An 895,752-nucleotide genomic window follows, 5' to 3' on the forward strand; every position below is an offset into this window, starting at 1 on the left:
TCCTGCGCGACGCCGGCAGCGGCGACTGGTGGTCGGCCACCGCAGAGCCGAAGCAGGCGACCGGCGAGAGAGTGCAAACGCTGTTTTCCGACGACAAGGCGAGCTTCGTCAAAACAGTGGGCTCGCTGCGTTCGGAGGTCGAATGCATCGTCATCTCGGAAGGCAATGGCGAGGGACGGCGCGTCACGCTCTACAATGACGGCGCCACTGACCGGCATATCGAGGTGACCTCGTTTGCCGAGCTGGTGCTGGGCAACGAAGCCTCCGACAATGCCCATCCTGCGTTCTCGAAAATGTTTATCGAGACCGAGATCGCTGCCAACAACGGTGCCATCTTTGCCACCAGGCGCAAGCGCGACAAGCACGAGCCTGACGTCACCATGGTGCATTTCGTCACCGATCCGTCCGGGTCGGCGCGCGATGCCGAGGCCGAAACCGACCGCCGTGCCTTCATCGGCCGTGGCCGTACCATCGCGGAAGCGGCGGCCTTCGATCCCGGCGCCAAGCTTGGCGGTCACCACGGCTTCACCCTCGATCCGGTAGCGGCCCTGCGCCGCCAGGTGCGGGTGCCGGCCAACAAGAAGATATCGCTGACCTTCTGGACCGCCGTCGGCGCCAACCGCGCCGAACTTGACGAGGCCATCGCCAGGCTCGACCATCCCGAAAGTTTTGCCCGCCAGGCGATGCTTGCCTGGACGCGTTCGCAGGTGCAGACCCGCCATCTTGGTCTCAGCCTGACCGACGCCGCCAACGTGCAGAAGCTGGCGCGCTTCCTGATCTATCCCGATCCGTTCCTGCGCCTGCCCGGCGAATCCATCGCTTCGGGGCTGGGCAAGCAGTCCAGCCTGTGGCCGACCAGCATTTCGGGCGATTTCCCGATCTTCCTGGTCCGCATCGGCGACGTGGCCGACCTCGAAATTGTCGCCCAGGCGCTGCGCTTCCAGGAGTATATGCGCGCCCGCGGCATGATGATCGACTTCGTGGTCGTCAACGAGCAGGCATCGTCCTATGTCCAGGACCTGCAGCGCGCGGTCGAGACGCTGTGCGAAAACAGCCGCCTGCGCGGCAAGGAACTCGGGCCGCGCCAGCACATCTTCGCCGTGCGCCGCGACCTGATGGACGAGGCGACGTACAAGACGCTGCTGGCGGTTGCCCGCGTGGTTCTGCACACGCGCAACGGCACCATCTTCGACCAGATCGAACGCGCCGAGGCGGCAGCCTTGCAAGCACGCGATGCCCTGCAGCCGGTGGCCCCCGCGTCGCTGCGCGAGCCGTCTCTGCCGGTGCCGGCGGCGCCTGCATACCATGCCGCGTCCGACAGCAGCGCCGACGGCAGCGGCCTCAGCCAATGGAACGGCTTTGGCGGTTTCGAGGGCGACGGCCGCCACTATGTCACCCGCCTTGCCGGGCGGCGCTCGACGCCGCAGCCCTGGATCAACATCGTCTCGAACGCCTCGTTCGGATTCCATGTCTCGGCCGAAGGCGCTGCCTTCACCTGGAGCCGCAACAGCCGCGATTACCAGCTGACGCCATGGTCGAACGATCCGGTCACCAACCGGCCGGGCGAGGGCATCTACATCTACGATCAGGCCAGCGGCAAGGCATTCTCGCCGTTGGCTGCCGTGGTCCGCGATCCCTCGATGACCTATGAGACATGGCACGGCCAGGGCTTCTCCACCTTCCGGTCCAAACGCGGCCCGCTGTCGATGGATCTGACGCACGTCGTCGATCCCGTCGATCCAGTGAAGATCACGCGGCTGCGCATCCAGAACTCAGGCTCGGGGCCGGCGCGGCTGCGCGTCTATGCCTATGCCGAATGGGTTCTCGGCAGCCATCGCTCGAGCACTGCTGCGACCATCATCCCGTCCAGGGATCCAGCGACCGGCGCGCTTCTGGCGCAAAACCCCTACGGTCTCGATTTCGGCGACCGGGTGGCCTTCCTGGCCGCCACCGGTCCGGTGCATTCGGTGACAGCCGATCGTGGCGAGTTCATCGGCAGGCACGGCACCAGCGCCTTCCCGCACACTGTCGTCAGCGGCGCCGGCCTGTCGGGCCGCGTCGAGGCCGGCGACGATCCGTGCGCAGCTGTCGCCAGCGACATCGACATCCCTGCCGGCGGCGACGTCACGCTGGTCTGGCTGCTTGGCGACGCCGCTACATCAGCCGAAGCGAGCGCGTTGGTGCAGACCCATTCGGGCAAGGATTTCGACCAGCGGCTGGCCGATAATGAACGCGTCTGGCGCGGCTTCCTCGACACCATCCAGGTCGAGACGCCCGACAAGGCGCTCGACGCCATGGTCAATCACTGGCTGCCCTATCAGAGCCTGGCCTGCCGCATCCGCGCCCGCTCGGCCTTTTATCAGGCAAGCGGCGCCTTCGGCTTCCGCGACCAGCTGCAGGACACGCTGGCCCTGCTTGCGCATGATCCGAAACTGGCGCGCGACCAGATCCTCAATGCGGCGCGCCGGCAGTTCCCCGAAGGCGACGTCCAGCATTGGTGGTTGCCGCGCACCGACGCCGGCGTGCGCACCATGATCTCCGACGATGTGGTCTGGCTGGCGCATGCCACCAATCGCTACATCGAGGTGACCGGCGATACAGGGATCCTGAAGGAGCAGCTGCCTTTCATCGACGGGCAGGTGTTGGGCGAGGGCGAGCACGACGCCTTCTTCACGCCGGAAATCTCCAAGACGAACGCTTCGCTTTACGACCATTGCGCGCGCGCGCTCGACCTTGCGATCAAGCGCAGCAGCCCGGCCGGGCTGCCGCTGATCCTCGGCGGCGACTGGAACGACGGCATGAACCGCGTCGGCGAAGCCGGCAAGGGGGAGAGTGTCTGGCTCGGCTGGTTCCTTTTGAAGACGCTGGGCGACTTTACCACCGTGGCCAAGGGGCAGGGCGACACCAAGCGGGCGCAGGCCTGGACAAAACACGCCGATGTGCTGAAGCGGGCGCTGGAAAGCACCGCCTGGGACGGCCAGTGGTATCGCCGCGGCAGCTACGATGACGGCACGCCGCTTGGCTCGCACAATTCGGACGAGTGCAAGATCGACTCCATCGCGCAGTCGTGGAGCGTGCTCTCCGGCGAGGGCGACCCCGCGCGCTCGACCACGGCGATGCAGCAGGCGACGAACCTGCTGGTCGACGACAAGCTCAAGATCGTCAAACTGTTTACCCCGGCCTTCCAGAACACGAGAAAGGACCCTGGTTACATCAAGAGTTATCCGCCGGGCGTGCGCGAGAACGGCGGCCAGTACACCCATGCGGCGACCTGGTTCGTGATCGCGCTCGCCGAAATGGGCCGCTCCGACGATGCCTATCGCTGCTTCTCGATGCTGAACCCGGTCAACCATGCGCTCGACGATGCATCGGCCGAGCATTATCGCGTCGAGCCGTACGTCGTCGCCGCCGACATCTATTCCGGTGAGGACAAGGGCGGTCGCGGCGGCTGGACCTGGTATACGGGCTCAGCGGGATGGCTCTACCGTGCTGCGGTCGAAGGAATTCTGGGAATCGAGCGGCGGGGCAAGCAGATCACGTTCCGGCCGAAACTGCCCAGCCATTGGGACGGCTATTCTGCCACGCTGAAGATGCTGGGGTCGGAGATCAAGGTTCGCGTCATCCGCGACAAAAAGGCCAAATCCATCTCGCTCGAAGTCAATGGAACCAAGACAAAGTCTTCCGGTTTTCAGCCGAAAGCCGGCGACAAGACCGAGGTGGTCGTCAAGATACCCGCATAAAATCAAAGGCTTCAGGTTATTGACGCGCGCCTTTCGAGGCGCGCGTTTTCTACTTCGGCATGCTCCTGGCGAAGAACGGCGTGCCTTCCCGGATACCGGCGGTCCAAGCGTGCAGTGACTAAAAATGTGGCAGCGCCAGATGCTGCCATGATTTTGCCGCAAGACTGACATTTCACCTTTTATCTCAAACCGTTAGGTGATCACGGCAGATTTCGCAACGTCGTCATCTTTTGTTCGCAGAATGGGAACGGAAGAGGTAGACGGGCATTGTTTTGCGACCCGTTAACCGGTACGTGTCAAGAAATGGTGCGGTGCACAATAATGTTTTGGGCGGAGTAGCTGAAGTGTCACTTCTGCAAATCTACTGGAGAGCGCTGGGTTATCTCGCAGCCGACAGGAAGCGCGTTGCGTTTATCTGCGGTGCGAATGTCGCGCTCGCCATTATCGCCATCCTCGAGCCGATCATGTTCGGCCGGGTAATCGACGCCATCTCCGATAAGGGTTCGGTGTTTTCGACGCTGGCGCTGTGGGCCGGTCTCGGCGCCTTTAACATCGTCGCCTTCGTGCTGGTGGCGCGCGGCGCCGACCGTTTTGCCCACAAGCGGCGCAGCGAGGTGCTGTGCCAGTCGTTCGAGCGCGTGATCACCATGCCGCTCGCCTGGCACCACCAGCGCGGCACCTCCAACGCGCTGCACACGCTGCTGCGCGCCGTCGAGACGCTGTTCAGCCTGTGGCTTGAATTCATGCGCCAGCATCTGTCGACGGCGGTTGCGCTGGCTCTGCTGATTCCGACCGCGATAAGCATGGATCTTCGCATGTCGCTGGTGCTAATGGCGCTGGGCGTTCTCTATGTCGGCATCGGCCGGCTTGTGATGAAGCGCACCAAGGCGGGCCAGGCCGCGGTCGAGCGCCACTACCATCAGGTCTTCGCGCATGTGACCGACTCGGTCAGCAATGTCGCCGTGCTGCAGAGCTACAACCGTCTCGGCCACGAGGCCGATACGCTGCGCCGCTATGTCAAGAACCTGCTCGACGCGCAGAACCCGGTGCTCGACTGGTGGGCGATGGCCAATGCGTTGCACCGCCTGTCGTCGACCATATCGATGATGGTTGTGCTTTTGATCGGCGCCTATCTGGTCACCCATGGCCAGCTCAAGATCGGCGACGTCATCGCCTTCACCGGCTTTGCCACGCTGCTGATTGCCCGCCTCGACCAGATGTCGGCTTTCGCCAACCAGATTTCGGAAGCCCGCGCCAAGCTCGAGGACTTCTATCACCTCGAGGATTCGGCCGCCGACTCCGCCGAGCCGGACGGCTTGCGCGACCTCACCAACGTCACCGGCCACGTCCGCTTCGAGAATGTCGGCTTCGAGTTTGCCAATTCGAGGCAGGGCGTCGACGACGTCTCCTTCGAAGTCCAGGCCGGGCAGACGGTTGCCATCGTCGGCCCGACCGGCGCCGGCAAGACGACGCTGATCAACCTCTTGCAGCGCGTCTTCTCGCCGTCTCATGGCCGTATCCTGATCGACGGCATCGACACCCGCACGGTGACCCGCAAGTCGCTGCGTCATTCGATCGCCACCGTCTTCCAGGATGCCGGCCTGCTCAACCGCTCGATCGAGGACAACATCCGCGTCGGTCGTGCCGAGGCGACTTATGACGAGGTTCACGCCGCCGCCAATGCGGCTGCCGCGCAGGATTTCATCCTTGCCAAGAGCGCCGGCTATGACACCGTCGTTGGCGAGCGCGGCGGCCAGCTTTCAGGCGGCGAGCGTCAGCGCATCGCCATTGCCCGCGCCGTGCTCAAGGACGCACCGATCCTGGTGCTCGACGAGGCAACGAGCGCGCTCGATGTCGAGACCGAGGACCGCGTCAAGGAAGCCATCGACGAACTGAGGCGCAACCGCACCACCTTCATCATCGCCCACCGCCTGACCACCGTCCGCGACGCCGACCTGGTCGTGTTCATGGACAAGGGCAAGGTGGTCGAGATGGGCGGCTTCGCCGAACTGTCGCTGCGCAATGGCCGTTTCGCCAGCCTGCTGCGCGCCGGCGGCCTGCTCAACGACGAGGAAGTCCGCCGTCTCAGCCGCACGGTGAATATCGAAGCTGCGTAAGCTTTTTTACCTCCCCCTTGTGGGGAGGTCGGACCGAAGGTCCGGGTGGGGTAGTGCCCGCCACCCCACCCCGCTGCTTTGCAGCGACCCTCCCCACAAGGGGGAGGGTAAGCACTGCGACAACCGCTCGATTGCCCCGAACGCGCCGCCGGTCTATCTAGACCTTATGAGCGACACCTCCTCACGCCTCGCCGGCTGGACCGACCTCGCCAACCCGACGCGCTTTGTCGGGCTGGCCGACAGGCTGGTGCCGTGGCTGGCGTCGATCGCCGCGATCCTGCTCGCCATCGGTCTCTATATGAGCTTTGCCGCGCCTGAGGATTTCCAGCAAGGCATCACGGTGCGCATCATGTATATCCACGTGCCTTTCGCCTGGCTCGCCATGATGTGCTACACGGTGATGGCGGTCGCCGCGCTCGGTACGCTGGTCTGGCGCCATCCCTTGGCCGATGTCGCCCTGAAATCGGCAGCCCCGATCGGCGCCACCTTCACCGCGCTTGCGCTGGTCACCGGCTCCATCTGGGGCAAGCCGATGTGGGGCACCTGGTGGGTCTGGGACGCGCGTCTGACCTCGGTCTTCATCCTCTTTCTTATGTATCTCGGCATCATCGCGCTGACGCGTGCGCTCGACGACGCCAGCCGTGCCGCCTGGGCCGCCGCCATCATCACGCTCGTCGGCTTCATCAACATCCCGATCATCAAATTCTCGGTCGACTGGTGGAACACGCTGCACCAGCCGGCCTCGGTGTTCCGGCTCGGCGGACCGACGATCGATCCCAGCCTGCTATGGCCGCTGCTGGTGATGGCGCTCGGCTTCACCGTGCTGTTCTTCGCGCTGCACCTGACGGCGATGCGCACCGAGATCCGCCGTCGGCGAGTGATCGCCATGCGCAGGGTGGCAGCACGGCAGGCCGACTAGCGCGATTTTCAAAACCGAAGCCATACGCCTGCCGCCAAACATTAGCATGTGCTGCTATGTTGCGGTGCAGCAACAAGAATTCTCAAAAGATTGTTCCCGACTTCGCTTGGCTCCTTGATCTCGTTTGCTTTCTTGACAGCTCGGCCGCGAAGCAAGAGTGATACCAGTCACTAGTTGTAGCGAGGGAATCGGCGATGAAACTGCGCTTGTTGGCTGGCGTCTCGACATTTGCATTGGCGCTTGGTTGGAGTTCGGCGTACGCCGCCGACGCGATCGTCGACGTTCCGAGGGCAGAGGATCTCTGGTACGTCACGCTCTTCGGCGGCGCCAGTTTCCCGAACCATGTGAAAACGGACTACAATGGTACTGGGTATTCAGTCGATCTTGATACCGGGTTCGTAATCGGCGGCGCTGTCGGTCGGCACATCAACGATGTGTTTCGTGTCGAAGGCGAACTGTCCTACGCGCGCTACAAGGCAAGCGAATACAGCTACACGGGCGTCGGCAACTATCCGGCTTCCGGCAATCTGTCGGCCACCTATCTTCTCGCCAACGTCTGGGTCGATGTTGCGCATTTTGGTGATGCCAAACTCTATGTCGGCGGCGGTCTCGGCGCGGCGTATGTTACCGCCGATACTCACTTTGATGGCCACGCCTATGGATACGGGCCTGGCGGCTGGGGTTTCGCCGGCCAGGTGGGCGCCGGTGTTACCTACGCGGTAACGCAGAATGTCGACCTCGATTTCGGTTACCGCTTCAAGGCCGTGACAAGCGTGGATCTAGACGACAATGATGGCGGCGGCACATACGAGAACGCCAAATTGTACTCCCACAATCTCCAGCTTGGCGTAACCCTGAAGTTCTGATTGGTTCGTCGCAGGCCGCGACCGGGATTTGACGGATGCCGCTCTTGCCACGCCGGCAACCCCTGGGTCCGCCGGCAATGATCCCAGCTTCGCTGCCGACCGCCGGTGAACCGGCGGAAAAGACATTGCAGCGCGGCATCGACCTGCAACGGCGCAAGCGTTTTCGCGAGGCCGAGTTCTGCTACCAGACGGTGCTTCGCACGCAGCCCAAAAATGCCATGGCGCTGAACCTGATGGGCACTCTGGCCATCGAGGCCGAGCATCATGCCGCCGCCATTGCCTATATGGAAAAAGCGGTCAAGGTCGAACCGGACAACGCCATCTTCCGCAACAATCTCGGCAACGCCTACAATGTCACCGGCAACGTCGGCAAGGCGCGCAGACATCTGAGAAAGGCGATCGAGCTCGATGGAGGGCTCATCGAAGCGCTGTGCAATCTCGGCCGCTCCTACCGCAGCCAGCTCGAGGGCGACATTGCCGAAGGGTTCTATCGCCGGGCGCTGGCTATCGACGGCCAGTCGGTGATGGCACTTGCCGGTATGGGTGATTTGCTCACCGACATTGGACGGCCGGCCGAGGCGGTCGAATGCTTCAGCAAGGCCCTTGCCATCGACCCGGGCCATGTCGAAGCGCTGGCCGGAATGGCGCTGGCGCGCCGGGCGGTCAAGGATGATCCGACGCTGCCTCTAATACGGGCTCGTCTGGAATTGCCGACGACCACCGATCGCGAGCGGGTGGTGCTGCACCATGCCGCCGGCAAGATGCTCAACGATCAGCGCGAGTATCGCCCGGCAATCCGCCATTTCGCGAGGGCCAAGGCGATTTCCGGCAATGATTTCGACATCGACCGGCACACCCAGCTTTACGACAGCTTCATCGACACTTTCGACGCCGGCTTCTTCGAGGCGCGAGCCAATTTGGGAAATCCATCCAGACGCCCGGTCTTCATCGTCGGCATGCCCCGGTCGGGAACGACGCTGACCGAGCAGATATGCGCCAGTCATCGCGATATCCATGGCGCCGGGGAGTTGTCGACCATTCGTTCACTTGCCGGCGAACTTGGGTTCGACAAGCTCGACCCAGCCATTTTCACCAAGGCCATGGCGGCGCTCACTGCGGCCAAGGCCAAGGAGCTTGGATCGAAATATCTCGACGATCTCAAAAAGCGCAACAACACGGTGCGGCTTGTCGTCGACAAGATGCCGCATAATTTCGAGCTGCTGGCCTTCATCAGCCTGATCTTGCCGAATGCCCGCATCATCCATTGCCGGCGTGACCCGATGGACAATTGCGCGTCCTGTTTCATGCATAATTTTTCCGAGGCGCACGGCTATAATGCCGATCTGACCAAGCTTGGGCAGTATTACCGGCAGTATGACCGCCTGATGCGCCATTGGGCCAAGGTCATCCCGCTGGATATCCACGACATGCCCTACGAAGAAACGGTCGCCGATTTCGAAAATCGCGCCCGCGGATTGATCGGATTCCTCGGCATCGAGTGGGACGATGCCTGCTTGCGTTTCAACGAAACCGAGCGCACGGTCCGGACGCCGAGCCGCTGGCAGGTGCGCCAGCCGATCTATTCATCCTCGGTCGAGCGCTGGAAGCTGTATGGCGACGCGCTGGATCCGCTGAAGGCGGCGCTGGGTCCGGTTTATCAGTCCTGATTTCAGTTGGCCCGAACGACCTCGCGCTCGACGCGCGCTGGCGTAGATTAGACCTGAGTTGCATCGTGCTTTGGGGCCAAATGAAAGCCGAATGCTTTCATGACCGCCAGTGTGGTTTCCAGCGTAGGATTACCGTTTTCGCTGAGCGAGGTATAAAGATGCTCGCGAGCCAAGCCGGTCTTTCTGGCAATGTTGCTCATCCCCTTGGCGCGGGCAACGACACCGAGGGCGGACGCGACGAATTTGGCGTCTCCGGTTTCCATTGCCTCTGCCAGAAACGCCTCGATTGCCGTATCGGAATCGAGCATTTCGGCGGGATCGAAATCATAGATTTTTTCAACCATTGTCGTCACTCCATTCTACGGCCAGGCGCTTTGCTGTCCGTATGTCGGTTTCTTGTGAACTTTTATCCCCGCCGCACAGGAGCAGGATGACCGTTTCACCGCGCTTGTGAAATAAACGCGATAGCCGGGCCCATAGTGAATGCGCAATTCACTGATGCCTTCACCCACTGGGGCCACGTCGCCGGGATTTCCTACACTCAAACGTTGCAGCCGAACGGCAATTGCCGCCTTGGCTCTTCCGTCTTTCAGCTTTTGGTGCCACCTCCGAAAGGTGGCTGTCTGCTTCAGGATTGCCATGGGGACTAGTAAGTTATAAATTACAATGCGTCAATGTCGAAATAGGGCGAGCCTCCAAAACGAAAAGCCTCACCCCATCCGCCCACGCGCTTCCACCTTCAGCGTTTCCAGCACCTTGTCACCGTCGATCAGATGCACCTGGTCGAACAGGTTGGTCACGACGCAGCAATGATCAGGCACCACGCGAACGCGTTCGCCGATGCGCAGGCTCGCGCCATTCGCAAGCGTGACCGTGCCATGTTCCTCGCTCAAGCTGGTGACGCGGGCGCCGGGCATGCCGAGCAGCTCGCCAAAATCGGCGAGCCCCAGCGTGTCGCTGGACAGCGCCTTGCTGCCGCTGTCGAGGATGGCGCGGGCCGGCGTCGGATGGCTGACCACGGTGGCGAGCACCGTCAGCGCACAATCGTCGAGCGTACCGACGCCTTTGGCGACCTGGTAGCGGTCGAGGTAGATGTAGGTGCCGGGGCGGTATTCGGTAACGACGCTGTCCTCGCCGGAGCGCCACATGTCAGGCGTGCCGCCGCTTGAAATGCGATCACAGGCGAGACCCGAGGCCGCGAGCGTTTGCTTGGCGCCGGCCAGCCAGGATTCAGCCTCGGCGGCGCGGCCGGCCGCGGGGTAGGTCATCAGCCCGCCGAAGGTGAGCCCCTTGGCTTGGTCGATCAACTTCGCCAGTGCCAGCGCCTCGGCGGCGCTCTGCACGCCACAACGGCCCATGCCGGTGTCGCATTCGACCAGGACGGGCAGGGGGTGCCCGGTATCGGTGAAGGTGGCGGCGAGCCCTTCCAGCGTTTCGCGGCTGTCGGCCGTCACTGACAGTGTCACGCGGCCATGCAGCGCCTTGAGGCGCTCCAGCTTGGCGCGGCCAAGGATGTTGTAGGGCAGGAAAATATCGGTCAGCCCGGCATCGGCCATCACCTCGGCTTCGCCGATCTTCTGGCAGGTGATGCCGACCGCGCCGGCCGCCACCTGCTTCTTCGCCCAATAAGGCAGCTTGTGCGTCTTGATGTGCGGCCTGAGTTTCAGCCCGTGGCGGTCGGCATGCGCCTGCGCTCGTGTGATGTTGGCTTCGGCGCGGGCTGCGTCGATGAGGATCGCCGGCGTGTCGAGGTCGTCTATGCCTTGCATGAAATATCACCCTGGGAAATCTGGCTGGACTTATGGCCCCGATCCGCACGGATGTCATGGGGCCAGCATGCAGTTTGCGTCGACACCGCAGCGCTGTTCGGCTATGCGCTTCAGATAACTCCAGGGAACGCGACGCGAAGGGATCACGATCATGAAACGCTCCACGGTCAACGACATCATCCGCGATGCAGACGCCTTCATCCGCTCGTTCGGCTACATCATGCCGCCCTTCGCCTACTGGAGCCCGGAAGAGATGAAGGCGCGCAAGGCCGACTCCGCCGCCATTTTCACCTCGCGGCTCGGCTGGGACATCACCGATTACGGCCAGGAAAAATTCGACGAACTCGGCCTGTTCCTGTTCACCGTTCGCAACGGCGTCTATGCCGACATGAAGAAGGGCATGGGCATGCTTTATGCCGAGAAGATCATGATCTCGCGCAAGGATCAGCTGTCGCCGATGCACCGCCACAACATCAAGGCCGAGGACATCATCAACCGCGGCGGCGGTAAGCTCGTGCTGGAACTGTTCATGCACGATCGCGACGGCGGCATCGATCCGAAGGCCGAAGTGACGGTGCCGGTCGACGGCACCATCCACAGGCTGCCGGCAGGCGGGCGCCTGAAGCTCGACCCGGGCCAGAGCGTCACGCTGCTGCCCGGCGTCTGGCATGCCTTCTGGGCCGAGGGCAAGGATGTGCTGATCGGCGAGGTCTCGACCGTCAATGACGATCTCACCGACAACGTCTTCCGCGAACCGATCGGCCGCTTCTCCAACATCGACGAGGATGTCGCCCCGGTGCACCTTTTGGTGTCCGACTATGAGAAGTGGGTGGGGTAGGCGATGCCTAATCGCCCCAATTCACCTGTTGAAAGAACGTCCAGATGCTGATCGTGCTGTCATCCCGATCGCTCGTGCTGTGCAGCGTCAGGACAATATCCACGGTGGGCGGCGCCTTGATCAAGACTGTGATCAGGCGCGCGCTGCCGTCGGGCACGATACCTATGCCTGAGGTCATTTCCCAATTTCCGTCGGCTTGCTGAAGTCGGGAAGAAGTATCTCCGAATTGCTCCCTCATCGATGCATCGTTTGGAAACGGTTCGTCGGTGAGTTCTGCAAATTCCTTCCAGGATCCGGAGACTGCCGCCTGAATGGCGCGTTCTATTCTGGCTTTTTCCGCTTCGCTAACTTGAGCCGGCATCCCGAACTCCGATCTACCGCTGATACTTATCCGCCTTGCGTGTTCCCAGCAAAAGCTTGCGTTCGAGTTGAGCCCGCAACTCGCCATAATAGGCGGTCAGGAAGGCCCTGGAATCGACCGGCTCGACCATCATGCCGATCTTGCGCCCGATCGTCTCGGCCACGGCTTTCAGTGCGAAATAGTCGTCGCGGCGCAGCACCTCTTCCAGCTTGTGCAGTTCGGCGATGCCATAGGCATCGAGCTGCGCCTGGGTGAAGCGGAAGGCGCGGGTGGTGGTGTCCTGGCGTTGCGACAGGTCTTCGACCAGCGCCAGTTTCGGCGCCTCGACCACCCAGGTTCCGGCAAGCAGATCGCCGATCCGCATGCGGTCGCGGTTGAACAGCGGGAAGAGCGCAAACAGCAGCGTCCAGACCAGCCCGAAGATCGTCGACAACGTGTCGGCGAGCCCCATCTCGCTGCGGCCGAGGATGATCGACAGCGGCAGGAAGATCTCGATCTCGCGCATCAGGTTGCGGGCGATGACCTGATCGATCGACAGGCCGGCGCCGCTGCGCGACGCCACCCGGATGCCGAGCATCCGTTTGCCGGGCGTGGCGGCGCGGCGGCCGGCTTCGAAGACGATGAAATAGGCGTTGCGCAGGAAGAAGATCAGGATGATCCAGACGATGAACAGCGGCTGCGCGCCTTCGCCTTTGAGGCCGGCCAGCCCGAACAGTGCAATGATCGAGATCACGATCGCCGTGACGATGATGATGACAAAGTCGAGCAGGAAGGCGGCGGCGCGGGTGCCGGCATCGGCGAGCTTGATCCGGAGATCGACCCCTTCCGGCGTGATCAGCGGCCGTATCGTCGAGACGGTAGCACGCCTAGCGGTCGCCATGCCGCACCACCCTGAACACATAGAAATAACAGAGCCACAGCGTCAGCATGCCGCCGCCAATGGCGTAGCGTGTCACGTCGCTGGTGATCACCTGCCGACCGATGCCTTCGAGCAGGCCGGCAAACAAAAGCATGATCGTCACGCCGACCATGGTGGTGGCGGCCACGCGCCCGGCATCGGCAGCAGCCGTCATCCGCGTCAGTTCGCCGGGGAAGGCGATGCGCGTGCCGATGCGCATGCCGGCGGCGCCCGCCAAGGCGATCGCGAACATCTCGGTGGTGCCATGGATGGACAGCCATCCGCCCAACTCCAGGCCGAGATCCTTGGCGACGTAGATCTGGAACATCGCGCCAAGCAGGCAGCCATTCATCAGGATCAAGAGCACGCTCGGCACCGCGAAGGCAAAGCCCAGCGCGAAGGCCAGGATCGCCACCTGGACATTGTGCGTGAACAGATAGGCGGCGAAGCCCGACAGGAAATTATTCTCGGTGCCGTCATAAAGCACCTGCCGCAGCACTTCGGCCGAGGCATCCGGGTTGCGCCCGCCGGCCAGGCTCGGCGGAATGATGGCGTCGAACCAGCCCTTGTCTTTGGCCACCAGCCAGTAGCCGGCGCCGGCGCCGACAAAGGTCAGGACGACCGACAGCAAGGTCTCGCGCCACAAATCGCGAATGGCGTGTGGCCAGTCATGCAGGAAGAAGTCGCCGATGCGCTGCCGCAGGCCGCGACGTGCGCCATAGAGGTAGAAGTAGCCGCGCAGGCAAAGCGCTTCGAGATAGCTGACCAGCGCATTGTCGAGCGACGTCGCCCGCGCCACCGAAAGCGAGGACAGCGCCGAGCGGTAGAGCAGTGGCAGCGACAGCAGTTCGTCTTCCGACAGCGTGCGTGGCGCACGTTTCTCGACCCGGGCAAGCAGCGCCTCGAACGCCTTCCAGTCGGCCTCGCGCTCCGAACGGAAGCTCGCCAGCGACTGGCGCACCGCATCCTTGCCGACCAGCGCGTTCACAACAGATCCTCTCGCTTGAGCTCGAGATAGCGCTCGACCAGTGCCGGCCCGAGCCTCTGATGGTCGGCTTCGATGACATGCGCGCCGAGCAGCCTGAGCCTGCCGATGACGACCTGCCTTTCGCGCAGCAGCCCGCCGGCGACGACGGAGCGCGCCACATCCTCCGGTGCGTCCGGCGGCATGTCGGCCAGTGTCTCCAGTTCGACATCCTTCATCATCATGAACAGCACCAGATGCCGTTCGGTGAGCCGGCCGACGGTGCGCAGCATCAGTTCGGCGCTGATCGGATCGACGAAGTCGGTGAAGATGATCACCAGCGAACGCCGGTCGAGCTTTGCTGCAAGGGTCGTCAGCGCCAGGGTGAAATTGGTCTCTTCCGTGGAATAGTCGATTTCCGCCACCCGCTTCTGGATCATGGCGAAGCTGGCGGAGCCGCGCACGGCGCCGCTGGAAACGCGCGGCCTCGCGTCGAAGCCGAACAGGGAAACCATGTCGCCGCCCTTCAGTGCGATGAACGCCGACAGCAAGGCGGCGGTGACGGCGCGGTCGACCTTCGGCACGCCGTCGACGGGCTCGCACATCAGCCGGCCGCTATCGATGGCCAGCACGATGTTGTTGTTCTCCTCGATGCGGAACTCGCGCGCCAGAAGCCTGCCGTGGCGGGCGCTGCGCTTCCAGTCGATCATCCGCCGGCCCATGCCGGGCTGGTAGTCCTTCAGCGCCTCGAACTCGCGGCCCTGGCCGGCGCGGCGTTGCGCATGGCCGTCGGGCAGCGACTGGCGCTGTAGAAGCGTGATTGCCTCGTCGCGGGCGCTGCTGACGTTGGGCAGCACCGCCACCTTGCCGTCCATCGGCAGCACCACCTGGTTCCAGACCAGCCCGAACGGCCCGCGCCAGCGCACCCACAGGCGATCGAACCTGGCAATGCCGCGCCGCAGCGCCTGAAATCTGAGATCGAGCGATGCGCTGCCGGCCTCGGCGGTCGATGCGCCGCCGGTGCCGCCCACCGGTTCCAGCCGCTCGTCATGGCCAAGACGAGCCTGCACGGCGCGCGGCCGTCCGCTGAGCCCGGCGGTGACATGGACGGTGAACTGGCCGCCGACGCTGACCTGTGGCGGGGCATGGATGCTGGCATCCAGCGAAGCCCGTCCGCGTCCGGCGGCGGCGTCCACGGCCAGGAAAGCAAGCAGCACGCAAATCCACAACAGGCCGAGATACCACAGCGACGGCAGTGCGAGCGCGATCAGGAAGGCCGGTATTGCACCTGCCGCACCTCCCCAAACTGCCCGGCCGCTCGGATAGATCAACGTGGCGCTTCCGTCTGGTCGACAAGGTCGGTGACGATCTGCTCGACCAGGCGGCCGTCGATCTGCGCCGCCGGCGACAGGATAACGCGATGGCGCAGCGCCGGCACGGCAAGCGCCTTGACGTCGTCGGGGATGACATAGGCGCGCCCGTCGAGCGCTGCCCGGGCGCGTGCGGCTCTCGCCAGCATGGCGCCCGCACGCGGGCTGGCGCCGACTTCCAGATCGGGGCTGGCGCGCGTGGCCCGCACCAGCCTTGCGATATAGTCCACGACGTCGTCGACAAGCGTGACCCCGCCGACGGTCGCCAACGCCTTTTCCAGCGTCTTGCGGTCGGCCTGGGCCTTGATGCCGTACTGCTTGATGTCGTGCGAGGCGGTGCCGCCATGGTGGATGATGATCGCCTTTTCCTCTTCCGGGCCGGGGTAGCTCACCCGGTGCTTGAACAGGAAACGGTCGAGCTGGGCTTCGGGCAGGGGATAGACGCCCTGGTGCTCGATTGGGTTCTGCGTCGCCACCACCATGAAGTTCGGGCCGAGCGCATGGGTGGTGCCGTCGAAGGTGACGGCATGCTCCTGCATCGCCTCCAGCAGGGCTGCCTGGGTCTTCGGCGGCGTTCGGTTGATCTCGTCGGCGAGCAGCAGATCGCAGAAGATCGGGCCGCGCGTCAGCGTGAACTGCCCGGTCTGGAAATTGTAGATGTTGGAACCGACGATATCGCCGGGCATCAGGTCGGGTGTGAACTGGATGCGGCCATAGGCGACGCCCAGCGCCTGGGCAAAGCAGCGCGCCGTCATCGTCTTGGCCGTGCCCGGCGGTCCTTCGAGCAATATATGCCCGCCGGCGAACAATGCCGTGAGCATCAGATCGACCGTATCGTGTTGCCCGGTGATGGCCTTGGCCACCTCTTCCCTGATCTGTGTCGCCAGGGCCTTCACATCATCGACGTTCACCGAGCCTCCTTGCCGTCCAGTCGTGCAGCTTTTCGGCTGCATCATGCATTTGTGTCAGGGTCTTTGCCGCGTTCGCAGCTTGCAGGCGGGTCGTGAAACCGCCGGCTTCGTCCTTGTCGCGGGAATCGAGCCAGCGGTCGAGCGCTTCGCCCTGCAAACCGTGCGGCGCGCCGAGCAGCGCGCCGGCGCGCACGCGTGCCAGTGCTCCATAGCGGTCGCCCAGTTCCTCCAGCCGGCCGGCGCGGCGCAACAGCATCGCCGTGGTGTCGACCAGCGCGCGTTTGCCGAAGGCGATGGCGCGCTGATCGGCCCGTGGCGGCCCGAACCGGCCAAGGCCATGCAGGAAGGCAAGTGCCGCCGCCGCCAGGATGGTCAGCGTCAGCGCCAGGAAGGGCGGCTCGACCAGAAGCTTGGCGAGATCGTATTTTCGCCCGACGCCATGCAGCGTCAGGTCGAACATGACGGCACCCTCTTCGGGCTGCAGGAGCTCGATCAGCTTGAGCGCCGCCGCCGCCTTGTCGGGATCTTTCAAGCCGGCGTTATTGATGAGATCGGGGTCCGTCAGAATGTAGAACCGCTCGTCTTCGACCTCGGTCAGCACGGCCTTGCCGTTGCCGGCGGCAATCAGCGGGTGTTCGTCGGCCACCCATTGCAGCTGGTCGGGAACGCTGACCATTTGCCCTGAGACGTCGAGTTGCTTGACCGTGGTCTCACCTTCGCCGAGCTTGGCCTTGGCGATCCGGGCGAGCCAGTCGTTGACCACGACGTCCGGCAGCCGCTGGATCTTCATCTCCCACCCCTCGTGCTCGAACAGCGGCAAGGTCGCCCATTTGGGCAGCACGAACAGCGTATCCAGGCCCTTGCGAAGCTTGACGATGTTGGCAAGCGCATCCGGGTCGCTGTCGGGCGAAATCGTGACGATCAGGAGGTTCGTGTCGATCTGGAGATCGCTGTCGGACCGCGCCATGTCGGGCGCTTCGCCGGTCAGCTCCAGCCATTCCGCCAAGCCGGCATAGCCGATGCCGCTCTTCGAGAGCGGCGTTGCGCCACCGACGCTCGGCTGGCGAAAATCGGGGGCATAGGTGGACAAAAGGAAGAAGCCCGCCGCCGCGAGCAGGCTGGCGAAAATGCCCCAGAACACCGTCCTGCGGCTGAACGGTTCCTGCTGGGCGATGTCGGCTGTCGCGTCACTCACGTCCAGGCATCCCTGAAGACGAATCGCTCATAGGCGCTGCGCGCCTCCTGCCAGCCCTCGGGCCCGACCGGCCGGCGCGCGAACAACGCCGCCTCGACGATGCGCGCGATCTGGGTAAAGGCGCCACGCGCCCGCGTTGGCAGCGACGCCGCTCCCGCGATATCGCGCGCGGTCAGCGACGGGCGCAGGAAGTCGGGCAGGCGGCCGGCAATGTCGGCAACGCTGCGGCGCAGCAGGAGATGCACCGCCTCGTCATACTCGCCCCGGGCGGCCAGCGCATCGGCTTCCGACAACAGGATCTGCGCGGCGCCAACGTCGGGGTGCCATATCGCTTCCGCCTCGGTCACGCTCTTTTTGCGCCACCAGGGCAGGCGCCAGGCGACGCCTTTCACTTCAAGGACAATCAGCAGCAGAATGATCGCGGCACCTGTGATCACCGCGCCCCAGAACAGGTAGATCATGTACGGGCCGAGCGATTTCAGGAACTCGCCCAGCGGTCTCAGCCACTCGGGTGTCTCGGGTGGTCTGTAGGCCGGCAGGTCGAACTGGATCGAATCGTCCGACAGCAACTGCTTGTGCAGTTTGGCCAGCCATTCGGCTTGCGCAGCGTCCGGCTGTGCAGCAGTCACCTTCTCGCCCCCCTGCAACCTGCGGTTCGCGAGCCGACACTGGCAATGCAGCGTAACTTTTGCAAGTGGGCTAGACGCCAGTCGTTAATCTTGGCAAATTTACTACTGCGGCTGCCGGACAATATTCGGCGGTGGAACAGGGGGCGCATCATGACTTCGGCAACATTTGCACGGCCTGAGAAATTTCAGATCGGCAGGGTCTTCAACAACAGCTTCTCCGTCATCGGCCGCAACGTCATACTTTTCGTGGGGCTTTCGGTGCTGTTTGCGGGGGTGCCGGCAGTTATTCTTCGGCTATGGACCGAATCGCGCATGCAGGCGCTCCTGACGGCCAATCCCGGCGCTGCGGCCGACCCCGCCCTGGTGTTTAGCAACATTTGGGTGACGCTCCCGGCCAGTTTCATTGCCTCCCTTTTCGTACTGGTGCTGCAGTCGGCGCTCGTGCGAGCCACAATCGAGGATTTGAACGGCAAGCGGCCGACCTTGGGCGATTGCCTGCAGATAGCCATCCGATATTTTCTGCCGACATTGGCGATCGGCCTGCTCGTCGGCCTGGGCGCAGGCCTAGCCGCGCTTGCGTTGCTGGTGCCCGGCATCATCTTGTGGCTGGGCTGGTCGGTTGCGATACCGGTTCAGATCCAGGAGCGGCTCGGCGTGTTCGGCTCGATGTCGCGCAGCCGCGCCCTGACCAAGGGCAGCCGCTGGTCGCTCTTCGGCTTGTTCCTTGTCCTGATCATCATCGGCATGGTCATCCAGGGCGCGGTGGGCGTGTTTGTCTACCTGTTTCACGACATTGTCGCTACTGTCGTGGCGGCACTGGTGCAGAGCGTGATGTCGATGTTGCTGTCGGTCGCCGCCGCGGTCAGCTATGTCGAGCTGCGCAAGGTCAAGGAAGGCACCAGCGTCGACGAACTGGCCGAGATCTTCTCGTAAGCCGACGGGTTTGCACCGCCTTGACCCGGTCAGGTCAAGGCGGGTGCCAGGGCAGGAGGCATCGTGACGTCACTGGCGCAGGACCGACCGGAAAAATTCCGCATCGGCAGGGTTTTCAGCAACAGCTTCGCGGTCATCGGCCGCAATCTGGGTTTCCTTGCTGTGGTCGTCGGACTTTTCTCAACCCTGCCCGCACTGCTGTACAACCTCTGGAACCTGTCCCGGGTCGCTACATTGGTGAACGTCGACAGCGCCGGGAACGCCGCCGCTTTCGAAACGTCGGCCATGGGAGACTACTCGGGCTTATCGATAGTCGCTTCCTTGATCATTTTCGTGCTGGCCTTGCTGGTGCAAGCGGCGCTTGTCAGGGCGGCAATCGAGGATTTGAACGGCAAGCGGCCGGTCATCGGCGACTGCATCCAGATAGGATTGCGCAGCTTCTTGCCCACGCTGGGCATAGGCATTCTAATCATTGTCACTCTGGTGGTGGCTGTTTTTGTGATGGTTTTCATCGCCTGGGTCATTCCCCCTATCGGGTGGCTGATCGGGCTTGCCCTGGCGTTTATCCCCGCTTTCATGTGGCTGATTTCCGTATCGGTTTCCGTGCCCATTGCGGTTCAGGAGCGGCTTGGCGTGTTCGGCTCGATATCGCGCAGCCGTGCCCTGACCAAAGGCAGCCGCTGGTCGATATTCTGGCTGCTGCTGATCATTGGCGTGGCGGCGATGCTCATCCAGGCGGTGTTCACTTTGTTTTTCGGACTGGCGGTCGCCACCACCGGCGGCATCACCGGCGTCGGTGTCCTGGTCGGAGCGCTCGGCAGCACTCTGGTGTCGACGATCTTTTCGACGATGCTGTCGGTGACCATTGCCGTCACCTATGTCGAACTGCGCCAGGTCAAGGAAGGCACCAGCGTCGACGAACTGGCGCAGATTTTTTCGTAACGGCACATCGACCGGGGTAGGGCAATCGTGACGTCGATGACGCCGGAGCAGCCAGGCAAATTTCGCATCGGCAGGGTTCTCCGCGATACGTTCGCGATTATCCGGCGCAATTCAGTGCTGTGCTTGGGAGTGGCTTTGTTCGTATACGCCTTGCCGGAGTTTGGATTTTCCTACTGGTTCTGGGTATCCGTTGCGTCGGTAGAGCCCGAATACTCGATGCGACGGTTGACGATCACGGCAATCTTCATGTTGGGCGTTTTTGTGCTGGGGGCATTCATGCAGGCGGCATTGACGCGAGCGGCCCTGATGGATCTGCGCGGCGAACGGCCGTCGGCACGCGATTGCATCAGAACAGCCTGTGCGCTTCTGCTACCGGCAAGCGCCGCCTCGATCCTGATCACATTCGCCTTCTGGCTGGGCCTGGTACTCATCATCGTTCCCGGACTGTTGCTGCTGGCGCGCAGGTCGGTCACGACGCCGGTAATTGTCGGTGAAGGGCGTGGCGTGTTCGCCAGCATGCAACGCAGCCGCGACCTGACCAAAGGCAGCCGCTGGCCGTTGCTGTGCATCTGGCTTGTCGTGCTCGTGCCTTCAATCACCGTGGATATTTGGGCGAACGCCTTCTTTTCTCATTTGGTCTGACACTGGGCTTTTTGCTCAACGCCCTGGTCGATACAGCCCAAGGCTTGGTGGTATCGATCGCCATCGTCGTCATGTATGTGGAGTTGCGACAGCTCAAGGAAGGCACCAGCATCGACGATCTGGCTGAGATTTTCTCGTGAGCGAACGTCGCCGATTTCGGTCGGTTGGCTGCCCTCTCAACGACAGCAGCTACGGTCCGCCTGCGGTCTCGTCCGGCACAGGCATGACGACGTGATCGCCACATTAGCCTTGGCCAGTGCTACGTCGAGCTTCTCCTGCACCCCCGGCAGTTCCACGCTCTCGCCGCGCCGCTTCAGACATTCCACCAACCCGTGCAGCGACCAGACATTGTCGGGGTGCAGGGCGCAGCGCTGGACCTTGCCGCTCAGGCCGAGGTCGTCGCGATAGACCTGCTCGGCCTCGTCAGTGTGGCCCTGGTCGAGGACCAGTGCCGCCAGCGCATGGCGCGGCGGTGCATCCAGGCCCAGGGCTCGGTGTAGGACAGATTGTCGTCGAGTTCGACGGATTGGCGCAGATGGGCGTAAGAGTCGTCATGCTGCCCCTGGTGGTAGGCCAACTCGCCATCGAGCAAGGCGGCGCCGACGGCTAGCGAGGCCCGTGCCGGGTTGCTGAGGAAGCGCCGCTCGGGCGCAATGCTCTCGACATGCCTGCGGAAATTTTCGCGCTCACGCTCGGCTGCCGCGAATTGCTTGAGCGTCGCATGGGTGCAGGATCGCAGGATGCGGCGCCGTGCCGGCTTCGCCCGAAAGCCGGATCGAGCGCTCGCATTCCGCCATGTCAGTACTGCTAAGGGAGACGGCGCTAGAAAAAAGTTCCTACGCGATAGACCACATGATGTCGTTCTATCGTAACCCGTGGGAGCCCTATGAGGCTCGAGTTAGAGCGATTGACGAAAAGCACGAGGGGCTTCCTGTCTAACTAGCTTTTGGCGCAGGTAGTGGCGCGATCAAGCCGGCGCGGCTTTAAACGCAGCGCCGGCCACCTTAATCCTAGAACGATCACCCCTCCAGCCACACCTTCTCAAAATGCTGTTCCAGCGACTGGTGCTGTTCGCAGCCTTGCACGCCTTTGCGATAGGTGCGGTAGACCGAGCGCCAGTAGGGCTGGATGATGATGCCGGCATCGCGCAGATTCTGCTCGATCCTGGCCATGATCTCCTTGCGCTGGGCGGCGTCCGGCGTTGCCAGCGCCTTGTCGAGAAGTTCGTCGAACTCTTTGTTGGCGTAAGCGCTTTCGTTCCAGGCGGCGCCCGATTTGTAGGCGAGCGCCAGCACCTGGACGCCGAGCGGGCGGCCCAGCCATTCGGTTGTGGAGAAGGGGTATTTGCTCCAGTCGTTCCAGAAGGTCGCCGCCGGCAACACGGTGCGTTTGATCTTCAGGCCAGCCTCGCGCATCTGCGCGGCGATCGCGTCGCCGGTGCTCTTTTGCCATTCGATGTCGACCGAGATCAGCTCGAATTCGTGGTCGGCCTTGCCGGCTTCAGTGAGCAGTTTCTTGGCCTGATCCATGTCGCGCTTGGCCGGGCCGATATCGGCAAATTCCGGATGCATCGGGCCGACATGGTGGTTGTCGGCCGGCTTGCCGCGGCCGCCGAGGCCGAGCGCCAGCACGGCGGAATTGTCGACTGCAAGCTGGGCGGCGCGGCGCACCTCGACGTCGTCATAGGGTGCGTTGCCGACATTGAAACGGGCAACGATGGTCGATCCGGTGGCGATCTCGGAATTCAGCAAGCCCATCTGCTCGGTCTGCGACACGGCGTCGGACGCGGTTTCGTGGTCGGTGTCGATCTCACCGGATTCGAACGCCGACAGCATGGCGTTGGGGTCGGAGCCGTAATCGACCCATTTGATGCCATCGAGATGGAAGTCGCCTTTCCACCAGGGCTTGTCCTTGCGCTTCACCTCAGCACTTGTCTCGGCATTCCAGCTGACCAGTTCGCAGGGTCCGGTGGTGATCGCCAGCGCTTTCATCGGATCGTCGCCGCCCTCATAGGAGCGGTGCATGATCAGCGCGGGATAGTCGGCCATGCCGGCGATCAGCGAAATGTCGGGTTTCGGCAGATTGAGCTTTACGGTGAAGTCGTCGACCTTCTCGATGCCGCCATCGACCGGCTTCTTGGTGTCGGCATTGACCAGCGCGCCCATGCGTGCGGCGACCGAATTGCCGGCGACGGAAGCATCGCACCAGCGGGTGAGATTGTGGATGACGTCGTCGGCGTTGAAGGTGTCGCCATTCGACCAGGCGATGCCCTTGCGCACATGCAGCGTCAGCGTCCTGGCGTCGTCGCTGGTTTCCCAGCTTTCGAGCAGCCACGGCTCGAAGGTGAAGTCGCGGTTCCAGCGCACCAGATATTCGTTGCAATGGCGCGCCACATTGGACATCTCAACGCCGTCGAAAGTACGTGGATCCTTGAAGCCCTTGACGTTCATGGCGACGCGCAAGGTGCCGCCGCGTTTCGGCTCTTCGGCCCGGGCAGGCGAAGGGGAAAGGCCGCCCAGCGCCAGCGCGCCGGCGGCACTGACGCCAAAGCCGGCCATGATGGCGAGATATTCGCGCCGGTTGACGCCGCCCTTCCTGAAATCATCGGCAACGGGCTTCGCCTGCGGGTGCAAATTACGGTCGGTCAGCATGAATTTCATCGTCGTTCCCTTTTTTGTGGGCGCCTCGATGGTCCGCCCCGCTGGGCGCGAATGCGATCGCCGAGACGCCGTTACCTGAGCAGGCAATCATAAAGCGGGCCAACACCGGGAAATGTACGCTTTTCCGCAATTCTTGTGCGCTGCTCCGCAGTCGCGGTTAGCCAATCTCTCCCCTTGTTGTGTGGGAGATGTCCGGCAGGACAGAGGGGGCGCTGTCCTGCCGGCCCTTCAGTTGACTGGAGTGTCCTTGCAGACAATCGTTGCGTTAACTCAGGATATTGAAGGGCCGCGATCCTTCGCACCCCCCTCTGGCCTGCCGGCCATCTCCCCCACTAGGGGGGAGATCAGCGCTTCGTCGTTCTTGCCGAGCACGGCGACGGCGGCGATGGCTGCAAGCGTGCACACGAACGCCTCGCCGGCGCGCTGAACACTTTTGCGGGCGCGCAGAAAACTGTGCACCAGCCGCGGCTCCTCATACCACCAGGCGCGGCCACCTGCCGCAACGATGCGGTCGCGATAGGTCTCGCCGTCCGATGACAGCGGATCGCATTGGGCGGTGATGATGACAGTCGGCGGCAGGCCGGAGAAGTCATTGTCGCTCAGCGGCGAAAAAGTCTGGTCGTCGGGCGACTGTGCCGGGGCAGCGCGAATGGTGCGGTAGAACGCGATGTCGCGCAGCGTCAGCAGCGGTGCGTCGGCATGTTCGACATAGGAGCCGGCACTCTCGTCGCCGCCGAGGCCGGGATAGATCAGCACCTGGCCGACCGCGTGGCGCAGGTGGCGGCGCGACGCGTGCGCGACCGCGGCGGCAAGGTTGCCGCCGGCGCTTTCGCCAACGAGCACGATCGGCAGGTCCGTTGTCACCGCCGCCCATTCGAACACGGTCAGCGCGTCGTCGAAGGCGGCCGGGTGGGGATGTTCCGGCGCCAACCGGTAGTCGGCCGAGACAACGTCGAAACCGGTGCCGGCGCAGATTTCGGCGCAGATGTCGTCATGGCTGTCGAGCCCGCCAAGGACAAAGCCGCCGCCATGATAGTAGACGATGACGGCGCGCACGGGCTTGCCCGCCATCCGGTAATAGCGGATCGGGATGGCGTGTCCTGCATCGGCGGCGATGATGCCGTCGCTGGCCGAAACCCCGTTGGGATAACCCTGATGGAAGGCGCGGCACATCGCATCATAGACCGACCTTTGCTCGGCGATCGGAAGTTCGGCGATTTCGGGCGGGAACCAGTCATTGACCAGGTCGATATAATCCCACAGCGCCGGGTCGAGCAGGGTGGCGTATTTGCCCCGTCTGGCTGTCTTGAGCTTGTGGGCGGTGCCCATCTCTCAGAGCTCGCCGTAGAGCCGTTCGGCGTTTTCAAAGGTGAATCGCAGCGGCACCGAACCCTCGACCTGCCAGGCGCTGACCGTGTCGCCCGCCATCAGCCGGCACGCGTCTATCGTGTTGGTGACGGCGCCGCCATAGAGCCGGTTGGCAAGGTTGAGGATGGCGGTCTGGTGCATGGCGGCACTGCCGCTGCCGCAGGCATCCTTGACCAGAAGCACACGAAAGCCGGATGCGACCGCGTCCTTCACGGTGGCGTCGATGCAGGCCTCGGTCCAGACGCCGGCGACGATCAGCCATTCGATGCCGCGCGCCTTGAGTTCGGTTGCGCCAGGTCCGGCGCCGAAGGCGCTGGCCTGCGTCTTGACCAGCATCGTCTCGCCGGCCGCGGGCGCCACCTCATGGCAAATCTCCGTCAGCGGATCGGTCTTGTCGGAAAAGGCGGACTTGCCGTCGGCGTCGAGCGGATGGAACGGACGCGCCTTGGCGGTATCGACGATATAGGCCCAGTGATACAGCGGCACGAAGTTGCGCCGCGCCGCCGCCTGCAGGCGCTGGACGTTGGCAAGCACCTCGCCAAAACCTTCGACCAGATAGCGCTTGTCCTGCCGATGCTCTTCCTGGAGGTCGATGAACGCCGCGGCGACCGTGCCGCGTTTGATCGAGATCCGGCTTTTCATGCGGATAGGCCTTGGTTCGCGACCAACGCTATTCCGTTCAGCGAAGTGGCGCCAACAGTGGTGATTGGCCGGTGCCTCCCCACCTTCGTCATCCACGGGCGAAGCAGGAGCGAAGCTCCGTCGCGGAGACCCGAGGATCCATGCCGTGACGCTGGTCGGAGAGTGCGGCGGAGCAGAACTTGCACCGTTGCGGCGCGGATGAGTCCCGGCATGGATCCTAGAGTCTGCGCCGCGTCGCTGCGCTCCTTGCTTCGCCCTAGGATGACGAAGGCATAGCTGCCGCGACTATTCCCGAAGGTTTGCGATACCGCGCTGACGTTAGTGAGGGACGCTGCGATCAAACCTGCTTCTCCAGAAACTCATCCTCGTAGGGAAAGCGCGACAGAAGCTCGGTGCCGGTGTCGGTGATCAGGATCTCGTCCTCCAGCTTGACGCCCTCGCGGCCGCCTTTCTCGCCGATATAGCTTTCCACGCTCACCACCATGCCGGGCACGACAACACCGTCGCGGCCGTAGGTTTCATAGTCCATGGCGTGCGCTATGAACGGCGTCTCGCCATGCATGCCGACGCCATGCATCACCGAGGTATAGCGCTGGTCGACGAAGCGGTCCGGGATTTTCCACGCCTTTTCGGCGATCTCGCGAAAAGCCATGCCCGGCCTGACGATCGAAATGTTGTGCTGAACCTGGTCGTGTGCCATGCGGTAAAGCGATTTCTGATAGCCGGTCGGCTTGCCCGGCCCGCAGCGGAAGGTGCGCGAAAAATCGGAATAATAGCCATAGCAGCCGATCGTGTCCGTATCGAGCGCCAGAAGCTCGCCCGGCCGGATCTTGCGGCCGCTGGCCTCGTTGAACCAGGGATTGGTGCGCTGTCCCGAGGTGAGCAGCCTCGTCTCGATGAACTCGCCGCCCTGGCGGATCACCTCGCCATACATGATGGCGAACAGATCGTTTTCGGAGACGCCGGGCTTGATCGCCTCGCGCACGGCGTAGACGGCGGCTTCCGCGCCGGCCATCGACACCTGCAGGCATTTGACTTCCTCGGGCGTCTTGACCGCCCGCACCCCCAGGATTTCGCCCTGGCAATCCCTGACGTCGCAGCCGCGCTTTTCCAGCGCCAGCGCCTGCAAATGGCTGCAGCGGTCGAGCCCGAGCTTCATCGAGCCGCCGCCGTGCTTCGTCAAAAGCTCGGCGATCTCGTCGGCGAAGGGACCAGCGGTTTCGTCGTCACGGCCCGACACCGAAGACCACACCAGCTTGGACGGCCGCGCCTCGTCGATCGTGTCGAGCACCATCGAGACATGGTAGCTCTGCGGGTACTCGAACAGCACGATCGGCCCGTCGGTCGGGATGAAGAAATACCGCGTCGAGTTGCGCAGGAAATAGCCGAACATGTTGCGCGAGCCGGTTGCGTAGCGCTGGTTGTAGGGGTCGAACAAAACGACGCCCCCATAGCCCGCCTCGCGCATCCAGCCGCGCAGCTTGGCCAGCCGGCCCTTGCGCAAGGCGTCGGCATCGATGAAGGACGGCTCGGTATCCGACAGCCACATGCCGCCGGCGGAGTCGGCCGCGACCGGGTGGCGCATGCGGTCCTTGAAATCCACATCCTCGGTGCTGTCGGGGTCGAAAACGACGATGCTCATTGGGTGCGCCTCCTGAAGGGCTAGACCATAGCCATGCGCCGAAAAATGTCTGTGCGAGAATCCGCAGATGTCGTGCGAAATGCCGCAAGAAGGGCATGGATACAAAGGGCAATGTTGCGATCCTTCGCGCCCCCCTCTGTCCTGCCGGACATCTCCCCCACAAGGAGGGAGATTAGCAGCTTTCGCGTCCCGCTCGCCCTGCAACGTTGGTGATTGGCGAAAGCCGAGGCGACATCTGATCTCCCCCCGTGTGGGGGAGATGTCCGGCAGGACAGAGGGGGGCGCTGTCCCGCCAGCATCTCACCGCGTTAGCGCGCAGCGCCCTCTAATGCCGCCGCATCGCCTTCGGCGCGTGCCCATGCTCCTCGCGAAACGCTCGGGCAAAACTTGACATGGACGCGAAGCCGCAGGCCAGCGCCACATCTCGCACCATCAGCGTCGAATGGGCCAACAGGTCGGCGGCGCGCCGCAGCCGGAGCCGCCGGTAATATCCATTGGGCGAAATGCTGAGCTGGGCGCGGAAATTGCGCTCCAACTTGTCGGAGGAGACGCCGAGCCTTGCCGCCAGTTCCGTCATGCCAAGCCGCTCCTCGACCGCATCCTCCATGATGGCGATGGCCGACAGCACCAGTTCGTTCTGGACGCCGGTGCGCAGCCTGAGCGGCATCAGCTTGCGGTCGACGCTCGAGCGCAAGGGGCTGTGCACGAACCATTCGGCAACGCCCGCCGCGAGCTCGCCGCCATAATCGTTGGTGATGATCTCCAGCATCATGTCGAGGCTGCCGACGCCGCCGGCCGAGGTGAAGCGCTTGCGGTCGATGACATAGAGGTCGCGCCGAAGCTCGATATCCGGGAAGGCCTCGGTGAAGGCGGCCTGGCTGGTCCAGTGCAAGGTGCAGGCATGGCCGTCGAGCAGGCCGGCCCGGGCGAGGAAGAAGGCGGCGTCGGCCACCGCGCCGATATGGGCGCCGGCGCGCAGGCTCCTGCGGATCCAGGCAACCGCATCGTCCGCGACAAGCAAGTCCGCATTGCCGCCGGAGCAGACGACGATGCGGTCGACCTTCGGCGCGCCGGAGGCCGAGAACCCCGGTTGTATGACAACCCCATTGGACGCCTCGGCCGTGCCCTGGTCGGCGCCGACGATCACCCAGCGGTAACAATCGCGCTTGGCCAGCACGTTGGCGGCGCGCAATGGCTCGATCACCGAACTGAACGCCATCATCGGAAAGCCGGGAAAGACCAGCACGGCGAAGGTGAGGGGACCTTCGCTCGCTGCGGGTTGCGCCCGGTCGTGTGTTTGGCTGGCACGGTCGGTATTCACAATTGTGTATTTCCTGGGAGCGTCATTGGTGGCAGACAGGAAATGTAGCGGGCTTTTTGGCCCGCCGGCAATGGAGACGACGCCATGTTTGCGGCCCAGACCATCAACAGCACCGACAAGCCAGCCTTCTACCGCGAACTGGCCACCCAGTTGAAGGCGCTGCTGGAAGGCGAGAGCGACTCCGTCGCCAACGCCGCCAACACATCGGCGCTGATCTTCCAGATGGTGCCCGATCTCAACTGGGCCGGCTTCTATTTCCTGGCGTCGGACGAGGAGCTGGTGCTTGGACCGTTCCAGGGCAAGCCGGCCTGCGTGCGCATCGCCGTCGGCAAGGGCGTGTGCGGCACCGCCATCGATCTCGAAATGTCGATGCTGGTCAAGGATGTGCATGAATTTGCCGGCCACATCGCTTGCGACGCCGACTCGCGCTCGGAGCTCGTCGTGCTGCTGAGGGACAATGACGGCGTCTTCGGCCTGATCGACCTCGACAGCCCGACGCCCGGCCGCTTCGACAAGGACGATCAGGCCGGCATCGAGGCGCTGGCCGCGATCTATGTCGCGGCGAGTTCGTTCGAGGATTAAGCGAACTTCACCAGCATCAGGCTGAAGCAGCCGATGAACAGGAAGGCGCAGGAGGCGAGCGCCAGCGGGCGAAGGCCGCGCGAGCGCAGCTGCGAAATGTTGGCCTGCAGACCCATGGCGGCGAGCCCCATGGTCAGCATGATGGTGGTAGCGAACGCCATGGCCGACTTCACTTCGGCCGGCACGGCAACCAGGCTGTTCAGCGCCACGACGGCGACGAAAGCGGCGACGAACCACGGCATCGGCGGCCGCGCACCGGATTGGTCGCTTGGGCGATCGCCATTGCTCTTGCGGCGCGCCATCAGGCCGAGCGCGATGACCATCGGCGCCAGCAGGGCGACGCGGGTCAGCTTGGCGACGGTGGCGATCTCGCCGGACTGGGCGCCGTTCTGGAAGCCGGCGCCGATGACCTGTGCCACCTTGGATCGAGGCGCCGGCCCACAGGCCGAATGCGTGCTGGTCGAGGCCGAGCACCGGCGCCAGCAGCGGAAAGCCGAGCATGGCGACGGTGCCGAACAGCGTGATCGAGGCGACGGCATAAGTGACGTCCTCGTCGCGCGCATCGGTGACGATGTTGGTGGCAACGATCGCCGAAGCGCCGCAGATCGAGGTGCCGGCGGCAATCAGCTGCGCCAGCTTGGCGTCGACGCCGATCAGCCGGCCAAGCGTAATGGTGAAGACGAAGGTCGCTCCAAGGGTCAGCGCCACGATGCCGACGCCGCCGGCGCCGATGGAGACGACCTGGCCAAGCGTCAGCTGGAAGCCGAGCAGCACGACGGCAAAGCGCAGCAGGCGCTTCTGCGAGAATGCAATGCCGGCCTTGGCGTGGGCGGGCGTGCCGAGCACGTTGGAATAGATCATGCCGGCGACGACGGCGAGGATCATCGGGCTGAACAGCGCGAAGCCGGAGACATTATGGGCCGAGAAGGCCGCAGCCGTGATCATCGCCACCAGCACGATCCCGGGGATGACGCCATTCCACACGGAACCGAGCCGCTTCCGGCCCACGGCCAGATCGGCGGAAATCATGCTGATCGGAATATCGTTCGCTAGTTGGGCGGCGGAAGACAATGCAATTCTCCACGCAAGTACCTCAGGAGAATGTCATCCCAGAATCGATCTTTCCAACGAATTGTTTTTGTTGAAATGATCGATTTTTGTGAACGTTTAGGGCGGCCGAGGTCAGAATGAGAAAGAGCGGCCGGGCGAAACCTGGAGCCGCCCTAGATCATGATGAATTCCCTCACGATCTAACCCCACTTTTTGGGATCATGCCCTAGTATTTCATCCCAATTCGCGCGGCGATCGTATGGTCCTGGCTGTCGCCGTTGCTGCCGACCGCGGTGCTGTAGTTCAGCCCGAAGGCAATACCGCCGATTTGCGCATCGACGCCGAGCCCGATTGACAAATAGTCGTTGGAAAAGGCATCTGCGTCCAGCGCGTAGGGCGTGGTGCCGATATCGGCATAGCCGAGGCTGACGCGGCTGGAGCCGGCAAAGTCGTGCGTATACTCAAAGCGCGCGCGCGGTGTGAGCAGACCCCAGCTGGTAGGAATGTTGTTCTCGATGCGCAGGCCAAGGGTGCCCGACAGCGTGTCGACGGTCTGCTTGCCGAAGGTCAGATTATAGATGTCGCCACCCGTCTCGGTGAAGCCGTCAAGCGTGGAGTGGGACCCCGACAGACGTCCATAGGGTGATATCAGAGAGTCCGGCCGGCGAAATTCGTAGCCCGCCGTCAGCGACCCGAAGACCTGGCTTCCGTCGCGCGTTCCAGACGCGAAATCGCCGGTATCGGTCACATAGCGCTCACTGTCGAAATTGAGGGCGCCATAGCCGGCAAGGCCATCGACAAAAAAACTTGGCGCCGGGCGGTAGCTGCTATAGGCGGCGACCGAGATGGCATGGGCGCGGCTTTCGGTGCCGTTGCTCCCGACGTCGGTGACGTCATGGCCATAGCCAAACCCGAGACCGGCGGTGAAGGTCGGGGAAAAGCGGTAGTCGGCACCGACGCTCACGCCGACCAGCGTATGGTCGAGCTTGATGGCTCCATCGTCATCGGTGCCGAAATTGACGTAGCCGCCGCTCCAGAAGGCCAGTTCGCCAAATGGGTTCTCGGCCGGCAGTGACGACGTCTGGGTGTCCACGTCCGTGCCAGTTGAAGACTGTCCGGTCTTGATCGGCGACGCGCCGGTCGAAGTCCTGTCCTGCTTTGCGTTGGCGTTGGGCTGAATGCGCTCCGGATTGGGCGCTCCGTAAGTGGACTGCGACGATGCCGTGGCGATTGCGGCGAGCGCCGGATCGTTCGCCGCATTCTGCTGCTGAGCGTATGCGTCGGGATTGTCCGACGATTGCTGGACGGCAACGCTGAGGCCTATCGAACTGTGGCGCTGGTCGCCCTCATTGTGGAGCTGTTCCAGCCTCTGTCCAAATCCCTGGATCTGAATGTCGGCGAAGTGCTTTGCCGCCTCCACCTGTGCCCGAATCAGGCCGATCACTTCCGGATCGCGGGAGGGGTCGGGCCGTGCCGTGACGTTGATGGTCACGGTTGCCGGAGGTGACGTTCCGTCGGCATTCGAGAGCGTGTAGGTCAGGCTGGTTGTGCCGACAAAGGTGGCTGCCGCGGCAAACTGCAGGATATAAGCGCCGCCATCGGGCACAATGGAAGCCGTGCCCGCTTCGCTCGGCGGCGGCGAGGCAATCGTGGCGCTGGTAAACGGCCCATTCGTAGCCCCTTGCGTCAGGTCGAGGGACCCGGTCGTTCCGGCCATCACGTCCAGCGTGTGGTCCTGTGCCGACGGCAAGTGGATCTCGACGACCACAGTGTAGTCACGTTGGCCGGTAAAGCCGTTGCTGTCCGTGGCCCGCACCGTAAAATCGTAATTGGCCGCGACAGTGGGTGTGCCAGCCAGCGTACCTCCAGGCGAGAGCGCGAGGCCGGGAGGCACTGAGCCGGAAATCACGGTGAAGGTATAGGGTGCGGCGCCGCCATTGGGGCTGCTTGCCGTGATGGTCTGGCTGTACGGCGTGCCAATATGCGCATTCGGCAATGTTGCCGGCGACAGCTCCACCGTGACCGTGGTGCAGGACAGGACAAGATTGGTCACGTCGGCTCCCGCCACCGTGCCCGAGGCCGTCGTGACCGTGCATGTCTGGTCGGCCGGCTTGGCAGTAACCTCAACGCTCCAGTTGGAGCCGGTCAGCAGGCCATCCGCAAAGGCAAAGGTGATATCGCCGACATTCACGTCCCTGGTTTGCGTCCCTGCCGGCGAGCTTGATGTCAATTTCAAACTCACCGTCCCGGTCTGACCGCTCGCTGTGCCACTGATCACATAGAGCGGCTCATCAAAACAGATCAATGCGGACCCATCGCCGGAATTGACGCCATCCGCCACCGCAGCCGATTGCAGCGAGCCGGCATCCGATGATCCGCCGCCGCCGCCGCCGCCGCCGGCGCCGTTCCAGTTCTGCTGGCACGAGGTCGTGCCGACGCCTGCGCCGCCACCACCGCCGCCGACAGTAGCCCCGCCACCGCCGCCACCAGCATATCCGGCACCCAGGAAAGACCCTGAGAAATTTCGTGCAGTTCCGCCTTGGCCATTTGTCTGACCGGCCGTGCCAGGAAAACTATCGCACCCAGCGCCGATCGCGCCACCGGCACCTACAGTGCCACCTTCACCGCCAAAGGGGCCAAGGCCGCCCGAAACATCGGTTCCTGCCGAGCCGGATCCCCCGCTCTTGCCACCGGCGCCACCAGCTATCGAATTTGTAGTGTGCCAGCCCCCGTTGCCACCGCCGCCACCGCCGCCAGCAATTGCCAGGCGGGTTCCGCCCAGCCGCAGGTCGGTCGCCCCGCCACCATTGCCGCCGTCGGGAGTACCGCTCGCGCCACCGGGATTGACCGCGAGCGAGCCACGGCCGCCAACGCCGACAGAAAGGATGTCACCCGGCGCGACAGTCAAGGAACCGCTCACCTGGCCGCCGAGCCCGCCGGCGCCGCCTGGGCTCAATGGGCTGCCCCCGATGGTGCCGGCGCCGCTCTTGCCAACCCCGCCTTGCGCTCCCTTGAGGTATACTGTGGCGGAATGGGTGTTGCCAGGAACCGAGATGGACTGGTCGCCGCCAGTAAAGCTAAAAGCATGAGCTGTCTGTGTGGGACTACAAGACTGCCCGAGCGCTGACGTCGTGCCCGCGAGCGCGTAGACGACCGTCATCGCGCCTAACAAACGTGAGATTGTACGCTTTGCCAGCCCTCGATGCATGGCGCCCCCCCCGTCAGCCCGTCCAGTGCTTCTCCGCTTATATTATGATGCCAAGATTAGATCAAATAGAAATTTGAAACAATGGTAGGTTGAATGTCCAACAATATTAGCTGTTGCTGTTTTTTTGTACGCGTACGAGAGCCCTACTCGACGGCGCAGCAGTTTAGGCGAGCAACCACCGCGCAAGGTGAAGACTGGCGTTGCCTGGCAGTACACTTATGGCCTTGCCGGCGCCGCCCGCTCTAGCCGCGCGGGTCAACTCGGAGGCTGGGCCAACGCCAAAATCTTGACAGCGCCGCGCTTCCTGCTCCAGCGTGGCGTCATGTTCGTTTTCTCGTTCGCCATCGCCAAGCGACGCCGTTCCTGCACCACGCAGCGCGGCAAGCTGTTTGCGCGACGAAAAGGACCGGCCCAATAAAATTCCGGTTCGTTCGTTCCAGCCCCGCCCGCGACGTCTGCCGGCGGGGTTTTCATGTCTGGAGCCTTTGCCATGTCCAATTCTTCCATCCTGTTCGACCGGCCCAATCAGCGGACGCTGCCGCCATCAAGGACATTGTGCGTGCCGCCTATGCCAAATGGGTGCCTCTGATCGGCCGCGAGCCGCTGCCGATGCGCGCCGACTATGACAAGGCGGTCGCCGAACATCCGTTCGATCTCGCCATCGAAAATGGCCGCATCGTCGGCATGATCGAGACCATGCCGGCCGACGATCATCTCTGGATCGAGAATGTCTGCGTCGCGCCACAGGCGCAGGGCAGGGGAATCGGCCGGCTGTTGCTGGAACGGGCGGAGCAGAAGGCGCTGGAGGCCGGCTGCTTCGAACTGCGCCTGCTGACCAATGGCGCCTTCATGGCTAATGTGTTGTTGTACAAACGGCATGGCTATACGATCGACCGGGAGGAGCCGTTCATGAACGGCATCACGGTCTATATGAGCAAGAAACTGGGGTGATGGCCGATAACAGGGAGGATCGGATGGCAGTCAGGGTCCGGTTGAAGCCGCTCACGGGGCGGTATGCGGTTTCGCGCCTCGAAGCAAAAGACAGCATTCCCGGCTGGGCGGACGGGCCGGGCTTCGTCAGCATTACCAGGACCGACGACGAGCTTTCGGTTGTCTGCCTGCAGGATCGGGTGCCGGACGGGGTGAAGCATGACAGGGACTGGGTCGCCCTGAAACTCCAAGGTCCCTTTGCCTTCGACGAAACCGGCATCGTGCTGTCGGTAATAAAGCCATTGTCGGAAAACGAACTCGGCATTTTTCTGGTATCCACCTTCGATGGCGACCATCTGCTCGTCAAAGCCAAGGATGAAGCCGCGGCAAGGGGGCTTCTGGTCGCGGCGGGGCACACGCTTCTGTAGCCGTCGGCTCAATCGCCCGCCCTTGCGTTTGACATCGCTCTTGCCCCATCGTTATCCCTGAACCGATACGACGATCTGGCGATCGCCCCCCATCAATTCAGAAATCCCCCGAGGAGAAGCCCATGTCACACAATCTGCAGTTCTATATCGACGGCGTGTGGGTCGATCCTGTCGTGCCCAGCACACTCGACGTCATCGACCCGTCCAACGAAGATGCCTTCGCGCAGATTTCGCTCGGCTCCAAGGCCGATGTCGACAAGGCGGTCGCCGCCGCCAGGCGCGCCTTCGGCACGTTCGGCTTCACCTCGGCCGAAGAGCGGCTCGATATCCTCAAGCGCGTCATCGAGATCTACAAGAAGCGCAGCGCCGATCTGGCGCTGGCCGTATCGCGCGAGATGGGCGCGCCGCGTCAGATGGCACTCGACAGCCAGGTCGGCATTGGCCTGGCACATCTGCAGAAGATGGCCGAGGTGCTGAAGTCGTTCGAATTCCGCCACGTCAAGGGCTCGTCGCTCATCGTCAAGGAGCCGATCGGCGTCGTCGGCCTGATCACGCCGTGGAACTGGCCGCTGAACCAGATCACCTGCAAGGTCGGTCCTGCGCTCGCCGCCGGCTGCACCATGGTGCTGAAGCCCTCGGAAATCGCGCCGCTCGACGCCATCATCTTTGCCGAAATCATCGACGAGGCCGGCGTTCCCAAGGGCGTCTTCAACCTCGTCAATGGCGACGGCCCGGGCGTCGGCCAGGCGCTGTCCAGCCATCCCGATGTCGACATGATGTCGTTCACCGGTTCGACCCGCGCCGGCATCCTGGTCGCCAAGGCGGCCGCCGACACGGTCAAGCGCGTGCATCAGGAGCTTGGCGGCAAGTCGGCCAACATCCTGTTTCCCGATGTCGATCTCGAAAAGGCCGTCAGCAAGGGCGTCGCCGGCTGCTTCAGCAACTCGGGCCAGTCCTGCAATGCGCCGACTCGTATGTTCGTGCCGCGCGACCGCCACGACGAGGCGACCGGCTACGCCAAGACGGCGGCCGAAAAATTGACCGTCGGCCCGGCCGATGCGGCCGGCACCAAGCTCGGCCCGGTGGTCAGCCAGATCCAGTTCGACAAGATCCAGGACCTGATCCAGGCCGGCATAGATGAAGGCGCCACGCTGGTCGCGGGTGGACCGGGGCGTCCGGCCGAGCTCAACCGCGGCTACTATGTCCGCCCCACCGTGTTCGCCGACGTCACATCAGATATGCGCATCGCGCGCGAGGAAATCTTCGGGCCGGTGCTGGCGATCATGCCTTACGACACCGTGGAAGAGGCGATCGGCACCGCCAACGACACTGTCTATGGGCTGGCGTCCTACATCCAGGCCAAGGATATCGAGAAGGCCCGCGAAGTCGCCGCCCGCATGCGCACCGGCAATGTCTACATCAACTATCCGCAATGGGACGCCGGCCTGCCATTCGGCGGCTACAAGCAATCCGGCAACGGCCGCGAATACGCCGAATACGGGCTGGAGGATTTCCTCGAGATCAAGGGCATCGCCGGCTATGAGGCGGCGGAGTAGGCCTAACCCTTGGGGACCGGCAACCAGCCGGTCTCGAGGCTTCAGCTCTTAAAGGTGCGGCTTCATTCTTCGCGGAAGGCTTTCTGGATCTGATCCGACAGCGGCTTCACCAGATAGGAAAGCATCGTCCGGTCGCCCGTCGGGAAGAACACCTCGGCCGGCATGCCCGGCGCCAGCGCCAGCCCCCGCAGCTTGGCGACCTCGGTTTTCGGAAGCGCCACCCGCGCCACATAGAAGGCTGCTCCGGTACGCTCTTCGATGGTGAGATCCGCCGAGATCCGCGACAGCGTCCCGGTCAGCTCCGGCGTGGTTTGCCGATTGAACGCCGACAGGCGCAAAATCGCATTCTGGCCCATCGTCACCTGGTCGATATCCTGCGGTGCGATATGCGCTTCAACGGTCAGGTCGTCCGTCACCGGTACGATCTGCATCACCTGTTCGCCGGGGGTGATGACCCCGCCGATCGTATGCACCGCCAACTGCAGCACCACGCCATCCTGCGGGCTGCGCAGATCGATGCGCTTCAACTGGTCCTCGGCCGCTACCTTGCGTTCGACGAACTCGGAGATCTTTCCCTGGGTATCGCGTAAATCGGTCGCGACCTCGCTGCGAAGATCCTGGTCGATCTGGATGATCTGCAGTTCGATCTCGGACGCCTTGCCTTTCACCTGGGCAATTCCCGCGGTCAACTGGCCATGCTCGCCTTCGAGCCGCACCGCGTCCCGTTCCAGCGACGTCATGCGGTCGATTCCTATCAGCTTGCGATGCCAGAGCGACCGCACACCTTCCAGCTCGATCCCTATCAGCTCGATCTCGCGGCGTTTCGCCTGCAGCTGCTCGGTCAGGCCGGCACTCTCCTGCTTCAACTGCGCGATCCGTTCGCGCAATTGCGATCGCTGGCCAGACCGCGCCTGGTGCCGGAAATCGAACAGCGATTGTTCTCCGGCCATCGATGCGGCGACACCGGCTTCGTCGCGCCGCGATGTCAAAACGTCCGGAAAGCTGATCGTGTCCTTGCCGTCACGCTCCGCCTCCAGGCGCGCCAACCGTGCATAAAACTCATCCAGACCTTTTGAGACGATCGCCAGATTGGCGCGCGTTGTCGTCTCGTCCAGCCGCACCAGAATATCGCCCGCCTTGACCCGGTCGCCTTCACGCACCCTGATCTCGCCGACCACGCCGCCCGTCGGATGCTGAACCTTCTTTACATTGGAATCGACCACCAGCCGGCCAGCTGCGATCACCGCACCCGACATCTTGGTCACCGCCGCCAGGCCGCCAACACCTCCGACAAGCAGCAGACAGGTAGCAACGCCAGCCACGAGATAGCGGCGGACCTGCCGGTGATGCAAAGCGCTTCTGTCCTCGCTCATGCCGGAACGCCTCGCTCCGTGGCGGCAACGACCTTGAGCGGCGCTGCCGATCGGAAGACCTTGTTCAGCACCTCGTCCTTCGGACCGAAGGCCTGCACATGGCCATTGGCCATCACCAGCACCGTATCGACATTGGCCAGCACACTGGACCGGTGCGCGACGACGATAACGATGCCGCCGCGGTCCCTGATGCCCTGGATCGCTGCGGACAAGGCCACTTCACCCTCCGAGTCGAGATTGGAATTCGGCTCGTCCAGGATGACCATGAACGGATCGCCATAAAGAGAGCGCGCCAGCGCGACACGCTGGCGTTGCCCCGCCGACAGCGAGGCGCCGGCTTCGCCAACCTTCGTGTCGTAACCGTCGGCCAGATGCACGACGAGATCATGCACGCCGGCGGCCTTGGCTGCCGCAAGCACCATGTCGGATGACGCATCCGGGTCGAAGCGGGCGATGTTCTGCGCAATCGTGCCGTCGAACAACTGCACATCCTGCGGCAGATAGCCGATATGTTTACCCAGCTCGTCGGCCGGCCACTGGTCAAGCGTCGCGCCGTCCAGCCGCACGGCGCCGCGCGCCGGAAGCCAGACACCTGCAAGCGTACGCACCAGCGATGATTTGCCGGAAGCACTCGGGCCGATGACCCCCAGGCCTGCTCCCCTGGCCAGTGAAAAACTTGCATCCCACACCACCGGCGTGCGTTCGCCCGGCGGCGCGACACTGACATTCTCGACCGCCAGCGCGCTGACAGGCGCGGGCAGGGTCACGCCGGTTGCGCCTTCCGGCAGCGCGGACAGAAGCTGCTTCAGGCGTGCCCAGCTTTGCCGCGCCGAAATGAAACCCTTCCAATGCGCTATCGCCAGTTCGATCGGAGCCAGCGCCCTGCCCATCATGATCGAGCTTGCGATCATGATGCCGCCGGTCGCCTCTTGCTTGATGACCAGATAAGCGCCGATCGCCAGCATTGCCGATTGCAGCATCAATCGCAGGATCTTGGAAATCGTGCCAAGCGTTCCCGCGACATCGCTGGCCGCCGCATGGGCGTTCAGGTACTCGGCATTGACGGCAGACCACCGCTCGGCGATACGCCCGCCAAAACCCATGGCCTGCATGGCTTCGGCATTGCGCCTTGTCGCCTCGGCCAACGTGCTGCGGACGGCTGCGTGCTGTCCGGCGATCCTTGTCGGGCCGCGGGTCCGGAATTCGGCCAGAAGCGTCAGTGCAAACAGGACAACGGCGCCGGCAAGCGCGGTAACGCCGATCCAGAAATGAAAAATGAAACAGATGCCGATATAGAGCGGCATCCATGGCAGGTCGAACAAAGCGGTCGGTCCGGCACTGCCGATAAAGGATCGGACCTGATCGAGATCCCGTAGGGGTTGCAGCCCGTCGCCGGAAGGCTTGGCGCGCAGCGGCAGGCGCATCAGCGCCGAATAGACCGACGGGCTCAGCTTTGCGTCCAGCTCCTGTCCCAGCCGCACCATGAGGCGGGCGCGGATCAGCTCCAGCACTCCCTGAAACACGAACAATGTTCCCGCAAGCACCGCCAGGCCGACCAGCGTCGGCACGCTGCGACCCGGAACGACGCGGTCATAGACTTGCAACATGAAGAACGAGCCGGTCAGGGTCAGCACGTTGACGACCCCGCTCATCAGGACGATGCCCGAAAACGCACGTCGAAACGACGCCAGGATTCCGACCAGCGTAAGCGGCGTCGATGGCGTCAGCTGCATGCAGGCTCGCAATCAGGATATGGCATCTCGTCCTTCAATAGATAACTGCCTTGAGTGTGACATGGACGGGCAAGCCGGCCTGGAACTGCGCGCTGCCCCGCGCCACCAGCCAGCCGTCCGCACGCTCCAGGCGCGCAACGACCTGCAGCGTTGGTGAAGCGGTCGAGCTTGCGGGCAGGGGCAAGGAAAATTCTATCGTCTTTGAGCCGCCCTCGCTCTTGAGGCTGGTTTTGGCGGCGCGGCGTCGCCCACTGTCCTGAATGGCGGGATCCTCAAGATAGATCTCGAGATGACCTTCCGGGATAGCCTTGCCGCCCACAAAGGTGACGGCGCCGCGAATATCTGTTGCGCGAATATCTGGCGCGCGAATATCTGGCGATTGCGCTGCCGCTGCCCCGGTGGCCGCGGCGACTGCCGCAACTCCGGCGGCCATTAACACTGTGCGGCGGTCAGTCATCGCGTCCTCTCCCTTTTCACTGCGCTGGGGTATGCGGGAGGGCAGCCTGACGGCACCCCTCCCGGCAACGCGTTAGATGACAATGAAGTCTGCAGCCGAAAGATCCAGATTTGTGTTCAGGTGTGCAAACTGAACGGCCGCTCCCTGTCCGGAACCATCGGCGTCGTAAGACAATATTCCACTGTCGGTGTCGTAGATGATGCGGTCGTCGGCATCATGAGCAGCGCCGGCTGCGCTCTTGTAGAATGAGCCCAGGGCGAGGGCGCCGTCGCCGCCAACGCTGGCAAAGATGAGGTTGTCCAGCAGGATCGTATCGTCGGCGACCTTGAAGTCCTTGATCCAGTCGATATTGCCGTTCCCGAGTTCTGTCGAAAAGCGGAAATAGTCGTCGCCGGCGCCGCCGGTCAGCGTATCGGCAGCCAGCCCGCCATCCAAAAGGTCGCTGCCGCCGCCGCCATTGAGCGTATCGGCGCCCGCAACGCCCGGCTGAGCTGGTACCGGCGGGAATTCGACCGATACGTTCAGCTTGTAAGTCGAGCCCTCCGGCACGGATTCGACCCAGCCATCGCCAGGAGCGGAGTCCGACCATTCGCCCTCCACAATATAGTAGGTTCCGGTTTCCTGAACGATGAAGCTGGTGCTCGAATCGCGGCCGTTGTTGGAGCCGGGGTCGTTGCCGCCATCGTCGTTCTGGGCGACGATATTGCCATCGCTGTCCAGAACCCTGACGATGCTGTCATGGACATTGGGGTCGGCAATGCCATCGATGTCGATGGTGATGATCGTGCCGGCCGCCAGGTTGATGCTGTAATATCCGCCCAAGCCGTTTCCGGTGGCATTGACGGTGGTGTGAAGGGTGGTCGTCGAATCGAAGATGTCGGGGTCAGCCGTCAGCGAGAAGTTGTTCGAGATGTCGAAGGCGGTCGAGACCGAATTGTTGGTCGCGTCCGGTCCGAGCGTGGCGTAGCCGGTGCCCATGCCCGGGCGTGGCGGAGCATCGCCCTGATAGGCGAAATCGCCGAGCAGGGTGTCATCGCCGCCGCCGCCGTCGATCTTGTCGGCGCCGCCCTGGCCGGTCAGCACATTGGCCGCGCCATCGCCGGTCAGGTGATCGTTGAAGCCCGAGCCAGCCAGATTTTCGATCGAGATATAGGTGTCGCCGCCGGATTTGCCGCCACCCAGTTTGAGGTTTTGCCCGCTGGCCGCGTCGGCGTAGTCCGCCGTGTCGCTGCCGGCGCCGCCATTCAATATATCGGCGCCGCCACCGCCGGTCAGCGTGTCGTTGCCGGCGCCGCCGGAAAGTTTGTTGGCCTGGGCGTTGCCGATGAGATGGTCGTCGAAGAACGACCCGACAGCGTTTTCGAAGCCGACCAGGATGTCGTGCCGGATAACGGTGCCGCGCCCGACGATCTGCACCGGGCCATCGCCGTCGCCGCCATTGGCCGTGCCATTGGCGAGGTCGATCGTCACACCGGCGGAGCTGCCTTCGTAGACGACCGTATCAATGCCGGCGCCGCCATCCAGATAGTCCTGGCCGGCGCCGCCGATGATCGTGTCGTTGCCGGCTTCACCGTACAGGATGTCGCCGTCATTGCCGCCATCCAGTATGTCGTTGCCGCCGCCGCCGTTGAAATAGTCGCCGCCGCCCCGGCCCCAGAAATGATTTGCCGCCGACGTACCGATGAAACGGTCGATGCGGTCATCGGAGCCGATCAGGTTCTCGATGCTGTAGAAGGTGTCGCCCGTGGCGGTTCCGCCGCTGGCCACGTTCGTCTCGAGGTTGACGAGCAGTTGGAAGGGGCTCTCCTTGCTGAAGTCTACCGTGTCGACGCCGGCGCCGCCCCGGAATATATCGACGCCATCCTGGCCGCTCAGCGTATCGTCGCCGTCGCCGCCGTCGAGGATGTCGTTGCCTTGGCCGCCGAGGATCGTATCGTTGCCGCGGCCGCCATAGAGCGTGTCATTGCCGTCGTCGCTCTCGGTCTGGTCTGGAAGGTCGGCGACATCGATGGTGTTGTTGATGTCGCGGCTGGCGAGCGAGTCGCGGCCGCCGATGATGAGGTCATCGCCGCCCTGGCCGAAGATCGTGTCGTCGCCGGCGCCGCCGTCGAGCGTATTGTTGCCATTGTCGCCGAAGATGACGCTGGTCATCGTGTTGTCGCCGATGGTCGGTGCGGTTTCGGTGCCGCCGTCTCCAGGCTGGAGTGTCGACTCGTCGGCGTAGATGATGTGTTCGACGTTGGCGATTTTCCGGATATTCAAGTTCCGGTTCAGCAGAACGACCGTGTCATTCCCGCCATTCGCTTCCTCGCGCACGATGTCGTCGAGGGAATCGACGAAGTAGGTGTCGTCGCCGCCATTGCCGGCCATGCGGTCGCCGCCGCCGCGGCCATCCAGCACGTTGGCTCCGTCATTGCCAATCAGGACGTCGTCATAGCTGCTGCCGATGCCGTTCTCGATGTAATAGTCGGTGCCATCGGCGTTGTGCCCGGCAAAGATCGACACATTGTTGCTGTGGCCGTTGACGCTGGAGAACTGTCCGGCGCGCAAATCGAGGATCGTGCCGGCCGTCGAGCCGGAGAAGTCGATCGTGTCGGTTCCGCCGGTGTCATGGATGACAAAACCGATATCGTGCTGCATGCCCGAGGAGGTCAGCCGGTAGCCGTCCACGGCACTGCCGAAGCCGTAGACGTTGTCGCCCATGTTGAGATCGATATGCTGATAGGTGCGCACGCCGTTCTCGTCGACGGTGGAGAAAAAGCGGCGGATGACAGCCTCGATGTCGGCCATCATCGGCGTTGACGCCGACCAGCGGCTGGTTTCACCGACATCGATCCCGTCGAAATAGGACATGACGCTGTATTGCTGACGGTCGTAGGTCCAGGTCGCATTGTTCAGATAATTGATCTGTACGCCGCCTGGGCCGCTGTAATTGTAGAGCCCGGGGTGGTTCAGCCCGAACTCATGACCGAATTCATGGATGAAGGAATCGAAGACATAGCCGCCAATATCCGTCTTGTTGACCTCGGTGTCGTGGAAACGCTGGCCGATGCTGACATAGCGGTCGTTGGAATAGGCGCTGCCGTCGTCCTCTTCGCCCAGTTCGGGGCTGACAACCTGCATCCAGTCCGTTGCGCTGTTGTATGGTGCATTGTCGACGATTTCGAACTTCAACGGGGTGACACTGGCCCACATCTGCAAGGCGCCGATCGCGGCGGCCTTGTATTCGGGATGGTCATTGAGCTCGGAGACATTTATCCTCAGCGTTCCCGCCGCGATCGCCGGCGTTATCGACCGGTCCAGCGCTCCAAGGTAGGTGAGGAAGGCCCCGTAATCTTCGCTTTTGCCGTACGGGTTGTCCGGCGTCTGGTCGTTGACCCACCATTGATCGCTGGTTTGGCTTGAGTTCGGCATCCTTGGGACTCCTTGGTCTCGCAGCCGTGGCAATTACGGCTGTACGGTTTAGCAGTTGCCAACCACCGACAAGCATCGTTTGCGTTTGCCGGTCGAGCCCCGTCCCAGTGCCAACAATGCTATTGGAATCTTCACTTGTCTAGCCTCAGTTCGCGCTCGGTACATATGAAGGTTCTTGGGCGCGCTTGTACCGGCGGGTTTTGAGATACTGGTTTGGTGTTAATTGAGCTATCGCTAATCTATGGTCGTACCTCGCCCGTAGGCACGAGGGGCTGAATGCGCAAGCGTGCTTCAGGAACCCGTCCGGCGCGCGAAATGTTCATATGTCACGCGCCAGGGGTCGCTCTCCGCTCGTCTCTCCTCACCGATCCAGTGAAAGCTGGCGGCGGTGATCTCGGTGAACCGCCACCGCGCCTGCAGGCCGCGCGAGTCGGCGCCCATCTGGACGATGTCCTTGCCTTCGGCCCGCCCGATCTGGCGCGAGTAATCCTGGTTGAGCGGATCGCTCCAGATAATGTGCCAGCCACCGATCCCGGGATCGAAGACGCGCAAGGTCGTGCCATACATGGTGGACGGGGCAGGGCGCCTGGGCCTGATCCAGATGTCCTGAATGGCGCGGCCTTCGAGCACCCAGCCAAAGTGACACTCGCCATCCGATTTCTGGATTGTGCCGTCGTTGCGGTGGTGAACCGTCTCCATGTCCCAGCTGCCAATCAACCATCCATAGAGGTCCATGTCTTTCGCCCGGTCGGCTGGCGGACCTTCGGATGCGAGAGCGGTGAGAAACGTCGTCATGATTGTCTCCAGGGCAAGCCTCGCGGAAACGCTGGGCGCCACAACCCTTGCAGCGTTGCGGGCCCGGGTCTTGGGAAAAATTGCTGTAGTGCCGCGGCTGCCGACCTTCCGCGTTCGCGCCATATCGCATCTATGCACCAATGCTAATGTAGCGTCGGCGGGTACCCCAATGCCCGCCTGGCCGGCGCCTCCTCAGGCAATCTCTTGGATGAGCGGCGCCGGCCGCTGGCTTGGGCGCAACCAAACTCCTGCCGGAGAACGCCAGCTGCCCAATCGCGCAGTTCTGGAGAAGCATCGCCCGATTTCATGATCGACACGGCCAGCGCCGCCATGTCTGCAGGCGGCTTGTTGTGCGAGGTCACATAGGTGAAATAGCCGGCCATGATGAAATGACCGGCGGGACGATCTGGAGTGCCGCCAAAGCTATTGCGCGCCAGCGTTTGGGCGGGCCGGGTGCTGGAACGTCATCCTTGTCCACGAAATCGACCATTCTGCTCTGTCCAAAAGCCGGGAGAACACAATCCGAAAGGATGATCTACATTAGTTAAAATGCGGATAAATCCTTATGGGAGATGCTGTCGCTGCCCTAGTCGGTCCCTTCCGGCGGCGCCTCATCTTGCCAGCCGGCCAGCTCCGGCAGGTCGTCCAGCCAGCTTTTCTCCGTCATCAAGATTTCGCCGGCCTGTGGTGCCGCCTCAGTGGCGTTTTGAATAAGCCAGTCCATCCACTTTCGATAAGCGGCTGGGGCCAGTTCGGGCGGCAGCACCTTGGCCTTGGCCAGCATGCGTTTACGGAAGCTGAGCTGCCTGCGCAGTTTGGTCGTCGTGAATTTTGTCGCCTTGCCCTGGTATTCCACCGTCCAGCGCCCATCGCCGTGGCTGGTCAGCCTGTCGATGGCAAAACCGGCATCGACCGGCCTGTCCCGCCAGGGAAGCTCGATGGCGTTCCGCCTCAGATCGAGAGCCCATCGCCTATAGTCCGCCCCGGCACGCTGCGGCGGCAGAACGCCGGCCTGTTCGAGGATTTTCCTGCGAAAGGTAGGCTGCTTCTTGATCTGGCCGGTTGTCAGCTCGATGCGATGCCCACGGAACTCGACATGCCAGCGGATTCTCCCGTTGCCGACATATTTTGCCAGCCTGTCGATGGCGAACTCGTCGTCGGACAACTCCACGCATCCCTGGCGGATGCGTTCGAGGATGTACTGGCTGTCAGTGGGCATGACGTGCCTTGGCTGGGGAACCTGGATTCGAACCAGGACTAACGGAGTCAGAGTCCGTGGGTCTACCGTTAACCTATTCCCCAGCAGGCGCTGTCGCGCTGGTGGGCCGCCGAAGCAGCCGCGCGTGCCTTGTAGCCGCCGCCGGAAAATAGTCAAGCCTAAGCTGCGTTTCAATCACAGCGTTTCATAGGGGCAATTACGCCCGGGTGGCGCGCCGCACCCAATGATCCTCAGCTCTCCGTCCGGCTGTATTGCGAATGTTCGAAGAACAGCACCACGCCGAGCGCGATCAGCAGCGGGATGATCAGGTAAAACAGCCGGAACACCAGAAGTGCCGCCAACACGCCGACCGGGTCCATATCAGACAGGCCCGCGAGGAACACGACCTCGAACACGCCGAGCCCGCCCGGCGCGTGCGAGATCTGCGCAACCGAGAACGACACCAGGAACACGCCGAGAATGACAAAATAGCCGGGATTTCCGGCCGCCGGCAGAGCAAAGAAGATGATCGCCGCTGCTGCCAGAAGCTCGATCGGGCCGATCAGCAATTGCCGCGCCACGATCGGCAGCGCCGGATAGTGCAGCTGGAAGCCGGCGATTTTCAGCGGCTTCAGATGCAGCCAGCTGCCGAAGATGTAGGCGCTGATCAGGATCAGCAAAGCGATGCCGGCGGCGATCGCCAGGCCGTGGTGCGGGGCGCCGGAAAAGCGGTCGATGATCGCAGGCTCGAACACCAGCACCAGGCCGCCGACCAGAATGCTGGAGAGCACGAAGGTGATCCAGCAGATCGCCACCAGAATGCCGACGTCCTGGCCGGTCAGCCCCCTGGTGCCATAGGCGCGATAGCGGATCACGGCGCCCGAAAACACCGAGCCGCCAATGTTGTGCGACAGCGCATAGGTGGTGAAGGAGCAGAAGGTGACGAACAGCCACGAGACCTTTTTGCCGATATGCAAGAGCGCTATGTGGTCGTAGCCGGCAAGCGAGGCGTAGGCGACCACCGAGCTCAGCGCCGCCAGCACCCAGCCGCGCGTCGGGATGGCTGATATGCCGTCCCAGACATCGTCGATCGAGATGCCGCGCAACTCATGCCACAGCAACAACAGCGACCCGATGACCGCCGCGACACCGATGACCGGCCACAGATAGCGCTTCCAATTCGTGCCCCCCCAATTCATGGAGTTGTCGTCATGTGTTGCTGCCCATCGCCCAGGCGGGCGTTAAAACGTCCGCGATTCACCAATTCCCCCTCATTTCAGAAATGCCTCATTGAAGCCGGCTATTCAACCGGCAAGGGTGAGCAGCCGGTTCGCCAACGGCGAATTCGTCGTGCCAGTGGCAAGATGAAAAGGCTAGCGAACGCCGGGACGCTGCAAAGCAGCGGGGACGTGGCAGGACGCAGCCGGCAAAATTTGGCCCCTTGCTCTTGGTGATCCGGTCCGGCGCTGCTACTCTGGCGGCAACTTAAAATTTTTAAGCGCCTGCTGCGTCCGGTTTTCCGGTTCGCGCGGCGCCGGAAGGAACTGAAGTGGAAGACCACGACACCGGCGCTGGCGCGCCGGAAGTGGGCGTGTCCAGGGCTTCGCCGCCGTCAGGCGGGCCAAGCCCATCCGCCGGGCGGCCCCGCCAGGCGGGGCCTCAGTCCGGTAACGGACAGGCCGGCGAAGCCCAGCATCAGCGAGGCAAGGCGAGAAAGCGGCGCAAGCGCCGGCGTGGGCGCAAGGTTTTTGCGCGCGACGACAGCCCTCTCGCAACGGCCGAAGCGGTTAGTGCGCCGGCCTCAGTCGGCCCGGCCGCTCCAGCGCCGGTGCCTTTGCCCTCGGCGCCACAATCCCGACCGGAACAGCCAATGCATCGTCCGCCGATGCAGGAACTGCCGGTGTTTGCCGCGCTCGATCTCGGCACCAACAATTGCCGGCTTTTGGTCGCGGTGCCGCAGCGCCATGGCCAGTTCCGCGTCATCGACGCCTTCTCGCGCATCGTCAGGCTGGGCGAGGGGCTGACGGCAAATGGGCACCTGAGCCAGGCGGCGATGGACCGCGCCGTCGAGGCTCTGAAGATCTGCGGCGACAAATTGCGCAACCGCAAGATCAGGAAAGCCCGGCTGATCGCCACCGAGGCCTGCCGCACCGCCGACAATGGCGTCGAATTCCTGCAGCGCGTCGAACGAGAGGCGGGGTTGAAGTTGGAAATCATCGACCGCCAGACCGAGGCGCGGCTTGCTGTATCCGGCTGCGGCTCGCTGGTCGAGCGCGACACGCAAGGCGTGGTGCTGTTCGACATTGGCGGCGGCTCGTCCGAAATCGCGCTGATCGACCTCACCGGCCAGCGCTCGCCGCGGCTTGCCAACCACATCGTGTCGTGGACGTCGCTGCCGGTCGGCGTTGTCTCGCTGGCCGAGCGTTTTGGCGGCCGCACGGTGACGCGCGAGATCTTTGCCGCCATGGTCGACGACGTCGCGGTGCGGCTAAAATCCTTTGATGGCCGCGACCGGTTGAGCCACGTGCTGGCCAGCCCGAAATTCCATCTGCTGGGCACATCCGGCACGGTGACGACGCTGGCCGGCGTCCATCTCGACCTCGAACGCTACGACCGGCGCCGCGTCGACGGGCTGTGGATGGACCGCGACAGCGTCGACCGCATGGTCGAAAAACTGGTCGGCTGGGATTTCCAGCAGCGCTGCGCCAACCCGTGCATCGGCGCCGACCGTGCCGATCTTGTGCTGGCCGGCTGTGCTATACTCGAAGCCATCCGCGCGGTATGGCCGTCGGAGCGCCTGCGCGTCGCCGACCGGGGCTTACGCGAAGGGATTTTGAGCGAGCTGATGGCCGATGACGGCGTCTGGCGCAACAGTGGGCGGGGCCGAGCATGATCCGCATTGCTTTGGTGAACGGTCGACCCCCACTCCGTCGAGCTTCGCTCGACACCTCTCCCCCGATCGACGGGGTAGAGGAAGGGCGCGAACTTATGCAGACCAGCGCCTTTCCTCTCCCTCCGGAGGGGGGAGAGGTGGCGCGGCGAAGCGGCGACGGAGTGGGGGAAGCCCTTCGCGAAACGCGAAGCCGCCGAAAAACGGCGGCAACTCGGCGAGTGCAAAAACTCAAACAAGAAAATAAGTCATGACAAAGAAGCCGGAAAAGCCGGGCTCCGCCAGCATTCGTGTCCTCAAGACGCGGATCAAGAAGAAGTCGGGCCTGAAAGAATCGTCGCGCCGCTGGCTGCAACGCCACATCAATGATCCCTATGTCCAGCGCTCCAAGGCCGACGGCTATCGCTCGCGCGCGGCCTACAAGCTGATCGAGATCGATGACAAGCATCATCTGCTGAAACCCGGCATGAAGGTCATCGATCTCGGTGCGGCCCCCGGCGGCTGGTGCCAGGTGGCGGCCGCGAGGACGAAATCGACGGCTGATAATCCACATGTCATCGGCATCGACTATCTCGAAATGGATGCGGTACCGGGCGCGCCGGTGCTGCTGATGGACTTCCTTAACCCCGAGGCGCCGCAAAAGCTCGCCGAAGCGCTGGGCGGCGACCCCGATATCGTGCTGTCCGACATGGCGGCGCCGACCACCGGCCACAAGCGAACCGACCACATCCGCACCATGCATCTGTGCGAAGTGGCCGCCGATTTCGCGCTGTCGGTGCTGAAGCCGGGCGGGCACTTTCTGGCCAAGACGTTTCAGGGCGGCGCCGAGAACGAGCTGCTGTCGATGCTCAAGAAGAACTTCCGCTCAGTGCATCACGTCAAGCCGCCGGCGTCGCGCGATGAGTCGGTGGAGTTGTATCTGCTGGCGAAGGATTTTAAGGGCAGAGACGGCACGGCGTGAAAGACGCTTCGTAGCGTTCCGTCCCTCTGTCCTGCCGGACATCTCGCCCGCAAGGGGGGAGATTGGCAGCTGCGACCGCCTCGCCATTCCTTCAAAGTTGCAAGATTGGCGAAAGCCGCGTGATATCCGATCTCCCCCCTTGCGGGGGAGATGGCCGGCAGGCCAGAGGGGGGTGTGAAGGATCGCCGACGTCGACGATTTTCGTCGCGCCGCCCCTTACTTCCCAGCCGTGCTCACCGGCTCCAGTGTCTTCGGCGTCGTCATCCGGCCATGACCCGACACGGCGTTGCCGGCATCCGGCGCCAGCCGCATGAACGATACCGACGCCGCCGCTGACACTGCCGCCACGATGAAGAAGGCAATGTGGAAATCGCCGAGCATCAGCGGGCCGCCATGGATCGAGGTCGAGACTTCCAGGATGCCGCCGGCCAGCGCCACGCCGAGCGCGATCGACAACTGCTGGAACACCGCCGTGATCGGCGTTGCCTTGCTGGTGTCCTCGGCCGACACTTCGGCGTAGGAGAGCGCATTGACGCCGGTGAAGAACATCGAGCGGATGAAGCCGCCGACCAGCAATATCGCCAGCATCAGCGCGTAAGGCGTCTCCGGCGTGAACAGGCCGTATATGGCGATCGATGCGGCGGCGATCAGCGAGCCCCAGATCAGCACCCGGCGGAAGCCGGCGAGCCGGAAGATCAGCGCGGTGACGAACTTCATGCCAATGGCGCCGATGGCCGAGACGAAGGTGATCATGCCCGACTGGAACGGCGTCAGCCCGAAGCCGATCTGGAACATGAGGGGCAACAGGAACGGCACCGCCCCGATGCCGATGCGAAACAGCGAGCCGCCGAGCACCGAGGAGCGGAACACCGGGTTGCGGAACAGTTCCAGCGCCAGCAGCGGGTTCTTGGCGCGCCGCGCATGCAGGAGATAGAGCACGCCGGAAATCAGCCCGACCGCCACGGTGATGAGGCCGGTCGCCGGCGGCAGATAGGGCAAGCTGACCACCGACAGGCCGAAGATGACGCCGGAGGCCGCCAGCCCGCTCAGTACGAAACCGACGAAATCGAGCGGCGGCGTCTCCATCGAGTCGGTTCGCGGCAGGAAGCGCGTCGCCAGCCAGATGCCGACCAGGCCGATCGGCACGTTGATCAGAAAGATCCAATGCCAGGTGAAATAGGTGGTGATGAAGCCGCCGATCGGTGGTCCCACAAGCGGGCCGACCAGCGCCGGCACCGTCAGCCACGACATGGCCGCGACCAGCTCGCTCTTCGGCGTCGCGCGCACCAGGACCAGCCTGCCGACCGGCGTCATCATGGCGCCGCCTATGCCTTGCAGGAAGCGCGAGACGACAAAGGCCGGCAGTGAATTGGAGATGGCGCAGCAGACCGAGCCGACGATGAAGACGCCGATCGCGGCGCGAAAAATGGTCTTGGCGCCGAACCGGTCGGCCATCCAGCCGCTGATCGGAATGAAGATCGCCAGCGCCACCAGATAGGCGGTCAGCGCCAGCTTGAGCGCGATCGGGCTGGTGTGGATGTCGACGGCAATCGCCGGCAGCGATGTCGCGATGACGGTCGAATCCATGTTTTCCATGAACAAGGCGACCGCCAGAATGAGCGGAATGATGCGGTTCAACGAACGCGTCCGAACTGGTCTAAATGTGCCTGCCGGCCAATCCAAACAATGAAAAGGCGGGCAAGCCGATACAAACGGGCGGTTATCACGCCTCAGGCGCGATGTCGCATTAATTTGCTGTCACTTTTGTGCGACCATGGGCGGACAAGAGGCGTCGCTGCGTTTCGCCACATTGAATGAACTTGCGAAAATTGACCGGGTTCACTATGCTGTAGTGAATATAACTACTATATGGACAATGCCATGGAAGAAGCCGTTTCCGCAGCCGACGCCAACCGCAAATTCTCGCTCCTCCTGCGCGGTGTCCGCGAAGGACAGAGCTATGTCGTGACCAGCCATGGGCGCCCCGTGGCGCGGATCGTGCCTGCAGGGCAGCCCGACCCTGCGGCGTCTCGTTCGCGCACAGCGCTGCTGTCGCGCCTCGAACGCCAGCCTGTTGTAGAAGCCGGGCGCTGGAGCCGCGACGAGCTTTACGAGGACGAGCGGTGAAGGTCGCGCTCGATACCAACATCCTTGTTTATGCCGAGGGGATCAACGGAGCCGAGAAGCGCGACATCGTTTTCGGCCTGCTGCACGACATTGCGCAAGAGGCAGCCGTCATTCCAGTCCAAGTGCTCGGCGAATTGTTCACCGTTCTCACACGCAAGGCCGGACGATCACGTGCACAAGCGCGCGACGCCCTGTTGAGCTGGCGCGACGCGTTTCCGGTTGTCGGCACGACGCCGGAGGTGATGACGGTCGCGGCTGATCTTGCGACCGATCACCATTTCGGCATCTGGGATGCGACCATCCTGTCTGTTGCCTCGCAAACCGGTTGCCGGCTGCTGCTGTCGGAAGATCTGCAGGACGGCTTCACCTGGGGCGGCGTAACGGTCGTCAATCCTTTCGGGTCACCGCGCCATGTCTTGCTCGATGCCCTGTTGGGCAAGTCCGCCGAATAGGCCACGACCGGCTTTTCAACCACGCCGCGACGTGTTACCAGCCAGCGCCAATCCTGAAAGGGAAGAAACGAGTCGGCGCTGTCCATTTCGGTCCAGCGCTTTTTTGTATTCTCCCGGCGCTTTTCGTATCCGAGGACTGGCCATGGCAAAAATCATCGAAACGTCCACCGGCGCGCTGGCGCTGACCTTTGACGACGTGCTGTTGCAGCCCGGTCATTCCGAGGTCATGCCCGGTGAGACCGACATCCGCACCCGCATCGCCACCGACATCGACCTCAACGTGCCGATCCTGTCGGCCGCCATGGACACCGTCACCGAGGCGAGGCTTGCCATCGCCATGGCGCAGGCCGGCGGCATCGGCGTCATCCACCGCAATTTCTCGCCGGCCGAACAGGCCGAGCAGGTGCGTCAGGTCAAGAAGTTCGAATCGGGCATGGTCATCAATCCGGTCACCATCGGCCCCGACGCCACCCTGGCCGACGCGCTGGCGCTGATGCGCACCTATTCCATCTCGGGCATTCCGGTGGTCGAGAATGGCGGCACCGGCGGCCAGAAGATCGGCCGCCTCGTCGGCATCCTGACCAACCGCGACGTGCGCTTCGCCTCCGATCCGGGGCAGAAAGTCTACGAATTGATGACCCGTGAGAACCTGATCACGGTCAAGGAGAATGTCGACCAGGACGAGGCCAAGCGGCTGCTGCATCAGCACCGCATCGAAAAGCTCGTCGTCGTGGACAAGTCCGGCAATTGCGTCGGCCTGATCACCGTCAAGGACATCGAGAAGTCGCAGCTCAACCCGCACGCCACCAAGGATGCGCAGGGGCGCCTGCGGGCGGCGGCAGCCACCAGCGTCGGCGATGACGGCTTCGAGCGCGCCGAGCGGTTGATCGATGCCGGTGTCGACCTCCTGGTCATCGACACCGCGCATGGCCATTCGCAGCGCGTGCTCGATGCGGTGACGCGGGCCAAGAAGCTTTCCAATTCCGTCCGCATCCTGGCCGGCAACGTCGCCACCGCCGAAGGCACGCAGGCGCTGATCGACGCCGGCGCCGATGCCGTCAAGGTCGGCATCGGCCCGGGCTCGATCTGCACCACGCGCATCGTCGCCGGCGTCGGCGTGCCGCAGCTTTCGGCGATCATGTCGGCGGTCGAGACGGCGCATAGATCAGGCGTGTCGGTCGTCGCCGACGGCGGCATCAAATATTCGGGTGACCTGGCCAAGGCGCTTGCCGCCGGCGCCGGTGCGGCCATGATCGGTTCGCTGCTGGCCGGCACCGACGAAAGCCCGGGCGAGGTCTATCTGCATCAGGGCCGCTCCTTCAAGGCCTATCGCGGCATGGGCTCTGTCGGCGCCATGGCGCGCGGCTCGGCCGATCGCTACTTCCAGGCCGAGGTTCGCGACACGCTGAAACTGGTCCCGGAAGGCATTGAAGGGCAGGTGCCCTACAAGGGACCTGCGTCTGGCGTGCTGCACCAGCTTGCGGGCGGGCTAAAAGCCGCTATGGGTTATGTCGGTGGCCGCGACCTTGCCGATTTTCGCGAACGCGCCACCTTTGTGCGCATATCCAACGCCGGACTTCGTGAAAGCCACGCCCATGACGTCACGATTACCCGCGAAAGCCCGAACTATCCTGGCGGAGCCTGACCGGCAGCCAGAGCGGTACATGCTCTGGCGCCACCAGGCGACGATCGTGCTGCGGCTGGCGCGCCATGCCGGCGCGCTGTGCTTTGCCGCCGCGGCGGTTTTCATCATCATGACGCTGCTGGAATTCTTCTATTTCCGCCGGCTGAGCGGTGGCCTGCCGTCGCTCGACGTGCGCCTTGGCGGGTTCACGCCCGACGAGGGCATGGCCTGGCTGACGGCACTCGGCCGGCGCGGCAGCGAGATCATCCTGGTCTGGCACTATTTGACTTTCGACCTTCTCTTCCCGGCGCTGCTGTCGCTGACCATGGTCAGCTTGATCCTGGCAACCGGGCGGCGGCTGAAGAGTTTTCGTGCCATGCCGGTGCAGCTTCAGGCACTGTTCGCGCTGGTCATCGTGCTGCCCTACACGTGCGCCGACTACGCCCAGAACATTGCGGTGGCGCGGCTTCTGTCCGATGCGCTGTCGGCCAACCCGGATTCTCTGTCTTTCGCCTCGTCGCTGATCGTCACCAAATTCGCGCTGCTGGCGATCCCCGTCATCGTCATCGCGTTTTTGATCCTTGCCGCCCAGCGGCGTCCACAGGCATGAACGACAGAGCAGGGGCAACGCCATGAGCCAGACCGCGATTTTCTGGCCGATGCTGGCGCAGGTGTTCCTCGTCTATATCGTCTATGTCGTGATGGGCCGGCGCCGCTACGGCGCGGTCAAATCGGGCGAGGCCAAGGTCGGTCAATACAAGGTGCGCACGACCGAGCCCGGGTCGAGCGTCACGGTTGCCAACAATCTCATCAACCAGTTCGAACTGCCGGTGCTGTTCTATGTGCTGTGCCTGGCGCTGCACGCGACCAATGGCGTCAATTATCTGACCCTGGCCTTGATGTGGATTTTCGTGATTTCCCGCTATGGCCACGCCTGGGTCCACCTCACCAGCAACAATCTGCGGTTTCGCAGCCGCGCCTTCTACGTCGGCGCGATCATTCTCTTGCTGGCATGGATATGGTTCGCGCTGCACCTGCTCGGAGCGGTGTAGGGCAGTTGTTTACCCTCCCCCTTGTGGGGAGGGTCGCTCCGCGCAGCGGAGCGGGGTGGGGGTCTACAAATCGAACACCGCGATCTTGCGCTTGTCGAACTTGATGCCGATTTCGCCGCGCACCAGCTTCAGTGCGGCTTCGCCGAACACGGCGCGTCGCCAGCCCTGCAGGGCCGGCACGTCGGCATCCTCGCCCTCGGCGGCGATGCGGTCGATGTCGTCGCTGGACGCCAGCACTTTCGAGGCGACGCCTTCCTTCTCGGCGACGATCCGCAACAGCACTTTCAACAGCTCGGAGGCGGCATTGGAGCCCTCGGGCGGCTGAAAGCTCTTGGGCAGCTTCGGCATTTCTTCGCGGGGCAAAGCGAGCGCCGTGTTGACCGCGCCGAGCAGCGCCGTTGCCGTCGATGACCGTTCCCAGCCTTTCGGCGTGGTGCGCAGCTTGCCAAGGGCTGCCGCATCGCGCGGCGCCTGCTGGGCGACCTCGTATATGGCGTCGTCCTTGAGCACCCGGCCGCGCGGCACGTCACGCTCGCGCGCCTCGCGTTCGCGCCATGCCGCCACCGTCTGCACGATCGCCAGCTCCTGCGGCTTGCGCAGCCGCATCTTCAGCCGCTTCCAGGCGTCTTCGGGGTGCGGATCGTAGGTCTCGCGCGAAGTCAGCACCTCCATTTCCTCGTTCAGCCAATGGGCGCGGTTTTCCCGCTCCAGTTCGGCGCTGAGGTGCTTGTAGACGTCGATCAGATGGGTGACGTCGGCCAGCGCATAGTCGAGCTGCTTGTCCGACAGCGGCCGGTGGCGCCAGTCGGTGAAACGCGAGGATTTGTCGAGCCGTGCGCCGGTGATGCGCTGCACCAGCTGATCGTAGGAGACGCTGTCGCCGAAGCCGCAGACCATGGCCGCGACCTGGGTGTCGAACACCGGATGCGGCACCAGGTCGCCGAGATGGACGATGATTTCAATGTCCTGGCGCGCGGCATGGAAAACCTTGACCACCGCCTCATTGGCCATCAGCCGGAAGAACGGGGCGAGGTTGATGTCGGGCGCCAGCGGGTCGATCAGCGCGGTCACGCCGGGCGCCGCCATCTGGATCAGGCACAGAATCGGCCAGAATGTCGTTTCGCGGATGAATTCGGTGTCAACGGTGACGAAATCCGACTTTTCAAAAGCGGCGAGAACGGACTCGAGCTCATTTTGGGTGGTGATGACGTGCATCAAATCGCTTTTTAGTAACGGGTAAGGTTCTCTTTCAATTTCAGCCATGGGCGCTTTCGTCAAGCCGCCCTTCGGTCAAGTATCGGCCGATCCGTCGGAATCGCCATTTCTGCGCGCCAGCCGCGCGAAGACGGTCGATGTGCGCAGCAGGGCCGTGAAGCGGCTGCGCTTGCCCGCCGGCACGCTGCCGCGCACCTGCATGCGGTAGAGAATGATGGCGATGAGGGTGGCGTAGACGACTGCGCTGAAGACAAACAGGGCGCCCGGTCCGAAATATTGCATGGCCGTCGAGGCCGCGAAGGGGCCACCGATGGCGCCGAAGGAATAGAACAGCATCAAGGCGGCATTGATCAGCACGAACTCGCCCTTGTCGGCGCGGTCGTTGGAATGCGCCGCCGACAGCGAATAGAGCGGCATGGCGAAGCTGCCGAAGATGAAGACGATGATCAAATTGAGGGTCGGATCGGCGCCGGCGACGAAGACCAGCGCCAGCGCCGCGAACATGGCGCCGCATGTCGTGGCCAGAAGCACCGCGCGCCGATCCCAGCGGTCGGAGAGGTAGCCCAGCGGATACTGGATAAGGGCGCCGCCGAAAATGCCGACGCTGACGAAGGTGACGACATCGGCCACCGACATGCCGATCTGCTCGGCATAGACCGGCGACAGCGTGCGGAACGCGCTGTTGGTGACGCCGACGCAGATGCAGCCGAAGCAGCCGAGCGGCGAAATCCGCCAGACGCGGGCGAGATCGAGCTTGACGTCTTCCGGCGGCGTCGGGTTGGAGCGGTCGCCGAGCGACACCGGAACCAGCGACAGCGTGATCATCATCGACATGATGGCGAAGATGGCAAAGCCGCCGGGGCCGAAGATCGGGATCAGGAACTGCGCGCCGGTTACCGAGCCGATATCGACCATGCGGTAGACGGCGAGCACCCGCGCACGATCCTTGTTTTCGACGCCGGAGTTCAGCCACGCTTCCATGACGGTGAACAGGCCGGCAAAGCAGAAACCGCCGGCAAAGCGCACCGCGCACCACATCACCGGGTCGATCACCAGCACCAGGAGCAGCGTACTGGCAGCGGCGATGGCGGCGAGCGCTGAAAACGTCCGGACATGGCCGACTGCCTTGAGGATGCGGGTGACTGCGAGGCAACCAAGCAGGAAGCCGGCGAAATAGAACGTGCCCATCAGGCCGATGTCGGAGGCCGAAAACCCTTCCTGCGCGCCGCGCAACGCGATCAGCGTGCCCTGCAGCCCGTTGCCGCCAAGCAGGATGCCGGCGGCGATGAGGAGCGGGATCAGCGGGCGGATGGAGGACATACGGAACCGTTGCTTAGGTGGCTCCACAGTTCTGAACCATCGGTGTGGCCAATGCCAGTGGCTTGTCCCGCCGCCAACAGGTGTGTGGCTTCAAGTGCGGCCGTTCAAGCTCCGTCGGCCCTCGCCAAAGCTTCGCTCGCCGGCGCAGGCTTGCCCCGGGCAGCCCTTCGGCCAAGCGAGCCGGCGGTCAGCAGGCTGAGCATGATGAACGGGATGCCGATACCGAAGGCCGAGCGGATGCCCCAATGGTCGGAGACGAAACCGAGCAGCGGCGGGCCGAGCAGGAAGGCGACGAAGGAAATCTGCGACAGCGCCGCGACATTGATCGTCGCGGAGCGGTCCGTCCGCTGGGCTGCCGCCGAGATCGCCAACGGAAAGAGCACGCTGCTGCCGATGCCAAGTAGCGCAAAGCCCAGCATCGATACGAGCGGGGCAGGCGAGAAGAAGACGAGCAGCACGCCCACCGCCATCGTCGCCAGCAGCACCCGCGCCACGACGCTCGGCGAGTGGCGGTCGACAAAGGAGTCGGCAAAGAAGCGCGTGCTCGCTTGCGAGAATGCAAACAGCGCCACTGTGAAGCCGGCGACGAAAGGGCCCGCATCGAACACGGTGCGCATGTAGATTGCCGACCAGTCGATGCTGGCGCCTTCCATCAGCATCGCCGACAGCGTCACCGCGACGAGGACGAGGATAGGCAGCGTCGGCCGCGCCAGCCTTGGCGCCGTCTCGTCATTGCCGGCGAAGCGGCTCGGCGCCGGTTCGTAACCGCCGAGAAACAGCGCGATTCCTGTCGCCACCATCGGTACGACAATCGCCAGGTGCAGTTGCGGCGATATGCCGAGATGCGCAAGCGCGGCGCCGAACAGGCCGGCGCCGAAAAAGCCAATGCTCCAGAACGAATGCGCCCGGTTCATGATCCGGCGCTTGAGCAGGAATTCGGTTCTGTCGGCCTCGACATTGAGAATGATCTCGACGCTGCCGATCATCAGGCCGACCGGAAACAGCATCAGGAATAGCGCAAGCGGCCCAGGCGCATGCACGGCAATGGCAAAGACGACCGACAAAAGCGGCACCAGTCCGAGCAGCGCGCGGCGGAAGCCGACGCCCTCCAGGATCGGCGCCGCCAGCGTCAGCGCGGTCAAGGTGCCAATCGGCGTCCCGATCAGGCTGAGCCCGAGCGTGCCGTCTCCTATGCCCATGGCATGTTTGATGTCGGGCAGCCGCGGGAAGATTTGGCCCATGGCGAACGAATAGATCGCAAAGCCGGCGTAGACCCGGTGTTGCGGAGCGAGGCGGAGGCCAAAGGTCATGACGATGCTTTCGGGGAAGAGAGCCGGAGATTGTCGTTGATATCCCCTTATCTTGCACAAACATGCAAATTGTGCAAGAACGTGCACAAAGAAAACAGGATCATGCAATGCTGACCGATGAGCGGCATCAAATCATTCGCGATCGCCTGGCCGTCGAGGGAAGGGTGCTGGCCGGCGAGCTGGCAGGCCGCTTCGGCGTTTCGGAAGACACGGTTCGCCGCGACCTCAGGGAGTTGGCCAAGGCCGGGCAGTGCCGCCGCGTCTATGGCGGCGCGGTCGCGGCCGCACCCTTCGCGGCCACGCCGGTCGGCCTGCGCGTCGGCCATGCGGTCGAAGAAAAGACGCGGCTGGCCCGCGCGACCGTGGCACTGCTTTCGCGCGGACAGACCCTGTTCATCGACAGCGGCTCGACCAATGCCGCGATCGCCAGGGCCATCCCGCGCGACCTCGATCTGACCGTCGCCACCAACTCGCTCGAAATTGCCTCCGTCCTGTCAAACCACGCTTTGGTCGAGCTGATTGTGCTTGGGGGACGGTTCGACCGCCACCTCGGCGCCTGCGTCGGCGCCGACACGCTTGCCGCTGTCGCGCAACTTGGCGCGGACCTGTTTGTTCTCGGATCCTGCGGTCTCGATGCGTCGCGCGGCGTCACGGCCTTCGATTCGGCTGAGGCCGAGGTAAAGCGGGCGATGGCCAAGAACAGCGCAGGCATCGTCATCGCTGTAACCAACGACAAGCTAGCCACAGCCGCACCCTACCGGGTCGCCAGGCCAGAGGCGATCCGCCACCTCGTGGTCGAAAAGACCGCGCCGGCCGCGATCCTCGCGGATTTCGAACGCCAGGGCGCCGAAATCCATTTGGCTTAAACGGAGCTCGGCGCGCGGGCAGTCCGGGACGCAGCATGGGCGACGAACACTTCGACATCTTCCTTTGAATAACCGAGAAGGGCTCCTTCAAGCCTCGCCAGATCATTCGATGTGAAGATGTCAAAGGCCTCTCCGCTGCGGCACATTCTGGAGATCAACAAGCTCAGTTTGCAGCGCCATTCCTCTGTCGGCAGGCAGTAGCGGCGATCTTCCACGGACGTCTCTGGATCAAAGTGGGTGAACTTCAGGATGCGGCCTTCGTCGACAAACGGTGCAAAGCCCGTGTCGCCAATATCTTCGGCGTCCATACCCGGCTCCGCCCCGAACAGGGCCATCGGCTTGTCGCCCTGAAGCATCAGTGCCAACTCGCGGCCATTATGTGGCCCGACGCCCGACGGGACTGTGCGTTTCGGCATGAAGCATCTCCAGATTGCTTGAGGACGGCGCTGTCGCGAGAAACATGCCTGGCGGCAATGCGCCAAGCCTGGCAAAGACTTTATGCTGACGATCGCATAGGGCGGCGACCCAAACCCGGCTTGCCTTGACAAATCGGGCCTCCCATGCGCTTTTCGCGCAAATTTTGGACCGGGCTTTGATGCTCGACCCACAACCCAGCACCCCGGAATTTTGACATGACAATGCATCGTTACCGCAGCCACACCTGTGCCCAGTTGAGAAAGAGCGATGTCGGCTCTTCGGTTCGCCTGTCGGGCTGGGTGCATCGCGTGCGCGACCATGGCGGCCTGCTGTTCATCGATCTGCGCGACCATTACGGCCTGACCCAGATCGTCGCCGATCCGGATTCGCCCGCCTTCAAGGTGGCCGAGACGCTGCGTGGCGAATGGGTGATCCGCGTCGACGGCGAGGTCAAGGCGCGCCTGCCGGACACCACCAACGCCAACCTGCCGACCGGCGAGATCGAGATCTTTGCCCGCGAGATCGAGGTGCTGTCGGCAGCCAAGGAATTGCCGCTGCCGGTGTTCGGCGAGCCCGACTATCCCGAAGACATCCGCCTGAAGTACCGTTTTCTCGACCTGCGCCGCGAGACGCTGCACAGGAACATCGTGGCGCGCACGAAAATCATCGCCGAGATGCGCAAGCGTATGACCGATGTCGGCTTCACCGAATTCTCGACGCCGATCCTGACGGCCTCGTCGCCGGAAGGCGCGCGCGACTTCCTGGTGCCGTCGCGCATCCATCCCGGCACCTTTTACGCGCTGCCGCAGGCGCCGCAGCAGTACAAGCAACTGATCATGGTTTCGGGCTTCGACCGCTATTTCCAGATCGCGCCCTGCTTCCGCGACGAGGACCCGCGCGCCGACCGTCTGCCCGGCGAATTCTACCAGCTCGACCTCGAAATGAGCTTCGTCGAGCAGGACGACGTGCTGTCGACCATGGAACCGGTGATGCGCGGCGTCTTCGAGACCTTCGCCAACGGCAAGCCGGTGACGCAGACATTCCAGCGCATTCCTTACGATGTCGCCATGCGCAAATATGGCTCCGACAAGCCGGACCTGCGCAACCCGATCGAGATGCAGGCCGTCTCCGACCATTTTCGCGATTCCGGCTTCAAGGTCTTCGCCAACATTCTGGCCAACGATCCGAAGGCCGAAGTGTGGGGCATTCCGGCCAAGACCGGCGGCAGCCGCGCCTTCTGCGACCGCATGAACTCGTGGGCGCAGGGCGAGGGCCAGCCGGGACTGGGTTACATCTTCTGGCGCAAGGAAGGCGACAAGCTTGAAGGCGCCGGTCCGCTGGCCAAGAACATCGGCGAGGAGCGCACCGAGGCGATCCGCCAGCAGCTCGGCCTTGCCGATGGCGACGCCGCCTTCTTCGTCGCCGGCGATCCGAAGAAGTTCGTTACCTTCGCCGGTGCCGCGCGTACGCGTGCCGGCGAAGAACTGAACCTTGTCGACCGCGAGCGCTTCGAATTGTGCTGGATCGTCGACTTCCCGTTCTTCGAATGGAGCGAGGAGGAGAAGAAGATCGACTTCGCCCACAACCCGTTCTCGATGCCGCAAGGCGGTATCGACGCGCTCAACGGCGACGACCTGCTCGGCATCAAGGCCTTCCAGTACGACATGGTCTGCAACGGCTTCGAGATCGCCTCTGGCGGTATCCGCAACCATTTGCCGGAAACCATGGTCAAGGCGTTCGAGACGGTTGGCCTCGACCGCGCCACGGTGGAAGAACGCTTTGGTGGCCTCTACCGCGCCTTCCAGTATGGCGCCCCGCCGCATGGCGGCATGGCGGCCGGCGTCGACCGTGTCGTCATGCTGCTGGTCGGCGCCAAGAACCTGCGAGAGATCACCATGTTCCCGATGAACCAGCAGGCCTACGATTTGTTGATGAACGCGCCTTCGGAAGCCTCGCCGCAGCAGTTGCGTGATCTGTCGCTGCGTGTCGCGGCAGTGAAGAAGGACTGACGGCAGCGTTGAAGCCGCCCTTTCTCCCCGTCTCTATACGGGGAGAAATGTCCGACAGGACAATGAGGGGCAGCACGCATGCAGGCGATTGGCGAACGGCCTTAGCAGTTGGCGCCTTCTGACAACCGGTTCAGCATCGAACTACAATTTGCAGGCGTTGGCGCCGCCCCTCATCCGCCTGCCGGCACCTTCTCCCCGTATAGTGACCGGGAGAAGGGAGCGAACTTCGATCAGTCTTCGTTGGCCTTGACGTGGACGCCCAGCGTCTTGGTCAGGTCGGCCGGGTTGGACATGGCGCCGGCCATGATCAGCGCGAACGGCACCGCTGCCGGCGGCTCGGCCGAAATCTCGAGGCTCTTCGGATCGTCGAGGTACTTGCTCACCGCGGCCGTCACTTCGGCGGTCAGTTCGGGATTGTTGAGCTGCGCCATGCCGAACGGCACGATCGCCTTGGCCTGGTTGGCGATGTCCTTGCCCGACATGCCCTGCTGCTTGCCGACATACTCAAGCACTTTGCCGGTGAGCGAATCGTCATCGAAGCGGATCGATGCGCTGTTGAAGGAGAGCTGCTGCAACAGGCCGAGCAGGGCCATGCCTTGCGCCGAATTGTCAGCCCCTTCGGGCTGCGCCGCCATCTTCTTCTGCATCTCCTGCAGCGACTTGACGAAGTCGACCGTGTAGCCGCCGAGGCCGAAGGTCATGCCGAGCGTGCCGGCATTCTCGACCGAGATGTCGTATTTCGACAGGTCCATCTTGCCGTCGCTCGGCTGCCAGGTGCCGCCGATTTCGATATTGCCCGAGATGTTCTGGTAGCCGAGGGCCTCGATGGCTTCCTTGGATTTCGCATCGTCGACCAGGGTCAGGTCGGCGTTGAACTTTTCCGTGGTGGCGGAAAACTCCATCGCCTTGCCGTCGGCCGGCGGCGTGATCTGGACAGCAAGCCCATCCACCGAGAAGGCGGTCTTGTCGGCAACCTTGACCGTCAGGCTTTCGAGTTCGGCCGACTTGTAGATCATCATCGAGCCGAGCGGGCCTGTAGCGCCCTCAGCCGGGATGTTGGCGTCGTGGATGACGAAGGGGGTGAGGTTGAGCGTGACGCCGTCCTTGCTGTGCTCGAAGGCCGAAGTCGTGATGGTCGCGACATCGAAGCCGCCATTGGCTTCGGTCACGCCCTCGAGCTTGACGTCGCCGATCGGCAGCGCCTCCTTTTCGGCCGCCGGTTTGACCGACACGCCCTGCAGCACCATGCTGGAATTGTCGCCGGTAACGCCGGTCCAGGTGATATCGACGCCCTGGACGGCAAGTGCGGCCTTCAGTCGGTCGGCAACCGCCGTGTCTTGCGCAAAGGCGGCATTCAGCGGCAGCGTCAGCAAAAAGGTCGAAAAAGCAAGTTTCTTGAGTGTCGAACGTTGGATTGTCATCGCGAGTTCCCTGAGAGAGTCCTGAAAAAGTGTTTTCTCAATTCTACGCCATCACCATTCCGTGACGAACTGGACGGGAAAAAGGCGCTTTCCCGCAGAGTTGTCGAAAATCACGGCGAAAGGCAAATCGGAGCGGGAGCCTTCGCCCGATGCGGTGAATATGTCATGAAGGTCGGGCTCCCCTGCGTACCGTCTCCTGCCTTAGAGAAGGCGTGTAACAGATTGATGTTGGTTGGCAACAGCACTGCTACCGCTGCTGTTGCACAGGGACGGCAAGGGGGAACATGAAGTCCGTCACATCCATTGTCGGACCTTGAGCCGCCCTCGTAAGCCCAAAGGCTGCAAAGTGCGGATTTCCGCAGCCCCGCCTTGCCGCGAATCACCCGCTCGGCTAGTCCAGCCGCATGGGAAAAAGGATTTTGCCGCCTGAAAATGGCGGTGGTGACCACATCGAACCGGTCGATCTGAAGAAGGCGCTGGAAGAGCGCTATCTCGCCTATGCGCTGTCGACCATCATGCACCGGGCGCTGCCTGACGTGCGCGACGGGCTGAAGCCTGTGCATCGCCGCATCATGCATGCGATGCGGCTGCTCAGGCTCAACCCCGACCAGGGCTTTGCCAAATGCGCCCGCATCGTCGGCGACGTGATGGGCAAGTTCCATCCGCATGGCGACCAGTCGATCTACGACGCGCTGGTGCGCCTGGCGCAGGATTTCTCCATGCGCTATCCCCTCGTCGACGGGCAGGGCAATTTCGGCAATATCGACGGCGATAACGCCGCCGCCATGCGCTATACCGAGGCGCGCATGACCGAGGTGGCGAGCGATTTGCTTGCCGGCATCACCGAGGACGCCGTCGATTTCCGGCCAACCTACAACGAGGAGGACGAGGAGCCCGTAGTGCTTCCCGGCGCCTTCCCGAATCTGCTCGCCAACGGTTCCTCCGGCATTGCGGTCGGCATGGCTACCTCCATCCCGCCGCACAATGCCGCCGAGCTTTGCGACGCAGCGCTGCAGTTGATCGAGCAGCCGGACGCGCCGGTGACAAAGCTGATGGAGTTCGTCCAGGGGCCGGATTTCCCGACCGGCGGCATCATCGTCGACAGCCGCGCATCCATCCTGGAGGCCTATGAGACCGGCCGCGGCGGTTTTCGCGTGCGCGCCAAATGGGGCCAGGAGGATCAGGGCAGGGGCACCTGGAGCATCGTCGTCACTGAAATCCCCTACGGCATCCAGAAGGCCAGGCTGATCGAGAAGATCGCCGAGCTTTTGATCGCGCGCAAATTGCCGCTGCTTGAGGATGTCAGGGATGAAAGCGCCGAGGACGTCCGCATTGTGCTCGTACCGAAGAGCCGTTCGGTCGATCCCGGCATTCTGATGGAATCGCTGTTCAAGCTGACCGAGCTCGAAAGCCGGTTTCCCCTCAACATGAACGTTTTGTCGCGGGGCAAGGTGCCTAACGTCCTGTCGCTGAAGGGCGTGCTGAAGGAGTGGCTCGACCATCGGCGCGATGTGCTGATCCGCCGCTCGAAGCATCGGCTTGGCGAGATCGAGAAGCGGCTGGAAATCCTTGCCGGCTACCTGATCGCCTATCTCAACATCGACGAGGTCATCAGGATCATCCGCGAGGAGGATGAGCCCAAGCAGGTGATGATGGCCCGTTGGTCGCTCACCGACACCCAGGCCGAAGCCATCCTCAACATGCGGCTGCGGGCCCTGCGCAAGCTGGAAGAGTTCGAGATCCGCAAGGAGTTCGACGGTCTCACCACCGAGAAGAAGCAGATCGAGGCATTGCTCGCATCCGACGCCAAGCAATGGTCGACGATCAAATGGGAAGTCACGCAGGTTCGCGACAAGTTCGGCCCCGAGACCGAACTCGGCAAGCGCCGCACCCAGTTCGCCGACGCGCCGGAGCATGATCTGACCGACATTGCGCACGCCATGATCGAGCGCGAGCCGGTCACCGTGGTGGTCTCGGAAAAGGGCTGGCTGCGGGCGATGAAAGGCCATCTGGCCGACCATTCCACGCTCACCTTCAAGGAAGGCGACAGCCTCAAGCTCGCCTTCCATGCCCAGACCACCGACAAGATCCTGGTCTTCACCACCGGCGGAAAATTCTACACCATCGGCGCCGACCGGCTGCCGGGCGGCCGCGGCCATGGCGAACCGATCCGCATCATCGTCGACATGGACAACGACCAGGACATCGTCACCGCCTTCGTCCACGACCCGAAGCGCAAGCTGCTGCTCGTCTCCTACGATGCCAATGGTTTCGTCGTGCCGGAGGAGGAGGTCGTCGCCAACACCCGAAAGGGCAAGCAGGTGATGAACGTCAAGGCGCCCGACGAGGCCAAGGCCTGCGTCCCGGTGTCAGGCGATCATCTCGCCATTGTCGGCGAGAACCGCAAGATGCTGGTGTTTGCGCTCTCCGAAATTCCGGAGATGGGCCGCGGCAAGGGCGTTCGCCTGCAGAAATACAAGGATGGCGGTCTGCTCGACCTGAAACCTTTCACGCTGGCGAGCGGCCTGTCGTGGCAGGATTCCGCAGACCGCACCTTCGTCAGGTCGCGCGAGGAGCTGGCGGAATGGATCGGCGCGAGAGCGTCGGCCGGACGGATGGTGCCGAAGGGATTCCCGCGGACCGGGAAATTTGGTTGAATCTGCTGATCTCCCCCCAAGTGGGGGAGATGGCCGGCAGGCCAGAGGGGGGCGCTGTCCCGCCAGCGCATCAAATGGTCATGGCTCGCCACTCGGTCGCAACTCTTGGGTCTTCAATGTCGGGTGCCAGGCTGGCGATCCTTCGCGCCCCCCTCTGTCCTGCCGGACATCTCCCCCACAAGGGGGAGATTGGCAGCTTCACCAACCATTTGGACTATCGTCACGATTGCGGCACTATAACAGTGCATAAACGCCGTGTAGGCTGGGGAGAATTGACCGTTTGAAGGAAGCGAAGATCCAGAAGCCTGAGCGTCAGCAGCGCCTGTTCGGCCTGTCGACTCCGTTGCGATCAGCCGTTATTCCGCCGCTGTCGGCGGCGCGCTGGCTGTTGGTGCTGATCGTTGCCGCCGGCGTCTATTTCTTCCACGGGTTCCTGTTTCCCGTGCTGGCAGCCCTCGTCATTGCTTTTGCCAGCTGGCCGCTCTACCGCCGGCTGCTTGCCGGTGTCGGAGGCAACCGCACGGTCGCCGCGACGCTCGCCATCCTGTTCATCCTCGCCTTCCTGGTGGTGCCGATAGCGCTCGCCGGCACCTACGCCATCAACGAGGTCCGCGAATGGGTCGGCTGGGCGATCGAGACCAACAGGCACGGCGCGGTCACACCGCACTGGATCACCTCGCTGCCTGTCGTCGGCGAGTGGCTGAACGAACAGTGGATCGACAATTTCGGCCATCCCGGCGGCATCGGCGAGCTGATCCAGCTGGTCAGCGGCGCCAATATCGGCAGCATCTATCGCGGCGTGCTGGCTGCCGGCGGCAGCGCCTTCGGCCTGTTGCTGACGCTGCTGTTCATGATGATCGCGCTGTTCTTCGCCTACCGCGACGGCGAACACTTTGCCAGCCAGATCGACCGGCTCGGCGAACGCATCCTGCCGACGCGCTGGGAGCGGATTTCGCGCGTCGTGCCGGCGACCATTTCCTCGACCGTTACCGGCATGACCGTGATCGCCATCGGCGAGGGGCTGGTGCTCGGCATCGCCTACTGGCTGGCCGGGGTGCCGTCGCCGGTGACGCTGGGCGCATTGACCGGCGTGATGGCGCTGATCCCCGGTGGCGCGCCGCTGTCGTTTACGCTTGTGTCGATCTACCTCGCCGCCAGCGGCTCGCCGATGGCGGGTCTGGCGCTGTTCATCTGGGGCGCAGTGGAACTGTTCATCGTCGACAAGACCTTGCGCCCGAAGCTGGTCGGCGGGCCGATCAAGCTGCCCTTCCTGCCGACTTTTTTCGGCCTGATCGGCGGCGTAAAGACAATGGGCTTTCTCGGCCTGTTCATCGGCCCGGTGCTGATGGCGCTGCTCGTCGCGATCTGGCGCGAATGGCTGCGCGAGGTGGAACTGGCCGAAGACACCGTTCCCGACGCGGCGGCCGAGCTCGAAGGCGGGCCGCCGCAGATCGAGATTGTCGCCGGCCCGGCGAAGAAAAGTCAGGCTGGGTAAGCGACGGCGAGCGCTGCCCGGCGCTTGCGCCCTTCATGCAACTGCCACAGGGAATGGGCAACCAGCGTGACGATCAGGATCACGCCGCCGATCAAGCTGTTGCGCGACGGCGTCTCGGCAAAGATCATCCATATCCAGACCGGCGCCAAAACCGTTTCCAGGAGATAGAACATCGCCACTTCCGGGCCTGAAATGTATTTCGGCCCGTTGGCTAGGCAGAAGAAGGCGAACGGCATGATGACGGCGCCGTTGAAAACGATCCACCATGGCGCTTCCACCTGGAAACCGGTCCTGGAGACCATGAGCGCCGCCAGCCCGAACGGCAGCAGGACGCCGGTCAGCGCGGTGAATCCCATATCCCTGCCGCTGGCGCGTGAAACGGTGATTGCGCAGGCAATCGCCAAGGCCGAACACAGCGCCATCACATCGCCGAACAGATTTCCCGTGCCGACGGAATCGCCGACGATGATCGCGATGCCGACGATCATCAGCGCCATTGCCGCAAGCGTCAGCGGCTGCGGTCGCTCCTTCAGGAACAGCCACGACAGCAGCGCCGAGAACATGGTGGAGAAGGCCAGGATGAAAACCAGATTGGCGGTCGAGGTGTTGTAGACGGCAGTGATGAAGGCGATTGCGCCGAGCCCGTAGAGGGTGGCGACGACGAGCCCCGACCAGCCGGGTATCAGCTGCGGAGCATTCTTGCTGAACGAGCGCCAGATGGCCCATACGATCAGCCCCGCCACGAAGGTGCAGCCGGTGCGCAGCAAAAGGATCGTCCAGGCTTCGCCATGGGCGAGCCGGATCAGGGGAATGTCGATGGTCAGCGCCAGCCCGCCAAGCGCGGTGAGCAGAAGTCCTTTGGTTTGGGCATTGTGAGAGGACATGCAACGGCTTTCGCAATGATTTGAGCAGATGCCGGTCGGCGCAATCGCCCCGCCAACGGGCGGAAGACCAGCATCGTCTCGGCTGAAAATGTTTAGATCAGGATCTGGTAAGAAGAAAAATCAGCGCGTGACCGCTTCGTGGTCGTAGCGTTCCCAGCCCTTCGGGCCGAGATGCTCCTGCGGCATGAAGCGCATTTTATAGTTCATCTTGCGCGAGCCGTTGACCCAGTAGCCGAGATAGACATGGGGCAAGCCCATGGCCCGGGCGCGGGCGATATGGTCGAGGATCATGAAGGTGCCGAGCGAGCGGTCCTCGAACTCGGGATTGAAGTAGGAATAGACCATCGACAGGCCATCGGCCATCTTGTCGGTCAGCGCCACGGCGATCAGCTCGCCCTGGCCCTTGCCGGTGATAAATGTGTCGGGGCCGCGGCGCCGGTATTCGATCACCTTGGTGTCAACATGGGTATCCTCGACCATCATGGCGTAATCGAGCACCGTCATGTCGGACATGCCGCCGCGGCGGTGGCGGGCGTCGAGATAGCCGCGAAACAGCGAATACTGCTCGGTCGACGGCTGCGCGTCGTGCATGGCGCCGATGAGATCGGAATTGCGCTGGATCACCCGCTTCATGTTGCGGCTGGCGGTGAACTCCTGCGCCAGGATGCGCACCGAGACGCAGGCGCGGCAGGTCTCGCAGGCGGGACGGTAAGCGATGTTCTGCGAGCGCCGGAAACCGCCTTGCGTCAACAGGTCGTTCATCTCCGGCGCCTTGTCGCCGACCAGATGCGTGAACACCTTGCGTTCGAACTGGCCCTCAAGATACGGACACGGCGATGGCGCGGTCAGGAAGAACTGCGGCGACTGGGTCGGATGGTGCGTCATCGAACCTTGGGAACACTCCTGCGAATCGCTCTACCTTTGGCTTGGCTGGCGAAAAATTCAACAGGATTGTGAAGGCGGGGTTGAACGGACCCCTTCACATTTGCGCACAAATGCCTGTTGGCGTCGGTTGAACGCCGGTTCAACGGTCGCTGCGGCTGACGACGGTGCCAAGCAGCAGGTCGTGCAGTGTGCGCTTGCGATCGGAAAACAGCGTCACCAGGAGGACGAGCGGCGTCAGGATGACCGTGCTCGCCCAGAACAGCACCGAATGGACAACGGCGGTGAGGCCGTCGATACGGCTGCCGTCGAGACGATCGAGCCGAATGCCCATCATCTTCATGCCTGATGTGGCCTGGTAGCGACCGCCCAGCGTGTTCCAGATGTAGAGAATGGCGACCGCCGGCACGAGGATGGAATACAGCGCCCAGCCAAGACCGAATGTCAAAAGGCCAAGCACGGCCACCAGGATCGCGAACGGAATGGTGAGCAGCGCCACGATGCAATAGTCGATGATGAAGGCCAGGATGCGCCGCGTGCGCACACCGTCATAGGCCCTGACGTCGTCGAGCCTGCTGGTGATGATTTCGCCGTCAAGTACGCGCGCGTTCATGTCATGTCCTCGTAACAGGCGCCACGCTAGGGTGCGCCGCCACTGAAATGGTGAAGACCGCGGGCGGAATCAAGATCGGTTCGTCCATCGGTCCGGGTCGGCAGTGTGACGCGGTTGAGCCGATTGAATTTGGTGGACGGATGGCGTTAGCTTGCTGCGGCGCAACAAGACGCCGAGGGGACGGGGTTACATGGATTACGACATGCTGGTCATCGGCAGCGGCCCTTCCGGGCGCCGCGCCGCGGTGCAATCGGCAAAGCTCGGCAAATCGGTGCTGGTGGTCGACAGGGGCCGGCGCCTCGGCGGCGTCTCGGTGCACACCGGCACCATCCCGTCGAAGACGCTGCGCGAGACGGTGCTGAACCTGTCCGGCTGGCGCGAGCGGGGCTTTTACGGCCGCGGCTACCGGGTCAAGCAGGACATCTCCATCGCCGACCTGGTCGAGCGGCTGCACAAGACGCTCGACCACGAGGTCGAGGTGCTGCAGCACCAGTTTATGCGCAACGCCGTCAAAAGCGTCCGCGCCATGGCGAAATTCGTCGGCCCAAACAAGGTCAGCCTGACGGCAGACAATGGCGACTACTCGGAGGTTGGTTTCACCAATGCGCTGATCGCGGTCGGCACCAGGCCGCACCGGCCGCGCGACGTGCCTTTCGACAAGATCCGCGTCTTCGACAGCGATGAGATGCTGGAACTCGACCATCTGCCGCGCACGCTGACGGTGATCGGCGCCGGCGTCATCGGCGTTGAATATGCGACGATCTTTTCGGCGCTCGACGTACCGGTGACGCTGGTGGAGCCGCGCAACACCATCCTCGATTTCGTCGACCGCGAGATCGTCGACGACTTCATCCACCAGATGCGCGACCGCGGCATGACCATTCGCCTCGGCAGTACGGTCAAGGAAATCGTCTCAAAACCCGACTATGCCGAAGTGACGCTCGCCGATGGCCGCACCATCCGCTCCGAGATCGTGCTTTACGCCGCCGGCCGCAGCGGCAATCTCGGCAGCCTCGGCCTCGACGTGGTCGGCATCGAGGCCGATTCCCGGGGCCGCATCAAGGTCGATCCGCAGACCTTCCAGACCAGTGCGCCCAACATCTATGCCACCGGCGACGTCATCGGTTTCCCCAGCCTTGCCTCGACATCGATGGAGCAGGGCAGGGTGGCCGCCTGCCACGCCTTCGGCGTGCAACTGCCACCGCCGCCGGAAACCTTCCCCTATGGCATCTACGCCGTGCCGGAAATCTCCACCGTTGGTCAGTCGGAGGAGCAGGTGCGCGAGAGCGGCGCTGCTTATGAAGTCGGTCTGGCGCGGTTCCGCGAAACCTCGCGCGGCCACATAATGGGCGTCAACTCCGGCTTTCTGAAACTGCTGTTCTCGGTCGAAACGCGCCGCCTGCTCGGCGCCCACATCGTCGGTGAAGGCGCCACCGAACTGATCCATATCGGCCAGGCGGTGATCAACCTCGGCGGCACGGTTGATTTCTTCGTCAACAACACCTTCAACTATCCGACGCTGGCCGAAGCCTACAAGATCGCCGGGCTCGATGCCTGGAACCGGATGGGACAGGGCTAGGCGACGAGCATCTGCTCAGCCGTTCCGCCGGGCGCCGATGCGGTCTACCAAGGTCTCTTAGCCTGCCTGGCGTGCGACCAATGCTGGTCCCGCCAGCCATTGCCGGACGATGGCGGCATCCGGGTCGCCGATTTCGTGACCTGAAGGCACGATGCGCGCATCGACCTCGGCGCCATGTTTGTTGAGCAGCCTCACCAGTGGCGGCGCAAACGGCCCGTAGGTCTCGTCCGCGGCACCAGCGACAATCAGGACGCGCCTTCCTGTCAGATCGGTTGCCGGCGCATCGTCAAGCACGGGCATTGCTCTCAGCAACGCCGCTTTTCGGACGAGGCCGGAGTTGAGCAGCATCAGGCTGGAAACCAGATTGGCGCCGTTGGAATAGCCGAGGAAAGTCGCCCGGGCGAGGTCGAGCCCGTGGCGCTTTGCGGCCTCGCTTGCGAAGGCGGCAAAGTACGATGTTTCGGCACGGATGCTCGCCTGTTCGAAACTGGTCGGCGTGATCCGCTCGAACCAGCGGAAGCCGTCTTCTTGGCGGATGCGGCCACGCACCGCGACCAGCGTGGCGTTAGGGGCGATCTGCCTCGCAATCGGGACCATCGTCGTTTCGTCGACACCCGATCCGTGCAGTAAAAACAGGCTCTCGCCGCCGGCATTCTCCGGCTTGAGGAGGCGGTAGGGAAAGGCCAGATCCTGGTGCAGAAAGGCGTTCTCGTCGCTATATCGATCCACGCTCATATCTCGTTGTTTTCACGGAGACATTGGTCCTTTGCCAGCTTCAAAACGGAATATTTTCACGCTCCGCCAAATGTGATTGCAACAGGCTCATTTCAGACCGTTTCTGCGCCGATATGCTCCCTGCGGGAGGAATCGAAGCGGTGTGCGCCGATGGTCGCATCCCGGCATGAACAACGCGAGCATCCTTGCTCTCCTTTGAGGCCTTTTGTCGATGACCCTGCCAGTCCCGCCCGATCGCGCCCCGCCTATCGCCGATCGCGCTCCGCGTATCGCCGATCGCGCTCCGCGTATCCCCGATCGCGACACGCGCATTGACGTGTTCCGTGCGCTCGCACTCCTGACCATCTATATCGACCACGTGCCGGGCACCGTCTTCGAAACGCTGACCTACAAGAATTTCGGATTCTCGGACGCGGCGGAAGCCTTCGTGCTGATTTCCGGCATGTCGGTCGCACTCGCATATGGCACCAAGTTCCAGCCGGGCGGCCGGCTGCTGGCGATGTTGAAGATGTGGCGCCGGGCCGGCGTGCTTTACAGCGCCCACATCGTCACCACCATGGTTGTGATGGCGTTGTTCTGCGCCGCGGCGGTGTTCGGCCGGCGGCCGGAACTGCTCAAGCTGATCAACATCGAGCCGCTGATGAAGAACACGCCGGAGGTCATGATCGGCATTGTCACGCTCGGCCACCAGCTTGGCTACAACAACATCCTGCCGGTCTATGCGGCGCTGCTGTTGATGGCGCCGCTCTTCCTGCTCTTCGTCAGCTACCGGCCGCTGCCGGCGCTGGTCTTTTCCGGCGCGCTGTGGCTCGTCGCCGGCCTCTGGCAGATCGCGCCGCCGAACTATCCCGAGCCCGGCTTCTGGTTCCTCAACCCGCTGTCCTGGCAATTCCTGTTCAACATCGGCCTTGCCGGCATGCTGCATGTCAGGCGCGGCGGCACAATTCCCGTCAATCGTTGGCTGGTGGGCGCCGCGGCGACCTATGTCGCGGCAGCGGCGGTCTGGGTGCACAGCCCGCTCTGGGGCGAGATAACGTGGTTTAACCTGCCCGTGGTGATCGGCGGCTTCGACAAGACGTTCCTGTCGCTGCCGCGGCTCCTGCACATATTGGCGGTGAGCTATCTGATCGTCGCCCTGCCGGCTTTCTCGAACCTGTTCCGTCTCAGCCCGGACCATCCGCTTGCCCTGCTCGGCAAGCGCTCCTTGCCGGTGTTCCTCGCCGGCACGCTGATCGCCATGGCGGCGCAGGTGATGAAGCTGATCAATCCGGGCGGCTTTGCCTATGACGTCTTGCTGATTTCGGCCGGCATCGCCATGCAATTCGCGCTCGCCTTCTATCTTGAGTGGCTGTCCGGCATCGGCTTGGGCAAAAAGCCGGTTCGCAAAGAAGCGCCAGCCGTTCACCAGACCTTCGGCATGCCCGCGATGCCAAGGCTAAGCCGATGATCCCACATCAGCCGCCTAGCTAGCAGGCGAGGGGCCGGACGACCCCCGCACCACAAGATCGACCGGCAGCAATTGCCGGTGCTGCGAGCCGTCATTTTCGAGGATCGCCTTGACGGCCAGGCGGCCCATCTCGGCGATCGGCTGGGCGACAGTGGTTAGTGGCGGCTCGGAGTCGGCGCCTTCCGGCACGCCGTCGAAGCCGACGATTGACACATCGCCCGGCACGGCAATGTTACGCTCGCGCAGCCAGTCGAGCGCATGCAGCGCGATCTTGTCCGACATGGCCAGGATTGCCGTCGGCGTCTGCGGCAGCGCGAAAATATGATCGAGGCCGGCCCGCACGCTCGCCTCGTCATTGAGGGTTTCGTAGATTGGCACTTGCGAGACGTCGATGCCGAAGCGGGAGAGCTCGCCGAAATAGCCACGCAGACGGTCGCGTGTGCCCGAGTAGAGGGATGTCGTCTCGACTTGCTCCTGCGTGACGGGACCAAAGCCAGCGTCGGCAGATTCCAGGGCGAGTACGGCAAAGCTGCGATGGCCGAACTCGGCCAGATGGCGCGCCGCCAGACCCGCGCCGGCGACGTTGTCGACGCCGATCGCAGCGACCGCCTCATTTTCCGAATCGAGATCAAGCGCCACGAAAGGCAGTTTGCGTTCGCGCGCCAGTTCGACCAGCCGCGACCCACCCTCGATGCAGAACACGATGAAGCCGTCGACCAGGGCGCTCTGGATGTTCCAGGCGAGCTGCTCGCTGTTGGCGGCCGAGACCAGCGAAATTCCGGCGCCGGTGGCGTCGCAGGCCTGCGAAATGCTGGCCATCATGACGCGGGCAAAGGGATCGTCGAAGAAATAGGACAATGGTTCTGCCGTTGCCACGCCGATGGCGTTGACCTTGCCGGCGCGCAGCAGCCGGCCCTTGGGATCCGGGCCGGCATAGCCCATCGCTTCCGCCGCCGCCTTGACCCGCTCGCGGACCTCTTCGCGCACGATTTCCGGGCGAGCGAACACGTTGGACGCGGTACCGTGCGAGACCCCGGCCGCCTTGGCGATGTCGGCAAGCCGCACTGGTCTCGTCTTGCCGGAGGTCAATGCCGTCATTTTCGTCTCCTGAACCGGAGCCTGTTTAGCACTTTCGTTGGATCGGTTCAAATTTTCCCTTGATCGGACGGCGGAGAGAGTCTATATTTGAATCGATCCAAGGGGTTCACCAAGTACAACTTGGATCGATTCAAGAGGAGGGTGCCATGCATCCCGTGAATTATCTGTTCGAAGACATCTATGGCAATGATTGGGGCATAGTCTCCGACGCCGCCACCCGCAAGCGCCGCGACAAGGTCGGGCCGTGGAGGCGTGACCTGCAACACCTTGTGAAACGCAAGCGCAACTGATCGGCCCCGGCATTTTCGTGCCAGCTGATTGGATCGATTCAAGTTCTTGAAGAGGAGAACGAACATGCATCCCGTGAAGCATCTGTTCGAAGACATTTATCGCAACTACTGGGGTATCTCGCCTGCCACGGAGCAGCCGGAAAGGCGGCGGCCGACCAAGTCTGCCAAGCGCAACCGCGACCTGCTGCCGCAAAACCGGCAGGATTAAGCCTCGTGTGATATCTGATGGGGCAGGGTTCTTGGCTCGTCAGGACCGTTGCCGCACGAGCGCCGAGGCCGCGATCACCAGCCAGCCCGCGATGAGCAAGGTGCCGCCGATCGGCGCCGACATCGGGAACAGCCGCGATCCCACGAAATCCCGTGCCAGCAGATCGCCGCAGAACAGAACAAGCCCGACGAGCAGCACCAGGCTGCCGATCCGCAAGATCCGGTTTGCGCCGGCGAGGCCGACGGCCAAAAACACCGGCGCATGCATGAGCAGGAAGGATGCGGCCGTGCCGACGAACGCGCCGCCGAGATGCGCTGAAGCCGCCGACAGCGCCACGCCCGCCGCGCCGGCAATGCCGCCGGCGAAAACGAGGATGCGCGCGCTGTTTGCTGGTGCTGACTCGGCGATGCTCATGTCTCGGGCTCCGTGATTGACGATAGGCGGCGCGACCTGTCTGTCAGGATTTTTCCGATATCGCCAGCATGTCGCGCGTGCGGCGCGCCTGGGCCAGCCAATTATACGCGGCACCGCCCGCCATCAGCACCGACGTGCCGAGAAACACCGCGCGCATGCCGAAATGGCCGCCGACGAAGCCGCCCAGCAGCGGCCCCGCGACCTGGCCGACATATTGCGCCGAGATTGCCAGGCCCAGCACATTGCCGCCGACCCCATCGGGAACATTGTGGCGGATGACGCTGGTGATGCAGGGCAACAGCCCGCCCAGCACCAGACCCATAAGGAACCGCAGCCCGACCAACTGCCAGCTCTCGGTGACGAAGGCCTGCGGTATCAACAGCAGCGCCGAGACGGCCAGCGATGCGACGATGACGTTCCAGTGGCCGATGCGGTCGGCGAGCTTACCCAGCCGTGACGCCGACAGGATGGCGCCCAGCGCCGCCGCCGACATGACGACACCGGAGACCAGCGTCACCCGGCTTGCGTCCGCGACCAGTTGCTGGACGTAGACGGTGATGATCGGCTCGATCGACATGTTGGCGAAGGTGAACAGCATGCCGGTTGCCAGCATCGCCACGACAGGGCGTTTGTCGGGGATCTGCGCCCAACCGCCCTTTGGTTTCTCCTTGGGTTGTGCCTGCATTGGCGGGCGAGGCATCTCCTTGATCAGGAACGTCGTCGCCAGCGCCGCCAGGAAAATGACGCCGCCCGCGATGAGGAAGGTGGCGCGAATACCGATCAATGGCGGCAGCGCGCCGCCAAGCAACGGGCCGACCAGGGAGCCTGCGGTGATGCCGGCCGACAGCACGCCGAGCGCCCAGCCGGAGCGCTTCTTCGGCGTCTGCATGGCGACAAGGATCGTCGAGCCTGAGGAATAACCGCCGGCAAAGCCGATCAGCAGGCGCAAAAGCACCAATTGCCAGACGGTCTGCACCATGCCGGTCAGCGACATGCAGATCGCCATGCCGAAACTGGCGCGCACCAGCATCACCTTGCGGCCGTAGCGGTCGCCGAGCCGCCCCCACAGCGGTGCGACAAGGGCGGCGGCAAGGAAGGTGGCGCCGAAGGCGATGCCGGACCATTGCACGATCGCCGCGTGGCCCACGGCGCCCAGCTGTTCGACATAGAGCGGCAGGAACGGCAGCAACAGCGTCATCGCCACAAGCGTGCTGAACGATCCGGCAAAGCACACGAGCAGGTTGCGCCGCCAATGAATGTTGTAGGTGGAAGGCGCTTCGGCGGCCTGCGCTGCACTGTCCTGCGGCATGTCCTATCCTGTCCGCTTGCTGCGGATACCATTTTGGGATACCAACTTGGTACCTCATGGACGCAAAGCCCGGCTGCTGTCAATCAGGCGCTCTCAATGTGATCGGCAAGACCAACGGGCAAGGCCGATCGCCAGCAATGGAAGCAACTATGTCGCAGATGCAGATCGTCGAAAAAGCGCTTCGCGAGATGATCCTTGGCCTTGAGGTCGGTCCTGGCGAGCGGCTGACGGAGCGCTGGATCGAGAGCCGCTTCGGCGCCTCGCGCACGCCGGTCAGGGCAGCCCTGCTGCGGCTGGAGACGGAAGGGCTGATCTGCCGCGACGGGCGCGGCTGGACCGTGTCGCCGATCAACCTTGCCGAACTGGAACAGATCGCGGTGTACCGCGAAGCGGTCGAGGTCGCGGCGGTCAGGCTGACTTCGGCGCTGGCCGACAGGAGCGCAGCCGATGTCATCGAGGCGATGCTGGACTCCTGCGACACTGCCACGCCGCGCGAGGAATGGCACCGCGTCGGCATGGATTTCCATATCGAACTGGCGCGGCTCTCCGGCAACGAGTTCCTGTTTCGGGCCGTGCGCGATGCCATGACGCGGCTGTCGCGGGCGCGCTGGCTGGAGGTGCGCGACGAGGCGGCCCTTGGCCGCGCCTGGAGCGAGCATCACGCCATTCTGGCAGCGGTGCGGGCCGGCGATGCCGATGCGGCGGCGGCGCGACTTTCCGCCCATATAGCCGGCAGCCGCGCCCGCCTGGTGACGTCGTTGCACAATGACCGGCGCGGCCTACGCGCCAGGGGTTTTGCCGTCGTCGCCGCTTGATACTGGTCACGAAAACGAAAGAACGCCGTCGCGATCCGCTTTCGGCCTCGCTTCGCGGACGCCGATGGCGTAAGAGGCGGCCATGGAAAACAACCGATTTGAAACACCCGTGACCGTTAAGTCGGGCACGGAGGGAAGCACTCAGCTCTTGCGTACGGTGCGCGAGGCTTCCGATTACCTGCTCAACAGCTGGCCCGGCAAGCGCAGCCCCAAGCACCGCGAAGCGCTGCAGGCCTGCCATGACGCGCTGGCCGGCGACAAGCCGGCGATGATTGCAAGACGCGCCTTCATCGCCGCCGCGCGCGAGGTCAACGTCTTCGTCAGCGACAAGGCCCCGGCCTGATCACATCGGCCTGATCACACCGGCATTTTGCCAGGATCCGGCCCGTTTCGCGGGCCGGTGATCCTGTCTTGCCTATTTTTCTGTCTCGGTGTCGGTTTTGGAACTTGCCTCGTTCTCAGGCTCGGCGCGCTCCTTGGCCGCGACCTTGGCGGCGAGCTTCTCCGCCTTCTTGGCGGCCTTCTGCCGGTCGCGCTCTTTGCGTTCCTGACCGTAATTCGGTGGTCGAGCCATATCGTTTCCTTTCGCTGTGCCTGATCCTGCCTAGAAGCATTGGCCGGCAAACACAACAGCGCCGCGAGGGCAGATGCCAGCGGTTCTGGACTTGCGTGATGGCGAACACAATGGTTTAGAAAAGGCTGCGGGACAGTTGCTGGAGCCGCCGCCGACCGATTTCGAATCAAAACGACCGATGGCCACGCTTCAAAGAAACGCACAGAAGCTGATCTACTATGCGCGCAACGCCATGCGCGACATCGCGCCGCCGGTTCTTTTCCGGCGCCGGCTCGGCCGGCTGCTCGATCAGGCCAGGCTTTCCGACGCATCGGTCCGCCAGCGGCTCAATTACTACAACACGCTGCGGGAGCCTTTTAGCCCCAGCCCCGAGGCCGTGCCGGTCAGCCGGCTGCCGTCGGACCGCAGCATGTACTATTACGATCTGAAGGAGTTCACCCGTTATTTCGACCCAGATCTGCGCATCGACCTGGAATTCGGCGACGTCATCGAAGTGCCGAAGATGCCGTCGATCGTCAAGGACCGGCCGATAGCGGGCGACAACGGCAACGGCGTCCTGTTCAAGCTGAACAAGTTCCGTCATTTCTACATGCCGGCCGACGATGTCGCCTTCGCCGACAAGCATCCGCTCGTCGTTTGGCGCGGCGAACTCAACAATCCGATCCGCACCTTGTTGCTGGATGCAGCCCGCAATCTGCCGTTCTGCGATGTCGGCACGCCGAGGGCGACAGCACTTGCGGAATACCGCAAGCCCTATCTCAGCATCGATCAGCAGCGCCGCTACCGCTACATCATCTCGCTCGAAGGCAATGATGTCGCGACCAATCTGAAATGGATCATGAGCTCGAACTCGCTCTGCCTGATGCCGCCGCCGACTTACGAGACCTGGTTCGCCGAGGGGCAACTCGAGCCCGATGTCCATTATGTGCCGCTGGCGCCCGACTTCAGCGATCTGGCCGAGCGGGTGCATCATCTCGAGCAGCATCCGGCCGAGGCCCAGCGCATCGTTGCGGCGGCCAACGCCTATTGCCGCAAATTCGCCGACGAGCGGGCCGAGCAGGCGATCTGCCTGCTCGTGCTCTACAAATATTTCGTGCTCAGCGGCCAGATCGAGCCCGATCCGCAGGTCTGGCGGTTTATCGCGGGCTAGCCGCTTCCGGCGCCCTTAAGTCAGATAACGCTGCGGTCCATAACCAGATCGGCCGGGCCGAAGCGGTCCTTCGCCGTAAACTGCTGGTGCCAGTAGGGATAGAGCTCCGGCGGCCGGCTGACGGCATCGAGGCGCTGGCGTTCATCAAAGGACAGCGTCAGGCTTGCCGCGGCGAGATTGTCTTTCAACTGGGCCTCGTTGCGTGCGCCAATCACCAGCGAACTGACGGCCGGCCGGCCAAGCAGCCAGGCCAGCGCCACCTGGGCCGCCGAGACGCCGCGAGTGGCGCCGATGTCGACCAGCACGTCGACGATCCGCCACAGCCGGTCCTCGTCGCGGATCGGTGGTTCCGACCAGCCGCCGATCTGGCGCGCCGTCGGACTGTCGCGGCGGTATTTTCCCGACATCAGGCCGCCGGCGAGCGGGCTCCACACCAGCACGCCAAGGCCCTGGTCGACCGAGATCGGCAAGAGCTCATACTCGGCCTCGCGTGCTTCCAGCGTGTAGTGGATCTGCTGGGTGACGAAGCGCGGCTGGTGCTGGCTGTCGCTGATGCCGAGCGCCTTCATGACCTGCCAGCCGGAATAGTTGGAGCAGCCGACATAGCGGATCTTGCCCTGGGCAACCAGCGTGTCGAGCGCGGCGATGGTTTCCTCGAGCGGCGTCGCGCCATCCCATTCGTGCAGGAAATAGATGTCGATGACATCTGTCCTGAGGCGCTTCAGGCTCTTCTCGCATTCGCGGATCAGATGATGGCGCGACAGGCCCTCGTCATTGGGGCCCTTGCCGATCCGCATGCGCGCCTTGGAGGCGATCAGCACGTCGTTCTTGCGCTTGCCGCCGAGCGCCTCGCCGATGATCTCTTCCGACAATCCGTTCGAATAGACATTGGCGGTGTCGATGAGATTGATGCCGGCATCGATGCAAGTGTCGATGATGCGCGAGGCCTCCGCGAGATCGGAATTGCCGACGGCAGCGAACGGCCCGCTGCCGCCGAAGGTCATGGTTCCCAAGGTCAGCGTCGAAACTTTCAAGCCGGAACGGCCAAGCGTGCGGTATTCCATGTCGGTCCTCGCAATTTTGGTGGGTGGGGATTTACTGGAGAAGGGCGGGCAGCCCGAACGGGTCCGCCATTTGTAGGACAATTTGAGCGGCTTGTCGCCATGCCACGGCGATGGATCAGCCATGCCTCGCCGATTTGCAGCGATGATCGGCTGGCTGGCGGGTTGCAATAAAACCGTCATTGCCGGCCTATATCAAGTCGGCTCAGGGTTTCATGTCAGCCGGCAAGCGGAGCAGTGGAAATGACCGAGTTGAAGCAGAATTCTCCGGCCAGGGATTGGCTGGAAGCCGAACTCGCCGACATGCTCGACGAGGACTATGAGCTTGAAATGTCGGAGCCGGCGCTGTCGCTGGAGATCTCCAAGATCTACAAGAACGCGCATCCGCCGTCGATCGACCGCATGCAGTATTTCCGCGACCTGATCGGCTTGCAGTCGGAACTAATCAAGCTGCAGTCCTGGGTCGCCTACCACAAGAAGAAGCTGGTGGTGGTTTTCGAAGGACGCGATTCCGCCGGCAAGGGCGGCGTCATCAAGCGCATCACCCAGCGCCTCAACCCGCGCATCTGCCGCGTCGTGGCGCTGCCGGCGCCGACCGAGCGCGAAAAATCGCAGTGGTATTTCCAGCGCTACGTGCCGCATCTGCCGGCCGGCGGCGAGATCGTGCTGTTCGACCGCTCCTGGTACAACCGCTCCGGCGTCGAGCGGGTGATGGGCTTTGCCGAACCCGATCAGGTCGAAGAGTTCTTCCGCGACGTGCCGGAGTTCGAGCGCATGCTGGTCCGCTCCGGCGTCACGCTGGTCAAATACTGGTTCTCGATCACCGACGAGGAACAGCAGATGCGCTTCATGATGCGCATCCACGACCCGATGAAGCAGTGGAAGCTGTCGCCGATGGACCTGCAGTCGCGCGTGCGCTGGGAGCAGTACACCAAGGCCAAGGAAGAGACGTTTGCCCGCACCAACATCCCAGAGGCACCGTGGTACATCGTCGAAGGCAACGACAAGAAGCGGGCGCGGCTGAACTGCATCGACCATCTCCTCAAACAGCTGCCCTATGAGGACGTGCCGCACGAAGAAATCACGCTGCCCGAGCGGGTGTTCAACCCGGAGTACGAGCGCCAGGTCCTGCCGCGCGAGCTTTACGTGCCGGAGAAGTATTGAGCACTTTTCCTTCTCCCCGTTTCACGGGGAGAAGGTGCCGGAAGGGCGGATGAGGGGCAGCTCCGGCGACGAATTCACAGCCGTCGGACGCTGCTAACCTCCAAAGCAGCGCTGCCCCTCATTGCCTGCCGGGCATTTCTCCCCGTAGAACGGGGAGAAAGAAGCCTGCGCCTATCACTTCGCCACTACACCCGCTTGATCGTCACATGCGTGGCGAGCGCTGTCGCCACCTGCTCGGTGCACTGGTAACCCAGCTTCAGCATATCCAGCCCGGCAAACAGGCTCTCGCCCCTCCCGAGCAACACTGGCGACACGGCCAGATGCAACTCGTCGATGAGCTTCTCTTGCAGATATTGCCGGATGGTGGAAACGCCGCCGCCGACGCGGACATCCTTGCCGCCGGCCGCGGCCTTTGCTTGTTCGAGCGCGGCGTGGATGCCGCCGGTGACGAAGTGGAAAACGGTGCCGCCTTCCATCGCAATGGGGTCGCGCTTGTGATGGGTCAGCACGAAGGTCGGCACATGATAGGGCGGGTTGTCGCCCCACCAGCCTTTCCAGCTCTCGTCCGGCCATTCGCCGCGGATTGGGCCGAACATGTTGCGGCCGAGGATCCAGGCGCCGACATTGTGGAAGCTGCCGATGGTGAACCGGTCGTCCACATCGGTGGTGCCGCCATCCTTGCCGACCATCTCGTGGAAGGTGCGGGTGCCGGTCATCCATTTGTGCAGATCTTCGCCACCAACGCCGAGCGGATTTTGCAGGTCCTGGTCAGGACCGGCGCCGAAACCGTCGAGCGACAAGGTGAAGGCATTGACGCGCAGTTTGGACATGGAAGACTCCCTTTGGTGACCAGTTGCGATTTGCAATCAGTATCCAAACCGATTGCATATCGCAAGTAGTTTTTAGAGGCAAGCCGATCTGTGGAATGCGCAGGGACCTCAAGCCGCCACGCGCTTCGGCATCACCGCAAACGGGCTGAGCCCAAGCCAGATCTGCATCTTGCCGGCGACGTCGAGATCGCCGGTCAGGCTGATCTTGTCGCGTTCCTTATGAACTGTCGTCAGCCCCATCCAGATCGAGGTCATGGTGCACAGATCGGTCGAGACGTAGAGATCGACGTCGAAGCCCGGATCGTACCAGCAAAGATCGACCTCGCCCTGCTTTTCGACGATCAGCCACCACGATCGTTTTGACGCCGGCAGGTCATGGTACAGGAATTGTATCACGGTGCGCCCGTCCGGCAGCGGGCTGGGGTTCAGATTGCGCCGCATGTCCCACATCAGCAGCGACGGATCGAGGTTTTTGAGCGACAGCCTGGCCTCGACCCATTTCTGGCCCCAAAACCCCATCGCCTCGACAACCGGGCGCAAATCCCGGCCCGCCTCGGTCAGCCGGTATTCGAACACGCCCTTCTCGGTCGCGATCTCGGTCCGCTCGACGATGCCGCCGGCCTCGAGGTCCTTGAGCCGTTGCGACAGAAGGGTTGGCGACATTTTCGGCACGCCGCGGCGCAAATCGTTGAAGCGGGTCGATCCCGCCACCAGTTCGCGCAGCAGCACCATGGTCCAGCGTGTGCAGAGCAGCTCGGCGGCCATGGAGAGCGGGCAGAATTGCTTGTAACCGGCTTGTGTCATGTGGTGAGCTCCAAAAGATGTTGCCGGACCTTATTCAGAAAACCTGAGTTCAGCCAGTACAGAAGCTGTACTGGCACCCCCGGTACAGTTCTGTGACTGGAGCGGTCCGGCGCCGCCATGCGAGGCAGCGGTCACGTCACCGGGCAGTCCGGTGCCGATCGATGAGGAGTTGGACAATGACCGCTTACGTGATCGCAGACATCAAGGTGAAGGACGACAAATGGGTGCCGGCCTATGCCGCTTCGGTGCATGACCTCGTCCACAAGCATGGCGGCAAGTATCTCGCCCGCAGCGGCAATGTGAAGACGCTGGAGGGCAAGCCGCTCGACACCAGCCTGATCGCCATCATGGCGTTTCCGTCGGCAAAGGCAGCCGAAGCCTTCACCAACGATCCGCAATACGCTCCGTTTGTGGCGGAGCGCCGGAAGGGCAGCGACAGCCGCTTCCAACTGATCGACGATACCGATCTCGCTGGAACGATCCCTTATTTGCCGAAGGCGTGAGGAAAAGCCGGAACCCGGTGTATCAGGGTTCCGGCTAACCCTTCAGCATTTGCGCCACTTCGGGCGCGAAGCAGGTGGACGGGTACTCTCACGCGATTTAGTCTTGAACTCGAAAGTCGGTAAACTGAGCAGGCGCGCACGTGACCATTATTTCACTCATTGCAAAACTGTTTGCCAACCGGAACCGCCCGCAGAATAGGCCAGCTCAAGTCCCAGAGCGGGTTTTCCGCAAAGAGGCGAAATTCAAGAAACATGGAAAATTCTTCCAGATCGGACCGACATATCGCGGCGGGTCCCATTGTCTTCAGCTGGAAAACGCCCAAGCTTTGGTGCCGCCACCCCGCATACTGCTCGGGCCGACGGAGTTTGGGGGATACGGCTTTCCTGAGTACCCGGAGACGCCCAGGCTACGGCCTGAAGCGACAGCCTATTGCAGGCCACCAAAAGACTTAGAAGATTTTCATTGTTACTGGCTTGTATCCGAGCGCCTGAAGGAAGTTCTGCAGTCAGTCGACCCCGATGGGGTCGTGTTTAACGACTGCGACGTATTCTATTTGAGCGGAAAGCCGATCGAACCAAAGCACTACCTTTGCGACATCGTTCGCAAGATTGATGCCGTGGATCTCGAATCGTCGAAGTTTAGGCTTTTGATCGGCGAGAATGGAGGCGTCCACTACGACCGCGCCGGAGGCGCGTGCTTCTATTTCAAGGAGGAGATTGTTGGCGATGCGCATATCTTCAAACAGAAGAACATGGGCATCGTCATTTGCACCGCCAAATTGAGAGAAGCCTGTGTCGAAGCAGGCATCAAGAATCCCGACTTGTTCCAAGACATGTCGGTTTGCGGGCGTGGTCGGCTGGACTTCGAAACAAGAAATGTCAAAGAGAGTTATGTGCTGGAGTGAATTTATCCCTTCAGCATTTGCGCCACTTCCGGCGCGAAGTAAGTCAGGATGCCGTCGCAGCCGGCGCGCTTGAAGGCGAGCAGGCTCTCCAGCATTGCCTTTTCGCCGTCGATCCAGCCATTGGCGGCCGCCGCCTTGATCATCGAATATTCGCCTGACACCTGGTAGGCGAAGGTCGGCATCTGGAACTCGTCCTTCAGCCGGCGGATGATGTCGAGATAGGGCAGGCCGGGCTTGACCATCAGCATGTCGGCGCCCTCGGCGATATCCTGCTCGGCCTCGCGCACCGCTTCGTCGGAATTGGCGTGGTCGAGATAGTAGGTCTTCTTGTCGCCCTTGAGCAGGCCGGCGGTGCCGACCGCCTCGCGGTAGGGGCCGTAGAAGGCGGAGGCGAATTTCGTCGCATAGGACATGATCGCCACATCCGAAAAACCGTTGGCGTCGAGTGCGTCGCGGATGGCGCCGATGCGGCCGTCCATCATGTCGGACGGCGCGATGATGTCGGCGCCGGCCGCTGCCTGGATGACGGCCGCGGCGGTCACCTGTTCCACTGTCTCGTCATTGACGATGATGCCGTCGCGCAAGATGCCGTCATGGCCGTGCGAGGTGAACGGATCGAGCGCGGCATCGGTGATGATGCCGATCTCGGGCACTGCGTCCTTGATGGCGCGGGTGGCGCGGTTGATTATGTTTTCCGGGTCGAGGATGTGCGATCCCGTCTGGTCGCGCAGGCTGAGTTCAACATTGGGGAAGGTGGCGATCGCCGGAATGCCGAGCTTAGCGGCCCGCTCGGCCTCCTTGACGGCGAGGTCCAGCGACAGGCGGAAGACGCCGGGCATGGCGGCGATCGGCTCGCGCGTGTTCTTGCCGTCGATCACGAAGATCGGCCAGATCAGATCGTTCACCGTAAGCCGGTTTTCCTGCACCAGGCGGCGCGACCAGTCGGCCTTGCGCATGCGCCGCAAGCGGCGGCTGCCGGTGATCTCGTCGACGCTGCGTGCGCCGAGCTTTGCCGGCGGGAATTTGTTGCTCGTCGCGGGGGTGAATTTGTTCATCGCAAAAACTCCGGGTCGAGGCGGCTTTTACCACGAGGCCTTGCCGCTGACCAATGCGACACGATTGTGCCAGCCGATGACGCGGTGCTTACGGCTTTGGCGGCCACGCCAGTTCTGGGCCGGTTTTGAAGAACGACACATTGTTGTGAAGGTGCTCTCCGGGGCGAGCCGGATCAGGCGCCCGTCCGGATGGCCGATGTCGGCGACATTGTCGATGAACCAGCGGTTCCAGGTCGCCTCCGGGCCGAGATATTTGTGCAGCAGCCGTTTGAAGCGGTTCGGCGCCATAGCTTCTATGGTGGCGACGCCGCGCAGGCCGAGATGCAGCAGGATGCCGGCCTCATTGTCGACGATCTCCACGGCGCAGCGCGGGTCACGTTCGAGGTGTTTGACAGCACTTGCGCCGGTCGAGCCGAGCAGCCAGATCGCAGCGTCCTCCCAGATGAACCACATCGGCGCGTTGCGCGGCGCACCGTCAGCGGTCACGGTCGCCAGATTGGCCATCAGCGGGCGGCTGAGAACATCATCCGGGTCGAACTTTTTCGGCATCTCCCAGCCATGGCTCGGCGCTGCGGTTTCAAGCGTCATGCGTTTGTCCCTGCATCAGAAGAAAGGCTGTTTTGCCCGGCAATTTTGCGCGCATTTCTGTCGGGGGCAAAGCACGGTCGCGTTCCCTTGCGAAAATCCAAACCGCGCCCGCCGGTTGACGCACCCATGCGCCACCTTTAGCACTTCAGTCCCGCAGGCGCGGGGAGGGATTCTCTGACGATGGTTTTTGGCGGCGGCGACAAGATCCGCTTCGAACGGTTGGGCAAGGCAGGCGTCGTCACGCTGACGCGGCCGCAGGCGCTCAATGCGCTGACACATCGCATGATCAAGGCGCTGGACAAGGCGCTCGACGCTTTTGAGCGCGACGTCGGCATCGATGTCGTCGTCGTCAAGGCCGAGGGCAGGGCGTTTTGCGCCGGCGGCGACATCATGCACGTCTACGAGGCCCGCGCCGGGAAGCCGCCGGTCGAGTTCTTCGCCGACGAATACCGGCTCAACGCCCGCATCAACAGTTACAAAAAGCCCTATGTCGCGCTGATCGACGGGATCGTTATGGGCGGCGGCGTCGGCATCTCTTTCCACGGTTCGCAGCGTGTGCTGACCGAGAACGCCCAGTTCGCCATGCCCGAAGTCGGCATCGGTTTCTTCCCCGATGTCGGCGGCAGCCATCTTCTGCCTGACCTTGGCGGCAGCTTCGGCATGTATCTGGCGCTGACCGGCAACCGCATTCGCTATGGCGATGCGCTGTGGTCTGGCCTGGCCACCCACACCATCAAGGCCGCCGACCAGGCTGCCTTTCTCGATCGGCTCTGCGCCAATGGCGATCCGGAATCGGTGCTGCGCGGCTTTTTCGTGCCGGCCAGGCGGGAGACCGGCCAGCCGGTGCTGGAAGCCATTGCCCGGCATTTTTCCCAACCCTCGCTCGCCGAAATCCTCGAGAGCCTGGAGCGCGCGGCAGGCGCCGACGAGTTTGCCGCCAAGACGCTGGCCACCATCCGCACCCGCTCGCCGACCAGCCTCAGTGTCGCGTGGCGCCAGATCAGCGCCGGGCTGACGCTGTCGATGGAAGCCTGCATGAAGATGGAGTTCCGCATCCTCAACCGCATGCTGGCCGGGCACGACTTCTATGAAGGCATCCGCGCCGTCCTCGTCGACAAGGGTTCGACGCCGCAGTGGCGGCCGGCAAGCCTGGCCGAGGTCGACGCTGCTTCGGTGGACGCCTATTTCGCGCCGCTCGAACGGGAACTCGAACTGTGAGCGAGGTCACGTCGCGGCGCATCGTGCTGCAGCCCTCGGGTGTCGAGATCATCTTCGCCTGGTTCCAGCGCGTCATAGCGGGCTATTGCCTGCTGTTCGGCATCCTGTACTGGATCCGGCTGATCGGCTTTTATCCCGGCCCGCTGTGGCGCTTCGACCTGATGCCGGTGCACTGGCAGGTCGTGGCGGTGATGCTGGCCGTGTTCTTCCCCTTCGCCGCCGCCGGCCTCTGGATGCTGGCGTCGTGGGGCCCGGTGATCTGGTTCATCTGCGCGGTGACCGAGACCATCATGTATGCCGGCTTCCCCGATCTGTACGGCCACCGGCCGCTGATCGTCTTCTCGCATGCCGCGGTGGCGCTGCTCTACATCGCCTTCCGCGTCGTTATCTGGATGCGCAAGCGCCCCGCGCGCGCCTGAAACGCCGCCCCGCAGCCATTGGGTAAATCTTTAGGTTAATTATCCTTGCTCGGGTGACCGTTCGTTAAGCGTCTTGCGAAACCTATTACCGGTAAGCTCTTGTTAGCCCTAGCGTTTAAGTCGAATTTTATGAGTATTCGATAGTGTCGCAATCAAGGTGAAAAACAAAAAATCACCAGGGCGACAAACGAGAGGCAAAGACAATGATCAATTCGCGTCCGGCGGCGAAGACCGCCAACGTATCCGACGATCGCCGCGAGGCTATCCGTTCGCTTTACATGGAATCGCTGCAACTGGTGGAGCGTCTGCATCGCCGTCTGCTTGACGTGATCAAGGACGAGTTCGACCGCAACGGCCGTTCCGACATCAATGCCATCCAGGCGCTGCTTCTGTTCAATATCGGCAATTCCGAACTGACCGCCGGCGAGCTGCGCTCGCGTGGCTACTATCTCGGCTCGAACGTCTCCTACAATCTGAAGAAGCTGGTCGATCTCGGCTTCATCAACCACCAGCGCTCGCGCATCGACCGCCGTTCGGTCCGCGTTTCGCTGACGCCGAAGGGCAATGAAGTGGCGGAAGTCGTCGCCGGTCTCTATGAGCGCCATGTCGGCTCGATCGAACAGGTCGGCGGCATCAACAGCGAAGAGTTCAAGCAGATGAACCGCGCGCTGCAGCGCCTCGACCGCTTCTGGAACGACACGATTGCCTACAGGATGTAATCAGCGGGCCATTGAATAGCAGCTGCGCCGGAAGAAGCGCGGCCGGAGGAAAGTCTCAGCCAACAGGCCGGTGCCGAAAAGCACCGGCCTTTTCTTTTCGAGCCGCCGGCGCTTCCAAATTCGGCGCAAAGCCACGTTGCCGCCATATTCGCGGTGGAAGCGAGGGGTGTGGGTATGCGGCGGCGAAAGCTGTTCGCGCGCCTGTAACGTCGCATCGCCGTCCGCTTTTTACGGCCAGGTGACGCAGGTCATGGTTGGCTAATTCTTAACAATGCCAACTTTAAAGTGCGGGCGATATCGCCCAAAATCGAGCACGTAGCCGAACGCTGCAACAGCCAAACGCTACAAGCCAACACGACAAGAATGTCTGGAACGTCCATGAGAACCAGCCGCCGCTTTTTCCTTTCCGGAGCTTCCGCGCTCGCCGTTGCCATGGTTGCCAATGCCGCCAGCGCGCAGGATGTGATCGACGATATCCTGAAGTCTTCGAACCGTGGCAATTGGGACGACCAGTTCGACGCCCGCGCCTCCGAAGGCGGCAAGGTCGCCTCGACGCTGCCGATCTTCAGCCTACAGACGGTCGCCTTCACCGAACAGGCTGTGGCGCAGTATCAGAACATCGTCGCCCAGGGCGGCTGGGGCGAGGTGCCGGCGACAAAGAAGCTGCAGCTTGGCGTCGACGATCCGGACGTGGTGCCGCTGCGCAAGCGGCTGATGGTTTCGGGCGATCTGGCGCAGAGCGCCGGCATTTCGACGTCGTTCGATTCCTACGTCGACGCCGCGGTCAAGCGCTTCCAGGCGCGCCATGGCCTGCCGGCCGACGGTGCCATGGGCAAGTACACTTATGCGGCGATGAACGTTTCGGCGCAGATCCGCCTCGGTCAGCTGCAGACCAATCTGGAGCGCTTGCGCGAAAAGGCCGGCACGCTGGGCAGCCGTTATGTGCTGGTCGATATCCCGGCGGCACAGATCGAGGCGGTCGAGAACGATCGCGTCGTGCTGCGCCACACCGCAATCGTCGGCAAGATCGACCGCCAGACCCCGGTGGTCAATTCCAAGATCAACGAGATCATCGTCAATCCTTACTGGAACGCGCCGGTCTCGATCGTGCGCAAGGACATCATTCCGCTGATGCGGAAGAACCCCGACTATCTCAAGGACAGCCATATCCGGCTGTTTGCGCCTGATGGCAGCGAAGTCGATCCGATGACTGTCGACTGGTCGACGGATGATGCCGCGAAATACCGCTTCCGCCAGGATCCGGGTTCCGGCAACGCCATGGCCTCGGTGAAGATCAACTTCCCCAGCCCCGACGGCGTCTACATGCACGATACGCCGCAGCAAAGCCTGTTCGGCAAGATGATGCGCTTCGATTCCTCGGGCTGCGTGCGTGTCCAGAACGTGCGCGACCTCGTCACATGGATCCTGCGCGACACACCCGGCTGGGACCGCCAGCATTTCGAGGCTACCATCAAGACCGGCGAGAACACGCCGGTGCAGGTCGTCAACCCGGTTCCGGTCCACTTCCTCTATGTGTCGGCCTGGTCGACGGGTCCGGGCGTCGTGCAGTTCCGCGACGACGTCTACGCGCTCGATGGCGCCAGCGAACTGCAGATCACCTCTTCGCTCTAGGTGCCTGAATTGTTTATGAAAAGGCCGCCGTGAGGCGGCCTTTTCCGTTCGACATCCCAACAGAAGAAGACTGGTGGCCGCCAGCCATGCAGGCCATGAACACTGCCGGACGTTGCGCCGCAGGCCCATCTGGACGGACTAACGGCAATTGCGCATGGTCCTCAAAACAGCCGGAATCGCGCCATGCAGGTCGCAATCTTCATCCTCGCCGTGCTGGTCTTCGTCGCTCTTTCCGGCGCACTGGTGCGGTTGGTTCGGGTGCCGCTGCCGGTGCTGCAGATTGCCATCGGCGCCGCGCTCGCATGGCCGGTGAAAGGCATCCATGTCGAGATCGACCCCGAACTCTTCCTGCTGGTGTTCATCCCGCCGCTTTTGTTCGGCGATGCCTATGGAGCGCCCAAACGCGAGCTGATCGCGCTGCGCGGACCGATCCTCGATCTGGCCATCGGGCTGGTCTTCTTTACCATTGTCGGCTTCGGTTATGCCTTGCACTGGTTGGTGCCGAGCATCCCGCTGGTCGTCGCCTTCGCGCTCGCTGCCGTGCTGTCCCCGACCGACGCCGTGGCGGTGTCCTCGATCGTCGACAGAAGCCTGGTGCCGGCGCGGCTGATGCATATTCTGGAAGGCGAGGCGCTGCTCAACGACGCCTCGGGCCTGGTCATGTTCCGCTTCGCCGTCGCCGCCGCCGTGACCGGTAGCTTTTCCTTCGCCGATGCATCGCTGAGCTTCGTTTATGCCGTCGCCATCGGCATCCTGGCCGGCATCGCCGCGTTGTTCATCGCCGCCAGGCTCCTGCAGCTTCTGAATCGCATCGGCGGCGTTCCGGCCGAGGCGCAGGTTCTGGTCATGGTCCTGCTGCCCTTCATTGCCTATCTCGTCGCCGAACATCTGCATGCCTCAGGCATTCTGGCGGCGGTCACCGCCGGGCTTTTGACCGGCGGCTCCGGCGTCTTCCGCTTCCTCGGCGTCTCGGCGCGCATGCAGACGATCTCGCTGTGGACGACCTTGTCCTTCGTCTACAATGGCGCGCTGTTCATCGTGCTCGGCATGCAGCTTCCCGAAATCATTCGCCGCGTGCCGCCCGAACTGACTGGCCATTACCCGATCATCCAGCCGGTCGCGACGGTGATTGCGCTGACGCTGTGCCTGATCGCGCTGCGCTTCCTCTGGATCTGGGTCGGCGACATCGCGGCAGGCCTCAAGGCAAAATGGGGAAAGCGCAAGGCCGAGCCGTTCGGGATGCGTGTGCGGCTTGCCGGCTCGGTGGCGGGCGTGCGCGGCGCGATCACGCTGGCCGGCATCCTGTCGCTCCCGCTCGCCATGCCGGACGGCTCGCCTTTTCCCGCGCGCGACCTGGTGATCTTCCTCGCCGCCGGCGTCATCATCTGTTCGCTCGCCATCGCCAGCGTGGCGCTGCCGAAGATAGCGCGCGGGCTGGTCGAGCCGGGCGAGGATGGCAGCGCCATCGAGGAGCGTCTCGCCCGCATCGGCGCCGCCAAGGCGGCCATCGCCCGCGTCGAAAGCATGGCGGGCGCCAGCGACGACGACCAGGGCGAGGTGCCCGGCGCCAGGCTTGCCGCCGCCGAAAACATCGTCGCCGGCTACCGGCGCCGGATCGCCACCTCGGACGAGGCCGACGACGCCCGGGCAGAGGCCCGCGAAGCCGGGCGGCTGGAGCTCGAAATGCGGCTTGCCGGCATCGAGGCCGAGCGCATCGCCGTGCGCGACATGTTAAGCAGCGGCGCGATCAACGACCATACGGCGCGGGCGCTGTTTACCGAGATCACGCTCACCGAAGCCTTGCTGCAGGGGCGGCAGGAGCGAAAATAGCGGTACAGGGCCGCTCTGGCGCAATCCGGCCAGCAAATTTCGCGCTGCAAACGTGGCGAGGCGAAAACAACTGTGTTAATGGCGCGGCAATGCATGTCGCCCGGAACCGTGCAGCGGTTTCGGGGCAACGATATGCATAGATAAATGCCCCGAACCGAAGGATTTCAGGCCATGGCAACTGCAGCGGCAGCGTCGAACAAGTTCGAATCCTTCTTCGAAACCACGCTGGAAGATGCCGATCCGGAGATCTTCGGCTCGATCCGCAACGAGCTTGGCCGCCAGCGTCACGAGATCGAGCTGATCGCCTCGGAAAACATCGTTTCGCGCGCCGTGCTCGAGGCGCAGGGCTCGATCATGACCAACAAATACGCCGAGGGTTATCCGGGCAAGCGCTATTATGGCGGCTGCCAGTTCGTCGACGTCGCCGAGGAACTCGCTATCGAGCGCGCCAAAAAGCTGTTCGGCTGCAACTTCGCCAATGTCCAGCCGAATTCCGGCAGCCAGATGAACCAGGCGGTCTTCCTGGCGCTGCTGCAGCCGGGCGATACCTTCATGGGCCTCGACCTGAACTCCGGCGGCCACCTGACGCACGGCTCGCCCGTCAATATGAGCGGCAAATGGTTCAAGGTCGTTTCCTATGGCGTGCGCAAGGACGACCATCTGCTCGACATGGACGCGATCGAAAAGACCGCGCATGAGACCAAGCCGAAGCTGATCCTGGCCGGCGGCACCGCCTATTCGCGCATCTGGGACTGGAAGCGCTTTCGCGAGATCGCCGATGCGGTCGGCGCCTATCTGATGGTCGACATGGCCCATATCGCCGGCCTGGTTGCCGGCGGCGTGCATCCGTCACCGCTGCCGCACGCCCATGTCGTGACCACGACCACGCACAAATCGTTGCGCGGCCCGCGCGGCGGCATGATCCTGTGCAATGACGAGGACATCGCCAAGAAGATGAACTCGGCGGTTTTCCCCGGCCTGCAGGGCGGGCCGCTGATGCATGTCATCGCCGCCAAGGCGGTCGCCTTCGGTGAGGCGCTGAAGCCGAGCTTCAAACTCTATGCCGAGAGTGTCGCCGCCAACGCGAAGGCGCTGGCGTCGAGCCTCAAGGAAACCGGCCTCGACATCGTCTCCGGCGGCACAGACAACCATCTGATGCTGGTCGATCTCAGGCCCAAGAACGCCACCGGCAAGCGCGCCGAGGCAGCGCTCGGGCGCGCCAACATCACCTGCAACAAGAACGGCATCCCGTTCGATCCGGAAAAGCCTTTCGTCACCTCTGGCGTGCGTCTGGGCACGCCGGCCGGCACCACGCGCGGCTTCGGCCAGGCCGAGTTCCGCGAGATCGGCAAGCTGATCGCCGAAGTGCTGGACGGGCTGAAGGTCGCCAATTCCGACGAAGGCAATGCGGCGGTCGAGGCGGCGGTGAAGGCAAAGGTCGTGGCGCTGACCGATCGTTTCCCGCTCTATCCCTATCTCGGTTGACCACCAGCGGCGCTTCGTCTTTTATCCCGCGCTCTGCGCGTCTTGCTGTCCGGGCGGCGCGGCCTGTTGGAGATCTGACGATGCGCATATTCCGTCCTGCCGTTCTGGCCTTCATCGGCTCGCTTGCCGCTTTCACCGCGTCAGGCGCGATAGCCCAGGAGCAGACGCAGCCGGGCACGGATATCCCGGCCACCAACACCTTTGGCAGGTGGACTACCATCATCGATGAGCTCGACACCGGCCAGGATTCGCACAAGACGTGTGCGGCCTCGACAGCCTTTGTCGACGGCAACGGCAATGCCGGCACGCTGACGCTTTCGATCTCGACTGGCGACGCCCTGCCGCCCGATGCCTATCCGGCGATCATGTTCACGATCGCCAACAAGGAGCTGCCGACCGGCAAGAAGATCGCCGCGACCTTTGGCGACCCCGGCGTCAAGGTTTCCGCGACCGTCTATTCCAATGATGCCGGCCGCCCGAGCTGGACCGTCGACAACCAGGCCAAGACCAGTCTCGCTTTGTTGCGTGCCATGCGCCAGGTCATCTCGCTCGATGTGACGTTCGGCAAGCAGGCTGTCGCCAGCATCCCGATGGATGGCTTCACCAAGGCCTACCGCAACCTCGGAACGTCCTGCGGCTTCCCGACCAAGGACGTCGCCCCCTGACATATCTGGCGCGGCTGGCAATTTTCCTCCCGCCTCGCTATCTCTGAGGGCGCGAGCGGCCGTTGCCGAACCTTTGCCGTCCCGGCAAAAACCTCTAAGCCTATCGTTCCGCCAGAATCGCCAACCCGAAGGCTCTCCATGCGCTGTCCCTATTGCCAGTCCGAAGATACGCAGGTGAAGGATTCGCGCCCCGCCGAGGATGGCGCCGCGATCCGCCGGCGGCGCGTTTGCCCCGATTGCGGTGGCCGTTTCACCACCTTCGAGCGCGTCCAGTTGCGCGACCTCGTGGTGGTCAAGAAGTCCGGCAGAAAGGTGCCGTTCGACCGCGACAAGCTCTTGCGTTCGGTGGAGATCGCGGTGCGCAAGCGCAATGTCGATCCCGAGCGCATCGACCGCGCCGTCACCGGCATCGTGCGCCAGCTCGAAAGCTCCGGCGAGACTGAAATCGCCTCGGGCGAGGTCGGCCGGCTCGTCATGGAAGCGCTGAAGTCGCTCGACGACGTCGCCTATGTCCGCTTCGCCTCTGTCTATCGCAATTTCCGTGAGGCCAAGGATTTCCACGATGTGCTGGGTGAGCTCAAAGGCGACGAGTTCAAGGGCGACGAGCTGAAGAGCGAAGAGGACGCCGGCTGAGCATGGCAACCCAAACGTCAGGGAAGGCCGATCAGCAGGCTCTCGATCGCGGTTTCATGGCGGCAGCGCTGAGACTCTCGCGCCGAAATGCCGGCCGCACCTCGACCAACCCTTCGGTCGGCACCATCATCGTTCGCGACGATGGCGCCGGGCCGATGATCGTCGGCACCGGCGTCACCGCTGTTGGCGGCCGGCCGCATGCCGAGACCGAGGCGCTGGCTCAAGCCGGCGAGTTGGCCCGCGGTGCCACCGCCTATGTCACGCTGGAGCCCTGCGCCCACCATGGCCGCACCCCGCCTTGCGCCAACGCGCTGGTCAATGCCGGAGTGGCGCGGGTCGTCGGCGCCGCCAGCGATCCCGATCCGCGCGTCTCCGGCAAAGGCTATGCCATCCTGCGCGCCGCCGGCATCGAAGTGGTCGAAAAGGTGCTGGCCGAGGAAGCCGCCGAGCAGATGGCCGGCTATTTGATTCGGTCCCTGAAAAAGCGCCCGGAAGTGATTCTGAAGCTTGCGCTTTCCAGCGACGGCAAGATCGGCAGGCACGGCGCCGGCCAGGTCGCGATCACCGGCGATATCGCCCGCCGCGAAGTCTATCTGATGCGCGCCGAAGCCGATGGCATACTGGTCGGCATCGGCACGGCGCTGGAGGATGATCCGGCGCTCACCGTGCGGCTGCCGGGGCTGGAGAACCGCTCGCCGGCGCGCATCGTGCTCGACCGCCAGATCAGGCTGCCGGAAGCCTCGAAGCTGGTCTCCGGCACCGACCGAGTGCCGCTCTATGTCGCCGCGAGCCTGGGGGCCGATCCGCTACGGCGGTCGGTGCTGGAGCGTGCCGGTGTGCGCTTCATCGGCACCGAAACCCATGAAGGCGGCGTGGCCTTGCCGGAACTGCTCGAGGATCTCGGCGCGCTCGGCATGGCCAGCGTTCTGGTCGAAGGCGGCGCCAAGGTGGCCAGCGCCTTCCTCGCCGAAGGACTGATCGACCGCATCGTGCTGTTCCAGGGGCCGGAAGCGATCGGCGAGGGCGGCATTGTATCGCCCGTCGACGCCAACCATATCCCGGCAGGCTTCCGCAAATTGCGCGAGATGCGCTTCGGGGAAGATGTCTATGCGGAATGGATAAGGGACCTCTAGGGATCAGCATCGATGTTTACCGGAATTGTCACCGATATCGGCACCGTCGCGGCCGTCAAGCCGCTGAGCGAAGGTGTCGGCCTGCGCATCGACACTGCCTATGATCCCGCGACCATCGCCATTGGCGCCTCGATCTCTTGCGGCGGCGTCTGCCTGACGGTCACGGCTTTGCCCGACGATGGCTCGAACGCCCGCTGGTTCGAGGTCGAAGCCTGGGAAGAGGCACTGAGGTTGACCACGGCGTCGGGCTGGAAATCAGGCACCAGGGTCAATCTGGAGCGGGCGCTGAAGATCGGCGACGAGCTCGGCGGCCACATCGTCTCCGGCCATGTCGATGGCATGGCCGAAATCGTCGAACGCAAGGACGAGGGCGATGCGGTGCGCTTTACGCTGGAGGCGCCGCGCGAACTGGCGAGATTCATCGCGCCAAAAGGCTCGGTCGCACTTGATGGCACCTCGCTTACCGTCAACAAGGTCGAAGGCACCCGTTTCGACGTGCTTTTGATCCATCATTCGCTGACCGTGACCACTTGGGGCGAGCGCAAGGTCGGCGACAAGGTCAACCTCGAGATCGACACCATGGCCCGCTACGCCGCGCGCCTAGTCGAGGCGGCGAAAGAGGGGCTTTGATGGCCGCAAGACTCACAATCGAACAGAAAAAGCGGCTTACGCGCAAAGCAATGGCCGATGTAGACGGGGGTCGTGTAGTGGATCACGAAGCTGTTCTCGTCTGGGCTGAAAGCCTCTGCAGCGAGTGCCCGCTACCGACGCCCAGCCCAAAGACGCGCTAGGCCAGGCTTCGCCTCCAGCAATCTTCCGCTTGCGATCAAACCGGCTTCGGCCTAAGTCACCGGCTACCCCCGGAGACATTTATGGCTGGCACATCCCAACACGGCAAAGCGTTCATTCGCCCGAAGAAGAAGGCCCACCTTCTGATCATCGAGGCGCGCTTTCATGACGATCTTGCCGACGCGCTGCTCGACGGCGCGACGAGCGCGCTCGACGAAGCTAGCGCGACCTATGACGTCGTCACCGTTCCCGGTTCGCTGGAAATTCCAGCCGTGATCACTTTTGCGCTCGACGGCATGGGCGAGGGCGGCAAGGACTATGATGGTTTTGTCGCGCTCGGCACCATCATCCGCGGCGACACTTATCATTTCGACATCGTCGCCAATGAATCGAGTCGCGCGCTGATGGATCTCTCGGTCCAGGAAGCGATTGCGATCGGCAACGGCATCCTGACCACCGAGAACGACGCGCAGGCCTGGACGCGCGCCAAGCGCTCGGAGGGTGACAAGGGCGGCTTTGCCGCGCGCGCGGCGCTGACCATGATCGCGCTCAAAGAGAAGCTGGGAGCGCAATCGTGAGCGAACCCGCTTCGCCCGGCCAGCCCGCGATACGCCACGCCAACAAGCGTGGCGCCGCCCGTCTGGCCGCCGTGCAGGCGCTTTACCAGATGGACGTGGCCGGCAGCGGCGTCTTCGAGATCACCGCCGAATACGAGGCGTTCCGGCTCGGCAAGGAAGTCGACGGCGCGCTTTATCGCGAGGCCGACGCGCAGTGGTTCCGCGCCATCCTGGCCGGCGTCGTCGAGAACCAGACGACCATCGATCCGATTATACGCCAGGCGCTGACGGAAGACTGGCCGCTGTCCAGACTCGATTCGACGTTGCGCGCAATCCTGCGCGCTGGCGTCTACGAACTGATGAAGCGCGACGACGTGCCGGTGGCCGTCATCGTTTCGGAATATGTCGACATCGCCAAGGCCTTCTACGAGGAAGACGAGCCGAAGCTGACCAACGCCGTGCTCGACCGTGTGTCGCGCCGGGTGCGGGGCGAGGGGCGCGGCAAGGACGCATTGTGACCGGCACCGTCCCCGGCGCAGCAAGGGAAGCGCGCCGCACGGCGATCATCCTGGCGACGTCGCAGGCGATTATCGGTTCGGCCGCGCCGATTGCCATTTCCATGGGCGGGCTGGCCGGGCAATATCTGCTTGGCCCCGATAAGTCGCTGGCAACGGCGCCAATCACCGGCTTCAACATCGGCGTGGCGCTCGGCGCGTTGCCGGCCGCGGCCATCATCCGCTGGCTCGGCCAGCGCGGCGGCTTCATGACCGGCACCATCGTGACCGCGCTTGGCGGCGTCATCTCCACGCTGGCACTGTTCCACGCCAGCTTCTGGCTGTTCGCTTTCGCGCTGCTGGTGATCGGCGTCGGCGGCGCCTTCGTCCAGCAGTTCCGCTTCGCCGCCGCCGATAATGCTCCGCCCGAATTCAAGGCGCGCGCCATTTCCTTCGTGCTGGCCGGCGGCGTCATCACCGCGATCCTCGGGCCGCAGATCGTCATCTTCACCCGCGAATTGCTGGCGCCGGTGATGTTTGCCGGCTCGTTCGTGGCCATTCCGGTTCTGGCGGCGGCCGGCGCCATCATCCTGTCATTCCTGCGCATCCCGGCCAAGGCTCCCGGCCACGCGGAAGTCGCGTCAAGCGACGCCCGGCCGCTGTCCGATATCGTCACCCGGCCGCGTTTTGTCGCGGCGCTGTTTTGCGCCGTCGGCAGCTATGCGCTGATGAGTTTCGTCATGACCGGCGCGCCGCTGGCCATGGTCGGCTGCGGCCTGTCGACAGACGACGCCACGCTCGGCATTTCCTGGCATGTGATGGCGATGTTTGCGCCGAGCTTCTTCACCGGATCGCTGATCCATCGCTTCGGCGCCGAACGCATCGTCGCCACCGGCCTGGTCCTGCTCATCGGCTGCGCCGCGGTGGCATTGTCCGGCCTGCATTTGTGGCAGTTCTGGACGGCGCTGATCCTGCTTGGCCTCGGCTGGAATTTTGCCTTCATCGGCGCCACCTCCATGGTCGCCGACAGCTACCATCCGTCCGAAAAGAGCAAGGTGCAGGGCTTCCACGACTTCGTCCTGTTCGGCTCCGTCGCCTTCGCCTCGCTAATGTCGGGCGCCATCTATAATGCCTGGGGCTGGGAGATGCTGAACTGGCTGGTTTTCCCGGTCGTCGCCCTCTGCTTCGTCGCCCTTGGCGCGCTCAAACTGACCGGATCGCGCAAAGCCCGCGCCTGATCCGGTTCTATCTTTGGCTTGGCACGACGTGTCAGCATGGCGGCGGCCGAAATCGCGGCGACCGCACAAAATTATTGCGTCTGTACCCATTGTTATGAAACCGTGTGCCCCGACGGGGCGTTGAAGCCATGCTCATATGCGGCCACCGCATTTCGGTCCAAAGCAAGGGGTTTTCACAATGTTTTCAGTCAAGATTCTGACCGGCGCGGCGTTGGCGCTCGGCATCACGGCCGCCTCCGCCAATGCCCAGGTGGTCGTCTCCTCGAAGATCGACACCGAGGGCGGCGTGCTCGGCAACATCATCCAGCTTGTGCTCAACGCCAACAACATCAAGACCACCGACCGCATCCAGCTCGGCGGCACGCCGGTGGTACGCAAGGCGATCACTGCCGGCGAGATCGACATCTATCCCGAGTACACCGGCAATGCCGCTTTCTTCTTCGAGAAGGCCGACGATCCGGTCTGGAAGGATGCCGCCAAGGCCTATGAGACCGCCAAGAAGCTCGACTATGACGCCAACAAGATCGTCTGGCTGTCGCCGTCACCGGCCAACAACACCTGGGCGATCGCGCTGCGCAAGGAGGTTGCCGAGACCAACAAGCTGGCGACCCTGACCGACTTCGGCAAATACGTCGCCGGCGGCGGCACGGTGGTTTTGGCGGCGTCGGCTGAGTTCGTCAATTCGGCGGCAGCCCTGCCGGCGTTCCAGACCACTTACGGCTTCACGCTGAAGCCCGAGCAGTTGATCACGCTTTCGGGCGGCGACACCGCCGCGACAATAGGTGCTGCCGCCAACCAGACCAACGGCGCCAACGCCGCCATGGTCTACGGCACCGACGGCGGCATCGCGCCGTCCGGCCTGGTCGTGCTCGCCGACGACAAGGGCGTGCAGCCGGTCTACCAGCCGGCGCCGATCATCCGCGAAGCGGTGCTGAAAGAGCATCCGGAGATCGAGACGCTGTTGAAGCCGGTGTTCGCCAAGCTCGACCTCGTCACGCTGCAGGAACTCAACGGCCGCGTCCAGGTCGGCGGCGAGCCGGTCAAGGGTGTCGCCGAGGACTTTTTGAAGAAGAACGGGTTTTTGAAGTAGTCAGCGCATAGCTGATCGTGACGCTGGTGCGAGACACCCCTCTCTGGAAGCTGCTGATCTCCCCCCTTGCGGGGGAGATGTCCGGCAGGACAGAGGGGGGTGCTGTCCCGCCGACCTCACAACCGGTAGCAGGTGCGTGCCTCGACAGGGTTGCTTCTGAACAGGCCGACGCTCGAAAGCTGGCGATCCTTCACACCCCCCTCTGGCCTGCCGGCCATCTCCCCCGCAAAGGGGGAGATCGGATTTCGCGTCGGCTTTCGCCGATCACCAGCGTAGTCTGCGCAACGTGGAAAATCGCTCCTCATGAGGGGCATCCATGACCCTGCGTTTCGACAAGCTCGGCATGGTTATCGCGGCGATCGTTGCCTATGCGGCGTTTCTGGCCCCGTTCGCCACCTTCCGCGCCAATCGTATCGTCCCCGGTCAGGCGCGCTCGATGCTGGAGGCTTTGCCCGCAACGATCGGGCCGCTGCTGCTGGCAGTCGTCGTCGTGGCCGCAATTGTTGCCTTGCTGAAGACCCCGCTTGTCCTGCGCCTGGCCGCAAGCGTCGTGGCGCTCGCCGCCCTTGCCATCCTGATCGGTGTCGCCGGGACCTTCCTGATGCCGGCCGGCAACACCTTCGCCCGCATCTCGCCGGCTTCCGGGTTCTGGCTGTTGATCTTCGCCTTCACATTGTTGCTCGCCGACGTGCTGACCAGGCTCAACCTGTCGCCACCGGCCCGCGTCGGCGTGCTCGTCGTCGCGGCGCTGGCCATCGGCTTGTTGCTGATATCGGGGCAGTGGGACAGCCTGTCGATCCTCAAGGAATATGCAAACCGCGCCGATAGTTTCTGGGCGGAAGGCTCCAAGCACATCACACTGGCGCTGGGGTCGCTGGCGGCGGCGGTGATCGTCGGCCTGCCGCTCGGCATCCTGTGCCACCGCGTCGAACGGGTGCGGGCCGGCGTGCTCAATGTGCTCAACATCGTCCAGACCATACCCTCGATCGCGCTGTTCGGCCTGCTGATCGCGCCGCTCGGCTGGGTCGCCGCGCATGTTCCGGGTGCCGCAGCGCTCGGTATCAGAGGCATCGGCACCGCGCCGGCCTTCGTGGCTTTGTTCCTCTATTCGCTGCTGCCGGTGGTGGCCAACACCGTGGTCGGGCTTGCCGGCGTACCCCGCGCGGCCAATGATGCAGCGCGCGGCATGGGCATGACCGATGGCCAGCGCCTGTTCGGCGTCGAGTTTCCGTTGGCCTTTCCGGTGATCCTCGCCGGCATCCGCATCGTGCTGGTGCAGAACATCGGCCTTGCCACCATCGCAGCACTCATCGGCGGCGGCGGCTTCGGTGTGTTTGTGTTTCAGGGCGTTGGCCAGACGGCGATGGACCTGGTGCTGCTTGGCGCCGTGCCGACGGTGGCGTTGGCCTTCGCCGCGGCCATCATCCTCGACGCAGTAATCGAAATGACCGCCACCAGGCGCAGGGTTGAAACGGCATGATCGAGATCGAAGGCATTACCAAGCGCTATGACGCGACGACCGTGGTCGACGACGTGTCCATGGTCGTCGAGCCGCGCACGGTTTGCGTCATTGTCGGTACCTCCGGTTCCGGTAAGACGACGCTGCTGCGAATGATCAACCGGCTGGTCGAGCCGACCGCCGGCGTCATCAAGCTCGACGGCAACGACAACCGCTCGCTGCCCGGCTACGAGCTGCGCCGCAGCATCGGCTACGCCATCCAGGGCCACGGCCTGTTCCCGCACCGCACCGTTGCGCAGAACATCGCCACCGTGCCGGTCCTGCTCGGCTGGGACAGCGCCCGTATCAAATCCCGCGTCGCCGAGCTGATGACGCTCTACCAGCTCGACCCCGAGGCCTATGGCCCGCGCTACCCGCACGAACTGTCCGGCGGGCAACAGCAGCGTGTCGGCGTCGCCCGCGCGCTCGCCGCCGAGCCCAATGTGCTTCTGATGGACGAACCGTTCGGCGCACTCGACCCGATCATCCGCACCAAGGCGCAGGAGGACCTGCTGGCAATCCAGAAGCGCTTCGGCACCACCATCATCCTCGTTACCCACGACATGGAGGAGGCGGTCCACATGGGCGACAAGATCGCCGTCATGGATGCCGGAAAGCTGGTGCAATACGCCAAGCCGGAAGAGATCCTGGCGCGGCCGGCGAACGCCTTCGTCGAAACCCTGGTCGGCGCCAGCGAAAAGCCGTTCCGGCTCTTGTCGCTCGGCCGCGTGCGCGACGCCGTGGAAAAGGGGACTGCCGAAGGCGAGGCGATCCCAGGCGACGCCAGCCAGCGCGACGCGCTGGCCGAGCTTCTGTGGTCGGGCCGGCCGGCGCTGCCGGTCAAGGGCGAAGACGGCAAGCTGCTCGGCCGCGTCACCGTCGACGGGCTGGTGAAGCGCGCGGCGAGGCCGGCATGAAAGGGGCCGGTCTAAAAGCCTGGCTGCCTTCGCTGCTCAGGCTTGCCCTGGTGGTGCTTCTCATAGCCTTCGTCACCAATCCCGGCTGGTTCGAGCCGCTGTTGAAGCCGCTGACCGAAAACAATGCGCCGGCGATCTACAATCAGGGCAGCCTGCTGACGCTGACCCTGCTGCATCTCAGGACCGTGCTGATCGCTACCGTCGCCGCAACCATCGTTGCCGTGGCGCTTGCCATCCTGGTGACCAGGCCGGCGGGCGCCGAATTCCTGCCGCTGTCGCGCAGTCTGGTCAATATCGGCCAGACCTTTCCGCCGGTGGCGGTGCTGGCGCTGGCGGTGCCCGCCGTCGGTTTCGGCGAGAAGCCGACGCTGATTGCGCTGTTTCTCTACGGCCTGCTGCCGATCTTCGAGAACGCGCTGACCGGCCTCACAACGCTGCCGGGCAACATCATGGAGGCCGCGCGCGGCGCCGGCATGACGGGCTGGCAAAGACTGGTCAAGGTCGAATTGCCGCTGAGCGCGCCGATCATTCTGGGAGGAATAAGGCTGTCGGTGGTGATCAGCCTGGCCACGGCGACGATCGGCTCGACGGTTGCCGCCAAGACGCTGGGCGAGGTGATCATCGCCGGCCTGCTGTCCAACAATCTCGCCTTCGTCCTGCAAGGCGGCCTGATCGTCGCGGCGCTGGCGGTGCTGATCTATGACGGACTGTCCGCCATCGAGCGCTATACGGCGCGCAAGATGGGGCAGGAGACTGGCGACTGACCTTCGCTGGACTGCGGGCAAAGCATTGACTGACGCAGCGTCATTTCAACCGATCTAATAGCAAGGCATCGGCCACGGGAATGTTCTGGCCTAAACCTTTTGGCTGAAAGCGGGGCAAAAACCGAACAATATCTTGACGTTCCGAGCCCTGTTTCGCATACACCGCTGCGAAGGACGGATTCCGCCTAGGCTTATCCGCTCCCCGCACCAACGGCCCAGGGAGGGGTTCTTTTGGGCCATCAATCGAGGAAAATTCGGCAATGACCATCATTTCTGCCGTCATCGCCTGCGGCTTGCTTTCAATCCTTTACGCCATCTGGGCGACACGATCGGTTCTTGCAGCCGATCAGGGCAACGCACGCATGCAGGAAATCTCCGCCGCCATCCGCGAAGGCGCGCAAGCCTATCTGGCGCGCCAGTACACCACCATCGCCATCGTCGGCGTGGTCGTGCTTGTGCTCGCCTGGTGGCTGCTCTCGATCACCGCCGCGGTCGGCTTCCTGATCGGCGCCGTGCTCTCTGGCGCCGCCGGTTTCATCGGCATGCACGTCTCGGTGCGCGCCAATGTGCGCACCGCGCAGGCGGCGTCCAACAGCCTCGCCGCCGGTCTCGACATCGCCTTCAAGTCGGGCGCCATCACCGGTATGCTGGTGGCTGGCCTCGCGCTGCTCGGCGTGTCGATTTACTACTATATCCTGACCGGCCCGATGGGCCTGCAGCCCAATGACCGCATCGTCATCGATGCGCTGGTTTCGCTCGGCTTCGGCGCATCGCTAATCTCGATCTTCGCCCGTCTGGGCGGCGGCATCTTCACCAAGGGCGCCGACGTCGGCGGCGATCTCGTAGGCAAGGTCGAAGCCGGTATTCCCGAAGACGATCCCCGCAACCCGGCCACCATCGCCGACAATGTCGGCGACAATGTCGGTGACTGCGCCGGCATGGCCGCCGACCTCTTCGAGACCTATGCGGTGACCGTCGTTGCCACCATGGTGCTGGCTGCCATCTTCTTCGGCGGCACCGCCGCTCTGGGTGCGGCGATGCTCTATCCGCTCGCTATCTGCGGTGCCTGCATCCTGACCTCGATCGTCGGCACCTTCTTCGTCAAGCTCGGTTCCAACGGCTCGATCATGGGCGCCCTCTACAAAGGCCTGATCGTCACCGGCCTGCTGTCGGTCGTCGGTCTCGGCGTCGCTACCTCGGCAACCGTCGGCTGGGGCGAGGTCGGCACCGTCGCCGGCATGACCATCATCGGCAAGAACCTGTTCATCTGCGGCCTGATCGGTCTCGTTGTGACCGGTCTCATCGTGGTGATCACCGAATACTATACCGGCACCAACAAGCGCCCGGTGAACTCCATCGCCCAGGCCTCGGTGACCGGTCACGGCACCAACGTCATCCAGGGACTTGCGGTGTCGCTCGAATCGACCGCACTGCCGGCAATCGTCATCGTCGGCGGCATCATCTCGACCTACCAGCTCGCCGGCCTGTTCGGCACGGCGATCGCGGTCACCACCATGCTCGGCCTTGCCGGCATGATCGTCGCCCTCGACGCCTTCGGCCCGGTCACCGACAATGCCGGCGGCATTGCCGAAATGGCCGGCCTGCCCAAGGAAGTGCGCCACTCCACCGACGCGCTCGACGCGGTCGGCAACACCACCAAGGCGGTGACCAAGGGCTATGCCATCGGTTCGGCCGGCCTCGGCGCGCTGGTGCTGTTTGCGGCCTATTCGAACGATTTGAAGTTCTTTGCCGCCAATGGCGACAAATATCCGTACTTCCAGGGCATGGGCGATGTCTCCTTCGACCTCTCCAATCCCTACGTCGTCGCCGGCCTGATCTTCGGCGGTCTGATCCCGTATCTGTTCGGCGGCATCGCCATGACGGCCGTCGGCCGTGCGGCCGGCGCCATCGTCGAGGAAGTGCGCAAGCAGTTCCGCGAGGATCCGGGCATCATGGCCGGCACCTCCAAGCCAAACTATGCGCGCGCCGTCGACCTTCTGACCAAGGCGGCGATCCGGGAAATGATCATCCCCTCGCTGCTGCCGGTGCTGGCGCCGCTCGTCGTCTATTTCGGCGTGCAGCTGATCTCGGGCTCCAAGGCGTCCGCCTTTGCGGCACTCGGCGCCTCGTTGCTCGGCGTCATCGTCAACGGCCTGTTCGTCGCCATCTCGATGACTTCGGGCGGCGGCGCCTGGGACAATGCCAAGAAGTCGTTCGAGGACGGTTTTGTCGACAAGGACGGCGTCAAGCACCTCAAGGGGTCCGAAGCGCACAAGGCTTCGGTCACCGGCGACACGGTTGGCGATCCCTACAAGGACACCGCCGGCCCGGCGGTCAACCCGGCAATCAAGATCACCAACATCGTGGCGCTTCTGCTGCTGGCCGTGCTCGCGCACGGCTGAGGCAAAGCCACTGATTCAAGAAAAAACCCGCGGAGCGATCCCGCGGGTTTTTGTTTGAGATTCATGCGGGGGTCTGTTCAGACCTCACCCGGCTCGCTGCCGGCATCGCCACGCTTGCTGTAGCGATCGAGCAATTCGCTCACGCCAGGCTCGCGCTCAGGCATCGGCGCCAGGCCACGCAGGCGCCGCAGCTTGGCGACGAAAGCGCCTCGCTTGTACTTGCGGCGGAAGGCGCGGGCGCGGGGATGGATGCCAAGAGCCGCCATCAGCCTGCGCCTGAGATAACTCGATGCCGCCAGGCGAATGGGTTCGCCCGCGCAGCCAAGGATTTTCACGCGCAAGGCGTCCGGCGTCTGCATGGCGTCCAGAAGATCCTTCTGTTCCTGCGCATTGTCGCCGAGATAGGAGCCCTTGCGTATGCCGGAATGCAGCTTGATCACGGTGAGGTGCGGCATCGTCGCGATCACCGCGCCCTTTCGCCATGCCCGAAACAGCCAGTCCTGCGAGCTTTCGCAAAAGCACTGGCTGGCGGGTCGCCAAGGTCCGAGCAGGCTGAACGAAGCGCGGCGAAACATGTGTGCCGAGCCAAATCCTTCCGTCGTGACGGGGTCGTAAAAACCATCCTTGCCGATCCCGAAGATCGAATTGACAGGATTGCCGGCCGCCGACGCCGGCTGGATGACGGCACCGCGCGCCAGCACCACGTCGGCGCCCGAGGCGTCGATCCAGCCGGTCATCGCCGCCAAATGGTCGGGAAACCACAGATCGTCGTGGTTGAGCAAGGCGACGAAGCGGCCACGCGCCCTGGCAAAGCCGATATTGTTGGGACCGGACTGTTCGCCGAAATTGACAGGAAGATCGATGTAGACGATGCGGGCATCGTCAAATTCAGCGACAACGGCCGCCGTATCCGGCCTGCAACCGTCGCCAATGACCAAGGCTTCCCAGTCTTGCAACGTCTGGCGCATGACGCTGGTCAATGCCTGCCGCAGTGCTGCCGGCCGGTTGTGCGTCGCGATCACGATCGAAACCAGCGGTTCGCCGCCGGCCTGATCGCGCTGCGCCGATGCTTCCACGCTACACCAGTCTGTAGGGAATGTGGTCGGTGTCTGGCGGCAGGCGCCAATGGTCGGGCTGATCGTAGGCATAGGCCTTGTCGACGAGGTTGAGCAGCACCGCCGTCTCCGCTCCGAGCGAAACAACACCGTGCCATATTCCGGGTGGAATGATGACGACCGCCGGGCGCAACGGGCCGATAATCTTGTGCCAGACGGCGCCGAAGGTCGGCGAGGCCTTGCGTCCGTCAAACAGCGAAATGCGAACGCTGCCGACGCAGCAGAACAGCCGGTCGGTCGTCACCGCATGGGCATGCCAGCCCGTCACCGCGCCGGGATACAAGGTGCGTTGGAAGACCTGGCCGACCGGCTCCGAATCGAGCTCCCACTCCTGGCGAAAGATCTCGGTCAGATAGCCGGTGGAGGTTGCGACCGGCCTGATCTCCTTGACCCTCACGCCATCGATCGTCACCGGCTCGATGGGCATCCAGTCAGGCGTGACCACTTGGCTGTCAGCCGTTCCGGTCGCCATCCAGCCTGTCGGTTTTGTCCGGGTTTTTTCCGGCACGGATGCTCCTCCCAATTCAGCGTGATGCGCCATTGGCCAGCACGGTCTGATACGAATTTGACCGGTCGCTGGCAAGTACGCGTCAAGATTGCTGATGGGTTTCGACCTCACGGCACTTGATGTTTCCGACGCAATCGGAGGGCCGCATTGCCCAAAACATCGTTCCATCCTACCCAAGCCCGGACCGTCCGCCTGCTTTAATACCCCGGCCATTGGCCAGGACATTGCAATAGGCGCGGTGTCGGGCTCGCCTCTGCGGCGATTTTGGCCAGGGAAACGACATTCGGGCAGGGAAAAGACATGGACATTTTCTTGATGGCGGCTTCGCTTGCGCTGGCTGGAATTATTGCCGGCATCTACGTCTCGGGCGTAATCCACGATTTTCGCATCGATGATCTTACCGCCGGCCAGTACATGGCCATGCATCAGATGCGCGACCGGACGTTTACCCGGGTGATGCCGTTCGTCAGGCTGACGACGCTGGTGCTGATCGCGGCGATGGCGATGTTTGCGGTCGATGCCGGCCTGCCGCGCATCCTGACCATCGTCGCCGCGGCGCTGGTGGTGATCGACATTGGCTTCACCGTCAGCCGTCAGGTGCCGCTCAACAAACAGGTGCAGAGCTGGACGCCGGTGACCATCCCCGATGATTGGGCGCAGACGCGCGACAGCTGGGCGGCCAACCACAATTTGCGCCTAGTGCTTGGACTGGCCGAATACGCCTGCCTGTTTGCCGCGGTCATCCTGACGCTCAGCCGGTGATTCAGTTTTTACGGAACGCCGCGGCATGGGTCGGCACTTCTGCCGGCCGCCGCCGTTGAAAACAGGAGTATTGCCATGCTGCATCACGCTTCATTCAACGCCCGCGATCCGCAGGCCGTCGCCAGCGTCCTTGCCGAAATGCTTGTCGCCACCGCGGTTCGTGCGCCGTCGCCGCCATTTCCTGAGGGGGCATGGTTTGTCTGCCTCGGCGACGATTTCGGCTCGCTGATCGAAATCCTGCCGTGCGGCACGGTTCTGGACCAGCAAGCGCCGCTCGGCATCGGCTTCGACCCGAACATGCGCCTGCGCTCCGGCTCGCATGTGCTGCTCAGCACGCCCAATTCGACCGAAACCATCCAGGGCATTGCCGCCCGCATGGGCTGGCATAGCGAGCTGATCGATGCCCGCCTGTTCAAGGTGCTCAAGGTCTGGGTCGAGGACGAAACCCTGGTCGAATTCCTGACGCCCGAGATCGCACCGCTATACCGCGCGACATTCGCCTGGGGCGGCATGGCGACACTCGACGCCAAGCTGCGCGAGCTGGAGAGCCAGATGGCGGCAGCGCTTGCCGCCAAGGCGGCGAACCAGTCGGGCCGCAAGGATGAGCAACTGGCCGATACGATGAGTCCGTGAGCCCCGACGCCTTCCGATGAGAGCTCCTGGACGGCCGCCGAGGTCAACCGGCGCCGGTGTTGTCGCCGGCTTCCGCCTTCAGCCAGTTGATGAACGATCTGGCAGGCTCCCAGGCGGAGATGGACGGGTGGACGACGACGTAGTGGTTCCAGTTCGTCGGTATGTCCGTCGTCAGGAGGCGGACGAGCCTGCCGGTCCGCAAATCGCTCTCGACCAGCGACTTCCTCGCGATAGCGACGCCCAGACCGCTCGCCGCCGCTTCGACCGCCAACAAGGTGCCATTCAGATTCATGCCGTCGCCAACCGTATCCAGCGGCAGATTGTTTCTCTCGAACCAGTGGCGCCAATTGGCGCCGCTCTCGTCATTTTCGGCCGTCGTGTCGAGGATGCGGAACAGTCGCAGCACATCGTGCTGGTCTCTGACCGGGCCGTTGGCGGCGAGATAGTCGGGACTGACGACAGGAAAGATCGCATCTGCCATCAGCCATTCGGTCTCGACGGCCGGATAGTGTCCGCCGCCGAAACGCAATGCGATGTCGACTGTTCGCTGCGAAAGGTCGACGACTGCAAGATCCGCATTGATGTCGATCTCTGTTTCGGGATGCTTTTTGCGAAACCTGTGCAGACGCGGGGCCAGCCAGCGCACGGCATGCGAAGGAATGGCGGTGACCCTCAGCCTCGTGCGCTCGTTGCGCGCGACACTCGCGATCGTGCTCTGGATTTCCAGCAGTGCGCGTCGCACGCCCGCGGACAATCTTTCGCCTTCAAGCGTTAGTTCGACGCGGCGGACATGGCGGGTGAACAGAAGCACGCCGAGATCGGCTTCGAGATCGGCGATGCGGTGGCTGAGCGCGCTTGGGGTAACATTCAGCTCATCGCCGGCGCGCTTGAAGCTGCCCAGCCGGGCAATGACCTCGAAAGCACGAATGGATTCCAGTTGTGGAAGCCGTCTTGTCATTTGCCGTTACCCGATCCCGCCCATGGGTTCCTTAGCATGAATGAACAAAGCTCATCCATAGCTTCGTAAATAGTCTTTTGTCCAAGTGCGCAAATCATTGTAGCCATCCACTGCCCCCCGATTGCCGCCGTCGGATGAGAGGCCGTTCATGGAACGAGCCTCGACTTACGAACGACAGTGAAATGAAGACAATCGCTTGGGAGTACCCCATGACTATTCGACCCCCCGAGTTTGCGCATGCGCGCTTTTCGACCGCCATGTGGCCGCGAGCGGAATGGCGAAACGTCTATTGCGACCTGTTGCGCCGGATGGTGACCGACATGGATTTTAACGTCACGGAGGAAAAGCTCTCCGTCGACGCGACCATCCTGCGGCTGCCGGGCGTCGGCATTGCCGATTCGAGGACCACCGCCTTCCGCACCATCCGTTCCCGCGCCGTGGCCAAGGGGACCGATGATTACATTTTCTTCATGTGTCTGGAGGGCGCTGCCACCTTCTCGCATCTCGGCCGCGAGGCCAGCATCGAGGCCGGCCAGGCAATCCTTCTGTCCTCCTCTGATCCGCATGTGATCGAGCGGGCGATGTCGCATCATCTCTTCATCACCATCCCCAAGGCAGCGTTCGGGCCCATGGCTGCGAATGCGGATGCCGCCCTGATGACGCCGATGTCATGCGTGGGCGAAAAGTTCTTGCTGCTGACCAGCTATGTCCGTCTGCTGATGCAGGAGCCGAACCTGGCCGCGTCCGAATTGCGCTGGCTTGCCGCCAAGCACATACAGGACCTTGTCGCGGTCGTGGTCGGGGCAACGCAGGACGCCACCGAGATCGCCGCAGGCCGCGGCATACGCGCCGCGCGGCTGCGCGCCATCAAAGCCGATATCGAAAGCAATCTGGCTTCCGGCGATGTCGGGTCCGACGCGCTGGCCGGGCGCCACCGCGTCAGCGCGCGCTATATCAGAAAGCTGTTCGAGGGTGAGGGTACCTCGCTGTCGCAGTTCGTGCTTGGCCGGCGGCTGGCGCTGGTTTGCAGCAAGCTATCCGACCTGCGCCTGGCACACCGCACCATCGGCGCCATCGCCTTCGACGCCGGCTTCGGCGATCTCTCGACCTTCAACCACGCCTTCCGCCGGCATTTCGGCATGACGCCTTCGGAAGCGCGGCAGAGTGCGGCTGTGCACCGCGCCTCGCTGGAGCCCGGCGGCCGAACAGGCCACGCGCGGCAAAGCGCGACGGGTGTTGCGGCCGCATGACCTCAAAACAAAAGCCCGCAGGATCGCTCCCGCGGGCTTTTGGTCGCCTGAGAAGGTGTCGCTTCGGGGGAAGCAAAAATCTGAGGAAGGCGGTCGCTTCTTAGGCGCCGCCGCCAGGAATGGGGGGCGCCAGTTTGCTGGCGCCTTTGATGATCTGGCTGAGGAAGTTCTGGTCCTTGCCGCCGGTCGGCGTGGTGCGCGAGATGAAGTCGAAAATCTTGCCGTCCTTCAGACCGTAATTGGCAATCTGGGTGACGCGCCCGTCCTCGCCAAAATAGACCGCGAGCACTTTCTGGTCGACCAGGCGCGGCTTGTCGAAAGCGACATAGCGCTTGCGCGTCTGCGAAATGTAATAGAACGCCTCATTGTCGAAGGTGGCTTTCGTCGATGGCGTGCCGAGCGCCAGAAGCACCTGTTCGCGGCTGGAGCCCACCGGCACCGAATCGACCGCCTGCTGGTCGATAACATAGCCCTGCGTCAGCGTCTCGCTAGGGTTAAGGTCGCCGAACATCTTGGACGAATTGCAGCCCGACAGCGCGGAAGCCACCAGCACCAGCGAAACCGCGGCGGTGGCCCCAGGCAGAAAAGTCGACTTGAATTTCAGCGCGCGCAACAACAACTCCATTAGCTGGCCGCAACTTGCGCTGGGCGGCAAAACCGGTAAACCAGCTTGCTTGCCGATGCAACAAGGCCCATTCAAACAATCGGTCCCCAGGAGACCACCCTCAATGTTCCAGCGCCTTTTTGGCCGCGAACGCAACGCCAACCGCGCTATCACCGAGGCGCTTTACGCACAAATCGTGGCGGCGGCGCGGCAGACCGTGTTTTATTCCCACTGGAATGTGCCGGATACGCCGCTCGGCCGTTTCGAGATGCTGTCGCTGCATATGTTCCTGTTTCAGCACCGGCTCCGCGGCGAAGAGGGCGTCGCGCATGAGGTCGCGCAGGTGCTGATCGACGAGTTCTTTCTCGATGTCGAGCATTCGCTGCGGGAACTGGGCGTTGGCGATGTCGGCGTGCCCAAGCGCATGAAGAGGCTGGCCAAAATGTTCTACGGCCGTACCGCCGCCTATGACGACGCGCTGGAACGCAGCGACCGCGACGCGCTTGCTGCCGCCCTGGCGCGCAATGTCAGACCCGATGCCGGCGCCTGGCCGCAAGCCTTGCCGCTGGCGTCCTATGTAATCGATGCCGCAAGGCAGCTTGAAGCACAGCCGTCCGAATCGATCGTTTCCGGTGCCGTGGCGTTTCCCGTCGCGAAAGCGGAGTGAGGAGGGGAGACCAAGATGAAACATGTGGACACGCCTAGCCCGGTCTCATTTGCGGCCAATGTCGGCCGCCTGCCGCACAAAGGTTTGCAGGTGGTGATCGACGCCGACGCCGCGCAGCGCGCAATGCTTGCGCGCGAGCACGAGCTGCTTTCGGTCGAAAACTACCGTGCTGAGCTTTTGGTGGCGCCGTGGAAGCGCAATGGCGTCAAGGTCAGCGGCCGCGTCGAGGCTGATATCACCCAGGCCTGCATCGTCACCCTTGAGCCGGTCGCGGCCCATATCGACGAGGAGGTCGAGGCGCTGTTCTTGCCCGAACAATCCAAACTCGGACGGCAAGATTTCGAAGGCGGCGGCGAGATCCTGCTCGACGCCGACGGGCCAGACGGCCCGGAAACATTCTCCGGCGACACGATCGACGTCGGCGCGCTCGCCGAACAGTTCTTCGGGCTGGCGATCGATCCCTATCCGCGCAAGGCAGGCGCCTCTCTCGATGCCGCCGGCCCGGACGAGCCCGTCGAGAATGAATTCCAGCAAAAGCTGCGATCCTTGCTTGGAAAATCCTAAAACACGAAGAGATCGGAGAAAAGCCGGTTGTGCGGCTGCCCAAAACCGCTATTTTCGCCGAACCTTCGCGAGCCCCCGAATTTCGCGAGTTTCGTATTTCTTTCGCGGGCCATGTGCCCTGGCCCAAGCTAGTGAGATAAAGACCGCGTGATCAGGATTTCCATCGATGCCATGGGTGGCGATCACGGGCCAAACGTGGTCATCCCGGCACTCATGACGGTCGCCGTCAGGCGTCCCGACATCCGCTTCGTCATATATGGGCGCGAGGAATTGGTGCGCCCCGAACTCGCCAAATTTCCCAAACTGGCCGAGGTCAGCGAGTTCCACCATTGCGAAGTCGCGGTCAGGATGGACGACAAGCCGAGCCAGGCGCTGCGCCACGGCCGCTGGAAGTCGTCGATGTGGAAGGCTGTCGAAGCAGTCAAGAGTGGCAGCGCGCAGGCCTGCATTTCGGCCGGCAATACCGGCGCGCTGATGGCGATGTCGAAATTCTGCCTGCGCACGATGGCGACCATCGATCGTCCGGCGATCGCGGCGATCTGGCCCACGATGCGCGGCGAGAGCGTGGTGCTGGATGTCGGCGCCACCATCGGCGCCGATGCGCACCAGCTGATCGACTTTGCCATTCTCGGCACCGGCATGGCGCGCTCGGTGTTCGGCATCGACCGGCCGAAAGTCGGCCTGCTCAATGTGGGCGTCGAGGAGATCAAGGGTCAGGAAGAGGTCAAGGAAGCCGGGCGCATGCTGCGCGAGGCCAACATGGCCTCGATGAATTATCATGGCTTCGTCGAGGGTGACGACATCGGCAAGGGCACGGTCGACGTGGTCGTCACCGAAGGATTTGCCGGCAACATCGCGCTCAAGACGGCAGAAGGCACTGTGCGCCAGATCTCAGGCTATCTGCGCGCCGCGATGAACCGCACGCTGATGGCTAGGATCGGCTATGTCTTCGCCAAGGGCGCTTTTGACCGCCTGCGCGAAAAGCTCGATCCGGGCCGCTCCAATGGCGGCGTTTTCCTGGGTCTGAACGGCATCGTGGTAAAGAGCCATGGCGGCGCCGATTCGGACGGTTTCGCGGCGGCCATCGAGCTTGGCTACGACATGGTGCGCAACAATCTGATCGACCGCATCGAGGCCGATCTCGACCTGTTCCATGCGCGCAACCCGCATGCCCAGGCAAACAGGAAATCCGACGCCACCGTCGACGAAAAGGAATAGGAAAGAGCTTTGATCAGATCAGTCGTGCGCGGCACCGGTGCTGCGCTGCCCCGCCGCATCATGAAGAATGCCGATTTCGAAGGCATGGTCGAGACCTCGGACGAGTGGATCGCCCAGCGCACCGGCATCCGCCAGCGTCATATCTCCGCTGATGACGAGACGACGGCGTCGCTGGGCGAGGCGGCGGCGCGCGCAGCGCTCGACAATGCTGGTCTTACGCCTGCCGACATCGACCTGATCGTGCTGGCGACCTCGACGCCCAACAACACCTTTCCGGCGACCGCCGTCGAGATCCAGAACCGGCTCGGCATGCATCACGGCTTTGCCTTCGACCTGCAGGCGGTGTGCTCGGGCTTCGTCTATGCGGTGACCACCGCCGACCTCTACATCAGAGGCGGCCTCGCCAAGCGCGTGCTGGTGATCGGCGCGGAGACCTTTTCCCGCATCCTCGACTGGAGCGACCGCTCGACCTGCGTCTTGTTCGGCGACGGCGCCGGCGCGCTGGTGCTGGAAGCGGATGAGGGCACCGGCGGCATTGCCGACCGTGGCGTGCTGGCGATGAGCCTGCGCTCCGACGGCGCCCACAAGGACAAGCTTTTCGTCGATGGCGGTCCCTCGACCACCGGCACGGTCGGCCATCTCAGGATGGAAGGTCGCGAAGTGTTCAAGCACGCCGTCGGCATGATCACCGACGTCATCGAGGCGACGTTTTCGCAGGCCGGCATAACCGCCGACGACCTCGACTGGTTCGTGCCGCATCAGGCCAATAAACGCATTATTGACGCTTCGGCCAAGAAGCTCGGGATTGCTGAGCAAAAGGTGGTGGTCACCGTCGATTTGCACGGTAACACCTCGGCTGCTTCCGTGCCGCTGGCGCTTTCGGTGGCCGTCGCCGACGGTCGCATCAAGAAGGGTGATCTCGTGCTCCTGGAAGCGATGGGCGGCGGCTTCACCTGGGGCGCGGTTCTCGTTCGCTGGTAAGTGCCGAACGGTCCGGTTTCGGTCCTTGACCTTGCCGGATCAATTACTTAGGCTCTGCCTTTACCTGTATCGATTTATGTTTTTTGAACTGATGGGACGGTCGCATGGGGGGAAAGACACTTACGCGCGCCGACCTTGCCGAAGCTGTTTACCGTAAGGTCGGCTTGTCACGCACTGAATCGGCAGAACTCGTCGAGGCGGTGCTGGACGAAATCTGCGAAGCCATCGTACGCGGCGAGACGGTGAAGCTGTCGTCCTTCGCCACCTTCCACGTCCGTTCCAAGAACGAACGCATCGGCCGCAATCCCAAGACCGGCGAGGAAGTGCCGATCCTGCCGCGCCGGGTGATGACCTTCAAGTCGTCGAACGTGCTGAAAAGCCGTATCCTGCGCTCGCACCAGAACAGCAAGGCCAAGGGCGGCAAATAGGTTCTGCCGCAGGCTTCGGTTGAAAACGCCAGGCCGTTTTGACGCCGGGCTTGAATATTGTTTCATAAACCGCTGAAATGATACCCGATTCGGCAGACTGGGCCGGATCGCCGTCCAGCGTGAGGATTTCGCCCATGGACAAGAGCCCCGACGCTTTCCGCACCATCAGCGAGGTCGCGGAGGATCTCGATCTGCCGCAGCACGTGCTGCGCTTCTGGGAAACCCGTTTCAACCAGATCAAGCCGATGAAGCGCGGCGGCGGCCGCCGCTACTACCGGCCGCAGGATGTCGAACTGATCAAGGGCATCCGCCACATGCTCTACGACCAGGGTTACACGATCAAGGGCGTGCAGAAACTGCTGCGCGAGAACGGCAACCATTTCCTGGTCGCCATCGGCAATGGCGACATGGCTGCCGTAGAAGCGATCTCGCAGCGCAGGCAGGCCGATCAGGTGCCGCTGACGCCAGCCGCCCAGCCGCGCGGCATGGATGACGAGATGCTGGTCGGCCAGCCCAAGGTAAAACCCAGCCGCCGCTTTTTCGGCCTGGGCAAGACCGAGGAGGAAGGTCCGGTCCAGCCCGGCGCATCGAAACTGTCGCGCGACAACCGGGCCTTGCTGCAGGAGGCGCTGTTTGACCTCCTGGAGTGCAAGCGCCTGCTCGACCAGGTGCGCTAACCTTTCCGCTGCCCTCGGGCAAGCAGACCGGAACCGGTTCTGCGGCCATGCGTTTGGCCTTCTCTCAAAAGAAGGAAAAACAATCATGGTATCGCTTTCGACCCTCTCCGATCTCGATCTCGAAAAGCAGGTCGCGACCCTTTCCAAAGAGCTCGCCGCGTTGCGCAAAGTCGTGGCCAAACGCGGCGGTGCTTACTACGAGGACGGGCGCGATGCCGCTTCGGACTATTATGGGCAGCTTGCCGACCTTGTCAGCGATGCGCTGCCGGCGATCAGGAAGCAGGGCAGGGCGATCGAAAAGACGGCGCGCGATCGTCCGGCAACAGCCGCTGCTGTTGGGTTGGTCGTGGTCGGCCTTCTCGCCAGCCTGTTGCTCAGCCGGCGCTAAAACAATTCACGAAAACAAAAAGGAAAATGGCGGCCGTCCCGCGGACGACCGCCATTTCCCTGATCTGCGGCCGATTACTTGGCGAGCTTGATCTTGGCCTGCGGCGAAACCTGCGCGGTCTGGCTGCACTTGCCATAGACAGTGCCATTCTTGTCCGTGGCGTCGGTATAGGTGCCTTTGCACTCGATCGAGAGCACCAGGCAATGACCGGAGCCCTTGCAAACCGCGCCGCCGTCGCCCGTGGGATGCGTGCCGTTGGCGAAAGCCGAGGTCGGAACGGAAGCCGAACCGAAGGCCGAGACGATGAGGGCCGCGGCGAGCGTGATGCGCTTGAAGTTGGTCATTTGAGCATTTCCTTCTCTGGATCGAGGATCGCCACCATGGCGTCCTTCTGTGTTGGGATCGCCTTCTCGGCGTCCATGCCGGTTAGTGCGGCCTCCAAAGCAAAGGTTCATGCGTGGTTCGAATTTTCTTCGCGTTTTTTCGCGACGTCGATTTTTAGCCTTCGCCAACGGACGGCGCCTGGCGGGGCGGGCATCGATCATGCATTTCGCGTGAAGGGCGCTGACGTAGCAGCGCGGCATCCCATGCGAAGGTCACACGGTGGCGTGCCCAAATGGCCAGCCAAGACCTAGTCCGCCCCCGGCTCTTGTCAGGTGGCGGCAGCAGTCATTGCCGCCACTTGGCACCGCGCTTTCTGCCACTCCCGGCTGCGACTATAACGCCAGTCCAAAGGTACCGGCGGAGGAGACGGGCGTGGTCGCAAACTACATCGACGAGTTCATCATGTTCTGCGCTGGGCTGTGGATGACTGGCGTTGGTTTTGGGCTGCTCCAAAGTCCTTTTCAGGCCCAGCAAGGTCAGCAGCCATGGTGGCTGCAGGTCGCGAAGCATTTCAAATGGATGGTACCGCTTTTGATTTTGATCGCAATAGTGCTCGCGTTCGCGGCGCCGTCCTAGCGGGTTCCGGCAGCATTGAGAGACCCGTGGTGTCCTGCAGCTGTCAACCTGTGGTTGCTCGCATTCTGACGCATGGGGGCCATCGAATCCTGCCTTCAGCTTTTCCACGTGTCGCCTGGCAAAAACCAACGGGAAGGCGGCCCTGGCGAGGACTCCAGGGCCAGCCTTCCCGTTGGGCAAGTCGGCCGTGTCAGGCCTTCTTGGCCTCCACCTTGTTGTGGTGGTGGTGGTGGTGGTGGTGATGGTGACGGCGGTGATGCTTGTTGTGATGATGATGATGGTGATGCTTCTTGTGCAGCGATGCTGCGTCGGCGCTGCTGGCGCCGATGAGGGGCAGAGAGACAGCCAGGGCAAAAGCCAGCCCGAGAGCCGACAGGAGGGACTTCTTCATGACTTCGTTTCCTTTTCTGCGCGGGCTGAATTTGACCGTCACCGAGCAAGATCGGTCCCGGTGAACCCCGCAGTCATGACTATCGCCTCCGAACTTTTCGACAGTTTTTCCGGACTGTAGAATTTTGTTTCTGGATTGTGTCTGGCGGCTTCGTCGGCAACTTACATCGGCGGAATGACGCCGTTGGTGCCGACAACGACCCGGCCCGCGGTCAGCTTGCCGTCGCTGCCGCGCTCGGCGTTGACGAAGACCACAGCGCCAGGCTTGAGGTCGGCGGGCGTCGCCGGCGCGAAGGTCACCACCGGCGTCGTCTGCGGGATCGCGATCTGCTTTTTCTGGCCATTGTCGTAGGTCAGCGTCACCGTGCGACCTGCAATCTCGGTGACATCGACGACCGTGCCGTTGGTCATCCGGCTGTTGGGCTCGAGATCCCACGGGCGGTCGCCTTCGCCGGCGCCCTTCAGCGCGGCCGGGAAGATCACCACCTCAAGCGCGCCGCTGCCGCCATCGGCCTTCGAAACAGAGGCAATGCCGAGGAAATCGCCTTGCTTGATATCCCCGGCATCCGCCTTGGCGACGCCGGAAATCTTCCACCCTTCAGCCAGCGCGATGGCGTCGGTAGCGCCTTCGCGGGTCTTCACCGTCAGCGTCGCTCCGGCAAAGGCGGTCACCGTGCCGCGAATGCGCACGGCCTCGGCGGCTTGCGCCGCGACCATGCTCGCGCCGGCGAGGCCTGAAATCGTGGCGAGCACGATGGCTGATGTCTTGAATGTCATGGATCTGATCCTCTTGGGAAAAGCTGGCCCGATGCGGCTGCCAGCAACATCAGGCTAACGCGCGAGCGGCGCAAAACCGCTGAACACTTCGGCGTGCGGCCCTTCAAAAGAACTTGATTGGGAGATCGGGGCGGAGATCCTATATGTGCCCTGGCGCCTGCGGTTTTGACGCCGGTTCACGATGCTGTGACGGTCGGTTTGGGCCTTGGCAAATCGCCGTCAAGCGGGCATTGTCCCGGCTCTCAGGCAACACCCTATCATTTGATCCAAAACTCTTTAGCCCCATGGAGTTGCCAATGCCCCAAACTGCAAAACACGAACCCTTCTCCAGGCTGGCGGCCGATGTTGCGGCCGATGTAGCGCTTGAGCACCCCGGCCTCAAAGCCATCCGGGAGACAAAGGGATACAGTATTGAAGAGCTTTCCCTGACCTGCGGTCTGTCGACCAGCGAGATTGCCGACATAGAGAGCGGCAAGGACACCGATCCGACGAAACTTCGCCGGATCGCCGCAGCATTGCAATTGCCGGAAACGGCCCTGATCGATGCCCCGGCGCCCACGGCGCCTGTGGAAAACCGGTCCGTTTCATAAACAACGGCCAAGCGTCGTTCAACAAGCCCGCCATGGTTTGCCCTGGCGGGCTTGTTGCATTCGCCCAACGGCGAATGTCACTTCTTGCTCGGATCGTCCGCCGGGTTGACGTAGGTGATCGCGAACGGCCCCTCGCCATGAACCTGGACGATCGTAGCGCTTGTCGTCCAGGCGTAATGGTTCATTCCCTGCGGGGCTACGCCGAAGCCGCCGGCGGTCAGTTCGATGCCCTTGGTCTCGTCGAGCTTGTCGCCCAGGCCGATATGAAAATTGCCGGAAATCACCGTCACATATTCCGAGGTGGGATGGTTGTGCGCGGCAATCCTGTAGCCGGCCGGCAGCTTCAACCGCAGCACGTAGATGCCATCCTTCGAGGGGTCCCCGGCGATGACAGCCATGTCCGCGCCGGCGGGCAAGACAGCAGGAGCAGGGCCCCATTTGATGGCGTCCGCGTTATCGGCATGTCGTCGGCAAGCAGCGGCGCCGTCCCGATAAGCAGCAGCGCCAGAGCCGAGGCGAGCTTGAGCATGATGATCTCTCCGGTTGGTCGTGGGAGCACAGCATCAGCGCCGGCCCTGATCCATTGCGACCTACCAAGGCAGCAGCCCGAACACATCTCCCGCACGGGGGATGCGCCTTGCGTTGCTGACATGCGGCGCGACCCGCCTGGCCTGGTATCGCTGCAGCCGTCGACGGGCGGGGAGGTTGCCGCCGACCGAGCGGGAAGCTATCCAGTGTGAACGCTAACCGTTTTCGAATGGGACAATGCCGAGATGAGCCTTGAGACCGTGCGCGCCTTCCTGGCTGCCCATGCGCCCGATGTCGAAGTGCTCGTCACCGAAGCGAGTTCCGCGACGGTGGCGCTGGCGGCTGAGGCGCATGGCGTGGAGCCGGCGCAGATCGCCAAGACCATCTGCCTGCGCGTCGGCGGTGAGACCATGCTGATCGTGGGCGGCGGCATGTCGAGGCTCGACAACCGCAAATTCAAGGACCGTTTCGGCGGCAAGCCGCGCATGCTTGACGCCGACGAGGTTGTCGCGATTACCAGCCATCCCGTCGGCGGCGTCTGCCCATTCGGCCTGCCGGCGCCGCTGCCGGTCTATTGCGACGTCTCGCTGCGCGCCTTCGATGAAGTCGTGCCCGCGGCCGGCGCCACCAACGCCGCTGTAAGGCTCAGCCCGCAGCGCATGGCACAGATTGTCGATGCCGAATGGGTCGATGTGTGCCAGTAGTGAATCGTCGGCTGATTTCAGCAGGAGATTTCTGGGAGCAAAACGACTGCGAGCGCAGCTAGTAGAAGATTGAACGACCCTTTATACGTGGCGGAATGAACGACGTTTTTGGTTACATCGCCTATGGTGAGAACGAGCTTTACCATCGCGGCGCGCTACTCAGCGCCCTCAAGCTTTTGCACCATTGCCCGACCTCCAGAATAGTCGTCGCAACGGACAGGACTGACCTCTTTCGCGCTTATCCTGTTGAGACAATGCTCATAACGGCCGAACAGAAAGACCAGTGGTCTTTCGGCGGAAGCTACCATTTCGGTATCAAGGCCGGGGCTATGCGTGAGCTTTTGCAGCGAGCAGATCGGCTCCTTTTCATGGACACCGACATGTACCCGGTGGGTGACCCGTCGAAGGGCTTCCGCTCGATCTCTGCGACCCATTCCTCTATGCGCCTGTGCGAAGGGCCGCATCGCATCTATCAGAACGCGCTGCCGGGCAAGAACATCAGCGTCGGTGGCCAGGTCCTGACCGGCCAGGAACCGATGTGGAACAGCGGCATCGTCGGGATCCACCGGGACAACCTCACAGCCATGGTGGACGCCTTCGCCGCTATCAAGGCCGTTCATGAGGTGACCGACACTTGGGCGCCCGAGCAGTTCTGCCTCGGGGTAGCCCTTTCTCAAAACGGCCGAACCATAAGCCCTCATAGCCTGCCGATCCGACACTACAATACCCGAGGCAAAAAGCAGTTCGCTGAGCCGCGTGTTCATGCGTTCTTTAACGCGTACGGCATGGCGCCAGTCGGCCAGCAGGTTGAAAAGGCCAGTCGATATCGTCTATGGCGGACTCCCGCGGATCTCTTGCTCCAGAAGCTTAAGAGGTCACTGTGACGGGGTGGCTGCGCACGAGGAATCTGTTTCGATCCAAGCTGCCCCCAAGCGTGACCGTTGGACGTCACACCTATGGGGTGAGCCGGAAGAAGGTGCTTGGAGCGTCTGCCGCCACTCCGTTGGCCCTTGGGGCGTTCTGTTCGGTCGCCGGCAACGTGAGCTTTGAATGTTCCGGGGGAAGCCACGTGCCTTGGGCTGCAACCACTTTTCCGATCCACAGCCGCATGATGGACACGACTGATCTCAATGCGCACGGCGGCAAACCCGTCGGCATTACCATCGCCAATGATGTCTGGATCGGCCGCCAAGCGCTGATCATGCCAGGCGTCCACATCGCGGATGGCGCTATTGTTGCGGCCGGCGCCATTGTCACCAGGGATGTGCCGCCATACGCGATCGTCGGCGGGGTCCCGGCCAAGCTTATCCGGTATCGCTTTTCACAGGATGTTATTGCGAAATTGCTGGCGATCCGGTGGTGGGAATGGAGCGACGAGAAGATCAAGCAGGAGGCTGCTTTTCTCACAGGTCCCATCGAACTCTTTGTCGAGCGGCACGCCAGCATGACGGCTTAAGAATGCATCTTGTTTGCGGGAAATCGAAAAGACGGTAGCCACCTTGGGGGAAGCGGCCAACTATTTGTTTGGTCGGAGTGGCCGGATTCGAACCGACGACCCCTTGACCCCCAGAAAAAGGCCAGGGCGTAACGACGCTTAACAAGTCATAACATCCTTCGGGCCGCAAAGCCTTGCATTCCATGCGCTTGTGAGGCATTGATAGGTCCCGTTAATAACGCGGGGTAACACGGCCTAACACACCATTTCTGTTACCCCCTGTTACCCCATAGGAGCCTTTGACCAATGAGCGCTGTCACAGATCAGGGTAACGCCGGTCTCCGGAATCCATCAAAAGTGCTTACGGCAAAGACCGTCGAGGCGGCAAAGCCTGAGGCCAAGAACCGACGCGAGATTCCTGACGGAGCCCTGCCGGGTCTCTATCTGGTTGTCCAGCCTACGGGGGTGAAGTCCTGGGCGCTGCGGTACCGGTTCGACGGCAAGCCAAAGAAACTTACCATTGGCCCGGTCCTGCTCAAGAGGGAAGGGGATGAGATCGAGGGCACCTTGCCTCTTGGTCAGTCGATGACACTCCAGGAGGCGCGCCGGGCCGCCCGCGACGCGATCCAGACCCTTGGCGAAGGGCGCGATCCCGGCACAGCCAAGAAAGAGGCCAAGGCGCATCGGGCGGCCGACACCGGTGAGGACAAAGACTCAGTCGAGAAACAAGGTCAGCGATTCATTGCCCGCTACTGCAAACCCCGGAACCGATCCTGGAAAGAGGTGGAACGCCAGTTCAAAATCGAGATCAACCCGCATTGGGGCAAAAAGGGTGTTCATGACATCACCAAGCGTGATGTGCTGGATCTTCTTGACGCGGTCATCGACAGAGGGTCGCCGGTTACCGCCAACAGGATTTTTGCGACACTGCGGCGGTTCTTCGGCTGGCTGATCGAACGGGACATCTTAAAGGCTTCGCCCTGTGCCGGCATGAAGAAACCGACGCCGGAAACATCACGGGAACGAATCCTGACAAGTGATGAGATCAAGCTCTTCTGGCAGGCGACGGAAGGATTCGATCATCCCTTCGGCCCGATGTGGCGGCTGCTTTTGCTGACAGGCCAGCGGCGCAATGAAATAGCCGGCATGAAGCGGGGTGAACTCGCCCTTGATGACGACGCGCCGGCCTGGACGATTCCGGGCGCCAGGACAAAGAACGGCAATGAACATTTCGTTCCGTTGGCGCCGGGGGCGGCCACCCTGATCAAATCGCTGCCCAGGATAGGAGACAAGGGCTTTGTCTTCACCACTACTGGCGAAACTGCTGTGTCGGGTTTTAGTCGTTCCAAGGGTCGCCTGGATTTGGCGATGCTGGCCATCCTTCGCGACACGGCGGCGAAGGCCGGCGATGATCCGGCAAGGATCAGTCTCACGCCATGGACGCTTCACGATCTGCGCCGGACGATGGCATCAGGTATGGCGGCCCTCAACATCAGTCTGCCTGTGGTCGAAAAGGTTCTTAACCATAGCTCTGGCAGTTTCGCCGGCATCGTCGGGGTCTATCAGCGTTTCGATTTTGCCAAGGAGAAGCGGGCCGCCCTTTTGGCCTGGGCAGACTTCATTGATGCGTTGGTCACAGAAAGGCCGGCGGCCAATGTGGTGAAGCTGCGGGAGGTTGTAGCGTGACTCCCGCCTTGAACGAAGCTCTAGCCATGGCTGCGGAGGCATGCCGGGATTTAGTTGACGCCGACAGCGGCACAGAGCTTGCTCATGCCCTCGACACCGTCGCGGTGATGCTTGACCACCTGGGGAAGGGACGGACATCTCCCTTGTTCGAGGACTTGAAGACGCGCGTCTTTCGCAGTGGCGGCGATGGCAACAAGAAAGAACTGGATGAGATCACTGAGGCCGTAGCTGCCTACCTACTCCTTTGCGGCAACAACCAGACAACGGCCGCCAAACAGGCGTCAAGCCGATGCAAGCATTCTGCATTCTCCACGGTCAAGAAGTGGTTGAAAGGCGCGGAAGACGCGGAGACCCTGAAGTCTCTCACGCGTTGGCCAGATATCGAGCGCCGAATCGCATCGGCGGAGAGGCGGGTCACCTACATGGAATTCTTTGTTCCGGCTATCAAGGTCAGGAATTGGGATGAGCGCGTTCTTGATATGCTTGTGAGCCAAGCAAATGAGATCCGGGCCGAGACGGCCTCGGCGGATGGAATCCTATCGACGGAAAAGCGTCGCGTTGCAGTGAAAGGTCGCAGCAATGGATTGGTCTGATCTCCTGTATTTCTCGCCCGTCATCCTTGGCGGCGTCGGTATGATCCTCTCGAAGCTGCCCGATCTCCTGGACCTGATTGAAGGCACACCGGGCCAAGCCGATTTTGAGAGGTTCGTTTCGGACGCCAACCGGCGCGGCCTGGACTACAGCCAGACCATGCGCGAGCTCGATATCCGGACCATCTTGGCCCGGCTCCGGCGCGAGGCGTCCGGCGCCGTCGCCGTCGATGTTCAGAACTGGGCAATGATCCTGGATGCCGCCGTTCAGAAATGCCTCGCCGACAACCCGCAACATGATCGCGAGCTAAAGGCCATGATGCAGGGCCTATCCTACGGGCATATCTTGTACCCAGCGGAGGCCGCCATGGTCGATGATCTCTATAGCGGATTCCGGCGCCGCCGTGGCGGTTTCAGCATTGATCAGCGGGCCGGTCTACTCCTCGCGAGGTAGTACTGAACGCGTTCGCAAGCCTTAAATCTGCGTACTTCCCTTCTCCCAGCGGTCGATCATGGCCTTTGCTCGACTGAGACAAACTTGTTCGCCTTCCTCGCGTGTAGCCTGCGCAAATTGCGGTTCGCAGAACCTGCTCCCGGGCCGAGAGATGGCTGCGCTCCAATCAGAATTTCGTGTGGTCTGTATCTTCCATCCTTGATGTCTGTAAAATGCCATGGGCCGCCTCTTTAGGAAAAATCCTTAGGATCTGGTTCGTCAAACGTATTGACGCTTATGTGGACGGATAGATCGGTTCGGTTCAATCCTTCAACTTTGGCCAAAATTTCGGCCGGCGTAGAGGGGTCGAATATAATAATGAAGCTGTACGTCAGCTCATCATCGCTGGCGTTCTCCTGAATCCTCCAGATGGCTTCATCGAGCTCATCTCGTGTCAGCCCGAGTTCCGCCGCTATCAGATCATCCCGTTTTTCGTCATCGTCACCGAAATCCATAGGGCATCTCCTGATGTGAGTCCGGGCGAGCTTACTCCATATCCGGCCCATCGCCGCTTACAAAGAGAGTCTTCGGCGGTCCATAGGTCACCTAGACCCGGATCGGCGTCTCGGCCCCAGGCTAAGACGCCAGCAAGCTATGTCGGCGCCGCCTTTATCACTTGAATCGGGATATGCGGGAGCGGCTTTGGAAGCGCGTCCCGGACCATGCAGCGGCGGCACCGAAGGGCATGAAGCGGCCGGCGACCCAACTGGGTTAAGCCGGAGCTCGTTGCCACGGTGGAGCATCTGCGGTGAGGAAGACTTACGCCATGCCTCATTGCAGGATTTCAGGGGGAGTGACCCGACCTATTTGTCGCTGTGCGGTTGCGGTTCGCCAGGGACTGTGAACGGCGGTTGGGGAACATTCCAGTTCGGCTGCGATGCCGACGACTGATACTCCCAGTGACGGTCGTCGGCAGCCACGCCGCTGACATTGTTGGAGCGGTTGCTCGGTGCCGCGGCATTTATGCGAAATATGTTGCTACCATCCGATGTGTGGGTCACGGCAGTTTCCTCCATCCTTCGAACGTTTTGGTCATCACGGGCCCAGCAGGTCCGAGCGCAGGACCGACCTGACCTTCTGTCACATAACCGAAGCAGCCGGTTTCGGTGGCTTCGATGAGGCCTCTTACAAGGGTATAGGGCGCTTGGGTCGCGCCCGCCAGTAGCCCATGAGGACTAAATGGTTCAAGAGTTTTGAGCTCGGTATGATAAGATTTCGTTACATTGGACAGAATTTTGTATAACGCGTCGCTTGGCTTGTCGACCGAAAGTCCAATTTCTGCTGCCATCCTGCGGTTGATAGTATAGTCATGACTCCCGGAGTCTGAACATAGCAACTCAATTATTTCGTTCTGCTTCTTTTCGTCTTTGACCTGACCCTTGATGAGAGTTTTTGCCATAGATCGGATCTGACCACCGAGGCGAAATAGCTGGCCGAGCACTAGTGGGTGTATCTGCGTCGAAAGATGATTCCACACCGATGCGAGCGCCACGGGGTCGGTAACGTCTTTTTTTAATTCGCTCATATATCCGCGAATGGCTTCGGCGGCGACAGGGACGGCCGACCCTGCGGGCGTCATGGGATTGAGAGGATGGTTATCCAAGCTAGGGTCGATTGGGCCTAGAGCGGCCTGCTTGGTCATAACGATCTTGTCGGCTCCAAGAGCCATAAGTGTTCCGGCGCTCATGGCTTTTGCCGGCACGATGATTTCGATCTCGTCTCCGAAGGATCGGAGCAAATGTATTAGCCGCCATGCGGCGGCGGTATGGCCGCCATTGGTGTCGAGTATTAGCGACAACTTCTTGGTAGGGCCAATCGCGTCGAGCAATGTGACGAATGGCTCAATCGCATCGCCGGCAATGATGGTCTGGAGCGACAGACGTTCGCCGTTGACGAACGCTATTACTTTCGAGCCGCGCGCCTTTTCGATTTCTCGATAATAAGCTTGCCGCGCCGCATAGTTCATTATTTGCCCCTACCCCTAGGTTGGTTGCTCTCCTTGTTCGCTTAAAAAGTCAAGGCCATTTTGTGTTTTTGACGACTTCTTGCAAGGATGTTCGCAACAGGTGGGACCTTCGGCCTAGTTCTCAGGCCTTCCTGTGTGGAACCCAATCGTTGGAACCGTCAGGGATTCGTAAGGGCATGAAATACTGACATTGCGCCCGCAACGAAACACCCAAACGACGTCAGACCAAACGCCGCAGAAAGGAATAGGGTCGCGGTGACAGGATCGGTCCTCTCGTCACCTTTGGGCCAATAGTCGCTTCGGTAAAGGATGGCGGGATCACCCCATTTGAAATACTGGCGTTCTGCGAACTGAAAGTTCAGCCATGCCAAGAAGGCGGCGATGAGGATGAAACCGATCCCGAAAAGATTCCATCCTGCCCCAGCTACCAGGGCTGGCATTGCCGTGTCGGCTAACTTGCGGCTGCCGTTCCAAAGGCCGCTGATCGCATAAAGAGAGCCGCCGTGAACGGCCAATAAGCTGGCAATCAACCATCGGCCATAGTCAACGTGATTGCGCTGGCTGGCGGCGCGAAGCTCTGCCATTTGCTTGAATACTTCGCGAGCATGCTGTTCATAGCGCGCACGATCTGCTTCGGGCCAATCGCTTACAAAAGGCTTGTTTACGTCATTGCTCACGACCAATCCCCAGTCAACGATTGTGTTGCCTATGCAACCTAGGAAAGTGCTTGCCGCAGTTTCGTCCATCGGGAGTTATCTGTAAGCTCATTTTTTGGATGCGACATCAACCCCGACTTGCCCCAGTTCAAGGCTGCGGTTCTGGCTGCAGCACATTGTTCTTTTCGAGAAGATAGCCTTACGAGGTCTGGAAACTGTAGATCAGCCTCAGATCTAAAAAAATCGCCTGTCTTCGACGGATAGATCGCAGCATACCACGCAACAAAAAGACCTACGATATAAGGGCTTCGGCCGGACGCCACCATGTAGTCTATGCAGGCGACCATAAGAACGGCGTCGCACTCCTCTACGGGCAGATCTGGCGCCAAGGCGGAAGGATCTCTGTCAGCATGCTTCATGAAATTACGTGGTTCGTTGAACATGTCGCGAAAGTCTTTTGCGGCCCTCCCAAAAGCGTTGGCGAACTGATCAATCATGCGCATCTTATTTGAGACTTTGAGAAGTGCGTCCGAAACCTCCCAGGCGTTTGTTGCTAGAGTGTAGACCGCCAAAGGCTCATTGAGATACCAATGGATATGGATCGCGGCCAGCAACTGCCTGCGGGCAACATCCAGCTTCGATATAGTTGCCATTTATTTGGTGCCCCGCGGCCGCATGCCTACTCCACAATCATAGCTTCATGACGCAACCAATCCGAGTCAGACTCGGTCAAAAAAGGAGCTTTTCCGATGATATTCGCCGATATGCAGGATGCCCACGACAGAAGGATCGAAAAGATAATAGCCAAAATGGATGATCCCGGAGATCAGCACGCTACTGTTCTTGCTGATGAACTGAGGACGGTTCCGTTGGTTGCGAACTTCAATCTCGTAGGGATCAGACGGCGCTTAAACAACATCGAGGTCGGCGTCTGGGCGATTGTCGGCCTGCTAGCTCTATACACATTTCGTCACTGGTAAAGCCACAGCTCCGGATCAGCGCGGCGTCGCCGAGCCTGTCGGCGAGCCTTGCCGATGCGACCTCAATCAACAGAGATCGGGAAACCGCGCCGCGTCCTTAAGGCAAGTAGCCCTCGCAGATTGGCAGAAAGGCGCTGCCGGATCGTATCCTGAATGTTTGCAGAGTAGGATCGTCCGTTCCAGCACGATGTGATCAAACTCATCCTTTTTAGCCTGCTTTTCAGATACCGAACTACGGTAGGCACCTGAGGCCGATGTCCAGACGAACTCGCCGACGAAAATCGCAGCCGCGAGGCCAACTAATGCCAAAACGAGATTTTTCATACTACTCCCCATGACCTTGATCGGGGAGTTCAGAACATCTCACGCAGGAGATGCGCCGCAGCCTTTAGGCTTTCGCCCTGGACATGCGCCGCGGCCTCCCCGACCAGGTCGGAGAGAGCGGGTGACGGCTGCTCTTGCGCCGCTGCGTGAAGGGTTCTGACGCCCCTGAGCTATTGCTCTAGGCTGTTATAAGGATCGATGAGGCTTCTGCCAATGGGGCCGCAAACCGTTTGCGAGCGTGCGCGCCGCGATGGGTTCACAACCTTTTCGCTGCGGGCGGCGAAATCGATACGGAGCCGGGCAACCCACCGCCTAGAGCGGTGCTCAGCGCCACCAACCCCTCCGCCGCTCGTTGACATTTTGCCGGCTCGCTCCAGCTACTCCAGACCGATTTCCCGCCGGCTGCTGGCGGGCTTTTTTGCGTCAGTCGGGAACTTCCTCGCTCCGAGGCTGTTCGGTCGCACTCGTTCTGCAGCGGTCCCTGCCGGTGACCAAGATGGCCCCTCACTCATCATGGTCGGCCCGCGCTCGGAAGCAAGCGCGGGCCATCCCTGCACACAAGCCCGGGCCTCCCCCGATGTAAGTTTCATCGTTCTCTGTCATTTACCGCTTCTTTGAATGCGCGTGCTGCTGCATCGCAAGCGACACGTGAGGAGCCGTTCACGGACAAGATGATTTCGGCTGCCTTCACTGTCAAACCGTGTTTTTCGGCGAACTCTGCGGCTGTGTACGCGAGCTTTGCTTTTTCGCTACTCCGCATATCTGGCTCGATATACCGCTTCCGCCTCGTGTAAGCTTTGGCGGGTCCATTGCAGGGTGTGGTGCATGCTCGCCAAAAGGCTAATGGCGTCGGTCGTTGGACTGCCTTCGTGATTCAGCAAACCAACGAGTATATCTTGCTTGGAAACGATGCTCTGGTTGTGAGCGAGTTGGCCCATCAAATAAATGAGCCGGATCTCTGCCGGTGTCGGCATGGGCCTTCTCCCTGGTCGGGCGAAAGCCTGATGATCGCTCCCAAGCGCCTCGTGCCTGTTTGTTTTTGGTTTTTCGAGGCGACCGCAACAGTGTGCGCTCGTTAGCGGGCCATGGCAACCGGCTAGGCAATTGCAGCGTCGATGGTGGGCGCGGGCCGCCTTGACCGACTCGCGGGCCAATGCCTCCTGGTTGACGACGACGATCGGTATGAATTTCTCGAATTTTCGGTCTGGCTGGAAACCATTTCTACCCGCAAGCGTTGAATTAGCACAGCTGCATTCAAGCAGTTTGTCCTAGGAGGAATTTCGATGTATTCGAAAGTGATCATTCTCGGCGCAACATTTGCTCTTATGACGGGAACGGCCTTTGCCGGTAGCTCCACCGGCACGTCAGCCCTCGACGATCCTGCGAAAATGTCTCCTTTCTTCACCGACGCCGGCATGAAGACCATGAAGTCTGAGGCCGAAGCGAAAGCCGCCTGGTCGGCTATGTCTCAGGAGGACAAGGACGCGGTGATGAAGGACTGCGCTGACGCAGACATTGCGAAGGCCCATGAAAGTTTCTGCAAAGCTGCGATGATGATGGGAAAATAGGCCCGTGAGCTCGCTGGCTCCCCGGCCGGCGGCTTTTTTTGTGCGGCCCAGGAACATCCTCGCTCTCCGGCAATACGAGCCCGCTGGCCTTGGTCGGCGGGTTTTTTGCATCTGGCGCCGAAACTTATCTTCGTTTGCCTGTCACAAGGAGCCAAGCGGTTTCCGTGCTCGGTCTCCGCACTTCAGGGTCGCTGAACCCTGCGTCTCGCAAGGCAGCAATCACCTCATCCGGCCCGCGAGGTGTGAAAATATCGGCCGGCATGTTCATCCGGTCCATATGCGCCTTCGGGAGGAAGCCCAGCACGACGCGACCGCCTGGTTTGAGGACGCGAGCGAGCTCTGCGGATCCAGCTCTAAGGCTTTGCCAGAAGTACACTGTGTGGACGCTGAGAGCCTTGTCGAATGTGCTATCTGGCAAGGGCAAGTCCTCGACTAGCCCGACTCGGAACTCGGCTCGTCCGGCGCGCACTGCATCGGCGAACCGGCGGGAGGCAGCGTTCACGACATCCTGCGAGCGATCAACACCGCAAACGAATGCTGCCCCACGGAGAAGTTGCGGCAGTAAAACTGCGCCGCCGAAACCGACCTCCACGGCGCGATCTTCCGGGACCAGTTGCAATTCATTGAGAGCGTAGCCGTTGAGCCGGGCATTGCCCCGGTTCATGCCGGCCCGGACCAGCCAGCCGCCGATTCCGGTCGGCCAAGACAGTTGTTTAGCTATGAACCTTGGCGCCATCCGATCCAACCCTTGTTGGCATAAGGCGCTCCTCGGGTGGACAACTCGCCCGCATCGGATCAGCCGCCTCTATTGCACCTCATTATCCGATGAGAACGCTGAGATTATCAAGTCGTGCTTGGATTGGCGCCAAATTCTCCCGATGACGCCCATCGGTTCCGCCTGTCGAAGCTGAAGACAGCAACGGTCGGGCCCGTCTTCCTGGCGTGACGCGGGCCGCCGTCGCTCAGCCTTTGCGCGAGCCGGTGATGATAGACGCGAATTTGTTGCTGCTGCGGGGCAGACCTACCAGTTGGCGGAGCTCTTCGCATAGCTCTCTCGCATCTTGGCGCGAACACTCGCAGCGATAGCGCAGGATTGTAGCCTTTTCAGTCAAGTCCTGCTGAATGTCGTTCAATTCGGCCAGCTTCCGTTCGATAGAACTCATCTAGGTATCATGCGCCTAGAAGTGGCCGCGCGCAAACGCTGGTTCGATAGCGATGCCCAGTTAGGTTGTGCTGCGCTCTTAGGCGTCGAATTCCAGCGGCTGGTGCCCCGGTAGCTCCTGCCACATCACTTGGCGGAACTCGGGACGGTCTCCCTGCTGCGCGCAGTGTGGCGCGCATAGAAATGCTCTTCCCAGTCAGGTCATGTGTCTTGCCGGAATTGGGCGGTCCGAGGTCGGCCATTCTGGTCATGCCCGACCGAACCCGCCGCAGCGGCAAAAGTTTCCGGAAAGGCGTGCCTGTTGTCCGATCGCCCGCTCGCATTTTTGTACCATCTATTCCCGACTTCCATTAGCATCCTCTCATGGCAACTCTGCGGTACGGCGTAAGGCGGGAAGCGGATGGGACGTGGACGGTGTTCGACGTGTTCACCGGGCTGCCGGCTATTTTAGCGGGCCACCCATCTGTCGACCTTCCCGACATGGAGTATGCCGAAGAGCTGGCGGCCATCCTGAATGCCAACGACCTGAAGCAGAGGCTATCTCATCTGCGTACTGCCCATTCAGGATGGTTCAACCGTTTCCATCCAACAATGGCTGGCTTTTCCGCTTATCCTTTTTTCTCTCGGCGGCGCCACTGTCTATTATCGGCGGCGAGGCCGCTATCACCTTCTGAGCGGGCTAGCAGCGATGGAGTGCCTTCGACGGTGAAGACAATTCCGGCGTCTTCAAACGCTTTCCGGATGGCCGCGATGTTGTGGGGACGCGATTTGCTGAATCCGTTCTCAAGATCGCTGATGGCCATTTCGCTAAGATTGGCCTTTGCTGCAAGTCGCACACGCGACCAGTTCAGTAGGGCTCGTGCTGCTCTGGATTGATCTGCTGAGAGTACGGTTCGGCTGTTCATAGACAGTCGAACATTCAAAATCGCTAAAATGTTCCTCTTGACCTTCTGCAATTTCTAACGGCGTGAGGCCGGCTTCTCGGATAACGCGGAGGGGTTTTCTAATAACCTTACGGAACGCTGATCGTCACGCCGCAATGTCTTCTTTTTCGGCTTCGTCCGCTCAACCAGATCTGGCCTTTTCGCTATCAGGTAGTCAGCCCTGTTCGTTCGATAGTCTTCTTTGTGGATGGACATTGCTAAGATCTCCGATTGTGGAGATCAACGCGGCTGGAAGCCGACACGTTCCCAAAAATCGCTTGTTCAAGGCCGAGCCGAACGGCACGACGGATGCCAAAAAGGCGACAAGGGCGCGGTTCGTCACGCGCCCTTGACTAGGTCCAACTGTGCTAGCCTACGAGTCTTGTCGACCATACCAGTCGTCGACGTCTCGCCGCACGCGATCCTTCTCAATGCCGTAGCGTTCCTGGATCGTACCTTCGAGCTGATCGCGGTTGCCGGCTATGCGGTCTAGATCATCATCAGTGAGCTTGCCCCACTGCTCCTTGACCTTACCTTTGAATTGCTTCCAATTCCCTTCGACGCGGTTCCAGTCCATGATGGCGATCTCCTTTCGTTGTCCTTTTCGAATAACGGTCGTATGGCCGTCAGGTTCCGCTGCAGGTAAGCGCGCTTGCTCGTGATCTAGCACTGGAACCTAATGCCCATCGCCAGCTTGAGTGCGCCGGCCTTTTCAGTTTTGGAACACAGCGGGCCTTTCGCGGTTGGGTGCAATGGAGCAGCTTCGCAGCCAGATGCAGGTATTCGCCGATCCGGGCCTGTGGGTCGCCTTGGCGGCACTGCTGATCCCTTATGGGATCGGTGTCGCACTGCTTCTGCGGGTAGCCGGTTGACGGACCTGCCAGCTCTCGCGTCAAGATGAGCGGATTCCAATAGAAGGCGCGTTAACCTGGCGGCTGGGGGTCTTCGCGTTCGGCCATCTGTTCCAAGAGCTTCCGTGACGCAGCTAGGACGCGGCGTGTCTCGTCGATATGAACGTAGGTAGTTGAGTTCGCCGACCGCCCGGCGTTGGTTCCGGCGAGCGCTTCGAGGTGTGAATCGTCAGGCTTCCAACGGTCTGTCATCGGAATGTCCAGCCCGCGTCACCTCACACGTGACTTTCACCTCAAACAGCGAAATGCTGGTGCCGTCATGGACTTGGAAGGCGACTTGGCGGAATGTGCCGCCCGGCATCTGGTCTTTCACGATCTCAAACAACGCCCTTGCCGCCTCGTCTTCAGCGGCGGCCAAGTTTGCAAGCTCGGTGCCTTCGGTATCCGGGTAGGGGATTCCGTTTTCGGTTAGATGGAAGAAGAAGCGGGCCATGGAGCCCTAACAGCGAAGCTTGGAAAAAGTTTCCTCGATCCCGAATCCGGGTGACGGCCACGGCGCACGAGGGCATTATGAAGCGGCCGGCGACGCAATGGGTCAAGCCGGGGCTGATCGGCCGCGTGAAGCACCTGCGCGGCGAGGATGACCTGCGCCACGCCTCACTGCAGGACTTTCGAGAGGATGACACAAATGGCGGTGCCTAAGAACGATCAGGAGCGCGCCAACTACGCTTGGATGTACGGCGCCCAAGCGCGCAAGGATGGCAAGGAGCGTGAGGTGCCAGCTTACTGGCAGGAACATGCCGACGCGTGGCTGCAGGGCTTTGACGGTGTGGCGATGGACGGTTTTGGTAAGACCAAGACCGTCAAAGACGAGATGGAAGCCGAGGTCGACGAAGCCGCCGTCGAGCGGCCCGCCGAATAGCCATTTTTGCCGTATGCCGTATGGTCGTTTTTGATTGAAGAAAGGGCTTCGTTGGGCCTATAAAGATTGCGTTTACCATTGCCTTTTTGGGAGGATGCGATGGTTACAACGCCCATAGATATCGCTCGCGCAGCCGCTGCGACTACGACGGCCACCTTGCTGAAGTGGCAGAAGTCCATGGAGGAACGCGCCACGTTTCGCCAGAATATGGATCAATCGCGCAGGGCGATCCAAGCCTCACGCGAACTGCTGAGGCGCCTTCGTCAACGTCAGCGTGACGACAATAGCGACGCGGACGCCCTAAAGGACTAGCCGACAAGGCAGATGGTGAGACGGAGGGAACCTTGTTGCCGCACACCGGTTCTGGTTGCGGAGCAGGCTTATGGAAAAACAGCGTCAAGGAATTGAGGTGGAAGCACTCGCCGCACGATTGGCGAAAGAAACAGGTGTTTCGGTAGAGCAATCACGTCAGCTTATCGAACTGATGGGCACCGACTGGAATTCCCTACTTCGTGAGGCACGGCTTCTTAAGGACGGGCATTAGCGTTCAGCGCAACCTGCACGTCTGCAGCAGTTCCGCCTCGTCGGCAATCCCATTCTGAAAAAGGAGGATGACTCCCCAAGCCAGGGCTTCCCTTTGTTCCCTGTCATCTCGGGCGATCCCGCGCTCGCCGCACAGTTTGTCGAGCACCCTCTGGAGCAAGTCCAGATCCTCGGGTTCGAATACCCCACGGTAACGTTCCAACGGCATCGCCGGCCCCTCAACGCGGCTCAATGCCTTACCATTTCACACAAGGATTTTGATGCGAAGGCAATTCATGGTGATTGGGCCGACGTGCGGCCACTAATGTCGCGACGGCGATGGCCGATGAATGTGCTTGAACAGGAAAAGGCCGATCTCCTGCATTGCCGTCATATCCGGGTAAGCCGCCAAAACGGAGTCTTCACCACCGACGCTGCCGAGCATCGGGATCAACACGAAGCTGTCATCCCGAAACTTGCTTATGGTGGTGATCGTGAAATCGTAGTCGGGATAGGCCTCATCGCAGGGCGCTGATCTCGGCGAGGAATTCCGGCGTCTCGAAATGTGCGCCGATCGGCGGCACCACAATCATGTCTTTGCATACTTGCATGTCGCGCCCTCCCAAGCCGTCGCATCGTGAGCGCCGCGCGGCCAAGGTCAAATCACGTCTTCTCCCTGCCGATGAGCCGGCGTCAGCAAAGTTATCCACAGGTCGACAAGATCGTTCGAATTGTCGCGGTTCGGTTAAGACCTCGATCATGAGGCGTGGCGCATCGTGTTGTCGGGTCTACATTTTGCCCTCCTGACCCAACCCCATAGCTCCAGCCCGTGGCCAATTAAGGCGACGGGCTTTTTTACGTCGGCATCTGGCCCAGCTAACTAAAATTGTATGGAACCGCAACGACAACCACACATTTCTACCTCAAGCGGTCGATTCTTTGGATGTAGCCGTGACTACAAAACCCGCTGTTGCGCGCTCACGGCGGGTTTTCTTGGCGTCAGAGCTACCCAGCCCTCATCTGGCACAGAAACGGCACAGAACCTTCGAGTGTTTTCGCTCAGTTCCCGCCCTGTTACGCGAAAAAGTCGACGAGATCGGCCTTGGACGGACTGATCTCTTTCACCTCTGATCATTCCATATCCGGCACGTCACCGCTGACGAATAGCGTGGTGGGCGGCCCGTAATCACCAAGCGCCGGGTCTGCATCACGGCTCTAGGCTATGACGCCGACATGGCTGGATGATAGGCCCTTGGCAGTACAAATCGCGCGTTCTTCGCTCTGCTGATCGGTTGGACCATAGGCTGTGAACAGATCGCCCATCCTGGCCTCGATCACAGGCAACAATCACAATCAACTTCGGCCTGGCTTGGGTGGGGCAGCACGTTTTCCGACATTGAAACCTCCTAAAGATATCGCTCGCCTTCGCCGCGGTGCTCCATGCAGAACCAGTGCGACGCCAGACGCGGCTTTGCAAATTCGAACCCAGCATCCTTGCCGCAGCCGAGATGCTCGCACGCATGATTGTCGACGCGTCGCCGAATCGCGCTGGGGTGCTGTCATGCCTTCGGCAAGCCGGCCCGTTCGTCGCTCATGACGGGTTGATCGGCCCGACCAGGCCGGGATGGTTTGGGCAACTTGTTGACGGCGCTCGTGTTCACCTCACGCCCAACGCGATTGAACTGCAACTGACCGTCGATGTCGTGGCTGAGAATGTCCTTGAGGCTGTCCTTTGGTGTCTCCGGGTCCAGCCAGGCGTCATAGTATGCCTGGTCTAGAATGAGAGGCTGTCGAATCGTGCAACTGCTTCATCGGTTCTGCGGCAGGCTCTGTGATGATGGTGCAGCTGGTTATGTCAAGATTGGAATTGTAAGCCCAAAGGCCGGCGAACGAGAAAGGCGCGTGGCCTGGCTGGTATATGTGCCAAGGGTCCTTCTTGCCGTCGGCCGGCGATATCGTCCACTCGTAGAAGCCATCGGCAGGAATCAGGCAGCGCTTTGACTTGAAGGCGTCGCGGAAGGCAGGGGCCGTATCACTACCCTCTATTCTTGCATTGAACATCGCCGCCTTACAATCGAGTATCGGCTAGAAAATCGGCCGTCGCTAGTCGCACCAGCGCACTTTGCTTCCCTGAAGATGCCGAGTATCCGTTGCATATTGTAGTTGGGCCTGAGCTTTAGCTCGCCCAACTGTTGTGGACACGGCACTAATCAGCGCGTCGCAAGGAGGCATGCATTCTGATGGCTTAGCAATTGGCAGGTGATAGCCTGAAGGATATCGAAGGTCATAGTCGGAGTTGATCTCAGTCAGTTGATTTGCAAGCGGTCGAACAAGTGGGTGGGCTACGGTCAGGCCGTTCCGTTCACACTCGGAGTAGATCGATCCGATATCATGGCCCAAGGGCTTCCTGTTTAACGCCTTCTTTGGGGTTCCCACTGCTACCAGATACGATTTGAGGACAACCTCGAAGGAATGAGCGAGGAGAAAATAGGTTGGAAATCGAAGGTCGGGCTGGTCGTTCTCGGAGAGTAATTTGAAAGCTTGGTAGTAGGCCCTGCCACGCCGCAACAGTTCCCCGGCGAAGATACCAAGCGGTTCTGGCATTTCCCACAAATCTTGTGAAACTTGGACTAGCTTTGGACCACTCACGTAGCTCTATCCCGCCCGACGACCGACCGCACAAAGATACCGATTTAACACCACCGGGGAAGTGGTGGTCAGAGTTTCGTACCAATCGAATCTAGGCCGCGAAGTCTCCTAAGCAGCAGAACGACTCAGTAAACGAAGCTTTTTGCTGAGATCGGCATGAAGCCGTGTCGCGGAGTTTAACTCCCGCGAGACCCCTAGCGCGTCACCGCTCAAGATCTCGTCTGCGACGCTCATTCTTACTTGTTCGGCAAAAAGTCGCCGCAGCGATCTGATCCGACTAGCGGTAGCCACGATCATTTCCAAATCCATGGCGTCAGCGGCCGAAATTGCGCTAGACTCCGGGAAAAATGCCTGGAAAAGCTGACGAAACATGCGCTTTTCCGGCCGGCTGAGACCTGACGGGATCCCGAGGTCTCCAGGGTTTGTCTGGGTTTTTGCCATCTCAAATCCTCATTGTGAAACGCTAATCAGGAAATAAATCGCCTGGGCCAAAATCCTGTCATAGGAAAAAAATCCTGCGGCGGGCACCAATTGGGGTCGTCCAGTGTCCGCTACTGAGTACACTTTCATGCCCCCGACCCCTCCTAGAGCGGCCACCGCGCGGCGTCACGGCGCGGTGGCAAATGGCCAAAGGAAGGAGGAATAAATTCCCGCCAAGGTGTAATTAATGTACCGGGAACCTCCTTTTAGCCGCGTCAATGGATCGCTTTAGCCAACCCTCCATCTGTGCGCGATACACGCAGAGACGTTCAACCGCCTCGCTTTCACTAAGCCCCTGCTTCTTGAGGTAGTTCTCATAATCACTGAGAACGTGCGTAGCGACGTTTCGGAACGCATCTTCACAAAACCGTAGAGCTTGCGGATTGGTCATCACAACTTCACCTTGGCAGTGCGCATCTTGGCGATTGGTTTCGCGCTCTTCTGCGCGCTGGCAGCAACCTCAAGCAAAGTCACGCGGTTGGTGAGAGTTTTGGTTTCCTTTTGAACTGCCGCCTTTATGACTGCGGCGACGTCCTCAAGAAATTCACGTTCATCCGTGCGGGAGGAGCCGACATGGCTATCGGCCTTTGTCAACAACCGCGCCAGTTTCAGAAAAGCATCAAGATCGTTGCCATTGAGAAGGTCATTCAGAACATTCATTTGGGAGCCTCCGATTAGCTGAGGCTCCGACATAGCAAACCCTAAATGACTGGCTTGGAACGCGTTCCGCAATCGCCCATCTGGAGATTTGCCCGACAATCCAGATCGAAACCAAAGGCCTGGTCCGAGACTGCTTCGACCATGAGCGAACGGTAATTGATCACTGCGTTGTAGCAACCAATCGATTACGATTTTCACGATGCGCGACGCAGCCTCAGCGATTTTCGTGGGGTCCTCGCTGTCCCATTCCGGCAATACGCCCGCAGCAAGAAAAGCGTCTCGTGCCTCTGCGACCTTCAGGGTCAGGGGAAACACGGCCTCGCCTCTTTCTTGTCGCTCCTTCCATTCGTTCTTCCTCTCCTTCGCCGTCTTGGCGACCGAGATTTTGGATTTATCCAGCGCCGCCGATTTCGTATTTTTGCCAGTCTTTATCTTGCTCATTTTTCATAATCCATCCGCTCCTTTTTCTTGATTTTCTGATTTTCTGATTTTCTGATTTCTGATTTTTCGATTTTTTCTATGGTGTCGCGCCTCCCCTGCCATGATCGCGGAAGGCGATGCGCTGCATTTCAATCCTGACTGAAGACCAGAAAGCGGCCACCTCGGCGTCTATGGCCTCAGGCCTCAGGCGTGTCTTCGCCAGATGCGTTCTGAGGCCAACATCGACCTGGAGCCGGTAGGAGGCGGCATGCTTCTCTGTCGTCTTCCCTGACAGCTTGGCGGCGACGTCGCGGACCTTGCCGACACGGCGCGCTAGGGGAAAGGCAAGGATCTGGCACGGCCGGGCCGCCCATTCAAAGAGAGGAAGATCGGGCTTCATGACATTCCCCCCCGAGCTATAAGAGACAGTTCCCTATCGACTACTGGGCAGCGGTCAGGAAAGGGAACCGGCAATCCCCGTTTCGATGTAGGAAAGGGAACCGACGAGATGCGGGAAAGGGAACTGGGAAGCTGTTTTTTGATCCACATATCAGGCGGCCTTTTCGTTTGCCTTCTGCTGGCTTTTCTGGCCGTCAGATGAAGCTCGAAATTGCTTGAGAATTTTTTCGGCCCGTTCCTGTGTCACTCTCTTCCATTCGTCGGTCGGAAAAGGCTGGCCTTTGGCCGGCACGTAGGTAAGCCGGTAACGATTTGGGCCTCGGATGTCGCCCGCTGGCTCATCGTCGGGAACGCATTCGAGAAGACCAAGGGCTTGACCCAGGTCGATCGATGGTCGGATCGTTCGCTTGGAAACGCCGGCCAGGACAAACTGAGAAAAGGCAACATGAAGGTAGCCGTTGTGCTGGCCGCCGTGGCGAAGATGTTCCACCTCCAGTCGCTCCAGGATCCGCCGTAGAGGCTGCGGCGCATGTGTCCAGGCGGGGCTGATCAGCATCTCCAGGCGGTGGGGAACCCACGCCTTCAGCCAAAGCCTTTTCTTAGCGCCGGCTACGCTTGACGAGCCGCTCTTCGTACCGGTGCCCATCACCGAGCCCCCTTCACCTGTTCGGCGCGGATCTCGGCGGCGCGGCGGATGGCGGCGATTGCGTGGATGTCATCGAGGCCGAAGCGCCTGCGGATGGATGGCAGCAGCGGCCTGTCGAGATCGCGGAAATGCTTCACTACCTGGACGGCGACGATCTCGACAAGTTCATGATCGACGCGCATCAGAATGGACACGGATCATGTTCCCCGATTGGCCGGCTGCGAGGGGCAGCCGGTTCCGGCCGCAACACCTTGCTGAAGCCTTCGAGGGCGCACTGGGCTTTCAATCGTCCCAAGGTGAATTCGGTCACCTCTTGTTCAGCCTCATAAACGGCCTGAAGCCTGATGGATTCCGGAACCACGGGAAACCGGTTCGCCTCATCAAGGATGTCCTTGCCGTGCACCAAAGCGTGAACCAGATGCTGACGAAGGTGTGCAACAACACGCCCTTTGAATTCTTCGAGGCTTTCCATTTTATGCGACCTCGCGCTGGCGAGCGTCGAATTCGTCAAGCTGCTCATCGGTCCAGAACCGGCGGCGCTGGATGATCAAGGGCTTAGGAAAATCGAGCTTGGGATCGCGGAGCCAACGCCACAAGCTCATTTCGCTGGCGTCGCCGTAGCGTGCGCGAACTTCACGCGAGGTGCGGTATTGTTTTTGCATAAGGGGCCTCCGTTAATAACGAGGCCTAACGAGATATCCCGTGGGGGTCGGCTCAGTCCAAGCGAATCTTGAGCCGATTGGCGGACAGATTTTCTTTGAGCCGAATCCGCGCCCACCAGGTTTCTGATACCCCAGGAGTTACCCTGAGGCCAATACCACGACTTTGCGGGAAGGGGGACTTTGGGGGTAAGTCCTTGCTTTTATTTGGTCGGAGTGGCCGGATTCGAACCGACGACCCCTTGACCCCCAGTCAAGTGCGCTACCGGGCTGCGCTACACTCCGGACCGCGCAAAGCCATATATTTTCAAGGGGTATGGTGCAAGCGCTAAAACGGCGCGCCGGGCCTGAAAGTCGCCAGCATTCGGCCTTGTCGCCGCAACGCCAAGGCGATATGGCTCGCGCAGTATCGATACGAAGGATTGCGCGTGGCAAATTCCTGTTTTTTTCTGGCGGCCGACGCCAATTATTTTCCGTATGCATGCTTGGCGGCGCGCAGAATTCTGGATGTTTCGGGAGACGCAACGCCAGGCTTCATCCTGCATGTCGGCGCACGTGATGCCGATATGCGTGTTGCTGAACGCCTGCTGAAGAACCGTCTTCGCATAATGGACGTTTCGGGGCTGTTTGCGGAGGCTGGCCATACTTTCCGGCCAAGCAATGTCGGCACTTTTGTTCGGCTTTTCGCCGACCAACTGCCTCAGTTCGCGGACTATGACCGCATCGCCCATGTCGATTGTGATGTTCTGTTCAATCGAGATATCGCCGACCTGGTGGGCCAGACACTTCATGCTCCGTTGTTGGCCGCTCACGACGATTACATGTATTTCCGCCCGGGCTATCGGAACAAACTGTCGATGCAGCCGGGGGCGCCTTATTTCAACGCCGGCATCATCGTCTTCAACATGCCGCCGGTGCGTCAACAGGGACTTTTGCACCGCGCCAGAGATGTTGCCGTTGCCGGGCAAATGAACGATCAGAACGCGCTGAACATCGTCTTCGAGGGCAAGTGGCAGACGATGCACCCGAACTGGAATTTGATGTCCAACGATACGAAGGAGTTTCGGTTCGCCCAAGCCTATGCGCGGCATTTCGCCGGCGGCAAGCCCTGGGGAAGCCAGGTCGACGTGGAGCCCGAGGCGCTTGCCGTCTGGCGCGATCTGGCAAGGGATACGCCGTGGCTTGAGCCCTTCCGGCAGCGTATTCCCTTCGAGCGGGGCGTCATGAGGCGGTTCGCCCGAAGGTTCGACGGTATCATGGGGATGTTGCCGAACAAGGACCGGTATCGGCGGCGCGCACGGTACGACGGCAGCAAGGTGCATAAGATATATGCCGAGCATGCTGACGCCGGGGCGATGGCTGTGCAGTTTCCGGAAGTACTCGGTGGTTTCGCCTGAGACCCGCAACGGAGCTCTCGCGAATGGGTCAGGCAACAGGTTGTAGCATGCCGCAAAAATCGTGTTTCTTTTTCGCCACCGACCAGAGGTATTTCCCGTATGCCAGCCTGGCGGCGCGCCGCGTGCTGAATGTGTCGGACCACCTCGACGGCTTTATTTTGCACACCGGTGTCATCTCCAGCGAAGACCGAGCTATCGGAGAGCGTCTGCTCGGTGGGAAGATCCGCATCCTGGATGTCACGAAATTCATGGAAGCGACAAACTTCAACCGCGGAACGCACCCAACCCTTGCGACCTACATCAGGCTGTTTGCCGATCAATTGCCGGAGTTCGAACCATATGACCGCATCGCCTATTCCGACGCCGATGTGCTTTTCAACAGATCGATAGAAGACCTCTGCAACGTCCCGCTCAACGCTCCGCTGCTGGCCGCACACGATGAGCAGACCTATTTCGACGTAAAGTATCGACAGCATTTACCGATGCAGCCAGGCGCGCCGAAGTTCAATGCCGGCGTGCTGGTGTTCAACATGCCACTGATCAGGCAGGAGGGGCTTCTGGAGCGTACCCGGCAGTTGGCCTCCGAGCAGGTTTACGGGATGGATCAAGGTGCATTGAACGTGGCTTTCGAGGGCAGGTGGCAGACGATGCACCCGTTCTGGAACGTGATGACCAACTACACCAGCCAGATCCCTTTCAGCCGCTGCTACGCCCGCCACTTCGCCTGGGGCAAGCCCTGGGACCGTCCGCCGATCGGTGTCGAGGTCGGCGCCATGGCGATCTATCGTGATCTGGCGAAAGGCACGCCCTGGGCCGGCCGTTTCAACAGCAACTGGCCGATCAAGAGAGGCATATTGAAAAACCTCGGCCGCAAGTTCGACGCCATCAGCGGGATTTTGCTGAACGACGAGAAGCGCAAGCGACGGGCGCGGTTCGACGCCGAAAAGGTCAGCGCTATCTTCGCCGATCACGCCGACAAATCGATGCTGGCAGTGCAATACCCCGAGCGGGTTGCCGGCATCGCGAGATAGAGGAAATCCCGACAATCCGTCAGCAGGGCGGGGTCTTCCGAACTCGGCGGCGTTTCCGTCGGTTTAGCTTGCCGCCACCGCCCGCAACCCGCGCTGATGCCTGTATTCCAGCGCGATCGCGCCCCAGATCAGGCCGAGCAGCAGGTAGACATGGCGCCAGTGGTCGATGTCGATGAAGGTGCCGAGCCCGATATTGCCGATGAAAGCGACGTAGGCGCAGAGCAGATAGGGCTGCCATGGCCGGTCGCGCAAAAGGATGCGGAAGCCGGCCGCGATCGTCCACAGCGTCAGCGACAGGAACGAGACGAAGCCGAGCCAGCCATAATCCATCAGCGTCTTCAGCCAGATGTCGTGCGTGTCTTCGCCGAAAATGGTGCCGAACACCAGCGGGCCGATGCCGAGCGGATGTTCGAGCGCCATCTCGAAGCCGATCGTGTAGCGGGCAAAGCGGCCAAGGCGCGCCGTGTCGTAGCTCTGTTCGAGCTGGGCGCGGCTGGAAAACATCTCGCCGACGCCGGGCAGCTGCAGGATGACGATCATGGCCACCACCAGCAGGGTGACGGCGGCAATGGTCATGACGATGACGCGCAGCCGGAACTTGCCGCTGTTGCTTTGCAGGAACAGGGCGCCGGTGAGCAGGATGGCCGAGACGGCGAACATGCCCCAGGCGCCGCGCGAGAAGGAGAAGAAAATGCCGGCGGTGATGATCAGCAGCGGCACCGCCAGAAGCGGCATGCGCGCGATCGAGCCGGTCAACAGCAGATAGAGCAGATAGATGCCGGGCAGCACCAGGAACGGCCCGAACACGTTCGGATCCTGGAAGGCGCCCTGGGCGCGGTCGTATCTGGTGAAGATTTCAGCGCCCGGGAAAGCGTGGAAATAGCCGGCAATGCCGAGCAGCGAGGTCACCACCGCGGAGACGACATAGGCGATGAAGATCAGCCGGTAAAAACCGGGCTGCACCGCCGTCACCGACGAGAAGAACACCGCGGTGAACGCGAGAAACAGCGAGACGGCGAGATAGAGCGGTGTGTTGGCGAGATCGGCCATCTGCGTCATGGCAATCATGCCGCCGATGTTCATCGTGATCAGCAGCACCAGCAGCGGCACGGCCGCGCGCGATATGCGCAGGCCAAACAGCCCCCACACCCCGATCAGCCCGAGCATGAAAAGATCGTAAGGCGCCGGCTCGTCGATGACGAAGCCTGACAGGAAGACGCCGAAAAACACCGCGCCCGACGATATCAGCGCGATCAGCTTGGCATTGACCGCAGCCTCCGACAAATCATGGGAAATCGCGCTCAATAGGCGTTTTCCGTGTTGAGCAGCCGCAGCGGCGTCATGAGCAGGATGCGCAGATCGAACAGCATCGACCAGTTCTCGATGTAATAGAGGTCGTATTCCGTGCGCATGCGGATCTTCTCATTGGTGTCCATCTCGCCGCGCCAGCCATTGATCTGCGCCCAGCCGGTGACGCCGGGCTTGACCTTGTGGCGGGCGAAATAGCCGTCGACCACCTCGTTGTAGAGAAGGTTGTGCGACTGCGCGGCAATCGCATGCGGGCGCGGACCGACCAGTGACAGCGTGCCGAACAGCGAGTTGAAGAACTGCGGCAGCTCGTCGATCGAGCTCTTGCGGATGAAGCGGCCGACGCGGGTGACGCGCGGATCGTTCTTGGTCACCGTCTGCTTGGCGGTCGGGTCCGAGCGGTCGGTATACATGGAGCGGAATTTGTAGACTTCGACGATCTCGTTGTTGAAGCCGTGCCGCTTCTGCTTGAACAGCACCGGACCCTTGCTGTCGAGCTTGATGGCGATGGCCGTCGCCAGCATCACCGGTGAAAACAGGATGATGCCGATCAGCGAGAAGACGATGTCGAAGGCGCGCTTGGCGACCGAATCCCAGTCGTTGATCGGCCTGTCGAAGATATCGAGCATCGGCACCGAGCCGATGTAGGAATAGGCGCGCGGGCGAAACTGCAAAGCGTTCGAATGCGCCGAGAGCCGGATGTCGACCGGCAGCACCCAGAGCTTCTTCAGCAGCTGCAGCACGCGCGTTTCGGCAGTCAGCGGCAGCGACACGATCAGCATGTCGATGCGCGCGATGCGGGCGAATTCCATCAGCTCCGAAATGGTGCCGAGCTTGGGATAGCCGGCCACGATCGGCGGCGAGCGCTTGTCGCCGCGGTCATCGAAGATGCCGCAGATGCGGATGTCGTTGTCTGGCTGCTTCTCGACCGAGCGGATCAGCATCTCGGCCGCCTTGCCGCCGCCGACGATGACGGCGCGGCGTTCCATGCGGCCGTTGCGCGCCCAGCGCCGGATCAGCTTCGACATCACCAGCCTGAGGCCGAACAGCAGAAGCAGGCCGACGACAAACCAGGTGCCGAACAGCAGACGCGAATAATCCTCCGACATTTTCATGATGAAGGCCGTCAGCGCCATCAGCGCGAAGGTGCCGGCCCAGACCATCAGCACGCGGCCGAGATTGGAGATCGGTCGCATCAAGGCGGAGATCTGGTAGCAATCGCTGACGTCGAGCAGCACCACGGCCACGAATGACGCCGCGGCAATGGTCAGCGGATATTGCCAGGCGAGATAGTTGAAGAAGCCGACAAAGTGGAAGTAGAGCGCGAGCCCCGACAGGAACAGCAAGCCGAATTCGACGATGCGCAATACGCCGCTGACCATGACCGGCGACATCGTATCGCGCCGGTATTGCGAGGCGACCTGGCGGGCAACACTGTTCATGCCGCCGGGCGTGGGGCTCTCGGCAGGACTGTCGAATTTGCGCACCGCATCGGCCGAAAAGCGGCGCGTGGGGTCGGTCTCGTTCATCGGGTTTCCCACAAGCTTCCGCGATGACGATAGCAGAAAGAGAGCTAAAAAAACCTTGAGAACAACTTGTGGTTTTGGACGGTCGTCTATCTGTTGAGCGCGGCGAAATAGGCCTTTTCGATTTCGGCGGCCATCACATCGGCGCCGAATCGCGCCCTGAGCCTGGCGGTGTCGGGCATGACGCGCCGGTATGCGTCGAGATCGCGCAGCGCTTCACCCACCTTGTCGCCGAGTTGGCGCGGATCGGGACGGATCAGGGCAGGGGATCCCTCACCGAAGATTTCGGGAATGCCGCCGACGGCCGTGGCGATCATCGGCCTGCCTGCCGCCAGCGTCTCCAGCACGATATAGGGCATGGCTTCCGCGCGGGAGGGGACGACGACCAGATCGGCCAGCGAAAATGCCTCCCTGGCCGGCATCGGCGGCAAGAAGCGGACCTGTTTTCCGAGGCCCAGCCGTTTCACCTGCGCATGGTAGCGCGGCAGGTCGTCGCCATCGCCGACCATGACCGCGGTCAAGCGGCGCTCAAGCTGGGACCCGGCCAGCACCAGCGCGTCGATGAAAATGTCAGGCCCTTTGAGGTCGCGCATCATGCCGATGTAGAGCAGGTCGGCCGCGTCGGGCTGTGCGACCACCGGTTCGAACTCGGCGGCGCGCAGGCCGTTATAGACCAGCGAGTTCGGGATAGGCGGTTCGCCGACCTTCCTGCGATAGGTGCGCCGCTCATAGTCGGAGACGAACAGCAGGCAGTCGGTGAAGCGCGCCATGAAGCGCTCGATCGCGAAGAACAGCTTCCCGGTCGTCGTCGTTTCATCATAGTGGAGGGAGCCGCCATGCGGCGAATAGAGGCGGGCTACGCGAGACCTAGATACCCGCAACAATGAGCCGAACAGACGGGCATAGGCGCCACCTTTGGCGCCATGTCCGTGCAACACGTCCGGCTGCAATTCCTTGATGATCCTGTAAGTGCGCCAGGCCGAGGCGAAGTCGCCCGGCCCGACATGGCGCTGCATCGGCGTGCGATGGATGCCGAGCGCCAGGCTGTCCTTCATCTGGTCGAACAGGCGTTCCTCGTATTCGCCGCCGGTGGTCGAATCGCAGACGATGCCGACAACATGTCCGGCGGCGAGCTGGGCCTCCGTCAGGTCGCGCACATGCCGGAAGATCCCGCCGACGGGTGAGCGAAAGCAGTGGACGATCCTGAGCTGGTCCGCCACGTTGATGTCAGAACAGGCGTTCGCGAACGTAGACCGTGTCGCCCGGCAGCAGCGGATCGGAGGTAACCACCCGGCCTGTCATCACCTTGCCGTTGATGTCGCGGGTGATGTCGACGCTTTCCTGGTTGGCGCGCGGCGAGAAACCGCCGGCAATCGCGATGGCCTTCTGCACGGTGAGGCCCGGCACGTAGGAATACTGGCCGGCGGCGCCCACTTCGCCCATGACGAAGATCGGCCGGTAGCGATCGATCTCGACCGACACGTCGGGGTCGCGCAGATAGCCTTGGCGCAGTTTGTCGGCGAGCGCTTTTTCCAGCTGCTGGGCCGTGTGGCCACGCGCCGGCACCGCGCCGACCAGCGGGAAGGACATGTAGCCGGACTGATCGACACTGTAGGTGTTGGTCAGACCGTCCTGTTCGAACACGGTGACGCGGACACGGTCGCCGGCGCCGAGCCGATAGGGCTGGTCGAGTACCTCGTGGAAGGCCGCCGGCGTCGGCCGGTAGCTGGAGCAGCCGGCGAGGATCGACACGGCCAGCAGAGCGCGAAACAGACCAGCAGCGCTTTTCATGATCGGGCACACACCTTCGTCGCTATGGCCGCCAGGACACGGCGGCAAACCTTAAGGATCTGGGTTCGTTATCATCCTGTTAGGGTTAATGGCCGGTAAAGGGACGCGGCCGATTTGGCGGCAATCGACAAAAAGCCGTATAGTTTTGCTGGCTTTGTTTACCGGATGTCAGCAAACCCTAACAGCTGCTTACCGCGATCTTAACGGCTGAGTTACCATAGTTGTTTACGCTACCATCTAGCCTCATGTTCCGGAGCAGGAATGCATGTCCGACCAGTCCGCGGCCGCAGATGTCGATGTCGACCTGAGACAGCTCTTCGCCAGCCTGGCGCGGAACTGGCTGCGCATTCTTGTGATCACGATTCTCGTCACTGGTCTCGCCTTCGCGTTCGCGTGGCTTGCCACGCCGCATTACAAGGCGACGACGCAGCTGAAAATCCAGTTGAGCGAATCGGCCTATACGCGGCCTGCCGGTACCAATGAAGACGACAAACCTGTGCTCGATGCGGAAGGTGTAGCAACTGAGGTTCAGGTCATTTCCTCGTCCGACATTCTCAATAAGGTGGCTGGCAATCTGCACCTGGGCGACAAGCCCGAGTTCAACGATGCGCTCGGCATGTCGCCGGTAGCCCGACTTCTTGTCATTGCCGGACTGAAAAGTGATCCGGCAGAGATTCCGCTCGAAGAGCGCGTGCTGACTAAAATGCGCGACAAGCTAAACGTCTATGGCGTGGAGAAGACGCGTGCCATCGCCGTCGAATTTTCCTCGGAAGACCGCCAGCTTGCCGCCGATATTCCGAATGCCATCGCCAAGGCCTACATGGCCTATCAGGCGGATGCCAAGACCACGTCGAACGCGGCCGCGACCGCCTTCCTCGGGCCGGAGATCGAGGAGCTGCAGAAGCAGGTCAGGGATGCAGAGGCCAAGGTCGCGGCCTTCCGCTCCGCTCAGTCGGACCTGTTGATGGCTGGCAACAATTCGGTGCTGGCGACACAGCAATTGTCCGAACTATCGAGCGAGCTGTCGCGTGTGCGCGCCAGCCGCGCCTCGGCTGAGGCAACGGCCGAAAGGGTGCGCCAGGCCCTGCAGAATGGCGGTTCGCTGGACGCTGTACCCGAAGTGCTGTCTTCCGATCTGATCCAGCGGCTGCGCGAGCGTCAGATCGAGCTCAGAACCAACATCGCCGATCTTTCCACCACTTTGCTCGACAACCATCCGCGCCTGCGGGCGATGAGGTCGCAGCTAGCCGATCTCGACGGTCAGATCCGCAACGAGGCGCAAAAGATCATGCGCGGGTTGCTGACGCAGGCGCAGACCGCCCAGGCGCGCGAAAACCAGCTGATATCGGACGTCAACAAGCTGAAAGCGGCGTCGTCGCGCGCCGGCGAGGAGCAAGTCCAGCTGGATGCCCTGCAGCGTGAGGCGAACGTCCGGCGCCAGCAGCTTGAATCCTATATGGCGAGCTTCCGCGAAGTGTCCTCGCGCAAGAATTACCTGCCGGTCGATGCCAGCGTGTTTTCCGAGGCGCGCGTGCCGTCGGAACCCTATTTCCCCAAGCTCGTGCCGATCGTCGGCGCCGCCTTCGTCGGCTCGCTGCTGCTGATGTCGGTCATCACGCTGCTGCAGGAGCTGTTTTCGGGCCGCGCCATGCGTCCGGCCCCAGGGGCGCGCTTCGAGCGTATCGAGCAGGTTGCGATGCCGGCAATGTCGGCGCCGGTAGTCGACCCGGAACCGGCTCCTGAGGTCGTGGAAGTGGACGATCAGCCGACGACCATGGAGTCTGAACTGGCGCCAAAGCCCGAGTCGGCTCCTGCAGTGCAGGAGGACGCAGCGATCGCCGGTTCCGAACCGCAAGCCGAACCTGAACCTGTCCGCTCCAGCCTTGGCGAGATCGATGTCGAGAAGGCGGCGGAGAAGCTGATCGCCAGCGGTGCTGCGCGCGCCATCTTCGTCTCGCCCGAAGGCGATGAGGCCGCGGCCTCGGCAGTGCTGGTAGCGCGCGAAGTCTCCGACGCTGGCCTGCGCGTGCTGCTGCTCGATCTCACGGCGTCAGGTGCCGCCTCGCGGCCGATGCTGGACAGCGGACTTTTCCCCGGCATCACCAATCTGCTGGCTTCGGAAGCGCAGTTCAGCGACGTCATCCACGCCGACCTCTATTCGGACTGCCACGTCGTTCCCGTCGGCACCGCCGATCCGGTGCGCGCCATGCGCGCCGCCGACCGGCTGCCGATCATCATGCAGTCGCTGACCACCGCCTATGATCTGGTCATCGTCGAATGCGGACCGGCCGATGCGCAAGGCATCAGCCGACTGGTCGGCGACAGCACCGAGGTCTTCATGTCCATGCTGCAGGCGGACGATGAGGTGGCGCAGGCCGCCGTCGAGCTGATCGAAAGCGGCTATCCCGACCTCACTCTGGTGACGCCGATCGGCCACGAGACGCCGGGTAACCCGGTGCCGGGACGACGTAGCGCCGCCTGAGACATCGGACAATTCAACTTAGGCGGCGCTACTACGGATTGGCTCGTCCATCGCCCGCCGGCTCCCGAAAAACCAAGCTTGTCAGTCGGCGCCGGGATCTACCCCAACTCCAGGGTTGTCACGCCAAATATTCGGCGCGAGTCGACCTTCGGAGGCGGGCCCTTGTACATGCGCGTGGTGGTGAAGGTCGGCCTGAAACCAATTGCTGAAAGCGCCGTGGTGAAATCGAAATTTTCGGCAGGAACGTCGATATGCAGGTCGCCACCTTGGCATGCGGCAGCCAGACTGCCCATGAGCTGCATCGCCGTCTCGGTGTCGTCGGCAAACAGCGGGCCGATCTTGTAACCCGAACGGCAGGGACGAGCCACGGCGTAGCCTATGGTGCCGAGTGAACTGATCGCGGCGAACCCGCAATGCGGCGGCTGCGCCCAGCGGTGCAGGAAGGCTCGTCGAGGCGCGGGGAAACAGCGGGCGTCATAGGCGATGATGTCGGGCACGAGTTGCGTGGTTATCATGCGCACCCCTTCGCTTCGGACGGGCGGGGTCGCGATACGGCCGCTGAAGCGGATGGTTTCGTACGCCGAGCTGAATCCCGTGCGGCGATAATTCGCCAGCTGCGCGGCGACCCCGTCGAGGCCGACCGTTCGGCCGGCCAGCCTGGCCATGCCCGCATTCCAGACTGCTTTGCCATGGCCTTTGCCGCGCATGTCTGGTCGGCAGATGTAGAGACCGATGAAACCGAAGTTGCCGCCATAGGCGACAGCCGAGATGGCGGCGGTCATCTCGTTGTCGACAAAAGCGCCGATGAACCCTTCAGGATCGGTTGGCCGGAACGCGGCGGCATCATCAAGGCCAGGGTTCCAGCCTTCAGCCGCCGCCCAGTCGATGAGAACGGTCAGTTCCGGCGGAGACAATGCGCGGACGGTAGGCTTCATAGCGTTCACTCCGCGGCGACCACCCCCGGCGAGAAGGATTTCAGCACGCCGCGATAGGGCTTGGCCAGCGGACTGGCATAGGAGCCGCGCTTCGAGGTCGACAGGCCCAATGCGATCAGCGCCTCGGCCTGTTTGAGGGCGGCGCCGACGCCGTCGATGACGGGCAGGTCGAACTCTTGCTGCAGCCGGTGTGCCAGGTCGGCCATGCCGGCGCAGCCGAGCACGATGGCCTCGGCGCGGTCTTCCGCTATGGCGCGGGCGATCTCGGCGCGCAGTTTCTCGACAGCGCCGGAAGCAGCGTCTTCAAGCGAGAGTACGGGAATGTCGGCGGCGCGCACGCGGGCACGCCCGGCCATGCCGTAGCGGTGCACCAGCCCCTCGACAGGGACACGCGAGCGTTCGGTGGTCGTCACCACTGTGAAGCGCTGGGCAATGTAGGAGGCGACACTGAGTGCGGCCTCGCAGATGCCGATGACCGGAATGGAGGCCATGGCGCGTGCCGCATCCAGGCCGGTATCGTCGAAGCAGGCGATGATGGCGGCCTGAGCCCCGGCACGTTCGCCGGCGGCGATCTCCATCAAAAGGCCGGGCACGGCCAATGCCTCGTCATAATAGCCCTCGATCGAGGCAGGACCCATCGAGGAGGTGACCGCGATCACCTCGGTCCCGGCGCCGGCAACGGCGCGCGCCGCCGCCGCGATCGTCTCGGTCATGCTCGCCGTCGTGTTGGGGTTCACCACCAGTATCTGCACGATCAAACCCTGGCCCGCTTGCGGCCGACATAGAGGATGGCGCCCAGTGTGGCCAGGATCACCAGGAAGGAGAACACGGTGGTCACCGTGCCCAGCGCATAGAGCACCGGCGTCGTGACATTGGTGGTCATGCCGTAGATCTCGAGCGGCAGCGTGTTGAAGGTGCCCGACGTCATCAGCGTGCGGGCGAACTCGTCATAGGACAGCGTGAAGCCGAACAGGCCGACGCCGATCAGGCTCGGCGCGATCATCGGCAGCACGACATGGGCGAAGGTCTGCCAGGAGTTGGCGCCCAGGTCACGCGCTGCTTCCTCATAGGCGGGCGAGAAGCGGTTGAAGACGGCGAACATGATGAGCACGCCGAAGGGCAAGGTCCAGGTCAGGTGCGCGCCGAAGGCCGATGTGTACCAGGCCGGGCGGAAGCCGACCTGCTGGAAGACGACGCCGATGCCGAGCGAAATGATGATCGAGGGTACGACGAGGCTGGCGACCGCCAGGTAGAACAAAGCGGTGGCGCCACGAAATTTTTGCCGGAAAGCGAGCCCTGCCAGCAGCGACACGACGACGGTGACGATCATCACCATGAGGCCGAGCACGAGCGAGCGCTTGAAGCTGCCGCCGAAATCGCCGACCGCCTGGCGCTCGAACAGATTGGCGAACCAGTGCAGCGACATGCCATTGAGCGGGAAGGTGAGGCCGCCGGTCTCGCCTTGGAAAGAAAGGATCAGGATCGCCGACAGCGGGCCATAGAGGAACAGCACGAACAGAGTGAAGAAGACCGCAAGCACATAGAATTCGAGGGTGCGTTTTTCGTGGCTCACCTCAGAGCTCCTTGCGGATATCGACGATGCGCAGGATGCCGGCGACCATCAAGAGCACCAACACCAGCAACACCACGGCATTGGCGGCGGCTGCGGGATACTGCAGCAGCGACATCTGGTTCTTCATCATCAGTGCGACCGACGCGCTCTGGCCGCCCGACATCACCTGCACGGTGGAGAAATCGGCCATCACCAGCGTGACGACGAAGATGGTGCCGATCGCCATGCCGGGCTTGGCCAGCGGGATGACGACGTTCCACAAGACCTGCCAGCCGGACGCGCCGGCATCGCGCGCGGCCTCAACCAGCGAGCGGTCGATGCGCATCAACGTGTTGAAGATCGGCGTTACCATGAACAGCGTGTAGAGATGCACCATGGCCAACACCACGGCGAATTCCGAATAGAGCAGCCATTCGATGGGTTTTGGCACCAGCCCCAACTGCACCAGCGCCGAGTTGATCAACCCGTTGCGGCCAAGCACCGGGATCCACGAGATCATGCGGATGATGTTGGAGGTCAGGAACGGCACCGTGCAGACAAGGAACAGCACCATCTGCATGGCGGTGGTGCGGATATGGAAGGCGAGGAAATAGGCCACCCAGAAGCCGATGAACAAGGTCAGGGCCCAGACGATGGCAGCGAATTTGATGGTGTTGAGATAGGTCTTCCAAGTGACCCATGATCCCAGCACGTCGAAATAGTTCGTCGTCAGGAAATCCGGATACATGGCGGCGAAGTCGTAGTCCCAGAAGGAGACGACGGCGATCATGATGATTGGCAAGAGCAGGAACGCACCGAGGATGAGCGCCAGCGGCGCCGATTGGAGGTAGGGCGTGACGGCACTGATGGAGAAGCGCCGGCGTCTGGCGGGCTTGGCTGCTGCGATGGCGGGGCGTTCGAGAGCGACTGTCATTGGGAAAATCCTCCGCGTGATCGCGATGACTTGCGATCCTTCGCGCCCCCCTCTGTCCTGCCGGACATCTCCCCCACGAGGGGGGAGATCGAACTCTCATAACGGCCTTCGCCAAACTCCAACGTTGCTAACGAAGAGCCGGCCATGACGCTGCCAATCTCCCCCCAAGTGGGGGAGATGTCCGGCAGGACAGAGGGGGGCGCGAAGGATCGCAACATCACAGTGAACGCGTCCGCTCTACGCGGCGATGAACTCGTTCCAGCGCTTCACCATGTAGCGGTCCTCGTCCATGACCGAGTTCCAGCAGGCGACTTTGCCCATACGCTCTTCGAACGAGCCGCCGTCGCGCACGGCGCCGGCCTTTTCCATGACGGTGCCGTCCGGCGCCTTGATCTCGCCCTTGGCCGGCTTGCCTTCGATCCAGTAGCCCCATTCGTCCTCGGACATGAACTTCTTGGCCGAGACCATATTGGCGGAATAGTAGCCCTGGCGGTTGAGATAGCCGCCGACCCAGCCCGACGTATACCAGTTGATGTATTCGTAGGCGGCGTCGAGCTCGGCGCCCTTGAGATGGGCGGCAAGGCCAAGGCCGCCGCCCCATGACCGGTAGCCTTCCTTGAGCGGCTGGAAGCGGCAGGCGATGCCCTTGGAGCGGACGGCGGCGACGGCCGGCGACCACATCGACTGGATGACCACTTCGCCCGATGCCATCAGATTGACGCTCTCGTCGAACGACTTCCAGAAGGCGCGGAACTGGCCGGCCTGCTTGGCCTTGATGAGGAAGTCGATCGTCTTGTCGATCTCTTCCTTGGTCATGTTGCCCTTGTCGGCATATTTGATGCTGCCTGTGGCCTCCATGATCATGGCCGCATCCATGATGCCGATGGACGGGATGTTAAGGATCGCGGTCTTGCCCTTGAAGGCCGGGTCCATGATGTCGGCCCAGGTGGTGATGTCGCGGCCGACGAGGTCGGGCCGGATGCCTAGCGTATCGGCGTTGTAGATCGTCGGCACCATGGTGAACCACTTGGTCGGCGCCTTGGCGAAGGTCTTTGAGTCCTGCGCTTCGACATAGCCGACCGTGTGCGGCGCGGTGCCCTGGGCAATGATGCTGTCGGGCGTCAGCTTGCCGGTTTTGAACAACGGCACCAGTTCGTCGTAGTATTTCAGCTTGCTGACATCCATCGGCTGCAGCACGCCGCTCGGGAACACCTTCTTGCAGATCCAGTATTCGATGTCGGCGATGTCATAGCTGTCGGGCTGGGTCACGGCGCGCTGGGCGGCCGCGTCCGAATCGGTCGCCGTCATTTCCAGCGTGATGCCGAGGTCGGCCTTGCACTTGTCGGCGATCGCGTTCAGGTTCGACACGCCGGTGCCGAACTGGCGCAGCGTGATGTTGGACTGCGCCCAGATGGTCGGGAAGCCTGTAATGGCGCCCGAGCCTGCGGCGAGGCCGACGGCGGCCGCACCTGTCTTGAGCAACGAACGGCGCGAAATTCCGGTCTTTGTTTCTACTGTTTTTGTCATTCCTATTCCCCTGTTTTGTTTTGCTTCGTTGAATTCATGAATGAAGGCGGCCGAGGACGATGGCGTCCTCGGAATCCCAGGCGAGCGGTACGGCGTCGCCAAGGGCGACGGGTTTGGCGAAGAAGTCGGAATCGTCGATGATAACGGTGAAATCGTCGATGCCGCCGCCGGTGACCGACAGCTTCACCGTGGCGCCGCGATATTCGATGTTGGAGACGATGCCGGTGAAGCCGAGGCCGGGAGAGGGTGCTTCGCCGATGCGCACATGGTCGGTGCGGATGGCGATGTCGATCGGCGTGCCCACCTCCTGGCCTTGCCCGCGGGCGGCGAGCGAGGCGCCACCATTGACGTCGAAGACGACCATGCCGCCACGCTCGCCGGTGACCCGGCCGGAGATGACATTGTGGTCGCCCATGAAGCGCGCGACAAAGGCCGTGGCCGGCCGCTGGAATACATCGCGCGGCGGTGCCGCCTGTTCGATGCGGCCGTCATTCATCACCACGATCAGGTCCGCCAAGGCCATGGCCTCTTCCTGGCTGTGGGTGACGTGGACGAAAGTGATGCCAAGCGAGGTCTGCAATTTCTTCAGCTCGGCGCGCATGCGTATCTTCAGGAACGGGTCGAGTGCCGACAGCGGCTCGTCGAGCAGCAGCGCCTCGGGATCGGTGATCAGAGCGCGGGCGAGTGCAACACGCTGCTGCTGGCCGCCGGAAAGCTGCGCCGGCCGGCGCGTCGCATAGGCCTCCATCTGCATCAGCTTGAGCATGTCGAGCGCCTTGGCACGGCGCTGCTCCTTGTCGACGCCCTTCATCTTCAGGCTGAAGGCGACATTGTCGACAAGGTCGAGATGCGGAAACAGCGCATAGGACTGGAACATCATCGCCGTGCCACGCTTTGCCGGCGGCAGGTCGGTGACGACAATGTTGCCGAGGCGGACATCGCCCGACGAAATGCTTTCGTGCCCGGCGATCATGCGCAGCGTCGAGGTCTTGCCGCAGCCGGAGGGGCCAAGCAGGCAGCAATAGGTGCCTGCCGGTATTTTCAGGCTGATGGCCTCGACGGCAGTCGTCGTTCCGTACACTTTCGAAACGGAGACGATGTCGATCTCGGCGGCTTTGGACATTCAGGCTTCCCCGTTTGGTCGCATTAACCAATGCATTATGCGTGCCAATCGGCGGCAATCGGCCCAAGCGTTTGAATCGACAGCGAAATCGGGGTTCTTGCCCACTGCCTAGCCGGTAGGCTATCTTGTGCATTGCACAAATTATGGGCGATTGTGCGCGATCTGCACAAGAATCGTATGCAATCTTTTTTGGCTTCGTGTCCACTTTGCCTCTCGTGCGCAGGCGACGAGTTGCGCTAGAAGAGGCCATGAACATTGCCGATCAGATCCATTCCGCCGACAGCGCCAACCAGGATCGCGCCCAGGCGATTCGCGACAATCTGCGGGACGCCATCGTCGACCGTCGGCTGACGCCCGGCACCAAGCTGTCGGAAGGCGAGGTCGGCACGCTGTTCGACGTCTCGCGCACCGTCGCGCGCGCGGCGCTGCAGATGCTGTCCTTCGAGGGGCTGGTGCGTACCGAGCGCAACCGTGGCGCCTTCGTCGCCAACCCTTCGCCCGAGGAAGCGCGCCAGGTGTTCGCATCGCGCCGGCTGATCGAGCCGGGCATAGCCATTGCCGCCTGTGGGCGGGTCACAGCCACCGATATCGCTGCGTTCCGCGCGCAGCTCGACGAGGAAGGCCGCTTCATCGCCGAGCGCGGCCCAACCGCGCGGCGCTCCGAAATCAAGGCGTCGGGCGATTTCCATCTGCTGCTCGCCTCCGTCGCCGGCAATGCCATCCTGCAGCGCTTCATGGAGGAGCTGGTGGCGCGTTCGTCGCTGGTGATCGCCCTTTACGGACGATCCGGCGTGTCGGCCTGCGGGCACAGTGAGCACACGGAAATGGTCGGCGCGCTGGAGAGCGGCGATTGCGGGTTGGTGAGCCGGCTGATGCTGCACCATATCGACCACATCGAGGCGGATCTCGACCTGCGGGTCAGGGCCGGCCCGGCGCTCCGCGAAGCGCTGAATTTCTGAACGCTAGTTTTCGTCGTCCGTGGGAGCGGGCGCTGCCTGTCCGGCGGCCTTGCGGCGCAGCATCTTGGTCAGTTTCCAGACCGTCGGGTTGTTCTTGATGAAGGCTTTCGCCCGTGCGCCCTGCCGCAGCGCCGACGCCAGGGCGCGTCCCTTCAGCGTCAGGGGCGCCAGCACCTCGAAATGCTGGGTCTCGATATCGCACCAGAGCCGCTTGTAGGGCTCGTCGCCGACCGAGAAATCATAGACATCGAAGCCTGTTTGGCAGGCTTCCTCGATGATGTCGAAGAAAAGGAAATCGCCGGGGCTGGTGTGGCCGAGATCGTCCTCGGCGATGGCGCCGAATTCGCAGATCAGGCGTTTGCCCGAGCGGCTCGAGCCGGTGATTGCGCGCAGCTTGCCGGCCACTTCGAGCCCATGCAGCACAAAGGCCGGTTTCTCCTCGGCCAGCGCGCCGGCGAAGAGGGCACGGAAGAAAGCCCGCACCTCCGGCTCGCCGAAGACATTGGCGATGCCCATCTTGGCGAAGCGGAACTCCTTCATCTCGAAGAAAGCGTCGAGCAGCCGGTTCACGTCTTCCGGTGTCTGCGCCTCGATGCGGCGATGAACGCCGACCGCCTCGAACTTGCGTGTCTGCGAACGGTGCTTCTTGCGCTTGCGCTTGCCGCCCACACGCGACAGCAGCACATCGAAACCACCGTCGAGATTGACGGCGAGCGACAGGTTTGGGCTCGGAAAGTTGGAGAACGCCGCCAGCGGATTGGCAACGCCATCGAGGTCGGGGAGCAGCCTTTCCAAGGCAACGAGATCGATGTCGGGGCGCGCCTTGCCGATCGCCGTCACCAGCCTGCGGATCCCCCCGGCATCGGCCTTTGCCAGCCATGCCGGATCGGCGGCGGCGAAATTGCCGTTGGCATGGCGCCCGCCCATGAAGCGGGCGACGCGGAATGGACCAGTTCGCGTGATTTCCAGTGCCAGTGCAAAGACCGGCCTGTCCTCGATTGTCAGCGTGGCGACGACCGCATCGGGATTGGCCTGCGCCGTCCAGGCATGAACCCAGGCCGCGCTTTGCGCCGGCGCAAACAGCGCCGAACGGCAGAATTCGCCGTAAGAGGCGAGCGCGGCAGCATCTGCGATCGACACCGACAGACTGGTCTGGTCGGCAGCCGGCGCACGCGCAGACGCCTTGCTTGCGGCGAGCCGATTGCCGTCAAATGACGCGGTGGCGTCAACCATACCTCAATCCTTAAGGCGTATTCGTCGCGATCAGGAGTTCGCGTCGGCGCGTTCCGTGCTTGGATCGAGCCTAGGCGCAAAAGGTGAATGAATGATCGACGGTGGTGAGGCAGTTCGGAAACTGGCGCTTAATATCGCCCGCTTTACCGGCCTTGCACCGCTGGCCAAGCCGTTCGTCGGCGGCATTGGCGCAATCCTCATGTTGCATCGGGTCACCGCCACGCCGGAGAAGCCGGACGGCGTCAACCGCCACCTCAACATCGCCCCGCGATTCCTCGACGCTCTCGTCGCCGACATGAAGGCGAGGGGCTATGCCTTCGTCACCCTCGACGAGGCGATCGAGCGCATCAAGGCCGGCGGCAAGGACGGCCAGTTCGCCACCATCACCGCCGACGACGCCTATCGCGACAACATGACCGAAGCGCTGCCAGTGCTGGAAAAGCACGACGCGCCGATCACCATCTATGTCGCGCCGGGTCTGATCGACGGCAGCGCCGATTTATGGTGGGACGTGGTCGAGGATATCGTCAACGCGCGGGAGCGTTTGACGCTGGCGACGCCGAAGGGGCCGGTGACCATCGACTGCTCGACCCACGGCAAGAAACTCCACGCCAATGCGCGTCTGCATGCCTATCTGACGCTCGAGGTGCGCGAGGAGGATCAGCGCGCTGTGCTGCGCGATCTGGCGCGCTCGAACGGCATCGACCTCGATGGCTTGCGCCCAAGCACGCTAATGACTTGGGACGATATCCGCGCCGTGGCCGGGCACAGGCTGGTGACGATCGGCGCGCATACGGTCAACCACCGCAATCTGAAGCGGCTCGACGAAGCCGATGCGCGCCATGAAATCGTCGACGTCAGGCGCCAGCTGCAGGCGCAGCTCGGCGAAGACCCCCGTCATCTCGCTTACCCCTATGGTTACGCCAGCGCTGTCGGCTGCCGCGAAGTGGGCTTTGCCCGCGACGCCGGCTACGCCTCGGCGGTGACCACTCGCCACGGCGTGCTGCACGCCGAACATGCCGGCTTCCTGCACGCGCTGCCGCGCATTTCGATCAACGGCCGCTACCAGAGTGTCGCCCATATCCGCACCATGTTGTCGGGCGTGACGACGCCGCTGGCCAATGCCGGCAAAATGGTCGTCACCATCTGACCTGGGTCGGGCGCTTCAGCCTTTCGGCGGCGGCTCCAGGATCAGCCATTTGATGATGCCCATCGCCGGCAGCACCCAGAACAGGCCGCTGAACAGGAAGAACAGGAAGTGCACCAGCGGGCTGGATTGCGACAGCTGCGCGACCGCTATGATCGACGCGACCAGCGCATAGATGATGACCAGCGCCACCAGCAGGAAGGTTCCGATCAGCTTTTTCAGGCGGATGGGCATGAGGCGTTCTCGTTGATCGCCTTCGCTTAGGCCCAACCACGCGCCTGTGCAACCCGGGAGATGCGGCGCGACGGCGTGCCGCGCCGTCCGGTCTTGTCAGCCGGGTTGCGATGGTTCACCAATCCGCCACGTCAACCTGCCGGGACCAACCCATGGCCGCAATATCAGCCGCCGCGCCTTACATTGACCGCGATCGCGACTTGAAGAATCGGGCGCTGGTGCGCGGCTGGCTCTATGTCGTGCTTCTGGTGCTGTTTGCGCTGGTGCTGGTCGGCGGCGCCACCAGGCTCACCAATTCCGGCCTGTCGATCACGCAGTGGAAGCCGATCCACGGTGTGATACCGCCGCTCAATGCCGCGGAGTGGCAGGAGGAATTCCAGCTTTATCAAAAGATTCCGCAATATGCCGAGCTCAACAAGGGCATGAGCCTGGACGCCTTCAAATCGATCTTCTGGTGGGAATGGGCGCACCGCATCCTGGCGCGCAGTGTCGGCCTGGTCTTCGGCCTGCCGTTGCTGGTCTTGTCGGCGACGCGCCGCATCGAGCGCGGCCTTGGGCCAAAGCTGGTCGGTATTCTGCTGCTTGGTGGCCTGCAAGGCGCCATCGGCTGGTGGATGGTGGCCTCCGGCCTGGTCGACCGCGTCTCCGTCAGCCAGTACCGGCTGGCGACGCATTTGACGCTTGCCGCCCTGATCTTCACTGCCACCATGGTGGTCGCGCGCGGGCTGGCGCCGCATTCGGAGCCTGCCGCCGACCGGCCGACACAAAGGCTGGCCGGCTTCATCGTGCTGCTGGTGCTGGTCCAGATCTATCTCGGCGGCCTGGTCGCAGGGCTCGACGCCGGCCTGAGCTACAACACCTGGCCGCTGATGGACGGCAAGGTGATCCCGTCAGATTTGCTTCTGCTCGAGCCGGCCTGGCGCAACTTGTTCGAGAACCCGAAGACGGTGCAGTTCGTCCACCGACTGGGCGCCTACACGGTCTTTGCCGTCGGGCTCTGGCACATGATCGCGACACGCCGGCGTTTACCAGGCACGACACACGCACGCCGCGCGACGCTGCTGTTTCTGCTGGTGCTGGTCCAGGCCTCGATCGGCATCGGCACGCTGCTGATGCAGGTGCCGCTGCACATGGCGCTGACCCATCAGGCCTTCGCGCTTGTCCTGCTGGGATTTGCCGCCGCCCACTGGCGCGGCAACAAGGGCGCCTATCCACTGCCAACGCGGCCGCCCATGAACGCAGGTACATCGTCTACGGTGTCTTGGCCGTCGCAATAATCTATTTCGCGAACGAACTGCCTCGCTACGTCTAACGCGCGAGGCTGCGCCGGTCAGAAGCTGCAGAACGAGCCGCACCTTTCGGATCACTCCCGCAACCGACAGCTCGCGGTTCTCGTCGACCGCATTCTCGTCCTCATGATGCCATGCGGCCGACAGGCAGCCATAGGCGATGGCATGGTCGAGAATGGCAGCCGGCGTCTGGCCGAGTGTCCTGGCGAAGATCTCGGCCATATGCGCGATGCGCTCGGGATCGAGGCAGAGGTCGTCGCGCCCCAGTGGGTTGTAGAACAGATTGGCGGCGTCGAAGCCGGGATCGCCGAGCACGCCCTTCGGGTCGATCGCCAGCCAGCCGCGCGCACCGTGCAAAATGTTGTCGTGATGCAGGTCGCCATGCAGCGGCTTGACCGCATGCGGGGCATCGAGCAGCCGGTCCGCGATTTCGGCGGTCTCGATATAGAGGCTGTGCTCTCCGGCGTCGCGATCGGCTCCGGCCTTTTTGAACAGGCTGGCAAACCGTGTCCGCAGCGGCTGCAGGTCCGGCGGGGCAGGGTGTCTTGTGGGCGAGAACAGTCTCCCCATCAACTCGGCCGCGATTGCGGTCGCGGCGTTGTCGCCTTCTTTGGCCAGAACGTCGGAAAGCAGGGTGTCGCCGGCATATTCGAGCAGCATGCGGTGGCCGTCCCGGCCAAGCAGCCGCACCGCGCCTTCGCCGCGCCGCCATGCGAGATAGTGCTCGCCGCGCAACTCGTCCTCGACATCGTCGAATGGTTTGAGCGCCTTGACGATGGCCGGCGAGCCGTCCTCACGCCGCACCTTCCAGATGCGGCTCGAAAACGTCTCGGCAATGAGCTCGGGCGCGCTGATCTTCCAGCGCTTTGGAAATGCAGGCGCGTCCATTCAGAGCGTGATGCCGAAAAGTGTTAAGCGGTTTTCGGGCGACAGAATGCTCTCTCCAACTGAATTAAAGGCCGAGCATCAGGTCCATGTTCTGAACGGCAGCACCCGAGGCGCCCTTTCCGAGATTGTCATAGACCGCAATCAGCAGCGCCTGCGCCCGGTCGTCATTGGCAAAGACATAGACCTTCATGCGGTTGGTGCCGTTATAGACCTCGGGATTGATCTCGGGCAGGCGCTCCACGTGCTCGTAAGGAGCTACCTCGACCACGCCGCCCTTGATGGCGGCAAAATGGTCGGCGATTGCCGCGTGCAGTTCGGCGCCGGCCGGCACATGGTCGAGCCCGCCGAGCTGCAGCGGCACCACTGTGATCATGCCTTGGGCGAAATTGCCGACCGCCGGCTGCATGATCGGATCGTGCGACAGCTTCGCATAGGTGCGCAGCTCCGGCACATGCTTGTGCTGCAGGGTCAGCCCATAGACCTGGAATTCAGAGGCATCCTCGCCCTTGGCGACATAGTCCTCGATCATCGGCCGGCCGCCGCCCGAATAGCCCGAAATGCCATTGACCGTGATCGGGAAATCCGCCGGCAGCAGACCGGCAGCGACCAGCGGCCGCAGCGTCGCGATCGGCCCTTGCGGCCAGCAGCCGGGATTGGCGACGCGTTTCGCATTGGCGATGATCCTGGCCTGATCCTTGTCCAGCTCGGCAAAACCGTATTCCCAGCCCTCGGCGACGCGATGCGCCGTGGAGGCGTCGATCACCTTGGTGGTGTCGTTGGCAATCAGCGACACGCTTTCCTTGGCAGCCGCATCCGGCAGGCACAGGATGGCGACATCGGCGGCATTGAGGAACTCGGCGCGCGCCGCCGTTTCCTTGCGGCGCTCGGCCGGGATCGAGATGATCTCGAGGTCGCCGCGCTCGGCCAGCAGCGCCCGGATCTGCAGGCCGGTGGTGCCGTGTTCGCCATCGATGAAGATTTTCGGTTTCATGTGCCCGTCAATTCCCTGCTAATTCAGGCCTATATGCCCTGGCCATGGTTTGCCGCGCCATGGTTGCCGCTGTTCAGCTCTTCCGCCCGCGCTTTTCGCTCGGCCACCAGGCCGAGATAGTGCATGGCCACCATCGAGCCGGCGATCGCCGTTATATCGGCGTGATCATAGGCCGGCGCAACCTCGACGACGTCGGCGCCGACAATATCGACCTGGCCGAGCTGGCGCAGCGTCGACAGGATTTTCGCCGAGGACGGTCCGCCGGCAACCGGCGTGCCGGTGCCGGGCGCAAAGGCCGGGTCGAGGCAGTCGATGTCGAAGGTGAGATAGGTCTTCCTGCCGCCGGTGCGGTCGACGATCGCATAGGCGATGTCGGAAGCCCGCATCTCCTCGATCTCGTGACCGTAAAGGATTTTGATGCCGAACGTATCGGGGGCATGCGTGCGGATGCCGATCTGGATCGAGCGGTCGGGGTCGATGATGCCTTCATTGACGGCGCGGCCGACGAACGAACCATGGTCGATGCGCTTGCCATCGTCGGGCCAGGTGTCCTGGTGCGCATCGAACTGCACCAGCGCCAGCGGCCCGTGGATGGCGGCATGTGCCTTGAGCAGCGGCCAGGTGACGAAATGATCCCCGCCGAGCGACAACAGGAAGGCACCCGATTTCAGGATCTTCGCCGCCTCGCGCTCGATCGTGCCTGGTGTCTTCTGGTGATTGCCCGAATCGAGCAGGCAATCGCCATAGTCGATGACGGCGAGATGCTCGAACAGGTCGCGCGAGAACGGATATTGCGGGTCGTTGTCGAGGATCGCCGAGGCGCGGCGGATCGCCTGCGGCCCGAAGCGCGCGCCCGGCCGGTTGGTGACGGCGGCATCGAACGGAATGCCCCACACGACGGCGTCCGCGCCCTTTGCATCCTTGGTGTATTTGCGCCGCATGAACGACAGCGCGCCGGCATAGGTCGGCTCGAAGGAAGGCCCCGTCTTGGAGCGGGCGGTGAAGGCGTTGTCGATGGTCTGGTTCGCCATTACGGGTCCTTCTTTGTTCATCGGGCTGCCACAACTACAGAACCGGCACGCAAGATGCCAGTCACAGCTTGGCGAAACGCCATAGCGTTCTAGAGGGGCGACACAGGATTTGTATCGCCAAGGCGCAAGGCCCGGCGACTCCTCTCCGGCGGCCGCGGCGATGAACTGGCGGTGCGGGCCGGCATGCCGGCCGAGACACGGTTTCTGGGCCGAACGCGGCGCCACCATCATCCAGACCGAAGAACCGAAGGCTGCGATTGGCTGGCTGGGGGCCGATGGGTTTCGGGCGCCTTATGTGGATGAGGGAAGCCGGCCGAGCCGCGAATACGGCGAGTATCAATTAGAAATCGTACGTCGGCGCCATCACCCCACCCGGCGCTGCGCGCCGACCTCCCCATCGAGGGAGGTAGGGCGTTGGCGCTTTAGATCCGACAGTCGTAGCGATTGCGAGGCATGCAAGGCTGCCGCGACCTCCTACCTCCCCTCGATGGGGAGGTCGCGCCGAAGGCGCGGGTGGGGTGACAGCGCCGCCCGCAAAATCTTCACGCCGCTTTCGCCACCCCATTCAATTCCCTCAGCACATCAGCCGACAGCTCCAGTTCCGCCGCCGCCAGGTTCTCTCTCAAATGCCCGACCGACGACGTCCCCGGGATCAGCAGGATGTTCGGCGAGCGGCGCAGCAGCCAGGCGAGCGCAACCTGCAAGGGTGTGGCGCCGAGCCGCGTGGCCACATCCGACAAGGTCGACGACTGCAGCGGGCTGAAGCCGCCGAGCGGGAAGAACGGCGTGTAGGCGATGCCGGCGCGCGCCAGTTCATCGATCAACGCGTCGTCGTCGCGATGCGCCAGATTGTACTGGTTCTGCACGCAGACGATCTCGGCGATCCCACGGCCTTCCTCGACCTGCGCAGGGGTGACGTTGCTCAGGCCGATATGGCGCACCAGGCCCTTCCGCTGCAGTTCGGCAAGCGCCGTCAACTGCGTCTCGATCGAGCCCTCGGCGGGACCCATCACCCCGAACATGATGCGCAGATTGACGACATCCAGCACCTCAAGGCCGAGATTCCTGAGATTGTCGTGCACGGCCTGCTCTAGTTCCTTGGCGGAATAGGCAGGCAGCCAGGAGCCGTCGCTGCCGCGCCGCGCCCCGATCTTGGTGACGATGACGAGGTCTTGCTGATAGGGCGCCAGCGCTTCGCGGATCAGCTGGTTGGTGACATGCGGGCCATAATAGTCGCTGGTGTCGATGTGGTTGACCCCGGACGCCACTGCTTCGCGCAGCACAGCAATGGCCGCGTCCCGATCTTTCGGCGGACCGAAAACGTGCGGGCCGGCAAGTTGCATGGCGCCGTAGCCGAGCCGTTCCACGGTGTGGCTGCCGAGGGTGAATGTGCCGGATTTTTGGATGGTGGACATGGTCGGTCTCCTTTGAGGAGGCGAAGATAGACGCTGCTCAACCTCGGGATAATAAGGTACAATCCGTACAGCTTGTGCGGAATGGCGAACAATGATGGACCTTGGCGATCTGAACGCTTTCGTGACGGTGGCGCGTGCCGGCGGTTTTCGCGAAGGGGCTCGCGCCGGCGGCGGCAGCGCGTCGGGCCTGAGCGAAGCGGTGCGCCGCCTGGAGACGCAGCTCGGCGTCAGGCTGTTCAACCGCACGACACGCAGCGTTGTTCCAACCGACGCAGGCCTCAGCCTCTTGGGAAGGCTTGGCCCGGCGCTGTCGGAGGTGGAGGCGGCCCTCGACGTGGTTAATGGCTTTCGGGACAGGCCGGCCGGTTCGCTGCGCCTCAACGTCCCGGTCAGCGCCGCGCGGCTGATATTGCCCGACATCGTTCCGGGCTTCCTCGCCGCCTATCCCGGCATTCGGCTGGAGGTCATCGCCGATGAGAACTTCGTCGACGTGCTGGCGGCCGGCTGCGACGCCGGCATCCGCTATGACGAGCGGCTGGAGCAGGACATGATCGCGGTGCCGATCGGACCGCGCGTCCAGCGCTTCGCCACTGGCGCCAGCCCTGCCTATCTCGATCGCCATGGGCGGCCGCAGCACCCGAGCGATCTGCTTGGCCATGCTTGTCTGCGCGGCCGTTTTGCCAGTGGTTCGATGCTGCCGTGGGAATTCGAGCGCGACGGCGAGGTGGTGCGGGTCGACACGACGGGGCCGTTGATCGTGCGCATCGGCGGGGCGAGCGATCTTGCCGTCCATGCGGCAATTGCCGGCAGCGGCATCGTCGCTCTCTTCGAGGGCTGGCTTCGCCCTCACTTCGAAAGCGGTGACCTGGAGCCCGTGCTCGAACCGTGGTGGCAGAGGTTTTCCGGGCCATTTCTGTACTATCCCGGCCGGCGTCTGGTTCCAGCGCCGCTACGGGCGTTTATCGATTACATCAAGGCCGGCAAGTTCTGAGACTTGAACCGAGGCGGGCGCCATCACCCCACCCGGCGCTTCGCGCCGACCTCCCCATCGAGGGGAGGTAGGGCGTTGCGCTCTTATGCTCGGGTTTTGGTGTCAGCCGAACCCTCGTGATTGTTCAGGGCGGCAAAACTGCCGTGACCCCTACCTCCCCTCGATGGGGAGGTCGCGCCGAAGGCGCGGGCGGGGTAACTGCCGGGACCGCAAAACAAAAAGGCCGCCCGGAAGTGGCCTTTCGATTGCTTGAAGCCCGATACGCTTAGCGCTTCGAGAACTGGAAGCTGCGGCGGGCCTTCGCCTTGCCGTACTTCTTGCGCTCGACGACGCGGCTGTCGCGGGTCAGGAAGCCGCCCTTCTTGAGCACGGCGCGCAGTGCTGGCTCGTAGTAGGTCAGCGCCTTGGAAATGCCGTGACGAACGGCACCGGCTTGGCCGGAGAGGCCGCCGCCGATGACGGTGGCGACGATGTCGTACTGGCCGGCGCGGTTGGAAGCGATGATCGGCTGGTTGAGGATCATCTGCAGGACCGGACGCGCGAAATAGGTCGCGAATTCCTTGTCGTTGACGACGATCTTGCCCGAACCCGGCTTCACCCAGACGCGCGCGATGGCGTTCTTGCGCTTGCCGGTGGCATAGGCGCGGCCCGACTTGTCGAGCTTCTGGACATGCACGGGTGCTGCCGGCTGGGTGTTGGTGTTGCCGGTGGCGGCGCCCAATTCTGCGAGCGAGGAAAGCTCAGCCATCTTATGCAACCTTCTTGTTCTTGGCGTTCAGCGCGCCGACGTCGAGGGTGACGGGCTGCTGGGCGACATGCGGATGTTCCGTGCCTGCATAGACGCGGAGGTTCTTCATCTGGCGACGGCCGAGCGGCCCGCGCGGGATCATGCGTTCGACGGCCTTCTCGACGACACGCTCGGGGAAACGGCCCTCGAGCAGCTGGCGCGCGGTGCGCTCCTTGATGCCGCCGGGGTGACCGGTGTGCCAGTAATAGACCTTGTCGGTGAACTTCTTGCCGGTGAACACCACCTTGTCCGCATTGATGACGATGACGTTATCGCCGTCGTCGACATGCGGGGTGAAGGTGGGCTTGTGCTTGCCGCGAAGATGATTGGCGATGACAGTGGCGAGACGGCCGACGACGAGACCCTCGGCGTCGATCAGCACCCACTTCTTCACCACATCCGCAGGCTTCTGCGAAAAGGTTGCCATGGATTTTTCTGCTTTCGGTTAGGACCTTCCGAAGAAGGCGTTTCTTGTTGCTTGGATTGGCGACAAGGCCCTTGCCCGCCGCCAATAACAAAACGGCGGCCTTTGCGGGCCGCTGCTTCGTGACGGCTTATAGGCGAGGGGAGTGGGCACGTCAAGGCGCGGGAAAAGCACGTCTGCTCGTAAAGTGTAATAAAAACAAAGGTTTGATCAAAAGGTATTATTTTACCACATCGGCGGGGCGCTTCGGCGGGATCGAATAGGTGCCGGTCGCATGCGCTACCGTGTGTTCCTTCGGTCCGGCGACTATGTCGATATCGAACACCATCAGGCTCTTGCCCAGCTTCAGGATGCGGCAATGGCCGTCGATCGGGCCGGCCTCGGCCTTGCGGACGAAATTGATGTTGAGGTTGACGGTAACCGAAAGCGCATCCGGCCCGGCATGGCTGAGCACGCAGACATAGCCGCCAATGTCGGCCAGCGTGAACAGCGACGGACCCGATACCGTGCCGCCGGGACGCAAATGCCGTTCGTTGGCGTTGAGCCGCACCGTGCAGCCGCCCGGAAACACATCGAGCGCCTCATACGACGTGAACTCGTCGTTGAGCTGGGGGTAGACGCTGGCCATCAGCGCATTGACTTCAGCCGCCGTCAGCACCGGCTTGAGATTGTCCTGGGCGGGCATGTCGGTCTCTCGTTCTATGCCGGGCCTGTATGAACGCAATGATGCGCTTCTGGCAACACCTCTGGCGCAAGCGATGGGTGTTGATGAAACTCGATCCGATATTAGATAGTCTGGCGGCGCCCGGCGGAATCGCGGAGACCTTGTCATGGCCGAAATCCTTTCTATCAAACCTGTTGCCATAGACGGGCCGGTCATCGCCAGGCTGGACAAGGGCGTGCTGCGCCTGACGCTCGCCAATCCGCCCGCCAATGCCTTGTCGCTTTCCGTCATGGCGGCATTGAGCGCCGAGCTCGACCATGCCAAGGCCAACAAATCGGTCCGCGTCATCGTCCTGGCGGCCGCCGGGAAAGTCTTCTGCGCCGGTCACGATCTCAAGGAAATGACCGCGCGCCGCGCCGACGCCGACAAGGGCAAGGGGTTTTTCGAGCAGACATTTTCGGCTTGCGCGGCGTTGATGCAGCAGATCGTGCGCCATCCGCTCCCGATCATCGCCGAAGTCGATGGCCTCGCCACCGCCGCCGGGCTGCAGTTGGTTGCCAGTTGCGACCTCGCCATTGCCTCGCATGAAGCGACCTTCTGCACGCCGGGCGTCAATATCGGCCTGTTCTGTTCGACGCCAATGGTGGCGCTGTCGCGCAACGTGTCTCCCAAGCACGCCATGGAGATGCTTCTGACCGGCGAGACCATCGATGCGGCAACCGCCAAGGAATTCGGCCTGGTCAACCGCGTCGTGCCGCGCGAATACCTGAATCAGATCGTCACCAAATACGCGCAAACCATTGCTTCCAAATCATCTCTGGTGGTCAGGGCCGGCAAGGAAGCGTTTTACGCGCAGGCCGAGATGGGGTTGGCGGACGCGTATGCCTATACCGGCCGCGTCATGGTCGAGAACATGCTGGCCCGCGACGCCGAGGAAGGCATCGGCGCCTTCATCGGCAAGCGCAAACCGGAATGGATGGACGAATAGGTTTTCGATCCATGGAACCGCGCATCTCCATCATCACCATCGCCACCGACGATCTCGAGCGCGCCGTGCGCTTTTACGAGGGCATGGGCCTGAAGCGCCACGCCGGCATCACCGATGGCGTCGCCTTCTTCCAGATGGGCGGCGCCATTCTCGGCCTGTTCCCGCGGCCAAGCGCCGAAGAGGATTCAGGCATTGCCTTCGCCGCAGCACCGTCAGCGGTCTATCTCGCCTACAACACCCGCTCCGATGCCGAGGTTGACGAGGTCTTGGCCGCAGCCGAGAAGGCCGGCGGCACAATCGTCAAGCCGGCCGGCCGTGCCTTCTGGGGCGGCTGGTACGGCTATTTCGCCGATGCAGACGGCCATGTCTGGGAAGTGGCGCACAATCCGGCCTTCCCGATCGCGGATGACGGCACCATCTCGCTGCCGGATTGAGCGTCCGCATGGGCTATCGCAAGCAACTGACCCGGCTTAAGGCGCCTTATCTCAAACGCATCCTGATTGACCCCGAGCGCGTGGAAGATTGGGAAAAATATCCCTGGAACCTGCCGCTGTTCCGCGGCCGCGAATTCGAGCTCGAATTCACCACGCCGATCACCATCATTGTCGGCGAAAACGGCACCGGCAAATCGACGCTGCTGGAAGCGATCGGCGCGGTGGCCGGTTACGACGAAGCCGGCGGCGGCAAGGGCTACATGCCCGTCGACCACTCCGGCGCCATCGACGAGAGTGGTGCAGCGCTTGCCGACACGTTGCGCGGCCACTGGCTGCCGAAGGTCACAGCGGGTTGGTTCTTCCGCGCCGAATCTTTTTACACGGTTGCCCGCTATCTCGATCAGGCGGCGCTGGAATCTGGCGGGGCGCCGCCGGATTTCCTGTCCTGGTCGCATGGTGAAGGGTTCATCCGCTTCTTCGAGGAGCGCTGCCGCCGGCAAGGTATCTACATCCTCGACGAGCCCGAAAGCGCGCTGTCGCCATCGCGGCAGATCGAGCTGCTGAAGATGCTGCGGCGCATGGACCGGTCCGGCACGGCTCAAGTGATCATGGCGACGCACTCGCCGCTGCTGATGGCCTGTCCGGGCGCGCGGCTGTTCCGCATCAGCCGCTTCGGCCTCGACCCCACAGATTTCACCGATACCGATCATTTTCGCATGATGCGCGACTTCTGCACGGACCCGCAGTCCTTTATGGAGGAAGCACTGAGGGAGACCGACGAGTGAATCACGATAGCTACGACAATGCCTATATCGGCGGCATCCTCAATTCTGTGAAGACCATCACCATGGTCGGCGCGTCGGCCAACGATGTCAGGCCGAGCTTTTTCGTGCTGAAATATCTGCTGGCCAAGGGCTTTTCGGTGTTTCCGATCAATCCGGGGCAGGCCGGCAAGGAAATCCTCGGCCGCATGACCTATGCCAGCCTTGCCGATCTGCCGGAGCCGGTCGACATGGTCGACATCTTTCGCGCCTCTGCATCGGTGCCCGGCATTGTAGATGAGGTGCTGAAGCTCGACCCCTTGCCGAAGGTGATCTGGATGCAGCTTGGCGTGCGCGACGACGAGGCGGCCGCGCGTGCCGAGGCGGCCGGTATCAAGGTGGTGATGAACCGCTGCCCGAAGATCGAATATGGCAAGCTGTCGGGCGAGATCGGCTGGACCGGCGTCAACTCCGGTGTGCTGTCGTCGAAGAAGCCGCTGATGCGGTCGGGATTCCAGAGTTTCGGTGTGCGCCAGAAGTAAGGCAGTGAATGGTGAATGGTGAATAGAAGGATTTTCCTGGAAGCCGGGTAAAGCCGCATATGAGCGGCTTGCAATCAAGGTGGGACTGGCCGACTTTGCGACCACCATTTATCGCTCACCATTCATCATTTCACCATTCACACGTTTACCGCTCAGGGAGGTTTTCGATGACCCGCACGCCCGGTTTCAACACGCTCGCCGTCCATGCCGGCGCCAAGCCCGACCCGGCAACGGGCGCACGCGCCACGCCGATCTACCAGACGACCTCCTTTGTGTTCGACGATGCCGACCATGCCGCCTCGCTGTTCGGGCTGAAGGCCTTCGGCAACATCTACACCCGCATCATGAACCCGACCCAGGCGGTGCTGGAAGAGCGGATCGCGGCGCTCGAAGGCGGCACGGCTGCACTTGCCGTTGCTTCCGGCCATGCCGCACAGGTGATCGTGTTCCACAATCTCATGCGGCCTGGCGATAATTTCGTCGCCGCCACAAGGCTTTACGGTGGTTCGATCAATCAGTTCGGCCATGCCTTCAAGAATTTCGGCTGGGAGGTGCGTTGGGCCGACACCAACGACGTCTCCACCTTCGAAAGCCAGATAGACGACAAGACCAAGGCGATCTTCATCGAGAGCCTGGCCAATCCCGGCGGCACCTTCGTCGACATAGAGAAAATCGGCGACATCGCCCGCAAGCACGGCTTGCCGCTCATCGTCGACAACACGCTGGCCTCGCCCTATCTGGTGCGGCCGATCGAGCATGGCGCCGACATCGTCGTCCATTCGCTGACCAAGTTCATCGGCGGCCACGGCAATTCGATCGGCGGCGCCATCGTCGATGGCGGCACGTTCGACTGGTCGAAATCCGGCAAATATCCGATGCTGTCGGAGCCGCGCCCCGAATATGGCGGCCTTGTCCTGCACGAAACCTTCGGCAATTTCGCCTTCGCCATCGCCGCGCGCGTGCTTGGCCTGCGTGACATCGGCCCGGCGATTTCGCCGTTCAATGCCTTCCTGATCCTGACCGGGCTGGAGACCTTGCCGCTCAGGATGCAACGCCATTGCGACAATGCGATCACCGTAGCCGGCTGGCTGTCCAACCACCCCAAGGTCGCCTGGGTCAACTATCCCGGCCTGCCCAGCGACAAGAACAACGCGCTGCAGAAGAAATACTCGCCGCAAGGCGCCGGTGCTGTCTTCACCTTCGGCCTGAAGGGCGGCTACGAGGCCGGCATCAAGTTCGTCGAGGCGCTCGAACTGTTCTCGCACCTCGCCAATGTCGGCGACACCAAGTCGCTGGTCATCCATCCGGCATCGACCACGCATCGCCAGCTTTCCGACGAGCAGAAGGTCAAGGCGGGTGCGGGACCGGACACGGTCCGGCTTTCCGTCGGCATCGAGGATGTCAACGACATCGTCGCCGATCTGGAACAGGCTTTGGCCAAGGTTTGATTTTTTGAAGTGAGTAGTGAGTAGTGAGTAGTGAGTAGTGGTCGGTATTCACTAGTTAGCAGTGATTAGTGATTAGCCACCCGTTCGAGGGAGCGCTTTCCGCTCACTACTCACTACTCACTAACCTGTTGGAGGCAAATCCTGTCCGCGCATTACCTGGCCATATTGACCGACAGCGTCGACGCCGAGATTGGCGCCCCGGCGCCGGATCGTCTGATTGCGGGCGATCCGAAGTTCCGCACCTGGAATGTCGAGGAGCGCGACGGCGGGCTCTATGCCGGCATCTGGGAAGCGACGCCGGGCAAATGGCGCATCGAATATGACGAATGGGAGTTCTGCCACATCCTGTCCGGCGTCTCGGTGGTTGCCGAGGATGGCGGCGAGGCGCGCACGGTCCGGGCCGGCGACAGCTTCGTGCTCAGGCCAGGCTTCAGGGGCAGCTGGGAAGTGCTTGAAACGACCCGCAAGGAGTATGTGATCAAGCTCTGACCGCTCGGTCGCGCTTGGACTTCACAAAAGCCGATCGATGTCAGTGTCGGAAAAGCCGTATCCGCTCATCATCTCCCTGTGCCAGGGACTTCCAAGCAAATCACTGAGACATAAATCGACGCGCTGGAGCAGGGTGGCACTGCCTTTGGCGAGAGCGAAAGCGCCGGGCGCTGGCTGTTTTTCGACTGTCGGGACGTCGAGAGGCGCGTCGGGTCGCCGGCTCAGATAGCCGCGATGCGCGAGCGCTGCACTCGCATAGGCATGCACCACGCCGGCCGCGACGGCGTTAGCTGCTTCGGCCTGAGTGGCAAATATCCTTAGCCGTTCGGGCTGAATAGCGTTTTGCAGGGCCGTCCGGTGCTGGATCTGGCCCGATATGACGCCGATCAGCGCCGTCCGATCATTGGCGACGGACCGATAGCTATCGAAGGCGCGGGGATTGTCTTTCGCGACCAGCAATCCATCCGCCAGCATCCAGATCGGCCTTGTGAAGTCGACCAGCTTCCGGCGGTCGTCGGAAATGAACAGGGCCGGTGGTTATGTCCCACCGATCTTCGGCAAACCCAGGCAGCAGCTCGGCAAACTCGGTCTCGATGGGCAAAAGTTCCAGCCCGAGCGTCAGGCAGACCTCTTGGCCAGTTGGGCATCGCTGCCGCCCAGACGTCCCGATCCGTCGATAAAGCAGAAGGGTGGTTCCTGTAGAAAGGCGAATCTCATTTTCTCGGGCATGCGTCGGCTCCGCCGTCCTCACAAGCTCACAATGAGCCTTTCCAGCCCATGGAAATGATAGGTGTCGCGGAAGCGCGGCTGCTCCGCAAGATGGAGTTGCGGCTGCCGCTCGAACAGGGTTTTCAGCGACACCTGCAATTCCAGCCGCGCCAGCGGCGCACCAATACAGAAATGGATACCGGCGCCGAACGAGACATTCTTCTGGTCTGGTCGGCCGGGCCGGAAGGCGCCAGGTTCGGCAAAGGCAAGCGGATCATGATTGGCCATGCCGAGCAGCAGGCCGACCGTCTCGCCCGGTTGTACGACAACCCCGGATGTCACCTCGACCTCCTGATAGGCGTAGCGGGTGAACATGTGCAGCGGCGCGTCGAAGCGCAGGCACTCCTCGACCGTCGCAGCGGTTGCTTCCGGCGAGGTGAAGAAACGGCCGGGGTCGCCGCCTTGCGCCAGCAACGTGCGCACGGCGTTGCCGGTTTGATGGACGGTCGCCTCGTGGCCGGCATTGAGCAAAAGGATGGCGGACGACACCAGTTCGTCCTCAGAAAGCTTCTGGCCATCCTCCTGCGCCGCGATCAGCAGCGACAGCAGGTCGTCGCCAGGCTTCTTGCGCCGCTCGGTGACATAGCCGCGCAAAAAGTCGGAAAAATCGCGCGCGGCGCGATTGGCCGCTTGCTCGGTCTCGCGCGTCCGGCCATGCATGTACATGGCCACCATCCGGTGCGACCAGTCGAGCAGTTGCGGCCCCATTTCGACCGGCACACCGAGCATTTCGGCAATGATGGTGATCGGCAAAGGTGCGGCGAAGCTGGGCAATAGATCGACGTGGCGCGGTTCGAAACGGTCGATCAGCTCATTGGCCAGCGCCTCCACGCGCGGCCGCAGCCGCTCGACCTGGCGCGAGACGAAGGCGCGGTTGACCAGGGTTCTGAGCCTGGTGTGCACCGGCGGCTCCAGCTCCAGCATCGAATTGCTCTCGATGCCGTCGAAAGCGGCCAAATGCGAGCGATCCTCGCCGATGCCGCGGCTGTCGGGAATGCCGGCCGGGTTCTGGCGGCCGAAGCGGCGGTCGCGCAACAGCCGGTTGACGTCGTCGAAGCCGCCAAAGCACCAGGAGCCGAATTCCTCCCAGAAGAAGGCATTCGATGCGCCATGCAGGACGGCATAGGCGTCGTAAGGGTTCTGGAAAAACGCCGGTTCGTGCGGGTCGAGCCGCAGGCGGCGCGTGGCTGGATCAAAGGCGAGGTAGGGCGGCATGGATGTGGTCATGCCAGACCATTACCGCGGCTTGCCGGCTTGGTGCCAGACCGGATGTTGGCACCCGACGGCCCTATGGATTGAGCCAACCGAGGCGGACCTCGGCGAAGTACCGAAGTCTAATCCTCGCAATGCCTGGCAATATGCACGCGGCGCCAGCTGGTCGAGCCTTCCTGCACCACCACCCGGCGCGCCATCCTCTGGTATGACGGCGCTATCTGGGTGACGTGCCGCCGCTCGGGCCGCACCAGCACTTCATGGGCGACGCTCTCATATTCGGCCGGCAGCACAACCCGGCGGGTGCGCTCCGGTTCAACCACCACCGTTTCGGCCACACGCGCGTAGCGGGCCTTGCGCCACACCTTGCACAGCACCTTGCGGCCGTGGATGACGCGCCATTCCCAGGCATAGCCGCCATCGTCGACCTGGACCGTGCGGTAAACGGTGCGGGTTCTCGCCGGTACGATGTCATAGGTGACTCGGGGCGGCGCGATCTGCTCGACGCGCTCCATGGTGCCATAGATCGGCGGATCATAGTCGACCAACTGCCCGCCGGGTCTGACCATGACGTCTTCATAGACGGTGTCATAGAGCGCCGGCCTGTGCACCGGCTCATAGCATTCGGCGGCCCGGCCGTCGGCAACCGCATCGGACACCATGCCGAGACCGGCAAGGCCGGAAATGGCGAGGCAAACAGTTTTCCTGATCATGGCACTCCCCCTGTTTGAACGCGAGAAGGTGAGGTTCAACGTTGAACTGTAGGGGATGGTTCTCCGGGGGAAAGCGGTTTCGCCGCGTTTCGTTAAGCGACGCGGTTAAGGAATTGCTACACCGCAAAAACGCCGCTGGCCGCGTTCGGACTTTCCCTTGCGCGGAAACCTTGATTCGACTTAACCAGATGGCTAGGAGGAGGCGGCCTTGCGCTAGGGTGAGCCGGCATCCTATTTACATTCTAACCGTCAAGAACCGATTCTGCCCGATGTTCCGGCGCCGGAATCCCCATCTCCAAAAAGGGTAGTCCATGAAGAACCCCGTCGAAACCTACATGAACCTCGTTCCGATGGTGGTCGAGCAGACCAATCGCGGCGAGCGGGCCTACGACATTTTCTCGCGCCTGCTGAAAGAGCGCATCATTTTCATCACCGGCCCGGTCGAAGACGGTATGGCGACGCTGGTTTGTGCACAGCTTTTGTTCCTCGAGGCCGAGAACCCGAAGAAAGAGATCAATCTCTACATCAACTCGCCGGGCGGCGTGGTGACCTCGGGCATGGCGATCTACGACACCATGCAGTTCATCAAGCCGGCAGTGTCGACGCTGTGCATCGGCCAGGCGGCGTCGATGGGCTCGCTGCTTCTGACCGCCGGCCACAAGGACATGCGTTTTGCCACGCCGAACGCCCGTATCATGGTTCACCAGCCTTCCGGCGGTTTCCAGGGCCAGGCCTCCGACATCGAGCGGCACGCGCAGGACATCATCAAGCTGAAGCGCCGCCTCAACGAGGTCTACGTCAAACACACCGGTAAGAGCTACGAAGACATTGAAAAGACGCTTGACCGCGACCATTTCATGACAGCCGACGAAGCCAAGGATTTCGGCCTCATCGACAAGGTCATTTCGTCGCGCGAGCCGGTCGAAGGCGCTGCGGCATAAGCGCTGCATGGCAGTTGCGTGGCTGGATAACGCGCTTTTGCTGGGATTTGCGGCATTTCGGCCACAATTGGCTGTTCCCTCGGTGGATGGGATTGCCTACGTTAAGGCTATGTTGATTTTCGACGGCTTAGCTTTGTGCAGGGTTGGCGCGAATCATTGCGACGTTTTCTGATTTGTGTTTCGTACGGAATGCGTTGCGGGAGCCGGGACACTGGCGGCGGCGAATTCCCGCGATAGATAGAATATGCGCCCTTTCAGCCAGACCATCGGCGGGCGGCCATGAAAGGACAGGAAAATGAGCAAAGTCGGCAACAACAGCGGTGATTCGAAGAACACGCTTTATTGCTCGTTTTGCGGCAAAAGCCAGCACGAGGTGCGCAAGCTGATCGCCGGCCCAACGGTGTTCATCTGCGACGAGTGCGTAGAGCTGTGCATGGACATCATCCGCGAGGAGAACAAGACCTCGATGGTGAAGTCGCGCGAGGGCGTGCCGACCCCGCAGGAGATCCTGAAGGTTCTCGACGACTATGTCATCGGCCAGCCCTACGCCAAGCGCGTGCTGTCGGTGGCTGTCCACAACCACTACAAGCGCCTGGCGCATGCCGGCAAGAACAACGACGTCGAATTGGCGAAGTCCAACATCCTGCTGATCGGCCCGACCGGCTGCGGCAAGACGCTGCTTGCCCAGACGCTGGCCCGCATCATCGACGTGCCCTTCACCATGGCCGACGCGACGACGCTGACCGAAGCCGGTTACGTCGGCGAGGACGTCGAAAACATCATCCTGAAGCTGCTGCAGTCGGCCGACTACAATGTCGAGCGCGCCCAGCGCGGCATCGTCTACATCGATGAAATCGACAAGATTTCGCGCAAGTCCGACAACCCATCGATCACCCGCGACGTGTCGGGCGAGGGTGTGCAGCAGGCGCTTCTGAAGATCATGGAAGGCACCGTTGCCTCCGTGCCGCCGCAGGGCGGCCGCAAGCATCCGCAGCAGGAGTTCCTGCAGGTCGACACCGCCAATATCCTGTTCATCTGCGGCGGCGCCTTCGCCGGGCTGGACAAGATCATCTCGGATCGCGGCAGGAAGACTTCCATCGGCTTCGGCGCCATCGTGGCTTCGCCCGAGGATCGTCGCACCGGTGACGTGTTCCGCCTGGTCGAGCCCGAGGATCTCTTGAAGTTCGGCCTCATCCCCGAGTTTGTCGGCCGTCTGCCGGTCCTGGCGACGCTGGAAGACCTCGACGAGCCGGCGCTGATCCAGATCCTGACCGAGCCGAAAAACGCGCTGGTCAAACAGTATCAACGGCTGTTCGAGATGGAGAGTGTCGACCTGACCTTCCACGAGAATGCGTTGTCGGCGATCGCCAAGCGCGCCATCGAGCGCAAGACCGGCGCCCGTGGCCTCCGCTCGATCATGGAAGCGATCCTGCTCGACACCATGTTCGAACTGCCCGCCCTGGAAGGCGTGCGCGAAGTGGTGATTTCGGAAGAAGTGGTGACCGGCAGCGCCCGGCCGCTCTACATCTATTCCGAGCAGAAGGAAAAGAAGGGCAACGTCAGCGCCTGATCTGGCATCTGGCCTAACCTTTTTATGGAACGGCGCCCGCGGGGCGCCGTTTTGCTGTGGTGAGGTACCGATCCTTGTGACGGAGTGGATGAACGAACGTGTCGACCCTTGATCTTTGCCCCTCGTGCATCCAACTAACATCGGAAGGCCGTGGTGCCGAATTCTGTGCTGTAAAACTCCCGTCACAAACGGTGGTAGGCGGAACGATCCCCGGTCGTTAATATGAGATTCGCGGTTGGCTCGATTAGCGGCCGCGACATGAAAGGTTGGACAATGGCCAAAATATCCAAGGCTCCCAGCGACGGCGTCTTCGCAGTCCTCCCACTGCGCGACATCGTGGTGTTCCCGCACATGATCGTTCCGCTCTTTGTCGGGCGTGAAAAGTCGATCAAGGCGCTGGAAGAGGTTATGGGTCAGGAAAAGCAGATCCTGCTTGCCACCCAGATGAATGCCGCCGATGACGATCCCGAGCCGGATGCGATCTTCGACATCGGCACGCTCGCCAATGTGCTGCAATTGCTGAAGCTGCCCGACGGCACCGTCAAGGTGCTGGTCGAAGGCGCGTCGCGTGCCAAGATCGTCTCGTTCACCGACCGTCCGGACTTCCACGAAGCTACCGCCACGGCGCTGGTCGAGCCGGAGGAGGAAGAGGTCGAGGTCGAGGCGCTCGCCCGTTCGGTCGTCACCGACTTCGAAAACTACGTCAAGCTGAACAAGAAGATCTCGCCTGAAGTGGTGGGCGCCGCCAGCCAGATCGACGACTATTCCAAGCTCGCCGATACGGTTGCTTCGCACCTCGCCATCAAGATCCCCGAGAAGCAGGAGATGCTGGCCACGCTGTCCGTCAAGGAACGGCTGGAAAAGGCGATGGGCTTCATGGAAGCCGAAATCTCCGTCCTGCAGGTGGAGAAGCGCATCCGCTCGCGCGTCAAGCGCCAGATGGAGAAGACGCAGCGCGAATATTACCTCAACGAGCAGATGAAGGCGATCCAGAAGGAGCTCGGCGAAGGCGAGGACGGCCGCGACGAGGCCGCCGAGATCGAGGCGCGCATCAAGAAGACCAAGCTCTCCAAGGAGGCCCGCGAAAAGGCGGAAGCCGAGTTGAAGAAGCTGCGAACGATGTCGCCGATGTCGGCGGAATCGACCGTCGTGCGCAACTACCTCGACTGGATCCTGTCGATCCCGTGGGGCAAGAACTCCAAGGTCAAGCAGGACCTGGCGTTTGCGCAGAACGTGCTCGACACCGATCATTTCGGCCTCGACAAGGTCAAGGACCGCATCGTCGAGTATCTCGCCGTGCAAAGCCGCCAGAAGAAGCTGAAGGGGCCGATCCTGTGCCTCGTCGGCCCTCCCGGCGTCGGCAAGACCTCACTCGGCAAGTCGATCGCCAAGGCGACCGGCCGCGAGTTCATCCGCATGGCGCTTGGCGGCGTGCGTGACGAGGCCGAGATCCGTGGCCACCGCCGCACCTATATCGGCTCGATGCCCGGCAAGGTCATCCAGTCGATGAAGAAGGCCAAGAAGTCCAACCCGCTCTTCCTGCTCGACGAGATCGACAAGATGGGCCAGGACTTCCGCGGCGATCCGTCATCGGCTTTGCTCGAGGTGCTCGATCCCGAGCAGAACTCGACGTTCATGGACCATTACCTCGAGGTCGAATACGACCTGTCGAGCGTGATGTTCGTGACGACGGCGAACACGCTGAACATCCCTGCGCCCCTGATGGACCGCATGGAGATCATCCGTATCGCCGGCTACACCGAGGACGAGAAGATCGAGATCGCCAAGCGTCACCTGATGCCCAAGGTGATCCGCGATCATGCCCTGCAGCCGAAGGAATTCTCCGTCGGCGAGGACGCGATCCGCGGCATCATCCAGACCTACACCCGTGAAGCGGGCGTCAGAAGCCTGGAGCGCGAGCTGATGAAGCTCGGGCGCAAGGCGGTGACCGAGATCCTGAAGACGAAGAAGAAGACGGTGAGCATCACGGCGGCGAACCTCGCCGATTACCTCGGTGTTCCGCGCTTCCGCTTCGGCCAGGTCGAGGCTGACGATCAGGTCGGTGTCGTCACCGGTCTTGCCTGGACGGAAGTCGGCGGCGAGCTGCTGACGGTCGAAGGCGTCATGATGCCCGGCAAGGGCCGCATGACGGTGACCGGCAATCTGCGCGACGTGATGAAGGAATCGATCTCGGCGGCGGCCTCTTATGTCCGCTCGCGGGCCATCGATTTCGGCATCGAGCCGCCGCTGTTCGACAAGCGTGACATCCACGTCCACTTGCCCGAAGGCGCCACGCCGAAGGACGGTCCGTCTGCAGGTGCTGCCATGGCGACAGCCATCGTGTCTGTCATGACTGGTATTCCGGTCCGGGCCGATGTGGCGATGACTGGCGAGATAACGCTTCGCGGCCGCATCTTGCCGATCGGCGGCCTCAAGGAGAAGCTGCTCGCCGCATTGCGCGGCGGCATCAAGAAGGTGCTGATCCCGGAAGACAACGCCAAGGATCTGGCGGAGATACCGGACAATGTGAAGAACGGTATGGAGATCATTCCGGTCTCACGTGTCGGCGAGGTTCTGAGGCACGCGCTGGTGCGCATGCCGGAGCCAATCGAGTGGGTCGAGCCGGTCAATCCGCCGGCTTCCACCGATACCGTTGACGATGCTGGAAAGTCGCTTGCACATTAGAAACTACTAAAGTTGCAGTGCACAAAGAGAGAGCCGGGCCTTGAGCCCGGCTTTTTCATGTGAAAAACCCACCATTTCCGGGCTTTTTTCAACTTTTTTCCGGCTTTTTGACTTGGGTTTGCGAGCGCTTCTTTCTAAAGTCCCTCTCCTGCCGGATGAGTCGAAAGTTCCGGTTTTCTCATGGAAGGGAATTTTTATGAACAAGAACGAACTGGTTTCCGCTGTCGCTGAATCCGCGAGCATTTCGAAGGGTGACGCACAGTCGGCGGTTGAGGCGGTGTTCTCCGTCATCACTGGCGAACTGAAGAAGGGCGGCGATGTACGGCTCGTCGGCTTCGGAAATTTCACCGTCTCCAAGCGTGCGGCATCGACTGGCCGCAACCCGCAGACTGGCGCGGAAGTGAAGATTCCGGCGCGTACCGTGCCGAAGTTCTCGGCCGGCAAAGGCCTCAAGGACGCGGTCAACTAAAAATTTTTCAGAGAATGTTGAAAAGCCGGGTTCGCCCGGCTTTTCTTTTGCCTCGATGGCGGCAGGCCGTCAGCCCGCTGAGGCGAGCCTTCAGCCCACCGGCGCATCCGCGCGCATCAGGCCTTCCTGCTTGAGGTCCGCCCACAGCGCCGCAGGCAGCTTGGCATCGAGCAGGGCGCGGTTGCTTTCGACTTCACTCGGCCGCTGGCCGCCGGGGATGACCGACACCACGGAAGGGTGCAGCAGCGGAAACTGCAGCGCCGCCTCGATCAGCCTGACGCCATGGCGCTGGCAGACGGCCTCGATGCGCCCGACGCGATCCATGATGTCCCTTGGCGCCTCGGAGTAATTGTAATAGGCGCCTGGCTTCGGCCCGGTCGCCAGGATGCCGGAATTGTAAGGACCGCCGAGAACGATGCCGATGCCGCGTTGCTCACAGAGCGGCAGGAAGGTGGCAAGCGCTTCCTGTTCCAGCAGCGTGTAGCGCCCGGCCAGCAGGAACAGGTCGAAGTCGCCACGCTCCGCCAGCGTCTGGCAAACCTCCCATTCGTTGATGCCGCCGCCGAAGGCCTTGATCACGCCCTGGTCGCGCAGTGCAACCAGTCCGTTGTAGCCCGAGGCCATGAATTCCTCGATGCGCTGGTCTGACGCCTCCTTGCTGCCATGGGTGAAGATGTCGAGGTCATGGACGAAAAGGATGTCGATGCGGTCGACGCCAAGCCGTTCCAGCGACGCCTCGAACGAGCGCATGACGCCGTCATAGCTGTAGTCGTAGACCTCCTTGCGCGTCGGTGTGTCGAAGAACTTGCCGATGCCGGTTCGTTCCTCCGGCGGGCAGGCGCGCAACAGGCGACCGACCTTGCTCGACAGCACATAGTCGTCGCGCTTCCTGCCGCGCAGGAAGGCATTGAGCCGTGTTTCGGCAAGGCCCAGGCCATAGAGCGGCGCGGTGTCGTAGTAACGGCAGCCGGTCGCCCACGCCGCCTCCAGCGTCGCGTTGGCATCCTCGTCGGGGACGGCGCGGTAAAGGTTGCCGAGCGGCGCGCTGCCGAAGCCAAGCTCGGTAAAGTCGAGGCCGCCATTGCCGATGCGGTCGAAATGCCGTGTCTTCATGTCGTGCTGATTTCCTGGATTGATTGTCTGACATGACACTATCACGCCGCTGGCTCAGCAAAAGCCGCCATGGCCGTTGGACAGGCATTTTCGCGGTGATAGCATGAACAAAAACAAGCCTTTTTGCGAAAGCGCGCAACCCGAAATCACCGGCCACAAACCCAGCCGGACAGATGGGACTCTCATGACGAATGCCGGCTCGGATATGTTTTCGACCGCCCTGCAAGAGCTGGGCGCCGTACTGGCGCGCGTCGACGAAGCCGGCATCTACACCGCCTGCGAAACCCTGGCCCGCGCGCAAAAGATCGTCGTCTATGGCTGCGGCCGCGAGGCCTTGCAGCTCAAGGGTTTCGCCATGCGCCTCTATCACCTTGGCCTTGAGGTGTCGGTGGTCGGCGACATGAACACGCCACCGCTTGGCCCAGCCGATGTCTTCCTGGTCAGTTCCGGCCCGGGCGAGACGACGACGGTGCTTACCTTGATGCAAGTCGCCCGCCAGGCCGGCGCCACCGTGCTTTTGCTCACCGCCGAGGCAGGCAGTAGTGCGGTCGCGCTTGCCGACTTCACCTTGCTGATCCCGGCGCAGACCATGGCGCGTGACCAGGGGCCACAAAAGACATCGCTGCTGCCGATGGGCTCGGTCTTCGAAGGGGCGCTGTTCCTGCTGTTCGAGGTGATGGTGCTGAAGCTCAAGGCGCTGACCGGCCAGTCGTCCGAGGCCATGCGCACCCGCCACACCAACATGGAATAGATCATGCGCTACGAACTGATGTTGCCGCACCAGATCCGCAAGGCGATCGCCGAGAACTGGCCGGTCGCTCTCCCGCTCGGCGTGCTCGAATATCACGGCGAGCACATGGCTGTCGGCATGGACACGCTGGCCGTCGTCAAGACGCTGGAGCTCTACGAGAAGGAGGCCGACATCGTCATCCTGCCGGCTTTCTACTACGGTGCGGCGAGCTATGTGGTGGCAGCACCTGAAGGCAACGGCTCGGTGCAGGTCGGCGGCAACCAGCTGGCGCCGTTCGCCGAAGAATTGTTCTACAGCCTGCTGCGCATCGGCTTTCGTAACATCAACGCCATCATACACCACCAGACCGAGAACTTTGCCGCCGGCATGCCGACCGATCTCGCCTTCAAGGCCGCCGGCCGCCAGGCGATCTTCCGCTTCCTCGAGAAGCAGCGCGGCGAGGGCTGGTGGGGCTCAGACGAGATGGTCGATTATTATGCCGGGCACGCCGCCGGCGAGAATTTCTTCAACTGGGTGCAGGTGCACCCGCTGATGTCGGCTGCCATGAACGGGAAGTATCCGTTCGATCACGCCGGTGTTGGCGAGACATCATTGATGCTGGCACTGTGTCCGGAAGCGGTCGATGCCGGGCGTTTTGGCGAGAATACCGCGTGGTATACGGCGAGTGCGCCGGAGGCCTCGGCGGAGCTGGGGCGAAAGGGTGTGGCGATGATCATGGATCACCTGAGGGCGATATTGAGGCGCTAGCAGACAAAGTCGCTCTGTAGCGATCCTTCACACCCCCTCTGTCCTGCCGGACATCTCCCCCGCAAGGGGGGCGATCAGATGTCATTTCCGCTTTCGCCAATCACCTACGTCGCAAGAAAAGCGATGCAGCCAAAGCTGCCGATCTCCCTCCTTCCGGGGGAGAAGGCCGGCAGGCCAGAGGGGGGTGCTGTCCCGCCGAGGTCAACAGTAGAGGGGCACGCCGCCTCTCGCCCTACTTCACCGCGCCAGCCGTCATGCCCATGATGAGATAGCGTTCAAGCGCAATCCCGATGACCGCCAGCGGTGCGATCGCGGCGGTGGCAAGCGCCGCCATCGACCACCAGTTGATGCCTTGCGAGCCGGTCTGGCTCGCCACCATCACCGGGATGGTCTTGGCGTCCGTCGAGGTCAGCAGTGCCGCAAAAAAGTACTCGTTCCAGCACAGCACCATCGCCAGGATGAAAGCGGCGACCATGCCCGGCAGCGCAATCGGCATGACGATGCGGAAAAAAGCGCCCCAGATCGACAGGCCGTCGACCAGCGCTGCCTCCTCGAGTTCGACAGGGATCGAGTTGAACTGGTCGCGCATGATCCAGATGACGATCGGCAGCACCATCAGCGTGTAGAGCAGGATCAGGCCGATGCGTGTGTCGAGCAGGCCGACTTCGCGGTAGAGCACCAGGAAGGGCAGGGCGAGCACCACCGGCGGCAGGATCAACTGCGACAGGAAGAAGAAGGAGATGTCCTCGTTCTTGAACCAGGCGAACTGATAGCGGTACCGGGTCAGCCCATAGGCGGCGAGGCTGCCGATGACGATGGCGAGGCTCGACGCGCCGACCGAGGTGATGACCGAATTCATGAAGCGCTTGAAAAACTCCTCCCGCACCGTCGAGGTCTGGAAGATCGAATCCGGCGACAGGCCGAGCGAGCGCCAGCCCTTCCAGTCCGGTTGGAAGTCGACGAACGGGATGAGGTGTCCTTGCGTGACGTCGACCGCGGTCTTGAACGAGGTGGTGATGGTCCAGTAGATCGGGAACAGGCAGATGAAGGCCCAGAACGCCAGCGCGCCATAGATGAAGATGCGATTGGCCAGAAAACCCAGCGGTGAGCGGATTTCCGAGGCAGCATAGTCGGTGGTCTGGACGCTCATTGTGCCTCGTCAGTTCACGTTGCGCACGAAGCGATTTGCGAATTTCAACAGCCAGGTCACGAACACGACGATGATGACGAGATAGGCCATCGCCAGCATGGTGCCGTAGCCGACATTCGAACGGTCGCGGTATTCGCGGTAGATGAAGCTCGACACCGAATCCGTGGCGCCGCCGGGCCCGCCGGAGGTCACGGTGATGATGATGTCGGCGAGCTTCAACTTGAAGATGATGCGCAGGATCACCGCCGTGACCGACACCGGCAGCATCAGCGGGAAGGTGACCTGCCAGAAAGTCTGCCAGGGCGTGGCGCCATCGACGCGCGCCGCTTCCAGCACGTCGCGCGACATCGCCTGCAAGCCGGCCAGCAGCATGATCATCATGAACGGGATGAAGGTCCAGGCGTCGAGCACCATGATCGAGATGCGGGCGGTGATCGGGTTGGAGAAGAAGGCGGGGTTTTCCCAGCCGAGATGGCGCGCCAGCGTCGCCGCCGGCCCGAAACGGTACTCCATCAGCGATTTGCCGATCATCCACGACACCGCGACCGGCGACAGCATCAGCGGCATCAGGAAGACGACTCGGAAGAATTTGCGCGCCCGGATCTGCGCGTTGAGCAGCAGCGCCAGGCCGAAGGCAATCACATACTCAACCAGCACGGCGAGCACATAAAGCACCATGTTGAACAGCGCGTTGCGGTAGTAGGGATCGGCCAGCATCTGCCAGAAATTGTCGAGCCCGTTGAACTTGCGGCCGGAAAAGGACGACAGGTTCCAGTCGGTCAGCGCGATATAGAAGCCGAACAGCGTCGGGAAGATCACCATGGCGATGGTGAACAGCAGCGCCGGCAGCAGGAACAGCGCGCGCTGGCCGTCCTCGCCGCGCGTCAGCACCTGGCCGATGCCAAGAGTCACGCCCCACAGAACATAGGCGTAGACGATCGGACGCCAGGTCTCGAAGCCGAGCGTGGTGATCTCGTTCTTGTAGAGGATCTCAAACGCGATCACCGCCAGCAGGCCAAGCGTGGCGGCCGCCATCAGGGCAAAACCCGCCCGCTTGCGGGCCGGCGAGATCAGATCGGCTGGGCCGGCGTTGGCCGGCCATACATTGGTGGTCTGGTCAGCCACGCGTCCCCGTCCGTTTAAAAAATCAAGCCTGCGACCGGCCCGAGCCGGTCAGGTCCGGCGGCTTGCACCGCCGGACCTGTTGTCACGATAGGATCAGCCTACACGCCGAGCGAGGCCTTGTAGAGCTTGATCTGGTTTTCGCGGCCGATCTGGTCGGTCAGCTTCTCCCAGGCCGCGGCAATGGCGTCGGCGCCTTCCTGCGCCTTCATCTTGCCGGCGAATGTGTTGGCCAGAATGTCCTCGGCAGCCGAATAGTACTGGAAGATGCCGGGGATGCGCGGTTCGATCGCCGCGTTCGGATGGTTGTAGCTGTCGGCTTCCGACTTCAGATACGAGGTGATGAACGCCTCGTCGTAGCCTGCCGCCACCCATTCGGGAATGTCGAAATGCGAGTTGCGGTAGGGCTGGAAGCCGGACGGATACATCGCCGTCCAGATTGACAGGTCCTTGCCGCCGAGATGAGCGGCGGCCGACCATGCCGCTTTTTTCTTCTTTTCGTCGCTGTCGACGCGGGCCATGACATAGACGCCCCAGCCGAGATAGGCACAGTTTGGCGCATAGTTCGGGCCGCTGGCGAGTTTGTCCCAGGCGCCGGTCTTGGCATTGTAGACGTCGTCGGATCCCGGCAGGATCGAGAAGCCGGTGACGTCGCCGATGACCGAGCTATCGTTGGTCTTGACGTTGGAGCCGACGTCGCCCCACCAGGTGACCATTGAACCGGTGCCGGCCAGGAACTGCTGGAAGGCTGTCGTGTTCGGGTCGGCGTTGATCTGGTCGGCGGGCTCCGACGGCAGCGCGTCGATGACGTCCTGGATGGCGCGCACCCAGGCCGGATTGTTGATGCGCGGCTTCATCGTGTCGGCATCGAACAGCCAGGCCTTGTCGTCGGGATGCTTGGCATAGGCGGTGGCGCGGCTGCCGAGGAAGTAGAAGCCGAAACCGCCCCAGGCCTTGGGCGCATCGAGATAGCCGAAGACGTCCTGGTCCTTGAACTTCTTGCCCTTAAGGAATTTTGTGACGGCCTGGACTTCCTGCCAGGTCTTCGGCACACCCCATTCGGTGGTCGCACCGCCGTCCTTCCACGCCTTGGCGAGGTCGGCATCGGCAAAAACGTCGGTGCGGTAGTTGAAGTTGTGCGCATCGCCATCGACGGTGATCCGGTACTGCTTGCCGTCCCAGGTGCCGACCGGCGGCTGCAGGTAGGCCACGACATCCTTCATGTCGATCTGCTCTTTGACCCAGTCGGGCATCTCGGAGGTCAGGCCCTTGCCGCAGACATCGCCTTCGAAGGGCGCGCCCATCTCGATGATGTCGAAGTCGACGGTGCCGGTGGCGATCGACTGCTGCAGGCGGGCATTGTAGTCGGCCTGCGCCAGGTCGATCCAGCTGATCTTGGCGCCGGTATAGGCCTCCCACGGCTTCAGGAAGCCGCGGAACAGCACATTGTGCAGGTTCTGGTTGTTGAGGCCCATGAAGGTGAGCTCGACGCCGGCGAATTCGCCTTCCTTGACATTGGCCTTGGTGGCTTCCAGGCAGAGTTCGCCTACCTTCTGGAAGTCGGCATCCGTCGGCTGGCCTTTGCCGACGCCGGGGATCTGCAGAATTTTGGAGCGTAGCTCGCTGGCGGCTTCAGCCGGGCGGGTGAAAGCGCCGAGCCCAGCGCCCGATGCGGCGGCGATCGCGGCCATCGAGGCCGCGCCTTTGAGTATGTCACGCCGGGTGGCACCCGCGCGGACGAGTTTTTCGTACAGACCGACTCTCATCTATTCCTCCCAGAACAACAGTCGTGAATTAAAATGCCAATCCCTCCGACGCCGAAACGTCGGCGGTTCTCCTTTATCATACGGGGACGTGGGACCCCACCCTGCGTCGCCTGGAGCTCCGATTTCCGGATAAAAATCCGACTGCCGGATTGGCAACAGCTAATATTTGCGTAATCGATTACCTTGTCAACACGAATGGCTTTTTATCGATAACATACCGACTTGCCCTTGCCCTTGGCAATGGCTAGCTTCACCGCGAGAAAAGGGGGGACGATGGCTCAAGTCGCGATCAGCAATGTGGCCAAGGCGTTCGGAACCGTCAAGGTCCTGCACGAGGTCAGCGTCGATATCGCCGATGGCCAGTTCGTGGTGTTGGTCGGCCCGTCGGGCTGCGGCAAGTCCACGCTGCTCAGGATGGTGGCCGGGCTGGAGACCGTCTCCGGCGGCACGATCGCCATTGGCGAGCGCATCGTCAACAATCTGCCGCCGGCCAAGCGCGACATCGCCATGGTGTTCCAGAACTACGCGCTCTATCCGCACAAGACGGTGGAGCAGAACATGGCGTTTGCGCTGAAGCTGCGCAAGACCGATCCAGCCGTGGTCGCCGAGCGGGTCAAGCGCGCCGCCGACATTCTCGACCTCAATCCGTACCTGAAACGTTATCCGCGCCAGCTATCCGGCGGCCAGCGCCAGCGCGTCGCCATGGGCCGCGCCATCGTGCGCAATCCGCAAGTCTTCCTGTTCGACGAGCCGCTCTCCAATCTCGACGCCAAGCTGCGCGTGCAGATGCGCACCGAGATCAAGGAACTGCACCAGCGGCTGAAGACCACCACCATCTACGTCACCCACGACCAGATCGAGGCCATGACCATGGCCGACAAGATCGTGGTCATGCGCGACGGTCGTATCGAGCAGGTCGGCGCGCCATTGGAATTGTTCGACCGGCCGGCCAATCTGTTTGTCGCCGGCTTCATCGGCTCGCCGTCGATGAACCTGCTCAAAGGCGTGGTGCGCAAGGGCGACAAGGTCGAGATAGCAGGCACGCTGTTCCCGATCGCGGCCGGCAGCGCCGCCAAGGAGGGCCAGGCCGTGGTCTATGGCGTGCGGCCCGAGCATCTCGAAATCCATCCCGACGGCGTGCCGGCAAAAATCTCGGTGGTCGAACCGACCGGTTCCGAGACGCTGGTCTTCGTGCGCTTCGGCGACGGCGAGATGGTGGCGCTGTTTCGCGAGCGCCACGACTTCAAACCCGGCGACACGCTCAATCTCAAGCCGCGCCTCGACCAGATCCATCTCTTCGACGCCGAGACGGGCAACCGGCTCTGATTTCCAATCGACTTTGGCCAAACTGTTTGACGAGGACTGCCATGCTCAAAGGGATCAACCCATTGCTCAATGCCGATGTGCTCCAAGCGCTCAGGGCAATGGGACACGGCGACGATCTGATCATCGCCGACACCAATTTCCCCGCCGATTCGGTGGCGCGCCAGACCGTGCTCGGCAAGCTGCTGCGCATCGACGCCTCGGCGGCCGATGTCGCCAAGGCGGTGCTGTCGCTCTATCCGCTCGACACTTTCGTCGACGATGCGGCCGCGCGCATGGAGATCGTCGGCAAGCCGGACGAGATCCCGCCGGTGCAAAAAGAGGTGCAGAAGGAGATCGACAAGGCGGAAGGCAAGGCCTGGCCGATGATCTCGGTCGAGCGCTATGCCTTCTACGAGCGCGCCAAGAAAGCCTATTGCGTCATCCAGACCGGCGAGCGCCGCTTCTATGGCTGCTTCGCCTTTCGCAAGGGCGTCGTGCCGCCGGACGCCGAGTAGGGCCATGGCGTCGGGCAAACCTGTCGTCATTCTGGGCGTTTTCGTCGCCGACACCGCCTACCGCGCCGATCGACAGCCGCGCATGGGTGAAACCATTCTTGGTAATTCCTTCAAGCTGGGACCGGGCGGCAAGGGCTCGAACCAGGCGGTGGCGGCAGGCAAGCTCGGCGCGGACGTCACCTTCCTGACCCGGCTTGGCGTCGATGCTTTCGCCGACATGGCCAAGGCGACCTGGGCAGAGGCGAGCGTCAAATCCGCCGTCATCGAGACGCCGCAAAGCTATACCGGCGCGGCCTATATCTTCATCGAGGAGACAACCGGCAACAACGCCATCATCGTCAGCCCGGGTGCGGCGATGCTGATCTCGCCTGAAGACATCGAGGCCAACGCCGGCCTGATCCGTGGAGCCGGCGTCTTCGTCACCCAGCTCGAACAGCCGATCGACGCGGCACTGCGCGCACTCGAGATCGCGCGCGGTGCAGGGGTGACCACCATCCTCAATCCGGCGCCGGCGGCCAAGCTGCCGGACCGCATCTATACGCTTTGCGACTATGTCACCCCCAACGAGACCGAGGCCGAGGAGCTGACCGGCATCAAGGTTTCTTCGATCGACGAGGCTCGCCGCGCCGCCGACAGCCTGCTCAAAAAGGGCGTCGGCTCGGTCATCATCACGCTCGGCGAAAAAGGCGCGCTGCTGCACACGGCCGCTCGGTCCGACCATGTTCCCGTGGTCAGTGCCGGTCCGGTGGTCGAAACCACCGGCGCGGGCGATGCCTTCAATGGCGGCCTGGCCGCCGCACTCGCCAAAGGCGTGGAGCCGCTGCAAGCCGTCCGCTTCGCCTGCGCCGTCGCCGGCATTTCGGTGACAAGGCCGGGTACGGCGCCATCCATGCCGACGCTGCATGAGGTCGAGGCGCTGCTGGCCGAGGGGTGAGGAGGTCGTTGCGGGAGAGATAGAATTCAGATCCGACCGGATCTGAATTGCCTCATGCAAGACCATGATTCTAGACGATTATGTCACATTTCTCCTGAGGAGAAATGGCGCGAGTGACGGGGCTCGAACCCGCGACCTCCGGCGTGACAGGCCGGCGAAAACGCCTGATTAATCAACGACGGATTCAATTCCTTACGCTCTCGAATTTGCGGGAAAAAGCGCGAAATTGAAACATGCTTATCAGAACTCCTCGTCGTAATCCGCGAGGTATTCACTTTGATCGGTGCCTCCGCTGCTGCCAGCCTAGCGGCTGGACCGGGACAGACTGCTCCCGGCGACTTCTGGATCGGCTGGAGACGGCAGATCGATGCGCTCGCTACCGCCGGATTCCGGGTCATCGTTCCCGACCAGAGGGGCTACAACACCAGTGACAAGCCGAAAGCCATCCGTGAATACACGCTCCCCAAGCTCGTCGGCGATGTCGTTGCCATCGCCGACGCGCTCGGCATCGGAAGGTTTCACCTCGTCGGTCATGACTGGGGCGGTATCGTCGCCTGGGCCGCAGGCGCAAAGCTGCCGCACCGCCTGGAAAGGCTCGTCATCCTGAACGCGCCCCATCCCGAGGTGCTGCTTGCCCATTCCTTGCGATCTCCGACCCAGTTCCTGCGGAGCAGCTATGCGGCCTTCTTCCAGTTCCCCTTGCTGCCGGAGGCTTTTCTGGGGGCGGGGCGCTCGGCTCTGCTGGCACGGGCGCTCATCAAATCCAGCCGAACAGATGCCTTCACGGCGGAGGAAATCGCAGAGTATCGGCAGGCCTGGGAACGGCCGGGGGCGCTGACAGGCATGCTCAACTGGTATCGGGCGCTGCGCTTCCGCCCAAGCCTGAAGGAGCGGATCACGACGCCGACCCTTGTACTGTGGGGGATGCAGGACCAAGCTCTGGAATATGGCCTGGCCGAGCGCAGTCTGGCCCTTTGCAACGATCGGGGCCTGCAGACGTTCGAGAAGGCGACGCATTGGGTACAGCGCGAAGAGGCCAGCGCGGTGAATGCCGCGCTTCTGGCGTTCCTGGACGGCTGAGATGCCGTTCCGTTCTGCAGGTGGCCTGACTCGCCGTGATCTCCTGACCGTGCTCGCTGCCGCGGTCACAACCCACCACCTTACCTCCTCTGCTGATGCAGCATTGGCAGAGGCCTCAACGGAGCATCCGATGCCACACGTCGTCCTTCTCGGGGATTCGATCTTTGACAACGCTGCCTATGTCGCGCACGGGCCCGACGTAGTGCGGCAGCTGCGGGAGCGGTTGCCGGAGGGGTGGCGTGCAACGCTAAACGCCGTCGACGGCGCCGTCACAAGCGGCGTCGAGCGGCAGCTTGAACGGCTCCCCCAGGATGCTAGCCATCTTGTCGTCAGCGTCGGTGGCAATGATGCTCTTCGTCATGCAGGGATTCTGGAGCAGGGGGCCTGTTCGGTGGCCGAGGTTCTGGACAGGATCAGCGATATCCGGGAGGAATTCGAGCACGACTACTGTACGATGCTCGAGGGGGCGCTGGGCCAAAACCTACCCACCGCTGTCTGCACGATCTACGAGGCGCGCTTTCCCGACCCACAGCGTCGTAGACTTGCCGCAACTGCCCTGACGGTCCTCAACGACGTCATCACCCGGGCGGCGTTCTCGCGCGGTTTGCCGCTCGTCGACCTGCGCTTGGTATCGAATGAGGACGCGGACTTCGCCAATCCTATCGAACCGTCAGTGCAAGGCGGCGCGAAGATCGCGGCAGCCATCGCGGCACTTGTAGTCGAGCACGATTCAGCCGGACGTCGGTCGGTGGTCTTCGTCGGCTAAACGGCGTAATCCCGCCCGATCGTCTCCCGATGGTCGGTCGGACTGAAAGCAACAATTCAGACGGCCAGCACGATCTTGCCTTGAATACTGCCGTCGGCGGCGCGCTCATGTGCGCGCGATGCCTCGGCCAGCGGGAATGTGCTGTCGATGACGACACGCACAAGGCCGTCGTCGAGCAGGCGGGCGGCTTTTGCCAACTGCGCGCCATTGGATCGAACCTGTGTGGATGAGACCGTGATCCCCAGCCTCTCTGTCTCTTCGTGACCAGCGAAGCCCAGTGGGTTGACCAGGAACAGCGCGCCGCCCGGCTTCAGAACATGGAAGAAGCGCTCCATGCCCGCGCCGCCCACCGCGTCGAGGACAAGGTCGACGTCTCGGACGACATCTTCCGCCGCGGTTGTCTTGTAGTCGATGAATTGATCCACGCCGAGATCGCGCATCAGCGCCTCGTTCTTGGCCGATGTCACCGCGATGACGCGCGCGCCCCGCCATTTCGCCAACTGGACGGCCAGATGCCCGACACCGCCTCCGGCACCATTGATGAGCACCGTCTTGCCGTCGAGGGGCACCGGCTCATGCGGTAAGGGCTGGAACGGATTCGGCTCGTCGTGGCCAAGTTCGATCAAGAACTGCCATGCCGTCAGAAGCGACATCGGCGCACCAGCCGCATGAATATGGTCGATGCCGGCTGGTTTCAACGCAACATGCGATGCCGGCACACTGACATAATGCGCGTAGGCATTGCTACCCGTCATCAAGTTATCGGGGAAGCGAACCATTGCGTAGACCTCGTCACCGATGCTGAACTCAGCGACGTCAGCGCCAACCGCTTCAATGACGCCCGACACGTCCGTGCCGAGAATCAGTGGGAAGGACGCGTTGGGTCGCCATTCTGGCGGCAGTGCGCGATAGCCATCCCGCAGATACCAGTCGGGCGGATTAAGCCCGGCCGCCTGGACTCGGACAAGCACCTCGCCGGGCTTCACACCCGGCCTAGGCGCGTCTTCGTACACCAGCATCTCGGGACCACCGAATGCGTGCAGACGGACTGCCTTCATCTTATCGCTCATTGGTGAAATCTCCGCTCATCCATGTCATTGGAGCGAATCTAGCGGCATGACCGCCGGTTGATAATCGGTCTGGATGGCGGTTAAGTAATGCCATGGCGGAACATATCACTTTGGATCGGCTCACTGGCATCATCGCCTTCGCGCGTGCGGGATCGCTGGGCAGCTACACGGCAGCGGCGCGCGCGCTGTCGATTTCCCCGTCGGCGGTCAGCAAGAGCGTCCAGCGGCTCGAGCGGCATTTAGGAGTGTCGCTGTTTACCCGTACAACGCGCTCGCTCACCTTCACGCCCGAAGGGCGCGACCTGCATGAGCGCGCGCTGCGTCTGCTACGCGAGGCGGAGGAAATAGAGCAGGCGGCAATGACCGCGCGCTCCGAACCATCGGGCACGTTGCGCGTGGCCGCGTCGCTGCCGATCGGACTGCATCTGATCGCTCCGGCTTTACCGGCTTTCCGTCGGCTCCATCCGAACCTGATCGTCGATCTCAGGCTGGGTGACCAGATGGTGGACATGATCGAGGAAGGGATCGATGTCGCCATACGCATCGGTGATCTGGCTGACACCCGGCTACTATCACGCAAGCTCGCACCCCATCGGCTTTGCTGCTTCGCCTCGCCAGCCTATCTCGAGGAACGCGGCACACCGACCCATCCCGATCACCTGGAAGGGCACGACACCGTCAACCTTCGATATCAGAGCACAGGCCAGGCCTTTCGCTGGCCCTTCCGGATTGGCGACCGTGAAATCGAGATCGTGCCCAATTCCGGTGTGGTCGCCGATGCCAGCGATGCGGTGCTCATCATGCTGGCAGCCGGCGGTGGGATAGGCATAGGCGCCTCCTTCATGGCGGCTCCCTATGTGAAGCGCGGCGAACTGGTCCCAGTGCTGTCCACGTTCGCGGTCGAGCGAAACAACGTCCGTGCTCTGGCCGGCAAGCCGACGCGCCAACCCCGCCGTGCGCGCCTTTCTGACCATGCTCGACGCCGCTTTCACTCTGCGAATGGCAGCTTCAAGCATCGACTGATCTGGCGCGGAAGGGTCGCTAAAGGGCGAAAGCGGCTGCTGATTGGCTGAACGGCAGCTATTCCGGGCACAACGTCCAAAAGCTGCTATTCCGTTTCGGCCCCACTACAGGCCGCCCCTCCTCGTCGAATAGCATTAGACTAGTTGATCGGCTACAACGACCTAGAGTGCTAGCAACGGGGAGGGCACATGTCGGCGAGTGCTTACGCATTGACTGGCTTCATCTCGTGGGCCCTGGCCCTGCTGATCGTGATGGAAGTTATCCGGAGCTACCTGGTGATCTCTGGGCAAGTCCCGGCAAACGGCTTTACGCCAGATAACGGAGCCCTCTCCCCGTTTATGCGGAGGTTAGCCCGTGCCCACGCCAACTGCATTGAAGGGCTTCCAATCTTCGGAGGTCTGCTCGGAGTCGCGATCATCATTTCAAAGACAGATGTCACGGATCCCTTGGCCTCCACGATGTTAGGCGCACGAATAGTGCAGTCGGTGATCCACCTCGTCTCAACCAGCCAACTCGCGGTCAGTCTCAGGTTCACCGCGTTCGCTGTGCAAATGGTGATTGGTGCTTATTGGTGCTGGTTGCTGTTGATCTGAAGAGTGGCGGAGCCCCGACGCAAAAGTGGGCCACCTCGATTCCGGGAGCCTTGGCAACCCACTCCGGATCGTGACCCGAAAGACTGTCCCTTTTGACAGGCGAGCGAACCGCAAAACTGGCAGTGGCAAAACCGCCGTTGAGGCATGATATTGCTGTTGGATTTTGGGGCTACTCCCCAGCTTCGGAGAAGGATCGGCGTTCAGAGAGCAATTTGCACGCCTGGGCGCTGCGGCGCTCCCCAGCTTTTGGCCACACGCACGCCCTGCAAACGCTCGGGCTCCAGAGCGCCTGGCAGCGGAGCAGAGAATTGTTGGACTTTGTGAGTGTTAGAGGGAGAGGAACTGAGATTCAACCTTCTCCACCTGCACTTGTTCCTGGCACGCTGGCCTCAGCAGCACCTAATCCTGCCACCCAACCTGGAGGAGCAAGCCAGTGCTACCGAGCTATGTAGACACCGATCGGCTCGCGCTGTAGCCATAGACCTCCGCCCGTCGGGGTTCACCGGCGCCGGGGTGGGGGGCGGCCTAGGGGGGGCCCAGCAACGCGCACGTCAGCCAAGCTATCTTTGAGTCGCCGGGTCCGGAGACCGCCAGGCTGGATTATACCCGACAAATCTTGATAGGCTGCCGTTCTGGGGGTCGCACGATGAACGAGGTTGAAAAGCTGGCCGTCGAGGTTGTCGCGACCGGCCTTGGCTGGCCCGAGGGCCCGACGGTGCTGCCCGATGGCCGAATTGTCATCGTCGAAAGCTATCGCAGCCAGCTGACGGCCATAGATCGCGACGGAAGTGCTCGCCAGTTCGCGTATGTTGCAGGAGCGCCCAACGCCTGCGTTCTCGGATCGGATGACCTGCTCTATGTCTGCCAGAACGGCGGCACGACCGGACCTTGGCGGGCCGCGGACATGACGACGCCATCGATCCAGCGGGTTGCCGAAGGCGGAAAGCCGGAAATCCTGCTGAGCGAAGTCGCGGGCATTCGGCTCAATGGGCCAAACGATCTTGTATTTGCTGCTGACGGCCGGCTCATCTTCAGCGATCCCGGCACATACAACCCGGGGAATCCGGACCCAAGCTACATCTTTGCCGTCAACCCCGATGGCAGTGCTTACCTTGCTCTCGGTTTCGACAAGCCGACCTTCCCCAATGGTGTGGCGATCGAAGCCGACGGCTCGATCATTTGGGGGGAGTCCTATACGGGGCGCGTCAAGCGGCAGCGTCCGGATGGTTCCGTCGAAGACCTGGGCCGCTTGCCTGGGGCCAATCCGATCCCGGACGGGCTGAAGGTCGGAGCCGATGGCCGCCTTTATGTCACGGATATTGCCGCCAACGGCATGCACGTTCTGAAGCCCAACGGCACAGCGGAGGGTTTCTTCGTCTGCGGCAAGGCAACGACCAACTGCGTCTTCTCGGGCGAGATGCTTTGGGTGACAAATGCCGGCGTGCTGGCGACCGGCAGCGATCCCTCCTTTGAGGGAACACTCTCCTGCGTGCGTGTTCCGGGAGGCGGTGGACCGACGCATCATGGTCGCATCGGCGGAAAGCAACCGTGAGTAGCTCCTCGTCCGCCTCAAACACAGGCGATGACCGCGGTGCCGGCGGTGCGGCATCGTCTGCTTCGATGGCGGCGTTGAAGTGCCTGTACAGCGTGGCCGCGGTCCGCGTCGCCGCGCGGCGGACTTTGCCACGCCCGGTGTTCGACTTCGCCGATGGCGGTGCCGAGGATGAGCGAACGCTGCGCCGGAACGAGCAAGCTTTTAACGAGGTTGCCATTCTGCCGCGACCACTCAACGGTGCAACGACGCGAGACCTTTCCCTTGACCTCTTCGGCGCGAATCTTGCCATCCCGCTGGGCATCGCGCCAACCGGCCTGGCTGGGCTGTTCTGGCCCGACGGCGAGCGCGCAGCCGCCCGAGCCGCAGCGGCCGCAGGGACATTCTACTGCGCCAGCCACGGATCGGTCTGCACGCTGGAGGATATAGCAGCCACCGGAAGTAGCCCACGGTGGATGCAGGTGTTCGTCTATACCGATCGCGGCTTCACCCGAGAAATGGTGGATCGGGCGCGTGCCTCAAGCTACGACGCGCTGGTGCTCACCATTGATAACCAGATGCTTGGCAACCGTGAACGCGACATCCGCAACGGTTTTGCCATCCCGCCGCGCTTCGGTGTGGCCGGAACCCTCGCGGCCGCCACCAAGGCGGCGTGGCTTCTTCGTATGCGCACCCGACTCCCGAAACTGACTTTCGGCAACTACGCGCGCCCCGGAGATACGGCGACGGTCGGTGCATTGGCGGGCCGAATGGCCGCAATGCTCGATCCCGGACTCTCCTGGGCCGATGTCGACTGGCTGCGCACTGTCTGGTCCGGACCGTTGTTGCTGAAAGGCGTCCTGCATCCCAGCGAAGCCGCCGAGGCTGTAGCCCGAGGAATCGACGGCATCATCGTATCCAATCATGGGGGACGTCAGCTTGACGGCGCCGCCGCATCCCTGGACGCGTTGACGGCGGTTGTCGCGGCTGTCGCCGGCCGCGTACCAGTGCTTATCGACGGCGGCATCAGGCGAGGCTCTGACGTCGTCAAGGCCCTGGCGCTCGGCGCCTCGTGCTGTCTGATTGGGCGGCCGCAGTTGTGGGGGCTCGCGGTCGCCGGCGAGGAGGGGGTACGCCACGTGCTCGAACTCTACCGCAAGGAGATCGACCGCGTCATGGGACTGATGGGCGCGCGGAGCCTGCGCGACCTCGGGCCGGACTGTATTTCGTTCGTTCAGGGAATGGGGCCGCTACATGATTGAAGACCCACCACTGCTCACCATCAAGCGCCGTTTCGAACGGCCCGCAGCAGAAATCATCAGTGCTTTTGCGGGCGTGCCGGTTAGCCAGGTCGTAGACGCGATGGGGGGACGCGGCGCCTTGCATTATGCGATCAAGCCACTGTCGCCAGCTACTGCGACGATGGTCGGCGTCGCCGTGACCTGTCACTGCGGTCCCGCCGACAACCTCGCCCTGTTTGGAGCACTGGATGCCGCAGCAAGTGGCGATGTCATCGTCGCGGCCACCGACAGCTTTGCCGGTACCGCGGTAACTGGTGATCTCGTGCTCGGCATGGCGCGCAACAAGGGGGTCGCCGGCTTCATCACTGACGGCCTGGTGCGCGACGTTGTCGGGATCGAGGCGGTCGGGTTGCCGGTTTACTGTGCCGGGGTCATTGCGAATTCGCCTGCGCGAAATGGTCCAGGCACGGTCGGATTCCCGGTGGTGCTGGGAGGAGTGACTATCTCGCCGGGAGACATACTGGTCGGCGACCGCGACGGTGTCGCCGTGGTGCCTCGCCTGGAGGCTGAGACTGTGCTGGCCCGGCTCTCCGCCATCAGGGCGGCTGAGAAAACTCTTGATGGCCTGGTGCGGCAAGGTCTCGAGATGCCCGACTTCGCCAAGGTCGTCCTCAAATCGAACAGGGCGCGCTTCGTTGACTGAGATGTGAGCTTCTCTAGCTGCGGGACATGTGAAGCGCAACACGATTTCGTCCTTCCGATTTGGCACGAAACAGAGCCAAATCGGCGGCATTGACGAAATCGTTTGGCGTCTCGTTCTCGGTGGGCACCGCTGTTGCGACGCCGACGCTGATGGTCACGCGATCCGGGCCGTGGGGTATGTTCAACTCTCGCACGCTCTGGACGAGCCGCTCGGCGATCGCACTGGATTGTTCCAGTATGGTGTCGACCAGCACGATGACGAACTCTTCGCCTCCGTACCGCGCAGCGAGATCGGTGGAGCGGCCGGAACCGCTCTGGATTACGCGGGCTATTTGCTTCAGCACATCGTCGCCGGCCATATGGCCATAGGTATCGTTGTATCGTTTGAAGTTATCGGCATCGATCATCAACAGCGACAGTGGGGACTGTGCGCGAAAAGCACGTTTCCATTCAGCCGCCAGATATTCGTCAAAATAGCGCCTGTTACCGAGACCTGTCAGGCCATCGATCCGCGTCAGACGTTCAAGCTCTAGATTTGCACTGATCAGCTGTCGCTGGCTTTCCCTCAGCGCTCGGTGTGCCGAGTCTCGCTGGACGTGATCCAGATAGGCCCGCGTGTGATATCGAATGCGTGCAATCAACTCGATACGATCCGGCAGTTTGACGAGATAGTCGTTCGCGCCCGCAGCGAAGGCTTCGCCCTTGGTGGCTGGATCTTCCTTGCTCGACAGCACAATGACTGGAACCGCGCGTGTCGACGCATGCTTCCTGTATTCTCGCACCAGATGTAGCCCATCCACCCCGGGCATGACGAGATCCTGCAGGATGACGGTTGGCTTTACCTCATCCGCGACCGTCATCGCTCTCAACGGGTCGGTGCAGAAGTGTAAGGAAATATCGGGCTCGTTGGCTAGGGCGCGCCTGACCGCCTCGCAAACCATGATCTGATCATCGATGAGCAGAACCATGGATGAATAGTTATCTGCGAGTGGCGGGACCAACTCTGGTTCTTGCGTCATCGGAAGGGGCCTTTCACGTGGAGCGCTCGCAGGCTTCGATTATACGTGAGCCGATCGCACCCAAAGGAAGAATATCAACAGCCGCGCCGATGTCGGCGGCGGCCTTCGGCATGCCATAGACGGCACTGGTTGCTCTATCCTGCGCGATTGTGAGATGTCCCTTGTCACGGAGCTGTCTCAGCCCGCGCGCACCATCCCTGCCCATGCCTGTGAGCAGAACACCAATCACCGAGCCAGGCCACCATTGCGCCGCACTTTCGAAGAACACATCTACCGACGGCCGATAAACATTGTCCTTGGGGCTGGGCGTATAGCCAAGTTGCTGAGCTGACTTGAAAACCAGATGATCCGCAGAACTGGCAACGAGAACGGTGCCCGCTTGTGGACTATCCCTTTCCCCCGCCGGACGGATCGGGAGACGCGTATGCTGCCCTAGCCAATCAACAAGGCCTGGAACGAACTGAGCATCGAGATGCTGGACGAGCACAATCGCGCCGCGAAAATCAACGGGAAACGCGCTCAGGACTGCGGCAACGGCAGCCGGCCCGCCCGCAGAGGCGCCGATTGCTATCACGTGTCGAGTTGACGGCTCAGCCGCACGTGACATCCGCCTTTTTGCCTGGGTAGGCGCATCGCCGATCAACTTGCCTATCGTTCGGATCTTGTTCGTCAAAAGCCGGGCGGATTGCGAGGACGCGTTGCCTTCGATGCCCACTGACGGAATATCGACTGCGTCAAGCGCGCCATGACCCATTGCTTCGTAGACGCCGGCGAGGTTGGCTTCGATACTGGCGGTCACCAGCAAGATTGAGCACGGGGTTTCCGCCATGATTCTGCGGGTCGCTTCCACGCCGTCCATCTCTGGCATCGCTAGATCCATGAGTATCAGATCCGGCAGATCACGTCTGCAGACCTCGACCGCCTCACGCCCATTGGTCGCGATCCACGCGACCTGATGTTCGCCGGTCAACAGAACCAGTCGACGCAGAAGTTCAACCGCCATCGGCATGTCGTTAACTACGCCGATTCTCATTCGCTGGCTTCCAATCTCGATCTCATTCAGCCGCCTCGCCAATCATGTCCACGACGGCATGGATCAGCGCCTCGTCCTGAAAACTACTCTTGGTCAGATAATAGTCCGCACCTGCGTCGAGCCCGCGCGCGCGATCTTCTTCCCGATCCTTGTATGAAACGATCATAATGGGTGTGTTCTTGAGATCAGCGTCCTTTCTGATCAAACTCACCAGCTCGATGCCATCCATGCGAGGCATGTCGATGTCGGTGACGACGAGATCGAAAGGACCAGACCGGACGGCATTCCACCCGTCCATGCCGTCTACCGCCACTTCGACCTCATAACCGTAGTTGCCGAGCATTTTGCGCTGGAGTTCGCGAACCGTCAGTGAATCGTCAATCACGAGCACGCGCTTGCGCCTGCTCGCTTCGGGACCGCCCGCGGCGCGCCGAAGAGCTCGAAATCCGCTGGACGATGCAAGCTTTTCCACCGATCGGATCAGATCGTCGACGTCGAAGATCAGAACAGGCGAACCGTCTTCCATCAGGGCCGCTGCGCTGATGTCCTTGATCTTGGCAAACCGTGTATCGAGAGGTCTGATCACTAACTCGCGTTCCCCGAGAAAACGGTCAACGATCAGGCCGTACGCATCGCCCCGACCCGCATCCACGACGACGACCGATAGTTCGTTCGGTTCCGATCCGGGCTCACCTCGATCGAGCACCTCGCGAGCGGTGACCAGCCCGATCTGTCGATCGTTCAATCGAAAATGCGGCCGGCCCTGCAGGACGTTGATCTCCGTCCGCTGCAGTTTCAAAGTCTTGGAAATGGCAGCGAGTGGAAAAGCATAGGGCTCTCCATCGACATCGACGAGCAGCGTGCGCAGGACCGACAATGTCAGCGGCAATTGCAGTTGAAATCGGGTTCCGTGGCCAAATTCTGAGGAGACGCTTGCGACTCCCCGGACTTCCTTCGTCATGGCTTGCACTGCATCGAGCCCCACACCGCGACCTGAGACGTCGGTAAGGCCCGCTTTCATGGAAAAGCCTGGCAGAAACAGAAATGCGAGCAATTCGCTTTCGCTGAGTGTTTCAGCACTTTCCCTGGTTGCAAGTTGCCGGGCGACGACGGTCTCGCGCAGCTTCGAGAGCTCTATCCCCCTGCCGTCGTCCACCACGGCTATCTGCAGCAGCCCGGCATTGTGCCTCGCTTCGAGCCTGATGAGCCCCTCTTCGGGTTTGCCCATCGCGAGGCGCTCCTCAGGCGGTTCAAGCCCATGGTCTACAGCGTTGCGCAGAAGGTGCCCCAAAGGGGCATCGAGCTGCTCGAGGATATCGCGGTCGATGCCGGTCGAGCCGCCTACGATCTCCAGTCGCACCCGCTTGCCAAGGGTACGACCGAGGTCGCGGATCATTCTCGCATAGTGTCGCACGCCGTCCTCAAAAGGCCGCATCCGGCTCGCCAACGTTTCGTCGTACAATCTGTTGGCAAGATCGGTCGCTTTCCGATCCACTGAATCCAACTCATCGAAACGCTGCGCCAGGAACGCTTGGCTCAACCGAAGCTTTCGCTGCGCTTCAGCCAGCGCCTCCACCACCGCCGCATCGTTTGAAACCGGCGGCAGCACTGCATGAAGATTGTCGAATGCACTTGCGAGGTCCGATTGAAGTCGCTTCAGCCGTAGCAGCCCGTCAGCGAATGGCCTGAGCCGCCGAGCTTCCATCAGCGACTCGCCAGCCAGCCCGAGCAATCGGTTCAGGCTGTCTGCCGTCACCCGAACCATTCTATCAGAGCCGATGCTGCCGTGGGCTTGCGGTACCGCCCCAACGAGGAGGTTCGCTGAAGAGGTCGTCGCCAGTTGCTCCTGGGCATGATGAGTTGCGAAATCAGCTGCAGAATCTTGGGGCCCGGGCTTTGCCTGGGGGAGGGACAACCCCTCGAACTTCGCGAGAAAGGTTTCGACTTCTGAGTTGGCGCTCTCGCTCGATGATCCCGATGCGATCAATTTCAAAAGGTCAGAACCTTGCAGAAGCGCATCTATATGCTCCCGTCGCACCCTCAGATGCCCGCGTTGCGCTGCGACCAGGCAGTCTTCCATCGCATTTGCAACTTTGACTGCGGGCATCAGGTCGATGATGCGGGCAGCTCCTTTCAGAGAATGCGCGGCACGCATGCATGCTTCCAGGGCGTCGGCGGCGATAGGATCGCGTTCGAGTGCCAGAAGTCCAGAGGTTAGAGCCCGTGACTGCGTCTCCAGTTCGGCCTGGAAGAGGCTGAGCATCGAAACCTGGCTGAAGTCTTCATCTGTCATGCGATGCTCCGATCCAGCATCGTGAGCAGTTGTCGTGGATCGAGACAGCCAACGGCTCGTCCTTGCCATGGCAGCACGGCAACCGTAGCGGCCGACAGTGCCTTGCCAATCATGGCCGGAACAGCGAGAGTGTCGCGTTCCTGGTACCGATGTAAGCCGTGGATCTCATCAACCATAAAAGCAACCCGCTTGTCGCGCTCGCCTACCACGACAAGGCGGCGAAATACCTTGGTTCGTGTGCCTTGTTCCCCTTCCTTGCGCTCGTCTATCCCGAGCAATTCGGCCAGGGACAGGCAAATGAGCAATTCACCACGGACATTCGCAATGCCGAGCAGTGCACTGTTCCTGCGATGTGGAAGTGAATGAACGCGACGAGATTCAGCCACTTCATGAAAAATACCGACCGGAAGTGCCAGCCATTCCTCCCCCAAACGGAAGAGAACGGCCGTCTGCAGCGCGTCGCTGTCTGCCGAATCGATCCCTGCACGACCAGCGTTGTCAGGCCATTCGTCGCGAGATGCCGAGGGAGCTGCACGGTCGAGGAGGCGTCGTGCGATCTTCTTGTAGGTCGGGCAATTGCGGCAGTGGAGATGCTGCTCTAGTAGCGGACATGACTTGTCACCCCGTACGCCTATTTGCCGCCAGCAGTCGTTGATTTCGATCTCCTCCACCGGCTGAGCGATCCTTGTCGAAGCCGCCATCAACTGCCGCTCCTTTTCTGGACCCGACCCAGCCGGCCGGCCAGCGCCTCGGCGCCGTTATGGTCGCCTTGCTTGCTAAGCAGCAAGGCCAGATGGACAAGAGCTTCTCGATGATTTGGCGCGAGATAGAGCGCCTTGCGATAACTTTGCGCGGCTTCGGGTGCAGAACCATCCGCATCCTGGACGAGGCCCAGCAGGTAGAAGATTTCTGCGGAAGGACCGAACTCCCTGAGATGCGCCAGGGCGACCTCCTGTGCCTCCTTTACGCGTCCTGCATTGGCGATCCGTTCAACCGCGATGAGGCTTTCCGAGGCGCGTGCAAGCGGCTTGGCCTGAGCCTGCCCGCGGCCTTCATTGCCAATTGTCGGTCGGAACGGACGAAGAGGCTCGCTCTTTTTGACCTTAGGGCTTGGCGTCCGCACCGGGACGGCGGCCGAAACCTTCGGCGCCGTGGTCTTGACGGGCTCCGATTTCAGAAAGGCGAAGGCCAATGGCCATTCAGCGGAAAGAAAGCCATGCACCCTTGGAAGAGCTGCTTCCGCCGGACCGACCAGAAGAAGTCCATCTTTGGCCAGCAGGTCCTTCAGGCAGATCAATGCGCGATCCTGCAGCTCTCGATTGAAATAGATCAGCAAATTGCGGCAAAGCAGGATGTCATAGACCTCTTGCCCGAAAGGCGCGTGAGAACCGAACAAGTTTCCTACCATGAACCGAACCTGTTTCAGCACCCCAGCAACAGGCCGCAACCCGCCCTCGGCCGCTTCGAAATAGCGATCCTTGAATTCTAAATGGCTGCCGCGAAACGAATTGCGGCCATAGATGGCGTGTTCAGCCGTCGCGATATTGCGGCTGCTGACGTCCACGCCATCGATCTTGAACTCATGCGCCTCAAAGCCGGCATCGAACATGGCCATGGCGACCGAGTAAGCCTCTTCGCCGGTTGAACATGGCAGGCTCAGGATTCTTATCGGCTGAGCAGGCTTGTGCGCGCGCGCATGCCGCGCCAGCATCGTGAACGCTTCTCGGTCGCGAAAGAACCAGGTCTCTGGGATCACCACCGCATTGATCAGCTCCTGCAGCTCCTGCGAGGAACCGGCCAAGTGTTGCCTATAGGCCTCAGGGTTGGTTATCCGGCATGCTTCCATCCGTTCTCTGACCGCCTGACGAACCACTGTCGGACCAACGCTGGCACTGTCCAGTCCAATCGTTTCCGTCAGGAGCTTTTCTATTGCTCCGGTCATTGATCACCTATTGCCGCCTGGCGGAGCAATGCGGTACGAATCTCTTCCGAAAGCAGCGCTTCCACTTTGACCCACTGAATGATCTCCGAACCATCGGAAGCCACCGGCCCAAGATAGGGCGGGGTTCCTGGTTCCAGTCCGAACGGCGCGAAATCGGCCGGGTCTCGCTCGATCGTATCCGTCACCCGTTCCGCGATCAGCCCCAGCAGGCGTCGCTCGCCATCATCCGCCGGATAGCGCGTCACAACGATCCGGGTGCTCAACAGGCGCTCCGATGGTCGGCCAAGCGCAAGAAGGGTGACATCGATCAGGGGGATGGGTATTCCGTTATAGCTGACCAAACCCACCACACCAGTTGGCGCACCCGGAAGAACTTTCACGTCGATATAGGGCAGCACCTCTTCAATTTTGTGGACATCGATCAAGTAGCGATCCGGACCCATGCTGAAGGCGAGGAATAGCATTGTCACATCCTACTGCCGGCTCGCTATGCTCGTAGCTTGAACCTCGATATGCTACTTCGCATGCCGCCTGAGACTTGATTGAGCTCCTCGATCGCGAGCGTCGATTGCTGAAGGGACTCGACTGTTTGCTGAGCTGCCTCGCTTAGCTGGGTTAGCGTGTCGCTGATCTGCCCCGCGCCGGTCGCCTGTGCTTGCATGCCTTCATTGGCGACTTCGAAACGTGGCACCAGCCCCTGAACCTGCTGAATGATCTCGAAGAGTTGCCCGCCGACCTGCTGGATGTCCTGCATACCCCGACGGACCTGCTCGGAAAACTTGTCCATGCCCATCACCCCGGCCGCGACTGCCGACTGGATGTCCTTGACCATTTGCTCGATATCGTAGGTGGAGACAGCTGTCTGGTCCGCGAGCCTTCGGATTTCCGTCGCCACCACTGCAAAACCCCGGCCATATTGGCCTGCCTTCTCCGCCTCGATGGAAGCGTTGAGCGACAACAGGTTCGTCTGATCGGCCACTTTGGTGATGGTCGTCACCACCTGATTGATGCTGCCGGCTTTCTCGCTCAGGATCGCCAGTTTGGAATTGATCGCGCCAGCCGCTTCCATGACCTGCTGCATGGTTTCTTCCATACGGGTCAGCCCCGCTTGCCCCCCGCCAGCCACGGCAGCGGTTTGTTCGGCAACTGTGGAGACCTCGTTCATCGTGCGGACCAGTTCGTTTGATGTGGCGGAGATTTCCTTGGCTGTCGCTCGGATTTCTGTTGTGGTCGCTGCGATTTCAGTCGCAGTTGCCTGCTGTTGCTTGGAGGTGGCGGCGATCTCAGTTATCGACGTGCCGACCTGTATGCTGGACCTTTGAACCTGACCAATGAGGGTTGTGAGATCGTCCGCCATTGCGTTGAAGCCGTCGGCAAGCACGCTGAATTCGTCTCGGCGCCTCAGATCGAGCCGTTCGCTGAAGTCGCCTTGCCGCATCAATTGAACCGCGTCGACCAAACGGGTGAGCGGACCTGTAATGGCGCGAAACAGCTGGTAACCCAAAAGAAGGGCTAGCCCGAGGGCTATCAACAAGCCAACGCTCAAACCGACTTCGGCCGTTCTGACGATCGAGCTGATCCGCTGCGTCGCGCTGTTTGCCTCGCCTCTGTGATCCTCAACCATGGCCTGCAGAGCGGACTGCAATTTTACAAAGATCGGCTCTACTTCGTTCTTGATAGCTGGGCTTTCATTGGGAGTTTCACCTTTCGACAAGGCAGCCCGGCTTGTTTCCAGCACAGCAGTTTCAGCCAGACGGAATTGGTTGGCGAGTTGTTTGACGGCTGCATAATTCTGCTTGTCGATATCGGAGACGATCGTTGCCTCATAGTCGTCCATCGACCGCTGCACCTGGTTGCGATTGGTCGTGATCGCGTTTTCAACCGTGCTTCTGTCTGAGGGGTTGTCCTGAAGGGCATATTCCTGAAGCAGACTATGGGCCGCCATCTGGCCCGTCATGATCTCGGTACTGTGATAAAGGTCCGGAAGGATGCCCTTCTCGACCTCAGTCGCCTCCTCCCCCGCCTGAAGAAACCAGGCGTACGCGATGAGGGCTATCACGGACATGACCACCAGAACGGCTGCGAAACTGACGAGGATGCGGTGGCGTATTGTCAGACTCTTCATGGAACCGGTTCACCAATGGGGGGCATCGTGGGCTGCGCGACAAGCGCTCGTTCCGACATATTCGAAAAGGTGCGTCGAAAAGCGGTAGTCTGATGCTGAATGGTTTCTTTTCCGTTCCATAGCTAATGATGGCGAGGCGGCTCGCCAATCGGCGCCGCCAGAAGCGGTGGTCAAAGGACGACTGCCGTCCACGCACATCAGCCCGACATCGGCTGGATGGCACGCCGCGTCAGGAGGAGCGTGGATGAGCTGCTTGAGGCCACGAATTGAATGACTGCTTAGGCCAGGTCGAGGCAAGAAAGCCGACGTCCTGCTTGCTGCCCCTAAGCTGCCAGGCGGGAACGCGCCTCATATCAGCCGTCCAGCATGATCGTCGCTACTGAAAGCGGAATCGCCGAAACCAGATGTCGCAAACTGGCCAGCGCGTAGATTGGCGTCGAGTGCGGGTTCGGCATTTGCAGGTGACGATAACTAAATGGCAAGCGCCCCCGCCTGAGGCCCTCAGGACTAAAAGATCTTGAGAAAACCAGTTTCAAATGCGCATCCTCAAGCGGCGGCCGCCCACCGCACGAGGATGGGCACAACGTGACGAGCGCTCTGGAGCCTAGAGAGAACTGACCCGACACCACCTTCCTTTGCGGCATTGCGGCGGCGCAAAAAGATTACGAGATGGAGCAGGCGTATTGCCAAATGGGTCCACCAGCGAGAGTTCGCGTTTTCCGCCTCGGCTGTGAACCCCACTTCCATTCGCGGGTCTTGCTCAGGTCGAGGTCTACTTTGCCATCGAGGGCTCATGTTGCAGCTCATAAGCAGGCGGTTGGGTAGGTCTCGGCCAGCACACGGTCCGGTGGCACTCACTGCGGTCCACACCGCAGTTGAAACTGACCACCCGACCCAGGGTTCGAAGACGGTCCCCGATCGGAACACCGAGCAGAGTGTGCTCGCGCTCCTCAAGTCACCGATATCCTTGGTGAAGACGTTGAAGGCGTGTGCAAAGGACGCCTCGGCGGAGTGATTAAACGGCTCGGCTACCGGATGCTTAGACATCGTTGACAAGGGTGCTATGGGATCATAACGTACCTGATTGGTATAACAGGTATGCCACATGATCGGAGTTCTGATCAAGCAGCGGAAGCTTTCGGACGAGGTGGCAGCGCACCTCGAACGGATGATCCGAGAGGGAGAGTTGGCCGAAGCCGACCGTCTCCCATCTGAACGGGAACTCATGCGGCAGTTCGGGGTAGGGCGGCCTTCCATCCGTGAGGCGCTGCTGCATCTGAGCAAAATGGGCCTTGTCGAGGTAAAATCGGGGGAGCGTGCCCGCGTCACTCGACCCACTCCTCAATTCGTGATTGACGCCCTTTCAGGGCCGGCTCGGCACATGATTTCGGCGCCGGGAGGGGTTCACGACTTCCAGAGCGCGCGCTTGTTTTTCGAGGTCGGTCTTGCCCGCAACGCCGCTGTGCATGCTACCCCGGAAGACATTGACAGCCTCAAGGAGGCGCTCGAACTCAACCGGCAGTCGATCGGCGATCTGGCGCGCTTCGAGCGCACGGACGTAGACTTCCATTACGTGCTGGCGGTAATCACCCGCAATCGGATCTTTACAGCTATTCACGCGGCCTTGGCTGAATGGTTGCTCGAACAGCGTCGCACCACATTGGCCAAGGGTGAAGACCGCAAGGCCTACCAGGCTCATCGCGAAATCTTCGAGGCCGTCGCCGCGCGCGATCCAGACGCGTCAGAGACGGCCATGCGCAGCCATCTCGAATATGTGGCCAAGCGGTATCTGCAACTTGCGAGGCCCAAGTGATGACCGGATTTGTCGTCTGGGTCGATTTCCGCCTGAGGCCTGGTGCCCGGGACAGATTCCGAGAACTTGTCGACGCCAATGCGACCGCCTCGATGCGCACCGAGGCCGGCTGTCGCCGCTTTGACGTGACGGAGGCGCGCGGCGAACTGGATCGGGTCCTGCTCTATGAGATTTACGATAGCGAGGCCGCATTCGAGGACCACTGCCGCACCGCTCATTTCGACGAATTCAATACGCAGAGCGCGCCGCTCGTCGTGACCAAGTTGGTGACGACCTGCGACCTCGTTCTTGAAGCCACGCATTGAAGCGAACAAAGGCGGATTGGCCCATTGGGGCGAACGGGAGGAAGTGCATGTCGGAGCCAAGTCTCAGGGCGTTAGCTTCTCACAGGCGGGTCAAGCTCGGTACGCTCGTCGCCGAGTTCGCCACGCCGGGAATCGGTCACATCCTGAAGTCCGCTGGCTGCGATTTCGTCTTTTTCGACATGGAGCATTCGGGATTTAGCTTGGAAACGCTGAAGAGTGCGATCCGTTATTTCGAGGCGGCCGATCTGCCGGTCATGGTGCGTGTGCCGTCGCAGGACTACCATTTCCTCGCCCGCGCCATGGACATGGGCGCCGAAGGCCTGATCGCGCCGATGGTGAGCAGCGTCGAACAGGCGCAGCACATCATCAACTCCATGAAATACCACCCTGCCGGCGCCCGCGGCGTGGCGCTGCAGATCGCTCATGACCGTTACCGTCCGGGCGCGGTCGCTGACAAATTCGAGGCCGCCAACAAGCGCTCGACGTTCATCTGCCTGATCGAGACCGCCGACGGCGTCAAGAACATTGACGGCATCGCGGGACTGGACGGGGTCGATTGTCTGTGGGTCGGACATTTCGATCTGTCCGTCTCGCTCGGCATTCCTGGCGGCTTCGCCCACCCCACTTTCACTGCTGCAATGGCCAAAATCGTTGCCGCCGCCAAGAAGCACAACAAATCGCTTGGACGCTTGGTGCCCAACGTCGCCCAGGGACACGAGTTCTACGCACAGGGCTTCGATTTCATTTGTTATTCAGGCGACGTTTGGGTCCTGCACGACGCGATCGCCGACGCGGTTTCCAAGATCCGGGCCGGGTGCCAATAGGAGCGGAGGAGACGATGGACAGCGTGAAATTCAGGGTGGCGCTTTCCGGTGATTTCCGCAGGCCGGACGGCTCGCCGACCTACCCAGATTTCGATCTGGAGCCGCTGCGCAATGCGACAGGTGTCGAGATGGTGTTCCTGGAGTCAAACAGTCCGCTTCGCGCCGACCAACTTGAGGATTTCGATGCGCTGATCCTCCTCGCCCATCGTTTCGATGCCACGAGTGTCCCCAGGAGCGGCCGCCTGGCCGTCGTTGCCCGCTTCGGGGTCGGCTACGACACTGTCGACGTTGAGGCATGCACCGCAGCCGGTATTGCCTTGGTCATCACGCCCGATGGCGTGCGACGGCCCGTCGCCGTATCCGTCGTCACCTTCATGCTGGCGCTGACCGGCAAGCTGCTGACAAAGGACGCGCTCACCCGCAAAGGGTCTGTTGGTTTTGAGAAGCGCTCCGAACATATGGGGGTCGGCCTCGTCGGGCGTACGCTTGGGTCGCTGGGCATCGGCAACATCGGTGCCGAGGTCTTCCGCTTGGCGAAGCCCTTTGACATGCAATTCATCGCCCATGACCCGTTTGCCGACAAGGGGGTCGCTGCCGACCTGGGCGTCGAGCTGGTAGGGCTGGAGGATCTGTTTCGCCGCGCCGACGTGCTGTCGGTGAGTTGCCCCCTGTCGCCCCAGACCCACCACATCGTCAATGCCGAGCGGATCGCCCTGATGAAGCCGACAGCTTACCTGATCAACACCGCGCGCGGCCCGATCGTCGACCAGAAAGCGCTGACGCAAGCACTGCAGGAGCGCCGCATCGCCGGCGCCGGTCTAGACGTGCTGGAACAAGAGCCTCCCGACGCAGACGATGCGATCCTCAAACTCGACAATGTCATCCTGGCGCCGCACGCGCTTTGCTGGACCGACCAGTGCTTTGCCGGCAACGGTGCCGCGGACGTCAAAGCGGTAATGGAGGTGCAGCGCGGTCGCGAGCCGCGCGGCGTGGTCAATCGCGAGGTGCTTTCGAGCGAGCTGTGGAAGACCAGGCTGTCTGGGCTCGCCGCCCGCTTTGGAACCTAGGAGGACACTGATTTTCGGCGCGCCGCCGCGGCCTGTTTGCGGCGACCTTACGGGAGGAAATGCTTGACCGCTGCGCCGGCGGACGAGTGAAGCAAAAGGAAAATGGGAGGACCAAGCACTATGAACGATCGTGAAAAACGTGACTTTCAGGCAGGTCTCGAAGCAGAGGTCGACGCCTTCATGCGCGGCGAAACCACCCGCCGAACTTTCATCACCCGCTTCGGTCAGATGACCGGCATGTTGGCCGTGTCCGGCCCGCTGCTGGGGATGATGACCGATTGGGCGCTGGCGCAGCAAACATTGGAATTGGCGGACGGCACGTCGCCGCTCGGCCAGGCGCAGGCCGCAGCCCTGAAAGCATCGAAGGAAGGGCCTGCGGACGGTTCCGCCTTTCGCGCGGCGGAGGCGGCCAAGGCGCATTCGGGCGTCACCCTCAACATGACCTACGAGGCTGGCCTGCAGGCACTCGACCCGCGCAATTTCAGCGGGCCGATGTGGGAGCAGCTTACCGGGATGAAGTCGAATGTCGTCGAGCTGTCGAACCCGGACCAGTACTCCAAGGCGGTCGCCGAGCACATCGCCGGCTCGGGTGCCTATGACGTCCTCGACATCTCGCCGGCCTGGACGCCGTCGCTTGCCGATGGCGGCGTCATCGCCCCGCTAGACGACTACATCGCCAAATACATGAACCCGGCAGACCTCGAGGACTATCATCCCCTGTACAAGGCGCTGCCGACCTACAAGGGCAAGATCTGGGGATTCTTCGACGACGGCGACATGTTCGCTCTCTACTACCGCAAGGACATTTTCGAGGATCCGAAAATGATGGAGGCTTACCAGGCGAAGTTCAACGCCAAGCTTGGACCGCCCAAGACATGGGAAGAATATGCCCAGATCGCCCAGTTCATCACCGACCAGATGGCGCCAAAGGTCTATGGCGCGGGACATTTCCGCAAGGCGGGCAGCCCCGGCAATCAGTTCGACTTTCTGCAGCAGTACCGGGCCAACGGCGGAAAACTCTTCGGCGACGACATGAAGGCAGGTTTGGTTTCGGATGCCGGCGTCAAGACGCTGACAAACATGCTCGCCGCAAACAAGGCCTCGATCCCCGGCAACAACGAGCTCGACGCCGTCTCCTTGTGGGCGGCTTTCCTGACCGGCAAAGTCGCGATGATCTATTCCTGGCCTCCTAGCGGCCGTATGGCGGCGAACTATTCGCAGTCGGCCACGGCAATCAACTTCATTCCGCAGTCCCAAATCGCCGGCAAGGTCGGCTATGCCGTGGTTCCGGGAAATCCGGAACATGCCACCGGCTACAACAAGGCACTGTCGGCCGACTCGCCCAACCCTGAGGCGGCGTATCTGTTCATGCAGTGGGTATGCTCGCCACCCGTCTCGCTGGCACGTTGCATGCTGCCCTACGCGCTACGCGACCCGTACCGCATCTCGCACTTCAAGTCCGAGCTCTACGGCGCGCTCTTCCCGAGTGCCAAGGAGTACCTTGCCAACCTCAACAACTCGGCAAACGTCGGTCTGCTCGACCCGATCATGCCAGGCGCGCAGGACTACTTCTTGAGCATCGATCGCATGTGCACGGCGGTGTGGGCTGGTGCGGATCCGAAGGCGTCGCTTGAAACGGCGGCCGCCGAGTGGAACGAGACGACCGACCGACTGGGTGTGGATTCGCAGAAGGGCTTCTACACCGAGTTCTTGAAACTGCCTGGCGCCACCGCCGACAACACGGTGGAAAAACTTGGCATGGCGGTCACCCTCTGAAGGGAGGCGGACTCTCTGGAGCAATTGGTGTTGCGGGCGCTTGGCTCGCAACACCTCCCCGCTAAGCGGCGATTGGATACGCCTATGCAGCCCACAGCCACGATCCGCCATTTGAAGGCCGCCGGCGCACCGCCCCGGCTGTCTGCCTTTGCCCAATGGGCTGACCGTCATTTCAAGTGGCTGCTGGTCGCCCCCGCTGTGCTGCTGATATTGGCACTGTCGATCTATCCGCTTCTGTTCTCGCTGGTGGTATCCTTCATCAACTACGACTTCCAGGTGCCGGGCCACGCCTTTGTCGGATTGAAGAACTTCGAGCGGGTCGTGTTCGATCCCGTAGCACGTTGGTCCCTGTTGCTGACAGCATCGCTGTCGGGCATCAGCGTCGCTATAGAATTCGTTCTCGGCCTCTTGGTGGCGCTGACAATGGTGCGCAGCTTTCCGGGCCGCGGTGTGATCATGTCGATCCTGATCGTGCCGCTGTTCATCAGCCCGGTCATCGTCGGCCAAGCCTGGACGCTGCTTTTACAGCGGCCTTTCGGACCGACGAACTATATCCTGACGCAACTATTGGGGCAGGAGGTTACGATCGGCTGGATGACGGAGCGCCCGTGGCTCTACGTCTCGCTGATCATCGCCGATGTCTGGCAGTGGACGCCGTTCATGTTCGTCATCCTGCTCGCCGGGCTGACCGCAATCCCACCCAATCTCTATGAGGCGGCAGAACTCGACGGCGTCAACGCCTGGCAGGTTTTTTGGGCGATCACGCTCCCGCATCTCGGGCCGATGATGCTGCTGGCGCTGACCTTCCGTCTGCTCGACGCAATCCGTATGTTCGATACCATTTTCATCATGACAGGGGGTGGCCCGGGAACACAAACCTACACGGCCTCCTATTATCTTTATACCATCGGCTTCACACAGTTTCATCTGTCGCAGGCAACAGCAGGAAGTTGGCTGTTCCTGATCTTTACGGCGCTCATCGTGACGTTGCTGGTGCGTCGGCTCTTGAAGGTAGAACCGGTCTGATGGCCGCCGTCGCGCCCGCCCGCCGCAGGAAACGCCGGTCGTTGCCGATCGGCCGAATTCTGCTGCTGGGGTTCTTCCTGGTGTTCGTGCTGTGGCCGCTCTACTGGATGTTCAACACCTCCATCAAGCCCAGCGACGACTACCTCACCGTACCGCCTGTCTGGTTCCCCGCCGCTCCGACGCTTGTCCACTACAAAGCTGCGCTGTTCGCCTATCGTGGTCTCGACGGGCTCATCAACAGCCTGATTATTTCGCTTTCGGCCACGGTGCTTTCGGCGCTGCTCGGCACGCTGATGGCCTATAGCCTGGCGCGCTACGACACCGGCGGCAAGCATCTGTCTTTCTGGGTGCTGTCGCAGCGCTTTTTGCCGCCGATCGGGATCGTGCTGCCGGTGTTCCTGATCTATCGCCAGGTCGGGCTCTACGACACTCATGTCGGCCTGATCATCGCCTATACGGTCTTCACGCTGCCGGTCTCGGTGTGGATGATGTTCGCCTATTTCCGCGGCATGCCGAAGTCGATGGAGGAGGCGGCCCTCGTCGATGGCTGCACGAGATGGGAGGCGTTCTGGCGCGTTGCCGTGCCGCTCGCAGCACCGGGCATCGTCGCGGCGGCTGTCTTCGCCTTCATTGCATGCTGGACGGAGTTCTTCTTCGCTCTGATCTTGACCAGCCGAACTGCCTTTACACTGCCAACGGTCTTCCGCGCCTTCATCGGCTTCCAGGGCGCGCAATATGGCGAAGCCGCGGCCCTTGCCATCGTCTCCCTTGTGCCATCGATCGCCCTCGGGGTCCTTGCTCAACGTCATCTGGTGCGCGGGCTGACGCTCGGCGCCGTTCGCGGTTAGGAAAGCTCCCGCATGGCCGAAGTCAAAATTACCGGCTTGCACAAGCGCTACGGCGCGTTCCATGCCGTGCGCGGCATTGACCTCCACATCCGCGACGGCGAGTTCACCGTCCTGGTTGGACCGTCCGGCTGCGGCAAGTCCACGCTGCTCCGGACCATCGCCGGCCTGGAGGAGATATCGGAAGGCACGATCGAGATCGGCGGCGAGGTGGTCAATGATTTCCGGCCGCGCGATCGCGACGTGGCAATGGTGTTTCAAGATTATGCGCTCTATCCGCATATGAGCGTGGCCAAGAACATTGGCTTCGGCCTCAAGGCTCGCAAGATGCCGAAGCCAGAGGTCGAGGTGCGCGTGGCCGAGGCGGCACGCATGCTTGGCATCACTCCCTTGCTGGGGCGTTTTCCGCGCCAATTATCCGGTGGCCAGCGCCAGCGCGTCGCCATCGGCCGCGCCATAGTCCGCAACCCCCGCATCTTTCTGTTCGACGAGCCGCTGTCCAACCTCGACGCACAGCTTCGCGACGAAATGCGCGGCGAAATCAAACGCCTTCACCAGGACATTGCGACAACGATGATCTACGTCACCCATGACCAGATCGAAGCGATGACGTTGGCTGACCGTATCGTGCTGATGCGCGACGGGTCGATAGAGCAGCAGGGCGCGCCACTCGAGTTGTTCGAGCACCCGGCCTCAACGTTCGTCGCTGGGTTCCTGGGTTCGCCGCGGATGAGCTTCCTGCCAGGCACCCTTGCCTTGGACGCAGGCGCCGCTGCCATCCGGCTCGCAGATGCACTGCTACCCTTAGCGCCCGGCAGGGGGCTGAAGGGCGTCGCGGACGGACAGCAGGTGCTGCTCGGGTTAAGGCCAGAACACCTCACTCGTGCGCACACTGCAACGCCGGAGCAGGGCACGTTTCGCTATGAGGCAACGATCGACCTGCTGCAGCCGACCGGCTCGCGCAGTTACGCGACATTCCGACTGGCCGGCGCGCCGGTGATGGCTGAGCTGCAGGCGCACGATGTCAGCCGTCCGGGCGAGAAGCTTGCGATCGACATCAACATGAACCGGGCCTCGATCTTCGACGCCACGACGGAGCGGGCAATTTGACCTCGACAGCTTCCCTGGCAGTCCGCTTGTGTGGCACCGAACAGCTCGAGGCACCGCTGCGCACGCTGCGCGCCGGATCCTTGTCGGTCGCGTTCGACAATGGCGCCTTGCGTTACATCCGCATCGGGACGATCGAGGTCTTGCGCGGAATCTCGTTTCTTGTACGGGACGAAAACTGGGGAACATGTACCCCCGTTCTCGATGATCTGCGGATCGACGAGAGGCCGGATGCGTTCGCCATTGAATACCGTGCAACATGTGCCGCAACATCCGGCCGCCTGGTTTACCGGGCGCGCGTCTCAGGCCGTGGCGATGGTGCGCTGTCGTTTGTGGCGGAGGCAGAGCCCGAGACTGACGTTTTGACGAATCGGACCGGCTTCGTCGTCCTTCATCCGATCGAGGGCTTAGCCGGCAAGCCGATAAAGGTGCTGCATGAGGATGGTCACGACGAGCTATCGTTCTTTCCGGACCACATCGATCCAAAATGTCCGTTCACCGACATCCGGGCGTTGTCGCACGAGATCGCGCCTGGGATCTGGGCGACATGCGCCATGGAGGGTGATGCCTATGAGATGGAGGACCAACGCAATTGGTCTGACGCCTCGTATAAAACATATGTCCGCCCTCTGCGTCGCCCGTGGCCTTACAGACTGCCCAAGGGCCAGAAATTCACGCAGGCCGTCCGGCTTCACGTGTCAGGAACGCTCCCTACCGGGACGTCTGAAAATCGCAATCCACTCATCAACCTGACCATCGGCGGACCGGTCGGCCGAGTGCCCCGCACTGGCGTCGGCGTCGCCGCCGACGAGGCAAAGCACGCGCTCGAAACCCCCGAGCTCCTACGACGAATGGCTCCCCAGTGGATGGTCTGCCAGGTCGATCTCCGGATCGCACACGGCCAGGACGAACTAGAAAGCTACGCCGCGCTCGCACGGCTGACCGGCGCTGGAGTGGTCCTCGAGATTATCACCAAGGGCACGCGCGATCCATTCGGCGAATTGGCGCCGGTCGCGGATGCTGTCCACTCACTCGGCCTCAAACTAGAAGCTGTCTCCGTCTTTCCGGCGCAGGACATGACATCCGTACAGCCGGGAGCACCGTGGCCGACTATGCCCAGCTTCCACGAAAGCTACTCCGCCGCTCGCCGGGCTTTCCCGGGCATCGCGCTGGGCGGCGGCATGGCCGCTTACTTCACCGAACTCAACCGCAAGCGTCCGCCAGCCGAAGCGCTCGACTACGTGACCTTCACCACCTGTCCAAGCGTGCACGCCGTAGATGATGTCTCGGTGATGGAGACACTTCAGGCAATCCCCCATCTAATCCGTTCCGCGCATGCTTTCATGGGGGAACGCTTGCCACTGCGTATCGGTCCCATCCAGCTCGGCTGCCGTGAGAACCCATACGGAAAATCCACTGCGCCGAATGAAGCGAACGCTCGCGTCTGTCTATCGCGCATTGATCCTCGTCAGCGCGGGCTGTTCAATGCGGCTTGGACTGTCGGATATTTCGCGGCCTGCGCTCGCGAAGGAATCGAGGCCGTCGCGTTCGGTGACTTCGCCGGCCCCTTTGGCCAAATCCATAGGAAGGCTGATTTCGTGCAGCCATGGTATGATCAGCAGGATGGCCCAACGGTCTATCCCGCTTTCCATGTCTTGGCTGGTCTCTCAAAGCTCGGCGGAGCCACCTTGCTGTCGGTAGGAACTGCCGGCGCTGACGGCGTCGCCACGATCGCGGCTGAAAAAGATCGCCGCGTGACCCTGTGGGTCGCTAACCTTACCGCCAAGACGCAATCTGTGCGGCTTTCGGATTCGCCGAGCAGCGCCCGCATTGCTCTTCTCGGCGCCGAGCAGTTCGAGCGGGCGGCAACCGATCCCGACTTCATGGAAAGTTCCGCAAGACCGCTGGATGATCAAAGCATCTCGCTTGGCGCCTACGCCGTCGCGCGAGTCGACCTCGATCGATCGTCTTAGGCCTAGTGATGTTCGCTGTTTGGCCAAACCCCCGTCAAAGATGAGGGTGGTAGTTCCATACTCTAAGGCAGCGCGTGGAATCCATCTCGCTTATACGTTGTACTATCGCGACGGCGACCAGGCTCGCTAGGTTCCGCCTGCCGAGACGCCAAGTTTTGAGGACGCTCGCGCCGAAGCGATCCGTTGCGGAATCGGCCTGTTGGCTGATCTGGGCGATGACGATATGACCGGATGGTTAGTGCGCATGCGCGATCAGGCAGGCAACGAGCTTTGCACGATCAACGTCTGCGAGGCCGAAGCCGCACCGCAAACGGAAACAAGCCGGTTAGGCAGCACCGCTCATGTCTGTGTCGATACGCCAGCCCTTATTCAATTAGATCGTCGCCAGTCGGAACTTTTGTGATGTTGAGCCCTTGTCCATTGAACAGTGGAGGTACCAATGGCTAACCTGGGAAAATTGGCGATCGCGATGCTCGGCGTCTTGGCATACCAAAATCGCGACAAGATCGGCGACATGATCCGTGGAGCGGGTGATCGCAACCCAAATGATCCGCAAGGCGGGATTCTGGATCAGCTTTCAAAAGGCGTTTCGGGGACCGCGCTTGGCGATATTCTCGACCGGTTCAGAGGGGCAGGCGCCGGATCGAAGGTCGATTCGTGGGTAGGCACCGGGCCGAACGAGCCGATCCAGCCAAGCGAGGTGGAAGCAGCCATAGACGAAGACACCCTGACTTCCCTCTCGATGCAGACCGGCCTTTCGCGCGAGGAGCTCATAAGCCGGATCACGCGAGATTTGCCTGAGGCCGTCAGCAAAATGACGCCTACTGGTGAATTGCCCGTTGAGGCGCCGAAAAGCTCCGGTGAGACGACCTTGCTCGACGACGTGCCATCGCACAGGACGCAAGCGAATTCAGGCGGTCAAAGCGATATCTAAGGTGACGGCTATCCATCAGGGAGAGATACTAAATCGTACTGGCGCGCGAGTTGGCATGATCGGGCAGGGCGGTCACGGTGGTGATACAGCAAACGTACTTGCCGAGTTGGATCTATTGGCCGCGCTACTCGATTCCCGCTGGCGCATTCCAGGCACATCAATTCGTTTTGGACTGGATGCGCTCGTAGGTCTGGTCCCCGTACTCGGAGATGCGGCGACGGGCATTGTCTCGGCCTACATCGTCTTGCGAGCTCGAAACGTCGGTGCCGGAAATGGGTTGGTCGCCCGCATGCTAGGCAACGTGCTGCTGGATACGCTCGTAGGAAGTGTCCCAATTCTCGGCTCGATCTTCGACGTCTATTTTAAGGCGAACAATCGCAACATCACTCTGCTGCGCCGCCACATCAACAAGTGAGGCGGATAACCAATCGTCGCGATGCAATTCTTCTAAAAGGCTCGGAACCGACAGGGGCGCTGGGGCTTGAGTCGCGATTCCTGGAGTCGCGAGCATATGACCAGTGCCATTGACCGGCTTTCGTTCATCGAGTTCCAATCGCCCACACTGGTCGAGAAAGCTCCCGAAGGCGGAGATTGGCTTCACGAGATCAAATATGACGGCTACAGGACGCAGCTGGTCGTTGAAGGCGGAAAGGCGCGAGCATTCACGCGTCGCGGCTACGATTGGTCCCACCGTTACAAGAGGATTGTTCAGGCCGCGGCAAGCTTGCCGGTCAAATCCGCTATCATCGATGGTGAAGCTGTCGTCCTGGGCGACACCGGCCTGCCGGACTATCAAGCCCTGGAACGTGAGCTGGGCAACCCAAGTTCGCTGCGGATGACTCTCTACGCCTTCGACCTCCTGTACCTCGATGGCCGTGATCTACGGGAACAACCGTTAGTGAAGCGCAAGGCTGCGCTGAAGAAGCTGCTGACCGAAACCGAGCCAACCCTGACTTATGCCGAGCATCTGGAGGTGAACGGCAAGGATATGTTCGACCATGCCTGCCGGATGGGCATAGAGGGAATCGTATCGAAGCGAGCGGATGCTCACTACCGCTCGGGCGTCCAGACCAGTTGGGTCAAGGTCAAATGTGTCAAGAGCGACACTTTTCCAATCGTGGCTTTCGTCGAGAAACTTGGCGCGCAGCCGCGCCGCATCGCATCGTTGTACATCGGCAGGCGAGAGGGCGACCGGCTGCTTTATGCCGGGAAGGCCCAGACCGGCTATACGCTGGACGCAGCCCGGCGCGTTAGGGAGCGGCTTAATCCGCTTGTTGTCGCCAAGTCACCGCTGTCGGAGCCGATCAAGAAGCCCAAGGCGACATGGGTCAAACCAGACGTTCTTGCCGAGGTACAATTCAGTGGCGTGTCTGACCGCGGCATCTTGCGGGAGGCGGTCTTCAAGGGACTACGCGAGGATCTTAAGGCAATCCCGCCCAAGCCTCCATCGCCCTCCAAGCGGAGGTCGGAAGGACAACACGGCGTCCCGCGCGAGAACATTCTCCAGCTGCTACCCGATGCGGTTGCACCTTCCAAGGAAGAGCTGGCAGACTATTGGCGGCGGGTCGCTGATCAAGTTCTAGTTCATCTCGTTCGGCGACCGCTGAAGCTGGTCCGCCACGCCTCTGGCGCAACCTTCTATCACAAGGGACCGCTACCTCGGATACCGGCGTCCGTGCACCAGCTCCGCGTTCAAAAGCGCGAAGGCGGCGAAGGCATTCGGGTATGGATAGATGACATGGATGGTCTGCTTGGCTTGGTCGAGATGGATGCCGTTGAGCTTCATCCTTGGAACGCGACGATTGAAGACATCGAACATGCGGACCGGCTCGTCCTCGACCTCGATCCCGGAGAAGGCGTGCCATGGGACGCTGTGATCGAGGCCACGCTGGCGCTACGGGGCATCTTGGAAGCGGCAGGCTTGGAGAGCTGGCCAAAGGTCACTGGCGGCAAAGGCATCCACTTGATGGCCCCGCTCGTTGCGAAGATGACCCATGACAGCGCCCGGAAACTGGCCAAGTCGCTCGCCCACCGTCTGGTTGATACCGATCCTGACCGATACCTGTTGTCAGCTGACCCCGCAGCCCGAGGAGGCCGGATCTTTCTCGACTATCTCCGCAACGGACGGGGCAATACCGCAATAGGCGCTTTTTCCCCGCGAGCGCGGCCCGGCTTCCCAATTGCCCACCCGGTCACATGGAAGCAAGTCGAGGCGGGCATCCGGCCAGACGTTTTCACGCTCGCGCAGCCTTTCAGACCCGCTCGTCGAAAAGCCGCGTGATGCGTCGCGACCATCAGCCGATATCAGCCCGTTTTCTTGCCTCGCGTTCGAGCCTCTTCCGGTCGTTGCCGTGTTCTCTGATTAGCTCGCGGACCTGTTCTGGCGTGATACGATGCTGTTTGGCGAAATAGCGAACCTCATAATCTTCATCGACTGATACACGATTGCGATCTCGAAAATCACGCTTGCTCTTATCGTCTGCCATTATCTTTCCTCCTGATCAGAGAAACAACGACCGACGTTGTATGTTCCCGGCGCCTCACTTCGGCCGCCAGATGCGCGGGCTGTCTGACCGTACTGGGGCCGCAGGCATTGCGAAGGTGATCTGGCGAAAGTTGGTTGGCCAAAGGCGAGGGTGATTTCGTTTGCTGTTCGGGATAGCTGACCGTCGATCGAGCCTGCCTGCGGGCCTCTTGGTTTTTACGACGCCAGTCGGAACCCCGACGGGTCGCAGATGATTCAGATGCGCATCCGGGCTATCAACGAGATCGTGATCAAAATGGCGGGGGGTGACCACGAAGGCGACAAAGCTGAGCTCCGGGAGCCCAAAGTTTCGTCTAGGACGCATGACCCGGGTCACAGCGCCGCGGCACGAGTTCGACTTCATCACCAAGGTCGGCCGCATAGACCACGCCGGAGCTCTCGCAATGTTGCAGAGGCATATGGGAGATATAGAGGCGGTCTTTTTCGGAACTGATGTTTTGGCTAAAGCGCTAGACCAGCCTGCCGAGTGACGCTCAGTTAATCCCTATCGCGGCGCCCAGCCTGCCTTTCCGTTGCCGCTCAGTAAGCCGGCACAAGGCGCGTGTTTCGCAACGGCAAGGCCATGGTGAACTGCAAGCCGTCACGATGGTAGTTCAATTCGATCTTTGCGTTGCATTGCACGGTCACGACTTTTTCCAGAAGTGTCGTGCCAAACCCCCGGCGACTGGGCTGCTCGACTTTCGGCCCATCTCGTTCCCGCCAGTCAAGATTGACGATCTGTGTATCGCCGGACCCGCCTAACGACCAGCGGACATCAAGGCGGCCTCCCGTTTGCGAAAGCGCGCCAAACTTCGACGAATTGGAGGCCAGTTCGTGGAAAGCCATCCCGACGGGGACCGCAATGTCGGCGACTAGCGCTACGTTCGGGCCTTCCATAACGATACGCGGCCTGTCGCGCGTCTCATAGTGGTCAAGCTCGCTTTCGAGCAGCTTGTGCAGGGAGGCAGTCTGCCAATAATCGTCGGTAAGCATCGAATGGGTCTGGGCCAGGGAAACGAGCCTGGCTGAAAAATCGCGTACGAAATCATCGACGTTGCCGCTCGACTTGGCCGTCGCGCCCATCATGGCGCGAACGTTGGCCAGCGTGTTCTTGACGCGGTGATGCAGCTCGCGGATGAGCAATTTCTGCCGATCGGCGACCTCCCGCTTCTGTTCGATGTAGGACTGGACCTCACGCTGGCGGGCGCGGGCACGCAAGGCGGAGCGCACCGAGTTGGCGAGGCTCGAAGCCAGAAATGGCCGTTCAAGCACGATCAGATAGCGGTCCAGAAATGCCATCCGCGTGTCGACTTCGTTCCCCCGCATCGTCAGAAGCACGATCGGAAAATCCGACCATGCGGGTTGGGCTTCAAGCCAGGCCGCAAACTGCGTTCGATCGGAACTGAGCAGGGCCTCCTCGGCCACGACAAGGCACTGAGCCTCGTCGAGAAGCGGCACTGCCTCTTCCAAGCTGCCGCACACACGCGAGGCAATCTGGTTTGTAGCCAGGATGGAGGCCGCGATCCTCGCGTCACGGCCAAGCGGCGCCAGCACGAGAACGGCGGGGCTGGACGACATCACAGCGCCTTGTCCCTCAGAAGGTCTGTCTGCTTGCCTTCAAATTCCGGAGATCCCATCAGGATGCCGCGGAATTGTTCCAGTGGCTCACCTACGGCCACGCCGTTACCGCCGATTTTAAACTCACGAATCGTCTCTTCATGGGGGCCGACACGTTTCTTGACAACCGAAATCGCGCGTCTCAACTGACCTGCGTTCTCGAAGAAGCGTAGAAGCATGATGGAATCGCAGAGATAGGTCATATCGACCGGCGCTGCCGTTTGCCCAAACAGCCCGTGATTGGCCAACAGCAGGATCGTCGCCACTGCCTTCTGATTGAGATAGGTGAGGATCTCGTGCATCTGAAGCACCAGATGCTGTTCTTCGGACATGGCATTGAGATAGCCGGTTAGGCTGTCGATCACGACGATCCGCACATTGGATTCTTCGACGGCCGCTTGGATGCGCGAAGATAATTCGCCTGGTGAAAGCTCAGCCGGATTGACACATTCAAGCATCAGCGTGCCGTCCTCGGCAAACGGCTCCAGGTGCATGCCGAGCCCGGCGGCGCGCGCCAAGAAGATGCGCTTTGTCTCGTCAAACAAAAGCACCAGCACACGCTCGCCACGCTCGAGTGCGGCATAGCAATAGGTGCAGGCAATGGTAGACTTGCCAACGCCAGACGGCCCCATCAGCATCGTGCTGGTACCACGGGCCAGCCCGCCGCCAAGCAGGGTGTCGATCCGGTTGTTGCTCATGGCCGGCGTATCATGCTCGGCCACCTCATGCTCGGCTGCAACGAGCCGCGGATAGGCGACAACGCCGCCTGGGCGAATTACGAAATCGTGAAAGCCGCCCCGGATCTGCACGCCGCGCATTTTGATCACGCGTAGCCGCCGACGCTCTCCACCATAGACGGGCGACAGCTGCTCCATCCGAATGACGCCGTGACTGATCGAATGCAAATTGAGGTCATCCTGCTCAGCCGTCAGGTCGTCGAGCATAAGCACCGTCACATTGTTGAGCATGAAGAAGCTCTTCAATGCCAACACCTGGCGCCGATACCGCAATGACCCTTGCGATAAAAGTCGAATTTCAGAGAGCGAATCGAACACCACGCGATCGGGTCTGACGCGTCCGATCTCGGCCATGGCAGACTGCACGGTTTCGCCGAGTTCCAATTCCGAGGAATGGATCAAGGTCTGTAGCTGCGCCGGATCGAAACTGAGCTCCGGCGGCACAAGTTCAAGAATTTGCACCGCCTTCAGGTCCCAGCCGTGACGGCCAGCAACCGAGAGCAGTTCGCGCTTGCTTTCTGACAAAGTGATGTAAAGGCATGTCTCGCCTTTCTTGGCGCCCTCGATCAAAAACTGGAGGCCAAGAGTGGTTTTTCCAGAACCTGGTTTCCCTTCGATAAGATGGGAGCGGTTCCTGGCGTAGCCGCCACGAAGAATGTAGTCGAGCCCGCTAACTCCAGTTGCGATCGCTGAGGCGTCGTCTCTGTCCAACTAATCCCCCAATGTAATTTCGAGAACCAGATAACGACGGGCACCTTTGGCGGTTCCACGTCTCTCCGTGAGCGCTATTGTCGTGAGACGAAAAGGCGACAGGAAGCGCGGCAAAAAAGGGCGCCGTACCTCTCGGAGCCCTTTTTCAAGTTCAGTTTGGAACCGGCGACCTACCAGCCTTGCCGGCCATACCAGTCATCGATGTCGCGCTGAGCGCGGTCCTTCTCAATGCCGTAGCGCTCCTGAATCTTGCCTTCCAACTGATCGCGGTTACCGGCAATACGGTCCAGATCATCGTCTGTGAGTTTGCCCCACTGTTCCTTGACCTTGCCCTTTACCTGCTTCCAATTGCCTTCGACACGGTTCCAGTCCATGGCACCTATCCTTGTTTGTTTCGGACTGAGAAAAACGCCGTAACGCTACCGGAGTTCCCGTCAAGTTTGAGCAGATCGACCGATCGAAGCGTGGCGAGGTAGGCGGCCCCGAAGCAACCCGCTCTGGAACGCGATGATGGCTTGCCGCGCCGGCTGTGTTCTCCACAGTCTTGGCCACAGTCGCTCGCGAGACCAGCTTCGTTGGACAAACAGCGACAGGGACAGCGTGAAGCCAACTATGCTGCGTTGGTCATCCAAGCCTGGCGTCAGATACTAATTCTTGCTGTTGGGAGCCATGTTCCCTGCGGCTTTTGCCCTGAAGCGCCTTACCCGGCTGCGTGTGCCGCAGCTCTCATCCGAGCACCACCGCCTGCGCCCGCCACGCGAGGTGTCAATGAAAAGCCAACCGCAGTTCGGCCCGGTGCACTCGCGCACGCGGCGGCGGTCATTCCTGGACACCAAAAACTCGGCTGTCTCAAAGGCCACGCGGTGGCCGATCGTGTTCAGACTGGCTGCGTCGGTCCACTGCCAAGCGAGGCGGTCGCCGGACGGGAAAAGCGAGCGCTTCGGCAGGGCTAGGGCGACTGCATCGCGCACGATTTGCAAGGCATCGTCCGGCACCCGGGCGCCTGCCGCCTCGGCCTGGAGAGCCGCGTAAACGGCCTCGCGCAAAATCTTGGCCTTTTCCAATGCCGCCTCCGCAAGGAGCGGGCGGGCGGAAGCCTCCGCGAGCAGTGCTCGCGCCTCATCGACGTCGATCAAATCGGCACGTCCAGCCCAGACGACCAGGTCGGCATAGGTCTGCAAGAGGTCTGGGCCCCATACATCGCGTCGCGCGTCGACCGTGTTGACGAAGTCCAGGCAGGCGTGACCGCCAACCATGCGCATGTCGACGATAGTCTTCGCAAAATCCATCCCGGAAACATCGGTTGGCGGAACCGTATTGGCAAGAGGCCGTTGTAACGAAATAAACGTCTTGTGGCCGTTACGACGAACCAACAACGCCCAGCGAAGGCTGCTTCCGATGAACCGCAACACAGCGACATTTTTGGTTTTATGTGTGATCTGGGGCACCACGTGGATCGGTATCAAGGCAGGGATCGCCACCGTGCCGCCTCTGATGTTCGCAGGCACGCGTTTTACAGTAGCCGGCTTGCTGATCCTCAGTGCGACGCGCCTAAGGGGCGCTGCTCTACCAGGGGTGGCGAAAAGGAGTTGGCCGCGCCTTTTCGTTGTTACGTTGTTTATGATTCCGCTTTGCTATGGCCCACTCTTTTGGGGCATGCTCTACATCGATACGGGCACCGCGGCTGTTCTTGAGCTTTCGCTGACCCCCGTCACGCTGCTTGGCTTTGCGTTGCTTCTGGGGGACGAACGCTATGACGGCCGCAGGCTCTTTGCGATTTTGCTCGGTGCGGCCGGTCTGTGCGTCCTGTTCGGGCCCGAAGCCTATGCTAGTTGGACACACGCAGACCAGCAGGGCAGGGGGCTCCGGCTGCTGGCGATGACAGCGGTGGCGTCGGCAGCTGTAATCTATGCATGGGGTTCGGTGCTCGCGCGGCCGCTTCTTGAGGTATATTCATCGGACTTCATCGCCGGCTTCACCACCCTTTTCGGGGGCGCATTCCTAATTCTCATCTCACTCGTTGTGGAGCCAGGCGCGGCCGCGGCTCTAAAAGGCGATTGGGGCTGGCCGGCCTGGGTCGGGTGGCTGTTCCTCGTGCTGTTTGGTTCGTTCATAGGCTACACACTCTTTATCCAGCTCCTGCACGAAATCGGCGCCTCGCGCGCCGGAGCATTTGCCTTCGTCTCACCCGTGATTGCCGTCGTGCTTGGCATCATCACCTACGGCGAGGAGGTTAGCCTGATCGACATCATCGGCATGGCTATCATGCTCTTCGCAGCGTTTCTTGCGCTACGCGAGCGCAAACAGGAAACATCATCCGCTTCCCCGCCGTTGATTCCACGCTCCGCGCGGGCCGATGGCAGAATATGAAAGACGGCGCGCGCATCCAGCCGCCAATCAGCCTTGAGATGGAAAAGCACAAGGTTCGCGTCTATGCGAAAAGAGGGCTTTCCCGGCAGCGTATCCCGCCTACCACCGGCGGCGAGGAAAGCTCCAGCTCATATGACAACACTAGTCGGCGAGGGATTTTGCCGAGTTGCTGTCAAGATTGCAGGCGGGATTTGATGGAAAAATCGCGAGGCTGCAATCAGCGACCTATTCGTTCCGATCGCGATGCAGGCTATCCGCCAACGCGTCGACAAAGTGTCAGCCGCATCGCTTCAGTTCCGCCACCTGAACGCCGAGACGGAATGCCTGACCATCGGCGTAAGAACGTGCATAGCTTTCTGCTTCGAACGGAAACGTCAGGGTGCTGCCGTAGGCGGTGACGCGGACCGTCCACTTCTTGTCGCGAACGAGTTCGACCGAATTGTCGGGCGACGTCATGATTTCCTCCGGCACCAGCAAGGCGAAGGCACGGATAGCGTCGCAAAGGTTGTTTGAATGCAAACAATCCGACACGCTCATGTCGCTTGTTCTATACGCCTCGACTTTCTCTCGATTAGCGTAGCGCCACGGCTGCAATGTTGGTGGCGCTAAGTCCCCTAGCTGCCAAGACCTTTCCCATCGCGTCGGTCCCCTTGCGGCGTCACGCAGCGACCTTTCTGAACCCAATCGCCGAGATCGTCAGCCCGCAGTGTCATCGAGAGAATAGCCGGCAAGCCGCACGGTGCGAATGGCAACTCTGCGACGACTGCTTCAACAACTTTCGCGACTGGCTCATGTGAACGTCGACCACCTGGGCGCTCACACTGGCTTTCTGCGACCAGCCAGCTGCGATGAATTCATCTGATCACCTTTCAGGATTCTCGAGCCATGTGGCGCAGCAACTTGAACTCGATCGGACCAAGAGGAATTTTCCCCGGTGCTGCAAACACGGTGGTATCGAGCTCCATCTCGACGTCGCGATATGTCAGTGGTCTGCGCTTCTGCGCCAATTTCGTGACGGTAGCCCAATCGCGAGCCTTCGCAGGTGGTCGAGGAGCTATTGCGGCGCAAATGGTCTGATGAAGCGTTCGTCGACCCGGGCTGCAACAGCCTGTGCTGACCTTCAGCGCCTGGGGATATCAAGGCGACACAGGGCAGGGAATTGGTCCGGGCATCCCGCTTCAGCCGGCCGCTCCCGTCGCCAGCTCATTGTCTGGCCGACAGTCCAGCACAATTCCCACGCACCGGCCTTTTCGCGGCAAGACCTAGCGCATCATCGATCGAGCGGGCCAGCTTGCTGCCGAAACCATCCACCTGCAGAATGTGGCCTCGGAGCAGGTAGAACTCCGCATCCTGCGAGGGAGATGCACCGGCCGCGGCTCCGTCGAACTCAGCGAGGGAAACGGAAGTCAGCTCTTCGCAGTTCAACTTCGAGAGCAGACGTTCCTGGATTGGCCTTGGCACATTTGTGAACGGTCGATTCCAATGGCTGTCAAAGAGTACGGCGCGATATTGAGGCGCCAGCGAACCAGCTCGAAACCGGTCGAGCTAGTATCCGGGCCGGGTCAATCCGAGACAATTTCGTAGTGAAGAAGCTGGGCTTCGTCGAGGGCCGACTTCACTCCAGGCGAGATGACGCCGGAGCCGAAGAGGATAATATCTTCACGGCGTACGAATACTTCGTGGCCGAGTCCCATGGACACAAATGTGCCCGAAGAGCTTCGTTCGAGAAGCCGAGCTCTGCCATTCAATATGGTGAAGGCGGCGTGGCGCCTCGATACCCAGGGCCGCTCGACGATGATATCGCATTCCGCCGATCTGCCGATTGTCACGGATTCGCCGTTTCGACAGGATCGCAGCTGATCTCTGTAGCGGATGACCAGATGAATCTGCCGCGGCAGGACCGAGCGTCTATCTGTAGTGGCGCCATGGCTGGTGATCTGCGTACCGGGGGCCCCATCGTCGCTCCACAGCGTGTAGACATCGAAGAACTCTTGCTTCCCCTTCAAGGCCATTTTGTCGAGGAGCCGCAGGCCCTTGCGGCTTCTCGGGGAAAGGGCTTCGCAGAAGCTCTGGCTGATCAGCACCTCTCCGGGGTTCGCCGTGGTGGACAACCTTGCGGTGACATTGACAACGTCACCGAATATCGCGCCCCGCGCGCGAATGACCGCCCCGAAATGCAATCCGATACGGGCGCTCAACGGCCCTTTAGTCAGTTGATGGGTAATTTGGCAGACGGCCCTCAGCGCCATTTCCGGGCTCTCGAAGAGGCTGAGTATGTCATCGCCCTTCGAGTAAATGAAATCACCACCGTGCTTGGCGACGATCTCGCGCATCGTGTCCAGGCAATCCGAGACCTGCTGTAGAGCGGCATCGTCTCCGATCCGCTCATAGAGTGGCGTGCTGCCCACGACATCAGCTAAGAGGACTGCGGCAAGAAGCGTTTCCTGGTCCATCGATCTCGTGTCCGACCCAAAAAGTCAGCGTGCGTGTATAACACACGAGGTTGCCTGCGACATATCTGCTCGTGCGCCAGGGGCCGGGGCGATGCCTCAGGTGATCGTCGCGGACGGACGGGCGTATGCCATTCGTCGGCTTCGTGCCGACATCCAGAACCCTCTTCGCCCCAATCGTTCGCGACTTCGGTGCTATGAGTGGACTTGGTCTTTTAGGCTGACCGAGTTGCAACGGGCGACGGCCTTCTCATGCACCATCAACCACGACCCGATCTCGGCCCTCCGACTTCGCACGGAATAGTGCCAGATCGGCGGCTTTGACGAGATCATTCGGGCTCTCGTTCGTATTTGGGACCGGTGGCGACGCCAACGCTGTGCTTTGCGATAAGATCACGGATCCATTGATCAGATTTCAGGTATATTCTCTTTGAAAATCACCTGAAGTCGTGGTTGATGCGGTTCATAGTTCAAGTGCCTGACAGAGTGGCTTAAAATATTGAGCGCTTCCCGCGCCTCGACGCGCGGATTTTGATCTATGACCGCATCGAGCGTCCCATCCAACAAAAGTTCCTTGGTGCCGTCTGTCACCTCGTGGCCGAGAAAGAGAATGTCTTTGGCGCGTCCACGCTCCTTGAGCGCCCGAGCGATGCCGGTGTTGCCGGCGCCGACATTGTAGATCGCGGCAAGATCGGGGTGCCGGTCCAGAAGCGCTGATGCTTCCGAATAAGCCTTCTCTCGGTCATCCAGCATTTCGCGCATCTCGACGATCTTGAGATTGGGCGACTCCTCGGTCAAGATGTGCCGGAATCCCATCTCGCGTTCCTCATGGCCGCGATAGGACAGCGAGCCGGCGAACAGCGCCACCTTGCTTGGGCGTTCCGATCCCATGAAGCGGTTGAGCAGATAGCCGGCCAGCCGCCCCGCGGCGCGGTTGTCGATGCCGATATAGGCCACTCTCGGAACATGCAGGATGTCGGAGGCGATGGTCACCACCTTGACGTCATTGGCCGACAGCGAGCGGATCGCCTCGCGCACCGTTGGATGATCGAGCGCGATCACGCCGACGCCTTGTGTCTGTCCACGCAATTCTTGCAGCAGGCGGGCGAGCCGGTCGGGGTTGAAGCCCTCTATGGTGGCGATGTGGACGTCGAGATCGGGGCGCGCTAGGGCCTGCGCCTCGATGTGTCGATGCAGCATCTTGATGAAGGAATTGGTGCCGGCCGGCAGAGCGAAGTCGAGACGGATGACCTCTCCAGGTGAGGGCCTGGGCGGCGCTCCGTTCGGGCCCTCCGCGATGTAGCCGAGGCGCTGCGCCATTTCGAGCACTATCTCACGCGTGCGCGCCCGCACACCGGGCCTGTTGTTCAGCACGCGGTCGACGGTGGCGGCGGAAACGCCGGCTTCCCGGGCTATGTCAGTCAAGGTGGAACGCACCGTCTTCATCTCCTCAATGCATAAGATCGCACAATGCCGCTAGCCCGTCCGACGGCCACAGCTGCCAGCCATCAGCGATTCTGATGGGAAATGATGTATCCAGCCTAAGCCGATGCGCAAGGAAGTTGGGCTAAATCGCGTCGCCCGGCGTGATAGTCGCGTGCCAGAAAGGCAGATTTCCCATCAAATCGAGGCATTGAGCCGGTGTGTCGACCTTTGCATGACGTATTTTCTCCGCAGTTGCGGTGTTACGATGTATTTTGAGTATTTATGATGTTGACAGCCTTCCGGTGCTGCCGTCAATATCCCTCAATGGGCTCGTGGAGGAAACATCGGGCCTGAGGGAGGAATTCCAATGTCTGATTTGATCCGCATATCGCGACGCGGCTTGTTGGCGTCCGGAGGAAAGGCGGCGGCGTTCGTGGCTGCGGCCGGTATCGCACCGCAATTCATCCGTCCCGGCCGTGCCGTTGCGGCCGACGCGCTGGCGCCAGGCATGGTAGGCGGCCCCACCGGTTTCGAGGGCGCCGAGCGCTATCAATATGGCGCCGACACGCCGGAAGGCCGTGCCGTTGAGGCGGCCAAGGCCTTGAAGGGAGCAGGCAAGGCGCCGGCCAAGATCGTGCTTGGCCTGTCGGATGGCTCGATTGGTCAACTCACACAGCCTTTCCCGGCGGGTGCGCCGTCGATCAAGGAGCTGTGGGAAAAGGAAACCGGCATCCAGATCGAGATCGTCGGCCTGCCGAACGGCCAGGAATTCACGAAGACGATGCAGGACATCTCCACCAAGGGTGGGGCCTATGACATCTACTCGACGGAATGGAACCGCCTCGGCGACCTTGCCGAGACCGGCGGCATCGCCAAGCTCGACGACTTCGTCGCCCAGTACAAGCCCGAATGGGACGATCCCAAGACCGGCTATGTCGACGGCGCCAAGGGCGTGTCGCTGCTCAACAAATATCGCGGGTCCAACTATGGCGTGTCGCTGGACGGCGACTTCCAGACCTGGGTCTACCGCACCGACCTGTTCGGCGACGCCGCCGAGCAGAAGGCGTTCAAGGACAAATTCGGCTACGATCTGGCGCCGCCGAAGACCTGGAAGCAGCACAGTGACATCGCGGGCTTCTTCCAGCGGCCCGACAAGGGCCTGTTCGGCTCCACCGACCTGCGCAACCAGGGTTGGGGCTACACCAACTGGTATCAGCGCTATGTCTCGATGGCATCGCCCAACCAGTTCCTGTTCGGCGACGACGGCAAGCCGCTGATCAATTCCGAGCACGGCATTGCCGCCACCAACGAATATGTCGGCTCGCTCGTTCATCACTCGCCGGACGCGATCTCCTGGGGCTGGCCGGAGCAGTATGGAAATTTCGCCAAGGGCGGCGCGGCGATGACCTGCGCCTTCTCGAACCTGCCGAAATTCCTCGACAATGCCGGCAACAAGGATTCTGCCGTCACCGGCAAGATCGGCTCGATGCTGCCGCCCGGCCGCGAAGTCGACGGCAAGCTGATCAGCCGTTCCGTGCTGTGGTTCTCGCTGACCGGCATGGTCTCGTCGCAGTCGAAAAACCAGGAGGTCGCCTACCTTTTGCTGCAGTGGCTGGGCTCCGCCCGCATCTATGCCTGGATGAGCGCCAATCCGGGCGGCTATCTCGATCCGTTCCGGCTCTCGGATTTCTCCGATCCGCTGGTGCGCCAGACCTACCACGCCTACCACATCGACGTGGTGCGCGAGACCGTCGCCCGCACGGTGCCGACGATCAACTATCCCGGCGCCACCGCCTTCCACAACGCATTGGACGAAAATCTGATGGCGTCGCTGACCAAGGCCAAGACAGCGGAACAGGCGATGGCCGACACGGAAGCGGAGTGGAAGAAGATCGCCCGCCGCATCGGCGAGGACAAATTGCTCGAAGCCATCAGGACGAACAAGGAGGCCTGGCCGACGGTTCTCGACCCGATCAGCTGATCCGTCTCCCTGGATCAGCGCTGGAGGGGAGGAGCATCTGTTCCTCCCCGCCGCAGTCAACGCCACCAGCAAAGCAGCCAGATGAAGCGTTCCGTCCCCTTCGAGATATTCCGCTACGCCGCGATCTTCGCGGCGATGGCGGTGACGCTGGTACCGATCCTGTGGATGGTGTCGATGGCCTTCAAGCCGATCACCGAATGGTCGGCGACCGGCGCCGACCTGACATGGTGGCCGAAGAACCCGACGCTCGGCAATTTCCAGTTCGTCTTCGGCGAGTCCAACAACAATCTGATCGTGGCGCTCGACCGCACCGCGCTGAAGCCGATCCTGTCGTCGCTGCTGTCTTCGGTGTTCGGCACGGCGATCGCAATGTCGGCGGGCACGGCTGCGGCCTACGGGCTGTCGCGTTTCGGCTCCGGCCAGAACCTGCCGCTGGCGCTGATCCAGCTCAGGCTGTTTCCGCCAATGGCGGTGATGATCCCGGTCATGATCATGTGGGCCTTCCTGAACTTCACCGACAGCTGGTTTGGCCTGGCCCTGATCTACGGCATCGTCACCCTGCCGTTCGCTTTCTGGCTCATGAAGACCTTCTTCGACGACATGCCGCGCGAGATCGAGGAAGCGGCGCTTGTCGAAGGTTGTTCGCGGCTGCGCGTCTTCACGCGCATCACGCTGCCGATGATGCGCGCACCGCTGGCCAGCGCCGCCCTCTTCGTCTTCATCCTCAACTGGTCGGACTATCTGATCGCGCTGCTGCTGACGACGCGTGAATGGGTGACGATCCCGGTCTACATGGCCTCGCTGTCCTCCTCGATGACCGGGCAGCTCTATGGCGCCAAGGCCGCGCTCGGTCTTATCGCCGCGGTGCCGCCGGTCATCATGGGCATCGCCATCCAGCGCCATCTGGTGCGCGGACTGACGTTCGGCGCGCTCAAGCAATGAGCGCGGTGACCGTGACTGTCTCAAAGGACGCAAAGGCCGCGCTTGGCAAGCCCGCGCTGCGGGACGAGGGAGCGCGGCTGGGATTCCGGCTGACGCTGCCGGCGCAGGTTTTGGTGCTCTTCATCTCCGTCTTCCCGCTGCTGATGCAGCTCTACATCAGCGTCACCGACTGGTCGCCGCTCTCCGGCCTCGGCTGGTGGAACGCATGGGAGATGTGGAACAGCTTCGCCAACTACACCGACCTTGCCGCCGATGCGCGCTTCTGGAGCGCGCTGAGGCGCACGGCCATCGTCATGGTCGTGTGCGTGCCCGTCGAATTCCTGCTTGGCCTGGCATTGGCGACGCTGTTCGCGGACGATTTTCCGGGCAAGCGGGTCTTCTATTCGATCCTGCTGATGCCGATGATGGTGGTTCCGGCGGTGGCCGGCTACATGTTCTTCATGCTGTTCCAGTCGGGCGGGCCGCTGAACGACATCCTGTCGGCACTCAGCGGTTCCCGCGTCACCATCGCCTGGCTGTCTGACCCCACACTGGCGCTGATCGCGGTGATCATCGCCGATATCTGGCAGTGGACGCCGCTGATGTTCCTGATCCTGCTTGCCGGCCTGGTCGGCGTGCCGCAGGACCAGATCAAGGCGGCGACCCTGCTCGGCGCCAACCCGTGGCAGCGCTTCGTCACCATCGTGCTGCCGAAGATGAAGACGATCGTCATCATCGCGCTGGCGATCCGCGTCATCGAGAACTTCAAGATCTTCGACACGCTCTACATCATGACCGGCGGCGGCCCCGGCGTCGCCACGGAGACGATCTCCGTCTACATCTACAAGGTCACGACGCAGGACCTGATCTGGGGCTATGTGGCGGCGATCGCGCTGGCCATCCTGGTCGTGCTTTCGATCGTTGCCGTATTCGCCATGAAGCGCATGGCGCGCGCAAGGCTGGTGCCGGCATGAGCGCGATCCAGCTGCGCAACCTGGTCAAGACCTTTGGCGAGTTCACGGCGCTGAAGACCATGGACCTCGACATCGCCGATGGCGAGTTCATGGCGCTGCTCGGGCCTTCGGGCTGCGGCAAGTCGACGACGATGAACATGATCGCCGGCATGGAAGAGCCGACCAGCGGCAAGATCCTGTTTGGCGAGCGCGACATGGCCGGCGTGCCCATGGGCCGCCGCGGCGTCGGCTTCGTTTTCCAGAACTACGCCATCTTCACCCACATGACGGTGCGCCAGAACCTTGCCTACGGGCCGCGGATGCGCGGTGCGGCGACAGCCGAGATCGACCGCCGCGTCGGCGCCGTCGCCGAGCTGCTGCAGTTGACGCCGCTGCTCGACCGCAAGGCCGACCGGCTCTCGGTCAACATCCTGCAGCGGGTGGCAATCGGACGCTCGGCGATCATGGAGCCGGCGATCTTCCTGCTCGACGAGCCGCTGTCCAATGTCGACGCCGCCTTCCGGGCGGTAATGCGGACCGAGCTCAAGCAGCTGCAGCGCCAGTTCAGGCAGACGATGGTCTACGTCACCCATGACCAGCTCGAGGCCATGACCATGGCCGACCGCATTGCCGTCATGGATCACGGCGTGCTGCAGCAGGTGGGAACGCCCCTGGAAGTCTACAACAATCCAGCCAATGTCTTCGTCGCCCGCTTCATCGGCGCTCCGGGCATGAACCTGCTGAAGGGAAGGCCGGCGGAGAGCGACCGGGGCCTGGTGGTCGATCTCGGGCCACTGGGGGTCACGCCGACGCTGCCGGATGCGCTGGCCGCCACCTTGCGCGGATCGCGCTCTGAGGTGCTTTACGGCTTCCGGCCCGAACAGGTGTCGCTGGTGCAGAGCGGGCAGGGCCTCGCCATGCCGGTGAGCTTCGTCGAGCGGATCGGCGCGAGGACCATCGTCCATCTCGGCGATGGCGAGACCGCCGTGAAGGCGGTGTTCGACAATAATGTCGGACTGTCGATCGGCGAGCTTGCCGTCGTCGCCCCCGTGGCATCGTCCGTGCGTGTCTTCGATGCCCGCAGCGGCATTGCGATGAAGGCAGGTTGACATGGCCGATATCGTCTTTCGCAATGTCAGCAAGCGTTACGGCACGACGCTCGCCGTCGACGACGCCTCGTTCACCGTCAATGACAACGAATTCTTCTGCTTCTTCGGGCCGCCGCTGTCGGGCAAATCGACAATCCTGCGCCTGGTGCTCGGGCTGGAGACGCCTGACGCCGGAGAGATCCTGATCGGCGGCAAACCGGTCAACACCGTCTCGCCGGCCGAGCGCAATGTCGCCATGGTGTTCCAGAACCTGGCGCTGTTCCCCCATATGAGCGCGCGCGACAATGTGCGTTTCCCGCTGGTCGAGCGCAAGGTCGCCGAGGCCCAGATCGAAACGCGTGTCGCCGATGTGGCCGCCAAGCTCCACATCGGCCATATTCTGCACAAGCCGCCGGCGCAGCTTTCCGGTGGCGAGCGGCAACGCGTGGCGATAGCCCGCGCCCTGGTGCGCGACCCGAACGCCTATCTGATGGACGACCCGATCTCTGCGCTCGATGCGCGGCTGCGCGAGGAAACGCGCGTCGAGCTCAAGCGCATCCAGCGCGAACTCGGCAAGACGCTGATCTACGTCACCCATGACCAGGAAGAGGCGATGTCGATCGCCGACCGCATCGCGATTCTGGAGAATGGCAGGATCCGACAGATCGGCGCCCCGTCCGAGATCTACGACCGCCCGGCGAACACCTATGTGGCGCGACTGCTTGGTTCGCCGATGATGAACATCCTCAAATCCGTTCGCGGCGAAGATGGCCTCGAGGCCGCCGAAGGCACGGTCAGCATCGACGATCGCGCTGCTCCGGCCGACGCGATCGAAATCGGGCTCAGGCCGGAGGACATCAAGGTCGGGCCCTGGGTCGAAGGGGGCGCTGGCCGCCCGGCGCGCGTATTCGAGGTCGAGCCCCTTGGCGGCTACACGGTGGTAACGCTCGCCGCCGGAGAGGCGCGGCTGAAGGCGCTGCTGCGCGGCCAGCCCGACATCAGGCCGGATGCGGTGGTAGCGATATCCTGCGAGCCGGCCCGGGTGCATTATTTCGGGCAGGACGGAGGCGCGTTGGCGAGATGATCGCGGCTGCGAAAACAGAATTGCGGGAGGAAGACATGGCGAGCGAAGGCTTCGAGCCGGATGTAAGGGTTCGCGCCAGCGAATACCGGATCGGCTGCATCGGCGCCGGCATGATCATGGCCGAATGCCATCTTGCCGCCTATGCGCAGGCCGGTTTCCCAGTCGTCTCCATCGCTTCGCGCACCAAGGCCAGCGCCGAGAAGGTAGCTGCACGCTGGAGCATTCCGACCATCCACGACACACCGGAACAGCTGATCGAGGATTCCGAGGTCGAGATCGTCGACCTTGCCTTTCCACCCGACCAGCAGCCGGCGCTGATCCGCCATGCGCTGAAGCAGCCTCACATCAAGGCGATCCTGGCGCAGAAGCCACTGGCGCTGTCGGTCGATGAAGCCGTGAAGCTGCGCGACGAGGCAGCCAAGTCCGGCAAGATCCTCTCGGTCAACCAGAACATGCGCTACGACCAGTCGATGCGCGTCCTGAAGCAGATCATCGACAGCGGCGCGCTGGGCGACATCGTCTTTGCGCAGATCGACATGCATGCGATCCCGCACTGGCAGACCTTCCTTCAGGACTACGACCGGCTGACGCTGGCCAATATGAGCGTGCACCATCTCGACGTGCTGCGCTTCCTGTTCGGCGATCCCTCGGAAATCACCACCCTGACACGCAAGGACCCGCGCACGACATTCGAGCATAGCGACGGCATCACCGTCTCGACGCTGCGCTTTCCCTCCGGCGTGCTCGCCGTGTCGCTGGAGGATGTCTGGTCCGGACCGCGCCAGGAGGGCTATCTGGACGACCAGCACATCAACTGGCGCGTCGACGGCACCAACGGTGTCGCCAAAGGCACGATCGGCTGGCCGAAAGGCGTGGCCTCGACGCTGACCTATGCCTCGACCGAGACGACCGGCGGCGAATGGGTCAGCCCGAGCTGGGACACGATGTGGTTCCCGCATGCCTTCATCGGCGTGATGGAGCAATTGCAGCATGCGGTGAAGACAGGCGCGCCGCCGGCATTATCGGTGGCCGACAACGTCAAGACGATGGCGCTGGTCGAAGCCGGCTATCGCTCGATCGACGAGGGCCGCACCGTCAAGCTTTCCGAAATCTCGATAAAATCAGCCAACTGAATCGCTTACAGGGAGGAGTTCACATCATGATGCAGGCAGGTATTTTCACGGGCTATTTCCCGTACGGGCTCGAAGAGACGGCAAAGAAGATCCGCGGGCTCGGTTTCAACACGGTGCAGCTCGACCTGCATTTCAGGGATATCGATCTGTCGGCCGGGCAGATCACTGAGGAAAAGGCCAAGCAGGTGCGCGACGTCTTCCGCGACAACAACCTGCCGATCTGCTGCGTGTCGGGCTACACCAACATTATCCACCCCGATAAAGTCGAGCGCGACAAGCGCGTCGGCTATCTCAAGGAAATCATCCGCAATGCGCGCGCCTTCGGCTCGCCCTACGTGATCTCGGAGACCGGCACCTACAACACCGAATCCGACTGGGTGCATCACCCCAAGAACAAGACCGAGGAAGGATTCGAGGAATGCCGCAAGGTGATCTCGGATCTTGCCCAGACGGCTTACGACCATGGGGCGGTGTTCCTGCTCGAAACCTATGTCAACAATGTCGTCGGTTCGGTCGAGGAGACGGTGAAGATGTTCGCCCAGGTCGACCATCCGGGCCTCGGCCTGCTGATGGATCCGACCAACTATTTCGAAACCCACAACATCGACCGGATGGACCAGATCCTGAACCAGGTGTTCGATACGCTGACCGACAAGATCAAGATCGCGCATGCCAAGGACGTCAAGCGTTCGGGCAGCGACAAGTCGGAAAAGCATGCCGACATCGGCGACGAGGATGCGATGGAGAGCCACACGTTCCGCGGCGTCGGCGAGATCGAGCTGCCGGCGCCCGGGCTGGGCTCGCTGAATTACGATCTCTATCTCCAGCGGCTGGCGGAAAAGCACCCAAACATCCCGGTCATCATCGAGCATCTCTCGGAAGACGACGTGCCGCGCGCGAAGAAATTCCTCGACGGGAAGTTCCGCGCCAACGGGCTGTGAGCGCCGGTTGCGCCGCCGGCGCATGGCGGCGCAACTCCAACCAAGGGAGGAATGAATGTTGAAATTCGCATTGAAAGTGGCTGCCGCGGCAACGCTGGTAGCCGGGGTCTCCTTGAGCCTGCCGGCATTCGCGCAGGACGGCCAGAAGACCTTCTATCTGCTGTCGCATGGTGGCCCTTCGGACGCGTTCTGGATCGACTGGAATGCCGGCGCGACCAAGGCCTGCGACCAGCTCAAGGTGACCTGCAAGATCTCGTTCAGCGGCGGCGACATGGCGGCGCAGAAGGAGGCTTTCAACTCGGCGCTCGCCGCCAAGCCGGACGGCATCGCTACCACCTCGGCTCAGCCCGGCCTGTGGACGGAGGAGGTGAAGGCCGCCAAGGCCGCCGGCATACCGATCGTGTTCTTCAACACCGATGATCCGGCGACCGGGCGGCAGGCCGATGTCGGGGCCGACCTCAGGGAAGCGGGCGTCATCTGGGCCAAGTATCTCGTCGACCACAAGATGGTGAAGCAGGGCGACAAGGTGTTCCTGCCGGTCGAAGTGCCGGGCGCCAGCTACCAGCAGCTCGAGACCGAGGGCATCGCCAGCGTCTTCGATCCGCTCGGCATCAAGTACGACGTGGTCGATTGCGGCACCGACCCGGCCGGCATCATCGCCAAGATGACCGACTACATGGTCGCCAACAATCCGCCGGCAATCATTGCACTGGGCGATTCCGTGGCAGCAAGCATCAAACGCGTCTTCGACGGGGCCGGTGTGTCGGCCGGCAAGGTCCCGGTCGTCGGCTGGGGCAACTCAAAGGAGACGGCCGAGGCGGTCAAGTCCGGCTTCGTCAATGCTGCGGCCTGGCAGTACCCGTCGGCGCAGGGCTTCATGCCGGTGGCGCTGCTCGGGCTTGCGGCCTCTGGCGAGCCGGTCGGCTACGACATTCACACATTCAGCCTCTACGACGCCTCGAGCGTCGAGCCGATCCTGAAACTCTACAACAAGTGACGACAATCGGCGCCCGCCCCGAAATGGCGGGCGCCGGACGAAACGCATGGTCCTGACAGATATGGCAATCACAGCAGACGACGACACGCAGCGAGCGAAGGGCAGGTCTGCGCTGCTGCGTTCGCCGCAATTCTCCTCGCTCATCATCCTCATCGTGCTGCTCGTGGTTTTCGCCATCGCCGACGGCAACTTCCTGTCGCCGCTCAACATATCCAACATGATGGCGTTCCTGCCCGAGCTCGGCATCATCGCTCTCGGCATGACGCTGCTGCTGACGGCGGGCGAGTTCGATCTGTCGGTCGGCGCCGTGTTCGGCCTTGCGCCCGTCGTGGTGATGCTGCTGGTGCAGAATGGCGGTATCGACATCGGCGTCGCCCTCCTGGCCGGGCTTGTGCTGTGCATCGCGATCGGCGCCATCAACGGGCTGATCGTCACCAAGATCGGCATTTCCTCGTTCCTGGTCACGCTGTCGATGCTGCTCGTCGTGCGCGGCGCGGCGCTCTACATCACGCAGGGATTCCCCCTGAAGTCGTGGGACCAGCCCGGCTTCTTCGTCACGCTGCTTGCCGGCAGCTTCAATGTAGGCTCGTTCCGGTTCTACACCTCGCTCTGGTGGTTCATCGGCCTGTCGCTGCTGGCGATTTACATCCTGCGCTACGCCAAGCTCGGCAACTGGATCAGCGCCATCGGCAGCAACCGCAACGCAGCGGTGGCGCGCGGCGTGCCGGCCGACGCGGTCAAGATCTGGCTGTTCATCCTGACCTCGGTGGTGGCCGGGCTGGCCGGCATGATCAGCGCGTTCCGGATTTCGGCCGCCTCGCCGGTGGCCGGCACCGGCTACGAACTCGAAGTGATCGCCATGGTGGTGGTCGGCGGCACGGCGCTCACCGGCGGGCGCGGCACCATCCTCGGCACCATCGTCGGCGCGCTGATGCTGCGCGCCATCCGCAACGGCATCGTGCTGATCGGCGTGCCGGGCTTGGCATACAACATCTTCGTCGGCGTCATCATCCTCGCCATGCTCATCCTGCACGCTTTGCTGCAGAAGAACGCCGCAAGGAGCTGACGATGGAAGTGCTGCGTCTGCAAGACCTGCAAAAGTCCTTCGGCAACGTGCGTGCGCTGAAGAACGCCTCGTTCACCCTCAACGAAGGCGAGGTGGTTGCCCTGCTCGGCGACAATGGCGCCGGCAAGTCAACGCTGATCAAAGCGATCTCCGGCGTCTTCCCGGCCGACCACGGCGACATCTTCGTGCGCGGCGAGAAGGCATCGATCCGCTCGACGCGCGACGCGATGGACCTCGGCATCGAGACCATCCATCAGGACACATCGCTCGCGCCGGACCTCAGCATCGCGCGCAATCTTTTCCTGGGCCGGGAGCCGGTCAATTTCGGCTGGCTCGGCGTGTTCGCGCCGCTCGATCTCGCCAAGCTTCGCAACGCCGCCTCGGCGCTGCTGAAGCGGGTCGGCATTTCGAAAAAGCTCGATGCCGATGCACTGGTGAGCACGCTCTCGGGCGGTGAGCGGCAATCGATCGCGATCTCGCGCGCCATGCAGTTCGCCGCCAAGGTGATCATACTCGACGAGCCGACCAACAATCTTGGCGTCGAGGAAACCCACGGCGTGCTGCGCTTCGTCAAGGAGGTGCGCGACGCCGGCCACTCGGTGCTGCTCATCACCCACAACATCCACCACGTGTTCCAGGTCGCCGACCGCATCATCGTCATGCGCCGCGGCGAAATCGTCGCGGAACAGACGGTCGCCGACACCGACCTGTTGACGGTGGAAAGCATCATCACCGGCGCCGACATGTCGGCCTTGCTCAAGGAGGCGGGCAAAGTGAAGGACGTCGCATGGTAGAGCTTTACGGCAAGACGCTGTCGCGAAGGCAGGTGGCCGAGCGGTCCGGCATGCTGTCGCAGTTTGCCGGTGTGCGGCTTATGACGCTCGGCGACGGCGTGGAGCGCGGCATCCGGATGCTCGAGTTCCGCACCGGCTCCGGCCTGCGCTTCACGGCGCTGGTCGACCGGGCGCTTGATATCGCCGATTGCGACTTCCGGGGCCAGGCGATCGGCTGGCATTCGCCGAGCGGCTTTCGCCACCCCGGACTGCACGAGCATGAAGGGGAGGACGGTTTCGCCTTTGGCCGGTCGTTCTCGGGGCTGCTCGTCACCTGCGGCCTCGATCATATACTGGGCCGGCAAGACGTGCCGGCCGAAAGCTACAATTATCCCGGGCGCAAGCGGGTATTGCACTCGCTGCATGGCCGCATCGGCACCGTGCCGGCGCGGCTGACCGGCTACGGCGAGGCCTGGGACGGCGACCGCTGCGTGCTGTGGGCGGAAGGCATCGTCCAGCAGGCAACCGTGTTCGGCGAGGATCTCCATTTGCTGCGCCGCATCGAGGCCGATGTCGGCGGCAGCGAGATCCGCCTGTCGGACCGCGTAGTCAATCACGGTTTCAGCCGCACGCCGCATATGTATTTCTATCACGTCAATGTCAGCCATCCCTTGCTCGACGAGGGTTCGCGCTACCTGGCGCCGATCCGGGATGTCGTCTGGGCGGCGCACGCCGGCGAACGCTACGAGGCGCAGAAAGTCGGCTACCGAACCGTGCCGGCGCCGCAGCTGGGGTTCAGCGAGCAGGTCTGGGAGCACGAGCTTGGCTCCGATGCGGCGGGCGAGGTGCCGGTGGCCGTCGTCAATGACCACCTGGGCCTCGGCTTCGAGGTCGTTACCCGCAAGGATCAGCTGCCCTGCACCTATCAGTGGCAGAACTTCCAGGCCGGCCTATATGCGTTGGGAATCGAACCTTCGACGCATCATGTTCTGGGCAATCTCGCCGCGCGCGAACGGGGCGAGATGATCTGGCTGGACCATGGCGAAAGCCGCTCCTATGACGCCGTGTTCCGGGTGCTCGACGGTGCCGGCCAGATCGCCCAAGCGGAAGCGAGGATAGGGTCGATCGCCCGGCAGCCGCAACAGGATTACCCTGCGCCGTCGGGCGCTTTTGCGAGACTGCAGGCGTGACCGGCTTGAAACGCACGATCGGTTGCCGCGGCGGGCGGGAAGTGCGCCGGAATACGGAAGCAGGCGCGGCCCGGCCGGCCCCAGGCGGCCCTTGCGGAGCGCAGGCGGGAAAGCGGAGATGACGATGACGGCAAGCAGGAAGCGCGACTACAGCCTGGTCGGTGAAAGCACCAAGCGCGCCATTGAGACCGGATTGGCTTCGGCCGAATGGTATCACACCGATGTCCCGCGCAAGGCGATCAAGGAGTTGATGCAACGCTCCGACGGGCCGGCGATCCGCGACACGATCATCTGGGTCGCCGCGATCCTGGTGTCGGCCGCCGGCATCGTATGGTTCTGGGCCACGTGGTGGGTGGTGCCGTTCCTGTTCGTCTATGGCGTGCTTTACGGCTCGTCCAGCGACTCGCGCTGGCACGAATGCGGCCACGGTACCGCGTTCCGGACGCGCTGGATGAACGATGTCGTCTACCAGATCTCAAGCTTCATGCTGATGCGCAACCCCGTGCAATGGCGCTGGAGCCATGCCCGCCATCACACCGATACCATCATCGTCGGCCGCGATGCCGAAATCGCCGTCATGCGCCCCCCAGATCTGCTGCGGGCGGCGCTCGCCTTCACCGGTATTCTCGATTTCCGCTATTCGCTGCCGGCGCTGGTGCGCCAAGCGTTCGGCAAGCTGTCCGATGAAGAGAAGAGCTATATCCCCGAGATGGAGCAGCACAAGGCGGTGATCGCTGCGCGCTGGCATGTCGCCATCTATGCGGCGACAGTCGGGCTGGCGCTGTTCACGTGGTCGCTGCTGCCGCTGGTGCTGATCGGCCTGCCGCGCCTCTATGGCAGCTGGCACATGGTGCTGACAGGGTTGCTGCAGCATATCGGCCTGGCCGACAACGTGGTCGACCATCGGCTGAACACCCGCACCGTCTACATGAACCCGGTCAGCCGCTTCATCTACTGGAACATGAATTATCACGTCGAACACCACATGTTCCCGATGGTGCCCTATCATGCGCTGCCGAGGCTGCACGAGCTGATCAAGCACGACCTGCCGGTAGCGAACCCGTCGATGTGGCATGCCTATCGCGAGGTCTGGCCGGTGCTGCTGAAGCAGCTGCGGTACGAGGATTTTTATCTCAAGCGCGAATTGCCGCCGACAGCCAGACCCTATCGCGGCGAATTTCACCAGGTGGATATGTCGGCGGCGGCTGAATAGCCATAGCGGATGGTGCGGGAGCCGGAGATGGCCGACTGGATTGAAGCGTGCGCGGTCGATGACATCGAGGAAGAGGATGTCATCTGCTTCGATCCTCGCGGTTTGCCGCTCGCCCGATGACGAGCTCTTCGCCACCGACGGATATTGGACCCATGAGAAGGCGCATCTAGCCGAAGGGCTGGTGATCGACGACGTCATCGAATGCCTTGAAGCACATTGGCCGCTCTGCGACCGGCCAGGTCAAGGGCGCGCCGGTCTGCGTCAAGCTCGCGATCTATCCGATGAGAATCGAGGCCGGCAAGGTGATGATCCAGATCTGACGCGTGGTAACCGGTCCAGCACCGCGTTTAGCAAACTCAGAGTGACGTTTTCCTGAGCCGAAAGAGACAGACCGTCGCCGACGGGCGCGCCATGGAGGGTAAGCGCCAGCTGACCATGCTGCGCGTGCTGGTCATGGACGTGGCCGAGGGCCGCCGACCGGGCTGAGGTCGATCGTCTCGATGCCGCCGGAGTTGTGCTGAACCCTAGATCGCGATGCGGCCCCCAGCCTGTTCACCGTGCCGGGCTAGAATTTCTTCGAGATCGGCACCGCCGACTGTTTTCTAGGTTGGGCTTTCCGGCTCCACAAGACGGGCACCGACGCCGTCATTGCAGCGCCGGCTATGCCACGGTCACCGTGCCCAGACATATGTGCTTGGCCCTTTGACCCTGATCGACGAGGTCCTGATTCACTGCTGCTTCTGCTGATCAGCTTTGAGGTGCTGATTGTGCGGTTTGATCTGGCAGCGTTGATACTGGGCGCTACCGCGATCGAAGCGGAAGGACAGCGCCTACCGCAGCGGCAAAACGACCGCCTGAACAAGATCAGTGTGAGGGAAGGAGATGGAATTTATTGGTGCGCAGCGAGCGCGGCAAAGCTGCGCAGGTGATCGTGGCTGGAAAGCGTCGCTACAAAGGCTGTGCGTTGTCAGTTTGGAAGCCGACACGCGTCCGGCAGACGACGGTGATCTCGCTGGCTGACTGCGGCGCGGGATTATTATTGAACGACGGCAGGAAGTAGGCTCGGTGCCACGCCGTGCGTCCAGGACTCGGGTTGGAGTGGATTATGGTTCGGGGTGACCATAGCCGATCTGCGCAGCCTCGAACCTCCAGCGCTTGCCGCATGTTGGGCAGGGGTACAATTTTCACTTTCACGCTCGACCTGCTCCGCGTGTGCGTCAGGATGATGCTACACTCAAATTCTCACCACGGCTCAAGGTTCTCCTCGGCAGCGAGGCTTCATGCCGTAAGCGAGCCGCCCCGGGAAACTGATTTCAATTCCTTCGCAGCCGCAACGAGGCGCGGTCATTCCCGGCGGCTTTGATGAGCTCCATCACCTGCTCAGGCGTGATGCCGTTCTGCTGGGCAAAATGGAAGAGTTCGTTGCGTTCGTTGGACGAGACCCGGTTCCTGTCGCGAAAATCACGCTCGGTTTTGTTGTCCGTCATCATCTTCTCCTTTCAACCTCAATTCGCCGGCCCGAACCGCCCGCTGGAGCAAAACCCGAGACCGCCCAACGCGGAGGCTGATCGAGCCTCGCTAGGGCTGCTGCGAGTAGACGAAAGCTCCAACTGGCGAAAGCTGGGGGAGCTTGTCCAACGCCGGGGTGGGCTCGGTGCACGCCGTGGCATCGCTTCGGCGACTTTAACCACCCGCCCAGAACACGGATGGGAGCAGCCTCGGAAAGATCCGCCCACCAGGCAATGAAGCTACGCGAACACCGAGTTCCTCGTCCTGTAGCATCAGCAGACGCTCGTGGATGTCTTACCCGGCATTCTCGCCGGAATGATCGAAGTGGATGGCGAGGCCAAAGGCGAGCGCTCGCTCGGCGATCATATTGACAAGATGGCTTTCGCCGATCGACAGCGCCGGAACGGCCTCTTTCAACGCCTCGAGAGCGTGCCGTATCGACAAAAGACCCCGCCGCTTGCGGCTGCTCACATATTGATCGATCAGGGATTCCAGTGGCATCTGCCTGCCTCCGCTTCGGACAGGATCTCGTAGCGTGGCTGCGGAGCAACAGCATTCACATTGGTTAAGAGATGGCGGCGAACGCCATCATGCATGCCGCCAAAAACAGACGGCGGTGGGGCTGGCTGATTTACCCCGGGTTGGAGCGCTACCCTCGGGTAAGCATGGCACGACCGTCGCGCCGGGTTCGGACATTTTCGGTGCTACTGCTCCGGTACCGCGGAGGTTTGTGGATGGTTGCGTGCCGCCTCGGCGATTTCCGGAATGAATTTCGTCGCGGTGCAGCTTCGGTTTACATTGGCGCGGGCGGTAAATACCTCTTGCCCGCAGACTTGCGAAGCGAGCGCGATCGGCACGTGCACCGCCAGTGGCAACTCGGTCTCAGCCACTCCCAGATGTCTTGCAACCTGTTGCTTCACCTCCGGCCGGCCGAGCGAGACGTCAACGCCGACATCATCCTTGGCGGTCGGCGACGATCCTTGCGCCGGCAGTCGACCCTGCTTGGCTGTTTGCGACGAGTCGCCGGATTGCTGCGCGGGCTGACTTGTCTGCGCAGATGCCTCGACGCCCAAAGTCAGCGAGGCCGCCAGTCCCAAAAAAGCCCGGAGCCCCAAAGACGCAACCCGAAGTCCGAATGTGCTCATTGTCATGTTCCTCACCGTGCGGGGTTCAACCTGGCGCGCTCAGAGTTCGGTGTTGCTTCGGCCTCTTTCGAAGACAGGGATGTCTTCCTCCTCCTCATCATTGTCGCCGGTTGGTATGTCCTCGGCGTAGCTGCGGGTCAGTTCCTCGGTTTCGCTTAAGCCGTCGATCGTCTCATTGGCGCCTGCCCCTTCATCATGACGACCGGTAATTTCGCTGCGGGGCCTTGCGCCGATCGGCTGGTCGACATCGTCGGCTCCCCCGAAACCTGGCTCCGCGCCGTGCCTGTCTTCGTGGCCCACGGGGCTGTCCAACACGGCGGCATCCTCCGGGCGAATGGGTTCATCATTGGCGAAGTCACTTCGTCTCGAATGCGAGGTCTCGTTTTGCTTTGGCATGTCAGGTCTCCTGTTCGTTTGGCAAATTCGACGACGCTGGTGCTTGCACGCCGGACTACCTGAGCGACGCACCCTTTAGAGCCTGCATCGACGACCGCTTGAAGGTTGCAGCGTCCCTGGGGGCGGAGGCAGTGCCAGAGGGTTGGCACAGACTCCACAGCGCCGCGAAGAACCAACGTCGTGGCCAGATCCACTCAGCCCTGAGAACCGCTCTTGCTCAGTTGCTGGGCATGTTTGAAATGCTGCCGGATGAGCCGGCGCGGTCTTTTTCGCATGGGCCGCCAGATGTTTTTCCTGACCGTTTTCCGCATAGGAGGTCATCAGCGTCAGGGCTTCCTGGTGCGCTGCAACCTGGGCGTCGACGTAGGCGTTATCGAACGCCCCGCTGCTGTCGTTGCTCAATGCTTCCAATTGGGCAGCATGCTTGCTTGTCATCTCCGGTGCCACTGCGACGTCGTCCTTCTTTGCCGCCGCAATGAGCCGCTTGGAAGAATTCGTGTGGTCCTTGATCATCATGCGAGCGAATTCCTTCACTCGTGATGTCTTCGATTTCCGCAGCGCCAACTCACTCGACTGGATCTCGAACATGTCTGAACTCGCAGCTGCTTTGACAAATTCCTGCGGGGACGTCGTCGCGGTCTGAGCCATTGCCCCCGGGCTGATGAGACCGATGGCGATCGCAGCCAAAAGCACTTTGACGAAATGCATGTTGTGCTCCCAACACGGCCGAGCTGCCGTTGTTCCCCTTTTTGTGACAATAAATACCGGGCGGCAGGCGTAGACCCCGAATGGCTCCTGCTCAGCGCTTTGATCATAGATCCGGCCGTATTGCAGGACCGGTGACTGCGCGGAGCTCAGCGCGGTTCTCCGACAAGGCACTATGATCGCAGAGCAGCCGACCGACTTCGTAAGCCCAGTGGATGCGCAGGAGTGCGCTGTTTGCCGACCCGTCGCCGTGGGTCACGCGTCGTGGCAGACCTGTCCGACAGGTCCATGAAAACTTCTGCAAAACTGCGATGATGATGGGCAAATAGGCCCAGCACCTAGCTTAGTATAATACGCGCCCGCTGGCCCGGCCGGCTTTTCGTTTGCCCTCGGAACCTGGTCAATTCGCACAGTTGCTCCCCTGCGATGGCGCGGGCCGCCTCGAATCTGAAATTCTGTCAATCGCCCGATGCGGCTGCTGCCCTCCCTGCCGCGAGCCGGAATGCATAACGATTGCGGATGTGGCTGTTAAAATAGACGCCCTTGGCAAAGGCAGCTTTGAACGCGGCAACGGCCTCAGCAGGCACGTCCAAAAACTCGTAATGCTTCCCGCTCGCTACAAACCAAACCGAGAGAACCCTGGTGTTCGGGTCATAGTCGAACTTGCGTATCGAAGTCGACGGCATGGTATGCCATCCAAACTCAGCCGGGTTGGATCGCCAGCTACAGGCTGAAACAGTATTCGAAGACGTGCCCGCGCTTCTCGTCGGCAACCCTGATCCAAATGGGTTCGCTGGTGCGCAGGGTGACGTCGCGCTCCGTCGCTTCCCGCGCCGCCCTGATCGGCGTTGTCGCGTGCACGATGTGGGTAGCCGTCACGGTATCGCCATCCATTTCCTCAACGTGGTATTTCGGCACTTGTGTTCCTAAGCGTCTAGTTCGAGAGGCTGATCGTGATCCGGATCGGCATGATAAGCGACCTGGCGAAAATCGCGCATATCGATCTGTTGCCCGCAAACAGGGCAAGGGAGGAAATGCGCGAGTTCGCTCGCGGGCGGGCCTTCATGTCGGTGCCCAATTATTGGTCTGCCGAGATCCGATAGCCTGGTCATTATTTCCGCAGAGCCTTCGCTTCTCGCTCCAGCGTTTCGCGTTGGTTGCCGTGCTTCGCGATCAATTCCTTGACCTGCTGCGGGGTGATCCCGGCCTTGGCTGCGAAATACTCGACTTCATAATCCTCATCGGCCGAGACCCGGTCCCGATCGCGAAAGTCCCGCTTGCTCTTGTCGTCGGCCATATCGATTCCTCCTTCGCTCATCCCGCAACGCCGAGTTGACGTGTTTGTTGCACCCAAGAGGCTGATTTCCGGTTTCGGAACTATTTTTAGCTCAATCTTATTGAATCGCCGGAGGGCGGATCAGTGCATGCGTTTGAAGTTCATCGAGCCGTTGATGCCGACCCTTGTGGAGAACCCTCCCGAGGGTGAAGGCTGGACCCACGAGGTCAAGTTCGACGGCTACCGATCGCAGATGATCATCGATGAAGACGGCACACGCATTTATACGCGCAACGGCCACGACTGGACTGCGAAATATCGCGACCTGGTGGGGGAGGCAAAGAGTCTTGGTGCCGAAAGCGCGATTGTCGACGGTGAGATCATCGTCTTGAACGAAGCTGGCCTTTCGGACTTCGGCGATCTGCGCAAAGCGATCACCCGCCGACAGCAAGACCTCTATTTCGTCGCCTTCGATCTATTGCACCTCAATGGGCACGATCTGCGCGACATGGCGCTTGAGGAGCGGCGCGAGATCCTGGCCAGCATGATCAAGCCCGGGCGGCGTATTCAGTTCAGCGAGCCTCTGCCCGGCGAAGCCAAGGCGATCCTCCACTTGCTCGACCAAGCCGGACTTGAAGGCATGGTGTCGAAGCGGAAGGACAGCAAATACCGCAGCGGTCCGTCAGCCAACTGGCTGAAGGCCAAGTGCTATGCGATCGACGAGTTCGATCTGCTCGGCGTCGAGCGTGAAGCGGGCAAGCCGGCTTTCGCTCTCATGGCCGAGCGGGGCACAGGGCGCTATGTCGGCAGCGCGTTCGTCACCTTGAACCGGGAAATGCGCGAGAGGCTATGGAAACGCGTCCAAGACCACCCAGGCACGGCGTCCAAGGGCGTCATGAAGCGGCCTGCGACGCAATGGGTCAAGCCGGGGCTGATCGGCCGCGTAAAGCACCTGCGCGGCGAGGATGACCTGCGCCACGCCTCACTGCAGGACTTCCGAGAGAATGACACAGATGGCCGTGGCTAGGAAAGATCAGGAGCGCGCCACCTACGCCTGGATGTACGCCCAAGCGAGCAAGGATGGCAAGGAGACGTGCGGTGCCAGCCTACTGGGGAGAGCATGCCGACGCGTGGCTGCAGGGCTTTGACGGTGAGCCGGTGGCCGCCTTCGGCAAGACCAAGACTGTCAACGACGAAATGGAAGCCGAGGTCGACGAAGCTGCCGTCGAGCGCCCTGCTGGAACCTAAGCGCTGGATCGAGCTTAGGCTTCATGAGCACACGCGGCGTCAACTTTCTCGATCGCTGGATCGGCAACAATTTCCCCGAAACGGCTAAAACCGACGCCGTTTCGGTAAGTGAGTACATACACAAATTGTATGCCGACGCTAAAGCCTTGACGATCGAGTGCGAAGAGATCGACGAAGAGGTTGATAGCCTATATCGGACGCTGGTCGATGCCGTCGTGCACTTTGCCCCAGGTGTTTCCGAATGAGCAAGCCGGCCGTCCTATTTTTGAACCAATGGATAAAAAAACACGATCTATCCGACGCCGGTGCGCCGAAAGAGCGAGCGGAGATCGAGCAGCTCGCAAAGCGCCTAATCGCCGACGCGGAGGCTGAGGGGATTGCGGAAAGCGAGCTGACCGAGCCGTTCGACGACAAGGAGGTCGACAGCCTTTATCGTACCCTCCTCGATGTTAATTCTGGGATACCGGAATGAGTGTTCCCGGCCTGAAGGTTCCGGACAGTTTGGGTGGCCGAGCAGTTGCCCACTGTGGCGAGGGGCGATCCGATCGCACCAGCGAGTTGGCATAAGGTTCTCATGTAAGTGCGGGCGGCCGATTTGAATTCGGCCAACTGTGGCAGAAAAACAACTGCATCAATCGGCGCGCTCTGCTACCAAAAAGGTTAGTTACAGGAGATCACCTATGAAGAAGCTGCTTCTTGGTCTGTCGTTGTCTCTGCTGGCTTCGTCGGCGTATGCTGCCGATGCCATCGTTGCAGAAGCCGCGCCGGTCTTTAGCTGGACGGGTGGGTATGTCGGCCTACAGGCAGGCTATGCTTGGGGGAATGGCAACATAGACGAAATCGGTGGGCCGGGCTTTGTCGACACAGATCCCGACGGGTTCCTTGGTGGCGTCTACGCCGGTTACAACTATCAGATGTCCAATAACATTGTGATTGGCGCGGAGCTGGACGTCGTATATGCGAATGTTGATGGCAGCGGCCAAGTCTTCAGCGCTCCTGGTATCCCGATCCCGGGCGGCATCGCCACCGAAGAACTCAACTGGAGTGCGGCGGCAAGACTGCGCCTAGGATATGCCGTTGATCGCTTTCTTCCTTATATTGCGGGTGGCGTTGCGTTTGGCGATGTCGACATAAGTAATAATGGAGGCGGACCTTCGTTCGGAGATACATTCACAGGATGGACGATAGGCGTGGGCTTGGATTATGCCATGACCGACAATCTGCTGCTGCGAGGCGAGTATCGCTATACCGACTTCGGTACAGAATCCTTTGGTGGTCTGGTCAATGCCGAGGTTGATCTGAAGACCAACGAGGTTCGCTTCGGCATCGCCTACAAGTTCTAATCCCCTGATGTCATAATAGCCTGTCGCTCACCGCGACGGGCCTTTTTGTGCAAGAACCGTTTGCGGCGATCCCCTCAACGGAGTTCGCTACCATGGTCAAGACGAAAACCCCTCACAACACGTTTCGCAGGAACAGCTCGCCCGCTTCAAGATCGAGGCGGAACGGCTGCACAAGGCAATCGTCGGCCCGATTGTCGCCGATCTGCGACAATCACCAGGCCGTGCAGGATCCGCATGAAGTGCTGCTCAAGAACGTGAACAATCACCGACAGGGATGCGCTATCCGATGGCCTCTTACAGGTCCGGCGTCGCTGCCTAGTGCTGGATAGGTGGAGTCCCGAGACCGGGGAAGGGCAGCACGTTGCCGCCCGTCCCCCGCCGGCGGCGCAGTTCAACCTCTCGATAGACGAGGATGCCCATCACCATTTCCGCGCTGGCGATTTCCGATCTCGATGGCAACGACTTGAGCTATTGGTGCAGTTGTCGCGTTTCCATGGTCGCAATGTGGCCGGCGATGGCTTCGATGCTATCGCCCAAATTCGCCAGTAACCCTGCGGACCTCTGCATAGGCTTGCTCTACAGCCGCGAAAACGTGTTGAGATGCAGACGCGACCTTTGGCCTTCTGCAAAGGCCACGGCATAGGATTCGAGCTTGAATGATCGGGTGAGTTCCTGGTCTTCCTCGATCACGCGGACAAACCACTCGCCACAGGGTTTGCCAACTTCGACACAAGGGCGTGCTTTGCGAATTGGAATTATGTCAGCCATGGCGTTGCCTCCCAGCAATCAGGCCAAGCGGAGATTAACGTCGTAAGCGGCCTACAACAAGAAAAGATTGGGCAGCAATACGAAGCTGAGGTGTGGGCCACAAATGGCCGGCGCCATGGGTTGGGGAACCTGGGTGGGCACCGGCCAAGAGCGGACAGGTCCGCCGCGATGCATACATCGCCGATTGGTGCCGCGGTGGTAATGGTGTGATCGCGGAAGCTACGCTTTAGCCTTAGCCGTCGGCCTTGCCTTGCCCGTTGCAGTTGCCGTGGGCTGCGGTGCCTTCCTACCCAGACCGATCGACTTCGCCATGGCAGACCGTGAGGCCGCATAGTTGGGAGCGACCATCGGATAAGTGGATGGCAAGTTCCACTTCGTTCGATACGCGTCAGGAGTGAGACCGAAATCCACGCGCAGATGTCGCCGAAGGGTTTTGAACCGCTTACCATCTTCAAGACAGATGATGTAATCGGGAAATACTGACCTTTTTGGATTTACCGCAGGCACTGGTTCTTCGGTCGCGGCAGCCACGCGATGGCCAATCCCAGACAGCGACCCGTGCACTGAGGCTATCAGGTCCGCCAAGCCCGCGACCGGCACGGGATTGTTGCTGACGTACGCGGATACCACATCCGCCGTGAGTTCTACCAGTTCAGCGGCGTGGTCGGGGGCGTCGGTCATGGTGTGAGTCCTCGAATTTGAGAACGATCTATTATAGCTGCTGCCGCAGCTGCGCAACTCGAGGCCCGATGATGGGCCGCTTCCCTCGTAAGCACCAATCCTGTTGAGCCTGTGTTTGCCGATGGGGAAAGGACCATCGGAAGCAGTGCCAGACTTATCACAGGTTAAGTCGGTCCGGTGTTTATGATATAAGGTCGGGCATCATTCGCGTTCTGCTGGCCGCGGGTGACTGAGAGACCATAGCGCTCCCGCCCAAACGGAGAGCCGACATGCTTTATCAAAGCCCCTTAACCGCCAAGTTCCATCGTGCCTTCACCCTCACGTCAGGTGAGCGTCAAGCTCTCGACGCGGTAAGAATAAGGATCGTTGCGATTGGCGCAAACCAGAACTTGGTCCGGGAAGGCGACCAGCCGTCCCGGTGCATAATGGTCCTGGCTGGCTTAGCCAGCACCTCGAAGGTAACAGGAGACGGGAAGCGTCAGGTCACTGCTTATCATGTGCCTGGCGACATGCCCGATCTGTTGAGCCTGCACCTCGATCTGTTGGATAGCGACGTTCGAACGGTGAGCGCTTGCAGTGTTGGCTTCATAGATCACTCGGCTATCCGGCTGCTCTGCGAACGCCACCCCAGGCTGGCGGCAAATCTTTGGCGAACGACACTGGTTGATGCATCGATTTTTCGCGAATGGGTGGTCAATGTCGGGAAGCGCCAAGCGCTTGGCCGAGTGGCCCACCTTCTCTGTGAAATCATGCTACGTATGGAAGATGCCGGACTTGCGTCCGATCAAACCTGCGCTTTTGGTGTGACTCAAGCTGACCTTGGCGAGGCGACAGGGCTGTCGGCAGTCCACATCAACCGCACGCTCAAGTCTCTTCGGGAGAAGCACCTTACATCACTTGTGAATGGCCAATTGACCATCCATGATTGGGAAGGACTGGCCTTTCTTGCTGAGTTCCGGCACGATTACCTGCACTCAGCAAGGAACAATAAAACGGCCGAGTTCATGTCAATGCACTGATTGCTCCAGGGAAAAATCGCCAGAAATGCGGATTGGCTCCAAGGGTAGCCGGACCACTTGTTGGCCTTCGCTGGCCATCAGCGGTGCGATCGCCCCCCAACATGGTCAATGCTTTGATGGCGCGTCGAAGCGTTAGCGCAAGGGGTTCACTTGCGCGCAGAGTGCATTCGGATGCTTACCGGCCCACATGGGCGTTGACTGTCCGTATGGCCGTCTGCGTAGCACCATCCATCCCCTCAACGTGATACTTCGGCACTACAGGGTTTCCACCTCTCTTCATGGCTTTCGATTGGCCGCGCGATCGACCAATTTGTGGGCTCAGCCGCATCAATTCGAGCCCCGCTATTGGCTAGCGACTGTGGAAGAGGTTCCTGGGGCACACCATGCCGGCGCCCAAGGGAATAAATCTCGGCGACGCAATGGGTCAAGCCCGGGGCTCATGCGTCGCTGCAGATTTCGGGAGGACGGCGGATATTCGCTTTTCTCCGACCGAAAGCGTGCCAAGGGACGTCGCCAGCTAAACAGCAACCGGCGTTGACGCTTGAGAGCGCCTGGCAGCGTTCACGGTGGCCTGTATGGGCGCTCGACATTTCGCGAGTGGCATGTGTTGCGAGCTTGTTGCAGATCATGTTCGCACCATGCAACGGCAAAACGCCTCATCGAGCGCAATGGAAAAGCCGCATTCTCAGTTCGGTCGAGCGAGCGCTTTCTGCACGAGTTGTGACAGGGGAGGGCCTGTCAGGCTTGGAATTCACAAGCTGCAACGCAATTGAGGAAGAAGCCGAAAGGGTGCAAGACCAAATCGATTTCTTGCAGCCAAACTCGGCTCTGGTGTGGTTCAATCCTGTTTGCATCATCGCGGATCAGCGGTCGGACTGTCGAGAACTGAACTGCGCGATCTCAGCCGGTGGGCTTCGAACCAAAACATGCGGACCACCGCGGACGGGGACAGTCGGTCCCGCGTCGCGTCCTGCGGCCGGCGCTATGCTGACGCTCCTACGGCTGTCCTGTTCACCGCCCGCGGCGGGGGGCGAATTTCCTCCGTCCTGCGCGTGACAATTGTCCGCTGTTGCGGCCGCGCGCAGGACTGCGGCTTATGCGCCGTTCTTCCTTGAGCGCCGACGGTCGCCGGCGCGGTGCTTGGGGATGGAACCGAATCCCAGGCAGCGTATTGACATGTATCCGAGTTCCTCATGTCCGAGTAGACGGCACTCTCAACAAAAGGCGCAAACGGCCCAGAGACTCGGCCAATCTCGATCCGGCAACGAGATCGCCGCTGCTGTCGGCGTCAAGCTGACGCATCCGGACAAGGTCATGTATCCAGGCACCAAGGTGACCAAATCCACGCTCGCCGCCTACTACGCAGTGGTCGCCGAGAAGATGCTGCCGCACATTCAGGATCGGCCGCTGTCGCTGGTGCGCGATACTCACGGCGACCTGCAGCAGACCTTCTTTCAGAAGCACAACCTGCCAGGCGTGCCCAGGGCCATCCATGATGGCCACTTGGAGAAGGTGTCCGGTAAGGAAAGCCGCATCTCGTGGTCGATGACTTGGCTGGGCTGATCGCGGGCGTCCAGACGTGCTCGAATTCCACATCTGGGGAAGCCGTCGCCAGCAGCCGGATCTGCCGCACCGCATGATCTTCGACATCGACCCCGACAGGGCTTGGGCTTTGCTGCCGTCAAGCAGGCAGCCCTCGACATTCGGAGCATTCTGGAAGCGCTTGGATTGCAGTCGTGGCCGTTGCTGTCCGGCGGCAAGGGCGTTCATGTGGTCGTCCTGCTCCTCCCGGAGGCAGACTGGGACGAGGTCAAGAGCTTCTGCCAGGACTTCGCCGAACTGCTGGCCCGTACAGATCCGTCGCGCTTCGTCGCCAATATGAGCAAGGCGAAGCGCAAGGGCCGAATGTTTCTCGATTACCTGCGCAACGGCCAGGGCTCCACTGCAATCTGCCCCTGGTCGACTCGGGCACGCGCGGGGGCGTCGTGCGCGGTGCCTGTCAGCTGGGATGAGTTGCCCACCTGCGAAAAACGCCAACGGCTTCGATGTCTTCGCCGCCGCCGCGCGGGCTCAGTTGCGCGAAGCCTGGGAAGGTTATTTCGACGTCGCACAAACGCTTACCGACCGCATTCGGCACGCAGTCCGGCAGCAATAACCATAGGTCAGCGACACTACTGATTGGCGCGGACCGCCTTTGCCCCAAGTCCGGGAGCGTCCCCCTTCGAGGCCTGGGCTAGCCTCTAGAGCGAGAGTACGGACCGGTTTGCCGTGACGGGTTGAGAGCTGGAGGAGAGGCCTCCGGCGCCCGTCGCGGAGAAACCCGATGTCCAGACATTACGCTCGCGCCGGCGCCGACCGGGCAAGCCTCTATGATGACATCACCAACAAGATCATCGCCGAGCTGGAGGCTGGGCGCTTTCCCTGGGTGCCCTGGGGCACGGCGGCGGCGCAAGCACCCCTCGCCATGCCGGCCAATGCCGCCTCTGGCCGTGCCTATTCGGGGATCAACGTGCTGATCCTGTGGGGTGCGGTCGTCGAGCATGGCTTTCCCGTCCAGGGCTGGCTGACTTTCCGCCAGGCGCTATCGCTGGGCGGCCATGTCCGCAAGGGCGAACACGGGACCACCGTCGTCTATTCTGACCGCTTCATCCCTGACGACGAGAAGAAACGCGCGCGGGAGACCGGCGAGGCAGCACGGGCCATACAGTTTCTGAAGCGCTTCACCGTCTTCAACGTCGCGCAATGCGAAAATCTGCCCGACGATCTGGCGGTGTTTCCGCCCGCACCAGAGCCCGGACTGATCGAACCGGCCGTCGAGGCACTGATCAAGGCGACAGGGATCGATTTCCGCATCGGCGGCAATAGCGCCTATTATGTGCCGGCGCACGACTACGTGCAGGTGCCGCCTCCGCAGGCGTATTTCGAGACCATTGACTGGCACCGCACCGCCCTGCACGAGCTTGGCCATGCGACCGGCCATCCCTCCCGCGTCGGCCGTGACCTCGGCTGCGCCTTCGGCACAAAGCGATATGCTTTCGAGGAACTGGTCGCCGAAATGAACGCAGCCTTCTGCTGCGCCTCGCGAGGTATTGCGCCGACCGTGCGCCACGCCGATTACCTGGCCTCCTGGCTCGACGTCCTGCGCGAAGACAACCGAGCCATCGTGCGTGCCGCCTCCCAAGCCAGCAAGGCAGCCGACTGGTTGCTCGCCTTCCTTCCGCAACCCGACAACGGAACCAGGGCAGGGCCCGCCAGCGTCGATGAGGTCGAAATCGAGAAGAGGGCGGCATGATCGTTCTCACCGAGGAACTGCGCGTGCCTGCTCGCCAATAGCCGCGATCGCGACGCCGAACACGTACGGGTGGTGAAGCTCTTCAAATCAACTCGGCGAAGGAATTGGCTCGCAACCGCGCTCGAGATGACGTCGATCCGGCTGCCTTTCGGCATCGGCATCGAGCGGGACATGCTCTTTGGCACCGACCTGCCGATTTCCGTCTGGGCAGAGGCGGTCCGCCGGGGCGGAAACCTTCGCGACGCCGAACGCAACTCGACCATGCCGGCCAATCTGGCCGAGACGGCGAGTGAGATCTCAGCTTGTAATCCGCAAGCCGCAGATGCGCAGTCGTGTCTGCGGCCCTGTCCCCACCTCTGGATCTTCGGTGCGGCTCAGTCCTCAGAGTGAGAGGGCTGCGCCCGTCTTTTTTGACGGGTTTGGAGGACGAGAGAGTTTCGGCCGCCCGTCGCGGAGATAGTCCACATGGCTACGCCCAAGCAGAAGATCACCCTCAACGCTTCACGTGACATCCCCTTCAACAAGCTGATGCTGAGCCAGTCCAATGTCCGGCGCATCAAGCGCGGGGAAACCATAGAGGACCTCGCCGCGTCGATCGCCCGGCGCGGCCTGCTCCAGAGCCTCAACGTCCGGCCAGTGTTGGACGGCGAGGGCAACGAGACCGGCATGTTTGAGGTGCCGGCTGGCGGGCGCCGCTATCGCGCGCTGGAACTGCTGGTCAAGCAGAAGCGCATGAGCAAGACCGAGCCAGTTCCCTGCGTCATAAGCGACGCCCACAGCGCGGTCCCGATCGAGGAGGACTCGCTGGCCGAGAATTTTCAGCGCGAAGATTTACATCCGCTCGACATGTTTCGCGCCTTCCAGACACTTCATGACCAGGGCGCGAGCCATGAGGAGATTGCCGCACGCTTCTTCGTCTCCGCAACATTCGTGCAGCAGCGCCTCAGGCTGGCCAGGGTTTCGGCCAAGCTGCAGGAGATTTACGAGCAGGATGGCATGAAGCTCGAGCAGCTCATGGCGTTCACCGTGACCGACGATCACGCCCGTCAGGAGCAGGTCTGGGAGGCGCTCGAAAACTCCTGGTCGAAGGAGCCGCAGCAGATCCGGCGCCTGCTGACGGAGACCACTGTGCGGGCAAGCGATCGCCGGGCGCTGTTCGTCGGTGTCGACGCGTATGTCGCTGCCGGCGGCGTGGTGCTGCGCGACCTGTTCGAGGCCGACAATGGCGGCTGGCTGCAGGACCCCGCTCTGCTCGACCGCTTGGTCGGCGATAGGCTGAAGTCGATCGCCGACGAGATCGCGGCGGAGGGCTGGAAGTGGATCGTGGTCGATGCCGATCTGCCCTACGGGTACAATCACGGTCTGCGGGCAATCGCTGGCACCCCCGTCGGTCTGACCGACGCGGAGCGGGCGGAACGCGAAGCCCTGCGGGCGGAGTACGACCGGCTGGAAGCCGAGTATGGCGAATCCGACGAACTCCCCGACGATGTCGATCAGCGCCTCGGTCACATCGAGACCGCGCTTGAGGCCTTCGAGAGCCGGCCGATGCACTACGATGGGGCCGAGATCGCCCGCGCCGGTGTGTTCATCAGCATCGATCGTGATGGCGATCTCGTCGTCGATCGGGGCCATGTGCGCCCCGAGGACGAAGCGATGCAGGCGGTCGACGGCCACTCGGCCGAGCCAGGTTGCGCCACCGAGAACGAAGACAGCAGACACAATCCTTCGGCCCGCGCCATTATCACCATCGGCGCGCAGGCGTCCGAGCCTGAGGAGGATGACGGCGACACCATCAAGCCGCTACCCGAGCGCCTGGTCATCGAACTTACTGCCCATCGCACGTTGGCGCTGCGCAATGCAGTGGCCGAGAACCAGCATGTGGCCATCACGGCGCTCTTGCACCGGCTCGTCCTCGACACCTTCGGTCAGCGTTCCGCCATCGGCTGCGTCGAGGCCTTCGTCCGACATGTCCACTTGCCGTGGCAGGACGTCGGTCTCAAGGACAGCCCTGCGGCCAAGGCCGTCCATGAGCGCCATGAGGCATGGAAGAGCGACATTCCACTGGATGACGACGAGGCCCTATGGGCGTGGCTCGACGGACTCGATGAAGCAAGCCGGCAGACGCTGCTGGCGCATTGCGTCAGCTATGGGATCAACGCCTTGTTCGAACGACCCAATCCCTACGGCAGCGGCGTTTCCCAGCATGGACTCGATCAGCGCCGGCGTGAAGCCGATCGGTTGTCCCGTGCCACCGGGCTTGACATGGTAGATGCCGGCTGGCGGCCGACGGTGGATAACTATCTCGGTCGCGTCACCAAGTCCCGCATTCTCGAAGCCGTGCGCGAAGGCGCCGGCGACCAGGCCGCCCAGCTTATCGACCATCTCAAGAAGGCCGACATGGCCAAAGAGGCCGAGCGCCTCCTGGCCGATAGTGGCTGGCTACCCGAACCGCTCCGCCTTCGCGGCAATGACGCCGCCTGGCCGAATGTGGGCGAGGAAGCTGACCTCCCCGAATTCCTGGCCGGTGATGACGAGGCCGGCTCGGCCACCCATGAGACTGCCGCACACGCGGTCGCCGCCGGATAGCACCGTCGGCGGAGTGGCGCGGGTCGCTCGGCCCTTTCTTCTTCACTACGAGTTCACGCCGTTCGCTCATCTTGCCGACGGCAATCCCTATGATGCCTACCTGCCGCCCGATCCCGACAGCGCCAATGGTTTCCTACAGAAGTCGGGGCCTGACGGCGGAATATGATCGAGATCGGTTGATACCGGCAAGCGCTCCACCTCATGGCGGGGCCGCTTGTTTCATTTTGGCTTCGGTGGAGGCCAGAGAGGGAGAGGCGAGCCGGGATGGTTTTGAATCCGCACGGTCCAGAGAGAGCGCCGCGCGGCTCGATCCTGTCCCCGCTCTCCCGAGGTTCACACCATGTACATGATCTCGCCCGCTGTGGCAGTTCCCGCAGCCGCGCCGCTCCCGCTCTCTCAAACCGGTGCAGCCGGCGCTATCTTCGCCGCCGCCGGCCTTCTGCTTCCCCATCTCGAGCGCGGCGACAGCATCGACGCGCCAAAGCTGCGCGCGGCGATGGAAGCCGCATTCGGCGCCTCCGACGCCGCCGGCGCCTGGGACTGGAAGCAGGCCTACGATGCCTGCGAGGCTGCGACGGTCCTTTTCCTGCGCAAGTACGGAAAGGCGTTGTTCCGCAAGGCCGCGTCTCCGGCTCTCCGGCTGTCAGCATTGTCGAAGATCGCCCGGCTCATGCCGACGCATACCCGCCGATCCGAAGAAGCACAGACCTTCCAGCAGTTCTCGACGCCGATTCCGCTCGGCATGGTCGCCGCAACGGCCGCTGCCATCACGCCGGCCGACCGTGTGCTGGAGCCTTCCGCCGGCACCGGGCTGCTCGCCATCCTGGCCGAGATAGCCGGCGCCTCGCTCATTCTCAACGAGCTTGCCGAAACCCGCGCGGCACTTCTCTCCGGCCTCTTTCCGGCCGTCTGCGCCAGCCGCTTCGACGCCGCCCAGATCGACGACCATCTCTATCCCGGCGCCGTGCCCAGCGTGGTGCTGATGAACCCGCCCTTTTCGGTCATGGCCAACGTCGAGGGCCGCATGGGCGACGCGGCCTGGCGGCACATCGCCTCGGCCCTGGCGCGCCTTGCGCCCGGCGGGCGGCTGGTGACGATTACCGGTGCGAACTTCGCGCCCGACCACCCGGCCTGGACCGCCGCCTTTACTCGCCTGCAGGAACGTGGCCGCATCGTCTTCTCCGCCGCCATCGACGGCTCGGCCTATGCCAAGCATGGCACGACCTTTCCGACACGCCTCACCGTCATCGACCGGGTGCCGGCGGACGATCCGGACGTGTTCCCGGCAGATCAGGGCGTTGCCCCGGATGCCGCGACGCTGATCGCATGGGTCGGCGAGCATGTGCCGGCACGGCTGCCGGTCACCATACCCGCAGGTGCAACTCCCACATCGTCGTCGGCCGCACCCCGCACAGTGCGCGGCTATCTTGGTCCCACGGCAAGAATAACACCGCGGCCACCGCTCACTGATCCCGATGCCGTTGAGCTCGCCTATGAGGTGCTCGACTGGAAGGCCGCCGAGGGCGGCCACATCAGCGACGCCATCTACGAGGACTACGCGCTTCAGGCGATCCGCATTCCCGGCGCGCAGCCGCACCCCACCCAACTCGTGCAATCGGCGGCCATGGCCTCGGTCGCGCCGCCCAAGCCGAGTTATCGGCCGCGCCTGCCGAAGAACGTCCTTGACCTGCTCTCGGACGCGCAGCTCGAGACCGTCATCTATGCGGGCGATGCTCACGCCGAGTATCTCGCCGGCGCCTGGACGCTCGACGATACCTTTGACGTAATTAGCGCGGCGGCAGATGACGCGGCGCGGGCCGTGCGCTTCCGGCAAGGCTTCATGATCGGCGACGGTACCGGTGTAGGCAAGGGCCGCGAGTCCGCCGCCGTAATCCTAGACAATTGGATGCAGGGCCGTCGCAAGGCCGTCTGGATCTCCAAGTCAGACAAGCTCATCGAGGATGCGCAGCGCGACTGGTCCGCGCTCGGCATGGAGCGCTTGCTGGTCACCCCGCTCTCCCGCTTCCCGCAGGGCAGGCCGATCACGCTGGCCGACGGCATCCTGTTCACCACCTATGCCACGCTGCGGTCCGACGATCGCGGCGAGAGGCTTTCGCGGGTCAAGCAGATCGTCGAATGGTTGGGTCCGGATTTCGATGGGGTCATCATCTTCGACGAGGCGCACGCCATGCAAAATGCCGGTGGCGGCAAGAGCGAACGCGGCGACGCCGCTCCCTCCCAGCAAGGCCGTGCCGGCCTGAGGCTACAGCACGCCCTGCCGAATGCCCGCATCGTCTATGTGTCGGCGACTGGCGCCACCACCGTGCACAATCTCGCCTATGCCCAGCGGCTCGGCCTCTGGGGCGGCGAGCATTTTCCATTCTCGACCCGCGCCGAGTTCGTCGAGGCGATCGAGGCTGGCGGCGTGGCGGCGATGGAAGTACTGGCACGCGACCTCAGGGCACTTGGCCTCTATACCGCCCGCTCGCTCTCTTTCAACGGTGTCGAATACGAACTGCTCGAGCATGAGCTGACGCCCGAACAGGTCCGCATCTATGACGCGTACGCTGGGGCCTTCGGCGTCATCCACAACAATCTCGATGCTGCGATGCAGGCGGCCAACATCACCGGCAGCACCGGCACGCTCAATGCCCAGGCCAAGTCGACCGCGCGCAGCGCCTTTGAAAGCGCCAAGCAGCGCTTCTTCGGCCATTTGTTGACCAGCATGAAGACACCGACCCTGATCAAATCCATCACCGGCGATCTGGGGGAGGGCCATGCGGCCGTTGTCCAGATCGTCTCGACGGGTGAGGCGCTCATGGAGCGGCGGCTGGCCGAGTTGCCGACCGAGGAATGGAACGATGTTCGCGTCGACATCACGCCGCGCGAATACGTCCTCGACTACCTCGCTCATTCCTTCCCGGTGCAGCTCTACGAGCCCTTCACGGATTCGGAGGGCAATCTGTCGTCGCGCCCGGTCTACCGCGATGGCCAGCCGGTCGAGAGCCGCGAGGCGGTCGCCCGGCGCGACGAGCTGATCGCGAAACTCGCCAGCTTGACGCCTGTCCCCGGTGCGCTCGACCAGATCGTCCAACATTTCGGCGCGGACCTCGTCGCCGAAGTCACTGGCCGCTCGCGCCGCATCGTGCGCAAGCGCGACCGCCTGGTCGTCGAGCACCGAGCAGGGTCGGCAAATCTGGCCGAGGCGCAGTCCTTCATGGACGATCAGAAGCGCGTTCTGGTGTTTTCCGACGCCGGCGGGACGGGTCGTTCCTACCATGCCGAACTCTTGGCACGGAACACGCGGCTGCGTGTGCATTATCTGCTCGAAGCCGGGTGGAAGGCCGACACCGCCATCCAGGGCCTGGGCCGCACGCATCGGACCAATCAGGCGCAGCCGCCGCTGTTCCGGCCGATCTCGACCAATGTGAAGGCGGAAAAGCGCTTCCTCTCGACGATCGCCCGCCGTCTCGACACGTTGGGCGCAATCACGCGCGGCCAGCGCCAGACCGGTGGCCAAGGGCTGTTCCGGCCAGAGGACAATCTTGAAAGCCACTATGCCGGCGATGCCTTGCGGCAGCTCTATCTCCTGATCGTACGCGGCAAGGTCGAGGGCTGCACACTCCAGCGTTTCGAGGCGGCGACCGGTCTCAAGCTGATGGACAACAACGGCATCAAGGACGAGTTGCCGCCGATCACCACCTTCCTCAATCGCCTGTTGGCGCTGACCATCGAAGTGCAGGGCGTGCTGTTCGGCGCCTTCGAGCAGCTTCTGGCCGCTCGGATCGGTGGCGCCATCGCCTCGGGCACCTATGACACCGGGCTGGAGACCCTGCGGGCCGAGAGCTTCGTCATCACCGACCGGCAGGTCATCTACGCCCATCCGCGCACCGGCGCCGAAACGCGGCTGCTGACGATCACCCAGCGCAAGCGCAATCGGCCCGTCATGCTCGATGCGGCGCTCCATCACCTTCGCGATTTGCGCGCCATCCTACTGATCAACGAGCAATCTGGCCGCGCCGCCGTGCAGATCCCAACCACCAGCATCATGCTCGACGACGGCGAGATCGAGCGGCGGGTCCGCCTGATCCGGCCAATGGAAGGCCAGAACATGCCGCTCAAGGCTATGGGCGAAACCCGCTGGGTCGAGGCCCACCGTGAAGCTTTCGCTGCAGGATGGAATGCGGAGGTCGCCGAGACTCCCGAGTTTGCCGATGCCGTGCTGCACATGGTGACGGGCCTGTTGTTGCCGATCTGGAAGCGTCTGCCAAACGAGTCGACCCGCGTTTTTCGACTTCAGACCGACGAGGGCGAGCGCATAATTGGTCGCCTTGTCACGCCGGCCTGGGCCGCCAACGCCACGGCGACAGGCGTCGCATCGCTATCGCCCGAGCAGGCGCTCGCGGCGCTGATCGACGGGCGGACGATCCTTGATCTCGCCGAGGGTCTCCAGCTTCGCCGCAGCCGCGTCATGGGCGCGTGGCGCATCGAACTGTCGGGCTTCACCGACACGATGCGGGAGCGCCTCACCGCCTACGGTCTCTTCCACGAGATCATTTCGTGGAAGCTCAGGATGTTCGTGCCGATCGACGCCAACGGGCTCGCCGTGCTGGAGCGCGTGCTCGACCGCTTCCCAATCGAGCGGGTCAGTGAGCGGGAGGCTGCATGATTCCGCGTCACGCTGCATCCGACCTCGCACACCGCCTCGCCGAACATGCCGAGGCGGTGTGCCGCCACTACCTCTCCAATGGCCGTCGCCAGGGCAACTATTGGAGCGTCGGCGACGTCCGCAATGCGCCGGGCCGCTCGATGTTCGTGCGTCTGCAGCCATCCCCGAAGGGACCGCCAGGCAAATGGACCGACGCCGCTACCGGCGAGCATGGCGACCTGCTCGACGTCATCCGCGAATCCCTCGGACTGGTCAACTTCCGGGACGTCGCCGATGAGGCGCGCCTGTTTCTCGCTATGCCAGATGCCATGCCACCCCGACCGGCCGCGCCGATCACGCAGGTCCCCATTGGATCTCCGGAAGCGGCTCGCCGACTGGTCGCCATGTCGAAGCCCATTATCGGCACCCTCGTGGAAACCTATTTGCGTGGACGTGGCATTGCGACTTTGTCCGGCACCGGATCGCTGCGGTTCCATCCGCGCTGCTACTACCGGCCCGGCGGTCATGGACCGACCGAGACCTTGCCGGCAATGATTGCCGCCGTTACCAACTTGGATGGACATCTGACCGGCGCGCACCGCACCTGGCTCGCACCGGATGGCACCGGCAAGGCACCGGTCGACACGCCGCGTCGGGCAATGGGTGACCTTCTGGGTCACGCCGTCCGCTTCGGCGTACCCGGCAGCGTCATGGCGGCAGGCGAAGGCATCGAGACGACGCTATCGCTCAGATGCGCCTTGCCCGATATGGCGATGGCTGCGGCACTCTCGGCAGCCCATCTTGCCGCCATCCTGTTCCCGCCGACCCTGCGCCGGCTCTATGTCATCCGCGACAACGATCCGGCCGGTGACGGTGCCCGAGACAACCTGCTAGAGCGCGCTACGGACGCCGGAATCGAGGCAATCGTGCTGTCGCCGGTGACGGAGGACTTCAACGAAGACCTCCGCCATTTCGGACTTGTCGACTTCCGGTCCTCGATTGCGGATCAGCTCATGCGCAAAGATCGTATCCGCTACCTGACACAGGCGGCATGAGCCGTGAGGGGAAGCGCGCGGCGCACGGTGCCGGTGCGGCGCAATGGATGCGTAGCCCGCCGGCAGAGAACCGCGACCCGGCCTTCGAGAGGGCGATCGGGCCACGAACTGGCCGGCCAGGCAATGGCGGCGGCCGACTATTTTCCGGCGACGCACGACCACTCGCGAATGGCAGGGATCGGGCGCGACGCCTTTCCATCGCGATGCAAAATAGCCGGCCGCCGCCATCCTCCGCTGCGCTCCGGCCCTCCGCTTCGCTTGGGGTGTCGGGCCAACCCGCCCGTGGGCTCTCGTCGCCATGAAGGCCGCGAGGGTCGCGGTCAAACCGACGGGAGCATCCCCATGAGCGAGCACGACGACATTGAACCGCACCACGCCGCTTCTGCGACCGATCACATCCTCACCGAACTCCAGCTCTATGGCTGGCGACCATTTGCGGACGAGCCCGATCCGCGACCGCTCCCCGGTGGCGACCAAGTGGCCGGAGCCGTGGCCGACATCTTTGACGCCCTCATCGGCACCCTCGCCGACACGCGCCTCGAACCCGACCTTGATGACCTGCTCTGGTCCGTCACCAATGTCTTCCACCGAGCTGTACAACGGATCGAGCGGCAACTGGACGACAATGAGCAGGCCCAGCGCCGCCTGCAGCGCGAGCAGGACGGAAGCGAGATCAAGGCGGTTGAACTCGAGACACTCACCGCCCAGGGCCAGACCATGATCGAACGGCGCGACGCCTTCGAGTTGATGCGTGACCAGGCCGCCGAACACTACGATCAGTACACCGGTTCTGCCTGGCGACCGCGCACGGGGTCGATGGTAAACCACCACCATCTCACCGCCGCAATGATCGATAGCCGCGACTTCCTCGCGGCCAGGCGGCGCGCGGAAGCCGACGTCATGTTGCCCGCTGGCTCCAAGATCGCCTTCTCCGGCGGCGATACCGCCGATCACGAGCTGATCTGGGCAAAGCTCGACCAAATCCGTGCCAAGCACCCCGACATGGTGTTGATGCACGGCGGATCACGCAAAGGCGCCGAAAAGATCGCCGCCGGCTGGGCCGATCATCGCAAGGTGCCGCAGGTCGCCTTCAAGCCCGACTGGAGCAGACACGCCAAGGCCGCTCCCTTTAAGCGCAACGACCAGATGTTGGCGGTCATGCCGATCGGCGTCATCATCTTTCCCGGCACCGGCATTCAGGAGAACCTCGCCGACAAGGCCCGCAAGCTCGGCATCCCGGTCTATCGATTAGGCGGCTCGTGAGCGCCCCCTTTGACCCTAGATCTTAGTCCAGGTTGGTCACCGCTATTCCACAATCTCACCGATGTGGAGGTATGTCTTTCACGACGCGAACGGCGGCTTCGCGCCTCATGACAGTCGGTTCCCCGGTTCAGTCCATTCACCAAAAGCGGGCGTCGCCAAACGGCCAGCCCTCAGGCTGTTATGTTCGCGGCAAATGCTCAGCTGGGCCGAATGGATGAGGCGCGACGATACCAGGCAAAATTCTGGGCACTCCGCCGGACGTCACGAGTCCTCGATGCGCAGGCCGATCTTTCCCGCTGCATGTTCCTGCACGCGTTCGGAAACGCAGATCCTGCCAGGCTCGGCGATCCTCTCCAGACGCGCGGCGATGTTGACCCCCGCGCCCAAGACGTGACCGTCCTGTTCGATGATGTCGCCGACGGCAATACAGGGATCGAGGTGGTCACGTTGATGGCTGTTCAAGCGCTCGAGGGCACCTTCTTCGTCAGCGCCCATCAGTTGACTGTACCCGGCGAGGTCAGCCGCAAGGATCGCCGAGAGCTTGCGCTCGACCCGACCGATTTCCATCCAGTCCCTCTGCAAGGCGTCAGGATCATATTTGCCCAGGTCAAGCGATCCAAGTCCGCTCTTCCGGTTTTCTTTGGGATCGCGTCAACCATGTCGGGCGCACCCGTTCGTACGGAGCAACTGGGGCTCCGCACGAGGGACAGGGCAACTCACTGGTGACTGGGTGCGTGCCTGACGAAGCTCTTCGTTTCGGCTGAGATAAATGCTCTCACTTACGGAACATCGCAGGTTCGTCGAAGTTGGAAAGCTACGGAGGACGTGCACATGAACAGTGTAATCTATCTTATCGGCCTTATCGTCGTCGTGCTCGCGGTCCTCTCCTTCCTCGGTTTTCACTAGGTGGCCTCATGCAGCATGAGAACGATCAGGGCGGACAGCCCACCGAATTCGACAAGGCGAAAAGCGACGTCTCCGAAAGACTTCGCCAGGAAAATGAGCGTGCCAGCGAGTTGCTTCACGACGCGCGGGACGAGGTGACCCGTAAGGCTGGCGACTATGCATCTGAAGCCACGCAGGTCATCTCCGACAAGGCGGAGGAGGCGCAGCGCGACATCGGATCGAGCTTGGCGGCGTTGGGTGGTGCACTGCGAGCGGCCAGCGATCACCTTGCCAGCAACGATGAAAGGAACGCATCGAAGTTCGCTTTGGATGCTGCCAGTGGCCTTGAGCGGCTTTCATCGTCCTTGAAACAGAAGCCCTTTAGCCAAGTCCTTGATGACGTGCAGTCCTTCGGCCGCCAAAATCCCGGTGTCCTGCTTGCGGGATCGGTGTTAGCCGGATTGGCTCTCGGGCGGTTCATCAAGGCTTCTCCACCGGCAAGGCGCGAATCTCAGGCTGCTCCGGGAGACCTCGGATCACACACCGATCAGGCCCAGGGTTGGTCCGCTGATCGTTCGCAGGATTTTGGCCTCGTCGGTGATGACGGGGCCACGCAGAACGCGGAGCAGGACAGATGAACACCCAGGACAATCCCAGCCTTGCCGGGCTAGTCACCGATTTGGCCCAGAATGTCACCACTCTGGTGCAAACCGAGGCGAGGCTGTTTCGGGCCGAGCTCTCTGAAAAGCTTACCAAAGCCGGAGCAGGTGCCGCGGAAGTGCTGGGCGGCGCGATTTGCCTGCTCGCCGCGCTCTTGGTGTTGCTGCAGGCGCTCATTATCGCACTGACGCGGGCAGGGCTTGGCGCGGGGTGGTCTTCCCTGCTGGTCGGTGTGGTCGTGGCGGTCCTCGGCGTCATCCTGCTGCGGACGGGGACGGCCAGCATGGCGCCTTCGGAACTTACCCCCGACCGGACCCAGGGACAGCTCAAGCGCGACGCGAGCGCGATTAAGGAGCAGGTGAGATGAACGAGAAATCCGCAGGCGAACTTGAACGCGAGGCCGAGGCTGCTCGCGCTCGGGTGATGGAGACCGCCGAATCCATTCGAGGCAAGATGACGCCTGGACAATTGCTGGATGAGTTCACCGGGCTGTTCTCGGGAGGGGAGAGCGCGGCCATGCTCAGCAATCTCAGAACGCAGGTCCGAGACAATCCTTTGCCGGTCACCATGGTGGGCGCAGGTCTGGCCTGGCTGATGTTCGGCAGCGGTACCTCAAACACCGCCCACCGTTCGGCTGGCTATCCATTGCCTTCAGCGCCGGGACGACATGATGTAGCAGGGGAGCGCGGCGGCTTGGGCGGCACGCTCTCCGACGCCGCGGAATCGCTCTCCTCGAGCGCTGCCAGCGTCGGCGACACCATATCGAGCACCGCAAGAGCCGCTGCGGCGGGTCTGACGGGAAGCGCTGCCAATGCAAGCTCGACGACTGGGGACATGGCGGCGAAAGCCAGCCGCTCCGCGCAAGATCTGTTGGAGGATCAACCCTTGGCCGTTGCGGCCGTCGGTCTCGCCATCGGCGCCGCTATAGGTGCAATTCTGCCCCATACCGCAACGGAGGACGAGCAACTAGGCGCCTATGGCGACAAGCTTCGCGATTCCGCCGAAACTTTGCTCGACAGGGGCCTCGATGAGGCCAAGCAGGTCGCCGCCGACGCCTATGAGACCATCAAGCAGGAAGCTGCACGGCAAGATATGGAAGCAGACACGATAGCCGATCAGCTCGGCGAGATCGTGAAGTCCACAGCAGACAAGACCGAGCATGCCGTGCGCGAACGTATTTCCGATACGCCTCAGCGTCAAACCTAGCCTGATGGTCCTGGATCAGCGATAGACGGTTCCAGAAGGCGTGCATAATAGTCGCGCTGATCGCTGCGCGTGGAGCTCGATCATGCCCTTCAAAGCACGTGGAAGATGGGCGGACGGGGACTTAATTCCTGACCACCTTGCAACCTGTCAGATTTTCCGACTGGCCAGCAATCTTGTCAGCCAGTCAGGATCCATTTCGGGAACAGAGGACAAAAGCCGTTCGGTGTAAGCGGCATGCGGAGGTGTGAGAACCACGCTCTTCAATCCCTGCTCGACGACTTTGCCGCCGTGCATGACGACAATCTCGTCTGCTATCGCGCGCACCGTGGCAATGTCATGGGTAATGAAGATGTAGCTCATCCCGAGTTCACGCTGTAGGCGCATCAGAAGCTTGAGGATCTCCTCCTGCACAATTTGGTCGAGCGCGGATGTGATCTCGTCGCAGATGATAAGCTCCGGTTCGGCAGCCAATGCCCGCGCAATGCAGACGCGTTGTTTTTGGCCACCTGATAGCTCGCCAGGTAGACGTTCCAGAAAATCCTCGCTCATCTCGACCATGTGCATAAGTTCGCTTATCCGGCGATCTCTCTGCGCGCCTTTGAGGCCGAGGTAGAATTCGAGTGGCCGCTCTAAGACTTCTTCGACCGTTTGGCGCGGATTAAGGGCGTTGTCGGGCATTTGATAAATCATCTGGACGCGACGCAGGACCTCCTTGGGCCGCGCCTTCAGGCTCTTGGAAAGGAGCTGGCCTGCGAAAGAAATCGAACCCGAACTTGGCGGCAAGAGTCCGGTAACGACTCGAGCGAGCGTCGATTTCCCAGAACCGGATTCGCCGACCACAGCGACTGTTCTTCCGCGCGGAACCTTGATGGAGACATCCTGGAGCACCTTGACCCCTCCGGCATAAGCCGCGGTGACGTTGTCTATCGTCAAGAGATAGTCATCGGCTGGAACTTCGGGCTTGGCGAGCTTGCGGACTGCCCAGAGCGTCCTCGTATATTCCTGGCTGGGGGAGGCCAGCATCTGGCGTGTGTCAGCCACCTCCACGGTAACTCCGTGTCGCAGAACCATGATGCGATCCGCCATTTGCGCCACCACCGCCAGGTCATGCGTTACGTAGATTGCAGCAGTACTGAATTCCTCAACGATGTTGCGAATGGAGGCAAGGACTTCAACCTGCGTGGTCACATCGAGCGCCGTTGTTGGCTCGTCGAATATTATGAGGTCCGGTCGACAAGCCATTGCCATCGCTGTCATGGCCCGTTGCAACTGCCCGCCTGAGACCTGATGAGGATAGCGAAAGCCTATGCTCTCGGGTTCTGGGAGCTGAAGACGCCGATAAAGATCCACGGCGCTCCGGTTCGCCTCTTCCCGGCTGACGATTCCATGCGCCACCGCGGTTTCGATGGTTTGTTCCAAAAGTCGATGTGCCGGATTGAAGGAGGCCGCCGCGCTTTGCGCGACATAGGCAATGCGGGAGCCCCGGAGACGACGGCGCCCCTTTTCATTGACTGCCAGGAGATCAATCCCGTCGAACAGGACCGAGCCCTGTGTGATCCGGCAGCCCGGTTTGGCATAGCCCATTGCGGCAAGGCCAATGGTGGACTTGCCGGCGCCTGACTCGCCGATTAGGCCAAGAACCTCCCCCCGCTTCAGCGTAAGATCGATCCCGCGGACGATGGGATGCCACTGTTCGTCCGAGGATCCCTCCACATGCAGATTGCGGATTTGCAGTAGATCCTTTCCTTTTTCGCGTGAGCCTGGATCGCTACTTTTCATCCCGCAACCCGCTTGTTGCGTGCAGGTACCAGTCCACAACGAAATTTACGGATACGGTAAGAAGAGCTATCGCGCCGGCCGGAAGCAGCGGCGTGACATCGCCGTAAGTGATCAGGGTTGCGTTCTCGCGCACCATTGATCCCCAATCGGCCGTCGGCGGCTGAATACCGACTCCGAGGAACGACAGCGCCGCGACTGTCAGGAACACGAAGCAGAATCGCAAGCCGAACTCGGCGACCAGTGGAGGCATGACATTGGGAAGGATTTCATTGGCGATGATCCATCTCGGTCCCTCGCCGCGCAATCGCGCCACCTCGACATATTCCATCACGGCCACGTTAAGCCCAACGGCGCGAGAAAGCCGAAAGACACGGGTGGAATCGAGAAGCGCAATGATAACAATCAGGCTGGTGATCGACGAGCCGAAGATCGACAGAAGCACCAGCGCGAAGATCAGACTCGGGATCGACATCAGCACGTCCACCGCACGCGACAAGATCTGGTCGAGCCACCCCCTATACAATGCGGCAAGGAGGCCGAGCGACACGCCTACCGCGAAGGAGAGCAATGTAGTCGCGACCGCGATAGCGATGGTGTTGCGCGCACCGTAGATCAAGCGGGTGAGCATGTCGCGGCCGAGCTGGTCGGTTCCCAATTTGAATTCCTGATTCCACGGCGCGAAGGCTTCGCTGAAGACCTGCGTCTCGCCATATGGGGCTATCCAGTGCGCGAAGACCGCAACAAGGACGTAGCCAACGATCACCACGATGCCGAACCATGCACTAAGCGGTGCCTTCTTCAGCGCTGTTGTCGCCCGGCTGGCACGCGAGCGCCTCAGCCTCTGAACCGCCGCGATAGATTGGGATCTGGTCATCGAGGGTGCAAGAGCCTGGGGTTGGTGGCGATGGAAATAATGTCGGCCAGCAGGTTGAGAAGGATGTAGGTCGCGGCGAAAATCAGGGCACAGGCCTGGACAACCGGAACATCCCTGGATTTTACCGCATCAACCATCAGTTGGCCGATCCCGGGATAGACGAAAACGACCTCGACCACGACCACTCCGACGATGAGATATGCCATATTGAACGCCACGACAGTGACGATGGGAGCCCAGGCATTGGGCAGGGCATGCCTCAGCACGATCACCATCGGGGACATTCCCTTGAGGCGCGCCATATCGATGTAGGGGCTTGCGAGCATGTTGATGATGGCCGCTCGGGTCATGCGCATCATGTGGGCCACGATCACGAGTGTAAGGGTGATTGCCGGCAGCGCCACTTTCCAGAGGTGCTCCCAAAATGGGGTCTGATCGTTCACATTCGACAATGTCGGAAATTTGGGAACCGCATTGAGTGCCCAGGTCAGTGAGATACTGAGCCAATGGGGCAGGGATTGAGCGAAATCGGATGCAATGAACGTGTCGCGCGAGATCACCAGGTAGGCGAGCATATAGGCGACGAAAAACTCCGGGAACGAAATAGTTGTCAGTGTCACGGCATTCACCAGCCGGTCGAACCAGCCGTTGCGGTACAGCGCGGCGAGAATGCCAAGCCCAAGCGCCAGCGGAACCGCTATCAGCGCGGTCACCGCTGCAAGAAACATCGTATTGTAGAGGCGTGGCGCGATGATCTCGGCCACGGTACGCCGATATCCGGTGCGGCTCGCGAACGAAGAGCCGAAGTCGCCGTGAAGCATTTGCGCGACCCAGACGAAATAGCGCTCGACAGGCGGACGATCGATGCCGATTTCCCGCTGAAAGGCGGCGACCGTTTCGGGCGTCGCCGACTGCCCGAGCGTGGCCTTGGCGAAGTCGCCCGGAAGCATCGCGATGGCAGAGAAGATGATGATGGACACGATGAACAAAGTGACCAGGCCGAGGCCAAGGCGCTGCAGAACCGTTCTTGCGACGGGGTTCATGTGAGTGCCGTCTCCCTTTGGGCGGCAGTCCTGCACTCGGAGCAAGCCGACCGGAGCCTCACAACCATCGTGGCCCCGGCCGCCTTTTCATGCCGTGGCGATCCACCAGCGTTCGGCCATTTTCAGTCCATCGTTCTCCCAGTTGGGCGCCACTTCGCCATGTGCGAGCTTTTTGGATTGGGCGCTGACGAAATTGTTGAAGACCAGCACGATGCTGCCGCCATCGTCGTGGGTTAGTTGCTGCATCTCGGCATACATTCCCGCTCGCTTGGCCTCGTCCGTCTCGGCCCGCGCCTTAACAAGCAATTCGTTGAAATGGGGATTTTTCCAGAACGACTCATTCCAGCTGGAGTCCGCGGCGAAGGCTTGCGTGAACATCCAGTCGGCCGTCGCTCGACCGCTCCAATAGGATGCGCACCAGGGTTTCTTGAGCCAGATATTGTCCCAATAAGCGTCCTCGGCCTCCCGCACGACATTGACGTCGATGCCGCATTGGGCTGCCGTCTCGCGAATGAGCGAAGCCGCATCCACCGCGCCTGCAAAAGCGGCATCGGCGACCGAGAGATCCACCTTCAGGTTCTCCATTCCGGCCTTTTTCAGGTAGTGCTTGGCTTTTTCCGGATCGAAGTTGTGTTGCGGTTGCGGATCCTTGGCGAATTTGATCGCTGGCGCGATCGGGTTGTCGTTAGCCACGGTGGCGTGGCCGAGAAAGATCTTGTCGACGATTTCTTGGCGATTGATCGCCCATTTCAATGCCGTTCGCACGTCTGGATTATCAAACGGCGCCATCGCGGCATTCATCGGCAAGGTATAATGTCCGTAGCCGGTGACCTCGACGATTTCCACCTTCGGATTGCGTTTCAACATGCCGAGGGTCTTGAGGTCGGCGCGGCCGATATAGTCCACCTCGCCCGTCGACAAGGCCGCCATGCGAGCGGCAAGATCAGTGATGGCGATGAATTCCACCTCGTCGAGATAGGGCTTGCCGTTTTTGAAGTAGTTTGGATTGCGCTTGAGTTTCGCCGAAACGCCGGGCTGGAAATTCTCAAGGAGGAAAGCGCCGGTGCGAACCCCTGAAGCCCAGTCCGCCTTGCCGTCCTTGGCTGGCATGATGACCAGATGGTAGTCACTCATGATGTAAGGGAAATCGGCGTTGCCGCTCTTGAGCGTGAAGACCACCGTTTCCGGGCCGTCGGCCTTGATCCCGGCGACGGACTCCAACAGCGACTTCGCCGCCGATTTTGTGTCCTTGCCCATGTGATATTGCAATGACGTCACGACGTCATCCGCCGTCACAGTCTTGCCGTTGTGGAAGGTTGCGCCTTTGCGCAGCTTGAAGGCCCAGGTCTTGGCCCCATCCGAAGATTCGAAGCTCTCGGCGAGGTCCGGTTGGACATTGCCTTTGGCGTCGACCTCAGTGAGGCTGTTGGATAGCGAGCCCGAAAACGCGGTTTGTGTGAACGTATCGGGGTAGCCGGCCGGATCGATTGAATCCGTCGTCGCGCCATGAGCCATGCCGAGCTTGGCGAAGCCGCCGTGCATCGGTTCGGCACGCGCCCTGGCGACGAAGAGCGTGTCGGCGGCGGCGACCGTCAGGCCTGCGGCTATCCCAAGATGAATGAAGTCGCGGCGGGAAACTTTGCCGCCACCGACCAGGCTTTGCGCGAGACCAAGCTTGTATTCAGATTCTGACATTTGACTCTCCCATTGCGGAGTTCTCCGCGTTATTTTTTTCAAGCACCTGCGAACAAATCTGCTAGTTGGCTTCGGCCATCTTTCTTCGAATTTTTCCAATCCCAATCGGCTTTTGGGCCAATCAGGCCGTCACATAGATGCTGCCGGCTTCGACGGTGACTGGAAATGTGCGAGCGCGAATGGACGGATCGACCAAGGCTTCACCTGACTTGATGTCGAATTCCCAGCCATGCCAGGCGCATCGAACGATCTCGTTTTCGCGATGATAGATGAATTGCGCTTGTTCAACGGGCGCGGTTGTCCCGCATTGCGGTCCCTCGCAAAGTGGAGCGCCGCGGTGCGGACAGACATTCAGCAGCGCGTGGAATGAATCTCCGATGCGGAAAATCCCGACCGAAAGGCTGCGGATCTTGGCGATAAACGGAGATCCTGTTTCGATCTCGTCGACGCGGCAGATATATGTCTTCTCGGGCATCGTATGCTTCCTCAGGCAGCATTCGCGGCTTGCGCACGGGGGATGCGTTTGTAGACTTCCAACGCATTCAGTCCCATGATCTTGCTCTTCCAGGCAGGAGGGATTTGCAGCGTGTTGGCATCGTCGTAATCCCAGTGCGGATAGTCCGACGCAAACATCAGCGTGTTTTCCCCGTCCATCGCTTCGAGCGTGGACCAGAGATGTTGGATGTTTGCAGGTTGCTCCAGCGGCTGCGTGGAAAAGCGGATGTTGCGCCGGCAATATTCCGATGGCAGCATCTTCAGCCATGGCGTCTCTTTACGCAGCGCTTTGTAGTCGGCATCCAGGCGCCACAGGACCGACGGAACCCAGGCGACACCGCACTCGATGATCACGAAGTAGAGGTCCGGCCACTTCTCGAAGACGCCATGGGCGATCATGCTTGCCACGTGCGACATCGCGGACATGTGCAAAATGGCATGCGTTTCCCAGAAGAATGTCGTGGGCGCAGGCGCAATGGCAGTTGAATTCACGCCGCCATGCCCGCCCAGATGTATGGCGAACGGCAACCCTACTTCAGCGCAAGCTTCGTAGATCGGATGGTAGAACGGGTCTCCATACGGCTTGACGGACCCTTGGGAAGCGAGAACCTGGACCATACGCGGATGACTGCCCAGACGGCGTATCTCGGCGGCAGCGAGCTTCGGATCCTGTGGTGCGATGATGATCGAACCCATGAAACGATCGTCTTTCGGCAGCCATTGGTTGATCTGATAGTCATTGTAGGCGCTGACTAGGGCGCTGGCATAGTAAGGATTGGCGAGGGTCGACGCCTCGATCGGCTCATCGCCGGTGAGGATCGCCACGTCGACTTTGTACTTGTCGAGGTGCTTCTCTTTCATGATGAGATAATTGTCGGCTTCCGTCTTCGGACGGACGTCCTTGCGGGAGAAGTCCTGCGGATGAAACCAGGGGCGATGGCCATGCGGAAATGCGCCGACTGGACCTGTTTTCTCGCCCTCGGTGAACATGTCTTTCCACAAGCCGGAAAGGTATGGCGTCAACACGGTGGCGCTTGACCAGTAATTGTGACAGTCGCAATCAACTATGAACACTTTGTTCCGCTCCGTGGCCCGTCCCGGCGGTGCGCCGGCCGATGATCTGGTGCAGCTTCCCCCTTGAGTATTGTTTGATCAAGCTTATGGTAGGCAGGAACATGATCGAATTTTTCGATCGGGATTTCCATGCAGCTTGATCACATCGAAACCTTTCTCGACATCATCGAATCGAGAAATTTCAATCGCACCGCAGATCGGTTGGGCTTAACCCAATCGACAATCAGCACCCGCATCAAGAACCTGGAGAGCGCAATCGGATCTGAACTGTTCCAACGCGGACGCGCCGGGGCAGAGCCGACTGCCGCAGGGCGCCGGTTCGAAGCCTACGCAAGATCTCTGGTATCCACTTGGTCGCAGGCTCGCCACGATGTCCGGGCCTTCAACCGTTTCGAAGGCACCTTGCGCGTTGCCGCCCAAGTGGGCATGACCCGCTCAGTCCTGCCCGGGTGGGTCGAAACCCTGTGCCAAGCACTTCCGAAGTCCTCAATCCATGTCGAGTCGGATTATTCGAACCAGATGGTCAGCGACCTCAGCATGGGAAACCTGGATATCGCGGTGCTTTATGCCCCCCGCTACTTGCCTGAGATCGCATACGAGCACCTGATGGTCGAGGAATATGTAATGGTTTCGACTGCCGCCAGAAACCTGTCGGACGTCGATCCCGACACCTACATCCGACCAGGCTACACCGTCGTGCTGGAGAAAACGCACGCAGAGATGCTGGCCCAATTGGCGATCTGCCGACTTTCGACCGGATCGGAAGCTCTGGCGGAGATCATGCTCCGGCGAACGGGCGGCACTTGCTACATGCGCAGCGATGATGCGCGCAGGTTTACCGGTGAGCTTCCATCGTTCCTGGTCGAAGGAGCGCCGACCTTGCACCAGCCAGTCCATACGGCGATACTGGCACGCCGCAAACACGAACCGATCATTCGCAAAGGCATCCGTGCTCTCCATCTCGCTGTTATGTCGCTGGAGGTTTAATCGATATTCCCGATCATAACGCTGGAATAATATTGCTGTTCAGCGGGGTAAGAACTGGCATGTTCGCTCGACCTAACGCCGAGCCGCACGATGAATGCATACGCCTCCATCCAAGCCTCAGATGTCGTGCCCACCATGCGTCAGCGGCGATGGGCACAAAAGACGCGAGATATAGTGCTCTGCCGTCGCGTGATAGACGAGACGCACGATGTGAAAACATTTGTTCTCACATCTGCCGCTGGTCGGATGTTCTGCTTCAGCGCGGGCCAGTATGTTCTCGTGCACCTCAGGATCAACGGCGCCACAATAACGCGCGCCTACTCGGTATCGTCACCGCCGACGCGACCGCTTGATCTTCAGATCACCGTGAAGCGAACGCAGGGCGGGCTCACTTCCAACTGGATCCATGACCATTTGACGCCGGGCAGCGAGATCGAGATCGAAGGGCCGCTCGGTTCGTTCAATCTGGATAAATTGCCGTCGGAGAAACCTGTTTTCCTTTCGGGCGGGAGCGGCGTGACTCCGACCATGTCAATGCTGCGTGCGCTTACAGACCGCGCAGACGACAGGGAGATCCGCTTCATTCACAGCGCGAAAACCCCAGGCGACATCATCTTCCGAGCGGAACTGGAAGCACTTGCCGCTCGCTTTCCCAATGTTCAAGTGACTTTGGTTTGCGGCCAGGGAGGTCCCGCTTGGACGGGTTCAACCGGCCGAATTGATGGTCGGATGCTGCTGAGCCTGGTTCCCGATCTTCAAAAGCGCACTGTTTTTGCCTGTGGGCCCGAAGGGTACATGAAGACGGCACGCGCCTGCCTTGATGCAATAGGCTTCCCGCCAGCGCAGTATCACGAGGAGAGTTTCGGAGGCAGCAATGGTTCTCGGTCGGAATTGGGCTTGGCGATTTCGTCTTCGGTCCGTTTTGTCCGCTCGGGTGTGGAGCATCGCTGCGCGCCCGGAGAGACCCTGCTGGACGCGGCGCGGAACTGTGGCATCTACATCCCAACCGCCTGCCAGCAGGGCGTTTGCGGAACGTGCCGAATAGCCAAACTATCCGGCGAGGTTACCATGGACGATTTAGGCGGACTGAATGCTAAAGAGAAATCTGCCGGCTATGTCCTGGCATGTTGCAGCCGCCCGCGAGGGACGGTTTTGCTCGACGCTTAGCTCGGCGTTGTTGACTGTTGGAAGATTCCGTCGGCGCACGCATCGGCGTCAGGGTCTAACCCAACGGCTCGACGCTCGAAGCTGTCAGTCCGTTATCGGCCCCCAAATGAGACGTTGGAAGCATTGAGGGCAGGGGACAGTTCGTGGCGCAAACGAGATAGCAGCTCCGAGTAGTCATCGCTGTTCGCGAAACGGTCGATTTCTGGACATCGCAATGTCGGGTATGGACTAACGCGCTATCTCGGCTCGAGGACCAATTCAGGTACGCGCCTGACATTAGGTATTGAGCATAGATCCGTGCGTCCCGGAAAGCGGACGCGGCACGATCCGGGTTAGGCGAGTAAGATACGCTCGATGACGGCGGCGCGCGCGGGAACGTCGCAACCAAGGATGAAGCTGTTGCTGGAGTCGAGCGGGCATTCACGCGGCCATGCCGGAGCAGATCGGCGCTACGACGGCCCAGCAGCCTTTGTCGCGGGGGGTTGTGTGCGTCAAGTTCTGCAAAATGGGGCAGCCATGATGCTGGTCATGCGGCTTGGCGCAGAGCGAGTTTCTTGTGCTCGCGCAGGTCGTCCATGTTGATGTATCGGTTGGCCTCCATCCAGTTTTCATTGGTCTCGACGGCCAACGCCCTGACCAGGCGCATGCAGCTTTCGGTGTTGGGGAAGATGCGCACGACATAGGTGCGCCGGCGGATTTCCTCGTTGAGCCGCTCCAGCATGTTGGTGGATTTGAGATGCTTGTGGTGCTGTCTCGGCAGCCTGAAGAAGGTCAGGGTTTGTTCGATGGCATCCTCGGCCCAGCCTGTCAGGCGCGGATAGCGTGCCGACCATTTGGCAAGCCATGCGGCAAGATCAGCCCTGGCCTCTGCGAGATCGCGCCGGTCGTAGAGCCAGCGCAATTCCTGCAGGCAGTCGTCGCCGTGCTTCCTCGGCAGATGATCGAGCGCGTTCCTGAGGAAGTGCACGTAGCAGCGTTGCCAGGCGGCTTCGGGGATCACCTCGCCGATCGCTGCCACCAGGCCGGCGTGATCGTCGGACACAACCAACTCGACGCCCTTGAGGCCGCGCGCCTTGAGGCCGACGAGGAAGTCCCTCCAGGCCGAGCGGCTCTCGCGATTGGCCATCTCCACGGCCAGGATCTGGCGCCTTCCGTCCCAGTCGATACCGACCGCGATCAGCACCGCCTGGCTCATGACAACACCGGCTTCACGCACCTTCTCGTAACGCGCATCGAGGATGAGGTAAGGAAACGGCTCTTGAAGGGGGCGCCTGGCAAAGGCAGCGAGGCTCTCGTCCAGCCGCTTGTTGATGGCCGAGATCGACGAGGCCGAGAAGGCATGGCCGCACAGTTCTTCCGTGATCGCCTTGACCTTGCGGGTCGACACGCCCTGGACATACATCTCCGCCAGCGTCGCCACCAAGGCCCGCTCGGAACGCTGGTAGCGCTCGAACAGCTCGGTGGAGAAGCGCCCGGCACGGTCCTGCGGAACCCGCAGCTCGAGCTTGCCGACCCGCGTCACAAGGGTACGGCCGTAATAGCCCGAGCGATAGCCAAGCCGTTCGGGCGTGCGCTCGCTCTTCGAAGCACCCAGCGCCTCGTCCATCTCGGCCTCAAGCACCTCCTGCATCACCGCAGGATCACTTCGTGCAGCCCCTCCGGGTTCGAAAGCAGAATGTCTTTGACGGCAGCGCTGGCGGTCTTAACTTCAGTCTTGGTCATGGTGGCGTTCCTTCGCGGGAATCAGGTGACGTGAACAATCACCAGCCTGCCATGACCGCCCCCTCTCAGCGAATTTGCAGAACTCTCAGCACACTACCTCGCGGGGGGACACCTTGCGGCGGGCGGGCCGCTGGGCCCGACCGGTGAGACTCAGCGCCCGCCGGCAAACAATATCGCACGCCTGCCAATGCCCACGAATCATACAAACGGAGGAAGGAAGATCTAACCAGCTATCGCCATTTCCGATGCGAACGCCTAAGCCTTTTATGAGACCTAAGCGCAGCTTGCAGGCCGCAGCATGGTCCCAATTTGGGACGAATAGTTTGGCACCCATATTGCACCCACATCTTTCGCCGGCTGATCCCCGGTCCTGATCGCGTACTCTGATCAGGTGTAAGGCTCGCCGGGCTCGAGGTAGTTGGGGTCTTCGCCCGGCGAGTTGTCTACCAATGCGCAGTCACAGCCACACGGTGACGCCATACTCCGAAATGCCGCAAGCATTCCGCGGTTGTGCATCGCCCGACCAAGGTCCGATCGGTATGGGACTTCAGTCGCGCAAAGGGCGATACGGTCTGCGACTCCGGATTTTTTGCTAGATTTCAGAGGGTTACAAAGCGCTTCGCAGTCGTCAGTCGCTCATTGCAACAAGCATTTATCTAAAGTTCATTCAGTCGAATTAGGAAACTCTTATAAGCCGCTCTATAACGAATCGGCGAGGTGGCTATTCGACTGAGGAGGTACCATGACATCCCGAAAAACGCTGTTGGCAGCGCTTGCCGCGCTTGCGCTAGTGACCGCTCCTGCTTTCGCTGGCGCGGGTGGAAACGGAGGTGGTCACGGCAATGGTGGTGGTCACGGCAATGGCGGTGGTCACGGCAGTGGCGGTGGTCACGGCAATGGCGGTGGTCACGGCAATAGCGGCAAGTCCGGCAACAGCGGCGGGAAGTCCGGCAACAGCGCTTCGCACGGCAAGTCGGCATCGGCTCACGCCGGAAAGAAGGCCTCGGCCGACGACCAGGTCGCCGTCGACGACATTGAGGTCGCCGCGACGCCTAAGGACAAGAACATTCACGCCAAGCTTGGCCGGCTGAACTCGCTGCAGCGCAACATCAACGCATATATGAACTCCAAGAGCAAGAAATTCGCCGGCATTCAGGCTTATGTGACAGCGTCGGCGGCCGCGAAGAGCGCCCAAGCCGCGGTGGATGCCGCCCAAGCCGAAGTCGACGCTTTGAACGCCAAATTGAACGACCCGAATACTCCGGCCGACCAAGTCCCGACCCAGGAGCAGATCGATGCAGCGCAGGCAGCGCTCGATACGGCCAATATAGCGGCGGCCGATGCTGCTGCCGCCGTCCCATCGCTGGATGACGCGCTCGCCGATATGGCCAACAAGCCGGTCGACGCCAAGGTCACCGAATGGGCCAACGGCGTGCTTGCCGAGAAGATCGACGAGATGGCTGCCAAGCAGACTCCCGCGGCAACGCCGTAAGGCGGTCACAGCCGAGCGATCCTAGCCGAACGTCCAAGCCGCCGGGTCACACCCCCGGCGGCAGGGCGACGACGAGCTTGCCACCTTATTCTCCTCTTTGAGGGCGACCCTAAACAAGCGGAGTCGCTACCGACGCGTAGGAACAAAAGTGCCGAAATACCGTGTTGAGGATATCGCAGCCGATGCCGTGACGGCCACCCACACCGTCAACGCGAAAACTCCGATCAGGGCGGCGCGCGAAGCGGCGGAACGCGACGTCATTCTACGCCCGGCCACATCTTCGAATACAGCTCAGCCTGTAGGGCGGTCCATACCCGGCTGGCCGCGGCTCACGCTGGTTTCTTGAAACGCACCATGCCGCTGACCTCGATGAGTTCGACTATTGACCCGGACCAGGGTTCTCTCGGTCTGGTTTTGAGCGAGGGGGGAAGCAATACGATTTCCTGGACGTGCCGCTTGAGGCGTTTGTCGCGTTCAAATCTGCCTTCACCAAGGGCCGCTATTCAACAATCACATCCGCAACCAACTATGCATTCCGGCTCGCCCAAGAAAAGGCTGCAGGCTCCTTGGACGATTAAGGGAGGTTCTTTCAGAAAAACGGCCCGCGCTGATCGAAGGGCGCGGGCCGGTCCGTTGCCGCCGGTCGGCAGCGGGAGGCATCCATTCCGGCCGGTGCAAACCGGCCCCTCCCGCCACAATTAGCAACCTTCGGCAGTCGTTTTCATCTGTCCAGGGGCTGCGGACTTGGCACTGGTGTCATCCTGTTGACCAGGAGCGGCCTGCTTAGCACTGCCACTCTGCTGGCCCGGCGCACAGTCCTTCGCTGAGTTCGAATTGGTCGACTTCGTTGTGGTCGAATCCGTGTTGTTATCTGTCGTCGGCATCGTTGTGGTAGTGGAGGAGCCACTCGACGTCGTCCCTGTTGTCCCTGTTGTCCCTGTCGTCCCCGCGAACGCAAGCCCGCTGGAAAGAGCCATCATGGCAGTGGCAAAAAGAAGCCGTTTCATTCTTCATCTCCTAATGGCAAGTAATGTCCCTTCCATTCGATAACGGGGGATGCGAAGGATCGGTTCCAACGCGACCTTGTCTTGACCGGCAGCTTTGGGGCGGCCGTTAGCGGACTGGCAGCCTTCACGCGGCGGATCTTCGGTAGCTGACATTCCGGCTAGCGCGGACATCGCCTTCCCCATGGGCAGAAATTAGTCTCCTGGGGCCCGCCCACGTTTCTCTCAAGCCACCGATTTCATGGCCGACAGGTTATCACGATGTGTCTGAAGGTGGAGAAGCTGATCGTCGCCCCTTGGTTGTGCAGCCCTTCAGCCGTGGGCCAACCTCCGAAAACCCTTGAAAAAGGACTTGAAGTCGTCCCGCACCAGAGCGAACGTCTTCGGATGATCGGGATAACACGGCGGTCACGAGACACCTGTTCCCGCGTCTTTTGCTCGCTCGCCGGCGCAGCGGCAAATTGATCATAGAGTGTACTAAGTGGTCTTGCTGCTCCGGCATCTCGCCGTGAGGAAGAAATGACGCTGAGGATGCCCAACTGTCGTCGGGTCCGCTGGCCGCGCTTATGGGTCACGCCGCAGGCGTTGCAATCCCTTCTAAAGCGATGATCCTGGTGTTAGCGGAACGTTTGCGGATCTCGATCAGCCGGGCGTATTCCGGCGAATTATACCAGCCCATCAATGACGCCATGTCGGGGAATTCGACAATGACCAGTCGGTGTGGATCCCAATCACCTTCCAAAACCTTGGTGGCGCCACCGCGGCCCAGGTACCGCCCACCGTACCGCTCTTCGGTAGCGGGAACGTCCCGCCGATATTCCTCGAACAAGGCAGCGTCTTTTACGTCTACGTCCGCTATCAGATAGGCAGCCATCTGTGTTTCCTCCTTAGACCTCGCTCGCCCTCCTCGGCTTCGGCGTCGTCGGTCCGCACCCTAACGGCCATCTCCGTGGCGACATCCAGCGCCAGCGCGCTTTTCGATGATTGTTGGCGCTGCCACGGCTTTCCTTCTTTCGCATAGTTCGCAAAGATTAGCATGATCGCTGCTCTCGTGTCTGGCGGTCTCCCTCAAAGCGTCATCGAGCGCCCTTCAGATGAGACACCGCCGTCTCGACAGGTAGGCTCGGCAGGGTTCGGTATTTCTTCGGTTCTTTTCAACCAAAGCTTGTCGAAAAGCGCGAATGAAAATAGGAAATATGCAACCTGAAAGAATGATAAAAATCAGCAAGGTCCATGCAAGGGACTTCCAGAACGAATCGGTTTGCTAGGTAAGTCCAGGTCGCTACCACGGTCGACGTGGCAAACATCCCAATCAGTAATCGCGGAAAAAACATCATGTTCAATGCCGCCCCATAGCTGGACCGACCGGTCTCACGTCTACTCCCCAGAAGAACGTAAGGTTTCACTAATTAGTAATTGCGCAAGCACCAATGGCCAGAACCAAACCTTCCGAACAGCTTTCCCGGGCTGAAATCGAGCGCTTCCTGGCGGCAGCCGAAGCGCTGCACAAGAGCATCGTCGGGCCGCTGTGCGTACCACAGCGAGCATGCCAAGCTCTGTGAGCTCCATCGACCCCTTTTGAAGGCGATCGAGAACATCACCGGCCACAAGGCGCAGTTCATCCAAAGGAACGGGACAGGGCCGTCTCAGCCGCGCGGGAGCCGTCTGGCTAGCCGCCGGTCAAGTCCTAAGCTCGGATGCGAAGCTTCGCTTCTCTTCCCGCAGGGTATTGCGATGCATTTTAAGCGCTTGAGTTTGCCGACGGTCTTCTCGAAGCGTACACTTTATTACCTGGGGTGGCGAAGCCCGCCAGCCGAATGGTTGCCCTCCGCTCGCAGCCAACCGGCTCCGTGGCTCGGTGAATGGCTAGCACTGTCGCAGCAGTCCTCCGAACGCAGCCCGCCATGGCGGTGGCCAGCTTAGCAGTCTGATGCCCCCTCGTGGGCGAGATTGTCCACGTCGAGCGGATTGCTGACCAGTTTCAGCGCGCCGTCCGGGTTGCGCGGCCATTCCGCTTCCGGGCGATCCCAATAGAGTTCTACCCCGTTGCCGTCGGGATCGCGCACATAGATCGCCTCCGAGCCGCCATGGTCATTCGCGCCGGTGAGCGTCACCCCTGCTGCTCGCAGGCGGCGCAGCGCAGCCGCCAACGCCGCCCGTGTCGGATAGAGAAAGGCGACATGGTGTAGGCCCGTCGTGCCAATGGGGGGCGCGGCGCCGCCGCGGCCTTTCCAGTTAGTGAGCGCCAGATGATGGTGATATCCGCCCGCCGCGAGAAAGGCAGCCTCCTCGCCTAGCGACAGGTTGACGCCGAACCCGAGGGCACCGCAATAAAAGGCTAGCGATCGCTCGATGTCGGCGACGTTGAGATGGACGTGACCGACCCGAACGCGCGGGTTGATGGCATATTTTTCGACGAAGCTGGCGGCGTCATTGGGATTGATCGATTGATCGTTCATGGCCTCCGCTCCCCTGCTGGCGATTTCGACAAGCGTAAATATCGCGCAAATGCATTGCCCGGAAAATATGAGATGACTGGAATGAGCATCCCGTTTTCTGCATAATCCGGGAATGCGCATCGACGAGATATGTGTCTTCATCAACGTCCTCGAGGCAGGGAGCTTTGCCGGCGCGGCGCGCCGTCTCGGCATGCCTGCAACGACAGTGAGCGCCAAGGTCGCGGCCCTGGAGCGACGGCTCGGGCTCTCGTTGATCCAGCGCACGACCAGAAAGCTGCGCGCTACGCCCGAGGGCCAAGCCTATTTCGAGCGGTGTCGCATCGCGCTGCGAGAAATCGAGACCGTCGAAGCTGAGCTTCGCGCAGAGTCGGCGGGGATGGACGGACAGCTTCGGCTGACGGCGTCAGTGGATATCGCGCAGACGCTTCTACCGCCTGTTATTGCAGCGTTCCGTAAGGCTTATCCGGCGGTCGCCGTTGATCTCTTCGTCACCGACCGCGTTGCCGATCTCGTCGCCGACGGCATCGACCTCGCCGTGCGCGTCGGCCCGTTGCGCGATTCCAGCCTGATCTCACGCGCTTTCGTGACGGGTCCTTCAGGACACTTCCAAGGCCTACCTCGGCCGCCGGGGCACACCTGTCTCACTGGAGCAACTCGAACATCACGATCTAATCGCCCTCAGCAAGGCATGGGCGCGACCGCTGCCGATGCTGGCGGGCGACCGGAAGATCGGTGTTGACCTGACAGGGGGCCTCACCTGCGATGATCTGCTAACGGTGAGGGCGCTCGTGGCGATAGGATTGGGCATCAGCTTTCTTCCAGGCTATCTCGCCCATCAGCTCGATCTGGTGCGGGTACTCCCCGAACTGCGTTCACCGTTTGCCGGCCTATTCTCTGCTTATCCGGCACAGAAGTGGGCGCAACGACACCGGTATTGGTTTGAGAGGAATCCGGTGTGATTCATAGATTGCCGACTGATTCTGGAGGTCGGCAATGTCTACGAAGATGACGGAGATGGATTGGTCGGCGGCGCTGGAGGTGTTCCGCGGATCGCTGCCACGGCGCGGAGCCAAGGGTCGGGACGACCCTGCTATTCGTGGAGGCTCTGCACTATTCTCAGTCCACAACATTACATGGCGAGCGCTGCCGGAGCGTTTCGGCAAATGGAACAGCGTTTGGAAACGCTTCGACCGGCTGAGCAAGGCGGGCGTGTTCGAAACGTTCTTTGATCATCTCGCTGCGCTCTCGTCGTCGGCGCACCTGGTGCAGATGTTCGACAGCTCCGTGGTGCGCGGTCATGTCTCGGCGGTAGGGGCAAAGGGCCTAGGCGATAAGATAGGTATTGCCCTGCGGAATCGGGTGGGATTCTAACTGCGATGACACACGAATTGCTTGCAGACGACGGTTGGGCCGAGACGATTGAGCTTCTCGGCGGCGAAGATTTGCTTACGCGGAGCGCCCGCGAGACGAAGGCGTTCCTGCGTCCGCAGGGCGTTCAATCGGCGCCCGATTTGTTGCGCCTGACGCGCGGCGGCTTCTCGACCAAAATCCATCTGAAGACACCTAACGCGTTCATTGGACAGCGACCCATTACTTGGCCCGCCGGCTCATGTTGGCGGGCTTTTTTGCGTCAGTCGGGAACAACCTCGCTCTGAGGCTGTTCGGTCACACCCGGCTCGTTCTTCAGCGATTCCTGCCGGTGACCAAGATGTCCTCTCCACTCGTCATGGTCGGCCCGCGCAGCCTCGGAAGCAGGCGCGGGCCTCATTCGCCGTCATTGCTGTGTTCTCGGTGCGCAACCGCTTCTTTGAATGAGCGTGCTGCTGCATCGCAAGCGACACGTGAGGAGCCGTTCACGGACAGGATGATTTCGGCTGCCTTCACGGTCAAACCGTGTTTTTCGGCGAACTCTGCGGCTGTGTATGCGAGTTTTGTTTTTTCGCTACTCCGCATTTCTGACTCCATAGATCTCTTGCGCCTCGTGCAAGCTCTGTCGGGCCTGTTGCAGTGATCGATGCAAGTTCGCCAGCAATTCGTCGGCGTCGGCCGTCGGACTGCCTTCGTGATCCAGTAAGCCGACGATAATATCCTGCTTGGAAACGATGCTCTCGTTGTGAACGAGTTGGCCCATAAAATACATGAGCCGGCTCTGTGCCGGTGTGGGCATGGGCCTTCTCCCTGGTCGGGCGAAAGCCTGATGATCGCTCCCAAGCGCCTCGTGCCTGTTTGTTTTTGATTTTTCGAGGCGACCGCAGCAGTGTGCGCTCGTTAGCAGGCCATGGCAACCGGCCAGGCAATTGCAGCATCCACGCTGCGCACGCCGCCCTGACCGCGCGTGCCGGCCCCTGGCGTCGCTCGGCCGCTACTTCAGTGTTTCCGGTTGACAATCGTGGTCGGCGCACCGCATTTTCGCATTGAGGGACAAACGTGGGGAACCCTGCATGAAGAAGCCTTATCAGAAGCCGGAACTAAAGAAGCGCGAGAAGCTCTCGGCCGTAACGGCTGTGTGCACGCCATCAACCTGCACCGATGAGTGAGAACCTTTAGGCCCAAGGCGCTTTGCCGAAATTCGCTAGAGAGGGACTGCAGTGAAGAAAGAATACAGCAAGCCAGTACTGACCAAACGTGGGCGTCTCAGCGCAGTGACGGCGCAATTGGCACCCAGTGTTGAACCCAGAGGAGCCTAGGCAAACCCCTGCAACAAAGCCAGTTGGCTTCGGCGGCGGGCTTTTCCGCTTCCAGGCGCCGAAACTTATCTTCGCGTGCCTGTCACAACGAGCCATGCGGTTCCCGTGCTCGGTCTCCGCACTTCAGGGTCGCTGAACCCTGCATCTCGCAAGGCAGCAATGACCTCATCCGGCTCGCGAGGTGTAAAAATTTCGGCCGGCATGTTCATCCTGTCCATATGCGCCTTCGGGAGGAAGCCAAGCACGACGCGACCGCCTGGTTTGACGCGAGCGAGCTCTGCGGATCCAGCTCTAAGGCTTTGCCAGAAGTACACTGTGTGGACGCTGAGAGCCTTGTCGAATGTGCTATCCGGCAAGGGCAAGTCCTCGACTAGCCCGATTCGGAACTCGGCTCGTCCGCCGCGCACTGCATCGGCGAACCGGCGGCAGGCAGCGTTCACGACATCTGCGAGCGGTCAACCCCGCAAACGAATGCTGCCTCACGGGAGAAGTTGCGGCAGTAAAACTGCGCCGCCGAAACCGACCTCCACGGCGCGATCTTCCGGGACCAGGTGCACTTGATCGAGAGCGTAGCCGTTGAGCCGGGCATTGCCCCGGTTCATTCCGGCCCGGACCAGCCAGCCGCCGGTTCGGTCGGCCAGGACAGTGGTTTCGCTATAAATCGTGGCGCCATCCGATCCCACCCATATTCGGGTCATCTAGCCACCATGCGCCTAGAAGCGGCCGCCCCGCAAACGCTGCTTCGATAGCGATGACCAGTTGGGTTGTGCTGCGCTCTTAGGCGTCGCATTCCAGCGGCTGGTGGTCCGGTTGCTCGTGCCACATCACCTGGCGGAAGTCGCGACGGTCTACCTTTTGCGCGCAAATGGGGCGCGCATAGAAATGCTCTTCCCAGTCAGGTCATGTGGCTTGCCGGGGATGGGCGCTCCGAGGTTGGCTATTCTGGCCGTGCCCGACCGAACCCGTCGTAGCGGCAAAACTTCTGCAAGGCGTGCCCGTTGTCCGATCGCCCGCTCGCATTTTTTGTACCATATATTCGCGGCTTCCATTAGCATCCCCTCATGGCAACTCTGCGGTACGGCGTAAGGCGGGAACCGGATGGGACGTGGACGGTGTTCGACGTGTTCACCGGGCTGCCGGCTATTGTAGCGGGCCACCCATCTGTCGACCTTCCCGACATGGAGTATGCCGAAGAGCTGGCGGCCATCCTGAATGCCAACGACCTGAAGCAGACGCTATCTCAAGGGAGGTTCCCCGGAGGGTTCGCCTGACTGAAGTGGCATTAGCCCCCGTTGTATGCCCATCCAGGATGGTTCGTCCGATCCGAGCAAGCATTTGTTATTGATCTACCGACTACGACGGTCTTAAATCGACTTGCCATTGCGTTTCGTAGGGAGGATGTGATGAGCAACGTGGTGTCAATTCGCAAGGCCACGCCTCGCGTGGAAGTGGTCGGAGCCAGTGGCGAATGGGTCGTCCGCATCATAGAGACCGACCAGGAAATTACACGCTCATTCGGCCTGGAATCGTTTGCGCTGTCCTTCGCTGAAGGCCAGCGGATACGGCTACATCTCGACAAGGTTGTGCGGCTTCAGGACCCTCCTGCGGCTAGGTAACCTCAGTACCTGGACGGTGTTGGACGATTCCATGGCTGGTGAGATGCTTGCGGTGTGACGTCTCTCGTCCGCCGGACGCAAGGGCGGCGGGCACCTTTTGAATTGACAAGGCGCGGGCTGATTGACAACCTTTGGCTGTAAATGCGCTTTGCCTCAAATTTCCACTGGAGGGACTGCATGAAGAAAGAATACAGCAAGCCAGTACTGACCAAACGTGGGCGTCTGAGCGCAGTGACTGCGCAGTTGGCACCCAGTGTTGAACCGCGATCCACATCCTAAGCAAACCACGGCCCTGCAACAAAAGCCCGCTGGCTTCGGTCGGCGGGTTTTGTTCTGACGCGTGGTAGGAACCGGCGATGAGGCTGTTCCTCGTCGCACTCGTTGTTTTGTCTTTGATGGCCGTCGGCTTCTGGCTGGCGGCCCAGTTGTTCCTGCCTCACTGATCGAGCTCCAGCGGCTCATGATCTGGTTGCTCGTGCCACATGACCTGGCGGAAGTCGCGCTTGTCGACCTGCTGGCCGCAGATCGGGCATGGGTGAAATCGATCGTGCCCGTCCTGCGGTTGGTGTGGCTTGCCGGGCTTAGGCGGTCCAAGGTCGGCTATTCTGGTCATGCTCGAACGAACACGATTTCGCGGCAAAAGTTCCTTCAGTTGCTCTTCTCAGTTGGTGAAAGACATCGCACCAAAAGCGATAGTCATCTGGTCGACCGTCGAAATGAGCCTCCAAAGCGCACTGCGCCACGGCGGTCGCCGCTTCCAACCCGTAGAGATCGACCGCAGATTGAGCGGCCTGATCTCGGTACATGCGAGGCGAGGAGGAATTGCAGCGCACCTATTTCGTCTGGCAGGTCGGACTTCATCGAATCGGAATGGGTTTTTTACACATTCGTTTATCTATTCGTGGTTTCTAATACATATGGCATCCAACGCGTTCACCCGGATTTGGTTTGCTTTGAGCCGCCTAAGGCGCGCCACGAACGGTAACGTTGCCGTCATCGTTGCCTTCACCTTGCCGGTCGTGGTTGGCGGCGCCGGCCTCGGTGTGGAGACATCCTTTTGGTATTACAGCAGCCTCAAGCTGCAGGCCGTTGCCGATGCCGCGGCCTATGCCGGCGCGCTCGAGAAAGTCGCGGGTTCCGATAACCCGACCATCATCGCCGCCGCCACGCAGTCCGCGACCTCGAACAATTTTGCCACGCCGGGCACGATCCAGGTCAACACGCCGCCATTGTCCGGCCCGAACACCGCGAAGAAGGCAGTGGAGGTCATCGTCAAGCAGAATCTCGATCGCTACTTCACGGCGATTTTCAACCAGGCGCCCGTTGCCGAACAGGCAAGGGCGGTGGCGCTGATCAATGACGCCTCCAAGGCTTGTGTGCTGGCGCTCAGTCCGTCGGCCTCCCAGGCTGCGCTCTTTTCCGGCAACACCACCGTAAACCTCACCGGCTGTTCGGTCATGTCGGACTCGATTGCCTCGGACGCCATAAAGACGCAGGGCTCGGCGGTGCTCAAGGCCGACTGCCTGATCACGGTCGGCGGCATGGTGCTGAACAATCCAGCGACCACGGTCTGCAAGTCCAACATCACCCGAGCCTTGCCGGCAGCCGATCCTTTCTCCGGCTTGGCGACGCCGACAGCCGGCAACCCTTGCAAGAATGTCAACGGCAACAAGACGTCGCAAACACTCCAGCCTGGCACCTACTGCAGCGGCATGAGCCTCAGCGGCAACGTCACCCTGCAGCCCGGCGTCTACGTCGTGCAGGGCGGTATGAAGGTCAACGCCAACGCGGTCGTCGCCGGCAGCGGGGTAACCATCTTCATGGCAGGCAGCAACACCGTCAGCATGAACGGCAACGCCAAGGTGACGCTGAGCGCGCCTACCTCCGGAGCCTATTCCGGCGTGCTGTTCTACGGCGACAGGACCGGGACTGCGGCACAGAGCACCTTCAACGGCACAGCGGACTCGCTTTTGACCGGCGCCATCTATTTTCCCAGGCAGCAGGTCAACTACCTTGGCAACTTCTCGGGGAACGGTGGCTGCACTCAGGTCGTCGCCGACACTATCCAGTGGTCAGGCAGTACGACGATCAAGCAGAACTGCAAAGGCCTCGGGATGGACGACATTCCGGCGGCACTGTCCGTTCAGCTTGTCGAGTAGCGGGATGGGTGGGCGGACCTTGCGCATTGTCCGGGACAAATCCGGGATAGCTGCCGTGGAGTTTTCCATGTTGCTGCCGGTCCTGTGCCTCGTTTGCCTCGGCATCGCCGACGGCTGGTCCTACGTGACGAGTTACCTGCAGATGCGCGCGGGCGTTAAAACCGCGGCCAATCTCGTAATGGCCGGCGCGTCCAATGACACGGGAACGCAGGCGGTCGCGCTTTCGAGCTGGAACGACAAGCCCGAGGACGCCGCCGTCGTGCTGATCCGCTCCTATTTGTGCGGCGCCACGGTCGTGGATGAGACCACCATCTGCGGCGGAACAAAGCTGCCGACTGTCTTCGTCCAGATAACGGCCACGGGCACCTGGGTGCCCCCGTTCAACTTCGGTGTTTTCCCGGACCCGCGCGCGATCAGCCATCAGGAGGTGATCCGTGTCCGCTGAAAGGATCGGATCCAGGTGGCGCCGTGACTGCTCCGGCGCAGCCGGGCTGGAATTCGCCTTGATCGCGCCTTTCCTGGTGATGCTTTTGTTCGGAATCTTCGCCTTCGGCTGGGCCATGAATGCCGTGTCGACCGTCCGCTATACACTGGAAACCTCTTCTCGGGCGCTGCAGCTGAACAACACGCTTTCGCAGAGCGACATCCAGGCCATCGCCACGCAGAAATTGGTGAACCTGGGTCTGAAGAACGTCATTGTGACGATCGCGACCGACCCTGCCAGCGGCGGTTTCAAGATGGCGCATCTGACCGCCAGCTATGCCTTCGTCATCGCTTTCCCGTATTTCGACCAGTATCCGATAAATTACGCCACGACCGTCACGGTCCCCCTGGTTGCTAGCTAGGCGTACGACCGGCTTTCGTTGAGTTGGCGGCCCTGTATTCAGCTTCCCAAGGCAATGCGTCGAAGTCGGGCTTGTGCCCCGCTTCACGGTAGGCGGCCTGAGTGAGGAAACCTGCTTTGTCCCGCTCCACAACGCAAACAAATGGCGGAGTGCCCGGGCACCTATAAACGCCTACAGCTTTTTCCATGCAACAGGTGTGCTACGGGTGCTCGGAGATGTCGTCCTTCATTACGATGACAGAACAAGAGCGAGGACAGCAGCGGCCCGGCATCACTGAAAGGGTGCGGGTTGGTAAAATTCGTACAACTCTTTTCATTGCGGAGAGAGTTTCGGCGAGCTTATTAATGTGTCGTTTGCCATTGCCTTTTCTGGGAGGCTGCGATGGTTGCAACGCCCATAGATATCGCTCGAGCGGCCACTACGGCCACCTTGCTGATGCGCCAGAAGTCCATGGCGGAACCCGCCACATTTCGCCGGGACATGGATCAATCGCGCAGGGCCATCCGAGCCTCACGCGAGCTTCTGAAGCGCCTTGGTCACGTCGTCGCGACGTGGCGCTAGGCTGGGAAGATGCCGACCCGTCTACTGTTGCCGTCTCCGCCTTTCAAGCCGACGTTCTCCGCTCTGCATTCCGAGCCCTAGTAGGGGAAACGGGTACGCCTGAGTGTCAATGGCGCGATTTAGCCAAGGCCCTGGTGCGCGATTTCACTGGGTGCGAGCTGATCGAAACTGGCTTGGTGGATTGGATCGTCAGCAAGTAGCCGCTGCCCGCCAGCGGCCCAGCAGCGGTCTGCGGGGACTTTGCAGCGGACGCGCTGGGCCTGACCGGTGGGGCGGTGTGGTATCCGCCGGCTGGCGAACATATGCGCCTCCTGCCAACGCCAGCGAAACATCCAAACGAACGAGGCGATCTAACCGCGATCTCGCCATCCAAGGCCAACACATAGGCCGATAGCAAAGGCCTATAATCGCTGAGAGAACGAAAATGGCCGACGCCATGGTTGGGGAACCCGGGTGGGTAGGCGCCGGCCACAAGTGGAACAAGCCCGCCGCGCCACACACATGGCTGATTTGTCATCACGTGGTTATGGTGTGATCGCGCAGGGCTGCACCAGCGGAACTTAGTAAACGCCGCTTGGTAAGCGATCCTCGACGCGATCGTTCATCGCCACGACGACTTGGGAAACTTGACGGCTGCAGCCTTCTGCCATGTCAAACTCAAGTCGTTAACAGCGGCCGCCCGGTCATGAACAGGCATGCGCCCATCCTAGCATATCGCGCTGCCGGTATCGCAAGGCGCCGGCAGCAAGGGGAGGCGACCAGAGCCGATGTGAAGGGACTAGGCAGCTAATATTCGCTTGCGCTAATTTAAAAGTGCCGTAACGTCATGCTCAGCCTTTTGCGGAGGCGCAACGGTGGGGAAGTATGATGAGAGTTGCTGCGTTTTGTGCGGCGATCGTGATCGCTGGGACTGGTGTCGCTGTTGCCAAGGAGAAGAAGGTGGTGGTGAGTGACGCCACGGACCTTTGCTCTACGAAGCAGTCGGCCAAGAAGCAGGTGCTCGAGCTGGACTGCAGGCCGACCGGAACCGCCAAATTGCCGGCCGATGGAACGCCGGAAAAGCCGCGCCTCGGATACGACACCGATCCGTGGCTGGTTAAAGGCCTTTAGAGACTAGCCGATGGCAATACAGCGCGGCTAAGGGGAATGTGCGCTGGCGGTGAAGCCTTCTTTGTTCTCTCATCGGTGGAACATTGTCGCCTGGAAACGCTTCGGACGGTGCACTGCCCCATCAGTGCAACGTTCCCTTCCTTGTTTGCACTGGCCGGCTGCCGAAAGGTGGCCGGCTTTTTTGTATATAACCGCGACCTGATGTTTGGGATTGTTGATGGACAGCCGCGAGTGGCCGCTGCTGGCCTAGCGTCTAGGATTGGAATACGTAGAGGCGAGATCACCAAGGCAGGAATGGCCAGACTAAACAGCGGTTTCGTCTGTTAGCCGCGACGCCGGCGATAATTGAATTCAGAAGGGCGTCGGCCCGGCTGCACAGCCGGGCCAAGGCTGGAAGAGTTCCGCTCCCGCCCAGCACGATACGCATCGCACCTGGCCGCAAGCGGTACCAATGGCTCGCCTATTCCGCCGCGTCTTTTCGGCAGGAAACCCTCGGCCTCATCACAATGGAGGGCGACATTCGCAGCGCCCTATGGAACCATCCAGAGTGACATAGGCTGTTTCATGGAACTTCCTGATGACATCAGGAGGCCTGTTAAGCATGCCAGTTGTTCGCGCTCGTAGCTCAGATGCAGGTTGGAGCTCTGCCTAGTGCACCAGTATCGGAAGCGAGAACTAGGAACCGGGAGTGCTGCGGATAGATTGCCGCAGTGGAGCTTTTATCAGCGCATGGCAAGGGCTGCCTTTCTCTCCACGTTGGCGGTCGTCCTGTTGCTCGCGCTATTGCCAGACCACTTGCTGCACGCCCTCGGATTGGCCCTTACGTCTCATCACGACAAGCTCAACCACGCCGCCGCGTTCGCCACCTTGTCGGCTTTGGGTAGCCTCGGCTGGCCCCAACAGGTGGTCCGGCTGGCGGTTCTACTTGCTTTAACGGGCGCAGCGATCGAAATCCTTCAATGCGTCACAGGCCGTGACATGAGTGTCTTCGACTGGTTTGCCGACTGCGCCGGAATGGCATACGGGCTGAGAACTATGAGCTGGGTGAACGAGATTCTGGGCGAACCGGTTATTTGATCGCCACAGGCTCCGCTTTACCGCCCCTGTCTTGGCCCCACTTGCCAGCCTCACGCCCGGGGCCGCCTTCGATCACCCTCGCTATTTCAATTTCCGACGCAAAGGCCGATAGCAAGGCGAATGGGTTTCAGGCCGCTCACCATTTAGACTTAGGTCCGATTCTTTCGCGCAAATGGCCGAAGCCGGAAACATTTCTCCTTCTACTTTGTTGCAGTGGCCGTGCCGCTGAGGAGAACATGCACAGTGCCTCTATCAAACGAACTGCGCGACGTACCTTTAGAATTCCAATGCCCCTCCTGTTCACGCCCTATGGTGAGAAGGGGATCCTGGCTGAAAACGATTGCCGGTTTCAAATGCGATAGTTGCAGGTCCAGAGTGCGGATCGGCTACGAAGAGAAGCTGGCCATATTCGACCGGCACCTTAAGCGAGGCGCGCCGGATCTGGGCCGACGACCAATGGAGTGCGATCCCGGCAACGGTTCCTGAGAGTGTGTCGGCAATTCAAGCTCCAACTGCTTGCGGTCTGCCGCAAGTCCAAGCTTTCATCTGGTCGCAGGGTCAGGCGGCTCTTTCGTCCGTACGGAACCGATGATCGCGAGAGGTTTCGATGCGATCGGAGCACCGAGCAGGTCTACACGTTTTTCGTAGCGACCACCAATCTCTAGCTGACCACTTCAACGCTTTGACGAGGTGCGAGCAACTTGATTTTCAATAGTCTTTTTCGGGCCAAGATGCGCGCCGCCTCTGCGATGCGGCCTCCGTAAGCATCGGCGACGAATGATAGCGTCGACAGGTCAATAATGAGGTCGTCGATCGCGCCCGCCAAGACACTGGACCCGCGCCCAAATTGATGCACCAGCGCCCGCACTTCCTTAAGTGCCGTCGAGGCTTCACCCGCATCCAGCAGCGCCTCGATGTCATCGAAAATCTGCATCCCGACCCTCCCGCTTGAAAACGATGGCAATTTCGCGCGAAAAGAAAGCGCCTGCCAAGGTGCTCGCGCACGAAGGCGGCTATTCAGACAACAAGAAAGCCCTGGTGGACCCACGATGAAGGGCGTCCATGGAGGGCGTTCAGCGAGACGCAACCGAGATCCGGCGCGACATTAAACGACAGCGATGCTTGAGCCGCGCTCTCTTACGAGCAATCCGAGCAGCGCCCAGCCGCCAGCCGATCGAAGATGTACGCCAAGACCGACAAGCTGGTGCAGCGTTTTGCCAAGGCTGAAGACGCGGTGAATCGCTCAGCGAAGACATGACCGGGGTGAAGGCGGCCACTGCCGAGGTGACCCGGTGGAAGTTGATGGGCCTCGGCGCATTCGGCTCACTGCATCGCAGCGGCGGCGCTCGCGTCGCTAGTTACGCCCTATTGGTCCTATCTGGCGCGTGCTGCGTGGCGGATCACGAGTTCTATCCGTGCTGCTAAGTCAGCAGAATTCCACACCACCTCCGGATAGGCCGTCTAGATCCGGTAACCGCACATTCTTGAGCACATTGTACGATTGTTACGCAAAGCAGCGGCCGCATCGACTCTCATCATCTTGGAACTACATTGCCACAATGGCACAGCTCTTTGAATCCGCCCCAGTGAGCGCTTCATTTCAGATGATCGTGGACCACTATGAGACAGCGGTTTCACTCCAGGAGCGCATTGTGACTCGCGCTCGACAAGTCGGCTTGTCAACGAAAAGCGATGACGAATTCCTGGAGTATCTGAATGCCGTCTTAGCGCGGGCGCGCCAAAGCTTGGCTCGCGCTGATCAACGCAGTTGTTAATAAATGGGACATCCGCGGCCCGCAGGCATACAGTGTGCTATCGACGGCAACTCTAAGGGCGTCCGTCGGCTGTGAGCGATCAACATGCTTCCGCCCCAATAGGCAGAGGGAGCTATGACAGACTCCAGTTCACGAACTCACACTGCCGCGCAATGCGACACCCGCCAAAATTCCATCTATCGCAATTCGCTGCTGCTTCGAATGTGCTCGGCAGATTTGGCCTTGCTGCAACCTCATTTGGAAAGCGTCTCCCTTGGACTGAAGACGCATCTCGAAGTGGCGGGGTCTCCAATCAGAACCGTGTACTTCTTCGAGAGCGGTCTCGGGTCAGTGGTGGGCGAACTGCGGCCTGGTATTGAAGCTGAGATCGGAATCATAGGTTGTGAGGGTATGACCGGCTCAGCGCTTATCATGGGCGATGACCGGTCAACGCACGATTGTTACGTCCAATTAGAGGCCCGAGCCTTTGTTATCGACGCGGGCCTCTTCACCAAGGCGCTTTTGACAAGCCCAACCCTGCGAAGTTTTCTGCTCCGCTACGTTCACTACTTTCACCTCCAGGCAAGCTTCACCGCGCTCAGCAATGCCCGGATGAACATCGTCGACAGGCTCTCAAGATGGCTGGTGATGTGCGATGATCGCGTCGACGGGAACAGCTTTGCGATTACGCACGAGTTCTTGTCAGTTATGCTCGGTGTCAGGCGGCCCGGCGTCACCATAGCGCTGCAAACCTTGGAGGGCCAAGGTCTGATACGCTCAATGCGAGGAGAGGTAGTCATTCTTGACCGAGCGCGTCTGATTGCGCTGGCTGATGGGTCATATGGCAGGGCTGAAGCCGAATACGCTCGGCTAGTCGGCAAACTGCATTGACCCCAGACGCCGCGCCCGTGGCACTATCCTGAGTGCCCCTGCAACGGAGCCCGCCGGCTGAGCCACGGTGTTTTTGCGTCAGGCGGGAACATTCCCGCTCTGAGGCTGTTTGGCCACAGCTGGCTCGTTCTTCAGCGGTCCGTGCCGGTGACCAAGATGTCCTCTCCACTCGTCATGGTCGGCCCGCGCAGCCTCCGAAGCAGGCGCGGGCCATCCCTGCAGCGTCGCCAGACGTCAGCGGGCTTTTTATCATTCGCCGTTTATCATGGAAGATTTGCAAGTTCGCGCCTGCGACGTTGCGCCATTGGATCAACACGTCCATGGGACGATCATCAGGCCTCCGCTCGAAAAGCCGGGTATAGAACTCCTCCGCTTTGTCCATCCTTGGCGAGCACGGCGTAAATTCCTTGGATTTGCATTCATAAATTGATTCCACCCATAATGAGCAAAGGGCGGGTCCCGTTCCAAAATGGGGTGTTTGCGGCAACCTGCTTTGTACGTTTCCGGCTCTTGCCTTAATCTCACCTCGACCAATCAGCTTGGAAAAGCGGCGATAGTCCGGATGCTCGTACCGCCAGCGGCCGGCGGAGATCGCAGGATGCACGCCAGCTTCCTGCGCCGCCTCCAACACCTCCTCCGTGCTGTTGTCCTTGTCGGTGCAAACGAGCCAGCCTCCGCTTCTATGGTTTCCGAACGAACTAAAATGATCTTGAGAAAACCATTATCAAATGCGCGTCCCGAAATGGGGGCGAAGGCGATGCGAGCGCATCGGAGCGGAAGTTCTATGCCGGCGACCCTCCGCGGAAGTCGGTGCGAAACTCCTGCCACAGCCCGCAACCGGAACATCACATGTGCTGGTGCATTGCTAGTGAACGCCAATTCGACTGGGGCGCAAAATGCATCGCGCGATCACAAATGCATGGGCAATGGTGCGAGAAGCCGTCGTTGGGTTCGTCAACGACAATGCTCTCAGCCATGGCGCAGCAATCGCTTTTTATGCCACAACATCGTTGGCGCCAATTCTGCTCATCGTGGTTGCAATTGCGGGTCTCGCATTCGGTCACGAGGCAGCGCAAGCGGCATTGTCCGCCCAAATCACAGGGATGATGGGTACAGAAAGCGCAAATATCCTGCAAACCGCACTGAAGAGCGCATCCGAAAAGCCATCCGGCGGCACTTGGCCGGCGGTGATTGGCATCATCACCTTGCTTGTGAGCGCTTCCGGGGTCTTCGGCGAAATACAGCAGTCTTTGAACATGATATGGAAGGTCGAAGCGCAGGGAAGTTCGTTGTCGCGCCTGGTGCGCGCACGTGCGGTAAGTCTGGGACTGGTCACCGCACTTGGCTTCATGTTGCTCGTCTCTCTAGTCGCGAGCGCGGCGATTTCGGCCCTAGGCAACCTCATCAACGCACAGTTGCCGTTCGGGACACTTGTCCTGGGCGTTATCAACGCGGTCGTTTCTTTTGTCCTCCTCGCAGCTATTTTCGCTGCCATCTTCAAGATCTTGCCTGATCGAACCCTGGAATGGCGGGATGTCTGGATTGGCGCTGTTGTGACTGCTGCCCTGTTCACGCTCGGGAAATCGCTTATCGGTTGGTATATAGGCTCCAGCGCGGTCGCGGCCTCATATGGGGCCGCCGGTGGGCTGCTCGTCATCCTGTTGTGGGCTTACTACTCGGCGGAAATTTTTCTTTTTGGTGCGGAAATCACTCGCGCCTATTCCATTCGACACGGCAGCAGGTCCGATCAGGAAGCTGTGCTTCACAATGGTTGACCTGCAAGAGATGCCACTATCGCCGGCTGATCCCCGGTCCTGATCGCGTACTCTGATCAGGTCTAGGCTCGCCGGGATCGAGGTGGTTGGGGTCTTCGCCCGGCGAGCTGTCCACCTGCACGGAAAGTACTGGCCGTGGGTTTGCCCATCAGCCGTGACTTATGCAATATCGGTGCGGTTAAGCCCACAAGCATGCCCAACTGCACCGGCCATTCCCTACGGCTGCGTATGGTCTTCGCGCTCGGCAATTTTTTCCAAGAGCTTCCGTGAAGCCTCTAGGACACGGCGCGTCTCTTGGATGGTCGATTGTAGGGATTCAAGTTCTCTCTCCGCCCATCGCTGGCTACGGCGGGCGCCTTCGACGAACTGGTGGTCAGATTCCCATTTGTCTTTCATGCCTCTCAACGAGCGAGCCGGGGAACTCGTTCTAGTATACTCAAGGCCGATTGCCCGCTGGCTCACGCTGGCGGGCTTTTTTGCGTCAGTCGGGAACATCCTCACCCTGAGGCTGTTCGGTCACACCCGGCTCGTTCTTAAGCGGTCCTGCCGGTGACCAAGATCGCCCCTCACTCATCATGGTCGGCCCGCGCTCGGAAGCAAGCGCGGGCCATCCCTGAACAAGTCCGGGGCAACCGGCCAGGCAATTGCAGCATCGATGGTGGCCGCCGGCCGCCTTGACCGAACTTGCGGGCCAATTCCTCCTAGGTTGACGACGAAATATCGGTAGCAATTTCTACAATTTTCAATTTGGCTGGAAACCCTTTCTACCCGCAAGCGTTGAATTAGCACGGCTGCATTCAAGCAGTTGCATTCGGAGGAATTTTGATGAATTCGAAAATGCTCATTCTCGGCGCGACATTTGCCCTTATGACCGGATCGGCCTTTGCCGGCAGTTCCACTGGCACGTCTGCGCTCGACGATCCTGCAAAAATGTCTCCTTTCTTCACGGACAGCAGCATGAAGACCATGAAGTCTGAGGCCGAAGCGAAAACCGCTTGGTCGGCTATGTCTCAGGAGGATAAGGACGCTGTGATGAAGGACTGCGCTGACGCAGATATTGCGAAGGCCCATGAGAACTTCTGCAAAGCTGCGATGATGATGGGCAAATAGGCCCAGCACCTAGCTTAATATAATACGCGCCCGCTGGCCCGGCCGGCGGGCGTTTTCGTTTGCCCTCGGAACCTGGTCAATTCGCACAGTTGCTCCCCTGCGATGGCGCGGGCCGCCTCGAATCTGAAATTCTGTCAATCGCCCGACGCGGCTGCTGCCCTCCCTGCCGCGAGCCGGAATGCATAACGATTGCGGATGTGGCTGTTAAAATAGACGCCCTTGGCAAAGGCAGCTTTGAACGCGGCAACGGCCTCAGCAGGTACGTCCAAAAACTCGTAATGCTTCCCGCTCGCTACAAACCAAACCGAGAGAACCCTGGTGTTCGGGTCATAGTCGAACTTGCGTATCGAAGTCGACGGCATGGTATGCCATCCAAACTCAGCCGGGTTGGATCGCCAGCTACAGGCTGAAACTGTATTCGAATATGTGGCCGCGCTTTTCGTCGGCAACCCTGATCCAGATGGGCTCGGTGGTGCGCAGAGTGATGTCGCGCTCTGTCGCTTCCCGCGCCGCCCTGATCGGCGTTGTCGCGTTGACGATGTGGGTAGCCGTCACGGTATCGCCGTCCATTTCCTCAACGTGGTATTTCGGCACTTTTGTTCCTAGGCGTCTAGTTCGATAGGCTGATCGTGATCCGGATCGGAATGATAAGCGACCTGGCGAAAATCGCGCATGTCGATCTGTTGGCCGCAAACAGGGCAAGGCATGAAATGATCGAGCTCGCTCGCGGGCGGGCCTTCATGTCGGTGCCCAATTATTGGTCTGCCGAGATCCGATAGCCTGGTCATTATTTCCGCAGAGCCTTCGCTTCTCGCTCCAGCGTTTCGCGTTGGTTGCCGTGCTTCGCGATCAGCTCTTTCACCTGCTGGGGTGTGATGCCGGTCTTTGTTGCGAAATACTCGACTTCATAATCCTCATCGGCCGAGACCCGGTCCCGATCGCGGAAGTCCCGCTTGCTCTTGTCGTCGGCCATATCGATTCCTCCTTCGCTCATCCCGCAACGCCGAGTTGACGAGTTTGTTGCACCCAAGAGGCTGATTTCCAGTTTCGGAACTATTTTAGCTTAATCTTATTGAATCGCCGGAGGGCGGATCAGTGCATGCGTTTGAAGTTCATCGAGCCGTTGATGCCGACCCTTGTGGAGAACCCTCCCGAGGGTGAAGGCTGGACCCACGAGGTCAAGTTCGACGGCTACCGATCGCAGATGATCATCGATGAAGACGGCACACGCATTTATACGCGCAACGGCCACGACTGGACGGCGAAATATCGCGACCTGGTGAGAGAGGCCAAGCGCCTTGGTGCCGAAAGCGCCATTGTCGACGGCGAGATAGTCGTTCTGAACGACAAGGGCCTTTCGGACTTCGCAGCGCTGCGCAAAGCCATTACCCGCCGGCAGCACGACTTGTATTTTGTTGCCTTTGATCTGCTTCATCTTAACGGCCACGATCTGCGCGATATGGCGCTAGAGGAGCGGCGCGAGATCCTGGCCGGCATGATCGAGCCCGGCGGGCGTATTCAGTTCAGCGAGCCCTTGCCGGGGGAAGCCAAGGCCATCTTTCACTTGCTCGACAAGGCCGGACTTGAGGCATGGTGTCGAAGCGGAAGGACAGCAAATACCGAAGCGGTCCGTCGACCAACTGGCTGAAGGCCAAGTGCTATGCGATTGACGAGTTCGATCTGCTCGGCGTCGAGCGTGAAGCGGGCAAGCCGGCTTTCGCTCTGATGGCTGAGCGCGGCACCGGGCGCTATGTCGGCAGCGCATTCGTCACCTTGAACCGGGAAATGCGCGAGAGGCTATGGAAACGCGTCCAGGAGCACCCAGGCACGGCGCCCAAGGGCGTCATGAAGCGGCCTGCGACGCAATGGGTCAAGCCGGGCTGATCGGCCGCGTGAAGCACTTGCGTGGCGAGGATGACCTGCGGCATGCATCGCTGCAGGACTTCCGCGAGGAGAACAAATAGCAGCTCCACAACTGGCCATCGCTTTTGCGAGAGGCGCGCATCCCAACGCCGCAAAGGCCGAGCTGAACGCGATACCGCAGGAACTCGCCTCACGCTGATCAACGGTTAACACGGCTAAGGACGCCTAACACTGTCATTGCAAAGAATAGGAAAGGAGTTTTTAGACATTCATTCATCTATCCGTGCTTTCTAATGAGCTATGTCTTTCAGCACCTTCACCCGGATATTGGAGGATGTCGTGGATGATAATTGATGCCGCCAGCGGAGGTTTCCGCATGGCACATCTTACCGCCGACTACGCCTATCTGATCGCGTTCCCGTTTTTCGATCAATACCCAATCAATCACTCAACGACTGTCACCGTCCCGCTGGTTGCGAGCAAAATCCCGCCGGCCTTGGTTTGGAAAAGGGGCCATCCTGGATGCGAATTATGACAAAGATTTTTGAGATCCTGGTGGGAAGCATGGCGATTGGAGCCGTTCTCGCAAATCTTTGCATGCCGGCGAACGCCGCAGTTGGCGACGACGGAACCACTGCCCCCACTGGCACGAGCGGTGCCACTGTCGGAACCGAGTCCCCCGACCATCCGACCAATACGGATCTGCCTCGCATTGTCGACGCTATGTCGAGCGCCGAAATCACTCGGTTCAAGAAGCGCTGCATCGACGTGATCGAGAGCCGGGGCGTTTATGATCGTGACCTGCGCCAGCTCTGCCTGCTGATCTGGCGCCACTAACCAAACCGTTCGCAAGTGCCGGAGCTGTCGACATGACACTCTCCAGTTCCGACAGTAGAGGCCCGCCCACCGAAAAAGGTTGGCGGGCTTTTAGCTAGCGGCCCTTACCCTACGGTTGGGTAAGTGTTTCCGCCCGATTATCCGCGCCCTAAAAGCGCATCCCCTCGATGCCATCTTCACTGCACTTCCCAATCATCCCCACCGTCTAAGTCCGAATGCTTGGCCCTGAAGGTTTCAAGATAGTCGACTATCTGAGGGTCGTTCGGGTCGAACGCTTGCCAATGTGGATCATCATCGACGTTGGCCAGATCGAGAAACTCGGTGATGTCCACCCCGCCATTGAGGGCGGCGACGCCAGAGTTCAAGCCGATGTATCTCAGGTTGAAGTCAAAGCGAAAATCGGGTGACCGGAAGAACTTGGCCCTGTCGCAGTCCGGGAAAGGCCGGGCTCGGAAGTGGTCCATCAAGCGCTGCTTTTCAGCGATGCCTTCAGTAACTGAAATCATGTATGTTTCCGGCCGTGACAGACTTTCGTTGATCCGGCCGGCCGGCTTCCTCATGGCGCCCCAGAGGTGAGGCAAGCCAATTGCAGAGAAGAAATCCTGACCGATCGATTCGCCGGGCCAAAATTTAGGGTTGTATGGTCGAACGACAACACGATCAGGTCCGAGCGCCTCAACAAACGGTCGCAGGATTTCGTAGAAATCAAGTTGATATTCCGCGACTTCGATGGGGCCCGTCAGGTAGTCTTTGACGCATTGCGCATACACGCTCTCAAGCAAGTGATCGAAGCGCCGCAAATAGAACACCACCTTCACCTCGGCGCCAATATCCAACAGACCCTGAAAAATAGATGGATGAGTGCTGGCTCGCGAAAATTCCTCGCCTGACATCAGCAACGTCTCGCAATCGGAATCGAGTGCGAAGAACGCGCCAACGTTCTGCTCAAACGATTTGCTGTCGTCGTAACCGATTGCGGCTATGCTGTGCTGCGGCCCGAACGCTTCATTGGCCGGGTCGTGGGGGTCGGGGTAATGGATCGAGTTCCCCGCCAACAGATCCCGATTGGAGGCCAGGCTCGCCTGAAGATAAGAGCTTCCAGTCTTGTGAATTCCGCAATGCAAAATAAACTTCTTATAGCGCCTCAATGGCCGCCACTCCCGTTCACTCCTGATTGTTTATCAGGCGCCACTGCGTGCGCTCGGGACCATACCATGGACCGCAGTTGGTGGCATTACCCCGAATGCATACGGCAGGGCAGATGACGGACGCTAGTCCGCGGCGACATTGCGCCGGTGCTTCCAATCGAACGAAACGCCGGCCGGGGCCAGGCGGTAAGTGCTCTCGCCGGAGGTGGATCAGACAGTATGAGCGGCATTGATCTGATCTCCAATCTCGCAGCGACCATGGCTCCGGTCATGGAGCAGATGGGCGTTATCGCAGCTTCAGAACTCGGTCCCGAAATGCTGCAAGATCGAATTCGCGCCGAGGCTTATGCAAGCGGAAGCGTGGTGGTCGGCCGATATAAGGTGGGCTGCGTGGTCACGACGAATGTAGGCACCACGGTCATGCGCCCGCGCTCCCCTCGTCCAGCCCGCTCGAGCTGAAATTGACTGCTCAACGATGGAGGCGGAGAAGGCGCACTAGAGCGGTCCGACCGCTACAGCGATAGCGCCATCAAGACAGCGCTGCTACGTCAGAGCAGCAGGTGAATTGTCACAAGCTCGATGATCAGCAAAACGGCGCACACCGTGCCCGCAAGGGCATAGCCTCTCCAATAGGCACGGATATCCTGATCGGTTTGGAATGCTTCTAGCCAGAGCCCGTCGGGGAAGACGCCAAGGCAAATTGGGATAGGCATCGCGGCTGGCACGATTGTATCAGGTGCTAAAGCATCTCTGCCCAACATGCAGGCGGCTCTCTGACCGCGAAGAACGCATATTAGCCTGCGCTAACTAATGGCGAAAGCCCTTCATCGAAATATCGCCGGCCTGTCCTGATTGTCTCTTTGGTTCTTTCAAACTGGGCAATGGCGTGTCGCCGCAGGAGAGCGGGACAAAGAACAACATCGTCTAGCCCCCTTGACCTGCCAAGAGGCATCTGAACAGGAAAAGGTGACGAAAAGCGCCAGGCGGCGCCGCAAGGCGAAGCTGTGTACGATCTGGAGCTCGCTACCGATCAGGTCATAGCTGGCTCCGGCGCCCCCCAGACCATCTGGCCGCTGGCGAAAATATGCGATCCTGCTAAACTTATCCCGTGTGAACACACATGAATGGGGGCTTTGTGCCGGTATCATATGACCTCATTGGCAAGACAGCCGTCGTAACCGGCGGAGCAAAGAGTATCGGCAAGGCAATCGTAGAGCGCCTTGTAGCGTCGGGTGCTTCAGTGCACGTGTGGGATCGAGATCAGATCGAACTGAAGGGTGTGGTGTCTACGAAGGTCGATATTACCAGCCGCGATCAGGTAACCCATGCGATCAACATGATCGTCGATCGTGGCCTGCGTATAGACGTTCTGGTTAACAACGCCGGTTATCTAGGAACCCTTCACCCGTTTGACCAACACGAACCTGCAGACTGGCGAAGCATCATCGAAACCAATCTGATCGGCACGATGCAAGTGACGCAGTTGGTTTTGCCCCACATGCGAAAATGGGGTGTTGGCCGCATTGTCAATATGGGCTCTTTGGCGGGCAAGGAAGGACTTGCCAACCTTGCCGCCTATTCAGCCTCCAGCGCAGGTATCGTAGTCTTCACAAAGGCGCTTGGGCGTGAGGTTGCCAATACAAACATACGCGTGAACTGCGTCGCTCCTGGGCCAATCGATACTGACATGATCCGAAACCTCGGGGTCGCAGCTGTCGAGACAATGATCGCCGATAGTCCAATGAACCGGCTCGGCCGGGTCGAAGAAGTTGCCCACATGGTGGCCTGGCTGTGCTCGGACGCCAGCAACTTCAATACCGGCGCGGTATTCGACATGTCGGGTGGGCGGGCGCGTTACTAAGCGCCGACTGTCTCGGTGCTTTCAGGTGGCCCGGCGTCACCGTGGACCAAATACTCCGACCCCTAAACGGCGACCTATGTGATCCCCTCATGGCAACTCTGCGGTACGAGGTAAGGCGGGAACCGGATGGGACGTGGACGGTGTTCGACGTGTTCACCGGGCAGCCGGCTATTATAGTGGGCCACCCTTCTGTCGACCTTCCCGACATGGAGTATGCTGAAGAGCTGGCAGCCATCCTGAATGCCAACAACCTGAAGCATAGTCTATATCACGGGAGGTCCCCCGAAGGTTCGCCTGACCGAGGTGGCATGACAAGTTAGCCATTCAACCAGCCTTCGTACTGCCCATCCAGGATGGCTCGTCCGATTCCGAGCAAGCATTAGTTATTGAACTCCCGACTACGACGGTCTTAAATCGACTTCCCATTGCGTTTCGTAGGGAGGATGTGATGGGCAAGGTGGTGCCAATTCGCAGGGCCACGCCTTGCGTGGAAGTAGTCGGAGCCAGTGGCGAATGGGTAGGGTCGTCCGCATCATAGAGACCGACCAGGAAATTACACGCTCATTCGGCCTGAATCGTTTGCGCTGTCCTTCGCAGAAGGCCAGCGGATACGCCTGCATCTCGACAAAAAGCTCTGGGTGAACGGTGCTAAATCCCCGAGCCGTCCAGTTGCTGGCTGTCTTGCCTCCCCAGGGCGCCGGCATGGAGGCTCGGTTTCGGCAGTAACGTCGAGACGATGCGCTCGACGAGCCTGAAGGTCGATCGTGAAAAATCGGACGCTCAAAGCTCCTGCCTCGGGCCGCGTTCTCGCCGCTCAATGATCGTCGAACTGCCTGCGTAGGTGATCAGGTGAAACCAGACCTATTCCTCGCCCGTCACGCCTCTCTTTCAGCCGTGCGACGACTACATGCTGGCCGCTTTCTGAGGATTTTCACCGCGAAGCTGACGGTCCGCTTGCGGCCCCATCTCAGTCATACCGATCACAGGCAGGGCGTGAAGCGCGCGTCGCATTGCGAGTAGGGAAGGTAGTGTGCTGAGAGTTCTGCAAATTCGCTGAGAGAGGGCGGTCATGGCAGGCTGGTGATGTTCAACGTCACCGATTCCCTGGAAGGAACGCCACCATGACCAAGACAGAAGGTAAATCGACCAGCGCTGCCGTCAAAGACATTCTGCTTTCGAACCCGGAGGGGCTGCACGAAGTGATCCGTGCGGTAATGCAGGAGGTTCTCGAGGCCGAGATGGAGGAGGCGCTGGGTGCTTCGAAGGGCGAACGCACGCCTGAGCGCCTTGGGTATCGCTCGGGTTACTACGGCCGCACCCTGGTCACCCGGGTGGGCAAGCTTGAGCTGCGGGTTCCACAGGACCGGGCGGGTCACTTCTCCACGGAGCTGTTCGAGCGCTACCAGCGTTCGGAGCGGGCCTTGGTTGCAACGCTTGCGGAGATGTATGTCCAGGGCGTGTCGACCCGCAAGGTCAAGGCGATCACGGAAGAGCTGTGCGGTCATGCGTTCTCGGCTTCGTCGATCTCGGCCATCAACAAGCGCTTGGACGAGAGCCTGAAGGCGTTTGCCGAACGACCTCAGGAGCCGTTTCCTTACCTCATCCTCGATGCGCGCTACGAGAAGGTGCGTGAAGCCGGTGTTGTCATGAGCCAGGCGGTGCTGATCGCGGTCGGTATCGACTGGGACGGAAGGCGCCAGATCCTGGCCGTGGAGATGGCCAATCGCGAGAGCCGCTCGGCCTGGAGGGACTTCCTCGTCGGCCTCAAGGCGCGCGGCCTCAAGGGCGTCGAGTTGGTTGTGTCCGACGATCACGCCGGCCTGGTGGCAGCGATCGGCGAGGTGATCCCCGAAGCCGCCTGGCAACGCTGCTACGTGCACTTCCTCAGGAACGCGCTCGATCATCTGCCGAGGAAGCACGGCGACGACTGCCTGCAGGAATTGCGCTGGCTCTACGACCGGCGCGATCTCGCAGAGGCCAGGGCTGATCTTGCCGCATGGCTGTCCAAATGGTCCGCCCGCTACCCGCGGCTGACCACCTGGGCGGAAGAAGCCATAGAACAGACGCTGACTTTCTTCCGGCTGCCGCGTCAGCATCACAAGCACCTCAAGTCCACCAACATGCTTGAACGGCTCAACGAGGAAATCCGCCGGCGCACCTATGTCGTGCGCATCTTCCCGAACGCCGAAAGCTGCCTGCGCCTGCGCCTGGTCAGCTGGCCGTCGAAACCAATGAAAACTGGATGGAGGCCAACCGCTATATCAACATGGATGATCTGCGCGAGCACAAGAAGCTCGCTCTACGCCAAGCCGCATGACCAGTTTCATGATCGCCCATTTTGCAGAACTTGACGCACACAACCGTAGGGAAGGGCGGATTTAACCCCCAAAACACCCGCGACAGAGATGCTCAAGTCACGCTCTTCAAAGCCATTCTGATTAGACGTGACGCTGCGTTCGCAAAGGGTATCGAGCGGGTTAGTTATGTATGAAAACTGTGACGCCCCGATCGAGCACGGATTCGCACGCATATTTCTCTAACCCACGCCTCTCGGGCGAATGAACCGCCTCTCTGCTTACTCTGGCCGTGCCGTCTTCTTCTCCCGCGGCAGTTCGCGTCTTTGTTTGCAGACGACCACGATCGATTTGTCCCAGCGATCCACTCGCCGCTGGGATAGATGATTGCTTTGCTGATCTTGAGGAACGATGGCCTGATCCGCATGCAACGCGCCCGTTCGAAGAGTCCCGTCGCTTACCTGGCCGTGACAGCGAGCGATGACTTATTCAGGGGTGAGCAAGTTGAGGGTCAGGCATTGGCGGGACAGATAGCAGAGTTGTGCAACAGATTGTTGCACCCGCGACCACGTCGGTAGAGACCCGAGGAGAAATGTCGGCGGCATCACCGCGGACGCTCGTGGTGACCCGAAGCTCTCAATAGAGCTCAATGACCGCTTTGCGTCTAATATGACAGGTCGAGCGCGCTACCCTCTTGCCTGAAAACCGGAACGGCGGTTGCCGAATGGCTAGTTATCCAGAACCAATCTGACTTTCTGGGCGAGAGCTTGGAGGGTAGCGGGTTTCTGCAGGAGTTGAACGTTTGGATCGATGATCCCATTGCGAACTATGGCATCACGTGCGTAACCGGACGTAAAGAGCACCCTCAAGTCAGGCCGCAATTCAACGGCAGCATCCGCAAATTCCCGACCGTTCATTCCGGGCATGACAACATCCGTCAGCAGCAAGGAAACGTCTCCTCGATCCTCAAGAATGCGCAGGCCTTCAACCCCATTCTCAGCAGAAATCACCGAATAGTCGAGATCCTCGAGCATTTGCATTGTCAGTTGTCTTACACTCGCCTCGTCCTCGACGACGAGGATCAATTCCTCTGGCTTGCCATTGGCAACGTCTTGGCTGTTCGCCCGCCGTGCTCCATCGGCGGGACCATTGTGCCTTGGCAACCAGATGCTGATGGTAGTCCCCACCCCCAGTTTTGAATCGATTTTGACATAGCCACCGGACTGCTTGACGAAGCCAAACACCTGACTCAGCCCAAGGCCGGTTCCCTTGCCGACACCTTTGGTGGTAAAAAACGGCTCGAAGGCTCTTTCCAGAACCTCCGCGCTCATACCCGAGCCCGTGTCCCTCACCGCAATAAGGACGTAGGGGCCGGGGGAAATGCCATGATCTGCAGCAACCGACTGGTCGACCAGGAGTGCAGAGGTTTCGATTGTCAGGGTTCCGCCCTCCGGCATGGCATCGCGAGCGTTGACCGCCAGATTTACGAGGACATTTTCGAGTTGGCTGGGATCAGCGAGCACTGCACCGTCATCGGATTGCACGACCGTATTGAGTGTTACGTGCTCGCCCAGCGTCCGGCGCAAAAGCTCCGACATATCCTGCACCATCCGGCCGACGTCGAGGGATTCAGGGGAAAGCGGCTGCTGCCGGGAAAAAGCCAGTAGCCTTTGCGTCAGCATGGCAGCTTTGTGGGCACCCTCGGTCGCGGCTGCGATCAGTTGGTGCACGCCGGGCTCGCCGCGGTCGACGCGCCGCTGGATCAAGTTGAGTCCTGAGATGACAACTCCCAGCATGTTGTTGAAGTCGTGCGCGATACCGCCCGTGAGTTGCCCCACCGCCTCCATTTTCTGGCTTTGGCGCAGCTGATCCTCCAAATTCCTGCGGACGTTGATGTCGCGCCCGGCGGCGTAATATTGGTTGTTTCGCGGCATAAATTGCCAACTGTACCAGATGAACCTGCCATCATTGGCACGCATGCGTAAGTCGAGGTCGCGAACCGCAACCCGGCTATCCGATAGTGAGAGCCGTGTCACAGCCGCAACATCTTCAGGATGAACGAAATCCTCGAAAGTCTTACCCTCGACCTCGCTTTCGTCCAAGCCGAGATGCTCGGTCCAGGCCGGATTCACACTTTGGCACTTGAGGCCGAAATCCGTTACGACGAAAAGATCCTGGCTGACGCGCCAGATCATATCGCGCTCACCGGTTGCGTCAGCTACCCGTTGCTCCAACGTCTCATTCAGGGTCTTCAGCTTCAGTTGTGAGGACAGGCGATCTGTTACATCGCGCAAAAAGGCGGTGGTGAATTGCTTGGCGCCACCTGACCAACGGCTAATCGAAGCTTCGAGATGGCGCGTCGACCCGTTGCGCCGCTTCACGGAAACCTCTCGATGAACTATTTGCTGCCCTGAGCGACTGGCGTCGTGCAATTGCGACCACCGGTCGCCTTCCACAAACAGACCGGCGCTCGGCTGACCGGCAAGCGATGCCTTGTCGATTTCAAAGAGCACCTCGGCCGCCGAATTGGCTCCCTGGATTGCCCCAGTGTCATCCAGGGTAAGAATGGCTTCCGCGGCGCTTTCCATGACCGCATCATAACGGGCATTCTGCCGTTGGCGCAGCACGGCTTCCCGCCGCATCGCCCCCGTCACATCCGAAATCTGAATAAGGCATTCATACGCACCTATCGCCCCGATTGGTCGGATGGAAATGCTATGGATCAGCGGCTGGCCCGCTCGCGTCCGCAACGCAAGCAGGGCTGGGTGGAGTGTAGGGGTCAGCAGGCTGGAGGCCCCGGCTTCCAAAGCCTCGTTTAACGCAACGAGGATTGGGCCGAGCGGCCGGCCGGGAAAAAGCTCCTCCATTGATTTTCCGATCGCCTCGGTCGTCCGTATATTGCTGGCTGCGGCGATCCAGGCATTCCAGGCGGTCACTTGCCTTTGAGAACCGAGCACGATTATACCGCAATCGAGTGCATCTAATATCGGCGTCGAATTATCGTGAGAAGTGTTCAACATGGCACTATTTATCGTTCCCACCGATCCGCTCGATAAACTCGCACAAGAGGCCCTTTAAAACCGCTAGGGAAGGCATGTCCATCAGCATGGCAATGTAGCCCGTGATGTCATTGTCCTTGACGGTGAAGTTTATGTAGAGAAACAGTACGACCTCGCCGGGTAGGGGCGGCGGCGCCAGATTGAAGAAGTCGGTTCCAGTGCCTCGAATGACCTCAGGCAAGGAGACGCGAAGACTACGGCGCAACAGGTTGGCGATGGTGGCCAGGCAACTATTGAGAATGATGTTGCCCGTCTCTGCGAGTGCTTCCTGTTCAAGGTCGATGATGTCTTCCAATGAATGGTCCGGACCGGCTACAGCACGCACAAGTTCGAGACTTCGCTCCTCTGGGAAAATAAGCAACGCGCGACCAGTGATATCACCTTCGAAAACCTGGTGAACGGCAACCAGACGGTCCATCTCGCGTTCGTCCAAGATATCGATGGCTTGCTGCCTGCCGACGAGGTTGATTCTTGGGACGGACAGGAACACCTGTCGTCCAACCATCTCGCGGAGATTCTTGGCGGCTCGGCTGACGGCGATGTTCACCAGTTCAGTGAGGGCATCCTTCTCGAGTTCTTCCAAGACAAGGTCGGCCGGAGTCATCATTGATCGTCCTGACCAATGGGAGTGTCGGGTTTGCCGAGAAACGCAACCAGGTCCGGGCCATTCACTGGCTTGGTCAGGAAGGAAGCGCCCAGCGCCTTTGCACCTTCGACTATCTCGTGCTGCTGATTAGCGGAAATCAGTGCCAATCGCATTGACGGATCCTGGGCACGAAAGTCCGCCGCCAAGGCAAGCCCATCGCGGCCGGGCATATTGTAATCCATCAACACGATATCAGCCGCGAACTCACTCGCCAGTTGAAGCGCCTCATCAGCGTTGCCGGCCTCTTTACGCACCCATGTCGGATAGTTCTTGGCGAGAATCTTGACCAAGGCCATTCTCGCAAGCTTGCTGTCGTCGACGATCAAAACGTTCATTACGACCTTCATTTCAGCTGGGGTTAGGGATATCGCATAAAATGCAATAATTGTGAACTAGCCGCCATGCACTGCCCGGAAGCCGCGATGAAAATAGCTTTCGAGAAATGGCGAGCCCGACGGCCCAATGACCCTCACGCGGGCCGCCATCAGGACTTGCAGAACGGCAGCATGGATCTTGGTGCACTTCCGCCAGTCAACTAAGATGTTGCCTGACTCAACCAGCATTGCCAGCAGGGTTTCGCTGTCTTCTAAAGTGCAGTCGCCCTCAAGCCGGATCGGTCCACCGCTTGGGTCGGAAATGACGGTCATTTCACCAAAGCCTCCACATCGAGAACAAGCATGACGCGGCCATCACCCAAAATTGTGACGCCTGCAACGCCTTCTACACCCGCGAGCACCCCCTCGATGGGTCTCATCAGTATATCCATTGTCTCCCCGACATCATCGACCTCTATCCCGCACATGTCGTTCCCGACCAGGACGACTACGACTTGGAAATCGTCGGCGATCGTTTCCGACGGCGTTTCGCCAAGCGTCGCCGCAAGACTAACGAGCGGGATGGTATGGCCGCGATGCCCGAACACGCGCGCGGCGCCAACCATCGAGACATCACCGCGCGAAAGTCGACGGGTTTCGATAACTTTCTCAAGCGGAACGCCAAAAACTTGTTTGACTACTTCCACGGTGACCAGGTGCGTCATCAGGATGGAGTAGGGCAGGGTGAATTTTGCGATCGTCCCGCTTCCGGGCTTCGTCTCAATGCCAACCGATCCGCCGAGCGCCTCGATCGCCGATCGCACCGCGTCCATCCCAACCCCACGACCGGAGACCGTGTTGACAGTTGCGGCTGTCGAGAACCCCGGATTGAACAGCAATTCCAATGCATCGTCATCGGAAAGCGAGGCGAACCCGGTCGTCAGGCCGCGTTCTGCCGCAACCCGTCGAACTCTCGCGAAATCCACACCTCGACCATCGTCTTCCACCTCAACGACAATGCTGTCGCCGACTTTCGCTGCACGCAGGCAGATCGTGGCATGCGGTGGCTTCCCTGTCCTGATGCGCTCGTCCGCCGGTTCGACACCATGGTCGATTGCATTGCGAAGAACATGCATAATCGGCTCTCCAAGAGCCTCGACGATGGTCTTGTCTGCTTCGGTGTTCTCCCCTTCTGTCACGAGAACCACTGACTTACCCGTTTCGGTCGCAAGGTCTCGCACCAAGCGCTGAAACCTTTGGAACACCTGTCGCATGGGCAAGACACGGATGCTCAAGACAGAACGCTGCAACTCATCGACCAACCTCTCCAGTCGGGATTGTTGTTCCTCCAACACGGCCGCCAAATCCGCCGATGGAGTTCCACTCCGGGCTAGCGTTGCGGCATGCGTTAGGGCATTCTTGGCAACCGACAGTTCGCCGGCCAAATTCACTAAGGCATCAATGCGTTCGACGCTCACCCGCAGTGATCGGGCAGCATTTGAGTTCGGGATGGCGAGGCGGGAATCCCGGTTCACGGAGAATTCGAGGACTTGGGCCTCGTCTCCCAAAACCCGGTCGATCAGGAGGATGAGTGCTTGTCGTCCCTCTGGATCGTCCGCGTCCGGCACACTACCATCGTAGCGTTCCAGCGTATCCTTGTGCCGGACGCTCCGAGCCAGGATATTCATCACCACGCGCCGCGCGGCGCCTACTCGGCCGGCCAGACCTGTGGTCGCGACCTGGGAAAGGAGTTGGGACTGCGCTTCGAGCACCAGCCGCGCCATCCGGCTAAGTCCTGCGCGCTGATCGGGGACGGCAGAAGAAAGCTCGCGGATCTCGAGGACGCTCGAAGAGTCCGAGCTTATCGCTTGGGTATAGCGCAACAAAGCGTCCTGCGGAGCAGAGGACAACGCTGTGAAGAGCAGGTTGCACTCGAATGGATCACCTTCCCTCAACGAAGGCCAGACATGAACCTGTTCCACATGAAGAGCTAACAGGCCAGGCAGGCCGGCGACCAACGCAAGGGGATCTTCGCCGCGAAAGAAGCACTGTGGGTCGGGCTGGAACAACAACCCGGTTGAGGCTCGGGCTGCGACATCATGGTTGGCCTTCAAAAGAGATGTCAACCACCCCGCCGCCAACAAGGCGGGCGGGCTCTTTCCCGGAGGTTCTTCCCATAGCGCCGCTTGCAAGCGGCGGACCATCTCATCCGCGGTCGACCCTGCATCCTCCGGGACAGTTCCCTTTACCTCAATGCTATCGAGCCAGCCGGTGACTTGATCCAATGCCCAGAGACAGTTGCCGATATCCGCAGTGCTTAACGTCCTCGTACCGGACCGGCCGGAATCGAGCAGTTCCTCAGCCGCGTGCAGACCCCTCGCCATATCTGGAAAATCGACGATACCGGCCCCGCCCTTGAGGGTGTGAAACGACCGAAAAGCACTGTCCAGCCTAGTGTGATCGCCTGAATCACCTTCGAGCGCCAGAAGATCCAGTGTTGCCTGCTGCACAGACTCGCGGCACTCCACCAGGAACTGCTCAAGAAGTTCAATCATGGGTTGATCCAGCAAGCAAGGCAACGAGCTCCAACAGGTCCTGCCCAGCGACGGGCTTGGCGGCGTAGAAGTTCGCTCCGGCAATTTGGGCAGCCCGCAGGTCATGGAGCCCGGCTTCCGTACTGGTGATGAGCACGGGGGTGGACGCAAACGGTTCGCCTCGTTGCCGAAGCATCCTTAAGAAGCTGAGGCCATCCATGACCGGCATGTTGATGTCCACGATCAGAAGGTCGACGATCTCGAACCCAAGCAGTTGCTCCAAGGCTTCCACCCCGTTCAAAGCCTCGAACACCTCATAGCCCGCTGGCTCCAGCACGCTTCGATAGTACAGGCGCACGAGAGCTGCGTCATCGACCACCAGGACGCGATGGAGCGTAGGTTTGCTCACCGCCCGACCTCTGGTTTCTGATAGACAATACCATCTTCGAACCGACGGATTTCGAACAGCGGAGAGATACGGCTCATCGACTCTGTGTGGCCAAGGCAAATGTAGCCGCCGGGTAAAAGGCTTTCATAGAGGTTGTCTGCAGCAATGCGACGCGAAGCGTCGTCGAAGTAGATGAGGACGTTTCGGCAAAAAATGACATCGAATTGGCCGTGGTGCCTGGTCTCGTTAGATTCTATTAGATTGACACTGGAAAATTGCACCGACTCCCTCAACTCTTCGACAAGCCGCCACCGATCGTCGGCTTCTTGGTGAAAGTAGCGGTCGATGACCTGGCCCGGCAAGCGCATCAGTGCGCGCTTGTCATAAAAGCCGCGCTTGGCCGCGGCAAGCGCTTCGGTATCGATATCTGAGCCGCAAATCTCGATGCTGTAGGCGTCGACCAGCGGCCACTTGTCCAAGAGCCACATCGCAATCGAATAGGGTTCTTCCCCAGTCGCGCAAGGTACCGACCACAAACGCAACTGGTCTTTCCCATAGCCGGCTGCGATTCTTTCACGCAGCAAATCCTTCGTGAGACACCGAAATTGATGATCTTCCCGGTTGAAATAAGTCTCATTGACGGTAAAGGCGTTGATGAACTTCTCGATCTCACCCTCGGCATCAATACGAAGTTTTGCGAAATACCTTTCGAAAGAAGGAGAGGCGGTTGCGTTTGCACGATCAGCGATCCGGCGCTCTATGTAATAGCGCTTGGATACCGAATAGACCATGCCGGTGCGTCGATAGAGGAAGTCTCCCAGTCGACGGATCTCTTCGTCCGTGATCTCGATCACTGAGGGGCGTTCCGCGCCCCGATCCGGAGGGCCGCGGTTTTGGCGGCGAAATCCAAAAAGGGATCCGAGGGAAAACGCGCGGCGCACTGGAGTAACAAGGCAACGTGGTCAGGCGCCGCCACCTCCGCCATGACGTCGATCGCGGCACCGCAAACGTTGCCATTGCAATCATTAGCCAGGAGGGGAACCAGCAAATCAATCACCGTTGAAGGCTGCTGCGCGCGAACGAGTTCGCAGGCGAGGATGCGAACGTCGGGCTCCGGGTCACTGAGCAGTCCAGTCAACCGCGGCAGGAGCTGATCTTGCAATGCGCGCAAGGCGTCTAGTGCCCCGGTGCGCAAGCGGGCATCGTCGGATCGTAGGTATTGCAGAGCAACGTCGACGCTTGCCGCATTGGCTGATCGCATAAGGGCTGTAAACAAAGCCTGCAGCACGCCATCAACCGCTTCACTCTGAATTGCGCTGGAGATCACACCGGCGTTGTCAGAGGTGACAATAAACTCGCGAGCCGCCGCTCGCCTTTCCTCACTGTTCCGACTCGTCAACGAAGAAAATGCATCCGTGGGCGATGCGTCGCGGATCCCGGCTTGGTTGGGAAGCTCTTTGCGGATCAGAGGCAAGGCACAACCTTCATCAATTGCCGGGCTATCTCGGGTAGCGGCAGAATCCAATCTGCACCACCGCCCTTGACCAATTCCCCGGGCATCCCCCAAACCACTGCGGTTTCTTCCGCTTCAGCGATCGTCGTTCCGCCTCGCTCGTGCAGGAGTTTCATAGCACTGGCGCCGTCATTGCCCATTCCGGTCATGAGAATACCGATAAGGTCGCTGGGAGGTATTTGTTCCATGGCACTTCGAACAAGCCGGTCGGCGCTTGGATGCCAGGGATAGTCGACCTGGGACGGGACATTCATGGCAAATACGACGCCTCCTCGGCGCGATAAAATCATGTCCGCCCCACCCCGCGCAATGTAAGCGACACCAGGCACGACTTCCGTAGGGCGGGTAACCTCCACGATCTCGATGGCGCTCAGGCTGTTCAAACGTTTGGCCAGTGCGCCCGTGAAGGATTCTGGCATGTGCTGAGCAATCAAAATTGGCCAGGAGAACGATGCTGGCAGCGCTCCGACAACAGCCTCCAGTGCTGGCGGCCCTCCTGTCGAAACGCCGATGAGCACCAGCCCATTTACCCCAGTTTTTACGATGGGTTTTTTTGACGCTATTGGGGCGGGATAAGGACTTGTCGGCAGCGTCTGCCCTATACGGTGGCGTATACGTTCCTGCAATCGCAGCGTGGGTTTGATGCCGGTGACGGCGGCGGTTCGAATCTTGTCGAGCAGATCGTCTTTCATCTGATCAACGCGTAAGGACAATGTTCCCGAAGGCTTCGCAACGAAATCGAATGCGCCGAGGCGAAGCGCTTGCAGGGTCTCATCGGCGCTCTGTGATGTCACTGACGATACCATGACGACCGGGGTCGGCCTTTCCAGCATGATACGATCAAGGCACATAAAGCCGTTCATCTGCGGCATGTGGACATCGAGCGTGACCACATTGGGGCGGAAGGCGTGCAGGCGCTCCAGTCCTTCGGCGCCATTTCGAGCGGTTTCAACTTGGAATTCGGATGCGTCCGACAGCATTCCGGCAAGCAGCTTTCGAACGAGGGCAGAGTCGTCGATGATCAGAACCTTGATCAAGTCTGCAGCTTGGTTTGAAAAGAGTCCAGAAAGGTGCGCTCGGCACGCGTGAGCAGTTCGGTTGGATCAAGCAGCATGAGGATGCGAACGCCTTCATCCAGGCTGACGATCGACTGGATCAGGCGCGTAGTTTCTCCCGCCAGATCCGGCGCCCGAGCGAGCGCTGATGCATCGACGCCCAGGACTTCCGAGACGCTGTCGACGATGATCCCGGCGCGGTGGGAACCGGATTTGACCACAATCAGACGCGTCCGGCCACGATTCTCAAACGGCGGCATGTCGAAGCGCTTCCGCTGATCGATGACAGGCAGCACCTCGCCGCGCAGATTGATGACCCCTTCAAGAAATTTGGGCGTCTTTGGAACCCGCGTCACACGCTCCGGCACCAGTGCAACTTCCTCGACGACCTCAATGGGCAAGGCGAATTCGCCGGCGCCAAGTTGGAAGGCGAGCAGCTTGATCTCGTCGCGCTTTGAACCTTCTGTCGGTGCGGAGCCGTCTCGGGCCGGAGCTTGCACATGACCCAGACCATGCATGGTTTCCTCGCTGAGCAACAAATCCGGGTGCAAGACCGACAGCAGCCGGCTATCCGCCTCGCTCCGATAGATTGCCTTGACCTTAGCCTCGCCGCCAATTCTGGCGGCCATAATTGGCGGCACGGGTTCCAGCCTCAGAGGATCGATGGCGATGCTCTGCTTGACAGCGTCGACAACGACGCCGACCGCGGTGCCGCGGACATACGCGACGATGACCTTCTCATTTCCCTGAAGCTCGTTAGCGAGGCCAAACAGTGCTCTTAGGGACAAAATTGGCAGCAGTCCGTCGCGGAACGATATCAAACCAGGGACCTGCGCATCCGCGCCCGGCAGAGAAGTCAGGCCTCGGGGGATATTGAAGACCTCCTGCACCTCGGCAAATGGAAATGCGTAATCCTGCCCATCGACTACGAACGTTGCGAGCATTTCTCGACCTACAGCGCCTATCGCGCTCATATCAGGAACCAACGTGCGGCTGCGGCCGGTCACACGATCCCGGGCTTGGGGGGTAAACGCCCCTTCGAGCAGGGTATCAACGTTGAGAATCCTCACCGCCTCGCCATCATTTGAGAAGACACTGTCATCGCCGCTGCTCACCGCGGCGCCCTTGAGTGAATGACGCTGCTCGATGCTGCTTGCCTGTACGTTGACGATCCCTTCGACAGTGTTGACAAGCAGCGCATACGGCGCGGGTGCGTCGATGACCACGGCTCGCGCCGAATCCGACAGAGCTTCAGAAGCAAGTCGCAGCAAGCGGCTCAAGTCCGCAATTGGCACAATTGACCCACGCAAGTTCGCTAATCCGCACAAAGCCGCTGGGGCTTGCGGCACCTTTGCCATTACGGGTACCCTGACGATCTCGGCCACCCGATCGACCGGAACCGCGTAAGTATGCTCGGAGCAGCGAACCGCCAAGAACCGTTTGGATAGCGCCGCTGGCGCGCCTTGCTCAGACATTTTGTGACTTGAGCTCTTCAGCGAGGGAGGCAATCTCCTCAATCGCCGCAGCCAGGTCCTCAGCTCCTCGCGCTTGCTCTTGGGAAGCGGTCGATGCCTCTCTAGACGCTGCACCGGCTTCCTCTGCGGCTGTTGCAATCTGCTTCGCGCCAGCTGAAGCCTGGCTCGCCGCAACGAGTATGTCGGTAGCGCCAGAATTGATCGCTTTGCTCGCCTCGACGAGCTGCGCCAGCTCTTCTTTGGTCTTCTCAAATACCGCTAAAGTGGCGCGACTATTCTGAATCTCGACTTCCGACAGGCCGCAGATCCGCTCGAGATCGCCACGCAGCGAAGATATCTGCTCGATCATTCCGCGAACCGTATCCTTCACTTTATCCAAGGATTGCGATGCTTCGCGCGCCAGCCCGCGAATGTCTTTGGACACCAAGGAGAAGCCGCTGCCATAGTCGCCCGCCCTGGCTGCTTCGACCGCTCCACTGACGGCAAGCATGCTGGTCTGAACCGCGACTAATGTGATCGCATCGACGATCTTCTCGATCTTGCGGCCAGTTACCTCCAAACTAAGCAACGCAGATACGCTCGCTGTCGTGTCCTGGAGGGAACCCGTCAATCCGTTAATAAGGCTTTCGACCGCCGCGTAAGTTTCCCTCAGCGACTGTTCCATCGCTGCAACACGCTCCTCGGCTGCAACTGCATTTTCTTTTGCAAGGGCAGCACTTTGCTCGATCTGGCTCAGTGAGGCCGAACTTTCGTGGGTGGCCGCCGCCTGCTGCTGGGCGCCACGGTTGATCTGCTCGACCGCAGCCAGAATCTGACCGGCGGCCCCCGAGAGCTCCTGAATATTCGCCGACAGCTGTTCGGCTGCCGAGGACGCCTGCTCGGCGGCTTTTCCTGCGTCTCCGCCGCGCAATAGATTAGCCAAGCGTGCCAGCGCGTGCGCTGCCGTTTGGCCTTCAACAAGCGCCTGCGTCTGCTGTTGGATCGCTGCCTGCGATTCCGCAGCTGCAGCCGACTGCTGCTCCGCGGCACTGGCAACTTGCTCGGCACCTTTTTGCGCCTCGGTGGCGGCTTTTTCGGCTTCAACCGAAGCCAGCGAGATGGCGCGGCTGCCGAGCGCGATCTCGCCCGCGGTTTCCCGCATGGCGCGAAGGTTTCGCAGCACGACGTTTGAGGCCTTTGCTTCGGATGCCGCAGCGTGAGCGGCAGCAGCGACTCCGGCTGCAACCGCGCTGACATCTTTTTGGATGCTGGTGGATAGCGCCTGAACTTCACGTGCGCTGGTGTCGGATATCTGCGCCAGCGACCTTACTTCTTCAGCGACTACGGCAAATCCGCGGCCATGATCGCCGGCGCGAGCGGCTTCGATGGCGGCGTTTAGGGCAAACAGATTCGTCTGGTCCGAGATGCGGCTGACCGTGCGGCCTATAGCTCCGACTTCTTCAGCGCGTTCTTCGATAACGGCAATCAATTGTGCCGAGCTTTCCTGGCGAGCGGCATTTCGTTCAATCGCACTGACCGCATTCATCACCTGATTCGTCACATCGGCAAGCAAGCCCTGCACCGATTCCGATCGCCTTTGCGAATCCTCGGCTAAGCGTCGTCCCACGGCCAGCGTTTGCGTGGAGTCGCTGATTGTGCGCAGTTGTTCTTCAGCCGCGCCTGATGCTTCCTCCGCACCCGCGGCGATCTGTTCCATCGATCGCCGTAATTCTTCACCGGCGGCCGATGCCTCGGTGATGCCGCTGGCCAGCTCCTCAGTGGCGGCGGCAAACCGTTCGGCTATTTGTCCGTGAGGTAGGTCTGATTTGATGCTTTGGCGTGATCTGGCCGGCAAATCTGCTTTTTCGGGATGCAAACCCTTGTCTGGTCCAGTGCGTTTCGCGATCCTTGACGTCTTAACGAGCGACATATTGGATGAAATCCTATTTCGCGGTAGCGGCGTTTGCCTGATTTCTATCTTATCGCCGGTAAGCGCGCCACCGCAGATAGCCTGGCCACGTGCAATCCTGCTGGATTGCGGTCGGCCACTATCGCAAGGCAGGTGCCACTGGCCGCATATAAGCGGTCCGCTGTTCGATGAACGATGCCATTGCGGTAGGTTCGCTTTCTTCCAAAATGAGAGATCATCGAGGGCCCACCGCGCAACTGAGATAAAAACCGCGACCAGTTTGTTTTGGCCGCAGATGCGGCAACTCGGGAATTTAATCGAAACGGAACCCATACCCATACCCGGACGCCACCCATTTTGGAACCGAAGGCGCCCGGCCTTGCAACCCTGGAAGCCGCTGAATATGAGGTTCAAGGGCGCCGCTTCTAGGCGAAATGTGGGTGGGTGGCCGTCACGGTCTCGCCGGCCATTTCCTCGACATGGGGCATTTCGCGCGCTCCTAGATGTTTGATCCCAGGCTTTGATGGCGCATACTTTTCGTCCGAATCAAAGGATGCGCTATGGGCCAGGTTCTTCATGGGAGCGCCACGACGACAGAGGCGATCCGTCGAGCGATACAGCATAGTCAAGAGAGCCTGAGGGCGCTGGCGAAGCGCTACGGCATCAATCAGAAGACGGTTAGGAAGTGGAGGAACCGGACGTCGGCCGCCGATCTTCCGACTGGCCCCAGAGATCCGAAGTCGACAGTGCTATCGACTGAGGAAGAGGCGGTCATCGTCGCCTTTCGGCGTTATACGCTGCTGCCACTGGACGATTGCCTCTATGCTCTCCAACCGACGATCCCGCATCTGTCGCGGTCATCCTTGCATCGCTGCCTGCAGCGTCACGGGATAGGCAGGTTGCCGGATGTCGAGGGCGACAAGCCGGCAAGGAAGAAGTTCAAGGCCTATCCAATCGGCTACTTCCATATCGACGTCGCCGAGGTCCGAACCGAGCAGGGCAAGCTGCATATGTTCGTGGCCATAGATCGGACCTCGAAGTTCGCTTTCGTCGAGCTGCACGAGAAGGCAACGACAGCGGTCTCCGCCGATTTCCTGCGCCATCTTCTTGATGCTGTCCCTTACAAGATCCACACAGTGCTTACCGACAACGGCATTCAGTTCACGACCCCAGGTGCCGGCGGCTCGGCCGTTCCGCTGATCAAGGAAGCCATGGCGGCGGGAGAAATCATATGGGCGCACGCCTTCGAACATACTTGCGCCAAGGCCGATATCGACCACCGAACGACAAAGCCAAGGCACCCATGGGCCAACGGCCAGGTCGAACGCATGAACCGCACGATCAAGGATGCGACCGTCAAACGCTTCTACTACGAGAGCCATGACCAACTGCGCCAGCATCTCGCCGATTTCGTCTTAGCCTATAATTTCGGCCGTCGACTGAAGACCCTCAAGGGCCTCACGCCCTTTGAATACATCTGCAAAATCTGGACAAAAGAGCCCGAACGATTCAGGCTCGATCCAACCCATCAAACCTTGGGACTAAACACCTAGAGCGTTTCAGATTTTGACAGAAGCGTATCCAGCGTTTGCGAAGTAGTTTCTGCATTCATTGGGTTGGATGGTTGATACGAGGTGGCCGATGTGTCGCCAGGTGTCGTCGATGGTTCGCTTCTGGGCGGCTCGCATCCAGTGTTTGATCTTGGCGAAGGCTTGCTCGATTGGGTTGAGGTCGGGCGAGTATGGCGGCAGATACCAAAGCCTGGCGCCTGCGGCGCGGATCATCTGCCGGATGGCGGCCGACTTGTGGGAGCCAAGATTATCCATGACGACGATGTCGCCGGGCTGGAGCACTGGCACGAGCTGCTGCTCGACATAGGCCCGGAAGCTCTCGCCGTTGATCGGTCCATCGAAGACGCAAGGGGCAGCAAGACGGTCGAGCCGCAGGGCGCCGAGGAAGGTCAGCGTGCGCCAGTGGCCGTGCGGAGCAAAGCCGCGCAGGCGTTTGCCGCATGGTCCCCAGCCGCGCAGCGGTGCCATGTTGGTCTTGATCCAGGTTTCGTCGATGAACACCAGCCGTTCCGCATCGAGACCCGCCTGCCAGGAACGCCAGCGTTGTCGTCGGCGGGCAACATCGGCGCGAGCTTGCTCAAGGGCGAATAGCGTTTTTTTTGAACCGCAATCCTTCGCGCCGCAGGAAATGCCATACCGTGTCGTGCGAGACCTTCACACCGCGCGCCGCAAGTTCGTCCTTCAGCCATGCAGCGACAGATGCGACGTCTGGTTGATCCGTTCCACGATGAACGCCCGGTGCGGCTCCAGAACACGCTTGCGGTGGCCGCCCATCTTACCCGGTGCCACAGACCCATTCGCCCGATAGCGCTGCGACCACTTCACCGCCGACGAAACCGCCACGCCAAAACGAGCCGCCACCGAGCGGCAGCTCTCGCCAGCCTCGATCGCGCCAACAACACGCTCACGTAGATCGTTCGAAAGGGGAGCCGTCATCTGATGCTGGCCTCCGATCCAGCCAGCATCTTGAATCACAAAACCACTCTCACGGGAATCCCGCAGATTCAGTCAAAATCTGAACTGCTCTAAGCGTCCATTCAAGCGGCTCGTGATCTGGTTGCTCGTGCCACATCACTTGACGGAAGTCGCGGCGGTCAACCTGCTGGCCGCATATCGGGCCAAAGGTCGAAACGGTCTTGTCCGTCTGCCGGCGAATGTGGTTTGCCGGGGATGCGTGGGCCAAGGGCTGCTATTCTGGTCATGCTCGAACGAACACGATTCCGCGGCAAAAGTTCCGTCAGTTTGGTCTTCTCAGTTGGTGAAAGACATCGCACCAAAAGCGGAAGTCATTTGGTCGGCCGTCGAAATGTGCCTCCAAAGCGCAGTGCGCCACGGCGGTCGGCGCTTCAAGCCCATAGAGTTCGATCGCAGATTGAGCGGCCTGACCTTGGTCGACGAGATCGGCAATCTTCAAAGCCGTAAATCAGCGCTCCGCATTGCGAGCCTTCCGGTATGAGTTCCGAGCCTAAGACGCTCCTGAGTAGGCTTTTCGCCCTTATTATTTTCTCTGCCGCCGGCGCCACTGTCTATTGTCGGTGGCGAGGCCGCTGCCACCTTCTGAGCGGGCGAGCGATGGAGTGCCTTCGACGGTGAAGACGATTCCGGCGTCTTCAAACGCTTTGCGGATCGCCGCGATGTTGTGGGGACGCGATTTCCTGAATCCGTTCTCAAGATCGCTGATGGCCATTTCGCTAAGATCTGCCTTTGCGGCAAGTCGCACACGCGACCAGTTCAGTAGGGCTCGTGCTGCTCTGGATTGATCTGCTGAGAGTACGGTTCGGCTGTCCATAAACAGTCGAACATTCAATATCGCTTAAATGTTCCTCTTGACCTTCTGCGATTTCTAACGGCGTGATGCCGGCCTCTCGGGTAACGCGGCGGGGTTTTCCAATAACTTTGCGGAACGCTGATCGTCACGCCGCAACGTCTTCTTTTTCGGCTTGGTCTTCTCAACCAGATCTGGCCTTTTCGCTATCAGGTAGTCAGCCTTGTTCGTTCGATAGTCTTCTTTGTGGATGGACATTTCTACAATCTCCATTGTGGAGATCAACGCGGCTGGAAGCCGACAAGGTCGATCCGAACGGCGCACCGTCCTAATACGAGTCTTGTCGACCATACCAGTCGTCGACGTCTCGCCGCACGCGATCCTTCTCAATGCCGTAGCGTTCCTGGATCGTACCTTCGAGCTGATCGCGGTTGCCGGCTATGCGGTCGAGATCATCATCAGTGAGCTTGCCCCACTGCTCCTTGACCTTACCTTTGAATTGCTTCCAATTTCCTTCGACGCGATTCCAGTCCATGATGGCGATCTCCTTTCGTTGTCCTTTCGAATAACGGTCGTATGGCTGTCAGGTTCCGCTGCAGGTAAGCGCGCTTGCTTGTGATCTAGCAATGGAACCTAATGCCCGTCGACCGCATGTGTGCGCCGGCCTTTTCCGGTTTGGGAACACAGCCGGCCTTTTGCCGTTGGTCTGGAACAGCTTCGCAAGGAAATGCACGTGCTCGCCGATCCGGGCATCTGGGTCGCGTTGGCGGCTGTGTTCATCCCTTATGGAGTCGGTGTCGCACTGCTTCTGAGGGTAGCCGGTTGATGGACCTGCCAGCGCTGCTCTGGCGTCAGATGAGCGGATTTCCATAGAAGCCGCCTCAACTTGGCGGCGGGGGGTCTTCGCGTTCGGCCATCTGTTCCAAGAGCTTCCTTGACGCAGCCAGGACGCGGCGTACGTGGGGAGTTGAGTTCGCCGACCATATCGATGGCGAAGGCGCCGGACAGGGCGCCACACGTCTTGGCGGGGCGCTCTGAGGGCGTTGGCGATGTCATCGAAGATCGCTTCCATCGGTCGAGTCTCGAACGCCGAACCTGTGAATCCCCTGTTTGTTCCGTCAAAGTCTAACGATCAGGGAAGCGCCATTGAAAGCACGTGCAGTAACGGTTGATTCAACCATTGCTGGTAAATTGTGAAATGTGGGTGGCGGCTCCGACAGTTCGGGGTGGAACTCAATGCCGAAGCCGCCTGCGCAGCCAAGGTTGGGGTTTGACCGCGCCGTCCTATAATGGGACAGCGCGGTCAACGATTCGTTAAAACGTTCTGGAACTAATTAAGCACGCGCTAATTGACTCGCGGTCTCGGGAGTCAGTGCATGCGTGAAGTTCATTCCTCCGATGGTGCCGATTTTGGCGGGACAGGCCTCCCGAGGGCATTGCACAGCGTCACGTACCGGCCGCCGCCTTCGTCTTCCCTCTTCTTAGAGATCCGCCATTCGTTGGGCGAGTGGGTTGTTCGCATCATAGGGAGGAACGGTGAAACGTATTCCCGAGCATTCGAATATGAAGCAGATGCCGTCGCTTTCGCTGGCGATCAGTCTTCTCGTCTAGGATTGGAAGCTCCCCCGAAGCGAGCAACTTGACGAAATCAGCGAGAGACGCGCTGAAGCAGAGCGACTATCTGTTTCGCGGTCTCGTCGGTCCCGATCACTGGCGACTGTCGTGCGTCATCTTTCTGTATGATCGATGACGCCTGTTCGGGGGTGGTATCATCCTCCAGGTCGAACTCACGGACTCCGATGGGGGTTCTTGCCTTACATACGCCGGTTACGAAACGCCCCATGTCGGTCATTGAGCAAGCCATAGTTGCATCCGAAAGCGGACACTTCCGCCAACGGCCACCTTTGCGCTTACCGGCTATCCCAACGGAGCAACAGGCGGTTACGCTCGACGCCGCTCGGCGCCTCGGTAATCGACGCTCTTCAAAATTCAGCCTGGATTGGTGCCGTACTGACGAAGCCAGTAGCACTAACGCCTTCCCGCCCTGGGCCGCGTTCGCTATGTCTGGCCGCGCCGTCCGCCTTGGATCCACCTGATGTGCCCAGGACAGATTGTATGACCACAAGCTAATATGCTACCTTGCACAATGCGCGGATTGCTGGCACTTGGAATGCTGGTTTTGGCGGCTACAACAGCAGCCGCAGGTGAGCAGTTGTTCGACTCCATCGCCGCCGGCGACAAGGGTGCCGTGGAGCAAGCCCTGGCAGGCGGTGCCGACGTCGACAGCCGGGCGCGCGACCAGGCAACGCTGCTCATCGCTGCAGCGCTCGATAACCAGCCGGAAATCGCCGACTTCTTGCTGGCCAAGGGTGCCGACATCATGGCGCGTAACTCGGGCGGCTTTACCCCGCTTCATGCGGCGGCCTTCTCGGGCAGCCTGCCGATCGCCAAGCTGCTGCTGGAAAAAGGCGCGGTGCTCGACGATGCCGCCAACAAGGCGGGTGCTACGCCGTTGCTGGTGGCCGGCGAGGAAAACCACATTGAACTGGCCGAGTTCCTCATTGCGAAAGGTGCCAATGTGAACCATGCCGAGGGGCATGGCTACATGCCGATAACGCGCGCATTCTGGAAGGGCAACACGGATATCATACGACTTTTCAAACGCCATGGTGCTACCTGCCAAGCCAAAATTCTTGGCGAGGCGAACGCGGCGAAGTGCGCCGAGATCCACGATTAACGGAGGATACAGATGAGCACGATGATCAAGCCACGACTGGTTCGGAGTTTGGGGACGGCTGCCCTGGTCGCGGTAGCTGTGGTCGCCGGCGCGGGATCGGCATGTGCCGACGATTCGGTAAACACCGGCTATTTTGGTGGTGTGGCGATCATGGGCTACGACACGGTCGCTTACTTCACTGACGGCAAGGCCGTGAAGGGCTCCGAAGAGTTCACTTATGAATGGCTGGGGACACCTTGGCATTTCGCCAGCAAGAAACACCAGGAAATGTTCATGAGCGAACCGGTCAAGTACGCTCCTCAATATGGCGGGTACTGCGCCGGCGAAGTCGTGGGCGGGGGGGTCACGGTCAATGTCGATCCTGAGGCATTCAAGATTATCGACGGCAAGCTCTACCTGATCTACGACGTCGACAATGCGGATGATTTCGCCGCGCATGCAGCTGAAAATATCCCGAAAGCCGATGCCAACTGGCCGAAGGTCGCGGCCAATTTGGAACTCGATCACTATCATTGAGACGCACGTGTGCGTCTACCGAACCACGGTGAAGTGAAACACCTTGCTTGTATTGGCATAGGAGTAGCTTTTGCCGGCGGCGTCGTTGCGTCTGTAGACGGGACCACAGTCGGGGCGACCGAACAGGTTCTCGCTCTGCTCGCACAACAGATCGCCATCGACGTAGACGGTCTCGGTGACTAGCCGCGTCGTAGAGCGGAAGGCCGCCTTGCCGTCGCTTCCGATCTGAAGGAAGGCTGGTTGGAGACCGGGTTCGATCTGGCCTTGCAGTGTATGGCCAATGACGAGGGACGCGATCTCGGCACCCTTTAACTGGTCCTGTTCGGCCGGGGTAAAGCCGAAGCGCCATTGGGGGAGGCCCGCCTGGCGCAGTGCGGCGACGAGTATCGCCAGATCCTGCGGATTCCGAAAATGTGCATGAGTCATCTCCCACCCAGCCAAAGAGTCCACGTAGCTGGACCCTGCTACGAGGCGGAGCCCCTCGGCGATTGCGGCTTTCGCATCCGGTAGGCGGCCGCCGCGGACATACGCCGCAGCGAGCGTAAACCGAAAGTTGCCAACCGTGGACGCATCGTCGCGTGTGTGCTCGAGAGTCTCGATCGCTTTCTCGACATTGCCCTGGAGCAGAAAAACCAGCCCAGCAGTTTCCCGGTTGATCGCTGAGAGGTCGGGGTCGAGCCTGAGCGCCGTCTCGACCGCAGTGGCTGCCTCGGCATGATTGCCGGCGTAGAACTGAACATATCCAAGGGCTGCTTGCGCCTCTGCATCGCCCGGACCGATTGAAACAGCCTTCTTGGCAGAGGCAATCGCATCTTCGTAGCGGCGATTCACGACCTGCATGATCCCAAGAATAGCATAGGGCGACGAAAGGTCAGGGTCGAGTTCCAAAGCTCGGCTCGCCTTCTCATATGCTCTCTTTCGTGCTGGCGCGCTCTGGATGACGTCGTTGAAGGCCTCCCGCCAGATATAGATTGTGGTGCGCGCGTCGGCCGCGAAGGCTTCGGCAAAGGCGGGGTCAAGCTCCTCCGCCTTGTCGTAGAGCGCAAGCGCCTCCCGCAGCCCGGCCTGCAGGACGCTGCGTGACGCCGTCTCGGCTTGTAGATAGTAATCATAGGCCTCGAGATTGCTCGTCGGCGGCCGCGCCATGCGCTCGCTTTCCGCTGCCGAAGGTTGCATGCCAAGCGCCTTGGCGATCTCGCCGCTCATCTCGTGTTGGACGGCAAACACGCCGGCCATGCCACGGTCGAACCGGTTGGCCCACAGATTGTCGCCCGTTGCCGTATCGATGAGCTGGGCATTGAGGCGGATCTGCTCGCCGGTGCGGCGGACGCTCCCCTCGACAACGAAGCGGACGCCAAGGTCGCGCGCGACGTCCGCCAGCGCTGTAGGCTTGTTCTTGTAGGCGAACACCGAGTTGCGCGCGATGACGTCCAGACCGGACAGCTTGGTGAGGTCGGTGATCAGATCCTCGGTGATGCCGTCAGCGAAATAGTCCTGGCCTGGATCGCCGCCGAGGTTTGCAAACGGCAGCACGGCAACCGATGGCCGCGATGGCACTGAGAACTTCTGCCATGCGAAAATGCCGGCAATCGCGGCGATCGCCAAGGCGGCGGCGCCTGCCAGGATGATGACGCGCGAGCTCGGCCGGTGTGGCGCGGCCGTGACCTTTCCCGATGCTGCGGGATCCAGCAGCAGTCGATAGGCGCGAACCGGATCGGCGATGTTCTTGAGGCGCTGCTCGCCAAGACTGGCAAAGCCGACATCAACCTTGTGAACGGCATGATCAAATGCGGTTCCGGAGATACATACACCCCCCGGCTCGGCCATAGCCTCGAGGCGCGCGGCGATGTTGACGCCATCGCCGTAGATGTCATTTTCCTCTACGATGACATCACCGAGATTGACGCCGATGCGAAACCGGATGTGGCGGGGGTCGGAGGTGCCCGGGTCTCGGACAGCCATCCGGCGCTGAATCGCGGCAGCGCATTGGACGGCATCAACGACGCTGGCGAATTCGACCAGCGCCCCGTCTCCCATGAGCTTGATAATCCGACCGTGGAATTCCTTGATCGCGGGGTCGACCAGTTCTCGACGGCAACCCTTCAGTCGTTCGAGCGTGCCGACCTCATCCTCGCCCATGAGCGTGCTGTAGCCGACCACGTCGGCAGCAAGGATCGCGGTAAGCCTTCGCTCCATACCTGCCTGCGCCCTCCTTGGTCGATCAAGCGGCTTCGCGCAGCCTATTCTAGTCCCGCATCGGACGCGAGTGTGTGCGTCCGTTATGACGCGCGTGTGCTTCTACTGAACAACCGTAAAGTGAAACACCTTGCTTGAGTTGACGAAGGAATAGCCGCCGCCTCCATCGTCGCCGCGTTTATAGACGGGTCCACAGTCGGGGCGCCCGAACATATTCTCGCTCAGCTCGCACAATAAGTCGCCATCGACACGGACGGTCTCGGTGACCAGCCGCGTCGTGGAGCGGAAGGCTGCCTTGCCGTCGCTCCCGATCTGGAGGAAGGCTGGTTGGAGACCGGGCTCAAGCTGACCCTGCAGAGTATGGCCCAGCACCAGCGAGGCGATCTCCTTGCCCTTCAAGCGGTTGTGCTCATCGCCGGTGAAACCGAACGGCCATTCGGGCAAGCCCGCCTGCTGCAACGCGTCGACGATGAGAGCCAAATCCTGCGGGTTACGATATTGGGCACCGTTGAGTCGGTATGCGGACAATGAATCGAAACCTGGTGTGGACATGGCACCTAGCCCCTCGGCCACTGCCGCCCTGGCATCCTGCAGGCGGCCGGCGCGGGCGTAGGCGGCACCAAGCGTGATCGTGAAATCTCCGACTGACGGCGCATCGTCGCGGGTGCGTTCGAGGGCCTCGATCGCCCTGTCGTTGCTCCCTTGAATTAGAAAGACCAGACCGGCAATTTGCCGGTTTACAGGTGAAAGGTTGGGATCGAGCCTGAGCGCCGTCTCGACCGCTTCGGCAGCCTCAGCATGACTGCCGGCGAACAGTTGCACGTATCCCAGGGCTATTTGCGTCTCAGCATCGCCGGGGCCGAGTGCGACGGCTCGCTCGACCGAAGCGATGGCTTCCTCGTAGCGGCGATCCACGACCTGCATGATCCCAAGAATAGCATAGGGCGACGAAAGGTCAGGGTCGAGTTGCAAAGCTCGGCTCGCCTTCTCATAGGCGCGCTTGCGCGCAGGTGCGCTCTGCATGATGTCATTGAACGATTCACGCCAGATATACACCGTCGTGCTTGCATCCGCCGCGAAGGCTTCCGCAAAAGCGGGGTCGAGCTGCTCGGCCTTGTCGTAGAGCGTGAGCGCCTCCCGCAGGCCGTCGCGCCGACCGGTCCGTGCTGTCTGCTCGGCACGAAGATAGAAGTCGTAGGCTTCGAGGTTTTCGGTCGGCGGCCGCGCCATGCGCTCGCTTTCCGCTGCCGAAGGTTGCATGCCAAGCGCCTTGGCGATCTCGCCGCTCATCTCGTGTTGGACGGCAAACACGCCGGCCATGCCACGGTCGAACCGGTTGGCCCACAGATTGTCGCCCGTTGCCGTATCGATGAGCTGGGCATTGAGGCGGATCTGCTCGCCGGTGCGGCGGACGCTCCCCTCGACAACGAAGCGGACGCCAAGGTCGCGCGCGACGTCCGCCAGCGCTGCAGGCTTGTTCTTGTAGGCGAACACCGAGTTGCGCGCGATGACGTCCAGACCGGACAGCTTGGTGAGGTCGGTGATCAGATCCTCGGTGATGCCGTCAGCGAAATAGTCCTGGCCTGGATCGCCGCCGAGGTTTGCAAACGGCAGCACGGCAACCGATGGCCGCGATGGCACTGAGAACTTCTGCCATGCGAAAATGCCTGCAATCGCGGCGATCGCCAAGGCGGCGGCGCCTGCCAGGATGATGACGCGCGAGCTCGGCCGGTGTGGCGCGGCCGTGACCTTTCCCGATGCTGCGGGATCCAGCAGCAGTCGATAGGCGCGAACCGGATCGGCGATGTTCTTGAGGCGCTGCTCGCCAAGACTGGCAAAGCCGACATCAACCTTGTGAACGGCATGATCAAATGCGGTTCCGGAGATACATACACCCCCCGGCTCGGCCATAGCCTCGAGGCGCGCGGCGATGTTGACGCCATCGCCGTAGATGTCATTTTCCTCTACGATGACATCACCGAGATTGACGCCGATGCGAAACCGGATGTGGCGGGGGTCGGAGGTGCCCGGGTCTCGGACAGCCATCCGGCGCTGAATCGCGGCAGCGCATTGGACGGCATCAACGACGCTGGCGAATTCGACCAGCGCCCCGTCTCCCATGAGCTTGATAATCCGACCGTGGAATTCCTTGATCGCGGGGTCGACCAGTTCTCGACGGCAACCCTTCAGTCGTTCGAGCGTGCCGACCTCATCCTCGCCCATGAGCGTGCTGTAGCCGACCACGTCGGCAGCAAGGATCGCGGTAAGCCTTCGCTCCATGTGCGGTTGTCCTGCCTCCCTAGCTCAAAGCTTCGCTGAGCGTATTCGACTGGCGTTTCGAATGCGAGCATGCTTGGCCTACTGGACAGCGATAATGCAACCACGTCGTTTTGAAGACATTGCCCTCATGGCTCAGCCTTGTGCGAAACCGGATGTTGCCGCATGGCTGATGTGGGTCGAGATCGGCCTCTGTCGTTCTTAACTGGCCACAAGCGGACTTACTGGTCCCGGCCCCAAGGCTGCCGGTCAGCAATGCGCCTCATTTCGGTCGTTCAGGCCGCGCTGACGGTTTCCTGAAAGCTGCCTGTCCGTTCAGCCTATTGTCCGGCGAGGAGATCGGCACAATTCGGCATCCGCCATCGTAACCGCAATTCGTCATCTCTCACCGGGTTGACAATCGCTCCTCAGGCGCCATGCTGCAGTGCAACATGGCTAGCTACGAAACCAGCATCATCAAATCGTCGCGCATCGAATGCCTGGACGGGCTTCGCGCGCTTGCGGCGATCTGGGGGCTGGTCGGGCACTGCATGCTTTTGACCGGCTGGCAAATTCCGATCGTCAGCGAGCCGGATCTCGGCGTCGACCTGTTCATCATGCTGTCCGGCTTCCTGATGGTGTTCCACTATCAGCTGCGCCAGGAAAAGGAGCCTTGGCAAAGACCGGAAACCTGGCTGAAATTCTGGACGCGCCGCTATTTCAGGATTGCGCCGCTGTTCTATGTCATGCTTTTCCTGGCGCTGGCGCTTGGCCCCTATCTCTACGATTGCAGGATCATCATCGACGATTTCCTCTCCAGATCGCACCAGGCGCCGGAACGCTACCTCGACGGCAGCCTGAAAAACATCGTCGCTCATCTCACCTTCCTGTTTGGGCTGGTGCCGAGCCTCGCCTATCGCACGCCGCTGCCTGACTGGAGCCTGGGGCTGGAGATGCAGTTCTATGCCGTGTTCCCGGCCGTCATGCTGCTGGTGCGCAGGCTGGACTGGATCAGGAGCGCCCTTGTGGTCGCGGCGGCCGGCTGCGTCATCGTGTTTGCGATGCGGCTGTTGTCGATCCATTTTCCGATGCCGTCCTTTCTGCCGCTGAAGATGCAGATATTCCTGTGCGGGATGCTGCTGGCCGGAGTCGTGCATCAGAGCCAGCCGCGATCTATCCTGTACTTGGCACTGGCGCTGCTGCTGGCGGCGCTGCCCTTTGGCGGCGATCAGGGGCTGGGCAAGCTTCTGGTGCGCGAAGCGCTGGTGGCGGGCTTCTTTGCCCTGGTTCTCTACCGCATGCTGCCTGGAAGGGCGGGAACCCTGGCGCGAGCGATCGCCGTGACGCTCAGCAACCGGTTCTTCCACCTGATGGGCGAGCTTTCCTTTAGCATCTACCTGATCCATCTGCTGGTGCTGCAGCCCGTCGCGGCGTTCGTCATCAGTGAGTTCGGCCACGAATTGTCGGCGCCGCTGCGCTTCGCCATCGTCGTTGCCGTTGTGCTGCCGACGGTGACGTTGCTGTCCTGGATCACCTACACTCTGATCGAGGTCCCCGGCCAGAAGGCGGGCCGCTTCGTCGTCCAGCGCTTTGGCCGGAAAACTGCGCCGGTGCTCGAGAAGACCCCGGCGGAGTAGGGCGCCAAGTCAGCCAGTTCCCTCGATTGAATTCACCTACGACTGTGTCACGCCCTCTTGTGTGCGGCGAGATGAAGGCCGATGCCGCAGCAGGGACCGGATAATGTTGTCGTAGATGTAATTGGCGACAAGCGCGAGGCCACGAGAATGAGACAGGGCCAGATCAGCTTGTCGTCAACTGTCGCTTTGACGAATTTTTCCGAAGTTCAGCTTAAGACGGTGCGCCGACTCAGCCGGAACGGGCAGGCAAACCCTTCCCCTGCGCTGGCGCATGTCGCGGCGATTTCCTGCTGTGGTGGATAAGGCAACCGAACCGATGATCAAGATGAACATAGGGGCTGACTAGGCTAAGCGCTGGCGAGATCAAGCGGTACGCGGGGAGAAAAGGCGCTTGTCGCCCGCAACCTGTTCATGGGCAGTGGTTTTGGCGGTGATAATCATCTTGGCTGGTCTGATCGGGCACAAGGCCCACATCCTGCTGTAGTCTTCGGATCAATGGATTGCGCCAGCCCTCGATCGGGTGCATCTGCAAAGCAAAAGCCCGCCGCGTCTGGGCCGAGAGCGGCGGGCCGTCTTATTGCCGAGAGTTGAGCGCCCCTGCCACATGCAACTTTCGCGTTGGTGCACGAGTGCGGGCACATTCGACGAAAGCGATGCGCCTCGCGTCTGCCGTTTGGATCAGCTTCGCCATTGCCTCGCGCCCGCCGGTCGGCTGGCTGTCGAGGTGGCTGCCGATAAGCAGCGGCGGCAGGGTGGCATCCGTGCCCTCGCGGCGGATGAAAAGGTTTGCCATGGCGTCCTGGAAAACCGCGAAGCCGCGCGCGAGCGCCAATTCCGCCAACAGGCGCCGGGCGCCGCGATCCTCGATGCTGAACGCCTGTCGGTTTACGCCACCGGCTGGCGTCGCGCCGATCCGGGCGAAGGCATCGAGCCGGCCCAGCAGCCGCTCGCCGTCGATCTCATCTCCGACACTAAAGTCACCGCTTGAGGCCGCGGATGAAGGCCTTCACCCGTTGCGGATCGACCTGATTCCACCACACTCCATCATGTTTCAGCGAGCTGGCGACAATGACGCCGTCGACGATGTCCAAGATATCGTTGGCGTTGTCGGGTGTCACCCCGCTGCCGACAAGCGTCGGCAGTCCGGCGGCGTCCTTGATCATCCTGATGTAACTGAGGTCGGCGGCGTGGCCAGTGCGCTGGCCGGTGGCGATCACCGCGTCGGCATCGAAGAACACGAGGTCCTTGACCTGCTCCTCGATCGGCCGGTCGCCGACGATCGCATGGGCGCCATGCTTGACATGCGCGTCGGCGAAGATGCGGATGCCGTTGGCCCGAAGTTTAGCGCGGAAACGCATGGCGCGCGCCGCTTCGCCTTCGATAAGGCCCTCATTGGCGATATAGGCGTTGGCCCATTGGTTGACGCGCACGAAGGCTGCACCGGAGGCACTGGCGATCGACAGCGCGGGAATGGAGGCATTGGCAAGCACATTGATGCCGATCGGCCGGCCGAGTTCGCGGCGGATGCGGTCGGAGACGACGGACATATAGGCTGAAGTTCGACATGCCGGGGGCGGCATTCTCTCCCGATATGGTCAAAACCGTCGAGGAGGCCGCCAATACCCTACAGCTGCCGCACAAACAGATGATCTCGGGTGCATTCCATGACGCGCTGTTCCTCGCCCGGGTGGCGCCTGCCGTGATGATCTTTGTGCCGTGCCGTGACGGGCTGAGCCACAACGAGGCGGAATATGTGGAGCCTGCCTACGCGGTTACCGGCGCGCGGGTTCTGCTTCAAGCGGCCACCGTCGCCGCCTCTTAGGCAGCGACGGTGGCACAGGCGTGCTGGCGTGAAGAGGCAACCTGTGGAGGTGCCCGTCCGTCATTTCGTGACGTCGGCGGGCTGCAACGGGTGGTCAAGGCCGCCGAGCTGCGGCGGATTGATCGCGGACGTATGATCGGCCCACATTCAACACCTGCCCCAGCAGAAAAGCCCACCAGATCCCTGGGCCGTCATTGACGCCGTGGTTGATAAGGCGGTGACGATCTCGTCGGCTTGTCGACATAGCGATCTGCTGGGCCGCCTCGGCCACCGGCAGGGAATCCCCACGCCCGCCATGGACCTTGCCCGTGCCGATCGCGAGTAACTGGTCGAGGTGTGCCTTCCAGCCGTCCAGCGTCAGGTGTGGTGCGCCGTAGCCCCACATCGTTGCGGGTCCGTCGCGGGTCAGCCAATCTGGCAAGCTGTTACATCAGGGACGCGGTCGCCAGACGACTGCGAACGCCGTTCGGCTTCTGGTCGCCAACGTACTCGACTTTCGTGTCTACCAGACGATCGCTGTCGATCCCGGCTGCGGTCAAGATATCCTCGACCGCCTTCAGGCGCTGCTTGGCCAGTTCCTTGTTTGTCTTTGCAGCGTCGGCGCCGGTGAGTTCCATGGCCGCGAGAGCCGTCAGTTCGACATTGCAACGTGAGTCTCGGATGCTGGCGGCGAACTTCTCGAGGTCGGCCTTGACCCGCGGTGAAATCACATAGGACTGGCTATAGAAAAACAGGTCGACCTGCACAGGGCTGCGCTTCTCATATTGCCGGCAAGATATGCCTTGCTTTGGCAGCGTGTACAGTATCGCGCTCCGCGCCGTATTGGTGTCGGCGGCGCCGTCGTCAACCCAATGCGAAAGCACCAGCACCATTTCGGGCTTGACGCCTTGCGCCTTGAGAAAATCGCCGGTTGCATCGAGCCTGAGACCAGCGATGTCGTAGGCTTTGTTGTAGTTGCCTTCCTTGCTCGCCGTTGCGTAGAGCCGGTAGCCGCAATCATGCCCAGCATCCTTGACGAAAGCCGCCAGGGCCTTCGCGGATTCCTCGGATATCTTGCCTTCACCTTTTTTGAAGAGGACGCGATGTGCATTCCACTGCGTGCATTTAGACCCCACGTCGCGTTCCTGGGCGGCCGCGCCGAAAGACATTGCGCATCCGGTAATGACAATAAATGCCAGAACAAGGCCGAGTGATTTCTTCATTGTCTTGGCGCCTCCACGCGGACTTAATCTACTACCGCACTTAAAAGTCGACAAGGCGCGACGCGTCCCGACAACCCGCGCCCCTCAGTCCCACACCAGCAACAGCTTGCGCCAGAAAGCATTGGACGGCATCGGCTTCGAGCCGAATGGCAGCCGGATTGCCAGATAGATCGTCAGCCACTTGCGATCGACCTCCCGGGTCGAAACTTTCAGGTCATGCAGTTCGAACGGTCTCGAGACGCGCGTCCATCCCGAGAATGACAGCGCGCCGACAGGTGCATCGTGTTTCCACACGAGTTTTTCTTCCTGCCTGCCGAGCGCCATGGCGAACTCGAATGGGGATGCTTCATCGTGGGCGATCTCCACTGTCGCGATGACACTTCTGGCAAAGGCCGGGAAGGCCGAATTGAGGGCGGCAACAACCGGACCGTGCGTATTCGGCCGCAGGAATATACCGCCATTGTCGCCGGCGATGAGCAGCGTCGGCAGCTCGGAGGGATAATCCGTCACAAGCGCCGCACGCTTCAGGTCATCATTGGTCATTCGGCGGGTGCGTTGGCGCTGTTGGGGTGCGTTGAGGCGCGGGCGCCTGGCATCGTTCGAAACGACATGGCGGATATGGACGCTTGAAAAGCCGCCGAGGACGCGCGCCTCCGGGCGGCTGCCGCCGCATTTGACTGCCAACAACAAATCGCGTCGGCCGGTAGCCGGCGAACTGACCATCGCCCCTATCTCACGCGCTTCGTGCCGTCGGCTGACATCAGCCCAACCGCTCCCGCTGCCATCCTCAAGCAGCCGGGCGAAATTGCTGAAGGTCTGGTTTTCTGCGTCTACGATCGCGAGCTGAAACTGCGCAGAGCCCGTCAGTTCCTCGTCGAGGTAAACCCAACACGTCGCGCCTACGGTGCCCGGCGGGCAGACTCCCTTCAGCAAAGCCATGGTGACATTGCTGCCCCTGGCTTCGAGGAACAACTGGTCTGGAGACAGTTCGACATAGCTCAGCAGGTCCGGATCGGCATCCGGATACGAACCGACATGAGCTAGGCGCATGGGCTCGGCGGAAAGATACTGCTCGCTGTACAGCGAGGAATTCAACTCGGGCACCGTCTCTCCGGTCGCCGCGTTGAGTATTTCAACCACACCCACAGCAAAGTCGCTTCGTCCTGCACGGGCGAGAAGCGAAATTGCGGTATCCGCCCTGCCTTCGCGTGCCGCGATCTCGGCCAGCAACTGCATGGCGTCCGCGGTATTGGCGGGACCTGTACTCAACCTGAGATACCGCTCGTCGTTAACCCGCAGCTCCAGATTCCAGAGGTTGAGCTCCTTCTCATGATTATCGGTGTTCGAGCTGATGGCGAGTTGCACGAACATTTCTGTTTTCGCGAATCGATGCTTTCGAAAGACAGCGATGATCGGCTTGCGATTCCTCAGCCACTCGGCATTTCGGTTCATGCCCGTCGGTGCCGACCGGTACCAATAGAGCGGCTCCGGGACGGGGACGATCTCCAGGCCTGCCAGATCCGCGCGAAGGAAAAACTCCCAGTCGCTTGCGGAAAACCCCCGCTCTTCGTTGAGGTAACCTATCTTGTCGAACACCTCACGCCGGAACATCGCATTGGCATCGCCATACGGATTGTTGAGCATGGCGATGTCCGTCGGCCCGCCGACCGGGAAGTAGAGCACATAGCCGCTCCTGGTGTCCGGCGGCACGAAGGGCTCGTTGAGCCACTTGGCGAAGGTCGTGCAGATATCGGCGCCGGAATTTTGCATGCCGGCGACGAACGTACTGACGGCGTTTGGGAACAGCACGTTGTCGTCGTCCAGGAACAGGATCAGCGAACCCCTGGCGGCGCGGATACCGGTGTTGCGCGCCTTGCCGAGGAAGCCGTTCTTCTGCTGGATGATCCGCCATCCTCGCTGCTCGAACTCCGGTTCGAGTTCCGCCAACAGGTTGATTGCATCGGGATCGGTGCTGCCGTCATCGACGACAATCAATTCGATGTTGGGATAGTCCTGGCGTCGAACCGAGGCAATCGCCTGCGGCAACAGGTGCACCCGGTTGTAGTGCGCAGTGATGATCGAAACGAGCGGCCGTTGGCTCCGCCTGCGACTGGAGACCTTGCCGGGTTCGCGGGAGAATTTCGCGTGCAGCCCGCTCCAGGCTTTCTCGAGCGCTTCCCGCTTTTGCAGGGGCTTTGCCGGACGAAACGATCGGCTTTCCAGCACAGACGCTATTTTGGCCGCGATGGCGGAGGCCGACGCATCCATCAGGACGGCATCGGCCGACTTCGGATGGAGCACGTCACGAATGCTGCCGACATCTGTCGCAATGAACGGGATCTCTTCGTTAAGGCACGTCATCACTTCCAGCGGCAGCTGAGCCGCTGAGTGCGTCATCGCCACCAGAGCATGACTCTGCCGCAGGTATCTATAGATGTCAGGCTCATCTCGAATGGGCAGGAGCTTCAATTTGAACGGCCATTGCCGCGCACGCCGAACGATCATGCCACCCGAATGCTCGCCCAGGACATGACCAAACGCGCCGACTACCGTCACTGTCAGATCGGTGACGCCGCTGTCGGCCAGACGATCGAGCGCATCGCAGAACAGCGTCAGCCCATCGCGCGCCTCTGTGCCTGAAAAATGAATCACTTCGGCGGTTGGCCGATCCCGCGGCCTGTAGTGATCGACAGCGAAGTTGGAACGCCACTCCTCCGGCTCGAGGGGCGCAGCAATGTGATGGCTGGTGGGCAACTTCCATCCCGCCTTGGCCATCCAGTCGAGCAGCGACTGGCCAGCGATGACAAGATGGTCGCACGTCTCGGCCGACCTCTTTTCCATGTGCGCGACGGTCATCTGCTCCTTGCGTTCGACCGCCCGTGAATTGGCTTCCAGCTTCCACACAAGGGGCTCATGTGCGAGCACGATGATCGTAGGAGGATCGGGAAAGACACCTGTGCGCTTCGCAAGGGTGGAGAAATGCGCCAGTCCGCCTTCAAGCGCAAAATAGACGACGTCGAATGCATTCTGCTTGAGGTAGTGGTAGGCGGCCAATGAGTTCTTGTCGCAGGACTCCGTGCCGCGCAGCAACTCGGGCGAGGGCGGCAACAATTCGAGCCGCACCAGGAAATTGTCGAAGCACCATTTGCCCAGCCTGACTATTTCCTGATCATCGGGCTGGCTGCCGAGCGGGCTCGGCGCCCAAAGCAGCGTCACGGTATCGCCGGTTCCGGCCAGATGCTGCGCCAGCGCGTAGGTTACCGACCCGTGATCGCCAGTCGCCGTCGAGCCGAACTCAACCTCCGAAACGACACACACATTGCGAGGGTTATGGCTTGCCTGTCGCTTGCCCGTGGGCATGGCGCCTGCCTTGGAACCAATGCTCAATGACCCCCCCTTGTCAGGCCGCTTCGTTCGAAACAGTCTTGCCAACAGTTGGATAACACTTTGATAATCGTTTCGCGGGACTCTCAGCAGCGTACCTGCCTTTCGCGTAAACTGGTTGATGACCTCGGATGGTTGAACTTCGATCCCCAAAACATCTCGCGCGACTGGACGACCGGCGCATTGACGTGACCGATGGCGAGATCTTGTGCTTTGTCGGACTGCGCAACGAAGCCCAATTGCTGCGGCAACTTCTCGACCACTACCGCGGCCTGGGCGTCGATCGGTTCTTCTTCCTGGACAATGGCTCCACGGATGGGACCCGCGAATTGATCCTGGAGCAGCCGGACAGCCACTGCTTCCACACGGAAGGATCGCATTTCGCTGAAAACATCGATCCGCCGCGATGGATCAACACGCTCATGAATGTGTTCGGCACCGGCCATTGGTGCCTTTCGATCGACGCCGACGAACTTCTCGTCTATCCCGATTTTGAGCGGGCAAATCTCCAGCAGCTTTGCAGCTACCTCGATTCGACCGGCGTCGACGCTGTCATAGGCTCCATGATCGACATGTACGCCGATGGCCCGTTGGCCGAATACAGCTATGATGGCAAGATCCCGCTTGTTGAAGCTTCACCCTACTTCGACCCGGAGCCGGGATGGCTGCGTCCGCGCGACGGTATGTACCCACCCGAGCAGATGTTCGGTGGCGTGAGGGAACGGGTCTTCTGGCACGGCCGGTTCAAGCAAACTTTTCCCCCGTGCCTGACAAAGGTGCCGATCGTGAAATGGGGGCGCGGCACGCGTTATCACGTCGCACAGCACACGATCAGCAAGGTCCGATTCAGCGAACTGCGCGTCGCATTGCTGCACTTCAAATTCGTCTGGGGATTCCGCCAGAAATCAGCGTCGTCTCTGAGTGAAAATGCGCAGCTCAAGGAAAAGACGCTTGAGGAGCGCGCTGCCTACATGGAGGCCTTGGAGCGCAATCCGAAACTCGCGCTTCGGAACCAAAGCTCCGTCTGCTATCGGGGTGACGGCGCGCAACTCGTCGAACTCGGCTGGATGACGACCTCGGAGCCCTTCGCCGGTTTCGTTTCGACCCTGGCCATGCAACACCAGCGCAGCGACTACGCCACCTGATGTGCTCGAACTACTGAGGGAAAATCCGGCTGATGCTTATCCGCCGTAGCGGCCGCCACCTTCACCGTGGCCTTTGCCCTCTTCACCGCCCGCAAACTGGCCCAAACTGTTGAGAGCAAGCGCCTTGCAGGCTGTCGGAGCGTTCGGGTACCGGTGCAGATAATCCTCAAGTGCCTCGATGGTGCCGGTTTTAAGGGCCTGCTCGCAGGCAAGCTCGGCTTCCTTGACGCCAACTTCGGTCTTCGCCTGCGCCGCGTCAGAAAAAGCGACGCTCAACCCCAGCAGACTAAGTCCACCCAACAGTAGAGAATGAATCCTACGCATAACGCACCCCACCTACTCAACCCACTGAAACATTAGCGTCTGTTAACGTTTTGTCAACCATTCTTGGAAGGTTCCACCAACGTGGTTAACGCGCACGACCGATGAACGGGCCTGGCTTGCGCTCGGATCTCCCTTGCCTGGTTGGATCGACGTTTAGTCGCTGAACAGTGTCAGCGTGCGGAAGAACGCATTCGTGGGAAAACCGTTGGACGTTGCGGTGAAACGAACGGCGAGAACGATTGAAAGCAGCATCTTCCTTCGTGTGCGAAGCGTTGCCACCAAGTGATGACGCACAAATCTGTCTTCGATGCTCATCCAGCCTGAGAAGGCGATCGTTTGCTTGCCGATGTCCTGTTGCCAATCTATGGGCTGGTCGGGTCGAGCAAGGGCGAGAGCAAAATCCATCGCCGGCGCATCGGCATGAGCGATTTCGACGGATGCTTCAACCTTCCGGAAGAAGGCTGGAAAATGATGATCAAGCGATGCAGCGACCGGGCCGTCCGCATGCGGACGCAAGAACACCCCGCCGTCGTCCGGTGCGACAAGCAGCAGCGGGAGAGCCGAGACGCGGGGTGTAAGCAACCGCGCACTCCGCAGCATGTCGTAGTCGAGAATGATAGAACCGCCGCCGACATCAGGACGGTCGGCGGCATTGTGGTCTGTGGCGGGGCGCCCAAGCAAAGTGGCAGCCGTATCGGGGCGGCCGATCGACCCAGCAATGCTGGCAAGCTTCTCTATGGCCGCATCGCTGTTCGGCTCGATGCCGCAAAGCTCCAGATATTTCCGATTGCCGGGGGTATATTTCAGGTTTTCACGGGCACTTTCAATTTCAGACCGGTGCGCGTTCTGGGCAATGGCCAAATGATGCAGCAGGCGGGCGCCATCGGGCAGGCTCGACCTGAACGCCTCCAGGATGGGAAGCCGGTTGTCGTACCAGTTCGACGTCCGAAACATGCCATCCGGTTTCGAGCGATACCAGTATAGCGGCTTTGGAATCGTCCTGATCTTGAGACCGGCGAGAGAGGCTCGGGCAAAGAATTCCCAGTCGTGCATGGCGTAGCCCGGCTTTTCGATCAAGAACCCGATCCGCGAGAAGACAGACCGGCGCATAATCGCATTCGCGTCACCGTAGACGTTATGGATCAGGCCGAGCGCGTCGGGACCACCCAGAGGCAGGTACTGGATCAGCCCGTCGGCGCGATGTTCGGGCACGAAATCCTCGTAGAAGATCAGTTGGAACGCAGTGCAGATGTCGGCATCCGATGTAGCCATCGCACGCACGAAATGATCGACGGCCTCCGCAAACAGCGCGTTGTCGTCGTCGACGAACAGGATCAGCTCGCCATGCGAAGCGCGGATGCCGGCATTTCGCGCCGCACCGAGGTGCTTGTGCGGTCGGCGCAGAATCTTCCACCCGCGCTGACGGAAGGTAGGTTCCAGCGTATCCAGCAATCGCCTGACTTCATCCAGGTCGCTTCCGTCGTCGACCAGAACCAGTTCCAGGTGATCATAGGTTTGCGCTTCGATCGCAGCGATTGCCTGTTTCAGATAGAGCGGCCGGTTGCGATGGGCCATGACAATAGAGACCAAGGGTGACGACCCGGCACTTTTGTCGACGCGCCAGCGCCTAGTTGGCGTCGGCAAGTTGCGCGTATCCAGCCAGGACTGCCGACATTGGCTCAGGCTGTCGACAGGCAGTGGGCGAGGCGGGTCATCGAGCGCCGCCGAAATGGCCTGCGCCAACGTGGCGGCATCAGGATCGACCAGCCGCGGCTGCCTCGCCTGCGCACACCAGCGCTCGGCGTTCGCGTCCACATTGGTCGCAACGAAAGGCAATCCCGCCTCGATGCATGCGGCAACGGTGCCGCCCGTCGATGCGGCGCGGGCGGGGATGACGGCAATCGCGCCGGCCCGCGCGACGTAGTCGAGCTTTGCGGCGGGGCTTGCGTGCGCCAACAGGTTGACCTTGAACGGCCACCGCTCGGCGCGTCTCAGCAGCAGTCCACCGCTGTGCTCGCCCATGATCTTTCCAAATGGACCGAATGCGGTGACCGTCAGCCCTTTTGGCGCCATTGGCGCTATGATGTCGAGCGCGTCGCAAAGCAGCGTCAGGCCATCGCGGAAGCGCCATCCGGCCAAGACGGCAAGTTCTCCGCCCGTCGACGATCGCGCACCGGCTGGAGCGAGACGATCCTGCAACGGCAACATCGGCGTCACGATCGCCTTCTTCACCTTCCAACCCTTCGACAACATCCAGTGTCGCAAGGCTGCGGACACACAGATCGTCCGGTTCGCCATCTCGGCGCAGTATTTCTCCATAAAGGCGACGGCAATCACCTCGGTGCTGTCGAAGAACGCCTTGTCGGCTTCATGTTCCCATTCTTCCGGAGCGTGAGCGACGACCACGATCGGCGGCGCGGCAAAAGCCGCAGTCTCGACAGCCAGCAGCGTGTAGTAAAGCAGCCCGCCCTCAAGGGGCGCGTAGACCAAATCGTGGCCGGACCGTTCGAGATAATGCAGCACAGCGGCGGACCGGCTCTCGGGTGTCGTCAGCGAAGGAAGCAGCTGATCGGACTTGTCGAGAATCACCAGCCGCACCGATGCCGCCTCCAGCTCGCGGTGGCGCGCGGCCTCCTCCGTTGGAGCATCCCTGCCTGGAACCCATAGCAGGGTGACGTCGTCCCCCTCTTCGGCAAAAAGCCTGGCCAACTCGACCATGGCGCCATCTTCGCCGCCATGGTCGATTGCATTCGTCACGACGCAGACCCGGCGAGGCTTGCCTTCCTTTGACCTCCTCTGCTCCTTGCCACCAACGGCCATCCGACTTCCTCTGATCCAAATCCGCCGATTGCGCTACGCAGCACAGTCATCTGCAATGATGCCTGCGACAGGTTTACTTTTCAGTGATCATGCTTCTGCGTCATTGGTAAACCAAATCGTCAATCAAGTTCTAAAACGACTGCATAATCGATCGACTGATTCAAATTTAGCGACACAGAATATTCAATTTTTACGCCTCCCAGCTAGTCATTGACGGAATAGCAGGAGGCGCAAATGAAAACGACAATGAAGTTTCTCGGTGCGCTCGGTTTGATCGGCGCACTGGTCTCGGCAAGCTCCGCAGGAGAATTGCTGCGTCCGCGCATCAGCCTTGGTACGGCCAACGTCAAGACCATCAGTGGCGATCGCGGCGGCTATGTGATCGACTATGCCATTCGTGCGCTAAAAATGCGTCGCAGTGGCACTTTTGTGCGGTTCAACGGTTCGTGCGACTCGGCCTGCACGCTTTATCTGTCGATGCCCAAGAGCAAGGTGTGCATTACGCAGAGCGCGTCGTTCGGCTTTCACCTGCCGTATGGCGTTTCTGCGCGCGGCAATCAGGTGGCCGCGAATTTCATGATGAAAAACTACCCTGGCTGGGTTCGCGGCTGGATCGCCAAGCGTGGGGGGCTAAAGAGCTCCATCGCGACCATGACATACGCGGATGCGAGCCGCTTTCTGCCGACGTGTCCTTCCCAACAGCAGGGCATGACCGTCGCGAGCCTGAGCCCAACGCGTCTGCGCGGCGGCTGATTGCCTGCGCAGTACTGAAACGTCATGACGGCGGGTGGTCGACGGCGCCCGCCGTTCGTCAATTCATATGGCGGGTGCCCAGTTGATGGAACAGCTCACCTGGGAACAACGCCTCGCCGATTATCGCGTGGATTAACCAGTTCTCAAGAGGCGTGGTTAACGCAAGCTCCATTTCATTGACTCTTTTTTAGCGCAAGCCGATTCTGCGGGTGGGGGTTTGAAGGCTGTCGGCCATTATTTGGGGCCGAAGCGCAAACTGGCGGCGGGTAGTTTGTATGAGCATCGGCGGCAGTAGGGGGTCGGCGAGCCGACCTGAGAGCGGCCTTACGCAGTCGAAGGCGGGGACCGCTTCGGCGAAGAATGTGCGCTTCCGGCGCAGGAGCCTGCGGGTCATCTGCACGGGCCTGTTGTCGTGGCTGCTTTTGGGTGTCTACCGCGGCGCAATCATTGATCCGCAAACCACGGTTTCAGGCCTTGTGGCGGCCGTCCCCAAGGGATTGGCATCGAGCTACTATGACCTGATTGTCGTTACGTCCCTGACTGTGACGACTTTGGTCCTGCTGTTCCTGGCAAAGGCGAGCCGTCTCGGCTCAGCAATCGTCGTCTTGCTCTTCTATGTTGCTATCGTGGTCTCTCTGGGCTGGGGATTTGCCAACATCAATCTCGTCAAAATGCTGGGCGAACCGTTCACGTTCCAGTGGCTGGTCTATGGCGACTTCCTGCAGAATGCCGATGCCAGGAACGCGATGGGCGACGCGCTCAACATCAAGGACTTCGCTACCCTTTCCGGGTCCGTCATCCTGGTGCTCATTCTTGGCTATGCCGCGGCCAGTTTGTGCCAGCGGCTGAGCGCCGCTGGCTACGGGGCCTTCCTGGGCGTGCTCGTTGTGTGTGTCGGCGCTGCCATCGCCGGTAGTGGACACCACGTACGTGCGGAAGCGCTGCCGGCGGCCGAGATCGACAATCCGATCCTGTATTTTGTTAAATCGGCCCTGCTCAATCCAACGCCGGTCGTGCTGACGATGAATGCCAGCACCAATGACCCGGATGTCGCCAGCGTCGGCGAGCGACCGCCGGAAACGTCGACCTTCAAGGCGCCGACGCCGAACCCGATCAAGAACGTGCTGATTTTCATGATGGAGTCGGTGCCATCCAAATACATCGAGACGTTTGGCGGCAAGTATCCGGTCACGCCGAATATGAAGAGGTATGCAAAGGACTCGATACGATTCGACAACATATATGCGCACGCACCGTCCACGCATTACTCGATATTTTCTCTGCTCACCTCGATGTACAACGACATTTCATATTACGGCATGACGGCAAGGTACCCCTATCTGCCGCTGGACTCGATCTCCAACACCTTGTCCAAGAACAATTTCCGCACAGGGTTTTTCTGGAGCGCGGATTCCCGATTCCAACGGGTCGATGAGTTTTTCCTCAACAAGGGACTGGATGTGATCCAGGACTACCGGGGGCAGAAATGCGGCACCCCGACCTTCAAGCTCAGCTCCGAGCAGTGGAAAAACATGGACTACAACAGTGACCTTTGCACGGCGCAGTCGATCATCGACTGGATGAACAAGGACGAGGCAAAACCTTTCTTCGGCATCATGTTCACGGCGATGACCCATTATCCCTACATCACCGACAGCCCGATGTTTTCGAAGATGGCGCCTTCCTCCGATGGCAACACGCTGGTCCACTACTCGGACGACCAGAAATTCAATGCCTATCTCAACGCCCTGAAGGTCGGCGATACGGCCCTTGGCGAGATCCTTGAATCGCTCAAGCAGTCTGGCAAGCTCGATTCGACGCTGGTGGTCATATTGGGCGATCACGGCGAAGCGTTCGGGGAGCATGGCGACTACATTCATGCCAGCGCCATCTACGAGGAAAACATCCACATCCCGCTCATCATGATCAACAAGCATCTCTTTCATGATGAAGTTGCTCACCCGGTCGGCGGCATCGTCGATATCGCCCCGACGATCTTCGACATACTCGGACTTGCGCTGCCCAAGCAGTGGCAGGGGCGCACTTTGTTCAGCGAGCAACGGCCAAACAAGACCTTCTTCTTCAATCCCTGGGCCGGTTTCCTGTTCGGCTATCGCGAAAACGATCGAAAGGTCATCTTCAACGCGACCACCGGCAAGGTGGAGGAATACGACCTCAAGGCCGATTCCGATGAGCGAACCAACCTCTTCACTGATACCGGGGATCGAAACGCGCTGCTGCAGCCCATCGCCGGATGGGTGCAATCGCAGAGAGAGCGCGTGGCCGACCTGGTGGCCGCCGCGGCGAAAGAGACAGGACGTTGCGCCATCACCAGTCTGGAGGTCGACGCTGCCGGCATTAATCTCCGGGGCGCGCCTCGGTTCGATGTCGTGGTCGACGGAAAGACCACAGCCGAGATCGACGTCCCGGGCAAGGAAAGCGTCGCATCGACGCCGGAAGCCGCCATGGCGGAGCTGATGCAGGCGTCAACCCTGGCCAAGCCGTTCCACATCGATCTCAGCAGCGTGCCTAACCCGAAGACGATCGAGCTTCGCTACACCAACGACCTGTGGGGCGGAGACGGCAAGGCAGGTGATCGCAATCTGTTCATCAAGAGCGTCAAGGTGAACGGTCAGTTGGTGCCAAACACCAGACTGCGTGTCGACGAGCAATCGCACGGCTACACCGACGACAACGGGACCGCCATGTACAGCAACGGCTCGCTATGGGTTAGCGGCCCGTTCGTCGAGGGATGTGTATAGCGTGCCGCGTGGCAGACCGTCGTCCTCGATTTGCAGCCCGTGCGCGCCGCGGCAGACACTGACCGTCCTACCGGTTGACATCTTCGAGGGGTACTCACTAGCATGCGAAACACTGACGGTTGCAGCGTGGAGCCACTTGTCAGCGCAGGACGGACCGGGCCCGTTCTTGCGGTATGCTCGGCTGGTCGACGCCCGCTTGGGAAGCGAACATTGAATGCGACCGCTCAGCATGACGAACAGGACCGGATTGCCATTTGAGTCAGCGAGCCGGGCGAGGCGACATCGACTTGCCATCTCGTTTGCGCCCGTCCTGGCCATTTGGTGCCAGATGGCGCTTTGCGGAGCCGCGCACGCAGCTGGTCCCAAAGACAGCGGCCCTGCAGATGCCGTTGCCGTTCCCACGGCTTTCCAACTTCAGCTTGTTTATGCTGACCGCACGTGGATATGGGATAACGGAGCGGCCTATTTCGGACAGAAGGATCGACCGGTCCGGGCCTGGACCTCCGAGCAAGACACGGCTTCTGTCGGCGAAGGCAGATGGCATCTGAGCAACGATGGCAAGATGTGCATGGATCTCGTCTGGCGGTCCAAGACCTACGCCGCAGCGCCGATCCGCACGTGTTTCAGCCACCGCTTCCGGAGTGGGACCCTCGAACAGCGCAAGGATCCGGACGGTGTCTGGTACAGTTTCCGGCACTCTCCGGGAGACCCTTCCGACGAGCAACGAAAGTTCGAGGAAGGCGATACAAAGGGCGCGCAGTTCGACAAGATCCGTACCTCGATCGATTCCAAAAGTTGAGGCTCGCCGAGAAGCTCACCCACCTCAATGAGCCCACGTCCCCGACAACGACAAACAGGGACGACTACAAGCTTTGCGAGCTGGTGATGTCCTCCGATGCATTTGGTATTCCTGGCGAAGTTGACCGGCGGCGCCTCGCTGTCGGCATCGGAATTGTGAACGCGGTGGCCTCCAGCCCGAAGAACGGGGCGGCTGTCCTGACGATGGTATCGATGTCGGAAAGTTCCGGCACGAAGCCCAGGTGTTCGCGCGCTTTGATCGGGTCCGCATAGAGCTCCGCCGGGTCTCCCGGGCGCCCGGGCCGGAAGACAACCGGAACCGATTTGGACGTCATCCGGGTGACCGCCTGGAGAATCTCCTTGATCGAAACCCCGCGCCCGGTGCCGAGATTGACCGACAGGTTTTCGCCACCCGCCTCCAGATGCATGAGAGCCCTCAGATGCGCGCGGGCCAGATCGCTGACATGGATGTAATCGCGCACGCAGGTGCCATCCGACGTGTCGTAGTCTGTGCCGAAAACCTCGATCTCGTCGATTGTGCCTGATGCGGCCATGAGCACGCGCGGGATCAGGTGCGTTTCAGGCGAGTGCCACTCACCGAGCTCGCCGTCGGGATCGGCGCCGCAGGCGTTGAAATAACGCAGGATCGCATATTTCATTCCGTAGGCGCTGGCATAGTCGCTGATGATCTGCTCGCCCATCAGCTTGGTTCGCCCATAGGGGCTGATTGGATTTTGCGCCAAGGTCTCTCGAATGGGCAGTGTTTCGGGAACGCCGTATGTCGCGCAGCTGCTTGAAAAGATAATGTTTTCGATAGAACTCGAGCGTGCCGCGTCAAGCACCGCGATGGTACCCGACACATTGGTCGAATAATACTCTGCGGGCTCGTGAACAGACTCGCCCACATAGGCCAGCGCAGCAAAGTGGATGATCGCTTGCGGCTGGTAGGTGCTGATCGCCTGCTGTAGCGCCTCCCGGTCCCGGATATCGCCGACAACAAGCGGCCCCCAGGCAACGGATCTCTCGTTGCCACGGCTCAGATTGTCAAAAACGACGGGCAGGTAGCCGGCAGCTGACAACAGCTTGCAGGTGTGGCTGCCGATGTAACCGGCCCCACCCGTCACCAGGATTGCCGGGCGGCTCATTACATCGCAGCTTCTTTGACGCGCCGGTTCGGGTAGAGAAGGGCGTCAAAATACGCCGTGGTATGCGCGAGCCCCTGGCTCAGGCTGATCTTTGGCTCCCAGCCAAGATTTTCCCGGGCAAATGAGATGTCCGGCCGACGCTGCTTGGGATCGTCGACTGGCAGCGGCCGATGCACGATCTTCGAACGTGAGTTGGTGTATTCGAGCACCTGTGTCGCCAGTTCCAGAATGGTGAATTCGGCAGGGTTGCCGAGATTGACCGGGTGCTGCGGTGCGCTCGGTGCGTTCATCAACTGGATAAAACCTTCGATGAGGTCGTCCGCGTAGCAGAATGAACGGGTCTGCCGGCCGCTGCCGTAGACGGTCAGGTCGTCACCGTGCAATGCCTGGACGATGAAGTTCGAGACGACGCGGCCATCGTCTGGTTGCATGCGGCGGCCATAGGTGTTGAAGATCCGTGCGACGCGGACATCGAGGCTATACGTTCTCGAATAGTCGAAGAACAGCGTCTCGGCCGAACGCTTGCCCTCATCATAGCAGGATCGCGGACCGTGCGGGTTGACGTTGCCGAAGTAGCCTTCCGGCTGCGGATGTACCAGGGGGTCGCCGTAGACTTCGGACGTCGAAGCCTGAAATATCTTCGCATTGTTCCGCCGCGCGAGTTCGAGCAGGTTCAGCGAACCAAGCACGCTTGTCTTGAACGTATGGATCGGATTCGCCTGGTAATGCGGCGGGGACGCCGGACAGGCGAGATTGTAGATTTCATCGACCTGGAGATCCACGGGCAGAGGGTCGACAATGTCGTGCTCGATGCACGTAAATCGCGGATCGCGCACGAGGGGATTGAGATTGTATCTTTTGCCGGTGTGGAAATTGTCCAGCGCGAGAACGTCGTATCCATCCCGCAAAAGACGCTCGCACAGATGCGAACCCAGAAATCCTGCCCCACCGGCAACCAGCGCGCGACCCTGATTGGAATTCGCGCCCCTTCGGCTGTTCCCGGCCCCGAGTTTCAGAACATTGACAGTTCTACCCATACTCCACCCCTTCGCCCTTACGCTCTGCGCACACTACTGCCGGCCATAGCATTGCCGGGCGACGTTCCTGAGAACGTCACAAACCTTCCGCTCCCGCGGAATCGTCCACTCCTGATGTCTGTCGATTGCTTTTTGAGTTGCTGGGCGGTGCTACTCGGCTATTAGCTGCCGTTCAGCATCCGATACGCCCCGAAACCGCGGTCACGCGCCTGATGCCACCATCGCCCATTGCTCGCCCAAATTGCACATCCCAACGTTTCGAAAATATACCTGTGCAAAACATAGTCAACTAAATTAGCGAATCGTTAACCGTGTTCATTCGGGAGTGGTTAATCGCGGGGCGGCAGCGCAGCCACATAAATCTGAGGATTGGGCTATAAACTTGAAAGTACCACAGTAATATAAAGACCATTTTTCTGATCTTTCGAGGGGCGATCGCCGGAAAGTTGATAATCAAGACACTCTCACCTCTGCAAAAAATAGGCAGATGTAAGACTAATACTTACGTTAGCAAACTTTATACTACGATAGGTGTAGCATTTGAAAATATCGAAAATATTCGTAGATGCGACCTTGTCAATAAAATCTTACAAGCCAATGCGGTTGGTTCCCGAAGCGTGCCGAAATCCCCGCCAGTTCAGCCCTCAACTGCCCGACGAGATCTTGCGCGACGAGCGGGGGTGATCGCGACCGATAGCCCCGGACGCCTACCTCTTTCACCGTCGGCCCGGGATTGACGCACACAACCGCTCTCCGCAGTCGTAGCCTTCGTTGGCAGATGCAGCATACCCCAATAACCCGGTCCATTCTGAAGCGATCCGCGTATGGTTTGCGGATGTCGGAAGCAGAGATCCAGTCGAAGCCGCGCGAAAACGGTCGTCGTCCCTTCTGTCGAACGGCTGTCTCAGGATGACTGTGGCCGGCAGCGAGCGTGGAGATGCCAGGATATGTGCTCTGCCGAGCTTACCGCGGCTGATCCCTATTGATCGCGGCAGCTTGCGGCCCCAAAAGCTGCCTGGCGGGAATGCGCCTCATATCGGCCGATAGGGCGTTCCTATCCGTGCCGATAAGCGGACGTCGATAAACAACCCGCCATGAACGGCTTTCGTCATCAGGGGTCGCCCGAGGCGTTTGTAGCGTTCGGATCGGGCGGGCGGGTTGATATGAGACCCGGCGTCTTGGCGATTTAGAATGGAATCGGCCGCTATGAGCGCCGCAACCGTCTCCCTGTCCTGTTGCCGGCGCTCGCGGGAGTGTAACCCTGTGCCGGGTGTCCTTGCCCGGCGCAGGGTAGGTTTCCACGCCCGCTCAACTGCTTGACGCCGGATTGTTTCAGAGGCCGGCTGGAAACGTGCCGTGCCCACTTTCGATCGTTGCCAATTGACCACTAAGGACTGCACCATTCTTAAGGTCGTGCAGGAGCGCCACCACGCCCGCAGTGACACATTCTCGGATTTACTTGACCGGAAGATTACGAGCGCGATTGTGATGTTTTCGGGAAGACATCCCCGAACGTGGTGACCCTCAGCACCCGCGTCGCCTCTCGGGTAAATGACGGCCCTGCTGAAACCCGTATCGTGGCACATGACGAGATGCGCGGTCTTGTTGGCATGCTTTTCTCGAAGCGCCGCGACAGCAAATACCGCAGCGGCCGGTCGACCGCCTGGCTGAAGATCAAGAGCTATATGGTTGAAGAATACGATTTGCTCGGCGTCGAGCGTGAAGCTGGCAGGCCGGCTTTCGCTCTGATGGCTGAGCGCCGCACCGGCGTTATGTCGGAAGCGCATTCGTCACCTTGAACCGGGAAATGCGCGAGAGGCTATGGAAACGCGTCCAGGAGCACTCAGGCGGCGCCCAAGGGCATCATGAAGCGGCCGGCGACGCAATGGGTAAAGCCGGGCCTCATTGGACGCGTGAAGCACCTGCGCGGCGAGGATGGCCTGCGTCATGCCTCACTGCAGGATTTCCGCGAGGAAGATTGAACGCTATATCGGAGCCATGCCAGCAGCAGATCGCCCTACCGTCCGCTTCGCCTATCAACGCGGCTTTCAGGTCCTCGACGGAAGCGCGATCCTCCAGACGTTCGAGAAACAGGACGAGGCGTTCAAGTTCGTGCTCGGCCGAGGTGCTCGCGTTTGGCTGGCATGGTCGCGGACCATCATAGGAGGGCAGACGGCGCCCTTCGATTTCGCCGCAGCGTTCCAGCAGGAAAAGGTCGGCCGCATCATGAAGACGATGCACGGCCCAGCCGCAGGCACTTGGTTCTGGACCTGCCATGACGGCGGCGCGCACGGAACAGTCGAAACGAAAGATGAGGCTGTTGTTGGAGTCGAGCGGCATTCACGCGGCGCATCGCCGGGGCGCAGATCTACGCTAACCGGCCAGCGCGATCCAAAGCCAAAGCCTAGGCCGCTGGTGAGGCCTAGGAACAGCTTGCCGGCCCCAGCATGGTCCCAATTTGGGACGAATATGTTTGGCACCCATATTGCATCCACATCTTTCGCCGGCTGATCCCCGGTCCTGATCGCGTACTCTGATCAGGTGTAGGCTCGCCGGGCTCGAGGTAGTTGGGGTCTTCGCCCGGCGAGTTGTCTAGCAATGTTCAGTCATGTGATGCCATACTCCGAAATGGCGCAGGCACTCCGCAGGTTGTGCATCGCCCGACCAAGGTCCGATCGGTATAGGACTTCAGTCGCGAAGAGGGCCGATACGCTGTACGATTCCGAATAGTTGTTACATTTCACACTGTTACAACGAGCCTCGCGGTCGTTAGTCGCCCATTGCAATGAGCATTTATCTAAAGTTCATTCATTCGAATTAGGAAACACTTATAAGCCGCTCTATAACGAATCGGCGAGGTGGCTATTCGCCGAGGAGGTACCATGACGTCCCGAAAAACGCTGTTGGCAGCGCTTGCCGCGCTTGCGCTAGTGACCGCTCCTGCTTTCGCTGGCGCGGGTGGAAACGGTGGTGGTCACGGCAATGGCGGTGGTCACGGTAATGGCGGTGGTCAGGGCAACGGTGGCGGCAAGTCCGGCAACAGCGCTTCGCACGGCAAGTCGGCATCGGCTCACGCCGGAAAGAAGGCCTCGGGCGAAGACCAGGTCGCCGTCGACGACATTGAGGTCGCCGCGACGCCTAAGGACAAGAACATTCACGCCAAGCTTGGCCGGCTGAACTCGCTGCAGCGCAACATCAACGCCTATATGAACTCCAAGAGCAAAAAATTCGCCGGCATTCAGGCTTATGTGACAGGGTCGGCGGCCGCCAAGGGCGCCCAAGCCGCGGTAGATGCCGCCCAAGCCGAAGTCGACGCGTTGAACGCCAAATTGAACGACCCGAATACTCCGGCCGACCAAGTCCCGACCCAGGAGCAGATCGATGCAGCGCAGGCGGCGCTCGATGCCGCCAATATAGCGGCTACCGATGCTGCTGCCGCCGTCCCATCGCTGGATGACGCGCTCGCCGATATGGCCAACAAGCCGGTAGACGCCGAGGTCACCGAATGGGCCAACGGCGTGCTTGCCGAGAAGATCGACGAGATGGCTGCCAAACAGGCTCCTGAGCCAACACCGTAAGCCGAACGTTCAAGCCGCCGGGTCACACCCCCCCGGCGGCTTTTGGTGGCTCTACGGAACCCCTCAGGGAAAGCGTTACGCAGCGATGAGCCAAGCTCCGTTCACCGGCTTTTTTGTACATAAGCGGAACCTGAAATTTGGGGGCTTGTTGATAGAACGGCAGCGAGTGGGTGTTCGCTGCTGGTCGAGGTCCCGCAAGACTCGGCCGGGCTCGCATCACACCTGCCCCGGTACGGTGCGAGCCCATCGTCGCGCGACCAAGCGAGATCCCATGTGTCGGTCCATATTTGATACTAGGGGACGGCGGTTCATCATCACGATGGTTTATGGCACGTTGTCCGCCATGCCGAGCGCCAGACTCTGTCTTGGCCGTCTGCAGCAAGCGCTGGTCGATAGCGGCGGCCTTGAACGCCGCAAATGCTACGGCCGGACTGCAGCTTCCATCCTTGGCCTCCGCAATTAATCGGCACGCATTTCTATAGGCCGCCGCTTCCTTATTTGGCCACTGCGGGTTGGGACCCAGCCGTAGGGGAATGGCTTCCAAAAATTGTATGGAACCGTGGCGACGACCACACATTTCTACCTAAGCGATCGATTCCTCGGATGTAGCCGTGACGACGGAAACATGCGGCACCTGGAAGAGAGGCTAAGTCGCATGAAAGACCAGTGGAATCCGACCACCAGTTCATCGAAGGCGCCCGCCGTAGCCAGCGCTGGGCGGAGAGAGAACTGGAATCCCTACAATCGACCATCCAAGAGACACGCCGCATCCTAGAGGCCTCACGGAAGCTCTTGGAAAAGATTGCCGAGCGCGAACACCCTACCCAGCCGTAGGAATGGCCGGTGCAGTTGGGCAGCTTGTGGGGGCTTAACCGCACCGGCCACTGCGGGAAGATATGAGGCCCCCCGCGCTGCTTAAGGTATAGGCATATTAGCAACCGAGCAAATTATCTCGCATTGCCATCTTGAAGGCTCAACCGCGAAGCCAACTTAGTTCGAGAGAATGGGCGGATTGGTGAACGCGATGTCGCACCCCGGTAGCAGTGAGCATCTTTGGGCTTTGGACCTTGCCGACCTGCGCAAGCAGTTTGGAAAGTTCGTTCAAGAGCGCGGAACAGCGCCTCTTGAGTGGGACGAGCACACCAAGCTGTTCCATGAAGAACGAAGGGAGCGCTGCTAGGAAACGGACCCTACCGGGCAGTAGGGGAATCACTCAGACCGTCAACGACGAGATGGAAGCCGAGGTCGACGAAGCCGCCGTCGAGCGCCCCCACGAATAGCCATTTTGCCGTACGAATCCGTACGGTCGTTTTGATTGAAGAAAGGGTCTCGGCGGGCCTATAAAGATGGTGTTTACCATTGCCTTTTTGGGAGGATGCGATGGTTGCAACGCCCATAGATATCGCTCAAGCGGCCACTGCGAATACGGCCACCTTGCTGAAGTGGCAGAAGTCCATGGAGGAACGCGCCACATTTCGCCAGAACATGGATCAATCGCGCAGGGCGATTCAAGTTTCACGCGAACTGCTAGAGCGCCTTCGTCAACGTCATCGCGACGACAATAGCGTCGCGGATGCGCAAAAGGATTAGCCGCCAGGGCAGACGGTGAGACAGGTCCGGGAACCTTATTGCCGCAAACCGGTTCGGGCTGCTCGCCTACGCTCAGATCGAGGTCCCCGGCTAGAAGGCCGCTCGCTTCGTAGCCCAGCGATTTGACCGGAAAAAGAGTGCTGGTGCTCGAGAGCATCAACCGCGGCGCATAACCACTGACGTTGCCTGCTCCCCCTGAGGGCGTTAGTAGCCCGCAACCGGAACATCACATGTGCTGGTGCATTGCTAGTGAACGCCAATTCGACTGGGGCGCAAAATGCATCGCGCGATCACAAATGCATGGGCAATGGTGCGAGAAGCCATCGTTGGGTTCGTCAACGACAATGCTCTCAGCCATGGCGCGGCAATCGCTTTTTATGCCACAACATCGTTGGCGCCAATTCTGCTCATCGTGGTTGCAATTGCGGGTCTCGCATTCGGTCACGAGGCAGCCCAAGCGGCATTGTCCGCCCAAATCACAGGGATGATGGGTACAGAAAGCGCAAATATCCTGCAAACCGCATTGAAGAGCGCATCCGAAAAGCCATCCGGCGGCACCTGGGCGGCGGTGATTGGCATCATCACCTTGCTTGTGAGCGCTTCCGGGGTCTTCGGCGAAATACAGCAGTCTTTGAACATGATATGGAAGGTCGAAGCGCAGGGCAGTTCGTTGTCGCGCCTGGTGCGCGCACGTGCGGTAAGTCTGGGACTGGTCACCGCACTTGGCTTCATGTTGCTCGTCTCTCTAGTCGCGAGCGCGGCGATTTCGGCCCTAGGCAACCTCATCAACGCACAGTTGCCGTTCGGGACACTTGTACTGGCCGTTATCAACGCGATCGTTTCTTTTGTCCTCCTCGCAGCTATTTTCGCCGCTATCTTCAAGATCTTGCCTGATCGAACCCTGGAATGGCGGGATGTCTGGATTGGCGCTGTTGTAACCGCTGCCCTGTTCACGCTCGGGAAATCGCTTATCGGTTGGTATATAGGCTCCAGAGCGGTCGCGGCCTCATATGGGGCCGCCGGTGGGCTGCTCGTCATCCTGCTGTGGGCTTACTACTCGGCGGAAATTTTTCTTTTTGGTGCGGAAATCACTCGCGCCTATTCCATTCGACACGGCAGCAGGTCCGATCTGGACGCTGTGCTTCACAGTGCTTGACTTGCAACATACGCCACTAACGATGAAATCGACTAGGGGCGCGGCGCGCCGGCTGGCTGCCTTCGCGACGCCACCCGCATCATCACCCGTCGGCGCCGACCGCATCACCGAGCAGGGCACGCGAGCTGGATACGGTCGACGCCATATGATGAGTGCACGGGTCGCTGGTGGGTCAAACCATCGCGGTCACAGTTTGAGTTGGTTGGGAAGACGCGGTTCAGCGGCGACGCGGACGGCGCTTGCGTATCGGCTTTGATCTCGCGCGCCTGCCGTCCGGCGCCTTCTTGGCGGCAGCGGAGCGGTATAGGTTCATGAGGTCAATCAGGAGCCGAACAATGGCAATTGCAGTTGCAGCATCGAGCCAGCCCGCAATGCTGTTGAGCATCGGGATTGTTCTCCAAGCTTACGACGTGAAAGCGGTCGAAGGACCTTGGCGGCAGTGCAACTCTTCGCCTAGGCAGGGAGTGCCACCTAATCGTTGTGGCACTCAGTTGCCAGCCACCATGACATGAAAAAGGCCTCCGAAGGAGGCCTTTGGATGGTGTGAGCGAGAATCTCCACCAAACAAATTATCCCACATTTTATGCATGCAGCGCAAGCCATTCGGCTTGGCCAAGGCGCGCTTGGCGACCTTGATGCTTGGCACCGTGACCGTCACCCCCGCTCTTCAGCCGCAGCCGATGGTCGCTGTCGGCACTTTCAGCTGCGGCAATGCGATGTCATTGTTGGCGCCATGAAACCAGCGCTTCACGTCGCTTCCGCGAAATGGGATCCTTGCAAGCACCAAGCGCAAGCTCATCAGCCAGAGGGTGTAATGGACTGAGCGGGCGTTCTCATATTGTGAAACGCCGAACAGATCCCGGGTCCCTGGAAGAGCGGCAGCAAACGTCAGAGAGCCGCACTTCCAGGGAGGCTGGATCAATAGTCGTTGTTGTAATAGCGATCATCGCAAGGCGCCGTGTAGATCCGGCCGCGGCGGTCCTGGTAACGGCAAAGCTGTTCGCCGCGGCGCTGCGGCGTGGTCGACTGGCCGATGACGGCGCCGAGCAAGGCGCCGCCGGCGGCACCCACGACCGTGCTTTCGGTGTTGCCGCCCAGTGCCTGGCCGGCGAGGGCGCCGACACCGCCGCCAATGAGTGCGCCTGTGGTTGCCCTCTGCTGCTGTTCGGTCTGGGTCGCGCAGCCTGCAAGTGCTGCAGTCATGAGCACGGCGGCAATGGTTTGTCTGATGATCATCTTGGAACTCCTTTGGAGCCCCAAACGCGGATCGGGGCGAATGGTTGCCAGTTGCTGGCGCATTGCGGCCAAACGGCGGCACGCCCGCTCACGAAATGAGACGTGGTTTCTCGGGCCTTGAAGACAATGGTTGCCAAAGCGGAAACGGCTTTCGCGAACAGGTCGGTAGCGCCTCGGTTTGAATCGCATACCGATCTATCTGGTCGAGGACATCTTCGGGAATGGTGACGTTGACGCGCACCACCTTTGTGGTTCGGCTTTGAGCGCTACCAGGACGGCGACCCGGCTGAGATTGTCATTGTTCGACATGACATCTTCCAGGGATGATGGCTCGGGAATGGCTTCGCCATCCTCGACAAGGCCTTCGAGATGGAAGGCCAGGGCCTCTTCGGCCATGGCGCGGGCGTCGTCGAGGCTGGTGCCGGCGGTGACCACGCCCGGAAAGTCGGGAAAGGATACGCCGAAGTCGCTGTCCGCTTGCTTGTGGATCAATCCGATATAGTGACGCACGGGTCGGTTCCCCCAAGGAGCGGCTTCGAGGCTCGATCAGACTATCGAGCCATTCGACACAAACTGTCGAGGTATTCCTAATGGGACCGTAGGAAGCTGCCTAGTAGGTTGGGCATGCCCCAGGCAGACATTGCCTGGGCAACGGTCGAGAGTGTGGGGAAAGTGCCAAAGTTAGATGGCGGGCACCAGACTGTGCCTAGAGTTCGCGCCGCGCAGTACGTGCGCATGTCGACGGAACACCAGACCTACTCGATCGACAACCAAGCGGATGCCATTCGCGACTATGCCGATATCATGGCTTACGACATTGTCGCCACTTACGAGGACCTCGGTCGCAGCGGTTTAAACCTTGGAGGGCGCCCCGGTCTTCAGAAGCTGTTGGCCGATGTCGAAAGTGGGCGAGCCGATTTTGAGACGGTTGTGGTCTATGATGTAAGCCGGTGGGGGCGTTTTCAGAACATTGATGAAAGCGCAGCCTACGAATACCGATGCCAGATGGCCGGCGTGCGTATCGAATTTTGCGCCGAGCAATTCGCAAACGACGGCAGCATCGGGTCAGACGTCCTCAAAGCAATCAAACGGAGCATGGCTGCCGAGCAGAGCAGAATGCTCTCGCAAAAAGTCTTCATCGGCCAGGCAAGGTTGATCCGGCTGGGCTTCCGGCAGGGCGGGAAGGCCGGCTTTGGCCTGCGGCGCCTGCTTGTCGATCAACACGGCCGCTCAAAATGCATCCTTTCATCCCACGAATACAAGAGCCAGCAGACGGATCGAATAGTTCTGGTGCTCGGCCCGCCTGACGAGATTGCGACAGTGAAGTGGATCTTCAGTCACTTTGTCAGAACACGCAAGACAGAGCTGGAGATGGCAAGACTGCTCAACAAACGCGGCGTGCTCAGCGATTTGGGGCGACCATGGACGCGGGAATCCGTGCACTCGGTGCTGACCAACGAAAATTACATTGGCAACAGCGTCTGGAACAAGCATTCGGCCCGGCTGAGAAGCCATCAAGTCCGTAATCCCCCCGAACAGTGGGTGCGGGTGGAAAACGTCCTGGAGCCGATCGTCGACCGCAAACTGTTCGACCGGGCGCAGATCGTGCTCAAGACCATCTATCGCCACATGACCAACGACGAGATGCTGGCTGCTCTTAGGGCACTTCTGGCTCGCCGTGGCGCCTTGTCGTTGGCCATGATCGACGCCGATCCGGGGTGCCCGCCGGCCCAACGCTACCAGTGGCGTTTTGGAACCATTGTCAAAGCCTATGAACTGATCGGATACGAGCCATCCAAAAACTACCGCTTCATCGGCGTGAACCGGCACCTGGAATCAATGAGGCTGCAGATTATCCGGGATCTTGTGGGCGCGATTGATAAGCAGGGCGGGGTTGCTGCCCATGACATGGCGATGGACCTCCTGCGGATAAACGAGGAGATCACGGTGGCGATTACAATGGGCCGATGCAGGGTTTCCGGCTTCGGCTATCCACGCTGGTTTTCCAAGGCCGATAAACGGCCACTACCCGACATTTTCGTCCTGATCCGTATGAATCCCGGCGACCTGACCGTCCGGGATTATTTGATTGCGCCTGCGCATGAGATCGCTGGCAAATCGGAACTGCATGCCATCAATGGGATACCGCTGGACAGCTATATTTTTCCCACGCTCAATCCCATTCTCAGGCTGGCAGAGCGAGAGCCTGTGGGGGGCGTGGCTTGGTAGTCAAGCGCTTACCCAAGGACGCCGCCTACCGTGCGTTGGAAAAGGGTGGCGACAGACATGCGAGCAATATTGTTGCTGGCGCATTAGGGTCCAAGAAGAGGCTTCGTTCACACGAATTTTTGGCGACCTACGATACGGAATGCAAACGCATGCGCGATTTCGGCACGCAAGCGGCTAAGTCTGAACAGAGCCTAGACCGGATAGTAGCGGCGCTCCACCTGATGATGCGCGACAAGCAATTCTGCGCCACGCTGGTGTCCGAGGGCTTCAGGACAATGCCAAGCCTACTGGCACATAGGTTGCGTGGCGCGACCCGCGAGCCGCAAATGTTCTGCTCTCCCGGAAAACCCGCTCCCGAGACAGGCGAGAACCGGAAAGCCGTTAACGGAATTTGCCCTGATGTCCTCGACCTGCTTCGGGACGCGCCGGTGAAAACAAAAATCTTCGGGTTGCTCCAGAAGGTGCTGCCAGCCAGGCAATTGGAGATTGCCCGGCTGATGGTGGCGATGGACCGGGTCAGGATCACCTACGCGAGACTACTCGTCGCTCTGACACCGCAAGCCCTGCTGGTCGAGGGTTTTAATCTCTCAACGATCACCACACAGGCGGAAGACCAGCGCGGCGCGATGGTGCTCGATGTCGGCGCGCTAAGCCTTGCGGTTCTCAGCGCCGCGGAACGTCATGGCCAGGTGGGCCTGGAGCTTGTCGCAGCCAACCGCTTTTTCGACCGGTTGATGGATAATTCCAGAGTGGTGCGGTATCTCGCCCGGACCTTTCCGGGGCATTTTGAAGAGTTTCACAGCTTCTCGATGCCATGCCTCGAACAGGGGCGCTAGATGGTCGGACGTCAACTCCTATACAAACCGATCGCCGTCGCCGGGATGCAAACAACAGAACCAATGTGACTTCTGTCCAGGCCTCGAAAACCCAAACCCGCCGAGCTTGCCGCAGCCAGAATGCTCGCAAAGCGATTTTCGATCGGCTCTCGGCCGCGCGGAATCGCTGTCATCCCTTCGGCAAGCCGGCTCGGTTCGTCGCTCATAACGGGTTGATCGGCCCGACCAGGCCGGGATGGTCGTTGGGCAACTTGTTGACGGCGCTCGTGTTCACCTCACGTCCAACGCGGTTGAACTGCAGCTGACCGTCGATGTCGTGGCTGAGAATGTCCTTGAGGCTGTCCTTGGGCGTCGCCGGGTCCAGCCAGGCGTCATAGTAGGCCGGGTCGAGAATGAGAGGCTGCCGATCATGCAACTGCTTCATCGGTTCTGCGGCAGGCTCGGTGATGATGGTGCAGCTGGTTATGTCGAGATTGGAATTGTAAGCCCAAAGCCCGGCGAACGAGAAAGGCGCGTGGCCTGGCTGGTAGATGTGCCAAGGGTCTTTCTTGCCGTCGGCAGGCGATATCGTCCACTCGTAGAAGCCATCGGCAGGGATCAGGCAGCGCTTGGACTTGTAGGCGTCGCGGAAGGCGGGCGCTGTATCGATGCCCTCAATCCTGGCATTGAACATAGCCGCCTTGGGCATTTCCTTTGCCCAGAAAGGGACCAGCCACCAGCGCCCTTCACGCAGCCGGTGGTTGCCATCCTCACCGGCAGTGACGAATGGGACATCCTGAGTCGGCGCGATGTTGTACCGGGGCTCGTCGTTGCGGCCCGTCTCCGCCGGCGCAGTCAGGCGGTAGAGCCGGTGGATTTCCGACCACGACAGATATTTGGTGTAACGTCCGCACATCGCTCTGCCTCAGTTGCGCAGGAGTTCAGGCACGCTGAGCGGGCCAAGGTCGGAATTCTCCTATACTCGTCGCTGCGGCGCCAGACGCTGCGTTTCTCGGCGGCGGTGGCCGATTGATTGCCTTAGTAGCCTTGCGGAAGGCTCTGGGCGACCGCAGAGTTCGCCTTGGTGTGCGCTGTGGAGGCAAAAAGGCAAAGCCGACAACGATCATGCCATGTCCCTCTCACTGCCGACTTAGCAAAGGCTCTCGCAAGGAACGCCGTCCTTGTCGCGGTCGAGCTTGCCGCCCCAAGAGCAGTTGGCCAAGTACCAATTAGCCTCATCGCACGAACTGATCTGGGGACAAGTTCGCCGCGGCTGACAAGAATAGCTCTGCGCCACCTGCCCATTGCTCATCATGCCGAGTGGTTGTTTTGCAGACGGCTTGGTGGTGCCGTTCGCATGCTCTGCGCGCCAATCCCATGGTGCCTGAAACGCCCCAGCCCACAGACCGACCTTCGCTGCCTGGGCCTTCGCCTGCTGTCCTGCGTAGGCTCCGTGGCTGTAGCGCGGCCAATCTAGTGCCAAGCCCCGCTCGACAAGCCAGCTCTGGACGTTGCGACCGTCGGCGCGATCGCAATCCCCAACAAGCCGGCCGTACCGGTCTCGGTTAACAAAGCTGCAGTGCAACGGACGCGATGCAGCCAGGAACTCGTGCAAGGCTTGGGCAGCATGGCGCCCGCAGGCGTATTCGAAGCCCTTACCGTCGTCGCAATATTGCTTACTCTCGGGCGCATCGATGCCGTTCAAGCGGATGCGCTGTCCGTGGATCTCGATCGTGTCGCCGTCGATCACAGACGCGACACCGGCGATCGGCGCCGGCTTCGAGCCGAACCAGTTCGATGCATTGATCTCTGGCAAACTTTCGCTGTGCTGGATGGCGGTTTGCGCGACCAGAGCGCCAGCCGCTACCGCAGTCACCAAAATCAGGCGCCGCGGCACATTCGCCCATCGGTGCGCACGGCTATGCTTGGCACCGGCTCGCTTTCGCCAGCGATCAGATCGATTGTCGTATCGGTATTTGTCCACGCCCTCTTCCCCGCAGGGAGGATGCGACTGTTTCAACAAAGAGTCCAGAAGACGAGACGCGCGGAATGCTAGCGCGGAAGCCGATGCGTGCCGACGCCCTCGACTTCGATCTCGGTTAAGCGGGTTCGATGGCCTGTTGGGGTGCATTCGGCTGTCGGGCCTGACCGGCGCGCTCCCGAAGGTGCATTCACGCGGGAAAACCCGCCTTTCTGAAGCCTGACATAAAAAGCTCGAGGGCAACCTGGTCGGCGAACGGGAAACCTGAAAACAACCGGACAGTCAGGTCGTGTTTCCTCGTCAGTGCTTCCTCGACTTCAACGCGCGCCTTCTGCGTCTCGCCCAAATGTGCGTACGCCGCTGCGAGGAACGCATGAATGAAGAATTGGTCGCCGGCCTTCTGGTACGAACTGATGGCCTCCACGTACCTTCCAAGCAGGAAGAGGGAGCTGCCCTTCACCTCCCAGAACCAAATTGGAGGTAACGGGTCGCGCAGGAGCGCAGTTTCGAGCACGTTCAGCGCCATCTCGGCCCGTCCGCCGTAGTTGAGCCAGCTTGCATAGTCCCCCGCTATGTTCATGTCTAGCGGGTTCAACGAGCGCGCTTGCTCGAAATGCACTCCCGCATCGCTGTGCTGGCGCATGTGCGTAAGCACCAGCCCCATGCTCTGGTGACAGACGCCATCGCTCCTGTCGAGAGCGAGCGCCGTTCGTGCCGACTCCCAGGCCTTCTGTAGCGTCCGCGGATCGTTGTCGTACCAAAATCTGCCGACGAGGGCCTGCGCGAGGAAGCCGTGGCCTTGAGCGAACGTCGAATCGAGCTCGACACACCGGACGAATAGGGGCTCGGCCATGTCCAGTTCATACCGGTAGAACTGCGCGCGCCCCTGCAGGTAATAGTCGTATGCATCCCAATCGGCGGGAGGCTTGCGTCTTGTCCGGCTCGTCGAATCGGCCTCCGCCCGGCCTTCGACCATCGAGGCGATGAGAGCCGCAACCTCGTCTTGCAATGCGAAGATGTCGTCGAGGGCCCTGTCGTACCGTTGGGCCCACAGGTGGGTGCCGGTGGCGGCGTCAATCAATTGTGTGGTGATCCGAATGCGATCACCGAGCTTTCGCATGCTGCCTTCGACGAGGTAGCGAACTCCGAGTTTGCGATGGGCTTCGGCAATGTCCAATGCCGGATGGCGAAACTGAAAAGATGAATTGCGCGCGATGACAAGGAGGGAGCGGAACCTGGCCAGCTCCGTAATTATGTCCTCGGTTATGCCATCGCTGAGATACTGCTGGTCCTGATCGCCGCTCAAATTGGCAAAAGGCAGGACCGCAATCGACGGCTTGCCGGACTCTGGTATCGCTCTGCGGGATGCGCTCGCCACCGGCTCGACAGTCCCGGTGAAGCGGTAGCCGACGCGAGGCACCGTGGCGATCCACTCGCCGCCGTTGTCAGCCGGACCGAGTGCCTTTCTCAGTGTCGCTATTTGGACCGTAAGGTTGCCTTCCTCAACGGCGGTTCCCGGCCAGGCAGCGTCCATCAGTTCGGCCTTGGTCAGGATCTCGCCGGGCCGGGCCGTGAGCGCAGCAAGCAGCGTCAGCCCACGATGCCCAACAACGATCGGGATCTGCTCTTTCAGGAGCGTCCCGATGTCGGGATCGAGTACGAACGGACCAAAAGCGATGCGTGTCGCCTGCATCTGGGCATATTAGACGTTCCGGCGGATTTCGGAACAGTGTCGGCACCGCTTTAATCCCCGGGGCGCTTTCGAGGCCTATGCCCAGAACGCGGCCACCTGTCCATCGATCAGAAGATAGCGATCGGGCGCTGGCCGCTGCGCAACAAGGCGGCATTGCCGCGCGGCCATTTCGGGCCATGGGTGGAGAAGCAAGGGTGCCTTTTCAGCAGCATGGCCGAGCTATGCATGCGGCTGGGTGCCAGGCGCCAGTACGCGAGACGGCCAGGACAGCGGGCGGCGAAGCGACTGGACGACGAAATATCGCGACCTGGTTCGGTCATGACTCCGCCCCGTTTTCGGTAGTTTCACTCGTCGCAGGTGCCGTTTGGCCACCGCACCCGCGTTCAACGGGTACTAGCTTAGCAAAATGGCCAGGCGAGTTATATTCTGCTCGCCAAGCGCACTCGAGATGATTTCTACCAAGCCGCAACCTATTTCAAAGCTAGACCAGCCTCCACCAATCGCCGGAACGCTTCCGATCTGGTGGGAAGATCTGGCTGAGTGCGACGCCATTCGTCTACGCGAGCAAGTAGGTCGGTCGAGAGCCGCAACTCGAAGCGTTCAGTTTTGTTGTCGACAGGATCAGGAACGTTTGACAATAGCGGTGTCCGTAATGTACGGTATGTACGTAATGTGGTTCACTCTTCGTGACCGAACGTCGTGCAACAACACGTCGTTCGGCCTAGCCACAACCCAAGCTGTGTGGAGTTCGGATCGTGGCTGACTCCGACAATACCACGACTTTGTCTCTCGTCACCCGCAGGAGAGCAATTGTGGGAACGACAAATGCAGCTGCGAGACTCAGCCTAAGCGCATTTGCTTACAGCGATCCGGGCGCGAGCCGATCAATTAGTCCTGCAGTAGCGCGCGGTGCGGATGTCGGCAGGCTCATGAACAGACTGAATGGGTGTGCCTTCAGCAGCAGGACCTGAACAGAAACCAGACCGCCAAACTCACTATCAAGCCCGAGGATTTAAGAGCCGGACACCTTCACCTCTCTGCCCTACAGACAAGAATTCGACCCCCGCTTTTGTCAGGGCCGCTTCAATGGCCTGCAAAGTGCTAATCCGGGAATCCACCTTGCCGTTTTCCAACCGGACCAGCGCGTTAAGCGAAACAATAGCCTTGTCAGCGAGTTCCTGCTGAGACCAACCCAGCAAAGCTCGTGCGGCTCGAATCTGTCGTGGACTGACCATGGGTCCACAATTGGCAGGCAGATTTTCTTTGCTACCGATAGGGTTCTTTTACACCCTATAAGGTATACGAAATGGCGATTCGGCTTTCAGATAACGTACCGACAGACTCTCTGTCGGCTGTCTAATGGAGCATCGAAAAGCCTTGTTGAAACCGCAGCGCTTCGTCCTCCTTCGGACGGAGCCGAAGCCAAAGATCGACAGTGACCCTCATCCCGCCGATCAGCATGTCGGCAGGCAGATTGCGACCGTCCGCGTCCAGTCGGACGTATCGCAGGCCCAACTTGCCCGATCCATAGGCATCAGCTTCCAGCAGCTCCAGAAATACGAGAACGCGCGGAATCGCGTGAGCGCTTCGATGCTCTACGAAATCGCCAGGTCGCTCGGCGTTCCTGTCAGCCGCTTCTTCGAAGGTCTGCCGGGAAACGATGAGACCCGCGTCGAGGCGCGGCCCCTGCCGGTCGATGAGCGCCTGGATTTCATCGCCAGCGCGGAGGGTCGGCGCCTGATTGAGGGGCTAGTGAACCTTCCACCGCGTCTGCGTGGTCGCATCTCGTCCCTGGTCTCAGCGCTAGGGGAAGAACTGGTCCTGCTAGACACGAAGGCAGAGAGCGAGACGGCCGGCGAGTCCGCGCCGGCCGAATGCAAGACCGTCTGACGGTCGATCGCGGTAGTCAGCCGAATTTTCGGGCAGCGGGCACGGTGATGCGGCCGCAAGCCGAGGATACTTTGATCTCGACGCCGAACGCCCGAGAGCGCGTCGCGAATTCCTCAAGCATGTCTCGCGCCTCGCTTCCAGTGATGGCGACGGGCACCAGTCTGCCCGTTGCGGATCCGGGAGACTGAGTTTCCGCCCCGATCGCGACGGGCAGGAGGTCTATTTCTGTGAGGCTTCCGCCGGCGTCATAGCGGCAAGCGGCGACGATGCTTTGCCAGACTTCCGGTGGATCCCATTCGGTTTCGTCGGCGTGGACGTGGAAGAGAAAATTTCCGAGGCCATAGAAGATCGGCGCGCCATTGTAGATTTCCACCGCCTGCAGCACCGGAGCGCCGTGGCTGACGAAGAGGTTGGCGCCGGCGTCAATGCACATCCTAGCAAAGGTCTGCACCCAGCGCGGCACGTCCTGCCAGCCTGGTTCCCAATGATGGTGGTGCAGATAGGCAATGACGAAATCGCCCTGTGCCGCCGCGTGCCGGATGGCGGCCAGATGGACACTTGCACTCTGCTGATCGACTTCGATCATACGGCCGAAGTCTGCGGCTTGCGTGAACACGGTGCCGTAGAAATTGATCTCCGTGCCGGCCGACACCTCTACCGGGTCCTCCGGTTGCGCATAGTTGGCCAGTTCAAAGGGGGAGCTTTGCAAATGAGCGCCCAGCCTTGCCAGTCTGCTGAAATGTCCGTCCGGTACCCCGATCTTGCGACAGGTGTTCAGACGATTGACGCCGGGCCGAGCCGGCCGGAAGGCCGTGCGGTCTTCGGCATACATGTTGGTCGGGCCGGGGCCTGCATCCATCGCAAGAAGCGCGACCTCGCGCGCGCCCAGCCGGCGGCGGCCCGGTTTCCTCGCGTCAGTCTCGTCGACCCCGATGCCGGCATGCAGGAGACCGCGCGCTTCCACTTCCTCCAGGGTCGAGAGGATGCCGCCAGCGCCGAGATCGAAGGCGTGGTTGTTTGCCAGAGCAAGCGCGTTGAAACCGATGGCCTGCAATGCGTCGAGCACTTCAGCCCTGGAATATCCGAAGTATTTGCCCTTGGTCGGCCACCCGCCGTGCTTACCCAGGATCGTCGACTCAAAGTTGGTGAAGACGACGTCGCCTTGGCGCAGGAAATCCGTAACCGCGATGAAGCGTTCGTTTTTGACGTCACGTATGTCGTGCTTGATCAGGGATTGGCCGGTGACGACCGCGCAGAACTGGTCTTTCATGGAACTCGCCTTGAAGGAGGGTAGGGCGCAGGCGCCGGCGTTCCGGCCAGCGCCACGTCAATGTCGAAGTCGGTTGCCTCTATTGCGAGATGGCTGGCGAGATATCGCTCTTGAACCATTTCAGGCTCAGCGCCTTGATCGTCCCATCCTTGGTGGCCGCGTCGATGGCCGCGTTGAACCTGGCGAGCAACTCCGTATCGTCTTTGCGCAGACCTGCGCCGACGCCCGGCCCCCAGAGCCCGCCATTCAGTTCAGGGCCGAAAAACACCACATCCGAGCCGGAAGGCGTCTCCAGAAAATCGCGCCAGGTGAAATAGTCGGCGAGGCCGCCGTCGATGCGACCCGCGGCAAGATCGAGCTTCATGTTGTCCTGGCTGTCATAACTGCGAATGGTCACGACATCGCCCAGCATTTCCTTCACGACTGCTTCCGAATTGGACGAGCGCAAGGCTCCGATCGCCTTGCCGGCGAGTGTCGATCTGAGGCGCTCGATGGTTGCCTTCTCTTTGTCGCCGATGGTCGAAAGGTTGACCTTTTCCTTGGTGTCGCCGGCGTCGAGACCCAGGTCCTTGCGCACCACGAACTGGTTGAAGCCGGTGGCGTAGGGGATCGAGAACGCGATCGACTGCTTGCGTTTTTCCGTGATCGCCATGCCAGACATGATCACGTCGAACTTGCCGACAAGCAGTGCCGGGATGATCCCGTCCCAATCCTGCGGGACGAAGGTACATTTGATCTCGATCCGACGGCACAGCTCCTGCCCAACATCGATATCGTAGCCATAGAGTTGACCGTTCGCGTCGGTGCCGTCCCAGGGCGGCGAGGCGCCTTCAGCGGCAATCGATATGACGCGCTCGCTTTGCGCGCTCGCCGGGACTGCCGACATCAGGGATACGATAGAAACAGCAATAGCCAGGGGTATGCGCATGATGCACCTCTTCGTTGGTTGGATGGAAAGGGGAGCCCAGAACCTAGGCGTCAGGGCAGGGGCGTCGTGATCTCTGGGTCAGGTAGGGCGGGGCGCAATCGCGCCTTTCGTCGGCGAACCGGATGGCCGTCGGTCGACAGCCATCGCTCCAGCAACTGGATCGCTTTCACCGCGATCGAGGTGAGCGATAGGTAGATCGCTCCGGCGACGATGAAGATTTCGTACGGCGCGAACGTGGTCGACACCATCTGTCTCGCCATGCCGGTGATCTCAAGCAGCGTCACGGTGCTCGCGAGCGACGAGCCCTTGATCATCCCGACGATCTCGTTGCCGTAGGCCGGGAGCGATATCCTGAAAGCGATCGGGAAGGTGACCAGGCGAGCGATCTGGAAGCGTTTCAAGCCGAGAGATGTGGCCGCCTCGGTGACACCCTTCGGCACGGACTGGAGACCGCGGCACAGGATCTCGGTGGTGTGTGCCGCGCTGTTCAGCGAAAATGTCAGAAGGGCGCACCAAAAGGGGTCGCGCAGGATCACCCAGAAGATGCTGGCCCGCACCGCCTCGATCTGAGCGAGGCCGTAATAGAGCAGGAAGAGCTGAACAAGCATCGGCGTTCCGCGGATCACATAGGTGTATGAGAGCACTGCGAGCGAGAGGCCGGGGCGTCCGAAAGCGCGCATGAAGGCCAGCGGCACGGACAGAAGAAATCCGGCCGTCAGCGACAACACCGTCAGGATCAATGTAAGACCGATGCCCGAGGGCAAGACAACCAGTGCGTCAAATATCAAGCCGAGGTTCATGGGCCTTCCCTCCTACCGGCCGAGAGCCGGATAGCGCCGCTCAGTCAGCCGGATCGACAGCAACGTGACAGTGGTCAGCGACAGATAGAGAGCGGAGGCCGCAAGGTAGAAGGTCAATGGTGCGCGCAAGGATCCGGCCCCCACATACGCAACGCGCATGATGTCGGTCAGGCCGACGATCGAAACCAGTGCGGTATCCTTGAAGAGCGAAATCCAGAGATTGCCATAGGCAGGCAGCGCCAGCCGCAGCATCTGCGGACCGATGACGAACATCCAGCGCTGCCAGGCGTTCAGCCCAAGCGACTTTGCCGCTTCGGTTTGGCCCGCTGGCACTGCCGCAATCGCGCCGCGAAACACTTCGGTCGCATAACCGCTGAAAATGACCGAGAGCGCGATAACCCCTGCGGTGAATGCGTTCACCTCGACATACCGGCCGGCGATCTTGCTGGCGAGCGTGGTTCCGCCGAAGTAGATGAGCAGGATAACGAGAAGTTCTGGTACACCACGGACGACTGTGGTGTAGGCGGCCACGACCGCGTTGAGGCGCGGCTTTGCCGTGCCCTTCGAAATCGCCAAAAACAGCCCGAATGCCGTACCCAGGCAGCCGCTGACAAGAGCCAGGCTTATGGTCACGGTAAGTGCGACAACAAACTGAGTAGTAAAACCACCCATGGGGCGCTTTCCTCGGCTCGCAATTGCCGCAGGATACGCCGGTCTTTATTGCCGAGACCAAGCCATATAACCCAAGGTTGCGAGTTGTTATATTTCTAATGTGCAGTTAATTTGAGATACTGGCCAATTCTAACGCTTAAAATTACACACTCAATCTATACTTTTATTATTTTATCTATAACGCGTCGTTATATACTGAGGCAGTTCGTTGCTCCCCAGGTTGGCGTTGTCTGCCGCCGGGTGGTTATCAGGGAAAGGCGCGCAGGGAATGGAGTTGTTGCAGAGCGACCTCAAGCTCCGTCAGCTGAAGGTCTTCCGGGAAGTGTTGCGGGCCGGTTCGACTAGGCGGGCGGCGGCTGCGCTCGGGATAAGCCAGCCGGCCGTCAGTCAACATGTGAAGCAGCTTGAGACCACGCTCGGCATCACACTCTTCAAGAGATCAGCCAACCGCATCGTCCCCTTGCAGGAAGCCTGGGAACTCCTGCGAAACGTAGAACTGGCCCTGACGTCGCTGGATCGCCTGGACGCGTCGATCTTCGCTATGAAGAACGAGGAAAAGCAGCGGATTGCGATTGCCGCGCCCTCTGTTTTCGGTTTCGTGACCTTGCCCAAGGTCGTGGCGATTATCCGCTCAAAGACCGCTTCGAATGTCCGGTCGATTTCTGGAAGCTACGAGCAGATCGGCGAACACATCCTGGCCGGCCGCGCCGATCTTGGAATTTCGAGACTGCCTCTGGATCCAGGCTTGTTTGAATGGGCGCCGCTTGGGTCGGCACGAAACGTATGCATTTTTCATCCCGACCACCGCTTTTCAAAACAGACCTGTATCGAGGCGCAAGACCTGGCAGGCGAAACGATCGTCGATATCGATCCCCAGTTTGCCGCCCACCAGATGAACTTCAATGCCTTGCGCTTCGCCGGCGTTGAGCCGGACATACTGGTGGAATTCGATTGCAACGGTCACGAAGCCGGATACGTTTCGGCTGGCCTGGGCATTTCGATCACAAACGAGATCATCGCACGTGAGTACGCGGCGTTTCAGCTGGGAGTAAGGCCAGTGGAACCGTCCGCGCTCTATCACTACGTGGCGATTTGGCAGAGGGGAAGGACCTTTTCCAACGCCTTGAATGTATCGCTCGAGGCGATAATCACAGCGTTTTCGAAGACGCCGACGAGAGAGCAACAGTTTCTCCAGACGTCGTCCTAGCCGGCCATGGTTTATTTCGGTTGGGACGTGCCGCATAAGGCCCAACCGGGAGGCTTTCTGCGAAGTGGCGCGAATGGCTAGCCTGAACGGCCAAACTGATAGCGAGCGCTCCGCGAACGGCTGGATCGACGGCCCCTATCCGGCGCAGATGGTGCCGTTGGCCGTTCCCGAAGCGGTGCAGGAATTGGTGGCTTCCAGTCTAGAAGTCCAGTCTCGCCCAATGGGCGGCCCTACGCCGCCTTAAGCGCAGGCAATTGCGGGATTACGCTCACCAGGCAGGGTGCTGGTCTGGACTGGCACTGGCAATCCGAAAAGCGGACAGACCTCCCAGAGCGCCGGCAGCTTGTTGCAGAGCTTGCGCGCTCCACGCCGTCCTTTCATGGCGCGGCGAAGTTTCTGTGTCGCGCTCGCAGGGCACCAACTCGCCGCTCCCTGGATCCTTGGGGAGCGACGAGCGCGGGTTGCTACCGAACCTTCCGCCGTCGTTGAACTATGCTGGATGAGTCCAGCTACTCCAGATCGATTGCCCGCCGGCTCATGCTGGCGGGCTTTTTGCGTCAGCCGGGAACATTCCCGCTCCAAGGCAGTTCGGTCACACCCGGCTCGTTCTTCAGCGGTCCGGCCGGTGACCAAGATGCGTCCCTCACTCGTCATGGTCGGCCCGCGCAGCCTCGGAAGCCGGCGCGGGCCATCCATCACAAAGCCCGCTGATCCGACCGACGGGCTTCTTCAGTTTCACCACGCAAAGAAAGGCCCGGTCGTGAACTGACCCCATCGAAGTTGGACGGTTCATTGAGTTGGTAGGTTTAATGGCTGGTTCCTGTATTGCACAGGGGCAAGCCCTTTCAAGCCCAGATTCCAATTTCCGGAACCATTCAGCGCCATGGATACACGCTCTGCGGGGTGGCTGATCAAGAGCCGATCTGCCCTCACATCATACTTGACGCATCCTCCCTGGGGGGATACCGGTGGGCATGTCCGAAGGCATCCATAGTTCTCATCCGGCTATCGTGAAGCGCTTAAAGCGCGCACAGGGGCATCTTGCATCCGTGCTTGGCATGTTCGAGGCGCAGCGATCCTGCCTGGACCTGGCGCAGCAACTCCATGCAGTGGAGAGCGCCATCAGCAGCGCAAAGCGAGAACTGATCCACGATCATATCGAACATTGTCTGATCGACACGGAAGCGGGAGGCAACTCGCTGGCAGAGCTCAAGCAACTGGCGAAATACCTATGACCAGTATCGGCGCACGCGTCTTGGATTGGTTCGGCTTCGGGTCACATGATCATGACGCGCATGCTCATGACGATGGCTCGCACGGCCATACGCACGGGGTCATCGACGCAACGATTGCAACCACTGACCGCGGCATCTGGGCCGTCAAATGGTCGTTCGTCATCTTGGCCATGACGGCGGCATTGCAGATGGCCGTGGTGTTGGTGTCACGCAGCGTGGCGCTGTTGGCCGATACGATCCACAACATAGGCGACACCACAACCGCCATTCCGCTCTGGATCGCATTCATGCTGGCACGACGCAAGCCGTCACGGACCTTCAGCTACGGCCTTGGCAGGGTAGAGGATCTGGCCGGTATCATTATCGTGCTGATCATTCTGTTCAGCGCCATCGTCGCCGGGTACCAGGCTATCGAGCGCCTGGTCAGTCCGCAGGCAGTGACTCATCTCGGTTGGCTGACCGCGGCGGGCATTGTCGGCTTCCTCGGGAATGAGGCCGTCGCGGTGTTTCGCATCCGTATCGGCAGGGAAATCAACAGTGCGGCGCTCGTCGCCGACGGCTACCATGCCCGCACCGACGGGCTTACCAGCCTTGCAGTGGTCATCGGCGCCATGGGCGTCTGGCTCGGATTTCCACTGGCCGACCCGATCATCGGGCTTCTCATCACGGTCGCTATATTCGGTATCGTCTGGCAATCGGCGCGCTCAGTGCTCACCCGCATGCTCGACGGCGTCGAGCCGGGCGTGATGGCCGAAATTCAGCATGCCGCTGCGCATGTGCAGGGTGCTCGCGTTGTCGACGCCAAGGCCCGCTGGATTGGCCACAAGTTGCATGCCGACATCGCTATTGCAGCCGACGGAACCTTGCCTCTCTCAGAGGCAAACAAGATCACGGCGGCGCTGGAGAACGAACTGTTCGAACACATGCCGGCGCTCGCAGCTGCCAACATCCGGTTTTCGACCGACCAAGGTGAGCACGAGCATCCGCACTCTCATGATCAGGGCGAACATCACGGCCACCAGCACTGACAACTGCCGGAAACCACTCGCTTTTGCCGGTCTCGGCTGATGTTCCAGGCGCTTGTCGAATTTCAGCGCTCCATATACCTGGCGCTCGCAGATCAGATAAAGCTGCTGTCAGTTGGCGGTGATTGGCTTGCGTTCCTTGCCTTTCTGCCGATGGGCCTCCTGTTCGGTGCGGCACATGCTCTGACGCCCGGCCACAGTAAGGCTGTCTTGGCGACTTACCTTGCAGGTTCGGATGCGAAGGTTTCGCGCGGCCTCCTGGTGTCGATTACGCTGTCCTTCACTCACGTGGCGACAGCGGTGCTGATCGCCGTATTCTCCCTGCCGCTCGTCTCGATTGCATTGGGCAGCGTTGGACGCGCACCACTGCTTGAGGGTGTGAGTCGCGGTCTGCTCGGGCTGATCGGCGTCTGGATGCTTTGGCGTTCGGTGAGCCACGGCCACCATCACAAGCATGAGGGCGAGGCCGTTGGAGTCATGGCCGGTTTGATTCCGTGCCCGCTGACCCTTTTTGTCATGACCTTCGCGATTTCCAGAGGGGTGCCGGGAGCTGGAATTCTGTTCGCAATCACCATGATGGTGGGCGTGGCCCTAACGCTGTCCAGCGTGGCGGTACTGTCGATCTTGTTTCGGGAGCGCCTGGTGCATTTTTTCGACAGCAGGCCACGGCTGTTCGATACCATATCGCGAGCAATCGAAGGCGCAGCGGGCCTTGCCCTCGCCAGCGTAGCGGTCTGGCAACTTACAGCCGGATAGAGCCACAGCTGTCCACAGACCCTCTCCTTTCTTAGGAAAAGGCGAAGAGAAGCTGCGGCACGCAAGGCTGCTGGATTCCGGGAGGATGATGCAAATGGCCATGCCTAAGAAAGATCAGGAACGCGCCACCTACGCCTGGATGTACGGCGCCTAAGCGCGCAAGGATGGCAAGGAGCGTGAGGTGCCAGCTTACTGGCAGGAACATGCCGACGCGTGGCTGCAGGGCTTTGACGGTGTGGCGATGGACGGTTTTGGCAAGACCAAGACCGTCAACGACGAGACATGGAAGCCGAGGTCGACGAAGCTGCCGTCGAGCGCCCCGACGAATAGCCATTTTGCCGTATGCCGTATGGTCGTTTTTAATTGGAGAAGGGTTTCGTTGGGCCTATAAAGATTGCGTTTACCATTGCCTTTTTAGGGAGAATGCGATGGTTGCAACGCCCATAGAAATCGCCCAAGCCGCTACTGCGACTACGGCCACCTTGCTGAAGTGGCAGAAGTCCATGGAGGAACGCGCCACGTTTCGCCAGAACATGGATCAATCGCGCAGGGCGATCCAAGCCTCACGCGATCTGCTGAAGCGCCTTCGCCAACGTCATCGCGACGACATGGCGGAAAGTTCGGAAATGCCAACCCGTCTACTGTGCCGATATCGCAACGCGCCGGCAGCTAGCGGGAGGCGACCAGAGCCGATGTGAAGGAGAAAGTTTCAGTGGGCTGTTCCTGGGGTCGGCAACGAAGTTTAAGCCTTGTCAACCAGCGACTTTTTTCGCCCGCGTGGAAGCGCCACATGTCTTTCGACCAGGCGCACGTGCTCGGCGTCGACAGTCACCAATGGCCGGAGGCTGACGGTTACCTTGTCCCCGTCGATGCGTGTGACAGGGCCGATCAATTCCATATGCTGGCCAATTACAGCCTTCGAAGTCGAATCGACAACAGAATGCGGGAAGTCGTAGGAGGGGATCGTCACGCTTATGCGATCGGGCGTCACGCGGCCGCGCACAATCGCCGTGACTGCGACCTCGTCGCCAACTTTGATACTTCCCCGAGCCATGCCCAAGACTTTGGAGCAGCCGGCGCCAGCGTCAAGATGAGGGGGAGCTAATAAAACCCCTCCGCGCCGCGATGCAACATCCAGCGCTAATGCGGATTCCACCTTGAGAGATCGATTCCCCAGGTCTTATAATCCGTAATTAGCCTATTGGAGGTGGAGGGAACTGCGATGGGCGGCACAGTTCAGAACACACACTCAGACAGTGTGGAGTGGCCGAAGCCTGCTGAGAATGGCTGGTCCGCGTTATAGAGAAGGGCAAGGAAGACAGCTGATCGAGCTCGAATCTTATGCCATGGCCTCTGCGGAAGGCCAACGGATCCGTCTAATCTCGAGAAGTTCGGTCGCGAGGCTTTGCCGGTCCTGGCCCATTCCACTGGATGAACTGCGCGTTCTGGCCGGTGATACGAGCCTTTGAGCTACGGCCGAGTATGGTGAGGCCACGGAGACGATCCGGATCGAAGGGCAAGGAACAGCTTGCCTGCCCCCTTCAGCATTTGGACTTAGGTCTGATTGCTCCGCGTAAATGGCCGAAGCCGGAAACATTTCTCCTTCTACTTTGTTGCAGTGGCCGTGCCGCTGAGGAGAACATGCACAGCGCCTCTATCAAATGAACTTCGCGACGTACCTTTAGAATTCCAATGCCCCTCCTGTTCACGCGCTATGGTGAGAAGGGGATCCTGGCTGAAACGATTGCCGGTTTCAAATGCGATAGTTGCAGGTCCAGAGTGCGGATCGGCTACCAAGAGAAGCTGGCCATATTCGAGCGGCACCTTAGAAAGGTGAGCGCCAGCACAAAGTCAGTGAACAACCGCCCTTGTTAGCGGCCGCTTTAGAGATCGGGTGCAGTGGGTACACGGGCTTTTCCCCGCTATCCTTTTTTCTCCCGGCCCCGCCACCGTCTATTATCGGCGGCTAGGCCGCTATCACCTTCTGAGCGGGCTAGCGATGGAGTGCCTTGGACGGTGAAAACGATTCCGGCATCCTCAAACGCTTTGCGGATGGCGGCGATGTTGTGGGGACGCGGCTTCCTGAATCCGTTCTCAAGATCGCTGATCACCATTTCGCTAAGATTGGCCTTGGCGGCAAGTCGCACACGCGGCCAGTTCAGTAGGGCTCGTGCTGCTCTGACTTGATCTGCTGAGAGGAAGGTTCGGCTGTCCATAGCCAGTCGAACATTTAGTAACGCTAAACTGTTCCTCTTGACCTTCTGCGATTTCTAACGGTGTGAGGCCGGCCTGTCGCAAGCCGTCATCGATTGTGGCTGCAACCTTTCGGACGGTTGTTACCTCGGCTCCAACAAGACGTGCTGCCTGCATTCTTGCTTGGAGATCAGCCAAGCGGGCAGCCAGGGCTTGCGTCCTCTCGAGTTCAGGGTTCGTCATGTTCATTGTCCGGCTGAGTGGCAATTTGAATTTGTCCGGCTGAGTATCGTTTGAATGCACACACTCGCCACCCAAGGGTGGCGAGCGTGGGTTCGTTCGAAATCTCAGTCGTAAACTTTCACGATCTTGCGGGTGCCCGGATCGACCAGGACCGTGCGGTTGTCGACCACCACGTAACGGTATTTGACGTTCGGGACCTCGTGGATCTCAACAGTTTCCGGCAGAGCTGTCCCGACGTTCAATTCCACGCCGGGAAGGTTCACCGAAGCCAAGGGCTGCTTCTTGACATACTCACGGATGACCGTGTCCTGTTCCGGCTGGATGATAATGTCGTCAGCGGCGGCGGAGCCGATCCCCGCCAAGAGCAACATGGCTGCGGCGGTGTTCACGAAGTGCATCTTCATATCTTCTCTCCTGCAAGGACCGGCACACGACGATCATCGTCCCGCACTGCCCGGCAACCAACTTTGAACCGGGGTAAACGTTCCCGCCTACGCACCTTTGTCTAATCCGATTGGTCTAAAGTCCGACCGTACAACGCAATGGTCTTACCTTTGGACTAGGCGGAACGGATTAGGGCTTCAGGTTGTTGGTTCTCCACAACGGGAGAGAACAAATGGATCAAAGTGTTGGCCAGGCGCGATGGTTGCTCGCACCGATTTTTGCAACAGCCGTTACCTTTCTGGTAATGGCGGTCGTCCTTAGCTGACATGTCTTGGATCGGCGCAGCCAGGTCCCTTCCTGCGCTGATAGGATTCGCGAGTTGCTTGAGCGGCTGGCGAATCCTCTATTTTACCGTGCGCTGGGCCTGCTCCTTCAGCAGGCGGGGCGCTTCGTTCAGCTCATGTAACTTGGGAGGTTTACTATGGATCGGCGATCCTTTTTGACAGCGATATTTGGCGTTGCAGGGGCAGCAGCCTTTGCAAGCGCGGTCCGGCCTATCAACGCATTGGCCGGTGTTCCAGCGGCCAAAAGCGGCATTCTCGAAGAACTCGACGCGCCAGACGCCTTCGACAACGAAGGTACTCACGCGGAAGTGGAGCCGGTCAACCATCGGCGCTACTACGACCAAGATTACGACCCAGACTACGACCCAGATTACTACCACCGGCGCCGCCGCCGCCGGCGGGGCTGGAGAAGAGTCTGCCGTAGTTACTGGCGACACGGGCGCCGTCGGGTCCGGTGCTATCGCCGACGTGGTCCTTCGATCGTCTTGCGATTTTAGCTAGTCGGCTGCTTCTGCCCATAGCCCGTTCCGGCTGACGTGCTGAGAACGGGCCGGTACGATTCCTTTTTCGTGGCAAACGCAATCCATCTGTCCAAGGGCACTCATCAGCAGGGCCGATGGACCTGACTTACAGCTTGGTGGTGTCGCTGTGGTGCGCCAGGAGCGGTCTGACGATCCCTCTTGTGCAGCCCTTCGGCTGCCGCCCAGCCTAGGAAGGCTTCTGGCCGTTAGGCCACGGGGCCAAGCTCAGCCATCAGGACACCCCGCAAGCGATGAGCAGCGGGGCCTGGTAAGGCCCGGCGACCTCCTTTTGACATACGGGGAGAAACCAAGAAGGGCGCCGAGCCTTACCGGCGCTGCTTTGAGGGAGCGACGCCGGACGAGATGAGAGTAGGCGATAATGCTAATCTCTGCGGACCATGCAAATGAAGGAAAGCCGTGTGCGATTCTTCGCTATCCAGCCACGAACCTCTGCCTTTCGGACATGGCGGTCCGTCGCTCGATCGAAGATGAAGAACGCCTGATGTAGCTGCTCGACTTCGTAGAGCCCGACCCGGATCTCGAACCCTGTCTGGCCGGTGGCATCGAAGTCACCGGGACCGATGACAGGGAAGGCGACGACCATGGCGAAGCGGACGACGAGCGCGAAGCCGCCGATGCCGAGTATGGCTTCATAGAGGGAGGGCAAGGCCTCTAATTGTCCGGTCGAGAATGAATAGCCGGCTGCCTGACGGTGGCTGGCTTCAGTTTTTGTGTGGCACGATGTAGCGACTGCTCACCGCACCCGCCCCTGTGCCCCGCGTGACGACAATCGTGCTATACCCGGCTGGAACGGAACCTGTAGCGGAGGGATCGATCGAACTGCATCGCCCCACGATCTCCCCGTTGGGAGCGCCCTCGAGCCTCACGGATAACGCCAACTGGCATGTGTCAAGGGATCCGAACATGGACGGTGATGTATCGAGTGGCTTGCAGACTCCCTGGGCGGGACTGCAAGAAAGCAAAATCATCACAGCTGCAGTTGCCGGATCCATTCGTGAAGCTCCGTTGTTCGACGAGCCTCAACGCAGAATAGCGAGCTTTGTTTCGTCGGTGCTAAAATACGAGTTTTCTGGTCTGGCTCACGGTGGCGGGCTTTCCATTGTCACAGCTTTCGCCTCTCAATTGTCCCGATCCCGAACGGTAAAACAGCGCGATCGGGTCTCAGCCACAGGCCGACGACTATTTCGACCTAATGGTCTCGGAGCGAGCGCGGCTGCCCCATCCACGGTGTAGAGCGTGCTCCAGCTCTACAACTTACAGCGAAGGTTTCGTCTTTGAGATCGTCGAGCGCCGCGGCTGTCGCGGTTACCGGGCTCCCAACGCTCTCTTCCGCATTGCCGGCAGAGGCGAACACTGCGACCAAAAGGCATGCCAAGGATCTGACCGTTACGACGTGAGATGGCCACTGGACGGATATGGCAAGGGAACCTTGGATCGATCCTGACCATGCCGGGCCGATGCTGACGCGCATGCCGTTGGCTCATCGAGACCGAGGAATTCGCAGAGACCATTCATGCTCGCTAACTGCGCATCTCCATGTCAGTCGTCGTAGTCGGGAAGAAATCGATTTCGTTGCCGAAGCAAGTTCGTGACCGTGAAATCAGCTAACCGGCGCCGAAGGAGCGTCAGCATGGCGACGCCGCAGGCGAGACGCCGGGCCGTCGCCCCAAACGAGGGTGCCGTTTCAAGGCTGGTGATTTCGCCAGAGCACAGGGTGCGATTCTGACTACCCACAAGCCAGACGCTGTCATGGCGATGCTGGGTTGGCCGGGCGTAGCGGCTTCGAAGCCGCCGATTACCAGTATTCTCGCTCTGTGGCTGCCGATTCTGCGATTAAGGATTGGATGAATAGGCATGGGGGAGAAAGGCCGCTATTCTAAGCCTCATTCCCCCTCGATGCAGGAATAACGAGATCATGGAGTAGGAAAATCTCATGCTATACGGCGGAGGTTCTTACACGGGCGAGATTCACACCCGCCCAACCACAAGGCGCCCATCCGCTGCCCGATGGACGGTGGATAGAGTTTTGGTGCCATGAGCCAAACCCACACATTACAACCGTCATCTATCCGCTTCCCGGTACAACCACGGCTGGTGCCGGCGATCAAGGCGGCGCGTTATCTCCACCTGACGCTGCGGGAATTCATGGAATTGCTGCCCGAGTTGCAGGATCAAGGCTTTCCCAAGGCCTGCCCAATCACCGGCAACTACGACATGGTTGCGATCGACGCCTGGCTCGATCAACGCTCGGGTCTTGCAGGATCAGGATCCGGCGCGCAGTCTAGCATTGACATTGCAAGAGCGAGGCTGGCGACCCTTGGGTAAGATCAAGTTGAAGCACTACGTCATCCGTAAGGGCAAATACGGCTACTGGCTGCCGACGCCGAAGATGGTCGAAGCTGGCTTCAGATGCATTTCCTGTGGAATCGACGGGCCTGAGGCTTGGACGATAGCCCGGGAGTGGGAAGACCGCTGGCAGGAACTCCGCAAGGGCAGGGAGCCGTCGCGCCTGCATGTATGGCCAAAGGATTCCATCGGAGACGCCTTTGCACGCTATCGCCGCATGGATGCATGGAAGCGCAAGCCACCGCGCACCCGCGAGGATTGGGAGCGCGGTTGGACCTTCATCGAGCCGTACTTCGCCGACCTGCCGCCAGCCGACATCACCCTCGAGCTGCTCGACGACTGGTATGGCCGTCTGCTGCGGGTCAAAGGTGTCGACATCGCCTACCGTGCCGTAAAGACGTGGCGTTCGCTCTATAATGTCATGGCCGGCATGAAGCTATGCCCGCCCGGCTCCGACCCATCGCAGGCGATCCGCCGCCAGACGCCACCACCGCGCCACCAGACCTGGACGGCAGGCGAGGCGGTGCGCATGGTCAAGGGCGCCTGGCGCGCCGGCTACCGCGGACTGGCCTGCATCATCGCCGTTGCGTGGGACACGAGCTTCTCACCCGTCGACGTGCGCACGCTCAAACCGGCGCAGGCAATGCAGACAGCACAGGAATGGGGTTTTCTGATTGCACGCAGCAAGAGTGGCGAGGCGGCTTTCGGCACGCTGTCGTCACGCACGCAGCGCCTGGTGCTGGCCTATGTCGAATCACTAGGCGTCACCCTGCTTGACGATGCGCCGATCTTTCGCTCGCGCGGTTTCGCGCCGGGCCTGAAGGGCGGCCGGCCGCGCGCCGGCGTGCCTTACACGAAGGATTCTCTGGTCGACGACTTTGCCGATCTGCGCACGCTGGTATTCGGGACATCGGAGAAGCGGCGGCTGATGGACATGCGGCGTTCCGGCGCGGTCGAGGCGAATGCCGGAGGCGCGTCGGTCGAGGCAATCTCGGCCAAGATGGGCAATTCGATCGACGGGAACAAGGCGCTGCAGAAGACCTATATGCCGGTCAATCTGGCCGCCGTCCGCTCAGCCGATGCCAGCCGCCGCAAGGGCAGAAAGCTGCTTGGCCTGGAACGGAACGAATACAGAAAGTTGAAACTCTCCGGAGAATGAGAGTTGAAACTTTTCAAGGGGCGGTAGCTAACCCCTTGAAATGAATGGCGCGAGTGACGGGGCTCGAACCCGCGACCTCCGGCGTGACAGGCCGGCACTCTAACCAACTGAGCTACACCCGCGCATTGGACGAGCACGTGTCAGCCGTGTTCGTCGTTGGGGGGGTGGATAAGGGGTTCGCCACCGGGTGTCAAGCGTAGCTGGACAGCATAAACGCAAACAGGAGAAGGTTTTTTGACAGGCGGCACTTTGCCCGCGAAAACCAGTATGCGGCTAAGCTCGCAGCTGTTCATTTGGCCTTGCGAAGCCGGTTCCGACCGCTTAAAGGTCCGGCCGGAGCGGGCGATTAGCTCAGTTGGTAGAGCGCTTCGTTTACACCGAAGATGTCGGCGGTTCGAGCCCGTCATCGCCCACCACTCAAGCTCTTGATAAATCGGTGCTTGCCTGGAGTTACGGTCTCATATCCGGTTGTATGCGTTGTCGGCATTCTGCTTCCTGGCCTTGTCGCGTTCGAAAGGGGTGACGCAGACCAAGTCGCTCTCGAACGCTTCACGCCAGACGTAGCCGTCGCGGCAGGTGCTGTCGCCGTAAGGTCCGCCGGTCGGCGAACGATTGTTGCGGGCATTGGCATTCTGCGCCTGCACCTCGTCGTAGTCGGCAGGACTCACGCACACGCTGTCGCCGAAGATCGCCGATCGCCAGACGAATCCTTCCTTGCACCCTTTGGCCTCGATCGCTGCGGGCACGATAGGCGACGGCAAAGGGGAGGGCCTCGGCCACAACGCCGCCGTTGTCCCGCCGATGCCGAGCGCGATCGTCGCGACCAGCCCGTACAGCAGCCAGAGCCTCGGCCGCCGCGCCGCTGGCTTCGCTATCGCCGACGCAATCGCCGCCATATCGTCGTTGAAGCGCTCGTGGCGGACCTCCATGGCTTGACGCTTGGCCAGGTCCTGCAGATCGGGTGGCAAGGCGCTTTTCTTTGGCATGCTGGCGCCGTTGACGAGCACGGGGATGACGCGCACCCCAGCCTGGAGTGCCGTACGGATCTCCTTGCGCACGAAGTCGTCGGGGGACTCCAGCCGAACCTGGCCCTGCTCATCGGTAAGCGCGGCCCACTGCGGCCCCACGATCGCCAGCATGATTTTGCAACTGGCCAAACTGCGGGCAAGCGCCACCTCAAAGTCATCGCCGGGGTTGAGCTTGTCGACGTCCATGAAGATGGACGCATCAGGAAGCGCGCGGTTCAGATTATCATAGACGCGGCCCGCCACGCCGGAATCGGTCTGCCGCCGGTAGTTGATGAATACGTCGCCAAGCAAGGCCTGCCTCTTCCCACATGAACGAGAAGGCCTCAAAGTAGCATGAGCGGTGACCTCGCAGCTAGTCTGGCGACAGACTGGCCATTACTGCGGATGCAGTCCGTTTCACGTCTCGCCAGAGGACACATGCACCGGCCCTTCGCGTCGCACGGTGGACTAAGTACAAGAGGCCATTACGGCGCGTCGCCAAAGCGGAATATACACAAATGTCTTCCGTCTGGATGGCAGCTGCAGAGCAAGTTCGGCCCACGCCCGCAACGCCAGGCGAACAATGCCTTTACCGGATTAACTTGGCGTATCCGGAAAAGCAGGTTCATCCGGAAGGGCAGGGTGTTCTGGAAGGGTGGGTTCACCTGCACGGGTAGGTTCATCAGGAAGCTTAATATCTTGAGCGTCTATGCAATGTCGCTCTCTCAAAACCGGGGAACCGCTTTTGAGCGACACGCATTGGGTGAGCACAGAAAGACGATCGGCTCCGCCACTTCTTCCTGTCTCGGCTCGCCGATGCGGGCAAGCGTGTACTTGTCGACGTTGTTCGCATACGGCTTCGATATCGGCGTAGGTGCCGTGTCACCGTGCCGCGATAAGGGTTCACAGCGGTCGAGTTGACGATAGCGTTCTCAGCGAAGATGTCGGCGGTTCGAGCCCGTCATCGCCCACCATATCTGGCCGACCATATCTCGAATGCCGGGCGCGGCCGCAACGAGCCGCACCCGCCGTTCTTCCCCGGCGCCACCTATCGTTTGACGTAGCAGTTCTTCTTCACGCGGCGGATGGGATCCTCGCCAAAGGCGTCGACGCTGCATGTGACGCCGTTCCTGAATACGCCCTGGACGTACTGGCCACGCGCCCCGTATCTCACCAATTTGCGGCCACGGAACTCGCAGAACCGCCCCTCCGAGGCGCAGGCCACCCATCTGCCGCCGCCCTGGCCGTAGTCGTCATCGCCGTAATTGTCGTCGTCATCATCATTGTCGCCATAGTCGTTACCGCCCCCGCGCTTCACGATATAGCAAGCCTTGTCGCGGCCGGGCGCCGGGTCGCCAAAGACGCGATTCGTACACGGCACGGCACGACGATCGATGAAGCGCGAAGTGGTCTGCCCGCGCGCGCCGTAGACCACTTCCGAGGGGTAGGGCAGGCGGCAGATTTCGCCTTCGTCGGCGCATCGCTGCATCCGCTGGGCGGATGCGGTGGCTGGAAAAAGAATAGAGACGGACGAGGCCAGGCCGACCAGGCAGATGAATGTAAACGTCATCCGGATCAAAGCATTGAAGGTTTTTGACACGATTTGTCTCCCGTTCGATTCGACCAGCATGGTACAGCAGCCTTGTTAAATACACGATGAACGAAAGCCCTCCGGGAAGGCAGGACAATGATGGATCATCCAGGGCGCCTGATGCTGCGGTTGCTGTTCGCATTGGCAATCGTCGGCACTGGACGCTTCGCCTATGCAGGGAATGCGGGCGACGGCGTCGACCAGCCGGCCGCCAAGGCTTCCTTGCTCAAGGCCTATCCCGGACTTTTCACCATTTCGGGCAATGTACTGACCTGGACCGACGGCACCACGATGGTGTGGGACGACGGCAAGGCGCGCGACGCCGACGCGCTGCTGGAGAGCCCCGACATCGAAGACATGTTTCGCTACGTCTATCCCGGAGCAGCGGAGGGCGCCCTGGTCCCAGCGGAGGATTTCGATCCCGGCCGCATCCGGAACGAACCTTTCTTCGAAAAGCTCTACGGGGCAAGTGCCGCCGAGGTGGGCAAGCACATCGCCAACGTCAAATGGTTGCCGAAGCTCGGCAAGAAAACCATGCAGGTGACCAAGGTGTTTGGCATCAACGACCGGCTGGGCAAGGTCTCCGCTGCGCTCGAGGCGATGCCCGCGGAGCTGAGCCGTTATGGGCTCAAGCCCGGCGGCGGCTTTGTCTGGCGGCCGATCGCCGGCACGAACCGGTTGAGCGTCCACTCCTTCGGGGCGGCCTTCGACGTCAATGTCGGCTTCTCCGACTACTGGTACAACAACAGGAACAAAACCAACCCCAAGGCCCCCATTCCGTTCAAGAACCGGATCCCGCTGGAAGTCGTGGAGTTGTTCGAGAAAAACGGCTTCATCTGGGGCGGGCGCTGGTATCACTACGACTCCATGCATTTCGAGTACCGGCCTGAATTGCTGCTGTATAAGAAATCCGGCTGATCACGGCGGCAGCAGCCGGAAATCCTTGCCTTCAGGCAGCAGCTGGCCGCCGTCGACGACGATGGTCGTGCCGGTGATGTAGCTGGCATCGTCCGAGGCGAGGAACAGGAAGGCGTTGGCGACGTCGCGCGGGCTGCCGAGCCGTCCCAACGGGATCGAATCCTCCATGTTCTTGATGTAGGCGGCGCCCCGATGCAGTTCGATCGCTTCGGTCAGGATGTTGCCGGGCTCGACGCCGTTGACGGTGATGCCGTAGCCGGAAAACTCCAGCGCCGCCGAGCGGATGAAGCCGTTGATGCCGGCCTTGCTGGCGGCATAGTGGCCATGTCCGGGGCTGGTGACGTGCGGACCGGTGATCGACGAGGTGTAGAGCATACGCCCGTAACCTTGCGCCTTCATCGGCGCCAGCGCCGCCAGCGTGGCATTGAAGGTGCCGCGCAGATTGACCGCCATCACCCGGTCCCAGTCGTCCGGGCTGGTGTTCTCGATGAGCTGCCAGGGATAGATACCGGCATTCTGCACGATGATGTCGAGACGAGTGTGGCGGCTCAATGCCAGGGCTACCGCGGCCTCAGCATCGGCCATTTGCGAGATGTCGGTGCGGACGAAGGCAGCGCCGAGCTCGTCCGCGGTCGCTTGACCGGCCCCGGCTTCGCTGTCGGCCAGGACCAGTCTTGCGCCTTCTTCGGCAAAGCGCTGCGCGATGCCCTTGCCGATGCCGCGCGCGCTGCCGACGATCAGCGCGACCTTGCTTTCGAGCCGTCCTGTCATGCCAGCCGTCTCCTATGCCAGTCTTTGGCGAATGGTTTGCTTGAAGGCGTCGAGCAGCACGGCGGCGAGCACCAAAAGGCCGTGGATGACCTGGGTGAAGTTGGCCGGCAGGCCCATCAGATTGATCGCCGTGTTGATGCAGGAGAGCAGCAGCACGCCGGCATAGACGCCGGGCAAGGTGCCGACACCGCCTTTCAGGCTGACGCCGCCGATGACGACGGCGGCAAAGGCGTTGAACAACAGCCCGGTGCCGAGATTGGCGGTGGCGCCCGAGGTGCGGATGGCGAGCAGCCAGCCGGCGAGGCCGGCAATGGCGCCGGCCAGCACGAAGGCGATGATCAAATTGCGGTTGACGCGGATGCCGGCGCGGAAGGTCGCGGTCTCGTTGCCGCCGATCATCACGAGGTGGCGGCCGAACGGCGTCTTGGCCATGATCAGCGAGAACAGGACGAAACAGGCGACGGCGATCCAGGCGGTCAGCGGTAGGCCGGCCAGCCGCTGGATGCCGAACCAGCGGATGGCCGGCGCCAGATCCTGTGCCGAGCGGCCGCCGGAAATCACCAGCACCAGGCCGCGCACCCAGATGTAGGACGCCAGCGTGATGATGAAGGCGCTCATCTTCACCTTGACCACGAGATAGCCGTTGAAGGCGCCGATGAGGCCGCCGACGGCGAGCGCAACGAGCAGCGAAACCGGAACCATCAGCCACTGCGGATTGAGCTGTATGCCCATGCCGATGCCCGACGAGCAGAACAGGATGCCGACCGCCATGGCGCTGAGTGCGGCCACCGATTCCACCGACAGGTCCATATGGCCGGCAATGATGACCAGCGACAGGCCGATCGACATCACGCCGAGAACGCTCGAGGCCTCGATGATGTTGGCGAAGATGCCGAGCTGGAAGTAGTTCGGGACGAAGATGGAAAAGACAACCAGCACAAAGATCAGCATGAACCAGACGAGGTTGTCGAGGACGAACTCCAGGGCTTTGCGGGTGCGCGGGTTCATGGGCTGATCCGGTTGGCGCTCCCGAGAAAATCAGGCTGAGAAATCAACTCGATTTCGTCGGGTTCAGGCGCGGGTTTAGGTTCGCCACGGTGTCCTGGGACGCGGCGTCGTGAATGGGCAGGCTCCGGGCCGCAATGGCCCGGAGCGCTTCGCTAGGCGACTATTCGACAGACTTGATCGTGTCCGTCGGCGGCTTCTGGTTGCCCCAGAAGGCCGGATTGTCGACGTTTTCCTTGGTGATGGCGGCGCCCGGGATCTTGATGTTGGGGCCCCAGCTCTCCTTGGTCACGGTCGACTTCAAGCCGAGCACGTCATACTCGCCAGGCTTGATTTCCTGCTTGCCGGCGATCTTGTCCATGAACATCGCCACGGCCGCGGCCTGCGCGTAGAGCGGTTGCTCGACTTCGACATTGAGCCAGCCCTTGCGGATCAGGTCGAGACCGACCGGAGCGCCGTTCGAGCTCATCAGCATGACGTCGCCCGGCTTCTTGCCGGCGGCCTCGAGCGAGGCGACGGCTGCGACCGACAGGTGCGCGGCATGGCTGAAGATCAGGTCGATGTCGGGGTTGGCGAGCATCTGGTCGGCAACGATCGTGCCGGCGTTGCTGGCTTCCCATTGCATGGCCGGCAGCGAGATGATCTTGACGTCAGGAAACGCCTTCAACTTCTCCTCGAAACCCTTCTGGATGTCGAGCGTGTAGGGATCGCCGGGATCGCCGAGCACCTGCAGGATCTTGCCCTTCACCGAACCGTTCTTGGCGGTCAGAAGCTTTTGCGCCTGCTCGGCGGCGACGTAGCCGATCTCGACCGTGCCCGCCACCGAGGTGAAATCGGACGGGGTCGAGGTGATCTGGCGGTCGAACTCGACCACCGGGATGCCGGCCGCACGCGCCGCTTCGATGGACGGCTTCAGCGCGTTGAAATCGACGGCGGCCAGGATGATCGCCGCCGGCTTCAGCGCAATGACGTCGTTCATCTGCGATTGCTGCGCGTCGGTCTTGTTGTCGGCGTTGAGTGTTTTCACCTCATAGCCGACCTGCTTGAGGAACAGCTCCAGCGCGCTCACCGAGCCGGTCTGGAATTCATCGAGCAGGGTCGGGACCATGTAATAGACGGTGCCCTTGGTCTGGGACATTGCCGGCGTGAGCGAGGCAAGAGCCAGTGCCAGGATACCGAAGACAAGAACCAGTATTCGCTTCATGTCGTTCGCTCCTCTTTTATACCGGACCCCTCTTTTGTCCCTCAACCTGCCGGTCCGGCACCGGCAAGCGTCTCACCGGTGATCATGTTGATCACCGCATCGGGACTTGTTTTGTTGCGTGCGACATCGCCGGCCACGACGCCTTGCCGGATCACCACGATCCGGTCGGCGACCTGGAAAGCCTGTTGCATGATGTGGGTGATGATGACGACGCCGATGCCCTGGTTGGCCACCTGGCGGATCATCTCGAGACCGCGCCTGGTCTGCTCGACGCCGAGTGCCGCGAACGGCTCGTCAAGCAGCACCAGCTTGCCGCCCCAGTGCACGAAGCGGTTGAGCTCGATGGCCTGGCGTTGGCCGCCCGAGAGATGCTCGACATTGGTGCGCAGCGACGGGATGCGGGTGCCGGCACTTGCCAGCGCCTTGCCGACCACGGCCTCCATGGCGCGCTCGTCGAGGATGGGGACACCGAGAACCTTGCGGGTGATTTCGCGGCCCATGAAGAAATTGGCGACGACGTCGACATTGGTGCAGAGCGACAGGTCCTGGTAGACGGTCTCGATGCCGGCAGCCTTGGCCTCGGCCGGCGTTTTCGCCAGGAATTCCTTGCCCTCGAACAGCATGCGGCCGGAGCTCGGCTCGAGGCCGCCGGCGATGATCTTGACCAGTGTCGACTTGCCGGCGCCGTTGTCGCCGAGCAGCGCCACGACTTCGCCCTTGCCGATCGAGAAGCTGATGCCCCTCAGCGCATGAATGGCGCCGTAATTCTTGGTGACGTTTTCGAGTACCAGCAGCGGTTCGGTCATGCCGCCACTCCCTTGCTGTGCATGAGGTCTGACCGGCGCTCGCGCTCGGCAATGAACATCTGGCCGAAGCGCGGCGACAGCACGCCCGAAACGGCCAATGCGGCAGCGCCGCGCAGCACCGAATGCTTGCCGCCGGTCGCCACCGTCACGCGCGGTGTCTTGCGGTCGCGCCGCGCCGAGACCGAATTGGGAAGCTGTCCCGCCGCGCCGACCAGCTTTTCCAGGAGCTCGGTGGGGGCGAGCCCGCCGAGGATGACGGTTTCGGGGTCGAACACATTCTCGATTGTGACGATGGCGTTGCGGAAGATCGGCGCGATCTCGGCCACCCAGGCGGCATCGCTGATGTTGCGGCGGCGACGTGCTTCGAGCGAGAGATACCGTTCGAGGCAGCCGCTGTTGCCGCATGGGCAAGGCTCGCCGCCCGGAACGGCAGGGATGTGTCCGATTTCGCCGGCATTGCCCCAGGCGCCGCGCATCACCGCGCCGTCATGCACGATGACGCCGCCGAGGCCGACGCCGAAATAGAGGTAGTAGTATTCGGAATAACCCGAGCCGAGACCGTAAAGCCGTTCGCCCATGGCCGCCGCCGCCATGTCGGTTTCGAAGAAGGCCGGCAGCCCGGTCGACGCCGCCAGCCGTTCCGGCAGCGCGACATCCTTCCAGCCGGCCATGGTCGTCGGGCCGACGAAGCTCATCGACTCCACGCCGAACGGTCCAGGCAGCGCCATGCCGATGCCGAGCACGCGTCCGCCGGGCCGCAGCGCGGTCAACTCGGGCACCATCGCGCCGATCAGCTCGAAGGCATGGTCGGGCGTCGCATGCGGCGCCTCGCGATGCATGCTCTCGATGACATCGCCGCTGAGATTGATGAGCGCCGCGTCGATCCCCAGCGGGGTGAGGTGGACGCCGACGGCATAGCCGCCCTCGGGGTTGATCCTGAGCGTCGCCGGCGGCAACCCGCGTCCGCGCGGCTCTTCGCGCAGCGACAGCACATAACCATGCTCTTCGAGTTCGCGAACGATGGTCGATACGGTCTGGACGGTGAGGCCAACGCGGCCGGCAATGTCGCCGCGAGCTATGGGACCGTGAAGGCGGATGGACTCCAGCACGATGCGCCGGTTGTAAGGCCGCCCGAACTCCTGATTGGTTCCCCGCAGTGCCATGTCCCGCGCCCTTTAGGAAGGCCAAGACTTGCACAGGCAATTTATTCAGTCAAATGGAATTCAAAAATAATTCGGAATGGTTCCCAGACGCGGTGCAGGACCTGTCCCATGTGCCGCGCTGGCCGATTGCAGCCGGGCTGAAACCACCGCAATGGTGAATGACGTCAGGCGGGCGCGGGGCTCGCCCGACCAGTGATCCAGCAGGAAAACCGATGATCGAATTGCCTTTTGCGCGCGATGAGTACCAGCGGCGGCTTAAGAAGATCCGCGCCGAGATGGCGGCGCGTGGGTTGGAACTGCTGGTCGTCAACGATGTCGCCAACCAGCATTACATCACCGGCTATGACGGCTGGTCGTTCTACACGCCGCAGGTCGTGCTTGTCCCGATCGAAAACGAGGCCGAGCCGGTCTGGATCGGCCGCACTATGGATGCGGCAGGCGGCTTGCTGACGGCCTGGATGAAGCCGGAGAATGTGGTCGGCTTCCCCGAGGACCACGTGCAGCGCGCCGATCGCCATCCGATGGACTGGATAGCGGCCTGGATCGTCGCCAAGGGCTGGGGCGCGAGACATATCGGCATCGAGCTCGAAGCCTATTATTTCTCGCCGAAGGCGCATGCCCGGCTCGTCGCCGGCCTGCCCAATGCGAAATGGCACGACGCCGATCTGCTGGTGAACTGGATCCGCGCCGTCAAATCCGCGCCCGAAATTGCTTATCTGCGCAAGGCGTCGACACTTGCCGAATCGGCGGTTTCGCGGGCCTTCGAAGTCATCGCGCCAGGCGTGCGCGAATGCGATGCGATTGCCGCGATCCAGGCGGCGCAGATTGCCGGCAGTCCGGACTTCGCCGGCGACATCACGGCGCTTCCGCCGACCATCCTCGGCGGCGAGAATGCATCGGCTCCGCACATCATGTGGAGTGACCGGCGGTTCGGAAAGGACGAGACGATTGCGCTCGAACTTGCCGGCGTCTGCCGCCGCTATGCCGCCGGGCTCGCCCGAACGATGCAGCTCGGCAAGACGCCGGCCCGTGTCGCCGACACCGCAAAGGCGGTGATCGACGGCATGGATGCGGTGCTCGACGCGGTCAGACCGGGGACCACAGCCGAAGCGGTCGAGGCCGCTTGGCGCAAGGTTATCCAACGCTACGGACTGAAGAAGGAATCGCGCATCGGCTATTCCATCGGCGTCGCCTATCCCCCGGATTGGGGCGAGCACACGATCAGCCTGCGGCCCGGCGACAAGACCGCGCTGCAACCCGGCAATGTCGTGCACTCCATTCTTGGCATGTGGATGGATGGCTGGGGCATCGAGATCAGCGAGACCATTCTGGTGACCGAGACCGGCCATGAGACGCTGACCAAATTCCCGCGAGACATCCACGTCAAATCGTGACCGGTCAGCCACGACGGACGCCACCGCGACCCGCCTGACGCATCTGCTCAATATTGGATCGTCCGGCGCTCGATCAGCACCACAAGACAAAACAGGACGATCGACAGGCCCGATGACAGCACATCGCCGCGTAGAGGCGGTCCGACTGGTAGTTGAAGGACGCCTGGATGATCAGCGCGCCAAGTCCTTGGTCGGAGCCGATCCATTCGCCGACAACGGCGCCGATCACGGCGGTGGCCGAGGCAATCCTCAGCGATGAGAACAGCATCGGCAAAGCGCGCGGCAGCCGCAGGCTCCAAAACACTTCTGGGCGCGTGCCTCAGAGGGTTTCCAGCTTGCAGAAACTTCACGCCGCAGGGCGTGAGTCAACGATCACGACGCCGGAGCACGCGATGTCGGATTGCCAAACAACAGGATGGTACAACGGGTGAAGGAGGCGGGGGCGTGCAACCAGCCGCCTGGCTTGACCCTACAGATACTGCTCGACCTTCTTGCCCACGGTCAGGAAGCGCAGCGGGTCGATGGCTTCGCCATTGTGGCGGACCTCGTAGTGCAGGTGCGGGCCGGTCGAGCGGCCGCTGCTGCCGGTCTTGCCGATGATGTCGCCGGCCGCGAGTTTTTGGCCGACGGCAACGTCGATCTCGCTCAGATGGCCGTAGCGCGTGGCAAAGCCGTTGCCGTGATCGACCTCGACCATGCGGCCATATCCGCCGTTCCAGCCGGCCTTGGTGACGATTCCGGCCGCGGTGACCTTGGCCGCCATGCCGACCGGCGCGCGGAAATCCATGCCCGAGTGCAGGGCAGCGGTGCCGAGGATGGGGTCGGTGCGCACGCCGAACGGGCTGGTGACGGAGTGGCCCGGCGCCGGGTTGGCGAGCGGCAGCCGCCGCGCCTCTTTCTTCAACTGGTCGAGCGTATCCAGCGCCTCGTCCAGTTCCTTGACCTTGCTGTCGAACATCATCGAGCTGTCAAGCGGGATCAGCGGTCCGCCGACATCGCTTTCGTTCTTGCCGAAATCACTGTCGACCGGCAGACCGGCGGCTTCCAGCGCCTGGGTGATGGCATCGGCGTTCTTGTAGGCGTTGTCGGCCAAGGTTTCGATGCGGGTGAGCTGCTGGCTCTCGATGTTCTTCAGCGATTCGTTGATTGTGACGAACAGTTTGTCGGCACGGTCGGCAGCCGTTTCGCTGGGCAGCGGATCGGAACGTGTCGACCACAGCGAGAATGGCCTCGTGTCGCCCGAACCAAGGCTGGCGACCGAATAGGCGAGTGGCTCGCCGCCGGTCAATTCGGCATGCTCGTCGGGTTTTGCCGCCACATCCGCGGCGGCCGGCGTGCCGACCTCGTTTTCGGCCCGCTCGAGAATCGGGCCGAGGCGGCCATGGCGCTGGCTGAGCTGGCTCTGCCGCTCGATCAATTCGCTGACCTTGGTTTCCATCAGTTTTTGGTCGAGAAGCTGGCGGCTGGTGATGCGGTCGACCTGCGCGCGCAATGCGGAAATGCGATCTTCATAGGCCTGCTGCATGCGCGCCTGCCGGGCCGTGGTGGCGCCGATCAGATCGTCGCGCAGTACGAGATAGGAGGTCGCCAAGAGATAGCCGATGGCGATCGCCGCCAGTGCCGAGCCCAGAAAGGCGACGAGCCACGGCCGGATGGTGAAATGCCGTATTTCATTGCCCCGCGCAATGATGATCGTATGCGGCTCCTTGCGCCTGCCGAAGACCGCTGACTGACCGGTTAGGTTCACGGGACCAAGCTTTCGTTACGACACCAAGCCCGATTACACATTATTAGGGTTAACAAAGTTTTGCCGTCGAGCGGGCGCGCCAGTGACCAACGGTGTCAACCAACCGCATATATGTCTTATGCCCCTAATGCACTGCGCGGCGTTGGCCAGATCGGTGGCGCCTCAGAGCGCGCGGACCGCCTCCAGCACTGCTTCGGCATGGCCTTTCACCCGGACCTTGCGCCAGATCCCGGCGATCCGCCCGTCCTTGCCGATCAGGAACGTCGCCCGCTCGACGCCCATATAGTTGCGGCCATACATCGTCTTCTCGACCCATAGATTGTAGGCCTCGATCACCTTGCGCTCCTCGTCGGCAACCAGGTCGACGGTGAGATCGTATTTGGTTTTGAACTTGTCGTGCTTCTTCACGCTGTCCGGCGACAGGCCGATCACCACGGCGCCGGCCTTTTCGAACTCCGGCTTCAGCTGCGAAAAGCTGATCGCCTCATTGGTACAACTTGTGGTGTCGTCCTGCGGATAGAAATAAAGTACAACAGGCTTCCCCCGCATCGAGGCAAGGCTGAGTGAGCCGCCGCCGTCGCGCGGAAGATCGAATTGCGGCGCAACGTCGCCAATGTCGAGATCAGCCATATCGATGCCCTTGTTTGAGGTTACGCGGCCCTAAATCAAAGAGATAGAGCATGATGTCTGGACAAACGGAAACCGTTTGTCCGAGAAAACCGCCTCACACTTTTCGGCATCATGCTCTAGCCTGCGTCGTTATAGTGTCGGGCGGGGATTCGTCCACGATCGAATTCGCACAACGGAAAATTGCGTGGATCAGGAAGAACCGCAGCACGAGAAAATCCGGTTCAGGCGTGACGAGATCACCGACCTGGGGGCTTTCCCGTCCGCTTGCCGCGTGCCGCCGCTCGGCAAGGCACGGATCGGCCGCGGCTTTCGCATCCTTGCCCGGCTGTTTGCCGGCATTGGAGCCCTTGTGCTGCTGGCAGCGGCCGCCGTCTACGTCATCGGCGCCACCGGCATCGGCAGCGAACGGCTGCGGTTGGAAGCCGAAACGGCGATCGAGAAACTGGCCGGTTTCGACGTCAAAGTCGCCGTCGGTCCTGCCAGCCTGACACTTGACGGATCGAGCTTCATTGCGCTGCAGGTCAAGGATGTCAGCGTCGAGACCGCCGACGGCAAGCCGATGGCCGATGCCGGGCGCGTCCGCTTCGGCATCCGGCTGATCCCGCTGCTTTCGGGCGAGGTTCGGCTGACCAGCGCCAGGATTTCCGACGCCCATATCGTCACCGCGGCAATGCCGTCGGGTGGTGACTGGACAGCGCGCCTGCGCAATCAAGACGGTCTCATCGATCCGGAAAAACTGGCCGCCGCCGTCTTCAGTGACGTCAATCGTGCACTCGATGCCGTGCGCGAGGATTCGATGCGCCGCATCGATCTCAAAAATGTCGCGTTCGAGCTGCCCGAGGCCGGATCGGTCAAGCTGGTCACGATCGCCAACGCCACGGTGCTGCAGTCGGGCCCCGGCAGCATGGAGTTCTCGTCCGAGGCGGATGTCGATGGCCGCGCGCTCACCGTCACCGCCACCGCCACCCGCGATACGAGCTCGATGCGCGTCACCGCCTTGAACGCCGCCATCGACATGGCGGATGTCGCGGAGACCACGCCGGCGGCCGGCGGGCGAACCGGCGCGATTGCTTTGAAGCTCACCGGATCCGAAGGCTCGGGCGAGACCGATTCGCGGCTGACGGGCTCGCTGTCGCTAACCGGCTCGGTGCTCGACCTCGGCACACGCGGGCTGTTGCCGGCCGATGTCGATGTCGACGCCGCCCTCGTCTCCGGCTCCAACAAGATCGATGTCGGCAGGCTGGTTCTAAAGACCGGGCGCTCGGCGTTCAATTTCGCCGGTTCGATCGGGCCAAAGCCGTCGACCGGCGCGGCCGGCGAGGAGCCTTCCTATCGTTACGACCTGACCAGCGACGGCTCGACGCTGGCGCCTTCGGAATCGCCCGAGCCGGCGCTGAATTTCTTCGCCCGCATCGCCGGCGTCTATCAGGTCAAGAGCCGCAAGCTTGTCGCCGACCAGATCGGCATCAGGTCGGGATCGGGGAGCGAAGTGCTGGGAACCGCTGCGGTTTCCTTCATCGACAACGGACCGCCGGGTATCTCGGTGTCGCTCAACGTCCACGACATGGCGGTCTCGCACGTCAAGCAATTGTGGCCCTGGTTCTCGGCCAAGAACGCGCGGCTGTGGGTGCTGCAGAACCTGTTTGGCGGCCGCGTCGTCGATGCCAGCCTGCAGTTCCAGGTCGTGCCGGGGCGTCTCGGCAACGGCGTGCCGCTTTCGGCCGACGAGGTGTTCGGCCGCTTCCAGGTCGAGGGCTCGCGTTTCGACACCGCCGGCCGCATCCCGCCGATACGCGATGCCGTCGGCGTCGTTTCCTTCCACGGCAACGACGTCGACGTCGCGCTGTCCTCGGGCAGCGTCTATATGCCGAGCGGCCGCACCGTGGCGGCAAGCAATGGCACACTGTCGGTAAAGGCGGCAAACCACCCGCCGGTGATCGGCGCGCTCGACATCGACGTCGCCGGTGAGGCGCCGGCCATCGCCGAACTTGCCTCCTACGAACCGATCAACGCCATGCGCCATGTCGGCATCTTGCCGGACGACCTGTCGGGCACGGTGACCGGCCACGTCAAGGCCGACATTCCGTTGCAATCCGGCGTCGACACGTCGAAGCTCGATTGGCTGGTATCGCTCGACTACAAGGACCTGTCGCTCGCCAAGCCGTTCGAAGGCCAGATGGTGACCGATGCCGACGGTTCGATCGAAGTCGGGCCTGACAAGGCGGTGATCTCTGCCAAGGCGCGGCTGAACGGCATTCCAGCCGAGCTCGATCTGGTCGAGCCGCTCAGGGATGGCGGCCCGCCGCGCAGCCGCAAGGTGGCGCTTGTGCTCGACGACAAGACGCGCGCCATCGCCATGCCTGGCCTGTCGCCGCTGATTTCCGGCACCATCAAGGTGGCAATCGACAAGAGCGGCGAAGGCGGCAGCCAGAACGTCGACGTTGACCTGACGAGCGCCAGGCTGGACATTCCCTGGGCAGGCTGGAGCAAGGGGCCGGGCATTCCCGCCAATGCCACTTTTACCATGAGCAAGTCCGGCGATACCACGACGCTGTCCGACTTCGACCTCGACGGAAAGAGCTTTTCGGTCGAAGGGGATGTCGTCCTGGTCAAGGGCGCGCTGTCTTCGGCCCGCTTCAGCAAAGTCGCCTTGAACCGGGGCGACGATGTCGCCGTGACGGTGAAGCGGTCGGGCAAGGGCTTCGCAGTCGATGTCAGCGGCAACGCGCTCGATGCCCGCTCGCTGATCAAGCAGTTCACCTCCGATGTCGATACCGCCACCAAAACCACCGGCACGGACGCGGTTTCGGTTAGCGCCGACGTCAATTCGCTAAGCGGGTTCCATGACGAGGTCCTGTCCAATTTGAAGCTCGACTACAGTGCCGCCGGTTCCAGGGTGAACAGGCTCAAGGTCAGCGCCGCGGCAAGTTCCGGCGCCGCCATCACCATCAGCAATACGGCAGGCAATGGTGCTCGCGCGCTCACCATGAAGTCGGCCGACGCAGGCGCCATATTGCGCTTCCTCAACATCTACGAGCATATGGAAGGCGGATCGATCACGCTGGCGCTCAGCGGCGCAGCCGACGGCCCGATGCGGGGCCAGGTCGATTCGAGCAACTTCTTCATCGTCAATGAACCGAAGCTTGCGTCGATCGTATCGACCACGCCAACCGGCGACAGCCGCAGCCTGAACGAAGCGGTCAAGGGCAAGATCGACACCTCGCGGGTAAAATTCGAGCGCGGCTTTACCGAGATCGACAAGGGGTCGGGCTATTTGAAATTGGCGAATGGCGTGCTGCGCGGCCCGCGCATCGGCACCACCTTCCAAGGCACGCTCTACGACCAGAACAACAATATGGACATGACCGGAACCTTCATGCCGGCCTATGGCCTCAACCGCATCTTCGGCGAGTTGCCGTTGGTCGGCGTTCTGCTCGGCAATGGCCGCGACCGCGGGCTGATCGGCGTCACCTACCGGCTTAAGGGCAACGCCAACAAGCCGGTGCTGGACATCAACCCGCTATCGGTGATCGCGCCGGGCATTTTCCGGTCGATCTTCGAGTATCGTTGAGGATCCCAGAAGACGGCTCAGACCGGCCGCACCAGAACGTGTTTTTTCTTGCCCACTGAAAGCTTTGCGACGTTTTCCGGACTCAAATCCTGAGGCGTCACCATCCGCCGGTCGTCCGAAACCGGCTGGTCATTGAGGCGCACGGCGCCACCCTGTATGTGACGCCTTGCCTCGCCATTGGACCCGGCAAGGCCCGCGGTGACCAGCAGCGACAGGATGCCGATGCCACCTTCCAGCGCCGCGCCATCCACCTCGACGCTCGGCAGGGTTTCGGCCGTCACGCCTTCCTCGAACGTCTTGCGCGCGGTTTCCTCGGCCGCGAGCGCCGCCTCGCGGCCGTGCACGATGGCCGTGGTTTCGGTGGCCAGCACCTTCTTGGCCTCGTTGATCTCCGAGCCGCCAAGGGCGGCCAACCGCGCGATCTCCGAAAGCGGCAGCCGGGTGAAGATCTTCAGGAAGCGCTCGACGTCGGCATCCTCGGTGTTGCGCCAGTATTGCCAGAAATCATAGGGCGAGAAGAGGTCGCCGTTCAGCCACACCGCGCCCTTGGCCGATTTGCCCATCTTGGCGCCCGACGATGTCGTCAGCAGCGGCGTGGTCAGCGCATAAAGCTGCGGCGTGCCCATGCGGTGGCCGAGATCGACGCCGTTGATGATGTTGCCCCACTGGTCCGAACCGCCCATCTGCAGCCGGCAGTCGTGGCGGCGGCTGAGCTCGACGAAATCATAGCCTTGCAGGATCATGTAGTTGAATTCGAGGAAGGACAGCGACTGTTCGCGCTCGAGCCGCAGCCTGACGCTGTCGAAGGTCAGCATCCGGTTGACCGAAAAGTGGCGGCCGACATCGCGCAGGAACTCGACATAGTTGAGCTTCATCAGCCAGTCGGCATTGTTGACCATGATGGCGTCGTTGCCAGTGTCGCCGAAGCGCAGGATGCGGCCAAAAATTCGCTTGATGCCTTCGATGTTGGTGGCGATCGCCTCGGGCGTCAAAAGGCTGCGCTGGTCGTCACGGAAGGACGGGTCGCCGATCATCGAGGTGCCGCCGCCCATCAGTGCGATCGGCCGGTGGCCGGTCTCCTGCATCCAGTAGAGCATGGTCGCCGAAATCAGATTGCCGATGTGCAGGCTGGTCGCCGTGGCGTCGTAGCCGACATAGGCGGTCACGGTTTCCTTCGCGAAAAGTTGATCCAGCCCGGTCTCATCCGAAATCTGGTGGATGAAGCCGCGCTCGCTCATGACGCGCAGGAAATCGGACTTGAAGGCGGGCATTGTTTCTTCCTGAAAGCGCCGGGTCCGAACGGCCCGGCATGGCCTGAACGCGGGCGTTTAGCATCCAAGCGCGTCAAGCAAAAGTGGTTTCCGATTTTGCGCCGGCATGGACAGCCTATTCTGCACTGCCGCGCATGCTTGCTTCATCCTGTCGGCTGGCGTAATGAGGCGCCGCGCCAACGGGTTCGATCCGCTGGAACGGCACCGCACGGCATCCACCAAATGCCATATCTTGTGACAGAGCCCGACGCGATATGCCGGACGCATTGATATCCATCGTCATTCCCTGCCGCAACGAGGCGGCGAACCTGCCGCTGCTGATCGACGAGATCGAGGCGGCGATGACCGGGCGCGACTTCGAAATCATCGTCGTCAATGACGGTTCGACCGACGATACGGCTTCGGTGCTTGCCGCTGAAGCCGCCAAACGTCCGTTTCCGCTTCGCCAGCTTCGGCACGAGAAATCCGCCGGCCAGTCGCTTTCGGTGCGCTCGGGCGCCTGGGCGGCGCGCGGCTCGATCGTTGCCACCATCGACGGCGACGGCCAGAACGACCCGCAATATATCCCCGTGCTGGTCGATGCGCTGCGCCAGGCTGGGCCTGGGTTCGGAGCCGCGCAAGGGCAGCGGCTGAAGCGCCGCGACAGCAAGATCAAGCAATTGGCGTCGCGTTTCGCCAACTGGCTGCGTGGCGCGATCCTGCATGACGACACCCGCGACACCGGCTGCGGCCTGAAGGCCATCCACACCGACATCCTGCGCAAACTGCCCTTCTTCGACGGCACGCATCGTTTCGTTCCGGCCCTGGTCATCCAGGAAGGCTACCGCGTCGTCCATTGCGACGTCGTCGACCGCTCGCGCCGCCACGGCAAGTCGAATTACGGCATCTTCGATCGCGGCCTGCAGGGCGCGCTCGATCTCGCCGGCGTCTGGTGGCTTCGGCGCCGGCGCCGCAGAATGCCAAAGGTAGAGGAAATCACGCATGGCTAACGTGTTTCAGGAATTGGCGACCTGGCTGCACCAGGTTTTCGTCAAGCAGTTCGACGCCTGGGTTCTGCTCGGCTTCGTTGCCCAGTTCTTCTTCACCATGCGCTTCCTGGTGCAGTGGATCGCTTCGGAAAAGGCCAAGCGCAGCGTCGTGCCGATCGCTTTCTGGTTCTTCTCGCTGTTCGGCGGCGGGCTGCTGCTCGTCTACGCCATCCAGCGTGAGGATCCGGTGTTCATCGCCGGCCAGGCCATGGGCATGGTGATCTATGTCAGAAATTTATGGCTCATCGCCAATGAGCGCAAGGCGGCGATGACCAAGGTCGACTGAGCCACCAGTCCCGCCAAATTCAGTCTGTCCGGTGTCGAAATGAGCAGGAACTACATCTTTCTCTTCCTGTTCAGCCTGATGATGACGGCGTCGGGACTGGCCTCTTTGCCGCCGCTCGACCGCGACGAGCCGCGCTTCGTCCAGGCGACCAAGCAGATGACGGAGACCGGCGACTATGTCGACATCCGCTTCCAGGACGCGTCGCGCTACCAAAAGCCGATCGGCATCTACTGGCTGCAATCGGCCGCGGTGACGCTGAGCGGCGAGGGGGCACAGGCGCCGATCTGGATTTACCGGCTGATCTCGGCGCTGGGCATCGCCATCGCCGTCGTCGCAATCGCCTGGACCGGGGCCAATCTGTTCGGCGCCAATGCCGGTCTTGCCGCCGGCCTCGTCATGGCGGCGATTTTCGCCACCGCCTTCGAAGGCCGTGACGCCAAGACCGACGCGATGCTGCTTGCCTGCTGCGTTCTGGCGCAAGGCGCGCTGGCGCAGATTTATCTGGCATCGCGCCGCAACGAGCCTGTCGCCGGCCATCTGCCGTGGATTTTCTGGGCTGCACAGGGCGCAGCTATCCTCATCAAGGGGCCGATTGCACCGCTGCTGTCGGCGCTGACGGTGCTCACGCTGGTTGCCTTCGAGCGCGACTGGCGCTGGCTGGCGAGGCTGAAAGCCGGGCGTGGGCTGATTCTGGTGCTGTTGATCGTGCTGCCTTGGCTCGCCCTCATCACCTGGAAGAGCAACGGCGCCTTCCTGCAGCAGGCCGTCGGCAAGGATATGCTCGGCAAGGTCGCGCAAGGCGAGGAGTCGCACGGCGTTCCGTCGGGCTTCTACGTGCTGACCTATTGCCTGTTCATGTGGCCGTTCGGCCTTGTGGCGCTCGGCGCCGGACTGCAGGCGCTCAACCGATTGCGCGACGATCCGCGCCTGCGTTTCTGCCTCGCCTGGTACGTTCCGTTCTGGCTCGTCTTCGAATTGATCCCGACGAAACTGCCGCATTATGTGCTGCCGGCCTATCCCGGCATGGCCCTGCTCATCGGCTGGCTTTTGACGCTGACACCGCAAGAGGCAAATGCGCCGCTCAGGCGCTGGCAGACATGGCTGTGGTGGGCGACCGCATTCGGCACCGTTCTGGTGACAGTCGGTCTCGCCGTGCTTTGCGTCGGTGCGCCGATCTATCTCATGAAGACATTTTTATGGTGGAGCGTTCCGGCCGCCGCGGCAGCATTGGGCGCCGGCTACCTCGCTGTTTCGCGCCAGGCGCTGGTGCCGCTGGTCCGCATCGGCGGGGCTGCGGTTTGCGCCGGTATAACCTACGCCCTACTGTTCGGTGTCATCGTGCCGTCACTGAAACCGATTTGGATGAGCCGGGAAATCGAGGCTGCGGTTCGCGCCGATCGTCCCTGTGAGATGAGCGTGCTCGCCTCCGCGCAATATCACGAACCGAGCCTGGTATTTCTGGTGGGCACAAAGACGGTACTAACCGATGTCGACGGGGTTGCGCAACATCTGCTTGGCGATCCGGCCTGCGCGCTGGGCCTGGCGCCGGTCGGCGAAGAAAAACGGCTGGATGACCTGCTGGCGGGGCAAGGCAAGAAGGCCAGCCGCGTCGCTGAAATCGACGGCATCAACTATTCGTCAGGTGATAAACTGTCGCTCGGCCTGTACCGTGTGGCGAACTGATACCTCTTCAATGATGGCGCCGAGCTCCGCATGTTGATGAAGTCGCCAAAGCCGGCGCGTGCCGCTTTGCCTGCCATGCTCCGGCAGTCTGTCGCTAATTTCCGCGATACTTTCGGGATTGTACGGCATCGCCTGGCGACGCGCCCGGCGCGCTACCCGAAAATCCTGTGGTCGGTCTGGGTCGTGGCCTGGCTTTTGCTGACGATCGCGGTGTCGCTCCGTTTCGACCATCTTGCAGGGACCATGGCGAGGCAGTGGGCTTCAGGCTCGACCAATGTCTTTCGCATCGCCGAGTTTTTTACCTTCTTCGGCCTCGGCGGCTGGTATCTTGTCCCGTCGGTACTGGTGCTGATTGCCGCGAATCTGACGGATTGGCGCAGCCTTTCCCGGCGCGCGCGGATGACCTTCTACAACTGGACCTGCTTTGCCTTCATGGTGCTGGGTTCGATCGGGCTCTCGGCCATGGTCGTCAACGCGCTGAAATATGGCGTGGGCAGAGCCAGGCCAATGAATTTCGACAAGCTCGGCGATCTGTCGCTGCATCCTTTTTCCATGGAGGCGCGCTTTGCCAGCTTCCCGTCCGGCCATGCCACGACCATGGGTGTCATTTTCGGCATTGCGCTACTGTTGTTGCCCCAGCGCAGATGGGTGTTGCTGGCTGCAACCTTGTCGGTCGCATCGACCCGAATCTTTATCGGCGCGCACTATCCGAGCGACACTGTCGCCGGATTCGGCCTTGGCTGTGCTGTTGCCATCGTCTGTGCGATGGTGCTTGGCCGGCTGGGATGTATCTTCCGCTACACGGCGTCGGGGTTGCCGGTGGCAAAAACTACGTTCCGCCTATTCCGTCGGGCTCGCAAACCAAACCAAACGATGCGCCGAGACAAGACGAATTTCCGCATTGGAGCAGCGCCGGCAAGCAACTGAATTGCTGACGCCTTTGGAACCATCTAAGACCACCCCAGCTAGCTGTCGATGCCACCCCAGCTCCGCACCAGCCGAGCCATGTCAGGCGCGCTGGCGGCTTCCTTCTCCAGCCCTTCGGCGACACCGACGCGGTCGGCGACAGGCCGGTTCTGGCTGACTTTCCACTTGCCGCTGATTTCGGCGATCTCGATCTCAAGCCCGACAATGCCCTTGATCTGCGACTGGATGAAGGTAGGCGGCGCATCGGTCACCGCCCAGGGTCCCTCGCGGGCGCCTTCCTGTGACAGCGTCAGCTCGGTGATCTGCTGTGCGATCCAGGCGGAATCCTCGATCACTCTGACGGTTCCTCGCACCTGGACAATGGCGTAGTTCCAGGTCGGCACGACCTTGCCGGTCTCGCGCTTGGTCTCGTACCAGGACGGCGTCACATAGGCGTCGGCGCCCTGGAAGACGACCAGCACCGGCGATGTCGGATTGTCGGCCAGCTGACGCCATTGCGGGTTGGCCCTGGCCAGATGGGCGCGCAGCCGGCCATTCGGCCCAACCTCTGCATCAAGCAGGAAGGGAATGGCATTGGCGACCGGGCCATCGGCGCCGTTGGAGATCAGCAACCCCAGCGGATGCGTCCGGATCAGCCCGTGCAGGACGTCCGGCCGCGTTTCCTGGAAATGGGGAGGCTGGTACATGATCGGTCATGCTCTTCCGCTGGCTGAACCGGCATTGTGCACCGTTCAGCCGAGCCGCGCCACATGTCAGGCGGGCTTCACCGTTTGGATCAGCCGAAAATGGCATTGTCGCGCCCGTCATGGGCACGACTGTGCACGGCATCGGACCGGGAGTTTTTGTTTTGACGCAATTCCGGACGGAAAACCGGTTTACACTTTTCCTGGAGTTGCTCTTAGCGCAGCCGCTTCGGCCGCGGATCGGACAATTCGCCGGCCAGCCGCCGGTCGAGATAGTCGGCGCATTCCTCGAGCAGCAGATCGGCGTCGTTGGCGAAGAAGTGGTTGGCCCCGGGCAAGGTCTTCTGCGTGATGGTGATGCCCTTTTGCGTGTGCAGCTTGTCGACCAGGCCCTGCACATCCTTGGGCGGCGCCACCTTGTCGGCATCGCCATGGATGATCAGACCCGATGACGGGCAGGGCGCCAGGAACGAGAAATCATAGGTGTTGGGCTGCGGCGCGATCGAGATGAAGCCCTCGATCTCGGGCCGGCGCATCAGAAGCTGCATGCCGATCCAGGAGCCAAAGGAATAGCCGGCCACCCAGCAGCTCTTGGAATCCGGATGCAGCGACTGCACCCAGTCGAGCGCTGCGGCGGCATCCGACAATTCGCCGGTGCCGTGGTCGAATTCGCCCTGGCTGCGGCCGATGCCGCGGAAGTTGAAGCGAAGCGTGGTGAAATCGCGCTTCTGGAACATGTAGAAGAGATCATAGACGATCTTGTTGTTCATCGTGCCGCCGAATTGCGGGTGCGGATGCAACACGATGGCAATCGGCGCGCTCTTCTCCTTGGAAGGCTGGTAGCGGCCCTCCAGGCGGCCGGCCGGACCGGTGAAAATGACCTCAGGCATGAACTACTCCAAATGGCATACGAATGCGCGGCGCCCGGAACAACTCTTTACTCTAGCCCCAGCCCTTCCGGGCCTTGACGCAGGGCAAGCGTCTTCTTAGAAGCTAGTTTAGAATTGTTCAAAACTGGATAGCCAGCCGTGACGGCCCGGCCATCCTCGCCGCAAGCCGCGTAAATAGGACGTCTTGCCTTGCAATTTCAAGGAAATAACGCGCTATCCTTGCGGAAAGGGTCTTGACGGGATCGATTGGGTGAAAATGGCCGCAGCACGCGCCTATCTCGACTACAATGCCAGCGCGCCGCTCATTGCCGAGGCGCGCGAGGCGATGATTGCCGCGCTCGATCTCGTCGCCAATCCGTCGTCGGTGCATGCCGAGGGGCGCGCGGCGCGGCGCCTGATCGACACTGCCCGGCGCGATGTGGCAGCACTTGTCGGCGCCAAGGCCGAGCATGTCGTCTTCACCTCGGGCGCGACGGAAGCCGCATCGACGCTGCTGACGCCGGATTGGCAGATGGGCCGTGGCACGGTGCGCATGAGCCGGCTCTATGTGTGCGAGGCCGACCACCCTTGCCTGTTGAACGGCGGCCGCTTCCCGGCAACACAGGTTTCGCGGATCGGCGTCGACGCCGATGGCATTGCCGACCTCGCTCAGCTGACAGCCGCTCTGGCCGCGCATGACAAGGCCGAAGGCCTGCCGTTGGTCGCGATCCATGCCGCCAACAACGAGACCGGCGTCATCCAGCCGATCGAGGCAATCGCTGCAATCGTCAAGGCGGCGGGCGGCATTCTGGTGGTCGACGCGGTGCAGGCTGCGGGCCGTGTTCCCATCGATATGTCAGCGGCTTACGCCGACTATTTGATTCTGTCTTCGCACAAGATCGGCGGCCCCAAGGGTGTCGGCGCCGTCGTTGCGGCAGCCGATCTGATGATGCCGAAGCCGCTGATCAATGGCGGCGGTCAGGAAAAGGGCCATCGCGGCGGCACCGAAAACCTGGCGGCCATCGCCGGCTTTGGCGCCGCGGCGCGGCAGGCTTTGGCTGGACTGAACCATGTCGATACGCTCGCGCACCGGCGCGGCGAGGTCGAAACCATCATCAAAACACTGGTGCCGGACGCAGAAATCTTCGGAACCGGCGCGCCAAGGCTTGCCAATACGACATTCTTCGCTATTCCCGGCATCAAGGCCGAGACGGCGCAGATCGCGTTCGATCTGGCTGGCGTGGCGCTGTCGGCGGGATCGGCCTGTTCGTCGGGCAAGGTCGGGCCGAGCCATGTGCTGAAAGCCATGGGTTACGGCGACAGCCTCGGCGCTTTGCGCGTGTCCATCGGCCACGCAACGAGTGCCGGGGATATCGAACTGTTCCGTGCTGCGCTGGCTGGTATTGCCCAGCGCCGGGCGGCCAGGGAACAAGCCGCCTGAGGCGGCGACAAAGAATTCAGGCCCTCGCGGCCTGGTAGAGCCGTGCGTTTGCAAGTGGCCGGGTGAATTCCCGGCCGAGACGCACTATATGAAACTTACGCCGCCTTCTGCGCCTCATGGGCAGCCCTGGCGATGCCATAGTTTGAAAACTGTCGGGCCTTGACCCCGGCGTGGATGGAGAACGCTTATGCCTGCTGTGCAGGACACGATCGATCGGGTCCGAAAGATCGACGTCGACCAGTACAAATACGGATTCCAGACAGAGATCGCGATGGACAAGGCCCCCAAGGGCCTGAGCGAAGACATTATTCGCTTCATCTCGGCCAAGAAGGATGAACCGTCCTGGATGCTGGAATGGCGTCTGGAAGCCTATCGGCGCTGGCTGACCCTGGAAGAGCCGACCTGGGCGCGCGTCCATTATCCGAAGATCGACTTTCAGGACCTCTATTACTACGCGGCGCCCAAGAGCACGCCCGGCCCGACCTCGCTGAGCGACGTCGATCCCGAGCTGTTGAAGGTCTACGAGAAGCTCGGCATTCCGCTGCGGGAACAAGAAATCCTCGCCGGCGTGCAGAAGACCGACGTCTCCGATCTCGAGGAGCCCAGCGACAACGTCTACAAATCGGGCCGTGTCGCCGTCGACGCGGTGTTTGATTCCGTTTCCGTCGTCACCACGTTCAAGAAGGAACTGGCGCAGGCCGGCGTCATCTTCTGCTCGATCTCGGAAGCCATCCGCGAGCATCCGGAGCTGGTGCAGAAATATCTCGGCTCGGTCGTGCCGACATCCGACAATTTCTACGCCACGCTGAATTCGGCTGTCTTCACCGACGGCTCGTTCGTCTTCGTGCCCAAGGGCGTGCGCTGCCCGATGGAGCTGTCGACCTATTTCCGCATGAACGAGAAGAACACCGGCCAGTTCGAGCGCACGCTGATCATCGCCGAGGAGGGGGCTTACGTCTCCTATCTCGAAGGCTGCACGGCGCCGCAGCGCGACGAGAACCAGCTGCATGCCGCCGTCGTCGAACTGGTGGCGCTCGACGATGCCGAGATCAAATATTCGACGGTGCAGAACTGGTACCCCGGCGATGCCGAGGGCAAGGGCGGCATCTACAATTTCGTCACCAAGCGCGGCGACTGCCGCGGCGACCGTTCGAAGATCTCGTGGACGCAGGTCGAGACCGGTTCAGCGATCACCTGGAAATATCCCAGCTGCATCCTGCGCGGCGACGATTCCTCCGGCGAGTTCTATTCGATCGCCGTGTCGAACGGCTACCAGCAGGTCGACAGCGGCACCAAGATGATCCATCTCGGCAAGAACACGTCGAGCCGCATCATCTCCAAGGGCATCGCCGCCGGCTTCTCGCAGAACACCTATCGCGGCCAGGTTTCGGCGCACCGCAAGGCGACCAACGCCCGCAACTTCACCAATTGCGATAGTCTCCTGATCGGCGACCAGTGCGGCGCCCACACCGTGCCCTACATGGAAGCCAAGAATTCGACGGCGCAGTTCGAGCACGAAGCGACGACGTCGAAGATTTCCGAGGACCAGAAATTCTACGTCATGCAGCGCGGCATTCCCGAGGAAGAGGCGATCGCGCTGATCGTCAACGGCTTCGTCAAGGATGTTATCCAGCAGCTGCCGATGGAGTTCGCGGTCGAAGCGCAGAAGCTTATCGGCATCAGCCTTGAGGGTAGCGTGGGGTGACAAGGGCGCGCAAACGCGAATCCGTGGAAAAACATGTCTATCTGCGGGATCGAGTGGATAACTGGGAAGCGGGCCTGGGCCTTGCGTTCTGGTTTTGCGCGATAGGGATAGTGCTGCTCGGCGCGGCCTACTCGCCGGATGGCTTTTGGCGAGGACTTTGGCAAGCCCTGACGCAGATGTAGAATAACCGGGCGTAGGCGCTCGGATAGGCAATGCGATGGACACTGGAAGGATAGCGACCCGCCAAGCGTTCAGGACCGTGCACAAGGCATGGGATTGAAACTGAACGTTTGAAAGGAAGTTGAAATGATGGATACGGTTCCGATCGTTTTTTACGCTTTGGTGTGCGGCGCGCTCTGCGCTGTCGCGCCCTCTATCCAGTCGACGCCGCGCCGGATGGCGGCGGGCGCCGTGACCGGGCTGGTCTCGGCAATTATACTGCCGTTTCTGCGCCACTTGGTTGATGGCTGAAGAGATGACCATGACGCTGTCTCGCGACGAGATCTGGTTTGCGGTTCGCTGGCGGCGGCTGTGGGCGGTTCGTCGCGAGGGCAACATCGCCACGATGAAATACGCCGCGGCCGCAGTAGCCTCGGCCCTGGTAGGCGCCGTTTTGGCGGCGTTCGTCCATCCGATGGTCGGCCTTGCGGTTTTCGCGGTGGGGTTCGGCCTGTCCTTCTGGCGGTTCAAAACCCTGCAGCGCCGGCACACCGATTACACAGTCACCTACGACGATTATTTCAGAGAAAAGAACAATGCTTGAGATCAAGAACCTGCATGCCCGCATCGTCGATGACGGCACCGAGATCATCCGCGGCCTGAACCTGACGGTGAAAAACGGCGAGGTCGCCGCCATCATGGGCCCGAACGGCTCGGGCAAATCGACGCTGTCCTATATCCTCGCCGGCCGCGAGGACTATGAGGTCACCGAAGGCGATATCCTCTATAATGGCCAGTCGATCCTCGAAATGGATCCGGCCGAGCGCGCCACCGCGGGCATCTTCCTCGCCTTCCAGTATCCGATGGAGATACCTGGTGTCGCGACCATGGAGTTCCTGAAGGTGGCGATGAACGAGCAGCGCAAGGCGCGCGGCGAGGAGCCGCTAAAAATTCCGGAATTTTTGAAGCGGGTGAAAGAGGCGGCAGCCTCGCTCTCGATGGACATGGCGATGCTGAAGCGGCCGCTCAATGTCGGCTTTTCCGGCGGCGAGAAGAAGCGGGCCGAGATCCTGCAGATGAAGCTGCTGGAGCCAAAGCTCTGCGTGCTCGACGAGACCGATTCAGGCCTAGACATCGATGCGCTGAAGATCGTCTCGGACGGCGTCAACGCGCTGCGTTCGCCCGACCGTGCCATCATCGTCATCACCCACTACCAGCGCCTGCTCGAGCACATCGTGCCCGATAGCGTGCACGTCCTATACAAGGGCCAGGTGATCAAGTCCGGCGACAAGTCGCTGGCGCTCGATCTCGAAGCCAATGGCTATGCCGGCGTGATCGGCGAAGCCGCGTGAGACGCCAGAAGGCCATTTTATGCTGAAAGGCGGGGCAAAACTGATGAATATGCATACACAACCCCAGCGCACGCAGGCCGAAACGGCGCTGATCGACGCCTTTGGCGAGCGTCTGTCGTTGCTGCCGGGTGACGGCGCGGTGATGCTGAAGCGCGACGACGCCATTGAGGCAATCAAGCACGGGCTGCCGACGCGGCGCATCGAATCCTGGCATTACACTGACCTGCGCCGGCTGTTGACTGCGGTGCCGGCGTTCGATCCGACGGCCGCCGCTAAGGGGCTGGCGCCCATCGTCGAAGGTTCCGCCGTGCTGGCAGTTCTAAACGGCGTCTCGAGTGCGAAATTCCCTGCCATCGAAGGCGTGACCGTCCAGCGCCTGTCGGAAAAGCTGACCGACGGCTCGATTGCGCCCGGCCTCGACCCCTATGGCAGCGATGACGCCATCGGCGCGCTGAACACTGCTTTCGTCGCCGACGGCTATTTCGTCGACATCGCCGATGGCGCAGCACTGGAGAAGCCGATCGAATTGCAGAACCTGCAAGCCGGCGGACAGACCCATGTGCGCTTTCCCGTGCGTGTCGGCGCCGGCGCCAAGGCTGCGATCGTCGAGCGTCAGGCGGGCGAGGGCGCGGCTCTGGCCAGCTCCGTCAGCCAGCTGGTGTTGGGCGAGGGCGCCGAGGTGACCTGGCTGATCATCCAGGAACAGCCGGAAACGGCCACCCATCTGGCGCAGTTCAAGGCGCATCTCGGCAAGAATTCGAAGCTGACGCTGTTCTTCATGAATGCCGGCGGCAAGCTTGTGCGCCAGGAGATCGTGGTGAAGACCACGGGCGAAGGCGCCGACTTCAAACTGCGCGGCATCAACCTGCTCGCCGGCGACACCCACACCGACGTGACCATGGTGCTCGACCATGCCGTGCCGCATACGACATCGACGGAAGTGATCCGCAATGTCGTGACCGGCAAGGCGCGCGGCGTCTTCCAGGGCCGCATCAACGTCCACCAATACGCGCAGAAGACCAACGCCAAGATGGCCTGCAACACGCTGCTTTTGTCGGATGATGGCGAGTTCTCGACCAAGCCGGAGCTGGAAATCTTCGCCGACGACGTCATCTGCGGCCACGGCGCGACCGTTACCGAGATCGACCACAACCATCTGTTCTACCTGATGGCTCGCGGCATCGACGAGAAGAGCGCCCGTGGCCTGCTGGTCAAGGCGTTCGTCGCCGAAGTGATCGAGGAACTGGACGACGAAACCATCGTCGAGGCCCTGGAAACAAGGCTGGACGACTGGTTCGTGGCGCATGGGTAGCGCCTCCCCTTCTCCCCTTGTGGGTCCGAAGGACGGGCGAGGCAAGTGACACGCCCCGGGCGGTGGCCGAGCGAAGCTCGGTCGGGTGAGGGGTGCGTGACGAAGTGAGGCGGTGCCTCAAGAGAGCTTGTAATGGACCAGAAGATCGAAACAACCCCATACGACGTCGAGGCGATCCGCCGCGACTTCCCGATCCTGTCGCGCGAAGTCTACGGCAAACCGCTGGTCTATCTCGACAATGGCGCCTCGGCGCAGAAGCCGCAGGTGGTGCTGGATACGATCCAGCACGCCTATTCCCAGGAATACGCCAACGTGCATCGCGGCCTGCATTTCCTGTCGAATGCCGCAACCGACGCTTATGAGAAGGCACGCGAGACGGTGCGCCGTTTCCTCAATGCGCCAAGCACCGACAACATCGTCTTCACCTCGAACACGACCGCGGCGATCAACACCGTGGCTTACGGCTATGGCATGCCCAATATCGGCGCGGGCGACGAGATCGTGCTGTCGATCATGGAGCACCACTCCAACATCGTGCCGTGGCATTTCATCCGGGAGCGGCAGGGCGCCAAGCTGGTCTGGGTGCCGGTCGACGATCTCGGCATCTTCCACATCGAGGAATTCGAAAAGCGGCTGACCGACAAGACCAAGCTCGTCGCCATCACGCATATGTCGAACGCGCTGGGCACGGTAACCCCGATCAAGGAGATCGTGCGCATCGCGCATTCGCGTGGAATTCCCGTACTTGTCGACGGCAGCCAGAGCGCCGTGCACATGCCGATCGACGTCCAGGACCTCGATTGCGATTTCTTCGTCTTCACCGGCCACAAGGTCTACGGGCCCTCCGGCATCGGCGTGCTCTACGGCAAGAAGGACATTCTGCAGGGCATGCGCCCCTTCATGGGCGGCGGCGAAATGATCGAGGAGGTGACTGAAGACATCGTCACCTACAACGAGCCGCCGCACCGCTTCGAGGCCGGCACGCCGCCGATCGTGCAGGCGATTGGCCTGGGTGCAGCATTGGAATACATGGAAAAGGTTGGCCGCGAGCGCATTGCCGCCCATGAGGCCGATCTCAAGACCTATGCGCATGAACGGCTGCGCGCCATCAACTCGCTGCGCATCTTCGGCGACGCGCCGGACAAGGGCGCCATCATTTCCTTCGAATTGCAGGGCATTCATGCCCATGACGTGTCGATGGTGATAGACAGGCAAGGTGTTGCCGTCCGCGCGGGCACCCATTGCGCCCAGCCGCTGTTGAAACGCTTTGGCGTAACCTCCACATGCAGGGCATCGTTCGGCATGTATAATACCAGGGCCGAAGTCGACGCTTTGGCCGATGCGCTGGAAAAAGCGCGCAAGTTCTTCGGGTGACAGGTTCTTTGGATGACGACCATGGATGATGCGAGCCACACCACCGCGCCGGAAGCGGCCGTCAATCCGGTGGTTTCCGCCTCGGCAATTCCCGCCGACGAGCTGGCGCGGCTGACCGACGACATCGTCTCGGCGCTGAAGACGGTCTATGACCCGGAAATACCGGCCGACATCTATGAGCTCGGCCTCATCTACAAGATCGACATCGAGGACAACCGCGCGGTCAAGATCGACATGACGCTGACCGCGCCCGGCTGTCCGGTGGCCGGCGAAATGCCAGGCTGGGTGGAAAACGCCGTCGGCGCCGTCGAAGGCGTCTCCGGCGTCGAGGTCAACATGACCTTCGACCCGCCCTGGTCGCCCGACCGCATGTCGGAAGAGGCGCAGGTGGCGGTGGGCTGGTACTAGGTTGACTGAGGTTGGTGCACTTGCACCAGTGGTAAAACTTCACCATTTTAGGTGAGGAATCATTCGGCAGGCCTTGAACCTGCATGGAATGGAAGAGGAAAAAGAATGGGACGCTTCGCCGTCATCACGATGACCGAAAAGGCCGCCGACCGGGTGCGCGAGATCGTCGCCACGCGCGACAATGCGCATGGCATTCGCCTCGGCATCAAGAAGGGCGGCTGCGCCGGCATGGAATACACGGTCGACCTGGTGACCGAGCCCAATACCAAGGACGACCATATCGAACGCGACGGCGCGCATGTCTATGTCGCGCCCGAGGCTGCCCTTTTCCTGTTCGGCACCGAGATGGATTTCGAGCAGACCACGCTGCGCACCGGCTTCACCTTCCACAACCCGAACCAGAGTTCGGCCTGCGGCTGCGGCGAATCCGTCGAACTGAAGCCCGCCGACCTGAAGGCGCTGGCTGAAGCGCGCGCTTCCGCCTGATCTTTCCTTCGCCCCGTTCACGGGGAGGTGAGGAATGGTCCGCGCAGCGGGCGAAAAGCCAATTGCTTGGCTTTTCGAATGACGAACGGCCCGAAGGGCCGGATGAGGGGCAGCGCTAACCATCGGAAGTCGCGCTCCGAGTCCTCACTTCACCCACATCTTCGTCCGCTTGTGCCAGTCGGCGATCGATTCCTCGGGATAGACGTCGAACGCATTGTCCTTCTTGCCGATCACCGGCTCGACCCAACTCGCCTTGTATTTCAACATCAGATGCACCTTCTCCGGCGGCTTCGGCAACTCGCTGTCGATTGCCGAGGCGAAGGGGTGGACCAGGTCCGGCCATGTCGGATCGTAGAGCCAGAGCGCCGAACCGCACTTCTTGCAGAAATTGCGCTCGCCCGTCGAAATCTCACACTTTGGATGCTCGTCGTCCGCGATCTCGGCCTGGTAGACGCCGAGATTGCGCTTGCCCTTGATTTTCAGCGTCTTGTAATCGGCGCCGAGATTGATGGCGAAGCCGCCGCCGCCCTGCTGCTTGCGGCAGATCGAGCAGTAGCACAGCATGAACGGCACCGGCGTGTTGCTCTCCACCTCGAAATGGACGGCATCGCAGCGGCAGGATCCCTTGAGCAGCAGCGGCATGACAAAACTCCGACGGATGGCTCTCAACTTGCCAGCATGGTTTTTGGTTGCAGCCATGGCAAGCCCGGTGACATGATTGCGGCATGGACAATGAACGCATCGAAGAGCTGTTCGAAGGCCTCGGCCCGGTCAGTATCCGAAAACTGTTCGGCGGCAAGGGTATCTATTTCGACGGCGTCATCGTCGCTATCGTGCTGCGCGGCGAATTGCTGCTCAAGGCTGACGAGCAAAGCGCGCCCGACTTCGAAGCCGCCGGCTGCAAGCAATGGACCTATACCGGCACCCGCCACGGCAAGCTGGTCGCGATGCCGTACTGGAGCATTCCCGACGACGCGTTTGATGATCCTGACGAGATGAGGGTGTGGGCGCGCCGGGCGTATGAGGCGGGGCGGCGGGCGGGGAAGTGAACCGGGACCGTCGCGTTTCTTCCCACCCCCCTCTGTCCTGCCGGACATCTCCCCCGCAAGGGGGGAGATCAGTTGTCACATTGGTCTTCGCCAATCACCATCGTTGAAAATGGGAGCCTGCGGCTAAGCTGTTAATCTCCCTCCTTGCGGGGGAGATGGCCGGCAGGCCAGAGGGGGGTGCTGTCCCGCCGACGTAGGCGATCCTACAGCGCCTTGGCAATCCTCGCCGCCAGCCGCGCATTGTTCTCGACCAGCGCGATGTTGGTCTTCAAGCTCCGGCCGCCGGTCAGTTCGAGGATTTTGCCCAACAGGAACGGCGTCACCGCCTTTCCGGTCACATTCTGCACTTCCGCCGCCTTCTGCGCGGCCTCGATATAGCCGGCCATCTCGTCGGCCGGGATTTCATCGTCCTGCGGCACCGGGTTGGCGATCAGCGTGCCGCCGACCAGGCCAAGTGCCGCCCTGGTCTTGTAGAAATGCGCGATCTCTTCCGGTCTGTGCAGGGTCAGCGGCGCGCGGAACGGCGAATGCCGCGACCAGAAGGCCGGCATCGTCTCGCAGCCATGGCCAATCACCGGCACGCCGCGCGTCTCCAGCACTTCCAGGGTCTTTTCGATGTCGAGGATCGCCTTGGCGCCGGCCGAGACGACGATGACCGGGGTGCGCGCCAACTCGTCGAGATCGGCCGAGATGTCGAAGCTTTTTTCCGCGCCCTTGTGGACGCCGCCAATGCCGCCGGTGGCGAACACCTTTATCCCGACCATGTCGGCCGCGATCATGGTGGCGGCGACCGTGGTGCCGCCGGTGCGGCCTTGCGCCACCGCAAAGCCGAGATCGGCGCGCGACAGCTTCATGGCGTCGCCGGTCATCGCCAGCGACTCGCGCTCGCCGTCGGAAAGCCCGATCTTGATGCGGCCGGCGACCACGGCGATCGTCGCCGGCACCGCGCCATTGTCCAGGATTATCTTTTCGACATTGGCGGCCATGGCGCCATTGTCGGGGTAAGGCATGCCATGGGTGATGATGGTGCTTTCCAGCGCCACGACGGGGCGGCCAGCGGCGAGCGCCTCGGCCACGGGCGCGTGGAGGTCGATGAAGGGGCGGGCGCTTTGCGGTGTCATGATGGTCTCCGATCCGGAGATCCGCGCGTCCGCTTGGACGTCGCGCTCCGGCAATGGCAATTGGCCGCCCTCATGCCATTTCCTGCGCGTCGGGCACAAGAGCCAGTGCCTCGGTGAAGGTCGCAATCGTGAAGGCCGGAACCGCGTCGGCGCTTTCAATGGCCAGCGTGGCGGCGGCAACGCCCTCGCGCAATGCCTGGCGCAGGGGCAGGCCGCGCAGCAGGGCAGCGATGGTGGCGCCGGCCAGCGCGTCGCCGGCGCCGGTGACGTCGGCGACTTTTCTCGGCGCCGGCGGCAGGATAGAGAAGGCGCCGGCTTCGTCGAATCCCAGCACCGGGCCGTCGCCCGCCGTCACCACGCCACTGGTGAGGCCGCTGCAGCGCAGTCCGTCGACGGTCTCGCGCTCGGTGGCATTGGCATCGACGCCGGCCAGCACCATGGCCTCGCGCCGGTTCATGAAGACCTGCGCGAGTTCCTTCAGCACCGGTATCAGCCGCACCACCTTGGCCGGCGAAATGGCGATGGCGAACACCGGCTTGCCGGCGGCGAGCCCCACCAGCCGCTCCAGCGCCGTTGATGGCAGATTGGCGTCGCAGAGCACCGCATCGGCCTCGGCGACCACCTCGCGCACCTTGGAGCGGCGGATCTGCTTGGGGAACGCCAAATCGTAGAGCGCCATATCGGCAAAGCCGGTGATCAGCTCGCCGTCGCGATCGATCAGCGCCGTGTAGCTCGGCGTGGTGCGGTCGAGGAACACCGCCGACAGATCGGCAATGCCGGCCTCAGTGATGGCGCGCGCAACCGTCTCGGCCGAGGCATCGCCGCCGCGCACCGACAAAAGCGAGGCCGAGACGCCGCGCCGCACGAGGCTGCGCAGCGCGTTGAAGACGCCGCCGCCGACATCCTCGCGCATCGTGCCGGGGTTGGACGCCGCCGGCACGTAAGCACCGGACACCTGACCGCGCCGGTCGATATGGGCGCCGCCCACCGCCAGTATTTTTGCTGATTTCACCATGTAGGCGATATGACCTTTGTTATTCGAACCAGACAAGCGCTAGGCTGTGCGACGGAGCTTCGCAAGCAAGCCAGCGATTCGGGCGGAGCCAAACCGCCGGAGCGCCTGGCCCAATGGTGGATACATCCGGAAACGAAACCATGAGACAAAAAAGAACAAATCCGGATAAAGATTGCTTTTCAGATATTTGACCCCTCTTGCCAAACGAGAACAAAAAAGGTACAAATAGGGCAGGGATTACGGATTGTCCGGCCTTCATTGACGACCAAGGGGTGATGTATCATGGCTCAGAATACTTTGCGGCTTGTAGAGGACAAAGCGGTGGACAAATCAAAGGCTCTGGACGCGGCGCTGTCGCAAATCGAGCGCGCCTTCGGCAAGGGCTCGATCATGCGGCTGGGCGCCAACGAGCAGGTCGTCGAGATTGAAACCGTGCCGACCGGATCGCTTGGCCTCGACATCGCGCTTGGCGTCGGTGGCCTGCCGCGCGGCCGCATTGTCGAGATCTACGGGCCGGAAAGCTCGGGCAAGACGACACTGGCGCTGCACACAGTTGCCGAAGCCCAGAAGAAGGGCGGTATCTGCGCCTTCGTCGATGCCGAGCATGCGCTCGACCCGGTCTATGCCCGCAAGCTCGGCGTCGATCTGGAAAACCTCTTGATCTCGCAGCCGGACACCGGCGAGCAGGCACTGGAAATCTGCGACACGCTGGTGCGTTCCGGCGCCATCGACGTTCTGGTGGTCGATTCGGTGGCCGCCCTGACGCCGCGCGCTGAAATCGAGGGCGAGATGGGCGATTCGCTGCCCGGTCTCCAGGCTCGTCTGATGAGCCAGGCGCTGCGCAAGCTGACCGCCTCGATCTCGCGCTCCAACACCATGGTCATCTTCATCAACCAGATCCGCATGAAGATCGGCGTCATGTTCGGTTCGCCGGAAACCACGACCGGCGGCAACGCGCTGAAATTCTACGCTTCGGTGCGCCTCGACATCCGCCGCATCGGCTCGGTCAAGGACCGCGACGAGGTCGTCGGCAACCAGACCCGGGTCAAGGTGGTCAAGAACAAGCTGGCGCCGCCCTTCAAGGTGGTCGAGTTCGACATCATGTATGGCGAGGGCGTCTCCAAGACCGGCGAACTGGTCGATCTCGGCGTCAAGGCCGGCGTGGTCGAGAAGTCCGGCGCCTGGTTCTCCTACAATTCGCAGCGTCTCGGCCAAGGTCGCGAAAACGCCAAACTGTTCCTGCGCGACAATCCCGACACGGCGCGTGAGATCGAACTTGCGCTGCGGCAGAATGCCGGGCTGATCGCCGAGAAATTTCTTGAAAATGGTGGCCCCGAGCGCGGCGAAAGCGACGACGGCTTCGAGGAAGAATCCGGCGCCATGTAGGGCACGGCCAGAGTTCGGCCATAAATCCAGTCTATTATCCGATGCTTAAGTAACCGAGTTCTTTAGTATTGCGTTTCAAACCGCCGGCCTTCGCGCCGGCGGTTTTCGTTTTTGGGCAGCGTGAAGCCGGCTTGGCAGTTGCCGGATTGGCCCAATTCCGTGTTTCTGGACAGGGTGGGGCGTGCCCGCTAAAAGGCCAAGTCAATCTTCTAAAAAGCAGAGACCAGTGTCCGCCGGCCGTGCCGGCGGTTTTCGCGAAAAGGCAGCACTCATGAGTGGCGTGAACGAGATCCGGTCGACATTCCTCGACTATTTCCGCAAGGAGGGCCACGAGGTCGTGGCCTCGAGCCCGCTGGTGCCGCGCAACGACCCGACGCTGATGTTCACCAATGCCGGCATGGTGCAGTTCAAGAACGTCTTCACCGGCCTGGAGAAGCGGTCCTATTCGCGCGCCACCACTGCGCAGAAAAGCGTGCGCGCCGGCGGCAAGCACAACGACCTCGACAATGTCGGCTACACCGCGCGCCATCTGACCTTCTTCGAAATGCTCGGCAATTTCTCCTTCGGCGACTATTTCAAGGAGCGCGCCATCGAACTGGCCTGGAACCTGATCACCAAGGAGTTCGGGCTGAACAAGGACAAGCTGCTGGTCACCGTCTATCACACCGATGACGAGGCGGCCGGCTTCTGGAAGAAGATCGCCGGTTTCTCCGATGACCGCATCATCCGCATCCCGACCTCCGACAATTTCTGGGCTATGGGCGACACCGGACCGTGCGGGCCGTGCTCGGAAATCTTCATCGACCGTGGCGAGCACATCTGGGGCGGCCCTCCCGGCAGCCCGGAGGAGGATGGCGACCGCTTCCTTGAATTCTGGAACCTGGTGTTCATGCAATATGAGCAGGTCACCAAGGATGAGCGCATCGACCTGCCGCGGCCGTCGATCGACACCGGCATGGGCCTGGAGCGCATGGCCTCCATCCTGCAAGGGGTGGAGAGCGTCTTCGAGACCGACCTGTTCCGTCATCTGATCGATGCGGCCTCGTCAGCGCTCGGGCAGGGCCCGGACAAGGAGACGGTCGCCTCCTTCCGCGTCATTGCCGATCATCTGCGCTCGTCCTCCTTCCTGGTTGCCGACGGCGTGCTGCCGTCGAACGAAGGCCGCGGCTATGTGCTGCGCCGCATCATGCGCCGCGCCATGCGCCATGCGCAGTTGCTCGGCGCCAAGGAGCCGTTGATGTGGAAGCTGGTGCCGGCGCTAGTGCGTGAGATGGGCCAGGCCTATCCCGAACTGCTGCGCGGCGAACAGCTGATTACCGAGACGCTGAAGCTCGAGGAGACCAGGTTCCGCAAGACGCTGGTGCGCGGCCTCGGCCTGCTCTCGGAGGCGACAGATACGCTGCACGCCGGCGATATGCTGGATGGCGAGACGGCGTTCAAGCTCTATGACACGTACGGCTTCCCGCTCGATCTGACGCAGGACGCACTGCGCCAGCGCAACATCTCGGTCGACCTTGCCGGCTTCACCCATGCGATGGAGCAGCAGAAGGCCGAAGCGCGCAAGCATTGGGCTGGCTCCGGCGACGCGGCCACCGAGACCATCTGGTTTTCTGTACGCGAGAAGGCCGGCGCCACCGAATTCCTCGGCTACGAGACCGAACAGGCGGAAGGCCTCATCCAGGCCCTGGTCAAGGACGGCAAGACAGTCGATAGCGCCGGCAAGGGCGACGCGGTGGCGGTGGTCGTCAACCAGACGCCGTTCTATGGCGAGTCGGGCGGCCAGATGGGCGACACCGGCATCATCTCCGGCGAAGGTTTCTCGATCGAGGTTTCCGACACGCAGAAAAAGGCCGACGGCCTGTTCGTGCATCTGGGCAAGGTGACGAACGGCACGGTCAAGCCAGGTGCAGCCGTCGAGCTGAAGGTTGACCATGCGCGCCGCACCCGGCTGCGTGCCAACCATTCGGCAACGCATCTGATCCATGAGGCGCTGCGCGAGGTGCTGGGCACCCATGTCGCGCAGAAAGGTTCGCTGGTCGCGCCCGAGCGCCTGCGCTTCGACATCTCGCACAACAAGCCGATCTCGGCCGAAGATCTCGAAGAGGTCGAGCGCATGGCCAACGAAATCGTCGTCCAGAACAGCCCGGTGACGACGCGCCTGATGTCGGTCGATGACGCCATTGCCGAGGGCGCCATGGCGCTGTTCGGCGAGAAATATGGTGACGAGGTGCGTGTCGTCTCGATGGGCACCGGCGTGCATGGCGCCAAGGCCAATAGACCCTATTCCGTCGAACTTTGTGGCGGCACCCATGTCCGGGCGACCGGCGATATCGGCCTGGTCCGTGTCGTCTCCGACAGCGCGGTCGCCGCCGGCGTGCGCCGCATCGAGGCGCTGACCGGCGAAGCCGCGCGCAAACATCTCGATGAGCAGGACAGGCGCCTGAAGGCAACTGCGGCCGTGCTGAAGATCTCGCCGGCCGACGTGCCGGCGCGTGTCGAGACGCTGCTCGAGGAGCGCAAGAAGCTCGAGAAGGAGCTGAGCGAAGCGCGCAAGAAACTCGCGCTGGGCGGTGGTGCCGCGGCCGATGCTCCGGCCACCACCGAAACCGTCGCCGGTATCGGCTTCCTCGGCAAAGCGGTTTCCGGCGTGTCGCCGAAGGATTTGAAGCCGCTGGCCGATGCCGGCAAGACATCGCTCGGCTCCGGCGTCGTCGTCTTCGTCGGTGCGGGCGAAGACAACAAGGCAAGCGTCGTGGTCGCCGTGACGGACGATCTCGTCGGCCGCTTCAGCGCTGTCGATCTGGTGCGCGTTGCCTCGGCCGCATTGGGCGGGCAGGGCGGCGGCGGACGGCCCGACATGGCGCAAGCCGGCGGTCCGGACGCCTCGAAGGCCAATGATGCGATCGCCGCGGTGAGGGCGGCGCTGGAGGCAGCCTGAAAGCCACCCTATGTCGTATCTGGTTCGTGTGCGGCTTTCCGGCCTTCGCCGCCGTGCTTGCCATTCTGTGGCTGATAGTGGCAAGCCGGCAATCAGCTCTTAGACGGTCCGTCTAGCTAGTCTAGTTCTTTTCGCCGCCTTCAGGGCGCGCGTCATTCTGCTGGAATCGCCCCAGGTGGACAGCCAGATCAGCACGTCCGTGGCGATCGAAATCAGCGACCGTAAAAAGTTCAGCGCCGGGCCGGGCGATTTCAGCTGCTCTTCGGCGTGATGGAGATGGGCGAGCTCTTCCTCGCGGATCGCCAGGATGATGCCTTGCAAGTCGTGGTCGCGATTGGCGAGGAAAAACAGCTGATCGTCCAGATGGCGATGCACCGCCGCTTCAACCGCCGCCGTGCAGGCCCAGATGCCTTGCGGACCGAGCAGGGCGGTGACAGAACCCAGCAGCCAGCCACCCCAGCTCCAGAATTGCATCACCCGGCACGGTCGCGCCTTCCGCGCCGGCATGGCGGCACGGAAGGCGGCGCAATGCGTGCGCTCGTGCCCGAGCATCTCCGACAAGGATGGCACGCAATCCGGCCAGAAGCGCCTGGCGACAAGAATCTGCGCCGAATAGATCCTGATCGCACCGAACTCACCGGCGTGGTTGACCCTGACAATTCTGGCGATGGTGAGCGCGTCCTGGCGAGATGGGTCAGCCATGGCCCGAACCCATATCAGCCCGCCGCCAGGCTCGGACGTTTTGCGATGCCGTCCCACCAGGCCTGGATGTCGGCGAACGCCGCAAGCAGCTTTTGCCCGTCGGCGACCTTGACGAAATAGGCGATGATGGATGCCGCATGCAGGTCGGCCAGCGTCAGCTGGTCGCCGAGCAGCCACGGCCCGGGAGGCTTGAGTGCGGTGAGCACCCGCAGCACCGTTTCCGCCTGGCGCAGCCCGTTGGCGACCAGTGCCTCGTCTGGCGCTTCCTTCTCAAGCCGCTCGACGGCGACGTCCCAGACCATCGATCTGTAGGCATAGGCGTCGAGCATGCCGATGATCTGGTTCATCGTTGCGCGGGTGCGGGCGTCTTTTGGCTGCAGTGCCGGGCCGTCGAACGCCTCGTCGACATAGCGGGCGATTGCGCTGGTTTCGAACAGGCGAAACCCGTCATGCTCGACGGCCGGAATGCGGCCGAAAGGGTGATGCTCGAAGTACCAGGCGGGAGTGCCCTCGGCGGCAAAGACATCGACGGGCACAAGGTCGTAGTCGATGCCTTTTTCCGCCAGCACGAGGCGGACGATGCGCACATAGACGCTGTAGTCCGCCCCGTAGACGACCGGCTTGGCCATGGCTGCCGGCTTACGCCATCGCCTTCTGCAAATTCTCGTCGATCTTGTCGAGGAAGCCGGTGGTCGACAGCCATGGTTGGTCGGGACCGATCAAGAGCGACAGGTCCTTGGTCATGAAGCCGCTCTCAACCGTCTGGATGCAGACCTTCTCCAGCGTGTCGGCAAATCGCTTCAACTCGGCATTATCGTCGAGCTTGGCGCGGTGGGCGAGGCCGCGCGTCCATGCGAAGATCGAGGCGATCGAATTGGTCGAGGTTTCCTCGCCCTTCTGGTGCTGGCGATAGTGGCGCGTCACGGTGCCGTGCGCGGCCTCCGCTTCCACCGTCTTGCCGTCCGGCGTCATCAGCACGGAGGTCATCAGGCCAAGCGAGCCAAAACCTTGCGCCACCGTGTCGGACTGGACGTCGCCGTCATAATTCTTGCAGGCCCAGACGTAGCCGCCAGACCATTTCAGGGCGGAGGCCACCATGTCGTCGATCAGCCGGTGCTCGTACCACAGCTTCTTCGCCTTGAACTCGGCCTCGAATTCAGCCTCGTAGACCTCCTGGAAAATGTCCTTGAAGCGGCCATCATAGGCTTTGAGGATGGTGTTCTTGGTCGAGAGATAAACCGGATAATTGCGCAGCAGGCCGTAATTCAGCGAGGCGCGGGCGAATTCGCGGATGGAGTCGTCGAGATTGTACATCGCCATGGCAACACCGGCGCCGGGTGCGTCGTACACGTCGTGCTCGATCACCTTGCCGTCCTCGCCGACGAACTTGATGGTCAGCTTGCCCTTGCCGGGGAAGCGGAAGTCGGTGGCGCGATACTGGTCGCCGAAGGCATGACGGCCGACGATGATCGGCTTGGTCCATCCCGGCACGAGACGCGGCACGTTCTTCATGATGATCGGTTCGCGGAAAATGGTACCGCCGAGAATGTTACGGATGGTGCCGTTGGGCGACTTCCACATCTTCTTCAGCTTGAATTCCTCGACGCGCTGCTCGTCGGGCGTGATCGTCGCGCATTTCACACCGACGCCCCATTTCTTGATGGCATTGGCCGAATCGATGGTCACCTGGTCGTTGGTGGCGTCGCGGTGCTCGACGCCGAGGTCGTAATATTCGAGCTTCAGGTCGAGATAAGGGTGAATCAGCTTGTCCTTGATGAACTGCCAGATGATGCGGGTCATCTCGTCGCCGTCGAGCTCGACGACCGGGTTCGCCACCTTGATCTTCGCCATGAAAAGAATGCCTCGCTTTTGGGGAACTAAACGGCCTTGCCCGCATGGCTTCGGCCGGGGATGCGGAGCGTATATCAAAGCCTATTTGGCCGCGCAAACGCCGATCCGTGCAGAATGGGTCGTCTGTGCCGCGACCGGTGTTTTGCAAAAGCTTCATTTTGCCGAGCGGATGTGGCAGGGAACGCTGAAATGCCGCAAACAGCAGTTCATTGAGATCATGTCCGCCGTCGATCATCCTGAAATCGCATCCGCCGCCGGGCCGGCGATCATCCTGGTCGAGCCGCAGCTCGGCGAGAATATCGGCATGGTTGCGCGCGCCATGGCCAATTTCGGCCTTGCCGAACTGAGACTGGTCAACCCGCGTGACGGCTGGCCGAGCGAGAAGGCGCGCGCCGCCGCCAGCCGCGCCGACCATGTCATCGATGCCGTAACAGTGTTCGGCGACCTGGCGTCCGCCGTCGCCGACCTCAACTTCGTCTTCGCCACCACGGCGCGGGAGCGCGACGGCTTCAAACCCGTGCGTGGTCCGGTCGAAGCGGGCAGGGCGCTGAGGGCGCGTCAGATGGCCGGCCTGCGCACCGGCATCTTGTTCGGCCGCGAGCGTTTTGGGCTCTACAATGACGAGGTCGGGCTGGCCGACGAGATCGTCACCTTCCCGGTCGATCCCGGCTTTTCGTCGCTCAACATCGCCCAGGCCGTGCTGTTGATGTCCTATGAATGGATGAAATCCGGCCTGGAGGACGAGACGGCGACTAATTTCTCCAGTCCTGAAATGAAGCCGGCGAGCAAGGAAGAGTTGCACGGCCTGTTTGCCTATCTCGAAGGCGCGCTCGAAGCGCGCGGTTATTTCCGCCCGGCGCCCAAGAAACCCAAGATGGTCGACAATCTGCGCGCCGTCTTGACGCGCGCCGGTTTCGCCGAGCCGGAACTGAAAGTGCTGCGTGGCATCATCTCGTCGCTCGACCGGTTTTCGCCGGCCATGCCGCGCGGTGACGGCTCGCCGGGAGACGATCCAAGGCGTTTGCCGGCCGCTGCGCGAAAACGCCAGGCAGACAAAGAAGATTAGAAATCGCTAAGCTTCGAACGGCTGAAGTAACCGAATTTTATTTGCCTCTCGTCCATTGTTGTCAAAACGGTGGGGTGGCAAATGTTCACGTCCAAAATCGGCCGTATGCGCTTCTTCTTCTATTCGCTCGGCGTAGCCCTGCTCGAGGCCATTCTTGCTGTGCTGTGCATCGTTGGCACGATCGGCTTTGAGGGGCTGGTCAACTCGGCGCCCGGTCCATCGAGGCAAGGCATGGCAGGCGCGGTTCTGGTCGTTTCCCTCCTGGCTGTGGTCATGCGTGCCAACATCGCCTGGCGACGCAGCCGCGACGCCAACGGCAAAGCCTGGATCCTGTGGTCCTACATCGTGTTCTGCGCCATCTACGCCTTTCTGCAGGCAGGCACGCTGCTGGTCATCGATTTCAAAAACCCGGAAAGCACGTCCAGCGGTTTGAACCTGCTGGCGCTGTCGATCTTTGGCCTTTGGTGCACGATCCTGGTGGCTAAGCCGGTGGCGGGCATCAATATCGACGAACTGACATCGGTTTTCGATTTCGATGGCGATACGCCCATGCCTGCGGGATCCGGCCGGATGGCCAGCAGCACGGCACAGTGTTCCATGCGCAACGCCACACCGGCCACGCGCTCGGTGCCGTCCGCCCAGCCTATGGGCCGCCCGCGGCCCGCCGGCTTCGGCAAGCGCGGGCTCTAGGCCGAGGCAAGGTCGTCTTCGCCGGCTTTGCATAGAACTTGCTGACATTCGCCACTTCAAGACCATGATGGTTGCAGATAGAAGAACGGCATTGGCCAATGACCGCCAAGCCTTCTGATCCAGCCTCTTTCATGGTCCGATATCAATGAGCCACCGTCCGATCCTGATGTTCGATTCCGGCGTTGGCGGATTGACCGTGCTGCGCGAAGCGCGCGTGCTGATGCCCGACCGGCGCTTCGTCTACGTCGCCGATGACAAGGCCTTTCCCTACGGCGCCTGGGAAGAGCCGGCGCTGCAGGCCCATATAGTCGAGCTCTTCGCCAAGCTGCTCGACCGTTTTGATCCGGAAATTTCGGTCGTCGCCTGCAATACCGCTTCGACGCTGGTGATCGATGCGTTGCGGGAAAAATTCCCTGGCCATCCCTTTGTCGGCACGGTGCCGGCAATCAAGCCGGCTGCCGAGCGCACCCGGTCCGGGCTGGTCTCGGTGCTGGCGACGCCGGGCACGGTGAAGCGCCAGTACACGCGCGACCTGATCGGCAAATGGGCGCAGAAATGCCATGTCCGGCTGGTCGGCAGCAACAATCTCGCCGGACTGGCCGAGGCCTACATGCGCGAGGGCTTTGTCGACGAGGAGGCCGTGCGTGCCGAGATCGCACCGTGTTTCGTCCAGCATGACGATTTGCGCACGGACATCGTCGTGCTCGCCTGCACGCACTATCCGTTCCTGGCCAATCGCATGCGCAAGACCGCGCCCTGGCCGGTCGACTGGATCGACCCGGCCGAAGCGATTGCGCGGCGTGCTCTGTCGCTGCTTCCGGCTGTCGACGGACCATTGCCGCAAAGCGAGCCCGACATCGCCGTCTTTACCTCGGGAAAGGCGGATTTCGCCATCAGCCGGCTGATGCAGGGTTTTGGATTGAGCGCGCGCTAATGCATGTCGCCCAAAAGTGCGCAGCGGTTTTGGGACAACGACATGCATAAAACGAAAAACTAAAGCGCGTCGCCGACGCGCTTTAGGCAGGCTCGAAGACAATGACGCGTCGATCCGGATCGGCCGAAACAAGCCTTAGCGTCAGGCCATCGCCCTGCCTGAACCCTGAGGCCTTCACATTCGCAACGACAGGCATGTCCGAGAGCTGAACGCGCGCACGCTGATCACCGACGTCGGTGACGACGGCCTTGAATGTTTCACCCACGCGCCCCCTCAGCATCACCGCCTCGGCAAGGCCGATGGCCGCGTGGTTGATCTGCGAGGCGCGGGCGCCTGCGCGGCCCATCACCTTAGGCAGTCTGGAAAACGCCTCGGTAACGGCTTGCGGCACCGGCTGGCCGTTGGCGATGGCCAGCACGCAGCGCACGACGTAGCGATCGGCCAGCCGCCTCAGGGGCGCGGTGGCGTGGGCATAGGTCGCGGCCATCGCCTCGTGCCAGGGGACAACGCCTTCTTCATAGGGTTGGTAGGACGCACCGGAGCCGGCGCGGCGGATTTCCAGCATCAGCGCTGCCTGTTGCATGTTCGTCGGATCGAGGGTTCGCTGATAGTCGGACAGGTTGGTCGAAGGAGGCCAGGACAGGCCTAAGGCCCGTGCCGCGCTGCGCAGTCTTTGTACTTTGGAAGCATCGGGCGGCGCCATCACCCGGAACAAGCCGGTCCGGTGTGCCAGCATGGCGTCGGCAATCGCCATGTTGGCGGCCAGCGAAAGTGCTGCGTTGTCTTGCTCGGATTGCAGCAGCGGCCTGAACGCAAGCTGGAACGTGCCATCGGCAAGCTGTTCCACCTCCTGCTCGGGCGGGTCGACGCGCGAAGCGCCGCGACGGTCTTCGGCCGCCGCCATGCGCCGCGCGATTTCGGCGAAGCCGACTGGGACGTCGGCGGCCTGCACGCTGTCATAGGCGAGCTTGGCGCGGCTTTGAATGATTGCCCGCTCCGCGCCATCCAGCCTTACCGCTCCGTCGTCGGCGATCCGGACCGTGAAGATGACAGCCGGACGCGGACCGCCGGGTAGCAAGCTCGCGGCGCCCTCGGCAATGACCCGGGGATAGAGCCCGGCCTTGCCGTCCGGCAAATACAGGGTTTCGCCCCGCGCCCAGGCTTCGCGATCCACCGCGTCGCCGTCCGCGACGAACCAGGCTACGTCGGCAATCGCATAGTGCAACAGAAGGTCGCTACCGCTCGCTTCGATCGAAAACGCTTGGTCAAGATCGGTGGAAGTCGCGGGATCGAGCGTCACGAAGGGCATCGCCGTGCGGTCGGCATGCTGGTCGGGCACGCGCCTGGCCGCCGTCTGTGCCATGGCCATTACATCAGGGGGAAATCCCTCCGGCACATGGAACTCGGTGCGGATTTTCGCGAGGCCGGTGGCGAGTGCCTGCGAGGGATCGTTCAACGATTTCATGGCGCCGTCCTACACCGGCGTTGCGGGCACGGGAAGGTGGTTTTGCCGGCAGTGCCGGCCGACCATGGGCAGGCATGAGCGCGGAACGGAAGTTGACCGCCAGCGCTGGAACCGTCGCCGGAGCGCAACGTTTCTTCCTCTGTCAGCAAAGGAGGTGCCGATATGCCTGCAACCTCAAAAGCACAGCAAAAGGCCGCTGGCGCAGCCCTGTCGGCCAAGCGCGGCGAGACCAGGAAGAGCGAACTTCAAGGCGCGTCGAAGTCGATGTACAATTCGATGAGCGAAAAGCAGCTCGAGGAATTCGCAGAGACCAAGCGCAAAGGCCTGCCGGAGAAGAAATCGGCAGACTGAAACCTTGAACCGAGTCGATAAACAAAGCCCGTGGCCGAAACCACGGGCTTCTTCGATTCAGGCCAAGCCCGAAACTCCTGACGTCACCAGCAGCGCTTCACCTTGTAGCGGATGACCTTCTTGTGGCCATGCCGCCAGATGACCTTCTTCTTCACCACGACATGGCAGGTCTGACGATGCTTGTGGCCCTGCCAGTGCTTGGCCATCGCTGGCTCGGGCACGGCGATCGACATCGTCCCGGCCATGACGGCTGCACCGACCAACGAGAGGAAAAACTTCTTCATGCGACTTCGGGCTCCTTTGGCTCAGTCCCTTCCTAAATGCCGTCGGCGCAACAACCTCCCGCCGCATCCGGCACGGCACTCAACGCCAAAGACGTGATATGGTTGCCGGGCCCAGCGCCAGCGACGCGCTTGACTCTGCTCAAATCTCCGTTTATCGAGCGCACCAACACCGGGCCGCAATGCCCGGTTGTTTCTTTTGCATGGCAAGCCCGGGAAAGCAGGTTTATCGTTTCCTGGGTTTTGTCTAGACTGACGTGTCCCGTGGGTTTTCCGCCGCGTTGCGTGGGAAAACCCTGTCAGGCCTCGAAAACGGAGGCCAGAGGAGGGCGCGTTTCCTTCACCCGGACCATGAGGCTCCGGGTGGTTTGTTTTGAAAGGGAATGCGATGAGCAAGCGCGAATCCGCGAAGTACAAGATCGACCGCCGTCTCGGCGAAAACATCTGGGGCCGCCCGAAGTCCCCGGTCAACAAGCGTGAATACGGCCCCGGCCAGCACGGCCAGCGCCGCAAGGGCAAGCTTTCCGATTTCGGCCTGCAGCTGCGCGCCAAGCAGAAGCTGAAGGGTCACTATGGTGATGTCTCCGAAAAGCAGTTCCGCAAGGTCTATGAAGAGGCTGATCGCCGCAAGGGCGACACCTCCGAGAACCTGATCGGCCTGCTCGAGTCGCGTCTCGACGCGGTCGTCTACCGCTCCAAGTTCGTGCCCACCATTTTCGCGGCTCGCCAGTTCGTCAACCACGGCCACGTCAACGTCAACGGCAAGCGCGTCAACATCGGCTCGTACCGTTGCAAGCCGGGCGACGTCGTCGAAGTGCGCGAAAAGTCGAAGCAGCTGGTCATCGTGCTGGAAGCGGTCGGCCTCGCCGAGCGCGACGTGCCGGACTATATCGAAGTCGATCACAACAAGATGGTCGCGACCTTCTCGCGCATCCCCGGCCTGGCCGATGTTCCGTTCGCCGTGCAGATGGAGCCGAACCTGGTCGTCGAATTCTATTCGCGCTAAGCGATCGCTTTCTGCGATACCGGAAAGGGCCGCCCGTCGAGGCGGCCTTTTCTTTGTCGGCCATGTCCGCTAATCCGGCACTCTCGGCTATGGAAAGCGACAAGCCATGAACATGCTGGCAGGCATCGACACAGTTGAACCGATTGCTGAAGGCGGCTTCCACCCGCTGTTTGCCGACGTGCCGTCTTCGGTCGAGTTCAACAAACTGCGTAAGCGGCTGTTGCGGTTGGCCCGCCAGGCGATCGACGATTTCGCCATGGCGAGGCCCGGCGACCGCTGGCTGGTGGCCTTGTCCGGCGGCAAGGATTCCTACGGCCTGCTGGCCGTGCTGCTCGATCTCAAATGGCGCGGGCTACTGCCGGTCGAGCTGCTGGCCTGCAATCTCGACCAGGGCCAGCCGAATTTTCCGAAGCACATTTTGCCCGACTACCTCGATGCGCATGGCATTGCCCATCGCATCGAGTATCAGGACACCTATTCGGTGGTCACCGACAAGCTGCCTCAGGGCAGCACCTATTGTTCGCTGTGCTCGCGGCTGCGGCGCGGCCATCTCTATCGCATCGCGCGCGAGGAGGGCTGTTCGGCGCTGGTGCTCGGCCACCACCGCGAGGACATTCTCGAAACCTTCTTCATGAATCTGTTCCATGGCGGCCGCCTTGCCGCCATGCCGCCAAAGCTGCTCAACGACGACGGCGACGTCATGGTGCTGCGGCCGCTGAGCTACTGCGCCGAGGTCGATCTGGAAAAATTCGCCGCCGCTATGAAATTCCCGATCATTCCCTGCGATCTCTGCGGCAGCCAGGAAGGCCTGCAGCGCAACGCCATGAAGGCGATGCTGGACGATATGGAAAAGCGCATGCCGGGCCGCAAGGATACGATGCTGCGCGCGCTGTCCAACACCAGGCCGTCGCATCTGCTCGACAGAAAGCTGTTCGACTTTGCCGCCCTCAATGGCAGCCTCAGCACAGGACAAGACATTTCCGATGATATTTGACGACCAAGCGATCGACTGGCTGGCCGAGCTTCTCGCCGATGCAGCCAGGGCCGAAATCATGCCACGCTTTCGCCGGCTGGGCGAGGGCGACATCAGACAGAAGACCTCGGCTGCCGACCTGGTGACCGAGGCCGACATCAACGCCGAGCGGCTGATCACGGCCAGGCTGCGCGAGCGCTATCCCACGGCGATGATCGTCGGCGAGGAAGCCTGTTCCGACAATCCGGCGCTGCTTCAGGGGCTCGGCGATGCCGACCTCGCCTTCGTCGTCGACCCGGTCGACGGCACCTTCAACTTCGCCTCCGGCGTGCCGCTCTTCGGCGTCATGCTGAGCGTCGTCGTCAAGGGCGAAACCGTCGCCGGTATCATCCATGACCCCGTAGGCCGGGACTGGCTGATCGGCGCCAAGGGCGCCGGCAGCCATATCCGCCATGCGCATGGCGCGCTGGAGACGGTGCACGTCGCCGATGCCGTGCCGATCTCGCAGATGACCGGCTCCGTCTCCTGGCAATATCTGGCGGAACCGCAACGCTCGCTCCTGGCGCGCAACCAGACCAAGACCCTGTCGCAGTTCGGCTATCGCTGCGCGGCACATGAATACCGTCTTCTGGCCAGCGGCCATGCCCATTTCGTCGTCTACAACAAACTGATGCCGTGGGACCATCTGGTCGGTGTGCTGATCCACGCCGAGGCCGGCGGCTACACCGCGCGGATCGACGGTAGCGCCTATCTGCCCTCGCATATCGACGGCGGCATTCTTGTCGCCCCGGACAAGGAAAGCTGGCAGGAGTTGCGCAGGGAACTCTGGGCGCAATAGTCGGTCCAACTGCCGGTAGACGCTTTCGTCAAGTATATTGGCTCTGTTATAGTGGTCCAATCGCTCGCGAAGCCGGAGCCGCGAAATGAAACATCGGTCCGCAATTGTCGCAACGGCACTTGCACTTGCCCCGGTCGCCTGCGCCACTGAGGCACGATCGCAGGAGCGCGCGTGTCGTAGCCCCGATCCCATCGACACCATCGACGAAATGTTCGACGCGATCTTTGCCTGTTGGCAGCCGCCGCCTGGAAGTGCTGGCCTGACCCTGACGCTGAGTTTTTCAATTCGCAAAAACGGCACGCTGATGGGCAAGCCGCGCGCCACTTTCTCCCATATGGGAGATGATGCCTCGCTCAACCGGGTCTTTGTGTCATCCGTGCTCGAAGCGCTCGACAAGGCTCTGCCGATGCCGCTGTCGGACAGCATGGGTGGCGCCATCGCAGGGCGCCCGCTGTTCCCTCGTTTCACGGCAGTGATTGGCGGCGCATCCTGAAACGCGTCGCATAAAGGTGGATGCGGTTTTGAGACCAACAATCTCAAGGCGCGTCGCTCAATGCAGGTCGGTGACGTGCCCTGAAATGGGTGGGTTGTGCGGCTGGAACATCTTGCCGCGCTCGGCGATCAGGATCATCAGCAGGGCCGCGACCGAGACGCTGCAGAAGCCGGCGGCAAGCGGCGTCACCGTGCCGTTGAAGGCCTGGCCGATCAGCGTGCCGAGGATGCCGCCGAGAAAAGTCTGCATGAAGCCCAGGATGGACGACGCGGTGCCCGCCAGTTGGCCGAGCGGTTCCATCGCGAGCGCGTTGAAATTGGCGCCGAGCGCGCCGAACGGGAGCATCGCACTGGCGAAGAAGGTGATGAACAGCCAGAGTGGCATCTTCATTTGAAGCGAAACGGTGAGCCAGGCAAGGCTGATCACCAGGAACAACAGCAGTGCGCTCTGCGACAGGCGGCGCATGCCGATGCGGCCGACCAGGCGCGAGTTGAGGTAGTTCGAAAAAGCGAGAACGCCGGCGACACCCGCGAAGATGACAGGAAACAATTCGCCGACATGAAAAATGTCGACATAGATCTGCTGTGCGGAGGCGATGAAGCCGAACATGGCGGCGAAAATGAAGGTGCTGGCAAAGGCGTAGCAAAGCGCCATGCGGTTGGTGAGCACGATACGGAAACCACCGACGACGGATGAGACTGTCAGCGGCCGGCGGTACTCCGGATGCAGCGTCTCCGGCAGCCGCAGCAGCGACCACGCCGACACGATCAGCGCTCCGACGGCCATGGTGACGAAGATCCAGTGCCATGTTGCGAACAGCATGATGAACTGGCCGATCCCAGGCGCGATCACCGGGATGGCCATGAACACCATGAAGATCAGAGACATCACCTCGGCCATGCGCCGACCGTCGAACGTGTCGCGCACGATCGAGACGGCGATGACGCGGGTCGCCGCCGCACCGATGCCTTGCACCAGCCGGCACAGCAGCAGGACGGCGAATGACGGGGCGATGGCGGCAGCTGCCGCCGCCACGACATAAATCGCCAGCCCGGCAACGAGCGGCGCGCGGCGCCCGAACCGGTCCGAGATCGGTCCGAAGAAAAGCTGTCCGCCACCGAAGCCCAATATATAGGCGGTGATCACATACTGGCGGTGGTTTTCATTCTCAACGCCAAGCGTGGCGCCGATTTGCTGCAGTGCCGGCAGCATGATGTCAATGGCCAGCGAGTTCAACGCCATCAGTGCCGCGCACAGCGCGATGAATTCCCAGCGCGGAATAGGCAATTTGCGTGCCTGTTGCGGCGCTTTTGCTGGCTGGTCCACGGCGGGTCCGATCTTCAAAACGAATATGCGCCGGCATGCCGGCGCATAAGTTCGTCCTCACTCCGATAGGGGGAGGTAACATTTTGCCGGGGCGGGGCTGCCCCGTCTCAACTCAGAATCAGGCTGTCGCTTTGACGCTGACGCCCTTGTCGACGAGCAACGTCTGCAACTCGCCTGCCTGGAACATTTCGCGGATGATGTCGCAGCCGCCGACGAATTCGCCCTTGACGTAAAGCTGCGGGATCGTCGGCCAGTTCGAATATTCCTTGATGCCTTGGCGCAGTTCGGCCGAGGTCAGCACGTCGACGCCCTTGTAGTCGGCGCCGATGTAATCGAGGATCTGGACGACCTGGCCGGAAAAGCCGCACTGCGGAAAACCGGGCGTGCCCTTCATGAAAAGGACGACGTCGTTGCCCTTCACTTCGCTGTCGATGTAGTCGTTGATGCCGCTCATGAGATATCCTTTCACGCCTGTGGGAGTCAGGCTCGAAGCATAGCCATCAAATAAACCCATAGATGGGCCGAAACAAGATGTTTGCGCCGCCGTCGCGGAAATGGCGCAAAGGATCGCCTGTCTTGGGCCAAGCATCCGAGCCGATTGCAGCCTCCGGGACATGATGAAAAGACGATATGGCGCCGCCCTTCCGATCGCCATCCTGCTGGCGGCGATTGCCGTTGTCTGGTGGCCGAGACGCCCGGAGCCGCCGCCACTGGTCATTGGCGGTGACCTGCCCGCGTCTTGCCGGAATGTCGCCTTCGAGGCGGTGACCTATGTCGTCTGCGAGATCGATCTTCGCGCCGACAGCATCGGTGTTTTCCACGCCAGCGCCGATGGCAAGCCTTTTGGTTCGCTCGAAGCCTTCGACAAGGCGGTTGCGGGCGAGGGGAGGCCGGTGCTGCTCGCCATGAATGGCGGCATGTATCACGAGGATTTGTCGCCGGTCGGCCTGCTGGTCGAGAACGGCAGCGAAAAGTCACGGCTCAATCTTGCCGACGGCGAAGGCAATTTCTTCCTGAAACCGAACGGCGTCTTTCTGGTGGGCAATGACGGCAAGGCGGCTGTCATGGAAAGCAACGCCTATGCGGTCACCAAACGCGATGTTGCCTTCGCCACGCAGTCCGGCCCGATGCTGGTGATCGATGGCGTGCTACATCCGCGCTTCGAGGCGAATGGCACCTCGCGCTACATCCGCAACGGCGTCGGCGTGCGCGATGAAAACACCGTTTTGCTGGCGATCTCGCGGTCTGAGGTCAGTTTCGGCAGCTTTGCGCGGCTGTTTCGCGACGCGCTACAATGCCGCAACGCGCTGTTCCTCGACGGCGCGGTTTCCGCGCTGTCGGATGGGAAAAGAATGATCGTCGGCGGAAAATACCCGGCGGGCCCGATCATCTCAGTGTCGGCGAAGCCGATCACGTCAGTGTCGGCGAAGCAGCCGCAGAAACAGTAGGCCAGTCTGGCTTCAGTCCGGCACGCTGGTCTGCAGGGCCAGCGCGTGCAGCACGCCGCCCATATTGCCCTTCAGCGCATCATAGACCATCTGGTGCTGCTGGACGCGGCTCTTTCCGCGGAAGCTTTCGGCCACCACTTCGGCTGCATAGTGATCGCCGTCACCGGCGAGGTCGCGGATCGTCACCTTGGCGTCCGGAATGCCGTCCTTGATCAGTTTTTCGATGTCGTGGGCATCCATTGCCATGGCAAAATCCTGTTCTGGGCGGCTAGGCACGAGTGACTCGGACGGCAGCCTAAAGCCTTTCTGGTCCGGGTTGAAGCCGTTCTGTCGGCGACGCAGTGTCTAAGGGCCATCCTGCCGCGGGTGAACCACACCATCTTCTGTAATGTCGTCGCGGGTCGAGAACCCCCGGCCAAGGCTGAACACCAGGACATAGAGCGGGATGTTGAGCGCCAGGGTGATAATCGGAAGATAGCTGGTCATCTGCCACAAGGGCGAAAAGAATGGTTGGCCATAGCCGTCGCAGATCAGCGATGACCCGTATTCCCACAGCGCGCCGGTAATGACCGCAATGGCAAATAGCTTGATGCAGGTGGCGACATGCCTTGCGCGCGCCGGGTTCGGCAAAAGGCGGCTCCACAGCACAAGGCAGACGATGGGAATCGCATAGATCAGGCTCTGCAAAGCCAGCATCGGCAGTGTGCCATTGGCCGCCTCAAGGAACTGGTCACGCCTTTCCAGCAGCGGACAGACCTCGCTCGAGGTCGTCGACAGCAGGAAAAAGACGAACGGCCCGAGGAACCAGAAGAAGAACAGCGACGGCCAGAAGACGACTGCGATCAGCGTCCGGGCTGCCAGGCTGGTCAACTGGACTTGTCCATGAAGTTCGGGAACCAGCCTTCGTGGGCGGCGGTCAATTCGCTGACCGGGATCGCCCTGGCATCGCCGAGCTTCAGTTCGTTTCCACCGGTCGAGCCGATCCATGGCGCAAAGATGCCGAGCTTGCTCTGTTCGTCGCGGATGGCGTCCCATTCCTTGCTCTGCGGATCGACGGACAGCGTCAGGAGGTAGCGGCCCTGGTCTTCGCCGAACCAGACCGGGATCGGGTCGGTGCCGGCGAGCCCCGGAATGGTGGCGCCGATGCCGGACGCCATCGCCATTTCGGCCAAGGCTATCGCCAAGCCGCCATCGGAAAGGTCATGCGCCGCGGTCACGACGCCCGACGCGATCAGCGCGCGCACGTGGTCGCCGACGCGCTTTTCGTGCGCGAGGTCGACGGATGGCGGCGGCCCGTCGGTACGGCCATGGATGTCCCTGAAATAGGCGGACTGGCCGAGATGGCTGCCCCAGCTTGCGGGTGCGCCGACCAGCAGGATCATCTGGCCCTCGGCGGCAAAGCCGATACGGGTCATCTTCGACCAGTCGGCAATCAGCCCGACGCCGCCGATGGTCGGCGTCGGCAGGATGCCCTGGCCGTTGGTTTCGTTGTAGAGCGAGACATTGCCCGACACGATCGGGAAGCCGAGCGCGCGGCAGGCATCGCCAATGCCTTTCACCGCGCCGACCAGCTGGCCCATGATCTCAGGCCGTTCCGGATTGCCGAAATTGAGGTTGTCGGTGGCCGCCAGCGGCAGCGCGCCGGTGGCGGTGAGGTTGCGCCAGCATTCGGCCACCGCCTGCTTGCCGCCTTCATACGGGTCGGCCTCGCAATAGCGCGGCGTCACGTCGGAGGAGAAGGCGAGCGCCTTGGTCGGATGGCCTTCGACGCGCACCACGCCTGCGTCGCCGCCCGGAAGCTGCAGCGAATTGCCCTGGATCAGCGTGTCGTACTGCTCCCACACCCAGCGGCGCGACGACAGGTCCGGCCCGCCGAGCAGTTTCAACAGCGCGTCGGCGACATCGGCCTTCGGCGCATCGCCGGCGGCGAGCGCCGCAGGCTTCTTCGGCTCGACCCAGGGGCGGTCATATTCCGGCGCCTTGTCGCCAAGGTCCTTGATCGGCAGGTTGGCGACCTCGTCACCCTGGTGAATGACGCGGAAGCGCAGATCGTCGGTGGTCTTGCCGACAATGGCGAAGTCGAGGCCCCATTTGTGGAAGATCGCCTCGGCTTCCTTTTCCTTCTCGGGGCGCAGCACCATCAGCATGCGCTCCTGGCTCTCCGACAGCATCATCTCATAGGCGCTCATGCGCTCTTCGCGCACCGGCACCTGGTCGAGGTGAAGCTCGATGCCGAGGTCGCCCTTGGCGCCCATCTCGACCGCCGAACAGGTGAGGCCGGCCGCACCCATGTCCTGGATGGCGATGACGGCGCCGGACGCCATCAGCTCAAGGCAGGCTTCGAGCAGGCATTTTTCGGTGAAGGGATCGCCGACCTGCACGGTCGGGCGCTTCTCGTCGATGTTGTCGTCGAACTCGGCCGAGGCCATCGTGGCGCCGCCGACGCCGTCGCGGCCGGTCTTGGCGCCGAGATAGACGACCGGCAGGCCGACGCCCTTGGCTTCCGACAGGAAGATCGCATCGGTCTTGGCGAGGCCGGCGGCAAAGGCGTTGACCAGGATGTTGCCGTTGTAGCGGGCGTCAAAATTGACCTCGCCGCCGACGGTCGGCACGCCAAAGGCGTTGCCGTATCCTCCGACGCCGGAAACCACGCCGCTGACCAGGTGCCTGGTCTTGGGATGGTCCGGTGCGCCGAAGCGCAAAGCGTTCATCGCCGCAATCGGCCGCGCGCCCATGGTGAAGACATCGCGCAATATGCCGCCGACGCCGGTCGCCGCACCCTGGTAGGGCTCGATGTAGGAGGGATGGTTGTGGCTCTCCATCTTGAAGACGACGCAGTCGCCATCGCCGATATCGACCACCCCGGCATTCTCGCCCGGACCCTGGATGACCTGCGGCCCGGTGGTCGGCAGCGTGCGCAGCCATTTCTTCGAGGATTTGTAGGAGCAGTGCTCATTCCACATCGCCGAGAAGATGCCGAGTTCGGTAAAGCTCGGTTCGCGCCCGACCAGATCGAGGATGCGCTGGTATTCGTCGGGCTTGAGCCCATGCGCGGCTATGAGTTCCGGGGTGATCGGCACGGAATTGGAAATGGTCATGGGCGGCGATTGGTGTCCATGGGAGAGGGAATTTGAGTCCCCTCATATCGCAAGCTTTGGCGTGATACACCCCATCGGATGACGAAAAACGCCGGAAAACACAAGGCGACGATGGTAGCGGGGCGCCGTTGGGGAACGCTATGGCATCCCGGCCGTTAGGCCTCAAACCAATCAGGAGATTTCGACATGGCCACCAAGCAAGGCAAGAAAGACAATCGCCTCTCCGACAAGGAGGCCATGCATATTGCCGAGACGACCGACGTTTCGCCCAAGCAGGCCAAGGACCTGGCCGAGAAGCACGGCAAGGACAAGGGCGCGAAGGAAGCCAAAAACTTCAAGGCAGAGGGCTGAACCTGAAGATCGGGATACAGGAGGACCGAGTCAGGACGAACTGTCGTAGCCGGCGCGGCCTTCCTCCAGCAGTCGCCGGATCACCGCGACGCCGCCGGTGATGTCCTCGCGCCGCCTTGGCTGCGAGACGCCGAAACGCACGCCGTGAAAAACCTGCTCGGAACGCCCCGCCTTGAACTCGTCCTCGTCGTCGAGGAGCACGCCATTTTCGAGGCATGCGCTCCTGAACGTGCCGGACAGCCAGGGATCGGGCAGCGTCAGCCAGACGAAGGGCACGCTGCCGTGTGACTTGAAGGCGAAACCCGCCAGTGTCTCGCGCACGATGGCGATGCGGGCGGCAATTTCGGCAATGCTGCGTTTGCGGATATCGCCAGCCTGCCCAGACAGCACCAGCCGCGCATTCACCTCCGCCAGCAGGAACGGCATCCCGCCGGTCATCATCTTGTGGGCGACGCGGATGCGATGGCGATAGGCGGGCGGGCAGGAGAGCCAGCCGCCGCGAACACCTGCCGCGACCGATTTCGACAGACCGCCGGCGACAATGGTGCGCTCGGGCGCATATTCGGCGATGAGCGGCGTCGGATCTTCGGTCAGGCCGCCATAGAGATCGTCCTCGATGACGATGACATTGTACGCGCGCGCGACGCGGGCGATCGCCTCGCGGCGCGAAACCGACAGGATCGCCAGCGTCGGGTTCTGCACCGTCGGCATCAGGAAAATCATCTTCGGGTGCTTTTGCGCGCAGACGCGTTCGAAATCCTCGGGATCGAGGCCTTCTTCGTCCGATGCCACCAGTGCTATGCGCCGCCCGATCAGCCCGGCGCTGCGGGCGATCTGCGAATAGGTGAGGTGCTCGAAGGCGACATAGTCGCCCGGCGTGGTCAGTGCCGCAATCGCCGCCATCACCGCGGCATGTGTGCCAAGCGTGGGAACGATGGTGTCGGCCGCCGGACGGAACGAATTGCGCGACAGCCAGCGGGCGCCGGCCTCGAACCAGCGCTCCGGAAAATCCCTGGTGTAGCTCGAAATCTCGTGCGGGTGATCCTGCACCGTGCGCGAGAGCATGTCAGCGACAATGGCGCCCTGGCCGATGTCGGGCGCGGCAGTGCTGTCGAAACGCAGCTTGCCGGGCGGTGCATCGACATAGCGCGTGCCTTGCACGGCCGGCTCGGCGAATTCGGGTGACGCCGCTTCCGATTGCTGCGCCAGCACATAGGTCCCGCGACCGACTTCGCCGCTCACCAGGCCGCGCTCGCGCAGCAGCTGATAGGCTCGGCCGATCGTGCCGACCGTCGTGCCGATATCATAGGCGAGATCGCGCTGCGGCGGCAATTTTGCCCCGGCATCGATGACGCCCTTGTCGATGTCCGACTCGATGCTGTCGGCAAGGCGCTGGTAAAGCGGGCCGGAACCGATGGTGAGGTCAGGGAGCCAATTTGTCATGGTGACAATTCTGTATATTGCACCAGATCGGGTGTCAATGCATATCAGAACCGTACCAAGATGGGTACAATTTGCAAGGTTGGCAGAAAGACAATGGATACAATCGAGACAATCCGCTGCGCGGGCATTAAATTGGTCGGGCCGGCCAGCCGGCGAGGCTTTGTCGGCCGGATCGTGCACGTGGTCAGATCGCTGGCGCGATGGATCGACGTGCTGATCGAGCGCCGTCGCGGCCGCCTGGCTTTGCTCGAAATGACCGACGAGCAGCTCAGGGACATCGGTGTGTCGCGTGACGACGCTCACCGCGAAGGCATCAGGCGATTCTGGGACTAACTTGTAGTCTGGTCAGCGGCGTGTGCCCGGAGCCCTGAGGCGTGAGACGCCCTTGTCGGCAAGCACGGCGAGGATGCACAGCACCAGGAAAACACCGGTGACGGCCAGCGCCGCAAGGGCGACGTTGGCCGCGCCGTTTTTCGCAACGTCGAGGAACGGGTAGGGCACTTCGCCTGCGATCGGTGCGCGCGCCAGCGCATAGGCGAGATAGGCGATCGGATAGGCCATCCACCACGAAATGTCGCTCCAGCGTGTCCTGCCGTCAGCGCCTGCAACAAGCCACCACAGCACGAACAGCACCGGCGTCACATAGTGCAGCAGCACGTCACAGAGCAGGAACAGCCCCTGCGGCTGCCAGAGCTGCGCCAGAACTGTCGCGTAGACGATGAAGACCAGGGCGATGGAAGCCGCCACGCCCGCCCGCATCCGCGGCCCGGCAAAGGCCGGCAGCCAGGCGTAGCCCGAAGGCGACAGCAGCGAGACATGGACCAGCACTGCACCGATGTTGGTCAGGATGGTGAAGAAGCTGAACAGAAAGACGATGGAGCCGAGAAAACTGCGGCCGGCTTCCATCGATGCCGGGATGGTGATGCACGCTTGCAGGACAAGCCCGGCCAGACCGATGATCAATCCCGCAAACTGCAGGAAGCGGCCCATGGCGTCAGGCGGCCGCGTTGCAGGAGGGGTTGCCCGTTTGCCAGCGCGCAATGTCGGATCCGATGCGCGCGCCGAGCGGATCGTCCATCAGCGGACCGAACACGTCGACGCGGCTGGAATTGCCTTGCGCCTGGACGACCAGCAGCGGCTTGCCGCCATAATGCTTGGCCGGCACCAGCAGGAAGCGGGGCGTGCCGCTGAACGAATTCAGCTCATTGGCCATCTGATAGGATTTGAAGGCGGGATCCTTGCTGGCGATCCAGCATTTGTGGGCCGATATCGCTACCTGTTCCATGGCCAGCAGCGAAGCGCTCTTGCCCGTGGGGACCGGCGCGCTCTTCGGGCTGGACTGGCAGGACGCCAACGCCAAGCCGGCAGCAGCCAGGGGACCTAGGCGAACAATCGTCAGTCTCATGGTCAACCGCCCCCGCGTTTTGAAAGGAATTCGAAGAGATATCAGGCGGCGATGCCGAGTGCGCCTTCGAACAGCGCCCGGCCGTCACTGCCGCCATGCGCGGCCTCGATCAGGTTTTCCGGATGCGGCATCAGGCCGAGCACATTGCCCTTCTCGCTGATGATGCCGGCAATGTCGTTGATCGAGCCATTGGGATTGGTGCCTTCGGCATAGCGGAACACCACCTGTCCTTCGCCCTCGAGGCGCGCAAGCGTGTCGGCATCGGCGAAATAATTGCCGTCATGATGCGCAACCGGCGTGCGGATGATTTGGCCCGGCTGATAGCGGCGGGTGAACATGGTGTTGGCGTTGGCGATCTGCAGCTTCACCTCACGGCAAACGAATTTCAGCGAAGCATTGCGCATCAGCGCGCCGGGCAGCAGGCCGGCCTCGACCAGAATCTGGAACCCGTTGCAGACGCCAATGACCATGACGCCCTTGGCGGCCTTTTCAGCGACTGCCCGCATCACCGGCATCCGCGCGGCAATCGCGCCGCAGCGCAGATAATCGCCGAAGGAGAAGCCGCCGGGAATGGCGATCAGGTCGACATCGGGGATTTCGGTGTCGGTCTGCCAGACGGTCGCCGGCGCCTGCCCGGAAATCTTGGTCAGCGCCGCAATCATGTCGCGGTCGCGGTTGAGGCCGGGGAGAAGAACGACAGCTGATTTCATATCAAGCGATCTCCACCGCGTAATTCTCGATCACCGTGTTCGCCAGCAGCTTGTCGCACATGGCTTTCAGATCGGCTTCGGCCTTGGCCTTGTCGGTCTCTGAAAGTTCGAGGTCGAAGACCTTGCCTTGCCGCACCTGGCCGACGCCGCCGAACCCCAGTCCGGACAGAGCGTGCTCTATGGCTTTTCCCTGCGGGTCGAGCACGCCGTTCTTGAGGGTGACGGTGATGCGGGCCTTGATCATGCTGGACAGGTTCCTGTTCGAAGACTTAGCAATTCCAGGAAAAGTCTGAAGCGGTTTTTCGTCCGGAATTGCGTCAAGAAATGAAGACTTAGTGCGGCTTGCCTTTGAGGCCATCGGTCGAGGCGACGAGCACCGGGCCGGTCGGGCGCGGCGGCTCGTTCTCGTTCATGATGCCAAGGCGGCGGGCAACTTCCTGATAGGCTTCGACGAGGCCGCCCATATCGCGGCGGAAACGGTCCTTGTCGAGCTTGTCCTGCGTTGCCACGTCCCACAGCCGGCACGAATCCGGCGAGATCTCGTCGGCAACGACGATGCGCATCATGTCGCCCTCGAACAGGCGGCCGCATTCGATCTTGAAATCCACGAGTTGGATGCCGACACCCATGAACAGGCCGGAGAGGAAGTCGTTGACGCGGATGGCCAGCGCCATGACGTCGTCGATCTCCTGCGGGCTTGCCCAGCCGAAAGCGGTGATGTGCTCTTCCGACACCATCGGATCGTCGAGCGCATCGGCCTTATAATAGAATTCGATGATCGAGCGCGGCAGAACGGTGCCTTCCTCGATGCCGAGGCGCTTGGACAGCGAGCCGGCGGCGACATTGCGCACCACCACTTCGAGCGGAATGATCTCGACTTCCTTGATCAACTGCTCGCGCATGTTGAGCCGGCGGATGAAGTGGGTCGGAATGCCCATGCGGTTCAGATGGTTGAAGATGTACTCGGAAATGCGGTTGTTGAGCACACCCTTGCCGTCGATGACCTCATGTTTCTTCTTGTTGAATGCGGTCGCATCATCCTTGAAGAACTGGATAAGTGTGCCCGGTTCCGGTCCCTCATAGAGGATCTTGGCCTTGCCTTCATAAATGCGGCGGCGATTTTTCATCTGATTTTTCTCTGGATTTGCGGGCAGGCGGCAAGCGACCAGTTCCTGTCCGTCTGCCTAAATTGGTGCGGCGACGGGTGGGGTTCAATGCCGGGTCTATCCCAATCACAGCGTTTGCTCAATCGGCAAATCCTTTCCATCGACCGCTTTCAGGAATGAAATGCCGCAGCGCAGCAAGTGATGTAGCATATTGACCGGCCCGCGCCCTTTTGGTTTGTGCTGCGGCAACACACATATCCATCGCCAACGCGAATCGATTTCATCGGAGGGAAGCCATGAGCAGCATGAAAGACCGCGAAGAGGGTTTTGAGCGCAAATTCGCCTTCGACGAAGAACTTCGCTTCAAGGCTTCGGCACGCCGCAACAAGGCGCTTGGCCTGTGGGCAGCCGAAAAGCTGGGCAAGTCCGGCACTGACGCCGACGCCTATGCCAAGGAAGTTGTGGTTTCCGACATCGAGGAAGCCGGCGATCACGACGTATTCCGCAAGATCCGCAAGGATTTCGACGCCGCCGGCGTCGACCAGTCGGATCACCAGATCCGCCGCACCATGGACGAACTGATGGCGCAGGCGATCGAGCAGATCAAGAACACCTAGAGCGAGTAGCGCTGGACCAATCGACCGCCCGGTCCAGCCGGGCGGTTTTTCTTTGCCTTTTCAGCCTTTTCCGGCTGAACTGTGCGTAGACCTGTTACAAGCCTCTACCCAACGAGGAAAGCACCCATGTCCCTGAAGTCACGCCTGGCGGCGGATGAAACGCTGTTCACCGCCTGGTCCGGCGTTCCGGACGCTTTGACGGTCGAAATCATCGCCAAGCAGGGTTTTGACGCCGTCACCCTCGACATGCAGCATGGCGGACACCACGAAGACTCGGTCTTGCGCGGCCTCGTACCGGTGCTCGCCGCCAACAAGCCGGCGCTGGTGCGCATTCCGGTCGGCCGCTTCGACATGGCCAGCCGCGCCCTCGATTTCGGTGCCGAGGCGGTGATTGCACCGATGGTGAATTCGGTGGCCGATGCAAAACTCTTTGCCGCGGCGATGAAATATCCGCCGATGGGCGAGCGCTCCTGGGGCCCGACCTATGCTTTTCCGCGCCATGGCAAAGGCGACCACGCCGAATGGCTGCGCGACACCAATCAACGCACCATGGCCTTTGCCATGATCGAAACGCGCGCCGCACTCGATGCGCTGGACGGCATCCTCGACACGCGGGGCATTGACGGCATCTTCCTCGGCCCATCGGATTTCTCCATCGCCTGGTCGAATGGCACCACCGTCAATTCGACGCTGGAAAGCATGATGGAAACCGTCGCCTCCATCGCCGAGCGGACGCGCAAGGCGGGCAAGCATCCGGCGATCTACGTCGTTGAGCCGGCGATTGCCGGCCGCGTCGTGGCGATGGGCTACCGGCTGCTGGCGATGGGCTCGGACCATGCGCTGATTTCGCTCGGCGCAAAGATACTCATCAAAAGCATGAACGATTCGATAAAGGGCTGAGGCGTGGTGCCTTGCCCGGTCAGGCCTTGAGGTCGGTCAGGAACTTGGCGAAGGTCATCGACCCTTCCGGCCAAGGGCCGAAGCCGGCATCCTCATTGAGGTGACCGGTTTCGCCGGCATCGATGAACAGCGAACCCCAGGCGCCGGCAATGTCCTCGGCAACCTCGAAGGCGCAGAACGGATCGTTGCGGCTGGCGATGACGATGGACGGGAAGGGCAGCGGTTCGCGCGCATAGGGACCAAAGGTCATCAGGTGACGCGGCCTTATCTCCGGGTTGGCGACGTCGGGCGGCGCGACAAAAAACGCGCCGGCGACCGGCTTCCTGAACTGCGGAATGGCCTGCACCGCGGCCGCCACACCGAGGGAATGGGCAACGATCACCACCGGTCGCTCGGCCTCGTTGACAGCGTTCGCCACGCTCGTCGTCCAGTCCTCGCGCACCGGCTTCGACCACTCCGCCTGCTCGACCCGGCGCGCCGTCGACAGTTTCGATTGCCAGCGTGTCTGCCAGTGTTCGGGGCCGGAATTGGTGTAGCCCGGCACGATCAGAATATCTGCGTCTTTGACTTTCATGGCGCTGAGATAGCGAGCGGCCGTGTCTCGTGCAACCCGCGCTGACGCATGCGGTGCATCACAATCGTGAACAACCTGTTCGATTCTTTCCATCTTGTGTGAACGATCAGGATCGACGATTTGAGGCAGGAAGAGATGGACAACAGAATAGACTGGTGGCGCGGCCTGGGATAATGCGCTGAACGGAGAGTTTTATGAGCGAACTGCCTTTTGCCGCGACGACCCCCGTCAGCGTGTCACGCGTGGGCCTGAAGGCGCGCGACGCCGAAGGACTTGCCGATTACTACCGGGCTGTTGTCGGCCTGCAGGAATTGAGCCGCGCCGATGGCGCCATCACGCTGGGCGCTGCCGAGCGCCCGCTGCTGGTCATAGAGCCTGACGCAGCGGCCAAGCCCGACGATCCGCGCAGCGCCGGCCTTTTCCACACCGCTTTCCTTCTGCCCAGCCGCGCCGATCTCGGCCGTTGGATAAACCATGCCGCCGCCAACAAGATCCGCATCGAGGGCGCCTCCGACCATCTGGTCAGCGAGGCTTTGTACCTGACCGACCCCGAAGGCAACGGCATTGAAATCTATAGGGACCGTCTGCCGCAGGAGTGGAAGTGGAACGGCGACAAGATCGCCATGGCGACCGAGCGGCTGAATCTGGCCGCCGTGGTTGGCAGCGTGCCGGCCGGTGACGCCGGCTGGCAGGGCGCGCCGCAAAACAGCATTATCGGCCATGTCCATCTGCGCGTCGGCCGGCCGGAAGATGCCGAGGCCTGGTGGCACGACGAATTTGGCTTCGACACGGTCGCTAAGTATGGAGGGCAGGCGGTGTTCCTGTCGTCGGGAGGCTACCACCATCATATCGGTGGCAATTCGTGGCACAGCGCCGGCGCCGGCCGCCGCGATCCGTCCCGCTCGGGGCTGGCCTGGGTCGAGATGCGCTCGGACAAGGCAACCGAGGAAACGAGCCGTGAAGATCTGTGGGGCACGGTTATCCGCACCGTGCCGGGCACCGCAGGCTGAGCGGCGGTTCGGGTCCTACACCGAGCCGGCGGCGTAGCCCGTCAGCAGCCCGTGCGCCCAGTTGTCGAATCCGGTCGCCGTGGCGCGGCCGGATGCTTCGGTCCAGTCATAATTGACCACGTGATGGCTGAACGACCATTGTCCGTCCTTGCGCGTCGCGATGGCGTAGCGGGCATGCGGACTGCCGGTCACGGTCAGGCCGGGGAATGCCTGGACGCCGACGCTGCCGGGATTGAGGATTGTCCGGTTGTCCGACAAGCGCACAACGCGCGGCGTATGTGTATGGCCGCACAAGGTCAGCCCGGCGCCGGCGCTGCCCAGCTTGTGCCTGATCTGCTTTTCATTGGAGGGGTAGAAGTGGCTGCCTCCGTCTTCCTCGAGCAGGAACACGTCGTCGTCACTGGGGCTGCCATGGCAAAGCAGGATGTCCGGGGCAGGCGACAGGGTGACCGGCAAGGCCGAGAGCCAGGTCAGGGATGTTTCAGAGAGGCGTTGGTGGGTGAAAGCATCGACGTCTTCCAACCCGGAAGCAGGCGGCTCGACCAGCACACGGTCGTGATTGCCGCGCACGGTCGGCCAATTCTGCGCCATCAGATATTGCGCGGTTTCTTCAGGCCGTAGCGGCCCGGAAAGACAATCGCCCAGATTGACGATTATGTCGGGAGAAGCGTCTTTGATCTGCGCATGAACCGCCTCAAGCGCGCGCAGATTCCCATGGATGTCGGAAAGGACGGCCAGCCGCATCGAAAAACCTATCCGAAAACCCGCTTGAAGATCGTGTCGACATGCTTGGTGTGATAGCCAAGGTCGAATTTCTCGCGGATCTGGGCTTCTGGCAGCGCTGCGGTAACTTCCTTGTCGGCCAACAATTCCTCAAGGAAATCAGCGCCATGTTCCCATACCTTCATGGCGTTGCGCTGCACCAGGCGGTAGGCATCCTCGCGGCTGACGCCGGCTTGCGTCAGCGCCAAAAGCACGCGCTGCGAATGCACCAGGCCACGGAACTTGTTCATGTTCTTCAGCATGTTGTCGGGATAGACCAGCAATTTGTCGACGACGCCGGTCAACCGCGACAGCGCGAAATCGAGTGTTACCGTGGCGTCCGGGCCGATCATACGCTCGACCGAGGAATGCGAAATGTCGCGCTCGTGCCAGAGCGCCACATTCTCCATTGCCGGCAAGGCCATGGACCGCACCATGCGGGCAAGGCCGGTGAGGTTTTCGGTCAGCACCGGGTTGCGCTTGTGCGGCATTGCCGACGAGCCCTTCTGGCCCGGCGAAAAATACTCTTCCGCTTCCAGCACCTCAGTGCGCTGCAGATGGCGGATCTCGGTCGCCAGCCGCTCGACCGACGAGGCGATGACCCCGAGCGTGGCAAAGAACATGGCGTGGCGGTCGCGCGGGATGACCTGCGTCGACACCGGCTCCGGCTTCAGCCCAAGCTTTTTCGCCACATGCTCTTCGACATAAGGGTCGATGTTGGCGAAGGTGCCGATCGCGCCCGAGATAGCGCAGGTGGCAATATCCTCTCGCGCGTGCACCAGCCGCTCGCGGCAGCGTGAGAACTCGGCATAGGCCTGCGCCAGCTTGACGCCGAACGTGGTCGGCTCGGCGTGGATGCCGTGGCTGCGGCCGATGGTGACGGTGTCCTTGTGCTCGAAGGCCCGGCGCTTCAGCGCGGCGAGCAGGCCGTCGAGGTCGGCCAGCAGGATATCGCTGGCGCGGCCGAGCTGCACCGCAAGGCAGGTGTCGAGAACATCTGACGAGGTCATGCCCTGGTGGATGAAACGCGCATGCGGCCCGACGAATTCGGCGAGATGGGTGAGGAAGGCGATGACGTCGTGCTTGGTGACGGCCTCGATCTCGTCGATCTTGCCGACGTCGAATTGGGCGGCGCCGCCTTTTTCCCAGATGGTCTTGGCGGCTTCTCTGGGGATGACGCCGAGCTCGGCCAGCGCATCGCAGGCATGGGCCTCGATCTCGAACCAGATGCGGAAGCGGGTTTCCGGCGACCAGATGGCGACCATTTCCGGCCGGGAATAGCGAGGGATCATCCGTCAGTCCTGATGTGTCGGTGGTTAAGTGCGCCTCCTATCAGAGGCGGACCGAATGCTCAACGCTGCCGGCGTGCAAACCACACGCTGGCGGCGGCAAGCGCGATGAATCCGAGCGGAAAATAGAGCCTGATACCCAGCACCACGAACTGGTAGAGCGCCGTCAGCGAGGTGAAGACCAGTTCGAACGCCCACCGGGCGGTGAAGGCCTCCGCGTGCCATTCGGCGTAATAGGAGCGGTATTGCAGCGCAAACAACCCGCCGGTGAAGGCGAGCGTCGTGGCAAGCAGACAGACGAAGGCGGCGGCGAACGCCACCTCCCAGTGCCGGTCCAGCGAGACCAGCCGCGCCGCGAACAACCCGACGGGAAAGGCCAATGCCGCGCCGGTCGCAAACAGCAGGGCGACGAAGCGGATCTTTTCCGGGGTCTCCCAATTGTCGAGCCAAAGGCCGGTCAGCGCGCTGGCGCCCATGGCCATCGCCCACAGCAAGGCGCCGACAAGCGCCGTGCCCGTCGCTGGTACGGCGCGGCTGACGCGATTTCCGGCGCGCTTGCGCCAACTGGATTGATCGAGCGATGTCACAGGCGTCCGGTCACGGCGATCCAGCGAAAATCCGGTCCTTCGAAGCCGTATTGGCGCACTGCGATCAGCACCGCATAGGCGCTGATGCTGTCCATCGAGAACGTCTGCACCGCGCCGATCCTGTAGCCGTTCGGGCAGCCACGGCTTTTCGGGATCGATTTATCCTCATGCAGCAGATGGGTCCGGCCGCCATCCCTGGCCTCGATCCGCAGCAGGCGAAAACCGTTGACCTCGCCCTGGCTCTGGCAGCTTTCGGTGTCATTCATGCCGATCTCGTCCAGCCGGAATTCCAGCGGCGGGTCGACCGGCGAAAAGATCGGCCGTGGGTTCACCACCATGCGGAACGGGTCGGCCGACAATTCGGTCACCGGGTTGAAGCCGACGGTGATGCCGCGGTTTGCGGTGAGTTCGGCCTGCACAACGACGGCTTCGCCCTTCTGCCTGGCCTGCTGACGGGCCGTATCGAGCGAGGCGGTCTCATCCTCCAGCCGGACCCGGATTGGCGTGCCCTTCAGGAACGTGTCGTCGGCGGTGTTGATGTAGTAGCGATTGGCATAGGGAAAGCCCGAACCGTCTGCCACACCGTATTCCTCGAAGGCGAAGACGCCGCCATCCTTGCTGAAGCCGAGGATTTCAAGCTCGGCGACATCGCCCGCTCGGGCGGCCATGGCGGATGCCAGATGGACCAGCAGGCAAACGCTAATCAGGACGAGATTTCGCATCGGGGTTCCGCTCCGCCTGCCGTGGTTCGATCGTTCCCTATCACGAGACAGTCAAAACATCGTGCTATTCGAAAGGCGATGCATCCAATTCCGCCTCTGTTTGTTATCGTCGATCGTTTTCAAAAGGAGAACACCCCATGACTGAGGCCAGCAAGATTCGCGAGCATATGGAAGTGGTCGGCGCCGACGGCGTTCACATCGGCACCGTCGACAGGGTCGATGGCGAGCGGATCAAGTTGACCAAGGCCGACAGCGGCGAGGGCGCCCATCAGGGGCATCACCACTACATTCCCTTGAGCCTGCTTGCCGAGGTCGAGGGCCAGAAAGTCTGGCTGTCGGCGAATTCGGATGTCGCGGTCAGCTTCGAGGAAGAGGAGTCCGACGCGACCTGACTGAAAGTCAGCGCGACGACCACACCGGAAACAGATCGCCATCGGCCGGCGTCGCGGCATGGATGCCGCGGCTGATGGCGCGCGCCATGGTGGCGCCGGCGGCGGCAAAGAAATCGATGGCATCGTCGGCGCTGAGTTCTATGCCGCTCTTCCCCGTCGCCAGCGCGAACACCAGATCGCCGTCAGCCGGCGTGTGCACGGGCCAGATGGCGCGCACGAAGCCGTCATGCGCTGAAATGGCCAGCCGCTTGGCTGCCGCCTTGGTCAGCACGGCGTCGGTGGCGATGACGGCGATGGTGGTGTTGCCACCGGCCTCGGCTTGTCCACCGACACGCTTGTCGCGGTGTTTCAATAGGATCCGCCTGGCGTCGTCCGGCATCGGCGAGGGATAGCCGAGGCCTCCGAATTCATCGCCGATCTCGAAGGGTGCTGCCCAGAAATAGCGGGTCCGCGCGATCGTTACCGAGCCGGTCGGGTTGGCGGCGGCGAGTGCGCCGATGGTGACGCCGCTGTCGAGCACAGTCGAGGCAGAGCCAAGGCCGCCCTTCAGCCCGGAGCTTAGCGCGCCGGTGCCGGCGCCGATTGTGCCGAGCGGAAAGTCGACTGTTGCCGCCTGAGCTGCTTCGTAGCCGAGGTCGCGGTAGGGAGGATAACGGCCCCAATCCTTGTCGCCGCCATTGCGCAGGTCAAACAGGATCGCCGTCGGCACGATCGGCACCCGAAAGCCGCCGACATCGACGCCAATGCCTTTTTCACGCAACGCCGCCTGCACGCCCGACGCGGCGTCGAGGCCGAAGGCCGAACCGCCCGAAAGCACGACGGCATGAACCGCCTCGATGGAATTGTGCGGTTCGAGCAAATCGGTCTCGCGCGTGCCCGGCGCGCCGCCGAGGATCTGCACGCCACCGACCGCCGGTTCGTCGCACAATACGGTGGTGACGCCCGATTTCAGCCTGGCATCCGACGCGTTGCCGACGCGCAAGCCGGCGACATCGGTGATCAGATTGCGCGGCCCGGTGCGAAACATCAATTCGTCTCCGCCGGCACGAAACGCGTCCCGTCGAAGCGGAAGGCGCGATAGAGGTTTTGGCTCAGATCGCCTTTGTCGTCGAAACGCAGCGGACCGATCGCGGTGGTGAAATCATGCCCGGTTAGCGCGTCGGCCAGCCCCTTGCCCGAGGTCTCGGGCGCGGCGGAGGCCGCCTTGGCAATCTCCACCGCCGCATAGGCCGGCAGGGCATAGCCATCCGGCGCGATGTTTTTGGCCGTAAACGCCGCCAGCACCTTGGGATCGGCGACATCGGCCCATTCCGGCGGCGCGATCATCAGCGTGCCGATGGCGTAAGGCACATCGCCGGGTGGCGTGCGCAAATTCTCGCCGCCGGCAAAGACGATGCCGGCCTCGAGCTGGCCGGCGTCGCGGCCCATAATGGCGATGTCGTCGCCGTCGCCACCGGCAAAGACATGCGTCGCGCCTGATTTCTTCAGCCGGCCGATCAGCCCGATCTGGTTGTCGAGCTGGGGCCGGAACGTGTCTGTGAAGACCGGCTTCAGCGCCGCCTGTTCGGCCGCTGCGCGCAGCGTCTCGGCGGTTTCGCGGCCATAGATGGTCCCGTCATCGACGATGGCGAACAATTCGCTCTGCCACAGCCGGGTCAGGATGCCGGCCACCGCATTGCGCTCGTCGTCGCCGCGTGGCCCCAGCCGGTAGACCGGCCAGCCGGTTTTGGCGCGGCGATCGGTCAGGCTTTCGGTGCGCACGCCAACGGTGATGACCGGTATGTTGGCGTCCTTGAGGATCGGCAGCGCCGCCTGGATCGCCTCGGTGCAGAGGAAGCCGACGACGATATCGACCTTCGCAGCGGCGAATTCCCTGGCGGCGGCAGCCCCGCCATCGGCGGTGCAGGCATCGTCGACCGTCCTGATCTCGGCGCCGTTGGCTTCTGCTGCCAGGGCAGCGCCCGCCTCGATCTGCTTGCCCAGGATCGCCGACGGACCGGACAGGGGCGCGGCGACGCCGACAAGCAGCGTCTGCGCGCCGGCGCTTGCCGGCAGCAGCCAGAGCAGTGCCGCTATTACAGCTGTTGGGGGTCGCATTCTGACGACGAATTCCTCCGTGCCGGTCGCATGCTTCCAGCGTCTCTTCCGCCAAGACCTAAAGGCTGCCCGCCCCAGGCGCAACACGGGAATTTCCGGATTGGCGTCAACCACTTCGCTTGTGGCCTATTGTGTGCCGCCATATATAACGCTTGGGTTCCCGCTTATGGAAAATCATCGGTGTTGAAGTTGAACGACATAGGGCCTCAGGCCTATCGCGACGCGATGGCCCATTTTGCCGGCCACGTCCATGTGGTGACCACCGACGGCGCCGCCGGCAAGCGCGGCACAACGGTGATCGCCGCCTGTTCGGTGTCGGACACGCCGCCGACCGTGCTCGTCTGTCTCAACCGCGAGAACGTCAAGAACGAGCTGTTCGTGCAAAACGGCCGGTTTGCGCTGAACACCCTGGCTTCGCACCAGCAGCCGCTATCGGTGGCGTTTTCAGGCCTGACCGGGCTGTCGGCCGATGAGCGTTTCGGGCTTGGCGAGTGGGATGTCATATCGACGGGCGCGCCTAGCCTGAAGGGCGCTCTTGCGGTTTTCGACTGCGAATTGATCGACACCAAGGATCTCGCCACCCATCGTGTGCTTTTTGGCAAGGTGACAGGCCTGCGCATGGGCGATAATTTGCGGCCGCTGATCTACCACGCCCGCGACTACCACGTGCTGCAAAGCGGGGCAGAGGCGGCAACGGAGAAAGAATGACCGAGCTGAAACCGCGCCCCGCGCCGCGGACGATCGACGAAACGCTCGATCTCCTGACCGGCGCGGACTATGTCGCGGACCGCTCGCTCGCAACGGTGCTGTTCCTGTCCCTGCGCATGCAGCGGCCGCTCTTCCTCGAGGGCGAGGCCGGCGTCGGCAAGACCGAGATCGCCAAGGTGCTGGCGCAGGCACTCGGCCGCCGGCTGATCCGCCTGCAATGCTATGAAGGGCTCGACGTCTCGTCCGCTGTCTATGAGTGGAATTACGCCGCGCAGATGATAGAGATCCGCATGGAGGAGGCGGCAGGCTCGGTCGACCGCTCCGACATGGAGCGCAATGTCTTTTCCGAAAAATACCTGATCCGCCGGCCGGTGCTCGATGCGCTGACCGGCAAGGCGGGTGCGGCCCCGGTGTTCCTGATCGACGAGCTCGACCGCACCGACGAAGCCTTCGAGGCGTTCCTGCTCGAAATCCTGTCCGATTTCCAGGTGACGGTGCCCGAGCTTGGCACGATCAAGGCGGAGGAGCCGCCGATCGTCATCATCACCACCAACCGCACCCGCGAAATCCACGACGCGCTGAAGCGGCGCTGCCTCTATCACTGGGTCGACTATCCCAATGCCGAGCGCGAGCTGGAGATCGTGCGCCGCAAGGTGCCGCAGGCCAACAGCCGACTTTCCGCGGAAGTGGTGTCGTTCATCCAGAAGCTGCGCCGGGTCGAGCTGTTCAAGGCGCCGGGTGTCGCCGAAACCATCGACTGGGCCGGCGCGCTGACCGAACTCGACAAGGTGGCGCTCGATCCCGAAACCGTCTCCGACACGATCGGCGTTTTGTTGAAATACCAGGACGACATTGCCCGCATCGGCGCGGGCGAGGGCCGGCGCATCCTCGATGAGGTCAAGGCCGAACTGGTGGCGGCGGAGTAGGGCAGTGAAGGCGCCGGGTGCTTACCCCAAAGAGACCGACCCCAGAGAGGCGACGGAAGACGGGCGCATCGCCGACAACATCGTCTATTTCGCCCGCACCTTGCGCAAATCCGGCATGCGGGTCGGGCCGGCTTCGGTCAAGGATGGGATCGAGGCGGTGCTGGCAGCCGGCATCGGTTCGCGCGACGATTTCTACTGGACGCTGCATGCCGTGCTGGTGTCGCGGCACGAGGATCACCCTGTTTTCGACGAAGCCTTCCGGCTGTTCTGGAAATCGCGCGAGCTGATCGAGAAACTTCTGGCGATGTTCTCGCCGGTGGCGCCCGACACCAGGGAGAAGCAAAAGCCGCGCACGGCAGAAAACCGCGTCAGCCAGGCCATGTTCGAAGGCCACGAGAAGAATCGGCCGGTCAGGGAAATCCCGGAGATTGAAGTCGACGCCCGGCTAACCTTCTCTGGGAATGAAGTGCTGCGCGGCAAGGACTTTGCCCAGATGAATGCCGACGAGATGGCAGACGCCAAGAAGGCGATTGCCCGGCTGCGGCTGCCGTTCGACATGGTCCGTACCCGACGCTTCAAGGCAGACCTGCATGGCCGCCGTATCGATCCACGCGCCATGATGCGCTCGGCCGCGCGCACCGGCGGCGAACTGATCCTGCCGAAATTCCGCTCAGCCCGCGAAGTGCATCCGCCGCTGGTGGTTCTCGCCGATATCTCCGGTTCGATGAGCCAGTACACGCGCATCTTCCTGCACTTTCTGCATGCGCTGACCGAAAAACGGCGGCGCGTGCACACCTTCGTCTTCGGCACGCGGCTGACCAATCTCACGCGGCAGATGCGCCATCGCGACCCCGATGCCGCCCTTGCCGACTGCTCGGCGGCGGTGAAGGACTGGTCGGGCGGCACCCGCATCGGCGATACGCTGGCGGAGTTCAACAAGCACTGGTCACGCCGCGTGCTCGGGCAGGGTGCGGTGGTGCTGCTGATCACCGACGGGCTGGAGCGCGACGATGTCGCCGGCCTGTCGGAGGAGATGGATCGCCTGCACAAATCCTGCCGGCGGCTGATCTGGCTGAATCCCCTATTGCGCTTCGACGGTTTCGAGGCCCGCGCCCGCGGCGTCAGAGCGATGCTGCCTCATGTCGACGAGTTCCGCTCGGTACACAATCTCGATGCGCTGGCCGACCTCTGCGCCTCGCTGGACAAGAAATCCGCCGCTTCGGTCGATCCGCGTCGCTGGCTGGACGCTGGTGTCAGGCGCGCCGCATAGCCATATTGGATTCCGAAAACAGGCTCCCAGAGAAAAACAGACTTTGAGGCAAGCGATCATGGACAACAGCATCTATCTCGATGAGGCCCGCGACCCCTTGATGATCGCGGAAGGCTGGATGAAGGACGGCAAGGATGTCGCCATCGCCACTGTGGTCGAGACCTGGGGTTCGGCGCCGAGGCCGGTCGGCAGTCATCTGGTCATCGACGCCGAAGGCAATTTCCACGGCTCGGTCTCGGGCGGCTGCGTCGAGGGCGCCGTGGTAAGCGAGGCGATCGACGTCATCGATAGCGGCAAGGCCAAAATGCTGGAGTTCGGCGTTGCCGACGAAACCGCCTGGCAGGTCGGCCTGTCCTGCGGCGGCCGCATCAAGGTCTATGTGGAGCGGCTTGGTTAGGCATGGATCCCTACGCTCTCAAAACGCTCAATGCCGAACGCCGGGCCCGCCGCGCCGCGATCCTGGTCACCGATCTCGGCGACGGCCGCGACCGCATCGTGCGCGAAGGCGACCAGGTTGCCGGCGATCTCGGGCAAGCGATCGCCAAGGCATTTCGCACCGGCAATTCCGGTTCGGTCGAGGCTGAAGGGCGCACCTTCTTCCTCAACGCGCATTTGCCGCAGCCGCGCCTGGTGGTAGTCGGCGCCGTCCATATCAGTCAGGCGCTGGCGCCGATGGCCAGGATCGCCGGCTATCCCCTGGAGATCGTCGATCCGCGCACCGCCTTCGCCACCCCGGACCGTTTTCCCGATGTAGCACTCCATGCCGAATGGCCGGAGGATGTGCTGAAACGCCAGCCGCTCGACAGCTATACGGCGCTCGCCGCCGTAACCCATGATCCGAAGATCGACGATTTCGCACTGAAGGCCGCGCTCGACGCCAACTGTTTCTATGTCGGCGCACTCGGCAGCCGCAAAACACACGCCAAGCGCGTCGAGCGTTTGCTGGCGCTGGGCGCCAGCGCCGACCAGATCGCCCGCATCCACGCGCCGATCGGTCTCGATATCGGTGCGGCGAGCCCGGCCGAGATCGCCGTCGCCGTCCTGGCTCAGACGATCCATGCCTTTCGCTCGCGAGGGCTGGAAGCGAAAGGCGCCGCAGCGTGAGATTCGGCCCGGTTCCGATCGACCAGGCCGAAGGCGCGGTGCTCGCGCATGCCACCACGGCGGGTGAGCGACGTTTCCGCAAGGCGCACACGCTGAGCGCACAGGACGTGGCGGCTCTGAAAGCAGCCGGCATTACCGAGATCGTCGCGGCGGTGCTTGCCGCCGATGATCTCAGCGAAGATGCGGCGGCCGAAAAGATCGCCGGAAGCATGGCCCATCGCAACATCGAGGCAAAACCCGCCGCGACCGGCCGCGTCAACCTCCATGCCAAGGCCGCCGGTCTCTTCACCGTCGATGCCACGATGATCGACGCCATCAATGCCGTCGACCCGACCATCACCATCGCCACGCTAGCGCAGCACGCACCTGTCGAGACGGGGCAAATGGTGGCGACGGTCAAGATCATCCCGTTCGCTGTTGCCACGGCTCTGGTCGACAAGGTGACGAAGATCTGCGCCGGCGGCGAGATCTTCGCCGTCAACGCCTACCATCCGGTGCGCATCGGCGTCATTCAGACGATGCTGCCCGGCATCAAGCCCAGCGTGCTCGACAAAACGCTGCGCGTCACCGAGGCCCGGCTGGCACGCTCCGGCGGCCGGCTGACGACGGAGCGCCGCACGCCGCACGAGATCGCGCCTGTAGCCGAGGCAGCGGCCGCGCTGGCGCGCGACAACGACATGGTGGTGATCTTCGGCGCCTCGGCGATGAGCGATTTCAACGATGTCGTTCCGGCGGCGATCGAGGCAGCAGGTGGCACGGTGATCCGCGCGGGCATGCCCGTCGATCCCGGCAATCTGCTGGTGCTGGGCACGCTCGATGGCAAGCGCGTCATCGGCGCGCCCGGTTGCGCCCGCAGCCCCAAGGAGAACGGTTTCGATTGGGTGCTCGACAGGCTGATCGCCGGTCTCGACGTCACCGCCAAGGACATTGCCGGCATGGGCGTTGGCGGCCTCTTGATGGAAATCCCGACCAGGCCGCAGCCGCGCGAGCCGCTGCCGGCGAGAGCCGGGCTGAAGGTCGAGATCGTGCTTCTGGCCGCCGGTCGCTCCAGCCGCATGGGCGGGCCGAACAAGCTTCTGGCGCTGTTCGACGGCAAGCCGCTGGTGCGCCGGACAGTCGAGCGCGCACTGGCCTCGAAGGCAACCAGCACCGTTGTCGTCACCGGCCATCAGCGCGAGCGGGTGCACGCCGCGCTCTCGGGCCTCGACGTGATCTTTGCCGACAACCCGGATTTTGCCGACGGCCTGTCCTCGTCTCTAAAAGCCGGCATTGCCCGCGTTGGAGCCGAGGCGGCCGGCGCCATGATCGTCCTCGGCGACATGCCGGGCATTTCCTCGACCGATCTCGACAGGCTGATCGAGGCCTTCCGTAGGGACGGCGGCCGCTCAGTGGTGCGTGCCGCCCATGACGGCCGCCGCGGCAATCCGGTGCTGCTGCCACGCGCGCTGTTTGGAGGCATCGCCCACCTCGAGGGCGACACCGGCGCCCGCCATCTGGTCGAGGCCGAGGGACTGGATGTCATCGACGTCGAGATCGGCGACAGCGCGTCGATCGATGTCGACACCCGCGAGGCGCTGGAAGACGCCGGCGGCGTGCTGCAGGATTGACAAAGCGAAGCCGAAAAACGCATGCCTTTAGCATGGCTCTCTCTTTACTTGCCTCAGCGCTTCTACCCCCCTCTGGCCTGCCGGCCATCTCCCCCTCAAGGGGGGAGATCAGCAGCCTCGATGGCGGCGTCTATCCTGCAGCTTTGAAGATTGGCGGAAGGCGGCGTGATATCCAATCTCCCCCCTTGAGGGGGAGATGGCCGGCAGGCCAGAGGGGGGCGGCCGCGCTCCATACCCTTCTGGTTTCACTCCTTTTCCTGTTCTCAGCCGCCCCAGCCGACGCGCTCGAGCTAAAACCCTACAAGGACGATCTCTTCGCCTATCCGGCGACGCTCTCGTCCACGGACAAAGGCGCCTACACGATCATCGACTACCAGGAGCTGCGCGACATCAACGCCCGCGACCAGGTGCCGGAGCGCCGGGTGCAGGCTAAGTATGTCGATGTCGGCGTGCGCAAGGTGCAGCAGGACCTGCTGCTGAAAACCGATGCCGGCGATGTCAGGCATGTCGCTGTCGGCAAGACCGAGGGCGCCGGCATCATCGTGCTTTACCTGCACGGGCAGGGCGGCAGCCGCAAGCAGGGCGTCGACGACTTCACCTTCGGCGGCAACTTCAACCGAATCAAGAACCTGATGGCCGGCAATGGCGGCCTCTATCTCTCACCCGATTTCACCGATTTCGGCGACAAGGGCGCGGCCCAGGTCGCGGCGCTGATCGGCCATTATGCCGAGGCCTCGCCGGACGCGAAAATCTTCGTCGCCTGTGGCTCGATGGGCGGCGCGCTGTGCTGGAAGCTGGCCGGCCGCAACGATACGGGACGGCGCATCAACGGGCTGCTGCTGCTCGGCTCGCTATGGGATGACAGTTTCCTGTCGAGCCCGGCTTACAGGCGTCACGTGCCGGTGTTCTTCGGCCAGGGCAGCAAGGACCCGGTCTTTCCCGTGGAGAAGCAGGAAGCCTTCTTCCGTTCCATCATTGCGAGTTCCAAAGCCTATCCCTATCCGACCCGGTTCGTCCGGTTCGAGACCGGCACCCACGGCACGCCGATCCGCATGGTGGACTGGCGCCAAACGCTGAACTGGATGCTGTCGAAGGCGCCTTGAGGCATATCGCCCAGAGGTGCCCGTTGGTTTTGGTGATCGTGGTTCGGCCGATATCCTCTTACTGGTGTAGGCTGATATGATCCAACAGATCGGAAGCACAGCGATGGACGCTCACCCCTTCAAGATCCAAATTCCGAACGAACAACTTGAAGATCTCCAGCGCCGGCTTAGCGCAACACGATGGCCAATTCCGCTAAGCGAAGCGGGCTGGAGCGATGGGGCCGAGCTGCCGTTCATCAAACGCCTTGCGGATTACTGGCGAGACCGCTTCGACTGGAGAGTGCAAGAGGAGCGGCTGAACCGGCTGCCGCAATATCTGACGAGGCTGAACAACCTAGATGTCCACTTTGTCCACCAGCCAGGCAACGGACCGGCGCCGCTGCCGCTGATCATAACGCATGGCTGGCCCGGCTCGTTCATCGAAATGGAACACGTCATTCCATTGCTGGCAGACCCAGCTGCCCATGGTGGTGACCCGGCCGACGCTTTCCACGTGGTAGTTCCCTCCTTGCCCGGATACGGCTTTTCCCAGGCGCCGACGGAACCAGGCTTCCATTCCGGCCGCATCGCGGAGTTATGGGTACAGTTGATGCGCGGGCTCGGCTACGACCGCTTCGCTTCCCAAGGAGGCGACATCGGCGCGGGCGTTTCCGCCTGGATGGCACGGCTCCATTCCGAAAGCGTGCTTGGCGTCCACGTCAATTACATTCCCGGGAGCTATCGGCCACCCTTGGGTGCAGGTCTGCCACCTGTCACCGTTGAGGAGCAGGCCTTTCTGGAAAAGGCCGCGGTCTGGACGGCAACGGAGGGCGCCTATGCCCATCTGCAGGGCACGAAGCCTCAGACGCTTGCTTATGCTCTGACAGACTCGCCGATCGGTCTCGCAGCCTGGATGATCGAGAAGTTCCGTAGCTGGAGCGATTGCGACGGTGACGTGGAGCGCACCTTCGGCATGGACACGCTCCTTACGGATGTTTCTCTCTATTGGTTCAGCAACGCGCTCACCTCGTCCTTGCGGCTCTACAAGGAGAATCGACTGTTCCCTCTTGCGTTCGAGACGCTGGAACGCGTTTCGCCGCCATTTGGGGTAGCGCTTTTCCCTCGCGAGTTGCCGATGCCGCCTCGATCCTGGGTGGCGCGGGTCTTTGACGTTCAGCGATGGACATCGATGCCGCGAGGGGGCCATTTCGCTGCGCTGGAGGAACCGAGTCTTCTGGTCGAGGACATTCGCGCCTTCTTCCGGCCGATGCGTTCCCGGCCTGAAACGAGAAGGCGAATGTGAAGGACTGCTTGAGCGCGGCGGTTCCTGATAAGATCCCTACGGCGCGGTGTTGTAGTCGACCACCGTCTGCGGGTTCTCCTCGCCATCGTAAGACGCGTCCACATCATATTGGACGAGGGAAAAATCGCCGTTACGGAACAGGTATATCCCCTTGTCCGAGGCGTCGCCGATGCCGCGCCATTTGTTGAACGTGGTCAGCGTCTTGGCGTCTTCGTCATATTCGGAATTGGCCGCCCAGCCGGATGTGCGGAAGCCGATGATATCCATGCCCAGCAGTTTGCCGTCGCTGTCATTGTTCTCGTAACGGATATCCATTTCGGGCTCGGTGAACTGCAACTGCCGCACGCCCGATACTTCGTCGGTCATGTAGTAGACCGAACTTGCGTTATAGGCTGCCGCTTGGCAGTAGAACTCGAAAAGCCGCGTTTCCTTGTCGGGATCGCTGGCAGCCGCGTCCTTTGCCTTGTATTTGATCGAAAAGATGTTCGGCTCCTCGCCGAGAAATTGCTTGTCACACTGATCGCCATAATCAGCGGCGAACAGTTTCTTCACGTGCTCGAGTGCGGTGTCCTTCTTCGGCGGCGGCGGCCCGTCACCACAGCTTGGCGGCAGCGCCCCCTCGAAATCGGCCTTGGATGGCTTCAGCGCGCCCTTGTCGATAAAGATCGGTCGGAACGGCGGGGCCTGGATCTGAGCGCTGACCTGGCGCAGCGTGTAGCAGCCGGCGAAGACTGCTTCCTTGCCGTCCTTGTCGGTGGCGCGGATGGCCACCGGGACGCTGTAATAGATGCTGCCGGCGGCACCTTCATCGGAAATGGCGCCGGTTTCAACGTCGACCTTGTCGGTGCCGTCATAGCCCTTGACGAAAGTGTCGAAATCCTTTGCCGGCTTGGTATCGCCGTAGTAAGCCCAGGCGCGGGCGAATTCGTGCCGGTTGATGGCACTGTAGAGCGAACGGACCACCGCTGCGGCATCCGACCTGTCGTCGACATAAGGTGCCTGGTCATCGGTCGCCGGGTCATCATCGGCCAACAAAGCTTGGCTGGATACAGCAAGGGAGAAAAGCGCGGTCGCTGCCAGAAAGACAAGTCTCATCGGGGATCTCCACCACGACAGGATTCTATCACATCGATTGCGGCGACGTGGTGACGCTTGAAAAATCCTCCGGGAAGGCGCTACGTCCCGCCGTCGGCGCTTCAGCCGCAATGGAGATTTGAACGTGACACTATCGATGTATGAAGCCTCGGTGCCGGTGTTTTCGGCCAGGCTGAAGGCGCTGTCCGGCGTGCTGTCGGCGGCCGAACAGAATGCAACCGAGCGCAAGATCGACCCGCAGGTGTTTTTGACCGCGAGGTTGGCGCCCGACATGTACGCGCTGGTCAGGCAGGTGCAGGTCGCCACCGACCACGCCAAGGGCGCGCCATCACGGCTGGCCCGTCGCGAGGTGCCGAAATACGAAGACAATGAAGCGACCTTCGCCGAGCTTCAGGCGCGCCTGACCAAGACGCTCGATCTGCTGGCGTCATTCTCGGCCGCCGAATTCGATGGTTCGGATGAAAGGGTGGTCGAACTGAAGTTTGGCCAGCGCGAAGCCTCGATGCCCGGCATGCAGTATCTGCTGCATGTCGCCATGCCCAACTTCTATTTCCACGTGACCACCGCCTACGACATCCTGCGCCACAATGGCGTGCCGCTGACCAAGGGCGCCTATCTCGGTAATCGTTGACGAATTGCGCGTTGCGAGGTTTCCCGGCCGCTGCCGGGAAACTTCGTATGACGCTGGTTCAGCGCCAAGGCTTACAACGCAGTGACATTTCGCGCGCGATGCGTGGGAAATCGGCCGGCTTGACGCCGATGTCGGCGCGGTCGGCATTGCTCATCGCGTGCAGCAGTGCCAGGGCGGAACGATAACGCTGATGCTCCTGCGGACGCGGACGGGCAAACATTTCAGTGAAGAACCCCATGATTCGGCCCCTTGTTGATCCTCCACGGCGCCGAATATAGGGAAAATTGTGAAGATTGTGCAGTGCAGCATTTGCATGGCAGCCATGCCAAGCGAATTTTTTTCGGCACAATTGCCGCGTGCGCTGAAACTTGTGGCGCATCCCCACCGTATGCATAGACGCTGGCACATGGCCGGCTTTTCCTCGCCACTCCTGGCGAATTTCCGGACTGCATGCAAATGCAGTCCGGCTTTTTGTTGAGCTGCACCATCAACCGGTCGCGCAAGCCCGGCGAACGCCTAAACTGGTTAAGATCAGTGGCATTCATTTTTAACGAGCCGGTTCTATGGTGCGACCGGCTCTGTTCGCATGCGCAAAACGAGGGGGAGGCTGACATCGGCGCCAAGCGGGATTTCGCTTCCTTGCTCGACGATCTGTTCGTCGCCTCCGACAAGGACGAGGCTGGCGGGGAGACAGGCGCGCGGCCGTCGATCCCGTTCGACTATCTCTCCGTGGCCGACGAGCTTCATTCCGGCCGCATCAAGGTCTCCGGCGAAACCTTCACGGCCGAGTATCGCGAAGCGGGGTCCGATCTTGCCGCCGAATTCGCAGCCCTTCTCGACCAGGCCAAGCTGGCACTGGCCGGCGAGGAAGCAAAGCCCGAGGAGAAGCTGCCACCGATCGATCCCGACGCAATCGCGGTCGAACTCGGCCTCGATCATCCCGTCAAGAACGCCGATCTCGGCCGCATGCGCCGCAGCTTCGCTTTCGCCAACCATCCCGACCGTGTCGCGCCGCATCTGCGCCAGCGCGCCATGATCCGCATGCAGGTGGCCAACATGCTGATCGACGAGGCCAAGCGGCGCGCTTTGGCTGGCGTCCGGCGCTGACTTCCAGGGTTCACGCAAAAGTCGGTCCGCTAAGGGTTGGAGAGCGGCGCCGCTTTCCCTATAGATGCGGCTTCCTTCCCGCGTAGCCGCGCAATTCCCGCCGGAGAAAATTCGATGCATAAACGCCGTCTCGGTCGGACCGATCTTCTTGTGACCCAGATCTGCCTGGGGTCGATGACCTGGGGCGAGCAGAACACCGAGGCCGATGGCCATGCGCAGATGGATCTGGCTTTTGAACGTGGCGTGAATTTCATCGACACCGCCGAGCTCTACCCGATCCCGCCCAAGGCCGAGACGCAGGGGCGCACGGAAAAGATCATCGGCAGCTGGATGAAGGCCAAGGGCAACCGCGACAAGGTGATCCTGGCCTCGAAAGTGGTCGGCCGCACCGCCAACAGCTGGTTTCGTGGCGACCGTCCGTCGAAATTGGTGCGCGCCGACATCTTTGACGCCATCGACAAATCGCTGTCCAAGCTCGGCACCGACTATCTCGATCTCTATCAGATCCATTGGCCGGAGCGCGACATCCCCTGGGGCGCCAACCCGACCCGCGTGGGTGCTGTGCCGCGCCGTGCCGATGCCGTTGGGGCGCCGGCCGGCGAGACGCCGATCGCCGAGACACTCGCAGTCTTCGAGGAGTTGGTGAAGGCGGGAAAGATCCGCCATCTCGGCCTGTCGAACGAAAGCTCCTGGGGCGTCATGCGCTTCATCGCCGAGGCCGACAAGGGCGTCGGCCCGCGCATCGTTTCGCTGCAAAACGCATACAGCCTCGTCAACCGCACATTTGAGGTGAACCTCGCCGAAGTCTGCGACCGCGAAGAGGTTGGCTTTCTCGCCTATTCGCCGCTGGCGCAAGGCTATCTCACCGGCAAATACGATCATGGCGTGCGGCCGCAAGGTTCGCGCTCGCAGCTGTTCAACCGCGGCCAGCGCTATGAGACGCCGAATGCGGCGGAGGCGCAGCTCGAATACAACGAACTGGCGCGCTCCTTCGGCCTCGAACCGGCGCTGTTCGCCAACGCCTATGTCGCCAGCCGACCCTTTGTTACCTCCAGCATCATCGGCGCGACGACGATTGCCCAGCTCGAGATGGCGCTGTCCTCAGTCGACGTGACCTGGACCGACGAGATGCAGAAGGCCGTCGACGCGATCCACCAGCGCGTGGGCAATCCTTGTCCGTAAGCGGGCACTCCGGGCGGAATTCCGTAGAAAACACAAGGGGAAGGGGACAGCAATGGATTTTCCGATCGAGACCGTCAGGGGAAAATTTCCGGCGCTGGACCTGACCGACAAAGGCCGCCGGCGCATCTATCTCGACAATCCGGCCGGCACGCAGGTGCCACAGGCGGTTGCCGATGCGGTGGCGCGCTGCCTCCTCACCACCAACGCCAATCTCGGCGGTTATTTCGAAACCACGCTTGCCGCGCAACAGGTGGTCGACGGCGCCCATGCGGCGATGGCCGATTTCCTGGGTGCAGCGAGCGCTGAGGAAATCATCATCGGCGCCAATATGACGACGCTGACCTATCACATGTCGCGCACGCTCGGCCGCGGCTTCAAGCCGGGCGACGAGATCATCGTCACCCGCATGGATCATGAGGGCAATGTCTCGCCCTGGCTGCAGCTGGCCGAGGACCTCGGCCTTGTGGTGCGCTTCCTGCCCTTCGACGAGAACAGCTGGCAGGTCGAGGAGGCGGCGCTCAGCGCTCTGCTTACCGACAGGACAAAACTCGTTGCGCTGAACTATGCGTCGAACCTCACCGGCTCGATCAACCGGGTCAAGGCGCTGACGGCCATCGCCAAACAGGCCGGCGCGCTCGTCTATGTCGATGCCGTGCAGTTCGCGCCGCACGGGCTGGTCGACGTGCAGGATCTCGGCTGCGACTTCCTGATCTGCTCGGCCTACAAATTCTTCGGCCCGCACATGGGCATATTGTGGGGACGCCGCGACATCATCGATGCGCTGCAACCCTACAAATGCCGTTGCTCTTCCAATGGCCTGCCGGAGCGCTTCGAACTCGGCACGCCGCAGATCGAACTGATGGCCGGGCTTACCGCAGCGGTCGATTACTTCGCCGAACTCGGTGCTGCGGCCGGCGAGGGCGGTTCGCGAAGGCAAAAGATCGCAAACGCATACGAAGTGTCGATCGCCTACGAAAACCCGCTGGCGCTGAGGCTGATCGATGGGCTGTCCGCCATTGAGGGCCTGACCATCCGCGGCATCACCGATCAGAAGCGTGTCATTGAGCGCGTGCCGACCGTGTCCTTCACCGTCGACGGCATCGTGCCAGAGACGATCGTGCGGCAGATGAATGCCGAGAACATTTTTCTATGGTCGGGTCACAACTACGCCTGGGAGATCGTCCACCATCTCGGCATTCCGGCCGAGCAGGGCGTCGTGCGCATCGGTATTGCGCACTACAACACGGCGGCAGAGATCGACAAGACGTTGGAAAGCGTGCACCGGGAGATCGCCATGCTGAGGCAGCAGCGCTAGTCAGCTATCGCTGTTTGCCGCCGAAACCGGTGAGGAACGCCGTGAGATTGTCGCCGAGCGCGTCGCAGAGATAGCCGCCTTCCTGGACGATAACCGTCGGCAGGCCAAGCTTGGCAATTGCCTCGCCGATCCGCGAGAAACCGGGCGTGGTCACCGAAAGCCCGCCGAACGGATCGCCCTCGAACGCATCGAGACCGAGCGCCACGACCAGCGCGTCCGGCGAAAAGGCGTGGATACGCTGGAACGCCACTTCGAGGGCCTCCAGAAACGCCGCGTCGGCTGATTTGCGCGGTAGTGGCAGATTGAAATTATAGCCGAGGCCCGGTCCCTCGCCGCGCTCGTCGGCATGACCCCAGAAGAACGGATAGAAGCGCACCGGATCGGCGTGCAGCGACACCGTCAGGACGTCGGAACGCGTATAAAAGATGCCTTGCGTGCCGTTGCCGTGATGCAGGTCGACATCGAGGATCGCCACCCGCGCCGCCTGCTTGCGCAACACCTGGGCCGCGACCGCTGAATTGTTGATGAAGCAGAAGCCGCCGGCGACATCGGCAAAGGCATGATGGCCGGGCGGCCGGCAGAGCGCATAAGCGGCAGGCGCGCCCGATATCACCGCTTCGGCTGCCTCGACTGCACTCCAGGCGCTCCACAGCGCGCTGTGCCAGGTTTCGGCCGAGATCGGGCAAGCGGTGTCGGCCATGTGGTAGCCGGCCTGGCCGACCGCCGAGGCCGGATAGGACCCTGTGCGGGCCAGTGGATGGATGTTGGGGATGACTTCCGCGGATGCGCCCTCGATGCGCTGCCAGCGCGCAAAAATGTGTTCGAGGAAGGCGAGATACTCCGGCGTATGCACGGCCGCCACCGGGCCTAGGCCATGTTCCCTGGGCCGCTCGATCATCAATCCGGCGGATTTTGCGCCGGCTAACAATCGCTCTACCCGCTCCGGCTGTTCGGGATTGGGCTGCGGCGCACCGCTGGACAGAAAGGCCTTCGGGTCGTGGCGTTTCTGCTCCTCGGCAAAGAAGGCTTTCATTCCGCGTCCCCATCCTGCGCTGCATCGGCAAAGGCGAAAAAGGCATCGCCAACAATCTTCTGCGTCTGCTCGTAGCTCGACCAGGCGATGCCCAGCCGCTCATAAAAAGCCTTGGCGCCGTCATTGTCGGTGTCGACGGACAGCCTGAGATAGGCGCCGCCATCCCGGCGGCAGTCGCGCGCGACCCGGCGCAGCAGTCTTTCGCCGATCTTGCGGCCGCGAAACCGGTCCTCGACATAGAGGTCCTGGATATAGACGCCGGGCCGCCCCATCCATGTCGAGAAGATCGGGAAATGCAGGCAGAGCCCCGCAAAATCGCCGCCGATCTCGGCGATCAGGGTGGAGAAGGCGGGTTTGTCGCCAAAGCCGTAGCGGCGGAGATCGTCGGCAGTGGACGTGATCTCCTGATGCGCGCCGATATGGGTGCCGAGCTTGAGCAGCGCGGCATGGATGGTGTCGACGTCGTCGATGGTGCCGGGGCGGAGGGTGTCTGTACTCACGATAGGCAAGGCGCCCAGGCACCCCCCTCTGTCCTGCCGGACATCTCCCCCTCAAGGGGGGAGATTGGCAGCTTTGGCGCTGCCATCCATTTTGCAACGATTGAGATTGGCGAAGGCCGCAGTGACATCCGATCTCCCCCCTTGAGGGGGAGATGGCCGGCAGGCCAGAGGGGGGTGTGCCAGAACGCCATCATCGCAGATCAATCATCTCAAAACGCGACCCTATCGCCACCCTTCAGCGCCAGCATCTCGCGCGCCTCGGTCGGCGTTGCGACTTCCAGCGACAACCCGTCGAGAATGGCGCGTATCCTGCGCACCTGATCGGCATTGGATTTCGCCAATTGCCGTCCATCGTAGAGACTGTCCTCCAGCCCGACGCGGACATTGCCGCCCATCGCCGCCGCGATCGAGATCAGGGGCATCTGATGGCGGCCGGCGGCGAGCACCGAGAACTGGTAGCTGTCGCCGAACAGCTTGTCGGCGATGCGCTTCATATGGATGAGATTGTCGGGATCGGCGCCGATGCCGCCTAGAATGCCGAGCACGAACTGGATGAACAGCGGCCCCGACACCAGCCCGCGGTCGCGAAAATGCGCCAGCGAATAGAGATGGCCGACATCGTAGCATTCGAACTCAAAGCGCGTGCCGCAGCCCTTGCCGAGCTTTTCGAGCACGCCTTCCATATCGGCAAAGGTGTTCTTGAAGATGGTGTCGCGCGTGGCTTCGAGCAGCTTTGGTTCCCACTCGTGCTGCCACTCCCTTGGCTTGTCGAGCATCGGGAACAGCGCGAAATTCATCGAGCCCATGTTGAGCGAGCACATTTCCGGCTCGGCCCGCAGTGGTGCCGCCAGCCGCTGGTCGAGCGTCATCAGCGACGAACCGCCGGTGGTGATGTTGATCACCGCATCGGTCGCTTGCTTGATGCGCGGCAGGAACTGCATGAACACCTCAGGATCGGCGGTCGGCCGGCCGTCTTTGGGATCGCGGGCGTGGAGATGCAGGATTGAGGCGCCAGCCTCGGCCGCCGCGATGGCGTCGGTCGCGATCTGGTCCGGCGTCACCGGCAGATAGGGCGACATGGACGGGGTGTGCACCGAGCCAGTGACCGCGCAGGTGATGATGACTTTCCTCGGCGCCATTCTTTAGCCCTCAGCCTTCGACCGGCAGGTCGAGTTCGGCGGCCAGAACTTCCAGCGAATCGCCGATGATGGAAATGATCTCCCCGACCTCTTCAGCCGTGACGATCATCGGCGGCGCCACCATGAAATTGTCGCTGTCGACACCGCCCTTGACCCTGCGGCCGTAGATGATCAGCCCGCGCTCGTAGGCGAGGTCGAGCAGGCGCTGCGTGGCTTTCTTGCCCTGTTCGATCGGCCGTAGAGTTTCGGGATCGGCAACCATCTCGGCGCCGGTGAGCAGGCCTTTGCCTCGGACATCGGCGATGAACGGAAAACGCTTCGCCAGCCCTTTCAGCCCGTCCATCAGCACGTCGCCCATCGCGGCGGCATTGGCGATCAGGTCGAGGCGGTCCATCTCGCCGAGCACGGCGAGCCCGGCCGCGCAGGCGAGCGGATTGCCAGCATAGGTGTGGCCATGCTGGAAGCCGCCCGACGCCAGCAGCGGCTCGACCAGCCGCATCGGGGCGGCCAGCGCGCCGAGCGGCGCATAGCCGGAGCCAAGCCCCTTCGACAGCGCGACGATGTCGGGCTTGCAGTTCCAATGGTCGCCGCCAAGGAATTTTCCGGTGCGGCCGGCGCCGCTCATCACTTCATCATGGATGAGCAGGATGCCGTAGCGGTCGCAGATCTCGCGTATACGCGGATAATAGCTGTCCGGTGCGACGAGGGCCGAAGTCGCCGCACCGCCGATCGGCTCCATGATGAAGGCGAGCACGCTGTCCGGGCCCTCGGCCTGGATCTTCTCCTCCAGCATGTCGGCATAACGGACGCCGCGCTGCTCCATCGAAAGATTGTCGCGGTCGCGCCATGCCGTCGGCGCCGGCACGGTCGGCATCACCCGCATCATCGGTGTGAACGTTTCGGCCAGCGCATCGTCGCCGGTTATCGAAAGCGAACCCAGCGTGCCGCCATGATAGGAGGGAAAACGCGTGATAACCTTCCAGCGCTTCGGCTGGCCGGTCGCGACCGCCCATTGCCGCGCCAGCTTGATGCAGGATTCCGTCGCCTCCGAACCGCCGGAGACGAAGAAGATTCGGTCCATGCCCTCCGGCAGTTTGCCGGCGAGCTCCCGCGCCAGTTCTTCCGCCTGCTCGTTCTCGAAATGCAGCCGGTAGGCGAAGGTGGCGCGGTCCATCTGCCGCTTCATGGCGTCGAGCACGTTGCGGTTGGAATGGCCGATATTGGCGACCATCGGTCCGCTCGATCCGTCGATGAAGCGGCGGCCGTCCTGCGTCCACATATAAATGCCTTCGGCGCGGTCGATCAGCGGCCGGCGCAGGCTGGAGAGGTAGAACAGGTGCGAGGGCGCGCGCGTTTCTGAACCAGTTGATGAGGGCTTCTGCATGTCAGGACTTTCCGAGGTAGCGATCGATTACATTCCTGGTCACTCGCTCGACCATGGGATCCTGCCTGAGCAGGCCGGCGACCCATTCGCAGCTTCCGGCGTGGAAAACCTCGCCCTTGCCGCGCGGAAAATTGACGATCATGCCGTTGCCGCGTTTGACCTTTTCCAGATTGGCGTCGGTCGCCTCGCCAAACAGCGTTTCGGCCGTAAAGCGGCCATCCTCGTCGGCGAGAAACTGGTCCTCGATCGGGATATCGGCGCTTTCCTCGACCTGGCTCGCTATGCCGACGGCCAGCACCTGCAGCCCATCAGGCGCACCGCTGTCCGGTGTCGGATAGGGCAGGCCGCCGCGGATCTCGAAATCGAGCCCGTCGACCTCATAGCCATAGACATGGCTGTCGGCGCCGAGCAGGTCGCCATAGTACATGCCGGTGCCGGCAAAGGCCCAGTGCTCGGGCCGATAGACCGGAAAGCCGCGCACGCCGCGCGGTGCGCATCCGCCCCAGCCGGCATAGACGCCCCTCGTTGCGTTAAGGCCGAAGGTCAGAGCGCCGGGACGGCCGATCTCCGGCGCTTCCCAGGAGTTGGTGGCGCGGGTGACGTCGCCGCCATAGGCCGGGTCTTCGGCCCGCGCGCGGTATTTGTAACAGACCTGCCGGCGGCCTTCGTCCTCGAGCCTTGTCTGCCACATGAAATTGCCGGCAAAGCGCGCCGCATGGCCGCCGCGCTCGACGTAGCTGTCGACGGCGTCCCGCATCTCCCAGGTCCAGTACTCGTCATGGCCGACGAAGACCACACAGTCATAACCATCGAGGATTTCGGGCGAGAAGTGCAAATCGTGCTGGCTGGCGAGATCGACGCCATAGCCGGCGCGCTCGGCAAAGCGGAAGAAGTGGCTGTCATAGCTCGCCCAGCCGGAGGAGGTGTATTTCTTCGAATGTCCGGTGGCGTACGCCCATTCCATGTGCGGATAGCGCGGCACGGTTTTCGGCGGCACCGCGACCTCCAAGGGCACGCGCGGCGCGTCCTTGGGCAGCACGACAAAGCCGCGGCACCACGGCCGCTGCGTCGACACCATGCGCGCATATTGGTCGCGGCCAGGTCCGGTGATACCCTGATAGGCGTTGGAGCCGCCCCAGGTGTTGTAGGACAGCCAGGTGCCCGTCGCCGCCACCTGCAGCACGCGACCGGGCTTTTTGCCGGGCAGGGGCGCGACGATGATGAGGTGATGGCAATGGATGGGCTCGCGCCCGTCCGCCGTCAGTGTCAGCCGATAGGCGCCGGATGGCCAATCGTTGCCTATGCGAAATTCGAAAGACGCCTCCCAGCCGCAGCCTTCGACCGAGCACTGGTCGGGCGTATCCTGCCAGCGCGCCGAAAGCCCCGTTTGCTCGAAGACTTTTGTCTCGCTGCCGCCGTCGCGGACAATGACAATGCTGAAGCGCGGCACTGTCGAACTGACATGCAGCGTCACGGTCTCGCCGGCGCGGTAGGAAAAGCGGTTGGAATAACACCAGATCTCGCCGCGCTCGCCGTCCATTCCCGGCCATTCATAGTAATGGCCGCGCACTGCCTCGCGGCGCTGCTCGGGCGTCAGTCCGAAATCGGGAAATTCGGTCGGCAGTTGGGTCATGAACACCGGAAAAGTGACAGGCCGCCATTTCGGCCATCTGCCGGCCAAGCGTCAAATGGAAACGATCGGGCCAGCAATTGCATACGACACAATTGCTTGGCCGCTCTTGGCCGCACCTGGCAAACCGACTATCTCAGGCGAGGCGGCATTTTCCGCCTCGGGAGCCGGTATGCTGAGAGTGCAGAAGGTCAAGGTCGATGACATCTACGTGCCGACGGCGCGCAAGAAGACGCTTCATCCCGAAACGGTCCGGCACCTGGCCGAAGACATACTGGAAAACGGCATGAAGACGCCGATCCAGGTTCGCCATGACGGCAAGCGCCACATCCTGGTCGAGGGCCTGCACCGGCTGGAAGCCGCCAAATGGCTCGGCGAGACCGAGATCGACGCCTATCTGGTGCAGGCCAAGCGCCACTGAGGCGCGCGACCCGATCGACAACAGCCAAACCGATCATTCTTCCGCGGATTTTTTCGCAGGGCATGTCGGCACGCGGCGTGCTTGCTCGTCCTTGGGGCGGAACCCGAGGAGACCGACATGTCCAGACCAATCTATTTCGCCATTCTTGCCTCGGTCGCTGCCTTGTTCGTAGCGCCCGGCCCAGCCAATGCAGAGGAGACCAAGCCCGCCATGACCACCGAAGCAACAGCCATGCCGAAGCCGGAAAAGTCCGGCCTGCTGCCGATCGACGGCCTGAATTACTACTATGCCGTCTACGGCAAGGGCGAACCGCTGCTTCTGCTGCATGGCGGCCTTGGCACGTCGGACATGTTCGCGCCGCTGCTGCCGAAGCTGGCGGAAAACCGCACCATCATTGCCGTTGACCTGCAGGGCCATGGCCGCACCGCGCTCGGCGAGCGACCCTTCAGCCTGGAGGGGATTGGCGACGACATGGCTGGTATCGTCAAGGCGCTCGGCTATGACAAGGTCGACGTGCTTGGCTATTCGCTGGGCGGCGGCGTCGCCTTCCGTATGGCCGTCCAGCATCCCGAGACGGTGAGACGTCTGGTCCTGGTCTCGACCGGCTTCGCCGCCAATGGCTTCTATGACGAGATGCGCGGCCAGCAGGCGCAGGTGAGCGCGGCCGCCGCCGATTTCATGAAGGACACGCCGATGTACAAATCCTACGTCGCCGTCGCCCCACGTCCCGACGATTTCCCTAAACTGCTCGATGCGCTGGGCAATTTCATGCGCAAGGATTACGACTATTCCGCCGATGTGGCGAAGCTGAAGATGCCAGTCATGCTGGCCTATGGCGACAGCGACATGTACAAGCCCGAGCACGAGATCAAGTTCTACCAGATGCTCGGCGGCGGGCTGAAGGATGCCGGCTGGATGCGTGAGAACCTGTCGCAGAACCGGCTGGCCATCATTCCCAATCGCACCCACTACGACGTCTTCTTCGCACCGGAGCTGACGGCCGCGGCACTGCCCTTCCTCAATGGCGAAACCAAGGTGAAGACCTGGGACGAAGTCCTCAGCGAAACGAAATAGCTTGCCTGAAAATACATGCCGGCCGTCTCGAAGAGGCGGTCGGCTTTTTTGTGCCTGCGAAGCTACGGAGCCTTGGCGCAGCCATTGGTCCTATCGGCGCAATCGATGGCGCCATCAGGGCTTTTCAATTGACCGGAAGGTACCTGTCGATATCATCAAGAGACCTTCAGTGCGATGGGTTCGAATGATGACGAAATACCAGGGCGGATGCCATTGCGGGGCAGTGCGCTACGGCACCGAGGCGGCGCCGCTCAACCAGCGCGTCTGCCATTGCCGGCGCTGCCAGAAGGTGATCGGCGCGGCTTTCAATGCCCGCCTTTTGTTTCGCATCGACGATGTCACCGTCGAGGGAGAGGTGGCGACGGTCAACACCTCTCCGGACCTCAAGCGCGGCTTTTGCGCCGCTTGCGGCACCACGCTGTTTTCCCGACGCGACTCCGCCGGCATCGTCGGCATCACCACCGGCTCGCTCGACGATCCCTCGCTGTTCAAGCCGGAAATGCATATGTGGACCGCCTCGAAGCAGCCCTGGCTGCAACTCGATGACGGCCTGCCGCACCATGAAGGCGCGCCGCCTCCGAACTGACGCCGGCCTTACCGGAAATTAATCCCGAAACCACGACATAGCCGGCAAAGCGTCATTGGCGGGCCATGATTGCCTGCCTATCTATCGTCTGCGGGCCGGTATCGAGGAGACGACCGATGAGCGACAGAATCAACACCCTGGACGAGCTTTTGAGCGACCCGATGGTCCTCCTCGTCATGGAGCGTGACCGCGTGCGCCCCGAACAGGTTCGCCTGCTGCTCGAACGTGCCCGCCGCCCGGCCGCCGACGAACCGTCGGTGCCGCCGGCGCATGTGGTGGCCAAGACTTGTTTGCAGCAATGGCTGGGAAGGTAAGGCTATGATCCTTCGTCGTCCTCGGGCTTGACCCGAGGATCCACGCCGTGACGTCGGCCGAAGTATGTCGCGGTCGAGAATGGCTTCCTTGCTCGACCCGTTTCGCCCAAACTCAATCTTGAACCGTCTTCATGCCATGGATGCAACGGCATGGATTCCAGGGTCTGCGCGACGTCGCTTCGCGACTGCTTCGCCCTAGAATGACGAAGGTAGGTTATGGCCGCCGAACATACCCCGGCCAATTCCTAACAACTTGATTCAAACTTTGTTGGTAATTTCTCGTTAGTAATCGAGGCCGGTTTGTCCGGCGGCGTCTGTTTGCCTTCGGTCTGTTGTGTTTTGCGTACAGGTCCAGATGCGGATTTCAGGCGTCGTCAGTTTCATGTTGGCATCGCTGTGGCTTGCCGGCTGTTCGTCCACAGCGGGCGTCGATGGCTTGCAGCCGTCGAACGAGACGACCAGTTCGGTCGTGCGTCCGAGCGCGCCGGTCACAGCGGCTCCGGCGGAGACCGCCGACCTCGCGCCGATGCGGTCCGACATGGTGGCCGACAACGCTGTGGCCGACAATGCGCCGCCCTTTTCCATGGTCGAGGAAGAAGAGGCCATCGTCGCGGGCACGCCGCAGGGGAGCACCAGACCACAGCTCGAGCCCGCCGCTCTGATGTCTGCGCCGAAGCGGTTGACGCGCGCTGCGCCGGCCATGCTGGCCTCGCCGGTCACCCGCTACGGTTTTCGCGACGCCAAGCCGATCAATTTCGGCAAGGCTTCGCCACGCTACCTTGCCGTCCACGGCGTCGACGTCTCGCGCTGGCAGGGCAATGTCAACTGGGGCAAGCTGCGTGCCCAGGGCGCCAACTTCGCCTACATCAAGGCGACCGATGGCGGCGACCATCTCGACCCGATGTTCATGAAGAACTGGCGCAATGCCGACGCCGCCGGGCTGAAGCGCGGCGCCTATCATTTCTTCTACTGGTGCCGCACTGCGGGCGAGCAGGCCGACTGGTTCATCCGCAATGTGCCGAGGGTCGAAGGCGCGCTGCCACCGGTGATCGATGTCGAGTGGAACGGCGAATCTTCCTGCAAGCGGCGGCCGTCGCGGGCCACCGTGCTGGAAAAGATGAAGGTGTTCATGGACAAGCTGGAGCGCCATTACGGCCAGCGGCCCATCATCTACACCGCACCTGATTTCTATCGCGACAATCTCAAGGGTGCGTTTCTCGATTATCCGTTCTGGCTGCGCGCCGTGGCGCGGCATCCCTCAAAAGTCTATCCCGGCCGCAAATGGCTGTTCTGGCAGTACTCCGGCTCCGGCCTGTCGCACGGCGTGACCGGCCGCATCGACCTCAACGTCTTCCATGGCGACGAGCGCGCCTGGCGGGCATGGGCAGGCGGGCAGACGACCGTCGCCGACGCCGACTGAACGTCAGGCCGGTGCCGGTGCGCCTGCGCTGCCTGCCGCTGCGCCTTGGGTTGAATTTTCAGCGTCTCGCTAACGATCCGCTCACTGTGTCCTTTAGCGGTATCGCAACAGCCTTCCGGTAACGTGCCCGTGATCGGGTTTTCGGAGGGATCCATGCGCAATCCAGTTGTGGCTGTCGCACTTGCCGCCGCCGTCGGCTACGGGTTTTTCAGTTCGCTTGGCCACATGCCGGGCGGAAGTGGCGCTTCGCTGGCGGAGTCGAAGCAGAACGTCGTGTCCTATTCCACCGAGGACAAGGCGATGCAGGCCGCCAAGGACAGCGGCCGCTCGACCCTCAAGCGCTTCCACGAACTGATGGACGCCGGCACACCCGGCACCTACACGGTAAAATTCCCGCTGACCCAGAACGGTGCCACCGAGCATATCTGGCTGCAGCTGGTCGGCTACAGCGACGGCTCCTATATCGGCCTGCTCGCCGACGTCCCGGTCAATGGCAACAAGTACAAGATGGGCGACAGGATGACGGTGACCGAGGCCGACGTCGAGGACTGGATGATCAAGAACGGCAAGGTGATCTATGGCGGCTACACCACGCGCCAGGCGCTTGCGGATATGCCGAAGGAACAGGTTGCAAGATACGGGTTGACCTTCAAGGACTGAGGGTTGAGGCGGGGGCGAGTTTTATCGCGGTGCCTAGAGGGCTGTCGCGCTTTTCGCGTTCGCGTATCTCAGCCGTCTGCGCCAGCACCCAGTCGCGAAACACCTTGATTTTGGGCGCGTTGCGGCGGCTCTCCAGATGCACCAGCCAATAGCCGTCGCCGTCCGAGCCAAGCACGTCGAATGGCTGTATCAACTGGCCCTTTTCCAACAGGGCGCTGTAAAGGTTTCTGGTGAGGATCGCGGCGCCCTTGTCGGTCAGCGCCGCCATCGCATCATAGGCCTGCGTACCCAGCTTCGGGCCAGCGATGACGCGATCGGGCTCGAACGGCACGCCGGCAGCCTTGAACCAGATTTCCCACCAGGGATCGTCGGCACAGCATAGCGGCAGTTGGTAGAGATCCTCAGGGCGGTGGATGCCGCCGACGCTTTCGGCGAGTCTCGGGCTGAGCATCGGCGTATAGTCCGCCTTGAACAGATAGTGAGCCGTCAGGCCCGGCCATTTTCCACTGCCGGTGCGAATGCCGACATCCATGTCGCCGCGCGTGAAATCGACCAGCCCGTGCGATGTATTCACCTTCACGGCAAGATCGGGATGCATCAGCTGGAATGTTCCAAGCCATACGGCCAGCCAGTTCGATGCGAAGGTTTCCATGGTCGTCACCGACAGCACGCCGGTCGCTCCACCCTTGGTGGCGACCCATGCGTCGGCCAGGGTCGAGAACGCGCCTGTTGCGTGCGGCGCCAGCTGCTGTCCGGCCTCGGTCAGCGCGATCTGCCTTGTTTTTCTTATAAAAAGCGGCGTTCCGGCACGTTCTTCCAGCACCTTTATCTGATAGCTGGCAGCTGATTGGGTCATGCCGAGTTCTTCGGCTGCCTTGGTGAAACTGCCCAGCCGGGCCGCGGCTTCAAAGACCCTGATGGCTCCTAATGGTGGTAGTTCCCAGCTCATGACGCATCAATCCCGCTGATGCATACTACGCGACGTTCGATTGGAAACCAAGCCTGGAAAACGGCATGCTGCATTCATTGGATCAAACCCTGGAGGATACGGCAATGACCACCACCATCGCTCTCTACAACACGCTTCGCCGCCCGGTGCTCGACCTCTTCACCGCGCCGTTCAGGCCTCGCAAGCACGGCCTGCTCGACCGCCGCTCGCTGTCGGATCATTTCCTCAGGGATATCGGTATGCTTGACGGACGCGTGCCTCCCGGCACCATTGGCTAAGCAAGCTCTTTGACCAGGGGAGGGAAAGATGACTGTGTTATCCGAGGATCTGGCGAAGAGCCGACAAACGATCAACGCCTATGAGGACTATGCCGAACGCTACGACGCTCTGGTGCGGCACGTTCCGAACCAAAGAGAACAGAAATGGCTGAAGCGCCTGGTGAAGATCGCCGGCAAAGGTGGCCGGATTCTGGAAGTCGGTTCGGGACCCGGATACGATGCGGACTTCGTCGAAGGGCTCGGTGTCCAGGTTCGGCGCACAGACGCAACGAAGCGGTTTCTCGAGTTGCAGGCCGCACGCGGCAAGCAGGGTGAGTTTCTCGATCTCGTCACCGACGATCTCGGCGGCCCCTACGACGCGGTGCTCGCATTGTGCGTCCTGATCCACGTGCCGCGCGAGCAGGCCGACCAGGTGCTTGCCAAGATTGCCGGGTCGCTGCGGCCGGGCGGCGCCTTCCTCGTCTCGATGCGCATTGGCGATGGCGAGAAGAGCGGCGAATATCATACGGTCTACTGGCGCAGGGACGACTTCGCGGCCCGCCTCGAAAACGCCGGGCTGGTCCTTGTCGGAGACGAATTCAACGTCGGCCGCGATCGCGAAGAGTGGACCACCTTTCTGGCTTTGAGGCCGTCATGACGCGCCGCGGACTGTTTTTGTTCGTGCTGCTCAGCCTCCTGTGGGGCATTCCCTATTTGTTGATCAAGCTGGCGGTTGCCGAGGTGTCGGTGCCCTTCCTGGTCTTTGCCCTAACAGCCGTCGGCGCCCTGGCGCTGCTGCCCTTCGTCCTTGTCCAGCGCAGTTTCGGATGGCTGAAGACACATTGGCGGGCGGTCGCCGCATTCTGTCTGGTCGAGATGATCCTGCCATGGGGGCTGATCACCCATGGCGAAGTCAGCATCGACAGTTCCACCGCGGGACTGCTGATTGCCATGACGCCGGCCGTAACCGTCGCGATCTCAAAGCTGATGGGTTCGGATGAGCGGCTGGGGATACGCCGCTGGACCGGCCTTTTCCTCGGTTTTGCCGGTGTCTTCGTGCTGGCGCTGCCGACCTTGGGTGGCGGATTTCTCGCGGTCGTCGAGATTCTCATGGCCGCGGCCTGCTATGCCTCGGGTTCGATCATCGCGTCGCGCTGGCTCAACGATTTGCCGGCAACCTCGCTGACGGCAGTCTGTCTGGCAGGGGCCGCGCTGATCTACGCCGTGCCGGCGGCGTTGGCCTGGCCGGCGGCCATGCCGTCGACAATGGTGGTTGGCGCAATCCTCGGTCTTGGCGTGTTTTGCACGGCGATTGCCTTCGCCACCTACTTCCTGCTGGTGCGGGAGATCGGCCCCGAACGGGCGGTCGTCATAACCTATGTGGCGCCCGCCGTCTCCGTGGCAGCCGGCGTGCTCGTCCTTTCAGAGCCGCTCGATATCGGCATTGTAGCGGCTTTCGCGCTCATCCTGTGCGGATCATATCTCGGCACGTGGCGCGCTCCGCCAGAACCGTCCGTGTCCGCGACCTCGGCAAGTTGACCGGCGGCCGCCAGCCGCCGTCAGAAATAAGGGCGCAGGTTCTCGCGAATGCGGTCCAGCACCGTCTTTCCCGAGATATCGGCGGTGAAGGTCTTGCCGGTGATGGTCTCAAAGGCCTGCGTATAGACACGCGACGTCTGCTCGATGAGTTCGGCGGGGATTTTCGGAATACGGTCCTTGTAGGGATCGCAGCGTGCGGTTACCCAGGCGCGAATAAAGTCCTTGTCGAAGCTTTGCGGCCGCTCGCCTGCCTTGAAGCGCTCCTCATAGCTTGCCGCAAGCCAGTAGCGGCTGCTATCGGGCGTATGGATTTCATCGGCAAGGACGATGGCGCCATCCTTGTCCGTGCCGAACTCGTATTTGGTGTCGACCAGGATCAGGCCGCGCTTGGCGGCCAACGCTTTGCCGCGCGCAAACAGCGCCAGCGCATAGCGCGAGACGGTGTCCCATTGCTCTTCCGACAACAGGCCGCGCGTCAGGATCTCGTCACGCGTCAAGGGCTCGTCATGGCCGCCATCGAGCGCCTTGCTGGTCGGCGTGATGATGGCCTGCGGCAGCTTCTCATTGTCGCGCAGTCCGTCCGGCAGGCGGATGCCGTACATATCGCGTTCGCCGTTCTTGTATTTCGTCAGCACCGAAGTGCTGGTGGTGCCGGCGAGGTAGTCGCGAACAACGATTTCCACCGGCAGAATGTCGAGCCTGGTGCCGACGACGACATTGGGGTCGGGATAATCGAGCACATGGTTGGGGCAGATGTCCGCCGTTTCCTCGAACCAGTAGCGCGCCGTCTGGGTCAGCAGTTCGCCCTTGAGCGGGACAGCGGTCAGGATCACATCGAAGGCGCTCAGCCGGTCGGTGGCGATGATGATGCGGCGGCCATCCGGCAGATCGTAATTCTCGCGGACCTTGCCTTTGTAGTGGTTCGGGAGTTCCGGAATGAAGGCATCCGAGAGAACGCGCAGTGCTGTCATCCTGGTCTCATGGCTCCTAACAGTTTGGGCGACTCTTAACAAAGTTGGCGGGGCTTCGATACCCGAGGAAGGGCGGTTCGTCCTTTGCGAATAATCAAGACATTGCCTTCGCCGTGCTATCTATTTGCAGCTTCCGGCACTCCTGGGGGACGCGGTGGACGTAGAGCTCAAATTTCTGATTGTCGGATTTGCCTGCGCGATCGCGGGCGGTCTGTCGTTCATCACCTTCGTCAAATGGCGCGAGGTGCAGGCGATGAGCCACTGGCTGCCGGCGCCGGGCAAGATCATCTCGTCGCGCGTCGAGGCGCGTGAAGTCAGAAGGTCGGGCGTCGGCTCGGACAGCAGCGACACCACCGAGATGCGCAATTTTCCGGCGGTCACCTTCGAATACAAGGTCGGTAAAAAGAAATTTCAAAGCTCGCGCTACAGCGTGAAGGAGAATCTGGGGAATTTCGAAGTCACCGAAACCTTGGCGCAGTTTCCCACCGGCGCTGAAGTGACCGTCTTCTACAATCCGGCCGATCCGGGCAAGGCCGTGATCGAACGCACCCTGCCGGACGGCGCCTTCAAGTTCATGGTCAAGCTCTCGGCCGGGCTGGTGATCGGCACGGTGGTGCTGGTGTTTTCGCTCGGTGGCGTGCTGGAGGCGATCCGGCCGCACCTGCCCAAGCCGCAGAACCTCGGCGCCGGAGCGCTGCTGCTGTTCATGGGCCTGATGATCCTGCGCATGGCCTTCGTCCAGAAGTCGCTTGCCGAGCAGGCGGCAAAATGGCCGGTCGCCGCCGGCCGCATTGACTCCTCCGGCCTGCAGGCGCTGCGAAACTACAGCGGCCATCGACGCTGGAGCACCGTTTTCAAATCCCGCATCGTTTACAGCTACGGCGTCGCCGGCCAGCGCTACACCTCCGATCGCGTAACCTTCGGCGCCACGGTCACCGCTTCAATGCCCGGCCTCGTCAGCGGCCAAGGGCGCAGCTATGCCGAGGGCGGCAAGGTCGACGTGCATTACGACCCAGCCAACCCCGCCTCGGCAGTGCTCGAATGCAGGGTGCGCGGGCTTTGGCTGCTGTGGGTCTGTTCGGCCGCGTTTCTGGGCGGCGCGGCGTGGCTGGTCGGTTTTATCTGAGGCGCCCACTTTCATGACAAGACATCCAATGATCGTCCGCAGGCTGGCTGTCGTTTCCCTGGCTCTGCTCGGCGCCGTGCAGGCAGCGAGCGCAAAAGAATGTCTGCTCAGCCATGCCACCTACCGCGAGCCTCGTTCGGGCGCGGTGATGCAATTCCGGCCGTTCGACAATGAGCCGGCGGCACTGACGGCCGAAGTGTTTTCGGTGACCGTCCCCAACACCGACACGCGCTTGCCGGCCGACATCACCTGGACCAATGGCAAAAATTCGTTTCCGCTCGGCACCATCCGCCATGCCTGCACCGACGACGACCGCGAAGCGGGGCTGGAGGACGGCAGCGGGATGTGCCGGATATGGATGGGCCAGGTCTATGCCTTGACCGGAGGCGGCGCCGAGCAGCTGAATTCGCGCGAAGCGACACCGGCGCCGAAAGGGCTGTTGCTGCCCGATTTCGGCGCGGGCTTCACCGAATTTGCCGATTTCGCCAATGCCAATCCGGACGGCTCGGCGTGGGACGCCTTCACATTGACAGGATGCAGCGATGAATAGCGCCATGAGATCGATTGTCTGGATTTGCGTGCTGTTTGCCGCCGCGGCGATATCAGCCGCTGCATATGCGGACGAGCCGTCGCCGTCGCGCCCGCCGATCGACAAATGCGTCTGGGAAAAGCTGGCCGACAAGAGGGTTGGGCTGGCCGCCTGGGTGCAGCGCTGCGATTACGGCTTCCGCCAGATCCATTTCGAATTTGTGGGCAACGCGCTCGCGATCAAATACAGCGACGGCGGCGCGCCCGATCCTCTGGTCGAGGTGTTCGACATCAAGGCAGGCGAAACCGCCGAGGCCGCAGTGCTGCGCCTGTTGCTGGAAAAGACCGACAAATCAGTCAGCGCCCGCTGCGTACTGGCGCCTTATACGCAGGGCACCGTGCCCGCCGGCGTCAAGCGCTACACATTCAACCCCGACGCCGCCTACGCCAAGGAGCTGCAGGCGCTCGCCAGTGATGAAGTTCCCGAACCGCCCTGCGGCGACTGGGGCGAAATGCCGGATGGCATCCAGTATTTCGAGGTACCGGCGGGCGACGGGCACAAGGTGCTGTTTGTGCGAGCGGGGCAGGACGAACCGTTGTTTGACGAGCAGACGCTGAGGGTGGTGGAGTAGGTAGGCGCAGAAAATCCTGGTCGGGGTCTGTCTCTATGCTTCGACGTATTTTGTGAGACTGAGGCCTTTCGGTATATCCAGCCCATCAGCACGCAAGCCCTCGATATGGAACCGTATTGCGTCGCGAATTTCGATTTCCACCTCCGGCACTGTCGCACCAGTCGCGATGCAGCCCGGTAGATCCGGCACATAGGCGGAAAAATTTTCTCCGGCTTTTTCGATTACGACTGCATAACGCATGTCATCAGTCCGTTAGGCCGACCACTTCAGAAGGCTTCGGCGCGCTCTGCCACAACTTGATGCTGGCGCGAAACAAATTTACTGTTGTCTTTTCGGTGGCTGCCTGACCTTCAGCATCTCAGTGCGCTTAGAAATCAATGCAGCGGCTGACGCAATATTGATGGGAGCGCCGGTAATTTTTGAGAGCTTTTCTATATCGTGTCTATGCTCGAATGCAATGAATGGCGGAACTAAGAAATTCCGTGCAAATATATCTGCCTGATCTTCTATGCTATCCAGCGCATTCATATTCTCAAATTGAGGAGAGTAGCCAAGAATATCTTGCTGTTTTGTGCCGCCTATGTGCGCATGTAAGAGTAGATGACCCAATTCGTGGGCCAGTATTCTGCGGCATTCCTGATCTCCGTCGCAAGCTCCGTCATAGATCGACTCTCTAACCAAAATCCTCGGTGGATCATTCATAGCCTGTGCAGTTTTGTCCAGTTCGATGTCACGCCGAACCATCAATTTGAAATCGGGAAGTATCTCCTTCAATCTGAATTCAAGAATTTCTATGATATTTATATAAAGTTTGTCTGAGACGCCGAAGGTACCTCTGAAGTTGCGGGCACGATCGGCGATCTCAAGTTCACTTAGCTTTTCGGAGTTGAAGCGATCCAGGGATTTCATGGTATCCTCCTGGCCGCATGGGCGTTTCAGGCCTTAGGTCGAGGTTGAGCTTCGACGGCCGATTGCGGCTTCGGTCCGAGCATAACGATCAGATACTCATGAGGCACCCCAAAAAGCGCCGCAAGTTGGTCTAGGATGTAATCGGTCGGCCAGATTTCCCCGTTTTCCACACTCGTGATGTATGCGCTGCCTGCACCGATCAACTTTCCGAGCTGGTTCTGTGACCATCTCTTCTCACGGCGTGTGCGCTCAACAAATGCGCCAAATTTTTCCGGACTGCCATTGCTCATGAAAATCTCCTAGGAATCTTCGTCCGACCCTCGATTTCTCAGCTGCACCCGCTCGTCGAGCCGCAGGTATCGCACTTCTCGCAGGTGCCGTTCCGCACCATGGTGAAGTTGTGGCATTCCGAGCATTCGTTGCCGGTGTAGCCTTGCATCAAGGATTGCTGACGCCGCGTAGAGGCAAGCGCCTTTGCCTCGGCCGCTTCTTTCGCTGCTTCGTCGGTGAACAACCCGGTGGGATCGGCTGCCTCCTCGGAAACAATATCTTCGACCAATTCCTTGGCTCGCTCCTCATAGTCGCGCTTGTAGGCGATGGCTTCGTCGCTTGCTGGTTTAAGCGCCAGCACATTGGAGCCTGAGAACGCAGTTGGGGTGACCCGGGCAGGGGCCGCGGCAGGTGATCCGGCAAAACCCTTGGGTTCGCCACCTAGGCCAGACACCAACTTGACCGGCGAGGCGCCGCGGGTAAGGCCCTTCGAGAACGGCGTCGCCTTGCCTTCGTTGATGCCGCGTCCGAGCGCCGTCTTGTCGAAATCCGACTGGTCGACATGGGCGAGGTCGTGGCGGCCGAGGTAGGACACGGCGAGTTCGCGGAACACGTAGTCGAGGATCGACGTCGCATTCTTGATCGCGTCGTTGCCCTGCACCATGCCGGCCGGCTCGAATTTGGTGAAGGTGAAGGCCTCGACAAATTCCTCGAGCGGCACGCCATATTGCAAGCCAAGCGAGATGGCGATGGCGAAGTTGTTCATCATCGCTCGGAAAGCGGCGCCTTCTTTGTGCATGTCGATGAAGATCTCGCCGATGCGGCCGTCGTCGAATTCGCCCGTGCGCAGGTAGACCTTGTGGCCGCCGACGACTGCCTTCTGGGTGTAGCCCTTGCGGCGATTCGGCAGTTTTTCACGATCGCGGTAGAGGCGTTCGATGACGCGCTCGACGATCTTCTCGGTCACTTGCACGGCGCGCTGTGAAGCGGGCGCAGCGATCAGCTGCTCGACCGCGTCGTCCTCGTCATCCTCGCTGTCGGCGAGCAGCGACGAATTGAGCGGCTGCGACAGCTTCGAGCCGTCGCGATAGAGCGCGTTGGCCTTCAGCGCCAGCTTCCACGACAGCATGTAGGCGCCCTTGGCGTCTTCCACCGTCGCATCGTTGGGCATGTTGATGGTCTTGGAGATGGCGCCGGAGATGAAGGGCTGTGCCGCCGCCATCATCTGGATGTGGCTGTTGATGGACAGCGAGCGCTTGCCGATCTTGCCGCACGGGCTGGCGCAGTCGAACACCGCGAGATGCTCGGCCTTGAGGAAGGGCGCGCCTTCCAGCGTCATCGCACCGCAGACGTGGATGTTGGCGGCCTCGATGTCCTTTTTGGAGAAGCCCAGCGCCGGCAGCATCTCGAACGAGAAGTCGTTGAGCTGCTCGTCGGTGAAGCCGAACGTCTCCTTCACCCAGTCGGCGCCGAGCGTCCACTGGTTGAAGACGAACTTGATGTCGAAGGCCGACTTCAGTGCTGCATTGAGCGCCGCGATCTTGTCGTCAGTAAAACCCTTCGCCTTGAGCGAGCCGGGGTTGACCGCCGGCGCCTGGTTCATGTTGCCGTGACCGACCGCATAGGCCGCGATCTCGGCGATCTGGCTTTCTGAATAGCCCAGCGTGCGCAGCGCTTCCGGCACGGCGCGGTTGATGATCTTGAAGTAGCCGCCGCCGGCAAGCTTCTTGAACTTCACCAGCGCGAAGTCGGGCTCGATGCCGGTGGTATCGCAATCCATGACCAGGCCGATCGTGCCGGTCGGCGCAATCACGGTCGCCTGCGCATTGCGGTAGCCATGCTCTTCGCCGAGTTCGATGGCGCGGTCCCAGGCAGCCTTGGCGTGCGCGGCCAGTTCCTGCTGCTTCAGGTCGGACGCGACCAGCGGCACCGGATTGACGGCGAGCTTCTCGTAGCCCTGCTTTTCGCCATAGGCGGCACGGCGATGGTTGCGCATGACGCGCAGCATGTTCTGCGCATTGCGGTCGTAGTCGGCGAAGGCGCCGAGCTCGCCGGCCATCTCGGCCGAGGTGGCATAGGCGACGCCGGTCATGATGGCGGTGAGTGCTGCGCAGATGGCGCGGCCCTCGTCGGAATCATAGGGAATGCCGGACGTCATCAGCAGGCCGCCAATGTTGGCATAGCCGAGGCCGAGCGTGCGGTATTCGTAGGACTGCTTGGCGATCTCCTTCGACGGAAACTGCGCCATCATCACCGAGATTTCGAGAACGACGGTCCACAGCCGCACCGTGTGCTCGTAGGCGGCGATGTCGATCGTGCCGTCGGCATTGCGGTAGGGCAGCAGGTTGATCGAGGCCAGGTTGCAGGCCGTGTCGTCGAGGAACATGTATTCCGAGCACGGATTGGAGGCCCGGATCGCACCGGCCGAAGCGCAGGTGTGCCAGTCGTTCATCGTTGTGTTGAAATGCAGGCCCGGATCGGCCGAAGCCCAGGCGGCGTAGCCGATCTTCTCCCACAGGTCGCGCGCCTTCAGCGTCTTCAGCACCTTGCCGTCCTTGCGGGCGGTGAGGTGCCAGTCGGCATCGTCCTCGACGGCGCGCAGGAAATTGTCCTTCAGCGACACCGAATTATTGGAGTTCTGGCCGGAAACGGTGAGGTAGGCGTCGGAATCCCAGTCGGTGTCGTAGGTCTTGAACGACATCGAGGTGTAGCCCTGCTTGGCGAACTGGATGACACGGTAGATGTAGTTCTCCGGCACGGCCGACTTCTTGGCCGCCTTGATCTCGCGCTTCAGCGCGGTGTTGATCGACGGGTCGAAGCAGTCGTCATCATGGCCTTCGCAGTTGATGCAGGCCTTCATGATCGCTTCGAGATGTTTTTTCACGATCTTGGAGCCGGTGACCAGCGCCGCCACCTTCTGCTCTTCATTGACCTTCCAGTCGATGAATTCCTCGATATCGGGATGGTCGGCGTCGACAATGACCATCTTGGCCGCACGACGCGTGGTGCCGCCCGACTTGATGGCGCCCGCCGCGCGGTCGCCGATCTTGAGGAAGCTCATCAGGCCGGACGAACGGCCGCCGCCCGACAGCTTTTCGCCTTCGCCGCGCAGCATCGAGAAATTGGAGCCGGTGCCCGAGCCATATTTGAACAGACGCGCTTCACGCACCCACAGGTCCATGATGCCGCCTTCGTTGACGAGATCGTCCTGCACGCCCTGGATGAAACAGGCATGCGGCTGCGGATGCTCGTAGGAGGACTTCGACTTGGTCAGCTTGCCGGTAAACGGGTCGACATAATAGTGGCCCTGGCTCGGACCATCGATGCCGTAGGCCCAGTGCAGGCCGGTGTTGAACCATTGCGGCGAGTTCGGCGCAACGCGCTGGGTGGCGAGCATATAGGCGAGTTCGTCGCGGAAGGCGCTCGCGTCTTCTTCCGACTTGAAGTAGCCGCCCTTGTAGCCCCAATAGGTCCAGGTGCCGGCCAGCCGGTCGAAGACCTGGCGGGCGTCGATTTCGGAACCGTAGCGCTCGGCTTCCGGCAGCTTGGCAAGCTCGGCCTCGTCGGCGACGGAGCGCCACAGGAAGGAGGGGACGTCGTTCTCCTCGACCTTCTTCAGGCGCGCGGGCACGCCGGCCTTGCGGAAATACTTCTGCGCCAGGATGTCGGCGGCAACCTGCGAGAACTGCGCCGGCACATCGATATTGTCCAAGCGGAACACCACCGAGCCGTCCGGATTCTTGATCTCCGAAAGCGCCTTGCGGAATTCGATCTCCGCGTAAGCTGATTGGCCTGGCTTGGTGAAACGACGCTCGATGCGCATTGGTCCGGTCCCTTTTGTCTATATATAGCGCTTTTCCCCGGGGATTTCTGCCCCCAATGCGAAACGCGCATGTCCGCCGTCTGCCGGCGTTCGAAAACACCGGCTCTCCTTGTGGCAGTCTTCGTCGCCTTGCTGGTCGAGCTTCTTACGAAGCCGCTGTTCCAACTCTGCGCCGAACCCTGCGGGTCCCTCAAAACTGAATTTTTCCTCGATTCCCTCGACCGAGGGAAATTCACACTATCTAGCGTCGAACCTGCCTGCAAACACTAAATATAGTGTTAACAGACAATTTATTCCAGTCCGACAAATCTCCCTTTTCGCTCCCGAAGCCCCCACGATCCAACGCTTCCGCCAGCCTCGTAAACAGGCGGAAATCATGGCCAAAACGCACAAAATCCGGGAAAATGACCGGGCTCGAAACTCTCCGGTCGCGCCCTCAACAAGAGCACATGGCACATAAAAGGCGACTCGGTTTGCGTCGTCAAGGATTCGTTTGCGTAGCTTTTGTGACCCCAACATCTTGTGTGTCACATATGTGGATAACGGGGACAAAAAGCGGCTGAGGAAAGCCCGATTCTGCCGGCGTGGACCGCTGGTGAGCGGTTCACCCGAGACAGGCCCGGCCGGATTCTGGCTCACAGCCTTTTCATTTTAGCTGGCGTGCATTATGTCTTTGGCGTCGCGCGGGGGCGCGTCTTGTCAATTCCAAGAGCATCCGTTACGCCCCGCCCATGACAGTTACCGTCCGTTTTGCCCCCTCACCAACCGGCCGCATTCATATCGGCAATGCCCGCACCGCCTTGTTCAACTGGCTGTTTGCCATGAACAACAAGGGCCGTTTCATTCAGCGCTTCGACGACACAGACATTGCCCGCTCGAGGCAGGAATTTTCCGACGCCATCCTCTACGACCTGCACTGGCTGGGGATTTTTCCCGACGCCACCGAATACCAGTCGCGGCGCTTCGAAACTTACGACGCGGCGGTGGAGCGGCTGCAGAGAGCCGGCGTTGTCTATCCCTGCTACGAGACCCCCGAAGAACTCGACCTGCGCCGCAAGGTGCGCCGCACGCGCGGCCTGCCGCCGGTCTATGGCCGCGAGGCGCTGGCGCTTTCGCAGCAGCAGATCGCCGAATACCGCTCCGATGGCCGCCGGCCGCACTGGCGCTTTCTGCTGCCGAATTTCACCAGCGATCCGCTGCAGCCCGAACGCACCGAAGTGCACTGGAACGATCTGGTGCGCGGCGAGGAAACCGTCGATCTGGCCTCACTGTCCGATCCGGTGCTGCGGCGCGAGGACGGCACTTATCTCTACACGCTGCCTTCGGTCGTCGACGACATCGAGATGGGGGTCAGTCATGTCATCCGCGGCGACGACCACGTCACCAACACCGGCGTGCAGATCGCGCTGTTCAAGGCATTGGGCGCCGAGCCGCCTGTCTTCGGCCACCACAATCTCTTGACCACGGCCTCGGGCGAGGGCCTGTCGAAGCGCAGCGGTGCGCTGTCGATCGAAAGCCTGCGCGAGGAGGGCATCGAACCGATGGCTGTGGCTTCGCTGGCCGTCCTTGTCGGCACCTCGGAAAATGTCGCAGCGGTGCATGACATGCCGGCACTGGCCGCGCGCTTCGATCCCGCCGCCACGTCGAAATCGGCGGCCAAATTCGACCCGGACGAGCTGTTCGTGCTCAATCGTGCGCTCATGCACCACATGCCGTTTTCCGAGGCGCGGGATCGGCTGATCGTGCTCGGCATCTCCGGCGACAAGGCCGAGCCGTTCTGGCTGGCGGTGCGCGGCAATCTCGACCGGCTGAGCGACGCGGTCGGCTGGTGGCGCATCCTTGCCGACGGCCCGCAGCCCGCGCCGGAATTTTCCGACGAGGATCGCGACTTCCTGCAGCAGGCCTTCGACCTGTTGCCGGAAGAGCCGTGGACCGGTACGGTCTGGAAAGACTGGACGGCCAGGATCAGGGAAGCCAGCGGCCGCAAGGGCAAGGCGCTGTTCATGCCGCTCAGGCTGGCGCTTACCGGACTTGCTTCCGGGCCGGAGCTTGCAGATCTATTGCCGCTGCTGGGTCGGGAAGGAACGCTGGCCCGACGACCCTGACCTTGCGCTGGTCCGGCGGGATCAGCGACACCGGCGACACCACCGGCTTGACGGCAAGGCGCTTGATGGCGGCGCGGTCGAGCCCGCCTTGTACGTTCGCCAGCGTCTCCGGATCCGCGCCCGGATCGGGTTTGGCCGCCGGCACCGGAATGAACGGCGTGGTCTCAATATCGGGCTGAAACTGCTCGGGCGGTGGCGGGTTACCGCCGATGATCTTGAAATTTCCGGCCTGCGCGTTGCAGCCACATGCCTGCGGCCGCGACTGGTTGGGTTGTTTGTAGAGATAAGCGGTAGGCAACTCGCTGTAGGGCCTCCCGGTCACCGACGACGTCATGTTGGCCGAATCGTCTTCCATGCCGCGCGAATAGAACACCTGCATTTCGGTGCCGGGGCAGCTCGATTCGCAATTCTTCTGGTCGCGCTCGAAATCGCCGAGCGAAGCCGAGTTCGACATCGGGAAGAAATAGCCGTCGCAGGTGCGCACGCAGCTCGTATGGAACTCGCCGCCGACCGTCGGGAAATCCGGCACGCCGGGCTGATTGAGCACCCGGCGCACATTGCGCTCCTCGCCGGGATCATCGGGCTGATCGAGCGTGTCGATCTGCCGGTTGCCGCCGAAAAGCTGGTCGAACAGATTGCCGTCGTCGGGTTCGCGGCTGGCTTCCTGCAGCGGCTCCCGGCGCGGCGCGGGCTCGTCACGGCAGCCATTGGCGTCGAGCGCGGCCAGGATGCGGCCGCGGTCGCGCCGCGAGCCGCCGCCGGCAAGCTGCGCGCGCTTGGCTTGCAACGCATCGAGATTGGCGTTCATGCGATCGATGCTGCTGTTCAGCGCAGCACATTGGCTGACATTGCGCGAAAACAGCGAAAACCCGCAATTCGCATCGCTCGCACGACCGCGCACCTTTGATAGCTGTTCGAACTGGCGGGAGATGGCCTTGTCATACTTCCGCACCATGCTGGAATTGCCGCCGCCATTCGATGAAGAAGCAAGCTCGGCTTCCAGTTGACGGCAAACGCGGGAGGCGGCCTGCGGTTCAGTGGTGGCGACGGCCGAAAGCACAAGCGCTCCGAGCAGCGCAGCCAGGTGCTTCAGCCTCCATCGTCCGCCCGTCATTGCCCGAACCCCGCTTGCCTGCCTGTCTACCGGATTCGCGGTTAACCGTTCCCTCAATCTACAACCAAAGATGGTCTTAGCCCATAGACGCGTTGCAGGAGGCGTTTGGATAGAGCGGCAACTGTGCGATCTCACCGCTGCATGAAAAAGGCGCAATCGCCCCGGAATTATCCCACGATCCAGCAATGCCCCGGGGAGCTGGCATGACCGCGATTACCCGTCGAACCGCACTGCAGTTCGGCCTCCTGGGCCTGGCGGCGCCCGCAGCCTTGGCGCAGGAAAATCCAGCCGCTCCGGACTGGCGCAGCAAATTGGTCGAAGCCGCGCGTGAGCAGATCGGCGTCACCACATTCTACGACCCGACCTATGTCCGCCTCGACTATCCCGGCGGCGATGTCGCGCCGGATCGAGGCGTGTGCACGGACGTCATTGTCCGCGCCTATCGCCGCGCCTTCAAGCTCGACCTGCAGAAACTGGTGCATGAGGATATGGCCGCCAATTTCGCCGCCTACCCCAAGACCTGGGGCCTGAAAGCGACCGACCGCAACATCGACCACCGACGGGTCGGCAATCTTGCCGCATTTTTCGGGCGCAACGGAGTTTCCTTGCCCGCCAGCGAGTATCCTCCCGACTTTCAGCCGGGCGATATCGTCACCCAGATGCTGCCCGGCAACCTGCCGCACATCATCATCGTCTCATCCGAACGCTCGGCGGACGTGCCGGAACGAGCGCTGGTCATCCACAATATCGGGGCGGGCGCCCGCGAGGAGGACACGCTGTTCGCCTTCAAGCAGACCGGGCATTACCGCTTCGCGCCTGCGTGAGAAACTCAGCCGAAATGAACCACCGCCTGCGCCTTGTGCGCCGCCTCGACCACCGCAAGCGCCGTCATGTTGACGACGCCGCGCGAGGTCACTGACGGGGTCAAAATATGCGCCGGCTTGTCGGTGCCAAGCAGGATCGGCCCGACATGCAGCGCGTCCATCATCGTGCGCAGCGCGGTCAGCGTGATGTTGGCGGAGTCGAGGTTGGGGAACACCAGGAGATTGGCTTCGCCCTTCAGCCGCGAATGCGGATAGACGCGCTGGCGCAGATGCTCCGACAGGGCTGAATCGGCATGCATCTCGCCGTCGCATTGCAGGTCGGGCGCAACGCGCGCCAGGATCGCCGCCGCCTGCCGCATCTTCAGCGCGCTGGGAGAATCGCGCGAGCCGAAATCCGAATGCGACAGCAGCGCTGCCTTCGGCTCGATGCCGAAGCGCTGGATTTCCTCGGCCGCCAGAATGGTCATTTCGGCGATCTCCTCGGCCGTCGGGTCGACCGAGACATGGGTGTCGGTGAGGAAGATGATGCCGCGTTGGGAGATCAGCATCGACAGCGTCGACAGGTCGCGGTCCTTGACGCCTGCGCGTGGTCCGATGACCAGCGTCACATTGCGCAGATGCCGCTCGAAACGGCCCTCGAGGCCGCAGATCATGGCGTCGGCATCGCCGCGCTTCAGCGCCAGTGCCGCAATCACCGTATTGTCGGTGCGCACCATGGTGCGCGCGGCCTCCGTCGTCACGCCGCGCCGGCCGGCAAGCTCGATCAACAGGTCGACATAATGGCGGTAGCGCGGATCGTCCTCAGGGTTGATCAGGCCGAAATCGACGCCCGGCTTGATACGCAGGCCGTAGCGCTTCAGCCTGACCTCGATGACATGCGGGCGGCCGATCAGGATCGGCTCGGCAATGCCTTCCTCCAGCACCACCTGGGCTGCGCGCAGCACGCGCTCGTCCTCGCCGTCGGCATAGATGACGCGCTTGGCGGTCGACGCCTTGGCCGACGAAAACACCGGCTTCATCACCAGGCCGGAGCGGAAGACGAAGCGGTTGAGCTGGTCGATATAGGCGGCGAAGTCGGTGATCGGCCGGGTCGCGACGCCGGTGTCGCAGGCAGCCTTGGCCACCGCCGGCGCGATGCGCAGGATCAGGCGGGGATCGAAGGGCGAGGGGATAAGGAAGTCGGGTCCGAAGATCGGCGTCTCGCCGGAATAGGCGCGGGCGGCGACGTCGGATGGTTCCTCGCGGGCAAGGGCAGCAATTGCCCTGACCGCGGCCATCTTCATCTCCTCGTTGATGGCGCTGGCGCCGCAGTCCAGCGCACCGCGGAAGATGTAAGGAAAACAAAGCACGTTGTTGACCTGATTGGGAAAATCGGAACGGCCGGTGCAGATCATCGCGTCGGGACGGGCGGCGCGCGCGACCTCCGGCATGATCTCGGGATTGGGGTTGGCCAGCGCCAGGATCAACGGCTTAGGCGCCATATGATCAAGTAATTCCGGCTTCAGCACGCCGGCGGCCGACAGGCCGAGAAAAACGTCGGCGCCAGGGATCACATCGGCCAGCGTGCGCGCCTCGGTGTCCTTCACATAGGGGTCTTTCCAGCGATCCATCTCGTCGGTGCGGCCCTTGTAGGCGACGCCGAAGCGGTCGGTGACCCAGATATTCTCTACCTTGGCGCCAAGCGAGACCAACAGGTTGAGGCAGGCGAGCGCTGCCGCACCGGCGCCTGAGGTGACGATCTTGATGTCGGAAATGGTCTTGCCGGCGAATTCCAGCCCGTTGAGCACGGCGGCGGCGACGATGATGGCGGTGCCATGCTGGTCGTCATGGAAGACGGGAATGCCCATGCGGGCCTTCAACTGCGCCTCGACCTCGAAGCATTCGGGCGCCTTGATGTCCTCGAGGTTGATGCCGCCGAATGTCGGCTCCAGCGCCGAGATCGTCTCGACCATGCGCTCTATGCCCGGCGCGTCGATCTCGATGTCGAAGACGTCGATGCCGGCGAATTTCTTGAACAGCACCGCCTTGCCTTCCATCACCGGCTTGGAGGCGAGCGGGCCGATATTGCCGAGCCCGAGAACGGCCGAGCCGTTGGAGACGACGCCGACCAGATTGGCGCGCGCTGTATAATCGGCCGCGGTTGCCGGATTGTCGCGGATTTCGAGGCAGGGCGCGGCAACACCCGGCGAATAGGCCAACGCCAGGTCGCGCTGGTTGCCGAGCGGCTTGGTCGCCTGGATCTCGAGCTTTCCCGGCCTTGGATGCTTGTGGAAGTAGAGGGCGGCTTCGTCGAGGTCCGAACGTGCCGTTTTCTTGTTCTCGCCTTCCATGCGGCCGCTCCCTCAAACCTGCTTTGCAGCCTTTTAGCACGCAAAAATGGTTTTTCGCGACGCCAAATGACGCAAGCGCGGCTAAAACAACCCGGTCGGGAAAGATCGAACTATTTCAAATGATTGCGCTGAAATCCTGCCGATTATCCATCGAGCCCTTCAGAACGCGCTGACATAGAGGCCGCCATCGACGGGGATGTTCTGGCCGGTGAGATAACCGGCATGGACCGAGCACAGAAAGGCGCAGATCTGGCCGAACTCTTCCGGCGTGCCGAGCCGCTTGGCCGGAACGTCGGCGCTGATGCGGGTCTTGCGCGCTGCGGCCGCTGCCGGGTCTTCCATCGTGCCGGCCTCATGCGGGCCGCGCAGCCGGTCGGTGTCGAGCTTGCCCGGCAGCAGGCTGTTGATGGTGACGTTGCGGTCGATCACCGTGCGCGCCACGCCGGCCAGGAACGAGGTCAGCCCGGCTCGCGCGCCGGACGACAGATCGAGGCCGGGAATCGGGACGTAGACCGACAGCGAGGTGATGTTGACGATGCGGCCGAAGCCGCGCATGGCCATGCCGTTGATGACGGCCTGCACCAGTTCGATCGGCGTCACCATGTTCTGCGTCACGCCTTCGAGGATCTTTGCGCGGTCGAGTTCGCGGAAATCGCGCAAGGGCGGGCCGCCATTGTTGTTGACCAGGATATCCGGGTCGGGGCAGGCGGCTAGGATCGCCTTCTGCACGTCGGGCTTCGAGACGTCGCCGACGATCTCGGTCACCTTCACGCCGTAGCGTTCGCGCAGTTCGGCTGCGGTTTTTGCCAGCAGCTCGGCATTGCGGCCGTTGACGACGAGATCGCAGCCGGCCTCGGCCAGCGCCATGGCGCAGCCGCGGCCCAGCCCCTTGCTCGATGCGCAGACGATGGCCTTCTTGCCCTTGATGCCGAGATCCATGACGATTTTCTCCTGTGATTGGCGCGGCACGCTAGCCCTTTGGCTGGCCCAATCGCAACCGTCATACGGTTGTTGCATGAATCGGGGCATAGCCTGCGCGAAAGCAACGGTGACGATCTGATGTCCGGTACAGAAACCCGCACTTTCCGCAGCATGTTCATATCCGACCTGCATCTCGGATCGAAGGCGGCCAAGGCCGAGTTCCTGATCGATTTCCTGCGGTATCACGACGCCGATATCATCTATCTCGTCGGTGATATCGTCGACGGCTGGCGGCTGCGGCGCAGCTGGCACTGGCCGCAGAGCCACAATGACGTCGTCCAGAAACTGCTGCGCAAGGCCCGCAAGGGCACCTCGATCACCTATATCGCCGGCAATCACGACGAATTCGCGCGCCAGTTCCAAGGCGTGCATTTCGGCGGCATCGTCGTTGCCGACCGCGCCATCCACGAAACCGCCGATGGCAGGCGCCTGCTGGTCATCCATGGCGACCAATTCGACACCGTCGTCCACAATGCGCGCTGGCTGGCCTATCTCGGCGACTACGCCTATGACGCCGCGATGCTGGTCAACCGCGTGGTGACGAAGCTCCGCCATTTGCTGGGTCTCCCTTACTGGTCGTTCTCGTCCTGGGCTAAGGTCAAGGTCAAGAAGGCGGTCAACTTCATCGGCTCGTTCCAGACCGTGCTGACCGAGGAGGCCCGCCGCTCGCATGTCGACGGCGTCATCTGCGGCCACATCCATCACGCCGCGATCGAGACTTATGAGAATGTGCAGTACATCAACACCGGCGACTGGGTGGAGAGCTGCACGGCGGTGGTCGAACATTTCGATGGCAAGATGGAGATCATCCACTGGGCGCTGGTGCTGCCCGAAGTACCGGACGAGCCGTTCATCCCCTTGCTGATCGAAGACAGGGTCGTCGAAGCGGCATAACCCTCCTGTTAATCGACTGGTCCAGGCAGTTTCGGACCGCTTTCGCGCATGTTAAGGGATCGATCTGCGTTGCAGCCCTTTGTGCAGCGTAATTGGATCGATTCATGTCGCTGCCGCCGCTCTCGCCTGAACAACTCGTCAAACCGCGCCATTTCGAACTGCGTATGAGCCTGATCTTCGCGACATTGTTCGTGTCGCTGGGAACGCATGTGCCTTATTTCCCGCTGTGGCTGCATGCCCAGGGTTTCCACGCCGAGCAGATCGCCATCATCCTGGCGGCGCCGATGTTCCTGCGCGTGGTGACGACGCCGCTGCTGACCGCGCTGGCGGACCGGGCGAAGGACAGGGCCGATGTCTATATTGCGCTGGTGGCCGCGACGATGGTGCTTTCCGCCGGCTATTTCCTCAACCCGACCTACGCCATGGTGCTTGCCGTATCGCTGGCGCTGACGGTGGTGTGGACGCCGCATTCGCCGATCGCCGATTCGCTCGCACTGTCGGGTGTGCGCCGCTTCGGCTCGAACTACACCGCGATGCGCAAATGGGGCTCGATTTCCTATCTCTGCGCCAATGTCGCAGGCGGCTTTATCCTCGCCTGGACGAGCCCGCAGGCCGTGCCGGTAATCATCTTTGCGGCATTGTCTGCCGCGCTCGTCGCCGGATTGCTGGCGCCGCGGCTTGGCCGCCCGCGCCGGGCTTCGCCGCTATCGGCCGCCGACATCCAGCATCAGGCGCCGAGCCTTCTCAATCGGTATTTCCTGTATTTCACCCTCGGCGTCGGCATCATCACCGCCAGCCATGCCTTCCTCTACGGCTTTGTCTCAATCTACTGGAAATCGGTCGGCATCAGCGATTCCGTCGTTGGCCTGCTGTGGGCCTGGGGCGTGGTGGCCGAGGTCTGCATGTTCGTGTTTTTCAACCGTATTTTTGCCTCCGTCTCAGTCGTCAAGGTGATGCTGATCGCCGGCGTCGGCTCCATCGTGCGCTGGATCGCCTTTCCGTTGATCTGGCCACTCGGGCTTGGCGTTGCCGGTTTCTTCGGCGTGCAGACCCTGCATTCGGTGTCGGTGGCGATGGTGTTGATCGGCCTGCAGAAGATGATCGGCGAAACGGTTTCGGAAGAACGCACGGGTGCGGCGCAAGGTATTGCCTATTTCTTCAACGGCTTCTTCATGGCGGCGGTGACGCTGGCGTCCGGCCCGCTTTATGAGCGCTACGGCGTCGACGGCTTCCTGGCGATGATCCCGATCGCCATCATCGGCCTGGCGCTGATCGGGCTCGCCGCGCGTTCAGCCCCACAGCATCCTGTCAGGCGGTGACACCAGCGACCCCTGGTAGACGAGCCCGGGCTGGCGGTCGCGGGCAAGCAGCAGCGGGCCGTCGAGGTCGACGAACTCGGCGCCCTGTGCAAGCAACACAGCCGGCGCCATCGCCAGCGACGTGCCGACCATGCAGCCGACCATCACGCCGAATCCCAGCTCCCGGGCGCGGTTGCGAAGGGTAAGGGCGGCGGTCAGGCCGCCGGATTTGTCGAGCTTGATGTTGACGGCGTCATAGAGGCCGACAAGCGCTTCGAGGTCCTTCGCCTCGTGGACGCTTTCGTCTGCGCAGATCGGCACCGGATGCGCGATGTGGCGCAGGATGGCATCATGGCCGGCGGGAAGCGGCTGTTCGATCAGGGCTATGCCATGTTCGGCGGCGAAAGCGAGATTCTCGATGATGTTGGCATCGGTCCAGCCTTCATTGGCGTCGAGGATGATGCGGCTGTCGGGCGCCGCTTCGGTCACGGCGCGGATGCGGGCCAAGTCGTTGTCGCCGCCGATCTTGACCTTGAGCAGCGGCCGCCCGGCATTGGCGCGGGCTTGCGCCGCCATTGCCTCCGGCTCGCCCAGCGACAGCGTGTAGGCCGTCTCCAGCGCCGACAAGGGTACAACGTGGATGGCGTCGGCGACCGCAACGCCGCTGATCTTGGCCTCCAGGTCCCACAAGGCGCAATCGATGGCGTTGCGGGCAGCACCCGCCGGCATCGCATCGAGCAGTTCCTTGCGGCTGATGCCGCCTTCTATCTGCCGGCGCATGGCCTCGGTGGCGTCGCGCACCCCCTCCATGGTCTCGCCATAGCGCTTGTAGGGGACGCATTCGCCCCATCCGCGATTGTCCCCATCGCTGATCGTGCAGGTAATGACTTCGGCTTCGGTCTTCGACCCGCGCGAGATGGTGAAGGTGCCGGCAATGGGAAAACGCTCGGCCTCAACCGAAATGACACGCGCCATAATTTTCTGCTCCGGCTATGCGACAACGCGTCGTCGGCAAATCGACAGGTACGACCCGTCAGGCTAAACAGGACGCCATGTTGACCATCGGCAAACGCGACGCAAGCGGCAACGCCGCCAAGGAGGCCGACCACCAGCCCCGCCTTGCGGTCGGCGAGGAGGGCGGCGTCCTCCGCTGCGCTTTCTCCGGCATCTGGACGACGACGACAGTGGCGCTGATCGACGCCGAGATGCGCAAGATCGAGCAGCGCAAAGGCTTCCAGACGCTCGCTTTGGATCTTTCCCACATCGAGAAGATGGACACCGCCGGCGCCTGGCTGATCGATCGCCTGGTCAGTGTCTTCGAAAAGAAGGGTGTCGAGATCAAGATGCAGGGGCAAAGCGATGTCGCCTCGATCCTGCTCGGCGCCGTTGGCGAAGCTGTCCGGCGCGAGCCCGAATCGCGCGGCGTCCGGCGCCCCAACATCATCCTCCGCGGGCTGGAGGCGGTCGGCCGCCGCATCTATGAGATGCGCGACGACTTCCTCGCCTCGATGAACATCCTCGGCGCCACCATCGGCGGCGCCCAGATGAAGCTCGGGCGCGGCCATGCCATCAATCCGGCGGCGATCTTCAACCAGATCGATCGCATGGGGGTCGGCGCCATCCCCGTGGTGGTGCTGATGTCGGCGATCGTCGGCGCCATCGTCGCCCAGCAGGGCGCCTACCAGCTCAATTATTTCGGCGCCAACATTTTCGTTGTCGATCTGGTCGGCGTGCTGATCCTGCGCGAACTCGGCGTGCTGATGACCGCCATCATGATCGCCGGCCGCTCCGGCAGCGCCATCACCGCCGAGATCGGCTCGATGAAGATGCGCGAGGAGGTCGACGCGCTGAAGGTCATCGGCCTCAACCCGATCGGCGTGCTGGTGTTTCCGCGCCTGGTGGCGCTGGTGATCGCGCTGCCCTGTCTCACCATCGTCGCCAATTTTGCCGCTCTTGGCGGCGGCATCCTAGCCGCCTGGCTTTATTCCGGTATTGCGCCGACGGCCTTCATCGACCGGCTGCGCGGGGCAATCGATATCAGCACCATCTTCGCCGGGCTGATCAAGGCGCCGTTCATGGCCATGATCATCGGCACCATTGCTTCCGTAGAAGGCATGAAGGTCGGCGGCAGCGCCGAATCGCTGGGTCTGCACGTCACCGCCTCGGTTGTGAAATCGATCTTCGTCGTCATCATCCTCGATGGCCTTTTTGCCATCTTCTACGCATCGATCGAGTTCTGACATGATGCGCAGAAACTCAAAGGCGACCAAGGCTGTGCAGGGAATGGAAGAAGACGATATCGTGCTGTCGGTGCGCGATATCACCGTTGCCCTGGACGACAAGCTGATCCTCGACAAACTGGCGCTCGACATCAAGCGCGGCGAAATCCTCGGTTTCGTCGGCGCCTCGGGCGCCGGCAAATCGGTGCTGCTGCGCACGATTCTCGGCCTGCTGCACAAGCAGTCCGGCACGATCAAGCTGTTTGGTCTCGACCTCGAAAAGGCCAGCGACATCGAGCGGTTGCGCATCGACATGCGCCTTGGCGTGCTTTTCCAGCACGGCGCCCTGTTTTCGGCGTTGACCGTGCAGGAAAACGTGCAGGTGCCGATGCGCGAATATCTCGATCTGCCGAAGAAACTGATGGACGAGCTGGCCTTGCTCAAGATCGAACTGGTCGGCCTGCCGCCGGACGCCGCGCAAAAATTTCCCTCGGAGCTTTCGGGCGGCATGATCAAGCGCGCCGCCCTGGCGCGGGCGCTGGCGCTCGACCCCGACATCGTCTTCCTCGACGAGCCGACTTCCGGCCTCGACCCGATCAGCGCGTCCGAATTCGACGAACTGGTGGTCAAGCTGCGCGATACAATGGATCTGACGGTCTATATGGTGACGCACGATCTCGACACGCTGTTTACCGCTTGCGACCGCGTGGCGGTGCTCGGCAACAAGAAAATCCTGGTCGAAGGCACGATCGACGACATGCTGAAAAGCGAAGAACCGTGGGTCAAATCCTATTTCCGCGGAAAACGCGCTCGGCAACTTGATCTTGCCGCGCGCGCATAGACATAAGTGGGGCAATGGAAACCAGAGCCAACTACGTAATTGTCGGCATTTTCACCCTGGCTGCAATCCTGGCGGCGTTCGGGTTCGTCTATTGGACCGCCCAGATCGGTGATCGCGGCGAGACGGCGGAGCTGCGCGTGCGCATTCAGGGTTCGGCCTCCGGCCTCGGCCCCGGCAGTCTGGTGCTGTTCAACGGCGTCAAGGTCGGGGTGGTCAAGCGCGTCTATTTCGACCGCAATGACCCCAATGCCGCCATTGCTACGACCGAGATCGACCAGACAACGCCGCTCACCAAATCGACGCAGGCCGATATCGGCATCGCCAGCCTTGCCGGCCAGGTCAACATCGAATTGAAGGGCGCCGATCCAAAGGAACCAAATCTGCTGGAAGAGGCGGCAAAGGAAGGCAGGACCGCCGAGATCATCGCCAATCCATCGGCGGTCACCAACCTGCTGCAGACGGCGCAGAATATCTTCACCCGTGCCGACAAGGTGCTTTCCGAACTCGAAGGTTTCACCAGGGATGTGCGCGGGCCGCTGACCCAGACCGTCAAGAACGCCCAGACATTTTCCGATGCGCTGGCCAGGAATGCCGATGGCATCGACAAGTTCCTGACCGCCGTCAGCGCGCTGTCGGACGAGTTGAAGGGTGTTTCCGGCAAGCTCGACGGCACACTGAAGGCTGCCGAAGGCCTGCTCAATGCCGTCGACAAGGACAAGATCAAGAGCATCGTCGCCAATGTGGACGCCGTCACCGCCAATCTGAAGGAGACCAGCGGACAGCTCGACGGCGTGATCAAGAACGTCGATACCGCGGTCGGCTCGGTCAACGATTTCGCCAAGCGCACGCAAGGCACGCTGGCAAAGGTCGACAATGTGCTCGACGGCATCGATCCGGCACAAGTGCGCGTGGCGCTCGCCAACATTCAGAAGGCCAGCGAAAATGCCAACAAGGCCGCCGCCGACATCGCCCAGGTGACCGACAAGTTCGCCGACCGGGCCGACGACATCGACGAGACGATCAAGGACGCCAAACAGCTTGCGTCGCGCCTCAACGATGCCTCGGTGCGCGTCGACGGCATCCTGAAAAGGGTCGATACTCTGCTCGGTTCGGGCCAGGCCGACGGCGTCATGGCCGATGCCAGGGACACGCTGAAGTCGTTCAAGCAGGTCGCCGACACGCTGAACGCCCGGCTTGGCACGATCACCGACAATATTGCGCGCTTCTCGGGCCAGGGCCTGTCGAATGTCGAGGCGCTGGTCCAGGACAGCCGGCGTTCGATCAGCCGCATCGAAGAGGCGGTGACCGATCTCAGCCGCAACCCGCAGCGCATCCTGTCGGGCGGCGACGGCGAGGTCCGGCAGTTCGATGGCAGGGCACGGCGTTGACTTCCGTGCCCGCCCGCAGCAATTACATGGACCGCGGATGCGGATTCATCATACGATCCGGGGACAGTGGGGATCACGCGTGACGTTCGGGTTGGGTGGGTATAGATCGGCAGTCGTTTTGCTTGGCTTGACGCTGGCTGGTTGCGCGGCATTGGGAGGCAAGCCGGCGCCGCTCGATACGTTCGAGCTGTCCGCCCCGTCGATCGACGCCCGTGGCCACAGCCGCCGCCAGATCCTGATCGCCCAGCCCTCCGCGCTCAAGGCGCTGGACAGCCAGAACATCGTCATCAAGCCGTCAGATCGCTCGATCCAGTATCTCAAGGGCGCGCAATGGGCCGACCGGCTGCCGCTGATCGTGCAGGCGAGGCTCGCCGAAACCTTCCAGCGCTCCGGCAGCTTTGCCGGCGTCGGCAAGCCGGGCGAGGGGCTGGCGATCGACTACCAGGTGATCGTCGAGATCCGCTCCTTCGAAGTCCGCGTCAATGGTGGCGAGCATGCCGAGGTCAATCTCTTCGTGCGCATCCTGAATGACCGCAACGGCGAGGTGCGCGCCTCGAAGAGCTTCACCGCATCCGCTCCCGTTTCGGGCAGCGGCAATCCGGCCTATGTCAACGCGCTCGACAGCGCCTTCGGCGAGGCGGCGAAGGATATTGTGGGCTGGACGGATTCGGTGATCTGAGCCGGTCGAGGCTTCGAACGATCGTTCGTCGCGTTAGCCATCACTCGACCAAATATCGCAGGTTCGCGCTGACCCTCATTGCGCTGCCGGGCATTTCTCCCCGTATAGTGACGGGAGAAAGAACGCCGCCGCCAATGATTTCGCCAATTGTCACCGTTCCAGTATGGGCGGCGAGGCTGATGCCATCTCCCTTCTCCCCGTCGCTATACGGGAGAAGGTGCCGGCCGGCGGATGAGGGGCAGCGCAGACCGACGATTTTGCACAAAGAAAAGGCGGGAACTTCCCGCCTTGTCTGTGGTGTCGCCTCAATCAGTGCAAACGGCCGCTCGCATGGGCCAGCATGGTGTAGACCTTGCCGGTGTCCGACGTCAGGTAGGTCTGCGCCATGATGTTTTCGCGGTCGTTGCGCGAGACGTCCTTGAGCAGCTTCTCGAAATCGTCGCAGTAGCGGTCGACAGCGGTGCGGAACTCCGCCTCTGCCTGATATTTGCGGCGGATTTCGTCGAAGGTCTGCTGGCCCTTGAGCGTGTAGAGGCGGCGCGTGAACACGTCACGCTCGCCGCGCCGGTAGCGGTTCCACAGCTCGATCGAGGCGTCGTGGTCGATCGCCCGGGCAATATCGACCGAGAGCGAGTTGAGCGACTCCATGACATGCAGCGGCGAGCGCTGGGCGGGAGTTGCGCGCGGTGCTTCCGCGGGCGCTGCCGGCCTGGCGACTTCCTCCTCGCGCGATGCTCCGGTCAGGAGATCGCGCACCCAGCCGCCTTGCGGCGTGCGGGCGTTGGCGTCGCGCTGGCGCGGTGCTTCGGCAGGGCGTTCGATATCGAGCGTGCCACGCAGGCCGCCGAGCGGCGCCTGCGGAGCAGGGCGCTCCGGCTGTGGCGCCGGCGGCGGGCGGCGTACCGGCTCGGCCGGGCGCTGCACTGGCGCCTGAGGCGCCGGGCGCAGGGCGCGCGGTTCGGCATTGTCGCCGCCACGTCCCGATTTCGCAACGATATCCGAAAGTTCCTTGAGCGCGTTGATCTGCTCGGCAACGGCACGGCGGATCGCCGAGGTCGATTCCTTGGCCTCTTCCGGCATTTCGATGACGCCCTTCTTGAGCTCGGCGCGGGTGAGGTCGAGCTCGCTCTTGATCGAGCTTGCGGTGCGCCGCATCTCCTCGGTCGCATCGGCGAACCGGCTGGTTGCCGAATCGACCACTTCCGTTATGGCGATGCGGATCTTGTCGGCTGATGCCAGCGTCTTGCCTTCGGCATTCTGCATCGTCTGGCCGACAAGGTTTTCGAACGAACGCATCACCTTCTCGAGGTCTTCCGACTTCTTGACCAAGCCGACGGCGAGATCTTCGAGCGACGATTGCCGCTCAAGCGTGTGCTCCAGATTGCTCTGCGCCGAGCTCAACAGATCCGAAGCCGAGGACAGCAAGCGGCTGTGCTCGTCGAACTTGGTGGCGATCGAGGCCACTTCGCGCAGGGTCGACGACGACAGTTCGGTAAGCCGCGTCGTGTTCGAATCGACCAGGCGTGCCGAGCTGGCGAAGGTCTGCGCGGCCTTTTCGGTGGTTGCCGCGAAGCTTTGCGTGCTGCCGCTCAGACGTTCGTCAACCTGGCCGAGGTTGATCGCCGCCTGTTCGATCAGCTCACCAAGCTGCGAGCTGGAGACGCTCATGCGGCCGATGAGGTCGGCGACGCTATCGGCGAGCGACGAGCGTGCGCCTTCGACGGCCGACAGCGTTTCGGCGGTGCGGCTGGCGAGCGCGTTGACGAGGGCGGCATTTTCGCTGCGCAGCTTCTCGGTCGCGCGTTCGGTGACCTCTTCCATGCTCTTTTGCAGTTCCGAGCCGCCCTGGGCGAAGCGCTCGACCAGCGGCCGCGCGGTTTCGTCCAGGATCTTCGCCATCTCGGCCGAACGCGCCGCCAGCATCGTGTTGAGCTCGCGGGTATTGGTGCCGATTGTCTTGGCAGCGTCGTTGGTGCTTTGGCCGATGTGCTGGCCGACCGCGGTAAAAGTCTCCGCAATCGTGTTGGCGCGCGAGATCAGCTGAGCTTCTGCGCTGGAAACCTGCTCGTTGAGCTTCTGGCCCATCGTCTCCGTCGTATAAAGAAGGCGGTTCTCGACGCTGGCGACCTGTTCCTCGACGCGCGAAGCTGCGGACGCAACGCTCGCGGCCAGCCGCTCGTCGGCGCCGGCAAGAGCCTGCTCCATCTCGCGGGCGTGGACGGCAAGTTCCTGGCCGGTCTGGCGTGCGCGTTCGGCAACACGCTGCTCGGTGCTGGCGAAGGCACCGACGATGTTGTCGGCATGCTCGCCGATTGTCGACGTGGAGTCGGCGATGCGCGACACCAGGCGGTGATCGGCCTCGTCGAAGATGCGGCTGATCTCGGTGGCGCGTGCCGACAGCGCGTCCGAACCCTCGGCAATGCGCGAGATCAGTTGCTGGTCGGCGGCGTCGAAGATGCGGCCAAGGTCCGAGGCGCGGGCGGCCAGCGCTTCGGCGGATTCGCCGATGCGCATGCTCAGCCGCTGGTCGGCGCCCTCGAAGTTACGCAGGATGTCGCCGGCGCGGTCGGCCAGCGACTGCGCCGTCTCGACCGCGCGGGCGACCAGCTTCTGGTCGGCGGCGTCGAACGTGCCGGCGATCTCGCCGGCGCGGGCAGCCAGCCGTCCGGCCGTTTCTTCGGCGCGGGCGAGCAGCGAGTTCGACGTCTCGTCATGCCGGGCAAGCAGCACGCTCGTTGTGTCTTCGGCGCGAGCAAGCAAGGCATTCGTCGTATCCTCGGCGCGAGCAAGCAGGGCGCTCGATGTGTCCTCGGCACGTGCGTGCAGACGGCGATCCGCGTCCTCGAAGGTGCGGGCGATGTCCTCGGCCCGGGCCAAAAGGGCGGCCGAGGTCTGCTCGGCACGCTCGGCGATCTTGCGGTCGGCGTCACTGAAGGCAGCACCGGCCTGTTCGTGCAGCGCGCTGGTGACTTCCATCACCTTCTCGCGCAGCGCGCCGGCAACGAAGACGGCGCTCTTTTCGAGCACGCTGCGGACATTGTCGACACCCACCGACAACGCGCGCTCCATGGTTCCGGCGCGCTCTTCGATGATGCCGGTCTGCTTGCTGAAGGCCTGCTCGATCTTCTCGACATCGGCAGCGATTGCCGCCGAGATATCGGTGCTTCTGCCGGCAATCTGGTCGATATGGCCCGACAGCGAGCGGTCGACATCCTTACGTATGTCGGCGAGCTTTGCCAGATCGTCTTCCAGCGCCTGGGTCAACATGTTGCGGCCTTCGGCCAACTTGCCGACATGGCCGGCGATGATGTCGTCGACCTCACCGCGGCTTGCCGACAGCTTCTGCAGGTCGGCTTCCAGCGCACGTTTCAGGATGTCTCGGCCCTCGGCCAGCTTCTCGACCTGGCCTGCGACCAGTCCGTCGATGCTCGACCGGCTCTCGGCCAGCTTGGCGAGGTCGTCCTCGAGAGCCTTCGACAGCGTCGCGCGATCCCGGACGAGCTTGTCGCTGTGACCCTCGATCAGGCTGTTGACATTTTCCAAATCCGCTTCCAGCACCCGTGCGAACTCGCCACGGTTTTCGCTCAGCTTCTGCGACTGGTCGGCAATGGCGCTCCTGATCGCATTGAGATCGGCTTCGAGCGCCCGTGTGAGGATGTCTCGGCCCTCGGCGAGCTTCTCGACCTGTCCGGCGACCAGCCCATCGATGTTGGAGCGGCTCTCCGCCAGCTTGGCGATGTCGTCTTCCAGTGCCTTTGAGAGCGCCGAACGGTCCTGGACGAGCCTGTTTTGATGATCGGCCATGATGCCGCTGACATTGTGCAAATCGTCCTGAAGCGCCTGGGATAGCGTCGAACGATCCTGGACAAGCCGGCTCGAGTGGTCGGTGATCAGGCTGTTCACATTCTGAAGGTCATCCTTAAGCGCCTGGGATAGCGTCGAACGATCCTGAACAAGCCGGTTCGAGTGGTCGGCGATCAGGCTGTTCACATTCTGCAGATCGGCCTCCAGTGCCTTGGAAAGCTGACCGCGCTCTTCCGCCACCTTGTCGGAATGACCCGCGATGGCGCCCTTGATGGTGTTGAGGTCGGCTTCGAGCGCGCGCTTGAGGATATCGCGGCCCTCGGCCAGCTTCTCGACCTGGCCGGCGACCAGCCCGTCGATGCTCGACCGGCTCTCGGCGAGCTTGGCGAGGTCGGCCTCGAGCGTCTGTGACAACAGGCCACGATCGTCGGCAAGCCGGCTCGAATGGTCGGAGAGCAGGCCTCTGATGCCGGACAGGTCGTTCTCCAGCGCCTTGCTGAGTTCGGTGCGATCCTCGGCCAGTTTCGCAGAGTGGTTCTCGATCACGCCCTTGATGCCGATAATGTCGTTTTCGAGCGCCTTGGTCAGGATGGCGCGGCCTTCGGCGATCTTTTCAACCTGGCCGGCGACCAGCCCGTCAATCGAGGCGCGGCTGTCGGCGAGCTTGCCGAGATCGGCTTCCAGGGCGCGCGACAGAATGTTGCGGCCTTCGGCCAGCTTACCGACATGCCCGGCGACCATTTCGTCAATGATCGTACGGGCTTGCACAAGTTTTCCGGAGTCTTCATGCAAAGCCTGGTTGAGCCGGTTGCGGCCTTCTTCAAGCCGCTCGAGATGGCTGCCCAGCGACGCGTCGATGGCGGCGCGCGACTCGTTGACCTTGCGCAGATCCTCTTCCAGGGCGCGCGAGATCAGGTTGCGGCCTTCGGCCAGCTTCTGCACCTGGTTCGTTACGGCCGCATCGATGCCGGCACGGCCCTCGGCGAACTTCGCCAAGTCCGCCTGCATGGCAGCCGCCATGCGTTCGCGGCTTTCGGACAGCTTGCGGCTGTGGTTTTCGACGGCGTCCTCGATGCCGACACGGGCATCGGCAAGACGCTGGATGTCGGTGTCGAATGAGCGCGACACGACATGGCGGGCGGCTTCCATCCGGCCGGCGAAATCGCTGGCGCGGGCTTCGAGCATCGACGAGGTCGACGAGACGATGTCGGCCATGTCGGCGCCGATCTGGGTCTTGCCCTGATCGATCATGGCCGACAAATGATCCTTGCTCTCGGCAAAGGTGTGGGCGATCTCGCGGGCGCGCTCGACCAGCGTTTCGTTGATCTGGCGGGCGCGCGCCTCGAGCGCGGCGTTGAGCTTCTGCGTGCCGGTATCGAGTGCTTCGGCGCGGGTCTGGAATTCGCTGATCAGCGCCTGGCCGCGCTCGGCCAGCGTCCGCTCGATGCCGTTCAGGCTGGACTCGAATTCCGAGCTCAGGGTGCGGGCGGCGCCGCCGAGCAGCGACACCATACCGGTGGTGCGGTCGTCGAGCAGGTCGGTCAGCGACCGGGTCAGGCCGTCTGTGGTGTCCGTCAGCTTGGCGATGCGGGTGTCGAGCAGCGAAGCAAAGGCTTCGCCCGACGTCGACAGCCTGTCGGTGATTGAATCCAGCCGGGTTTCGACGGAATCGAAGATCGACATCGAGCTTTCATTGATGCGGTCGATCAGTGTGTCGCCGGAATTCGTGATCGTCATCGACAGCTTGGTCGACGCGTTGAGGATAGAGTCGCGAATAATGTCGGAGGCGGCGCCGATCTCGTCCTTCAGCGTTTCATGCGCGCCGGTGATCGAGGCGCGCACGCGCTCGGCATGAGTGACGACGGCTTCGCGCTCGCTGCCCAGCCCGTCGACCAGCGACCGGATGCGCGATTCATTCTCCGAATAGGAGCGTTCGATCTGGTTGACCTCGCTGTGGACCAGAGTTTCGAGCTCGACGGCGCGCGCCAGCGTGCGCTCAATGCCTTCGCCCATCGCCGCCACTTCACGGCGAACGGCCTGGCCGATCATCATCACGCGGTCTTGGGCGAGGTTTTCCGGCTCCGCCAAGCGGAAAGCCACCTCCGTCATCGATTGCGCGGCAATGCGCATTTCCTGCGCGCGGCGGATCATCGCCGCGAAGGCCCAAAACAGGACGACCGGTATGATTGCCGCGATCGCCAGGCCGATCAGTTCAGGGCGGGCCAGGATTTGATCGAAAGTACGAATTTTCCAGATGCTGGGGCCAAACAGCAGATTGGCGAGGCCGCCGGCGCCGGCGATCCAGGCCAGCGACACGAACGCCACGACCCAATAGATCGTGCTAGACGCGCGCCGGTTGAGGCTGTGTAGCAGCGTCTTGTAATCTTTCTGGCGGTCATCGTTTGCCGGCTTGAAGCCGGCTGGCTGCGCGCTGTTGCGCGATTCGACCGGGCGCAACTCGGCGGGCTTGGCTGCCGGCTTCGCACTCTGGTTTTGTTGGACGGGCGCGTTTTGAGCGGGGGCGGGCTTCTGGGGGCGGCCTTCGCGCGCCAGTTCGTCCGCGGCCTGCGATATCTGCGCTTCCAGATCTTCCATCGACGCCGCGATATCGAGATCGCCGCTGCCGTCTCCGCTGAGATCGAGGTCTAGTGCCTTTTCGAGTTCCCTGGCTACGTCGCTGTCGAGAGTTCTGGTCGTCGTTGGTTTCTTCGCCATGCCTTCGCTACCCTGTACTAGCTGCCGAGGGACTTCTTATTTTTGCCTGATTCTGGCTCGTCTTATCCCACGCAGGAGGCTGAAAATGGACCTTCGTATCGTAATGACACACAGGGGTAAAGAAAACATGCATTCCGCGAGATACGTAAAACTTTAAATATAAGGTTAACGACAACGTGATCTAACCGCCTCAACGGCAACAATTTTCCAGCCCATTCATTAACGCGTTGGCGACGGAAATCGCCTAGTTTTTTCGGCGATCGGCACAAGGAGTTTCAAATTGGTACGCGGTGAAAGCGGCATTGCCTTCTCAATGCCGGGCGGCGATGCGTCGGGACCGGCCCGTTCGCGCCCAGTGGATCTGGCCCACCTGGCCCGTCAGACTATGGGGGATCGCGCCCTCGAACAGGAGGTATTGGCGCTGTTCGTACAGCAGGCGCTTTCCGTCCGCGACAGAATAGTCGATGCCGATGTCAGGGAGCGACTGCTTCTGGCGCATGGGCTGAAAGGTTCGGCGCGCGGGGTCGGCGCCTTTGCCATCGCCGACTGCGCCACCTCGATCGAACAGCAGCCGGAAGATGCGCGCATCCTCAAGCGCCTCGGCACCCTGATCGAGGAAGTGCGCGATTTCATCGCCGCCATCAGCCGGTAATGGCTGCCGCTCGGCAGCGGCCACCGGGATGAATCGACGGGGCCAGGGCGTGCTTTGGCCAGCTTTCCGAAAAAACGTCACAAAGCGGCGCTTTCGCGCCGCAGTTGACTTGTCCGGTGGAGTGATTATCTCGGCTGGGACTCCCTTCAGGTGACAAATGACCAAGCTGACCTTCATTGCCCATGACGGCACTCCTTTCGATGTCGAGGCCGAAAACGGCTCGACCGTCATGGAGAATGCGATCCGTAGCGCGGTGCCGGGCATCGAGGCAGAATGCGGCGGCGCCTGCGCCTGCGCGACCTGCCATGTCTATGTCGACGAAGCCTGGACGGCCGAGGTCGGCGAGCCGGAGGCGATGGAAGAGGACATGCTGGACTTTGCCTATGACGTCCAGCCGAACTCGCGCCTGTCCTGCCAGATCAAGGTGCGCGACGCGCTTGACGGCCTCGTCGTGCGCGTGCCGGCTCGCCAGGGTTGATCTCCCGTACCATCTGATTTTTCCCGCCGCCGCTTGGCAGCGGGCCAATGCTCATGCAGTCTCGCGCCAGTTTCGCCCCAGTTTGACAATGAGGCTCGCCTGGCATGACCGATGTAATCAAGACGGACGCACTCATTGTCGGGGCGGGGCCGGTCGGCCTGTTCGCCGTGTTCGAACTCGGCCTCTTCGACATGAAGTGCCATCTGATCGATATCCTCGACCGGCCCGGCGGCCAATGCGCCGAACTCTATCCGGAAAAGCCGATCTACGACATTCCAGGCTGGCCCTCGATCTCGGCGCAAGGGCTGGTCGACAGACTGCTGGAGCAGATTCACCCGTTCAAGCCGGATTTTACCTTCAACCGCATGGTCTCCAGCCTGGAAAAGCTGGACGACGGCTCATTTCGGGTCACCACCGACGAGAACGAGGTGTTCGAAGCCAAGGTGGTGGTGATCGCCGCCGGTGGCGGCTCGTTCCAGCCCAAACGGCCGCCCATTCCCGGCATCGAGGCCTATGAGGGCAGGAGCGTCTTCTATTCGGTGCGCCGTATGGAGGAATTCCGCGGCCACGACCTCGTCATCGTCGGCGGCGGCGATTCCGCACTCGACTGGACGCTGAACCTGCAGCCGGTGGCAAAAAGCGTGACACTGGTCCACCGGCGCGCGGAATTCAGGGCGGCGCCCGACAGCGTCAACAAGATGTATGCCATGCAGGAGATGAAGCAGCTGGAGTTCCGGGTCGGCCAGGTGAGCGGCCTGACCGGCGCCGACGGCGAGCTGGCCTCTGCTACCATCAAGGGCGGGCCTGACGGCGACATCGAGGTGCCGTGCACGCGCATGCTGCCGTTCTTCGGCCTGACCATGAAGCTCGGCCCGATCGCCGAATGGGGGCTCAACCTTCATGAGAACCTCATCCCGGTCGATACCGAGAAATTCCAGACTTCGGTGCCAGGCATCTTTGCCGTCGGCGACATCAACTGGTACCCAGGCAAGCTGAAGCTGATCCTGTCGGGTTTTCACGAGGTGGCGCTGATGGCGCAGGCCGCCAAGCGCATCATCAGCCCCGGTGAGCGCATCGTCTTCCAGTACACGACGTCGTCGACCAGCCTGCAGAAGAAGCTCGGCGTCGTGGAGTAGGTCCTACAGGGCTTTCCGAATCACTCCACCAGAACGACTGGCGCCTCGGCGTCGTCGCGGCCGCGCAGTGACTTCTCCGGCATCAGCGCCAGCGTCATCAGCGCCAGCACGAGCGTGACGGCCGCGGCAAGGAAGATCATCATGAAGGGCGTCGCCGAGACGATCTGTCCGGCAGCCGGCGCGCCTTCGCCGGCAAGCGGCAGGCCATAGCCGAGCGCGACCGCGCCGAGCATGGCGACGCCGAGCGCGCTGCCCAGCGAACGCAGGAAGGTCAGCACGCCGGTGGCAACGCCGAGATGCGCGCGGTCGACGGCGTTCTGCACCGATACGGTGGCGACCGGGAAGGTGGTGCCGCTTCCAAGGCCGATGCAGATGGTCAAGAGCTCGACCACCAGCAGCGAGGCGCGGCCGGCGACCAGGCTGAGCACGCCAAGACAGATAATGGCGAAGAGAACGCCGACCATGGCGATACGCTTGTAGTGGAAGAAGCGCGGTATCGTGCGGCCGCTGAAGGTCGCGCCGGCGACCGTTCCGAGCAGCAGGCCGAGCATGGCAAGGCCCGACTGGCTGACCGACAGGCCGATGATCGACTGCAGATAGACCGGCAGGTACACCGACAGGCCGATATTGGCGGCCTGCAGCAGGAACATCGACGCCGTGCCGGCAAGCACGATCGGATTGCTCAGCACTTCAAGCGAAATCAGCGGCTCGGCCGCACGCATCAGCCTGAGCGCGAACGCACCCCAGAAGACCGCCGAACAGGCGAGCAGGCCGACGATCTCGCGGGAGACCCATGGATAGGCGCTGCCGCCCCAGTTGAGGGCCAAAAGCAGCAATGCCGTCGCCACCACCAGAAGCAGCGCGCCCGGCGCGTCGATGCGATGCCGCTTTGCGGCGACCGGCAGTTTGCGCAGCGGCTTGTTGATGATGGCCATGGCCAAGATGCCGAGCGGGATATTGATCCAGAAGATCAGCGACCAATGCAGATGTTCGGCAAATCCGCCGCCGAGCAAAGGCCCGGCGATGCTGGCGACAGCCCAGGTGCCCGAAATCCAGGCGGCATAACGCGCGCGTTCACGCGGCGGCACGAGGTCGCCGATGACGATCTGCGCCAGGGCGAACAGGCCGCCGCCGCCCGCACCCTGGATCGCCCGGCCGACAACCAACACGAACATGTTGGGGGCCATGGCGCTGACCAGCGATCCCAGAAGGAAGATCAGGATCGCCGCATAGACGGTCGGCCGGCGGCCATAGACGTCGGAAATCTTGCCGTAGAGCGGCGCCATGGCCGTCGCCGTCAGGAGATAGCCGGTCACGATCCACGGCAGGTAGTCGGCATGGCCGAGCGAACGCCCGATGGTCGGCATGGCCGGCGCGACGATTGTCTGGTCGAGCGCCGCCAACAGCATCGACAAAAGGATGCCGGCGATGATGACGTTCTTCTCGCTTTCCGTCAGCGGTGCGGCGGGAGGCAGCCTAGCCGGCTTGTCGACAGCTTGGTCCATATCATTTCATCCATAAAGTTTGAGAGCGATTGCGCGGCGCCAAATGGCCGCTCCGCTACGCGCCGCCTCAATTGGTCTTGATCTGGTGTTTCGAAGCTCGCGCCTTGCCAGCCTGACATATCTTGCGAGCCTGACATATGTCGTCCCGTATAGGCCGATTTCGACCTATGCCCGAAAATTTTCTGGGGCTGGCCTCATGTTTCGGCAGAATTGGCTTGGTATCGCCGTGTTTCAGCCGGGCGGAAGCTGGCCGTTCTCGACGCGCTGCATGCGGTAGCGCAGCAGCCGCAGGATGCGGCTTTCGAAATTCACGCCTTCCACGCGGTCGAAGCGCAATTGGTCCTGGTCATGCCTGGCGAGTTCGGCCGCGGTGATCTGCGCCGCCTTCGCCTTTGCCCCGGCGCAGGTCTTTTGCGCAAAGCTCGCGTTCAGCGCGTCTTCGAGCAGACGGCCGTGGTTCTTGGCGATCTCGACATGACGCTCCTCATGGCGCTTGATGTCGGCCGACAGGGTGTCCCAGAACAGCCTGACATCGGGATCGGCCTTGCGCGGCCTGCGCCACTCCGGAAGGATGACCTTGACCTTGACGGTAACGGCGGCCTTGGCGATGCGGCAGGTGTCTGCGGTTTGCGCGTAGCTGATGCGGGTGGTGAACGCCATCTGGGTGGCGCCTGGATGCCGCATCCCGGTGCTTTTCACCTCGGGTCCATGCTTCGACAATTGCGTCTCGATGTCATCGAGCGTGCTGCCGCCGATGGCAAAATAGCTGTAGGTCTTCACCAGATTGGCAGCATTCGCCGGCAGGACGGTCAAAGCCAGCATCAGGGCGCAGAGCAGGGGTCGTTTCATCATGTTGCCTCTTCACTCACCTTGCTTTACGGCCGTTGCCGGCGCAACGGAATTGATCTTCCACCGATCACGCATCGTTGATGGATTGCAAGCGCTCGATGAGCCACATGCCAATGAGCCACATGCCAATGAGACACATGGTTGAAGGACAATGACGACAAGGCGATGGCAACTGGCGCATAAGTGCCATCTCGACCTTGGCGAGAAAGCCATTGTGGTCGGCATTCTCAACGTCACGCCCGACAGTTTTTCGGATGGCGGACTGTTCATCACGCCTGACCAGGCGGTGGCGCAGGCGCACCGCATGGTGGAAGAAGGCGCCGCCGTCGTCGATATCGGCGGGGAATCGACGCGCCCCGGCGCCTCGCCCGTGACGCTTGAAGAAGAGCAGGCCCGCATCCTGCCGGTCATCGCCGCGCTCGCCAGTTCAGGCGAAGCCCTGATTTCGGTCGACACCTATCGCGAGGAAACCGCGCGCCTCGCCGTCGCCGCCGGCGCGCATATCGTCAACGATGTCTGGGGCTTGCAGCGTGAACCCGGCATCGCCCGCGTCGCCGCCGAGACCGGCGCCGGACTGGTCATCATGCATACCGGGCGCGGGCGGCAAAAACTGCCCGACGTCATCGCCGACCAGTTTTTGTTCCTCAAGGCTTCGCTGGAAGTCGCCAGGCGCAGCGGCGTTGCGGACGATCATATCGTACTCGATGCCGGCTTCGGCTTCGCCAAGGAGACGGCTGAGGAAAACCTCGACCTGATGGCGCGGTTTTCCGAGCTTAAGGAGCTCGGTTTTCCCTTGATGGCCGGCACCTCCAGAAAACGCTTCATCGGCACCGTCACCGGCCGCGAAGCCGGCGCGCGCGCCGCCGGGACGGTAGCCACCAGTGTCATTCTGAGGCTGAAGGGCGCCGATCTGTTTCGCGTCCACGATGTCGCAATCAACGTGGACGCACTGGCGGTCGCCGATGCTATGCTGGCGCGCGAAAAGCCAGGACGCTGAGCCCAGGACACTAAGAAATGTACGTCATCCGCATGAAGAACTGCGCCTTCTTTGCCCGGCACGGCGTGCTGGATGAGGAAGAGGCGCTTGGCCAGCGTTTTTATGTCGATGCCGAGTTGACGGTCGAGCCCAGCCGCCCGCTGGAGGATGATTCCATCGAGGACACCGTCAATTACGGCATCGCCTTCACGGTGATTGAAAAGATCGTCACTGGACATCGCCGCTTCCTGATCGAGGCGCTGGCGCTCGAAGTGGCGAAGGCGCTGACTTCACGGTTCCCGCAGATCAGGAAGGCCGAGATCACCGTGCGCAAGCCCAACGCACCGGTGCCCGGCGTGCTCGATTATGTCGAGGTGACCGTTGTCTGGCCAGAGTAACAATAACACGGTCTATCTCAGCCTTGGCGGCAATCTTGGCGATCCCTCGGCCTCGATGGCGGCGGCGCTGCGCCTGCTCGACGCCGACGAGAGCACGCGCGTCGTCGCCGTCTCCTCACTTTACCGCACGCCGCCCTGGGGCAAGCTCGACCAGCCGGATTTCCTCAACGCCGCTGCCGAAATCTCGACCTCGCTGGCGCCAAGGGCGCTGCTCGACCTCTGCCTCGAGGCCGAGCGCAAGCTGAAGCGGGTGCGCGAGGAGCGCTGGGGTCCGCGCCTGATCGACATCGACATATTGGTGTTCGGCGACCGCACAATCCACGAAACCGGGCTGGAGGTGCCGCATCCCCGAATGGTGGAGCGCGCCTTCGTGCTGGCGCCCTTGGCAGAGATCGCGCCGGATCTGGCGGTGGGCGGCAGGAGCGTGACCGAGCGGCTCAGCGCCGTCGATACGTCAGGCATAGAGCGGCTGGCTTCCGGCCGCGATTGGTGGCTGGGTTAACCGGAGAAGCCGCCGCCATCGAGAAATGCCTGTTCGTCCGCCGTCGTCTCGCGGCCAAGCATCTTGTTCCTGTGCGGAAAGCGGCCGAAGCGCTGGATGATGTCGCGGTGCTCGATGGCGTATTTCACATACTCCGGCGCCCTGGCGGTGGTGAGCTCGACCGATCTGTCCTGGTCGGCGGGCAGTTCCGAATGTTCGTAGGGCAGGTACAGGAAGACGCGCAGGTTTTCTTCCAGCGAAAGGTCATGGCCGGCCGCAATCGCCTTGGCGGCAAAGTGCCGTGCCAGCGGATCGGTGGCGTACATATGGCCTGAGCCGCGAAAGCAGTTGCGCGGAAACTGGTCGAGCAGGATCATCAGCGCCAGCGAACCCTCGGCATGCTCCGACCATGCGTCGCACTCGCGCCGCGCGGCGGCAAAGTGCAGGTCGAGAAACCTGCTGCGGAAATCCGCGTCGAAGACGTCGTTCTTCTCGAACCACGCGTCTTCGCCGGCCTCGCGCCAGAATTTGGTGACGGCGAGCGCGCGCTCATCCGATGCGGTCATCAGCTTTCCCCCTGATCGGCGGGCTCGGGCTTGTGCAGCACGCCGGCCGTCTCTTCGTTCAGCGCCTGGCCGGGCCGGCGCGGTTGCGTCAGCGGCGTCGGGATCGGCGTGCCGGTATTGCCCCTGAGGAAACGTTGCCCGGCGCGGACGCCTTCGGCCAGCTGCGTCTCCAGTCGGGCATTGTCGCGCCGTCGCACATCCTCGATGACATCGGCGACATCTTCCGGCTCGACGCCCAAAACCTCGAGCGCGGAACCGCCGAAGACGAGGGCCGATTCGAAGGTCTCGCGCAGCTGGAAGTCGACCCCGGCGCGGATGAGCGACAGCGCGGTGCCACGATCGAAGGCACGCGCCAGGACAGTCAGCAGCGGGAACTCCGCCTTGATCAGTTCCGCCATGCGCACGGCGGCGTCCGGCTTGTCGACGCAGATCAGCACGGCGCGGGCGCGGCCTGCACCTGCGGCGCGCAGAATGTCGAGCCGCGTGCCGTCGCCATAATAGACCTTGAAGCCGAAATCGGCGGCCGCCTGGATCATTTCGACATCATTGTCGATGATCGACACGTCGATGCCGCGCAACAAAAGCGGCTGGCTGGCGATCTGGCCGAAACGGCCGAAGCCGATGACCAGCACACTGCCGGTAAGGCCGTCGGCGATGTCGACGCCTTCAAGCGACTGCTCGTCGCGCGGCGTCACATATTTGAGCGCAATCATGGCCAGCGGCGTCAGCACCATGGAGATGATGATGATCGCGGTCAGCGTTGCGTTGGCCCGGCTGTCGATGATGCCAACCGCCGCCGCGGCCGAATAGAGGACGAAGGCGAATTCGCCGCCTTGCGCCATGATCACGGCGCGTTCCAGCGCTTCACGATGACCGCTCTTCAGCAAGCGGGCGACGAGGTAGATGCCGAGCGCATTCATCGCCATGTAGGCGACGACATAGACGGCGATCAGCCGCCAGTTGTCGGCCACCACATGTAGGTCGAGCGACATGCCGACGGCGAGGAAGAAAAGGCCAAGCAGGATGCCGCGGAATGGCTCGACGTCGGCCTCCAGCTGGTGGCGGAAGGTCGATTCCGACAACAGCACGCCGGCGAGGAAGGCGCCCATCGCCATCGAGAGGCCGGAAAGCTGCATGACCAGCGCCGACCCCAGCACGACCAGAAGGGCTGCCGCCGTCATGACTTCGCGCGCCTTGGCGTCGGCCAGGATGCGGAAGAACGGGTTGAGCAGATAGCGGCCGGCCACCACCAGCCCGACGATGGCGCCAAGACCGATGCCGATTTCGGTCAGCCTTTGCTGCAGGGTCATCTCGCTGCCGCCCGGCGCCAGGAAGGCGACCAGCGCCAGAAGCGGCACGATTGCCAGATCCTCGAGCAGCAGGATGGACACGATGCGCTGGCCCTTGGGGCTGGCCATCTCGCCACGCTCTTCCAGAAGCTGCATGACGATCGCCGTCGAGGTCAGGACAAAGCCGGCGCCGGCAACGAAGGATTGCGCGATCGGAAAGCCGCCGGCGAGACCAACACCGGTGAGCAGCAAGGCGCAGACGCCGACCTGCAGCGCGCCGAGGCCGAAAATCTCGCGGCGCAGGCCCCATAGCCGCGACGGCTGCATCTCCAGCCCGATGATGAACAGGAACATGACCACGCCGAGTTCGGCGACATGCAGGATGGCTTCCGATTCGGAAAAAATGCCAATACCGAACGGGCCGATGACCACGCCCGCGGCGAGATAGCCTAGGATCGAGCCCAGCCCCATGCGTTTGAAGATCGGAACGGCGACGACGCCTGCGGCAAGCAGCGCCACCACCTGAATGAGATCGCTGCCCGATGCTTCCGCTGCCATGCCTCTTGTCCCTGTGTCCGACAGCACTCCTTGCATGCACCGGGAGCGGGAGGCAAGGGCGGGAAGCCTGCCAGGATGGGTAGGGTGCCGTGGCAGCGATTCCCCGGTGGAACAACAGTCTGCGCTTGCCTGTCGGACGGCCGGTATCTATATCTGACAAATGCCTGATTATTCGTCCCGGCCGTCGCCGCTGCCACATATCCCGATGGATGCGCTCAGCGAAGTTCTGCAAGACTTTCGCTTGAGTGGCGTCAACTATGGCCGCTGCGAACTCCGGCACCCATGGAGCATAGACTTTCCGCAACAACAACTGCTTCGTTTTCACTTTGTCGGCCAGGGTCCATGCTGGATTCACACCGAAGCGCAAGGCTGGCAGGAGTTGCGCGATGGCGATCTGGTGCTGCTGCCGCAAGGCATCGCCCATCGGCTGGCGAGTGCGCCGGACGTGGTGGGCGATTCGCTCGAGGGCTGCCAGGTGATCAAGTTGGGCGGCAACGTTTGCGAAGTGATACGGCAGGGAACGGGCGCGACAAGCACCCTTTTCTGCGGCTCCATGTCTCTCGGCTCCTATGCGCTCAATCCGTTGATCACGTTGATGCCGCCTCTCATCAAGGGTTGCGACGTGGCCGGCAATGACCCGATGGTCGGCCCTTTGCTGGCGGCCATGACGGTGGAGGCCGCGCAACCGCAGATGGGCAGCGCCACCATCCTGTCGCGTATGGCGGATTTGCTGACAGCCAGGCTCATCCGGTGCTGGGTCAATTGCAACGGCGCATCGACCACCGGTTGGCTCGCAGCCATCCGCGACCCCCATATAGGCCGCGCTCTGGCGGCCATGCACCGCGACCCCGGCCACAACTGGACGCTGGGAAGCCTCGCCGGCGTGGCAGGCCAATCGCGTTCGATTTTCGCCGAGCGCTTCAGCGCGGTATTGGGGGAGGGTGCCGCACATTATCTCGCCCGCCTGCGAATGCAGCTTGCCCGCGAATTGCTGGGCCAAAACGGCTTGTCGGTTGCCGAAGTCGCTACCCGTTTGGGCTATGATTCCGAGGCGTCCTTCGCCCGCGCGTTCAAGCGCATCACCAATGTCTCGCCAGGCGTTGTGCGTCGCACAATTCCCGGACGAATGGATATGAATTTCGGATTTTAAGGTACATAACATCCGGGCGGACTCGCCTATCTAAGATCTCCAACTGTGGAGATCTTTCCGTGACGGACACAACATTACAGCTTGAAGACGCCGCAATCGGCCTTGATGCCGATGCACCAGCCGCGTGGAGCGCGGCCACATGGTTTGCGGTCCTATCATTGGCGGCCACCAGCTTTGCCCTGGTGTCAGCCGAGTTCTTGCCGGCAGGTCTGTTGACGCCGATGGCGCGCGATCTCGGCATCAGCGAGGGAACTGCCGGACAGGTCGTCACCGCCACCGCTTCCGTTGGCGCCGTGACGGCCATGTTGAGCAATGTTCTCATCGGCCGATTGAACCGCAAGGCGGTGCTGGTTGGCCTCATGGCCCTGGCGGTCGGTTCCAATATTCTTGCGGCGCTGGCGCCCAATTTCTGGCTGCTGTTGCTGGGCCGGGCCGGGTTGGGGATCGCTCTTAGCGCTTTCTGGGCACTTTCCGTTGCCGTCGTGGCGCGGCTGGTCGGCGCCAATGCGACAGGTCGCGGCATGGCGATCGTGACCCTCGGCGTCTCGCTCGCGACCATTGCCGCGCCGTCGATGGGTGCGTTGATCAGTGACTGGCTGGGATGGCGCAGCGCGATGGCCATGACGGCGGGGCTGGCCGCGCTTGCCATGCTGCTGCAGCTTCTCAGCCTGCCGACCTTGCCTGCGGCGGCAAGCAACAGCCTTGCAGACGTCTTTCGGCTGACACGGCGGCGTGGCATCCAACTCGGCATGCTTGCCATTGTTCTGCTGATGACCGGGCATTTTGCCGGCTCGGTCTATGTGCGCCCGTTCCTCGAACAGGTGACGCTCCTCACAACCGGGCCGATTGCCCTGGCGCTGCTCGGGTTCGGCATCGCCGCTGTGATCGGCAATATTGCCGGTGGCCGCCTGGCCGACACCAACATCCACATGGCCCTCGCAGTTACCGCCGCGTTGATGGCGTTTGCGGCACTCGCTTTGGTGCTTTGGGGCGCGCAAACCGGCGTTGCCTTCGGCTTTGTTACGCTGTGGGGCTTCGCCTTCGGCATGGCGCCGGTGGTGCTGCCGACCAATATGTCTCGCGCGGCATCTGATGCGCTGGAAGCAGCAGGCAGCCTGATGGTCACTTCCTTCCAGGTTGCCATCACCGTCGGTGCGGTTGTCGGCGGCTATGTCGTGGACACCTATGGCGCTACGGGACCTTTGACCCTAACCGCCGTCCTTGCCGCGGCGACGGCCGCACTGGCGCTGCTGCAGCCTCGTGGCTGAAACCTCGCTTCGTCTGACACGGGCGGCCTCAATCAGGCCGTCCGCGCCGTTGCAGCAGCGCTGCACAGGTTTATGCGCCGCACACGTTGCGTTTTGCCGCAATCGGCGGCTATGGGACGCCAGGCTTCGGCCGTTGGAAGGCAGCGACGATCAAGTTCTGCCTTCGTGAGGAGAATGACTGACATGAAGAAGTTTTTGCTCGTCGGCGTGGGTGTCGCCATGCTTGCCGCATCGGCCTGTTCGAAGGCGCCTGAATGCACGCAGGAAATCGCGGCCAAGAAGGCGCAGGAAATGACCGCCGCGCTGCAGGAAGCGATCACCAAGGATCCGACCAAGGCCGCCGACCTGACCGCCAAGGTGCAGGCTGTGACGACCAAATATCAGGGCGCCACCACGCCGGCCGACGCCTGCAAGGCCTATGACGATCTGACGGCCGCCATCAAGGGCTGATTCTTCGTTCGGAAATTGAGGAAGGCGGTGGCTCGAGTAGCCGCCGCCTTTTTTGCTGGTGTTCTTAAAGCGCATCGCGCTGACACGGAGGACCGCCGGCACGCACAGGACCATGACACGTTGGCCTTGCTGTGGCTTGGGCCATCGGAGACGCTGACATCGTCGGTTGCGCGCCACATGTCCGGTCGCGGCAGAAAGGTGCCGCCCGAGCGGCCCGTGCTTGAGGAGCGCCAACCTGGCCGCAAGGTGGCGTGTCCTTCCCGACATCGAGCTGAGCGGAACAGCTCAGCTAACGCGCAGTGCAACCCCGTTCCGCGCTTTTTTCGGGGAACCGCTTGAGAGTCAGTTTTTGGCGATGGAGCCGACTTCGACGGCGTCGACGCGCTTGAGGCTCATGCCGATGACCGGCACCAGCTGCTGGTCGACGCGCACGGCGATGGTCACCGTCATCGAATTGTCGTCGGGAATGCGGGCCTGCATGACGCCGCGCAGCTGGTTGCGGTTGATGGTGAAGACGACTTTGCGGGCATCGACCACGTTGCCGCCGATGATGTCCAGGCCCGACCCCGCGGCGCCGCCCATGAAATTGCCCTTGTAGTCGCGGCCCTTGCGCTCGACGGTCGCCGACATTTTCTGGGTGAAGACACCGACGCGGCAGTCGCCATCGAGCGTCATGCCGGTCTTGTTGTCCGGCGTCGAGCCGTCGAAGCTGCAGGTGAACTTCGTGCCCTTGTATTTGCCGGCGATGATTTCGCCCGGGCCGACCCATTTGCCTTCAACGGTGCGGAAGAACTGCTTGTCGGGCTCGGCTGCAAAGGCTTTCCCGGTCGGGCCCAGAGGTGCTGCAAGCGCGACCAGGGGCAGGACGCAGGACAAGATTACGCTTTTCATAGACGACACCCGGCAACAAGGAGGCTGTTGTTGGACGACCATGAACAAGATTGGTTAATGCTTGGTGACCGCGAGAGGGCGTTCACTTGCTTGAGGCGGGTGCTTCATTCTCTTTTTTGGCCGCAAACGAGGTCAGCGCCGACAGGAAATCGCCCATACCCGGCCGCCTGCCGGCAATGAAGGGCAGGGGCCGCGCCGTCTCCATGGCAGCAATGCCAATACGCGCCGTCATCATGCCGTTTACCACGCCTTCGCCGAGTTTCGCCGACAGCCGGGCGGCAAGGCCATGGCCGACGATCTGCTGGACGAAGCTGTCGCCGACGGCGATCGAGCCGGTCACCGCCAGATGGGCAAGAACGCTGCGCGCCAGCCGGAAAAAGCCCAGCGTGCCCGGCCTGCCGCCGTAGAGTTCGGACAAGCGGCGGATCAGGCGCCCGGCCTCGAACACGACATAGGCAACGTCTACGAGTGCGCGGGGGCTGACGGCGGTGACCAGCGACACGCGTTTGGCTGCTTCGAGGATCATCACCTTGGCTCTCGCATCGAGCGGCCCGAGAATCTCGGCCTCGGCCAGTCGCACCAGATTGCCGCCGTCGATGATCTCGCCGCGCAATTCGGCCAGGGAGCGCCTGCCGGCCGCGGTTTCGGGTTTCGCAGCGACAAAGGCCGAAAGCTCTTCGACGACGGCCCTTGCAGCCTTCGGATCGTCGCGCGCCACGGCATCGAGCGCCCGCTTTTGCAGTTTTTCGACCTCGGCCAGCCGGGCAATAGCCAGGAATTCCCGCACCAGCACGACCGCGAGCGCCAACACGACAATTGCGGCCATTGCCGCTGCCAGCCAACCCAGCCACTCTGCGCGCTCGAACAGGTCGCGGATGAGCTGGTCGGTCCACAGGCCGACGGCGAGCGAAACCAGCACGCCGGCCGCGCCGAAAAACAGGCTGGAAAACAGCGAGCGCCTGCGCGGTGCGGTCGCCGGCGGCGGTTCGGCGGCGACAATGTCCGGTTCGTCGAAGACATCGATCTCGGCCGGCACGACGACGGCGCGCGGCTTGCGCGGCGGCTCGGCATGGGGGCGGCGCGTTTCCTGCTTCGGTCCGGCCTCCGGCTCGATGCGGAAAGCTGCCGGTCTGCGGGGCGCGGTCATGCCAGATGGTCTCCGATCAGGAACTGCAAGGCGCGGTCGAGCCTGATATGCGGCAGCGACAGCGTGACGCCTTCAGCGGTGCGTTCGAGCTTTGGCGGGCGAAAGCGCACGAAACGGATCGCCGGATCGTCGCTGCTCTGCCGGTGGTCGGCTTCCGAAACGTCGAAAACCGCGTCAATTTTCTCCGGCAAGTCCCCGGGAAATATGGCGGTTTCGGCTTTACCATCAAAGGTTTCGCCGTTGATCTTCTCGCCCTTCAGCGGCGTGCCGATGATCACCGGCAGGGTTTCGCGGCCTTGCTTGACCGTGCCTTCGCGCGTCGCGCGCACCGCCGCCATGGCGACCACGTCGACATCGGCGCCGGTGAAATTCGCCCGCGCCACGGCGCGGTCGGCAAGCCGCCGCACGATTGCCTGCAGGCGGTCATGGCTTTCGTGATGCAGATGGTCGGCCTTGGTCGCGGCAACCAGGATGCGGTCGATGCGGCGTGAAAACAGGTCGGTGAGGAAATTGCCTCGGCCAGGACGGAAACAGGAGAGGATTTCGGTCACCGCGCGTTCCAGGTCGGCCATCGCGCCGGGGCCGGCGTTCAACGCCTGCATAGCGTCGATCACCACGATCTGGCGGTCAAGGCGGGTGATATGCTCGCGGAAGAACGGTTTCACCACATGCGTCTTGTAGGCTTCGTAGCGGCGCTCCATCATCGCTTGCAGCGAGCCGGAGCGCGGCCGTTTCTCACCCTTGAGCAGCAAGGGCGCGAAGGTCAGCGCCGGCGATCCCTCGAGGTCGCCAGGCATCAGGAAACGGCCGGGCGGCAAGGTCGAAAGCGCCCGCTCGTCGAGCTTGCAGGCCTTGAGGTAGGCGGCAAAGCTCTCGGCGAGGCGTCGCGCCGTCATCTCATCGGCATCGGCATTGGGGTCGATGGTCGCCGACAGCGTCCGCCAGTCCTGCGACAGGTCGGCCCGCACCGGCAGCATCGCCATCTCGAACGCCTCGCGCGAAAAATCGGCGAAGGATTTGCCGAGCAGCGGCAGGTCGAGCAGCCATTCGCCGGGGTAGTCGACGATGTCGACCGACAATCGGCCGCTGGAAAACATCCGGTTCCAGCCGGAGGCAGACTCATATTCGATGGTGAGCCTGAGTTCCGAAATGGCGCGCGTCGAGTCCGGCCAGACGCGGTCGTTGACCAGCGCCGCAATATGATCCTCGTACTGAAAACGCGGCACCGCATCATCCGGCTGTTCCTCAAGGAAGGCGCGCGCGATCCGTCCCGACTTCTGCGCCTCGAACAGCGGCAGGCGCCCGCCATGGATGAGATTGTGGACGAGAGCCGAGATGAACACCGTCTTGCCGGCCCGGGACAGGCCGGTGACGCCCAGCCGAAGCGACGGCGAAAAAAGCCCGCTCGCACGCCCCGACAGCGTATCCAGGGCAATTCTCGCTTCGTCGGTGAAAGTGGTCAGCGATGATGCCAAAATCTGTTCTCTCAGGCGTGCTCTTGCGCCCGATATAGGCTTTGCTGTTCAAGTTTGAAATGGCGCCCGGCCTCGGCCGGCTCGGCTCAGAGATCGATGGGGGTCAGGAAGGCTTCGAGGTAGCCGGCGCCTTGCGAGGCTTCCGCAAGGTTGCCGCTGAAGCGCACGACCGCAAGGCCGGAGGTCGGGAAACCATGGTTCATGATGGCCCGAGCAGCCTCGTCGCCGTCGCCCGAGACCGCCATGGCAAGGTCTTCCGTCATCGGATTGTGGCCTATGACGAGCAGCGAGCCCGGCCCGCCATTGCTGCGGATGATGGCGAGGTAGCCGGCGGCATCCTCGCTGTAGAGCGTGTCGAAGAACAGCACCCGGCCGGTATCGGTGTGGCCGGCGATGCCTTCCAGCGTCTGGCGCGCGCGCTTGGCGTTGGAGCAGAGCGTGATATCGGGGATGTAGTTGCGGGCACGCATCGCCGTCCCCATCATTTCGGCATCGGCAATGCCGGATGCGCCGAGCGGGCGGTCGAAGTCGCGCACGCCGGGCAGGGCCCAGCCAGCCTTCGCATGCCTCAACAGATACAGTCTGCTCACCGGACCCCCAATGGTGTGCTGCCCACCAATGACACAACTGGATTAGCCACGAGAAAGGCCTGAGGCACAATGGGCGGCGACGCCCAAGCGCAGCGAATCATGTGCGAATTCGCCCGCGCCCTTCCTATGGAAGGCTTTGCTGAGGATCGCCCGCGCGGCATTAACAATTGCGTGAAACGCGCGCGGATTACGCTTGTGCAGCCTTCTCTGCGCGAATATATAGGCGCCAAATTTGGGGTTGTTGGGTGAGTCGAATGAACGATATCGTTACAGCCAATTACGTACCCTCCGAAGACGAGCCGTTCATGAACGAACGGCAGAAATCCTACTTTCGCTTGAAGCTCGTCACCTGGAAGACCGACATACTGCGCGAAGCGCGCGAAACACTCGAAATCCTGCAGCAGGAAAACGCCAACCACCCCGATCTCGCCGATCGCGCTTCCTCGGAAACCGACCGCGCCATCGAGCTTCGCGCCCGCGACCGCCAGCGCAAGCTCATTTCAAAGATCGATTCGGCGCTGCAGCGCATTGATGAAGGCACATACGGCTATTGCGAGGAAACCGGCGAGCCGATCGCGCTGAAGCGGCTGGATGCGCGTCCGATCGCGACCTTGTCGATCGAAGCGCAGGAGCGCCACGAACGCCGCGAGAAGGTCTATCGCGACGATTGAGCCGCTGCCGTCAGGCAGGACTGTTTCATCAGAAATGGCCGGGTTTCCCGGCCATTTCTGTTTTTGGCCGAAGGGTTTAGTCCGCCCCCAAGTTAAAGCGCGTCGCGCTGAAACGGACGACACGCTTAAGCGGCGTTCGATCGGGAATTCGGCAAGATGTGACGGTTCGCCGGGCTTTATCGTTTCTGGCTGGCGAGTTCGCCGAGCAGCTTGGTCATCTCGTCGTCGAGAGACTGCGGTGCCTTCGCAGCCGGCTTGCTTGCCGGTTTGGGGTGCGAATCGTCGAGCGAGACCTCGAGCTCCCGCATCAGGGTATCGTCGATGGACTCATGCTTCGGTGGCGGGGCCTGCCGGGCAGTATTGGCGGCGGAGCCATAGGCCGGCAGCGGTGTCACATTGCTCGCCTGGTAGATTTGAGCCGGTTTCGGCGCCGGCGCGGCCTGGCGCGGCGGAACGGCGGCCGGAGCAGCCCTTACCGGTTGCGGCGGCGGCGCCTGCCTTGCGGGCGTGGCCGGAGCGGGTTGTGCTGCGCGCGGACGCGGCGCCTGTTGCTGCTGGCCAACACCGCCATCGCCGGTCAATGCCGGACGGCGTGGCGCTGCAAGCCTGATATCGCGCTCGACGACAACGTCGGTTGGGCCGCCGATCAAAAGCAGGTGTTCGATGTCGTCGCGACGGATGAGCACCAGCCGGCGGTGGCTGTCGACTGCCGTGGCGTCCATGACCGCCAGCCGTGTCTTGCGGTTCCTGCCGCCGGCAACGAAGGTGCCGAAGGTCAGGTTGCGGATCAGCCTGATGATGATGAGCACGATGACCAGCAGGACAAGGGCAGCAAACGTCCACAGCAGCGCTGCGGCATATCCGGGACCCGCCACATTATCCAGCCACTGCATCGGTGCCCCCAATCGGCTTTTGAAGTGGAGGGACACTAGACCGTTGCGGCCAGCCACCGCAAGTTGCCTTCACGCTTCGTGAACAGCTTGAAAACACCGACGCGTCATTTTTATCCGACATTTGCCGCCAAGGCCTTTTCCGGATTAGGAGAATGTGATTCAACCGGCCGGGGGCGGTGTCGGACAACTCACGAGCAGGGGGCATATGGCCAGGGAAACGCGCGGCGATTTCTATCCGGTACCGATCGTCGATCAGAACACGCGGCCAGGCGCGGTTACCCGGCTCATCGTGTTCATCATCGTCCTGACTGGGGCCGCGATCGTTTTCGGCATTTTCCGCGAGCGTCTTGGCGATCCGTTCCTGCTCGGCATGCTGGGCGTGCTTGCCATGATCGGCGTCGGCTTCCTGTTCGCCACGGCCATCGGCTTCGTGCAGATCGCGCCGCGTTCGACCGGGGACGAACTGTCGAAGGCCTTCGTCGATTCGATGTCGCAGGGCCTGATCGTCACCGACACCAAGGGCCGCGTCGTCTACGCCAACCGGGCCTACGCCGAGATGACCGGTGCTGCGTCGGCCGCCGATCTGAAGACGGTCGAAGGCCTGCTTTCCGATGTCCCCGAAGCTTCGGTGACCATATACCGGCTGGCCTCGGGCTTGCGCGATGGCCAGGCCGGCGACGGTGAGTTCCGGCTGGCACAGTCGATCCGGCCGGGCGCCGAACCCGGCGCGCGCTGGTACCGGGCGCGAGCCCGTACCTTCAGCGTTCCCGGTCAGCGCCTGCCGATGCTTGCCTGGCAACTCGCCGACATCTCGCAGGAACGGGCCGAGCAGGAGCGTTTCTTCCTCGACCTGCAAAAGGCTATCGACCATCTCGACCATGCGCCGGCCGGTTTCTTCTCGGCCGACCAGGAAGGCCGTGTCACCTACATCAACGCCACGCTCGCCGAATGGCTGGGCATCGATCTGGCGAGCTTCACCCCTGGCGCCGTGACACTCCCGGAAATCGTCGCCGGCGACGGCATGGCGCTGGTGCGCTCGGTCAAGGCCGATCCCGGCACCACCCGCAACGCCGTCATCGATCTCGATCTGACGACGACAACCGGCGAGGCGCTGCCGGTGCGCTTCATGCATCGGGTATCGGCCAGCCGCGAGGGGACCAACGGTCCGACCCGCACCATTGTGCTCAACCGCACCCAGGGCGAGGACGCATCGGCCGACCTTCGTGCTTCGGAAGTGCGCTTCACCCGTTTCTTCAATTCGACGCCGATGGCCATTGCCGCCGTCGACAATGGCGGCCGCATCCTGCGCACCAACGCGCCGTTCCTGTCGCTGTTTTCCTCCGTCGTCGACGGCGACGCGGTTGACCGCCGCGTGCGGCTGGACACCGTGATCCATGAGCGCGACCGGCCGGCCTTTGCCGCCGCCTTCGAGAAGGCGCGGCTGAGGCAGGCCGACATCGAGCCGATCGACACGCTGCTGCCCGGCAATGAGGAGCGTCACATCCGCTTCTACGTCAACGCCGTCGCCGACGGCACCGGCGAGGGCGCCGACGAATCGGCCATCGTCTATGCCGTCGAGACCACCGAGCAGAAGGCGCTCGAGGGCCAGATGGCGCAGAGCCAGAAGATGCAGGCTGTCGGACAGCTTGCCGGCGGCATCGCCCACGACTTCAACAATGTGCTGACCGCCATCATCATGGCGTCGGATCTTTTGCTGACCAATCACCGTCCGTCGGACCCATCCTTCCCCGACATCATGAACATCAAGCAGAATGCCAACCGGGCGGCCTCGCTGGTGCGGCAGTTGCTCGCCTTCTCGCGCAAGCAGACTTTGCGGCCGGAAGTGCTGAACCTGACCGACGTGCTTGCCGATCTCCGGATGCTGCTTGCCCGCCTGGTCGGCAACGAGATCAAGCTGAAGGTCGACCACGGCCGCGATTTGTGGCCGGTCAAGGTCGATATCGGCCAGTTCGAGCAGGTGGTGGTCAACCTCGCCGTCAACGCGCGCGACGCCATGCCGGCCGGCGGCGACCTCACCGTGCGCACCCGCAACGTCACCGCCGAACAATGCAAGAGCTTCTCCTACCGCGAGCTCACGCCTGCCGACTATGTCGTGGTCGAGGTCGAGGATAGCGGCTCGGGCATTGCCCCGGACGTGCTGAAGAAGATTTTTGAGCCGTTCTTCACCACCAAGGAAGTCGGCAAAGGCACCGGCCTTGGCCTGTCGATGGTCTATGGCATCATCAAGCAGACCGGCGGTTTCATCTTCTGCGATTCCGAAGTCGGCAAGGGCTCGACCTTCCGCATCTTCTTGCCGCGCCATATCGTGGAGGCGAAGAAGCCCGGCGACGTCAGCGAGGCGCCGGCTGCGCCGGTGAAAGCCGCCGACAGCGCCAAGGACCTGTCGGGCTCGGCCACTGTGCTCCTCGTCGAGGACGAAGACGCCGTGCGCATGGGCGGCTCGCGGGCGCTGACCTCGCGCGGCTATACCGTCCATGAGGCCTCCTCGGGCGTCGAGGCGCTGGAAGTCTTCGAAGCGCTCGGCGGCAAGGTCGATATCGTCGTGTCCGACGTGGTGATGCCGGAAATGGACGGACCGACGCTGCTCGGCGAACTGCGCAAGCGCCAGCCCGACATCAAGTTCGTCTTCGTGTCTGGCTATGCCGAAGACGCTTTCGCCAGAAACCTGCCGCCGGACGCGCAATTCGGCTTCCTGCCGAAGCCGTTCTCCCTCAAGCAACTGGCCACCGTGGTCAAGGATGTATTGGAGTCCTAGGGCGCCCTAATTCAAAGCTTGCGCAATGACGTGACACTGCCATGATTGCAGGCGAAACGGGCGGCGGGTTTTGGGGAGCATGTCGTGACGCCGCACAACGAGGCTGCCAGGGGCGACTATGCCGCAACGGTGCTGTTGCCGGGCGATCCGCAACGCGCCGAGTGGATGGCAAAGACATTTCTTGAGGCGCCGCGCTGCGTCAACCGCCGCCGGGGCGCACTCGGCTTCACCGGTCTCTATCGCGGCCGTCCCATCAGCATCCAGGCCACCGGCATCGGTGTCCCGTCCTTCCTGGTCTATGCGCATGAACTCCTGGATGTTCACGGCGTAAAAACGCTGATCCGCACAGGCACCTGCGGCGGCCTGACACCCCGCGTGCCGCTGCGCTCCTTGGTGATCTCGCAGTCGGTGCGCGCCGAAAGCGACCAAAGCGGCCAGGTCTTCGGCCTCTACGATGCTGCCGCCGGGCCCGATCCCGGCCTGTTCGCCCACGCTTTGGCCTGCGCCGCCCAGCTCGGCATCGACCACCAGGCCGGGCTGACCATCTGCAGCGATGTCTTCTACCACCCTGAAGGGCGCGACCGCTTTGCCGAAGCGCAGGCGCTTGGCGCTATCGCTGTCGATATGGAAACCAGCGCACTCTACCGAATCGCGGCGCATTTCGGCGTCCGCGCGCTGTCGCTGCTGACCGTCGTCGACAACATCGTGACCGGCGAACAGACTGCCTATTCCGAACGTCAGGCGCTGTTCACCGATATGGCGCGGCTCGGGCTCGACGTTGCGGCGGAAGGCTAGCTTCCTCAGGCCGCTTCGCGCTTCGGCGTCAGCTCATCCATGTCTGGCCGGTGACCGCGCAGATAGAGCGCGCAGGTGGTGCGCAGCATCGACGCGAAGTTGGGAATGGCGCCGTTGATCTCGATCGCCTCGTCATAGAGTTTTGAGATGAACTTCGGCGTCGTCAGGCCTTGGCTGTCGGCAATTTCGTCAAGCAGCGCCCAGAATGTTCCTTCAAGCTGGATACTCGTAGAGTGACCGTCGATGCGGATCGACCGGTTGATCTGTCGATAGCCTTCCGGATCCTGCCCGGCAAAAACCCTGCACATCCTTACCTCCCGATATTGTTGGTTTTGGGCGCAGCGTGTCGCGCCTTCAAGTTGTGGTTGTCCCTGCATGTTCGGCCTTGTGGGCCGAATCGGCAATCGGACTTTCGTCTTTAGGCGCAGGCATAGCAGCGATTGCAAATTTAGCCGTGGTAACCGGCTGCCACCACCTTTCGCGCGTGCCGCCCATAATCGCCTCCAACATGCAGCGGCGGAGACTGATTTGGCGAAGGCAATCCATTCCATGATCCGGGTTCTCCAAGAGGCCAGATCCGTCGATTTCTACAGAAACGCTTTCGGGCTCGATGTCGCCGACAGGCTGGATTTCGAGACATTCACGCTGATTTACCTTGCCAACGCCGAAACGGGGTTCGAGCTCGAACTCACCGTGAACAAGGGCCGCACGGAGCCTTATGGGCTTGGCGACGGTTACGGCCATCTGGCGGTCTCGGTGTCCGATCTCGACAGCGAACACGACCGGATCGGCGCGCTCGGCCTCAACCCCAAGAAGATCGTCGAATTCAACCGCGACGGATCGCTGATCGCCCGCTTTTTCTTCATCGAGGACCCCGACGGCTACAAGATCGAGGTTCTGCAGCGTGGAGGGCGCTTCCAGTAGGGGATTATCAGCCGCATTCAGCCGCGCGGCGCCAGCAACGGCGCTGTTCAAGGGCGCAAACAGCAAGCAGGGAGGAACAAATGGTCACGATCTATGACGCGAGGCTCTCACGTCGTGAACTTCTCAAACGCGGCGGCATCGGCGCGTTGCTCGTCATTTCCGGCAGCGCCGTCATCAGCCCTGAAAATGCCTGGGGGCTCGAGACATCGGCGCTCAAGCCCGAAACCATGGCAACGCTGATCCAGATGGCGCGCGACATCTATCCGCACGATCAGGTGCCCGACAAATACTACGCCATCGCCGTAAAAGGGCATGATGAGCAGGCCGGCAAGGACGCTGCCTACAAGACGATGATCGAAGACGGCATCGCCAACCTCGACAAGAAGTCGGGCGAGGGCGGCTATCGCGGCCTCGGCTGGGAGGAGCAGCGCGTTGCCGTGCTGCAGCAGATCGAGGCGACGCCGTTCTTCCAGTCCATCCGCGGCGGCCTCGTCGTCAGCCTCTACAACCAGCAGGAGGTGTGGCCGATTTTCGGCTACGAGGGCGAATCCTACTCCAAGGGCGGCTACATCGCGCGCGGTTTCGACGACATAGAGTGGCTCTGAGCCCTCCGTCGTTTTGAAACCCCGCAAACAGGAATTCATGGGAGGAAACCATGGCAGCTTCATTTGATCTCAACAACGACGGCGTGGTCGTGATCATCGGCTCCGGCGCCGGCGGCGGCACGCTCGGCAACGAACTCGCCCAGAAAGGCGTCGATGTCGTCATCCTCGAGGCCGGCGCGCGCCACGAATACGAGGATTTCATCAATGACGAGTGGGGTTCCTTCAGCCAACTCGCCTGGACGGACAAGCGCACAACCTCAGGCGACTGGCGGGTGTCGAAGGATTTCCCCAATTTGCCGGCCTGGATCGTCAAATCGGTCGGCGGCTCGACCACGCACTGGGCCGGCGCCTCGCTGCGCTTCCAGGAGCATGAGTTCAAGACGCTCTCGACCTACGGCAAGCTGGAAGGCGCCAACCTGCTGGACTGGCCGGTCACATTGGCCGAGATGGAGCCTTACTACGCCAAGGCGGAAGCCAAGATGGGCGTCACCGGCACCAATGGCTGGCCGCGGCTGCCCGGCAACAACAACTTCAAGGTGCTCAAGGCCGGCGCCGACAAGCTCGGCTATAAGGAATGTCATACCGGCAACATGGCAATCAATTCGGTCGAGCGGGACGACCGCAACTCCTGCCAACAGACCGGCTTCTGCTTCCAGGGCTGCAAATGGGGCGCCAAATGGTCGACGCTCTACACCGAAATTCCCAAGGGTGAGGCGACCGGCCATCTCGAGGTCCGGCCAAACGCCATGGCGATCAAGATCAACCATGACGCTAGCGGAAAAGTGACCGGCGTCGTCTATGCCGACAAGGACGGCAAGCTGCAGGAGCAGAAGGCCCGCATCGTTGCCGTCGCCGGCAACTCGATCGAAAGCCCGCGCCTGCTGCTGAACTCCGAGTCAGCGAAGTTTCCGCAAGGGCTTGCCAATTCGTCGGGGCAGGTCGGCAAGAACTACATGCGCCACACCACCGGTTCGGTCTACGCCATTTTCGACCAACCGGTGCGAATGTATCGCGGCACCACCATGGCCGGCATTATCCGCGACGAGGCGCGGCACGATCCCTCACGCGGCTTTGTCGGCGGCTATGAATTCGAGACGCTGTCGCTCGGCTTGCCCTTCATGGCCGCCTTCCTCAATCCCGGCGGCTGGGGCCGTTCCTTCACCACCGCGCTCGACCACTATGATCACATGGCTGGCCTGTGGATCGTCGGCGAGGACATGCCGCGCGCGGAAAACCGCGTCACGCTGCACAAGGACGAGAAGGACGCGCACGGCATGCCGATCGCCGACGTGCATTTCGATGATCATCCCAACGACACGGCGATGCGCAACCATGCCTACAAGCAGGCCACAGCGCTTTACGATGCGGTCGGCGCGACGCGCTCCTTCCCGACGCCGCCCTATCCCTCAACCCACAATCTCGGCACCAACCGGATGAGCGAAAAGGCGGAAGACGGCGTCGTCAACAAGCACGGCCAGGCGCACGACATCAAGAACCTGTTCGTGTCGGACGGCAGCCAGTTCACGACCGGTGCGGCTGAAAATCCGACGCTGACGATCGTGTCGCTGGCTATCCGCCAGGCCGAATACATCGCTTCGCAAATGTCGGCCAAGACGATCTGAGCCGTCCTCCCGGATCGCTACGCGGAACGCGCATGGCGCGTTCCGCCTTTTTCACTAGGACTCACTATGCGCCGACCGGCTGTCCGTCCCTGCGGCGGATGGCGACGACGGAAGGTCGCGGCAACTGGCCGTCTTTGAAATCGGGCCATAGCGTCTGCGCCTTGTCGAGCGTCTCGGCATCTTCCGCAGGGTGCTGCACCGACAGGAACAAAGTCGTGCCGTCCGGCGTGAAGCACGGGCCGGTCGCTTCGGCGCCGTGCGGGCAGGTGAACAGCAGCTTCGGCAGGCCGCGCGCCGCACCTTCGGTGTCGACGCCATAGACGCCGTCCGGCAGGTCGAAATCATTGGCGCCGTCCGTCGCCACCCACAGCCGCCCCGCCGGGTCGAAGGTGATGTTGTCGGGGCAGACGAACCAGCCATTGTCCGACGTGTCCGGATGAAAAGTGGCGCCGACCTTGGCATCTTTCGGGTTGCCGCAGAGCACGAACAGGTCCCAGGCATACTTTTCCGCCGTGTGGTCGGCATCCGCGCCGCGGCCGCCGGGCGGGATCAGTTCGACAATATGGCCCCAGAGATTTTCCGGCCGCGTGTTGGCCGGATTGACCTTTGACTGGTCGCGCTTCTTGTTCTTGGTCATCACCGCATAGACGCGGCCGGTCACCGGATTGGTCTCGATGTCCTCGGGCCGGTCCATCGGCGTGGCGCCGAGCGCATCTGCCGCAAACCGCGTCTTCAACAGCACCTCGGCCTGGTCGGCAAAACCGTTCTCGACGGTAAGCTTGCCCTGGCCGTGCACCAACGGCAGCCACGTCATCGAGCCATCGGCATCGAAGCGGGCGACCGACAGCACGCCATCGTCGAGCAGATCGGCGCCGGAGGCCGGGTTGGCCTTGTCATAGGCCTTGGCCGAGACGAAGCGGTACATATATTCGAAATAGTCGTCGTCACCCATATAGACGACAACGCGGCCGTCCTTGTTGAGGACCACGGTCGAGGCCTCATGCGACATGCGGCCAAGTGCCGTGCGCTTCACCGGCCTGGACTGAGGATCGTAAGGGTCGATCTCGACCACCCAGTCGAAGCGGTTGGCCTCGTTCGGTTCCTTGTCGAGGTTGAAGCGGTCATGGAAGCGGCCGCGGCCATAGATGTCGGAGCCGTCGAAGCCGTAACGGTCGAGCAGGTCGGCAGTCGGCGCCTTTTTCGGGTCGCCGCCGAAAATGTCGGACACGCCTTCCTCGCAGGTCAGCACCGTACCCCAGGGGGTGAAACCGCCGCTGCAATTATAGCTGGTGCCGAGCACTTTCGTGCCAGTCGGGTCGGCCGAAGTTTTCATCAGCGCATGGCCGGCAACCGGTCCGGAAACGGTCATTTCGGTGTTGGCGGTGATGCGGCGGTTGAGCGGGCTGTCCGCCACGGTTTCCCACTTGCCGTCCTTCACCTGCACCTCGAGGATCGAATGGCCCATCGCGGCCATGCCGAGATTGACCTGTTCCCTGGTCATCGTCTTGCCGGCATCGCCCTCGGTCATCCCCGGAAACATCACATTGGGCGAGATGTATTCGTTGTTGACGCAGAGCAGGCCATGATCGGAATTCACCGTGCCCTTGGGCAGCGGCATGAAGGCGATGTAGTCGCAATTGTAGCCGAAGCGCTTTTCCTGTTCCTCCGCCGCGACCTTGTTGCCGTCGAATTCGGCGAGGCCGGCTGCAAGCGGGTCGCCCCAGCGCGCGACGATGGTCGTCTCATAGCCTTCGGCGGCGGCATGGGTCTTGTCGTAGACCCGCTTCAGCTCGGGAAAGCCGAGCGTCGACTGCGCTGCGGCGGCATGCGTTTCGCCGGCAAACAAGGAGCCGACAAAGCTGCCGCCGGCAATCAGCGCGCCGGAGGCGAGGCTGCCTTTCAAAAGAGACCGGCGCGAGACGCGCTCGGCAATGATTTCGCGGATGACGGGGGAGGATGAAGACGGTGTATTGGCCATGGTGTCTGCCTCTCAGGGTGGATGTTACGGCGCACCGTTGCCCTAGTCTGCTTAGGCAACATTCACATGACATAAGAGGAAGGTTTTGCCGCAACGGGGCGCGGCACTACGCATCGCTCAGCCCTTGGTGCAGGTCGAGGCGGTGAAGGCGCCGTCGGGCTGCTTCAGAATGATGTCGAATGACGGGGCGGTCTCGCCGTCCAGTGTTGCCTGTGTCATGGAGACGGAGTTGCCACCGGTGGTATAGCCGCCCAGCGGCCCGAGCCAGGTGATCTCGCCATTGGCGTTCATCTGATAGTTGTAGCCTTGCAGCGCCGTTCCGAACGTCACCGGGCCGGTATAGACATTGCCCTTGATAGTGATGTCGCCGAGGTTGAGGAAGGCGCCGAGCAAATAGACCTCGCAATGATAGGTGCCGTCAGGAAGTTTGCCCTCGCTGAAATCGGCGCGCGCGGCGCCGCTCGTTGCCATCAGCAGCAGGATGCAGGAAATGCGTGAGATGCGAGATGTCATGACGTCTCTCTTTTGAAGGGCGAGCTTGCCCTATTTTTGCGCGGTGCCGCAACATTGTTCGCCCGGAACCCACGGCCGGAGATCAAAAACTAGGCATTTGTCTCAATTGGGCGAAAATTAGGCAAAAGTGGTGTGCGCTGCGCAAATTTGCCTCAATCAATTTTTACCGGCTGCCTTTTTGTTTCTCCAGGCTAATATACCAACCGGCTGATAACGCTCGGCTATTCCATCTTTGTGAGCGGCGCCTTCGCGTTTGGCACGGCAGTTGCTTTGCATTGTCGCGGTGCAATCAAACAGCTTGGGAGTCTTCGGTATGAGGGGTAATTTCTCCACAATAACAAAAATGTTTTCGGCGGGCGTGATCGCCGCCGGCCTGTCGATGTCGTCTCCGGCCAAGGCCGCCGAAGACACGATCAAGGTCGGCATTCTGCATTCGCTATCGGGGACCATGGCGATTTCGGAGACGACGCTGAAAGACGCCATGCTGATGCTCATCGAAGAGCAGAATGCCAAGGGCGGTCTGCTCGGCAAGAAGCTCGAGGCGGTCGTTGTCGATCCGGCCTCCAACTGGCCGCTCTTTGCCGAAAAGGCGCGCGAGCTGATCTCGAAGGACAAGGTCGCCGCCGTGTTCGGCTGCTGGACCTCGGTGTCGCGCAAATCGGTGTTGCCGGTGTTCTCGGAACTCGACAACATCCTGTTCTACCCCGTCCAGTATGAGGGCGAGGAAAGCGAGCGCAACGTGTTCTACACCGGCGCCGCCCCGAACCAGCAGGCGATTCCTGCCGTCGATTATCTCATGAGCGAGGACGGTGGCTCGGTGAAGCGCTGGGTGCTGGAAGGCACCGACTACGTCTATCCCCGAACCACCAACAAAATCCTCGAGGCCTATCTGAAGGCCAAGGGCGTCGCCGCCGAAGACATCATGGTCAACTACACGCCGTTCGGCTTCTCCGACTGGCAGACCGAAGTCTCCGCAATCAAGAAATTCGGCTCGGCCGGCAAGAAGACCGCCGTCGTCTCGACCGTCAATGGCGACGCCAACGTTCCGTTCTACAAGGAACTCGGCAACCAGGGCATCAAGGCCGAGGACATCCCGGTCATGGCCTTTTCGGTCGGTGAGGAAGAACTGGCCGGTCTCGATACCGCGCCGCTGGTCGGCCATCTCGCTGCCTGGAACTATTTCGAGAGCGTCGACACACCCGAAAACAAGAAGTTCATCGCCGACTGGCACAAGTTCATCAAGAATGACAAGCGCACCACCAACGACCCGATGGAAGCTCACTATATCGGCTTCAACATGTGGGTGAAGGCGGTCGAAAAGGCTGGCACCACCGATCCCGACAAGGTCATCGACGCCATGGTCGGCGTGTCCGTGCCGAACCTCACCGGCGGCTATTCGACCATGATGCCGAACCATCACATCACCAAGCCGGTGCTGATCGGCGAGATCCAGGCCGACGGCCAGTTCGAGACCGTGTCGCAGACGCCCGGCCTCGTGATGGGCGACGAATGGTCCGACTATCTGCCCGATTCCAAGGACCTGATTTCGGATTGGCGCGCGCCTCTGTCCTGCGGCAACTTCAACGTTGCCACCGGCAAATGCGGCGGCAAGGGCACGAACTGATCCCTCCCGGGACTGACCGATCGTGGACGCGTCCACGATCGGTACCGCCAAGCGTCCGGGCGCTTCAGCCCGCCCGGACGCGGAATTTCCCCACAGAAGAGTATCTGAACGGATGATCCTGTTGCGCACTCTCGGCCTCATGCTGGTGTTCCTGGTGGCAAGCCTATTGCCGTCGAACGCAGCCGAAGCCGATCTGCGCGCCATCGTCGCCAAATTCGCCACGGGCACGGGCTTTGCCGCCACTGAGGCCGTCGTGCGCGAACTTGCCGCCACCGGCGATCCGCTGGTTGAACGGCCGCTTGCAGCGCTCGCCGAAGGCAACCTTTACATCCGTAAAGCCGATTCAGCCGTCTTCGTCGGCAGTGAGGCCGCCGACAGCGTCACGCTGCTCGACCCGCTGAGTGGCGAGAAAGCCGGCGACGCCCCCAAGGCCGACATCACGAAGATCAAGGTCAACAACACGCTGCGTCGTGTCATCCGAGATGCGCTGGGAACGCTGACGTTGCGCGCGAAAGATCCTTCTGTCCGCATCGCCGCCGCCGACACCATGTTCAAGACCCCCGATGCCGCCAATATCGAGCCGCTCGATGCAGCCATCGCCGCCGAGACCGACGCCAAGGTCAAGGCATTGTTCGAACAGGCGCGCGCGGCATCGGTGCTGGTCTCCGACAAGCCGGAGGCCGACAAGCTTGCCGCCATTGCCCTGATCGGCGCGCGCGGCGACCGCGACGCGGTCTCGCTGCTCACCGCGGTCGAGGCCAATGCGCAAGGCGCGGTCAAGGATGCCGCGACGGCGGCAATCGCCAGCATCAATTCGAGCCTGGCGCTGTGGGATGCCGGCCAGAACATATGGTACGGCATCTCGCTTGGCTCGGTGCTGCTGCTGGCCGCCATCGGTCTCGCCATCACCTTCGGCGTCATGGGCGTCATCAACATGGCGCATGGCGAGATGGTGATGCTCGGCGCCTACACCACCTTCGTCGTCCAGCAGGTGATCCGAACCTCATTCCCCGGCCTGTTCGACTGGTCGCTGGTGATCGCGCTGCCGCTCGCCTTCCTGGTTGCCGCTTCCGTCGGCCTGATCATCGAGCGCGGCGTCATCCGTTTCCTCTACGGCCGGCCGCTGGAAACGCTGCTCGCAACCTGGGGCGTCTCGCTTGTCCTGCAGCAGGCGGTGCGCTCGATCTTCGGACCGACCAACCAGGAGGTCGGCAACCCCTCCTGGATGTCGGGATCGTTCGATGTCGGCCAACTCGCCGTCACCTGGAACCGCCTCTGGATCCTGGTCTTCGCGCTCACCGTCTTCGGCGTGCTGCTCTTTGTTATGAAGCGCACGCCCTGGGGCCTGCAGATGCGCGCCGTCACCGCCAACCGCCGCATGGCCGCCTCGATGGGCATCAGGACGCCTTGGGTCGATGCGCTGACCTTTGCGCTCGGCTCCGGCATTGCCGGCATTGCCGGCGTCGCGCTCAGCCAGATCGACAATGTCTCGCCCAATCTCGGCCGCGGCTACATCATCGACAGCTTCATGGTCGTGGTCTTCGGCGGCGTCGGCAATCTCTGGGGCACGCTGGTCGGCGCCTTCTCGCTCGGCATCGTCAACAAGGTTCTCGAACCCTATGCTGGCGCGGTGCTCGGCAAGATCGTCGTGCTGGTGCTGATCATCCTGTTCATCCAGAAGCGCCCGCGCGGCCTGTTCGCGCTCAAGGGCAGGGCGGTGGAAACATGATCACGGGACGCTTCTTCGCCGCGGGTGCCGACCGTCGCATCGCCATCACTATTTTCATCCTGCTGACGGCCGCCATTATCGTGCCGCTGCTCAACCTCGCAGTGTCGCCGCAAAGCGCGTTCTATATTCCGTCCTACATCGTCGCGTTGACGGGCAAGTACCTCTGCTATGCATTGCTTGCCTTGGCGCTCGATCTCGTCTGGGGCTATTGCGGCATCCTCTCGCTCGGCCATGGCGCCTTCTTCGCCCTCGGCGGCTATGCGATGGGCATGTACCTCATGCGCCAGATCGGCTCGCGCGGCGTTTACGGCAATCCGATCCTGCCCGATTTCATGGTGTTCCTGAACTACAAGGAATTGCCCTGGTTCTGGACCGGTTTCGACCACTTCTGGTTCGCCGCCATCATGGTGCTGGCGGTGCCCGGCCTGCTCGCCTTCGTCTTCGGCTGGTTCGCCTTCCGCAGCCGCGTCACCGGCGTCTATCTCTCCATCATCACCCAGGCGATGACCTACGCGCTGCTGCTCGCCTTCTTCCGCAACGACATGGGTTTCGGCGGCAACAACGGCTTGACCGATTTCAAGGATATTCTGGGCTTCAACGTGCAGGCCGACGCCACCCGCTCGGCCCTGTTTGCCGCCAGCGCCATCATACTCGCGCTCGCCGTCTTCATCACCTGGGCGATCGTCGGCTCCAAATACGGCAAGCTGCTAATGGCGGTGCGCGACGCCGAGAGCCGCACCCGCTTCCTCGGCTGGCGGGCGGAGAACGTGAAGCTGTTTGCCTTCACCGTCTCGGCTGTCATGGCCGGCATCGCCGGCGCGCTCTATGTGCCGCAGGTCGGTATCATCAATCCCGGCGAATTCGAGCCGTCCAATTCCATCGAAGTCGTGATCTGGGCAGCCGTCGGTGGGCGCGGCACCATTGTCGGCCCGATCGTCGGCGCGCTGCTGGTCAACGCCGGCAAATCCTGGTTCACCGGCCTGCTGCCGGAGTTCTGGCTGTTTGCGCTCGGCGGCCTGTTCGTCGCCGTAACCCTGTTCCTGCCCAAGGGCATCGTCGGCATGTGGGACAGTTGGCGCGGTAACGCTCGGGCGATGCGGGCTGCAGCGATTGCAGAGGAAGCGGGCACAGACCCTGATGCCCCGCCGCCATCGAAGATCGTGCGCAGCGCAGCAACAACGCCCGGTGCCTGGTCCGCGTCCGGGCCCGAACCGCAGCCGGCGGAATAGAGCGATGTCGAAGTCCAACACCATCCTCTATCTCGACGGCGTCTCGGTCTCCTTCGACGGTTTCCGCGCCATCAACAATCTGTCGCTGGTGCTCGACAAGGGTGAGATGCGCGCCGTCATCGGTCCCAACGGCGCCGGCAAGACGACGATGATGGACATCGTCACCGGCAAGACCCGGCCCGACGAGGGCGAAGTGTTCTTCGACGGCCAGGTCGATCTGACCCGGCACGACGAGGCGGAGATCGCCATGATGGGCATCGGCCGCAAATTCCAGAAGCCGACCGTCTTCGAAAGCCACAGCGTCGAAGACAATCTGATGCTGGCGCTGAAGGGCCCGCGCTCGATCTTTCCGGCGCTGTTCCATCGCCGCTCGGCCGGCGAAGCCAGACAGATCGACGACATCCTCGGCATCATCCGGCTGGGCGACAAGCGCCACGATCTGGCAGCCAATCTCAGCCATGGCCAGAAACAGTGGCTGGAGATCGGCATGCTGCTGGCGCAGGACCCGAAGCTGCTTTTGGTTGACGAGCCGGTCGCAGGGATGACCGATGCCGAGACCGAGGAAACCGCGCGGCTGCTCAAGGACATAGCGCGCGAGCATTCGGTCATCGTCGTCGAGCACGACATGCATTTCGTGCGCGAACTCGGCGTCAAGGTCACCTGCCTGCATGAGGGCTCGGTGCTGTCGGAAGGCTCGCTCGATTTCGTCTCGGCCGACGAGCGGGTCGTCGAAGTTTATCTCGGGAGATGAGCATGGTCTGGCGGGTGCAATTCCATCGATTCGACTTTTCGTTCCTCCGCTTCTGGAGAAGGCGCTGACATGCTCGAAGTTTCCAACGCCACGCTCCACTACGGCGCTGCCCAGGCGCTGCGCGGCGTGTCGCTGACGGCAGGTGCCGGCAAGATCACCTGCGTGCTCGGCCGCAACGGCGTCGGCAAGACCAGTTTGATGAGATCGATCGTCGGCCACCACCGGCTGACGAGCGGAAGCGTTGCCTTCGAGGGGAAGGCGCTCGACCGGAGCGCGGCGTATGATCGCGCCCGGTCGGGCATCGCATTCGTACCGCAGGGCAGGGAGATCTTTCCGCTGCTGACGGTGCGCGAAAACCTGGAGTCCGGCTTTGCGCCGTTGAAGCGCGCCGACCGCAACGTGCCGGCGCATGTCTTCGAACTGTTTCCGGTGCTGACGCAGATGCTGGGGCGGCGCGGCGGCGATCTCTCAGGCGGCCAGCAGCAGCAGCTCGCCATCGGCCGGGCGCTCGTCATGCGGCCGAAACTGCTGGTGCTCGACGAGCCGACCGAAGGCATCCAGCCCTCGATCATCAAGGACATCGGCCGCGCCATCCGCTATTTGCGCGATCAGGCCGGCATTGCGGTGCTTCTGGTCGAGCAATATCTCGATTTCTGCCGCGAGCTCGCCGACGAGGTCAACATCATGGACCGCGGCCAGATCGTCCACACCGGCCCGGCCGAAGATCTCGACCGGGCGGACGTCAGGAAGTTTCTGACGGTTTAGCGCAGGTCGACGGCTGCACGGATCGTACACGTCGAAGATTGGCTGAATGCCCACAATCACTTCGTCATTCTAGGGCGGAGCCAAGGAGCGGAGCGACGCGCGCAGACCCTAGAATCCATGCCGCGACATCAGCCAAAGAGTGCCGCGATGCAGAACAAGATCGCTTCTGCGGCACATTGGCATTCCACATGCTGCACCGTTAATGACGCTTCTTCGTCCCGGCATGGATCCCTGGGTCTTCGCTCCGCTTCGCGTCGCTACGCCCAAGGATGATGAAGTCGCGAAGGTCCGCACCCGTTGCGTCGGACTTTCGTCCGAGGCCGCCACACTCTGGCACGCCGAATACTGCATGCTAGTCTTTCCTAGGCCTCGGTGAGTCGGCCGCTTCCGTATCAGTCTGGTTCTGTAGCAGATCGAGGGAATATGCTGGCTCAGCCTGCAAGTTCCACGCAAGCAAGCCACCCTAGCTTCCCTCGCAGTTCTGATTGTCGGTCAATGCGTTCAGATAATCTTGCCAGGAGAATAGGGCTATGGAACGGTTCGTCGAGGACCACCAGAAACGACGGCTGACAGAGCGTGTCGACATCATTACCGCCATCAACATTCTGCGCTCGCAAGGCTACCAGCAGGATGAGCTGATCGGCGAAATCACCAAGGTTTTCTACGTCGACCTCGACACTTACAACGAGATCGTCATAGCGGCCTAAAAGCGCGTCGCGCCTGAACGGCCTCATGCGACGCGCTTTGGGGTGTTGTTTTACGTGTGGTGAGGTTCAGGCCGGCTGAATATCAGCCCAGCCTACCCGGCGCGCCGGAAGGCGAGCACACGGTTGCGGCCGCCGCGCTTGGCGCCGTAAAGCGCTTTGTCGGCGGCGCTGAGCACCTTGTCGAATTTGGTGCCGCCCTCGCTGCCGAAGGCGTAGCCGGCGCTGACGGTGCAGGACAGCAGGCGGGTCTCGGTATCGATCCGGCGCACGGCAAAACTGGCCCGGATCCGCTCGGCTATGAATTCCACCTTTTCAGGCAAGGTGCGATCGAGCACCAATGCAAATTCCTCTCCGCCCATGCGCGCGGCGACATCGCCCGGCTGGAGATTGGCGGTCAAATCCTTGGCGAACAGTTTCAGCACCTCGTCGCCGGTGGCATGGCCGAACTCGTCATTTATCGCCTTGAAGCCGTCGAGATCGAACACGATCACGGCGGTGAAGGACCGGACAGGTGTTTTGCCGTGCAGGTCGAACAAAGCGCGCCGGTTGAGCAGTCCGGTCAGCGGATCGGTCAGCGCTTCGCGGCGATGATACTGCGCCAGGCGTCCCTGGTTGAGCGCCAGCGAGAGCGCGCCGATGCCGGTCATGCACGCGATGACGACGATGAGGCTGAAATCCTCGGCCCAGTTGCTCGGCGCATGGCCAAGCACCAGCCTGCCATCCCAGACAAGTGCACCGGAGCACAGCACGAAGGAAATTGCGGTGGCTGTGTAGAGCCCGGCAATGCCGAGGATCGGGGCAGGGAATTCGGTGCGGCCCTTCCAGTATTCATAGGCCGTCGCAAACAGGAGCAGCGCGGCGAAGGCATTCTCCAGCATGAAGCCCAGCCCGTCATAGCCAAGCGCCATCGGCGGCAAGGCGACTGCCAGCGAGACGCCGGCGCCGACAGCAATGCGGGGCAGCGGTGACCTCCCTGTCGTGAACTGATGGGCAGCGCCCAGCATGGTCGCGAAGCCGAGCAGCAGGAACGTGAAGCTGGCGAGGCCGAGCAGGCGCCCGGGCGCGTCGATATAGGCCTGGTAGGCGAAGACGTCGGCAACGATCAGAAGCGCGCTGACGGCCCAGGTCAGCAGGAATTTTTCCGAGCGCGCGGTAAGCCAGATGCCGAACAGCGTCAGGCCGAGGCAAGCGGCGGAAAACCCGACAGCCAACAGAAGGGAACTGTAGTCGAGCGACATGCCCTCGTCCTTGCGCGCGGCGGCCGGCCTCTAGAAAGGACCCGCACCGGATTTATGCAGGATGGAGGTATCGATAAGGTTACGATGCGCATAAGCTATCACGCTTCGGTTCATCGTAGCAATTCTGGGTTGAAACCCTTTTCAAGGGAAAGCGCTGACCGCTTTCCCGGGAAAACCGTTCCACACTTTTCCTGGAATTGCTCCTAATGCATGTCGCCCAGAAGTGTGCCGCGGTTCTGCGACAACGGCATGCATCAAGACAAAGACTTAAATCGCGTCGTATGAATCCGTTTCAGCGCGACGCGCTTTAACCGATCAGCTCACCCTCTTCATCAGCGCCATGGCGCCGAACGGCGCGCGCACCTTGCCCTCGGTGATAAAGTAGACGAACACATCGCGCGGTTTCACCGGCGCGTCGAAAGTCGGATCGGCGCGCCGCAGATCGGCCGGCTGCTTGCCTTGCGCCCAGGTCTTCACCCGCGCTGCCCATTCGTCCAGGCCATTCGGCGTATAGCAATCCGGATTGTCGTCGCTGCCGGTCTGCAGCCGCGCATAGATAAAATCGCCGGTGATGTCGGCGATACCAGGATATTTGGCATGGTCGGCATAGACGATCGCCGCCTTGTATTTACGCGCCAGGCCCACAAATTCCGGCACGCTGAAACTGTCGTTGCGCACTTCCAGCGCATGGCGCAGCGCGACGCCATCCTGCTTTTCCGGCAGCAGCTTCAGGAAGGCCTCCAAATCATTGGCGTCGAACTTTTTCGTCGGCGCGAACTGCCACAGGATCGGGCCCAGCTTGTCGCCCAGCGCGGCAATGCCGGAGCCGAGGAAGCGCGTCATGGACTCGCCGGCTTCGCCAAGCACGCGCCGGTTGGTGACGAAGCGATTGCCCTTCAGCGAATAGACGAAACCGTCCGGCGCCTCGCCCGCCCATTTGACGAAGGTCGGCTCCTTGAAGCTGGAATAGTAGGTGCCGTTGACCTCGATGCTCGGTACCTGGCGGGTGGCGTAACTTAGCTGTTTGGCCTTGGAAAGCTTGTCCGGGTAGAAAGACGTATCCCAGGGTTCGAAAGTCCAGCCGCCCATCCCGGCGCGGATTGTTCCTTGGCTGATCATCGTCTTCCTCCCAGTTCTAAAAATGCGGTCAGGCTATTTTTCCAACCGGTTTGATCATGTCGACCACGGTCCATCCGGGACGGTGATGATTGGCTCGGCGGCCCGTTTCGTGGAAGCCATAGGCCGTATAGATCTCGATGTTCCGCTCCATGCGCGAATTGGTGTAGAGCCGCACCTCCGGCACACCCCATAGCCGCGCCTGTTCCTGGGCGAAGTCGAGCAGCGCGGTGCCGAGTTTCCTGCCCTGGAAAGCGGGGGAGACCGCGACGCTGAAGATCATCGCATGATCGGGATGGCGCTCAATAACGATCAGCCCGGCGAGTTCCGCGCCGCTCTCCAAGAGCCAGACCTCGCCACGCTCGATGCGTGGCGCATAGTCCTCGGTGACTGGGAGCGGCGGCGCGCCTAACAGGGGCGTGTAGTGCTCATAGGCGGTCTGCGTCAGCGAGACGACTGCGTCGAGATCACCGGCAAGCGCCTGTCGGACTGTCATTCAAAGCTCTCCAGGCGCCCGGCCGGTCTGCCAGTCACTCCGCCGCTTCGCGCTTGCCTCCGGGGCGCCGTTCCAGCAGTTCCTTCAGGAAGTGGCCGGTGTAGCTGCGCTTTTCGCGCACGATCGCTTCCGGTGTGCCTTGTGCCACCAGTTCGCCACCGCCATCGCCGCCTTCGGGGCCGAGGTCGAGCACCCAGTCGGCGGTCTTGATGACTTCGAGATTGTGCTCGATGACCACCACCGTGTTGCCCTGGTCGACCAGTTCGTGAAGCACTTCCAGCAACTTGGCGACGTCATGGAAGTGCAGGCCGGTGGTCGGCTCGTCGAGGATGTAGAGCGTCTTGCCGGTCGCCTTGCGCGACAATTCCTTGGCGAGCTTGATGCGCTGCGCCTCGCCGCCCGACAGCGTCGTCGCCTGCTGGCCGATATGGATGTAGCCGAGGCCGACCTGCTTCAGCGTCTCCAGCTTGTCGCGCACCCCGGGCACGGCGGCAAAGAAATCGACGCCTTCCTCGACCGTCATGTCCAGGACGTCGGCGATCGACTTGCCCTTGAACAGGACGTCGAGCGTCTCGCGGTTGTAGCGCTTGCCGTGGCAGACGTCGCACGTGACGTAGACGTCGGGCAGGAAGTGCATCTCGATCTTGATGACGCCGTCGCCCTGGCAGGCCTCGCAGCGGCCGCCCTTCACGTTGAAGGAGAAGCGGCCCGGCTGATAGCCGCGGGCCTTGGCCTCGGGCAACCCGGCAAACCAGTCGCGGATCGGTGTGAAGGCGCCGGTGTAGGTGGCCGGGTTCGAACGCGGTGTGCGGCCGATCGGCGACTGGTCGATGTCGATGACCTTGTCGAGGAATTCGAGGCCCTCGATGCGGTCGTGATCGGCCGGATGCTCGCGCGAGCCCATGATGCGGCGCGACGCCGCCTTGAACAGCGTCTCGATCAGGAAGGTCGATTTGCCGCCGCCAGACACGCCGGTGATGGCGGTGAAGGTGCCGAGCGGGATTTCGGCAGTGACGTTCTTGAGGTTGTTGCCGCGCGCGCCGACGATCTTCAGCCGGCGGTTTTTCTTGGCCTCGCGCCTGACACCGGGCGTGGCGACTTCGAGCGCGCCCGACAGATATTTGCCGGTGATCGAATTAGGATTGGCCATCACCTGCTGCGGCGTGCCCTGGGCGATGATCTCGCCGCCATGGATGCCGGCGGCCGGGCCCATGTCGACGACATAGTCGGCATGCAGGATGGCGTCCTCGTCATGTTCGACAACGATCACCGTGTTGCCGATGTCGCGCAAATGCTTCAGCGTGTCGAGCAGGCGCGCATTGTCGCGTTGGTGCAGGCCGATCGACGGCTCGTCCAGCACATAGAGCACGCCGGTGAGGCCGGAGCCGATCTGCGACGCCAGACGAATGCGCTGGCTCTCGCCGCCCGACAGCGTGCCGGAATTGCGCGACAGCGTCAGATAGTCGAGGCCGACATCGTTGAGGAAGCGTAGCCGGTCGCGGATCTCCTTGAGCACCCTGACAGCAATCTCGTTCTGCTTGTCATTGAGCTGCGCCGGCAGATCGGTGAACCATTTGTCGGCGTTGCGGATCGACTGCTCGGTGACCTCGCCAATGTGTTTTCCGGCGATTTTGACCGCCAGCGCTTCCGGCTTCAGCCGGTAACCCTTGCAGACCGGGCAGGGCGTCGCCGACATGAAGCGCTCGATCTCCTCGCGCATCCAGGCGGATTCGGTTTCCTTCCAGCGCCGTTCGAGATTGGGAATGACGCCCTCGAACGTCTTGGTCGTCTTGTAGGAGCGCAGGCCGTCATCATACTGGAAGGTGACCTCGCGCTCACCGGTGCCGCGCAGGACGGCATCCTTTGCCTCTTCGGTCAGGTCTTTGAACTTGTCGCCGAGCTTGAAGCCGTATGCCTTGCCCAGCGCTTCCAGCGTCTGCGCATAATACGGCGAGGTCGATTTCGCCCACGGGCTGACGGCGCCGTCGCGCAGCGAGACGTTTTCGTCCGGCACGATCAGGCTGGCGTCGATGGCGCGCTGATTGCCGAGGCCGTCGCAGGTCGGGCAGGCGCCGAACGGGTTGTTGAACGAGAACAGCCTGGGCTCGATCTCCGGAATGGTGAAGCCGGAAACCGGGCAGGCGAATTTTTCCGAGAACAGGATGCGCTCATGCGTCTCGTTCTTCGATTTGTTGACCGAGTCCTCGCCGGTCTGGCTGGCGTCGAGCGGCCGGTCGGCGAACTCGGCCACCGCCAGCCCTTCGGCGAGCTTCAGCGCCGTTTCGATGGAATCGGCAAGCCGTGTCGCCAGGTCGCCGCGCACGACGATGCGGTCGACGACGACGTCAATGTCGTGCTTGTACTTCTTGTCCAGCGCCGGCACATCGGCGATCTCATAGAAGACGCCGTCGACCTTGACGCGCTGAAAGCCCTTCTTCTGCAGCTCCAGCAGTTCCTTGCGATACTCGCCCTTGCGGCCGCGCACGATCGGCGCCAGCAGGAAAAGGCGCGTGCCTTCCTCGACCGCCAGCACCCGGTCGACCATCTGTGAAACCGTCTGGCTCTCGATCGGCAGGCCGGTCGCCGGCGAATAGGGGATGCCGACGCGCGCGAACAGCAAGCGCATGTAGTCGTAGATCTCGGTGACGGTGCCGACCGTCGAGCGCGGGTTCTTCGACGTGGTCTTCTGCTCGATCGAGATGGCCGGCGACAGGCCGTCGATCTGGTCGACATCCGGCTTCTGCATCATTTCGAGGAACTGGCGCGCATAAGCCGACAGGCTCTCGACGTAACGGCGCTGGCCCTCGGCATAGATGGTGTCGAAAGCAAGCGACGATTTGCCGGAGCCCGACAGGCCGGTCATGACGATCAGGCTGTCACGCGGCAGGTCGAGATCGACATTCTTTAGGTTGTGTTCGCGTGCCCCGCGAATGGAAAGGTATTTATGGTCGGCCATCGCCGGTCGCCGCCTCAGGTCTGGTGTCAGTGGGATCGGCGGGTTTTCCCGGCCATTCCCTATGTAGGTATTTTTGCCGCCACGTCGAGAGACGCCACACTTCTCGACCAAAGCCGTTTAACCGTCTTTCGCGCGAACGGGCAAGCGGAAAGAACAAAGACCGAACACGCTCCTGACAAAGCTGTGCAGAAACTGACAAGGGTGTTTCAGAAACTGACCCTGACGTAAGCTCCCGACGATCACATTTTCCGTAACCGGCTATTCAAGGTTGACGCCGTCGAATCAGGGGCGCACTCTGCCGGAGTCAACGGAGCCGGCCGTCTTTGATGGCCTCGCCGCCCATAGCGGCCTGCGAGACGCCGCAGGTTTTTGCGATTTGTGCTTCGGATTGACACCAGTCGCAACGGACATAGGAGCGGAGCATGACGCCACCGGATAGTCCCTTGAGGCTCCACCTGCTAGTGGAGCCGCGGCGGGCATAAGTGCCAGGTAGTTTCAAGGCATTGGAGTGTATGCGTCCAAACGAACGCATCGCGTCAGTCCAACAAACCACCAGACAAACCGTGACCTGCCGAATCCCACAAAAATCAGAGACGGCTAGTCGGATCGTCGGCTGAATGCCGCGAAGCATCCGAAATCAAAGTCGGTATAACACTACCGGCAGTTTGGATTTGGAATCCAAAAAAAGCCCCGACCGTTAGCGGAAGCAACGGCGGGGCTGTTCTTTTGCGAGGAAGTCGTCGGCGCAGGCTTTCTCTCCCGTATAGTAGCTGGGAGAAGGGGCTACCGGCGCGGCGGCTTGATCCCACCCGTGCCGACATCGACAGTGATGCTGCCGGAAATCCTGACATCGGTGTCGCCGATCTTGAACGTGCCGTTCTCGACGGCAGGCAGCGCGTCGTCCGGCTCCGGCTGCGGCGCGGGCTTGGCGATGCGGTAGTCGCCGGCCACGCCGGGCAGGGCGCCTTTCCGCGACGTGCTGGTGCTGCCCCCGGCAAAGGCCATGCTCGATGTCGCCGCCGTGATGGCAATGGCTATGGTCAGTCTGTTCAGGTGGTAGCGCATGGCAAGACTATAGTGCCGCGCTCAAGGCGAGGCCAGACCAGCGGCGTTGAAATTGAGGGAACACCGGCCTGCATTCAATCCGCCGATCAGGCCGCTGCCTGCTTGCGGGTGTCGAAGACGTGGTCGACGAGGCCCCAGTCCTTGGCCTCCTTCGCGGTCATGAAGAAATCGCGGTCGAGCGTGCGTTCGACCTCTTCGTGGGTGCGGCCGCAATGGTGAGCGTAGAGGTCGGCCATGTGCCGCTTGGTGCGCAAAATGCCTTCGGCATGGCGCTGGATGTCGGAGGCCTGGCCCTGGAAGCCGCCCAGAGGCTGGTGCAGCACGATGCTGGCATTGGGCAGCGCGATGCGCCGCCCCGGCGTTCCCGCCATCAGCAGGAAGGAGGCCATCGACGCGGCAAAGCCCATGCACACGGTCGACACCGGGCAGCTGACATATTGCATCGTGTCGTAGATGGCGAAGCCGCTGGTCACCACGCCGCCCGGCGAGTTGATGTAGAGCGAGATCTCCTTGTCGGGATTGTCCGATTCCAGCGACAGGAGCTGGGCGCAGACCAGCGCCGACATGCCGTCATTGATCTCGCCATTGACGAAGATGATGCGCTCGCGCAGCAGCCGCGAGAAAATGTCGAAGGCACGTTCGCCGCGGCTCGATTGCTCGATCACCATCGGCACCAGATTGGCAAAGCCGCTCATCTCATTGTCTCCGTTTTGATTTTTCCGGGTCAGGCAGCGCGCAGCAACAGGCGTGGCGCGTTGGCGGCGACAGGCGGTTTGGGCTTGTATGCGCGCAGCCAGAGCCGGCAGCCGGCGCCGGCCATCGCGACCGCAGGCGTCAGGACAAACCCGTCATGGACGATGCGCAGATGCGTGCCGCCGGAAACGGTGCGGGCGAGTGTGAAGGTGACGATGCTCTCCAGCTCCTCGCGGTTGGCGTCGCCGGAACGCTCGCGCCAGGAATAGCGCAGCAGGCGCCCCGGCTCGGCATCGAGCACTTCGCACTCGATCGGCTTCTCAGGCCCGGCAAAGGCAAAGCGGCTGCCGGTTTCCGGATTGATGTCGTTCGGCATCATCCATTCCGCCAAGAGGTCCGGCACGGTCAGTGCCCGCCACACTGGTCGGCCAGGGCGCGAAAAATCTCTGCTTCGATCATGGCAAAGCATAAGTCGATACTTATCGATTTGGCAAGGGGTGTTTTGAATGCTGCGTATTGATTGGATCCTGCCGGGCCTCTAAGCCGTGGGGAACAAGATGGGCCGATCATCGCGAGGCAGGAGTAGTATTTATGAATTCCAACGTCGATCTTTCGTCCGCCGAGAACCTCAACGAGGCTCTGAGGCTCTATCGCCGCCTCGTACTCGGTATAGGAGCGATCGCCGTCATCGGTTTCGTGGCCGTGATCTTGTTGGCCAAGCTGGGTACGGCGCTATCGCCGCCATACGGGATTTACGTCTTCGGCGAAGGATTGGGGACCTGGGGCCTGATCGCGGTGGTAGCGGCGCTCGTCGCTCAGGTGTGGTGGCACGGGCGCGCGATCGGGAAATTGCTGAATGACCCGGCTCTGAAATCTGAACCTGCAGTCGGGCTGATGTCGGCGCCAACCGTGATCGCACAGCGCGCCCATGGCATGGGCATGGAGTGGAGCGGCTTTTTCGGTCCGTTGCGGCCAGCTAAAAAACGGCGCTGACGACACCGCTTCTCGCCCCTGCGTGTCAGCTAAATCCACGCGCCCGCGTCGGCGATTGCTGCCATTCCTTGACAATCCGTGGTTAACAGTATAGGAACGAAAAGGGAACAAAAACCTTGTGGGAAAAGCCAGCCGCGGCAAGCCAGGATTGTGCGCGGCCTGTAAGGTGAACGACTTGAAATTTGTTTCGGATGAGCACGGAGAAGTGTCATGGCGGGTAGCGTCAACAAGGTCATTCTGGTCGGTAACCTCGGCGCGGACCCTGAAATCCGCCGCCTGAATTCCGGTGATCCGGTCGTCAACATCCGCATCGCCACGTCGGAAAGCTGGCGCGACAAGAACTCCGGCGAGCGCAAGGAAAAGACCGAATGGCACAACGTGGTCATTTTCAATGACCAGATCGCCAAGGTCGCCGAGCAGTACCTGAAGAAGGGCATGAAGGTTTACGTCGAAGGCCAGCTGCAGACACGCAAATGGCAAGACCAGACCGGCGCCGACAAGTACACGACCGAAGTCGTGCTGCAGAAATTCCGCGGCGAGCTGCAGATGCTCGATTCTCGCGGCGAGGGCGGCGGTCAGGTCGGCAACTATGCCGGCGGCAGCGGCGCGAGCCGTGGCTCGGATTTCGGCCAGTCTGGCCCCAATGAGAGCTTCAACCGCGGCGGCAACAGCGGTGGCGGCGGTTCCAAGGGCGGCGGTGGCGGCGGCTCGTCGCGCGAACTGGACGACGAAATCCCGTTCTGAGCTGACGGTAGTCAGCGATATCTGAGGAGAGGGCGCGATGTCGCTCGGACCGCTTCTATCGGCGCGCCCTCCCATTCCATGGCACGCCTTCGCGGCCCTTGCCGCGCTGGCTATTGGCGCTACGCAACTAGCGCTGCCGAAAGGCACGACGCGTCATCGTGTCGTCGGCTATACCTGGGCGGCGCTGATGCTGGTCGTCGCCATCTCCAGTTTCTGGATCCAGCAGATACGCCTCGTCGGTCCGTTCAGCCCGATCCATCTCTTGTCGATGTTAGTGTTGATCGCCGTGCCGCTGGCGGTCTGGCACGCGCATATGCATCGGGTCGCCACACATCGCAGGGTCATGATATCGCTGTATGTTTTCGCCCTGATCGGCGCCGGCGTGTTCACGCTGCTGCCGGGGCGGATCATGCACACGGTCGTCTTCGGCCAGTGACGCTTTCTGAAAGGAAGATTGCCGTGAAAGCCCGGATCAAATGGGTCGAGGAGCGCACCTTCGTCGGCGAGTCCGGCAGCGGCCACAAGGTTGTGCTGGGAACCGCCTCCGGGCCGGAAGGCAAGACGCCGGGTCCGAGCCCGATGGAGCTGGTGCTGATCGGCACCGGCGGCTGCTCGGCCTATGATGTCGTCCACATCCTCGAAAAAGGCCGCGAGGCGATCGAGGACTGTGTTGTCGAACTCGACGCCGACCGGGCCGAAACCGACCCGAAAGTCTTCACCCGCATCCACATGCATTTCATCGTCACGGGCCACGCGCTGTCGCGCGACAAGGTCCAGCGCGCCATCAACCTGTCGATCGAGAAATACTGCTCGGCCTCGGCCATGCTGGCCAAGACGGCTGTCATCACCCACGATTTCAAGGTCGTCGATACGGCGGTGGAGTAGGGGCTGCCGTTACCCCGCCATCAGCGCCTTGATGCCATCCGCGACGAACTGAACCGCAAGCGCGGCCAGGATGACGCCGAGCAGGCGGGTGAGGATCGAGCGGCCGGTCTGGCCGAGGATGCGGTCGATGCGCTCCGACAGCACGAACACCAGATAGGTGATGGCAAGGCAGACGAAGATGATGCCGACCAGCGCCGCTTGTGCTGCAAAACCCTGAAACGAGCCCGACAGTAGCACGGTCGCCGAAATCGCACCGGGGCCGGCGATCAGCGGGATCGCCAGCGGGAAGGCCGCGATATTGTGGATCATGTCCTTGGTGATGGCGACGTCGCCGATCTTCTCCTTGCGGTCCTGGCGGCGCTCGAACACCATTTCGAACGCGATGAAGAACAGCAAAAACCCGCCGGCGACGCGGAAAGCCGGCAGCGTGATGCCGAACACCGACAGGATGGAGGCCCCGGCCACCGCAAACAGCGCCATCACCAGGAAGCCGATGATCGAGGCGCGCACCGAGACCTGCTGACGTTCCTCGCGGTTCATGCCGCGTGTCACCGCGAGGAAGAGCGGCGCGAGACCTGGCGGGTCGATGGTCACCAGAATGGTGACGAAGGCGTTGAACAGGCTGTCGAAACTCGGCATCGCTGACCCCTCCCGCCGGGCCGGACCCCTGCGCCACGATAGTGGTAGAGCAAAGCCTGGCCGGTGGGAACCGTCTGAGATGCCGATACCGGAGACGCCGGCTATGTTAGGCGGCAGCGTTGCAATAGGCCTCCAGGCGATAGCCGTCGGGATCGACGATGAAGGCAGCGTAATAGTCCTCGCCATAGTCGGCGCGCAGGCCCGGCGCGCCATTGTCGCTGTCGCCTGCACGCAAGGCGGCGGCATGGAAGGCGACGACACTCTGCCTCGTCGGCGCGGCAAAGCAGAAATGCAGACCGGGCTTCTCGTCCGATGGCACTGGCCGCTCCGCGTCGTTCACCCACAGCGCGACGGCTTGCGCACCATAACCCAGTGAGCCTGGCGACTGGCCGAGGCAGGAATAACCGAGCGGCTTTAGCGCGGCATCGTAGAAGGGCTTCGGAACGTTGGTGTCGCGGACGCCGATCGAGACATGGTCAAGCATGTTTTTTCACCTTTTTTGCAATATGTTGCGTCATCAGTCCTGGGCGACGCGGCGCGCCAGGAACTCGACTTCGAGACGCCATGTCTTGCCATCGTCGTGCGAACGCTCGCCGAGCCAGCGGAAGCTGTCCTTGGTGATGCGCGAAAAGCTCCAGCGGACCGAGGAACCAGTGCCGTCGGCGCCGACCTGCACAATCGTGTCGCCTTCGGCGCGACCAAGCTGGCGGCTGTAGTATTGGTTGCGCGGGTCGCTCCAGAAGATGTGCCAGGCATCCGAGCCGGGATCATAGGCCCGCAGCGTTGTGCCATAAAAAGTCCATTTGCCGAGAGAAGGCGAGGGGCCGGCATCCCGCGCGGGCAGGATCCATACATCCTGGATCGCCCTGCCTTCCAGGACCCAGCCGAAATGCACCTCGCCGCCTCCGGTGAGAACCGTGCCGTCCTCGAGATGGCGCGTGGCATCGAATGTCCAGGCGCCGACGAAGCGGCCGTAGAGATCCAGCTTTTCAGCCAGGCCGGAATTGGGGCCGTCGCTGTGGAGCGCTTCGGCAAAGGAGGATGTACCGATCATACTTGCTGCCTTCGTAGTGTCAGGAGGCTGCAAGCGATAGGCCCCGACCGGGTGTCGCGCTTGGGAAAAATTGCTATCTTTCAAGCCATGACGACGAGCGAACAAAACTTGGCATCGGGGCAGGGTTGGTATGTCTGTGACGTGCTGTGCACGGCCGGCGCCGGCGACCGCCCGTTCGAGGAGGCGCACGACACCTTCTGCGTTGCCGCTGTCACCAGCGGCACCTTCCGCTACCGCACCAGGCAAGGCGCCGCCATGCTGGCGCCGGGCGCGATCCTGCTCGGCAATGTCGGCGCCTGCTATGAATGCGGGCATGAGCATGGCGCCGGCGACCGTTGCCTGTCCTTCCACTTCGCTCCGGCCTATCTCGACCGCATCGCCAGCGACGTGCCCGGCGCGAGCAAGCTCGCCTTCGGCGTGCCGCATATGCCGCCCTTGCCGGCGCTGACATCGCTGCTGGCCGAGGCGGAAGCGGCGCGCGAGATGGTCGACATCGACGCCTTTGAGGAGCTTGGCCTGCGAATTGCCGGCGCAGCACTGGCAGTTGCCGGCGCAGCACTGCCCGTCGCCAGCGATGCGGTGCCTGGCGTTCGACCGCCGAGCCGCCGCGACCAGAAACGGGTTGCCGAGGCGGTGCGGCAGATCGAGCTCAATGCCGACAGGCCGGTCTCGCTTTCCGAGCTTGCCTGCGCGACGGCGACCAGCCCGTATCATTTCCTGCGCACCTTCCGGCAGGTCGCCGGCATGACGCCCTATCAGTTTCTGCTGAGAACCCGGCTGCACCGCGCGGCGGTGCGGCTGCGCATGTCAGGCGATGCCATCTCGGCGATCGCCTTCGAGGCCGGTTTCAACGATTTGTCGACGTTCAACCGCCGTTTCCGGCGCGTCATGGGCGAAACGCCCGGCGACTATCGCGCCCGGCGGGTGGCTACCCGCTAATGCGTCCGCCTGCCTCCTGATACGTTCTGGCTTGGAAAACGGTCCATCGCAGGCTTTTGCCCTGGCGGCGGCGAAATGCGTTGTGGCCAAATCGTCGCAATCAGCTTTATCCATTTGAAATTGCCACTGAAATTGTCGTTGGAAAAGCACCACGAATATTGGAGTTTCGGCCGTGCTTCCTATATAAGCGGTCAGTGATTCCTGATTAGATTGTGATCCGATTTGACCGACCAAAAACCCCCGCGCGGCGCCGACGGCGGCCCTACCGGCATCGAGCCCATCTCCATCATCGAGGAGATGCAGAGCTCCTACCTCTCTTATGCCATGAGCGTCATCGTCAGCCGTGCGCTGCCCGATGTACGCGACGGCCTGAAGCCGGTTCACCGCCGCATTCTCTATGCGGCGCATGAGAGCGGTTACCACTGGAACCGCAAATATGTGAAGTCGGCCCGCCCGGTCGCCGACGTGATGGGTAAATACCATCCGCATGGCGACGCCTCGATCTACGACGCCTTAGTGCGCATGGCGCAGGACTGGTCGCTGCGCGTTCCGCTGATCGACGGGCAGGGTAATTTCGGCTCCATCGACGGCGATCCGCCGGCGGCGATGCGCTACACCGAATCGCGGCTGACCAAGGTCGCACATGAGCTGCTGGAGGACATCGACAAGGAAACCGTCGATTTCCAGGAGACTTATGACGCCTCCGACACCGAGCCGAAGGTGCTGCCGGCTCGCTTCCCCAACCTTCTGGTCAACGGTTCCGGCGGCATTGCCGTCGGCATGGCCACCAATATTCCGCCGCATAATCTGGCCGAGATCTGCAACGGCGCCATCGCCATCATCGACAATCCGGCGATCGATTTGCCGGCGCTGATGGAGATCATTCCGGGTCCCGATTTCCCGACCGGCGGCATCGTGCTCGGCCGTTCCGGCATCTACAGCGCCTATGCGACGGGTCGTGGCTCCATCGTCATGCGCGGCAAGGTCAATGTCGAGCAGCGCGGCAACGACCGTGAATCGATCATCATCACGGAAGTCCCGTACCAGGTGAACAAGGCCTCGATGATCGAGAAAATGGCCGAGCTGGTGCGCGACAAGCGCATCGAAGGCATTTCCGACATTCGCGACGAAAGCGACCGCCAGGGCTACCGCGTCGTCATCGAGCTGAAGCGCGACGCTGTCGCCGACGTCATTCTCAACCAGCTTTACCGCTTCACGCCGCTGCAAACCTCCTTCGGCGCCAATATGGTGGCGCTGAACGGCGGCAAGCCGGAAGTGATGAACCTGACCGACATGCTGAAGGCGTTTGTCAGCTTCCGCGAAGAGGTGATTAGCCGGCGCACGAAATTCCTGCTGCGCAAGGCGCGCGACCGCGCCCACGTGCTGGTCGGCCTCGCCATCGCCGTCGCCAACATCGACGAAGTGATCAAGCTGATCCGCACCGCGCCCGATCCGCAGACGGCGCGCGAGCAGTTGATGGAGCGGCGCTGGCCCTCCGGGGACGTGGAGTCATTGATTCTGCTTATCGACGATCCGCGCCATCGCATCAATGAGGATGGCACCTACAACCTCTCCGAGGAACAGGCGCGCGCAATCCTCGAACTGCGCCTGCAGCGCCTGACCGCGCTCGGCCGTGACGAAATCGCCGACGAGCTGAACACGATCGGCGACGAGATCAAGGATTACCTCGACATTCTGTCGTCCCGCGCCCGCATCCAGCAGATCGTCAAGGACGAGCTTGCCGCCGTGCGCGACGAGTTCGGCACGCCGCGCCGCACCGAGCTCACCGACGGCGGCGCCGACATGGAAGACGAGGACCTGATCCAGCGCGAGGACATGGTCGTCACCGTCAGCCATTCCGGCTACATCAAGCGCGTGCCGCTGTCGCTCTACCGGGCGCAACGCCGCGGCGGCAAGGGCCGCTCCGGTATGTCGACCAAGGAAGAGGATTTCGTCACCCGGCTGTTTGTGGCCAACACGCATACGCCGGTGCTGTTCTTCTCCTCGCGCGGCATCGTCTACAAGGAAAAGGTCTGGCGGCTGCCAATCGGCAATCCGCAGTCGCGCGGCAAGGCGCTGATCAACATGCTGCCGCTGGAGCAGGGCGAGCGCATCACCACCATCATGCCGCTGCCCGAGGACGAGACCAGCTGGGGCGAACTCGACGTCATGTTCGCCACCACGCGCGGCACCGTGCGCCGCAACAAGCTGTCCGAATTCGTCCAGGTCAACCGCAATGGCAAGATCGCCATGAAGCTGGAGGAGGAGGGCGACGAGATTCTCGGCGTCGAGACCTGCACAGACAATGACGATGTGCTTTTGACCGCCAGCTCCGGCCAGTGCATCCGCTTCCGCGTTGGCGATGTGCGCGTCTTCCAGAGCCGCAATTCGGTCGGCGTGCGCGGCATAAGCATGGCCGAGACCGACCGCATCATCTCCATGTCGGTCATCGAGCATGTCGATGCTTCACCGGCGGAACGCTCCGCCTACCTCAAGCGGGCAGCACTGGAGCGGCGGCTTGCCGCCGAGGTGACCGGCGAGGAAGAAGAGATTGCACTCACCAATGAGGAGATTGGCGAGGAGACTGAGCTTTCCGACAGCCGTTACGAAGAGCTCAAGGCGCATGAGCAGTATGTGCTGACGGTGACCGAATATGGCTACGGCAAGCGCTCGTCATCCTACGATTTCCGCCTGACCGGACGCGGCGGCAAAGGCATCCGCGCCACCGACGTGTCGAAGGTGGCCGAGATCGGCCAGCTGGTGGCGACTTTCCCGGTCGGCAATGACGACCAGATCATGCTGGTTTCGGATGGCGGCACGGTCATCCGGGTGCCGGTCAACGGTATCCGTTTCGCCAGCCGCGCGACCAAGGGCGTGACCATCTTCAACACCGCCGAAGGCGAGAAGGTGGTTTCGGTCGAACGGATTTCGGAGCCGCAGGCCGACGAGGATGTCGAAGAGGGTGTCATTGAGGCCGGCGCCGGAGATGCCGTACCGGACAGCACCGAATAGGTTTGAGCAACAACGCCGGCCCGATGGGCCGGCGCAAACAAGAAACTAGCAATAAATCAGGGGCGACGGTGGGGCCAGCGAGCGCCGAAACCTTCGAACCGCTTTGTGCGGACACGGACGCGCTCTGCCTCGCTATGCAATCCGAATGCGGTGGCGATCAGCATGGCGACGGTCATTGCGGTGGCGAGCATGTAGATCAGCATGTGCGTGTTCTCCTGCGCCTATCCAACGGTTAGATCGGGTTTTGGTTTCATTTTCCGAAGTGCAAACTAGCGAACGCGGCGTGAAGTCTTCGTGATCAAGGCATTCATCTGTCGTTCATGTCTGCGAAAAGGTTCACGCAGATGTTCCCAATCGCATTTGCCTTCCGCCCAATGCCCCGCTAGAAGCACCTCCCATGACCGATCGCATCGCCCTTTATGCCGGCTCCTTCGACCCGCTGACCAACGGCCATCTCGATGTCCTGAAGGCATCGCTGGCTGTCGCCGACACGGTTTATGCGGCGATCGGCACCCACCCCGGCAAGACGCCGCTGTTTTCCTTCGACGAACGGGTGAAGCTGATCGAGGCCGCGACCAAGGCCGAATTTGGCCGCGACGGCGACCGGATCAAGGTCGTCGCCTTTGACGGGCTGGTCATCGACGCGGCCCGCAAGCATGGCGCCTCGATCATGATCCGCGGCCTGCGCGACGGCACCGATCTCGATTACGAGATGCAGATGGCTGGCATGAACGAGACCATGGCGCCGGAACTGCAGACGGTTTTTCTGCCCGCCAGCCCATCGGTACGCACCATTACTGCCACACTTGTGCGCCAGATAGCCTCGATGGGCGGAGACATCCGTCCCTTCGTACCGGCCGCCGTTGCCGGTGCGCTCACCGCCAAATTCGCGAAATAGTGCATGTCGCCCCAAAGTGGATGCCGGTTTTTGGGGCAACGACATGCACCCTAACAAAGACCTTCGGAGATCCCTTATGCAGCTGAAAAAGCTCGCCTCGTTCCTCGTCGTGCTTGCCGGTCTCGTGACCGCATCCGTTTCGGCCTTCGCCGCCGAACCGGAAAACACCATGGTCATCACCTTGAAGAACGGCGAGGTCACCATCGCGCTACGCCCCGACCTGGCACCCAAGCATGTCGCGCAGATCAAGAAGCTGGTGCGTGAAGGCGCTTATAACGATGTCGCATTCCACCGGGTCATCAACGGCTTTATGGCGCAGACCGGCGACGTCAAGTTCGGCAACATGAAGAAGGGGTTCAGCCCCGAGGCCGTCGGCACCGGCGGTTCAGACCTGCCCGACCTGCCGGCGGAATTCTCGCAGAGCGAACATTTTAAGCGCGGCACGCTCGGTATGGCCCGTTCGCAGGACCCGAACTCCGCCAATTCGCAGTTCTTCATCATGTTCGCGCCGGCGCCGAACCTCGATGGCCAGTACACCATCGTCGGCAATGTCGTCAGCGGCATAGAGCTGGTGGACAACATCAAGAAGGGCAACGAGGCGGACAACGGCACGGTCAGTGAGCCCGACCGCATGATCAAGGTACGCATCGCCGCCGACAAGTAAACCTATCAAATCATTCTGTTTTCTGAGATAAAGGATATCCGACATGGCTGAGATCAAGGACCGCGAAAACGCGCTCATCCTGGAAACGACCAAGGGCAAGGTCGTCATTGAACTGTTCCCCGACCTGGCCCCGGGCCACGTCGCCCGGATCAAGGAACTGGCCCGCGAAGGCGCCTATGACGGCGTGGTTTTCCACCGCGTCATCGAAGGCTTCATGGCGCAGACCGGTGACGTCAAGTTCGGCAATTCGACCAAGCCCACTTTTGCCCCCTCCCGCGCGGGCATGGGCGGCTCGGAAAAGCCGGACCTGAAGGCTGAGTTCTCCAACGCCAACCATGGTCGCGGCACCTGCTCGATGGCCCGTTCGCAGAACCCGAACTCGGCCAATTCGCAGTTCTTCATCTGCTTCGACGATGCCGCTTTCCTCAACCGCCAGTACACGGTCTGGGGCCAGGTCATCGAAGGCATGGACAATGTCGACAAGATCAAGCGCGGCGAGCCGGTGGTCGATCCCGACAAGATCGTGTCGCTGAAGGTCGCGGCCGACGTCAGGTAAGGACAAACGAAGATGATGGGCTTGGTCTGGTCGCTGCTCGGCATCCTGTCAGGCGCCTTCATCGCCGTCCAGGCGCCGATCAACTCGCAGCTGGCGCGCGGCCTGGGGCTCCCGGTCGCGGCTGCTGCGTTTTCGTTCCTGTCGGGCGCGATCGTGCTTGGTATCATCTCCATTGCCGTTGTGCGGCTGCAGGACATCTCGCTCGACTGGAAGGCGCCGGCGCCTTGGCTGTTCATCGCCGGCGGCATGCTCGGCGGTTTCTATGTTACCCTGTCAACCATTCTTACGCCGCGCATTGGTGCAGCCGCGTTGATGGCGTTCCTGGTTGCCGGCCAGTTGCTGGCCGGCATGCTGATCGATCGCGTCGGCTTTCTCGGCGTGGCGGTGCGCGAGATTTCGCTCGGCCGCATCGCCGGCGCGGTGCTGCTGTTGGCCGGAGCGCTGCTCGTCCGGCTCTACTGATGCGCGTCGATCTCTTCGACTTCGACCTGCCGGAGGAGCGCATCGCGCTGCGCCCGGCCGAGCCGCGCGACAGCGCCAGAATGCTGGTGGTCAGGCCAGGCGAAGACTTTGCGGACCGCGCGGTGCGCGACCTTCCGTCCTTGCTCAGAACGGGCGACGTGCTGGTCTTCAACGACACCAAGGTCATTCCTGCCCAGTTGAGAGGCATCAGGCGGCGCGGCGAAGCGCAGGCGCAGGTCGACGCCACGCTGCATATGCGCATGGCGCCGGACCGCTGGCTGGCCTTCATGCGGCCGGGCAAGCGCATCGCCGCCGGCGACCGCATCCATTTCGGCCATGACGGCAATTCCTGTTTTCTCGGCCAACTCGACGCCACGGTCATCGAGAAGGGCGACGCCGGCGAGGCGTTGCTCGGCTTCGACCTCTCCGGCCCATTTCTCGACGAAGCGCTGCGCGCCGTCGGCCACATCCCGCTGCCCCCCTATATCGCCTCCAAGCGCGACGACGACGCACGCGACCTGACGGATTACCAGACAATCTATGCCAAGGAGGAGGGCGCAGTCGCTGCCCCCACCGCAGGCCTGCATTTTACGCCGGAGCTGTTTGCCGCGCTGGATGCAAAAGGCATCGAACGCCGCTTCGTCACCTTGCATGTCGGCGCCGGCACCTTCCTGCCGTTCAAGGCGGACGACACCGCTGACCACAAGATGCATGCCGAGACCGGCTCGGTCAGCGAAGCAACAGCCGACGCTCTGAATGGCGCCAAGGCGCGGGGCGGGCGCATCATCGCTGTCGGCACGACCTCGCTGCGCCTGCTGGAGAGCGCGGCACGGCCTGATGGCTCGCTGACCGCCTGGTCCGGCCCGACCGACATCTTCATCACGCCGGGCTATCGCTTCCGCACCGCCGATCTGCTGATGACCAATTTCCATCTGCCGCGTTCGACGCTGTTCATGCTGGTTTCGGCCTTCAGCGGCCTAGATACGATGCGTGCGGCCTATGCTCATGCCATCGGGAACAATTACAGGTTCTATTCCTACGGAGATGCAAGCCTGCTTTATCGAGCGGAGATGAGCGATGGACGATGATCTGCAAGCCTTTGATCGCGAGAGCCTGATCGCCGAAGTGAAGAAACTCCGTGCCGGCATACGCCAGCATCGAGATTCTACCGGCCATGATTTATGCTGGCATCATCCCAACCTGTGGGACCTGCTGCCGGAAAAGACCGATCCATCGATTGCCGTGCCGCCATGGCCGAAATTCATGCGCGGCTGCATCCAATACCGCCAGTCGCTCGACAGGCAGGCGCCAGGCGCGCCTGTCCATGACAAGGAATTCAATGGCTGAGACATTCACCTTCAAGATCCTCGCCACCGACGGCAAGGCGCGGCGCGGTTCCATCACCATGCCGCGCGGCGAAATCCGCACGCCGGCCTTCATGCCGGTCGGCACCGGCGGCACGGTCAAGGCCATGTATATGGACCAGGTGCGCGGCGTCGGCGCCGACATCATCCTGGGCAATACCTATCATCTGATGCTGCGCCCCGGCGCCGAGCGCGTGGCGCGGCTTGGTGGGTTGCATGAATTCGCCCGCTGGCCGCAGCCGATCCTGACCGACAGTGGCGGTTTTCAGGTCATGTCGCTGTCGAAGCTCAGAAAATTGACCGAGAAGGGCGTCACCTTTCGCTCGCACATTGACGGCGCTGCCTACGAGATGTCGCCGGAGCGCTCGATCGAGATCCAGGGCCTGCTCGATTCCGACATCCAGATGCAGCTCGACGAATGCACAGCGCTGCCGGCCGACCTCAAGCAGATCGAGCGCGCGATGGAGCTGTCGCTGCGCTGGGCCGAGCGCTGCAAGACAGCGTTCGGCGATCAGCCCGGCAAGGCGATGTTCGGCATCGTCCAGGGTGGCGACAACGCAGCTCTCAGGGTGCGTTCGGCGCAGGCGCTGAGCGCGATGGAGCTGAAGGGCTATGCGGTCGGCGGCCTGGCCGTCGGCGAACCGCAAGCGGTGATGCTGGATATGCTGGAGATCACCTGTCCGGAATTGCCTGACAACAAGCCTCGATATCTCATGGGCGTCGGCACGCCGGACGACATCGTGAAATCGGTGGCGCGCGGCATCGACATGTTCGACTGCGTGATGCCGACCCGCGCCGGCCGCCATGGCCTGGCCTATACCAGGCGCGGCAAGGTCAATCTCAGGAATGCCCGCCACGCGGACGATCCGCGGCCGCTGGATGAGGAGAGCGACTGCCCGGCCGCGCGCGACTACTCACGCGCCTATCTGCACCATCTCGTGCGCTCGCAAGAGGCGCTGGGGGCGATGCTTCTGACCTGGAACAACCTGTCCTACTATCAGAAGCTGATGCAGGACATTCGCGCCGCGATCGAGGCAAAGGCCTTCGAGGCGCACACATCAGACATTTCAGAGGGATGGGCGAGGGGCGATATTCCGGTGCTATAAGCACATCTAGGTGCTGAGCGAATTCGCTGCGCGCAAGCTGCAGCCGGTGATTTGAAAGCTGCCGTCGGGCTGCTGTTCCAGCGTGTAGACCGCCTCATAGTCCTTGCCGTCGGGCCCAACGATCAGCACTTGCTGGATTAGAGAAGTTGGCCCCATCTGCTCGACCTTGCCGAAGGAATAGCTCTGCGGCTGGCGCACCGGCGGATAGCCGTTGGTCACCATGTTCATGAAGGTGTCGACGGTCGGAAAGATGCGCTTCACATTTGGAGCGGCGAAACTGTACGCCTTGGCGCCATCATTGGCGATGAGCGCCTTCAACTGACCATCGATGACGGCCTGGCCGGCCTTGACTTCGGCGTCGCCGGCAAGGGCTGCCGACACGAACAACGCGAACAGCAATGAAACAACTGCGAATGCGGTGCGGCGCATGGCCTGTCTCCATTGTCCCCCAACAAAACCTGTCCCGGGACGCATCATACCATACGGTTTGCGGAGCCTCACGGTTTCAGCAACCGCAATATTCGCCACGCAAGTGCCACATGATCATGCTTAAGCCTCCTTTAACGCGGGGCGCGCATCGTAGGGACGGGTGGGGACCCGTTCGCGCAACCAGGGGACGACCATGTTCAAGCAGCCGATCGACCGGCGCCTTTTGCTGAAGGGCGCGGCAAGCCTCGCAGTTTTGGCTCCCTTGCCCGCCTGGGCAAGCACCGGGCCGACTGTCACGGAAGTCGCCTTCGATCCCGCCATTCCAGCGCTCGGCAACCCCGATGGCGACGTCACCATCGCCGAATTCGTCGACTATCAATGCCCGATCTGCAAGCTCGTCTTCGTCGAACTGAAGAAGTTGATGGAAGCGGACAACGGCGTCCGGCTTGTGATGAAGGACTGGCCGATCTTCGGCGACGTGTCGCGCGACGCGGCGCGGGTGACGCTGCTGAGCGGCGAACACTATGGCGCGGCGGTCGATGCGCTGATGACCAACCAGCGCGGCCTTTCGGAACGCCGCACCAACGACATCCTTTCTTCCGTCGGTGTCGATGTGGCGATGGTGCGTGCCGACCTCGCCATCCGTGAACCCGACATCGACGCTGCCCTTGTCCGCACCGAAGCCCAGGCGACGGCTTTCAAGCTGCGCGGCACGCCAGCCCTGGTCATCGGCGGCAACCTGTACCGGCGCGGCATGCCCGTGTCCGAACTGAGACAAGCCGTCGCCAAGGCCCGCTCCGCCTGATGCTTGAAAGCCGGGCGGCAGTCTGCCACAAGGGCCGCTTGAGTGCTGAAGCTTGATCGGGACCGGCAATGAAGACGTTTTTCATGCAGATAAAGTGCGATCTGGGCAAGTCCTATGAGGTCGCCAGCGCGCTCGCCGATGCCGAAATCGCCTCGGAGATCTACTCGACCGCCGGCAATTACGACTTGCTTGCCAAATTCTACGTCGACGACGAGGAAGATGTCGGCCACTTCGTCAACGAGAAAGTGCAGATTATTCCCGGAATCAAGGACACCTTCACGGTCGTCACTTTCCGCGCATTCTAAAGCAATTCCAGGAAAAGTGTGAAGCGGTTTTCCGTCCGGAATTGCGGCAAAGCAAAAAGCCATGGCAGGTCGCCGTTTCCATGAAACGGTGAACTGCTATGGCCGCATCAGGCACTTGCCCGGTGAACTGCTAGAGCCGCATCAGGCACTTGCCCGGCGACAAGGCAGAGCCTGATTAAGGTCCTGTTCCGACTGCCCGAATTTTGGGCAGTCGGAACATACTGATCGCCGATATCCTCCAAATCACCGATTGCGCTTGATTTTCTCCCGCGACGCCAGTGAAATGGCGTCACAGGGGAGTATGCGATTGGCAGCGTTCGATGAAATGCTTCCGGAAGTTTCCGGGCTTAGACAACCGTATACGGCTTACGACCGCTGGCTGAAGGAGCAGGACCCGGCCAGGCTTACCGAAAAGATGCAGGACGCCGAGCGCGTCTTCCGCAAGACCGGCATTACCTTCGCCGTCTATGGCGAGCAGGAAGCCTCCGAGCGGCTGATCCCCTTCGACATCGTGCCGCGCATCATCTCCGGCAATGAATGGCGAAGGCTGACGCAAGGCATCGAGCAGCGCGTGCAGGCGCTGAACGCTTTCCTCGACGACATTTACCACCGCCAGGAAATCCTGCGCGCCGGCCGCGTGCCGAGGGAGCTGATCGCCAGGAACGAGGCGTTCCTGCCGGAAATGATCGGAGTGCGGCCACCGGCCGGCGTCTACACCCACATTATCGGCGTCGATATCGTCCGCATCTCCGAGAACGAGTTCTACGTGCTGGAGGACAATGCGCGCACGCCGTCGGGCGTCTCCTACATGCTGGAGAACCGCGAGACGATGATGCAGCTCTTTCCCGAGCTGTTCCAGCAGATCAAGGTGCGGCCGGTGGAGAATTATCCGCAATTGCTGCGCCAGTCGCTGGCGGCAGTGCGGCCGCAAAGCACCAAGGGTGCACCGACCATTGCCGTGCTGACACCGGGCAGCTTCAACTCCGCCTATTTCGAACATGCCTTCCTCGCCGACCAGATGGGCGTGCAACTGGTCGAAGGCCAGGATCTGCGCGTTGTAGACGGCCACGTCGCTATGCGCACAACCGAAGGCTACAAGCAGATCGACGTGCTTTACCGGCGCGTCGACGATTCCTTCCTCGATCCGCTGACCTTCCGGCCGGACTCGGCCCTTGGCGTGCCCGGCATCATGGACGTCTACCGCGCCGGCAACATCACCATCGCCAACGCGCCGGGAACCGGCATCGCCGACGACAAGGCGATTTATTCCTACATGCCCGACATCGTCGAGTTCTACACCGGCCGCAAAGCCATCCTCGGCAACATCCCGACCTGGCGCTGCTCGGAGCCCGACAGCCTGAAATACGTGCTCGAACACATCCATGAGCTGGTCATCAAGGAAGTGCACGGCTCCGGCGGCTACGGCATGCTGGTCGGCCCGGCTGCGACCAAGAAGGAATGCCAGGATTTCGCCAAGAAGCTGCAGGCGAAGCCCTCCAACTACATCGCCCAGCCGACGCTGGCGCTGTCGACTTGCCCGATCCTGACCGAAAAAGGCCTGTCGCCGCGCCATGTCGATCTCAGGCCCTATGTTCTGGTCTCCGACCGAATCCAGATCGTTCCCGGCGGCTTGACGCGGGTGGCGCTGAAGGAGGGGTCGTTGGTCGTGAATTCCTCGCAAGGCGGCGGGACGAAGGATACGTGGGTGTTGGACGATTAGGTAGACAGTAGACAGTAGGCAGTAGGCAGTAGGCAGTAGGCAGTAGGCAGTAGGCAGTAGGCAGTAGAGGGACAAGAAATGCCATATTCCACAGAGAATCAAATGCTTACTAATCCCTACTCACTATTCCCTACTCACTAGTCCGAAGGGTCTTGCCATGCTTCTCGGCCGCACCGCCAACGGGCTCTACTGGATGAACCGTTATATCGAGCGGGCGGAAAACATGGCGCGTCTGGTCGATGCCGGCCTTCGCATGGCGCTGACCCGCACCCAGAGCGCGTCGGAAGAGTGGAATTCGGTGCTGCTCAGCGCCGGCTCCGACGTCACCTTCACGCAGAAATACAAGGACTACACCGCCGCCAATGTCGCCGACTTCCTGCTGCGCGACACCTCGAACCCGTCGAGCACGATGTCGGCGATCGAGACCGCTCGCAACAATGCCCGCATGGTGCGCACCGCGCTGACGCGCGAGACCTGGGAGAGCATCAACGAAGCCTGGATGGCCCTGAAGCGCATGCTGGCAAAGCCGATCGACGAGCGCGACCTGCCGAGTGTGCTCGACGCCATCAAACGCGAGACGGCGCTGATCCGCGGCTCGTTCTACGGCACGATGCTGCGCAACGAGATCTTCGACTTCTCACAACTCGGCACCTATGTCGAGCGGGCCGACAACACGGCACGCATCCTCGACGTGAAATACTACGTGCTGCTGCCGTCGATCTCCTGGGTCGGCTCGAGCCTCGACAACTACCAATGGGAATCGATCCTGCGCTCGGTGTCGGCGCACCGTTCCTATCGCTGGGTCTATGAGGCCGACTACAAACCGACCAACATTGCCGACTATCTGATCCTCAATGTGCGCATGCCGCGCTCGCTGACCTTCTGTTATCGTTTTCTCGCCGAGCATCTGAAGTTCCTCGGCGACGATTATGGCGACCGTCATGCCTGCCACGCCACCGTCGACAGGACACAGGCGATGCTGCAGGCAGGGTCGATCAAGGACATATTCGACACCGGCCTGCACGAATTCCTGGCCAGATTCATTCAAGACAACACCAAGCTTGGCGAAGAGATCGCACAAGATTACCGGTTCAATTGAGCATGATCGCGAACCGGAGGACCGCGCTAGCGACAAGTGAGACCCGGTTTTCGGATAAGATCATGCTTACAAACGGAAAATAGGCATGCGGCTCAAGATCACCCACCGTACCGAATACCGCTACGACGCGCCGGTGCACTATCTGTTGCAGCGGCTACGCCTGTTACCGGTCAGTGGCCCGACGCAGACCGTGCTGTCCTGGGCGCTGAAGATCGAGGGCGCGCGCGAGGAAGTCCGCTTTAACGACCATTTCGGCAACGATAACAGGCTGTTGAGCGTCGAGGGCGAGCGCGACTTCATCACCGTCGAGGCCTCCGGCGAGGTTGTCACGCGCGACACAGCGGGCGTCTCGGGTCCGCATCAAGGCTTTGCGCCGCTGTGGCTGTTCAGCCAGGAGACAGCTTTGACCATCCCGGGCGAGGGCATAAGCGAGCTTGCCGCGGCGGTCGGCAAAGGTACCGACATCGAAAGGCTGCATCGGCTGATGGCGCTGATCGTCGAGCGCGTCGCCTACACGCCGGGCACCACCAGCGTGACGACCCCGGCGGAAGAGGCATTGGCGCTGAAGACCGGCGTTTGCCAGGATCACAGTCACATCTTTGTCACCGCAGCCCGCGTCATGGGTTTTCCGGCCCGCTATGTCAGTGGCTATCTGATGGTGGATGCGGCGATCGAGCAGGCGGCAAGCCATGCCTGGGCCGAAGCCCATGTTCAGGGTCTCGGCTGGGTCGCCTTCGACGCCGCCAACGGCATTTCCCCCGATGAACGCTATGTCAGGGTAGCCACCGGCCGTGATTATCGCGACGCCTCGCCGGTGTCGGGAATTCGACTGGGACAGGCGGAGGAACAGCTTGCAGTCACCGTCACGGTAGAGCAGTAGTCTCCGGCAAGATTGCTGCCTGAAGAGATTCCATGACTTATTGCGTCGGCCTCAAGATCGATCGTGGGCTCGTGTTCATGTCGGACACGCGCACCAATGCCGGGATGGATTCGATCTCTACTTTCAAGAAGATGCATGTCTGGGAAGAGCCAGGCGAGCGCGTCATCGTACTGATGTCGGCCGGCAATCTGGCCACGACGCAGGCCGTGGTCAGCCTGCTCGACGAGCGCACCAAGGCGGTGGCGGAACGCCACGCGACGCTGCTCGAGACCCCATCCATGTACCAGACGGTGCGGCTGGTCGGCGACACCGTCAAGGAAGTCATCGCCAGCTCGTCGCCTGCCGGCGAAAAGGCGGATTCCTATTTCAACGCCTCCTTCATCCTCGGCGGCCAGATCAAGGGCAGCCCACCACGGCTGTTCATGATCTATCCCGAGGGCAATTTCATCGAATCGACCGACGACACGCCGTTCTTCCAGATCGGCGAGACCAAATACGGCAAGCCGATCATCATCCGTGCCTATGAAAGGACGATGAGCCTGGCTGAAACGGTCAAGCTCTTGCTGGTATCGTTCGATTCGACGCTGAAATCGAACCTGTCCGTCGGCCTGCCTCTCGACCTGCTGTTCCTGGAGGAGGACACGTTCACGGTGGGTTTGAAAAAGCGCATCGGCCAGGACGATCGATATTATCGTGCTATTTCCGAAGGCTGGTCGAACGCGTTGAAGACGGCCTTTGCCAGCCTGCCGGATTTTCCGGGGTAGCGCGGGAACCTTCGTCGCGGTTGCCTGTCTCTATTTAACATGTTAATAAAAATTCAAACGGCTGGCTGATCGGCGCGTCGGGAGGATCCATGGACAACGAGCAATTCCGCGACTGGTCGACGCGCGCCGCCGACTGGGGCGCTGATTACCGCGCCGGCCTTCGCGATCGGCCCGTACGACCTGCCATAGCGCCGGGCGAGATCTTCAGGAGCATCGAAGCTTCTCCGCCGGAGGCCGCGGAATCGATGGAGACGATCTTCGCCGATTTCGAAGCCAAGATCGTGCCCGGCATGACGCATTGGCAGCATCCGCGTTTCTTTGCTTATTTCCCGGCCAATGCAGCACCCGTCTCGGTGGTGGCCGAATATCTGGTCTCTGCGATGGCCGCGCAGTGCATGCTGTGGCAGACCTCGCCGGCGGCGACAGAGCTTGAGACACGCATCGTCGACTGGATGCGCCAGGCGCTCGGCCTGCCCGAGGGCTTTTCCGGCGTCATCCAGGATTCGGCGTCGTCGGCGACGCTGGCCGCCGTGCTGACCATGCGCGAGCGCACGCTCGACTGGCAGGGCAACAAGAAGGGCCTTTCCGGGCAGGGCAGGCTGCGCGTCTATTCCTCCGACCAGGTGCACACCTCGATCGACCGCGCCATCTGGGTCGCCGGCATTGGCGAGGACAACCTCGTCCGCATTCCCGTCGCCGGCACCTACCGCGCCATGGATACCGCGGCTTTGGAAGCGGCGATTGTTGCCGACCGCGCGGCCGGCCTATTGCCGGCCGGCATCATCGCGTGCGTCGGCGGCACCAGCACCGGCGGCACCGACGACATCGCTGAAGTGGCCGCGGTGGCCAAACGCCAGGGGCTCTATCTGCATATCGACGCCGCCTGGGCCGGATCGGCGATGATCTGTCCGGAATACCGGCATTTCTGGACCGGTGTCGAGGGCGCGGACTCGATCGTCTTCAACCCGCACAAATGGCTGGGCGCGCAATTCGACTGCTCGATCCAGTTCGTCCGCCAGCCGGAGGATCTCGTGCGCACGCTGGCGATCAAGCCGGACTATCTGAAAACTCGCGGCCATGACGGCATCATCAACTACTCCGAATGGTCGGTGCCTCTCGGCCGTCGCTTCCGGGCGCTGAAGCTGTGGTTCCTGCTGCGCGCCCATGGCCTCGAGGCGCTGCGCACCATGATCCGCAATCACGTCGCCTGGAGCGAAGGCATAGCAGCGCGCCTGGCCGAGGAGGAGGATTTCGAGCTCGCCAGCCAGCCGATGCTGTCGCTGTTCTCGTTCCGGCATCGCGCCGCATCCGGCGCTGACTGCGACGAGCACAATCTGCGTCTGGTCGACGCCATCAACAATGACGGCCGTATCTACCTGACGCAGACGCGTGTCGATGGGCGGGTCGCCATCCGCTTCCAGGCAGGCCAGTTCGAGACAACCGCGGCCGATGTCGATACCGCCTTCACTGTCATCTGCGAGTGTGCAAGATCCCCGAAGGACTGACAGGATTGCCCGGGTGGTTGCCGCCGCCGGGGCAAGCCAGCAAGGACCTGCGAGCAAGCATATGGCCGGAAGGGCTGAAGGGGTTAGCCAGAATCTGACGGGCGTCTGGAGCGGGCGCTATTTCTATCCGCGCGAACTGCCGCCGGTTTCCTTCGTTGCAACGCTGATCGAAACGGCAACCAGCTTGACGGGCATGACCCACGAACCGGCGGCGACCAGCACGGCAAGATACGCAAGCCTGCAGGGGCAGCGAGAGGGCAACGCCGTCTCCTTTACCAAGACATACGACAAGGCCCAATTGAAGGCGCACCCGATTCACTACAGCGGCATCATCAACGGTGATGCAACCGAGATCAAAGGCACTTGGCGAATCCCGGGATACTGGTCCGGCAATTTCCTGATGATCCGCTCGCCAGGTAAAGTCGCGGCTGTCACCCGCAAGGTGGCGGAGCGGGTCTGAGCCGTATCTGCCCGGTTCGCCTTTGCAATCATCGATATTTCATTAGCCGGCGTCTCCCTTTTCATTGCTTTCGTTTTCAGCTACAAACAAGAAAAACGAAAACGGGAGGTTCTCAGTGTATTTGTCGCCGCGCCATGCCGAAATCATCCAGATGGCGAAGGACCATGGCCGTGTGCTGGTCGATGACCTCGCCACGCATTTCAACGTGACGCCACAGACCATCCGCAAGGACCTCAACGATCTCTGCGACCAGCGGCTGCTGACGCGCATCCATGGCGGGGCCCTGTTCCCGTCCGGCATCGAGAACATGGAGTATGAGGCGCGCCGCAAGATTGCCGCCGACGAGAAGGAGGCGATCGGCCGCGCGGCGGCCAGGCTGATACCCGACAACGCCTCCCTGTTCATCAACATCGGCACCACGACCGAGTCGGTCAGCAAGGCGCTGCTCGACCATACCGGGCTGATGGTCATCACCAATAATATCAATGTTGCCAACAGGATGCGCATCTATCCTTCGATCGAGGTGGTAATCGCCGGCGGCGTCGTGCGTGGCTCCGACGGCGGCGTTGTCGGCGAGGCCGCGGTCGATTTCATCAGGCAGTTCAAGGTCGACTATGCGGTGATCGGCGCCTCGGCCATCGACCATGACGGCGCGTTGCTCGATTTCGACTTTCGCGAAGTGAAAGTGGCGCAAGCCATTATCGCCAATGCCAGGCATGTCATCCTGGTCTCCGACCAGACCAAGTTCGAACGCACCGCGCCGGTTCGCATCGGCCATCTCTCGCAAGTCAACACCTTCATCACCGACCGTTGCGACATCCCGTCGGTGCGTAAGATCTGCGAGGAAGCGGAGGTTCAATTGATCGAAACGTCGCTCGGCTAGGCTATCGATCACGGTCCCGTTACATTTCGTTTGACATTCGTTCTTATTTCGAAATAATCCCGATACGGTTTCGTAACAACTCAAAAATGCTGCAATGCGAAATCGCGGGAGGGATTTGTGGACGCAGTCCGTGACATCTTCGTCATCGGTGGCGGCATCAATGGCTGCGGCATCGCCCGCGACGCCGTTGGGCGGGGCTTTTCGGTATTTCTCGCCGAGATGAACGACCTCGCCAGCGGAACCTCCTCCGGTTCGACCAAGCTGATCCATGGTGGCCTGCGCTACCTCGAATTCTACGAGTTCCGGCTTGTGCGCGAGGCGCTGATGGAGCGCGAGGTTCTGTGGAAGAACGCGCCGCACATCATCTGGCCGATGCGCTTCGTGCTGCCCTATGCCAAGGGCCTGCGCCCGGCCTGGCTGATCCGGCTCGGCCTGTTCCTCTACGATCATATTGGTGGCCGCAAATTGCTGCCGGCTACCCGGACACTGGACATGTCCAAGGATCCGGCCGGCAAGCCGCTGAAGCCGCTGTTTCACAAGGCTTTCGAGTACTCGGACGGCTGGGTCAACGATGCCCGGCTGGTGGCGTTGAACGCGCGTGACGCCGCCGACCGCGGCGCCACCATCCGCACCCGCACGAAAGTCGTCGGGGCGCGGCGCGAAGGCGATCTGTGGGCGATCCGCGTGGAAGACGTGCAGACGGGAGAGGCAGAGGAGGTCAAGGCCCGGCTGCTGGTCAATGCCGCCGGTCCGTGGGTCGACCACGTCCTGTCGACCACTGTGGGCCAGAACGACGTGCACAATGTGCGCCTGGTGCAGGGCAGTCATATCGTCATCAAAAAGAAGTTCGATGATCCGCGCGCCTACTTCTTCCAGAACAAGGACGGGCGCATCATCTTCGCCATTCCCTACGAGGAAGAATTTACGCTGATCGGCACCACCGATCGCGACTATCCCGGCGATCCGCATGACGTGAAGATCAGCGACACCGAGATCGACTATCTCTGCGCGGCGGCGAGCGAATATTTTGCTGAAGCCGTGACGCGCCCCGACATCGTCTGGACCTATTCGGCCGTGCGCCCGCTCTACGACGACGGCGCTTCGAAGGCGCAGGAAGCGACCCGCGACTATGTGCTGAAAGCCGATGGCGGCGGGGGCAAGGCGCCGATCGTCAACGCTTTCGGCGGCAAGATCACCACCTACCGCCGGTTGTCGGAATCGATGCTGGAAAAGGTCGAAGGTTTTCTCGGCAAGCGCGGTAAGCCGTGGACGGCGAACGCGCCCTTGCCGGGCGGCGATTTCCCGGCCACCGGTTTCGACGTCCAGGTGGCGAAGCTGAAGAGCGCCTTTCCTTTCATCGACCAGCGCCTGGCGCGTCGGTTGACCCGGCTTTACGGCACGCGCGCGCAAGTGCTGCTCGGCCTCGCCAAGTCGAACGCCGATCTCGGCCGCAATTTCGGCGCCGATCTCTATGAGGCCGAGGTACGCTACCTCAGCGAAAACGAATGGGCGCTGACCGCCGAAGATGTATTGTGGCGTCGCACCAAGCGCGGTCTGCATCTCAGCCGGGAACAGGCGTCGGCGCTTGACGAATTCATGCGCGGCATCAGCCGGCGCCATGTCGCGGCAGCGGAATAGGGAAGGCGATTGATGCACAAAGCCTGGGAGGAGGCATCATGCTGGAACTGAGAAACGTGACGAAGATGGTCGGCGCGGTGGAGCATATCCGCGACGTGTCGCTGACGCTTCAGCACGGCTCGCTCAACGTTTTGCTCGGGCCGACACTGTCGGGCAAGACAAGTCTGATGCGGCTGATGGCCGGGCTCGACGTGCCGACCACCGGTTCAGTCTGGTTCGACGGCCAGAATGTCACCGGCATGCCGGTGCAGCAGCGCAAGATCGCCATGGTCTATCAGCAGTTCATCAACTACCCCGCGATGACCGTCTACGAGAACATCGCCTCGCCGTTGCGCGTCGCCGGCACCGACCAGGCCAAGATCGACAAGGAAGTCCGCAACGCGGCAGGGCTTCTGAAGCTCACACCCTATCTCGACCGCACGCCGCTCAGCCTGTCCGGCGGACAGCAGCAGCGTACGGCGCTGGCCCGCGCCATCGTCAAGAATGCCAGCCTGGTGCTGCTCGACGAGCCGCTCGCCAATCTCGACTACAAATTGCGCGAGGAGCTGCGCGCCGAACTGCCCAAGATATTTGCCGCCGCCGGCACCATTTTCGTCTACGCCACGACTGAGCCGCATGAAGCCTTGCTGCTCGGCGGCAATACGGCGACGCTGTCCGAGGGGCGGATCACCCAATTCGGGCCGACCATCGACGTCTTCCGCAAGCCGATCGACCTGGTGACGGCGAAAACCTTTGCCGATCCGCCGCTCAACACCATCGTGCTGGCCAAGAAGGGCCCGGATTTCCTGCTCGAGGGCGGCGTCAAGCTGCCGGTACCGGCAGAACTCGCCGGCATTGCCGACGCCAACTACACGATCGGCTTCCAGCCGCATCATCTGTCGCTCGAGCGGCCCAACGCTGCCGCGGTGCCGGTGCGCGCCAAGGTGACGATCACCGAGATCACCGGCTCGGAAAGCTTCATCCATCTCGATTTTGCCGATGCGCGCTGGGTCATGCTGACCCACGGCATCCGCGATTTCGAGCCCGACGCCGAGATCGAGGTGTTTATCGATCCGCGCCACATCATGGTCTTCGACAGCAACGGCAGCGCCGTCGCCGCGCCGAAGCTTGCGGCCTGAGGGGGGAAGAGATGGCGCGCATCGACGTCAACCATGTCAGGCACTCCTACCTGCCCAACCCGCAGAAGGATGCCGATTTTGCGCTGCGGGAAGTGCACCACACTTTCGAGGATGGCGGCGCCTATGCGCTGCTTGGGCCTTCGGGTTGCGGCAAGACCACGCTGCTCAACATCATTTCGGGACTTCTGCACCCCTCGCACGGTGAGTTGCTGTTCAACGGCAAGGACGTCACCAATCTGTCGACGCAGGAGCGCAACATCGCGCAGGTGTTCCAGTTCCCGGTCATCTACGACACCATGACCGTCTACGACAATCTGGCCTTCCCGCTGCGCAACCGCGGCGTGCCGGAGGCCGATGTCGACCGCAAGGTGCGGGAGACGCTGGAGATGATCGACCTGGAGTCGTGGGCGAAGAAGAAGGCGAGGGGCCTGACCGCCGACCAGAAGCAGAAGATCTCGCTCGGCCGCGGCCTGGTGCGCTCGGATGTCAATGCCATCCTGTTCGACGAACCGCTGACGGTTATCGATCCGCACATGAAGTGGGTGCTGCGCTCGCAGTTGAAGCAACTGCACCGCCGCTTCGGCTACACCATGGTCTATGTCACCCATGACCAGACCGAGGCGCTGACCTTCGCCGACCAGGTCGTCGTCATGTATGATGGCGGCATCGTCCAGATCGGCACGCCGGCCGAATTGTTCGAGCGCCCGCGCCACACATTCGTCGGTTACTTCATCGGCTCGCCCGGCATGAACGTCATGCCGGTGGCGATCGACGGCAAGACCGCGACCATTGGCAGCCAGCGGATCGAGCTGCCCGGCGCGCCAAAGACCGCCGCTGGGAGCTCCGGCGCCATCGAACTCGGCATCCGCCCCGAATATGTCAGGCTCGGCCGTGACGGCATGGCGGTTAAAATCAGCAAGGTCGAGGATCTCGGCCGCCACAAGGTGGTGCGCGCCAGCCTCGAAGGCCGCGAGATCGCTGCCGTCATCGGCGAGGACGAGAGCGTGCCGGCCGACCCAAAGGTTCGTTTCGATCCGGCCGGCATCAACATCTATGCCGATTCCTGGCTGGTTGAGATGGGGCGTGTCGAGATGGGGGCATAGATGGAAAAGACCTGGAACAACAAGGCCTGGTTCCTGGTGCTTCCGGTGCTGGTGCTGGTGGCGTTCTCGGCCGTCATTCCGCTGATGACGGTCGTCAACTATTCGGTGCAGGACACCTTCGGCAACAACGTCTTCTTCTGGGCAGGCACCCAGTGGTTCGAGGAACTGCTGTCGTCCAGCCGCTTCTGGGAAGCGATGGTGCGCAACCTGATCTTCTCCTTCATCATTCTGGCCATCGAAGTGCCGCTCGGCATATTCATCGCGCTCAACATGCCGAAGAAGGGCTGGGGCGTGCCGGTCTGCCTAGTGCTTATGTCGTTGCCGCTGCTCATTCCGTGGAACGTCGTCGGCACCATCTGGCAGGTCTTCGGCCGCAACGACATCGGCCTGCTCGGCTACTACGTCAACGCGCTCGGCATCGACTACAATTACGTTCAGGATCCGTTCGACGCCTGGGTCACCATCATCATCATGGACGTCTGGCACTGGACCAGCCTTGTCGTGCTGCTCTGCTATGCCGGCCTGGTTTCGATCCCGGATGCCTTCTACCAGGCGGCCAAGATCGACGGCGCCTCGCGCTGGGCGGTGTTCCGTTATATCCAGCTGCCGAAGATGCAGCGTGTGCTTTTGATCGCCGTGCTGTTGCGCTTCATGGATAGCTTCATGATCTACACCGAGCCCTTCGTCGTCACCGGCGGCGGCCCCGGCAACTCGACCACCTTCCTGTCGATCGACCTCGTCAAGACCGCGCTCGGCCAGTTCGACCTCGGTCCGGCGGCCGCCATGTCGCTGGTCTACTTCCTGATCATCCTGTTGTTGTCGTGGGTGTTCTACACCGTGATGACCAACTACGACGCGGAGCGCTGAGATGAGCGGCGCCAACGAAAGAGCCGACAGAGTGAGCGAAACCACCGCTTCGGGAAAATTGGCGAGCACGCTTTCGCAGGATCAGGTCGCCCGGCTGATGCGCAAGCGCGGCGAGGAATCGCGCTGGTGGTGGATCGTGCCGACGATCTACATCATCGTGCTTCTGCTGCCGATCTACTGGCTCATCAACATGAGCTTCAAGACCAATGCCGAGATCGTCTCCTCGCTGACGCTCTATCCGCATCAGCCTACGATCGCCAACTACGTCACTATCTTCACCGATGCGTCCTGGTATTCGGGCTACATCAACTCGATCACCTATGTTGTCATGAACATGGTGATTTCCGTGGCTGCGGCGCTGCCGGCGGCCTACGCCTTTTCGCGCTACCGCTTCCTCGGCGACAAGCATCTGTTCTTCTGGCTGCTGACCAACCGCATGGCGCCGCCGGCAGTGTTCGCGCTGCCGTTCTTCCAGCTCTATTCGGCTTTCGGCCTGATCGACACCCACATCGCTGTGGCGCTGGCGCACTGCCTGTTCAACGTGCCGCTGGCGGTGTGGATCCTCGAAGGCTTCATGTCGGGCGTGCCCAAAGAGATCGACGAAACAGCCTATATCGACGGCTACTCCTTCCCGCGCTTCTTCGTCAGGATATTCATGCCGCTGATCGCCAGTGGCATCGGTGTCGCCTGCTTCTTCTGCTTCATGTTCTCATGGGTCGAGCTTTTGATCGCTCGCACGCTGACGACCACCGATGCCAAGCCCATCGCCGCCACCATGACCCGCACCGTTTCGGCCGCCGGCATGGATTGGGGCCTGCTCGCTGCCGCCGGCGTGCTGACGCTGATCCCCGGCGCGCTCGTCATCTGGTTTGTCCGCAACTACATCGCCAAGGGCTTCGCCCTGGGGAGGGTGTGATGAAACAAAAGCACGGGTTCACCCTCACCACCACCGCCAAGGGCTTTGCCCTGGGGAGGGTGTCACCATGAATCTCGACCTCACCTGGATGGCGTGGACGTGGCCGACGGCGGCGTTCTTCGGCACCATTCTTCTGCTGCTGTGTGGCATGGCGTTTTGGGAATTTGCCTCGCCGGGCGGCAATCCGCGCGCCGGCATCCTGCGCTTCGAGACGACGCGCGGCGACCGTCTTTTTCTGTCGCTGCTTGGCAGCGCCTTTATCCATCTCGCTTGGCTGGGTCTTGTCGGATCCAACCTGTGGTGGGCTCTCGCTCTCTCCGTGGTCTACGCCGTCGGCGTGTTCCGCTACGTATAGAGGGGGAAACTGTTGGATCGACCGCGTGCCGGCGGCCGTTCCAGATCGCACTTGAAACCTAAATGTGGAGGAAACCTATGCGACGGCAATTTTTAACATCAACAACTGCCCTTGTCCTGTTGCTCGGGGTAGGCAACGCCTACGCCGGAATGGATGAGGCCAAGGCGTTTCTGGACAAGGAAATCGGCCCGCTGTCGACGCTCGACCGCGCCGGCCAGGAAGCAGAAATGCAGTGGTTCATCGATGCCGCGAAGCCTTTCGCCGGCATGGACATCAAGGTCGTGTCCGAAACCATCGCCACCCACCAGTATGAATCGCAGGTGCTGGCGCCGGCCTTTACCGCCATCACTGGCATCAAGATCACGCATGACGTCATCCAGGAAGGCGACGTCGTCGAGAAGATCCAGACCCAGATGCAGACCGGCCAGAACCTTTATGACGGCTGGGTCAACGATTCCGACCTGATCGGCACCCACTGGCGCTACCAGCAGGTCCGCAACCTGACCGACTGGATGGCGGGCGAGGGCAAGGACGTTACCAATCCGAACCTCGACCTGAAGGATTTTATCGGCACCTCCTTCACCACCGCGCCGGACAAGAAGCTCTATCAGCTGCCCGACCAGCAGTTCGCCAACCTCTACTGGTTCCGTTACGACTGGTTCAACGACGAGAAGAACAAGGCCGACTTCAAGGCGAAATACGGCTACGACCTCGGCGTTCCCGTGAACTGGTCGGCCTATGAGGACATCGCCGAGTTCTTCACCGGCCGCGAGATCGATGGCAAGAAGGTCTATGGCCACATGGACTATGGCAAGAAGGACCCGTCGCTCGGCTGGCGCTTCACCGACGCCTGGCTGTCGATGGCCGGCAACGGCGACAAGGGCCTGCCGAACGGCCTGCCGGTCGACGAATGGGGCATCAAGGTCAACGAGAAATCACAGCCGGTCGGCTCCTGCACGGCGCGCGGCGGCGACACCAACGGCCCGGCTGCCGTCTACTCGATCCAGAAATACCTCGACTGGCTGAAGGCCTACGCTCCGGCCGAAGCCCAGGGCATGACGTTCTCCGAATCCGGCCCGGTGCCGGCACAGGGTGCGGTCGCGCAGCAGATATTCTGGTACACCGCCTTCACCGCTTCGATGGTCGACGCCGGCGCCAAGGCGGTGCTGAACGAGGACGGTACGCCGAAGTGGCGCATGGCCCCGTCGCCGCATGGCGTCTACTGGAAGGACGGCATGAAGCTCGGCTATCAGGACGTGGGTTCCTGGACGCTGATGAAGTCGACGCCGACCGACCGCGCCAAGGCCGCCTGGCTCTACGCGCAGTTCGTGACCTCGAAGACGGTCGACGTGAAGAAGAGCCATGTCGGCTTGACCTTCATCCGCGAAAGCACGATCCACGACAAGAGCTTCACCGAACGTGCGCCGAAGCTCGGTGGTCTGATCGAGTTCTACCGCTCGCCGGCCCGCGTTCAGTGGTCGCCGACCGGCACCAACGTGCCCGATTATCCGAAGCTGGCACAGCTCTGGTGGCAGGCGATCGGCGATGCCTCGTCCGGCGCCAAGACGGCGCAGGAAGCCATGGACTCGCTCTGCGCCGAGCAGGAAAAAGTCATGACCCGCATCGAGAAGTCGGGCGTCCAGGGCGATATCGGCCCGAAGATGGCCGAAGAGCATGACCTCGCCTACTGGAACGCCGACGCGGTCAAGAACGGCAATCTCGCGCCTCAGCTGAAGATCGAAAACGAGAAGGAAAAGCCGATCACCATCAACTACGACGAACTGGTGAAGAGCTGGCAGAAGTAATCTTGGCGTACGCGCCAGGATCATAGTGAACGGGGAGGCGGCATCTTGCCGTCTCCCCTGTTTGTATAGGCGAGCTACCGGGAGGACTAATGACCGGATACATCCTTGCAATCGACCAGGGTACGACATCGACCAGGGCGATCCTGTTCGACGGCGCGATGAAGGTCGCCGGCAGCAAGCAGCAGGAATTCACGCAGCATTATCCTGCCTCCGGCTGGGTCGAGCATGATCCGGAAGAGATCTGGGCAAGCGTCGTCGCGACGGTCAAAGGCGCGCTGAAGGCCGCCGGCCGCGAGGCCTCGGATGTGGCGGCGATCGGCATCACCAACCAGCGCGAAACCGTCGTCATCTGGGACAAGGCGACTGGCAAGCCGATCCACAATGCCATCGTCTGGCAGGACCGCCGCACCGCGCCGCTGTGCCAGAAGCTGAAAAAACACGGCCTGGAGAAAAAGTTCACCAAAAAGACCGGCCTTCTGCTCGATCCCTATTTCTCCGGCACCAAGATCGCCTGGATGCTGGACAAGGTAAAAGGTGCGAGAAAGCGCGCCGAAAAGGGCGAACTGCTCGCCGGCACCATCGACAGTTTTTTGATCTGGCGGCTGACCGGCGGCAAGGTGCATGCGACGGATGCCACCAACGCCTCGCGCACGCTGGTCTACAACATCGAGAAAAATGTCTGGGACGACGAGCTGCTCTCCATCCTGCGCATCCCGGTGGCGATGCTGCCTGAGGTCAAGGATTGTGCCGACGACTACGGTGTGACGGAAAAAGGCCTGTTTGGCGCCGAAATCAAAATCCTTGGCGTGGCCGGCGATCAGCACGCAGCGACCATCGGCCAGGCCTGTTTCGAGCCAGGCATGATGAAATCGACCTATGGCACCGGCTGCTTTGCGCTGCTCAACACCGGCGCCGATCTGGTGCGCTCGAAGAACCGGCTGTTGACCACCATCGCCTATCGGCTGAACGGCAAGACTACCTATGCCTTGGAAGGCTCGATCTTCATCGCCGGTGCCGCCGTGCAATGGCTGCGCGACGGCATCAAGGTGATCGGCAAGGCCGAGCATAGCGGCGTTTTGGCGGCAACCGCCGACCCCACGCAGAACGTCTATCTGGTGCCGGCTTTCGTCGGTCTCGGCGCGCCGCATTGGGACGCCGAGGCGCGTGGCGCGATCTTCGGGCTGACGCGCAACTCAGGCCCGGCGGAGTTTGCCCGCGCGGCGCTGGAATCCGTCGCCTACCAGACCCGCGATCTCCTCGACGCAATGCGCAAGGACTGGAAGGGGGCGTCGGCCAAAACCGTGCTTCGCGTCGACGGCGGCATGGTGGCCTCCGACTGGACCATGCAGCGGCTGGCCGATATCCTCGATGCGCCGGTCGATCGCCCGACCATTCTGGAGACGACGGCGCTGGGCGCAGCGTGGCTTGCCGGCTCGAAGGCGGGTGTGTTGCCGAAGGCGAAGGATTTTGCCAGGAGTTGGGCGCTCGAGCGCCGCTTCAAGCCGGACATGGATGCCACGGTGCGCTCGGCAAAGCTCGCGGGCTGGCGCAATGCGGTGCGCCGGACGCTGAGCGCGCGGTAGTAAATCATGGCGGGGGAAGGGGATGAATCCACACTGGTATGGGGCCTGGCGCGACGAGGCTGTCGAACAATTGGATGCAAAGAATGCACGCTTGCAGCAGGAGTTCCGACTCGGCAGTTGGCCTCGCTATGACTATGATCTGACAGAAGGAAAGCTTCTGTTCTCGGACAACGGCATCACCAAGGTCGTCGCCGAAATCCAAATCGCCGGATCGACGAGTGCCAAGGCCAGCAACTGGCTCTGGGCTTGGGCAAATTCAAACCTGCCTGGCGACCTGCTTGCCGACGCAGAGCTGGTTCGGTCTTTCGGACAGGAGCATTCCATTGATGAGCTGGCTCAACCCTATGCGATAGATTTGAACAACGACCTGGAAGTGCTCGGCTGGAAAATGACCGCAGCTGCGGTTCGAATCTGCAACGGCCTCGGCGCATACCGTTCTCCGCGTGGTGAAGGCGGAGCCCTGTATCTGATCTTCAAGAGCGTCAATTGGGCCAGCTAATCCGCCCCGCCCGTACCCAAGCAACCTACGGAAAAGCCCGCGCCGTTGCCGGCGCAGGCTTTTCTACTCAACACTTGGTACCAACTCAGCTCAATAGGGCGAATTGCACTGTTGACGCGGGCCGTAATTGGGCTGGAATGTGTTGTCCGAAGCGCGGTACGACCGATAGCGGTCGTAGCACCACTGCACATGGGCATCGCCGCGGTTGTTCTCGCTGTTGACGATCGCACCGGTGATCAAGGCGCCGGTGGCGAAGGCAGCCAGCGGGAACCAGTAGTCGCCGTGACGGCGATAGCCGCGGTGATATTCGCGATAGCCGCGATGGCCATTCCAATAGCTGCCGCCATCATTGTTGCGCGAGAACTGGCGGCCTACGCGGAAATCGCGATTGCCGGAATTGCGGTTGCCATGGCGCATCCACCGCCAGTTGTCATGACGAGAATCGCCCACATTCACGATGTCGGACGAAGTTGCTGATGACTGGGGCACGAACATCTGGGCGGCATTGGCCGGCATAGCGGCGGCCGCGGCAAACGAAATTGACAGGGTGGTCGCCAGTAGACCCGTTGCGATCTTGTTCATGATCTTCTCCTTGAAGGGTGGTTGACGTCCCTTGTGAGACGAAAACGGCCCGCTCGTGCGATGGTTCCCACCAAAACAGTAAGTTGCTGATTTGTAATGTTTCTCGAATTTGGCGCGTGAGAAAAGGCGCGTTTCGCGCGCCAACAGATCGAAGCGGCGACCACGTTGCGGGAGCGGCTCACCGGGCTGGTGACGACGCAATTTGCGGCGCGTCGGGCGATGGCCGAAACCCCGGTGGAACGGCCATCTTTTTCCGGTTGACCGGTCGCGGCACTCTCCCTATGTTCCGCGCAATTTCGAGGGCGGCCTTTAGAGCCCGCGGGAGCGCGTAGCTCAGCCGGTAGAGCAACTGACTTTTAATCAGTAGGTCTCGGGTTCGAACCCCGACGCGCTCACCAGAAATATTTCGTGCGAAAGTTGCTCCCTATCAGCAGCCCCATCGCCGCCTACAATCGCCGCCCGGTCTTGGTGTCGAACAGATGAGCGCAGGCGCGGTCGATCTCGATGTGCATCTGCTCGCCCTGTTTCAGTGCCAGCCGCTCGCGGAAAAGGCAGGAGATTTCTTCTCCGGCGCAGTCGACCCTGGCAAAGATTTCCGAACCCGTTGCTTCCAGAAGCACGATCGTGCCGGGGATTCCTTTGGCAGTCGTCGCTCGGATGTGTTCGGGGCGGACGCCGTAGATGAGGTCGCCGCCGGGAATGTTGGTCAGGTCGATGCCTTCCGGCAGCGGCAAGATCAGTCCACCGGCGCTGCGGAAAACGCCTTCCTCGACATGGCCGCGAATGAAATTCATGGCCGGCGAGCCGATGAAGCCGGCAACGAAGAGGTTGGCCGGGCGGTCGTAGAGGTCGAGCGGCGCGCCGATCTGCTCGACAAGGCCGTCATGCAGCACGACGATCTTGTCGGCCATGGTCATGGCCTCGATCTGGTCGTGCGTGACGTAGATGGTTGTGGTCCCGAGCCGCTGGTGCAGCGCCTTGATCTCGCCGCGCATCTGCACTCGCAATTTGGCGTCGAGATTGGACAGCGGCTCGTCGAACAGGAACACCTGCGGGTCGCGCACGATGGCGCGGCCCATGGCGACGCGCTGGCGCTGGCCGCCGGAAAGCTGACGCGGATAGCGGTCGAGCAGCTTGTCCAGGCCGAGAATGCTGGCGGCCCTGCCGACGCGGCCGGCGGTGTCGGCCGGATCGGCTTTCTTGATCTTCAGGGCAAAGCCCATATTGTCGGCCACCGTCATATGCGGATAGAGCGCGTAGTTCTGGAACACCATGGCGATATTTCGGTCGCGCGCCCTGAGATTGTTGACGACGCGATCGCCAATGGCGATCCTGCCGCCCGAGATCGTTTCCAGTCCGGCAATCATGCGCAGCAGCGTCGACTTTCCGCAGCCCGACGGCCCGACCAGGATGACGAATTCGCCATCGGAGATGTCGACGCTGACATCGTGGATGATCTTGGCGGCTCCGAAAGCCTTCTGGACGTTGTTGATTGTTACCGATGCCATTGGATTTCTCCCGGAAATGAGTGATGTCGGGCCGTGCCTCAGCCGCCCTTGACGGCGCCTGCGGTCAGCCCTGCGACGATCTGCCTTTGCGCGAACAGGGTCAGCACCAGCACCGGCAGCGTGACCACAAGTGCTGCGGCGGCGAGCGGACCCCAGCTCACCTGCTCGTAGGAAAGCATGTTGTAGACGGCGACCGGCAGCGTGCGGGTCTCGCGGCTGGCGAGCACAATGCCGAAGACGAAATTGTTCCATGAGAAGATGATCGACAGGATGAAGGCGACGACAATGCCCGGCTTGGCGATGGGCAAGGCGACCAGCCGGAACACTTGCCAGGAACTGGCGCCATCGATGTTGGCCGCTTCTTCCAGCTCCATCGGCGTGGTCTCGAAATAGCCGATCATCACCCAGACCACGATCGGCACCGTCACCACCAGATGGATGATGATCTGCGGCCACAGTGTGCCGAGAATGCCGACCCACTGGAACAGCAGGAACAGCGGAATGAGATAGGAAAGCCCCGGCGTCATGCGGGCGATCATGATGACCACCGCCGAGCGTTCGGCCTTGAGCCGCGCGATGCCATAGCCGGCCGGCACGCCGATCAGCAGCGCCAGCAACGTTGCCGTGCCCGTCACCAGAACCGAATTCCAGAAATAGAGCAGGAAATTGTTCTCCTCGAATACCTTCACATAGTTCGACCAGGCGAGATGTTCCGGGATCAGGATCGGCGGGTATGCACCGTTGTCGATCTCGAACTTCAGCGACAGCGAGACCATCCAGAGGAAGAACAGGATCGCCGGCGAGACGAAGACCAGAGCCGCGAAAAACAGCCCGATCCGGTTGAGCAGCCGTGAACTCATCTATTTGCCCTCCACCCCGATCCATTGGGAGCGCTGGCGCAGCATCAGCAGGATGAAGGACAGCGCGACGATGACGATGAAGAACACCACGGCCATGGCCGAGCCATAGCCGATGTCGTAGTAGGAGAAGGCGGTGTTGTAGAGATAGATGTTGATGGTTTCCGAGGCCGTGCCCGGTCCGCCCTGGGTCATGGCATAGATGATGTCAAAACTTTTCAGCGCATCGATAGTGCGGATGATCATCGCGATCATCAGGAACGGCGCGATCATCGGCAAGGTGAGATAGCGGAATTGCTGCCAGGCGTTGGCGCCATCGATCTCGGCGCTCTCGAAGGGCTCGCGCGGCACGGAGGCCAAGCCGCCCAGCACGATCAGCATCACCAGCGGCGTCCACTGCCAGGTCTCGACCGCAACCAGCGAGGGGATGACCGTTTTGGCGTTGAAAATCCATTCCTGCGCCGGGATTCCGACCAGCGACAGAAGGTAGTTGAGCACGCCGAGCTGGGGATGGAACATCATCGTCCAGACCAGCGCCACGGCGACTGGCGTCGCCATCATCGGCATCACGAAGACGCCGCGCAAAATGCCGCGCAGCGGAAATTTGGCGTCGAAGATCAGCGCGGCGACAGTGCCGAGGAACATCGGCGCCGCGACCGAAAGGGCGGTGTAGGTCAGCGTATGGAAAAGCGATTCCCAGAAGCGTTGGTCGACCGCCAGCCGCAGATAGTTTTCCATCCCGGCAAAGCTTCGCGCCTGGCCGAGGGTCCAGCGGTTGACGCTCATCCACAGTGTGAAGGCCCAGGGAAAGACGATCACGGCGCCGACGACGACGAGCGCCGGGACGACGAAAGGCCAGTAGTTGGGAGCCAGACGGATGGTCTGGCCCCCTTCGATGGCTTGCGTCGTCACCCCGGTGCGTTCTGGGGTGATGACGGACATCAGCCTTGCTCGCTCCGGTCGAGCACCGGCTGGAACTGCTCGGTGGCCTTCTTTAGTTCCTCCGCCGGATCGGCGCCGGCGATCAGATTGGTCAGCGCCACGCCATAGATGTCGCGGAACTCGGTGACCGGAATGATGACCGGCAGCGACAGCCGGCTGACATTGCCCGAGCCGACCACGGCATCGAGCCAACTCGCCGGCATGGTGACGCCTTCGCGCACCTTGGGATCTTCCAGCACCGACTTGCGGAACGGCACGCCGGCACCCGCCTGCAGCAGGCGCGCGCCCATGGCGGGCGAAATCGCCCACTGGCAGAAGAGGTAGGCGGCCTCCTTCTTCTCGCTGGTGGCCGTCACGCCGAGGCCGTCGCCAAAGGTGCCGGCGGCATGCGCCTTGGGCCCCTTGGGCATGACGCCGTAGCCAACCTTGCCGACCACTCGTGACTTTTCCGGATTTTCCATTGGCGGGGCAAAGCCGACGCCATCAAACCACATCCCGATCTTGCCTTGCAGGAAGGCGGACTGGGCTTCGGCCCAGTTGAATCCGGTGACGCCTGGAGGTGCCGACTTGGTCATCAGCCGCTGGTAGAGGCTGGCTGCCTCGACCGCCTCGGGCGAGGTCGTGCGCAGCTTGCCCTTGTCGTCGAGCGGCGTCATGTCGTAGCCGAGCATAAGCGACGTCCACACCGGCGTGTTGGCGTTCTTGAGGCCGCGGGCGACAAATCCATAGGTGTTGGTCGACGGGTCGGTCAGCGCTTCGGCCGCCGCCACCAATTGCTCGAAGGTTTCAGGGTATTTGAGGCCCTTGGCCTCGAACAATTCCTTGTTCCAGTAGACGATCCAGTAGTCGACTGAGAACGGTAGCGAGCGCAGCACGCCCTGGCCGTCCTTGGCAAACAGCATGCCGGCATCGGCGAAATCGGTTTCCACCAGCGCAGGATCGGTCAGGGTCGGGTCAGCGAGATAGCCTGATATGTCGGCCAGCCAGTCGCCCTTTTCGAACTGGCGCTTCTGCACGTGGTAGCCCAGATGCACGACGTCGAAGCTCGGTTTGCCGGAGCTCAGTTCGATCACCGTCTTCTGGCGCTGCTGCTGTTCCGGCGTCGCTTCGGCATTGACCTTGATCCCGGTCAGTTCCTCGAACTCGGCGATGTATTTTATCAGCGTGTCGCTGCGCGGGCTTTTCACCAGATTGACGTCAAGCGTCGTTCCCGCAAAGCGCTTCCAGTCGACGCCGGCGGCAAAGCTTGGGCGAACGCCCGCAAAGCTGGCGGCGGCAAGCGCCGCGGTTCCCTGGAGGAGTTGCCTCCTGGTTGGGTTGAACAGATTGGATGACATTTTCTTCCTCCCGGTGTTGTCGTTGTCGATTGCGCCACAGCGACCGCGGCGCGGCTCATGCTTCCTCAGATTTGCAGCGCCAGCCGGCGCGCCTTTTCGATATGCTGGCTGATGGCCTCGACCGCCTTCCCAGGATCGCGGCTCTGCATCGCATCGATCACCGCCAGGTGCTCGCGCATGACCGGCACGACGCGCCCGTCGATACGGAACCGCTCCTGGTGGATCAGGCGGATCTTCACCGAATTCACCAGATAGGCCTTGGCGATGATCTCGTTGCCCAGCGCATCGATGAACGTGTCGTGCATGGCCCAGTCGATGGTCTGCGCCTTGGCCTCCATCTCCGGCGTCGGGGTTTGCGCCAGCGCCTGGGCAAGCATGTCCTCATGCTCGCGCCGCAAGCGGGCAAGCTCGGCATCGGAGGCGCTTACCGTAAACAGCGCCACCGCTTCACGCTCCATGAACAGGCGGAACTGAAAGGCCTCGCGGATCAGGCTGATGTCGATATGGGCGATCTGCATGCCGCGCTGCGGGATGGTCGTGAGAAGTCCTTCAGCCTCGAGACGCGGCACGATCTCGCGAATGGCGCCGAGCGGCAGTCCGGTGAAGGCAACCAGTTCGCGTTGCGACACGAACTGGCCCGGCAGGAGGTCGCGGGCCAGCAGATGCCGCGTGAAGCTGGCATAGGCCTTCTCCCTGAGGGTGGTCGGTTCGTTGCCGTCTTCCATTTCGGCGCGCTTCCCTTTGCCGGTCAGGCCGGTTCCCTGGCAAACAAGCTGTCATAGGCTGCGGCAAGCTGCTGCTGCCCTTGCAAAGCGATCGGCTCCAGCGGCGGACGGACCGCCAGCCAGCGCTCGTCGCCGGTCTTGCGCGCCACCATCACCTTTACCGCGGGGGTGACCTGATATTTGAGCAATTCGAGCACAAAACTTTCGACGCGAGGATCGTCGCGCCCGTCCTCGGCCATGGCGCGGATTTCGCCCGGGACGAAATTGGCCATGCCCGAGATTGCGCCTTGAGCACCCAGTCTCACCGCACGCGCCAGATGCCTTTCATCGCCGATCAGGATCACCAGATCGCCATGGGCGGCAAGCAGCGCCTCGCTGTAGCTCCAATTTCCACCGGAATCCTTGACCCCGGCGACCACGTCGGGAAAAGCAGTGCGCAACCGGCCGATCAGGCCAAGCGAAAGCTGCACCATGGTAACCGAAGGGATGTTGTAGAGCAGCACGTCACGGGCGAGGGGGCCAAGCGCGGCAAAGACGGCGGAGAACCAGCCGAAAAGGCCATCGTCGCCGACATTCTTGAAGTAGCTCGGCGGGGCCAGCAGAATGTTTCGGGCGCCTCGCTGCAAGGCATGCTGTGCCTGTTCGGCGGCGTCTTCGGCGGCGTCGACCAGCACGCCGGCAACGAGTTGATGCGGCAAGATTCCAGCAGCCAGCATGGCTTCGTTCACCGACCGCCGCTCCGTCGTGCCCACCGATGCGCCTTCCCCTGTGGTGCCGAAAAGCGTCACGCTGCCGCAACCCTGCGCCAGGCAACTGTTGGCCTGAGCGATCATGAGGGCGGTGGCGATCTGCCCTCGGGCATCGAAAGGTGTGGCGAGAGCGGCCGAAAGGCCAAAGCGTGATGTCACCGGAAGGTCTCCGAAGTAGGTGTGTATGCCGCGTTAGCACACTAACATGTTAGTCGTAAATTGGGGTGGTGCGCTTTTTTAACAGCGGAGGGCCTTATCGAGCGGTTCACGGGTTCGAAGCTCATGGCGGATCGAGACCATTGGCGAAACAGCAGGATGGCCCAGTGTTCGGGCGCGGAGCGGCAGCTCCAACCTTGTCCCCATCCCAGTCGATGGCTAAACTCAGCCTTTCCCAGGGGAGGGTTCTGACATGACACTTCAGCTTTCGGCGGATGCTGTCGCTCCTAAGGCGGCGGCGCCTCAAAAGTACCTCTTCGGCCCGGTCGCCGATTTCCTCATGCTGGGCGGCAGCGCCTTTCTCATCCTGCCGGTGCTGTTTCTCGTTCCGCTCGAATATGAAGGTCCGGTGGCCGCAACGATGGTCTTCGTAGCCTATCTCGTGAACTATCCCCACTTCGCCCACTCCTACCAGCTCTTCTACCGCAATTTCGGGCGCAAGGTGACGGGCGACGGCTACGACAGGAGCCTGCAGCTCCGCTACATTTTCGCGGGCGTTGTCGTGCCCCTGGTCATGGCCGGGTTCTTTGCCTATGGCGCCGCGGCGGCGAACACGCGCCTGCTCGGCTATGCCACCAACGCCATGTTCTTTTTTGTCGGTTGGCACTACGTCAAGCAGGGCTACGGCATGCTGATGGTGGATGCGGTGCTGAAGCGCAAATTCTTCGACGACCGCGACAAGAAGGTGCTGCTGGTCAACTCCTATGCCGTGTGGATCCTGGCATGGCTGCAGACGAATACGGCGGTCACCCAGGGCAAATATTATGGCCTGGACTATTACACATTCGCGGCCCCTTCCTGGATTACCGACATCGGCGTGCTGGCGGCCGTTGCGTCGACGGCGGCCACGCTCTTGATGCTGGTCAATCGCTGGCGGAAGAACGGTGGCGGCCTGCCCTATAACGGTTTGGTGGCCTATGTCGCGTCGCTCTATCTCTGGATCCTGATTGCGCGCGTAAACCCGCTTTGGCTGCTGATCGTTCCCGCGCTCCACTCGCTGCAGTATCTCGCCGTGGTCTGGCGCTACCAGACGAACGTCGAGCGAGACAGTTCCGATGCCGAAGGCGATCCGCAGCCGAAAATCCTGTCCTTTCTTGGCCCCCTCTACAGGTTTCGGCTCCTCGGCTTCATCGTCGGCGGCACGGCCCTTGGCTATCTCGGCTTCTGGCTGATCCCATCCGCGCTGACGGCTTTGATTCCCTATGACAGGCAAGTGCTGGGGTCATCGCTGTTCTTCTTCATCGTGCTCATCTTCATCAATGTGCACCATTATTTTCTCGACAATGTGATGTGGCGCCGTGGCAATCCGGAGGTATCGAAGTATCTGTTCCGCTGACTGATGCGCAGACTGTCGAGCCCGGTTTTCGTCAGCTGTCGAGTATGCCATTGCGAGCGTGATCGTCAGTGCAACGGAGAGCCCTGGAATGGCGGAGTGCTTTTCCGAGAGCCGCCTGGAAAAATACCCTGCGGTGGCATCTGTACCGGCGTTGGCGACTATGCCGAGGTTGGCGCCGCCGGCGTGACCCTCGACGCGTGAGTTGCGGCCGACGTGCGGCGGGATCGGCTGGAACGTCACGAAACCAGTGAGACATTGCCGCCGGCATGGCGCTCGATGCGGCCGGCAAGGTCGAGTTCCAGCAGCACCATGGAGACTTGCGCGGCGTTGAGGCCGGTGTGGCGGATGATCTCGTCCACGCCCACCGGCGTTGGGCCCAGCGCCTCGAGCACGCCGCTGCGTTCGTCCTCACCGGGCGGGGGTGTTGCCGAAAAATCGGGTGCCTTTTCTGGCGGCGCAATGCTTCGCGTTCGCGTGCCCGCCAGGGGTGCGATCGCACCGGAAACGTCGGCCGCCTCGGTGACCAGGGTGGCGCCATCCTTGAGCAGCCCGTTGGAGCCGGCGCAGCGCAGATCGAGCGGCGAACCCGGTACGGCAAAGACCAGCCGGCCCATCTCGCCGGCCAGGCGCGCGCTGATCAGCGAGCCGGAGCGTTGCGCAGCTTCGATCACCACCAGTCCGAGGGCGGCGCCCGCGACAAGCCGGTTGCGGCGCGGAAAATCCTGCGCCCGCGGCTGCCAGCCGAACGGCATTTCCGAAATAACGGCGCCGCCACGCTCGGCAATGTCTTCGCACAAGCCGATATTTTCGGGCGGGTAGGGGACATCGAGCCCACCGGCCAGCACGCCGACTGTGCCAGTGGAAAGACTGCCTTGGTGTGCGGCCGTGTCGATGCCGCGCGCCAGGCCGGAAACGATGACGTAGCCGTCGCGGCCAAGATCCGCCGCCAGCATGCGCGCCATCTTGATGCCGGCGAGCGACGCGTTGCGGGCGCCGACGATGGCCACCGCCGGCAGGCGAAAGACGGCTGCCTCGCCCTTCACGGCAATCAGCGGCGGCGGATTGTCCATGTTTTTCAGCATCGGCGGGTAGTCGGCCTCGCCGATGCCGACGAAGCGGGCGCCGTTTTCACTGGCTGCGTCGAGTTCTGCTTCGGCTTCCTCGACGGAAGGAATGCGCATGATCCTTTTGGCTCCGCCCGAAATCATCAGCTCGGGCAGCATCTCCAACGCCGCCTCGGCCGAACCAAAGCGGTTGATCAATTCGCGAAACGAGGCCGGGCCGACATTTTGGGTGCGGATCAGCCGCAGCCAGCTCAGCCGCTGCCGGTCGCTGAGGCGCGGCCCGGCGGCGGGCTTGCTCAACGCTTGGCTCCGATCTTGCCTTCGGTGCCGGCAAGAAGGCGCGAAATGTTGGCGCGGTGTTTGAAGATGACGATCAGGCTCATCACCAGGAACAGCCCGGCGGTCTCAGGTGTGCTCCAGAAATAAAGCGCGATCGGCACGATGACCGCCGCCGTCAGCGCTGCCAGCGAGGAATAGCGAAACAGAAAAGCCATCGCCAGCCAGACGACGATAAAGATCAGCGCCACATGCCAGCCGAGCGCGATCAGCACGCCGAGATAGGTCGCCACGCCCTTGCCGCCCTTGAAACCGAGCCAGATCGGAAACAGGTGGCCGAGGAAGGCGCCAACGCCCGCCCAGAGTCCAAGGCCGGCCCACAATCCGAAGTCGTGTCCAAAATGGCGCGCGATCATCACCGCCGCCGTACCCTTCAACGCGTCGAGCACCAGCGTCGCGGCGGCGAGGCCCTTGTTGCCGGTGCGCAGAACGTTGGTGGCGCCGATATTGCCGGAGCCGATTTTGCGCACATCGCCGAGGCCGGCCGCGCGGGTGATCAAGAGGCCGAAGGGAATCGAGCCGAGGAGATAGCCGAACAGCAATGCCAGGATAACGTTATAACTCATTGTTTGCCCCCGCATTTCCCCAGCAACATATCGGTCTGCGACGTGGCGCGATCGCTCTAGCTCGAAAACACTGTGCGGCCCGCCACCAGCGTTTGCAAGACCATGCCTTGCAGCCGCGCACCTTCGAAGCAGGTGTTTTTCGAGCGCGAGCGGATGCCGCTTTCACTCACGATCCAGGGTTCTTCAAGGTCGATCAGCGCAAGATCGGCCGGCGCTCCCGGCTTCAGCGTGCCGCCCGGCAGGCCGAACAGCCTTGCTGGTGCGGTGGACAGTGTTTCGACCAGCCGAAGTAGCGGCACGTCGCCATTGTGGTAGAGCCGAAGCGCTGCTCCAAGCAGCGTCTCCAACCCGATCGCGCCGGCAGCTGCATCGGCGAAGGGAAGGCGCTTGGTGTCGACATCCTGAGGGTCGTGCGAGGAGACGATGATGTCGATGGTGCCGTCCTTGACCGCCTCGATCATGGCCAGCCGGTCTTCCTCGGCGCGCAAAGGCGGCGTCAGCCGGAAGAAGGTGCGGTATTCCCCGACATCGTTTTCGTTCAGCGACAGATTGTGGATCGCCACGCCCGCCGTGACATTGGCCTGGTCGGCTTTCGCCCGCGTCACCGCTTGCGCTGCCGTCGCCGTCGAGATCTTGGCCGCGTGGTAGGCGCCGCGCGTCAGCCGCGCCAGCGCCAGGTCGCGCTCCAGCGGGATGGACTCGGCCTCGCGCGGAATGCCGGCAAGGCCGAGCCAGCTGGCATACAGGCCTTCATTCATCACGCCTGCCGAAGCGAGGTCGCCATCCTGTGTCTCATGTGCGATGACGCCACCGAAATCGCGGGCATAGGTGAGAGCCCGGCGCATCACCAGTGCGCTGGATATTGTGTGCCGCCCATCGGTGAAGGCGACCGCACCGGCCTCGCGCAACAGGCCGAATTCGGTCATCTCGCGACCGGCGAGGCCTTTGGTGATCGCCGCCGCCGGAAAGATGTTGACGCTTGCCGTGTCCCGGGCGGTGCGCAGCACGAATTCGACCAGCGCGACATTGTCGATCACCGGGTCCGTGTCGGGCATCATAACGACGGAGGTAACGCCGCCGGCCGCCGCCGCAACGCTGGCCGAAGCGATGGTCTCGCGATGTTCGCCGCCCGGTTCGCCGATGAAGACGCGCGCGTCGATCAGGCCGGGAATGATTGCCTTGCCGGCGCAGTCGACCACGGTGGCTCCCGCCGGCAGGCCCTGGTTCAGGGCAGCCTTGCCGGCGGCAACGATCTTTTTCCCCTCGACGATCACGGTGCCGACCTCGTCGATGCCGCGTGACGGGTCGACGATGCGGGCGCGCTCAAAGACCGTCGTGCTCATGCCACCCGGCCCTCGTTGCGGCGCGGGTCGAGCAGCGCTTCCATCACCGCCATGCGCACGGCGACACCCATCTCGACCTGTTCCTGGATGACGCTTTGGGGACCGTCGGCGATTTCGGACGCAATCTCGACGCCGCGGTTCATCGGACCGGGATGCATCACCAGCGCGCCGTCCTTGGCGGCCTTCAGCTTTTCGGCATCGAGGCCGAAATAGCGGAAATATTCGCGTACCGAAGGCACGAAGGCGCCTTCCATCCGCTCACGCTGCAGGCGCAGCATCATCACCACGTCGGCGCCCTTGAGGCCCTCGGCCATCGAGCGCGAGACGATGACGCCCATTTTCTCGATGCCGGTGGGCAGCAGCGTCGACGGCGCCACGACCCGCACCTGCGCGCCAAGCGCGTTCAAGAGCATGATGTTGGAACGCGCGACGCGCGAATGCAGGATGTCGCCGCAGATCGCTACGATCAGTTTCGACAGCGGCCCCTTGGCGCGGCGGATGGTCAGCGCGTCGAGCAGCGCCTGCGTCGGGTGTTCATGCGCGCCGTCGCCGGCATTGACCACCGAGCAGCCGACCTTCTGCGCCAAAAGGGCGGCGGCGCCCGCAGACTGGTGGCGGATGATCAGGATGTCGGGGCGCATGGCGTTCAGAGTCATGGCCGTGTCGATCAGCGTCTCGCCCTTCTTCACCGAAGAGCTCGCCACCGACATGTTCATGACGTCGGCGCCGAGCCGTTTCCCGGCCAGTTCGAACGACGACTGCGTGCGCGTCGAGGCTTCGTAGAAGAGGTTGATCTGGGTGCGGCCGCGCAGCGTCGAGGTCTTCTTTTCGGACTGCCGCGAAATGGCGACGGCGCGATCTGCCCGGTCGAGCAGAAGCTCGATGTCACCGGGGGAAAGATCGCGGATGCCCAGAAGATGGCGGTGAGGATAAAGCGGCAGGGACGAAGCGTCGGTCATCTCAAGGCGCTGCTATAGGGGGGAGAATTCCTTGCCGCAAGCGTCAGCTTGGCATTGCGGCCTTTCTCCCCGGTATTTTCGTCGCGCGCGCCGCCTGCCTTGGGCTATATCTAGCCGATTGCTTCGGATTCGAAGCCTTGTGATGATAAGGCCTTTCTACCGTCAGAAGGCCCTTCTACTTTCAGAAGGATTGGGCGTGACCGACGACGTGACCAACCAGCCGCCGCCGCTGACGGGCGGCAACGCCTGGCGGGGCGATCCGTTGCTGATCCAGCTTGCCGAGCGTTTTTCCGATCCGGTGCGCAAGGACCTCGACGGGCTTGGCCGGTTCGTCCTGACGCAGGAGGCGCAGGAGCTGGCGCGCCTCGCCAATGTCGAGACGCCGAAGCTCCGCACGCATGACCGTCAGGGCCGGCGCATCGACCTCGTCGAATTCCATCCGGCCTATCATGCGCTGATGCGCCGCTCGGTTGCCGGCGGCCTGCATTCCTCGATCTGGGAAAACGGCGATAGCGAGATCGGCCGTCGCCATCAGGTGCGCGCCGCGCGTTTCTACCTGACCGCCGAACTCGAGACCGGGCATCTCTGCCCCATCACCATGACCAGCGCTTCGCTGGCCGCCCTGATGGCCAGCCCAAAGCTGTTTCGCGAATGGGCGCCGCGCGTGACGACGCGCAAATACGACCAGAGTCAGAAGCCGCCGGTCGACAAGACCGGGCTGACGCTCGGCATGGGCATGACCGAAAAGCAGGGCGGCACCGACGTGCGCGCCAACACCACACGGGCCGAACGCGCCGGCAGCGGCTTTTATCGCGTCACCGGCCACAAATGGTTCATGTCGGCGCCGATGTCTGACGCTTTTCTCGTGCTTGGACAGGCGCCGGAAGGGCTTTCCTGTTTTCTCGTCCCGCGCATCCTCGGCGACGGTTCCGGCAACGGCTTCCGCTTTCAGCGGCTGAAGGACAAGCTCGGCAACCGCTCCAACGCCTCATCGGAGGTAGAGTTCGTCAACGCCATCGGCGAGATGGTCGGCGAGCCCGGCGCCGGCATAAAGACGATCATGGACATGGTCACGCTGACCCGGCTCGACTGCGCCGTCGCCTCGTCGGCAATCATGCGAGCGGGGCTGGCTGAGGCCGTGCATCACGCCCGTCATCGCCAGGTGGCCGGCTCGACGCTGATCGAACAGCCGCTGATGCAGCGCGTGCTGGCGGACATGGCGCTCGATGTCGCCGCCGCCACGGCACTCTCGTTCCGACTGGCGCGCTCCTTCGACGAGGCTGCCGGCGACCGCGGCGAGGCTGCCTTTGCCCGCGCCATGACCCCGGTGGTCAAATACTGGGTCTGCAAGATCGCGCCGCCACTGCTCTATGAGGCGATGGAGTGCCTCGGCGGCAATGGCTATGTCGAGGAAGCGCCGCTCGCCCGCTACTACCGCGAAGCCCCGGTCAATGCGATCTGGGAGGGCTCAGGCAATGTCATGGCGCTCGACGTGCTGCGCGTGCTCGGCCGCGCGCCCGGCCTGTTCGAGGAGGTGCTGGCCGGCATCGACCGCGATCTCGGCGCCGGCGGACGCGGAACCATTGGCGTGCTCAAGGCGGCCATGCAGGTCGCCGGCACCGATGAGGGGTCGGCCCGCCTGCTGACCGAACAGCTGGCGCTGTCGGCGGCAGCTGCGGAATTGCGCCGGCTGGGGGCAGGGCGGATTGCGGACGCCTTCGTCGAGACGCGGCTCGCCGGCCAGTGGCGCAACACCTATGGCATGCTCGATTCGCGCCACGATGCGCGCATGATCGTCGACACGCTCTATCCGCCGGTGAATTGAGGGCCTTCCGCCAGGCCTTGAACGAATTTGCCTGCCTGTGGACAGCCGTTAACCTTAACGAATGGTTTCCGTTGCAGCCGCAGGCCGCAGACCCCACTGTCTTTGTCACCAAAGCAGGAATGCCATGCGGCACATTTTGACGTCCTTTCTGGCCTTGCACTGGGCGCTGGTTTTCGCCCTGCTGGCGTTCATCTGTGTCGATGGAAACCGCGGCGTTGCGGGCGCTCTGGGCGTGCTCGGCGTCGTCGTGGAAAACACTCGTCTGGCCGATCTCGACAATGCTGCCGTCGTGGCGCCGCTGGCCATCGCCTTGCTGGTCGTGGCGGTGCTGTTTTGCTGGGTCTTCGTCGAGAGTCTGGTTAACGCCGCAGCGAGCCCGGACGGAGCCGACAGTGTGGCGCGGACCGCCTTCATTCCGGCATCCGCGGTGTTGTCGCTGATCCTGATCGGCGGCGCAGCGCGAGGCATCAACGGCCTGTTTTTGGTTGTCGCCGTGCAATTGGCGGCACTTCTGGCCTCCTATGTCGCCATGCTGGCCGAGCGGAGGTCGGTCTTCGCCGTCATGGTTTCGCGGGAGGCAGAGAGCCGCGCCACCGCCCATGCCATGGCCAAGGGTGCCGCGCACGGCTCCTTGCTGTCGCGCATATCCGGCCGTCCGGACATTGGTCCCAGAGGCGGCTCCAGCGGCAGGGACGCTCACTGATGCGCACGCTGTTTGCATTGTGGGCGACGCCACTTGCCCTATTCTGGGGCTGGTTCTTCCTGTCGCTCAACGACATCAATTTCGGTTACGTCATGCTCAGCCGGCAGCTGCATGATTTCGTGTTTCAGCTCTACGGGCAGATGCTGGGCATCGATCCGGCGATTATTCCGGGCATGGTGGCAAGGGCCTGCATCTTCGACGGCTTCCTGCTGATGGCATTGTGGGCGTTTCGCCGCCGCCGCAACATCATGGCCGGGGTCAGGCGGCAGGCGGGGAATCCGGTTCCGTCCGATCGCGTGGGTCAAGCGACTGGAGCCGGTCCAGAACTCCCTGCAGAATAAAGGCCGCAGCCGCCGAATCGATCTTGCCGGCGCGCTTTCGGCGCGAGAAATCCATCTCGATCAGCGTCCGCTCCGCCGCCACCGTCGACAGCCGCTCGTCCCACAGCACGAAGGGCAGTTCGGTTATGCCTGCCATGTTGCGCACGAAGGCGCGCGACTTCTGGGCGCGGGGACCTTCCGAACCGTCCATGTTGATGGGAAGACCGAGTACAAACGCACCGACATTGTCCTTCTGCAGCTGGGCGAGCAGCGCTGCCGCATCCAGCGAAAACTTTTTGCGCAGGATGACCGCGCGCGGATGGGCGAAGGACAGGCCGCGGTCGGAAACGGCGACACCGATCGTCTGGTCGCCGAGGTCGAGCCCGGCCAGCGTCCTGCCGCCCTCCAGCCGTGCCGGCAGATCCTCGATTGCTATGATGCCCAACGGCTTTCCCCAACCAGTTTTACCGTGACCCAGTCTAACCGTGACCCAGACTTGCCGTCACAAAGAGCGCGACACGTTCTTTTGAACCGCGAGCACACTATGTCACTTTAATTTTGCTGCCGGCGTTCTATCTTCCGGCGCAACCAAAATCGAGGAACACGATCGATGAAATTGACCTGGTACGGACATTCCGCCTTCCGCGTCGAGACATCAGGCGCGACCATCCTGATCGACCCCTATCTCGTCGGCAACCCATCATGGACGAGCGGCTGGGAGGGGCCGGCGGAAGGCGTCACCCATGTGCTTCTGACCCACGGCCACAGTGATCATGTCAGCGGCGCGGTGGAGGTGCTGAAGAAGAGCGGCGCCCAGCTGGTCGCCAATTACGAGATCTGCATGTACCTGGTCGGCAAGGGCGTCGACGGCAAGAAGATCAATCCCGGCAATCATGGCGGCACCGTCGATTGCGGTGCCTTCACCACCACATTCGTGCAGGCACTGCATTCCTCGTCGTTTGGGCTCGATGGCGGCCAGAACGTCTACCTCGGCAATCCCAACGGGCTGGTCCTGCATTTCCCGGAGGACAAGACGCTCTACCATATGGGCGACACCGACATCTTCTCCGATATGGCGCTGATCGAGGAATTGCATGAGCCGAAGATCGGCCTCGTGCCGGTCGGCGACCGCTTCACCATGGGCGGCGCGGTGGCGGCCCTGGCCTGCCGGCGCTTCTTCCACTTCGACACCGTCGTGCCATGCCACTTCGGCACCTTCCCGATCATCGACGCGACGGCGGAGAAGTTCGTGGCCGGCCTCGAAGGATCAGGTGTCGACGTAGCCTTGCCAGCCATCGGCCAAACGATCACACTATAGAGCGATCGTTGAAACGATCCCTTGTCGCAAAGGGGAATTAAACCATGGGTTTGAGAGAGACTCTTTGCGTTTCGATGCTGGTTGCGGCGTCGCCCGCATCCGCCGCCGAGGACTTCATCAAGGGCGTTTACCTCCAGACCCAGGAGCTTTGCGCGCAAGCCAAAAAGGACACGCTGCAGACGCTGATTGACACCGGCAATGTCATCTTGTCGGCGGACGGCCTGCAAAGCGTCGAGTATAATTGCGAGTTCGTCCAGGTCACCAAGGCGACGCGCTCGCCGAGCTGGGCGGTCACTGCAATCTGCCAGGAGCCGGGCTTTCTCTTTCCCGATATACTGTCGATCACGCAGATGAACGCGACCCAAATCGACATCGTCTCGGTGCGCCCGACCGCCGACGAAGGCGAGCAGGCCGGCAATGGCGGCAGCTATTATCTGTGCGAGGGTGTATCGCTGCCCTAGGCTGAAATGCCGCCCTGGCATGAACGGGCTCTATCCCCAAGCACGATCGATGTTGCGCGGCACGCGCCACGCCGCTATAGCGCCATCTGGTTTTCCCAAAGGCTAAAGACATGTCCGTTGATCTGCAAACTGTGAAGCGCGTCGCGCGTCTCGCCCGCATTGCGGTGAGCGAGGAGGATGCCGAGCGCATGACCGGCGAGCTGAACGCCATTCTGGGCTTTGTCGAGCAGCTGAACGAGGTCGATGTCTCCGGCGTCGAACCGATGACATCGGTGACGCCGATGGAGATGAAGAAGCGCCAAGACATCGTCACCGACGGCAACAAGGCTGCCGATATCATCGCCAATGCGCCGGCCACTGACGAGAATTTCTTCCTCGTGCCGAAGGTCGTGGAGTAGGCGGCCGATGGCAATCGAGATCGCGATCGAAACGCCGCTGCAGGACGATGTCCGCGCTTTGGTCGAGGAGCTCAACGCGGCTCTGCTCGAACTGACGCCGCCGGAGCATTGCTACCATCTGACGGTCGAGCAGATGGCTGGCGACGACACCACCGTCTTTATCGCCCGCGACGACGGGCAAGCCATCGGCTGCGGCGCGCTGAAGCGCCATGATGCCCGCGTCGGTGAGGTCAAGCGTATGTACACGCGGCCTTCGCATCGAGGCAGGAAGATCGGCGCCAAGATCGTCGAACATGTCGAAACGCTGGCGCGCAGCGAAGGGCTGAAGCGCCTGGTGCTTGAAACCGGCGACCGCCATCCCGCCGCCTGGACCGTCTACGAACGCGCCGGCTTCTCGCGCTGCGGGCCGGTGCTGGATTATCCCGATTCCGAGTGGTCGGTGTTTTACGAAAAGAGCCTTTGATGAGCGAACTGACCCATCTGACAATTTCGCAGGCGCGCGCCAAGCTGCGCGCCAAGGAGATTTCGGCCGTCGAAATCACCGAGGCCTATCTCGGTGCCATCGAGCGCGCCAATCCGGTCCTCAACGCATATATCGTCGTCACGGGCGACAAGGCGCGCGACATGGCCAAGGCGTCGGATGCCAGACTGGCCAAGGGCGAGGGCGGTGCGCTGGAAGGCATCCCGCTCGGCATCAAGGACCTGTTCGGCACCGAAGGTATCCACACCCAGGCCTGCAGCCATGTGCTGGACGGCTTCAAGCCGCGCTACGAATCGACCGTCACCGCCAATCTGTGGGCAGACGGCGCCGTCATGCTGGGCAAGCTCAACATGGACGAGTTCGCCATGGGCTCGTCCAACGAGACCTCCTATTACGGCCCGGTCGTCAATCCGTGGCGGCGCTCGCGCCTCGACACGGTGGTGATGCCGACCACGCATCAGGGTGATGGCGGTTTCGTTTCGGCCGGCGGCACCAAGACCGCGCGCACGCTGGACAATGCCCAACTGGTGCCCGGCGGCTCCTCGGGCGGCTCGGCTTCGGCCGTCTCGGCTTTCCTGTGCGCCGGCGCCACCGCCACCGACACGGGTGGCTCGATCCGCCAGCCAGCCGCCTTCACCGGCACCGTCGGCATCAAGCCGACCTATGGCCGCTGCTCGCGCTGGGGCATCGTCGCTTTCGCTTCGTCGCTCGACCAGGCCGGCCCGATCGCCCGGGACGTGCTCGATGCCGCGATCATGCTGAAGTCCATGGCCTCGGTCGACCCCAAGGACACCACTTCCGTCGACCGGCCGGTGCCGGATTACGAGGCGGCGATCGGCAAACCGATCAGGGGCATGAAGGTCGGCATTCCCCGGGAATACCGCGTCGACGGCATGCCGGAAGAGATCGAGGCGCTGTGGCAGAAGGGCATTGCCTGGCTCAGGGATGCCGGCGCCGAGATCGTCGACATCTCGCTGCCGCACACCAAATACGCTTTGCCGGCTTATTATATCGTTGCGCCCGCCGAAGCGTCATCCAATCTGGCGCGCTATGACGGCGTCCGCTACGGCCTGCGCGTGCCGGGCCAGGACATTGTCGACATGTACGAAAAGACCCGAGCCGCCGGGTTCGGTCGGGAGGTCAAGCGTCGCATCATGATCGGCACCTATGTGCTGTCGGCAGGCTATTACGATGCCTACTATCTGCAGGCGCAAAAGGTGCGTAATTTGATCAAGCGCGACTTCGAGACGGTTTTTGCCGACGGCGTCGACGTCATCCTGACGCCGGCGACGCCGTCGGCCGCCTTCGGCATCGCTGACGAGGACATGGCCGCCGATCCGGTGAAAATGTACCTCAACGACATTTTCACGGTGACCGTGAACATGGCCGGACTGCCGGGCATTGCCGTGCCTGCCGGCCTCGATGCCAAGGGCCTGCCGCTCGGCCTGCAGCTGATTGGCCGTCCCTTCGACGAGGAAACCCTGTTCCAGACAGCCGCCGTCATCGAGCAGGCGGCGGGAACCTTCCAGCCGGAGAAGTGGTGGTAGCATGCCGCCCCCGTCTCGCATTTCCATCGTCGAGACGGGAAACGAACTGCTGATCACGAACCCGCCACGCACCTCGGATTTCAGGACAGTCTTTGTCCTGATCGGGGCCGCGATCGTCGCCTACACCGGCTACATGGGATTGACGGATATGTCGTCCGCAACGCTCACCAGCGGCACGCTCGGCCTGCTGTCCTTCGTGGCGGTCATTGCCCTCTTCACCTATTTCCTGGGCAAGGATTTCATCTGGCGGGTGTTCGGCAGGGAAACCCTGCGGCTGACCGACACCGCAGCCGTGCGCTCGGTGAGGGGTTCTTTGCGAAATCGGTGGTCACTGCCTTTGAAAGGGCATCTTAGGGTCGAAATCCTCGACCACACCTATCCCACGGACGAAGTGGAACTGTCGGAAGTCATCAGCTTGACCAACGCGAACGGCGTCCTTGTTTTCGGCAGGGAGTTAAGCCGCCTCGAAGCGGAAGCGGTAGCGAGTGCGGTCGAGCACTTCACCGGCCGTCACAATTTGAGCTGGAGATAGGCAGGCAATGTTCTTCTATCTCTCCAAGATCTTCTGGTTCTTCGTCCAACCACTCAACCTGGCGATCTTCCTGCTGCTTGCCGGCTTGCTCGCGGCGCTGATCGGCCGCCGGCGATTGGCGGCGACGGGCAGTGTGTTCGCCTTCCTGATTCTGGCGCTGTCGGCCTGGACGTCGCTTGGCGCCATGATGCTCAATCCGCTCGAAGAGCGCTTCCCAAAGCCGCCGCTGCCGCGGAAGGTCGACGGCATTGTCGTGCTCGGCGGCGGCTTCGAGGGCGCCATCAACTTGGCGCGCGGCGGCTATGAGCTGAATTCCGGCGGCGACCGCATGGTCGAGGCGGCGATCCTTGCCCGGCGCTTTCCCGAGGCGAAAGTGGTTATCTCGGGCGGCACCGGTGAACTGTTCATCGATGGCGAGGGGGATGCGGCCACCGCGCCGCGGCTGCTCGGTGCGCTTGGCGTCGACGCCGATCGCCTGATGCTCGAGAGCAAATCCCGCAACACCTATGAGAATGCCGTCTTCACCAAGGAACTGGTAACGCCGAAATCGGGCGAAACCTGGCTGCTGGTGACCTCCGCCTTCCACATGCCGCGCGCCAAGGCGCTGTTCGACAAGGCCGGCTTTCACACGGTCCCGTGGCCGGTCGACTATCGCACCTCGGGCAAGGAAGGCTTTGGCCTGTTTCGCGACAACGCACCCGATTCGCTGCAGACCACGACCATGGCGATCCGCGAGTGGATCGGGCTCGCCGCCTATTGGCTGTCGGGCCGGATCGACCAGCTTTTCCCCGGCCCGGGCGGCTGACCGATCACGGCTTGCCTTGCGGCGGAAAAGAACTGACGCCGCACCAGCACTGCCAGTAGCAGCAGCGTCGACAGCACGAACACGATCGGGTCGACGAACCAGCCGAGATAGCCGATCGAGAAGAACACCGCGCGCAGGCCTGAATTGAAATGCTTGCCGGCCAGCATGTTCATGCGCGCCGCGCGCCACACCGCCGTTTCGCTGACCGGGTTGCGTGACGCCTCGCCATAGGGGATCGGCACCGCGCCGATCAGGATCGTGCAGTAGTTGAAGAGACGGTAGGCCCAGCCGAACTTGAAGAAGGCGAAGGCCAGGATCAGGACCAGGCCAAAGACCTTGATCTGAAAGGCGGAGCGCGATGAGGTCGCGTTCAACGGCAGGTCGTTCAGCACGGCAAGGACCTGATCCGAGGCGCCAAGCAGCGCGAAACAGCCACCGAGCGCAATCAGCGAACTGGAGGCGAAAAAGGCGGTGCCTTGCTGCAGGCCGCTCATGATGGCGGTGTCGACGATGCGGATTTCGCGCTCGGCCATGGTGCGCATCCAGGCCTCGCGCTGCACGTTCATGGCCATCGTCAACGACACCCGGCTGACCAGTCTGCCGTCGGACGCCAGCGTATGCAGCAACCATGCAAGCAGGAAAAAAGCCAGCGCCGCCAGATCAGCCGTCGACAGATGGAAGGAATCGCCCATGCCCCCTTTTACCACAGGCAAAGCGGTCAGTTCGATGCTCCAAAGCATGTCGCCCAGAAGTGAGCTGCGGTTCTGGGACAACCACATGCATTAAAACAAGAACTTAAAGCGCGTCGCATGAACCCGTTTCAGCGCGACGCGCTTTCAGCCGGGGATGTCGCTGCCGGAGCAAACAAGGTCGGCAGGTGCAGCGCCGCAATCCGCAAAACAGCACAAACATCATGGAAAGTCCTATATGTAGGTCTTGATCCCATTCCCGGAGACGGCGCAGCGTGTTTCTTTCGGTTTTCGACTTGTTCAAGATCGGCATCGGACCGTCGAGTTCGCACACGATGGGACCGATGACGGCGGCGCAGCGGTTTCTCGACGAGATCGCCGGCGATGACTGGCCGCGCCCGGCCGGCGTCAAGGTCGATCGCATTGGCGCCAGCCTGCACGGCTCGCTCGCCTATACCGGTATCGGCCATGGCTCGGATCGCGCCGTTGTCCTCGGCCTTGCCGGCCTGACACCGCAGACGGTCGATCCCGATCAGGCCGAGGGCATCGCCACGCGCGTCGCAGCCGAGAAGCGGATATCGCCCCGCGGCCATCCCTCCTATCGCTTCGACCCGGCGACGGATCTGGTGCTCGACCGCAAGACGCCGCTCACCGGCCACGCCAACGGCATGGCCTTCTACGCTTACGATGCCGGCGACCGGCTGCTGCTCAAGCGCATCTACTATTCCATCGGCGGCGGCTTCGTGGTGTCCGAGGAAGAGCTGCAGCGGATGAAGGTGAAGGGCTCGGTGACCACAGAAGGCAAGAAGGTGCCCTATCCCTTCAAGAATGCCGTCGAGATGCTGAAGATGGCAGGCAAAAGCGGCCTGTCTATCGCCGACATGAAGCGCATCAATGAAGAGACGCATATGTCGCGCGAGGAGCTCGACAGTGGCCTTGATGCGATCTGGGGCGCCATGAAGGGCTGCATCGACCGCGGCCTGTCGCAGGATGGCATCATGCCGGGCGGGCTGAAAGTGCGCCGTCGTGCCCGCATGCTGCACGACAAGCTGCAGGAGCAATGGCAGCAGAACAAGCCCAACCCTTTGCTGGCCAATGACTGGCTGTCGATCTACGCCATGGCGGTGAACGAAGAGAACGCCGCCGGTGGACGCGTCGTCACCGCGCCGACCAATGGCGCGGCCGGCACATTGCCGGCGGTGCTGCGTTACTGGCTGCATTTCCACCCCGAGGCCGACCAGCCGAGCATCCGCGACTTCCTGCTCACGGCGGCCGCCGTCGGCGGCATCATCAAGACCAATGCCTCGATCTCCGGCGCCGAGGTCGGCTGCCAGGGCGAGGTCGGTTCGGCCTCGGCGATGGCTGCCGCGGGTCTCTGCGCCGTGATGGGCGGCACGCCCGAGCAGGTCGAGAACGCCGCCGAAATCGCGCTCGAACATCATCTCGGCATGACTTGCGATCCGGTCGGCGGTCTGGTTCAAGTGCCTTGCATCGAGCGCAACGCGCTCGGCGCCGTCAAGGCGGTCACCGCCGCCTCTCTGGCGATCAAAGGCGACGGCGTCCATTTCGTGCCGCTCGACGCCGCGATCGAAACAATGCGCCAGACGGGCCTCGACATGAACGAGAAGTACAAGGAAACCAGCCTTGGTGGGCTCGCCGTCAATGTCGTGGAATGCTGACCGCGCAACGCCACTGGCACTGTGGAGAAGTCGGGCAGGGCCGTTGACGCAATCGCGCGCCGGACTAAACCTTAAGCGATGGCACTCAATCTCCTAAAACTGTGCGTCGGTTGCGACAGCGTCGAGGACCTCGAAGAATGGATCGCCTTCCGCCTCGATGAGCGCCGCCGCGCCGGCGAACCCGCCGAGCACTGGCACACAACCCGCATGGTGCCGACGCGCGGCGCCGAGGTCACCGATGGCGGTTCGCTTTATTGGGTGATCAAGGGCAGCGTGCAATGCCGCCAGCTGATCACTGATATCAGGCCCTTCACCGACGACGAAGGCATCGGCCGTTGCCGCCTGATGCTCGACCTCGACGTCGTGCGCACCGACTGGCAGCCGCGCCGCGCCTTCCAGGGCTGGCGTTATCTCAAACCTTCGGATGCGCCCGCCGATATCGGCAAGGGCAAGGCCGGAATGGTCGAGATGCCGCCGAAACTGAAGCGCGAGCTCGCCGATCTGGGCTTGCTGTAGAGCCAAGGGCGCGGCCGCTTCTCCCAGAGCGTCGAGCGCTGGCCCTTCATCTTGTCCAAGGCTGGACTTGCAAGGGGGCCGACAACGCCACATCTTGCTTCTTATGAGCGACAAGAAGCAGCGTGTGCCCGCAAGGGCCGATCCTGCGCCGGTCAAGCCTCAATCCAATGCCGGCGAGATCGACGCCTTTATCCGTCAGGCCCGGACGCTTGTCGCGACCGGCACGGGCCGGCTGATCCTTGCCCTCGACGCAACGATGAGCCGCCAGCCGACCTGGGATCTCGCCATCAAGCTGCAGGGCGAAATGTTCGACGCCGTTGGCAAGGCCGGCACCCTCAGTGTCCAATTGGCCTATTTTCGCGGGTTGGGCGAGTGCCGCTCGTCGGCTTTTGTCGCCGACACCAATGCCCTGAAGCAGCTGATGACGCGGATCGACTGCCGTGCCGGCCACACCCAGATCGGCAAGGTGCTGGCGCATGCGCTGAAGGAAACGGCGGCGGCCAAGGTCAACGCTCTGGTCTATATCGGCGACGCCATGGAAGAGGATATCGACGACCTGGCGCAGAGGGCCGGCAGCCTCGGTCTGCACGGCGTTCCCGTCTTCGTCTTCCAGGAAGGCCATGATCCCGGCGCAGAAAAGGCGTTCAAGGAGATTGCGCGGCTGTCCAAAGGGGCTTGGTTCCGATTTGATCGGCGGGCTGCCGCGACCTTGGCCGGGCTGCTTTCAGCGGTCGCCGTCTATGCGACGGGTGGATTGAAGGCGCTCGAGGCAAGGGACAGGCCGGGAGACCGGCTGCTGATCGAGCATCTCAGGGGCGGCGGGAATTGATGGGCGCTATCATTGCACTTGTTGCACTGTTTCTGGTGCTGCTCGGCGCGGCGACGATCTTTGTCCGCGCCGATGCGCAAAAACTGGCAAGCGGCATGCGCACGCTCGGGCCGGTGCTTCTGGCGCTGGTCGGGCTCGCCGTGCTGGTGGTCGGGCGCGAAGGCATTGCCGGCCTCATTCTGGCCGCGGCCCTTGCCTGGTACGGTTCGGTGCGAATGAAGCAGCCGTCGGTCGGGCCGGCGCCCGGCAAGCGCTCGACGGTGCGGACCGCCGCACTGGAAATGGAGCTTGATCACGATACGGGCGGGCTTGAAGGCCTGGTTCTGGCCGGCCGCCATGAAGGCAAGATGCTGGGCGCGATGGGCCTGGCCGAGCTGCAGCAGCTTTACCGCGAACTCCCCGGCGACCCGGAGAGCCGCCAGCTCCTAGAGACGTATCTTGACGGCCGTTTTCCCGTCTGGCGCAAAGACGCTGAGGCGAACGGTGGCGAAGGGTTGGGTGTTGCGCCAGGTGCGGGCGCCATGACTAAGGAGGAGGCCTACAAGATCCTTGGTCTTGAAGCGGGGGCCGCCGCGGCGGATGTCCGCAAGGCGCACCGCCGCCTGATGCAGCGCCTGCACCCCGACATCGGCGGCACGTCTTTCCTGGCGGCGCGGATCAACGAAGCCAAGGACGTCTTGCTCTCCAATCACAACTAGTCTCCTTCGACGCAGTAAATTTCCGGGAGATGGTTCCGACGCCGCCCTACTGTTGGACGGCGTAGCAGGCGATTTTCTTTTTCTTCAGGGCATTGCAGGCATTCCAGGCCGCGTCCTTCGAGCGGAAGCCGCCGAACCGGGCGCGGTAATAGGTCTCGCCATCTTTCTCGAAGGCGACGGTGAAACCGGAAGCAGCCCCAAGAACTTTGGGCGCCTGCTTGGCGGTCTTGTCCAGGAAAGCCTGGGCTTCGGACTGTTTGGGCGACGACGCCACCTGCACCGCCCAACCAGCCGGCACCGAGGCCGTGTTGACCGGGTCGACCGCCTGAGGGGATGCAGGCGTGGGTTCGGCGTAGGCAGCCACAATCTGCGCCGTTTCGACCTTCGGCGCCGTCACGATGACGGTCTTGACCTTCCTGGTCTTGACGAGGGGGGCGGGATCTTCGACCGCGGCCACCGTCTGTTCGTCGGCAGACTGCCCTTCAGCAGACTGCTCGTCAGCGGATGTCGGATCGTCATTGGACGCTACGGCATCGTCTTCAACCATCGGCTTGTCATCCGGCGTCGGCGCGTCATGCTTGGGCAGGAAGACCTTGGCCAGCGCCTTGACCGGATTGTCGCCGCCGGCCTTGGCGACCAGTGCGCCGCCGCCGCGGGTCGATGCGCGCGGCATGTAGGCGTTGATCAGGCCGGCCATCTGGTTGTCGCGGCTGCGCCCCGAAGTGCCGCCCATGACGACGGCGACGAGGCGGCGGTTGCCATCCGAAACCGACGAGACCAGGTTGAAGCCGGAGGCGCGGGTATAGCCGGTCTTGATGCCGTCGACGCCCTTGATGCGGCCGAGCAGGCGGTTGTGGCCATTGATGCGCTGGCGGCCGTAAAGGAAGGATCGCTGCGAGAAATAGCCGTAATACTGCGGATAATGTTCCCTGAGCGCTATGCCGAGCATCGCCATGTCGTGGGCGGTTGTGAACTGGCCGGGATCGGGCAGGCCGTTGGCATTGCGAAACACTGTGCCGTCCATGCCGAGCGCGCGCGCCTTGGCGGTCATCATGCGGGCGAAATTGCTTTCGCTGCCGCCGAGCAGTTCGCCGAGCGCGGTCGCCGAATCATTGGCCGACTTGGTCACCATCGACAGGATGGCGGTGTCGACCGAAACCGCTCCGCCCGCCTTGACGCCGAGCTTGGTCGGCGGTTCGGCCGCCGCTTTGGCCGAGAACGGCACCGGCGTGTTCCTGCTGATCCGGCCCTTCGCCATGGCCTCGAAGGTCAGATAGAGCGTCATCATCTTGGTCAGCGACGCCGGGTAGCGCCGGCCGTTGGCATCGGACGAATAAAGCACCTTGCCGGTCTTGGCGTCGACGACGATCGCCGAAGACCTGGCGGCCATCGAGGACGCGGCATCCGCAACGACAAATGACATCGCCAAAGCGAGGATCATGATCGTTTTGAGGGAAGATGCGGATTTTGAACCGAAGACCGACAACGCCTGACGCACTGATAGTTCCTTTGAAACTCATTGCCATGGAGGCGGCAAAGGGATCCGACCTCACTTGTCGTCAAACTATCGCGGCCAGCGTTACCAATCCGTTTATGGTAACCGGCGCGTTCACCATTTTCCTCGGGCTTGAGCCTTTCTTTATTCGAATTTTAGCTGTTGCCGGCGCAGCGCGGCCTGATGCCGCTGTAATCTTGACTTTTGTGCAGCGCACAATATATTCTCGTGCATTGCACAATTGCGCTCAGGCAAGGGCGCTTCAAAACGCCAAGGGAAACGTCAAATGACCCAGACCTACGAGGACTTCTCGAAATACGGCAAGGAGTTTGCCGATACCGGATTGAAGAGCTTCACCTCGCTCTCCAAGGGCGCGCAGGCGATCGCCACCGAAGCTGGCGAATACACCAAGAAGAGCTTCGAAGCCGGTAGCGCCGCGGTCGAAAAGCTGTTCTCCGCCAAGTCGCTGGAAAAGGCGGTCGAGATCCAGTCCGACTTCGCCAAGCAGAGCTATGAGAGCTTCGTTGCCGAGGCGACCAAGTTCGGCGATCTCTATGCCGATCTCGCCAAGGAGGCTTACAAGCCCTTCGAATCGATTGTCGCCAAGGCGAAGTAATTTCGCTCGAGAATACCAGGCACGGCCTTTCGGGCTTGCAAAACAGACCCGGTCGCGGATGCGCGGCCGGGTTTTTTCATGCCGGTTCAATTCCGGGGCTTTGGCGGTTCACGATTTTGAAAATCGCCTCGGTTTCCCCACCTAGCCATATTGTCAGCTAACAAGAAGGGCTTAAAATCGTCCATCGAACACCTACATATCGAACTCGCATGGGGATTCGAAAGAGGCAGGACTACGTGACTTCAGGTTTGACTGCCACGACAAGCGTGGTGCGGATGCAAAGTGACGGCGACGGCAATGAGGCCGGTCGCGGCACAGCCGTCATTACGCGCACGAAGACCAAGACCAAGAAGCCCAGCCTTTACAGGGTCCTCATCCTCAACGACGACTACACGCCCATGGAGTTCGTGGTTCACGTCCTGGAGCGTTTTTTTCAAAAGGACCGCGAAGCCGCCACACGCATCATGCTTCATGTTCACAATCATGGGGTGGGAGAGTGCGGGGTCTATACATTCGAGGTGGCCGAGACCAAAGTGTCTCAGGTCATGGATTTCGCCCGACAGAATCAGCATCCGCTGCAATGCGTGATGGAGAAGAAGTGAGGTAACATGCCGGCTTTCTCCCAAGGCCTGGAAAAGGCGCTTCACCAGGCGCTGACGCTCGCCAATGAGCGGCACCATGAATATGCAACCCTAGAACATCTGCTGCTCGCCCTCATCGACGACACTGAGGCGGCCGCCGTTATGCGCGCCTGCAACGTCGATCTCGACGAGCTGAAGCACACCGTTCTGACCTATATCGACACCGAACTCGACAATCTGGTCACCGGTTACGATGAGGATTCCAAGCCGACCGCCGGCTTCCAGCGCGTCATCCAGCGCGCCGTGATCCATGTGCAGTCATCCGGCCGCGAGGAAGTGTCCGGCGCCAACGTGCTCGTCGCCATCTTTGCCGAGCGCGAGAGCCATGCCGCTTATTTCCTGCAGGAACAGCAGATGACCCGCTACGACGCGGTCAACTACATCTCGCACGGCATCGCCAAGCGCCCCGGCGCATCGGAGACGCGCTCGCCGCGCGGCGCCGATGACGAGCAGGGCGGCCAGAACGGCGCCGAGCCGCAGGAGGAAGGCGGCAAGAAGAAGCAGCAGCAGGATGCGCTGACGGCTTATTGCGTCAACCTCAACAACAAGGCCAAGGCCGGCAAGATCGATCCGCTGATCGGCCGCGAGAGCGAAATCAACCGCACCATCCAGGTGCTGTGCCGCCGCTCCAAGAACAACCCGCTCTATGTCGGCGATCCCGGCGTCGGCAAGACGGCGATTGCCGAAGGCCTGGCCAAGCGCATCGTCGAGGGCGATGTGCCCGAAGTGCTGCAGGACGCCACCATCTTCGCGCTCGACATGGGCACGCTGTTGGCCGGCACGCGCTATCGCGGCGATTTCGAAGAGCGGCTGAAGCAGGTCGTCAAGGAGCTCGAGGATTATCCGGGCGCCGTGCTGTTCATCGACGAGATCCACACCGTGATCGGGGCCGGCGCCACGTCAGGCGGCGCGATGGATGCGTCGAACCTGTTGAAGCCGGCGCTGTCTTCGGGAGCCATCCGCTGCATCGGCTCGACCACTTACAAGGAGTTCCGCCAGTTCTTCGAGAAGGACCGCGCTCTGGTGCGGCGCTTCCAGAAGATCGACGTCAACGAGCCGACCATCGAGGACGCCATCGAGATCATGAAGGGCCTCAAGCCCTATTATGAGGAATTCCACAAGGTGAAGTTCACCAACGAGGCGATCAAGGCTTCGGTGGAACTGTCGGCCCGCTACATCAACGACCGCAAGCTGCCGGACAAGGCGATCGACGTGATCGACGAGACCGGCGCCTCGCAGATGCTGGTGCCGGAAGCCAAGCGCAAGAAGACGATCGGCATCAAGGAGATCGAAGCCACGATCGCCACGATGGCCCGCATCCCGCCGAAGACGGTTTCGGCAGACGACGAGAAGGTGCTGCAAGGCCTCGACATCGAGCTGAAGCGCGTCGTCTATGGCCAGGACACCGCCATCACCGCGCTGACCTCGGCGATCAAGCTGGCGCGTGCCGGCCTGCGCGAACCGGAAAAGCCGATCGGCTCCTACCTGTTCTCAGGCCCGACCGGCGTCGGCAAGACCGAAGTCGCCAAGCAGTTGGCTGCCTCGCTCGGCGTCGAGCTGATCCGCTTCGACATGTCGGAATATATGGAACGCCACACCGTCTCGCGGTTGATCGGCGCGCCTCCCGGCTATGTCGGCTTCGACCAGGGCGGTCTGCTTACCGACGGGGTCGACCAGCATCCGCACTGCGTGCTCTTGCTGGATGAAGTCGAGAAGGCGCATCCGGACCTGTTCAACATCCTGTTGCAGGTCATGGACCACGGCAAGCTGACCGACCACAACGGCAAGCAGATCGACTTCCGCAACGTCATCCTGATCATGACCACCAATGCGGGCGCATCGGATGCGCAGCGCGCGGCGATCGGTTTCGGATCGACCAAGCGCGAAGGCGACGATGTCGAGGCCATCAACCGGTTGTTCACGCCGGAGTTCCGCAACCGTCTCGATGCGATCATCCCGTTCGGCTCTCTGCCGGTCCCGGTCATCCACCAGGTGGTGCAGAAGTTCGTCATGCAGCTCGAGGCCCAGCTCTCCGAGCGGGGCGTCACCTTCGACCTGTCGTCCGACGCGATCGCCTGGCTGGCCGACAAGGGCTATGATGAGCGCATGGGTGCGCGGCCGCTCGGCCGGGTCATCCAGGAGCACATCAAGAAGCCGTTGGCCGACGAGGTGCTGTTCGGCAAGCTCAAGAAGGGCGGCACGGTGCGCGTCACCGTCGAGAAGAAGGAAACCGGCGAAACCGGCCTGAAGCTCGAATCACTGGCCGACGAAGCCCCGGTGCAGCCGAAGCAGGAGCCGGAAGAGACGCCGAAAGCCCGCAAGGCGGTGGCCAAGAAGCCCGTCGCCAAGAAGGCGGTGGCGCAGAAGCCTCAGCCCAAGGGCAAGGACGAGCCTGAGCCCAAGGGCAAGGATGGCGGCAAGCGCAGCCTGGTGCCGCAACTGCCGCGCAAGAGCTGAAAGGTTCGCCTATGAAGGGCCCGGTGACGGGCCCTTTTTTCATTGGCTGGCCGGTTTGCCGACACAGCGCCCCTGCTTTTCAGGGCAGATGTTGTTAGGTCAGGCGGCGACGCCCTCGGGTGCAAACTTGCCCAGGAAGTACCCGCACGCCTTCCAGATGGCGATCGAAATCAGAACGCTCGCATAGCCATCCACGGCATAATGCCAGCCAAGGACGACCGAGCCGACCATGATGATTGCGGCGAATGCCCACATCAAAAGGCCGGCCAACCGTGAGCGGCGTGTTGCATAAAGCGCGAAAAGCACCGCCATCGCTACATGCATGGACGGGAAGGCGGATATGCCGAGACTGCCTGGCGTCGCCCCGATATAGCCGCTCCACACAATGTCCTGCGTGCTGAGCGCCCAGATCGGATAGATGCGATCGGCGGCGGCGAGTGCTTGCATCAGGGAATGATAGTCGCTGCCCAGCCCCAGTCGCTCGTAAAAGCACGGCCCTGCCGAAGACAGGCCCATCGCCAGGAAAAAACCCGCCAGTATCCACACGAGCATGAAGCTCATCAGGAACTGGTGACGCAGCTTCGTGTCCGTGCGCGTGATGCAAGCGATGAAGACCGAGGCGATAAGGACGACGAACCAGGAATTGTAAGCCAGGTTGAACGATCTTACGGCGAGCGGCGACTGGACGATAGACCACAGCCATTCATGGGGCGCTCGGCCGAAATGCAGCACCCGGTCGGCCTGAGCCAATGCGTGATCCCATGCGAATGGCGAAAGGATCGCGACCGCGCCTTTCAACACACCGAAAGCGGATATGAGCGCAATGCACGCGGCCAGACCATTCAGGCTGTTGGCGTTGCGCTCGGCGTCGCCGAAGACGCCGCCGATCGATCGCAGAAAAGTGCCGAGCGGCTCAGGATCCCGCTTGATGAGTGCAAGGTGAAAAAAGCTGCCGAGTGCGAAGGCGCAGCCACCGATCCAGAAAGCGAAAAGAAGGTATTGGGAATAGTCTTCCAGCACGCCGAAATCCGGCATGTTTCCGGTGCGCAGGCCGACCGCGGCTGCCAAAAGCAGGGCAGCGATGGCCATCGCGTGCAGCAGGCGGTGTCGCCGGTACGCGTCCGCCAAGGTGCGCAGAAAGGCCCGCCCGGCAGCTGCTTTTACCAACGGCTCTGATGTCGCAACCGAATGTTCCACGATTTTGAAAACCCAAACGCATCCCGGTACGGAGCACGTTATCACGGCGTGGTTTGATATTTTCCTAACCGACGTGGTGGATTGTGGCTGAGCGCATCGCCCTGAGGCGCGCGCCACCTCAACCGTTCAGCGCTGCTCGGATCTTCGCCGCGTTCTCCGTCAGCACTTCGGGCTTCTCCATCTGCCCCGTATGCGGCTTGAGCGCGATGCCTTCGAACCGCGGGATGACATGGACATGTAGGTGGTAGACGGTCTGGCCGGACGCCGGTTCGTTGAACTGCAGGATGGTGACCCCGTCAGCGCCGAAAGCCTTTTTGACCGCCAGCGCGACCGTTTGGACCGTGGTGAACAGCCGGCCGAGCGTCGCGGGATCGGCATCGAGCAGATTGCGCGACGGTGCTTTGGGCACCACCAGCGTGTGACCGGGGCCTTGCGGCATCACATCCATGAAGGCGACCACGGCATCATCCTCGTAGATGCGGTGCGAGGGGATTTCGCCGCGCAGGATCTTTGCGAAGATATTGCTGGGGTCGTAGGCCTCGGTCATGGCGGCGCTCCGGGAGTATGCTCCCGGTGTAGCGAAGCTGTCCTGGACCGGCAAGATGGTCAGGTAAGATGGTCAGGCGAGGGCAGGCGCGGATCGCTATTCCTCAAGATCCTTGCGGAACGGCGTATGCTCTTCCAGAATTTCGCCCATCCGCTCGACCTCGCGCCGCTCACGCCGGAGATAATCGGCCACAGCATTGCGCAGGCCGGGATGTGCGATGTAGTGCGCCGAATGCATGGTCACGGGACGATAGCCGCGCGCCAGTTTGTGCTCACCCTGCGCGCCGGCCTCGATCACCTTCAGCTTGCGCTCGATGGCGAAATCGATGGCCTGATGGTAGCAGACTTCGAAATGCAGGAACGGGTGGTCCTCGATGCAGCCCCAATTGCGGCCGTAGAGCGCATCGGAGCCGATGAAGTTGATGGCGCCGGCGACATAGCGGCCATTGCGCTTGGCCATGACCAACAGGATGTCCTGGGACATGCGCTCCCCGATCAGCGAGAAGAACTTGCGGTTGAGATAGGGCCGGCCCCATTTGCGGCTGCCGGTATCCATGTAGAAGGCGAAGAAATCGTCCCAGGCCTTTTCGGACAGGTCCTTGCCGGTGAGCCGGTCGATCGAGATATCGTTGGCGAGCGCCTCGCGCCGCTCCTTCTTCATCGCCTTGCGCTTGCGCGATGCCAGCGTGGCGAGGAAATCGTCATAGGTCGAAAAGCCTTCGTTGAAGAAGTGGAACTGCTGGTCGGTGCGGTGCAGGAAGCCGGCTGCTTCCAGCGTTGCAACGTCGCTTTCACTGGCGAAGGTGACATGCGCGGACGACACGCCGAGCTTTTCCGTCACCGCCTTCAGGCCCGCTGCGAGACCGGCCTTCACAATGGCGCTGTCCTCGCCCTTGCTGACCAGCAGGCGAGGGCCGGTGACCGGAGAGAACGGCACGGCGCATTGCAGTTTCGGATAGTAGTTGCCGCCGGCGCGTTCGAACGCATCGGACCAGCCGTGGTCGAAGACATATTCGCCCTGGCTGTGCGATTTGAGATAGCAGGGCACGGCGCCCAGCAATCTGCCTTGGGCATTTTCCAGTCTGAGATGATGACCTTGCCAGCCGGTACGCCGCACGGCGCAGCCGGAATCTTCAAGCGCGCTCAGAAAAGCATATGAAACGAGAGGGTTATAGCCATTTTCTGTGTCGCTGCGGGTTGTGCCGGTAAAGCCGTTCCACTCGTCGCAGGTGAAGGCATTGATGCCGGCGGCGACGCGGATGGAAAACTCCGCATTCGCCGTTTGCCCGTCGCCTTCATCACCCTGATCCATGGGGCTTATTTAAGCTCTGTCGGGGCCGCTACAAGTCACGTTTCAGGCACTTCCATCAGGCGACATTGACCAGATCGGGTTCGAACCCTTCGAACGTCATCTGGTCGGCGTATTTGAAAGTGAGATCCACCGCCGGCTGGTCATGCACAGTCCAGGTGATGACAGGCATTTTAAGCCTTTCGCGCACGAAGCTGACGAACGGGTTCGGCAGATCGCCCGCGGCATAGGAGGTGAAGGCGAGGTCATGCGCCAGCATGGCGAAATGCGCCTCGATCAACTGGTTGTCCTTGCCATAGGCAGTGAGCCCGCCCGGAATTCCTGGCGCATCCCTGGGGAAATCGCGGACCAGCCAGTGGTCGAACGACATGATCGCCGCCTTGCCCTTGTAGCGCTCCAGCATCTTGCCGACGCTTGCCACCAAGCCCTCGTCGTAACCGGGCACACCCTTCAGTTCGACAACCATCGGCACACGGCCGTCGACCAAGTCGAGCGCTTCTTGCAGTGTCGGCACATGGTCCTTGGTGCCGCCGATCCTGAGCGCCGCCAGTTCCGCTGCCGTGCGCTGCCAGACGAAGCCGTCCTGGCCGGTCAACCGCCTGAGATCGCCGTCATGAATGATGACGGGGACGCGGTCGGACGACAAATGCACGTCGCATTCGATCGCATAGCCGCGCTCGGCGGCAGCAGCGAAGGCCGACAGCGTGTTTTCCCAGCGCGTCTTGTTCATGTCGTGAAAGCCGCGATGCGCCACCGGGCGGGCGGTCAGCCAGGAAAGGTCGGTCATTGTCTTGGTCCTGCTCATGCGACCTCGAAGACGGCTTCGATTTCCACTGCGGCATTAAGCGGCAGACAGGCGGTGCCGACGGCGGAGCGGGCATGCTTGCCGCGCTCGCCAAGGGCTGCGACCAGGAAATCGGAGGCGCCGTTGGCGACCAGATGCTGCTCGACGAAATCCGGCACTGATGCAACAAAGACGGTGATCTTGACCAGCCGCTGGATTTTTTCGAGATCGCCAAGTGCTGCTTTTGCCTGGGCCAAGACATTGATTGCGCAGTACTTTGCGCCTTCCTTGCCGGTTGCGGTATCGACGTCGCGGCCGAGCAGGCCGCTTGCCTGCAGCTTGCCGTCCTTGAGCGGCAACTGCCCGGCGGTGAACAAAAGATTGCCGGACCTGCAATAGGGCACATAGTTCGCGGCGGGCGCTGCGGCGGCAGGTATCGTCACGCCGAGATCGCTTAGCCGCTTTTCGATTGTTTCACTCATCGTATTTCCCTATTGCTTGGAGACGCCGCGCTGGCCGGGCCGAAATTGCTATTTTTGCCTCGCTTCCGCCACGACTTTTTTTAAGCTGGACCATCTTTACCTGCGGCCTGCCATCAGCTGCGACGATCGGAGCCCCTTATGCGCGCAACGCGCCTTGCCTTCCACGCCGTTCTCGTTCCGGTGCTGTTCTCGATGGCTCCAGCCTTTGCCGTGCCGGCGCTGCAGGCGCATCGCGCCGTCTACGATCTTACCCTCGACAAGGCGTCGGACCGCTCGGGCATCACCGGCATTTCCGGCCGCATGGTCTATGAGTTCAACGGCTCGCCCTGCGAGGGCTATACGGTAAAATTCCGTTTCGTCACCCAGATCGCCACCGGCGACAACACCAGGCTGACCGACCAGCAGACGACCACGTTCGAGGACGCCGAAGGCAAGACCTTCTCGTTCGTGACCAAATCCTTCGTCGACCAGAACCTAGACAAGGAGGTCAAGGGCACCGCCACGAAAGAGACCAAGGGCCTCAAGGTCGACATCGACAAGCCCGAGAAGAGCAGCCTGGAACTCGCCGCCACCCAGTTCCCGACCCAGCATCTGGTCGAACTGATCGGCAAGGCCGAGAAGGGCGAGAATTTCTACGAAACCAGCCTGTTCGACGGTTCGGAGGATGCCAACAAGGTGATGACCACCACCGTCATCGTCGGCAAGAAGGCCGAGGGCGACAAGGCCGACCCCGAAGCGCCGGCGCTGGCCAAGCTTGCCGGCGACAAATACTGGCCGGTCGACATCGCCTATTTCGACGAGACCGACAAATCGGGCGAAGAGGTGCCGGAATACCGCATCAGCTTCAAGCTGCACGAGAACGGCATCACCCGCGACCTCACAATGGACTATGGTGAGTTCTCGATGACCGGAAAGCTGGTCAACCTGTCGCTGTTCGATCAGACCAAGCCTTGCCCGGTCTCGAAATAGCAACAATGCGGCGCTGGCCACGGCAGGCTTGATGGCAGTTCCCGATGGCGGTCTATGTCGATGCGGCGATCTGGAAATGGGCCGGCCATCGCTGGTGCCACCTGATGGCCGACGATACGGACGAACTGCATCGTTTCGCCGCCGAACTTGGCGTCAAGCGTTCGTCCTACCAGGGGCCGCCCAGGACATCGGCGCCGCACTATGACATAACCGGCTTCGAGCGCGACCGCGCGGTGCGGCTCGGCGCCATCGAATGCAGCCGCGAGGAGATCGTTGCGATCTTCAGGCGCGTACGGGTACCCAACGGAAAGGGCCGATCGTGACGCTAATGGCATTCCTGGCTTATTGCCTTGCCATCACACTTGCCGCCGCCACGCCGGGACGACCGGCGATGTTCACGGTGATCACCAACGGCGTGGCACGCGGCTTCCTGCGTGCGTTCGTCGCCGGAATGGGCATTGCCGCCGGTGATGCCGTGCTGGTCACCTTGGCACTGCTCGGGCTGGTGGCGCTGGCCCAGACCTCGAATGGGTGTTTCTCCTGTTGAAATACGCCGGTGCGGCCTACCTGATTTTCCTCGGCATCGAGATGTGGCGGGCCGCGGCCGCGCAATCGGCCGCGCAAGGAATCCCCCAAACCGGATTGTCGCGTTCCTGCTTGGCGCCTCCGTGGCGCTCGGCAACCCGAAGGCGATCCTGTTCCACGCCTCGATCATGCCGCTGATCCTCAACCTCGACACCATGACGTTTGCCGACGGCCTGCTGGTGGTGGCAGTCGTCGTCGGCGCCAATATTCTCACCATGGGCATCTACGCCGCGCTGGCGGGGAGGGCATCCGGCTGGTTCAGGACGCCCGAACGCATGCGGCTGATTAACCGGTTCGCCGGCAGCGCCATGATCGGCACCGGAGCGCTGATTGCCGCACGCTGAGCGATGAAGCACCTCACCGCTTGCGTTTGCAGCGCTTCCCCTCTATATGCGCCCTCATTCCACACACGGACTTTGGTGTCTGCCCGGGAGAAATCCGGCTGAAACCTCCGGTGGCGTTCGAGGACAAAGTCCAAAAATGCCTGTGTCCGTGGAGGCTAACCGGAAAAGGAACTAAGAATGGCACTGCCTGATTTCAGCATGCGCCAGCTTTTGGAAGCTGGCATTCACTTCGGCCACCAGACCCACCGCTGGAACCCGAAGATGGCGCCTTACATCTACGGCGCCCGCAACAACATCCACATCATCGACCTGTCGCAGACGGTGCCTTTGCTGCACCAGGCTCTGAAGCAGGTTTCCGACACCGTTGCCAAGGGCGGTCGCGTGCTGTTCGTCGGTACCAAGCGCCAGGCTTCGGATATCGTCGCTGACGCGGCGCAGCGTTCGGCCCAGTATTATGTCAATTCGCGTTGGCTCGGCGGCATGCTGACCAACTGGAAGACGATCTCGAATTCGATCCAGCGCCTGCGCAAGCTCGACGAGATGCTGGCCGGTGAGGCCCAGGGCCTGACCAAGAAGGAACGCCTGAACCTCGACCGCGAGCGCGAGAAGCTCGACAAGGCGCTCGGCGGTATCAAGGACATGGGCTCGACCCCCGACCTGATGTTCGTCATCGACACCAACAAGGAAGCGATCGCCATTCTCGAGGCCAAGCGCCTCGGCATTCCGGTCGTTGCCATCATCGATTCGAACTGCGATCCGGACAAGATCGACTTCCCGATCCCCGGTAATGACGACGCGGCGCGCGCCATCCAGCTCTATTGCGACCTGATCGCCAAGGCTGCCATCGACGGCATCGCCCGCCAGCAGGGCGCGCTCGGCGTCGACATCGGCGCCTCGGTCGAAGCTCCGGTCGAACCGGCGCTTGATCCGGCTCCGGCCCCGGCTGCGGACGCTCCGGAAGCTTGACAATCGAAGGCCGGTTGCGGCCTTCATCATTCTCACATTTGGCACGCTAGACGGACGCATCACCGATTACCGGTGGTGCGTCGGTGCATTTAAAACAAAGAGGCGACAATGAGCATTTCGGCTGCACAGGTCAAAGAACTCCGCGACTTGACCGGCGCGGGCATGATGGACTGCAAGGCGGCGTTGACGGAGACCAACGGCAACATCGAAGAGGCCGTCGACTGGCTGCGCAAGAAGGGCATTTCCAAGGCCGACAAGAAGGCTGGCCGTACTGCCGCCGAAGGCCTGATCGGCGTCGACTCCGGCGTCCGCGAGGCCGCCATCGTCGAGGTTAACTCCGAGACCGATTTCGTGGCCCGCAACGAGCAGTTCCAGGAGATCGTTCGCAATGTCGCCAAGGTCGCGCTTGCTTATGGCACGACGGAGGCTGTCTCTGCCGCAAAGTATCCGGGTTCGGACAAATCGGTCACTGACACCATCAAGGACGCCGTTGGCACCATTGGCGAAAACATGAGCTTCCGCCGTTCGGCCAAGCTCACCGTCCCGCACGGTGCTGTCGCAACCTACGTCCACAATGCGGTTGCCGATGGTCTTGGCAAGCTCGGCGTTCTGGTCGCGATCGAGACCACGGGCAATGAGCATGCCGCGAACGCCTTTGGCCGCCAGGTCGCCATGCATGTCGCCGCCACCAACCCGCTGGCGTTGACCGCCGAGCAGATCGATCCGGCAGCGGTCGAGCGCGAGAAGGCGATCTTCGCCGACCAGGCGCGCCAGTCCGGCAAGCCGGAAGCGATCATCGAAAAGATGGTCGAAGGCCGCCTGCGCAAGTTCTACGAGGAAGTCGTGCTCCTCAAGCAGGCCTTCGTGCTCAATCCCGACATCACTGTCGAGCAGGCGCTGAAGGATGCCGAGAAGGACATCGGCGCTCCGGCCAAGATCTCCGCCTATCTGCGCTTTGCGCTGGGCGAAGGCATCGAAAAGGAAGAGACCGATTTCGCGGCGGAAGTCGCCGCGGCGGTGAAGAAGTAGTTTTAAAAATAGCCCCGAAAAGGGCTTCTCAGCTCAGGCAACTCGGCCGGGTGTCCGCAAGGATGCTCGGCCGATTTCTTGTGCGGTGTCGATGAAGGCCCTGAGCTTTGGCGCCGTCGACGCCCTGCGCGGGAAGTAAAGGAAGAGGCCGGGCTCCTCGATCGCCGTTTGCGGCAGGATCTGAACGAGGCGGCCGGCGGCCAATTCCGCGCGCACCAGCGGCTCGAACACATAGGTCAGCCCGACGCCGGCAAGCGCAAGGTCGATCGCGGCCAGCGAATCGGTGACGATGACCGTACCCTTCGTCTCGGCCACGACATCCTTGCCGTCCTCGGTCAGGTCCCAGCGATAGAGTGCGCCGGAGCGCACAAGCCGGTAGCCGATGCAATTGTGGTCCGAAAGATCCGCCACACCGCGCGGACGGCCATGCCGGCCGACATAGGCGGGGGAGGCGACGATCACGGCGTTGAATGGCGGCGTCAGCCGAACCGTGACCATGTCCTGTGCGATCATCTCGCCCAGCCGGATGCCGGCATCGAAACCCTCGCCGACAATGTCCACCAGCCCCTGGTCGGTGAGCAATTCGATGGTCACATCAGGATAGCGTTCAGCCATCGCCGCGGCCACGGGAGTGACGGCAAGTGGAACGGCGATGTTGGGAACGTTCAACCTGAGCAAGCCGGAGGGCCGGCCCTTGATGGCTCGGATGCGGTCCATCCGGTCGGCGATATCCTGGAGGGCAGGGGCTGCCGTGTCCACCAGCGCCTTGCCGGCTTCCGTCAGCGAGACGCTGCGCGTGGTGCGCGCAAACAGCGGCTGGCCGATCCGCTCCTCCACGAGGCGCACCGCATGGCTGACGGCGGATGGGGACATGCCCAGTTCGGCCGCAGCAAGCGCAAAGCCGCCGCGTCGGGCAACGGCGACGATGACAGGCAAATGACTGAGCAGATCCCGGTCCATTCATGCATGATATCGCATAGTCCTTGCGAACACTTCAATCTTCTCGATGCCGACAGGCTGACCCATATTGCCATCGCCGATGCACAAAGGAGAAGAGAGATGGATGCCTTGAAACACGCTACCTTCGCCGCAGCCCTTGCTCTGGCGCCGGGTGATGCCGGCGGCGCCGAGCCGTCCGGTTGGCGCGCGCTCGCCGACGAACGCGCCGTCATCCGCATCGCCGATGCCATCGACCGTGCCGTCGATGCGCAGGACTGGAAGCTTGCCCGCTCCTATTTCGCCGACCGTGTCACCGTCGACTTCAGCAGCCTGTCAGGACAGCCTGCCGCCACCATCCCCTCCGACGATCTGATCGGTACCTGGGCCGGCAACCTCAGGGGCAGCAAGACCAGCCTGCATCTGCGCACCAATCACCAGGTGATCTTTGAGGCGGACGCGGCGACCGTCTCTTCGAACGGCTATGCCTGGAACCGGATGGAAGGCAATGGCGACCCGCTGTGGGAAGTCTGGGGCACCTACGAGCACCATCTGGTTCGCTCCGGGACCGGCTGGAAAGTCGACGGCTTCGTTTTCCGCGCCACGCATGAGCGCGGCAATCCCTGGGTCAAGATGACGCCTGGCCAGTGAGCCGGCGTCAAGAAATCAGGATAGGAAAAACACCATGACCATGAGCTATTACACACTGGGCAACAGCGGCCTGCGCGTCAGCCGGCTGGCACTGGGCACCATGACCTTTGGCACCGAATGGGGCTGGGGCGCGGACAGGGAAACCGCGCGCGCCATGGCCGACGCCTATGTCGAGGCCGGCGGCAATTTCTTTGACACCGCCGACCTCTACACCGGCGGCACAGCCGAAACCTGGCTCGGCGAATTCATCGCCGAGCGAGGCTTGCGCGACAGAGCGGTGATCGCCACGAAATTCACCTTCAACGCGGAGCCCGGCAATCCGAACGCCGGTGGCAATGGCCGCAAGAACATCTTGCGCGCCGTGGACGCCTCGCTGAAGCGGTTGGGCACTGACTATATCGACCTCTACCTCCTCCATGTCTGGGACGGGCTGACGCCGGCCGAGGAGGTCATGCGCACGATGGATGATCTCGTGCGCGCGGGCAAAATTCGCCATGTCGGCCTGTCCGATGTGCCGGCCTGGTATGCTGCCCGCGCGCAGACGATCGCCGAGTGGCGCGGCTACGAGCCGGTGTCGGCCCTGCAGCTTGAATATTCGCTGGCGGAGCGTTCGATCGAAAATGAGTTCGTGCCCTTCGGCACCCGCCATGGCGCAGGAATCATGGTGTGGAGCCCGCTGGCCAGCGGGCTGCTCAGCGGCAAGTACCGGCCGACGCAGGACGGCCATGCCGGCCGGCTCGACGGCTTTCGCAACACTACTCATCCGGGGTTCCAGAAGTTCACCGAGCGCAACTGGGCGATCGTGGCGGAACTCGAAAAAGTGGCCGCCGAACTCGGACACAGCATGGCGCAGGTCGCGCTCAACTGGGTGGCAACGCAACCGGGCATCGCCACCGTGATTCTTGGCGCCACCAAGCTGGCGCAGTTGCAGGACAATCTGGCGGCGCTGGATTTCACGTTACCCGCCGAGCTTCGCGCGCGGCTGGATACGGTCAGCAAGACACCGCCGCCATTCCCGTACGCCTATTTCGGTTCCGACATACAAGCCCGGGTTACCGGCGGCGCCGTGACCGGCGACAAGCCGTTGGGTTATGCGCCGCCGCTGCTGGTCGAGGGCGACGCCGTCAGCATCACCAGCAACTGACGGGCCGCGACGGGAAGGCGGAATTGGGCGAGGGGCGCCGCGTGACATCGCGGCGCCCTTCGTGTATCGGAACTCGGCATCGCGCCAGCGGCGGCGCCCGCGCGAGGGCGGCCTGCCCAGGCTGCCACACGCAACAATGACGAGGTCCAGATGACGGCAAAGCCCCTCTATCGACGTGTCCTGCTGAAAGCGTCGGGCGAAGCGTTGATGGGCGAGCAGCATTTCGGCATCGATGTCTCGGTGGTCGACCGAATCGCCGCCGACATCGCCGAAGCCCGCGCACTTGGCATCGAGGTCGGCGTCGTCATTGGCGGCGGCAATATCTTTCGCGGCGTGGCGGTGGCATCCAAGGGCGGCGACCGCGTCACCGGCGACCACATGGGCATGCTGGCCACCGTCATCAACTCGCTGGCGCTGCGCACCTCGCTGAACAAGATCGGCGTCGATGCCGTCGTGCTGTCGGCCATCGCCATGCCCGAACTTTGCGAGAGTTTTTCCCAGCGCCAGGCCACCGCCTATATGAACCAGGGCAAGGTCGTCATTTTCGCCGGCGGCACCGGCAATCCGTTCTTCACCACCGATTCGGCCGCGGCCTTGCGCGCCGCCGAGATCGGCGCCGACGCGTTGTTCAAGGGCACCCAGGTCGACGGCGTCTATTCGGCCGATCCCAAGAAGGATCCGAATGCGACCCGCTTCGAGCGCATCAGCCATGCCGAAGTCATCAACAAGGGCCTTTCGATCATGGATACCGCCGCAATTGCACTTGCGCGCGAAAACAACATCCCGATAATCGTCTATTCGATCCACGAAAAAGGTGGTTTCGGCGATATTCTGCGGGGCGGCGGCCGTTGCACGATCGTCGCCGACGAGTGACCCGGAGTATACTCTCCTAAAAAGGGGATCAGTTTTCGAAAGCGGGTCCGAATATAGGCCCTAAGCACTGAACCCGGATCAAACGGGTCGAGGAGACTAAGATGAGTGGTGAGTTCGACGACCTCAAGCGGCGCATGGATGGCGCGATCGCCGCCTTCAAGCACGATCTGGCTTCGCTGCGCACCGGCCGTGCCTCCAGCAATCTGCTCGACGCCATCCAGGTCCAGGCCTACGGCACCACCATGCCCATCAACCAGGTGGCGAACGTGTCGGTGCCGGAGCCGCGCATGATCTCGGTTTCGGTATGGGACAAGTCGATGGTCGGCGCGGTCGACCGTGCCATCAGAGAATCCAATCTCGGCTTCAATCCGATCGTCGACGGCACCAATCTCAGAATTCCGCTGCCCGAGCTCAACGAGCAGCGCCGCAAGGAACTGGTCAAGATTTCGCATGGCTACGCCGAGAACGCCCGCGTTGCGGTGCGCCATGTCCGTCGCGACGGCATGGACTTCTTGAAGAAGGCGGAAAAGGACGGCGACATCAGCGAGGACGATCAGCGCAAGCGCTCCGATCAGGTCCAGAAGCTGACCGACGAAACGATCAGCACCATCGATCACCTGCTTTCCGATAAGGAAGCTGAAATCATGCAGGTCTAGGGTCGGCCCACACCGGCCCGAAAGCGAGACAATGGCAACGCCCGCGCATGTCGCGATCATCATGGATGGAAACGGACGCTGGGCCAAAGCGCGCGGCATGCCGCGGCTTGCCGGCCATCGCGCCGGCGTCGAAGCGCTGCGCAAGACGGTGCGCGCCGCGCCCGGTCTCGGCATTTCCTTCCTGACCGTCTACGCCTTTTCGTCGGAAAACTGGTCGCGGCCCAAGGCCGAAGTGAGCGACCTGATGGGGCTTTTGAAGCTGTTCATCCGCCGCGATCTGGCCGAACTGCACCAGAACGGCGTGCGCGTCAGGATCATCGGTGACAGGGCGGGGCTGCAGCCGGACATCAGGGGCCTGCTCGAAGAGGCCGAATCGCTGACTGCGCGCAATGAATCGCTGACCTTGGTCATCGCCTTCAACTATGGCGGGCGCGACGAGATCGTGCGCACGGCACGCAAGCTCGCAGCCGCAGTGGTGCGCGGCGAGATCGACGCAGAGTCGATCACGGCAGACACTTTTGCCGGCGCCCTCGACACCGCAGGCATTCCCGATCCGGAGCTGGTCATCCGCACCAGTGGCGAGCTTCGGCTGTCGAACTTCCTTCTGTGGCAGGCAGCCTACAGCGAACTGGTTTTTCTGCCTTGCTACTGGCCTGACTTCAGCCGCGAACACCTGGCCGACGCATTGCGCGATTTTGCTGGCCGCGAGCGCCGTTTTGGCGGGCTTGCCGCTCAAGATGTCGCTGCCTCGTGATCGGCGGCGGGATGAACAATCTTCAGCTTCGCATCGTCTCGGCGCTGGTGCTGGCCGCAATAGCGCTTGGCCTGACCTGGTTGGGAGGGCTGTGGTTCCGCCTGCTTTGCGCCGGCATGGCGGCGGTCATCTTCTATGAATGGGCGCGCATGTCGCGCCCCTTGGCCGGTGCGACCCTCGGCTTCATTCCCGAAGCGCTGCTTCTGGTTTTCGTCGTCGCCCTGGTTGCAGGCGTGCCGGCATCGTGGCTTCTGTCTCTTGTCCTGGCCATGGTTGTGGTCGCTGCTGTCGGCGCCCGTATGCGTGGAGCGGCGCAATGGGATGCAGCCGGTCTTGCCTACGCGGCTTTGTCCGGCTTATCGCTGGCGCTGCTGCGCGGCGGCGACCATCCCGGCCTGGTCGCAATCCTGTTTCTGTTCGCCGTGGTCTGGGCGACCGACATCTTCGCCTATTTCGTCGGCCGCTCCGTCGGTGGGCCCAAGCTCGCGCCATCTATATCCCCCGGCAAGACGCAGAGCGGCGCGCTTGGCGGCGCTGTCGGCGGCGTGGCCGCCGGCGTGCTTCTGGCTGCCGCCGCCGGGGCCGGCAATCTTGGCGTCCTCGCCTTGGTTGCGCTGGTGCTGTCGATTGTTGCCCAGGCTGGCGATCTCTTCGAATCCTGGGTCAAGCGCCGCCACGGCCGCAAGGATTCAAGCGCGTTGATACCCGGGCATGGCGGTGTCATGGACAGGGTGGACGGGCTTGTCGCGGCGGCTTTTGCCCTATACGTGATCGGCTGGATTTCGGCGGGCGCCGATCATCCGGCGCAGGGGCTGTTTCCGGCTTGAGTGATATTTCACGGCGAAGAAATGGCGCACGCCACGGATTCGCCTGGATTGATGTCACAGTCGCGGCGACACCTTTATGCCGCAGGTGAATTTGAGGGCATGACTTGAACGAAATTCTTCACGCGTTTTTCAGCACGGAAGGCTTTGTCCTCGGCACGCTGGTGCCGTTTCTGTTCGTGCTGACCGTGGTCGTCTTCATTCACGAAATGGGACATTACCTCGTCGGCCGCTGGTGCGGCATTGGCGTGAAGGCCTTTTCGATCGGCTTCGGCCCCGAACTTCTCGGCTTCAACGACAGCCACGGCACGCGCTGGAAGCTCTGCGCCATACCGCTCGGCGGTTATGTCAAATTCGTCGGCGACATGAGCGCCACGTCGAGCCAGCCGAGTTCGGAAGATCTGGAAACGCTGACTGACGCTGAACGCAAGGTCGCCTTCCACACGCAACCCATCTGGAAACGCGCCGCCACGGTGGTGGCCGGCCCGCTGTTCAACTTCCTTTTGACCATTGCCGTCTTTGCCGTGCTGTTTTCCCTCTATGGCCGCCCTGTGTTTGAGCCGATGGTGGCGGCGGTCACCGCCGGCAGTCCAGCCGCAAGGGCCGGCATTTTGCCAGGCGACCGATTCGTCGCCGTCGACGGCAGCAAGGTTGAGACCTTCGCCGACGTCCAGCGCCTAGTTTCGGGCCGCGGCGGCGACGCCATCACCTTCACCATGTTGCGCGAGGGCAAGGAGGTCACGGTCGTCGCGACGCCGGAGCCGATGGAGCAGCTGGACGCACTGGGCAACAAGGTCAAGGTGGCCGTCATCGGCGTCGTCAACAACAAGGATGTCGGCCAGCCCAGGCTGATCACCTACAGCCCTGTCGGAGCAGTCGGCGCCGCGGTCGAGGAGACGGGGCACGTCATTCAGCGCACCGGCCAGTTCCTGCAGCGATTCGTTGTCGGCCGCGAAGACAAATGCCAGCTGGGCGGCCCGATCAAGATCGCCAAGATGTCGGGGCAGGCGGCAAAGCTGGGCTTCCTATGGCTGGTGCAACTCGTCGCCGGCCTGTCGGTCGGGATCGGAATTCTGAACCTTTTGCCGATTCCCCCCCTCGACGGCGGCCATCTCCTGTTCTACGCACTCGAAGCCGTTTTCCGGCGTCCGGTATCGGAGCGGATGATGGAAATGGGATACCGGGCCGGCCTCTTTCTGGTGCTGGGATTTATGGGCTTCGTCTTCTGGAACGATCTGTTTGGGTGCTGAAATCATGAAGAAATTTGGCTTCAGCACCGGCAATGTTGAGACGCCGTTTACCATGCACGGGAGTATGCGTGACGCGAAAGCCACGCATCAGGGTTAAGTAATTACAAATTAACCAGAAGCCTTGCGTGTAGGGAAAATCCGGTTAATACGGTAGGAGAAATTACCGCACGTCCGGTTTTCTCGCCGTGGGGACTTCGAGAAAAGGTACAAAAGCCCGATGAAGGCAGCATCCAAATTTTTGAGCGCCGCGTCCGCGGTGGCTATGTCCGCCGCTCTGGTTGTACCAGGTGCGCTCGCCGTGCAGTTCGTTGCCACATCTGCGGCGCAGGCAGCCGTTGTCTCGAGAGTCGAGGTCAGCGGCAACCAGCGTGTCGACGCCGACACCATCCGCAACTACATCACGATCAAGCCGGGCAAGGCGTTTTCCAGCGCCGATATCGACGATGCGGTCAAGGCGCTGTTCGGCACCGGGCTGTTCTCGGACGTGCAGATCAATCAGGTCGGTTCGACGCTGGTAGTCAAGGTTGCCGAATACCAGGTCGTCAACCAGGTTCTGTTCCAGGGCAACAAGAAGCTCAAGGACAACGCGCTGGCAGTCGCCGTGCAGTTGAAGCCGCGCGGGACGTTCTCGCAGGCAACGCTGGACTCCGATGTCGAGGCGGTAAAGGCTGCCTACAGGCGAATTGGCCGGGATGACGCCGCTGTCACGACGCAGATCATGGATCTCGGCGACAACCGCGTGAACGTGGTCTTCAACATCAACGAAGGCGGCCGCACCAAGATCGCCGCTGTCAATTTCGTCGGCAACAGCGCCTATTCGAGCCGCCGCCTGTCCGACGTCATCGCAACCAAGCGCTCGAGCTTCTTGTCCTTCGTGCTGCGTGACGACGTCTATGACGAGGACAAGCTCCGCGCCGACCAGGAATCGCTGCGCCGCTTCTATTACAATCACGGCTATGCCGACTTCCAGGTGGTCTCAGCCGTCGGCGAGCTCGACGACACGACCAACCAGTACACCGTTACCATCACCGTCCAGGAAGGCGACCGCTATACGTTCGGCGACGTCAGCGTCGAGAGCACCATTCCCGAAGTCGACTCGAAGGCGCTGGAATCGGTGGTTCAGACCCACAAGGGCGACGTCTACAACGCCAAGAATGTCGAGGACACCATCATCGCGCTGACCGAAAAGGTCGCGGGTTCGGGCTATGCCTTCGCCCAGGTGACACCGCGCGGTGATCGCAACTTCGAGAACCACACCATTTCGGTCGTCTATACGATCGACCAGGGCACCAAGGCCTATATCGAGCGCATCGAAATCCGCGGCAACGACCGCACGCGCGACTATGTCATTCGTCGTGAGTTCGATGTCAGCGAAGGCGACGCCTTCAACCAGGTACTCATCCAGCGCGCGAAGAAGCGGCTGGAAAAGCTAGATTACTTTGAGAAAGTCGACGTTTCGACTGTCCCGGGTTCTGAGCCAGACCAGGTCGTGCTCGTGGTTGACGTAGTCGAGAAATCGACCGGCGAGTTCTCGGTTGGCGCAGGATATTCGACCGGTGGCGACACTGCGGGTCCGTCCGTCGAAGGTTCGGTCGCGGAGCGCAACTTCCTCGGTCGCGGCCAGTACATCAAGGTTTCGGCGGGTGGTGGCAAGAATTCGCGCGACTACAGCCTGTCCTTCACCGAGCCCTATTTCCTCGGGCGCCGTATCGCTGCCGGCTTCGACATCTTCCAGCAGACACGCAACTACGACCACTATGACAGCGAGACGCTGGGTGCGACGGTGCGCTTCGGCCTGCCGATCACCGACAACATCTCGACGCAGTTGGCGTACAATATCGCCCAGGAGAAGTACAAGCTCGACGACGGTTGCGATAACAATCCTGCCGTCCCGGGCAACGCCCCTGGCGACGGGATTCCCGACGCGGACTGCAACGTATCTGCGGCAATCGTCCAGGGAATTGATGAAAGCCCTTGGATCAAGTCGTCGGTCAGCCTTGGGTTGGTCTACAACACCATCGATGACATGAAGAGCCCGCATGAAGGCATCTACGCCACCACGACCATGGAAGTTGCCGGCCTTGGTGGCGATGCCAAATTCGTAAAGGTTACCGGTCGTGGGACTGTCTACCAGACGTTGTCCGAACAACTGGACCTGGTCGGCCTGATCTCAGGCGGCGCCGGCCATATCCAAGGCTTCGGCGGTGACGGCCTGCGTATCTTCGATCAGTTCCAGAGCAGCGACCGCATGATCCGCGGCTTCGAGTATGGTGGCATCGGTCCTGCGGATATTGCAACGGGTGACCACCTCGGCGGCACCACCTATTTCAATGCGTCGGCGGAAGCTCAGTTCCCGATACCGGTCATTCCGGAAAGCTTTGGTGTGCGCGGCGCCGTGTTTGCTGATGCCGCCACACTGTATGGCAGCAAGATTAACGTCGCCGGGGTTACTCAAGCTTCAACTGATCTAGAGTTGCGCGCTTCGGTTGGTGTCGGCTTGTTGTGGTCATCGCCTTTCGGCCCGATCCGCATTGACTACGCGATGCCCGTCAAGAAGGAAAAGACCGACGACGTGCAGGAATTCAACTTCGGCATGTCGAGCCGCTTCTGATGCGTGGGTAACGATGCTTCCGGGCCGTTGGGGTCCGGAAGAGAATTGATCCGACCTAGCTGGATATTGCTTCTGGAATGACCGATCCGGTGTTCTTCGCGCCATCACGCCGGTATACGGCTGGCGAAGTCGCGAATCTGACCGGCGCATCGCTTGTCGATTCCGATTTTGCCCACATATCGATCGATGCGTTGGCGCCAGCCAATGAAGGCGGCGAGGGTGCGCTCGTCTTCGTCGACGGCAAGCGCAATTTCGCGCTGATGCAGTCGCTGAAGGCGGCGGCCGTGTTTTGTCCCGCCGAGTTCGCGGGCAAGGCGCCGGCCGGCATCGCGGTTCTGGTTCATCCGCGCCCGCAGCAGGCCTTCGCCATGATCGGCCGCCTGCTGTTCCCGACGGCGGCTACGCCGGGACCGATGACCAGCGAAACCGGGGTCTCGCCGCAAGCTCATGTCGATGCCTCGGCGCATATCGAGGCCGGGGCGATCATCGAGGCCGGAGCGGTCATCGGCCCCCGCGCTTCCATCGGCAGCGGAACGGTCATTGCCCCCCACGCCGTTATCGGCCCCTCCTGCCAGATCGGCCGTGACGGCTACATTGGGCCGGGTGTCAGTGTTCAGTATGCGCTGATCGGCAACCGCGTCATCATTCATGGCGGCGCCAGGATAGGCCAGGACGGCTTCGGCTTTGTCGGCGGCGCCAAAGGCCCTGAGCGCGTGCCGCAGGTCGGCCGCGTCATCATCCAGGACGATGTCGAAATCGGCTCGAACACGACCGTCGATCGCGGCGCCATGTCGGATACGGTCATCGGTCAGGGCACCAAGATCGACAATCTGGTGCAGATCGCCCATAACGTTCGCATCGGCCGCAATTGCATTATTGCCGGGCTCTCTGGTATTTCCGGCTCCGTCACCGTCGGTGATGGTGTCACCATGGGCGGCGGCGTTGGCCTTGCCGATCATTTGACCATCGGATCAGGGGCCAAGCTTGCTGCAAGAAGCGGGTTCATGAGCAACGTGCCGGCGGGCGAGATCTGGGGAGGCTATCCGGCGCAGCCGATGGCGGAAGCCATGCGCGAGATCGCCATGCTGAGGAAGCTCGCCAGGACGCGCAAGCAGGGCGAAGGGGGAAGTAGCTGAGATGGTGCCGGCGACGCTCGAAGCGGTCGATATATTGGGGTTGATGAAGCTTTTACCGCATCGCTATCCCTTCCTGATGATCGATCGCATCATCGAAATCGACGGCAATGATTCTGCCATCGGCATCAAGAACGTGACCATCAATGAGCCGCATTTCCAGGGCCATTTCCCGGATCAGCCGGTGATGCCGGGCGTGCTCATCGTCGAGGCCATGGCGCAGACCGCCGGCGCGATCTGCATCCGTAACCTCAACACGGAAAAGCCGTCGCTGGTCTATTTCCTGACCATCGATAATGCGAAATTCCGCAAACCGGTCGTCCCGGGCGACCAGTTGAAAATCCACGTCAAGAAAATCAAGATGCGCGGCAACCTGCTCAAATTCGCCTGCGAGGCCATGGTGGAGGGCACAAAGGCCGCCGAAGCCGAGATCTCGGCAATGATGGTTACCGGCTGACGGTTCGAAATGCTCATGAAAATACAGACTTCAATCCACCCCTCGGCCGTCATCGAGGCCGGCGCGCAGATCGGCGAAGGCGCCGCAATAGGACCTTTCTGCTATGTCGGCGCTGACGCCGTGATCGGTGACCGCGTCGAACTGGTCAGCCATGTCTCGGTGCTGGGCGCGACAACCATTGGCGCCGCGACCAAGGTCTATCCAATGGCGACACTGGGCGGACCGCCGCAGAACACCAAGCACAAGGGCGGCCGCACCACTTTGGTCATCGGCCAGCACTGCACGATCCGCGAAGGCGTGACCATGCATCTCGGCACCGATTCCAGCCGCGGTGAGACGACCGTCGGCGACAACGGCAATTTCCTTGCCTATGCCCACATTGCCCATGATTGCGTCGTCGGTAAAAACGCCACCTTCGCCAATGGCGCGACCCTGGGCGGCCATTGCGAGGTCGGTGACAGCGTTTATATCGGCGGCCTCAGCGCCGTTCATCAGTTCGTGCGTGTTGGTGACAACGCCTTTCTCGGCGGCTGCTCGGCTTTTGTCGGCGATGTCATTCCCTACGCCATTGCGGTGGGCAATCGCGCCAGCCTGCGTGGACTCAACATCATTGGCCTGAAGCGCGCCGGGTTGCCGCGCGCCGAAATCTACCTGCTGCGCAAGGCTTACAAGACCATCTTCGACCGCTCCCGCACTGTCGGCGAGAACATCGAATTCGCCAAGGCCGAGTTTGCGTCGTCGCCGACGGCCATGAAAATCATCGATTTCATCACCAGTCGCGGCAAGCGGCATTTTGCCGTCCCGTCGCTTAAGGGTGGCGACGGCGACGATGCCGATGACGAAGGCTGAGGCCACTTCAACGGGCCTCGATCTTGCGCCGGACGCCAGGGTCGGCATCATTGCCGGCGGCGGTAGCTTGCCGGTCGAAGTTGCCGCCGGCCTGGCGGAGGCCGGACATCCGCCCGTCATCATCCTGGTCGAAGGTCAGGCCGACCGTCAGTCCGACCTCACAATCTATGAGCATGAAAGCCTTGCGCTGGAAGACATCGGCTCGCTGGTTGCGTTGCTGAGGCGCCGGCGAATCACCCATCTTGTGCTTGCCGGCGAGATCAGGCGCAGGCCGCGGTTGGTCGACATGCGTCCGAACCTTGGGCTACTGGCACTTATACCCTCGCTCGCCATGGCGCTTGCCCGCGGCGATGACGGGCTGTTGAAGATATTGACCCGCGGCCTGGAGGCACGGGGCGTCAAGGTTGTCGGTGCGCATGAAGTCGTGCCCCGGCTCGTCGCGGCCGAAGGGCCGCTGACCAAAGCAGCGCCGCGAAAGTCCGACTGGCGCGATATCGAGGCGGCACACGCGGCGGCAAAGGCCATCGGCGCGCTCGACATTGGTCAGGCGGCAATTGCCATCGGTGGCCGCACTGTTGCCCTGGAAGGCGTCGAGGGCACCCACGGACTGCTCGAGCGGACGCAGCAGTTGCGCGGCCATGGCAGGCTGGCCGGCAAGACGCGCGGTGTCCTGGTCAAATGCGCCAAGCCTGGCCAGGAATTGCGTGCCGATCTGCCATCTATTGGCCCCCGGACCGTCGAGGCGGCGCATGCCGCGGGGCTGGCCGGCATTGCCGTCGAAGCCGGCCGTTCGCTCATCCTCGAAGGCCCCGCCGTTGTCGCGCGCGCCAATGCGCTCGGCCTGTTCGTGTTCGGCCTGCCGGCTGCGGAGTCTGTCCATGGCAGCTGAGAAGCCGCTGAAGATTGCCATCGTCGCCGGCGAAGAATCCGGCGACCTGCTGGGCGCCGACATCGTGCAGGCGCTGAAGCGCATGACCGGGCGCGAGGTGCAACTCGTCGGCACTGGCGGGCGGCATCTGCAGGCGCTCGGACTGGCGCCGCTGTTCGACGGCGCCGAGATCGCGCTGATGGGGCTCAGCGCCATCCTCCGTGACTTGCCGCGCCTGATGCGGCGGATCAGCCAGACGGCAAGTGCTGTTGCCGCCGAAAAACCCGACTGTCTGATCACCATCGACAGCCCCGATTTCTCGCTGCGCGTCGCCAAAAAGATCCGCGCCGCCGATCCGTCGATCCCGATCGTCCATTATGTCTGCCCGAGCGTCTGGGCGTGGCGGCCGGGTAGGGCGGCCGCGATGAAGCCGTATGTCGACCACATACTGTGCATCCTGCCTTTCGAGGTAAAGGAGCTCAGCCGTCTCGGCGGCCCGCCCGGCACTTACGTCGGACATCGCCTCACGCATGATCCAGGCGTGCTGGGCGCGGCCAGGGCGCAAGCCCAGCCACGCGATCTCTCGGCCGATCACGTCAAGACGCTGCTCGTCCTGCCAGGGTCGCGGCGTGGCGAGGTGAGCCGGCTTATCGGTCCGTTCGGCGAGACGGTGTCGGCGCTGCGCGCGCGTGGCCACCGGCTGCGGCTGTTGCTGCCGACGGTGCCGCATGTCGCCGAACTGGTCAAAACATCGGTGGCGCGCTGGGATCAGGAGCCGGAAGTCATCCTCGATCCCGAGCGCAAGTGGCAGGCCTTCGGCAAGGCCGATGCGGCGCTGATCGCGTCAGGAACGGTGTCGCTGGAACTGGCGTTGTCGGGTGTACCGATGATCTCTTGCTACAAGTTCGATCCGATCATGCTGATGGCGCAGAGCCTGATCACGGTGTGGAGCGCTGCTTTGCCCAACCTTATTGCCGACCGGCCGGTCGTGCCGGAAAGCTACAACCAGTATGTGCGGCCGCACTATCTGGCGCGGCAGCTCGAGGCACTGTTTTCAGACACCGCCTACCGCGCCTGGCAAAAGGACGGCTTTGGCGAGGTTGCCAGACGCATGGCCACCGACAGGCCCTCCGGCGACATCGCCGCCGATGTCGTTCTTCGCCACATCGGGAGAGCGAATAGGCCGTAGTGAATAGTGAATAGTGAATAGTGAATAGTGAATAGTGAATAGGATTAACGCGCTCTCGCCTATAATCAAGCTGCTACTTACTACCTGCTATTCACTACTTACCATTCACCATTCACTCTCTTTCACCTTTTCGCAATCGGCACGTAGTCGCGTTCCGGCGCGCCGGTGTAGAGCTGGCGCGGACGGCCGATCTTCTGGTGGGGATCCTCGATCATTTCCTTCCACTGCGCGATCCAGCCGACGGTGCGGGCGACCGCGAACAGTACGGTGAACATGGTGGTGGGGAAGCCCAGCGCCTTCAGCGTGATGCCGGAATAGAAATCGACGTTCGGATAGAGCTTCTTCTCGATGAAGTAGGAATCGGTCAGCGCGATCTTTTCCAGCTCCATGGCGATGTCGAGCAGCGGATCGTCCTTGATGCCGAGTTCGCCCAGCACCTCATGCGCCGTCTTCTGCATGATTTTCGCGCGAGGATCGTAGTTCTTATAGACGCGATGGCCGAAGCCCATCAGCCGGAACGGATCGTTCTTGTCCTTGGCGCGGGCGATGAATTCCGGGATGTGGTCGACGTGGCCGATCTCGCCCAGCATGTTGAGCGCCGCTTCGTTGGCGCCGCCATGCGCCGGGCCCCACAGGCAGGCGATGCCGGCGGCGATACAGGCGAACGGATTGGCGCCCGACGAGCCGGCAAGCCGCACCGTCGAGGTCGAGGCGTTCTGTTCGTGGTCGGCATGCAGGATGAAGATGCGCTCCATGGCGCGCGCCAGCACCGGATTGATCTTGTATTCCTCGCACGGCACCGCAAAGCACATGTGCAGGAAGTTGGCGGCGAAGTTCAGCTCGTTCTTCGGGTAAATGAAGGGCTGGCCGATATGGTATTTGTAGGCCATGGCCGCAATCGTCGGCATCTTGGCGATCAGCCGCATCGAGGCGACCATGCGCTGGTATGGGTCCGAAATGTCGGTGGAGTCGTGATAGAAGGCCGACAGCGCGCCGACCACACCGCACATCACAGCCATCGGATGCGCGTCGCGGCGAAAGCCGGTGAAGAAGCGCGACATCTGCTCGTGCACCATGGTGTGGCGCGTTACCCGGTAGTCGAAATCGTCCTTCTGCGCCTTGGTCGGCAGTTCGCCGTAGAGCAGGAGGTAGCAGACTTCGAGGAAGTCGCCATGCTCGGCCAGCTGGTCGATGGGATAGCCGCGGTGAAGCAGGATGCCGGCATCGCCGTCGATGAAGGTTATCGCCGACTCGCAGCTCGCCGTCGAAGTGAAGCCGGGATCGTAGGTGAAGGCGCCGGTGGTGTTGTAGAGCGCACCGATGTCGATGACGTCGGGCCCGACCGACCCGCTTCGCACCTTGAATTCATGCGTCTTGCCGGCCAGTTCGAGCGTGGCAGTCGACGGGTGCGTCGTCTTGCTGCCGGTTTCCAGTCTTGTCGCAGCTTCGCTCATTCTCAAACTCCTTCATGTTCCTCATGCCGGCAAGGCAATTCCTGCAAACGACACGTCGAAATCACCGGAATGCGCGAACTCGCCACCGCATTTTGGGAGGTGCGTGCCTGATTGGGCCAAGGCCTAATGTTGCACTGCGAAACCCGCCTTTCAATGCCAATCTTTTTGGGCCAGCTCGCTCCTAATCGATTTGATCCGCAATCCGCGCCACGCTTTCCTCGCGGCCAAGCACGGCAAGCACGTCGAACACGCCGGGCGAGGTGCTACGGCCGGTAAGGGCCGCCCGGAGCGGTTGGGCCACGGCGCCGAGCTTGTGGCCGCCGGCCGCTGCGAACTCGCGCACCGCGGCTTCAGCCGCGGCAGCCGACCAATCGCCCGAAACAGTCTGCAAAGCGGCATGTGCGCCGCGCAGGATCGCGCGCGCGTCGGCACTGAGCAGTGCTGCCGCCTTCTCGTCGATCGGCAGCGGCCGCTCGACGAACAGGAAGGCCGCGCCATCGGCCAGTTCCACCAGCGTCTTGGCGCGCTCTTTCAGGCCCGGCAAGGCAGCCAGCAGCTGCGCCTTCCTGGCGTCGTCGAGACGGGCGGCGATAGCCGGTCCGCTTTCCAGGTATGGCAGAGTGGCGACGAAAATGTCGAACAGCTCGGCATCGGCCATCTTGCGCATATGCGCGCCGTTGATTGACTCGAGCTTGGCGAAGTCGAAGCGCGCCGCACCCTTGTTGACATCGCCGATGTCGAACCACGAAATCATGTCCTTGATCGACATGATCTCGTCGTCGCCATGGCTCCAGCCGAGCCGTGCCAGATAATTGAGCAGCGCCTCGGGCAGATAGCCCATGGCGCGATAAGCCTCGACGCCGAGTGCGCCGTGCCGCTTCGACAGCTTGGCGCCGTCGGCGCCGTGGATCAGCGGGATATGCGACATCGACGGGACGTCCCAGCCCATCGCGTTGTAGATCACCGTCTGGCGCGCGGCGTTGGTCAGATGGTCGTCGCCACGGATGATGTGGGTGACGCCCATGTCATGGTCGTCGACGACGACGGCATGCATGTAGGTCGGATTGCCGTCCGAGCGCAGTATGATGAAATCGTCGAGGTCCTTGTTGGGGAAGCGCACCTCGCCCTGCACACGGTCGTGCACCACGGTTTCGCCCTCGGTCGGCGCCTTGATGCGGATGGCGCCCTTGACGCCGGGAGGCGCCTCCGAGGGGGCACGATCGCGCCACTGGCCGTTGTAGCGAGGCGGCAGGCCCTTGGCGCGTGCGGCCTCGCGCATCGCCTCGAGCTCGGCAGGCGTCTCGTAGCTGTAATAGGCCTTGCCCAGGCGCACCAGCTCCTCGGCCACCTCACGGTGGCGCGGCGCGCGCTCGAACTGCGATATGGCCTCACCGTCCCAGGAAAGGCCGAGCCAGGTCAGCCCATCCAGAATGGCCTGTGTCGCCGCCTCGTTGAAGCGTTCGCGGTCGGTGTCCTCGATGCGCAGCACCATCGTGCCGCCGGTGTGCTTGGCGTACAGCCAGTTGAACAGCGCCGTGCGCGCGCCGCCGATATGCAGATAGCCGGTGGGCGAGGGGGCAAAACGGGTGACGACCGTGTCGGACATGGAACTCTCGGGAAGCTTGGAAAGCGGGGCGTGATCGCGCGGACTTTCGCGCTTTGCGCGTTCATGTAGCATAGGAGGTCTGGGGCGCAAGGGGCAGACCCGATGGCTGGACGAGGCCGGGGCACGTCGGCAATTATCGGTTGCGTCAACAGGCCGGAGCCTTGTAGCACAAAATCTGTTCGCACCTCCGCGCAACCTCATTTGGCAGCAGCGTCAATGTCTGGGTTTCATTCGGCTGCAGCGTCCGTCACAGTGCCTGGAACATCGCTGCGACGGTGGTAGCCCCCTCTGACGAGCGGACATTTCTTCACGGATGCGGCACTGCCCGACTACAACGCCGCCGTGACAGCGTTGGCTTGGTCACGCATATTGACCTTTCTGCAATCATTATCGTGAACACCGCAACTGTGTGCAGGCCGGTCTCGCCACGAAGGAGGCATGATTGAAAGAAGGACTACCGATGACCGAAAACGCCGACCATACGGAGGGTGATCCGTTCTACCATGGTACCCGGGCGGATTTGAAACCCGGGGATCTGCTGAGCGTCGGCCACCCTTCCAATTTCAGAGGTAAACCACTGTCATGGATCTATTTCACCCAGACACTGGAAGCCGCCATCTGGGGAGCAGAGCTTGCAACGGGTGACGGTCGTCAAAGGATTTACATCGTAAAGCCGACGGAGTTTTTTATGGATGACCCTAACCTGACCGACAAAAAATTTCCCGGTAATCCGACGAAATCCTACCGCTCCCGTGATCCGTTGCTCATCCTGGGTGAACTCGGTGAATGGCAGGGTCATACACCGGAACAATTGAAGGCAATGCACGATGGGCTTGCTCGCCTGAGAGCGGAGGGCCAGGATATGATTGAGGATTGAGCGTCCTTGCCAGGTGATGGTCGATTCCGGCGCGGTGGACGTGATCACGCGGACTTTCGCGCTTTGCGCGTTCATGTAGCATAGGGGTCTGGGGCGCAAGGGGCAGACCCGATGGCTGGACGTGGCCGGGGCACGAAGGAAGGCGAAGGCGCCGAGGCAAGCGTCAGCGAACGCTCGCTGTTTGCCGATAGTCCCTATGCCGAGCCGCTGCCCCTCGCGCTGCCTGAGCCGCATCCCGGCGTCGCGCCTGCGCTGCCCGGTCACGCGTTGCCGGCGCAAGTCACAGCGCCCGGATCTATCGCCCGTCTGCGCAGACGGCTTCGCCGTCCGTCATGGCCCGCGCTCCGCCGCAGCCTTGCCGTGGCCGCCAACACGGAGCTCGACCGGGGCGTCGCCTTCCTGCTGGTGCCGGTTTTCCTGGCGGCCGGCGTCATCATTTATTTCTCGCTGGCCGGCGAGCCGGGCTTTGCGCAGCCAATCGCCATTGTGGTGCTGGCGACATGTTGCGCTGTCGCCACGCGATCGCGGCCGAGGACGCATCTGTTCTGCATGGCCGCGATGCTGTGCGCGCTCGGCGTCGTCGCCGCCAAGGTCGAGACCTGGCGCGCCGGAACGCAGATGCTCGGCTCCGAGATCCAGACACGGCTGACCGGCCGCGTCGTCAGTCTCGAACAGATGGAAAGCGGCCGCATCAGGCTGACGCTCGATGTGGTTTCGACCGCTTACCCCGAGCTGCGCTACGCCCCGGAGCGGGTCAGGCTCTCGGCGCGGACCGTTCCCGCCGATATGACCGCCGGCTCCCTGATCACCGGCTATGCCAGGCTGTTGCCGCCGACCGGTCCGGTGCGGCCGGAGAGCTACGATTTCTCCTTCGACAGCTATTTCACCGGTATCGGCGGCAGCGGCTTCTTTCTCGGCAATCCGAAAACCATTGCTACGCAGGGACCGCCGCCGCTGACCGCGCGGCTCTCCTCGGCAATCGAGAACGCGCGCGAAAACATTGCCGACCATATCAGGGGCAAAATCGGCGGCGCCGAAGGCGAGATTGCCGCGGCGTTGATTGTCGGGGTGCGCGCCGGCATCCCGGACGAGGTCAACGAAGCGATGCGGCGCACCGGCATCTACCACATCATCTCCATCTCCGGCCTGCACATGGCGCTGGTTGCCGGCACCATCATGGCGTTGCTGCGTGGCGCCTTTGCGCTGTTTCCCGATTTCTCTTCGCGCCGCCCAGTCAAGAAATATGCAGCAGTGGCAGCACTCGTCTCCATCGCCGCCTATCTCGTCATTTCAGGCGTCGTGGTTGCCGCCGAGCGCAGCTTCATCATGCTGGCGGTCATGCTTGTCGCCGTGCTGTTTGATCGCGCCGCACTCACCATGCGCAATCTGGCGATCTCCGCCATTGCCGTCATCCTGGTGTCGCCGCACGAGGTGGTCGGTCCCAGCTTCCAGATGTCGTTTGCCGCCACCGCCGCCCTTGTCGGCGCCTATGCCGGCTGGGCCGATTACCGCGCCGACAAGGTGAGAACGCCGCCGGCAAAGCGCTCCTTCGTCGGCTTCCTGTCGCGAAAATTCGCGCTGGCCATGGGCGGCCTCGCCATGACCTCGATCATCGCCGGCAGTGCAACCTTGCTGTTCGCCATCTGGCATTTTCAGCGTGTGTCGCCGCTCAGCCTGATCGCCAATCTGGCCGTGATGCCGATTGTTTCGTTGATCGTCATGCCTTTTGCCGTGCTCAGCGCACTGGCGATGCCGTTCGGCGCCGACGGGCCGTTCCTCTATGTGATGGGCAAGGGTCTGATGGCGATGATCGCTATATCGGCCTGGATTTCCGAGCGCTCGCCGGTCGACGCCGTCGGGCTGATCTCCATCCGCTCGGTGCTGTTGGTGGCGGTCGCCCTCGTCATCGCCACCATGGCCACCACCTGGCTCAGGTTGGCGGCCGTGCCTTTCGCGCTGGCCGGCCTGTTGACGGTGCCGCAGGTGCTTACGCCCGACGTGCTCATATCCGAGGATGCGCATCTGGTGGCCATGCCGATCGGTGGCGGCGAACTCGCCCTCAACCGCGAACGCTCCAACGAATTCACCACGGACAATTGGAAACGGGCGCTGCGGGCCGAAACCATTATCCCACCTGAGATTTTCGAGTCAACAGATACGCGGTTCGATCTCGATCCGCTCGATCTGCCGCCCGGCTCGCCCTTCTATTGCACCGGCGATCTCTGTATCGCCCGGCACCCTTCCGGAGCCATTGTAGCGCTTGCGAAAGACCGCAAGACGGCGCGGCCGGCCTGTGCCTTCGCGAGCCTGATCGTCATCGATGACGCCACCGCCTACAATCCGTGCCGCGACCCGCTGGTGCTGGTCGTGACGAAGAAACAGCTGGCCCGCGACGGCAGCGCCGCCGTCTTCTTCGATCCGCAATCGGCAGCTGCAGCGCCAACCATCCGCTTCGCCGTCGACAAGCCGTATCGCCCCTGGCACGAGCAACGCCGCTTCTCCCGCGAAGCGCGCGGCCTGCCGCCTTACAACCAGCGTGAAAAGTACAAACCCAAGCCGGCTCAGTAGCGCCGGATCAATCCGACAAGCTTGCCCTGCACCTTCACCCTGTCCGGTCCAAAAATGCGGGTCTCGTAGGCCGGGTTGGCGGCTTCCAGGGCGATCGAGGCGCCCTTGCGGCGGAAGCGTTTCAGGGTCGCTTCCTCATCGTCGACCAACGCCACCACGATCTCGCCGGGGCTGGCTGTGTCGGCATTGCGGATGATGACCGTGTCGCCATCGAAAATGCCGGCCTCGATCATCGAATCGCCCTTGACCTCGAGCGCGTAGTGTTCGCCGCCCATGATCATATCGGGCGGCACCGAGATCGAATGGGTCTGATGCTGGATGGCGTCGATCGGCACGCCGGCGGCGATGCGTCCCATAACCGGGATTGAAATCGCGGAAACGGCATCGTCATTGCCGGCCGACATCGAACGCGACGGCGAGCCCGGCTTGATCTGGCGGCCGAGACCGCCTTGGCCCAACGCGCCTTGTCCTTGGCCGCCTTGCCCTTGGCCGGTTTGACCAAGACTGCCCTGAATGACGCTCGGCGAAAACTTCCTCGCCGCATTGAGGCCTGGTGCGATCGAGTCGGGCAGCCGCAGCACTTCCAGCGCGCGCGCCCGGTTCGGCAGCCGGCGAATGAAACCGCGCTCCTCAAGCGCCGTGATCAGGCGGTGGATGCCGGACTTGGAGGCGAGGTCGAGCGCTTCCTTCATCTCGTCGAAGGACGGCGGGATTCCGCTCTCCTTCAGGCGTTCATGGATGAACATCAGAAGCTCATGTTGTTTGCGCGTCAGCATCGCGGCCCCCAAGGGTTCTGAAACCAGAATCAGAAAAAACAAACCCAGAACAAACACTATCTGTTCCAGTTGTGTTCCGCAACCTTTTAAAGTTTAATGAATGTGTTGACGTTTTGTTCAGCGTAACGTTCGGCGCTGCGAGCGCCGCCTGCGCCCAGTTGCCAGCAACGGGGTGAAACGAAGACAAAGTGCCCTGCGTCGTCGGCTACGATCGCCGCTTCCTTTTCGGACGGGGCTGCGCAGCATCCGCGCGGGGTTCTCTCTGGGCATAGACCCGCAGCGTGTAGCCGATGTGAGCGGTCATCAGAGTTTTCGCACGTTCGACGTCGCGATCGAGGGCCGCTTCCATCAGGGCGGTATGGTGTTCGATCGCCACGGCGTCGCGCAGGGCCGCCACGGCCTTCCGGTGTCCGTCCGTGCGGCCGGCGGCGGCGCGCAGCGTCGGGGCCAGACCCAGAAAGCGGTGATGGCGATGCAATTGGTCGGAAATCGTTGCATTGAAGCGCAGCAGCCAGCTGGATGTCGCGGCACTGAGCAGCGCCGCATGGAAGGCATCGTGTTTTTCGTACCACGCGTCGACCGCATCATCCGATGGATCGTCGAGAACAGACCCGCACCGTGAGAGACGATAGTGGGCGGCAACGACCGCGTCTTCCCACTCACGGTCGCCCTTCTCGATCGATTCCACCAGCAGGGGCAGTTCGACCACCAGCCGCGCACGTGCCAAATCCTCGAGCTCCGCCCGAGAGACGGGAGCGACCGCAAACCCGCGGTTGCTGATGGCGGTCACAAGCCGTTCCGCCTCCAGCCGCGACAGCGCCTCGCGCAACGGCGTCCAGCCGATGCCGTAGGTGTTGCGCAGCGTGCTCAGCTTCAACGGCGCGGCAGGCGCCAGCCGGGTCGCAAGAATATCGCGCCTGAGCAGGCGATAGGCCACTTCCGTCTTCGAGGTCTGCTCGTCATCCAGCATCGTGATCCATCAGACATAAACGCTCGGGCGGATCATTATATATCAAAGCCTTTCAATGGGTGATTTATATATAATGTTTGACAGTTCAAGGGCGACCACTCAAGATCGCCGGCATGTTTGGGCGGCAGGCTCCGCCGCGCGCGTTTGTCCATGGAGGGGCGCCGGATCATGAGCACGACACCCGATCTCGCTACAATCGAAGCAATGGATGCCGCCGATCCGCTGCGCTCCATGCGTGAACGCTTTGTCTTGCCGCAAGGCGTGATTTATCTCGACGGCAATTCCCTGGGCGCCGCGTCAGCGGTCGTCTTCAGCGAACTGCAGCAGGCCGCCACGCAGGAATGGGCGCACGACCTCATTCGCGCCTGGAACACCGCCGGCTGGTTCAACATGCCGGTGGAACTCGGAGATCAGCTCGGGCGACTGATCGGCGCGGCTGATGGGCAGACGGTGGTCTGCGACACAACCTCGATCAACATCTACAAGCTGCTGCACGCAGCGCTCGGCATGCGGCCGGATCGGTCGGTCATCGTTGCCGAGGGCGACAGTTTCCCGACCGACCTCTACATGGCCGAAGGCGTCGCCTCGACCCGGCCGGGAACGCGGCTGCGGCTGGAGGGCGTCGACGCGGCCGCAATCGAGGAGCTGATCGACGACAGCGTTGCCGTCATCCTGGTCAACCACGTCAACTACAAATCCGGCCAGTTGCGCGACATGGCGGCGCTGACGCGCAAGGCACATGACGCCGGCGCGCTGATCATCTGGGATCTCTGCCACACGGCCGGCGCCTTGCCGGTCGAACTTGACCGTGCCAATGCCGATTTCGCCGTCGGCTGCACCTACAAATACCTCAATGGCGGCCCGGGCTCGCCAGCCTTCATCTACGCGGCCGAGCGCCACCATGACGATGCCCACCAGCCGCTCAGCGGCTGGTGGGGCCATGCGCGGCCCTTTGCCTTCGAGCAGGGCTTTGCCGTCGGCAGCGGCATTCGCCGCTTCCTGTGCGGAACGCAGCCGGTGCTGTCGATGCGGGCGCTCAAGGGCGCGCTCGATATCTGGAACGACGTCGATATGGCGGCGGTGCGCAGAAAAAGCATCGCGCTGACCGACCTGTTTATCCAGCTCGTCGAAGCCAGATGCGGCGCCTACCGGCTTGAACTGGAAAGTCCTCGCGACGGCAGCCAGCGCGGCAGCCAGGTGTCGTTCCTCCATCCGCATGGCTATCAGGTGATGCGCGCGCTGATCGAGCGCGGCGTGATCGGCGATTTCCGGGCGCCGTCGACCATCCGTTTCGGCTTCACGCCGCTCTATGTCGGATATGGCGATGTCTGGCAGGCGGTCGAAGTCCTGGAGGATATTCTGCGCACCGGCGCCTGGCAGGACGCCCGCTTCGCGGTGAAGACCGCGGTTACGTGAGAAACCAGAGCAATTTCAGGAAAAGTGTGAAGCGGTTTTCCGTCCGAAATTGCGTCAATCAAAGAGCTAGAGCATTTCGCCGTTTCCGTTAAACGGTGAAATGCTCTAGAGCCGGGTGCGGACCGTCCAGAGCTCCGGAAACAGCACGACCTCCAGCATCTTCTTCAGATAGGAGGCGCCTGAGGTGCCGCCGGTGCCGCGCTTCAAGCCGATGATGCGCTCGACCGTTGTGACGTGGTTGAAGCGCCAGCGGCGGAAGTAATCCTCGAAGTCGACCAGCTTCTCGGCCAGTTCGTAGAGCATCCAGTAGCGCTGCGGGTCGCGGTAGACGGTTTGCCAGGCAGCCAGCACGTCTTCGTTCTCACCGCGCGTCTCGCGCCAGTCCGTGCGCCCGGCATCGGCGCCGATGTCGAAGCCATTGCGCGCCAAAAGCAGAAGCGCCTCGTCGTAGAGCGACGGCGTGGCCAGGATCGCTTCCAGCCTGTCCGTAAGGTCGCGCCGGTGCTTGTGCGGCCCGAGCATGGCTAGGTTGCGGTTGCCGGCCATGAACTCGATGGCGCGGTACTGCCAGGACTGGAAGCCCGAGGATTGGCCGAGCGCGTCGCGAAACTCGGTGTATTCGCTGGGCGTCATCGTGCGCAGCACGTCCCAGGCATTGTTGAGCTGCTCGAAGATGCGCGCGACACGCGACAGCATCTTGAAGCTCGGTTCGAGGCGGTCGGCGCGGATCGAGAGGATCGCGGCGCCGATCTCGTGGAGGGCCAGTTTCATCCACAATTCGGATGTCTGATGCTGGATGATGAACAGCATCTCGTCATGGGCAGAAGACAGCGGCGCCTGCGTATCGAGCACCTTGTCCAGCTGCAGATAGTCGCTGTAGGACATCCGCTCCTTGAACGACATCTGCGCGCCATCGGACGCCGGATCGTGCGGCTTAATCAATTGATCTTCTCCGCGCGCAACCGGAAGCGCTGGATCTTGCCGGTCTGGGTTTTGGGCAAGGCGTCGATGAACTTCACCGAACGCGGATATTTGTAGGGCGCGATCGTTGCCTTGACGTGGTCCTGCAGGCGTTTGACGGTCAATGCGTCCGGCGAAACACCTTGCACAAGCACGATATGCGCCTCGACGATCTGGCCGCGTTCACCGTCCTCGGCGCCGGTCACCGCGCATTCGGCGACGTCGGGATGCGAGAGCAGCGCCGCTTCGACCTCGGGGCCGGCGATGTTGTAGCCGGCGCTGACGATCATGTCGTCGGAACGCGCGGCGAAGTGGAAGAAGCCATCCTCGTCCTGCGTGAACGTATCGCCGGTGAGATTCCAGCCGTCGCGGACATAGTCCTTTTGCCTGGCATCGGCCATGTAGCGGCAGCCGGTCGGGCCGCGCACCGCCAGCCGGCCAGTAGAGCCGCGCGGCAACTCCCGCATCTCGTCATCGACGATGCGTGCCTGATAGCCGCCGACGGGTTTGCCGGTGGAGGCCGGCTTCATGTCGTCGAAGCGGTTGGAGATGAAGATATGCAGCATCTCGGTGGCGCCGATCCCATCGAGGATCGGCTTGCCGGTCTTCTCAGTCCATTCCTCGAAGACAGGCGCCGGCAGCGTCTCGCCCGCCGAAACCGCGACGCGCAGCGAGGACAAGTCAGCGCCTTGATCCATGGCCTTGAGCATGGCCCGATAGGCGGTTGGAGCGGTGAAGGAAATGGTCGCTTTGTAGGTCTCGATGATGTGGATCATGTTGGGTGGCGTCGCCTGTTCCAGCAGCGTCGCCGCGGCGCCGAAGCGCAGCGGGAAGATGGCGAGCCCGCCAAGACCGAAGGTAAAGGCAAGGGGCGGGGAGCCGACGAAGATGTCGTCGGGCGTCACCTCCAGGATTTCGCGGGCATAGGCGTCGGCGACGATCAGCAGGTCGCGGTGGAAATGCATCGTCGCCTTCGGCACGCCGGTGGTGCCGGAGGTGAAGCCGAGCAGCGCGACATCGTCGCGGCCGGTGTTGACGGCAGTGAAGGTGACCGGCTTGTCGAGGGCGGCTCGGTCGAGTTCCGCGTCATGGTTGGCCGTGCCGTCGAAGCCAATGACCTGCTTGAGATACGCATTGCCCTTGGCGCAGGCGGTCATCTCGTCCATCAGCCTTGTATCGCAAAGCGCAACCGTGATTTCCGCCTTGTCGACGATCTTGGCGAGTTCGCCGGCGCGCAGCATCGGCATGGTGTTGACGACCACCGCGCCAACCTTGGTGGCGGCCAGCCAGCAGGCGACCATGGCCGGGTTGTTGGCCGAGCGGATCAGCACCCGGTTGCCCGGCTTGACGCCATAATTCTCGACCAGGGCATGGGCGAGCCTGTTGGTCCAGTCGGACAGTTCCTTGTAGGTGCGGCGGCGGCCATTGCCGATCAGCGCGGTGTGGTCGCCGAACCCTTTTTCGACCAGCCTGTCGGTCAATTCGACGCCGGCATTTATGTGGTCGGGATAGTCGAAGCCGTCGAGCAAAAACTCCGGCCATTGCTCCGGCGGCGGCAGGTTGTCACGCGTGAATGTGTCGATATGCGCTGATGGCCCAAGCATTTTCGGCTGCCCCTGTCTGCCTCGCGCCCATGGCTGAACAAGGCGCAGGATCGCACCAGTCGAAATTTGTTTCAAGCCTAAAATGTTTTTAGGTCGCAGCATTGACGCCGCCCTGTTCGGCGGCCATTCCTGTCGACTGAACTGAAGCCATCCGGGAGGGATGCAGATGCTCGAACATCGTGTTGCCGATTGGGACAATGCCTACGCCAACGGCGACAACATTGCCGGCAGCAATCGCTGGCCGGCCGCATGGGACACACCGGCACAGGCTTTTCGCGACACAATGTCGGCGTCCGGTCGGGCCAAGCTCGACATCGCCTATGGCGACAGCCCGCGCAACAGGCTCGATCTGTTCCTTCCCGATGTCATGCCCAAAGGGCTCGTCGTCTTCATCCATGGCGGTTACTGGAAGGCGTTCGACAACAAGCCATGGTCGCATCTGGCCAACGGCGCGGTTGCCAATTGCTTTGCCGTGGCAATGCCGACTTACACGCTTTGTCCCGACATACGCATTTCCGGCATCGTCAGGGAAATCGCGGCGGCGATCGGCAAGGCGGCGACGATGGTCGGCGGGCCGGTGATCCTGACCGGGCATTCCGCCGGCGGCCATCTCGCCTCCAGGATGGTGACGACAACGACGCCTCTGGCCGCCGATGTGGCCGGCCGCATACGCAATGTCGTCTCGATCTCCGGGGTTCATGATCTGCGGCCGATCATGCGGACGGGGATGAACGCGACACTGGCCATCGATGAAGCGGAAGCACTGGCCGAAAGCCCGGTTCTGCTGCGCCCCATGCAGGGCGCGCGCATCACCTGCTGGGCCGGCGGCGGCGAGCGGGCGGAGTTCCTGCGCCAGAATGCGCTGCTTGCCAACATCTGGATCGGCCTCGGCGCCACGACCAGCACAGTGGTCGAGCCGGACCGGCATCATTTCAGCATCGTCGACGGGCTTGCCGATCCGACACATCCGCTGACGCGGACATTGCTGGCGGAGTAACAACCAGTCTTATCTCTTGGAATTAACGGCTTGGATCCGCGACCTTCAGCGCAACATCAGAACGCTGCAAACAGCGCCTGCTTCTGCCGCCGGAGCGAAGGGCTCGCGCACGATCAGGCCGGTGGCGTCGGCCAGCATTCTCAGCATCGAGGAATCCTGGATGCCGAACGGCGTCGCCACCAATGCGCCGGCTTCTTCCCGGACCACGGCGCGCACATAGTCTTGCCTTAGATCATTGGCCGGCATCGCGGCGCCAAGCTGAGCCTGGCGGATGTCCTGCCGGTGGGGACGGCCGCCGAGCTGCGCCAATAACGGCTTCAGGAACAATTGCGAGCAGACCAGGCTCGCCACCGGATTGCCGGGCAGGCCGATGCACCTGATATCGCCCAGCCGCCCGAACATCAGCGGCTTGCCCGGGCGCATGGCGAGCTTCCAGAAGTCGAGGTTCATGCCTTCGCCGGTCAGCACGTCATGGACGAGATCATGGTCGCCGACCGAGGCGCCGCCGAGCGTGACGATGACGTCGGCTTTCGCATCGACCGCCTTTTTCACCAGCGCCGCGATCGCTTCCTTGCGATCGGCCGCTATACCGAGATCGAGCGCGCGAGCGCCGACCGACTGCGCCACAGCAGCGACGCCATAGGCGTTGGACGAGATGATCTGGTCGGGGCCAGGTTCGCTACCCGGTGGCAGCAATTCGTCGCCGGTGGCGATGATGGCGACCAGCGGCCGTTGCACCACGTTCAACCGGGGATGATTGGCCGACGCCGCCAGCGACAATGCAGCCGGATCGAGCACGCGGCCTTTCTCCAGCAGCACGTCGCCTTGGGCAAAATCCAGTCCAAGGCGGCGGATGTTACGGTTCTTCGCCGTCGGTTCGGTGACCTCGATCCGGCCACCGCCGAGATCGCGGACATTCTCCTGGATGACGATGGTGTCTGCGCCTTCCGGCAGCGGCGCGCCGGTGAAGATGCGCACAGCTTCCGCCTTACCTACAGCGCCGTCAAAGCCTCGCCCTGCAGGCGCCTTGCCGATCACCGAAAGCCTCGCCGGGAGGGTCGCCACATCCCGCGCCCGTGCGGCATAGCCGTCCATGGCAGATGCATTGAAAGGCGGCTGGGTACGCAGCGCCACGACCGGCTCCGCCAGCACCCGGCCGGCCGAATCCGCCAGCGCGACGCTTTCACCGGGCAACGCCACAGCGCCGTCGAGTAGGCGTTGAAGCGCCTCGGCGACCGGAACCAGCGCCATTTACGAACCCGCCTTGTAGTCGCCGGACTTGCCGCCGGTCTTTTCCACCAGCTTTATACCGGAAATCACCATGGCGCGGTCGACCGCCTTGGCCATGTCGTAAATGGTCAGGCACGCGACAGATGCCGCGGTCAGCGCCTCCATCTCGACCCCGGTCTTGCCGGTGACGCGGGCGAGCGCGGTGACCCTGAGGCCGGGCAGCGTGGTGTCCGGTTCGATGTCGACCGACACCTTGGTCAAAAGCAGCGGATGGCAGAGTGGGATCAGCTCATGCGTTTTCTTGGCAGCCATGATGCCGGCAATGCGCGCGGTACCCAGCACATCGCCCTTCTTGGCGTCGCCGTCGAGGATCATCTTCAGGGTTTCGGCCCGCATCGAGACAAAGCCCTCGGCGACCGCCGTGCGCGTCGTCTCCGCCTTCTCGCCGACATCGACCATGTTGGCCTCGCCCTTGGCGCCGAGATGGGTGAGGGCGGCTGCCATCCTCAGATGGCCTCTGCTTTCGCCTTGCCTGTCAAAAGCAGCCGCGTTGCCGCAGCGACATCCTCTTGCCGCATCAGGCTCTCGCCGACGAGGAAGGTGCTGATGCCGGTCTTTTGCATCCTGAAGCAATCGTCGTGGGTGAAAATTCCGCTCTCGCTGACCAGCAATCGGCCGCCCGGCACCATCGATGCCAGCCGTTCCGAGGTCTCGAGGCTGGTCTCGAATGTTCTGAGATTGCGGTTGTTGATGCCGATCAGCTGCGACGAGAGTTTTACCGCGCGCTGCGTCTCGGCCTCGTCATGCACCTCGATCAGCGCGTCCATGCCGAGTTCGAACGCGGTCGCTTCCAATTCGCTCGCCAAGGCATCATCGACGCTGGCCATGATGATCAGGATGGCATCGGCGCCCCATGCGCGAGCCTCGTAGACCTGGTAAGGGTCGAACAGGAAATCCTTGCGCAGCGCGGGCAGGGACACTGCCTTCCGTGCATTGGTGAGAAATTCCGGCGCGCCCTGGAAGGATGGCGCATCGGTCAGCACCGAAAGACAGGCGGCACCGCCTTTCTCATAGGCCTGCGCCAGTGCGGGCGGGTCGAAATCGGCACGGATCAAGCCTTTGGATGGGCTTGCCTTTTTGATCTCGGCGATCAGGCCGAAGCTGCCCGATCTGCGCTTCGCCTCAAGCGCCCTCCGAAAGCCACGCGGTGCGTCGGCATCCTTGGCTCGCGCCTTGATCTCGGCCAACGGTATCCGCGCCTTCGCCGCCGCGATCTCGTCGCGCTTGTAGGCCTCGATCTTGCGCAGAATGTCAGCCACGGCTCATCCGTTCGAAATCTCGACCAGCCTGTCGAGCACGCCCAGCGCCCGGCCGCTGTCGATGGCCTGTGTGGCCGCGGCCATGCCGTCGGCAAGCGTCGTCGCCTTGCCGGCCACCACCATGCCGGCGCCGGCGTTCATCAGCACCGTATCGCGATAGGCCCCGGCAGCACCTCTCAGCATGTCGCGCAACGCCGTGGCATTGTAGGCGGCGTCGCCGCCGCGCAACTCGTCCTTGGTGTGGCGCTGCAGGCCGACGGCTTCCGGGGTGAGCGTGAAATGGCGGATCTCGCCGCCGGCCAGTTCCGCCACCTGCGTTTCGCCGGTGGTGGTGATTTCGTCATAGCCATCCCCATGGACCACCCAGGCATGCTCGGTGCCCAACGCCTTCAATGTCTCGGCCACCGGCACGATCCATTCCGGCAGGAACACGCCGACCATCTGCCTGCTGACGCCAGCCGGATTGGACAGCGGTCCGAGCAGGTTGAAGATGGTACGCGTGCCGAGCTCGACGCGGGTCGGGCCGACATGCTTCATCGCAGGGTGGTGCGCCGGCGCGAACATGAAGCCGACGCCGGCCTCCTGGATGCAGCGGCCGATCACCTCTGGCAGGATATCGATCTTGACGCCGAGCGCGACCAGCACATCGGCAGCGCCCGTCAGCGACGACAGGCCGCGATTGCCGTGCTTGGCGACCGGCACGCCGCAGCCGGCAATGACGAAGGCCGAAGCGGTCGAGATGTTGACTGAATGCGAATTGTCGCCGCCCGTGCCGACAATGTCGATGGCGCCCTCAGGAGCTTCGACGCGCAGCATCTTGGCACGCATGGTGGCGACGGCGCCGGAAATCTCGCTCACGGTCTCCCCGCGCACGCGCAACGCCATCAGGAAGCCGCCGATCTGGCCCGGCGTCGCGTCGCCAGACATGATGATGTCGAAAGCTTCGCGCGCTTCCTCGAAGGTAAGCCCGGTTCCCGTGGCGACCTTGGCGATATGGGTCTTCAGGGCGCTCATTGGGCCAAGACGTTCATTGGGCTAAGGCCATTCATTGGGCGAGGGCTTGGGCAACGGCGGCCTGGTCGACGCTGACGGCGTACTGCGTCTGCAACTGCGCCACCAACTGGTCGAGCAGATCGTCGGACATGCCTTGCGTGAAGGATTTTTGCGCATCGTCGGGTACCGAGCTGGCGTCGGCTCCGGCCGGCTCGAACACTTCGGCGACCTTGAACAGGATCTGGCCGTCGCCGGTGGGCGAGGGGATCAGCCCGGTGCCGCCTTCGCCGACGCCGAACATCGCAGCAGCACCCTCCTTGCCGAAATCGACATCGTCGGCCTCGCGCTTCACGCCGCGCTTGGTCTGCTTTTCAAGCTTCAGTTCGCCGGCGATGACGTCGAGTGTGGTGCCAGCCTTGAGGCGCTTGTCGAGTTCGTCTGCTTTCGCGGTCAGCCGCTTGGTCGTTTCCTCTGTCGTCCAGTCCGCCACCACGCGCTGGCGGACTTCGTCCAGCGTGCGGTCGCGAGCCGGCGTGATCGATGTCAGTTCATAGAACACGAAGCCGTTGTTAGGCGTGGTCAGGGCTTGATTCTCGGTGTTGGGCTCGGCCTCGAACACCGCCTTGATGAGGTCCGGCGATGCCGGCAGGTCCTTGATGATGGTGCCGTCCGGCTTGAGGCCGGTGCGGTCTATGGCCTCGACGGTAACGTCCTTGAGCTTGAGTTTGGCGGCGGCTTCGGCCAGCGTGCTGCCGGCGGCGCGGGTGTCTTCGTAATTGTCGTGCACGTCGAGCAGGATGCGGCTTGCTTCGCCAAGCGCCAGATCCTTGCGGATCTGGTCTGACACTTCCGCCAGCGGCTTCACCGTTTCCGGTTTGATCTCGGTAACGCGCAAAAACACCGGACCGAACGCGCCCTGGACGACCGGGCTGACTTCGTTGACGGCAAGCGCGAATGCGGCATCGGCGACCGCCTTGTCGGTGATCTTATCCTTGGAGAGCGTGCCGAGCAGCGTGTCGGCCGGGGTCTTGCCCTGCGCGGTGACGATCTTGTCGAAAGTGGCGCCCGTCTTCAGCGAATCGGATGCCGCCTTGGCGGCGTCCGCGGAAGGAAACACCAGCTGTTCGATGGTGCGCATTTCCGGCGTGGTGTAGCGGCCCTTGTTCTTGTTGTAGTCGTCGCTGACCTGCTGGTCCGTTACGGCGCTGACATCCATGATGTCTTCGGGCTCGAGCCGGACATAGGAGAATTTGCGGTATTCTGGCGCCGCGTAGGTTTTCTTGTTGGCCTCGAAATAAGCCTGAAGCACGCTGTCGGATGGCGCCTCGATGGGCTCCACCAACGCCTTTGGCAAGATCAGATAGTCGATGGTGCGGTCTTCGCCGCGATAGAGCGCAACTGCCTTGAAGAAGGTGTCTGGAGCCTTGAGGCCGTCCGAAACCGCTTCGACGATCTGCTGGCGCACCGCCACCTGAGCCCGGTTCTTCAGATAATCCTCCGGCCGCATTCCCAGTTCGCGCAGGCGGGATTCGAACAGCCGGCGGTCGAACTGGCCATTCGGGCCCTGGAAGGCGGGTTCCTGCCGCGTCAGTTCGGCCAGCCTGTCCTTGGAGAAGCCAAGCCCGAGCTTGCGCGCCTGTTCGTCGAGGACGGCGCCGGACACCAACTGAGCCAGCACCTGGTTGTCGATGCCATAGGCCTTGGCCTGGTCGCGGCTGATACGCTGGCCGATCTGCTGCTGCAGCATGGCGATCTGGCGATCGTAGGCGAGGCGGTATTCGGTGATCGACACGGTGGTGCTGCCGGCGGTGATCACCGCATGATGGCCGGCCAGGAAGCCGCCCGTCATCCGCGTGGTGACGCCCCAGGCAAGGAAACTCAACACCAGCAGCGACAGCAGGGCTTTCGCGACCCAGGTCCCTGCCGCGCTTCTCAATATACCAAGCATTGTTACTTCCGATTTTTGCGCAGTTTTGCGTGCGCCCGAGTCTGAAACAAGCGCAATAGCGCCCTTCCGGCTCACTGTCGATTGCTTTGTGGCCTGATTTTGATAGGGAGGGCGAGACCCCAATGTCGCCCGGAGAACCAGATCCCCATGACGCCAGGAATTCGACCGCTCGTTGCCGGCAACTGGAAAATGAACGGCACCAGCGCTTCGCTGAACGAGCTCAGGATGATCGGCAACGGCTTCATGAGCGGGCTCGACGCAGAGACCGAAGCATTGGTCTGCGTGCCGGCGACCTTGCTGTCGCGCGCCGTCGAAATCCTGTCGCGCACGCCGGTGCGGGCCGGTGGCGAGGACTGCCACATCAAGGAAAGCGGCGCCTTCACCGGCTGTGTCTCAGCCGAGATGCTGAAGGATGCGGGCGCCAGCCACGTCATTGTCGGCCATTCCGAGTGCCGCGAACAGCGCAGCGAGGACGATGCCATCGTCCTCGCCAAGGCCTCGGCGGCGTGGCGGGCAGGGCTCGTCGCCATCATCTGCATCGGCGAGACCAAGGCCGAGCGCGAAGCGGGCACAGCACTCGACGTGTTGTCGCGCCAGGTCGCCGGCTCGGTGCCACCGAGCGCAACGCCCGCCAACACCGTTATCGCCTACGAGCCGGTATGGGCTATCGGCACCGGCCTGACGCCGACCGCCGAAGACGTGGCGGAGGCGCACGCGCATATCCGCCAAAAACTGGCGGAAGCGCTCGGCGCAGCCGTGGCCGGCAAGATGCGCATCCTCTATGGCGGCTCGGTCAAGGCGTCCAACGCGGTCGAACTGCTGGGCGTCAAAAACGTCGACGGCGCGCTGGTTGGCGGCGCCAGCTTGAAGGCGTCCGACTTTCTCGCCATCGCCGAGGCCTACCAGAATATCGCGTAGGCCCCGGAATTTCGTTGCCGACCAGTTCCGTCATCGACTTATGAACGCAGCAGTTCGGCGGAAATCGTTGCAAAGGGCGCATTGCTTCCCATATTCCGGCCACGGGCTTGGAAATGCCGTTAAAGCATTGTATGGAGCCGCCTCCAAATCACCGGCCCTGATCGCCAGGGAGCGGCAGGGCTTGCCAGGATAAAATATGGAAACCGTACTGATCGTCATCCACCTCATGGTCGTGCTCGCCCTTGTCGGCGTGGTACTGCTGCAACGCTCCGAAGGCGGTGGTCTCGGCATTGGCGGCGGTTCCGGTTTCATGACCGCGCGTGGCGCCGCCAATGCGCTGACGCGGGCGACGGCGATCCTGGCCGCGGCCTTCTTCGTGACGTCGCTAACACTCTCGATCGTTGCCCGCTATGGCGAAAAACCGATCGACATTCTCGACCGCGTGCCGGCCGACAGCGGCAACGGCGTGCTCAATCAGTTGCCCGGCACGACGGCGCCGACGCCGCCTTCGGGCAACACCGCACCGGCCGCGCCCGCGGCCAACGGCGCCGCCACGACGCCGCCCGCGACGGCTCCCGCCACCACAGCCCCGGCGACGGCTCCATCTCCGGCGGCGCCACCTGCAACCGATTCGGCTGCGCCGCCGGCTACCAATGGCGTTACCTTGCCGGTCACGCCGCAGGTTCCGAACCAGTAGTCGGTAGCGTCAGATGCCGCGATCTGTTGTTGTTTCAACACAGTCGCGGCAAATGGCACACGATCACGAAGATTCGACCGCACCCCGTGCTTGAGGCCCGTACGCCACTTCGATTATAGATTGCCGGCGGCACTTTCTGCGCCCTTGGGGGGCGCCGGGCGACGCCGTGGGCAACAAGCATTGAACGATCGGATCTTCGCCATGCAGCTTCGCAGCTTCATTTTCATGGGGTTTTGTGCCGTATTCGGCATGAGCTCCGCGGTCTTCGCCGGCACTCCGGCAATGACCTCACCGCAGGCGGTTGGCAAAACCGCTGTCATCAACGTCGCCGCCAAGAGCGATGCGACGCAGCTGAAGCTTCTCAAGAAGAAGAAAAACCCGAGCCCGGATGATCTGGCTCAGATCAGCAAGCTCGAAGACAAGATCGCCGCCGACAGGGATCTCGCCCGCGTCAAGGCGCTCGAGGCCCGCAAGCTGGCGATGCGCGATGCGGCGAAAGCCAGGGCCGATGCCCAGCGCCAGGCGTTCCTGGCAAGCAAGGGCAAGCCGGTCGTGGTTGCCGACGCCAAGCCAGGCAAGAAGACCACCAAGATCATCGCTCCGGTTGACCCGATCGCGCCGATCGAGCCGATCGAATCGGCTGAACCGCTTCCGGCCGAAGCGATGAATATCGCGCTGACCGGCAACAATGGCGAATTGCGCAGCGAGGCCCCGGGCCACAAGCCGACGAGCGGCGGACTGTTCGCCGGCCTGTTCGGCGGCACGTCCTCTGCCTCGTCGATTGCCTATCTCCCCGAAACGCGCGCGCTCGACCAGGCTCTCGCCAAGCGGCAAGCCAAGAAGCAGTTCAAGGTGAAGCCGGAATTCGTGCCGCAGGACGTCGAATTCAGCGGCTATGAGCCGGGTACGATCGTCATCGATACCAGCGCGCGCCGCCTCTACCTCGTCGAATCGGCTTTCACCGCCCGCCGCTATGCGATCGCGGTCGGCCGCGAAGGCCTGCAGTTCAAGGGCAAGGTTGCCGTTGGCGACAAGCAGGAATGGCCGCGCTGGATCCCGACGCTCGACATGCAGAAGCGCGAACCCAAGCATTATGGCCAGTACAAGGACGGCATGCCCGGCGGCGGCCAGAACCCGCTCGGCGCCCGCGCCATCTATCTCTACGACGGCAAGAAGGACACGCATCTGCGCATCCACGGCACCATCGCGCCGCAGTCGATCGGAACCAGCGCTTCCAATGGCTGCTTCCGCATGATCAACGAGCACGTCATGGACCTCTACAGCCGCGTCAGGGTCGGCACCAAGGTCGTCATCATCTGACGCTTTCACAAACCTGCCGAAAGGGCCGGCTTTTGCCGGCCCTTTTGTTTTGACCAAAACACCAGTCTCGAACCTCGGGACTATCGCGCCTTCTCTGGAAAAAGCCTCAGCGGCGGTTTTTTCTCTGGCGGAATCAATTCGGCCGCGTTAAGCGATGACTCCCATGGCGCGATATGTATTCATCACAGGCGGCGTGGTTTCCTCACTTGGAAAAGGCATCGCTGCAGCGGCCCTTGGGGCTCTCTTGCAGGCGCGAGGCTATCGCGCACGCATCAAAAAGCTCGATCCCTATCTCAATGTCGATCCCGGAACGATGTCGCCTTACCAGCATGGCGAGGTTTTCGTCACCGATGACGGCGCCGAGACCGATCTCGATCTTGGCCATTACGAGCGCTTCACCGGCCGCTCGGCCAACCAGCAAGACAACATCACCACCGGCCGCATCTACAAGAACATCATCGAGCGCGAACGGCGCGGCGACTATCTCGGCGCCACCGTGCAGGTCATTCCGCATGTCACCGATGAGATCAAGAATTTCGTGCTCGACGGCAATGACGACTATGATTTCGTGCTGTGCGAGATCGGCGGTACGGTTGGCGATATCGAGGCGATGCCGTTTCTCGAGGCTATCCGCCAGCTCGGCAACGATCTGCCGCGCAACAACGCCGTCTATGTCCACCTGACCTTGATGCCTTACATCCCGACGGCCGGCGAGTTGAAGACCAAGCCGACCCAGCATTCGGTCAAGGAACTGCGCGGCATCGGCATCGCGCCCGATATCCTGCTGGTCCGCGCCGACCGCGCCATCCCCAAGGAAGAGCGCAGAAAACTGTCGCTGTTCTGCAATGTGCGCGAAAGTGCCGTCATCCAGGCGCTCGACGTGCCCCACATCTATGACGTGCCGATGGCTTACCACAAGGAAGGGCTCGATTCGGAAGTGCTGGCCGCCTTCGGTATCGATCCGGCGCCGAAGCCACGTATGGAGCCCTGGCAGGCCGTGTCCAACCGCATCCACAATCCGGAAGGCGAGGTGACGATTGCCATTGTCGGCAAATACACCGGCCTCAAGGATGCCTACAAATCGCTGATCGAGGCTTTGTCGCATGGCGGCATGGCCAACCGCGTCAAGGTCAAGCTCGACTGGATCGAGAGCGAGATTTTCGAGAAGGAAGACCCCACGCCGTGGCTGGAAAAGGTGCACGGCATCCTGGTGCCCGGCGGCTTCGGCGAGCGCGGCTCGGAAGGCAAGATCCTGGCGGCGAAATTCGCCCGCGAGCGCAAGGTGCCGTATTTCGGCATCTGCTTCGGCATGCAGATGGCCTGCATCGAGGCGGCGCGCTCGCTGGCCGGCGTCGAACACGCCTCGTCGACCGAATTCGGTCCGACCGACGAGCCGGTCGTCGGCCTGATGACCGAATGGCTGAAAGGCAACATGCTGGAGAAGCGCCGCGAAACGGGCGATCTCGGCGGCACCATGCGGCTTGGCGCCTATCAGGCTGAACTCGCCAAGGGTTCGAAGATCGCCGACATCTATGGCGACACCCAGATTTCCGAGCGCCATCGCCACCGCTTCGAGGTCAATATCGACTACAAGGAGCGGCTCGAGGATTGCGGCCTGGTGTTTGCCGGCATGTCGCCTGACGGCGTGCTGCCGGAAACGGTCGAATACCCCGACCATCCCTGGTTTATCGGCGTCCAGTATCATCCGGAGCTGAAGAGCCGGCCGCTTGAGCCGCATCCGCTGTTCGCCAGCTTCATCTCGGCCGCGGTGGACCAGTCGCGGCTGGTCTAGGGCCACGGTGAGGTTTCGCAGCTGATGCAGACCTATGTTGCGCTGCTCTACAGCATTATCCTCGGCGAAGGCCGCCGGGTCGTCATGGCCGACCTCAAGGCGATGGCTGAACAGCTTGGGCTGAAGAACCCGCGCACCCTGGTGGCGACCGGCAATCTGGTCTTCGAGACACGGGCGACTGGCATCGCCAAGCTGGAACAGCAGTTGGAAACGGCCTTCGAAAAAACCTTCGGCCGCAATGTCGTCATCATCGTGCGCACTGCCGAGGATTGGCTGAAACTTGCCGCCGACAACCCATTCCCGGCCGACTCTGCCGAGGCAGGCGATCAGGTGGCTGTGCGGGTGATGCGCAAGCCAGCGCCAGCGGATGGTGTGGCCGCGCTCCAGGCCTATGCCGCGGAGGACGAGAAGGTGGCTTCGGTCGACGGTGACATCTGGGTCGTCTTTTCGCGCGAGCGGCCAAGCTCGCGGCTGCTCGCTGCCATGAACCACAAGCGCATGGGCATCGGCACCGCACGCAACTGGAACACGGTGCGGAGGTTGGCTGAGATGGTAGGGAGTAGGGAGTAGGGAGTAGGGAGTAGGGAGTAGGGAGTAGGGAGTAGGGAGTAGTCAGTAGTCAGTAGGGGTTATACTATTCCCTACTGACTACTGACTACTGACTACCGACTACTGACTACTCCCTATCTCTCATTTCACGCCTTCGCCGTCCTGGCCCCTGCGCCAAGGGCGGCGGTGCGAAGGACGTAGTAGATGACCCCTGCAATGCCGACGCCGAAAAACCAGCCATAAACGCCCCACCATGCCGGCAGCAAGTTGGTGAAGTTCGGCAGGACCGAGGAGAAGATGGCGCCGATGCCGGCTGCTATGAAGGCGTTGACGTGCCAGCCGCCCTGGAAGCGGAACTCGCCATCTTCGCGGTACAGTGCCTCGACGTCGACCTCGCCCTTCCGGATCAGATAGTAGTCGACCATCATCACCCCGAAGATCGGCCCCATCGTCGCGCCGATGACGTTGACGAAAGATGCGGCACTGCCTTCCCACGGCGCGAAGGGATAGAGCACCAGCGCGATCACAGCTGCGATATAGCCGCCCTTCTTGAAGTCGATCTGCCGGGGAAAGACATTGGAGAAGTCGAAGGCCGGCGAGACGAAGTTTGCCACCACATTGATGCCGAGCGTCGCCACGGCAAAAGTCAGGGCTGCAAGCGCTGCCAGGAACCAGCTGTCGAATTTCGCCGAGATCTGGTCGGGATGCAGAAGCACTTCGCCATACACGTCGAAGGCAGCGATGGTGGTCACGCCGGCGACCAGCGAGAACAGGATGAGATTGATCGGCAGGCCCCAGATGTTGCCCTTGCGCAGCGATGCCTTGTCTGGGGCATAGCGGGCGAAATCGCAGAAATTGAGATAGAGCGCCGAGAAATAGGTGACCCAGATCGCCGCCACCGCAAACAGCGACGTCCAGGAGCCAGGGGTTCCGGGTACGCCGGCATCCTTTGTCTTGTCGAGCAGCACATCCATCGGGATGTCGCTGGTGAAGGCAAATCTCCCGGATTTTACACAGAGATAGATCGCCAGGATCAACATCATCACCCACACCGCCGGTCCAGCCCAATCCTGGAAGCGGCGCACCGTTTCCATGCCGTTCTGGATGATCAGCAATTGCAGTGCCCAGATGACCACAAAACAGATCACTTCCAGACCCGTGTGGCCGAGGAAATGCGTGTTGGCGTTGAAATCAGCGAACCATTGCGAGCGGATCAGCAACGCCACGATCGCGCCCGATGCCGCTGCCGTCTGCGCGCCGTACCAGAAGCAGGCGACGATGGCGCGCACCAGGGCCGGAATGTTGGCGCCCCAGATGCCGAAGGACGCGCGCGCCAGCACGGGGTAGGGCACGCCGGTCTTCACGCCGGCATAGCCGACCATGTTCATCAGCGCGTAGATGATCAGCGAACCGATGCCGATGGCGATGGCGAAATTGACGAAGCCGCCGCAAAACAGGAACAGGCTTGCGGCGAGATAGTAGCCCCAGAGGCTGTGGACGTCCGACGTCCAGACGTTGAAGATCGAGAACGGCCCCCAGTTTCGGACTTTGGCCGGAGCCAAATCCTCATTGTATAGATCGGGTGATGCGCCTTGTATGGTCATTGCGATGTCCTCCCCTTGATGCCGCACGCGCCCTCACGCGTCGACTGCGCAGGTTATGCCTGACGCAGGGGAACCGGCAAGCAATCCATTTGCCGGCTTTGGCCTTAAAGATATTCAATGAGAACAGCGCTTATCGATCGGCTTTTGGCGAAGGTCGGCGCAATCGCGGCGATCTTGATTCGACCCGCAGACGGCAGCGATCAGGACGCTTTGCGGTTGAGGGCCGGTGATGCGTCGAAATTGGCGGCAAGCCAAGCTATCGCGCAGGTGACATCATCGAGCCTGTATTGGGCCACGGTCGGCCCACGCGGCTTGACCCGGATCGAGATGCCGCCGGCCTCGTTGATCGCCTCGAAACCGTTTTCGTCGGCGGTGTCGTCGCCGAGAAAGACCGGCCGCCGTCCGGCAAAGGGCGGGATTGCCATGAAACGCCGCACGGCAGCGCCCTTGGCTGCTTCGAGCGGCATGAGTTCGACGCCGGCGTTGCCCGGGATAACCCGATAGCCCTTGGGAAGCTCGGTCAATGCCTGTTCGGCAAGATGCGTTGCCCTGGCCAGCAGATGCGGCGCCGCACGCGTATGGATGGCGAGGATCGGACCCTTGCGCTCGATATGAACAAGGCCGTCATCCAGTTCGGCCTCGATGGCGTCGGCAAGGGCAGCGATATCGGCGGGAGCATCGGCGGTAACGACCGGGCCGTCCGGCGTCAGCCGGTGTTCCAGCCCATAGAGACCGGCAACACGCAGCTTCAACGGATGAAACAGGCGGTCGGCGCCTTCGACCGAGCGGCCGGTGATAAAGGCGACAGCGCCGTCCAGCCGTTCATCGACGACGCCGAGGAGGTTGCGCAGTTCGTCGCTTACGGACACGGCGTCGGGGTGCGCCGCGTGCTCCAGCAACGTGCCGTCGATATCGAGGAAAAGCGCCCATTGTCCTTCCGGCAGGTCGGGTGCGGTTGGCAGGCCCGGTGCTTTTGACAGGCTATTCATGACGCCACCTTCCGCATGCGGTCGAACAGCGAGACGATGTTGGTGTCGGTGTTTGCGGGCCGCTCGGCGACACTTGTCGCTCTTTCGAGGTCGCCGCGTTTGCGCAGGCGCGCCGCATCGAGCAGCATGCTGCCGGCCCAGCGAAAGACATTGTTGTCGCGCACTATTTCGCGCATCGGGCGCATGCGCTCGCGTTGTTCGTCCGGTGACATGGTCAGCGCCTGCAGCAGCACCTGGCTCATCATCGCCGCGTCGTAAGGATTGACGATCAGTGCTTCCAGCAGTTCGCGCGACGCGCCGGCAAACGTGCTGAGCAACAGCACGCCCTGTTCGTCGTCACGCGCGGCGACGAATTCCTTGGCTACGAGGTTCATGCCGTCATGCAGGCTGGTGACCATGCAGATGTCGGCGGCGCGATAGATCTCATAGACCTGTTGCTGCGAATGGTGCTCAGCCACCATGACCACGGGCTTGTAGCCGTCATGACCGTAGCGCTGGTTGAGCTCGTTGGCATAACGCAGGCATTCATCGTGCAATTGCTGGTACGCCGGCAGCGTGCCGCGGCTTGGGGCAGCAATCTGCAGGAACACTACCTTGCCGATCCACTCGGGGTGGCGCGTAAACAATTCGTCCAGCGCATGGAAGCGGTCGAGGATGCCCTTGGTGTAGTCCAGGCGCTCGACGCCGACGCACAGCTTGACGTCCGCCGACAGGCCGAACCGCTCACGCAGGCGGGCGCGGCTTTCCTCGACCGGCGGCAGTTTGGCCAGGAGTTCGGCCGGCCATTCGATGGAGATGGGATAGGCGTGCACCAGGGTCGTCCGCCCGCCATACGAGATCGCGGCGTCGGCGCGCTCGATGCGGCTTTCCAGGAACCGGTCTACGCTTTCAGTGAAATTATTGGCATGAAACTGGGTGTGAAAGCCGATGATCGAGCTCCCGAGCAGTCCATCAAGAACGCGTTCGCGCCATGGGCAGATGCTGAACACTTCGGAGTTCGGCCACGGGATGTGCCAGAAGGTGATGATGATCGCCTCCGGCAGGCGCTCGCGGATCATGCGCGGCAGGAGCGCGAAATGGTAATCCTGAACCAGCACGATCGGCCGCTCATTGCGCGCCTCGGCAACCACCATATCGGCGAATTTGCGGTTGACGGCCTCATAGGCCTCCCAGTCCGAGGCACGGAAGACCGGCCGGGTGAAGGCGATATGGCAGAGCGGCCAAAGCCCTTCATTGGCAAAGCCGAGATAGTAGCCCTGATATTCGTCGTCGCTCAGCCACACGCGGCGCAGCGTATAGGACGGATTGTCCGGCGGCACCTGAACCCGATCGTTGCTATCGACCGTCAGACGATCCGCCGTTCCGCCGCCATAGGCGATCCAGGTGCCGCTGCAGGCGCGGGTGATAGGCTCAAGCGCCGACACCAGGCCGCTGGCCGGCACCAGAAGCTCGACGCCGTCGTCCTTGATGTTGTGGATATAGGGTTCCCGGTTCGAGACGACGATGACCTGCGCGTCCGGCAGGTCGTCGGCAAGTATCTTGCGCAAGGTGTCGGGCGACCAGTTCACCAGCGCCGCGTCGGGAGATTGTCCGTTCTTCTCGAACTCCCGCAAGACCTTGCGCGTCGCTTCCGATGCGACGTCCTCGCCGGCAGTCGGTGCAACCGTCAAGCTATGGCTACGACGTTGCCTGGAGATCGATAACAGAACGGCTAGAATCGAAAGGCCAAGGCTTGCAAGGATCAAGACCCAGAGCAGGGCCATGCCATAATCAGTCATTCCAATTCCAACTCAATTTTGGCCGTCAGGGCCTTTTTCTTCATGGTTCGATTTTGAGTGTTCGCAGCCGACGATCGCCCGTGAGAACCTGTGTTTTTTGCAACGCACAAACCCTGGGATCGGTTCCCGTTGAAAGCCGTTCCGATCATGTCCGCACGATCAGCGGAACCAGCCCCTCATGGCGGTCGGCGAGAAAGGCGACGACGCGGTCGCCGACGCGCTGAAAGGTAAGATCGACCCTCTTTTCGGCGACACCCAGATGCCTGAGCGTCAGCGTATCGATGCCGATCGGCAAACGGGGTCGAGTGACGTGGATTTCGCCGTTCCAGCCGTCGATTTCCAGACCGAGGCACGCCTGCATCAGCATGAAGGCCGAGCCTGCCGACCAGGCTTGCGGCAGGCAGGCGACGGGGTAGGCGATCGGTGCTTCACCCGGCGAGCGGGTAAAGCCGCAGAACAGTTCCGGCAGCCGCATGTTGAAATGCACGGCGGATTCGAACGTGCCGCTCATCAGCCGCACCACGCTGTCACGCTCGCCGAACCGCGCCAGGCCGGCGCCGCACATCGCCGTGTCATGCGGCCAGATGGAACCATTGTGGTACGACATCGGGTTGAACAGCACAGCATCGTCGGAAAGCGTTCGCACCCCCCAGCCGGAGTGGAAGGAAGCCGAAAGCAACTGGTCGGCGACCATCTTAGCCCGCGCCGGTTCGGGCAGGCCGACATAGAGCAGGTGTCCGGCATTCGACGTGCGCACCTTGCACGGCTCTCCGGCGCCGTCGATCGCCAGCGCATAGAAGCCGAGATCGTCCAGCCAGAAATCACGCTCGACGGCGATCCGCATCTCTTCGGCGCGATTTTCCCAGTGCTCGGCCTGCGCGAACTCGCCCCGGCGGCGGGCGAGAGCGGCAAGGCCCCTGAAGGCGGCGAAGACATAACCCTGCACTTCGACCAGCGCGATCGGCCCCTTGGGAATGCGGCCGTCGGCGTGGAAGACCGAGTCGAAGCTGTCCTTCCAGCCCTGGTTCGCAAGGCCGGATTCGGCAGCGCGCTGATAGGTGACGAAGCCGGTTGCGCGGCTCGCCTCTTCCGTCCACTTGGCGGCGGCGCAGAGAGACGGCCACAGGCTGGCGATGAAGTCCATGTCGCCGGTGCGCTCGGCATAGGCGCAAGCGAGGTGGATGTAGAGCGGCGTGGTATCGACGCCGCCATAGTAGCGGCCGAAGGGTAGCTCCTGCAGCGCCACCATCTCGCCCTTGCGTGTCTCGTGCATGATCTTGCCGGGCTGCGAGTCGCTGAAAGGCGATGTCTCGGTCGCCTGGTGCTGGGCGAGGAAGGCAAGCACGCCGCGCGCCAGGCCGGGGTTGAGCCATAGCATCTGCAGCGCCGAGATGACGCCGTCACGGCCGAAGGCCGTCGAAAACCAGGGGATGCCGGCATAGGGGTAAGGGCCGGTCGACAGCTCGGTGGTCAGCAAGGCGACATCGGCGCGAGCGCGTTCGACCCAATCGTTGAAGACGCGGCCCGAACTGTGCACCGTCGCGCCATGGCGGCGCTTGGCCCGCATGCCGAAACGGGCGCGCGCCGCGGCCGCCCGGAAGCGGTCGCGGTCGGGCGTTTCGGTCAGTTCCGCGCCGACCTCGACGTAAAGCATCTTGCTGCTGCGCTTGGTCACTGCGATGAGGAAATCCGCGCGCTCGGCGCTCAGCTGGTCCGGCGGCTGCGAGAACGAGATCGCAGACACCCGCGCCAGCCCGTCCAGTCCGTCATAGCGCAGCAGCACCGAGGCAGGCTCGATCTCCGCTGCATGCGCCATTCCGCGCTTCGGCCGGGTCGAACCGCGGACCTCGAACATGTCCCGGAAATCGGCGGCAAAATGCAGCGAGACGCGGATTGCCGAATGCTCCTGGCTGTAGTTGGAAAGGGTGATGCGCTCGAACAGCCGGTCCTGCCACAACAGCCTGACGCGCTCGATATGGATGGCGCCCTGCGGGATGTCGCGGCCACCGACGCTTTGCATCGGCAAATTGGTCATATTGCTGGTGAACAGCACATTGTCCTGGCTGAGCGAGGCGCCGAGCAGCGATGTCTGCCGGCCGCCGACGGTGAGCCTGAACTCCGACAGCACCCGGGTGTCGTCACGGAAGAAACCGTCGCCCGCGCCCCTGATATCGCCGTAGGCATCGGCCACGGCAAAACAGTCGCCTTGCTTTAGGGCAAACAGCCGGTGCGGCTCGCGCGGCGCGGTTTCGTCCAGGGAGGCAAGGGCCACGGCAGGGTCGAGCTTGCGCTCGTCAAGTTCGGTCATCAGTCACAAATCTCTGTTTCGGGCTCGGAACGTCCGCCGTCGTTCACGACGCTTTCGATTCAGCCGGGGCGCCGATGAGACGCGCATAGGCAGTGAGATAGTCGCGCGCCATCCTGTTGGCGGAGAACCGACTTTCGAAGACGGCGCGCACCTTTCGCCGGTCGAGCTGCAGCAAGGCCGGCACTGCGGCGACCGCGGCATGGAGAGAATCGACGACAAATCCGGTGACGCCATGGTCGATGACTTCCGGCAACGCACCGCAGTTCCAGCCGATGGTTGGCGTACCGCACGCCATCGCCTCGATCGCGGCAAGGCCGAACGGCTCGGGCCAGTCTATCGGAAACAGGAGACCAGCGGCATTGCCGAGGAATTCAGTCTTCTCACCCTCGGCGATCTCGCCGACATAGTCGATGCGGTTGCCATCGATCAAGGGCTCGATCGTCTCATGGAAATAGGCGCGATCATCGTCGCCGATCTTGGCCGCCAGCTTGAGCTTCATGCCCGACCGCAAGGCGATGTCGATGGCCCGGTCCGGCCGCTTGTCGCGCGAAAGCCGGCCGAGAAAGGCAAGGTATGGTTCGCCCGCCGCCGTCTCGAAGGTCGGCTGATAGAGACCCGTCGGCAGCCCGTGATGGATGGTGGCCAGCCAATTGGCATTCGCAAGCCCGGTCTTCTGGCTGTGTGAGATCGAGACCAGCGGAAAGCGCGGAAAGCGCTCATAGGCTGGCGCCAGATCGACATAATCGAGCCGGCCATGAGGCGTCGTCACCGTCTTGTCCGGCATGGTCTCGAAGAACGAGAAATGCAGGAAATGGCTGAGATGAAAATGAATGATATCAAAGTCGTGGGCTCGGTTCCTCACATCGGCAAGCATCGCAAGATGCGCCGCCGTGTCCGATTTCAGCGGACGCGGATCGCGGCGCAGCGCGCGTTCGCGTCCTGGTATCAGTCTGGCCGACGTCCGGCTGTCGCCGCTGGCGAACAGCGTCACCTCATGGCCGAGTTTGACCAGCCCTTCGGTCAGATAGGAAACGATGCGCTCGGTGCCGCCATAGAGAAGGGGCGGCACCGATTCGTGCAAAGGGGCGACATGGGCTATCCGCATGGTTTGAACGTGTCCCTCAAGGCAATCACGAGAGCGAAATGCATCAGCCGGCCTAACGTTCCGGACAAAAGCGGGCGTCGGCAACCCAAGCCCACCGGCGCAGATTTTTTTGCAATAAGCGGAACAAACGCGCTATCCGCGAATTTAATAGGGTTGGTCCGCGCTGCGGCCGACCAGGGAGAGAACAAAATGGACCGCTTGCATTTCTTTACGCCCGTGCGCATTGCGCGCGGGCAGGGACACCCCGTCGAGGAAGTCGACAGCGTTGCCGAAGCGATGGTCTTTTTGCAGAAATGGCCATTGGGACGGCGTGGGCCTGTGTATCAATGCGCCGTGAATTGCTGCTCCGCGGCCCTGTCGGGCAGAATGTCGGCCGAAGCAGCCAGGAAGGCGTTCACGGGCTTTGCCCGCATCACCCGGCTGCTCGATGATGACATGGCCCTGCCGATGGGCGGCGAAAGCATGGCGGAAGTCCGCGCGCTGAGGCGCTAGACGCCGTCCAGCCATTTGGCTATTGAACACCCGGGCTTTGGCGGCGCGGGCATCATCTTTTTCGCACCGGAGTATTCCGACGCGGCCCTTCACCTCATGGGCCACACTGTGCTTTCATGCGGCGTTTCGCATGACCGGTGGGTGACGACCAATCCACGGGCGGTCCGAACGTGGAGGGATAGACAATGCCGAGACTGATCCTGGGAACACTCGGCGCTATCGTCATCGCCCTCATCTGGGCGGTCCTTGCCAGTTTGATGGGCGCGCCATCGATCGTGATCACGGTCGGCGCGGTCGCCATTGGGGCCGGCGTCTACACCTACGTCGACAGACGCTCGCATTGACAGTCCCCGGTCTGCCGCGCGCTCGACCAATTGCACGCCGGTGTTGACGCGCGCGGCAGCCGCGGCGGGCATTCTTCAAGGATGATGTTGCTGGCCGCATAGAGGGCAAAGGCGCAGACCGGGCGCCACACGTCGGACTGGGCTCACCCAGAACTTGGGAGATCGTCAAAGATCTTTCCATCCGGCCAATGTAGATCGAAACGGCGAATCCGTGGATTTCCGTGGAACATCGTCGCCTCGAAACGCTTCGGGCGTTGCACTGCCCCATCAGTGCACGTTCCCTTGTTCTGTTGGAACTGGCCGGCTACCGAAAGGTGGCCGGCTTTTTTGTATATAAGCGGAACCTGAAATTACGGGGCTTGTTCTGGATGCGGCAGCGAGCCCCTCGCTGCTGGTCGAGGGCCGTAACCCTTGGCCGGGCCCGCATCGCTCCGCCAGTGGTGCGGGCCCACGGCCTCCGGTTTTTTCCGGGCGTCTGGACTCGCCGATCCTTACCCTGGCCCGGCTAATGCATCACTCAAAAATGGCTCGGTTGTGAGAAAATGACATGCACACGCGGCGCTTTAGCACAATCATTCACAAAGCCGTGGGTTCAACTGTTGCCGCCCTTCTTGGCTGGATTGTGCGAATGATGACTGTCCTTTTCACCGCCACCCCCTGAAACTCGGCTTTTGGATCGACGGTCTTCATCCGCCGGGGGTTTGTTGACCTGCAGGGGTTTTCTGGCGTTCTCGTGCGATGCGCCTGGCCCGCCCTGCCGGATCGTGTTCGGGTGTTTCTTCGATGTGGACATGATCACCGATCCTGCTGACGGCCCTGATGAGTTGTGTTGACCTTGGTGTTGGCTTGCTGCCCTTGGCGCTCCGGATCCGGCGCTCCGTGAGTGCCGTGCTGGGCATCATCGTGGCTGATCTGTCGCCCTTCTCCTCGACCCTTCTGGCTCTGGTTCTCAGGCGGCACGGGCGGCATTTTGCTCGACATCTGCATCTCCTCGGGTTGGTATCGTGACTCCAAACCGTGATCGTGGGGGGAAGTTCCGTCTGCTTCGTCAGCACCTGTGCTTTTCGGTGCCGACGGAATCTGACTCCCAACGCGGATTTCAAGGAACGGCAGCGGCCCGCGTTGCTGGTCGAGGACAGGCAATCTCTGGGCGGGCCCGCGTCGCCCCGCCAGTGGTGCGGGCCTGCAATATAAATCCTAAGACTGGGCTGCCATCGCAGTTTATTGCGAGCTTCCGGCGACTTGCGTAGCGGGCTGCAGTGGCTTTCAGGAGAGCAGCGTGTTGTATCCGGTCGATTTGGAGCGACCGAAATACAGTGCTTGACCACGTTGCTGACATGATCGGTGACGAGCGCGGTGTCGCGCCTGGATCGCGGCAGCAGCCTCTGGTCCGATCTGCCCGCAGCTGATGGCAGCTAAAACGACGTCAAAAGACCTAAGTCTCTTTGATCGCCCTCGCTGCTCGCACGAGCGATGACCAGTCAGCTCCCATGGCTGCGACAAGGTCTCGAGCATCTTCGTCTGATATTCCGGTACGGTCTACGAGCTTCCGTGCCAGCAATTCGAATGCCAATTCTATGATCGTCATAGCTCAGCCCTTACGAGAGTCCCCGGGACGTTAGCTTGCAAATGGGTCTTCCGCATTTGCACATGTTAAGCGACCATCACGAATGTCTCATGTACCGCAGAATGTCTGCAGGACGCGCTCATCCGGGCGTGGCGGCTCAGCATAGCGTTCCATTCCCGGCTGCTCATCGAAGGGACGGCTGACGACCGCCAGGATCTCCTCGAACGGTGTGAAGTCGCCGCCCAACGCCGCCTGGATCATCGCCTCGATGCGATGATTGCGGGGGATGAATTTGGGATTGACGGATTGCATGGCTGCCCGGCGCGTGGCCGTGTCGGCTACTTCGCTTGCAATGCGCTGGCGCCACCGCGCCGACCAGGCATCGAATGAGCCTGGATCCTTAAACAACTGCCGCGCCGTGCCTTGGCCGTCCGCAGCGTCGAGGTCATCGCCCAGGCGCCGGAAGCCGAGCGTAAAATCCGCTTCGCCGTGAGCCAGCACGTCCAGAAAGTCGGCAGCGAGTTGCAAGTCGCCTTCCGCTTCGGTCAGCAGTCCGAGTTTTCTGCGGAAGCCGCGCTGCAACACAGCCTCATAGGAGGCCTGGAACGACCTCAGCACCTCTTCCCCTTCAGACACTGCTTCATTCTCGTCCGTGCTCATGAGCGGCAGCAGGGTCTCGGCAAAGCGCGCAAGGTTCCATGTGGCGACACGAGGCTGGTTGGCATAGGCATAGCGACCGGCGCGGTCTATCGAACTGAACACCGCGCTGGGGTCGTAAGCGTCCATGAAGGCGCATGGGCCATAGTCGATCGTCTCGCCCGAGATCGACATGTTGTCGGTGTTCATGACGCCATGGATGAAGCCGACCAGCATCCAGCGCGCCACCAGGTCCGCCTGTGCGGCGACAACGGCCTCCAGCAAAGCCCGGTACGGCCGTGCTTCCCCCGCCAGCTGTGGGAAGTGACGCTGAATGGCATAGTCGGCCAGTATCTTGAGCGCCTCGGTGTCGTGGCGCGCGGCGAAATATTGGAACGTGCCGATCCTGATATGGCTTGCCGCCACCCGTGTCAGGACGGCGCCGGGCAGCCGGACCTCGCGATAGACCGGGTCGCCGGTGAGCACCGCCGCAAGGCTTCGCGTCGTCGGAATGCCGAGCGCCGCCATCGCTTCGCTGACGACATATTCGCGCAGGACAGGGCCGAGGGCGGCGCGGCCGTCACCGTTGCGCGAGAACCGCGTGGGTCCCGATCCCTTCAGCTGGATGTCACGGCGAATGCCGTTGACGTCCACTACTTCGCCAAGCAGCAGAGCGCGCCCGTCGCCGAGTTGAGGCACGAAGTTTCCGAACTGGTGGCCCGCATAGGCCAGGGCGATTGCCTGCAAGCCTTCCGGAAATCTGTTGCCGGCAAGCATCGCCACTCCATCCGGGCTGGTAAGCTGGTCGGCATCGAGCCCGAGTTCCTCGGCGAGGGGCCGGTTGAACCGGATCAGCCGCGGTTCGGACACCGGCTTCGGATCTGTTTGCGCGAAGAAGCGCTCCGGCAGTTGCCCATAGCTGTTGCTCAGGGCGGGAAGCCCCATCTGAATGACCGGGGGTTGTTCAGCAGTCGCAGGTGACGTCATGACAAGCTGTCTCTGAAGAGGGGTTCAACAGCTCCCTTCTCGAGGAGCCTGTGTTCATTTGTGCATATAGGGACGCAACGTCGTTGGTGCCATCCGGATCCATCAGGCCGGCACGGGATACAAGCTGGGAACCACCCGCCTCGATTATCGAGGTTCGGGCTGCCGTGGGACGCCGGGCCGTGGCGGAATCCAGAGCTGACCCCCGCATCGCCACTATCTCCGAACTGAGCACCCGGCAATCTAGTCAGTGCGGGCGGGCAATGCCGGGGCAGGGTCTGCCTTGGGTGGCAGCGGCTCTCTCGGGGCCGCTCCCGGCGACGATGTTGAACCCGGTTCGACTCGTTCCTCGGCGATAAGCCGGGCGCCACGCTCATAGGTCAGGTAGCGCCAGAGCCACTGGATCGAGACCTGGACGCGGTGCTGAAAACCGACGAGCAGATAAACATGGATGAGCGCCCAGGCAGACCAGGCGATCCAGCCTTTCAGTTTCAGCCTGCCCGATTCGAACACGGCAGCGTGGCGGCCGACAATGGCCGTGTTGCCTCGATTGCTGAAGGCAAAAGCCGGCAGCGTGTCGCCAGTATCTATCCGGCGTGCCAGTGCCATGCCGAGGTGCTCGCCCTGCTGCTTGGCGACCTGGGCAAGACCTGGCAATGGCTGGCCGTTCCCATCGAGGACCAGTGCGACGTCGCCAAGCGCGAAGACATCGGGATGGCCGACGACCTGCAGGTCGGATTCGACCTTCACCCGACCGCCGCGGTCGAGCCCGACACCAAGCTGGGCGACCAGCGGAGAAGCCGCCACCCCGGCGGCCCAGAGCGTCAAGGCCACCGGGATCACCTGGCCGCCGACGGTGATCTGATGCGCTTCGATCGCCTCGACCCGGTTGCCGAGCGCGACCTCGACGCCCAGGCTTTCAAGGCGCAGACGTGCATATCTGGAAAGCTCCGGGGCGAATCCGGCGAGCAGACGCTCGCCGGCTTCTACCAGAATGATCCTTGTCTTCTCGGGCCGGATGTTGCGGAAGTCGCGCGCCAGTGTGTGCCGGCTGAGTTCGGCGATCGAGCCCGCCAGTTCGACACCGGTCGGGCCGCCGCCGATAATGGCGATCGTCATCAGCCGGGATTGCTCGACTGGATCGGTGGTCCGTTCCGCGTGCTCGAACGATAGCAGCAGCCGTGACCGGATCGTGCGCGCGTCCTCGATGGTCTTCAAACCGGGACAAACCCGAGCCCAGCTCTCCTGGCCGAAATAGAATGGCTGCGAACCGGTGGCCAAGACCAGGATGTCGTAGGGGACCGTGGTCCCATCGGCCAGCACCAGTATCCTGGCCTCGGTGCCGATCTCGGTGACATCGCCGAAGAGGACCTGAACCGAGGGATAGCGGCCCAGGATCTTGCGGATGGGCTCGGCGATGTCAGGCGCCGACAAGGCGGCGGTTGCAACCTGATAGAGCAAGGGCTGGAACAGGTGGTGATTGTGGCGGTCGATGATCGTCACCCCGATTTCCGCCTTGCCGAGCGCCTTGGCAACCTCCAGACCGGCAAAGCCTCCGCCGACCACGACGATGCGCGGTGTCAGGCTCCGGCCGTGGCTGCTCTCGGTGGCGAATTGCATGCTTGATACTCCCCTATCCCTGTCCGGAAGTCATAGCCTGGCAGGAGTGCCTCGCTGCTGGCTGGAGCTACTGCTCACTCCGGCGGCATCGGTCCAGGCAAGGCATCCGGCAATGACAGGCGTCGTGCTGACCACAAGGGCGCCGCGCGCGTGAAGAGCTACCAACCCGCGCCATGAGACGCGGTCGACCGCCCAGATGGTGCCGCTGGCGTCGACCCATTTGAGATGGGCGTCGGCGACTTCAACGGCCCGCATCATCGCCGCCGGTTCCATCCCGGCCCGAAAGACGATGATGGAATTGGCGGCGCCGTTGAAGAACGGGCCGGCGCCGGCTGCCAGTCCCGCAAGCAGGACGATGCTGGTCAGCGCTGCCGAAGCACCGCGTGCCGGTCCGCCGCGGTTGGGCAGCACCAGCACCAACACAAGCGGCACGATGCCGAAGATGACCAGCCACGCAATATCCCAGGCGAGCGGCAAGTCGCTGTTCATCTTGATCCGGTGCAGACCCAGCAGCCAGTGAAACACGACGGCATCGACGACATGCCAGACGCCGAACCCGGCGAAGGCGAGCCGCAGGATCTCCGTGGTGGTCCCGGGCCGCGCGCCGGCCGCCCTCGCGGCCACCAGCAGCACGGTGCCGGCGACGGCGAGCACATACATGCAAAGATGGAAGAGGCCGTCGGCCATGATCTGGAAGCGCAGGTCGGAACCCACCGGATCGGCGACGCCCGAGAGAAGATGATGCCATTGCAGGATCTGATGCAGGACGATGCCGTCGAAGAAACCGCCGAGCGCGAAGCCGAGCAGCAGCCAGCCGGCTCGCGTTCTCGGGTCGAGTGTCGCGGTGATCGCGTCCATGTCAGGACCACCGGCTCCAGGCCGGGGCGTTCAGTTGCCTGCGCACCGACATGTCCGGCGGCATGGGGTCATGGAGACCATGACGCGCCTCGAGCCAGAAGGCGGATATCAGCCCACCAACCACCGTCGTCAGAACCAGTGTCGCAGCAATTATCGCCAGCATGGACGTCGATCCTCAGCCGCGCAGGGTCGGCCGCGCGGAACCTAACAGCGGCTTCCGTGGAATGTTCCTGGCTGTCGGTTCGGTGGAGGGAACAATCAAGTTCCAGCACGGTTCGATGCTGGCGACGGACGGCTCAAGCGGAGAAGGTCATGAACGAATATACGGCGGCAGATCCGGGCGGTCTCGACGGCCATCAGCCGAGCGGCATCACCCGATGGCTGTTTTCGACCAACCACAAGGACATCGGCACACTCTATCTGGTCTTCGCTTTCATCGCGGGGGTGATCGGCATGCTCTTGTCGGTGAGCATGCGAATCGAGCTGCAGCAACCCGGGATCCAGTTTTTCCCCGGACTGGCGTCGATGATCTACGGTTACCAGGGCGACGCGGCGATCGACGCCGGCAAGCAGCTTTACAACGTCTTCACCACGGCCCACGCGCTGATCATGATCTTCTACACTGTGATGCCCGCCCTGATCGGCGGCTTCGCCAACTGGATGGTTCCGATCATGATCGGCGCCCCCGACATGGCCTTCCCGCGCATGAACAACATCTCGTTCTGGCTGCTGCCGCCGGCATTGATGTTGCTTTTATTGTCGATCTTCATGCCCAGCGTCCCCGGCGGCTATGGCCCTGGGACCGGCTGGTTCCTGTACCCGCCGCTGTCGACCTCCGGCCATCCCGGTCCCGCCGTGGATCTGGTCATCCTGTCTCTGCACATTGCGGGCGCCTCCTCGATCCTGGGAGCCATCAATTTCATCACCACCATCTTCAACATGCGCGCGCCGGGGATGACCCTGCACAAGATGCCCCTGTTTGTGTGGTCGATCCTCATCACCGCCTTCCTGCTGCTGCTGGCTCTGCCGGTACTGGCCGGCGCCATCACCATGCTCCTGACCGACCGCAATTTCGGAACCACGTTCTTCGCGCCGGACGGCGGAGGCGACCCGCTGCTGTACCAGCATCTCTTCTGGTTCTTCGGCCACCCGGAAGTCTACATCATGATCCTGCCGGCGTTCGGCATCGTCAGCCAGGTGATCTCGACCTTCTCGCGAAAGCCGATCTTCGGGTATCTCGGGATGGTCTACGCAATCGTGGCGATCGGGGTGATCGGCTTCGTCGTCTGGGCCCACCATATGTACACCAGCGGGATAGGCCTCGACACGCAGCGCTACTTCACCTTCGCCACGATGGTGATCGCAGTGCCGACCGGGATAAAAGTGTTCTCCTGGATTGCAACCATGTGGGGCGGTTCGGTCAGCCTGCGGACGCCGATGCTCTGGGCCCTCGGCTTCATATTCCTGTTCACCGTAGGCGGGGTGACGGGCGTTCAACTCGCAAATGCCGGCCTCGACCGTGAACTGCACGACACATACTTCGTCGTCGCGCATTTCCACTACATACTTTCACTGGGAGCGATCTTCGGCATCTTCGCGGGCTGGTATTACTGGTTTCCGAAAATGACGGGATATCTCTACAACCCGCTTCTGGCTGGGGTCCATTTCTGGACGACCTTCGTCGGCGTGAACCTCGTCTTCTTCCCCCATCACTTCCTTGGATTGGCTGGCATGCCGCGTCGTTATGTCGACTATCCCGACGCATTCGCCGGCTGGAACATGGTGTCCTCGTATGGATCGTACCTGTCGGCCGCGAGTGTCGTGATTTTCCTCTTCGGCATCTTGGAAGCTTTCTACCGGCAAAGAGCCGCCGGCATGAACCCATGGGGGCCAGGAGCTACCACATTGGAGTGGGAGCTGACCTCTCCACCCCCTTTCCATCAATGGGACAGGCTGCCGCAAATCAGATGAGGCCGGGTTGTCGAACTCCTTTGCGCAAGCCAGCCCGGTTCGCCGCTGAGGCGAACTTCAGCCTGCTGGTGGCAGACGTTGGCTGCAGCTGAGAACCGGATCGCTATCTGAAGCTGATTAACAGCACAGCGAACAAGCTTGCGAGCGCGACTGCCCAGCAGAATAACCAATTGGCGATCAGAAGAAGCGATTTGAGCACGGTGGCATGGCAGTAATCTTCGATGATCGATTGCATTCCAAGCCGCATGTGAACGCAGCTTACGAGAATGAAGCCAATAAGGGCTGGCGCGACATAGATCGATCCTACGACGCTGAGGACGGCGTCTCGAGGCTCACCGACCAGCATTATAACGACCGCGACGATGTAAATGACAAGGATCAACAGGGCAGCAGATGTCAGCCGCTCCAGCATGAACGTTTCGGTTCCGTGTTTCGCCGATCCAAGGCCCCGCACTCGAGCTAGCGGAGTTCTGATTGAGGGTCTGTCAGCCATGGCGTTTCCCCAAAACTACTTGGTTGCCTTGCGCGCAACTCAAGCTGTTGCTGTTTCGATGCCCGGGCCGTCGGTGCCGACGGATAGTGGGCAAGCACGGTCTCCAGTCGAACAAGGCGGGCTTTGTGGGCGTTCAGTTCGTATCCTGAACGCCATCCAATTTGCCTGGGTCTGCCATCTCTGCATAGCTCGCTTTCAAGCAGCGAGATACGAAGGCGGACCGCGTCGATCTCCTTGACGAGCGCGGCCTTCACCGATTTTCGACTCTGCATGGCTGTAGTTCCGGTGCAAGGATGGTTCCAAACCTGACGCGTCTGGAAATGTTCCCGGGTGCCGAAGGCGTGCTGAAGATTAATGCCTCAGTGCTGGACCCGCACAATGGGTCGCCATGAGCTAAAGCCGGGCACTAGCTCAACGGGCGCGATGTGCCCGGCGAATGCTTGTGAAAACGAGCGAATGCCTGGCCCGCCTCGTCCCGAGAGATAAGTAGCCCTCAGAACAGCGACCGCACGTGGCCGAGATGACCAGAGGGTGTTCTTGGGCCAACATATGTTAACGGCCACTTTTGTTTCTCTCTCCTGCAAAAATATTTGGGCTGAAAGAGCCGGGAACTAACCGATCCTCCGGATGTTGCGGAGTTAGTCAGGAGAAACGGACTATGTCGGACAAAGAAATTCATCGGGGCGCCTCGCGTTTTCGCCCTATCCGCGTCGTGGACGCCCGCGTGTTTCGCGGGCCGCACCTCTATAGTATGACGCCAATGGTCCAGATTCGGATCGACCTCGGAGCCCTTGAGGCGTTCCCGACAGACAAACTGCCCGGGTTTTCCGAACAAATCGTCCGACTGTTGCCCGGCCTTGCGGGCCATGGCTGCAGCTATGGCGCCGCCGGCGGCTTCGTCCGCCGCATGCAGGAAGGAACCTGGCTCGGCCACGTCGTCGAGCATGTCGCCCTGGAACTGCAGAGCATGCTCGGTCACCGGGTGACACGAGGAAAGACACGGTCGGTCAAAGGCAGTCCCGGCACTTATAACGTCATGTTCGCCTACAAGGATGAGCTTGTCGGGCTGCTCGCCGGACGCGTCGCGCTCGAACTGGTGGACAGCCTGCTGCCGGCCAATCTGCATGGTGTCGAGGGGCTCGGCGACATTGCGGAAACGCAGGGGCCATTCGAGTTCGCAGCCAGGCTGCAGCAGCTCAAGCGTCTGGCCGCCGAGCGTGCCTTGGGGCCTACGACTGCTTCCTTGGTGCGCGAGGCCGAGAGGCGGGGCATACCCGCCGCGCGGATCGACGACAGCAGCCTCGTGCTGTTTGGTCACGGAAAGCATCAGAAGCGGATCCGCGCCAGTTGCAGCGACCTCACTTCCGAGATTGCGACCGAGATCGCCTCGGACAAGGACCTGACCAAATTCCTGCTGCAACAGGCCGGCCTGCCGGTGCCACGCGGGGAGCTGGTGCGATCGGCGCAGGACGCAGTCGCGGCGGCAGCACGGCTGGGCTACCCCGTGGTCACCAAACCACTCGATGGCAATCATGGAAGCGGCGTCAACATCGGTCTGGCAACAGAAGACGAGGTCCGCTGGGGCTTCGAACAGGCGCGAGAACACAGCCGTAGCGTTATAGTCGAGCAGCATTTCGTCGGCTCGGACCACAGGATCCTGGTGATCGGCGGAAAGGTGGTGGCGCTCGCCGAGAGGGTTCCGGCCCATGTGGTCGGCGATGGCCGGAGTTCTGTCGCCGAGCTCGTCGAGGAGACGAACCGCGACCCACGAAGGGGAGAGGGCCATTCCTCGGTATTGACCCGCATCGAGATCGACGAATGTGTCGAGCATTTCCTGTCAAAATCGCAGCTCACCCTGGCGAGCGTTCCAGCGCCGGGTCAAATGGTGCTCTTGCGGCCCACCGCCAATCTCTCCACCGGTGGGACCGCGATCGACCGAACGGAAGAAATCCATCCCGAAAACGCGCTGATCGCCAGGCGGGCGGCACAGATCGTCGGCCTCGACATTGCCGGGATCGACTTCGTCTGTCCCGACATCTCACGGCCGGTGAGCGAAACCGGCGGCGGCATCATAGAGGTGAATGCCGGTCCTGGCTTTCGCATGCATCTCGAACCCTCGTCGGGGCGCGCCCGCAACGTCGCACGGCCCGTGCTCGATCTTCTCTTCAAAGGCGGCAAGGACGGCCGGATTCCGATCTTCGCGATCACCGGGACCAACGGCAAGTCGACCACTGCCAGAATGCTGGCGCACATCCTGCAGGCGAATGGCGCAACCGTCGGGCTCACCTCGACCACCGGCGTGTACCTGAACGGCGAACGAATCATCACAGGCGATTGCTCAGGCCCGCAGAGCGCCAGGATCGTGCTGCGCGAGCCGGGTGTCGATGTCGCGGTGCTGGAATGTGCACGCGGCGGCATCCTGCGCGAAGGGCTTGCCTTCGATGCATGCGATGTTGGCGCGGTGCTGAACGTCCACGGCGATCATCTCGGGCTGAGGGGCATCGACACAATCGAGGACCTGGCGGAGGTGAAATCGGTCGTGGTCGAGTCCGTCCGCCGCGGCGGATGGAGCATTCTCAATGCCGACGACGTCCATACGTCCGCAATGTCGCGCGATGCCGGCGGCAGGATCTGCTACTTCTCGCTGGCGAGCAGGAGCGAGTGGCCCGGTTTCTTGCGCAGCCACCTGGCGGAAGGCGGCCGCGCCGTGACGCGGGAGCCCAGCAGCGACGGCTGGGACATTTTCATCCACGAGGATGGGGAATCGATGTTCTTGATGAGCGTCGACGAAATTCCCGCGACCTTCGAGGGTTCGGCCGAATTCAACGTTGCCAACAGCCTGGCAGCCGTCGCCATGGCGCATTGCCACGACGTTCCGGCGGCAACGATCCGGGCGGCGCTGGCCGAGTTTGGCACCTCGTTCGAGCAATCTCCCGGTCGCCTCAACGTCTTCGACGGACATGGTTTCCGCACCATCGTCGACTATGCGCACAATCCGGAGGGGCTGAAGGCGCTCGGAAAGCTCGTTTCCCACATGAGGCGCGGCTATCAGCGCACGATCGGCCTGGTCGCCATACCGGGCGACCGCCGCGATTGCGACATACGCGAGATGGGCGCGATCGCTTCGCGGATATTCGACGTCATCGTCTTCAAGGAGGATGAGCAGGAGCTGCGCGGCCGAGCCCCCGGAGCGATCGCCGGCTTGCTGCGGGAAGGTGCCTTGAACGCCGGCTGCGCCCCAGGCCGCATTCACGCCGTCTGTCCCGAGAAGGAGGCCGTCGACGTGTGTCTCAGGCTTGCACGGGAAAACGACCTTGTCGTGCTGACCGTCGACGACGTTGAAGCCGTGTGGCGGCAGGTAACCGGCTTCGGAGGCGCGACGCCTTCGAGGGGAGGGCCCGATCAGACCCATATTCGCCATCTGAGGGCTGGCTGATGTGGTCGCTGATCCTGCACGGCGGCGCCAAGGAGATCGATCCGCAAGAGGAGGAGGCGCATCGCAACGGATGCATCGAGGCACTCGAGGCAGGTCGGGCCGTCCTGGCCGGCGGCGGAACGGCGGTCGATGCCGTGGAAGCGGCCGGTCGCATCCTCGAGGCGGACCCGACGTTCAATGCGGGATATGGAAGTGCCCTCAATTCGGACGGCGAGGTCGAGATGTGCGCTGGCCTGATGGAGGGCAGGGACTTCAATGTGGGTGCCGTCGCAGTGATCAAGGGCGTGCGCCATCCAATCAGTGTCGCGAAGGCAATGCTGCATGAGGAGCCGATCCTGCTGGCGTCGGAGGGGGCCCGGCGTTTCGCCGCCGACAAGCAGCTGGAGCTTTGCGATCCGGCGGATTTGATCACGCCGCAGCAGCGCGACGCCTCCAGCAAGTCGGAGGCGAAGGATACGATCGGTGTGGTTGCCCTGGATCAGTACGGGGACATCGCCGTGGGCACTTCGACCGGCGGACTGGACGGCAGTGCTCCGGGTCGTGTGGGGGATTCTCCGCAACCCGGTTGCGGCTACTATGCCGACAACCGGTTGGGAGCCGTCGCCTTCTCGGGAGACGGTGAGCATATTGCGCGAAAGGCTCTCGCGGCCCGTGTCATGCAGTCACTCTCGGCGCGGCAGGCATTGTCCTCGGGACAGGCTGAAGGCGGCCTGGAGCAGGTGCTGAATCCCGCGCTCAAGGAAGTCGAGGCGATCGGCGGCGAAGCCGGAGCCATCGTGCTTACCGCGACCGGCGTGTCTGGATGGGCGCATAACAGCAGGGAGTTCGCAGTCGCTTTCATGACCAGCGAGGACAACCACCCGCACGTTTTCCTGCGCAAGAAAGACGTGGGCAAATGACCGACAAGAAGAAAAAACGATCCTCGAACGGTAAAGCTGGAACGCTCGTCATCATCGGCGGCCACGAGGACCATGATGGCGATCGTGTCATCTTGAAGGAGGTAGCGAGCCTGGTTCCGAACGGCCGCCTGGTGCTTGCCACCATCGCGTCTCATGAGCCGGATGGCTATCTCGAGAAGTATCAGAGGTCCTTCGGTGAGCTGGGCATCAAGGATGTCATCGAACTCTACGTCAACGACCGCCTCGAGGCAGCTCATGAAAAGAAAATAAGTGCGCTCGCAAACGTGAGCGCGGTGTTCTTCTCCGGCGGCGACCAACTCCGGATCACCAGCCAGATCGGCGACACGCCCATCGACGAGCGGGTGCACGAAATCTATGAAGCCGGCGGCGTCATTGCCGGCACCTCCGCGGGCGCGTCGGTCATGAGCGACACGATGATGGTGAAGGGGCCGAACGCAGCCTCCTTTCGGATCGGCCACATTCGGATGGCGCCGGGACTGGGCCTGCTGCCGAATGTAATTATCGACCAGCACTTTGCGGAACGGGGCCGCATTGGGCGGCTCATCGGGGCGGTGTCGCAGAACCCGCGCGTCCTCGGCATCGGCATCGATGAAGACACCGCGATCGTGGTGAAGGGCGAGATGTTCAAGGTCATCGGCAGCGGCGCTGTCTATCTGGTCGATGCAGCCGGCGTGACGCATTCCAACATCGCGGAAGGTGAGCCTGATGCCGCCCTTTCCATCCATGATCTTAGGGTTCACGTGCTGAGCTCAGGCGACGGGTTCGATCTCGCGCTGCGACGGCCGGTAGGGCTTCCGTAAGACTTCGCCACACTCAAGCTGATGGTGCGGCGCGGTCCGCGTACCGCGAAAACCGCATATATGAAGCAGTTCTCCTATTTGAAGTCGCCCAACCAGAATTGTCGCATTGTTGCGGGTCCGGCAGGATTACAGACGGCCTCTCGTCGGCTCCAATCCCGCTAAGCTGAAGACCGTCGCTCGCCCGGCGTTCTGTCGGGCTAACCCCGCCGGCGACTGGCCTGAATGGCAGCAAAGGTTACCGGACGAAACCCCCATGCGTCGACGCCGACATCATGCTGGCGCGTCATCGGCTTCAGACGACCGTGCGAATGACCGTGCAGGTTTACCGACCTCTTGCCGATCTGGTTCCAGGTGCGAAAAGGATAGTGGCACAGAACCAGCAAGCTGCCCTCGACAAGAAGCTCCATGTAGTGGTGCACGCTCGCCCAGGCCGGGTCGCCAATGGTGGCGGCGCCATCATTGTTGCCAATTATCAGGTGCTTGGACCCGTTAAGAGACGACAGCAGTGAAGACACGGTCTCGGCTGGACCCTTGGCGAAATCGCCGAGGTGCCAGACCTCGTCGTTCGGGCCAACCGTTTCGTTCCAAAACGCAACCAGCGCCTGGTCATGATCGACCAACGAGGCGAAGGGACGCCGGTCGAGGCGCAGAATGCGCGGATCGTTGAAATGCGTATCGGAAGTGAAGAAGATCATGCGCCGCGGCCGGCTGCGACGCGCGACCGGCGATCGCGTCTAACTGCCGGAGCGCTCTTCGGCTTCATCATCGATCCCGATCGGGGCTTCCCTAAGCATCTTGAGTGCCTCTTCCTTCGTAAGGCCGCACTTGCGCGCGAAGTAGAGCGCCTCGATCGCCTTTTCGCGATCCGCCGTGGATTTTGCGTGCTGTTTGGGCTTTTTGCCCATCGTTCTCTGCCACCTTCCGAGGCCACCAAACCATCACAGTGCCGCGTTGTTCCCGTGCATCGGCTGACCTGCCGGACTGCGCGAATGCCGATGTCGCCGGCATCCCGCGAGCCCCGGACAGCGCGTATATCAGCCGGCTCGCGACAACGGCGGAGCGACTCCAACCCCGACAGCGTGAATTCAAACGAAAGCCCGCGCCGTGGGAGGGGCCGGCGCGGGCGATCGGGCTACCGATCTTGCAGCGCGGGGGTCGACCGCTGCATGGCTCGAACTGTGCAAGCGAGCATTTGTTCCGGGCCGCATGCAAAGCATCGGCGTTTCATTGCAATTCTGGGGGACACAACCAGCATTTCGCTTCAGTCCGCCGCCGATGTGGGAGGATGAATACCGCCTTGCGCTAATTCGTCCGCCCTGGACACGAAACCAACCGCGCATTGAGCGCGTAGCTTCGGCGATTTAAAAACACCTGCACTGGAATATTTCCGGGCGCATGGAACATCTCCGGCCGCTGATGTTTAGGCCGGAATGACGATGATCTCTGTTCTTACAATGATTTACTCTCTCGCCATCTTTATCGGCGCGAAGCGGCGCAACCTCTTGGTGAATGCGAAACTCGATAGAGTTTTGCGCAATATGGCTGGCGCAGAACTGAATCAACGTGGCCAGTAAACCGCAACACCGCCGGTTCCAGTTCACAGCCAGTGTCCTCGCGGCCGCTACCTCGGTTCGGGTGGCAAGCGGCTCGGCAGGACTGCAAGGGCCGCCCCCTCTGGGCTGGCTGGTGCGTGGTCGATCCGATTTCGTCGATGAGGGCGGAGCACGATGCTCCCGCAGTGCGCCGTGCTGGCTCGAATTGCGGGGCCGCGTCCACGATCCGCTCACGGGGCACGCACCTTTAGGTCCGGCCCACGCGAGTGGCTTCGGAGGACCTATCCATGAACGATGATGATCCTATAAATTCGCTCGCCAATGCAATTCGTCATCGCAGCGCAATTTTGTTTGTGGGGGCGGGGGTATCGATCAGCGTCGGACTTCCGTCTTGGGAGAAGCTCATCGAGCGAATGGCAAAGGAGCTCGGCGTCGACGATGAATTTTCCACGCGACGCGATCGTTTTCAGACCTTGGCCGAATACTATCGGATCAAGCATGGCAGCATCGGACCACTTCGCAGTTGGATGGACAGAAACTGGTCTGTCGCCAAGGAACGGATCGAGAAATCGGAATTGCACCGTCTCATCGTGACGCTCGATTTTCCCGTCATCTATACGACGAACTATGACCGGAACCTGGAACTCGCTTTTGAAATCCACGGTCGAGAGTACGTGAAAGTGGCCAACGCACGGCACGTTGCGCAGGCCCGTCGAGGCATAACGCACATCGTGAAATTTCACGGCGACTTTGACGAGGACTCTTCCCTTGTCCTCACCGAAACCGACTATCTTGACCGCCTGTCCTTCAATTCTCCCCTTGATGTCCGCTTTCGCTCCGACGCTCTCGGCAGCACGATCCTGTTCATTGGCTATAGCCTCTCCGATCCAAACATCCGGCTGCTGTTGCACCGGCTTTGGCAAACCTGGCACCGGTCTGGATATGAGAAAGATCGTCCCCCTTCGTTCATCTTCATGCCCAGCCGCAACCCTGTGGAGGAGGCCGTGCTTGGGCGCTGGGGTATTTCGGTGCTCGTTGGCGCAGGTGATGATCCTGAAGCCGGTCTGACGGATTTCCTCAGGCGTTTGGTGGAAGCGGTCGCGGTGACCTGAGGCGCGCTCCCCAGTGGACCGTGGTTGGGTTTTCGCAGGTGCGCGGTGACCGACGAACCGGGCGGTGGCCGACAGGCGCCAGATCGGCGACTGTTGGAGCCACGACTTCCACAATCAATCCCGCAGCGATCATCTTGGCGTGAAGTCGATCTCCGGCGTCAATTGCCGGCAATATGCACAAACCAAGTCAATCGTCGTTTGCACATCATCCAAGCAAACAACTTCGGACGGGGTATGCATGTAACGCAAAGGCACGGAGAGCACCCCACTTGCGACGCCGCCGCGGTTCTGCTGCATGACACGCGCGTCGGTAGGGCTTGAGCTGCCCACCGCCTGAAACTGATAAGGCAGGCCCTCTTTCTCGGCCACCGACTTCAGCAGATTGAACACCACCGGGTTGGTGTTCGCGCCTTGAGTGATTGCCGGCCCTTTCCCAAGGTCCAGTTTGCCCTGATCCTCGGCGCGAGCGCGCGGATAGTCCATCGCCACGCCCATATCGATTGCGAGGCCGGTTCGAGGCGCGATATTGAACGCCGAGGTCATCGCGCCTCGGGAACCGATTTCCTCTTGAACCGTACCCAGGATATAGAGCCCCACGCCGGGGTGAACGCCTCCCTCCTCAGAGAGGCAGCGCAGCACCTCGGCGCCGATGAGGAGGCCGACCTTGTTGTCGAACGCTCGTCCGACAGCAAGGTTGCCCTGGAGCGCTGCAAACTCGCCATGGATAGTCACCGCGCTGCCGACCTCTACGACCTTCAACGCTTCCTCTCGCGAACTCGCGCCGATATCGATCCACAGTTCCATCAGCGAGGGTGTTTGAGACGTGTCAGAGGCTTTGAAGGTCTGGATTGCTTTGCGACCCACGACCCCCAGGATCGGCTCTTTGCCGTGCACCCAGACACGCTGGCCGATTTCAGTGGCAACGTCCGTTCCACCTATGGTGCTGAAGAACAGAAAACCGTCATCGTCGATGTAGTGGACGATGAAGCCGACCTCATCCATGTGCCCGGCATACATGAAGCGCATAGACGCCTCAGGATTGATGATCGCTGTGACATTGCCCATGACGTCCGTCGTCAACCTGTGGGCATACGGACGAACATACTCGCGGAAAAGCTCCGCTACAGGTTGCTCAAAGCCGCTCGGCGACGGGGTCGCCACAATTTTCTTCAAGAACTTGAGTGATTCATCGCGCATGAAGCTGACTTTCACAGTTCATGGGTGGAGGGCCATTCGAGCATGGTCATACTCGTCGGGCTTCGCGCCAATTTTGGCCTTCTTCGGTGCGATCGCCCGCGAATTGGTCAGCCCAAGGCAGGTTGTGGAGCCAGGCTTCGCGCCGGGGGGTCCAAAGCTCGTATGCCGGGAGAAGGTCGTTTGGCGCATCATCGAGAGTGCCGATCATGATCTCGGCTTCGTCGTCGCGGAGGTTCACCACGCGCGACCCGCATGCCGGACAAAAACCTCTGCCGTTGAATGCAACAAGCTCGCCCTTGCACTGGTAAGCCGACCGCGGCCACACGGCAAAGGCACTGTAGGTGCTGCCGCTGGTTCTCTTGCAATCCTGGCAATGACACAAGCCAACGCGCAACGGCGCGCCGGTGACAACATACCTCACAGACCCGCAAAGACAGCCGCCGGTCCGCTCTATCTTTTCAACCTTGCCGTTCATGGTCGCCGGAGCCATGAGTGAGGGAAGCGTGTTGGACTCGGCTCTGCCGTTTGCATCCGAGGCGTCAAGTTAATCGGCAATGTCTTCAACAAGGCCCAACTCCAAAGCTCTGGCTGCCATCAGGTAGCAGTTGGTCAAGGCATGGTCGCGCAGCTCTTCCAGCGATGTTCGAGAACCTTGGACGAGATCGGCGAACCCTTCATTCTCGAGTCGCTCTGCCGTTTCCAACAGCGCAAGTTGTTCGCGAACGATCTGAAGACAGCTTCGAATTGGTCCATTCAGAACCAAGTCTTTCTCAAGCCTTCTTTCATGAATCAGCAGGACTGCTTGCGGGCAAAGGAACCTGCAGGCTTTCGGGAAAGCGGCAAGGACCGTTACCCCGGCAGAGTAAACCGTATTCTTGCCAATGATGTAGCCGTTGCGGCCCGAGTGTTTCAGAAAAAGCTTGAACTCTAGAGCTAGACGTCGCGCGCCGTCGGCGTCGCCTCCGGGCGTGTCGATTTCAACGTAGAGATCGTCTTCCCCGGAACGCACGGCTTTCAAATCGTCCAAGGCTTTGGTGACGACAGTGTCATCAATCAAGCCGTGTATACGCAAGTTTGGATCGAACAAAAGCCGGTGAAGGTCTGGAGCGGGCGGCGGGGAGACGGTGTGTTCGGCTGACTGGGGCAACAGGTCCATATAGGCATCCTCATTATGGGGGTCGAACTTAGTTGGTACCTTTTTGTTCCCTTGAGGGAGTTCGAGCGGTGGTGATCACAGCCGCGTCTCTCGGCGGCTGTGGAGCTCCCTCTTTCATTGCAGATCCTTTTCGCACCAGGCCCGGTAGAGGCACCTCAGCCGCTAGGTTGGCTCCATGGGCATATCGGGCATTTGCCGGAGCTGACGCAGTCGCTTTGCTGATTTCTGCCACGTCCGGGACCAGTCCTGTGGACGGTTGAACTCAACGGCCTCAATGGTTCCCGGCTGCTGCCTCCCGGACCCCTGCGGTCGGGCTATTTTTCCTGGCCGTGCCATTTTTCCGGGGGGCTGAAACAAACAGCTTTGTTGGCAGTTCTAGCGTCCGGAGCACCGGCTCCGCGCGGCGCGGCCGAGCGGCCGGGGCTGTCCGGCAGGAGGTCCAGCAATGTCTCACGATATGCAAAGACGATTTGCAACGCGCTTGATCGCGGTTGCGCTGATGCTCTCGGCCAGTGGCGTGGCGCCTGTCCTGGCCCAGGATACCCCGACCGACTTCACAGCGATCATCCAGCAGAAATTGCCGGCCGTGGTCGCGATCACGACCCGGGAGGTTGTCCAGGACCAGACGACGGCGGGCGACTTTACAAGTCCGTTCGACGGCCAGGGCTTCGGACCCGTTCAGCCGCAGGTGAGGGAGGCGCTTGGCTCCGGATTTGTGATCAGTGCCGACGGCTACATCGTCACCAACAACCATGTCGTTGCCGATGCGACAGAGATCCATGTCGTATTTTCCGACAAGGAAACGGCGCCGGCGCAATTGGTCGGCCGTGACCCCGCCACCGATATAGCGGTGCTGAAGGTCGACCCGCGGCCCAACATGACCACGACCAAATGGGGTGACTCGGATGCAATGCAGCCGGGCGCATGGACAATCGCGATCGGCAGTCCCTTCGGGCTCGGAGGGACTGTCACTGTCGGCGTTCTTTCGGCCCGCTCGCGAGACATTCAAGCCGGGCCGTATGACGATTTTCTCCAGACGGACGCGTCGATCAATCGAGGCAACTCGGGCGGTCCGCTGTTCAACGCACGTGGCGAGGTGATCGGCGTCAACACCGCCATCGTCTCGCCGTCCGGCGGCAGCATCGGGATCGGGTTTGCGGTGCCATCGCGCACCGCCCAAAGCATCGCCGACCAGTTGATCAGAACCGGCCGGATCGAGCGTGGCTTCATCGGGGTCCGCCTGCAGGACATCACGCCGTCGCTGGCTGAGGCCCTCGGGATGAAAGATGACAAGGGCGCGCTGGTTGCTTCGGTCGAGCCCGGCAGCCCGGCGGAGAAAGCCGGCTTGAAGCCGGGTGACGTGATCACCCGGTTCAACGGCAAGGGCATTGAGGGTGTCCATGACCTCACGCTTGCGACGGCTAGCCAGAAGCCTGGCAGCAAGGCCACTCTGACACGGAGTAACGGCGGAAAGGACCAGGAGATCGCGCTTGTCATCGGTGAGCGCAAGGATGCGGAGGTGAAGACCGGCGCTGTTCCCGACAAGAAGTCGGCGGCCGAAGGCCTCGGCCTATCCCTCAGCCCGATTCCGGATCAGGCGCGTCAGCAGCTAGGCATCAAATCAGGAACAACCGGCGTCTTCGTCGTGGAAGTGGTTCCCGATGGCCTTGCCGCCCGGAGCGGATTGCAGCCCGGCGATGTCATCATATCGGCCAACAATCGCCGCGTGACGGAGCCTTCGGATATCGTCGAGGAGTGGGCGAACTCTCGCCGGCAGAGCAAGCCCATCCTGTTTCGGCTGGAAAGGCAGGGGCAGTCCGTGTTCGTGGCGGTCGCCGGGAAATGACCGTCTCCAGGACGGCCATGTGACTGCACCAGGATCCGCTTGCGGATCCTGCTCCAAGGGTGTCGGACCCCAGGTGCACCGGGGAAGCATCGCCGCAGAAAGTCTGCGGGATGCGCTCATCGGCCGGGTGCGCAACGCGCACTGATTCTGCAGCGCCATCGTGCTCGAAGGCGCTCGCCATCCTCAGGCAGTTTCGCGCCTTGCCGTAAGCCGTGCCTGGAGAAGGACGACGACGAGCAAAAACAGCCCGCGGATCACCGACTGCCAGTAGGCTGACAGCGAAATCCAGCCCATGCCGTTTTCGAAGTTCAGGACGTTGAAAAGGATGCCGAGCAACAGCACGCCGGCCAGCGTGGTCAACACCGAGCCAGAGCCGCCGGTCAGCAGCGTCCCGCCCACGACGACCGCTGCGATGGCAAACAGTTCCCAGCCGACGCCCTCGATCGGCTGGCCTGCGCCGAACTGAGAAGCGAGGACGACGCCGGCGAGCCCGGCCAGGCACCCGCTTGCGACATAGACGAGAAATTTGACGCCGTCCGTGCGCAGCCCCATCAGCCGCGAGGCATCCTCGCCGCCCCCGATGGCCAGCACCGTCCGTCCCGTGCTGGTGTAGTTCAGGACCACTGAGCCGACGGCATAGGCAACCAGGGCGATGACTGCCGGAATCGGGAAAATCCAGAAATTCCCTTGGCCGATGGCGGTGAAACCCGAATCGTAAGACACCGAAACGGTCTGGTTGCCGGCCAGAAGCAGCGCCGAGCCGCTTGCGGCCAGCATGGTGGCAAGCGTGGCGATGAAAGGCATCAGGTTGCCGCGCGTAACCAGGAGCGCGTTGATCAGCCCGGCTGCCAGGCCGGCGCCAACGCCCGCTGCAAGGCCTGCCACGATGCCGTGCGGGCTCGCCAGGGCTGACGCGACGCTGCCCAAGGCGGCGACGGAGCCGACGGACAGGTCTATGCCGCCGGTCATGATCACGAAGCACATGCCGAGCGCGACGAGCGCGAACATCGAGTTGTAGCGCAGAACGCTCATCACGTTGAAGAGGCCGAGGAAGCGGTCGTAGCGCAGGAATCCGAACAGGACGAGGGCTGCAAGCGCGATGACGACACCGTAAGTGCCGATGATGCGAACCAGTCTGGCGCTGTTCATGGATTACACCCGGTGTTGCTGCTGCAGCCAGACGGCGAATGCGATGATGCCGGCCTTGACGACGAGCGCAGCGGCGTCGGGTACGCCATTGGCGAGCAGCGTGTAGCGCACCAACTGGATGGTCAGTGCGCCCAGCAGGGTGCCGATGATTGTGGCCTTTCCGCCACTCAACAGCGTGCCGCCCACCGCGACCGCCGCGATGGCGTCGAGTTCCATGCCCAGCCCCACGAGATTGGCGTCGCTGGAGGAGTTGATCGCAATGACGACGAGACCGGCTAGCCCCGCGCACAGGCCGCTGATCGCATAGACAGCGAGCTTGATCCTCGATACGGCGATGCCGGCGAGTTCAGAGGCCTTTTCATTGCCGCCGACCGCCAGGATGCTTCGCCCGAACACCGTGCGGTGAAGGGCCCAAGCGGCCGCCGCAACCAGCACGGCCATGATGATGACCTGCGCGGGAATGCCGAGCGGGCGGGCAAGTCCGATCCACTGGAATTGCGGCACGCGGAAGGTCTGCAGATTGCCGTTGGTCATGACCTGCGCGATCCCGCGCCCGGCGATGAACAGCACGAGCGTTGCGACGATCGGTTGGATGCGGAAACGCGAGACCAACCAGCCGTTGAACAGCCCGAACAGGCCGGCGACGAGGATCGAGGCAATCATCGCGACGGCTACCGCCAGATAGATGTTTCCGACCGGGAAGATCGTGCCCATGAAGATCATCGGCGCCAATGCGCCGGAGATCGCCATCAGCGAACCAACCGACAGGTCGATGCCGCCGGTGGCGATCACCAGGGTCATCCCCACCGCGACGATCACAATCGTGCAGACCTGGGTCAGGTTGACGTTGAGTGTCTGCAGAGTCGCGAAATTGCGCGTATAGGCAAGGTTGAAGACCACCAGCAGCACAAGCGCGATCACCGTGCCGTAGCGCGCCAGGAAACCGAACACATCAAAGCGGCGGTTTCCAGCGTCGTTGGCTGCGGATGGTGTGGCCAGATCGCTCACGCTGCCTCCTTCGCCGCGCCGCCATGCGCCATCGCCGCGAGCACGTCCTCCTCGTTGGCTGCCTGGCCTTCCAGTTCGGCCACCCTCACTCCTTCGCGCAGCACGAATATGCGGTCGGCTCCTTCCATCACTTCCTCGAGTTCCGAGGAGATCATCAGCACGCCGAGCCCGTCATCGGCAAGCTTGCGGATGAGGCGCTGGATCTCGGCCTTGGCCCCGACATCGATGCCGCGCGTCGGCTCATCGAGAATGAGCAGCTTCGGGTTCATCGCCAGCCAGCGGGCAAGCAGCACCTTTTGCTGGTTTCCGCCCGACAGCTCGCGGACCTTCTGGTTGGGCCCCGAGCATTTGATGTCGAGTTCACGAATGAAGCGCTCGACGATCTCCTTCTGCCGGGCCTCGTTCAGGATGCCATTGCGGCTGATTTTCGGCAGCAGTGCCAGTGTTATGTTCTCCGCGACGGTCATTTCCGGCACGATGCCCTCGGCCTTGCGGTCCTCGGTGCAGAAGCCCATCCCCGCGGCGATGGCATCGGCGGCACGTGCGGGATGGTAGGACGCGCCCTCCATCGTCATCTCGCCTGCGCTCCGGCGGTCGGCGCCGAATACGAGGCGGGCTGTTTCGGTGCGGCCGGCGCCGAGCAAGCCGGCAAAGCCGGCGATCTCGCCGCGGCGCAGGTCGAAGCTCACGTCACGGACCAACTGGCCGGCCGCCAGCCCTTGCGCGGTAAACAGCACATCACCGATCCTCGACCGATCGCGCTCGCCGAACGCGGTCGCGTGGCCTTCGACGGCTGCGACGTCGCGGCCGAGCATGGCCGCGACCAGCTCCAGCTTGCCGATGTCGCTCATCGCCGCGCTTCGCACCGTGCGGCCGTCACGCATGATCGTGACCCGGTCGCAGACCTCGTACAACTCGTCGAGCTTGTGGCTGACGAACAGAACGGAGACGCCGTCGGCCTTGAGCTGACGGATAACGCTGAACAAGACCGAGACTTCACGCTCGTCCAGCGAGGAGGTCGGCTCATCCATGATCACGAGGCGGGCGGAAAAGCCGATGGCGCGGGCGATCGCCACCATCTGCTGCGTGGCGGTGTTGAAATCGCTGAGCGGGCGGCGCACGTCGATGCCGATCGAGAAGCGGCTGAGCAGGCGCTCGGCTTCCGCATGCATCGCGCTCCAGTCGAGCAGGCCGCGGCGACGCTTCTCGCGTCCAAGGCAGATGTTCTCGGTGACCGAGCGCAGCGGTACGAGATTGATCTCCTGGTAGATGGTGCTGATGCCGCTGACCTGGGCCTGATGCGGAGACCCAACCTCGAACGGCTTCCGTTCGAACAGCACCTGGCCCGCATCCCGGCGGTAATAGCCGGTGAGCACCTTGATAAGTGTCGATTTGCCCGCACCGTTCTGGCCGATGAGTGCGTGGATCTCGCCCGGAAGAACCTGGAGCGAGGCATCGGCCAGGGCAGGGATGCCGGCAAAACGCTTCTGGATGTCACGCATGTCCAGGAGCAGCGCGGCTTGGTCCGGCTGAGCGGTCATCGTCAAACTCCCAAACCCTACCCGCCGGAGCGGGTAGGGCAGCTGGAAAGAGAGTGGATATCAGAACGCAATATCGAAGTCTTTCTTCGCGTTCGTGGCGTCGAAGAAGGCATCCTCGTTCTTGATGAACGGCGGGATCTTCTTGCCGGCCGCATAGTCGGCCATCGTAGCGAAGGCCTTCGGCCCGAACAGCGGGCTGCAAGCGCAGATAGCGCCGATCTTGCCGTCAATGATCGCCTGGACGCCTTCCTTCTCGCCGTCGATCGACAAGATCAGCACATCCTTGCCCGGGGTCTTGCCGGCTGCTTCCAAAGCGGCGATGGCGCCCAGCGCCATCTCATCATTGTGCGCGTAGATGATATCCGCATCAGGGTGCGCCTGAAGCAGCGTCTCGGCGACCTGCCGGCCCTTGTCACGAGCGAAGTCGCCGGACTGCGATGCCAGGATGGTGAACTGCGAGTGCTTGGCGATGAAATCGTCGAAGCCTTTCTTGCGGTCGGTAGCGGCCGAGGCTCCGGTCGTGCCTTCCAGCTCGATGATCTTCGACTTGCCATTGGCGTTCTTGATCAGCCATTCCCCGACGCGGGTCGCCTCCTCGATGAAATCCGAACCGATGAAGCAGACATAATCCTCGCCCGGCTTGGCCATGGTGTGATCAACGTCGCGGTCGACCAGAAACACCGGTATGCCGGCATCGCGCGCGGCAAGAATGACCGGCACCAGGGGCTTGTCTTCGCGGGGCGGCAGGAAGATTGCGTCGACGCCCTGCGCGATCATCGAGTTCACGTCGGAGGCCTGCTTGGCCGACGAGCCGGCGGCATCCGTGTAGACCAGCTGATGGCCGAGCTTGGCGGCTTCGTCCTGCATGCTCTTGGTCTCGGCAAGACGCCACGGATTGTTGCTTTCCGTCTGCGCGAAACCGACCTTGTACTTGTCCTTCTTGGCGAGCGGCGGGAGCGCCGCGAAGGCGCGTGAGCCGAGTGTCAGCGCGACCGCGCCGGCGGCGGAGCCAACCAATAGTTTTCGACGGGTAATGATCATGCTCTTTCCTCCTTTATTGTCGCTTTCAGCGACTGTGTAATTTCCTCACGATATCGGCCTTGACGGCTTTGGCGATGACGCCGTTGGCAAGCTGGATCAGGCTCTATGCCGCCTTCAAAATGAAGTCGGCGCAGCGGTCGCCCAGCATCATGGCGGGCGCCGCCGTATTGCCGGCATTGATGTTGGGGCAGGCCGACATGTCGGCAACCCGCAGATTGTCTATTCCGCGCACGCGCAGCGCCGCGTCCAGCACCGCCATCCGGTCGCTGTCCGAGCCCATCCGGCATGTCCCGGCCGGATGGTAGTTGGTCTTCACAAAGCGCTTGCAATGCTTTGTCATGGCTTCGTCGCTGAGATCATCCTGGCTTGGCACGGCAATGGCCTTGACCCGATCGGCGAGCGGCTTGGTCTGAAAAGCCTGCAGGAAATAACGCTGGCCGCAGATCATTTCCCTCATGTCGTCGGGATGTTTAAGGAGGTTCGGCGAAACGATCGGCATGTCCTTCGGATCCGCCGAACGCAGCCTTACGAAACCGCGCGACTTTGGCTTCACCACCACTGTCGTCACGGTAAGCCCATAGGTGTTCTCGACCAAGGTCAGGATATCGCGGTCCAGATAGACGTGCGGCACGCAGAAGGCCTGGATCGTCGGTTCGCCCTCGGGATCGGCCGGATTGACGAAGGCTCCGGCCTCCACCCCCGCTGACAGGATCGTGCCGGTGCCGAAGAGCTTGAAATGCAGGCCGTTCCTGATCATCCTCCAGCCTTGGCCCTGCCTGAAATAGCCGTATGGGCCGTTTGCGGTGGCGATGATCGGCACCTCCGGATGGTCGATCAGGTTTTCGCCGACCCCGGGCAGGTCGGCGACGCAGGAAATGCCGTGCCCGGCAAGCGCCTCGGCGGGGCCGATGCCGGACAGCATGAGCAGTTTCGGCGAGACGAGGGCACCGGACGAGACGATCACGTCGGCATCCGCATGGACGGTATGCTCGGCGCCCGACGCATCCGAGTAGACGACGCCGGTGACCCGACCTTTTTCGATCAGCAGCCGGCTGACTGTGCAATTGAGTTTCAGCGTCAGCTTGGGATCATTCGTCAGCGGCTCGATGAAGGCATAGGCGGCGCTGCTTCGCTTTCCCCGCCGGTTCATGAACTGGTAGAAGCCGACCCCGCGCTGCGACGGTCCGTTGAAGTCATGGTTGTACGGCAATCCAAGGCCTTGGACGGCCTGGACGAACCAACGGGAAACATCATCGATGTGGCCTGGATCCGAGACCAGCAGCGGACCTTCGCTGCCATGCAGTTCGCCGCCGAGGCGGTTGTTTCCCTCCATGCCGGTGAAATGCGGCAGCACCGCCTGCCAGTTCCAGCGTACGCCGGCATTGTTGCCGCGCAGCAGCTCGTCCCATTCCTCATAATCGGCCGAGCGGCCTCGCATGTAGACCTGGGCGTTGACCGAGGTGCCGCCGCCCAGCACGTTGCCTTGCGAGATTTCATGGACGCGGCCGTCGAGATGGGCCTGCGGCTCGGTGCGGTGATAGCGCATGAATTTCGAGCCGTTGATCATCTTGAAGATGCCGGGCGGCATGTCGAGCAAGGGGTGATGATGGGAATGGCCGGCCTCCAGCAGCAGAGTTCGCCGTCCCGCTTTGACAAGCCTTGCCGCCGCGACGCAGCCGGCTGCTCCGCCGCCCACCACGATATGGTCGTAGGACTGCGTCATGCTTCCGGCGCCTCACGGCTTTCGAATGTTCCGCGGACATACTCCCAGGCCGCCGAGAGGTGGTTGAGCAGCGCCCGCTCGGCGCCGTCAGGATCTCGCTCAATGATGGCCGTGCAGATTTCACGATGGCTGAGGAAATTCACGCGGTTGCGCTCGGGCGACCGTGGCATGCGCATCCAATGCGGCGACAGCCAGGCGGTAAATGCCTTGTGCACGACAGGCAGCACCGGGTTGCGCGCGATGTCATAGAGCGCTGCGTGGAACGCCACGTCCGTCGCATAGAATTTCTCGGAATCCGGGATGGCCGCCTCGTTCATCGCCAGCGCCGCCCTCAGGGCTGTGACGTCATCCTTGCGGGCATGGATGGCGGCGTTGCGCGCCAGCGACGCCTCGAGGAAGACGCGCATGTCGTAGAGGTTCTTCACGCCCGCCTGGTCGCTCAGCAGATGTCCTACAATGCCGTCGAGGGCGCCGAGCGCGGCATCCAGGCCAGGCCGGCGCGCCACGGGCCGGAACCGCGGACGCGCTTCCACCAGGCCGCGGCTGGCCAGGCGCGCAATCGCCTCACGCACAACGCCCCGGCCCACACCATACTCGATCATCAGTTCGCGCTCGGCCGGCAGGTAGCTGCCGTCGCCAAGCCTTCCGGATGTGATGTCGGCCTCTATGCCGGCCACCATCGCGTCGGCCGCGCGGGCGGCGAGAATAGCCGCGGGCATCTCAGGACGCTCTTCCGTATCCAGCAAGCCTTTTTCCTCCCAGATGGTCCTGTTATTAGAAGGTAAATCGGACCAAAGCACAAGCGGATTGATGCTTTTGTAGGACCAAAAATGACTGATTGGCTTCAGAATCGCTGAAAGATCAGCCACATTGTTGCCAGTCAGCGCTGCCGGTGCAATTATGGTCCGATGAAAAAACCTGAATGGAGCGCAGCATGAGCCGCACCGAAATCAAGGAAGTCGAGACCCGGCTGTTCCGGGTCCCACTGCGTGAGGTGATGACCGATGCCAAGCACGGCGCGCACACGCATTTCGAGCTGGTCACCGTCACGCTGAGGCTTGCCGACGGCACCGAGGGCACAGGCTACACCTACACCGGCGGCAGGGGCGGCTATGCGATCAAGGCAATGATCGATCACGACCTCGCGCCGTTCCTCAAGGCTCGCGACACGACGCAGATCGACACGATTTACGACGGCATGCTCTGGCACATCCACTATGTTGGGCGCGGCGGCATCGCTTCTTTCGCGATATCGGCGATCGACATCGCGTTGTGGGACCTCAAGGGCCGGCGTAGCGGCCTGCCGCTTTGGCAGATGGCGGGCGGGGCCGGGAAGAGCGCCAAGGCCTATCGCGGCGGCATCGACCTAAACTTTACCCTCGATCAGCTTTTGGCCAGCATCGGTTCCTATCTCAATGCCGGCTTCACCGGGGTGAAGATCAAGGTCGGCAAGGACGACCTGGCCGAGGATGTGGCCCGGGTGAAGGCAGTTCGCGAGCGCATAGGACCTCATGTCACCTTTATGGTTGACGCGAACTACGCGCTCGACGTCCCGCGAGCGATCGAGGCAGCGAGAGCATTCGCCGCCTACGATCTGCTGTGGTTCGAGGAGCCCATCATACCCGACGACTATGAGGGTTACGCCAGCATTGCCAAGGCGACCGGAATGCCCTTGGCAATGGGAGAAAACCTGCATGTCATCGAGGAGTTCGAGCATGCCTTCGCTTGGTCGAATCTCAGCTACATCCAACCCGACGCCTCCAACTGCGGCGGGGTCACGGGCTGGCTGCGCGTGGCAGCGCTCTCACGCAAGGCTGGCATTCCGGTCTGCAGTCACGGGATGCAGGAACTTCATGTCAGCCTCGTTGCAGGTCAGACAAATGCCGGCTGGGTGGAGGCGCATAGTTTTGATGTTGACCATTATACCACTGAGCCGCTTAGGCTTCGGGATGGTTTGGCGATAGCCCCCGACGAGCCTGGAGTGGGCGTTGTCTTCGACTGGCAGAAATTGGCGGATTTTCGCCAATAGCGCCTTGCATGGAACATGGTGCCTGTCGCTGCCGTTTAGAAGTCTTGGAGGCGGCCGCATGCATTTTGTCCAGATCCTGCTTCCTCGTTCCGGCAACGCGGAGAGCGCTTCGCCGAGGAAGACTTCGACCGTCTGAAGAACGAACTCGCCGCCGCCGCAGCCAGCGGGCATACCTCTTATCGGATGCCACACTTACATTTGTAATTGCAGCGACGCTTCACCGGCTTTAACTCACGCGATCATAGCAGCGACACGACAAATGCAGGCGGCCGCCCGAACACCGGCAGAAGTTGCAAGCATTGGGTGCGCCTGCAGGGAGGCGGCGATGGTTGCAACGCGTACGGACACTGCGCATGCGGTTATGGAGGACTTCATTCTATGGCGGCACCGCTCACCGGTCCGCGAAGTTGGATTTTACGAGGCTATGAGTCAAACCCGACAAGCGATCGCCGCATCGCGCGAGGTGCTGAGGCGCTTTCGCGAACGTCAGGGCGACGACACTCCTCGAGCAAAGAATACAGACCGTGGTCCTGTCGCCGTGTCAGCCTTCGATGCCGACATCATACGCGCTGCATGCCGAGATCTGATCGCGGAGATGAACGTGCCCGAGTGTCAATGGCGCGAGCTGGCGCGAAGTCTGGTGCGCGAATTCGTGGCCTGCGAGGAGACCGAAGCCGGTTTGGTGGATTGGATCGTCCGCCGGCCAGCGATGACGAAGACGGACGAGGCCGGCCGACCGGAGCCAGCCGGCGAGGCGGCGAATGAGCCAGGAGTCAGTCGACCGCAATCAACGCGAGCAAGCAGATCTCCCGGCGACTTGTTGCGCCGAACTGCGGTGGTCCCAGGATCGGAAACTTTGGCGAGCGGCTTGGACACATCTGATCCTCCTCGTTTTTAGGCGTCCGGCCCCGTGTCCGCATTCGGAGACGAATGCGTCCAGCCGACTGTCTAAGGCAGACGGCGACGGCCATGTCGCGTTGCTCCCGGCCTTCGCTCACAAAGGAGCCCAAGCCGGACGCCAACCAGGCTGCATTAGGCCAATGGGAACAATTTGCGCGGGCCGAGCTTGGGCTAGCGTCGTACAGAGGTGCAAGTATGCAAGATAATTTTGACCGAGCTTCATCCGTCGCGGAGGTTGCGGAATCATTCGTGAGATCCCGGAGGCCGTTCTCTGTCGTATCGACCCGGGATGCGGTCACGATTGTCAGGAAACAGGCAGCTTTTTGCGAGCATACGGATGGCGAGCTTGCGGAGTTGGTGGCGGCAATTGCGGTCAGGCATGGTCGATTGGTCGCGTTCGATCTTGATCTCGACGACACAGGCTTGGAGATCGGTCGCGCAGCATAGCCAACGCCTCACGCAATGAGATAGCCACCGTCAACCGGCAAAATTGCCCCAGTGATGAATCCCGCGAGCGGCGAACACAAGAACAAGGCGGGGCCGGTCAGGTCGCCCGGCGTACCCCAGCGACCCATCGGAGTGCGTTTCATCAATTCCGCGTTGCGAGCTGGATCGGCCCGTGGCGCGGCGGTCATGGCGGTCTCGATCCAGCCAGGCGCCAATGCGTTTACGCGGATGCCATCCCCGGCATAGGCGATGGCGAGCGACTTGGTAAGTTGCACGATGGCGCCCTTGGATGCGGCGTAAGCCGGCGCATGAGCCGCGCCGAAAAACGCGAACATCGAGGCGATGTTGACGATGGCGCCCCCGTTCGAGAGTGCCCCTCGGAACGCGCTCGCACTCCGCATGGAGCCGGTGAGATTGATATCGACCACCGTTTCGAAACCCTGGACAGTGAATTCGGCGGCGCGCAGGTTTACCCCTGCGCAATTTACGAGCGCTGCAACGGATGTGAACTGACTGGAATATCCTTCGACCGCAGTCATGTCCCGGACGTCGAGTACTGAATACAAGACGGGGGTGCCGCATGCACGAGCGGCCGCTACCTCGGCGGCCGTGGCCCCCGTCGCGTGGACGATTGCCCCGGCCCCGGCGAACGCCATGGCGATGCCGTTTCCGATGCCTGTCGTGCCTCCGGTAATGACGACGGTCTTGCCCGCGAAGAAGGGCATCGCCCATATGGAATCGGTCACCAAGATCTCCTCGTTTCGCCTCTGTGGCGGAGCGCGAACTTACCGCAGCGGAAGACAAACGGGCGGATGTCTACCGCACGAATTGATCGACGAAATCGTCCCCGAGACCCACGCTCGCATAGTGGCTTCTGCACATGTCGATCTTGGTGAAAACGTCCTCGAAACCAATCTGCTTGTTATCCTTGTCCAGGTAAACCATGCAGCCGGAGATGTTGAAGAAGGTGATCATCTCGGGCACGTCGCTTGGAACCGTGAGCGTGTGGATTTCACCGGGCGGCTCGAAAACGTAAGATCCGGTCTCTGCCACCCAGTCGTGTTCAAGATAGTGCCAACGCCCCTTGATCACATATCCATGCACGGGGGCCGGATGCAGATGACGGCTTAATATCCCGGCCCGGCGTACGCGGAGCAGATTGCACCACTGCCCCTGCATTGTGTTGAGCATAAGTGGTCGGAACCACACGCCCTCCGCCTGTGGGACCCAGACACGCTCGTCTTCGGGGACGGCAGCGATCGCGATCTCTTTCGGTGCCAGGGGATGGGCGGAGCCGTTGAAGGATTGATACATAGGAACCTCTGTCGCCATTCATTGGAGCGTCCATATCAGCGCGATCCTAACAACTCGGCCGAGTTCTGCCGAGGCGCAATCGGGCGCCCACGCATTGGGAAAGTTGTCGGCGCTCGCCCGCCCGCTGCCGCGACCGCAAGCGGGAAGAGGTTCAGGATGGTCCGTTGGGGGTCGAAGACGATCCGTGGGTTCCTTCTTGCCTTATCATGCGGCTATCCGGGAGTGCACCGGGCTGGTCCTGGTCTGGAAGCCCCGGTTTCGGACTTCCAAGGCCAGCAAGGCGAGTTCGACCTCGTCCAATCGCGACGGGCGTGCATTTTCCGGCATGCCTTCGGCTGTGGCCAGGTCGATCAGATACTCGTTCCAGGCCCAGTTCTTGAGCACGGCGCGTTTCTCGTCGGGTGCGAGCACCGGGTCGTCCACGACCTCCATCGGAGAGGCGTAGAATGTCTCGGGCTCCGAAAGCGCCGTCTGTATGTGCGCTGTCTGTGCACCGGCGCCATAGCCGTGACTTGCCTGGAGCCAAGCCAACTGCAGCCGCTGCCAAACCAGGTCGGAAAAGGCCTGTTTTTCCTCCGATACATGTTGTCTCCTGATCTTGGCCGGGGAAGCAGGAGGTGCCGCCTGCACCACGTAATTGAGGCCTTGACGCTCGGCATAACGGATCGCCGCTTCCAGCGTCGGAAAGTTCAGTTCAACCTGGGTCAGGGTGTCCCGGCCACCGGTATAGCCCATCAGCGGCTCGATGAACGGGGCTGTGCGGCGTTCGAAGACCAATCGCCAGTCCCTGTGGGGCTTTGCCGAGGTCATGGCCGAGCGGCAGGGCTGGTAGATCCGCGCCACTGCGCCCTCCGGAAACACTGACCGTCCCATTGACAAAGCCGGCCCGTCTAGACGAGGCCGATTGTCATTGTCCGGCCGGACGGACGTCTTGGTTGGGTTCCTGATGTTGTCGCTGCTTTGAACTGTCTCCATTGCCTGTCCCTCCCGTTATGAAGGGTCGCACGGGCAGCGGCCGTAAGGGCCGCCACCCATACTGCATCCGTCAGTTCTTCCCGTTGATTGCGATCCGCTTGGCCTTCGCCTGCGCCCGCTCGGTCTTGGGCAACGTCACGGTCAGCACCCCGTTCTTGAAGGTGGCGTTGACCTTGTCTTCTTCGACCTCGTAGCCGAGCGGAATGAGGCGCTCGAAGCGACCGTAGAAGCGCTCGGAGAACTGCCGGTCCTTGTCCTCGGTCTCGGAACGCTTCTCGCCTTTAAGCTTGAGCGCCCCATTTTCCAGCAGGACTTCTATGTCGCTCTCGTCCAGGCCAGGTATTTCCGCCGTGACGCGGACTTCCTTGTCCGTGTCGGAGATTTCGACACTCGGCCAACTGGCGGCGAAAGAGGGACCGAAGGCCGGCAGTCTGGCGCCAAAGCTGCGGAAGGCGTCATCGAACAGCCGGTTTACCTCCCGGTGGAGGGAGACGAAGGGGTCTCGATCTCCGTCGGGGAAGAGACTGGGCGCCGAGTTTCCGTTGCCCCGGCCCCAGGGGATCAAGTCACGTACGCTCATTGTCTTTCTCCTTTCGTAGGTCTCTGAGCCGGACGGGACGCCCGGCTCAAGCGAAAGCCTTCATAGTGGATTGCTCAGGCGGCCAGCTTGTCGGTCTCGATCTTGGGAGCCTCGATCTTCGGCATGGGAGCCCCGCTGGAGATTTCGATCTTGCGCGGTTTCATCTCCTCGGGAACCTCGCGCTTGAGATCGATGCTCAGCAGCCCGTTCTCAAGGCTGGCGCCCTCGACTTTGACATGATCGGCCAGTTCGAACCGACGCTCGAAAGCGCGCCCGTTGATGCCGCGGTAGAGATACTGGCCGTTCTCATCGCCGGATTGCGACCCGCTCAGAACCAGCATGTTGGGCTGGTGGGTGACGGTCAACTGGTCCTGCGGGAAACCGGCGACCGCCATCGTTATGCGATACTGATCATCATCAACCTTGGCGATATCGTAGGGCGGCCAGTTGTCGAACGAGGCCACACGGCTCGCACTTTCAAGCATGTCGACCATGCGGTCGAAGCCGATGCTGGACCGGTATAGAGGGGTAAAATCGAGGTTTGTCTTCATAGCCACATCCTCCTTTGAGCAACATGGACAACAGAAGGCACCCAAGAGCCTTGCCGCCTCCTGGTGTTGCCGGCCCCATTGGGCGGCCGGCGACCATCAATTTAGAATCGCGACTTGCACCTTCAAGAGCAAGAATAGGAAAATTTTCATCGGCAATCTGGGCCCTGGACGATCAGGAGAAGCGCGCCATTCTTTCGGCAACATCGGCCAAAACGTCGTGGGGATGTTTGAAATGCCGCGCCGGATGCAGCAAGCGGTCCAGAAAACGTCAGGGCCCCACGGGTTCAATCGATGCAAAATAGCTCGAAATGGGTCCTTCCATGGATGGTCCTCCGCTTCAGACAATCTCATGCGTGTTTGAGTCTGGCGGCTCTCGCCATTCCCGCCGGCGAAATTTTGGAACGTCTCAAGCAAGTTTCAATGGCTCGGCACGGGCTACATTGCCGTCGTCAACGCCTTGGAACCATTTTATCGGGCCGGTCAAACAATCGGCGAGAATCTCAATTCTGACGTCGGGCGACGCACCAATGCCACCCCTTCCGCCGGCGGGGTCACTCGCCGACGGGTCCATGGTGCAAGAACAACTACGTCGCCCTTAAATCCGATCGACGAATGGGAACTCGAAGGCCGAATCCGGCAGGAGAAACAGTCATGTCTTACCCTCTCCAGGACCTTGTGCATTGGCTTGATCACTGAGCCCTGATGCTCTCGACCGGCCGCCTTGTTCCGGCCATCGCACAGGAAATTCCGAACGACTTCAGCGCAATCGTGTGTCAGAGACTGCCAGCGGCTGTCGCGATCACGACCAGGCAGATCATCCAGGATCAAACGACGCTCAACGACTTCCCCAGGTGATGTCGATACCGAGAGTGATCGGTCCGGCACCCTGGGCGGCTCGATCACGACCAAAGCGAACGAGCCGTTCGCGATCGAGGGTGGCGATGCTGCACTTCCCCAGATGTTCGGAGCATAGCGAGGGCTGCGGCCTTGGAGCGGCGAGGGGACTTGCCTACATCGCACATGTCGTCGATATGGAGGTCGATGAGTTCGCCGAAGGCTTCAGGCGCGCTAACAGGGCTTGTCGGCGTCTCACTGCGACCGACTTGGTGTCGGTGCCCCGGCGCCGCGCATCCTCGCGTTGCAGGAAGGTCTCGCTGACGCAGCGTGTGCGGTAGGTTCTAAGGTTCTGATGCTAAACAGATGCTGAAATACCAAGAGCATAAACTGGCCGTGGCCCCGATGATGGACTGGACCGACCGGCATTGCCGGTTCTTCCACCGCCAGCTGACGCGGCGTGCGCTGCTCTACACCGAAATGGTGGTGGCGGACGCTGTCATCCATGGTGCGCGCGAGCGGCTGCTTGGTTTTGACGAGACCGAACATCCGGTGGCACTGCAGCTCGGCGGCTCCGATCCGCAAAAGCTGGCCGAGGCGGCGCGCATCGGCGAGGGCTTCGGTTACGACGAGATCAATCTCAATGTCGGCTGTCCGTCCGACCGCGTCCAGTCCGGCACGTTCGGCGCCTGCCTGATGAAAGTGCCTGACCTCGTCGCCGATTGTGTGGCGGCGATGAAGGCGGCGGTGACAATCCCGGTGACGGTCAAATGCCGCATCGGCGTCGACGAGCAGAATCCGGAGCCCGCGCTCGACGCGCTGGCCGACGGCGTCTTCGCGGCCGGCGCCGACGCGCTGTGGGTGCATGCGCGCAAGGCCTGGCTGGAGGGTCTGAGCCCGAAGGAAAATCGCGACATCCCGCCGCTCGACTATGACAGGGTCTATCGCCTCAAGGCGGGAAAATCGAACAAATTCATCGGCATCAATGGCGGCGTTCAATCGCTCGAAGAGGCGGCTCGCCACCTCGATCATGTCGATGGCGCCATGCTTGGCCGCGCCGCCTACCACACGCCAGGCATCCTGGCCGGCGTCGACGCGGCATTCTACGGCGGCAAGGCCGGCGCCTACGATTTTGCCGCGCTGATCCACACGATGGCCGACTATGCGGCGCGGCATATCGAGCAGGGCGGGCGGCTCGGCCACGTCACTCGCCACATGGTCGGGCTGTTCCACGGCCTGCCGGGCGCGCGCCGCTTCCGGCAGATACTGTCCACCGACGCGACGAAACCCGGCGCCGGACCGGATGTGCTGAAGGCAGCGTTCGCTGCCGTCGATTTCGACCGTGTTGAAAAGGCCGCTTAAGCAGTTCAGTCGCGCAGAATCATCCGGTTGCCGCGCACGTCGAAACCCGACAGCGAACCGATGAAATTCATGCCGAGCAGGCTCTGGCTGAGCGCGCCGGGCGCGGCGACCATGACCTGCATGTTCTTGCGCACGATGCCGCCGATCGCCAGTTCGTCGGTGCGCACCGAAGCGGCGCGCGCCATGCCATTGGCGGTCGAGACCGGGACGGTGAAGCTCAGCGCGGCCGGATTGAAGCCGGCGGCCTGCGCGTCTTCGGCGGTGAGCACTGTACTGGTCGCGCCGGTATCGACGACGGTGCGGATCGGTGCGCCGTTGATCGTGATGCGGGCCTCGAAATGGCCGCTGTCGGCCTTGTCCAGGGTCACGGTGGCATGGCCGTCCTCGACGCCGAGCGCCAGCGGGCTGCCGGGAACGAGGCCCGCCGTCACCCGGCTGGCGAAATCCTGCAACTCGTAGCGGTACTGGTAGCCGGCGACGAGCGCCAACACGATCACGGCCCACGTGCCGAGACTGCGGGCCATGACGCCCAGCGGCCTGCCGGACCGGACAAGGCCGGCGCTGACCAGCAAGCCGATCGCCCCCAGCCAGACCAGACGGCTGAAATCGTAATTCTCGATGCCGAACGTGCTGCCGGCGTCGTTGTTGATCATCAGCAGCACCAGCCCGAGGCCGATTGCCGCCATCACGATCCAGAACAGTCGGTTCATTGGACCTGCCGTTTCAAGAGAGGACGTCGCGCTCGCGCGCCATGCGGCTGCGGCGTGTTTCCCGGCGCGGCCGGCGCTCGACCGTTTCCAATCGGGCCGGCAACTCGGCCATGACGCTGCGGCGTACCTCCGGCGTCATCCCCATCCAGGCGCCGATTTCATCGCGCGTGCGGCCACAGCCGAAGCAGAAGCCGGTTTTCATGTCGATCGAACAGACCAGGATGCACGGGGATTCGATGGCCGTCATGACTTTCTCTTGAAGGTTCCTTCCGGAATCCCTCGTTTCATCTCCACATGGTGCAACGGCAAAGCCAATGCAAGCCCTTCGGAATGCGGCGCGGGCAACCGCTTTCGCGCCAATATCGAGGGGAGTTGTGCCGGCCGGGCAAGGCGGTTATGCCGCTGATCAATCCCAGGGATGATCAGGACCGACATGACCAGCGCGCTGCCCTTCGACGACTTTCGCAATCTGCTGGCGAGCCTGCCGCCTGCCGATACAGTCGCGGAAAACAGGGTGCGCACCCTGTTTTCCAAGGCCGACAAGCCGAAAGCCTCGCTTGGACGTATCGAGGACATCGCCGCCTGGCTTGCTGTCTGGAGCGGGCGCGCCCCGCCGGCGGTGAACCGGCCCCTGGTGGCGATCTTCGCCGGTAACCATGGCGTGACCCGCCACGGCATCTCGCCGCGCCCTGTCGCTGCGACCGCAAACGCCGTTGAGCTGTGCGCCGCCGGCGGTGCGGCAATCAACCAGATCTGCGTCGCCAACAATCTTGGCCTCAAGGTGTTCGATCTGGCGCTGCACATTGCGACCGCCGACATCACCGAGGACGCCGCCCTCGACGAACGCGGCTGCGCCGCCACCATGGCCTTCGGCATGGAAGCCATCGCCGGTGGCGCCGATCTGATTTGCCTCGGCGATCTCGGCGTCGGCAACTCAACCGTTGCGGCGGCCTTGTGCGCCGCCCTGTTCGGTGGCAGCGGCGCCGACTGGGTCGGCCCCGGCTCCGGTGCGGACGCGGCCATGCAGGCGCGCAAGGCTAATGTAATCGATAAAGCCGTCGCCTTCCATGGTGCGGCTCTTAAGGACCCGTTGGAAGCACTGCGCCGGGTCGGTGGCCGCGAGTTTGCGGCGATTGCCGGCGCCATCCTCGCCGCCCGGATGCAAAAAATCCCGGTGCTGCTCGATGGCTTCGCCGCGACCGCCGCCGCTGCCGTGCTGCATGCCGCCAACCCAGGTGCGCTCGATCATTGCCTGCTGGCCAGTCTGTCGCCGGAGCCCGGCCAAAGGCTTGCCGCTGAGCGGCTCGGCCTCAGGCCGCTGTTCGATCTCGGCATCAGCCACGGCGAAGGGGCAGGGGCCGCCCTTGCCGCCGGTCTGGTCAAGGCGGCGGCGCTTACCAGTTCGGGCATGGCGGCGGCGGTCAAAGCCTAGAACAAGCTGTCAGCGTCGGCGAGCCGCCGCGACCGCCTTTGTCGGCAGCGCCGGCAGTTCCTCCATCACTCGGGCGAGCGGGAAGATGGCGATTGCCTCGGTGCCTTCGCGCAATTTCGACTGAAGTTCGAATTCGCCGCCATGCATGGCGAGCAGGCCCTGCACGATCGGCAGTCCGAGCCCGGTGCCCTGTTCGGCGCTCTTGATGGCGATCGAGCCCTGGCCGAAGGCGGACAGCACGATCGGGATTTCGTCTTCCGGTATGCCCGGCCCATTGTCCTTGACCGAAATGTACTGGCCGCCGCCCGCCGTCCAGCCGACGCGCACGCGAACTTCGCCGCCGGTGGCGGTGAATTTGATGGCGTTGGACAGGAGGTTGAGCGTGATCTGCCGCACCGCGCGCTCGTCGGCGAACAGCCGCGGCAGGGCACTTTCGAAATCCTGGACGATGCGGATGTCCTTGTTGCGCGCCTTCAATTCCATCATGTGGCAGCAATCTTCGGCGATGTTGAGCAGCATCACCGGCTCTTCGTTGAGCTGATAGCGGCCGGCCTCGATGCGCGACAGATCAAGGATTTCGTTGATCAGGTCGAGCAGATGCTGGCCGGAATCGTGCACGTCGCGGGCGTAGTCGCGATAGGTCGGATTGCTCATCGGCCCGAGCACTTCATTGGCCATCACCTCGGAAAACCCGAGAATGGCGTTGAGGGGCGTCCTCAGCTCATGGCTCATCGAAGCAAGGAAGCGCGACTTCGCCAGATTGGCGTCTTCGGCCCGCCGACGAGCTTCGTCCGACATCGATTTCGCTGTCTCCACCTCTGCTAGCAGCGCGTCCTTTTCGGAGCGGAAGGACAGAAGTATCAGCGACGAGCGGTTGAGATGGCGCGCGATATAGGCAAAGAACGGCAATGCCGCGACCAGCAGGGCGACCATGATCGTCCCGACCGGCACCCAAAATTTCGTTTCGGCATAGGCATAGACCGCCACCGGAACGACGAAGGTGGCAAGCAGCGAGCCGCGCAAGGACGACGCCATGATAGCGGTGGTCGCCATGGCCAGCAGCAGCACCACCGCCTTGGCCACCTGGAACTGGTCGATCTGGCAGGTGGCGCAGCCGAGCCAGGCGAACCACGCCCAGCCGAGGCCGCACAGCGAATGGCCGATCAGAAAATCCCTGCGGGTGCGAACAGGGTTGAGCTCGGCAGCTTCGGTGCGGCCGACGCGCCGCGCCATGAAGGCGACGATCGAATAGCAGATCAGGGTGAACAGCGCCCAGACGCTGATCTGTTTGTCCACACCGGCCAGCAGCCCGGCCGCCGCGACCGCCAACACCAGCAGTGGGATGACGGCTGCGCCGCCCACCATGGTCCCGGCGTGCAGCTTCAGCAGCTCGCGGTCGAAGTCGAGATTGCCGACCTGCTGCGAAAGACGGTCGCGCGTCTTGCGCACCGCGCGCGCCACATCGCTGTTGCGGTGCGGTTTCCGGCGGTCCACAATGAATTTATCCGCTGTGTTCGAGCGTAGCAGAGGCATGGAAACTTCGATTTATGCGCGCAGCGATCTCAATTCGTTAAGCTACGTTCGAATGATTAAGAGACTGTTTGCCATATGAGCCGTTCGTGGTCGCCAAGGCCGCGCCGGCGATACTATCCGCCGCCGCCGCGAAGCCTGTGGCGCAAGCTGCTGGACTACGCGCTGACGGTCATTCTGCTCGGCCTGCTGATCCTGCTCGCCGCACGCCTCGACCGTTTCGAGACGCGCAAGGCGCAAGGGGCGGCGATCGTCAACGATGGCGATTCACTCACTCTTGGCACCGAACGTATCCGCATGCGCGGCATCGACGCTCCGGAATACCAGCAGATCTGCCGTAGGGATGGCGCGGACTATGCTTGCGGCAGGCTGGCGCGCCAGGCGCTGGTGCGGCTGATATCAGGCAATCCGGTGACCTGCAGCGGCTGGCAGCGCGACCGCTACGGCCGCCTGCTCGGCGATTGCAAGGCCGGTGGAAAGGATCTCAACCGGGCCCAGGTTGAGGCCGGCTGGGCAATTGCCTATGGCGATTTCGACACCGAGCAGGCCATTGCCCGCGCCGGCAAGGTTGGCATCTGGGCCGGCACGTTCGATCAGCCGCAAGACTGGCGCGAAAGCCACCACGGCGGCCCGCTCGAAAGAAAGCACGGCACCCTGGCTTCGGTCGGTGACGCCTTGCGAGAGATGTTTCGCTTCTGGTGACGAGCACTATAGTTGAAGGACCAGATCGGGAGGATAAGCATGAAACTGTTCGACGGCGGCCGCGCCCCCAATCCGCGGCGCGTGCGGGTTTTCCTCGCCGAAAAGGGCATCGCAGTGCCGCTGGTGCCGGTCGACATGGGTGCGATGGGGCACAAGCAGGAGCCGGTCAGGTCGCGCAACCCGCTGCAGCGGCTGCCGGTGCTCGAGCTCGACGACGGTACCATCCTCACCGAATCCGTCGCCATCTGCCGCTATTTCGAGGAACTGCATCCCGAACCGGCGCTGTTCGGGCAAGGCGCGCTCGGCAAGGCCAAGGTCGAGATGTGGCAAAGGCGCATGGAGTTCAATCTGCTCAGCTGCGTCGCCCAGGCTTTTCGCCACATCCATCCGGCGATGAAGGAATGGGAAATTCCGCAGATCCCCGAATGGGGCGAGGCCAACAAGGCGAAAGCGGTTGAATTCCTGAAACTGCTCGAGCCCGAACTGGCAAACCGCGAATTCGCCGCCGGCGACGCCTATTCGATCGCCGATATCACCGGCATGATCGCCATGGATTTCATGAAACCGGCGCGCATCAAAGTGCCGGACGAGTGCACCAACGTGCTGCGCTGGTACAGCGCCGTCTCCAGCCGTCCGAGCGCTTCCGCCTGATGGAGGCGGAACTCGAACGCTTGACGGCAAAGGTCCGCGCCTGCCGCATCTGCGTCGACACTCCGGTCGGCAGGCCACTGCCGCACGAGCCGCGCCCGGTGCTGCTGCCATCATCCAGCGCCCGCATCCTGCTCGCCGGCCAGGCGCCAGGCACAAAGGTGCATTTGTCGGGCATGCCGTTCACCGACGCCTCCGGCGACCGCTTGCGAAGCTGGCTGGGCGTGACAAGCGAGGAATTCTACGACACGGATAAATTCGCCATCGTGCCAATGGGGTTCTGCTTCCCCGGCCAGGACGCCAAGGGCGGCGACCTGCCGCCGCGCCGAGAATGCGCGCTGGCCTGGCGCGCGCCGCTGATGGCGCTGATGCCGCAGATCGACCTCGTTTTGACAATCGGCTCCTACGCGCAATCCTGGCATATGGGCGCCACGCGCCGGCCGTCGCTGACCGAAACCGTGAAGGACTGGCGCACCATCTGGGATGCGCCGGCCAGCCTGAAAGTGCTGCCGCTGCCACACCCGTCATGGCGCAACTCAGGATGGCTGAAGCAGAATCCATGGTTTGAAATGGATTTGCTGCCGTTTCTGAGATCGGAAATCCGCTATCGCATAGATTAGACTTTAAGCAAGATATCACTCGCTTTTGTGCCATCCGGCAGAATTTCTTTCTTGTGAAAGGTCGAAATAAGAGGGAGTATAGCCAATCTATTCCCAAAGCGCGTCGCGCTCGAGGGAACGCGGCCTGCACCAGGAGCACCTCAATGGATCGCCTCGACAGAAAAATTCTCCGCCTCCTGCAGGAGGACGCGACGCTCGCGGTTGCCGATGTCGCCAAGAAAGTCGGCCTGTCGACGACGCCGTGCTGGCGCCGCATCCAGAAGCTGGAGGAAGAGGGAGTCATCAAGCGGCGCGTCGCCATTCTCGACCACGAAAAGGTCAATGTGCGCGTCACCGTCTTCGTGTCGATCCGCACCAATTCGCACAGCCATGAATGGCTGCGGCGTTTCTCGGAAGTCATCCAGGAATTTCCCGAGGTGGTCGAATTCTACCGCATGAGCGGCGACGTCGATTATCTCTTGCGCGTCGTGGTGCCCGATATCGCCGCCTATGACGCCTTCTACAAGCGGCTGATCGCCAAGATCGAGATCCGCGACGTATCGTCGTCCTTCGCCATGGAGCAGATCAAGTACACGACCGAAATGCCGCTCGACTACATGCTGCTGGACAAGGAATCCGGCGCCAACGCGGCCTGAGCGCGGTTGTCCGTGACTGGGCGGTGACGCTGCACAAGCAGGCGCCGTTTAGTTCTTCTTTTTGTTGAGGAAACTCCAGGGCGAGTTGACCGGCAGCGTGATCGTGTCCGGCACCGTGTCGACTGCCACCACATCGGCTTTGCGTACGGTGTAGCCGGACTGGATGATGCTGACGCCGTCGAGAATGAACAACTGGCTCTTCTCCAAGCCGGGCCGCAAAGCGCCGGTCACGGCAACCGACTCATAGGACTGCGACATCTTGTAGGGACGGGCCGGCGTCACCAGCACGATCTGGTTGGGCGGCGGCGTCGGCATGTGGCTGCAAGCGCCTGTCCACGGCACCAGCAGGAATTGGTAGACGAGATCGCCATCACGGTCGACCGGCAATGCGTAGCCGGCTAATTGTACTATCTTGTCTTGCAGGTTGAGCGACAATGTCTCGCCACGATCGGGCAGTTTTGCCGCAATCATCGGCAGACCGGCATCTTCGGCCACCGCCTGCGTCGCAGGACGCAGATCTTTCCAGAAGATGCGCGCGGTTTGGCCTGAGGCGTTGGTAGCGGTGAACACCAACAACGCGGCTGCAAGCGCCAAGGTCGATTTGAGAGGACTGCTCATCGGCCGCTTCCTTTGTGCAGGAGTAAAGACGCCGCGGCCGATCGCGTCAACGCTCGAGCCGCATCACATGTCTGCGAGAGCCGGCCATGCCGACCTCATGGAACCCGCGAGCGATGAACATGTCGCGAAACCCCATGAAACGGTAGCTCGGCGATGCCTCGCCGACCGGGTAGGCCTCGATCACGCCGGCGCCCTTGGCAAAGGCGTGATCTATGGCAGCGTCAAGCAGCGCTGCCGCCAGCCCGCCGCCGCGCAGCGCCCTTGGCACATAGAAGCAGACGATCGACCAGATGCCGGTCTCGTCATCGTCCTGTTGCGACGTCAGCTTCCGATATGTCTGGCGCGGCGCGACCGAGCACCAGCCGACGGTCTTGCCGTCAATCTGGGCCAAGATTCCGACCGGCGTGCCGGCCTCGACAAGCGCCATCATGGCCCGTTTCAACTCGGCGTGCTGAACATGCTCGCGGCGGCCGGGCAGGGGCCGCCAGACCATGCACCAGCAATACTTCGGACCGCCTTGCGCTTCGAAGAGGCCTTCGAAATCGGCGCGCGTCTGCCGCGTCACCTCGGTGAACCGGACGTTGGCCAGGTCAGCCTTTTCTGGCGGCGATCCGCTCGATGATCTTGGCATTGGTGAGTTCCCGTACGGCGTCCTTGCCAATCCAGCGAGCCGTCTTGTCGGTCGACTGGGCCAGCCGTTCGGCCACGGCAAGGGCAGCACCGTGCATCTCCAACGATCGCTTGCCGATCGAACGAAGCGCCCAGTTTGCCGCCTTCTTCACGAAATTGCGGCTGTCGGCGGCATGCCCTTCGATGATCGGCAGGAAGCCGAGGAAAGTCGCCACCGGCTCCTGCTTCCGGTGCACGACGGACCACGCCATCATGGCAAAGGCCGTGCGTCGAACGAACTCGCGCTCGTCCGCCGCGAACTCTTCGATCAGCTCCTTCCAGGCGTCCGTGTCGACGAAGAGATCGGAGACGCCGTCGACGATATCCCAGGAATCGAAGGACGCGGCCCATTGTCGTGCATCCGCGGCTGAGAAGCGCTTCGGGTCGGCCGTGACGGAAGCGATGAACTGCGCCTCCATGATGCCGGTCTGCCAAAGCTCGAAAGCACGCTCGTGGTTGCGCTTGATCTTTTTGGCGATCTGCCGCTGCATGCCATGCGAGATGCCGAGCGCGCGCTCGATCTTGATGCCGTAGCGCAGCATACCGCGGCGATTGTCCTCCGAGCCGATCGAGCGCAAATGGGCGACGATCTCATCGGCGCTCGATTGGGGCGAAAGCTCGGCCATTGCGAACGCCTATTTTTCCAGGCGCGCCAGCAGGGACGAGGTGTCCCAGCGCTTGCCGCCCATCGCCTGCACATCCTTGTAGAACTGGTCGACAAGGGCGGTCACCGGCAGTCTCGCGCCATTGCGGTCGGCTTCATCGAGGCAGATGCCGAGATCCTTGCGCATCCAGTCGACGGCAAAGCCGAAATCATATTTACCGGCATTCATCGTCTTGTGGCGGTTCTCCATCTGCCAGGACCCGGCAGCGCCCTTGGAAATCACCTCGATGACCTTCTCGATGTCGAGCCCGGCCTTTTTGCCGAAATGGATGCCTTCGGCCAGTCCCTGAACCAGCCCGGCAATGGTAATCTGATTGATCATTTTCGTGAGCTGGCCGGCGCCCGACGGACCCATCAGCCCGACCATGCGGGCGAAGGCGTCGATGACCGGCCTGGCCTTGTCGAAGGCAGCCTGCTCGCCGCCGACCATCACCGTCAGCACGCCGTTCTCGGCGCCCGCCTGGCCGCCGGAAACCGGGGCGTCGAGGAAGGAAAAACCGGCCTTTTCGGCGGCGTCGGCCAGTTCGCGCGCCACTTCGGCCGAAGCCGTGGTGTTGTCGATGAAGACGGAGCCTTTTTTCATCGCGGCGAAGGCGCCATGGGCCCCGGTCGTCACCGAGCGCAGATCGTCGTCATTGCCGACGCAGGAGAAGACGAAGTCCTGGCCCTCTGCGGCCTCCGCCGGCGTCGCGGCAGACTTGCCGCCATGCTGGGCAACCCATTGCTCGGCTTTCGCCGCGGTGCGGTTGTAGACGGTGACGTCGTGGCCGCCTTTGTTCCTGAGGTGCCCGGCCATGGGATAGCCCATCACGCCAAGACCGAGAAATGCCACAGATGCCATGAGTTTGCCCTTCAGACGGAACGGAATTGTCTTGGAAAGCTCTAGGCTCTACGCGCCATTCGTCAAGACGCGCATGAGCCGATCGACTGGTACAGCCGACCGCTCAGCGGATCAGATGAATGGTGATCCGTCGCTCGATCCATTCGACGCCGTGGCGCAGGATCTCGACCATCACCAGATAGACGATGGCGACCCAGACATAGGCCTGGAAGTCGAAGGACTTGGCGTAGGCCAGCTTCGCGTTGCCCATCAAATCATAGACGGTGATGATGGCAACGATGGCGGAAGCCTTGATCATCAAGACGAGTTCATTGCCGTAGGGCCGGAGCGCGACGATAAAGGCCTGCGGCAGGACGACCTTGCGCAGCGTCTGCAATTTGTGCAGGCCGAGCGAAGCAGCGCCCTCCCATTGGCCCCTCGGAACACTTTCTATGGCGCCGCGCAGGATTTCGGCCTGGTAGGCGGCGGTGTTGAGCGCGAAGGCGAACACACCGCAATTGAAGGCGTCGCGGAAGAACCACCACAGTCCGACGGATTCGAGCTGCACCCGGAATGAGCCCAGGCCGTAATAGACGAGATAGACCTGGACGAGCAGTGGCGTGCCGCGGAAGAAATAGACGTAGCAATAGGCCAGGACAGACAAATAGCGGTTCGTTGACATGCGGGCATAGGTGACGGGCAGCGAAAAGAGCGCGCCGAGCACCATCGAGATGGCCACCAACGCAAGCGTGGTTCCCAAGCCCTGCAGATAGGCAGGCGCGTATCTGGCGAAGAACTCGCCATTCCAGGCGTAAACCAGATAGACGGCGATGCCGATGCCGAACAGGATCCAGAAGCCGACCAGTGCATAGCCGACGACACGGGCCCGCGGCCAGCCCCGCGCCCGTGGTGGTGGCTTCTCGATGTCGACGGCGGCGCGCGTCACGACGCTCATCGTGCCTCCCTCCGCCCGAGCGAACGCAGGATGAAGCCGGTGGCGATCGACGACAGGATGGCAAGGATGAGAAACACCATCGCCGCGACACTGTAGAACAGGAAGGAATGTTTGGTGACACGGGCCGCCACGCCGGCGTTGCGCAAGGTTTCAGCCAGGTTGACGACCGACACCAGGGCCGTGTCCTTGAGCAGGCTCAGCCAGCAATTCTCAAGGCCGGGGAAGGCGATGCGCAGCAGCTGCGGCAGGATCACCTTGCGCATCGTCTGCCATTTCGACAGCCCGATCGCATAGCCGCCCTCGTACTGGCCCTTCGGAATGGCGCGAAAGCCCGACAGGAAGACTTCGCTGGAATACGACGAAAAGATCAGCGACAGCACGATCATGCCGGCGAGGAAGCTGTCGACATCGACCGTCGCTTCCGGCCTGAACAGACGGATGACATACTGCAAGAGGATCGGCATGCCGAAGAAGAACAGGAAAAGCGTCACCAGTTCCGGCAGTCCGCGAAACACCGTGGTGTAGATGTTGGCAGCCACGCGAAGCGACGGCTCTTCGGATTGTTTTGCCCAGGCGACGAAAAAGCCGATCGTCAGGCCGATCGGCAGTGTCGCCAGCGCGAGCGCAATCGTGACCAGTGCGCCATAGGCAATATCGTCAATCCAGCCATCGGGTCCCCAAGTGAGAAGTATCCATATGTTCTGGCTTGGCATTGACGGGTCTTGTCTCCACTTCTGTCAGGCCAAGGCGGCAGCAGGAAACTTCCCCTGCCGCCTTGTTTCAGACGATCAGGACTCGGCGCCGAAGACGTCGAACTTGAAGTACTTGTCGTTGATTGCCTTGTACTTTCCGTTGGCGCGGATTGCGTCGATGGCGCTGTTCAACTTGTTGACCAGATCCGTCTCGCCCTTGCGCACGGCGATGCCGGCGCCCGGTCCAAAGATATCGACCGGCTGCGGCGAAGGCTGGCCGAGAATCTTGCAGCAGGCGCCATCAGGCGAATCCAGGAACTGTTGCAACACGACGATATCGTCCTCGATCGCGTCGAGACGGCCATTGGCGAGATCGGCCTGCTCTTCGGGGCTGCTCGGATAGCCCTTGACCGTGCTGTCCGTATAGGTTTTCGAGGCATAATTGAAATGCGTCGTGGTGGTTGCGACGCCGATGGTCTTGCCGGCCAGGTCTTCCTTGGTCACGCCCTTGAGGGTCGAATCCTTGGGTACCGCGATCGCCGACGGCGTGTTGTAGTATTTGTGGGTGAAGTCGACCTTCTCGGCGCGCTCCGGCGTGATCGACATCGAGGCGACGATGGCGTCGAACTTGCCGGCCTGCAGGGCCGGAATGATGCCGTCCCAATCCTGGGCGACGAAGGTGCACTTGACCTTCATCTCGTCGCAGAGCGCCTTGGCGATGTCGATGTCGAAGCCCACGAGCTGGCCGTCGGAGGTCAGGTTGTTGAATGGGGGGTACGCGCCTTCGGTGCCGATTCTCAGGGTCGTTTCCTGAGCCTGGGCGACGCCGAGCGTCAGCAGCGCAGCCGATGCGGCGAGCGCGATACGCAGTGCAATACGCATGATAGTCCTCTCTTTATGGCTCCCGGCCGTCGTTCCGGAACGGCTCTGTGGGGCGGTGCTTTTGACCGCCCGCTGGCGCGATACTCCCACTGTTTTCGGGAGAAAAGCAACTGTAAAACCGTTGCTTGCGGGATTTGCGGGTCCAGCCAATGCCGACGCCGGGTTAATGCATGTCGCCCAAAAGTGCGCAGCGGTTTTGGGACGACGACATGCATAAATAAAACAACCTGAAGCGCGTCGCATGAGGCCGTTCAGGCGCGACGCGCTTAGACAATGCAACGGCTGAAGAGGGCGGCTGACCCGGGCGAGGGCAGGGGCCTCAAGGTTTGAGGCCGGTCATGCGCTCGATGAAGTCGGCTATCCCTTCCGTGTCGTCGAGATCGAACACAGGCAGGCTTTCGCCGGTAACCGCGAAGTCGGCGGCAATCGCCACGATATGTCCGTCGTTCGCCGACAGCGGCGAGCGGTCCTTGGCCTCCCGCCGCCGGGTCTCGATCTTTTTGTGCGCCTCGCGCTTGTAGCCTTCGACCAGCACGATGTCGCACGGGGCCAACCGCGACAGGACCGTCTCCAGCGTCGGCTCGTCCTCACCGCGCAATTCATGCATCAGCGCCCAGCGTTTGCCCGACACCACCGCGACTTCGGTGGCGCCCGCCTGGCGGTGACGAAAGCTGTCGGCGCCAGGCTTGTCGATGTCGAACTCATGATGGGCGTGTTTGACCGTCGACACTGTCCAGCCGCGCCGGACGAGCTCTGTGACCAGCTTCTCGGTCAGTGTGGTCTTGCCGGAATTCTTCCAGCCGGTGATGCCGAAGATGTTCATGGGCCGATGCTCTGCAACAGACGCTCGGCCACCGCAAGGTCGTGCGGTGTGTTGATGTTGAAGAACGGGTCGATCTCGTCACTGCCGTGGGTCAGCAACGGAAATTCCACTTCGACACAGTCGTGCCGCTCGATGAAGGCGGAGACGCGCCTGTTGTCCTCGTCGATCAGGAAATGACGCAAGGCCTCACGCAGCCCGAGCGGCCACAGCGCGAAGGTCGGATGCTGCCGGCCGGCGGAACTGGCAACAGCGATGGAGCCTGGTCGCTCGTCAACAGCCGCAGCCAGCCTCTCGACCAGGTCCACCGGCAGGAACGGCGTGTCGCCGGCGGCCGTCGCCAATGCCTTGAAAGCGGTATTCGCTGCCGCCCATTCGAGGCCGGTGAGGATTCCGGCAAGCGGTCCGGCATAGCCTTCCACCGCATCGGCGAGAACCGGAAGACCGGCCGCCTCGAAGCGCGCCGGGTCACCATTGGCGCTGAGCGCCAGCGATCCGACCTGCGGCGCCAGGCGGGCAACGACATGGTCGAGAAGCGGACGCCCGCCAAGCGCCAGCAAAGTCTTGTCGCCGCCGCCCATGCGCCGTGACAGGCCTCCGGCCAGGATAATTCCTGCAATGTCTTGGCTCATGGCCAAGCTATATGCCGTCCGGCGCCATGTCGGGTCCAGCGCTTTCGGCTGCGGGTTTTTGCCGGCCGGCGACCCGCTCGCGATAGAGCGCGTAGAGGCCGGAGCCGATGATGATGGCGGAGCCGAAGATCATCGGCAGGTCGGGGACATCGCCGAAGATGATGACGCCAAGCAGCATCGACCAAAAGAGGGCCGTGTAGCGGAATGGCGCAATGAAGGAGATGTCGCCAGCCCGCATTGCCATGATGATGAACTGGTAGCCGATCAGCACCAGCACCGCCGCCAATGCCAAAAGTGCCGTGCCTTTGCCGGACATCGGCGTCCAGCCGCCCATCGGCGACAGCAGCACGGCGCCAACGATGGTCATGGCGATTGCCGTTGCCGTCGACACCAGCAAGGTCGGGATAGCCCTCGGGATGCGCTTGGTGGCGAGGTCACGTACTGCGCAACAGGCGACGCTGACGAGTGCGTACAGCGAATAGACGCTGAAGCCTTCGAAGCCTGGCCGCACGATGATCAGAACGCCGCCGAAGCCGACCGCGATCGCCAGCCAGCGCCGCCAGCCGACCGCTTCGTTGAATACGAGTGCCGCCCCCATCGTCACCGCCAGCGGCAGCGCCTGCAGCACCGCCGAGACATTGGCGATCGGCAGATGCGCTAATGCCACAAGGAAGGCGACGGTGGCGCCGGCCTCGGCGACCACGCGAAGCGCCACCAGCGGCTGCAGCATCGACCTCGGTCGCGCGAGCGCGCCTTGCTGCCAGGCGAGCAGGCCGACGAGCAGCGACGCAAAGGCGCCGCGCACCAGCATGACCTGCGCCATGTTCATCGATTCCGACGAGAACTTGGTGATGGCGTCGTTGAGGGTGAAGCCGATCATGGCCACCATCATGCACAGCGCGCCGCGAATGTTTGGGGAAAGAGGCAAGGGCGTTACCGGTTTTGCAAGAGCAATTCCAGGAAAAGTGTGAAACGGTTTTCCGTCCGGAATTGCGTGAAAGAATAAAGCGGTTCGACGTTTCGGCGAAACGGTGAACCGCTCAAGCCTGTAGCAGCCGGCGGCAAGACAGCAACGTCAAAGAAATAGGCCACGGATTTTCACCCGTGACCCATAGAAATCCCTGAGAGGGCTGGCCGGATGACCGGCAGGCTCATTTCGGCGTCAGCACCTCGGTGCCGCTGCCGTTCTTACCGGCGATGGTCCACAGGCCGTGCAGCGAGCCGTCATCCTCTACCTTGTAGACGACGAGACCGATTTCCTTGCCCATGACATAGCCGGCGGAGAAGGCATCGTCGTTGCGCATGCAGATGCCGTCCGACGATGATCCGCCCGTCTCCCAATGGATGGTGCAGGTGGTCTCGCTGGTCAGCGTGATGGTGGCTTCGCCGCCATATTTCGAGCCGTCGAAATTGGTGCCCGCGACGGTGTAGCTGCCACCGATGGACTGTGCTGCTGCCGGCGCGGCGGCAAACCCAAGCAGTGCAAGAGAAAGTAAGAATGTGCGCATGTCGTATTCCCCCAAACCGAGCGACGAGCCGCTATGTCCAAGAATCTAGGCTCGAACGCGCTTGCGGTAAATCCGCCAGCTATATGCGCATGAGACTTTTTCTGGTGTGTGTCCGAAAAGCTCACGGTCCTTTGAGGCTGCCGGCGATGGCGCCGACCAGCGGATCGTATTTCGCTTTAACGGCCGGCGGATAGTCGATCCGCACGGTGCGGATGACGCCGTCCTTGCCGAACAGGCGCCGTTCGTAAAAGATCTTGCCATCCTTCAGTCCCGGCAGCACCGCCCAGTTCTTGCCGGTCTTGCTGTAGCTGATCTGGTAGCCCGCGTCCTTGATTGCCTTCTCCTCGGCGACGAAGCTCTTTGGGGTGTCGTCACTGACGTTGAAAATACCGGAGCAGATCAGGCTGGCGCCGTCGGCGCTGAGCCATTGCTGTCCGTCGCCATTGTACGGCTCGGGCTGGCGATCGGTGAAGATGTCGTCGGGAAAGGTGCAGACCGTGCCGAAGCGCGCATTGGTGTAGGTGAACGGCGCTGCATTGGCGCTGCCTGCCGCTATCAGTGCAACTGCCAATCCAATGGAAAGACGCTTCATTCGATGTCTCCAGTGAACTAGAGCAATTCCAGGAAAAGTGTGATCGGTTTTCCGTCCGGAATTGCGCAAAAAACAAAGACATAGAGCGGTTCGCCGTGAAACGGTGAACTGCTCTATGGAGACACTCCTTGCACCAAATCTCGGAAAAAATCAGCCGCCGGTGACGCTCATATGCCTGGATACCGAGGGGCGGCTGGTGCGGCGGTCGATGATGAAATCATGGCCCTTCGGCTTGCGGCCGATCGCTTCGTCGATGGCAGCAGCGACCAGCTCGTTGCCTTCGGAGGCACGCAACGGCGCGCGCAGGTCGGCGGCATCCTCCTGACCCAGGCACATATAGAGCGTGCCGGTGCAGGTCAGCCGCACGCGGTTGCAGCTTTCGCAGAAATTATGCGTCATCGGCGTGATGAAGCCCAGCCTGCCGCCGGTCTCTGCGACATGGACGTAGCGGGCCGGACCGCCGGTCTTGTAGGGGATGTCGCTCAGCGTGAACTGGCGCTCGAGCGAAGCGCGCAGCAGCGACAGCGGCAGATACTGGTCGGTGCGGTCGGCGTCGATCTCGCCCATCGGCATGGTTTCGATGACGGTCAAGTCCATGCCGCGGCCATGCGCCCAGCGCATCATCTCCGGCAGCTCGACGTCGTTGAAGTCCTTCAGCGCAACGGCGTTGAGCTTCACCTTCAGCCCCGCCGCCTGCGCGGCATCGATGCCTTGCATGACCTTGTCGAGATGGCCCCAGCGGGTGATGGCGTGGAACTTGTCGGCATCGAGCGTGTCGAGCGAGACATTGATGCGCTCGACACCGCAATCGGCAAGCTCGGCGGCAAAGCGCGACAGCTGCGAGCCATTGGTGGTCAGCGTCAACTCTTCCAGCGCGCCGCTCTTCAAGTGCCGCGACAGCTGGCGCACCAGGTGCATGATGTTCTTGCGCACCAGCGGCTCGCCGCCGGTGAGGCGCAGTCTGCGCACGCCCTTTTCGATGAAGACGGTGCAGAGCCGGTCGAGTTCCTCGAGCGACAGCAGGTCCTTCTTGGGCAGGAACGCCATGTCCTCGGCCATGCAATAGGTGCAGCGGAAATCGCAGCGGTCGGTGACCGACACGCGCAAGTAGCTGATCGTGCGACCGAAGGGATCGATCATGTCCATGCGTTCAAGCGTTTCCAATGCTGCGAGTGGCGCCGTTATATACGGCTATGTGATACGATCCAACCCGCCATTCAAGATAGCCGCTCTCGATCTTTGGTGACATTCCCTGGCCGACATCCGGTGTCGGCCGGGTCCAAATGGCCTTTTCCGCTCGCGCGAAGCAGCGTAGGGAAGGGCGGATTGACGGGATGCAGAACAATGACGGCGCCGAAGGAACTCAGGGTCTCGAAGGACAGAAAACTGCTGTCCGTCACCTTTCCCGATCATCGGCCGTTCGAACTGCCGGCCGAACTGCTGCGCGTCGCTTCACCCTCGGCCGAGGTGCAGGGCCATTCGCCGGACCAGCGGGTGACGGTTCCCGGCAAGCGTAACGTTGCTATCCTGAAGATCGAGCCGGTCGGCAACTACGCCGTGCGCATCACCTTCGACGATTTTCACGACACCGGCATCTTCACCTGGAATTACCTGCACACGCTTGGCCACGAAAAGGACGCGCGCTGGAATGCCTATCTCGCCGAGCTCCAGGAGAAGGGACTGAGCCGCGACCGCTAGTTCGGCACTGTCGGCAAAACGTCATGACTGGGGGTAACGCTGGCAACGGTTCGGAGACGGGAAGATGTCTGACATCACCACGGTCGAACAGCTCGAAGCCCTCTACGGCCTGCCCGGCGAAGCGTCGACGGTCAAGGAACTCGACCACGTCATTCCCGAATATGCCGCCTTCATCGAAGCCTCGCCTTTTGTCGCTTTGGCGACGAGCGGGCCGGAAGGGCTGGACTGCTCGCCGCGCGGCGATCTCGCCGGCTTTGTGCGCATGCATGACCCGAGAACGCTGATGATGCCGGACCGACGGGGCAACAACCGCGCCGATTCGCTTAAGAACATCATCCGCGATCCGCGCGTCGGACTGCTGTTTCTTGTGCCGGGTTCGGGCACGACGCTGCGCGTCAACGGCCGCGCCCGCATCACCACCGACGCCGCGCTTTGCGCCTCCTTCGCCGTCGAAGGCAAGCCGGCGCGCTCGGTCACCGTGGTCGATGTCGATTCGGTCTATTTCCAGTGCGCCCGCGCCATCGTTCGCTCGGAGCTGTGGAACCCGGCAAAGCACGTCGACCCGAAATCGCTGCCGACACCCGGAACAATCCTGGAAGTCACCAGCCGCAAGAATATCGATGCCGGTACTTACGACAAGGAATGGCCGGAGCGGGCGAAGAAGACGATGTGGTGAGGTGGGAGGCGCGTGGATCGAACGGCTCAGGTGTCCTTCAGCACGTCATAGATCTTGCGCATCTGTTCGCCGATCATGTCGCACTGTTCCGCTGTCGACTGGCTCATCGCCTTTTCGATCAGCGCCATATGCACCTTCAGCGCTTTCATCAGGAGCTCCGTGCCGGCCTCGGTAAGCGTCAGCCGCAGCACGCGCTTGTCCTTCTCATCGCCTTCGCGGCGCAGCAGGCCGCGCGCCTCGAGCTGCGGCAACAGCATGGTGATGTTGGAGCGGCCGACCAGCAGTTTGCGGGCGAGATCGTGCTGCGACATGCCGGGATGGCGATAGAGGTTCATCAGCACGTCGAGCTGCGCCGGCTTGAGATCCAGCGGCGCCAGCTTTACCGCCAGCGTACGCTCCAGCACATGGCAGGCGCGCGCCACCGCGACCCAGTTGCGAAAGCGCGGGTTGTCCCAGGGCAGCTCTTGTTTAATGTTCATGTTTGAACTATTATGTTCATGCTTGAACGGAATGGATGGAACGCCACTATGGCATCATTTGGACTGAAGGTCATCCGGGGCGTGTTCGGCGCGGCCGAGCTTGTGGCGCCGCGTCTGAGCGGGCGCGCGGCCTTCGAACTGTTCTGCCGCACGCCGAGCGTGAAGGCGCTCAGCGACGGCGAGCGGCGTGCGGTCGACCGCGCCGCCGGCTTCATGGCCGAGGCGCGCCATCATCGGCTGACGACCAAGGCCGGCTGCGTCATGGTGCACGAATTCCGGCCCGAGCCGGGCAGGGCGTCTGCCGGCACGGTGCTGGTGGTCCATGGCTGGCGTTCGCGCACGGAATATATGCGGGCGCTGATCGAAGGCTTTCGCGATGCGGGCTACCGGGTCGCCTCGCTCGACCTGCCGGGCCATGGCCAGTCGCTGGGCCGTCATCTCAATATGGTCAATGCGGTCGAGGCGGTCAGGGTCGCCGGCGAATGGTTCGGTCCGTTCAAGGCGATCGTCGGCCATTCCTTCGGTGGCGCCGTCGCCGCCAATGCCATTGCCGGTTCGATCAAGGGTATCCAGCCCGTCGCGGCCGAGCGGCTGGTGCTGGTCGCCGCGCCAAGTTCCCTGCCGGCGATCTTCGCCGACTTCAGCCGCATGCTCAATGTCGGTCCGCGTTCGCAGGTTTCCATGGCCGATCAGGTGAAAAGGCTGTCGGGCCGGCCGCTGCATGAATTCACCGGCGACCGCCAGTTGGCCGAAGCGCCGGTGCCGACGCTGGTCATCCACGCGCCGGACGACCGCGAAGTCCCCGCCGATCATGCCACACGTTATGCCGGCGCCGGCAGCCATGTGCGGCTGCACTGGGCCGATGGGCTCGGCCACCGTCGCATTCTCGCCGACAAAGGTGTTGTCGAACGCGCTGTGACTTTTGTCAAAAACGAGCGCGAGCCGATACTGCATTGATTCCAATGGGTGTATTGTCGACTCCGACAACGCCGGAGCGGTGAGCTAGCCCTTCTTCTTGCCGCCCGGCTCGACCGGCAATCCGGCCGCCTTCCAGGCGGTATAGCCGCCAAGGATGTGCTTGACCGGCGACAGCCCCATATCCTGCGCCGTCTTGGTGGCCAGCGCCGAGCGCCAGCCGCCGGCGCAAAAGAAGACGAAGCTCTTGCCCGAGGCAAAGAACGGCTTGTGGTAAGGGCTTTCGGGATCGATCCAGAATTCCAGCATGCCGCGAGTGACATGTTTGGCGCCGGGGATCTGGCCGTCCCGCTCGATCTCGCGTGGATCGCGCAGGTCGACGAAGATGGTGTCCTCGTCGTCGAGCAGCCCGGCCGCTTCCTCGGGCGAGACCACCTCGATCTCGGCATTGGCCTCGTCGAGCAACTCGCGATACCCTTTTTTCACGGATGATCCCTCCCGGCGCATTTCGCCGCCGACTGGATTTCCAGCACAAGCTCCGCGCTTTGTCACGCTGTTCCGACCAGCCCCTGCCACGCCGCCATCGCTCCGGCCACTGTGGCCATGAGCGCGTCGCACGAGGCGCCGTCGCGGGCCTGAATCGACATGCCGTGCTGGACCGTCGCATAGAAGGTCGCCGCCGCGTTGCTGTCGAAGCCCGCCGGCAATTCGCCTTCCGCCACACCGCGTTCCAGCCGTCTCAGCAAGAGGGTGTGGTTTTCGGCGCGGCGGCGGCGCAAATCATCGCAGATCGCGCCGCTGCTTGAATCCTGGTGCAGTGCGCCCAGTGCGATGAGACAGCCCTGCGGGCGGTCGTCCTGAGAGTACGCTTTTGCCGTCTGACGCAGGAAATTCTCGATCGCCTGGCATGCCGTCGGCGCTTCGTCCAGCGCGCTCCAGATCTCGGTGCCTTCGTTGCGGGTGTAATACTCGGTCGCTTCCAGAAACAGCGCCTCCTTGCTGCCGAAGGCGGCATAGAGGCTGGGCGAGCTGATCCCCATCGCCGCGGTCAGGTCTGCGATCGAGGTGCCCTCATAGCCTTTGGCCCAGAACAGCTCCATCGCCTGCCGCAAGGCGGCGGTTCGATCGAAGGTGCGGGGGCGGCCTCTTTCCGGCATGGCGCTCTTTTCTGTGTTGATCGATACATAATTCACTTGACGTCGCGAGGCAAGGTTGCCAGATATTTATATATCGACCGTTACATAAAAGGAGAAATGACATGTCAGCGAACGGATTGAACGGCAAGGCAGCACTGGTCACCGGCGGCAGCCGCGGCATTGGTGCTGCGATTGCCAAACGGCTCGCGGCCGATGGCGCCGACGTCGCCATCACCTACGTCAACAGCGCGGCGCCGGCCCAAGCTGTCGTCGCCGAGATTATAGCGGCAGGTGGTCGCGCGATCGCCATCCAAGCCGACAATCGCGACGCTGCCGCCATCGAAAATTCGGTCATCGAGGCGGTGAATGCCTTCGGCCGGCTCGACATCCTGGTCAACAGCGCCGGCATCTGGCGCGCGGCGCCCATCGAACAAATGTCGCTGGCCGACTTCGACGAAACCATTGAGGTCAATCTGAGAGCGCCGTTCGTGGCCTCTAAGGCGGCCGCGGCTCACATGGGCGAGGGAGGCCGCATCATTTCGATCGGCAGCAATCTGGCCGAGCGCGTCACCGACACCAGCCTCAGCGCCTATTCGACCAGCAAGGCAGCGCTCGTCGGCCTGACCAAGGCGCTGGCGCGAGACCTCGGTCCGCGCGGAATCACCGCCAATGTCGTTCATCCCGGTTCGACCGACACCGACATGAACCCGGCCCAAGCCCCACATGCCGAACACCAGCGGCGGAAGATGGCGACGCCCCGCTTCGGCAAGGCTGACGAGATCGCCGGCATGGTTGCCTGGCTCGCCGGTCCGGAAGGGCGCTTCGTCACCGGCGCCGCGCTCACCATCGACGGTGGCGCCAACGCCTGAAGCAGCAGCCGCTTTGACCGGTCTGGGGCGGCAACGCCGCTCCAGACGTCACGATGTTGTGAAACCGTTCTGCAACAGGCCCGCGGAAATTTATGGAAGCTTAACGAAATCGGTATGAATCGGTATAGTAGCGCCTTACATCCGCCATGCGGTTGGCAAGATCGTCTAGCGGCGCGGAACGGGAGCCGGCTTGCAGCCGGAGCGGGTGATTAATGAGATTCCTCGGAAATAAAGCCACCGTGATGCCGCTTGCAGTGGCGGCAGCACTGGCCTTCGGTGTGCCGCAGGCAAGCGCGCAAGGCCTGTTCGACATGCTGTTCGGCGGTGGCGTCAAGCACAGGCCGCAAGGCGAATTCCCGCCGCCGCCGAAGCGCAAGCCGAAGCCCGCCGTGTCGGGCGGTGGCGGCACCAGGATCGGCAGCCCGTCCTACTACACCTACAAGGCCGACCGGCTGGTGCGCGTCGACTTTACCGCATTGGTGGCAGCACCTCCCCAGGTGGCAACAGCTGAAGACGCCGCCTTTGTTCCGTCGGCGACCAGCACCGCCTTCCGCGAAGCCGTTGCAGGCCTCAGCGACTATGAACTCTATGCCGAGCCCGATATCGCCAAGGCACTGATTGCCTATTACTCTGCCAATCCTGATTTCATCTGGGTGAACGAGGGCAATCCCAATGCCCGCGCCCAGGATGCGGTGCGGGTGCTTGGCGAAGCCGCAAGCTATGGTCTCACGTCGGCCGACTACACGGTCGAGGTGCCGGCAGCCAACGCATCGGCAGTCGATGCCGACGCCCATCTGAAGGAACTCGTCCGCTTCGAGATGGCGCTGTCGGCGCGCGTACTGCGCTATGCCCGTGACGCCCAGAGCGGGCGCGTCGATCCCAATCGCATCACCGGCTACTATGAATTTCCGCCGAAGCCGGTCGACATGGAAGGCGCGCTCAAGACGCTGGCCCACACCCAGGAAGTGCGCACCTACCTCGAATCGCGGCACCCGCAGAACGCGGAATATCAGGCGCTGCGCGTCGAACTTGAATCGCTGCAGGCGAGCGCCGAAAACGAAATCGTCGTCGATCCCAAGCTGTTGCTGAAGCCCGGCGAGACCAGCGCCGAACTGCCGAAGCTGCTGACGCTGATCGCGCGCAATCTCGACGACGAGATGGGCGGCGCCTATGGCGAGATCCTGTCTCGTCTCGGCACCAGCGATGTCTATGTTCCCGAACTGGTTCCGATCATCAAGGCCGTGCAGGTGAAGGCCGGCATGAAGGGCGATGGGGTCATCGGCCCGCGCACCGTCGCCTCGCTCGCCGGCACGTCCAAGGCCGACAGGCTGCAGAAGGTGCAGGTCGCGCTGGAAGAATTGCGCTGGATGCCGTCCGATCTCGGCAGCCCGCGGGTGTTCATCAACCAGCCCGCCTTCACCGCCAGCTATATCGACAATGGCGAGGAGAAGCTGAAGACCCGCGTCGTCATCGGCCGGACCACCAACCAGACCGCCTTCTTCTTCAAGGAGATCAAGCAGGTCGATTTCCATCCCTATTGGGGCGTGCCGCAGTCGATCATCGTCAACGAGATGCTGCCAAGGCTGCGTGGCGATCCGGGCTATCTCGACCGTGCCGGCTACGAGGTGACCGACTCGCGCGGCAGGCGGGTTCCCTCTTCCTCGGTCAATTGGGGCGCCTACGGCGCCAACATTCCCTACAGCGTGCGCCAGCAGCCGAGCGAAGCCAATGCGCTGGGCGAACTGAAGATCCTGTTCCCCAACAAGCACGCCATCTACATGCACGACACGCCGCAAAAATCCTTCTTCCAGCGCGATATGCGGGCGCTCAGCCATGGCTGTATTCGCCTTCAGGATCCACGTGGGATGGCGGCGGCGGTGCTCGGCGTCTCGGTCGACGACATCGCCGAAAAGCTCAAGCACGGCCATGCCAGCGAAGACGTGACACGCACGATTCCCGTCTATGTCTCCTACTTCACTGCCTGGCCGGACCTGTCCGGCAAAGTCGAATATTTCAACGACGTCTACGACCGCGACACGCGGCTGATGCAGGCGCTGGACGCGACTGAAGCGGTGCGCTCGCCGACGAGCTGAACCAGCGGAGTTCCTCGTTCAACGAACGAGGAACTCACTTTGTCTCTCTGGTTTTATTAGATTGTTGGCCGATGGACGGTCGCCCGTTTCCTGCGATCAGCGCTGGATGAGCGGACGCCGGAAGCCGGCGTCGCGGCCCGCGATCAGCCAATAGACCAGACCGGCTACGAGGCCGGCGGCGGCGATGATGCCGATATCGGCCCAGCGTCCGGCATCCTCTTCCGCGGCCGGCCAGACCAGGAAAAAGCCGGCTGCAGCGGCAGCGGCGCCAAACAGCATGTGCACCAGGAAATTGCGCAGGGCAAAGAATTCGGCGAGCAGCGCGAAGATCAGCGTCTGCAGGCCGGTCAGCACGATCGTCAGGAAATAGACGACCATGCCGAGCGGCGGCCACAGCAGCACGACAATGGGCGAAAATTGCATGGCGCCGAAATAGTCCGGCGCGTTGGGCAATACGGCGAGTGCGCAATATATCGCCACGACCGCGAACAATCCGATCAGCACCGAAACGAAATAGCCGGCAAGCATCATCAGGATGCGCTTCCAAACATGCTTAACCATGGCCATGCACCCCCGTGCCCTGCAACTGTTACGCGCACTCAGCCATCAAAGGCGGATCGGCGCAAGAGTGCATCCAGTAGTGCTTTGCGGCAAATCTTCAGGCGCCGCCGCATAGATGTTGCGAATCCGGCAAAACCCATGTGCCTTTTATCGTGAGGTCGACGCCGTAATAGACCCGCCCGCGCTCGTCGCCCTGCGGACAATCCCTCGGGATCGATATCAGGCACATGACGACAGGATCGCCGGCTTTCGAACTGGCAAGGCCAGGCTCCCGCTCGTAGGAAACCCCGGCGCCGCCATTGCTGAACCGCGCCAGGCTGCCGGCTTCAGGGCGGGCGGTTTCCAGCGGGTCGTCGCCGAGCCGCGTCGTCAGCGCGGTGATGTGGGTCAAGGCGCATTGGCCGATCGACGAGGGCAGGCGATGGTCGGGGCTGCCCGGATGGCGGGCCGCGGTGTCGAGCGCCTACTTGCCGATCAGGGCGATGTTGTAGTCCTGCACCCAGGACGGCGCATTGCCGTAGGTCTGCAGCGCGTTGTTCTGGGCGCTGACGATGCAGGCAGCATCCTGCCCACAGGCGTTCCTGTCGGCGATGAGCGCACGGGCGATCTTGCGCTTGTCGCCGCCAAAGGCTGGCTCGAAACCCGTAAAGGCCTCGGCCACCAAGGCATCAATTGCCGACAGTTGCGGGTCGGCACAGATCGCCTTTTCCACAGGCAGGCTGGCTTTGCGGCAATCGAAGGACGGCCCGTCGGCACGCGCTGGACCAAGGCAGACCGCCGCGCCAGCCAGTGCGACGACAAGCGCAAGCGAGTTGGCAATTCGATTGGAAGAAAGCATGGTCGCCCCGTTGTCCGACAACTGCCACCATCGTAGGCAAAAAACGTGGCGGACGGAATTGCCGAAGCGGTGCGGTATCGGCGCTATTTCGGTTCGGCGGTCACGGGATCGAAGGTGATTTCGACTTTCGCCTTGTCGGCGGTGTAATAGGTGACGGTGTACCCGTCCTTGTCCCAGTCGACCTCCTTCACATAGCGAAAGCCGTCGCGCTGCTCGACCTTGGCGATGATTGCCGACAGTTTCTGGGCATTCGTCGGCGGCAGCGGGCTGTCATCCGCGGCAAAGGCCGTTGAGCCGGCCAGAAGAACGACGACACCGGTCGCCAGAACAAGATTTCGCATGATTACCCTCATTTGGTATGAACCGCACCGGAAACTCGCAGGCAGCACAGTTTGTTCCGAGATGTGACGTCGCGCAGGTTCCGTGAAGCCCTGGATCGCGGCGCTCAGAGCGACGGCACGCCCATATTTGCGCCAACCGCCGGCCAACCATGAGTGCTGCCACGGCCCGCGCTGGACAACCCGATGGTGGTAGAGCTTTGCCAAAGACCCTGCTAGACTTCTGGTCCTGGCGGGGTGGCATGGCGCGCCAACCCCGCCGGAATCTTCATCTCTCAGCGCGCGGCGAAGTGTTTCAGGAACGGGTCGTCGCCTGTGCTGGACCAGAACCAGAAAGGGAGCGGGGGCTCGAACATGGCTGTACGGAACTACACCCGTCAGCTGGCGACAATCATTTCTATCGATGCCGTCGGGTTCTCGCGGCTGATGGGCATCGACGACGAGTCTGCTGTCGCGGCATTCGAGGAACGGCGCGACATCATCGCCGACAGCTGTGGCACATTTGGCGGCCGCACGTTCGGCGACGCCGGCGACAGCATCATGGCCGAGTTCGGCAATCCGATCGAGGCGTTGCGCGCGGCCTTTGATTTCCAGGGCCGCATCGTCGCCCTCAACGCCGAGGTTGCCGACGATATGCGCATGCCGTTTCGCGCCGGCATCAACACCGGCGACGTCATCGTGCGTGGTGGCCGCCTCTACGGCGACGACGTCAACATCGCGGCGAGAATCCAGGAATTCGCGCCGGGCAACGGTCTCGCCGTTTCGGAGACGACCTGGCACCATGTGAAGGACAAGACGGCGGCCGAATTCACCGATCTCGGCGAATTCATGCTGAAGAACATCGCCTTGCCGGTGCGCGTTCTGATCGCCGGCCGCAGCGGCAACGGATCCTCGCCGGCGGCGTCGTTCGCGGCCATTCCCCAGGCCAATGCGCAGCAGAAGCTGTCGTCCAAGGGGCCGCCGGCGATCGCCGTCCTGCCCTTCCACGCCGATGGCGGCGAGCATGACATCGGCTACATGGCCGACGGCATCGCCGAGGACATCATCTATGGTCTATCCAACACCAGATGGCTCTCGGTCATCGCCAAGGGCTCCAGCTTCCAGTTCCGCGACGACACGCTGGGCACCCGGGTGATCGGCAACGCGCTCGGCGCGCGCTACATCGTCAGCGGCACGCTGATGCGCAATGGTGGCCAGATCCGCCTCAACACCTCGCTGGCCGACGCGTCCAACGGGCGGCTGGTGTGGTCGCAGCGCTTCGATCGCGATCTGGTCGACATCTTCAACCTGCGCGACCAGATCGGCGCTGAGATCGTTTCGATCCTCGACAAGGAGGTCGACCGGGCGGAACAGGCACGCACCTTCCAGGTTCCCTGGGAAAGCCTGGAGACCTGGCAACTGGTGCGACGGGGCCGCTGGCACATGAACCGGCGCACCCGCGGCGACACCGAAACCGCACTCGAGTTCTTCCAGAAGGCCTACCGCGAGGACGCCAACTCGAGCGCCGTGCTCAACGAACTGGCGTGGTGGTATTTCTGGCGGGCATGGCTGCGTTTCGGCGACAGCGACGATTTGAACAAGGTCGAGCAGTTTGCCCGCAAGGCGTTGCTGGTGGACAGCCTGGATGCGCGCCCGCACGCCCATCTCGGCGCCGTCGACATCATGCGCGGCGAACCGCGGTCGGCCGTCGACCATCTCGAGGAAGCGATCCACATCAATCCGAGCTTTGCCTTCGCGCGCTCGGCCATGGGCAGCGCCCAGCTGCTGCTCGGCAATGCCGCGACCGCGATACCGTTCTTTCTCGATACCGAGCGATTGAGCCCGTTCGACCTCTACCGCTTCCACAATCTGGGGGAACTGACGGCGGCCTATTGTTTGGTCGAGAACTGGCCGGCGGCGATCGCTGCCGCTGACCGCTCGCTCAACCTGTCTCCCGGCTATTTCTATTCCAGGTTCCTGAAGATCGGCGCGCTGATGCGAAGCGGCCGGCCGGAACAGGCGCGGCGCGAGATGACCATTTTCACCACCCGGCATCCCGATTTTTCAGAACAGCGTGTGCGCTGGATACCGTTCACCGACAAGGCCGCGAACGAGATCCTCGTCGCCAATTTCCGACTGGCCAAATGAACATGGCGTCAATGCTGGCTGGAACATGGACCAACTGTGAAAAGATTCACATACGTGCAACCGATGCAAACCTAGGCGTTGAACGGCCGGCATCGCAATAACGTGGATAGCCGGGGGGCTTGAACGCGCATGACCGAACTGAAGTATTTCGACGCTATTCGCGCGGCCCAGAAAAACCAGCGCCCGCTGTCGGAAATGCCGCCCTTCGATCTCGGCCGGATCCGGAAGACAGGGCTGATTGCGCGCATCGTCGGGTCTCTGGCCGAAGACCCCCGCTGGGCGCTTTCCTTGTTGCGGCGTTTCCGGCCGACCGGCAAGCTCTTCGGTGTTCTCGTGGTCACCAAGAACGCCGATGTCCGCGACATATTGGAGCGCGGCGACGAATTCCAGACCCCATACGGCCCGGAAATGACCGAGCTTGCCCGGGGATCCAACTTCATCCTCGGCATGCAGGACGGCGCCGACTACCGGCGCATGAAATCGTCGGTGCTGAGTGCATTCCCGCCGGCCGAGGTCGAAGCCGCCGTCAGGCCGATCGCGGCGCGTCATTCGCAAGAGATCATGACGCGCGCTAGCCCCGGCTTCGATGCGATCTCCAGGTTGATGAAGATCGTCCCGGTGCACATCTGTCGAGATTATTTCGGCGTCGAGATCGACGATGAATCCGAATTCGCCGACTGGGCGATCGCGCTGAGTGCGCTGTTCTTTTCGGACCCGACGGCGAGCCCCGTCATGCGCGAACTCGCAGTGGTGGCGGGCGACCGTCTTCTCAAAGTCATCGATCGCTCCATCCAGTCGGCCAGGGACCGGGGCTTGAAGGCCGAGCAACCGCTGGCGAGGCTGGTTGTCCAGATGGATCAGGGCCGCCTGTCGCGGGACGACCTCAATTCGATCATGCTGGGCATGATCGCCGGCTTCGTCCCGACCAATGTGTTGGCCGCCGGCAATTGCCTCGACGTGATCCTGTCGCGGCCCGACGCACGGCAGGCTATCGATGCCGCATTGGCCGAAAACGATACCGCCAAGCTCGACAGGGCCGTCCTTGAAGCCATGCGCTTCAAGCCGATCTGGGTCGGCCCCTGGCGCTACACGGCCCGCGACGCGATCATCGGCAAGGGTACGCGCCGCGAGCGCCTGGTGAAGGCCGGCACGGTGGTGATGCCGGCGACGCTGTCGGCGATGTTCGATGCCGACGCCGTGCAGAACCCGGACCAGTTCGACACATCGCGCCCGCATCGCGACTACATGGTGTTCGGCCACGGCATTCATCAGTGCATCGGCGCCGAGATCGCCAGGATCCAGATCGGCGAAAGCCTGCGCGCCCTGTTCCAGAAGCAGGGCGTGCGCCGCATGCCCGGCAAGGCCGGGCGGATGACCCGCATCGGCGCCTATCCCGAAACCCTCAAGGTCGATTTCGAACGGGCAGAACTCTGCCGCACCGTAACGCAGTCCATGGTGACGGTGGTCTGCCCGGTCACCCGGTCCGCGTCGCTGGATGCTGTCCGCGACAAGGTTGCGAGCCTCGGCAACCCGGCCGTCGAAGAGATCCGCACCGCGCTCGACATTGCCGGCACCGTCCACTTCACCAGCCTGACCGTGGTCGGCACCGGCGAGATCGGCGCTGATTCCGGTCAGGAAAAAGGAGCTCTGGTTCTCGAGATTTCCGGTGACGGCAGCATCGACAATGTCATCGATGCGGTCACGCACGCCATCGGGCACCGGCTGCGGCCGATCTTCAAGGATGTCTGCGATCTGCGCGATGGCGGCGCATTGAACGATTTCCTGCGCAAGCACAATGTCGACATATCGCCGTCCTTCGGCAGCAATGCCGGACTGGTGTTTTCGGGCACGCCGGGGCACTCGGTCCAGCGTATCAAGGCCGAGCAGCAGCTTTTCGAAGCCGTGCGCGACATCGTCGAGCGGCCACGCAAAGGGGCCGGCAACGCTCCTGCCGTGCTCGCTGAAGTTCGCCAGCGTGTCCAGTCATTAGGGACGTTTGCCTGGGCGTTCGAGCCGGCCGAAAGCCTGCTCGAAAAGCCGCCGGGTCATTGGGGCCGTGCCCTGCTGACGACGTTGCTGGTGCCGCCGGTCTTCGTCACGGTGGCGATCATCTGGGCTGCTTGCTGGTACATGACCTACGGTGTGGTGTTCGGCAGATCTATCGACATCAGTTCCCAGGAAATCTCCTTCACCGCCATAGCCGTAGCAATCACCTCACTTCTGTTGTCGGGACTTGGAGTGTTGGTGGCAGCGGCGCTGCTGGCGTTTTCGTGCTTGCTGGCGCTGCGACGCCGCGAGGACAGGGATCGGCCGGAAAGCACATCGATCGGCATATCTGAATTGAACGCGATACTCGTCAAGGAGGGCCACGCGGCACAAAACCATCTGACTGCGATTTCGACGATGAAGGCCGGCATTCTGCGGCGGCTGGCGCTCAGGTTTTCCTTCTACCTGATCTCGATAGCTGCCCAGAAGGTATTCAAGCCAGGCTTCCTCAACACCATCAACACCATCCATTTCGCCCGCTGGATACTGCTGCCCGGCTCCAACCGATTGATGTTCTTCTCCAACTACGGCGGCAGCTGGGAAAGCTATCTTGAGGACTTCATCGCCAAGGCGTCCGCTGGCCTGACCGGCGTGTGGAGCAACACCGTGGGCTATCCACGCACACGATGGCTGTTCCTGGACGGCGCGCGCGACGGCGATCGTTTCAAGCGCTGGGCGCGGCGCCAGCAGGTGCCGACCCTGTTCTGGTACTCCGCCTATCCCCAAATCAACACAGAGCGCATCCGGATCAATTCCCGGGTCAGGCGCGGCATTGCTTCCGCCGTCGGCAACGAGGCGCGCGACTGGCTGAGCTTGTTCGGTTCGCTACGGCGCCCGGCGAGCGAAACAACCACCGTTCAAAAGACCACTTCGCTGCTGGCCAATATCAGCTCTGCCTTTCCGGCGCCTCTCGAGCAGCAGCTGGAAACCGGCGAGATCCAGTCCATCTTCTTCGGCCCGCTCGGCCCGCTCGCTTATTCGCATATGCTTGCGATCCGGGTGCCGGACAAGTTGCCGGCGCCCAAGCGCAGAGCCTGGCTCGATTTCGTTGTCGAGCAGACGAGTTTCGGCGAAGGCAGGCCCGCCGGGCGAGCTATGATAGTCGCCTTTGGTCCCGGTGGCCTGCGGCAGTTTGGGCTCGACGAGGGTGTGGAGGGCGATCCACTGGAAACATTTCCGATCGCCTTTCGCCATGGCATGGGCAATCCCGAGCGTGGGCGCATACTGGACGACCGAGGCCGCGACGGCCCGGACGAATGGGAGTGGGGGTCGTTGGAGAACCCTGTGGACCTGGTCATCGTCTGCTATGCTGAAGACCTGGGACGGTTGAAGACCGAGATTGCCACCGTGAGACGAAAGACGACCGGTGCAGGCATGAAGGTCGTCGCCGAACTGCCGCTCGCCGTAAACCGGGGTCCGACCGACACGAAGACGAAATCGTCCGACGGGGCAAAGCGTGACGATCGGTCGGAACGTGGGCCAGCCTACGAGCATTTCGGTTTCGCGGACGGGATTTCGCAGCCGATTGTCCGGGGCACGACCCGCGCCAGCAGGGGCGCCGCGCCCATGCATCTGGTCGCGCCCGGCGAGTTCCTGTTCGGCTATCGTGATGAGCATGGGTTCTATCCAGCCTCGCCCTCGGTAAGCGCATCACGCGATCGGACCGGAATCCTTTCTCAGGTGCGCCGTAGCCGGCTGATTCCGGGCCTGCCGCCACCGCCGCGCGATTTCGGGCGCAACGGTTCATTCCTGGTTATTCGCCAGTTCGAGCAGCACGTCGACGTCTTCAACAACTACTGCAAAAAGGCTGCAGCCTTGGTCGCGAGCCAACTCGGCAACCAAGCCATCACGCAAGACTGGATTGCCGCCAAGATGCTCGGCCGCTGGCAGAACGGTAGCTCGCTGGTGCGCAACCCCGATCATCCGGGACGCGTCATCGACAACAACTTCGCGGCTGGCGCCGAGGATCCGCAAGGCCATCGCTGCCCGCTTGGTGCCCACATTCGCCGTTCCAACCCACGCGACTCGCTGGGTGAGGACCGCGATACGCAGATCAATATCGGCAAGCGCCATCGTATCCTGCGGGTCGGCCGTACCTATGAGAAGCAGGACGGCAAGAATGGCAAGGTCGAAAAAGGGCTGCTGTTCATGTGCCTCAACGCCGATATAGAGCGCCAGTACGAATTCATTCAGCAGACCTGGGTTTCGTCGGCCACGTTCCAGGGCCTCGTCGCTGAAAAGGACCCGACGATTGGTTCGCGCAGCGGTGATGGCAGGTTCACCATTCCGTCATGGGAAAAGGTCACGACGCTCCGTGACATGCCGCAATTCGTCACCACCAAGGGTGGTGGATACTTCTTCATGCCCAGCCGCTCGGCGCTGCGCTACCTGATTTCGCGGCTCTGAGTCTTGGCCGGGGCTGATTCGGGATCGGCGTCAGTCGTCGTCCTGCGATTCGGCGATATGGCGCAGCGCCCCGGTGTCGGTGATGCGCAGGCCGCCGCGTTTGATGGCAATGAACGAGCGGTTGCGCCAGTCGTTGAGCGTCTTGTTGACGGACTCGCGCGTGGCGCCGAGGAACTCTCCGAGTTCCGATTGCGAGATCGGAATCCAGCCGGCGCTGTCGGCCATCACCTTGGCCAGGAAGACCAGGCGTTTGGCGAGCCTCGCCTCGATGCCGAAGAAGGCCTGGTCGCCGAGTTCGCCGCTGACCCAGCGCAGCCGGGCGCACAGAAGTTCGATCATCGCGCGTGCCAGCGGTGGATTTTTCTCAATGCGATCAAATAGTTGTGTCCTGCTGAGCGAAACCAGCTCGCAAGCGGTCAGGCAGATGGCGGTGGCGGTGCGTGGCCGCCCGTCAAGCGCGCCGATCTCGCCGACGAGGCTGCGCGACAGCTCGATATTGGCCACCAGCTTCTGCCCGCCGGGCGAATAGATCGAGATTTCCACCGTGCCGCTCATGACCCCGTAGATCCGGTCGGCGGCATCTTCCTGAACGAACAGATGCTGGCCGGCGGCGTAGCGCTCGACCTTGCAGCCGCTGAACAGGATATCGAACAGCTTTGGATCGATGCGTGCCAGGCGCGGCAGATCGTTTCTGTCGTTGGGGCCGCCAAAAGCCATGTTCCAAATTCCCAATTGCCGCAATCGGCGAAGTTTAAGGGCCGAAGTCTAAGGCAAGAGTGCACCGCGTCAAAGGCCGGCGTTCATCCCTTGCGATTACGCCTTCTAAAGGCGTGGCGCAGTGGTCGCGCCCAGTGCCTGGCTCGTGCCGGGCGGAAAGCCGTCTGCACGCGCGGCGGGAGGAGCCGCGCGTGCAGGCGCCAACTGATTAAAATGGTTAGGTGATAAAATTTCTGTAAAACCGAGCGGCCGCAATGGCCTTTCCGCCTGTTGCGATAGCTGGGCGCAAACAGCGTGAGCGTCTGTGACGGAGATCACATACGGCATCGCTGAAATAATGCGAGCGTCATACACCGCGCGAGCGACTGCGGCAAAGACATGCCGACGTTGCACTCCGGTCATCTTCGACGCGAGTTGATTTGTTTCCTTGCCTGCCAATCAGAATTGCACCAGTCTAAAATGGGGCAATACAGTTATTTACTTCGACAGAACCTTTGGGGGCGACTATGCCGGTCAGCAGAGAGCAGCGAATCCGTCAATATCTCGATCTCGTCACCGGGGGCGAGGGGACTGAATCGGTCCTCGGCAACGTGGAGACGATGGCAGGCGGCGCTCTGGAATCCCTTGCGCCTGCGGAAGCCGGCAAGACGGAGGCGGCGTTTGAATCGGCGCGCGCTGGCATGGAGAGCCTCGCGCGGGGCGCCGAAGTCGCGCCCGAGCAGCTTTCCGATCTGGAAGCCATAATCATCCCGGAGTTGCGGCCGGTCTATGACATCAAGGATGGCACCTTTACGACGCTGACTTTCGACGGCGCTCCGACACCTGGCCATTCGCTGTGGACGAAGCTTACCAGCGAGGCCGCATTGAAGCAGCGCATCGAAGCCGCCCTGCCGGCGATCGGGCGTATCGAACTGTTGTGGAACACCAATATCCCTTACGGCGGCACGGGCTTCGTCGTCGGCCGCAACCTGTTGATGACCAATCGTCATGTGGCGCAGATATTTGCGGACGGCCTTGGCGACCGCAATCTGCAATTCATCAACGGCCGCGCCGCCGGCATCGACTTCAAGCGCGATTCGGCGGCGGGAAACGTCTTCAAGATCCGCAATGTCCGGATGATCCATCCCTATTGGGACATGGCGATCCTCGAAGTCGAAGGCCTGCCCGACAACATCACGCCGCTGTCGCTCGCGGTCGCCGACGCGCGCGATATGCTGCGCCAGGAAGTCGTCGCCATCGGCTATCCCGCGTTCGACAATCGCAACGCGGTCGATGTCCAGAACGAGCTCATGCGCAATCGTTTCCAGGTCAAGCGCCTGCAACCGGGCATGCTGCAGGGCGGCTTCGATACGGAGAGTTTCGGCAAGATCGTCAGCGCGGCGACACATGATTGCTCGACCACTGGCGGCAACTCCGGCACCGCCATGATCAACCTCGCCACCGGCGAGGTCGTGGCGCTGCATTTCGCCGGCCGCTATCTCGAGCGTAACTACGCCGTGCCGACCGGCGCGCTGGCCAAGGACCAGCGTGTCGTCGACCTCGGCCTCAATTTCGCCGGCGCCGCCAGCGGCGGCCCCAACGATTGGGGCGCATGGTGGAACAAGGCGGACAGTGGGTCGCCGGCCGAGGGCGTAAACCTGGTTGAAGCCGGCGGCGTCAAGCAGATCCCGGGCGTCGCCACCCAGACGCCTTCATCCGGAGGCGTCGTCGTTTCGCCGGGCGGCAGCGTCACCTTCGAAGTGCCGTTGCGCATCACCGTCTCGCTCGGCGCAACGCCTGCCCATGAAGCGGTCACGGAATCGGTCGAACTGGAAGCGGCCAAGCCGACCCCTCCAGGCGGCGCATTCGTTCCCAAAACGGTCGCGGACTATGCCGGCTATAAGGGCTACGACGAAAAATTCCTGTCCGGCGGCACCAAGCTCGCGCCCGTCGTGGTGCCGATGCCGGAGGCCACCGACCTGTCCGTGCTGGCGCAGCTCAAGGCAGGGGGCACGCGGCTAGATTACCAGAATTTTTCACTCAAGATGCACGCCAAGCGGCGGCTGGCGCTGTTCACCGCCTCCAACGTCACCGAGGAGAGCAATCTGCGCGAGCCGGAAAAGGGCCGCAACTATTCGCGTGGCGGCCTGTTCAGCGAGCGCTGGTTCCCGGATCTGCGGCTCGACGACAAGTACCAGATCCCCGACGTCTTCTACACCCAGGATCAGGGCGCCTTCGACAAGGGTCATATCGTCAGGCGCGATGACGTGGCCTGGGGCAGCACCTTCGAGCTGCTGCTCAGGGGCAATGTCTGCTCCTTCCATGTCACCAACTGCTCGCCCCAGGTCGAAGGCTACAACCGCTCCGACAGCGGCGAGAAGAACTGGGGCGATCTTGAGAACCACGTCCTGTCGGAGGCGGCGAGCGAGCGGCTTTGCGTCTTCGCCGGGCCGGTCCTCGCCAAAGACGACCGGACCTTTGCCGGCAAGGGTCCCAAAGGCACCAGTCTTCGCGCGCTAGTGCCGCGCCGCTTCTGGAAGGTGGTGGTCGCCCGCGTCAGTGACGGCATCGCCAGCTACGGCTTCGTGCTCGAACAGGATCTGTCGGACACGGAACTGGAGTTCACGGTCTCCGAAGAATTCATCGGCGCAATGTACCCGCTCTCCGAAATCTCCGAAATGAGCGGCGTCATCTTCGACCAATCGCTGATCGAGGCCGATCAGTACGACACCGTTCGCGGCACCGAGATTTCCACGCGGGCTGGGTCGCGGAAGCGAAAGAAGAAGGCTTAGGGTCACGCGGCGCTGCCAATGCCTTGAAGTCGGAGGAACCACCGTGCCCGCGATCGAATGGCAGCAATCCGAGCCGACCTCACTGCTGCCGGCAAGGCGGCAACCGCCCGAGCGGTACCGATTATCGGCGCCAACCCACTGGAGATCGGCATATAGCCGGCTGCGAGCCAGTCGCCGGGAGAAAACGGTTCGTCAAAAAGCCGTGATGCACCGCTTAGAAATAGCGGCGATAATACGGGCTGGTTTCACTCTGGGGGTTTTCCATGCGCACGCGTCACGCCGTCATGCTTGCACTTTTCGCGCTTTCCAGTCCTGCCGTCTCCATGCCGCTGCAGAAAGCCAGCGCGCTGGAGCCTGAAAAATACACGGTCTACTGCGCCAACGATCACATCGAGGTTTCGTTCTGGGATATCGAGCAGATGAAGGTGCGCAACGGCTCTGATGTCTGCCAGTTCCAGAGCTATACGAGCTACTCAAGCGCGTTGAACTTTGCGCAGAAGAATTTTGGTGGGGAAGGGGCGAGTTGCAGCTGCTAGCAGTGCTGGCTTGGAGTGTGTTGTTCAGGGGAAGAAAATGGTGGGCGATGCAGGGATTGAACCTGCGACCCCACCCGTGTGAAGGGTGTGCTCTCCCGCTGAGCTAATCGCCCGCTCGTTGCCCGAAGGCCAAGCGAGCCGCGATATAAGGGAGGCAGGGTTGTGAAGTCAAGGCGAGGCGCCCGCCTTCTATGCCTGAAATAGGCGAGGGCAGGCGCTGCCGCGCAATCGCCCGTTTCGCTCAGCCGGCCGCAGCTGCAATCAGCCGTTCCGCCAGGTCGAGCGTCAGCGCGTCGAAATGCGAAATCACCGCCGACGGCTCGAATTCTCTGACATGGCGGTCGGTGTAGCCGAAATCGACGGCGACCACCGGAATGCCGGCTGCCTTGGCGGTGTCGATGTCGGTCTGCGAATCGCCGACCATCAGCGCATGATGCGGATCGCCGCCGGCGAGCCGGATGGTCCCGGTCAGATGGCGCGGGTCGGGCTTGCGGAAGGCGAACGTGTCCTGGCCGGCGATCGCGGCGAAATGCTTTGTCAGGCCGAGCGCCTCGATCAGCGCTTTCGAATTCGCCTCATATTTGTTGGTGCAGATGGCGAGCAGATAGCCGGCCTTCTCGAAGCGGGCGATGGCTTCGACGACACCGGGGTAGGGGCGCGACTTGCCGGGGATGTTGAGTGTGTAGTGGTCGAGGAACAGCTTGAGCAGCCGGTCGTGCTCCTCCACCGCCAGCGACTTCTGCTGCGCGGTATGCGCGCGCTCGATCATCACCCGTCCGCCCTGGCCGACAAAACGCCGGAAGCCGGCCTCGTCGACAGCGGCAAGCTCGCTGGCGGCAAGGCTGTGGTTGAGGCTGTCGAGCAGGTCCGGCGCCGTGTCGATCAGCGTCCCGTCGAGGTCGAACACGATGATCGGTTGGGTCATGGCCTGTCCTGTGGCTGATGCATTGCAGGCAGGCGATAGCGGCTGCGCTTCTTTCAGGCAAGCCGGTGCGAGCCAAAGTCTTTGACCCTGCGGGCAAAAGTGCTAGGAGCGCGCATCCAGAAAAATCAGAACCAAGCCAAACCCCTGGGGCGAGCATGGATGCGAGGCAGTTGAAAGTCGAGGCCGCGCGGGCTGCCCTTGCCCATGTCAGCGACGGCATGCGCATCGGCATCGGCACCGGGACGACGGCCGACGAATTCGTGCGGCTGCTGGCCGAAAAGATCGCCACGGGCTTGTCCGTCATCGGCGTGCCGACGTCGGAGCGCACTGCAGCCCTTTGCCGCGAACTCGGCGTGCCGCTGTCGACGCTTGAGGACACGCCCGAGCTCGACCTTACCGTCGACGGCGCCGACGAGATCGACGCGGCGCTGACGCTGATCAAGGGCGGCGGCGGCGCGCTGCTGCGCGAGAAGATCGTCGCGGCGGCATCTCAGCGCATGATCGTCATTGCCGATCGCTCGAAGATGGTCGACACCCTTGGCCGGTTTCCCTTGCCGATCGAAGTCAACCGGTTCGGCCTGCGCGCCACCGAAATCGCGGTCGCGGCAGCGGCCAAAAGTCTCGGCCTTTCCGGCCCGGTTACATTGAGGATGACGGGGGGGCAGCCTTTTGTTACAGACGGCGGCCATTTTATCCTCGATGCATCTTTTGGCCGCATTCCGGATACAAGAGCGCTTTCTAATGCTCTCCATGCCATTCCTGGTGTGGTCGAGCATGGTCTTTTCATCGGGCTGGCGTCAGCGGCCATCATCGCCGGCGGCGACGGCATCCAAACAGTCCATGCCGCCCGAAAACCAGGGAGTTCTACCGATCATGATGTTGCATAACCGGGTTCGCAATCTTTGCGCCGTTCTGGCGGCTTCGGCCGTTTTCGCCTTCTCTTCCCCGGCGTTCTCGCAGGAGATCACGGAATCGCATCTGAAGGCGGCACGGGCGGCGGTCACGGCAATCCACGCGACCGACTCGTTCGACAACATCCTGCCGCAAGCGGCGGCCTCGCTCGAGCAGCAGCTTATCCAGAAGAACCCTGATATGCAGGAGCTGATCGGCAAGACCGTCAGCGAAAAGGCACTGGCGCTGGCCTCGCGCCGTGCCGATCTGGAGAAGGAAGCAGCGCTCGCCTATGCCAAGGTGTTCTCCGAGAAGGATCTCACCGACATCGCCGCCTTCTACAATTCCGATGCCGGCAAGAAGCTGCTCGACAACGGCCCCAACGTGACGCGCGAACTGGTCAAGGCCGCCGACATCTGGCAGAACGGCCTGGCGCGCGATCTCGCCCAGCAGGTCGGCGAAACGCTGGCAGCCGCCGCGAAGGCCGCTGCTCCGGCCGCGCCTGCGCCGGATAACGCAACTGCCCCCGCCGATGGCGCTGCACCTGCCGACGGCGATGCGCCCGCAGACGGTGACCAGCCGGAAGCGCCGAAGAACTAAGACGTCTGATTTCGCCACCGGCATCCTTGCCGCTGGACCAGAAAGCCCGGTGGAAACCGGGCTTTTCTTTTGGCTTCATGCGGCCTACCTGTCTCAAACATTTCTTGAGGCAAGGAACAGCAGCATGGCCGGTTACGACTACGATCTCTTCGTCATCGGCGGCGGCTCCGGCGGGGTGAGGGCGGCGCGCGTGGCGGCAGCGCTCGGCAAGCGTGTCGGCATCGCCGAGGAATACCGCTATGGCGGCACCTGCGTCATCCGTGGCTGCGTGCCGAAAAAACTCTATGTCTATGCCTCGCAATTTCCCGAGCATTTTGCCGACGCCGCCGGCTATGGCTGGACGGTGCCGGAGGCGAGCTTCGACTGGCCGACGCTGGTCGCCAACAAGGACCGCGAGATCGCCCGTCTGGAAGCGATCTACGAAAAGAACGTGAAAGGCGCCGGCGGCGAGACGTTCCACTCGCGCGCCATGCTGGTCGACCCGCATGTCGTGCATCTCCTGGGCGATGACCGCACCGTCACCGCCGACCAGATCCTGATCGCCACCGGCGGCCGGCCGGCGCCGCACCCGGCGCTGCCCGGTCACGAGCATTGCATCTTTTCCAATGAGGTTTTCGACCTCAAGCAACTGCCGAAGGCGATCATGATCGAGGGCGGCGGCTACATCGCCGTCGAATTCGCCAATATCTTCCATGGCTTGGGCGTCGACACCACGCTGGTCTATCGCGGCAAGGAGATACTGTCGCGCTTCGACATGGACCTGCGGCGCATGCTGCACGAAACCATGGAAAAGAAGGGAATCAAGATCCTCTGCCACGCCGTGTCGGAATGGGTCCGCAAGCGGCCGGACGGCAGGCTGGATGCGTTGGTCACCGGCGGCAAGGTGCTGACAGTCGACCAGGTCATGCTCGCCATCGGCCGCCTCCCCAACACTGAGAATATGGGCCTGGAAGGCGTCGGCATCGAACTCGGCAAAACCGGCGCCATCGTTGTCGACGAATATTCCCGCACCAACATCGACAACATCTGGGCGATCGGCGACGTCACCAACCGCGTGCAGTTGACGCCGGTGGCGATCCACGAAGCCATGTGCTTCATCGAGACCGCATTCAAGGGCAATCCGACCGCGCCCGACCACGACACCATTCCGACCGCCGTCTTCTCACAGCCGGAGATCGGCACCGTCGGGCTGTCCGAGGACGATGCCGTCAAGCGCTACTCCGATATCGAAATCTACCGCGCCACATTCCGGCCGATGCGGCACACGCTGTCGGGCCGCGACGAAAGGATGCTGACGAAGCTGGTGGTCGATGGCGCCACGCGAAAAGTGCTCGGCGCGCACATCCTCGGGCCGGACGCCGGCGAGATGGCGCAGTTGCTCGGCATTCCGCTGAAGGCCGGCGTCACCAAGGATGATTTCGACCGCACCATGGCCGTCCACCCGACGGCAGCGGAGGAACTGGTCACCATGTACAAGCCTACCTACCGCGTGAAGAACGGCGTGCGGGTCGATTGACGCCCGCGCGCTCGATCTTGAAGAACCCCCCATGGCAGCCGCTGTTGCCACCGAGATGGGAGGCCTGAAGCTTATTACAACAAAGTGCCGCGCAGGATGACCAGCGCCACCGAGAAATAGATCACCAGGCCGGTGACATCGACCAGCGTGGCGACGAACGGCGCCGAGGCGCTCGCCGGATCGAAGCCGATCCGTTTCAGCGCGAACGGCAGCATCGACCCCGACAGCGAGCCGAAGGTGACGATACCGACAAGGGCTGCCCCCACGGTCGCCGCGATCAGCGGCCAATGCGGCCCATAATCGTAGAAGCCCATATATTGCCAGAGCGCGATGCGGCAGATGCCGACCACGCCAAGCATGGCGCCGAGCACGAAGCCGGTGGGCAATTCGCGCAACGCCACCCGCCACCAGTCGCGAAGGCCGATCTCGCGCAGCGCCAGCGCGCGAATGACGAGCGAGGTCGCCTGCGAACCGGAATTGCCGCCCGAGCTCATGATCAGCGGGATGAACAGAGTGAGCACGATCGCTTTTTGCAGTTCGCCTTCATAGCTTTGCATGGCATTGGCGGTCAGCATCTCCGAGATGAACAGCGCGCACAGCCAGCCGCCGCGCTTCTTGATCATGGCGAGAAAGCTCATCTTCATGTAGGGCTCGTCGAGCGCCTCCATGCCGCCGAAGCGATGCGCGTCCTCGGTCGTCTCCTCGATCATGGTGTCGATGATGTCGTCGATGGTGACGATGCCGAGGATCTTGCCATGGTCGACGACGGGAACCGCGAGCAGGTCATATTTGGAGATCGTCTGCGCCAGTGTCTCGCGATCGGTCAGCGGCGTCACCGTCACCGGGGCGCGATCCGGCGCCACCGACAGGATCGGATCGTCCGGCTCGCCGGTGATCAGCCGGCGCAGGCCGGTCGAGCGCACCAGCACATGCGTGTCTGGATCGACGATGTAGATGGCGTAGACGGTCTCCCGCGTCCGCTCCACCTTGCGGATGTAGTCGAGCGTGCGCCCGACGGACCAGTCCGACGGCACGCTGACGAATTCGGTCGTCATGATCGAGGCGGCGCTGCCTTCGGGATAGCCGAGAATGGAAAGCAGCGTTGCCCGCAGCGGCGGGACCAACCCGCCGAGCAGCTCGGAGCTCGCCGGTTCGTCCAGTTCGCGCAGGATATCGGCGGCGCGGTCGACCTACATGGCGGTCAGGAGCTTGCACGCTTTGGCGCGCGGCAGCGCCTCGGCCAGATCGGAGGCGCCGTCGAGTTCAGGCTGGTCGAAGATCTCGACCAGCCGCTCGAACGGCATTTCGCAAAGCAGTTCTATCGCGGTATCGCGAGATTCCCGGTTCAGGGCCTCGACGACATCGGCGACGTGATCATTGGCAAGGATACGCGCGATAGCGACGGCATCGTCGCTTGCTACGACGGGGGTAAATTCGTTCATGGCTCACTCCTTGCCGTCCGGCGGGACGTGAGCCGTTAGAGGTCACATCGAGGCGGACGGCGGTTGCGTTCGACTACTGTCGCCAGGCATGGCGCGGTGACCTTTCTGCTCGCGGGTTCGAGTTGGAATTCAGCGAGCGGGCGCAACATAGGAGCGCATCTTGGCGAGTCAATCGCGGGGGTGGCGGAAAACAGCCGGGAGCCGCCCAATCGCGAGACTGTGATGATTATTGAAGGGGGAGGGAGCGAGTGCCCCGCCGCCAGTGGCGGAACGCGCTTCGGCGTGGCTGCTATTTCTGCTTCAGCCGGCGTGAAAAACGCATCCATTTGTCCTCGACCGGCCGCGGCTGCGTAAGGATGGTGGTGAGCTCGCGCGGAAGGTTCGGAACAAGCGGCCTCTTGGTGGCGACGCCGTCGGCGATCGCGACCACGCTGTGGTAGAATTCCTCGCCCGAGGCCGAGCGTGGCGCCACCGCCTCATGCATGATGCTGATCACCGTGACATCGGGACAGTTGTCCTTGATGGCCTGGTGGAAGGCGATCTTGCCATCCGGATCGAGCGCGCCGGTCGCTTCGTCGAGGAACAGCAGTCCCGGTTGCTGCAGCACGATGCGGGCCACCACCAGCTTCTGCTTCTGGCCGCCGGACAGCAGCTGGTCCCAGATCTTTCCCTCGCGGCTTTCATCGGCCATGTGTTCGATGAAATCGCCAAGGCCGGCCTTGTGCAGGGCTGCCGCGACCTGCGCATCGCCATAGTCGTCCTCGGAGCCGGGCAGGCACACCAGCTGCTTCAGCGACACCTGCTGCAGCTTGACCTCCTGGGCGGCATAGAAGCTCCTCACACCGTCAGGGAAGACGATGGTGCCGCGGCCATAAGGCCACAAGCCGTTGATCGCCTTGATCAGCGAAGTCTTGCCGCAGCCGGATTCGCCCTTGAGGAATGCCCACTCGCCGCGCCGAAAGCGCAGATTGGCTGCGCTCAGGAACGGCGTGGCGTCTTCACCCTGATGCGCCAGTTCAAGCTTCTGGATGGTCAGGCCGAAGACCGGGTTCTGGCTGGCATAGTGGAAATCGGAACGGCCGGTCTGGCTGTAGAATTCCTGCGGCTGTTGGACGTTTTCAATGGCGTGCGCCAATTCAATGACGCGCTGGCTGTTGGCCCGCAAGGTGGCGAGACTCGGCATGACATGGATGAACCAGGAACATTTGCTGATCAGCGCGTTGACCTGCTCGGAACCGGTTATGTAGCCCTTGAGGTCGACGCCGTTGTGGATGAACGGCACCAGACCAGGTCCGTAGGCGACAACTTTGGCCCCGACGAAATTATAGACCGATTCGAATCCCGCATAGAGGGTGTTGACGATGTTGAGCTTCGACCAGGTGGTATCGATATCCAGATAGAGCCGTCCATGTATCGTCTTTTGCACGTCTTCGCCTTGCGACGCTGACACATGGAAACTGCGGCGCAACAAGGTGATCAGCTCGCTGCGATAGGTGCCTTCGGCCTTCTGCATCCTGACATTGAGCCACTCCAGCATTCCGCCGAGTTTGATCGCGATCCAGGTATTGACGGGCACATAGATGGCAACTGCCAGCAGAGCGAGGACGGCGCTGCCATAGCTGCCGAGGGCATCCAAGCCTTTTACCTCCACGGAATTCGCCAGCAAAGCGCCGCCGACAAAATAAAGTGAGGTGAAGACGCCGAACACACCTTGGGCAAGCCCGATGGCGCCGCCCGCCATGTCTTTGATGGATTCCTGCACGCGCTGATCAATGTTGTCGGGCGCTGGCGCATCTGGCGAGCCATTCTGGGCGTGGTAGTGCGTATGGTTGGTATCGAGCAGCGCCGCATTGAAACGCGCGTTCAACCAGGCGCGCCATTTGCGATGCAATGTCGCCGATACAAATTTGCAGGCGCCTATGATTCCCATGTCCTTGAACACGACCAGCAGGACAAGCAGGCCGGCATTGGTAAGCACCGATTCAAGGGGCGTGGTATTCGCGGCGTCGTGAAAAAAAGCGATTGAGGCTGCCAGTTCGCCCGCCAACACGGTAAACCAGACGTCCGCCTTGCTCGACAGGGCTATGATGAGTGCGAGGACGACGGTGAGAGCCCAGGCTTCCCTCCACCGGTCCGAGAACCAGTAGGCCCGCATCAGTCCCCAGAAGGTCCGCATCGACGATACTGGCGTCAGGGGCGACGGCCCGGCGGGGGCGTCGCGGTTCCAAAGTGCCGATATTGAACGTCGCGGTCTGTCGACCCGAATCACAATCCCGCCCAAACCTTTTTTAGTTTTGTTACGGATAGTAACACCAATTGATCATTTTCTATGAATTTTATCCCGGCGAATGTGAAGCAGCCCACCCGCCGTTGCCATGAGGCAACAGTTGGTGCTGCGAGATCGCCGCCTTTGGGTCAAATTTGTCCTTTGTTTCAATGTGTTGCGAGAACGCTCAGATGTGCGAATATATTCCCTGAGGGAAGGCTCATACACGGCTTTGTGACCAAAAGGCCTGCCCGTCGGCCGGTTTTCCCACCGCGCGCTAACCGGATCGCCCGAAAAATTGCCGTCCGTGATCGCCCCAGGCCGCCCGAATCATTTCACCGGCCATCATGGTTGGGCACGCAAGATCGTCGCTCCTGCACGGCGACTGCTCATGAGTTGGCCCACGCTTTTTAGCTGCAGCTCAACACCGTTTGACAATCAAGCGCACTGGAATGAACCTTGCCGGGCACTGTCGGCACCGATGCATGTCCGGTCCCCAACAAGGAAGCTCCCCAATGCTTGCACGCGCAGCCGTTCCCGCAATGGTGACGCTCTTTGCCTGGCTGCCTCTTGCGCATGCCGTCAGCCAGACCATTCCGGCAAGCGCCGAAGGGCAAATCGAGTTCAATGCTCCGTCCGGCAACATCGGCTGCATCTACACGCCGAAGGGCGGCACCAGCACCTACGAACCACAGGATGGCGGTCCGGAACTGAGCTGTTCGCGCGTCGAGCCCAGCTACGTCACCGTGATCCTTGGGCCGAACGGCCCGGCGACCTTGATCAAGAATCCGGGAGAGCAGGGCTGCTGCAGCGATGTCGCGAAGCTGGCCTATGGCAACAGCTGGAGCAAAGGGCCGTTTACCTGCCAGTCGTCAACCAAGGGACTGACCTGCACGGGCAGCAACGGGCATGGCTTCTTCCTCAGCAAAGCCAAGGTGACGGTGAAATAACTTCGGTCAGCCGGCCCTTTCCAGCTCGCCCTTGGCCTTTGCGGCCGCGACTTGGCGGATGGCATCAGTCAGCGTGTCGGCGTCCTGCGCGCCCATGACGGCGTATTTGCCTTCGAGCAGGAAACACGGCACGCCGGTGATCCCCATCCGCGATGCCGTGGCGATTTCTGTGCGCACCTCCTCGACGTCGGCATCGGTCGGCAACAGCGTTTCGACCACGGCAGCGTCCATGCCTGCCTCGCGGGCGGCATCGACCAGCACGGCGTGGTCGCCAATATTGCCGCCTTCCTCGAAATACAGCTGGAACAGCCGGCGCACGAGCCGGTTCTGCACGGCTTCACCGGCGGCACCGGCCCAGCGGATGACACGATGCGCGTCCAGCGTGTTGGCGGCCACCTTGATGGCGTCGAAAGCGAAATCGATGCCTTCGGCTTCGCCGAGCGGCTCTATGCGGGCATGCATCTGACGGATGCGCTCGTCGCTGCCGAATTTGGCCAGCATGTATTCGCGCCGGTCCTTGCCCTCGGATGGGATGGTCGGGTCGAGCTGGAACGGCCGCCAGCGCACATGAACCTGGACGTCGCCAGCAGCGGCGATCGCCTTGTCGAGCCGCCTCTGGCCGACGAAGCACCAGGGGCAGACGACGTCGGAGACCACGTCGATGGTAATGGAATTGTCATCGCTCATCTTGATCTCCTGCAGCCGAACGTTTCAGCGAGACCGATCTCGGCCACGCTCAGTTCGGCTTGCGCCACCAGGTCGGCCATTGATAACCGAATATGGGCGTCTTTTTGGGATGGTCCAGATAATTCCAGTAAGCGAGCCATTGCTGCGCGTTGTACTGCATCGGCACCATGTAATTGCCGGAGATCAGCAATCGGTCGAGCACGCGCACGGCGGCGACATAGTCTTCCTTGGTCCGTGCTCTTAGCATCGCGTCGATCGCCGCGTCGACCGCCGGATCGGCGACGCCGGCCAGATTGAATGAACCTTCTCTTTTGGCCTCTGAAGAACCCCAGCGAAGGTTCTGCTCCATACCGGGAGACAGCGAGTTGCTGAACCCGCTCGACCCGACAAGAACCTCAAAGTCGAAACGCTGCTTGCGCGACTGGATCTGGTCGGCCTCGAGGCTGCGGATGGTCACCGCGATGCCGATCTTTTCCAGCGAGCGCTGATAGATGGCGGCAAAGCGTTCCTCGTCCTGCGACGTCGTCAGGATCTCGAAACCGAACGGGTTTCCCTTGGGATCCAGCAGGACGCCATCCCTAACGGCGTAGCCCTGGCTCTTCAGCAGGTCGAACGCCAGCTTCAGCACCTTGCGGTCCTGGCCGGTGCCGTCATTCACCGGCGGGCGCCAGCTGCCGTCCATGACATCGGCCGGCACGCGGCCGGGGTAGGGCGCCAGCAGCGCCTTTTCCCTGTCGCTAGCGGGATGGCCGAGCGCGGAAAGTTCGGAATTCTGCCAGTAGCTCATCGTTCGCGTGTACTTACCGCCGAACAGGTTCTTGTTGGCCCATTCGAAGTCGTAGAGCATGCCGAGCGCGCGCCGCACCTCCGGATTGGAAAACTTCTCCAGTCGCGTGTTGAACAGGAAGCCGGTCACCACGGGCGGTATGACGGTGTCGAAGGTCTCGGCGATCACCTCGCCGCGATGAAAGGCGGGAAAATCGATATCGCGCTCGCGCTTGACCGGATCGCCCTCATCGTAAATGGCGCAGATGCCTTTCTTGAACGCTTCCGTCTTGGCATTGGCGTTGAGGAAGTACTCGATGGTGATCTGGTCGTAATTGTCGAAGCCGCGCTTGGAAGGGATGTCCTTGCCCCAGTAATTTGGATTGCGCTTGAAGACGATGCGCTGTCCCGGCTGCACCTTGTCGATGGTATAGGGACCGCTGCCGATCACCGGCTTCAACGTCGTCTTGTCGAAGGTATCCTTGTTGAAGGCGTGCTTTGGGATGATCGGCGTTAGCGCGATGATCAAGGGGGTCTCGCGATTGGCCTTGTCGTTGAAGGTGAAGCGCACGCTGTGATCGCCGGTCTTTTCGAGCTTGGCGATCAGGCTCATGCGGTCCCTATAGGGCGGGCGGCCCTTGTCGGTGAAGACATCGTAGGTGAAAAGCACGTCATCCGGCGTCACCGGCTCGCCATCGGACCACTTTGCATTTGGGTTGAGATGGAACTCGATCCACTTGCGCTCGGGATCCATATCGGCTGTGTCTGCGAGCAGGCCATAGAGGCTGAAGGCCTCGTCGTAGTTGCGCATCATCAACGGCTCGAAGACGAGATTGCCGAAAATGAGGTCCTGCATGCCGCGCGCCGTGGTGCGCAGGCTCTTCAGGATGAACGGGTTCAGATTGTCGAAGCTGCCGACGACGCAGTAAGTGATGTTGCCGCCCTTGGGCGCATCGGGATTGACGTAGTCGAAATGCTGGTAGTCGGCTGGCAGCGCCGGCTCGCCCTGCATGGCGATGGCATGTTTCGGTTCCGACATCGCCACGCCGGGTGCAAAGGCGAAGAACGAAATTGCGGCGATCAGCCAAACAAGAATGCGGCCCATGACCGTCTCCTTACTGGGCGGCTTGATGATTCGAAGTGCACCCTAACATGGCGCCGCGGCGCTCCGGCCAGATACATCAACCCAAATCGCACGACCCAAATTGCGAGGCCAAGAATTGCAGGCGGCGGGCTGGATTCGGCTGCTCATGCAGTGTAACACGCGCTCCGAAGTCATTCTGTTGCCTCAATTCGGCAACAGGTAGCAGGACCACACGGCGCGAAGAAGCCGGTCCCGGGATCATTTGAGAGGAAATGCACGACATGACGAGCCTGAACAGCAACGCATACCGCCTTTCGGTCCTGGCCGCGGGCGTGGTCGGCTTTCTGGGCGCCGGACTTCCCACCGCTTCGGCACAGCAACAGATTCCGCAGGGTTGGTTCAAGGCCTGCACCAAGCAGGAAGATGTCGACATCTGCAATGTCCAGAACATCATCACTGCCGGCAACGGCCAGTTCGTCACCGGCGTCAGCCTGATCGAGTTGAAGGGCAAGGTAAACCGCAAGGTCTTCCAGGTCACGGTTCCCCCAGGTCGCCTGGTGCCCCCCGGCATCGCCCTGCAAATAGACGCCGGCAAGGCGACGAAGCTGGATTATGTCATTTGCTTCGCCGACCGTTGCGTTGCCGAAGTGCCGCTGACCGACGCGCTCGTCGCGTCCTTCAAGAAGGGACAGGCGATCACGCTGACCTCGATCAACTTCCAGAGTCAGCCAAATCCAATCAAGGTTGCCTTGACCGGCTTCAGCGGCGCCTTTGACGGCGCGCCGCTGCAGCAGTCGGACATCGAGGATCGGCAGAAAAAACTTCAGGATTTCGTCGTCAAGAACAACCAGGACTTCGCCAAGAAGCTCAAGGACGAGCAGGCCAAGGCCAAAGCCGCCAACTAATCGCCGGGACAGATACCGGAGCGACAAAAAGCGGGGTCATGCCCCGCTTTTTTGTTGTCGTCACGTCGATGCAAGGTGATGTCAGTGTCTCGACTGGCGTTTTGGCTCATAGCGTCCGTCGGGCCGCTTGTCGAACATCTCGCCGATCTGTGGATGCCGGACCGGTTCGCCCGATTGATCCTCGAGCAGGTTCTGCTCGGAGACATAGGCGATGTATTCGGTTTCCGAATTCTCGGCGAGCAGGTGATAGAACGGCTGGTCCTTGCGCGGCCGCACGTCGGCCGGGATGGCTTCGTACCATTCGTCGGTGTTGGCAAATTGCGGATCGACATCGAAAATGATGCCGCGGAACGGAAACAGCCGATGACGAACCACCTGTCCGATCGAAAATTTGGCCGTTTTCATCATACTCACCACTAAGCCTCTAGAGCGCCCGGCGTCCCCTCGAATGTGCGAAGAGCGCTCTAAGACTTTGAATTTACACACACCGTGGCCAAAAATCGAGCCCGACTTAGGTCTGGGATCAGGCTTTATTTGGCGCAGAAAGCGTGTCAGTTCAATGCCGAAGCGCTTGACGCCCGATGAAGCTACGGGCTAGCCCGGTCCCGGGGTTTCGGGCCAGGGCAAAAATGTCTGACATTGTCGGTCTTGTTCTTCCGTTCTTCGGGCTGATTTTCATCGGCTTTCTGGTCGCGCGCATCACCAGGCAGCCGCTGGAAGCGCTTGGCTGGATGAACACCTTCATCGTCTATGTCGCGCTTCCTGCCCTGTTCTTCCAATTGCTGGCCCGCACGCCGTTCGAACAGTTGACCGAATGGCGCTTCATCTTCGGCTCGGTATTTTCCACCTACACGATCTTCTCGATCATGTTCGTATGGTCGGTGACGGCGTCGCGCGGCGAGATCGCCCAGTCGACGATCAAGGCGCTGGCCGCGGCCTACGGCAATATCGGCTATATGGGGCCGGGGCTGGCGCTGCTCGCCTTCGGCCAACAAGCGGCGGTTCCCGTCGCGCTGATCTTCTGCTTCGAAAATATCATGCATTTCGCCATCGCGCCGATGATGATGGCGCTGTCGGGCGACGACAAGACATCGCCGTGGCGGCTCATCCTCGGCGTAGTCAGGAAAATCGTCCTGCACCCGTTCATCATCGCGACCGCGCTTGGCGTCGGCGCCGCCTATCTCGGCTTTCACCCACCGCAGCCGGTCGGTCGCCTGCTTGAATATCTTTCGCGGGCAGCCGCCCCTTGCGCCCTGTTTGCCATGGGCGTGACGCTTGCGCTCCGGCCGCTCAACCGCGTGCCGCATGAGCTGGCGTCGATCGCGGCGCTGAAGCTGATCCTGCATCCATCGCTCTGCTACGTCGTGCTGAGCTGGATCGGGAACTTTTCCGAAATCTGGGTTTTTTCAGCCGTGCTTTTGGCGGCATTACCGACCGCAACCAACGTCTTCGTCATCGCCCAGCAATATGGCGTCTGGGTGCAACGCGCCTCGGCCAGCGTGCTGATCACCACCTGCCTCTCGGTGCTGACGGTGACCGGGCTGCTCTACATGATCCGCCACGGCATCTTACCGCCGGACCTGTTTCCCTGAACCGCCGGTAAGCGCCGCAAAGCCGCTGCCCGGCCTTAAGCCTTCGCGCATGAAAAAGGCGCGCAGCGGCGCGAAACTGCCGAGCACATTGAGGCCGGCGCTGCGTGCCATCTGCGCCGGCAGCATGTCCGAAAGCAGCGACATGTTGAGCAGATTGACCGCGCCGGAACGCGCCAGAATGTCGGGACGGCGCCTGGAATCATAGGCGGCCAGGGCCTTCGCGGCGCCGGGGTCGCCGCGATTTTCACCAGCGATTCCAATCAGATCCTCGATGTCCCTGATGCCGAGGTTGAGACCTTGGGCTCCGATCGGCGGGAATACATGTGCAGCCTCGCCGACCAGCGCCACACGGTTTTGCGCGAAGCGCCCCGGTGATGCCGCTGAAAGCGGGTAAATTTGTCGGCCGGGCTCGACCGACACCCGGCCCAGCATCGACTGCATCTGCTGCTCGACACGCTCGGAAAGCGTCGCGTCATCGAGTGCGGCGAGGTCCTTCGCCGTCTCCGGTTTCACCACCCAGACGAGGCTGGAGCGGTTGCCGGGCAGCGGCACCTGGGTGAACGGCCCGGTCTCTGTGTGGAACTCGGTCGAGGTGAAGCCGTGTTCGCTGCGATGGCCAAAATTCAGCACCAGCGCCGCTTGGCCGTAGGATCGCACCGAGGCCACTATGCCTGCCGCCTCGCGCGCCGGCGACAGGCGCCCATCGGCAGCGACCGCAAGCGCGGCCGAGACTTCGCGACCATCAGTCAACACGGCATGCGCCTGATCGGCGTCCAGACGCCAGCTCTCGACCATCGACGTCAGCCATTCGATGCCGGGATGCGCCGCGACGGACTTGGCCAGCGTCGGGTTCAGCGCACTGTTGGGCAGGTTGAGCCCGAACTGCTCCTCGCCGATCTCTATGGCGCGAAAAGTCACCACCGGGCTGCGGATCAGCCGGCTGGTCGCATCAACGATGCGCATGACCTTCAGCGGCGCGGCCTTCGGCGCAAGTTCGGCCAGCACGCCCAGCCGATCGAGAACCTTGAGAGCAGGGTTCATCAGCGCCGTGGTCCGGCCATCGGGCCCGCCTGCTTCGGGTCCGACCAGGGTTACCGGAAAGCCCGCCTCGGCGAAACCGAGCGCCGCGATCAGTCCGGCAGGGCCGCTGCCGGCTACCAGTATCCGTGCTGTCTCGCGATGATCCAAATTGGACTTCCAGTTTGCGATGCAGGTGTCTACCCATGGATATAGGTCAGACCATGCGGCTTGATCAACGCGGCGATTAGGCTCATTCGGTTGTCATGACCGGCCAGCAGGACGATTTCAGCCATCTCGACCGCGCCGGCCGCGCCACGGCAAGCCTGGCCCGCAGCCCCCGCCTGACGGTCAACATCGCCATCGTCGGCGGCATTCTGCTCGCCTGGTTCATTCTCGGCGCCATGGCGATCCGCGGCGCCGAAGGCCGGCTCCCCGGCGTACCAGGCGATGTGGTCCTGCGATATCTGCCGCAACTGCCGCTGCCGGATGTCCTCGACCGCTTCTTCGGCATGTGCCTGATGCCCGCACCACTTGATGCCGGCGGCGCACCGGTTCTGGCGCTGATCGTGATGTGGTTTTTGATGGCCGTGGCGACGATGCTGCCGTCGGCGGCGCCGATGATCCGTACCTATTGTGAAATCGCCGACACCGCCCGCATCAAGGGCGAGCCGGTGGCCCACCCGCTGGTCCTGGTCGCCGGCTACCTCTCGACATGGCTTGTCGCCTCTATCGGCTTCGCGGTGCTGACGTTGCTCGTCCACGCATTTGCGTCCTCCGCTCGATTGCTCGATGCGGTGAGCGGCCTTGCCGCGGCGGCCGCGCTGCTGGTTGCCGGCCTCTACCAGTTCAGCAGCCTCAAGCAGGCCTGCCTGACAGAATGCCGGAACCCGTTCTCGACACTGTTTTCCAACTGGAGCGCGGAGCCGGGTGGCATCTTCCGGCTAGGGCTGAAGCAGGGCCTGTGGTGCCTCGGCTGCTGCTGGGCGCTGATGCTGGTGATGTTTGCCGTCGGCGCGATGAACGTGTTCTGGATGGCGCTGATCGGCCTGTTCACCTTGATCGAAAAACAGACCACCGGCAGCCTTCCAACCCGAGTGGCCGGTGCGATACTGCTTGTCTGGGCAGTCGCCCTGCTAGTAGTCTCGGCATGACGGGGGATAATTCCATGGCAGAGCAAGGCTGGGCAATGAAAGGAGAGCTCGTACTCTCCTGCAATTGCACGGTTTATTGTCCTTGCGTACTGTCGCTTGGCAGCCATCCGCCGACGGAGGGTTATTGCCAGACCTGGGCGGGCTTCCGCATCGACGCAGGCCATTTCGGCGAGGTCGACCTGTCCGGCCTCAATCTCGGTCTGGTCATGGAAATCCCAGGCTATATGAGCCGCGGCAACTGGACCGCAGGCCTGTTCATCGACAAGCAAGCCTCCGTCTATGCGGTGAAAGCGCTGACCAGGATCTTCACCGGGAAGGCCGGCGGAACCACCGCGCTGTTGTCGATCCTTGTCGGCAAGTTCCTCGGCGTCGAGCAGGTGCCGATCACCTACGAGACGCGTGACAAGACCCGTATTTTCCAGATACCGAAGATCATCGACGGGGCGGTCACACCGATTCCCGGCAAGGATCGCGAGAAGGATACCGTGATCGGCAACTCGGAATACTGGATCGCGCCGGAGATCATCGTGGCCAGGTCCGATAAGAGCAAGATGCGGGCTTTCGGCCGCAACTGGAACTTTGCCGGCCGCTCGGCCGAAATCTGCAAACTGGATTGGCGGGGCCCGTGAGCAAGAACACAACGGCCAGAAACGCCGCCAAAAAGATCACCGACCGGATACCCAGGCCGAAGAAAAAGGTCACCTGGCCGCAGGCGCGGGCATTCTCGGTGCATCTGTTGACCGCGTCTGGCTCGTTCCTGGCTTTCCTGTCGCTGGTGGCGGCAAGCGAGCAACGCTGGACGGCGATGTTCTGGTGGCTGGGGTTGGCGCTGTTCGTCGACGGCATAGACGGGCCGATCGCGCGCAAGCTCGAGGTCAAGGAGATTTTGCCGACCTGGTCGGGCGAGCTCCTCGACAACATCATCGACTATGTCACTTACGTGCTGATCCCGGCCTTCGCACTCTACCAGCGCGGCTTCATGGGCGAAGGGCTGTCGTTCCTGTCGGCGGCCATCATCGTGGTGTCCAGCGCCATCTATTATGCCGACACCGGAATGAAGACGAAGGAGAACTTCTTCAAAGGCTTTCCGGTGGTCTGGAACATGGTCGTGTTCACGCTGTTCGTCATCGAGCCCGGACAGTGGGTGTCCTTCGGCGTCGTCGTGGCGGCCGGCATCCTGACCTTCGTGCCGATCAACTTCATCCATCCCGTGCGGGTGGTGCGGCTGCGGCCAATCAATCTTGGCATGACGCTGCTCTGGTGCGCTTTCGGTGCGCTGGCGCTGGCGCAGGCGGCCCTTGCCGCCTTCTACGACCAGATCGGCGTTTTGGGCGAACAGGTCGGCGTCTTTACCAAGGTCGGCATCACCATCACCGGACTTTACCTCGCCTGCATCGGCGGTATCATGCAGTTCTTCCCCAAACTCGGCGCCAAGCCGGACACTAAGAAAGCCTGACCGCAGGAAAGCCCACAAATGTCCAAAGCAATCCGTATCCACGCCCATGGCGGTCCGGAAGTCCTGACCTATGAAGACGCCGATCCGGGGCAACCCGGCGCCGGGCAGATCCTGGTCAGGCACACCGCGATCGGCCTCAATTTCATCGATGTCTATCACCGCATCGGCCTCTATCCGCCGCCCGGCGGCTTCCCGCTGATCCCGGGCGGCGAGGCGGCAGGTGTGGTTCTCGAGGTCGGCGCAGGCATCGACTGGCTGAAGCCGGGCGACCGCATCGCCTATGCCGTCAATGTCGGTGCCTATGCCGAACAGCGCATTGTCGCCGCCGACCGCGTGGTCAAGGTACCGGACCGCATCAGCGACGAACAGGCCGCCGGCATGATGCTTAAAGGCATGACGGCGGAGTATCTGTTGCGCCGGACCTTCAAGGTGAAGGCAGGCGACACCATCCTGTTTCATGCCGCCGCCGGCGGCGTCGGGCTGATCCTGGGACAATGGGCAAAACATCTCGGCGCCACCGTGATCGGCACGGCAAGCTCAACCGACAAGATCGAGCTCGCCAAGGCGCATGGCTTCGACCATGTCATCAACTACAAGGAGCAGGATTTCGTCGCCGGCGTCGCCGCCATCACCGGCGGCAAGAAATGTGACGTCGTCTACGATTCGGTCGGCAACGACACATTCCCGGCCTCGCTCGACTGTCTGAAGCCGCTCGGCATGTTCGTCTCTTTCGGTCAGTCCTCTGGACCGATCCCGCCATTTTCGATGTCGGTGCTGGCGCAGAAGGGCTCGCTGTTCGCTACCAGGCCGACGCTGTTCGTCTACAACGCCAAGCGTGAAGACCTCGAAATCTCCGCCGCGGCATTGTTCGATGTGGTGTTGAGCGGCGCGGTCGAGATCAAGATCAACCAGCGCTATGCGCTGAAGGACGCCGGCAAGGCGCAAGCCGATCTCGAAGGGCGCAAGACCACGGGTACGACAATACTGATCCCCTGACGGAGGTTTGCCTTCCTTTCAGTGCTTTGCCGCGGCGCCCAGGCACTGTTTGCACGAAAAACCGGTCGGTCGGTTTGTTGTGCGAAACGGGTCTATCTTTACCCCTTGAGTTTCCGCTGAAATTCTTGAAGCTCTTTCAAGGTGGGTGCTGCTTTCGCACGAGAGCGGCCAGCGCATACGATGTTGGCGGGAACACAGAACATGTCCGGGAACCGGATGGGAGGCACTGTGAGTGCAGATCATGATGGAGCGAACCTGCTTGAGGTTCGTGGCCTGACCAAGATATTCGGCACGCTGACGGCGTGCGATCATATCGACCTCAACATCGCCAAGGGCGAGATCCACGCGCTGCTTGGCGAAAACGGCGCCGGCAAGTCGACGCTGGTCAAGATGCTGTTCGGCTCGCTGGAGCCCAATTCCGGCGAGATATTCTGGAACGGGGAAGCGGTGCGGATCACCAGTCCGGGCATGGCGAAGAAGCTCGGCATCGGCATGGTGTTTCAGCACTTTTCGCTGTTCGAGGCGCTGACCGCGGCCGAGAATATCGCTCTGTCTCTGGATGACGGCTCACCGATCAGCTCGATCGCGGCCAAGGCGAGGGCGCTTTCCTTCAGCTATGGCCTGCCGCTCGATCCGGACTCGCTGGTCGGCGATCTCTCGGTCGGCGAACGCCAGCGCATCGAGATCATCCGCTGCCTGTTGCAGACGCCGCAGCTCATCATCCTCGACGAGCCGACCTCGGTGCTGACGCCGCAGGAAGCCGACAAGCTGTTCGAGACGCTGGAGCGCCTGCGCTCCGAGGGCAAATCCATCCTCTACATTTCGCACCGGCTGGAAGAGGTCAAACGCATTTGCGACCGCGCGACCGTGCTGCGTCACGGCAAGGTCGTCGGCCATTGCAATCCGCGCGAGGAAACGGCTTCGTCGCTGGCCCGCATGATGGTCGGCAACGAGGTGAAGGCCGTGGTGCGTGCGCCGGCCGAAGGCATCGAGACCGCGCAGCCGCTGCTCGAAATCCGCGCCCTCAGCCGCAAGCCGGCAACGCCGTTTTCGATTCCGCTGAAGAATATCAACCTCACTGTGCGCGCCGGCGAGGTGATCGGCATTGCCGGTGTCGCCGGCAACGGCCAGGGCGAGTTCTTCGAATCCGTCTCCGGCGAGGTGCTGCAGCAGGACGCCGCATCCGTGCGCATCCGCGGCAAGGATGCCGGCTCGCTCTCGATCACAGGCCGGCGGCTGATGGGCGCTGCCTTCGTGCCGGAAGAACGCCTCGGCCATGGCGCGGCGCCACGCATGAAGCTTTCGGAAAACCTGCTTCTGTCGCGGCACGCCACCGACGGCAAGGTTTTTGTCGGCGCCGGCGGCGCCGTCAAAAGCGGTGCGGTCTATGCCGCCGCCCAGCGCATCATCGTGGCGATGGATGTGCGCAAGAGCGCGCCCGATCCGGAAGCTGCGGCCCTTTCGGGCGGCAATTTGCAGAAATTCATCGTCGGTCGCGAACTCGACCGCAGCCCTGCCGTCATGGTCGTCAACCAGCCGACCTGGGGCGTCGACGCCGGTGCCGCCGCCCACATCCGCCAGGCGCTGATCGAACTGGCGCGCAGCGGCTCGGCAGTTCTGGTCATCAGCCAGGACCTCGATGAGCTGTTCGAGATTTCGGACGCGATCGCGGTCATGCACAATGGCGAATTGTCCAAACCGCTGCCGATCGCCGAGGCAACTTTCGAAAAGGTCGGTCTGTTGATGGGCGGCGCCGAGCCTGGCCACGCCGAACATGGTCTGGAGACGGCATGATGCGCCTCGAACTCGTCAAACGCCCGCAGCGCTCTATGCTCTTTTCGGCGCTGTCGCCCTTCATCGCCTTCGCCCTAACGATCATCGCCGGCGCGGTTCTGTTCGCGCTGCTCGGCGTCAACCCGCTGAGCGCATTTGAGATCTATTTCATCGAGCCGATCAGCCAGGTCTGGCAGCTGCATGAGCTGGCGATCAAGGCCGCGCCGTTGATCCTGATCGCGGTCGGCCTGTCGGTCTGTTACAAGGCCAACATCTGGAACATCGGCGCTGAGGGACAGTTCATCCTCGGCGGCATTTTCGGCTCGGCCATTCCGGTGCTGTTTCCCGGGTTCGAAGGCCCGCTGGTGCTGCCGCTGATGCTGTTGTTCGGCATGGTCGGCGGTGCCGCCTATGCAGCAATCCCGGCTCTCTTGAAGACGCGCTTCGGCACCAACGAAATCCTGACCAGCCTGATGCTGGTCTATGTCGCCCAGCTTTTCCTCGACTGGCTGGTGCGCGGCCCCTGGCGCGATCCACAGGGCCACGGTTTCCCGCAGACGATCCAGTTCAATGACTCGGCGGTCCTGCCGGAACTGATGCCGGATGCCGGCCGCGCCAATTGGGGTTTTGTCTTCGCGCTTGTTGCAGCCGTGCTGATCTGGGTGCTGATGAGCCGCCTGCTCAAGGGTTTTGAGGTCCGCGTGCTCGGCTCCAGCCCGAGGGCAGGGCGCTTCGCCGGTTTCGGCCTCAACCGCATGGTGTTCTTCGCCTTCCTGCTGTCAGGCGCGCTGGCTGGGCTTGCCGGCATTTCGGAAGTCTCCGGCGCCATCGGCCAGCTCCAGCCGGTGATCTCGCCCGGCTACGGCTTCACCGCCATTATTGTCGCGTTCCTCGGCCGGCTCAATCCGCTCGGCATTGTCGCCGCCGGCCTGGTGCTGGCGTTGACCTATCTCGGCGGCGAGGCGGTGCAGAGCGCGCTCGGCATTTCCGACAAAGTGGCACGCGTGTTCCAGGGCATGCTTTTGTTCTTCGTGCTCGGCTGCGACACGCTCATCCACTATCGCATCCGTCTGGTCGGCATGGCGCTGACGAAAAGCGCGGCGAAGCTTGAAGCCGCGCCGAAGTTGAAGGAAGCCCGCTGATGGACATCGCCGTCAACATCCTTTTGACCATCGCCACGGCGGCGACGCCGCTTTTAATAGCGGCCATCGGCGAACTGGTGGTCGAGCGCTCCGGCGTGCTCAACCTCGGCGTCGAAGGCATGATGATCATGGGCGCCGTCGGCGGCTTCGGAGCCGGCTATCTCACGGGATCGCCCTGGATGGGCCTGTTGGCGGCAATTGCCATGGGCGCGGTGTTCTCGCTGCTGTTTGCGGTGATGACGCTGTCGCTCGCCACCAATCAGGTGGCGACCGGCCTGTCGTTGACGCTGCTCGGCCTCGGCCTTTCCGGCATGATGGGGACCAGCTTCGTCGGCCAGCCCGGCGAGCGGCTGCCAAACCTCTACGTTCCGGTGCTCACCGACATTCCCGTGGTCGGCAGGCTGTTGTTCGGCCAGGACCCGATCTTCTACATCTCGATCGCGCTGACGGCGGCCGTCATGTGGTTCCTGTTCAAGACCCGCACCGGCCTCACTCTGCGCTCGATCGGCGACAGCCACACATCGGCGCATGCGCTCGGCATCAAGGTCATCCGCTACCGCTATCTCGCGGTCATCTTCGGCGGCGCCTGCGCCGGCCTTGCCGGCGGCCATCTGTCGCTGGTCTACACGCCGCAATGGGTGGAGAACATGAGCGCGGGCCGCGGCTGGATCGCGCTGGCGCTGGTCGTCTTCGCCTCCTGGCGGCCGTGGCGCGTGCTCGCCGGCGCCTACATCTTCGGCGCGGTGTGGATCGGCCAGCTTCATGCACAGGCATTTGGCATTCCGGTGCCTTCGCAGCTGCTTTCTTCTCTGCCCTATCTGGCAACCGTCGTGGTTCTCGTTCTAATCTCGCGCAACAAGCGTCTGACGATGATGAACACGCCGGCTTCCTTGGGGCAGCCATTCGTTCCGGATCGTTGAAAACAAAAACAAACGGGAAGCTCCAAGGCTAAACTCAGAGAGGTAACACAATGAAAAAACTGCTTATCGCGTTGATGACCACGACCGCCGCCATGTCACTGGCGGCGTCGGCGCAGGCCGCCGACAAGTTGAAGGCATGCTGGGTCTACACCGGCCCGATCGGCGATTTCGGCTATTCCTACCAGCACGACCAAGGCCGCCTCGAGGTGGAGAAGGCGCTCGGCGACAAGGTCGAAACCGCCTATCTCGAGAACGTCTCGGAAGGTCCCGATGCCGACCGCGCTTTCGAGCGTCTGGCGCGCGAAGGCTGCAAGATCATCTTCGGCACCTCTTTCGGCTTCATGGACCCGGAAGTGAAGGTCGCCAAGAAGTTCCCCAAAGTGATGTTCGAGCACGCCACCGGCTACAAAACCGCTGACAATCTCGGCATCTACAATGCGCGCTTCTATGAAGGCCGCTACGTGCTCGGCCAGATCGCCGCCAAGGAATCGAAGGCAGGGGTCGCCGGCTATATCGTTTCTTTCCCGATCCCCGAAGTGGTGATGGGCATCAACTCCTTCATGCTCGGCGCGCAGTCGGTCAACCCGAACTTCAAGGCCAAGATCGTCTGGGTGAACTCCTGGTTCGATCCGGGCAAGGAAGCCGACGCGGCCAAGGCGCTGTTCGACCAGGGCGCCGACATCATCGTCCAGCACACCGATTCCACTGCGGCACTGCAGGTGGCGGAAGAGCGCAAGCTGCACGGCTTCGGCCAGTCCTCCGACATGATCAAGTTCGCGCCGAACGCGCAGCTGACCTCGCTGACAGACGAATGGGGGCCGTATTACATCAGCCGCGTTCAGGCGGCGCTCGACGGCACCTGGAAGCCTGACAATGTCTGGCTCGGCATCAAGGACGGCGCCGTCAAGCTGGCGCCCTTCACCAACATGCCGGACGATGTGAAGGCGATGGCCGAGGCAACCGCCAAGAAAATCGCAGATGGCTGGAACCCCTTCACCGGACCGGTCGCCAAGCAGGACGGCACGCCGTGGCTCAAGGACGGCGAAGTAGCCGACGACGGCACGCTGCTCGGCATGAACTTCTATGTGAAGGGCGTCGACGACAAGTTGCCGCAGTAAGTATCGGAAACGCAAAAGAGAAGGGGCGCCGCCCGGCGCCCTTTTTCACTTCGCGGGCTGCACGCTTCGACCGCGAAACCGCGCCGAGGGCTGTGCCAAAAATCCGAGGGCGCCGGGAGGCGCCCTTTTTGGTATTTTTCTAAACCGCCGAGCCGTAAAGGTCGTAGACGTCGGCGCGGTCGATCTTGACCGTGACGATGTCGCCTTGGCGCAGCGGGCGGCGCGACTGGATATGCACCGAACCGTCGATCTCGGGCGCGTCGTATTTTGTCCGGCCCTTGGCAGACGTGCCATGCGCCTCGTCGATCAGCACCGGCAGGCGCTTGCCGACCTTCTTGGCCAGCTGCGTCGCCGAGATCTTCTGCTGGCGCTGCATGAAGCGATGCCAGCGCGCTTCCTTGATCTCCTGCGGCACCTGTTCGAGGCCGAGATCGTTGGAGCGGGCGCCGCGGACCGGCTCGTATTTAAAGCAGCCGGCGCGATCGATCCTGGCCTCGTCCAGCCAGTCGAGCAGCATCTCGAAATCCTCGTCGGTCTCGCCGGGGAAACCGACGATGAAGGTCGAGCGTATCGCCAGATCCGGGCACACCTCGCGCCAGCCGCGAATGCGCTCCAGCGTCTTTTCGCCATGCGCGGGCCGACGCATGTTCTTCAGCACCTGCGGCGAGGCGTGCTGGAAGGGGATGTCCAGATAGGGAAGGATTTTTCCATCCGCCATTAGCGGGATGACATCGGCGACATGCGGGTAGGGGTAGACATAGTGCATGCGTACCCAGATGCCGAGCTTGCCGAGCTCCTCCGACAGGTCGAGGAATTTCGCCCGCACTTCGCGGTCGCCGAACATCGACGTCTGGTACTTGATGTCGATGCCGTAGGCGCTGGTGTCCTGCGAGATGACCAGCAGTTCCTTGACGCCGGCCTTGGCCAGCTTCTCGGCCTCGCGCAGCACATCGGCCGCCGGGCGCGAGACGAGGTCGCCGCGCAGCGCCGGAATGATGCAGAAGGTGCAGCGGTTGTTGCAGCCTTCGGAAATCTTGAGATAGGCGTAGTGGCGCGGCGTCAGCTTGACGCCTTGCGGCGGCAGAAGGTCGATATACGGATCGTGGCTGGGCGGCGCCGCCTCATGCACCGCGGCCATCACGCTCTCATAGGCCTGCGGGCCGGTGATGGCGAGGACGTTGGGGTGCTTCTCTCGTATGACGTCCGGCTCGGCGCCGAGGCAGCCGGTGACGATCACCCGGCCGTTTTCCGAAAGCGCCGAACCAATGGCGTTGAGCGATTCGTCGCGGGCCGAATCGAGAAAGCCGCAGGTGTTGACGACGACCAGGTCCGCGCCGTCATGCTTGCGCGCGATCTCATAGCCTTCGGCGCGCAGGCGCGTGATGATGCGCTCGGAATCCACAAGCGCCTTCGGGCATCCAAGGCTGACGAAACTGACGCGAGGCGCAGACATGAGAAAACATTCCGGGTTTTTTCGGGATCGGCGGCCAGTACCACACTTATTGCGGCATTGGTATGGGCAGCGGCTGCGGCGAACGCGACCACTGCCTCCGGCAGATACCCGTACTATACAGAAGCTGTAGGACCGGCAGCGTCAGCTCACCACAGGACTGACATGCGGCCAGACCTCGACAAGGCCGCGATAGACCATATCGATCGCGACGTAGAGAATGATCAGCAGGCCGACATAGGCGATCCAGCGGTGGCGATGCAGCAGCTTGGCAATGAAGCTCGCGGCCAAGCCCATCAAGGCAATCGACAGCACCAGGCCTATGACAAGCACGGGAAAATGATCGCGCGCCGCACCGGCGACCGCCAGCACATTGTCCAGCGACATCGAAACATCGGCGACGACGATCTGCAGGGCCGCCTGGCCGAGCGTCTTGCGCGGCGCCTTGCCGCCCACCGTTCTGTCGCTGTTGAGGTCGGAATCGGACAGCGCCTCGGTCGCCTCGAACTCGTCGGCATGCGACGTCCGCAGCTCGCGCCACATCTTCCAGCACACCCACAACAAAAGGATGCCGCCGGCCAGCAGCAGGCCGACAATGGCAAGAAGCTTGACGGTGACGGCGGCAAACAGGATGCGCAGCACAGTCGCCGCCAAAACGCCGATCAGGATGGCTTTCTTGCGCTGCTCGACCGGCAGGCCGGCGGCGGCAAGGCCGATGACGATGGCATTGTCGCCGGCAAGCACCAGATCGATGGCGATGACCTGGAGGAGGGCCGTCATGCTTGCAGCGCTGAAAATGTCCATCGACCGGAGCCCCTTGCTGTATCGGCGTGTTCGTCGTCGGATATGCCGACGCCCTAACGTGTATGGTTCCCGCGCGTCAAGAGACTGCCGGCGCAATTCCAGGAAAAGTCCGTAGCGGTTTTCCGTCCGGAATTATGCAAAAACAAAGAGTTAGAGTGGGTCAGCTGCTCCATAAAAAGCTGAACCGCTCTAACGGCCGACGCTGAAAGCCACGGGAATAGGGAAGATCGTTCTGCCAGGGAGAATTCTGGTCGCAGCGAATTCAGTCGTAGAGATTGTACTTCGCCCAGTCGGCTTCCGGAATCTCGTCGCCGATGCGGTAACGGAACTGCAGGACCTCCATATGGTCCGGCGCCGTCTCGCATTTGAACTTCAGCCGGTACCACTGTCCCTTGCTGCGGAAGGCAGCGCCCGGGCTGCGGATGGCATCGGCTTTCATTTCCGGCGTCGCGAAGGCGTAGGCGACGACGCGGTCGGCCTTGTACTTGTGGTCGTCATGGCTGATACGGTCGAGCACTTCGGCGTCGCATCTCTGCTCCAGCCGGGTCTCCGGGTCGAGTTTCAGCAGGCCGGCGCGCAGGGCGGCGTCCATCGCGTGGGCGGGCCAGGCCAGCGTCACCGAGGCCAGCGCCGCAAGGAATAGTTTTTTCATGGGCGGGAGAACGACCATAACTCGCGTGAAAAATCAACCGGAGTGCCATTTTGGGGCAGCCGGATATGCGCGGAAATCGTCGTTGGCCGGGCAGGGTGTCTTGACGCAGCCGCTTTGACACGTCGCCGGCGCCATTCTTAATTGTCCGGGCTGCCATGCACCGATTGCCCATTTCGCCGTCTTTCCGCTTCTCGCGATCGCGGCAGCCACCGCCATGGCCGCAAGGCGATATAGGCAGCGAGGAAGGTTCTCTGTGCAAGGCCGGCCTCGCTGTGCCAGACCTCCCTTATCCCCGCCGCCCTCAATGCCCTTCGTTGGGTGCTGTTGCGTTCCCAGCGCCGGCTGATGCTGCCCGCCCGATAGTATTTGTGGCAGAGCACTTGCGGCACGCGGACAAAGCCGCCGAGCAGCGACAGATGCAGAAGCCAGGTCCAGTCGGCGCTGAATTCGCCTTGGCTGTTGGGCTTGATCCCGCCGCTGCGGTGGAACGCCCAGGCCCTGAATACCCCACGGTTGGGAACCCACCATCCATGCGGCTGGCGCGCCATCACCCGGCCACGCGCAAAACCGTCCTGCAAGCCCTCCAGCAGGTCGAACTTCCACGTGGCACTTTCGCCGCTGACTTCGATCACTTCGACGTCGCTGAACGACAGTACGGCCTCGGGATTGGCATCGAGCGCCCGCACCAGCGCCTCGATATAGTTTGGATCGATGACGTCGTCATGGAAGGCAAAGAACATCAATTCGCCGCTGGCATTGGCCATCAGATCGTTGGAATTCTTCAGCCATCCCAGGTTTTTGTCCCGGCGCAGGATACGGACATCGTCGCGGCCGCCGGCGAAGGCTGAAACGATCTCGAATGTCGCGTCGGTCGAATTGTCCTCGCCGACCAGGATCTCGATATTGTCCCAGGTCTGCGCGGCGAGGCTGTCCAGCGTACGCGAAATGAATGCCGCCGAATTGTAGCATGGCACCAGCGCCGTGACCTTCGGCCGCCAGCCGGATCGAAGCTGGACTTGTTTCTGCGCTACCTGCTTCGCGCCGCCCTGTTCTGTCTCACCCATTCACTCGATCCCGCAGATTTGCCGCGCCAGCCTGTCGGCAAGCCACGGCGCCGTCGAATATTTACCTGTGTCGACCGAGATGTAGTTGCCCAGGCGGTTGACCCCGAATTGGTCGCGGCGATGGATTGTGGCTTTCGGGTCGCTGAGCGAACCACGCCCTTGCGCAAACACGAAGCCGCCGCGTACCTCAAGCTCCTCGGCATCGTCGAACATGCTGGAAACACTGGGCACCAACCGGGCGAGCGTGGCGCGAACGTCGCCGATGAACCGCTGTCGTGCGTCGGCATCGAGCGCTTGTGGCGTTTCGATCGAGAATTCGCCACTCTCCGCAAGCAACCCGCTCGGGTACCAGGAGAGATAGAAGTTGCGCCCGTCATAGTTTTTTATGTCGCCGAACGGGCCAAGGGCGACGACCGCGCACGGCACATCGACAGGCTGCCTGGTGCGGCCGAACAGGCAAAGCCTGTAGCGGTGCGACCATCCGGGAACCGGCTCGATGCCGGCCGTGCGGTCGACAGCCAGCCGCCCCTCCCAAAGGCAATTGACGACGATGTCGAACGCCTCACTTTTCTCGCCTGCGACCGCCACGCGCCATTTCCCGTCAATTCCGTCCACCGGCTGTGCCGACAGGACTTTGGACGTCATCCGCAAGCTGATGTTGGGTTCACCCCGAAGCACGGCGCAAAGCCGGTCGGCAACCCATCGCGTGTTGACGGATCGCTCCGGCACCTGGAAGCCGCCGACGATCTGGTCCGAGTTGGTGACATCGGCCAATTCAGTTTTGGAAAGCCGATTCGATCGCGCCGCCGATACGTCGGCAAGGTAGCTGGTGGCGTCAGCGTGGCTGCGCACCAATACATCCACACGTTCAAAGATCGCCCCCAGCGCCTCGGCAGCGACGATCGAGTTGCGATGGACCAGATAAAGGTCTTCCGAAAAGGTCGTGTGCGCTTCCAGATTGCTTCCGATCAGCTCGGAAACAAGCCTGCCGAAACACAGTCCTCCCGAAAGCAGATGCCGGGCGGTCAGCAGCGAGGGATCGTTCCCGTAGAGATAGCCGAGATGAATCTTGCCCTCGTTCCAACGGCTGGCGCAGGCCATCGGCTCGCTCTCCTTGTCGAAGAGGGACACCGCGTAGCCTCTGCGGGCCATCATGAGAGCGAGGCTGGCGCCCATGATGCCGGCGCCGAGAATAGCCATTCTGCCGCGAGGCGCTGTCATGTCCTGGCGCGCATCGCGGCCTCTCCTTTCCCGATGAGTGTCCTCAGGGGTTCGATACGTAGTTTTCAGGGTCGTATTCGGTATCGCAGAAAACCAGCAAAGACGGGTTCTCGCCTTCATAGGTCTGCAGCGCCCACACCGGGGCATCGACCAGCACCGCGCGGTTCGATGCGGTGAGCGTCAGCCGTTCGACCTGTTCCTGATAGCGAAATTCGATGCCGATCTCGCCCGACAGCTGCATCATCAATTGCCGGCCCGAGCCGTGTGCATGTCCGCCCCGCGACGTGCCGCGCGGCGCGGTGACGACGAACGCCCGCACGGCTTGGAAATTGTAACCGCTGAACTCGATAGCGGTCAGCATTCCCCTGGGATCGCAATGTAACGAAGTGGGGATCTCGGTGACCTTGCCGCCAAAGAACGTTCGATGCTGCATAACGTAAGCCCGCCATATGCCGGTCGAAATTTACCTCAGACTAGCGCTTATATCAAAAGACAGAGAATACAAGCACTTAGGAGGTGTTTTGGGACACAGCAGCGGATCGATGTCGAGCTCGGCCTCAGGCCGATACGGTGCCGACTACCGAAGGTCGCCGCGCCGTCACGACTTCTGAGTCGCGGCCGAAACCACGGCTTAAGACCTTGGTCCGAGCGGTCTAGGACCTTTGAGTTCGGAAGGCCGGCCGGTCCCAACGAGGGTGATCTACTTCAGCAATTTCAAAGAGTTATGCTGGTTGGCGTTTCGCCGGCCGGCCGCTTCGTTCTCGCAATGAAAGCACAGCTATATCCAAGTTTACCCTTTGTGTTAGCGATTCCTCATGTTGCCCGCTATAGCGGTTAGTGGCGGTGGCAATCTCGGAGGTAGTTATGACATCCCGAAAGACCCTTTTTGCTGCATTTGCGGTGTTCTCGCTTCTGGTGTCGCCGGCCCTGGCTGCTGCTGGTGGCAACGGCCATGGTAACGGCCATGGCAATGGTAACGGTAACGGCAATGGCAATGGCAATGGCGGAGGAAACGGTAATGCTGGCGGCAATGGCGGAGGCGGCGGTTCGCTCGGCAAGTCGGCATCCGCCAAGGGCCAGGCCCCTAAGGGCCAGGTCGCCAAGGCCGCTACCCCTTCTGTGTCCAAGGAAAAGAATATCCATGCCAAGCTGGGCCGGTTGAACTCGCTGCAGCGCAACGCCAACGCCTTTATGCACTCCAAGAGCAAGAACTTCGCTGGCGTGCAGGCTTTTGTGACACAGTCGGCAATAGCCAAGAACGCTCAATCGGCGCTCGATGCCGCTAATCAGGCGGTTGCCGACGCCAAAGCGGCGCTCGACGCGCTGAATGCGAAAGCGGCTGACCCGAATACCCCGCCCGAAGATGTCCCGACGCAGGCCGACCTCGATGCAGCACAGGCAGCGCTCGATGACGCCACCCAGGATGCGGCCGCTGCTCAGACCGCCGCCACAGCTGCCGCTGCCAACGTCCCATCGATCGATGCAGCCCTTGCCCAAATGGCCAACAAGCCCGTTGACCCTGAGGTGACAGATTGGGCCAATAGCGTACTTGCCGACAAGATCGACCAAGTAGCCGCCAAACTGGCGCCGGCCGCGCCTTAAGGCCCCATGCGGCGGCAGCGATCCAATCGACGATAAGCCGTCGGGTCCGCCCGGCGGCTGCACCTTTCTCGCCTATCTGCAGCGTTGGTCCCAATGCAGGTCCGAGATTCTGGTCATGGCTATTTTGCAAAATCTCCAGCCGGGCCGCCGTCCTCAAGGCTGAATTCATGCGTGCTTCGCGCATCTTCATCGACCACACGAAACCAATGCTCCTGAAGCGCTCTAGGCGACACCCTTTGGCCCGTGACCTTCTCTACCGCAGATAACGGATCATCGGCGCTCGTGGCCTGAGTTGAGACACACTCCTCTCCATGCCACTCTTCCACCTGGTACTCTGGCATGCCGGCCTACCTACCGCTCCCCAGAGCCTTCGCTTCCCGCTCCAGCGTCTCGCGTCGGTTGCCGTGCTTCGCGATCAATTCCTTGACCTGCTGCGGGGTGATGCCGGCCTTGGTGGCGAAATACTCGACTTCATAATCCTCATCGGCAGAGACGCGGTCCCGATCGCGGAAGTCCGTCTTCGTTTTGTCGTCGGCCATTTGCTTTGCTCCTGGTTGAATGATCAACCGCAACGTGCAGCCGCAGCCTTTTGTTGCAGCGGAGCCCGGATTTCCGAAACGGTCACATGGGAAAACGGCCCTCAGTCGCAGGAGGTGCTGGTGTTGCTGTAACTTTGAACGGAACGGTTCTTCTCCTTGACGGTTGTGACGTGAAGGAGATGCCTCATGTTTGAAAGTGTGATGTGGTTGATCGTCGTTGCTGGTGGGCCACTGTTGCTGGCCCTATTGATGGCATACGTTCTTATGACCCGACGCCACCGTGGTCCTGCAGAACGCAGGCAAAGCGACCGCGCGACCAAACGGCTCTATCGCCAGGACGAACGTTGATCCTTAGGCTGGCGCAACGTTTGCGCTCACGCTGGCCCGCTGCCTCACGGTGGCAGGCTTCTTCGCTTTAGGAAGTTAGGAATAACTTAGGAAAGATTTGGCCCTCTTTGAAAATACAGAGGCAATTCAGCACGGTAGCCAAATATCTGGCGGAGGGAGTGGGATTCGAACCCACGGTGGGCTTGCACCCACGCCGGTTTTCAAGACCGGTGCCTTAAACCGCTCGGCCATCCCTCCAACGTGACTTTTCAATCATCTAGGAACATCAACCGACCCAGTGAACGACAGTTGGTATCGAATGATACCTGTCCTTCCGGACCAGCTTGCGGTTCATTTCTCTAGAGCGTTGCCCATCGCCAAGTCAACCATCGGCGCTGCCATGGATAATAGGGGGTGGCGTTCGTTACCCGAACGGAGCTGCGAACCCGTTTTCGAAGGAGCCGGGATCTAATTGCGATCCTTGCTGCCGACCTGCACAAGTTGCAGAAGACCCAGCACAACAAGTGCGAGGACAGTTGCCAAAGCCGCGATCTGCCAGAACCCGAGCCCAACCGCCAGGCCTATGGCGCCTGCCAGCCACATGCCCGCCCCGGTGGTAAGCCCTTGAACCTCGCCCTTCGAGAAGAAGATCAGGCCGGCGGCCAGAAATGCCACGCCGGCAGTCGTGGCTTCGATCAAGCGGATAGGATCGATGGCGATTTCCTGACCATCGAAGACGTGAAGGTGAGTAATCTCGATCGTGAGGATGGCAATTAGAGCCGTCGCAACACAGACGAGGATGTGTGTCCTCAATCCGGCCGGCCGGTTGCGCCATTCGCGTTCGATCCCAACGATGGAGCCAAGGACGGCCGCGAGCAAAAGCCTGGCTGAAATTACGGAAAAGGACAGCCACGTCTGTTGCCCAAAACGTTCAATGAATTCATCCATGAGGCGCAGAACGTATCTCGGGTCGGTCGGTTCCAGGCAGCCGCGCTTCGTGCCATAGATTCACATTCAGACTCCAAGGGCCTGGGCTAGGTCTCGGATGCCTCTCCACAGGCCCGACCGACCCAAGAACTCCGCCACATTCCTGCCCGGTTCCGGACACAATCGATTAATACGCTGATAAACAATTCCTGCGCACAAGGGATGGGGATTGGCGCGTCGCAGGCATTGCTCATCTGGCTCCGCCGAAATTCTAGAAGCGGCGCCTGTGTCGAGACGGTAGGGGACATCGGAAAACATGCAGACCACGACGCATCGGCGTCTTCGTCGCGCTCCTGCTTTGGTGTTGTGCGCTCTTTCGGCTGCGTTGCTGGCCGCGTGCGCGTCGCCGCAGTCCGAGCCGAAAGGCATGGTCTACAAGAAGCCTCGCTCGAAGGAATATTTTGCCGAGACCGAGTACGGCGTGAAGGCCAGCCCGCGCGTTCAGTACATGCGGCGCGGCGGCGGCCGCGACCAGTTGGGCAAGCCCTATCAGGTGCGCGGCAAGTGGTATTACCCCAAGGAAGACAAGCGCTACGCCAAGGTCGGTCTCGCCTCCTGGTATGGCGATGCCTTCCACGGTCGTCTCACAGCCAATGGCGAAGTCTACGACATGACCCATCTGACCGCGGCGCATCCGACCATGCCGCTGCCGAGCTACGCCCGCGTCACCAACACCGAGACCGGAAGCTCGGTCATCGTGCGCGTCAACGACCGCGGCCCCTATCACGAGGGACGCATCATCGATGTCTCGGAACGCGCCGCGCAAATGCTCGACTATGCCAAGGTCGGCACGGCCAGGGTCAAGGTGGAATATATCGGCCGCGCGCCGCTCGACGGCGACGACGACCAATATCTGGTTGCCTCCTATCGCCCGGGCAACAACCGCCCGGACCCGTCCGATGGCTTGCCGACCGGCGTCATGGTGGCGATGAACGGACCTTCGCCGAGCCTATCTGTTGGCGCACCACCTGCCGCAGTGCCGTTTCCTGGTCAGTTGACGAATTCCGACACACAGCCAGTGATGTCGATGCAGGCACCGGGCTCAAGCGATGTGACGCTGCCGGAATTCGGGCCGATCGTGCCTCAGCGCCCGGAATCGCCCTTTGCCGTGGCTTCGCTCTCCTATGCGGATGCACGCGTGCAGCGCGCCGACGTCTTTGCAGCACTCGATGACCAGGGCATGTCACCAGCCGACATCCTGCAATCGTGGAAGAAATCCAACCCGCAGGCGGCGCCTGCCGTTTCCGACTATGTCGCCGCCGGCTCCTTCGACGATGCCGCCGAGGCAAAGCGGGTGGCTGCGGCCCTAAAACCCTTCGGCAGGATAGAAATCCAGAGCACCGAGCTCGACGGCAATGACTGGTACGCGGTCAATCTCTATCCGGATGGCCACGGCAATGTCGACGACCTCTTGCGCGCGGCATGGTCGCATGGCGCGCCGGACGCGCTGGCTGTGCGCAACTGACCAACAAAGGCACGCCGGTTTTGTGATTGCGCGGTTGATCCGCCGGGAAGAAGCCTGATAGCGTTGCGGCAAGTTTCTGCCGGCTAACAGGTCGAGCCTCTTCATGCGATTTCGCCTTTTCCACCCTTTTGCCGGGCTTTTTGGCCTTGGCTTCTTGCTTGCCGCGCTGGTTCCGGCCAACGCGCAGCTTTTCGAGACCAAGGCCACGCAGGCTTTCATGATCGATGCCGAAACCGGCACGGTGCTGTTTTCCAAGGATGCCGACCAACCGATCCCGCCGGCCTCGATGGCCAAGCTGATGACCATGGAGATGGTCTTCAACGCCATGAAGTCGAAGCGCATGAGCCTCGACGACACCTTCGTGGTTTCGGAAAATGCCTGGCGCAAGGGCGGTGCGCCTTCGGGAACGTCGACCATGTTCGCCAAGCTTAAATCGGCGGTCCGGGTCGAGGACCTGATCCAGGGGGTCACCATACAGGCCGCCAATGACGGCTGCATGGTGCTGGCCGAAGGCATGGCCGGCTCGGAAGAGAATTTCGCCGCGCAGATGAACGATCGCGCGCGCCAGATCGGGCTGGCGAAATCGACATTCGTCAATTCGACCGGCCTGCCGGCCGACGGCCAGCAGACGACGGTGCGCGAACTGGCGCAGCTTGGCCTGCATATCTGGCGCGAATATCCGGATCTCTATCTCTATTACGGCCGGGCCGATTTCACCTGGAACAAGATCTCGCAAAAGAACCGCAACCCGTTGCTGGCCATGGGCATCGGCGCCGACGGAATGGCGGTCGGGTCGAGCGAGGCGGGCGGCTTCGGCATTGTCGGCTCGGTCAGCCATGACGGGACGCGGGTGATCGCCGCGATGAGCGGATTGGCGAATGATCGCGAGCGGGCCGAGGAAGCGCGCAAGCTGCTCGAATGGGGCGTCCGCTCCTTCGAGAAGACTGAGATTTTCGCCAGCAACGAAGTGGTCGGCGAGGCCCAGGTGTTCGGCGGCGCCAAATCCAGCGTAGCGCTGAAGGCAAAGGCGCCGATCGACGTCCTGCTACCGATCGCCAACCGCGACAAGCTGACCGCCAGGATCGTCTATCAGGGGCCGGTATCGGCGCCGGTGGAGGAGGGGCAACCCGTCGGCGCGCTGCGCGTCTGGATCGGCGACACGCTGAGCCAGGAAACACCGCTTTTCGCCGCCGAATCGGTTGGCGTCGGCACACTGCCGCAACGAGCGTTTGATGCCGCCAGGGAACTGGCCGTAGGCTGGCTGCGTTGAGTTCCTGCGGCGTGGACCTTTTCTCGGGCGCGGACTAAGACACCAGCGCAAAGCAGGACAAAGGCCTTTCGATTGGCAAGCGGATTTTTCATCACCTTCGAAGGCGGCGAGGGCGCCGGCAAGTCGACGCAGATCGAGCGGCTGGCCCAGAAGATGCGCGCCAAGAAATACGATGTCCTCCTCACCCGCGAACCCGGGGGGTCACCCGGCGCCGAGGCGGTCAGGCACGTGCTCCTGTCCGGCGCCGCCGAGCCTTTCGGGCCGAAGATGGAGGCGCTGCTGTTTGCCGCCGCGCGCTCCGACCATGTCGAGCAGGTCATCCGGCCGGCGGTGGAGCGCGGCTCCATCGTGCTGTGCGACCGTTTCCTGGATTCGTCGCGCGTCTATCAGGGCGTCACCGGCGGCCTCGATCCGGCTTTCATGGAAGCTCTGGAGGAGGTCGCCATCAACGGCATGATGCCGGACATGACGCTGATCCTTGACATTGACCCCGCCGACGGCTTGCGGCGCGCCGCCGCGCGGCGTGGCGCCGAGGACGGTCCGGACCGCTTCGAAAAGGAGACGCTGGACATCCACCAGCGCCGCCGTGACGCCTTCCTGGCGATCGCAGCCGCCGAGCCGCACCGCTGCATCGTGATCGACGCGTCGGCGCCTCCCGCTGCGGTGGAGGATGTCATCACCGCGGTGGTGTTCGCCGCACTTGAGGCGAGGGCGCCCGCGCGCAACCGACAGGCGGCGCCCGCATGATCTTCGAACGCATCGCTCCCGAGCAGCACGACACACTGGACGGTGTACCGGAGCCGTCCGAGACGCTGCGCCTGGTCGGCCATGAGCAGGCGGCCGCGATGCTCGCTGCCGCCTATCGCTCGGGAAAACTGCCGCATGCGTTGATCTTTGCCGGGCCGGTCGGCATCGGCAAGGCGACGCTTGCCTTTCACCTGGCGCACCATCTGTTGAAGCATCCGGCCTTCGACCAGGCGCCGGATGTGTTTGCCGTTCCCGATCCGGCCTCACCGCTGTTTCGCCAGATCGCCACCGGGGCGCATCCCGGCGTGCTGCACCTGACCCGGCCGCTGAACGACAAGACCAAGAGTTTCAAGACCGTCGTCACCGTCGACGAGATCCGCAAGGTCAACCGCTTCCTGTCGCTGACCTCGCATGACGGCAGCTACCGGGTGGTGATCGTCGATCCGGCCGACGACATGAACACCAACGCCGCCAATGCCTTGCTGAAGAACCTCGAGGAGCCGCCGAGCCGCACGCTGTTCATCCTCATCGTGCATGCGCCGGGCAGCCTTTTGCCGACCATCCGTTCGCGCTGCCAGATGGTGCGGCTGACGCCGCTCGATGCCGGCAGCCTGATGAGTGTTCTGGAGACCGTCGAGCCGCCGCCACCTTCCGATCCTGCCGCGCGCGCGGCACTGGCGGAACGGGCAGGGGGCAGCGCCCGCAATGCGATCCTTCTGACCCAATATGGCGGGCTGGAGATTGCCGGCACGCTCGACGCCCTGGTCACGTCGGGCAAGAGCGACATCGCCGGCGCCTATCGCCTTGCCGAGGCCGTCGCCGGCCGCGACCAGGCGATCCAGTTCGACATCTTCAACCGCCGCGCGCTCGATCTGCTCTCCATCGGCGCCAGCGAGGCCGCGCTGGCCGGGGATCTCGCGCGGGCGAAAACGCTGTCCGACACTTGGCACGAGGCGCTGAACGCTATATCTGAGACCGATACCTACAATCTCGACAAGAAGCAGCACGCCTTGACCATGATCGACCGCCTGAATTCCGCAATGCGAATGTGACCGGATCCGGCCTCGGGTCGGGATGGCAATCGCCGTCTCGATGCGATATCCACCGCTCACACTCAATTCGGACATTCATGACGGTTCATTCATGTCACGCGACACATTCTACATCACAACACCGATTTTCTATCCGAACGGCAAGCCGCATATCGGCCACGCCTATACGGTCATTGCGACCGACGCGCTGGCCCGCTTCCAGCGCCTGGACGGCAAGGACGTGCTCTTCCTCACCGGCACCGACGAACACGGCCTCAAGATGCAGCAGACGGCCGAGAAGGAAGGCATAACGCCACTCGCGCTTGCCGACCGCAACTCGGCGATCTTCCGTTCGATGACAGAGGTCCTGGGCGGCTCGAATGATGATTACATCCGCACGACGGAACCACGCCACTACGAGTCGTGCCAGGCGATCTGGAAGGCGATGGCGGCCAATGGCGACATCTATCTCGACCGCTACAGTGGCTGGTATTCGGTCCGCCAGGAAGCCTATTTCGAAGAGAGCGAAACCACGCTCGGCGACGACGGCGTGCGCCGCGAGCCGCTTGGCTCGCCGGTCGAATGGAATGAGGAGGAAAGCTACTTCTTCAGGCTTTCCGCCTATCAGGACAAATTGCTTGCGCTGTACGAAAGCCAGCCCGATTTCGTCGGTCCGGCCGAGCGCCGAAATGAGGTGATGAGCTTCGTCAGGTCCGGCCTCAAGGACATCTCGGTCTCGCGCACGACCTTCAATTGGGGCGTGCCGGTGCCGGGTGACGACAAGCATGTGATGTATGTCTGGGTCGATGCCTTGACCAACTACATCACCGCCGCCGGCTATCCCGACACCGAGGCCGAGCAATGGCGCTACTGGCCGGCCACGCACATCATCGGCAAGGACATCGTCCGCTTCCATGCTGTCTACTGGCCGGCTTTCCTGATGTCGGCCGGCATCGAACTGCCGAACCGCGTCTTCGCGCATGGCTTCCTGTTCAACCGCGGCGAGAAAATGTCGAAGTCGGTCGGCAATGTCGTAGACCCCTTCACCATGGTCGAGCATTACGGCCTCGATCAGGTGCGCTATTTCTTCCTGCGCGAGGTGCCCTTCGGCCAGGACGGCAGCTACAGCCACGACGCGATCGTCAACCGCACAAATGCCGATCTCGCCAACGGTCTCGGCAATCTGGCGCAGCGCTCGCTGTCGATGATCGCCAAGAACTGCGGCGGCGTGGTGCCGCATCGCGGCGAGCTGACCGAAGCCGACAGCGCGATCCTCGACCAGGCGGTGGAAGCGCTGGGTACCGCGCGCCACGCGATGGCGGAACAGGGCATCCATCTCGCGTTGGCGGCGATCTTCGGCGTTGTGGCGGAAGCGGATCGCTACTTCGCCTCGCAGGCGCCCTGGGCGCTGAAGAAGACCGATCCGGCGCGCATGGAAACAGTGCTGTGGACGACCGCCGAACTGGTGCGGCGCGTGGCATTGCTGTGCCAGCCCTACATTCCGGGGTCGGCCGGCAAGCTGCTGGACCTGCTGGCGGTGCCGGCGGACAAGCGTGACTTCGCGCATGTCCATGCCGACTATGCGCTGGTGCCCGGCACGGCGCTGCCCGCGCCGGAGGGCGTGTTTCCGCGTTATGTCGAAAACCCTGAGGCGAGCGCCTGATGCTCGTCGACAGCCATTGCCATCTCGACTTTCCGGATTTCGCCGAGGAGCGGGCGGCCATCGTCGCCCGCGCAAAGGCTGCCGGTATCGGTCACATGGTGACCATCTCGACACGCGTGAAGCGGTTTGCGCAAGTGCTTGAGATTGCCGAGAGTTTCGACGAAATCTATTGCTCGGTCGGCACCCATCCTCACAATGCCGGCGAAGAGCTGGATGTGACGGCTGAGGACCTTGTGCGCCTGTCCGCGCACCCGAAGGTAGTGGCGATCGGCGAGGCCGGGCTGGATTATTTCTACGACAAGGCGCCACGCGATGCGCAGGCGCAGGGTTTTCGCACTCATATAGCAGCCGTGCGCGAGACCGGGCTGCCGCTGGTGATCCATTCGCGCGATGCCGATGACGACATGGCTGCCATCCTCGAAGACGAAACAGGGAAGGGCGCCTTCCCCTTCATCCTGCATTGTTTTTCGTCGGGGCGACGGCTGGCAGAGGTCGGCGTGGCGCTTGGCGGCTATGTGTCCTTCTCGGGCATACTGACCTTCAAGAACTCCGCCGATTTACGCGCCATCGCAGCCGATGTGCCGCATGACCGGCTGCTGGTCGAGACCGACGCGCCGTATCTGGCGCCGGTGCCGTTCCGCGGCAAACGCAACGAGCCGGCCTATGTCGCGCATACAGCCAAGGTGCTGGCGGAGACGGTCGGCGTTGGCGAAGCCGAGATCGCGACGCTGACGACGGCAAACTTCTTCCGGCTGTTCGGCAAGATGCCGCGGCCCGCCGGGCTCTGACGCATGAGCGACCGGCTGCGCCTCACCATCCTCGGCTGCGGCTCGTCACCTGGCACGCCGCGCATCACCGGCGATTGGGGCAATTGCGACCCGGCCAATCCGAAAAACCGGCGTACACGCTCAGCCGCGCTCGTCGAGCGGATAGCAGCCAACGGCGCCAGAACCACGGTCGTCATCGACACCGGGCCTGATTTCCGTGAGCAGATGCTGATGGCGGCGGTCCGGCGCATCGACGCCGTCGTCTATACGCATCCGCACGCCGACCACATCCACGGCATCGACGATCTGCGCGGCTACGTGCTGGAGCAGCGCCATTTGATCGATGTCCATGCCGACCAGCCGACCATGCTCAGGCTGCGCGAAGCGTTCGGCTATTGCTTCGAGACGCCGCTTGGCAGTTCCTATCCGCCGATCGTCAGGCCGCACATCATCGATCACGCAAGGGCGGTGACGATCGAAGGCGAGGGCGGTGCCCTTACCCTCGAGCCGCTGCCGCAGATCCATGGCGACATCATTTCGCTCGGCTTCCGCATCGGCGGGCTGGCCTACTGCCCCGATATAAGCGACTTCCCGGATACCACCGCCGAGCGGCTGCGCGGCCTGGAAATGCTGGTCATCGATGCCTTGCAGTACCATACCCATCCCAGTCATCTGTCGCTCGGTCAGGCGCTTGGCTGGATTGAAAAACTGGCGCCGAAACAGGCCGTGCTGACGCATATGCATGTGCCGCTCGACTATGCCACGGTGAAGGCCGAGGTGCCGGCCAACGTCACTCCGGCCTATGACGGCATGGTGATCGAAATTCCTTTATGAGACAGCATGATACGAGCAGATCTTTATAAGGACGTTCGGTTCTCCGGCGCGAAGATCAGCAGCGTTCCAATCCGCTCATAGCCCATGCGGGGATAAAGCAGCGCTCCGGCACGCGTCGCCAACAGCATCGAGCACCGCGACGCATGCGCTTTGTCGTCATGCAGCATTTTGGCCATCAGCGCCTGGCCGATGCCTCGACGCCGGTACGAAGGCTCGACAAACATTGCCGAGCACCATGTGGCGCCGATGGCGTCTATGCTGCGCACACGCCCGACGATGGCGTCGCCATCGAGCGCCACATACTGGCGAAACGGCGCATCGTCGCCGAGTTGATCGTCTGGAAGTGGCCGCCTGCGTATGACCTTTCCCAGTTGTGCAGCGCGTTCAGCCGTCCTCACGCGTTCGATAGAGACGATTACTGGCGGGTCTGGAATTTGGCGCAGCGACTGGACGAAAAAGCCTTCCGTCCGCAGCAGCCGGTAGCCGAGCGCCTTGTAGGCAGTTCGCGTCGGTTCGTCCGGGCCGTCATTCGCGATCACGACCGAAACGGCAAAGCTTGGCCCCGCATGCTGCCGCACGATGGCATCGGCTTCCTCGGCGGCGACGTCATGGACGATCCATTCTTCGCCACGGTAGTCGCGTGCATTCTTGCGCTCGGCATCGCGCATCAGCCACAAGGGTCCGACGCGGCTGGCCGATGCCTCGACGCCGGTACGAAGGCTCGACAAACATTGCCGAGCACCATGTGGCGCCGATGGCGTCTATGCTGCGCACACGCCCGACGATGGCGTCGCCATCGAGCGCCACATACTGGCGAAACGGCGCATCGTCGCCGAGTTGATCGTCTGGAAGTGGCCGCCTGCGTATGACCTTTCCCAGTTGTGCAGCGCGTTCAGCCGTCCTCACGCGTTCGATAGAGACGATTACTGGCGGGTCTGGAATTTGGCGCAGCGACTGGACGAAAAAGCCTTCCGTCCGCAGCAGCCGGTAGCCGAGCGCCTTGTAGGCAGTTCGCGTCGGTTCGTCCGGGCCGTCATTCGCGATCACGACCGAAACGGCAAAGCTTGGCCCCGCATGCTGCCGCACGATGGCATCGGCTTCCTCGGCGGCGACGTCATGGACGATCCATTCTTCGCCACGGTAGTCGCGTGCATTCTTGCGCTCGGCATCGCGCATCAGCCACAAGGGTCCGACGCGGCTGGCCTCGTAGGGAAAGGAACGGCTCTTGTCGGTGCTGAAGCCGTGCACGAACACTTCGATCGCCGCTTCGATGTCACGCTTTGCTGTCGTCATCGACACAGCGTAGCGTTGGCCATCGGCTCAAGGCAACACGCGTCGATCATGCCAAACCCGTGAAAATCGCAGCAATTTCCAGCTTCAGTCTAATGCACAAGTTCCATAATCTATCTTATGCGACTTTCATATGTGGCTGCTGCTTCCATTACGGACGTGCCAATATACGCCCTGCTGACTGAGATGCGGGCCGGCGGCTCTGATTGCTTGGCGGGAGGAACGTTGACGAAGCAGTGGCGAAATGAGTTGGCGTGGTCTTCATTTCTCAAGGGATGGCGCCTTTCGCAAAGGCCTCGACTTCCTGCTCGACCGGCCCGCGCCGGGATAACGAACAGGAGCGTCATCCCGAAAAGCTTTCCAGGAGGCCGCTGAAGGCTGCTGCGATTGCAACAAGATGGAAGACGCCAAGGGCCAGCCATCTGGAGCCGCCGGCGCCCGCAACAAATGCCCCATAGGCAGGAAACTGCAGCGCAGCCAATCCGATGGAAAGGCTGGTGATCGTTGTGTTGGTCAAAAGCGTTGCCAGCATGGGGACCGGATAGAGAAGTCGCGCCAGCACATAGTCGCCATGCCCGGCCCCGGCCGAATAGAGCGCCAGGAAAAAGGCGACCGGCGTGACGCCGAGGCCGACAAGGAACCCTGCCCGCGAGGAGAATTTTGGCGACGTCATCTGGCCATGGCCATGGCGGCCGGTGGGTCGCCGCCGGGTGGCAGTGGTACGGGAGCGTATCCGGAATAGTCGGCGCGCAGGCGTGCCAGTCCGTTCGAACAGGACCGGAGCGCATCCTCCAGCATGAACATGTTCGCGAGCGGCATTGTCGCTTTGACAACGACGACCACGCCGCTGATTTCCCGACTCCGGATCAGGCCCCGGCGGCTGTGCAGTTCGGCGATGATTTTGTCGACATAGGCCGCCGACGTGTTCACCTCGACTTGCATGATCGGCTCGAAGAGCTGCACGCCCAGCTTGGGAGCGGCTTCACGGAAGCAGGCTCGGCCGGCGATCTCGAAAGTCAGGGGCGAGGAATCAGTATCGTGATACGCGCCGTCGATCAGCGTTGCCTTCACGCCAAGCATCGGGAAGCCAGCAAACGGGCCTGAAGACAGAATGTTCCGCAGCCCCTTTTCGACGCCCGCAACATATTCGTTCGGAAGCGCACCGTCGGCGACCTTGGACCCGAAGACGAAGTCCCAGCTACCGCCATTCGGCTCGAACGCAATCTTGACGCGGGCGAACTGACCCGTACCACCGGACTGCTTATTGTGCGTGTAGTCCTGCTCGTGCTTACGGGTGATCGTCTCGCGATACGCTACCTTGGGCGCGCCGACATTCACCTCAATGCGAGACTCGCGGCGCAGGTGGTCGATGACTATGTCGAGGTGGAGTTCGTCCCTGCCGGCGACGATCGTCTGGCCCGATTCCGCATCCTGCTTGACGTGCAACCAGGGATCCTCGTCCGCCAGCTTCGACAAGGCAGTAGCTAGCTTCTCCTGATCCGCCCGCGACTTCGGCTCGATCGCGATTTGCAGCAGAGGCCAGGGCGCGGCAGACTTTTCTATCATGACGCCATGGTTGCAGATCGATCCGATGACCGCAACGGAGGGGTCTACGCCCGGCCGGCCGCCCTGCCCGTCCCTTTCGCTTCCTGACTGTGGACGCGCGCCAGGAAATCGCGCACCAGCGGAAGTGCCTCATCGAAATGCGTTTCGAGCAACCAGTGGCCGGCGCCATCGATCAGATGAAGCTCCGCTTCCCGCAAATCGCGCTGGTAGGCATGCGCCGATTGTGCCGGCATGTAACCATCCTCGGGGCCCCAGACGATGAGCGTTTGCGGTTGGTGCTCGCGCAGATAGCTCTGATAGCGCGGGAACCAGCCGAGGTTCGCCTCCAGCTTCTCCATCAGGCCGACCGCGAGCCGCCGGCGGATCGGCGTGTCCATCAAAGGCCAGTGGAGTTTCCAAAGATCGGGAGGCACGCGCTCGGCTACAGCGTAATCCACCTCTCCGACAAACTCGTGCCGGAAGCCCTTCTCGCTTACCGCCTCTTCCAACGGCCGGTGCTTTTCGGGCGTCTTTTCCTTCCAATAGGCTTTTATCCCAGCGTATTTCGGCCCGAGAACATCCTGGTATATATCGCCGTTCTGGATGATGAGTGCCGCGATGCGCTCGGGATGTGCGATGGCGTGGCGCAGTCCGATCTGAGAGCCATAATCGTGCAGCCAGAGCGCATAGCGCGACGTGCCGAGCGCATCGGCGAAAGCTGTCAGAAACCCGGCATAGGCATCGAAATCATAGCCAAAGTCCGACATTTCGGGCGTGCCGCTGTAGCCAAAGCCGGGAAAGTCCGGCGCGAATGTATGCCAGCGATCGGCAAGTGCCGGCATCAACCGTCGGAATTGATAGGACGAGCACGGATAGCCGTGCGGCAGGAGAAGGACGGGAGCATCAGGCGGGCCGTCTTCGCGATAGAAGATGCTGTTTCCGTCAATGTCGATCCGGCGATGTTGCAATTATACCTCCTTGCTCAAAGCTTGCCCGCCACTTTGTTTACGGCGCTCGGGCAAGAAGGTTCCCTTGAAGTCAGGGCGTGACGGCTTCCGGCTCTCCATTGCCCGACAGGATCTGCAGCGTTCCGCGCGTGGCGTTGCGGAACGCATCGTCGAAACTGACGCCACGTACCTGCCAGCGATACTCCTTATCCTTGAAGCTGAGCCGCCAGTCGCCGACCCAGCCCAGCGCTTCCTGGCGCCATACCAAAGTGCCGGCAAGCAGGGCGTCCCCATCCAGCGTGTTGGCCACGTCGGCGAGCGCGACGTCGGACGGCCGAGGCAACTCCAGCGGCAAACCGGTCCGGTGCGCCGCGTCCGCCAGCGCAACGCGCATATCCGCCGCAAGCTCGCCGCCGCCATCGCGCACCAGCGTGAAGCCGTCGCCTTTCATCGGCCTTACATCCAGCAGTGCGACCATTTTTGGCCGCGGCACCGCCCACGGTTTGCGCCCGAGCGACGCCAGCAAGGCATTGATCTTGTCCGGGTCGAAATCGGCGGTGATGTAATGCGGCCGGTCGTGGGTGCCCTGCTCGTCATGCGGCGGGCGGTTGTTGAGCAGGTCGCGGTAGCCGACACCAGTGACATAGTCGGCCGCGTGCCGGCTCATGTCCGCAACACGCGGGTCGCCGATCAGCCGCGGGTCGCCGGAAACCTTGACCAGCACCTCTTCAAGGCACGGCGCCAGGCCCCAGGCCCGGTTCTCCTCGCCAGTGCCGCTGGTCACCGATTGCGCGCGGTAGAGGCTGGCGCGGTCGATGTCGGCGGCAGCGACCGGAAAGACAATCAGCACAGCCAGCGCCGCTGCCACAAAGCCCAATTTCAAGCATCCAGGCACCCGCCGACCCTCCCGAACGGTCCGGAACATCCGTTGGAGCCATACTCCTGATCATCAGGGAATTTCAAGGTACCGCCCATCAAGGCGTATCGCCGACGATGCGCCGGTGTACGCCGTCCAGGCTCTCGGTGAGCGCCTCGAACATGTTTCGAGCCGTGAGTTCGCGAAGAACCTGTTCGTTGATGCCGCCGCGCGTCGCATAGTCCTGCGCCAGATGCATGAAGTCGGCATCCGGCGACATATCAGGAGCGCATCCCAAGGCTTTGAAAAGCGAGGCGATGTAATCGCGCCCCTTCCCTTCCTCCACGCCATTCCTCTTGAGCCAGCTGTTAATCGTATCGAGATATCTGAAGTAGCTGGCATTGGTTGCGGTGGCCACGCTCAACGCGTTGAATTCGGCTGGGTTCTCGACCTCGATCACTTTCCCCAGATTGCCGAACAAGGCAGCGACAGTGGCATCCGGCGGGCAGATGATCGTTGCCCCCAGCCGGTGGGCGATCATCGGCATGGGCAGCGCTTTCGTCACCTGGTGCGCGGGTGCGGTCAAGCGGGCAATCTCCTCGCGCGGCAGCGTGGCGATCAAGCTGATGAGGTGATGCTCGCGCCGAAACCGCAAACCCGGCAGGACGTCATGCGCAATTTGCGGCCGGACAGCCAGCATGACCAGGTCGCATTGATCGAGAACCGCCTGATTGTCATCAGCGATACGCACATCCGGATAACGGGCTGCCAGCTCTGCGGCGATCTCTTCATTGCGCGGCGACAGCAGCACGGAGACGGAGTTATCCGCGACGGATTTGAGCCCGCTGACAATGGCCGCTGTAAGGGCACCCGTGCCGATGAAGCCAAGTTTCATCGCGCCTGTCTCTGGTTCATCGGTCACAGCGGCGCATGCTCGAGCCGTACCTGATAGCTCAGCACGCGCTTTTCACCGGGCGCGATCAGCATCACGCCCGGCTTGTCCGCGAACTCGCCATCGAAATCCACGGGGCTGGCAAGCCCGTGCCAGGGTTCGATGCACAGGAACGGAGCGCCGCCCGGCTTCGACCAGATGCCCAATTCCTTAAAACCCTGCCACGACATCTCGATCGCCGCACCGTTCGCGGCGGCATAGCGCACGCTGGTGCTGGCCGGCCGGTCGAGGATCACGGCGTCTGCCTCGAACAGTTGTTCGGAAAGCGCCAGCGTTTTGCCTTCGATAGGCGTCGGCCGCGGTGCAGCCAGCACCAGGCCATCCTTCAGCCGGCGGATCGGCGCCGGCTCGTCCTGGGCAAAGGTCAGGTGGTAGTCTGTCTTGGCGAGCCCCGGCTGCAATGGCCAATTGAAAGCCGGATGTGCACCGATGGAGGCTGGCAGCGTCTCGTCGCCGGTGTTGGCAATCTCGAAGCTCACACCAAGTTCGCGACGCTCGAGGGTGTAGGTGATGGCAAGGCGAAAGGCGAACGGATAGCGCGTGCGTGTATCGGCATCGTCGGTCAACACCAGCGTGCAGGATCGGGGGCTCGCGTCAGCCCACACAAATGGCTTGTCGCGGGCAAATCCGTGCTGCGTCAGGGGATAGACCCGGCCCCGATGGCGAAGCTGGTCCCCCTTCAGCCGGCCGACGATCGGAAACAGCACCGGCGAATGCCGCCGCCATTCCGGCCCGGCCTGCCACAAAAACTCCAGACCCTCGGCATTGCGCAAGGAGACGAGCTCGGCCCCCTGCCCGACAATGGTTGCCGAGATGCCGTCGCCCTGAAGCGTCACTTGTTCCATGCGTTCTCGCGGAAAGCTGCGTGCGAGCGGCAGGTTAGCAAAAGCCCGCATGGACTCAAGGGCGCAGCGACATCGCGCTGATAGAGGAGCGATGTCTCCACGCCAAAACGACAGTGGCCGGAGATTCTCCTCCGGCCACTGCGAGATCGAGATTGTTGCCTTGCTACGGTTCGACTATTCGCGTTCGCCGGTGAAGTTCAGCAGCAGCTGGAAGATGTTGACGAAGTTCAGGTAGAGCGACAGCGCGCCGAAGACGGCGAGCTTCTGCTGCGATTCCGCGTCGAAATTCTCAGCATACTGTTCCTTGATCGTCTGCGTGTCCCAGGCGGTCAGGCCAACGAACACCGCGATGCCGATCACCGAAATGGCGAACTGCAGCGCGGTCGAGCCGAGGAAGATGTTGACGACGCTGGCGATCACCACGCCGATCAGACCCATGATCAGGAACGACGAGAACTGGGTCAGGTCGCGCTTGGTCGTGTAGCCGTAGAGGCTGGTGGCGCCGAACATGGTGGCGGTGATGAAGAAGGTGCGCGCGATGCTGGTGCCGGTGAAGACCAGGAACACCGAAGCCAGCGACAGGCCCATCACCGCGCAGAAGGCCCAGAACATCAACTGGGCGCTCGCCGCCGACATCGTCTGCATCTTGAACGAAAACAACAGCACGAAGGCGAGCGGCGCCAGCATCACCACCCATTTCAGCGGGCTGGAAAAGATCGGCACGTAGAGGGCCGGCGTCGAGGACACCACCATGGCAACGATGCCGGTGACGACGAGGCCGATGCCCATATAATTGTAGACGCGCAGCATGTGGCTGCGCAGGCCCTCGTCATAGACGGCGCCGGCGCGCGCGCCAGTGCCCATGCGGTATCCGAGGTCAGGGGTATTCATTGCGGGTTCTCCTTATGTGGTCTCAGTAAAGCGTCTTGATCAGTAAAGTGTCCTGATCAGTAAAGTGTCTTGGCAAGCGTCTCGGCGGTGCGGTCGAGGTCGTGGACATCGCTGCGCGCGACGACCGCGTACGCGACCTCGCCGATCTGGAAATAGGCAGAGGAGATGTCGCCGGAGGGCGCGATGGCAGGCTTGACCACGTCGAAGGTTCCGGGCCGGATCGCAAACAGCGAGACCAGCCCCATATCCTTCGTCTCCAGCGCCACCTCGACGCTCGGCCCGAAGCGCGACGGATAGATCTGGACGTCGCGGACCTTCCAGTCCTTGGGCAGCGATGGCATGACGATTGCGGTGGCGGCGCGGATTTCGTCGCCATTGTAGTTGGACGCCTCCAGCTGCGAGGGCATCCGCTCGCGCATGAGCGTCGTCTTGTGCGCCCGGATCGCTTCTTCGACATAGGCGGGCGGCGGCGGCGAAGCCACGACCTTGGTCACCAGCAGCGGCCCGAAGAGGCCGTTCGCCAGCCAGCCGGCAGCGACAAAGATGGCGACCGCGGCCGCCCGCTGCAGCACGGCGAAGACGCGGCGACTGGCCAGCCCCCTGCCCAGCCGGCGCGCGACTTCAGTCGTCGCCGGCCGCGCCATGCCTGTGGAAGCAGCCAGCGCCAGGCGCAGTTCGTCGCGCGTCCTCAAGTCGGACATCACCCGCGCCGCAGCCTCCGGACGAGCCGACAGGAACGCCTCGACCTCGATGCGGCGCGCGACATCCAGCTGGTCGTCGACATAGGCGTCGAGATCGGTATCGGTCACCGGGTCCCGCAACAGGTCGGTCATGACGGGTCTCCCACGATCCTCAGATGGCTTTTGGCCGGCGAAGGTGCAGCGTTTTCCATCTCGCGCAGTGCTGCGCGCGCCCTGCCGATACGCGACATCAGCGTGCCCAGCGGCACCCCGCTGGCGTCGGCGGCCTGCTGGTAGGAAAGGCCCTCGATGGCGACCAGATGCAGCGCCGAACGCTGCTCCTCCGGCAGACTGAAAAAGGCCTCGCGCACCTGCGCCAGTCGCACGGAATGTTCCTGCGGCGCCGGCGTGCTGGCATCGGTGAGATAGCCGGCCTGCTCGACACGCGCTGATTCCGACCGGCGCGAGCGCATCTTGTCGATGAAAGCGTTGTGGACGATCGACAGCAACCATGCCCGCAGATTGCCGCCCGAGCGGAATGTGTCGCGCCGCTCGTAGGCGCGCACCAGCGCATCGTGCACCAGATCCTCGGCGTCAGTGCCGTCGCGCGTCAGCGAGCGTGCGTAGCGCCTGAGCGAACCCAGCTGTCCGACAATATCGAAGCGTGGCATCGACCGTTTCATGCCCCGTTTACGAAACAGGCGGGGATCTTAATCCATCGCCACCAAAACTTTTTTGCGTCGCCACAATAGGCATCATGCAATCAGAAGTCCGCTGCGCACTTACCCATCTCCCGTGCGGCAGATGTTTGCTTTATGGATGAAGTCTAGCCTTATCCGTCTGTCCCAGGAGCAAAAGATGGCCAATGGTAGTCGTGTAACGGGTTTTGCAGCGTTGCCGATCGTCGGCAGGGTGTTCATCATCTTTGGCATTGTCGGACTGATCGCTTCCGGCGTGCTGGCCATCGTCGAGATGTACGGCCCTCGTACCGCTTCGGCGACAGGCAGGATTGTCGCCGCCGAATACAATCCCCGCATCGAGTTCTCGACCGCCGACGGCACCATCATCCGCTTCAACAATGCCGTCCACAGCTCGTTCTGGGGTGATGGCGACAGCGTCCCTGTCGCTTACGACCCAACCAATCCGCAAAATGCCTCCGTCGACAGCTTCGCCGGACGCTGGTTCCTTGCCGGGCTGGCCGGCATGCTCGGCGGTTTCTCCCTGCTGACCGGCATCGGTCTCGCCGTGATTGGACGGGTGCTTATCCGGCGGATTGGAATGAACCCGTCGCCATAGCCGCCGACCCCTGCCGTACAGACAAAGCTTGGCGTAACGGTCCAGTACGCTAGCGGACTGGCGCAGATGGAAGCACTGGCGAAACGCGGCCGCTTTGCGTATTACTCCGCCGCCATTGGAGCCGTATTGATGTTCGAGACCCTGCAACCTGCCCCGGCCGACAAGATCATCGCCTTGATCGGCCTCTATCGCGCCGATCCGCGCCCCGGCAAGATCGATCTCGGCGTCGGCGTCTACAAGGACCGCGACGGCAGGACGCCGGTCATGCGCGCCCTGCGCGAGGCCGAGAAGCGGTTGCTGCAGGACCAGGACACCAAGACCTATCTCGGCCTTGCCGGCGACACCGGCTTCAACACGGCGATGGTCAAGCTGGCCTTCGGCCCCGCTGCCGACATGACGCGCATCCGCGCCGCGCAAGCGCCTGGCGGTTCCGGCGCGCTGCGGCTGGTGGCGGAGCTGTTGAAGCGGACCCGCCCCGACGCAACCGTCTGGCTGTCGGACCCGACATGGCCGAACCACCCGCCGGTGATGCGCGGGGCCGGCCTCAAGGTGCGCGATTATCCCTATTTCGATGCCGTTTCCGGCGCGGTGCGCTTCCACGAGATGCTGGCAACGCTTGGCGCAGCCGAGCCCGGCGATATCGTGCTGCTGCATGGCTGCTGCCATAACCCGACCGGCGCCAATCTCGATATCGCGCAATGGGCCAGCGTCACCGATCTTGTCGTCGAGCGCGGGCTGTTGCCCTTTGTCGACATTGCCTATCAGGGCTTTGGCGAAGGCCTGGACGCCGATGCGGCCGGCTTGCGCCTTCTCGCGGGCAAGGTGCCTGAAATGGTCGTTGCCTCGAGCTGCTCGAAGAACTTTGCCGTCTACCGCGACCGCGTCGGCGCGGCGATGATCCTGGCGAAGGATAGCGCGCAAGCCGATGTCGCGATGAGCCAGATGCTGGCGGCGGCGCGCGCCATGTATTCGATGCCGCCGGACCACGGCGCCGCCGCCGTGCGCACGGTGCTGGAAGATGATGGCCTTCGCGCCGACTGGGAGGCGGAGCTGGAGGAGATGCGGCTGCGCATGCTGAGGCTGCGGGTCCAGTTCGCCGACGCGCTGCGCCGGCAGTCCAACTCCGACCGCTTCGACTTCATCGCCAGCCATCGCGGCATGTTTTCCAGGCTTGGCCTGACCGAGGCGCAAGTCGAGCGGCTGCGTGCCGAGTGTGGCGTCTACATGGTCGGCGACAGCCGCATCAACGTCGCCGGCCTGCCCGAGGACGGCATGGATGACCTCGCCAAGGCGGTTGTGTCGGTACTCGGCTGAAGCTCGCTGTGGACAATCTCCCCTCTCCGGCTGACGCCGTTGGCCGCACGACAGGCAGCGGGATAGCATTCGCCGCATGAAACCTTCGCGCGACATTTCCCGGCTGATCGAGATCATGGCGGCGCTCAGGGCGCCGAAGACCGGCTGTCCCTGGGACATCGAGCAGGATTTCTCGACCATCGCGCCCTATACGATCGAGGAAGCCTATGAGGTGGCGGACGCCATTGCGCGCGGCGATCTCGACGATCTGCGCGACGAACTCGGCGATCTCCTGCTGCAGGTCGTCTACCACGCGCAGATGGCTGAGGAAGCCGGCGATTTTGCCTTCGGTGATGTGGTCGAGGCCATCACCACCAAGATGATCCGGCGCCATCCGCATGTCTTCGGCGACGAGAAGGCGCGCAGCGCCGGCATGGCAAAGGGCATGTGGGAAAAGATCAAGGCTGAGGAAAAAGCCGAAAAGCGAAGTGCGCGCCTCGCCCGCGGCCTCGACCCCGAAGACCATGGCAAGGGTTACCTGGACAGCGTGCCCGTCGCCCTGCCCGCTTTGACGCGGGCGCTAAAGCTGCAGGAAAAGGCAGCGCGTGTCGGTTTCGACTGGAGCGAGGCAGCACCCATCCTCGACAAGATCGAGGAAGAGATCGGCGAGCTGCGCGAGGCACTGGCTAAGGGCGAAACGGCTGAGATCAAGGACGAATTCGGCGACATGCTGTTTGCCGTCGTCAATCTGGGGCGTCACCTCAAGCTCGATTCGGAAGCGGCGCTTAGCGGCACCAACGAAAAGTTCCGCTCGCGCTTCCACTATGTCGAGCGCGCGATCGATGCATCGGGAAGCACGCTCGAAAAAGCCACGCTGGACGAGATGGAAGTGCTCTGGCAGCAGGCCAAGGGCGTGAAATAATCAGGCTTACTGCCTGTTTTTGCGGTGCAATCGGCTTTCGATCTCTTGCCGGGCGGTGTGCGTGGCCTTGAGTGCGATGGTCGCGCTGCCATCCTCATTGTCTACCCGCGAAACGACGTCGCCATTGCGGTATAGCCAGTCGACAAGGCCGAACTGCGGCGGTTCGATCGTCACCGTCAATTCCTCGAGTTCGCCCGACATCCTGGTCTCGATCAGCGCCTTCAGCGCATCGATGCCTTCGCCGGTGACCGCCGAGATGGCGATCGGCGGCGCCTTGTTGGCGTCAGTGCCGTCGGCGAGCAGGCGCTCCCGGTTGCCGTCGTCGAGAAGGTCGACCTTGTTCCACACTTCGATGACGCGCTTGGCATCGCCGGCATCGACGCCGAGATCGGCGAGAATGCGCTCGACGTCCTCGGCTTGCGCTGCGGTATCCGGATCCGAAATATCGCGCAGGTGGATGACCAGATCGGCCTCGACGACCTCTTCCAGCGTGGCGCGGAAGGCGGCGACCAGATGCGTCGGCAGGTCCGAAATGAAGCCGACTGTGTCCGACAGGATGATCGGCGTGCCGTGCGGCAGGCGCACGCGGCGCAGCGTCGGGTCGAGCGTTGCAAACAGCATGTCTTCGGCCAGCACGTCGGCCCCGGTCAGCCGGTTGAACAGCGTCGACTTTCCGGCATTGGTGTAGCCGACAATCGCCACCACCGGGAACGGCACCTTCTTGCGCTTGGCGCGGTGCAGGTCGCGGGTGCGGCGCACCGTTTCCAGCTCATGCTTGAGCTTGATGATTTTTTCCTGCAGCTGCCGCCGGTCCGACTCGATCTGGGTTTCGCCGGGGCCGCCGAGGAAGCCGGCTCCGCCGCGCTGGCGTTCAAGGTGGGTCCAGCTCCGCACCAGGCGGCCCTTCTGGTAGTTGAGATGGGCAAGTTCGACCTGCAGCGTGCCCTCCTTGGTCCGCGCGCGCTCGCCAAAAATCTCCAGTATCAATCCGGTGCGGTCGAGCACCTTGGCATTCATTTCTTTTTCGAGATTGCGCTGCTGCACCGGCGTCAGCGGATGGTCGACGATGACCACCTCCGCGTGACCCTCTTTGACGATCTCGGCGAATTCCGCGACCTTGCCGCTGCCGAGCAAGGTTGCCGGGCGTGGATCGTTGACGGTGACCACCGCCGTGTGGATCAGATCCAGGTTGATGGCGCGGGCAAGGCCGACCGCTTCGTCGTGGCGCGCATCCGCCGAACGCGTCAGCCGTGGACGGTTCGTTTCGTCATCGTTGCGCTGATGCCGGGTAAGCACCGGCACAATGACAACCGCCCGGGTCGGACCTGTGGCTTCCGTCCCGGAATTATGTGCTGGTTTCCCGCGGACGCCGCGGTCCGCGTCTTTTTCACGTGCCAATCAGGCGCCCTGGCTTTCCTCGCCATCGAACATCTGAACCGGCTGGCTCGGCATGATCGTGGAAATGGCATGCTTGTAGACGAGCTGGGAGTGGCCGTCACGGCGCAGCAGAACACAAAAATTGTCGAAGGAAGTGACCACGCCGGTCAGCTTGACGCCGTTGATGAGAAAGATGGTGAGTGGATTTTTGCTCTTGCGAACAGAATTCAGGAACAGGTCCTGAAGGTTTTGCGATCGTTCCGCCATTGTTCTTGTCTTTCGCCGATCCCCTTCGGTTTGCAGGCTAATGCGCCAAATTAGCGGGCACATGTCAAGCTTGCAAACACCCCCTTGCCGTCAGTAACGACAAGCAGAACGAGATATATTGATGTGCAGTCCGTCTGTGCGGTTATCAGGCTGGACTTTTTTCCGCAACGTCAAAAAAGGCTTGCCGCAATGAAAGTGTTATCGAACCGGGGTGCCCATTGGCGACCGCGGCACCGTCGATTGCCACGACCGGCATGGCGATTGTCGTTGCCGAACTGATGAAAGCTTCTCGCGCCGCCTTGGCTTCAGTGACTGAAAACCCGCGCTCCTCGATCGTCAACCCGAGCTTTGCCGCCACTTCGAACATGGTCGTGCGGGTGATGCCGCGAAGGATGCCATGCTCCGCCGGCCGGGTGACCAGAACGCCGTCCCTTGTAACGATCCAGGCGTTGGACGAGCCGCCCTCCTTGACGTTGCCATCGGTGTCGACGAACCAGGCTTCCTGGGCGCCGGCCTCCTTGGCCTTCTGCTTGGCCAGCACGTTGGGCAGCAGGCCGGTGCTCTTGATGTCGACCCGGTCCCAACGGTTTTCCGGCACGGTGATGACCTTGATGCCCGCCTCGGCTCGCTTGGCGGCCGCCACCGGGTCGGCCTTTCTGGCCGTAATCACCAGCGATGACGGTGTATCGGCCGGGAAAACGAAGTCGCGGCTGGCAACACCGCGCGTAACCTGGACATAGACCAGGCCGTTGACGACGTGGTTGCGCCGGACGATTTCGCGCAGAAGAAGCGGCAGCACGCCCTTGGTGACCGGCCAGTTGATCGACAATTCGCTAAGCGAGCGGTTCAGCCGGGCAAGATGGCGCGGCATGTCGACGACAAAGCCCTGCGCCACCTCGCAGACCTCGTAGACGCCGTCGGCGAACTGATAGCCGCGATCCTCGATATGCACGGCAGCGTCGGCATGGGCGACATAGCGCCCGTTCACATAGGCAATGCGCGGCATGGGTTATCCCTCAGAACAGTCTCGCTATTTCTAGGCGATTCCGCCGCTGCCGTAACCGGCAATTGCACGGGCCACGGCCCGCTGGACCAACAACAATGGGGATCAGACCCCCAGCGACTTCAGTTTCCGGTGCAGCGCCGAGCGCTCCATGCCAATGAATTCCGCCGTCTTCGAGATGTTGCCGCCGAAACGGTTGATCTGGGCGATCAGATAGTCCTTCTCGAACTGTTCGCGCGCCTCGCGCAGCGGCAGCGCCATGATGTGCTGGTCGGACTGGTTCGGCGTGCGCGGCATGACATCGCCGATCTCCGACGGCAACAGGTCGGCGGTGATCGGCGCATCGATATCGTCGCCACGCGCCAGGATCATCAGCCGTTCGACATTGTTGCGCAGCTGGCGGACATTGCCCGGCCAGTTGTGCGCCTGCAGCACGGCAAGCGCATCGTCGCCGATGCGGCGCGGCTTGATACCGGCCTGGCGCGCGATCTGCTTCATGAAATTGTCGACGAGGTAGGGAATGTCCTCGCGTCGCTCGGCCAGTCCCGGCACCATGACCGGAACCACCGCCAGGCGGTGATAGAGGTCTTCGCGAAAACGGCCGTCGGCGATCATCGCCTCCAGGTTCTGCGAGGTCGAGGAGATGATGCGGACGTCGACCTTGACCCGCTTGGTGCCGCCGACCCGCTCGAACTGCTGTTCGACCAGCACGCGCAAAATCTTGTTCTGCGTCTCGCGCGGCATGTCGGCCACTTCGTCGATGTAGAGAATGCCGCGGTGCGCCTCTTCAAGCGCGCCGACCTTGCGCTCGGTGCCGTTCGATTCGGTGCCGAACAGCTCGATCTCCATGCGCTCGGGCGTGATGTTGGCCGCGCTCAGCGTCACGAACGGCGCGCCCTTGCGCGTCGACAGCGTGTGGATGGCGCGCGCGGCGAGCTCCTTGCCCGAACCGGACGGACCGATGATCATGACGCGGCTGTTGGTCGGCGCAACGCGCTCGATGGTCTGGCGCAGCTGGCTCATCGCCGACGACATGCCGATCAAGTCGAAAGTTTCGCCGCTGCGCTGCTTGAGGTCGGACACCTCGCGCCGTAATTTCGAGGTTTCGAGCGCCCGCTCGGCGATCAGGATCAGCCTGTCGGCCTTGAACGGCTTCTCGATGAAATCATAGGCGCCGCGGCGGATGGCCGACACCGCTGTCTCGATATTGCCGTGGCCGGAGATCATCACCACCGGCAGGCTCGGATGCATCGTCTTGATCTCGTCGAGCAGCGCCAGCCCGTCGAGGCGCGAGCCCTGCAACCAGATGTCGAGGAAAATCAGCCGCGGCGCCCGGTCGGCGATTGCCGCGAGCGCGCTGTCGGCATCGAATGCCGTGCGGGTTTCATGCCCTTCGTCGCTCAATATGCCCGCGACGAGTTCACGGATGTCTTCCTCGTCATCGACGATGAGAATATCAGACGCCATTACCGACCTTTTCAGTTTCTCGTTCGTGTTCCGTTTCGCCTTGACCGCGTGGCGGCGCGGTTGCGGCAGCTGGCGGCAGGATGATCGAGATCATCGCGCCGCGTCCACCGTGGAAATCCGCGGGCGCATCGTGCAATTCGAGCCGCCCGCCATGGTCCTCCACGATCTTCTTGACGATGGCGAGACCGAGCCCGGTGCCCTTCTCGCGCGTCGTCATGTAGGGCTCGAGCAGCCTTTGGCGGTTCTCGCGCGGCAAGCCTTTGCCATTGTCGATGACGTCGATTCTGATCGCGCCATTCTGCCGGGCAGCTTGAATCCGGATTATGCCGTGCGAACCGTCCTTTTGTTCCAGCCCGTCAATCGCCTCGGCCGCGTTCTTGATGACGTTGCCGAAAGCCTGCGCCATCAATCGGCTATCGAACGTGCCCTTGAGCGGCTCGTTGCCGAACACGCGTTCGAAAGCAATGTCGGCGCGGCTGACTTCGACCAGGAACGACGCCTCGCGCAGCGATTCACGCAGATCGATGGCTTTCATCTCGGGCTTGGGCATGCGGGCGAAAGCCGAGAACTCGTCGACCATGCGGCCGATATCCTCGACCTGCCGGATGATCGTGTCGGTGCACTGGTCGAAAATCTCGCGGTCCTCGGTGATGACCTTGCCGAAGCGTCGCTTGATGCGCTCGGCCGAGAGCTGGATCGGCGTCAGCGGGTTCTTGATTTCATGTGCGATACGCCGCGCCACATCCGCCCAGGCCGACGAGCGCTGTGCCTGGACCAGATCGGTGATGTCGTCGACAGTCACGACGTAGGATTTCTCCTCCTCGCCGTCGTCGCCGGCCTCGATGGTGATCTGCACGTTGAAGGTACGCTCGGCGCCGGTGCGATAGAAGGTGACCTGCTCGCGATAGACCGGCTTGCCGGATTTGCGGCCGATCTCGAAGACACGGCCGACATGCGGTAGCACGGCGGACAGGTTCTGCCCCAGCGCCGCCGTGGCCGATATGGCCAGCATCGTTTCGGCCGATTTGTTGACGATGGAGACGATGCCGTAGGGATCGACGCCGATGACGCCGGCGGTGACGCCGGCCAGCACCGCTTCCGAGAAACGACGCCGTTCGTCGATCAAATCCTTGGCCGACAGGATCTCGTTGCGTTGCGATTTAAGCTCCAGCAGCATCTTGTTGAACGTATCGCCAAGCGAGGCGACATCGCCGTCGGAAGGCCGTACCGGCACGGCGACATCGAGATTGCCGGTCGCAACCTCGTCAGCCGCGCCGATGAGCTGACGGATGGGCCGCACCAGACGGTCGGCCACCGCTATGCCGGTCCAGATGGCCGACAGGATGATGATCAGCGTCAGCGACAGATAGGGCAGCGCGAACGCCACCTGCGACGTCCGCCTGTTGTCTTCCAGGCCGCGATATTCGGCGGTGTTGGACTGGACGATCGCCCTCGCCTTGATCACTTCGGGGTCGACCAGGCGATTGGTGTAGAGGTAGAGGCCTTCGATCTCCCGCAGCTTGATGATGGCGCCCATGATGTTGCGCGTCTTCGGCTCGATCAGCACCGGCTTGCCGTCGGCCGCACTTGCCACCGCGCCCTCGGGCGGTGCCGGCATGGCGAAATTGGCATCGGTCTGGGCACTCACGACAAAAGAGCCGTCTTCCCTGACCAGCGCCGCATGCACCAGGCTTCTGCCGACGGCTTCCTTGTTCATCAGGTCGAGAAAGCCGGTTCGATCGAGGCCGTAAAGCGTGCGCGAGGCGTCGAGATCGTAGGCCATCGACAGCGTCGTGCCCTGAAGATTGCGAGCGTTTTCCTGCACATAGGCGTCGGCGATCGACAGCGACGAGTTGACGATCGCCTTGGTGCGGATCTCGAACCAGCGGTCGAGGCCGATATCGAGCGTGATCGACGCGATGATGGCCACCATGATGGCGGGGATGGCCGCGACCAGCGCAAACATCGTCACGATGCGCACATGCAGCCGCGAAGCCGCCTTGCCGTGCCGGCGCGCCATGGTGATGCGATGCACCTCTCGGCCGACCAGGGCGATCAGCGCCAGCACAAATAAGGCATTGGCCGCAATCAGCGTCAGCGTTGTGTTTGCGTCTGGCGTGATCGGCGTGGCGCCGACAAGAATCGCAAACGAGATTGCCGCCGTAACCAGCGCGCCGGCAATTGCCACAACGCCAGGCAACGCAAGCAGCCGCCGTCCATCCCTCTGGCCGGGTCTGCTGAAAAGCGGTTCGTTTGATGTGAGAGCTTGCGAAGCCATGTCGCCGTCTAAGAGCCAGTGATTGCGTCGGATGTATGCAACGCATTGTGGCGATTATGCAACAAGTGTGGCCGTGACGGAAATCTTTCGGCCGCCGATCCCCTGAAAAGGGGACGACCTCGCGTCACTTCGGGCGCCAGGCGCTCATGATCTCGACGATTTGTAGACGTTGACGCCCAGCTCGCGAATCTTCTTGCGCAGCGTGTTGCGATTCAAGCCGAGCAATTCGGCCGCCTTGATCTGGTTGCCGCGCGTTGCCGTCATGGAAGCGAGCACCAGCGGATATTCGACCTCGGACAAGATGCGCTGATAGAGACCTGCCGGCGGCAACTCACCGGCGAAAGAGGCAAAATAGCGCTGCAGGAAGTGCTCCACCGCCTGGCCGATGGATAGATCGTCCGGGATCAAACTGCCGCCGCCGGGAACGACCGGTCTTTCGCCTGTCTTCAGCTCGGCTTCAATGATCTCGGCTGATATTTCGTCCTGCGAATAGAGCGCCGCAAGCCGGCGCACCAGGTTTTCCAACTCGCGCACGTTTCCCGGCCACGGATAGCGCTTCATCAATTCGATGCCGCCGGTCGAAATTCGCTTGGTCTGCAAGCCTTCGCTGGCGCCGATCTTGAAGAAATGCCGCACCAGATCGGGAATGTCTTCCGATCTCTCACGCAAACCCGGCAGCCGAAGCGGCACGACATTCAGGCGATAGAACAGATCCTCGCGGAAAAGCCCCTGGTTGATCAGCGTGCGCAGATCCTTGTTGGTGGCGGCGACGATGCGCACATCGGTCTTGATCGGGGTGCGCCCGCCGACCGTTGTGTATTCGCCCTGCTGCAGCACGCGCAGCAGCCGCGTCTGCGCCTCCATCGGCATGTCGCCGATCTCGTCGAGGAAAAGCGTGCCGCCCTCGGCCTGCTCGAAGCGGCCGGTCGAGCGGTTCTGTGCGCCGGTGAAGGCGCCCTTCTCGTGGCCGAACAGCTCCGATTCGATCAAATCGCGCGGGATCGCCGCCATGTTGATGGCGACGAACGGACCGCCGCGGCGACGGCCATATTCGTGCAACGCGCGCGCCACCAATTCCTTGCCGGTGCCGGACTCGCCCGAGATCATCACCGTCAGGTCGGTCTGCATCATGCGCGCCAGCATGCGGTAGATGTCCTGCATGGCGGCCGACCGGCCGACCAGCGGCATCGCGTCAGGCTGTTCTTCCGGTCGCGTATCGATCTTCGGTCGGCGCGGCTCTGACAGTGCCCGGTTGACGATGTTGAGCAGTTCGGTCAGGTCGAACGGCTTCGGCAGATACTCGTAAGCACCTGTTTCGGAAGCACGGATCGCCGTCATGAAAGTGTTTTGCGCGCTCATCACGATGACCGGCAGCTCGGGCCGCGCCTTCTTGATGCGCGGCAGCATGTCGAAGGCGTTCTCGTCCGGCATGACAACGTCGGTGATCACCAGATCGCCCTCGCCCGCCGCCACCCAGCGCCACAGCGTCGAGGCGTTGGAGGTCACGCGCACCTCATGGCCGACGCGCGACAGCGCCTGATTGAGCACGGTGCGGATGGCCGCATCGTCGTCGGCGACGAGAATATTGCCGCGAACCGTCATTTGCGGTCTCCTTCGCCTTCATCATCGGCAGTGTCGATGGGTGTTTCTTTCCAGGCCGGCATCAGGATTCGGAAGGTGGTGCCGCGCGGCGTCGAATCGCATTCGATGATGCCGCCATGCTCGCCGACGATTTTCGCCACCAGCGCCAGGCCGAGCCCCGACCCGTTCGGCTTGGTGGTGATGAACGGATCGAACAGGATCGGCAGAATGTCTTCCGAAACGCCGGACCCATTGTCGCGCACGCAGAATTCAAGCGGTAGCGACACGCGGTCCTGGGTTCCGGGAACGGAAACGCGGATGCCCGGCCTGAACGCGGTCGACAGCACGATCTCGCCCTGCGGGTCGCCGCCGATCGCCTCGGCAGCGTTCTTGACCAGGTTGAGAAACACCTGGATCAGTTGGTCGCGGTTGGCGAAAACCGGAGGCAATGATGGATCATAGTCCTCCAATATCCTGATTCTCTTGGCAAAACCGTTCTTCGCGATTGCCTTCACATGGTCCAGCACGACATGGATGTTGACAGGATAGCGGTCAATCGGCCGCTCGTCGGAAAACACTTCCATGCGGTCGACGAGGGAGACGATACGATCGGTCTCGTCGGTGATGAGGCGGGTCAGCGCGCGATCCTCGTCGGACGCCGAGAGTTCGAGCAGCTGTGCGGCGCCACGTATGCCGGACAGCGGGTTCTTGATCTCATGTGCCAGCATGGCGGCAAGGCCGGTGACCGAACGCGCGGCACCCCTGTGTGTCATCTGCCGGTCGATCTTGTCGGCCATCGAGCGTTCCTGGAACATCACCACGATCGAGCCTGGGAATTCCGGCACCGGCGCGACATAGAGATCGACGACCTTCTCGATGCCGAGACGCGGCGACGACACGTCGACACGGTATTCGTTGACCGGCGCACGGCGCTCGCGCACCTGGTCGACCAGTTGCAACAGCGGGCTGCCGAACGGGATCAGCTTGGACAGTGTGTTGCGTGCCAGCATGTTGGCGCTGGAGCGGAAGAAGTCTTCCGCGTCGGCATTGGCGTAGGTGATGAACCCATCGGGATCGACCATGATCACCGGACGGCGGATGGTGTTGAGCACGATATGGGCAGCATTTGCCATCTCGGTGCCCGGTGCAGCAGGCGCGTTCATGCAGCGCTCCGCATGGATGCGGCCTCGCCCCCGCCGGAAAACACCTCACGCAGCACGGCCATGACGCGGGCGGGCTCGAACGAGGTGAGGATTGCTTTGCGCCCTTCATTGGTGACGCCCACAGCGTGGCGATCGAGATACCAGCCGAGATGCTTGCGCGCCTGGCGCAAGCCACTTTCGACGCCGTAAAGCGTCAGCATGTCTTCGTAGTGGGAAACGATGTAGTCCGCCATGGCTTGCGGGCTTTCCGGCACGCCGGAGGGCGCGTTGCCCGCAGCCGTTGCCGCGATGTGGCCCGCCGTCCATGGCGCGCCATAATGCGCGCGGCCGATCATCACCGCGTCGGCGCCCGACTGTTCAAGGATTTCGGCGGCCTCCGCGGGCGAGCCCACATCGCCATTGGCGACGACCGGGATCGAGACGACGTCCTTGATGCGGGCGATGGCGCCCCAATCGGCCTTGCCTTGATAAAACTGGCAGCGCGTGCGCCCATGCACGGTCACCATTTTAACACCGGCCTCTTCGGCGCGGCGCGCCAAGACGGGTGCATTGAGCGCATTGTCGTCCCAGCCGAGCCGCATCTTGACCGTGACCGGCACCTGGACCGCGCCGATCACCGCTTCGATCAGCGACAGCGCGTGGTCGAGATCGCGCATCAGCGCCGAGCCGGCATAGCCGCCGGTCACCTTCTTGGCCGGGCAGCCCATATTGATGTCGATGATGTCGGCGCCCTCGCCGGCAGCGATGCGCGCGCCCTCGGCCATGTGCTCGGCCTCGCGGCCGGCAAGCTGGACCATATGGACGGGCAGCCCGGAATGACGGATGCGCAGGTCGCAGCCGGCCCTGCCCTTGGCAAGCTCGCCGCTCGCCACCATTTCCGACACGACCAGGCCCGCGCCATGCGCGTAGGTGCGCTGCCGGAACGGCTCGTCCGTTATTCCCGACATGGGCGCGAGGAAGACGCGGTTGCGGATCGTCACGCCGCCAATGTCGAGCGGCGAAGCCAATTTTGTCACTTCAGGCATGCACAAAAACCAAGCATATCGGATTGCTGCACATTCTCTAGCCATAAGAAAGGCATTGTGCAACGCGCAATGACGTCACATTGCGGCGCATTTGGGAAAATGCTGGCCTTCGCCATAAGCCGCGACTAAGCCTCTCGGCATGACAGACGCAAGCGAAAAACCGGCCGAGGCGACGACCGACAAGGTCGGCGTGGTCATCGTTGCAGCCGGCCGCGGCGCGCGTGCCGGACAGGCCGACGGGCCGAAGCAATATCAGCGCATCGGCGGCCGTGCCGTTATCGCGCGCACGCTGGAGACTTTCCTGGCGCATCCCGAAATTGGTCCCGTCGTCGTCGCGATCCATGCCGATGACCACGCGCTTTTTGACAAGGCAGCCGGCGTATATGCCGAGCGGGTTACCGCCGTGGTCGGTGGCGAGTCGCGCCAGGCCTCGGTCCGGCTCGGCCTGCTGGCGCTGAGGGAACGTACGCCCGGCCGTGTCCTTGTCCATGACGCGGTGCGGCCGTTTGTCGACACGGCCCTGATCGACCGTATCATCGCCGCCATTGGCGAGCGCCAGGGCGCGCTGCCCGCTTTGCCCGTCGCCGATACGCTGAAGCGCGAGTCGGCCACCGGCATGATCGAGGAGACGGTGCCAAGGGCCGGCCTTCATGCCGCGCAGACGCCGCAAGGCTTTCCGTTCTGGCCGTTGCTCGCCGCGCACGAAAAAGCCCATCATCTCGGCAAGACGGATTTCACCGACGATGCCGCGATCGCCGAATGGGCGCATATTCCGGTGAAAATCGTTCAGGGGTCGCCGGACAACGTCAAACTGACCTGGGCAAGGGATATTGCGATGGCGGATCAGCGGCTTACTGGCGAGCGTTTTCCAGACATTCGCACCGGCAATGGCTATGACGTGCACGCCTTCGAGGCAGGCGACCATGTCACTCTGTGCGGCGTCGCCATTCCGCACGGCAAGAAGCTTTCGGGACATTCGGATGCCGATGTCGGCCTGCACGCGCTGACCGATGCGCTGCTCGCCACTTGCGGCGCCGGCGACATCGGCACGCATTTCCCGCCTTCCGATCCGCAATGGAAGGGCGCGGCGTCGAAGATCTTCGTCGAGCATGCGGCCAGGTTGGTGCGCGAACGCGGCGGCCGCATCGCCAATGCCGACATCACGCTGATCTGCGAGGCTCCGCGCGTCGGCCCGCATCGCGAGGCCATGACCAACGCGTTGTCGGCGATGCTGGGCATTTCCAGCGATCGCATCTCCATCAAGGCGACTACCAACGAAAAACTCGGCTTTGTCGGCCGCGAGGAAGGCATCGCCGCCATCGCCACAGCCAGTGTCGTCTTCCCCGGGGAGGTTCCCGCATGAACAACAGCGATCTTGCCAACGCCCTGCTCCAGGTCTGCCAGCAGCGCGGCATCATGCTGGCGACGGCCGAGAGCTGCACCGGCGGCATGATCATCTCGGCACTGACCGACATTGCCGGCTCGTCCGCTGTCGTCGATCGCGGCCTCATCACCTATTCCGATGAAGCAAAGATGGAGATGCTCGGCGTCTCGCCCGCCACACTCGAGGCGCATGGCGCCGTCTCGCGCGAAACGGTTCTGGAGATGGCGGCGGGCGCTCTGGCGCGCTCGCGCGCCGGGCTGGCGCTTGCCGTCACCGGCATTGCCGGCCCAGGCGGCGGTTCGCCGGAAAAACCGGTCGGCCTCGTCTGGTTCGGAGTTGCCCTAAGACGTGGGCCGGTGGCTGCCGAGCTCAATATGTTTGCCGACAATGGCCGCGACTTCATCCGCCGCGAGACGGTCAAGCATGCGCTGGAGATCGGGCTGCGCGCGCTCGGCGACACTCATGAGATGGGCGTCGTTCCGTAGATGACGTCCGCACGTTTTTCGAAGGCTTCGGAAAACATGCGGAAGGCGCGATCGAACATGGTGCCCATCACCACGCCGAGGATGCGGCTCTTGAACTCGTAGTCGATGAAGAAGCGGACGTTGCAGCCGCCGCCGTCGGCCGGCTCGAAGCGCCAGATATTGCTGAGATATTTGAACGGTCCATCGATGTATTTGACATCGATTGTGTTCTCGTCCGGCTTCAAAAGCACCTGCGTCGTAAAGGTCTCGCGGATCGCCTTGTAGCCGATGCTCATATCGGCGAGGAGAATGGTGCGGCCGTCACGCTCCTTGCGCGAGCGCACCGTCAGCGCCTCGCAAAGCGGCAGAAATTGCGGATAGGTCTCGATATCGGCGACCAGAGCAAACATCTGCTCCGGCGTGTGGGCAACGCGGCGTGTGGCTTCGAATTTCGGCATTGAAGCAGGATTTAACTGGCTTTTTTGAGCTGCGCCTCACGCGCGGCCCGCAGCCTGGCGAAATCGTCGCCGGCGTGGTGCGAGGAGCGCGTCAGCGGGTTCGACGCCACCAGCAGGAAACCCTTGGTCTTGCCGATCGTCGCGAAGGAGTTGAACTCCTCCGGCGTGACGAAGCGGATCACGGGGTGGTGTTTCTTTGACGGCTGCAGATACTGGCCAATGGTCATGAAGTCGACATTGGCCGAGCGCAGGTCGTCCATCAGCTGCAGGATCTCGTTGCGCTCTTCGCCGAGGCCGACCATGATGCCGGACTTCGTGAAGATCGACGGGTCGAGCTCCTTGACCCGCTGCAACAGCCGGATCGAGTGGAAATAGCGGGCACCCGGCCGCACCGTCAGGTAGTTCGACGGCACGGTTTCGAGATTGTGGTTGAAGACATCGGGCTTGGCCGCCACGACGATCTCCAGCGCGCCTTCCTTGCGCAGGAAATCGGGCGTCAGGATTTCGATCGTGGTCAGAGGTGTCGCTGCCCGGATCGCCCGGATAACCTCGGCGAAATGCTGCGCGCCGCCATCGGCGAGATCGTCGCGGTCGACCGAGGTGATGACGACATGGGTCAGCCCCATCTGCTTGACGGCATGCGCGACACGCGCCGGCTCATCGGCATCGAGCGCGGTCGGAATGCCGGTGGCGACATTGCAGAAGGCGCAGGCGCGCGTGCAGATCTCGCCCATGATCATGAAGGTGGCGTGCTTCTTTTCCCAGCACTCGCCGATATTGGGGCAGCCGGCCTCTTCGCACACCGTGACCAGCTTGTGCGACTTCACGATCTCGCGGGTTTCGGCATAGCCCTTGGACATCGGCGCCTTGACGCGGATCCAGTCGGGTTTGCGCAGCACGTCCTGATCAGGCTTGTGCGCCTTCTCGGGGTGCCGCAGGCGCGGCGCGTTGGCGATCGTGTCGAGGACGGTGACCATCTCAAACCTGACTTGTTGGCGTCTGCCCGTCGGCATTCGCCCTTCTGACGTCATCTAGGACTTTTCGGTGCAAAGAAAAAGGCCGCGGCGGCGCATGCCGCCACAGCCTTTTTCGCATAGCGGTAGTCTAGCGGCGTATCAGCCGCCCGGCAAAGATCAGCAGGCAGGCGCCGATGAAGCCGGTGATCAGGTAGGCGAGCCAGCCGACACCGAAGGGTTCGATGTTGAGCGCCCTGAGAATTGCGTTCAGCACCACCGCGCCGACAATGCCCATAATGATGTTCATCAAGACGCCGGTATTGCTCTTCATGACCATCTCGGCCAGCCACCCGGCCAAACCGCCGATGATGATGGCCGCAATCCAGCCCACGCCATTCACGTCCATATGCCAACTCCTCCAGTGTCAGGTGAAAATGCATCCGGAAACGAACTGTCTTGCCGTAAGGTTCCTCCGGCGCATGCGTCTGAGTCTCGCGGCAGCAATTTATCACGCGTTGAGCGCACGGCCATAGGCATCGAGCACGCTTTCCTTCATCATCTCCGACAGCGTCGGATGCGGGAAGATGGTGTGCATCAGTTCTTCCTCGGTGGTCTCCAGGTTCATCGCCACGACAAAGCCCTGGATAAGCTCCGTCACCTCGGCGCCGACCATATGCGCGCCCAGCAGCTGGCCGGTCTTCTTGTCGAAGATGGTCTTGATGAAGCCCTGGTCCTCGCCAAGCGCGATCGCCTTGCCGTTGGCGCCGAACTGGAAGCGGCCGACACGAATGTCCTTGCCTTCGGCCTTGGCCTTGGCTTCGGTGAGCCCGACCGATGCGACCTGGGGGTTGCAATAGGTGCAGCCCGGGATCTTCAGCTTGTCTGTCGCATGCACGCCGGGGAAATTGGCGATCTTTTCGATACACACCACGCCTTCATGCTCGGCCTTGTGGGCAAGCATAGGCGGTCCGGCGACATCGCCGATAGCGTAGATGCCGGGAACGTTGGTCTTGCCATAGCCGTCAATGACGACGCAGCCGCGATCGGTCTTCACGCCGAGCGTCTCGAGGCCGAGATTCTCGATGTTGCCCTGCACGCCGACGGCCGAGATCATGCGGTCGGCGGTGATCTTCTCGACCTTGCCGTCCTTCATCTCGACGTGGGCAGTGATCGAGTTGGCACCCTTCTCGACCTTGGTCACCTTGGCCTCGAGGATGATTTTCATGCCCTGCTTCTCGAACTGCTTCTGCGCGAATTTCGAGACCTCGGCATCCTCGACCGGCATCACCGCCGGCAAAAGCTCGACCACCGTCACCTCGGCGCCCATGGTGCGATAGAAGGAGGCGAACTCGATGCCGATGGCGCCTGAACCCATGACCAGCAGCGATTTCGGCATCTCCTTCGGCACCATCGCCTCGAAATAGGTCCAGATCAGTTTGCCGTCCGGCTCGATGCCGGGCAGCGCGCGCGGCCGGGCGCCGGTGGCCAGAATGATGTGCTTGGCGGTATAGGTGCCCTCGCCCTTGACGCCCTTGGGCACCGGCGGCTGCGGCTCCATCGGTTTCTTGGCCGTCTTGGAGACGACGATTTCACCCGGCTTGGAGAGCTTGGCCTCGCCCCAGATAACGTCGACCTTGTTCTTCTTCATCAGGAAGGCGACGCCGCCATTGAGCCTCAACGACACTTTGCGCGAGCGGTCGACGACAGCGGCCGTGTCGGCGCTGACCTTGCCGCCTTCGAGCTTCAGGCCGTAGTCCTTCAGATGATCGGAATAGTGCATGATCTCGGCCGAGCGCAGCAGCGCCTTGGTCGGGATGCAGCCCCAGTTGAGGCAGATGCCGCCGAGATGCTCGCGCTCGACGATGGCAGTCTTGAAGCCGAGCTGGGCGGAGCGCACCGCCGTGACATAGCCGCCGGGGCCTGAGCCGATGATTATGACGTCGTAGGATTCAGCCACGGGGTTTCTCCCTGATTTTCTCTAGAGTTCCAGCATCACACGCACCAATGGCGCCAATGCGTCACCTATATTGCGCGTGTTTTCGGCATCGAGATGGACCCCGTCGATCGGTGTGGTCTCGGCCACCGTGCCGGCATCGAAAAAGCCGCAGCCGGCCTCGTCGGCGAGCGCGGAATATTGCGGCGCCAGCCGCTTCGAGGCCTCGTCGCCGCCGGCAAACATTTCCTTGAATTCGGCATTGTCCGTGCGGCTGACCGCTGGTGGCGCGACGATCAGGATTTGCGGCGCGGCCCAGTCGAACGGATAATCGTGGCCGCGCACGATGTCGATCAGCCGCTGCACGCCCTGCTTGGCCGCGACCGGATTGCCGTGGATCCAGGGCTTCATGTCGTTGGCGCCGAGCATGATGATGATCAGGTCGAGCGGCGCATGGCTGGTCAGGATCGTCGGCAGCACCTTGGCGCCATTGCGGTCGGCACCAGCCAGGTGATCGTCGAAAGCCGTGGTGCGGCCGTTCAGACCTTCGGCAATGACTTCGATATCGTCGTCGCCCAACGCCGCCTTGAGCACGCTCGGCCAGCGATCTTCCAGCGCATGACGCCCGAGGCTCGCCGCGTCATAGCCCCAGGTCAGGGAATCGCCGTAGCAGAGGATCGTCTTCATGCACCCGCACCCGCCTCCGCCTTAAGCCCGCGCCGCACGCGCCATCCCACGAACAGCCACTGCACGATAACCGTGGCGATACTTGGCAAAATCAGACCGGCGCCAAAGTGAAGATCGCCTGACCACTGGGCCTTGCCCGGCGGCTGCGAGAAGGTCCAGGCAATCAGCCCGATTCCGGCCAGCACGAACAACGCAATCCCAACAAGCCCCGTCAGGTTTATCGCCCTTTGCGGATTTGGCACGAACTGCGCGATGAAAAATGCCACCGTCGCAACGATGGTGACCAACGCCGAAACCATGAAGACCAGAATGTATTCCGAGTTCGCATTGGTGGCGATTGCCAGCCACAGCGCCACCAGCCCGCCGGCCAGGCCGGAAAGGATCAGGGCGAAAAGGCTGGTGACGAATTTCCGCACAGCCTTTCCTTCCTAGACCAGCATGCCCATCGGATTTTCGATCATGCGCTTGAAGGCGACCAGAAGTTCGGCGCCGAGCGCACCGTCGACGGCGCGGTGATCGGTCGACAGCGTCACCGACATGATATTGGCGATTTTGATCTCGCCATTCTTGACCACCGGCCGCTGCTCGCCCGCACCCACCGCCAGGATCGTCGCATGCGGCGGGTTGATGACGGCGGCAAAGTCCTTGATGCCGAACATGCCGAGATTGGAGACAGCCGTCGTGCCGCCCTGATATTCCTCAGGCTTCAGCTTGCGGCTGCGGGCACGGCTCGCCAGATCCTTCATCTCGTTGGAGATAGTGGACAGTGTCTTTTCGTCGGCGTGGCGGATGATCGGCGTGATCAGGCCGCCGGGGATCGACACGGCAACGCCGACATCGGCGTGCTTGTGCTTGACCATGGCGCTTTCGGTCCACGACGCATTGGCATCCGGCACCGCCATCAGCGCCATCGCCATCGCCTTGATCACCATGTCGTTGACCGACAGCTTGTAGACGGGCACTTCGCCCTTGTCGGTCTTCTTCATCGGAGCCGCCGCATTGATCTGTGTGCGCAGCGCCAGCAGCGCATCGAGCTCGCAGTCGAGCGTCAGGTAGAAATGCGGGATGGTTGTCTTGGCCTCGACCAGGCGGCGCGCAATGGTCTTGCGCATATTGTCGTGCGGGACGAGCTCATAGGACCCTTCGGCAAACAGCTTCAGCACCTGTTCGTCCGACATCGCCTTGGGTGCCGCAGCCGGAGCCGCAGGTGCCGGAGCGCCGGCAGGTGCGGCTTTCGCGGCCGGTGCAGCCTTGGCGCCACCGCCGGCAATCGCCGCCTCGACATCGGCCTTGACGACACGGCCATGCGGGCCGGTGCCACTCACAGCGGACACATCGACGCCGGCGTCCTTGGCTATGCGCCGCGCCAGCGGCGAGGCGAAAGTGCGCTCGCCTGACGATTGGCTGATCTCCCCCCTTGTGGGGGAGATGGCCGGCAGGCCAGAGGGGGGCGCGACAGACTGAGAGGTCGGCGGGACAGCGCCCCCCTCTGTCGACTTCGTCGACATCTCCCCCACGGGTGGGGAGATTGACGCCTTATCCTGCTTGGCATCGGCTTTCGCGGGCGCGGCATCGCCACCACCCTTTGCCGCCGCCCCTGCATCCTCGCCTTCGCCGGCGAGAATGGCGATCAGCGCATTGACCTTGACGCCTTCGGTGCCGGCCGGAACGACCAGCTTGGCGACCGTGCCCTCATCGACGGCCTCGACTTCCATCGTCGCCTTGTCGGTCTCGATCTCGGCGATCACGTCGCCCGGCGAAACCTTGTCGCCCTCCTTGACCAGCCACTTGGAAAGATTGCCCTCTTCCATCGTGGGCGAGAGTGCCGGCATGGTGATGTTGATTGGCATAGTTACTCTCCCTGCAAGCCAGCCGGGCTAACCACGGCAAGTTCTAGACGTTTGCCTTTGAATTCCTTGCCAATCGATCGGGCCAAGAAGAAATTCAAACAAAGGAATGATGCTACAAGCCCAAGGCATGCTCCCCCAACAGAGCTCAGTACCTGAATTGCCTCATGGCGAAGTCCAAAAAAACCGCCAATGAACCCAATGACGAACCCAACAATCGCGCCAGCAACAAATCCACAAGCGATACTAGACAGGAAGCTCCGCCAAAATAGAGACCAAGCTATTCTCCTCACATCTGCCATCGTCGCCATTTCTGCCTCCCCCGCAAGAAAGACCGTCAGCGATACGTGACGGCTTTGACCGCCTCTATGACCTCGCCGACATTGGGCAAAGCCAGCTTTTCGAGGTTCGCCGCATAAGGCATCGGCACGTCCTTGCCGGCGATGGTGATGACCGGCGCGTCGAGGAAATCGAAGGCGCGCTGCGAAACCTGGTTGGCGATGTGGTCGCCGACCGAGTTCTGCGGGAAACCTTCTTCCACCACGATCAGGCGGTTGGTCTTTTTCACGGAGGCAATGACGGTGTCGAGGTCGAGCGGGCGGATGGTCCGGAGATCGATGATCTCGGCATCGATGCCCATGCCGCGCAGTTCGGCTTCCGCCTTGATGGCATAGGTCATGCCGATGCCGAACGAGACGATGGTGACGTCCTTGCCCTGCTTGTGAATGCGCGCCTTGCCGATCGGCAGCACGAAATCATCGAGCTTCGGCACGTCGAAGGACTGGCCGTAGAGGATTTCGTTTTCAAGGAAGATGACCGGGTTCGGATCGCGGATCGCCGCCTTGAGCAGGCCCTTGGCGTCGGCAGCCGTGTACGGCATCACCACCTTCAGGCCGGGAATATGGCTGTACCAGGCGGCATAGCACTGCGAATGCTGGGCGCCGACGCGGGCGGCCGCACCGTTCGGTCCGCGGAACACGATCGGTGCGCCCATCTGGCCGCCCGACATATAGAGCGTCTTGGCCGCGGAGTTGATGATCTGGTCGATCGCCTGCATGGCGAAGTTGAAGGTCATGAACTCGACGATCGGCTTCAGGCCGGCCATCGCCGCACCGACGCCGACGCCGGCAAAGCCGTGCTCGGTGATCGGCGTGTCGACGACGCGGCGCGGCCCGAATTCCTGCAGCAGCCCTTGCGTGATCTTGTAGGCGCCCTGGTATTCCGCGACCTCCTCGCCCATGACGAAGACATCGCCGTCGCGGCGCATTTCTTCAGCCATGGCATCGCGGAGCGCTTCGCGCACCGTGGTCGAGACCATCTCGGTGCCGGCGGGAATATCCGGATCGGCGGCAGGTTTGGCCGCCGGAGCGGCGGGAACTGCCTTCGGAGCCTCGCCGGCATCCTGGGGAGCCGCTTTTGTACCTTCCTCGGCTGCATCGGTCCGCTGACCGCCAGCGGAAACGGCATCCTGGGTGGAGGCAGGCTTGCCGCTCTTTTCGACATCGCCTGCACTTTCACCGTCCTGCAGCAACACGGCGATCACCGCGTTGACCTTGACGCCTTCGGTGCCGGCGGGAACCACGATCTTGCCGATCGTGCCTTCATCGACGGCTTCGACTTCCATCGTCGCCTTGTCGGTTTCGATCTCGGCGATGACATCGCCGGCGACGACCTTGTCGCCCTCGTTCTTCAACCATTTGGAAAGATTGCCCTCTTCCATGGTCGGCGAGAGAGCGGGCATGAGAATTTCGATCGGCATGTCCTTGCCCTCCCGTTACAATACGATGTCGGTCCAGAGCTCGGACGGATCCGGCTCTGCGTCGTGCTGGGCAAATTCGGCGGCGTCGGCGACGATGTCGCGGACTTCCTTGTCGATGTTCTTGAGTTCGTCCTCGGTCGCCCACTTCTTGGCCGTCAGCCGCGCCTTGACCTGCTCGATCGGATCATGATCCGAGCGCATCTTCTGCACTTCTTCCTTGGAGCGGTATTTTGCGGGATCCGACATCGAGTGACCGCGATAGCGATAGGTCTGCATCTCGAGGATGATCGGACCGTTGCCGGCACGGCACCATTCGGTCGCCTGATCGCCGGCGGATTTGACCGCACGCACATCCATGCCGTCGACCTGAATGCCGGGAATCTTGAACGAGGCGCCGCGATGCGAAAAATTGGTTTCGGCCGACGAGCGCGACACCGAAGTGCCCATGGCGTAGCGGTTGTTCTCGATGATGTAGATCACCGGCAGCTTCCACAGCGAGGCCATGTTGAAGCTTTCATAGACCTGACCCTGGTTGGCAGCGCCATCGCCGAAATAAGTCAGCGACACATTGTTGTTGTCGCGGTAGCGGTTGGCGAAGGCGAGACCGGTGCCGAGCGAGACCTGCGCGCCGACAATGCCGTGGCCGCCGTAAAAATGCTTCTCCTTGGAGAACATGTGCATGGAGCCGCCCTTGCCCCTCGACAGGCCACCACGGCGTCCGGTCAGCTCTGCCATGACGCCCCGCGGTGACAGTTCCATCGCCAGCATGTGGCCATGGTCGCGATAGGCGGTGATCATCTGGTCGCCGTTGATCAGCGACATCTTCATGCCGGTGACGACCGCTTCCTGGCCGATATAGAGGTGGCAGAAGCCGCCGATGAAGCCCATGCCGTAGAGCTGGCCGGCCTTTTCCTCGAAGCGACGGATAAGCAGCATGTGCCGGTAGGCGGCAAGCTCCTCGTCCTTGGTGAAGTCGGCCGGCTTGGGGGCGGAAAGCCCCGTTGATTTGGCGGATGTCGATTTAACGGATTTGGCAGGCGCTTTTTTGGCGGCGGTGGCCATGCATCACTCCCTGTTGGCGTCTCTTCGCGGACACTAAAGCAGACCATGTCTGCTCCGGGGAGGATCAGCTCCTCCCCACCGATTGGAAGGAAGCTAACATGCGAGACCGCGTTTCGCCATGCAGAAAAACGCATGGCTGGCATGCGCCTAAACGCCCAGAATCATTAGAGATAACAGCGATTAACCGAAATTCGGTTATTTCGAATTGGCCGGCAGCATGATGGTGATTTCATCGGGCTGGGACAGATTGAGCGCCCGGCGTGCCTGCTCGTCGAGCATATCCTTTTCGAGCGTGCCCTCATGCATCAGCTGGACGCGCCGCTCCAGATCGATCCGGCGCGCCTTGATGGCATCGTACTTGGCCTGCAATTCGATGGTCTGCGCTTCGAGCTGATATTTGGAATTGATGCCGAACTCGCCATGATAGGCATGGAAGCCGAAATAGGCCAGGAACGCCACGCAAAGCGACGGGATGATCAGCCGGCCGGTGTTTCTCTGCTTGTGCTGGCGTGTCCACATGGTCGCAATCCTTTGACCGCCATTTGTCGCTCGATTGTGCTTAATGGACGGTTACGGACAGGTGCATTAGCCAGCGGCCGCAACGAAAAAGGGCGGGAAAATCCCGCCCTTCCATCGTTTTCGCCAGTTCGGCAGAATTTAGGCTTTGACCACCGACTTGCCAGCGTAGCGCGCCTGCTTGCCGAGCTCTTCCTCGATGCGGATCAGCTGGTTGTACTTGGCCATGCGATCCGAGCGCGACAGCGAACCGGTCTTGATCTGCCCGCAATTGGTGGCGACGGCGAGGTCGGCGATGGTCGAATCCTCGGTTTCGCCCGAACGGTGCGACATGACTGCGGTGTAGCCTGCCTTATGCGCGGTCTCGACAGCGTCGAGCGTTTCGGTAAGCGAGCCGATCTGGTTGACCTTGACCAGGATCGAATTGGCGACACCCATGCGGATGCCGTCGCGCAGCCGCGCCGTGTTGGTGACGAAGAGGTCGTCGCCAACCAGCTGCGTCTTGTTGCCGATCAAATCGGTCAGGTACTTCCAGCCCTCCCAGTCGTCCTCGGCCAGGCCGTCCTCGATCGAGATGATCGGATAGTCGGCGGCGAGCTTGGCCAGGTACTTGGCCTGCGCCTTCGGATCGCGGGTCTTCTTCTCGCCCTCATAGACGTAATTGCCGTCCTTGAAGAATTCGGTCGCCGCACAGTCGAGACCGAGCGCGATCTCTTCGCCCGGCTTGAAGCCGGCCTTCTCGATTGATTCCATGATGAAATCGAGCGCCACCGGCGCACTCTTCAGATTGGGCGCGAAGCCGCCTTCGTCGCCGACATTGGTGTTGTGGCCGGCATCCTTGAGCTTCTTGCGCAGCGTGTGGAAGATTTCCGAGCCCCAGCGCACGCCTTCGCGCAGCGTCGGCGCGCCGACCGGCAGGATCATGAATTCCTGGAAATCGATCGGATTGTCGGCATGCGCGCCGCCGTTGATGATGTTCATCATGGGCACCGGCAGCAAATGCGCCTTGGTGCCGCCGACATAGCGGTAGAGTGGCAGGCCGGCGGCTTCCGCTGCTGCCTTGGCGACCGCCAGCGAAACGCCGAGAATGGCGTTGGCGCCGAGCCGGCTCTTGTTGGGCGTGCCGTCGAGCTCGATCATGGTCTGGTCGATGTGGATCTGGTTTTCGGCTTCCATGCCGCCGATCGCCTCGAACAGCTCGCCATTGACGGCCTCGACCGCCTTGAGCACGCCCTTGCCGAGATAGCGGGCGCCACCGTCGCGCAGTTCGACGGCCTCATGCGCGCCGGTCGACGCGCCCGACGGCACGGCGGCGCGGCCCATCGAGCCGTCTTCGAGAACGACGTCGACCTCGACGGTCGGATTTCCACGGCTGTCCAGGATTTCACGCCCGACAATGTCGATGATGGCGGTCATTGCGATGTCCCCGATTGATCGATTGAAAGCGTCGCGCCCCTCTTAGCCAAAGTGCCGCAAAAGGCAATCAGGAATGGCATGAAATAATAGTGACGATCGCCCCATGCGCTCAGGCCGTGGGGCATGGGCGACGCCATCTGAACGCAAACAGCCCGCCCTGACGTCATATGTCTGGCGCCGCATGGGGCGGGTGCCCCTCCCCTTTGATCGCGGCAATCCCTTATCACAAAATACCAGGCGGCACACAAACTCCAGCAGATGCTTCAAAAGAGGCTACCGCCAACGTGACAAACTTCACAATGCAGAGAATTCGAAGATGTTAGCGTCACATCTACAACGCGAACTATTTGGCGACCACAGTGAAATCAACAAACTTGAACTCTTTGGGGAGGCGGCAATGGCAGCGATTTCAGGCACTGGCTGGGAACTTCTTATTAGCCGCAAAGTCGAGCATATGAGGGGCACCAGACGCAGGACGGTTGGTACCTATAAAGTCTTCCACAACGGCACGGCAGTAACGGGTCTATCGGGGTTCGTGTGTGAATCTCGCGGCCCTGGCGACAATTCCAAAGAAGACAATGGCAGGCGCATCGAGCCCGGCACCTATCCACTGGCGACACAGGCCGGAGGCAAATATGTGACCATAGGCTACACTGGCGCCAAGACGCCACCCAAACCTGGACTCGAACTGCTGAAGACCAACAAGCGCACCGAAATCCTGATCCATCCGGGCGTCAATTTCCTGTCCAGCGTCGGATGCATCAACCCGACGAAGAAGGTGAGTGGTCCGCTTTCCGACATGGATTTCACGGAGAGCCGGACACGCGTAATCGCCCTCATTGACGATCTGAAAACCTTTGCCGGCGGTGGCTTCCCGAAAAGCAACGGCAAGCGAATTCCCAATGCTTCGGTGGTCGTCGAAGGCGAACCGGTGCTGTCGACCGAGAGTGTCGAGAGCGTGCTCGAAGCGGTTGCGGGCGATCCGAACAAGGGTTTGCCGGCAGCGGTCTTCCAGAAATTCGCGCCGAGACCGGCAAGCGGTTCCAAGCGAACAATCTATGACGGTTACATCGGCGCCTTTACCTCCGACAAGGGCCTCAAGACACTTGGCGATCATGGCGTGTGCAACAATTATGATCGGCTGATGCATTTCTTCGCTCAAGCGGCGATGGAAACCGGTGGCTTCACCCTCATTCGCGAATCCCTGACCTACACGACCGTGGCGGCAATCCGGAAAGCATGGAGGTCGCGAGCCGCGGGCAAGACCGATCAGTGGATCGAGGACAACCTGCTGCGCAAGCCGCAAGCCCTGGGCGACTGGGCCTATGGCGGGCGGATGGGCAATGTGAAAGGAACGTTGGACGGCTTCAATTTCCGCGGCGGCGGTACGTTCCAGACCACCGGGCGCGACGCGTACACGGCCAAGGGCAAGCTCGCCAAGGTTGAACTCGCCAATCATCCTGAACTGATCGAGGATCCACAGATTTCGCTGCTCGCAGCTTGCGCCGAATGGAAAGGGTCAGGCTGCAATGCCTTTGCCGATGCCGGCCTGATTAAAAAGATCTCGCGCGCGATCAACGTCGGCAACGCCAATTCGACCACGCCGGCCAATGGCGAAGCGGATCGGATCGCCTGGCATGAGAAGGTTTTCAAGGCGGTCAAGAATGCCGGACTCCTCGGCTGAGCATGCCTCGGATCACGTTCGACAACACCACGTCATCATAATTCAGAGATAACAATCTCTGTGTCGACTAGGATGGTGATGCGCGGGGCGAAACAGGAGGAGTTTCGCCATGTCCGAGTTGAGCGGTATCGTGAGTTTGTTCCTGATCGCGGCGGCGTTCCTGACGTCCTGCGATACGCAGCAGCCGCCCAGGGCGGCGACGCAGCTGTCTACGCTTCATGCAGCAGAATAATTTAGAAACTGTCGGGTTGCACTGAAAAGGCCCCCGTTTCGGAATTCGGGGGCCTTTTCACGTCAGGCGTCAGCGCAGCTGATCAATGCCAATACGGCGTGACCTTGTAGTAATCATAGGAAGCATCACGTGCGGCCTCGCCATCGGCGCCGGCCAGTTCATTGATCGAATAGGCGGGTGCTGCCTTCAGCTGCTCCTTCGAGAACGGCACGACATAGCCGCCCTTGTCCTCGTCATAGTCGAGGCTCGCCCACGGAATGGCGTGATACTTCTCGCCAATGCCGAGAAATCCACCGAACCCGATCACCGCGAACATGATGCCGTTCGACGTCTTGTCGAGCATGATGTCCTCGATGCTGCCGATGCTCGTGCCCTCGGTGTTGTAGACCGACGTGCCGATGACGCGCGAAGCGGCGATTGCTTCGGTGTGGCCTGTTTGGGTGGTCATGGCTGATGCTCCTCATGTCATTGATCTATACTTTGACAATGAGGTGCGCGGGCGAAAGTTCCCGTTTTTTCGAGCGGGCGGTTACTCCGCGAGGATGAACGTCACCTTCATGTTGACGCGATACGCCGCGATCCTGCCGTCCTCGACGACGATCTTCTGGTCCTGGATCCAAGCACCTTCGACGTTCTTCAGGGTTTTGGATGCGCGCTCAATCCCCTTCTCGATGGCGTCCTGAAAGCTCTTTTTCGACGACGACGTGATTTCGGTGACGCGGGCGACGGACATGGCTTCCTCCTGCCAAGACGCTCATTTGCAGGAGCGAGCCTACAGCCGGCTTATGCCTTCCACAAGCAGGGCAGCGCGCGCGCCATAGCCGAAACCATCAGCCTCGGTTCAGGTCAGCAGCATTCTTGGCGATGCGGTCGAATGCCATCAGTCTTTCGAGCAGCGCCGGCATGTCCTTCAGCGGCAGCATGTTGGGCCCGTCGGAGGAGGTCGAATTGTCGGGATCCTGGTGGGTCTCTATGAACACGCCGGCGACGCCGACGGCGACGGCAGCCCGCGCCAGCGTCTCGACAAAGCGGCGCTCACCACCGGAGGAACCGCCCTGCCCGCCCGGCTGCTGCACCGAATGGGTGGCGTCGAAAATCACCGGCGCGCCGATCTCGGCCATCACAGGCAAAGCCCGCATGTCCGACACCAGCGTGTTGTAGCCGAAAGACGCGCCGCGCTCGGTGGTCAGCACATTGAGGTTGCCCGAACCGGTGATCTTGGCCACCACGTTCTTCATGTCCCAAGGCGCCAGGAATTGCCCCTTCTTGACGTTGATCACCTTGCCGGTCTTGGCGGCGGCGACCAGCATGTCGGTCTGGCGCGACAGGAAGGCCGGAATCTGCAGCACATCGACATGGTGTGCGACGATCGCGCACTGCTCCTCGGTGTGGACATCGGTCAGAATGGGAAGCGAAAACGCCTTGCGCAACTCGTCGAACACCGGAAGCGCCGCGTCCATGCCGGCGCCGCGCGTTGCCGACAGCGAGGTGCGGTTGGCCTTGTCGTAGCTGGTCTTGTAGACGAGGCCGATGCCGAGCTTGCCGGTCAGTTCCTTCAGCGCGCCGGCCATGTCGAAAGCGTGCTGGCGCGATTCGAACTGGCACGGGCCGGCGATCAACGCCAAGGGCCCGCTGTTGTCGAAGACGACGTTGCCGACGGTTACTGACGAATTCGGCGCCAGCGAATTGGGCCCTTGCGGCTTGCTCATGGGGTCTCCCGGAAGATGAAAGCCGCGCCCTGTCCGGATGCCGGCTGCACGACGATTTCGTTGCCCGCTATATCGTGCCCGACGGCGTTGTCTGCAAGCAGCCTCGCGACAGCGCCGACACTGCGGGCCGAAAAGACGATCGCGGCGAAGCGAAGGTCCGTCGGCGCGCCAGCCGACATGCCGAAGCGCTCAGCGAAAGCCGCGGGCTTGAGAACGCTCAAACGCGCGTTCGCCAGGTCGAACGCCGTGCTGCTCCTCTGCCTCGAACCCGTCGCTGTCTCGATCAGGTGGCGCTTTTCGGATGGCACGCCGCTGACCGCGACGATTTCGGCAATGCCGGTCACGCCGTTGGCATGGGCCTGCAGTGCCGTACGGTCGATTTGAGGGGCGTTGATCCGCTCGCAAGCGAACAGAAAGGCGTCCATCGTGTCGGCGCCGGCGGCGAAAGCCAGTTTGAACGAGGCCATGTCGCTCTTTCCGGCCGTGTCGGTGAAGGCGCGGGAAAAGCTCAGTACGTCTCCCGCCGACAGGCCGGCTTTGATAAAGCGCGCATGGTCCGCATCGGCATCGTCGGTGGCCAGCACCACGGCGGAAAAGCCCTCATCGCCCAGCCTGGCGCGATAGAGCCGGTCGCGCGCGACAAAGACATTGCCACCGGCAAATGCCTCGTCTGCAGCCTGTTCATTCCCGACCGCCAGCGGTTCGAGGTAGGTGCCGTCGGCGAAGAAGACGCAGCAATTTTCGGTGCCGAAAGGGTGGATGCCGGTTGGTGCGACGATGAAGCCAAGCGATGTCAGCCGCGCCCGCGCCACGGCGAGGCTCGCCGTCGGCAACACAAGATGGTCAAGCGGATGGATCGTGCTGGTCATGCCGGCGCGGTGTGCATCATTCCGGAAATCGGTTCAAGGCCTCTTGCCAGCCCGATCAGGCCATCGCCACGACATCGGCCGAATAGCGCAATTCGCGCAATGGTTTGACCCGACTGGTCGTCTCGGCATAGAGCGGGTGCGCCTTGTAGGCGGCAAGCGCGGCATCATCCTCGAACTCGGCATAGACGACCACGTCGATCGCATCCGACAGCGGATCGACCTTGGTGTTGAGCGTCACCTCGAAGAGGCTTGAATGCGGGATCTTGCCCAGCGCGAGCAAGCCCGTGCGCACGGCCTCGACATCGTCCTTGCGCCGCGCGCTGAAGAAAACGATATGCCGGATCACACCTGCCTCCACGTTCGATTTGCGGCATGTTTTGTGTGAGCGGGACCGTCGCGTCAACCGCCACGATGTCGCGCCCGGCAATGCCGGCAGGCGACTTTGCAGAGGCGCAAAAGCTAGGCTTTGCCGGTGACGTAGCGCACGACGCGCGACATTTCCCTGACCGTCGTGTCGAGATAGCGGCCCTGATTATAGAGGCCATCCCAGATCAGGAAAAAGGCGATGGCGGTGATGACGATGACGTAACGCATGGCTGAAACTAACGTATGTGGCTGTTCCTAACCATAGCGATTTCACCGGCGGTTGCTCGCCCTCACCGATTCTGGCCCCAGGCACGCCACCTGGGCCAGTGCCGGGCACGGCTTGCCTCTTGAAGTTCCGGTCGATGCGGTGGAAGATTGTGGCGAAAATTTAAGCAGGCTACGGCGTTCGCGCCTGGCGAATGAAAGTGGAGGATGTGGAGGCCGGCAGATCTTGCGCCGCCCCCGCGGAAGTCCAGGGGGGTGTGAGATGGCTGTCAGGGAATACAAAGGCATCGGCGACGCCATCAGGCTGGACGAACTCAATTTCGCCGAGATCGTCAAGGGCCTGCCGGCCAAGGCGCGCATGGTGCTGTCGGCGGCGATGAAATTGCCGCGCGGTTCGCTGAAGGTGAGGATGCCGGATGGCCGGGCGGTGCTTGTCGGCGGCAACGGACCCGGGCCGGATGCCGAGCTGGTGTTGAAGAACTGGCGCCTGCCCGGCCGTGCCTTTTCCGGCGGCACCATCGGCGTTGCCGAATCCTACATGGACGGCGACTGGGAAAGCCCTGATGTAACCAGCTTCCTCGAACTGTTCGTCGTCAACTCGGCCGTTGGGGAACGCATTGCCGGCGGCGCCAACTGGCTCATCAACACGGTCCAGCGCATCCGCCACTGGTTCAACGAAAACACCCGCACCGGCTCGAAGCGCAACATCTCGGCGCATTACGATCTCGGCAACGCCTTCTACAAGCAATGGCTCGATCCCAGCATGACCTATTCGTCGGCGCTCTATGCGACCGGCGCCAACGACCTGGAAAGCGCTCAGGCCGCCAAATACCGCGCGCTGGCCAAGGATACCGGCATCGGCAAGAAGGACCATGTGCTCGAGATCGGCTGCGGCTGGGGCGGTTTTGCCGAATTTGCCGCGCGCGAGATCGGCTGCCGCGTCACCGGCCTGACCATCAGCCGCGAACAGCACGATTTCGCCAAGGCGCGCATCCAGAAGGCGGGACTCTCTGACAAGGTCGACATCAAGCTGCAGGATTACCGAGACGAAACGGGCACTTACGACCGCATCGCCTCGATCGAGATGTTCGAGGCGGTCGGCGAAAAATATTGGCCGGTATTTTTCGGCAAGATGAAGGCGTGCTTGAGGCCCGGCGGCACCGCCGGCCTGCAGATCATCACCATCAACGAGGCCGCCTACGACACCTATCGGGCGAGGCCGGATTTCATCCAGCGCTATGTCTTCCCAGGCGGCATGCTGCCGACGCCGTCGATCCTGAAGACGCTGGGCAGCGACCATGGCCTTGCCCATCTGCGCGAGCGCGTCTTTCCGGACGACTATGCCCGCACGCTTGCCGAATGGCGCAACCGCTTCTGGGCGTCGTGGGAAAAGATCGTCCCGCTCGGCTTCGACGACCGCTTCAAGAAGCTTTGGGAATTTTATCTCCACTATTGCGAAGCCGGCTTTAGAGCCAGCTACATCGACGTGCGCCAAGTGGTCTACAAAGCCTGATCCGAAGCGTGATTGAGCGGGCGTATGCCCGCTCGTTTTCCCTGTTAGCTGCACGTTGCCTCAAAGCAGGATGCGATACTTCGCAAACCCGGATTCGCCCTCGCCGGCCGGCTCGATCTTGAGCGATTTCACCCCAGATATGAAATCCTTCGCTTTGGGGCCGGTCTCGAACACGACGCTGGTGCCGGGCAGCGGCGTGAACGACCAATTGTCGTCGGCCGAGGGGTTGATCGTGCCTTCGCTGACGACGTAGCGCACGATCACGTCGCGGTTGGTGTCCGGCGCCTCGTAGATGATCTTCGAGGCATTGATGTCGGGGAAATTGCCGCCACCGCCGGCGCGGTAATTGTTGGTGGCGACGACGAATTTCGCTGCCGGATCAATCGGCTTGCCGTCGAAGCTGAGGCCGACGATGCGGTTCGAGCCGGCATTGGCGACGCCACCCTTGGCATCGTATTTCGGCAGCTGCGACAGGTCTATTCCGTAGCTGACGCCATCGATCACATCGAAATTGTAGGACGGGAATTCGGTGTCGATGAGCGCCTGGTCGGCTTTGCCCGGCTCGATCTTCCTGAAAATGCCGGCCGACATTTCCAGCCATTCCTTCACTTGCGCGCCGGTGATTTCGACGGCACGAACCGTGTTCGGATAGAGATAGAGGTCGGCGACGTTCTTGATGGCGATGTCGCCCACCGGCACGTCGGTATAGTAGTCGGCGCCGTTGCGCCCGCCGGCCTTGAAGGGCGCCGCCGCCGACAGCAGCGGCACGTCCTTCCACTGCGTGCTTTTTAATATGTCCTTGAGGTACCAGCTCTGCGCCTGGTTGACGATCTGCACCGACGGATCGTCGGCGACCAGCGCGAAATAGGAATAGAGCGGCGCCGAGGTCTTGCCGACCGGTCGGCGGACATAGGCAAGTGTCGCCTCATGGTCCGCCTTCAGCGCATCGACGACGCGCTGGTCGTCCGCCACCGTCGGCTTGTTTGCCTTGTCGACGCGCTCGTAGATCGGCCTTGCCTCAGATGTGGCCGAGGCTACGCGCCATTTCGATCCGTCCCGTTCCAGAAGCAGATCGATCAGTCCCATATGCGAGCCCCAGAAACCGCCCATCACGGCGGGCTTGCCCTGCAGCGTGCCTTTCTCGGTGTCGACGCCATCGAGCGCCTGAAAATCCTTCTTGCCGGGGAAGACCAAATGCTGATGGCCGGTGAACACCGCATCGATGCCTTCGACTCCGGCGACGAAGAAGGAGGCGTTCTCCATGCCGTCGCCCTGCTTGATATCGATGCCGGAATGCGAAAGCGCGATGACGATGTCGGCGCCCTCCTCCTTGATCTGCGGCACCCATGCCCTGGCCGCCTCGACGATGTCGCGCGTCCTGACATTGCCTTCCAGGTTCTTCAGGTCCCAGACCATGATCTGCGGCGGCACGAAGCCGATGATGCCGATCTTGATCGGCTGCTCGACGCCCGACCCGTCCTTGATCTTCTTGTCGAGGATGACATAGGGCTTGAGGTAGAGCTTGTCGTCGCGCGGGTTGGCGGCAAGCTCGGTGCCGCGGATCAGATTGGCGCAGACGAAGGGGAAATTGGCTCCGGCCAGCACCTTGTCGAGGAACGACAGGCCGTAATTGAACTCGTGATTGCCGAGCGTCGAGCATTCATAGCCCAGCAGGTTCATGCCCTTCATGATCGGATGCAGATCGCCTTCCTTGAGGCCCTTCTCATAGGCGATGTAATCGCCCATCGGATTGCCCTGCAAAAGATCGCCATTGTCGATCAGCATCGCATTGGTGGCTTCCTTGCGCACCGCCGCGATCAGTGAGGCCGTCCGCGACAGGCCCATCGTGTCGTTGGCTTTGTCGGCGTAGTAGTCGTAAGGCAGCACATTCACATGGATGTCGGTGGTCTCCATGATCCTCAGATGCGCCTGGTTGGCCTGCGCGCGGGCGGAAAACGGATGCAGCATGATCAGCGCCCCGCTGGCGGCCGCACCGGCAAGAAAACTACGGCGGGAGACGGGGTTGAGCAAATGTGACATTGGTTTTCCTTCCCAGCGACGTGACAAGATCCCAGCCCCGGGCGGAAGCTTCGCGCCGAAAACCGGCCATGTCCATCGGGAAGTCAGTCGATCAGCAAAAGGTGACGGCTGGATGAATATCCTTGGCCGCGGTTGAGAACCTCAGCCCTTGTTATCATCGCCCTGGGTGATCAGTCGCGCGCTCCGCTGGCCGGTGAAATAGATCCATAGCCAGCTAAGCGACACCGACAGCCGGTTGCGGAAGCCGATCAGGAAGTAGATATGCGCCACGCCCCACAGCCACCAGGCAAGCCATCCCGTGAGCTTGATCCGGCCGAAATCGATCGCGGCTGCCCACTTGCCGATCGTCGCCAGGTCGCCGGCATGTTTGTAGCGGAAAGGGCGCGGCGCGCCATCGCCGGCCAGCCGCGCCCTGATCGTCGCGGCGACGTGCTTGCCCTCCTGCTTGGCGGAAGGCGCCACGCCTGGCACCGGCTTGCCGTCCGGCCGCAAGACATGCGCGGTGTCGCCGATGACGAAGATTTCAGGACTGTTCGGCACGGTCAGATCGGGCTCGACCATTACCCTGCCCGCCCGGTCCACCGGCGCTCCCAGCCACTCTCCAGCGGGCGAAGCCGCTACGCCGGCGGCCCACAGGATGGTTCGCGCCGGCAGATGCGTATCGCCAAAGACGACGCCTTCGGCATCGAGGCGCGTGACGGCGCGGCCAAGCTCGACCGTGACGCCCCGCCGCTCCAGCGCCTTGCGCGCATAGTCGGACAGCTTTGGCGCGAAATTGGCGAGGATCCTGTCTCCGGCCTCGACCAGCACCACACGCGCCTCACGCGTGTCGATGTTGCGGAATTCGCCGCGCAGCGTTTCGTGCGCGAGTTCGACAATGGTGCCGGCAAGCTCCACGCCGGTCGGGCCGCCGCCGACGATGACCAGTGTCAGCAGTGCCTGCCGCTTGGCCGGATCGGTCTCGCGCTCGGCCTGCTCGAAGGCGAGCAGGATGCGCCGGCGAATGGTGGTTGCGTCTTCAAGCGTCTTCAGCCCAGGCGCGAAAGGCTCCCATTCGTCGTGGCCGAAATAAGCATGACGCGCGCCGGTGGCGAGCACCAGCGTGTCGTAGGGAACAGAACTGCCGTCCTCAAGCAGCACGCGTTTGCCTGGACGGTCGACGCCGGTGACGTTGCCGAGCAGGGTCGTCACGTCCTCGCGCTTGCGCAGCAGATGACGGATCGGCCAGGCAACTTCCGAGGTCGCCAGCGAGGTGGTCGCCACCTGGTAGAGCAGCGGCTGGAAAAGGTGATGGTTGCGCTTGTCGATCATGGTGATGCGCACGGGTGCGCCGGCCAGCGCCCGGGTGAGTTCGAGACCGCCGAACCCTGCGCCGACGACAACGACATGATGGCTGGTTTCACTCATCGCATTCACCCCTGTTTGTCTCTCTTTATCTAGTGATTTTTGTGCACCGCAACAATGTCGCGGCGCGCTAGACTGCCGCGCGTAAGGCTGCCCAGGACTCGTCGCCGGATGTCGCGAATGCCTATGTCGGCAAACCTGGACGGGTATAGCTTTGCAGGGGCTGGAACCACGGGAGTGAAGCATGGCCAACGACGATGACAAAGATCGCAAAGGGCGGGCGCAATATTCTTCTCCGCCTTGCTTCATGCACGAACTCGATCCGGAATTTCGCGCGCCATTGACCGACTGGACCGATGTGCGCCGTTGGCGCAAGGCCGAGCGCGAGCGTCTGATCGCGGCACGGTTGGCGGTTTCCGCCGATGCGCGGGTGGCGATGTCGCGGGCTATCGCCGAAGGGCTCGACGCGGCAATCGGCGACATTGCCGGCCGCATGGTCAGCCTCTATTGGCCGTTTCGCGGCGAGCCGGACCTGCGGCCGTGGATGGCGTCGATCAACCAGCGCGGCGGCCGCACGGCACTGCCAGTCGTCATCGAGAAGGGCCAGCCGCTGATCTTCCGCGCTTATGTACCCGGCGACCGGCTGGAAAAAGGCGTCTGGAACATCCCTATCCCCGCCGAAGGCGACCCGGTGCTGCCCGACATCGTCATCTCGCCGATCGTCGGCATCGACCCGCAAAACTACCGCCTGGGCTATGGCGGTGGCTTCTTCGACCGCACGCTGGCTGCCATGCCGTTCAAGCCATTGGTCATCGGCGTCGGCTACGAACTGCAGCGCATCGCCACCATTTACCCGCAGCCGCACGACATCCCAATGGATAGGCTGGTGACCGAGGCATGATGCCGAGGCGCTAGTTTAAAAACGCTCGTCCCTAAACAGACCATACGATGGCCCTTGAGCAAGATTCGCTTTGCAGCCAACTGACGAGCTTGATAGATTACCCTTGGGCGGGACGATCAAGATGTTTTCAACATCGGCTCCATATGTGGTCACGGTTTTGATGTCAGTGATTACGTGGGTACTGTCCACGTATTACGACAACATCAGCACAACCCCGTATCTGCGCTACGAAACAACGGAAGACGGTCGTAATTCGTCGCCGCCTTATATGGTCTATCGCTTCACCAACGCGTCACCAAAAGTAAGAATATCGGACGTGACGATAGGGATCGACTGTCCTGACGGCACAGAATGCTTCGGAGCGCCGGGAGCGCCGGCCGACACCTATGCGCAGATGCTGAAAGTACCGCCGTGGGCGATGCCCGACGGGATCGAGCCATCCTCGCTCATCATCAGCCAGAAAATCGATCTGCCAGCCGGAACGGCTTTCGAGATACGCGTTCTGCTGAGATCGAAGGACATCAAGCCATTTTTATATTTCCAAAGCAAACCGTACCAGAAAGTCGATCTGAAATTGATCGGCAAGGGTTCCGTAGATCAATTCATTGCGAATAACTATCTGGCTATTGTCTTTGCACTGTGGCTTGTCGCTTGCCTGGTCATTTTCATTGCCTATCGAAACGCCGCTGCGGTCGCTACTGCATCAAAGAGCGACAACGACAAGCCGCAGACCATCCACCTGAAAATAATCGAGACCTGACCTATGCACCTGTCGAGATCTCTGCTGCTCGCCGCAATTGCCGTCGCCGCACTTGTCAAATTTGCCTCGGCGCAGACCGTTACCGTTTCGATCGCGGTGACGACCAATAGCACACCTCCCGTCGGGGTGCCGGCGCATATCTATCGAAAAAGCGCCTCGACCGACGAGAAACTGGTCACCGATACCGACGATGACGGCAAGGCCATGGTGTCGGAAGTCATCTGTTCCGCCGATGTGCAGTACCGGGCCGAAGCGCTGGCGCTTATTCGCTTTCCAAGAGGCGCTGGGAGCCTTGCCGACTAACCGGACAGATCGTTTTTCAAATTGCCGCGTCAGGTGTTTCGCGGATGACAGAAACCTTTCTGAGCGGAAAAATTCCGGAGGGATGGGTCGTTCCGCAAGGCTATGAACCTGTCTTCGCGAACTTGAGAACGGCCGTCGACGAAGAACAATGGGCGCCGCCGCGAAACTCAGTTCGCAACTCGCCGATCAATATCGTTCGGCAGGATACAGGGACGAGGCAAGCACGTTCGCCGAAATAGCGTTGGCGGGAACGGCCGGTTATGCCACGACCCAGTTTCCCAACGCCGATGATCACAGCGTCGAGGCCCTTTTGAAGCCCAAGAACCCCAAGGCGGCATTCAACAGCGAAATATTGATGTCGAGATACGCCAAACAGGCAGTCGCGGAATTTCAAACTTCATGCGGGCTCCGCACCGATGGCATTGTCGGATGGGAAACGATGGGCTGCCTGCCGGGAGGCGCCGATTACACCCTGGTTATCAAGCCCAACAGCTGACCGACTGGTGACCGGGCCAGGCTGTGAGCCTGTCTGGAAAATGAGACCGGTCGGACTTCTGTTTCGCCGCAAACATGATTCACCCTTGAAATGTAGGCACGATGACAGCGAGGCCGGTTGGTCCGGGTCACCCGGCGTAAAAACTCCCGCTGTATGGCAGCGTAAATGTAACCTGACAAAAATCCGACTTGGTCGACAAATAACATGATCTTCAAGGAGACCACGCTGCGGAGCACCGTTTCGACAGGTGCTCTGCGCGGATCCAACAGCGTTCAGTCAATCGTAGATTGGCTGCTTCACAACGGATGACAAGATGATCGGACGGACCATAGCGGCTGCCCTTGTAATTGCGTTTTCCTTGTCGCCCTCGCATGCGCAACCACAGCATCGTTTGCCGAGCGGTTATAAATGGGGCCGCTGCCTGCTTGTTGTTGACGGTCAGACCCGCATATCCGGAAGATGCTCCTATCAAATCGAGACGGGCGGCGATTTTAACATCCAGGGACCCAAGCAAGTTTTTGCAGGGATCGACTATCCTGATCCGCATAGTGGCGCTGGCGAAATGTCCAAAGATTACTGGGCGGTTGTCTACAAGGACGGTGATATCTGGGCAGGCTATGCGAACTCGGACATTCCCGAAACTCACGGGGATGAACGTTGGGAAGAACTTCGCCGCGAAGGCGCGTGCTATATCGGAAAGAACATCCGTATATGCCTTTGGCGTTAAGCCAGTTCCGGCTTCATGCCCATGGCCGTGCGATCGACGATCTCGCGCAGGGCAAACGACGAATTGATCTTGGTCACGTGCGGCATCGCCGACAGCCACTCCTTGTGGATGCGCTCATAGTCGACCAGATCCTTGGCGGCGATGCGCAGGATATAGTCGTATTCGCCCGACATCAGGTGGCACGACAGCACATTGGGGCAGCGCTTGATCGCCGCCTCGAAATCCGACAGCGTCTTTTCGAACTGTCCCGACAGCGATATGTGCACGATCGCCGTCATCTGGTGGCCGAGCGCGGCATTCGAAAGCCGGGCGTGATAGCCGCGGATGGTGCCGGATTTCTCCAGATTGTCGAGCCGGCGCGAACAGGCCGACTGCGACAGGCCGACCCTTTCGGCGAGCGCCGCATTGGGTATGCGGCCATCCTTCTGCAGTGCCTCGAGAATGGCGATATCGATCCTGTCGAGCGGCATTTACAGTGATTCCTGCGAAAATTCTGCAATTTCGCGCAACGATTATCGAAACGCGTGACCCCGCGCAAGCGCATTCGCAAACACCTGCGCAACGATTCGTGGTTCACTCGGTCGATACAGGGAACGAGCCCGAAGGGCCGGATCAGGAGAAGACTATGCGCGTCGGTTGCCCCAAGGAAATCAAGAACCACGAATACCGCGTCGGCCTGACGCCGGGCTCTGTCCGCGAATATGTTGCGCATGGCCATGAAGTGCTGGTCGAAAGCGGCGCCGGCGCCGGCATCGGCGCCGATGACAATGCCTATCGCGCCGCCGGCGCCACCATCGCCAGGACCGCCGCCGACGTGTTCGCCAAGTCGGACATGATCGTCAAGGTCAAGGAGCCGCAGCCCAACGAATGGGCGCAGTTGCGCGACGGCCAGATCCTCTACACCTATCTGCACCTGGCCCCGGATCCGGAGCAGACCAAGGGCCTGCTCGCGTCCGGCGTCACCGCAATCGCCTATGAGACCGTAACCGACGACCGCGGCGGCCTGCCGCTCCTGGCGCCGATGTCGGAAGTTGCCGGCCGCCTGTCGATCCAGGCCGGCGCGACCGCGCTGCAGAAGGCCAATGGTGGCCGCGGCGTGCTGCTCGGCGGCGTGCCCGGCGTACTGCCCGGCAAGGTCACCGTGCTCGGCGGCGGCGTCGTCGGCCTGCATGCCGCCCGCATGGGGGTCGGCCTCGGCGCCGACGTCACCATCATCGACCGCTCGATCCCGCGCCTGCGCCAGCTGGACGACCTCTTTACAGGCCGCGTCCACACCCGCTACTCCACAGTCGAGGCGCTTGAGGAAGAATGCTTCTCGGCCGACATCGTCGTCGGCGCCGTGCTCATCCCGGGTGCTGCTGCACCCAAGCTGGTGACCCGCGAAATGCTGTCGGGCATGAAGAAAGGCTCGGTGCTGGTCGACGTCGCTATCGACCAGGGCGGCTGTTTCGAGACCTCGCACGCCACTACCCATGCCGAGCCGACCTATGAGGTCGACGGCGTGATCCACTACTGCGTCGCCAACATGCCGGGCGCCGTGCCGGTGACCTCGGCGCACGCGCTCAACAACGCGACGCTGCATTATGGCCTGCAGCTGGCCGACAAGGGCCTGAAGGCACTGGTCGACGACCATCATTTGCGCAACGGTCTCAATGTCCACAGGGGCAAGATCACCAATCGCGCCGTCGCCGAAGCACTCGGCTACGAGCTGGTCGAACCGAAAGTGGTTCTGGCTGCCTGACCAGACCTAAATCCTGATCTCACCTAAATTGGGAAGACTTGCTCCCGTCAGCCCGCCGGCTCATCCCGGTGGGTTTTTTCTTGCGGGCAAAACGCCGGCAACAAAAAAGCGGAGCCAAAGCCCCGCTTCCTCGATATCGAGATCCCCGCCGGTTCATCCGCGGTCGGCAATCCATCGACACTCACCTTTTAACGTATGAATGCGACGGCAGTACGACAGTTCGCCGCCAGTCGGCGCGCCACCGTGTGCCGGCGATAGTCGCGGGCGCTGTGTGAAGCGTTTCACATCAGCCATCCGAAAAACCTGCACAGACAGGGGTGCCAACTTGACGGATCGAGCCGTCACACGGTTCCCAACTGCCCGCCAGACCACCGGCGGGCATCTTTTTGTCAGAAACGCTCGATGCGGCACTGATAACAATTGTTGCGCGCCGAGCGGACGTGGACATAGGCGATGTTAGCGCGCTCAAACAGCGTCTCTGCCCGCGCCGCAATGCCGCCAGTCGGAATGACGCCGCCGCTGCCATAGACGATGCGGTCATCCGCACCATAGCCGCGCACGATATAATCGCTGCTCTCAAGCATCTCTGGAAGCGCTTCCGTCTCGGCTGCGCGTTCGCATTCCTGCGCATGCAGGAAGATCGGGCCTGTCTCGGCGTAAGGCTGCAACGCCGGAAACGGCCGATAGGCCACGATCAGATAGCCATCGCCTTCGGCGACGTTTCTCAGGCAATGCCGGCACGGCACCCCGTCGCCATCTGAAACCTTCCGCTCCGGCGTTTGCCCGTAAGCGTCCGGCCCGCCGCGCTGCAGCGCTCTCACATCTTCTGTCGGCAAGGCTTTGAACTGGACGGTCATGGCTAAATCTCCGGTGTGGTTGACCGGAAATTATGCCCCCGCCGAGGTGCTTCCCACCCGATTCCTGTCAACTGTCAGCAGCCCGGCCAGTCTCAGGCCGGACTGCTTCGGCATTGGGCAGGTCCCGCGCCGGCTCATCGGATGAAATCGTCGAAGCGGCGCAGCGTCACCCGGCGGCTGCGCCAGTTCTCGTCCTGGGTCCGCACGAGCAGGAATTCCTCGCCGTGAACGGTCGGTTCGGCCTTCAGTCGGAGAAAGTCACGGCCGCATGACGCTGGCCGAGCGCTCGGCGAACGACAGCGGATGCACGGTCTCCTTCTTTTGCGCCACCGGCGCAAAACCGAGCTTCTGGTAGAGCGGCAAGGCAGCCGGATGGTCGAGCGTGCAGGTCTGCACCGTTACCCGTTTCGGCCCATACGACCATGCTGCGGCGATCGCCGCACCGAGGAACCAACGGCCGATGCCTTGCCCGGTCGCATGTTCCATCATGCCGAAATAAGCGAGTTCGACTTCCTCTGGCAAATGCGGCTTGAGGTCGAAGAACCCGGCCGGCGCGCCGTCGAGATAAAGCACCCTGATGTCGCGGTCCTCGCGGTGGATGCCGGCGGCAAGCTCGTCATCGTCCAGCCTCAGCACATTGACCCAGTGCCATTTGCGTCCGACCCGATCCATCAGATAGCGGTAGAAATGCAGCGGAATGTCCTTGGTCCTGAGCAGCGCGATCTGCCTGTTGTAGGGCAACGGCGGCGAATAGGCCGGCGGCACATGCATTTCCAGAAACGTGACCGTAACCTCGATGTCGTCCAGCGCGCCATTTTCCATCGCCATCATTCCTTGCCCGTCACCACAGGCGTGTCTGCCAGCCCGCCCCATTCCGTCCATGAGCCGTCATAGAGCCGGTTGTCGGTGTGACCGAGCGTCTCCAGCGCCAGAGTGACGACTGCCGCCGTTATGCCGGAACCGCAAGAGGTGACGACCGGTTTCGACAGATCGATACCGGCACCCTCAACGGCCTTGCGCAACTGGTCCTTCGACAACAGCGCGCCATTCTGTGACAGCGCCGAATAAGGCAAATTGTGCGCGCCGGGCATGTGGCCGGAGCGAACGCCGGCGCGAGGCTCAGGCTCGGTGCCGGTGAAACGGCCGGCGCCACGGGCGTCGGCAATCTGGCTTTCTTTCGTTTGGACGATGCGACGCATGTCGGCTAGGCTGGCGACGCGGGCGGCGTCGAAATCTGCGTGGAACACGTTTGGCGCGATCTTGGTCGGCTCCGCCGTCACCGGCCGGCCGGCCGCCTTCCAGCGGTCGAAGCCGCCATCCAGCACGTAGACCTGGAACACGCCCATGACACGGAACATCCACCAGGCGCGCGGCGCCGAGAAGAAGCCCGGACCGTCATAGACGACGATGGTGTCGTCGGCCGAAATACCCATGGCGCCGACATATTGCGCGTAATGCTGCGGCGAAGGCAGCGTGTGCGGCAGCTTGGCATCTGGGTCCGAGGCCGCATCCTGGTCGAAGAAGCGCGCACCCGGAATATGCGCTGCCTCATACTCGGCGCGCGCATCGCGGTTCTGCGCCGGCAGATACCAGGATGCATCGACGATCGTCAGGCCGGGCTCGCCAAGACGGCTCTGCAACCAGTCCGCATCGACTGTGAAAGGGCTGTCATCGGCCATCGTTGTTCTCCTGCCTTGTTGGCCGACTACTATATTTTGGCGGCCATTCGGTTCCGGATCCTGTTTGGCCCGACAATCTGAATGCGCAGCGAGCGCACGACGTAGTCAGCCGCAGCAGTGTGTTGATTCTGATTGTTTTCGTGTTTCGTCGCGAGTACGGAGTGATGGTTATGATCTGGGATGGGCGGGGTCAATAAAATCTCGACATGAGCAATCTCTTGTTTTCCCGAACTCCGAGCAATCCGGCTTCGCTCGGGCTTGTTTGCAATTTTCTTGCACACTATCCGCCTTTCGATGGTTACGAATTCGGCTTGATGGTGAAGACGCTACGCTATCAAATGGATCAGCAGACACATATGATCGGCTCGATCGACGACGTTATCGTGGCCTACGTTGGATGGATCCAGACCAGTCGCGAGATAGCGGAGGCATGGGCGAAGAATGGCGGTCCGCTCAATCCTTTTCCCGGCGGCGACGCTACCGCCGTCACGGTGCTGGCGACGCGGTCTTCGTCCCATATCCTGCCACTTATCAAGAACGCCAAGCTCATAAACCTTGACAAGTCGGTGTTCTGGAAACGCGACTTCATTGACAACCGCGGCTCGGTCAAGCGTGCCGTCCGCAAGCGCGACATCTGATGAGTTCGGCCAAGCCTGCCGAGGCACTGACGCAAGAAATACTTATCCGGCTGGATGACCGGTATGCCGCGATGTTCGTGCGCATCTGGCGGCCAGCCGGCACGCCTCACGCCACAGTTTTCTGCCTTCACGGCTTCACCGGCAATGGTGCCGATTTTAACTACCTCGCCACATTCTTGTGCCGCAATGGTTTCCTGGTTGTCTGCCCAGACCTGTTGGGGCGCGGGCGTAGCGCCTATCTGGGCTCCGGCTACGACATCAACGTCTATTCCAAGTGCCTGCGCGCGCTTGGCGAGTTCGCCGGCACGGAGAACCACTTCATCGGCACTTCGTGGGGCGGCACGATCTTGCTGTTGTTTCTGCACATGACTCGCTCCAAGGCCACGAAAATCGTTCTCAACGACGTTCCAATGCTCGGCGGGCCTAAGGTCGACGCTATGAGAGACGACGTCATGAAGGAAAGTGCGCTTAAATTTGAGAGCCGTGCGGCTGCCAAGGACTATCTGGCCACCACCAGATCCCTCATGGGGCCGGTCGAGGACGCAGTGTTCAATCGCTATGTGGAGAACCGGATCGCAGCCGGTCCCGAGGGCTTCCGGCTCGCCTATGACCCCGCAACGACGGGAAATTTTGGCGCACTGACCGGCCGCCAATACGATCTTTTCCCAATCGCTGCCAAGATCGACGCCCGCGTTCTGTTGATGTACGGCCGCGACAGCCAATTCCTCGACCGGCAGGCCATCGAGCGCACACGGCTCGCACGGCCTGATCTGTGGCTTGTCGACAACATCGATGCTGGCGATCCGCCATCGCTGATGACGCTGGACCAGGCTCTGCTCATCCTGGGGTTCCTGTCTGCGGCCTAAATCTGGCGTGTGATTGTGGGTTGGTTCCGGATATGCATTTCGACGATTTGTACAGTGAATACATCTCGGCGACCTATGATCGCCAAAGCTCAAGCGAAAATCCCGCCAAGATCCTGATTTGCACCACTCCGCGAACGGCCGGGCATTCCTATTGCCAAACCTTGCAACAGTTCGGCTTGGGAATCCCAACCGAGTATTTTCAGTGGCAGTATGCCTTGCCGCTGATGATACGCTGGTCGGCCGACAACACAATTGATCTTGAAAAACTCAACGAGCGGGCAATGGCCTATGGTCGCCAGCTCCTGGCGAAAAGGACTGAGAACGGTGTGTTCGCCGCCAAGATCTTTTTTGAAAACCTGCCATTCGCACGCAATTCAATCGGCAATGACGACGGCAACTCGTTCTATGTCTTCCTCTCAAGAAGAAACAAGGTGGATCAAACCATAAGCCTGCTTTCGATGCTCCATACTGGCCAGCCGTTCGACAGTCGGGAGACGCTGCCTGGAATCCCCAAGGTGACAATTTTGACCGAGAGGGTTGCCAGGGATACCGCCCAACATATTTTCGACAGCGAAATCAGGTGGAAAAATTACCTGAACACCCTTGATCAGAGCAGAGTGGCTGAGGTCTGCTACGAGGACTTCATCGCCAACCAGCAGGAAAACGTTTCCGCCACGATGAGCAACTGGTTCCCAGGTTTCGAGTTGAAATCAAAAGCCGTATCGACGGGTGCGCGCTATGCGCATGATACCGAACTCAAGGCGATGATCAAAAGGCAATTTGGGGACTATGTCGCTCGCTTTTGGCAGGACCATGCCTGACCCTGCGTTTCATCGACGCGAAACACTGACGGAGGCACCCTGCGCCGGGCGCAGTGCCAGCGCATAGTCGAACCGGATGACATCGTCGGCCCGGCTAAAAGCAAACTGGCGCACAATGGCAAGGACTGCCTCCCGAACTTCCAGCCGGCCGAGACGTGCGCCACCGCACATGCGCGGTCCGGTGAGGAAAGGAATGAAGGCCCTCCGATCAAAGCTGTTGTCGAGGAACTCCTTCCGGCTGGCATCGAAGACACGCGGGTTTGACCAGAAAGCCGGGTTCTGGTGCACGCCGACGATCGACACCATGATCAATTGCCCGGCGTAGAGACGCCGACCTTCGAGAACCGTATCGGCACCGACTTCCCGGGTCAGGAACGGAATCGGAGGGAAAAAGCGCATCGTTTCGTTGATCATGCAATCGGTATACGGCGTCTGCGCATCGCCCGAGAGAACCTCGGCATGGATACGGTCTTGCACCTGCTGGTTTGCCCCCAGTCTATCGATCACCCAAAGTGCGGTCGTCACCGATGTCTCGACGCCTGCGAAGAAGTTCATGACAAACTCCTCCACCGGCGAGAAGCCTTCGATATCTGTGGCTTCGCTTCTAAAGCGGTCCATCTCCGCAGCGGCGCGGGGATCCGCCATCAGCAGCGATGCGAAATCGGCGACCACCGCGCGAGCGTCCTGGATAGCGTTCCCACGTTCGGCGGTCGTCGGCGTCACCCAGGAATAATATTGGAGACGCCTCAGAACGTCGCGGACCCTGTCGAGCAGCAACAGCGTCGCCGCCATATCGGGAACAAGGCCGAACGCCCTGTAAAATATGGTCATCGACGCGGCGAACAACGCTTGCTGGATGGCTGGTAGCGTGGCGTCGCTACTGGACAGACAGGTGGCGAAGATTTCCGCAACGGGATGCTGCTGCGCCGGCTTGGCGGCCGCCAAATAGACGTCCTGGGTGATGGTACGCCGGACCGACCAATCCTGATCGTTCGTGTTGAAACGGCTGAAACCGAGCGCCGAGATCAGGGAGAAGTTCTTCCGAAAGAGCTCCGGCGCCTTGACGATTGTGTCGACGGCTTCCGGATTGTCAAAGACAACCATGTTGCCGAAGTCGCTGGGCCGACCACTCGTTTCCGCCTGCCCGCCATGAGCAAAAAGCGCATAGACGAGATTGTTGAGAACGCTTTCGATTTGTATCCGGTCGTCCATCGATGCCCCCCGCGCAGCCGTAGACACCAGGCGGCCAGCGCCGACATCTCGACCAGAAACTCCTACGCTATCACATTCGATTCGCAGAGATAAAAGGGGTTCTGTGGCAAACGCGTAACACTGCCCGATAAATGATTATGGCAGCTATGACGAAAGGTGCCGCTGCGGTAGTGTGCGAGTGGGCTAATATCAATTCAGATCGATTCCAGGCGGGGAAAAATGCGAAATCAGGTTTCAAGTAAGCTTCTTGCTACGGTTGCAGCGTCTGCCGCTTCGGTGACATCAGTTGGTGTGGTCGCGGCTCATGCCGCCGATGCACAGGTAACCGATCCTGCAGTGGTCGATTCCCGCATCAAGATTGCCTTCGAAGGCGCGGTCTATCAATCCAACGTCGACAAGCTTGGCGATACCAGCGACAAGCTCGGCAGTGGCAATGATTTCGGCGATCTCTACGGATCAGTGGCGCTCACCAAAGCGATTTCTTCGGATGTGGACTGGAGGCTCGCTGGTACTTTTCACGCCGGCCAGGACAACGACTTTAGTCTGAATGTCCCGCAAAGTGGCGGCGTCATCGGCCTGTCGTTCGGCAACAGCTACAATTTCCAAACGCTCGACTTCGATATCGGCAAGCATGTCGAGGCGCAGGGCGCCGACATCCGATTCTTCGGCGGTCTGCGCTTGCTGCACTCCAAGGAGAAGCTGAATTTCAATGTGAGCGCCACTCCCAATGATCCGGCCGACAAGGGCGGCAACGCTGACAAGCTTGGCTCATCCGAGTTCTACGGCATCGGTCCGCGCCTCGGCGCCGAAGTCTACTATCCGCTGGGTGAGACGTGGGGTCTTACCGGTGCGGTTTCGGGCTCGGCTATGTGGGGCCGACGGACGGACAAGTTTAGCCTCCACGAACATGAGAGCGATCCAAGCGATCCTACTCCTGATCCAGATATCAACGTCAGCGAAAGCCAGCATTCCAACAAGGTTGTTACCAGCATAGACCTTTCCGGTGGCGTGACTTTCAAACCGTGGGAAAATACCACGTTCACCGCAGGCTATCGGGTCGAACAGTGGCACAATCTGCTTGAGATGGCGGACAAGAGCACCCAGACATTCAACGGCCCGTTCCTGCGCCTCGAAGTCAAGATGTAGGCCGGCGGTTCGAGCCTCCCAGCTCGGACTACTGCTTCGAATGGATTGCAATTGACGGAACAGGAAGTGGCGTTTGAATCTAGGGTTGCCGTCAATGGCAACGTCAAACTGCACTACACAGCGGCGGGCTCAGGCCCGCCGATTGTGTTTCTGCATGGCATTCCGGATCACGGAATGGGCTGGCGCCGGCAGATGCAAGCGCTCTGCGACCGATATCGGGTGATCGCGCCGGACCTGAGGGGCTTCGGACAAAGCGATGGACCACAAGGCCATGGCAACTATGCGCTGACCCACCTGGTCAACGACGTGCTGGCTGTTCTTGCAGCGGAAAAGCTGACCCAGGCCGCTATTGTCGGCCATGACTGGGGTGGCATCATCGCATGGTGGCTGGCCATACGCGTGCCGCAGGTCGTGCGCCATCTCATCCTGCTGTCGGCACCGCACCCCCGCAACTATCTGCGTGCGGTCGCCGATCCGGCCAATGCCGAGATCATCGGATATGTACGTGGCTTCCAGGTCCCGGGCGCCACCCAGATGCTGGACATCGACAAACTCGCCACCTGGGTCGCCGATCCGCAGGACAGGCAGGCCCTGACAGATTCGCTCAGGCGATCCGATCCGGAAGCGATGCTGGGCTACTACAGGGCCAACATACCGCTTGGCAGGGTGCCGGATCTGGGCCAGCTGCCTTTGGTCAAGGCGCCGACCCTTGTGCTGTTTGGCTCCGACGATCCCTATGTGCCGTCAAGCGCTTTTGACGGGACCTTCCGAGAAGTCGACAACGTTACCGCCGTGATTGCTTTGCCCGGGGCTGGCCACTTCATCCACCATCAAGCAGCCAAGTTTGTCACCGACCAGATCGAAGCATGGGTTGAGCGATCACCGTCCAGTTTCCGACACCTTGGTTAAGCCAAGGTGTCTCAGACCGGCTGAGCAATATAGAGGCCACGTGCTATTTGACCCTAATTCACCGGCAGCGGTCCGAAGCGAATGCGAAAACGCCGGTTTTCGCGGCCCTTCTTCTCGATCTTGCCGATATGGATTTCACCGACTTCGCCGGTGCTTTTGACATGGGTGCCGCCGCAGGGCTGGCTGTCGATCGGAGCGTTGTCGCCGATGCAGACCAGGCGGATCTTGCCGGTGCCTGCGGGCGGCCGGACATTCTTGGATTTCACCAGGCCAGGATTGGCTGCCAGTTCCTCGTCGGTGATCAGCCTGATGAAGATCGGATGATCGGCTCGCACCAGCTCCATCAGCCCGGCGGTGACGTCTTCCCTGGTGAAGCCGGCATCGGGAGCGTCGAAGTCGACGCGGCTGTCATCTTCGGAAACCGCAGCACCGGTAATCGGAAACGGACAGACTACGGTGAGCAAATGGCAAGCTGCGTGCATGCGCATCAGGAGATGCCGCCGCTCCCAGTCGATGGCGAGTTTCACCTGCTCGCCGACCTCGGGTGCCGGCTGCTCCGGCGCCGGCACATGGATAATCTCGTCCTTGGTCTCGCCGGTGATGGTGGCGGCAATGGCGATGCGGCTGCCGTCGGCGCGCTCTAATGTTCCGGTATCGCCAGGCTGGCCGCCCGATGTGGCATAGAAGATGGTCCGGTCGAGAATGATGCCGCCGCGCTCGTTGATGGCGACAACAGTGGCGTCAGCCGCTCTGAGATAGGCGTCGTCGCGAAACAGCGCTTCTGTTCTGTGCGCCATCAGGCGACCTTCTCATACGGCACCGAAATTGTGCTGCGCTCATCCATCCAGCCCGGCACCGGCAGGTTCTTATCCCGCAGGAATTCCGGGTTGAACAGCTTCGACTGGTAGCGCGTGCCATAGTCGGCAAGGATGGTCACGATGGTGTGGCCGGGGCCAAGCTCGCGCGCCAGCCGTATCGCGCCGGCAATGTTGATGCCGGTCGAACCGCCGACGCACAGGCCTTCTTCCTGGATCAGGTCGAAGACGATCGGCAGCGCTTCCTCGTCCGGCACCTGGAACGAGAAGTCCGGCGTGAACCCATCGAGATTTGCCGTGATGCGCCCCTGCCCTATCCCTTCGGTGATCGAGCTGCCGTCGGACTTCAATTCGCCACTGGTGTAGAAGGAATAGAGCGCCGCACCCAGCGGATCGGCGAGTGCGATCTTGACGTTGCTGCTCCTGGCCTTCAGCCCGAAGGCGACGCCGGCCAGCGTTCCGCCCGAACCCACCGCCGAGACAAAACCGTCGACCTTGCCGCCGGTCTGCGTCCAGATTTCTTCCGCCGTGGTGCGGATATGGCCGTCGCGATTGGCAACGTTGTCGAACTGGTTGGCCCAGATCGCGCCGTTCGGCTCCGACCTCGCCATCTGCTCGGCCAACCGCCCCGACAGTTTCACGTAATTGTTGGGGTTCTTGTAAGGCACCGCCGGCACTTCGATCAGCTCGGCGCCAAGCAGCTTGATCGTGTCCTTCTTTTCCTGGCTCTGGGTGTCGGGAATGACGATCACTGTGCGATAGCCCAGCGCCTTGGCGACCAGCGTCAGGCCGATGCCGGTATTGCCTGCCGTGCCCTCGACGATGACGCCGCCCGGCTTCAACAGCCCGCGCTGTTCGGCGTCGCGGATGATGAACAGGCCGGCGCGATCCTTGACCGACTGGCCGGGGTTCATGAACTCGGCCTTGCCCAGGATCTCGCAGCCGGTCTGCTCCGAGGCCTTGTTGAGGCGGATCAGGGGCGTGTTGCCGATCGCTTCGATCACAGAACGGGGCATCCGGGATTCCTTATGTAGCTGCGGCGAGACCCTAGAAACCCGAAGCGTGCGTTTCAAGGCAAGAATTCGCCTGGTCCAGTCGCATTTCGGGCACTGCAATCTCCCGCGGCCGGACATCGCGCGATGACGATCATTTCAACCAGTACGGAAAAGCGCTCTTTTCATTCGATTTGTTCACCGCTAGAGCACTAATGACAGATCGGCAGGGCGCAGAATGACACTTTACCGGGCCAACCCGAAGCACGGCGTCGCCTGGATAACCGGCGGCAGCAGCGGCATCGGCCGTGCGCTGGCAAAGGACCTCGCGGCAAAGGGCTTTGTCGTCGCGGTCACCGCACTCGACGGCGACCCACTCGACGCGCTCATCGTCGAGACGGCGCAGATGCCGGGACGTGTCGTGGCCTACCCTTGCGACGTCACCGATGAGCCGCGCATGGCAAGCACGGTGGCGGCGATTGAAAAGGAGCTCGGGCCGGTCGTGCTCGCCGTCTTCAACGCCGGCAACTACATCGCCACGCCCGGCGAAGACCTCAGGGTCCGCGACTTTCGCCAGACCTTCGAGGTCAACTATTTCGGTATCATCAATGGCCTCGTCCCGCTCATGGAGCGCATGCGCATCCGTGCGCGCGGCCATATCGTGCTTGTCGGATCCGTCACAGCCTATTTCGGCTGGCCGACCACGGCGGCCTATGGCGGCTCGAAGGCGGCGATCAACATCCTGGCCGAGTCGCTGAAATACGATTTCGACAAGATGAATGTCCGGATCCAGGTGATGAATCCGGGCTTCATCGACACGCCGCTGACCGAAAAGAACATGCTGCCGATGCCGGGACTGATGCCGGTCAACCGCGCCTCGCGCCGCATGCTGCGCGGCATCGAGCATGGCGGCTTCGAGGTTACCTTCCCTCACCGGCTGAGCTGGGGGCTGAAGCTGCTGGCACTGCTGCCAAGGCCAGTCTGCCGGTGGTTCATCAGCACGGCGACCCGCTGGACAGGGCGGCCGCTGAATTTCGACCGCAAGCCGCCGAACCAATAGCTGTCCACAGCCCGGCTGTTGCCTGACTGCACCGGCCACCATAGGCTTTAGAATGGAGTCTGAGATGGGGCGACGGATCGTGCTTGCGGTGCTGGGTGTCGTCATCATCCTTGTCCTGGCCCTCCTGCTTGGTCCGCGCATTCCCGTCGACACAACAATCAGCTTCGACCCCAAGGTGATCGGCGACGATCCGCAAGCGTATATCGCGCGTGAAGAGGCTGCCGTGCCCAACGTCCGCGACGGGCTCGAGAAAGAAATCATCTGGGCCGATCCGATGGTTCACGCCAGGACGCCATTGGCGATCGTCTATATCCATGGCTTTTCGGCATCGAAGGGCGAGGTTCGCCCGCTGGCCGACGAGGTCGCCGACCAACTCGACGCCAACCTTTTCTACACCCGCCTCACCGGTCATGGGCAGGACGGCGCTGCTATGGCGCAAGGCAGCGTCAATGCCTGGATCAACGACTATGAGGAGGCGCTCGCCATCGGCCGGGCCATCGGCGACAAGGTGATCGTCATCGGCACCTCGACCGGTGGATCGCTGGCGGCATGGGCGGCGACTGAGCCTGGCGCATCGGACGACGTCGCTGCAATCGCATTCATCTCGCCGAATTTCGGCATCAGGGCTTCAGGCGCCGAGCTGCTGACCATGCCCTGGGGCAGGCAGATCGCCGAGTTCGTCGGCGGCAAGGAGCGCAGCTTTACGACCCGCAACGCGCTGCACGGGAAACTCTGGACGCACACCTATCCAATGGCGGCCGTGCTACCGATGGCGGCGCTGACCAACCTTGCCTACGCAGCGCCTGTGGAGAAGGCAACCATACCGGCGCTGTTCATCTTCTCGGATTCCGACAAGGTGGTGCGCCAGGATCGCACCCGCGAAATCGCCGGCCGCTGGGGCGCACCGCATGAACTGGTGCCCGTCGACGACAATGGCGATCCCGACGACCACGTCATTGCCGGCGACGCGCTGTCGCCCTCGACCACGGCATTCCTGGCGCAGCGGATCGTCGTGTGGGTTCAGGCAATTACCGGGCAGCCCTAAACGAAAAAGGACGGCCGAAGCATTGCCCCGACCGTCCTCATATTCGATCGTCAGCAATCAAGCCAGGCTCGACGAGCCTGACCGGTTCGTCTGATCAGGCAGCCCGCGCCGCGGGCCGCTTGCCGCCGAAGCGGCGCTTGTTGTTGCCCTTGAAGGCCTTGGCGCCTTCCGGCTTGCGCTCGCTTGCACCCGCAAAGGCCGGCTTGTCACCAAAACGCTTCTTGGCGAAGCCGTTGTTCTGGCCACCGGGCCGCCTGCCGTCGCGACGGCCATTGCGGTCGTTGCGATCGTTGGCGGGCTCGAAGCGCTCGTTCTTTTCGGCCGGATTGCGCACCGGATCCGGGCTGCCGAGATGGTCGGCAACGATCGGCAGCTTGCTGCGGATGATGCGCTCGACCTGACGCAGCTTGCTGTTTTCGGAAGGATCGCAAAGCGTGATGGCGATGCCGTCCATGCCGTTACGGCCGGTACGGCCGATGCGGTGGACATAGCTTTCGGCCTCATCCGGCAGATCGAAATTCACCACATGGCTGATGCCGGGGACGTCGATGCCGCGCGCCGCGATATCGGTCGCCACGAGAATGCGCACCGAGCCCTCGCGGAAATCGTTGAGCGCCTTCTGGCGGGCGTTCTGCGACTTGTTGCCGTGGATGACGGCGGCCTTGAAGCCGTCGCGTTCGAGGTCCTTGGTCACCCGGTCGGCGCCATGTTTGGTGCGCGAAAAGATGATGACGGACTTCATTGCCTCGTCGGCGAGCATCGTCGACAGCACCTGGCGCTTCTGCTTGGTGCGGGCAAAGACGACACCCTGCACGATCTCGGCGGCCGCGGTGCTCTGCGGCGCGACTTCGACGCGGATCGGGTTCTTCAACAGGCCCTTCGCCAGTTCGGCGATTTCGTTGGGCATGGTGGCCGAGAACAGCACCGTCTGACGGTCGGGCGCGGTCGCCTTGGCGATCCGCTTGACGTCGTTGATGAAGCCCATGTCGAGCATGCGGTCACCCTCGTCCAGCACCAGCCATTTGGTGTCGGAGAGAATCAGGTCGCCCTCGCGCACCAGGTCGGTCAGGCGGCCGGGCGTGGCGATCAGGATGTCGACGCCGGGAGCGACCTTCTTCACCTGGCTGAAGCGCGAGACGCCGCCAAGCACGAGAGCGGTCGAGACATGCGCGCCCTTGGCGAGGATCTTGATGGTGTCCTCGATCTGGACGGCGAGTTCGCGCGTCGGCGCCAGGATCAGCGCACGGGTGGTCTTGGCCCGGCGCTTGGTGCCGAGCGCGATGATCTTCGACAGGATCGGCAGCGCGAAGGCAGCGGTCTTGCCGGAGCCGGTCTGGGCGATGCCGAAGATATCACGGCCTTCCATCTGCGGCGGGATCGCCTGCGTCTGGATCGGCTTCGGCTCGGTGAAGCCGGCGCCATGCGTCGCCTTGAGCAGCGCGCCGGTAATTCCAAGAGCTGCGAAACCGGTGAGGTCCGTAGTGTTGCCGGCCGAGATTGCGTTACCGGCTGAGGTGTTTTCGTTGGTCAAAATAGTCTTCTTTCACGCGGTCTTGGCCGCAAACATCGATGGCGGCAGGGCGCAACCTGCCGTCGAAAAATTTGATATGAAACGACAAGGCTGGCGGACGGTAACGTCCACTCGGCTGCGCTGTCGTGCCCGCAGGCGTCATGCCACGGGGCTCTTTCGCCACTTCGTGATGTATCGGAAAGAGAGGCCGATATACCGGAAAGAGGGAAAACAGACGCAACCAGTCTCATTTGTCGAGAAGGCCGGAATCTCCGGCCCAAGCGCCTATGGGCTGCATATGGCTGAGTTCGCTCCGGAATGCAAGGGGCCACATGTTGCAGCGCAATAATCGAGGCCGAAAGCGGCGCTTGCACACGCCTGCAGGCATCATTACCACAAAGGCAGCTGCCATTTCTGGGGACCGAGCGATGAAGGACGTGCTGAAGGAACTTGAGCGCCGCCGCGAGATCGCCCGCATGGGCGGCGGCCAGGCCCGCATCGACGCCCAGCACAAGAAGGGCAAGCTCACCGCGCGCGAGCGCATCGATGTCTTTCTCGACGAAGGCTCGTTCGAGGAGTTCGACATGTATGTCGAGCATCGCTCGACCGACTTCGGCATGGAGAAAACCAAGATCGCCGGCGATGGTGTCGTCACCGGCTGGGGCACCGTCAATGGCCGTCCGGTCTATCTCTTCGCCAAGGATTTTACCGTCTTCGGCGGCTCGCTGTCGGAGGCTCACGCAGAAAAGGTCATCAAGGTGCAGGAGATGGCGCTGCGCAACCGCGCGCCGATCATCGGCATCTACGACGCCGGCGGCGCCCGCATCCAGGAAGGCGTGGCGGCGCTAGGCGGCTATGCCGAGATCTTTCAGCGCAACGTGCTCGCATCCGGCGTCATTCCTCAGATTTCCGTGATCATGGGCCCGTGCGCCGGCGGCGACGTCTATTCGCCTGCGATGACCGACTTCATCTTCATGGTGCGCGACACCTCTTACATGTTCGTCACCGGGCCGGATGTGGTCAAAACGGTCACCAACGAGACGGTGACGGCCGAGAGCCTTGGCGGCGCGTCCGTCCACACGACCAAATCGTCGATTGCCGACGGCGCCTACGACAATGACGTCGAGGCGCTGTTGCAGATGCGCCGGCTGGTAGACCTTTTGCCCGCGTCAAATACGTCGGAGCTTCCTGAGATCGAGTGCTACCAGTCGGTCACCGACCATGATCTGTCGCTCGACCGGCTGATCCCAGACAACGCCAACAAGCCTTACGACATCAAGGAGCTGATCCTCAAAGTTGCCGATGAAGGCGATTTCTTCGAGATCCAGCAGAACTTTGCCAAGAACATCGTCACCGGTTTCGGCCGCGTCGAAGGCCGCACCGTCGGCTTCGTCGCCAACCAGCCGATGGTGCTGGCCGGCGTGCTCGATTCCGACGCAAGCCGCAAGGCGGCGCGCTTCGTGCGCTTCTGCGACTGTTTTTCCATTCCCATCGTCACCTTCGTCGACGTACCCGGCTTCCTGCCCGGCACCGCGCAGGAATATGGCGGCCTGATCAAGCATGGCGCGAAACTCCTGTTTGCCTACGCCGAGGCGACCGTGCCGAAAATCACGGTCATCACCCGCAAAGCCTATGGCGGCGCCTATGACGTGATGGCCTCAAAGCACCTGCGCGGCGATATGAACTATGCCTGGCCGACGGCGCAGATCGCGGTGATGGGGGCGAGAGGCGCGGTCGAGATCATCTACCGCAAGGATATTGGCGACGCCGAAAAGATCGCAGCTCACACAAAGGCTTACGAGGACCGTTTCCTGTCGCCCTTCGTCGCCGCCGAACGCGGCTATGTCGACGAGGTGATCATGCCGCATTCGACCCGCCGCCGCATTGCCCGGGCACTGCGCATGCTGCGCAACAAGGACATGCAGAACCCTTGGAAGAAGCACGACAACATCCCGTTGTAACATCCAATGTCGCGACTGATCATCAGCGCCGGTCGGCGGTTTGGCAGGTTCACGGTCCTGTTTTTCGTTGTTCCCGCTCTCATCGTCTTCTGCGTCTGGATGTCCCTGCTCGACAACCAACCAATCTGGTTTATCGCCAGCGGCTTCGTCGTCATGCCGATCGCCACCACGGCCTTGGCATTTCTGTTCGGCACATTGTTTGCGGGCTTCCGACGCAGCAAGATCAAAGGCGTCAGTGAAGCAGAAGCGCCCGGCCTGTGGGCGCTGTGGCGGAGCGTCGCCGGACCGCGCCGTGCTGCGCGCACGGTTGTCATACTAGAGGGCAACCTGAACGCCAGCGTGCGCGAAGAGCGCACGCTTCTCGGCCTTCTCGGCAATCGGCTGTTTCTAACCATTGGCATCCCTCTCCTCGCAGTGACCGATGAAAGAGCGCTTGCCGCGATCCTTGCCCATGAGGACGCGCATGTGCGCAACAAGGATACCAATGGCAGCCTCAATCTCGCTGAGTTCGAAAACGGTTTCGGATTTGTCTTCGAGTATGCCCCGCCCGGAACCACGATCACAGGCAGCCTGCTCCACGCCGCTATCGGCTGGCTGGCGCAATCGTTCGAGCGGGAAGAAATCCGGCTTTCGCGCGAAGCGGAGATCAAGGCAGATCGACACGCGGCATCCTCCGGCGACGCCGAGCACGCCGCACGCGCGCTGTTGCTTCTTGCCACGGCAGACGTGCATTTCACGGAGACGGTCTATGACCCTTTGCAGCATGAATTGCGAGGTGCTTTGCGTCCGCCGCGAGCGCCGCTCGAGCGCGTGCTGGAAGCTGCCGGCCAGCTGCGAGAACCCATTTGCCTCAATGTTTGCGCCCGCAAGGCGTGGGCAAGCCCGGATGACGCAAAGTCTACCCATCCATCATGGGCTCAACGGCTGGCGGCGCTTGGCTACACGGAGCCGCCCGACCTGGACCCGATCGCCGTGACCGCGCTCTCGACGCTGCTGAACTCGAGCGTAGCACAGCGGCATATTGCGGAATTCGACACCAAATGGACTGCGCGGATGGAAGACTATCTCCAGCGCTGAACTGGTGGTCGCCCAACTCGCAGGCTCACTCCTCTTCCGCCGCGCCGAACCCCGCATCCCTGGGGGCGCTGGTCGCGGTCGCCCAAGGCGTTGCGTGGTTGTCGATGCGCATCTGGAAGATGAAATAGGTCGGCGAGCAGTAGCCGATGCCTTTTACCTTGTCGGCGCCCGGCGTGTCCGGCGGCAGCGACTGGCACATATAATCCTCGCGGCAGAAATGATCGGCCGAACATGCGGGACGGTTGCCGCGGTTGACCGCGCCGCCGAGGCACTGGTCGAAATTGTTGGTGGCGACGCAGGTGTCGAATTTCTTGCCGCCGACCATCGCAAATTTCCGATGGCATCGGCTTGCCCGTCTTGAAGGCGGCGAAGCTGCGGTCCTTGTCGTCGCAGGCGCGATAAGCGATGCCTGCCGGTACGCCGATTTTCGGTGGCCGGCAGGTGTAGGCGGTCCGCGAAAGGGTCGGCGCAAAAGCGGCGAACTGGCCGGTGATCTTGTAGCGGTCGTTGAACGGCTGAGACGGGTTGCTGGAGATCGACCCGGTCAGGCAGGGATGGCCCGAAAACATCTTTGGACTGTCCTTGGGCAACAGACATTGCGCCAGCGTGGTGCGCACGCCTGAGGCCGTCGCCAGCGGCGTGCAGACGGTGCCGCCACCGCATTGCCAAGTCGCGCCGAAGCGTTTTGCATCATCCGGCATCAGGCACGGCATCGCGATCTCGGCCGGGGCGTAGCCGACATCGCCGGCATCGGTCCATGTCGCCGGCGGCGCGAAGGACAGCGGCCGGTAGCGGTTCGGCTCCTTGCCTTCTTCCGTCGCGCGCAGCCAGGCCTCACGTCGCGGAATCTCGGCATGGAGATGCGGCGAGATGCCGACCTCGATCCGGTTGAGAGGCGACGTCGTTTTGTCGTCGAGGCCGATGAAGTGAAAGCCGGCCGTCGAGCTTGCCTGGTGGCAGCCCTGGCAGGCGCCATTGTCCAGCCGCTCGACCAGCGCCTCCGGTGTCCGCACCAGTTTCAGCGCCGCATAGTCCAGGCCGGCGAAATCCGCTGGCTGGAACAGCGGCGTGAACGGATGGTTGGCCCGTCTCGCGCTGCCGAAGGTCGACCACGAGATGATTTTCTTCGCCAGGAATTCGTCGGGGATTTCGTAGACGCCGAGATCGACGGCCGCGACATTGGCGCTGACGTAGTCGGCGAGCCTTTTCTTGAGTGCAGCATTGTCCGAGAGCCGCGCAACGTCAGGCGTATTCTCCAGCGGCTTCTCGCTGATGGCAGCGCCATCGATGCCGAAGATCCGCATCAGATAGGCCGCCTGCCCGCCGAACTCGGTCTCCTGGCCCGAGGGAAAGCGCACCACTTGCGCGTTGAGTTCGAGCTGTTTGAAAGTCAGTTCCTCCGGTGCCAGCGGCCCGCCGACCAGCCAGCCGGCATCGACGTTTTCGTCGATCTGCGGTGTCCAGCGCCCGGCAACGCCGACGCAGCCGCCATCGGCATCCGGCGCCACGCTGTAGACGGCGTTGAAATTGAATGGCAGCCGCGATGCCAGAACCTTGCCGTTCTTGCGGAAACTGTAGGCCAGGCGATAGACAAAGCGCACCTCGCCACAGCTCTTGTCACCTTGCAGCGCGGTGAAGTCACGCCGGTCCAGCCGGTTGACGACGCCGACCAGGCGGAAGCGCGCGGCCTCGGTCTTCAGCCAGCGCATATCCATGATGCGGCCGACATTGCCGTCGGTCACCTCGTAGAGCGTGCGCCCGCCGGCCTTTATCTCGGCCCGCAGCGTGGCAATATCGGTCGCCACCATGTCGACAACAGCACGATAGGCCGGCACCTCACTGTAGAGCGTCTTCAGATCGTCCGCGCCGTCGACGGCGAAAATGCCGGCGAAGCCAAACCCCTTGGCATCGAGGGCGGCGAGCACCGCCGGATCGTCGACGATGGTCACCGGCTGCTCAGCGCGCACGCCATGCGAGGCGAACAGCGCGATGATGGCTGCAATGGCGAGCGCGAAACGCTTCATCCGATCGGCACCTTCTGCCGTGCCTCGACAAGTTCACGCAGCACCGGCACCAGCGCCAGCGGCAGATCCTCGGCGATCAGACCCGGTCCGAAGCGGCTGCCGGCCTCGGCATGGATCCAGACCGCTGCGCAGGCGGCCTCGAATGCCTGCATGCCCTGCGCCAGCAGCGCGGCGACAATGCCCGCCAGCACGTCGCCGGAACCGGCGGTGGCGAGCCATGGTGCACCATTGGCGTTGATCACCGCGCGGCCGTCCGGCGCCGCGATGACGGTGTCGGCGCCCTTGTAGACCATGATGGCGTTGGCTCGTTCAGCGGCTGCGCGCGCCTTGGCGAGTTTCGACTGCTTCTTGTCCTTCGCGATGTCGGGAAAAAGTCTGGCGAATTCGCCTTCATGCGGCGTCAGCACCAATACCGGCCCCAACGGGAGCAGCGCGGCGTCGAACAGGGCCTGAGGCTGATGCGCCAATGACGTGATGGCGTCAGCATCCAAGACAATGGCAGGGCGCTGAATTCCGAATGAACTCGTCGACGTGCGGTTTAGGTCAGCGACCGTCGCGATCAATTGCAACGCGAAATCCCCCACTTTGGGTTTCGGCCCGAGCCCTGGTCCGAACACAAGTACTTCGGGGTGCCTCGCCGACAAAAATTCCTGCACTTCCTCCATCGAACCGGCCTCGCGCAGCATGATCGATGTCAGATGCGCGGCGTTTACCTGCATGGCATTTTCAGGCGAGAGCACGGTCACCGCCCCTGCCCCGGCTCTGGCTGCAGCCATCGCCGACAGCCGCGCCGCACCTGTCGCGCTCGGCCCGCCGGAAAAGACGCTGACGTGGCCGCGCTTATACTTATGTGTATCGACCGCCGTTTTCGGAAAACAGTATAGCCAGAAGTCAGGCGTGTTCTCGAACGTCTTGATCTTGAACTCATCGACGATCGCATCCGGAATGCCGATATCGGCGACGATGATCTCGCCGCAGAGGCTGCGCCCCGGCATCAGCAGATGGCCGGGCTTTTTCCGCACGAACGTCACCGTCACGTCGGCCTTGAAATAAGCGTTGCTCAAGCCGGTCTCGCCCGACACACCAGAAGGCAGATCGATTGACACCACAGGCACGCGCTCCGCCGCGGCCAATCCTGAGACGGCAGAGGCATGCAGGGATATCTTCTTCGACAATCCCGCACCATAGAGCGCGTCCACGACGACTTCACCCGGTTCCGGGTAGCAGTGTCCGATGTGCTCGACCGGCAGATTGCAGGCCTCGGAAGCTCGCGCCGCATCACTCCCGGGCTTCTGCTTGCCTTCGGCCCAGAGCGTCACATTCACACCAGCCTCGGCCAGCAACCGCGCTACAACATAGCCGTCGCCACCATTATTGCCGGGGCCGCACAGCACGTGCACGCGGCTTGCTGCGGGATAGCGTGCCAGGACCACAGCAGCGACCGCTTCGCCGGCGCGCTGCATCAGGCCATAGCCGTCGAGCGGACCGGCCGCGATCGCCAGCCGGTCGACCTCGCCCATCTCGGCCGGCGACAGGACTTCATTGCTCATGGATTGCCGATCCCGCATTTCGTTCAAGGCCGACCCTTTGTCCCTATCGAGCATTGTCCAGTTTCGGATTCGAAGCAAACGGCCAGGTGCTGCGTTGGCGTGCGGCCAATCCTTTCGCAGACTGGTGCCACGGATCCGCGCGGGCCTGCAAAATGCGCAATCTGCCTAATTATCGTGCAGACGCCCGAAGCGGCAATGTGTAGGCTTCGGGCAGCTTTGCCGCAGCCGAAGCAGAGGATGACGCGAATGTGCATCCCGGCGCGGCGCGGCATTGGAATTGCGCGAAACCGCTTCGCGTGGGCTGAAATTGGCACAGTTCGTGCTTGATGGAGGCGCAAGCGGGGCGCACAACCCGTTTTTTTGGCAGTGGAGGCCACTTTTTACATGAAAAAGATCGAAGCGATCATCAAGCCGTTCAAGCTAGACGAAGTGAAGGAAGCGCTTCAGGAGGCCGGTCTGCAAGGCATTACCGTGACCGAGGCCAAGGGCTTTGGCCGCCAGAAAGGCCATACCGAACTCTATCGCGGCGCCGAATATGTCGTCGACTTCCTGCCCAAGGTGAAGATCGAAGTCGTGCTGGGCGACGACGCCGTCGAAGGCGCCATCGAAGCCATCCGCAAGGCGGCGCAGACCGGCCGCATCGGCGACGGCAAGATCTTCGTCTCCAACATCGAGGAGGTCGTTCGCATCCGCACCGGCGAAACGGGGATGGACGCCGTCTGAGCTTTCTGATTTCAGATTAACGTCTCCTCGAAACGTCATCACACAGGGAAGAAACGACATGACGACAGCCAAAGACATCATGAAGCAGATCAAGGACAACGACGTGAAATTCGTCGACCTGCGCTTCACCGATCCGAAGGGCAAGCTGCAGCACGTGACGATGGATGTCATCGAGGTCGAGGAAGACATGTTCGCCGACGGCGTCATGTTCGACGGCTCCTCGATCGCCGGCTGGAAGGCGATCAACGAGTCCGACATGGTGCTGATGCCCGATGCGGACACCGTCCACATGGATCCGTTCTTCGCCCAGTCGACCATGGTCATCCTGTGCGACATTCTCGATCCGGTCTCCGGCGAATCCTACAACCGCGATCCGCGCGGCACTGCCAAGAAGGCCGAGGCCTACATGAAGGCCGAAGGCATCGGCGACACCATCTATGTCGGCCCCGAAGCCGAGTTCTTCGTCTTCGACGACGTCAAGTACAAGGCCGATCCCTACAACACCGGGTTCAAGCTGGACTCGACCGAACTTCCGTCCAATGACGACACCGACTACGAGACCGGCAATCTCGGCCACCGCCCGCGCGTCAAGGGCGGCTACTTCCCTGTGCCGCCGATCGACAGCGCGCAGGACATGCGCTCCGAAATGCTGACCGTGCTCGCCGAAATGGGCGTGCGCGTCGAAAAACACCATCACGAGGTTGCCGCTGCCCAGCACGAGCTCGGCATCAAGTTCGACACGCTGGTCCGCAACGCCGACAAGATGCTGATCTACAAATATGTCGTGCACCAGGTCGCCAACGCCTATGGCAAGACGGCCACCTTCATGCCGAAGCCGATTTTCGGCGACAACGGCTCGGGCATGCACGTCCACCAGTCGATCTGGAAGAACGGCAAGCCGACCTTCGCCGGCAATGAATATGCCGGCCTGTCGGAGTCGTGCCTGTTCTACATCGGCGGCATCATCAAGCACGCCAAGGCCATCAACGCCTTCACCAACCCGCTGACCAACTCCTACAAGCGCCTTGTGCCTGGCTATGAAGCCCCGGTGCTGCTCGCCTACTCCGCGCGCAACCGTTCGGCCTCCTGCCGCATTCCGTTCGGCTCGTCGCCGAAAGCCAAGCGCGTCGAGGTCCGCTTCCCCGATCCGGGCGCGAACCCCTACCTCGCTTTCGCCGCCATGCTGATGGCCGGCCTCGACGGCATCAAGAACAAGATCCACCCGGGACAGCCGATGGACAAGGATCTTTACGATCTGCCGCCGAAGGAACTGAAGAAGATTCCGACCGTCTGCGGTTCGCTGCGCGAAGCGCTGCAAAGCTTGGACAAGGACCGCGGCTTCCTGAAAGCCGGCGGCGTCTTCGACGACGACCAGATCGACAGCTATATCGAGCTCAAGATGGCCGAAGTGATGCGCTTCGAAATGACCCCGCATCCGGTCGAATACGACATGTACTATTCGGTCTGAACGATAAGCCTCAGCGACAAGGAAAAACCCCGGCGTCAGTTCAGACGCCGGGGTTTTTGTTTGACCAATAGCAGACCGTAGACGTGGTAGCAGCAGGCTACGGCGCAGGCTTACGAAGCCTGCGCCGCTATAGATGCTTAGGCAGCCGCCGAAACCTGCGCGCTGGTCGAAACCTCCGCGATGGTCTTCAGGATCTGCGAAGCGATCTGGTAGGGGTCGCCTTGCGAGTTCGGACGGCGGTCTTCCAGGTAACCCTTGTAGTCATTGTTGACGAAGGAATGCGGCACGCGGATCGAGGCGCCTCGGTCGGCGATGCCGTAGCTGAAGCGGTTCCACGGAGCGGTCTCATGCTTGCCGGTCAGGCGCTTGTCGTTGTCCGGGCCGTAGACGGCGATGTGGTCCATCAGGTTCTTGTCGAATTGAGCCATCAGCGCTTCGAAATAGGCTTTGCCGCCGACTTCGCGCATATAGGCGGTCGAGAAGTTGGCGTGCATGCCCGAGCCGTTCCAGTCGGTGTCGCCGAGCGGCTTGCAGTGATACTCGATGTCGATCTCGTACTTTTCGGTCAGGCGCTGCAAGAGATAGCGGGCCATCCACATCTGGTCGGCGGCCTTCTTGGAGCCTTTGCCGAAAATCTGGAATTCCCACTGGCCCTTGGCCACTTCGGCGTTGATGCCTTCATGGTTGATGCCTGCTGCGAGGCAAAGGTCGAGATGCTCCTCGACGATCTGGCGCGCGATCGGGCCGACATTCGAATAGCCGACGCCGGTGTAGTACGGGCCCTGCGGCGCCGGATAGCCGCTCTCGGGGAAGCCGAGCGGACGGCCGTCCTTGTAGAAGAAATACTCCTGCTCGAAGCCGAACCAGGCGCCCTCGTCGTCGAGGATGGTGGCGCGCTTGTTGGACACATGCGGCGTCACGCCATCTGGCATCATCACTTCGCACATCACCAGCACGCCATTGCTGCGGGCCGGATCCGGGAACACGGCGACCGGCTTCAGCACGCAGTCGGAGCTGTGGCCTTCGGCCTGCTGCGTCGAAGAACCGTCGAAGCCCCACAGCGGCAGCTGCTCGAGCGTCGGTAACTCGGCGAACTCCTTGATCTGGGTCTTGCCGCGAAGATTGGGGACCGGCGTGTAACCATCGAGCCAGATATACTCGAGCTTGTATTTCGTCATTCTAGAGCCTCTCGTTGCTTGATCACCGAACCTGGATGACGCCGGCGCGCCGAGCCATCCAGCAGCCCAGCTGCCGGTCGATAAAATGCAAGTCATGTGCCATTTCCGCTGCGCGGGGTGCGGCAAAAATGCCCTTTCATCCCGGCGATGCATCCAAGCCGCCTAAGCAATGCGCCGGGATCGATCAAAGGCAGAATTTGCTTAAATAACAGGCAAATGCTGATCTTTCTTTAGGCATCTTGCCTAAGTGGTTTGCAGGACCTATTTTGATGGAAAGATGAATCGAAGAGCCTCTCCAGAAGAAAGGAGACCGACCATGGAAATCACCTCAGCCCGTCCGTCGGCCAAAATCCTGATGTTCCCGGTGGCAGCGCGTGCGGGTGCCTCAAATTTAGGCGTAAAGGCCAAGTTTGCGGCAGAGCTTGCTTCGCTGCGCGATCACCCGCTTGCCCATGGCGAGGCCTGGTATCATGAGGCCGCCATTGCGGAGGCCGAACAGCCTCGCAAGAGCTAGGCGTCTTCCGCGCTGATAGATCGAACAGGCCCACAAATCAAAACCCGGCGCGATCGCTCGCGCCGGGTTTTTTGTTTGATACAGAGCCGTCGGCTACTGCTTGGTATGCAGGTCGGTGCCGAGCGTATCCCTGACGAAGATCATGCCGATGATCAGCGTCACCGCCGCGATCACCACCGGATACCAAAGGCCGTAATAGATATCGCCCTTGTAGGCGCTGAACGCGAACACGATCGCGGGCAGCAGGCCGCCGAACCAGCCATTGCCGATGTGATAGGGCAGTGACATGCCGCTGTAGCGGATGCGTGTCGGGAACATCTCGACCAGGATCGCCGCGATCGGCCCGTAGACCATGGTCACGTAGAGGACCAGGATGAACAGGATGCCGATGACCTTTGCCCAGTTGACCTGTGCGGGGTCGGCAAACATCGCGAACGCGCCCGCTGCCGGAACGCTGTACACGGTCACCTCGGTGGCGCCCGCGGCCTCATCCTTGGTCAGCACCTTGTCCTTGATGGCCTGTTCGGTCGGGACCGCGGTCTTTTCGCCGGCGCGGATGGCTGCCGCATCGAGCTTCAGTTCAGGATTGGCCGCGACAAAGGCGTCGAGCTTCTGGTCGGCAACCTTGGCGGCAGCGCGCTTCAACGGGTAACCGCCACCCTGAAGCGCGAGGTTGATACCCTTCTTGAAGGCAGCGTCGCTTGCAGCCTTCTTGTCGCCCGCGGCCTTGGCATCATAAGACGCCACAGTTTCGCTGCCGATCATGACACTCGCCGGGGTCCCCGCCGCCGCGGTAGAGACGATGTCGTAAGGCACCGAGTTCTTGGCAAGGAAGTCGGTCGCGATATCGCACGAACTGACCGGTACGCGCGTGCCGGTCGGGTTGAACTGGAAGTTGCAGTCTCCCGGAGCCGCCGTCACCGTGGCGCGCGTGTTCTGCTGTGCGGTGGCGAGCGCCGGATTGGCGGCCCAGGTCAACGCCTTGAACAGCGGGAAGGTGGTGACGACCGCCAGCGCAAGGCCGGCCATGATGATCGGCTTGCGGCCGATCTTGTCGGACAGCCAGCCGAAGAAGACGAAGAAGCCCGTACCGAGTGCCAGCGCAATGGCGATCATGATGTTCACCGACTGCGCGTCGACCTTGAGCACATTGGCCAGGAAGAACAGTGCGTAGAACTGACCATTGTACCAGACCACGGCCTGACCGGCGGTGAGGCCGAACAGCGCCAGGATGGCGATCTTGGCGTTTTTCCACTGGCCGAAGGCTTCCGACAGCGGCGCCTTGGAACTCTTGCCCTCTTCCTTCATGCGCAGGAAGGTCGGCGATTCCGAAAGCGACAGCCGGATCCAGACCGAAATGCCGAGCAGGATGGCCGAGACCAGGAAAGGAATGCGCCATCCCCAGGCGTTGAAGGCGTCCTTGCTTACAGAATTCTGCACCAGCAGGATGACAATCAGCGACAGGAACAGGCCGAGCGTCGCCGTCGTCTGGATCCATGACGTGTAGAAGCCGCGACGGTCGTCCGGCGCATGTTCCGCGACATAGGTCGCGGCGCCGCCGTACTCGCCGCCAAGCGCCAGGCCCTGCAGCATGCGCAGCGCGATCAACAGGATCGGCGCCAGAATGCCCAGTGTCTCTGAGCCCGGAAGCAGGCCGACAAGGAAAGTCGACAGACCCATGATCATGATGGTGACAAGGAATGTGTATTTGCGGCCGACGAGATCGCCGATGCGGCCGAACACCAGCGCGCCGAACGGGCGCACGATGAAGCCGGCGGCGAAGACCAGCAGCGTGAAGATGTAGCGGGTGCTTTCGGGAAACGAGTTGAAGAAGGTCAAGCCGATCGCGCCGGCCAACGCTCCGTAGAGATAGAAATCATACCATTCGAAAACCGCGCCCAGCGAGGAGGCGAAGATGACCTTCTTCTCCTCTCGTGTCATGCCGCGGCTGGCTCCGCCGGCGGTCGATGCCAATGCCATTGAACTGTCCTCCCGTGAAATCCCGTCTGTCCTCGAGGCTGGGCGTCATCGTCGGCGTTCCCTCTGAACGCGACTCGAACCAGCCATCGGCGTAAAAAATGACAGAAAGCGACCGCCGGAGGCAGACAGACCTTGGATTTATGACTTTGGTATTAGGTGCAGTGCGGCAAAAGGCCGAGGATCAGGTCTTCAGCGCGTCGAGCAGGCCGACGGCCGCCATCATGTCGCGTTTGCGGGCCGAGCGGCGTGCGACAGCCTCGGCGTCCTGGCCCCAGTGCTCGACCTGCCAGTCCTCGTCGACATGGCCGGCGGCCCAGGCCGCGTCGCCGTCGAGCGCGCCGTAATCGACCGCCAGCGCCAGCAGCGCCGACCCGGTCAGCGAAGTCATGACATGGATTGCAGCCAGCCGCAGCGGCTCGGCACGCTGGGCAAGATGGGCGCCGAGGACGGCGAGGCTTTCGCGCGGCTGCTCGACATGGATGATGCCCTCGGCGAGGTTGAACCGAGCCCCTAATGTCGCCCTCGCCCAGTCGATCACCGGATCCCAATGCTGGTTCTGCCGCTCGACCAGCCCCTGCGGCGCGTCGGCGCGGTAGCAGGTCAGATCGGACGAGGCGAAGCGCAAGACGTCCTCCAGCACCGCCTGCGGGTCGCTGGCGACGCCGTCGATGGCGGTGTTGACCAGACGCAGCACCGGCATCGTGACCGGGTCGATGGTCTCGCCCTGTGCAGCGAACTCATTGGCGACCAGGGCGGCGGCCTTTTCGGTCGGCAGCGCCAGCAGCGCCTTGCCCGGCGTGCGCACCGGCTTGCCATCGAGGTGGACGGCAAAACCGTCCTCCACAGCTACGACCGACACGTCCTTGTAGAAGCGCTTCGGCAGGTGCGTCTTCATCTGGATCTGGGCGCGGCGGACCGGATCCGGATCGGACAGATGCTTTCCCGCTTCGAGGTCGTTGAGGATGTCACGCATGGTCGAACTTTCTATCCAGGTACCTGCTTGCGCGCCGGCCGGTTGACGATGATCAGGCCGACTGCGATCAGCCCAAGCGCCACAAAGATCCTGGTCGTTGGCGCCTCGCCAAGAATGATAGCGCCGCAGAGGACGCCGAACACCGGCGACAGGAAGGCGAAGCTCGACAGGCCCGATGCCGGATAGCGCCGGAGCAGCCAGAACCACAGCACATAGGTGAAGGCAACTATATAGAGCGACTGGAACAGCAGCGCCAATGTCGGCAAGGCACTGACCGCGCGGATCGGCGGGCCGGCGAAAGGCAGAACCAGGACACCGACAATGGCCGCACCGGCCAGCTGATAAAGCAGCAATTTCTCGGCACTGGTCTCGACCAGTTTCGAACGCTTGATGACGATGCTGGTCGCCGCCCACAGGATGCCCGAGCCGAGGCTGAGCAGATCGCCCATCAAGGTCACGTCGGTGCCGCCGGCAATCCCGTCGGAAAACACCGCCACCAGGCCACAGAAGGCAAGCACGAGCCCGCCAAGCTTGCGCGCGTTGATACGCTCACCGAGCAGGAAATGGCCGCCGATCAGGACCCAGAACGGCATGGTGTTGACCAGCAGTGTGTTGCGGGCAACGGTCGTGTATTCCAGCCCGATATAGAGGCACAGGAACTCGACGCCGAACAGCACGCCGACGATGATGCCGGCGACAAGCGACCCGTCGGCCTTAAACAGCCTGATGCCGCGCAGCCAGCACCAGCCGAGCACACAGAGCCCGCCGATGATCGAACGTGCGATCGAGACGAAAACCGGATCGAAGCCGGCATAGGAGATCTTGGCGGCGACGTAGTTCAGCCCCCAGGAAAAGGTCAGCCCGACCATGATGGAAGCAGCCGCCAGATCGACCGCATCGCGGCGATCCAATGCCGAGGCGACGGCCAATGTCAGTCCTCCGCGCTGGCGTCGTCGAAGCCGATCAGGTTCCAGCTCTGGCGCATATGCGGCGGCATCGGCGCGGTGACGTCGATGACGCCCTTGTCCGGGTGCGGAATGACGATGCGGCGCGCATGCAGATGCAGGCGGTTCTGAATGCCGCCCGGAAAGTCCCAGTTGGTGTCGGCCTCGAAATATTTGGGGTCGCCGAGGATCGGGCAGCCGATATAGGCGGCATGAACGCGCAGCTGGTGGGTGCGGCCAGTGTACGGCTCCATTTCCAGCCAGGTCATCGTCTGAGCCGCCTGCTCGATGATGCGATAGTAGGACACGGCGTGGTCGGCGCCCTTTTCGCCATGGGCTGCCACGCGCACGCGGTCGCCGTCCTCGGTCGGCTCCTTGATCAGCCAGGTCGAGATCTTGTCCTCACGCTTGGGCGGGACGCCCTTGACCAGCGCCCAATAGGTCTTCTTGGTCTCGCGCGCCCGGAATGACTCGGAAAGCTTCATCGCCGCAAGCCTGGTGCGGGCAACCACCAACACGCCCGACGTGTCGCGGTCGAGCCGGTGCACCAGGCGCGGCTTCTCGCCCTTCTGGCTGCGCCAGGCCTCCAGCATGTCGTCGACATTGCGGGTGACGCCCGAGCCGCCTTGCACCGCCAGGCCGGCCGGCTTGTTGAAGACGAAGACTTTTGGATCTTCGTGGATCAGCATCTTGGCCAGCACATCGGCGTCGCCCTGGTTGCGGATCGAGTAACCCGTAAGCGCACTCTCGCCCTTCTTGTCGACCTCGAGCGGCGGCACACGCACCACCTGGCCGGGCTCGACACGGCTGTCGGCCTTGACCCGGCCGCCATCGACGCGGATCTGGCCCGAGCGCAGCAACTTCTGCAGATGGCCAAAGCCGAGGCCGGGGAAATGGGTCTTGAACCAGCGATCGAGCCGCATGCCCGCCTCGCCGGCCTCCACCGTGATCTGTTCTACGCCTGCCATGATTTTCGCTTTATCCGTTTCTAACGCGTGACCCCGAAAATCTACTCCGGCTTTCGGAAAGGATCATGCGCAAGATCAAAGTTTCTGCAGCGCGTCCAGAGGATGCGGCGTGCTCCAGGTCGGGGCAATAACACTATGAAACGGTTCTTGCGAGCCAAAGTCCCAGAAACAGGGCGATAATGGCGCCAACGACGCTGGCAAGCGCATATCCCAACGCCGTCAGCGTCGCTCCGCGCTCCCACAGGGTCGCGAAATCGAGCGAAAAGGCGGAGAAGGTGGTGAAGCCGCCAAGGATGCCCGTGGCGACGAACAGCCGGAGCTCATTGGAACCGCCGCGCCGCATCAGCGCGGCGACGAACAGCCCCATAACAAAGGAGCCGAGGATGTTGATCGCCATCGTCCCCCAGGGGTAGTTGGGGCCGACGAGGCGCAAGGCGCCGATGTTGGTCAGGTGGCGGATGCCGGCGCCGATGCCGCCGCCGACCACAACAAGAAGCAGATTGAACATGCCCGTTTACTGCCCGGCCAAGGCAGTGCGGTCAATCCCTTCAGGCTAACGCCTCAGGTCGTCTCGACCTTCTTTGCCTTGCTCGAGCCGATCATCTTCCAGTTCTTGTAGAACATGGAATTGATGCGCTCGACGGTGACCGAAACGATGGCCAGAAGTCCGGCGATGAAACCGGGGAACGGCGACGGGCGGATGATGTCCATGAACACGCAGTAGCGGCGCCCATCATACTCGTTGACCGAGCGGTGCAGCAGCGTGTCGTCGAAAATATAGAGCGGGTTGTCGTGCCAGTAATTCCTGGCGCCGTTGCATTCGACGAAAACCTCTGCCTTCACCGGCAAGAGATTGTAGAGGATGCGCAGGCTGAGCCGCAGCGGTCCGAAATGCCAGGAAGTCGATTCCTTGCCTCTGAAGACAGACACGGCAATGGTCTTGATGTATTTGAAATCCTTGTTGAATTCCGCAACATTGTCGATCCGGTGCTTGCCGTACCACTGATAGACATACATGCCGCGACGACCGGTGCCGAAATTGGCGTCGATATCGGCGATGATCTCGTCCTTGCGCGCCTTGAAGACGTCAAGAACCTCGTTGACCTCGCGCTGATAATCGGCAGGAAACTGCTCCAGCTTCCACACACCCGGGTTGCGGTAGCAAACGAGGTCCACCAGCAGATTGAAGGGCGACAGCAGCCAGGTGAAGATGCCATTGCCGAGGAAATAGCCGCGCAACAGCGACAGATCCTTGCTGGCGTTGCGCAGCACATCGATCAGGCCGCAGACGATCCAGATCGTGGTCAGGATCGGAATGAAATAGAAGCCGAGCGCGAGCAGCGGGACAGCAATCACAGCCTGGCGAAGCGTTTTGCGAAGGGATTTTGTCATTTCTGTTCGCGCGGCGCGCTGTCCCCGTTCCGAATTATCGCCCGTCCTGGCAGCCTCCCGGCCGAGTCATGCGACGTGATAGGGCTTTTTGTCATGCGGTACAATCACACTGCTGTGACTGGCGGGGACAGAATTTCAGTTCATCGCGGGCAGGCCGAGTTCGTCCCGTTTGTCCCGCGCACCTATTTTTCCCGCTCGCTGCGCAGCTTTGCCCAATAGTCCAGCCGTTTCTTGATATCGCGCTCGAAGCCGCGTTCGGGCGGATCATAAAAGGTCTGCCGGCCCATCTTTTCGGGGAAATAGTCCTGGCCGGAAAAAGCATCGGGCTGGTCGTGATCGTAGCGGTAGCCGGCGCCGTAATCCTCCTCTTTCATCAGCTTGGTCGGCGCGTTGAGGATGTGCTTGGGCGGCAGCAGCGAACCGAACTCCTTCGCCGCCCGCGTGGCTGCCTTGAAGGCTGTATAGACGGCGTTGGATTTGGGCGCGGTGGCGAGATAGACGGTGGCCTCGGCGAAGGCCAGTTCGCCTTCGGGCGAGCCGAGATAGTCGTAGGCGTCCTTGGCGGCGTTGGCGATAACCAGCGCCTGCGGGTCGGCCAGCCCGATATCCTCCATCGCCATGCGCACCAGCCGGCGGCCGAGATAGAGCGGATCCTCGCCGGCGTCGAACATGCGGGCAAGATAATAAAGCGCCGCGTCCGGGTCGGACCCACGCACCGATTTGTGCAGCGCCGAGATCAGATTGTAGTGACCGTCCTGGCCCTTGTCATAGATCGGCGCGCGGCGCTGGACGATGCGCTGCAGCCCTTCGGGATCGAAAACCTCGCCGGGTTTGGCGGCGCGCCAGACTTCCTCGGCCAGCGTCAGCGAGGCCCGGCCGTCGCCATCGCTCATGCGGATGAGCATCGCCCGCGCCTCGTCGTCGAGCGGCAGCGCCCTGCCCTCCGTCTCCTCCGCGCGCGTCATCAGCTTGGCAATGCTGTCCTCGCCCAGCGAATGAAACACCAGCACCCGCGCGCGCGACAGAAGCGCGGCGTTCAGCTCGAAGGACGGATTTTCGGTCGTGGCGCCAACCAGCACGACGGTGCCGTCCTCCATGACCGGGAGAAACGAATCCTGCTGGGCGCGGTTGAAGCGATGGATCTCGTCGACGAACAGCAGCGTCTGGCGGCCATTGGTGCGACGCAGCTTTGCCGCCTCGAACACTTTCTTCAAATCGGCAACGCCGGAAAACACCGCTGAGATCTGCTCGAAGGCAAGGCTGGTCTCGCCGGCCAGCAGCCGCGCCACCGTGGTCTTGCCGGTGCCGGGTGGCCCCCAGAAAATCATCGAGCCGAGCGAACCGGAGTTGATCAACCGCGTCAGCGCGCCGTCCGGCCCGGTCAAATGCTCCTGGCCGACAACCTCGCCGAGGTTTTTCGGACGCAGCCGATCGGCCAAAGGCCGGCCGGGCGGCGCTCTTTCCGGTTCATCGACGCTGAACAGATCGGCCATCTAGGTCTTCTGGTTGGAGCACGATCCTCAGAAATGGGAAGATCGCCTCAGTAACGCAACACCTGGCGCAGTATCTGCCCGCCGCGCTCGACGGTAAAGCGCCACCAGCGTGTATCCTGCTGGGCAAGCTGCGCCAGTGTCGCCGCCGTATCGACCGTCGTGCCGTTCACCTCGCGCACGATGTCGCCCGGCTGGAAGCCGAAATCGGCGGCCGGCGAATCGCGGTTGATGTCGACCACGGTTACCCCCTTGAGGTCGGTGCGCAGGCCGAGCCGCTGGGCGAGCCTGGGCGACAGTTCCGCGACCTTGGCGCCGGAGAACGGGCTGCGGCCATGCAGGGTCACTTCCGACGCCTTGGCGCCTTCCGGCGCGCGCTCCAGTGCAATCTCCATCGTCGCCTGCTGGCCCTTGCTCAGGATGGCGAAGGTCGCCTTGGTGCCGATCGACAGGGTCGCCATGCGGTAATCCAGCGCCTCGATGCCTTCGACCGTCGTGCCATTGAGCTGCAGCACGACATCGCCGGGCTTCAGCCCTGCCTTGGCCGCCGGTCCGGCTTCCTCAACCGACGACACCAGCGCGCCGGTCGGCTTCTCCATGCCAAGCGATTCAGCGATCTGCGGTGTGACCGCTTCGAACTCGGCGCCTATATAGGGCCGCTCGAAGAAATCGAGCCCGGCCTTGGCCGCGTCGGCGAAGGCGCGCACCATGTTGGCGGGGATGGCAAAGCCGATGCCGATCGAGCCGCCGCTGCGGCTGTAGATGGCGGTGTTGATGCCGACCAGCTGGCCGCCCATGTTGATCAGCGCGCCGCCGGAATTGCCGGGATTGATGGCGGCGTCGGTCTGGATGAAGTAGCCCGAATCCGAAACGCCGATATGGCTGCGGGCAAGCGCCGACACGATGCCGCTGGTGGTGGTCTGGCCGACGCCGAACGGATTGCCGATGGCCAGCACCAGGTCGCCGACCTCGAGCGCGTCGGAATCGCCGATGGCAATCACCGGGAACGGCTTGTCGGAGGTGATCTTGAGCACGGCGAGGTCAAGCGTCTCGTCCTTGAGCATGACCTTCGAGGTGAATTCGCGCCCGTCGGCGGTCGCGACCTTGACCTCGTCAGCATCCTTGATCACGTGGAAATTGGTGACGACGACGCCGCTCGGGTCAACCAGCACACCCGAGCCGAGCGAGGATTGCGCGCGCGGCTGTGCGCGGCCAAAAAATTCCTCGAAGAACGGGTCGCCGTCAAAGGGCGACGTGACCTTGGCCGTCTGTGAGGCATAGACATTGACCACCGCCGGCGCCGTCTGCTTGACCAGCGGCGCGAACGAAAGCTGCACCTCCTCGCGGCCGAACGGCACGCGTTTGTCGGGACCGGAGGTGCCGTTCTCGCCCTCGACGCCATGCAAGAGGTCGGTCAGCACATCGGAGAGCCCCGGATCGGCTGGCTTGGCGGCGTCCTCGGCCAGCGCCTGCCTGACTGTCGGCGCGGCTGCGAACGCCATTATGGCGAAGAGCAGAACAAGAGACAGTCGGTTGGCGCGCATTCGCGAATCCTCCAAGGCAAGTTCGGGGGCATTGTCCCGACGATTGTGCAAAATGAAAGGCTAAGCCGCTGAAATCCGATTATTCTGGGCAGCAAAGCAGCTATAGGTCGACTTGAAACTGAAAACCTTCGTCGGCCCTCATGAAAAAACAACTCCTGTCATTCCGTGACTTTTTGAAGACCGGCACTTTTGGGCCTGTTTTCCCTTCTCTGAAAATGATCGACATCGCCAGTATGCTAGGTCCGCCTGACGGCTGGATCACGGAACATGCAGAGACGATTCCGGTCTATTGGACTTTCGGAAAGCTCGAAATTTCCTTTGATGAAGAAGCACCTCATTGGATGAACTGGTTTCAGATCGAAGAAGCGGGCTATCTCGAAGGTGATTTTGAGGTTCTCACCGATCGCCTTGTGCTCTCATTGGATGGGTTCAGTGGAGAGACGACACCTTCGGAATTCTTGACTGCCGGCCTTTGGGCTCCAGAAGAGGCAGCGGTGTTCTACGCCGCCTTGAGCGACGAAATATTGCTGAACATCTGCGCGGGTCCCGTTCAGATTCATTTCCGAGTCGATACAGACTTCATCGAAGATGGGGACGCCCAAAAATACCTGACCAATTCCACCGTGTCGCGAGTGGTCAGCGATATAGATTCCCGCGCCACCCTCGACAGTATCTATTCCTATCCCCAACCGGCGTTCGAAGAGATTCCCGGCGCCTTCAATTGGAATCTGCTTAGCGGTCGCGACTACCTGATGCTTACTCGCTAAACGTAAGACACGCTAAACGTAGGACGCCGGCAACAAAAAGGGGCCCGAAGGCCCCTTGAAGTCATTCCTGAAAAACCGAGCCTTATGCGGCAGCGGCTTCCTCGTCGGTGCCTTCGGCCTCGATGCGGGCGCGGTCGCCGGCGCCCTTGGCCGAGGTGTCGCGATCGACGAACTCGATGACTGCCATGGCGGCATTGTCGCCGTGGCGGAAGCCGGCCTTCATGATGCGCAGATAGCCGCCATTGCGGGTGGCGTAGCGCGGCGCGATGGTGTCGAACAGACGCTTGACGACGCCTTCATTGCCGATCTGGGCAATGACCTGGCGGCGCGCATGCAGGTCGCCGCGCTTGCCGAGCGTCACCAGCTTCTCGACGATCGGACGCAAATCCTTCGCCTTCGGCAGGGTGGTGACGATCTGCTCATGCTCGAGCAGCGACACGGCGAGGTTGGCGAACATCGACTTGCGATGGCTAATGCTTCGGGCGAAGCGGCGGCCTTTAAAACCGTGGCGCATGGCTCTTTTCCTTCAGTTGCTCAAGAGGCCACGGCCTCTGATGGTTTTCCGCATGACCGTCGGATCGAGCGGCCCACGCCGCCGATCCTTGGACTTCATGCTCAATATTGGTCTTCGTAACGCTTGGCGAGGTCTTCGATGTTTTCCGGCGGCCAGTCCGGCACTTCCATGCCGAGGTGCAGGCCCATCGCCGCGAGCACTTCTTTGATCTCGTTCAGCGACTTGCGGCCGAAGTTCGGGGTGCGCAGCATCTCGGCTTCGGTCTTCTGGATGAGATCGCCGATGTAGACGATGTTGTCGTTCTTCAGGCAGTTGGCCGAACGCACCGAAAGCTCGAGCTCGTCCACCTTCTTGAGCAGCGCCGGGTTGAAGGCGAGCTCGGTGACGGCCTCGGTGGCGACTTCCTTCTGCGGCTCGTCGAAATTGACGAACAGGCCAAGCTGGTCCTGCAGGATGCGGGCAGCGAATGCCACCGCGTCCTCGCCCGAGATCGAACCGTCGGTCTCGATGGTCATGGTCAGCTTGTCATAGTCGAGAACCTGGCCCTCGCGGGTGTTCTCGACCTTGTAGGAGACCTTCTTGACCGGCGAATACAGGCTGTCGACCGGGATCAGGCCGATCGGCGCGTCTTCGGCGCGGTTGCGGTCTGCCGGCACGTAACCCTTGCCGGTGTCGACTGTGAATTCCATACGGATTTCAGCGCCCTCGTCCAGCGTGCAGATGACGTGGTCGGGGTTGAGGATCTCGACGTCGCCAACCGTCTGGATGTCGCCAGCCAGAACCGCACCCGGGCCCTGCTTGCGAACGACCATGCGCTTGGGACCATCGCCTTCCATGCGGATGGCGATTTCCTTGATGTTGAGGACGATGTCGGTCACGTCCTCACGCACGCCGGCAATCGACGAGAATTCATGCAGAACGCCGTCGATCTGCACGGCGGTGACAGCCGCACCGCGCAGCGAAGACAAAAGCACGCGGCGCAGCGCGTTGCCGAGCGTCAGGCCGAAGCCACGCTCGAGCGGCTCGGCGACCAGCGTGGTCAGCGTCTTCTTCTTCGACGAGAACTCGATCTTGTTCGGCTTGATCAGTTCCTGCCAATTTTTCTGGATCATGATGCTTTCCTTCCGTTGACCCGCCACCATCCAATCGTGGCGGGCGACCTGGAGTGCCGTGGAGGAGCGCCTTGAGGCGCTCACGCGGCGTTCGGTAATGTCTTAGACGCGGCGCTTCTTACGCGGGCGGCAGCCATTGTGCGGGATCGGCGTCACATCACGGATCGAAGTGATGGTGAAGCCGGCCGCCTGCAGGGCGCGAAGCGCCGATTCACGACCGGAGCCGGGTCCGCAGACCTCGACTTCGAGCATGCGCATGCCGTGTTCCTGGGCCTTCTTGGCGACGTCTTCGGCAGCCATCTGGGCGGCGAACGGGGTCGACTTGCGCGAACCCTTGAAGCCCTGGGCACCGGCCGACGACCAGGCAATGGAATTGCCCTGCGCGTCGGTGATGGTGATCATCGTGTTGTTGAAGGTCGAATTGACGTGGGCAACGCCCGACGAGATGTTCTTGCGTTCACGACGGCGAACACGAGCGGCTTCCTTGGCCATGATAGTCCTTTCAGTTGATCTCTACACCGCCGTAATGCCAGCGGCTCCACCTTTGAAAGCGAGTAGTGAGCAGGGACTAGCGAATAGGGACCCCTACTCGCTAATGGCTACTCGCTATCGCTCACTTACTTCTTCTTGCCGGCGATCGACTTGGCCGGGCCCTTGCGGGTGCGTGCATTGGTGTGCGTGCGCTGGCCGCGAACCGGCAGCGAACGGCGGTGACGCAGGCCGCGGTAGCAGCCGAGGTCCATGAGACGCTTGATGTTCATCGACACTTCGCGGCGCAGGTCGCCTTCGACCTGGTAGTCGCGGTCGATGGTCTCGCGGATCTGCAGCACTTCCGCGTCGGTCAGTTGGTTGACGCGGCGCTCGGCCGGGATGCCGACCTTGTCGACGATCTCCTGGGCGAACTTCTTGCCAATGCCGTGAATGTACTGAAGCGCAATGACGACGCGCTTGTTGGTCGGAATGTTGACGCCGGCTATACGAGCCATATTCTTCTCTTCTCCATGTGGGACCGGCCGGCCTTCAAAATAAGGCACGCGCGGCGCTGTTCAAATTACCCCGCGTCCGGTGGAGGCCGGCCCTTGCGGGAGTTCCCTAGTTTCAATGCGGCTGCCTTGCCCTTGCGGACAAGCAAGCCTCATGCCTGATAGGAAGACGGGCCGCCATAACCCAGCGAACCGTTCCAGTCAAGCGCAATCTTTACTTTACCGTAACGGTCTCCCGCGTCACCGCCGCGAGCAGCGCTTCAATCTCCGCCGTCACGGTGTCGACAGGAGCCATGCCGTCGACACTCCTAAGCGAGCGTTTGGCGTAATAATAGCCGATCAGCGGCGCCGTCTTCTTGTAATATTCCCGCAGGCGCTCTTCGAACACCACCGGATTGTCGTCCTTGCGCACCGGCTGTCCGGCGGCCTTGGCGTCGTCGGCGCGCTTGACGATGCGGCCGACCAACGCTTTGTCGTCGACGACGAACTCGATCACGGCATCGAGGCCAATGCCGCGCTCGGCGAGCATCGATTCAACCGCATCAGCCTGCACCAGCGTGCGCGGATATCCGTCGAGGATGAAACCGCTGGTGCAATCGGGTTGGTCGATGCGCTCGGCCACGATCGCGTTGACAATGGCGTCGGAAACCAGCTCGCCGGCATCCATCACCGCCTTGGCGCGCTTGCCGACTTCAGTGCCGGCCTGTACGGCGGCCCGCAGCATGTCGCCCGTCGACAGCTGCGGTATGCCGTATTTTTCTACCAGTCTTTGTGCTTGCGTCCCCTTGCCCGCTCCTGGCGGCCCAAGCAATATCAATCTCATCTGGCCTTCTTCCCCCCGCGCAGCTTCGACTTCTTGATCAGGCCCTCATACTGGTGCGCGATCAGGTGACCCTGGATCTGCGCCACCGTATCGAGGGTTACACTGACCACGATCAGAAGCGATGTGCCACCGAGGTAGAATGGTACGCCAGTTGCCGAAATCAGGAACTCGGGCAGCAGGCACACCAGCACCAGATAGATGGCGCCGACGACGGTGATGCGCGTCAGGACATAGTCGATGTAATCGGCGGTGCGCTCACCCGGACGGTAGCCCGGAATGAAGCCGGAATGCTTCTTGAGCTGGTCGGCGGTGTCCTTCGGATTGAACACGATGGCCGTGTAGAAGAAGGCGAAGAACACGATCATTGCCGCATAGAACAGCATGTAGAGCGGCTGGCCGTGGCCGAGCGAAGCGAGCACGGTGCTTGCCCAGGCCGGCAGGTTTGTCGTCTGCGAGAAGCCAGCGACCGTTGCCGGCAGCAAAAGCAGCGACGACGCGAAGATCGGCGGAATGACGCCCGACGTGTTGAGCTTCAGCGGCAGATGCGAGGTATCGCCCTGGAACATGCGGTTGCCGACCTGGCGCTTCGGATACTGGATCAGCAGGCGGCGCTGCGCGCGCTCGAAGAACACGATCAGCGCGATGACGATTATGGCCAGCACGATGATCGCGAGTATCAGCCCGGTCGATAGAGCGCCGGTGCGGCCGAGCTCCAGCGTGCCGGAGATGGCGCGCGGCAGGCCGGCGACGATGCCGGAGAAGATGATCAGCGAAATGCCGTTGCCGATGCCGCGGGCGGTGATCTGCTCGCCCAGCCACATCAGGAACATGGTGCCGCCAACCAGCGTGACGACGGTCGAGATGCGGAAGAACATGCCGGGATCGTTGACGATGCCGTTGCCGCCTTCCAGGCCCACCGAAATGCCGTAGGCCTGCACCAGCGCCAGGAGTACCGTGCCGTAGCGCGTGTACTGGTTGATGACCTTGCGGCCCTGCTCGCCTTCCTTTTTCAGCGCCTCCAGCGACGGAATGACCGAGGTCATCAGCTGCATGATGATGGAGGCTGAGATGTAAGGCATGATGCCGAGCGCGAAGATCGCCATGCGCTGCACGGCGCCGCCGGCGAACATGTTGAACATGCCGAGCACGCCCTTGGCCTGCGAAGAGAAGGCCTGCGCGAATGCATCCGGATTGATGCCGGGCAGCGGGATATAGGTGCCGAGGCGATAGACGAGCAGCGCGCCGACGGTGAACCAGATTCGCTTCTTCAGGTCCTCCGCCTTGGCGAAAGCCGCAAAATTCAGATTCGAGGCTAGTTGTTCAGCAGCCGAAGCCATGCCTGATTCTCCGCTAGAGCATGATGCCGAAAAGTGTGAAGCGGTTTTCGGACAACGTCATGCGCTACTTCTTTGATTTGTATGTCACGCTCGATGCCCGCAGCTCAGGCGGCGCGTGGCACCGAAGCTCACGAGATAAGCTCCGGGCTCTAAACATGCAAGCGGCCGCGTTGACGCGGCCGCCTAATTGATCGGATCAAAGCGCAATCGTGAACAAAAACGGATACCGTTCCTGCCGGCCGCACTTCAAATTGCCGTTACTCCGCTGCCGCTTCCGGCAGCTTGACCGAACCGCCGGCCTTTTCGATCTTCTCGATCGCGGCCTTGGAGGCGCCGGCGACGTCGAAGACAAGCTTTGCCTTGAGCTCGCCGTCCGAGAGGATGCGCACGCCGTCCTTGACGCGGCGAATAACGCCGGCGGCAACGAGTGCCTCGGCCGTCACGGTCGCCTTGGCGTCAAGCTTCTTGGCATCGAGCGCGGTCTGGATACGAGCCAGCGAAACGACGACAAAGCTCTTGGCGAAGATGTTATTGAAGCCACGCTTCGGCAGGCGCCGATAGAGCGGCATCTGGCCGCCCTCGAAGCCGTTGATGGCAACGCCGGAGCGCGCCTTCTGGCCCTTGACGCCGCGACCGCCGGTCTTGCCCGAGCCGGAGCCGATGCCACGGCCGAGACGCTTCTTGGAGTGCGTCGCGCCGTCCTTGTCACGCAGATCGTTGAGTTTCATCTGGGTTCTCCTGCGCTTTTGCTCAGCCCTCGTCCACGACGCGGACGAGATGCTGGACGGCAGCGATCATGCCGCGCACCGAGGGAGTGTCCTCCAGCGTGCGCTGCTTGTGCATCTTGTTGAGGCCGAGGCCGACCAGCGTTGCGCGCTGTTCCTTCGGGCGGCGGATCGGCGAACCGATCTGCTCAACGGTGATGGTCTTGGTTGCTTTCTTGGCCATGGTCAAAATCCCTGGTCAGATCGACTATTCTTCAGCCGCAACGGCGGTGCCGCGGCGGGCCTGAAGGGTCGAATATTTGATGCCGCGCGCAGCAGCCACATCCTTGGGATGCATCTGGCTCTTCAGCGCGTCGAACGTGGCGCGAACCATGTTGTAGGGGTTCGACGAACCCATCGACTTGGCGACCACGTCGTGCATGCCGAGCGTCTCGAAGACAGCGCGCATCGGGCCGCCGGCGATGATGCCGGTACCCTGCTTGGCAGCGCGCAGCAGCACGCGTCCGGCACCCCAGCGTCCTTCGACGTCGTGGTGCAGCGTGCGGCCCGAGCGCAGCGGCACGAAAATCATGTCGCGCTTGGCCGACTCGGTTGCCTTGCGGATCGCTTCCGGCACTTCGCGCGCCTTGCCGTGACCGAAGCCGACGCGGCCCTTCTGGTCGCCGACGACGACGAGTGCTGCAAAACCGAAGCGACGGCCGCCCTTGACGACCTTGGCGACACGGTTGATGTGGACGAGCTTGTCCACCATGCCGTCATCGCGTTCTTCACGATCGCGGCCGCGGCCGCCATCCCTACGTTCCTGTGCCATATCCTGTTCCTTGTTTTTTTCCGGAAGCACGGTTGCTGATAAGATCCGGTGCGCCTCTTTGGGTCACCGGGGGCGAATTATTTTTCCTTGCATGATCTTGTCCGAAAAGTCTGCAACTTTTTGCTGCGCTGACCTTCGGTTCGGGATCAGGCAATTAGAAGCTCAGACCGCCTTCACGGGCAGCCTCGGCCAGCGCCTTGACGCGGCCGTGATAGATATAGGCGCCGCGGTCGAAGACGACTTCCTTGACGCCGGCCTTCGAAGCACGCTCGGCGATCAGCTTGCCAACAGCGGCTGCTGCCTCGGTGTCAGCGCCGGTCTTGAGCGAACCCTTGAGGTCCTTCTCGAGTGTCGATGCAGCCGCGATGGTATGGCCCTTCGCGTCGTCGATGACCTGCACGTAGATGTTCTTCGACGTGCGGTGAACCGAGAGACGCGGACGTTCGCCGGCGACCTTCTTGATCTGGCGGCGGACGCGCTGCGCGCGGCGCTGGATGGATTCCTTGGTAGCCATGATAATCTTCCTTGCCTTCAAAAAACGGGGGCCGCCATGTGCGGTAGGCGAAAGCGCCTCCCGCGACCGCTCCCCGCGGCGTTGCACTTCTTTGGCTTGGCCTTTTCCGAAAAGTCTGCAACTTTTCGGGACCAAGCCTACTACTTCTTCTTGCCTTCCTTGCGGACGATCTTCTCGCCGGCATAGCGGACACCCTTGCCCTTGTAGGGCTCGGGACCGCGATACTCGCGAATCTCGGCGGCAACCTGGCCGACCTGCTGCTTGTCGATGCCGGTCACGGTGATTTCCGTCGGCTTCGGCACAGTGATCGTGATGCCGGCCGGCGTCTCGTAAACGACGTCGTGGCTGAAGCCAAGCGCCAGCTGCAGGTTCTTGCCCTGAAGTGCCGCGCGATAGCCGACGCCGGTGATCTCGAGCTTCTTCTCGAAACCGTCCTTGACGCCCTGCAGGATGTTGACGATCTGCGTGCGCGACATGCCCCACTTGGAGCGGGCGGTCTTGGTCTGGTCGCGCGGCTGGACAGCGATTTCGCTGCCTTCCATCTTGACCAGCACTTCGTCGTTCACCACGAACTTCAGCTCGCCCTTGGGGCCCTTCGCCGTCACGGTCTGGCCGTTGACGGTCGCGGTCACGCCCTGCGGCAGCGAAACGGGTTTCTTTCCAATACGAGACATTTGGTTGTCCTCGTCACTTCTCTTGTTTCAGGTCTGCCGAATTAGAAAATCTGGCAGAGGATTTCGCCGCCGACATTCTGTTCGCGTGCTTCGTGATCGGCCATCACGCCCTTCGGCGTCGAAAGGATGGCGATGCCGAGGCCGTTGGCGACGTGCGGGATCGACTTGGCCGAAACGTAAACGCGGCGGCCAGGCTTCGAGACGCGGGCGATTTCGCGCACGACCGGAGCACCGTCGAAATACTTCAGCTCGATTTCGATTTCGGACTTGCCGTTGTCGAAGTCGGTCTGGCTGTAGTCGCGGATATAGCCTTCAGCCTTCAGCACGTCGAGGACGCGGGTACGCAGGCGCGACGCCGGCGTCGAAACGCTCGACTTCTTACGGCCATACGCGTTGCGGATGCGGGTCAGCATATCGCCGAGAGGATCGCTCAATGACATGTTATGTCCTCCTTACCAGCTCGACTTGACCAGGCCCGGGATCTGGCCGTTATTGCCGAGATCACGAAGCGCGATGCGCGATACTTTGAGCTTGCGATAATAGGCGCGCGGACGGCCGGTAACTTCGCAGCGGTTGCGGATGCGGATCTTGGCCGAGTTGCGCGGCAGGGCAGCAAGCTTCAGCTGAGCGCGGAAACGCTCTTCCATCGGCTTGGACTGGTCCATGATGATCGCCTTGAGCGCTGCGCGCTTGGGACCGTACTGGTCGGCAAGCTTGCGGCGCCTGTTGTTCTTCTCGACTGAGCTGGTCTTTGCCATTTCAGATTTTTCCTTTTCTCGCTGCCGTTACTGGCGGAAGGGGAAGTTGAAGGCCTTGAGCAATGCCCTGGCTTCGTCGTCCGTCTTCGCAGTCGTACAAACGATGACGTCCATGCCCCAGATCTGATCAACCTTGTCGTAGTTGATCTCCGGGAACACGATGTGTTCCTTGATGCCCATGGCGTAGTTGCCACGGCCATCGAAGCTCTTCGGATTCAGTCCGCGAAAGTCGCGGACGCGCGGCAGTGCGATGTTCACGAGACGGTCGAGGAACTCGTACATGCGTTCCTTGCGCAGCGTGACCTTGGCGCCGATCGGCATCTTCTCGCGGACCTTGAAGCCGGCGATCGAATTACGGGCGCGGGTGACGACGGCCTTCTGGCCGGCGATCATCGCCAGGTCTTCGGCCGCGATCGAAGGCTTCTTCGAATCCGCGGTCGCTTCGCCGACGCCCATGTTCAGCACGATCTTGTCGATGCGCGGAACCTGCATCTCGTTCTCGTAGCCGAACTGCTCCTGCAGCGCCTTGCGGATGGTCTCGTTGTAGACCTGCTTGAGGCGCGGCGTGTTCTGGGCCTTGGACTGTTTGCTTTCAGCCTTGGGCTTCGTGGTTTGAGCCTTAGCCATTGATGACTTCTCCCGAGCGCTTGGCGACGCGCACCTTCTTGCCGTCCTTCTGGAAGATGAAGCCGACGCGGGTCGGCTTGCCATCCTTGGGGTCGGCGAGCGCGATGTTCGACAGCTGGATCGGCGCTTCCTTGGTGATGATCCCGCCCTCTTGGGACTGGGACTGCTTCTGGTGACGACGGATCATGTTGACGCCGCGCACCAGCGCGGTGTCTTCCTTCGGCTGAACCGAGAGGACTTCGCCCGAACGGCCCTTGTCCTTGCCGGCCAGCACGACGACCTTGTCGCCTTTTCTAATCTTTTGCATTGGTCCGGCTCCTTACAGCACTTCAGGCGCGAGCGAGATGATCTTCATGTGGTTCTTGGCGCGGAGTTCGCGCGGAACCGGTCCGAAGATACGCGTGCCGATCGGCTCTTTCTTGTTGTCGACGAGAACGGCCGCGTTCTTGTCGAAACGGATCACGCTGCCGTCCGGGCGGCGGATGTCCTTGGCCGTGCGAACCACGACCGCCTTCATCACATCGCCCTTCTTAACGCGGCCGCGCGGAATGGCTTCCTTGATCGACACCACGATGATGTCGCCTACGGAAGCGTATTTCCGCTTCGAGCCGCCCAGCACCTTGATGCACATGACACGACGGGCGCCGGAATTATCCGCGACGTCGAGGTTTGTTTGCATCTGAATCATGACTGGCCGCCTTCTTCTCTTCTAACGGGACGGGCTCAAAGCCCCTCCCCGGTCTGTCCAAAATTCGGTTTGTTACGCCTGGTCCGAAGACACGACGATCCAGCGCTTGTCCTTGGAAATCGGCTTCGATTCCTGGATGAACACCTGATCGCCGACCTTGTGGGCGTTGTTCTCGTCGTGCGCCTTGTACTTCTTGGTCATGCGCACGGTCTTCTTCATCACGGGATGCGTGAAGCGCCGTTCGACCTTGACGACTACCGTCTTCTCGTTCTTGTCGCTGACGACAGTGCCCTGCAGAATGCGCTTTGGCATGATTTTCGTCCTTAAGCCTTCTTGGCCGCGGACTTTTCCGCAGCGATGGTCTTGATACGCGCAATGTCCTTGCGAACCTGCCGCACGCGCGCGGTCTTCTCGAGCTGGCCGGTGGCCTTCTGGAAGCGCAGGTTGAACTGCTCCTTCTTCAGGCTGGCCAGATCGTCGGTCAGCTGGTCCTGGGTCTTCGTCCGGATGTCTTCGGCTTTCATGATCAGCCCGTCCTTATTCTGCGATGCGCTGTACGAAGCGCGTCCTGACCGAGAGCTTGGCCGCGCCGAGACGCAGCGCCTCACGGGCGGTTTCTTCGTTGACGCCGTCGATCTCGAACATGATGCGGCCCGGCTTGACGCGCGCCGCCCAGTAATCGACAGCGCCCTTGCCCTTGCCCATGCGCACTTCGGTCGGCTTCGACGTCACCGGCACATCAGGGAAAATACGGATCCACACGCGGCCGGCACGCTTCATCTCACGAGTGATCGCGCGGCGGGCCGCCTCGATCTCACGCGCGGTGACGCGGTTCGGCTCCAGCGCCTTCAGCCCGAAACCACCGAAATCCAGGTTGGTGCCGCCCTTTGCGGTACCATGGATACGGCCCTTGAACTGCTTGCGGAACTTTGTGCGCTTTGGCTGCAGCATCGTTCTAACTCCAAATTCCTAAATAATCAGGCGTTTTCGCGACGACGACCGCGTTCGCGATCACCACCACCGCCATGCGCAGCATCACCCTCGGTCGCGCGACGCTCCGAAGCCATCGGATCGTGCTCGAGGATTTCGCCCTTGAACACCCAGACCTTGACGCCGCAGATGCCGTAAGCCGTATGCGCTTCGGCCGTGCCATAGTCGACATCGGCGCGCAGCGTATGCAGCGGCACGCGGCCTTCGCGGTACCATTCCATGCGCGCAATCTCGGCGCCGCCGAGACGGCCGGCGCAGTTGATGCGGATGCCTTCGGCGCCCAGGCGCATGGCCGACTGAACGGCGCGCTTCATGGCGCGGCGGAACGCGATACGACGCTCGAGCTGCTGGGCGATCGACTGGGCGACCAGGGTCGCGTCGATTTCCGGCTTGCGCACTTCAACGATGTTCAAGTGCGTCTCGGACTTCGTCATCTCCATCAGCTTCTTGCGAAGCTTCTCGATGTCGGCGCCCTTCTTGCCGATGATCAGACCCGGACGCGCCGCATGGATGGTGACGCGGCACTTCTTGTGCGGACGCTCGATCACGACCTTGGAGATCGCAGCCTGCTTGAGTTCCTTCTCAAGATACTTGCGGATCTTGATGTCCTCATGCAGCAGCTTGCCGTACTCGCCGGTGTTCGCGAACCAGCGCGAATCCCAGGTGCGGTTGATGCCGAGGCGCAGACCGATCGGATTGACTTTCTGACCCATTATGCGGCCTCCCCTTTTTCTTCGACTTCACGAACGACGATCGTGAGGTGCGAGAACGGCTTCTCGATACGGCTGGCGCGACCGCGGCCACGAGCATGGAACCGCTTCATGACGATCGACTTGCCGACATAGGCTTCCGCCACGATCAGCGCATCGACGTCGAGGTCGTGGTTGTTTTCCGCGTTGGCGATCGCCGATTCCAGCGTCTTCTTGACCGTGCCGGAAATCCGCTTGGCCGAGAATTCGAGGTCGGAAAGCGCTGTCGCGACCTTCTTGCCGCGGATCAGCGCGGCAACCAGGTTCAGCTTCTGCGGGCTGATACGGATCGTGCGCAGAACGGCGCGCGCTTCGTTGTCAGCAAGCCTGCGCGGAGCTTTGGCCTTGCCCATGATTATTTCCTCTTCGCCTTCTTATCCGCGCCGTGACCGTAATAGGTCCGGGTCGGAGCGAATTCACCGAACTTGTGACCGACCATGTCCTCGTTCACCGAGACGGGAACATGCTTCTGGCCGTTATAGACACCGAAGGTGAAGCCGACGAACTGCGGCAGGATGGTGGAGCGACGGCTCCACATCTTGATCACCTCATTGCGACCACCTTCACGAACCTTGTCCACCTTCTTGAGAAGGTAGCCGTCGATGAAGGGGCCTTTCCAAATAGAACGAGTCACTTGGCGTTACCTCTTCTTAGCTCTTGCGCTGATGGCGCGAGCGCAGGATGAACTTGTCGGTCGCCTTGTTGGACCGCGTCTTCTTGCCCTTGGTCGGCTTGCCCCACGGGCTGACCGGATGACGGCCACCGGAGGTGCGGCCTTCACCACCGCCATGCGGATGGTCGACCGGGTTCATGGTCACGCCGCGATTGTGCGGGCGCTTGCCGCGCCAGACCGTGCGGCCGGCCTTGCCGTCGTTGATGTTGCCGTGGTCGGGGTTCGACACGGCGCCGACGGTGGCCATGCAGGAGCCGTGAACGACACGCTGCTCGCCCGAGTTGAGGCGCAGGATCGCCATGCCCTGATCGCGACCGACCAGCTGGCCGTAGCCACCTGCCGAGCGGGCAACCTGGGCGCCCTTGCCCGGCTTCAGCTCGATGTTGTGGACGATCGTGCCGACCGGCATCGAGGCCAGCGGCATCGCATTGCCCGGCTTCACGTCGACCGATTCACCGGCCACGATCTTGTCGCCGGCGGCAAGGCGCTGCGGAGCGATGATGTAGGACAGCTCGCCATCGTCATACTTGATCAGCGCGATGAAGGCGGTGCGGTTCGGATCGTATTCAATGCGCTCGACCGTGCCGACGACGTCGAACTTGCGGCGCTTGAAGTCGATGATGCGGTACGAACGCTTGTGACCGCCGCCGATGAAGCGGGCCGTGATGCGGCCGTGATTGTTGCGGCCGCCCGACTTCGTCAGGCCTTCGGTCAGGCCCTTGACGGGCTTGCCCTTGTAGAGGCCCGAGCGGTCGACGATGACCAACTGGCGGGTGCTCGGCGTTACCGGGTTGAATTTTTTAAGTGCCATTGTCCTGTCCTCGCGGCCTAGCTCAGAGACCCGTCGCGACGTCGATCGACTGGCCGTCGGCCAGCGTCACGATCGCCTTCTTGACGTCGCTCTGGCGGCCGATCGTGCCGCGGAAGCGCTTGATCTTGCCCTTGCGGACAAGCGTGTTCACGGCCGTAACCTTGACGCCAAACAGCGCTTCGACAGCGGCCTTGATTTCCGGCTTCGACGCCTTCTTGGCGACGTTGAAAACAACCTGGTTGTTCTCGGAAGCCATGGTCGACTTTTCGGTGATCGCCGGCGAGACGATCACGTCGTAATGACGGAGGTCGGTCATTTAAAGCGCTCCTCGAGAGCCTCGACGGCGGCCTTCGAAAGGACCAGCGTGCCGCGGCGCAGAATGTCGTAGACGTTGATGCCCTGGATGGGCAGCACGTCGATGTTCGGGATGTTGGTCGCCGCCAGCTTGAAGTTCTGGTCAAGCTCGGCACCGCCAATCACCAAGGCATTGGTCAGGCCCAGCGTCGCGAAATTCGCGATCAGCGCCTTCGTCTTGGCCTCGGTCAGCTTCAGCTCGTCGATGATGATGATCGACGCGCTCTTGGCCTTGGCCGAGAGAGCATGCCGCAAGCCCAGAGCGCGCACCTTCTTCGGCAGATCGTGCTCGTGGCTGCGAACGACCGGGCCGTGGGCCTTGCCGCCGCCGCGGAACTGCGGAGCGCGTGCCGAATGGTGACGGGCGCGGCCCGTACCCTTCTGCTTGTACATCTTGGCGCCGGTGCGCGCGATTTCGGCGCGGCCCTTGGCCTTGTGCGTGCCCTGCTGCCGTTTGGCCAGCTGCCAGCGCACGACGCGCTGCAGGATGTCCTCGCGCGGATCAAGGCCGAAAATCTCCTCGGAGAGTTTCACCTTGCCGGCGTCCTTGCCGCCAAGCGTTGTGATCTTGAGATCCATTATTCTGCTCCCTCTGCGGCCGGAGCCTCGTTCTTGGCGCCACTCTCGGCGGCAACGGCGCGGATCGCGGCAGGCTTCGGCGCATTGGCCGGCAGTGCCACCTTGGCCGCATCGCGGACCAGGATCCAGGCGCCCTTCGATCCGGGAACCGCACCGCGGATCAGGATCAGGCCGCGATCGGCGTCGGTCGAAACGATCTCGACATTCTGTGTGGTGACGCGGGTGTCGCCCATGTGGCCAGCCATATGCTTGCCCTTGAACACTTTGCCCGGATCCTGACGCTGGCCGGTCGAACCGTGCGTACGGTGCGAAACCGAGTTACCGTGCGTCGCGCGGCCACCACCCATGTGGTGGCGCTTGATGACGCCCTGGAAACCCTTGCCGATCGTCGTGCCCGTCACATCGACCTTCTGGCCGGCGACGAAGTGCTCGACGGTGATCTCGGCGCCGACATCGATCATGTTGTCGGCGGAGACGCGGAACTCGGCGACCTTCGCCTTCGGCTCGACGGAAGCGGTCGCGAAATGGCCGCGCATCGCCTTCGACGTGTTCTTCACCTTGGCAAGGCCAACGCCGAGCTGGACGGCGGTATAGCCGTTCTTCTCCTGCGTGCGCTGAGCCACGACCTGGCAGTTCTCCATCTGGAGAACGGTGACGGGAACATGTTCCCCGGCATCATTATAGATGCGGGTCATTCCCACCTTCTTTGCAATCACACCTGAACGCATCGGTTCAATTCCTTTAGAGTTCCGGGCCAGGGGCACCGCCCCTTACCGCGCTCTCATTCCCTTAGAGCTTGATCTCGACGTCGACACCGGCGGCCAGATCGAGCTTCATCAAAGCATCGACCGTCTGCGGGGTCGGATCGACGATGTCGAGCAGACGCTTGTGCGTGCGCATCTCGAACTGCTCGCGGCTCTTCTTGTCGACGTGAGGCGACCGGTTGACCGTGAACTTTTCGATCCGCGTCGGCAGCGGAATGGGGCCGCGGACGTTTGCTCCGGTGCGCTTGGCCGTCGACACGATTTCTTTCGTCGAGGCGTCGAGCACGCGGTGATCAAACGCCTTCAGGCGGATGCGGATATTCTGTCCGTTCATGCGTCACTTCCTTGTTCTGGCGCGGCGCGGGCAAATCCTGCGCCCGCGACAGATCGGTTTAAGTCTAAATTACTCTTTGATGGTGACGACGATGCCGGCACCGACGGTGCGGCCGCCTTCACGGATGGCGAAGCGCAGCTTCTCTTCCATGGCGATCGGCACGATCAGCTCGACATCGACCGTGATGTTGTCGCCGGGCATAACCATTTCCGTGCCTTCCGGCAGCGACACGATGCCGGTCACGTCGGTCGTGCGGAAGTAGAACTGCGGACGGTAGTTGGTGAAGAACGGCGTGTGACGGCCACCTTCGTCCTTGGTCAGGATGTAGGCTTCGGCCACGAACTTCTTGTGCGGCTTCACCGTACCGGGCTTGGCCAGAACCTGGCCGCGCTCGACGCCTTCACGATCAACGCCGCGCAGCAGCGCGCCGATGTTGTCGCCAGCCTGGCCCTGATCGAGCAGCTTGCGGAACATCTCGACGCCCGTGCAGGTCGTCTTGGTCGTCGGACGGATGCCGATGATTTCCAGTTCCTCGCCGACCTTGACGATGCCGCGCTCGACGCGGCCGGTCACGACCGTGCCACGGCCCGAGATCGAGAACACGTCTTCGATCGGCATGAGGAACGGCTTGTCCAGCGGACGAACCGGCGTCGGGATGTAAGCATCGACCGCAGCCATCAGCTCGCGGATCGCGTCTTCGCCGATGGTCTTGTTGGAGTCTTCCAGAGCAGCCAGCGCCGAACCCTTGACGATCGGAATGTCGTCGCCGGGGAACTCGTTCTTCGACAGAAGCTCGCGAACCTCGAGCTCGACCAGTTCGAGCAGCTCGGCATCGTCGACCTGGTCGACCTTGTTCAGGAACACCACGATCGACGGCACGCCGACCTGACGGGCAAGCAGGATGTGCTCGCGGGTCTGCGGCATCGGGCCGTCGGCGGCCGACACGACCAGGATCGCGCCGTCCATCTGCGCAGCACCGGTGATCATGTTCTTCACATAGTCGGCGTGGCCGGGGCAGTCGACATGGGCGTAGTGGCGCGCTGCCGTCTCGTATTCGACGTGCGCCGTCGAAATCGTGATGCCGCGGGCCTTCTCTTCGGGCGCCGCATCGATCTGGTCGTAGCGCTTGTACTCGCCAAAATACTTCGTGATCGCCGCCGTCAGCGACGTCTTGCCATGATCGACGTGGCCAATCGTGCCAATGTTCACATGAGGCTTGTTACGCTCGAATTTACCTTTTGCCATGTGATGTCTCCAATCTGCTCGCCCGTACGGGCCTTGAATTAAGTTACCGATGCAACCCGTTCAGGTTACGCGTATTTCTTCTGGACTTCCTGGGCGACCGCGGTCGGCACAGGCTCATAGTGATCGAACTGCATCGTGTAGGCCGCGCGGCCCTGGCTCATCGAGCGCAGGTTGTCGACGTACTTGAACATGTTGGCCAGCGGCACCATCGCGTTGATGACGACAGCCACGCCGCGAGCTTCCTGGCCCTGGATCTGGCCACGACGGCCGTTCAGGTCGCCGATGACGCTGCCGACGTAGTCTTCCGGGGTCACGACTTCGACCTTCATGATCGGCTCGAGCAGCTGCACGCCAAGCTTGGGTGCGGCTTCACGGAAGCAGGCGCGGCCGGCGATTTCGAACGCCAGGACGCTGGAGTCCACATCGTGGTAAGCGCCGTCGATAAGCGTCGCCTTGACGCCGATCATCGGGAAGCCCGCGAACGGACCCGACGACATGACGCTGTTGATGCCCTTTTCGACACCCGGGATGTATTCCTTGGGAACCGCACCGCCGACGATCTTGGTCTCGAACTCGAACTCCGAGCTTTCCGGGTTCGGTTCGAACACGATCTTGACGCGAGCGAACTGACCGGTACCGCCGGTCTGCTTCTTGTGGGTGTAGTCCTGCTCGTGTCTGCGGGTGATGGTCTCGCGGTAAGCCACCTGCGGCGCGCCGACATTGGCCTCGACCTTGAACTCGCGGCGCATGCGGTCGACGATGATGTCGAGGTGAAGCTCGCCCATGCCCGAAATGATGGTCTGGCCGCTTTCCTCGTCGGTCTTGACGCGGAAGGACGGATCCTCGGCGGCCAGGCGGTGAAGGGCGAGGCCCATCTTTTCCTGGTCGTTCTTGGTCTTCGGCTCGATGGCGATCTGGATGACCGGATCGGGGAATTCCATGCGCTCGAGGATGACCGGGTGCAGCGGATCGCTGAGCGTGTCGCCGGTGGTCGTGTCCTTGAGGCCAGCCAGAGCGACGATGTCGCCGGCAAAGGCTTCTTCGACGTCGGCGCGCGAATTCGCATGCATCTGCAGCATGCGGCCGATGCGCTCTTTCTTGCCCTTGACGGTGTTGTCGACCGAGATGCCCTTGGTCAGCTTGCCCGAATAGATGCGGGCAAAGGTCAGTGAGCCGACGAACGGGTCGTTCATGATCTTGAAGGCCAGCATCGACAGCGGCTCGTTGTCGTCGGCATGACGCTCGATCTCGGCGTCGGTCTTGGCGTCGACGCCCTTGATGGCGGGAACATCGGCCGGCGACGGCAGGTATTCGACGACTGCGTCGAGCAGCGGCTGCACGCCCTTGTTCTTGAAGGCCGAGCCACAGAACATCGGGTAGAACTTGACCGCGATGGTGCCCTTGCGGATCAGCGCGCGGATCTCGTCATTCGACGGCATCTTGCCTTCGAGGTAATTCTCGAGTGCCGTCTCGTCCATTTCGACAGCGGCTTCGATCATCTTCTCGCGGTATTCTTCGGCGCGAGCCTGCAGGTCGGCCGGGATCTCGACGACGTCCCAGGCAGCGCCCAGCGTCTCGTCGCGCCAGACCAGCGCGTTCATCTCGACGAGATCGACGACACCCTTGAACTCGGTCTCGGCGCCGATCGGCAGCTGCATGACGACGGCATGCGCACCAAGACGCGAGCCGATCATCTCGACCGAGCGGTAGAAGTCGGCGCCGATCTTGTCCATCTTGTTGCAGAAGATCATGCGCGGAACTTTATACTTGTCGGCCTGGCGCCAGACGGTTTCCGTCTGCGGCTCAACACCGGCATTGGCATCGAGCAGCGCAATGGCGCCGTCGAGCACGCGCAGCGAACGCTCGACCTCGATGGTGAAGTCGACGTGTCCGGGAGTGTCGATGATGTTGAAGCGGTACATCTTGCCGCTGCGACCCTTCCAGAAGGTCGTGGTGGCGGCGGACGTGATCGTGATGCCGCGCTCCTGCTCCTGCTCCATCCAATCCATGGTGGCAGCGCCGTCGTGGACTTCGCCGATCTTGTGCGACTTGCCCGTGTAATAGAGGACGCGCTCGGTGGTCGTCGTCTTGCCGGCGTCAATATGCGCCATGATACCGAAATTGCGGTAGTCTTCGATTTTGTATTCGCGGGCCATCGTGGATGCCTTCTCAGTCTCGTTCGCGCTTTACCAGCGGTAGTGCGCGAAAGCGCGGTTGGCTTCTGCCATCTTGTGGGTGTCTTCACGCTTCTTCACGGCGGTGCCGCGGTTATTGGCCGCGTCCATCAGCTCGCCGGAGAGGCGGTCGACCATGGTGGTCTCGTTGCGGTTGCGCGCAGCTGCAATCAGCCAGCGGATCGCCAGGGCCTGGCGGCGCTCGGGGCGCACATCGACCGGAACCTGGTAGGTAGCGCCGCCGACGCGGCGCGACCGGACTTCCACATGCGGCGCGACATTGTCGAGCGCCTGATGGAAGACGGTGACCGGCTCCTGCTTGGTCTTCGACTGAACCTGGTCGAGCGCACCGTAGACGATGGTCTCGGCAACCGACTTCTTGCCGTCATACATGACGGCGTTCATGAACTTGGTGACGATCAGATCGCCGAACTTCGGGTCCGGATTGATCTCACGCTTTTCTGCACTGTGACGACGCGACATGGCTTTTGTCTCTCAATCTCGTAGCCCGACGCATTCAAGCAGCGCCAGGGCCGGAAAATCTTACTTCGGACGCTTAGCGCCGTACTTCGAACGGCGCTGCTTGCGGTTCTTCACGCCCTGCGTGTCGAGCACGCCGCGGATGATGTGGTAGCGCACGCCCGGAAGATCCTTTACGCGGCCGCCGCGGATCATGACCACGGAGTGTTCCTGAAGGTTGTGGCCTTCGCCGGGGATGTAGCCGATCACTTCAAAGCCGTTGGTCAGGCGGATCTTGGCCACCTTGCGCAGTGCCGAGTTCGGCTTCTTCGGCGTCGTTGTATAGACGCGCGTGCAGACGCCCCGCTTCTGCGGGTTCTGCTGCATGGCCGGGACCTTGTTGCGCTTCACCGGCGCAATGCGCGGCTTGCGGATCAGCTGGTTGACGGTAGGCATTAAACCCTCTTGTCTCTCAATTCCGTGTCTCGCCCGGTCAGGGCCGCTCAAAGCGCCAATTCCATACGCAAATTCGGGCCATAAACCGCGCCTCGCGGTCCTGCCCGAACAAAATGCAGAGGAAGCGGGAACCGCTTCATGCGCGCCGGAAATGTCTTTTCGCTCGTAAAACGAACCCTGTTTGAGGCAAACTCCAAAGCGTGTCGCTTCGGAAGGGAGAGCCTCACATCGGTTCTGACTGGGCGGCTTCTACTCGCAAGACCGTGAACCGTCAACCCCGGCACGCCAAATATTGCGCGCTGACGACGGCTTGGCAGCCATGCGAAAAACGCATGTAATTTTCTTTCTTCGTTTTGCAAGGCAGAGGAAGAAAGTGACCGGGGCAGACAAGAAAGTGACCGGCTTTTGGCTGTCATGCGCGGGTTCTTCATGGCAAAAGGCGCCATGGACAGCCCAAAACCCCTCGCCCGCCCCCGTCTCAAGAGGAATCAGCCCGTGAACGACAATGAGGAACGCCCGGTCACCATCGTCACCGGCCGGGTCTGGAAAAAGAAGGGCGGCAAGCCGGAAGGCGTCCATGTGATGCTGGTTGCGCCCGACGACGATTCGGCCGTGCGCCGGGTGCTCGAATCGCTTGCGGCCGAAGGCTATGCCGAGGTCGAGCTCGACCAGATCGGCGATATGGACGGCGAACCCGACGAGGAGCCGCATCTGTCAGCCTTTCAGGGTGCGCTCGAAGGCGAAGTGTCGATCGTTACGTTCGAGGTTCCGCTCTGAGCGTGGCCGGCTGCTTGCGCCTGTCACCGCGCCGGCTTGCCCGGCACCGGTTCTCTGCTAAGAACCGAGCGACTTAACCAGCCAAATTCGAATCCGCGGAGTTCCCATGCCCTCGAACAATGGTCCCATCAAGCTCGGCATCGTCGGCGTCGGCAAGATCGTGCGCGACCAGCATCTGCCGGCAGTGGCCAAGGATGCGGACTACCGCCTCATCGCCGCCGCCAGCCGGCACGGCAAGGTGGACGGCATCCCGAATTTTCCGACCATTGAGGCGATGCTCGACGCGGTGCCGGAACTCGAGGCCGTGTCGCTGTGCATGCCGCCGCAGTTCCGCTACGACGCGGCACGCACGGCGCTGATTGCGAAGAAGCATGTTTTCCTGGAGAAGCCGCCGGGCGCCACTGTCAGTGAGGTCGAGGACCTGAAGCGGCTGGCGGCAGCCAATGGCGTCTCACTGTTCGCCAGCTGGCATTCGCGCTACGCGCCGGCGGTGGAAGCCGCGCGTGCCTTCCTGGCGTCGGCCAAGGTCAACTCGGCCGCCATCCTCTGGAAGGAAGATGTCCGCCGCTGGCATCCGAACCAGGATTGGATCTGGGCGCCGGGCGGCTTCGGTGTCTTCGATCCCGGCATCAACGCACTGTCGATCGCAACCCACATCCTGCCGGCGATGTTCATCACCTCGGCCGTCCTCGACTTCCCGGAAAACCGCGCCTCGCCTGTGGCGGCCCACGTGACCTTCCGTACCTCGGATGGGTTGCCGGTGACCATGGAGCTCGACTGGCTGCAGACGGGACCACAGAGCTGGGACATCCTGGCCGACACCGACAAGGGCAAGATGGTGCTGTCCGGCGGCGGCACCAAGCTCGCCATCGACGGCAAGGTGGTTCACGACGAGCCGGAAGCCGAATATCCCCAGCTTTACCGGCGCTTCGCTGAAATCGTACCCGCCGGCGTCTCCGATGTCGATTTGGCACCCCTGCAGCACGTGGCCGACGCCTTCATGCTCGGCAAGCGCAATGTGGTGGAAGCGTTCTTCGATTGAGCGATGAGTTCTGCCGGACCGCAGTCCGGACACTCATCATGCAGCCTTACTCGACGATTGCAATCGCAAACCCGTCATAGCCTTTGGCGCCGACGGTCTGGATGGCGGTGCCGTCCAGGCGCTTGTCGCCGCCGATGAAGGAAAACGCACCGCGTGCGCCTTCGACATACGCGTCACGGCCATCGTCGTTGAGCACGGTGCCGTCGCGGATGACGTTGTCGCAGATGATGACCGTCCCCGGCCGCGACAGGCGCATGGCCCATGACAGATAATTCGGATTGTTCGGCTTGTCGGCGTCGATGAAGATCAGATCGAACGGACCGGCATTTTCGGCAGCCAGCGTCTCAAGCGACTGAAGCGCGGGGCCGATCCTGAGCTCGACCTTGTCCGGCACCCCTGCCCGCTCGAGATTCGAGTGCGCGACTTTTGCATGATGCGGCTCGAGTTCGAGCGTCACGATCTTGCCGCCGACGGGCAATCCCCTTGCCATCCAGATGGTCGAGTAGCCGCCAAGCGTGCCGATCTCCAGCACCTTCCTGGCGCCGCTGATGCGGACCAGCAGCGACAGCAGCTTGCCCTGCGCCGGCGATACGTCGATGGCCGGCAGGCCCTGGTCGCGGTTGGCCGCAAGCACCGCTTCGAGGATGGGATCTGCTTCGAAGAGAGAGGAAACGATGTAGTCGTCGACGTCAGTCCAAACCTTCTTGCTCATGTTTTCCTCGATTCGATTGGGGGTCAAAACGCGAAAAGGGGCCACTGGGGCCCCCTTCCTTCTTCTCGTCCTACCGCGCTTACTGCGCGGCGTTGACCATGTCGGTCAGCATCGGCTCGGCGACCTCGACACCGGAGGCCTTGCGGCGCTCGTCGATGATCAGTTCGTCGCGCGAGGTGGCGATGCGCCGGATCTGGCTCATCGTGCCGCCGGTACCGGCCGGGATCAGCCGGCCGACGATGACGTTTTCCTTCAGGCCCTGCAGCATGTCGGTCTTGCCGGCAACCGCAGCTTCGGTCAGCACCCTGGTCGTCTCCTGGAAGGAGGCGGCCGAGATGAAGGAAGGCGTCTGCAGCGAGGCCTTGGTTATGCCCAGCAGCACTGGCTGGCCTTCGGCCGGCTTCTTGCCGTCCTCGACCAGGCGCTCGTTGACCTCTTCCAGTTCGATCACGTCGACGTGGTCGCCCGGAATGTAGGTCGAGTCGCCCTGCACCGTGATCTCGACCTTCTGCAGCATCTGGCGAACGATCACCTCGATATGCTTGTCGTTGATCGACACGCCCTGCAGACGGTAGACTTCCTGGATTTCGTTCACGAGGTAGGAAGCAAGTGCTTCCACGCCCTTGATCGCCAGGATGTCGTGCGGCGCCGGATTGCCGTCGAGGATGTAGTCGCCCTTCTCGATGACGTCGCCGTCCTGGAGATGGAACGGCTTGCCCTTCGGGATCAGGTATTCGACCGGCTCAAGCGTCGAGTCATGCGGCTCGATGATGATGCGGCGCTTGTTCTTGTAGTCGCGGCCGAAGCGGATCGTGCCATCGATCTCGGCGATAATGGCGTGATCCTTCGGACGACGTGCCTCGAACAGTTCGGCAACACGCGGCAGACCGCCGGTGATGTCCTTGGTCTTGGCGCTTTCCATTGGGATACGCGCCAAAACGTCGCCGGGACGAACCTGCGAACCCGGCTCGACCGAAAGAATGGCCTCTACCGAGAGCAGGAAGCGGGCGTCGCCGCCCTTCGACAGCTTGCCGACCTTGCCCTTGGGGTCAAGGATGGCGATCGCCGGCTTGAGGTCGTTGCCGCGTGGCGTCGAGCGCCAGTCGATGACCTCGCGCTTGGTGATGCCGGTCGATTCGTCGGCCGTTTCCTGAACGGAAATGCCGTCGACCAGATCCTCGTACGACACCTTGCCCTCGATTTCGGTAAGGACAGGGCGGGTATAGGGATCCCACTCGGCGATACGCTGGCCGCGCTTCACCTTGTCGCCATCGTCCACGAAGATGCGCGAACCATAGGTAAGGCGATGCGAGGCACGCTCCTTGCCGGCTTCGTCGAGGATCAGCACCGCCATGTTGCGGCCCATGACCATCTGCTGGCCGTCCGAGTTGCGCACCACGTTGCGGTTGCGGATCTCGACCTTGCCCTCATACGAGGCTTCAAGGAACGAGCTGTCCACTACCTGCGCCGTACCGCCCATGTGGAAGGTACGCATGGTGAGCTGGGTCCCCGGCTCGCCGATCGACTGCGCCGCGATAACGCCGACGGCTTCGCCCTGGTTGACCGGGGTGCCGCGGGCAAGATCGCGTCCGTAGCAGACCGCACAGACGCCGATCCTGACCTCGCAGGTCAGTGCCGAGCGAATGCGGACCGACTGCACGCCGGCCTTTTCGATCTTTTCCACGTCACGTTCGTCCATCAGCGTTCCGGCCTTGACCAGAACCTCGCCCGAAACCGGATGCGTGATGTCGTCGAGCGAGGTGCGGCCCAGCACGCGCTGACCGACCGAAGCGACGACCTGACCGGCATCGACGATCGGCTGCATGGTGAGGCCCTTGTCGGTGCCGCAATCCACGGAGTTGACGATGCAGTCCTGCGCCACGTCGACCAGACGACGGGTGAGGTAACCCGAGTTCGCCGTCTTCAAGGCGGTGTCGGCCAGACCCTTGCGGGCGCCGTGGGTCGAGTTGAAGTACTCGAGCACGGTCAGGCCTTCCTTGAAGTTCGAGATGATCGGCGTCTCGATGATTTCACCCGAGGGCTTTGCCATCAGGCCGCGCATGCCGGCGAGCTGACGCATCTGGGTGGGCGAACCACGCGCACCCGAATGCGACATCATGTAGATCGAGTTCATCGGCTTTTGACGGCCACTGTCCTCGAACTCGACGGCCTTGATGCGGGCCATCATCTCGTCGGCGACCTTTTCCGAGCACTTCGCCCAGGCGTCGACGACCTTGTTGTACTTCTCGCCCTGCGTGATCAGGCCGTCATTGTACTGCTGTTCGTACTCCTTGGCCAAAGCCTCGGTGTCGGAAACCAGCTTGATCTTGGCGTCCGGGATCAGCATGTCGTCCTTGCCGAACGAAATGCCGGCGCGGCAGGCGTGGCTGAAGCCGAGGGCCATGATGCGGTCGCAGAAAATGACCGTCTCCTTCTGACCGCAGTGGCGGTAGACGGTGTCGATCATCTTGGAGATGTTCTTCTTGGTCATCTCCTGGTTGGCCGTCTCGTAAGGCACATTGACGTTCTTCGGCAGCAGCTCGCCGATGATCATGCGGCCAGGCGTGGTGTCGTAGATTTTCGACACGACCTTGCCTTCGGCGTCGACCGTGCGGAAACGACCCTTGATCTTGGAGTGCAGCGTCACCGCCTTGGTCTCGAGCGCGTGCTGGAGTTCGCCCATGTCGGCAAACACCATGCCTTCGCCCGGCTCGTTCTGATTGACGATCGAGAGATAGTAGAGACCCAGGACCATGTCCTGCGACGGCACGATGATCGGCGCGCCGGAAGCCGGGTGCAGGATGTTGTTGGTCGACATCATCAGCACGCGGGCTTCAAGCTGCGCTTCCAACGAGAGCGGCACGTGAACGGCCATCTGGTCGCCGTCGAAGTCGGCGTTGAAGGCCGTGCAGACCAACGGATGCAGCTGGATCGCCTTGCCTTCGATCAGGATCGGCTCGAACGCCTGGATGCCGAGGCGGTGCAGCGTCGGCGCACGGTTCAGCAGCACCGGATGCTCGCGAATGACCTCGTCGAGGATATCCCAGACTTCCGGACGCTCCTTCTCGACCAGCTTCTTGGCCTGCTTGACGGTCGAGGAGAACCCCTTGGCGTCGAGGCGGGCGTAGATGAACGGCTTGAACAGTTCGAGCGCCATCTTCTTCGGCAGGCCGCATTGGTGCAGCTTGAGCTCCGGACCGGTGACGATGACCGAACGGCCCGAATAGTCGACGCGCTTGCCGAGCAGGTTCTGGCGGAACCGGCCCTGCTTGCCCTTCAACATGTCGGACAGCGACTTCAGCGGACGCTTGTTGGCGCCGGTGATGACGCGGCCGCGACGGCCGTTGTCGAACAGCGCATCGACGGCTTCCTGCAGCATGCGCTTTTCATTGCGCACGATGATGCCGGGCGCGCGCAGCTCGATCAGCCGCTTCAGGCGGTTGTTGCGGTTGATGACGCGGCGATAGAGATCGTTCAGGTCGGACGTCGCGAAACGTCCACCATCCAGAGGAACCAGCGGGCGCAGGTCCGGCGGGATCACCGGAACCACCTTCATGATCATCCATTCCGGACGGTTGCCGGACTCCATGAAGTTCTCGACGACCTTGAGCCGCTTCAGATACTTCTTCTGCTTCAGCTCGGACGTGGTCGAAGCCAGTTCCGAACGCAGATCGCCGGCGATCTTCTCCAGGTCCATGCCGGCCAGAAGGTCATGAATGGCCTCGGCGCCGATCATGGCGGTGAACGAATCCTCGCCATACTCGTCGACGGCGATCATGTACTCTTCCTCGCTGAGCAGCTGGTGCTCCTTCAGCGCGGTTAGGCCAGGCTCGGTGACGATGTAGTTCTCGAAGTAGAGGACGCGCTCGATGTCCTTCAGGGTCATGTCGAGCAGCGTGCCGATGCGCGACGGCAGCGACTTCAGGAACCAGATGTGAGCGACAGGTGCCGCCAGCTCGATGTGGCCCATGCGCTCGCGGCGAACGCGCGACAGCGTGACTTCGACGCCGCACTTTTCGCAGATGACGCCCTTGTACTTCATGCGCTTGTACTTGCCGCACAGGCATTCATAGTCCTTGATCGGGCCAAAAATGCGCGCGCAGAACAGACCGTCACGCTCCGGCTTGAAGGTGCGGTAGTTGATGGTCTCCGGCTTCTTAATCTCGCCGAACGACCAGGACAGAATCTTCTCAGGGCTGGCGAGCGATATCCGGATGGAATCGAACACCTGCGCCGGCGCCTGCGGATTGAAGAGATTCATGACCTCTTGGTTCATGCCGTTCTCCTTTTCGGGGTCCTCGAAAACCCCTTGCATCTAACGCGGGCCAAATGCCCGCTGAGTGGTCGGCCCACTGGCCGTAGAATTTGTTGCATCCGGTCGCGGCGTTCCGCGACCGGATGTCTTGCTTACTCGGCCGCGCCCCTATTCGGCAGCATCTGGCAGCCGGACAGGGTTGTCGTCGAGCTTGGTGTTCTCCAGCTCGACATTGAGGCCGAGAGACCGCATTTCCTTGACGAGCACGTTGAAGCTCTCGGGAATGCCGGCCTCGAACGTGTCGTCGCCGCGCACGATCGCCTCGTAGACCTTGGTGCGGCCGGCGACATCGTCCGACTTCACCGTCAGCATTTCCTGCAGCGTGTAGGCGGCGCCATAGGCTTCCAGCGCCCAGACCTCCATTTCGCCGAAGCGCTGGCCACCGAACTGCGCCTTGCCGCCCAGCGGCTGCTGGGTAACGAGCGAGTACGGACCGATCGAACGCGCGTGGATCTTGTCGTCCACCAGGTGGTGAAGCTTGAGCATATAGATATACCCCATCGTCACCTTGCGATCGAACGGCTCGCCGGTGCGTCCGTCATAGAGCTGCGACTGACCGCTGGTGTGCAGGCCCGCCTGCTCCAGCATGATGTTGATGTCGACTTCATGCGCGCCGTCGAACACCGGTGTCGCGATAGAGACGCCGCGGCGCATCTGCTCGCTGAGGCGAACGATGCTCTCGTCGTCATATTCGCGGACCGGCTCGTTGCGGTCGTTGGCTGGGATGAAGCTCTCAAGCGTCTTGCGCAACGGCTTGATGTCTCCAGCCGTCTTGTAGGCGTCGATAAGCTCGCCGATCTTCTTGCCCATGCCCGCGCATGCCCAGCCCAGATGCGTTTCCAGGATCTGGCCGACATTCATGCGGCTCGGCACACCCAGCGGGTTGAGCACGATATCGGCATGCGTGCCGTCCTCGAGGAAAGGCATGTCCTCGACCGGAACGATTCGCGACACGACACCCTTGTTGCCGTGACGTCCCGCCATCTTGTCGCCCGGCTGCATCTTGCGCTTCACGGCCACGAAGACCTTGACCATCTTCATGACGCCCGGAGGCATTTCGTCGCCGCGCTGGACCTTCTCGACCTTGTCCATGAAGCGCTGCTCGAGCGCCTTCTTGGAATCGTCGTACTGGCCACGCAGGGCTTCCAGTTCGCTCTGGAGCTTTTCGTTCTCCACCGCAAACTGCCACCACTGCGAACGTGGATACTCGTCAAGCGTGTCCTTCGACAGCTTCGAGCCCTTCTTGAAGCCCTTCGGCCCGGCAATCGCTTCCTTGCCGACGAGAACGTCGGAAAGGCGCGAATAGACGTTGCGGTCGAGGATCGCCTGCTCGTCGTCGCGGTCCTTGGCGAGGCGTTCGATCTCCTCGCGTTCGATCGCCATGGCGCGCTCGTCCTTCTCGACGCCGTGGCGGTTGAAGACGCGCACTTCGACGACTGTGCCGAAGGTGCCCGGAGGCATGCGCATCGAGGTGTCGCGAACGTCGGACGCCTTTTCACCGAAGATGGCGCGCAGGAGCTTTTCTTCCGGCGTCATCGGGCTTTCGCCCTTCGGCGTGATCTTGCCGACCAGGATGTCGCCCGGCTGCACTTCCGCGCCGATATAGACGATGCCGGCTTCGTCGAGGTTCTTCAGCGCTTCTTCCGAAACGTTCGGAATGTCGCGCGTGATTTCCTCCGGTCCAAGCTTGGTGTCGCGGGCCATGACCTCGAATTCCTCGATGTGGATCGAGGTGAAGACGTCGTCGGCCACGATGCGCTCGGAGAGCAGGATCGAGTCCTCGTAGTTGTAGCCGTTCCACGGCATGAACGCGACCAGCACGTTGCGGCCGAGCGCCAGATCGCCGAGCTCGGTCGACGGACCGTCGGCGATGATGTCGCCCTTGTTGACGCGGTCGCCCATGCGCACCAGCGGACGCTGGTTGATGCAGGTGTTCTGGTTCGAACGCTGGAACTTCATCAGCCGGTAGATGTCGACGCCCGACTTGCCGGGATCGAGATCTTCCGTGGCGCGGATGACGATACGCGTCGCGTCCACCTGGTCGACGATGCCGCCGCGGCGGGCGCCGATGGCGGCGCCCGAGTCACGGGCAACGATCGGCTCCATGCCGGTGCCGACGAACGGCGCTTCGGCGCGCACCAGCGGCACGGCCTGACGCTGCATGTTGGAGCCCATCAGCGCGCGGTTGGCGTCGTCGTTCTCGAGGAACGGGATCAGCGCCGCGGCCACGGACACCATCTGCTTGGGCGACACGTCCATCAGATCGACGTTTTCGCGCGGCGCCATCATCACTTCGCCGGCGCTGCGGCAAATGACGAATTCGTCGACGAAACCACCATTCTTGTCGAGCTCGGCATTGGCCTGCGCGACGTGGTGCTTGGACTCTTCCATAGCGGAGAGATAGACGACCTCATTGGTCAGCTTGCCATTGACGATCTTGCGGTACGGGCTTTCGATGAAGCCGTACTTGTTGACGCGCGCGAAGGTCGCCAGCGAGTTGATCAGACCGATGTTCGGGCCTTCCGGCGTCTCGATCGGGCAGATGCGGCCGTAATGCGTCGGGTGCACGTCGCGCACTTCGAAGCCGGCGCGCTCGCGGGTCAGACCGCCCGGGCCAAGTGCCGACAGGCGGCGCTTGTGGGTGATCTCCGACAGCGGGTTGGTCTGATCCATGAACTGCGACAGCTGCGAGGAACCGAAGAACTCGCGCACGGCGGCAGCCGCCGGCTTGGCGTTGATCAGGTCCTGCGGCATCACCGTATCGATCTCGATCGAGGACATACGTTCCTTGATCGCGCGCTCCATGCGCAGCAGGCCGACGCGGTACTGGTTCTCCATCAGCTCGCCGACGGAACGCACGCGGCGGTTGCCGAGATTGTCGATGTCGTCGATCTCGCCCTTGCCGTCGCGCAGTTCGACCAGCGTCTTGACCACCGCCAGGATGTCGTCCTTGCGCAGCACGCGCACGGTGTCCTCAGCCTTGAGCTCGAGGCGCATGTTCATCTTGACGCGGCCGACGGCCGACAGGTCGTAGCGCTCCGAGTCGAAGAACAGCGAGTTGAACATGGCTTCGGCGGTTTCAAGCGTCGGCGGCTCGCCCGGGCGCATGACACGGTAGATGTCGAACAGTGCGTCCTGGCGGCTCTCGTTCTTGTCGACGTTGAGCGTATTGCGGATGTAGGCGCCGACATTGACGTGGTCGATGTCGAGAACCTTGATCTCGCTTTCGCCCGTGCCGAGCAGCACCTTCAGCGTCTTTTCGTCGATCTCGTCGCCGGCTTCGAGGAAAATCTCGCCGGTGCCGTAGTTGACGATGTCCTCGGCCAGGTAATTGCCGAGCAGATCCTCGTCGGTCGCCTTGATCGCCTTCAGACCCTTTTCGCCAAGCGCTCTTGCCTGGCGGGCGGTGATCTTCTTGCCGGCCTCGACGACAACTTCGCCGGTATCGGCATCGACGAGGTCGCCAACGGCCTTCAGGCCGCGGAAACGCTCGACGTTGAACGGGATGCGCCAGTGGTCACCGGCGCGCTTGTAGGTGATCTTGTTGTAGAAGGTCGACAGGATTTCTTCGCCGTCCATGCCGAGCGCCATCAAGAGCGACGTCACCGGAATCTTGCGGCGGCGGTCGATGCGGGCGTGCACGACGTCCTTGGAATCGAACTCGATGTCGAGCCACGAACCGCGATAGGGAATGACGCGCGCCGCAAACAAAAGCTTGCCCGAGGAGTGCGACTTGCCCTTGTCATGGTCGAAGAAGACGCCCGGCGAACGGTGCATCTGCGAGACGATGACGCGCTCCGTGCCATTGACGATGAAGGTGCCGTTGAGCGTCATGAGCGGCATGTCGCCCATATAGACGTCCTGCTCCTTGATGTCCTTGATCGACTTTGCGCCGGTATCCTCGTCGATATCGAACACGATGAGGCGCAATGTCACCTTGAGTGGCGCGGCATAGGTCAGGTCGCGCTGACGGCATTCGTCAACGTCGAATTTCGGTCCTTCGAACTCGTACTTCACGAACTCCAGCATCGAGGAGCCGGAGAAATCGGAGATCGGGAAAACCGACTTGAAAACGGCCTGCAGTCCCTCGTCCGGACGCCCACCCTTGGGCTCCGCCACCATCAGGAACTGGTCATAGGATGCTTTTTGAACCTCGATCAGGTTCGGCATCTCCGCAACTTCCGGAATCTTTCCGAAGAACTTGCGTACGCGTCTGCGGCCATTGAAAGTCTGGGTCTGGGCCATCGTCGCTCCTTAGCTATAAACTCGGGGCGAGCCTCGCCGCGGCTCACCTTGCATGCGCGGCCACCTCGGCGGCGGCCCCTGATCTGTTTCCCGCCGCCTGGCGGCGACGGCTAAAACGGGAGAAAACCCGTTTCCTGAAGGCCGGTTTCGGCCCTCAGGAAAGAGGTTCTCGTACATCTCGCGCTACGCATCCTCCCCTCTGGTGAAGGGAGTGGCGGACGGCGCGAGTCCGCCCGCCGCTTTTACGCTTACTTCAGGTCGACCTTGGCGCCGGCTGCTTCCAGCTGGGCCTTGAACTTCTCAGCGTCAGCCTTGGAAACGGCTTCCTTGACCGGCTTCGGAGCTGCTTCGACCAGATCCTTGGCTTCCTTGAGGCCCAGGCCGGTGATGGCGCGGACTTCCTTGATGACGTTGATCTTCTGAGCGCCTGCCTCGGTGAGGACGACGTCGAATTCCGTCTTTTCCTCAGCCGGAGCAGCAGCAGCGGCAGCGCCGCCGGCAGCGGCAACCGCCACCGGAGCAGCAGCCGAAACGCCCCACTTTTCTTCCAGAAGCTTCGACAGTTCGGCCGCCTCGAGGACGGTCAGCTTCGAAAGGTCGTCTACGATCTTTGCCAGATCAGCCATTGTTGTATTCCTTCATCAGGTTCGAACGTGTGTTTGTGATAGCGAGGAACGGCCTCATGCCGCCTCGTCCTTCCGGGCGTAAGCGCCGATGACGCGCGCGACCGAAGCCGCTGGCGCATTGACGATCTGGGCGATCCGGGTTGCCGGCGTGGCGATCATGCCAACCAGCCTGGCGCGCAGCTCATCGAGCGACGGAAGTGTGGCGAGTGCCTTCACACCGTCGGCGTTGAGCGAGGTGGTGCCCATTGCGCCGCCGAGAATGACCAACTTGTCATTTCCCTTGGCGAAATCGGACGCGACCTTCGGCGCCGCAATCGGATCCTCCGAATAAGCGATCAGCGTCTGTCCCTTGAACAGGTCGATGATCGATGCGGAGTCCGTGCCCTGAAGAGCGATCTTGGCGAGACGGTTCTTCGCGACTTTGACGGTGCCACCGGCAGCGCGCATTTTCGACCGAAGGTCGTTCATTTGCGCGACGGTGATACCGGCGTAGTGGGCCACGACGACTGAACCAGCGCCTGCAAAAGCACCATTCAGGCCCGTGACGAGTTCGCGTTTTTCCGCTCTGTCCACTGCCTATCTCCAGTTGACCCCTGCCCCGCTAGTGGGACAGGCGTCGGGTTGCCTTTTTGCCGGCCGGGCCATCCATTACAGATCTCCCGAACGACGCTCGAGGATCCTGCCCCCTTTCGCCACATCGACGGCAAGCCGGAGATGCGCAGACAAAAGGCAAACACGGTTCGAACCTTTCATTGGAGCTTGTCGCTCCGTTGTCCGGTTTTCACCCGTCTCATGCAGGCCCAATTCAATTAAGGCTTCTGGGCCGCCTGCAATCTCGGACAGGATGTCCGGAAGCCTCTCGACTTCCGGTACCGGGCCGCCGACAAGTCGGAGGCCCGGAATTCACTTGCGGATCAGCGCCTTGGCAGCCGATCCAGATGTTCGTATCAAGACGCTGCGAGCGTCGAGACGTCGAGCTTGAGGCCCGGGCCCATCGTCGAGGTGACCGACACCTTCTTGACGTAGTTGCCCTTGGCGCCGGCCGGCTTTGCCTTGGTCACGGCATCGGCGAAGGCGCGGACGTTTTCTTCCAGCGCCTTGACGTCGAACGAGACCTTGCCGACGCCGGCATGAACGATGCCGGCCTTCTCGACGCGGAACTCGACAGCGCCGCCCTTCGATGCCTTGACGGCGGCGGCGACGTCGGTGGTGACGGTGCCCACCTTCGGGTTCGGCATCATGCCGCGCGGGCCCAGCACCTTGCCCAGACGGCCAACCAGCGGCATCATGTCCGGCGTGGCGATGCAGCGATCGAAGTCGATCGTGCCCTTCTGGACGATGTCGACCAGATCCTCGGCACCGACGATGTCGGCGCCGGCGGCGCGAGCCTCATCGGCCTTGCCGCCACGTGCGAACACGGCGACGCGGACCGAGCGGCCCGTGCCGTTCGGCAGGTTGACCACGCCGCGGACCATCTGGTCGGCATGGCGCGGGTCGACGCCGAGGTTCATCGCCACTTCGATGGTCTCGTCGAACTTCACCGTCGAACGGTCCTTGAGCAGCTTCAGCGCCTCACCAAGGGCATAGGCCTTGTTGGGGTCGATGCCGTCGCGGGACTTCGATACACGCTTTGCAATCTTTGCCATGATCTCAGCCCACCACTTCCAGACCCATCGAGCGGGCGGAGCCCTCGACCATGCGCATGGCCGCCTCGACGTCGTTTGCGTTCAGATCCTTCATCTTCTGCTCGGCGATGGCGCGCACCTTGTCGCGGCCGATCGTGCCGGCCTTGATCTTGCCCGGCTCTTTCGAACCTGACGTCAAGTTCGCCGCCTTTTTCAGGAAGTAGCTCACCGGCGGCGTCTTCATGACGAAGGTGAAGGACTTGTCCTGGTAATAGGTGATGACGACCGGGATCGGCGATCCCTTTTCCATTTCCTGGGTCTGCGCGTTGAACGCCTTGCAGAATTCCATGATGTTGATGCCGCGCTGGCCAAGTGCCGGGCCGATCGGCGGAGACGGCGTAGCCGATCCCGCTTTGACCTGGAGCTTGAGCTGGCCTGCAATTTTCTTAGCCATCTCTTTCCTGCCTTTATCTCATGCCGGCCCCAGTATCGGGAACACCGGCGGTTGCAGTCTGGTGGTGCGGTCCGCGCGGCCGGCTAAAGCCGCATTCGCCTCCCACCCGTTCATGGCCGCGCGCTGTCCGCGCCGCCTCCCCTTGCCGGCGAACCGGCGCAGGGTTTTCGGATCAGCCCTTTTCGACCTGTCCGAATTCCAGATCGACCGGCACGGCGCGCCCGAAGATCGATACTTCCACCTTGAGCCGCGCCCGCTCCTCGTCCACTTCCTGGACGAAACCGTTGAACGAGGCGAACGGGCCATCCGAAACGCGGATCGCCTCGCCGATCTCGAAAGTGACCGAGGGCTTCGGCCGCTCGACGCCTTCCTGAACCTGGTTCAGGATGCGCTGCGCCTCGGCTTCGGTGATCGGCACCGGCTTGGAGTCACCGAGGAAGCCGGTGACCTTCGGCGTGTTCTTGACCAGCGAGAACACCGCATCGGTCAGATTGGCCTTGAGCAACACATAGCCCGGAAAGAACTTGCGCTCGGCATCGACCTTGCGGCCGCGGCGGATCTCGACGACCTTCTCGGTCGGCACCACGATCTGTTCGATATCGGCGGACAGGCCCTTCTGCTTGGCCTTGTTCTCAATGTCCTCAGCGACCTTCTTTTCGAAGTTCGAATAGGCGTGGACGATGTACCAGCGCGCGGTCATTTCAAGACTTCTCCGTAATCGCCGGACTTATTGGCCGAGGCTCAGTAACCGCTCGATCGCGTAGCCCATGGCCACGTCGGCGGTGAAGAAAAAGATCATCGCGATGACCGCGAATACGAGCACCATCACCGTCGAGATCATCGTCTCCCGGCGCGACGGCCAAGTCACCTTGGCAGTTTCCGCGCGGACCTGCTGGAGAAAGACGAAAGGATTTGTGGTTTTCGAAGCCATATGCCGCTCTGTCTTCAAGACCCGTTGGCCGGGTCTCCTGGATGATCCCGCTGGCCGGGACGTGCCGCCTGGGTTCAAGTCGACGCCGAATCAGCGCCATTTCGCCCATGCAAATCGGACGCGTAAAGCCGGCTTCCCAGCTCCACGCGTCGCGTGTCTGTTGTGTCTACATAAAACCGATTCTTGATCCACGCAAGTGGCAAGTGTCCGCTTTATGACCAAACGCCGCCTCGGAACCATCCAGTCGTCCCGTCCCGGCTATCGAGGCCTTATGCCTCAGTTCGCCCAATATGGCAAGCCACCTGCCCTTTTTCAATGCCGGACCCCAATTCCAGGAGGTGGATCCGGAAATCAGGCACGCGATTACAAGTTCGAGGAAATGGCGTTGCGGACGAACCTGCGACCTGCTGTTTTGGAAACCAAATGAAGCGCACGCAAGATTGGAATCCAGCTGCCCATGCCGAGGCAGCTGGATCAACCCAGGGTTAGTTAGGCACAGGCGAGTTCGACCCCGGCCACTGCGCCGATTCCGCATGGTGGGCGTGGGCGCGGCGCGATCACTGCCGGGCACGGGGGCGGGTCGTCGTCATCGTCGGGGCCGAAAGAACGGCCACGACGCCGCCAAGCTTTGAGACCGCTGCGGCGCGTGGAGGGTCGCCAAGGCAGCACCCGGCCTGAAGTCTCTTTCCCCAGCGTGGGTTTCTCATCCAGAGCCTTCAACGCCCTCAGAATCTGGTCGACAGGGATTACCGTGCCGTTGTCCAGGCGGCGCAAGGCAGGCTGGTTTTCCACCGCGCAGGCATCGGACGCCCACGAGGAAAGCAGTGCCCGCTTTTCTCCACGGCTGAGGCGTGGATGGTTGATGACGTCGTCTGGATTGTCGAGCAGGCACAAAGAAGTTTCAATTTTGCCCGAGCGTGCCGCAGAAAGTGTCGGTGTCTCGTAGAAGTTGTCCATCTCCATTCTCCGCAATCTGGGCCTCCCGGCCGAAGCCGGGAGGCGGACCGCAGGGATAACTGAATCGATACGATCAGGCCGCTTTGCGGGTGCGTTCCGTATCCTGGGCGATCTGCTTGCCGCCCACCTGGGCGTCGCCGACGCCGATGCTGATGCGGCGCGGCTTCAGCTCTTCGGGAATCTCACGGACGATGTCGATCGAGAGGAGGCCATTCTCCAGTTTGGCTGCCTTGATCTTCATGTGGTCGGCAAGCTTGAACGTCTGCCTGAAACTGCGATAGGCGATGCCCTGGTGCAGCAGCTGGCGTCCGCTCTGATCATCAGCCTTCTGGCCTACCACGACCAGTTCGGGTCCATGCTGGGTCAGCTCAACCTCATCCTGGCTGAAGCCTGCGATGGCCATCGAGATACGGTAATCGTTCTCGTCGACCTTCTCGATGTTATAGGGCGGCCAGTCTGGACGCGTGCCGCTGTCGAGCATGTCGAAAAGCCGGTCGAAACCGACGGTGCTGCGATAGAGAGTATCAAAGGTTCTCATAGCCACATCCTCCTTGAAGCAACATGGGTACAAGGGCGCCGCCCAGCAGCGCCGCCTTTTGTCAAGCCAATCGGCCTCGGCGGGAAACGAATTAAGAAGGGCTGAAAACCGGTTCAAGAGCCCTATTCAAAAAAATTCCAGAAGCCAGGCCAGCATCCCGCTTCCAATAATTCGCAGCCGCTGAAAAGCAGCTGGCGGCAGCAAAATAGGCCTATTCTGAATTGTGAACGCAAATGGCAATTGGCTCGCCAATGGCAGTTGAATCAAGGAAATCGGTTCGTGGAAATACGCCGACTTCGGCATTGCGCATCAGCGCTCTCGCTCTGCGCATGCCTTCGGAACGTCGCTCGTCGAGTACGCGGCTTCAGCCCAACCAAACGAGGAGCCAAAACAAGGCGTTTCTAAAATGCCGGATTCCAACGAGGAAAATGGCACGGGCAGCAGGGCTCGAACCTACGACCTGCGGTTTTGGAGACCGCCGCTCTACCAACTGAGCTATGCCCGTACGCGCGTTTCAGCGCAGGCGCTTCCTAAAAGCTTCCGGGCGCGCTGTAAAGAGTTGTCTGACGCGCTTTCAGATCCTTTGCCAAAATCCGAATAGGTGATGACCAGCCCGTCCCTGCCTATCTCGATTTTTCGCCTGCCTGAAGCCGCATGCCGGCGCTCAGCCCCCGGCCGGCGGCTTGTACGGCCCGCCCGGCACGCCCCAGCCCCAGGCCGGCATCGGATCGGTCTGCGGGTCGCAGGTCTCGCCGAGGGTGGAATTCATCTTGGCAAGCAGTGACCCCCATTCGACATAGCCCATGAAGGCGGAACGGAATTCGGGATCGTCCGGCAGCCCGACCGCATCGGCGGCATCGGCAAGCAGGCTGATCCAGCGGCGGCGCTGTTCCTCCGTCAGATGCTTGCCCAAGTGATGCATGACCATCTCGCGATGGCCGCCATGCTGTTCGCCGTAGGTCTTGGGTCCGCCAAAAACCTCGCCGATGAAGGCCGCGACATGCGCGGGATGATCCGGCGACATGTGTTTGAACACTGGGCCGACCACCGGGTCGCGCGACACCTTGTCGTAAAAGGTTTCCGTCAGCCGGTTGAGGGCTTCGATGCCGCCGGCCCATTCGTAG

The 895,752-nt window shown here is 62.0% G+C and carries 894 protein-coding genes, 8 tRNA genes and 22 pseudogenes (2 of these 924 only partly in view); 446 read left to right on the top strand and 478 right to left on the bottom strand.

What is annotated here, in order from left to right; genetic code table 11:
• The 5 genes from NKK52_RS06395 to NKK52_RS06415 form a co-directional block, all read left to right on the top strand.
• A protein-coding gene (locus tag NKK52_RS06395) for a glycoside hydrolase family 94 protein (RefSeq protein ID WP_352628494.1) crosses the window boundary here: on the top strand, positions 1 to 3,740 show its end. It extends 4,840 nt beyond the left edge of the window; 3,740 of the gene's 8,580 nt are visible here — the last part of the coding sequence; its start codon lies off the left edge, out of view; its stop codon occupies positions 3,738 to 3,740.
• Positions 3,741 to 4,084: 344 nt separating this feature from the next.
• A complete protein-coding gene (locus NKK52_RS06400; RefSeq protein ID WP_023672897.1) occupies positions 4,085 to 5,857 on the top strand; it encodes a glucan ABC transporter ATP-binding protein/ permease in 1,773 nt (590 codons plus the stop codon).
• 166 nt (positions 5,858 to 6,023) lie between these two features.
• A complete protein-coding gene (locus tag NKK52_RS06405) occupies positions 6,024 to 6,776 on the top strand; it encodes a heme ABC transporter permease (RefSeq protein ID WP_023682911.1) in 753 nt (250 codons plus the stop codon).
• 194 nt (positions 6,777 to 6,970) lie between these two features.
• Entirely contained in the window at positions 6,971 to 7,642 is a 672-nt protein-coding gene (locus NKK52_RS06410) for an outer membrane protein (RefSeq protein WP_023682910.1), read from the top strand.
• Between the two features lie 77 nt (positions 7,643 to 7,719).
• The gene (locus NKK52_RS06415) at positions 7,720 to 9,309 is read left to right on the top strand and encodes a tetratricopeptide repeat-containing sulfotransferase family protein (RefSeq protein WP_023682909.1); all 1,590 of its coding nucleotides are present in this window, start codon (positions 7,720 to 7,722) and stop codon (positions 9,307 to 9,309) included.
• Positions 9,310 to 9,356: 47 nt separating this feature from the next.
• On the opposite strand, the gene NKK52_RS06420 is transcribed toward NKK52_RS06415, so the two are convergent.
• The 3 genes and pseudogenes from NKK52_RS06420 to NKK52_RS06430 all read right to left on the bottom strand — a co-directional run bounded on the left by NKK52_RS06420 (position 9,357) and on the right by NKK52_RS06430 (position 11,078).
• Entirely contained in the window at positions 9,357 to 9,653 is a 297-nt protein-coding gene (locus NKK52_RS06420; protein ID WP_023672893.1) for an addiction module antidote protein, read from the bottom strand.
• Positions 9,646 to 9,950: pseudogene (locus tag NKK52_RS06425) on the bottom strand (type II toxin-antitoxin system RelE/ParE family toxin). The gene NKK52_RS06420 and the pseudogene NKK52_RS06425 overlap by 8 nt, the downstream one beginning before the upstream one ends.
• Positions 9,951 to 10,019: 69 nt before the next feature.
• Positions 10,020 to 11,078: a D-TA family PLP-dependent enzyme gene (locus NKK52_RS06430; protein ID WP_023682908.1), complete on the bottom strand. Its 1,059-nt coding sequence runs from the start codon at positions 11,076 to 11,078 to the stop codon at positions 10,020 to 10,022.
• Positions 11,079 to 11,229: 151 nt separating this feature from the next.
• Between NKK52_RS06430 and NKK52_RS06435 the strand changes: the two genes are divergently transcribed.
• The gene (locus NKK52_RS06435) at positions 11,230 to 11,916 is read left to right on the top strand and encodes a D-lyxose/D-mannose family sugar isomerase (protein WP_023682907.1); all 687 of its coding nucleotides are present in this window, start codon (positions 11,230 to 11,232) and stop codon (positions 11,914 to 11,916) included.
• Between the two features lie 7 nt (positions 11,917 to 11,923).
• Here the strand turns inward: NKK52_RS06435 and NKK52_RS06440 are convergent, their stop codons facing one another.
• The 7 genes from NKK52_RS06440 to NKK52_RS06470 are packed head-to-tail and all read right to left on the bottom strand — an operon-like array spanning position 11,924 to position 18,244.
• Positions 11,924 to 12,277, bottom strand: a complete 354-nt coding sequence (locus NKK52_RS06440; protein ID WP_023702292.1) for a hypothetical protein — start codon at positions 12,275 to 12,277, stop codon at positions 11,924 to 11,926.
• A 13-nt stretch (positions 12,278 to 12,290) separates the two neighbouring features.
• Positions 12,291 to 13,157, bottom strand: a complete 867-nt coding sequence (locus NKK52_RS06445) for an RDD family protein (RefSeq protein ID WP_023682905.1) — start codon at positions 13,155 to 13,157, stop codon at positions 12,291 to 12,293.
• Positions 13,144 to 14,163: a stage II sporulation protein M gene (locus NKK52_RS06450; protein ID WP_023682904.1), complete on the bottom strand. Its 1,020-nt coding sequence runs from the start codon at positions 14,161 to 14,163 to the stop codon at positions 13,144 to 13,146. The genes NKK52_RS06445 and NKK52_RS06450 overlap by 14 nt, the downstream gene beginning before the upstream one ends.
• Positions 14,160 to 15,470 (bottom strand): DUF58 domain-containing protein, encoded by a 1,311-nt coding sequence (locus tag NKK52_RS06455; RefSeq protein ID WP_023682903.1) that lies wholly within the window; start codon positions 15,468 to 15,470, stop codon positions 14,160 to 14,162. The genes NKK52_RS06450 and NKK52_RS06455 overlap by 4 nt, the downstream gene beginning before the upstream one ends.
• Positions 15,467 to 16,420, bottom strand: coding sequence for an AAA family ATPase (locus tag NKK52_RS06460; RefSeq protein WP_023682902.1), 954 nt, complete (start codon positions 16,418 to 16,420; stop codon positions 15,467 to 15,469). The genes NKK52_RS06455 and NKK52_RS06460 overlap by 4 nt, the downstream gene beginning before the upstream one ends.
• Positions 16,407 to 17,615: a hypothetical protein gene (locus NKK52_RS06465; protein WP_023682901.1), complete on the bottom strand. Its 1,209-nt coding sequence runs from the start codon at positions 17,613 to 17,615 to the stop codon at positions 16,407 to 16,409. Before NKK52_RS06465 ends, NKK52_RS06460 begins: the two co-directional genes overlap by 14 nt.
• The gene (locus NKK52_RS06470) at positions 17,612 to 18,244 is read right to left on the bottom strand and encodes a DUF4129 domain-containing protein (RefSeq protein WP_023682900.1); all 633 of its coding nucleotides are present in this window, start codon (positions 18,242 to 18,244) and stop codon (positions 17,612 to 17,614) included. Before NKK52_RS06470 ends, NKK52_RS06465 begins: the two co-directional genes overlap by 4 nt.
• A 45-nt stretch (positions 18,245 to 18,289) precedes the next feature.
• On the opposite strand from NKK52_RS06470, the gene NKK52_RS06475 reads away from it, so the two are divergent.
• The 4 genes from NKK52_RS06475 (at position 18,290) to NKK52_RS06490 (ending at position 20,901) form a co-directional block, all read left to right on the top strand.
• Entirely contained in the window at positions 18,290 to 19,177 is an 888-nt protein-coding gene (locus tag NKK52_RS06475; protein WP_352628504.1) for a hypothetical protein, read from the top strand.
• Between the two features lie 63 nt (positions 19,178 to 19,240).
• Positions 19,241 to 20,119 carry a hypothetical protein gene (locus NKK52_RS06480; RefSeq protein ID WP_031203935.1) on the top strand — a complete coding sequence of 293 codons (879 nt, stop codon included), beginning with the start codon at positions 19,241 to 19,243 and terminating at the stop codon, positions 20,117 to 20,119.
• 27 nt (positions 20,120 to 20,146) lie between these two features.
• Positions 20,147 to 20,761, top strand: a complete 615-nt coding sequence (locus tag NKK52_RS06485; RefSeq protein ID WP_023682897.1) for a hypothetical protein — start codon at positions 20,147 to 20,149, stop codon at positions 20,759 to 20,761.
• The gene (locus NKK52_RS06490) at positions 20,728 to 20,901 is read left to right on the top strand and encodes a hypothetical protein (protein WP_156939255.1); all 174 of its coding nucleotides are present in this window, start codon (positions 20,728 to 20,730) and stop codon (positions 20,899 to 20,901) included. The genes NKK52_RS06485 and NKK52_RS06490 overlap by 34 nt, the downstream gene beginning before the upstream one ends.
• A gap of 245 nt (positions 20,902 to 21,146) precedes the next feature.
• Here NKK52_RS06490 and NKK52_RS32195 read toward each other — a convergent pair whose 3' ends face one another.
• The 6 genes from NKK52_RS32195 to NKK52_RS06520 all read right to left on the bottom strand — a co-directional run bounded on the left by NKK52_RS32195 (position 21,147) and on the right by NKK52_RS06520 (position 28,295).
• Positions 21,147 to 21,353, bottom strand: a complete 207-nt coding sequence (locus NKK52_RS32195) for a hypothetical protein (RefSeq protein ID WP_502902891.1) — start codon at positions 21,351 to 21,353, stop codon at positions 21,147 to 21,149.
• A gap of 427 nt (positions 21,354 to 21,780) precedes the next feature.
• Positions 21,781 to 23,421, bottom strand: coding sequence for an ABC transporter substrate-binding protein (locus NKK52_RS06500; protein WP_023682894.1), 1,641 nt, complete (start codon positions 23,419 to 23,421; stop codon positions 21,781 to 21,783).
• Positions 23,422 to 23,691: 270 nt separating this feature from the next.
• On the bottom strand, positions 23,692 to 24,750 hold the full coding sequence (locus tag NKK52_RS06505; RefSeq protein WP_084633951.1) for an alpha/beta hydrolase: 1,059 nt from the start codon (positions 24,748 to 24,750) through the stop codon (positions 23,692 to 23,694).
• A gap of 3 nt (positions 24,751 to 24,753) precedes the next feature.
• Entirely contained in the window at positions 24,754 to 25,431 is a 678-nt protein-coding gene (locus NKK52_RS06510) for an isochorismatase family protein (protein ID WP_023682892.1), read from the bottom strand.
• A 337-nt stretch (positions 25,432 to 25,768) separates the two neighbouring features.
• The gene (locus NKK52_RS06515; protein WP_023672543.1) at positions 25,769 to 27,073 is read right to left on the bottom strand and encodes a M24 family metallopeptidase; all 1,305 of its coding nucleotides are present in this window, start codon (positions 27,071 to 27,073) and stop codon (positions 25,769 to 25,771) included.
• 325 nt (positions 27,074 to 27,398) lie between these two features.
• Positions 27,399 to 28,295, bottom strand: a complete 897-nt coding sequence (locus tag NKK52_RS06520; RefSeq protein WP_245262749.1) for a GlxA family transcriptional regulator — start codon at positions 28,293 to 28,295, stop codon at positions 27,399 to 27,401.
• A gap of 183 nt (positions 28,296 to 28,478) precedes the next feature.
• On the opposite strand from NKK52_RS06520, the gene msrC reads away from it, so the two are divergent.
• Positions 28,479 to 28,976, top strand: coding sequence for a free L-methionine (R)-S-oxide reductase MsrC (gene msrC / locus NKK52_RS06525; protein ID WP_023682890.1), 498 nt, complete (start codon positions 28,479 to 28,481; stop codon positions 28,974 to 28,976).
• On the opposite strand, the pseudogene NKK52_RS06530 reads toward msrC, so the two are convergent.
• A pseudogene (locus tag NKK52_RS06530) lies at positions 28,973 to 30,005 on the bottom strand (YeiH family protein). The gene msrC and the pseudogene NKK52_RS06530 sit on opposite strands and share 4 nt — an antisense overlap.
• A gap of 247 nt (positions 30,006 to 30,252) precedes the next feature.
• Complete coding sequence (locus NKK52_RS06535; protein WP_023682889.1) at positions 30,253 to 32,982, bottom strand: autotransporter domain-containing protein; 2,730 nt, start codon at positions 32,980 to 32,982, stop codon at positions 30,253 to 30,255.
• A gap of 807 nt (positions 32,983 to 33,789) precedes the next feature.
• Between NKK52_RS06535 and NKK52_RS06540 the strand changes: the two genes are divergently transcribed.
• The 3 genes from NKK52_RS06540 (at position 33,790) to NKK52_RS06550 (ending at position 36,148) form a co-directional block, all read left to right on the top strand.
• Positions 33,790 to 34,185 (top strand): GNAT family N-acetyltransferase, encoded by a 396-nt coding sequence (locus NKK52_RS06540; RefSeq protein ID WP_023682888.1) that lies wholly within the window; start codon positions 33,790 to 33,792, stop codon positions 34,183 to 34,185.
• A 23-nt stretch (positions 34,186 to 34,208) separates the two neighbouring features.
• Complete coding sequence (locus tag NKK52_RS06545) at positions 34,209 to 34,592, top strand: ACT domain-containing protein (RefSeq protein ID WP_023682887.1); 384 nt, start codon at positions 34,209 to 34,211, stop codon at positions 34,590 to 34,592.
• A gap of 122 nt (positions 34,593 to 34,714) precedes the next feature.
• A complete protein-coding gene (locus NKK52_RS06550) occupies positions 34,715 to 36,148 on the top strand; it encodes an aldehyde dehydrogenase family protein (RefSeq protein ID WP_023682886.1) in 1,434 nt (477 codons plus the stop codon).
• Positions 36,149 to 36,210: 62 nt separating this feature from the next.
• On the opposite strand, the gene NKK52_RS06555 is transcribed toward NKK52_RS06550, so the two are convergent.
• From NKK52_RS06555 to NKK52_RS06595, 9 genes are all read right to left on the bottom strand, one after another.
• The gene (locus NKK52_RS06555; RefSeq protein ID WP_023682885.1) at positions 36,211 to 37,521 is read right to left on the bottom strand and encodes an HlyD family type I secretion periplasmic adaptor subunit; all 1,311 of its coding nucleotides are present in this window, start codon (positions 37,519 to 37,521) and stop codon (positions 36,211 to 36,213) included.
• Complete coding sequence (locus NKK52_RS06560; RefSeq protein WP_023682884.1) at positions 37,518 to 39,254, bottom strand: type I secretion system permease/ATPase; 1,737 nt, start codon at positions 39,252 to 39,254, stop codon at positions 37,518 to 37,520. The genes NKK52_RS06555 and NKK52_RS06560 overlap by 4 nt, the downstream gene beginning before the upstream one ends.
• A 34-nt stretch (positions 39,255 to 39,288) precedes the next feature.
• Positions 39,289 to 39,711, bottom strand: a complete 423-nt coding sequence (locus NKK52_RS06565; protein ID WP_023682883.1) for a hypothetical protein — start codon at positions 39,709 to 39,711, stop codon at positions 39,289 to 39,291.
• A 72-nt stretch (positions 39,712 to 39,783) separates the two neighbouring features.
• Complete coding sequence (locus NKK52_RS06570; RefSeq protein WP_023672556.1) at positions 39,784 to 43,125, bottom strand: M10 family metallopeptidase C-terminal domain-containing protein; 3,342 nt, start codon at positions 43,123 to 43,125, stop codon at positions 39,784 to 39,786.
• Positions 43,126 to 43,416: 291 nt separating this feature from the next.
• Positions 43,417 to 43,920, bottom strand: coding sequence for a hypothetical protein (locus NKK52_RS06575; protein ID WP_023682882.1), 504 nt, complete (start codon positions 43,918 to 43,920; stop codon positions 43,417 to 43,419).
• Positions 43,921 to 44,063: 143 nt separating this feature from the next.
• Entirely contained in the window at positions 44,064 to 44,303 is a 240-nt protein-coding gene (locus tag NKK52_RS06580) for a hypothetical protein (protein WP_023682881.1), read from the bottom strand.
• 203 nt (positions 44,304 to 44,506) lie between these two features.
• Complete coding sequence (locus tag NKK52_RS06585; RefSeq protein WP_023682880.1) at positions 44,507 to 45,139, bottom strand: hypothetical protein; 633 nt, start codon at positions 45,137 to 45,139, stop codon at positions 44,507 to 44,509.
• A 9-nt stretch (positions 45,140 to 45,148) separates the two neighbouring features.
• Positions 45,149 to 45,222: transfer RNA gene (locus tag NKK52_RS06590), tRNA-Gln, on the bottom strand.
• 147 nt (positions 45,223 to 45,369) lie between these two features.
• The gene (locus tag NKK52_RS06595; RefSeq protein WP_023682434.1) at positions 45,370 to 46,317 is read right to left on the bottom strand and encodes a lysylphosphatidylglycerol synthase domain-containing protein; all 948 of its coding nucleotides are present in this window, start codon (positions 46,315 to 46,317) and stop codon (positions 45,370 to 45,372) included.
• A 350-nt stretch (positions 46,318 to 46,667) separates the two neighbouring features.
• Between NKK52_RS06595 and NKK52_RS06600 the strand changes: the two genes are divergently transcribed.
• A complete protein-coding gene (locus tag NKK52_RS06600) occupies positions 46,668 to 48,011 on the top strand; it encodes a Ppx/GppA phosphatase family protein (protein WP_023682433.1) in 1,344 nt (447 codons plus the stop codon).
• Positions 48,012 to 48,258: 247 nt separating this feature from the next.
• Entirely contained in the window at positions 48,259 to 48,969 is a 711-nt protein-coding gene (locus tag NKK52_RS06605; RefSeq protein WP_023682432.1) for an RlmE family RNA methyltransferase, read from the top strand.
• A gap of 216 nt (positions 48,970 to 49,185) precedes the next feature.
• On the opposite strand, the gene NKK52_RS06610 is transcribed toward NKK52_RS06605, so the two are convergent.
• Positions 49,186 to 50,607, bottom strand: a complete 1,422-nt coding sequence (locus NKK52_RS06610) for an MFS transporter (protein WP_023682431.1) — start codon at positions 50,605 to 50,607, stop codon at positions 49,186 to 49,188.
• 243 nt (positions 50,608 to 50,850) lie between these two features.
• On the opposite strand from NKK52_RS06610, the gene NKK52_RS06615 reads away from it, so the two are divergent.
• From NKK52_RS06615 to NKK52_RS06635, 5 genes are all read left to right on the top strand, one after another.
• Positions 50,851 to 51,096, top strand: coding sequence for a type II toxin-antitoxin system Phd/YefM family antitoxin (locus NKK52_RS06615; RefSeq protein WP_023673036.1), 246 nt, complete (start codon positions 50,851 to 50,853; stop codon positions 51,094 to 51,096).
• The gene (locus NKK52_RS06620; RefSeq protein WP_023682430.1) at positions 51,093 to 51,548 is read left to right on the top strand and encodes a PIN domain-containing protein; all 456 of its coding nucleotides are present in this window, start codon (positions 51,093 to 51,095) and stop codon (positions 51,546 to 51,548) included. The genes NKK52_RS06615 and NKK52_RS06620 overlap by 4 nt, the downstream gene beginning before the upstream one ends.
• A gap of 142 nt (positions 51,549 to 51,690) precedes the next feature.
• The gene (guaB, locus tag NKK52_RS06625) at positions 51,691 to 53,193 is read left to right on the top strand and encodes an IMP dehydrogenase (RefSeq protein WP_023682429.1); all 1,503 of its coding nucleotides are present in this window, start codon (positions 51,691 to 51,693) and stop codon (positions 53,191 to 53,193) included.
• Positions 53,194 to 53,212: 19 nt separating this feature from the next.
• The gene (locus tag NKK52_RS06630) at positions 53,213 to 53,782 is read left to right on the top strand and encodes a hypothetical protein (protein ID WP_023673033.1); all 570 of its coding nucleotides are present in this window, start codon (positions 53,213 to 53,215) and stop codon (positions 53,780 to 53,782) included.
• A 22-nt stretch (positions 53,783 to 53,804) separates the two neighbouring features.
• Positions 53,805 to 54,224 carry an MAPEG family protein gene (locus NKK52_RS06635; RefSeq protein WP_023682427.1) on the top strand — a complete coding sequence of 140 codons (420 nt, stop codon included), beginning with the start codon at positions 53,805 to 53,807 and terminating at the stop codon, positions 54,222 to 54,224.
• A gap of 63 nt (positions 54,225 to 54,287) precedes the next feature.
• Here NKK52_RS06635 and rnd read toward each other — a convergent pair whose 3' ends face one another.
• The 3 genes from rnd to NKK52_RS06650 form a co-directional block, all read right to left on the bottom strand.
• Complete coding sequence (rnd, locus tag NKK52_RS06640) at positions 54,288 to 55,439, bottom strand: ribonuclease D (protein ID WP_023682426.1); 1,152 nt, start codon at positions 55,437 to 55,439, stop codon at positions 54,288 to 54,290.
• A gap of 75 nt (positions 55,440 to 55,514) precedes the next feature.
• The gene (locus tag NKK52_RS06645) at positions 55,515 to 56,759 is read right to left on the bottom strand and encodes an MFS transporter (RefSeq protein ID WP_023682425.1); all 1,245 of its coding nucleotides are present in this window, start codon (positions 56,757 to 56,759) and stop codon (positions 55,515 to 55,517) included.
• A gap of 104 nt (positions 56,760 to 56,863) precedes the next feature.
• Positions 56,864 to 58,069, bottom strand: a complete 1,206-nt coding sequence (locus NKK52_RS06650) for an MFS transporter (RefSeq protein ID WP_023682424.1) — start codon at positions 58,067 to 58,069, stop codon at positions 56,864 to 56,866.
• A gap of 107 nt (positions 58,070 to 58,176) precedes the next feature.
• On the opposite strand from NKK52_RS06650, the gene NKK52_RS06655 reads away from it, so the two are divergent.
• A complete protein-coding gene (locus NKK52_RS06655) occupies positions 58,177 to 58,935 on the top strand; it encodes a DeoR/GlpR family DNA-binding transcription regulator (protein ID WP_023682423.1) in 759 nt (252 codons plus the stop codon).
• Here the strand turns inward: NKK52_RS06655 and NKK52_RS06660 are convergent.
• Positions 58,932 to 59,351 (bottom strand): hypothetical protein, encoded by a 420-nt coding sequence (locus NKK52_RS06660; RefSeq protein WP_023682422.1) that lies wholly within the window; start codon positions 59,349 to 59,351, stop codon positions 58,932 to 58,934. The genes NKK52_RS06655 and NKK52_RS06660 overlap by 4 nt on opposite strands.
• 222 nt (positions 59,352 to 59,573) lie before the next feature.
• On the opposite strand from NKK52_RS06660, the gene aspS reads away from it, so the two are divergent.
• Positions 59,574 to 61,361, top strand: a complete 1,788-nt coding sequence (gene aspS, locus NKK52_RS06665; protein WP_023682421.1) for an aspartate--tRNA ligase — start codon at positions 59,574 to 59,576, stop codon at positions 61,359 to 61,361.
• Between the two features lie 230 nt (positions 61,362 to 61,591).
• Here aspS and NKK52_RS06670 read toward each other — a convergent pair whose 3' ends face one another.
• On the bottom strand, positions 61,592 to 62,782 hold the full coding sequence (locus tag NKK52_RS06670; RefSeq protein ID WP_023682420.1) for an aq_1923 C-terminal domain: 1,191 nt from the start codon (positions 62,780 to 62,782) through the stop codon (positions 61,592 to 61,594).
• 404 nt (positions 62,783 to 63,186) lie between these two features.
• Between NKK52_RS06670 and parC the strand changes: the two genes are divergently transcribed.
• Together parC and NKK52_RS06680 are read left to right on the top strand one after the other, a co-directional pair.
• Complete coding sequence (gene parC, locus NKK52_RS06675) at positions 63,187 to 65,439, top strand: DNA topoisomerase IV subunit A (protein ID WP_023673024.1); 2,253 nt, start codon at positions 63,187 to 63,189, stop codon at positions 65,437 to 65,439.
• A 280-nt stretch (positions 65,440 to 65,719) separates the two neighbouring features.
• Positions 65,720 to 66,934: an AI-2E family transporter gene (locus NKK52_RS06680; protein ID WP_023682419.1), complete on the top strand. Its 1,215-nt coding sequence runs from the start codon at positions 65,720 to 65,722 to the stop codon at positions 66,932 to 66,934.
• Here the strand turns inward: NKK52_RS06680 and NKK52_RS06685 are convergent.
• The 3 genes from NKK52_RS06685 to NKK52_RS06695 all read right to left on the bottom strand — a co-directional run bounded on the left by NKK52_RS06685 (position 66,922) and on the right by NKK52_RS06695 (position 69,313).
• A complete protein-coding gene (locus tag NKK52_RS06685; protein WP_023682418.1) occupies positions 66,922 to 67,818 on the bottom strand; it encodes a DMT family transporter in 897 nt (298 codons plus the stop codon). The two genes, NKK52_RS06680 and NKK52_RS06685, sit on opposite strands and share 13 nt — an antisense overlap.
• A 120-nt stretch (positions 67,819 to 67,938) precedes the next feature.
• Positions 67,939 to 68,703 carry an arginyltransferase gene (locus NKK52_RS06690; RefSeq protein ID WP_023682417.1) on the bottom strand — a complete coding sequence of 255 codons (765 nt, stop codon included), beginning with the start codon at positions 68,701 to 68,703 and terminating at the stop codon, positions 67,939 to 67,941.
• A gap of 139 nt (positions 68,704 to 68,842) precedes the next feature.
• Positions 68,843 to 69,313 carry an RDD family protein gene (locus NKK52_RS06695; RefSeq protein ID WP_023682416.1) on the bottom strand — a complete coding sequence of 157 codons (471 nt, stop codon included), beginning with the start codon at positions 69,311 to 69,313 and terminating at the stop codon, positions 68,843 to 68,845.
• Positions 69,314 to 69,503: 190 nt separating this feature from the next.
• Between NKK52_RS06695 and sthA the strand changes: the two genes are divergently transcribed.
• Positions 69,504 to 70,892 (top strand): Si-specific NAD(P)(+) transhydrogenase, encoded by a 1,389-nt coding sequence (gene sthA, locus NKK52_RS06700; RefSeq protein ID WP_023682415.1) that lies wholly within the window; start codon positions 69,504 to 69,506, stop codon positions 70,890 to 70,892.
• 57 nt (positions 70,893 to 70,949) lie between these two features.
• On the opposite strand, the gene NKK52_RS06705 is transcribed toward sthA, so the two are convergent.
• Positions 70,950 to 71,621 (bottom strand): alpha/beta hydrolase, encoded by a 672-nt coding sequence (locus NKK52_RS06705; RefSeq protein WP_023682414.1) that lies wholly within the window; start codon positions 71,619 to 71,621, stop codon positions 70,950 to 70,952.
• 217 nt (positions 71,622 to 71,838) lie between these two features.
• On the opposite strand from NKK52_RS06705, the gene NKK52_RS06710 reads away from it, so the two are divergent.
• A complete protein-coding gene (locus tag NKK52_RS06710) occupies positions 71,839 to 73,074 on the top strand; it encodes an OpgC family protein (protein WP_023682413.1) in 1,236 nt (411 codons plus the stop codon).
• 15 nt (positions 73,075 to 73,089) lie between these two features.
• On the opposite strand, the gene NKK52_RS06715 is transcribed toward NKK52_RS06710, so the two are convergent.
• Positions 73,090 to 74,172 carry a LacI family DNA-binding transcriptional regulator gene (locus NKK52_RS06715; RefSeq protein WP_023682412.1) on the bottom strand — a complete coding sequence of 361 codons (1,083 nt, stop codon included), beginning with the start codon at positions 74,170 to 74,172 and terminating at the stop codon, positions 73,090 to 73,092.
• Between the two features lie 146 nt (positions 74,173 to 74,318).
• Between NKK52_RS06715 and NKK52_RS06720 the strand changes: the two genes are divergently transcribed.
• Both NKK52_RS06720 and NKK52_RS06725 read left to right on the top strand, forming a co-directional pair.
• A complete protein-coding gene (locus NKK52_RS06720) occupies positions 74,319 to 74,462 on the top strand; it encodes a hypothetical protein (protein WP_023682411.1) in 144 nt (47 codons plus the stop codon).
• Between the two features lie 64 nt (positions 74,463 to 74,526).
• A complete protein-coding gene (locus NKK52_RS06725; RefSeq protein ID WP_023673014.1) occupies positions 74,527 to 74,670 on the top strand; it encodes a hypothetical protein in 144 nt (47 codons plus the stop codon).
• Between the two features lie 39 nt (positions 74,671 to 74,709).
• Here the strand turns inward: NKK52_RS06725 and NKK52_RS06730 are convergent, their stop codons facing one another.
• Together NKK52_RS06730 and NKK52_RS06735 are read right to left on the bottom strand one after the other, a co-directional pair.
• The gene (locus tag NKK52_RS06730) at positions 74,710 to 75,084 is read right to left on the bottom strand and encodes a DUF423 domain-containing protein (RefSeq protein WP_023673013.1); all 375 of its coding nucleotides are present in this window, start codon (positions 75,082 to 75,084) and stop codon (positions 74,710 to 74,712) included.
• 43 nt (positions 75,085 to 75,127) lie between these two features.
• Positions 75,128 to 76,393, bottom strand: a complete 1,266-nt coding sequence (locus NKK52_RS06735) for a multidrug efflux MFS transporter (protein WP_023682410.1) — start codon at positions 76,391 to 76,393, stop codon at positions 75,128 to 75,130.
• A 149-nt stretch (positions 76,394 to 76,542) separates the two neighbouring features.
• On the opposite strand from NKK52_RS06735, the gene NKK52_RS06740 reads away from it, so the two are divergent.
• Both NKK52_RS06740 and NKK52_RS06745 read left to right on the top strand, forming a co-directional pair.
• Positions 76,543 to 77,208: a GntR family transcriptional regulator gene (locus tag NKK52_RS06740; RefSeq protein ID WP_023689520.1), complete on the top strand. Its 666-nt coding sequence runs from the start codon at positions 76,543 to 76,545 to the stop codon at positions 77,206 to 77,208.
• Positions 77,209 to 77,317: 109 nt separating this feature from the next.
• Positions 77,318 to 77,551, top strand: coding sequence for a DUF982 domain-containing protein (locus NKK52_RS06745; protein WP_245259900.1), 234 nt, complete (start codon positions 77,318 to 77,320; stop codon positions 77,549 to 77,551).
• Positions 77,552 to 77,623: 72 nt separating this feature from the next.
• Here the strand turns inward: NKK52_RS06745 and NKK52_RS06750 are convergent, their stop codons facing one another.
• Positions 77,624 to 77,782 (bottom strand): hypothetical protein, encoded by a 159-nt coding sequence (locus NKK52_RS06750; protein WP_023673009.1) that lies wholly within the window; start codon positions 77,780 to 77,782, stop codon positions 77,624 to 77,626.
• Between the two features lie 178 nt (positions 77,783 to 77,960).
• Here NKK52_RS06750 and NKK52_RS06755 point away from each other — a divergent pair, with 178 nt between their 5' ends.
• Positions 77,961 to 78,932 carry a glycosyl transferase family 90 gene (locus NKK52_RS06755; RefSeq protein WP_023682407.1) on the top strand — a complete coding sequence of 324 codons (972 nt, stop codon included), beginning with the start codon at positions 77,961 to 77,963 and terminating at the stop codon, positions 78,930 to 78,932.
• A 20-nt stretch (positions 78,933 to 78,952) separates the two neighbouring features.
• On the opposite strand, the gene NKK52_RS06760 is transcribed toward NKK52_RS06755, so the two are convergent.
• Complete coding sequence (locus NKK52_RS06760) at positions 78,953 to 79,996, bottom strand: aldo/keto reductase (protein ID WP_023682406.1); 1,044 nt, start codon at positions 79,994 to 79,996, stop codon at positions 78,953 to 78,955.
• A 240-nt stretch (positions 79,997 to 80,236) separates the two neighbouring features.
• Here NKK52_RS06760 and ppk2 point away from each other — a divergent pair, with 240 nt between their 5' ends.
• Positions 80,237 to 81,157: a polyphosphate kinase 2 gene (gene ppk2, locus NKK52_RS06765; RefSeq protein WP_023682405.1), complete on the top strand. Its 921-nt coding sequence runs from the start codon at positions 80,237 to 80,239 to the stop codon at positions 81,155 to 81,157.
• Positions 81,158 to 81,342: 185 nt separating this feature from the next.
• Here ppk2 and NKK52_RS06770 read toward each other — a convergent pair whose 3' ends face one another.
• Together NKK52_RS06770 and NKK52_RS06775 are read right to left on the bottom strand one after the other, a co-directional pair.
• Positions 81,343 to 81,987: a dihydrofolate reductase family protein gene (locus tag NKK52_RS06770; protein ID WP_023682404.1), complete on the bottom strand. Its 645-nt coding sequence runs from the start codon at positions 81,985 to 81,987 to the stop codon at positions 81,343 to 81,345.
• A gap of 108 nt (positions 81,988 to 82,095) precedes the next feature.
• On the bottom strand, positions 82,096 to 82,791 hold the full coding sequence (locus NKK52_RS06775) for a winged helix-turn-helix transcriptional regulator (protein ID WP_023682403.1): 696 nt from the start codon (positions 82,789 to 82,791) through the stop codon (positions 82,096 to 82,098).
• Between the two features lie 176 nt (positions 82,792 to 82,967).
• On the opposite strand from NKK52_RS06775, the gene NKK52_RS06780 reads away from it, so the two are divergent.
• Together NKK52_RS06780 and NKK52_RS06785 are read left to right on the top strand one after the other, a co-directional pair.
• Positions 82,968 to 83,294 carry a DUF1330 domain-containing protein gene (locus NKK52_RS06780; RefSeq protein WP_023673003.1) on the top strand — a complete coding sequence of 109 codons (327 nt, stop codon included), beginning with the start codon at positions 82,968 to 82,970 and terminating at the stop codon, positions 83,292 to 83,294.
• 140 nt (positions 83,295 to 83,434) lie between these two features.
• A complete protein-coding gene (locus NKK52_RS06785) occupies positions 83,435 to 84,199 on the top strand; it encodes an imm11 family protein (protein WP_023715392.1) in 765 nt (254 codons plus the stop codon).
• Positions 84,200 to 84,201: 2 nt separating this feature from the next.
• Here NKK52_RS06785 and hemB read toward each other — a convergent pair whose 3' ends face one another.
• Positions 84,202 to 85,254: a porphobilinogen synthase gene (hemB, locus tag NKK52_RS06790; protein WP_023682401.1), complete on the bottom strand. Its 1,053-nt coding sequence runs from the start codon at positions 85,252 to 85,254 to the stop codon at positions 84,202 to 84,204.
• A gap of 27 nt (positions 85,255 to 85,281) precedes the next feature.
• Positions 85,282 to 85,842, bottom strand: coding sequence for a pyridoxamine 5'-phosphate oxidase family protein (locus NKK52_RS06795; RefSeq protein ID WP_023682400.1), 561 nt, complete (start codon positions 85,840 to 85,842; stop codon positions 85,282 to 85,284).
• Positions 85,843 to 86,022: 180 nt separating this feature from the next.
• Between NKK52_RS06795 and NKK52_RS06800 the strand changes: the two genes are divergently transcribed.
• From NKK52_RS06800 to NKK52_RS06885, 19 genes are all read left to right on the top strand, one after another.
• The gene (locus tag NKK52_RS06800; protein ID WP_023682399.1) at positions 86,023 to 87,060 is read left to right on the top strand and encodes an enoyl-CoA hydratase/isomerase family protein; all 1,038 of its coding nucleotides are present in this window, start codon (positions 86,023 to 86,025) and stop codon (positions 87,058 to 87,060) included.
• Positions 87,057 to 87,479, top strand: coding sequence for a DUF6163 family protein (locus NKK52_RS06805; RefSeq protein WP_023682398.1), 423 nt, complete (start codon positions 87,057 to 87,059; stop codon positions 87,477 to 87,479). Before NKK52_RS06800 ends, NKK52_RS06805 begins: the two co-directional genes overlap by 4 nt.
• 203 nt (positions 87,480 to 87,682) lie before the next feature.
• A complete protein-coding gene (gene ldtR, locus NKK52_RS06810; protein WP_023672997.1) occupies positions 87,683 to 88,198 on the top strand; it encodes a transcriptional regulator LdtR in 516 nt (171 codons plus the stop codon).
• A 378-nt stretch (positions 88,199 to 88,576) separates the two neighbouring features.
• Positions 88,577 to 89,830: a L,D-transpeptidase family protein gene (locus NKK52_RS06815; protein WP_023682396.1), complete on the top strand. Its 1,254-nt coding sequence runs from the start codon at positions 88,577 to 88,579 to the stop codon at positions 89,828 to 89,830.
• Positions 89,831 to 90,013: 183 nt separating this feature from the next.
• A complete protein-coding gene (locus NKK52_RS06820; RefSeq protein ID WP_023752010.1) occupies positions 90,014 to 91,660 on the top strand; it encodes a Na+/H+ antiporter in 1,647 nt (548 codons plus the stop codon).
• A 171-nt stretch (positions 91,661 to 91,831) separates the two neighbouring features.
• On the top strand, positions 91,832 to 93,145 hold the full coding sequence (gene glyA, locus NKK52_RS06825) for a serine hydroxymethyltransferase (protein ID WP_023669349.1): 1,314 nt from the start codon (positions 91,832 to 91,834) through the stop codon (positions 93,143 to 93,145).
• A gap of 80 nt (positions 93,146 to 93,225) precedes the next feature.
• On the top strand, positions 93,226 to 93,810 hold the full coding sequence (locus NKK52_RS06830) for an invasion associated locus B family protein (RefSeq protein WP_023682395.1): 585 nt from the start codon (positions 93,226 to 93,228) through the stop codon (positions 93,808 to 93,810).
• 138 nt (positions 93,811 to 93,948) lie between these two features.
• Positions 93,949 to 94,443, top strand: coding sequence for a transcriptional regulator NrdR (nrdR, locus tag NKK52_RS06835; RefSeq protein ID WP_023682394.1), 495 nt, complete (start codon positions 93,949 to 93,951; stop codon positions 94,441 to 94,443).
• Positions 94,444 to 94,445: 2 nt separating this feature from the next.
• Entirely contained in the window at positions 94,446 to 95,576 is a 1,131-nt protein-coding gene (gene ribD, locus NKK52_RS06840) for a bifunctional diaminohydroxyphosphoribosylaminopyrimidine deaminase/5-amino-6-(5-phosphoribosylamino)uracil reductase RibD (protein ID WP_023682393.1), read from the top strand.
• 12 nt (positions 95,577 to 95,588) lie between these two features.
• The gene (locus tag NKK52_RS06845) at positions 95,589 to 96,206 is read left to right on the top strand and encodes a riboflavin synthase (RefSeq protein WP_023682392.1); all 618 of its coding nucleotides are present in this window, start codon (positions 95,589 to 95,591) and stop codon (positions 96,204 to 96,206) included.
• A gap of 50 nt (positions 96,207 to 96,256) precedes the next feature.
• Entirely contained in the window at positions 96,257 to 96,367 is a 111-nt protein-coding gene (locus NKK52_RS32200) for a hypothetical protein (protein ID WP_488492023.1), read from the top strand.
• An 81-nt stretch (positions 96,368 to 96,448) separates the two neighbouring features.
• A complete protein-coding gene (gene ribH, locus NKK52_RS06850; RefSeq protein ID WP_023682391.1) occupies positions 96,449 to 96,943 on the top strand; it encodes a 6,7-dimethyl-8-ribityllumazine synthase in 495 nt (164 codons plus the stop codon).
• Positions 96,940 to 97,440: a transcription antitermination factor NusB gene (gene nusB, locus NKK52_RS06855; protein WP_023682390.1), complete on the top strand. Its 501-nt coding sequence runs from the start codon at positions 96,940 to 96,942 to the stop codon at positions 97,438 to 97,440. Before ribH ends, nusB begins: the two co-directional genes overlap by 4 nt.
• Positions 97,437 to 98,654, top strand: a complete 1,218-nt coding sequence (locus NKK52_RS06860) for an MFS transporter (protein WP_023682389.1) — start codon at positions 97,437 to 97,439, stop codon at positions 98,652 to 98,654. The genes nusB and NKK52_RS06860 overlap by 4 nt, the downstream gene beginning before the upstream one ends.
• A 178-nt stretch (positions 98,655 to 98,832) precedes the next feature.
• Positions 98,833 to 99,744 carry a glycine betaine ABC transporter substrate-binding protein OsmF gene (gene osmF / locus NKK52_RS06865; RefSeq protein ID WP_023682388.1) on the top strand — a complete coding sequence of 304 codons (912 nt, stop codon included), beginning with the start codon at positions 98,833 to 98,835 and terminating at the stop codon, positions 99,742 to 99,744.
• Positions 99,745 to 100,060: 316 nt separating this feature from the next.
• On the top strand, positions 100,061 to 101,224 hold the full coding sequence (locus NKK52_RS06870; protein ID WP_023682387.1) for an ABC transporter permease: 1,164 nt from the start codon (positions 100,061 to 100,063) through the stop codon (positions 101,222 to 101,224).
• Entirely contained in the window at positions 101,221 to 102,159 is a 939-nt protein-coding gene (locus tag NKK52_RS06875) for an ABC transporter ATP-binding protein (protein ID WP_023682386.1), read from the top strand. The genes NKK52_RS06870 and NKK52_RS06875 overlap by 4 nt, the downstream gene beginning before the upstream one ends.
• Entirely contained in the window at positions 102,156 to 102,923 is a 768-nt protein-coding gene (locus NKK52_RS06880; RefSeq protein ID WP_023682385.1) for an ABC transporter permease, read from the top strand. The genes NKK52_RS06875 and NKK52_RS06880 overlap by 4 nt, the downstream gene beginning before the upstream one ends.
• 260 nt (positions 102,924 to 103,183) lie before the next feature.
• Complete coding sequence (locus NKK52_RS06885; RefSeq protein WP_023682384.1) at positions 103,184 to 105,325, top strand: sodium-translocating pyrophosphatase; 2,142 nt, start codon at positions 103,184 to 103,186, stop codon at positions 105,323 to 105,325.
• 77 nt (positions 105,326 to 105,402) lie between these two features.
• On the opposite strand, the gene NKK52_RS06890 is transcribed toward NKK52_RS06885, so the two are convergent.
• On the bottom strand, positions 105,403 to 106,473 hold the full coding sequence (locus NKK52_RS06890; RefSeq protein WP_084633906.1) for a glycosyltransferase family 2 protein: 1,071 nt from the start codon (positions 106,471 to 106,473) through the stop codon (positions 105,403 to 105,405).
• Complete coding sequence (locus NKK52_RS06895; protein WP_245260844.1) at positions 106,403 to 106,948, bottom strand: dTDP-4-dehydrorhamnose 3,5-epimerase family protein; 546 nt, start codon at positions 106,946 to 106,948, stop codon at positions 106,403 to 106,405. Before NKK52_RS06895 ends, NKK52_RS06890 begins: the two co-directional genes overlap by 71 nt.
• Positions 106,949 to 107,248: 300 nt before the next feature.
• Between NKK52_RS06895 and NKK52_RS06900 the strand changes: the two genes are divergently transcribed.
• Together NKK52_RS06900 and NKK52_RS06905 are read left to right on the top strand one after the other, a co-directional pair.
• On the top strand, positions 107,249 to 107,710 hold the full coding sequence (locus tag NKK52_RS06900) for an anthrone oxygenase family protein (protein ID WP_023669364.1): 462 nt from the start codon (positions 107,249 to 107,251) through the stop codon (positions 107,708 to 107,710).
• A 75-nt stretch (positions 107,711 to 107,785) separates the two neighbouring features.
• Positions 107,786 to 108,343 carry a hypothetical protein gene (locus tag NKK52_RS06905; RefSeq protein WP_023682381.1) on the top strand — a complete coding sequence of 186 codons (558 nt, stop codon included), beginning with the start codon at positions 107,786 to 107,788 and terminating at the stop codon, positions 108,341 to 108,343.
• Positions 108,344 to 108,386: 43 nt separating this feature from the next.
• Here NKK52_RS06905 and NKK52_RS06910 read toward each other — a convergent pair whose 3' ends face one another.
• A complete protein-coding gene (locus NKK52_RS06910) occupies positions 108,387 to 109,301 on the bottom strand; it encodes a LysR substrate-binding domain-containing protein (protein WP_023682380.1) in 915 nt (304 codons plus the stop codon).
• A gap of 209 nt (positions 109,302 to 109,510) precedes the next feature.
• Between NKK52_RS06910 and NKK52_RS06915 the strand changes: the two genes are divergently transcribed.
• Entirely contained in the window at positions 109,511 to 110,551 is a 1,041-nt protein-coding gene (locus tag NKK52_RS06915; RefSeq protein WP_196814814.1) for a helix-turn-helix domain-containing protein, read from the top strand.
• Positions 110,552 to 110,651: 100 nt separating this feature from the next.
• On the opposite strand, the gene NKK52_RS06920 is transcribed toward NKK52_RS06915, so the two are convergent.
• Positions 110,652 to 111,164, bottom strand: coding sequence for an outer membrane protein assembly factor BamE (locus NKK52_RS06920; RefSeq protein ID WP_023669368.1), 513 nt, complete (start codon positions 111,162 to 111,164; stop codon positions 110,652 to 110,654).
• A gap of 115 nt (positions 111,165 to 111,279) precedes the next feature.
• On the opposite strand from NKK52_RS06920, the gene NKK52_RS06925 reads away from it, so the two are divergent.
• From NKK52_RS06925 to NKK52_RS06955, 7 genes are all read left to right on the top strand, one after another.
• Positions 111,280 to 111,822, top strand: a complete 543-nt coding sequence (locus NKK52_RS06925) for a ubiquinol-cytochrome C chaperone family protein (RefSeq protein WP_023669369.1) — start codon at positions 111,280 to 111,282, stop codon at positions 111,820 to 111,822.
• A 15-nt stretch (positions 111,823 to 111,837) separates the two neighbouring features.
• The gene (locus NKK52_RS06930; protein WP_023682378.1) at positions 111,838 to 112,386 is read left to right on the top strand and encodes a YceD family protein; all 549 of its coding nucleotides are present in this window, start codon (positions 111,838 to 111,840) and stop codon (positions 112,384 to 112,386) included.
• Between the two features lie 147 nt (positions 112,387 to 112,533).
• Positions 112,534 to 113,604 (top strand): phosphate acyltransferase PlsX, encoded by a 1,071-nt coding sequence (gene plsX / locus NKK52_RS06935; protein WP_023669372.1) that lies wholly within the window; start codon positions 112,534 to 112,536, stop codon positions 113,602 to 113,604.
• Between the two features lie 9 nt (positions 113,605 to 113,613).
• Positions 113,614 to 114,585 carry a beta-ketoacyl-ACP synthase III gene (locus tag NKK52_RS06940; protein WP_023669373.1) on the top strand — a complete coding sequence of 324 codons (972 nt, stop codon included), beginning with the start codon at positions 113,614 to 113,616 and terminating at the stop codon, positions 114,583 to 114,585.
• Between the two features lie 104 nt (positions 114,586 to 114,689).
• Positions 114,690 to 115,013, top strand: a complete 324-nt coding sequence (locus tag NKK52_RS06945; protein WP_006201891.1) for an integration host factor subunit alpha — start codon at positions 114,690 to 114,692, stop codon at positions 115,011 to 115,013.
• Positions 115,014 to 115,147: 134 nt separating this feature from the next.
• Complete coding sequence (locus NKK52_RS06950) at positions 115,148 to 115,690, top strand: MerR family transcriptional regulator (protein WP_023669374.1); 543 nt, start codon at positions 115,148 to 115,150, stop codon at positions 115,688 to 115,690.
• A gap of 85 nt (positions 115,691 to 115,775) precedes the next feature.
• Positions 115,776 to 116,078: a hypothetical protein gene (locus tag NKK52_RS06955; protein WP_023669375.1), complete on the top strand. Its 303-nt coding sequence runs from the start codon at positions 115,776 to 115,778 to the stop codon at positions 116,076 to 116,078.
• A gap of 74 nt (positions 116,079 to 116,152) precedes the next feature.
• Here the strand turns inward: NKK52_RS06955 and NKK52_RS06960 are convergent, their stop codons facing one another.
• Positions 116,153 to 116,422, bottom strand: coding sequence for a hypothetical protein (locus NKK52_RS06960; protein WP_023669376.1), 270 nt, complete (start codon positions 116,420 to 116,422; stop codon positions 116,153 to 116,155).
• Between the two features lie 412 nt (positions 116,423 to 116,834).
• On the opposite strand from NKK52_RS06960, the gene NKK52_RS06965 reads away from it, so the two are divergent.
• On the top strand, positions 116,835 to 117,038 hold the full coding sequence (locus NKK52_RS06965) for a hypothetical protein (protein WP_023682376.1): 204 nt from the start codon (positions 116,835 to 116,837) through the stop codon (positions 117,036 to 117,038).
• Positions 117,039 to 117,228: 190 nt separating this feature from the next.
• Here NKK52_RS06965 and NKK52_RS06970 read toward each other — a convergent pair whose 3' ends face one another.
• Both NKK52_RS06970 and NKK52_RS06975 read right to left on the bottom strand, forming a co-directional pair.
• The gene (locus NKK52_RS06970; RefSeq protein ID WP_084633899.1) at positions 117,229 to 117,429 is read right to left on the bottom strand and encodes a hypothetical protein; all 201 of its coding nucleotides are present in this window, start codon (positions 117,427 to 117,429) and stop codon (positions 117,229 to 117,231) included.
• Between the two features lie 161 nt (positions 117,430 to 117,590).
• Entirely contained in the window at positions 117,591 to 118,205 is a 615-nt protein-coding gene (locus tag NKK52_RS06975; protein WP_023682374.1) for a hypothetical protein, read from the bottom strand.
• A 296-nt stretch (positions 118,206 to 118,501) separates the two neighbouring features.
• Between NKK52_RS06975 and NKK52_RS06980 the strand changes: the two genes are divergently transcribed.
• A complete protein-coding gene (locus tag NKK52_RS06980; protein ID WP_023682373.1) occupies positions 118,502 to 118,795 on the top strand; it encodes a helix-turn-helix domain-containing protein in 294 nt (97 codons plus the stop codon).
• 77 nt (positions 118,796 to 118,872) lie between these two features.
• Here NKK52_RS06980 and NKK52_RS06985 read toward each other — a convergent pair whose 3' ends face one another.
• Complete coding sequence (locus NKK52_RS06985; RefSeq protein WP_245263058.1) at positions 118,873 to 119,193, bottom strand: cupin domain-containing protein; 321 nt, start codon at positions 119,191 to 119,193, stop codon at positions 118,873 to 118,875.
• A 375-nt stretch (positions 119,194 to 119,568) separates the two neighbouring features.
• Between NKK52_RS06985 and NKK52_RS06990 the strand changes: the two genes are divergently transcribed.
• The 6 genes from NKK52_RS06990 to NKK52_RS07015 all read left to right on the top strand — a co-directional run bounded on the left by NKK52_RS06990 (position 119,569) and on the right by NKK52_RS07015 (position 124,192).
• Positions 119,569 to 120,027 (top strand): YbaK/EbsC family protein, encoded by a 459-nt coding sequence (locus NKK52_RS06990; protein WP_023682371.1) that lies wholly within the window; start codon positions 119,569 to 119,571, stop codon positions 120,025 to 120,027.
• Positions 120,028 to 120,122: 95 nt separating this feature from the next.
• Entirely contained in the window at positions 120,123 to 120,911 is a 789-nt protein-coding gene (locus tag NKK52_RS06995) for a hypothetical protein (protein WP_023682370.1), read from the top strand.
• A 50-nt stretch (positions 120,912 to 120,961) separates the two neighbouring features.
• A complete protein-coding gene (locus tag NKK52_RS32205) occupies positions 120,962 to 121,483 on the top strand; it encodes a CatB-related O-acetyltransferase (RefSeq protein ID WP_245263061.1) in 522 nt (173 codons plus the stop codon).
• A 285-nt stretch (positions 121,484 to 121,768) separates the two neighbouring features.
• A complete protein-coding gene (locus NKK52_RS07005; protein ID WP_084633896.1) occupies positions 121,769 to 123,148 on the top strand; it encodes a tyrosine-type recombinase/integrase in 1,380 nt (459 codons plus the stop codon).
• Positions 123,145 to 123,741 carry a hypothetical protein gene (locus NKK52_RS07010; RefSeq protein WP_023682367.1) on the top strand — a complete coding sequence of 199 codons (597 nt, stop codon included), beginning with the start codon at positions 123,145 to 123,147 and terminating at the stop codon, positions 123,739 to 123,741. The genes NKK52_RS07005 and NKK52_RS07010 overlap by 4 nt, the downstream gene beginning before the upstream one ends.
• On the top strand, positions 123,728 to 124,192 hold the full coding sequence (locus tag NKK52_RS07015; protein ID WP_023682366.1) for a hypothetical protein: 465 nt from the start codon (positions 123,728 to 123,730) through the stop codon (positions 124,190 to 124,192). The genes NKK52_RS07010 and NKK52_RS07015 overlap by 14 nt, the downstream gene beginning before the upstream one ends.
• Positions 124,193 to 124,422: 230 nt before the next feature.
• Here NKK52_RS07015 and NKK52_RS07020 read toward each other — a convergent pair whose 3' ends face one another.
• The 4 genes from NKK52_RS07020 to NKK52_RS07035 all read right to left on the bottom strand — a co-directional run bounded on the left by NKK52_RS07020 (position 124,423) and on the right by NKK52_RS07035 (position 127,506).
• The gene (locus tag NKK52_RS07020; protein WP_023682365.1) at positions 124,423 to 124,686 is read right to left on the bottom strand and encodes a hypothetical protein; all 264 of its coding nucleotides are present in this window, start codon (positions 124,684 to 124,686) and stop codon (positions 124,423 to 124,425) included.
• A 542-nt stretch (positions 124,687 to 125,228) separates the two neighbouring features.
• Positions 125,229 to 126,197: an SDH family Clp fold serine proteinase gene (locus tag NKK52_RS07025; RefSeq protein WP_023682364.1), complete on the bottom strand. Its 969-nt coding sequence runs from the start codon at positions 126,195 to 126,197 to the stop codon at positions 125,229 to 125,231.
• A 158-nt stretch (positions 126,198 to 126,355) separates the two neighbouring features.
• A complete protein-coding gene (locus tag NKK52_RS07030; protein WP_352628550.1) occupies positions 126,356 to 126,943 on the bottom strand; it encodes a hypothetical protein in 588 nt (195 codons plus the stop codon).
• Positions 126,913 to 127,506, bottom strand: coding sequence for a hypothetical protein (locus tag NKK52_RS07035; RefSeq protein WP_023682361.1), 594 nt, complete (start codon positions 127,504 to 127,506; stop codon positions 126,913 to 126,915). Before NKK52_RS07035 ends, NKK52_RS07030 begins: the two co-directional genes overlap by 31 nt.
• Before the next feature lie 96 nt (positions 127,507 to 127,602).
• Here NKK52_RS07035 and NKK52_RS07040 point away from each other — a divergent pair, with 96 nt between their 5' ends.
• Complete coding sequence (locus NKK52_RS07040; protein ID WP_023682360.1) at positions 127,603 to 127,833, top strand: hypothetical protein; 231 nt, start codon at positions 127,603 to 127,605, stop codon at positions 127,831 to 127,833.
• 66 nt (positions 127,834 to 127,899) lie between these two features.
• Here NKK52_RS07040 and NKK52_RS07045 read toward each other — a convergent pair whose 3' ends face one another.
• Positions 127,900 to 128,157: a hypothetical protein gene (locus NKK52_RS07045; RefSeq protein ID WP_156939237.1), complete on the bottom strand. Its 258-nt coding sequence runs from the start codon at positions 128,155 to 128,157 to the stop codon at positions 127,900 to 127,902.
• A 749-nt stretch (positions 128,158 to 128,906) separates the two neighbouring features.
• Entirely contained in the window at positions 128,907 to 129,131 is a 225-nt protein-coding gene (locus tag NKK52_RS07050) for a hypothetical protein (protein WP_023682359.1), read from the bottom strand.
• A gap of 309 nt (positions 129,132 to 129,440) precedes the next feature.
• On the opposite strand from NKK52_RS07050, the gene NKK52_RS07055 reads away from it, so the two are divergent.
• Positions 129,441 to 129,725 (top strand): hypothetical protein, encoded by a 285-nt coding sequence (locus NKK52_RS07055; protein ID WP_023682357.1) that lies wholly within the window; start codon positions 129,441 to 129,443, stop codon positions 129,723 to 129,725.
• 124 nt (positions 129,726 to 129,849) lie between these two features.
• On the opposite strand, the gene NKK52_RS07060 is transcribed toward NKK52_RS07055, so the two are convergent.
• The 5 genes from NKK52_RS07060 to NKK52_RS07080 form a co-directional block, all read right to left on the bottom strand.
• The gene (locus NKK52_RS07060) at positions 129,850 to 130,461 is read right to left on the bottom strand and encodes a class I SAM-dependent methyltransferase (RefSeq protein ID WP_084633893.1); all 612 of its coding nucleotides are present in this window, start codon (positions 130,459 to 130,461) and stop codon (positions 129,850 to 129,852) included.
• A gap of 226 nt (positions 130,462 to 130,687) precedes the next feature.
• Positions 130,688 to 130,888, bottom strand: a complete 201-nt coding sequence (locus NKK52_RS07065) for a hypothetical protein (RefSeq protein ID WP_023682355.1) — start codon at positions 130,886 to 130,888, stop codon at positions 130,688 to 130,690.
• 607 nt (positions 130,889 to 131,495) lie between these two features.
• Positions 131,496 to 131,792 carry a helix-turn-helix domain-containing protein gene (locus NKK52_RS07070; protein WP_352630475.1) on the bottom strand — a complete coding sequence of 99 codons (297 nt, stop codon included), beginning with the start codon at positions 131,790 to 131,792 and terminating at the stop codon, positions 131,496 to 131,498.
• A gap of 391 nt (positions 131,793 to 132,183) precedes the next feature.
• Positions 132,184 to 132,387: a CsbD family protein gene (locus NKK52_RS07075; protein ID WP_023673385.1), complete on the bottom strand. Its 204-nt coding sequence runs from the start codon at positions 132,385 to 132,387 to the stop codon at positions 132,184 to 132,186.
• Between the two features lie 503 nt (positions 132,388 to 132,890).
• Positions 132,891 to 133,154, bottom strand: a complete 264-nt coding sequence (locus NKK52_RS07080; RefSeq protein ID WP_023682351.1) for a DUF6894 family protein — start codon at positions 133,152 to 133,154, stop codon at positions 132,891 to 132,893.
• Between the two features lie 77 nt (positions 133,155 to 133,231).
• On the opposite strand from NKK52_RS07080, the gene NKK52_RS07085 reads away from it, so the two are divergent.
• The 4 genes from NKK52_RS07085 to NKK52_RS07100 all read left to right on the top strand — a co-directional run bounded on the left by NKK52_RS07085 (position 133,232) and on the right by NKK52_RS07100 (position 134,640).
• Positions 133,232 to 133,363 (top strand): hypothetical protein, encoded by a 132-nt coding sequence (locus NKK52_RS07085; RefSeq protein ID WP_280940306.1) that lies wholly within the window; start codon positions 133,232 to 133,234, stop codon positions 133,361 to 133,363.
• The gene (locus NKK52_RS07090; RefSeq protein ID WP_023682349.1) at positions 133,350 to 133,583 is read left to right on the top strand and encodes a hypothetical protein; all 234 of its coding nucleotides are present in this window, start codon (positions 133,350 to 133,352) and stop codon (positions 133,581 to 133,583) included. Before NKK52_RS07085 ends, NKK52_RS07090 begins: the two co-directional genes overlap by 14 nt.
• Before the next feature lie 382 nt (positions 133,584 to 133,965).
• A complete protein-coding gene (locus tag NKK52_RS07095; RefSeq protein ID WP_196813761.1) occupies positions 133,966 to 134,127 on the top strand; it encodes a hypothetical protein in 162 nt (53 codons plus the stop codon).
• A gap of 93 nt (positions 134,128 to 134,220) precedes the next feature.
• Entirely contained in the window at positions 134,221 to 134,640 is a 420-nt protein-coding gene (locus NKK52_RS07100; protein WP_156939236.1) for a hypothetical protein, read from the top strand.
• Positions 134,641 to 135,863: 1,223 nt separating this feature from the next.
• Here the strand turns inward: NKK52_RS07100 and NKK52_RS07110 are convergent.
• The 9 genes from NKK52_RS07110 to NKK52_RS07150 all read right to left on the bottom strand — a co-directional run bounded on the left by NKK52_RS07110 (position 135,864) and on the right by NKK52_RS07150 (position 140,303).
• Complete coding sequence (locus tag NKK52_RS07110) at positions 135,864 to 136,166, bottom strand: SOS response-associated peptidase (RefSeq protein ID WP_050591952.1); 303 nt, start codon at positions 136,164 to 136,166, stop codon at positions 135,864 to 135,866.
• 696 nt (positions 136,167 to 136,862) lie between these two features.
• On the bottom strand, positions 136,863 to 137,195 hold the full coding sequence (locus NKK52_RS07115) for a hypothetical protein (protein ID WP_023682344.1): 333 nt from the start codon (positions 137,193 to 137,195) through the stop codon (positions 136,863 to 136,865).
• Positions 137,196 to 137,624: 429 nt separating this feature from the next.
• Positions 137,625 to 138,335 (bottom strand): hypothetical protein, encoded by a 711-nt coding sequence (locus NKK52_RS07120; protein WP_031203758.1) that lies wholly within the window; start codon positions 138,333 to 138,335, stop codon positions 137,625 to 137,627.
• A gap of 76 nt (positions 138,336 to 138,411) precedes the next feature.
• The gene (locus NKK52_RS07125; protein ID WP_023682340.1) at positions 138,412 to 138,714 is read right to left on the bottom strand and encodes a DUF6074 family protein; all 303 of its coding nucleotides are present in this window, start codon (positions 138,712 to 138,714) and stop codon (positions 138,412 to 138,414) included.
• A 150-nt stretch (positions 138,715 to 138,864) separates the two neighbouring features.
• Positions 138,865 to 139,359, bottom strand: coding sequence for a hypothetical protein (locus NKK52_RS07130; protein ID WP_084633883.1), 495 nt, complete (start codon positions 139,357 to 139,359; stop codon positions 138,865 to 138,867).
• Positions 139,359 to 139,553 carry a hypothetical protein gene (locus tag NKK52_RS07135; RefSeq protein WP_156939235.1) on the bottom strand — a complete coding sequence of 65 codons (195 nt, stop codon included), beginning with the start codon at positions 139,551 to 139,553 and terminating at the stop codon, positions 139,359 to 139,361. The genes NKK52_RS07130 and NKK52_RS07135 overlap by 1 nt, the downstream gene beginning before the upstream one ends.
• The gene (locus tag NKK52_RS07140; protein WP_023682337.1) at positions 139,541 to 139,831 is read right to left on the bottom strand and encodes a hypothetical protein; all 291 of its coding nucleotides are present in this window, start codon (positions 139,829 to 139,831) and stop codon (positions 139,541 to 139,543) included. The genes NKK52_RS07135 and NKK52_RS07140 overlap by 13 nt, the downstream gene beginning before the upstream one ends.
• A gap of 1 nt (position 139,832) precedes the next feature.
• A complete protein-coding gene (locus NKK52_RS07145; RefSeq protein WP_023682336.1) occupies positions 139,833 to 140,021 on the bottom strand; it encodes a hypothetical protein in 189 nt (62 codons plus the stop codon).
• Positions 140,022 to 140,226: 205 nt separating this feature from the next.
• A tRNA-Pro gene (locus NKK52_RS07150) sits at positions 140,227 to 140,303 on the bottom strand.
• 143 nt (positions 140,304 to 140,446) lie between these two features.
• Between NKK52_RS07150 and NKK52_RS07155 the strand changes: the two genes are divergently transcribed.
• Positions 140,447 to 141,415, top strand: coding sequence for a glycosyltransferase family 8 protein (locus NKK52_RS07155; RefSeq protein ID WP_023682335.1), 969 nt, complete (start codon positions 140,447 to 140,449; stop codon positions 141,413 to 141,415).
• A 47-nt stretch (positions 141,416 to 141,462) separates the two neighbouring features.
• Positions 141,463 to 142,446 carry a glycosyltransferase family 8 protein gene (locus NKK52_RS07160; protein ID WP_023682334.1) on the top strand — a complete coding sequence of 328 codons (984 nt, stop codon included), beginning with the start codon at positions 141,463 to 141,465 and terminating at the stop codon, positions 142,444 to 142,446.
• Positions 142,447 to 142,509: 63 nt separating this feature from the next.
• Here the strand turns inward: NKK52_RS07160 and NKK52_RS07165 are convergent, their stop codons facing one another.
• The 4 genes from NKK52_RS07165 to NKK52_RS07180 form a co-directional block, all read right to left on the bottom strand.
• Positions 142,510 to 143,751 carry an O-antigen ligase family protein gene (locus NKK52_RS07165; RefSeq protein WP_023682333.1) on the bottom strand — a complete coding sequence of 414 codons (1,242 nt, stop codon included), beginning with the start codon at positions 143,749 to 143,751 and terminating at the stop codon, positions 142,510 to 142,512.
• Entirely contained in the window at positions 143,748 to 145,283 is a 1,536-nt protein-coding gene (locus NKK52_RS07170) for an undecaprenyl-phosphate glucose phosphotransferase (protein WP_023689486.1), read from the bottom strand. Before NKK52_RS07170 ends, NKK52_RS07165 begins: the two co-directional genes overlap by 4 nt.
• 86 nt (positions 145,284 to 145,369) lie before the next feature.
• Positions 145,370 to 146,500 carry a glycosyltransferase gene (locus NKK52_RS07175; RefSeq protein ID WP_023682331.1) on the bottom strand — a complete coding sequence of 377 codons (1,131 nt, stop codon included), beginning with the start codon at positions 146,498 to 146,500 and terminating at the stop codon, positions 145,370 to 145,372.
• Positions 146,501 to 146,507: 7 nt separating this feature from the next.
• On the bottom strand, positions 146,508 to 147,071 hold the full coding sequence (locus NKK52_RS07180; protein ID WP_023682330.1) for a polysaccharide biosynthesis/export family protein: 564 nt from the start codon (positions 147,069 to 147,071) through the stop codon (positions 146,508 to 146,510).
• Positions 147,072 to 147,336: 265 nt separating this feature from the next.
• On the opposite strand from NKK52_RS07180, the gene NKK52_RS07185 reads away from it, so the two are divergent.
• Positions 147,337 to 149,553, top strand: coding sequence for a GumC family protein (locus NKK52_RS07185; RefSeq protein WP_023682329.1), 2,217 nt, complete (start codon positions 147,337 to 147,339; stop codon positions 149,551 to 149,553).
• Positions 149,554 to 149,651: 98 nt separating this feature from the next.
• On the opposite strand, the gene NKK52_RS07190 is transcribed toward NKK52_RS07185, so the two are convergent.
• The 6 genes from NKK52_RS07190 to NKK52_RS07215 all read right to left on the bottom strand — a co-directional run bounded on the left by NKK52_RS07190 (position 149,652) and on the right by NKK52_RS07215 (position 155,624).
• Positions 149,652 to 150,488, bottom strand: a complete 837-nt coding sequence (locus NKK52_RS07190) for a GNAT family N-acetyltransferase (protein ID WP_023682328.1) — start codon at positions 150,486 to 150,488, stop codon at positions 149,652 to 149,654.
• 5 nt (positions 150,489 to 150,493) lie between these two features.
• The gene (locus NKK52_RS07195) at positions 150,494 to 151,240 is read right to left on the bottom strand and encodes an aspartate/glutamate racemase family protein (protein WP_023682327.1); all 747 of its coding nucleotides are present in this window, start codon (positions 151,238 to 151,240) and stop codon (positions 150,494 to 150,496) included.
• 2 nt (positions 151,241 to 151,242) lie between these two features.
• Entirely contained in the window at positions 151,243 to 152,061 is an 819-nt protein-coding gene (locus NKK52_RS07200) for an ABC transporter permease (protein WP_023682326.1), read from the bottom strand.
• A 1-nt stretch (position 152,062) separates the two neighbouring features.
• Positions 152,063 to 152,974, bottom strand: a complete 912-nt coding sequence (locus NKK52_RS07205) for an ABC transporter permease (RefSeq protein ID WP_023682325.1) — start codon at positions 152,972 to 152,974, stop codon at positions 152,063 to 152,065.
• Positions 152,975 to 153,211: 237 nt separating this feature from the next.
• Positions 153,212 to 154,501 carry an ABC transporter substrate-binding protein gene (locus tag NKK52_RS07210; RefSeq protein ID WP_023682324.1) on the bottom strand — a complete coding sequence of 430 codons (1,290 nt, stop codon included), beginning with the start codon at positions 154,499 to 154,501 and terminating at the stop codon, positions 153,212 to 153,214.
• 34 nt (positions 154,502 to 154,535) lie between these two features.
• Positions 154,536 to 155,624 carry an ABC transporter ATP-binding protein gene (locus tag NKK52_RS07215; protein ID WP_023682323.1) on the bottom strand — a complete coding sequence of 363 codons (1,089 nt, stop codon included), beginning with the start codon at positions 155,622 to 155,624 and terminating at the stop codon, positions 154,536 to 154,538.
• Positions 155,625 to 155,872: 248 nt separating this feature from the next.
• Here NKK52_RS07215 and NKK52_RS07220 point away from each other — a divergent pair, with 248 nt between their 5' ends.
• Positions 155,873 to 156,583 (top strand): GntR family transcriptional regulator, encoded by a 711-nt coding sequence (locus tag NKK52_RS07220; RefSeq protein WP_023669398.1) that lies wholly within the window; start codon positions 155,873 to 155,875, stop codon positions 156,581 to 156,583.
• 3 nt (positions 156,584 to 156,586) lie between these two features.
• Here NKK52_RS07220 and NKK52_RS07225 read toward each other — a convergent pair whose 3' ends face one another.
• Positions 156,587 to 157,816: a GNAT family N-acetyltransferase gene (locus NKK52_RS07225; protein WP_023682322.1), complete on the bottom strand. Its 1,230-nt coding sequence runs from the start codon at positions 157,814 to 157,816 to the stop codon at positions 156,587 to 156,589.
• A 91-nt stretch (positions 157,817 to 157,907) separates the two neighbouring features.
• Between NKK52_RS07225 and NKK52_RS07230 the strand changes: the two genes are divergently transcribed.
• Positions 157,908 to 158,966 (top strand): polysaccharide deacetylase family protein, encoded by a 1,059-nt coding sequence (locus tag NKK52_RS07230; RefSeq protein ID WP_023682321.1) that lies wholly within the window; start codon positions 157,908 to 157,910, stop codon positions 158,964 to 158,966.
• Between the two features lie 15 nt (positions 158,967 to 158,981).
• Here the strand turns inward: NKK52_RS07230 and NKK52_RS07235 are convergent, their stop codons facing one another.
• Positions 158,982 to 159,197: a DUF2842 domain-containing protein gene (locus NKK52_RS07235; protein ID WP_023669401.1), complete on the bottom strand. Its 216-nt coding sequence runs from the start codon at positions 159,195 to 159,197 to the stop codon at positions 158,982 to 158,984.
• 152 nt (positions 159,198 to 159,349) lie between these two features.
• Between NKK52_RS07235 and NKK52_RS07240 the strand changes: the two genes are divergently transcribed.
• A complete protein-coding gene (locus NKK52_RS07240; protein ID WP_023682320.1) occupies positions 159,350 to 160,474 on the top strand; it encodes a COX15/CtaA family protein in 1,125 nt (374 codons plus the stop codon).
• Positions 160,475 to 160,546: 72 nt separating this feature from the next.
• On the opposite strand, the pseudogene NKK52_RS07245 reads toward NKK52_RS07240, so the two are convergent.
• The 3 genes and pseudogenes from NKK52_RS07245 to speB form a co-directional block, all read right to left on the bottom strand.
• Positions 160,547 to 161,374 (bottom strand): annotated as a pseudogene (locus NKK52_RS07245) (aminoglycoside phosphotransferase family protein); the annotation flags it as partial.
• Between the two features lie 64 nt (positions 161,375 to 161,438).
• Entirely contained in the window at positions 161,439 to 162,365 is a 927-nt protein-coding gene (gene argC, locus NKK52_RS07250) for an N-acetyl-gamma-glutamyl-phosphate reductase (protein WP_023682318.1), read from the bottom strand.
• A gap of 29 nt (positions 162,366 to 162,394) precedes the next feature.
• The gene (gene speB / locus NKK52_RS07255; RefSeq protein WP_023669405.1) at positions 162,395 to 163,396 is read right to left on the bottom strand and encodes an agmatinase; all 1,002 of its coding nucleotides are present in this window, start codon (positions 163,394 to 163,396) and stop codon (positions 162,395 to 162,397) included.
• Between the two features lie 141 nt (positions 163,397 to 163,537).
• Here speB and NKK52_RS07260 point away from each other — a divergent pair.
• A pseudogene (locus NKK52_RS07260) lies at positions 163,538 to 163,740 on the top strand (glycerophosphodiester phosphodiesterase family protein); the annotation flags it as partial.
• A 198-nt stretch (positions 163,741 to 163,938) separates the two neighbouring features.
• On the opposite strand, the gene NKK52_RS07265 reads toward NKK52_RS07260, so the two are convergent.
• Positions 163,939 to 164,811, bottom strand: a complete 873-nt coding sequence (locus tag NKK52_RS07265; RefSeq protein WP_023682317.1) for an aldo/keto reductase family oxidoreductase — start codon at positions 164,809 to 164,811, stop codon at positions 163,939 to 163,941.
• 91 nt (positions 164,812 to 164,902) lie between these two features.
• Here NKK52_RS07265 and NKK52_RS07270 point away from each other — a divergent pair, with 91 nt between their 5' ends.
• The gene (locus NKK52_RS07270; RefSeq protein ID WP_023682316.1) at positions 164,903 to 165,802 is read left to right on the top strand and encodes a LysR family transcriptional regulator; all 900 of its coding nucleotides are present in this window, start codon (positions 164,903 to 164,905) and stop codon (positions 165,800 to 165,802) included.
• A gap of 265 nt (positions 165,803 to 166,067) precedes the next feature.
• Here the strand turns inward: NKK52_RS07270 and rpsI are convergent, their stop codons facing one another.
• The 3 genes from rpsI to NKK52_RS07285 all read right to left on the bottom strand — a co-directional run bounded on the left by rpsI (position 166,068) and on the right by NKK52_RS07285 (position 167,698).
• Positions 166,068 to 166,550: a 30S ribosomal protein S9 gene (rpsI, locus tag NKK52_RS07275; RefSeq protein WP_023669408.1), complete on the bottom strand. Its 483-nt coding sequence runs from the start codon at positions 166,548 to 166,550 to the stop codon at positions 166,068 to 166,070.
• Between the two features lies 1 nt (position 166,551).
• Positions 166,552 to 167,016 (bottom strand): 50S ribosomal protein L13, encoded by a 465-nt coding sequence (gene rplM, locus NKK52_RS07280; RefSeq protein WP_023669409.1) that lies wholly within the window; start codon positions 167,014 to 167,016, stop codon positions 166,552 to 166,554.
• 217 nt (positions 167,017 to 167,233) lie between these two features.
• Positions 167,234 to 167,698 (bottom strand): PaaI family thioesterase, encoded by a 465-nt coding sequence (locus tag NKK52_RS07285; protein ID WP_023682315.1) that lies wholly within the window; start codon positions 167,696 to 167,698, stop codon positions 167,234 to 167,236.
• 145 nt (positions 167,699 to 167,843) lie between these two features.
• On the opposite strand from NKK52_RS07285, the gene NKK52_RS07290 reads away from it, so the two are divergent.
• The 6 genes from NKK52_RS07290 (at position 167,844) to NKK52_RS07315 (ending at position 172,339) form a co-directional block, all read left to right on the top strand.
• Positions 167,844 to 168,665 (top strand): enoyl-CoA hydratase, encoded by an 822-nt coding sequence (locus tag NKK52_RS07290; protein ID WP_023682314.1) that lies wholly within the window; start codon positions 167,844 to 167,846, stop codon positions 168,663 to 168,665.
• Between the two features lie 11 nt (positions 168,666 to 168,676).
• The gene (locus NKK52_RS07295; protein ID WP_023682313.1) at positions 168,677 to 169,099 is read left to right on the top strand and encodes a VOC family protein; all 423 of its coding nucleotides are present in this window, start codon (positions 168,677 to 168,679) and stop codon (positions 169,097 to 169,099) included.
• 8 nt (positions 169,100 to 169,107) lie between these two features.
• A complete protein-coding gene (locus NKK52_RS07300; protein ID WP_023682312.1) occupies positions 169,108 to 169,884 on the top strand; it encodes an AAA family ATPase in 777 nt (258 codons plus the stop codon).
• Positions 169,881 to 170,402 carry a CoA-binding protein gene (locus tag NKK52_RS07305; RefSeq protein ID WP_023682311.1) on the top strand — a complete coding sequence of 174 codons (522 nt, stop codon included), beginning with the start codon at positions 169,881 to 169,883 and terminating at the stop codon, positions 170,400 to 170,402. Before NKK52_RS07300 ends, NKK52_RS07305 begins: the two co-directional genes overlap by 4 nt.
• A gap of 167 nt (positions 170,403 to 170,569) precedes the next feature.
• On the top strand, positions 170,570 to 171,850 hold the full coding sequence (locus NKK52_RS07310) for an O-acetylhomoserine aminocarboxypropyltransferase (RefSeq protein ID WP_023682310.1): 1,281 nt from the start codon (positions 170,570 to 170,572) through the stop codon (positions 171,848 to 171,850).
• 162 nt (positions 171,851 to 172,012) lie between these two features.
• Positions 172,013 to 172,339: a cupin domain-containing protein gene (locus tag NKK52_RS07315; RefSeq protein ID WP_502882008.1), complete on the top strand. Its 327-nt coding sequence runs from the start codon at positions 172,013 to 172,015 to the stop codon at positions 172,337 to 172,339.
• Between the two features lie 21 nt (positions 172,340 to 172,360).
• On the opposite strand, the gene NKK52_RS07320 is transcribed toward NKK52_RS07315, so the two are convergent.
• The 3 genes from NKK52_RS07320 to NKK52_RS07330 form a co-directional block, all read right to left on the bottom strand.
• Entirely contained in the window at positions 172,361 to 172,813 is a 453-nt protein-coding gene (locus tag NKK52_RS07320) for a type 2 periplasmic-binding domain-containing protein (RefSeq protein ID WP_245263056.1), read from the bottom strand.
• Positions 172,814 to 173,086: 273 nt separating this feature from the next.
• A complete protein-coding gene (locus tag NKK52_RS07325) occupies positions 173,087 to 174,334 on the bottom strand; it encodes a cytochrome P450 (protein WP_023682308.1) in 1,248 nt (415 codons plus the stop codon).
• Positions 174,335 to 174,441: 107 nt separating this feature from the next.
• The gene (locus NKK52_RS07330; protein ID WP_023682307.1) at positions 174,442 to 175,032 is read right to left on the bottom strand and encodes a hypothetical protein; all 591 of its coding nucleotides are present in this window, start codon (positions 175,030 to 175,032) and stop codon (positions 174,442 to 174,444) included.
• A 311-nt stretch (positions 175,033 to 175,343) separates the two neighbouring features.
• Between NKK52_RS07330 and clpP the strand changes: the two genes are divergently transcribed.
• From clpP to NKK52_RS07350, 4 genes are all read left to right on the top strand, one after another.
• On the top strand, positions 175,344 to 175,973 hold the full coding sequence (gene clpP / locus NKK52_RS07335) for an ATP-dependent Clp endopeptidase proteolytic subunit ClpP (protein ID WP_023682306.1): 630 nt from the start codon (positions 175,344 to 175,346) through the stop codon (positions 175,971 to 175,973).
• A gap of 295 nt (positions 175,974 to 176,268) precedes the next feature.
• Complete coding sequence (gene clpX / locus NKK52_RS07340; RefSeq protein WP_023682305.1) at positions 176,269 to 177,543, top strand: ATP-dependent Clp protease ATP-binding subunit ClpX; 1,275 nt, start codon at positions 176,269 to 176,271, stop codon at positions 177,541 to 177,543.
• A gap of 273 nt (positions 177,544 to 177,816) precedes the next feature.
• Positions 177,817 to 180,228 carry an endopeptidase La gene (gene lon, locus NKK52_RS07345; RefSeq protein WP_023682304.1) on the top strand — a complete coding sequence of 804 codons (2,412 nt, stop codon included), beginning with the start codon at positions 177,817 to 177,819 and terminating at the stop codon, positions 180,226 to 180,228.
• 196 nt (positions 180,229 to 180,424) lie between these two features.
• Entirely contained in the window at positions 180,425 to 180,697 is a 273-nt protein-coding gene (locus NKK52_RS07350; protein ID WP_023669423.1) for an HU family DNA-binding protein, read from the top strand.
• A 90-nt stretch (positions 180,698 to 180,787) separates the two neighbouring features.
• Here the strand turns inward: NKK52_RS07350 and NKK52_RS07355 are convergent, their stop codons facing one another.
• A complete protein-coding gene (locus NKK52_RS07355; protein ID WP_023682303.1) occupies positions 180,788 to 181,810 on the bottom strand; it encodes an aldo/keto reductase in 1,023 nt (340 codons plus the stop codon).
• A 184-nt stretch (positions 181,811 to 181,994) separates the two neighbouring features.
• Here NKK52_RS07355 and NKK52_RS07360 point away from each other — a divergent pair, with 184 nt between their 5' ends.
• Positions 181,995 to 182,561, top strand: coding sequence for an SIS domain-containing protein (locus NKK52_RS07360; protein ID WP_023682302.1), 567 nt, complete (start codon positions 181,995 to 181,997; stop codon positions 182,559 to 182,561).
• A gap of 3 nt (positions 182,562 to 182,564) precedes the next feature.
• On the top strand, positions 182,565 to 183,308 hold the full coding sequence (locus NKK52_RS07365; protein WP_023682301.1) for a creatininase family protein: 744 nt from the start codon (positions 182,565 to 182,567) through the stop codon (positions 183,306 to 183,308).
• A gap of 232 nt (positions 183,309 to 183,540) precedes the next feature.
• Here the strand turns inward: NKK52_RS07365 and NKK52_RS07370 are convergent, their stop codons facing one another.
• The 3 genes from NKK52_RS07370 to NKK52_RS07380 form a co-directional block, all read right to left on the bottom strand.
• On the bottom strand, positions 183,541 to 184,458 hold the full coding sequence (locus NKK52_RS07370) for a carbohydrate ABC transporter permease (protein ID WP_023669427.1): 918 nt from the start codon (positions 184,456 to 184,458) through the stop codon (positions 183,541 to 183,543).
• Positions 184,459 to 184,467: 9 nt separating this feature from the next.
• Positions 184,468 to 185,583 carry a carbohydrate ABC transporter permease gene (locus tag NKK52_RS07375; protein WP_023682300.1) on the bottom strand — a complete coding sequence of 372 codons (1,116 nt, stop codon included), beginning with the start codon at positions 185,581 to 185,583 and terminating at the stop codon, positions 184,468 to 184,470.
• Positions 185,584 to 185,681: 98 nt separating this feature from the next.
• A complete protein-coding gene (locus tag NKK52_RS07380) occupies positions 185,682 to 187,346 on the bottom strand; it encodes an ABC transporter substrate-binding protein (protein ID WP_023682299.1) in 1,665 nt (554 codons plus the stop codon).
• Positions 187,347 to 187,619: 273 nt separating this feature from the next.
• Between NKK52_RS07380 and NKK52_RS07385 the strand changes: the two genes are divergently transcribed.
• The 5 genes from NKK52_RS07385 (at position 187,620) to NKK52_RS07405 (ending at position 191,946) form a co-directional block, all read left to right on the top strand.
• The gene (locus NKK52_RS07385) at positions 187,620 to 188,672 is read left to right on the top strand and encodes an ABC transporter ATP-binding protein (RefSeq protein WP_023682298.1); all 1,053 of its coding nucleotides are present in this window, start codon (positions 187,620 to 187,622) and stop codon (positions 188,670 to 188,672) included.
• 41 nt (positions 188,673 to 188,713) lie between these two features.
• The gene (locus NKK52_RS07390; RefSeq protein ID WP_023682297.1) at positions 188,714 to 189,166 is read left to right on the top strand and encodes an RbsD/FucU family protein; all 453 of its coding nucleotides are present in this window, start codon (positions 188,714 to 188,716) and stop codon (positions 189,164 to 189,166) included.
• 4 nt (positions 189,167 to 189,170) lie between these two features.
• Positions 189,171 to 190,100, top strand: coding sequence for a ribokinase (gene rbsK / locus NKK52_RS07395; protein WP_023682296.1), 930 nt, complete (start codon positions 189,171 to 189,173; stop codon positions 190,098 to 190,100).
• 276 nt (positions 190,101 to 190,376) lie between these two features.
• Positions 190,377 to 191,180 (top strand): alpha/beta fold hydrolase, encoded by an 804-nt coding sequence (locus NKK52_RS07400; RefSeq protein WP_050591950.1) that lies wholly within the window; start codon positions 190,377 to 190,379, stop codon positions 191,178 to 191,180.
• 130 nt (positions 191,181 to 191,310) lie between these two features.
• Positions 191,311 to 191,946 carry an SGNH/GDSL hydrolase family protein gene (locus NKK52_RS07405; RefSeq protein ID WP_023682294.1) on the top strand — a complete coding sequence of 212 codons (636 nt, stop codon included), beginning with the start codon at positions 191,311 to 191,313 and terminating at the stop codon, positions 191,944 to 191,946.
• Positions 191,947 to 192,002: 56 nt separating this feature from the next.
• Here the strand turns inward: NKK52_RS07405 and NKK52_RS07410 are convergent, their stop codons facing one another.
• Positions 192,003 to 193,016 carry an NADP-dependent oxidoreductase gene (locus tag NKK52_RS07410; RefSeq protein WP_023682293.1) on the bottom strand — a complete coding sequence of 338 codons (1,014 nt, stop codon included), beginning with the start codon at positions 193,014 to 193,016 and terminating at the stop codon, positions 192,003 to 192,005.
• 92 nt (positions 193,017 to 193,108) lie between these two features.
• Between NKK52_RS07410 and NKK52_RS07415 the strand changes: the two are divergent.
• The 5 genes and pseudogenes from NKK52_RS07415 (at position 193,109) to NKK52_RS07435 (ending at position 198,107) form a co-directional block, all read left to right on the top strand.
• Positions 193,109 to 194,039, top strand: a pseudogene (locus NKK52_RS07415) (LysR family transcriptional regulator).
• Positions 194,040 to 194,227: 188 nt separating this feature from the next.
• Positions 194,228 to 194,632 carry an MAPEG family protein gene (locus tag NKK52_RS07420; RefSeq protein ID WP_023682292.1) on the top strand — a complete coding sequence of 135 codons (405 nt, stop codon included), beginning with the start codon at positions 194,228 to 194,230 and terminating at the stop codon, positions 194,630 to 194,632.
• Between the two features lie 646 nt (positions 194,633 to 195,278).
• Positions 195,279 to 196,184 carry an SMP-30/gluconolactonase/LRE family protein gene (locus NKK52_RS07425; RefSeq protein ID WP_023682291.1) on the top strand — a complete coding sequence of 302 codons (906 nt, stop codon included), beginning with the start codon at positions 195,279 to 195,281 and terminating at the stop codon, positions 196,182 to 196,184.
• Between the two features lie 68 nt (positions 196,185 to 196,252).
• Complete coding sequence (locus NKK52_RS07430; RefSeq protein WP_050591949.1) at positions 196,253 to 197,425, top strand: alpha-hydroxy acid oxidase; 1,173 nt, start codon at positions 196,253 to 196,255, stop codon at positions 197,423 to 197,425.
• Complete coding sequence (locus tag NKK52_RS07435; RefSeq protein ID WP_023682289.1) at positions 197,418 to 198,107, top strand: RraA family protein; 690 nt, start codon at positions 197,418 to 197,420, stop codon at positions 198,105 to 198,107. The genes NKK52_RS07430 and NKK52_RS07435 overlap by 8 nt, the downstream gene beginning before the upstream one ends.
• A 13-nt stretch (positions 198,108 to 198,120) precedes the next feature.
• On the opposite strand, the gene NKK52_RS07440 is transcribed toward NKK52_RS07435, so the two are convergent.
• From NKK52_RS07440 to NKK52_RS07475, 8 genes are all read right to left on the bottom strand, one after another.
• Positions 198,121 to 199,074, bottom strand: coding sequence for a response regulator (locus NKK52_RS07440; protein ID WP_023669440.1), 954 nt, complete (start codon positions 199,072 to 199,074; stop codon positions 198,121 to 198,123).
• Positions 199,075 to 199,138: 64 nt separating this feature from the next.
• A complete protein-coding gene (locus tag NKK52_RS07445) occupies positions 199,139 to 200,158 on the bottom strand; it encodes a chemotaxis response regulator protein-glutamate methylesterase (protein WP_023682287.1) in 1,020 nt (339 codons plus the stop codon).
• A 22-nt stretch (positions 200,159 to 200,180) separates the two neighbouring features.
• On the bottom strand, positions 200,181 to 202,451 hold the full coding sequence (locus NKK52_RS07450; RefSeq protein WP_023682286.1) for a hybrid sensor histidine kinase/response regulator: 2,271 nt from the start codon (positions 202,449 to 202,451) through the stop codon (positions 200,181 to 200,183).
• Positions 202,448 to 203,152, bottom strand: coding sequence for a chemotaxis protein CheW (locus tag NKK52_RS07455; RefSeq protein WP_023819373.1), 705 nt, complete (start codon positions 203,150 to 203,152; stop codon positions 202,448 to 202,450). Before NKK52_RS07455 ends, NKK52_RS07450 begins: the two co-directional genes overlap by 4 nt.
• Entirely contained in the window at positions 203,152 to 204,393 is a 1,242-nt protein-coding gene (locus NKK52_RS07460) for a CheR family methyltransferase (protein WP_023682283.1), read from the bottom strand. Before NKK52_RS07460 ends, NKK52_RS07455 begins: the two co-directional genes overlap by 1 nt.
• Positions 204,390 to 204,857, bottom strand: coding sequence for a chemotaxis protein CheW (locus tag NKK52_RS07465; RefSeq protein ID WP_023669446.1), 468 nt, complete (start codon positions 204,855 to 204,857; stop codon positions 204,390 to 204,392). The genes NKK52_RS07460 and NKK52_RS07465 overlap by 4 nt, the downstream gene beginning before the upstream one ends.
• A gap of 23 nt (positions 204,858 to 204,880) precedes the next feature.
• Complete coding sequence (locus tag NKK52_RS07470) at positions 204,881 to 206,518, bottom strand: methyl-accepting chemotaxis protein (protein ID WP_023682282.1); 1,638 nt, start codon at positions 206,516 to 206,518, stop codon at positions 204,881 to 204,883.
• Positions 206,519 to 206,871: 353 nt separating this feature from the next.
• Positions 206,872 to 207,054, bottom strand: a complete 183-nt coding sequence (locus NKK52_RS07475) for a hypothetical protein (RefSeq protein ID WP_155923174.1) — start codon at positions 207,052 to 207,054, stop codon at positions 206,872 to 206,874.
• A gap of 569 nt (positions 207,055 to 207,623) precedes the next feature.
• On the opposite strand from NKK52_RS07475, the gene nanR reads away from it, so the two are divergent.
• The 13 genes and pseudogenes from nanR (at position 207,624) to ligD (NKK52_RS07540) (ending at position 220,469) form a co-directional block, all read left to right on the top strand.
• Positions 207,624 to 208,331 (top strand): transcriptional regulator NanR, encoded by a 708-nt coding sequence (gene nanR / locus NKK52_RS07480; RefSeq protein ID WP_023682279.1) that lies wholly within the window; start codon positions 207,624 to 207,626, stop codon positions 208,329 to 208,331.
• Complete coding sequence (locus NKK52_RS07485) at positions 208,331 to 208,636, top strand: putative quinol monooxygenase (RefSeq protein ID WP_023669450.1); 306 nt, start codon at positions 208,331 to 208,333, stop codon at positions 208,634 to 208,636. Before nanR ends, NKK52_RS07485 begins: the two co-directional genes overlap by 1 nt.
• Entirely contained in the window at positions 208,633 to 209,460 is an 828-nt protein-coding gene (locus NKK52_RS07490; protein ID WP_245263055.1) for an HpcH/HpaI aldolase family protein, read from the top strand. The genes NKK52_RS07485 and NKK52_RS07490 overlap by 4 nt, the downstream gene beginning before the upstream one ends.
• 14 nt (positions 209,461 to 209,474) lie before the next feature.
• Positions 209,475 to 210,527 carry an NAD(P)-dependent oxidoreductase gene (locus NKK52_RS07495; RefSeq protein ID WP_023682277.1) on the top strand — a complete coding sequence of 351 codons (1,053 nt, stop codon included), beginning with the start codon at positions 209,475 to 209,477 and terminating at the stop codon, positions 210,525 to 210,527.
• Positions 210,528 to 210,647: 120 nt separating this feature from the next.
• Complete coding sequence (locus NKK52_RS07500; RefSeq protein WP_023682276.1) at positions 210,648 to 212,303, top strand: extracellular solute-binding protein; 1,656 nt, start codon at positions 210,648 to 210,650, stop codon at positions 212,301 to 212,303.
• Positions 212,304 to 212,330: 27 nt separating this feature from the next.
• Positions 212,331 to 213,329, top strand: coding sequence for a carbohydrate ABC transporter permease (locus NKK52_RS07505; protein WP_245260451.1), 999 nt, complete (start codon positions 212,331 to 212,333; stop codon positions 213,327 to 213,329).
• Positions 213,329 to 214,177, top strand: a complete 849-nt coding sequence (locus NKK52_RS07510; protein ID WP_023827582.1) for a carbohydrate ABC transporter permease — start codon at positions 213,329 to 213,331, stop codon at positions 214,175 to 214,177. Before NKK52_RS07505 ends, NKK52_RS07510 begins: the two co-directional genes overlap by 1 nt.
• Before the next feature lie 12 nt (positions 214,178 to 214,189).
• Positions 214,190 to 215,284 carry an ABC transporter ATP-binding protein gene (locus NKK52_RS07515; RefSeq protein ID WP_023682273.1) on the top strand — a complete coding sequence of 365 codons (1,095 nt, stop codon included), beginning with the start codon at positions 214,190 to 214,192 and terminating at the stop codon, positions 215,282 to 215,284.
• Positions 215,281 to 217,254 (top strand): D-apionate lactonase family protein, encoded by a 1,974-nt coding sequence (locus NKK52_RS07520; protein ID WP_023682272.1) that lies wholly within the window; start codon positions 215,281 to 215,283, stop codon positions 217,252 to 217,254. Before NKK52_RS07515 ends, NKK52_RS07520 begins: the two co-directional genes overlap by 4 nt.
• 154 nt (positions 217,255 to 217,408) lie before the next feature.
• Positions 217,409 to 217,657, top strand: a pseudogene (locus NKK52_RS07525) (hypothetical protein); the annotation flags it as partial.
• A 36-nt stretch (positions 217,658 to 217,693) separates the two neighbouring features.
• Positions 217,694 to 218,188, top strand: coding sequence for a YidB family protein (locus tag NKK52_RS07530; protein ID WP_023682271.1), 495 nt, complete (start codon positions 217,694 to 217,696; stop codon positions 218,186 to 218,188).
• Between the two features lie 55 nt (positions 218,189 to 218,243).
• Entirely contained in the window at positions 218,244 to 218,603 is a 360-nt protein-coding gene (locus NKK52_RS07535) for a DUF4112 domain-containing protein (protein WP_032911339.1), read from the top strand.
• 96 nt (positions 218,604 to 218,699) lie between these two features.
• The gene (gene ligD / locus NKK52_RS07540; protein ID WP_023682269.1) at positions 218,700 to 220,469 is read left to right on the top strand and encodes a DNA ligase D; all 1,770 of its coding nucleotides are present in this window, start codon (positions 218,700 to 218,702) and stop codon (positions 220,467 to 220,469) included.
• A 13-nt stretch (positions 220,470 to 220,482) separates the two neighbouring features.
• Here ligD (NKK52_RS07540) and NKK52_RS07545 read toward each other — a convergent pair whose 3' ends face one another.
• The 5 genes from NKK52_RS07545 to NKK52_RS07565 form a co-directional block, all read right to left on the bottom strand.
• Complete coding sequence (locus tag NKK52_RS07545) at positions 220,483 to 220,674, bottom strand: DUF3606 domain-containing protein (protein WP_023715431.1); 192 nt, start codon at positions 220,672 to 220,674, stop codon at positions 220,483 to 220,485.
• 578 nt (positions 220,675 to 221,252) lie between these two features.
• Entirely contained in the window at positions 221,253 to 222,290 is a 1,038-nt protein-coding gene (locus NKK52_RS07550; protein ID WP_023746308.1) for a sensor histidine kinase, read from the bottom strand.
• Entirely contained in the window at positions 222,290 to 223,777 is a 1,488-nt protein-coding gene (locus tag NKK52_RS07555) for an ATPase domain-containing protein (RefSeq protein WP_023682267.1), read from the bottom strand. The genes NKK52_RS07550 and NKK52_RS07555 overlap by 1 nt, the downstream gene beginning before the upstream one ends.
• Before the next feature lie 170 nt (positions 223,778 to 223,947).
• Entirely contained in the window at positions 223,948 to 224,151 is a 204-nt protein-coding gene (locus NKK52_RS07560) for a CsbD family protein (RefSeq protein ID WP_023682266.1), read from the bottom strand.
• Between the two features lie 273 nt (positions 224,152 to 224,424).
• The gene (locus NKK52_RS07565) at positions 224,425 to 225,189 is read right to left on the bottom strand and encodes a CGNR zinc finger domain-containing protein (RefSeq protein ID WP_156932491.1); all 765 of its coding nucleotides are present in this window, start codon (positions 225,187 to 225,189) and stop codon (positions 224,425 to 224,427) included.
• Here NKK52_RS07565 and NKK52_RS07570 point away from each other — a divergent pair.
• A complete protein-coding gene (locus tag NKK52_RS07570) occupies positions 225,176 to 226,147 on the top strand; it encodes a DMT family transporter (protein WP_023682264.1) in 972 nt (323 codons plus the stop codon). The two genes, NKK52_RS07565 and NKK52_RS07570, sit on opposite strands and share 14 nt — an antisense overlap.
• Positions 226,148 to 226,423: 276 nt before the next feature.
• Here the strand turns inward: NKK52_RS07570 and NKK52_RS07575 are convergent, their stop codons facing one another.
• From NKK52_RS07575 to NKK52_RS07585, 3 genes are all read right to left on the bottom strand, one after another.
• A complete protein-coding gene (locus NKK52_RS07575; protein ID WP_023682263.1) occupies positions 226,424 to 226,684 on the bottom strand; it encodes a hypothetical protein in 261 nt (86 codons plus the stop codon).
• A gap of 1,025 nt (positions 226,685 to 227,709) precedes the next feature.
• On the bottom strand, positions 227,710 to 228,600 hold the full coding sequence (locus NKK52_RS07580; RefSeq protein ID WP_023715432.1) for an adenylate/guanylate cyclase domain-containing protein: 891 nt from the start codon (positions 228,598 to 228,600) through the stop codon (positions 227,710 to 227,712).
• Positions 228,601 to 229,005: 405 nt separating this feature from the next.
• The gene (locus NKK52_RS07585; protein ID WP_023669472.1) at positions 229,006 to 230,034 is read right to left on the bottom strand and encodes a LacI family DNA-binding transcriptional regulator; all 1,029 of its coding nucleotides are present in this window, start codon (positions 230,032 to 230,034) and stop codon (positions 229,006 to 229,008) included.
• A gap of 355 nt (positions 230,035 to 230,389) precedes the next feature.
• Here NKK52_RS07585 and NKK52_RS07590 point away from each other — a divergent pair, with 355 nt between their 5' ends.
• The 14 genes and pseudogenes from NKK52_RS07590 (at position 230,390) to NKK52_RS07655 (ending at position 244,422) form a co-directional block, all read left to right on the top strand.
• Positions 230,390 to 232,003 carry an extracellular solute-binding protein gene (locus NKK52_RS07590; protein ID WP_023682259.1) on the top strand — a complete coding sequence of 538 codons (1,614 nt, stop codon included), beginning with the start codon at positions 230,390 to 230,392 and terminating at the stop codon, positions 232,001 to 232,003.
• Positions 232,004 to 232,084: 81 nt separating this feature from the next.
• Complete coding sequence (locus tag NKK52_RS07595; RefSeq protein WP_023682258.1) at positions 232,085 to 232,945, top strand: carbohydrate ABC transporter permease; 861 nt, start codon at positions 232,085 to 232,087, stop codon at positions 232,943 to 232,945.
• Positions 232,942 to 233,898, top strand: coding sequence for a carbohydrate ABC transporter permease (locus tag NKK52_RS07600; RefSeq protein WP_023700493.1), 957 nt, complete (start codon positions 232,942 to 232,944; stop codon positions 233,896 to 233,898). The genes NKK52_RS07595 and NKK52_RS07600 overlap by 4 nt, the downstream gene beginning before the upstream one ends.
• The gene (locus NKK52_RS07605) at positions 233,895 to 234,986 is read left to right on the top strand and encodes an ABC transporter ATP-binding protein (protein ID WP_023682257.1); all 1,092 of its coding nucleotides are present in this window, start codon (positions 233,895 to 233,897) and stop codon (positions 234,984 to 234,986) included. The genes NKK52_RS07600 and NKK52_RS07605 overlap by 4 nt, the downstream gene beginning before the upstream one ends.
• A 1-nt stretch (position 234,987) precedes the next feature.
• The gene (locus NKK52_RS07610; protein ID WP_023682256.1) at positions 234,988 to 236,049 is read left to right on the top strand and encodes an ABC transporter ATP-binding protein; all 1,062 of its coding nucleotides are present in this window, start codon (positions 234,988 to 234,990) and stop codon (positions 236,047 to 236,049) included.
• A gap of 35 nt (positions 236,050 to 236,084) precedes the next feature.
• Positions 236,085 to 237,182 (top strand): Gfo/Idh/MocA family protein, encoded by a 1,098-nt coding sequence (locus NKK52_RS07615; RefSeq protein WP_352628605.1) that lies wholly within the window; start codon positions 236,085 to 236,087, stop codon positions 237,180 to 237,182.
• Positions 237,183 to 237,208: 26 nt separating this feature from the next.
• Positions 237,209 to 238,123 (top strand): sugar phosphate isomerase/epimerase family protein, encoded by a 915-nt coding sequence (locus tag NKK52_RS07620; RefSeq protein ID WP_352628608.1) that lies wholly within the window; start codon positions 237,209 to 237,211, stop codon positions 238,121 to 238,123.
• 55 nt (positions 238,124 to 238,178) lie between these two features.
• Positions 238,179 to 239,120 carry a sugar ABC transporter substrate-binding protein gene (locus tag NKK52_RS07625; protein ID WP_023685254.1) on the top strand — a complete coding sequence of 314 codons (942 nt, stop codon included), beginning with the start codon at positions 238,179 to 238,181 and terminating at the stop codon, positions 239,118 to 239,120.
• A 61-nt stretch (positions 239,121 to 239,181) separates the two neighbouring features.
• Positions 239,182 to 240,186, top strand: coding sequence for an ABC transporter permease (locus NKK52_RS07630; RefSeq protein ID WP_050586906.1), 1,005 nt, complete (start codon positions 239,182 to 239,184; stop codon positions 240,184 to 240,186).
• Positions 240,183 to 240,980, top strand: coding sequence for an ATP-binding cassette domain-containing protein (locus NKK52_RS07635; RefSeq protein ID WP_023689425.1), 798 nt, complete (start codon positions 240,183 to 240,185; stop codon positions 240,978 to 240,980). The genes NKK52_RS07630 and NKK52_RS07635 overlap by 4 nt, the downstream gene beginning before the upstream one ends.
• A complete protein-coding gene (locus NKK52_RS07640; protein WP_023673170.1) occupies positions 240,974 to 242,149 on the top strand; it encodes an aldose 1-epimerase family protein in 1,176 nt (391 codons plus the stop codon). Before NKK52_RS07635 ends, NKK52_RS07640 begins: the two co-directional genes overlap by 7 nt.
• 118 nt (positions 242,150 to 242,267) lie before the next feature.
• Positions 242,268 to 243,362 (top strand): fatty acid desaturase family protein, encoded by a 1,095-nt coding sequence (locus NKK52_RS07645; RefSeq protein ID WP_023685252.1) that lies wholly within the window; start codon positions 242,268 to 242,270, stop codon positions 243,360 to 243,362.
• Positions 243,363 to 243,389: 27 nt separating this feature from the next.
• Positions 243,390 to 243,682, top strand: a pseudogene (locus tag NKK52_RS07650) (Rieske 2Fe-2S domain-containing protein).
• A 572-nt stretch (positions 243,683 to 244,254) separates the two neighbouring features.
• Complete coding sequence (locus NKK52_RS07655) at positions 244,255 to 244,422, top strand: hypothetical protein (RefSeq protein ID WP_155927361.1); 168 nt, start codon at positions 244,255 to 244,257, stop codon at positions 244,420 to 244,422.
• Between the two features lie 253 nt (positions 244,423 to 244,675).
• Here NKK52_RS07655 and NKK52_RS07660 read toward each other — a convergent pair whose 3' ends face one another.
• The 8 genes from NKK52_RS07660 to NKK52_RS07695 form a co-directional block, all read right to left on the bottom strand.
• The gene (locus tag NKK52_RS07660; RefSeq protein WP_023700486.1) at positions 244,676 to 244,849 is read right to left on the bottom strand and encodes a DUF3606 domain-containing protein; all 174 of its coding nucleotides are present in this window, start codon (positions 244,847 to 244,849) and stop codon (positions 244,676 to 244,678) included.
• A 316-nt stretch (positions 244,850 to 245,165) separates the two neighbouring features.
• Positions 245,166 to 245,372: a hypothetical protein gene (locus tag NKK52_RS07665; protein ID WP_023673164.1), complete on the bottom strand. Its 207-nt coding sequence runs from the start codon at positions 245,370 to 245,372 to the stop codon at positions 245,166 to 245,168.
• A 203-nt stretch (positions 245,373 to 245,575) separates the two neighbouring features.
• Positions 245,576 to 245,968, bottom strand: a complete 393-nt coding sequence (locus NKK52_RS07670) for a hypothetical protein (protein ID WP_023673163.1) — start codon at positions 245,966 to 245,968, stop codon at positions 245,576 to 245,578.
• Between the two features lie 87 nt (positions 245,969 to 246,055).
• The gene (locus NKK52_RS07675; RefSeq protein WP_023685250.1) at positions 246,056 to 246,412 is read right to left on the bottom strand and encodes a hypothetical protein; all 357 of its coding nucleotides are present in this window, start codon (positions 246,410 to 246,412) and stop codon (positions 246,056 to 246,058) included.
• Positions 246,413 to 246,487: 75 nt separating this feature from the next.
• Positions 246,488 to 247,120 (bottom strand): DUF4142 domain-containing protein, encoded by a 633-nt coding sequence (locus NKK52_RS07680; RefSeq protein WP_023673161.1) that lies wholly within the window; start codon positions 247,118 to 247,120, stop codon positions 246,488 to 246,490.
• A gap of 455 nt (positions 247,121 to 247,575) precedes the next feature.
• Positions 247,576 to 247,803, bottom strand: a complete 228-nt coding sequence (locus tag NKK52_RS07685; RefSeq protein WP_023673160.1) for a KTSC domain-containing protein — start codon at positions 247,801 to 247,803, stop codon at positions 247,576 to 247,578.
• 37 nt (positions 247,804 to 247,840) lie between these two features.
• Positions 247,841 to 248,035: a hypothetical protein gene (locus NKK52_RS07690; protein WP_023673158.1), complete on the bottom strand. Its 195-nt coding sequence runs from the start codon at positions 248,033 to 248,035 to the stop codon at positions 247,841 to 247,843.
• 193 nt (positions 248,036 to 248,228) lie between these two features.
• Positions 248,229 to 248,414, bottom strand: coding sequence for a DUF3606 domain-containing protein (locus NKK52_RS07695; RefSeq protein ID WP_023700484.1), 186 nt, complete (start codon positions 248,412 to 248,414; stop codon positions 248,229 to 248,231).
• A 127-nt stretch (positions 248,415 to 248,541) separates the two neighbouring features.
• On the opposite strand from NKK52_RS07695, the gene NKK52_RS07700 reads away from it, so the two are divergent.
• From NKK52_RS07700 to NKK52_RS07720, 5 genes are all read left to right on the top strand, one after another.
• Positions 248,542 to 249,420, top strand: a complete 879-nt coding sequence (locus NKK52_RS07700; protein WP_352630480.1) for an ATP-dependent DNA ligase — start codon at positions 248,542 to 248,544, stop codon at positions 249,418 to 249,420.
• A 71-nt stretch (positions 249,421 to 249,491) separates the two neighbouring features.
• Positions 249,492 to 249,641: a hypothetical protein gene (locus NKK52_RS07705; RefSeq protein WP_023673151.1), complete on the top strand. Its 150-nt coding sequence runs from the start codon at positions 249,492 to 249,494 to the stop codon at positions 249,639 to 249,641.
• 23 nt (positions 249,642 to 249,664) lie between these two features.
• On the top strand, positions 249,665 to 249,886 hold the full coding sequence (locus NKK52_RS07710; protein ID WP_023686032.1) for a DUF768 domain-containing protein: 222 nt from the start codon (positions 249,665 to 249,667) through the stop codon (positions 249,884 to 249,886).
• Positions 249,883 to 250,113, top strand: a complete 231-nt coding sequence (locus tag NKK52_RS07715) for a DUF768 domain-containing protein (protein ID WP_023686033.1) — start codon at positions 249,883 to 249,885, stop codon at positions 250,111 to 250,113. Before NKK52_RS07710 ends, NKK52_RS07715 begins: the two co-directional genes overlap by 4 nt.
• Before the next feature lie 208 nt (positions 250,114 to 250,321).
• Positions 250,322 to 250,984 (top strand): outer membrane protein, encoded by a 663-nt coding sequence (locus tag NKK52_RS07720; RefSeq protein ID WP_023686034.1) that lies wholly within the window; start codon positions 250,322 to 250,324, stop codon positions 250,982 to 250,984.
• A gap of 576 nt (positions 250,985 to 251,560) precedes the next feature.
• On the opposite strand, the gene NKK52_RS07725 is transcribed toward NKK52_RS07720, so the two are convergent.
• Together NKK52_RS07725 and NKK52_RS07730 are read right to left on the bottom strand one after the other, a co-directional pair.
• The gene (locus NKK52_RS07725) at positions 251,561 to 251,752 is read right to left on the bottom strand and encodes a hypothetical protein (RefSeq protein ID WP_023673145.1); all 192 of its coding nucleotides are present in this window, start codon (positions 251,750 to 251,752) and stop codon (positions 251,561 to 251,563) included.
• A 219-nt stretch (positions 251,753 to 251,971) separates the two neighbouring features.
• Positions 251,972 to 252,433, bottom strand: coding sequence for a Ros/MucR family transcriptional regulator (locus tag NKK52_RS07730; protein WP_023673144.1), 462 nt, complete (start codon positions 252,431 to 252,433; stop codon positions 251,972 to 251,974).
• Between the two features lie 269 nt (positions 252,434 to 252,702).
• On the opposite strand from NKK52_RS07730, the gene NKK52_RS07735 reads away from it, so the two are divergent.
• The 9 genes and pseudogenes from NKK52_RS07735 to NKK52_RS07775 all read left to right on the top strand — a co-directional run bounded on the left by NKK52_RS07735 (position 252,703) and on the right by NKK52_RS07775 (position 266,296).
• Complete coding sequence (locus NKK52_RS07735) at positions 252,703 to 253,452, top strand: Crp/Fnr family transcriptional regulator (RefSeq protein WP_023686036.1); 750 nt, start codon at positions 252,703 to 252,705, stop codon at positions 253,450 to 253,452.
• A gap of 1,380 nt (positions 253,453 to 254,832) precedes the next feature.
• Positions 254,833 to 255,630: pseudogene (gene ligD, locus NKK52_RS07740) on the top strand (non-homologous end-joining DNA ligase LigD).
• A gap of 145 nt (positions 255,631 to 255,775) precedes the next feature.
• On the top strand, positions 255,776 to 256,744 hold the full coding sequence (locus NKK52_RS07745) for an ArdC family protein (RefSeq protein ID WP_023686038.1): 969 nt from the start codon (positions 255,776 to 255,778) through the stop codon (positions 256,742 to 256,744).
• Positions 256,745 to 256,813: 69 nt separating this feature from the next.
• Positions 256,814 to 257,134, top strand: coding sequence for a DUF2958 domain-containing protein (locus NKK52_RS32210; RefSeq protein WP_460221719.1), 321 nt, complete (start codon positions 256,814 to 256,816; stop codon positions 257,132 to 257,134).
• A 75-nt stretch (positions 257,135 to 257,209) separates the two neighbouring features.
• Positions 257,210 to 259,330 (top strand): ParB/RepB/Spo0J family partition protein, encoded by a 2,121-nt coding sequence (locus tag NKK52_RS07755; RefSeq protein WP_023686040.1) that lies wholly within the window; start codon positions 257,210 to 257,212, stop codon positions 259,328 to 259,330.
• A gap of 46 nt (positions 259,331 to 259,376) precedes the next feature.
• Positions 259,377 to 259,496, top strand: a pseudogene (locus tag NKK52_RS32215) (DUF6117 family protein); the annotation flags it as partial.
• A 174-nt stretch (positions 259,497 to 259,670) separates the two neighbouring features.
• Entirely contained in the window at positions 259,671 to 263,999 is a 4,329-nt protein-coding gene (locus NKK52_RS07765; protein ID WP_023686041.1) for a strawberry notch family protein, read from the top strand.
• Positions 263,996 to 265,033: a DUF7146 domain-containing protein gene (locus NKK52_RS07770; RefSeq protein ID WP_023686042.1), complete on the top strand. Its 1,038-nt coding sequence runs from the start codon at positions 263,996 to 263,998 to the stop codon at positions 265,031 to 265,033. The genes NKK52_RS07765 and NKK52_RS07770 overlap by 4 nt, the downstream gene beginning before the upstream one ends.
• 342 nt (positions 265,034 to 265,375) lie before the next feature.
• Entirely contained in the window at positions 265,376 to 266,296 is a 921-nt protein-coding gene (locus NKK52_RS07775; protein ID WP_023673137.1) for a DUF2493 domain-containing protein, read from the top strand.
• A 261-nt stretch (positions 266,297 to 266,557) separates the two neighbouring features.
• Here NKK52_RS07775 and NKK52_RS07780 read toward each other — a convergent pair whose 3' ends face one another.
• A complete protein-coding gene (locus NKK52_RS07780; protein ID WP_031214161.1) occupies positions 266,558 to 266,863 on the bottom strand; it encodes a nucleotidyl cyclase domain-containing protein in 306 nt (101 codons plus the stop codon).
• A 347-nt stretch (positions 266,864 to 267,210) separates the two neighbouring features.
• Between NKK52_RS07780 and NKK52_RS07785 the strand changes: the two genes are divergently transcribed.
• From NKK52_RS07785 to NKK52_RS07795, 3 genes are read left to right on the top strand one after another with little or no spacing between them, the layout of a single operon-like run.
• Entirely contained in the window at positions 267,211 to 267,819 is a 609-nt protein-coding gene (locus tag NKK52_RS07785) for a hypothetical protein (protein WP_023702905.1), read from the top strand.
• The gene (locus NKK52_RS07790) at positions 267,816 to 268,208 is read left to right on the top strand and encodes a phage holin family protein (RefSeq protein WP_023702904.1); all 393 of its coding nucleotides are present in this window, start codon (positions 267,816 to 267,818) and stop codon (positions 268,206 to 268,208) included. The genes NKK52_RS07785 and NKK52_RS07790 overlap by 4 nt, the downstream gene beginning before the upstream one ends.
• Positions 268,205 to 269,047 carry a hypothetical protein gene (locus NKK52_RS07795; protein WP_352628622.1) on the top strand — a complete coding sequence of 281 codons (843 nt, stop codon included), beginning with the start codon at positions 268,205 to 268,207 and terminating at the stop codon, positions 269,045 to 269,047. Before NKK52_RS07790 ends, NKK52_RS07795 begins: the two co-directional genes overlap by 4 nt.
• 147 nt (positions 269,048 to 269,194) lie before the next feature.
• Here NKK52_RS07795 and NKK52_RS07800 read toward each other — a convergent pair whose 3' ends face one another.
• The 6 genes from NKK52_RS07800 to NKK52_RS07825 form a co-directional block, all read right to left on the bottom strand.
• Complete coding sequence (locus NKK52_RS07800) at positions 269,195 to 270,826, bottom strand: ABC transporter ATP-binding protein (RefSeq protein ID WP_023686074.1); 1,632 nt, start codon at positions 270,824 to 270,826, stop codon at positions 269,195 to 269,197.
• Positions 270,816 to 271,592 carry an ABC transporter permease gene (locus NKK52_RS07805; protein WP_352625198.1) on the bottom strand — a complete coding sequence of 259 codons (777 nt, stop codon included), beginning with the start codon at positions 271,590 to 271,592 and terminating at the stop codon, positions 270,816 to 270,818. The genes NKK52_RS07800 and NKK52_RS07805 overlap by 11 nt, the downstream gene beginning before the upstream one ends.
• Positions 271,593 to 271,696: 104 nt before the next feature.
• Positions 271,697 to 272,743 (bottom strand): ABC transporter permease, encoded by a 1,047-nt coding sequence (locus tag NKK52_RS07810; RefSeq protein ID WP_023673826.1) that lies wholly within the window; start codon positions 272,741 to 272,743, stop codon positions 271,697 to 271,699.
• An 87-nt stretch (positions 272,744 to 272,830) separates the two neighbouring features.
• Positions 272,831 to 274,438 carry an ABC transporter substrate-binding protein gene (locus tag NKK52_RS07815; RefSeq protein ID WP_023686073.1) on the bottom strand — a complete coding sequence of 536 codons (1,608 nt, stop codon included), beginning with the start codon at positions 274,436 to 274,438 and terminating at the stop codon, positions 272,831 to 272,833.
• 121 nt (positions 274,439 to 274,559) lie between these two features.
• A complete protein-coding gene (locus NKK52_RS07820) occupies positions 274,560 to 274,913 on the bottom strand; it encodes a Rieske (2Fe-2S) protein (protein ID WP_023673824.1) in 354 nt (117 codons plus the stop codon).
• A gap of 11 nt (positions 274,914 to 274,924) precedes the next feature.
• Positions 274,925 to 276,007, bottom strand: coding sequence for an amidohydrolase family protein (locus tag NKK52_RS07825; protein ID WP_031194312.1), 1,083 nt, complete (start codon positions 276,005 to 276,007; stop codon positions 274,925 to 274,927).
• 129 nt (positions 276,008 to 276,136) lie between these two features.
• On the opposite strand from NKK52_RS07825, the gene NKK52_RS07830 reads away from it, so the two are divergent.
• A complete protein-coding gene (locus NKK52_RS07830) occupies positions 276,137 to 276,994 on the top strand; it encodes a LysR family transcriptional regulator (protein WP_023673822.1) in 858 nt (285 codons plus the stop codon).
• 90 nt (positions 276,995 to 277,084) lie between these two features.
• Positions 277,085 to 278,161 (top strand): FAD-binding oxidoreductase, encoded by a 1,077-nt coding sequence (locus NKK52_RS07835; protein WP_031204576.1) that lies wholly within the window; start codon positions 277,085 to 277,087, stop codon positions 278,159 to 278,161.
• A gap of 526 nt (positions 278,162 to 278,687) precedes the next feature.
• Here the strand turns inward: NKK52_RS07835 and NKK52_RS07840 are convergent.
• Positions 278,688 to 279,883: pseudogene (locus tag NKK52_RS07840) on the bottom strand (IS256 family transposase).
• Positions 279,884 to 280,625: 742 nt separating this feature from the next.
• Between NKK52_RS07840 and NKK52_RS07845 the strand changes: the two are divergent.
• Positions 280,626 to 281,375, top strand: a complete 750-nt coding sequence (locus NKK52_RS07845; RefSeq protein WP_352446944.1) for a hypothetical protein — start codon at positions 280,626 to 280,628, stop codon at positions 281,373 to 281,375.
• A 1,575-nt stretch (positions 281,376 to 282,950) separates the two neighbouring features.
• On the opposite strand, the gene NKK52_RS07850 is transcribed toward NKK52_RS07845, so the two are convergent.
• Positions 282,951 to 283,253, bottom strand: coding sequence for a DUF1330 domain-containing protein (locus tag NKK52_RS07850; RefSeq protein ID WP_023670645.1), 303 nt, complete (start codon positions 283,251 to 283,253; stop codon positions 282,951 to 282,953).
• 556 nt (positions 283,254 to 283,809) lie between these two features.
• On the opposite strand from NKK52_RS07850, the gene NKK52_RS07855 reads away from it, so the two are divergent.
• On the top strand, positions 283,810 to 283,941 hold the full coding sequence (locus NKK52_RS07855; RefSeq protein ID WP_352628631.1) for a hypothetical protein: 132 nt from the start codon (positions 283,810 to 283,812) through the stop codon (positions 283,939 to 283,941).
• Positions 283,942 to 284,298: 357 nt separating this feature from the next.
• On the opposite strand, the gene NKK52_RS07860 is transcribed toward NKK52_RS07855, so the two are convergent.
• Complete coding sequence (locus NKK52_RS07860) at positions 284,299 to 284,838, bottom strand: VOC family protein (RefSeq protein ID WP_031204353.1); 540 nt, start codon at positions 284,836 to 284,838, stop codon at positions 284,299 to 284,301.
• Positions 284,839 to 284,950: 112 nt separating this feature from the next.
• On the opposite strand from NKK52_RS07860, the gene NKK52_RS07865 reads away from it, so the two are divergent.
• Genes NKK52_RS07865 through NKK52_RS07880 form a run of 4 tightly spaced genes read left to right on the top strand, consistent with a single transcriptional unit; the run spans position 284,951 to position 286,493 of the window.
• Positions 284,951 to 285,577, top strand: a complete 627-nt coding sequence (locus NKK52_RS07865; protein ID WP_023670649.1) for a LysR family transcriptional regulator — start codon at positions 284,951 to 284,953, stop codon at positions 285,575 to 285,577.
• Positions 285,483 to 285,797 carry a LysR substrate-binding domain-containing protein gene (locus tag NKK52_RS07870; protein WP_081725499.1) on the top strand — a complete coding sequence of 105 codons (315 nt, stop codon included), beginning with the start codon at positions 285,483 to 285,485 and terminating at the stop codon, positions 285,795 to 285,797. The genes NKK52_RS07865 and NKK52_RS07870 overlap by 95 nt, the downstream gene beginning before the upstream one ends.
• 34 nt (positions 285,798 to 285,831) lie before the next feature.
• Positions 285,832 to 286,209 (top strand): transposase, encoded by a 378-nt coding sequence (locus NKK52_RS07875; RefSeq protein ID WP_023685380.1) that lies wholly within the window; start codon positions 285,832 to 285,834, stop codon positions 286,207 to 286,209.
• Positions 286,210 to 286,214: 5 nt separating this feature from the next.
• A complete protein-coding gene (locus NKK52_RS07880; RefSeq protein WP_023670652.1) occupies positions 286,215 to 286,493 on the top strand; it encodes a hypothetical protein in 279 nt (92 codons plus the stop codon).
• A 109-nt stretch (positions 286,494 to 286,602) separates the two neighbouring features.
• Here NKK52_RS07880 and NKK52_RS07885 read toward each other — a convergent pair whose 3' ends face one another.
• From NKK52_RS07885 to NKK52_RS07900, 4 genes are all read right to left on the bottom strand, one after another.
• Positions 286,603 to 286,791 (bottom strand): hypothetical protein, encoded by a 189-nt coding sequence (locus NKK52_RS07885; RefSeq protein WP_245263151.1) that lies wholly within the window; start codon positions 286,789 to 286,791, stop codon positions 286,603 to 286,605.
• On the bottom strand, positions 286,781 to 287,005 hold the full coding sequence (locus NKK52_RS07890; protein ID WP_023670653.1) for a hypothetical protein: 225 nt from the start codon (positions 287,003 to 287,005) through the stop codon (positions 286,781 to 286,783). Before NKK52_RS07890 ends, NKK52_RS07885 begins: the two co-directional genes overlap by 11 nt.
• 585 nt (positions 287,006 to 287,590) lie before the next feature.
• The gene (locus NKK52_RS07895; protein ID WP_023807738.1) at positions 287,591 to 287,965 is read right to left on the bottom strand and encodes a class I SAM-dependent methyltransferase; all 375 of its coding nucleotides are present in this window, start codon (positions 287,963 to 287,965) and stop codon (positions 287,591 to 287,593) included.
• Between the two features lie 39 nt (positions 287,966 to 288,004).
• Positions 288,005 to 288,223: a hypothetical protein gene (locus tag NKK52_RS07900; RefSeq protein ID WP_023685378.1), complete on the bottom strand. Its 219-nt coding sequence runs from the start codon at positions 288,221 to 288,223 to the stop codon at positions 288,005 to 288,007.
• Positions 288,224 to 288,586: 363 nt separating this feature from the next.
• Here NKK52_RS07900 and NKK52_RS07905 point away from each other — a divergent pair, with 363 nt between their 5' ends.
• Together NKK52_RS07905 and NKK52_RS07910 are read left to right on the top strand one after the other, a co-directional pair.
• A complete protein-coding gene (locus NKK52_RS07905; protein ID WP_023670655.1) occupies positions 288,587 to 288,796 on the top strand; it encodes a hypothetical protein in 210 nt (69 codons plus the stop codon).
• 132 nt (positions 288,797 to 288,928) lie between these two features.
• Positions 288,929 to 289,141 carry a hypothetical protein gene (locus NKK52_RS07910; RefSeq protein ID WP_023690461.1) on the top strand — a complete coding sequence of 71 codons (213 nt, stop codon included), beginning with the start codon at positions 288,929 to 288,931 and terminating at the stop codon, positions 289,139 to 289,141.
• Positions 289,142 to 289,722: 581 nt separating this feature from the next.
• Here NKK52_RS07910 and NKK52_RS32220 read toward each other — a convergent pair.
• Positions 289,723 to 289,947 (bottom strand): Y4oE-related protein, encoded by a 225-nt coding sequence (locus NKK52_RS32220; protein ID WP_084013115.1) that lies wholly within the window; start codon positions 289,945 to 289,947, stop codon positions 289,723 to 289,725.
• Positions 289,948 to 290,094: 147 nt separating this feature from the next.
• Here NKK52_RS32220 and NKK52_RS07915 point away from each other — a divergent pair, with 147 nt between their 5' ends.
• The 5 genes from NKK52_RS07915 to NKK52_RS07935 all read left to right on the top strand — a co-directional run bounded on the left by NKK52_RS07915 (position 290,095) and on the right by NKK52_RS07935 (position 294,893).
• Positions 290,095 to 291,300 carry a pilus assembly protein TadG-related protein gene (locus tag NKK52_RS07915; RefSeq protein WP_348524259.1) on the top strand — a complete coding sequence of 402 codons (1,206 nt, stop codon included), beginning with the start codon at positions 290,095 to 290,097 and terminating at the stop codon, positions 291,298 to 291,300.
• Positions 291,301 to 291,304: 4 nt separating this feature from the next.
• Positions 291,305 to 291,745 carry a TadE/TadG family type IV pilus assembly protein gene (locus NKK52_RS07920; RefSeq protein ID WP_031204579.1) on the top strand — a complete coding sequence of 147 codons (441 nt, stop codon included), beginning with the start codon at positions 291,305 to 291,307 and terminating at the stop codon, positions 291,743 to 291,745.
• A complete protein-coding gene (locus NKK52_RS07925; RefSeq protein WP_023708223.1) occupies positions 291,735 to 292,145 on the top strand; it encodes a TadE/TadG family type IV pilus assembly protein in 411 nt (136 codons plus the stop codon). Before NKK52_RS07920 ends, NKK52_RS07925 begins: the two co-directional genes overlap by 11 nt.
• A 1,425-nt stretch (positions 292,146 to 293,570) precedes the next feature.
• On the top strand, positions 293,571 to 293,816 hold the full coding sequence (locus NKK52_RS07930; RefSeq protein ID WP_023686078.1) for a hypothetical protein: 246 nt from the start codon (positions 293,571 to 293,573) through the stop codon (positions 293,814 to 293,816).
• A gap of 729 nt (positions 293,817 to 294,545) precedes the next feature.
• Entirely contained in the window at positions 294,546 to 294,893 is a 348-nt protein-coding gene (locus tag NKK52_RS07935; protein WP_023686079.1) for a VanZ family protein, read from the top strand.
• 661 nt (positions 294,894 to 295,554) lie between these two features.
• On the opposite strand, the gene NKK52_RS07940 is transcribed toward NKK52_RS07935, so the two are convergent.
• Positions 295,555 to 295,827 (bottom strand): hypothetical protein, encoded by a 273-nt coding sequence (locus NKK52_RS07940; RefSeq protein ID WP_023673958.1) that lies wholly within the window; start codon positions 295,825 to 295,827, stop codon positions 295,555 to 295,557.
• 368 nt (positions 295,828 to 296,195) lie between these two features.
• On the opposite strand from NKK52_RS07940, the gene NKK52_RS07945 reads away from it, so the two are divergent.
• Positions 296,196 to 296,318: a hypothetical protein gene (locus NKK52_RS07945; RefSeq protein ID WP_245261978.1), complete on the top strand. Its 123-nt coding sequence runs from the start codon at positions 296,196 to 296,198 to the stop codon at positions 296,316 to 296,318.
• Between the two features lie 464 nt (positions 296,319 to 296,782).
• Positions 296,783 to 297,538: a Crp/Fnr family transcriptional regulator gene (locus NKK52_RS07950; RefSeq protein ID WP_023706251.1), complete on the top strand. Its 756-nt coding sequence runs from the start codon at positions 296,783 to 296,785 to the stop codon at positions 297,536 to 297,538.
• Positions 297,539 to 297,710: 172 nt separating this feature from the next.
• Here NKK52_RS07950 and NKK52_RS07955 read toward each other — a convergent pair whose 3' ends face one another.
• Positions 297,711 to 298,166, bottom strand: coding sequence for a hypothetical protein (locus tag NKK52_RS07955; RefSeq protein WP_245263183.1), 456 nt, complete (start codon positions 298,164 to 298,166; stop codon positions 297,711 to 297,713).
• Positions 298,167 to 298,434: 268 nt separating this feature from the next.
• Between NKK52_RS07955 and NKK52_RS07960 the strand changes: the two genes are divergently transcribed.
• Both NKK52_RS07960 and NKK52_RS07965 read left to right on the top strand, forming a co-directional pair.
• Entirely contained in the window at positions 298,435 to 299,313 is an 879-nt protein-coding gene (locus tag NKK52_RS07960) for a YihY/virulence factor BrkB family protein (protein WP_286456758.1), read from the top strand.
• 825 nt (positions 299,314 to 300,138) lie between these two features.
• Entirely contained in the window at positions 300,139 to 300,423 is a 285-nt protein-coding gene (locus tag NKK52_RS07965) for a hypothetical protein (protein WP_023673895.1), read from the top strand.
• A 134-nt stretch (positions 300,424 to 300,557) separates the two neighbouring features.
• Here NKK52_RS07965 and NKK52_RS07970 read toward each other — a convergent pair whose 3' ends face one another.
• The 3 genes from NKK52_RS07970 to NKK52_RS07980 form a co-directional block, all read right to left on the bottom strand.
• Positions 300,558 to 300,785: a KTSC domain-containing protein gene (locus tag NKK52_RS07970; protein ID WP_023673160.1), complete on the bottom strand. Its 228-nt coding sequence runs from the start codon at positions 300,783 to 300,785 to the stop codon at positions 300,558 to 300,560.
• 37 nt (positions 300,786 to 300,822) lie between these two features.
• Positions 300,823 to 301,017, bottom strand: a complete 195-nt coding sequence (locus tag NKK52_RS07975) for a hypothetical protein (RefSeq protein ID WP_023699326.1) — start codon at positions 301,015 to 301,017, stop codon at positions 300,823 to 300,825.
• A 193-nt stretch (positions 301,018 to 301,210) separates the two neighbouring features.
• Complete coding sequence (locus tag NKK52_RS07980) at positions 301,211 to 301,396, bottom strand: DUF3606 domain-containing protein (protein ID WP_023815822.1); 186 nt, start codon at positions 301,394 to 301,396, stop codon at positions 301,211 to 301,213.
• A 126-nt stretch (positions 301,397 to 301,522) separates the two neighbouring features.
• Between NKK52_RS07980 and NKK52_RS07985 the strand changes: the two are divergent.
• From NKK52_RS07985 to NKK52_RS07995, 3 genes and pseudogenes are all read left to right on the top strand, one after another.
• A pseudogene (locus NKK52_RS07985) lies at positions 301,523 to 302,387 on the top strand (ATP-dependent DNA ligase).
• Between the two features lie 275 nt (positions 302,388 to 302,662).
• On the top strand, positions 302,663 to 302,821 hold the full coding sequence (locus NKK52_RS07990; protein ID WP_155929886.1) for a hypothetical protein: 159 nt from the start codon (positions 302,663 to 302,665) through the stop codon (positions 302,819 to 302,821).
• Entirely contained in the window at positions 302,818 to 303,123 is a 306-nt protein-coding gene (locus NKK52_RS07995) for a hypothetical protein (RefSeq protein WP_023673877.1), read from the top strand. Before NKK52_RS07990 ends, NKK52_RS07995 begins: the two co-directional genes overlap by 4 nt.
• Before the next feature lie 176 nt (positions 303,124 to 303,299).
• On the opposite strand, the gene NKK52_RS08000 is transcribed toward NKK52_RS07995, so the two are convergent.
• Complete coding sequence (locus NKK52_RS08000; RefSeq protein WP_023707400.1) at positions 303,300 to 304,271, bottom strand: hypothetical protein; 972 nt, start codon at positions 304,269 to 304,271, stop codon at positions 303,300 to 303,302.
• 219 nt (positions 304,272 to 304,490) lie between these two features.
• Between NKK52_RS08000 and NKK52_RS08005 the strand changes: the two genes are divergently transcribed.
• Positions 304,491 to 304,730, top strand: a complete 240-nt coding sequence (locus NKK52_RS08005; RefSeq protein ID WP_023673879.1) for a hypothetical protein — start codon at positions 304,491 to 304,493, stop codon at positions 304,728 to 304,730.
• 89 nt (positions 304,731 to 304,819) lie between these two features.
• Here NKK52_RS08005 and NKK52_RS08010 read toward each other — a convergent pair whose 3' ends face one another.
• Positions 304,820 to 305,032, bottom strand: coding sequence for a hypothetical protein (locus NKK52_RS08010; protein WP_023695016.1), 213 nt, complete (start codon positions 305,030 to 305,032; stop codon positions 304,820 to 304,822).
• Positions 305,033 to 305,391: 359 nt separating this feature from the next.
• Here NKK52_RS08010 and NKK52_RS08015 point away from each other — a divergent pair, with 359 nt between their 5' ends.
• The gene (locus NKK52_RS08015; RefSeq protein ID WP_023673881.1) at positions 305,392 to 306,132 is read left to right on the top strand and encodes an SDR family NAD(P)-dependent oxidoreductase; all 741 of its coding nucleotides are present in this window, start codon (positions 305,392 to 305,394) and stop codon (positions 306,130 to 306,132) included.
• A gap of 1,121 nt (positions 306,133 to 307,253) precedes the next feature.
• Positions 307,254 to 308,449: pseudogene (locus NKK52_RS08020) on the top strand (IS256 family transposase).
• Positions 308,450 to 309,154: 705 nt separating this feature from the next.
• On the opposite strand, the gene NKK52_RS08025 reads toward NKK52_RS08020, so the two are convergent.
• The 11 genes from NKK52_RS08025 to NKK52_RS08075 are packed head-to-tail and all read right to left on the bottom strand — an operon-like array spanning position 309,155 to position 321,631.
• Positions 309,155 to 311,467, bottom strand: coding sequence for a PAS domain-containing hybrid sensor histidine kinase/response regulator (locus tag NKK52_RS08025; protein ID WP_156939326.1), 2,313 nt, complete (start codon positions 311,465 to 311,467; stop codon positions 309,155 to 309,157).
• Positions 311,451 to 312,092: a chemotaxis protein CheX gene (locus tag NKK52_RS08030; RefSeq protein ID WP_023673726.1), complete on the bottom strand. Its 642-nt coding sequence runs from the start codon at positions 312,090 to 312,092 to the stop codon at positions 311,451 to 311,453. Before NKK52_RS08030 ends, NKK52_RS08025 begins: the two co-directional genes overlap by 17 nt.
• Positions 312,089 to 312,466: a response regulator transcription factor gene (locus tag NKK52_RS08035; protein WP_023707350.1), complete on the bottom strand. Its 378-nt coding sequence runs from the start codon at positions 312,464 to 312,466 to the stop codon at positions 312,089 to 312,091. The genes NKK52_RS08030 and NKK52_RS08035 overlap by 4 nt, the downstream gene beginning before the upstream one ends.
• A gap of 57 nt (positions 312,467 to 312,523) precedes the next feature.
• On the bottom strand, positions 312,524 to 312,778 hold the full coding sequence (locus tag NKK52_RS08040; protein WP_023673728.1) for a hypothetical protein: 255 nt from the start codon (positions 312,776 to 312,778) through the stop codon (positions 312,524 to 312,526).
• Entirely contained in the window at positions 312,775 to 315,000 is a 2,226-nt protein-coding gene (locus tag NKK52_RS08045) for a chemotaxis protein CheA (protein ID WP_023673729.1), read from the bottom strand. The genes NKK52_RS08040 and NKK52_RS08045 overlap by 4 nt, the downstream gene beginning before the upstream one ends.
• A complete protein-coding gene (locus tag NKK52_RS08050) occupies positions 314,993 to 315,388 on the bottom strand; it encodes a response regulator (protein WP_023673730.1) in 396 nt (131 codons plus the stop codon). Before NKK52_RS08050 ends, NKK52_RS08045 begins: the two co-directional genes overlap by 8 nt.
• Complete coding sequence (locus tag NKK52_RS08055; protein ID WP_023673731.1) at positions 315,385 to 316,221, bottom strand: CheR family methyltransferase; 837 nt, start codon at positions 316,219 to 316,221, stop codon at positions 315,385 to 315,387. The genes NKK52_RS08050 and NKK52_RS08055 overlap by 4 nt, the downstream gene beginning before the upstream one ends.
• Entirely contained in the window at positions 316,218 to 316,841 is a 624-nt protein-coding gene (locus NKK52_RS08060) for a HEAT repeat domain-containing protein (protein ID WP_023673732.1), read from the bottom strand. Before NKK52_RS08060 ends, NKK52_RS08055 begins: the two co-directional genes overlap by 4 nt.
• A complete protein-coding gene (gene cheB / locus NKK52_RS08065; RefSeq protein ID WP_023673733.1) occupies positions 316,832 to 317,917 on the bottom strand; it encodes a chemotaxis-specific protein-glutamate methyltransferase CheB in 1,086 nt (361 codons plus the stop codon). The genes NKK52_RS08060 and cheB overlap by 10 nt, the downstream gene beginning before the upstream one ends.
• A complete protein-coding gene (locus NKK52_RS08070) occupies positions 317,914 to 319,410 on the bottom strand; it encodes a chemotaxis protein CheW (protein ID WP_084634091.1) in 1,497 nt (498 codons plus the stop codon). Before NKK52_RS08070 ends, cheB begins: the two co-directional genes overlap by 4 nt.
• Positions 319,403 to 321,631 carry a methyl-accepting chemotaxis protein gene (locus NKK52_RS08075; RefSeq protein ID WP_352628648.1) on the bottom strand — a complete coding sequence of 743 codons (2,229 nt, stop codon included), beginning with the start codon at positions 321,629 to 321,631 and terminating at the stop codon, positions 319,403 to 319,405. Before NKK52_RS08075 ends, NKK52_RS08070 begins: the two co-directional genes overlap by 8 nt.
• Positions 321,632 to 321,858: 227 nt before the next feature.
• On the opposite strand from NKK52_RS08075, the gene NKK52_RS08080 reads away from it, so the two are divergent.
• Positions 321,859 to 322,851, top strand: a complete 993-nt coding sequence (locus tag NKK52_RS08080) for an IS481 family transposase (RefSeq protein ID WP_352628651.1) — start codon at positions 321,859 to 321,861, stop codon at positions 322,849 to 322,851.
• Between the two features lie 6 nt (positions 322,852 to 322,857).
• Here NKK52_RS08080 and NKK52_RS08085 read toward each other — a convergent pair.
• Positions 322,858 to 323,823 (bottom strand): annotated as a pseudogene (locus NKK52_RS08085) (IS630 family transposase).
• 94 nt (positions 323,824 to 323,917) lie between these two features.
• On the opposite strand from NKK52_RS08085, the gene NKK52_RS08090 reads away from it, so the two are divergent.
• Complete coding sequence (locus NKK52_RS08090) at positions 323,918 to 324,325, top strand: hypothetical protein (RefSeq protein WP_156936055.1); 408 nt, start codon at positions 323,918 to 323,920, stop codon at positions 324,323 to 324,325.
• A 42-nt stretch (positions 324,326 to 324,367) separates the two neighbouring features.
• Here NKK52_RS08090 and NKK52_RS08095 read toward each other — a convergent pair whose 3' ends face one another.
• The 3 genes from NKK52_RS08095 to NKK52_RS08105 form a co-directional block, all read right to left on the bottom strand.
• On the bottom strand, positions 324,368 to 324,658 hold the full coding sequence (locus NKK52_RS08095) for a helix-turn-helix domain-containing protein (RefSeq protein WP_031203328.1): 291 nt from the start codon (positions 324,656 to 324,658) through the stop codon (positions 324,368 to 324,370).
• Between the two features lie 54 nt (positions 324,659 to 324,712).
• Entirely contained in the window at positions 324,713 to 324,892 is a 180-nt protein-coding gene (locus NKK52_RS08100; protein WP_023697507.1) for a hypothetical protein, read from the bottom strand.
• 70 nt (positions 324,893 to 324,962) lie between these two features.
• Complete coding sequence (locus tag NKK52_RS08105; RefSeq protein ID WP_023690464.1) at positions 324,963 to 325,169, bottom strand: CsbD family protein; 207 nt, start codon at positions 325,167 to 325,169, stop codon at positions 324,963 to 324,965.
• Between the two features lie 1,611 nt (positions 325,170 to 326,780).
• Here NKK52_RS08105 and NKK52_RS08110 point away from each other — a divergent pair.
• Both NKK52_RS08110 and NKK52_RS08115 read left to right on the top strand, forming a co-directional pair.
• Positions 326,781 to 327,371 (top strand): ankyrin repeat domain-containing protein, encoded by a 591-nt coding sequence (locus NKK52_RS08110; protein ID WP_023695862.1) that lies wholly within the window; start codon positions 326,781 to 326,783, stop codon positions 327,369 to 327,371.
• 12 nt (positions 327,372 to 327,383) lie between these two features.
• Entirely contained in the window at positions 327,384 to 327,887 is a 504-nt protein-coding gene (locus NKK52_RS08115) for a YHS domain-containing (seleno)protein (protein WP_023707420.1), read from the top strand.
• Between the two features lie 15 nt (positions 327,888 to 327,902).
• Here NKK52_RS08115 and NKK52_RS08120 read toward each other — a convergent pair whose 3' ends face one another.
• On the bottom strand, positions 327,903 to 330,083 hold the full coding sequence (locus tag NKK52_RS08120; protein ID WP_352628654.1) for an adenylate/guanylate cyclase domain-containing protein: 2,181 nt from the start codon (positions 330,081 to 330,083) through the stop codon (positions 327,903 to 327,905).
• A 102-nt stretch (positions 330,084 to 330,185) separates the two neighbouring features.
• Positions 330,186 to 332,363: an adenylate/guanylate cyclase domain-containing protein gene (locus NKK52_RS08125; RefSeq protein ID WP_023822754.1), complete on the bottom strand. Its 2,178-nt coding sequence runs from the start codon at positions 332,361 to 332,363 to the stop codon at positions 330,186 to 330,188.
• A 428-nt stretch (positions 332,364 to 332,791) separates the two neighbouring features.
• Here NKK52_RS08125 and NKK52_RS08130 point away from each other — a divergent pair, with 428 nt between their 5' ends.
• Positions 332,792 to 333,976, top strand: coding sequence for an acyltransferase family protein (locus tag NKK52_RS08130; RefSeq protein WP_031204457.1), 1,185 nt, complete (start codon positions 332,792 to 332,794; stop codon positions 333,974 to 333,976).
• Positions 333,977 to 334,673: 697 nt separating this feature from the next.
• Here NKK52_RS08130 and NKK52_RS08135 read toward each other — a convergent pair.
• A pseudogene (locus NKK52_RS08135) lies at positions 334,674 to 334,934 on the bottom strand (Zn-dependent hydrolase); the annotation flags it as partial.
• Between the two features lie 19 nt (positions 334,935 to 334,953).
• Positions 334,954 to 335,535: pseudogene (locus tag NKK52_RS08140) on the bottom strand (BtpA/SgcQ family protein); the annotation flags it as partial.
• Between NKK52_RS08140 and NKK52_RS08145 the strand changes: the two are divergent.
• Positions 335,535 to 335,798, top strand: a pseudogene (locus NKK52_RS08145) (M20/M25/M40 family metallo-hydrolase); the annotation flags it as partial. The pseudogenes NKK52_RS08140 and NKK52_RS08145 sit on opposite strands and share 1 nt — an antisense overlap.
• 94 nt (positions 335,799 to 335,892) lie before the next feature.
• Here the strand turns inward: NKK52_RS08145 and NKK52_RS08150 are convergent.
• The 3 genes from NKK52_RS08150 to NKK52_RS08160 form a co-directional block, all read right to left on the bottom strand.
• Entirely contained in the window at positions 335,893 to 336,183 is a 291-nt protein-coding gene (locus NKK52_RS08150) for a hypothetical protein (RefSeq protein ID WP_023670626.1), read from the bottom strand.
• Positions 336,184 to 336,223: 40 nt separating this feature from the next.
• A complete protein-coding gene (locus NKK52_RS08155) occupies positions 336,224 to 337,000 on the bottom strand; it encodes an OmpA family protein (RefSeq protein ID WP_084567736.1) in 777 nt (258 codons plus the stop codon).
• Between the two features lie 84 nt (positions 337,001 to 337,084).
• Positions 337,085 to 340,387, bottom strand: coding sequence for a DUF6212 domain-containing protein (locus NKK52_RS08160; protein ID WP_023685756.1), 3,303 nt, complete (start codon positions 340,385 to 340,387; stop codon positions 337,085 to 337,087).
• Between the two features lie 128 nt (positions 340,388 to 340,515).
• On the opposite strand from NKK52_RS08160, the gene NKK52_RS08165 reads away from it, so the two are divergent.
• Complete coding sequence (locus tag NKK52_RS08165) at positions 340,516 to 341,529, top strand: glycosyltransferase family 2 protein (protein ID WP_023685755.1); 1,014 nt, start codon at positions 340,516 to 340,518, stop codon at positions 341,527 to 341,529.
• A 36-nt stretch (positions 341,530 to 341,565) separates the two neighbouring features.
• Here NKK52_RS08165 and NKK52_RS08170 read toward each other — a convergent pair whose 3' ends face one another.
• Positions 341,566 to 341,829 (bottom strand): hypothetical protein, encoded by a 264-nt coding sequence (locus NKK52_RS08170; RefSeq protein ID WP_156936434.1) that lies wholly within the window; start codon positions 341,827 to 341,829, stop codon positions 341,566 to 341,568.
• 177 nt (positions 341,830 to 342,006) lie between these two features.
• Positions 342,007 to 344,571, bottom strand: a complete 2,565-nt coding sequence (locus NKK52_RS08175; RefSeq protein WP_198029278.1) for a DUF6212 domain-containing protein — start codon at positions 344,569 to 344,571, stop codon at positions 342,007 to 342,009.
• Positions 344,572 to 344,907: 336 nt separating this feature from the next.
• On the opposite strand from NKK52_RS08175, the gene NKK52_RS08180 reads away from it, so the two are divergent.
• The 3 genes from NKK52_RS08180 (at position 344,908) to NKK52_RS08190 (ending at position 348,987) form a co-directional block, all read left to right on the top strand.
• Positions 344,908 to 345,426 (top strand): hypothetical protein, encoded by a 519-nt coding sequence (locus NKK52_RS08180; protein WP_023746383.1) that lies wholly within the window; start codon positions 344,908 to 344,910, stop codon positions 345,424 to 345,426.
• 407 nt (positions 345,427 to 345,833) lie between these two features.
• Entirely contained in the window at positions 345,834 to 348,188 is a 2,355-nt protein-coding gene (locus NKK52_RS08185) for a sulfatase-like hydrolase/transferase (protein ID WP_352628660.1), read from the top strand.
• Between the two features lie 229 nt (positions 348,189 to 348,417).
• The gene (locus tag NKK52_RS08190) at positions 348,418 to 348,987 is read left to right on the top strand and encodes a DUF995 domain-containing protein (RefSeq protein ID WP_245260687.1); all 570 of its coding nucleotides are present in this window, start codon (positions 348,418 to 348,420) and stop codon (positions 348,985 to 348,987) included.
• A 64-nt stretch (positions 348,988 to 349,051) separates the two neighbouring features.
• Here the strand turns inward: NKK52_RS08190 and galE are convergent, their stop codons facing one another.
• Both galE and NKK52_RS08200 read right to left on the bottom strand, forming a co-directional pair.
• Complete coding sequence (gene galE / locus NKK52_RS08195) at positions 349,052 to 350,131, bottom strand: UDP-glucose 4-epimerase GalE (protein WP_023670637.1); 1,080 nt, start codon at positions 350,129 to 350,131, stop codon at positions 349,052 to 349,054.
• Positions 350,131 to 351,168 carry a UDP-glucuronic acid decarboxylase family protein gene (locus NKK52_RS08200; RefSeq protein ID WP_023670638.1) on the bottom strand — a complete coding sequence of 346 codons (1,038 nt, stop codon included), beginning with the start codon at positions 351,166 to 351,168 and terminating at the stop codon, positions 350,131 to 350,133. The genes galE and NKK52_RS08200 overlap by 1 nt, the downstream gene beginning before the upstream one ends.
• A gap of 1,577 nt (positions 351,169 to 352,745) precedes the next feature.
• On the opposite strand from NKK52_RS08200, the gene NKK52_RS08205 reads away from it, so the two are divergent.
• A complete protein-coding gene (locus tag NKK52_RS08205; protein ID WP_023670639.1) occupies positions 352,746 to 352,967 on the top strand; it encodes an ATP-dependent DNA ligase in 222 nt (73 codons plus the stop codon).
• A gap of 103 nt (positions 352,968 to 353,070) precedes the next feature.
• On the opposite strand, the gene NKK52_RS08210 is transcribed toward NKK52_RS08205, so the two are convergent.
• On the bottom strand, positions 353,071 to 353,508 hold the full coding sequence (locus NKK52_RS08210; protein WP_023822760.1) for a hypothetical protein: 438 nt from the start codon (positions 353,506 to 353,508) through the stop codon (positions 353,071 to 353,073).
• Positions 353,509 to 354,050: 542 nt separating this feature from the next.
• On the opposite strand from NKK52_RS08210, the gene NKK52_RS08215 reads away from it, so the two are divergent.
• On the top strand, positions 354,051 to 354,746 hold the full coding sequence (locus tag NKK52_RS08215; RefSeq protein WP_352628664.1) for a hypothetical protein: 696 nt from the start codon (positions 354,051 to 354,053) through the stop codon (positions 354,744 to 354,746).
• 22 nt (positions 354,747 to 354,768) lie between these two features.
• Here NKK52_RS08215 and NKK52_RS32225 read toward each other — a convergent pair whose 3' ends face one another.
• Complete coding sequence (locus tag NKK52_RS32225; RefSeq protein ID WP_156940630.1) at positions 354,769 to 355,323, bottom strand: DUF982 domain-containing protein; 555 nt, start codon at positions 355,321 to 355,323, stop codon at positions 354,769 to 354,771.
• An 803-nt stretch (positions 355,324 to 356,126) separates the two neighbouring features.
• Here NKK52_RS32225 and NKK52_RS08220 point away from each other — a divergent pair.
• Positions 356,127 to 356,336: a hypothetical protein gene (locus NKK52_RS08220; RefSeq protein WP_023669236.1), complete on the top strand. Its 210-nt coding sequence runs from the start codon at positions 356,127 to 356,129 to the stop codon at positions 356,334 to 356,336.
• Positions 356,337 to 356,613: 277 nt separating this feature from the next.
• Positions 356,614 to 357,492 (top strand): YihY/virulence factor BrkB family protein, encoded by an 879-nt coding sequence (locus NKK52_RS08225; protein WP_352628667.1) that lies wholly within the window; start codon positions 356,614 to 356,616, stop codon positions 357,490 to 357,492.
• A gap of 918 nt (positions 357,493 to 358,410) precedes the next feature.
• Here the strand turns inward: NKK52_RS08225 and NKK52_RS08230 are convergent.
• Positions 358,411 to 358,728 carry a YMGG-like glycine zipper-containing protein gene (locus NKK52_RS08230; protein ID WP_023690487.1) on the bottom strand — a complete coding sequence of 106 codons (318 nt, stop codon included), beginning with the start codon at positions 358,726 to 358,728 and terminating at the stop codon, positions 358,411 to 358,413.
• Positions 358,729 to 358,912: 184 nt separating this feature from the next.
• Positions 358,913 to 359,238: pseudogene (locus tag NKK52_RS08235) on the bottom strand (type II toxin-antitoxin system HicB family antitoxin); the annotation flags it as partial.
• 114 nt (positions 359,239 to 359,352) lie between these two features.
• Here NKK52_RS08235 and NKK52_RS08240 point away from each other — a divergent pair.
• Both NKK52_RS08240 and NKK52_RS08245 read left to right on the top strand, forming a co-directional pair.
• Positions 359,353 to 360,957, top strand: a complete 1,605-nt coding sequence (locus tag NKK52_RS08240; RefSeq protein WP_084634068.1) for a recombinase family protein — start codon at positions 359,353 to 359,355, stop codon at positions 360,955 to 360,957.
• Positions 360,951 to 361,793 (top strand): plasmid partitioning protein RepB C-terminal domain-containing protein, encoded by an 843-nt coding sequence (locus NKK52_RS08245; protein ID WP_245263171.1) that lies wholly within the window; start codon positions 360,951 to 360,953, stop codon positions 361,791 to 361,793. The genes NKK52_RS08240 and NKK52_RS08245 overlap by 7 nt, the downstream gene beginning before the upstream one ends.
• 202 nt (positions 361,794 to 361,995) lie before the next feature.
• On the opposite strand, the gene NKK52_RS08250 is transcribed toward NKK52_RS08245, so the two are convergent.
• The 4 genes from NKK52_RS08250 to NKK52_RS08265 form a co-directional block, all read right to left on the bottom strand.
• Positions 361,996 to 362,688, bottom strand: a complete 693-nt coding sequence (locus NKK52_RS08250; protein WP_023827732.1) for an SOS response-associated peptidase — start codon at positions 362,686 to 362,688, stop codon at positions 361,996 to 361,998.
• Positions 362,689 to 362,922: 234 nt separating this feature from the next.
• Positions 362,923 to 363,756, bottom strand: a complete 834-nt coding sequence (locus NKK52_RS08255; protein ID WP_245260658.1) for a thermonuclease family protein — start codon at positions 363,754 to 363,756, stop codon at positions 362,923 to 362,925.
• A gap of 187 nt (positions 363,757 to 363,943) precedes the next feature.
• The gene (locus NKK52_RS08260; protein ID WP_023685736.1) at positions 363,944 to 365,446 is read right to left on the bottom strand and encodes a winged helix-turn-helix domain-containing tetratricopeptide repeat protein; all 1,503 of its coding nucleotides are present in this window, start codon (positions 365,444 to 365,446) and stop codon (positions 363,944 to 363,946) included.
• Between the two features lie 998 nt (positions 365,447 to 366,444).
• Positions 366,445 to 366,681: a helix-turn-helix domain-containing protein gene (locus NKK52_RS08265; protein WP_023694075.1), complete on the bottom strand. Its 237-nt coding sequence runs from the start codon at positions 366,679 to 366,681 to the stop codon at positions 366,445 to 366,447.
• 142 nt (positions 366,682 to 366,823) lie between these two features.
• On the opposite strand from NKK52_RS08265, the gene NKK52_RS08270 reads away from it, so the two are divergent.
• Entirely contained in the window at positions 366,824 to 367,336 is a 513-nt protein-coding gene (locus NKK52_RS08270) for a helix-turn-helix domain-containing protein (RefSeq protein ID WP_245263170.1), read from the top strand.
• Positions 367,337 to 367,352: 16 nt separating this feature from the next.
• Here NKK52_RS08270 and NKK52_RS08275 read toward each other — a convergent pair whose 3' ends face one another.
• The 4 genes from NKK52_RS08275 to NKK52_RS08290 all read right to left on the bottom strand — a co-directional run bounded on the left by NKK52_RS08275 (position 367,353) and on the right by NKK52_RS08290 (position 371,006).
• Positions 367,353 to 368,606, bottom strand: a complete 1,254-nt coding sequence (locus NKK52_RS08275; protein ID WP_023807962.1) for a CapA family protein — start codon at positions 368,604 to 368,606, stop codon at positions 367,353 to 367,355.
• 79 nt (positions 368,607 to 368,685) lie between these two features.
• Entirely contained in the window at positions 368,686 to 369,534 is an 849-nt protein-coding gene (locus NKK52_RS08280) for a transporter substrate-binding domain-containing protein (protein WP_023694077.1), read from the bottom strand.
• A 50-nt stretch (positions 369,535 to 369,584) separates the two neighbouring features.
• The gene (locus NKK52_RS08285) at positions 369,585 to 370,334 is read right to left on the bottom strand and encodes an ABC transporter permease (RefSeq protein WP_352628673.1); all 750 of its coding nucleotides are present in this window, start codon (positions 370,332 to 370,334) and stop codon (positions 369,585 to 369,587) included.
• 12 nt (positions 370,335 to 370,346) lie between these two features.
• On the bottom strand, positions 370,347 to 371,006 hold the full coding sequence (locus NKK52_RS08290) for an ABC transporter permease (RefSeq protein ID WP_023683618.1): 660 nt from the start codon (positions 371,004 to 371,006) through the stop codon (positions 370,347 to 370,349).
• Between the two features lie 268 nt (positions 371,007 to 371,274).
• Here NKK52_RS08290 and NKK52_RS08295 point away from each other — a divergent pair, with 268 nt between their 5' ends.
• The 5 genes from NKK52_RS08295 to NKK52_RS08315 all read left to right on the top strand — a co-directional run bounded on the left by NKK52_RS08295 (position 371,275) and on the right by NKK52_RS08315 (position 375,927).
• On the top strand, positions 371,275 to 372,213 hold the full coding sequence (locus NKK52_RS08295; RefSeq protein WP_352462401.1) for a LysR family transcriptional regulator: 939 nt from the start codon (positions 371,275 to 371,277) through the stop codon (positions 372,211 to 372,213).
• Between the two features lie 974 nt (positions 372,214 to 373,187).
• On the top strand, positions 373,188 to 373,448 hold the full coding sequence (locus NKK52_RS08300; protein WP_023684828.1) for a metal-sensing transcriptional repressor: 261 nt from the start codon (positions 373,188 to 373,190) through the stop codon (positions 373,446 to 373,448).
• The gene (locus NKK52_RS08305) at positions 373,445 to 374,476 is read left to right on the top strand and encodes a cation diffusion facilitator family transporter (protein ID WP_023684829.1); all 1,032 of its coding nucleotides are present in this window, start codon (positions 373,445 to 373,447) and stop codon (positions 374,474 to 374,476) included. The genes NKK52_RS08300 and NKK52_RS08305 overlap by 4 nt, the downstream gene beginning before the upstream one ends.
• A gap of 39 nt (positions 374,477 to 374,515) precedes the next feature.
• Positions 374,516 to 375,229: a HoxN/HupN/NixA family nickel/cobalt transporter gene (locus tag NKK52_RS08310; protein ID WP_023684830.1), complete on the top strand. Its 714-nt coding sequence runs from the start codon at positions 374,516 to 374,518 to the stop codon at positions 375,227 to 375,229.
• Between the two features lie 428 nt (positions 375,230 to 375,657).
• Positions 375,658 to 375,927 (top strand): hypothetical protein, encoded by a 270-nt coding sequence (locus NKK52_RS08315; RefSeq protein WP_023824750.1) that lies wholly within the window; start codon positions 375,658 to 375,660, stop codon positions 375,925 to 375,927.
• A gap of 44 nt (positions 375,928 to 375,971) precedes the next feature.
• Here the strand turns inward: NKK52_RS08315 and NKK52_RS08320 are convergent, their stop codons facing one another.
• The 5 genes from NKK52_RS08320 to NKK52_RS08340 form a co-directional block, all read right to left on the bottom strand.
• Entirely contained in the window at positions 375,972 to 376,283 is a 312-nt protein-coding gene (locus NKK52_RS08320; RefSeq protein WP_023684831.1) for a hypothetical protein, read from the bottom strand.
• Positions 376,284 to 377,151: 868 nt separating this feature from the next.
• The gene (locus NKK52_RS08325) at positions 377,152 to 377,445 is read right to left on the bottom strand and encodes a helix-turn-helix domain-containing protein (protein ID WP_081726963.1); all 294 of its coding nucleotides are present in this window, start codon (positions 377,443 to 377,445) and stop codon (positions 377,152 to 377,154) included.
• 324 nt (positions 377,446 to 377,769) lie between these two features.
• Positions 377,770 to 378,069, bottom strand: a complete 300-nt coding sequence (locus NKK52_RS08330) for a DUF1236 domain-containing protein (protein ID WP_023669226.1) — start codon at positions 378,067 to 378,069, stop codon at positions 377,770 to 377,772.
• A 383-nt stretch (positions 378,070 to 378,452) separates the two neighbouring features.
• Positions 378,453 to 378,719 carry a hypothetical protein gene (locus NKK52_RS08335; RefSeq protein WP_155923348.1) on the bottom strand — a complete coding sequence of 89 codons (267 nt, stop codon included), beginning with the start codon at positions 378,717 to 378,719 and terminating at the stop codon, positions 378,453 to 378,455.
• Between the two features lie 577 nt (positions 378,720 to 379,296).
• Positions 379,297 to 379,581 carry a hypothetical protein gene (locus NKK52_RS08340; RefSeq protein WP_023684836.1) on the bottom strand — a complete coding sequence of 95 codons (285 nt, stop codon included), beginning with the start codon at positions 379,579 to 379,581 and terminating at the stop codon, positions 379,297 to 379,299.
• 1,388 nt (positions 379,582 to 380,969) lie between these two features.
• Between NKK52_RS08340 and NKK52_RS08345 the strand changes: the two genes are divergently transcribed.
• Complete coding sequence (locus NKK52_RS08345; RefSeq protein WP_023731498.1) at positions 380,970 to 381,260, top strand: hypothetical protein; 291 nt, start codon at positions 380,970 to 380,972, stop codon at positions 381,258 to 381,260.
• Positions 381,253 to 382,440, top strand: a complete 1,188-nt coding sequence (locus NKK52_RS08350; RefSeq protein WP_050589311.1) for a site-specific integrase — start codon at positions 381,253 to 381,255, stop codon at positions 382,438 to 382,440. Before NKK52_RS08345 ends, NKK52_RS08350 begins: the two co-directional genes overlap by 8 nt.
• Positions 382,441 to 382,485: 45 nt before the next feature.
• On the opposite strand, the gene NKK52_RS08355 is transcribed toward NKK52_RS08350, so the two are convergent.
• Positions 382,486 to 382,562 (bottom strand) — tRNA-Asp (locus NKK52_RS08355).
• Positions 382,563 to 382,780: 218 nt separating this feature from the next.
• On the opposite strand from NKK52_RS08355, the gene NKK52_RS08360 reads away from it, so the two are divergent.
• A tRNA-Val gene (locus tag NKK52_RS08360) sits at positions 382,781 to 382,856 on the top strand.
• A 42-nt stretch (positions 382,857 to 382,898) separates the two neighbouring features.
• On the opposite strand, the gene NKK52_RS08365 is transcribed toward NKK52_RS08360, so the two are convergent.
• Entirely contained in the window at positions 382,899 to 383,759 is an 861-nt protein-coding gene (locus NKK52_RS08365) for a toll/interleukin-1 receptor domain-containing protein (RefSeq protein WP_023684840.1), read from the bottom strand.
• Between the two features lie 736 nt (positions 383,760 to 384,495).
• Positions 384,496 to 385,077: a hypothetical protein gene (locus NKK52_RS08370; RefSeq protein ID WP_245261344.1), complete on the bottom strand. Its 582-nt coding sequence runs from the start codon at positions 385,075 to 385,077 to the stop codon at positions 384,496 to 384,498.
• Positions 385,078 to 385,134: 57 nt separating this feature from the next.
• Here NKK52_RS08370 and NKK52_RS08375 point away from each other — a divergent pair, with 57 nt between their 5' ends.
• On the top strand, positions 385,135 to 385,956 hold the full coding sequence (locus NKK52_RS08375) for a M15 family metallopeptidase (RefSeq protein WP_023826180.1): 822 nt from the start codon (positions 385,135 to 385,137) through the stop codon (positions 385,954 to 385,956).
• Here NKK52_RS08375 and NKK52_RS08380 read toward each other — a convergent pair whose 3' ends face one another.
• From NKK52_RS08380 to NKK52_RS08400, 5 genes are all read right to left on the bottom strand, one after another.
• Entirely contained in the window at positions 385,957 to 386,727 is a 771-nt protein-coding gene (locus tag NKK52_RS08380; RefSeq protein ID WP_023684843.1) for an SDR family oxidoreductase, read from the bottom strand.
• Between the two features lie 12 nt (positions 386,728 to 386,739).
• On the bottom strand, positions 386,740 to 387,735 hold the full coding sequence (locus NKK52_RS08385) for an ABC transporter permease (RefSeq protein ID WP_023684844.1): 996 nt from the start codon (positions 387,733 to 387,735) through the stop codon (positions 386,740 to 386,742).
• Positions 387,736 to 387,895: 160 nt separating this feature from the next.
• Complete coding sequence (locus NKK52_RS08390) at positions 387,896 to 388,936, bottom strand: sugar ABC transporter substrate-binding protein (protein WP_023684845.1); 1,041 nt, start codon at positions 388,934 to 388,936, stop codon at positions 387,896 to 387,898.
• Positions 388,937 to 388,977: 41 nt separating this feature from the next.
• Positions 388,978 to 389,742, bottom strand: a complete 765-nt coding sequence (locus NKK52_RS08395) for an ATP-binding cassette domain-containing protein (protein WP_023669142.1) — start codon at positions 389,740 to 389,742, stop codon at positions 388,978 to 388,980.
• Entirely contained in the window at positions 389,739 to 390,905 is a 1,167-nt protein-coding gene (locus tag NKK52_RS08400; RefSeq protein ID WP_023684846.1) for an ROK family transcriptional regulator, read from the bottom strand. The genes NKK52_RS08395 and NKK52_RS08400 overlap by 4 nt, the downstream gene beginning before the upstream one ends.
• Before the next feature lie 212 nt (positions 390,906 to 391,117).
• Here NKK52_RS08400 and NKK52_RS08405 point away from each other — a divergent pair, with 212 nt between their 5' ends.
• Entirely contained in the window at positions 391,118 to 392,299 is a 1,182-nt protein-coding gene (locus NKK52_RS08405; RefSeq protein ID WP_023684848.1) for a M24 family metallopeptidase, read from the top strand.
• Between the two features lie 47 nt (positions 392,300 to 392,346).
• Here NKK52_RS08405 and NKK52_RS08410 read toward each other — a convergent pair.
• From NKK52_RS08410 to NKK52_RS08420, 3 genes and pseudogenes are all read right to left on the bottom strand, one after another.
• Positions 392,347 to 392,606: pseudogene (locus NKK52_RS08410) on the bottom strand (ABC transporter permease); the annotation flags it as partial.
• 162 nt (positions 392,607 to 392,768) lie between these two features.
• Positions 392,769 to 394,046 (bottom strand): M23 family metallopeptidase, encoded by a 1,278-nt coding sequence (locus NKK52_RS08415; protein ID WP_023684850.1) that lies wholly within the window; start codon positions 394,044 to 394,046, stop codon positions 392,769 to 392,771.
• Positions 394,047 to 394,208: 162 nt separating this feature from the next.
• Positions 394,209 to 394,676 (bottom strand): peroxiredoxin, encoded by a 468-nt coding sequence (locus NKK52_RS08420; protein ID WP_023684851.1) that lies wholly within the window; start codon positions 394,674 to 394,676, stop codon positions 394,209 to 394,211.
• A gap of 184 nt (positions 394,677 to 394,860) precedes the next feature.
• Here NKK52_RS08420 and NKK52_RS08425 point away from each other — a divergent pair, with 184 nt between their 5' ends.
• Positions 394,861 to 398,247, top strand: coding sequence for a YhdP family protein (locus tag NKK52_RS08425; protein WP_352628689.1), 3,387 nt, complete (start codon positions 394,861 to 394,863; stop codon positions 398,245 to 398,247).
• A gap of 17 nt (positions 398,248 to 398,264) precedes the next feature.
• Here the strand turns inward: NKK52_RS08425 and tyrS are convergent, their stop codons facing one another.
• On the bottom strand, positions 398,265 to 399,518 hold the full coding sequence (tyrS, locus tag NKK52_RS08430; protein ID WP_023716010.1) for a tyrosine--tRNA ligase: 1,254 nt from the start codon (positions 399,516 to 399,518) through the stop codon (positions 398,265 to 398,267).
• A gap of 254 nt (positions 399,519 to 399,772) precedes the next feature.
• Between tyrS and NKK52_RS08435 the strand changes: the two genes are divergently transcribed.
• From NKK52_RS08435 to NKK52_RS08450, 4 genes are all read left to right on the top strand, one after another.
• Positions 399,773 to 400,507 (top strand): glycosyltransferase family 2 protein, encoded by a 735-nt coding sequence (locus tag NKK52_RS08435; protein ID WP_023684854.1) that lies wholly within the window; start codon positions 399,773 to 399,775, stop codon positions 400,505 to 400,507.
• The gene (locus NKK52_RS08440) at positions 400,500 to 400,832 is read left to right on the top strand and encodes a lipid-A-disaccharide synthase N-terminal domain-containing protein (protein WP_023669132.1); all 333 of its coding nucleotides are present in this window, start codon (positions 400,500 to 400,502) and stop codon (positions 400,830 to 400,832) included. Before NKK52_RS08435 ends, NKK52_RS08440 begins: the two co-directional genes overlap by 8 nt.
• A 39-nt stretch (positions 400,833 to 400,871) precedes the next feature.
• Positions 400,872 to 402,515, top strand: coding sequence for an ArnT family glycosyltransferase (locus NKK52_RS08445; protein WP_023684855.1), 1,644 nt, complete (start codon positions 400,872 to 400,874; stop codon positions 402,513 to 402,515).
• Between the two features lie 195 nt (positions 402,516 to 402,710).
• The gene (locus tag NKK52_RS08450; RefSeq protein ID WP_245263137.1) at positions 402,711 to 403,442 is read left to right on the top strand and encodes a phosphatase PAP2 family protein; all 732 of its coding nucleotides are present in this window, start codon (positions 402,711 to 402,713) and stop codon (positions 403,440 to 403,442) included.
• 38 nt (positions 403,443 to 403,480) lie between these two features.
• On the opposite strand, the gene NKK52_RS08455 is transcribed toward NKK52_RS08450, so the two are convergent.
• Both NKK52_RS08455 and NKK52_RS08460 read right to left on the bottom strand, forming a co-directional pair.
• Positions 403,481 to 404,128, bottom strand: a complete 648-nt coding sequence (locus tag NKK52_RS08455; RefSeq protein ID WP_023684857.1) for an FMN-binding negative transcriptional regulator — start codon at positions 404,126 to 404,128, stop codon at positions 403,481 to 403,483.
• Between the two features lie 212 nt (positions 404,129 to 404,340).
• Positions 404,341 to 405,015: an alpha/beta hydrolase gene (locus NKK52_RS08460; protein ID WP_023669128.1), complete on the bottom strand. Its 675-nt coding sequence runs from the start codon at positions 405,013 to 405,015 to the stop codon at positions 404,341 to 404,343.
• Positions 405,016 to 405,271: 256 nt separating this feature from the next.
• On the opposite strand from NKK52_RS08460, the gene NKK52_RS08465 reads away from it, so the two are divergent.
• The 9 genes from NKK52_RS08465 to sufA all read left to right on the top strand — a co-directional run bounded on the left by NKK52_RS08465 (position 405,272) and on the right by sufA (position 413,231).
• Positions 405,272 to 406,435 carry a cysteine desulfurase family protein gene (locus NKK52_RS08465; RefSeq protein WP_023684858.1) on the top strand — a complete coding sequence of 388 codons (1,164 nt, stop codon included), beginning with the start codon at positions 405,272 to 405,274 and terminating at the stop codon, positions 406,433 to 406,435.
• A gap of 187 nt (positions 406,436 to 406,622) precedes the next feature.
• On the top strand, positions 406,623 to 408,140 hold the full coding sequence (sufB, locus tag NKK52_RS08470; RefSeq protein WP_023684859.1) for a Fe-S cluster assembly protein SufB: 1,518 nt from the start codon (positions 406,623 to 406,625) through the stop codon (positions 408,138 to 408,140).
• 306 nt (positions 408,141 to 408,446) lie between these two features.
• Positions 408,447 to 408,611 (top strand): hypothetical protein, encoded by a 165-nt coding sequence (locus NKK52_RS08475; RefSeq protein ID WP_156033695.1) that lies wholly within the window; start codon positions 408,447 to 408,449, stop codon positions 408,609 to 408,611.
• Positions 408,612 to 408,615: 4 nt separating this feature from the next.
• Entirely contained in the window at positions 408,616 to 408,903 is a 288-nt protein-coding gene (locus NKK52_RS08480) for a hypothetical protein (RefSeq protein WP_155929798.1), read from the top strand.
• Positions 408,896 to 409,651, top strand: a complete 756-nt coding sequence (gene sufC, locus NKK52_RS08485) for a Fe-S cluster assembly ATPase SufC (protein ID WP_023684862.1) — start codon at positions 408,896 to 408,898, stop codon at positions 409,649 to 409,651. The genes NKK52_RS08480 and sufC overlap by 8 nt, the downstream gene beginning before the upstream one ends.
• Before the next feature lie 43 nt (positions 409,652 to 409,694).
• Positions 409,695 to 410,963, top strand: a complete 1,269-nt coding sequence (gene sufD, locus NKK52_RS08490) for a Fe-S cluster assembly protein SufD (RefSeq protein ID WP_023684863.1) — start codon at positions 409,695 to 409,697, stop codon at positions 410,961 to 410,963.
• Positions 410,964 to 411,095: 132 nt separating this feature from the next.
• Positions 411,096 to 412,337: a cysteine desulfurase gene (locus NKK52_RS08495; protein ID WP_023684864.1), complete on the top strand. Its 1,242-nt coding sequence runs from the start codon at positions 411,096 to 411,098 to the stop codon at positions 412,335 to 412,337.
• A gap of 21 nt (positions 412,338 to 412,358) precedes the next feature.
• Complete coding sequence (locus NKK52_RS08500; protein WP_023684865.1) at positions 412,359 to 412,745, top strand: SUF system Fe-S cluster assembly protein; 387 nt, start codon at positions 412,359 to 412,361, stop codon at positions 412,743 to 412,745.
• Positions 412,746 to 412,850: 105 nt separating this feature from the next.
• Positions 412,851 to 413,231, top strand: a complete 381-nt coding sequence (gene sufA, locus NKK52_RS08505; RefSeq protein WP_013532156.1) for a Fe-S cluster assembly scaffold SufA — start codon at positions 412,851 to 412,853, stop codon at positions 413,229 to 413,231.
• Positions 413,232 to 413,375: 144 nt separating this feature from the next.
• Here sufA and NKK52_RS08510 read toward each other — a convergent pair whose 3' ends face one another.
• Positions 413,376 to 413,873, bottom strand: a complete 498-nt coding sequence (locus NKK52_RS08510; RefSeq protein WP_023669121.1) for a GFA family protein — start codon at positions 413,871 to 413,873, stop codon at positions 413,376 to 413,378.
• An 83-nt stretch (positions 413,874 to 413,956) separates the two neighbouring features.
• On the opposite strand from NKK52_RS08510, the gene NKK52_RS08515 reads away from it, so the two are divergent.
• A complete protein-coding gene (locus NKK52_RS08515) occupies positions 413,957 to 414,280 on the top strand; it encodes a TfoX/Sxy family protein (protein WP_023669120.1) in 324 nt (107 codons plus the stop codon).
• A gap of 203 nt (positions 414,281 to 414,483) precedes the next feature.
• On the opposite strand, the gene NKK52_RS08520 is transcribed toward NKK52_RS08515, so the two are convergent.
• Positions 414,484 to 415,401, bottom strand: a complete 918-nt coding sequence (locus NKK52_RS08520) for a pseudouridine-5'-phosphate glycosidase (RefSeq protein ID WP_023684866.1) — start codon at positions 415,399 to 415,401, stop codon at positions 414,484 to 414,486.
• Between the two features lie 70 nt (positions 415,402 to 415,471).
• Entirely contained in the window at positions 415,472 to 416,416 is a 945-nt protein-coding gene (locus NKK52_RS08525) for a carbohydrate kinase family protein (RefSeq protein ID WP_023684867.1), read from the bottom strand.
• Positions 416,417 to 416,698: 282 nt separating this feature from the next.
• Here NKK52_RS08525 and recA point away from each other — a divergent pair, with 282 nt between their 5' ends.
• Together recA and alaS are read left to right on the top strand one after the other, a co-directional pair.
• On the top strand, positions 416,699 to 417,802 hold the full coding sequence (gene recA / locus NKK52_RS08530; protein ID WP_023684868.1) for a recombinase RecA: 1,104 nt from the start codon (positions 416,699 to 416,701) through the stop codon (positions 417,800 to 417,802).
• 271 nt (positions 417,803 to 418,073) lie between these two features.
• Positions 418,074 to 420,740, top strand: a complete 2,667-nt coding sequence (alaS, locus tag NKK52_RS08535; RefSeq protein ID WP_286461055.1) for an alanine--tRNA ligase — start codon at positions 418,074 to 418,076, stop codon at positions 420,738 to 420,740.
• A gap of 99 nt (positions 420,741 to 420,839) precedes the next feature.
• Here the strand turns inward: alaS and NKK52_RS08540 are convergent, their stop codons facing one another.
• Genes NKK52_RS08540 through NKK52_RS08550 form a run of 3 tightly spaced genes read right to left on the bottom strand, consistent with a single transcriptional unit; the run spans position 420,840 to position 423,293 of the window.
• Positions 420,840 to 421,442, bottom strand: a complete 603-nt coding sequence (locus tag NKK52_RS08540; protein ID WP_023684870.1) for a demethoxyubiquinone hydroxylase family protein — start codon at positions 421,440 to 421,442, stop codon at positions 420,840 to 420,842.
• A 14-nt stretch (positions 421,443 to 421,456) separates the two neighbouring features.
• On the bottom strand, positions 421,457 to 422,071 hold the full coding sequence (locus NKK52_RS08545) for a glutathione S-transferase family protein (RefSeq protein WP_023684871.1): 615 nt from the start codon (positions 422,069 to 422,071) through the stop codon (positions 421,457 to 421,459).
• A gap of 10 nt (positions 422,072 to 422,081) precedes the next feature.
• Positions 422,082 to 423,293 carry an NADP-dependent isocitrate dehydrogenase gene (locus tag NKK52_RS08550; protein WP_023669114.1) on the bottom strand — a complete coding sequence of 404 codons (1,212 nt, stop codon included), beginning with the start codon at positions 423,291 to 423,293 and terminating at the stop codon, positions 422,082 to 422,084.
• Between the two features lie 217 nt (positions 423,294 to 423,510).
• Here NKK52_RS08550 and NKK52_RS08555 point away from each other — a divergent pair, with 217 nt between their 5' ends.
• From NKK52_RS08555 to murI, 3 genes are all read left to right on the top strand, one after another.
• A complete protein-coding gene (locus NKK52_RS08555; protein ID WP_023684872.1) occupies positions 423,511 to 424,359 on the top strand; it encodes an RNA methyltransferase in 849 nt (282 codons plus the stop codon).
• Between the two features lie 81 nt (positions 424,360 to 424,440).
• Complete coding sequence (locus NKK52_RS08560; protein ID WP_023684873.1) at positions 424,441 to 425,049, top strand: DUF805 domain-containing protein; 609 nt, start codon at positions 424,441 to 424,443, stop codon at positions 425,047 to 425,049.
• A gap of 145 nt (positions 425,050 to 425,194) precedes the next feature.
• A complete protein-coding gene (gene murI / locus NKK52_RS08565) occupies positions 425,195 to 425,983 on the top strand; it encodes a glutamate racemase (RefSeq protein ID WP_023684874.1) in 789 nt (262 codons plus the stop codon).
• 82 nt (positions 425,984 to 426,065) lie between these two features.
• On the opposite strand, the gene NKK52_RS08570 is transcribed toward murI, so the two are convergent.
• Complete coding sequence (locus tag NKK52_RS08570) at positions 426,066 to 427,448, bottom strand: RNB domain-containing ribonuclease (RefSeq protein WP_023684875.1); 1,383 nt, start codon at positions 427,446 to 427,448, stop codon at positions 426,066 to 426,068.
• A 162-nt stretch (positions 427,449 to 427,610) separates the two neighbouring features.
• Here NKK52_RS08570 and NKK52_RS08575 point away from each other — a divergent pair, with 162 nt between their 5' ends.
• A complete protein-coding gene (locus NKK52_RS08575) occupies positions 427,611 to 427,799 on the top strand; it encodes a DUF3008 family protein (RefSeq protein WP_023684876.1) in 189 nt (62 codons plus the stop codon).
• A gap of 83 nt (positions 427,800 to 427,882) precedes the next feature.
• Here NKK52_RS08575 and NKK52_RS08580 read toward each other — a convergent pair whose 3' ends face one another.
• Positions 427,883 to 428,083, bottom strand: a complete 201-nt coding sequence (locus NKK52_RS08580) for a hypothetical protein (RefSeq protein ID WP_023684877.1) — start codon at positions 428,081 to 428,083, stop codon at positions 427,883 to 427,885.
• Between the two features lie 385 nt (positions 428,084 to 428,468).
• Between NKK52_RS08580 and rpsD the strand changes: the two genes are divergently transcribed.
• The 4 genes from rpsD (at position 428,469) to NKK52_RS08600 (ending at position 431,390) form a co-directional block, all read left to right on the top strand.
• On the top strand, positions 428,469 to 429,086 hold the full coding sequence (gene rpsD, locus NKK52_RS08585; protein ID WP_023669107.1) for a 30S ribosomal protein S4: 618 nt from the start codon (positions 428,469 to 428,471) through the stop codon (positions 429,084 to 429,086).
• A 106-nt stretch (positions 429,087 to 429,192) separates the two neighbouring features.
• Complete coding sequence (gene ttcA / locus NKK52_RS08590) at positions 429,193 to 430,080, top strand: tRNA 2-thiocytidine(32) synthetase TtcA (protein ID WP_023684878.1); 888 nt, start codon at positions 429,193 to 429,195, stop codon at positions 430,078 to 430,080.
• Positions 430,070 to 430,897: an inositol monophosphatase family protein gene (locus NKK52_RS08595; protein WP_023684879.1), complete on the top strand. Its 828-nt coding sequence runs from the start codon at positions 430,070 to 430,072 to the stop codon at positions 430,895 to 430,897. The genes ttcA and NKK52_RS08595 overlap by 11 nt, the downstream gene beginning before the upstream one ends.
• Positions 430,898 to 430,982: 85 nt before the next feature.
• Entirely contained in the window at positions 430,983 to 431,390 is a 408-nt protein-coding gene (locus tag NKK52_RS08600; protein WP_023684880.1) for a UCP034077 family protein, read from the top strand.
• Between the two features lie 57 nt (positions 431,391 to 431,447).
• On the opposite strand, the gene NKK52_RS08605 is transcribed toward NKK52_RS08600, so the two are convergent.
• Positions 431,448 to 432,716 (bottom strand): multidrug effflux MFS transporter, encoded by a 1,269-nt coding sequence (locus NKK52_RS08605; RefSeq protein WP_023684881.1) that lies wholly within the window; start codon positions 432,714 to 432,716, stop codon positions 431,448 to 431,450.
• A 118-nt stretch (positions 432,717 to 432,834) separates the two neighbouring features.
• Positions 432,835 to 433,170: a Grx4 family monothiol glutaredoxin gene (gene grxD / locus NKK52_RS08610; protein ID WP_023669102.1), complete on the bottom strand. Its 336-nt coding sequence runs from the start codon at positions 433,168 to 433,170 to the stop codon at positions 432,835 to 432,837.
• A 160-nt stretch (positions 433,171 to 433,330) separates the two neighbouring features.
• Here grxD and NKK52_RS08615 point away from each other — a divergent pair, with 160 nt between their 5' ends.
• The gene (locus NKK52_RS08615) at positions 433,331 to 434,164 is read left to right on the top strand and encodes a phosphodiester glycosidase family protein (protein WP_023684882.1); all 834 of its coding nucleotides are present in this window, start codon (positions 433,331 to 433,333) and stop codon (positions 434,162 to 434,164) included.
• A gap of 12 nt (positions 434,165 to 434,176) precedes the next feature.
• Here NKK52_RS08615 and NKK52_RS08620 read toward each other — a convergent pair whose 3' ends face one another.
• From NKK52_RS08620 to purL, 3 genes are all read right to left on the bottom strand, one after another.
• A complete protein-coding gene (locus tag NKK52_RS08620; RefSeq protein ID WP_010909092.1) occupies positions 434,177 to 434,410 on the bottom strand; it encodes a BolA/IbaG family iron-sulfur metabolism protein in 234 nt (77 codons plus the stop codon).
• A gap of 99 nt (positions 434,411 to 434,509) precedes the next feature.
• Positions 434,510 to 435,034 (bottom strand): hypothetical protein, encoded by a 525-nt coding sequence (locus tag NKK52_RS08625; RefSeq protein ID WP_023684883.1) that lies wholly within the window; start codon positions 435,032 to 435,034, stop codon positions 434,510 to 434,512.
• Complete coding sequence (gene purL / locus NKK52_RS08630) at positions 435,031 to 437,262, bottom strand: phosphoribosylformylglycinamidine synthase subunit PurL (RefSeq protein WP_023684884.1); 2,232 nt, start codon at positions 437,260 to 437,262, stop codon at positions 435,031 to 435,033. Before purL ends, NKK52_RS08625 begins: the two co-directional genes overlap by 4 nt.
• 186 nt (positions 437,263 to 437,448) lie before the next feature.
• Between purL and NKK52_RS08635 the strand changes: the two genes are divergently transcribed.
• Positions 437,449 to 437,613 (top strand): hypothetical protein, encoded by a 165-nt coding sequence (locus NKK52_RS08635; RefSeq protein WP_023669098.1) that lies wholly within the window; start codon positions 437,449 to 437,451, stop codon positions 437,611 to 437,613.
• A gap of 30 nt (positions 437,614 to 437,643) precedes the next feature.
• On the opposite strand, the gene NKK52_RS08640 is transcribed toward NKK52_RS08635, so the two are convergent.
• The gene (locus NKK52_RS08640; RefSeq protein ID WP_023684885.1) at positions 437,644 to 439,056 is read right to left on the bottom strand and encodes an aminotransferase-like domain-containing protein; all 1,413 of its coding nucleotides are present in this window, start codon (positions 439,054 to 439,056) and stop codon (positions 437,644 to 437,646) included.
• Positions 439,057 to 439,149: 93 nt separating this feature from the next.
• Between NKK52_RS08640 and NKK52_RS08645 the strand changes: the two genes are divergently transcribed.
• Complete coding sequence (locus tag NKK52_RS08645; protein WP_023684886.1) at positions 439,150 to 439,389, top strand: DUF1127 domain-containing protein; 240 nt, start codon at positions 439,150 to 439,152, stop codon at positions 439,387 to 439,389.
• Between the two features lie 12 nt (positions 439,390 to 439,401).
• On the opposite strand, the gene NKK52_RS08650 is transcribed toward NKK52_RS08645, so the two are convergent.
• The 6 genes from NKK52_RS08650 to NKK52_RS08675 form a co-directional block, all read right to left on the bottom strand.
• Complete coding sequence (locus NKK52_RS08650; RefSeq protein WP_023684887.1) at positions 439,402 to 440,046, bottom strand: Pr6Pr family membrane protein; 645 nt, start codon at positions 440,044 to 440,046, stop codon at positions 439,402 to 439,404.
• A gap of 4 nt (positions 440,047 to 440,050) precedes the next feature.
• A complete protein-coding gene (locus NKK52_RS08655) occupies positions 440,051 to 440,461 on the bottom strand; it encodes a hypothetical protein (RefSeq protein ID WP_023669094.1) in 411 nt (136 codons plus the stop codon).
• Positions 440,462 to 440,502: 41 nt separating this feature from the next.
• Positions 440,503 to 441,171 carry a phosphoribosylformylglycinamidine synthase subunit PurQ gene (purQ, locus tag NKK52_RS08660; protein ID WP_023684888.1) on the bottom strand — a complete coding sequence of 223 codons (669 nt, stop codon included), beginning with the start codon at positions 441,169 to 441,171 and terminating at the stop codon, positions 440,503 to 440,505.
• Between the two features lies 1 nt (position 441,172).
• Entirely contained in the window at positions 441,173 to 441,415 is a 243-nt protein-coding gene (gene purS / locus NKK52_RS08665; RefSeq protein WP_023669092.1) for a phosphoribosylformylglycinamidine synthase subunit PurS, read from the bottom strand.
• 88 nt (positions 441,416 to 441,503) lie between these two features.
• Positions 441,504 to 442,298, bottom strand: coding sequence for a phosphoribosylaminoimidazolesuccinocarboxamide synthase (gene purC / locus NKK52_RS08670; RefSeq protein ID WP_013532127.1), 795 nt, complete (start codon positions 442,296 to 442,298; stop codon positions 441,504 to 441,506).
• Positions 442,299 to 442,403: 105 nt separating this feature from the next.
• Positions 442,404 to 442,526 carry a hypothetical protein gene (locus NKK52_RS08675; protein ID WP_280790911.1) on the bottom strand — a complete coding sequence of 41 codons (123 nt, stop codon included), beginning with the start codon at positions 442,524 to 442,526 and terminating at the stop codon, positions 442,404 to 442,406.
• A 47-nt stretch (positions 442,527 to 442,573) separates the two neighbouring features.
• Here NKK52_RS08675 and NKK52_RS08680 point away from each other — a divergent pair, with 47 nt between their 5' ends.
• Positions 442,574 to 442,894, top strand: a complete 321-nt coding sequence (locus tag NKK52_RS08680; RefSeq protein WP_023669091.1) for a DUF1476 domain-containing protein — start codon at positions 442,574 to 442,576, stop codon at positions 442,892 to 442,894.
• Between the two features lie 126 nt (positions 442,895 to 443,020).
• On the top strand, positions 443,021 to 443,794 hold the full coding sequence (locus NKK52_RS08685) for an HpcH/HpaI aldolase family protein (RefSeq protein WP_023684889.1): 774 nt from the start codon (positions 443,021 to 443,023) through the stop codon (positions 443,792 to 443,794).
• Between the two features lie 19 nt (positions 443,795 to 443,813).
• On the opposite strand, the gene NKK52_RS08690 is transcribed toward NKK52_RS08685, so the two are convergent.
• Positions 443,814 to 444,368, bottom strand: coding sequence for an RBBP9/YdeN family alpha/beta hydrolase (locus NKK52_RS08690; protein WP_023684890.1), 555 nt, complete (start codon positions 444,366 to 444,368; stop codon positions 443,814 to 443,816).
• A gap of 194 nt (positions 444,369 to 444,562) precedes the next feature.
• Here NKK52_RS08690 and NKK52_RS08695 point away from each other — a divergent pair, with 194 nt between their 5' ends.
• Complete coding sequence (locus NKK52_RS08695) at positions 444,563 to 445,378, top strand: VOC family protein (RefSeq protein ID WP_023684891.1); 816 nt, start codon at positions 444,563 to 444,565, stop codon at positions 445,376 to 445,378.
• 15 nt (positions 445,379 to 445,393) lie between these two features.
• On the opposite strand, the gene NKK52_RS08700 is transcribed toward NKK52_RS08695, so the two are convergent.
• The 4 genes from NKK52_RS08700 to NKK52_RS08715 all read right to left on the bottom strand — a co-directional run bounded on the left by NKK52_RS08700 (position 445,394) and on the right by NKK52_RS08715 (position 448,738).
• Positions 445,394 to 446,122 carry a metallophosphoesterase family protein gene (locus NKK52_RS08700; RefSeq protein WP_023684892.1) on the bottom strand — a complete coding sequence of 243 codons (729 nt, stop codon included), beginning with the start codon at positions 446,120 to 446,122 and terminating at the stop codon, positions 445,394 to 445,396.
• An 8-nt stretch (positions 446,123 to 446,130) separates the two neighbouring features.
• Positions 446,131 to 447,432, bottom strand: a complete 1,302-nt coding sequence (gene purB, locus NKK52_RS08705; RefSeq protein WP_023684893.1) for an adenylosuccinate lyase — start codon at positions 447,430 to 447,432, stop codon at positions 446,131 to 446,133.
• Positions 447,433 to 447,491: 59 nt separating this feature from the next.
• Positions 447,492 to 447,911 (bottom strand): hypothetical protein, encoded by a 420-nt coding sequence (locus NKK52_RS08710; protein ID WP_245261990.1) that lies wholly within the window; start codon positions 447,909 to 447,911, stop codon positions 447,492 to 447,494.
• Between the two features lie 101 nt (positions 447,912 to 448,012).
• The gene (locus NKK52_RS08715) at positions 448,013 to 448,738 is read right to left on the bottom strand and encodes a DUF2259 domain-containing protein (protein WP_023684895.1); all 726 of its coding nucleotides are present in this window, start codon (positions 448,736 to 448,738) and stop codon (positions 448,013 to 448,015) included.
• 137 nt (positions 448,739 to 448,875) lie between these two features.
• Here NKK52_RS08715 and NKK52_RS08720 point away from each other — a divergent pair, with 137 nt between their 5' ends.
• Positions 448,876 to 449,130, top strand: coding sequence for a DUF2171 domain-containing protein (locus NKK52_RS08720; RefSeq protein ID WP_023684896.1), 255 nt, complete (start codon positions 448,876 to 448,878; stop codon positions 449,128 to 449,130).
• A 7-nt stretch (positions 449,131 to 449,137) separates the two neighbouring features.
• Here the strand turns inward: NKK52_RS08720 and NKK52_RS08725 are convergent, their stop codons facing one another.
• Both NKK52_RS08725 and NKK52_RS08730 read right to left on the bottom strand, forming a co-directional pair.
• Positions 449,138 to 450,157, bottom strand: a complete 1,020-nt coding sequence (locus NKK52_RS08725; RefSeq protein WP_023684897.1) for a P1 family peptidase — start codon at positions 450,155 to 450,157, stop codon at positions 449,138 to 449,140.
• On the bottom strand, positions 450,157 to 451,227 hold the full coding sequence (locus tag NKK52_RS08730) for a branched-chain amino acid ABC transporter substrate-binding protein (protein WP_023684898.1): 1,071 nt from the start codon (positions 451,225 to 451,227) through the stop codon (positions 450,157 to 450,159). The genes NKK52_RS08725 and NKK52_RS08730 overlap by 1 nt, the downstream gene beginning before the upstream one ends.
• A gap of 180 nt (positions 451,228 to 451,407) precedes the next feature.
• Here NKK52_RS08730 and NKK52_RS08735 point away from each other — a divergent pair, with 180 nt between their 5' ends.
• From NKK52_RS08735 to NKK52_RS08770, 8 genes are all read left to right on the top strand, one after another.
• Positions 451,408 to 451,935, top strand: coding sequence for a flavin reductase (locus NKK52_RS08735; RefSeq protein WP_023684899.1), 528 nt, complete (start codon positions 451,408 to 451,410; stop codon positions 451,933 to 451,935).
• Entirely contained in the window at positions 451,932 to 452,861 is a 930-nt protein-coding gene (locus NKK52_RS08740) for an AAA family ATPase (protein ID WP_023684900.1), read from the top strand. The genes NKK52_RS08735 and NKK52_RS08740 overlap by 4 nt, the downstream gene beginning before the upstream one ends.
• A 4-nt stretch (positions 452,862 to 452,865) precedes the next feature.
• Positions 452,866 to 454,131 (top strand): vWA domain-containing protein, encoded by a 1,266-nt coding sequence (locus tag NKK52_RS08745; protein ID WP_023684901.1) that lies wholly within the window; start codon positions 452,866 to 452,868, stop codon positions 454,129 to 454,131.
• A gap of 58 nt (positions 454,132 to 454,189) precedes the next feature.
• Positions 454,190 to 454,528, top strand: coding sequence for an XdhC family protein (locus NKK52_RS08750; RefSeq protein WP_023684902.1), 339 nt, complete (start codon positions 454,190 to 454,192; stop codon positions 454,526 to 454,528).
• A 2-nt stretch (positions 454,529 to 454,530) separates the two neighbouring features.
• A complete protein-coding gene (locus NKK52_RS08755) occupies positions 454,531 to 455,235 on the top strand; it encodes an XdhC family protein (protein WP_023684903.1) in 705 nt (234 codons plus the stop codon).
• Positions 455,232 to 456,842 carry an NTP transferase domain-containing protein gene (locus NKK52_RS08760; protein ID WP_023684904.1) on the top strand — a complete coding sequence of 537 codons (1,611 nt, stop codon included), beginning with the start codon at positions 455,232 to 455,234 and terminating at the stop codon, positions 456,840 to 456,842. Before NKK52_RS08755 ends, NKK52_RS08760 begins: the two co-directional genes overlap by 4 nt.
• A gap of 185 nt (positions 456,843 to 457,027) precedes the next feature.
• Positions 457,028 to 457,945 (top strand): alpha/beta hydrolase, encoded by a 918-nt coding sequence (locus tag NKK52_RS08765; protein ID WP_023684905.1) that lies wholly within the window; start codon positions 457,028 to 457,030, stop codon positions 457,943 to 457,945.
• 76 nt (positions 457,946 to 458,021) lie between these two features.
• Positions 458,022 to 459,227: an epoxide hydrolase family protein gene (locus NKK52_RS08770; RefSeq protein WP_245263138.1), complete on the top strand. Its 1,206-nt coding sequence runs from the start codon at positions 458,022 to 458,024 to the stop codon at positions 459,225 to 459,227.
• A 36-nt stretch (positions 459,228 to 459,263) separates the two neighbouring features.
• On the opposite strand, the gene NKK52_RS08775 is transcribed toward NKK52_RS08770, so the two are convergent.
• Positions 459,264 to 460,322 (bottom strand): DUF1176 domain-containing protein, encoded by a 1,059-nt coding sequence (locus NKK52_RS08775; protein ID WP_023684907.1) that lies wholly within the window; start codon positions 460,320 to 460,322, stop codon positions 459,264 to 459,266.
• 124 nt (positions 460,323 to 460,446) lie between these two features.
• Here NKK52_RS08775 and NKK52_RS08780 point away from each other — a divergent pair, with 124 nt between their 5' ends.
• Positions 460,447 to 460,953, top strand: coding sequence for a DUF1993 domain-containing protein (locus NKK52_RS08780; RefSeq protein ID WP_023669071.1), 507 nt, complete (start codon positions 460,447 to 460,449; stop codon positions 460,951 to 460,953).
• Positions 460,954 to 461,011: 58 nt separating this feature from the next.
• Here the strand turns inward: NKK52_RS08780 and NKK52_RS08785 are convergent, their stop codons facing one another.
• Positions 461,012 to 461,191: a hypothetical protein gene (locus tag NKK52_RS08785; RefSeq protein WP_023684908.1), complete on the bottom strand. Its 180-nt coding sequence runs from the start codon at positions 461,189 to 461,191 to the stop codon at positions 461,012 to 461,014.
• 401 nt (positions 461,192 to 461,592) lie between these two features.
• Here NKK52_RS08785 and NKK52_RS08790 point away from each other — a divergent pair, with 401 nt between their 5' ends.
• The 3 genes from NKK52_RS08790 (at position 461,593) to NKK52_RS08800 (ending at position 464,557) form a co-directional block, all read left to right on the top strand.
• Positions 461,593 to 462,060, top strand: coding sequence for a hypothetical protein (locus tag NKK52_RS08790; RefSeq protein WP_023684909.1), 468 nt, complete (start codon positions 461,593 to 461,595; stop codon positions 462,058 to 462,060).
• 114 nt (positions 462,061 to 462,174) lie between these two features.
• Entirely contained in the window at positions 462,175 to 463,242 is a 1,068-nt protein-coding gene (locus NKK52_RS08795; protein ID WP_023684910.1) for an aldo/keto reductase, read from the top strand.
• 52 nt (positions 463,243 to 463,294) lie between these two features.
• Entirely contained in the window at positions 463,295 to 464,557 is a 1,263-nt protein-coding gene (locus NKK52_RS08800; RefSeq protein ID WP_023684911.1) for a cysteine desulfurase-like protein, read from the top strand.
• Between the two features lie 4 nt (positions 464,558 to 464,561).
• Here the strand turns inward: NKK52_RS08800 and NKK52_RS08805 are convergent, their stop codons facing one another.
• From NKK52_RS08805 to NKK52_RS08825, 5 genes are all read right to left on the bottom strand, one after another.
• The gene (locus NKK52_RS08805; protein ID WP_023684912.1) at positions 464,562 to 465,590 is read right to left on the bottom strand and encodes a histone deacetylase family protein; all 1,029 of its coding nucleotides are present in this window, start codon (positions 465,588 to 465,590) and stop codon (positions 464,562 to 464,564) included.
• Positions 465,587 to 466,090 (bottom strand): GNAT family N-acetyltransferase, encoded by a 504-nt coding sequence (locus NKK52_RS08810; RefSeq protein ID WP_031198527.1) that lies wholly within the window; start codon positions 466,088 to 466,090, stop codon positions 465,587 to 465,589. Before NKK52_RS08810 ends, NKK52_RS08805 begins: the two co-directional genes overlap by 4 nt.
• 209 nt (positions 466,091 to 466,299) lie before the next feature.
• Positions 466,300 to 467,229 (bottom strand): 3,5-dioxohexanoate:acetyl-CoA acetone transferase, encoded by a 930-nt coding sequence (gene kce, locus NKK52_RS08815; protein WP_023711469.1) that lies wholly within the window; start codon positions 467,227 to 467,229, stop codon positions 466,300 to 466,302.
• A 10-nt stretch (positions 467,230 to 467,239) separates the two neighbouring features.
• On the bottom strand, positions 467,240 to 468,613 hold the full coding sequence (locus NKK52_RS08820) for an aminotransferase family protein (protein WP_023684915.1): 1,374 nt from the start codon (positions 468,611 to 468,613) through the stop codon (positions 467,240 to 467,242).
• 1 nt (position 468,614) lies between these two features.
• On the bottom strand, positions 468,615 to 470,246 hold the full coding sequence (locus NKK52_RS08825; protein WP_023684916.1) for a N,N-dimethylformamidase beta subunit family domain-containing protein: 1,632 nt from the start codon (positions 470,244 to 470,246) through the stop codon (positions 468,615 to 468,617).
• A 169-nt stretch (positions 470,247 to 470,415) separates the two neighbouring features.
• Here NKK52_RS08825 and NKK52_RS08830 point away from each other — a divergent pair, with 169 nt between their 5' ends.
• The 6 genes from NKK52_RS08830 to NKK52_RS08855 all read left to right on the top strand — a co-directional run bounded on the left by NKK52_RS08830 (position 470,416) and on the right by NKK52_RS08855 (position 474,718).
• Positions 470,416 to 470,664 carry a ParB N-terminal domain-containing protein gene (locus NKK52_RS08830; protein WP_008875526.1) on the top strand — a complete coding sequence of 83 codons (249 nt, stop codon included), beginning with the start codon at positions 470,416 to 470,418 and terminating at the stop codon, positions 470,662 to 470,664.
• Positions 470,665 to 470,781: 117 nt separating this feature from the next.
• Positions 470,782 to 471,738, top strand: a complete 957-nt coding sequence (locus tag NKK52_RS08835) for an alpha/beta fold hydrolase (protein ID WP_023684917.1) — start codon at positions 470,782 to 470,784, stop codon at positions 471,736 to 471,738.
• Between the two features lie 187 nt (positions 471,739 to 471,925).
• Positions 471,926 to 472,324, top strand: coding sequence for a GFA family protein (locus NKK52_RS08840; protein ID WP_023684918.1), 399 nt, complete (start codon positions 471,926 to 471,928; stop codon positions 472,322 to 472,324).
• 116 nt (positions 472,325 to 472,440) lie between these two features.
• Positions 472,441 to 472,638, top strand: coding sequence for a hypothetical protein (locus NKK52_RS08845; protein WP_023684919.1), 198 nt, complete (start codon positions 472,441 to 472,443; stop codon positions 472,636 to 472,638).
• A gap of 355 nt (positions 472,639 to 472,993) precedes the next feature.
• On the top strand, positions 472,994 to 474,058 hold the full coding sequence (locus tag NKK52_RS08850) for a glycoside hydrolase family 25 protein (RefSeq protein WP_023684920.1): 1,065 nt from the start codon (positions 472,994 to 472,996) through the stop codon (positions 474,056 to 474,058).
• A 153-nt stretch (positions 474,059 to 474,211) separates the two neighbouring features.
• Positions 474,212 to 474,718, top strand: a complete 507-nt coding sequence (locus NKK52_RS08855) for a DUF2314 domain-containing protein (protein WP_023684921.1) — start codon at positions 474,212 to 474,214, stop codon at positions 474,716 to 474,718.
• Here the strand turns inward: NKK52_RS08855 and NKK52_RS08860 are convergent.
• Entirely contained in the window at positions 474,708 to 475,667 is a 960-nt protein-coding gene (locus tag NKK52_RS08860; protein WP_023684922.1) for a LysR substrate-binding domain-containing protein, read from the bottom strand. The genes NKK52_RS08855 and NKK52_RS08860 overlap by 11 nt on opposite strands.
• Positions 475,668 to 475,732: 65 nt before the next feature.
• On the opposite strand from NKK52_RS08860, the gene NKK52_RS08865 reads away from it, so the two are divergent.
• The 3 genes from NKK52_RS08865 to NKK52_RS08875 are packed head-to-tail and all read left to right on the top strand — an operon-like array spanning position 475,733 to position 477,463.
• Positions 475,733 to 475,945, top strand: coding sequence for a hypothetical protein (locus NKK52_RS08865; protein ID WP_023684923.1), 213 nt, complete (start codon positions 475,733 to 475,735; stop codon positions 475,943 to 475,945).
• A 28-nt stretch (positions 475,946 to 475,973) separates the two neighbouring features.
• A complete protein-coding gene (locus NKK52_RS08870) occupies positions 475,974 to 476,582 on the top strand; it encodes a class I SAM-dependent DNA methyltransferase (RefSeq protein WP_023684924.1) in 609 nt (202 codons plus the stop codon).
• Positions 476,579 to 477,463 (top strand): DMT family transporter, encoded by an 885-nt coding sequence (locus NKK52_RS08875; RefSeq protein ID WP_023684925.1) that lies wholly within the window; start codon positions 476,579 to 476,581, stop codon positions 477,461 to 477,463. The genes NKK52_RS08870 and NKK52_RS08875 overlap by 4 nt, the downstream gene beginning before the upstream one ends.
• Before the next feature lie 20 nt (positions 477,464 to 477,483).
• Here NKK52_RS08875 and NKK52_RS08880 read toward each other — a convergent pair whose 3' ends face one another.
• Entirely contained in the window at positions 477,484 to 478,425 is a 942-nt protein-coding gene (locus NKK52_RS08880) for a phosphoribosylaminoimidazolesuccinocarboxamide synthase (RefSeq protein WP_023684926.1), read from the bottom strand.
• 163 nt (positions 478,426 to 478,588) lie between these two features.
• On the opposite strand from NKK52_RS08880, the gene NKK52_RS08885 reads away from it, so the two are divergent.
• From NKK52_RS08885 to NKK52_RS08895, 3 genes are read left to right on the top strand one after another with little or no spacing between them, the layout of a single operon-like run.
• Positions 478,589 to 479,560 carry a DUF3592 domain-containing protein gene (locus tag NKK52_RS08885; protein WP_023684927.1) on the top strand — a complete coding sequence of 324 codons (972 nt, stop codon included), beginning with the start codon at positions 478,589 to 478,591 and terminating at the stop codon, positions 479,558 to 479,560.
• 13 nt (positions 479,561 to 479,573) lie between these two features.
• Positions 479,574 to 480,110 carry a hypothetical protein gene (locus NKK52_RS08890; RefSeq protein WP_245263140.1) on the top strand — a complete coding sequence of 179 codons (537 nt, stop codon included), beginning with the start codon at positions 479,574 to 479,576 and terminating at the stop codon, positions 480,108 to 480,110.
• Between the two features lie 4 nt (positions 480,111 to 480,114).
• On the top strand, positions 480,115 to 480,720 hold the full coding sequence (locus NKK52_RS08895) for a hypothetical protein (RefSeq protein ID WP_245263141.1): 606 nt from the start codon (positions 480,115 to 480,117) through the stop codon (positions 480,718 to 480,720).
• 33 nt (positions 480,721 to 480,753) lie between these two features.
• Here NKK52_RS08895 and NKK52_RS08900 read toward each other — a convergent pair whose 3' ends face one another.
• The 4 genes from NKK52_RS08900 to NKK52_RS08915 all read right to left on the bottom strand — a co-directional run bounded on the left by NKK52_RS08900 (position 480,754) and on the right by NKK52_RS08915 (position 485,722).
• The gene (locus NKK52_RS08900; protein WP_023684930.1) at positions 480,754 to 480,960 is read right to left on the bottom strand and encodes a type II toxin-antitoxin system HicB family antitoxin; all 207 of its coding nucleotides are present in this window, start codon (positions 480,958 to 480,960) and stop codon (positions 480,754 to 480,756) included.
• 78 nt (positions 480,961 to 481,038) lie between these two features.
• A complete protein-coding gene (locus NKK52_RS08905) occupies positions 481,039 to 481,629 on the bottom strand; it encodes an ImmA/IrrE family metallo-endopeptidase (RefSeq protein WP_023684931.1) in 591 nt (196 codons plus the stop codon).
• 26 nt (positions 481,630 to 481,655) lie between these two features.
• Positions 481,656 to 481,919 carry a helix-turn-helix domain-containing protein gene (locus NKK52_RS08910; RefSeq protein WP_023684932.1) on the bottom strand — a complete coding sequence of 88 codons (264 nt, stop codon included), beginning with the start codon at positions 481,917 to 481,919 and terminating at the stop codon, positions 481,656 to 481,658.
• 38 nt (positions 481,920 to 481,957) lie between these two features.
• Positions 481,958 to 485,722 (bottom strand): vitamin B12-dependent ribonucleotide reductase, encoded by a 3,765-nt coding sequence (locus tag NKK52_RS08915; RefSeq protein WP_023684933.1) that lies wholly within the window; start codon positions 485,720 to 485,722, stop codon positions 481,958 to 481,960.
• Positions 485,723 to 486,453: 731 nt separating this feature from the next.
• On the opposite strand from NKK52_RS08915, the gene gltX (NKK52_RS08920) reads away from it, so the two are divergent.
• Entirely contained in the window at positions 486,454 to 487,827 is a 1,374-nt protein-coding gene (gene gltX / locus NKK52_RS08920; protein WP_023684934.1) for a glutamate--tRNA ligase, read from the top strand.
• Here the strand turns inward: gltX (NKK52_RS08920) and NKK52_RS08925 are convergent.
• Positions 487,745 to 488,941 (bottom strand): DUF2865 domain-containing protein, encoded by a 1,197-nt coding sequence (locus NKK52_RS08925; RefSeq protein ID WP_023711450.1) that lies wholly within the window; start codon positions 488,939 to 488,941, stop codon positions 487,745 to 487,747. The genes gltX (NKK52_RS08920) and NKK52_RS08925 overlap by 83 nt on opposite strands.
• 203 nt (positions 488,942 to 489,144) lie before the next feature.
• Here NKK52_RS08925 and NKK52_RS08930 point away from each other — a divergent pair, with 203 nt between their 5' ends.
• The gene (locus NKK52_RS08930; protein WP_031204252.1) at positions 489,145 to 489,765 is read left to right on the top strand and encodes a DUF1287 domain-containing protein; all 621 of its coding nucleotides are present in this window, start codon (positions 489,145 to 489,147) and stop codon (positions 489,763 to 489,765) included.
• Between the two features lie 5 nt (positions 489,766 to 489,770).
• On the opposite strand, the gene NKK52_RS08935 is transcribed toward NKK52_RS08930, so the two are convergent.
• Positions 489,771 to 492,095: an NADP-dependent malic enzyme gene (locus tag NKK52_RS08935; RefSeq protein ID WP_023684938.1), complete on the bottom strand. Its 2,325-nt coding sequence runs from the start codon at positions 492,093 to 492,095 to the stop codon at positions 489,771 to 489,773.
• Between the two features lie 159 nt (positions 492,096 to 492,254).
• A complete protein-coding gene (locus tag NKK52_RS08940) occupies positions 492,255 to 493,034 on the bottom strand; it encodes an SDR family oxidoreductase (protein ID WP_023684939.1) in 780 nt (259 codons plus the stop codon).
• Positions 493,035 to 493,154: 120 nt separating this feature from the next.
• On the opposite strand from NKK52_RS08940, the gene NKK52_RS08945 reads away from it, so the two are divergent.
• Both NKK52_RS08945 and NKK52_RS08950 read left to right on the top strand, forming a co-directional pair.
• Positions 493,155 to 493,970, top strand: a complete 816-nt coding sequence (locus NKK52_RS08945) for a UDP-2,3-diacylglucosamine diphosphatase (RefSeq protein ID WP_023684940.1) — start codon at positions 493,155 to 493,157, stop codon at positions 493,968 to 493,970.
• A 104-nt stretch (positions 493,971 to 494,074) separates the two neighbouring features.
• On the top strand, positions 494,075 to 495,289 hold the full coding sequence (locus NKK52_RS08950; protein WP_023684941.1) for an MFS transporter: 1,215 nt from the start codon (positions 494,075 to 494,077) through the stop codon (positions 495,287 to 495,289).
• Here NKK52_RS08950 and dgcA read toward each other — a convergent pair.
• Positions 495,260 to 496,243: an N-acetyl-D-Glu racemase DgcA gene (gene dgcA / locus NKK52_RS08955; protein WP_023684942.1), complete on the bottom strand. Its 984-nt coding sequence runs from the start codon at positions 496,241 to 496,243 to the stop codon at positions 495,260 to 495,262. The genes NKK52_RS08950 and dgcA overlap by 30 nt on opposite strands.
• A gap of 77 nt (positions 496,244 to 496,320) precedes the next feature.
• On the opposite strand from dgcA, the gene NKK52_RS08960 reads away from it, so the two are divergent.
• From NKK52_RS08960 to NKK52_RS08975, 4 genes are read left to right on the top strand one after another with little or no spacing between them, the layout of a single operon-like run.
• Entirely contained in the window at positions 496,321 to 497,508 is a 1,188-nt protein-coding gene (locus tag NKK52_RS08960) for an MlaE family ABC transporter permease (RefSeq protein WP_023684943.1), read from the top strand.
• 1 nt (position 497,509) lies between these two features.
• Positions 497,510 to 498,328 carry an ABC transporter ATP-binding protein gene (locus NKK52_RS08965; protein WP_023684944.1) on the top strand — a complete coding sequence of 273 codons (819 nt, stop codon included), beginning with the start codon at positions 497,510 to 497,512 and terminating at the stop codon, positions 498,326 to 498,328.
• Between the two features lie 14 nt (positions 498,329 to 498,342).
• Entirely contained in the window at positions 498,343 to 499,716 is a 1,374-nt protein-coding gene (locus tag NKK52_RS08970; RefSeq protein ID WP_023684945.1) for an MlaD family protein, read from the top strand.
• Between the two features lie 37 nt (positions 499,717 to 499,753).
• Entirely contained in the window at positions 499,754 to 500,395 is a 642-nt protein-coding gene (locus tag NKK52_RS08975) for an ABC-type transport auxiliary lipoprotein family protein (RefSeq protein ID WP_502897930.1), read from the top strand.
• Positions 500,396 to 500,704: 309 nt separating this feature from the next.
• On the opposite strand, the gene NKK52_RS08980 is transcribed toward NKK52_RS08975, so the two are convergent.
• A complete protein-coding gene (locus NKK52_RS08980; RefSeq protein WP_352628743.1) occupies positions 500,705 to 506,914 on the bottom strand; it encodes an apolipoprotein A-IV repeat region-like domain-containing protein in 6,210 nt (2,069 codons plus the stop codon).
• 313 nt (positions 506,915 to 507,227) lie between these two features.
• Between NKK52_RS08980 and NKK52_RS08985 the strand changes: the two genes are divergently transcribed.
• The 3 genes from NKK52_RS08985 (at position 507,228) to NKK52_RS08995 (ending at position 509,180) form a co-directional block, all read left to right on the top strand.
• Positions 507,228 to 507,566, top strand: coding sequence for an Hpt domain-containing protein (locus NKK52_RS08985; protein WP_023688665.1), 339 nt, complete (start codon positions 507,228 to 507,230; stop codon positions 507,564 to 507,566).
• A 157-nt stretch (positions 507,567 to 507,723) separates the two neighbouring features.
• On the top strand, positions 507,724 to 508,044 hold the full coding sequence (locus NKK52_RS08990) for a 2Fe-2S iron-sulfur cluster-binding protein (RefSeq protein WP_023673507.1): 321 nt from the start codon (positions 507,724 to 507,726) through the stop codon (positions 508,042 to 508,044).
• Between the two features lie 104 nt (positions 508,045 to 508,148).
• A complete protein-coding gene (locus NKK52_RS08995; protein WP_023673506.1) occupies positions 508,149 to 509,180 on the top strand; it encodes an NAD(P)/FAD-dependent oxidoreductase in 1,032 nt (343 codons plus the stop codon).
• A gap of 20 nt (positions 509,181 to 509,200) precedes the next feature.
• On the opposite strand, the gene NKK52_RS09000 is transcribed toward NKK52_RS08995, so the two are convergent.
• Both NKK52_RS09000 and NKK52_RS09005 read right to left on the bottom strand, forming a co-directional pair.
• On the bottom strand, positions 509,201 to 510,685 hold the full coding sequence (locus NKK52_RS09000) for an MDR family MFS transporter (protein ID WP_023685984.1): 1,485 nt from the start codon (positions 510,683 to 510,685) through the stop codon (positions 509,201 to 509,203).
• A gap of 231 nt (positions 510,686 to 510,916) precedes the next feature.
• Positions 510,917 to 511,537: a DUF922 domain-containing Zn-dependent protease gene (locus NKK52_RS09005; RefSeq protein ID WP_023728091.1), complete on the bottom strand. Its 621-nt coding sequence runs from the start codon at positions 511,535 to 511,537 to the stop codon at positions 510,917 to 510,919.
• A 148-nt stretch (positions 511,538 to 511,685) separates the two neighbouring features.
• On the opposite strand from NKK52_RS09005, the gene folP reads away from it, so the two are divergent.
• Genes folP through folK form a run of 3 tightly spaced genes read left to right on the top strand, consistent with a single transcriptional unit; the run spans position 511,686 to position 513,410 of the window.
• Positions 511,686 to 512,531 (top strand): dihydropteroate synthase, encoded by an 846-nt coding sequence (gene folP / locus NKK52_RS09010; protein WP_023685985.1) that lies wholly within the window; start codon positions 511,686 to 511,688, stop codon positions 512,529 to 512,531.
• A gap of 17 nt (positions 512,532 to 512,548) precedes the next feature.
• Positions 512,549 to 512,908 (top strand): dihydroneopterin aldolase, encoded by a 360-nt coding sequence (gene folB / locus NKK52_RS09015; protein WP_023673502.1) that lies wholly within the window; start codon positions 512,549 to 512,551, stop codon positions 512,906 to 512,908.
• Positions 512,892 to 513,410 carry a 2-amino-4-hydroxy-6-hydroxymethyldihydropteridine diphosphokinase gene (gene folK / locus NKK52_RS09020; RefSeq protein WP_023685987.1) on the top strand — a complete coding sequence of 173 codons (519 nt, stop codon included), beginning with the start codon at positions 512,892 to 512,894 and terminating at the stop codon, positions 513,408 to 513,410. Before folB ends, folK begins: the two co-directional genes overlap by 17 nt.
• Here folK and NKK52_RS09025 read toward each other — a convergent pair.
• On the bottom strand, positions 513,407 to 513,955 hold the full coding sequence (locus NKK52_RS09025; protein WP_023673500.1) for a DUF924 family protein: 549 nt from the start codon (positions 513,953 to 513,955) through the stop codon (positions 513,407 to 513,409). The genes folK and NKK52_RS09025 overlap by 4 nt on opposite strands.
• A complete protein-coding gene (locus NKK52_RS09030; RefSeq protein WP_023685988.1) occupies positions 513,955 to 515,802 on the bottom strand; it encodes a monovalent cation:proton antiporter-2 (CPA2) family protein in 1,848 nt (615 codons plus the stop codon). The genes NKK52_RS09025 and NKK52_RS09030 overlap by 1 nt, the downstream gene beginning before the upstream one ends.
• Before the next feature lie 160 nt (positions 515,803 to 515,962).
• On the opposite strand from NKK52_RS09030, the gene NKK52_RS09035 reads away from it, so the two are divergent.
• The 3 genes from NKK52_RS09035 (at position 515,963) to NKK52_RS09045 (ending at position 518,670) form a co-directional block, all read left to right on the top strand.
• Positions 515,963 to 516,952, top strand: coding sequence for an AraC family transcriptional regulator (locus NKK52_RS09035; RefSeq protein WP_023673498.1), 990 nt, complete (start codon positions 515,963 to 515,965; stop codon positions 516,950 to 516,952).
• 59 nt (positions 516,953 to 517,011) lie between these two features.
• Positions 517,012 to 518,220 (top strand): MFS transporter, encoded by a 1,209-nt coding sequence (locus NKK52_RS09040; protein ID WP_023715852.1) that lies wholly within the window; start codon positions 517,012 to 517,014, stop codon positions 518,218 to 518,220.
• 183 nt (positions 518,221 to 518,403) lie between these two features.
• Positions 518,404 to 518,670 carry a hypothetical protein gene (locus NKK52_RS09045; RefSeq protein ID WP_023685989.1) on the top strand — a complete coding sequence of 89 codons (267 nt, stop codon included), beginning with the start codon at positions 518,404 to 518,406 and terminating at the stop codon, positions 518,668 to 518,670.
• A 342-nt stretch (positions 518,671 to 519,012) separates the two neighbouring features.
• Here the strand turns inward: NKK52_RS09045 and NKK52_RS09050 are convergent, their stop codons facing one another.
• From NKK52_RS09050 to NKK52_RS09065, 4 genes are all read right to left on the bottom strand, one after another.
• Entirely contained in the window at positions 519,013 to 519,561 is a 549-nt protein-coding gene (locus tag NKK52_RS09050; RefSeq protein ID WP_023673495.1) for a hypothetical protein, read from the bottom strand.
• Between the two features lie 82 nt (positions 519,562 to 519,643).
• Positions 519,644 to 520,708 carry a YcjF family protein gene (locus tag NKK52_RS09055; protein WP_023685990.1) on the bottom strand — a complete coding sequence of 355 codons (1,065 nt, stop codon included), beginning with the start codon at positions 520,706 to 520,708 and terminating at the stop codon, positions 519,644 to 519,646.
• On the bottom strand, positions 520,705 to 522,183 hold the full coding sequence (locus NKK52_RS09060) for a YcjX family GTP-binding protein (RefSeq protein ID WP_023685991.1): 1,479 nt from the start codon (positions 522,181 to 522,183) through the stop codon (positions 520,705 to 520,707). Before NKK52_RS09060 ends, NKK52_RS09055 begins: the two co-directional genes overlap by 4 nt.
• Before the next feature lie 86 nt (positions 522,184 to 522,269).
• Positions 522,270 to 522,773, bottom strand: a complete 504-nt coding sequence (locus NKK52_RS09065) for a SixA phosphatase family protein (RefSeq protein ID WP_031204542.1) — start codon at positions 522,771 to 522,773, stop codon at positions 522,270 to 522,272.
• A 69-nt stretch (positions 522,774 to 522,842) separates the two neighbouring features.
• Here NKK52_RS09065 and NKK52_RS09070 point away from each other — a divergent pair, with 69 nt between their 5' ends.
• Positions 522,843 to 523,022 carry a hypothetical protein gene (locus NKK52_RS09070; protein ID WP_023706174.1) on the top strand — a complete coding sequence of 60 codons (180 nt, stop codon included), beginning with the start codon at positions 522,843 to 522,845 and terminating at the stop codon, positions 523,020 to 523,022.
• A gap of 5 nt (positions 523,023 to 523,027) precedes the next feature.
• Positions 523,028 to 523,444: an RNA polymerase-binding protein DksA gene (gene dksA, locus NKK52_RS09075; protein WP_023673491.1), complete on the top strand. Its 417-nt coding sequence runs from the start codon at positions 523,028 to 523,030 to the stop codon at positions 523,442 to 523,444.
• 176 nt (positions 523,445 to 523,620) lie between these two features.
• On the opposite strand, the gene NKK52_RS09080 is transcribed toward dksA, so the two are convergent.
• Complete coding sequence (locus tag NKK52_RS09080) at positions 523,621 to 524,337, bottom strand: flagellar biosynthetic protein FliO (protein WP_023706175.1); 717 nt, start codon at positions 524,335 to 524,337, stop codon at positions 523,621 to 523,623.
• 205 nt (positions 524,338 to 524,542) lie between these two features.
• Here NKK52_RS09080 and cckA point away from each other — a divergent pair, with 205 nt between their 5' ends.
• The gene (cckA, locus tag NKK52_RS09085) at positions 524,543 to 527,113 is read left to right on the top strand and encodes a cell cycle histidine kinase CckA (RefSeq protein ID WP_023684614.1); all 2,571 of its coding nucleotides are present in this window, start codon (positions 524,543 to 524,545) and stop codon (positions 527,111 to 527,113) included.
• Between the two features lie 84 nt (positions 527,114 to 527,197).
• Positions 527,198 to 527,908: a purine-nucleoside phosphorylase gene (locus tag NKK52_RS09090; protein ID WP_023684615.1), complete on the top strand. Its 711-nt coding sequence runs from the start codon at positions 527,198 to 527,200 to the stop codon at positions 527,906 to 527,908.
• A gap of 5 nt (positions 527,909 to 527,913) precedes the next feature.
• On the opposite strand, the gene NKK52_RS09095 is transcribed toward NKK52_RS09090, so the two are convergent.
• Positions 527,914 to 528,216: a ribbon-helix-helix domain-containing protein gene (locus NKK52_RS09095; protein WP_023670924.1), complete on the bottom strand. Its 303-nt coding sequence runs from the start codon at positions 528,214 to 528,216 to the stop codon at positions 527,914 to 527,916.
• A gap of 220 nt (positions 528,217 to 528,436) precedes the next feature.
• Between NKK52_RS09095 and NKK52_RS09100 the strand changes: the two genes are divergently transcribed.
• From NKK52_RS09100 to NKK52_RS09110, 3 genes are all read left to right on the top strand, one after another.
• Complete coding sequence (locus NKK52_RS09100) at positions 528,437 to 528,832, top strand: VOC family protein (RefSeq protein WP_023684616.1); 396 nt, start codon at positions 528,437 to 528,439, stop codon at positions 528,830 to 528,832.
• 80 nt (positions 528,833 to 528,912) lie between these two features.
• Positions 528,913 to 529,437, top strand: a complete 525-nt coding sequence (locus NKK52_RS09105; protein WP_023684617.1) for a twin-arginine translocation pathway signal — start codon at positions 528,913 to 528,915, stop codon at positions 529,435 to 529,437.
• Positions 529,438 to 529,487: 50 nt separating this feature from the next.
• On the top strand, positions 529,488 to 531,059 hold the full coding sequence (locus NKK52_RS09110; RefSeq protein WP_023684618.1) for a GMC family oxidoreductase: 1,572 nt from the start codon (positions 529,488 to 529,490) through the stop codon (positions 531,057 to 531,059).
• Positions 531,060 to 531,123: 64 nt separating this feature from the next.
• On the opposite strand, the gene NKK52_RS09115 is transcribed toward NKK52_RS09110, so the two are convergent.
• A complete protein-coding gene (locus NKK52_RS09115; protein WP_023684619.1) occupies positions 531,124 to 533,037 on the bottom strand; it encodes a PhoX family protein in 1,914 nt (637 codons plus the stop codon).
• Positions 533,038 to 533,154: 117 nt separating this feature from the next.
• Positions 533,155 to 533,550: a hypothetical protein gene (locus NKK52_RS09120; protein ID WP_023684620.1), complete on the bottom strand. Its 396-nt coding sequence runs from the start codon at positions 533,548 to 533,550 to the stop codon at positions 533,155 to 533,157.
• Positions 533,551 to 533,863: 313 nt separating this feature from the next.
• On the opposite strand from NKK52_RS09120, the gene urtA reads away from it, so the two are divergent.
• The 6 genes from urtA to NKK52_RS09150 all read left to right on the top strand — a co-directional run bounded on the left by urtA (position 533,864) and on the right by NKK52_RS09150 (position 540,355).
• Positions 533,864 to 535,174: an urea ABC transporter substrate-binding protein gene (gene urtA / locus NKK52_RS09125; protein ID WP_023684621.1), complete on the top strand. Its 1,311-nt coding sequence runs from the start codon at positions 533,864 to 533,866 to the stop codon at positions 535,172 to 535,174.
• 112 nt (positions 535,175 to 535,286) lie between these two features.
• The gene (gene urtB / locus NKK52_RS09130) at positions 535,287 to 536,903 is read left to right on the top strand and encodes an urea ABC transporter permease subunit UrtB (RefSeq protein WP_023684622.1); all 1,617 of its coding nucleotides are present in this window, start codon (positions 535,287 to 535,289) and stop codon (positions 536,901 to 536,903) included.
• A complete protein-coding gene (gene urtC / locus NKK52_RS09135) occupies positions 536,900 to 538,132 on the top strand; it encodes an urea ABC transporter permease subunit UrtC (RefSeq protein WP_023670933.1) in 1,233 nt (410 codons plus the stop codon). Before urtB ends, urtC begins: the two co-directional genes overlap by 4 nt.
• A gap of 4 nt (positions 538,133 to 538,136) precedes the next feature.
• Positions 538,137 to 538,883, top strand: coding sequence for an urea ABC transporter ATP-binding protein UrtD (gene urtD / locus NKK52_RS09140; protein ID WP_023684623.1), 747 nt, complete (start codon positions 538,137 to 538,139; stop codon positions 538,881 to 538,883).
• Between the two features lie 69 nt (positions 538,884 to 538,952).
• The gene (gene urtE / locus NKK52_RS09145; RefSeq protein ID WP_023684624.1) at positions 538,953 to 539,648 is read left to right on the top strand and encodes an urea ABC transporter ATP-binding subunit UrtE; all 696 of its coding nucleotides are present in this window, start codon (positions 538,953 to 538,955) and stop codon (positions 539,646 to 539,648) included.
• A gap of 530 nt (positions 539,649 to 540,178) precedes the next feature.
• On the top strand, positions 540,179 to 540,355 hold the full coding sequence (locus NKK52_RS09150) for a hypothetical protein (protein WP_023670936.1): 177 nt from the start codon (positions 540,179 to 540,181) through the stop codon (positions 540,353 to 540,355).
• Positions 540,356 to 540,447: 92 nt separating this feature from the next.
• Here the strand turns inward: NKK52_RS09150 and NKK52_RS09155 are convergent, their stop codons facing one another.
• The 7 genes from NKK52_RS09155 to NKK52_RS09185 form a co-directional block, all read right to left on the bottom strand.
• On the bottom strand, positions 540,448 to 541,593 hold the full coding sequence (locus NKK52_RS09155; protein WP_023684625.1) for a GGDEF domain-containing protein: 1,146 nt from the start codon (positions 541,591 to 541,593) through the stop codon (positions 540,448 to 540,450).
• A gap of 315 nt (positions 541,594 to 541,908) precedes the next feature.
• Positions 541,909 to 542,712: a DUF72 domain-containing protein gene (locus tag NKK52_RS09160; protein ID WP_023684626.1), complete on the bottom strand. Its 804-nt coding sequence runs from the start codon at positions 542,710 to 542,712 to the stop codon at positions 541,909 to 541,911.
• Between the two features lie 28 nt (positions 542,713 to 542,740).
• The gene (locus NKK52_RS09165) at positions 542,741 to 543,205 is read right to left on the bottom strand and encodes a GNAT family N-acetyltransferase (RefSeq protein WP_023684627.1); all 465 of its coding nucleotides are present in this window, start codon (positions 543,203 to 543,205) and stop codon (positions 542,741 to 542,743) included.
• 34 nt (positions 543,206 to 543,239) lie between these two features.
• The gene (uvrA, locus tag NKK52_RS09170; protein ID WP_023684628.1) at positions 543,240 to 546,161 is read right to left on the bottom strand and encodes an excinuclease ABC subunit UvrA; all 2,922 of its coding nucleotides are present in this window, start codon (positions 546,159 to 546,161) and stop codon (positions 543,240 to 543,242) included.
• Between the two features lie 783 nt (positions 546,162 to 546,944).
• The gene (locus NKK52_RS09175; RefSeq protein WP_245261915.1) at positions 546,945 to 547,166 is read right to left on the bottom strand and encodes a hypothetical protein; all 222 of its coding nucleotides are present in this window, start codon (positions 547,164 to 547,166) and stop codon (positions 546,945 to 546,947) included.
• Between the two features lie 146 nt (positions 547,167 to 547,312).
• Positions 547,313 to 547,921 carry an ATP-dependent Clp protease proteolytic subunit gene (locus NKK52_RS09180; protein ID WP_023684630.1) on the bottom strand — a complete coding sequence of 203 codons (609 nt, stop codon included), beginning with the start codon at positions 547,919 to 547,921 and terminating at the stop codon, positions 547,313 to 547,315.
• A gap of 29 nt (positions 547,922 to 547,950) precedes the next feature.
• The gene (locus NKK52_RS09185; RefSeq protein ID WP_050592007.1) at positions 547,951 to 548,388 is read right to left on the bottom strand and encodes an SRPBCC domain-containing protein; all 438 of its coding nucleotides are present in this window, start codon (positions 548,386 to 548,388) and stop codon (positions 547,951 to 547,953) included.
• A gap of 122 nt (positions 548,389 to 548,510) precedes the next feature.
• Here NKK52_RS09185 and NKK52_RS09190 point away from each other — a divergent pair, with 122 nt between their 5' ends.
• The 4 genes from NKK52_RS09190 (at position 548,511) to NKK52_RS09205 (ending at position 550,541) form a co-directional block, all read left to right on the top strand.
• Positions 548,511 to 548,912, top strand: coding sequence for a hypothetical protein (locus NKK52_RS09190; protein WP_023684632.1), 402 nt, complete (start codon positions 548,511 to 548,513; stop codon positions 548,910 to 548,912).
• A gap of 210 nt (positions 548,913 to 549,122) precedes the next feature.
• Positions 549,123 to 549,656 (top strand): single-stranded DNA-binding protein, encoded by a 534-nt coding sequence (ssb, locus tag NKK52_RS09195; protein ID WP_023684633.1) that lies wholly within the window; start codon positions 549,123 to 549,125, stop codon positions 549,654 to 549,656.
• Between the two features lie 37 nt (positions 549,657 to 549,693).
• Entirely contained in the window at positions 549,694 to 550,092 is a 399-nt protein-coding gene (locus NKK52_RS09200) for a DUF2306 domain-containing protein (RefSeq protein WP_023684634.1), read from the top strand.
• Between the two features lie 23 nt (positions 550,093 to 550,115).
• The gene (locus NKK52_RS09205; RefSeq protein ID WP_023684635.1) at positions 550,116 to 550,541 is read left to right on the top strand and encodes an OsmC family protein; all 426 of its coding nucleotides are present in this window, start codon (positions 550,116 to 550,118) and stop codon (positions 550,539 to 550,541) included.
• Between the two features lie 9 nt (positions 550,542 to 550,550).
• On the opposite strand, the gene NKK52_RS09210 is transcribed toward NKK52_RS09205, so the two are convergent.
• The 3 genes from NKK52_RS09210 to NKK52_RS09220 form a co-directional block, all read right to left on the bottom strand.
• Positions 550,551 to 551,180: a MarC family protein gene (locus NKK52_RS09210; protein WP_023670949.1), complete on the bottom strand. Its 630-nt coding sequence runs from the start codon at positions 551,178 to 551,180 to the stop codon at positions 550,551 to 550,553.
• 106 nt (positions 551,181 to 551,286) lie between these two features.
• Positions 551,287 to 551,664 carry a VOC family protein gene (locus NKK52_RS09215; RefSeq protein ID WP_023684636.1) on the bottom strand — a complete coding sequence of 126 codons (378 nt, stop codon included), beginning with the start codon at positions 551,662 to 551,664 and terminating at the stop codon, positions 551,287 to 551,289.
• A 33-nt stretch (positions 551,665 to 551,697) separates the two neighbouring features.
• A complete protein-coding gene (locus tag NKK52_RS09220; protein WP_023670951.1) occupies positions 551,698 to 552,234 on the bottom strand; it encodes a hypothetical protein in 537 nt (178 codons plus the stop codon).
• Between the two features lie 87 nt (positions 552,235 to 552,321).
• On the opposite strand from NKK52_RS09220, the gene NKK52_RS09225 reads away from it, so the two are divergent.
• Both NKK52_RS09225 and gyrA read left to right on the top strand, forming a co-directional pair.
• Positions 552,322 to 553,173 carry a helix-turn-helix transcriptional regulator gene (locus tag NKK52_RS09225; protein ID WP_023684637.1) on the top strand — a complete coding sequence of 284 codons (852 nt, stop codon included), beginning with the start codon at positions 552,322 to 552,324 and terminating at the stop codon, positions 553,171 to 553,173.
• A 222-nt stretch (positions 553,174 to 553,395) separates the two neighbouring features.
• The gene (gene gyrA, locus NKK52_RS09230) at positions 553,396 to 556,185 is read left to right on the top strand and encodes a DNA gyrase subunit A (RefSeq protein ID WP_023696506.1); all 2,790 of its coding nucleotides are present in this window, start codon (positions 553,396 to 553,398) and stop codon (positions 556,183 to 556,185) included.
• 56 nt (positions 556,186 to 556,241) lie between these two features.
• On the opposite strand, the gene NKK52_RS09235 is transcribed toward gyrA, so the two are convergent.
• The gene (locus NKK52_RS09235) at positions 556,242 to 556,388 is read right to left on the bottom strand and encodes a hypothetical protein (protein ID WP_023670953.1); all 147 of its coding nucleotides are present in this window, start codon (positions 556,386 to 556,388) and stop codon (positions 556,242 to 556,244) included.
• Positions 556,389 to 556,582: 194 nt separating this feature from the next.
• Here NKK52_RS09235 and coaD point away from each other — a divergent pair, with 194 nt between their 5' ends.
• The 7 genes from coaD to tgt all read left to right on the top strand — a co-directional run bounded on the left by coaD (position 556,583) and on the right by tgt (position 561,235).
• Positions 556,583 to 557,083, top strand: a complete 501-nt coding sequence (gene coaD, locus NKK52_RS09240) for a pantetheine-phosphate adenylyltransferase (RefSeq protein ID WP_023670954.1) — start codon at positions 556,583 to 556,585, stop codon at positions 557,081 to 557,083.
• A gap of 76 nt (positions 557,084 to 557,159) precedes the next feature.
• Positions 557,160 to 557,747, top strand: coding sequence for a peptidylprolyl isomerase (locus NKK52_RS09245; RefSeq protein ID WP_023684638.1), 588 nt, complete (start codon positions 557,160 to 557,162; stop codon positions 557,745 to 557,747).
• A gap of 43 nt (positions 557,748 to 557,790) precedes the next feature.
• Positions 557,791 to 558,303 carry a peptidylprolyl isomerase gene (locus NKK52_RS09250; protein ID WP_023670956.1) on the top strand — a complete coding sequence of 171 codons (513 nt, stop codon included), beginning with the start codon at positions 557,791 to 557,793 and terminating at the stop codon, positions 558,301 to 558,303.
• A 12-nt stretch (positions 558,304 to 558,315) separates the two neighbouring features.
• Positions 558,316 to 558,765, top strand: a complete 450-nt coding sequence (locus tag NKK52_RS09255; RefSeq protein WP_023684639.1) for a DMT family transporter — start codon at positions 558,316 to 558,318, stop codon at positions 558,763 to 558,765.
• On the top strand, positions 558,765 to 559,853 hold the full coding sequence (gene queA, locus NKK52_RS09260; protein WP_023684640.1) for a tRNA preQ1(34) S-adenosylmethionine ribosyltransferase-isomerase QueA: 1,089 nt from the start codon (positions 558,765 to 558,767) through the stop codon (positions 559,851 to 559,853). The genes NKK52_RS09255 and queA overlap by 1 nt, the downstream gene beginning before the upstream one ends.
• The gene (locus NKK52_RS09265; RefSeq protein WP_023684641.1) at positions 559,843 to 560,112 is read left to right on the top strand and encodes a hypothetical protein; all 270 of its coding nucleotides are present in this window, start codon (positions 559,843 to 559,845) and stop codon (positions 560,110 to 560,112) included. Before queA ends, NKK52_RS09265 begins: the two co-directional genes overlap by 11 nt.
• Entirely contained in the window at positions 560,105 to 561,235 is a 1,131-nt protein-coding gene (gene tgt / locus NKK52_RS09270) for a tRNA guanosine(34) transglycosylase Tgt (RefSeq protein WP_023684642.1), read from the top strand. The genes NKK52_RS09265 and tgt overlap by 8 nt, the downstream gene beginning before the upstream one ends.
• 6 nt (positions 561,236 to 561,241) lie before the next feature.
• On the opposite strand, the gene NKK52_RS09275 is transcribed toward tgt, so the two are convergent.
• A complete protein-coding gene (locus tag NKK52_RS09275) occupies positions 561,242 to 561,664 on the bottom strand; it encodes a DUF4864 domain-containing protein (RefSeq protein WP_023684643.1) in 423 nt (140 codons plus the stop codon).
• Between the two features lie 193 nt (positions 561,665 to 561,857).
• Here NKK52_RS09275 and NKK52_RS09280 point away from each other — a divergent pair, with 193 nt between their 5' ends.
• The 18 genes from NKK52_RS09280 to NKK52_RS09365 all read left to right on the top strand — a co-directional run bounded on the left by NKK52_RS09280 (position 561,858) and on the right by NKK52_RS09365 (position 579,969).
• A complete protein-coding gene (locus NKK52_RS09280) occupies positions 561,858 to 562,469 on the top strand; it encodes a DsbA family protein (RefSeq protein ID WP_023684644.1) in 612 nt (203 codons plus the stop codon).
• A gap of 68 nt (positions 562,470 to 562,537) precedes the next feature.
• Complete coding sequence (locus NKK52_RS09285; RefSeq protein WP_023670963.1) at positions 562,538 to 562,774, top strand: Lrp/AsnC family transcriptional regulator; 237 nt, start codon at positions 562,538 to 562,540, stop codon at positions 562,772 to 562,774.
• 307 nt (positions 562,775 to 563,081) lie between these two features.
• Positions 563,082 to 564,494, top strand: coding sequence for a circularly permuted type 2 ATP-grasp protein (locus tag NKK52_RS09290; RefSeq protein WP_023670964.1), 1,413 nt, complete (start codon positions 563,082 to 563,084; stop codon positions 564,492 to 564,494).
• Positions 564,495 to 564,651: 157 nt separating this feature from the next.
• Positions 564,652 to 565,593 (top strand): alpha-E domain-containing protein, encoded by a 942-nt coding sequence (locus NKK52_RS09295; RefSeq protein ID WP_023670965.1) that lies wholly within the window; start codon positions 564,652 to 564,654, stop codon positions 565,591 to 565,593.
• Positions 565,594 to 565,678: 85 nt separating this feature from the next.
• Positions 565,679 to 566,473 carry a transglutaminase family protein gene (locus NKK52_RS09300; protein WP_023684645.1) on the top strand — a complete coding sequence of 265 codons (795 nt, stop codon included), beginning with the start codon at positions 565,679 to 565,681 and terminating at the stop codon, positions 566,471 to 566,473.
• A gap of 32 nt (positions 566,474 to 566,505) precedes the next feature.
• Positions 566,506 to 567,237, top strand: a complete 732-nt coding sequence (locus NKK52_RS09305; RefSeq protein ID WP_023684646.1) for a proteasome-type protease — start codon at positions 566,506 to 566,508, stop codon at positions 567,235 to 567,237.
• Positions 567,238 to 567,326: 89 nt separating this feature from the next.
• The gene (locus NKK52_RS09310) at positions 567,327 to 568,742 is read left to right on the top strand and encodes a pyridoxal phosphate-dependent decarboxylase family protein (protein WP_023684647.1); all 1,416 of its coding nucleotides are present in this window, start codon (positions 567,327 to 567,329) and stop codon (positions 568,740 to 568,742) included.
• A gap of 13 nt (positions 568,743 to 568,755) precedes the next feature.
• Positions 568,756 to 569,202 carry a hypothetical protein gene (locus NKK52_RS09315; protein WP_023684648.1) on the top strand — a complete coding sequence of 149 codons (447 nt, stop codon included), beginning with the start codon at positions 568,756 to 568,758 and terminating at the stop codon, positions 569,200 to 569,202.
• 115 nt (positions 569,203 to 569,317) lie between these two features.
• Positions 569,318 to 570,085, top strand: coding sequence for a DeoR/GlpR family DNA-binding transcription regulator (locus tag NKK52_RS09320; protein ID WP_023670971.1), 768 nt, complete (start codon positions 569,318 to 569,320; stop codon positions 570,083 to 570,085).
• Between the two features lie 117 nt (positions 570,086 to 570,202).
• Positions 570,203 to 571,723: a glycerol-3-phosphate dehydrogenase gene (gene glpD, locus NKK52_RS09325; protein ID WP_023684649.1), complete on the top strand. Its 1,521-nt coding sequence runs from the start codon at positions 570,203 to 570,205 to the stop codon at positions 571,721 to 571,723.
• A gap of 38 nt (positions 571,724 to 571,761) precedes the next feature.
• Positions 571,762 to 572,841, top strand: a complete 1,080-nt coding sequence (locus NKK52_RS09330) for an ABC transporter ATP-binding protein (RefSeq protein WP_023684650.1) — start codon at positions 571,762 to 571,764, stop codon at positions 572,839 to 572,841.
• Between the two features lie 11 nt (positions 572,842 to 572,852).
• Entirely contained in the window at positions 572,853 to 573,944 is a 1,092-nt protein-coding gene (locus tag NKK52_RS09335) for an ABC transporter ATP-binding protein (protein WP_023684651.1), read from the top strand.
• Positions 573,945 to 574,811, top strand: coding sequence for a carbohydrate ABC transporter permease (locus NKK52_RS09340; RefSeq protein ID WP_023670975.1), 867 nt, complete (start codon positions 573,945 to 573,947; stop codon positions 574,809 to 574,811). It begins immediately after the preceding gene.
• Between the two features lies 1 nt (position 574,812).
• Positions 574,813 to 575,727, top strand: coding sequence for a carbohydrate ABC transporter permease (locus NKK52_RS09345; RefSeq protein ID WP_023670976.1), 915 nt, complete (start codon positions 574,813 to 574,815; stop codon positions 575,725 to 575,727).
• A 67-nt stretch (positions 575,728 to 575,794) separates the two neighbouring features.
• Positions 575,795 to 576,082 (top strand): DUF2160 domain-containing protein, encoded by a 288-nt coding sequence (locus NKK52_RS09350; RefSeq protein WP_023684653.1) that lies wholly within the window; start codon positions 575,795 to 575,797, stop codon positions 576,080 to 576,082.
• 77 nt (positions 576,083 to 576,159) lie between these two features.
• Positions 576,160 to 577,887 carry an ABC transporter substrate-binding protein gene (locus NKK52_RS09355; protein WP_023684654.1) on the top strand — a complete coding sequence of 576 codons (1,728 nt, stop codon included), beginning with the start codon at positions 576,160 to 576,162 and terminating at the stop codon, positions 577,885 to 577,887.
• An 89-nt stretch (positions 577,888 to 577,976) separates the two neighbouring features.
• Positions 577,977 to 579,470 carry a glycerol kinase GlpK gene (gene glpK / locus NKK52_RS09360; protein ID WP_023684655.1) on the top strand — a complete coding sequence of 498 codons (1,494 nt, stop codon included), beginning with the start codon at positions 577,977 to 577,979 and terminating at the stop codon, positions 579,468 to 579,470.
• A gap of 22 nt (positions 579,471 to 579,492) precedes the next feature.
• Positions 579,493 to 579,969 carry a DUF6882 domain-containing protein gene (locus tag NKK52_RS09365; protein WP_023684656.1) on the top strand — a complete coding sequence of 159 codons (477 nt, stop codon included), beginning with the start codon at positions 579,493 to 579,495 and terminating at the stop codon, positions 579,967 to 579,969.
• A 90-nt stretch (positions 579,970 to 580,059) separates the two neighbouring features.
• Here the strand turns inward: NKK52_RS09365 and NKK52_RS09370 are convergent, their stop codons facing one another.
• Entirely contained in the window at positions 580,060 to 580,551 is a 492-nt protein-coding gene (locus NKK52_RS09370; RefSeq protein WP_023684657.1) for a BA14K family protein, read from the bottom strand.
• Positions 580,552 to 580,873: 322 nt separating this feature from the next.
• Between NKK52_RS09370 and NKK52_RS09375 the strand changes: the two genes are divergently transcribed.
• Positions 580,874 to 580,949: transfer RNA gene (locus tag NKK52_RS09375), tRNA-Lys, on the top strand.
• 48 nt (positions 580,950 to 580,997) lie between these two features.
• Here the strand turns inward: NKK52_RS09375 and NKK52_RS09380 are convergent.
• The 6 genes from NKK52_RS09380 to NKK52_RS09405 form a co-directional block, all read right to left on the bottom strand.
• On the bottom strand, positions 580,998 to 582,059 hold the full coding sequence (locus tag NKK52_RS09380; RefSeq protein WP_023684658.1) for an ABC transporter ATP-binding protein: 1,062 nt from the start codon (positions 582,057 to 582,059) through the stop codon (positions 580,998 to 581,000).
• Positions 582,060 to 582,097: 38 nt separating this feature from the next.
• Positions 582,098 to 582,919 carry a carbohydrate ABC transporter permease gene (locus NKK52_RS09385; RefSeq protein WP_023684659.1) on the bottom strand — a complete coding sequence of 274 codons (822 nt, stop codon included), beginning with the start codon at positions 582,917 to 582,919 and terminating at the stop codon, positions 582,098 to 582,100.
• Entirely contained in the window at positions 582,920 to 583,858 is a 939-nt protein-coding gene (locus NKK52_RS09390) for a carbohydrate ABC transporter permease (protein ID WP_023684660.1), read from the bottom strand.
• The gene (locus tag NKK52_RS09395) at positions 583,858 to 585,195 is read right to left on the bottom strand and encodes an ABC transporter substrate-binding protein (protein WP_023684661.1); all 1,338 of its coding nucleotides are present in this window, start codon (positions 585,193 to 585,195) and stop codon (positions 583,858 to 583,860) included. The genes NKK52_RS09390 and NKK52_RS09395 overlap by 1 nt, the downstream gene beginning before the upstream one ends.
• Positions 585,196 to 585,260: 65 nt before the next feature.
• Entirely contained in the window at positions 585,261 to 585,920 is a 660-nt protein-coding gene (locus NKK52_RS09400) for a GntR family transcriptional regulator (protein WP_023684662.1), read from the bottom strand.
• 23 nt (positions 585,921 to 585,943) lie between these two features.
• Positions 585,944 to 586,828, bottom strand: a complete 885-nt coding sequence (locus NKK52_RS09405; RefSeq protein ID WP_023684663.1) for a dihydrodipicolinate synthase family protein — start codon at positions 586,826 to 586,828, stop codon at positions 585,944 to 585,946.
• A 250-nt stretch (positions 586,829 to 587,078) separates the two neighbouring features.
• On the opposite strand from NKK52_RS09405, the gene NKK52_RS09410 reads away from it, so the two are divergent.
• Positions 587,079 to 588,221 (top strand): hypothetical protein, encoded by a 1,143-nt coding sequence (locus NKK52_RS09410; protein WP_023684664.1) that lies wholly within the window; start codon positions 587,079 to 587,081, stop codon positions 588,219 to 588,221.
• 236 nt (positions 588,222 to 588,457) lie between these two features.
• On the opposite strand, the gene dprA is transcribed toward NKK52_RS09410, so the two are convergent.
• From dprA to NKK52_RS09430, 4 genes are read right to left on the bottom strand one after another with little or no spacing between them, the layout of a single operon-like run.
• Entirely contained in the window at positions 588,458 to 589,585 is a 1,128-nt protein-coding gene (gene dprA / locus NKK52_RS09415; protein WP_023684665.1) for a DNA-processing protein DprA, read from the bottom strand.
• The gene (gene plsY / locus NKK52_RS09420) at positions 589,582 to 590,187 is read right to left on the bottom strand and encodes a glycerol-3-phosphate 1-O-acyltransferase PlsY (RefSeq protein WP_023684666.1); all 606 of its coding nucleotides are present in this window, start codon (positions 590,185 to 590,187) and stop codon (positions 589,582 to 589,584) included. Before plsY ends, dprA begins: the two co-directional genes overlap by 4 nt.
• A 56-nt stretch (positions 590,188 to 590,243) precedes the next feature.
• Complete coding sequence (locus tag NKK52_RS09425; protein ID WP_023684667.1) at positions 590,244 to 591,530, bottom strand: dihydroorotase; 1,287 nt, start codon at positions 591,528 to 591,530, stop codon at positions 590,244 to 590,246.
• A complete protein-coding gene (locus NKK52_RS09430; protein ID WP_023684668.1) occupies positions 591,527 to 592,489 on the bottom strand; it encodes an aspartate carbamoyltransferase catalytic subunit in 963 nt (320 codons plus the stop codon). Before NKK52_RS09430 ends, NKK52_RS09425 begins: the two co-directional genes overlap by 4 nt.
• Before the next feature lie 196 nt (positions 592,490 to 592,685).
• Here NKK52_RS09430 and NKK52_RS09435 point away from each other — a divergent pair, with 196 nt between their 5' ends.
• The 3 genes from NKK52_RS09435 to NKK52_RS09445 all read left to right on the top strand — a co-directional run bounded on the left by NKK52_RS09435 (position 592,686) and on the right by NKK52_RS09445 (position 595,358).
• A complete protein-coding gene (locus tag NKK52_RS09435; RefSeq protein ID WP_023684669.1) occupies positions 592,686 to 594,314 on the top strand; it encodes a DNA alkylation response protein in 1,629 nt (542 codons plus the stop codon).
• Between the two features lie 124 nt (positions 594,315 to 594,438).
• A complete protein-coding gene (locus NKK52_RS09440; RefSeq protein ID WP_023684670.1) occupies positions 594,439 to 595,017 on the top strand; it encodes a hypothetical protein in 579 nt (192 codons plus the stop codon).
• A complete protein-coding gene (locus NKK52_RS09445; RefSeq protein ID WP_023684671.1) occupies positions 595,017 to 595,358 on the top strand; it encodes a DUF6105 family protein in 342 nt (113 codons plus the stop codon). Before NKK52_RS09440 ends, NKK52_RS09445 begins: the two co-directional genes overlap by 1 nt.
• Here the strand turns inward: NKK52_RS09445 and ruvX are convergent.
• Positions 595,276 to 595,782 (bottom strand): Holliday junction resolvase RuvX, encoded by a 507-nt coding sequence (gene ruvX / locus NKK52_RS09450; RefSeq protein WP_023684672.1) that lies wholly within the window; start codon positions 595,780 to 595,782, stop codon positions 595,276 to 595,278. The two genes, NKK52_RS09445 and ruvX, sit on opposite strands and share 83 nt — an antisense overlap.
• 165 nt (positions 595,783 to 595,947) lie before the next feature.
• Here ruvX and NKK52_RS09455 point away from each other — a divergent pair, with 165 nt between their 5' ends.
• The 7 genes from NKK52_RS09455 to NKK52_RS09485 all read left to right on the top strand — a co-directional run bounded on the left by NKK52_RS09455 (position 595,948) and on the right by NKK52_RS09485 (position 600,879).
• A complete protein-coding gene (locus NKK52_RS09455) occupies positions 595,948 to 596,655 on the top strand; it encodes a metal-dependent hydrolase (protein ID WP_023684673.1) in 708 nt (235 codons plus the stop codon).
• 44 nt (positions 596,656 to 596,699) lie between these two features.
• Positions 596,700 to 597,116: a hypothetical protein gene (locus tag NKK52_RS09460; RefSeq protein WP_023670998.1), complete on the top strand. Its 417-nt coding sequence runs from the start codon at positions 596,700 to 596,702 to the stop codon at positions 597,114 to 597,116.
• A gap of 110 nt (positions 597,117 to 597,226) precedes the next feature.
• A complete protein-coding gene (gene gatC / locus NKK52_RS09465; protein WP_023684674.1) occupies positions 597,227 to 597,514 on the top strand; it encodes an Asp-tRNA(Asn)/Glu-tRNA(Gln) amidotransferase subunit GatC in 288 nt (95 codons plus the stop codon).
• Between the two features lie 7 nt (positions 597,515 to 597,521).
• A complete protein-coding gene (locus NKK52_RS09470) occupies positions 597,522 to 597,977 on the top strand; it encodes a GNAT family N-acetyltransferase (protein WP_023671000.1) in 456 nt (151 codons plus the stop codon).
• On the top strand, positions 597,977 to 599,542 hold the full coding sequence (locus NKK52_RS09475; protein WP_023684675.1) for an amidase: 1,566 nt from the start codon (positions 597,977 to 597,979) through the stop codon (positions 599,540 to 599,542). The genes NKK52_RS09470 and NKK52_RS09475 overlap by 1 nt, the downstream gene beginning before the upstream one ends.
• A 1-nt stretch (position 599,543) precedes the next feature.
• On the top strand, positions 599,544 to 600,074 hold the full coding sequence (locus tag NKK52_RS09480) for a hypothetical protein (RefSeq protein WP_023684676.1): 531 nt from the start codon (positions 599,544 to 599,546) through the stop codon (positions 600,072 to 600,074).
• Positions 600,075 to 600,081: 7 nt separating this feature from the next.
• Positions 600,082 to 600,879, top strand: a complete 798-nt coding sequence (locus NKK52_RS09485; RefSeq protein WP_023684677.1) for a YdcF family protein — start codon at positions 600,082 to 600,084, stop codon at positions 600,877 to 600,879.
• On the opposite strand, the gene NKK52_RS09490 is transcribed toward NKK52_RS09485, so the two are convergent.
• Positions 600,828 to 601,571, bottom strand: a complete 744-nt coding sequence (locus tag NKK52_RS09490; RefSeq protein ID WP_023671004.1) for a DUF599 domain-containing protein — start codon at positions 601,569 to 601,571, stop codon at positions 600,828 to 600,830. The genes NKK52_RS09485 and NKK52_RS09490 overlap by 52 nt on opposite strands.
• 272 nt (positions 601,572 to 601,843) lie before the next feature.
• Here NKK52_RS09490 and NKK52_RS09495 point away from each other — a divergent pair, with 272 nt between their 5' ends.
• From NKK52_RS09495 to NKK52_RS09510, 4 genes are all read left to right on the top strand, one after another.
• Positions 601,844 to 603,247: an L-serine ammonia-lyase gene (locus NKK52_RS09495; protein WP_023684678.1), complete on the top strand. Its 1,404-nt coding sequence runs from the start codon at positions 601,844 to 601,846 to the stop codon at positions 603,245 to 603,247.
• A 78-nt stretch (positions 603,248 to 603,325) separates the two neighbouring features.
• Positions 603,326 to 603,763: a DUF1489 family protein gene (locus NKK52_RS09500; RefSeq protein WP_023671006.1), complete on the top strand. Its 438-nt coding sequence runs from the start codon at positions 603,326 to 603,328 to the stop codon at positions 603,761 to 603,763.
• A gap of 103 nt (positions 603,764 to 603,866) precedes the next feature.
• Entirely contained in the window at positions 603,867 to 604,592 is a 726-nt protein-coding gene (locus NKK52_RS09505; protein WP_023684679.1) for a hypothetical protein, read from the top strand.
• Positions 604,592 to 605,290, top strand: a complete 699-nt coding sequence (locus NKK52_RS09510) for a DnaJ domain-containing protein (RefSeq protein ID WP_023671008.1) — start codon at positions 604,592 to 604,594, stop codon at positions 605,288 to 605,290. Before NKK52_RS09505 ends, NKK52_RS09510 begins: the two co-directional genes overlap by 1 nt.
• Positions 605,291 to 605,336: 46 nt before the next feature.
• On the opposite strand, the gene NKK52_RS09515 is transcribed toward NKK52_RS09510, so the two are convergent.
• A complete protein-coding gene (locus NKK52_RS09515) occupies positions 605,337 to 606,731 on the bottom strand; it encodes a D-alanyl-D-alanine carboxypeptidase (RefSeq protein ID WP_502902990.1) in 1,395 nt (464 codons plus the stop codon).
• 68 nt (positions 606,732 to 606,799) lie between these two features.
• Between NKK52_RS09515 and NKK52_RS09520 the strand changes: the two genes are divergently transcribed.
• The 4 genes from NKK52_RS09520 (at position 606,800) to clpA (ending at position 610,499) form a co-directional block, all read left to right on the top strand.
• Positions 606,800 to 607,075 carry a hypothetical protein gene (locus NKK52_RS09520; RefSeq protein WP_156931558.1) on the top strand — a complete coding sequence of 92 codons (276 nt, stop codon included), beginning with the start codon at positions 606,800 to 606,802 and terminating at the stop codon, positions 607,073 to 607,075.
• Positions 607,072 to 607,401, top strand: coding sequence for a phasin family protein (locus tag NKK52_RS09525; RefSeq protein ID WP_023671011.1), 330 nt, complete (start codon positions 607,072 to 607,074; stop codon positions 607,399 to 607,401). Before NKK52_RS09520 ends, NKK52_RS09525 begins: the two co-directional genes overlap by 4 nt.
• Before the next feature lie 275 nt (positions 607,402 to 607,676).
• Positions 607,677 to 608,003 carry an ATP-dependent Clp protease adapter ClpS gene (gene clpS, locus NKK52_RS09530; RefSeq protein ID WP_023671012.1) on the top strand — a complete coding sequence of 109 codons (327 nt, stop codon included), beginning with the start codon at positions 607,677 to 607,679 and terminating at the stop codon, positions 608,001 to 608,003.
• A gap of 6 nt (positions 608,004 to 608,009) precedes the next feature.
• Positions 608,010 to 610,499 carry an ATP-dependent Clp protease ATP-binding subunit ClpA gene (gene clpA / locus NKK52_RS09535; RefSeq protein WP_023684681.1) on the top strand — a complete coding sequence of 830 codons (2,490 nt, stop codon included), beginning with the start codon at positions 608,010 to 608,012 and terminating at the stop codon, positions 610,497 to 610,499.
• Positions 610,500 to 610,598: 99 nt separating this feature from the next.
• On the opposite strand, the gene NKK52_RS09540 is transcribed toward clpA, so the two are convergent.
• From NKK52_RS09540 to NKK52_RS09560, 5 genes are all read right to left on the bottom strand, one after another.
• Positions 610,599 to 611,741 (bottom strand): phosphatase PAP2 family protein, encoded by a 1,143-nt coding sequence (locus tag NKK52_RS09540; RefSeq protein WP_245263131.1) that lies wholly within the window; start codon positions 611,739 to 611,741, stop codon positions 610,599 to 610,601.
• Positions 611,742 to 611,814: 73 nt separating this feature from the next.
• Entirely contained in the window at positions 611,815 to 612,243 is a 429-nt protein-coding gene (locus tag NKK52_RS09545; RefSeq protein WP_023684683.1) for an HIT family protein, read from the bottom strand.
• A gap of 96 nt (positions 612,244 to 612,339) precedes the next feature.
• Entirely contained in the window at positions 612,340 to 613,554 is a 1,215-nt protein-coding gene (locus tag NKK52_RS09550) for a GNAT family N-acetyltransferase (RefSeq protein WP_023684684.1), read from the bottom strand.
• 55 nt (positions 613,555 to 613,609) lie between these two features.
• The gene (locus tag NKK52_RS09555) at positions 613,610 to 614,338 is read right to left on the bottom strand and encodes a glycerophosphodiester phosphodiesterase (protein WP_023684685.1); all 729 of its coding nucleotides are present in this window, start codon (positions 614,336 to 614,338) and stop codon (positions 613,610 to 613,612) included.
• A gap of 14 nt (positions 614,339 to 614,352) precedes the next feature.
• A complete protein-coding gene (locus NKK52_RS09560) occupies positions 614,353 to 614,817 on the bottom strand; it encodes a RidA family protein (RefSeq protein ID WP_023684686.1) in 465 nt (154 codons plus the stop codon).
• Between the two features lie 138 nt (positions 614,818 to 614,955).
• Here NKK52_RS09560 and NKK52_RS09565 point away from each other — a divergent pair, with 138 nt between their 5' ends.
• The 6 genes and pseudogenes from NKK52_RS09565 to tsf all read left to right on the top strand — a co-directional run bounded on the left by NKK52_RS09565 (position 614,956) and on the right by tsf (position 618,710).
• Positions 614,956 to 615,786, top strand: a complete 831-nt coding sequence (locus NKK52_RS09565) for a cell envelope integrity EipB family protein (RefSeq protein WP_023684687.1) — start codon at positions 614,956 to 614,958, stop codon at positions 615,784 to 615,786.
• Between the two features lie 44 nt (positions 615,787 to 615,830).
• A complete protein-coding gene (locus tag NKK52_RS09570) occupies positions 615,831 to 616,109 on the top strand; it encodes a DUF4031 domain-containing protein (RefSeq protein ID WP_023671020.1) in 279 nt (92 codons plus the stop codon).
• Between the two features lie 68 nt (positions 616,110 to 616,177).
• Positions 616,178 to 616,509: pseudogene (locus NKK52_RS09575) on the top strand (LysE family translocator).
• Entirely contained in the window at positions 616,455 to 616,715 is a 261-nt protein-coding gene (locus NKK52_RS09580; RefSeq protein ID WP_280938670.1) for a LysE family translocator, read from the top strand. The pseudogene NKK52_RS09575 and the gene NKK52_RS09580 overlap by 55 nt, the downstream one beginning before the upstream one ends.
• Positions 616,716 to 616,892: 177 nt before the next feature.
• The gene (gene rpsB / locus NKK52_RS09585) at positions 616,893 to 617,681 is read left to right on the top strand and encodes a 30S ribosomal protein S2 (RefSeq protein ID WP_023671022.1); all 789 of its coding nucleotides are present in this window, start codon (positions 616,893 to 616,895) and stop codon (positions 617,679 to 617,681) included.
• Between the two features lie 108 nt (positions 617,682 to 617,789).
• On the top strand, positions 617,790 to 618,710 hold the full coding sequence (gene tsf / locus NKK52_RS09590; protein ID WP_023684688.1) for a translation elongation factor Ts: 921 nt from the start codon (positions 617,790 to 617,792) through the stop codon (positions 618,708 to 618,710).
• A 33-nt stretch (positions 618,711 to 618,743) separates the two neighbouring features.
• On the opposite strand, the gene NKK52_RS09595 is transcribed toward tsf, so the two are convergent.
• Positions 618,744 to 619,670 carry a LysR family transcriptional regulator gene (locus NKK52_RS09595; RefSeq protein ID WP_023684689.1) on the bottom strand — a complete coding sequence of 309 codons (927 nt, stop codon included), beginning with the start codon at positions 619,668 to 619,670 and terminating at the stop codon, positions 618,744 to 618,746.
• A 99-nt stretch (positions 619,671 to 619,769) separates the two neighbouring features.
• Between NKK52_RS09595 and NKK52_RS09600 the strand changes: the two genes are divergently transcribed.
• The 13 genes from NKK52_RS09600 to lpxB all read left to right on the top strand — a co-directional run bounded on the left by NKK52_RS09600 (position 619,770) and on the right by lpxB (position 632,905).
• The gene (locus NKK52_RS09600; protein ID WP_023684690.1) at positions 619,770 to 620,297 is read left to right on the top strand and encodes a nuclear transport factor 2 family protein; all 528 of its coding nucleotides are present in this window, start codon (positions 619,770 to 619,772) and stop codon (positions 620,295 to 620,297) included.
• A gap of 34 nt (positions 620,298 to 620,331) precedes the next feature.
• Positions 620,332 to 621,441 carry an aldo/keto reductase gene (locus NKK52_RS09605; RefSeq protein WP_023684691.1) on the top strand — a complete coding sequence of 370 codons (1,110 nt, stop codon included), beginning with the start codon at positions 620,332 to 620,334 and terminating at the stop codon, positions 621,439 to 621,441.
• 150 nt (positions 621,442 to 621,591) lie between these two features.
• The gene (gene pyrH, locus NKK52_RS09610) at positions 621,592 to 622,314 is read left to right on the top strand and encodes a UMP kinase (protein WP_023671026.1); all 723 of its coding nucleotides are present in this window, start codon (positions 621,592 to 621,594) and stop codon (positions 622,312 to 622,314) included.
• A gap of 101 nt (positions 622,315 to 622,415) precedes the next feature.
• On the top strand, positions 622,416 to 622,970 hold the full coding sequence (frr, locus tag NKK52_RS09615; protein ID WP_023671027.1) for a ribosome recycling factor: 555 nt from the start codon (positions 622,416 to 622,418) through the stop codon (positions 622,968 to 622,970).
• A gap of 31 nt (positions 622,971 to 623,001) precedes the next feature.
• Positions 623,002 to 623,724, top strand: a complete 723-nt coding sequence (locus NKK52_RS09620) for an isoprenyl transferase (RefSeq protein WP_031204217.1) — start codon at positions 623,002 to 623,004, stop codon at positions 623,722 to 623,724.
• An 11-nt stretch (positions 623,725 to 623,735) separates the two neighbouring features.
• The gene (locus NKK52_RS09625; RefSeq protein ID WP_023684692.1) at positions 623,736 to 624,551 is read left to right on the top strand and encodes a phosphatidate cytidylyltransferase; all 816 of its coding nucleotides are present in this window, start codon (positions 623,736 to 623,738) and stop codon (positions 624,549 to 624,551) included.
• A gap of 104 nt (positions 624,552 to 624,655) precedes the next feature.
• Entirely contained in the window at positions 624,656 to 625,798 is a 1,143-nt protein-coding gene (gene rseP, locus NKK52_RS09630) for an RIP metalloprotease RseP (RefSeq protein WP_023684693.1), read from the top strand.
• Between the two features lie 217 nt (positions 625,799 to 626,015).
• Positions 626,016 to 628,409 (top strand): outer membrane protein assembly factor BamA, encoded by a 2,394-nt coding sequence (gene bamA / locus NKK52_RS09635; protein WP_023684694.1) that lies wholly within the window; start codon positions 626,016 to 626,018, stop codon positions 628,407 to 628,409.
• A gap of 77 nt (positions 628,410 to 628,486) precedes the next feature.
• Positions 628,487 to 629,545: a UDP-3-O-(3-hydroxymyristoyl)glucosamine N-acyltransferase gene (gene lpxD / locus NKK52_RS09640; protein ID WP_023684695.1), complete on the top strand. Its 1,059-nt coding sequence runs from the start codon at positions 628,487 to 628,489 to the stop codon at positions 629,543 to 629,545.
• A gap of 1 nt (position 629,546) precedes the next feature.
• A complete protein-coding gene (gene fabZ, locus NKK52_RS09645; protein WP_023684696.1) occupies positions 629,547 to 629,999 on the top strand; it encodes a 3-hydroxyacyl-ACP dehydratase FabZ in 453 nt (150 codons plus the stop codon).
• A 15-nt stretch (positions 630,000 to 630,014) separates the two neighbouring features.
• Positions 630,015 to 630,848, top strand: a complete 834-nt coding sequence (lpxA, locus tag NKK52_RS09650) for an acyl-ACP--UDP-N-acetylglucosamine O-acyltransferase (RefSeq protein WP_023684697.1) — start codon at positions 630,015 to 630,017, stop codon at positions 630,846 to 630,848.
• Positions 630,835 to 631,737 carry an LpxI family protein gene (locus NKK52_RS09655; RefSeq protein ID WP_023684698.1) on the top strand — a complete coding sequence of 301 codons (903 nt, stop codon included), beginning with the start codon at positions 630,835 to 630,837 and terminating at the stop codon, positions 631,735 to 631,737. The genes lpxA and NKK52_RS09655 overlap by 14 nt, the downstream gene beginning before the upstream one ends.
• Entirely contained in the window at positions 631,727 to 632,905 is a 1,179-nt protein-coding gene (lpxB, locus tag NKK52_RS09660) for a lipid-A-disaccharide synthase (RefSeq protein WP_023684699.1), read from the top strand. Before NKK52_RS09655 ends, lpxB begins: the two co-directional genes overlap by 11 nt.
• A 122-nt stretch (positions 632,906 to 633,027) precedes the next feature.
• Here the strand turns inward: lpxB and gltA are convergent, their stop codons facing one another.
• A complete protein-coding gene (gene gltA / locus NKK52_RS09665) occupies positions 633,028 to 634,359 on the bottom strand; it encodes a citrate synthase (RefSeq protein ID WP_023671037.1) in 1,332 nt (443 codons plus the stop codon).
• A gap of 181 nt (positions 634,360 to 634,540) precedes the next feature.
• On the bottom strand, positions 634,541 to 635,965 hold the full coding sequence (gene gltX / locus NKK52_RS09670; protein WP_023684700.1) for a glutamate--tRNA ligase: 1,425 nt from the start codon (positions 635,963 to 635,965) through the stop codon (positions 634,541 to 634,543).
• A gap of 460 nt (positions 635,966 to 636,425) precedes the next feature.
• On the opposite strand from gltX (NKK52_RS09670), the gene arr reads away from it, so the two are divergent.
• On the top strand, positions 636,426 to 636,842 hold the full coding sequence (gene arr, locus NKK52_RS09675) for an NAD(+)--rifampin ADP-ribosyltransferase (protein WP_023684701.1): 417 nt from the start codon (positions 636,426 to 636,428) through the stop codon (positions 636,840 to 636,842).
• Between the two features lie 111 nt (positions 636,843 to 636,953).
• A complete protein-coding gene (locus NKK52_RS09680) occupies positions 636,954 to 639,410 on the top strand; it encodes a ComEC/Rec2 family competence protein (RefSeq protein ID WP_023684702.1) in 2,457 nt (818 codons plus the stop codon).
• Here NKK52_RS09680 and lexA read toward each other — a convergent pair.
• Positions 639,404 to 640,186: a transcriptional repressor LexA gene (lexA, locus tag NKK52_RS09685; RefSeq protein ID WP_023684703.1), complete on the bottom strand. Its 783-nt coding sequence runs from the start codon at positions 640,184 to 640,186 to the stop codon at positions 639,404 to 639,406. The genes NKK52_RS09680 and lexA overlap by 7 nt on opposite strands.
• 205 nt (positions 640,187 to 640,391) lie before the next feature.
• Complete coding sequence (locus tag NKK52_RS09690; protein WP_023684704.1) at positions 640,392 to 641,156, bottom strand: GntR family transcriptional regulator; 765 nt, start codon at positions 641,154 to 641,156, stop codon at positions 640,392 to 640,394.
• 168 nt (positions 641,157 to 641,324) lie between these two features.
• Here NKK52_RS09690 and kynU point away from each other — a divergent pair, with 168 nt between their 5' ends.
• Positions 641,325 to 642,572, top strand: a complete 1,248-nt coding sequence (kynU, locus tag NKK52_RS09695; RefSeq protein ID WP_023684705.1) for a kynureninase — start codon at positions 641,325 to 641,327, stop codon at positions 642,570 to 642,572.
• 105 nt (positions 642,573 to 642,677) lie between these two features.
• Here kynU and kynA read toward each other — a convergent pair whose 3' ends face one another.
• On the bottom strand, positions 642,678 to 643,514 hold the full coding sequence (gene kynA / locus NKK52_RS09700; protein WP_031204220.1) for a tryptophan 2,3-dioxygenase: 837 nt from the start codon (positions 643,512 to 643,514) through the stop codon (positions 642,678 to 642,680).
• Positions 643,511 to 645,136: an AMP-binding protein gene (locus NKK52_RS09705; protein ID WP_023684707.1), complete on the bottom strand. Its 1,626-nt coding sequence runs from the start codon at positions 645,134 to 645,136 to the stop codon at positions 643,511 to 643,513. The genes kynA and NKK52_RS09705 overlap by 4 nt, the downstream gene beginning before the upstream one ends.
• A 166-nt stretch (positions 645,137 to 645,302) precedes the next feature.
• On the opposite strand from NKK52_RS09705, the gene NKK52_RS09710 reads away from it, so the two are divergent.
• Positions 645,303 to 646,133 carry a hormone-sensitive lipase gene (locus NKK52_RS09710; RefSeq protein ID WP_023684708.1) on the top strand — a complete coding sequence of 277 codons (831 nt, stop codon included), beginning with the start codon at positions 645,303 to 645,305 and terminating at the stop codon, positions 646,131 to 646,133.
• Positions 646,134 to 646,178: 45 nt separating this feature from the next.
• Here the strand turns inward: NKK52_RS09710 and NKK52_RS09715 are convergent, their stop codons facing one another.
• Genes NKK52_RS09715 through NKK52_RS09735 form a run of 5 tightly spaced genes read right to left on the bottom strand, consistent with a single transcriptional unit; the run spans position 646,179 to position 651,623 of the window.
• Positions 646,179 to 647,384 carry a molybdopterin molybdotransferase MoeA gene (locus NKK52_RS09715; protein WP_023684709.1) on the bottom strand — a complete coding sequence of 402 codons (1,206 nt, stop codon included), beginning with the start codon at positions 647,382 to 647,384 and terminating at the stop codon, positions 646,179 to 646,181.
• Positions 647,385 to 647,867: a cyclic pyranopterin monophosphate synthase MoaC gene (gene moaC, locus NKK52_RS09720; RefSeq protein WP_023684710.1), complete on the bottom strand. Its 483-nt coding sequence runs from the start codon at positions 647,865 to 647,867 to the stop codon at positions 647,385 to 647,387.
• A 2-nt stretch (positions 647,868 to 647,869) separates the two neighbouring features.
• Positions 647,870 to 648,682, bottom strand: coding sequence for an indole-3-glycerol phosphate synthase TrpC (trpC, locus tag NKK52_RS09725; protein ID WP_023684711.1), 813 nt, complete (start codon positions 648,680 to 648,682; stop codon positions 647,870 to 647,872).
• Between the two features lie 3 nt (positions 648,683 to 648,685).
• The gene (gene trpD / locus NKK52_RS09730) at positions 648,686 to 649,696 is read right to left on the bottom strand and encodes an anthranilate phosphoribosyltransferase (RefSeq protein WP_023684712.1); all 1,011 of its coding nucleotides are present in this window, start codon (positions 649,694 to 649,696) and stop codon (positions 648,686 to 648,688) included.
• 31 nt (positions 649,697 to 649,727) lie between these two features.
• A complete protein-coding gene (locus NKK52_RS09735; protein ID WP_023684713.1) occupies positions 649,728 to 651,623 on the bottom strand; it encodes a peptidylprolyl isomerase in 1,896 nt (631 codons plus the stop codon).
• Positions 651,624 to 651,770: 147 nt separating this feature from the next.
• Here NKK52_RS09735 and tpiA point away from each other — a divergent pair, with 147 nt between their 5' ends.
• From tpiA to NKK52_RS09760, 5 genes are all read left to right on the top strand, one after another.
• Positions 651,771 to 652,541, top strand: a complete 771-nt coding sequence (gene tpiA / locus NKK52_RS09740) for a triose-phosphate isomerase (protein ID WP_023671052.1) — start codon at positions 651,771 to 651,773, stop codon at positions 652,539 to 652,541.
• A 196-nt stretch (positions 652,542 to 652,737) separates the two neighbouring features.
• The gene (gene secG / locus NKK52_RS09745; protein WP_352628807.1) at positions 652,738 to 653,238 is read left to right on the top strand and encodes a preprotein translocase subunit SecG; all 501 of its coding nucleotides are present in this window, start codon (positions 652,738 to 652,740) and stop codon (positions 653,236 to 653,238) included.
• Positions 653,239 to 653,439: 201 nt separating this feature from the next.
• A complete protein-coding gene (locus NKK52_RS09750) occupies positions 653,440 to 654,558 on the top strand; it encodes a L,D-transpeptidase (protein WP_023682440.1) in 1,119 nt (372 codons plus the stop codon).
• 154 nt (positions 654,559 to 654,712) lie between these two features.
• On the top strand, positions 654,713 to 656,350 hold the full coding sequence (gene pyrG, locus NKK52_RS09755; RefSeq protein WP_084633912.1) for a CTP synthase: 1,638 nt from the start codon (positions 654,713 to 654,715) through the stop codon (positions 656,348 to 656,350).
• A 24-nt stretch (positions 656,351 to 656,374) separates the two neighbouring features.
• On the top strand, positions 656,375 to 656,920 hold the full coding sequence (locus NKK52_RS09760; RefSeq protein ID WP_023682442.1) for a DUF1697 domain-containing protein: 546 nt from the start codon (positions 656,375 to 656,377) through the stop codon (positions 656,918 to 656,920).
• 125 nt (positions 656,921 to 657,045) lie between these two features.
• Here NKK52_RS09760 and NKK52_RS09765 read toward each other — a convergent pair whose 3' ends face one another.
• From NKK52_RS09765 to NKK52_RS09785, 5 genes are all read right to left on the bottom strand, one after another.
• A complete protein-coding gene (locus NKK52_RS09765; RefSeq protein ID WP_023682443.1) occupies positions 657,046 to 658,503 on the bottom strand; it encodes an NCS1 family nucleobase:cation symporter-1 in 1,458 nt (485 codons plus the stop codon).
• A gap of 200 nt (positions 658,504 to 658,703) precedes the next feature.
• Entirely contained in the window at positions 658,704 to 659,492 is a 789-nt protein-coding gene (gene otsB, locus NKK52_RS09770; protein WP_023672690.1) for a trehalose-phosphatase, read from the bottom strand.
• Positions 659,489 to 661,270: an alpha,alpha-trehalose-phosphate synthase (UDP-forming) gene (locus tag NKK52_RS09775; protein ID WP_023682445.1), complete on the bottom strand. Its 1,782-nt coding sequence runs from the start codon at positions 661,268 to 661,270 to the stop codon at positions 659,489 to 659,491. The genes otsB and NKK52_RS09775 overlap by 4 nt, the downstream gene beginning before the upstream one ends.
• Before the next feature lie 145 nt (positions 661,271 to 661,415).
• A complete protein-coding gene (locus NKK52_RS09780; protein WP_023682446.1) occupies positions 661,416 to 663,578 on the bottom strand; it encodes an amylo-alpha-1,6-glucosidase in 2,163 nt (720 codons plus the stop codon).
• Positions 663,579 to 663,621: 43 nt separating this feature from the next.
• Positions 663,622 to 664,683, bottom strand: coding sequence for a glycosyltransferase family 4 protein (locus tag NKK52_RS09785; protein WP_023682447.1), 1,062 nt, complete (start codon positions 664,681 to 664,683; stop codon positions 663,622 to 663,624).
• Between NKK52_RS09785 and NKK52_RS32230 the strand changes: the two genes are divergently transcribed.
• Together NKK52_RS32230 and NKK52_RS09795 are read left to right on the top strand one after the other, a co-directional pair.
• Positions 664,669 to 665,175 carry a DUF982 domain-containing protein gene (locus NKK52_RS32230; protein WP_502902991.1) on the top strand — a complete coding sequence of 169 codons (507 nt, stop codon included), beginning with the start codon at positions 664,669 to 664,671 and terminating at the stop codon, positions 665,173 to 665,175. The two genes, NKK52_RS09785 and NKK52_RS32230, sit on opposite strands and share 15 nt — an antisense overlap.
• A 185-nt stretch (positions 665,176 to 665,360) precedes the next feature.
• On the top strand, positions 665,361 to 665,519 hold the full coding sequence (locus tag NKK52_RS09795) for a hypothetical protein (protein WP_023682449.1): 159 nt from the start codon (positions 665,361 to 665,363) through the stop codon (positions 665,517 to 665,519).
• 592 nt (positions 665,520 to 666,111) lie between these two features.
• Here the strand turns inward: NKK52_RS09795 and NKK52_RS09800 are convergent.
• From NKK52_RS09800 to NKK52_RS09825, 6 genes are all read right to left on the bottom strand, one after another.
• Positions 666,112 to 666,312 carry a hypothetical protein gene (locus NKK52_RS09800; protein WP_081731702.1) on the bottom strand — a complete coding sequence of 67 codons (201 nt, stop codon included), beginning with the start codon at positions 666,310 to 666,312 and terminating at the stop codon, positions 666,112 to 666,114.
• A gap of 2 nt (positions 666,313 to 666,314) precedes the next feature.
• Positions 666,315 to 666,500 (bottom strand): hypothetical protein, encoded by a 186-nt coding sequence (locus tag NKK52_RS09805; RefSeq protein ID WP_023682450.1) that lies wholly within the window; start codon positions 666,498 to 666,500, stop codon positions 666,315 to 666,317.
• A 694-nt stretch (positions 666,501 to 667,194) separates the two neighbouring features.
• Positions 667,195 to 668,667, bottom strand: a complete 1,473-nt coding sequence (locus NKK52_RS09810; RefSeq protein WP_023682451.1) for a protein adenylyltransferase SelO — start codon at positions 668,665 to 668,667, stop codon at positions 667,195 to 667,197.
• 282 nt (positions 668,668 to 668,949) lie between these two features.
• A complete protein-coding gene (locus NKK52_RS09815; protein WP_023682452.1) occupies positions 668,950 to 670,326 on the bottom strand; it encodes an NAD(P)/FAD-dependent oxidoreductase in 1,377 nt (458 codons plus the stop codon).
• Between the two features lie 30 nt (positions 670,327 to 670,356).
• Entirely contained in the window at positions 670,357 to 671,184 is an 828-nt protein-coding gene (locus NKK52_RS09820) for a DUF2243 domain-containing protein (protein ID WP_023710464.1), read from the bottom strand.
• Between the two features lies 1 nt (position 671,185).
• Positions 671,186 to 671,347, bottom strand: coding sequence for a hypothetical protein (locus NKK52_RS09825; RefSeq protein ID WP_023710465.1), 162 nt, complete (start codon positions 671,345 to 671,347; stop codon positions 671,186 to 671,188).
• 149 nt (positions 671,348 to 671,496) lie between these two features.
• Between NKK52_RS09825 and ctaD the strand changes: the two genes are divergently transcribed.
• Positions 671,497 to 673,155 (top strand): cytochrome c oxidase subunit I, encoded by a 1,659-nt coding sequence (gene ctaD / locus NKK52_RS09830; RefSeq protein WP_023682453.1) that lies wholly within the window; start codon positions 671,497 to 671,499, stop codon positions 673,153 to 673,155.
• A 103-nt stretch (positions 673,156 to 673,258) separates the two neighbouring features.
• On the opposite strand, the gene sdhD is transcribed toward ctaD, so the two are convergent.
• Complete coding sequence (gene sdhD, locus NKK52_RS09835; RefSeq protein WP_027050929.1) at positions 673,259 to 673,648, bottom strand: succinate dehydrogenase, hydrophobic membrane anchor protein; 390 nt, start codon at positions 673,646 to 673,648, stop codon at positions 673,259 to 673,261.
• Positions 673,649 to 674,306: 658 nt separating this feature from the next.
• Between sdhD and cphA the strand changes: the two genes are divergently transcribed.
• The 3 genes from cphA to NKK52_RS09850 are packed head-to-tail and all read left to right on the top strand — an operon-like array spanning position 674,307 to position 678,804.
• On the top strand, positions 674,307 to 677,084 hold the full coding sequence (gene cphA, locus NKK52_RS09840; protein WP_050586853.1) for a cyanophycin synthetase: 2,778 nt from the start codon (positions 674,307 to 674,309) through the stop codon (positions 677,082 to 677,084).
• Complete coding sequence (locus tag NKK52_RS09845; RefSeq protein ID WP_023682456.1) at positions 677,084 to 677,983, top strand: isoaspartyl peptidase/L-asparaginase family protein; 900 nt, start codon at positions 677,084 to 677,086, stop codon at positions 677,981 to 677,983. Before cphA ends, NKK52_RS09845 begins: the two co-directional genes overlap by 1 nt.
• The gene (locus NKK52_RS09850; RefSeq protein ID WP_023682457.1) at positions 677,980 to 678,804 is read left to right on the top strand and encodes a cyanophycinase; all 825 of its coding nucleotides are present in this window, start codon (positions 677,980 to 677,982) and stop codon (positions 678,802 to 678,804) included. The genes NKK52_RS09845 and NKK52_RS09850 overlap by 4 nt, the downstream gene beginning before the upstream one ends.
• A 197-nt stretch (positions 678,805 to 679,001) precedes the next feature.
• Here NKK52_RS09850 and NKK52_RS09855 read toward each other — a convergent pair whose 3' ends face one another.
• Positions 679,002 to 679,499, bottom strand: coding sequence for a hydrolase (locus tag NKK52_RS09855; protein WP_023682458.1), 498 nt, complete (start codon positions 679,497 to 679,499; stop codon positions 679,002 to 679,004).
• Between the two features lie 39 nt (positions 679,500 to 679,538).
• The gene (locus NKK52_RS09860; RefSeq protein WP_023672674.1) at positions 679,539 to 679,709 is read right to left on the bottom strand and encodes a hypothetical protein; all 171 of its coding nucleotides are present in this window, start codon (positions 679,707 to 679,709) and stop codon (positions 679,539 to 679,541) included.
• 935 nt (positions 679,710 to 680,644) lie between these two features.
• Between NKK52_RS09860 and NKK52_RS09865 the strand changes: the two genes are divergently transcribed.
• Positions 680,645 to 681,469, top strand: coding sequence for an SIR2 family NAD-dependent protein deacylase (locus NKK52_RS09865; RefSeq protein WP_023682459.1), 825 nt, complete (start codon positions 680,645 to 680,647; stop codon positions 681,467 to 681,469).
• Between the two features lie 129 nt (positions 681,470 to 681,598).
• On the opposite strand, the gene NKK52_RS09870 is transcribed toward NKK52_RS09865, so the two are convergent.
• From NKK52_RS09870 to NKK52_RS09880, 3 genes are all read right to left on the bottom strand, one after another.
• The gene (locus NKK52_RS09870) at positions 681,599 to 682,666 is read right to left on the bottom strand and encodes a M42 family metallopeptidase (RefSeq protein ID WP_023682460.1); all 1,068 of its coding nucleotides are present in this window, start codon (positions 682,664 to 682,666) and stop codon (positions 681,599 to 681,601) included.
• 46 nt (positions 682,667 to 682,712) lie between these two features.
• Positions 682,713 to 683,141 (bottom strand): GFA family protein, encoded by a 429-nt coding sequence (locus NKK52_RS09875; RefSeq protein WP_050485925.1) that lies wholly within the window; start codon positions 683,139 to 683,141, stop codon positions 682,713 to 682,715.
• 69 nt (positions 683,142 to 683,210) lie between these two features.
• The gene (locus NKK52_RS09880; RefSeq protein WP_023682462.1) at positions 683,211 to 683,822 is read right to left on the bottom strand and encodes an ATP-dependent Clp protease proteolytic subunit; all 612 of its coding nucleotides are present in this window, start codon (positions 683,820 to 683,822) and stop codon (positions 683,211 to 683,213) included.
• 445 nt (positions 683,823 to 684,267) lie between these two features.
• Here NKK52_RS09880 and NKK52_RS09885 point away from each other — a divergent pair, with 445 nt between their 5' ends.
• On the top strand, positions 684,268 to 685,668 hold the full coding sequence (locus NKK52_RS09885) for a Do family serine endopeptidase (protein WP_023682463.1): 1,401 nt from the start codon (positions 684,268 to 684,270) through the stop codon (positions 685,666 to 685,668).
• A gap of 183 nt (positions 685,669 to 685,851) precedes the next feature.
• Here the strand turns inward: NKK52_RS09885 and NKK52_RS09890 are convergent, their stop codons facing one another.
• The 6 genes from NKK52_RS09890 to NKK52_RS09915 form a co-directional block, all read right to left on the bottom strand.
• Positions 685,852 to 686,817, bottom strand: a complete 966-nt coding sequence (locus NKK52_RS09890; RefSeq protein ID WP_023682464.1) for an ABC transporter permease — start codon at positions 686,815 to 686,817, stop codon at positions 685,852 to 685,854.
• 3 nt (positions 686,818 to 686,820) lie between these two features.
• Positions 686,821 to 687,825 carry an ABC transporter permease gene (locus tag NKK52_RS09895; RefSeq protein WP_023682465.1) on the bottom strand — a complete coding sequence of 335 codons (1,005 nt, stop codon included), beginning with the start codon at positions 687,823 to 687,825 and terminating at the stop codon, positions 686,821 to 686,823.
• The gene (locus NKK52_RS09900; RefSeq protein WP_023682466.1) at positions 687,822 to 689,366 is read right to left on the bottom strand and encodes a sugar ABC transporter ATP-binding protein; all 1,545 of its coding nucleotides are present in this window, start codon (positions 689,364 to 689,366) and stop codon (positions 687,822 to 687,824) included. The genes NKK52_RS09895 and NKK52_RS09900 overlap by 4 nt, the downstream gene beginning before the upstream one ends.
• A gap of 60 nt (positions 689,367 to 689,426) precedes the next feature.
• A complete protein-coding gene (locus tag NKK52_RS09905) occupies positions 689,427 to 690,407 on the bottom strand; it encodes an ABC transporter substrate-binding protein (protein ID WP_023682467.1) in 981 nt (326 codons plus the stop codon).
• 103 nt (positions 690,408 to 690,510) lie between these two features.
• The gene (locus tag NKK52_RS09910) at positions 690,511 to 692,130 is read right to left on the bottom strand and encodes a GMC family oxidoreductase (protein ID WP_023682468.1); all 1,620 of its coding nucleotides are present in this window, start codon (positions 692,128 to 692,130) and stop codon (positions 690,511 to 690,513) included.
• Positions 692,127 to 692,876: an FCD domain-containing protein gene (locus tag NKK52_RS09915; RefSeq protein WP_023682469.1), complete on the bottom strand. Its 750-nt coding sequence runs from the start codon at positions 692,874 to 692,876 to the stop codon at positions 692,127 to 692,129. The genes NKK52_RS09910 and NKK52_RS09915 overlap by 4 nt, the downstream gene beginning before the upstream one ends.
• A 251-nt stretch (positions 692,877 to 693,127) precedes the next feature.
• Between NKK52_RS09915 and NKK52_RS09920 the strand changes: the two genes are divergently transcribed.
• Complete coding sequence (locus NKK52_RS09920; protein ID WP_280940309.1) at positions 693,128 to 694,159, top strand: mandelate racemase/muconate lactonizing enzyme family protein; 1,032 nt, start codon at positions 693,128 to 693,130, stop codon at positions 694,157 to 694,159.
• A 1,355-nt stretch (positions 694,160 to 695,514) separates the two neighbouring features.
• Here the strand turns inward: NKK52_RS09920 and NKK52_RS09925 are convergent.
• The 5 genes from NKK52_RS09925 to NKK52_RS09945 form a co-directional block, all read right to left on the bottom strand.
• Positions 695,515 to 696,252 carry an SDR family NAD(P)-dependent oxidoreductase gene (locus NKK52_RS09925; RefSeq protein ID WP_245263062.1) on the bottom strand — a complete coding sequence of 246 codons (738 nt, stop codon included), beginning with the start codon at positions 696,250 to 696,252 and terminating at the stop codon, positions 695,515 to 695,517.
• 70 nt (positions 696,253 to 696,322) lie between these two features.
• A complete protein-coding gene (locus tag NKK52_RS09930) occupies positions 696,323 to 696,820 on the bottom strand; it encodes a 2,4'-dihydroxyacetophenone dioxygenase family protein (protein ID WP_031215426.1) in 498 nt (165 codons plus the stop codon).
• A 204-nt stretch (positions 696,821 to 697,024) separates the two neighbouring features.
• On the bottom strand, positions 697,025 to 697,663 hold the full coding sequence (locus tag NKK52_RS09935) for an NADH dehydrogenase ubiquinone Fe-S protein 4 (protein WP_348528162.1): 639 nt from the start codon (positions 697,661 to 697,663) through the stop codon (positions 697,025 to 697,027).
• A 202-nt stretch (positions 697,664 to 697,865) separates the two neighbouring features.
• Positions 697,866 to 698,375 carry an Hsp20/alpha crystallin family protein gene (locus NKK52_RS09940; protein WP_023682476.1) on the bottom strand — a complete coding sequence of 170 codons (510 nt, stop codon included), beginning with the start codon at positions 698,373 to 698,375 and terminating at the stop codon, positions 697,866 to 697,868.
• A gap of 74 nt (positions 698,376 to 698,449) precedes the next feature.
• Complete coding sequence (locus NKK52_RS09945; RefSeq protein WP_023672654.1) at positions 698,450 to 698,926, bottom strand: Hsp20 family protein; 477 nt, start codon at positions 698,924 to 698,926, stop codon at positions 698,450 to 698,452.
• A 1,200-nt stretch (positions 698,927 to 700,126) separates the two neighbouring features.
• Here NKK52_RS09945 and dusA point away from each other — a divergent pair.
• Positions 700,127 to 701,122: a tRNA dihydrouridine(20/20a) synthase DusA gene (dusA, locus tag NKK52_RS09950; protein ID WP_023682478.1), complete on the top strand. Its 996-nt coding sequence runs from the start codon at positions 700,127 to 700,129 to the stop codon at positions 701,120 to 701,122.
• A gap of 5 nt (positions 701,123 to 701,127) precedes the next feature.
• Here the strand turns inward: dusA and NKK52_RS09955 are convergent, their stop codons facing one another.
• Together NKK52_RS09955 and NKK52_RS09960 are read right to left on the bottom strand one after the other, a co-directional pair.
• Entirely contained in the window at positions 701,128 to 701,832 is a 705-nt protein-coding gene (locus NKK52_RS09955; RefSeq protein ID WP_023682479.1) for a TIGR02281 family clan AA aspartic protease, read from the bottom strand.
• Positions 701,833 to 701,845: 13 nt separating this feature from the next.
• Positions 701,846 to 702,079: a DUF1289 domain-containing protein gene (locus NKK52_RS09960; protein WP_023824914.1), complete on the bottom strand. Its 234-nt coding sequence runs from the start codon at positions 702,077 to 702,079 to the stop codon at positions 701,846 to 701,848.
• Between the two features lie 186 nt (positions 702,080 to 702,265).
• Here NKK52_RS09960 and NKK52_RS09965 point away from each other — a divergent pair, with 186 nt between their 5' ends.
• Positions 702,266 to 703,264, top strand: a complete 999-nt coding sequence (locus tag NKK52_RS09965; protein WP_023682480.1) for a nicotinate-nucleotide--dimethylbenzimidazole phosphoribosyltransferase — start codon at positions 702,266 to 702,268, stop codon at positions 703,262 to 703,264.
• Between the two features lie 9 nt (positions 703,265 to 703,273).
• On the opposite strand, the gene NKK52_RS09970 is transcribed toward NKK52_RS09965, so the two are convergent.
• Entirely contained in the window at positions 703,274 to 704,797 is a 1,524-nt protein-coding gene (locus tag NKK52_RS09970) for a sensor histidine kinase (protein WP_023682481.1), read from the bottom strand.
• A gap of 75 nt (positions 704,798 to 704,872) precedes the next feature.
• Here NKK52_RS09970 and NKK52_RS09975 point away from each other — a divergent pair, with 75 nt between their 5' ends.
• The 4 genes from NKK52_RS09975 (at position 704,873) to NKK52_RS09990 (ending at position 707,399) form a co-directional block, all read left to right on the top strand.
• The gene (locus tag NKK52_RS09975; RefSeq protein WP_023682482.1) at positions 704,873 to 705,496 is read left to right on the top strand and encodes a thermonuclease family protein; all 624 of its coding nucleotides are present in this window, start codon (positions 704,873 to 704,875) and stop codon (positions 705,494 to 705,496) included.
• Between the two features lie 39 nt (positions 705,497 to 705,535).
• Positions 705,536 to 706,147, top strand: coding sequence for a glutathione S-transferase (locus NKK52_RS09980; protein WP_023682483.1), 612 nt, complete (start codon positions 705,536 to 705,538; stop codon positions 706,145 to 706,147).
• Positions 706,147 to 706,764: a uracil-DNA glycosylase family protein gene (locus NKK52_RS09985; protein ID WP_023682484.1), complete on the top strand. Its 618-nt coding sequence runs from the start codon at positions 706,147 to 706,149 to the stop codon at positions 706,762 to 706,764. Before NKK52_RS09980 ends, NKK52_RS09985 begins: the two co-directional genes overlap by 1 nt.
• Positions 706,765 to 706,907: 143 nt before the next feature.
• Positions 706,908 to 707,399 (top strand): Lrp/AsnC family transcriptional regulator, encoded by a 492-nt coding sequence (locus NKK52_RS09990; RefSeq protein ID WP_023669013.1) that lies wholly within the window; start codon positions 706,908 to 706,910, stop codon positions 707,397 to 707,399.
• Between the two features lie 48 nt (positions 707,400 to 707,447).
• Here NKK52_RS09990 and NKK52_RS09995 read toward each other — a convergent pair whose 3' ends face one another.
• The 13 genes from NKK52_RS09995 to moaA form a co-directional block, all read right to left on the bottom strand.
• On the bottom strand, positions 707,448 to 708,017 hold the full coding sequence (locus NKK52_RS09995) for a DUF3299 domain-containing protein (RefSeq protein WP_023682485.1): 570 nt from the start codon (positions 708,015 to 708,017) through the stop codon (positions 707,448 to 707,450).
• A gap of 46 nt (positions 708,018 to 708,063) precedes the next feature.
• A complete protein-coding gene (locus NKK52_RS10000; protein ID WP_023682486.1) occupies positions 708,064 to 708,648 on the bottom strand; it encodes a GNAT family N-acetyltransferase in 585 nt (194 codons plus the stop codon).
• Entirely contained in the window at positions 708,608 to 709,312 is a 705-nt protein-coding gene (locus NKK52_RS10005) for a DNA alkylation repair protein (protein WP_023682487.1), read from the bottom strand. The genes NKK52_RS10000 and NKK52_RS10005 overlap by 41 nt, the downstream gene beginning before the upstream one ends.
• 9 nt (positions 709,313 to 709,321) lie before the next feature.
• A complete protein-coding gene (locus NKK52_RS10010; RefSeq protein ID WP_023682488.1) occupies positions 709,322 to 710,191 on the bottom strand; it encodes an NAD(P)-dependent oxidoreductase in 870 nt (289 codons plus the stop codon).
• A 103-nt stretch (positions 710,192 to 710,294) separates the two neighbouring features.
• Entirely contained in the window at positions 710,295 to 711,125 is an 831-nt protein-coding gene (locus tag NKK52_RS10015) for an ABC transporter permease (RefSeq protein ID WP_023696151.1), read from the bottom strand.
• Positions 711,122 to 711,838 carry an ABC transporter permease gene (locus NKK52_RS10020; protein ID WP_023682490.1) on the bottom strand — a complete coding sequence of 239 codons (717 nt, stop codon included), beginning with the start codon at positions 711,836 to 711,838 and terminating at the stop codon, positions 711,122 to 711,124. The genes NKK52_RS10015 and NKK52_RS10020 overlap by 4 nt, the downstream gene beginning before the upstream one ends.
• 75 nt (positions 711,839 to 711,913) lie before the next feature.
• Complete coding sequence (locus NKK52_RS10025; RefSeq protein ID WP_023682491.1) at positions 711,914 to 712,699, bottom strand: ABC transporter substrate-binding protein; 786 nt, start codon at positions 712,697 to 712,699, stop codon at positions 711,914 to 711,916.
• A 319-nt stretch (positions 712,700 to 713,018) separates the two neighbouring features.
• Positions 713,019 to 713,522 carry a molybdopterin-guanine dinucleotide biosynthesis protein B gene (gene mobB, locus NKK52_RS10030; protein WP_023682492.1) on the bottom strand — a complete coding sequence of 168 codons (504 nt, stop codon included), beginning with the start codon at positions 713,520 to 713,522 and terminating at the stop codon, positions 713,019 to 713,021.
• Positions 713,519 to 714,151 (bottom strand): molybdenum cofactor guanylyltransferase MobA, encoded by a 633-nt coding sequence (gene mobA / locus NKK52_RS10035; protein ID WP_023682493.1) that lies wholly within the window; start codon positions 714,149 to 714,151, stop codon positions 713,519 to 713,521. The genes mobB and mobA overlap by 4 nt, the downstream gene beginning before the upstream one ends.
• Before the next feature lie 7 nt (positions 714,152 to 714,158).
• Entirely contained in the window at positions 714,159 to 715,079 is a 921-nt protein-coding gene (locus tag NKK52_RS10040) for a DMT family transporter (protein WP_023682494.1), read from the bottom strand.
• Between the two features lie 223 nt (positions 715,080 to 715,302).
• Complete coding sequence (locus NKK52_RS10045) at positions 715,303 to 715,659, bottom strand: hypothetical protein (RefSeq protein WP_023682496.1); 357 nt, start codon at positions 715,657 to 715,659, stop codon at positions 715,303 to 715,305.
• 121 nt (positions 715,660 to 715,780) lie between these two features.
• Positions 715,781 to 716,251 carry a hypothetical protein gene (locus tag NKK52_RS10050; RefSeq protein WP_023682497.1) on the bottom strand — a complete coding sequence of 157 codons (471 nt, stop codon included), beginning with the start codon at positions 716,249 to 716,251 and terminating at the stop codon, positions 715,781 to 715,783.
• A 150-nt stretch (positions 716,252 to 716,401) separates the two neighbouring features.
• Positions 716,402 to 717,397, bottom strand: coding sequence for a GTP 3',8-cyclase MoaA (gene moaA, locus NKK52_RS10055; protein WP_031196299.1), 996 nt, complete (start codon positions 717,395 to 717,397; stop codon positions 716,402 to 716,404).
• A gap of 198 nt (positions 717,398 to 717,595) precedes the next feature.
• Between moaA and NKK52_RS10060 the strand changes: the two genes are divergently transcribed.
• Positions 717,596 to 717,949, top strand: coding sequence for a gamma-butyrobetaine hydroxylase family protein (locus NKK52_RS10060; protein WP_023668999.1), 354 nt, complete (start codon positions 717,596 to 717,598; stop codon positions 717,947 to 717,949).
• Between the two features lie 64 nt (positions 717,950 to 718,013).
• Positions 718,014 to 718,625 (top strand): pyridoxamine 5'-phosphate oxidase family protein, encoded by a 612-nt coding sequence (locus tag NKK52_RS10065; RefSeq protein WP_023682499.1) that lies wholly within the window; start codon positions 718,014 to 718,016, stop codon positions 718,623 to 718,625.
• Between the two features lie 26 nt (positions 718,626 to 718,651).
• On the opposite strand, the gene NKK52_RS10070 is transcribed toward NKK52_RS10065, so the two are convergent.
• A complete protein-coding gene (locus tag NKK52_RS10070) occupies positions 718,652 to 719,104 on the bottom strand; it encodes a MarR family winged helix-turn-helix transcriptional regulator (protein ID WP_023682500.1) in 453 nt (150 codons plus the stop codon).
• A gap of 48 nt (positions 719,105 to 719,152) precedes the next feature.
• Between NKK52_RS10070 and NKK52_RS10075 the strand changes: the two genes are divergently transcribed.
• Positions 719,153 to 720,061 carry an alpha/beta hydrolase gene (locus NKK52_RS10075; protein ID WP_023682501.1) on the top strand — a complete coding sequence of 303 codons (909 nt, stop codon included), beginning with the start codon at positions 719,153 to 719,155 and terminating at the stop codon, positions 720,059 to 720,061.
• Between the two features lie 45 nt (positions 720,062 to 720,106).
• Here the strand turns inward: NKK52_RS10075 and NKK52_RS10080 are convergent, their stop codons facing one another.
• On the bottom strand, positions 720,107 to 720,505 hold the full coding sequence (locus NKK52_RS10080; protein WP_023682502.1) for a rhodanese-like domain-containing protein: 399 nt from the start codon (positions 720,503 to 720,505) through the stop codon (positions 720,107 to 720,109).
• 62 nt (positions 720,506 to 720,567) lie between these two features.
• The gene (locus NKK52_RS10085) at positions 720,568 to 721,176 is read right to left on the bottom strand and encodes a TetR/AcrR family transcriptional regulator (protein WP_023668995.1); all 609 of its coding nucleotides are present in this window, start codon (positions 721,174 to 721,176) and stop codon (positions 720,568 to 720,570) included.
• Between the two features lie 101 nt (positions 721,177 to 721,277).
• Between NKK52_RS10085 and NKK52_RS10090 the strand changes: the two genes are divergently transcribed.
• Both NKK52_RS10090 and NKK52_RS10095 read left to right on the top strand, forming a co-directional pair.
• Positions 721,278 to 722,024: a 3-oxoacyl-ACP reductase family protein gene (locus NKK52_RS10090; RefSeq protein ID WP_023682503.1), complete on the top strand. Its 747-nt coding sequence runs from the start codon at positions 721,278 to 721,280 to the stop codon at positions 722,022 to 722,024.
• 212 nt (positions 722,025 to 722,236) lie between these two features.
• Entirely contained in the window at positions 722,237 to 724,117 is a 1,881-nt protein-coding gene (locus NKK52_RS10095) for a L,D-transpeptidase family protein (protein WP_023682504.1), read from the top strand.
• Positions 724,118 to 724,213: 96 nt separating this feature from the next.
• Here NKK52_RS10095 and NKK52_RS10100 read toward each other — a convergent pair whose 3' ends face one another.
• The 4 genes from NKK52_RS10100 to NKK52_RS10115 form a co-directional block, all read right to left on the bottom strand.
• Positions 724,214 to 724,684, bottom strand: coding sequence for a hypothetical protein (locus NKK52_RS10100; protein ID WP_023682505.1), 471 nt, complete (start codon positions 724,682 to 724,684; stop codon positions 724,214 to 724,216).
• Positions 724,685 to 724,775: 91 nt separating this feature from the next.
• A complete protein-coding gene (locus tag NKK52_RS10105; RefSeq protein WP_245259919.1) occupies positions 724,776 to 725,069 on the bottom strand; it encodes a hypothetical protein in 294 nt (97 codons plus the stop codon).
• A gap of 72 nt (positions 725,070 to 725,141) precedes the next feature.
• Positions 725,142 to 725,516, bottom strand: a complete 375-nt coding sequence (locus tag NKK52_RS10110; RefSeq protein WP_245263063.1) for a lysozyme inhibitor LprI family protein — start codon at positions 725,514 to 725,516, stop codon at positions 725,142 to 725,144.
• Positions 725,517 to 725,599: 83 nt separating this feature from the next.
• On the bottom strand, positions 725,600 to 725,857 hold the full coding sequence (locus NKK52_RS10115) for a PepSY domain-containing protein (RefSeq protein WP_023668990.1): 258 nt from the start codon (positions 725,855 to 725,857) through the stop codon (positions 725,600 to 725,602).
• A 351-nt stretch (positions 725,858 to 726,208) separates the two neighbouring features.
• Between NKK52_RS10115 and NKK52_RS10120 the strand changes: the two genes are divergently transcribed.
• Both NKK52_RS10120 and NKK52_RS10125 read left to right on the top strand, forming a co-directional pair.
• Positions 726,209 to 727,981: an adenylate/guanylate cyclase domain-containing protein gene (locus tag NKK52_RS10120; RefSeq protein ID WP_023682506.1), complete on the top strand. Its 1,773-nt coding sequence runs from the start codon at positions 726,209 to 726,211 to the stop codon at positions 727,979 to 727,981.
• 129 nt (positions 727,982 to 728,110) lie between these two features.
• Complete coding sequence (locus NKK52_RS10125; RefSeq protein ID WP_023682507.1) at positions 728,111 to 732,433, top strand: cytochrome P450; 4,323 nt, start codon at positions 728,111 to 728,113, stop codon at positions 732,431 to 732,433.
• Positions 732,434 to 732,463: 30 nt separating this feature from the next.
• Here NKK52_RS10125 and NKK52_RS10130 read toward each other — a convergent pair whose 3' ends face one another.
• Positions 732,464 to 733,150, bottom strand: a complete 687-nt coding sequence (locus NKK52_RS10130; protein WP_023682508.1) for a Crp/Fnr family transcriptional regulator — start codon at positions 733,148 to 733,150, stop codon at positions 732,464 to 732,466.
• Between the two features lie 506 nt (positions 733,151 to 733,656).
• On the opposite strand from NKK52_RS10130, the gene NKK52_RS10135 reads away from it, so the two are divergent.
• Both NKK52_RS10135 and NKK52_RS10140 read left to right on the top strand, forming a co-directional pair.
• Positions 733,657 to 735,921: a DNA/RNA non-specific endonuclease gene (locus NKK52_RS10135; RefSeq protein WP_352628842.1), complete on the top strand. Its 2,265-nt coding sequence runs from the start codon at positions 733,657 to 733,659 to the stop codon at positions 735,919 to 735,921.
• A gap of 263 nt (positions 735,922 to 736,184) precedes the next feature.
• On the top strand, positions 736,185 to 736,457 hold the full coding sequence (locus NKK52_RS10140; RefSeq protein WP_023682510.1) for a hypothetical protein: 273 nt from the start codon (positions 736,185 to 736,187) through the stop codon (positions 736,455 to 736,457).
• A gap of 38 nt (positions 736,458 to 736,495) precedes the next feature.
• Here NKK52_RS10140 and NKK52_RS10145 read toward each other — a convergent pair.
• Together NKK52_RS10145 and NKK52_RS10150 are read right to left on the bottom strand one after the other, a co-directional pair.
• Positions 736,496 to 736,570 (bottom strand) — tRNA-Val (locus NKK52_RS10145).
• Between the two features lie 128 nt (positions 736,571 to 736,698).
• Entirely contained in the window at positions 736,699 to 737,382 is a 684-nt protein-coding gene (locus NKK52_RS10150) for a phosphoglycolate phosphatase (protein WP_023682511.1), read from the bottom strand.
• Between the two features lie 155 nt (positions 737,383 to 737,537).
• On the opposite strand from NKK52_RS10150, the gene rpiA reads away from it, so the two are divergent.
• The 3 genes from rpiA (at position 737,538) to gor (ending at position 740,389) form a co-directional block, all read left to right on the top strand.
• The gene (rpiA, locus tag NKK52_RS10155) at positions 737,538 to 738,269 is read left to right on the top strand and encodes a ribose-5-phosphate isomerase RpiA (RefSeq protein WP_023682512.1); all 732 of its coding nucleotides are present in this window, start codon (positions 737,538 to 737,540) and stop codon (positions 738,267 to 738,269) included.
• Positions 738,256 to 738,873: a DUF2059 domain-containing protein gene (locus NKK52_RS10160; RefSeq protein WP_023668979.1), complete on the top strand. Its 618-nt coding sequence runs from the start codon at positions 738,256 to 738,258 to the stop codon at positions 738,871 to 738,873. The genes rpiA and NKK52_RS10160 overlap by 14 nt, the downstream gene beginning before the upstream one ends.
• A gap of 124 nt (positions 738,874 to 738,997) precedes the next feature.
• Positions 738,998 to 740,389 (top strand): glutathione-disulfide reductase, encoded by a 1,392-nt coding sequence (gene gor / locus NKK52_RS10165; protein WP_023682513.1) that lies wholly within the window; start codon positions 738,998 to 739,000, stop codon positions 740,387 to 740,389.
• Positions 740,390 to 740,463: 74 nt separating this feature from the next.
• Here the strand turns inward: gor and mgtE are convergent.
• Positions 740,464 to 741,831: pseudogene (gene mgtE / locus NKK52_RS10170) on the bottom strand (magnesium transporter).
• A 289-nt stretch (positions 741,832 to 742,120) separates the two neighbouring features.
• Positions 742,121 to 744,007: an ABC transporter ATP-binding protein/permease gene (locus tag NKK52_RS10175; protein ID WP_023682514.1), complete on the bottom strand. Its 1,887-nt coding sequence runs from the start codon at positions 744,005 to 744,007 to the stop codon at positions 742,121 to 742,123.
• 632 nt (positions 744,008 to 744,639) lie between these two features.
• On the opposite strand from NKK52_RS10175, the gene NKK52_RS10180 reads away from it, so the two are divergent.
• A complete protein-coding gene (locus NKK52_RS10180; RefSeq protein ID WP_196813629.1) occupies positions 744,640 to 745,047 on the top strand; it encodes a hypothetical protein in 408 nt (135 codons plus the stop codon).
• Positions 745,048 to 745,053: 6 nt separating this feature from the next.
• Here NKK52_RS10180 and NKK52_RS10185 read toward each other — a convergent pair whose 3' ends face one another.
• Together NKK52_RS10185 and NKK52_RS10190 are read right to left on the bottom strand one after the other, a co-directional pair.
• The gene (locus NKK52_RS10185; protein WP_023682516.1) at positions 745,054 to 745,734 is read right to left on the bottom strand and encodes a DsbA family oxidoreductase; all 681 of its coding nucleotides are present in this window, start codon (positions 745,732 to 745,734) and stop codon (positions 745,054 to 745,056) included.
• Between the two features lie 49 nt (positions 745,735 to 745,783).
• A complete protein-coding gene (locus tag NKK52_RS10190; RefSeq protein ID WP_023682517.1) occupies positions 745,784 to 747,604 on the bottom strand; it encodes an extracellular solute-binding protein in 1,821 nt (606 codons plus the stop codon).
• 260 nt (positions 747,605 to 747,864) lie between these two features.
• Between NKK52_RS10190 and NKK52_RS10195 the strand changes: the two genes are divergently transcribed.
• Positions 747,865 to 748,488, top strand: coding sequence for an invasion associated locus B family protein (locus NKK52_RS10195; RefSeq protein ID WP_023668972.1), 624 nt, complete (start codon positions 747,865 to 747,867; stop codon positions 748,486 to 748,488).
• Between the two features lie 81 nt (positions 748,489 to 748,569).
• On the opposite strand, the gene hspQ is transcribed toward NKK52_RS10195, so the two are convergent.
• Positions 748,570 to 748,893, bottom strand: a complete 324-nt coding sequence (hspQ, locus tag NKK52_RS10200; RefSeq protein WP_023668971.1) for a heat shock protein HspQ — start codon at positions 748,891 to 748,893, stop codon at positions 748,570 to 748,572.
• 224 nt (positions 748,894 to 749,117) lie between these two features.
• On the opposite strand from hspQ, the gene NKK52_RS10205 reads away from it, so the two are divergent.
• Positions 749,118 to 750,080, top strand: coding sequence for an AEC family transporter (locus NKK52_RS10205; protein ID WP_023682518.1), 963 nt, complete (start codon positions 749,118 to 749,120; stop codon positions 750,078 to 750,080).
• On the opposite strand, the gene NKK52_RS10210 is transcribed toward NKK52_RS10205, so the two are convergent.
• Positions 750,057 to 751,268: a UbiH/UbiF family hydroxylase gene (locus NKK52_RS10210; RefSeq protein ID WP_023682519.1), complete on the bottom strand. Its 1,212-nt coding sequence runs from the start codon at positions 751,266 to 751,268 to the stop codon at positions 750,057 to 750,059. The genes NKK52_RS10205 and NKK52_RS10210 overlap by 24 nt on opposite strands.
• Positions 751,269 to 751,363: 95 nt before the next feature.
• On the opposite strand from NKK52_RS10210, the gene NKK52_RS10215 reads away from it, so the two are divergent.
• From NKK52_RS10215 to NKK52_RS10250, 8 genes are all read left to right on the top strand, one after another.
• Entirely contained in the window at positions 751,364 to 752,251 is an 888-nt protein-coding gene (locus tag NKK52_RS10215) for a DUF2182 domain-containing protein (RefSeq protein WP_023682520.1), read from the top strand.
• Positions 752,252 to 752,265: 14 nt separating this feature from the next.
• Positions 752,266 to 752,880, top strand: coding sequence for a DUF1326 domain-containing protein (locus NKK52_RS10220; RefSeq protein ID WP_023682521.1), 615 nt, complete (start codon positions 752,266 to 752,268; stop codon positions 752,878 to 752,880).
• The gene (gene pcsA / locus NKK52_RS10225; RefSeq protein WP_023682522.1) at positions 752,877 to 753,707 is read left to right on the top strand and encodes a phosphatidylcholine synthase; all 831 of its coding nucleotides are present in this window, start codon (positions 752,877 to 752,879) and stop codon (positions 753,705 to 753,707) included. The genes NKK52_RS10220 and pcsA overlap by 4 nt, the downstream gene beginning before the upstream one ends.
• An 18-nt stretch (positions 753,708 to 753,725) precedes the next feature.
• Positions 753,726 to 754,703 carry a quinone oxidoreductase family protein gene (locus NKK52_RS10230; RefSeq protein ID WP_023682523.1) on the top strand — a complete coding sequence of 326 codons (978 nt, stop codon included), beginning with the start codon at positions 753,726 to 753,728 and terminating at the stop codon, positions 754,701 to 754,703.
• 216 nt (positions 754,704 to 754,919) lie between these two features.
• A complete protein-coding gene (locus NKK52_RS10235) occupies positions 754,920 to 756,497 on the top strand; it encodes an ABC transporter ATP-binding protein (RefSeq protein ID WP_023682524.1) in 1,578 nt (525 codons plus the stop codon).
• Positions 756,494 to 757,618 (top strand): ABC transporter permease, encoded by a 1,125-nt coding sequence (locus tag NKK52_RS10240; RefSeq protein WP_031193354.1) that lies wholly within the window; start codon positions 756,494 to 756,496, stop codon positions 757,616 to 757,618. Before NKK52_RS10235 ends, NKK52_RS10240 begins: the two co-directional genes overlap by 4 nt.
• Entirely contained in the window at positions 757,618 to 758,538 is a 921-nt protein-coding gene (locus NKK52_RS10245) for an ABC transporter permease (RefSeq protein WP_023682526.1), read from the top strand. Before NKK52_RS10240 ends, NKK52_RS10245 begins: the two co-directional genes overlap by 1 nt.
• Before the next feature lie 50 nt (positions 758,539 to 758,588).
• Positions 758,589 to 759,656: a BMP family ABC transporter substrate-binding protein gene (locus tag NKK52_RS10250; protein WP_023682527.1), complete on the top strand. Its 1,068-nt coding sequence runs from the start codon at positions 758,589 to 758,591 to the stop codon at positions 759,654 to 759,656.
• Between the two features lie 139 nt (positions 759,657 to 759,795).
• Here the strand turns inward: NKK52_RS10250 and rimO are convergent, their stop codons facing one another.
• From rimO to NKK52_RS10280, 6 genes are all read right to left on the bottom strand, one after another.
• Positions 759,796 to 761,109 carry a 30S ribosomal protein S12 methylthiotransferase RimO gene (gene rimO / locus NKK52_RS10255; RefSeq protein WP_023682528.1) on the bottom strand — a complete coding sequence of 438 codons (1,314 nt, stop codon included), beginning with the start codon at positions 761,107 to 761,109 and terminating at the stop codon, positions 759,796 to 759,798.
• A 141-nt stretch (positions 761,110 to 761,250) separates the two neighbouring features.
• Positions 761,251 to 761,910, bottom strand: a complete 660-nt coding sequence (locus NKK52_RS10260) for a TerC family protein (RefSeq protein ID WP_023682529.1) — start codon at positions 761,908 to 761,910, stop codon at positions 761,251 to 761,253.
• Positions 761,911 to 762,172: 262 nt separating this feature from the next.
• On the bottom strand, positions 762,173 to 762,580 hold the full coding sequence (locus NKK52_RS10265) for a DUF930 domain-containing protein (protein WP_032889884.1): 408 nt from the start codon (positions 762,578 to 762,580) through the stop codon (positions 762,173 to 762,175).
• Between the two features lie 119 nt (positions 762,581 to 762,699).
• Positions 762,700 to 763,626, bottom strand: a complete 927-nt coding sequence (locus NKK52_RS10270; protein ID WP_023682531.1) for a glycosyltransferase family 2 protein — start codon at positions 763,624 to 763,626, stop codon at positions 762,700 to 762,702.
• The gene (locus NKK52_RS10275; protein ID WP_198031480.1) at positions 763,627 to 764,847 is read right to left on the bottom strand and encodes an FAD-dependent oxidoreductase; all 1,221 of its coding nucleotides are present in this window, start codon (positions 764,845 to 764,847) and stop codon (positions 763,627 to 763,629) included.
• 43 nt (positions 764,848 to 764,890) lie between these two features.
• A complete protein-coding gene (locus NKK52_RS10280; RefSeq protein ID WP_023682533.1) occupies positions 764,891 to 765,280 on the bottom strand; it encodes a sugar 3,4-ketoisomerase in 390 nt (129 codons plus the stop codon).
• A 431-nt stretch (positions 765,281 to 765,711) separates the two neighbouring features.
• Here NKK52_RS10280 and NKK52_RS10285 point away from each other — a divergent pair, with 431 nt between their 5' ends.
• Entirely contained in the window at positions 765,712 to 766,449 is a 738-nt protein-coding gene (locus tag NKK52_RS10285) for a hypothetical protein (protein WP_023682534.1), read from the top strand.
• Positions 766,450 to 766,796: 347 nt separating this feature from the next.
• Here NKK52_RS10285 and NKK52_RS10290 read toward each other — a convergent pair whose 3' ends face one another.
• Entirely contained in the window at positions 766,797 to 766,988 is a 192-nt protein-coding gene (locus NKK52_RS10290) for a DUF3606 domain-containing protein (RefSeq protein WP_023668952.1), read from the bottom strand.
• Between the two features lie 186 nt (positions 766,989 to 767,174).
• On the opposite strand from NKK52_RS10290, the gene NKK52_RS10295 reads away from it, so the two are divergent.
• Positions 767,175 to 767,336 (top strand): hypothetical protein, encoded by a 162-nt coding sequence (locus NKK52_RS10295; protein WP_023714187.1) that lies wholly within the window; start codon positions 767,175 to 767,177, stop codon positions 767,334 to 767,336.
• 147 nt (positions 767,337 to 767,483) lie between these two features.
• Here the strand turns inward: NKK52_RS10295 and NKK52_RS10300 are convergent.
• Together NKK52_RS10300 and NKK52_RS10305 are read right to left on the bottom strand one after the other, a co-directional pair.
• Positions 767,484 to 767,573 (bottom strand) — tRNA-Ser (locus tag NKK52_RS10300).
• A gap of 210 nt (positions 767,574 to 767,783) precedes the next feature.
• Entirely contained in the window at positions 767,784 to 768,263 is a 480-nt protein-coding gene (locus NKK52_RS10305; RefSeq protein ID WP_031203824.1) for an MgtC/SapB family protein, read from the bottom strand.
• A gap of 295 nt (positions 768,264 to 768,558) precedes the next feature.
• Here NKK52_RS10305 and NKK52_RS10310 point away from each other — a divergent pair, with 295 nt between their 5' ends.
• The 7 genes from NKK52_RS10310 (at position 768,559) to NKK52_RS10340 (ending at position 776,079) form a co-directional block, all read left to right on the top strand.
• Positions 768,559 to 769,767: a septal ring lytic transglycosylase RlpA family protein gene (locus NKK52_RS10310; protein ID WP_023682535.1), complete on the top strand. Its 1,209-nt coding sequence runs from the start codon at positions 768,559 to 768,561 to the stop codon at positions 769,765 to 769,767.
• Between the two features lie 103 nt (positions 769,768 to 769,870).
• On the top strand, positions 769,871 to 771,037 hold the full coding sequence (locus tag NKK52_RS10315) for a D-alanyl-D-alanine carboxypeptidase family protein (RefSeq protein ID WP_023682536.1): 1,167 nt from the start codon (positions 769,871 to 769,873) through the stop codon (positions 771,035 to 771,037).
• Positions 771,038 to 771,109: 72 nt separating this feature from the next.
• Positions 771,110 to 771,784: a dTMP kinase gene (gene tmk, locus NKK52_RS10320; protein WP_023682537.1), complete on the top strand. Its 675-nt coding sequence runs from the start codon at positions 771,110 to 771,112 to the stop codon at positions 771,782 to 771,784.
• Positions 771,781 to 772,836: a DNA polymerase III subunit delta' gene (locus NKK52_RS10325; protein WP_023682538.1), complete on the top strand. Its 1,056-nt coding sequence runs from the start codon at positions 771,781 to 771,783 to the stop codon at positions 772,834 to 772,836. The genes tmk and NKK52_RS10325 overlap by 4 nt, the downstream gene beginning before the upstream one ends.
• Before the next feature lie 91 nt (positions 772,837 to 772,927).
• Positions 772,928 to 774,478, top strand: coding sequence for a methionine--tRNA ligase (gene metG, locus NKK52_RS10330; RefSeq protein WP_023682539.1), 1,551 nt, complete (start codon positions 772,928 to 772,930; stop codon positions 774,476 to 774,478).
• The gene (locus NKK52_RS10335; RefSeq protein ID WP_023682540.1) at positions 774,478 to 775,266 is read left to right on the top strand and encodes a TatD family hydrolase; all 789 of its coding nucleotides are present in this window, start codon (positions 774,478 to 774,480) and stop codon (positions 775,264 to 775,266) included. The genes metG and NKK52_RS10335 overlap by 1 nt, the downstream gene beginning before the upstream one ends.
• Positions 775,267 to 775,269: 3 nt before the next feature.
• A complete protein-coding gene (locus NKK52_RS10340) occupies positions 775,270 to 776,079 on the top strand; it encodes an MBL fold metallo-hydrolase (protein WP_023682541.1) in 810 nt (269 codons plus the stop codon).
• Positions 776,080 to 776,102: 23 nt separating this feature from the next.
• Here the strand turns inward: NKK52_RS10340 and NKK52_RS10345 are convergent, their stop codons facing one another.
• The 11 genes and pseudogenes from NKK52_RS10345 to NKK52_RS10395 form a co-directional block, all read right to left on the bottom strand.
• Positions 776,103 to 776,747 (bottom strand): GNAT family N-acetyltransferase, encoded by a 645-nt coding sequence (locus NKK52_RS10345; RefSeq protein ID WP_352630496.1) that lies wholly within the window; start codon positions 776,745 to 776,747, stop codon positions 776,103 to 776,105.
• Positions 776,686 to 777,372, bottom strand: coding sequence for a GNAT family N-acetyltransferase (locus tag NKK52_RS10350; RefSeq protein ID WP_352628862.1), 687 nt, complete (start codon positions 777,370 to 777,372; stop codon positions 776,686 to 776,688). Before NKK52_RS10350 ends, NKK52_RS10345 begins: the two co-directional genes overlap by 62 nt.
• A gap of 340 nt (positions 777,373 to 777,712) precedes the next feature.
• A complete protein-coding gene (locus NKK52_RS10355) occupies positions 777,713 to 778,042 on the bottom strand; it encodes a hypothetical protein (RefSeq protein WP_023668943.1) in 330 nt (109 codons plus the stop codon).
• Positions 778,039 to 778,938, bottom strand: a pseudogene (locus NKK52_RS10360) (translation factor GTPase family protein); the annotation flags it as partial. The gene NKK52_RS10355 and the pseudogene NKK52_RS10360, both read right to left, overlap by 4 nt.
• Positions 778,939 to 778,979: 41 nt before the next feature.
• Positions 778,980 to 779,882 carry an alpha/beta fold hydrolase gene (locus NKK52_RS10365; RefSeq protein WP_023682543.1) on the bottom strand — a complete coding sequence of 301 codons (903 nt, stop codon included), beginning with the start codon at positions 779,880 to 779,882 and terminating at the stop codon, positions 778,980 to 778,982.
• A 70-nt stretch (positions 779,883 to 779,952) separates the two neighbouring features.
• A complete protein-coding gene (locus NKK52_RS10370; RefSeq protein ID WP_245263066.1) occupies positions 779,953 to 780,729 on the bottom strand; it encodes a DUF8605 domain-containing protein in 777 nt (258 codons plus the stop codon).
• Between the two features lie 106 nt (positions 780,730 to 780,835).
• Positions 780,836 to 781,612: a pyrroline-5-carboxylate reductase gene (locus NKK52_RS10375; RefSeq protein WP_023682544.1), complete on the bottom strand. Its 777-nt coding sequence runs from the start codon at positions 781,610 to 781,612 to the stop codon at positions 780,836 to 780,838.
• Between the two features lie 23 nt (positions 781,613 to 781,635).
• Positions 781,636 to 782,514 carry an aldose 1-epimerase family protein gene (locus NKK52_RS10380; protein ID WP_023668938.1) on the bottom strand — a complete coding sequence of 293 codons (879 nt, stop codon included), beginning with the start codon at positions 782,512 to 782,514 and terminating at the stop codon, positions 781,636 to 781,638.
• Between the two features lie 174 nt (positions 782,515 to 782,688).
• A complete protein-coding gene (locus NKK52_RS10385; RefSeq protein WP_023668937.1) occupies positions 782,689 to 783,405 on the bottom strand; it encodes a Bax inhibitor-1/YccA family protein in 717 nt (238 codons plus the stop codon).
• A 56-nt stretch (positions 783,406 to 783,461) separates the two neighbouring features.
• On the bottom strand, positions 783,462 to 784,238 hold the full coding sequence (locus NKK52_RS10390) for an anti-sigma factor family protein (RefSeq protein ID WP_023682545.1): 777 nt from the start codon (positions 784,236 to 784,238) through the stop codon (positions 783,462 to 783,464).
• Positions 784,235 to 784,768, bottom strand: a complete 534-nt coding sequence (locus tag NKK52_RS10395; protein WP_023668935.1) for a sigma-70 family RNA polymerase sigma factor — start codon at positions 784,766 to 784,768, stop codon at positions 784,235 to 784,237. The genes NKK52_RS10390 and NKK52_RS10395 overlap by 4 nt, the downstream gene beginning before the upstream one ends.
• A 175-nt stretch (positions 784,769 to 784,943) precedes the next feature.
• Between NKK52_RS10395 and NKK52_RS10400 the strand changes: the two genes are divergently transcribed.
• The 3 genes from NKK52_RS10400 (at position 784,944) to mazG (ending at position 787,596) form a co-directional block, all read left to right on the top strand.
• Positions 784,944 to 785,381 carry a DUF3592 domain-containing protein gene (locus tag NKK52_RS10400; RefSeq protein ID WP_198031481.1) on the top strand — a complete coding sequence of 146 codons (438 nt, stop codon included), beginning with the start codon at positions 784,944 to 784,946 and terminating at the stop codon, positions 785,379 to 785,381.
• A 129-nt stretch (positions 785,382 to 785,510) separates the two neighbouring features.
• Positions 785,511 to 786,695 carry an amino acid aminotransferase gene (locus NKK52_RS10405; RefSeq protein ID WP_023668933.1) on the top strand — a complete coding sequence of 395 codons (1,185 nt, stop codon included), beginning with the start codon at positions 785,511 to 785,513 and terminating at the stop codon, positions 786,693 to 786,695.
• A gap of 76 nt (positions 786,696 to 786,771) precedes the next feature.
• Complete coding sequence (mazG, locus tag NKK52_RS10410) at positions 786,772 to 787,596, top strand: nucleoside triphosphate pyrophosphohydrolase (protein ID WP_023668932.1); 825 nt, start codon at positions 786,772 to 786,774, stop codon at positions 787,594 to 787,596.
• Between the two features lie 6 nt (positions 787,597 to 787,602).
• Here the strand turns inward: mazG and hflX are convergent, their stop codons facing one another.
• The 8 genes from hflX to dusB all read right to left on the bottom strand — a co-directional run bounded on the left by hflX (position 787,603) and on the right by dusB (position 797,757).
• Positions 787,603 to 788,994 (bottom strand): GTPase HflX, encoded by a 1,392-nt coding sequence (gene hflX / locus NKK52_RS10415; RefSeq protein WP_023668931.1) that lies wholly within the window; start codon positions 788,992 to 788,994, stop codon positions 787,603 to 787,605.
• A complete protein-coding gene (gene hfq, locus NKK52_RS10420) occupies positions 788,995 to 789,240 on the bottom strand; it encodes an RNA chaperone Hfq (RefSeq protein ID WP_006202172.1) in 246 nt (81 codons plus the stop codon).
• Between the two features lie 145 nt (positions 789,241 to 789,385).
• Entirely contained in the window at positions 789,386 to 790,246 is an 861-nt protein-coding gene (locus NKK52_RS10425; RefSeq protein ID WP_023682546.1) for a D-amino-acid transaminase, read from the bottom strand.
• A 102-nt stretch (positions 790,247 to 790,348) separates the two neighbouring features.
• A complete protein-coding gene (gene ntrX, locus NKK52_RS10430) occupies positions 790,349 to 791,710 on the bottom strand; it encodes a nitrogen assimilation response regulator NtrX (RefSeq protein WP_023668929.1) in 1,362 nt (453 codons plus the stop codon).
• Entirely contained in the window at positions 791,700 to 793,988 is a 2,289-nt protein-coding gene (locus tag NKK52_RS10435) for a sensor histidine kinase NtrY-like (RefSeq protein ID WP_023682547.1), read from the bottom strand. Before NKK52_RS10435 ends, ntrX begins: the two co-directional genes overlap by 11 nt.
• A 144-nt stretch (positions 793,989 to 794,132) precedes the next feature.
• Positions 794,133 to 795,590 (bottom strand): nitrogen regulation protein NR(I), encoded by a 1,458-nt coding sequence (gene ntrC, locus NKK52_RS10440; protein WP_023682548.1) that lies wholly within the window; start codon positions 795,588 to 795,590, stop codon positions 794,133 to 794,135.
• Entirely contained in the window at positions 795,587 to 796,732 is a 1,146-nt protein-coding gene (locus NKK52_RS10445) for a two-component system sensor histidine kinase NtrB (RefSeq protein WP_023688458.1), read from the bottom strand. The genes ntrC and NKK52_RS10445 overlap by 4 nt, the downstream gene beginning before the upstream one ends.
• Positions 796,729 to 797,757, bottom strand: a complete 1,029-nt coding sequence (dusB, locus tag NKK52_RS10450; protein WP_023682549.1) for a tRNA dihydrouridine synthase DusB — start codon at positions 797,755 to 797,757, stop codon at positions 796,729 to 796,731. The genes NKK52_RS10445 and dusB overlap by 4 nt, the downstream gene beginning before the upstream one ends.
• 139 nt (positions 797,758 to 797,896) lie before the next feature.
• Between dusB and NKK52_RS10455 the strand changes: the two genes are divergently transcribed.
• Both NKK52_RS10455 and NKK52_RS10460 read left to right on the top strand, forming a co-directional pair.
• Entirely contained in the window at positions 797,897 to 799,120 is a 1,224-nt protein-coding gene (locus NKK52_RS10455) for a bifunctional 2-C-methyl-D-erythritol 4-phosphate cytidylyltransferase/2-C-methyl-D-erythritol 2,4-cyclodiphosphate synthase (RefSeq protein WP_023682550.1), read from the top strand.
• Positions 799,117 to 799,626: a CinA family protein gene (locus tag NKK52_RS10460; protein WP_023682551.1), complete on the top strand. Its 510-nt coding sequence runs from the start codon at positions 799,117 to 799,119 to the stop codon at positions 799,624 to 799,626. Before NKK52_RS10455 ends, NKK52_RS10460 begins: the two co-directional genes overlap by 4 nt.
• Here NKK52_RS10460 and NKK52_RS10465 read toward each other — a convergent pair.
• From NKK52_RS10465 to eno, 12 genes are all read right to left on the bottom strand, one after another.
• Positions 799,602 to 800,063, bottom strand: coding sequence for a type II toxin-antitoxin system RatA family toxin (locus tag NKK52_RS10465; RefSeq protein ID WP_023682552.1), 462 nt, complete (start codon positions 800,061 to 800,063; stop codon positions 799,602 to 799,604). The genes NKK52_RS10460 and NKK52_RS10465 overlap by 25 nt on opposite strands.
• A gap of 11 nt (positions 800,064 to 800,074) precedes the next feature.
• On the bottom strand, positions 800,075 to 801,040 hold the full coding sequence (gene lipA, locus NKK52_RS10470) for a lipoyl synthase (protein WP_023682553.1): 966 nt from the start codon (positions 801,038 to 801,040) through the stop codon (positions 800,075 to 800,077).
• A 127-nt stretch (positions 801,041 to 801,167) separates the two neighbouring features.
• Positions 801,168 to 801,425, bottom strand: a complete 258-nt coding sequence (locus NKK52_RS10475; RefSeq protein ID WP_023668920.1) for a GlsB/YeaQ/YmgE family stress response membrane protein — start codon at positions 801,423 to 801,425, stop codon at positions 801,168 to 801,170.
• A 102-nt stretch (positions 801,426 to 801,527) separates the two neighbouring features.
• The gene (gene lpdA, locus NKK52_RS10480; protein ID WP_023682554.1) at positions 801,528 to 802,976 is read right to left on the bottom strand and encodes a dihydrolipoyl dehydrogenase; all 1,449 of its coding nucleotides are present in this window, start codon (positions 802,974 to 802,976) and stop codon (positions 801,528 to 801,530) included.
• Between the two features lie 21 nt (positions 802,977 to 802,997).
• Positions 802,998 to 803,639 carry an SGNH/GDSL hydrolase family protein gene (locus NKK52_RS10485; RefSeq protein WP_023682555.1) on the bottom strand — a complete coding sequence of 214 codons (642 nt, stop codon included), beginning with the start codon at positions 803,637 to 803,639 and terminating at the stop codon, positions 802,998 to 803,000.
• Positions 803,636 to 804,055 (bottom strand): hypothetical protein, encoded by a 420-nt coding sequence (locus NKK52_RS10490; protein ID WP_023682556.1) that lies wholly within the window; start codon positions 804,053 to 804,055, stop codon positions 803,636 to 803,638. Before NKK52_RS10490 ends, NKK52_RS10485 begins: the two co-directional genes overlap by 4 nt.
• 12 nt (positions 804,056 to 804,067) lie before the next feature.
• Entirely contained in the window at positions 804,068 to 805,489 is a 1,422-nt protein-coding gene (locus NKK52_RS10495) for a pyruvate dehydrogenase complex dihydrolipoamide acetyltransferase (RefSeq protein ID WP_023682557.1), read from the bottom strand.
• Between the two features lie 2 nt (positions 805,490 to 805,491).
• The gene (locus NKK52_RS10500) at positions 805,492 to 805,797 is read right to left on the bottom strand and encodes a hypothetical protein (protein ID WP_023714177.1); all 306 of its coding nucleotides are present in this window, start codon (positions 805,795 to 805,797) and stop codon (positions 805,492 to 805,494) included.
• Positions 805,798 to 805,823: 26 nt separating this feature from the next.
• Positions 805,824 to 807,245 (bottom strand): pyruvate dehydrogenase complex E1 component subunit beta, encoded by a 1,422-nt coding sequence (locus NKK52_RS10505; RefSeq protein WP_023682558.1) that lies wholly within the window; start codon positions 807,243 to 807,245, stop codon positions 805,824 to 805,826.
• A 15-nt stretch (positions 807,246 to 807,260) separates the two neighbouring features.
• Positions 807,261 to 808,307, bottom strand: a complete 1,047-nt coding sequence (gene pdhA / locus NKK52_RS10510) for a pyruvate dehydrogenase (acetyl-transferring) E1 component subunit alpha (RefSeq protein ID WP_023682559.1) — start codon at positions 808,305 to 808,307, stop codon at positions 807,261 to 807,263.
• Between the two features lie 195 nt (positions 808,308 to 808,502).
• Complete coding sequence (locus NKK52_RS10515; RefSeq protein ID WP_023682560.1) at positions 808,503 to 808,826, bottom strand: FtsB family cell division protein; 324 nt, start codon at positions 808,824 to 808,826, stop codon at positions 808,503 to 808,505.
• Positions 808,827 to 808,964: 138 nt separating this feature from the next.
• Positions 808,965 to 810,239 carry a phosphopyruvate hydratase gene (eno, locus tag NKK52_RS10520; protein ID WP_023682561.1) on the bottom strand — a complete coding sequence of 425 codons (1,275 nt, stop codon included), beginning with the start codon at positions 810,237 to 810,239 and terminating at the stop codon, positions 808,965 to 808,967.
• Between the two features lie 103 nt (positions 810,240 to 810,342).
• Between eno and NKK52_RS10525 the strand changes: the two genes are divergently transcribed.
• Both NKK52_RS10525 and NKK52_RS10530 read left to right on the top strand, forming a co-directional pair.
• Complete coding sequence (locus NKK52_RS10525; RefSeq protein ID WP_198026936.1) at positions 810,343 to 811,923, top strand: glycoside hydrolase family 19 protein; 1,581 nt, start codon at positions 810,343 to 810,345, stop codon at positions 811,921 to 811,923.
• Between the two features lie 109 nt (positions 811,924 to 812,032).
• Positions 812,033 to 812,155 (top strand): hypothetical protein, encoded by a 123-nt coding sequence (locus tag NKK52_RS10530; RefSeq protein WP_023682563.1) that lies wholly within the window; start codon positions 812,033 to 812,035, stop codon positions 812,153 to 812,155.
• An 82-nt stretch (positions 812,156 to 812,237) separates the two neighbouring features.
• Here NKK52_RS10530 and NKK52_RS10535 read toward each other — a convergent pair whose 3' ends face one another.
• The 6 genes from NKK52_RS10535 to NKK52_RS10560 form a co-directional block, all read right to left on the bottom strand.
• A complete protein-coding gene (locus NKK52_RS10535) occupies positions 812,238 to 812,603 on the bottom strand; it encodes a PRC-barrel domain-containing protein (RefSeq protein ID WP_023668909.1) in 366 nt (121 codons plus the stop codon).
• A gap of 81 nt (positions 812,604 to 812,684) precedes the next feature.
• On the bottom strand, positions 812,685 to 812,888 hold the full coding sequence (locus NKK52_RS10540) for a dodecin family protein (protein WP_023668908.1): 204 nt from the start codon (positions 812,886 to 812,888) through the stop codon (positions 812,685 to 812,687).
• A gap of 97 nt (positions 812,889 to 812,985) precedes the next feature.
• A complete protein-coding gene (kdsA, locus tag NKK52_RS10545) occupies positions 812,986 to 813,864 on the bottom strand; it encodes a 3-deoxy-8-phosphooctulonate synthase (RefSeq protein WP_031196594.1) in 879 nt (292 codons plus the stop codon).
• Complete coding sequence (locus tag NKK52_RS10550) at positions 813,861 to 814,733, bottom strand: VOC family protein (protein ID WP_023682565.1); 873 nt, start codon at positions 814,731 to 814,733, stop codon at positions 813,861 to 813,863. The genes kdsA and NKK52_RS10550 overlap by 4 nt, the downstream gene beginning before the upstream one ends.
• A gap of 55 nt (positions 814,734 to 814,788) precedes the next feature.
• Positions 814,789 to 815,079 carry a Dabb family protein gene (locus NKK52_RS10555; protein ID WP_023682566.1) on the bottom strand — a complete coding sequence of 97 codons (291 nt, stop codon included), beginning with the start codon at positions 815,077 to 815,079 and terminating at the stop codon, positions 814,789 to 814,791.
• Between the two features lie 113 nt (positions 815,080 to 815,192).
• Positions 815,193 to 815,327 (bottom strand): hypothetical protein, encoded by a 135-nt coding sequence (locus NKK52_RS10560; RefSeq protein WP_023668905.1) that lies wholly within the window; start codon positions 815,325 to 815,327, stop codon positions 815,193 to 815,195.
• Positions 815,328 to 815,586: 259 nt separating this feature from the next.
• Here NKK52_RS10560 and NKK52_RS10565 point away from each other — a divergent pair, with 259 nt between their 5' ends.
• Positions 815,587 to 816,837: an SAM-dependent methyltransferase gene (locus NKK52_RS10565; RefSeq protein WP_023668904.1), complete on the top strand. Its 1,251-nt coding sequence runs from the start codon at positions 815,587 to 815,589 to the stop codon at positions 816,835 to 816,837.
• A gap of 60 nt (positions 816,838 to 816,897) precedes the next feature.
• On the opposite strand, the gene NKK52_RS10570 is transcribed toward NKK52_RS10565, so the two are convergent.
• Both NKK52_RS10570 and NKK52_RS10575 read right to left on the bottom strand, forming a co-directional pair.
• Complete coding sequence (locus tag NKK52_RS10570) at positions 816,898 to 818,877, bottom strand: bifunctional 2',3'-cyclic-nucleotide 2'-phosphodiesterase/3'-nucleotidase (RefSeq protein WP_023682567.1); 1,980 nt, start codon at positions 818,875 to 818,877, stop codon at positions 816,898 to 816,900.
• A 141-nt stretch (positions 818,878 to 819,018) separates the two neighbouring features.
• Positions 819,019 to 820,284 (bottom strand): NAD(P)/FAD-dependent oxidoreductase, encoded by a 1,266-nt coding sequence (locus tag NKK52_RS10575; RefSeq protein ID WP_023682568.1) that lies wholly within the window; start codon positions 820,282 to 820,284, stop codon positions 819,019 to 819,021.
• A 181-nt stretch (positions 820,285 to 820,465) separates the two neighbouring features.
• On the opposite strand from NKK52_RS10575, the gene NKK52_RS10580 reads away from it, so the two are divergent.
• The 5 genes from NKK52_RS10580 (at position 820,466) to NKK52_RS10600 (ending at position 823,408) form a co-directional block, all read left to right on the top strand.
• Positions 820,466 to 821,122, top strand: coding sequence for a 5-formyltetrahydrofolate cyclo-ligase (locus NKK52_RS10580; protein WP_023682569.1), 657 nt, complete (start codon positions 820,466 to 820,468; stop codon positions 821,120 to 821,122).
• Between the two features lie 121 nt (positions 821,123 to 821,243).
• A complete protein-coding gene (locus tag NKK52_RS10585) occupies positions 821,244 to 821,882 on the top strand; it encodes a hypothetical protein (RefSeq protein ID WP_156939244.1) in 639 nt (212 codons plus the stop codon).
• A 3-nt stretch (positions 821,883 to 821,885) separates the two neighbouring features.
• Positions 821,886 to 822,185: a hypothetical protein gene (locus tag NKK52_RS10590; protein WP_023682571.1), complete on the top strand. Its 300-nt coding sequence runs from the start codon at positions 821,886 to 821,888 to the stop codon at positions 822,183 to 822,185.
• Between the two features lie 148 nt (positions 822,186 to 822,333).
• Positions 822,334 to 822,681 carry a peptidoglycan-binding domain-containing protein gene (locus NKK52_RS10595; protein WP_023682572.1) on the top strand — a complete coding sequence of 116 codons (348 nt, stop codon included), beginning with the start codon at positions 822,334 to 822,336 and terminating at the stop codon, positions 822,679 to 822,681.
• 313 nt (positions 822,682 to 822,994) lie between these two features.
• A complete protein-coding gene (locus tag NKK52_RS10600) occupies positions 822,995 to 823,408 on the top strand; it encodes a hypothetical protein (RefSeq protein ID WP_156939245.1) in 414 nt (137 codons plus the stop codon).
• Here the strand turns inward: NKK52_RS10600 and NKK52_RS10605 are convergent.
• Positions 823,405 to 823,878: an Lrp/AsnC family transcriptional regulator gene (locus NKK52_RS10605; RefSeq protein ID WP_023668897.1), complete on the bottom strand. Its 474-nt coding sequence runs from the start codon at positions 823,876 to 823,878 to the stop codon at positions 823,405 to 823,407. The genes NKK52_RS10600 and NKK52_RS10605 overlap by 4 nt on opposite strands.
• Positions 823,879 to 824,033: 155 nt before the next feature.
• Between NKK52_RS10605 and ald the strand changes: the two genes are divergently transcribed.
• Complete coding sequence (gene ald / locus NKK52_RS10610) at positions 824,034 to 825,149, top strand: alanine dehydrogenase (protein WP_352628886.1); 1,116 nt, start codon at positions 824,034 to 824,036, stop codon at positions 825,147 to 825,149.
• A 389-nt stretch (positions 825,150 to 825,538) separates the two neighbouring features.
• On the opposite strand, the gene NKK52_RS10615 is transcribed toward ald, so the two are convergent.
• The 4 genes and pseudogenes from NKK52_RS10615 to sseA form a co-directional block, all read right to left on the bottom strand.
• Positions 825,539 to 826,006 (bottom strand): DUF1203 domain-containing protein, encoded by a 468-nt coding sequence (locus tag NKK52_RS10615; RefSeq protein WP_023682573.1) that lies wholly within the window; start codon positions 826,004 to 826,006, stop codon positions 825,539 to 825,541.
• Between the two features lie 134 nt (positions 826,007 to 826,140).
• Positions 826,141 to 826,245 (bottom strand): annotated as a pseudogene (locus NKK52_RS10620) (OmpA family protein); the annotation flags it as partial.
• 19 nt (positions 826,246 to 826,264) lie between these two features.
• Entirely contained in the window at positions 826,265 to 826,828 is a 564-nt protein-coding gene (locus NKK52_RS10625; RefSeq protein WP_023682574.1) for a GNAT family N-acetyltransferase, read from the bottom strand.
• A 5-nt stretch (positions 826,829 to 826,833) separates the two neighbouring features.
• Entirely contained in the window at positions 826,834 to 827,685 is an 852-nt protein-coding gene (gene sseA / locus NKK52_RS10630; RefSeq protein WP_023682575.1) for a 3-mercaptopyruvate sulfurtransferase, read from the bottom strand.
• A gap of 206 nt (positions 827,686 to 827,891) precedes the next feature.
• Between sseA and NKK52_RS10635 the strand changes: the two genes are divergently transcribed.
• From NKK52_RS10635 to NKK52_RS10645, 3 genes are read left to right on the top strand one after another with little or no spacing between them, the layout of a single operon-like run.
• The gene (locus tag NKK52_RS10635) at positions 827,892 to 828,323 is read left to right on the top strand and encodes a hypothetical protein (RefSeq protein ID WP_023672793.1); all 432 of its coding nucleotides are present in this window, start codon (positions 827,892 to 827,894) and stop codon (positions 828,321 to 828,323) included.
• Positions 828,323 to 829,189, top strand: coding sequence for an alpha/beta hydrolase (locus NKK52_RS10640; RefSeq protein ID WP_023682576.1), 867 nt, complete (start codon positions 828,323 to 828,325; stop codon positions 829,187 to 829,189). Before NKK52_RS10635 ends, NKK52_RS10640 begins: the two co-directional genes overlap by 1 nt.
• Before the next feature lie 32 nt (positions 829,190 to 829,221).
• Positions 829,222 to 830,010 carry a Stf0 family sulfotransferase gene (locus NKK52_RS10645; protein WP_023682577.1) on the top strand — a complete coding sequence of 263 codons (789 nt, stop codon included), beginning with the start codon at positions 829,222 to 829,224 and terminating at the stop codon, positions 830,008 to 830,010.
• A 9-nt stretch (positions 830,011 to 830,019) separates the two neighbouring features.
• Here the strand turns inward: NKK52_RS10645 and NKK52_RS10650 are convergent, their stop codons facing one another.
• Complete coding sequence (locus tag NKK52_RS10650; protein ID WP_023714170.1) at positions 830,020 to 831,222, bottom strand: cytochrome P450; 1,203 nt, start codon at positions 831,220 to 831,222, stop codon at positions 830,020 to 830,022.
• Positions 831,223 to 831,441: 219 nt separating this feature from the next.
• Here NKK52_RS10650 and NKK52_RS10655 point away from each other — a divergent pair, with 219 nt between their 5' ends.
• On the top strand, positions 831,442 to 832,368 hold the full coding sequence (locus tag NKK52_RS10655) for an Lpg1974 family pore-forming outer membrane protein (RefSeq protein ID WP_156931562.1): 927 nt from the start codon (positions 831,442 to 831,444) through the stop codon (positions 832,366 to 832,368).
• Between the two features lie 51 nt (positions 832,369 to 832,419).
• Complete coding sequence (locus tag NKK52_RS10660; RefSeq protein ID WP_023682579.1) at positions 832,420 to 833,277, top strand: alpha/beta fold hydrolase; 858 nt, start codon at positions 832,420 to 832,422, stop codon at positions 833,275 to 833,277.
• 53 nt (positions 833,278 to 833,330) lie between these two features.
• Here the strand turns inward: NKK52_RS10660 and NKK52_RS10665 are convergent, their stop codons facing one another.
• Entirely contained in the window at positions 833,331 to 834,074 is a 744-nt protein-coding gene (locus NKK52_RS10665; protein ID WP_023682580.1) for an alanyl-tRNA editing protein, read from the bottom strand.
• Entirely contained in the window at positions 834,074 to 835,108 is a 1,035-nt protein-coding gene (locus NKK52_RS10670; RefSeq protein WP_023682581.1) for a cysteine synthase A, read from the bottom strand. The genes NKK52_RS10665 and NKK52_RS10670 overlap by 1 nt, the downstream gene beginning before the upstream one ends.
• 214 nt (positions 835,109 to 835,322) lie before the next feature.
• Between NKK52_RS10670 and NKK52_RS10675 the strand changes: the two genes are divergently transcribed.
• Both NKK52_RS10675 and NKK52_RS10680 read left to right on the top strand, forming a co-directional pair.
• Entirely contained in the window at positions 835,323 to 836,144 is an 822-nt protein-coding gene (locus tag NKK52_RS10675) for an SDR family oxidoreductase (protein ID WP_023682582.1), read from the top strand.
• A 64-nt stretch (positions 836,145 to 836,208) separates the two neighbouring features.
• Positions 836,209 to 837,189, top strand: coding sequence for an alpha/beta hydrolase (locus tag NKK52_RS10680; RefSeq protein WP_023682583.1), 981 nt, complete (start codon positions 836,209 to 836,211; stop codon positions 837,187 to 837,189).
• Between the two features lie 94 nt (positions 837,190 to 837,283).
• Here NKK52_RS10680 and NKK52_RS10685 read toward each other — a convergent pair whose 3' ends face one another.
• A complete protein-coding gene (locus NKK52_RS10685) occupies positions 837,284 to 838,720 on the bottom strand; it encodes a DEAD/DEAH box helicase (protein WP_023682584.1) in 1,437 nt (478 codons plus the stop codon).
• A gap of 407 nt (positions 838,721 to 839,127) precedes the next feature.
• On the opposite strand from NKK52_RS10685, the gene NKK52_RS10690 reads away from it, so the two are divergent.
• Both NKK52_RS10690 and NKK52_RS10695 read left to right on the top strand, forming a co-directional pair.
• Positions 839,128 to 840,660, top strand: a complete 1,533-nt coding sequence (locus NKK52_RS10690) for an acyl-CoA carboxylase subunit beta (protein ID WP_023682585.1) — start codon at positions 839,128 to 839,130, stop codon at positions 840,658 to 840,660.
• 6 nt (positions 840,661 to 840,666) lie between these two features.
• The gene (locus tag NKK52_RS10695; protein ID WP_023682586.1) at positions 840,667 to 841,737 is read left to right on the top strand and encodes a M48 family metallopeptidase; all 1,071 of its coding nucleotides are present in this window, start codon (positions 840,667 to 840,669) and stop codon (positions 841,735 to 841,737) included.
• Here NKK52_RS10695 and NKK52_RS10700 read toward each other — a convergent pair.
• Both NKK52_RS10700 and NKK52_RS10705 read right to left on the bottom strand, forming a co-directional pair.
• Entirely contained in the window at positions 841,722 to 843,761 is a 2,040-nt protein-coding gene (locus NKK52_RS10700; protein ID WP_245263065.1) for a hypothetical protein, read from the bottom strand. The two genes, NKK52_RS10695 and NKK52_RS10700, sit on opposite strands and share 16 nt — an antisense overlap.
• Positions 843,758 to 845,311: a bifunctional ADP-dependent NAD(P)H-hydrate dehydratase/NAD(P)H-hydrate epimerase gene (locus NKK52_RS10705; protein WP_023682587.1), complete on the bottom strand. Its 1,554-nt coding sequence runs from the start codon at positions 845,309 to 845,311 to the stop codon at positions 843,758 to 843,760. The genes NKK52_RS10700 and NKK52_RS10705 overlap by 4 nt, the downstream gene beginning before the upstream one ends.
• A gap of 384 nt (positions 845,312 to 845,695) precedes the next feature.
• On the opposite strand from NKK52_RS10705, the gene NKK52_RS10710 reads away from it, so the two are divergent.
• Together NKK52_RS10710 and glnA are read left to right on the top strand one after the other, a co-directional pair.
• Positions 845,696 to 846,034 (top strand): P-II family nitrogen regulator, encoded by a 339-nt coding sequence (locus NKK52_RS10710; protein WP_006205430.1) that lies wholly within the window; start codon positions 845,696 to 845,698, stop codon positions 846,032 to 846,034.
• A 58-nt stretch (positions 846,035 to 846,092) separates the two neighbouring features.
• Positions 846,093 to 847,502: a type I glutamate--ammonia ligase gene (glnA, locus tag NKK52_RS10715; protein ID WP_023672775.1), complete on the top strand. Its 1,410-nt coding sequence runs from the start codon at positions 846,093 to 846,095 to the stop codon at positions 847,500 to 847,502.
• Between the two features lie 137 nt (positions 847,503 to 847,639).
• On the opposite strand, the gene NKK52_RS10720 is transcribed toward glnA, so the two are convergent.
• Positions 847,640 to 848,680, bottom strand: a complete 1,041-nt coding sequence (locus NKK52_RS10720; protein WP_023682588.1) for a glutamine synthetase beta-grasp domain-containing protein — start codon at positions 848,678 to 848,680, stop codon at positions 847,640 to 847,642.
• 316 nt (positions 848,681 to 848,996) lie between these two features.
• Here NKK52_RS10720 and NKK52_RS10725 point away from each other — a divergent pair, with 316 nt between their 5' ends.
• A complete protein-coding gene (locus tag NKK52_RS10725) occupies positions 848,997 to 849,194 on the top strand; it encodes a DUF2735 domain-containing protein (RefSeq protein ID WP_023682589.1) in 198 nt (65 codons plus the stop codon).
• A gap of 93 nt (positions 849,195 to 849,287) precedes the next feature.
• Here the strand turns inward: NKK52_RS10725 and NKK52_RS10730 are convergent, their stop codons facing one another.
• From NKK52_RS10730 to NKK52_RS10765, 8 genes are all read right to left on the bottom strand, one after another.
• Entirely contained in the window at positions 849,288 to 851,174 is a 1,887-nt protein-coding gene (locus tag NKK52_RS10730) for an MFS transporter (RefSeq protein ID WP_023682590.1), read from the bottom strand.
• Between the two features lie 181 nt (positions 851,175 to 851,355).
• Positions 851,356 to 852,147 carry an ATP12 family chaperone protein gene (locus NKK52_RS10735; protein WP_023682591.1) on the bottom strand — a complete coding sequence of 264 codons (792 nt, stop codon included), beginning with the start codon at positions 852,145 to 852,147 and terminating at the stop codon, positions 851,356 to 851,358.
• A gap of 11 nt (positions 852,148 to 852,158) precedes the next feature.
• Positions 852,159 to 853,016 carry a DMT family transporter gene (locus tag NKK52_RS10740; protein ID WP_081727411.1) on the bottom strand — a complete coding sequence of 286 codons (858 nt, stop codon included), beginning with the start codon at positions 853,014 to 853,016 and terminating at the stop codon, positions 852,159 to 852,161.
• Between the two features lie 62 nt (positions 853,017 to 853,078).
• Positions 853,079 to 854,059 (bottom strand): RluA family pseudouridine synthase, encoded by a 981-nt coding sequence (locus tag NKK52_RS10745; protein ID WP_023672769.1) that lies wholly within the window; start codon positions 854,057 to 854,059, stop codon positions 853,079 to 853,081.
• 133 nt (positions 854,060 to 854,192) lie between these two features.
• A complete protein-coding gene (gene crcB, locus NKK52_RS10750) occupies positions 854,193 to 854,567 on the bottom strand; it encodes a fluoride efflux transporter CrcB (protein ID WP_023682593.1) in 375 nt (124 codons plus the stop codon).
• Positions 854,568 to 854,620: 53 nt separating this feature from the next.
• Positions 854,621 to 855,451, bottom strand: a complete 831-nt coding sequence (locus NKK52_RS10755) for an aspartyl/asparaginyl beta-hydroxylase domain-containing protein (RefSeq protein ID WP_023682594.1) — start codon at positions 855,449 to 855,451, stop codon at positions 854,621 to 854,623.
• 182 nt (positions 855,452 to 855,633) lie between these two features.
• Complete coding sequence (locus tag NKK52_RS10760; RefSeq protein ID WP_023682595.1) at positions 855,634 to 856,944, bottom strand: replication-associated recombination protein A; 1,311 nt, start codon at positions 856,942 to 856,944, stop codon at positions 855,634 to 855,636.
• Positions 856,945 to 856,991: 47 nt separating this feature from the next.
• Positions 856,992 to 858,485 carry a DegQ family serine endoprotease gene (locus tag NKK52_RS10765; protein ID WP_023682596.1) on the bottom strand — a complete coding sequence of 498 codons (1,494 nt, stop codon included), beginning with the start codon at positions 858,483 to 858,485 and terminating at the stop codon, positions 856,992 to 856,994.
• A gap of 140 nt (positions 858,486 to 858,625) precedes the next feature.
• Between NKK52_RS10765 and NKK52_RS10770 the strand changes: the two genes are divergently transcribed.
• Positions 858,626 to 859,252, top strand: coding sequence for a hypothetical protein (locus tag NKK52_RS10770; RefSeq protein ID WP_023832214.1), 627 nt, complete (start codon positions 858,626 to 858,628; stop codon positions 859,250 to 859,252).
• Positions 859,253 to 859,334: 82 nt separating this feature from the next.
• On the opposite strand, the gene rplQ is transcribed toward NKK52_RS10770, so the two are convergent.
• The 31 genes from rplQ to rpsL all read right to left on the bottom strand — a co-directional run bounded on the left by rplQ (position 859,335) and on the right by rpsL (position 878,406).
• A complete protein-coding gene (gene rplQ, locus NKK52_RS10775) occupies positions 859,335 to 859,766 on the bottom strand; it encodes a 50S ribosomal protein L17 (RefSeq protein ID WP_023682598.1) in 432 nt (143 codons plus the stop codon).
• Between the two features lie 101 nt (positions 859,767 to 859,867).
• Positions 859,868 to 860,878 carry a DNA-directed RNA polymerase subunit alpha gene (locus tag NKK52_RS10780; protein WP_023682599.1) on the bottom strand — a complete coding sequence of 337 codons (1,011 nt, stop codon included), beginning with the start codon at positions 860,876 to 860,878 and terminating at the stop codon, positions 859,868 to 859,870.
• Positions 860,879 to 860,980: 102 nt separating this feature from the next.
• Entirely contained in the window at positions 860,981 to 861,370 is a 390-nt protein-coding gene (rpsK, locus tag NKK52_RS10785) for a 30S ribosomal protein S11 (protein WP_006205444.1), read from the bottom strand.
• Between the two features lie 125 nt (positions 861,371 to 861,495).
• Positions 861,496 to 861,864 carry a 30S ribosomal protein S13 gene (gene rpsM / locus NKK52_RS10790; protein WP_006205445.1) on the bottom strand — a complete coding sequence of 123 codons (369 nt, stop codon included), beginning with the start codon at positions 861,862 to 861,864 and terminating at the stop codon, positions 861,496 to 861,498.
• 211 nt (positions 861,865 to 862,075) lie between these two features.
• Positions 862,076 to 862,684, bottom strand: coding sequence for an adenylate kinase (locus NKK52_RS10795; RefSeq protein WP_023682600.1), 609 nt, complete (start codon positions 862,682 to 862,684; stop codon positions 862,076 to 862,078).
• Positions 862,681 to 864,021: a preprotein translocase subunit SecY gene (secY, locus tag NKK52_RS10800; RefSeq protein ID WP_023672761.1), complete on the bottom strand. Its 1,341-nt coding sequence runs from the start codon at positions 864,019 to 864,021 to the stop codon at positions 862,681 to 862,683. Before secY ends, NKK52_RS10795 begins: the two co-directional genes overlap by 4 nt.
• Positions 864,022 to 864,278: 257 nt before the next feature.
• The gene (gene rplO / locus NKK52_RS10805; protein ID WP_023682601.1) at positions 864,279 to 864,749 is read right to left on the bottom strand and encodes a 50S ribosomal protein L15; all 471 of its coding nucleotides are present in this window, start codon (positions 864,747 to 864,749) and stop codon (positions 864,279 to 864,281) included.
• Positions 864,750 to 864,771: 22 nt separating this feature from the next.
• Positions 864,772 to 864,969 carry a 50S ribosomal protein L30 gene (gene rpmD, locus NKK52_RS10810; protein ID WP_006205449.1) on the bottom strand — a complete coding sequence of 66 codons (198 nt, stop codon included), beginning with the start codon at positions 864,967 to 864,969 and terminating at the stop codon, positions 864,772 to 864,774.
• A gap of 24 nt (positions 864,970 to 864,993) precedes the next feature.
• Positions 864,994 to 865,557: a 30S ribosomal protein S5 gene (gene rpsE / locus NKK52_RS10815; RefSeq protein ID WP_006333394.1), complete on the bottom strand. Its 564-nt coding sequence runs from the start codon at positions 865,555 to 865,557 to the stop codon at positions 864,994 to 864,996.
• A gap of 154 nt (positions 865,558 to 865,711) precedes the next feature.
• Positions 865,712 to 866,071: a 50S ribosomal protein L18 gene (gene rplR, locus NKK52_RS10820; RefSeq protein WP_023682602.1), complete on the bottom strand. Its 360-nt coding sequence runs from the start codon at positions 866,069 to 866,071 to the stop codon at positions 865,712 to 865,714.
• Between the two features lie 140 nt (positions 866,072 to 866,211).
• Entirely contained in the window at positions 866,212 to 866,745 is a 534-nt protein-coding gene (gene rplF / locus NKK52_RS10825; protein ID WP_023682603.1) for a 50S ribosomal protein L6, read from the bottom strand.
• Between the two features lie 41 nt (positions 866,746 to 866,786).
• Entirely contained in the window at positions 866,787 to 867,185 is a 399-nt protein-coding gene (gene rpsH, locus NKK52_RS10830; protein ID WP_006205453.1) for a 30S ribosomal protein S8, read from the bottom strand.
• A gap of 12 nt (positions 867,186 to 867,197) precedes the next feature.
• Positions 867,198 to 867,503, bottom strand: coding sequence for a 30S ribosomal protein S14 (rpsN, locus tag NKK52_RS10835; RefSeq protein ID WP_010909282.1), 306 nt, complete (start codon positions 867,501 to 867,503; stop codon positions 867,198 to 867,200).
• A gap of 27 nt (positions 867,504 to 867,530) precedes the next feature.
• On the bottom strand, positions 867,531 to 868,130 hold the full coding sequence (rplE, locus tag NKK52_RS10840; protein ID WP_023672755.1) for a 50S ribosomal protein L5: 600 nt from the start codon (positions 868,128 to 868,130) through the stop codon (positions 867,531 to 867,533).
• Positions 868,123 to 868,437 carry a 50S ribosomal protein L24 gene (gene rplX, locus NKK52_RS10845; protein WP_013531428.1) on the bottom strand — a complete coding sequence of 105 codons (315 nt, stop codon included), beginning with the start codon at positions 868,435 to 868,437 and terminating at the stop codon, positions 868,123 to 868,125. The genes rplE and rplX overlap by 8 nt, the downstream gene beginning before the upstream one ends.
• Positions 868,438 to 868,449: 12 nt before the next feature.
• Positions 868,450 to 868,818, bottom strand: coding sequence for a 50S ribosomal protein L14 (rplN, locus tag NKK52_RS10850; RefSeq protein ID WP_006205457.1), 369 nt, complete (start codon positions 868,816 to 868,818; stop codon positions 868,450 to 868,452).
• 72 nt (positions 868,819 to 868,890) lie between these two features.
• On the bottom strand, positions 868,891 to 869,130 hold the full coding sequence (gene rpsQ, locus NKK52_RS10855) for a 30S ribosomal protein S17 (RefSeq protein ID WP_010909280.1): 240 nt from the start codon (positions 869,128 to 869,130) through the stop codon (positions 868,891 to 868,893).
• An 11-nt stretch (positions 869,131 to 869,141) separates the two neighbouring features.
• The gene (gene rpmC, locus NKK52_RS10860) at positions 869,142 to 869,342 is read right to left on the bottom strand and encodes a 50S ribosomal protein L29 (RefSeq protein WP_006205459.1); all 201 of its coding nucleotides are present in this window, start codon (positions 869,340 to 869,342) and stop codon (positions 869,142 to 869,144) included.
• A 13-nt stretch (positions 869,343 to 869,355) separates the two neighbouring features.
• Positions 869,356 to 869,769 (bottom strand): 50S ribosomal protein L16, encoded by a 414-nt coding sequence (gene rplP, locus NKK52_RS10865; RefSeq protein ID WP_006205460.1) that lies wholly within the window; start codon positions 869,767 to 869,769, stop codon positions 869,356 to 869,358.
• A gap of 26 nt (positions 869,770 to 869,795) precedes the next feature.
• Positions 869,796 to 870,521, bottom strand: coding sequence for a 30S ribosomal protein S3 (rpsC, locus tag NKK52_RS10870; protein ID WP_023672753.1), 726 nt, complete (start codon positions 870,519 to 870,521; stop codon positions 869,796 to 869,798).
• Complete coding sequence (rplV, locus tag NKK52_RS10875) at positions 870,521 to 870,910, bottom strand: 50S ribosomal protein L22 (RefSeq protein ID WP_006205462.1); 390 nt, start codon at positions 870,908 to 870,910, stop codon at positions 870,521 to 870,523. Before rplV ends, rpsC begins: the two co-directional genes overlap by 1 nt.
• A 2-nt stretch (positions 870,911 to 870,912) precedes the next feature.
• Complete coding sequence (gene rpsS, locus NKK52_RS10880) at positions 870,913 to 871,191, bottom strand: 30S ribosomal protein S19 (protein ID WP_006205463.1); 279 nt, start codon at positions 871,189 to 871,191, stop codon at positions 870,913 to 870,915.
• A gap of 16 nt (positions 871,192 to 871,207) precedes the next feature.
• Positions 871,208 to 872,041, bottom strand: coding sequence for a 50S ribosomal protein L2 (gene rplB, locus NKK52_RS10885; RefSeq protein ID WP_023706515.1), 834 nt, complete (start codon positions 872,039 to 872,041; stop codon positions 871,208 to 871,210).
• A gap of 22 nt (positions 872,042 to 872,063) precedes the next feature.
• Positions 872,064 to 872,357 carry a 50S ribosomal protein L23 gene (locus NKK52_RS10890; protein ID WP_023672751.1) on the bottom strand — a complete coding sequence of 98 codons (294 nt, stop codon included), beginning with the start codon at positions 872,355 to 872,357 and terminating at the stop codon, positions 872,064 to 872,066.
• The gene (gene rplD, locus NKK52_RS10895; RefSeq protein ID WP_023672750.1) at positions 872,354 to 872,974 is read right to left on the bottom strand and encodes a 50S ribosomal protein L4; all 621 of its coding nucleotides are present in this window, start codon (positions 872,972 to 872,974) and stop codon (positions 872,354 to 872,356) included. The genes NKK52_RS10890 and rplD overlap by 4 nt, the downstream gene beginning before the upstream one ends.
• Positions 872,974 to 873,702, bottom strand: a complete 729-nt coding sequence (rplC, locus tag NKK52_RS10900) for a 50S ribosomal protein L3 (RefSeq protein WP_023682606.1) — start codon at positions 873,700 to 873,702, stop codon at positions 872,974 to 872,976. The genes rplD and rplC overlap by 1 nt, the downstream gene beginning before the upstream one ends.
• 61 nt (positions 873,703 to 873,763) lie before the next feature.
• Positions 873,764 to 874,072 (bottom strand): 30S ribosomal protein S10, encoded by a 309-nt coding sequence (gene rpsJ, locus NKK52_RS10905; protein WP_010909272.1) that lies wholly within the window; start codon positions 874,070 to 874,072, stop codon positions 873,764 to 873,766.
• A 69-nt stretch (positions 874,073 to 874,141) separates the two neighbouring features.
• Positions 874,142 to 875,317: an elongation factor Tu gene (gene tuf, locus NKK52_RS10910; protein ID WP_023723394.1), complete on the bottom strand. Its 1,176-nt coding sequence runs from the start codon at positions 875,315 to 875,317 to the stop codon at positions 874,142 to 874,144.
• A 65-nt stretch (positions 875,318 to 875,382) separates the two neighbouring features.
• Positions 875,383 to 877,473 (bottom strand): elongation factor G, encoded by a 2,091-nt coding sequence (gene fusA / locus NKK52_RS10915; protein WP_023667430.1) that lies wholly within the window; start codon positions 877,471 to 877,473, stop codon positions 875,383 to 875,385.
• A gap of 30 nt (positions 877,474 to 877,503) precedes the next feature.
• Complete coding sequence (gene rpsG, locus NKK52_RS10920; RefSeq protein ID WP_008875664.1) at positions 877,504 to 877,974, bottom strand: 30S ribosomal protein S7; 471 nt, start codon at positions 877,972 to 877,974, stop codon at positions 877,504 to 877,506.
• A 60-nt stretch (positions 877,975 to 878,034) separates the two neighbouring features.
• Positions 878,035 to 878,406, bottom strand: a complete 372-nt coding sequence (gene rpsL / locus NKK52_RS10925; protein WP_006333356.1) for a 30S ribosomal protein S12 — start codon at positions 878,404 to 878,406, stop codon at positions 878,035 to 878,037.
• 495 nt (positions 878,407 to 878,901) lie between these two features.
• Here rpsL and NKK52_RS10930 point away from each other — a divergent pair, with 495 nt between their 5' ends.
• Positions 878,902 to 879,183, top strand: a complete 282-nt coding sequence (locus tag NKK52_RS10930; protein WP_023686022.1) for a hypothetical protein — start codon at positions 878,902 to 878,904, stop codon at positions 879,181 to 879,183.
• A gap of 106 nt (positions 879,184 to 879,289) precedes the next feature.
• Complete coding sequence (locus NKK52_RS10935) at positions 879,290 to 880,225, top strand: Gfo/Idh/MocA family protein (protein WP_023686023.1); 936 nt, start codon at positions 879,290 to 879,292, stop codon at positions 880,223 to 880,225.
• Positions 880,226 to 880,271: 46 nt separating this feature from the next.
• On the opposite strand, the gene NKK52_RS10940 is transcribed toward NKK52_RS10935, so the two are convergent.
• The 13 genes from NKK52_RS10940 to NKK52_RS11000 all read right to left on the bottom strand — a co-directional run.
• Positions 880,272 to 880,937 (bottom strand): O-methyltransferase, encoded by a 666-nt coding sequence (locus tag NKK52_RS10940; RefSeq protein WP_023667433.1) that lies wholly within the window; start codon positions 880,935 to 880,937, stop codon positions 880,272 to 880,274.
• Between the two features lie 79 nt (positions 880,938 to 881,016).
• Positions 881,017 to 885,213 (bottom strand): DNA-directed RNA polymerase subunit beta', encoded by a 4,197-nt coding sequence (gene rpoC, locus NKK52_RS10945; protein WP_023667434.1) that lies wholly within the window; start codon positions 885,211 to 885,213, stop codon positions 881,017 to 881,019.
• A gap of 147 nt (positions 885,214 to 885,360) precedes the next feature.
• On the bottom strand, positions 885,361 to 889,497 hold the full coding sequence (rpoB, locus tag NKK52_RS10950; protein ID WP_023686024.1) for a DNA-directed RNA polymerase subunit beta: 4,137 nt from the start codon (positions 889,495 to 889,497) through the stop codon (positions 885,361 to 885,363).
• Between the two features lie 248 nt (positions 889,498 to 889,745).
• A complete protein-coding gene (gene rplL / locus NKK52_RS10955; RefSeq protein ID WP_023667436.1) occupies positions 889,746 to 890,123 on the bottom strand; it encodes a 50S ribosomal protein L7/L12 in 378 nt (125 codons plus the stop codon).
• A gap of 54 nt (positions 890,124 to 890,177) precedes the next feature.
• Entirely contained in the window at positions 890,178 to 890,696 is a 519-nt protein-coding gene (gene rplJ, locus NKK52_RS10960) for a 50S ribosomal protein L10 (RefSeq protein WP_023667437.1), read from the bottom strand.
• 374 nt (positions 890,697 to 891,070) lie between these two features.
• Positions 891,071 to 891,769: a 50S ribosomal protein L1 gene (rplA, locus tag NKK52_RS10965; protein ID WP_023667438.1), complete on the bottom strand. Its 699-nt coding sequence runs from the start codon at positions 891,767 to 891,769 to the stop codon at positions 891,071 to 891,073.
• 4 nt (positions 891,770 to 891,773) lie between these two features.
• A complete protein-coding gene (gene rplK / locus NKK52_RS10970) occupies positions 891,774 to 892,202 on the bottom strand; it encodes a 50S ribosomal protein L11 (protein WP_006333334.1) in 429 nt (142 codons plus the stop codon).
• A 172-nt stretch (positions 892,203 to 892,374) separates the two neighbouring features.
• Positions 892,375 to 892,902, bottom strand: coding sequence for a transcription termination/antitermination protein NusG (gene nusG / locus NKK52_RS10975; protein ID WP_006333333.1), 528 nt, complete (start codon positions 892,900 to 892,902; stop codon positions 892,375 to 892,377).
• A gap of 27 nt (positions 892,903 to 892,929) precedes the next feature.
• Positions 892,930 to 893,133, bottom strand: a complete 204-nt coding sequence (secE, locus tag NKK52_RS10980) for a preprotein translocase subunit SecE (RefSeq protein WP_023686025.1) — start codon at positions 893,131 to 893,133, stop codon at positions 892,930 to 892,932.
• Positions 893,134 to 893,622: 489 nt separating this feature from the next.
• A complete protein-coding gene (locus NKK52_RS10985; RefSeq protein WP_023716380.1) occupies positions 893,623 to 894,090 on the bottom strand; it encodes a hypothetical protein in 468 nt (155 codons plus the stop codon).
• Positions 894,091 to 894,163: 73 nt separating this feature from the next.
• On the bottom strand, positions 894,164 to 894,628 hold the full coding sequence (locus NKK52_RS10990; protein WP_352520176.1) for an Hsp20 family protein: 465 nt from the start codon (positions 894,626 to 894,628) through the stop codon (positions 894,164 to 894,166).
• A 429-nt stretch (positions 894,629 to 895,057) separates the two neighbouring features.
• Positions 895,058 to 895,133: transfer RNA gene (locus tag NKK52_RS10995), tRNA-Trp, on the bottom strand.
• A 159-nt stretch (positions 895,134 to 895,292) separates the two neighbouring features.
• Positions 895,293 to 895,752, bottom strand: partial view of a group II truncated hemoglobin gene (locus NKK52_RS11000; protein ID WP_023686027.1) — the 3' portion only. It continues 23 nt past the right edge of the window; the window shows 460 of its 483 coding nt (coding positions 24–483); its start codon lies beyond the right edge, outside the window; the stop codon is at positions 895,293 to 895,295.

This window comes from Mesorhizobium sp. C277A, from assembly GCF_040324395.1.
GTDB lineage: Bacteria > Pseudomonadota > Alphaproteobacteria > Rhizobiales > Rhizobiaceae > Mesorhizobium.

Bases quoted from the DNA above. Each gene is read 5' to 3' on its own strand.
- NKK52_RS07530 (WP_023682271.1), top strand. From the start codon at position 217,694: ATGGCTAACCTGGGAAAATTGGCGATCGCGATGCTCGGCGTCTTGGCA.
- NKK52_RS09875 (WP_050485925.1), bottom strand. From the start codon at position 683,141: ATGAACGGCAAGGTTGAAAAGATAGAGCGGACCGGCGGCTGTCTTTGC.
- NKK52_RS10230 (WP_023682523.1), top strand. From the start codon at position 753,726: ATGTCCAAAGCAATCCGTATCCACGCCCATGGCGGTCCGGAAGTCCTG.
- NKK52_RS09200 (WP_023684634.1), top strand. From the start codon at position 549,694: ATGTCGCTCGGACCGCTTCTATCGGCGCGCCCTCCCATTCCATGGCAC.
- NKK52_RS10015 (WP_023696151.1), bottom strand. From the start codon at position 711,125: ATGAGCGTCGTGACGCGCGCCGCCGTCGACATCGAGAAGCCACCACCA.
- NKK52_RS08990 (WP_023673507.1), top strand. From the start codon at position 507,724: ATGACCAAGCTGACCTTCATTGCCCATGACGGCACTCCTTTCGATGTC.
- NKK52_RS09595 (WP_023684689.1), bottom strand. From the start codon at position 619,670: ATGGACCGGGATCTGCTCAGTCATTTGCCTGTCATCGTCGCCGTTGCC.
- rpsM (WP_006205445.1), bottom strand. From the start codon at position 861,864: ATGGCTCGTATAGCCGGCGTCAACATTCCGACCAACAAGCGCGTCGTC.
- NKK52_RS10560 (WP_023668905.1), bottom strand. From the start codon at position 815,327: ATGCGTTACGTCATCGTCATCACCGCCATCGCCTTTTTCCTGATCTGG.
- NKK52_RS09845 (WP_023682456.1), top strand. From the start codon at position 677,084: ATGTGGTCGCTGATCCTGCACGGCGGCGCCAAGGAGATCGATCCGCAA.
- hemB (WP_023682401.1), bottom strand. From the start codon at position 85,254: ATGAACAAATTCACCCCCGCGACGAGCAACAAATTCCCGCCGGCAAAG.
- NKK52_RS06550 (WP_023682886.1), top strand. From the start codon at position 34,715: ATGTCACACAATCTGCAGTTCTATATCGACGGCGTGTGGGTCGATCCT.
- NKK52_RS09890 (WP_023682464.1), bottom strand. From the start codon at position 686,817: ATGAACAGCGCCAGACTGGTTCGCATCATCGGCACTTACGGTGTCGTC.
- NKK52_RS07390 (WP_023682297.1), top strand. From the start codon at position 188,714: ATGCTCAAAGGGATCAACCCATTGCTCAATGCCGATGTGCTCCAAGCG.
- NKK52_RS08280 (WP_023694077.1), bottom strand. From the start codon at position 369,534: ATGCGCATACCCCTGGCTATTGCTGTTTCTATCGTATCCCTGATGTCG.
- rplA (WP_023667438.1), bottom strand. From the start codon at position 891,769: ATGGCAAAGATTGCAAAGCGTGTATCGAAGTCCCGCGACGGCATCGAC.
- NKK52_RS10990 (WP_352520176.1), bottom strand. From the start codon at position 894,628: ATGAGAACCTTTGATACTCTCTATCGCAGCACCGTCGGTTTCGACCGG.
- NKK52_RS08725 (WP_023684897.1), bottom strand. From the start codon at position 450,157: ATGTTTCGCACCGGGCCGCGCAATCTGATCACCGATGTCGCCGGCTTG.
- NKK52_RS07810 (WP_023673826.1), bottom strand. From the start codon at position 272,743: ATGAACCCCGTCGCAAGAACGGTTCTGCAGCGCCTTGGCCTCGGCCTG.
- NKK52_RS10645 (WP_023682577.1), top strand. From the start codon at position 829,222: ATGCATTTCGACGATTTGTACAGTGAATACATCTCGGCGACCTATGAT.
- NKK52_RS07610 (WP_023682256.1), top strand. From the start codon at position 234,988: ATGGCCGATATCGTCTTTCGCAATGTCAGCAAGCGTTACGGCACGACG.
- nanR (WP_023682279.1), top strand. From the start codon at position 207,624: ATGATCGGAGTTCTGATCAAGCAGCGGAAGCTTTCGGACGAGGTGGCA.
- NKK52_RS09920 (WP_280940309.1), top strand. From the start codon at position 693,128: ATGACCGATGCCAAGCACGGCGCGCACACGCATTTCGAGCTGGTCACC.
- fusA (WP_023667430.1), bottom strand. From the start codon at position 877,473: ATGGCCCGCGAATACAAAATCGAAGACTACCGCAATTTCGGTATCATG.
- NKK52_RS09210 (WP_023670949.1), bottom strand. From the start codon at position 551,180: ATGCCGAGTTTCGACAGCCTGTTCAACGCCTTCGTCACCATTCTGGTG.
- NKK52_RS06930 (WP_023682378.1), top strand. From the start codon at position 111,838: ATGAAACATGTGGACACGCCTAGCCCGGTCTCATTTGCGGCCAATGTC.
- NKK52_RS08070 (WP_084634091.1), bottom strand. From the start codon at position 319,410: ATGTCTGAGCAAGGCGCGCCAGCGGCGCTATCCAAACGGTTCTTGGCG.
- NKK52_RS09780 (WP_023682446.1), bottom strand. From the start codon at position 663,578: ATGACCGAACTTGACGAGCGCAAGCTCGACCCTGCCGTGGCCCTTGCC.
- rpsJ (WP_010909272.1), bottom strand. From the start codon at position 874,072: ATGAACGGACAGAATATCCGCATCCGCCTGAAGGCGTTTGATCACCGC.
- NKK52_RS07930 (WP_023686078.1), top strand. From the start codon at position 293,571: ATGATGAGAGTTGCTGCGTTTTGTGCGGCGATCGTGATCGCTGGGACT.
- NKK52_RS08405 (WP_023684848.1), top strand. From the start codon at position 391,118: ATGATCGAATTGCCTTTTGCGCGCGATGAGTACCAGCGGCGGCTTAAG.
- NKK52_RS08175 (WP_198029278.1), bottom strand. From the start codon at position 344,571: ATGGTCGAGTTGGCCAGGCTTTTTGCCGAAGAGGGGGACGACGTCACC.
- NKK52_RS06595 (WP_023682434.1), bottom strand. From the start codon at position 46,317: ATGAATTGGGGGGGCACGAATTGGAAGCGCTATCTGTGGCCGGTCATC.
- tuf (WP_023723394.1), bottom strand. From the start codon at position 875,317: ATGGCAAAAGGTAAATTCGAGCGTAACAAGCCTCATGTGAACATTGGC.
- NKK52_RS08830 (WP_008875526.1), top strand. From the start codon at position 470,416: ATGCTGAGAGTGCAGAAGGTCAAGGTCGATGACATCTACGTGCCGACG.
- NKK52_RS08685 (WP_023684889.1), top strand. From the start codon at position 443,021: ATGTCCCTGAAGTCACGCCTGGCGGCGGATGAAACGCTGTTCACCGCC.
- NKK52_RS09365 (WP_023684656.1), top strand. From the start codon at position 579,493: ATGAATCCACACTGGTATGGGGCCTGGCGCGACGAGGCTGTCGAACAA.
- NKK52_RS10675 (WP_023682582.1), top strand. From the start codon at position 835,323: ATGACACTTTACCGGGCCAACCCGAAGCACGGCGTCGCCTGGATAACC.
- NKK52_RS09800 (WP_081731702.1), bottom strand. From the start codon at position 666,312: ATGTCCACATCGAAGAAACACCCGAACACGATCCGGCAGGGCGGGCCA.
- NKK52_RS07055 (WP_023682357.1), top strand. From the start codon at position 129,441: ATGTATTCGAAAGTGATCATTCTCGGCGCAACATTTGCTCTTATGACG.
- NKK52_RS08325 (WP_081726963.1), bottom strand. From the start codon at position 377,445: ATGGACAGCCGAACCTTCCTCTCAGCAGATCAAGTCAGAGCAGCACGA.
- NKK52_RS09285 (WP_023670963.1), top strand. From the start codon at position 562,538: ATGAAGACGTTTTTCATGCAGATAAAGTGCGATCTGGGCAAGTCCTAT.
- NKK52_RS10085 (WP_023668995.1), bottom strand. From the start codon at position 721,176: ATGCCGGAAAGAGGCCGCCCCCGCACCTTCGATCGAACCGCCGCCTTG.
- NKK52_RS06975 (WP_023682374.1), bottom strand. From the start codon at position 118,205: ATGACATTCAAGACATCAGCCATCGTGCTCGCCACGATTTCAGGCCTC.
- NKK52_RS09345 (WP_023670976.1), top strand. From the start codon at position 574,813: ATGAGCGGCGCCAACGAAAGAGCCGACAGAGTGAGCGAAACCACCGCT.
- NKK52_RS06990 (WP_023682371.1), top strand. From the start codon at position 119,569: ATGAGCCTTGAGACCGTGCGCGCCTTCCTGGCTGCCCATGCGCCCGAT.
- NKK52_RS09225 (WP_023684637.1), top strand. From the start codon at position 552,322: ATGACGACGAGCGAACAAAACTTGGCATCGGGGCAGGGTTGGTATGTC.
- NKK52_RS07660 (WP_023700486.1), bottom strand. From the start codon at position 244,849: ATGACGGACAACAAAACCGAGCGTGATTTTCGCGACAGGAACCGGGTC.
- NKK52_RS10115 (WP_023668990.1), bottom strand. From the start codon at position 725,857: ATGCGAAATCTTGTTCTGGCGACCGGTGTCGTCGTTCTTCTGGCCGGC.
- gltA (WP_023671037.1), bottom strand. From the start codon at position 634,359: ATGAGCGAAGCTGCGACAAGACTGGAAACCGGCAGCAAGACGACGCAC.
- NKK52_RS08040 (WP_023673728.1), bottom strand. From the start codon at position 312,778: ATGACCGTCATTTCCGACCCAAGCGGTGGACCGATCCGGCTTGAGGGC.
- NKK52_RS08375 (WP_023826180.1), top strand. From the start codon at position 385,135: ATGATGGATCATCCAGGGCGCCTGATGCTGCGGTTGCTGTTCGCATTG.
- NKK52_RS06415 (WP_023682909.1), top strand. From the start codon at position 7,720: ATGATCCCAGCTTCGCTGCCGACCGCCGGTGAACCGGCGGAAAAGACA.
- rplB (WP_023706515.1), bottom strand. From the start codon at position 872,041: ATGGCACTTAAAAAATTCAACCCGGTAACGCCGAGCACCCGCCAGTTG.
- NKK52_RS06750 (WP_023673009.1), bottom strand. From the start codon at position 77,782: ATGGCTCGACCACCGAATTACGGTCAGGAACGCAAAGAGCGCGACCGG.
- NKK52_RS06440 (WP_023702292.1), bottom strand. From the start codon at position 12,277: ATGCCGGCTCAAGTTAGCGAAGCGGAAAAAGCCAGAATAGAACGCGCC.
- NKK52_RS07355 (WP_023682303.1), bottom strand. From the start codon at position 181,810: ATGAAGACACGGCATTTCGACCGCATCGGCAATGGCGGCCTCGACTTT.
- NKK52_RS09095 (WP_023670924.1), bottom strand. From the start codon at position 528,216: ATGTGCAGGGTTTTTGCCGGGCAGGATCCGGAAGGCTATCGACAGATC.
- NKK52_RS07460 (WP_023682283.1), bottom strand. From the start codon at position 204,393: ATGACCGGAGCAATAGAAAAGCTCCTGACGGAAACGATTGGACTGGAC.
- NKK52_RS07745 (WP_023686038.1), top strand. From the start codon at position 255,776: ATGTCCAGACATTACGCTCGCGCCGGCGCCGACCGGGCAAGCCTCTAT.
- tsf (WP_023684688.1), top strand. From the start codon at position 617,790: ATGAGCATTTCGGCTGCACAGGTCAAAGAACTCCGCGACTTGACCGGC.
- NKK52_RS09050 (WP_023673495.1), bottom strand. From the start codon at position 519,561: ATGAAAAGCGTAATCTTGTCCTGCGTCCTGCCCCTGGTCGCGCTTGCA.
- sufC (WP_023684862.1), top strand. From the start codon at position 408,896: ATGCTTGAGATCAAGAACCTGCATGCCCGCATCGTCGATGACGGCACC.
- NKK52_RS09395 (WP_023684661.1), bottom strand. From the start codon at position 585,195: ATGTCATCCAATCTGTTCAACCCAACCAGGAGGCAACTCCTCCAGGGA.
- NKK52_RS07890 (WP_023670653.1), bottom strand. From the start codon at position 287,005: ATGCCCACACCGGCACAGAGCCGGCTCATGTATTTTATGGGCCAACTC.
- crcB (WP_023682593.1), bottom strand. From the start codon at position 854,567: ATGTTCAATCTGCTTCTTGTTGTGGTCGGCGGCGGCATCGGCGCCGGC.
- NKK52_RS09795 (WP_023682449.1), top strand. From the start codon at position 665,361: ATGCCGAGACTGATCCTGGGAACACTCGGCGCTATCGTCATCGCCCTC.
- cphA (WP_050586853.1), top strand. From the start codon at position 674,307: ATGTCGGACAAAGAAATTCATCGGGGCGCCTCGCGTTTTCGCCCTATC.
- NKK52_RS10635 (WP_023672793.1), top strand. From the start codon at position 827,892: ATGAGCAATCTCTTGTTTTCCCGAACTCCGAGCAATCCGGCTTCGCTC.
- NKK52_RS06645 (WP_023682425.1), bottom strand. From the start codon at position 56,759: ATGTCCTCCATCCGCCCGCTGATCCCGCTCCTCATCGCCGCCGGCATC.
- NKK52_RS08465 (WP_023684858.1), top strand. From the start codon at position 405,272: ATGGCCGCAGCACGCGCCTATCTCGACTACAATGCCAGCGCGCCGCTC.
- NKK52_RS07160 (WP_023682334.1), top strand. From the start codon at position 141,463: ATGCCGCAAAAATCGTGTTTCTTTTTCGCCACCGACCAGAGGTATTTC.
- clpA (WP_023684681.1), top strand. From the start codon at position 608,010: ATGCCGGCTTTCTCCCAAGGCCTGGAAAAGGCGCTTCACCAGGCGCTG.
- NKK52_RS10765 (WP_023682596.1), bottom strand. From the start codon at position 858,485: ATGCGCGCCAACCGACTGTCTCTTGTTCTGCTCTTCGCCATAATGGCG.
- NKK52_RS07130 (WP_084633883.1), bottom strand. From the start codon at position 139,359: ATGGGCACCGGTACGAAGAGCGGCTCGTCAAGCGTAGCCGGCGCTAAG.
- ldtR (WP_023672997.1), top strand. From the start codon at position 87,683: ATGATCAATTCGCGTCCGGCGGCGAAGACCGCCAACGTATCCGACGAT.
- argC (WP_023682318.1), bottom strand. From the start codon at position 162,365: ATGAAACCGAAAATCTTCATCGATGGCGAACACGGCACCACCGGCCTG.
- NKK52_RS06985 (WP_245263058.1), bottom strand. From the start codon at position 119,193: ATGGCTGTCATCGCCGGGGACCCCTCGAAGGATGGCATCTACGTGCTG.
- NKK52_RS10275 (WP_198031480.1), bottom strand. From the start codon at position 764,847: ATGACAGCGCCTCGCGGCAGAATGGCTATTCTCGGCGCCGGCATCATG.
- rpsH (WP_006205453.1), bottom strand. From the start codon at position 867,185: ATGTCATTGAGCGATCCTCTCGGCGATATGCTGACCCGCATCCGCAAC.
- NKK52_RS10125 (WP_023682507.1), top strand. From the start codon at position 728,111: ATGACCGAACTGAAGTATTTCGACGCTATTCGCGCGGCCCAGAAAAAC.
- NKK52_RS07615 (WP_352628605.1), top strand. From the start codon at position 236,085: ATGGCGAGCGAAGGCTTCGAGCCGGATGTAAGGGTTCGCGCCAGCGAA.
- NKK52_RS08650 (WP_023684887.1), bottom strand. From the start codon at position 440,046: ATGGGCCGCTTCCTGCAGTTTGCGGGATTGATCATCGGTCTGGCCGGG.
- NKK52_RS08595 (WP_023684879.1), top strand. From the start codon at position 430,070: ATGATATTTGACGACCAAGCGATCGACTGGCTGGCCGAGCTTCTCGCC.
- NKK52_RS07980 (WP_023815822.1), bottom strand. From the start codon at position 301,396: ATGGCCGACGACAAGAGCAAGCGGGACTTCCGCGATCGGGACCGGGTC.
- NKK52_RS07945 (WP_245261978.1), top strand. From the start codon at position 296,196: ATGGGCCTCGGCGCATTCGGCTCACTGCATCGCAGCGGCGGCGCTCGC.
- NKK52_RS10695 (WP_023682586.1), top strand. From the start codon at position 840,667: ATGTCGCGACTGATCATCAGCGCCGGTCGGCGGTTTGGCAGGTTCACG.
- NKK52_RS07485 (WP_023669450.1), top strand. From the start codon at position 208,331: ATGACCGGATTTGTCGTCTGGGTCGATTTCCGCCTGAGGCCTGGTGCC.
- NKK52_RS10060 (WP_023668999.1), top strand. From the start codon at position 717,596: ATGACGGCGCCGAAGGAACTCAGGGTCTCGAAGGACAGAAAACTGCTG.
- NKK52_RS08555 (WP_023684872.1), top strand. From the start codon at position 423,511: ATGTCCGCCGTCGATCATCCTGAAATCGCATCCGCCGCCGGGCCGGCG.
- NKK52_RS07720 (WP_023686034.1), top strand. From the start codon at position 250,322: ATGAAGAAGCTGCTTCTTGGTCTGTCGTTGTCTCTGCTGGCTTCGTCG.
- NKK52_RS07865 (WP_023670649.1), top strand. From the start codon at position 284,951: ATGCGCATCGACGAGATATGTGTCTTCATCAACGTCCTCGAGGCAGGG.
- NKK52_RS10375 (WP_023682544.1), bottom strand. From the start codon at position 781,612: ATGAAACTTGGCTTCATCGGCACGGGTGCCCTTACAGCGGCCATTGTC.
- NKK52_RS08285 (WP_352628673.1), bottom strand. From the start codon at position 370,334: ATGAACCTCGGCTTGATATTTGACGCACTGGTTGTCTTGCCCTCGGGC.
- NKK52_RS09455 (WP_023684673.1), top strand. From the start codon at position 595,948: ATGAAATTGACCTGGTACGGACATTCCGCCTTCCGCGTCGAGACATCA.
- NKK52_RS07580 (WP_023715432.1), bottom strand. From the start codon at position 228,600: ATGGACCAGGAAACGCTTCTTGCCGCAGTCCTCTTAGCTGATGTCGTG.
- NKK52_RS08975 (WP_502897930.1), top strand. From the start codon at position 499,754: ATGCGGATTCATCATACGATCCGGGGACAGTGGGGATCACGCGTGACG.
- NKK52_RS09215 (WP_023684636.1), bottom strand. From the start codon at position 551,664: ATGCTTGACCATGTCTCGATCGGCGTCCGCGACACCAACGTTCCGAAG.
- sdhD (WP_027050929.1), bottom strand. From the start codon at position 673,648: ATGGCTGACAGACCCTCAATCAGAACTCCGCTAGCTCGAGTGCGGGGC.
- NKK52_RS07850 (WP_023670645.1), bottom strand. From the start codon at position 283,253: ATGGCTGCCTATCTGATAGCGGACGTAGACGTAAAAGACGCTGCCTTG.
- NKK52_RS10665 (WP_023682580.1), bottom strand. From the start codon at position 834,074: ATGGCGCACAGAACAGAAGCGCTGTTTCGCGACGACGCCTATCTCAGA.
- NKK52_RS07205 (WP_023682325.1), bottom strand. From the start codon at position 152,974: ATGACAGTCGCTCTCGAACGCCCCGCCATCGCAGCAGCCAAGCCCGCC.
- NKK52_RS07860 (WP_031204353.1), bottom strand. From the start codon at position 284,838: ATGAACGATCAATCGATCAATCCCAATGACGCCGCCAGCTTCGTCGAA.
- purQ (WP_023684888.1), bottom strand. From the start codon at position 441,171: ATGAAATCAGCTGTCGTTCTTCTCCCCGGCCTCAACCGCGACCGCGAC.
- NKK52_RS09280 (WP_023684644.1), top strand. From the start codon at position 561,858: ATGTTCAAGCAGCCGATCGACCGGCGCCTTTTGCTGAAGGGCGCGGCA.
- NKK52_RS08260 (WP_023685736.1), bottom strand. From the start codon at position 365,446: ATGCAGGCGACACGCATCGCTTTTGGTCCGTTCGTACTCGATCCCGAC.
- NKK52_RS09710 (WP_023684708.1), top strand. From the start codon at position 645,303: ATGCTCGAACATCGTGTTGCCGATTGGGACAATGCCTACGCCAACGGC.
- NKK52_RS07755 (WP_023686040.1), top strand. From the start codon at position 257,210: ATGGCTACGCCCAAGCAGAAGATCACCCTCAACGCTTCACGTGACATC.
- NKK52_RS07350 (WP_023669423.1), top strand. From the start codon at position 180,425: ATGAACAAGAACGAACTGGTTTCCGCTGTCGCTGAATCCGCGAGCATT.
- trpD (WP_023684712.1), bottom strand. From the start codon at position 649,696: ATGAGCGCCCTGAAGACCCATATCGCCAAGGTCGCCACGGGAACCGGG.
- hspQ (WP_023668971.1), bottom strand. From the start codon at position 748,893: ATGAAAACGGCCAAATTTTCGATCGGACAGGTGGTTCGTCATCGGCTG.
- NKK52_RS08940 (WP_023684939.1), bottom strand. From the start codon at position 493,034: ATGGATCTCGGCATCAAGGGCAAGAAGGCCATCGTCTGCGCATCGAGC.
- NKK52_RS07300 (WP_023682312.1), top strand. From the start codon at position 169,108: ATGGGCTATCGCAAGCAACTGACCCGGCTTAAGGCGCCTTATCTCAAA.
- NKK52_RS07800 (WP_023686074.1), bottom strand. From the start codon at position 270,826: ATGAAAAGTAGCGATCCAGGCTCACGCGAAAAAGGAAAGGATCTACTG.
- NKK52_RS07815 (WP_023686073.1), bottom strand. From the start codon at position 274,438: ATGTCAGAATCTGAATACAAGCTTGGTCTCGCGCAAAGCCTGGTCGGT.
- NKK52_RS09515 (WP_502902990.1), bottom strand. From the start codon at position 606,731: ATGATCCTCGCTTTGGCGATGTCATTTGTCGTTGCGGATGCCGCGTCC.
- NKK52_RS07125 (WP_023682340.1), bottom strand. From the start codon at position 138,714: ATGAAGCCCGATCTTCCTCTCTTTGAATGGGCGGCCCGGCCGTGCCAG.
- lon (WP_023682304.1), top strand. From the start codon at position 177,817: ATGGCCAAAATATCCAAGGCTCCCAGCGACGGCGTCTTCGCAGTCCTC.
- NKK52_RS06505 (WP_084633951.1), bottom strand. From the start codon at position 24,750: ATGGGCACCGCCCACAAGCTCAAGACAGCCAGACGGGGCAAATACGCC.
- NKK52_RS10730 (WP_023682590.1), bottom strand. From the start codon at position 851,174: ATGGCATTGGCATCGACCGCCGGCGGAGCCAGCCGCGGCATGACACGA.
- NKK52_RS08420 (WP_023684851.1), bottom strand. From the start codon at position 394,676: ATGGCTGATCTCGACATTGGCGACGTTGCGCCGCAATTCGATCTTCCG.
- NKK52_RS08320 (WP_023684831.1), bottom strand. From the start codon at position 376,283: ATGGCTCGGGGAAGTATCAAAGTTGGCGACGAGGTCGCAGTCACGGCG.
- NKK52_RS07935 (WP_023686079.1), top strand. From the start codon at position 294,546: ATGGCAAGGGCTGCCTTTCTCTCCACGTTGGCGGTCGTCCTGTTGCTC.
- msrC (WP_023682890.1), top strand. From the start codon at position 28,479: ATGTTTGCGGCCCAGACCATCAACAGCACCGACAAGCCAGCCTTCTAC.
- NKK52_RS08395 (WP_023669142.1), bottom strand. From the start codon at position 389,742: ATGACCGAACCGCTGCTGGTACTCGAAAACGTCACCAAGAATTACGGC.
- rpsN (WP_010909282.1), bottom strand. From the start codon at position 867,503: ATGGCAAAGACCAGCTCAGTCGAGAAGAACAACAGGCGCCGCAAGCTT.
- NKK52_RS07095 (WP_196813761.1), top strand. From the start codon at position 133,966: ATGGAAAAACAGCGTCAAGGAATTGAGGTGGAAGCACTCGCCGCACGA.
- rpoC (WP_023667434.1), bottom strand. From the start codon at position 885,213: ATGAACCAAGAGGTCATGAATCTCTTCAATCCGCAGGCGCCGGCGCAG.
- NKK52_RS07855 (WP_352628631.1), top strand. From the start codon at position 283,810: ATGGCCAGAACCAAACCTTCCGAACAGCTTTCCCGGGCTGAAATCGAG.
- NKK52_RS06885 (WP_023682384.1), top strand. From the start codon at position 103,184: ATGACCATCATTTCTGCCGTCATCGCCTGCGGCTTGCTTTCAATCCTT.
- clpX (WP_023682305.1), top strand. From the start codon at position 176,269: ATGAGCAAAGTCGGCAACAACAGCGGTGATTCGAAGAACACGCTTTAT.
- NKK52_RS10935 (WP_023686023.1), top strand. From the start codon at position 879,290: ATGCCCTCGAACAATGGTCCCATCAAGCTCGGCATCGTCGGCGTCGGC.
- lexA (WP_023684703.1), bottom strand. From the start codon at position 640,186: ATGCTGACGCGCAAACAACATGAGCTTCTGATGTTCATCCATGAACGC.
- NKK52_RS07795 (WP_352628622.1), top strand. From the start codon at position 268,205: ATGAACGAGAAATCCGCAGGCGAACTTGAACGCGAGGCCGAGGCTGCT.
- rpmD (WP_006205449.1), bottom strand. From the start codon at position 864,969: ATGGCCAAGAAAGCAACCAAGACCATCACCGTTGAGCAGATCGGTTCG.
- NKK52_RS10285 (WP_023682534.1), top strand. From the start codon at position 765,712: ATGACATCCCGAAAGACCCTTTTTGCTGCATTTGCGGTGTTCTCGCTT.
- NKK52_RS06475 (WP_352628504.1), top strand. From the start codon at position 18,290: ATGCAGCGTAACTTTTGCAAGTGGGCTAGACGCCAGTCGTTAATCTTG.
- plsY (WP_023684666.1), bottom strand. From the start codon at position 590,187: ATGAGTTATAACGTTATCCTGGCATTGCTGTTCGGCTATCTCCTCGGC.
- pyrH (WP_023671026.1), top strand. From the start codon at position 621,592: ATGACGGCAAAGCCCCTCTATCGACGTGTCCTGCTGAAAGCGTCGGGC.
- eno (WP_023682561.1), bottom strand. From the start codon at position 810,239: ATGACCGCCATCATCGACATTGTCGGGCGTGAAATCCTGGACAGCCGT.
- NKK52_RS06545 (WP_023682887.1), top strand. From the start codon at position 34,209: ATGGCAGTCAGGGTCCGGTTGAAGCCGCTCACGGGGCGGTATGCGGTT.
- NKK52_RS06615 (WP_023673036.1), top strand. From the start codon at position 50,851: ATGGAAGAAGCCGTTTCCGCAGCCGACGCCAACCGCAAATTCTCGCTC.
- NKK52_RS06995 (WP_023682370.1), top strand. From the start codon at position 120,123: ATGAACGACGTTTTTGGTTACATCGCCTATGGTGAGAACGAGCTTTAC.
- tyrS (WP_023716010.1), bottom strand. From the start codon at position 399,518: ATGCCCGCCTTCAAGTCCGATTTCCTGCGCGTCATGAGCGAGCGCGGC.
- NKK52_RS09820 (WP_023710464.1), bottom strand. From the start codon at position 671,184: ATGGACGCGATCACCGCGACACTCGACCCGAGAACGCGAGCCGGCTGG.
- parC (WP_023673024.1), top strand. From the start codon at position 63,187: ATGGGAAAAAGGATTTTGCCGCCTGAAAATGGCGGTGGTGACCACATC.
- NKK52_RS08500 (WP_023684865.1), top strand. From the start codon at position 412,359: ATGGATGATGCGAGCCACACCACCGCGCCGGAAGCGGCCGTCAATCCG.
- NKK52_RS09295 (WP_023670965.1), top strand. From the start codon at position 564,652: ATGCTTCTCGGCCGCACCGCCAACGGGCTCTACTGGATGAACCGTTAT.
- NKK52_RS10565 (WP_023668904.1), top strand. From the start codon at position 815,587: ATGGCTGTCAGGGAATACAAAGGCATCGGCGACGCCATCAGGCTGGAC.
- NKK52_RS10745 (WP_023672769.1), bottom strand. From the start codon at position 854,059: ATGGCAGGCGTAGAACAGATCACGGTGGAGGCCGGCGAGGCGGGCATG.
- NKK52_RS09850 (WP_023682457.1), top strand. From the start codon at position 677,980: ATGACCGACAAGAAGAAAAAACGATCCTCGAACGGTAAAGCTGGAACG.
- ntrC (WP_023682548.1), bottom strand. From the start codon at position 795,590: ATGACGGTTCGCGGCAATATTCTCGTCGCCGACGACGATGCGGCCATC.
- NKK52_RS06500 (WP_023682894.1), bottom strand. From the start codon at position 23,421: ATGAAATTCATGCTGACCGACCGTAATTTGCACCCGCAGGCGAAGCCC.
- NKK52_RS06870 (WP_023682387.1), top strand. From the start codon at position 100,061: ATGACCCTGCGTTTCGACAAGCTCGGCATGGTTATCGCGGCGATCGTT.
- NKK52_RS10570 (WP_023682567.1), bottom strand. From the start codon at position 818,877: ATGTCACATTTGCTCAACCCCGTCTCCCGCCGTAGTTTTCTTGCCGGT.
- NKK52_RS10425 (WP_023682546.1), bottom strand. From the start codon at position 790,246: ATGCCGCGCATTGCCTATGTGAACGGGCGCTATGTCGCCCATGCCGAC.
- NKK52_RS07085 (WP_280940306.1), top strand. From the start codon at position 133,232: ATGAAGCGGCCGGCGACGCAATGGGTCAAGCCGGGGCTGATCGGCCGC.
- NKK52_RS10315 (WP_023682536.1), top strand. From the start codon at position 769,871: ATGCGATTTCGCCTTTTCCACCCTTTTGCCGGGCTTTTTGGCCTTGGC.
- NKK52_RS09220 (WP_023670951.1), bottom strand. From the start codon at position 552,234: ATGATCGGTACATCCTCCTTTGCCGAAGCGCTCCACAGCGACGGCCCC.
- NKK52_RS06405 (WP_023682911.1), top strand. From the start codon at position 6,024: ATGAGCGACACCTCCTCACGCCTCGCCGGCTGGACCGACCTCGCCAAC.
- NKK52_RS07230 (WP_023682321.1), top strand. From the start codon at position 157,908: ATGATCGACGGTGGTGAGGCAGTTCGGAAACTGGCGCTTAATATCGCC.
- urtD (WP_023684623.1), top strand. From the start codon at position 538,137: ATGTCGAAGTCCAACACCATCCTCTATCTCGACGGCGTCTCGGTCTCC.
- NKK52_RS10280 (WP_023682533.1), bottom strand. From the start codon at position 765,280: ATGCAGCATCGAACGTTCTTTGGCGGCAAGGTCACCGAGATCCCCACT.
- NKK52_RS07710 (WP_023686032.1), top strand. From the start codon at position 249,665: ATGAGCACACGCGGCGTCAACTTTCTCGATCGCTGGATCGGCAACAAT.
- NKK52_RS09330 (WP_023684650.1), top strand. From the start codon at position 571,762: ATGCTGGAACTGAGAAACGTGACGAAGATGGTCGGCGCGGTGGAGCAT.
- NKK52_RS10195 (WP_023668972.1), top strand. From the start codon at position 747,865: ATGACGAGCCTGAACAGCAACGCATACCGCCTTTCGGTCCTGGCCGCG.
- NKK52_RS09940 (WP_023682476.1), bottom strand. From the start codon at position 698,375: ATGAGCGTACGTGACTTGATCCCCTGGGGCCGGGGCAACGGAAACTCG.
- NKK52_RS09025 (WP_023673500.1), bottom strand. From the start codon at position 513,955: ATGACCGCATCGGATGAGCGCGCGCTCGCCGTCACCAAATTCTGGCGC.
- NKK52_RS10205 (WP_023682518.1), top strand. From the start codon at position 749,118: ATGTCTGACATTGTCGGTCTTGTTCTTCCGTTCTTCGGGCTGATTTTC.
- NKK52_RS07450 (WP_023682286.1), bottom strand. From the start codon at position 202,451: ATGACAGATGAAGACTTCAGCCAGGTTTCGATGCTCAGCCTCTTCCAG.
- NKK52_RS08645 (WP_023684886.1), top strand. From the start codon at position 439,150: ATGGATACAATCGAGACAATCCGCTGCGCGGGCATTAAATTGGTCGGG.
- NKK52_RS06660 (WP_023682422.1), bottom strand. From the start codon at position 59,351: ATGCCGAAACGCACAGTCCCGTCGGGCGTCGGGCCACATAATGGCCGC.
- NKK52_RS10680 (WP_023682583.1), top strand. From the start codon at position 836,209: ATGGGGCGACGGATCGTGCTTGCGGTGCTGGGTGTCGTCATCATCCTT.
- NKK52_RS07220 (WP_023669398.1), top strand. From the start codon at position 155,873: ATGAACATTGCCGATCAGATCCATTCCGCCGACAGCGCCAACCAGGAT.
- NKK52_RS10735 (WP_023682591.1), bottom strand. From the start codon at position 852,147: ATGCGTGACATCCTCAACGACCTCGAAGCGGGAAAGCATCTGTCCGAT.
- rimO (WP_023682528.1), bottom strand. From the start codon at position 761,109: ATGTCTGCGCCTCGCGTCAGTTTCGTCAGCCTTGGATGCCCGAAGGCG.
- purC (WP_013532127.1), bottom strand. From the start codon at position 442,298: ATGAAAAATCGCCGCCGCATTTATGAAGGCAAGGCCAAGATCCTCTAT.
- NKK52_RS06760 (WP_023682406.1), bottom strand. From the start codon at position 79,996: ATGGAATACCGCACGCTTGGCCGTTCCGGCTTGAAAGTTTCGACGCTG.
- NKK52_RS10075 (WP_023682501.1), top strand. From the start codon at position 719,153: ATGGCATCATTTGGACTGAAGGTCATCCGGGGCGTGTTCGGCGCGGCC.
- glpK (WP_023684655.1), top strand. From the start codon at position 577,977: ATGACCGGATACATCCTTGCAATCGACCAGGGTACGACATCGACCAGG.
- NKK52_RS10595 (WP_023682572.1), top strand. From the start codon at position 822,334: ATGGGCGCCGCCGCGAAACTCAGTTCGCAACTCGCCGATCAATATCGT.
- NKK52_RS09975 (WP_023682482.1), top strand. From the start codon at position 704,873: ATGAGCCGTTCGTGGTCGCCAAGGCCGCGCCGGCGATACTATCCGCCG.
- NKK52_RS07775 (WP_023673137.1), top strand. From the start codon at position 265,376: ATGAGCGAGCACGACGACATTGAACCGCACCACGCCGCTTCTGCGACC.
- rplL (WP_023667436.1), bottom strand. From the start codon at position 890,123: ATGGCTGATCTGGCAAAGATCGTAGACGACCTTTCGAAGCTGACCGTC.
- NKK52_RS10500 (WP_023714177.1), bottom strand. From the start codon at position 805,797: ATGGCGACGATGGCAGATGTGAGGAGAATAGCTTGGTCTCTATTTTGG.
- NKK52_RS06915 (WP_196814814.1), top strand. From the start codon at position 109,511: ATGACTATTCGACCCCCCGAGTTTGCGCATGCGCGCTTTTCGACCGCC.
- NKK52_RS10550 (WP_023682565.1), bottom strand. From the start codon at position 814,733: ATGACCAGCACGATCCATCCGCTTGACCATCTTGTGTTGCCGACGGCG.
- NKK52_RS10770 (WP_023832214.1), top strand. From the start codon at position 858,626: ATGAAAAAACAACTCCTGTCATTCCGTGACTTTTTGAAGACCGGCACT.
- NKK52_RS09300 (WP_023684645.1), top strand. From the start codon at position 565,679: ATGCGGCTCAAGATCACCCACCGTACCGAATACCGCTACGACGCGCCG.
- NKK52_RS08710 (WP_245261990.1), bottom strand. From the start codon at position 447,911: ATGGCCATGGGCGCCAGCGCGCTGACCGGCCTTTGGCTCGACAATTGG.
- NKK52_RS06605 (WP_023682432.1), top strand. From the start codon at position 48,259: ATGACAAAGAAGCCGGAAAAGCCGGGCTCCGCCAGCATTCGTGTCCTC.
- NKK52_RS07440 (WP_023669440.1), bottom strand. From the start codon at position 199,074: ATGGTTCTGCTCATCGATGATCAGATCATGGTTTGCGAGGCGGTCAGG.
- NKK52_RS09690 (WP_023684704.1), bottom strand. From the start codon at position 641,156: ATGCTGGATGACGAGCAGACCTCGAAGACGGAAGTGGCCTATCGCCTG.
- NKK52_RS07030 (WP_352628550.1), bottom strand. From the start codon at position 126,943: ATGGACGAAACTGCGGCAAGCACTTTCCTAGGTTGCATAGGCAACACA.
- NKK52_RS08525 (WP_023684867.1), bottom strand. From the start codon at position 416,416: ATGGTGAAATCAGCAAAAATACTGGCGGTGGGCGGCGCCCATATCGAC.
- NKK52_RS09775 (WP_023682445.1), bottom strand. From the start codon at position 661,270: ATGACTGATTATGGCATGGCCCTGCTCTGGGTCTTGATCCTTGCAAGC.
- NKK52_RS09370 (WP_023684657.1), bottom strand. From the start codon at position 580,551: ATGAACAAGATCGCAACGGGTCTACTGGCGACCACCCTGTCAATTTCG.
- osmF (WP_023682388.1), top strand. From the start codon at position 98,833: ATGTTTTCAGTCAAGATTCTGACCGGCGCGGCGTTGGCGCTCGGCATC.
- NKK52_RS07140 (WP_023682337.1), bottom strand. From the start codon at position 139,831: ATGGAAAGCCTCGAAGAATTCAAAGGGCGTGTTGTTGCACACCTTCGT.
- NKK52_RS10070 (WP_023682500.1), bottom strand. From the start codon at position 719,104: ATGAACATTAAACAAGAGCTGCCCTGGGACAACCCGCGCTTTCGCAAC.
- NKK52_RS08900 (WP_023684930.1), bottom strand. From the start codon at position 480,960: ATGCGTTATGCAGTCGTAATCGAAAAAGCCGGAGAAAATTTTTCCGCC.
- NKK52_RS10050 (WP_023682497.1), bottom strand. From the start codon at position 716,251: ATGAAGCGTCTTTCCATTGGATTGGCAGTTGCACTGATAGCGGCAGGC.
- NKK52_RS09715 (WP_023684709.1), bottom strand. From the start codon at position 647,384: ATGGCGCTGGTTCCGGTCGCCGAGGCGCTTCAACGCCTACTCGACGGC.
- NKK52_RS10405 (WP_023668933.1), top strand. From the start codon at position 785,511: ATGTTCGAGACCCTGCAACCTGCCCCGGCCGACAAGATCATCGCCTTG.
- bamA (WP_023684694.1), top strand. From the start codon at position 626,016: ATGAAGGCAGCATCCAAATTTTTGAGCGCCGCGTCCGCGGTGGCTATG.
- NKK52_RS09810 (WP_023682451.1), bottom strand. From the start codon at position 668,667: ATGGGGCTTCCCGCCCTGAGCAACAGCTATGGGCAACTGCCGGAGCGC.
- NKK52_RS08030 (WP_023673726.1), bottom strand. From the start codon at position 312,092: ATGATGACTCCGGCCGACCTTGTCTTGGAAGAACTCGAGAAGGATGCC.
- NKK52_RS07290 (WP_023682314.1), top strand. From the start codon at position 167,844: ATGGCCGAAATCCTTTCTATCAAACCTGTTGCCATAGACGGGCCGGTC.
- NKK52_RS09545 (WP_023684683.1), bottom strand. From the start codon at position 612,243: ATGACCGAGGCCTACGACCCCAGCAATATCTTCGCAAAGATCCTGCGC.
- NKK52_RS07685 (WP_023673160.1), bottom strand. From the start codon at position 247,803: ATGCCGTCGACTTCGATACGCAAGTTCGACTATGACCCGAACACCAGG.
- NKK52_RS09265 (WP_023684641.1), top strand. From the start codon at position 559,843: ATGGACGATGATCTGCAAGCCTTTGATCGCGAGAGCCTGATCGCCGAA.
- NKK52_RS07715 (WP_023686033.1), top strand. From the start codon at position 249,883: ATGAGCAAGCCGGCCGTCCTATTTTTGAACCAATGGATAAAAAAACAC.
- NKK52_RS08540 (WP_023684870.1), bottom strand. From the start codon at position 421,442: ATGGCTGACCCATCTCGCCAGGACGCGCTCACCATCGCCAGAATTGTC.
- NKK52_RS08925 (WP_023711450.1), bottom strand. From the start codon at position 488,941: ATGACGGGCGGACGATGGAGGCTGAAGCACCTGGCTGCGCTGCTCGGA.
- NKK52_RS09995 (WP_023682485.1), bottom strand. From the start codon at position 708,017: ATGAGCAGTCCTCTCAAATCGACCTTGGCGCTTGCAGCCGCGTTGTTG.
- NKK52_RS07110 (WP_050591952.1), bottom strand. From the start codon at position 136,166: ATGTTCAATGCAAGAATAGAGGGTAGTGATACGGCCCCTGCCTTCCGC.
- dusB (WP_023682549.1), bottom strand. From the start codon at position 797,757: ATGCCTGAAGTGACAAAATTGGCTTCGCCGCTCGACATTGGCGGCGTG.
- NKK52_RS08715 (WP_023684895.1), bottom strand. From the start codon at position 448,738: ATGCGAAATCTCGTCCTGATTAGCGTTTGCCTGCTGGTCCATCTGGCA.
- NKK52_RS09655 (WP_023684698.1), top strand. From the start codon at position 630,835: ATGACGAAGGCTGAGGCCACTTCAACGGGCCTCGATCTTGCGCCGGAC.
- NKK52_RS06720 (WP_023682411.1), top strand. From the start codon at position 74,319: ATGCATCCCGTGAATTATCTGTTCGAAGACATCTATGGCAATGATTGG.
- NKK52_RS07875 (WP_023685380.1), top strand. From the start codon at position 285,832: ATGTCTACGAAGATGACGGAGATGGATTGGTCGGCGGCGCTGGAGGTG.
- NKK52_RS08635 (WP_023669098.1), top strand. From the start codon at position 437,449: ATGGCCACCAAGCAAGGCAAGAAAGACAATCGCCTCTCCGACAAGGAG.
- NKK52_RS07535 (WP_032911339.1), top strand. From the start codon at position 218,244: ATGATCGGGCAGGGCGGTCACGGTGGTGATACAGCAAACGTACTTGCC.
- NKK52_RS08120 (WP_352628654.1), bottom strand. From the start codon at position 330,083: ATGGAGCGAAGGCTTACCGCGATCCTTGCTGCCGACGTGGTCGGCTAC.
- ttcA (WP_023684878.1), top strand. From the start codon at position 429,193: ATGAACATGCTGGCAGGCATCGACACAGTTGAACCGATTGCTGAAGGC.
- NKK52_RS07695 (WP_023700484.1), bottom strand. From the start codon at position 248,414: ATGGCCGACGACAAGAGCAAGCGGGACTTTCGCGATCGGGACCGGGTC.
- NKK52_RS07015 (WP_023682366.1), top strand. From the start codon at position 123,728: ATGGATTGGTCTGATCTCCTGTATTTCTCGCCCGTCATCCTTGGCGGC.
- gor (WP_023682513.1), top strand. From the start codon at position 738,998: ATGGCCGGTTACGACTACGATCTCTTCGTCATCGGCGGCGGCTCCGGC.
- NKK52_RS09990 (WP_023669013.1), top strand. From the start codon at position 706,908: ATGGATCGCCTCGACAGAAAAATTCTCCGCCTCCTGCAGGAGGACGCG.
- NKK52_RS07330 (WP_023682307.1), bottom strand. From the start codon at position 175,032: ATGATCAGGAAAACTGTTTGCCTCGCCATTTCCGGCCTTGCCGGTCTC.
- rpoB (WP_023686024.1), bottom strand. From the start codon at position 889,497: ATGGCCCAGACCCAGACTTTCAATGGCCGCAGACGCGTACGCAAGTTC.
- dksA (WP_023673491.1), top strand. From the start codon at position 523,028: ATGAACGATATCGTTACAGCCAATTACGTACCCTCCGAAGACGAGCCG.
- NKK52_RS09550 (WP_023684684.1), bottom strand. From the start codon at position 613,554: ATGGATCAGGGTGATGAAGGCGACGGGCAAACGGCGAATGCGGAGTTT.
- NKK52_RS10350 (WP_352628862.1), bottom strand. From the start codon at position 777,372: ATGACGACAGCAAAGCGTGACATCGAAGCGGCGATCGAAGTGTTCGTG.
- NKK52_RS07420 (WP_023682292.1), top strand. From the start codon at position 194,228: ATGTCGGCGAGTGCTTACGCATTGACTGGCTTCATCTCGTGGGCCCTG.
- NKK52_RS09310 (WP_023684647.1), top strand. From the start codon at position 567,327: ATGGACAACGAGCAATTCCGCGACTGGTCGACGCGCGCCGCCGACTGG.
- NKK52_RS09510 (WP_023671008.1), top strand. From the start codon at position 604,592: ATGGGCGCTATCATTGCACTTGTTGCACTGTTTCTGGTGCTGCTCGGC.
- NKK52_RS09930 (WP_031215426.1), bottom strand. From the start codon at position 696,820: ATGTATCAATCCTTCAACGGCTCCGCCCATCCCCTGGCACCGAAAGAG.
- NKK52_RS09385 (WP_023684659.1), bottom strand. From the start codon at position 582,919: ATGAGTTCACGGCTGCTCAACCGGATCGGGCTGTTTTTCGCGGCTCTG.
- NKK52_RS06735 (WP_023682410.1), bottom strand. From the start codon at position 76,393: ATGCCGCAGGACAGTGCAGCGCAGGCCGCCGAAGCGCCTTCCACCTAC.
- rplE (WP_023672755.1), bottom strand. From the start codon at position 868,130: ATGGCTAAGGCTCAAACCACGAAGCCCAAGGCTGAAAGCAAACAGTCC.
- rplR (WP_023682602.1), bottom strand. From the start codon at position 866,071: ATGGCTACCAAGGAATCCATCCAGCGCCGCGCGCAGCGCGTCCGCCGC.
- NKK52_RS07310 (WP_023682310.1), top strand. From the start codon at position 170,570: ATGACCCGCACGCCCGGTTTCAACACGCTCGCCGTCCATGCCGGCGCC.
- NKK52_RS07700 (WP_352630480.1), top strand. From the start codon at position 248,542: ATGCGTTTGAAGTTCATCGAGCCGTTGATGCCGACCCTTGTGGAGAAC.
- NKK52_RS06970 (WP_084633899.1), bottom strand. From the start codon at position 117,429: ATGAAGAAGTCCCTCCTGTCGGCTCTCGGGCTGGCTTTTGCCCTGGCT.
- NKK52_RS08095 (WP_031203328.1), bottom strand. From the start codon at position 324,658: ATGGACAGCCGAACCGTACTCTCAGCAGATCAATCCAGAGCAGCACGA.
- NKK52_RS10720 (WP_023682588.1), bottom strand. From the start codon at position 848,680: ATGACGAAATACAAGCTCGAGTATATCTGGCTCGATGGTTACACGCCG.
- NKK52_RS09335 (WP_023684651.1), top strand. From the start codon at position 572,853: ATGGCGCGCATCGACGTCAACCATGTCAGGCACTCCTACCTGCCCAAC.
- NKK52_RS07170 (WP_023689486.1), bottom strand. From the start codon at position 145,283: ATGAACGAGACCGACCCCACGCGCCGCTTTTCGGCCGATGCGGTGCGC.
- NKK52_RS09570 (WP_023671020.1), top strand. From the start codon at position 615,831: ATGGCGGTCTATGTCGATGCGGCGATCTGGAAATGGGCCGGCCATCGC.
- NKK52_RS10740 (WP_081727411.1), bottom strand. From the start codon at position 853,016: ATGGTCGGGCTGACCTTTTCCTGGGGGCTGAACTACGTCGCCGCCAAG.
- rpsK (WP_006205444.1), bottom strand. From the start codon at position 861,370: ATGGCCAAGGAAGCCGCTCGTGTTCGCCGTCGTGAACGCAAGAACATC.
- NKK52_RS08720 (WP_023684896.1), top strand. From the start codon at position 448,876: ATGACTGAGGCCAGCAAGATTCGCGAGCATATGGAAGTGGTCGGCGCC.
- NKK52_RS07625 (WP_023685254.1), top strand. From the start codon at position 238,179: ATGTTGAAATTCGCATTGAAAGTGGCTGCCGCGGCAACGCTGGTAGCC.
- NKK52_RS10690 (WP_023682585.1), top strand. From the start codon at position 839,128: ATGAAGGACGTGCTGAAGGAACTTGAGCGCCGCCGCGAGATCGCCCGC.
- NKK52_RS08265 (WP_023694075.1), bottom strand. From the start codon at position 366,681: ATGGTCAGTCCACGACAGATTCGAGCCGCACGAGCTTTGCTGGGTTGG.
- NKK52_RS09765 (WP_023682443.1), bottom strand. From the start codon at position 658,503: ATGACCATACAAGGCGCATCACCCGATCTATACAATGAGGATTTGGCT.
- NKK52_RS07240 (WP_023682320.1), top strand. From the start codon at position 159,350: ATGGCCGCAATATCAGCCGCCGCGCCTTACATTGACCGCGATCGCGAC.
- NKK52_RS06880 (WP_023682385.1), top strand. From the start codon at position 102,156: ATGAAAGGGGCCGGTCTAAAAGCCTGGCTGCCTTCGCTGCTCAGGCTT.
- NKK52_RS09680 (WP_023684702.1), top strand. From the start codon at position 636,954: ATGGCTGGACGTGGCCGGGGCACGAAGGAAGGCGAAGGCGCCGAGGCA.
- NKK52_RS10180 (WP_196813629.1), top strand. From the start codon at position 744,640: ATGGTGACGCTCTTTGCCTGGCTGCCTCTTGCGCATGCCGTCAGCCAG.
- NKK52_RS10985 (WP_023716380.1), bottom strand. From the start codon at position 894,090: ATGGACAACTTCTACGAGACACCGACACTTTCTGCGGCACGCTCGGGC.
- NKK52_RS07005 (WP_084633896.1), top strand. From the start codon at position 121,769: ATGAGCGCTGTCACAGATCAGGGTAACGCCGGTCTCCGGAATCCATCA.
- NKK52_RS08890 (WP_245263140.1), top strand. From the start codon at position 479,574: ATGACAAGACATCCAATGATCGTCCGCAGGCTGGCTGTCGTTTCCCTG.
- NKK52_RS07065 (WP_023682355.1), bottom strand. From the start codon at position 130,888: ATGAGTTCTATCGAACGGAAGCTGGCCGAATTGAACGACATTCAGCAG.
- NKK52_RS09175 (WP_245261915.1), bottom strand. From the start codon at position 547,166: ATGGCCTTTGCCGGGGGCAGCACCAGCACGTCGCGGAAAGGCGCCCTG.
- NKK52_RS08315 (WP_023824750.1), top strand. From the start codon at position 375,658: ATGGTTGCAACGCCCATAGAAATCGCCCAAGCCGCTACTGCGACTACG.
- NKK52_RS10485 (WP_023682555.1), bottom strand. From the start codon at position 803,639: ATGAAGACGATCCTCTGCTACGGCGATTCCCTGACCTGGGGCTATGAC.
- NKK52_RS10605 (WP_023668897.1), bottom strand. From the start codon at position 823,878: ATGCCGCTCGACAGGATCGATATCGCCATTCTCGAGGCACTGCAGAAG.
- NKK52_RS10340 (WP_023682541.1), top strand. From the start codon at position 775,270: ATGAGCGACCGGCTGCGCCTCACCATCCTCGGCTGCGGCTCGTCACCT.
- NKK52_RS07630 (WP_050586906.1), top strand. From the start codon at position 239,182: ATGGCAATCACAGCAGACGACGACACGCAGCGAGCGAAGGGCAGGTCT.
- NKK52_RS09505 (WP_023684679.1), top strand. From the start codon at position 603,867: ATGAGCGACAAGAAGCAGCGTGTGCCCGCAAGGGCCGATCCTGCGCCG.
- NKK52_RS09555 (WP_023684685.1), bottom strand. From the start codon at position 614,338: ATGACCGACCTTTCCTGGCTGACCGCCCGCCCGGTGGCGCATCGCGGC.
- NKK52_RS32230 (WP_502902991.1), top strand. From the start codon at position 664,669: ATGGGCTATCCGCATGGTTTGAACGTGTCCCTCAAGGCAATCACGAGA.
- NKK52_RS07320 (WP_245263056.1), bottom strand. From the start codon at position 172,813: ATGCTGGCGGATGGATTGCTGGTCGCGAAAGACAATCCCCGCGCCTTC.
- NKK52_RS09150 (WP_023670936.1), top strand. From the start codon at position 540,179: ATGGAACGGTTCGTCGAGGACCACCAGAAACGACGGCTGACAGAGCGT.
- NKK52_RS10295 (WP_023714187.1), top strand. From the start codon at position 767,175: ATGTTTGAAAGTGTGATGTGGTTGATCGTCGTTGCTGGTGGGCCACTG.
- NKK52_RS09355 (WP_023684654.1), top strand. From the start codon at position 576,160: ATGCGACGGCAATTTTTAACATCAACAACTGCCCTTGTCCTGTTGCTC.
- NKK52_RS32200 (WP_488492023.1), top strand. From the start codon at position 96,257: ATGGCCGATGTAGACGGGGGTCGTGTAGTGGATCACGAAGCTGTTCTC.
- NKK52_RS09870 (WP_023682460.1), bottom strand. From the start codon at position 682,666: ATGCGCGATGAATCACTCAAGTTCTTGAAGAAAATTGTGGCGACCCCG.
- NKK52_RS06410 (WP_023682910.1), top strand. From the start codon at position 6,971: ATGAAACTGCGCTTGTTGGCTGGCGTCTCGACATTTGCATTGGCGCTT.
- rplM (WP_023669409.1), bottom strand. From the start codon at position 167,016: ATGGCAACCTTTTCGCAGAAGCCTGCGGATGTGGTGAAGAAGTGGGTG.
- NKK52_RS08100 (WP_023697507.1), bottom strand. From the start codon at position 324,892: ATGTCCATCCACAAAGAAGACTATCGAACGAACAAGGCTGACTACCTG.
- NKK52_RS08480 (WP_155929798.1), top strand. From the start codon at position 408,616: ATGACCATGACGCTGTCTCGCGACGAGATCTGGTTTGCGGTTCGCTGG.
- NKK52_RS10260 (WP_023682529.1), bottom strand. From the start codon at position 761,910: ATGGACATTTTCAGCGCTGCAAGCATGACGGCCCTCCTCCAGGTCATC.
- NKK52_RS09945 (WP_023672654.1), bottom strand. From the start codon at position 698,926: ATGAAGACAAACCTCGATTTTACCCCTCTATACCGGTCCAGCATCGGC.
- NKK52_RS08905 (WP_023684931.1), bottom strand. From the start codon at position 481,629: ATGAAATCCCTGGATCGCTTCAACTCCGAAAAGCTAAGTGAACTTGAG.
- NKK52_RS09080 (WP_023706175.1), bottom strand. From the start codon at position 524,337: ATGCAGTGGCTGGATAATGTGGCGGGTCCCGGATATGCCGCAGCGCTG.
- NKK52_RS06435 (WP_023682907.1), top strand. From the start codon at position 11,230: ATGAAACGCTCCACGGTCAACGACATCATCCGCGATGCAGACGCCTTC.
- NKK52_RS06830 (WP_023682395.1), top strand. From the start codon at position 93,226: ATGCGCATATTCCGTCCTGCCGTTCTGGCCTTCATCGGCTCGCTTGCC.
- glnA (WP_023672775.1), top strand. From the start codon at position 846,093: ATGACGACAGCCAAAGACATCATGAAGCAGATCAAGGACAACGACGTG.
- rpsI (WP_023669408.1), bottom strand. From the start codon at position 166,550: ATGGCTGAGCTTTCCTCGCTCGCAGAATTGGGCGCCGCCACCGGCAAC.
- NKK52_RS07455 (WP_023819373.1), bottom strand. From the start codon at position 203,152: ATGGCGGCTTCGACAAGGATCGCTCAGCCGGTGGAGGAGATCGAAATC.
- NKK52_RS09490 (WP_023671004.1), bottom strand. From the start codon at position 601,571: ATGGGCGATTCCTTCCATCTGTCGACGGCTGATCTGGCGGCGCTGGCT.
- NKK52_RS07070 (WP_352630475.1), bottom strand. From the start codon at position 131,792: ATGAACAGCCGAACCGTACTCTCAGCAGATCAATCCAGAGCAGCACGA.
- urtB (WP_023684622.1), top strand. From the start codon at position 535,287: ATGATCCTGTTGCGCACTCTCGGCCTCATGCTGGTGTTCCTGGTGGCA.
- NKK52_RS10670 (WP_023682581.1), bottom strand. From the start codon at position 835,108: ATGCCCCGTTCTGTGATCGAAGCGATCGGCAACACGCCCCTGATCCGC.
- NKK52_RS08210 (WP_023822760.1), bottom strand. From the start codon at position 353,508: ATGCCGCTCGACTCCAACAACAGCCTCATCTTTCGTTTCGACTGTTCC.
- NKK52_RS08695 (WP_023684891.1), top strand. From the start codon at position 444,563: ATGAGCGAACTGCCTTTTGCCGCGACGACCCCCGTCAGCGTGTCACGC.
- NKK52_RS10505 (WP_023682558.1), bottom strand. From the start codon at position 807,245: ATGCCGATCGAAATTCTCATGCCCGCTCTCTCGCCGACCATGGAAGAG.
- rplC (WP_023682606.1), bottom strand. From the start codon at position 873,702: ATGCGTTCAGGTGTGATTGCAAAGAAGGTGGGAATGACCCGCATCTAT.
- NKK52_RS10445 (WP_023688458.1), bottom strand. From the start codon at position 796,732: ATGAACGCGCCTGCTGCACCGGGCACCGAGATGGCAAATGCTGCCCAT.
- NKK52_RS09960 (WP_023824914.1), bottom strand. From the start codon at position 702,079: ATGACGGCCATCGAATCCCCGTGCATCCTGGTCTGTTCGATCGACATG.
- lpxB (WP_023684699.1), top strand. From the start codon at position 631,727: ATGGCAGCTGAGAAGCCGCTGAAGATTGCCATCGTCGCCGGCGAAGAA.
- NKK52_RS09605 (WP_023684691.1), top strand. From the start codon at position 620,332: ATGACCATGAGCTATTACACACTGGGCAACAGCGGCCTGCGCGTCAGC.
- NKK52_RS08845 (WP_023684919.1), top strand. From the start codon at position 472,441: ATGAGCGACAGAATCAACACCCTGGACGAGCTTTTGAGCGACCCGATG.
- NKK52_RS10780 (WP_023682599.1), bottom strand. From the start codon at position 860,878: ATGATCCAGAAAAATTGGCAGGAACTGATCAAGCCGAACAAGATCGAG.
- NKK52_RS08475 (WP_156033695.1), top strand. From the start codon at position 408,447: ATGATGGATACGGTTCCGATCGTTTTTTACGCTTTGGTGTGCGGCGCG.
- folB (WP_023673502.1), top strand. From the start codon at position 512,549: ATGTACGTCATCCGCATGAAGAACTGCGCCTTCTTTGCCCGGCACGGC.
- NKK52_RS10390 (WP_023682545.1), bottom strand. From the start codon at position 784,238: ATGACCGACCTGTTGCGGGACCCGGTGACCGATACCGATCTCGACGCC.
- NKK52_RS08895 (WP_245263141.1), top strand. From the start codon at position 480,115: ATGAGATCGATTGTCTGGATTTGCGTGCTGTTTGCCGCCGCGGCGATA.
- NKK52_RS07215 (WP_023682323.1), bottom strand. From the start codon at position 155,624: ATGTCCAAAGCCGCCGAGATCGACATCGTCTCCGTTTCGAAAGTGTAC.
- NKK52_RS10535 (WP_023668909.1), bottom strand. From the start codon at position 812,603: ATGACCACCCAAACAGGCCACACCGAAGCAATCGCCGCTTCGCGCGTC.
- NKK52_RS08275 (WP_023807962.1), bottom strand. From the start codon at position 368,606: ATGAAAGACCAGTTCTGCGCGGTCGTCACCGGCCAATCCCTGATCAAG.
- NKK52_RS08230 (WP_023690487.1), bottom strand. From the start codon at position 358,728: ATGATCATCAGACAAACCATTGCCGCCGTGCTCATGACTGCAGCACTT.
- coaD (WP_023670954.1), top strand. From the start codon at position 556,583: ATGACCGATCGCATCGCCCTTTATGCCGGCTCCTTCGACCCGCTGACC.
- NKK52_RS08770 (WP_245263138.1), top strand. From the start codon at position 458,022: ATGATCCAACAGATCGGAAGCACAGCGATGGACGCTCACCCCTTCAAG.
- NKK52_RS06740 (WP_023689520.1), top strand. From the start codon at position 76,543: ATGTCGCAGATGCAGATCGTCGAAAAAGCGCTTCGCGAGATGATCCTT.
- NKK52_RS07680 (WP_023673161.1), bottom strand. From the start codon at position 247,120: ATGCATTTCGTCAAAGTGCTTTTGGCTGCGATCGCCATCGGTCTCATC.
- NKK52_RS09055 (WP_023685990.1), bottom strand. From the start codon at position 520,708: ATGACCGCGCCCCGCAGACCGGCAGCTTTCCGCATCGAGCCGGAGGCC.
- cckA (WP_023684614.1), top strand. From the start codon at position 524,543: ATGGCCAGGGAAACGCGCGGCGATTTCTATCCGGTACCGATCGTCGAT.
- rbsK (WP_023682296.1), top strand. From the start codon at position 189,171: ATGGCGTCGGGCAAACCTGTCGTCATTCTGGGCGTTTTCGTCGCCGAC.
- NKK52_RS09035 (WP_023673498.1), top strand. From the start codon at position 515,963: ATGCCTGATTATTCGTCCCGGCCGTCGCCGCTGCCACATATCCCGATG.
- NKK52_RS07830 (WP_023673822.1), top strand. From the start codon at position 276,137: ATGCAGCTTGATCACATCGAAACCTTTCTCGACATCATCGAATCGAGA.
- NKK52_RS10385 (WP_023668937.1), bottom strand. From the start codon at position 783,405: ATGAATACCCCTGACCTCGGATACCGCATGGGCACTGGCGCGCGCGCC.
- NKK52_RS09815 (WP_023682452.1), bottom strand. From the start codon at position 670,326: ATGCAATTCGCCACCGAGAGCAGCCACGGCCGGAGCCTGACACCGCGC.
- gltX (WP_023684934.1), top strand. From the start codon at position 486,454: ATGACAGTTACCGTCCGTTTTGCCCCCTCACCAACCGGCCGCATTCAT.
- NKK52_RS09000 (WP_023685984.1), bottom strand. From the start codon at position 510,685: ATGGACCAAGCTGTCGACAAGCCGGCTAGGCTGCCTCCCGCCGCACCG.
- NKK52_RS09735 (WP_023684713.1), bottom strand. From the start codon at position 651,623: ATGCTTGGTATATTGAGAAGCGCGGCAGGGACCTGGGTCGCGAAAGCC.
- NKK52_RS07020 (WP_023682365.1), bottom strand. From the start codon at position 124,686: ATGGATTTCGGTGACGATGACGAAAAACGGGATGATCTGATAGCGGCG.
- NKK52_RS08875 (WP_023684925.1), top strand. From the start codon at position 476,579: ATGACGCGCCGCGGACTGTTTTTGTTCGTGCTGCTCAGCCTCCTGTGG.
- NKK52_RS10310 (WP_023682535.1), top strand. From the start codon at position 768,559: ATGCAGACCACGACGCATCGGCGTCTTCGTCGCGCTCCTGCTTTGGTG.
- NKK52_RS07145 (WP_023682336.1), bottom strand. From the start codon at position 140,021: ATGCAAAAACAATACCGCACCTCGCGTGAAGTTCGCGCACGCTACGGC.
- rplP (WP_006205460.1), bottom strand. From the start codon at position 869,769: ATGCTGCAGCCAAAGCGCACAAAGTTCCGCAAGCAGTTCAAGGGCCGT.
- grxD (WP_023669102.1), bottom strand. From the start codon at position 433,170: ATGAGCGGCATCAACGACTACATCGACAGCGAAGTGAAGGGCAACGAC.
- tgt (WP_023684642.1), top strand. From the start codon at position 560,105: ATGGCTGAGACATTCACCTTCAAGATCCTCGCCACCGACGGCAAGGCG.
- NKK52_RS06630 (WP_023673033.1), top strand. From the start codon at position 53,213: ATGCTCTGGCGCCACCAGGCGACGATCGTGCTGCGGCTGGCGCGCCAT.
- NKK52_RS08305 (WP_023684829.1), top strand. From the start codon at position 373,445: ATGACCAGTATCGGCGCACGCGTCTTGGATTGGTTCGGCTTCGGGTCA.
- NKK52_RS10600 (WP_156939245.1), top strand. From the start codon at position 822,995: ATGATCGGACGGACCATAGCGGCTGCCCTTGTAATTGCGTTTTCCTTG.
- NKK52_RS07620 (WP_352628608.1), top strand. From the start codon at position 237,209: ATGATGCAGGCAGGTATTTTCACGGGCTATTTCCCGTACGGGCTCGAA.
- NKK52_RS10270 (WP_023682531.1), bottom strand. From the start codon at position 763,626: ATGGGTGAGACAGAACAGGGCGGCGCGAAGCAGGTAGCGCAGAAACAA.
- NKK52_RS10705 (WP_023682587.1), bottom strand. From the start codon at position 845,311: ATGAGCAATGAAGTCCTGTCGCCGGCCGAGATGGGCGAGGTCGACCGG.
- NKK52_RS08750 (WP_023684902.1), top strand. From the start codon at position 454,190: ATGGACAACAGCATCTATCTCGATGAGGCCCGCGACCCCTTGATGATC.
- NKK52_RS07995 (WP_023673877.1), top strand. From the start codon at position 302,818: ATGACAAAGATTTTTGAGATCCTGGTGGGAAGCATGGCGATTGGAGCC.
- rplQ (WP_023682598.1), bottom strand. From the start codon at position 859,766: ATGCGCCACGGTTTTAAAGGCCGCCGCTTCGCCCGAAGCATTAGCCAT.
- NKK52_RS09910 (WP_023682468.1), bottom strand. From the start codon at position 692,130: ATGACGCAGTCCTACGACCATATCGTGGTGGGCGGCGGAGCAGCCGGC.
- NKK52_RS06725 (WP_023673014.1), top strand. From the start codon at position 74,527: ATGCATCCCGTGAAGCATCTGTTCGAAGACATTTATCGCAACTACTGG.
- NKK52_RS08570 (WP_023684875.1), bottom strand. From the start codon at position 427,448: ATGAAATCGTTGAACGATCCCTCGCAGGCACTCGCCACCGGCCTCGCG.
- NKK52_RS10525 (WP_198026936.1), top strand. From the start codon at position 810,343: ATGCGCTCAGGCCGTGGGGCATGGGCGACGCCATCTGAACGCAAACAG.
- NKK52_RS07265 (WP_023682317.1), bottom strand. From the start codon at position 164,811: ATGTCCACCATCCAAAAATCCGGCACATTCACCCTCGGCAGCCACACC.
- secY (WP_023672761.1), bottom strand. From the start codon at position 864,021: ATGGCTTCGGCTGCTGAACAACTAGCCTCGAATCTGAATTTTGCGGCT.
- NKK52_RS08300 (WP_023684828.1), top strand. From the start codon at position 373,188: ATGTCCGAAGGCATCCATAGTTCTCATCCGGCTATCGTGAAGCGCTTA.
- NKK52_RS06430 (WP_023682908.1), bottom strand. From the start codon at position 11,078: ATGCAAGGCATAGACGACCTCGACACGCCGGCGATCCTCATCGACGCA.
- NKK52_RS06580 (WP_023682881.1), bottom strand. From the start codon at position 44,303: ATGGCCGGCTATTTCACCTATGTGACCTCGCACAACAAGCCGCCTGCA.
- lpxA (WP_023684697.1), top strand. From the start codon at position 630,015: ATGAAAATACAGACTTCAATCCACCCCTCGGCCGTCATCGAGGCCGGC.
- NKK52_RS09600 (WP_023684690.1), top strand. From the start codon at position 619,770: ATGGATGCCTTGAAACACGCTACCTTCGCCGCAGCCCTTGCTCTGGCG.
- NKK52_RS10190 (WP_023682517.1), bottom strand. From the start codon at position 747,604: ATGGGCCGCATTCTTGTTTGGCTGATCGCCGCAATTTCGTTCTTCGCC.
- NKK52_RS10185 (WP_023682516.1), bottom strand. From the start codon at position 745,734: ATGAGCGATGACAATTCCATTACCATCGACGTGGTCTCCGACGTCGTC.
- NKK52_RS09525 (WP_023671011.1), top strand. From the start codon at position 607,072: ATGACCCAGACCTACGAGGACTTCTCGAAATACGGCAAGGAGTTTGCC.
- NKK52_RS09275 (WP_023684643.1), bottom strand. From the start codon at position 561,664: ATGCGCCGCACCGCATTCGCAGTTGTTTCATTGCTGTTCGCGTTGTTC.
- NKK52_RS06670 (WP_023682420.1), bottom strand. From the start codon at position 62,782: ATGACAATCCAACGTTCGACACTCAAGAAACTTGCTTTTTCGACCTTT.
- NKK52_RS09400 (WP_023684662.1), bottom strand. From the start codon at position 585,920: ATGGAAGACGGCAACGAACCGACCACCCTCAGGGAGAAGGCCTATGCC.
- NKK52_RS09115 (WP_023684619.1), bottom strand. From the start codon at position 533,037: ATGGCCAATACACCGTCTTCATCCTCCCCCGTCATCCGCGAAATCATT.
- NKK52_RS08295 (WP_352462401.1), top strand. From the start codon at position 371,275: ATGGAGTTGTTGCAGAGCGACCTCAAGCTCCGTCAGCTGAAGGTCTTC.
- uvrA (WP_023684628.1), bottom strand. From the start codon at position 546,161: ATGGCCGACCATAAATACCTTTCCATTCGCGGGGCACGCGAACACAAC.
- NKK52_RS09750 (WP_023682440.1), top strand. From the start codon at position 653,440: ATGCAGCTTCGCAGCTTCATTTTCATGGGGTTTTGTGCCGTATTCGGC.
- dgcA (WP_023684942.1), bottom strand. From the start codon at position 496,243: ATGGCGCGTGTCATTTCGGTTGAGGCCGAGCGTTTTCCCATTGCCGGC.
- ssb (WP_023684633.1), top strand. From the start codon at position 549,123: ATGGCGGGTAGCGTCAACAAGGTCATTCTGGTCGGTAACCTCGGCGCG.
- speB (WP_023669405.1), bottom strand. From the start codon at position 163,396: ATGGCGAACCAGACCATCGACAACGCCTTCACCGCCCGCTCCAAGACG.
- NKK52_RS08865 (WP_023684923.1), top strand. From the start codon at position 475,733: ATGCTGCATTCATTGGATCAAACCCTGGAGGATACGGCAATGACCACC.
- NKK52_RS10045 (WP_023682496.1), bottom strand. From the start codon at position 715,659: ATGCGCACATTCTTACTTTCTCTTGCACTGCTTGGGTTTGCCGCCGCG.
- NKK52_RS08930 (WP_031204252.1), top strand. From the start codon at position 489,145: ATGACCGCGATTACCCGTCGAACCGCACTGCAGTTCGGCCTCCTGGGC.
- NKK52_RS06955 (WP_023669375.1), top strand. From the start codon at position 115,776: ATGGTATCGCTTTCGACCCTCTCCGATCTCGATCTCGAAAAGCAGGTC.
- fabZ (WP_023684696.1), top strand. From the start codon at position 629,547: ATGGTGCCGGCGACGCTCGAAGCGGTCGATATATTGGGGTTGATGAAG.
- NKK52_RS09620 (WP_031204217.1), top strand. From the start codon at position 623,002: ATGGCAACGCCCGCGCATGTCGCGATCATCATGGATGGAAACGGACGC.
- NKK52_RS07425 (WP_023682291.1), top strand. From the start codon at position 195,279: ATGAACGAGGTTGAAAAGCTGGCCGTCGAGGTTGTCGCGACCGGCCTT.
- NKK52_RS08460 (WP_023669128.1), bottom strand. From the start codon at position 405,015: ATGCCTGAGGTCATTTTCACCGGTCCGGCCGGCCGCCTGGAGGGCCGC.
- NKK52_RS10305 (WP_031203824.1), bottom strand. From the start codon at position 768,263: ATGGATGAATTCATTGAACGTTTTGGGCAACAGACGTGGCTGTCCTTT.
- NKK52_RS08380 (WP_023684843.1), bottom strand. From the start codon at position 386,727: ATGACAGGACGGCTCGAAAGCAAGGTCGCGCTGATCGTCGGCAGCGCG.
- NKK52_RS07725 (WP_023673145.1), bottom strand. From the start codon at position 251,752: ATGGCTGACATAATTCCAATTCGCAAAGCACGCCCTTGTGTCGAAGTT.
- NKK52_RS08835 (WP_023684917.1), top strand. From the start codon at position 470,782: ATGTCCAGACCAATCTATTTCGCCATTCTTGCCTCGGTCGCTGCCTTG.
- alaS (WP_286461055.1), top strand. From the start codon at position 418,074: ATGAGTGGCGTGAACGAGATCCGGTCGACATTCCTCGACTATTTCCGC.
- NKK52_RS08580 (WP_023684877.1), bottom strand. From the start codon at position 428,083: ATGAAGAAGTTTTTCCTCTCGTTGGTCGGTGCAGCCGTCATGGCCGGG.
- NKK52_RS07410 (WP_023682293.1), bottom strand. From the start codon at position 193,016: ATGAGCGATAAGATGAAGGCAGTCCGTCTGCACGCATTCGGTGGTCCC.
- NKK52_RS10795 (WP_023682600.1), bottom strand. From the start codon at position 862,684: ATGAGATTGATATTGCTTGGGCCGCCAGGAGCGGGCAAGGGGACGCAA.
- NKK52_RS09705 (WP_023684707.1), bottom strand. From the start codon at position 645,136: ATGCTTGGGCCATCAGCGCATATCGACACATTCACGCGTGACAACCTG.
- gatC (WP_023684674.1), top strand. From the start codon at position 597,227: ATGTCCGTTGATCTGCAAACTGTGAAGCGCGTCGCGCGTCTCGCCCGC.
- NKK52_RS09470 (WP_023671000.1), top strand. From the start codon at position 597,522: ATGGCAATCGAGATCGCGATCGAAACGCCGCTGCAGGACGATGTCCGC.
- NKK52_RS06775 (WP_023682403.1), bottom strand. From the start codon at position 82,791: ATGACACAAGCCGGTTACAAGCAATTCTGCCCGCTCTCCATGGCCGCC.
- sufA (WP_013532156.1), top strand. From the start codon at position 412,851: ATGGGACGCTTCGCCGTCATCACGATGACCGAAAAGGCCGCCGACCGG.
- NKK52_RS08035 (WP_023707350.1), bottom strand. From the start codon at position 312,466: ATGAACGTTTTGATCGTCGACGACAGCAAGCTTGCGAGAATGGCCTTG.
- NKK52_RS07590 (WP_023682259.1), top strand. From the start codon at position 230,390: ATGTCTGATTTGATCCGCATATCGCGACGCGGCTTGTTGGCGTCCGGA.
- NKK52_RS07270 (WP_023682316.1), top strand. From the start codon at position 164,903: ATGATGGACCTTGGCGATCTGAACGCTTTCGTGACGGTGGCGCGTGCC.
- NKK52_RS10100 (WP_023682505.1), bottom strand. From the start codon at position 724,684: ATGGCCATGGTTAAGCATGTTTGGAAGCGCATCCTGATGATGCTTGCC.
- NKK52_RS07190 (WP_023682328.1), bottom strand. From the start codon at position 150,488: ATGAAGCCTACCGTCCGCGCATTGTCTCCGCCGGAACTGACCGTTCTC.
- NKK52_RS07370 (WP_023669427.1), bottom strand. From the start codon at position 184,458: ATGAGCGTCCAGACCACCGACTATGCTGCCTCGGAAATCCGCTCACCG.
- NKK52_RS10495 (WP_023682557.1), bottom strand. From the start codon at position 805,489: ATGCCAATCAACATCACCATGCCGGCACTCTCGCCCACGATGGAAGAG.
- NKK52_RS08820 (WP_023684915.1), bottom strand. From the start codon at position 468,613: ATGCAGAAGCCCTCATCAACTGGTTCAGAAACGCGCGCGCCCTCGCAC.
- NKK52_RS08445 (WP_023684855.1), top strand. From the start codon at position 400,872: ATGAGCAGGAACTACATCTTTCTCTTCCTGTTCAGCCTGATGATGACG.
- NKK52_RS09190 (WP_023684632.1), top strand. From the start codon at position 548,511: ATGAATTCCAACGTCGATCTTTCGTCCGCCGAGAACCTCAACGAGGCT.
- NKK52_RS06650 (WP_023682424.1), bottom strand. From the start codon at position 58,069: ATGACCTTTGGCCTCCGCCTCGCTCCGCAACACCGGGTCTACGCCGGC.
- NKK52_RS08290 (WP_023683618.1), bottom strand. From the start codon at position 371,006: ATGGGTGGTTTTACTACTCAGTTTGTTGTCGCACTTACCGTGACCATA.
- NKK52_RS07080 (WP_023682351.1), bottom strand. From the start codon at position 133,154: ATGGCCCGCTTCTTCTTCCATCTAACCGAAAACGGAATCCCCTACCCG.
- rpsG (WP_008875664.1), bottom strand. From the start codon at position 877,974: ATGTCGCGTCGTCACAGTGCAGAAAAGCGTGAGATCAATCCGGACCCG.
- NKK52_RS06685 (WP_023682418.1), bottom strand. From the start codon at position 67,818: ATGTCCTCTCACAATGCCCAAACCAAAGGACTTCTGCTCACCGCGCTT.
- secE (WP_023686025.1), bottom strand. From the start codon at position 893,133: ATGGCTTCGAAAACCACAAATCCTTTCGTCTTTCTCCAGCAGGTCCGC.
- NKK52_RS07570 (WP_023682264.1), top strand. From the start codon at position 225,176: ATGAACCGCAACACAGCGACATTTTTGGTTTTATGTGTGATCTGGGGC.
- purB (WP_023684893.1), bottom strand. From the start codon at position 447,432: ATGATCCCTCGCTATTCCCGGCCGGAAATGGTCGCCATCTGGTCGCCG.
- NKK52_RS06980 (WP_023682373.1), top strand. From the start codon at position 118,502: ATGCCCCAAACTGCAAAACACGAACCCTTCTCCAGGCTGGCGGCCGAT.
- NKK52_RS07990 (WP_155929886.1), top strand. From the start codon at position 302,663: ATGGCACATCTTACCGCCGACTACGCCTATCTGATCGCGTTCCCGTTT.
- NKK52_RS06575 (WP_023682882.1), bottom strand. From the start codon at position 43,920: ATGACGACGTTTCTCACCGCTCTCGCATCCGAAGGTCCGCCAGCCGAC.
- NKK52_RS07550 (WP_023746308.1), bottom strand. From the start codon at position 222,290: ATGTCGTCCAGCCCCGCCGTTCTCGTGCTGGCGCCGCTTGGCCGTGAC.
- NKK52_RS09860 (WP_023672674.1), bottom strand. From the start codon at position 679,709: ATGGGCAAAAAGCCCAAACAGCACGCAAAATCCACGGCGGATCGCGAA.
- NKK52_RS09120 (WP_023684620.1), bottom strand. From the start codon at position 533,550: ATGACATCTCGCATCTCACGCATTTCCTGCATCCTGCTGCTGATGGCA.
- NKK52_RS10290 (WP_023668952.1), bottom strand. From the start codon at position 766,988: ATGGCCGACGACAAAACGAAGACGGACTTCCGCGATCGGGACCGCGTC.
- NKK52_RS06910 (WP_023682380.1), bottom strand. From the start codon at position 109,301: ATGACAAGACGGCTTCCACAACTGGAATCCATTCGTGCTTTCGAGGTC.
- NKK52_RS07225 (WP_023682322.1), bottom strand. From the start codon at position 157,816: ATGGTTGACGCCACCGCGTCATTTGACGGCAATCGGCTCGCCGCAAGC.
- rplF (WP_023682603.1), bottom strand. From the start codon at position 866,745: ATGTCTCGTATTGGAAAGAAACCCGTTTCGCTGCCGCAGGGCGTGACC.
- NKK52_RS09105 (WP_023684617.1), top strand. From the start codon at position 528,913: ATGGTCACGATCTATGACGCGAGGCTCTCACGTCGTGAACTTCTCAAA.
- arr (WP_023684701.1), top strand. From the start codon at position 636,426: ATGACCGAAAACGCCGACCATACGGAGGGTGATCCGTTCTACCATGGT.
- rpsE (WP_006333394.1), bottom strand. From the start codon at position 865,557: ATGGCACAGGAACGTAGGGATGGCGGCCGCGGCCGCGATCGTGAAGAA.
- NKK52_RS07960 (WP_286456758.1), top strand. From the start codon at position 298,435: ATGCATCGCGCGATCACAAATGCATGGGCAATGGTGCGAGAAGCCGTC.
- NKK52_RS10455 (WP_023682550.1), top strand. From the start codon at position 797,897: ATGACAGACGCAAGCGAAAAACCGGCCGAGGCGACGACCGACAAGGTC.
- NKK52_RS06420 (WP_023672893.1), bottom strand. From the start codon at position 9,653: ATGGTTGAAAAAATCTATGATTTCGATCCCGCCGAAATGCTCGATTCC.
- queA (WP_023684640.1), top strand. From the start codon at position 558,765: ATGCGCGTCGATCTCTTCGACTTCGACCTGCCGGAGGAGCGCATCGCG.
- NKK52_RS06875 (WP_023682386.1), top strand. From the start codon at position 101,221: ATGATCGAGATCGAAGGCATTACCAAGCGCTATGACGCGACGACCGTG.
- NKK52_RS09985 (WP_023682484.1), top strand. From the start codon at position 706,147: ATGGAGGCGGAACTCGAACGCTTGACGGCAAAGGTCCGCGCCTGCCGC.
- NKK52_RS10175 (WP_023682514.1), bottom strand. From the start codon at position 744,007: ATGCGGACCTTCTGGGGACTGATGCGGGCCTACTGGTTCTCGGACCGG.
- NKK52_RS07295 (WP_023682313.1), top strand. From the start codon at position 168,677: ATGGAACCGCGCATCTCCATCATCACCATCGCCACCGACGATCTCGAG.
- NKK52_RS07665 (WP_023673164.1), bottom strand. From the start codon at position 245,372: ATGCCACTGGAATCCCTGATCGATCAATATGTGAGCAGCCGCAAGCGG.
- NKK52_RS08390 (WP_023684845.1), bottom strand. From the start codon at position 388,936: ATGAAGCGAATACTGGTTCTTGTCTTCGGTATCCTGGCACTGGCTCTT.
- NKK52_RS08855 (WP_023684921.1), top strand. From the start codon at position 474,212: ATGCGCAATCCAGTTGTGGCTGTCGCACTTGCCGCCGCCGTCGGCTAC.
- moaA (WP_031196299.1), bottom strand. From the start codon at position 717,397: ATGGACATGATCGATCCCTTCGGTCGCACGATCAGCTACTTGCGCGTG.
- pdhA (WP_023682559.1), bottom strand. From the start codon at position 808,307: ATGGCCACCGCCGCCAAAAAAGCGCCTGCCAAATCCGTTAAATCGACA.
- clpS (WP_023671012.1), top strand. From the start codon at position 607,677: ATGCAAAGTGACGGCGACGGCAATGAGGCCGGTCGCGGCACAGCCGTC.
- NKK52_RS08125 (WP_023822754.1), bottom strand. From the start codon at position 332,363: ATGGAGCGAAGGCTTACCGCGATCCTTGCTGCCGACGTGGTCGGCTAC.
- NKK52_RS07940 (WP_023673958.1), bottom strand. From the start codon at position 295,827: ATGCAGATTTTCGATGACATCGAGGCGCTGCTGGATGCGGGTGAAGCC.
- urtA (WP_023684621.1), top strand. From the start codon at position 533,864: ATGAGGGGTAATTTCTCCACAATAACAAAAATGTTTTCGGCGGGCGTG.
- ctaD (WP_023682453.1), top strand. From the start codon at position 671,497: ATGAACGAATATACGGCGGCAGATCCGGGCGGTCTCGACGGCCATCAG.
- NKK52_RS08005 (WP_023673879.1), top strand. From the start codon at position 304,491: ATGAGCGGCATTGATCTGATCTCCAATCTCGCAGCGACCATGGCTCCG.
- NKK52_RS10325 (WP_023682538.1), top strand. From the start codon at position 771,781: ATGATCTTCGAACGCATCGCTCCCGAGCAGCACGACACACTGGACGGT.
- NKK52_RS08165 (WP_023685755.1), top strand. From the start codon at position 340,516: ATGGTTGAACTTCGATCCCCAAAACATCTCGCGCGACTGGACGACCGG.
- NKK52_RS07645 (WP_023685252.1), top strand. From the start codon at position 242,268: ATGACGATGACGGCAAGCAGGAAGCGCGACTACAGCCTGGTCGGTGAA.
- NKK52_RS10265 (WP_032889884.1), bottom strand. From the start codon at position 762,580: ATGGTCGTTCTCCCGCCCATGAAAAAACTATTCCTTGCGGCGCTGGCC.
- rplK (WP_006333334.1), bottom strand. From the start codon at position 892,202: ATGGCTAAGAAAATTGCAGGCCAGCTCAAGCTCCAGGTCAAAGCGGGA.
- purS (WP_023669092.1), bottom strand. From the start codon at position 441,415: ATGATCAAGGCCCGCATCACCGTCACCCTCAAGAACGGCGTGCTCGAC.
- NKK52_RS08545 (WP_023684871.1), bottom strand. From the start codon at position 422,071: ATGGCCAAGCCGGTCGTCTACGGGGCGGACTACAGCGTCTATGTGCGC.
- NKK52_RS09250 (WP_023670956.1), top strand. From the start codon at position 557,791: ATGGCTGAGATCAAGGACCGCGAAAACGCGCTCATCCTGGAAACGACC.
- NKK52_RS06945 (WP_006201891.1), top strand. From the start codon at position 114,690: ATGGGGGGAAAGACACTTACGCGCGCCGACCTTGCCGAAGCTGTTTAC.
- NKK52_RS07545 (WP_023715431.1), bottom strand. From the start codon at position 220,674: ATGGCAGACGATAAGAGCAAGCGTGATTTTCGAGATCGCAATCGTGTA.
- NKK52_RS07770 (WP_023686042.1), top strand. From the start codon at position 263,996: ATGATTCCGCGTCACGCTGCATCCGACCTCGCACACCGCCTCGCCGAA.
- NKK52_RS07785 (WP_023702905.1), top strand. From the start codon at position 267,211: ATGCAGCATGAGAACGATCAGGGCGGACAGCCCACCGAATTCGACAAG.
- NKK52_RS08910 (WP_023684932.1), bottom strand. From the start codon at position 481,919: ATGAGCAATGGCAGTCCGGAAAAATTTGGCGCATTTGTTGAGCGCACA.
- NKK52_RS07405 (WP_023682294.1), top strand. From the start codon at position 191,311: ATGCCACACGTCGTCCTTCTCGGGGATTCGATCTTTGACAACGCTGCC.
- NKK52_RS09970 (WP_023682481.1), bottom strand. From the start codon at position 704,797: ATGCCTCTGCTACGCTCGAACACAGCGGATAAATTCATTGTGGACCGC.
- lpxD (WP_023684695.1), top strand. From the start codon at position 628,487: ATGACCGATCCGGTGTTCTTCGCGCCATCACGCCGGTATACGGCTGGC.
- NKK52_RS09565 (WP_023684687.1), top strand. From the start codon at position 614,956: ATGCGCGCAACGCGCCTTGCCTTCCACGCCGTTCTCGTTCCGGTGCTG.
- NKK52_RS09390 (WP_023684660.1), bottom strand. From the start codon at position 583,858: ATGTCCGTCATCACCCCAGAACGCACCGGGGTGACGACGCAAGCCATC.
- NKK52_RS09430 (WP_023684668.1), bottom strand. From the start codon at position 592,489: ATGACCGACGCTTCGTCCCTGCCGCTTTATCCTCACCGCCATCTTCTG.
- NKK52_RS09030 (WP_023685988.1), bottom strand. From the start codon at position 515,802: ATGGCAGCGGAAGCATCGGGCAGCGATCTCATTCAGGTGGTGGCGCTG.
- NKK52_RS06890 (WP_084633906.1), bottom strand. From the start codon at position 106,473: ATGCCTACGATCAGCCCGACCATTGGCGCCTGCCGCCAGACACCGACC.
- NKK52_RS08620 (WP_010909092.1), bottom strand. From the start codon at position 434,410: ATGGCAATGGATGCCCACGACATCGAAAAACTGATCAAGGACGGCATT.
- NKK52_RS10590 (WP_023682571.1), top strand. From the start codon at position 821,886: ATGCACCTGTCGAGATCTCTGCTGCTCGCCGCAATTGCCGTCGCCGCA.
- NKK52_RS08785 (WP_023684908.1), bottom strand. From the start codon at position 461,191: ATGGGGTTCTTCACTGAAATGTTTGCCCGTCCGCGTCCGCAGGAGCAT.
- NKK52_RS06695 (WP_023682416.1), bottom strand. From the start codon at position 69,313: ATGAACGCGCGCGTACTTGACGGCGAAATCATCACCAGCAGGCTCGAC.
- glyA (WP_023669349.1), top strand. From the start codon at position 91,832: ATGGCAACTGCAGCGGCAGCGTCGAACAAGTTCGAATCCTTCTTCGAA.
- frr (WP_023671027.1), top strand. From the start codon at position 622,416: ATGAGTGGTGAGTTCGACGACCTCAAGCGGCGCATGGATGGCGCGATC.
- nusG (WP_006333333.1), bottom strand. From the start codon at position 892,902: ATGACCGCGCGCTGGTACATCGTCCACGCCTATTCGAACTTCGAAAAG.
- NKK52_RS07730 (WP_023673144.1), bottom strand. From the start codon at position 252,433: ATGACCGACGCCCCCGACCACGCCGCTGAACTGGTAGAACTCACGGCG.
- NKK52_RS06520 (WP_245262749.1), bottom strand. From the start codon at position 28,295: ATGATGGCGTTCAGTTCGGTGATCGAGCCATTGCGCGCCGCCAACGTG.
- gltX (WP_023684700.1), bottom strand. From the start codon at position 635,965: ATGTCCGACACGGTCGTCACCCGTTTTGCCCCCTCGCCCACCGGCTAT.
- NKK52_RS07210 (WP_023682324.1), bottom strand. From the start codon at position 154,501: ATGACAAAAACAGTAGAAACAAAGACCGGAATTTCGCGCCGTTCGTTG.
- NKK52_RS07045 (WP_156939237.1), bottom strand. From the start codon at position 128,157: ATGAAAAATCTCGTTTTGGCATTAGTTGGCCTCGCGGCTGCGATTTTC.
- rpsD (WP_023669107.1), top strand. From the start codon at position 428,469: ATGAGCAAGCGCGAATCCGCGAAGTACAAGATCGACCGCCGTCTCGGC.
- aspS (WP_023682421.1), top strand. From the start codon at position 59,574: ATGCATCGTTACCGCAGCCACACCTGTGCCCAGTTGAGAAAGAGCGAT.
- NKK52_RS06755 (WP_023682407.1), top strand. From the start codon at position 77,961: ATGGCCACGCTTCAAAGAAACGCACAGAAGCTGATCTACTATGCGCGC.
- NKK52_RS09245 (WP_023684638.1), top strand. From the start codon at position 557,160: ATGCAGCTGAAAAAGCTCGCCTCGTTCCTCGTCGTGCTTGCCGGTCTC.
- rpsQ (WP_010909280.1), bottom strand. From the start codon at position 869,130: ATGCCAAAGCGCATTCTGCAGGGCACTGTCGTCAGCGACAAGAACGAG.
- rplX (WP_013531428.1), bottom strand. From the start codon at position 868,437: ATGCAAAAGATTAGAAAAGGCGACAAGGTCGTCGTGCTGGCCGGCAAG.
- NKK52_RS08600 (WP_023684880.1), top strand. From the start codon at position 430,983: ATGAAACATCGGTCCGCAATTGTCGCAACGGCACTTGCACTTGCCCCG.
- NKK52_RS06820 (WP_023752010.1), top strand. From the start codon at position 90,014: ATGCAGGTCGCAATCTTCATCCTCGCCGTGCTGGTCTTCGTCGCTCTT.
- rpiA (WP_023682512.1), top strand. From the start codon at position 737,538: ATGGATGCGAGGCAGTTGAAAGTCGAGGCCGCGCGGGCTGCCCTTGCC.
- NKK52_RS08655 (WP_023669094.1), bottom strand. From the start codon at position 440,461: ATGAGACTGACGATTGTTCGCCTAGGTCCCCTGGCTGCTGCCGGCTTG.
- NKK52_RS07040 (WP_023682360.1), top strand. From the start codon at position 127,603: ATGATATTCGCCGATATGCAGGATGCCCACGACAGAAGGATCGAAAAG.
- NKK52_RS08575 (WP_023684876.1), top strand. From the start codon at position 427,611: ATGCCTGCAACCTCAAAAGCACAGCAAAAGGCCGCTGGCGCAGCCCTG.
- rplO (WP_023682601.1), bottom strand. From the start codon at position 864,749: ATGAAACTCAACGATCTGCGTGACAAGGACGGCGCGACGCACTCCAAG.
- NKK52_RS08240 (WP_084634068.1), top strand. From the start codon at position 359,353: ATGCCCCAGGCAGACATTGCCTGGGCAACGGTCGAGAGTGTGGGGAAA.
- NKK52_RS10245 (WP_023682526.1), top strand. From the start codon at position 757,618: ATGGACATCGCCGTCAACATCCTTTTGACCATCGCCACGGCGGCGACG.
- NKK52_RS08730 (WP_023684898.1), bottom strand. From the start codon at position 451,227: ATGCGACCCCCAACAGCTGTAATAGCGGCACTGCTCTGGCTGCTGCCG.
- NKK52_RS08795 (WP_023684910.1), top strand. From the start codon at position 462,175: ATGCATAAACGCCGTCTCGGTCGGACCGATCTTCTTGTGACCCAGATC.
- NKK52_RS08520 (WP_023684866.1), bottom strand. From the start codon at position 415,401: ATGACACCGCAAAGCGCCCGCCCCTTCATCGACCTCCACGCGCCCGTG.
- NKK52_RS10530 (WP_023682563.1), top strand. From the start codon at position 812,033: ATGTCCGAGTTGAGCGGTATCGTGAGTTTGTTCCTGATCGCGGCGGCG.
- mazG (WP_023668932.1), top strand. From the start codon at position 786,772: ATGAAACCTTCGCGCGACATTTCCCGGCTGATCGAGATCATGGCGGCG.
- purL (WP_023684884.1), bottom strand. From the start codon at position 437,262: ATGACCATTTCCAATTCCGTGCCGATCACCCCGGAACTCATAGCCGCG.
- NKK52_RS10335 (WP_023682540.1), top strand. From the start codon at position 774,478: ATGCTCGTCGACAGCCATTGCCATCTCGACTTTCCGGATTTCGCCGAG.
- NKK52_RS08965 (WP_023684944.1), top strand. From the start codon at position 497,510: ATGATGCGCAGAAACTCAAAGGCGACCAAGGCTGTGCAGGGAATGGAA.
- NKK52_RS07970 (WP_023673160.1), bottom strand. From the start codon at position 300,785: ATGCCGTCGACTTCGATACGCAAGTTCGACTATGACCCGAACACCAGG.
- NKK52_RS10065 (WP_023682499.1), top strand. From the start codon at position 718,014: ATGTCTGACATCACCACGGTCGAACAGCTCGAAGCCCTCTACGGCCTG.
- NKK52_RS06780 (WP_023673003.1), top strand. From the start codon at position 82,968: ATGACCGCTTACGTGATCGCAGACATCAAGGTGAAGGACGACAAATGG.
- NKK52_RS06555 (WP_023682885.1), bottom strand. From the start codon at position 37,521: ATGAGCGAGGACAGAAGCGCTTTGCATCACCGGCAGGTCCGCCGCTAT.
- NKK52_RS07035 (WP_023682361.1), bottom strand. From the start codon at position 127,506: ATGGCAACTATATCGAAGCTGGATGTTGCCCGCAGGCAGTTGCTGGCC.
- NKK52_RS09425 (WP_023684667.1), bottom strand. From the start codon at position 591,530: ATGAGCACGACGGTCTTTGAGCGCGCCCGCATCGTCGACCCGTCACGC.
- NKK52_RS07050 (WP_023682359.1), bottom strand. From the start codon at position 129,131: ATGCCGACACCGGCAGAGATCCGGCTCATTTATTTGATGGGCCAACTC.
- NKK52_RS07235 (WP_023669401.1), bottom strand. From the start codon at position 159,197: ATGCCCATCCGCCTGAAAAAGCTGATCGGAACCTTCCTGCTGGTGGCG.
- NKK52_RS08250 (WP_023827732.1), bottom strand. From the start codon at position 362,688: ATGTGCGGACGTTACACCAAATATCTGTCGTGGTCGGAAATCCACCGG.
- NKK52_RS08385 (WP_023684844.1), bottom strand. From the start codon at position 387,735: ATGAACCCGCGCACCCGCAAAGCCCTGGAGTTCGTCCTCGACAACCTC.
- kce (WP_023711469.1), bottom strand. From the start codon at position 467,229: ATGGCGCCGAGGAAAGTCATCATCACCTGCGCGGTCACTGGCTCGGTG.
- NKK52_RS06925 (WP_023669369.1), top strand. From the start codon at position 111,280: ATGTTCCAGCGCCTTTTTGGCCGCGAACGCAACGCCAACCGCGCTATC.
- NKK52_RS07465 (WP_023669446.1), bottom strand. From the start codon at position 204,857: ATGCTATTCCTCGCCTTCAGCATGGGTCCGGATCGCTACTTGATCGAT.
- NKK52_RS07380 (WP_023682299.1), bottom strand. From the start codon at position 187,346: ATGAGAGTCGGTCTGTACGAAAAACTCGTCCGCGCGGGTGCCACCCGG.
- NKK52_RS10010 (WP_023682488.1), bottom strand. From the start codon at position 710,191: ATGGCATCTGTGGCATTTCTCGGTCTTGGCGTGATGGGCTATCCCATG.
- NKK52_RS08960 (WP_023684943.1), top strand. From the start codon at position 496,321: ATGTTGACCATCGGCAAACGCGACGCAAGCGGCAACGCCGCCAAGGAG.
- NKK52_RS08945 (WP_023684940.1), top strand. From the start codon at position 493,155: ATGTCCGGTACAGAAACCCGCACTTTCCGCAGCATGTTCATATCCGAC.
- urtE (WP_023684624.1), top strand. From the start codon at position 538,953: ATGCTCGAAGTTTCCAACGCCACGCTCCACTACGGCGCTGCCCAGGCG.
- NKK52_RS08010 (WP_023695016.1), bottom strand. From the start codon at position 305,032: ATGTTGGGCAGAGATGCTTTAGCACCTGATACAATCGTGCCAGCCGCG.
- NKK52_RS08740 (WP_023684900.1), top strand. From the start codon at position 451,932: ATGACCGAGCTGAAACCGCGCCCCGCGCCGCGGACGATCGACGAAACG.
- NKK52_RS09440 (WP_023684670.1), top strand. From the start codon at position 594,439: ATGCGGCACATTTTGACGTCCTTTCTGGCCTTGCACTGGGCGCTGGTT.
- NKK52_RS08345 (WP_023731498.1), top strand. From the start codon at position 380,970: ATGAGCCAAACCCACACATTACAACCGTCATCTATCCGCTTCCCGGTA.
- NKK52_RS10355 (WP_023668943.1), bottom strand. From the start codon at position 778,042: ATGACGTCGCCAAAATTCTCCTCGCGGGCAGGGTTCCTTGTCGGCCTC.
- NKK52_RS10090 (WP_023682503.1), top strand. From the start codon at position 721,278: ATGTCAGCGAACGGATTGAACGGCAAGGCAGCACTGGTCACCGGCGGC.
- secG (WP_352628807.1), top strand. From the start codon at position 652,738: ATGGAAACCGTACTGATCGTCATCCACCTCATGGTCGTGCTCGCCCTT.
- NKK52_RS08755 (WP_023684903.1), top strand. From the start codon at position 454,531: ATGGATCCCTACGCTCTCAAAACGCTCAATGCCGAACGCCGGGCCCGC.
- dusA (WP_023682478.1), top strand. From the start codon at position 700,127: ATGCTGAAATACCAAGAGCATAAACTGGCCGTGGCCCCGATGATGGAC.
- NKK52_RS09855 (WP_023682458.1), bottom strand. From the start codon at position 679,499: ATGATCTTCTTCACTTCCGATACGCATTTCAACGATCCGCGCATTCTG.
- rnd (WP_023682426.1), bottom strand. From the start codon at position 55,439: ATGCACGTCATCACCACCCAAAATGAGCTCGAGTCCGTTCTCGCCGCT.
- NKK52_RS08115 (WP_023707420.1), top strand. From the start codon at position 327,384: ATGAGCACGATGATCAAGCCACGACTGGTTCGGAGTTTGGGGACGGCT.
- NKK52_RS08335 (WP_155923348.1), bottom strand. From the start codon at position 378,719: ATGGTTGACCGGCTCCACTTCCGCGTGAGTACCTTCGTTGTCGAAGGC.
- NKK52_RS10585 (WP_156939244.1), top strand. From the start codon at position 821,244: ATGTTTTCAACATCGGCTCCATATGTGGTCACGGTTTTGATGTCAGTG.
- NKK52_RS07820 (WP_023673824.1), bottom strand. From the start codon at position 274,913: ATGCCCGAGAAGACATATATCTGCCGCGTCGACGAGATCGAAACAGGA.
- NKK52_RS10250 (WP_023682527.1), top strand. From the start codon at position 758,589: ATGAAAAAACTGCTTATCGCGTTGATGACCACGACCGCCGCCATGTCA.
- NKK52_RS09965 (WP_023682480.1), top strand. From the start codon at position 702,266: ATGACCAGCGCGCTGCCCTTCGACGACTTTCGCAATCTGCTGGCGAGC.
- NKK52_RS07385 (WP_023682298.1), top strand. From the start codon at position 187,620: ATGGCTCAAGTCGCGATCAGCAATGTGGCCAAGGCGTTCGGAACCGTC.
- ribD (WP_023682393.1), top strand. From the start codon at position 94,446: ATGGCAACCCAAACGTCAGGGAAGGCCGATCAGCAGGCTCTCGATCGC.
- NKK52_RS08215 (WP_352628664.1), top strand. From the start codon at position 354,051: ATGACGTCCCGAAAAACGCTGTTGGCAGCGCTTGCCGCGCTTGCGCTA.
- NKK52_RS09045 (WP_023685989.1), top strand. From the start codon at position 518,404: ATGAAGAAGTTTTTGCTCGTCGGCGTGGGTGTCGCCATGCTTGCCGCA.
- NKK52_RS10580 (WP_023682569.1), top strand. From the start codon at position 820,466: ATGGCCAACGACGATGACAAAGATCGCAAAGGGCGGGCGCAATATTCT.
- otsB (WP_023672690.1), bottom strand. From the start codon at position 659,492: ATGAATAGCCTGTCAAAAGCACCGGGCCTGCCAACCGCACCCGACCTG.
- NKK52_RS08400 (WP_023684846.1), bottom strand. From the start codon at position 390,905: ATGGCACTGCGGGGAACCAATCAGGAGTTCGGGCGGCCTTACAACCGG.
- nrdR (WP_023682394.1), top strand. From the start codon at position 93,949: ATGCGCTGTCCCTATTGCCAGTCCGAAGATACGCAGGTGAAGGATTCG.
- rplV (WP_006205462.1), bottom strand. From the start codon at position 870,910: ATGGGCAAGGCCAAAGCTCCGCGCAGGCTTGCTGACAACGAAGCGCGC.
- NKK52_RS07445 (WP_023682287.1), bottom strand. From the start codon at position 200,158: ATGAGAATCGGCGTAGTTAACGACATGCCGATGGCGGTTGAACTTCTG.
- NKK52_RS10890 (WP_023672751.1), bottom strand. From the start codon at position 872,357: ATGACCGACCTCCGTCATTACGACGTGATCGTCTCGCCGGCGATCACC.
- NKK52_RS08935 (WP_023684938.1), bottom strand. From the start codon at position 492,095: ATGGAAGGCGAGAACAAGAAAACGGCACGTTCGGACCTCGACGAAGCC.
- sseA (WP_023682575.1), bottom strand. From the start codon at position 827,685: ATGGCCGATGACAGCCCTTTCACAGTCGATGCGGACTGGTTGCAGAGC.
- NKK52_RS07025 (WP_023682364.1), bottom strand. From the start codon at position 126,197: ATGAACTATGCGGCGCGGCAAGCTTATTATCGAGAAATCGAAAAGGCG.
- NKK52_RS10020 (WP_023682490.1), bottom strand. From the start codon at position 711,838: ATGCCAAGCCAGAACATATGGATACTTCTCACTTGGGGACCCGATGGC.
- NKK52_RS06730 (WP_023673013.1), bottom strand. From the start codon at position 75,084: ATGAGCATCGCCGAGTCAGCACCAGCAAACAGCGCGCGCATCCTCGTT.
- NKK52_RS08805 (WP_023684912.1), bottom strand. From the start codon at position 465,590: ATGAAAGCCTTCTTTGCCGAGGAGCAGAAACGCCACGACCCGAAGGCC.
- NKK52_RS07560 (WP_023682266.1), bottom strand. From the start codon at position 224,151: ATGGACTGGAACCGTGTCGAAGGCAATTGGAAGCAGGTAAAGGGCAAG.
- NKK52_RS07790 (WP_023702904.1), top strand. From the start codon at position 267,816: ATGAACACCCAGGACAATCCCAGCCTTGCCGGGCTAGTCACCGATTTG.
- NKK52_RS09340 (WP_023670975.1), top strand. From the start codon at position 573,945: ATGGAAAAGACCTGGAACAACAAGGCCTGGTTCCTGGTGCTTCCGGTG.
- NKK52_RS06905 (WP_023682381.1), top strand. From the start codon at position 107,786: ATGCTGCATCACGCTTCATTCAACGCCCGCGATCCGCAGGCCGTCGCC.
- NKK52_RS08970 (WP_023684945.1), top strand. From the start codon at position 498,343: ATGGAAACCAGAGCCAACTACGTAATTGTCGGCATTTTCACCCTGGCT.
- NKK52_RS09110 (WP_023684618.1), top strand. From the start codon at position 529,488: ATGGCAGCTTCATTTGATCTCAACAACGACGGCGTGGTCGTGATCATC.
- NKK52_RS10650 (WP_023714170.1), bottom strand. From the start codon at position 831,222: ATGGACGACCGGATACAAATCGAAAGCGTTCTCAACAATCTCGTCTAT.
- NKK52_RS08015 (WP_023673881.1), top strand. From the start codon at position 305,392: ATGAATGGGGGCTTTGTGCCGGTATCATATGACCTCATTGGCAAGACA.
- NKK52_RS08950 (WP_023684941.1), top strand. From the start codon at position 494,075: ATGTCGCTGCCGCCGCTCTCGCCTGAACAACTCGTCAAACCGCGCCAT.
- NKK52_RS08510 (WP_023669121.1), bottom strand. From the start codon at position 413,873: ATGCCGCTGCTGCTCAAGGGATCCTGCCGCTGCGATGCCGTCCATTTC.
- NKK52_RS07325 (WP_023682308.1), bottom strand. From the start codon at position 174,334: ATGACCACATCCATGCCGCCCTACCTCGCCTTTGATCCAGCCACGCGC.
- NKK52_RS10140 (WP_023682510.1), top strand. From the start codon at position 736,185: ATGCGCACGCGTCACGCCGTCATGCTTGCACTTTTCGCGCTTTCCAGT.
- NKK52_RS07115 (WP_023682344.1), bottom strand. From the start codon at position 137,195: ATGGCAAAAACCCAGACAAACCCTGGAGACCTCGGGATCCCGTCAGGT.
- NKK52_RS07185 (WP_023682329.1), top strand. From the start codon at position 147,337: ATGTCCGACCAGTCCGCGGCCGCAGATGTCGATGTCGACCTGAGACAG.
- NKK52_RS06585 (WP_023682880.1), bottom strand. From the start codon at position 45,139: ATGCCCACTGACAGCCAGTACATCCTCGAACGCATCCGCCAGGGATGC.
- NKK52_RS06715 (WP_023682412.1), bottom strand. From the start codon at position 74,172: ATGACGGCATTGACCTCCGGCAAGACGAGACCAGTGCGGCTTGCCGAC.
- NKK52_RS08130 (WP_031204457.1), top strand. From the start codon at position 332,792: ATGGCTAGCTACGAAACCAGCATCATCAAATCGTCGCGCATCGAATGC.
- NKK52_RS07430 (WP_050591949.1), top strand. From the start codon at position 196,253: ATGGCGGCGTTGAAGTGCCTGTACAGCGTGGCCGCGGTCCGCGTCGCC.
- NKK52_RS08455 (WP_023684857.1), bottom strand. From the start codon at position 404,128: ATGTACCAGCCTCCCCATTTCCAGGAAACGCGGCCGGACGTCCTGCAC.
- NKK52_RS07910 (WP_023690461.1), top strand. From the start codon at position 288,929: ATGAGCAACGTGGTGTCAATTCGCAAGGCCACGCCTCGCGTGGAAGTG.
- NKK52_RS06570 (WP_023672556.1), bottom strand. From the start codon at position 43,125: ATGCCGAACTCAAGCCAAACCAGCGATCAATGGTGGGTCAACGACCAG.
- NKK52_RS10130 (WP_023682508.1), bottom strand. From the start codon at position 733,150: ATGGCTTTTGGCGGCCCCAACGACAGAAACGATCTGCCGCGCCTGGCA.
- NKK52_RS08105 (WP_023690464.1), bottom strand. From the start codon at position 325,169: ATGGACTGGAATCGCGTCGAAGGAAATTGGAAGCAATTCAAAGGTAAG.
- NKK52_RS09445 (WP_023684671.1), top strand. From the start codon at position 595,017: ATGCGCACGCTGTTTGCATTGTGGGCGACGCCACTTGCCCTATTCTGG.
- NKK52_RS10760 (WP_023682595.1), bottom strand. From the start codon at position 856,944: ATGGCCGATCTGTTCAGCGTCGATGAACCGGAAAGAGCGCCGCCCGGC.
- metG (WP_023682539.1), top strand. From the start codon at position 772,928: ATGTCACGCGACACATTCTACATCACAACACCGATTTTCTATCCGAAC.
- NKK52_RS06800 (WP_023682399.1), top strand. From the start codon at position 86,023: ATGGTTTTTGGCGGCGGCGACAAGATCCGCTTCGAACGGTTGGGCAAG.
- guaB (WP_023682429.1), top strand. From the start codon at position 51,691: ATGGCAAAAATCATCGAAACGTCCACCGGCGCGCTGGCGCTGACCTTT.
- sufD (WP_023684863.1), top strand. From the start codon at position 409,695: ATGAATATGCATACACAACCCCAGCGCACGCAGGCCGAAACGGCGCTG.
- NKK52_RS06565 (WP_023682883.1), bottom strand. From the start codon at position 39,711: ATGACTGACCGCCGCACAGTGTTAATGGCCGCCGGAGTTGCGGCAGTC.
- NKK52_RS09410 (WP_023684664.1), top strand. From the start codon at position 587,079: ATGACACTTCAGCTTTCGGCGGATGCTGTCGCTCCTAAGGCGGCGGCG.
- NKK52_RS10220 (WP_023682521.1), top strand. From the start codon at position 752,266: ATGGCAGAGCAAGGCTGGGCAATGAAAGGAGAGCTCGTACTCTCCTGC.
- mobA (WP_023682493.1), bottom strand. From the start codon at position 714,151: ATGAGCCAAGACATTGCAGGAATTATCCTGGCCGGAGGCCTGTCACGG.
- NKK52_RS10515 (WP_023682560.1), bottom strand. From the start codon at position 808,826: ATGTGGACACGCCAGCACAAGCAGAGAAACACCGGCCGGCTGATCATC.
- NKK52_RS10215 (WP_023682520.1), top strand. From the start codon at position 751,364: ATGACCGGCCAGCAGGACGATTTCAGCCATCTCGACCGCGCCGGCCGC.
- NKK52_RS08985 (WP_023688665.1), top strand. From the start codon at position 507,228: ATGCCGGGCGGCGATGCGTCGGGACCGGCCCGTTCGCGCCCAGTGGAT.
- rpsL (WP_006333356.1), bottom strand. From the start codon at position 878,406: ATGCCTACCGTCAACCAGCTGATCCGCAAGCCGCGCATTGCGCCGGTG.
- NKK52_RS07500 (WP_023682276.1), top strand. From the start codon at position 210,648: ATGAACGATCGTGAAAAACGTGACTTTCAGGCAGGTCTCGAAGCAGAG.
- NKK52_RS10380 (WP_023668938.1), bottom strand. From the start codon at position 782,514: ATGGAACAAGTGACGCTTCAGGGCGACGGCATCTCGGCAACCATTGTC.
- NKK52_RS08870 (WP_023684924.1), top strand. From the start codon at position 475,974: ATGACTGTGTTATCCGAGGATCTGGCGAAGAGCCGACAAACGATCAAC.
- NKK52_RS07515 (WP_023682273.1), top strand. From the start codon at position 214,190: ATGGCCGAAGTCAAAATTACCGGCTTGCACAAGCGCTACGGCGCGTTC.
- NKK52_RS32220 (WP_084013115.1), bottom strand. From the start codon at position 289,947: ATGTACCGAGATCAGGCCGCTCAATCTGCGGTCGATCTCTACGGGTTG.
- NKK52_RS10940 (WP_023667433.1), bottom strand. From the start codon at position 880,937: ATGAGCAAGAAGGTTTGGACTGACGTCGACGACTACATCGTTTCCTCT.
- NKK52_RS08435 (WP_023684854.1), top strand. From the start codon at position 399,773: ATGCCGGACGCATTGATATCCATCGTCATTCCCTGCCGCAACGAGGCG.
- NKK52_RS09005 (WP_023728091.1), bottom strand. From the start codon at position 511,537: ATGATGAAACGACCCCTGCTCTGCGCCCTGATGCTGGCTTTGACCGTC.
- NKK52_RS08150 (WP_023670626.1), bottom strand. From the start codon at position 336,183: ATGTGGGGCTACGGCGCACCACACCTGACGCTGGACGGCTGGAAGGCA.
- NKK52_RS08800 (WP_023684911.1), top strand. From the start codon at position 463,295: ATGGATTTTCCGATCGAGACCGTCAGGGGAAAATTTCCGGCGCTGGAC.
- NKK52_RS09180 (WP_023684630.1), bottom strand. From the start codon at position 547,921: ATGAGCGGCTTTGCCAATCTGGTGCCGATGGTGATCGAGCAATCGAGC.
- NKK52_RS10120 (WP_023682506.1), top strand. From the start codon at position 726,209: ATGGCTGTACGGAACTACACCCGTCAGCTGGCGACAATCATTTCTATC.
- NKK52_RS06795 (WP_023682400.1), bottom strand. From the start codon at position 85,842: ATGACGCTTGAAACCGCAGCGCCGAGCCATGGCTGGGAGATGCCGAAA.
- NKK52_RS07965 (WP_023673895.1), top strand. From the start codon at position 300,139: ATGAATTCGAAAATGCTCATTCTCGGCGCGACATTTGCCCTTATGACC.
- NKK52_RS09160 (WP_023684626.1), bottom strand. From the start codon at position 542,712: ATGATCAGCCAAGGAACAATCCGCGCCGGGATGGGCGGCTGGACTTTC.
- NKK52_RS06560 (WP_023682884.1), bottom strand. From the start codon at position 39,254: ATGCAGCTGACGCCATCGACGCCGCTTACGCTGGTCGGAATCCTGGCG.
- NKK52_RS08680 (WP_023669091.1), top strand. From the start codon at position 442,574: ATGAGCAGCATGAAAGACCGCGAAGAGGGTTTTGAGCGCAAATTCGCC.
- NKK52_RS10575 (WP_023682568.1), bottom strand. From the start codon at position 820,284: ATGAGTGAAACCAGCCATCATGTCGTTGTCGTCGGCGCAGGGTTCGGC.
- NKK52_RS07180 (WP_023682330.1), bottom strand. From the start codon at position 147,071: ATGAAAAGCGCTGCTGGTCTGTTTCGCGCTCTGCTGGCCGTGTCGATC.
- NKK52_RS08840 (WP_023684918.1), top strand. From the start codon at position 471,926: ATGACGAAATACCAGGGCGGATGCCATTGCGGGGCAGTGCGCTACGGC.
- NKK52_RS08980 (WP_352628743.1), bottom strand. From the start codon at position 506,914: ATGGCGAAGAAACCAACGACGACCAGAACTCTCGACAGCGACGTAGCC.
- NKK52_RS07470 (WP_023682282.1), bottom strand. From the start codon at position 206,518: ATGAAGAGTCTGACAATACGCCACCGCATCCTCGTCAGTTTCGCAGCC.
- NKK52_RS08080 (WP_352628651.1), top strand. From the start codon at position 321,859: ATGGGCCAGGTTCTTCATGGGAGCGCCACGACGACAGAGGCGATCCGT.
- NKK52_RS08615 (WP_023684882.1), top strand. From the start codon at position 433,331: ATGATGAAAAGACGATATGGCGCCGCCCTTCCGATCGCCATCCTGCTG.
- NKK52_RS08515 (WP_023669120.1), top strand. From the start codon at position 413,957: ATGGACAATGAACGCATCGAAGAGCTGTTCGAAGGCCTCGGCCCGGTC.
- NKK52_RS08775 (WP_023684907.1), bottom strand. From the start codon at position 460,322: ATGAGACTTGTCTTTCTGGCAGCGACCGCGCTTTTCTCCCTTGCTGTA.
- NKK52_RS07885 (WP_245263151.1), bottom strand. From the start codon at position 286,791: ATGCGGAGTAGCGAAAAAACAAAACTCGCATACACAGCCGCAGAGTTC.
- NKK52_RS09475 (WP_023684675.1), top strand. From the start codon at position 597,977: ATGAGCGAACTGACCCATCTGACAATTTCGCAGGCGCGCGCCAAGCTG.
- NKK52_RS07575 (WP_023682263.1), bottom strand. From the start codon at position 226,684: ATGAGCGTGTCGGATTGTTTGCATTCAAACAACCTTTGCGACGCTATC.
- NKK52_RS09760 (WP_023682442.1), top strand. From the start codon at position 656,375: ATGCAGACCTATGTTGCGCTGCTCTACAGCATTATCCTCGGCGAAGGC.
- ald (WP_352628886.1), top strand. From the start codon at position 824,034: ATGCGCGTCGGTTGCCCCAAGGAAATCAAGAACCACGAATACCGCGTC.
- NKK52_RS09485 (WP_023684677.1), top strand. From the start codon at position 600,082: ATGTTCTTCTATCTCTCCAAGATCTTCTGGTTCTTCGTCCAACCACTC.
- NKK52_RS09955 (WP_023682479.1), bottom strand. From the start codon at position 701,832: ATGAACCGACTGTTCTGGATCGTGATGGCGGCAATCGGCCTCGGGCTG.
- rpsC (WP_023672753.1), bottom strand. From the start codon at position 870,521: ATGGGTCAGAAAGTCAATCCGATCGGTCTGCGCCTCGGCATCAACCGC.
- NKK52_RS09350 (WP_023684653.1), top strand. From the start codon at position 575,795: ATGAATCTCGACCTCACCTGGATGGCGTGGACGTGGCCGACGGCGGCG.
- NKK52_RS08200 (WP_023670638.1), bottom strand. From the start codon at position 351,168: ATGGGTAGAACTGTCAATGTTCTGAAACTCGGGGCCGGGAACAGCCGA.
- NKK52_RS07600 (WP_023700493.1), top strand. From the start codon at position 232,942: ATGAGCGCGGTGACCGTGACTGTCTCAAAGGACGCAAAGGCCGCGCTT.
- NKK52_RS08915 (WP_023684933.1), bottom strand. From the start codon at position 485,722: ATGCGCATCGAGCGTCGTTTCACCAAGCCAGGCCAATCAGCTTACGCG.
- NKK52_RS09825 (WP_023710465.1), bottom strand. From the start codon at position 671,347: ATGCTGGCGATAATTGCTGCGACACTGGTTCTGACGACGGTGGTTGGT.
- NKK52_RS07365 (WP_023682301.1), top strand. From the start codon at position 182,565: ATGCGCTACGAACTGATGTTGCCGCACCAGATCCGCAAGGCGATCGCC.
- NKK52_RS09865 (WP_023682459.1), top strand. From the start codon at position 680,645: ATGAACGATGATGATCCTATAAATTCGCTCGCCAATGCAATTCGTCAT.
- NKK52_RS06710 (WP_023682413.1), top strand. From the start codon at position 71,839: ATGACCCTGCCAGTCCCGCCCGATCGCGCCCCGCCTATCGCCGATCGC.
- NKK52_RS09480 (WP_023684676.1), top strand. From the start codon at position 599,544: ATGCCGCCCCCGTCTCGCATTTCCATCGTCGAGACGGGAAACGAACTG.
- NKK52_RS10475 (WP_023668920.1), bottom strand. From the start codon at position 801,425: ATGGACGTGAATGGCGTGGGCTGGATTGCGGCCATCATCATCGGCGGT.
- mobB (WP_023682492.1), bottom strand. From the start codon at position 713,522: ATGAACATCTTCGGCATCACCGGCTGGAAGAATTCCGGCAAGACCACA.
- NKK52_RS07845 (WP_352446944.1), top strand. From the start codon at position 280,626: ATGACATCCCGAAAAACGCTGTTGGCAGCGCTTGCCGCGCTTGCGCTA.
- NKK52_RS08700 (WP_023684892.1), bottom strand. From the start codon at position 446,122: ATGCGGCTGGCCGTCCTTTCCGACATCCATGGGAATCTGCGCGCGCTT.
- NKK52_RS09500 (WP_023671006.1), top strand. From the start codon at position 603,326: ATGGCACTCAATCTCCTAAAACTGTGCGTCGGTTGCGACAGCGTCGAG.
- kynU (WP_023684705.1), top strand. From the start codon at position 641,325: ATGAGCACGACACCCGATCTCGCTACAATCGAAGCAATGGATGCCGCC.
- NKK52_RS08225 (WP_352628667.1), top strand. From the start codon at position 356,614: ATGCATCGCGCGATCACAAATGCATGGGCAATGGTGCGAGAAGCCATC.
- NKK52_RS10095 (WP_023682504.1), top strand. From the start codon at position 722,237: ATGAGATTCCTCGGAAATAAAGCCACCGTGATGCCGCTTGCAGTGGCG.
- NKK52_RS09070 (WP_023706174.1), top strand. From the start codon at position 522,843: ATGGGCGGCGACGCCCAAGCGCAGCGAATCATGTGCGAATTCGCCCGC.
- NKK52_RS07595 (WP_023682258.1), top strand. From the start codon at position 232,085: ATGAAGCGTTCCGTCCCCTTCGAGATATTCCGCTACGCCGCGATCTTC.
- NKK52_RS10435 (WP_023682547.1), bottom strand. From the start codon at position 793,988: ATGGCTTCGCAAGCTCTCACATCAAACGAACCGCTTTTCAGCAGACCC.
- ribH (WP_023682391.1), top strand. From the start codon at position 96,449: ATGGCTGGCACATCCCAACACGGCAAAGCGTTCATTCGCCCGAAGAAG.
- ppk2 (WP_023682405.1), top strand. From the start codon at position 80,237: ATGACCGAGTTGAAGCAGAATTCTCCGGCCAGGGATTGGCTGGAAGCC.
- NKK52_RS10235 (WP_023682524.1), top strand. From the start codon at position 754,920: ATGGGAGGCACTGTGAGTGCAGATCATGATGGAGCGAACCTGCTTGAG.
- NKK52_RS32225 (WP_156940630.1), bottom strand. From the start codon at position 355,323: ATGTGTGGTCGTCGCCACGGTTCCATACAATTTTTGGAAGCCATTCCC.
- NKK52_RS10540 (WP_023668908.1), bottom strand. From the start codon at position 812,888: ATGTCCGTCGCCCGCGTCACCGAAATCACGTCGTCGTCGAAAAAGAGC.
- NKK52_RS06515 (WP_023672543.1), bottom strand. From the start codon at position 27,073: ATGAGCATCGTCGTTTTCGACCCCGACAGCACCGAGGATGTGGATTTC.
- NKK52_RS07920 (WP_031204579.1), top strand. From the start codon at position 291,305: ATGGGTGGGCGGACCTTGCGCATTGTCCGGGACAAATCCGGGATAGCT.
- NKK52_RS10465 (WP_023682552.1), bottom strand. From the start codon at position 800,063: ATGCCGAAATTCGAAGCCACACGCCGCGTTGCCCACACGCCGGAGCAG.
- NKK52_RS07060 (WP_084633893.1), bottom strand. From the start codon at position 130,461: ATGGCGCCAAGGTTCATAGCTAAACAACTGTCTTGGCCGACCGGAATC.
- NKK52_RS10005 (WP_023682487.1), bottom strand. From the start codon at position 709,312: ATGGCCGAGCTTTCGCCCCAATCGAGCGCCGATGAGATCGTCGCCCAT.
- NKK52_RS09905 (WP_023682467.1), bottom strand. From the start codon at position 690,407: ATGATCATTACCCGTCGAAAACTATTGGTTGGCTCCGCCGCCGGCGCG.
- rpmC (WP_006205459.1), bottom strand. From the start codon at position 869,342: ATGAAAGCCGAAGACATCCGGACGAAGACCCAGGACCAGCTGACCGAC.
- NKK52_RS08180 (WP_023746383.1), top strand. From the start codon at position 344,908: ATGAAAACGACAATGAAGTTTCTCGGTGCGCTCGGTTTGATCGGCGCA.
- sufB (WP_023684859.1), top strand. From the start codon at position 406,623: ATGCCTGCTGTGCAGGACACGATCGATCGGGTCCGAAAGATCGACGTC.
- sthA (WP_023682415.1), top strand. From the start codon at position 69,504: ATGGATTACGACATGCTGGTCATCGGCAGCGGCCCTTCCGGGCGCCGC.
- NKK52_RS08220 (WP_023669236.1), top strand. From the start codon at position 356,127: ATGGTTGCAACGCCCATAGATATCGCTCAAGCGGCCACTGCGAATACG.
- NKK52_RS09805 (WP_023682450.1), bottom strand. From the start codon at position 666,500: ATGTCGAGCAAAATGCCGCCCGTGCCGCCTGAGAACCAGAGCCAGAAG.
- moaC (WP_023684710.1), bottom strand. From the start codon at position 647,867: ATGGCAGCCGCCCTCACCCATCTCGGCGCCAAGGGCGAGGCCAACATG.
- ntrX (WP_023668929.1), bottom strand. From the start codon at position 791,710: ATGGCGTCTGATATTCTCATCGTCGATGACGAGGAAGACATCCGTGAA.
- NKK52_RS10400 (WP_198031481.1), top strand. From the start codon at position 784,944: ATGGCCAATGGTAGTCGTGTAACGGGTTTTGCAGCGTTGCCGATCGTC.
- NKK52_RS07510 (WP_023827582.1), top strand. From the start codon at position 213,329: ATGGCCGCCGTCGCGCCCGCCCGCCGCAGGAAACGCCGGTCGTTGCCG.
- NKK52_RS09980 (WP_023682483.1), top strand. From the start codon at position 705,536: ATGAAACTGTTCGACGGCGGCCGCGCCCCCAATCCGCGGCGCGTGCGG.
- NKK52_RS10345 (WP_352630496.1), bottom strand. From the start codon at position 776,747: ATGCGCGATGCCGAGCGCAAGAATGCACGCGACTACCGTGGCGAAGAA.
- ligD (WP_023682269.1), top strand. From the start codon at position 218,700: ATGACCAGTGCCATTGACCGGCTTTCGTTCATCGAGTTCCAATCGCCC.
- NKK52_RS08370 (WP_245261344.1), bottom strand. From the start codon at position 385,077: ATGCTGGTCGAATCGAACGGGAGACAAATCGTGTCAAAAACCTTCAAT.
- NKK52_RS07495 (WP_023682277.1), top strand. From the start codon at position 209,475: ATGGACAGCGTGAAATTCAGGGTGGCGCTTTCCGGTGATTTCCGCAGG.
- NKK52_RS08995 (WP_023673506.1), top strand. From the start codon at position 508,149: ATGACCGATGTAATCAAGACGGACGCACTCATTGTCGGGGCGGGGCCG.
- NKK52_RS09625 (WP_023684692.1), top strand. From the start codon at position 623,736: ATGAACAATCTTCAGCTTCGCATCGTCTCGGCGCTGGTGCTGGCCGCA.
- murI (WP_023684874.1), top strand. From the start codon at position 425,195: ATGAGCCACCGTCCGATCCTGATGTTCGATTCCGGCGTTGGCGGATTG.
- NKK52_RS07735 (WP_023686036.1), top strand. From the start codon at position 252,703: ATGCTTTATCAAAGCCCCTTAACCGCCAAGTTCCATCGTGCCTTCACC.
- NKK52_RS10395 (WP_023668935.1), bottom strand. From the start codon at position 784,768: ATGAAACGGTCGATGCCACGCTTCGATATTGTCGGACAGCTGGGTTCG.
- galE (WP_023670637.1), bottom strand. From the start codon at position 350,131: ATGAGCCGCCCGGCAATCCTGGTGACGGGTGGGGCCGGTTACATCGGC.
- NKK52_RS08330 (WP_023669226.1), bottom strand. From the start codon at position 378,069: ATGAAGATGCACTTCGTGAACACCGCCGCAGCCATGTTGCTCTTGGCG.
- NKK52_RS06510 (WP_023682892.1), bottom strand. From the start codon at position 25,431: ATGAAAAGCCGGATCTCGATCAAACGCGGCACGGTCGCCGCGGCGTTC.
- NKK52_RS10655 (WP_156931562.1), top strand. From the start codon at position 831,442: ATGCGAAATCAGGTTTCAAGTAAGCTTCTTGCTACGGTTGCAGCGTCT.
- NKK52_RS09900 (WP_023682466.1), bottom strand. From the start codon at position 689,366: ATGACCGCTCAGCCGGACCAAGCCGCGCTGCTCCTGGACATGCGTGAC.
- NKK52_RS10640 (WP_023682576.1), top strand. From the start codon at position 828,323: ATGAGTTCGGCCAAGCCTGCCGAGGCACTGACGCAAGAAATACTTATC.
- NKK52_RS09305 (WP_023684646.1), top strand. From the start codon at position 566,506: ATGACTTATTGCGTCGGCCTCAAGATCGATCGTGGGCTCGTGTTCATG.
- NKK52_RS09255 (WP_023684639.1), top strand. From the start codon at position 558,316: ATGATGGGCTTGGTCTGGTCGCTGCTCGGCATCCTGTCAGGCGCCTTC.
- NKK52_RS09460 (WP_023670998.1), top strand. From the start codon at position 596,700: ATGGGTTTGAGAGAGACTCTTTGCGTTTCGATGCTGGTTGCGGCGTCG.
- NKK52_RS10615 (WP_023682573.1), bottom strand. From the start codon at position 826,006: ATGACCGTCCAGTTCAAAGCCTTGCCGACAGAAGATGTGAGAGCGCTG.
- NKK52_RS08495 (WP_023684864.1), top strand. From the start codon at position 411,096: ATGGACCAGAAGATCGAAACAACCCCATACGACGTCGAGGCGATCCGC.
- NKK52_RS07950 (WP_023706251.1), top strand. From the start codon at position 296,783: ATGACAGACTCCAGTTCACGAACTCACACTGCCGCGCAATGCGACACC.
- NKK52_RS10755 (WP_023682594.1), bottom strand. From the start codon at position 855,451: ATGACAAAATCCCTTCGCAAAACGCTTCGCCAGGCTGTGATTGCTGTC.
- NKK52_RS08550 (WP_023669114.1), bottom strand. From the start codon at position 423,293: ATGGCGAAGATCAAGGTGGCGAACCCGGTCGTCGAGCTCGACGGCGAC.
- NKK52_RS08690 (WP_023684890.1), bottom strand. From the start codon at position 444,368: ATGAAAGTCAAAGACGCAGATATTCTGATCGTGCCGGGCTACACCAAT.
- NKK52_RS10625 (WP_023682574.1), bottom strand. From the start codon at position 826,828: ATGGAAAATGGCGCGCTGGACGACATCGAGGTTACGGTCACGTTTCTG.
- folP (WP_023685985.1), top strand. From the start codon at position 511,686: ATGACGACAAGGCGATGGCAACTGGCGCATAAGTGCCATCTCGACCTT.
- NKK52_RS09155 (WP_023684625.1), bottom strand. From the start codon at position 541,593: ATGTCGCTCGACTACAGTTCCCTTCTGTTGGCTGTCGGGTTTTCCGCC.
- NKK52_RS08860 (WP_023684922.1), bottom strand. From the start codon at position 475,667: ATGAGCTGGGAACTACCACCATTAGGAGCCATCAGGGTCTTTGAAGCC.
- rplD (WP_023672750.1), bottom strand. From the start codon at position 872,974: ATGGATCTCAAGATCACAACGCTTGGCGGCAAGGACGCCGGCAAGGTG.
- NKK52_RS07880 (WP_023670652.1), top strand. From the start codon at position 286,215: ATGACACACGAATTGCTTGCAGACGACGGTTGGGCCGAGACGATTGAG.
- NKK52_RS09560 (WP_023684686.1), bottom strand. From the start codon at position 614,817: ATGAGTGAAACAATCGAAAAGCGGCTAAGCGATCTCGGCGTGACGATA.
- NKK52_RS06690 (WP_023682417.1), bottom strand. From the start codon at position 68,703: ATGACGCACCATCCGACCCAGTCGCCGCAGTTCTTCCTGACCGCGCCA.
- NKK52_RS07835 (WP_031204576.1), top strand. From the start codon at position 277,085: ATGAATGCATACGCCTCCATCCAAGCCTCAGATGTCGTGCCCACCATG.
- NKK52_RS08850 (WP_023684920.1), top strand. From the start codon at position 472,994: ATGCGGATTTCAGGCGTCGTCAGTTTCATGTTGGCATCGCTGTGGCTT.
- NKK52_RS09165 (WP_023684627.1), bottom strand. From the start codon at position 543,205: ATGACAGTCCGACAGGCGCTTGCCGGTGATCTCGACGCAGTCGTCTCG.
- NKK52_RS09885 (WP_023682463.1), top strand. From the start codon at position 684,268: ATGTCTCACGATATGCAAAGACGATTTGCAACGCGCTTGATCGCGGTT.
- kdsA (WP_031196594.1), bottom strand. From the start codon at position 813,864: ATGAGCAAGCCGCAAGGGCCCAATTCGCTGGCGCCGAATTCGTCAGTA.
- NKK52_RS06950 (WP_023669374.1), top strand. From the start codon at position 115,148: ATGGACAAGAGCCCCGACGCTTTCCGCACCATCAGCGAGGTCGCGGAG.
- NKK52_RS07435 (WP_023682289.1), top strand. From the start codon at position 197,418: ATGATTGAAGACCCACCACTGCTCACCATCAAGCGCCGTTTCGAACGG.
- NKK52_RS10110 (WP_245263063.1), bottom strand. From the start codon at position 725,516: ATGCTTTCTTCCAATCGAATTGCCAACTCGCTTGCGCTTGTCGTCGCA.
- NKK52_RS06900 (WP_023669364.1), top strand. From the start codon at position 107,249: ATGGACATTTTCTTGATGGCGGCTTCGCTTGCGCTGGCTGGAATTATT.
- rplN (WP_006205457.1), bottom strand. From the start codon at position 868,818: ATGATTCAGATGCAAACAAACCTCGACGTCGCGGATAATTCCGGCGCC.
- NKK52_RS08110 (WP_023695862.1), top strand. From the start codon at position 326,781: ATGCGCGGATTGCTGGCACTTGGAATGCTGGTTTTGGCGGCTACAACA.
- NKK52_RS08640 (WP_023684885.1), bottom strand. From the start codon at position 439,056: ATGACAAATTGGCTCCCTGACCTCACCATCGGTTCCGGCCCGCTTTAC.
- NKK52_RS10160 (WP_023668979.1), top strand. From the start codon at position 738,256: ATGATGTTGCATAACCGGGTTCGCAATCTTTGCGCCGTTCTGGCGGCT.
- NKK52_RS09880 (WP_023682462.1), bottom strand. From the start codon at position 683,822: ATGGACCTGTTGCCCCAGTCAGCCGAACACACCGTCTCCCCGCCGCCC.
- NKK52_RS07605 (WP_023682257.1), top strand. From the start codon at position 233,895: ATGAGCGCGATCCAGCTGCGCAACCTGGTCAAGACCTTTGGCGAGTTC.
- NKK52_RS09185 (WP_050592007.1), bottom strand. From the start codon at position 548,388: ATGCTTTGCCATGATCGAAGCAGAGATTTTTCGCGCCCTGGCCGACCA.
- NKK52_RS10150 (WP_023682511.1), bottom strand. From the start codon at position 737,382: ATGACCCAACCGATCATCGTGTTCGACCTCGACGGGACGCTGATCGAC.
- NKK52_RS07765 (WP_023686041.1), top strand. From the start codon at position 259,671: ATGTACATGATCTCGCCCGCTGTGGCAGTTCCCGCAGCCGCGCCGCTC.
- NKK52_RS08045 (WP_023673729.1), bottom strand. From the start codon at position 315,000: ATGATTGAACTTCTTGAGCAGTTCCTGGTGGAGTGCCGCGAGTCTGTG.
- NKK52_RS08440 (WP_023669132.1), top strand. From the start codon at position 400,500: ATGGCTAACGTGTTTCAGGAATTGGCGACCTGGCTGCACCAGGTTTTC.
- pyrG (WP_084633912.1), top strand. From the start codon at position 654,713: ATGACTCCCATGGCGCGATATGTATTCATCACAGGCGGCGTGGTTTCC.
- tpiA (WP_023671052.1), top strand. From the start codon at position 651,771: ATGACGCCAGGAATTCGACCGCTCGTTGCCGGCAACTGGAAAATGAAC.
- lipA (WP_023682553.1), bottom strand. From the start codon at position 801,040: ATGGTCACCGTCCTCGACACGATCGCCAACGCGCCGCGCCTGCGGCAC.
- NKK52_RS07905 (WP_023670655.1), top strand. From the start codon at position 288,587: ATGGCAACTCTGCGGTACGGCGTAAGGCGGGAACCGGATGGGACGTGG.
- NKK52_RS07075 (WP_023673385.1), bottom strand. From the start codon at position 132,387: ATGGACTGGAACCGCGTCGAAGGGAATTGGAAGCAATTCAAAGGTAAG.
- NKK52_RS07900 (WP_023685378.1), bottom strand. From the start codon at position 288,223: ATGACCCGAATATGGGTGGGATCGGATGGCGCCACGATTTATAGCGAA.
- hfq (WP_006202172.1), bottom strand. From the start codon at position 789,240: ATGGCGGAACGATCGCAAAACCTTCAGGACCTGTTCCTGAATTCTGTT.
- NKK52_RS09235 (WP_023670953.1), bottom strand. From the start codon at position 556,388: ATGCTGATCTACATGCTCGCCACCGCAATGACCGTCGCCATGCTGATC.
- NKK52_RS07675 (WP_023685250.1), bottom strand. From the start codon at position 246,412: ATGCCAAAGCAAAACGAGACCTCGCATTCGAGACGAAGTGACTTCGCC.
- NKK52_RS10135 (WP_352628842.1), top strand. From the start codon at position 733,657: ATGCCGGTCAGCAGAGAGCAGCGAATCCGTCAATATCTCGATCTCGTC.
- NKK52_RS06960 (WP_023669376.1), bottom strand. From the start codon at position 116,422: ATGACCAACTTCAAGCGCATCACGCTCGCCGCGGCCCTCATCGTCTCG.
- NKK52_RS09785 (WP_023682447.1), bottom strand. From the start codon at position 664,683: ATGCGGATAGCCCATGTCGCCCCTTTGCACGAATCGGTGCCGCCCCTT.
- NKK52_RS10025 (WP_023682491.1), bottom strand. From the start codon at position 712,699: ATGCGTATTGCACTGCGTATCGCGCTCGCCGCATCGGCTGCGCTGCTG.
- NKK52_RS10460 (WP_023682551.1), top strand. From the start codon at position 799,117: ATGAACAACAGCGATCTTGCCAACGCCCTGCTCCAGGTCTGCCAGCAG.
- NKK52_RS07640 (WP_023673170.1), top strand. From the start codon at position 240,974: ATGGTAGAGCTTTACGGCAAGACGCTGTCGCGAAGGCAGGTGGCCGAG.
- rpsB (WP_023671022.1), top strand. From the start codon at position 616,893: ATGGCACTGCCTGATTTCAGCATGCGCCAGCTTTTGGAAGCTGGCATT.
- NKK52_RS08825 (WP_023684916.1), bottom strand. From the start codon at position 470,246: ATGACCCAACTGCCGACCGAATTTCCCGATTTCGGACTGACGCCCGAG.
- NKK52_RS06845 (WP_023682392.1), top strand. From the start codon at position 95,589: ATGTTTACCGGAATTGTCACCGATATCGGCACCGTCGCGGCCGTCAAG.
- NKK52_RS08560 (WP_023684873.1), top strand. From the start codon at position 424,441: ATGTTCACGTCCAAAATCGGCCGTATGCGCTTCTTCTTCTATTCGCTC.
- NKK52_RS10240 (WP_031193354.1), top strand. From the start codon at position 756,494: ATGATGCGCCTCGAACTCGTCAAACGCCCGCAGCGCTCTATGCTCTTT.
- NKK52_RS09380 (WP_023684658.1), bottom strand. From the start codon at position 582,059: ATGGCATCGGTAACAATCAACAACGTCCAGAAGGCTTTCGGAGCCGCC.
- clpP (WP_023682306.1), top strand. From the start codon at position 175,344: ATGAAGAACCCCGTCGAAACCTACATGAACCTCGTTCCGATGGTGGTC.
- NKK52_RS08190 (WP_245260687.1), top strand. From the start codon at position 348,418: ATGACGAACAGGACCGGATTGCCATTTGAGTCAGCGAGCCGGGCGAGG.
- NKK52_RS06815 (WP_023682396.1), top strand. From the start codon at position 88,577: ATGAGAACCAGCCGCCGCTTTTTCCTTTCCGGAGCTTCCGCGCTCGCC.
- NKK52_RS10700 (WP_245263065.1), bottom strand. From the start codon at position 843,761: ATGAAGCGTTTCGCGCTCGCCATTGCAGCCATCATCGCGCTGTTCGCC.
- NKK52_RS06635 (WP_023682427.1), top strand. From the start codon at position 53,805: ATGAGCCAGACCGCGATTTTCTGGCCGATGCTGGCGCAGGTGTTCCTC.
- NKK52_RS07090 (WP_023682349.1), top strand. From the start codon at position 133,350: ATGGCGGTGCCTAAGAACGATCAGGAGCGCGCCAACTACGCTTGGATG.
- NKK52_RS10710 (WP_006205430.1), top strand. From the start codon at position 845,696: ATGAAAAAGATCGAAGCGATCATCAAGCCGTTCAAGCTAGACGAAGTG.
- NKK52_RS07285 (WP_023682315.1), bottom strand. From the start codon at position 167,698: ATGCCCGCCCAGGACAATCTCAAGCCGGTGCTGACGGCGGCTGAAGTC.
- NKK52_RS07360 (WP_023682302.1), top strand. From the start codon at position 181,995: ATGACGAATGCCGGCTCGGATATGTTTTCGACCGCCCTGCAAGAGCTG.
- NKK52_RS07120 (WP_031203758.1), bottom strand. From the start codon at position 138,335: ATGAGCAAGATAAAGACTGGCAAAAATACGAAATCGGCGGCGCTGGAT.
- NKK52_RS10725 (WP_023682589.1), top strand. From the start codon at position 848,997: ATGGAAATCACCTCAGCCCGTCCGTCGGCCAAAATCCTGATGTTCCCG.
- recA (WP_023684868.1), top strand. From the start codon at position 416,699: ATGGCTCAGAATACTTTGCGGCTTGTAGAGGACAAAGCGGTGGACAAA.
- NKK52_RS08155 (WP_084567736.1), bottom strand. From the start codon at position 337,000: ATGAAGAAATCACTCGGCCTTGTTCTGGCATTTATTGTCATTACCGGA.
- NKK52_RS06445 (WP_023682905.1), bottom strand. From the start codon at position 13,157: ATGGCGACCGCTAGGCGTGCTACCGTCTCGACGATACGGCCGCTGATC.
- urtC (WP_023670933.1), top strand. From the start codon at position 536,900: ATGATCACGGGACGCTTCTTCGCCGCGGGTGCCGACCGTCGCATCGCC.
- NKK52_RS10000 (WP_023682486.1), bottom strand. From the start codon at position 708,648: ATGCCAAGATCATCGAGCGGATCGCCGCCAGAAAAGGCTGACCTGGCC.
- NKK52_RS06655 (WP_023682423.1), top strand. From the start codon at position 58,177: ATGCTGACCGATGAGCGGCATCAAATCATTCGCGATCGCCTGGCCGTC.
- NKK52_RS08310 (WP_023684830.1), top strand. From the start codon at position 374,516: ATGTTCCAGGCGCTTGTCGAATTTCAGCGCTCCATATACCTGGCGCTC.
- NKK52_RS06770 (WP_023682404.1), bottom strand. From the start codon at position 81,987: ATGTCCAAACTGCGCGTCAATGCCTTCACCTTGTCGCTCGACGGTTTC.
- NKK52_RS07780 (WP_031214161.1), bottom strand. From the start codon at position 266,863: ATGGAAATCGGTCGGGTCGAGCGCAAGCTCTCGGCGATCCTTGCGGCT.
- NKK52_RS08075 (WP_352628648.1), bottom strand. From the start codon at position 321,631: ATGGGTTCCGTTTCGATTAAATTCCCGAGTTGCCGCATCTGCGGCCAA.